Genomic DNA, 922,746 nt, shown 5'->3' with positions numbered 1-922,746 from the left:
CAGCTGCACACTAATACTGTGACGGTCGTGGGCGCCGAGCGTCGTGGCGCGAAGAAGCCTGTCCCTGCTACCGATGCAGTGGTGACCACCGAAAAACGCCTAGGCTTGGGCGTGCTCGTGGCTGATTGCACGCCAGTGCTGCTTGTCGACGTTTCCGCGGGCGTCATCGGTGCCGCCCACGCCGGACGCCTGGGCGCGCGTAACGGAATCGTCCGGAACACGGTCAACGCGATGATTGAGCTGGGGGCTATCCCTTCGTCGATCCAAGTGCTCATGGGGCCGGCAGCGTCTGGGCGTAACTATGAGGTTCCGGAGCAGATGGCGGAGGACGTCGAGAAGCACCTGCCCGGTTCCCAAACCCGGACCTCTTCTGGAACGTGGGGAGTTGATGTGCGCGCAGGTCTGATTCATCAGCTGATGGGGATGGGAATCACGGCCATTGAGTCGGATCCGCGCTGCACGATTGAGGACACAGATTTCTTTTCTTATCGCCGCGAGGGCGTCACTGGACGCCAAGCGGGCGTGATTTGGTTGGAGGATTAATGCCTAATAACGATACTGCTCGCCGTGAAGAATTGCGGGCTGGCCTGGAGCGCACCCGCGCGGATATTCAACGTTTCGCAGAGGCTGCTCGCCGCCCCGCCCCACAGCTGCTGCCAGTGACAAAGTTTCACCCCGCCGAAGACATCGCGCTGCTGGCAGAGCTAGGGATAACGGATGTGGCGGAAAACCGCGAGCAGGAGGCCCGCGCGAAGGCGGAGGCCTTGCCCGAGATGCGTTTCCACATGATTGGACAGGTTCAAACCAAGAAGGCGAACCACGTAGCGCGGTGGGCGCACAGTGTGCATTCCCTCGACTCGGAGAAGCTGGCCCGAGGGCTTGACCGCGGCGTGGCGCTTGCCCAGGAACGCGGGCAGCGCCAGGACAGTCTTCCGGTCTATATTCAGGTCTCCGCCGACGGTGATACCGCGCGCGGCGGCTGCCCGCTGGAGGATGTGCCTGCTCTGGTGGAAGTCGTCGACGATCTGGAGAACCTGCAGCTGTGTGGCTTCATGGTGGTTCCCCCGCTGGAGAGTGAACCGGCGGAGGTATTCGCGCAGGTGCGGGCCCTGACGGATGAGGCCGCGGCCAAGCTTGGGCGGGACCTGAAAATGTCCGCTGGAATGAGCGCTGACATGGAGGCAGCGATTGCATCTGGAACGGATATCGTGCGTGTCGGAACCGGAATTATGGGAGAGCGCCCGCTAGGTTAATTGTCATTGTAAAAGTGCATTACAAGACAGCAAATGAACAGCACACACTAGGTCAGAGGGAGACCCAGAATGTCACTGATTGATAGGACTAAAGAGTTCTTCGGGCTAGGCCCGATGGACATGGACGCCGACGATGCTTACTACGCAGATGAGCGCGCTTATAGCGCTCCGGCGTATGCACCTTCCTACGAGAAGCAGGAAGAGGAATTTGTCCCGACTATCGTGGCGCTGTCGCTCGTTTCCTTTGACGATGCAGCGAAGGTTGGCGGCCCCTTCCGTGACGGTGACGCAGTGGTCTTCGAGCTCACTGACGCTGACCGCGGTTCCGCAAAGCGTTTCGTTGACTTCGCCGCTGGCCTCTGCTTTGCACTGGAAGGCCGCATGAAGAACTTGACCAAGGGCGTGGACACCAGCCGCAAGGTTTTCGCCATTGTGCCTAAGGGCGCCGACATCTCCACTGTTGAGCTTGAGCGCGCGGCACACCTGCGCTAAAGGTTTCGCGCTTTAACCGCTTCATCGCCTTTTCTTCTCCGTGTTGGCTAAGGGGGAGGAGGGGGCGATGGGGCGGTTTGTTGGTTTTCTCGCTATTCCCCAAGCGGTCTGAGCGGAGCGGCATTCTCGGCGGCGGTGCGGCTGCTGCGGTGCCGTTTCTGTTCGCCGAGGGCGAACCCTCGGGCAGGGGAGTACCGTCCGCGGGGGTGGTTCGGATAGGCTCGGGCGTTGTGAATGCTTTAGGTTCAATTCTGCTCGTCGCCGTGAGTCTTTACTCGTGGATTTTGTTGGCGCGCATTGTCATCGAGATGATTCAGTCTTTCTCGCGCCAATTCAATCCGCCCCGCTGGTTCATGATGGTTGCCGAGGTGCTCTTCGTCGTCACTGACCCGCCAGTTAAGGCGCTGCGTAAGGTTATTCCGCCGCTGCAGTTGGGAGGCATTGCGCTCGACGTTTCCATCATCGTTTTGTTCCTGCTTTTGTCCATTCTTTCGCAACTTATTGGCTGGCTATTTTTCGGTGCCAATGGACTTGCAATGTGATTAACGGGTGTATTAAACCCTCCTGTTAACGTTGAGACTCGTGCCAGCGTTAGATAATGTGTTGATTCGGATACAATGAGTTACCACAATCCGTATTATTAACCGCATATGTACCCGGCCTCTGGACCCTCTAGAGGTTTGACCGATTCGTAAGGGGAAGAGAAGTCAATGCCACTGTCACCAGCTGATGTACACAACGTCGCTTTCAGCAAGCCGCCAATTGGCAAGCGTGGCTACAACGAGGATGAGGTCGATCAGTTCCTCGATCTCGTTGAGGATGCTCTTGCTCAGCTGCAGGACGAGAACGATGATCTCCACGCCCAGGTTGAGGAACTGAAGTCTCAGGCCCCGGCCGCCGCTGCTGGCGGCGCTTCTGCCGCAAAGGTCGACGAGGCCGCCGTACGTAAGGAAGTCGAGTCCAAGCTGCGCGCCGAGTACGAAGCAAAGCTGGCTGACTCCAAGAACGAGATTGCCAAGGCCAAGGAAGAGACCAAGCGTGCGCAGGAGCAGGCGAAGGCCGCTCAGGTACAGGACAACTCCGCGGAGCTTAAGACTGCTCGCGAGGAGGCTGCTGCCGCCAAGCGCGAGCTCGAGGCCTCCAAGAAGGAGCTGGAGCGCACCAAGAAGGAACTGGAGTCCGCAAAGAAGAACTCCGCAGCCACCACCACTGCCTCTTCCGCTGCTGCCGTGGCTGGTGCAGGCGCTGCTCAGTCCAACGCACAGGGTCTCGCCACCCCGGATACCCACATGCAGGCCGCCCGCGTGCTGGGTCTGGCTCAGGAGATGGCGGACCGTCTTACCAGCGAGGCTAAGGCTGATTCCGAGTCTATGCTCGCAGAGGCTCGTACGGCTGCAGAGAAGCAGCTTGCCGACGCCGACTCGCACTCCAAGGCCCAACTTGCTGACGCCCAGAAGCGCTACGATGCACAGCTGCAGGAGGCCGATACCCGCTCCAAGAAGCTGGTGGCGGATGCCGAGAACAAGGCAAAGCAGACCGAGTCTGACGCTACCTCCCGCGCCGAGGCACAGATTCGCCAGGCTGAGGAGAAGGCAGCTGCCCTGCAGGCAGATGCCGAGAAGAAGCACACCGAGGTTATGAATACGGTCAAGCAGCAGCAGACCGCTCTGGAGGCTCGCATCTCCGAGCTGCGTACCTTCGAGCGCGAGTACCGTACCCGCCTCAAGACCCTGCTGCAGTCTCAGCTGGAGGAGTTGGAGTCCCGCGGCACCGCTGCCCCCAACGGTGAAGCCGGCAAGTCCAACAATTAATCAGTGAATGAACGGCGTCCCTGCGGGGGCGCCGTTATTCTTTTATGTAGGTATACGTCCGTAGGTATACATTCTTTGTAAAGCACAGAGCCCTTAGTCATTGGTGGGGAAGGAGAGCACGCATGCTTATCGGCGCATTGCTGTTGGCCTTTGTTGCTTTCTTGGCCTTCGTGAACTACATCCTCACCGCCGCTGAGTGGTCTTTGTACCTGCTCTTCGCCTCCGCCGGGGTGGGCATTGTTCTGTTCATCGCAGACACTGTGATCAAACTCCGCCGCAAGCACGACGACTAGCCCGGTCCCGCCGAAAGCCTGTAACGCGTGTATCTGAGCGGCGAATAGTCTTGCGCCCGTCGAATACCTACAGTGCGCGCATCTAGGCACGACGGGTAGCCCTCGGCCCAGTGGTAATTCTGGGTGGAGGGCCTCTTCTGTGAAGACTCCTAATTGTGAAGCTGTCAGTCGTCTCGCTCTGCGGTGTTCGTGAATAACCCGGGAGGAGCTTGCAACGGCGTGGGCGGTGGGGGAGGACCATGTGTCCTTATCGCTTTACCCCCGACCCGGGCCATGCGGCCGCGGCCCGGCGGCGCATTCGGATCGTCCTGGTTCACGCCGTTGTGATAGGGGCAGAGCATCACCAGGTTTTCTTGGTTGGTGTACCCGCCGTTCTTCCACGCGATGAGATGGTGGACCTGGCATTCATCGGCCGGTTTCATACATTTATCCCATGCGCAGACTGGGAACTCGGCCATAGCCATGATGCGTTGCTTGATGCTGGCCGAGCGCTCCTCATAATAGAGGTTGACCGGCCCGTGATAGGGGTGGAAAAGGGTCGCAAGCGCGCCGTCTTTATCGATCTCACCGGCGATGACCTTGTTGAGGTATTCCGCGCCGGTCATCGTGGCGCCGTTGGTCATCTGAAGGGTGATTTCCTCGCCGTCGCCGTCGAGAATCTTCGTCATGGCCTCCAACGGTACGAGGATATTAGTCTGCAGGCCGCGGCGCGGGGCGGCGCCTTTAAAGAAGGCTTCGCGGATGGACTCGAGGGGGTGTTCGCGGTCGACGACGTCGCTAAGCTCTGCAATCAATTGCGAGGGGCCCGTGATCGCCATCGTCCACGCGGCATTGCGGCGGCGGTAAACAGTCACGCCCTCTTTCGGCGCGGGTGGTGCCGAGTGCTCCTTGAGCTTCTTTTTCGCCAGTGTTTCCATCGCGAGAGTATCGGCCCTAGTCCGGCAGAGCTCTAGACGCAGCTTCCAGCCCAGTGCTTGCGTCTTGGCTTTGCGGGCATAGCGGTCAATGACCTCCAGCGTCGGTAGAGAGTGGCCGCGTTGGCGCGCAGCTTTCACCGCGTCGCGTTGCATCCGCGTCATGGCAGTCTTGCCAAAGAAGCTGGTGTGCAAGCGCGCCAATTGCGCCGCGGTTTTGTCCGGGGAGCCGGCGGCGATGAGGTCTGCTTCAGACATGCCTTCGCACTCGGCGACGACATCGATGCCGGCACCGAGTGCGTTGAGGAAAGCCTGTAGCGCGTTCATATTTGTGGAGCTTAAAACACCTTGTGACCTGCGCGCATTAGAAAAAATGTTCCTGTGGAAAACCTTATCCCAGGTGCCTCTTTTATGTACTGGCGTTTCTATTTTGAGGCTTTCGGGAACCTGGGCCTGTGAAAACTTGACCGCCTCGCTATACTTTTAGGCGTATGCAGTGAGCCGGCTATCACCGGGGAGCATTCCGGAAGAACGTGCTTCGCTCTTAATGGAGCATTATTAGAACCGGGCGGGTAGGGACCGTCATCTCCTTCACATCAACGAAGCGGGGCGCCTCGGCGCCCAAGCGGGGTGGTACCGCGAGCCGCAAGGCGCGTCCCCGCCACAGCGAACGAGTGAAGGAATTTTTAGATGAGTAATAATCCCGCGAACGTCGGCAGTGTTTATCCCAAAGTCGATATGACTGCTGGCTCCTCCCGTTTCCCCGATATGGAGCAGGAAGTCCAGAAGTACTGGAAGGCCGACGACACTTTTAAAGCCAGCCTCAAGCAGACCGAAGGCTGCCCCGAGTACGTCTTTTATGACGGCCCTCCCTTTGCCAACGGGCTGCCGCACTACGGCCACCTGCTGACCGGTTACGTCAAGGACATCGTCCCGCGCTACCGCACCATGGCCGGCAACCATGTCCCGCGTGTCTTCGGCTGGGACACCCACGGCCTGCCGGCGGAGCTGGAGGCAGAAAAGCAGCTCGGTATCACCGATAAGGCCCAGATCGAGGAGATGGGCCTGGAGAAGTTCAATGAGTACTGCGCCAAGTCCGTCCTCGAGTACACCGATGAGTGGGAAGAGTACGTCAACCGCCAGGCTCGCTGGGTGGACTTTGAAAACGGCTACAAGACCATGGACTTGAACTACATGGAGTCCGTGATGTGGGCGTTTAAGGAGCTTTATGACAAGGGTCTGATCTACCAGGGCTTTAGGGTTCTGCCGTACTCCTGGGCTGAGCACACCTCGCTGTCCAACCAGGAGACCCGCCTGGATGATTCCTACAAGATGCGCCAGGACCCAACCCTGACGGTGACCTTCCCGGTGTCGGGCGCTGTGGAGGGAAGCGCAGCGGAGAAGACGTTGGCGGATAACGCAGAGCTTGCCAACGCCTCCTTCCTCGCCTGGACCACCACCCCGTGGACCCTGCCGTCCAACCTGGCGCTGGCGGTCCACCCGGAGGTCGACTACGTCCTGTTCAAGGCCACCGAGGGCGACTTTGCTGGCCGCACCTTCATCATGGCCGAAGCGCTTACCGACACCCTGGCCAAGGAGCTGGGTGAGGCGGAAGTTCTCAAGACATTCAAGGGCGCGCAGCTGGAGGGCTTTAAGTACCAGCCCATCTTCGATTTCTTCCCGGATGTCGAGAACGCCTACCAGCTGCTGCTGGCGGATTACGTCACCACTGAGGACGGTACCGGTGTGGTCCACCAGGCTCCTGCCTTCGGTGAGGACGATATGCTCACCTGCCAGAAATATGGCGTGGGCCTGGTCATCCCGGTGGACGAGGACGGCAAGTTCACCTCGCAGGTGCCACCTTATGAGGGCCAGTTGGTCTTCGACGCCAACAAGGCCATCATCAAGGACCTGAAGGAAGCCGGCCGCGTGGTGCGTCACGTGACCATCGAGCACTCCTACCCGCACTCCTGGCGCTCCGGCGAGCCGCTCATCTACATGGCGCTGCCGGCCTGGTTCGTCAAGGTGACCGAGTTCCGCGACCGCATGGTGGAGCTCAACCACAACGAGATCGAGTGGCTGCCGGAGCACATCCGCGACGGCCAGTTCGGCAAGTGGTTGGAGGGCGCTCGTGATTGGAACATCTCCCGTACCCGTTACTGGGGCGCTCCGATTCCGGCGTGGATCTCCGATGATCCGGAGTACCCGCGCGTCGATGTTTACGGCTCCCTGGATGAGCTGGAGCGTGACTTCGGCGTGCGTCCTACCAGCCTGCACCGCCCGCACATCGATGAGCTGACCCGCCCGAACCCGGATGACCCGACGGGTAAGTCCACGATGCGCCGCGTGCCGGATGTGTTGGATTGCTGGTTTGAGTCCGGCTCCATGCCGTTTGCGCAAAAGCACTACCCGTTTGAGAATAAGGAGTGGTTTGAGACCCACTCGCCGTCGGACTTCATCGTGGAGTACTCCGGTCAGACCCGCGGCTGGTTCTACGTCATGCATGCGCTGTCCACCGCGCTCTTTGACCGCCCGGCCTACAAGAAGGTTGTGGCCCACGGCATCGTTCTGGGCAATGACGGCCTGAAGATGTCCAAGTCCAAGGGCAATTACCCGAACGTCAACGAGGTCTTTGACCGCGATGGTTCGGATGCGATGCGCTGGTTCCTCATGTCCTCACCGATCTTGCGCGGCGGCAACCTCATCGTCACCGAGCAGGGCATCCGCGAGGGTGTGCGCCAGGCTATCCTGCCGATCTGGAATGCCTACACCTTCCTGCAGCTCTACGCTTCCCAGGACGCGAAGTTCGATGTCAGCTCCACCAACGTTCTGGACCGCTACATCTTGGCCAAGACACATGACTTGGTGAAGAACACGAACGATGCGCTGGCGAATACCGATATTGCTACGGCAACCGAGGAGGTTCGCCTCTTCGCCGATGCCTTGACTAACTGGTACGTGCGCCGCTCCCGCGACCGCTTCTGGGAGGGCGAGGAAACCCACGCGGAGGCTTTCAACACCCTCTACACGGTGCTGGAGACCGTTTCTCGCGTGGTGGCTCCGCTGCTGCCGCACGTGGCTGAAGTTATCTACCGCGGCCTGACTGGTGAGCGCTCTGTGCACTTGGCTTCCTACCCGAAGGCTGAGGACTACCCGGCTGACGCGAACCTGGTGGCCGCCATGGATGCCACCCGCGCGGTGGCTTCGGCGGCGTCGTCTGTGCGCAAGTCCAATAAGCTGCGCAACCGCCTGCCGCTACCGAAGCTGACGGTGGCGATGCCGGATTCGGCTCGCTTGGCTGACTTCAAGGACATCATCCGCGATGAAGTCAACGTGAAGGACGTCGAGCTGACCGATGACGTCGATGAGGTCGGCACCTTCGAGGTAGTCTGCAACGCCAAGGTAGCGGGCCCGCGCTTGGGCAAGGACGTGCAGCGCGCCATCAAGAACCTGAAGGCGGGCAACTACGAGCGCGATGGCGAGGAGGTTATCGTCGACGGCGATATCCGTCTCACCGCGGATGAGTACACGGAACGTCTCAAGGCTGCGAACCCGGAGTCCACGGCGCGCGTGGACGGCGTCGATGGCCTAGTGGTGTTGGATACCAACGTCACCGAGGAGCTGGAGGCTGAAGGCTGGGCAGCGGATATCATCCGCGGCCTGCAGGATGCCCGCAAGGCCGAGGACTTCGTGGTCACCGACCGCATCACCGTGGTCCTGTCTGTTCCGGCGGAGAAGGAAGAGTGGGCCAACCGCCACCGCGAGCACATCGCGGCAGAAGTGCTCGCCGTCGACTTCGCTGTGACGACCGAGGCCTTCGAGGCTAGCGCTGGCCAGAACGTCCACGACGTTCTTAAGGGCGTAACCGCTACGGTGGCTAAGGCCTAAGGCGACGTAAACGGTCGCAGAAAAGCTCCGCTTCCCGGACATAGGAGGCGGAGCTTTTAACGTCTGTGCACGGGTAGCGCAGTGCGGCCCAGGGGAGGGCGCCGCGACTGGTGGGAGCCGGTGCTAGCGGCGGGTGCCGGGCAGGTGCGCGCGCCAGGCAAGGATGACGTTGATGAGGCAGACCAGCGCCAAGAAGCTACCGATGCTGAACAACGCGGTGAAACCGATGTAGGGCGCGAGTGCGCTGAAGGCCATCGGGATGAAGAAGCCGGTGTAGGAAATGGAGTAGTACACGGCGGTCAAGCCGGCGAGCTCGCGCTCGCCCGCGATGCGCTGGACCTCAGACAAGCCGGCGACGAGAGCTAGACCGTATCCTGCGCCCATGGTCGCAGCGGCTGCGATGCCGAGAGGCAGGGAGAGTGAGTGGGCGGCGAAAGCCCCGAGGATGGCGCCGACGGTGATGACGAACATGGCCAGCGCCGAGGCGCGTGCGGACTTATGGGTATCTACCAAACGGCCCACCATCTGGACGGCGACACCGCAGCCCAAGGTGATGACAGTCATCAGGCCGGAGAAAGCAATGGGGGCATCACCGGCCGAATCGGACAAGAGCTGTGGCAGGAGTGCATAGGCCGCTCCCGCGCAACCGAATACCCACGGGGCTACGGGGACGACGACGCGCAGGAAACGCTTGTGAGCAACAGCTGGGATATGCAGCATCTCCAGCATGTCGCGCACCCGAAGCTCCAAGACTGTGGTCTTGACGTCGCCCCGGGTGGGCTGGCGGGTCTCCGGGGTATGCAGGATCCACACGGCGGTCAGCAACGTAAGCAGCATGTGGAGGATATAAGCCGTGTGGGTTGGCCACGGACCCCACTGGGCGAGCACCGAAGCGATACCTGCGCCCACGAGGAACCCCGCGGTTAAGCATAAGGAAGCCTTGCGGGCGCCTGCCGCCGGGTCTCCGCCAGCACGCGTGATGAGCTCTGTAATCCACGTTGAGCCCACGGCCATGACCAATCCCAAGGCCATGCCGCACAAGACACGCCCCAGCGCGATGATGAGTGGCTCGTTGGGAGCGATGGATAGCAGGAAAGAACCCGCCAAAGACAGCGGCGCTGCGGGAAGCAGCAGGGGGCGGCGGCCCAGCAGATCGGACAGCGGGCCGCCGATCAGCAGAGCAGGGATGATGCCTACGACATAGGCGGCGAGAAGACCATTGACCGTCACCTGGGAAAAATTGGAGGTCTCGCGGTACATCACCAGCAGTGGGGTGAACTCGTTTCCTCCCCACGCCACAGCGATCATGGAACCTGCGACGGGGAACCATGCGCGCGTTGACAGCGGAGTTTCGGGGGAGTGGATGGGTGAGCCTGCGGAGACAGAGCTTTCAGCGCCTTCAGAGCTTTCAGCAGCGGTGTCGGCTTCTGTGCGGGCGTCGGATTGGGTAGCGGGCGCCTCGACAAGCGGGTTCGAATGCGCGGAGACAGTCACAGTTGCTTCCTTGAGGAGTTGAGGTGGGAGTGGAGTTCGGTGAGGTAGGAGTCGATGTCGCCGGTGCGGAGGGCGTCGGCAAGCACGGCGTGTTGAGCCACGAAGGCGCGGGCCTTCTCAACGCTGCGGCCGATGGCCGTGGCGGTAAAACGCTGTTGGCGCTCGCGCAGCGTGTGGCCGAGGTGCGCCAGCAGGCGGTTGCCACCGTTGTCCATGATGGTCTGGTGAAACTTTGCGTCCAGTTGGGTGTAGGTGCCCAGATCAGAATTATCGAGGGCTGCCTTTTGCTCATCGATGGTGGCATCGAGGACATCGGCAATGAGTTCACGTTCCTCGGGGGATAACGCGCAGATGTGTCGGGCAGAGTTCTCATCTACGAGGAGGCGGGCCTCGTAGACCTCCCGGATCTCGCGGGGGCTGATGGGCACGACCAACGCGCCGCGTTTGGGATAGAGCTTTAAAAAGCCTTCCACCTCTAAGCGGAGGAAAGCCTCGCGCACCGGGGTTCGGCTCATCCCTAGCTCGGCGGCAAGGGCGGCTTCGGAGAGCATGTCCGAGTCATCGACTTCGTCATCGATGATGCGGCGCTTGAGGTGCTCATAGGCCCTTTCTGCGGCAGGTACCTTGTCTTTTTGCATGCATACATGATGCATGCATGCGGGGTTCGGTGTCTAGCGCCACACGCCAATCGTGGGGCATAGATCACTCATGCCGCGCATGAGAGCTAGTTCTCTTTGCCAGCCGAGGGCTTTCTTGTGGATGCGAATATATGTTTTAGACTTGTAGCTATGCAGCGCTGGGTTCTTCACATCGACATGGATGCGTTCTTTGCCTCGGTGGAACAGCTCACCCGACCTACCCTGCGCGGCCGTCCGGTGCTGGTGGGAGGGACATCCGGCCGCGGGGTCGTCGCGGGTGCCTCTTATGAGGCACGCGCTTATGGTGCGCATTCCGCCATGCCCATGTTCCGTGCGCAGCAGCTCGTGGGGTATCGAGCCGTGGTGGTGCAACCGCGCCGAGCAGTCTATTCGGCGGCTTCGCGCCGGGTGTTTGGGATTATTGCGCAGCACGCTGGGGTCATCGAGCAGCTCTCCATCGATGAGGCCTTCATGGAACCTGCCGCACTCCTGGGAGCCACGCCCGCGGAGGTCCGCGAATGGTCAGAGAACTTGCGCCGAGTGATTAGAACGGAGACGGGTCTTCCCAGCTCTATTGGTGCGGGTGCGGGAAAGCAGAGCGCAAAGATCGCCTCGGGGGAGGCCAAACCAGACGGCACCTTCGTGGTCCCGCAGGAGCGCTTCAAGGAGCTCATTCACCCGCTGCCCGTGGGCAAGCTGTGGGGTGCGGGGCCGGTCACCCAGCAGAAGCTTGCCGCCATCGGTGTGGAGACTATCGGCCAGTTGGCCGCAATGAGCCGCAAGGAAGTCGAGATTTCACTCGGCGGTGTGGTGGGGGTACAGCTGTGGGAGCTTGCCCAAGGAATTGATGAGCGCCCCGTCGCCCCGCGTGCGATTGCCAAACAAATATCCACCGAGTTCACCTATCCCACCGACCTGCGCACGGCAGCGGAGGTGGATGCGGCGCTCATCCGCGCGGCACATGGCGCTCATTCCCGTTTGCTCAAGGATGGGCGCGGCGCGCGCACGGTGACGGTGAAGTTGCGGATGGCGGACTTTCACATCGAGTCACGCTCAGCCACCCTCTCTTACGCCACCGATGACCTGAAGGTGCTCGAAGCTAAAGCGCTGAGTTTGGCGCGCTACCCGGAAGAACTCGGTCCTATCAGGCTGGTGGGCGTGAGCTACTCAGGGTTGGAGGAGGCCCGCCAAGACGTGCTCTTTCCGGAGTTGGACCGTGAGATCGTGCGCCAGGCTCCGGACACGGACTATGAAACCGGAGTCAGCGACTATCTGCCGGGCAGCACGTCCGCCCCAGTCAATGTTTCCTCCACGGCGGATGCCGAGGAATCGTCGAGCTGCAGGTGGCGCGCTACCCAGGACGTCTATCACCCCGATTTCGGCCACGGCTGGATTCAGGGTGCGGGCCATGGGGTGGTCAGCGTACGTTTTGAAACCCGCGCTACGGGCCCGGGGTTCGTGCGCTCCTTCGCGGCTGAGGAAGAAGAGCTCCGCCCAGCCGATCCGCTGAACTCCTTGGCCTGGGAGGACATTCCGCCGGACGAAGACGCCGAACCTGAGGAGGCGGTGGAGGTCCCGCCACGCGAGGACAACTAGCCCGCGGTATAAGTCGTGCTGGCTGGTGCCCTACTAAACATCTCTGCCACCGGCGTGCCGGTAGCAAGTGCCGCAGCAAGCATAATGCGCGCTTGCCCGGCACGGAATCCGCCGGCGGCCACCGCGCCCATCTCTCCCAAGGTGGCGCCACCGCCAGCGCCGCCATAGGCCAGCTTGGTATTCCCGTAGGGGGTTCGGGTGCTGATCACCACGGGAATGTCCGCCTGCAGCGCGCGGGCCACCCCGGCACCCATTTCCGCGCCCATGTTTCCGGAGCCCATGGCCTCGATGACGAGGCCGCGGGTGTGGGGAAGGGAGGCGTCGACAAGCGTGGCACCGGCACCCGGGTAGGCCGCGATAATCTCAACTGGATTCCCGGCCATCGGTGCTAAGGGGAGGAGTGGCACGGCGGAGTCTCCCACCGGCAGTTCCTCAAAGCCGTTGAGCTGCGACGTGTGCCACTTGCGCGCGCCGCGACCAGGAATGGTCTTTCCGCCGAACTGCACCCACACGCCCGGCTTGCCGGAGCGCAGAAGCTCATAGGCATCGCGCAGGTTGCGTGGGCCATCGCCGGCCGGGTGATCGAAGGCGCGCTGCGCGCCGGTGAGCACGATAGGGCCATCGCCTAAATCAAAAAGGGACAAGGCCAGCGCGGTCTCCTCTAAGGAATCCGTGCCATGCGTGATGAGCACGCCGTCAATGTCCGGGCGGGCGAGCTGTTCGCGAACGCACAACAACAGTTCATCGAGGTCGGCCAACGTAATGGAGCTGGAGTCGAGCGCGCGAAACTCCACTACTTCGATGTCGTGCGTGCCGTCGTCAGCGCCCAGAGAGGCGGCCAGCTGCTGGCCGCTAACGGTGGGGACTAGGGAACCGTCACGGACCGTCGTACAAGCGATGGTGCCACCGGTGGCGATGAGGGCAAAGGTCATGCCAGCAGGCTACTACAGCCACGCACCTGCGCGGGAAACCCAGGGCTGGGTTTGCGGGCGCTAGAGTAAAAGGGATAAACCACGATCCCCTACGTGAGGAGTATTTGTGAAATCCTTCAAGCTGAGCGCCGCCGTCCTGGCACTGGGCGCCGCGACTGCCCTGTCCGCCTGCTCGTCTTCTGAGGATGCAGCGAGCGAGAGCAGCACCGCCGCCAAGCCTTCGGGCGAAACCTCCGCCTCGCAGGTTGTCTCCACCGAGATGCCCACTGTGGAGCAGCTCAACGAGATTCTCGCCAAGGCGGCCGACCCGAACCTTCCCCAGGAAGAGAAGGTGCAGCTGGTCCAGGGCAGCGAGACGGCGCCGGAGCTTTTCGACGTCATGTCGCAGTCCCAGGCCGAATCCGGTGCTACCTTCGAGGTCGTGGCCCCGGTCATCCCGGGCCTCGTCCCGGATTCCGCGCTGGCGACCGTCCACATCAATACCCCGGATGGTCAGCAACAGACCGCCGACCAGGTGGAGTTCATAAACGAGGGTGGCACATGGAAGCTGTCTAAGACCTGGGCTTGTGTCTTGGTCACCAACATCGTCCCGCCGGAAGAGGTACCGGAGATGTGCGCCGATTCCGTGCCGGAAGATGCCGCGGCGCCTGCCGACGCCCCTGCTGAAGGCGAGGAAGCTCCAGCCGAGGAGGCTCCTGCCGAGGACGCTGAGGCTCCCGCAGAGGCCCCGGCTCAGTAAGCCCGGCCGAGAAACCTAAGCGCCCACCACCCACTCGCTCCTCTGCCAGTCAGGTGGTGGGCGCTGTGTTGTCTGGAAACCCGTGACGCGGCTGTCGCGTGCCGTGGCATAGGCGCCGAGCGTGCTCGCTAGTCGGTCGTGAACTCCATGTCGGTGGCGCTGGTCTGCACCACGCGGAGATCGGAGCCTTCCGCACCATAAGAAATGGCGGTGGTTATGGAGACATCGCCGGCGGTGGGAAGCGGCTTGGTCAGATCAACCGTGACCGAGCCCTCCGAGGTGGACGTGTGGTCCAGGACCTTCAGTTCTTTGCCCTGCAGTTCCTCGGGGGCGTCGGCGCCGTCAAAGGACAGCGCGCCTAGGGACGGCCGCTGCTCCACCTTGACGCTGAGGGTGGCGATATCCTCGTCCAGCTTGTCCAAGGTATAGGTCGTGGTTTGCAGCAGCGTGGATTCACCGGTGACGCGTGATTCCACCATCCACCTGGCACCAGGGCCGATTTCCTCATCCGGGAAGACGATGGGCAGGGAGGTCAGGCTGGTGATAGCGCGCTCGACTGTGCTGCGGGCCTGGTCGGTTGCTGCCTGCGGGGCCGCTAAGCGCAGAGAATTCATCTGTCCGCTATCCGTACCACGCCACCCAAATTGGAAGCCTTCAGCGGATGTGACGTCCGTGCCGTCAGCCTCAGGCTTGCCCACGGTGACGAAGGCGTTGCGGCTCGCCGGGAGCTGGCCTTCGACGTTCTCGGTGGCAGCTTCCACCGAAGCCTGCAGCGGAAGAGTGACCTTATCCTCGGCGGCCGGCGAAGGGGCAGCGCTGCCATCCTTGCGCAGCTGCTGGTCGAAACCCGTGGCGACCTTGTAGGTCAACTCCTGCGAAGCATCGAGATCCTGATAAGCCAGAACGCGGCTGGCGCCGTCACCGGGCTCCAAGAGGGTGACGCGCGGGGCATCGAGGGCCAAGCCGACCGGTTCTTCGACTGGCTTGGCGGGCTGGGAATAGGAACAGCCGGCGAGCGCGCCGCTTACTCCCAGGACGGTGGCGGACAGGACTGCTAGAGCTTTCACACGAAACACGCATTCCAAATTACCGGATGAGCCTGTTTAGAATGGAACGGGTGAAAGCAAGGAGTTATATCGGAGTGATGGTTGCGGTGGTGCTCGGTGTGGCTGCCGTCGACCAAGCTGTGAAGGCGCTGATGCTGTCCATCCTCACCGAAGGCGAAGCCCTACCGGTAATCGGTGACTGGTTCCGCTTCTACCTTCTGTTTAACCCCGGTGCGGCCTTCTCCATGGGAGGGGAGGGTTCGACGTGGTTGTTCACTACCATCCAGCTGGTGTTCGTTGTCGGAGTTGCCATCGCCGCTCCGCGTATCCACGACAAGTGGCAGGCCATCGGGCTGGCAATGATCGCCGGCGGCGCCCTGGGCAATCTCATCGACCGCCTCGTGCGTGAACCGGGGTTCTGGTTCGGCCACGTGGTGGATTACATCTCAGTTGGCAGCTTCGCTGTCTTCAACATCGCGGATGCGGCAATCACCTGTGGTGTTGTGGTTTTCATCATCGCGATGTTCTGGTCAGAGATGAATGAGAAGTCGGAAGAGCAGGAAACGGGGGGAGTGTAATGCGCGAAAGCCGTAGGTTGCCGGTACCCGAAGGTCTCGATGGCATGCGCGTGGACGCTGCCTTGGCCAAGCTCCTGGGTATTTCCCGCGCCCGAGTGTCCCAGTTGTGCGCTGCGGGGGATGTGGAAATCGACGGCGCGGCAGTGGGCAAGTCCGAGCGCTTAAACGCCGGAGGGTGGATCGACGTCATGATGCCCGCGCCAGAGGAGCCGCTCATCCCCAAGGAAGAGCTGGTGGAGGGCATGGATGTTCTCTACGCGGACGAGGACATCATTTGCGTGTGCAAGCCCGTGGGCGTGGCTGCGCACCCGACTTTGGGTTGGGATGGGCCCACCGTCATTGGCGGGCTGCGGGCAGCAGGCTATGCGCTTGCCGACGCCGGACCTACCGAACGCAAGGGCATCGTCCACCGCCTCGACGTGGGAACCTCCGGCGTCATGGTGGTGGCCGCCAGCGAGCGCGCCTACTCCCAACTCAAGAACGCCTTCCGTGAGCGCACCGTGCAAAAGACCTATCACGCCGTGGTCCAGGGCCTGCCGGATCCCATCGTGGGCACCATCGATGCACCCATTGGCCGCCATCCTTCGGCGGGCTGGAAATTTGGGGTCGTCGATGACGGCAAACCAGCAGTGACACATTACAAGCTGCTGGAGGCCTTCCGTGAGGCCAGCCTCCTCGAAGTCCACCTAGAGACTGGCCGCACCCACCAGATCCGCGTCCACATGTCAGCCACCGGGCATCCCTGTGTGGGTGATCCGATGTATGGCTGTGATCCGAACCTGGCCAAGCGCGTGGGGCTTAACCGCCAGTGGTTGCACGCGGTCGAACTTGGCTTTACCCACCCGGGTACTGGCAAGTGGTTTGAATGCACCGCACCTTATCCCGAGGACCTGAAGCACGCCGTGGAGGTTTTGCGCGGATGAGCCCGCAGCGGAGCACGCGCCAGCGCATCTACCGGCGCCGCCAGGCCGCGGCACTGGTGTTGTTGGCCGTGCTGGCGCTGGTGGTGGTTCTCGCTTTCGGTCTCTTCGGCACCCAACCCCGCACGGCGCTGCAAGGAGACCAGCTGGGCCCGGATGGGGCCGAGACCGCCGCTGAATACCGCGAGCGCGCGGAGGCCTCACTAGCGCAGGCGGAGGAGCCGGCCTATGCCTTGGTGGGCTTTCACGATCCGCTGAGTCCCCAGGACGTGAGCGACGCCCTGCAGCCCGTCGAGCGCATGGATGCCATCGTGATTGGATTGGCCGCCCCCATCGCAGTTCCCGAACCTGTCGCTGGCGCCACGCGCGCCGAGGTCATCGATTCCGTCCTGGCCCGCGTGGCCGACCATGCCCGCGGCATGAGGGAGGAAGCGCCGGCAGAGGTCGATGCCGTCGTGGTGTATTCCGGGGGAAGTCAATTGCGTGCCCTCGCCTCCGACCCGCGAGTCGATACTGTGGAGGTCGCGCCCGAGGATGCCGCATGGGGCTCCTTCGGCGTGCGCCCGCCCGCCAACGTCGGACAGAATGAGAACCGCTAGAACAGCTACCGCTAGAAGATCCAAGGAAAAAATATGCGCTTGTTTCCCAACACCTCCGAGTGGCCGCCGAACTACCGCTTTGCCTACCTGTTGATGTGGGCGGGCGCGTTCATCGCCTCTGGGGCCGCCATCGCGCAAGGGATTTGGGGAGCGGACAATCTCACCTTCGGCATTCTCATCGTGGTGGCCATCTACTGCATCGCCATGGCCATCCTCATGCCGCGGTGGGCGCTTAACGCGCGCGAGGAAGCCGCCCGGCGCGCCCAGGCTCGGCAGGCGCGCGAAGAGCTGAAGCGCCGCTAGTCCTTAAGCGGTGGGTGACGCGTCGGCGGGGTGGAGGCGGGCGCGGCGTCGAGAAGCGCGGCCCATGCGCACCAAGTCCGCCAGGTAGATGATGACCGCAACCCAGATGATGGCAAAGCCGATCCAGCGTTCCGTGGACATGTGCTCTTGGGTGACGAACAACGCCCACAGCATCTGCATGATGGGGGTCATGTACTGCAACATGCCGAGGGTAGACAGGCGCAGGTGCTTAGCGCCCTGGGCGAAACACAGTAGCGGCAGGGCGGTGACGAGGCCGGAGGTAATCAGCAGCGCGACGTGCCCGGGGCCTTCGGTAGTGAAGGTGGATACGCCCTGTGCCTGGAGGTAGCCCAGGTAGATCAGCGCGAAGGGAAGCATGACCAAGGTCTCCGCGGCCACAGAGCTCATCGAGGAGACCGTGATGCGTTTCTTGAGCAAGCCATAGATTCCGAAGCTGAAGGCCAAAGCCAGCGAATAATAGGGGGCCTGACCGGTCATGAAGGTCAGCCACAACACTGCGATGAAGGCGATGCTGACCGACGCCACCTGCGCCTTCGTCAGCTTCTCCTTGAGGAAAATAATGCCGAGGGCCACGGAGACGAGCGGGTTGATGAAATAGCCCAGTGCGGCATCGGCCACGTGATCGCTGTTGATGGCGATGACATAGGTGCCCCAGTTGATGGTGATGGCCACGCCGCAGGCGAACATCCACCCCCAGGTGCGCAAGCTGAACGCTTTCAGCTCGCGCCAGCCACCTGTCACCAGCAACACTGCGGTGACGAGAACGGCGGTCCACACGATGCGGTGGGCCAAAATCTCAAACGGACTGGCGGGGCGCAGCAGCGGGAAAAACGCTGGGAAGAACCCCCACATGAGATAGGCAGCAATGGTGTAGAACATTTAAGAAAATGTACCTTAACGAGGACCTACGGGCGAAGTTTGACGGCCCCGCTAAGATGAGCCGCATGGCCAAAAACTCCTCCTTCGTCCATCTGCACAACCACACCGAATTCTCCATGCTGGATGGCATGGCCAAGGTGGATATGTTGGCTGATGAGGTGCTCCGCCAAGGCATGCCGGCGGTGGGAATGACCGACCACGGCAACATGTACGGATCCAATGCCTTCTACCAAAGGATGACCAGTGCTGGTGTGAAGCCCATCATTGGCATCGAGGCCTACTTGGCACCGGAATCGCGCTTCAACAAGAAGCGTGTGCTGTGGGGAACCCCGGACCAGAAGCGCGATGACGTCTCCGCCTCCGGCGCTTACCTGCACCAGACCATGCTGGCGGAGAACGAAACCGGCCTGCGCAACCTGTTCAAGCTTTCTTCCTTGGCTTCCTACGAGGGTCAGTTGGGCAAGTGGCCGCGCATGGACGCGGAGCTGATTGCCGAGCACGCCGAGGGCATCATCGCGACCACCGGGTGCCCTTCCGGCGACGTGCAGACCCGCCTGCGCTTGGGCCAGTTCAATGAGGCGCTGGAGGCTGCCGCGATGTGGCAGGACATCTACGGCAAGGACAACTTCTTCTTGGAGCTCATGGACCATGGGCTGGACATCGAGAAGCGCACGCGTGACGGCCTGCTGGAGATCGGCCGCAAGCTGGACCTGCCGCCGTTGGTGACCAATGACTGCCACTACGTGCTGGAATCCCAGGCCCCCTCCCACGAGGCCATGCTCTGCGTACAGACCGGTAAGACCTTCATGGATCCGGACCGCTTCAAGTTCGACGGCACCGGCTATTACATCAAGTCCGCCGCACAGATGCGTGAGCTGTGGGATCATATGGTGCCGGAGGCTTGCGATAACACCCTGTGGATTGCGGAGCGCGTGCAGGACTATGGCGCGATTTGGGAGGAGCACACCCACGACCGCATGCCGATTGCCGACGTCCCCGAGGGCTACACCCCAACCTCCTGGCTGACCCACGAGGTCATGGAAGGCCTGAAGGATCGCTTCAACGGTGGGGATGTGCCGCAGGAATACATCGACCGTGCTGAATACGAGATCAGCGTCATCGATATGAAGGGCTACCCTTCCTACTTCCTCATCGTGGCCGAGCTCATCAAGCACGCGCGCTCCATCGGCATTCGCGTTGGTCCGGGCCGTGGTTCGGCGGCCGGTGCACTCGTGGCCTACGCGCTGACGATTACCAACATTGACCCCATCGAGCACGGCCTGCTCTTCGAGCGATTCTTGAACCCGGAGCGTCCGTCCGCACCTGATATCGATATCGACTTCGATGATCGCCGCCGTGGCGAGATGATTACCTACGCCGCCGAGCGGTGGGGTGAGGACAAGGTTGCCCAGGTGATCACCTTCGGCACCGTGAAGACCAAGCAGGCCATTAAGGACTCCGCCAAGGTGCACTTTGGCCAGCCGGGCTTCCAGATGGCGGACCGCATCAACGGCGCCCTCCCGCCCGCCATCATGGCCAAGGACATCCCGCTCGCCGGCATCATGGACCCAGAGCACGAGCGCTACTCGGAGGCGACCGAGGTCCGGCAGATGATTGAGACTGACCCGGACGTCAAGAAGATCTACGAGACCGCTCGTGGCCTCGAGGGCGTGGTCCGTCAGGCCGGCGTGCATGCCTGCGCGGTCATTATGGCCTCGGTCCGGCTTATGGACCACATCCCGATGTGGAAGCGCCCAGCCGACGGCGCCTACATCACCGGCTGGGACTACCCGGCCTGTGAGGCCATCGGCCTGCTGAAGATGGACTTCCTGGGTCTGCGCAACCTCACCGTGATTGGTGACTGCCTGGAAAATATCAAGAAGAACCGCGGCGAGGAAGTCCACCTAGAGGACCTCCATGCCGACGACCCGAATGCCTCGAAGGTTTATGACCTGCTGTCGCGCGGCGATACGCTGGGCGTGTTCCAGCTCGACTCGGGCGGCATGCAGGAGCTGCTCAAGCGCATGAAGCCAACGGGCTTTAAGGACATCGTGGCGTCGCTGGCGCTCTACCGCCCGGGCCCGATGGGTGTGAACGCGCACTGGGATTATGCCGACCGCAAGAACGGCCGCAAGGAAATTACCCCAATTCACCCCGAGCTGGAGGAGCCGCTCAAGGAGATCCTCGATGAGACTTACGGTCTCATCGTGTACCAGGAGCAGATCATGCGTATCTCGCAGAAGGTGGCAAACTACACCGCCGGCGAGGCAGATGGCTTCCGTAAAGCCATGGGTAAGAAGAAGCCGGAAGTGCTGGCCCAGCAGTATGACAAGTTCTGGGGCGGCATGAAGGATAACGGCTACTCCAAGGAAGCGATGGACGCTCTGTGGGGCACCATTGAGCCCTTCGCCTCCTACGCGTTCAACAAGTCCCACGCCGCCGGTTATGGTTTGGTGTCCTTCTGGACGGCCTACCTCAAGGCCTACTATGCGCCGGAATACATGGCCGCGCTGCTGACCTCGGTGGGTGACAAGAAGGACAAGTCCGCCATCTACCTGGCTGACTGCCGCCATCTGGGCATCCGCGTGCTCTCCCCAGATGTCAACGAGTCGGTGGAGACCTTCCAGGCCGTGGGCGAGGATATTCGCTTCGGCATGGGCGCGATCCGCAACGTTGGTGGGGAAGTGGTGGATTCCATCGTGAAGACCCGCCGCGAGAAAGGTGCTTTCACATCCTTCTCTGACTACCTGGACAAGATTGAGCTGGCGGCCTGCTCGAAGCGTGTCACCGAATCCCTCATTAAGGCCGGTGCCTTCGATTCCCTGGAACACCCACGCAAGGGCCTCATGCTCATTCATGAAGACGCCGTGGATTCGGTGCAGACGACCAAAAAGGCGGCCGACAAGGGCCAGTTCGACCTCTTCGCTGGCTTCGGCGGCGATGACCAAGGTGACTCTGTCTCCGCCTTCGCCATCGATATCCCGGAGGAGAACTGGGACCGCAAACATGAGCTGGCTCTGGAAAGGGAGATGCTCGGCCTGTATGTGTCCGGCCACCCACTTGATGGTTTCGAGGAAGCCCTGAATGCGCAGACCGATACCCCGATCACCAAGATCCTCAACGGCGAAGTGGGCAACGGCCAGGAACTCGTGATCGGCGGCATTATCTCGGGCGTCGACAGGCGCTTTTCCAAACGCGATGGCTCGCCCTGGGCCATCGTCAGCATCGAAGATCATAACGGCGCCCAGGTGGATATCCTCGTGTTCAACCAGGTGTACTCGCTGGTGGCCCCGCAGATTGCGGAAGACAACATCATCCTGGCCAAGGTCCAGGTGAAGATTCGCGATGAGCGCATGTCCCTGTTCTGCTCCGATATCCGCGTTCCTGATTTGGGGCCGGGCAACGGCGCCGGTCTGCCGCTGCGCCTGACCATGCGCACGGATCAGTGCACGATGGACAACATTGCACGACTGAAGCAGGTCCTAGTCAACAACAAGGGTGAGTCCGACGTGTACCTCACGCTTGTCGACGGCGAAGAGTCCACCATGATGGTCCTTGGCGAGCACTTGCGTGTGGAGCGATCCAGCAACCTCATGGGCGATCTCAAGGCGACGATGGGCGCCGGAATTCTCGGCTGAGGCGACACGCTCCGTTCGCGTGCTGAATAAAAGTACAGAATGAGGCGGGCTGTCCTTCGCCTGTGGGTTACGCTAGACAGCACAGTCTAGTTGAAAGGGAGACCGTTTCCTCATGGTCAATAAGATCCGCACCACCCACGTCGGCTCGTTGCCGCGTACGCAGGAGCTGTTGGACGCTAACCTCGAGCGCTCCGCCGGCACCATCTCTGACGAGAAGTTCCACGAGATTTTGGAGCGCTCTGTCGCAGACGTCGTCAAGCGCCAGGTTGATCTCGGCATCGACATCATTAACGAGGGCGAATACGGCCACATCACCTCCGGCGCCGTGGACTATGGCGCCTGGTGGAACTACTCCTTTACCCGCCTGGGTGGCCTGACTATGACGGACAAGGACCGCTGGGAAATCGGTGAGAAGATCCGCTCCGAGCCGGGCAAGATCCGACTCTCCTCGATGAAGGACCGCCGCGACCGCGCCCTGTTCGCCGAGGCCTATAACGATCCGGATTCGGGTATCTTTACCGGCCGCAAGAAGGTAGCTAACCCGGAGTTCACCGGCCCGGTTACCTACATCGGCCAGGAGCAGGTCGAGGCGGACGTCAAGCTGCTTGCCGACGCCCTCCCCGAAGGCACCGAAGGCTTCGTTGCCGCCCTGTCCCCGGGTGCTGCGGCACGTCTGCCTAATAAGTACTACGAGGATGAAACCGACCTTGTTCGCGCCTGCGGTGAGGCGCTCAAGGTGGAGTACAAGGCCATCACCGATGCCGGCTTGACGGTGCAATTCGACGCCCCGGACCTGGCTGAGGCCTGGGACTCGGTGGTTCCGGAGCCGACGGTCGAGGATTTCCAAGCCTTCCTGCGCGAGCGTATTGAGATTCTCAACGAGTCCATCAAAGACATCCCGCGTGAGCAGACTCGCCTGCACATCTGCTGGGGCTCCTGGCATGGCCCGCACGTGACGGATATTCCTTTCGAGGACATCATTGAGGAGATCCTGCAGGCCAAGGTCGGCGGCTTCTCCTTCGAGGGCGCCTCGCCGCGTCACGCCCACGAGTGGCGCGTGTGGAAGGACCACACGCTGCCGGAGGGCACCGTCATCTACCCGGGTGTGGTTTCGCACTCCACCAATGCTGTGGAGCATCCGCGCTTGGTGGCGGACCGCATCATCCAGTTTGCTGAACTGGTGGGCCCGGAAAACGTGATTGCATCGACGGACTGCGGCCTCGGTGGCCGTTTGCACCGCCAGATCGCGTGGGCCAAGCTGGAGTCCCTCGTGGAGGGTGCCCAGATTGCCACCGAGGAGCTGTTTTAAGTCTTTCCAGCTTGGCTGCGATTGATTCCACCCAATAAAAAGGCGGCTGTGACGCAATGTCGCAGCCGCCTTTTTCGTGCAGTGAAAAGTGCTAGTTCACGGTGATCCCGTGGCTTTTGACCTGACTTAGGCCAATTTAGTGCGGAAGTTCGCGGCCGGTGATTGCTTGGATGGTGGCGGTGAGGTCGGGCGGGAGTGGTACGGCGGCGTGAATGGTTTCGCCGCCAACGACGAGTTGAAAGCTGCGGTATTTCTTGAGTGTTCTCACGAGGCGTTTGATGGATTGACCACTGCGGGTCTCCATCAGGTGGGCCACGGCTAGTGCTGCGATGACAATGTTGAGATGTGCGGTGATGGAGTCTTGTTTCCTGGCGTAGATTGGGCGTGCTTTCAGGTCTGATTTCGACATCCGAAACGACTTTTCAATGTTGAACAGCCTGCGGTAATGCCCGATAACCTCCTGGGCGGCAAGCGCGGTCAGGTCGGTTTCATAACCTTTAATTCCGGCAAGGGCTCGGTGTTTGGCAGCAAGAGCATAGTTGACCTTCTTGTTTGGGGCGGAAAGATCGATATAGCGGTTGCGCTTGATTGCGATATCGCCGTCAACAGCGCGTTTGGCTTTTGCGACTTGCTCTTTGATTCCGCGCAGGCTGCGCCTAGCCCGATCATGGGAGTACTGGAAGTGGGTCACCGTATTCGGGGTTGTGTGTTTGCGCCCATCGCTTGCCGAGGCTTGTGTCCAGATCTGGCCGTGGGTGTAGTCGTCACCGGGGTTTTCCCGCCGCCAGGTTTCGATCACCTCAGGCACGGTGGGGGTTTTCACCGACAAGATGTAGTGCAGCCCTGCATCTATCAATGCTTGTTTGTTCGCTGCGGAGAACATGCCTGCATCAGCAACGACGGTGACTTCATCGAGTTGGTAGGCCTCTTGGAACCGTGTGATCATCGGTAGCATCGTGTGGGTTTCTGCCGAGTTTCCGGCAAACGCTCCAACATGTAGTGGAAAACCAGTGGCATCAGTAAGCAGCCCGACAAGGATTTGTGGCTCGAGGCGGCGCTCTTTGGAAAAACCAGGTTTGCGAAGCTCATCAGGAGTATCGGTTTCAAAGTACAAGGTGGTCACGTCGTACAAGATGAATGCGCCTGGCCCGATACCTGCATGATGGGCCAACGCTTGGGTTAGTATCTCCCCGAACGATTCGGTAGCGAAGGAGGAAAGACGCCTCTGGATGGTGCGGTAGCTTGCGCTGGTGATGCCAACCTCGGCAAGAGTCTCGATGGAATCCAGCTTTGAGCCGGGATTGATAATCCGGGCACGCACCAGATCGCGAAACACCGGATCATCACCGCTTGCTGCAGCAAGACCTAACTCGTTGAAACACGCATCAATACAGTCCAGCAAGTATCCGGCCCGCTGACCGACTACCGGCAGCGGGTTGGACACGCTGCCCGTTGCCGGTGGGATGTGTGTAACCTCGCCGAAGTCCAATGCGAGTTGGTCACCATCGACGATGCGTTGAGCTTCAGCCCGCAAAAGCGCAAGCTCAGACTCTGAATGCGCTGAGCCGATATGCTTCATCCTTTTGGCACCTTTGCGTTCAGAGAACACCACCTGCACCGCCATCGCCCCAGAAGCGGTCTTGACGGTGCGAATATAAGGACTCACAAAAATCAGACTACTGAACACCCCCGGCACTACCCACTTAGTGCGGAAAAATTCCTCCCCACCGACGAAAACCAACAGGTAACAGTGTCAAGAGTGACGTTACTCACCCACCCATGACCTAAGTCAGGGGCCAAGGTCGGCGGCTTCTCCTTCGAGGGCGCCTCGCCGCGTCACGCCCACGAGTGGCGCGTGTGGAAGGACCACACGCTGCCGGAGGGCACCGTCATCTACCCGGGTGTGGTTTCGCACTCCACCAATGCTGTGGAGCATCCGCGCTTGGTGGCGGACCGCATCATCCAGTTTGCTGAACTGGTGGGCCCGGAAAACGTGATTGCATCGACGGACTGCGGCCTCGGTGGCCGTTTGCACCGCCAGATCGCGTGGGCCAAGCTGGAGTCCCTCGTGGAGGGTGCCCAGATTGCCACCGAGGAGCTGTTTTAAGTCTTTCCAGCTTGGCTGCGATTGATTCCACCCAATAAAAAGGCGGCTGTGACGCAATGTCGCAGCCGCCTTTTTCGTGCAGTGAAAAGTGCTAGTTCACGGTGATCCCGTGGCTTTTGAGGAAATCTCGTGGGCCGTCAAGGATAGAAGGGTTAGCCTTAGCGACAAGGACCAACGCGTTGACCCCAGCGGCTACCAAACCAAAAATTGTGGTCAGCCAGGCGAAGACTTCCTTGGTTGTGTCACTCGGGCGGGCGGACTGCAACCACTCTGGCATCTTTTCCCAAGCAGCGTCTGCTGCAGCTTCTTTTTGCTTTTCGGGGTCCGTCTCTGGAGATGTGCCTTTTTCTGGCGTCGTCCCCTCTTTTGCTTGGGAGGAGTTCGAGACATCGAGGTGTCCTACGGACAGCGAGCTACCATTGGGGCTTCCAATTGAGTCGTTAGCTGCCGCGAGCGGAGTAGCTAGGGCCATGGTCGTGGCGCATACAGCGATGAGGGAGGCGGAAAGACGCATGATGAGAAGTTCTCCTTGGTACGGCGATTATGAGAGCTGTATAAAGGTCCGGCTCGTTACAAGCCCATCTAAATGTAGCAGCCCTGCCCTTAGCGAGATAGTTTTTATAGGAACTTCCCCAGTTGCTCGCGCAGCGGTGCCGGGGCAAAGCTGAGGACGGTTTCGCGGACACCCGGGGTATTCAGCAGGCCTACCGCGGCAGCCACAGCGGCAATGACTCCGATGATTGAACCGACGGCGATGGTCGCGGTGGAGGAGTGGGAGCTCTGGCTGCTCTTGTTTTCGCCGTGGTCGTCGGCATCATCCTCGTTGTCCTCGTCGGCATTGAGCAGGTCCTCAACGTTGTAGGCGGTGGTGGTTCCGGAGACTTCGTTGCCCACGATGAGCAGGTGCTCGCCGTTGGGGGAGTCTGCCTTGTCGACGAAGGCAAAGCCCTCCGGGCCCAAGTCACCCGCAGCAGCGAACTCGTCAGTGGAGAAGTCGCGGTTATTGACGTAGGTGACGAAGGAAGCGTTGGTGGGGTCGGTGACGTCGTAGACGAAAATGCCGCCAACGCGCTCGGCACCGATGAAGGCATAAGTACGCTCCCCAACGGTGCCGATGGTCAGGGCCTCCGGTTCGGGGCCCTTGTTATCAGAGCGATCGTCGAACGTTGCCTCTTCATTGTCGGCGTTGTGGTGGAAGATGCCCGGCTCGTTGAGCTCAGCGGTGATCTTCTCAAACTCGGCGCCGGAATCGAAGACTATGTTGCCCTCCGAGTCGTAGATGCTGAAGGAGCGAGAGCCGTAGGCATAGAGCTCGTCGAAGCAGCCCTTCTCTTCGTTCCAGCCGGAAGCGTTGCTCAGCTTCAGGTTGCCGGCTTCCTTCTTGTCGGCGAGCTTGTCCAGGTCGACGTCGCCCAGCGCGCCCTCACATACCTTGCCTTCCTCGACCAGATCCTTGAGCTCCACCTCATCGGTGTAGACGCCGGAGCCGCCGTCCTTTTCCTTGATGCCCCACTCGCGGGCATCGCCCTCGTTCGCGGTGGCAAAGTAGGTCTGGCCACCAGCGGTGAAGGCGCCGATGGAATCCGGCATGGACAGACCCTTGACCGGGATCGTGCGCAGCTCGGCCGCGTCATCCTTGTTCGAGGGGTCCAGCGGGACTTGCGAGTGATCCGCAATGTGAGCAGGAAGGATCTTCTCCACCGTGGCGGATTCAATATCGATGACACCGATGGCGTTGGCCTCCTGCAGCGTCACGAAGGCCTTGCCATCCTGGGAGGTGATGTACTCCGGCTCAAAGTCGATAGATGGTTTGGAGTCATGGCCGGAGGGGCCGAAAACTCGCACACCCTCCGGCAGAGGCTGGCCGTCGAAAGCCGTGAATCCAGCGATGCGGGCATCCGCCTGCGTTGGTGCCTCAACAGCCTCCGGCAGCTTGATAACGGAGACGGATCCTTCCGGGTCCGTGACGTAGTCGGTGCCCTCGGCGTTGAGCTCATTGGAGGGCTCACCTTCGTTGGCAACCAGCGCGTAGCCACCATCTGCGGTGAGGTGGACGTTATCCGGCAATGCGCCCACCATCACGCGGCCCAATTCGGCGGTATCCAGGTCCGCGGCCGCGGCGTTGAAGAACAGTGCATCGCCGTCCTCGGTCTTGTCCGCCTGCTGGACGGCGGCCACCGCTAGGCCATCCGGGCGCACGGCTACGGAGTTGATTTCCTTGCCTTTACCAGCAGAGATAGAGCCGATCAAGGTGGGCTTGGCCGGGTCAGAAGCGTCGAGGATATCAATCTGACCTGCGTGCGCATTGACCGTAAGGATACGCTTGGAGGCTGGGTGGAAGGCCACGATCTCCGCAGCCGACTCCGCGTAAACCTCGGACTCATAGGTGCCAACCGGGGTGAGCTTGAGGCTGGCGTCTGCCGCCGAGTGCTCGATGACGTTGTTCACAATCGCGGCCGAGGAGGCCGGTACGGCCACGCTGAGGCTGGTTGCGGTCGCCACGCAGAGTGCGAGAGAGCGGCGGGAGAAAGAGCGAGACATTGAGAAAGACTCCTTGAAGCGAGAGGAAAAAGATTCCGCATCACCGTACGTGCCGCCCATGGCACTTTTGGGAAACAGAGTGCTGCGGCCAAGCGAGATCTAGGTAAACGTTCAGTGAATCGGTCGAATGCTAGGTAATGCGCGACGAAAGAATGGTGGGGCGCTAAAATGAGCCACCATGACAAGCACCCCGCAAGACTTCGAGCCAATCCACGCCTCTGATATCCAACTGGCCCAATCGCGAATTAGCTCGGAGATTGCCCCGACTCCGCTGCAATACTGCCCGCGACTGTCCCAGGAAACCGGCTATGAGGTGTACTTAAAGCGCGAGGATCTGCAAGACGTGCGCTCCTACAAGATCCGCGGAGCCATCTATGGCATGTCAAACCTCAGCGAAGAGCAGCGGACGCACGGCATCGTTACGGCGTCGGCGGGCAACCACGCCCAGGGCGTGGCTTATGCCTGCCGCACCATGGGAATCCACGGCAAGATCTACGTGCCGGAACCGACCCCGAAACAAAAGCGCGACCGCATCCTGGTCCACGGCGGCGACCTCGTGGAACTCGTTGTCACCGGCGCCAATTTTGACGAGGCAGCAGCTGCCGCGCATGCGGATGCAGCGGAGCGCGGCGCCTTCTTCATCGAGCCTTTCGATTCGCGCGATACCGTTACCGGCCAGGGAACTGTGGCCGCAGAAATCGTCTCCCAGCTGTCTTCGATCGGTAAATCCCTCGATACCGTGGTGGTCCCCGTGGGCGGTGGCGGCCTCATTTCCGGCATCACCTCCTACCTCGCTGACATGGCCCCGCGCACGGCGGTGGTGGGTATTGAGCCGGCCGGGGCGGCGTCGCTCAGCGCTGCGTTCGCTGCCGGTGAGCCGGTGACCCTGGAGACCGTCGATCCTTTCGTCGATGGTGCTGCCGTCAAGCGCATTGGTGAGCTGCCCTTCCAGATTCTGGAAGCCAACCAGGGCCGCCTGCACCATGACACCGTCTCCGAAGGCGCCGTGTGCACGGAGCAGTTGGCGCTGTACCAAAACGAGGGCATTATCGCCGAGCCCGCCGGCGCGCTGAGTGTGACCGGGCTGCGCACGCTCAACCTGCAGCCGGGGTCAACGGTGGTCTGCGTGATTTCCGGCGGCAACAATGACGTGCTGCGCTACGCCGAAATCATGGAGCGCTCCCTGGTACACCGCGGACTCAAGCACTACTTCCTGGTGAATTTCCCGCAGGAGCCCGGCCAGCTGCGCCACTTCCTGCAGGATGTTCTTGGCCCAGAAGATGACATCACGCTGTTCGAGTACCTTAAGCGCAATAACCGTGAAACCGGCGCTGCGCTGGTGGGCATCGAGCTGGGGAATGCCGCAGGTATCGACGGATTGCTGGAACGCATGGAGAAGTCGAAGCTGAATTGCCAGCAGCTTAAGCCGGGCACCCCCGAGTACGACTTCCTCGTCGCATAATGCTGGAGAGCTATCAGCGCCCCGTCGCCGGTGACGTCGTCGAACACGAGATTGAGATCAAGCGCTCGCGGTTTATCACCCTCATCGGCCGCGCCACGACGGAAGCGGAAGCACGCGCGCTTATCGACGCCGCCCGCGACCGCTTCCCCGACGCTCGCCACCACTGCTCGGCCTATATCTACCACGTGGATGGCTCGAATCCAGTGGAGCGCTCCTCCGATGACGGCGAGCCTTCCGGCACGGCAGGCAAGCCAATGCTCGATGTTTTGAAGGGCTCCGGACTGCTCGATATCTGCGCGGTCGTGGTGCGCTACTTCGGCGGTATCAAGCTGGGCGCGGGCGGGCTCGTTCACGCCTATGGCGGCGCCGTCAGTGAGACGATGGAGCAGGTTGAGCACATCACGCGCGCCTTGCGCGAGCTCTATACTGTCGAGGTTTCCCACGCGGAGGCCGGCCGGCTGGAAGCGGAGCTGCGCAACCGCGGCGTCGACATGGTGGATACCGCTTATGGCCAGGCAGTGACCTTCACCGTGTCCGTTGAGCCCGGCGGCGAGGAGGAGCTCGCGGCGACGCTCGCCGCGCTGACCCAGGGTGGGGTAGAGCCGAAGGAAGCTGGAACTGCCTGGGTGGAGCTTTAAAGCCGCGGGATTCGGGCCATGTAGAATGAGCCCCATGACTATGCAGCGACGCCCCAACAACCCCATTGAGCAACGCAAGCAAGCCGTGCGCACCCACGCACGCAACGGAGCTACCTGTGTCGTGGGCGGCGTCGCCGGCGGTGTGCTCCTGGGCTGGGCACTTACCGGCTTCTGGACCTGGATGGCGATTGGCCTCATCGTCGCCGTGGTGGGTGGCGTGTACAACTGGGTCAAAATCCAGAAGATCGTGAACGAGAACCACAACCTTTAAGCGCCTATGGTGAATCAGCCCGACGGGCGGCCCGTACGTATTGATGCTTGGGTCTGGTCCGTGCGCATGTTCAAGACTCGCTCGGAGGCCGCCACCGCCGTGCGCGCCGGGCACGTCAAACTCAACGGCAACGCCACCAAGCCCGCCCAGCAGGTTGTGCCCGGCGACCGCGTGCGCGTGTGGCGCAACCACCACGAGCATGACCTTGAGGTGCTGGCCACCGTGTCCAAGCGCGTCGGCGCCCCGATTGCGCGCACCTGTTATATCGACCATGCCCCGCCGCCACCGCCGAAGGAGTTTATGCCCTCCGTCCCGGTCCGCCCGCGCGGTGCTGGCCGCCCGACGAAGAAGGAGCGCCGGCAGATGGAGAAATTCCGCGGAGGATTCCGCTAAGTATTCCGGAAGTTCTTTAAGGCCTTCAGACGCGCGTTCAAGCGGCGCTTGCGGTCTTTGCGGTCACCGGCCTCGGCCGTGGCCTCGATGTGCTGGGGGCCGAACTTGTTGAGCAACAAGTCATCGATGAGCCTGACCTGGCCCGGCCGGAAGCGGTAGCGCATGGCATCGTGCACGTGGGCGATGGCGTCATCGTCGAGCAGCTGCTTGAGCTGGCTCAAGCGTGTGATGCCGTTGTTTTCGAGCAACTCGGCAAGGAAGCGATAATGCTCCGAGCGTGAACGTGGGAAGCGGTTACCCAGAATAATGGCGAGGACACCAGGGAGGGTCTCAGCTGTAATTTCCACGTCATCGCCTGCCTCGGAACTGGGGGCTTTGAGTGCGGCGATCTCATCGAATTGCTGATCCGCCAGCTCAATGAGGCCCGCAGCCAGTGTGAAGAGGCGATCCACCTGTGGGGAAGGCGGGTTCGGACCCTGCTTGTACCGGATATCGTGCTCAAATTCTGCCCAGGCGTGTTGTAGCACCGTGCGGATTTGAATCTCGAAGGTCCAGCCAACATAGGCTTCAAGTTCCTCAAGGGCGGCGGCACTATCTTCAGAGACTTTGAGTACTAGGTGGTGTGAGCCATAGCCAAAGCCGCCGGAAATCCGTGTTTCCGCCGCCTTATCCACCGAGCGCAGCACGGTAAAGGTTTCTCCCAAAACCTCCAAGGCTTCTGGGATAACCGTGGAGTGGAAGACGGTAATTCGCACGCCCAAAACATCGTGGATATCTTCCCACGGCTTCGGGTACATCAGCTCGCCGTTGTCGCGGCGCTTCTTCGCTTTGGCCTTGAGAGAAGGCCACAGCTTGACGCGGGTTGCTACGCGGTCGAAGATAATGCCGGCGTCGTTAAGCAAGTCCTCGATGGCATCGCGGAAATCCTGCGCCGCGGTGGGGTGCGCGTGTACCCAGGAATGGTACTGGTTGCTCAGGCGGGACATGGATGATTCAGCCATCTTAAGAACGTGACTCCTTTCGGCCACGGCGGAGAAAGTCTGGAGGTGTTTTCTATACCTCCAGTGGGAAGCCGTTAGCCAATACTAGTGGTTGCAAGCTCAGCGGTGGTCGATGGCGCGGGCGCAATTCGGCCGCGCGGTAGGCCAGCTCCGTGGCGCGCTGCGGGGAAACGTTGAACAGCGCGTAGAGAGTGTGCGCATCAGGCACGAGGTAGGTAATGCTCAGAGCCTGGCTAAGCCGCTGCAGATGATTGTCTAGGATAACGAAGGCCTGCGGGTGAGCCAACCACGACGAGACAGCGCAGCGATGCACCCGCACCTCGAGGCCGCTTTCCTTTCTACTCAGTCCGAGTTCAGCAGGCCGGGTAAAGAAACGCAGCCCCTGCTGCGTCAGTGCGCGGCGTTGCAGATTCAGCGCGGCAGTATCCCACGCTTGGCGCACGGTCAAGCCCATATCGTCCACAGCGCGCTGGCTCACGCGCTTGGCTTCGACGCCCGTGCCGTGCACCAAGGACATCGATAGCGTCCGCGATAGCTGAAGACTAGCAGGTGAATCACCGAAGCCATCATCACAGAGTTTGATTCCGTTGAGCTCTTCGCTCGGGCAGAGCGAAGGGAGCAGGTGGTCGATGCGGAGGGAGGTGGGTAGCGCGATGGTCATAGTGGACTTACTCCAAAAGGTAGGCAAGTGCAGATTCCTTGCCCTTATTGGACTGCTCTTTATGCCCACAGGTTCCCACTAGTTCGGAGAAAACCCACCACGCACTAGAGCCTTGATGCTCTAGGGCTTCCGCGTTCAACAGATACGCAGGTTAGAACGGCGGAGCTTCATCAAGCTGCAGCTCCTCCAACAGCTTGTCCGTCTGCCAGATCGCGATGTCCTGGCCTTTGCCCTGTAGCTCCTCAGCGCGCTTTTCTTTAGAGGTTTTGGTAGCCCACTGGCCCACGACCAGGATGGTGGTCTTCTTCGTGACGTTCTTGCCCACCTGGCCGCCGCGTTCAGCAATCTTGGACCACAACAGACCTTTATCAAAAGGTTCGAAGTCACCAGTGAGGGTGACATTCTGGCCAAACAATGCGCCTTCTGGATCGGCGTCGGGGTTCGGATCCGGGATGGTGTCCGGAGTGGATACGGATTGCCATGGGGCCGGACCGCGGCGCTCCTTAGCGGCGGAGCCCTTCTTCTTCGAGCCCGAGGCTGTGCCCGCCATGCGCGTCTTGTCGCGGAAATCCGTACCGGCGCCCAAGTCCGCCGCGGAGAGCGGAGCGGTGTTGGCACGCAGGACCGGGATGACGGACTCCTCGCTCAACGTGCCCAGTGCAAAATCACGGGTGGTGAACAAGTCCTCGATGCTTCCCGAGTGACCAAAGCGCTGCGCCAAGGCACTGACAATCTCGCCTGCGGCGCGGGCATCGGCTGTGGCCTCGTGATGGCGGAAATCTTCGGCGCCGAGGAAGGAGGCGACGGTGGGAAGCTTATGGTTGGCCACGTCGATGACGCCCGCACGGGAGGCATCGCGGGCCAGTGCCAGGGAACACGCTAAGCGAACTTCTGGCACCGGCGCGTCGGCCTTCTTGAGGCCACTGCGCAAGGCCGTGGAATCGAATTGCGCGTTGTGGGCCACCAGCGTGTCCGTGCCGAGGAACTCGAAGAGCTCGGCGGCGGCATCAGCGAAGGGGGAAGCATCAGCAACATCCTCCGCTGTGATGCCGTGAATGCTGATGTTGACCTTGTCGAAGTGCTCGAGCCCCGGCGGGGGAGTACACAGCCACGTGCGGGACTCGGTCTCTTCGCCGTCGCGGAAGCGGACCGCACCGATCTGGCAGACCGAGCCCCAGTTATCGTTGGCGGTTTCCACATCGACGGCGGTGAAGTCCAGCCCCTGCACACCGCTGCTGGCAGCCGGCGCTTCGCCGCGCAGCGTTGCCTCAACCGCGCGGGCGAAAGCGGTTGCGTCTTGGCCGGGGGCGAAGCGGATGATGGTGTCCCCAGCGATCCCCGCGGAATCGCTTGTGCCGCGCACTATGACCTGCCCAAACCCGGTTGCCGTCGGTTCCGCGCACTCTACGCCCGTTGCATCAGCCAGGGAGAGGGACTCGCGGGCCGGTGCGCCAAGGGAGGCGGCAAGCTGGGAGCGGTGGACGGTGAGGGCATCGGCGGTGACATCAATGACAGCACCGTGGGCGGTATAGGACACGGATTCCTTTCAAGGACGGGGTTGATGCTGGACAGCAGACGGTGGAGTGCAGTCTAGCTATCGCTTGCTTCTGCCGGGGCAGCGGATTGTGCAGAGTCATCGCTGTCGTCGAAAACCGGGGGCTCAGTCTGGCGCAGGATCAGCGTCGTGCGCGGTTGCACCACGATGGACCCTTCGGCCGCGATGAGCTTCTCCTCGTCCGGATAGCCACCGGAATCAGAGGTATCGACGATGAGCCGCCAACTAGCACCCAGGTCCTTCTTGGGCAGTGTGAACTCGATGTCTTCGTGGTGAGCGTTGAAAATCATGATGAAGGAATCATCCGTAATGCGTTCACCGCGCGCGGTGGTTTCCGTAATCGCGTTACCGTTGAGGTAGACCATGAGCGCCTTGCCGAACTCAAAATCCCAGTCCTGCGGGGTCATGAGTTTGCCGGAGGGCACGAGCCAGGCAATATCGCGGTCTTTCACCTCAGAGCCGAAGGGACCACCAGCCAAGAAACGCTGGCGGCGGAACACCGGGTGGTTCTTGCGGATGTTGATGAGGCGCTTGGTAAAGCCGTGCATGGCGCTGTTCTTTTCCTGCTCCAGCATCGACCAATCGATCCAGGAAATCTCGTTGTCCTGGCAATACACGTTGTTATTGCCGTTCTGGGTGCGGCCTAGCTCATCACCGTGGCACAACATCGGGGTGCCCTGGGATAGCAGGAGGGTAGTGAGGAAATTGCGGACCTGGCGGCGCCGGAGCTTCTTAATCTCTTCGTCGTCAGTCGGCCCTTCCACGCCATGGTTCCACGAGCGGTTGTGGGACTCACCGTCGCGATTGTCTTCACCGTTCTCGGAATTGTGTTTTTCGTTATAGGACACCAAATCACGAAGCGTAAAGCCATCGTGGGCGGTGATGAAGTTGATAGACGCGGTGGGACGGCGGCCGTTGTTGGCATAGAGATCGGAGGAGCCGGTCAGGCGTGAGGCAAATTCACCCATGGTCGCCGGCTCCCCGCGCCAGAAATCACGGACGGTATCGCGGTACTTGCCGTTCCACTCGCTCCAGATGGGCGGGAAGTTACCAACTTGGTAGCCGTTATGGCCCACGTCCCAGGGTTCGGCGATGAGCTTGACCTTGGAGACCACCGGGTCCTGCTGAACCAAATCGAAGAAGGTAGCCAGCTTGTCGACGTCATCCAGTTCGCGCGCCAGAGTGGAAGCGAGGTCGAAGCGGAAGCCATCCACGCGCATCTCCGTCACCCAGTAACGAAGCGAATCCATAATGAGCTGGAGGGAGTGCGGGTGGCGGACATTCAGGGAGTTACCGGTGCCGGTGTAGTCCATGTAGTGCTCGGGATTGTCATCGACCAAGCGGTAGTAGGCGTGGTTATCAATGCCTCGGAAGGCGATGGTGGGGCCCATGTGGTTGCCTTCGGCGGTGTGGTTGTAGACCACATCGAGGATGATCTCGATTCCAGCCTCATGGAAGGCACGAACCATGGCCTTGAATTCAGCAACTACCTCGCCGGGCTTCTTAGCGTAGGCATAGTCAGCATGCGGGGCGAAGAACCCGAAGGTGTTATAACCCCAGTAGTTGCGCAGGTCCAGCTGGCGCAGGCGATCATCCTGCAAGAACTGGTGAACCGGCAGCAGCTCGACGGCTGTCACTCCCAAGTCCTTGAAGTAGTTGATGATCGCCGGGTGCGCCATGCCGGCATAGGTGCCGCGCAGCTCCTCCGGCACATCCGGGTGCGTCATCGTCATGCCCTTGACGTGGGCTTCGTAGATAATTGTTTCATTATCCGGGGTATGCGGACGGTTGTCGCCGTGCCACTCGAAGAACGGGTTGATGACCACGGAGAGCATGGTGTGGCCCAAGGAGTCATCCTGGTTGCGGCCGGTGCCGGGTTCCTCAGCGAAGATATCGTAGGAGTACAGCGAGGGATCCCCATCAAAGTCGCCGTCGAAGGCGCGAGCATAAGGATCGACAAGAAGTTTTGAGGGATCGCAACGCAGACCATGTTCTGGCTCATACGGGCCGTGGATGCGGTATCCGTAGCGCTGCCCGGGGCTGACGTTCGGGAGGTAGGCGTGCCAGACGTGGGCGGTGATCTCGGTTAATTCGATGCGTTCTTCGTTGCCGTCCTGGTCAATGAGGCAGAGCTCAACCTTCTCGGCGATTTCGGAAAAGATAGCAAAATTAGTACCGGCTCCATCAAAGGTGGAGCCGAGAGGGGAGGGGGAACCAGGCCACACCTGGCGAGATGGCGTTAGGTCAGCACGGGTCTCAGTCATGAGGCTTAGCTTAGTCAATTCTGATGTATGTGATCGCTTCGCAGTGACCTTAAGCCGGCGACCATCAGCTCTGCTGCGCGCACCGAGGTGGCGTCCACTGGCGTGGTCTCGGGAGCTGTAGACGCTGTGCTTGGCGACGTCCCTCCTAGCGCCGCCCCACTGAGCTGCTCGCGGGATTGCTCCATGAAAGTGGCGCCCAGCGTGTAGTGGATCAGAGTGCGGGCGGCGACGGCTCTATCCTCCGGCGAGGCATCGGGTGCTTCCTTCTGCAGTGCCTTGGTGAATAGCTTTTCTAAGTCGGCGCTCGCTGAGGATTCGGGGAAGGATGCTCCGGCGATGGCCACTTCAGCGCCATCTCGCCAGCGTTGCAGCTCACGGTGCAGCGAGCTGACCAGCTCCGCCGTGCTTTCCCCGGTGACGGGAGCGAGTATTTCAGCGGTCATGGCCGCGATCAGCGATTGTTTGTTGGTCACGTGCCAGTACAGCGCGCCGGGGGCGACTCCGAGATTCGTGGCGACTCGGCGCATAGTGACATCAGCAAGGCCGTATTGGGTCAAGAGCTCAAGGGCGGTGGAAACGATAGCGTCGCGAGAAAGGTGCACATGACCAACTCTACGCGGCAAGAGAAAACCCACGTGAGGCTCACAGGAAGCTTCAAGGTGTAGAACATGAATTCTTCAAACAGCCCTTGTTAAGGTTATGTAAGTTGCCCAAGAGCAAACGCCGCGCCTAGCGTGGTTTAACCTATCGCTCTCTATGTATATTTAGGAGTTTTCCCTTGTCTTTTCTGAGTATATTTAGGAGTTTTCCCTTGTCTTTTCTGACACCTGCCAAGAAGTCCCTCATTGCTGTTGCGCTCGTTGCACCGCTTTCCTTGGCTGCTTGTGGTTCCGATGATGAGAATGCAGGTGACACTGCGTCCTCTGCAGCAAAGACCACCACGACTACGAAGTCTAAGGAAAAGACGTCTGAGGAGAAGACTTCTGAGGAGAAGAAGGAGGGTAAGGACAAGAAGGACGGCGAAGAGAATAAGGACAATGCTGCCAAGCCGGAGGGGGAGAACCCCGAGGCTGCTAACCAGACTCTGGCCAACCCCTTCGAAGAGGGCGCTGATCCTTTCCAGAACATGCCTAAGGTCGAACCGGTGCAGGGTGAGGCCGCCAGCCAGGAGGATGTCGACGGTATTAACGCCCTAGTGCGCGGTATGTATGAGCAGCAGACCATGCGTTCCTTCGTGAAGTACCTCCCGGAGCACACCTGCGCGGCTATCCGCAACGATCCGAACTCCGGTCTCGACCAGGTTGACTACAACCAGGTTCCGGATGTTCCGATGAACCAGCTCAAGGACATGATGGCGGCAGCGGGCCAGGATACCTCCCAGATGGATGGCTTTGACTGGTCCAAGACTGGCGTTGAGTCCATCAACGATGTCGTGGTTAACGGTGACGATGCCTCCGCGACCGTGAACGTCAACACCAGCCAGGGCAGGGATAGCTCCACCATGCGCTTCAAGCGTGAGAACGGTAACTGGACCTTCTGCGGCTAGAGAGTATCGTGCCTGCACTGCGTGCACCTAGCCTTCGCATACCCCGCGCCGTCGGATTCGGCGCGGGGTTGCTCGCGTTAGCCCTCTTTGGATTTTCCGCTGTTGGCGCTGTATGGGGGCTGTGGCGGCCTACTCTGGAGGGCCATCGAATGGAGGATGGCGGCTATGTTTTGGGCAACGTCGCCGACGTGCAATTCGACTCCTATATCACCTTCGTGCTGATCACCGGATTCCTCGGTATGGCCTTGGGGCTTATCGCCCACCGTTGGGGAGAGCGCTACCGCGGCGTCGGCCTGCTGTTATGGGTGGCTCTGGCAGCTTTGGCTGGTGCGGCGTCCTTCTATGTCTTCGGTGGGGCGACAGCCACTGATATTCCAGAAAACCCCGGGGAGTTTGTGGAGTTTGTCCCGAATTTCTCACCTGGCATCGCCTGGCTCGTAGGGCCATTTATGGCCATGTTTGCCTATTGGTCTGCGCTGTTCTTTGATCCGCCCAGCGTTTGGCACGAAAGCGAAACGGTAGACGATGAGGCGGCGGTCGATGATGCGCTAGGGCCAAGCGACGGGGGAGGAGCCCACCGCATCGCGTGAGATGTCATCGATCCCGTGGAGGACGTGCTTGATGCCGCGGCCGAGGGCGGTGATCAGTTGGGCGTCGGAAAGCCCGGCGCCCGTCATGATCGCGTAATCAATGCGCACCTGCAGCCCATCAATGTTTGAGTGGCAGAAGGCTGAGGCCGAGTGATTGGTGCGGTTCCAGTCATTGCAAATGAGAAAGATTTTGGAGAACTCAGTGCCCGGCAGGTTGGGATCCCAATGGCCTTTGATAATGAGGCTGGGGCCGGAATCGATGGTGAAAGCAAAAAGGACATCATTGATCCAGGCATAGACGGCCTCGTCGGCATCCGATTGGAAGCGCGTTATCCCCAGGGTAGGAAGGATCTCCCCAAGACGGGCTGTGTCCACGGTGGAGACGGGGCCGTCTAGTTCTGTCTGCTCTTCCGGAGTCGTCGGCCGGGGCAAAGTGAGGACCGGGAAGTGATCGGCCAGTTCTTCGAGGCAGGCCGCGGCGTTGTGGAGTGCTGGCAGAACCGAAGCGGAAAGCTGGGACGTTGTAGGTTTCTGGTGGACCACAAGGAAGGAATGCCCCCACACTTCTACTTCGGTAGGTGCCGAATAGTTGAGGATGAGGTGTGGCGAGAGGCAGTCATGGTTCCAGTCATTGACGAATTCACTGAGAGCGGGAATGTCGCTGAAACCTAGAACGCCGTGGTGCGTGGTGTAGAAACGCAGGATTGGTTCGCCCTCGGTGTCCATGAAAGCGCGGGTTTCCCCAAGCGGTGGGTGGGGGAAGAGGAGCTCGTGTGCGGTGACTCGAATGCAGTCGAGGCCTTCGCGGTGCGCGAGGTTTTCGACGCGGGCGAGCAGGCTGGAAGGAGACTGGCTGTCCAGACCATCGGCGCCGTTGCTCATCTCGCCGCCTCCCTTCACCGATACGGGGCCCCGGAATGTGTTACTAGTGGCACATTCTATAACCCCTACCTGCCGGCTCGCTGGCTTTTCGGTCCAGGTATAGTAATGGGAAGGTATAGAAACCGCTGCATATTATAAAAGGGGTCTGAGCATGCTACGAACCATCGACCTGCGTGGAGAGGAACTCACCACCTCCCGGTTGCGCCGAGTCTTGCCGCGAGGGGGAACGGATGTGTCCTCAGTGATGGGCACCGTCATCCCCATGGTGGAGAAGGTACGCAAGGGCGGTGCGGCCGCGGCCCTCGACTTCGGCGAAAAATTCGACGGAATCCGCCCCGCCGCGGTGCGAGTGCCTAAGGCGGAGCTGAAGAAGGCTGCCGAGGAGCTGGACTCGAGTGTGCGAGCAGCCATAGAAGAATCTATCGCGCGCGTGCGCGCCGTTCACGCTGATCAGAAGCCGGCTTCGCACACGACGACGCTGGCACCAGGCGCGACGGTCACCGAGGTCTTCCAGCCCATCGAGCGCGTAGGGCTTTACGTCCCGGGAGGCAAGGCGGTGTATCCGTCTTCCGTCATTATGAATGCCGTCCCCGCCCAAGAAGCGGGCGCTGCGGCGATGGTCGTGGCTTCTCCGCCACAGAAGGAATTCGGCGGACTGCCGCACCCGACGGTGCTGGCCACGTGCCACATGCTGGGCGTCGACGATGTCTGGGCCGTCGGCGGCGGGCAAGCCATCGGGCTTCTGGCCTACGGCGATGATGAACCTGTCACTGGTGAAGAAGCACTGGAGCCAGTCGATATCATCACCGGCCCCGGCAACGTCTTTGTCGCTGCCGCTAAGCGCGCGGTGCAGGGAGCGGTGGGCATTGATGCGGAAGCTGGTCCTACCGAGATCGCCATCCTGGCCGACGAGACCGCTAACCCCGTCTACGTGGCCTATGACCTCATTTCTCAGGCGGAGCACGATCCCATGGCTGCCTCCGTGCTCATCACCGATTCTGAGGACTTTGCCGCTGCCGTGAACGCGGAGGTAGCGCAGCGCTTTACCGCTACCGCTAACGCCGAGCGCGCGGCTGAGGCGCTGCGCGGCGAACAGTCCGGCATCGTCGTGGTCGATGACCTCGAAGCGGGTATCGCTGTTGCGGATGCCTATGCCGCTGAGCACTTGGAGGTACACACGAAGAATGCCCGGGCAGTTGCGGAGCGTATCCGCCACGCCGGCGCCATCTTTGTTGGTGAATACTCGCCCGTGCCGCTCGGTGATTACTCCGCCGGCTCCAACCACGTTTTGCCTACCTCGGGAACCGCGCGGTTTAGCGCCGGGCTGTCGACGCACACCTTCCTACGCCCGGTCAACCTCATCGAGTATGACCGCGCAGCACTCGGCGAGGTAGCACAGAATGTCATTGCCTTCGCCACTGCGGAAGACTTGCCCGCCCATGGTGAAGCAATTGCGGCACGATTCGCTGATGACACCGATACCCAGAAAGAAGAGGCTTAAGCAATGGCTGAGTTGAAGGATCTTCCCCTCCGCGAAGAATTGCGCGGCTCCAGCGCCTATGGAGCCCCGCAGCTGACGGTGACCAACCAGCTCAACACCAACGAGAACCCCTATCCGCCCTCTGAGGCGCTGGTGAAGGACATGGTGGCGGCCGTCGAGAAGCACGCACGGGAGCTCAACCGCTACCCAGAGCGCGATGCCGTGGAGCTGCGCACGGCACTGGCCGAGTACGTCAGCGAGCAGACCGGGGTGGCTGTCAGCGTGGAGAACGTGTGGGCGGCCAATGGTTCCAATGAGGTTCTGCAGCAGCTGCTGCAGGTCTTTGGCGGGCCGGGGCGCAGCGCGCTGGGATTTACACCGAGCTATTCCATGCACCCCATCCTGTGCGCGGGCACCCAAACCGAATTCATCGCCTGCCCGCGCGATGCGGATTTCCGTATTGATGAAAAGGAGGCGTTGGAGGCCGTCGCCAAGCACAGCCCCGACGTTGTCTTCATCACCACCCCGAACAATCCCACCGGTGATGTCACCCCGATTGATGTGGTGGAGAAGATTGTGCAGGCCGCGCCGGGCATCGTCATCGTGGACGAGGCCTACATGGAATTCTCTCCTTCACCTTCTGCCACCACGCTGTTGGAGAAGTATCCGACCAAGCTCGTGGTCTCGCGCACGATGTCCAAGGCCTTCGACTTCGCCGGCGGACGTTTGGGTTATTTCGTGGCCGATCCGGCCTTCGTGGAAGCCGTCATGCTCGTTCGTTTGCCCTATCACCTGTCGGTTCTCTCCCAGATCGCGGCTACCGTTGCCCTTGCTCATAAGGAAGAGACTTTGGGAACCGTGGCCAAACTATCGGCGGAGCGGGACCGGGTTGTCGCATGGCTTAAGGAGCTTGGGTATTACGTCGTGCCGAGCGAATCCAACTTCGTGTCCTTCGGACGCTTTGCCGATCAGCACGCGGTGTGGCAAGGATTCCTGGACCGCGATGTCCTGATTCGTGATAACGGTGTACCGGGTCTCTTGCGCGCCACGATTGGTCTGCCTGAAGAGAATGATGCCTTCCTTTCGGCCGCGGCGGATTTGGCAGATACAGTAGAGATGACTAACTAAAACGATGATGAATTGGGCCCACATTGTGGGCCCATGACTTGAAGAAGGAGCGTGGGGCAATGAGTGCTGGCGACGCCGTACGTCACAACCATGGCGACCGCATTGGCCGCGCAGAGCGCGTCACCGGGGAGACAAAGATCTCTGTAGAAATAAACCTCGATGGCACCGGCCAGGCGGATATTTCGACGGGGCTGCCGTTCTTTGATCACATGCTCAACGCTGTGTGCACCCACGGCTCCTTCGATCTTCGCGTTCACGCTGAGGGCGATATTGACATCGATGCTCACCACACGGTCGAAGACACCGCTATCGTGCTGGGCCGCGCCTTTCTGGAAGCGCTGGGGGATAAGTCCGGAATCCGCCGCTTCGGGTCCCAGCTTCTGCCCATGGATGAGGCGCTGGTGGAGGCCGTCGTCGATATCTCAGGGCGCCCCTACTTCGTGATGAACGGCGAGCCGGAGAACATGGAGTGGCAGATTATCGGTGGCCATTACGCCACGGTTATCAACCGACACTTCTTCGAAACCTTTGCCACGCACTCGGCGACGACCTTGCACGTCAACGTGCGCTATGGCCGCGATCCGCACCACATCACGGAGGCCGAGTACAAGGCGGTGGCCCGTGCTCTGCGCCAGGCTACTGAGCGGGATCCGCGCGTGAACGGAGTTCCTTCGACGAAGGGAGCGCTCTAAGACTTATGAATGTAATGGTTCTCGTTCTCTTTCTGGTCGCCGGATTGCTCGTCGGTGGTGCGTGGGCGGCATATCAGAATGGGTCGGTGCTGATGACCGTGGTCGCGGGTGCGCTCGCGGCGGTCTCCGTGGCTGCCGCCTTGGTGTGGTTCCTTGACATCTTCTCAGCAGGATTGGCGGCGAAGTGACAGAAAAGACCCCTCAGAGCGTATGGAAGGTCGCCGGCTTTAAGGAAACCATGATCGCGGTGGTTTCCGCCTTCGGTGCCTGGTCGGTCCTGCTTCCAGTGGTGCCCCTGGCCGTGCTGGACTCCGGTGGCTCCGCCACGTTGGCTGGCGCCACCACCGGCGTGTTCATGCTGGCCACAGTACTTACCCAGATGGCAACTCCGATGTTGCTGCGCATCTTTGGCTATCGCCCGATTATGGCGGCCTCGGCGCTGTTGCTGGGGCTGCCGGCGTTGGGCCACATGCTGGGCGACGCCGCCCCGATCGCCCTGGGCTTCTCCGCCCTGCGCGGCATCGGCTTCGGTGCGCTCACGGTGGCGGAGAACGCGCTCATCGCGGAAATCACGCCACGGCGCCTTCTGGGCAAGGCCACCGGAATCTTCGGGTTGTTCATCGGTGCGGCCCAGATGGCTTTCTTGCCTTTGGGCCTCGCGGTGGCATCAGCGTTTAATTACAACACGGTGTATCTTCTGGCCGCTGGCCTTGGCCTGTTGGGATTCTTCACGTGCATTCTGGTACCCCAAATCAAGGCAGCTCCAGTGGGCTTGCCGGACCCCACGGACACCACTCCGCGGGCACCAATGTGGAAGCTCGTGCTCGTCCCCGCGCTGGCCCTGACCAGTTTCTCCGTGAGCTACGGCGTGGCCTCCAACTTCATTTCCCCGGCGGTGCGCGAGCTGGACCCTGAGCGCGGCGCTGTCTTGGGCGGTCTCATGCTGTCGGTGATCGGTGGCTCGGCCATGATCGCTCGCTATGTGGCCGGTGTGGTGGCGGACCGAGTGGGCCAGCCAGGCACGCTGATGATTCCCGCCCAGGCTTTCTCAGTCTTTGGTGTGGGTCTCATCGCTGCCGTGCTGTGGCAAGAATGGTCGGTATGGCTGCTCGTCTTCGGCACTGTCATCTATGGTGCGGGTTTCGGCATCGTGCAAAACGAGGCCTTGTTGTCGATGTTCGACCGTCTCCCGCGCGAGCGTCTCTCGGAGGGCTCTGCGGTCTGGAATATCTTCTATGACGGTGGAACCGGCCTTGGTTCGACGGTTCTCGGCGCCGTCGTGGCTATGTCTGGATATGATGGCGCCTTCGCCTCCGGCGCTGCCATCATCGCGGTGGGCCTGCTCATGTCCACGGCTGACCGCGCCTTGGGCAAGACCCGTGTGAGCGAGCTGAATGACATTCAGACTCGCCTGCGCATGATTAGAAGGCCGAGGAGGCCTGGAAAGGAAGCACGATGAGCTCACACGACGTAGTAGTCTTGGATTATGGCGCTGGCAATGTCAGGTCGGCAGTGCGCGCTCTGGAGCGGGTTGGTGCCACCGTCACGGTGACCGCAGACCCGAAACTCGCTGTAGAAGCCGATGGCCTGTTGGTACCCGGCGTCGGCGCCTTCGCTGCCTGCATGGAAGGGCTGCGCGCCGCACAGGGCCCGCGAATCATTGGTCAGCGGTTGGCTGGTGGTCGCCCGGTTCTGGGGATTTGCGTAGGCATGCAGATTCTTTTTGAGTCCGGCACTGAACACGGCGTGCACACCGAAGGTTGCGGCGAGTGGCCGGGGGAGGTCACCCGCTTGCAGGCTCCCGTCCTCCCGCACATGGGATGGAATACCGTGGAGCTTCCTAGCGGAAGCCGCATGTTTGAAGGCGTGAGCGCAGAGGATCGCTTTTATTTCGTGCATTCCTATGCCGCGCGGAACTGGGAGCTCGAGACCGAAATTACGGAGCCGCCGAAGGTGGCGTGGTCTGAGTACGGCGGTGACCGTTTTGTCGCTGCGGTAGACAATGGCGCATTGTGGGCCACCCAATTTCACCCAGAGAAATCTGGTGACGTTGGTTCGCAGCTGTTGAAGAACTGGATAGGAACGCTTTAAAGAGCCCGCGTGAAAGGTAGACTACCCACCATGAGTTTTACACTGTTGCCCGCGGTTGATGTCGTTGATGGTCAGGCAGTTCGCCTTGATCAAGGAGAGGCCGGATCCGAGAAATCCTATGGCTCGCCGCGTGAGGCTGCCCTGAAGTGGCAGGCCCAGGGTGCGCAGTGGCTGCATGCAGTCGATTTGGACGCTGCCTTCGGCCGCGGATCCAACCATGAACTGCTTGCCGAAATCACCACGAGCGTGGACCTGAACGTGGAGCTGACCGGTGGGATTCGAGATGATGAGACCCTGGCCCGGGCTCTCGCTACCGGTGCGCGCCGCGTCAATATTGGTACCGCGGCCTTGGAGAACCCCGACTGGATTGCCAAGGCCCTGGCAGAACACGGTGACCGTATCGCAGTGGACTTGGCGGTCCGCCTGGTGGATGGCGAGTGGCGTACTCGAGGTAATGGCTGGGTATCCGATGGCGGCGACCTTTGGGAGGTCCTCGAGCGCCTCGACGCGGCTGGGTGTACTCGCTTTGTAGTAACGGATGTGTCCAAGGACGGTACGCTGCAGGGCCCCAACATTGAGCTGCTGCGTGAGGTCGCGGCCGCCACGGAAGCCAAGATCACTGCTTCCGGAGGAATTTCCACCTTGGATGACCTGCGTGAGTTGGCCCTCTACGAAAACGAGGGAATTGATTCCGCCATCATTGGTAAGGCTCTTTATGAGGAGCGCTTCACTTTGGAGGAGGCCCTCGCTGCTGTCGCAGAGGTTACCCCGCTGCCGGAAGAGGAATACATCGACCCGATCGAGGAGAGGTAGGCCTATGGCCCCGATGACAGGACCTTCAGCGTCGGACCCACGCGAGCTTGTTGCCTTTGCGGAAGCAGCGGTGGACCACGTTGATGATCTCTTTCGCAGGGGCCTCGGTGCAGCGCCCGCGCGTTTCAAGGGCGAGGGGGATTTTGCCACCGAGGTAGATCTGGTCATTGAGCAGCAGCTGCGCCAAACGCTAAGTCAGCTCACCGGAATTCCGGTGCTCGGCGAGGAGTACGGGGGAGACCTCCAAGAAACGATCTGGGTCGTGGACCCAGTGGACGGAACCGCGAACTATTCTGCGGGAAATCCGTGCTGCGGAATTCTTGTCACGCTCTTGCACGAAGCAAAGCCAGTCGTCGCCGTTGCAGATTTTCCTTTGCTGAACCGTCGCGTCGTCGCGGCCCACGGCATGCCGCTGCGCACCAGCGGCGGCCCCTCAACCGGTTTCGGGGGCGGCGAGGAAGCTCAGGGCTTCGACGAGGCTCGCGGCCACGTGGGCTGTTCCTCACACCTGCCAACCGGCCTGTTCAATGACCTCCGAGAGACCGGCCTGCGTCCCCGCATGACTGGGTCGGTGGGGCTGGACAACGCCTTCGTGGCCCAAGGCGTGTTTGATGGGGCGGTGAATTTCTCGCCGCACCCATGGGATAACGCGGCGGGTGCGCTCATGATCAAGGCCGCCGGTGGCCGCGTGAGCGATCCAGAAGGAAATGAGTGGACCGCCAATTCGAAGGGCTTTGTGGGAGGGACCCCGCAGGTCCATGCCACAATTCTGGATGCCATCGCCCGAAATCCTCGTGGGGCGCGCTAGGCTTCGGCACTAGACCCCAGCGTTGGAATTGGGCGCTGAAACCGGACGTAGTTTTAGTATTCGGCAGTTTCCATACGGACTGCCTCTCATCTGACCTTTAGTTTTAGGAGGATGGTCACCATGGCACTTGCCGTTCGCGTGATCCCGTGTCTTGACGTTGATAATGGCCGCGTGGTCAAAGGCGTGAACTTCGAAAACCTGCGTGATGCCGGTGACCCAGTGGAGTTGGCTGCCCGCTATGGACAGGTCGGCGCTGATGAGCTGACCTTCCTCGACGTCTCCGCATCAAAGGATGGTCGCGGCACCATGCTCGATGTGGTGCGCCGTACAGCCGATCAAGTTTTCATCCCGCTGACCGTTGGTGGTGGCGTCAGGTCTGTGGATGATGTCCGTGAGCTGCTCCGCGCCGGCGCGGACAAGGTCTCGGTAAATTCCTCTGCTATCGCGCGCCCGGAGTTGCTGCGCGAACTGGCAGATGTCTTTGGTTCCCAGTGCATTGTGCTTTCGGTGGATGCTCGCCGCGCAGCAGATTTTCCCAGTGGCTTTGAGGTCACCACGCATGGCGGAACGCGCTCGGCGGGGCTTGACGCCGTGGAGTGGGCCAAGCGCGGTGAGGAATTGGGGGTTGGTGAGATTCTGCTGAACTCCATGGATGGAGACGGCACCAAGGCGGGCTTTGATATCGAACTGATCGAGGCGGTGCGTGCGGCAGTGTCCGTGCCGATCATCGCTTCTGGCGGAGCGGGTAAGGCCGAGCATTTCCCACCGGCTGTTGATGCTGGGGCAGATGCCGTGCTCGCGGCCAGCATCTTCCACTTCGGTGAGGTAGAGATCTCTGAGGTTAAGGAGGCGCTCGCGGCAGCAGGGAAGGAGGTCCGCCAGTGAAGGAACACAAGGAAAACAGCGGACACGGAAGCACTGATTCAGAGGCCGTAGGGGACTATGAGCTGAGTGAAGAGATTGCTCAGCAGCTTAAGCGCAACGAGGCGGGCTTGGTTCCGGCCATTGTGCAATCGGAGCGTGGAGAAGTGCTTATGCTGGCGTGGATGGATGATCATGCCTTGGCCTATACACTGGCGACGCGTCGTGGAACGTATTATTCACGCTCGCGCCGCGAGTATTGGATTAAAGGTCTGACGTCCGGCAATACCCAAGAGGTGGTGGGTGCGCGCTTAGACTGCGATGGAGACACCGTCTTGCTTACCGTGCGTCAGCACGGCGGCGCGTGCCATACCGGGGACCGGACGTGCTTCGATGCACGCAATCTCTTCAGAGAGGAGAACAATGGCTAAGCGCACTGAAACAAAGCGCAGTGGAGCTAAACGCATCGGACCCGTGCTGATGTTCGCTGGCGCCATCCTGTTGTGGCTGTCTTCCCGCATGACGTGGGTGACGGCGGCGGTCGAAGACGATAAGGCCGGCTCGAGTGTTGCGGAACTATCTGGTTCCTTGTGGTCCCTCGAACTCATTGCACTCAGCGTCGTGGTGCTCGCTGGCGGTGTGGCAGCCTTTGCGCTGCGACGCGCGGGTCGTCGAATTGTCTCTGTCCTCACCGCACTCGCCGCAGCGGCTGCCGGATGGCGCCCGGTTGCGCTGTTGACTGCCGGCGCCGAGGCGGAGCGTGCTCAAGAGTTACTGCAGGGAGGAACGAACGATACCTCCGTGGATTCTGCAACCATTTCGGATTGGGCCACTGTTCTCACTGCTGATGCATCGACCGCTGGCCCTGTGCTCGCTATCGTCGGTGCGGCACTGGCCCTCTTCGGCGCGGTCATGGTGGCGAGCAATCCGGGGGGCGATAAGCCCCGCTCTGCAAAATATGAAACCCCGGCTGTGCGCCAGGAACGCCTGCAGGAAGATCTCGAAACCTCCCAGGACTCCGGCCGCGTGATGTGGGATGCCTTGGACGCCGATATTGACCCCACCGATCCCCGCTCTACCTAGGCATGGCAGCCACGTGAGCCGTGGCTGCATTTCCTGCTTCAGAGAGTGGTTCTATCACCGAATCGGGTGCCCCGGATTTCTTGTTAGAGGCAAGGGCGCGCTAGCCTAAGTGTGATCTCAAACGCCCCTGTTTCTTTCTTTGAGTTTCCTTCGGGGAAGGGAGGTGCTCCATGCCTACCCCGATTGCCGTCGATCACCTTGTGGCCGGCGTACTAGCTGATGTAGCCGCACGGGAGGCACGCGTCCCCTTCAAGGAAGTTAAAGCGCGGTCTCGAGACATGGACGCACCGCGCGATGCCGCCCAGGCCTTACTGCGCTCGGGGTGTTCTATCATCACCGAAATCAAGCGCGCCGTGCCTTATGGGGGAGAAATCGTCCACCTAGACGGGCCGCACTCCGTCGCGACCCTGGCACGAAAGCTGGAGGAAGCAGGCGTGCATGTCATGGCCTGCCAGACAGACAGGCGCCGCTTTCATGGCTCCCTGGAGGACATGCGTGTTGCCCGCGCTGCGATCGACATTCCTATGCTGTGCCGCGACACCATTGTTGATCCCTATCAGATTCATGAAGCGCGGTGTTATGGGGCAGATGCGATTCCCTTGCAGGTGGAGTTACTTGATCAAGCTCGCCTCGAGTCGCTCCTCGACCGCGTAGAGTCCCTCGGGATGACAGCCATCCTGGAAGTGCGCACGTGCGCTGAGGTGGATCGCGTTATCAAAGCAGGGGGTACTGTCGTGGCGATCAATGCGTGGTCTTTGGCCTCCGATGCACTTAATCGGGAGGCCTTTTCTACTATTTCACCGGGTCTTCCTGAGAGCATCACACGTATTGCGGTGGGCGGCGTTAATAGTCCGCGTAACGTGCTGTCCTATGCCTCGCAGGGAGCCGATGCCATCCTTGTTGGTGAGTCCATCATGGCGGCCCAGGACCCGATGGCTTTGGCCCGCTCCTTAGTGGCCGCCGGCCAGCATCCGGCGTGCCCTTCGCGCAGAAGCTAAGCGCGTTGTAGTGGCCGTCTTTTTCAGGCACACTATTTCCCGTGCAGATTTACTACCTCGCCAACATTCCCTCTCCGCCACAAGGCGTGTGGCATCTCGGTCCAGTCCCTATTCGTGCGTATGCCATGTGCATTATCGTCGGCATCCTCGTCGCGCTGTGGATGACTTTGCGCCGCTATACCGCCCGGGGTGGAAACCCGGATGTGGTCTGGGATGCTGCCTTGGTGGTGATCCCGGCCGGCATCATTGGCGGCCGCCTCTATCACGTGATTACGGATAATGATAAGTATTTCTGTTCCACGTGTGATCCTCTCGACGCACTGAAAATCACCAACGGCGGACTGGGTATTTGGGGTGCGGTGGCCCTGGGGGCGGTCGCCGTGTGGCTCATGTTCAAAGTTAAGGGCATCCCTTTGGGGCCGTTTGCGGATGCCGTCGCGCCTGGACTCATTTTGGCGCAGGCTATCGGCCGCCTAGGCAATTGGTTCAACCAGGAACTCTATGGTCGTGAGACCACCGTCCCGTGGGCTCTCGACATTTATTATCGCGTGAATGAAAGCGGTGAATACGCGCCGATTAGTGGCCGCTCGACCGGGGAAGTAATCGCCTCGGTGCATCCGACATTCCTCTATGAGCTGCTGTGGAACGTGGCGGTGTGCGTGTTCTTGCTGTGGGCCCACAAGGCATTCAAGCTCGGTCATGGTCGTGTGTTTGCGCTGTACGTCGCCGGATACACAGCGGGGCGCTTCGTTGTAGAAAACATGCGTGCTGACGATGCCACGCTCATCTTTGGTCTGCGTGTCAACGTCATCGTATCGGTGGTCTGCTTTGTCGTAGCGCTCATCGTGTACATCCGGTTGCCGCGAGGCCAGGAAACGCCAGAAGAGGTGGACCCGGCCCGTAGCACCGACGCCGGTGACAGCGTCGGAACCGCTGACTCACAAAGGTGACAGCCGCAGCGCCTAGCGACAGATTTAGGCGCTGAGATTTCGGGAAGTAGCCGGGATCACACAGGGTTTTAAGACGCCTTGACCGAGAGTCTCGAGTTTCGGGCGCAAGGACACAAAATGCCCAGATGTGCCCGGTTATTCCCGGTTGTTGCCGAATTGGAACGGGCTGCAACAGTCGCCGGGGAAGCCTGATTCAAGGGCCAAAACATGGTGTGAGCTTCATTCGTGGTGGCCGAGACCAGCAAAGCGGGGTAGTTTGGGAACCGTTAGAAACTCCCGATGTGAATAAGGCACTCCATGTTGGATAGAAGAACCAAAATTGTTTGTACGTTGGGTCCTGCTGTAGCAAGCAAGGAAGGAATCCTTGGCCTCGTTGAAGCAGGCATGAACGTGGCGCGTCTGAACATGTCCCACGGCGAGCATGCGGACCACGAGGCGAACTACCGCTGGGTCCGTGAGGCTACCGATGAGACCGGCCACGCAGTCGGCGTCCTGGCGGACCTTCAGGGGCCGAAGATCCGTCTGGGTCGCTTCGTCAACGGTGAAGAGATGTGGAAGGACGGCGAAATCGTCCGCATCACCGTCGAAGACGTCGAAGGCACGCACGACCGCGTGTCCACCACCTACAAGAACCTGGCGAAGGATGCGAAGCCGGGTGACCGCCTGCTGATCGACGACGGCAAGGTCGCCGTCGTCTGCAAGGAAGTCGACGGCAATGACGTTGTTTGTGAGGTCACCGAGGGCGGACCGGTCTCCAACAACAAGGGCGTGTCCTTGCCGGGCATGGACATCTCTGTGCCGGCGTTGTCGGAGAAGGACATCGCTGACCTTCGCTTCGCATTGAAGCTCGGCGTGGACATGGTTGCCCTATCCTTCGTTCGTTCCCCTGCGGACGTGGACAAGGTCCACGAAATCATGGATGAGGAAGGCCGCCGCGTCCCGGTCATCGCGAAGCTCGAGAAGCCGGAGGCAGTCGATGCCCTCGAATCCATCGTCTTGGCTTTTGATGCCATCATGATTGCGCGCGGTGATCTCGGCGTCGAGGTACCGCTGGAGCAGGTTCCGCTGTTCCAGAAGCGCGCTATCCAGATCGCGCGTGAGAATGCCAAGCCGGTCATCGTGGCAACGCAGATGCTTGATTCCATGATCTCCAACCTGCGCCCGACTCGCGCGGAGGCCTCCGACGTGGCTAACGCAGTGCTCGATGGTGCCGATGCCGTCATGCTCTCCGGTGAGACCTCCGTCGGCATCGACCCGCAGAATGTTGTGCGCACGATGTCCCGCATCGTGACGAACGCTGAGCAGGGAGGCCAGGTTCCTCCGCTGTCGCACGTGCCGCGCACCAAGCGCGGTGTTGTGTCCTACTCCGCACGCGATATCGCTGAGCGCCTGAATGCGAAAGCCATCGTCGCCTTCACCACCTCTGGTGATACCGCGAAGCGCGTGGCTCGTTTGCACTCCGCGCTGCCACTCCTTGCCTTCACCCCGCACCCGGCGGTGCGCTCGCAGCTGGCGTTGACCTGGGGTGCAGAGACCTTCTTGAGTGATTCGGTCGAGTCCACCGATGACATGATGGCCGCCATTGATGAGGCTCTGCTGGGAATGGATAAGTACAAGGAAGGCGACATGATCGTCGTCATCGCTGGTACCCCTCCCGGAATCTCTGGTAACACCAATATGATTCAGGTCCACGAGCTGGGCCAGACTCTGCGCGACAAGTAATACCGTCGCAGACAGGCAGCGCCGCCTCACCACCGTTCCTCCTTCCCACTTAGTGGGTAAGGAAGCAACCGTGGGTGAGGCGGCGCTTTGTCTGTGGGAAAGCCCGTCTAGGGGCTAATAGGCACTAGTGCGTCTATTAACCCCTGTCTGTCTAGACGTGGGAAATGGGGGTCGGGGTTAGCTTCCACACCTCGTTGGCATAGTCAGCGATAGTGCGGTCAGAGGAGAAGCGCCCGGAGTAGCAGATGTTGAGCCAGGCCTTCTTGGCCCATGCCAGCTCGTCGGCGTCATAGTCGGCCGCCATGCGGTCACGGGTCTCGCGGTAGTCGGCGAAGTCCCCGAGAACGTAGTAGGTGTCCTGCGCATTTTCGCCGAAGCCATCGAGCAGCGAGGAGCGCAGATCACCGAACATGCCTGCATTCTCCGAACCCAGCGTGCCATCGGTGAAGGCATCGAGGACACGCGCCAGGCCCGGAACCGTGTTGTAGAGCTCGCCCGGGTTGTACTCGGCGCGCAGCTGCGGGATGTCTTCGTTGCGGGCGCCGAAGATGTAGGCGTTGTCTTCGCCCACTGCCTCGACGATCTCTACGTTGGCCCCGTCCATCGTGCCCAAGGTCAGGGCACCGTTCATCATGAACTTCATGTTGGAGGTACCGGAGGCTTCCTTGCCCGCCACGGAGATCTGCTCGGAGACATCAGCAGCCGGAATGATGTGCTCAGCAGGGGAGACGTTGTAGTTCTCAACAAAGACCACGTTGAGCAGGTCCTTGGTAGCCGGGTCGTTATTGACCAGGTCACCGATGGTGTTGATGAGCTTGATGATGGCCTTCGCGCGGACATATCCCGGCGCTGCCTTCGCACCAAAGATGAAGGTGCGCTTCGGAACGTTTTCGCCGTCGACCTTGATGCGGAAGTACAGGTCCAGGATGTAAAGCGCATTCATCAGCTGGCGCTTGTACTCGTGCAGGCGCTTGATCTGGACATCGAAAATGGAATCCGGGTCCACGGTAGCGCCCTGGTGTGCGTCAATCCATGCGGCGAAGTCCTGCTTGTTGGCGCGCTTGATGTTGATGAGTTGGCGCAGCACCTTCTCATCCTCAGCCAAAGGAGCCAGCTTGGCCAGCTCGGTCAGATCGGTAACCCAGGCATCAGAACCAGCCTGCTCAGTGAGCAGGTCGGACAGGCGCGGGTTGCACATGCGCAGCCAACGACGCGGGGTCACGCCGTTGGTCTTGTTGTTGAATTTCTCCGGCCACAGCTCGTGCCACTCGGAGAGCGTGTCCGCCTTGATGATTTCGGTGTGCAGGGCAGCGACGCCGTTGATGGAGTACGCGGCATAGCAGGCGATCCACGCCATGTGGACGTGGCCGTCGGATACCGGGGCCATGTAGTCGATGCGCCCTTGATCCAGGCCGCGCTGGGCCATGTCTTCGCGGAAGCGGCGGTCGATCTCTTCCACCAGCTCCCAGATGCGCCAGAACAGCTTCTGGAAGATGGATACTTCCCAGCTCTCCAAAGCCTCAGCCAGCACCGTGTGGTTGGTGTAGGCAAAAGTCTCGGTGACAACCTTCCAGGCTTCATCCCAGCTCATCCCGTGTTCGTCGAGAAGCAGGCGGAGCAATTCTGGGATGGCCAGCACCGGGTGGGTGTCGTTGAGCTGGATGCAGTTGTACTCGGCGAAGCCGGTGAGGTCCTCGCCGTGGTGCTCGATGTAGTTATCGATCATCTGCTGCAGCGAGGCCGAGACGAAGAAGTACTGCTGGCGAACGCGCAGAACCTTGCCTTCGTAGGTGGTGTCGTTGGGGTAGAGCACGCGGCAAATGTCCATGACGCGCTCGCGCTCCACGATGGCCTCGGTGAAGCGCTGCGAGTTGAAGGCATCGTAATCGAATTCATCGATGGGTTCGGATTTCCACAGGCGCAGCGTACCTACGTTGTCGGTGCCATAGCCGGTAATCGGCATGTCATAGGGGATAGCACGTACATCCATGTCATCGAAGTGGACCAAGCGCTGCTCGGAGGCACGGCGAATGATGAAGTCGTAGCCATTTTCCATCCAGGCATCCGGCTCCTCGCGCTGGAAACCGTTGTCGAAGGACTGACGGAAGAGGCCGTAGCGGTAGAGCAGGCCGTAGCCCGTGACTGGGTAGTTCTGGGTGACAGCAGAATCGAGGAAGCAGGCAGCGAGGCGGCCCAGGCCGCCATTGCCTAGCGCGGCATCGTGCTCGGCTTCAAGAACATCGGAGAGCTCGTGGCCGGCGGCCTTGGAGGCGGCGCGGGCTTCGTCGACGAGGCCGACGTTGGTGAGGTTGTTGAGCAGGGCGCGCCCCTGGAGGAACTCAGCAGAGAAGTAGTGCTGCTGGCGGGCGGCGGAGTAGGCGTTGCGGGTGGCCTCCCAGTTGTCAGCAATCTGCTCCATTACTGAAGAAGACAAGCCGGACCAGAACTTGCGGTTGGTCGCGGCAGAGGGGGAGACACCAGCAGCGGCGCGGACGTGTCCGGGAACTGCGGTCTGAAAATCGGAGTGCTGGGGTTGACTCATGAGAATCCCTTCACCTTAGGCATAAAAATGCGGAAAAATACCAATACCCAAGCTTAACCAGTTCCGCATTCAGCTGCAGGCGAGAGCACTGCCAGCCGCCATGCGTTAATCATCACACGCGGCGAAAGGACTATGCGGGGAAGGTTAGCGCCCTAGAAAAGACAGGACGGCTGCAGCCCCGGCGTGGGTGGCCGAGCGCATGGTGGGCTCATAATCCGGCAGGAAAATGGATTGGTGGTTGACTGGCGGGTTGTCCAGGAGGTTTTCCGGGGTGGAGCCGATGAACCAGAAGTTATAAGGCACGCCCCAGGCTTGTGGGAGGTAACAGAAATCCTCGGAGACGGTGGACGGGGTGGCGCTCACGGAGAGATCGGCAAAGACCGCGTCGAAGGCCGAGCGAACGGTCTCATGCGTGGAAGCGTCATTATCGGTGACTTCGCCGTGGGCGAAGTACTCGAAGGTGGGCTCTGCTGGGCATCCCGAGGCTTCGCACTCGGCGCGCACCATGCGCTCGAGGGAGGCGTAGACGCGCTCCGCCAACTCCGGCTTGTAATAGCGGGTGTTAAGCACGAGTTCGGCGCTGCCCGGAATGATGTTGTTTTTATCGCCCGAATGCAGCTCGCCCACCGAGATGACGAAGAAGTCATGGGGAGGAACCTCGCGGCCGACGATGGCCTGCAGGCGGGTGACCACCATGGCAGCCACGTAGGAAGGATCGATGGCCTCGTGCGGCATGGAGGCGTGCGCGGAGCGCCCCGTGATGCGGATGCGAAGGGAATCGCAGCCGGCCAGGATGGGGCCGGCGGTGGACTGCACCTGGCCGGCGGGGCCCGGCATGACGTGTTGACCAAAGCAGACATCGGGTGTGGGAACGCGCTGGGTGAGCCCGTCCGCAATCATGTATTTGGCACCCATGGATGATTCCTCCGCGGGTTGGAACAGTGCTAGGAAGGTGCCGTGCCAGGCGTCGCGGTGGGCATCGAGAATCGCGCACGCGCCGAGCAATGCCGTGGTGTGTATATCGTGCCCGCAGGCATGCATCGCGCCATTGGTGGCGGCGAAGGGGACGCCGGTTTCCTCGGCCACGGGGAGGGCATCAAAATCCGCCCGCATCAGTGCGGTTGGGCCGTCCCCATTGCGGAAGATAGCGACGATGCCGTGGCCGCCGATTCCGGTGACGAGCTCGCAATCGTACTTAGATAGTTGCTCCAGAATCCGCCCGGCGGTGCGTTCCTCTTGGTGGGACAGCTCTGGGTGGGCGTGCATGTCTTCGTAGAAGGCGCGCTGCCAGCTGAGATCGACGGAATCTTCGAGGAGGAGCGAGCTCAGCCGAGAAAGTGTGGGATCTGCCATAGTTACTGTCCTTCAAGTTTGGGTAGGGTTACCTACATGCCATTGATTCACTTTGATGTTCTGGTGCCGGATGCTCAAGCCGAGCGCGTGGCCGAAATCTTTAACGCTGCTACCCACAAGCTGGTGGATAACGGCTCCTTAGCTTCTGCTGAGGTTACCCGTGTGCCCGATCCTGACCTCCCGGAGGGGCTGGAAGAACAGCTGCGCCAGACCTACCGCGATGAGCATGAAGAGCGTGATTTAGAGGACGCCAATGTCTACCGCTATGCCATCGATGTCGATGGTGTGAAGGGCTCCGTCAATCAACTGACCATGGTCCTCGCGCGCTTGTTGACACCCCATTCGGTTCTGCCGAAGGACCACGTGTTGCTGGAGGATGAGCTCGCCCACGAACGTCCGGCAATTTTCCCGTGGGCGGTGCAGGTAACCCCGTAGTTCTGCTGAGAGCTAGAGCCCTCAGAGAGCTTTAGTTCTGCAGAACGGTGCGGACGAGGCGTTCGGCCGCATTGCTTAAGTGCTGGGCGACGTCCCCCTCTTCCTTCCCGTCGAGTTCTTCTAGCAGTGTGCCCTGCGGCGCCGGTGCGGTTGAGGAGCCGGCGATGATGCCCAGGGTTGGCGGGCTAGTCATGTCCGCCAGTGTGCCCACCACCTTTCCGGTAAGCGATTGTTCGTCGAAGCGCCCTTCTCCGGTAAGGACGAGATCCGCCTCGGCGATACGCGCGGGCAGGTCGAGTGCTTCGGCTACATACTGGCCGCCCGGCACGATGTGGCAGTGCTCCGAGGTGCCCCACAGCGTGCGCGAAAGCCAGCTCAGGGCGATGGGAATGCCGCCCGCGGCACCGAAGAATTCCGCCTGCGGGTCGGTCTCCGTGACTTCGCAGAGTCGCAGCATCGCGCCCGCCAGTAGCGCTACTTGTTCGCCCTCAGCACCTTTTTGTGGGCCGTACATCGTCGCGGCTTGGACGGGCACGGCGCGAGTATCGGTGACCAAGGTGTAGTCCAGCATGGCCGCTTTCATGTTGAGTTGCGCGGTGTCGATGTGGTCGAGGTTGACCAAAGGTGCACCGCCCTTGGGCAGGGCGTATCCGCGGGCATCGTGGGCGGCGGCTCCGAGTGCAGCGAGGATGCCGAGACCGCCGTCGATGCTGGCGCTGCCGCCGAGGCCGAGAACGATGTGTTTGGCGCCGCGCGATTCGGCGTCGGCCACCAGCACGCCAGTTCCATAGGAATCCGCATGGAGTGGATCGAGGGCGTCGGAAACGGCAGGAAGGCCGGTGGCAGCGGCAACGTCGATGAAGGCTGTGTCACCAACGAGCTGGTAGCTGGCCTCGGTCAAGCGCCCGATGGCATCGGTGGTAGGCAGCGTAATGGTCTGCCCCGCCGTGCCATGGCGATGAACAGCGGCGCTGGCGAGCACCTCCGCGGTGCCTTCGCCGCCATCGGCCATAGGCAGGGTCGTTACCTTCGCCGTGTCGGCGTGGGGCGAGGAGCTGAGAGCACGCCGCGCGCCCAATGCAATGGCGGCGGCAGCTTCGGCTGCGGTGGCGGTGCCTTTAAAGGAATCGGGGGCAACAAGAATGCGCATGCCCATGAGTATATGGCAGAGATGTGAGAAAAAATTTTCGCACCCTGACCAGCCTTTAAAGCGCTCGCCAGTACGTCCGTCTTGCAATTTAGGTCGATTGATAGAAAACTATCGGTTGTTCAATGGATGACGCACCGACCGCGAGGAACGGTGCCCAATGAAAGGATTGCCATGTCCATCGACCAGCAAATCTCCGATTACTACAGCAAGCTTCTCAAGCGTAATGCGGGTGAACCGGAATTCCACCAGGCGCTCGCTGAGGTACTCGACTCACTGAAGATCGTCCTCAATAAGGACCCTCACTACGCTGATTACGGCCTGGTCGAGCGGCTGTGTGAGCCCGAGCGTCAGCTCATCTTCCGCGTCCCGTGGGTGGATGACGGCGGCCAGATCCAGGTCAACCGCGGTTTCCGTGTGCAATTCAACTCCGCGCTCGGCCCCTACAAGGGTGGCCTGCGTTTCCACCCGAGCGTGAACCTGGGCATCATCAAGTTCCTCGGCTTCGAGCAGATTTTTAAGAACTCGCTGACCGGCTTGCCTATCGGTGGCGGCAAGGGCGGTTCTGATTTCGACCCGAAGGGTAAGTCAGATGCCGAGGTCATGCGTTTCTGTCAATCCTTCATGACGGAGTTGCACAACCACATCGGCGAGTACCGCGACGTCCCGGCCGGCGATATCGGCGTGGGCGGCCGCGAGATCGGTTTCCTGTTTGGCCAGTACCGCCGCCTGGAAAACAAGCACGAGTCTGGCGTTCTTACCGGCAAGGGGCTGAGCTGGGGCGGCTCCCTCGTGCGTACCGAGGCTACCGGCTACGGCCTGGTGTATCTGACTTCGGAAATGATGAAGACCCACGGTGAGTCTTTCGACGGCGCCAAGGTGATTGTCTCCGGCTCCGGCAACGTCGCCATCTACGCCGCCGAAAAGGTGCAACAGCTCGGCGGAACCGTCGTAGCGATGTCTGACTCCTCCGGCTACATCACCACCCCGAACGGCGTGGATCTAGAGCTGCTCAAGGAGATTAAGGAAGTCCGCCGCGAGCGCATTTCCACCTACGCCGGCGAAGCGGGTGCGGGCGTGGAGTACCACGAGGGCGGCAATGTATGGGAAGTCAGCGCCGATGTTGCCTTGCCGTGCGCTACCCAAAACGAGCTCGACGGCGAGGACGCCAAGCTCCTGGTCAAGAATCAGGTCCGTTATGTTGCCGAGGGTGCGAACATGCCCTGTACCCCGGAGGCCGCGCACTACTTTGTGGAAAATGGCATCGCCTTCGCGCCGGGTAAGGCCGCGAATGCAGGCGGCGTGGCAACCTCCGCGCTGGAGATGCAGCAGAACGCATCCCGCGACTCGTGGTCCTTCGAGTACACCGACCAGCGCCTCCACGAGATCATGTCCAATATCTTCCGCAATATCGATAAGACCTCTAAGGAATATGGCTTGGAGGGAGATTACGTCGCGGGTGCCAACATCGCAGGCTTCAAGAAGGTGGCTGATGCCATGCTGGCGCAGGGCGTGATCTAGCCCCGGCCTTTCTCTACACCTCTCTATGCCTTGGTTTGACCTCCCCACTCAGTGGGGAGGTTTTCGCCGTTTCTTCCCGCGTGGGATACGTCGCGGTGCGTATGTGCTTGGTTAGGCTGGTGCCATGTACCGCGTATTTGAGTCCCTCGATGAACTTGTTCGCAACCTGGAACAGGCCTATGCCGTTCCCATGACCTCTAATTGCATGGTTCCGCGCCACGAGATGCTGGCGCTTCTCGACGATCTCCGCAACGCCCTCCCCGTGGAAATGGATGACGCCCAGGACGTCTTGGACAAGCAGGATGAGATCCTGCAGGGCGCTGAAGAACGCGCGGAGCAGATTATTTCTGAGGCTAATGCTGAAGCTGATGACACCGTGACTCGTGCGCGTGAGGATTCGGACGCCATGCTGGCCGACGCCCAACATCGCGCCACCACCCTGGTTGCCCAGGCAGAGGACGAGGCAAGCAACCTGGTGGATAATGCGCGCTCCGACGCCGAGCGCACCCGCGCCCAAGCAGATGAGGAATACCAGCGCGCTGTCGCTGCAGGTCAGGCTGAGCAAGACCGCTTGGTCTCCGAATCCGAGGTCGTGCGCCGCGCGGATGATGAGGCGCACCGCATCGTAGAGACCGCGCACTCTGAGTCCAACCGTCTGCGCACCGAGTGCGATGAATTCGTTGACGCCAAGCTCGGGGAATTCGAGACCACCTTGTCTGACCTCCTGCGCACCGTGAATAACGATCGCTCCGCTCTGCGCCGAGGCGCCGGTGTGCGCTCTCGTGGGGAAGCGCGTGGCGAGGGACGCGGCGCTGCGCGCGAGACCCGGGAACCGGCACGTCGCGCGCCGCGAGCGCCCCGCGACTACTAAAGGGGACTAATACTCAGCCGCTCTGCGCGGCGGATCCGGGCGGCCTCCTTGGCTGGCATGGTGCTGAAGGCGGCCGCAAGACCGGCGGAGACTAAGCCTGGCAGCGCATAGAGCACCCACATGATGCCGAAATCCGTCCCCGGGGTGTGGGGCTCGGAGATGGGGCCCCAGGCGGCGTCGGCAAGCAGTAGCGCCACATCGACTGCGCCGACGGTCAGCATCATCAGACCAATTCCCATACCCGCGGCGGAAAAAGATTCCCGTGCGCGCCAGGCGATGAGCGCAGCAAAAAGCGAGAACAAGGCCGAAGACAGGATCAGGATCGGCTCAAAGTGCAGGGGTAGGAAAGACACTGCCCCGACCATTAAACCGGCGAGCGTGCTGGCGAGGGCCACGCGATGCAAGGAATAGCCAGCGTTGCCGAAGATACTGGGGCGGTGTCGCGTGAAAACGTGGCGGCACGCCATTCCCGCGAGGGCTAGCGCCACAGCGGGGGCGAGGCACTGCAAGGGGTAGCTGAGCGCGAGCTCGCGTGCCGTGACGCTCAGGGACGCCGTATCGGTAGCGGTGTAGCTCATGGGGCTTTAGGCTAAAAGCCTCAAGCACAAGAATCGAGCTTTTAGGCCAAGTGCTTAAGCGCCTATGACCCAGCATTCAGGTCTTTGCCAGTCTAGGGCGCGCGGGCCAGCACAGGGTAAGCTGGTGGGCGCTATGAAATCACCATTGAAGTTCGACGTGACGGAATTGCTCCGCAGCCAAGGAACCGACGCGCTGCCTGAGCACCGCGTGCAGACCGGACCCGCGCCAGAGCGCATCGGCGTGGAAATGATCGGCATCCCGGAAGGAACTGAGGTTAAGGTGGACGCCACCTTGACCCCGTTGGGCTCCGGCGTGTTGGTGGACGCTGATGTCACCGGCACCCTCAGCGGCGAATGCGCCCGTTGCCTGGCAGAGCTGCACCCGGAACTGGATCTCCACGTATCCCAGGTGTTTTCCGCAGATGAATCCTTCGTCAGCGGGGATGAGGCCGAGGAGGAGGATCGCGGTTCCGGTGATGAGGTGCCCGAGATCAAGGATGGAATCCTCAACCTCCTACAGACCGTGATCGATGAGGCAGGTTTATCCCTTCCCTTTGCGCCAACGTGCGAGGAGGGGTGTGAGGTGGACGCTCCTGACGGAGTGACCACGGGGGTCTCTGGGGAAGAAGAGCGCGTGGATCCGCGGTGGTCCGGGCTGGAGAAGTTCCTATGAGCAAGAAGAAGAAACTCACCGGTGAACAGGCACTAGCCGCGGCATTCGCGGAGGTAGATCACGCCCCTCTGCTGAAGGCGCTCGGCGTGGAGATCAATGATGAGCTGCTGTGCTTGGCGCTGACCCACCGCTCTTTTGCCAATGAGAACGGGCACCTGCCCAATAACGAGCGCCTCGAGTTCCTGGGGGATGCCGTCTTGGGCTTGTCCATCGCGGCCAAGCTTTACGAGAAGTACCCCTCGCGCCCTGAATCGGATATTTCCAAGATGCGCGCCTCCATCGTGTCGCGCTATGGCCTGTCCGATGTTGCCCGCGAAATCGGCGTGGGCGAGCACGTCCTGTTGGGCAAGGGCGAGCAATCTACTGGCGGCCGCGATAAGGATTCCATCTTGGCTGATACCACCGAGGCCATCTTGGGGGCTATCTACCGCCAGCATGGCTTTGAGGTTGCCCGCGGGGTGGTGCTGAAGCTGTTCGCCGCCAAGATTGACAACGCCGTGGTGTCCGGCCGCCATATGGACTGGAAGACCACCTTGCAGGAGCTGTGCGCGGAGCTGAAGGCAGCGATGCCGGTCTACTCGGCCACCTCGACGGGGCCTGAGCACGATCAGACCTTTAACGCCGTGGCCACCGTGGCCGGTTTGACCGTGGGCAGGGGAACGGGACACAACAAGAAGCTTGCGGAGCAGCAGGCAGCGGAAGAAGCGTGCCAAGCATTGCGCGAGACGCCCTTGCTGGTGCAGGGCACCGCCGGCAAAGAGAGCTAAACCACGAGGACTCGATGCCAGAACTTCCCGAAGTTGAGTCCGTCCGCCGCGGGCTCGAGCCCTATGTTGTGGGGCGCTCCTTCGCAGCAGTAGAGGTTCACCACCCGCGCGCTAACCGGGGCCAGGAAGCGCCGCTGTCCGCGCTGCTGGTGGGCAGGAAGATTGCCGCGGTGGCGCGCCGCGGCAAGTTCATGTGGCTGGAGTTCGCCGACGAGGACCACAGCGACCCGGCACGCGATGTGCTCTTCATCCACCTCGGTATGTCGGGGCAGGTGCGGATCGGTGAGGTAGATTCGCCGCATGTGCGCATCGCCGCCGTGCTTGATGACACCACCCGTCTCAGCTTCGTGGACCAGCGCACCTTCGGCTATTGGCGTCTCGGGCCGTGGCTGAGCATGGCGCATATCGCTCCGGATCCTCTCGAAACAGATTTCGATCTGACTGCGGCAGGACGGCGCTTGCGCGCGAAACGTACAGTAGTGAAGGCGGCTTTGCTCGACCAAACGGTGCTCAGCGGAGTAGGCAATATCTATGCCGATGAGGCGCTGTGGGCGGTCCAGATTTCTCCGCTGAAGAAGGCTAGTGCTCTGCGGCAGCGCGATGCTGTCGCTGTGATTTCCGCGGCCGCCGATGTCATGCGCGCCGCCCTCGCGGTTGGCGGAACCAGCTTTGATGCGTTGTACGTCAACGTCAACGGCGAATCCGGATATTTTGACCGTTCCCTGCACGTATATGGGAGGGGTGGTCAACCCTGCGAGCGCTGCGGCGAGGAAATCCTGAAAACCGTGCTAGGCGGGCGTGGGACCCACTATTGCCCTTCCTGTCAGAACCGCGGCGTGGGGAGGAAGTCGGCGGCCAACTAGGACGATTCTGGTGTGAGTTATTAATGTGTAACGCATGCAAGAAATCTTCAGCACCGTGATCGGTGTCATTAACGACAGCCTGTGGTCCTATGTCCTGCCATGGCTGCTCATTGCCGCGGGCCTCTTCTTCGGCATCCGCACCGTCTTGGTGCAGATCCGTATGCTTCCGGACATGTTCAAGGCGGTCGTCGAAAAGCCCAAGGGCGTCGGCGCCGATGAGGATGCCGATTATGGCGGCATCTCCGCCTTCAAGGCATTCACCATTTCGGCTGCCTCCCGCGTGGGCACCGGCAACGTCGCGGGCGTGGCCGTGGCCATCTCCGTGGGCGGGCCCGGTGCGGTGTTCTGGATGTGGCTCATCGCCATTCTTGGTGGTGCGACTGCATTCGTCGAGTCCACGCTGGCGCAGCTGTGGAAGGTCCGCGAGGGGGATACCTACCGTGGTGGCCCCGCCTACTACATGTCCCGCGGCTTGGGCTGGAAGCCTCTGGCGACCATCTTCTCCGTCGCCATCGCCATTACTTTTGGCTGGTTCTACAACGCTTTCCAGACCAACGCTATCTCCGATTCCTTGGCGGCCTCCTTCGGGCAGGATTCCAGTGCCTTCAAGGCAGGCGTGGGCATCGCCGTCGTCGCAGTATCCGGTCTCATCATCATCGGCGGCGTGCAGCGCATTGCCTCGATGACTCAGTTCATCGTGCCCTTCATGGCTGGTGCTTACCTCATCATGGGCCTCATCGTGGTGGTGCTGAACTTTGACAAGGTGCCGGACATGTTTGTCTCCATCATTGGATCGGCCTTCGGCTTCCGCGAAGCTGCCGGCGCGACCGTGGGCATGGCGATGCTCAAGGGCATCCAGCGTGGTTTGTTCTCCAACGAAGCGGGCGAAGGCTCCGCACCGAATGCAGCAGCTACCGCGACGGTGTCCCACCCAGTCAAGCAGGGCCTCGTGCAGACCCTTGGCGTGTACTTCGACACCCTGGTGGTGTGTACGATCACCGCCTTCATCATTCTCTTGGGTACTGATTTCGAGCGCTTCGGCTCTGATGCGATTGAGGGCGTGACCCTGACCCAGAATGCGCTCTCCGGCGTGGTGGGCGAGTGGGGCATCCACTTCGTCACCTTCATCCTGTTCTTCCTGGCCTTCTCCTCGATTCTGGGCAACTACTACCTTGCCGAGTCCAACGTGGAATACCTCTCGGAGAAGAAGTGGGTGCTGTGGACCTTCCGCCTCATCGTTCTGGCCTTTGTCTTCTACGGCGCGGTCGCCCCGCTGGGCACCGTGTTCGACCTAGCCGATACCGGCGCTGCCATCATGGTTCTGCTCAACGTGTGCGCCATCGTGCCGTTGTCGGGCGTGGCCATCAAGCTGCTGAAGAACTACAACGAGCAGCGCCGCAAGGGCCTGGATCCCGTCTTCCACCGTGATATGCTGCCGGAACTGCAGAATGTTGAGTGCTGGGATGGCACGGATCCGGTAACCCGCCGCAGCGCGGAGGATCGCCGCCGTCTCAAGCACGAGCACGACTTGGGTGACCGCACGAACTTGAGGGAGTACTAAATGGCGCAGCAGGCAGCAGCCACAGGGAATGAACGGCTCACAGCTTTCGTCCACGGCCATGTCCAAGGCGTGGGCTTTCGTTGGTGGACGCGTTCCCGGGCCCTTGAACTAGGGCTGGCAGGACACGCGACGAACCTGCAGGATGGTCGCGTCCAGGTGGTTGCTGAAGGCCCGCGTGCTGACTGCGAGAAGCTGCTGGCCTTGTTGCGTGAAGAACCGTCGACCACCCGCCGCCCGGGCGTGGTGAACGCCGTGGTGGAGCAGTGGGCCGCACCGCGCGGTGAGTCGGGCTTCATCGAGCGCTAAACTTAGTCGAATGCACCTCAAATCGCTCACGCTCAAAGGATTCAAGTCCTTCGCGTCCGCGACGAACCTGAAATTCGAGCCCGGTATCTGCGCCGTTGTGGGCCCGAATGGCTCGGGTAAATCTAATGTCGTCGACGCGCTCGCGTGGGTCATGGGTGAAGGCAGCGCTAAGACTCTGCGCGGCGGCAAGATGCAGGACGTCATCTTTGCCGGTGCCGGTGACCGCAAGGCCCTCGGCCGCGCCGAGGTCACGCTCACCATCGACAACTCCGATGGTGCCTTGCCCATCGACTATTCAGAGGTTTCCGTCACCCGCCGCATGTTCCGGGATGGCGCGAGCGAATATGAGATAAATGGGGCGAAGGCGCGCCTCATGGATATTCAAGAGCTGCTATCTGATTCCGGCATTGGCCGCGAGATGCACATCATCGTGGGGCAGGGAAAGCTGGCGGAAATCCTGGAATCCCGGCCAGAGGATCGCCGAGCCTATATCGAAGAAGCCGCGGGCGTGCTCAAGCACCGCCGCCGCAAAGAAAAGGCGCAGCGCAAGCTCACTGGCATGCAGGCCAACCTGGACCGCCTGCAGGATTTGACCGATGAGCTGGGTAAACAGCTCAAGCCGCTGGCCCGCCAGGCGGAGGCCGCCCAGCGCGCAGCCACCGTGCAAGCCGATTTGCGGGATGCCCGCCTGCGCTTGGCAGGTGACCGCGTGGTGCGGCTGCGCGCCACGTTTGATGATGCGGAGAAGCGCGCGGCGGTGCTCGCCGAACAGGTTGAGGAAGTGACAGCACAGCTGGAAGAGGCCACTGAAATCCAACTCGAGGTAGAAGCCGAGTTGGGGGATGTCACCCCGCGCGCGGAGGCCGCGCAGAAGTTGTGGTTCGAGCTATCGACGCTGAGCGAACGCATTTCTGCCACGCAGCGTATTGCGGCCGAGCGCGCCAGCAATGTTGGTTCCCAGGTGGCCTACGCGGGCCAGGCTCCGGAGGAGCTGGAGGCGCGCGCTCAGCGTGCCGACGAGGAACACGAAGAGTTGCTGGCCGCCGCCGAAGAAGCAGCGGAGCGCTTGGAATCGATTCGGGAGGAAGTGGCTGAGCGCCGGGAAGCTTTCGAGGCTGCTGATAAAGAACACATGGCGCAACTGCGCGCCATTGCGGATCGCCGTGAAGGCGTGGTTCGCCTCATCGCCGCCGAGGAGAACCTTGCCGGCCAGGTAAGCTCCGCGGAGTCCGAGTTGGCGCGACAGGAAGAGACCTTAGCGAATACGAAGTCGCGCACTAGGGGAGCGCAGGCGGAAGCCGATGAGGTGGCGGACAAGCTGGAGCACTTGGCTGCTGAGCGTGAGCCACTGGAGGAAGCGCATGTGCGCGCGGCCAGCGAGTCCGCCGCGGCCGATAAGCGCCTGGAGCAGCTGCGCGATGCCCAGCGGGAGCACGAGCGCACCGTGTACAGTTTGCGCGCGCGCATCGATACCCTGGGCCAGACCGTTCCGGAAGCATTAGAGCTGGGGGAAGGATTTAAGCCTCTCGCGGAGTTCATTTCTACTCGCTATGAGACGGCCGTTGCGGCGGCACTCGGCTCCTTCGCGGAAGCCCAAGCCGGCGCGGTGAGCGGGGACATCGTGCGCGATCTTGCTGCGGCGAGCCGCACGCCGCTGATCGACGTCTCTGCTGAACCTACCGGTTCAGCCTGGCGCCTTGACGCCGATCTGCCTTCCGGCGCTAACTGGTTGCTCGACCAGATGGTCTTGGTCCCGGAAGTATCGGCGGCGGTGACGCGGTTGCTCTCCGACGTCGTTCTGGTGGATGACTATGCTGCCGCCCGTGAACTCATTGCCGAGGATCCGCGCCTGCGGGCCGTCACCGCCGAGGGGTTGCTCGTCGGCGAAGGCTGGGTCGAAGCCGGAACCGGTGCCGTCTCCACGGTTGAGGTGAGCGGTCAGATTGCAGAGGCCGAGCAACAGCTGGAAACCGCCACCCATGAGCTGGAGGAGCTATCAGGCACGCTGGAAGGCGCGAAGCTAGCCGCCGATGATGCCCGGGTAGGCGCGGCGAGCGCCAAGGCCGCACTGCGGGAGCATGATCACGAGCTTGAGGCGTGGAAGCGCGACCACCAGCGCTTGCTCAAGCAGTATGAGGCGAACAAAGCCGAACACGAAAAGGCCGCCGCCCGCGCCACGGATATCGAGGTGCAGTTGGCCCGCCTACGCGAAGAACTAGCGGAGGCGCGTGACCGCTTGTCCCGCGTGGACGCTGAGGAGCAGGCGGATGAGCCTTCCTCGGTGGAACGCGATGCGGCCTCGGCCGCCCTCGAGCAGGTCAAGGCCATGGAGGTAGAGGCCCAGATGGCTGCTCGTAGCGCGGAGGAAAAGGTCGGTCAGGCGGCCGGCAGGGGAGAGGCTCTGCGGCGCCAAGCCCAGCACGAGCGCCAAGCCAAGGCGCGCCACGATCAGGCGATGGCCCGCCGGCAGGCGCAGGCGCGGTTGGCGGGGGCCGTCGACAAGCATGCCCAGGATCTGGCCGCCCGCACCGCGCAGGCACTCGAGCGGGCCGCCGAGGAACGCGATGAGCTGGTCACCCAGCGCGGCGTGCTGCAAGGCCGTGCACAATCGGCGAAGCAAGCGGTCTCCTCGACCCGCCAGCAGCTCGATCGCCTGACCGACTCCGCGCATAACTCCGAGATCGCTCGCAGCCAGGCGCAGGTGCGCGTGGATGAGGCCGAGGGCAAGATCGTGGAGCAGCTCGGCATTGCTATCCCCGATCTGCTCAAGGAGTACACACCGGGTGAGGACTTCGATCGCTCCGCCGAAACCAAGCGGTTGAAGCAAGCCGAGAAGGACCTCAACTCCTTGGGCAAGGTCAACCCGCTGGCCTTGGAGGAGTACAAGGCTCTGGAGGAGCGCTATAGTTTCCTGTCCACGCAATTAGATGACGTGATTCAGGCCCGCAAGGATCTGACTGGCGTTATCGAAGATGTGGATGCGCAAATCTTGCAGCTGTTCACGGATGCCTGGCATGACGTGGAAGCGGAGTTTCCCAAGGTCTTCCAGACGCTGTTCCCGGGCGGCGAGGGTCGTCTCATCCTCACGGAGCCGGATGACATGCTGGCCACCGGCATCGAGGTGGAGGCCCGCCCGCCGGGTAAGAAGGTGAAGCGCTTGTCACTGCTCTCGGGCGGCGAGAAGTCCTTGACGGCCCTGGCCATGCTCGTGGCGATTTTCCGTGCGCGTCCCTCACCGTTCTACGTCATGGATGAGGTGGAAGCCGCGCTTGACGACGTCAACCTGCGCCGCCTCATCGCACTTTTCGAGGAGCTGCGTAAGGATTCTCAGCTCATCGTCATTACCCACCAGAAGCCGACGATGGACGTGGCCAACGTGCTGTATGGTGTGACGATGCGCGGCGATGGTGTCACGCGCGTGATTTCGCAGCGCATGACCCGTGCGGGTGAGGCGCCGGGCACGGCTCAGGCGGCGGAGGACGCCACGCGTCTCGGCGTGGATGCCCCGCGCTAGGGCGGGGCTTGCGCCCAGCACTTTTCACCCTCCTTATCGTGCCGTACGTGGACAACCCTGGCACTATGGAAAGCATGAATACTACTTTTCTGTGGATTGCAATAGCAGTCATCGTCCTGATTCTGTTGGTGGTCTTGTTCGTTGTTCTGGGCAAGAAGCGCGGCGAATCAAAGAAGGTCTCCTTCGAAAAGCCCGCGGAGGAGCCGAAGGAGCTGACCCAGCAGCAGAAGTCCGGCAACTACCAGGCCAAGTCTGGTTTTAATTTTGCCCCGGCTGGCGGCGGCGCTACCAAGGAACCTGTGCCTGCGGCTAAGGCTGAGAAGCCCGCACCGGCCGAGCCCAAAGCTCAGCCGCAAGCGGAGAAGAGGTCTGAGCAGCGTGATGCCACTGAGCTAGCGAATGCGCAGTTAGAGGGCGCCGAGGAAACACCGAAGGATACGAAGCCTAAGGCGGAGCCAAAACCAACGGTAGATGCCAAGTCCGAGGCGGAGGCTAAGCCTGAGGTTAAGCCGGAACCGAAGCCTCAGGCAGAGCCCAAGCCGGAGCCTGTTGCCGATGCGAAGCCCGTGAGCGAGCCGGAACCGGCTGCACAGAAGGAGCCGGCAAAGGAAGAAGAGGATAAGGATTCCTCCGCTGGCGTTGTCGCGGCAGGTGCCGCGGGCGCCGCAGCCGCTGGTGCTGCCGTATCCGGTGCCGCTGCTGTTGATAAGGATAAAGAGGACACGGAGGAAGCTGTCCCGGCCACCGAACCAGAGAACGCTGAACCAGAGATTGCTGAACCGGAGCCGATAGTCGAAGCCCCGAAGGCAGAGGAGGAGCCTTCCGTCCAGGTTGAGGCCGAAGAAGTAACCGCGGCAGAAGCAGAAGACGTAGAAGCCGATACCGATGCAGAAGCAGGTGCGGATGCAACGGAAACAGAAGCTGAGGAGGCTGCCGCGGCGGCGGGGGCCCAGGCGGCGTCGGCAAGCGCGGCGCTCGAGGCTGAGCCCGAGGAGCTAGAGGTATCCGACGACGCTGAGGTTGTCGAGGCTCCGGCAGCCCAGCCGCAGGAGGATATTGCGCCGGCTGCCGGCCGCTTGGGCAAGCTGCGCGGGCGCCTGTCGCGCTCGCAGAATGCCATCGGCCAAGGCCTCATGGGTATTCTCTCCGCAGGTGACCTGGATGATGATGCCTGGGAGGAAATCGAAGACACCCTCATCATGGCGGATTTGGGTACGAAGTCCACGATGCAGGTTACAGACTCCCTGCGCGACAAGATTGCGGAGCGCGGAGTGAGCTCCGAGGCGGAAGCCCGCGCCATGCTGCGCGAGGCCCTCATCGAGGTGGGCCACCCGGAGATGGACCGTTCCATCAAGGCCATGCCGAATGAGGGCAAGCCGGCCGTCATCATGGTTGTCGGCGTCAACGGCACTGGCAAGACCACCACGACCGGCAAGCTGGCACGCGTGCTCGTTTCCATGGGCCACAACGTCTTGCTCGGCGCGGCAGATACCTTCCGTGCAGCGGCTGCGGACCAGTTGGAGACCTGGGGCCGCCGCGTGGGCGCTACCACCGTGCGCGGCAAGGAAGGCGCGGACCCAGCCTCCGTGGCCTTCGACGCCGTGGCTGCTGGCGTTGACCAAGGCGTGGACGTTGTTCTCGTTGACACCGCTGGCCGTCTGCACACCTCCGTGGACCTCATGGACCAGCTGGGCAAGGTCAAGCGCGTGGTGGAGAAGAAGACGGACGTCGATGAGGTCCTGCTCGTGTTGGATGCGACGGTGGGGCAGAACGGGCTGACCCAGGCCCGCATCTTCCGCGATGTTGTTGACATCACCGGCGTTGTCCTCACGAAGCTGGATGGCACCGCCAAGGGTGGCATCGTCTTCCAAGTTCAGGAGGAACTGGGCGTGCCGGTCAAGCTCGTGGGCCTTGGCGAAGGCGCAGACGACCTTGCACCGTTTGAGGTTGAGGGCTTCGTGGATGCCTTGCTGGGGGAGAAGTAAGACCTTATAGATCTCTGGGCTAGACCTAAGTTCTTTCGAGACGCAGCGCCTCCTTTGCGGGGCGCTTTCGTCGTCTTCGTCCCATTAAAGATGTGCTTTGGGGGAGGTCACAATGGTAGTCTAGGACAGTCCTGTCTATGTGAGGCTGATTAAACAGCCCTAACAACGGTTCGTGAGGCTACTCTTTCGTGACACTCTTGTATGTCGTCCTCCTCGCAGCTGTCGCAGTGGCGCTAGCACCAGTAGCCGTCAAGGTTGCTGATCGCGCAGCCGGCTACCCCCTAGCCGGCATTTTTATTGTCGCCGCGGCACTGTTGGCTAAAGAATTTCCGGCACTGGCCCGTGGCGAAGAACTGTCCTATTCCGTGACGTGGGTGCGCGATGTCATCGCTCCAGGCGTCGACGTTAATCTCGCCTTCCGGGGCGATGCGCTGGGCATCTTCTTTGCCATGCTGGCTCTCGTCATCGGCGCAGTGGTGTTCACCTACTCTGCGGCCTACCTGCCCAAAGGTAAAGGAAACGTCAGTTTCTATGTGCTGATGACAGCGTTTACGCTGTCGATTCTCCTGCTGGTGCTGGCTAACGATGTCGTGGTGCTCTTCCTGGCGTGGGAGCTGGTATCGCTGGCGTCCTTCATGCTCATCGCACGCAGCGGTAAGTCCGGCGAGGCCGGTTCGCAGCGCACGTTGATCCTGACCTTCATCGGCGGCCTCACCTTGCTGTCCGGCGTGGCGATTGCCGCAACGGCTGCGGGGACCACGAGCCTCGAGGGCATCCTCGCCTCCGACGTGTGGGCCGAGCGCACGGGCCTGACCGCCGGGGTTGCCATTCTCATTGCGGTCTCGGCGTTTACCAAGTCCGCGCAGTTCCCCTTCCACTTCTGGCTGCCGGAGGCCATGGCGGCCGCCACGCCGGTCTCGGCCTTCCTGCACGCAGCGGCCGTGGTGAAGGCCGGCGTTTACCTGTTGATTCGTTTCTCCACCATCTTCCATGATGTTGCTGCGTGGAATTGGCTGCTCATCGTCGCCGGTATGGGTACCGCCGTGATGTCGGCGGTCTTCGCCGTTCAGAAGACGGACCTGAAGAAGCTGACCGCGTACTCCACCGTGTCCCACCTGGGATGGATTGTGGCCACGATTGGTGTTGGCACCCCCTTCGCCATCGCAGCGGCCCTCGTCCACACACTGGCGCACGCACTGTTTAAGTCTTCCATCTTCATGCTCATTGGCGTCATCGACCACGAGGCTGGTTCCCGCGATATCCGCCGCCTTGGTGTGCTGTGGAACAAGATGCCGTGGACCTTTGGCTCCATGCTCATTGGTGCTGCCTCCATGGCAGCGGTCCCGCCGCTGTTTGGCTTCGTATCGAAGGAAGGAATGCTCACCGCCTTCGAGGAGGCACCAATCGGTTCAACCGGCCAGGCGCTGCTGCTCATCGTCGCCGGTGTGGGTGCGTTCTTTACTTTTACTTACTCCGCCAAGATCATCTTCGGTGCCTTCTTCGATGGCCCGCGCAACATGTCGCATGTTCATGAGGCACCGGTGCGGTTGTGGCTGCCCGCAGCGCTGCCCGGTGTGATGTCGGTGCCGATCATCTTCGTCATGGGAGCGCTCGATAAGCCGCTCGATAATATCGTGGCGGCTATCGGCATGGAGGGCCATTCCCACCTCGCGCTGTGGCACGGCCTGAACGTTCCGCTGCTCATTTCTGTGGTGGTGCTGATCGCTGGCATCGTTGCGTTGTTCTTCCGCGGGCCGCTGTGGACCGCGATGGAGGAGCGCCAGCTCCTGCCGCGCACCGGTAACCAAATCCTGAAGTGGATCCAGGATGTGTGCGCAGCCTTCGGCCGTTTCGTTGGCCGCATGTCCGATACCCACAACCCGTCGAAGTTGATCCTGCCGATCGTCCTCCTCGTCATCATCCTTGCGGGCTCCACGCTGGTGTCCACGGGTGTCGACGGTGTGGCTCTCAACCCACGCGTGGACGGCCTTGATAATCCGTGGGACCTGCTGCCGCTGGGCATCGTGGCGCTGTCCATGTTTGGTTTGGTGCGTACACGCAACCGCCTCACAGGTGCGGTGATGATTGGTACCGCGGGAACCGGCGTGACTTTGCAGATGTTCCTTCTCGGCGCACCCGACGTGGCCCTGACCCAGTTCACGGTGGAGGCGCTGTCCGTCATCGTCATGATGATGGTCCTGCGCTACCTGCCGGAGAAGTTCCACCCAGTACAAAACAACAACCGCAAGGTGGGCTCCATCGTCGTAGCCGTGCTCGCTGGGCTTACCGCATTCCTGGGCGTGTGGGCGCTGATGGGCCGTCACGAGCGCTCGGATCTGGCCATGTGGTACCTCAACAACGCACCGGATATTACTGGTGGCGACAACGTGGTGGCCACCATCATCGTGGAGTTCCGTGCACTCGATACCCTGGGCGAGCTGTCAGTGCTGGGCATGGCCGCCGTGGTTATCGCTGCGGTCACCTCGACGCTGCCGCGTTTCCCGTTTACCTCCGGTACGCGCCCAGCGCCGTTTGGCCAATCACAGCTCAACTCGGTGCCGCTGCGCAAGGGTATTGCTGTGGCCATCCCGATCCTGGTGGTCATGTCCTTCATCGTCTTCTACCGCGGCCACCAGGCTTCCGGCGGCGGCTTCCCGGCGGCGCTCATCATGGGTGCGGCTATCGGCCTGACCTATCTGTCGCGCGGTACCGATGAGATTGTCTTCGGGCGCATGACTCCGATTCACCTCACCGGCGTGGGCATCATCGTGGCGCTGGTGGCTGGCTTCATTGGCTACATCCCGACGTCGCATAGCTCTGGCGGTTTCCTGACGGCCATCCATGGCCACGCCCTGGGGCAGCACTGGACGACGTCGCTCATCTTCGACTTGGGCATCTACCTCGCGGTGTTGGGCATGCTCACCATGGCCATAAATGCTTTGGGCGGCTACTTGCGCCCGGGTACCGAGCGGGACTTCTTGCCATGGGTCCACGATGATGATTCCGCGCTGCCAAACACCCCGCGCGTGGTGCTGGAGGATGTCGATGACCCGTACCCCGAATCGATCAACCCCTCCTCGGATCCGCTGGCATTGCTCAATGAATCCGAGGCACGACACCGCGCGTCTTCGCCCCACCACACTTCGGCTCAAGAGGAGAAGAACTCATGATCCTCGCACTGACCATTGCATTGCTCATTGGTAGCGCCGTCTACCTCATCCAGCAGCGCGGCCTCGTGCACATCGTGCTGGGCATGATGGCCTTTGGACATGGCGCAAACCTCATGCTCTTGGCCACCGGCGTGTACTCCTACCGCGGTGAGTCCTTCCCATCGCAGGTGGGCATGGACCAGATGGCTGACCCCTTGCCGCAGGCCTTCGTTCTGACCGCCGTGGTGATTTCCATGGCTACCTCGACCATCCTGCTGACCATGGCGGCGATGGGTGCCAACGATGACACGGATGTTGTTGAACCCGTGGATGACAACACTATTGACCACGCCTTCTCCACGCTGGGACGAGACACCCAGAACAGGGAGATTCTGGAGCGCTCAGCGAACAAGATGGACAGATTGAAAGAACTTGAACAAGAGGAGGACAACTAGATGTATGACACCGTAAGTGCCCTCCTCCCGCTCTTCCCAGCGGTTCCCCTCGTTTCGGCGGCGCTCGCACTGCTCGCGCCGTGGCATCGTGTGCGCGATGCCATCATGCTCATCGTTCCGGGCGTGGGTATCTTCGCCTCCTTTGCGCTGCTGCTCTACACCATGAATAACGGCGTTGTGGCGCACAGCGTGGGTAATTACGTGGGCAACGCGGGTATTGCCTTTGCGGCCGATACCTTCTCGGCTCTCATGCTCATCACGACGATGATCGTGGCCTTCGGCGCTAACTGGTTCGCCATCGTTGGCGGTGAGACCAAGTCGCGCTATTACCCGTCGCTGACCCTTATCCTGATCACCGGCGTGTGCGGCGCCCTGCTGACCGCTGACCTCTTTAACTTCTTCGTGTTCATTGAGGTCATGCTCTTGCCGTCCTATGGCCTCATCACGATGTCGGGCACGTGGTCGCGCTTGGCGGCCGGCCGCGCTTTCGTGTTGGTCAATCTGTTTGCCTCCACGCTGCTTGTGGTTGGCGTGGGCTATATCTACTCGGTGGCCGGGGTGGTCAACTTGGCTGCGCTCACGGGTGCTGCCGCCGGCAACGGTCCGGTGACGGTGGCGTCCGGCATCATCGTTATCGCCATCGCCGCGAAGGCCGGCGTATTCCCCGTGCAGTCCTGGCTGCCGCGTACCTACCCTGGTACTTCGGCCGCCGTCATGGGCCTGTTCTCCGGTCTGCACACCAAGGTTGCGGTGTACATGCTCTACCGCCTGTGGGTCCAGCTTTTCGATATGGACCAGCGCTGGGGGACACTCATCATCGTTATCATGATCATCTCCATGGTGGTGGGCGCTTTCGGCGGCTTGGCTGAGAACTCCATCCGCCGTGTGCTGGGCTACCAAATGCTCAACGGTATGCCCTTCATCCTCGTGATGATGGCCTTCACCACCCATGATGCGCAGCGCGCGTTGGCCGCCGGCATTCTCTACACGATTCACCACATGCTCACGGTGGGCTCCCTCATCCTGGCCTCCGGTGCCATCGAGGAGACGTACGGCACGGGCAGGCTTAATAAGCTTTCCGGCCTGGCGCGCCGCGATCCCATCATCGCGTGGATCTTCGCCGCCGGTGCCTTCTCCGTCGTGGGCTTCCCGCCCTTCTCCGGCATGTGGGGCAAGGTGCTCATCGTCGCGGAGGTCGCCCGAACCGGCGGGGCATGGGCGTGGACGGTCATCGCGGTGATTATCATCGCCTCCTTCGCGGCGTTCCTGGCTATGCTGCGCGTGTGGCGTCGCGTCTTCTGGGGCAAGGATTTGCCCAAGGAGAAGGTGCCCGATGAGCTGGTGATCCGCAAGAAGTTGATGGCTCCCTCGGCGGCCCTCATCTTGGGCTCGCTGACCATGTTCATCCTCTCCGGACCAGTCATCAGTCTCACCATGGAAGCCTCAGCGGACTTGTTGGATACGGAAGCTTATGCACACGCAGTGCTTGGCGACGACCCCGTAGCCCTACCCGACATCGACTCCCTTCAGGAGGGCCGTTAAATGAAGAGTGCTGTGCATGCAGTTGTCTACGCGCTGTGGCTCATTAAGGAGATCTTCGTCGCGGGCTTTTCGCTCGCAATGGAATCCTTCAAGCCGCAGAACAATTACCGCCCCGTGGTGCTTCGGTACCCCTTGCGTGTGACGAGCGCCTGGGAGATCTTCTGGTTCACCTCGTCCATTACAGCAACGCCGGGCACCTTGTCGTTGGGCTTGCGCGAGCCGGTTGCCGAAGGCCTTCCGCGCATCGTGCTGGTCCAAGCCGTGATGGGGGATGACCCGTCCAGCGTCATGGTGGACCTCGCGGACATGGAGGAGCGCCTCGCGCCACGAGTGAAGGGCATTGACTATGGCGTGCCTGGCCAGGGCCCGACGGAGGAGCTCGCCCCGACGTTCTACGAGTATCCGCTGGATACGCTGGGACGTCATATGCGCGCCCCCGATATCGCGAAGGCGGACGATACCCCGTTGGCAGCGAACGACGTGGAGAAGTATTCCGTGTGGCCGCTGCGTCAGGTCGTGCCGGGCAAGGACGCCCGAAAGGATGATAAGAAGTGATTGATTTTTCCTCGATGAGCGCCTTTCAATGGGTTGTTTTTGTCTGTGTGTTCCTCATTGGTGCATCGGTGTGCTCGGCGTTGGTGCTGGCGTTGCGGTCTCGCGATGAGCTCACCCGCACCGTGATGAGTGACATGGTCTTCTACGGCATGATGTGCATGTACTTTGCGTGGGCCATGACCAATCACGCGTCCATCGTCTATGACATCGCGATGCTCGCTGGCATCGCGGCGGGCGTGCTGCCGACGTTGTCGATGGCCCGCATCATCTCGAAGGGCAGGAGGTAAAACCATGACTATCGCGGAGATTATTGCTTCGGTTTTGCTGGTTGTGGCCACGCTCCTGGTTATCGCGACGGCCATCGCTTTGTGGCGCGCGCCCGATGCTCTGACCCGAGTCAACCTGCTGGGGCCGACGGTCGGGTTGGCCGTTCCTCTTCTGCTCGTGGCGAAGCTGGTCGTTGACTTTGCCGAGAACGGGTTCTCGCTGTGGTCGCTGGTCCGTGTCCTCATTGCTTGTTTCGGCGTGTGGATCATCGGTTCGGTGGGCTCTTTTTACATGGGCCGTTCCATTTACGGCGTGACCGTCACGGATGTGAAGTACGCCAAACGTATGCGCCAGCAAGCGCAGACTGTGGAAGCTTCCGAGGAGGAAATCTAGGGGCAAAGCTTGAGGAAAGCGGTGAGGACAGTGCTGGTTATCCCAACGTCATCGATATCGGCTTCCAAGCCACCTTCGCCATTATTTCGACGGCTATTATCTCCGGTGCCATCGCCGGCCGTGTGAAGTTCTCGGCCTGGTTAACCTTCGCGGGTATCTGGGTGACCTTCGCCTACTTCCCGCTCGCCCACATGGTGTGGGGCGGGGGAGTGCTCTCCCACGCCCCACACTCCCTCGCGGCGTGGCTCTTCGGTGTATCAAACGGTGAGGCCCTCATTGCTCCCATCGACTTCGCCGGCGGTACCGTCGTGCACATTTCCGCTGGCGCAGCTGCCTTAGTTCTGGCCATCGTCGTGGGCCCACGCGCGGGTTTTCCGAAGCACGTCGATAGGCCGCACAACCTCCCGATGGTGATGCTCGGTGCCGCGCTGCTGTGGTTTGGCTGGTTCGGTTTCAATGGCGGTTCCGCCTTCGCCGCGGATGGCCTTGCAGGTGTGGCGTGGTTGAACACCACCGTTGCGGCCGCAGCCGCGATGCTCGGCTGGATGTTGGTGGAGCGAATCCGTGACCGTGCCGCCACTTCACTCGGCGCTGCATCGGGCGCTATCGCAGGCCTCGTGGCCATCACCCCGGCTGCAGGAGCGCTCAGCCCGCTCGGTTCCATCGCCCTCGGCTTCCTCGGTGGGATTATCGCCTGCCTGTGCATCAGCCTGAAGTACCGCTGGGGCTTCGATGATTCCTTGGACGTCGTCGGCGTGCACCTGTGCGCAGGACTGTGGGGCACGATTGGCCTAGCCTTCTTTGCTACGGATAACGGCATCCTCACCGGTCACTTTTCTGAAGGACTTAAGCTGCTCGTCGTTCAAACGCTGATTGCGGTTGTGGCGATGCTGGTGTCGGGGCTGGTCACACTTCTTGCGGCGCTCCTCATCCGCGCCACCATGGGCTGGCGAATCAAAGATGAAGCGAAGGGGATCGACCTGGGTGAGCACCGCGAGACCGCCTATGATTTCCGCGAATCCGTGGCGTCGCACCGTCGCCACACCCACGACGCTAGGATTAGTCCTGCACCAACCGTCCAGCCGCGGGTCGACACCGCCGGAGCTAAGGAGTAACAGATGAAGCTCATCACTGCCATCGTCAAACCGTTCACGCTACCGGACATTCGCGAGGCCCTCGAACAACACGACGTGCACGGCCTGACCGTGACCGAAACCCAAGGTTTCGGCCAGCAGCGCGGCCACAGCGAGGTCTACCGCGGCGCCGAATACGCCACCGATTTCGTTCCCAAGGTCAAGCTTGAGGTAGTCACCTCCGATGAGCAGATGGAGGACATCCTTTCTGCCATCGTCGACGCCGCCTACACCGGCAAGATCGGTGACGGCAAGATCTGGATTACGCCGGTTGAAGACGTCATCCGCGTGCGCACCGGCGAGCGCGGCGAGGCGGCCCTGTAACACGTGTCTACGGCCGCTCAACTGCGTGAGGACGCCTATGCCTCGGCGATGCGCCTCACGCAGTCCTTGCAGCTTCCGCCTGGCTGCGCCCTTGCCGCCACGGGATCTTTTGCCCGCCGGGCGATGACTCCTTTTTCGGATCTCGACCTCATCCTCCTTCACCCTGATGACACGGAGCTACCCGAGGACGTCGTTTCCGGGGTCTGGTATCCGATTTGGGACGCCAAGTATCGGCTCGATTATGCGGTGCGCACCCCGCGCGAATTCGGCGCTATCGCCGGTTCCGATCCCGCCGCCGGTTTCGCGCAGCTGGACCTGGCTTTCGTTGCCGGAGATAAACAGCTGGTGGATTCCACCCGCGCCCAGGTCTATGCCTCGTGGCGCCGCCTGCTGCAGAGCAACTTTGATGCTTTCGTCGACCTCGCCATTGCGCGCTGGCGTCGCTCCGGCACCTTGGCCACGATGACCCACCCGGACATCAAGAATGGGCGCGGCGGTCTGCGCGATATCCAATTCCTCCGGGCCCTCGCCTTAGGAAACCTCGCCGACGCCCCAGCGCTCGAGAAGGAACAAGCGCTGCTTCTCGACGTCCGCACGCTCCTCCATGTCACCGCCCGCCGCCACCGCGACGTCCTCGACCCAGAGTTCGCCGCGGAGATCGCACATGAACTGGGCTTTGCTGACCGTTATGACCTGTCAGCGGCCGTCGTCACCGCTGCTACCGCGGTAGACAAAGCCGTGGAGAGGGCATTGGCAACTGCCCGGGGAGTCGTATCCAAACGCAGCCACAACCGCACACGCAAACCCCTCGATATCGGGGTGGTCGATGCCGGGGGCGAGATCCGCCTCGCACGCACCGCCGACTTGGATGAGCCGTGGCTGCTTTTGCGCGTCGCCGCCGCAGCAGCACGCTCGGGTAGAAGCGTGCCGCCCCACGTCTGGGAACAGCTACGCGAGCTACCAGAATTGCCTCAACGTTGGCCCGCGGGAGCGACGGATGCCTTCTTCAGCCTGTTGTCCTCACCTCTCAATACCCCGCGCCTTATCCAAGAGATGGACGCCCATGGCCTGTGGGAGCGAATCGTCCCAGAGTGGGAGCACATTCGAGGATTGCTGCCGCGCGAGCGCACGCACGCTCACACCGTGGATTACCACTCCATCCTTACCGTCGCGCGCTGCGCAGAAGCCCGCACCTCCGTAGCCCGGCCCGATCTGCTGCTCTTGGTGGGGCTCTACCACGATATCGGGAAAGGCTATGGCCGCCCGCACGAGCTAGTAGGGGCGGAGATAGTGGCGCGTGCCGCGGCCAAGCTCGGTCTCGACCTGGCGGATCGCTCCCGCGTGCAAACCGTGGTCGCAGAGCACACCACTCTAGCGCGCATCGTCTCCCGCACGGACCCCTTATCCGATGAGGCCCGTGACGAGCTCCTCGAAGCCGTGCGTTATGACTACCTGACCCTGGCGCTCCTCGTGGTACTCGCCCGTACCGATGCCGAGTCCACTGGTCCAGGCGTGTGGAACCACAGGCTGGAGCAAGGAATCGAAACGGTCAGTGGCCGCGCTTTCGCACAACTGGAAGCACTTCGCCCAGTTCGTCCTCTGGTTGCCGCCGACCGCGACATCGGATTGCGCCACAATCCCGAGGATGACAGCTTTACCGTCCTGTGGCGCGGCAGCTACCAGCGGGAGGCAGTGCGCGCGCTGGCGCTCATCGCCGCGTTGGGCTGGAACATCCTATCCTCGCGCCTCGTGCGCACCGAGGAGGGCTATGCCGGCGAATTCGATATCCGCGCCCTCCACGGCGCCATTGATCTCGCAACGGTGGAGGAACGCCTCGTGCAGTCCTATAAATCCGGAACCTACACGGTGCTGCCAGATTTTGTACCAGGGCCCGCGACTGCGATGTGGACCAGGGGAGTCTTCGAGGTTCGAATCGATGACTACCCAGGTACCCTGGGCCACGTGCTGGCGCTGCTTCCGGAGTGCGAGTGGCTATCCACCACGACACCGGGTGCCACGATGGTGCTTCACGCCGTGCCGCTTGGCGACGTCCCCCGTGCCACCCTGGTCCGGAATGTGACCCAAGCACTGGTCAACGGCTAAGCTGGGGAAGTTATAAATTTATCCACGATAGTTGAGGGAGCACTTTTAACGTGTTTGAGTCTTTGTCTGACCGCTTGCAATCAGCCCTGTCCGGCCTGCGCGGCAAGGGCAAGCTGACCGAGGCGGACATCAACGCCACAGCACGCGAAATCCGTCTGGCGTTGCTGGAGGCGGACGTCTCGCTCAACGTCGTGCGCGGCTTTATTAAGCGCATTAAGGAACGTGCGGCAGGCGCCGAGGTTTCCGAGGCGCTGAACCCGGCGCAGCAGGTAGTCAAGATTGTCAACGAGGAGCTCATCGAGATTCTCGGCGGCGAGACCCGCCGCCTGAACCTGGCGAAGAACCCGCCGACGGTCATCATGCTCGCCGGCCTCCAGGGTGCTGGTAAGACGACCTTGGCGGGCAAGCTTTCTAAGCATCTGGCCGCCAAGGGGCACACCCCGATGCTGGTAGCTTGTGACCTCCAGCGCCCGGGCGCGGTGCAGCAGCTCCAAATCGTCGGCGAGCGCGCCGGGGTAGACGTCTACGCTCCGGATCCGGGTACCTCCCTGGATTCCCACGAGCATGAGATGGGTACCTCGCACGGGGATCCGGTTGACGTCGCCAAGCGCGGCATTGAGGAAGCCAAGCGCACGCAGCACGATATCGTCATCATCGATACCGCCGGCCGCCTGGGCATCGATGAAACCCTGATGACGCAGGCACGCAACATCCGCGATGCCGTCAACCCGGACGAAGTCCTCTTCGTCATCGACTCCATGATCGGCCAGGATGCCGTGCAGACCGCCGAGGCCTTCCGCGATGGCGTGGACTTCACCGGTGTCGTCCTGACCAAGCTGGACGGTGACGCCCGCGGTGGTGCGGCGCTGTCCATTCGTGAGGTCACGGGCAAGCCCATCATGTTCGCCTCTACCGGTGAGAAGCTCGAGGACTTCGATGTCTTCCACCCGGAGCGCATGTCCTCGCGCATTCTGGGCATGGGTGACCTGCTGACACTTATTGAGCAGGCGGAATCCAAGCTGGATCAGTCCAAGGCGGAGGAAGCCGCCAAGAAGATGGGCTCCGGCGAGATGACGCTCAATGACTTCTTGGACATGATGCTCATGGTGCGCAACCTGGGCCCGATGGGCAACCTGCTCAAGATGATGCCGGGCGGCAACAAGATGAACCAGATCGCCGACATGGTCGACGAAAAGCAGCTCGACCGTATTCAGGCCATCATCCGCGGTATGACGCCGGAGGAGCGTGAGAACCCGAAGATTCTCAACGCCTCGCGCCGCAAGCGTATTGCCCTCGGTTCTGGCGTGAGCGTGTCTGACGTCAACCAGCTCATCGAGCGCTTCACCGAAGCCAAGAAGATGATGTCTCAGATGGCCGGCCGTTTTGGCATGCCGGGCATGGGTGGAGGGCGTTCTGCTACCAAGAAGAAGCCGAAGGGCCGTAAGGGCAAGAACGGCAAGCGCAAGCCGCCGAAGCGTCGTGGTGGCGGCGGTATGCCGGGTGGAATGCCGTCGATGCAGGAACTGCAGAAGATGCAGGAACAGCTCGGCGGCGGCATGCCCGGGCTAGGGGATATCAAGATGCCCAAGGGCATGGAGAATATCGACCTCAACAACCTGGACTTTGGGCAGGGCAAAAAGAAATAACGAAGAATGCAGCAGCATTCTTCGTTAAGAAAGGGCCGGCGCTAAGTAAGCGCCGGCCCTCTTGTTTTAAATGGCTTTATCTGCCGGATATGCAGGATAGGGGATAGGCTCCGCGGGTGTGGCCGGTGACGTCTCAGCGGTCTGGGGCACCATGGGGCTGTCCGTCGGAATCTGCGGGGGCTGCTGCTGCACCGTCTCGCCCTTGAGGAAGGGGGTGATGGCTTCACGGATGAGCGGGATAGCCGAATCCGCGAAGGCCTTGGTGAAGTGGTGCATATCGCGGTACACCATGATGTTGCCGATGATGACCGGGCAATCGCCATTGGCATCGCAGAACCATTTCGAGGTGTCCACTGCCAGCATGTTCTTGTACTGGGAGAGGACTTCGGCGCCGGGGTCATAGGGGGCGTAGACCTCTTCGAAGCGCATGCCGCAGCCGAGAGAATCCTGGGTTGCTACGTAGCACTCATCAAACTGGAGGCCGTTGCCGTGCTCATCGAACCCCCACGGGTTATCGCGGAAACCCAAGAAGGGAATATCGTGCTTGGCCAACTCGTCCCAGAAGGCCTTATAGCCGGGCGGGACGGCGTCCGGGCCGTGACCCAAGGGTTGGCCGGGGCGCGTTGAATTAGAGACCACGAGGGCCGGGTCTGCGTCGATGATGCGCTTGACCACTTCCTTGCTCCATTCGGCGCAGGAAGGCTTTACGCTCAGCTCTTCACCGAGCTCGATGGGGCAACCCACGCGGGTGAGCGGAACCAGCTTGAAGCCCATCTCGCGGCCCAAGTGGTCCAAGGCCGAGGAATACTGCTCCGCGTGCGAACCTCCTACCAAGTAGACCTCGACATCGGAGTTGACATCACCGAAGATGCACGGCGTCTCGCCGTCCTTCTGGGTCTCGATGAAGTAGTCCGTTGGCTCTTGCTCCGGGATGAAGCACCAGTTGTCGGCGACTGGCGGCTGGATGCCGCGCGCGAGAATCGGGTCAGGCTTGATCTCCACGTTCTCAGGCGGCGTGATGTTCTCGACGAAGGTCGTCGCTCCTGGGTAGAGCCTCGGGTCGAGGATTTCGTGGTTCGCCTCCTGCAGGCTGCGCAGCCACAGCGGTTGAACGGCCACGAGCGCAACGGTGCAGGTGGCGACGACGACTCCGCCAACGCCGCGCAGAGCGCCGGTGCGCGTGCGAAGGTCGGCGAGACCGCGGTGGACGGGGAGGTCGTCGGCAAGCGGGCGTTTGCGGTGCTGGCGCAGGGGCTTCTCGACGAAACGGTGCGTCACGTCCGCCAAGCCCAGCGACACCACGATGATGATGGCCCCGAGCCACCACGGTGGAGTCTCAAGGCCGAGGGCGGCGATGGAAATGATGAGCAGCGGCCAATGCCACAGGTAGAGCGGGTAGGCGATATCACCGAGCCAGCGAGATACCCGGGTGGTGAGCACTCGCGAGAAAGACCCGCCGGAACCAATGATGATGAGTACTGCACCGCCGATGGGCAGAAGAGACAGCGGGCCAGGGAAGGCCAAGCTATCGGAAATAAGTAGGCCGGTACCAGCCAGAGCCGCCAAGCCGAGAGCCGTGGCAAGGTTGGACAGGCGCTGCGGCATGCGCAGGTGCGATCCATAGATGACGAGCACCGCGCCCAAAGTCAGCTCCCAGGCGCGCGACCATGTGGAGTAGTAATTTTCGGGGGTGCCAAAGAGGCCGTCGCGGGAGGCGTAGGCAAAAGAGGCGACGGTAACTACGAGGAGAATCGGGCCAGCGATGGAATTAATGGAAGAGAAGCGCTGTTCTCGCAAACCCGTGTTCTTCGGGCGCAGGCGCATGAACGCGGCCAGGCCGAGCGCGAAGAAGATGCCCAGCAGGTAGAACTGCCCCTGCACTGCCATGGACCACATGTGCTGCAGAGGCGATGTTGTTGCTGAAGCGGCGGCGTAGTCAGCGTTCTGCCGTGCTAATTCCCAGTTCTGGTAGTAGAAGACCGTCGCAGTGATCTGCTTGGTGAGCTCCGTGTTCATGAGCTTCGGGGCGAAGAGCCGGACAAGCACATAGCTCACGCCGATGACGAGCACGAGGGAAGGCACAAGCCGGCGGAGCGTGCGCCAGATGGGCCACCACGGGTTCAGGGAGGCATTCGGCCGCGCTGCATAGCGCAGCTGCGAGCCTAAGAAGAAGTATCCGGAAAGCAGGAGGAAGACATCGACGCCACCTGAGACACGACCAACAAAGACGTGGTACAGAACAACCAAAGCGATTGCGATGCCGCGGAGGCCGTCTAGATCGTACCGGTAGCGGAATGTAGAGGGGGCTTGTTTATTCATAAAAAGAGGGTTGTGTGGCGTCGAAATAACCGCATTACAGACTACCCCCTTCGCGGGGTAAGGCCTAACTCTGCAAGAGCTAAAGGGAATTTCCTATCTCGTGTGGGTTCCGCTAAAGTTGTTGAGGTTGTTCACGCACAGCGTGGAGGACTTAAAACTTCATCTCTGCGTAACGCCGGTACCGCCTACGGACGGCCGGCACGTCACGCGCAGGATAAATCCAAGGGTTGAACCGGCGCGCCACCAAACGGCGCGTGTCTGAACTGCCCGGTGACTAGAAAAGGAGCCAATCATGGCCGTTAAGATCAAGCTGCAGCGTATGGGTAAGATCCGCAACGCTGAGTACCGCGTCATCGTCGCTGATGCACGCACCCGCCGCTCCGGCAAGGCTATCGAGAACATCGGTATCTACCAGCCGAAGCAGGAACCGTCCCTGATCCAGATCGATTCCGAGCGCGCTCAGTACTGGCTGGGTGTCGGTGCACAGCCGACCGAGCCGGTTCTCGCACTGCTCAAGGTGACCGGTGACTGGCAGAAGTTCAAGGGTCTGCCGGGCGCAGAGGGCACCCTGAAGGTTGCTGAGGAGAAGCCGTCCAAGCTGGATCTCTTCAACGCTGCTCTGGCTGAGGCCAACAACGGCCCGACTATCGAGGCCATCACCGAGAAGAAGCGCAAGGCCAAGGAAGAGGCTGAGGCTAAGGCTGCCGCCGAGAAGGCTGCTGAGGAAGCTGCTGCCGCTGAGGCTGCTAAGGCCGAGGAAGAGGCTGCTAAGGCTGAAGAGGCTGACTCCGCTGAGGAGTCCGCAGAGTAATTCCTACTCGCCGAAGAGGCAATCCCCGCTGACCTGTTGGTCGCGGGGATTTTTGCGTCTGTACGGTTAAATCGTTGGGGCAGTGGGCTGGGCTTCTAGAGGGTTTTCGAAGTCCAAACCGCGGACAGCGGAAGCGATGACCGACTGCGCCATCTTTTCCATCCTTTCCTCGGACAGCGAAGCCAAGTGTCCGCTGAGACACAAGACCGTGAAGCCGTGCACCGTGGACCATCCAGCCAAGCAATTCTGCATCATGTTCTGCCTGTTAGGTTCTTGGCCAATGGACCGTGCATACTGCTCCATGTAGCCGTAGAAATTGAAGGCGGCCTGGACGCGTTGGTCCTCGCCGGGCCCTTCAGTCGCGGCCGCGAGTCCAGCCGGAATATCAAAGCCGCTCGTGGCCATCATGCACTCGAAGAAGTTCCGTTCCTCAAGGGCGTAGTGGTAGTAAGCAAAGCCAGCCGCCACCATTTTGTCGACGATATTTCCCTCCGTCGCTTCGAAGGTTTCGCCGAGCTTGGTGATGAGTTCGGAGGTGGCGACGGCCCCGACGGCGTCGAGAAGCGCGGCTTGGTCCTTGAAGTGACGGTATGCGGCGGTGGGGGAGACGCCCACCGCGCGCGTTGCGGCGCGAATCGTCACCGCCTCCGGTCCACCTTCCCGGCCGAGCTTGATGGCCTCCCGGAGGATCTCTTCATGCAAATTTCCATGGTGATACGGCTTCGAACTAGTCACAATAAAAGTATCGTACTAAAAGTCTAGACATTCGCGCCAATGTTTGGCGTAAACATGGTGAGCAGCATGAGTGCAGGTTGATCGCTGCAGGACACCGCATGTGGCACGTACGCCGGAAGGTGCACTATGCGTCCGGGAGTGAGCACGTGCTCTTCTTCTCCGCAACTAAAAGTCACCGCTCCTTGTAGTACTTGGACAGTGATAGGGTGCGCGGCTTTGTGGTCAGGCGGGTCTTGTCCAGGCAGGAAGGAGAAGAGGATGAGGTTCGCGCCATCGGCACTGAGGGCCCGCTTAACCGCTGGTCTGGGGCGCGATGGGTTTGGCTTAGGGGCCTCATCGAGCAGGTTCAGCGCTGTGAGCGCGGCGCTGCCATGGGAGGCGGCACCAAAGGTGGTCGCATCATTGATCGGAAGCTCAGTCATGCCGCCCCAGCGTAGCCCGTTAAGCTAGCAGGCATGGAACTACTCATTGGTCGCGTGGTGAAATCCCACGGCATTAAAGGCGAGGTCTCCGTCGAGGTGACCACCGATTCCCCTGAGACACGATTCGCCGTCGGCGAGGTTCTCCACGGCACACAAGGCAAGAAGGAACACGAACTCACCATCGCTGCGGTGCGCGCCCATAAGGGGCGCCTGCTCATCACGTTTAAGGAAATCCCGGACCGCACGGCTGCGGATTCCCTGCGTGGCACGCAGTTCTTCGCCGAGCCTCTGGATGATCCCGAGGATGACGGCTTCTACGACCACGAGTTGGAAGGCCTGCGCGTTCTCCTCGACAGAAAGGAGGTGGGCGAGGTGACCGGCGTGACGCACGGCCCCACGCAGTCCCTCCTTGAAGTCACTCTCGCCGAAGGCAAGGAAGCGCTCGTTCCCTTCGTGGAGGAGATCGTGCCGGAGATCGATCTGGACGCGGGGACCTGCACCATCACCCCGCCGGAAGGGCTGCTCGACTTATGAGGATTGACGTTCTCACCATTTTTCCGGAGTATCTCGACCCGCTGCGCCACGCGCTGCTGGGCAAGGCCATCGAGCAGGGAAAGCTCGCGGTGGGCGTGCATGACCTGCGCCAGTGGGCCACCGACGCGCATAAATCCGTCGACGATTCCCCTTATGGGGGCGGCCCCGGCATGGTGATGAAGCCCGAGGTGTGGGGGCCCGCGCTTGACGACGTCTCCTCCGGCACCGCCTCCACCCAGGACCTACAGAGCGCTTTGCCGCACCTAAGCAAGCCGCGCCACGACGATATCCATGGCGTCGAGGCGCGCTCCTATGGCGAGAGCGAGGATTCGGACAAGCCGCTGCTCATCGTGCCGACTCCCGCGGGAAAGCCTTTTACTCAGGCCGATGCACAGGCGTGGTCCGCGGAGGAGCATATTGTGTTTGCGTGCGGGCGCTACGAGGGCATCGACCAGCGCGTCGTCGACGATGCGCAGCAGCGTTACCGCGTACGTGAAGTCTCTATCGGTGACTACGTGCTCATAGGCGGCGAGGTAGCTGCTCTCGTCATCGCAGAAGCCGTCGTGCGCCTCATTCCTGGTGTGTTGGGGAACCGGCGCTCGCACGAAGAAGATTCCTTCTCCGATGGCCTGCTGGAGGGACCCAGCTACACCAAACCGCGCGAGTGGCGCGACCTTCAGGTTCCGGACGTGCTGACCTCCGGTGACCACGCCCGTGTGGACCGGTGGCGCCGCGAGCAGTCGCTGGCGCGGACGTGGCAGCGCCGCCCCGAGTTGCTGGATGCAGCGGAGCTAAGTGACGCCGATCGCGCTTACCTGGAAACCTTAGAGGAGGATTGAGATGGACGTGAGCACTGACTTGTCAATACTTATGACCGAAGCTGAATGGAACAAGGTCCTCGAAGGTATGCCGCAGCGTTTGCGTGAAGGCGGTGTCGAGCCACAGGACATCAACGCCGAGGTCGTGTCATTTACCTGCGAACCCGACAACATTCTGGTCAACGAGTACATGGATAAGCACGGCCAGCCGCCGGTGAGCGAACACGTGTGGCGCGTCATCGTCAACGGCACCTCTGACCTGCCGCTGACCAAGGTCACCGCCGCCGTCGCGGAGTGCTTGCCGCCGCACACGCTCTGGTACGGAACCTCAGAGATTGGTCACACCGAGTTTGGCCTGGGCACTTCCTGCGCGTGGCAGGGCGGGGTATAGGGTGAGAAGGTCTTAAGTCCCCGACCCAAAAAGAGGTTTTGTGAATATCGCAGCCACCATCGCTGGAGAGCTGGGCGTCAAAGAACAGTTTGTCGAAGCCGCCCTCAAGCTCATGGCGGAGGGTAACACCGTTCCGTTCATCGCCCGTTACCGCAAGGAAGCCACCGGCGGGCTGGATGACTCGCAGCTGCGTATCATCGAGGAACGCTCGACCTACCTGCAGGAACTGGAGGAGCGCAAGGAAACGGTGCTTGCCGCGATTGAGGAGCAGGGCAAGCTGACCGACGAGTTGCGTGCCCTCATCCAAGGCTGCGAAACCAAGGCGCGCCTGGAGGATCTGTACCTGCCGTATAAGAAGCGTCGCAAGACCAAGGCGGATATCGCACGTGAGGCCGGCCTAGAGCCGCTGACCGACAAGCTCATTGAGAACCCTTCGGCGGATCCGACCGAACTGGCAGGGGAGTACCTCACCGAAGGTTTCGAGGAAGCGAAGAAGGCCCTCGAGGGTGCTCGCGCTATCTTGGTGGACCGTTTTGCGCTGGACGCGGATCTCGTCGGCGAGGTGCGCGAGCGCATGTACACCAGCGGTTCCATGAACGCCGGCGTGGTGGAAGGAAAGGAAACCGAGGGCGCGAAGTTCAAGGACTACTTCGAGTTCTCTGAACCTTTCGACAAGCTTCCTTCGCACCGCATCCTGGCGCTGTTGCGCGGCGAGAATGAAGGCGTGCTGCAGCTCAACCTCGATGCCGGCGATGACGCCATGTATGAGGGCATGATCGCAGACCGCTTCGACCTGGACGTGTCTACGTCCCGCTGGCTTGCCGACGCCGTCCACTGGGGCTGGCGCACCAAACTCTCCATCTCCTCGGGACTCGACGTGCGCATGCGACTCAAGGAGAAGGCCGAGGAAGGCGCACTCAAGGTTTTCGCCACCAACTTGCGCGACGTTCTGCTGGCGGCCCCGGCGGGCCAGCGCGCGACGCTGGGCTTGGACCCGGGCTACCGCAACGGTGTCAAGTGCGCGGTCGTCGACCCGACGGGCAAGGTCCTTGCCACCACCATCGTCTACCCTCACCAGCCGCAGCAGAAGTGGGCTGAGGCGGTGAGAGAGTTGGCGTCGTTAAGCGCGGCGCATTCGGTGGATCTCATGGCGATTGGTAATGGCACCGCGTCGCGTGAGACGGAGAAGCTTGCCGGTGAAGTCGCGGACCTTATCGCGCAGGCGGGTGGGAAGCGGCCGAACCCCGTCGTGGTCTCGGAAGCCGGCGCGTCAGTGTATTCGGCTTCGCAGCTGGCAGCCGATGAATTCCCCGATATGGACGTCTCCCTGCGCGGCGCGGTGTCGATCGCGCGCCGCCTGCAGGATCCGCTGGCGGAGTTGGTGAAGATTGACCCGAAGGCGATTGGCGTGGGGCAGTACCAGCACGACGTCAACCAGGTCGCGCTCGCCCGCACCCTTGATGGCGTGGTGGAGGATGCCGTGAATGGCGTCGGCGTGGACCTGAATACGGCGTCGGCTCCGCTGCTGGAGCGCGTGGCTGGTGTGAACTCCACGATTGCGGCCAACATCGTGGCCTACCGCGATGAGAATGGCACGTTTGCCTCGCGCAAGGAGTTGAAGAAGGTGCCGCGCTTGGGGCCGAAGGCTTTCGAGCAGGCGGCGGGCTTCCTGCGCATCAATGGTGGCAAGGATCCGCTCGATGCTTCAGCTGTGCACCCGGAGGCTTACCCGGTGGTGGCGCGCATCGCGGAGAAGACCGGTCTGGGGGTTTCGGAGCTCATCGGCAATTCGCGGGTGTTGACGAAGCTGTCTCCGGCGGACTTTGCTGACGACACCTTCGGTGTGCCGACGGTGACGGATATCATCGCGGAGCTGGACAAACCTGGCCGCGACCCGCGCCCAGAGTTTAAGACGGCTACCTTCAAGGAAGGCGTGGACAAGGTCTCGGACTTGAAACCGGGCATGATTCTGGAGGGCACCGTGACCAACGTTGCGGCCTTTGGCGCCTTCATTGACATCGGAGTGCACCAGGATGGCCTTGTGCATGTCTCCGCGATGAGTCACAAGTTCGTCTCTGACCCGCACGATGTGGTTCGTTCGGGCCAGGTGGTGAAGGTCAAGGTCATGGAGGTCGATGTGGAGCGCCAGCGCATTGGTTTGTCGCTGCGGCTTGACGACGAACCCGGCAAGCCCGCGCCCAAGCGCCGCAACAACAACGGTGGGGGACAGAACTCCCGCCGTGACTCGAACCGCAAGGGCGGCCGTGGCCGTTCCGGCGGTGGCTCGATGGCCGATGCCCTCAAGAAGGCCGGCTTCTAAGCGTTCAAACGGTTCGGCGTTCGCGCGTTTTCCGGGAGAACGTTCAGTGCGGACGGCGGGTGTGTTTGTTCGGCGGGATGAGATCTAGTTGAGGGATCACCGAAGACGCGGAAAACCTGACGGTTCTGCGGGGCTTCCGCGTGGAGTCGGTGAGCCAGTCAGGTAGGAAAGCTACTCGGGCGGCACCATGCTGCGGCGAGCTGCTCTGGCGGGTGAGCTACCCAGGCGGTGGGCTACCGTTTGGTGGATCTGGCGGTTGGGCAGGGGGTGTGGCTTTCGCGAGCCGGTTGGCCGCTTCTTGGTAGGACGGCTGCGCGGTAATCGGTGTTCCCCAGGGCGGGATGTAGTCAACCGGTCCTTTCAGCCGAAAGACATAGCCTCTGCCGGTCGGGCTGGTGGGGTCATCGTCGTTGATGCCGTTATGGTAGGCGCACAGCATGGTCAGGTTGGGCGGATTCGTTTCTCCACCCGCCTGCCAGGGAATGATGTGGTGGACTTGGCAGTAGTCCGCTGGTTTATTGCAGTCCTCGATAGCGCAGGTGGGGTGCTCCGCACTGGCCATGATGCGCTGCTCGAGGCTGGCAAAGCGCGAAAGCCGGTGCAACCACACCGGGCCGATGGTGGGGTGGACCAATGTGGCGTAGCCAGTCTCGGCGAATTTGTAGGTGAGAAACTCTGCGCCGCTCATGCGCCCGCCGTTGGTGAGTTCGAGCTCGATGTCGTCGCCGTCGTGGCGGATGATTTTGTCAAGCTCGTCGAGTGTTATCACGACGTTTGTTCCCACCGCCGGCCGAGACCCCACATCCTCTTTGAAGAAGACCTGACGGGTGGCGTCCAGGAGGTCGGTGGGGTTAATGGACTCCAGAGTGCTGCGCATGGTGGAGATGTTGAGCGCGGAGTCAGTAACCGTGAGCGAGTGCGGGCCATTCTTGCGGTAGGTAAGGCGCACCCCTGGCGACGGCACGCGTTTCGGTTTGAGTTCCTTCAAACGCTCCGCCGCCACTGAAGGCACCCGCTCTGAAGGTGTGGATGCGAGCGCGACGCGCAAATCCCAGACGTCAAGCTGCTTCTTCAACTTGGCGGTATAAGTCTCAATTAGGCTCAGCGTGGCCAGGTCGTGGCCTTGACGTTGCGCCGCCTGGCGGGCTGTGCGCTGCTTGCCGGTGAAGCGGGTATCGCCGAAATAAATGGCATGAAGCGACGCCAGCTCTACCGCATCACCCCGCGAGGCGCCCAGCGCGCGCAGTCTTTCGGGTGCGCTGGTTGCTGCTTCCACCAGCGCAATCCCCGAGTTGCGAAGGCGGATGTAGGTTTCAATATCCCCCATGTGCACAGAGCCTAAAACAGGCCACGCGGCCCCGCAACCGGAGAAGAAAACGCCCTGGCTGCAGGCTGTAAAGGGCAGGGGCTTGCTGGATGAAAGCCCGATTCGAATGCACTCACTCGCCCGACGCAGGGGAGTAGGGGAGGTGTAGCTCAGGTGGTTCGCCGCGCGGCACAACGTGACGAATGGGTATAAGTTCACAATGCCAACTTATTCGGTGGTATGTTTGTTGAAACAAATGACTTAGTGGCCTCGCTCACGTTTGGGTGTCTGGATTAAATGGCTGGATAAACGAATAAAAGCGGACCTGAACCATCACGTCAAGGAGGCGGACATGAGCCGTGAGGCTGAATCCAACCGGGAAGCGGGGGCGAATAGTGCTTCGCGAGGAACGCCGCACGAGGGGAGCGCTGCTACCCAGAGCGCGGTAGGCCATGACAGTGAGGCGATGGGGTGGCACCGCGTCCTCGATTGGCGCCCCACGAGTACCTTGTCGCGCGTGCTCATCGTCTTCCTTCTCGTAGCGCCCATCGTTATCGCCGGCACCATGATGTGGGCGATGTGGGACCCCTCCAAGTACATGCGCAACATTGACTTGGCGGTGGTGAATGAGGACGTGGGCGTCGAGAAGCAGGGCACCTACACCAACTACGGTGACCAGGTTGTGGAAGGCCTGATGGAGACGCAGTATCTGAATTTCGCTGAAGTCAGCAAGGGCGACGGGGATGAGGGTCTGCTCAAGGGCAAGTACCTCATGGTCGTGACCATCCCGAAGAATTTCTCGGAGCAGGCCGTCACCATCATCAGCGATAAACCAGTCAAACCGGAGATTCATTTCGCCACCAATGATTATTACGGCACGAATGGCTCGGTGATTTCCTCCAGCCTCATCCCGCAGGTCCAGACCAGCGTGGAAAATGCGATTTCCAAGAAATACGCCGACCAGGTCATCGAGGGGCTGAATAAACTCAGCGATGGCCTGAGCACCGCGGCTGAGGGCACGGGCCGGATCGACGAAGGCGCTGGAAGGCTGCAGGAAGGCGGCGGGCGCGCGGTCGAGGGAATTGCCAAGCTGGACGCCGGTGCGGGCGATCTCAACAACGGTACGGGCCAGCTGCTGGACGGCACGAACCGCCTGAATGACGGGGTCGGGCGACTCAGCGATGGTGCCGCGCAGCTGGATGATGGCGCCGCGCAGCTTGCCGACGGCTCCGACAAACTGCTCGCCGGAACCGGCCGCCTAGCGGATGGTGCGGGCCAGATCGATGGCGGCGTCAACCAACTGACGGGCATGCTCATCCCGGTGCTCAAGCAGGCGCAGTCAGTGGCCCCGGCGCTGCTGCAGCTTGTCGACGTCCTCCGGGGCCTCGGCATGCACCAACAAGCCGACCAACTCTATTCCTTGGTGTCCAAGCTGGACCCAGCAGCCAGCGGAAACATGGTGGCGCAACTGGAGAAACTCTCTGACGGCACCGGCCAGCTTTATTACAACCTGTCCGATCCCAACTCGGAGTACCTCGGCGGCATGATGGCTCTCAATGACGGTGCACACCGGCTGTCCGATGGTTCCCAGCAGCTGCGCGCGGGCGTTGGCGAACTGGGCGACGGTGCCGCCCAGCTGCAGGACGGTGCTTCCCGCTTGTATGAGGGCACCGGCACACTGAAGGACGGCACGAGCCAGCTGGCCGCCGGTGGCACGGAGCTGAAGGATGGCATGGACCAGCTCAAGGCGGGATCCAACGAGTTGGCTACCAAGCTTGCCGACGGCGCCGCCAAAGCCCCCTCCATTACCCAGCCAGATACGTCCGCACAGAACATGGCCGTGCCCATCAACTTCACCTCCTCCAACCTTCACCCCGTACAGACGGTGGTCAGCCCGGTTGACCCGACCGAGAAGAACATCACAGGTGGCGCCTCACTACTCTTCGTTCTGGTCTTCGGCTTCCTCGTCATGCTGCTTCTGGCGATGACACTGCCGTATTACCTGGGCCGTCGCGGCGAGTCGGCCACGAGCCCAGTGCGTGGCATTTTGGCAGCCTTTGGCGTGGTGGCGGGCCTGAACTTCTTAGTCTTGGCCTTCATGGGGCTGATGTCCTCCACGATGGGGTGGAGCCCCGCCAGCTGGCCGATGATGCTGCTCGTCATCGCCGCCATCGCGGCCGTGGGTGCGGCGACCTACCAGTTCTTCCTCGTAACTTTTGGCCGCAAGATTGGTGCCGTCTTCGCCGTCGGTGCTTTTGCCTTAGGCGTCATGGTCTTCGGCGGCGTGTGGCCGGTGGCGGCTATTCCGCGGCCGCTGAGCATGCTGCATCCTTTCCACCCGATGACCTATGCGAAAAACGCCTTTACTCGCGCCACCGACGGCATCCACGATGGGACCTTCTGGGCGGGTATTGCGGTGCTGTTCATCGTGACCGCTCTGGCACTGGTGGCCTCCTGCGTGATTTTCCGGGCCCGCCACCATGGCACCGCGCGCATCCTCGACGAGCACCTCTTCCGCACGCCGGCGGTGGCTGGCGCCTAATAGTCGTGCGCTGCGAGCCCACCGGGAAGGTTGCGCAGCTCGATGCCCATGTCTGCGGCGAGATCCGCGTAGCGCAGGACAAAGCCAGCGCTGCGCCCACCGGAGGGGCAGGCCACGTAGATCAGTTCGGAGGCGCAGGCGGATAGTGCTCGGCGCACGGAATCATCATCGGTGACGGTATGCCAGGGCAGCGTCACCGCGTCCGCAAAGAAGTTGGGCTCCTCGGAGATATCGAGGAGGGCGGCGTGGCCGTCGCGAAGCTCCGGCGGAAGGCTGCGCTCACCGGGCAAGGCACTGATCAGCGGGCGTTCGGGATCCGGGCCGACCTTGAGCGTGCGGAAGCTTCCGGGGAGCGCGTCGTAGGAGGTTACGCGCCCGATCATGTCTCGATGATCTGGGAGTACACCGAGCGTGGCGACCGCAGCGGTGGCCATGAGCCCCGCGATGACCGATGTCGTAGCCCCCAGGACCCCAGCAGTTGAGCACTCGAGAGCCTCGCCATTAGGCGGGGCGGGGAAGAGATCGCGCAAGCCGACCCCGCGCCCGTCGGCACATGCATTGCCGGAGTGCCACAGCGCGGCCTGCCCGCCGTAGCGCAGCACGGTACCCCAGGCCAGCGGGGTAGAGGTGAGCTCGCATGCATCAGCGACGAGGTATTTCGTGTCGAAGGTATCGGAACCGTCGAGGACGAGGTCGGCCTCCGAACACAGGTCGAGGACGTTGGAGGAATCGAGGCGTTCTTTAAGTGCGGTGATGGTGAGCTCGGGGGAAAGCTCGCGGGCGCGCGCGGCGGCTACTTCCGCCTTGGGCTTGCCGACGTCTCCCACACCAAACAGCACCTGCCTGTGCAGGTTGCTGAGATCGACGGTATCGGAATCAATAATCGTGATCCGCCCGATGCCTCCCGCGGCGAGCTGCTGGAGGGCCGGGCAGCCCAGCCCGCCGGTGCCCACGACGAGCACGTGCGCGGCATGAAGCCGCTCCTGGGCCGCGTCACCGAAGCCGGGTAGAAGGCGTTGGCGCGCGGTGCGAGCGAGTTCATCTTTGCTGAGCATGGGTCCCTCTTGTCGCGGCGATCAGTGCTATTGGTCTAGAGAACTTGGTCGGCCCAGGAGGCTAGGCCCTCGAAGGTGGAGGAGGCTTGGGCATGCTCGCGCTCCGGGATGCGCCCTGCACTTCGGGCTAGGCGTCCGGCTTCGACGGCGTGGCGCATGGCGGTGGCCATGGCTTCCGGGTTCTGGCAACGGTTGACCGCGCTGGCGAGCAGCACACCGGAGCAGCCGAGCTCCATGGCGAGGGCGGCGTCGGAGGCGGTGCCGATGCCGGCGTCGACAAGCACGGGCACTGAGGCCCGCGAGCAGATGAGCTCGAGGTTGTGCGGGTTGAGGATGCCCAAGCCGGTGCCGATGGGGGCGCCCAACGGCATGACGGCTGCCGCTCCAGCATCTTCGAGGCGCTGGGCGGCTACGGGATCGTCGCTGGTATAGGCCAGCACGGTAAAACCTTCGGCGGCAAGCAGCTCGGTGGCGTCGAGGGTTTCCACGACATCGGGCAGCAGCGTGTGTTCATCGGCGATGACCTCGACCTTGACCCAGGTGGTCCCCAGCGCCTCGCGGGCCATGCGGGCGGTGAGCACGGCCTCGCGCGCGGTGCGACACCCTGCGGTGTTGGGGAGTGGGGCAATATCTAACCGGCGCAACAGGTCGAAGATGCTCTCACCACCACGGGTACCAGCGTGGCGGCGCATGGCCACGGTAGTCAGCTCGGTTCCGGAGGCGACGAGCGCGCGCTCAAGGGCCTCGTGGCTCGTGGCCCCGCCGGTGCCCATGATGAGGTGGGAAGAAAAGGTGGTATCGGCGATAGTGAGCATTTAACCTCCTTGGACTGCGGTGAGGATTTCCACGGCTACGCCCTCTGTGAGTGGGGTGGACTCCCACTGTGAGCGGGGAACGACCTGTTCGGACACAGCCACGGCGGTGCCATCAGCGTCTATGCCTTTTTCATCCAGCAGCTGAGCGACGGTGCCTGCTGCCGTGTCACAAGGCTGGCCGTTGAGAATCAGAATCATGGTTGCTCCTTGAGGTGTCGTAGGGGGCTGCAGGCCGCGAGATCAATGCTCGGTTCAGTGCCTTCGATGAGCTCTCGTGTACAGCGCGCGGCCAGGGCCGTGAGCAGAATGCCGTGGCGGAAATAGCCGGTAGAGATGACGAGCTTGTCGCTTACGCGGCCGAGATACGGCAGATCATCTGGCGTGCCGGGGCGAGCCCCCGCGCTGGCCTCGAGGAATTCGCATTCTTCGACGGCGGGCAGCACACGGGTGGCGTCGCGAAGCAGTGAGTAGACACCGCCCGCTTGGGCCGTGGCAAGAGTGTCCTCGCGGGTTGTAGCGCCAACCGCCAAGGTTCCATCGCTGCGGGGGATGAGGTAGATGGGGCGATCCTCCACGAAGCCGCGCACCACGCGGGTGAGCAGCGGCTGCAGCTCGTCAGGCACGCGAAGGCGGAGGATATCGCCGTATACCGCACGCAGGTGGAGCGGAGATTCTTCAAGCCCGGCCGAGGCAGCCCACTCGATATCGCGTGCTCCCAGGCCTGCTGCGAGCACTACCTGTTCAGCTTCGAACTCGCCGGCGGCCGTGGTGACCACGCCCGTGTCAGCATTGATTGACTGTGCTGCCGTGCGGAAGAAACGCACACCGAGCGCTTGGGCTGCGCTGATGAGGGCAGCTGTCCACTGGCGGGGGAGGACCTGTGTGTCACCCGGGATGCTCACCGCAGCAGTTAGACGTGGTGAGAGCAAAGGTTCGGCGCGCCGGGCTTCGCGCACGGTGATGCGCTCGACCTCCATACCGTGGAGGGACTGATAATCCGCCAGCTCGGCGAGGTGCTGGGCATCTGCACGATCAGCGGCGACGACGAGGGTTCCTTCGGCGCGGTATCCAGTTGGGACCTCGGTGTGCTGAACCACGAGATCGATAAGCTCTGGATACCACGCGCCGGAGGCACGCATCAGCGGGAAGAGAGGATCCTGCTGGTAGACCACCTCGGCGGCGGGGGCGAGCATGCCGCCGGCATAGTGCGAAGCCCCAGAGGCCGGGGCCGGATCCAAGACCGTGACCTCATGACCCCGCGCGGCTAGTTCCACGGCGGTGGCCAGACCAATGACGCCCGCGCCGACGACGATGACTGAAGAATCAGAGCTAGTACTCATCACGCACCTTCATCGAAACCGGACAGCAGCTCACGGCAATAAGCTTCCGGGTCCGCGGCATGCATGATGCCGCGCACGACGGCTAGGCCGGCCACGCCAGTTGCCGCAAGATCGGCTGCATCCTCAGCGGTGACATCACCGATAGCCACGAGCGGCACGCGGGAGAGCTTCACTAATTCCGGGTAGGCGTGAAGCCCTAATGGTGTGCGGCCGGAGTCCTTCGTCGGAGTCGCGCGGAACGGGCCGCAACCGATGTAGTCAATGACATCTGCGACGTCATTGGCGGACTCAACCAACTCGCGGGTGCCGGTGGTCAGGCCGATGATCGCATCCGGGCCCAACAACGCGCGGGCAGCGGCCACGGGCAGATCATCCTGGCCGACGTGCACGCCGTGCACCGGCTCGCCGGCGTGGCGGAGGGCGGCGGCGACGTCGACGCGGTCGTCGATAAGCACGCGCGTTTCTGGGTTGGCCTTCGCCACCGCGCGGGCTACGTCGCGGCCTAAGCAGTAAAGGTCGCGGGCGGAAATCGGCTTGGAGCGTACCTGCACCACCCCGGCACCGCCCCGGGCCGCTGCAGCAGCAATGCGCACGACGTCCTCATGCGTGCCCGTGCCCGTGACGAAGTAGCAGCGAAGATCAGGCATGCGCGGTTTCTTCTTCCTGATAGAGCTGCGAACCTTGGGCCTTGAACTCTTCCGACATCTGTTTCTCACCGGCACGGGCAGCTGCCACGACCTCGGGATCGATGGCCTCTTTACCCGGGAAACTTGGCATGCCAAGGGAATCGGAGAAGGTATCCCGAATGTCCTGGCTGATACGCATAGAGCAGAACTTCGGACCGCACATGGAGCAGAAGTGCGCGGTCTTCGCCGGCTCCGCGGGCAGGGTCTCATCGTGGTAGGCCTGCGCGGTGTCCGGGTCGAGGGAGAGCGCGAATTGGTCGTGCCAGCGGAACTCGAAGCGGGCCTTGCTCATCGCATCATCCCAAGCGCGCGCACCTGGGTGGCCCTTGGCCACGTCGGCCGCATGGGCCGCAAGCTTGTAGGTGATCACGCCGGTCTTCACATCATCGCGGTTGGGGAGCCCCAAGTGCTCCTTCGGGGTGACGTAGCACAGCATGGCCGTACCCCCCATGGCGATGTGCGCTGCACCAATGGCGGAGGTGATGTGGTCATAGCCCGGTGCGATATCCGTAACCAACGGGCCCAGCGTGTAGAAGGGAGCGTCCGAAGCCCAGTCCTGCTCGAGCTCGTTATTTTCCTGAATCATGTTGAGCGGCACGTGCCCCGGGCCTTCCACCATGACCTGGACGTCATACTCCCAGGCGCGCCGGGTGAGCTCACCGATGGTCTTGAGCTCGGCGAATTGGGCGGTGTCGTTGGCATCTGCCAAGGAGCCGGGGCGCAGGCCATCGCCGAGGGAGAAAGCGACGTCGTAACGCGCGAAAATCTCGCACAACTCGTCGAAGTTCTCGTAGAGGAAGGACTCCTTGTGGTGCGCCAGGCACCAGCCCGCCATGATAGAGCCGCCGCGGGAAACAATGCCGGTGACGCGGTTTGTGGTCAGCGGCACGTAGGGCAAAAGCACGCCAGCGTGCACGGTCATATAGTCCACGCCCTGCTCACACTGTTCGATGACGGTATCGCGGAAAATCTCCCACGTCAGGTCTTCTGCGACGCCATTGACCTTCTCCAGCGCCTGATAGATGGGCACGGTGCCGATGGGAACCGGCGAGTTGCGCAGGATCCACTCGCGGGTGGTGTGGATATCGTCACCGGTGGACAGGTCCATGACGGTATCCGCGCCCCAGCGGGTGGCCCAGCGCAGCTTGGATACTTCCTCGGCGATGGAGGAGGTCACCGCGGAGTTGCCAATATTGGCGTTGATCTTGGTCAGGAACTTCCGGCCGATAATCATCGGCTCCGACTCGGGGTGGTTGACGTTATTAGGCAGGATTGCGCGGCCACGGGCGATCTCGGAGCGCACGAACTCTGGATCACAGTGCTCACGCAGGGCCACGAACTCCATCTCCTTGGTGATGATGCCCTGGCGTGCGTAGTGCATCTGGGTGACGCGCTTGCCATCCTTAGAACGCAGCGGCTGGCGACGTTCCCCCTTCCACTCCTGGGAGGCGGCACCGCGGCGCTCGGCCGAGCGGCCATCATCAGCGAGGTTGCGTGCGCGGCCCTCATACTCCTCAACGTCCCCGCGCTCCGCAATCCATTCGGCGCGCAGGGCCGGCAGACCAACTTCGGGCTCACACTCCGGGCCGCGGGTGCGGTAGATGCGGAAAGGCTCATTCGGGCCGGTAGGGGAATCATCCAGCTGAATCTCGGTCTCCGGTACCTCTAGGCCATGCTCCCGGATGGGGGAGTAGGAGTGCTTGGGGTGGATCTCGCCGGAGTCAGTGGACTGGATGGGGTTATGGGTAGCCGTCATGGCTGCTCCTCTCTTCCTTCGCTGGTGCTAACCAGACAGGTTCAAACGGTGCAGGCGCGGTATCAGCGCCACTCTCAGCCCACTTCCCGTGGGCACCCGTGGGGTATCAGTGCGTCACCCACCTTAGAGCCCGCAGTGAGGAGATGTCAGGCGTTTGAGGGAATTTGTTCTTCCGGGGTGGGGTGTGGAAAGATGGCGATGTTCTGTGTAATAGGCACGAACCGGTCAGCTGCCGCGAGGTGGCGCCAGGGTCCTCTGTCTTAAACTGAAAAGGAAAACACCAATGGCAAACCTCATTGACAAGGTTGATGCAGCTTCGCTGCGCGACGATATCCCGTCCTTCCGCCCGGGCGATACCCTTGACGTCAACGTCAAGGTCATCGAGGGCACCACCGAGCGTACCCAGCTCTTCAAGGGTGTCTGCATCCGCCGTCAGGGCGATGGCATCCGCGAGACCTTCACCGTGCGTAAGGTCTCCTTCGGCATCGGCGTTGAGCGTACCTTCCCGGTTCACTCCCCGAACATTGCCTCCATCGAGGTAGTTCGTCGCGGTCGTGTTCGCCGCGCCAAGCTGTACTACCTGCGCGACCTGCGCGGCAAGAAGGCCCGCATCAAGGAGCGCCGCTAGTTCTAGCTGCTCTTCAGCCCTCCGCTTGCCACCGATTCTTGTGGCTAAAGCGGAGGGCTTTGTGCTTTCAGCGGTCCTCCGGCCGAGCCGCATACCGGGATGTCGGCGCACATTGCTAGGATTTAGCCCGTGGAAAAAGAAAACGACATTACTGAAGGTTCCCAGGGGGTTGGGGGAGAGGCGTCGGAAAGCGCGGCGCCCCCAGCTGAAGAAAAGAAGCAGATGCCCTGGTTGCTGGAGACCGCCCTCGTAGTGGTCGCCGTGCTCGCAGTCGTCGGCATTTTCCAGAACTTTGTAGGCCGGCAGTACGTGATCCCTTCCGGTTCCATGGAGCCGACATTGCATGGCTGCGAAGGCTGCAATAACGACCGGATTTTTACCGAAAAGATTTCCTACTACGGCGACAACAGCCCTGAGCCCGGTGATGTCGTGGTATTCAAGGGCACCCCGGACTGGGACCGCAATTGGGTTTCCCCGCGTTCCGATAACCCGGTCATCCACCGCATTCAGGATGCACTGAGCTACGTGTCCCTCACCCCGCCCGATGAGAACACCCTGGTCAAGCGCGTCATTGCCACCGGTGGCCAGACGGTGTCCTGCCAAGAAGGGGATCCGGCGGTCATGGTGGACGGCAAGCCCATTGAGCAGGACTATGTACAGGATCCACCGACCTATCGCGTTGATGAAACCACCGGTTCCTATGCCTGCGGCGGCGCGTACTTTGGCCCCGTGACTGTACCGGAGGGCAATATCTGGGTAATGGGAGATAACCGTACGGCCTCCGCGGACTCGCGCTATCACATGCAGGATGAGTACCAGGGAACGATCCCTCTGGAGAATGTTCGCGGCAAGGTCATGTTCATCTTCTTCCCCTTCAACCGTATTGGCGGAGTCGATGACCCGGACATCCAGTCCTAGAGTCCGCGATGTTCTGTCGGCGCTGGCTGTCACCTTCGTGGCGCTGGCGTTGATTCAGGCTTTCGTGGGAAGGCTGTATCTCATCCCGTCTTCCTCCATGGAGCCCACCCTGCATGGCTGTCCGGGGTGCACGAATGATCGCATCGCGGTGCAGAAGGTGAGTTATTACTTCAGCGACCCGCGCCCGGGAGAGGTTGTGGTCTTTGCTGGTCCGGAATCGTGGAACACCTCCTTTGAGGTCAAGCGTTCCCGCAATGTGTTGCTTCGCGGTATCCAGAACATGGCGGCTGTTGTAGGTCTGGCTCCCAACGGCGATAACATTTTGGTCAAACGGGTTATCGCTACCGGTGGTCAGACCGTGTCCTGCCAGGAGGGCGATCCGGCCGTCATGGTGGACGGCCGACCCACCAACCAGGAGTTTGTCCTCGATCCTCCGGAGATACCCGTCGATGAGCGGGTGGGATCGCAGGCCTGTGGAGGCGCGTACTTTGGGCCCGTCACCGTTCCCGAGGGGCACCTGTGGGTTATGGGGGATAACCGCACAAACTCCTTGGATTCGCGCGCACACCTAGGCGATAAGCTCCAGGGCACCGTTCCAGTAGAGAACGTGCGCGGGAAGGTCGCTGCCGTGGTGGTGCCGATTAGCCGTGCGCACACTGTCGAGGACATGTCCCTCTAACCGCTATGCGCCGTTTGAAGCAGAAGAGGACCTATGAGGTCGCGCTCTCCAAAGCAGGGCTGGGGCCTGTTGCCGGGGTGGATGAAGCCGGGCGCGGGGCATGCTGCGGGCCAGTGACCATCGCCGCGTGCATCCTTCCGGACCGCATCCTGCCCGGCTTGGAATGGCTTGATGATTCGAAGAAGCTCACGCCGGCGGCCCGGGAAAAGCTGGAGCCGGTGATCAAACGCCGTGCGCTGGCCTGGTCGGTGGTGCACATAGGTGCGAAGGGCATCGATGCCTTTGGTATTCAGCACGCCAACCTGTCAGGGATGCGCCGCGCGGTGGCACAGCTGGGGATCCGTCCGGGCTACGTGCTGAGCGACGCCCTCTTCGTCCCGGGCCTGCCCGCCCCGCAGCTGCCCATCATCGGCGGCGATACCGCCGCACGCTGCATCGCTGCGGCCAGTGTTTTGGCCAAAGTTTCCCGGGACCGCCTCATGGCGGACGTGGCGAAGCAGTACCCGGGCTATGCTCTGGAAACCCATAAGGGCTATGGCACAGCTGTGCATCAGGAGGCCATCGCCCGGCTGGGGGCGACGCCTGAGCACCGCATGAGCTATCGCAATGTTGCTGAAGCTCATGCACGATTCCTCGCGCGCGCCTGAAGGCTTAGGCGGGAAGTGCGAACTAAGCTTGTGCTCAATCTGTGACACCGTTATTCCGGGTAATTGTGAGCGAAGGAGAAGCACACCGTGAGCGCTGAGGAACTCGATAACTACGAGGCTGAAGTCGAGCTGTCGCTGTACCGCGAATACCGTGATGTGGTCAGCCAATTCTCCTATGTCGTGGAAACCGAGCGCAGGTTTTACCTGGCCAATGCGGTGGAGCTCATCCCGCACACCTCAGGCCCGGATGTCTACTACGAGGTCCGCATGTCGGATGCCTGGGTGTGGGACATGTACCGCTCGGCGCGCTTTGTGCGCTACGTCCGTGTGATCACCTATAAGGACGTCAATATTGAGGAGCTGGACAAGCCGGACTTTGTTCTCCCTGAATAGAGAAGAGTGCGGGGAAACGCTATCGAGGTGACCCCGGACTAGTTATCCACAGATTTGCCGTGGCAAGGGTTGAAGCCCTCGCCACAGGGCTGCTGATTGGGGTGTTCTGGAAGTGCCGTAAGGGGTGTGCGGCACGGGGATTTTCTTGTGTCGTGCTTACGGCGTGTTGTGTACACGTTCAATTCCAAGGAGCACCATAGTGACAAGAAATCTAGCAACCTCTCTGCACTCACCGACCGTGGGGCAGACCATTCGCCCCGCGGATGCGCTAGGAAAAGCAGGGGAGAAATTTGCCGCTGACTTTTATCGCGCACGCGGGGCGCAGGTCATTGCCGCAAACGTTCACTACCGCGTGGGCGAGCTCGATCTCGTTGTGCGCGAGAGCGATGGGACCATTGTCTTTTGCGAAGTAAAGACTCGGGCGACCCGCAATTTTGGAGTCGCGGAGGCGGTAACCCCACGCAAGCTAAAGCGCCTGCGCAAAGCAGCCGCGCAGTGGCTGAGTACTGCGCGGAGTGAGAACCAGGCATTAAGCAAGGTTCGTTTTGATGTGCTTGGGCTCGTGGCCACTGGGGCGAAGTCGGGGGAAGCCTTCGAAGTGGAATATTTCCAGGGGGTCGATCATGGCTCTCGGTAGGTGCGACACGATTGCGCTAGATGGAGTCCTGGCCCGAGTGGTCACAGTGGAGGCCAACGTTGGCCCCGGACTTCCCGGAATCCACGTTGTAGGGCTGGGGGATGCTGCGATCTCTGAGTCGCGAGATCGTATCCGCACCGCGGTGAGCAATTCGCATTTGCCATGGCCTAAGACGAAGGTCGTGGTGTCCATGTCGCCGGCGTCGCTGCCTAAAGCCGGGGCTCACTTTGACCTCCCGATGGCTTTGGCAATCCTAGCGGCCGGGCAGAGTGAGAGAAGTCGGCTCAGCGGGGCGCTCATCCTCGGCGAGCTGGGATTGGACGGGCAAGTGCGCCCAGTTTCTGGCATCATCCCGGCGATCCTGGCCGCGCGCTCGCAAGGCTATGACACCCTCATCATTCCTGTGGGCAATGCGGCGGAGGCGGCATTGGTGCCCGGAATGACAGTCCTCGTGGCCGAAACCCTGTGGGATGCTTTTGCCTGGGCGTGCGGGAGCGATTGTCTGCCGGATGCGCGTCTCATCGCACACGCGGCAGCGCCTGCCCGCGAACAGGTCGCAGACTTCAGCGAAGTCGCCGGCCAGAAAGAAGCCAAGTGGGCGGCAGAAGTCGCTGCCGCCGGCGGTCACCACGTGATGATGGTGGGACCGCCCGGCTCTGGAAAATCGATGATTGCTTCGCGCTTGCCGGGCATCCTGCCGCGCTTGAGCACGGAGCAGGCAGTAGAAGCCACAGCCATCCACTCGGTGGCTGGGACCGTTGGCACCGCCGTTTCTCGTGCTCCCTTCATAGCACCGCATGCTTCGGTGACAAGGGCCGCGCTGATCGGTGGCGGCTCGGGGCGCCCGCGACCAGGCGCGGTGAGCCTAGCCCACCATGGTGTGCTCTTCCTCGATGAAGTTAGTGAGGTTCCAGCGCAGGTTCTCGATAGTTTGCGCGCCCCTTTAGAAGAAGGGCAGGTGCGCCTGACGCGAGCGAGCAGAGAAGTCATCTTCCCTGCACAATTCCAACTGGTATTAGCCGCGAACCCCTGCCGGTGTGGGGCCGAAGAACCAGCGCGCTGCGAGTGCCGTGCGGCAGACAGAATGAATTATCTGTCGAACCTTTCAGGGCCGCTGCGGGACCGCCTCGACATCATCGTGTCACTATCGGGGCAGTCCGCAGTGCTTCATGCCGAAGGGGAGGAAAGCTCCGCGGACATAGCGCAGCGCGTGGCTGCCGCCCGGGAACGGATGAAAGCGCGGTGGGAGGCTGACGGGTTGGGGAGCGTGGTCAATGGTGCCGTGTCCGCTTCTTATCTGAGGCGCCACCGCTCGGCGGCGGAATCGGCGATGATTATGCTTTCCGCTTATCTAGCGGAAGGTGAGCTGAGCCAACGTGGAGTAGATCGGGTGCTTCGTCTGGCATGGACTTTGGCAGACCTTGATGGCTCCGCACGCCCCGAGCTGGACCATGTCAGTCGGGCGCTGGATCTCCGCGGTGCCGGAACCATCGAGAGGCTGGCAGCATGAGCGAGCTCAATCTATCGAGTACCCGGCACACGTGGGCCTACCTTAACCGCGTTGTGGAGGGGCCTTCACCAACCCTCCACGGGCTGCTGAGTCAATACCCGGCTGAGGAGATCGCCCGGGGAATCTACAAGGGCGAGGACTGGATCGGCCCCTTGCGGCAGGCGACGGCTTCGCGGCGCGACTGGCTGCGGCAAGAAGAAGACCTCGCCGCCGCGGAAGCGGTGGGGGCACGACTGATAACACCCGCGGATGCGGAGTGGCCGGGAGAAGAGTTTTCGCGAGCCTTTGGCTTCTACCACCAAGGAATGGTGGAAGCCCCAGCAACATTTGATGACCAAGCGTTTCCTCCTCACAGCCTGTGGATCCGGGGAGGGAACCTGCGCGAAACGGTATCCCAATCGGTGGCATTGGTAGGCACACGTGCGGTGAGCCGATATGGCTGGGAAGCCGGCTCACTTCTGGCTAGCGGCCTTGCCTCCCACCAATGGACTGTGGTTTCCGGCGGGGCGGTCGGCGTCGATACGGCAGTCCACGAAGCCGCGCTGGATGCAGGAGGCCTAACGGTGGCGGTAGCGGCTTGCGGCATCGACATCTCTTACCCAGCACGCAATGCAAAGCTCTTTGACAGAATCACCGAGAAAGGATGCATCGTGTCTGAGTTCGCGCCGGGCACGCGGCCGCAGCGCTTTCGCTTTCTATCCCGCAACCGCCTTGTGGCGGCGATGACGAGCGGCACCGTGGTGGTCGAAGCCGGATTCCGCTCAGGAGCGCTCAACACGTTGAACTGGGCGGAAGCACTGGGCCGGGTTGCCATGGCAGTGCCAGGGCCCATCACCACGTCTGGGTCCTTGGGGTGCCATCAACGTATCCAGGATGGGCGGGCTCAGTTGGTGGCCTCTGCGGATGAAGTGCGGGGTTTGGTTGGCAAGGCGGGGGAGGTGGACGTGGCCGGCCAGTATGAACTGGAGTTTCAGCCGACTGCGGTGCAGCGTTTGTCCCGCAATGAGCTTCGGATATATGACTCCACTCCGCCGGAAAGCGCGGAGGAAGGTGCGAGCGCAGAAGATATCGCGGCGGCTGCAGGAATGCGGGTGGCGTTGACTATTCACCTGCTCGTGGCCATGCAAAAGATGGGGGTGATCACCCGCTCGGGCGCGATGTGGCAGCGCACCTGAGTACACTCATGAGACATGAGTGGTGAAAGTGGCAGTAGCGAGCGGCACGTGGGGGGACAGCTCGAGGAAGCGATCGAGGATTTCGCAGAATACCAGCGCATCGTTCGCGGCCGCTCCGAAGCTACCGTCCGGGGCTATTGCTCTGACTTGCGCCTGTTGGCACCGGAAGTCCCGGAATTCGCAGCATTTACTCTGAACTCACTGCGCGAATGGTTGGCCCACGCCGTTGCTGAGGGCAAGTCCCGCTCCACCCTGGCACGCCGCACCGCCGCGGTGCGCGCTTTTTCCACGTGGGCCGCGCGCGAAGGCTATTTAGAATCGGATGTGGCGCAGCGCCTTGCCACCCCCAAGGTGGGCAAACACCTGCCAACTGTGATGTCACCCACCGCGGCGGGGGAGTTGATGGGCAATGCCGTCTCTACCGACGAAGTCCACTTCTTGCGCGATAGCGCCATGCTCGAGTTTCTCTACGCCACCGGTGTGCGCGTGGCTGAGCTCGTCGGCCTCGACGTCGGCGATATCGACCTGTCGCGCCGCACTGCCCGCGTGACCGGCAAGGGCAATAAACAGCGCGTTGTCCCTTTCGGGGATGCGGCTCATGATGCGCTCTGCGCTTGGCTGAAGACAGGGCGCCCCGAGCTTGCCGGCGAGACGGAAGCCGTGTTTGTGGGCACGCGCGGAGGGCGCATCGACGCGCGTCAGGTCCGCCGCGTCGTCGAACGCGCCGCCCAAGTGACGGGGGCACCGGGGCTAACCCCGCACGGTTTGCGCCACTCGGCAGCTACCCACTTGCTCGAGGGCGGAGCGGATCTGCGCATCGTGCAAGAGCTGCTTGGTCACTCGTCACTGCAGACCACGCAGGTCTACACTCACGTCTCCGCCCAGCGTCTTAAGGACGTCTACGCTCGTTCCCACCCGCGGGCTTGAGGCGAATGACAGGTTCCCCGAGTAGGTCCAGTGGATTGATGTAGTCCTCGCGACCTTTAATTGCGCCCCAGTGTAGCCCCGGATAGCCATCCACGGACGGGGCGAGCGTTCCGATGACGTCTCCTTCCTGCACCTGGTCACCTTTCTTAACCCGCGCAAACACCGGTTGATAGGTGGTGCGCAGGCCGTTGCCATGAGCAATCGAAAGGACCGGTTTGCCTGCTATGGAGCCGGCGAAGTGCACAACGCCGTCGCCAGCGGCACGCACCTTACCGCCGACGGGCAGGTCCAGATCCACACCGCGATGCCCGGCCATCCACCGCTTCTCAGGAGGCTCGAAGCCGCGCAAGACACGCGAAGCAACCGGTTCCCCAGTGGTCGGGTCGACGAAGGCGGCGGCAAGGGGGAAGTCGGCAAGCGCAGCCCAGAGGCATAGCAGGGCAGATAAACAAAGTAGACGGTAACGCATGACCTCAAGCCTGCGAGGGAGCGCGGCTCGAGGGAAGGGGGTGCGGTCGACCTGTGGATAACGTGTTAAAGAAGTAACCCATGGTGCGCCAGGGAAAAGCTTCGTGTGGTTGTCAACAAACCGACGGTGATTAAACGGTCGCGCCGTTTGGAATCAGCGCGTGTGCAGTACTAAGCTAGCCCACAGCAGTCTGTGTTTAATACCCGGAAGGGCTCCGCATGGATTGACTACGCGCGGCGAAGTAGTCGCTTCCTGGGTTAAGGAAGAGACAGTCCGTGGTTGACGTGGTCCCCAGGATGATGGGGTGTTAACCAGGGCCTTCGTTGCTAGGGTGCGGAATAAAACACCGCATAATCTTGCAAAACCGAAACAACATATAGAAAGCGAGCGAAACATGGCAGTCGTAACCATGCGCGAGCTCCTCGACGCTGGCGTCCACTTCGGTCACCAGACCCGTCGCTGGAACCCGAAGATGAAGCGTTTCATCTTCACCGACCGTAACGGCATCTACATCATCGACCTGCAGCAGACGCTGACCTACATCGATGAGGCCTTCGAGTTCGTCAAGGAAACCGTCGCGCACGGCGGCACCATCCTCTTCGTTGGTACCAAGAAGCAGGCTCAGGAAGCCGTTGCTGAAGAGGCTTCCCGCGTTGGTATGCCGTACGTGAACCACCGCTGGCTCGGCGGTATGCTCACCAACTTCCAGACTGTCTCCAAGCGCCTGAAGCGCATGAAGGAGCTGCAGGCTATGGATGCGGCTGAGGACGGCTACAAGGGCCGCACCAAGAAGGAAGTTCTGATGCTGACCCGTGAGCGCACCAAGCTGGAGCGCGTCCTGGGCGGTATCTCCGATATGACCAAGGCTCCGTCCGCACTGTGGATTGTTGACACCAACAAGGAGCACATCGCGGTCAAGGAAGCTCAGAAGCTTAACATCCCGGTCGTCGCCATCCTGGACACCAACTGTGATCCGGATGAGGTCGACTTCCCGATTCCGGGCAATGACGACGCTATCCGCGCCACCAAGCTGCTCTCCGGCATCATTGCCACCGCTGTGGACGAGGGCAAGAAGGCCCGCGAGGAGCGCCAGCTTGCTCAGGCCAAGGAAGCTGCCGGCGACACCGCTGAGAAGGACGCCCGCGACGCTGCTGAGGCTGCCGCTGCGTCTGACCCGGCTTCCGCAGAGAAGTCTGAGGACGCCGAGAAGTCCGCAGAGTAATCTGCATACCTTAAGCCCCCGTACCGCACGGCCCACAGTGGCCGCGGCGATGGGGGCTTTTTCTCACGTGTTTTTCTTAGCTCGCTAAGGCACGTGACACACTAGAGGGTTGAAACACCACGCAGAGGTTTCCCTCCGCTGGGGGAGTGGCGAAAAACTACCACCCCCTCAACGCGACGTGGTGGTAGTGATTCGGCTACGCTGTTTCAACGAATACCGTTTAATTCCAAGGAGGATCGCTCCAACTATGGCGAACTACACTGCTGCAGACGTAAAGGCATTGCGTGAGGCCACCGGCGCCGGCATGCTCGATTGCAAGAAGGCTCTCGACGAGTCCCAGGGTGACTATGACAAGGCCGTTGAGTACCTGCGCATCAAGGGCGCAAAGAATGTGTCCAAGCGCGCTGAGCGTGAGGCTACCGAGGGCCTGATCGCCGTTTCCGGCAACACGATGGTGGAGATCAACTGCGAGACCGACTTCGTGGCCAAGAACGAGGCTTTCAAGTCCTTCGCTTCCAAGATCGCTGAGGCTGCCGGTGAGGCCAAGGTCAACTCCGGTGAGGAGCTCAACAACCTGGAGATCGACGGCAAGAAGGTTTCCGAGGTCGTTGACGAAGAGTCCGCAAAGACCGGCGAGAAGCTGCAGGCTCGTCGCGCTGTCACCATCGAGGGTGACAACGTAGCTGTGTACCTGCACCAGCGTTCCGCTGACCTGCCGCCGGCAGTGGGTGTCCTGGTGTCCTACGAGGGCAACGCAGAAGGCGCTCACGCAGTCGCGCTGCAGATTGCAGCTATGAACGCTGAGTACCTCACCCGCGAGGACATTCCGGCTGAGATCGTGGAGAAGGAGCGCGAGATCGCTGAGGCCACCACCCGCGAGGAGGGCAAGCCGGAGGCAGCCCTGCCGAAGATCGTGGAAGGCCGCCTCAACGGCTTCTACAAGTCTGTGGTTCTGCTTGAGCAGGCTTCTTTGTCTGACTCCAAGAAGACCGTTAAGCAGGTCGCAGACGAGGCCGGCACCACCATCACCGGTTTCGTCCGCTACGAGGTAGGCGCCTAAGCCTTCCTGAGACTCGCGCAGTCCGGGTTCAGAGCCCAGTGACTGCGAGTGCTCCCTCTTCCTCTTTCTCCCTCAGGGCTGTGTGCTCGGTGGAAGAAACCTGGGGGAGGGAGTTTATCGTTTTGTCCCCGCCCCTGAGGGTGGGGCCGCACGCAGCTGAATATATGACTGCGCCTTCCTATGGTTAAGATGGAACAGAATTATTCAAGCGCTTAACTGAAGCGTCGCCATGCGTGAAGGAGACGATGAAGACCGTGACTACCCCTGAACCGAAGCGAACCGGATACAAGCGAGTCATGCTCAAACTGGGCGGTGAGATGTTCGGCGGTGGAAAGGTCGGCATCGATCCTGATGTTGTAGAAAATGTTGCCCGCCAAATCGCCGAGGTGGCGAAGCAGGGGACTGAAATCGCCGTCGTTATCGGTGGCGGTAACTTCTTCCGTGGTGCCGAGCTTTCGCAGCGCGGCATGGACCGCGCTCGCTCTGACTACATGGGCATGCTGGGCACCGTCATGAACTCCCTGGCGTTGCAGGACTTCCTCAAGCAGCAAGGCATTGACTGCCGCGTGCAGACCTCCATCAACATGGCGCAGATTGCGGAGCCATACCTGCCGCTGCGCGCCGACCGCCACTTGGAGAAGGGCCGCGTAGTTATCTTCGGTGCCGGTATGGGCATGCCGTATTTCTCCACCGACACCACCGCGGCGCAGCGCGCCCTGGAGATTGGTGCGGAGGTCCTCTTCTTGGCCAAGGCTGTCGACGGCGTCTACTCCGCCGACCCGCGCACCAACCCGGACGCGGAGCTCTACTCCGAAATCACCCCGCGCGAGGTCATTGAGAAGAACCTCAAGGTGGCTGATGCCACGGCATTTAGCCTGTGCATGGACAACAATATGCCGATTTTGGTCTTCAACCTCCTCACAGAAGGCAATATCAAGCGCGCTGTCAACGGCGAGCAGATCGGCACGCTGGTCCAGTCCTAGTACAAATAGGCCGCGACCTGCTAAATTCTTTCCCAGTACTTTTGACTATTTCAAGGGAGTTGTAACCCTCATGATCGACGAGATCCAGCTCGAAGCTGAAGAGCACATGACCGCTTCGGTTGAGCACACCCGCGAGCAGCTGCTCACCATCCGCACTGGCCGTGCCAACCCGGCTATGTTTAATGGCCTGGTTGCTGAGTACTACGGTGTACCGACCCCGATTACCCAGATGGCCACCATCTCGGTCCCAGAGCCGCGCATGCTGCTTATCAAGCCTTATGAGCAGTCCGTGATGAACGAGATCGAGAACGCAATCCGCAACTCGGATCTGGGCGTGAACCCGACCAATGACGGTCAGGTGCTGCGTGTGACCATCCCGCAGCTCACTGAGGAACGCCGCCGCGACATGGTCAAGATGGCCAAGAGCAAGGGTGAGGACGGCAAGATTGCTATCCGTAACATCCGCCGCCGTGCGATGGAGCAGCTCAAGAAGCTGCAGAAGGACGGTGACGCCGGCGAGGACGAGGTTATCGCTGCCGAGAAGGAAATGGAAAAGATTACCTCCGGCTACATCGAGCAGGTGGACAAGCTCGTCGCCAATAAGGAAGAGGAGCTCATGGAGGTCTAGCCTCCGCACTTTTAGCGCTTTGATTTGCCGCCGCGCCAGGCACGGGCCAGCACGGCGGTCTTTTCTGTGTAGAGCCAGACCACCCACGATGAGATGAGGAGCATGCGTGAGCACTGAGCACTCGAGTCGGATGCCCAAACCCAAGAATTCTGCGGGGCGTGACATGCCCGCGGCAATTGCTGTCGGCGTTGGCCTAGGCGCGCTCGTCGTCTTTGCGGTGTGGGCTGGGCCTCTTGTGTGGTACCTCGTCGTCGCCGCCGCGGTGGGCTTGGGCATGTGGGAAGTGCTCACTCGGTTGCGGGAGCACTCCTACTATGTCCCACGCACCCTGCTGATCGTTCTTGGCCAAGCGATGCTGTGGGTCTCGTGGTTTCTCAATGCCCCGGGCCTTGTTGCGGTGTATGTGGTCGCGGTCCTAGCCCTCATGTTTGGTCGCCTCTTCCATAACGGAAGGCACCGCCCGCCGATTAACTATCTTCGTGATATGTCGATGGGCATTTTCGTGTTGACGTGGATCCCTTTGTTTGGCACGTTTGCCGCGATGCTCTCACGGGTGGAAACGCCGTTCGCCTCGGGGGCGGCGTCGATTGTCGTGTTTATGCTCTGCGTGGTCGCCTCAGACACCGGTGGTTTCATCGCCGGCGTGATGTTTGGCTCGCACCCCATGGCGCCGGCGGTAAGCCCCAAGAAGTCGTGGGAAGGATTTGCCGGCTCTGTAGTTTTCGGCACCCTTACCGGTGCGCTTTCTTTCGCATTCCTTCTTCACCACAAGCCGTGGGTAGGCGCGCTCATGGGCTTGGGGCTGGTTTTCTGCGCCACGCTCGGTGACTTGGTGGAATCCCAGTTCAAGCGCGAACTGGGAATCAAAGATATGTCCGCCCTGCTGCCGGGGCACGGCGGCATCATGGATCGCTTAGACGGCATGCTGCCCTCCGCGATGGTGACTTGGGTGGCGATGAGCTTCCTCACCACCCTTGCACCTTAGATTTAGCGACGAGCCTGCTTGCGTACCTGGCGGCGCAGCTCGAACATGCGCCAGCCGCCGACGAGGGCCATGATGAGGGCACCGGCGATGGCGCAGATCAGGTAGGTGACGCCCGCCGGGAACTGAACGGACCAGTTAAGGAAGTTCAACGGTACCTGGTGCTGGTTCTGCAGGATGAAGATAATGAGGACGATGAGCAACAGGAAGCCCACGATGAGGGCGATCCACGTGCTGGCAGCGAAGGAGCCCTTCACCTTGCCATCATTCTTGTTCTCATAATCCGTCGTGGTTGGAACCGGCTCTACTGAGCCTTCGGTGGCGGGGGCTTCCGCGGTGTAATTAGTCAGCGGCTCCTCGGCCGGGGTGGTGGTGCGGAATTCCTCAGGGGAGTTTTCTGGATTCGTCATGCATCTATTAAATAGGTTGAGATGTCACTTTCGCCACTCCAGCAGAGCTTAGATTGGATAATGTGGCCGAAAACGTGGAAAATGGGCTCTACCATGGCTGAACCACTGAAACTGAATTTCTCCGCTCCGCGCCGCGGGCTACCCCCGAAGCACTTCGCGGACCTGACCGAGGCCGAGCGCATTGAGGCGCTCGCGGAACTTGGCCTGCCCAAGTTCCGGGCAAAGCAGCTGGCCAAGCACTACTACGTCCACCACACCGCCGATGTTTCCGAGATGACGGATATCCCGGCCGCCGCCCGCGAGGCGGTCCAAGAGCGTTTGTTCCCCACGCTCATGGAGCCCATTCGGCAGACTTCCACCGACGATGGGGAAACCACCAAGTCCCTGTGGCGTTTGCACGATGGCACCCTGTTGGAGTCCGTGCTCATGCGCTACCCAGGGCGCGCCACCCTGTGTATCTCCTCCCAGGCTGGCTGCGGCATGGCCTGCCCATTCTGTGCCACCGGCCAGGGCGGGCTGGACCGTAACCTGTCCACCGCGGAAATCGTGGAGCAGTTTAGGCACGCCGCCCGCCTCATGGAAGAGGAGGGCGGACGTCTCAGCAACGTTGTCTTCATGGGTATGGGCGAGCCGCTGGCCAACTACAAGCGCGTGGTCCACGCGGTGCGCCAGATTACCGGCTCTGAACTCACCGGTTTCGGCCTTTCCCAGCGTAATGTCACGGTGTCCACGGTCGGGCTGGCCCCGGCCATCCGTAAGCTCGCGGATGAGGATCTATCCTGCACCCTCGCAGTCTCCCTGCACACCCCGGACGATGAACTGCGCGATACCCTCGTGCCGGTTAACAACCGTTGGCCAGTTGAGGAGGTGCTCGATGCCGCTAAGTACTACGCCGACAAGTCTGGCCGCCGCGTGTCCATCGAGTATGCGCTGATCCGCGATAAGAACGATCAGGATTTCCGCGCCGACATGCTGGGCCGGAAGCTGCATGCGGCACTGGGCTCTAAGGTTCACGTCAACGTCATTCCGCTCAACCCCACACCAGGCTCGGAGTGGGACGCTGCCCCGAAGGCGCGCCAGGACGAGTTCGTTCGCCGCGTCATCGCGCAGGGCGTGCCCTGCACCGTGCGTGATACCAAGGGTGATGAAATCGCTGCGGCTTGTGGCCAGCTCGCCGCTGATGAGCGCGAGACCGCGTAAGGGCCCTGCTTACAGTTTCCTAACAATAGTTTTTCCGGAGAACAAAGCATTAATGGTTCTTGATACCGTTAATGCTTATGACTCATCCTTATCGTGAGGACTTAGCCGCTGATCCGCGCACCCAGGCTCTGGCTGTGCGCGATTTGCGTAAGTCCTTTGGTTCTCAGATCGCCGTTAACCACCTCAACCTGGACGTCCCGCGCGGTTCCATTTACGGGATAGTGGGGCCGAATGGCGCGGGTAAAACCACGATGTTGACCATGGCCTGTGGTCTCCAGCGCCCCGATTCGGGCCAGAGCTTCATCGCTGGTCACAATGTGTGGGAGGAGCCCATTCCCGCCAAGCAGGCCATGGGCTTGCTCATGGATGGGGCACCGGTCTTTGATCGCCTGACGGGCGCGGAATATTTGCACTACCTCGGTGCTTTGCACAAACTGGAACGTTCCGAGTCGTTGCGCCGTGCGCAGGAGCTTCTCGATGCCCTCTCCCTCTCCGAGGCCGCTGATAAGCGCATCGCGGATTACTCCGCCGGCATGACCAAAAAGATCCTCTTGGCGGGAGCCGTCCTGCACAACCCGGAGGTGCTCATCTTGGATGAGCCGCTGGAAGCAGTGGATCCGGTCTCCGGACGCCTCATCCAGCAGATGCTGCGCGCCTATGCCTCGCGTGGCGGGACGGTCATTTTGTCTTCACACGTCATGGAGCTCGTCGAGGGGCTGTGTGACCACGTGGCCATCATCAACGGCGGACAAGTTATCACCGCAGGTCACGTCGACGCTGTTCGACAGGGCCAAAGCCTCAGTGATCTGTTTATCGCGGCCGTTGGGGGACGGGACCTGGACGCCTCGAAGTTTGGGTGGCTGCGCTCGCAAGCGGCGGGTGAGCGCGAATGACGTCTACTCTGTTCAGACTTCACCGCACCCTGTGGTGGCGCAGCGTTGCCTCCAATCCGTCGACGCTCATCATGGGGCTTATGATGCTGATCTACGGGGCACTCGGCCTCCTGTCGCTCGCATTCATGGTGTATTCCGATATCACCACTCCGGGCCACGGTTACCAAGCGCTGACCGTCGGGGTGGCAGGCGGCATGCTCATCTACGTACTCCTCGCTCTCTTCATGCCGGCGGGGGAGAAGCAACTGAGTCCGACAACCTTAGGAGCTCTTCCTCTGACTTCCCGCGAGGTTCTTCCGGGCCTTTTCTTGTCGGGTCTGCTGACTACCCGCGCTATCATGTCGGTTGTCTTTTCCCTAGTGTATGCGGTCATCGGAAGTGTCTTTCTTATTCTGACGGGGCCTGGGTGGGCTGCAGTGCCCTTCGTTGTGGGCATGGTTTTATCGTGCGCGACAACCATCATTTTCGGCGAATGTCTCGGCCAAGTGGCTTCCGTTATCGCAGATTCCCAGAAATCCCGTACCCAAATCGCGGCGATGGTGGTTATGGGCCTGCTGGTCTTTGGCATGCTGCAAGCGCAGCGTGTCTTGGAGTCTTTGCCGCCTCTTCACACCGTGGGTGCCGTTAGCGCCTGGACCCCGTTTGGCGCAGGGGTGGGGTGGACGCTCGCGCTTGCCGACGGTCACTTCCTCACCGCCCTAGCCCAACTGCTCATCGCGGTGGCTAGCCTTGGGCTGCTGGGCTGGGTGTGGTCCCGTCAGATAACTGGTCTCATGCGCAATCCGGGAGCGGGTGGTGACGTAGCCAGCGAGGTGACAGGAAAGGGCGTATCCAAGTTGGAGTTGGGCGCGTGGTCTTATTCCAGCCCTGCGGCGATGGAATATACCCGCGCGTTGCGTTATCTCACCCGTGATAAGAGGCAAACAGGCATGCTGTACATGATGCCTTTGTTTGGCGTGCTGACGCTCTATCAGTTGTGGAGAGGCGATGATTTCACCGCCTATTTCATGCTGTGCTTCAGCGCAATTGTGCTCTCATCTCTCTTGGCTAATGATTATGGCTTCGATGGGCCATCGAATTGGGTCCATATGGTGGCGCCGGTTGCCCCGCGCACCATCCTTCATGCGCGTCACCTCGCACACGTGACTATTCCCTATATTGGGTTTGTTCTGCTCGCCGTAGTGGCTCTTGTCTTTAGCGAGAACTTCACCTTGGGCTTGTTGAGCACAGCTGTGGCCATAGGCGTGTTCATCTCCACCGCGGCGGTGGGTTTGGGCCTGACCGTGCTTAACCCTTATCCCTTGTCCGCTCCTGGGCAGAACCGGTGGAATGATAAGTCTGGCTATTCTGCTGGTGCTTTTCTCACTGCATTTGTCGGCATGCTGTTGGTGTGGGGGCCCGCGCTTCCTGGCATCGTGGTTTCTGCCCTCGCCTATGAGCGTGGCGGCTGGTTGTTGTATACCGCGTTGATTGTTTCCGTGCTGGTTCCGTCGCTTGTCTACGCCGGGGTCTGGCGGTTCGCTGGAAACAAGGCACAAGAGCGGACGCCGGAAATCTACGCCAAGGTCAACCGTTACGTGAGCTAGGGGACAAGGGCAGACAGAAAAAGCTCCCTTCCTGCAGTCCATTCATGAACTGCGGGAAGGGAGCTTTGTTTAAAGCGAAGAAGCTTTAGTTGGTCACCGGCTTGGCGGCGTGGCGGCCTTCGGAAACACCGCGGAGGTGAGCAATGCGGGAGGGCTCAATGTTGAGGGCGCGCAGCTCATCATCGGTCAGGGAAGCGTAGACGTTGTGAACGGTCTTCTGCTCATATGCCCAATCCGGTTCCTCGTGGCCCACCGGCTTGTTACGGGCGGTCAGGGTGCGCACCTGGGAGAGCTTTGGCTGCAGGGCGTAAATCACCAGACCAAGGGCAATCAGGATTGCCAGGGCGAAGAGCCAGATCGTCTCCACGTGACCCTTGTGGTTACCAAAGTTATAAGCAAGCAGGAACACGACGGACGTCCAACCAGCGATCTGTACGCCCGAGCGGCTGATGCGGGACCAACCGAAACCTGCGGACGGGACGTCATCGGTGGATACGCCGTCGAAAACCTGCGATGCCGGCTTGTGGGAAGACACTTGCTCTCCTTTGCGTGTACATGCAGCTCGCCCTGCTTAGAACTAATTGATTCGAGCGAGTGCACGAAAAATGCCAGTTATTCTGTGTAGTAGTTTAAATGATCCTGCCGATAACCGCGATTAAACACCCCCGACTATCGTTAGCGCAGCGCTCACGACTCTTGCTTGGGTTGACCGGCTAGGGTTGAGAGGGTGAGTACCCAACGCATTCTTATTCTCGGCTCTACTGGCTCGATTGGCACCCAGGCTCTGGACGTTATCGCGGATAACCCGGATAAGTTCACAGTCGTGGGTATCGCCGCCGGCGGTTCCAACCCGCAGCTCGTCGTTGAGCAGGCTCGTGCCCTCAACCTTTCGTTTGACCACGTGGCCGTCGCCAAGCCCGATGCGGCACGCACCGTTTCCGAGGCCCTCGGTGGCACCGTGCTTTCGGGCCCAGACTCTGCCGAGGAGCTGGTCAAGGCGGTGGACACCGATAAGGTCCTCAACGCGCTTGTGGGCTCCATGGGCTTGGCCTCCACCATCGCCACCTTGGAGAAGGGTGAGCTGTTGGCGTTGGCGAATAAGGAATCCCTCGTTGCTGGTGGTTCCATCGTGACCCGCCTGGCGGGGGAGGGGCAGATCATCCCGGTGGATTCCGAGCATTCCGCCATGGCGCAGTGCCTGCGCGCAGGCAGCGGTGTGGAGCTCGAGCGCCTCGTACTCACCGCCTCCGGTGGTCCTTTCCGCGGGTGGACTCGCGAGGAGATGTGGGATGTCACCCCGCAGCAGGCTGCGCAACACCCGACGTGGTCGATGGGGCAGATGAACACCCTGAATTCGGCGACGTTGGTGAATAAGGGCCTTGAGCTCATTGAGGCGACGCTGCTTTTCGACGTCCACCCGGACCTCATTGACGTCACCGTCCACCCCCAATCCATCGTGCATTCCATGGCCACCTTCACCGATGGCTGCACGATTGCACAATGCTCCCCGCCGTCGATGAAGCTGCCGATCTCCTTGGCGTTGGATTGGCCGCACCGCGTGCCAGGCGCACAGCCGGCGTTAGATTTTTCCGCCGCACATGATTGGCGCTTCGAGCCGCTCGATGACGAAGCCTTCCCGGCCGTTCGCCTTGCCCGTGAGGTGGCCGCTGCCGGAGGTACCCACGCTGCCGTGTACAACGCCGCGAACGAGGAAGCGGCAGCTGCTTTCTTGGCGGGCCGCATTCACTTCCCGGAAATTGTTGACGTGGTTAGCCACGTCGTGGGTGAGGCCTCAGAGTTTGCTGGTGTACCCTCTAGCGTCGATGATGTCCTCGCCGTGGAAGGTGAGGCCCGCCGTCGCGCTAATGCGTTGGTGGATTCGCTCGCTCGTTAGAAAGCCCCCTATTTTATGGCAAATGTCCTCGGTATAGTCCTCTTCGCTGTGGGGATCGGCATCACCGTTGCCTTACACGAGGCGGGCCACATGTTCACCGCCCGTGCCTTCGGGATGCGAGTGCGGCGCTACTTTATCGGCTTTGGGCCGCGCGTCGCCTCCTTTACACGTGGCCACACCGAATACGGCCTTGCCGCTTTTCCAGTGGGTGGCTTTTGCGATATCGCGGGCATGACGGCGCAGGATGAGTTCCTCACGGAGGAAGAAGAGCCCTATGCCATGTATAAGAAGCCGGCGTGGCAGCGGATCATCGTTCTGGCCGGCGGTATCACGGTTAACCTGCTGTTGGGATTCATTATCCTGCTGATCATTGCCATGACCACCGGCCTGCCTAACCCAGACGCGGATGTTCGTCCACGCGTAGGGAAGGTCTCCTGTGCTGTGAACCAGAATGCCGAGGGTGAATTAGAACCCTGCCAGGGCCTGGGCCCAGCCGGTGAAGCGGGCGTGGAGCCGGGGGATATCGTTGTCGCGCTCAACGGCGAGACTATGGACTCCTTCGCGCAGCTTCGCGATACCGTCATGAACTACCCCGGTGACACCGTCACCCTCACCGTCGAGCGCGATGGTGCAGCGCGTGATTTCGATATCACGCTTGCTACGGTGACTCGACTCAACGCGGAGGGACAGCTGGTGAAGGTCGGCGCCATCGGCATGACCAACCAGATTATCGATATCAGGGAGACCTACTCCTTTGTCGACGCTATCCCGGCCACCGCGCGCTACTCGGGATATGCCTTGAACGCCACCGTCCAGGGCATCGCCCAATTCCCGGCAAAGATTCCGGGTGTGGTGGCTTCTATCTTCGGGCAGGAGCGTGATGTCAACGGGCCTATGTCCGTGGTGGGCGCCTCCCGTGTGGGCGGCGAGCTGGTGGAGCGCAGTCTGTGGTCCTCCTTCTTTATGATGCTGGCCACCCTCAATTTCTTCCTCGCGTTGTTCAACCTCATTCCGCTACCGCCTTTTGATGGCGGTCACATCGCCGTGATTTTCTACGAAAAGATCCGTGATGCCCTGCGCCGTCTCATGGGCAAGGAACCGAAGGGCCCGGCGGATTACACCAAGCTCATGCCGGTGACCTATGTGTTGGCTTTCATTCTTATGGCGGTGGGTGCGCTCATCATGATTGCGGACGTGGTCAACCCAATTCGGCTGTTTGGCTAGTGATCTGGCTGCCTGCTCCCGCTGTCGTGCGCGGTGCTAGAGTAGGGGCGTTAAAACCCAATTAGCAAGGAGCACACATGTCGACCCCTATTGGTCTTGGTATTCCCGACGGCCCACCTCCCACCTTGGCGCCGCGCCGCAAGACGCGTCAGCTCATGGTCGGCCAGGTTGGCGTGGGCTCTGACCACCCCATCTCCGTGCAGTCGATGACTACGACGAAGACGCATGACATCAACGCCACCCTTCAGCAGATTGCTCAGCTGACCGCCAGTGGCTGCGATATTGTTCGCGTAGCTTGTCCGAAGACTGTGGATGCGGAGGCTTTGCCAGCAATTGCGCAGAAGTCCCCGATCCCGGTGATTGCCGATATTCACTTCCAGCCCAAGTACATCTTCGCCGCCATCGATGCCGGCTGTGCCGCTGTCCGCGTTAACCCGGGCAACATCAAGGAATTTGATGGCCGCGTCAAGGAGGTAGCTAAGGCAGCCGGCGATGCTGGTATTCCGATTCGCATTGGCGTTAACGCAGGCTCCCTGGACAAGCGCATCATGGAGAAGTACGGCAAGGCCACTCCGGAGGCTCTCGTCGAGTCTGCACTCTGGGAGGCCGGGCTCTTCGAGGAGCACGGTTATGGCGATATCGTCATTTCCGTAAAGCACAATGACCCGGTCGTCATGGTGGAGGCCTACCGCCAGCTCGCCGCTCAGTGCGACTACCCGCTGCACCTCGGCGTTACCGAGGCCGGCCCCGCATTCCAGGGCACCATCAAGTCTTCGGTCGCTTTCGGTGCCCTGCTTGCCGAAGGCATCGGTGACACCATCCGCGTGTCCTTGTCCGCGGACCCGGTCGAAGAGATCAAGGTCGGTGACCAGATTCTGCAGTCCCTCAATTTGCGCCCGCGCAAGCTGGAGATTGTCTCCTGCCCGTCCTGTGGTCGCGCACAGGTGGACGTGTACAAGCTGGCCAACGAGGTCACCGAGGGCCTTGACGGTATGGAATTCCCGCTGCGCGTGGCCGTTATGGGTTGCGTGGTGAATGGCCCGGGTGAGGCCCGCGATGCTGACCTCGGCGTAGCTTCCGGTAACGGCAAGGGCCAGATCTTCGTCAAGGGTGAGGTCATCAAGACCGTTCCGGAGTCCAAGATTGTGGAAACACTCATTGAAGAGGCAATGCGTCTGGCAGAAGAGCAGGGCCTGGAAGCCGTGGAAGGCGCCAAGGCTGAGGTCCGCGTTACCAAGTAGCCCGCCTGCGGTGTGGGGTGGCCGTCTAGCCGCCCCATGCTGCTACGCTGCCCAAGCATGAAGAAGTTCGTGGCGCTGCTCGGTGCGGCAAGCATCGCGGCGTCGTCCTTGGTGGGATGCACCCCCAAGCCGGTGTCCGCACGCCCAGTTGCCGAGCAATTCCTGGAAGACATGGAAACCCGCAACAATGAGGACCTAGCGCAGCTCGTTGATGACAGCACCACCGCCACGAACACCCTCGACGCAACCTTCGCGGGCCTGCAAGCAGAGGGCCTCGACGTTGAATTGACCGACGTTGAGCAAGAGGAAGCCAAGGCGACCGCGCACTATTCAGTGACGTGGACCTTGCCGCGCAACCGTTCCTTGCGCTATGACACGTCTATGGCCTTGACACGCAAGGATAAAGACTGGACCGTGCGCTGGCAGCCCAGCATCATCCACCCTGAGCTCGGTGCGCACCAGCACCTTGAGCTGCGATCGATCGCGCCGAAACGTGCTGGCGTGGTCTCCTCCGATGGGGTGGAGCTGATGTCTCCGGGTTTGCAATACCGCCTCGTCGTCGACACCGACGCGGTAGACGATCCCCGCCCCGTCGCCGCAAAAGTATCCGGCGCGCTGAGCCAGGCGCATGAGGAGGATGATTCCTTCCCCGAAATTGATTCTGGTGAGCTCGCCAAAAACCTCGAAGAGGTCGATGGTGCTTACTCGGTCACCATGCTCAACGAGGCTCAGGCAGCGCGGCTGCGCCCGGTCCTGGAGAATCAGAAGGGGATTCGTTTCAACGAGGAGCCCGCGCTTATCACGCGCGATACCGGCTTGGCCCCGGATATCCTCGCCCGCGTGCGGGCGATGGTCTCTGAGGACGTCGACGGGACTAATGGCTGGTCCGTCTCGGTAGTCAACGAGCACGGCGCCGCGCTTTCCGACGTCGAGTATCACGAACCCGAGGCGGCCCCGTCCGTCAAAGTATCGCTGGACTATGACGTCCAGCGTGCCGCCCAAGAAGCGGTCAATCTGCGCCCCGAGTATGAGGCCATGATCGTGGCCATGCGTCCCTCCACGGGCGAGATACTTGCCGTGGCCCAAACCCCGGAGGCGGATAAGAAGGGTGATATCGCCCTCCAAGGCCAGTTCCCTCCCGGATCGGTGTTCAAGATCATTACGGCTTCGGCGGGCGTCGACAAGCAAGGCCTTTCGCCAGACTCCATTGTGCCGTGCCCCGGAACCATGGACCTGTATGGGCGCACCGTGACCAACTACAACGGTTTTTCCCTGGGCTCGGTGCCGCTGCGCCAAGCCTTCGCGCAATCCTGTAACACCACCTTCGCGCAGATCTCGACGGACCTTCCGAAGGGAGAGCTGCGCGACGTGGGCAAGCAATATGGCCTGGGCATCGACTATGAGGTACCGGGGCTGTCGACGCTCACCGGCTCCGTCCCCGAGGGCGAGACTCCACTGGAGCGCACGGAAGCTGGCTATGGTCAGGGCCTGGACCTTGTGTCTCCCTTTGGCATGGCCCTTGTATCTTCGACAGTTGCGGCAGGCAAGACCCCGACGCCGACGCTCATCGAGTCACGCGAAACCAAGGTTTCCGAGGAGGTTCCCGCGCCCAGCGAGGAAACTCTGGCTCAAGTGCGAGACATGATGCGCCAGGTAGTGGCGAGCGGTACCGCCGCAGGAATGCAGGCCCAGGGGACTGTCTACGGCAAGACCGGTGAGGCGGAAATCAACGGCGGCTCGCACGCCTGGTTCACCGGATTCCGGGATGATGACATTGCGTTCGCAACGCTCGTCGTTCTGGGCGGTGGTTCGACGATTTCGGTCAACATCACTGATAATTTCTTGCAGCGTCTAGATACCCTCCGCGCGGAAGGCCACGGCGAGGTTGCTTCCGCACAAGAGCAGTAGCGCGTGCTCCTTAGCGCGCCAATGGTGCTCTTTGTCGGGTGCTGGGCAAGAGGGCTACCATGAGTAGTTATGACTAAGCGCGCGATGCTGAAACAAGAAAAAGATACCCCAATCCGCAAGGTACCGAAGGATATTGAGCGCCCCGAGTACGTGTGGAAGGACACGGTTCAGGAAGCTCAGGGCGAGCCATTCGTGCAGACCCCGGAGGTTATTGAGGCCATGCGTGAGGCCTCCCGGATTGCCGCCAACGCCCTTCAGGAGGCAGGAAAGGCAGTGGCTCCCGGTGTGACCACGGATGAGATTGACCGCGTTGCGCACGAGTATATGTGTGACCACGGCGCGTACCCGTCGACGCTGGGATACCTGGGTTTCCCGAAATCCTGCTGCGTCTCCCTCAACGAGATTGTCTGCCACGGCATCCCGGATACTACGGTGATTGAGGACGGTGACATCGTCAATATCGATGTCACTGCGTTCAAGAATGGTGTCCACGGCGATACCAACGCTACGTTCCTCGCCGGCAACGTCACCGAGGAACACAAGCTTCTGGTGGAGCGCACCAAGGAAGCGATGATGCGCGGCATTAAGGCCGCCAAGCCCGGCCGTGAGATTAACGTCATCGGACGCGTCATTGAGTCTTATGCTCACCGCTTCGGCTACAACGTGGTCACTGACTTTACCGGTCACGGTGTAGGCCCCACCTTCCACAACGGGCTGGTTGTGCTGCACTATGATTCCATGACCTACCGTGACATCCTCGAGCCTGGAATGACCTTGACCATCGAGCCGATGATTAATCTGGGCTCGCTGGACTATGAGATTTGGGATAACGGCTGGACCGTCCAGAACACCGATGGCCGGTTCACCGCCCAGTTCGAGCACACCATCGTGATTACTGATGATGGTAACGAGATCCTCACCCTTCCGGATGAGGCCTAGCGTTTAGGCGCCGATATTTAAGCGCCGAGCGCTTAAACATTGCCAGAACGAAACAAAGCCCTCCGCCTGCCGTGCGATACACGGTGAGGCGGAGGGCTTTGTGCTGCCAGCAATGAACGTGACTAGAAGGAGGCGTTCTTGAGGGCCTGGCCAACGTAGTCCGGAATCGTGCCGGAGTACACAGCGTAGTTGTAGGCGGCGACAGCGGGGGAAACAGCAGCAGCGGCAACCATAGCGATGGTGCCACCACGCCAAAGGTCCAGCCACTGCGGAACCTGGGATGGGTTCTTGGTGGAGCCGAAGGCGTCAGCACCCTTACCGGTGATGTTGCCGTCGGTCACGCCGCCCAGCTTGGAGGAGAGGGAGCCATTGCCTTCAGAAGAGAGTGCGGAGGACATCTCGGAGGAAGTAGCGTCGTTCTGGAGCTCCTCCTGAACCTGCTGGTCAGTCAGGTCGGAGCCAGGAACAGCCTCAGCAGCGGAAGCTACGGTGGTGCCAGCGAAGGCGACAGTGACGGCGGTTGCAACAGCAACGGCGGCGGTGCGGAAATTACGTATCTTGGGTAAAGCCTTTCAAAAAGTGGGTTAGAAGGGGGAAGGGGAGAACTACATGCCGAACTTGAGGTAGTTCAGCGCCGGGCCAACCAGACCACCGGCGATGGTGATGATGGTGGCGACGATGCCGATGCCAGCGAGGGCCTGTGCCCACTTCGGCTCGCTGGAGATGGAAGAGTTCTGACCGAAGATGTTCTGACCGTTGGCTTCCTTGTCAGCCTCGAGCGCCTTGCCCAGTGCGGAGGAGCCGCCTGCCTTCTGGGTGCCCTGCTGCTCACCAGCAGATGCGGAAGAGTTGGAAGCGGAATCGTTGCTGCTGTCCTCTGCAGCGGTAGCAACGGTGGTGCCGCCGAATGCAACAGCGAGAGCGGTAGCACCGACAATGGTGGCCTTGCGAATGCACATAGTGTGAATCCTTTTAAACCTCGTAGGAACTGGAATAACTATAGGGTGTCCCAAGTCACTTGAGCGATTCTAGCGTAAACATTGGCAGGATTCACAGGAACGAAACCATTCTTAGGTGATTACTACTTGAGCCCGCCAAATCCCGCTGCTGGGCAAACATCTGCAGCAAATCGCTCAGTAAGGCTTAAGAGAATGAAAGGATTTCGACAGCTCACCAATAGACAGCCAAGACATGCGAAAGCGCCCATCCTTACAACAAGAGGATGGGCGCTCGTGAAATCCGCTGAGTTAGTCAGCGTACCCGCAACTTAATTAGCGGCGGAAGATCGGGTCCAGCACGTGTGCCGGAACGATGTTGTTGGACACAGCGAAGTTGTAGGCAGCGAACAGGGCACCTGCAATTGCGGTGCCGAGGGCAGCGTAGGTGCCGTCGCGCCAGATCTTGGCCCAAGCCGGGTTGGTCTCGTCCTTGGTCTCCTTGCCGAGGAGGTCTTCTCCGGAGACCTTCTTGTCCTTCTCGAGCTGCGAGCCGATCTTGGAGGACAGGGTCTCGTTAGACTTGTCCTTGTTGGCCTCGCCGATTGCGGAGGACAGCTGGGAAGAGGAGGTGTTCTCGTTCTCGTTCTGGCTCTCTGCAGCGAAAGCAACGGAGGTGCCAGCGAAAGCAACGGAAGCAGCGGTTGCGGCAGCAACGGCGGCGGTGCGGAAGTTACGCATGAAATTTAAGCCTTTCGGAAAAAGTGTGTAGGGGAGACGTCTTAGAAGGACGGGCCGTGGACGAAGAAGTTGTACACAACGCCGATGAAGCCAGCTACGGAAGCGATAGCGCTAGCGATGCCCAGGCCGTAGAAAGCCTTGGCCCAGGTCGGCTGGTCGCTGAGGCGGGTGCACTCTTCCTTGGTCTCGTTGGCATCGCAGTTCTCGTGCTTGGAGGAGCCGAAGATAGCGCGGCCGTCAGCCTCGGTGGTCTTGTTGTCGTTCTCGCCCTTGTTGAACCAGGTGTCACCGATCTTGGAGGACAGGGAAGCCTCGCCCTTGGCGCCTTCCTTGGAAGCGGAGGAGTTGGAGTTCTCCTGGGAAGAGGGGCTGGTGTTCTCCTGAGCGGAGGAGTTGGTGTCCTCTGCGAAAGCGACGGTGGAGCCGCCGAAAGTAACAGCGAGAGCAGTAGCGCCGGCGATGGCTGCATTGCGGATACGCATATCAAAAGTCCTTAGTGTCGTACGTGCAAAGCCTCCGGATTGGGAGGCTTTGATTTACAGGGATAGGGATTATTTTGGTATCCCCAAAACACACTGAGCCGGTAGAGAGTAGCGGCTCGTTCCGGTGTCCGTACTTAACCTAGCCAACGGTCAGGGAAAATGCACGTCGGTTTGAAGCTTCTTTTAAGCCTCCGCGCCTACCACCCCCAAAATGGGTGAAATCCTGAAAGATTGCTGGCAGATGTTGGTGGCGTTAAGCGGCGCTTGTAGTGGGGTTCAGGGCTTTTGGTGAAATTAGTTTAACGGCAATGTGAAAAAGATCACTCAATTTGATGTAACTTTCACTCCTGCCACTCTAGTCCCAAAACTGCGTTTTCCACTACTTCTGGCAGTGCCGGGTGGATCCAGTATTGAGAGCGGGCGAACTCGCGCATATCAAGGCCGTAGGCCATGGCAGTGATCAACTGCTGGATAAGAGTGGAGGCTTGTGGGCCCATTAGGTGGGCGCCGAGGAGCTTGCCCGTGCCCTGGTCAGCTACCAGCTTGCAGATGCCCGTTGTGTCTTCCATAGCCCAGCCATAGGCAACGTCGCCAAAGTTCTGCACCTTCACCGTGACGTCATAGCCCTCTTCGCGGGCTTGTGCCTCAGTAAGTCCTACCGTCGCAATTTGCGGGTGGGTGAAGACAGCCGCTGGGACGTGCTCATGCGGCATTGGCTGGAGATCGTCTGGGTGTAACAGGTTGTGCTGGACTGCTCGCTGCTCCGCATTGGCTACGTGCTTGAGCATGTAGGGGGAGGAGACATCGCCGAGAGCCCACACACCCTCGCAGGTGGTGCGACCAAACTCGTCGACCTTGATGCGCCCGTCCTCGTGCATTTCAATGCCGCTGGTAGAAAGATCCATCTGATCGCCATTGGGTTGGCGGCCGGTGGCCACGAGGATGGCTTCTGCCTCGAGGACATCACCGCTATCCAAGGTTAGACGTACACCGTCTGCGGTTTCCTCTAGTGCTGTGGTGGTGCCAATGCGGACGTCGAAACGCTCGCGTGCGATGTCGTTGAACCGGGAACTTAAGTCTTCGTCGAGGAAGCGGAGGAGCTTCTCCGAACGGTTGACCACGGTCACTTCGGTGCCCAGGCCATCGAAGACGTGAGCAAATTCCATGGCGATGTAGCCACCGCCGACCACAATGAGGCTGCGCGGCTGCTTCTCAAGCCGCATGATGTCCTCGTTGGTGTGGACCGGCACGGAAGAGCTGGCATAAGGTTCGGGCAGCACAGGGCGTGAGCCGGTAGCAATAACAATATTGTCACCGGTGATGATGTCATCGCCGGCCTGCAGGGTTTTTGGTCCGATGAACCGAGCGTGCTGATCAAAGACTGTAATATTGGGCGTTTCCTCGCCGCGGCGGTACTCTTCGCCACCGCGGGCGATCTGATCAATGCGGTTGTGGAATACGCGCTCGACAATGCCCTCCCAATCCACAGCATCCACGTGGGCGCTGAGCCCAAGACGTGTGGCCTCGCGCGCGGCGAGTGCAACGTCGGCAGCGTAGACGTACATCTTCGTCGGGATGCAGCCCACGTTGAGACAGGTTCCACCGAAGGTTCCCTCTTCGATGATGGCGATGGATTTATCGTCGAACTCAGGAGAGGGGATTGAATTTCCCGACCCGGTGCCGATGATGACGAGGTCAAAGTGCTGTGCGGAAGTCATGCCGACCATTCTAGAGGCTGCCTAGCCGCAACCCGTGCAGGTTGAAAAGCGCGAGGTGAGCGAGTCTAAACCGTCTCAACTGGGACCACGGCGCGCAGCCATTCCGCGGTGGTGGAGAGGGCTTCCTGCAGCGGTTCGGGGCGGGAAAGAAAGAGATCGTGGCGCCCATTATTTACAACGTGGAGCGTATAGCGAGCGCTGAGCTCCTTGGCCCATCGCTGGCTTTGGCGTACGTCCACAACAACATCAGCGGTGTTAGAGGATTCGCTATAAGCCTGATTGAGCTCGGAACGCCCTGAAGTCATGGTCAGCAGTGGGAGTCCCATGTCGATGCGGCCGGAATGGATCGCGTCGAAGCCACGGAAGACTGCTGCTACCCAGCCCAGGTATTTCGGGTGCCCGCCCAGCGGCTTGAAGCGACGATCGAAATCCCAGTCACCCTGTTCTTCGGAATGGATAGATTCCCCGTAGGCAGTGAGATCGCCTCCGGGAATCGGGAACTTTGGGGCGATGGCAGCGCCGGAATAGATAACGTGCTTGAGCAGCTCATAAGTCTTATCCGCCATTCCCATCATGGCCAACCAGGGGCTGTTGAAGACGACACCGGAGATGCGGTTGAAACGTTCGCGGTCCTGGCGGCGAAGGCGATCAAGCCAGAGTGCGATGATGGTGCCGGCGGTGGAGTGGCCCACGATGACGACACGCTGGTTGGGGAGGGCGTCGAGAGCCGCGTTGAGGTCGGCGTCGTAATTCTTCATATCGCTGATGTAATGCCAGGTTTGGCCGTCCCTCCGGGAGCGCCCGCACTTGCGCAGGTCGAGAGCATAAAAGGCATAGCCGAGATCATAGAAATAGCGCGCCACGTGATCGTGAAAGAAGTAATCCGTCATGCCATGGACCCACACCAGGGCGGGGCGGTCATCGTGGGCATCCGTGTCAGGGCAGTAGCGCAAGAGCGTCGCGCACACATCGCCCTCGCCATCAGGGTCGGCGCCGAGTTCAAGGGTGGTGGCTTGGAAATCGGGCCCGAGGAAATCTTCTGTCCATTTGAGTTCGTCATATGTCATGGAGCTCATGATAGGCCGTGCAGCCAGGTACATCGGGCGGGGTGGAGTGCTAGCGGCAGATGTCCTGCACCACGAATGGGGTAGTGGACTCGGATTCGGGCATTTATTCTCCCAGGAATGCCTATTTTGCGGCAAGGGGCGTAAGGTGGAATCAATGCTTGACGGACCTCCCGCAGGGGAGGTCTGTATGCCGGTTTGCTTCCTAGCATCGTCGAGCGCTTCTCACCGCGCCCTGTGCACCCACATGCGCCGGGCACTTGACCACAACGAATATATCGACTCAAAGAGGTAATAAGTACAGTGTCCTCCGATAAGAAGACAGCACAAGTAGTAGACGAGGTTGAGGTCGCACTCATTGGTGCAGGTATTATGAGCGCCACCCTCGGCGCCATGCTGCGTGAGCTCGAGCCCAGCTGGACCCAAATGGTCTTCGAGCGCCTGGATGGGCCTGCCCTTGAGTCTTCTTCGCCGTGGAACAACGCCGGTACGGGTCACTCCGCGCTGTGCGAGCTGAACTACACCCCGGAGAAGAACGGCCGCATTGATATCTCCAAGGCTTTGAACATCAATGAGAAGTTCCAGGTTTCTCGCCAGTTCTGGTCCCACCAGCTCAACAATGGCATCCTGACGGACCCGAAGGCCTTCATCAACCCAGTTCCGCATGTGTCCTTTGCCCAGGGCTCCATCCAGGTGGATTACCTGAAGCGCCGTTTCGACGCACTGAAGGATAACCACATGTTCCCGAACATGCAGTTCAGCGACGATGACGCCACCTTCCAGGAGAAGCTGCCCCTGATGTCCCAGGGCCGTGACTTCAACTCCCAGAAGGTTGCCATCTCTTGGACCGATGCGGGCACCGACGTCAACTTTGGCGCCCTGGCTAAGCAGTTCTTCACTGCCGCTAAGGCTGCCGGCACCGAGATCCGTTATGGCCACGAGGTCGTTGATATCAAGCGTGAGGGCTCCAAGTGGCGCGTGGTGGCAAAGAACCTGCACACCGGTGACTACCAAGCTGTCCACGCCAAGTTCGTCTTCGTCGGTGCCGGCGGTTACGCACTCGACCTGCTGCGTAAGGCTGGTGTCCGTGAGGTTTCTGGTTTCGCCGGTTTCCCGGTTTCGGGCCTGTGGCTGCGTTCCAAGAACCCGGAGCTTGTCAAGCAGCACCACGCCAAGGTGTATGGCAAGGCTGCTGTGGGCGCTCCGCCGATGTCCGTGCCGCACTTGGACACCCGTGTTATCGACGGTGAAGAAGGCCTGCTGTTTGGCCCCTACGGTGGCTGGTCCCCGAAGTTCCTGAAGAAGGGCTCCTACCTGGACCTGTTTAAGTCCATCCGTCCGGACAACATCACCTCTTACCTGGGTGTGGCTGCACAGGAGTTTGGTCTGACCAAGTACCTGGTGACCGAGGTCCTCAAGGACTTCGACAAGCGCGTTGAAACCCTGAAGGAATACGTCCCGAGCGCTGACCCGGCTGATTGGGAGACTGTTATCGCCGGCCAGCGTGTTCAGGTGATTAAGCCGGCGGGTGCACCGCAGTTCGGCTCCTTGGAGTTCGGTACCACCCTCATCAACAACCCAGAAGGCAACATCGCTGGTCTGCTTGGCGCTTCCCCGGGTGCTTCCATCACCCCGGCCATCATGATTGAGCTGCTGGAGCGCTGCTTCGGTGAGAACATGATCCAGTGGGGCGATAAGATTCAGGAGATGATTCCGTCCTACGGCACCAAGCTCTCCAAGGACAAGAAGCTCTACAACGAGATGTGGGAGTACACGCAGAAGACGCTGCAGCTTGAGTCCAAGTAATTCGCTCTTCGCCTTGTCGGCGATTCCCTCGCAGGTAATTCTCAGTAATTGGCAGGAAGCGTTCAGTGCACCGGAACGCTTCGCCAAGGACAACGCCCCATAATGATGGTGTGCGTTTGAGAGAGCGCATGCGAGAGAGATAGAGAGAACCCCAGCCACGCGGGGCGGTCGGCCTGAGAAACCGACCGGGAGCGTGGCAGTGAAAGATAGAGACGCACCGCCGCCCCGAGACTCCGTTTCCTTTCCTACGGAGACCTCGGGGCGGTGGTGTGTTTCCTTCTGCTTCTGCGCTCTAGGCTCCTAGGTTCCACAGTAGGTGAGATAACCTTCCGTACCACCGGGCTGCTCATACTCCGGCGCAGCATTAAAAGGACGCGTGGTGGCGTGCAGAAGACGGGCGAACTCTTCGGCATCGCCCAGAGCGTTTTCAACCAGCCGCGGCCGGGGAATCACGCGCGGCACGGTCTGGTCTAGGAGCTTGATGTCAGGGCCACTTGCGCAGTAGGCATCAACGAAACTCCGATCCTCGAACTCTGCATAGGCCGCCGCAGGTTCACCCGCCGCGGCGCTGACGAGGCTGCGGTTGGCCTGTGTCAGGTCCGGGGCGGCCTGCGCGAGGGCAGCGCTGTAATCCTGGAAAAGCTCGTCGGGCATCTGCAGGCGGCGCTGTGCCTCTCGGCGGCGGGCCCTCTCATAACGTTCGCCAAAGGTATCGATGGCCTCTTGCGCCCAGGTGAGGGCGTTGTCAGGGGAGTCGTCGATAAGCGGAAGCAGTGACTCCGCCAATCGCGCAAGGTTCCAGCCCAACATGTCGGGCTGGCGCTCAAAGCGGTAGCGTCCCTGCGTGTCGATAGAGCTAAACCAAGTGTTGGGGTCGAAGCGTTCCATGAACGCGCAGGGGCCATAGTCAATGGTTTCGCCCGATAACGTGGTGTTATCGGTGTTCATTACGCCGTGAATGAAGCCCAGCTGCATCCACCCGGCGATTGTCGCCGCTTGTGCCTCCATGACGTGAGTGAATAGCTCCCGGCAGTCGGCGCCGGGGTAGTGGCGTTCACTGGTGTAGGCGGCGAGCTGTTGGAGTAACCCGGGCACCTGCGAGTGCGCGGCAAAGTGGAAGGATCCGACACGGATGTGGCTTGCGGCCACCCGCACGAGTACCCCTGCCTCCTCCACCATCTGGCGCTGGATGGGGCGCCCAGTGGCGAGGACTGCCAGAGAACGCGTGGTGGGCACACCTAGGGCATGCATCGACTCGGAAAAGAGATACTCACGCAGCATTGAGCGCAGCGTGCCGCGCCCATCAGATCCATAGCGTGAGTAAGGGGTCAGCCCCGTGCCCTTGGCATGCAGATCCCAGAGGCCCGTGGGGTTGTGAGGCGTGGCGGGGCCGGTGACTTCGCCCAAGAGGAGAGCGCGGCCATCACCCATTGTTGGGTTGTATTGGCCGAACTGAAAGCCGGCGTAGGCCATCGCGTGGGGAGTAACTGGCCCGCGGCCGAGGAGAAACTCTATTCCGTCCTCGCTGCGCAGCCAGTCAGGATCGAGGCCGAGCTCGGTGGCTAGTTCTTCGTTGAGCACCACCAATCGCGCCGCTGGCTGTTCTTCCCCGCGGCTTGCCGTGACCATCTGTGGCAAGCGTTGAGTAAAATCATTGTGCAGCTCAAAAGGCAGGGTCTGTTCAGTCATCGCAGGACCCCAGGGTTCCGCGCACGCGAACGTGAACGTTGCCGCCTACCCAGAGCTCGTACCCGTCATCGTCGATAAAGACGCGGCCATCGCGGCCTACCTGACTGCCTTGTGCCGCGGTATAGCGGGCAGGAACGGCGCCCTTGGTGCGGAGGAACTGGGCAGCGCCGCCGTTGAAGGAACCGGTGACGGGGTCCTCGAATTGCCCGGTGATGGCGCGAACCTCATAGGCTGGCTCCACATCCCCGGTGAGGCCGATCACGCCGACCTTGACGCCGGGGGTGGGCGTGGGGCGAAGATTCCGCACGGCCTCAGCAGACTCGAGCTGGACCAAGCGCCAGCCAGGCCCGTTGTCCACCCAGCCGGAGTCAACGATTGTCTCTTCGTCGATTCCGAGTACGGCGGCTGCTTCGGAGCGCTCAGCCTCACTCAGTTGCCCGTGGCGCAGCAAGGGCGGGGTGGCGAAGGCGAAGCGACCCTCGTCCTGGCGCACGGTGACTAAGCCGACACCGCATTCCTGAATCAAGGTCCCGCTCTTTCCTAATAGCTCCGCCGCGACGCGCGCGCTGCCCAGCGTGGGGTGGCCGGCGAAGGGGAACTCTTCGTAAGGGGTGAAGATCCGCACGCGGTAGTCCGCGCCTGGATCTGTAGGCGAGCACAGGAACGTCGTCTCGGAGAAATTGGTCCAGTGTGCGATGCGCTGCATCTCTTCGGTGCTCAAGTCATCGGCATCCGCAACCACGGCGAGGGGATTACCGGTAAACGGCCCAGTGGCGAAGACATCTACTTCAAAGAATCGGTGCTGCATGGGGCCTAAGTCTAGTCGCACCGGCAGGCGGGGAGGTCTACGCTGGGCTGCATGAGCGAAGCACTTTTTAGCCGCGTTGAACCTATCCAGACCATGGCGGATGGGACCGTCAAACAGGTCAACCCTTTCTCCGGAACGGAGGTGTGGACGGTGCCGGGACGTGGCAATCGCCCGCTCTCTCATCCGGCGAAGGACCCGCAGCCGCTGGGCCCCGATGCCTTGACACACAGCTGTGCCTTTTGCTCAGGCCGCATGTTGGATACCCCACCGGAAAAGTCCCGCATCTTGGCCTCGGGGGAGATTCAGCGCGGCCTTCTTCCACACGAGCTGGATAATTCTCAGCCGCTGTTTCGCCGCGTTCCGAACCTTTTTGAAATCGTGTCTTATGACTACTGGCACGAGAACTATGGCTTCACCATGGACCCAGACCTGGCTCGTCACAAAGAAAGCTACGAGGCTGACGAGGCTGGGCGCCTGCACGTACTCAATGTGGTGCGCACCAAGCTCAAGGCAGCGGGCAAGGATGCCGCGCTGGATGACGATTCTTTGCTCGCCCTCGCCGATGGTTTCTTCGGCGGCGGACATGATGTCATTATCTCCTCGCGGCACTTCGCGGATGGGGCGGTCGATGACAGTCAGCTAGCCTCCTCCGGCACGCTGAGCCCCGATGAGCACTACCTGCTGACAACATTTACTGCGGAATCGACGCGAGAGCTCTATCAGCGCAACCGCTACGCCTCTTATGTCGCCGTGTTCCAGAACTGGCTAGCGCCGGCGGGTGCGTCCTTCGACCACCTGCACAAGCAGCTCGTCGCGATTGACGCCCTGGGTATGGCCGCCCACCAGGAAAATGCGATTCTGCGGGCGCACCCCAACATGTACAACGATTGGGCTGTGGGCTATGCGGCAAAACGCAACCTCGTCATCGCAGAAAATGATTATGCGGTGCTCTTCGCCGGATTTGGCCACCGCTATCCCACGCTGGAGATCTTCTCCAAGTCACCGCGCTGCGAGCCGTGGGACCAGAACCCGGATGAAGTACGTGGAATGTCGGATCTGATCCACGCAGCCCACGCCGCGGTGGGGCCGGACGTGGCCTGCAATGAAGAATGGCACCACCGCCCACCCAGCGTGGATCTGCCGCAACCATGGCGCGTCATGATCAAGCTGCGCGTGTCCACATTGGCAGGCTTCGAGGGCGGCACGAAGGTCTATATCAACACCATCGACCCGTGGGGATTGCGTGATCGCGTCGTGGACGCCATGTTCCGCCTTCGCGAGCGCGGCGAGATTGCCTCCGGTATCGCTATCGCTACCGAGTGCGAGCTCAAGCGCAATAGTTTGCGCTATAACCCATTGGTTTAGGGGGAAGCTAGACCACGAGCACCAGCTCGGTGCCGCGCAGTTCGGTGCTCATGCCCGCCTCCTGGGCTACGCGGGCGGCATTCTCGAGGGAGGAGACATTCTCGCCCTGCAGGGCCAGCACGCGGGCGAGCTCTCCCTTGTAGTGCTTGTTGAAGTGAGAGACCACCTTCCGGGAGCCATCCTCTTGCACTGACTCCACGCGCACGGTGGCGGCGTCCTTGAGCTTGCCCAGTTGTTGGTAGGTGCCCGAGCGCATGTCGATGAGGAACTCGTCAGCGTCGACAAGCGCGCGCAGCTCATCGGTGATGGCCGTACCCCAGCGTGACTTCAATGTGCGCCCACCCAACTTGGTGCCACCGGAAAGCCGGTAGTGGGGGATGAGGTCATCGGCGCGCACTAGACCAAATAACGCATCGCCCACGGCGAGGTAGCGCCGCGCTTCCGGGGGGAGGGTGGGGGCGTCGAGGGCGTCGTACAGCACGCCGGTGAAACGCTCCAGCGCGGGCATGGTTGGGGAGGATGCCAACTCGCGGTTAGACTCGGCTTCCCCGCGCAGCTTCTCAGAGAGTTTGAGCACCTCCAGCGCTTCATCGACGTCGAGGGATGACAACTCTGCGGCGATTTCTTGGCGGATCGGGTTCAGCGCGGAAAAGGAAAGCTCGTCCCAGTTCAGGGCTGCGCCGCTGCCGCCGTGTGCTTTGGTCTCAGAAGGAGGGAGGATGATCAGCATGGCTACATGCTAGCGATGTAAACTGAGCAACCATGATTACACGTCTATCTGAGCTTTTCCTCCGCACTCTTCGTGAGGATCCGGCTGATGCCGAAGTCCCCAGCCACAAGCTTCTCGTCCGCGCAGGTTATGTGCGCCGCGTCGCGCCGGGTGTATACACCTGGCTGCCACTGGGGCTGCGTGCCATGCGCAAGATTGAAGACGTTATCCGTCAGGAGATGAACGCCATCGGCGGCCAGGAGATGCTCTTCCCGGCGCTGCTGCCGCGCGAGCCTTACGAGGAGTCGAACCGCTGGACGGAATACGGCGATAACCTGTTCCGTCTCAAGGACCGCAAGGGTGCGGACATGCTGCTGGGCCCGACCCACGAGGAGATGTTCACCACTGCGGTGAAGGATATGTACTCCTCCTACAAGGATTTCCCAGTCACGCTCTACCAGATCCAGACGAAGTACCGCGATGAGGAGCGCCCGCGTGCCGGCGTGCTGCGCGGCCGCGAGTTCACCATGAAGGATTCCTATTCCTTCGACATGACGGATGAGGGGCTCGATGAGTCCTATGCCCGCCACCGCAAGGCTTACCAGAACATTTTTGACCGCCTGGAGATCGATTACGCGATTTGCAAGGCCACCTCTGGTGCGATGGGTGGTTCGGCCTCTGAGGAATTCCTCGCCGTATCTGAGGTAGGCGAAGATACCTTCGTGCGCGCCACGGAGGGCGAATACGCCGCCAACGTGGAAGCAGTGGTGACCCAGGCACCGGAGGAAATCTCCTTCGAGGGCCTGCCGGAGGCACAGGAGCATGAGACTCCGAAATCCGAGACCATTGAGTCTTTGGTGGAGTGGGCTAAGGGTGCCGGCATTACTGTCGACGGCCGCGAGGTCACCGCAGCGGACACCCTCAAGTGCATGATGATCAAGGTGGCCGCCCCCGCAGCCACGGAGGAAGAGAAGGAATGGGAGCTCGCCGCTGTTCTTATTCCGGGCGATCGCGCCTTGGATGAGAAGCGCCTGGAGGCTTCTCTCGAGCCGGCTGAGTTTGAGCTCGCCGGTGAGGGTGACTTCAAGAAGAACTCCTTCCTGGTCAAGGGCTATGTCGGACCGCGTGTCCTGAATGCCCACGACGTGAAGGTTTATGCTGACCCGCGCGTGGTTTCCGGTACCTCCTGGATTACCGGCGCGGATGCCCCGCAGCGCCACGTCGTCGGACTGGTGGCTGGCCGCGACTTCACCGTGGATGAGTTCATCGAGGCCGCCGAGGTCAAGGAAGGCGATCCGGCGCCGAATGGGCAGGGAACGCTGACGCTGGAGCGCGGTATCGAGTTAGGGCACATCTTCCAGTTGGGCCGCAAGTACACCGAGGCTTTCGATGTTCAGATTCTGGATGAGAACGGCAAGCGCGCCGTGCCGACCATGGGCTCCTACGGCATTGGTGTGACGCGCATGCTCGCCGTGCTGGCGGAGCAACGCCACGATGAGAAGGGCCTCAACTGGCCAGTGGCCGTGGCCCCGTACCAGGTGCACGTGGCCGTAGCGAACAAGGACGCCGCTGCCCTCGAAGCAGGTCAGAAGCTGGTCGAGGATCTGGATCGCGCAGGCATCGAGGTGCTGTACGACGACCGCCCCAAGGTCTCCCCGGGCGTGAAGTTCAAGGATGCCGAGCTCCTGGGCATGCCGTTCATCGCCATCCTGGGCCGCGCTTTCGCTGATGGCATCATTGAGTTGCGCATCCGTGGCGGCGAAACCCGTGAGGTCCCCGCAGACTCCATCGTGGACACCTTAACGGAGCTCATCCGCGGCTAGGTGCGTTAAGCGCGTAGTCTCGCGGGTATGAGTTCTCACAACCCCGCACTGACATATTCAATGGCTGCAGCACTCTCTGCCATGGGAGTGCTGCATTTTGCTAAGCCGAAGCCCTTCGAGTCCATCATCCCACCACAACTTCCAGGGTCGGCTCGCTTCTACAACTTCACCTCTGGGGCCTGGGAAGTGGTGACCGGTGCACTCCTGGCGAACCCATCGACGCGACCTGCAGGCGGCCTTTCAGCCCTAGCTTTGTTCGCCGCCGTGTGGCCGGCGAACTTCTACCAGGCCTACAGGGACTTAGAAAGCGGCAAGGCATCAACCGGCAAGAAGATCTACCACGCGGTGCGTCTGCCGTTGCAGATTCCGGTCATGCGCTATGCCTGGTCGCTGTACGCCGAAAAGAACGCCAAACGTCGGTAGCTCAGGAAAATCGAGCCCGCGAGGGAGGAATTAAGCTGCACTGATGCGGTGAGATTGGGCGGCTACAGAAATAAGCCAGCTTCGCCATTCAGCATTGGGTGCCGCTTGGTCGGGCACCTCCTGTGAGGCGGCGGAGGCCCATGTCACCGCGTCACTATGCGCGACGTAGTCAAGGAACGCGCGCGCTGAGGCGGCGTCTACGGGCAGCTCACCGGACGACGAGGTGTAGGCCGCTGCGGGCTGTGGCACTGGTCCGATTTTGGCTACTGCTTCTTGGAGCGCGAGGACGCGGTTCTCGTGCAGAGCGAGGCGCTCATCAACCAGCTCTTCGACGTCAGGTGTGACATAGGAACGAGCAAAGTCCAAGGCATACACCTGCTGGTATTCCCAGTCCAAAAGTTCGGTGGCGAGGTCAGCGTCATCCTCCGTCAGCTCCGGCACAGCGCCCGGTTCATCGGTGGAGCGGGCCTCCATTGCGATGGCTTGGGCGACGAGCAAGGGCCGAGATTCCGGGGAGACTGCGTCAAGCTGCTCTTCAGTCGATGAAGAAGCTGCGGCGAGCACGGCAGCCGCATCAGTGGCCTCGTGTGCTTCACCCTCACGATTCACTTCGCAGGAGCGCGGAACGTGTCCTTCCTCGTCGCGGCCGCAGAGGCGCTCAATTTCGGAGTAAAGCTCGTCTGCGTGCTGCGCGCGCAGGGCTGCGGCATCCGCATCAAGCTCTTCCAAGGCGAGAGCATCCGCGCTGGCGGCTTGAGCAAGCGACGTGAGGGTGGGGTCTGCGTGGGGGCCAAAATAATCCACGATCGCGTCGGTGGCTTGGCAGCCGCCCAGCCAGGGGGCAGCGCAAGCAAGCAGGGTGGGGACAACTACTCGGCGGTTCACGCGATAGACCCTACCCGGGTGACCTAGTCTAGAGCGCATGGCATTCCCAACACCCGCGCAACTAACCGAAATTCTGCAGCCTGTCGCCGCCGCACGCGGCCTCGACATCGAAGATGTGAAGACCACGCGAGCTGGTAAGAAGTCTCAGGTCATCATCCGCATCGATGGCGATGAGCGCCCGAGCTCCGATCTTATTGAGGAACTTTCGCAGGAGATTTCCGAGATCTTTGATGCCCAGGAGGAAGCGGGCACCCTCAATTTTGGCGCGGGCTACACCTTGGAAGTGTCGACGCCAGGTGTGGACTTCCCGCTGAGTGCCTCGCGCCATTGGCGCCGCAACCAAGGAAGGCTCGTTGGTTACGCGCTTGCCGAGGAACCTGGAACCACTCGCGTCGCCCGCATCGGCGCCCTGTCTGAGGACGAAGAATCCGTGGCGCTTATCACGATGGTGAAGAAGGAGGTGCGTTACCAGATTGAGCGATTGGAAAACTTAAGCCGTGCAGTGGTAGAAATTGAATTTGCTCAGCCTTCAGCCGTGGAGCTGGAGGCGGCTATGCAGACGTTCGACTTCGCCGAGCAGAACTCGGCAACCCGAGAGGACTAACAAGTGAATATTGACCTAGAGGCACTCCGCACAATTCAGCGCGAGCGCGGCGTCCCCGTGAAGGACCTGCTCGAAGCTATCGCGGGTGCCCTTTTGTATTCCTACCTGGACCACCGTGCGGAATCCGCTGAGACAAAGGCGGAAGGCACGAAGTCGCGCGTAGACATCGACGCCGACAGCGGCGCCGTCACTGTCATCGTGACCGAAAGTGATCGGGAGACCGGAGAGGTCATCAGCGAGTACGACGACACCCCGGACAACTTTGGGCGCATCGGCGCGCAGGCGGTCCGCGATGCCATCCTGCGCAAGTTGCGAGAGAACGAGGCTGAGCGAACCTATGATTCCTATTCTGAGCTGACCGGAACGGTGGTGTCGGGCGTCGTCCAGCGCGATATCCACGCCAACAATCGCGGCGTCGTTGTGGTGCAATTGGGCACCGAACACGATTCCCAGGATGCTTTCCTGTTGCCTGCTGAGCAGCTGCCGGGGGAGAAGCTCGAGCACGGTGACCGCGTCAAGGCCTATGTCGTGGGCGTGAACCGTAACGGCGCTAAGGTGCAGATCACGTTGTCTCGTACTCACCCGGAGCTGGTTCGCGGCCTCTTTGAGCTGGAGGTTCCGGAGGTCGCCGACGGTGCGGTCGAGATTATCGCCATCGCTCGCGAGGCTGGCCACCGCTCCAAGATCTCCGTTCGCGGCCATGCCAAGGGCCTCAACGCCAAGGGTGCGTGTATCGGCCCGAAGGGCTCCCGCGTCAGCAACGTGATGCGTGAACTCGGTGGTGAGAAGATTGACATCATCGACTTCAACGAAGACCCAGCCGTGTACGTGGGCAATGCTCTCGCCCCGTCGAAGGTCGTGCGCGTGGAAATCCTCGACGAGGAAGCGCAGGTGGCCAAGGTAACCGTGCCGGACTACCAGCTTTCGCTCGCTATCGGCAAGGAAGGCCAGAACGCTCGCCTCGCAGCTCGCCTGACCGGATGGAAGATTGATATTCACTCCGATGCCGCTCGGGATTAGCTTTCCGAGCAGCCTGCGGTGGAATTAAAGGTTTGGCCTATTTTAGCGTAGACTAGACAACGGCCCACATGCAGGAATGCTGTGGCGTAGCAACAGTAGCGATATGACCTAAGGAGTTGGATGTCTCAAGGACAGCGTCTCCGCACCTGTATCGCTACGCGTCAAAAGCATCCCGACACGGAACTGCTGAGGGTGGTCGCCGACAAGGGTGATCCCTCAGGGCGCCGTGTCGTTCCGGATCCCAGCCGTCGCCTTCCCGGAAGGGGAGCGTGGATAAGGCCTGATCTGGAAGCAGTAGAGCTGGCGGAGCGAACCCGTGCCTTCAGGCGCGCGCTCCGAATGTCCACAGACGTGGACACAGGTCACGTACGTGAGTACCTTGCTGCCAGGCAGCAGGTGCAGTCGGCGGGCAACAGCCCGTGCGACCCAGAGTTAAAAAGGAAGACCGAACACTGATGAGCGCACAACCATGAAGCAGCATCAGCGATGAAAGTCCATAGCCATTAACTAGGGGTCAGGCCGTATTCCGCGGCCTTGGCTCCTAGAAAGATTAAAGAGGAGACAAGTGCCCGGAAAGCTACGTGTACACGAGTTGGCAAAGCAGCTCGGCGTAACCAGCAAGGAACTACTCGCCACGCTGAAGGAACAAGGCGAGTTCGTCAAGACCGCATCCTCGACCATCGAACCCCCGGTGATCAAGAAGATGCGCGCACACTACGAAGCTAAGGGTGGCGAAGACAAAGCAGCGGAGAAGAACGCGCCGGCAGCCACCCCAGCTTCTGCTTCCAAGAAACCGACAGAAAAGAAGCCTGCCACCGCGGCAAAGCCAGGCCCGAAGCCAAGTGCTGCCCCCAAGCCCGGTGCTGCTCCGAAGCCAGGTGGTGCACCGAAGCCAGGTGGTGCACCGAAGCCGGGTGCCACGCCAAAGCCCGGTGGCGCACCGAAGCCTGGAGCACAGCGCAAGAATACCGAGAAGGGTAGCGAGCGCGCTGTCACTCCGCGCAGCATGCCGAAGCCTGGCGGGACCCGCCGCGTGGCCAACAACCCGTTCTCCACGGGTAGCTCCAGCGATCGTCCGAGCCCCGGACCACGCCCAGGCGGTACCAAGGGACAGCGTTCCGCTGGCAAGCCCGGTGATAACCGTGGCGGCAAGGGCGGCGCACGCCCGCAGGGTGATGGCAACCGCAGCGGAGGACGTCGTCCTTCGCCGGCAATGATGCCTTCGCACCCGAACCCGGCCAGCATGCCGTCGAAGGCCGCTGGTAGTGGCGGCGGTGGTCGTGGTCGCGGCGGCCGCGGTGGCGGCCCCGGCCACGGTGGTCCTGGCCACGGTGGTTTCCGTGGACGCGGCGGTCGTCGTGGTGGCACCGCTGGTGCATTCGGCCGTCCGGGTGGCGCACCGCGTCGCGGTAAGAAGTCGAAGCGTCAGAAGCGCCATGAGTTTGAAGAGCAGCAGAAGCATGAGGTAGGCGGCGTACGTCTGCCTGACGGCGGCGGTAAGGTCGTACGCCTGCGTCGCGGTGCTTCCCTGGCTGACTTCGCTGAGAAGATTGGTGCAGATCCTGCAGCACTGGTGCAGGCACTGTTCAACCTCGGTGAGATGGTGACTGCTACGGCTTCTGTCTCCGAAGACACCCTGCAGCTGTTGGGTTCGGAGATTAACTACGAGGTTCAGGTCGTCTCCCCAGAGGATGAGGACCGCGAGCTGCTCGAGTCCTTCGACCTGCAGTTCGGCGAAGACGAGGGTGGCGAAGAGGCACTTGAGAAGCGCCCGCCAGTTGTGACCGTGATGGGTCACGTTGACCACGGTAAGACTCGCCTTCTGGACACCATTCGTAAGACCAACGAAGGTGCCGGCGAGGCCGGTGGCATCACCCAGGGCATCGGCGCCTACCAAACCACGGTGGACCTGGAGGATGGTCCTCGCACCATCACCTTCCTGGATACCCCGGGTCACGAGGCCTTCACCGCCATGCGTGCCCGCGGTGCTAAGTCCACCGACTTGGCCATCCTGGTGGTTGCCGCTGATGATGGCGTGATGCCGCAGACCATCGAGGCAATCAACCACGCGAAGGCAGCTGACATTCCTGTGGTCGTCGCGGTCAACAAGATTGATAAGCCGGAAGCTTCCCCGGACAAGATCCGTGGTCAGCTCACTGAGTACGGACTGGTTCCGGAAGAGTACGGTGGCGACACGATGTTCGTGGATATCTCCGCGAAGAACAACATCAACATTGATGATCTGCTCGAAGCCGTCATCTTGACGGCGGACGCTGCCTTGGAGCTCACCGCTAACCCGGACATGGATGCACAGGGCTCTGCCATCGAGGCCCACCTCGACCGCGGCCGCGGTCCGGTGGCTACGGTTATCATCCAGCGCGGTACGCTGCGCATTGGTGATTCCATCGTGGTTGGTGATGCACACGGACGCGTGCGCCGCATGCTCGATGAATTCGGCAACGATGTGGAAGAGGCCGGCCCGTCCCGCCCGGTTCAGGTGCAGGGTCTCAATGGTGTCCCTGGCGCCGGCGACAACCTCCTGGTTGTTGAGGATGACCGCGTGGCACGCCAGATTGCTGCACAGCGCGATGCTCGTAAGCGTTCTGCTCTGCAGGCAAAGGCTCGCAAGCGTGTCTCCCTCGAGGACCTGGATGCAGTGCTCAAGGAAACCTCGACGCTCAACCTCATCCTCAAGGGCGACAACGCAGGTTCCGTGGAAGCCCTCGAAGATGCCCTGTTGGACATCGAGGTCGACGACGAGGTACAGCTCAACATCATCGACCGTGGTGTGGGTGCGGTAACGCAGACCAACGTCTCCCTGGCTGCAGCTTCGGACGCCATCATCATCGCCTTCAACGTTCGCGCTGAGGGCAAGGCCACCGAGGAAGCTAACGCTGAGGGCGTCGATATCCGCTACTACACGGTGATCTACCGTGCCATCGAAGAGGTTGAGGCAGCTCTGAAGGGCATGCTCAAGCCCATCTACGAGGAGCGCGACACCGGTGCGGCAGAGATCCGCGCGCTGTTCAAGTCCTCCGCCGTCGGCACCATCGCCGGTTGTATGGTCACGGAGGGCAAGGTCAAGCGCAATGGCAAGGTACGCCTGGTCCGCGACGGAAACGTCATTACCTCCGATGCCAAGATCGAGTCCCTGCGCCACGAGAAGGATGACGCAAACGAGATCAACGCCGGCTACGAGTGCGGTATGGTTCTGTCCTACCCGGATATTCAGGTAGGCGATATCATCCAGGCCTACGAAGAGGTCGAGGTCCCGCGCGACTAAGCGCCACCGAGTTCTTCAGCTAATAGCTGAGCTCAGGTAATAAAGCCCAGCCAGGAAAGATTCTGGCTGGGCTTTCCTCATTTCGGCCGAAAGGTGCAGAATCGGTATCCTAGACTAGTTGCCAGTAACCGTACGTAAAGGAGCTTCACCATGGTTGATCACGCACGCGCCGCACGCATGGCAAAGCGCATTCAGACAATCGTCGCCAGTGCCATTGAGCGCCAAATCAAGGATCGCCGCCTTGAGCTGGTGACAATCACGGATGCCCGGGTCACGGGTGATCTCCACGACGCCACCGTGTTCTACACGGTGCGTGGTACGGATATCGGGACCGAGCCTGATTATGACCAGGCGGCCGAAGCCCTCACCAGGGCTAAGGGGCAATTGCGCAAGATTGTGGGTGATGAGCTCTCCGTTCGTTTTACACCGACGCTGTCCTTCGAGCTCGATACCGTCCCCGAGGCCTCGGCGCACATGGAGGAGCTGCTCGCCCGCGCCCGTGCCCGCGATGCGGAGCTAGCCAAGCTGAAGGAAGGTGCACAGCCCGCAGGCGACGCGAACCCGTACAAGACCTCGGACGAGGAAGAGGACTAAGTGTCGCGAACCAACTACGAAGCCGCAGTGGATGCGCTGGTGCAAGCCAGCAGCATTTGCATCATCACGCATTTGCGCCCAGACGCCGACGCGGTCGGTTCGGCAGCCGCCCTTACCCTGGCGCTCCGCCAGCGTGGGAAACAGACCCGTACCGTGATTGGCCAGCGCCGTGATATTTCAGCCAACCTGTTTTCCATCCCCACGGTGGATGAGATCGAGTTGGTGGATGAGCTTCCACAAGGTTATGACCTCTATGTCACTGTGGACTGCGGCTCGATAGATAGGACGGGTTCGGTGGCCCGGGAGATCGAAGAAATGGCCGCCGTGGGCCGCGTGCTGTGCATCGATCACCACGCCTCCAACGATGGTTTTGGAGCCATCAATGTGGTGGATCCGGTATGTGAGTCGACTACGGTGGTGATCCTAGACATCTTGGATAGGCTGTCCATCCAAATCGATCGCGTCATCGCGCACTGCCTGTACGCGGGCCTAGTCACCGATACCGGTAACTTCCGGTGGGGCCGCCCAGCCATGCATGATATCGCCGCGCGCCTGATGCTCTATGGTCTCGACACCAAGCAGATTGCGTTGGAACTCATGGATTCCAGCACGGCCGATGACCTGCAGATGATTGGACGTGTGCTTTCAGGCCTCAGGATTGAGGAAGCAGGGGAGCACCGCCTCGCTGTTCTCTTCGTCCCACATGAGGAGGTCAGCTCCCACGCCGATTCCGCGATTGAATCTTTCGTCGATTATGTCCGGGCCTTGAAAGGCACTGACATCGGAGTGGTCTTCAAGGAGCAGGCGCCTGATGTTTGGGCGGTGTCCCTGCGTTCCTCCGCCGTCAACTGTGCGGAGGTGGCGCTCGCCTTTGGAGGCGGCGGGCATATTCCGGCCGCAGGTTATACCGCGCACGGAAGGCCCGAGGAGGTTATCGCGCAGCTGGTAGGTGCGTTGTCCTAGATGGCTTCCGAGCAACCAGTGAAGGTTTCTGCCGCTGAGGTCTTCCGCCTCGCCGTCCCCGCTCTGGGCGTTCTGGCGGCCATGCCGCTGTATTTATTGTTGGATACCGCGGTCGTAGGCCGTTTGGGGGCGGAGGATCTGGCCTCGCTTGGCGCAGCGGCCACGCTCCATTCGGTGGTTACCACCCAATTAACCTTCCTGTCTTATGGCACGACCGCGCGTGCGTCACGGCTGTTCGGCGCGGGGAAGCGCGAGGAAGCCGTCGCCGAGGGCGTGCAAGCAACGTGGGTTGCCGTGGGCGTTGGAATGGTGCTCGCCGTCATCATGTGGCTCTTCGCCGGCGTCTTTGCCACCTGGTTGACGGGTAACCCGGATACAGCGCGGGGGACCGCACAGTGGCTGCGGATTGCGGCCGTCGCCATTCCTTTTACTCTCATCAACATGGCCGGCAACGGCTGGATGCGCGGTGTTCAAAACACCCGCAAGCCCCTCTACTTCACCCTTGCAGGCATGGTTCCCGGCGCCATCGCGGTGCCGATTTTCGTGCACTTCTGGGGTCTGCCTGGCTCTGCACTGGCCACGGTGCTGGGCATGGGGATCATCGCGGCGTTCTTCGTGGCAGAGCTGCGCCGCGAGCATACTGGCTCCTGGGAGATTCGCTGGAGCGTGGTTCGTCGGCAGCTCGTGTTGGGGCGTGACCTCATCGTGCGTTCGCTGAGTTTCCAAGTGGCGTTTCTGTCAGCGGCGGCTGTGGCCTCACGTATCGGCACGGCGCAGCTCGCCGCGCATCAAATCATGATGCAGATGTGGAACTTCCTGTCCCTCGTTCTGGATTCTCTCGCGATCGCTGCCCAAGCCTTGACCGGTGCGGCATTGGGAGCGGGATCAGCTCGCTATGCCCGCACGGTGGGAACCAAGGTAACGCTCTACTCGACGTCCTTCTCCCTCGCGCTGGCAGCGGTACTGGGCCTTGGCTCCGCTTTTATCCCACGGATTTTTACCACGAGCCCGGAGGTTCTAGAGGTCATCTCCGGCCCCTGGTGGGTTATGACCTTCCTCGTCATTATTGGCGGCGTCGTCTTCGCCTTGGACGGCGTCCTCCTGGGGGCTGGGGACGCGGCCTTCCTCCGCACGCTGACCCTCGCATCAGTGCTCCTCGGCTTCCTGCCCGGCGTCTGGTTGGCCTTTGTTTTCGGCACCGGCCTGACCGGGGTGTGGGGCGGTATTGCCGCATTCATCCTCATTCGCATGGTGGGCGTGGTCTGTCGTTTCTACTCTATGCGGTGGGCGCAGGTCTAAGCCTGTGGTAGAAGTAGAGGGACTGTTCGTGTGAAGGAGGCGCTATGACCACTCTGTGGGCCGTCTCCGATCTCCACGCGGCAGTGCGCGTAAACGGGGACCGCATCGATGAACTTGTCCCGCCGAACCCCAACGATTGGCTGATTGTTGCCGGCGACGTGGCCGAGCGCATTGACCTTGTTATCAACACCTTGGCGCGCCTAAAGAACCGCTACGCCACCGTCATTTGGGTGCCCGGCAACCACGAGCTCTTCTCCCGCGGACAGGACGCCTACCAGGGGCGCTCGAAATACGATCGCCTCGTCGAAGGCTGCCGGGAAATCGGCGTGATTACCCCGGAGGATCCGTTTCCGGTATTCGGAGGGGTCACCGTGGTCCCACTGTTTACGCTCTACGATTACAGCTTCCGTCCACCAGGCACCACGGTGGAACAGGCGCTGGCGAGCGCGAAGGAGAAGCAGATCATCATGACCGATGAATTTGCCATCGCCCCCTTCGTCGATGTTCGCGCGTGGTGCTGGGACCGCCTGGCCTATTCGATCAAGCGGCTATCACGGGTCGAGGGTGAAACGGTTCTTATCAACCACTGGCCGCTGGTACAGGAGCCGACTCTCTACTTGCGTTGGCCCGAAGTGGCCTTGTGGTGCGGCACCCGCCACACGCGCTCCTGGCCGCGGCGCTATAACGCTATGGCAGTGATCTATGGTCACCTCCACATGCCTAATCGCGCCAACATCGATGGGGTAGACCACATCGAGGTGTCCTTGGGCTATCCACGTGAGTGGCAGGCTCACGGTGGTCTTCAGCCGTGGCCGTATCCAGTGCTCACCATCGATGAGAAGACGGGGAGGGCCGAGCATGCTTGAACCTTCTCTCTTCCCGGAATCAGCTCGTTTTTGCTACGTACGCACGGATGAGTCGATGACTAATCTCCTCAACTATCATCACCTCTCCCCAGAAGAGCGCTCCGTGGTCTCCCAGGCTGTGGACGTGCGCAAATCCGAGTTCGGGGATGCGCGCTGGTGCGCCCACCAAGCCTTGAAGGAGCTCAACTACACGGGAGATGAGCCGATTCTGCGCGGCGAGCGCGGCATGCCGCTGTGGCCGGAGGGCTATACCGGATCGATGACGCACACCGAAGGGTTGCGCGCAGCCGTGGCAGCTCCTGACACACACGTGCGCTCCATGGGGCTTGACGCCGAACCAGCGGAGCCCCTGCCAGAACACGTGTTGACGATGATTGCGCGGCCGGGGGAGATGCCGCAGCTGGCTCAGTTGCAAGCGGCGGGTATTTCCTGCCCGGACCGCCTGTTGTTCTGCGCCAAGGAGGCCACCTACAAGACGTGGTTCCCCATGACTCGGCGCTGGCTGGACTTTGACCAAGCCGAAATCGATTTACGCCTCGATGGCACTCTGGTGTCCTACCTCTTGGCGCGGCCGACCCCGGTGCCCTTCATTACTGGGCACTGGATTATCCGGGATGGCTATGTCATCGTCGCCACCGCTGTCCCGGCGCTCAATTTTGACCGCTAAATCAGGCAGCTATAGCGTCGAGGGGCGCGCGACGAAAACCGTGGCTAAGCGCTTTCCTTTTTCCTGGATCAGGGCAATTGACCGTCCCTGCGGGTCGACGGCCGCATAGGTGCCTTTCAACCCACGCGGTTCCAGCCACTTGCCCATGGCCAAAGCTTGGGCTTCTTCATCGGTGACTTCCAAGACTGGATAGCTGCGCGCGAGCGCCTCGTCGAGGCTTAAGGACAACTCCGGAGAGTCTTCGAGGGCGTCGAGGGGGTGGGCGTCGTCAAGCCTAAAGGGCCCCACCTCCGTGCGGCGCAGCGCGGTAAGGTGCCCGCCGACGCCGAGGGCCTCACCCAAATCCCGAGCCAACGAGCGGATATAGGTTCCCGAAGAACAGGCCACGGACACGTCGAGGTCGATGAACTCACCCTCGCGGCGCGTAGCGAGAATATCGAAGCGGCTGACCGTTACTGGCCGAGCAGGAAGCTCGACCTCTTCACCTGCCCGCACCCTTTCATGCGCGCGTTTGCCATCCACCTTGATAGCGGACACCGCTGCTGGGCGCTGCATAATATCGCCGGTCAAGGCAGCAATTTCCCGCGCAATGGCGGAATCCTCGACTGCGGTTGCCGGTTCGCCCCACGTTGCTTCCCCCTCCGCGTCGTCGGTGTGGGTTGCCGTGCCTAGGCGAATCGTGGCGTCATAAGCTTTGGTGGAGGCCACCATGTGGGCAAGAAACTTGGTGCCGCGCTCGATGCCTACGACGAGCACTCCAGTAGCCATCGGATCAAGCGTGCCTGCGTGCCCTACCTTGCGGGTGCGGAAGAAACGGCGCAGTTTCCCCACGACGTCGTGCGAGGTCATGCCGGCAGGTTTATCGACGACCACGAGGCCGGAACGTTCGAGCGGATCAGTCATGCCCTGCAGTCTAGGGCACCGGTCGCAGTGGGATAGCATGGTGCCCGTGGATATTTGGTACGGAATCGATAGCATCCCAGCTGACCTTGGCCCGACCTCGGTGACAATCGGCGTCTTCGACGGCCTGCACCGCGGGCACCAACAGCTCGTGACGAAGGCCGTTGAGCACGCGCGCAGACATGGACAGCGCGCGGTCATGGTGACCTTCGATCCGCACCCAGTCACCGTATTCTTGCCGGAGCGCGCGCCGCTCTCCGTGATTACTTTTGAGCGCCGCATGCAGCTGGCGGAAGAGATGGGCATCGAGGCCGTGCTCGTCATCGACTTCACTGAGGAGCTCCGGGGCGTCGAGCCGCGTGAGTACGTAACGGATCTCTTGGTGGGGCGTTTGCACACAGAGCACGTCGTGGTAGGGGAGAACTTCACCTTTGGCGCGGGTGCGTCCGGCACCGCGGAGGCGTTGGCAGAATTCGGCGCCGAGCTCGGCTTCGGCGTTGACATCGTGCCTCTGCTTGACGACGACGGCGAGCGCATCTGCTCCACCAACATCCGTGCCGCTCTTGCCAAGGGCGATATTGCGCGCGCCAATTGGGCGCTGGGGCGTCATTTCACGGTGACTGGGCCCGTTGTGCGCGGTGCAGGACGCGGCGGAAAAGAGCTTGGTTTCCCGACCGCCAACCAGTACTTCCCGGAATCCGTCGCCATTCCAGCCGATGGCGTCTACGCGGGCTGGTTCGTGGTTGAGCCCACCGGTGCCCCTCTGGAAGGTGACATGGAACCCGGCGTTCCTTATCCAGCCGCTATCTCGGTGGGCACAAACCCCACCTTTGGTGACGAGGAGCGTTCGGTGGAGTCCTTCGTGCTGGATCGCGACGCTGACCTCTACGGCCACGAAGCCACCGTGCACTTTGTCGACCACGTGCGTGACATGGAGAAATTCAACTCAGTCGAAGAGCTCCTCACAGCTATGGAGCGTGACGTTGCCCGAGTCCGTGAGATTCTTGCCCGTGAGGCCTAAATGAAGATCATCCTCGACCTCGACACCGGAATCGATGACGCCCTTGCGCTCGCCTATGCTTTAGCGCACCCCGACCTCGAGCTGATCGGGGTTACGGGCACCTATGGCAACGTGCCGGTGGCATTGGGAGTGCGCAACTCGCTGGCGTTGCTCGAGCTTCTCGACGCCGAGGATGTCCCCGTCTTCACCGGTCCGACGCGGCCGGGCTTTAGCGTTGCTCCCATTTCTGCTTTCATCCATGGCCGCAATGGCCTTGGGGAAGTACTTCTGCCTCCGCCGCGGCGCAAGGCATACGAGGATGCAGTGGGCTTTCTTCTCCGTTCGGTCCGTGAGTATGGCGAGGATCTGGTCATTGTGCCGACGGGGCCGTCGACAAGCATTGCGGCCGCCATGCGCGAGGACCCGGACTTTGCCCGCAACGCCCGCATCGTGATGATGGGCGGGGCGCTGACCGTACCCGGGAACGTCACTCCTTATGCCGAGGCTAACGTCTTCCAAGATCCCCAAGCCACGGACTATGTTTTCCGCCACGCGCACGACCTCACGATGGTGGGACTCGATGTCACGCTGCGCACCTTGCTCACTAGGGAGCATACGAAGCAGTGGAGGGGCACGCGGACGGGCCGGATCTACGCGGACATCGTGGACTATTACATACGTGCTTATAAGACGACCTCTCCGCACCTTGGCGGTTGTGGGCTCCACGATCCCTTGGCGGTAGCAGTGGCAGCCGATCCTTCGCTGGTGACCTGCCTCGACCTGAATCTGCGGTGTGAGGGGAACGGGCGCACGATCGGTGACCCTGAACGCCTTAATGATCCCACCACCCGCGTGGCCGTTGCGGTGGATGACGCGCGCTTCGTCGATGATTTGATGTCGAAGCTGGGCAGCCTCTATACTTCTACTTCGACTTGCTGACTGCGGTCCACAGTAGTCACAGGCAGCGCCTTAAGGCGCAACATTTCATGTGGACTGAAATACAATAGGAGATTTTCCATGGCTTTGAGCACCGAGAAGAAGGCTGAAATCCTCAAGGAGTACGGCCTGCACGAGACCGACACCGGTTCCCCGGAGGCACAGGTTGCGCTGCTGACTTCCCGCATCAACAACCTGACCGAGCACCTCAAGGATCACAAGCACGATCACCACTCCCGTCGTGGTCTGCTGCTGATGGTTGGTCGCCGTCGTGGCTTGCTGAAGTACCTGGCCGCTAACGACGTTGACCGTTACCGCGACCTGATTTCTCGCCTGGGTCTGCGCCGCTAAACGCTTAACTTTTGGCCCCCGCACCTTGTGTGCGGGGGTTTTCTTATCTCATCTGCTAAAATCCTTGGACGTTGTCAGAAAACATCGAAGAAGAGGCGGCACCGAAGATCGCCATGACAGCTCCAAGGAGAGTTATATCCATGAGCGCTAAGAACGCTAAAAAGCAACCGAACAATTCCGTCGAGTTTCTTATCGACGACGATTACGGCATCACCGAGGCCATCGCTACCCTGGACAACGGCGATTTCGGCACTCGCACCATCCGTTTTGAGACGGGCCAGCTGGCTCGCCAGGCCGGTGGCTCCGTGACCACTTACCTGGACGAGGACACCATGCTGCTGTCCACGACCACCGCTTCTAACCAACCGCGCGAAGGCTTCGACTTCTTCCCGCTGACCGTGGACGTCGAGGAGCGCATGTATGCCGCGGGTAAGATCCCGGGTTCCTTCTTCCGCCGCGAGGGGCGCCCTTCCACCGAAGCTATCCTGGCCTGCCGCCTCATCGACCGCCCGCTGCGCCCAACCTTCGTGAAGGGCTTGCGCAATGAGGTTCAGGTCGTTGTCACGGTCCTCTCCATGGACCCGGAGGAGTACTACGATGTCGTTGCCATCAACGGCGCTTCCGCCTCCACCCAGCTCTCTGGCCTGCCGGTATCCGGCCCGGTGGGCGGCGTGCGCATGGCACTGATTGCTGATGATAAGCACCCGAAGGGCCAGTGGGTGGCCTTCCCGAATAACGAGCAGCACGAGCGTGCTCTCTTCGAGATGGTCGTTGCCGGCCGCATCGTGAAGAAGGGCCGGAAGGACGACGTAGCCATCATGATGGTCGAGGCCGGCGCTGGTGTGAACGTAGCCGAGCGCATCAAGGAAGGCGCACCGGCTCCGCAGGAGTCCACCGTGGCTGAGGGCTTGGAGGCTGCGAAGCCTTTCATCAAGTCCCTGTGTGAAGCGCAGGCAGGTCTGGCGGAGCGTGCAGCCAAGGAGACGCAGGAGTTCCCTCTCTTCCCGCCCTACGGTGATGATGTTTACGCGGCCGTCGAAAAGGCAGCCTCCAAGAAGCTGGAGAAGCTCCTCACTATCCCGGGCAAGCAGGACCGCGACGACGCCACTAATGAGTACATGGAGCAGGTCGAGGCTAAGCTCATCGAAGACTTTGATGACCTCGACGAGGCCGACGCATCCAAGCAGATCCGCAACGCCTTCAACGCCGTGATGAAGGACATCGTGCGCACCAAGATCCTCACCGAGGGCTTCCGGATCGATGGCCGTGGTGTGACCGATATCCGTGACCTCGGCGTGGAGGTGGATCTGATCCCGCGTGCACACGGCTCCTCTCTCTTCGAGCGTGGCGAGACCCAGATCCTGGGTGTGACCACCCTGGACATGCTGAAGATGGAGCAGCAGATCGATTCTTTGACCCCAGTGGAGTCCAAGCGCTACATGCACCACTACAACTTCCCGCCGTACTCCACCGGCGAGACCGGTCGCGTAGGCTCCCCGAAGCGCCGCGAGATTGGTCACGGTGCGCTGGCTGAGCGCGCGTTGCTGCCGGTGATCCCGTCCCGTGAGGACTTCCCCTACGCCATTCGCCAGGTGTCTGAGGCCCTTGGTTCCAACGGTTCTACCTCCATGGGCTCCGTCTGTGCGTCCACCCTGTCCCTCTACAACGCGGGCGTTCCGCTGAAGGCTCCGGTGGCGGGTATCGCCATGGGCTTGGTCTCGGGCGAGGTCAACGGCAAGGAAAAGTTCGTGGCGCTGACCGATATTCTCGGCGCTGAGGATGCCTTCGGCGATATGGACTTCAAGGTTGCCGGTACATCCGAGTTCATCACCGCCCTGCAGCTGGATACCAAGCTGGATGGCATTCCTTCGCACGTGCTTGCCGACGCCCTCGAACAGGCCCGCGACGCCCGTGCCGCCATCCTCGACACGATGTCTGAGGTCATCGAGAGTCCAGACGAGATGTCTGGCCTGGCTCCGCGCATTACCTCGGTGACTATCCCGGTGAACAAGATTGGTGAGCTCATTGGCCCGAAGGGCAAGACTATCAACGCCATTACTGAGGAAACTGGCGCCGATGTCTCCATCGAGGAAGACGGCACTGTGTATATCTCTGCCGCTACCGGTGAAGCAGCTGACGCTGCGATCGACCGCGTGAATAGCATTGCTAACCCGCAGCTGCCGAAGGTGGGCGAGCGCTTCCTCGGCACCGTGGTGAAGACCGTGGCTTTCGGTGCCTTCGTTTCCCTGACCCCGGGTCGCGATGGCCTTGTACACATCTCGAAGCTGGGCGGCGACGAGCGCATTGAGAAGGTCGAGGACGTCGTCAACGTTGGCGATAAGATTCAGGTCGAAATTGCCGACATTGATAATCGCGGCAAAATCTCCCTGGTTCCGGTTGAGGAGGACTAATCCTCGGACTAGCTAGGACCACTAGGACCTCCTAGATCAAGGGCCCTGTAACCCAGAAATTAGCTGGGGACAGGGCCCTTATCGTTTCACCACACGTCAAACCTGGAAGTCGAGAACTAGGCGTTTAGGGTCCTCCAGGAAAGTCACTGAGTACGGGGTCTTCTTCTGTAGTCCAATGATCAATTGGGTTTGTGCCTCGAATGAGGTCGTGTATACGACTTCGCTCACCACACCAGTACCGGGAGTAGTTCCTGGCTTCATATACCTTTCTTCGAGATCGGGTGTGGAAGGCCACGGAGTTCCTTCGACCCCCAGATTGAGAAAAGTGCTTCCCTTTACTTCGACTGGATGACCTGATGCCTGCTGACGAGGATCGTCGGTATAGGCGGTGAACCAGCCGGGCTCACCTTCTCCCTCGAGGTCAACCACCACCCGCGTGAAACCGTCGTGAGCACCTACGCGCACGCCCGTCGGAATGAGGCCGCCCAACCGATCTGGCATGTGGTGTTGGTCATCAATCGCAGCCGTCCCCATACCCGCAAAGGCAGCAACATTGGCATCCTGTTGTGAGGGAGCATTCTGCGTGTCACTGGACGGCGGCTCCGGCCCATCGATAGCAGCGGAGCTAGACGGAATTGCACTGAACTGCGGTGCCGGAGTCGTGTCTGACCCACGCTCCGCGCATGCAGTTAGAGGCATTACGCATAGGGCGCTAACGGCTGCGATGATAGCGACGGAAGAAGGTAAGTGTGACATTCTTTATTCTCTATTTCTTGAGCTGTACCAGTTGGATGAGGTTGCCTACGGTGTCATCGAAGACGGCGATGATGGAGGGGCCGACGTCGGTCGGCACGATAGTGAAATGCACTCCCACTTTTCAGTGAGCTCGCTATATTCTCGCTCCACGTCTGCGGATAGGAACTGGGTGACAGGGACACCGTCAGCCTTGAGTGCTGCTGCGTAGTCCTTGGCCGCGGAATGGGCCTTGGGCTCGAGCAGGAGCTCCATATCCCCTTGGCCTTCCGCATTGGTGACCGTGAGCCACCGAAAGTCTCCGTGGGTTACATCGTCCTTGACTCGAAAGCCGAGCGTATTGACATAGAAGTCGTGAGCGAGGGCAACATCATCGACGGGTACTGAGGCAATGTAGATCTGCATTCACTCCATCCTAACCGGCATGACTAAGTCCAGCCGGTCCCAATGGCAACAGTTGGGGCGAGCCTGACTGGGCTTCGGCAGTGCAGTCGTCGTCTGTGACGACGGTGGTTGTGTTCCTGGTTTCTTGGGTTCTTTCCTTTCTGCTGGATTGGTGTCGTCGTTTTATTCGACGGTGAGGTTTAGAAGGGGATGTCGTCGGTGCTGGCATCTGTGTCGGTGTTGTCCTCGGCTTGGGCTTGGGCTTGGGCTTGTTGTTGTGCGTAGTCGTCGAGTTCTTGTTTTAAATGTTGGGCTTCCTCGCGGATGCGTTTCCTGGTGGCGGTGATGTGTTGGGCGACGGTTTGTGCCCAGCGTTTCTGCTTTGGTGCTAGCGGCCCGTCGGCTTCGGTAATAGTCCAGGTGCCGTCTTCATATAGCCAGATGACGTCCCCGCTGTAGGGGTCGAGCAGGTATTTGAGGGTGCCATCGGTTTTCATGTTGTGATGGCCTTGGCATAAACACGCTAGGTTCTTCGGGTGGGTTGGCCCGCCTTCGGCCCAGTTGTGTCGGTGATCCAACTGGCTGAGAAAAGCAGGCTCGCCGCATCCGCCGACCCGGCAGGTACCGTCGCGGCCTTCGACAAGTTTGCGCATAATCAGGCCGGGTTGGTAGCCGTCGGCTTCGGCGACCTCACCGGTTAAATCCCGCACCTTGTCATGTGGCATGGGCTCAGCCCGCCAGCCGAAGCCTTCAATAAAGGTCGGTGCATCCTCAATATCGCAGGCCTGGTAGGTGTGGAGCACCACGGTAGCTGGTGGCTTTATTTCACCGGAAAGCAGTTTGATGACTGCCTCAGGGACAGTGATGTCTTCCTTGGCGGCGGTCTGGTGGATGAAGGCATCGAGTTTAATGCCGGTGTCTTCTTCAACCTGCAGTTCCAGCCAGGCAGAGGTGCCGTTAGAGGAAAACCGGTAGGTATCTTTAGGCCGGGTATCCCGATAGGCAATGGAATCATCCAGTGTTTTACATATATCGCGGACTTTGCGCCTGATTTGACTACGCGTGGGAAAAGCCTGATTCGGTTTAGAAGGGGTAAAGAAGTCAGCCAGGATAGTGTCGACAAAATCCAGGGTTTCTTTTGTTAGGGCTGTCAGTGCTGACATGGGTTGATCAATAGCAATGAGGGATTCAATATCCAGCAGGCAGTGGGTGTCTTGTATGGCTTTGACTTTCGGCAGGCTATCTAGGCGGTGGATGGCACGCAGGCCTGATTTGATGTGGCCTTCGGGCAGTGACCAGGCAGCCACTAGGGATAGTGCGGTGGTGTTGATATCGGCGTCGAGGCTGGGCATGGCCCCGACCCAGGTTTTATAGGTGGCTCTCCGGGCTTGAGCACGGGCCATCGCGTGTGGGTTATTAGGGTTGGTGGTGGAAAAGAAGAAGGTAGGCGGGCGTGTAGCAGTGGTGGTCATGGTCTCCCCCGAGATCAACATGAGTTAGAAGAAGTGTTCTAACCATGATTCTAGCGGCCACCGCCACACATGGCTATAGCTAGTGGTGAATTCCCGTCAAGTCGTCACTATAAACGGGGGTAGCCACCATGGGTTAGCCAGGGCATTCGATGCCGAATGATTTGAGTGGTGTCGCCTGTGTCCGCAACGAAAGGAAGAAAATGCGTATTAAAGGCAGCCTTTTGAGCCCTGTCTGAAACCTCGCCGGTGTCAGGGATAGACTGGGCACAGTTAACCGCACGAACACGTATGAAGGGATTGTGAATGACTATCAAGGTAGGCGTCTTGGGGGCTAAAGGGCGCGTGGGCCAAGCAATCGTGGAAGGCGTTAATGCGGCAGAGGATTTGGAGCTAGTTGCTTCCATCGACCGCGGGACCCCGTTGGAGAAGCTGGTTGAATCGGGTGCCGAGGTCGCCGTCGACTTCACCCAGCCGGCATCGGTCATGGACAATCTAGAGTTTTGCATCGCACATGGCATCCACGCTGTCGTGGGGACCACGGGATTCGATTCAGAACGCCTAGCCAAGGTGGAGGGGTGGACTCAGAAAGAGGACGCCGGCAATGTTCTCATCGCCCCGAACTTCGCTATTTCAGCTGTACTGACCATGGTGTTTGCCGCGCAGGCGGCGAAGTTCTTTGACAGTGCCGAGGTAGTTGAATACCACCACCCGAACAAGCTCGATGCGCCGTCCGGTACCGCGGTTCACACTGCGCAGGGCATTGCGAATGCTCGCCAGGAGGCAGGTTTGGACGCTATGCCGGATAAGACCGAGCAGTCCCTCGATGGAGCGCGTGGCGCAGACGTCGATGGTGTTCACGTCCACGCAGTCCGTATGCAGGGAATGGTGGCTCATGAAGAAGTTATCTTCGGCACTCAAGGCCAGTCCTTGACCATCCGCCAGGACTCCTATGACCGCTCTTCCTTTACCCCCGGCGTTCTGCTGGGCGTACGAGAAATCGCATCCCACCCAGGCTTGACCGTGGGACTTGAGAAGTACCTGGGGCTGTAATGGCAAAGGTCTCTGAGCTTGATGTCCAGCTCATTGCGGCAACCGCTTTCCATGCGCCGCAAGGAGTGGACTGGGAGGTTGATGAGGGGGCGTCGGAAAGCGAGGCTCTAGTCGAGTTTGCCGGGCGCGCCTGTTATGAGTCCTTCGACAAGCCGAATCCCCGTACCGCCTCAAACCAGGCCTATCTGCACCACATTCTGGAGGTAGGTCACGATGCATTGCTGGAGCATGCCACGGCGACGCTCTATATACGGGGGCTGTCGCGGTCGGCGTCGCACGAGCTGGTTCGCCATCGTCATTTCTCCTTCTCACAGCTCTCGCAACGCTTCGTGCATTCTGAGGAAGCAGAGGTAGTCCTGCCTAAATTTATTGCGGAGGATGAACAGCTAACGCGGTTGACCTTGCAGGCGGCCGATGAAGCGAGGTTTGTCTACGAGGAGCTCCTTGACGCCCTCGAGTCCAAGCTGGAGGAGGAGCCAAATGCATTGCTGCGCAAGAAGCAGGCTCGTCAAGCGGCGCGCGCTGTTTTGCCCAATCTCACAGAGTCCCGCATTGTCGTGACCGGCAATTACCGGGCCTGGCGTCACTTTATTGGCGCGCGGGCGACTGAACAGGCCGATACAGAGATGCGCCAGCTCGCCGTCACGTGTTTGAAGCTGTTGCGGGAGCAATCGCCGGTGCTTTTCGACGACTTCCATATCACCACCCTGGCTGACGGCACCGAAATGGCCTCGAGCCCTTACGCTTAAAGCACTAGAAGGAGACTCGCGCACGACCCCGATGCGGCCAATGGGGGCGAAAGCAGGTAATCTTGACGCCTATGAGCACAGGTATGACAGCACAGGCAGGCGTCGACACCTTCGGACGCGTAGGCGTAGCTATGGTCACTCCTTTTGACCAGGATGGCGCCTTGGACGTGTCCGCTGGTCGTCGCCTAGCAGCTCATTTGGTTGATAACGGCGTTGATTCGCTCATTTTGGCTGGGACCACGGGCGAATCACCGACGACGTCGTTGGATGAGAAACTGGAGCTGTTTGCAGCTGTAAAGGAAGAGGTAGGTGGCCGCGCTAAGTTGTGCGCCGGTGCGGGAACTAACAACACCGCCACCAGTATTGAGGCGGCGCGCGCTTTCGCTGATGCGGGAGCAGACAGCCTTCTGGTCGTGACCCCGTATTACTCCAAGCCTTCCCAGGCTGGTGTGTACGCGCACTTTACTGCTGTGGCTGACGCCGTGGACCTCCCAGTTTGTCTGTACGACATCCCTGGCCGCTCGGGCATTCCGATTGAGACGGAGACCCTTCTTCGCCTCGCGGAGGTGCCGAACATCAAGGCTGTTAAAGACGCCAAGGGCGATCTTGTGGCAGCCGCACCGCTTATCCAGGAAACCGGTTTGGCATGGTACTCCGGAGATGACGGGCTGAACTTGCCGTGGCTGGCCCTCGGCGCTTCGGGCGTTATTTCCGTGATTGGCCATATTGCTCCGCGGGCCCTGGCTGATCTCTACGTAGCCTTCGACGAAGGCGATATTGCACGTGCACGAGAGATCAACGCGAAAACTTTGTCCCCGCTCGTCGAGGCACAAGGTCGCCTCGGAGGAGTAACTCTTGTTAAAGCTGCCCTGCGCCTGCAGGGTATTGAAGTTGGAGAACCTCGTCTCCCAGTTACCGCGGCTGACGCGGAGGAGATCGAGGCTCTCCGCCACGATTTGGAAAAGGCTGGAGTCCTTTAAGAATGACTGAATCCCGTAATCGCTCCCGCAAGGTAACCCGTAAGGCGGGTCCGCCTTCGGAGACTGAGACCGCCTCGAATGAGGCGGCTTCGCCGGTTTTCCAAGCGCCGAACGAATCGGCTGCTTCCGGCGCCACCTCTAAGGAGTCTGGAAACTCTGACGACGGCAACCGTCGTTCCCGTTCTCGTGGTTCCCGTGGCGGCCGTGGTCGCGGTCGCGGCGGCAACAACAACCACAACAACGGCAATAGCAACAACGGTGGTCGTAACAACCGTAACCAGAACAACAACCGCGGTCGCCGCAATGTGCCCAAGTCCATGCAGGGCGCGGACTTGACCAAGCGTCTGCCAGAGCCGCCGAAGCAGCAGAAGGATTCGCTGCGTATTTATGCTCTGGGCGGTATTTCTGAGATCGGTCGAAACATGACCGTCTTCGAGTACCAGGACGACATCCTCATCATCGACTGTGGTGTGCTCTTCCCGTCTTCCGGTGAGCCGGGCGTGGACCTGATTCTCCCGGACTTTGGCCCGATTGAGAAGAAGATTCACAAGGTCAAGGCGCTCGTCGTCACCCACGCACACGAGGACCACATCGGTGCGATTCCGTGGCTGCTGAAGCTGCGCCCGGATATCCCGATCGTGGCTTCGCGCTTCACCATCGCGCTGATCGCGGCCAAGTGTAAGGAGCACCGCCAGAAGCCGAAGTTCGTAGAGGTCAACGAGAAGTCCGATGTGAACTACGGTCCGTTCCGCTGCCGTTTCTGGGCAGTGAACCACTCCGTCCCGGATGCGCTTGGCGTCATGCTGGGTACCCCGGCCGGCAACATCATCCACACCGGTGATATCAAGCTTGACCAGACCCCACTGGATAATCGTCCGACGGATCTGCCGGCCCTGTCGCGTTACGGCGATGAGGGCGTGGACCTCATGCTGTGTGACTCCACCAACGCCAACATTCCGGGTGTGTCCGCCTCTGAGGGCGACATTCCGGCAACATTTAAGCGGCTGGTGTCTGGGGCCAAGCAGCGCGTAATCATCGCCTCCTTCGCCTCCAACGTTTACCGCGTGCAGGCGGCTATCGACGCCGCCGTGGCCGCCGGCCGCAAGGTTGCCTTCAACGGTCGCTCCATGATGCGCAACATGGAAATTGCGGAGAAGATGGGCTTCCTGAAGGTCCCGCGCGGCACCATCATCCCGATCGATGAGGCAGCCAAGATGGCTCCGCACAAGGTGCTGCTCATCACCACCGGTACCCAGGGTGAGCCGATGGCGGCGCTGTCCCGCATGGCACGCCGCGAGCACCGCCAGATCACGGTCCGCGATGGTGACCTGATCATCTTCTCCTCCTCCCTGATTCCGGGTAACGAGGAAGCCGTGTTTGGCGTTATCAACATGCTTTCCCAGATTGGTGCTGAAGTCATCACCAACAAGGAGGCTAAGGTTCACGCCTCCGGACACGGCTACGGTGGCGAGCTGCTCTTCCTCTACAACGCAGCCCGCCCGAAGAACGCCATGCCGGTGCACGGCGAGTGGCGTCACCTGCGCGCCAATAAGGAGCTGGCTATCTCCACTGGTGTGGCCCGCGACCGCGTGGTCTTGGCTCAGAACGGCGTTGTCGTCGATCTGCGCAACGGCCGTGCTGAGGTCGTCGGCCAGATCCCTGTGGGCAACCTCTACGTTGATGGTGTGTCGATGGGTGATGTCGACGCCGATACTCTCGCGGACCGCACCAACCTGGGTGCCGGCGGCGTTGTTTCCATCACCTGTGTCATTGATAACCGCACCTCGCGCCTGCTCGAGCACCCGACGGTGTCCACGACGGGCTTCTCTGACGATGACCGCGGTATCGTGCCCGAGGTAGCTGAGATGGTGGAGAACACCATGAATGACCTCGCAGCTGAGGGCGAGAACGATACCTACCGCATGGTGCAGAAGCTGCGCCGCAAGGTGTCGAAGCTGATGGATTCCAAGTACAAGCGCGAGCCGGTGATTCTGCCGACCATCGTGCCGACGAACTCGGATATCTTGCTGCCTGACGACGACGAAGTTCACGCCTCCCGTGAATCGCTCTAGACTTTAGGCCAACGGCGCCCCAGCGTTCCCGCTAAAGGTGGGTATGCTGGGGCGCATGTCGTTTTCCTCGAGCGAGCGCGCCAAAATGGTGGCGTTATTTCATGAACTTGGTCCCGATGCACCGACGTTATGTGAGGGCTGGTCGGCCCACGACCTCATAACGCATTTGTGGGTTCGTGAGAACCGCCCTGATGCTGCGATCGGGGCTTTTGTCCCGGCACTGTCTTCTCATGCTGATGGCATCGCTAGGAAACTTCGTGCGCAAAAGACATATGAGGAGCTTGTTGATTCTTGGGGTAGGGGAGCGGGCAGACTGAATCCTCTGCGCTATGCGGACTCGGTGTTCAATGCCGCGGAGCACTTTGTGCATCATGAGGATCTTCGCCGCGCCAATGGTCGCACTGAACCACGGGATTTGTCACGAGCCGCACACGCCGAGCTCTTGCTGCCGTTGAAATTACTAGGCACACGGCTATTGTCACGTTCTCGCCGTCCTGTCGTGCTGGAACCGCAGGGCTTTCCGCCGATTGTGGCGGCGGATAAGCGGCGCGTTTCGGAGCAGGGTGATGCAGTGGTGCGGGTGCGTGGCACCGTGGCCGAGTTGCTCTTGTGGGCTTTCGGCCGCGAGGCCGCCCGGGTTGAGATTGAGGGCGATGCCTCCGCCATCGTTAGGTCAAGCCTGTAGGCTGAACTGAGAAAATTCTTTAGCATGCGCGTGTGGCGTATGTGGTTAATGGTGCGTTTGCTACTAGAGTGGCAGGCATGTCTGTCAAGAACGCTCCGTCTCGCGCCTCCGGCCGAGGCCGCACCGCTAATCGGTCGCGGCCGTCGGGCCGCACAAGCTACTCGCTGACGTCCGCAACCCGCGCTGCCGAGACCTCCGAAGAGAGGACCGGCAGCGCCTTTCGCGCCGTTGGCCGCGGACTCGGCAGCGTTTTTGGCGCCACCGCCAAGGGCATGGGAAGCATGGCGCGGGGAGTCGGGCATGGCCTCGCTGGGCTCAAGCCAGCTGAAGCGGGAAGTCGGGACGAGGATCTCTACGATTCTGCTTATGATGCGCCCCATGACGAGGGGGCTTTCGATGATTACGACGAGTTGAGGGAGCCAGGGGAAATTTCTGGACGCGCAAAGAATAACAAAACTAGCAAGAGGGCTGAGGGAGCTGCTTCGTCGAAAAGCAAGGTGACCCGTGCCCAGGACGTCGACGGTGACATGCCGACGACAGTCATGGAGCGCCCTGCCCGCATGGAGAAGAGCATTCGTGTCTCTAATCCAGATGCGGTTGCGCTTGTGCTGATTGGCGTGGCTATCATCCTTGCCTGCGCGACGTGGTTCCAGGTCGCCGGCATTATTGGTGAATACCTCACCAATGCCGTGCGCTACGTCATTGGTGCGGGCGCCTATGTGCTTCCCGTCGCGTTGATCGCCGTAGCCATCGCACTCATGATGGATATTTCCGGCCCAGCCGGCCATTTCAAGCCGCGCGTGGTGGGCGGCACCGCCCTCATCGTGGTGTGCATGCTCAGCCTCATCCACATTTTTGCTGGGCTTCCGAAGCTTACCTGGAATAACAACGCCGCCGGTGAGGCCGGTGGTGTTATCGGTTATGGAATCGGCGAGCTGTTGGTGGCGGCTTTCTCCAGCTACGTGGCAGTGCCACTGCTTTTCCTGCTCATCGTGTACGGAGCGCTCAATATCACTGGCATCACCCTGCGCGAGGCATATGACTTCGTGGCCGCCCAGTTCTCCGCGCTCCTCGGCGGACTCCGTGATCGGAAGAACCGCTCAGATGAGGGGCTGCTTGACGACGCCTCCGCGGACGACTACGGCTACGTCAGCGATGACATCGACGCCATCGCCGAAGGCCGCGAGCGTCCCGCGCGTCCGGCGTATACTCCGCGCCCGCGCCCGAAGCAGACGCCGAAGCAGCCCCCGAGGCAGATGCCGGACGAGAATGCCACTGTCTCCTTTGACTCTGCAGCACAACCTGTGAGCCAGGAACCCGTGCAGCACGGCCGCCCAAGCTTTGATAGCCGTGTCGATGACACCGATGAGATCCCTGTCGTGCCGGAACCGGAGCCTGCTCCGCAGCCGGAGCAGAAGGTAGCGCCACAGCCAGTATCGAAACCAGCACCGAAGAAGCGTCCCCGCGTGGACGTCGGCGGTGCCGCCGGCGCGGCACTGGGGGCGGCGGCTGCGGAGGCGTCGGCAAGCGCAGCGTCGGCTGGATCAGTTGGGGGAGACGTAGTCTCGGCCGCGCATAACGAGGCAGTGCGCATGTTCCAGGAACGCTCCGGACGCGACGCGCGAACGGGCGCCAAGGTCGAGGAGGAGGCCCCGACCGCGGCGGAACAAACGCCTGCGACCCCGAGCGGTGCTGAAGACACGGCCTTGGGCGGCGGCTACGATGTGCCGACGACGGACCTGCTCACCGCCGGCAAACCTGCGAAGGCACGCACGGAGGCTAACGATCGCATCATCGAGGCCATCACCGAGGTCTTTGAAGAATTCAAGGTCGATGCCCAGGTAACCGGTTTTAGTCGTGGTCCGACAGTCACGCGCTATGAGATCGAGCTGGGCCCTGGCGTCAAGGTCTCGAAGATTACAAACCTGCAGTCCAACCTGGCCTACGCCGTCGCGACGGATAACCTGCGCCTGCTCACCCCGATCCCGGGCAAGTCCGCAGTTGGCATTGAGGTGCCCAATGCGGACCGAGAGATGGTGCGTCTGCGCGATGTCTTGGATTCCCCGGCACTGCGCGCCGACCATGACCCCATGCTGATTGGCTTGGGCAAGGATATCGAAGGCGAGTACACCTCCTTCTCCGTGAAGAAGATGCCGCACCTGCTCGTGGCCGGCGCAACCGGTTCGGGTAAATCGGCGTTCGTGAACTCCATGCTGGTCTCGCTGTTGACCCGCGCGACGCCGGAAGACGTCCGCCTCATCCTCGTCGACCCGAAGATGGTGGAGCTCACACCGTACGAAGGTATCCCGCACCTCATCACTCCCATCATCACGCAGCCGAAGAAGGCTGCGGCGGCCCTGCAGTGGCTGGTGGAGGAGATGGAGCAGCGCTACATGGATATGCAGGCTGCCCGCGTGCGCAAGATCGAGGACTTCAACCGGAAGGTCCGCAGCGGCGAATACCAGGCTCCTGCCGGCTCCCAGCGAGAGATGCGCCCGTACCCGTACATCGTGTGCGTCGTGGATGAGCTCGCAGACCTCATGATGACAGCCCCGAAGGAAATCGAGGATTCCATCGTCCGCATCACCCAGAAGGCGCGCGCAGCCGGCATTCACCTTGTGCTCGCAACGCAGCGCCCGTCCGTGGACGTTGTGACCGGTCTTATTAAGACCAACGTTCCTTCTCGTCTGGCTTTTGCGACGTCCTCGCTTACGGACTCTCGAGTCATCCTGGATCAGGGTGGAGCCGAGAAGCTCATCGGTATGGGCGATGGCCTCTTCATCCCGCAAGGCGGGCGCCCCGTGCGTATGCAGGGTGCGTTCGTCTCCGACGAGGAGGTGCAGGCGGTTGTCGACGCCGCGAAGGCACAAGGCTCGCCGAACTACACGGAAGGTGTGACGGACGATAAGGCCTCGGAGGCGAAGAAGGAGATCGACGAAGAGATCGGCAAGGATATGGACGACCTCTTGGAGGCCGTCGACCTTGTGGTCACCTCCCAGCTGGGCTCCACGTCGATGCTCCAGCGCAAGCTGCGCATCGGCTTTGCCAAGGCCGGCCGACTCATGGACCTCATGGAGTCGCGCGGTGTGGTTGGGCCTTCCGAAGGCTCCAAGGCGCGTGAGGTATTGGTCAAGCCGGAGGAGCTCGACACCATCATCTGGATGATCAAGGGGGCCGATCCAGCCGAGGCCCCGAAGGAGGTCCAAGACGCTGAAGGTACCGGAGGGACGGACGACGCTGAAGCCGATACCCGCACCGTTGAAATCTCCGCTAACCCCTCCACTGGCGCGTTCTAAGTTCCGTGTAGGATAGGACGAGTCTTGGAGGGGAGTACCCCAATCCACGGCGTCGATCGTCAACACGGCAACTGCGGTACAGTTCCCGGTCGCGTCGGCTAGCGAGGCTGTGACATCGGCTTGCTAGCGGGGGAGACCTCCGGTCTTTATTGTCGTGTCGACCGGAGGGATAACTCATTATGCATGTGCCACTATGGGTCTGGGCCATCACCATGGCGGTGATCGTGGGCTTCTTTATTTTCGATTTCTATAGCCACGTCCGCTCACCCCACGAGCCCAGCATCAAGGAATCTGGTGGGTGGACACTGTTCTACATGGCCGTCGCCGTTGTCTTTGGCGGAGTTGTGTGGGTGCTGTGGGATAGCGAACACGCGGCACAGTTTTACACCGGTTGGGTGACGGAACAGGCTTTGAGCGTGGATAACCTATTCGTGTTCTCGCTCATCATGGGCTCCTTCAAGATTCCCCGCAGGTATCAGCAGAAGGTATTGCTCATCGGTATCGTCCTAGCGCTGGTTTTCCGCCTCGTCTTCATCCTGATGGGCGCGGCCATTATCGCGGCATGGTCGGATGTTTTCTACCTGTTCGCCATTTTCCTTATTTACACCGCAGTCAAGCTGCTCATCGATGAGATCAACGGGACGCCCGAGACCGATCCCAACGACATGTTGGTGGTTAAGTGGCTGCGCAAGGTGGTTCACGTAACCCCGCGCTACCACGGCGACAAGCTCACTCACCGCGAGGAATCCGGTGAGAAGAAGGGCAAGTTTGCCCTGACCCCGCTTTTTGTTGCGTTGGCGGCCATCGGGCTTATCGACGTCATGTTTGCCTTCGACTCCATCCCAGCTATCTACGGCATTACCTCGGAGCCTTTCCTGGTCTTTACCACCAACGCCTTCGCTCTCATGGGGCTGCGCCAAATGTTCTTCCTCATTGATGGTCTGTTGGACCGCCTGGTCTACCTGCCTTATGGCCTGGGTACTATCTTGCTGTTCATTGGTGTCAAGCTGCTCTTCCACGCCCTGCACGAGAACAACTTGCCCTTCATCAACGGAGGTGAGAATGTCAGCGCAGTACCGGAGATTACGACCCTTGTGTCGCTACTGGTCATCGTCGGCGTCCTCCTGGTTACGGTGTTGCTGTCAGTGTGGAAGGACAAACGCGACCAAGCCCAGGGTGGCGTGGTGGTTTCTCACAACCACTATGATTGGGACGATTTTGGCAACAAGATCGTACGCAACAAGGAGGGCGAGCTCGTCGGCAAGGCGGACGAACTTCCCAAGTCCGAGCTGCCTTAAACTCGGGCCGCGGGGATTTAGAAGGAATTAATAACGGGATTCCACTCGCGGAAAGCGCGCCCAGTAACAGCGCCTTCGGTGTAGAAGGGATCCTGGTCCATGAGGGCGATGACATCGGCCACCTTTACGGACTCATCCTCAAATTGCAGGACGATGAGCGCCCCGCCCTTGGAATCGGTGTAGGGGCCAGAGCCACAGATCTGGCCCTTGTCGTGGAGTGCGCCGATGAATTCGCGGTGCTTCGGGCGAACCTCAGCAATAACCGGGTTAGATGGATTGTATTCATAGGAAACTGCGAAATACTTCATACCGACCATGGTAGTGCTCGCCCGAGGGGCAGGCAGGCCACGGTAGGATGAAGAGCGTGAATGATTCTCAGGCTGCGCACAAGCAATCTCAAACTAAGGATGTTAACCCCGAGGTCTCCAATTGGAACCTGCCCAACATCCTGACCAGTTTGCGCATCCTTTTTATCCCCTTGTTTGCCTGGCTGGTGCTCGCCGGCCATGAGTGGTGGGCTTTCCTCTGCTTCGCGCTCTTGATGCTCACGGATAAGTTGGATGGCGATATTGCACGCGCGCGGGGACTCATCACTAACTTTGGCAAGATTGCGGACCCGATCGCGGATAAAGCCCTGATGACCGCGGCCCTCGTGTGCCTCAATATCACCGGGGCTTTGCCGGTGTGGATCACCGTGCTGATTCTGTTTCGCGAATTCGGCATTACGATTTGGCGCTTCTTCTTGCTGCGTCAAGGGAAGGTGGTGCCGGCTTCCCAAGGCGGAAAGCTCAAGACGGCTCTGCAGACTGTGGCGGTGGCGTTGTATCTTTGTCCGCTGCCAGGGTGGATGGACCTTCCGAGCCTCCTCGTTATGTTGGCCGCCGCCTTCGTTACCGTCCTGACCGGCATCCAGTACCTCATTGATGGCCATAGGGAGAACCAATGAGCATCGAGGCGCAACTAGTATCCACGCTCAGCGAACGCGGTGAAACTGTGGCGTTCTGTGAGTCCCTTACTGCTGGTCTAGCCGCTGCGACTGTGGCGTGCATCCCGGGAGCCTCGGCGGTGCTGCGGGGTGGGCTGGTGACGTATGCGACAGAGGTCAAGGCTCATTTTCTCAACACCACCGTGGAAGAACTTGAGGAGCAAGGCGTGGTGTCTGCTGCGACTGCTGCGCAGATGGCTGAGGCGGCGGTCGTTGAAACGCGTGCAGATTGGGGGGTAGGGCTGACTGGTGTAGCCGGGCCGGACCTCCAGGAAGGCAAACCCGCGGGCACGGTGTACGTGGGGTTATGCGGGAGGGGTGGCGGGGGCGTCGCCAAGCGCGGCGTTCTCTATGAGCTTCCGGCTGAAGGGCGTAACGCGATCCGCGCTGCTGCGGTTCAGGAGGCATTGAGCCTTCTCCTATCAACTCTTGAAGAAAAATAGTTGATTGTGGGAACAAGTGTGGGCGCTGAGCCGTTGTATGGGGTGATGAACACTTCAGTTGCACTACTCGATAAACCCACCCAGTCCCCGGCGCAGTCGACGCGGACTCCTGAGCCGCTTCTGCGCGAGGCCCTCGGATTGACGCTGCGCGCCTTCCGCGCGGATAAAGGCGTGACGCTTCGCGAACTCGCAAGTGTGGCGCGTGTTTCCCCGGGATATCTTTCGGAGCTGGAGCGTGGCCGCAAGGAGGTTTCTTCCGAGCTGCTGGCCTCTGTCTGCCATGCACTCGATGTCAGCGTCTCCGATGTCCTCATCGAGGCGGCCGGCTACATGGCGTTGCCGTCGATGGATGAGGAACTTGCTTCCACCGCGCCTGCTGCATCCGAGTTATAGAACTGCGGCGTAGCTCTACTTGCTTCGCTAATATTAGGCAGGCAGAGAATACTCTGATTACTCATTCATCCACACAACGAACTGCTGAGAAAGGCACCTTCTGTTATGGCGAATCCATTCGTAAAGGCCTGGAAGTACTTGATGGCTCTCTTTGACTCGAAGATCGAAGAGAACGCTGATCCGAAGGTACAGATTGAGCAGGCAATCGAGGACGCGCAGCGCCAGCACCAGGAGCTATCGCAGCAGGCTGCAGCCGTGATTGGTAATCAGCGTCAGCTGGAGATGCAGCTCAACCGCCGTCTTAGCGAGATTGAAAAGCTGCAGCAGAATACCCGCAACGCTCTCAGCTTGGCGGACAAGGCCCGTGCTGAGGGAGACGTGCAGAAGGCTACCGAGTATGAGAATGCAGCGGAAGCCTTTGCTGCCCAGCTGGTAACCGCGGAGGAGTCCGTCGAAGACACCAAGAAGCTGCACGATCAGGCACTGCAGCAGGCGGAGCAAGCTAAGAAGGCCGTCGAGCGCAATGGCATGGCCCTGCGTGAGAAGGTTAACGAGCGCTCGAAGCTGCTCTCCCAGCTCGAGCAGGCCAAGATGCAGGAGAAGGTTTCCGAGTCCCTTAACTCGATGAACGAGCTCACCGCGAATGGCAATACACCGTCCCTAGACGCTGTGCGCGATAAGATTGAGCGCCGCTACTCCAAGGCCTTGGGTCAGGCGGAGCTCGCGGAGAACTCGGTGTCGAACCGAATGCATGAGATTGAGCAGGCTGGCGTGCAGCTGGCTGGCCACTCCCGTCTGGAGCAGATTCGCGCCGAGATGAACAATCCGAAGGCTGTGGAGGGCAATTCCCAGCAGGCAATTGGTTCGGCAGAAGCCAAGGCGCAGCCGAACGTGCAGGATGATGCCGTCCAGGCTCGCCTGCGTGAGCTGCGCGGTGAATAAAGTTTAGTCACCCACGCCGCGCGCTTGAAGCGCCTCACCCATGGCGCGTGCGCGGCGGATAGAGCGAATGATAACCGGGGTGCCAAAGGCAGTTAGTGATGCCGTGGCGCCCCGGGCTTTTCGTGCGTCTAGCACCTCGACCACGGTTCCCAGCATGAGGGGAAGCAGTCGAATAGTCAGGGACATCGCCAGCGTGATGTTCTCAACGGGGACCCCGAGGCGCCCCAGAGGAGCCAAGGCACGATCCAGGGAGTCCATCATCTCCGAGACCTTTGTGGTGAGCGTTAGCAGCACTGCCCCGCTGATCGCTGCGTAGATGGTGAGGAACATGATGGCAGCCGCCGTCAAGTCTTTCTGCCACCACTGGAACGCGGCGAGCGCGATGAGGAGATAGAGCGGCGGTGCGAGTTGGCCGAGCGCAACGCGGAAGGGAACCCGGGCAATGGGGAAGAGGGCAAGGGGGAGTGCCAGGCTCACCGCTGCCCACGGGATCGTGTGCACCGCCAGCGACGTCAGGAGAATGAAGGCGATGAGTACTACGAACTTCACCGCGGCGGGGATGCGGTGGATGATGGTGTCGGCGTCGACGTAGAAGCCGAGTGGGATGTTCTTGGGCATGAGTTAGAGCGGGCGGGATTCCATGAGGTTCGTGTAGAAGGGGATGACCTCCTTGGGTGCTCCATCGGCAACCACGCTGTGGTTGTCTATGCACAGAACGCGATCGAAGTCGGAGAGGAAGTCTAAGTCGTGAGTGACGACGATGAGCTGTTGTTCCAAACCGGCGAACTCGCGGCGAATTCGGTCGCGGTTGCGCAGGTCTAGCAGGGTCGTTGGCTCGTCAGCGATGATGACGGTCGGTTCGATGACCAGCACTGAGGCCAGCGCAAGGAGCTGTTTCTGCCCACCAGAGAGCGTGTGCGGGGACTGCTCGGCCAAGGGGCCTAGGCCGAAGCGTTCGAGGGCGGCGTCGACGCGCGCGGTGCGTTCCTCCCGAGGCAGCTTGAGGCGACGCAGGGAGAATTCCACGTCATCGCGTACCTGTGGCATGACGATCTGGTTCTCGGCATCAGAAAAGACAAAACCCACGCGGCGCCGGATTTCTTTGCCGTGCTTGGCGACGTCCAGGTTGTCCACCACCACCTGACCGCTGGTGGGTTCACCGAGTCCGTTGATGAGCCGAACGAGAGTGGACTTGCCGCCGCCGTTGGCGCCGATGATGCCGATGCGTTGTTCGCTCAAGATGAGGGAAACGTCGTTAAGCACCGGCGTCTCGTCGAAGGTGACGGACACGTTGCGGAATTCGATCTGCGGCACGGGAGTTACTTTGCCTTAGCGGTGCGCCGGCCCATCAGGTCTGGGAACGCTGCATGGACACCGACCGCGATGACAACCATCACGGCGACCTTGATGAGATCGGGGATGATGAATGGCCCTTGGGCAAGGACAGCAGCCCCGAAGGACATATCAGAGCGGAAAACCAGGCCCAGGCTTCCGCAGAAATATTGCACAGCCAAGCCAACAAGACCAGCAATGGCGAGGACGGCGGTCATGCCTCCCTTGTCGCGCGGCGCGCGGTAGGCGATGAGCCCGGCGATGGCCGGAGCAACCACATATCCAACGATGTAGCCCACCGTAGGGCCGGCGATGGCACTTAACGCGCTGCGCCCGCCAGCCAGGATGGGAAGACCAACGAGGCCAAGGGCTATGAAAAGCAGTCCTACGAAGAGGCCGCGCCGGCCACCGAGAACCAGGCCGGCCAGGATGATAACGGCGTTTTGGAGAACGATGGGCACGCCCACGGTGGGGGTGGGGATAGAGACGAAAGCAAAGACTATGATGAGCGCGGTGAAGACCGCGACGTACGCGATGTCGGTCGCGACGGAATTCTTTTTCATGGGCCAAAGTTTATCCAGTGGGGTAATAATGCAGCAAATGAGCCCTTTTGAACACTGTTCAAGCACGGTCTTTGGATCCCAAGGTCACCCCGAACGGGGTACCCTCGGGGCATGGTAGATAGGCAGGGGCAAGCTCGGTTTGGAAATTCGGTTCACCTCGGTGTGCGCGGGGGTGTCATGGCGCTTCTCTCCGGCTTGGTGATAGCCGGTCTGACTGGATGTTCGTTGATTAATTCCGCGAATATCATTGAAAATATCGATAGGGCAGCTGGGGTGAAGGAGGGTGAGCCTGGCAGCGTGGATATGCCGATCGGTGACATCTTCGATTCCGAGTATCAACGAGTGATTATTATCTGCCCGGGCGCTACCGAAAAGGACGTTATCGCTGCCAGTGATGGAACATGGCAGGGTGGTAGCGATGAAGACGATGAGTGGGTGCCGCCTGCCGCCGGGCGGGTTGAGCTCTATCGTGACGTGCAAAGGCCCGGGTATTCCACATTTATGAGTAGCAGTGCTGACCTTGATGAGCTAGACATGTGTGGTCAACTAGGGGAGGAGGTGGCCGTCCTTCCAGCTTCTGAGAAGGTGACTTTCTCGCGGCAGGAGCAGGGTGGCCCGTGGGTGCTCCAGTAACGGACCTGGCGCCCGGGACACGCGTCATGGCAGAATGGCCAATCGAACACTTGTGTGTGTATTGTGGGGACGTGGTCCGGTGAGCGCGTTAGGGTGCTGTCGTGGCTTGTGGTGAGGGTGAAACCTGACTTGGCTCACGGTTAGGTGATGAAGGTCACCCTTGACATTGTGGCCTGGAGGTTTGGTGTTGTGGCGGTTATTTTTTCGGCACTAAGCGGGTATCGGCGGGGGTAGCCGGTAGTCTGATTTTGTGAGTCCATACATTCGCACTGTCAAGACCGCTTCCGGGGCGACGGCGGTTCAGGTGGTGTGGTCTGAGCATCGAGGGTCGAAAAAGCTTCAACAGGTCGGATCAGGACACTCACCTGATCAAGTTGAGCAGCTTAAAGCCCAGGCCCGGCGTCTTATTGATGCAGATCAACTCACCCTTGATCTTGGAGTAGAGCCTTCAGCAAGCAGGGGAACCGCTGATGACCCGGTGCCGGTGACAGCACAGCGAGCTGGTTACTTGTTGGACTGTATTGATGCGTGTTTCAACGAGTTAGGTCTTGCTGTAGCAACTGGTGATGATCAGGTGTTTCGGGATCTGGTGCGCGCTCGGTTGATTAATCCTGGTTCGAAGTTTGATTCGATTGAAACCCTGGCTGAAGTTGGGGTGACAAGCGCAAGCTACGCCACGATTAAACGCCGACTACCTGGCTTTGCTACAGATGCCTTCGGCGAAGGATTAACCCAAGTGCTGGCGCATCATGCAGGTATCGGTCCAGGCACATTCATCTTGTACGACGTGACCACCTTGTACTTCGAAACCGATACTCCTGATGAGCTTCGCAAACCCGGATTTTCCAAAGAGCGCCGCCTCGAGCCACAAATCCTTGTCGGGCTGCTTACTGATGCCACTGGTTTTCCACTACATGTTGGAGCGTTTGCCGGAAACTCGGCAGAAACCCACACGATGCTACCGATGATCACACGGTTCCAAGAGGCCTACCAACTCGATGAAGTCACCGTCGTTGCTGATGCAGGCATGTTCTCCGCAGCGAACAAACAAGCATTGATAGATGCAGGGCTGCACTACATCTTGTCGGTGAAAACCCCCACCGTGCCTGAGGTGATCGAAACCTGGCGGCGGGAAAACCCCGGTGACGACTACACCCACGGCCAGATCTGGACACAAGCCTCGGCAAGCGATGGGCGCAAACACACAACCCCGAATACGGTGACGCATTACCAGTACTCTCACGACCGGGCTAGGCGCAGCCTGCGCGGAATCAAAGAGCAAGTCGCAAAAGCCAAACGCGCTGTTGACGGCGATATCGCAATCAAGCGCAACCGCTATATCGATCTTTCCGCCCCAAACAAGAAGGTCAACTACGCTCTTGCTGCCAAACACCGAGCCCTAGCCGGGATCAAAGGCTATGAAACCGACCTGACCGCTCTCCCCGCTAGTGAGGTTATCGGGCATTACCGCAGGCTATTCAACATTGAAAAGTCGTTTCGGATGTCGAAATCAGACCTGAAAGCACGCCCAATCTACGCCAGGAAACAAGACTCGATCACAGCCCACCTCAACATCGTCATCGCAGCACTAGCCGTGGCCCACCTGATGGAGACCCGCAGTGGCCAATCCATCAAACGCCTCGTGAGAACACTCAAGAAATACCGCAGCTTTCAACTCGTCGTTGGCGGCGAAACCATCCACGCCGCAGTACCACTACCCCCGGAAATCCAAACCCTCGTCAACACCATCACCACCCCAACCCTTCGGCACTAATTTGAGCCAAGTCAGGCTTGATGAGCTAGACATGTGTGGTCAACTAGGGGAGGAGGTGGCCGTCCTTCCAGCTTCTGAGAAGGTGACTTTCTCGCGGCAGGAGCAGGGTGGCCCGTGGGTGCTCCAGTAACGGACCTGGCGCCCGGGACACGCGTCATGGCAGAATGGCCAATCGAACACTTGTGTGTGTATTGTGGGGACGTGGTCCGGTGAGCGCGTTAGGGTGCTGTCGTGGCTTGTGGTGAGGGTGAAAGGCTAATTGAGCCAAACCCTGGGAACCAAAGTCACGAGGTGGCAGTCTAACTAGGTGCCACCTTTAATTAAGACTCAAGCATTAACACGCAAGAACACAGAAAAGCTGACGCACGATAGTGAGGAAATGAATGGCTACGAAGAAGAAGTCCTCGGCGGCTAACAAGGGCGATGATCGCCAAAAGGCCCTCGATGCCGCAATGGCGATGATTGAGAAGGATTTTGGCAAGGGCGCTGTCATGCGTCTGGGCGATGATGACCGCCCGCCAATCCAAGCCATTTCCTCCGGCAACACGGCTATCGATATCGCATTAGGTGTCGGCGGTTTCCCGCGTGGGCGCATCGTGGAGATTTATGGCCCGGAATCCTCGGGTAAGACCACCGTTGCGCTGCACGCCATTGCATCGGCGCAGAAGACTGGTGGCATCGCCGCATTTATCGATGCTGAGCACGCTCTCGATCCGGAGTATGCACGTCTGCTCGGCGTGGATACGGATAACTTGCTGGTCTCCCAGCCAGATACCGGTGAGCAGGCTTTGGAAATTGCCGATATGCTGGTGCGTTCCGGCGCCATCGACATTATTGTTATTGACTCGGTCGCGGCGCTGACACCGAAGGCTGAGATTGAGGGCGAGATGGGAGATAGCCACGTTGGCCTCCAGGCACGCCTCATGTCCCAAGCGCTGCGCAAGATGACCGGTGCTTTGTACAACTCCGGCACTACCGCCATCTTCATCAACCAGCTGCGTGAAAAGATCGGTGTAATGTTTGGCTCGCCGGAAACCACGACGGGTGGTAAGGCGCTGAAGTTCTACGCCTCAGTGCGTTGCGATATTCGCCGGATCCAGACTCTGAAGGATGGCCAGGATGCCATCGGTAACCGCACCAAGCTCAAGGTTGTGAAGAACAAGGTTTCCCCGCCGTTCAAGATCGCTGAGTTCGACATCATGTACGGTGAGGGCATTTCGCGCGAGTCTTCCATCATTGACTTGGGTGTCGAACACGGCTTCATCAAGAAGTCCGGTTCCTGGTTTACCTATGAGGGCGACCAGCTGGGCCAGGGCAAGGAAAAAGCCCGTAACTTCCTCAAGGACAATCCAGATCTCGCGGATGAGATTGAAAAGAAGATCTTCGTCAAACTTGGCGTTGGTGCCGCCGCTGCCGAAGCGGGCGAGGATGTAGCCATGGACGTGCCGGGCGCGGACGATCCGCTGACGGATGAGGCTGTGGATCTCGTACCGAACGTCGATTTCGACGACGACTAATCGGAATCAATGCCACAACCTTCACCAGAAAAGCTCGAAAAGCTGCGTCACGCTCTCGAAGCCTACGAGTCGGGTGACGCCGGCGGGCAGCTCATTGACGCGGAAGCGGAAGCGGCGAAGGCGCCCGTGCGCTCCCGTGCACTAGGTCTACTGGATCAGCGGGCGCGTTCCCGCAAGGAGCTGCGTGACCGGCTTGTCGCGGCGGACTTTGAGCCAGACGTCGTTGACACAGTGGTCGATGATTTAGCAGGGGCAGGGCTTGTTGATGATGAAGCCTTTGCCAAGGAGTGGGTGCGCCAGCGGCACGCCCGGCGAGGTAAGTCGGCCCGGGCCCTCAACCTGGAGCTGAAGGAAAAGGGCGTCGAGGCTGCCGACCGTGCCATAGCTTTGGAGCAGATCACCGAGGAATCTGAAGAGGCTGTCGCCCGCCAGGTAGCTGAAAAGAAGGCGCGAACCCTCAAGAGGGCTCCCGCTGACCGGCATGAGCGGGACAAGTTCTTGCGCCGCATCGTTGGAACGCTCGCGCGGCGCGGCTATAGCCAGGAGCTCGTTATGCGTATCTCCATTGAGGTCTTGGACGCACGTATAGCCGAACTTTCCTAGCTTTTCCTATCTGGTGTTTTCTACTCGGCTGGATTTCTGATCTCCGTGTAGTTTTCAGAATGCCAGTCAACGTTAACCTGGTCCTTGGTATCCAGCCCTTGGCCCGGTTGCTCCGGAACCTTAGCGATGATGTTCCTCCGAGCGCGGCCAGCACGCAGCTGGGCTTCGATGCGCTCGGCCAGGAGGCCTAAGCCCCAGTTGATGAGAATCATGATGATCGCAACCACGATGAGCGATGCCAAGTAGTTCTTGTTGTAGGACGCCGACTGGATTCCGGAGCGTACAACCTCCACATAGCCAATCTGGTAGCCCAACGCAGAGTCCTTGAGGGCGATAACCATCTGGGCAATAAGCGCCGGCAGCATGGCAGCAACGGCCTGCGGGAGCAGGATAGTGCGCATCGTTTGCCCATGCGATAGGCCCAGCGCCCGGGCGGCTTCGGTCTGTCCCTTGGGCAGTGACTTGATGCCGGAGCGCAAAATTTCCGCGACGACTGAGCCGTTATAAAGAGTCAACGCAAAGACCACGGCGCTAAACGCCAGCTGTTTGGAAGGAACCACGTCATAGATGGCGAAGAGCTGGTAGGCAAAGATCATCAGCAACAGCACGGGGATGGCGCGGAAGAATTCTACGACGACGCCACATAAGCCCCGCACGAAGACGTTTTCGCTCAATCGGCCGAGCCCAAAGATGATGCCGAAGACGATCGCCAGGACAATGGAAGCGGCGGCAGAGAGAATGGTGCCGCGCAGGCCGGGGAGCAAATAGGTGGTCCACGTCTGATTGTTGAGGAACGGCGTCCACAATGCTGAATCGAGCTGTCCGCGTTCGCCCAAGGTGGACAGCACCCAGTACAGGACAGCCACCGAGAGCACTGCGGTGATGATGGTGTAGATGAGGTTGCGACGCTTGCCCTTGGGGCCGGGGGCGTCGTAAAGCACGGTTGCGCGTACAGCCATTATTTCTTCACCGCCAAAGTTTCCGAGAGCTTGCCCAAGCCCACACCCATGGGCAAGGTCAGGATGATGAAGCCAGCCGCGAAGATGAAGAAGATGAGGAAGAGCTGGCTTGCGTGCATCTCAATGGTGGACTTCATAAGTAGGGAGGCCTCAGCCACACCGATTGCGGAAGCAATCGTGGTGTTCTTCGTCAACGCGATAAGCGTATTGCCCAGCGGGACAATTGCCGCGCGTACTGCCTGAGGGAAGATAATCGTGCTAAAGGTCTGCGAGAAGCTCAGTCCCAGCGAACGAGCCGCCTCGGCCTGGCCGAAGTCAACCGTGTTGATGCCTGAGCGCAAGGATTCTGCAACGAAAGCAGAGGTATAGAGAACGAATCCGACGATGGCCAGACGGAAGTTATTGTCCACCAGGAATGTCGAGGAATCTTTGCTGGCCAGTGTGAGGCCAAGGTTCTGGTAAAGACCGAAAGAACAAAACAGGATGATGAGCGTCAGGGGAGTATTGCGCACGGTCGTGATGTACGTTGTGGCAATCCACCGCAGGATGCCCACAGGGGAGACACGCATGGCGGTGAGGATGGTACCGAGTAACATCGCGCCGATAGCAGACCAGAACGTCAACTGGATGGTGAGCCAGAAGGCAGGCCAGAGCTCCGGGCCAAGTGCGGCCCACATGGATTCCATAGAATTCTCCTACTAGCGGGCCTGCGCCGGGGCGATAAATCCTCGGCGCAGGCTAGGCGGGGAAATAGTGGGGTGTTTAGGAGTCGAGGAAGGAGAGGTCACCAATCGTGGCCTCGTCGATGCCCTCGCCCTTGTCCAGGTTCTTGGACACCAGCTTGTCGAATTCACCGGAGGAGTGGAGTTCCTCTAGGGCCTTGTTGATAGCGTCGGTGGCTTCCTGATCATCCTTCTTCAAACCCACGCCGTAGTATTCATCGGTGAAAGGCTTTCCGTCCTTCTCTAGCTCGACCACCTGGAACTTGCCGGGGTTCTGTGCTGCATAGCCATTAAGGATGGTCGCGTCAGTGGTCATTGCGTCCACGTTGCCCTGGCTCAGGGCCTCCACGCAGGAGGAATAGGTGTCATATTCCTGCAGCTGAACACTCGGCAGAGCTTCCTTTACTTTTTGTGCCGGAGTGGAGCCGGTAACGGAACACAGGATCTTTCCGTCGAGTCCTTCGAGTCCGGTGATGTCCTTGTTGTCATTCTGCGTGAGCAGTGCCTGGTGAGTGATGAGATAGGGGCCGGCGAAGTTGACCTTCTCGGCGCGGGAAGCATTGATGGAATAGGTTGCGGCGATGAGGTCTACCTCGCCATTTTCGATCAAGGTTTCACGTTGCGCGGATGGGGTTTCGCGCCACTCAATCTCCGGCTCCTCCCAGCCTTTGTCCTTGGCAATGTGGTTGACCACGTAGGTGGCAACGTCAACGTCGAGGCCGGTCATGGAACCATCGCCTTCGCGCAGGCCCAGACCTGGTTGATCGAACTTCGTGCCTAGGGTGACGGAGCCGGATTCGATGCTAGCGAGCAGGCCGTCACCTCCGCTGGCTGAGTCGGAGGAATCGCCACAAGCAACGAGCAGGGCGCTGGAGGCAGCGACGGCGGCGATGGTGGCGGTGATGCGGTGGAAAGTGCGGGACATGAGATTCTCCTTGAGTGAGGTGAGTGGAAGTTGAGTGGAAGAAAAGGCGGGTAGATGGCTGATTAATGCTGCAGGATTTTGCCCAAGAAATCCTTTGCTCGTTCTGATTGCGGGTTGGTGAAGAAGGACTCTGGGTCGGTGTCTTCGACGATGGAACCGTCAGCCATGAAGAGGATGCGGTCGGCCGCACGGCGGGCAAAGCCCATCTCGTGGGTGACCACGACCATGGTCATACCTTCCTTAGCGAGGTCCGTCATGACGTCGAGGACCTCGTTCACCATCTCGGGGTCTAGGGCCGAGGTAGGTTCGTCGAAAAGCATGACCTTGGGGCGCATTGCCAGAGCGCGTGCAATGGCCACGCGCTGTTGCTGGCCGCCTGAGAGCTGCGCTGGATACTTGTCTGCCTGATTGGCAATTCCGACGCGGTCGAGCAACTGCATTGCGCGCTCTTCGGCCTCGGACTTTTTCATCTTGCGTACCTTGATGGGGCCCAAGGTGACGTTATCTTTGATGGTTTTGTGCGGAAACAGGTTGAACTGCTGGAACACCATGCCAACATCTGCCCGCAACTTGGCTAGTTCGCGTCCTTCTTCAGGAAGGGACGTGCCGTCGATAGCGATGGAACCCTGGTCGATAGTTTCGAGACGGTTGATGGTCCGGCAAAGTGTCGACTTGCCTGAGCCAGATGGGCCGAGAACAACGACAACATCGCCGCGGCCGATCTCCAGGTTGATGTCGCGCAGTGCGTGGTAGTCGCCGAAGTACTTATTGACTCCGTCCATCTTGATCATGGGCCCGGAAAGGTCGTTCACATCACACCTCCCTAACGAAAGTGATATACATCATGAATAGAAGGATAGGCGGCGGGTTGGGGGAGTCGAGGTTGTTTGTGTAACAAATCCATAACACTTAGATGCGGCTGAGGCATTATGAGTAGTCGGACTGGCCAGTTAGAATGTCCCCCCGTGAACTCCCCCGTAATTAATCCCCAGCCCCGCACCTATGAGGTGCGGACTTTCGGCTGCCAAATGAACGTTCATGACTCAGAGCGCATCTCCGGCCTGCTTGAGGAAGCTGGCTATTCGGCGGCGCCGAATGGCACTGAGCCTGACCTCATCGTTTTCAATACATGCGCCGTGCGCGAGAACGCCGATAAGCGCCTGTATGGCACTTTGGGTGCGTTAAAGAAGACGAAGGAAAACCACCCGGGTATGCAAATCGCGGTGGGCGGCTGCTTGGCACAGAAGGATAAGGACACAGTCCTTGACCATGCGCCGTGGGTAGACGCGGTTTTCGGAACCCACAACATGGCTGCCCTGCCGGCACTGCTGGAGCGTGCCCGCCACAACGATGAGGCCCAGGTTGAGATCGTCGACGCCCTGGAGGCTTTCCCGTCCGTGCTGCCGGCAAAGCGCGAGTCCGCTTATGCCGGGTGGGTATCGGTATCCGTGGGCTGCAATAACACCTGTACCTTCTGCATCGTTCCTTCGTTGCGCGGCAAGGAAGAAGACCGCCGCCCAGGCGATATCCTTGCAGAGGTTCAAGCGCTGGTGGACCAGGGCGTGTCCGAGGTGACCTTGTTGGGGCAAAACGTCAATGCCTATGGTGTCAACTTCGCTGACCCGGATCTGCCGCGAGACCGCTTCGCTTTCTCCAAGCTGCTGCGGGAAGTAGGCAAGATTGAAGGGCTTGAGCGCCTCCGCTTTACCTCCCCACACCCTGCCGAGTTCACGTCCGATGTCATCGATGCCATGGCGGAGACCCCAGCGGTGTGCCCGCAGCTGCACATGCCGCTGCAGTCTGGTTCGGACAAGGTGCTCAAGGACATGCGCCGTTCCTATCGCACGAAGAAGTTCCTGGGCATCCTCGATGAAGTGCGAGAGAAGATGCCGCATGCTGCCATCACGACGGATATCATCGTGGGCTTCCCCGGCGAGACAGAGGAAGACTTCGAAGCCACCCTAGAAGTGGTGCGCCGCGCTCGCTTCGCGTCCGCCTTCACCTTCCAGTACTCGCCGCGCCCAGGCACCCCGGCTGCGGAAATGGAGAATCAGATACCGAAGGAAGTCGTGCAGGAGCGCTTCGAGCGCCTGGTAGCGCTGCAAGACTCCATCCAGGCTGAGGAGAATGCGAAGCTGGTTGGTACCGATGTGGAGCTTCTGGTTCAAGCGGAAGGCGGCCGTAAGTCCGCCGAGACTCACCGCCTCACCGGCCGCGCCCGCGATGGTCGTCTCGTTCACTTTGCTCCCGTTGATCCTGCAGGTAAGGACATTTCCGCAGAGATTCGTCCCGGCGATGTCGTGCACACCACCGTGACGGAAGCGGGCTCTTTCTTCCTCGTTGCTGATTCCGGCGTCAGCGAGCACCGCCGCACGAAGGCCGGCGATATGTCGGCGGCGGGGCAGACGCCCACGACGGCTCCGATTGGGGTGGGGCTGGGGCTGCCGGGCGTCGGCAAGCCCAGCGCGCCGGCTGATTCCTGCGGCTGTTAGAAGGGAGTAGGCTCCGTTCCTATGAGTGATGACTTGAAGCAGGTGCGCGATGCGGTCGCGGCAGAGAAGCGTGCAGCGAGGACCATTGAACTGGGAAAGCACAAATACGCGCTCATCGTAGCTGTCGTGGCGTGGGTAGCGTACTTGGTGCTTCCTTATGCCGGTGAGGCTCGCGGATGGGAAGCGCTCTTCGTCGGAGGAACCGCCGAGGGGGTGCGCATCTCGCTTATGGAGACCGTCAGCGCGTGGCTAGCACTGGGAGGCGTGGGTATTCTGACCACGGCCACGCTCCTCACGCGGCGGACATCTGTGGCTCTCGCTGCATGGATGATGGTGACCATCTCCTTTTTCGTCAACCTGTGGGGCTTCTGGTATCGCGGCGGTGCGGCAGAAGGAGCGTCCATTGGCATGTACGTGGGAGCCTTCTCCACGTTGGTGGCGTTCTTGGTGTACTGCCAAGTAGCGTTGCGCCGCAGCCCCGAGCAGCTCGCCGCTGCCGAGCGGGTGCGAGAGGTTTCTGGGCAGCTTGACCATGTGGGAGTTCTGCAAACAGAAGCCACGACTGAGTTGCCGGCGGAGCAAAATCCGCTGCTTATCGACGATCGCCGCGCACGCGCCGCCTCACGCTACCGTCGTCAGCAGGACGAGGAATAAGCGCTACGAGATTCGTGTTGTGGAGTGCATGACTACACTCTTCGACTCACTTGAATTGGGACGACTAACCCTGCCCAAACCGCGTGACCATGGCAGCTTTGACCCGCTCACGCGCAGGCCGTGACGGTGTCCCCACCCATCTGCATGAGACGTACTATGCACAGCGCGCTTCCATGGGGCTTATCGTGACAGAGGGCGTATTCCCCGCGGTGACAAGCCGCGCATTTCCTGGCCAGTCCGGTATCGAAACTCCAGAGCAGATTGCCGGGTGGCGTCGTGTGACGGAGTCCGTCCATGAGGCCGGTGGACGCATTTTCATGCAGGTAATGAATGGCGGGCGCCTGTCTCATGCCAGCCTCCTCGAAGGGGCGGAGCCGGTAGCACCCTCCGCAGTGGCCTCCGGGACCGCTGTCAGAGATTTTGAGTCCCGTAAAGAATGCCCAGTTCCCCGAGCCCTCGACGTGGAAGAGCTGCCTCGCATCATCGGAGAGTTCCGTCAGGCCGCCCGCAACGCCATCGACGCAGGGATGGATGGCGTAGAGATCCATGGCGCCAATGGCTACCTTCTGCATCAATTCCTTTCCCCGAGCTCCAATCACCGTGAGGATGCTTATGGTGGAAGCCCACAAAATCGCTACCGCCTCGTGGAAGAAATCCTCCGTGCTGTGGCCGAGGAGATCGGTGCAGACCGTCTCGCATTGCGGCTGTCGCCACAACACAATATTCAGGGCATCGAGGAAACCGACGCCGCGGATGTGCTCGCCACGTATGGAGGGCTGCTCCGCGCAATTGAAGACCTCGGTCTGGCCTATGTGTCCTTCCTCCACGCAGAGCCCACCGGTGAGCTCATTACTGAGCTGAGCACCCTTGCACGCGCTAACGGTCGCACCCGCGTCATCCTGAATTCGGGATTTGGCCAGGTGACCCAGTGTGCCGAAGCCCGGGAGCTGGTTCAGCATGGTGATGCGGTGGCCGTGGGCCGGTTGGCCATCTCGAACCCGGACCTCGTTCGCCGCTGGCAGGAGCAGCTTCCTATCACCGCGCCGGATGAAGGCACGTTTTATACAGGTGGGCAGCGTGGCTACACCGATTACCCGTTCTACACGGTGAGCTCGTAGGCGCTGCTGGCGGAGATGACGTGCGCGCCGAGGCGCGCATAGAGCGCGTTCATTGCTGGATCAGCTTGGGCCACAGAACAGTACGCCCGGCGAACAGTGGGCCAGTGGTGGGCCACTGCGTACTGAGCATGCTGCTTGGCGCGTGTGGCGAGTCCACGCCGGCGATAATCGCGGTCGGTGACCGTGAGCGTCCACTCGCATACTTCGGGGTCTGCATCGCCGTGGCGCGACAGCTCCGTGAGCGCGACGACTCGACCGCGCTCGAGAATACCGATGAGCAACGTGTGAGCCTTCCGGGAACGTAGCCGGGCGTGAGCTGCCTTGAGACGCTGCCGCGTCCACACGATGGGCTCAACACTCAAGTCACCGTACACGGCGTCGGCGGAGGCAACGGTGAGCAGACGCAGGACATCATCCAGTAGTTCTTCCGGAATGTCATAGTCTGGCCACACCTGCGCACCGAGCACCGGGGCAGTGGGCTGGATATCGACGTACATCTGACGTTCGGCGTGCTTGTGGTGAAACCCCAATTCGAGATAAGCCTGCGACATCGGATCGTAGGTATGGTCCGCGTCCGGCGGATACAGCATGCCAACCTGGGCATTCTTGCGGCCTAGTTGACGGGTAAGCCGGAGTGCCTCGCGGGCGAGGGCTCGGGTAACGCCGAGAGCCTCTGGCTCTAGTTCCTCTCCAGGCAAGGGCAAGAGATCCGCGGCGAGGACACATTCGATATCGGCGTTGTCCGTTTCTTCCAAGAGAGAAAGTGAGATGTGGATGAAACCGTCGAAGTCGATTTCCGGGCTGGGCTCGGCTGCTGAAATGACCGGCAGCCCCAGTTCTCCCGCGGTGCCCATAGCAGCGGTAGTGAGCCCGAAAAGGTAAGTCACGGACTCTGCGGAGCCTTGCAAACGTTGGAGCACGCGGCGTGGAGAGCCACTGGCTGCGGGATCACCGCTGGCTTCCTGTGCGGCGAGGTTAGCGTCGAAGACAAAGCTGCGGAGGCAATCCGCCGGCTCAGCGTGTGCCGAGCCCGGCGGAGCGACTATCTGAACGAACACTCAGACTGTGAGCCGCTACTTTTCGTTGACAGCAGCCGCGGCGGCATCCGCGAACTCCTGCCATTGCTGCGCCTGGGCGCGCAATTCTTCTGCCTTCTTGCTATTGCCCTTGGCTTCTGCGGCCTCCGCCTGTGCGGTGAATTCATCCACCTTGGCCTGGAACTGGGCCACGCGGGCTTGGGCCTCTGGGTCCGTCCGGCGCCATTGCGAATCCTCGGCGTCGCTCACGCGCTTTTCCAAAGCCGAGATCTTAGACTCGTATTCGCGCACCTGGTTGCGCGGGACGAAACCAATCTCTTCCCACTTTTCCTGCAGCTCCCGCAGCTTGGCTTTTGCAGTGTCGATGGACTTGGACGGATCAATCTGGGAGTCATATTCCGCAATGAGCGCGTCCTTGGCGGCGGCGTTTTCTGCGAATTGCTTATCCCGTTCATCGTTCACCGCGTTGCGGGCGTTGAAGAAGTGGTCCTGCGCGGCACGGAAGCGGGCCCAGAGTTTATCGTCGATCTCACGGGGAGCGCGGCCAGCGGCCTTCCACTCCGTCATGAGGTCACGGTAAGCACGCGCCGTTTCACCCCAGTTGGTGGATTCCTTAATAGCCTCTGCGCGCTCCACTAGCTCTTCCTTCTTGGCGCGGGCTGCAGCGCGGTTGCGATCGAGCTCGGCGAAATGCGAGCCCCGACGACGGTTGAAGGAATCGCGGGCGCGGGAGTAGCGCTTCCACAGTGCATCATCCGTCTGACGGTCGATGCCACGAATCTGCTTCCATTCCTCGAGGATGGCGCGGATGCGGTCGCCGGCGGCCTTCCACTCCGTCGAGTTGGCGGCGATGTCCTCGGCCTCGGCCGCCAGCTTTTCCTTCTTGGCGATTGCCTCTTCGCGGCGGCGAGCCTTGTCAGCCTGCGCCTGCTCTCCGGCTTCCACGGAATGCTCAATGACGGTGCTCAGGCGCTTGTCCAAGGCGGCAATATCACCAATCACCGCCTGCGTGGGCAGGGAGTCCCGCAGCTCTGCAGCGGTTGTTTTGATCGACGCTGCATCGTCCGGATGTGCCTTCAGGCGGGATTCCAGCAGCTCGATTTCGGTAGACAGATCGTCGTAGCGGGCACCAAAGTGCGCCAAGCCTTCTTCCGGGGTGCCTGCCTGCCATTCGCCAATCTTGCGTTCACCTTCGGGTGACTTTACAAAGACCGAACCATCAGCATCCACGCGGCCCCATTTGGCGGGATCATTCTTTGCGGGCTGCACGGGGCGTGCGGCGGGGGCGGAAGCCGACGGGCCGGGACGAGCGCCCTTGCGGGGCATGGCTCCAGGAGAAGGAATAGCGGACATGGTAGGAAACCACCTTCGGTACTATCGCGCCGCGCGACACGGCTGCCAAAACTTATGTGACACAACACTACCGTTTCCGCCGTGCAGCCGCGTGTTAACCCCGAAAAACTAACCTTATAGGATGGGAGTTGATGCAGAATCTCATGGTTATGCCAGCCTCCCCGGCTCTGGCGGAAGAACTTTCTCCCGGCGATGACGCCTCGCGCGCGCTGCTTGCTGCTGCCTGCGAGCTCGCTCGTGATGCCGCACGCATAAGCGGTTCAGGCCCTCTCAAGGTGGATATCGTGGGATCACGTGATACCCGGTGGCGCACCGAGCACACGGGAAGCTTGCGAGCATGGGGAGCGCCGCAGGTCGACGTCGGCGGCGGCAACTTCCTGCCGGAAATTATGGCCCGCTATGTGCTGTGCCACGCGCTTGTCCAAGCTTCCGAGGAACCAGGCTTCGTGGTGGAGGATTCCCGCGCTGAACTCGGTGAGGTCCGCCCCGGCCACCTGACCGTTGTCTGTGTTGATGGCTCAGCAGGGCTGACCGAGCGCGCGCCGCTAGCCCACGTCGACGGCGCACGGGATGCCCACCTGTGGTGCGAAAGCGTCTTAGCCGGCGGGGAAGTGCACTGCGACGAGGAGCGTCTGCGTTCCGCAGGTGTGCTTGAGACAAGCCTTTGGGCACAGTTGGCAGGCGTGCACCCACGGCACGCGGAACTTCGGGCAGCGGATTCAACCCTCGGGGTAGGGCGCTACGTGGCGGGGTGGCAGTGCTGATGACTAATACGCACCCTCACGCCCCAACCCCCATCGCAGTGGTGGGCCCGACGGCTTCCGGAAAATCGGCGCTCGGCGTAGCTCTTGCGCACGAGCTTGACGGGGAGGTTGTCAACGTTGATTCGATGCAGCTTTACCGGGGCATGGACATCGGCACCGCCAAGCTAACGCTGGAGGAACGTGAAGGTATCCCACACCATCAGCTCGATGTGTGGGACGTGACGGAAACGGCGTCGGTAGCGCGCTATCAGTCCTCTGCCATCGCGGATATCGAGAGCATTCGAGCGCGTGGCAAAACCCCGATCTTGGTGGGCGGCTCCATGCTCTACGTCCAATCACTCGTGGATGATTGGCAATTCCCGCCCACTGATCCGCAGGTGCGCGCTCGTTGGGAGGCCCGGCGCCAAGAGATCGGCACCGATGCCTTGCACGCGGAGCTTGCCCACGTGGACCCTGCCGCCGCGGAGATCATCGAGGACAAAGACCCACGCCGCACAGTTCGTGCACTGGAAGTCATCGAACTTACGGGCAAGCCTTTCAAAGCCAGCCAGCCGCCGAAGGATGCCCCGCCCCGGTGGGGCACGAGAATCCTCGGGTTGCGCACGGAAGCCAGCTGGCTGAACCCGCGCATCGAGCTGCGTAGCCGCCTCATGTTCGACAAGGGGCTGGTGGAGGAAGTTGAGAGCCTCCAAACCCGCGGCTTGAAGGCTGAGTCCACCGCCGGGCGGGCTATCGGCTATGCTCAAGTTCTCCAAGCCCAGCGCGGAGAGCTGACATGGGAGGAGGCAGTGGAGCGCACCATCACCGGAACCCGGCGCTATGTGCGCCGCCAGCGCGCCTGGTTCAACCGCGATAAACGGATCCACTGGTTGGATGCTGCGGCTGATACGAGCACGCAGGCTTTGCGTGTCCTTGAAGGACGTTAGACTCTACAGCTATGAAGTTTGCTAAAGGCCACGGAACTGAGAACGACTTCGTCATTGTGGAAGGAACCGGGCCGCTACCGCCGGAAAAGGTAGTGGCACTGTGTGACCGTCGAGCGGGAATCGGCGCCGACGGTGTATTACGCATCATCCGCGCTGGAGAGCTGCTTGCCAGCGGGGAAATCGATGAGCTCGCGCCGGGTATTAACGCCGATGACTGGTTCATGGACTACCGCAACGCGGATGGCTCCGTGGCGGAAATGTGCGGCAACGGCACCCGCGTCTTCGCACATTGGGTGCGCTCCCGTGGGTTGTTGGAAGAGGACACCTTCACCGTGGGCACGCGCGCCGGCGCCAAGCAGGTTACCGTGCACTCTTTCAGCGAGACCGAGGCCGAAGTCAGCGTGGAGATGGGACCAGCACAGGTGCTCGGTGTCTCCACGGCCTCGATGGCGGGGGAGAGCTTCGCCGGGCTGGGAGTGGACATGGGAAACCCCCATTTGGCGGCCGTTATCCCGGGTCTCACTGCGGAAGATTTGGCGGCCAAGCGTCTTGAGCAGCCCGTCTTTGACGCCGATTTCTTCCCAGCAGGCGTCAATGTCGAGCTGGTGACACCTTTGTGCGATGGAGTGATTCACATGCGCGTCTTCGAGCGCGGCTCGGGGGAGACTCGCTCGTGTGGCACCGGAACGGTGGCGGCAGCGTGCGCCGCGCTTGCCGACGCCTCCCAGGTCACCGGCCACGTCCGCGTCATTGTTCCGGGCGGCGAGGTAGAGGTGGAAATCACCGAAGACGGCTCCACGCTGACGGGGCCTTCGCGCATCGTGGCTACTGGTGAAACTTCACTATAAGGTTTTCGGGACGGCGTTTAGCGTCCGTCCTCCTTTTTGTAATTGGTGCCCAAGGCTAAGGCGGCGCGGCGGGCCGCGAGCCAGGCTTCTTTGAGTTCGGCGGCGCGCTCATCGGCCACTTTAAGCAGGGATTCCAGCTCAGCGGTTTCAGCGTGCGGTGAGTTCACCCGCGCATCGAGGCGGCGTAAGAAGCGTTGCGCACCATGCATCTCATAGTGAAAGGCCTCGATGGTGGGGTTTGCGCAGTCAACGTCGACAAGCGCGGGGCGGTGCAATGTCCTGTCGGCTAAGGACTCCGCGTCATCGCTCGTAGCAAACGTGGCGTAGTCCTCGAGGACACCCGTGATGTCCTCCACCGTGAGCGCAATGGAAGCCCGCAGTGCTGCATGCTCCGAGGCATTGGGGCGGGCATCGGCGAAAAGCCACAGCGCGCCGCAGACGAACGCAGCGAGGATGACTCCCGGCAGCTTCAGCGTCAGAATCAACACCGCAGCGGTAACTACGGCGAGGAGCAGCGCGAGGCCGCGACGCTGAGGTGCGGAAAAACTCATGCTTAAGACTCTACGGGGCCCTAGTGGCCGCCGCAGCCTCCGGAGCCACAGGCGCAGCCGCCTTCGCCGCCACAACCGCCTGTGGGCAGCGCAATCGAGGCAGTCAACATCGCCGACCCCGCAAGCACGGAATCCTTCGGAGGCAGCTCGCCAAAGCTCTCCGGCAGGCACAGATCGAAGGGGAAGGCACCATCCATGACTAGGTGCATGAAGCGTTCACCCGTGAGCTGGTTGTGGCGCCACTCGGACTCCATGACCCGAGCGGAAAAAGTACAGCCCGGGGTGGGGGATTCGGAACCGGAACCGGCCGCAACGATTGCCGCGCCAGTGGATTCAAACATAGCTGGGTAGGAGCCCTTCTCAGCTTCGTAGGCATCTGTGCTGGCGAAGGCGGTGATATCGAGGCCCATCGCAGTAAGCTCGACTTGCTGCCACTGCTGGGTGTCCTCATCGGCCAAGAGCGGGCCCTGCGCCAGGTTCGCCGTCGCCTGTGAGAGGACGTTTCCGAAAGGATCGATGATGTCCAGGTAAGCCAAGACATCGTTGATCATAGAGACGTGAGCGAAGCCTTGGGTGACGCCCTCAAACCCAATGAAGGTGGCGAAAGGTTCGACGGCAAGGATATTGAGTTGCGCACCGGAAGGATCCGTGAACTGAATGAGCTGTCCGCCGCGAACCTCCCCGGTGACTGCCAGCTGGTTGGTGGAAATGGCTGCTTCGACGGCATCCTGCCAGCGCTCGTAGTTGAGGCCAATGGCCTGCATCTCTGGGTGGGTAGTCTCTTTGACGGTCATGCGGACCATTGTATCTGGCACCGGGGGGAGTCAAAACCTCGCTGGTGAGTCACTGCCGCGCCATTTCTGCGGGCCAGGGAACCAGAGATTCCCTGTTGAGCGGGGCGGCGTGCAAGAATAGGGAGCATATGACAAAAGAAACCCATGATGTTCTCCTCGCGCAGGCTTTTGGTGAGCCCGCGCCTTCCTCACAGGAGCCGACTACCGGTGATCTCGACCTAGCTGAGCGCAACGCCTTCCGCCGGGTAACCCGCGAGACCACCATTCGCGCAGAAGACACCACCGACGGCTACGAAGTGGAGTACCGCAAGCTGCGCCTTGAACAAGTAGTCCTCGTGGGGGTGTGGACTGAAGGCACCGTGGCCGAGGTTGAGGCCACTATGTCGGAGCTCGCGGCGCTCACGGAAACCGCGGGAGCCGAAGTGGTAGAAGCCCTGTATCAGAAGCGAGATAAGCCGGACCCGGGCACCTATATTGGTTCCGGCAAAGTGAACGAGCTCAAGGACATCGTGGCTGCCACTGGCGCGGATACCGTGGTGTGCGACGGTGAGCTAACCCCCGGCCAGCTCTCTGCCTTGGAGCGTGCGCTCAACACCAAAGTTATCGACCGCACCATGCTCATCTTGGATATTTTTGCGCAGCACGCCAAGTCCAAGGAAGGCAAGGCCCAGGTCTCGCTCGCGCAGTTGGAATACCTTTATACGCATACCCGTGGTTGGGGCGGCAATCTCTCGCGCCAGGCGGGCGGCCGTGCTGGTTCCAACGGCGGCGTCGGTCTGCGCGGCCCCGGTGAAACCAAGATTGAGACGGACCGTCGGCGTATCCGCACGCAGATGGCGCTGCTGCGTAAGGAGCTTAAGGCGATGAAGACGGCGCGTGAGATTAAGCGCTCGCGCCGTGCGTCATCGACGATCCCGCAGATTGCGATCGCCGGCTACACCAACGCTGGTAAGTCTTCGCTCATCAACGCGATGACGGGCGCTGGCGTGCTGGTGGAGGATGCACTGTTCGCTACCTTGGACCCCACCACCCGCCGCGCCGAGCTTGCTGATGGCCGCCAGGTCGTGTTCACCGATACCGTTGGTTTCGTCCGCCACCTTCCCACACAGTTGGTGGAGGCCTTCAAGTCCACCTTGGAGGAGGTCCTCTCAGCAGACTTGATGCTGCACGTCGTGGACGGCTCAGATCCTTTCCCGCTGAAGCAAATTGAGGCGGTTAATGCGGTCATCTATGACATCGTAAAAGAAACCGGTGAGGACGCCCCGCCGGAGATCATCGTCATCAACAAGATTGACCAGGCCGATCCGCTGGTGCTGGCGGAGCTGCGCCACGCCCTCGACCGCGATAACGTGGTTTATGTCTCCGCTAAGACGGGGGAGGGCATCGACGAGCTCACCACACGCGTGGAGCTCTTCCTCAATTCCCGGGACGAGCATGTGCAGTTGCTTATTCCGTTTACCCGCGGGGACGTGGTCGATCGCATCCATACCCAGGGCACGGTGCGCAGCGAGGAGTACACGGGGGAGGGCACGCTTGTCGACGTCCGCCTGCCCGCCTCCATCGCCGCCGAACTCAGCGAATTTCGCGTGTCTGGTGAGGATACTTAGGTTTCGGTGCTCCCGTGAGCCATAATTATGGTTCGTGAGTAATTTTGGCTGGGCCGTCCACGGGGACGGAAAAACGATTAAGCCGGGCGCGGTTGTCGCACCCGAAGAACGATTGAGCTGGGGCCGCACCATCGGCATCGGCATGCAGCACGTGGTGGCCATGTTCGGCGCGACCCTGCTGGTGCCCACCCTGACCGGGTTCCCGGTCAATACGACGCTGCTGTTTTCAGGCTTGGGAACAATCCTATTCCTCCTGATTACCCGCAACCGCTTGCCTTCCTACCTGGGCTCCTCCTTCGCGTTCATTGCGCCGCTGAGTGCCTCCCAGCAGTACGGCATTGGCGCGCAGGCAGGTTCCGTCTTAGTGACTGGCCTGGTCTTGGTGGCGATTGGTTTCGCGGTGAAGGCAGCGGGCCGCAAGGTTCTTGACGCCGTCATGCCGCCGGCCGTGACCGGCGCCATTGTGGCACTGATCGGCCTCAACTTGGCACCCAATGCTGCCAGCAATTATTCGAGCCAGCCTCTGGTTGCCACGGTGACGCTGGCGGTCATCATCCTTGCCACCGTCGCTGGTCGCGGCATGGTTTCGCGTCTGTCGATTCTTATCGGCGTCGTCGTCGGCTGGGCTTTCGCGGCTGCCACGGGCAACCTTGGCGAGGGTGCTGTGGAATCCATCCGTGAAGCAGCTTGGATTGGCTTCCCCCAGTTCCATGCGCCGGAGTTCCATGTCTCTGCCATCGCGGCAGCCCTGCCGGTGCTGGTCGTTTTGATTGCTGAGAACGTCGGCCACGTCAAAGCGGTCTCTGAGATGACCAAGCGCGATCTCGATGATCTCGCTGGCGACGCTCTCATTGCCGATGGCCTGGCCACCTCCTTAGCCGGTGGGTTCGGCGGCTCCGGTACAACGACCTATGCGGAGAATATTGGCGTCATGGCCGCGACCCGCGTCTACTCCACGGCCGCCTACTGGGTAGCTGCTATCACAGCCATCGCTCTGGCCTTCATCCCGAAGTTCGGCGCGCTTATCTTCACCATCCCTACCGGCGTGCTGGGTGGTGCTTGCATCGTCCTCTACGGCCTCATCGGCATGCTCGGCGTGCGCATCTGGATGGACAACAAGGTCAACTTCAATAACCCGGTTAACCTCACGGCGGCGGCGGTGGCGCTCATCGCGGGTATTGGCAACCTCACTCTCGACGTCTTCGGCGTGACGCTTGAGGGCATTGCCTGGGGCTCGGTTGGCATCATCGTGCTCTACCCGGTGATGAAGAAGCTCTACGGCACTATCGGCGAAGGCCGCGGCGCGAAGTACTAGAGGCGCTTCCGCCGACTAGCGAGGATAAGGGGCCGGAGCAAAAGCACCTTCTGGACGCGCATTTACGCAAAACCCCAGGTGAATGTGTGCAGAAGTCTGCATAAGGTGCTTTTACTTCGGTCCCTTCTGTTGTGAAGCGGCGCCTCTACAAGGTTCTATTCAAATGGGTTTGGGTCAAAAGGTTCTTCTGGGGGCAAACAAACCCTCTAAGCTCCGCTACATGGTTCCCTTGCCCCCAACAGAACCGTTTGAGTAGAGCCTGATGACTAGAACCTTGTGCTAGACAACCAAGCAACAAGAAGCTCCCGCCACCCTCAGCTAAAGAGGGAAGCGGGAGCTGCCGTTCTATAAACGGAAAGTGCTTTAGGAAGCGTCGAGGTCCTGCTCGATGAGGCCGGCGATCTTCTCGACAGCCGCCTCGTTCTCGGAGGTCACGGTGACTTCGTCGCCCTGCTCGGCGCCGAGAGCCATGATCATGAGGGAGGAAGCAGCATCGGTCTCATCCTCGTCCTCATCGCCAACAAGAGTGAGGAAGATGTCCTCGTCGAACTCAGCGGCGGCGTCAGCGATGATGGAGGCCGGACGTGCGTGCAGTCCGACGGAGGAACCAACCTTGACGGTCTTAGAAGCCATGATAATAATCCTTTCGAATTACGGAGTTTCGTGCTTACAAGTGTACGCGGCTTAAGCGCTAGGCGGCGGCCTTAGCCTTGTCTGCCTTCGCAGCAGCCTCTTCAGCAGCCTTGTTAGGCCAGAACTGCTTCATCGCGATGACCGCACTGGCGGACACGATGACGCCGGCAAGGATAGCCACGAAGTAAGCCCACGCAGGTTCGATAGCGAAGATAACAAAGATTCCGCCGTGCGGGGCGCGAGACATGACGTCCAGGGACATCGACAGAGCACCCGTCACTGCGCCACCGAGCATCATCGACGGGATGACACGCAGTGGGTCGGCAGCAGCGAACGGGATAGCGCCCTCGGAGACGAAGGACAGACCCAGCAGCCAGGCGGATTTACCGTTTTCCTGCTCCGCAGGCGTGAACAGGTTCTTGCGTACAAAGGTCGCGATGGACAGGGCAATCGGGGGAACCATACCGGAAGCCATGACGGCGGCCATGATCTTCATGGAAGCCTCATCACCCGTGGACAGGCCAGCAGTAGCGAAGAGGTAAGCAGCCTTGTTGACCGGGCCACCCAAGTCGGAGCACATCATAAGTCCCAGGATGATGCCCAGAAGGACCGCGGAGGAACCGGACATGGAGGACAGCCAGTTCTGCAGGCCTTCCATGATGGCGGCCAGCGGTGCACCGAGCAGCAGGTACATGAGCAGGCCAGTAACCATCGTGGCGAGCAGCGGGATGATGACCACAGGCATGAGGGAGCCGATCCAGCGCGGGACCTTCCACTTGCCAATCCACATCGCAACAAAGCCAGCGATAAGGCCGGTGACCAGACCACCGATGAAGCCAGCACCGAGGGTGACCGCAATGGCACCACCTGCGAAGCCCGGCGCGATGCCCGGGCGGCCTGCCAGCGCGAAGGCGATGTAGCCGGAGAGCGCCGCGACGATGAATCCCATCGATGCTTGACCGATGGCGAAGAGCACGGCGCCGATGTACAGGGCGAACCCTGCCTTCTTGAAGGTCATCATTTCGCCATCAACCATGACGTCATGGCCCGGCAGGTTGGTCAACGAGTAATCGCTGGTGATGGCCTGCCAACCGTTGGCCATGTCGTAGCCACCGAAGAGGAAGCCCAAGGCCAAGAGAAGGCCACCGGCAGCGACGAAGGGCACCATGTAGGACACACCGGTCATGATGGCCTGCTGAATGCGTTTGCCCCAGCCTAGTCCTTCGCCTTCTTCCACGGAACTAGAGGAGGCTGCGCCCGCCGTGCCTGCGACCTTGTGTGCGTTGGGGTTCTTGGACGCAGCGATAGCTTCATCGAGCATCACGCCCGGCTCGTTGATGGCGCGCTTGACGCCCGATTCAACAACGGGCTTTCCGGCGAAGCGCTCCCGGTCGCGAACACCGACATCGGTAGCGAAGATGACGGCGTCGGCAGCCGCGATGGTGTCTGCAGAAACAGCGGTGTTATTGGAGGATCCCTGGGTTTCTACGGTGAGCTCGACATCGTGGCGCTCCTCGGCGGTTTGGGTGAGGGCGTCGGCTGCCATGTATGTGTGGGCAATGCCGGTCGGGCATGCGGTGACGGCTACGATGCGGGTCTTCTGTGAATCCGCAGCCTTGCTCGGGGCAGGCGCTGCAGCCGCAGCGGCTGGTGCCGATTCGCTGGCCGCAGCCTTCTTCTTCGGCTTTTCGGCGTTGACTACGTCGAGGACCAGGGAGACGATTTCCTCCTTGGTCTGCGCGGTTCGCAGAGCCTCCAAGAAGTCCTTCTTCACCAGCGCGCGGGCAAGCTTGGAGAGGATCTTCAGGTGCGCCTTACCGCCACCTTCCGGGGCGGCGATGAGGAACACCAGGTAGGCGTCGCCATCGGGGCCGGAGAAGTCCACGCCGCGCGAGAGTCGGGCGAAGGCCAAGGTGGGTTCAGACACTGCGGCGGAGCGGCAGTGTGGGATGGCAACGCCACCGGGTACACCGGTGCCAGCCTTTGCTTCACGCTCGATGGCGGGGCCAGCCAGTTCCTCCACGGAGGTGGCGCGGCCGGTGTCGTGGACAAGCGTGGCCAGGTTGGTGATGACTGATTCGATGCTGTCACCGAAGTTGGCGTCGAGCGCCACAAGATCGGTGGTGATGAGTTGTGATGACATCGGCAGGTACTCCTCAGTACTACTAAAGGTCGGTGACGGCCGAAACCGTCGTGTGTTCGATATCTAGTTCTTCAGGGGTTGGAATTTGGGTTCCCGGGAGTGCAGCGGCTGCTGAACCGTAGGCCACAGCCTGGCGCAGGGCTTCCGAGTAGGAGGCACCGGAGCGGCGGGCGAGGATATAGCCGGAGAGCGAAGAATCACCGGCACCCACGGTAGAGCGCAGGGTAATCGGCGGGGGAGTAGCGGCCCACGCTTCATCGGCAGTGACCAGCACTGCGCCAGCGCCACCCAGGGTGACGAGAACTTCGGGGATGCCGCGCTTGACGACGACCCTTGCGGCCTTGACCACACCGCTAAAATCACCGTTCTCGGCGGCAGCTTCGAGGGCCTGACCATCCACGTTGGCTAGCTGGCCAAGCTCAAGACCATTCGGCTTGATGAGGTCGGGGCTGGCGGTTTCGAGGTTTTCTCCGAGAGCCACCATAGGGGCGTCGGAGGTGTCGACGGCTACACGGATGTCGGGGTTGGCTTCGCGCGCGACACAGATGAGCTGCGTGTACCAATCTGTAGGAACGCCTTGGGGAAGAGAGCCCGCCATGACGATCCACTCAGCATGTGCGCAGTGCTCAGCCAGCGTTTCGGCTACGGCCTGTTGAACATCCGCCTCAAGCGTAGGGCCGGGACCATTGAGTTTGGTCGTACGGCCATCCGGTTCGGTCAGGGTGGTATTGGTGCGCACCGCGCCATGCGTCGGCACGGCGTGTACGGGAATAGACGCGTCAGCGGCGAGGGCTAAGAACGGGTCTGAGGCCACAGCCGGTAGAAGGGCCAGACTGTCGACGTTAGCGAGCGTTACGGCGTGCGTAACGTTGACGCCTTTACCACCGGCAACGCTGGATACAGACCCTGCGCGGTGTACAGCACCTGGCTCGAGTTCCTCGTTCAGGCGCACGGTGGCGTCGATGCTTGGGTTGGGGGTCAAGGTAAGGATCATTGTGGACAATGTCCCCTTTCGCGGAGTGCGTATATTGGGGGCAAACGCGCCTCGGCGGCTTAAACAAGAACTCCCGTGCGGATTGCCCGTGGTCAGTGTGAAAGTAATGTTGCTTAATGTTGATTATTGCCCGTATGTGTCCGAATGTCAACGGAATCACTGTGGGTTTCGTTGCATTTTTGACCGACTTGTGATGATCTGGATAGAGAAAAACATCGTCTCCGTAAGGAAATGTGTCATGGAAAACGCATCCCCATCCACCATTAAAGGCACCGGCGTCGTCGCCGGCGTTGCATACGCTGAGGCGGTGTGGGTTCGCCCACGCCCAGAACTGCCCACGGCTGGAGAAACCGTGGCGGAGGAGCAACGTGATGCTGAATACGATCACTTCCTCGAAGCCGCCGACATCGTTGCCAGCAGGCTAGAACAGCGTGCCGCTGGCGCTGAAGGTCAGGCAGCAGAAGTTCTGGGCGCTACTGCTGGAATGGTCAAGGACCGAGGTTGGCACAAGGCAGTGCGCAAGGGTATTCGTAGCGGCAAGAACGCCGAATATGCAGTTGTTGGTGCCACAGACAGGTTTGTCACCATGTTTGAGGCCGCCGGCGGCGTAATGGCCGAGCGCACGACTGACCTCAAGGACGTGCGCGACCGCGTCATCGCACAACTGCGCGGTGAGCAAGAGCCGGGCCTGCCCATGGTTGAAGGGGAGGCGGTGTTGCTGGCGGATGACCTTGCGCCGGCGGATACTGCAACCTTGGACACCACCCATATCAAGGCGCTTGTGACCGAGCTGGGCGGTCCTACCAGCCACACGGCAATTATCGCTCGTCAGCTCGACCTTCCGTGCATTGTGGCGGTCGGTGCTGAGCTGCGCACGATTGAGGCGGGAACCCAGATCTTCGTCGATGGCTCCGTGGGAACAGTGACCCTTGGCGCGGATCGCACCGCCTCGCTCAAGGCTGTAGAGGAATACCGCGAGAAGGCGGCACGAGTGGCCGAGTGGCGGGGTCCGGCCCAGACCAAGGATGGACACCGCGTGCAGTTGCTCGCCAATGTTGCCGACGGCAACGCAGCTCGCATCGCCTCTGATTCGCAGGCAGAAGGTATCGGTTTGTACCGTACAGAGCTGTCCTTCCTCTCCGCGAGCGAAGAGCCCACCGTGGAGGAACAAGCGCGCATCTACGGCAAGGTTTTCAACGCCTTCCCGGACTCCAAGGTCGTTGTTCGAACACTCGATGCCGGTTCTGATAAGCCGATCTCCTATGCCACGTTGGACTCTGAGGAGAACCCCGCCTTGGGCGTCCGCGGTCTGCGCATCGCCCGCGATAACGAGGCGCTTTTGACCCGTCAGCTCGATGCCATCGCGCAGGCCGCAGAAAAGCGTGCCGAAGGTGCCACGACGTGGGTTATGGCACCGATGGTGGCCACGGCAGTCGAGGCAAAGTGGTTCGCCGAGCTTTGTCGCGAGCGTGGGCTCACGGCTGGCGCTATGATTGAGGTACCGGCTGCAGCCCTGATGGCGGATACTATCTTGCCGCACCTCGACTTCGTGTCCATCGGTACTAATGACTTGACTCAGTACACTATGGCAGCTGACCGCCTATCGCCCCAGCTGGCTTACTTGACCGATCCGTGGCAACCGGCCGTGTTGCGGTTGATCCAGCACACCTGCGTGGTCGGGCGCGATAATAACGTTCCGGTGGGCGTCTGCGGCGAAGCAGCAGCGGATCCCATGCTCGCCTGCGTACTAACTGGCCTTGGTGTGACGTCACTGTCTGCAGCGTCGACTGCGGTCGCAGGTGTTGGCGCACAACTTGCTGAGGTCACTCTTGAGCAATGCCAGAAGATGGCGGATGCAGCAGTAAACGCTGAGGGCCCAGCTGATGCCCGCGCCGCAGTGATTGACCTATTGGAGCAATTCCAAGCGTCCTAGATTATTGAATGCGCAGGAGGTGTGCGCCCCTCACCATGAAGGGGTGCACACCTCCTGAAACGATCTAGTGGGGGTAAGGCGCCTACTTTTCTGCAGCAATGATCACCTCAACGCCGTGCTCACGCAGCGCTTCAACGTAGGAAGCGGGTGCGCCGGCGTCGGTGATAACGACATCAATTTCATCGAGGGATGCAAAGCTCACGAGGTAGTCATTGCCCAGCTTTGAAGAATCGCACAATACGACGACGCGGTGCGCATTGGTGACGAAAGCGGACTTGATCGCAGCCTCTTGCGAGTCTGCCGTTGAGAGACCGTGATCAATGGTCAGTGCGTTGGTGCCGACAAAAGCCACGTCGGCACGCATGAGCGCCATGGTGCGAAGGGCGGTATCACCAACCACGGCCTGGGTAATTGCCCGTACGGTACCGCCAAGGAGCTGGACTTCGGATACCCCGTTGCTGGCTAGCGAAAGGGCGATCGGCAGGCTGTTGGAGACGATGCTGAACTGACCTGCCGAATAGCGCTGGCCAATGAGATCAGCAAGCGCATTCGTCGTGGTGCCGGCGTCGAGGAAGATGCTGCCGCCATCGGGGAGCTGTTCCAGCGCAGCGCGCGCAATGGCCATCTTGGCGCCCGTGGCCGAGCGTTGACGGGTATCAAGGGTTAACTCCGCGGTTTGGAAGGATTGGGAGGCAACCGCACCGCCATGGACTCGGTGCACGACTCCTTCCCGGTCCAAAACCGCGAGATCGCGGCGAATCGTCTCAGCGGTAACATCGAAGCGTTCAGAAAGTTCGGTGACATTGACACGGCCTTCGACGGCGGTCAATGAGGCAATTTGTCGGCGACGCTCTTCTGCGTACATAGTTCCTCCCAGTGAAGTCTGCCTGCGGTGGTCACTGCGCCCGCCGCGGAAAGGAAACGGGGCTGGGGCGTGTGAACGAAAAGGGCAACGAATGTTGCGGCGATGCCTCCATTGTCCCACTGAATGTGAAGAAAACGGAACTAAACAAAGAAAAACTCACATTACGGGTGCTGTCTTAGTGAAAGAATTCCGTTATAACCTGCGCATATGTAAATGTGTGATGTCGGACGCTAAAGCGGTAGGAATCGGGCATGTACACACACAAGGGGGTAAAAAGAAACAATCCCCCGGCCCGTTACGCCCGCACCGAGTGCGGCTGGTACTGCGGGGTGGGTAGGGCCCTGGGGGATGGCTGAGAGGTGATGACGCCTAGAGCTTGCGGAAAACGGACACTACCTTGCCCATGATCTCAGCTTCGTCGCCTTTGATGGGGGAGTAGGCGTCATTATGGGGAAGGAGCCAGACACCGGAAGAGTCGCGGTGAAATTCCTTGACGGTCGCTTCTTCGCCGTCCAGGAGAGCGGCGACGAATTCGCCTTCCTCTGCGACGGATTGTGAGCGAATAATCACCCAATCGCCGTTGAGAATACCTGCGTCTTGCATGGAATCGCCTACGACCTGCAGCATATAAAGCTCGCCGCTGCCGAGGATCTCGCCCGGCATGGGGAAATAAGCATCAACGTTTTCTTCGGCGGTAATTGGGGAACCTGCGGCAATGCGGCCGACAACCGGGATGTAGTTCGGTGTCGCTGCGTCCTCGGGGATATCGGGGGTGGAAAGATCTGGAGACTTGTTTGCCTGGCCGGTCTTGCGGCCGGGCTTCTTCGAGTCTTCGCCACCGGGGAAGTGGCGGACGTCAACGGCGCGTGGCTTGTTTGGATCGCGGCGCAGGAAGCCCTTCTCTTCAAGCTGCTTCAGTTGGTAGGCCACGGATGATGTGGACTGTAGGCCGGTCGCATCACCGATCTCACGAATGCTTGGCGGATATCCGCGGAGCATTACGGCATCGTGGATAACCTCCAGGATGCGGCGCTGGCGGGCGGACAGGGTGTCGAGGGAAGGGTGGTCGCTTCGCTTGGGTTTGCGGGCCATTCTTTCTCCTAAAACTATTGCGATGTGCACATTCGTGGTCGAGGCTTTGGCGTGCCAGGCATGTATGGGGTCTGCCGGTGGTGCTTCCGCTTTCCTTTTTAGCACGACAGGAAAAAATGTTCGACTAGCGTGGCCGAATTGTGGACAAATTTTCGAGAGGGTGCTATAAATTGAACACACACGCTAAATCGAACGGTTGGTCGATGACGATGTTCGAAAGTGTCCGCCCGGACTCTTAGACTTCGGATATTGCGTCGATGGAGAAGGAAGATCTAGAAAGGAACCGTCATGGCTATCGCTCTCAATAGTGCCTCTGTACTGCGTAGGGATGTTCGTCGGAAGTCCCACAGTGTGGCAGTGCTGGTCCCGCCGGCGGCAATTTGGGATCCCGTGCAGAATCAGACGCGGGCCCATAGTTCGTCACATGCTTCTTCCTGCGGCACGCCTGGTGTTCGAACACTCTCTTCGGAGGGTAGAACGCAGGGGCGCACGATGAATTCGGAAACACCCTTCGTTTCTTCCCGTCGTAGTGTGTCGCGGAGCCGGCGCGGCGGGTCGAACGTAGGTAACTATGTTCTGGGTGCGGTCTTTGGCGCTGCAGTCTTTATTGGAACAGTGTGGGGTGGCCTCAGCATTGATAGTGAGGTTCCAAATGCCCACGGTGCTTCGGCCACCGCGGAGGCAACTTCGCGCTAGAATTCCTTGGGCCGGGGAAGCAAAGCGCGTCGGCGGAGAGGAAGGTTACGGCACTGTGTATTGCCCGTTCTGTCACAATGAACAGTCACGAGTCATCGATTCGCGTGTGATTGATAGTGGAACCTCAATCCGGCGGCGTCGCGAATGTGCCGCATGCAAAGGCCGTTTTACCACCATTGAGAAGGCGGTCCTGTCGGTAGTTAAGCGTAATGGCTTGGCTGAGCCCTTCAGCCGCGACAAGCTGATTCGCGGCGTCAAACGCGCGTGCCAAGGGCGCGATGTAAGTGATGATGCCCTGAAGAAGCTCGCGCAAGAAGTCGAAGAGACCGTACGCAGTCACGGTTCCTCCCAAGTCAATGCCAACGACATTGGCCTTGCCATCTTGGAGCCTCTCCGCGATCTCGATGAGGTTGCCTACCTGCGCTTCGCCTCCGTATACAAGTCCTTCGAAAGCGCAGACGATTTCGAATCGGAAATCCGCCTGATGCGGCGGCGTGACCGCGATAGCTTCTAACGCAATTTATCTGCGGCCTTTTGGATTCTCCGAACAGACACCGCATGAGCGGTTCCTAGGCGTTGCGCGAAGAGCGATACGCGCAACTCCTCGATCATCCACAAGATCTCCTTAACTTCACGCGTCTTCTCGCGGCCTGCGGGCAAGGAGCGCAAACGATTTTTGAGGTAGGCCTTGGCTTCGTCGACATCTGCCTGGCGGTCAGCGTCACGATCTGGGTCCAGGTTCATATCATCAAGCCTGATACGTGCAGCCTGGATATAGCGCGGCAAGTGGCGCAGGTGTTGGATCCCATGAACGGTGATGGCGTGCGGCGGCAAGAGGAAGTCGAGCTGGGCGCGAATATCATCGATTGCCGGCCCCTCCCAGTGCTTCAGCTCAGCGTTGAGGTTGGAGTACTCCGCCAACCCTGGGGCAATGGCCACCACCGCCTGACGCACACGCCCCGGGACTTCAGGCTTGACGGCGTTCAGCAAGTCAGTAAATTCCTCAGGAGTTCTTACAGGCCCGCCCTTGTCCATCATGATGTCGCGCACCGCGGCGACTCGTGCATCGTTGACCAACCCGTCGGCTCCACCGTGTGGGTAGGAGTCGACGGCAACCCGCTGCTGTAGCGGCAACCCCTTGACCATCTGTTGCGTATTTACGGAGATTTCCCGAAGCAACAAGGTGAGGGTGGCAGTGATCATGGAGGCGTCGGCAGCCGCTTTTGTCGGGTGCACCTTGAGAGCGACGCCCTCCTTCGTTGCTACGAGTGCTGGATAGGCGGTGACCTCGTGCCCATCAACGACAGTGGTCACTTCTTCATCGATAGCACCTAGCGTGTCCTCTGACCATTCCTTGACGGAGGCGGATTCAGCCGCCCGGCCAACACGCGAGACGGAGGAGGAAATATGCCCGGCCTGGCGTTGGACCAAGGCCTGCACATCGCGATCAGAATCAATTACCTTGCCCCGTTTATCCACTGCGGCATAGTTCATCCGCAGATGGGGTGGGAGTTGATCCGGGCGGAAATCGCCGGCGTTGATGCCGTGGCCGCCCATGTCCTGCAGCACGGCCGCGAGCTGTTCACAAAGCCCGCCTTCATAGGGCACAAGCTTGGGCAGCGCTCGCTCAGCGAATTCGGGTGCTGGAACCACGGTGCGGCGAAGGGCCTTCGGGAGTGAGCGAATCAGCTCCGTCACCAGCTCCAGCCGCAGGCCGGGTACGAGCCAGTCGAAGCCCTCGGAGTCCAATCCCGCAAGGAGGGGGACAGGGACCATGAGCGTAACGCCATCGAGGGGGTCACCGGGTTCAAATTTATAAGAGAGGTCGTAATCGATGCTTCCCTTTAGCCAGCGGTCAGGGAAAGCCTCCTCTGTCACGGCGTGGTCCTCTTCGAGGAGTGTTTCTGGGTCGAAGTCCAAAGAGTGCTTGTTCTTCTGTTTCTTCCACCAAGAATCGAAATGCCGGGCGGTGGTGACAGTCTCCGGGATGCGTTGATCGTAGAAGTCAAAGAGCGTGTCTTCATCCACCACGAGCCCGCGCCGACGGGCCTTCTCCTCATACTCGGAGGCCTCGTCAAGCTTGCGCTTGTTGTCGTGGAAGAAGTGATGGTGGGTGGTCCATTCGCCGTCGACAAGCGCATTGCGTATGAACATGTCGCGTGCCGCCGCAGGATCGACTCGGTGGTAGGGCACCGTCCGGTCCGCGACCACGGTGACGCCGTACAACGTCGAGCGTTGGGTAACTACCCCTGAGCCACGCTTGCGTGACCATGTTGGATCGGAATAGTTGTGTTTCAACAGATCCTTCGCCAGCTTTTCCACCCAGGCCGGGTCGATGGCGGCAACATCGCGTGCCCACAGTCGCGAGGTTTCCACCAGCTCGGCTGCCATGAGGAACTCCGGTGGTTTCTTCGCAAGCGCTGATCCCGGGAAAACCAGGAAGCGGGTATTGCGTGCGCCAATGAACTCCTTGGAGTTACCGTCACGTGCGCCGATATTGGACAACAGGCCAGAGAGCAACGACATGTGGATGTCATCGGGGCGCCGCTCGGTGCCCTCTTGAGCGTTCCAACCGAGCTGCTTGGCGACGTCCCGCAGCTGCCGCACCAGGTCGAACCACTCGCGGATGCGCATATAGTGCAGGAAATCGGCCTTCATCCGTTTGCGGAAAGCATTGCCGCTCATCTCCTCGCGAGCCTCTTGGACAAAGTCCCACAGGTTGAGCATTGCCATAAAGTCTGAAGACTTGTCTTTAAAACGAGCATGGGCCTGGTCAGCCTGCGCTTGCTTGTCGGTAGGCCGCTCGCGCACATCCTGAATGGTCATCGCGGCAACGATGACCATGACGTCGTGGAGGCATCCGGAGGTGTTGGCTTCAACGAGCATGCGGGCCATGCGCGGATCCACGGGAATGCGGGCAAGATTGCGTCCAATTCGGGTTAGTACCGGCAGCCCATCTTTTTCTTTGCCCTCGAGTGCGCCCAGTTCGTGGAGGAGGAGCAGACCATCGCGCACGGCCTTCGGTTCGGGGGATTGAACGAAGGGGAAGTCGGCGATATCACCGAGGCGCAACGAGATCATTTGCAGGATGACGCTGGCCAGGTTGGTGCGCAGGATTTCGGGGTCGGTGAATTCTGGCCGGGAGAGGAAGTCCTGTTCACTGTAGAGGCGGATGGCAATGCCATCGGCAACGCGACCACATCGGCCTGAGCGCTGGTTAGCGCTTGCTTGGGAGATCGGCTCAATGGGCAGTCTTTGCACCTTGGTGCGAGTGGAATAGCGCGAGATGCGCGCGGTGCCCGTGTCGACGACATAGCGAATGCCAGGCACCGTCAATGAGGTCTCAGCGATGTTGGTAGAGAGCACGATTCGGCGGCCGCGGTGCGAGCGGAAGACGCGATGTTGTTCCTGGTTGGACAGTCGTCCGAAGAGCGGAGTGACCTCCACGTTGCGCCAATGGCGCCCTTCGATGGCTTCCATGGCGTCGCGGATATCGCGCTCGCCCGGGAAGAAGCACAGAATGTCTCCTTCGCCTTCGACCATGAGTTCTTCGATGGCTTCGCAGAGGGTGTCCAAGGGATCGAGGTCGATGGTCTTGCCACCTGATTCGACCTCGAGCGGGCGGTAGCGGATCTCCACGGGGTAGGTACGCCCCGATACCTCGATGATCGGCGCTGGTTCACCGTGAGCGTCAGCGAAGTGCTTGGCGAAGCGTTCCGGATCAATGGTGGCGGAGGTGATGATCACCTTTAGGTCGGGGCGCTTGGGCAGCAGCCTTTTGAGGTACCCGAGAAGGAAGTCAATGTTGAGCGAACGCTCGTGTGCCTCATCGATGATGATCGTGTCATAGGCGTTGAGGAAGCGGTCACGCTGCATTTCTGCCAGCAAGATGCCGTCCGTCATGAGTTTCACAGCGGTGGTGGAGGAGACTCGGTCATCGAAGCGGATGGCATAGCCGACCGAGTCCCCGATGGATTGGTCAAGCTCTTCTGCAATGCGCTCAGCAACCGTGCGCGCTGCCAAACGTCGTGGCTGAGTATGCCCAATGAGCCCTCGACGCCCGCGGCCGAGCTCCAAACAGATTTTGGGAATCTGGGTGGTCTTTCCCGAACCAGTCTCACCGGCGATGATGACTACCTGATTATTCTCGATAGCTTCGGCGATATCATCGCGGCGCCCAGTGACGGGAAGCTGTTCGGGGTAGGTAATGGGTGGTACATGCGCATCGATGGTGCGCACCTTGTCTTGGGCGGCTGCGATATCGGCTCCAATGGCATTCAGGGCCTTGGGGGAGCGGGCCTTGCGCAGGCGACGGCGGAAAGCGCGCTCATCACTCAAGGAAACCGAAGTGAGAGCGCCGTAAAGGTCTTCGCGAGTAGCAGTCATAATCGACCTAAAAGTCTACTCGGAAGGCTATTCGCTCACAGGTCGAGGTGGAGATATTGGTACCCTCGTTTTTATTGCGTGAACACTAATCAATGAAGGGTATGAATTATGACTAATCCTTTTGAATCGAATCCGGAGGATAACGGCTCCAACCGGGGCTTTGGCAGCAACCCGGCTCATAACTCCGGCGACTCCTCCGGAAACAACGGCGGACTTCCCAAATACGAGCCTACTTCTCACCCAGAAGATCAGGCTGGCTTCGGCCAGTCCAGCAGCTACGGCAATTATGGCGGCGGCGCCTACGGCTCCCAGTCCTATGGTGGGTACGAGGCTGGCCAGCCAGGCTACGCTGGTGCGGGCTATGGAAGCGACTCCAGCTACGAAGGCCCAGGCCCAGGCGCCGGCCCGGCCTACACCGGTCCGGTCAGCGCTATCGAAGCTATCAAGTGGGGTTTCAAAGCCGCGCTCAGTAACGCACTTTTGTGGGTGCTGGGCGCCGTCGTCGTGTTTGCTATTCAGTTTGTTCCACAAATTGGAATCAGCGTTGGTGCGCAGAACGCCGATGGGGCGGAGACCTCCGTCATGGTGGACCTCTTCTCCTTCGCGGTGTCCATCCTGTCCTTTGTCATTGCTCTGGTTGTTTATCGTTTGGCCTACCGTGAAATCGACAAGCCGAGCCCCACGTGGGGCACCCTGTTCCAGGGTGTTCGCTGGGTACCGCCGCTCGTGGTGAACATCGTCTTGGGCATTCTTGGTGCGATTGTCTTGGTGATTGTCATCGTCGGCCTGTTTATGGTGGGCCTCGGTGGTGTGGCAGGTGTGGACCTCCAGAACCCAGAGCAGCTCAGTGAAAATGATATTTTTGCACTCGTTGGCTCTATCTTCGGCGGAGTCATCATCGTCATGCTGATTGCGCTGTTCATTCAGCCCTTCTTCACTCTCATGCCGTGGTTGGCAGCCGATAGCTCCTCCGTTGGTGAGGCTTTCTCCCAGGGTCTGAAGCTGGGCAAGGAAAACTACGGTCACATCTTGCTGTTCATTGTCCTGTCCGGTCTGATGGCTTTCGCCTCCCTCATCACCCTGGGCTTGGCACTGATCATCATCGCGCCGGCACTGCAGCTGGCAACCGCACACCTGTGCCGCCAGTGCCAGGGTCGCTATGCTCCTGCAGCCTAAGGCTTAAGCTGTCGAATCGATACGCAACGCCGCCCCTGACTTCATGAGGTGAGTTAGGGGCGGCGTTGTCGTCTTCTTTAGCTCTGATGCTGGAGCTGGGGAACAGTTAGGAGGCCGTGAAAAGTGTCCGGGAACGCTCCGCGGCGTCGTGGAAGGCAGCGGTGACCAAGGTCCCGAAAGCGCTGAACTCATCGGCACGGGCAGCGGAAGAGCGGAAGACAAGCCCCACGTGCCGCTCCGCCGTGACAGAAGGGGCAAAGTGTGCGACGGAGAGCCGCGGATTCTGGCATTCCGTTGCCAGGGCGGACTCGGGGACGAGAGTGGCGCCGAGGTTTCCCATGACCAGCTGCAAGATAGTAGTCAGCGACGAGGCTCGAGTGACGGCATTGGTGGCTTCGGAGGGATTGACCTTCGCGCGGCGGCACAGGTCGAGGACTTGGTCGCGGAGACAGTGGCCGTCGTCAAGCAGGAGCAGATCAAGGTGCCCTAGATCCTCGAGCGTGAGATCCTTTCGACCCGCAAGTGGGTGCTCTGCCGGGGTGACTGCGGTGAAGGTCTCGCTGTAGAGAGGGATCTCCACCATTCCTGGGGCTTCGGTGGGCAGAGCAACAATGGCTAGGTCCAGGTTGCCCTCGCGCAGCTTGTCCAGCAAGTGCTGGGTCTGTTCCTCGACGAAGCGGGGTTCTAAATCGGGATAAGTCTCGCTGATGGACTGCAGCAGCCCCGGCAAAATATAGGGCGCGATGGTGGGGATGATGCCGATAGTAAGGGGGCCGTTAAGCGTGCCGCTAGCCCCGCGCGCTTGGCTGAGGAAAGCATCGGAAGCTTCGAGTGCTGCCTTGGCATAAGGGAGTAGCGCTTCACCTGTAGACGTCACAATAACCTTGCGGGTCGAGCGCTCGATCAGCTGTACTCCCAAACCTTGCTCGAGTGCGACGAGGGCCTGGGAGAGCGAAGGTTGGGAGATATCCAGTTTGGCGGCTGCGGTTCCAAAGTGCTTGTTTTCCGCAATCGTGACGAAGGTGCGCAACTGGGCGAGGGTTGGGCGATACTCCTTATTGTTCATGCCTATAACTCTAACACCTCTAATTCGTGGAGCCTATTGACGTGCGAAGCCCTCCGTGGCATACTCAACAAGCAAGCGACTGCGTACCAGTTAAAAGGCAAAGTGGTGTGCGGTCGTAGAGATTTGCATCACTTTTGTGCATTGTTGTGACTATTGAAGGAGATGAGTCTTCTATGCCTATCTTGACCGTTGGTGAGAAGTTCCCGGAGTTCGAGCTGACCGCGCTGAAGGGTGGCGACCTCCACGACGTCAACGCCAACCAGCCTGAGGACTACTTTGAGCAGGTGTCTCTGGACAAGTACCAGGGGATGTGGAAGGTCGTGTTCTTCTACCCGAAGGACTTCACCTTCGTCTGCCCGACGGAAATTGCAGCTTTTGGCAAGCTGAATGAAGAATTCCTGGACCGCGATACCCAGGTTCTTGGCGGCTCCACCGATAACGAGTTCGCACACTTCAACTGGCGTGCAACCCACCCGGAGCTGAAGGAAGTTCCGTTCCCGATGTTCTCTGATATTCGCCACGACTTGATCCGTGCCCTGGGTGTGGAGAATGCCGACGGTGTTGCTGACCGCGCGACCTTCATCATCGACCCGGACGGTGTTATCCAGTTCGTGTCCGTGACTCCGGATGCTGTCGGCCGCAACGTAGATGAGGTTCTGCGCGTGCTGGACGCCCTGCAGTCTGAAGAGGTCTGTGCCTGCAACTGGGAGGCTAATGACCCGACCAAGAACATCGACAAGCTCGAGGTTGTTAAGTCCGCTCTGTAAACCAGCACTAAGCACAACCGCCCAACCTTAAAGGAGTTACATTAGTGTCCATCGAAAATCTGAAGTCCGCGCTTCCGGCATATGCCAAGGATCAGAAGCTCAACATTGGTTCCCTTACGCGTAGCACCGAGCTGAATGAGGAACAGCTGTGGGGCAGCTTGGTTGCTGCAGCTGCTGCGACCCGCAATGATCTGGTGCTGTCGGAGATTCTCGAGGAAGCCCGCGAGCACCTCAGCGAGGAGGCAGTTGACGCAGCTCTCGGTTCCGCCACGGTGATGGCTATGAACAACGTGGCCTACCGTGCAAAGAGCTGGTTGGGCGATGATTTTGCCCAGGTCAAGTTCGGTCTGCGCATGAATATCATTGCTAAGCCTGGCGTAGACAAGGCTACGTTCGAGCTGTGGAGCACCGTCGTCTCCGCCATCAACGGCTGCGAGCACTGCCTGTCCGCACACGCTAATACTCTCCTCGAGGAAGGCGTGACCAAGGAGCAGATTTGGGAAGGCATCAAGGTCGCTGGTGTGGTTGAGGCCGTTGCACAAGCGCTCCAGGCCGAAGCCGTACGCTCCGCTGAGTAAATGACTCAGTGCGCTTTCCCAAGCGCAGTTAAGCAGTCCCACGCACCGCTCGCACTGCGGTGAGTGGGACTTTGTGCATTGTCGGCTTGGGCCCGGACCTGGGGCAGAGGAAAGTGTCCTAGCATGGGCTAGCCGATGACCCCGCCGAAGGCTACGCCGATGCCATAGGTAATGGCGAGGCCGAGAGCGCCACCGATGACTAGGCGGAAGACGGAGCGCGCGGCATCCGTGTCAGCGAGGCGTGCCGAAACGTAGCCCGTGATTGCCAGGGCGATCAGGGTAACAATGGCGACTGTTGCTGCAGCCATGCTCATGGGTGCGAGGAAGATTGATAACAGGGGGAGTGCGGCGCCGGCAAGGAAGGATACGGCCGACCAAAACGCGGCGTGCCAAGGATTTGTCAGGTCTTCGCCATCAATGCCCATCTCCAGTCGAAGGTGTGCCTCGAGAAGTCTATCTTCGGCAGCGATCTCGCGGGCGGCAGTATCCGCGGTTTCGGTATGCATGCCGTAGCTGGCGAGCATAGAAACGAGCTCGGCATGCTCTTGCTCGGGGAGATCTGCCAGCTCGCGGGTCTCCTTGTCTATCATCATGCGCTCGGAGTCGCGTTGTGCCGAAACAGAGACATATTCTCCGAGTGCCATGGAGGCAGCGCCCGACACCGTTGCGGCTAGGCCGGCGGTGAGGATGGCGCTTGCCGACGCCCCAGAACCAACGACGCCAAGTAGAAGTGCCGCGACGGAGACGATGCCGTCGTTAGCCCCAAGTACACCTGCGCGAAGAGAGTTCAGACGAGCGTTGTGTGAGGCTCCGTGGGGTTCGCTGATATGTTGTGGCATTGCCAGCTCCTTGGATACCAGAATATGCGTGGCTCTCTAGTGCTTTCGCAGTTGTCTAGAGAACTTCTTATGTTCCAGTATCGCCGCTGGTCAGGGCCTTGTAAAGCGTGTGTAGGCTTAGCTGAATGCAGAGAGTGAAGGCTTAGATTATAGTGCCGGTCCATTCACCGCATGCCGCACCGTCCACGGAAAGAGCCATGGTAAACACTTCTTCCGAGAGGTTGAAATGAGCGGTGGGGAGGGTAACAGTCAACTCTTCCGGGGTGTACTCGTAGGGGTAATCAACCCGACGGTGGGCGTCCCTGGTGTCCTCGCCGAAGGAAGAGATTTCCATCGACGTGAGCTGCTCTTGTTCGAAGTGAGCGGTGAGCTCCAGATCGAGCGTGTGCAGGGTGAACACGACGTCACGGTGGTGGGGCATGCCTCCGAGGAGCCAATGCACTGTGACGGCGTCCTCGTGGGTCTCAAAATGGACGCCTGCGAGGCGGATGCTGGTGGCTGGGGAGTTTTGTGGGTTCATAGCGGCCCCCACTGTACTCCCCGGATGCCTACTTAAAGTCGAGAGAAAAGTACTCAGCCCTAGTCAGGTGTAGAACCTTTTCAAAGAGCCAGCAAAAGAGCAGCGCAAGGGCGAGAGGAAGGATGACATAAACGAAGGTAATAATCATCACGTTGCCGGCGCTCCAGCCCCAGCCTTCGTAATTGAGGGCTGCCAGTGGGCCCATGAGACCAGAGATACCGAAGCCAGCAGAGATAGGGGTGCCGGAGATTCCTAAAGCGCCACCGACGCCGCCCAGCACGGCAGCGGAACAAATCACGGGCAGGAAGGTGACTGGTTTGGATAGCATGTTGGCCATTTGCACCTTGGGGGATCCCAAAACGTGCAGGATAGAGGTGGCGAAGCCGTTGACACGCCAGCCGGCAACGAGGAGCGTGAATCCGGCGGCGACGGCGCCCAGGTTCGCGGTTCCGGAGGCGATGCCGTCGATGAAGATGGCAGTGGCAATGCCGACTGTGGAGACCGGGGAGACAATCATGATGGCGAAAAGGACTGCGAGGACAACGCCCATAAGAACGGGCTGCAAGGTCGTTGCGCCATTGACCAAGTTGCCCAGCCAGAGGGTGAAGACCTTGACGATGGGGAAGGTGACAGCCCATCCGATGGTGCCCGCCACCAGCGTCACGATGGTGGATAGCAACAAAATAGAGTAGTTCTTCAGCCTGTCGCCGATAAAGAGCAATAATCCCACTGCTATGGCTGCGGTAATGCCTGAGTTGATAACAAGACCGGTGCCTTTGAGGAAGAAGCCGCCTTCGGGGTTAACAGTGGCCACGCCTGAGCCGCAGAAGGACGCAATACCAACTGCAGCAGTCTGGATTGGAGTCATCTTAAATTCGATGCCTACCAGGACGCCGATCATTACCGGCAAGAGGCTTGCGGCTAGGCCCGTCAGTGCTATGACGGTGGATGCGCCGGACCACAAGGGGAGTAGTGCCTTGGCTAATTCACCGAGCAGTGCTTGTGGGACGAGCGACACAACGACGGCGATGGAGATACCGTTGAGAACCTTCATGGTGAAGGAGCCAGGTGTGAGGCGCTCGGCCGCGGGAGCTCCGCTGGCGTGAGGGATAGGGGAAAGCTTGCGTTCGTCTATCTGTTGTGGCGTGCTCATTCCCAATCATACGCATAATATGCGGTGGGTAGAAATTATTAATACAGAAAGGGGGTATTAATAGTCCCTGCTTATGCGCCCTAGTACTCCACGCGCAGCTCAGATAGCCGCACTTCCCCGACTTCATCGGAGGCATCGAGATCTACGGTGCCAACGAGCTGATAGGAGTTATCACCCTCTGGGTCCTTAAGGATCTGACGCACGGTCCACGACCGCGAGCCGCCAACGCCACGAACGCCCGAGCTCGTGTCGCCTTTGTCCAAGACAAAGTATTCCTGGCCCCTAGCCGCTGGCCCAGTGTCGATGTCCTCGTAGTCATCGAAGTAGTCATCGAGGGCACGGCCAAAGTCAGGAATCTCCTCCAAGTAGTCCAACAGGTCTGCCAAGCGCTCTTCCTTCTCCAACGCAAAGAGCTGGGCAAGTCGGAAAAAGTAGTTGCGCACCATGATGCTGAAAGCCCGCTGATTCGCGGTCAAGGCGGTGGGATCCTCGACTCCGAAGGCCAACTCGCGGTCCAAATCCTCCTGGGAAATGGGAGAGTCCTCGCCAGCCAGCTCAGCCCACTCGTCGACAAGCGAAGAATCGACTTGGCGGATAAGCTCACCGAGCCAGACGATAATGTCCTCGAGTTCCTCGGTGAGGAACTCCGCAGGGATGGATTGCTTGAGCGTGCGCCAGGCATCGGTCAGGTAGCGCAAAATGACGCCTTCCGAGCGGGCAAGGCCGTAGGTGGCGACGAGATCGGAAAAAGTCATGGCGCTCTCCAGCATGTCGCGCACTACAGACTTCGGCCGCAGCTCGAACTCCTTAGCCCATGGGTTGGTCTGGCAGAAGGTCTCATAGGACTGTTCGAGGAGCTCTTCCAGGGGCTTTGGCCACGTGATCTCCTCCACGATGGCCATGCGCTCGGTATAGTCCACGCCCTCAGCCTTGAGTGCTGCGATTTCCTCGCCGCGTCGCTGCTTTTGCTGTGCAATGAGCACCTGGCGTGGATCATCAAGTACCGCCTCGAACACGGAGATGACGTCGAGTGCATAAGTATCCGAATCTGGATCTAATAAGGTGAGCGCTGCCAGCGCGAAGGGCCCCAAAGGTTGGTTCAAGGCGAAATCGCGCGGCATCTCTCGCACGACGTGGTAGGGGCGTCCGTAGATATCGAGCCCTTTTGTAGACTTTTGCACCACGCCCGAATTGAGAAGTCCCCGGAACAGGCTCAACGCCGTCAGGATGTCCTCGTTCTGGCGGGCACGCGTGTTGTGGCTCGTGCGCAGCAGGTGCTTGAGATGCTCATAGCCGTTCCCGTGGCGGGCGAGCACGTTGAGCAACATAGAATTGGACACTCGGAACTGGGACGTTAGTTGCTCCGGTTCGGCGTCGATAAGCCGTGCGTAAGTCTGTTCCGACCAGGACACTTCACCGTCGCGCGCAGACTTCTTTTTCAGCTTCTTGAGCCTTGCTGGGTCATCGCCCACACGGCGCCGCGCCTTGGCGTTCTCAATCTCATGCTCTGGCGCCTGCACCACGACGGTGCCTTCTGTGTCATAACCGGCGCGGCCAGCGCGGCCAGCAATCTGGTGAAATTCCCGGGACTTCAGAATGCGTTGGCGGGTTCCATCATATTTAGCAAGGCCGGTCATCAGGACTGTGCGAATGGGAACGTTGATGCCCACACCCAAAGTATCGGTACCGCAAATAATCTTGAGAAGGCCCTTCTGCGCCAACCGCTCAACCAAGCGCCGGTATTTCGGCAACATGCCAGCGTGGTGCACACCGATGCCCTTACGTAGAAGCTTAGAGAGGTCTTTGCCGAACGTCGTGGTGAAGCGGAAGCCCGCGAGCTCAGCGGCAATGGCCTCCTTCTCCTCAGGGGTGATGATCTTCGACAGCGAAGTTAGTGCCTGCGCGCGATCCGAGGCCTCGCGCTGAGAGAAATGGACGACATAGACAGGGGCTTTGCCGTCGGCGAGTAGCTCCTCGATGGTCTCGTGGACTGCAGAAAAGACATAAGAGAAGTCGAGGGGCACCGGGCGCGTTGTTCCCGCCACCAGTGTCGTCGTGCGGCCAGTACGCTCCGTCAAATCCTTCTCCAGCCAGGCGGTATCGCCCAAGGTAGCGGACATGAGCAAGAACTGGGCCTTCGGTAGCTCCAGCAGCGGTACCTGCCAGGCCCAGCCGCGTTCGGGCTCGGAGTAGTAATGGAACTCATCCATGATTACCTGATCAATGGCGGCTTCCGCGCCATCACGCAGCGCAATATTCGCCACAATCTCGGCCGTCGCGGCGATGATGGGAGCGGAGCCGTTGACCGTGGCATCACCGGTCATCATGCCGACGTTCTCGGGGCCGAAAATCTCACAGAGCGCGAAGAATTTCTCACTCACCAAGGCCTTGATAGGTGCGGTGTAGAAACTACGCTGGCCGCGCGCCAAAGCAATGAAGTGGGCGGCGTTGGCCACCATGGACTTACCGGACCCAGTGGGAGTTGCCAGGATGACGTTATCCCCGGCAAGGATGCCGAGGGAGGCCTCTTCCTGCGCTGGGTAAAGCGAAATACCGCGGCCAGAAGTCCAGGACAAAAATGTGTCCCAGATGGCCTCATCAACCATCGACTCGGGGACTTCGGCGAGATCGGGCAACATCTGAGAAAGGTTCACCCGTCCCACCTTAGGCGAAAAGCACCGCGGACTAGGCCTCCGCCCTAGAGTCCCGGATACCTGTCCTCGGTGCTTGTGTTCGTGCGGTATACCTAACCGCGATTAGATGTCATCATCCATATCCGAGCCGGGGCCTTGCTCCCGACCGTAGTTGTCTTCGCGGTCATCGATCTCTTCGGAGAGGATATCCGGGTTCTCGTCGAGGCCCGCGAGGAAAGCTTCGAAGTCTGCTCCGATCTCCTCACCAGTAGGCATGTGCTCTTCGCCCGGCATGATGGCCTGCGGGTGGCGGGAGCGGTAGCGCTCCATGTAGGCATCGTATTGTTCCTCCAGCTGGTGGACCACGCCTGCAATCTCCTCAGAGTTGGTAACCTGCTCCTCCAACTGCTGGTTAACGCGAGTCACGTCTGCTTCCAAGCTGCCCAGCGGGATGTTGAGGCCAGCTGCGCTCGCCACCGAATCCAAAAGACGCAGCGTGGCCGACGGGTACGGGGAGGCGGCCAGGTAATGCGGAACATGAGCGGTGTACCCGGCGACGCGGCGGCCCTTCTTGTCCAAGGCTCGCTCGATATACAGAGCGGCGGCGCCGGGGACCATCATGGTGGATTCCATGCGCACCATTGAGTTAAGGAGCTCCGGGGAATTACCATGCGCTGTTACCACAGTGGGGCGGGTGTGCGGCACCGGCATGGGCGCCGAGTAGAGCATGATGGTGTTCTTGATATCGAATTTCTCCACCAAGTTCACCACCGCATCCGTAAAGGCCTCCCACCGCAAGTCCGGTTCAGGGCCCGAAAGAAGCAAGAATGGAGTGCCAGAGTTATCCCGCAGCACCTTGATGCCCAAGTCAGTGTTCTCAATCTCCACCGTACGGTCATGATCGATGGTGACGGCGGGGCGGCGCGAGCGGTAATCAATGAGCTCATCATTGTTAAACGAGGCCAGCTGGCGGTTTTCCAAAGCGGCCTTGAGGTGATCGGCACTGGCTTCGACGGCCTGTCCGGCATCGGCATAACCATTCATAGCAACGATCATCGTGGGGCCGTTGTCTGGAGTCGAATCATCCTTGACCACTGGAGCGGGATACTCCAGTTCATACATGCGGCGCTGTTCTTCCTGCATGGTAGTGATTCCTCCTTCTCATCGTGCGCTTCATAACGAGCGTACGGACTTCATCAGCGTTCTGTGTCATGCAACGCTTAGGGCTTGCTGCCTATTCCCAGTTGAAATGGTGCTCCAAGGAGAACACAAACCCGTCGAGGCTGCCTATGCGGGACTGCCTGCGGGATCTGGTGATGATCGTACAAGCATGCCATACAGTCACTACTTCTTCCAGGCTTGCCTTTGCCAAGGTGTGGATAACCCAGTGGCTTCCCATGGATTGAGCGGCAGTCCGGACTTGTTATCCACAGATATGCCGTGCGCGCCGGGGTATCCCTAGCATTAGCTGCCGCTGCTGGTTCAGGCTACAGGGTATGAACACATTTTCAACGCACACAGACCGTACACCGCCGATAACAACTCCAGGTCATCTTCTCGCTAACATCCCGGGCCTCTTAGGCTTCTATCCCACCGAATCGGTGGTGTTTATGGCCATCGACACCACTCCACGCGGCCCAGCCATGGGGCCGCTCGCTCGCGTCGACATCACGGATGCCCAAGGAGCGATCACAGATATCGCACCATTACTAGCGGAGCATGCCCGCGAAGGCGTCTTTGCCTTCCTCATCTCGAAGCAGTCTCTCACCGAACTGCGGGAAGTGTCCCACTGGCTTTATGGCCTGGACCGTGCTGAGGATGGGGTAGAGATCGACGCCGCATGGTATGCCCAAGAAATCACCCAGAATGCGCCTTATGTCTTGCTGCATGGAACAGTCAACGCGGACGGTAGCGGGCCGATGAAGAAGTGGGTGGAGGGGACTATACCGGCGCTGACCGACGCCCCTTCGATGCGCTCTTGCGTTGACCACAATGTGGTACCGGAGTTAAACAGGGAGGATTTCTTTGCCGTCTTTGCACCTGGGAATAGCTACCTCGACGCCGAGGAAGCCGAAGTCTTAGCGCAGCAAGCACGCGATACTGCGGCGCGGTTTCGCGAGCAGGTGGCCGTTGCGCAAGGGAAGAAGCGCAAAGACTTGCTGGATCACTTTCTTGAGGATGCCCAGTGGGCGCTTGACCAAGTGGCATCGGCGGAAGAAGCAGAACAGGACAGCAAGCTACTGGAATCTTGCGCAGTGTGGCTAGCGACGACGTGGACGCGCGACCTCGTGGTAGATATCTGCGCAAAGTCAGGCGAAACCGGGGCGACCCTTCTCCTCGCAGCGGCCCGCACATTCGGTGGGGAGCTGCGGGCGAATGCGCTGACTCTTTTCGCATTAGCGCAGTTGGAGCAGGAGTGGGATATCCTTGCCGGACCAGCATTGCAGCTCGTCACGGAGGAGTTTCCCAGCCACCGCCTCGGCGCGCTGCTGTGCCAAGCATACCGCCATGGCCTGCATGAAAAGATACGTGATTCGATTCATACAGGGGCGCTCAAGGCTTATGACACCGCCCTAGGTGAGGAGCCTGCAGAAAAGACGCTTAGCGCCGAGCGGAATGAGCCCGCTCGCCGAGCTGCCGGGTGAAGTTCCAAGCATCCGTGACGATGGTCTTCAGGTCGGTGCGGATCGGGTTCCATCCGAGCTCGGATTTAATCTTGTCTGAGGAAGCCACGAGCGTCGCGGGGTCACCAGCACGCCGCGGCGCAAGCTCTGCTGGGATGGGGTGTCCAGTGACTTCGCGGCAGGCCTCAATAACCTGCTTGACCGAGTAGCCATCCCCGGAGCCGAGGTTATAGATGCGGTGGGTGCCAGCGGAATTGCTCCCCAGCGCCAATACATGGGCTTCGGCCAAGTCGCGAATGTGGATGTAATCGCGCACTGCGGTGCCATCGGCGGTGGCGTAGTCATCGCCAAAGATGAAAATCTTCTCGCGATGTCCCAGCGCTACCTGCAGGACAAGCGGAATGAGGTGGGTTTCTACCTCGCGGTTCTCTCCGATATCGCCGTAGGCGCCGGCGACGTTGAAGTAGCGCAGGGAAGTCGCCCCCAAGCCATAGGCCTGGGCATAAGAGGTAATCATGTAGTCGATGGCAAGCTTCGATGCGCCATAAGGATTCGTCGGCTGGGTGGGCATCGTCTCCGTGATCGGTACCTGCGCCGGCTCACCGTAGGTGGCAGCGGTTGAGGAAAAGACGAGGTTGGTGACCTCGAATTCACGCATAGCGTTGAGCAGCTTTAGCGTAGTGACCACGTTGTGCTGCCAATAGTCAGCTGGGGCCTCCACAGATTCGCCCACGAGGGAGCGGGCCGCGAAGTGCAAGACTCCTTCGAAACCGCCCTCAGACAACACCTCACGAGCGACATCGGCTACGTCGCCTTCAACGAGGCGCGCCTTCTCCGGGATGGCCTCGCGGTTGCCGGTAGAGAAATTGTCGATGATGGTGACATCATGGCCTTTTTCAACGAGAACGGCCGCGCATACGCTGCCGACATAGCCGGCGCCGCCGGTAACTAACAGTTTCATTGGATTTAGTCCTCCTTGACGCGGATGGCGTGAGCGAGGTCGTCGACAAGCTCGACAGTATGCCCTGATGTTGTTGTCAGCCTAATCGTCCCGCTCTCATTGACTACGGTGACGTGCGAGCCAACCTGGATTCCGCAGGCATACAGGTCGTGGAAGGTGGAATTATCAGCTTGCAAGACCTCATTGATTTGCACGATGGTGGCCTCGGTTTCTTGCCCCGTGGGAAGGTCGATGGCGCGAGTGCCCAAGTCGAGCTCTGCCGGAGACAAACCCAGCTGTCCCAAACCGGGGATTGGGTTGCCGAAAGGTGAGCGGGATGAATCCTCCAGCACCGCGACGACTCGCTTTTCCACCTCTTCGCTCATGACGTGTTCCCACCGGCAGGCCTCGTCGTGGACCTTGTGGATATCCAGACCAAGGACATCCGTGAGCAACCGCTCAGCCAAGCGGTGTTTGCGCATGACGTTGGTAGCCAATTCGCGGCCCTGCTGAGTGAGATCAAGGCTGCGGTCGGTGCGCACGTGGAGAAGTCCATCGCGCTCCATCCGGGCCACGGTCTGGGAGACGGTCGGTCCGGACTGCTCTAAACGCTCTGCAATGCGAGCGCGCAGTGGGGTAATACCTTCCTCTTCGAGCTCGTAGATGGTTCGCAGATACATTTCCGTGGTGTCAACTAGGTCCCTCACGTGGGCTTACCTTTCTGCGTTGTCGGCGGTCCGTAGCCACATAGGTTTAGGCCCGGTAATAGAAGTCTATTAAGAGAATATCTTAAACAATAGCGCATTTTTCGAAAGCTGAGCGCGCGCAGCACTGTGCGTCCGGCAGGGGAGTGGGCGGGATTTAAAAGCATTGAGGGCTGAGGACCACCGTGAGGAAAACAAAAGCCACCGAGCAACGTCCTCTGCGGCCCAGCAGCATAAGTCAACTGGGCCGTAAGGGCATTGCTCGATGGCTAAGACTAGGAAGGAAGTTAAGGTTTAGAGAGCGTACTCGCGGAGGCGGTCCGCACGGTTGCCCTCGCGCAATTTGGCCATGACCTCACGCTCGATTTGGCGAACGCGCTCACGAGAGAGGCCGAACTTGCGGCCAATCTGGTCGAGGGTACGCGGGACGCCATCGTCCAAGCCATAGCGCAGGCGGATGACATCCTGTTCGCGTTCCTCGAGGGAACCAATCACGGAGCGGATATCGGAGTGGCGCATGGAGGCCACTACTGCGGTCTCGGCATCCGTTGCCTCGGCATCCTCAATGAAGTCACCCAACGGGGCTTCCTCATCGGTACCGACTGGCATGTCCAAGGAGACAGGATCGCGGGATTGGCGCAGCAGCATCTCGATCTTGGACTCTTCGATTCCGGATTCTTCAGCGAGCTCCTCATTCGTGGCCTCGCGGCCCAAGGACTGGTACATCTCGCGCTTAATGCGGGAAAGCTTATTTACCTGCTCAACCAGGTGCACAGGGAGGCGGATAGTGCGGGACTGGTCAGCCATGCCGCGGGTAATGGCCTGGCGGATCCACCACGTTGCATACGTGGAGAACTTGAAGCCCTTGGCATAATCAAACTTCTCCATCGCACGGATCAGGCCCAAGTTACCTTCCTGGATGAGGTCCAGCAGCGGCATGCCACGGCCGGTATAGCGCTTAGCCAGGGAGACCACGAGACGCAGGTTGGCCTCCAATAGGTGGGAGCGTGCCTTCTTGCCTTCGCGGGCCAAAATCTTCAAGTCGCGCTTCTCAGCGCGGGTCAACTTTTCGGCATTCGCGAGCTTGTACTCAGCGTACAGGCCAACCTCGATGGTCTGTGCGAGCTCAACCTCATCCTCAGCACTCAGCAGCGCAGTTTTGCCGATTCCGTTGAGATAAACGCGGACCAAGTCCGCGGAGGGATTGTCATTTGTCTGGTTACGGCGTGAGCCGCGGTCAACTTCCTGTCCGTCCTCGTCCTGGACGCTAGCAGCGGATGATGTGGCCATCTCATGCCTCCTAAGTTGCGGCTTGGTTCATCTCCTACAACGAGCTTTCGGCGCAGTTAGTTCCCGTGGCTCGAAAAAGTTTCATACTCCCACGGGAAGAAGGAGTCTTTAGGCCATTTTGGGGGAGGCACGCCGCATCTAGACCTCCACGAGCACGGTGAACGGCCCTTCGTTGACCGAGGAGACGCGCATCATCGCTCCGAAGCGGCCTTCCTCCACGGTGATGCCGCGTTCGCGCAGGCGCGCAACAACTCCTTGAATCACTGGCTCCGCGGCTTCTCCTGGGGCCGCATCTGGCCACGAAGGGCGGCGGCCTTTCGCGGTTCGTCCGTAGAGAGTGAACTGGCTGACCACCAGAACTGGCGCACCGCTATCGACCACGCTGGTTTCACCCTCGAGGATGCGCAGCTCGGCGATCTTGCGCGCCATCGTGTCCATCCTCTCCTCTAAGGTTGGGCCGTCGCTAGCGGTGAAGTCACCACCTGCCTCGATGTCCTCCCGCGACACACCGATGAGTGCCAGGATGCCGCCGGTGTCGGGGCAGGTAATGGACCCAACGACGTCGTTGTCCACGGTGACAGAGGCTTCAGAAACGCGGGTTAAAACAGCACGCATGGCAGGGAAGTACACAACCTTTCTGTAGAGGAGTTCTTTCTCGGATGAGAAGTCTGCGGGGATTGAAGGAGGAAAGAGGCTCTTAGTGGGGGCGCGAGGCTACTCAGTGTTGCTAAAAGCTAGCAGCTCGGTCGGGATGAGAAGCCCATGGCGGATAAGGTCCACGATGGCCGGGAGCGCTGCGCTGACCAACTCGGTTTCTTCAAAACCCTGCGCGGCGGCATAGAGCTCAATGGTTTCACCGATGCTCAAACCATTCGGGTTAAGCCCGGCGACAATAGCCGCGAGGTGTTCATCGACATCGTGCTGCCAGCGGGGGCCATCGGTACGGCTGAGCCGCAGCGCCGCGCGCTCAAAGCCCATGCCCAGGTCCCCATCGGGCAGAGCAACGTCCTCACGGGCCACCCCGGGGCGCAGCTGCACATGCTTAGTTTCCAATTCACCCGGCAGCAGGTTGCGCAGCCATTCGACGCGCGCGAAGTATTCCTCCACTTCCGGGCCGAGCGGATCGATAACTGGCTGCGCCATGGTCTCCGCCAAGATATCCGAGGGCTCGTCCTCACCGATGCGCTGGATGGCCACGAAACCAAACCCGATTCCGGTGACCTCATGTTTACGGAAGTGCTCCAGCCACCGGCGTGACCGCTCTTGGCCTTCAGAGCTGCGAACATCCACGGATTCATCGCTCAACCAGGTTGAGACATATAACGCTGGGTCCGCCACATCGCGCTGAATGATCCATGCGGCAACGCCGGTATCCGGCAGCCACGAGCCGACACGCTGCTGCCATGATTCTTCGCCTTGATGCACCCAGGCAGCGAGTACGTGCGCAGTACCCCCAGGGTTGAGATGCTCGACTGCCTGGGACACCACCAGCTCGCTTGCTCCATCCAGGTTGAGGCCGGAGTCTCGATAGACATGGCCCACTTCGGGCAAGCCAACCACGAATGGAGGGTTAGCCACGATGCGGTCGAAGCGCTCATTCTCAACGGGTTCGTACCAGGAGCCGTGGCGTAGCTCAACGCGGTCTTCCGCCTCCGCGGTTAGGACGGTGGCGCGGGCTAGTTCGAGGGCTCGCTCATGGACGTCGGTAGCCACAATGCGTTGCGCAGAATCCAGCTGTCCGAGGACCTGGACGCCCGAACCCGTGCCCAAATCTAGTACTGATTCCACCGGTGTGGTTGGCGTTGAATGCAACAAGGACAGGCTGGCCGAGCCCACTCCCAACACATGCTCGGGGCCGGGGACGTGATCCACCAGAGATGCATCAACATCGGAGAACACGACACGATTCTTGCCCACGATGATGTGCGGTCGAATGTCATAAGCCACGTAGGCGGTGCCGTGTTCGTCGCTAAGCACGACACCGCAATCAATGAGCTGGGTAGCTAGGCGTGCGCCGAGGACGTCGGAAAACAGCGTGGCTGGCACGTGTTCATGCAGCAAGAAGATACGGATGAGATGGTCCAGGCGGGAATCACCGCCTGCTCCTAGCGCAACTGCGGCGGGCTCGCCGCGGTGCAGGGCTTCGGTGTACTCGGGCCCCAGGTGGCCTGCGATGCCATCCGCACTAAACCCTGCGTCCGCAAAGACTCGGGAAAGCTCTGCCGCAACGTCCGCGATGGGGTGTTCCGGGTTCATCGCTGGGCCAAAAGGAGAAGGCTGCTGGGTGCTCACAAGAGAATCCTTAAATGCATCGGGGAGGGAAACAGTGATGTTCTAATCTTCGTGGTCAATAGTGTCAGTTGCAGTACTGTTGGCGTCTGCTCCTGACGTGGGATGGTGCCGCCCAGGCGCGCCGGGCAGTTCACCATGGGAACCGCTGGTGAGTTCCTCACGTTGCGCTTGCGCCATTTGCCGGGCAAGGGCTGGTTTATAAACAGCTTTTTCGCGCTTGTCTTTCTTTTGACCCCGGCCATTGCCAATGACCACAGCGATCCAGGGGAGGGGGAAGGTGACGGCCACGACTAGGGCGGCGGGGATCCACCACTGCCAAACATAAACCATGGCCCCGGCTATCAGGAGGGATGGAACGCGCAGAAACTGCAGTATGGAGTAGATGATCTCGCGGCGATGCCGGTCTTGACCCGGGGCGAGTTTGGCCGTGGTGATGAGGTGCGTTTCGCGCCCGAATCGGCGTCCGCGCCGCTGCCCCGATCGTGGGGTATGGCGGGTGTTATCGCGCGAGTTCGAAGGGGTCATGCCTATCAGCGTAGCTGGAGGACTCGCCAACTTCGATACTGATGCGGCATGATAGTGGGCGTGAGTACGACGACTAAGACTATTGAGCGCCCTGATGTCCGCGAGGATACGTCGACCAACGACGACACCCCGAAGTTTTTCCACTACGTGAAGAAGAACCAGATCCTCGACTCTGCGGTCAACGGCAAGTACGTCGTTGCCCTGTGCGGGGAGACCTTCCCGGTAACCAAGCAAGCCAAGCCTGGTTCGCCCGTGTGCCCTGACTGCGAGCGCGTCTATAAGAGCTTGCGCCGCCGTTAAGCTTGGCATCGACGTTCATCCTGCGTCGATGCCAAGCATTAGGGATAGAGAACTTCACAGAAGCGGGATGTTGGGATAACTAGAGGGGGATAGTCGCTGACCGTGTCTACACAGACTCCAGCACAAAGATTTGCCAATAATGGTTCGCTGCGCGTGTGGCAACGCGCGGCTTTGGATAAGTTCCTAGCCACCAAGCCGAAGGATTTCATGGCGGTGGCAACGCCAGGTGCAGGTAAGACCACCTTCGCCCTGCGCGTGGCCACAGAGCTCATGGCGGACCGCACCGTAGAGCGCGTCATCGTGGTGGTGCCCACCGAGCACCTTAAAGTGCAGTGGTCGGAATCCGCCTCCCGCGTAGGGCTAGCGCTCGACCCCAAGTTCACAAACTCCTCGGGAGTCAACCCCGCGATGGACGGTGTCGTGGTGACCTATGCGCAGGTGGGCATGCACCCCTTCAAACACCGCGCGGTGGCCTCAGCCCGGCGCACCCTGGTGATCCTCGATGAGATCCACCACGCCGGCGACGCCAAGAGCTGGGGCGACGGCGTGCGGGAAGCCTATGATGATGCGGAGCACCGCCTCGCGCTGACCGGTACTCCCTTCCGCTCCGATGACTCGCAGATCCCCTTCGTGCGCTACGAGGAGGACGGGGAGGGGCACTTGGTCTCCCGCTCCGATCACACGTATGGCTATGGCGATGCGCTTGCCGACGGCGTCGTGCGCCCCGTGGTCTTCCTCAGCTACTCCGGCGAGTCTCGCTGGCGCGATAGTGCCGGTGAGGAACATGCGGCCCGTCTCGGAGATATTCTCAATCCGGAGCAGACCGCCCGCGCCTGGCGCACGGCCCTCGACCCTAAAGGCGAGTGGATCCCCACCGTCCTGCAGGCGGCGCACACACGGCTGATGCAGATGCGCCGCAACATGCCGGACGCCGGCGGTCTCGTACTCGCTACCGATACGACGACGGCGCGCGCCTACGCGAAAATCCTCAAGCAGATTTCGAATACCCCAGTCTCTGTCATCCTCTCCGATGACCCAGGCTCCTCGGCGCGTATTGCGGAGTTCTCTGAATCCACCGACGAGTGGATGGTGGCCGTGCGCATGGTGTCGGAGGGCGTCGACGTTCCCCGCCTCGCAGTGGGCGTGTATGCCACCTCTGCTTCGACACCGTTGTTCTTCGCACAGGCCATCGGCCGCTTCGTGCGCTCCCGCATGCCCGGCGAGACAGCCTCAGTCTTTCTTCCTTCCGTGCCGGTGCTCTTGGGACTTGCCGAGAACATGGAGAAGCAACGCGACCACGTCCTGGGAGGGGAGAAAAACCCCGACAAGGAAGGCTGGGACGATGAGCTGCTCGAGGACGCCAATAAGAAGAAGTCCGAACCGGACATGCTCGAACCTTCCTATGAATCCTTAGGCGCGGAAGCAGAATTCTCAGGACTGCTCTACAACGGCTCGCAGTTCACCACGGGCAATATCACCGATGAAGAAGAGGATTTCCTCGGCATCCCCGGGCTTCTCGACGCCGACCAGGTCAAGGACCTCTTACGCAAGAAGCAGTCCGATGAGCTGGACCGCCGTGAGGCAGAAGAGAAGGCGCGCCGGGCTGCAGAGGCGGCGGAGGAACAACGCCGCAAGCTCTACGGCACCCCACATGCGCCCAAGCGCGGGGCGGAGGCGTCGGCGAGCAGCGCCGGTTCCCAGCCAGGTGTGGTGGATGAGATTTCCGCGTTGCGCAAGGAGCTCAACACAGTAGTGTCTATCACCGCCCAACGCACCGGACGCCCACACGGCGCCATACATACCGAAGCCCGCAAGGCCTGCGGGGGCCCGCCCACCGCATTGTGCAATGCTGAGCAGCTTCAAGAGCGCATCGATTACCTGCGCAAGTGGTAGCGAGCGCGGAGGCAGTAGAATCAGGCACAGTATCCGGTAGCGCGGGTAGGCTCGGCAGCAATCCGTGAAGAGTGCTCTAGGCCAATGAAACCCTAAGGAGAAGGATGATGAAAAAGCTCATCAACTCACCGGACAACGTAGTAGCCGAATCAGTAGAGGGCTTTGCTTTAGCCCACGGTGACATCGTCACTCGCTCCACCGATCCGCTTTTCGTTGCCCGCAAGCAGAAGAAGGACAACGGCAAAGTTGCCATTGTCTCCGGTGGTGGTTCTGGGCACGAGCCGCTGCATGCGGGTTTCGTTGGACAGGGCATGTTGGACGCGGCAGTGCCAGGTGCCATGTTCACGTCGCCTACGCCGGACGCTATCCAGGCCGCCACCGAAGCCGTGAACGCTGGGGCGGGGGTGCTCTACATTGTGAAGAACTACACCGGCGACGTCCTCAACTTTGACACCGCGGCGGAGCTGGCAGAATTCGATGATATTGAGGTCAGCCAGGTCGTCGTCGATGATGATGTCGCGGTGGAAGATTCCACCTTCACGGCCGGTCGGCGCGGCGTTGCCGGAACGCTGTTGGTGGAGAAGCTGGCAGGTGCCGCAGCTGAGCGCGGAGATGATCTCGCGGCAGTAACTGCTGTGGCGAAGAAGGTGGTGGACAATACCGCGACTATGGGAGCAGCGCTTTCTGCCTGCACCGTGCCACACGTGGGCAAGCCCTCCTTCGACCTCGGGGAGAGTGAAGTTGAGCTGGGCGTGGGCATTCATGGCGAGCCGGGACGCAAGGAGATTCCGCTGGTTTCTGCCGATGATGTTACGGACCACCTTCTCGACCCCGTGCTGGCAGACCTCAAGCTGAGCGATGGTGAGCGAAGCATCGTCGTTGTTAACGGTATGGGAGCCACTCCGGCCTCCGAGCTATACGTGGTCTACCGCCGTGTATCCCAGCGCCTGCAGGAGGTGGGCGTGAGCATCGAGCGCTCCCTCGTGGGTAACTTCGTTACCAGCCTAGATATGGCCGGATGCTCCGTTACAGTCATGCGCGCGGACGAGGAAGACCTCGAGCTTTTTGATGCCCCGTGCCACACCGCTGCACTACGACAAGGAATGTAGATATGACCGACAATGCAACTTTGTCAACAGCCTGGGCCCAGGCGTGGATGAAAAACTGCGCCGCAGCGGCCCACGAACACCGCGAAGAACTCATCGAGCTTGACCGCGCCATCGGAGATAGCGACCATGGCGAAAACGTCGACCGCGGTTTCCGAGCCGTCGTGGAGAAAGTGGATTCGGATATCTCCCCGGAGGCTTCTCATGTTGCTGATGTGTTGAAGCTGACGGCGAAGACACTCATGTCCACCGTTGGTGGCGCCTCTGGTCCATTGCTGGGAACCGCTTTCCTACGCGCGGCTAAAGCCGCAGGCCCTGGAGAGATCGATGCGCCCACGACGGCCGCTCTCATTGAAGCCGCACTTGAGGGAATCACCGTCCGCGGTAAGGCAGCTGAAGGGGAGAAGACAATGGTCGATGCCTGGGCGCCGGCCGCACGGGCCGCTCGCGGTGCGGCAGATGCCGCGAAGAGTCCCGCTGAGGTGCTGCGCGCAGCTGCCGACGCCGCCGCAGCAGGCGCGGAGGCGACTATCCCGATGGTGGCCACGAAGGGCCGCGCTTCCTACCTAGGGGAGCGTTCTGCTGGGCACAAGGATCCGGGTGCTACATCCTCGGCTCTTTTCATCGCTGCGGCTGCCGACGCCACCGAAACCCTCAAGGAGGAAGCATAGAATATGGCACAGCCCCGCGTTGGACTCGTTCTCGTATCACATTCGGCAAAGCTCGTTGAAGGACTGACTGAGCTTGCTGCTCAGATGGCTCCCGACGTGACCATCCTTCCTGCCGGTGGTGTGGAGGAGGGCGGCATCGGAACCTCCTTTGACCTCGTCGAAGGGGCTATCAGCCACGCACGTGGCCAAGGCCTTAGCGTGGTCGTCCTCACCGATTTAGGCTCGGCCACGATGACCGTTGAGTCCGTTCTCGAGTTCCTCGACGAAGACACGGTGAAGTTCGTTGATGCCCCCTTGGTCGAAGCTACTATTGCAGCAGCCACCGCCGCACAACAGGGCGATGGACTTGCCGCCGTGGTCAAAGCCGCGGAACGCGCCATCGAGGTCTTCCTTCCGAAGCAGCCCTCAGCCACGGCGTCTGCAGAAGAGGATGACCTAGACACAAACGCTGGCGGGTACTCACTGACAGTGACTGTGGCCGATGAGGCGGGTCTGCATGCCCGTCCGGCGTCAAGGATTGCAGAGTTGGCTGCGGAAGCAGCAGGGGATGTCACCCTCTCCTGTCACGGAGAGTCGGCAGAGGCAGATTCCGCAATGATGCTGATGTCTCTCGGGGTATCCCAGGGCGCTTCGGTGACGATCAGCGGAGATGTTTCCGATAAAGACGTTATCGATCGGATCGCCACAGCCATTGAGCTGGGGATCGAAGGCTAGAAAGCCCATGGGTCTGTCGGCTGCATAGGGCAATGAAAAAGCGGCGAGGAGGGTTAAACCTCCTCGCCGCTTTAATTTCTCCAGTTTGCTTAGTCTAGGTAGTCGCGCAGCACCTGGGAGCGCGATGGGTGCCGCAGCTTAGACATGGTCTTAGACTCGATCTGGCGAATACGCTCGCGGGTAACACCGTAGACTTGACCAATTTCGTCTAAAGTGCGCGGCATGCCATCGGTCAGGCCGAAGCGCAGGCGAACCACGCCGGCCTCGCGCTCGGAAAGGGTCGTGAGCACATCCTGGAGCTGGTCCTGCAACAAAGTGAAGGACACGGCGTCGACGGCAATGACTGCCTCGGAATCCTCGATGAAATCACCGAGCTGGGAGTCACCCTCATCACCGATGGTCTGATCCAGAGAAATAGGCTCGCGGGCATACTGCTGGATCTCCAGCACCTTTTCCTCGGTGATGTCCATTTCCTTCGCCAGCTCCAGAGGGGTAGGCTCGCGGCCCAAGTCCTGCAACAGCTCACGCTGGATACGGCCCAGCTTGTTGATGACCTCCACCATGTGCACCGGAATGCGAATGGTACGTGCCTGATCCGCCATGGCGCGGGTGATGGCCTGGCGAATCCACCACGTGGCATAAGTGGAGAACTTATATCCCTTGGTGTAGTCGAACTTCTCAACGGCGCGGATCAGGCCCAAGTTGCCTTCCTGGATGAGGTCCAAGAATGCCATGCCGCGGCCTGTGTAGCGCTTAGCCAAGGACACCACGAGGCGGAGGTTTGCTTCGAGGAGGTGATTCTTTGCCTTGCGTCCATCACGGGCGATGGCGCGCATATCGCGCTTCTCCATGGGGGAGAGCTTGGCGGCCTTGTCGCCCTCGGCACGGGCCTTTTCCATCTCATCCATGCGGTATTGAGCGTACAGGCCGGCCTCGATGCGCTTGGCCAAGGAAACCTCCTGCTCTGCGTTGAGCAGGGCGACCTTGCCGATTTGCTTCAGGTAGGCGCGGACAGAGTCTGCCGAGGCAGTTAGCTCTGCGTCCTTGCGAGCCTGACGCAGGGCTGCGGACTCATCCTCATCCCAGACAGATGAGCCGTCATCCTCTTCTTCAGAGTCCTCGCCCTCGAGGTCGTCATCGTCGTCACCGAACTCGTCGTCCTCGTCCAACTCTGCGTTGTCCGGATCGAAGTCGATATCGGCATCATCGTTGGTTTCGGCATCCAACTCGTCGTTCTGATCCTCTGCGAGCTCATCAGCAGACTCAGAGCTTTCAGGCGAGGTTGCCTTCTTAGCCGCCGACTTACGCACAGTTTTCTTGGCGGTCTTCTTCGTCGCCTTCTGCGCAGACTTGCGAGTTGTCTTCTTAGCAGTTTTCTTGGCTGTCTTTTTAGCCGTCTTCTTCGCAGTCTTTTTCGCGGTTTTCTTAGCCGTCTTCTTGGCTGTCTTTTTTGCCGTCTTCTTGGCGGTCTTCTGTGCAGGTGCAGATGCCTCGGAGGTGCTCTCGCCCTCGCCGAGTACCTGGTCTGAAGAATCAGTGGCTGCCACGTACGCCCTTTCGACTTGCTCTTTGAGTGGAAACTATGGGGACGCGCAAGTTTATCGCGACTAGTCCCCGATGCTAGCCCGCCTCCGTAATGAGCAGGGGAGGCGCGCCGCTGGATATTCGATAATCGACAGCCCAGTATAGATCATTTTTCTCACCAGGCGGTGACTGGGGTCAACTGGGGAAGATAGGGTTTGCTCGGTTTATGGGCGAATGCCTTCCTTCGCTGCCATTGCGGCCCCGACGATGCCCGCGCGATTGCGGAGCTGAGCTGCAACGACCGGAGTTTCGATGCTCAAGTGCTCGCCCCACTTGTCAAACTTCCGAGAGATTCCGCCGCCGATGACAAAAGCTGAGGGATTAAAAAGAGCCTCGTATTCGTGGAGTACTCGGTTGACGCGCTTTGCCCACTGCTTAGTCTTCAGCCCCTCACGATCCTTGACTGCGGACGAGGCTTGGTGCTCTGCCTCCTTTTCTCCGACGATGAGGTGGCCGATCTCTGTATTGGGGAAGAGCTGGCCATCTAACAGGAAGGCAGAGCCGATGCCGGTGCCCAGGGTAAGGAAGATGACAGGGCCGGAGCGCGCGACGTCATCGCCGTAGGCCACCTCGGCGAGGCCGGCCGCGTCGGCGTCGTTAAGCACAGTAAAAGGCGCATCGAGGTACTTGCCCAGCAAATCCTGCGCGTCGACCCCGATCCAGGACTTATCAATATTCGCTGCGCTGCGAATAATCTGTTCTTTGACCACCGCAGGCATAGTGATTCCGACAGGGCCGTCCCAGTTCTTCTCAGCGACGATCTGGGCGATTACCGTGGCCACGGCGTCGGGGGTGGCAGGCTGTGGCGTGGCGATCTTGAGGCGGTCGCCGACGAATTCTCCTGTCGCGAGGTCTACTACGGCACCCTTGATGCCGGAGCCTCCAACATCGATGCCGAAGGCATGGCCATGGTGTTGGGGGCTCGGATTCGTGTCCTGCTGCTGTGATTCTTGCGCGGTCATACTGACAGTCTATGTTTAGCCGCCCGATGATGTGGAGATACTTCAGCATTTGCGCCGAAGGCGGGGGGAGTCGCTCCGATTTTTATCGTCTGATGCATCGTTCCTCAATGCATAGTAAGCGGGGTGTGAGGAGCTTTACCCAGAAAAATCTTCCCCGATGTAAAAGGCGCAAACCACCAGCTCACAACTATGAAAGCAGGAGTGGAGGGGGTAATAGGGTGAGCTGTATGGTGCCCCCACGGCGGGGCGAGTGTGACAGGCGGGCCTGTGTGGTTTAGGATGCCGTCGATAAATACACGTACCTATCTATCTGACTCACAGAGGCAAGCATTATGGCCACCGATTATGACGCACCGCGTCGCCGCGCTGAAGATGAGCTCGAGGCTGACTCCCTCGAGGGCCTGAAGGCGGCTGAAAATGACAACAACGGCATGGATGACGATGGCGAAATCGTCGAGGCATTTGAGCCGCCGTCAGTAGACCTGACGGGCGAGGAACTCAACGTCACTGTCGTGCCGCGCAAGGACAACGAGTTCACCTGTTCCGTGTGCTACTTGGTGCAGTCCAATAAGCGCCTGGACCATGAAGAAGACGGGCAGCCCGTCTGCATGGACTGCGCTTAGCTCATAGGGGTTCAGCCAATTAGCTGATCTAATGAGCTAATGAGCTCCCCGATTCTGCACGCGGCGTTTTAAGCCTTGGCAGCAGCGGCCTGTTCGGGAACGAAGGCAGCAAGTAGCTTGGCGGGGTTCTTAGAGCCGATCAGCCAATAAGGTGTCGGGTCCTCTGGGTCATCGAGGACAAGCATTACATGTTCTGGCACCCAGCCATGTGTCACAAGGAATGCAGCGGGATCGAGCTGTGGGCCCAACGCATTGCGGCGCGCGGTGGCTGGCACCGCGGTGCTTCGGGAGACAACATCATGTGGCAGCTGCGCATCCTTCACGGTGAGCCACCGCGTGCCGTCGGCATCCTGTTCCACCTGTACTACCGTGTTGGACCAGGCTAAGAGAACCCACACGGCGATGGCGCTGAGCAGAATAGCGGGGATGATGACCCACATGATTCCGCGGTTGAGGCTAACCGTGGCCGTAGAGATCGCCACAACGGCGGCCGCCATCAACCACCAATGCCACGGCACCCACTGGCGCTCGCGGTAAAGGATGACGGGGGATTCGGCAGCCGCCGAGGGGGAAGCAGACGAAGAACTCGAAGTCATGGCCTCAGAGTCTAGTCGTCGGGGAAGGGGAGAACCCAACACGCCGAGTAGACGCAGCCTCTAGGCCCTAGCCCGTGGGTGGGGCACGGTGGAAGCAAGGTAGGCTGGGCCGCGTGAATGAGCAACATCCCCTCGTAGATCCGGTAAGTCCTTTTGGTGAGATTCAGGTAAAGCGCCTTGATAAGGAGCTTCCGCTGCCGCAGCGCGCCCATCGTGGCGATGCCGGTGCGGATCTCTATGCTGCGCACGATGTCACTTTGCGTCCCGGCGAGCGGGCTTTGGTCGGCACGGGTATAGCCCTTGCCCTGCCGATGGGCACGGTCGGCTTGGTCCACCCTCGCTCCGGCCTGGCAGCCAAGCACGGGATTTCCGTGGTCAACACACCAGGCACCATCGATGCGGAGTACCGCGGTGAGATTAAAGTCTGCCTTATTAACCACGACCCAGTAGAAACTTTTGAGGTTGAGCGGGGAATGCGTATTGCCCAGCTACTTGTGCAACGCGTGGAGTTGGTGGGTTTCCGTGAGGTTGAGGAACTCGATGACACCGCTCGCGGTGAAGGCGGTTACGGCTCCACTGGCGTCAACTGACCCCGAATAGACCGGAAACACACACGAATTAAGGAAGGCACTAACCATGGCGATGTGGCCCTTTGGCAAAAAGAAGAAGGACGAGAATAAGACCGAGGACGCGGGGAAGAACCCGGATGTCCGTCATGACGAGGCTGTTCCGGAGTCAGCAGAGACCGTAGACGATACCGCTGCCTCGGCTCCTGCCGATTCCAACGCTGGCCCAGTCCGCGAAGACAGCGATGTTTTTCATGGTGTTACCGGGCTTAAGGCCGTGGCGCATGATGCCATCAACGGGGAAATGGGCCCCTACGACGGCGATAACGTCGATATTGCTGAGTTTAACTTTGAGGATTTCTCGGTTGGTTTGCTGGACCTGGGTTCCATGCGCATCCCGCTGCCCAAGGGCTCGCAGGTCCAGGTGGAGATGGGCCAAGACGGCCCGCGCATGCTCCACATCCTTACGCCGCACGGCCGCATGACCCCCGTAGCTTTTGCAGCGCCGCGCACGCCAGGGCAATGGGCGGAATCTGCGGAGGATATCGTCCAAGGCTTGGAAGCCGATGGTTTTGCCGCACACCCAGAGGACGGACCTTGGGGATCTGAGATTGTTGGCTCCAGTGACAAGGGCGGTATCCGCATCATCGGTGTGGAGGGGCCGCGGTGGATGTACCGATTGACCCTGGCTGCCCCGGCGGGCAAGGAAGAAGAGCTCGCAAAGCTGGGGCGTGAAGTCGTCGCCCGCACCTTCATCTACCGTGGTGAGGAGCCTATCCTGGCCGGAAGTTCGCTTCCTGTTATGCTGCCGCAGCAACTGGCCGAACAAGTTCAGCAGGCCCTGAAGCAGCGCCAGCAGCAGGCCGCCGATGCCGACAACACTGCAGCACCGGAGGCCGCATCAGCTACCGCGGGCGCCGAGAACGCCGCGGAGGCCCAAGCCCGCGAACAGCTGCGGGATCTCGAAGACAACGAGAAGAACTAAACCTTTAAACGTTGTTTTCTCTCCCCGGCACTAGCGAAAAGGATTCTTAGTACACGTGACCACCCCTACGCCTGAAGAGCACGATTTCACTGAGCACGGCACCGACCCCAACCCCGCAGATACCGCGGGGCCGAGTGCCGATACGTCACCGCAGGCAACGGCCGTGGTCTCGGATTCCGAGGCGGAACCATCGTTGCTCGAACAGATGGGAGGCCTGACTGGGCTCGTGTCCGCGACCCTGCCGGTGCTGGTTCTCATCCCGGTCAATAACGTTTGGGGTCTGGGACCAGCTCTGGCTGCGGCGCTCGGTGTGGCATTGGCCATCAGCGTGTGGCGATTGGCCCGCAAGGAGACCCTGCAGCCAGCTGTTTCCGGTCTGTTGGGCGTGGCCATCTGCGCCGCTATTGCCTGGTTTACAGGGGATGCCAAGGGCTATTTCCTTTATGGAATCTGGATGTCGCTCGTGCTGTTCATCGTGGCGGTGGTCTCTATCATCGCGCGCTGGCCACTCGTGGGCGTGGTCTGGAAGGGCCTAAACGGCGATGACATGGGTTGGCGCACAGTGCCGCAGGCGCGGCGGGCTTATGCCTTGGCAACAGCGGGGTGGGCCGCAGTTTTCATCGCCCGGTTCATCGTGCAGCGCGCGCTGTACGACGCCGACGAGACCACCACCCTCGGCATCGTCCGTATCCTCATGGGCTGGCCGCTGACCGGTATCGTCACCATCCTGACTGTTTGGATGGTGCGCCGCGCCAACGCTGCTGTTGAGGAAGCGAAGGGCTCCGAAAAGACTCAAGGAGAAAACTTATGACTAAGACTGAGCGGAACGCTGAGAGCGCAGCCATCACCAAAGGCCAGTCTTTCGATACCACCGTCGAGCGCATGGGGCACGGCGGTGTCGGAATCGGCGCAGCACCCGACGGTCGTGTGTGTTTTGTCCCAGGCGCTTTTCCCGGAGACCAGGTGACTGTGACCGCCGCCAAGGTGAAGAAGTCTTTCGTGGAAGCCGAAATCAATGCTGTGCTCCAGGCAAGCCCTGACCGCGTTGAATCTGCCTGCCCGGCGGCACAGCGTGGTGCCGGGTGCTGCGACTTCGCTGAGCTAGACCCAGCGGCGGAGCCAGGAATCAAGGTCGCAGTTTTGCGGGATCAGCTGCGACGGGTGGGACGCCTTGAGAATGTTCCGGAAATCGAGGCCGTTGATGTGGCGCCCCAGCGAGGGTGGCGCACGCGGGTCCGGTTGGGCGTCGACAAGCAAGGGCGTGCTGGTGTGCGCAAGCGCGGATCCACAGAACTGATTACGGACGTGGCGTGCAGCCAGCTAATACCAGGCCTTGTCAGTGGTCTGGTCGGTCCTGGTGCCCGCACATTTAGCCCTGGTGCGGAGGTCATTGCGGTCATGGACAGCGACGGAAACCGTCACGTCGTGGAAACCAGGAAGGCGCCGCGCGGCCGGAGGGTCGAGACTATTCGAGAGACCATCGAGGCGCCGACGCAGGACGTAGTCCAACGCGCTGATGGCCACGAGTTTCACTTCCCACCCACCGCCTTTTGGCAGGCACATATCGGCGCACCTGATGTCTACACACAGCTTGCGCGCCAGTGGCTCGCGGCCGAAGGAGAGGCCGAAGAGCATGAGGCAACGAGGGAATCCGAGGTCACGGCAGTGGCTTGGGATCTCTACGGAGGGGTAGGGCTGTTTGTTCCCGCCCTGGCTGAAGTCACTGCACCTGAAGGCGGACACACAACGGTGTATTCCGTCGATTACTCGCCGGCGGCTGCGGTAGCGCAGCCGGGGCTTTCGGACATTGATGTGCACTTCCGGACGGCTAAGGTGGAGCAGGCCGCAAGCCAGCTGCCGCGGCCAGCAAGGGTCATTTTGGATCCCCCGCGCACCGGTGCAGGTGTTGAGGTGGTGGAGGCCATTGCTGCCGCGGCGCCGCAGCGCGTCCTTCACATTGGCTGTGACCCCGCTACATTTGCACGTGATATCGCTGCGTGGTCCGAGCGCGGCTACTGCCTGGAACGCCTAGCTATGGTGAATGCCTTTCCGGGAACACACCATTTTGAGACCTTGGCGCTGCTGGTTCCTGCGGCATAACGCAGGATGCATCCGCGGCGGAAGAACCCGGGGTAATGATTGACGTGTCACGCGTATAAGCGGGTACGGTGGTAGAGAAGAAAACGATCGATGAAGGGGTTTAAGGCAAGCTCTATGGGCATTCTGGATTCCATTCAATCACCAGGCGATCTCAAAGCCCTGAGCAAGACGCAACTGGTTGAGCTCGCGGCGGATATCCGCCAACGCTTGATTGAGAAGGTGTCCGCCACGGGCGGTCACCTCGGGCCCAACCTGGGCGTTGTGGAGCTCACGGTGGCGATCCACCGCGTCTTCGATTCCCCGCGGGACCCCATCGTCTTCGATACCTCGCATCAGTCTTATGTGCACAAGATGCTCACCGGCCGTGCCAACCAGTTTGATTCCTTACGCCAGAAGGGCGGCTTATCTGGGTACACGGACCGTGGGGAATCGGAACATGACTGGACCGAATCCTCACACGCTTCGGCAGCGCTATCCACGGTGGATGGCCTTTCCAAGGCATTCAAGATTCGCGGTGAATCGCACCGCAATGCCGTGGCAGTCGTCGGTGATGGTGCCCTCACCGGTGGCATGTGCTGGGAGGCACTGAACAACATCTCTGCGGATAAAGACCGCAACGTCGTCATCATTGTTAACGACAATGGCCGCTCCTATTCGCCGACCATTGGCGGCCTTTCGGAGAACCTCGGGCGCATTCGTGCACAGCATGGTTATGACGAGTTCATGGAGCTGGGCAAGAAGCGCCTAAAGTCGATGGGCTGGGTAGGCGAGCGCACCTTTGATGCTCTGCACGCGGTCAAGGAGGGCGTAAAGTCCACCGTTCTGCCCACCGAGATGTTCCCAGAGCTGGGAATCAAATACATTGGCCCCATCAATGGCCACGATATCGACGCGGTGGTCCGGGCACTGAGCTATGCCCGGGACTATGACGGTCCCATCATCGTGCACACCGTCACGGAGAAGGGACATGGCTTTGCCCCGGCGGTCAATGAGCCGAAGGACCAGATGCACTCCACCGGAGCTATTGACCCGGTCACCGGTGTATCCAAGGGGCAGAAGCAGCCGGGGTGGACTGCGGCCTTTTCCGAGGAACTCATCAAGGCCGGTCATGCGCGCGAGGATATCGTGGCTATTACCGCTGCTATGGCGGGGCCGACGGGCCTTGCGCCTTTCCAGGAGGAATTCCCGGAGCGATTCTTCGATGTTGGCATCGCGGAACAGCATGCCATGGCCTCCGCCTCTGGTCTGGCGCTGGCCGGAATGCACCCGGTAGTGGCGGTGTACTCCACCTTCCTTAACCGTGCAGTGGACCAAGTTGTCATGGACATCGCGCTGCTCAAGCTGCCCGTCACCATCGTTCTCGACCGCGCCGGTGTCACGGGCTCTGATGGTCCATCGCACAACGGAGTGTGGGACATGGCGTTGATGAGCATCGTCCCGGGGATGCGCATTGCAGCACCACGCGATGGCGCACGCCTGCGAGAGCTTTTCAATGAGGCCATCGCTATCGAGGATGGCCCCACGGTGGTGCGCTTCCCTAAGGGCAATCTCCTGGAAGATTGTGAGGCGATCAAGCGCCTCGATGATGGGGTAGACATTTTGCGCTATACCGATGCTGCCGAATCCGCGGATGAGGCAACCGATGTGCTTATCGTCTCCATCGGAGCCATGAGTGCTCGTTCTTTGGGTGCCGCCGAGGTACTAGAGTCTCAAGGCTTCAACGTCACCGTCGTGGATCCGCGCTGGCCGGTGCCGGTCCCGCAATCCATCGTTGCACTCGCTGCTGATCATGATCTTGTGGTCACGGTGGAGGATGGCCTCTTGCGGGGTGGCGTGGGTTCCATGGTGGCGGAAGCACTCGACGCCGCGGATGTGGATACCCCAGTTCACCGCCTTGGTGTTCCTGGATGCTTCCCCAAGCATGCCAGCCGCGGAGAAATCCTTGAGGAATTCGGGCTGACCCCGGAGGGAATCGCGGAATCCGTCAGTGAGTGGGTAGCTGCTCGCAGCTAAAAGCGCCGGGGAGCGGGGCGCTACCGCGCTAGTCCGCGACGCAGGAGCGGCGTGGACAGCTCCACCTGCCATTCGCGTGCGCCTTGGGAACGCAGGAAATCGGGGATATCGGCGTCTGCTGCGATTTCGCCTGCCACACCGCCTTCAGGTCCGCAGGCTGCCCAGACTACAGTGCGGACCAAGCTGGGTTTGAGGATTAGCTCGTAGCTCATGCCCAGCTCTTCACCGAGGTCTTCGAAATCACCACGAATCTCGGTATAGAGCTGCCACAGCTCGGGGAAATCCCGGTTAAAAACTGATTTGGAAGGAACCGGGTGTGGGCTGCGCAACGCCTTCGGCCACTGCTGACGCGGGCTAGCAAGGGCGGTCTCGACGGCATCGAACCAGCGCAAGGTGGCGCCGCCGCGCCGGCGGGGGAAGCCTTTAACTTGATTGATTTCGTGCGGGGAACGGGGCACGCGGCGAGCGATTTCGACGAGCACGCGGTGCGACAGCACTCGGTTAGGGGCGATGTCTTGGGAGCGAGCGATGGATTCGCGCCGCTGCCACAGCTCACGGGCCACCACGAGTTGCTCGCGGGATCGCAGAGAGGAGACACCCTTAAGAGCCCGCCACGACCTAGGTTCAGGCCCAGTGATGCGGGCATGGTCTTCGACAATCCTCTCGAACTCTTCATAAGCCCAGTCGAGTTTGTCCTGCTCCGCAAGAATATCTCGCAGTGTCACGGCGAGCTCGTTGAGAAGCTCCACGTCGAGCGCCGCATAATTGCGCCACTTCCGCGGGATGGGGGTTTCGGACCAGTCGGAATCGCCGTAGCCTTTTTCCAGCTCAACGTCGAAAAGCTCCAGCACCATTGCGGCCAAGTTAGGGTGTGCGAAACCGGCGAAGCGGGCAGCCAGCTCAGTATCGAACAGCATGCCTGGGTATAGGCCCAGCCACGCTAGGCTTGGGAGATCGGAAGGGGCGGCATGGACCACCCACTCTTGCCCATTGAGCACCGGTGCGAGTGCTGCGTGGAGCTCGTCGCGGTGGTGCTCTGGGGCGAATAAGAACGTGCCCGCACCCTCGCGGCGGACTTGCACGAGGAAGGCGCGGTCATCAAAACGGTAGGACGAGGCGCGTTCCGTGTCGATGGCAAATGGCCCCGTGCCCGCGGCTAAGCGGGCGGCACCGGCCTGAAACTCACGGGGAGAAAGGAGGACTTTCGGCGTTCCATCAACCGGTACCTGGCGCAATTCGCTCATCTTAGCGTCCGAGTTCGGCTACGCCCTCTGGCGGCAAACCAGCGACGAGGGAGAGGACTTGCGCAAAAGCTTCGACGTGTGGGGCAAGATCCAGGCCGGATGCAGTCCACGAGGCGCGCATTTCTAATTGGTAGGCGCGCGGTGGTCCGCCGATTTCGCCGAAACGAACGGAAGCGGTCGAGGTGACGGTGCCGCCCAAGTTCGTATGGGTAGCTTCGCGCACGTCGAGGGATTCAGTGAGCCATTCCCAGGCGACGTCGGGAAGCAGCGGATCGCCGGCGACGGCATCGTCCAAGTCTGCCTGGATGTAGGCCACCAGGCGCATCGCACCTTCCCAGGCTTCCTCAGCGCCTGGGTCGTGCAGCAGGATGAGGCGGCCGAAGGCATCGCCTTCAGAGTCAGTTGGGATAAGGTCCCCGTGTTCTTTGCGCTCAACTTCGAGGCCGATGGCGTGGCTGAAGGGGGTCAGGCGTTGCGGTGGGCGGATGGTGCCCAAGGTGATTTCTGGGCGCAGCCGTGCGGCATGGAGGGACTCGACGGCCTCCGTGAAGGCGGTCGGAGTGCTCGGCTCCGCAGGGCGCGATTCGGCGGAAGAGGCGGCGGCGCGATCGTGCAGGTTGGTCGGTGCCCCTGCGAGGTTGCGCGAAGAAACGTCGGAATTGCTCACGGGGTTCAAGGTATAAGCTCCGCCCGTGTGGCGGTGGAAGGCGCGCCGAAAGGCTAGTGGCGCGGGGGGCGCCTCCAACTTATGATGGATAAGAAACTCTGTTGGTTGAAAGAAGGAGAAAGGCATGTCGAAGGTCAACTTCGCCGAGCTCAACAAGGTCCAGCGCTATTCGCAACACGCGGTGTTCCAGGTCATCCCGGGTGCGTTGGGCACGGAGCGCGAGGAGATCGTCGCGCAGGCGCAGAAGTTCTTCTCTGAACTCGAGGAAGCAGGCGTGGTTACCGTGCGCGGTATCTATGATCTGTCCGGGATGCGGGAGAGCGCTGATTACATGATCTGGTGGCACGCTGAGGAATTCGCCGACATCCAGAAGGCCTTCGCGGACTTCCGCCGCGAGACCGTCCTGGGCCAGGTTTCTGAGGTGACGTGGGTGGGAAATGCCCTGCACCGCCCGGCGGAGTTCAACAAGTCCCACCTGCCGTCCTTCATCATGGGTGAGGAGCCCGGTGAGTGGATTTCCGTCTACCCCTTCGTGCGTTCCTACGATTGGTACACCATGGATGAGGAAAAGCGTCGTCGTATCCTCATGGAGCACGGCATGCAGGCACGCGATTACCCGGATGTGCGCGCGAACACTGTGCCGGCCTTCGCGCTGGGTGACTATGAGTGGATCCTGGCCTTTGAGGCTCCGGAACTGCACCGCATCGTGGACCTGATGTACCTGATGCGCTACACCGAGGCTCGCCACCACGTGCGTGAGGAGATTCCCTTCCACACGGGTCGCCGCGTGAAGGATGTGGCGGAGCTAATCGCGATTCTGCCTTAAGGGTCGCGATTGTGCCGGAAGCCGGTTGAGGGTTTAGTCCTCGACCGGCTTTTCTTCTAGGTCGAGGCAGATGGAATTGATGCAGTAGCGTAGGTCCGTCGGCGTATCATAGCCTTCGCCTTCGAAGACGTGTCCAAGGTGGGACTCGCAGTTTGCACACAGCACTTCGATGCGGCGCATGCCCAGTGAATTGTCCTCGCGTTCAATGACGGCGTCACCAGCCAGCGGCGAGAAGAAGGACGGCCAGCCGCAGTGCGATTCAAATTTCTCCGTGGAGCGGAAGAGCTCGGCGCCGCAGGCTCGGCAGGAGTACACGCCCTCGGTGGTGGTGTTGGTGTATTCACCGACGTGGGGTGCCTCGGTGCCAGCCTCGCGCAGGACGTGGTATTCCTCCGGGCTTAGGCGCTTGCGCCATTCAGTATCAGCAATGAGCTTGAAATCAGTCATGCGGGGATTCTATCGCTCGCTTGAGGCTTGGAGCTAGTGCCTCGCTCCGCGGTCCACCAGCCTGAGACAGAGGCGGCGGTGACCACGATGAGCAGTCCCCAACCAAGGGTGGCGATGAAGACGCTCATCCAGTGCGCGGCGGTGGGCATGCTGGCCGACGTCCACTCGAGCGGCGCCAAGAATAAAAATGCGGCCAGCCATGCTCCCCACGTGTGGAAGACCGAGCGCGCAAGCACCGCCGTAAACAGCATGGGGATAAGCCACATGGAGTAGTACTGCTGGCCTAAGGAGGAAAGGAAGAAGATCCCGACCATGATGGCACCACTGGTGCTCAGCGCCCAAAAGGTGGGTTCACTGTCGCGCCAGCGCAGTAGGCCGAGGATCGCCACTGCCGCTAGCGCCGCGAAGAGCAACCAGATGGGGTAGTAGATGATGCCGGGGAGATCGAAGTAGGCGCGCACGCCCGGCCACGAGGCGTTGGCATAATCGCGCGTGGTGGACAGGTAAGGAAGAAGGTTGGCGCGGAAGCCCTCCACACCGGGGACGAACGGCCAGGCTGCAAGGTTGGCTACCAGCGGTACAGCTACGCCCAAGCCCACAGTGAGCCAGCGCTTGCGTACGAGGGCGAGGAAGAGCAGCGGGGCAAATTGCGGCTTGACCACGATTGCCAGTCCGATGCACAAGCCAGCGGCCCAGCCGTGTTTATCCAGCAAGGCCAGGAACGCCACCATTGCGAGCAACAATAAACCGTTGATATTGGTAAAGACCAACGTGTTGATGACTGATTCGGTAGCGAAGGCCGCGGCGATGCTGACCGGCCACAACGGGCCTCGCAGGCTGTGGCCTACGAAGCGGGTCAGCACGGCCAAAGCGGCAATGATGGCTGCGGCGTTGGCCAGAATGAAGGCGATGCGCGCGTGTTCCTCGGACACGAGCCCCAAGGGGGACAGGAGGACCGTGGCGCCTGGGTTATACAGGTAGAGCGGTTCGACGAAGGAATAGTTTTGCTCGTAGACCGGGGTGCCCTCCCATAGGTTCCGGATGGCGCGGTAGACGGTGCCGAAATCATCAGTCACCGTGCCGTTGAAGGCGAGCACGAAGATGCGATGAAAGACCACAACAATGGCGGCGGGCCACGCGGCGGCCGTCCATAGTCGCGCAGGAGCTGAGAGCGAGGGAGCCGGAGAAGTCACGGCAGCACAGTTTACGGGGTCTGAGTGCGCCGGTAGCGCAGAAACACCGTGCTGTCGACGGCAGTGACGTTCTCCAGCTCGAGCTTGAGCGCGGGGGAGGTAGCCGCGCCGTCGACGACGGGCTTTTCGACGGAAGGGGATAGGTGCGGATCAAGCGTCAAATAAAGCTTGTCCATGAGGCCTTCTGCGATAAAGGCGGAGTAGACGGATGGTCCACCCTCGCAACTTATGCGGCGCGCGCCCTGGGCTCGAAGGGCAGCAATAGCCTCGCTCATGGTTCCGGTACCTGTGCTGATGACTTCGGCACCGGCGTTGGCTAAGCGCCGTGCCTCGGGCGAAGACGCTCGTTCCTCCGGGGTAAGAACAATGGGGCCGGAGGCTATAAACTCCTCGAACCCGGCAAAGTCAAGGGAGTGGCTGAGCACGGCGAGCCGCGTGCTTGTCGACGGTCCGTACTCTTCCGACTTCACCGTGGCTGAGCCGATGACGGCAATGTCGGCCCACTCACGCAGTGCAGCGAAGAGCTGAGCGTCGGTGCCGTTGCCCATCGGTCCTGAGGTTCCATCGATGGTGGCGGAGCCGTGGAGAGTGCTCACCGCGATCAAGCGGATTCCTTCTCGGTCAGGCCCCATGAGGTGTTCGATCAGCGCGGTGTCACTCATGGCGCCCTACGGTACCTAAAATGTCGACGACGGCTTAGGGTGTGGGATTAGTCGGAGCGTATGTGATCAGGCGCGTTGGAACCGCCATGTGCCGAAGCGCAGCGCAGAGGCTCCCCAATGCAATAGCAAGAGCACCAATAAAGCAAGGGACAACCGGTGCCAGCCTTCATCCCAGGAGCCAAGGCACAAAGTGCCGACAGGGAATGTGGAGCCCCACCAGCCTGGGCCATAAGGGGCCCACGCAACTACCGCTTGGTAAAAGCAATACATTGCGAATACTACGCAGGGCGCACCAATGATGAACATGATGATGCCGTAGAGGTGGGCGTCAAAAAGCAGTGTCGAGGCCGCCGTTGACTGTCCAACCACGCCGAGTGGGATCCATGCCGTACCCGCAGCCGCCTCGCGCGGCCTATCTTGACAGCGTACTAAAGACCAATAGCAATAAGCGAACAGCGGAATTGCGGTGATGAACGTGAGGAAGAAGCAAAGCTCACCGGCATAGTGGTAGAACTGCCCGTGATTGATAGCCAATTGACCCGCGGAGGTCGCCGCCACCATGGGGGAGACCAGCGCCAGCCCCCAAGGAAACGCGGGCTTGTCGTAGTGGTCTTGCTGTTTGAACAACCCCCACAGCTGCCACAGGCAGACCACGACCGAAAGCGGTGCGCCAATCCACCAACTTGCCAACTGGAAGGCATCGGTTCCGGTCAGCGCGGTCCATGCCGAGCCGCACGCCAGCAGGCCCATCGTGTACATGCCCCACGCAGCCATATTCTGGTGTCGAGGCGGTTCATTTTTCGCGCCCACGGTAAAAATCACCAGCAGAACAGCTGCGATAAGAGCAAAAACAATTTGGCCTACGCGTAGACCATGCAAACCCGACAAAGTTGACGCAATTGAGGTTCCCATCAAGGAGCCTGCCCAGGATGGGCCGTACTTTGGCAACTGCACATCTATCACCCTATGCCTGCACGTGTTGCTATTGAACCATTATGGAGTTATCGGGTAACTACGCGTGGGGGCAGGTCCAATATCGTGCAGACTTTATTAACCATGCCGTGTCCCCCAACGGGTTAAGCTATCGTGTCTGGCTTTCTTGGCCAGTTTCAGGAACAATGAGAAAACACCCCTGGGTGAACAGCTAAATGCGGATTCATTTTCCACATAGTATCCACGCGGAGGCTTGTGTTATACGCTGCACGTCTTTAACCTGCAACTTTAATGGTGGTCCTAGCTGGGATTGAACCAGCGACCTTTCCGGTGTGAACGGAACGCTCTCCCACTGAGCTATAGAACCTCGCTGCAGCACTTAAGGTACACCGCGCGTATGGAAACCCCTAATCGTCCAGCTCAACCGCGCTTTCATTTACTCTGCGTGGCTGCTCGCGGCTGTTGGGATGTAGTGGCTGCTCAAGGCTGTGTGAGAACGGATGGATCTTGGAGATCTCCCGTCAGTACTAGTGTGTTCCTAGTGCAAATCATGCGCAATCACTGTAACCGCAGTCTCAATCACACTAATGTAATCCATGTGCTGTTGGATGGTTGGGGATTAGTGCTGTGGGCTGCGGATTTGGAAACTAGGGCGGTGCACGATAAAGTTTCTTCTCGCACCACGGCATACCAGCCGGGAACGTGCAATGCGGATGTAGCGCAGTTGGTAGCGCATCACCTTGCCAAGGTGAGGGTCGCGAGTTCGAGTCTCGTCATCCGCTCCAGGACTTTCTTGACCTTCAGCCTTATCGGCATAAGTAGAGAGTCTTGATAAATACATAAGCGCGATTAGCTCAGTGGGAGAGCGCTTCCCTGACACGGAAGAGGTCACTGGTTCAATCCCAGTATCGCGCACAAGGACTTAGTCCTAGAAACCGGGCCTGGTTTCGAATGCGGATGTAGCGCAGTTGGTAGCGCATCACCTTGCCAAGGTGAGGGTCGCGAGTTCGAGTCTCGTCATCCGCTCCAGCACATGTAGTGTGTGAGGCGGTATCGCCACGGTGGAATGGCCGAGTGGTGAGGCAACGGTCTGCAAAACCGTGCACACGGGTTCGATTCCCGTTTCCACCTCAAGAGCTGGCACCCAATTCTGGGTGCAGTGAGCGCGTTTAGCTCAGCGGGAGAGCGCTTCCCTGACACGGAAGAGGTCACTGGTTCAATCCCAGTATCGCGCACAAGGAGTTCCTTGCGGACTCCATGGCAAGCTCCGTCTTGCCACGCGGATGTAGCGCAGTTGGTAGCGCATCACCTTGCCAAGGTGAGGGTCGCGAGTTCGAGTCTCGTCATCCGCTCCACATCGAGTGCCCCTCCAGTTTGGGAGGGGCACTTTCTAGTTTTCCCTCTCCCGGGCCGACTTCGGGGGTTAAGGGGGGCAGAGGGGGCTCTTCCCCGTCGGCGAGAGAACTTCCGGTCAGCTGTTTATGATGTTTCTCACAGTCTTGTCGTCTCAAGGAAGTAGGCATCATGAAAGCCTTTTCTCCACCTTTGTCTTCCCCGCAGGGCCTGTTACGCGGGGTCTTTGCTATTCTCGTAGCTCTTCTCATCGCGTTTCTCAGCGTGGCGTCGGTGCCAGCTTTTGCACAGAATCCCACTGGGGTGACGCCCAGCGCCGAGCCGAGCTCCGAAGCTGCCCCCAATGGGGGTGCCGCCAATTCCCAGAGTGGTGCAACGATGCTCGTCCTCGACTCCTCTGGCTCGATGAATGTGCAAGACGCTGGCGGACAGACTCGTCTCGATGCCGCGAAAGACGCAACGAAGAAATTTGTATCTGAACTCGGTGGCACCATTCCTCTCGGCCTCGTTACCTATGGCGGCACGGTCGACGAGGCACCAGAGAACCAAGAAGCAGGGTGCCAGGATATCCACGTGGTCAGCGGTCCTAAGGAGGACGTAGGGGATTCTTTCACCGGTCCTATTGATGCACTTCAGGCGAAGGGGTATACCCCGATTGGCGATTCCCTGAAGAAGGCCGCCGAGGAATTAGGTGGTCAGCACGGCACCATTGTGCTTGTCTCTGATGGAATCGATACCTGTGCGCCGCCGCCAGTATGTGAGGTGGCCAAGGAACTCCACGAGCAGGGCATTGACCTGGTCATCAACACCATTGGCTTTAACGTCGATGAGGAAGCCCGCAAGGAGCTTTCCTGCATTGCAGAGGCCGCAGGCGGCGAATATCTCGACGCCGATGATGCTGACTCACTGGCAGCGATGATTAAGAAGGCCGCTGGACGCGCCGCGGACATCTACCAATCCGATGTCGAACAGATTGAAGGTAGCGAAGATATCAGCCAACCAACGCCGCTGCCGCGCTGGGAATCCGGTGGATCCTTTGTCTTTCGCGCGCAACTGGAGCCGCCGACTAACGGCGGCGAGGATACTCACAAGGATTTCCACGCGGAGTCATGGTCTATTCCCGTCAAGCCGGGCGAGCGCTATGTAGCGTCGATATACAAGACTTTGGATGGCGCTGTGGTCAGGCCGCAGAGTCTCAGAATGTCGGTCTTCTTCGGTGACGGTTCTGAGCCACCGACGGGAAACCATGGCGGTGAACAAGGCTCCATTGAGTGCACCGCTGATCAGGACTCCTTCCATACCGGCATTCGCGCAGACGCTTTGCCTAGCGCGAGTGCTTTTACACGAGAAATCGGATCCGAGAAGTGCCCAAGTGACGAACTTGTCTTGACAGCAAAGCGATCTATGACCCACAAAGCTGAGGAGCCCCTAGACGTAGAAATCCTCCTGCACCGCATTGACCCTGTAACCAATATGGATGAGCTGGTGAGTGGGATGGACAGCGAGGTAGAGGGCGAATTGCACGCCAAATTTGAAGGCGCTGAAAAAGTTCGTGCGGCTAGCTGGTTCGGCGATGCCATTGAACTACAAAGCGGAGATACCATCGAGACCGATATCGTGCGCGGTGAGGCGCAAGTCTTCAAGGTTCCTATGAAGGAAGGGCAGCAGCTTGCCACTGCCTTGAAGGTAGGCGAGATGTCTGACGAGAATGCCTTGAAGTATTCGAGCCTGAATTTGGAGATTCTAAACCCCGCGCGCGAGCGAGCTGGTGACAACGAATTTATGTCGGCGGTGAACGAGGAGCAAGAAATTGCGGCGCACTCGGTTACACCGACGGCTTTCGCTAACCGTTTCGGTCAAAGTCAGGCAAACGGGCAAAAAGCCCAAGCCAACTGGTTAGAGGGCGACTACTACGTCTTGGTGACTCTGGATGCGGGCACGGATTCCGAAAAGGAGGATGAGGTACTCGATGGCAAGCGAGACACGGTGAAATATGCTCTCACCGCCAAGGTGTTGGGGGAACCAATCCAAGGGCCCATTTATGAGCCCGTCAAGGACAAGACTGAGGCACCGGAGAGTGATGGTGACGAAGGAAACGTGGACCAAGCAGCAAGCGCCGATGAGGATAAGGGCCTCGGCCTGGGCACTCTCAGTTATTTCCTAGCTGCGGCCCTGGGCATCATCGCTCTTGCCGTAATCATCCTGGTAGCTATCCTTCTGCGCGGACGTAGCCATTAGAAGCACTACAGAAAACACGACCTTGCTGCTGGAGAGGGCAGGGAACTTTTCCGCCGCGTGCAACGACTACTTGATAACCCCACGCACTCCATGTGGGGTGAAGGATTGGCTCGAGGATCCCTCCCGGCGATAGGATGAGGGAACCTTCAATCAAAAGTTTCATCAGACCATCAAGGAGTAGTCCGAGAAATGCAGCTGCGTCAGGTCACTACGGGAATTACCGCTGGGGCCGTGGGCCTTGCGATTGGGTTGTCCACGCCGCTAGCGATGGCACATGACTCAGTCATTGGCGGAAACGTGGTGGGTGACGCACCGCTGGAGGAGTTTCCTCGTGAAATCACGCTGGAGTTCTCTGGTATTCCTCGGGATGACTTCAATACTTTTGCCGTGAGCGATAAGTCAAGCGGTGAGGTGCTCTTTGACGCCACCCCAACCATTGATGGCCGCAATCTCACCGTTGAGGTTCCGCAGGACATCGAACCTGGTGATGGTGAATACCAGGTCGGTTTCCGCATTACCTCCTCCGATGGCCACTCCACGCTCGGTTCCGTGCCGTTTAGCGTGGGCTCTGGGGCCGGCGGACATGAAGCCGCAGATACTTCTGACGATGGCGCCAAGGAAGGCGAAGAGGCGCAGGAGTCTCAGGATCCGCTGAGTTCCTTGCCCACCGCGGCTAAATGGATCGTTGGCGTAGGAGCAGTTCTCGTCGTCGGCGCAGCGCTCTTTGCCTTCGGAGCAAAGACCCGCCGCGCTGGTGGAGAAGGCTCAGAAGGCTGAACACTCCACGGCTCTGATGAGTCGAGAGTCAATCCGCACTTTCCTTAACTACTGTTACTGCAGAAAGGCATGTCCCATGCTGAATACCCGTTCTTTCCTCCGTGTCTCCGTGGCGGCCCTCGCAGCAGGCAGCCTGACCTTGGCGGCTTGCTCCCCGAGCGAAGAGGATTCCGCCGCAGCTCCGTCGAGCGCTGCAAGCAGCGCTGAGAATGGCGCTGAGAAGGACAAGGACGCAGAGGCCAGTACTTCGGTTTCTTCCTCCGCTGAATCTGGCGTAATTTTCGAGGATGCTGTCGCGCGCGCCATGGAGAAGGACTCCGATATGACCGCTATCTTCGGCACGCTCCACAACAACACGGACAAGGACATCAACGTAGTTGGCTTCAGCTCTTCGGTGAAGGCGAAGCACTACGAGATCCATGAGGTTGTCGATGGCGTCATGCAGGAGAAGGAAGGCGGTTTCGATATTCCCGCTGGCGAATCCCTCGAGCTCGCGCCGGGTGGGTTCCACTTCATGCTGATGGGAGTGACCGAGCCCGTCATGGCCGGTGAGACCGCAACCCTGACGCTGGAGCTTGCCGACGGCTCCACGATCGAGCTCGGCGATATCCCGGTGCGCACCATTGGTGCCGGCGATGAAGACTACGGCGACATGGGCCACATGAACCACGGCGATATGGACCACGGATCCATGGATAATGATGAGCACATGGACCACTCGGACTCCGCAGACATGTCTGACATGAAGAAGGAAGAGCACGCGCACTAGAAACCAGCGTGTTCCGGGCCAAGGTAGGCAAGAAATCGGTTCTCACGAGATAGGGAGATATCAAAGATGAGCGGGTTCGAGGAACCTGTCAGTCGGCGTGGACTGCTCGCCGGAAGCGCTGTGGCGGCAAGCGCGGTAGCGCTTGCAAGCTGTGCGAAAGGGGATGAACCTGGACAGGCATCTGCGGATGCCTCCGCGGATGCCTCTCGCGCAGCGCAGGCTGGGGACGCCGGCAGCACAGGCCCGGTAAACCGCGAGGAGACCATGGGCGACGATATCGTCGCCTTCGACGGGAAGCACCAAGCAGGCATCCAAACTCCGGTTCAGGCGCACGTGGAATTGGTGGGCTTTAACCTCAAAAAGGACACCACCGCTCGCGGCGCGGCCGCGTTGATGCGCCTGTGGACGGAGGACGCCCGTCGCCTCTGCACCGGTGAGAACCCGTTGGGCAGCCTCGAACCCGAATTGTCTACCACCCCAGCAAACCTCACCGTCACGTGCGGTTGGGGAGAGGGATTCTTCGACACGGTGGACGTCGCCAAGCCCAGCTGGCTGCGCGATATCCAGGCTTTTGACCATGATGACCTCCGCCCGGAATGGGGCCAGACGGATATCGTCCTGCAGATCTGCAGCGATGATCCTTTCACTGCCGCCTTCGTATTGCGGCATATGACCCGCGCGGGCAAAGATTATGCCGACGTTGCGTGGATCCAGCAGGGGTTCAGTCATGCCTATGGCTCCGCACCGAAGGGGATGACTCCACGCAACCTCTTCGGGCAAAAGGATGGAACGGTCAATCCCCGTAGCGATGAAGACTTCAACGAGCAAGTGTGGATCGAAGACGGCCCCTTCGCCGGTGGCAGCGCCATGGTGGTACGCCGCATCCACATGAACCTGGACACATGGGAGCAGCTTGATCGCGCGGCACGTGAGAACTCGACTGGGCGCACTCTCGATACCGGAGCTCCTATAGGCGCTAAGGACGAGTTTGACCCGGTGGATCTGGATGCCCGTAACGAGTTTGGGCTTAAAGCCATTGATGAAAACTCTCATGTCGCCAGAGCGCATCCGCCGGCAGAGCATCCAGAACAAAAGCTTTTGCGTCGCCCGTATAACTACAACCTGCCGCCGACTCCGGAGACCACCCAGCGCGGTGAACTTAGCAACGCCGGATTGATCTTCATCTGCTACCAGAAGGACCCGACGACACAGTTCGAGCCTATTCAAGCGCGTCTTGATGAAGCGGATCGCCTCAATGAGTGGATTCGACACATTGGTTCGGCCGTGTACTTCATGCCAGCCGGAACTGAAGGCGAAACCTTCTGGGGCGAGTCGCTCATACGCAGTTAAGAGGGGTAGACTAAGCCGCTGTAACTTTCTCGTTGAGTGCTGCTCGGCCAGGTATGTCGAGCGGCGCGTGAGCGCAAAGGAGCGCACCAAGTCATGGCGGAAATGATTCCAGCAGTCCCGGTGAACTACGAACCAATCACGGTCCCAGCCGGTACTGCCGTGGGAGCAGCGATGCGCGAGCATGAGCTGCCCAACAAAGGCCCGGAAGCTGTCGTCGTCGTCCGCGGCGCCGATGGCACCCTCTACGACCTTTCCCACACCCCGGACACGGACGCCGAGTTCACCCCGGTTGCTGCCTGCGAGGAAGACGGCCGCGCCGTTATCCGCCACTCCTGCGGACACGTCATGGCCCAGGCAGTGCAGGCGGAATTCCCCGGCACCAAGCTGGGCATTGGCCCGGCCATCGAGAATGGCTTCTACTTCGACTTCCAGACCGCTAAGCCCTTCACCCCAGAGGACCTCAAGGCCATTGAGAAGCGCATGAAGAAGATCATCAAGGGCGGCCAGCGCTTCGAGCGCCACGTCTACGCCAGCACCGAAGAAGCCGAAGCGGCACTGGCCAATGAGCCCTTCAAGCTGGAGCTGGTCCAGGACAAGGGCAATGTGGATCCGGATTCCGATGAGGCCGCCGAGGTGGGCGCCGGAGATCTGACCCACTATGACAACGTCAACCCGCGTACCGGCGAGGTGGAGTGGTTTGATCTCTGCCGCGGCCCGCACGTGCCGACCACCAAGTACATCCCGGCATTCACCCTGACGCGTTCCTCTGCTGCCTACTGGCGCGGTGACCAGACCAAGGCTGGCCTGCAGCGCATCTATGGCACCGCCTTCGAATCCAAGGAGGCCCTGGAGTCCTACAAGACCATGGTGGAAGAAGCTGAAAAGCGTGACCACCGCCGCCTGGGTGCTGAGCTGGACCTATTCTCCTTCCCGGATGAGATTGGTTCCGGTTTCCCCGTCTTCCACCCCAACGGCGCCACCGTGCGCATGGAGATGGAGGAGCATTCCCGCCGCCGACACATCGCGGACGGCTACTCCTTCGTGTCCACCCCGCACCTGACCAAGGGGGACCTGTTCAAGAAGTCCGGCCACCTCGATTTCTACGCGGACGGCATGTTCCCGCCGATGCAGCTCGACGGTGAGTGGGACGCGGACGGCTACTGCACCAAGCAGCCGCAGGATTACTATGCCAAACCGATGAACTGCCCGATGCACAACCTCATCTTCGCTTCTCGTGGTCGTTCCTACCGTGAGTTGCCGCTGCGCCTCTTCGAGTTCGGAACGGTCTACCGTTACGAGAAGTCGGGCGTTATCCACGGCCTGACCCGCGCCCGCGGCTTTACCCAGGATGACTCCCACATTTACTGCACCCCGGAGCAGCTCGAAGAAGAGCTGACCAAGGTTCTGGAGTTCATCATTTCCTTGCTCAAGGATTACGGCTTGGATGATTTCTACCTTGAGCTGTCCACTAAGGACCCGAACAAGTACGTTGGCTCTGATGAGATTTGGGAGCGCTCGACGGCTATTCTGCAGTCCGTGGCGGAAAAGTCCGGTCTTGAGCTGGTCCCGGACCCGGCAGGCGCGGCCTTCTACGGCCCGAAGATCTCTGTCCAGGCTCGCGATGCCATTGGCCGTACCTGGCAGATGTCTACCGTGCAGCTGGACTTCAACCTGCCGGAGCGCTTCGAGCTGGAGTACACGGCGTCGGATGGCTCCAAGCAGCGCCCGATCATGATTCACCGCGCACTTTTCGGTTCCATCGAGCGTTTCTTCGGCGTGCTGCTGGAGCACTACGCCGGCGCCTTCCCGGCATGGCTGGCCCCGCACCAGGTGGTGGGCATCCCGGTGGCGGATACCTTCGCCCCGCACCTCGAGAAGGTCTGTGCCGAGCTGCGCTCCCGCGGCCTGCGCGCTGACGTCGATACCTCTGATGACCGCATGCAGAAGAAGATCCGCAACCACACCACCGGCAAGGTCCCGTTCATGCTCCTGGCAGGTGAGCGCGACGTCGAGGCAGACGCCGTGTCCTTCCGTTTCCTTGACGGCACGCAGGTTAACGGCGTGCCCGTGGAAGCTGCGGTCAACGTCATCGAGGCTTGGGTTCGTGAGCGCAACAACGAGCAACCGACGAAGGACAGCATCGCCGAGCGCGTCTAGATGCATATGCATCTAGGCAGAGGCTAGAAAGGGAGAACACTAAGAGTGGGAGAGTACGTCGATACCGGCCTGGGAACCCCCGACCGCTTAGAGCGCCTGTGGGCGCCGTACCGTATGAGCTACATCAAGCGTGAGGGCGGCGCCGGCGACGTGCCAAAGGAAGCCCATAATCCGTTCGTGGAGATTCCACAGATGTCGGACGAGGACGGGCTCATCGTTGCCCGCGGCGAGCTTGTCTATTGTGTTCTCAACCTCTATCCCTATAACGCCGGGCACATGATGATCATCCCGTACCGCCAGGAATCTGAGCTGGAAAACCTCACCGAGGAAGAATCTCGCGAGCTCTTCCAGTTTGCACAGGCCGCCATCCGGGTTCTTAAGAAGGTGTCCGGCCCCGATGCCGTCAACGCAGGCTTTAACCTGGGGCGGGCCTCGGGCGGATCGGTGGGGCAGCACCTGCACATGCACATCGTTCCGCGCTGGAGCGGAGATTCAAACTTCATGACTATTGTGGATGGCGTTAAAGTGCTGCCGCAGCTCCTCAAAGACACCCGCTCCCTGTTGGCGCAGGGGTGGGCGGAGCTCGCCGCTGAGGGAATCATTTCAGGAGAAGCGCATGCTTAGTGTTCATGGGCGCAAACCCGCCGCCGTGGTTGTGGTCCCAGTGGCCAAACTCTTCCTGAAGATGGGGCTGACACCCAATGTCGTTACCGTCGTGGGCACGATCGTCACGATTGCTATTTCGGTTATCCTGATCCCGCTTGATCACCTCTTTGCGGCTGCTCTGCTGTCGGGACTCTTCGCCGCTTTCGACATGCTCGACGGCACCATGGCGCGCCTGACCACCGGCGGATCCAACTTCGGCGCGACTCTCGACGCCTCCTGCGATCGCATTACCGACGGCGCTTTGTTCGCAGCAATCGCCTATTGGATGGTGTACGTCGATAACGCCCACCCGATTAACTTCGCCGCCTGCATGGTGGTGCTCGTGAGTTCCCAGGTCATCTCCTATGTCAAGGCGCGCGGCGAAGCCTCCGGTTTTAAAATGGTCGGCGGACTCGTCGAGCGCCCCGAGCGGCTTATCTTGGGCCTCGGCGGCGTGGGCCTGGAAGGCTTGGGCGTGCCTTATGCACTCGAGGTTGCCCTGTGGCTGCTGGCCGTGGGCTCTGCCTTCACCATCTACCAGCGGATGCGCCAAGCAGCGCGTCAGGACACTAAAGCGCGTTTCAAGAAGGATCTGAAGCACCTTTAGCCCGACACCCTCTTCCACCCCGGAAGGTATCGCGCCCCCGGCCCACACAGAAAGGCTCCCGAACCGTGGCTCTACTGGACCGTGACCGGCTGACCGCCGCCGCATACATCGCGTGCTGGAAGGTTGTGCGGTTCCTTCCCCAGCCATTGGCTGTCTGGTTGTTCGAACGCGGTGCAGATCTGGCAAGTAACAACGGCCAAGGCATGGAACAGCTGCGCCAGAACCTGAGCCGGGTCGTGGGGGCGGAGAATGTCACGCGGGAACTGGTCCGGGATTCGATGCGCTCCTATATGCGCTACTGGCTCGAGGCTTTCCGTCTGCCTGCCATCCATTCGGACCCTGATCTGCAGAGGCGTCTATTGACAGGCTTGCGCGGCAAGGAACATGCAGATGCCTCCGTGGCTTCCGGGCGCGGGGTGATTTTCGCGCTTCCGCATTCAGGCAACTGGGACATGGCGGGTGTCTTTTGTGTGGGGCACTATGGCGGCTTCACGACGGTGGCTGAGCGCTTGAAGCCAGAGGTGCTTTTCGACGCCTTCGTGGACTACCGCGAGAGTCTTGGCTTCACTGTCCTGCCACTGACCGGTGGCAGTTCTTCTCCTTACTCGCGTTTGAAGGACACGCTGGAACGCGGTGGGGTGGTGTGTTTGTTGTCCGAGCGGGACCTCACGCGCACCGGCGTGACGGTAGACTTCATGGGCGAAGAGGCTAATGTTGCCGCCGGTCCCGCCCAGCTGGCCATCGAGACAGGAGCTGCACTCCACGTCGTGCACTCGTGGTTTGACGGTAAGGGTTGGGGGTTGTCCGTCAGCCCCGAAGTGGAGGTCACTGACCTGCAGGAGACGTGCCAGCGCCTCGCGGATGGCTTTGTGGAGAACATCAGGGCACATCCAGAAGACTGGCACATGTTGCAGCCACACTGGAACGCCGACGTAGAACGCCGGCGCGCTTCCCGCCAGAAGAAGTAGAAAGGCAGAACACAGACCATGCGCATAGGTATTATCTGCCCCTATTCCTTCGACGAGCCTGGTGGGGTTCAGGCCCACATCCTTGACTTAGCGACCATGTTTATTGAACAAGGGCACCATGTGGAGGTACTGGGGCCGGCGTCGACAAGCACGCAGGTCCCCAGCTTTGTTCGCAAGGGCGGCTGGGCGGTGCCGATTACATATAACGGTTCCGTGGCTCGTCTTGCCATTGGCCCGCACGTGCACCGAAATATCAAGCGCTTCATCCGCGAGGGGGATTTCGACATCCTCCATATCCATGAACCCAACTCCCCAAGTTATTCCATGGCTGCTCTGGCTGTGGTGCGCGGGCCCATCGTGGCGACGTACCATGCTTCGGCCTCGAGCTCTCTGGTATTGACCCTGGCCAAGCCTTTCCTCCGCCCGTACTTGGAAAAGGTTCGGGGAGGTATTGCGGTTTCAGAGATGGCGCGCCGCTGGCAGGTTGAGCAGTTGGGAGGGGACCCTGTGCTCATCCCCAATGGGGTCGACACCTCTGTCTATGCGCGCGAGCGTGCCCGCGCTGAGCATAAAGAGAATAATTCAGAAATTGAGATTGTGTTCTTGGGCCGCCTCGATGAGCCGCGAAAAGGCCTGGACATTCTTCTTGAGGCACTCACGCTGCTCCCGCAGCCGGTCCGGGTGACGGTTATGGGCGGGGGACACCCGCGACGTGTTCCGGGAGTTGACTTCGTGGGGCGTGTCAGCGATGCCGAGAAGGCGGCCATTTTGGGGCGCGCTGATATTTATGTGGCTCCCAATACAGGCGGCGAAAGCTTCGGCATTGTTCTTGTTGAGGCAATGGCCGCTGGATGCGCAGTGGTGGCTTCAGATCTGGAGGCCTTCGCCGCAGTGTGCAACGCAGACTCGGAGGAACCCGCGGGTGCCTTATTCAAGAACGGGGATGCTACGGACTTAGCGCGGGTGTTGGAGGATTTGGTGACCCATTCCGACAAGCGGCAAGCCTTGATTAAGGCGGGGGTGGAGCGTGCTCGCGAATACGACTGGGATCATGTGGCCGCAGCTGTCATGCAGGTATACGAGACCGTGGCGGATGGCACGAAGGTTCGGGTGTCATAAATGGCTATCGAGATAGTTATCGCCCTCGCTGTACTCCTCGTACTCGGTATGTGGGCGCTGTACACGGCGCAGCGGCTCAACTCGCTCCACATCCGCACCGATGCAGCATTGGCGCAGCTTGAAGCCACTCTGGATCGCCGCGCGGCAGTGATAAGTGCCTTGGCTCCTGAGCTTGAGGTCATCGCGGCGCGCGCTGAGTCAACGGAGCTTGTGCAAGGGCATTTCGATGAACGAGCTACCCGGGAACGGGAGCTCTCGGCGGCTATTGCGCAGCGTTTTGAATCACGCCCGCCCGTGCTTGCCGACGCCGAAGGTCGCATCCACCTAGCGCATCGCTTCTACAACGAGGCAGTCAGCGATACTCGCGCGCTGCGCCTGCGTCCCGCGGTCAAGCTGCTGCGTCTGGGGGGAACCGCGAAATTGCCGGAGTACTTTGAGCTCAGCCAGATCGACGTGTGACTCACCCGCCCTGTCACACCCGCGCCTGATTTGCTCTTGGACCTGACCCCTGTTTGGTAGACACCTGATATCCAGCCCAGTTGGGTTGGGAAGAAAGGTAATCTACCACCATGCCTAGGTACTCCGAACAGTTCAAACGTGATGCTGTGGCCCTCTACGAAAACAATGAGGACCTCTCACTTCACGCGGCTTCAGCAGAGCTTGGAGTCAATCGCTCCTCACTTTATTCCTGGATCAAGCAGTACGGCACCGGCAAACGTGCCCGCACGAAGACCATGCGTGACAAGGCCCAGGCGACGACTGATTCTGAGCGGATCCGCCAGCTAGAAAAAGAAAACGCAAAGCTGCGCGAAGAACGCGACATCCTGCGCAAGGCCGCGAAATATTTTGCCGAAGAGACACGCTGGTAATCCGCTTCCAGTTTGTCGATGACCACCGAACCGAATACTCGGCTCACACGGATGTGCCACGTGTTAAAGCTCAATCGCTCCTCGTTCTACAAATGGGTCAACACCCGCCAAGAACGCAGGTTAAAGACGTGTTCCGATGCCCTTATTGGTGCGAGAATCAAGACCATCTTCGATAATGAGCACGGGCTTTATGGTGCTAAACGCATTGCTGCAAGCCTCAACGACGATACGGGCTTTCCTCCGATCAATCACAAGAAGGTCGCACGCATCATGAAATCCATGGGGCTAAAAGGCTTTAGCAAACGGCGTCGATGTATCACCACCAGGCGCAAGCCTGGCCGTCGAGTCATGCCAGACTTAGTAGGCCGCAGATTCACCGCTGACAGGCCGAACCACGTCTACGTAGGCGATATCACCTACCTGCCGTGTAAGGGCGGCAAGAACATGTACCTGGCCACGGTCATCGACGTCTACTCGCGCAAACTCGTCGGCCATGCACTCGCCGATCACATGCGGGTATCACTGGTTATCGAAGCTTTATCTCATGCAAGGAAAGTCCGTGGAAGCCTTAAAGGGGCAATTTTCCATTCTGATCATGGCAGTGTGTACACCTCACAAGCATTTAGGGACCACTGCACCCAGCTTGGTGTTCGCCAATCCATGGGCGCGGTGGGAACGAGTGCTGATAATGCCTTGGCAGAATCGTTTAACGCCACTTTAAAGCGTGAAGTTCTGCGTGATCGGAAAGTCTTTGACAGCCCAATCAGCTGTCGCCAAGAAGTCTTTCGATGGTGCATGCGCTACAACACGCGCAGACGACACTCCTGGTGCAATCTTCTAGCCCCCGATGACTTCGAAGCACTCACATCAGCTACACTGACCCAAGCAGCATAGCTAACCCCCGACGTGTCTACTTTCCGGGGGTCAGGCCCCTTGCCACGCGGTACTCAAGCAGATGCCAATAGACGGCAAAAGCGGTCATCGCCACGATAAGGAGGTTGCGCAACACGAGTGCGTACACCGGGTTAGGGTTTTCGCCCACATAGAACCAGATGTAGTTATAGCCATAGGGATAGATGACGGTTCCCAAGGCCGCCGTTCCCACAGCGAGTACCGCCATGATGGCGCGTACCCCTCTAATGTCAGCGGCCGCCTTCCGTGGGGTATTGGCCGCCGTGGGAGTAGGAGAGCGAAGCGCCACTGCTAGTATCGGCCCAAGCCACACGATGTACTGCGGAGAGAAGACCTTATTCGTCGCGATTAGAAGGAGGATCGCCGCGATGAAGAAGACAAGGGTCGAGTGCGGACTCCAATTCCCGCGCAGAAAGTGCACGAGTGCCACCCCTATGATCCACACGAGGGCCGCTCCCATGGCGATACTGCTCAAGGCAACTGCCGTGTCGACGCCAGGGCCGGAGATCTCATAGCTTTTCGAAGCCGCGTATCCCATCGTCCACACATCAGGCTGGCGATGAGCTTGGTACACGAACCACGTGGCGGCCAGAGATTCGATCTGGAGGCCGCGCTCTCCTTGATAAGTCAACGGGGAAAGAACTCTGTCCACGCTGGTCATTGCTGCCACGCCGATGCACAGGGCAACGAGACATCCAAAGAACGCGGCTAGCCGCTGCCACGTAGCGCGGGAGGTTGCGCGCCCGACAAGCCCGGCAGCGAGGACACCGGGCCACAGCTTCGCAGCGGTGGCCCAAGCCAACAGAACCGAGGCAAGCCGCGGGCGGGTGGCCAGAAGTGCGCCCGCACCGGCAACCAATAAGGCGGGGTAGAGATCGAGCCGCCAGGTAAATACATGTCCCGCTGCGGTGCCGAAGAATACCCAGAACCACCCGGCGCTATACGCCCCTGGGGTGGAGCGGTGATGGCGCAGGAGGAGGGCGAGGAAGGTGGCGTCGGCAAGCAGCATCATTGCCGTAAAGCCGATGGCATAGCGCTCAAAGTCGTAGCCGGTAAGCCACGCGAGCAGAACGCTGGGCCAGGTACCGACTTGGGGATATTCCGTCATGTCGCTGGGGTTAGCGCCGTAGACACCCTCGAGGTAATACCGAACGTCCCCGAGCGGACCCTTCTCGTTGAGGAGTAGGTAGATAAGGAAAAGGCGTGCCAGCACCCAGCCAGCCCAAATACTTGGGGCCTTAGCGATTATTTTCAATGGCGGACTCGACGTCGACGGGTGGCCCCAACATGAGCAGAACGCTGAAGACTACGGCTACGACGAGCAGCGCAATGAGCGCGGTGCGCACCGGGTGGCGAATGGCCTGCGCCAAGATCGTGTCGAAGACACCGTGTGGCTCCGCGTCATCGTCATTGCTAAACCGCCACGGACCGGCGACGAGTCCGCGCTGCGATACCCACACTGCAAAGGGCAAGGCCGCGAAGGGAATTACGGTTACGACCAACCCCAGAATTCCCACGCCAAGTGACCAGCGGTTATTGATCCATACCAGCGCCGTCATGAGCAGGAAACAGAGGAAACCGAAGCCGTGAATACCTCCCGCGATGGGGGTGAGCGCTTCGGTCGTGCCGGAGTACTTGAGGATCATGGAGAAGATCAGCAGGCCCCACGTGAACATTTCCAGGTATGCGGCCACACGGTGCACGCTGTGCGGGGTGGTTGAAGTCATGCGGAATATAGTACGCAACTCCCGAGAGCGGATCAGCACGTGAGTAGGATGGTCGGGGTTAGTGTGGCGAGCGCCATAGCAGAAAGGAAAGGGGAGCAGAACATGGCATCGGTGGCCCAGGCGGTCGATATCGAGCGGATCGGTGAAGACGAGTTCCGCGGCCCTGTGGTTTCCTCGCGCATTACGCGCACCTTCGGCGGGCAAACCATGGCGCAGGCGCTGCGGGCAGCGCAGCTTACTGTCGATGAAAAGCTAGCGCACTCCATGCACTGCTACTTTGTGGGCCCGGGCGATTCCAGCGCTCCCACTACTATCCAGGTCGAGCGGATTAGGGATGGCCGTTCCTTTGCGCACCGCCACGTGCGCGTCTTCCAGAACGATCGCTTGATATTCATGCTCAGTGCCGGTTTCCACGCGACCGGGGATATCGGCCCTGAGCATCAAGCCGCAATGCCACAGGTACCGCCACCGGAGAGCATTAAGGACTCGCCATACTACACCCGCATCATTTTGAAGGAATGGGAAGACTGGGACGTGCGGCTCATTCCGGACGCGGAGCGCGATGCTGTCGCCGCCGAAACCACCGGGGCAGGGTTTAGAAATATCTGGTTCCGCAACACCGGTGACCTGCTTGGTGCTACCTCTGACCAATCCCTCCACCAGGCAGCGTTGTTGTATATGTCTGACATGACGTTGATCCGCACGGCGCTTCTCCCGCACCAAGGCGAAAGGATTCAGCTAGCCAGCTTGGATCATTCGCTGTGGTTCTTGCGCCCGGTCAGGGTGGATGAATGGATGCTGTATTCGCAGTCGAGTCCCTCAGCGCAGACAGGGACTGGTCTCGCGCAGGGAAAGATTTTCAATCAACGCGGCGAGCTCCTGGCCGTGGCGATGCAGGAGGGGCTGACACGCACCCTGTATCCGGAAAGTGAAGGCTCCAGCGCCAATGGCAATTGGCAAAACGTCTAGGATGCAGGCGGGGCACGGCCCCCTGTGCTGGTGGAGGCTTGCTGAGGCCGTATAATTACAACAGTTTCCACACAAGTCTTTTAAGCCACATCGAAAGGGATGACATGGCAGGCCACTCTAAATGGGCAACTACGAAGCACAAGAAGGCGGCGAACGATGCCAAGCGTGGCAAGGAATTTGCCAAGCTGATCAAGAATATCGAGGTGGCAGCCCGCACCGGCGGCGGTGACCCCGCAGCCAACCCCACCCTCGATGACATGATCAAGAAGGCCAAGAAGGCCTCGGTTCCCAACGACAACATTGAGCGCGCCCGCAAGCGCGGCTCCGGCGAAGAGGCCGGCGGTGCCGACTGGGAAACCGTAATGTACGAGGGCTATGGCCCGAACGGTGTGGCCATGCTCATCGAGTGCCTGACGGATAACCGCAACCGCGCGGCGACCGACGTCCGCACCGCGATGACCAAGAACGGCGGCAACCTCGGCGAGTCCGGTTCCGTGGCATATATGTTCTCCCGCACCGGTTTGGTCATGGTGGAAAAGGGCGAGCTCAGTGAAGATGACATCCTTATTGCAGTCCTCGAGGCCGGCGCCGAAGAGGTCAACGATAACGGCGAGAAGTTCGAGATCACCTGCGCACCGGGCGATGTGCCCGCCGTACGCGAGGCGCTCGTTGCTGCCGATATCGAGGTCGATGACACTGATACCGACTTCCGAGCTTCTGTTGAGGTGCCGCTGCAGGCAGATGATGCCCGTAAGATCTTCCGCCTCATCGATGCTCTCGAGGATTCGGATGATGTCCAGAACGTTTACACCAACATGGACTTAAGCGAAGAGGTCCTCGCCGAGCTGGGCGAGGACTAAGGAGACTAGTCGAGCTTGAGGCCTTCCAAGCCATGAGCAGTCACCGTCTCTAACAGTGGTGCGCGGCCCGGGGCAGTCTTAAACACGGGGCTGGACTGGTCTGCTACGCCGAAGGTCAGGGCGGTGACGAGCTTGTGTTCCTCGTCCACGCCCAGGAACTCACGGACGGTTGGGGCGAGCAGTGAAATCATGCCCTGGGGGACGCCGTGATAGCCGTGCGCCTCGAGGGAGAGCAAGAAATTCTCCGCATAGGTGCCTTGGTCGAAGGCGGCACGGATGCGGTCACCCATCGGGGGAATGAAGAGCAGTGCGGTGTGCGGGGCGCCGAAGAAGCGAAGGTTTTCACGGATAAACTCCGTGCGCGCTTCCTTGTCCTCGCGCGCAATGCCAAGGAGCCCATACATCTTGGCCGCTAGCTGCTGAGAGCGCTGCGGGTGAACGCCTTGACCGTAGTCAATCGTGAAATCTGGATTGATGCCGTTCTTATCAAATTCGGCTATGAGCGCAGCGCTTAGTTCCTGCAGTGCCGTACCGCCGACGAGGTGCACATTCCACGGTTGGGTATTGGAATTGGAGGGGGCGGATTGGGCGTCGATAAGCACCTGCTCGATGACCTCGGCGGGGAGTGGCTACGGAAGGAACGCGCGCGGTGAATGGCGGGAACGGATAAACTCTGAAAAGTCATTAGGACGTTGAGACATGTGCGCCACTCTACGCCGCGCGGTGGAAGAGGCGAATAGTCGGCTTGGGGGACTGCCGGCACTAGAACACATGTGTGTACACTGTTCCTAGATAAGCGAGCGCATTACAAGGGCGCATGTGACAAGGGTGAGGAGGCGGCCGTGAACTTGGAGGGGTTGCGCGTCATGGGCATTGATCCCGGTCTGACTCGCTGCGGCCTGTCAGTTGTCCAAGCCGGGCGTGGGCGCGGGGTCATTCCCATCGCCGTAGGGGTCGTCCGCACCCCCAGTGACAAGGACTTGGGGGAGCGCCTGAAGCTACTATCGGTGGCGGTCCGGGAATGGATGGATGACTATAAGCCAGATGTCGTGGCCCTCGAGCGGGTATTCGAACGCGGTCAAGTCTCAACCGTGATGCAGACCGCCCACGCAGTCGGGGTCTTGGTCCTTGCCGCAGCAGAGCGGGATATCCCGGTGCACATGTACACCCCTTCCGAAGTCAAGAAAGCAATTTCGGGCAATGGGCGCGCTGATAAAAAGCAGATGACCGCCATGATTACTCGAATTTTGGGGCTCAGTGAGGCGCCTAAGCCGGCTGACGCTGCGGATGCCCTAGCCCTGGCCGTGTGCCACTGCTGGCGTGCGCCAGCCCTGGCATGGATGACCGGCGGTGATGCGAGCGCTGGCGTCGGGGCCGGGGCACGAACGAGCGGAGTGCGCGGCACCTCGCCGCGTACCGCATCCGTCTCCCGGGCGGCGAAGACGACCTCCTAAGCTAACTGGCACAACCACTCACATCAAGGAACCTCATTAATGATTGCATCTTTGCGCGGAACCGTCCTCGACATCCAGCTTGATCATGCCGTGCTGGAATGCGCGGGCGTGGGCTATAAGGTCCTGGCCACCCCGGCCATGCTGGGAACCCTCCAGCGCGGTGAGGAGGCGCGGGTCATGACCACGCTCGTGGTCAAGGAGGACTCGATGACGCTCTACGGCTTCACCAGTCAGGATGACCGCGATATGTTCCACGTCCTCCAAACGGTTTCTGGTCTGGGGCCAAAACTGGCGCTGGCTGCCCTGTCCGTGATGAGCGCGGGCGATTTGGCCCAGGCGATTGCGGGGGAGGAGGCCGCACGCTTGCAGAAAATTCCGGGAGTGGGCAAACGCGTTGCGCAACGGTTGATTCTGGAGCTTAAAGATAAGGTCAAGGCCTTCGCCCCCGCAGAAAGCGCGGATCTCTCGTCTGCTGCCCCGGCTGCCGCTGGGCCGGTGGTTGAGGATGTCGTCGAGGCGCTTATTGGTTTGGGCTTTACTGATAAAATGGCCCGGCCCGTGGTGGAATCCGTGGTGGCAGAGCAACCCGATGCGGCGACGCCGGTGGTGCTGCGCGCTGCGCTGAGCCAGCTTGGCGCCAAGAAATAGGGGAGAGTGGGTGACATGTCAGACGTAGAACGCACTGAGTTTAAGCTTCCGGAGGGGATGGATTTAAGCTCGCCTCCGCAGCGTAACCAGGATGTGGACGCCGCAGAGCAGCAAGGCGAGCACGATATTGAGCGCTCGCTGCGCCCAAAGTCCCTCGATGAATTCATTGGCCAACCCAAGGTGCGCGAGCAGCTATCGCTCGTGCTTAATGGTGCGAAGAACCGTGGTGTCACTCCGGATCACGTCTTGCTCTCCGGCCCGCCCGGGCTGGGCAAGACCACCATGGCGATGATCATCGCCCAAGAGCTGGGAAGCTCCTTGCGCATGACCTCGGGCCCGGCACTGGAGAGGGCCGGGGATCTGGCGGCGATGTTGTCGAACCTGATGGAGGGTGATGTGCTCTTCATCGATGAAATTCACCGCATCGCCCGCCCGGCTGAGGAAATGCTGTACATGGCAATGGAGGATTTCCGCATCGACGTCATCGTGGGCAAAGGCCCGGGAGCGACCTCCATCCCGCTGGAAATCCCACCTTTTACACTGGTGGGAGCGACAACCCGCGCGGGCATGCTGACTGGGCCGTTGCGTGATCGCTTCGGTTTCACCGCCCAAATGGAGTACTACGATACTGAGGACCTCACACGGGTCATTAGCCGTGCAGCGCGGATTCTGGAGGTAGACATCGATCAGGATGCCGCAGTAGAGATCGGCTCCCGCTCGCGTGGAACGCCGCGTATTGCCAACCGCCTCCTGCGCCGAGTCCGCGACTATGCCGAAGTCAACGGGGATGGGCATATTGATGTTGCAGCTGCACAGGCAGCGTTGCGGGTCTTCGACGTCGATGAGCGCGGATTGGACCGCCTTGACCGCGCGGTGCTCGGGGCCTTGATCAAGGGCCACGGCGGTGGCCCCGTAGGAGTGAATACCCTAGCCATCGCGGTAGGCGAAGAACCATCGACGGTGGAGGAGGTCTGCGAGCCCTATCTCGTGCGTGCCGGCATGATCTCACGAACCGGCCGCGGCCGTGTGGCAACAGCCGCCGCATGGCAACACCTAGGATTGGAGGCGCCCGAGGGGGCGATTGGCGGGACCCTTTTTTAATTGGCCCGGAGGCAGGGCGGTCTGGCACACTGGCCTTTTATGAACGGAACTCAACTTCTTCTTCTCCTTGTCCTCGCCGTCCTCGTCATCTTGCCGAGCTTCATGTCGATGCGAGCGCAGCGCAAGCGCCAGGCTCAGATGCAGAAGCTCCAATCCTCGCTGCAGGCGGGTCAGGAAGTGATTACCGCTGGCGGCCTCCACGGCACTGTCGTGGAAGCTCGCGGCGAGCAGGTCGATCTGCAGGTAAAGGATGGCACGGTGATGACCTTCGACACGATGGCCATCGTTCGCTCCGCTGACGCAGCCAGCGCGAATACTAATGTTCCGGTTGAGGCGGAGGACGAGAGCGACGAGCGCTTCCCGAAACTCTAAAATTGCGTTGCGCTCGTCACAGTACGGGCGCGTACCTTAAGCCTGTTAAGGAAAACAACGGTCCATGACGTACCATGGTGGACTGTGCTTTAGTCATGGTGGTACCGCGGCGCCCAGTGCGTGCGCGGCGTTAGCTGCCATGACCTATGACTTTTAGCCCTGTTCCTCACAACACAGGAGATCTTTGTGTCCGCTTCGAAACGTGGTGGCGTTAGCAGCCGTCAACGGCAATGGCCCAAGCGTGCGATGGCGCTCTTCGCGCTCATTGTCATCGTGGTTTATGCGCTGATATTTTTGACCGGTGATAAATCACCAACCCCCAAGCTCGGCATTGACCTGCAGGGCGGAACCCGCGTAACCCTGGTACCGCAGGGTGAAGACCCCACCCAGGAACAGCTGCAGCAGGCACGCACCATCCTCGAGCAGCGTGTGAATGGCATGGGCGTGTCCGGCTCTGAGGTCGTCATCAGCGGCTCCAGCTTGGTCATTACCGTCCCCGGTGAAGATGCCTCCCAGGCGCAGGCCGTGGGCCAAACCTCCCAGCTGTTGTTCCGCCCAGTGGGCGAGCAGCCGATGCCAGACATGGACACACTTGAGAAGACCATGACTGACATGGCTAACCGCTGGGTTAAGTACGGGGTAGTAACTCCGGAGCATGCCAATCAGTCGCTGGCCTCCATCCACGAAGCACTGAACCAGAGTGCCGGCGCTGCCCAGGGCGGCGATCAGAAGGACAAGGAGAAGGATGACAATTCACCGGCTCCGACCGTGAGCGAAAAGCCGCTTCCAGACCCAGCGAACTCCCTTGAGGAAACTGAGCGCCGCGACAAGGTCACTGAGGTTCTGCTCAAGGACCGCCAGTCCGAAGACCCCACCGTGCAGACCGCAGCCTTGGGGCTGATGACCTGTGATGCAGAATCTGATCCGCTGGCAGGTACCGATGACCCCGCAAAGCCGTTGGTGGCTTGTGATTACTCGAATCAGCAGCCGTACATCCTTAATCCGGCTCCGCTGCTGGACGGCATTGATGATCCGAACGGAACTCGCCTGACCGGTAACGAGATTGATAACAACGCCCCGATTCAGGGCGGGCTGAATTCCCAGACTGGTCAGATGGAGATTAACTTCGCCTTCAAGACCGGCGATGGCCCCAATGGTTCGCAGACTTGGGCCACCCTGACCCAGGAGTACCTGCAGAAGCAGGTGGCTATCACCCTTGACTCCGCCGTGATTTCCGCGCCGGTAATCCAAGGTGCGACCCCGGTTGGTTCTGCTACCTCCATCACCGGTGACTTCACGCAGGAGGAGGCCCAGAACCTGGCCAATAACCTCCGTTATGGCGCGCTCCCGCTGTCCTTTACCGGCGCCAACGGCGAGCCGGGTGGCACGGTAGAAACCGTTCCGCCATCGCTGGGTAAGGCAGCTCTTGAGGCAGCGCTCATCGCGGGCATCGTTGGCCTCATTCTGGTTTCGCTGTATTCCATCTACTACTTCCGTGCCCTGTCTTCGGTGGCCCTGTTGGTCCTCATCGCAACCTGTGTCCTGCTTTATGGTGCACTGGTTCTGCTGGGCCGGTGGATCGGTTACTCGCTTGACCTTTCCGGCATGGCGGGCCTGGTTATCGGTATTGGCGCCACGGCTGACTCCTTCGTGGTTTACTACGAGCGCATGAAGGATGAGCTCTTGAGCGGACGTACCTTCCGCTCCGCCACCCGCACTGGTTGGGAGCGTTCGCGAGCAACGATTGTCACCGGTAAGGCCGTGACCCTCATCGGCTCCGTCGTGGTCTACTTCTTGTCCATTGGCGCCGTCAAGGGCTTTGCCTTCACCATGGGCCTCACCACTATCTTCGACCTCGTCGTATCCTTCCTGATCATGGCTCCGCTCATGCAGCTTCTTGGTAGCCGCCCGGCCTTTGCCAAGCCGTCGATGAACGGCCTGGGCGGTATTTACAACCTTGTAGAGGAGCGCCGTGAACGCGGCTTTTATGCCAAACCGGCCAAGAAACCCGTCGCTACTGCTACGGATGAGGAGAAGTAACCATGGCTGTCGAAACTACTAACCGCAAGATTTCCCGTTTTGACCGTCTCTATGTGGACGGCAGTGGATTTGACTTCGTGGGTCGGGCTAAGACCTGGTACACCATCGCCGGCGTGCTGCTTATTGCCTCGATCCTGGCTATCGTACTTCGCGGCTTCAATCTGTCTCTTGATTTTGAGGGCGGAACGAAGCTCAACATGCCCGCAGGCGATCTGTCTACGGAACAGGTAGAAGAAACCTTCACGGAAGCCACCGGTGTAACCCCGGAGCTGGTGCAGATTGTGGGCGCTGGTTCCTCGGAGACTCTGGAGATCACCTCCGAGCGGCTATCGCAGGATGAGGTTAACCAGGCCCGCCAGGCCATTTTTGAGACGTACCAAGTCAAGGACGACAACGGCAAGCCGAGCCCGGATGCAATTGGCTCCTCGACGGTGTCGGAATCCTGGGGTTCCTCGATCACCCAACGCATGGTTGTTGCCATGGCGGTCTTCCTCGTGCTGGCCACCATCTATGTGGCGGTCCGCCTGCAGCGCGATATGGCTTTTGCCGCTATCCTCGCGCTCATCTTTGACGGCGTCTTCATCGCGGGCATCTACGCGCTTTTCGGATTTGAGGTGTCCCCGGCCGTCATCATCGGTCTGCTGACAGTTCTGACCTTCTCCCTCTACGATTCCGTCATTGTCTTCGACAAAGTGGATGAGAATACAACGGGCCTGGAAGGCCAACGCAAGAAGACCTACGCTGAGCTCACCAACCTGGCCGTCAACCAGACCGTGATGCGCTCCATTTCCACCTCCGTGATTTCGGCCTTGCCTATCATCGCGCTGTTCATCGTCGCCGTGTGGTTGATGGGCATTGGTACTTTGCGAGATCTGGCATTGGTCCAGTTCATTGGCGTTATCGAAGGTGTCTTCTCCTCCATCTTCCTGGCCACCACGTTGCTGGTGACCTTGTCGAATCAGCGCAAGAGCGTCAAGAAGCACAACGAGGTGGTCGCTGCCTACCGTGCCGAGGGCGGGAGCGCCGAAGCAGAGGATGAGGGGGCGCCGAAGGCAACGCGCACCGTGGCATCCCCGGCCGCAGCTTCTGCACCAGCCGCAACACAGACCGAATCCGGGCCGCGTAGCGACGAGTCCGGTGGGGCGTCCTGGCGCCCTGGGCGCTAAGCCGTGCGTATTTCATCATTCGCAGCGCTGCTTGCATCCGTAGCTCTTGCCGTGTCCGCGTGCGGGGCACAGGAAGGCGGAACTGACAAAGACACACCGCCTTCGCGTTTTGCGGTGCTGGCCGACGCCCCCATTGCCACCAGCAATGCGGCCACGGCGTGGGGGGATGCGGTTGGCGCAGCCCAGCTGGCAAGCCGCGTTTTCCCTGCACTCTACGTGCCGGGCCCGGCGGGGCAGATGGTCCCTAATTCAGATCTCGCCGATGCTGAATTCTTCCCCGCCGAGGGAGAAAACGCTGGGGCGCACGTGGACTTCACCCTCACCGAGCAGGCGCGTTTTGCCGACGGCGAACCCGTGACCTGTGATGACTACCTTTTGGCCTTTACCGCCGGGCAGTTGAGCGAGACTTTCGGTTCCCACCTTCCACTGATGGAAGAAGTGGCGGAGGTGGAATGCGCGCCCCATAGCAAGAAATTCACCGTTTGGTTTACACCCGATGCTGGCTCGCGGTGGCGCTACTTGTTTGGTCCGGGTTCGGTAGTCCCAGCACACGTGTTGGCCAAGCGGGCTGAAATGAGCATCGACGACCTCAATGCAGCTCTGCATTCCCAGGACGTAGCCACTTTGCAGCCGGTAGCAGAGGCGTGGCGCTATGGTTTCTCTACGGAACCAGGGCGCTTTGATCCGGAGTTACAGGTTTCCTTCGGTCCTTATAAAATCGAGCGCGTTGAGGATGACGGTGGCATCGTGCTGACCACCAACGAAAACTATTACGGCGATAAGCCGACTCTGCGCGAGATCCTCATGCTTCCGAGAAGCGCGGACGCCGCCGCGTTCCTTGCCTCAGATGAGCTCCGTGTTGCCGAGGCTGCCACCGCGTCACCGTCGTGGTTCGACCGAGATACCGAGGGCAAGTCAGTGGAGGAGACGTCTTTGGCGGGAAGCCTGACTGACACCTTAGTATTCTCCGAGGCTGGGGCTCTTTCTCAACCATGGGCACGCGCTGCCTTTGCGGCCTGTGTGGATGCACAGCGTTTGGCGCAGGTCTCGTCGAAGGAATCGGGCGTGGACGTTCCCGCTGTCACCGTCCGTACCGTGCGCAATGATGATCCGGTCGCGGCGCAGATGTCCTCGCTGACAACCGTTCCGCTAGACAATGCAACGGCATCCGGTCTATCCGGCTACACCATCGGAGTGGGTTACCTCGCGCCTAACCCGCGTTATAAGGCGATGGTGGAGGAGCTCCGCGCGGCGTGCGAACCAGCGGGAATCACGGTGGAGGATCGTTCCGGTGAGCGGGTTTCCCGTGCGCAATTGGCCGCGGATCCTGCAACTGGGCTGCCGGAGATAGATGTCTACCTCGGCGCCGTGGACCCGATGCGTGAGCATTCCGCGCCGTCCTCTAGCGTGAAGCACGCGGCGGCGCTACGGAATCTGGAGCAGGAATTGTGGGAGGAGCTGCCCTCTATTCCCATCGCCGCGCAGCCTCGCACTTTCATTGTCGACCGCGCTGTCACCGGCGTGGTGCCCTACACTGGCCTTGCGGGTATTGGGTGGAACCTCGACCGTTGGAGCTATAACCCCACAACAGCAACTGAAACAAAGGAAGAGTCGTGAGCGAGATTTACGTCGCAGCAGCACAAGCCTTGAAGGACAAGGTGCGCCTTGTCCAGGATTTCCCAGAGGAGGGAATCCTTTTCGAGGATCTGACCCCGGTGTTGGCTGATGCTGATTCCTTCACCGCCGTTGTCGATGGCTTGGCAGAGGCCTGCAAGGAGCTCGGCGCTGACATGATCGGCGGCCTCGATGCACGCGGTTTCCTGCTGGGTTCAGCCGTAGCCTACAAGCTGGGACTAGGAATTTTGGCTATCCGCAAGAAGGGCAAGCTCCCACCGCCCGTCTTGACCCAGGAGTATGAGCTGGAATACGGCACTGCAGCGCTGGAGATCCCCAATAGCGGCATTGACATTAAGGGCAAGCGCATCGTGCTTGTCGACGACGTCCTCGCCACCGGCGGCACACTCCACGGCGCCACCCTGCTCTTGGAATCCGCTGGAGCTGAAGTCGTGGGCAACGTCGTGGTCCTAGAGGTCCAAGGACTCGAGGGCCGCGAGCGCCTCAAAGGTTCTCCTCTGATTGTGCTCAACCAGATGGGGTCGAAGGACTAAGGTTGTATGCCTAAGCTACTTCGCGGAGGCAGACATGACGACTGAAAAGCAGGACAAGACTGCATGGCGGCCAGGCAGCGTGCGCGGCATGTCCGCCCGCTTGGCCCGCTCCCTGACGGGTGGCCGAGTAAAGATTAACCCGGCGCTGGACCCTTTGATGTCCATCCACCGGGAATTTCACCCGAAGGCAGACGCGGAGCTGCTCAACAATGCCTACACCACGGCACAGCATCTGCACGAAGGCGTTTTCCGCAAATCCGGCGAGCCCTACATCACGCACCCGTTGGCGGTGGCGACCATTGCGGCTGAAATTGGCATGGACACCACGACTGTCGCGGCGGCTTTGCTCCACGACACAGTGGAAGATACCGACTATTCGCTGGAGGACCTCACCCGTGATTTCGGGCCCGAAGTAGCCCGGTTGGTCGACGGCGTAACGAAGCTTGACAAGGTCGCCCTCGGTGCTGCTGCGGAAGCAGAGACAATCCGCAAGATGATCGTGGCCATGGCCACCGACCCGCGCGTGCTCGTCATCAAGGTGTGTGACCGCCTGCACAACATGCGGACCATGCGCTTCCTGCCGCCCGAGAAGCAAGCAAAGAAGGCACGCCAGACCCTCGATGTCATTGCGCCGCTGGCTCACCGCCTAGGAATGGCCAGCGTCAAATGGGAGCTTGAGGATTTGGCCTTCGCCATCCTGTACCCAAAGAAGTACGACGAAATCGTGCGCATGGTAGCGGATCGTGCACCCTCGCGTGATCGAGCGCTGAAGGAGATCAAGGCCCAGGTAGGCCAGGCCCTCAAAGCCAATGGCATTGAGGCCGAAATCATGGGTCGCCCGAAGCACTACTGGTCGATTTACCAGAAGATGATCGTGCGCGGCCGCGACTTTGCGGAAATCTTCGATCTTGTGGGCATCCGCATTCTTGTCGATGACATCAACTCCTGCTATGCCGCCATTGGCGTGGTGCACTCGCTGTACCAAGCTCTTCCGGGGCGCTTTAAGGACTATATTTCCTCGCCGCGCTTTGGCGTGTATCAGTCATTGCATACCACCGTGATCGGGGCGGGTGGCTCCACCCTTGAGGTCCAGGTGCGCACGCACGAGATGCACTATAACGCGGAGTTCGGCGTGGCCGCCCACTGGCGCTATAAGGAAACTAAGGGCAAGAACTCGGGCCACCAAGAAGAAGTGGACCAGATGGCGTGGATGCGTCAGCTGCTGGATTGGCAGAAGGAAGCGGCAGACCCCAACGAGTTTTTGGATTCCCTGCGCTATGACCTTACAGCCAAGCAGATTTTTGCCTTTACCCCAAAGGGGGACGTGGTCAACCTGCCCGCGGGTTCCACCCCTGTGGACTTCGCCTATGCGGTGCATACCGAGGTCGGCCACAGGTGCATCGGAGCGAAGGTCAACGGCAAGCTCGTGGCCCTGGAATCGGAGCTAAAATCCGGCGATAAGGTCGAGATCTTTACCTCTAAGGATCTGAATGCTGGTCCCTCGCGGGATTGGCAAGAATTCCTCGTATCGCCCCGCGCAAAGACGAAGGTGCGGCAGTGGTTTGCCAAGGAGCGCCGAGAAGAGCACCTCGAGGCAGGGCGCGATGCCTTGGCTGCCGAGGTGCAACGCGGCGGTTTGCCCATGCACCGCCTGTTTACTGCCAGCTCCATGAAGCAGGTTGCTGAGCAGCTGCACTATCCAGATGTGGACGCTCTCTATACCGCTATTGGCGCGGGCCACGTGTCGGCACAGCACGTTGCCAACCAGCTCATGGCCCTTTTCGGGGACCAAGACGATGCCGTCGATGCCTTGGCTTCGCGTACCCCACTGAGCGAGCTGGAAAACTCCCGCGCTCAGCACACGAAGGATTCCGCAGCCGGTACCGGAATCTTGGTGGAGGGCAGCCCAGATGTCATGGCCAAGTTGGCGAAGTGCTGCCAGCCGGTGCCAGGGGATGCCATCTTTGGCTTCGTCACCCGCGGCGGTGGTGTGTCTGTCCATCGAGCGGACTGCACCAATGCCGAAAAGTTGAAGTCCGAGCCCGAGCGCATGATGCAGGTCGAGTGGGCCGGCGGACCGAAGTCCTCCGGCGCATTCGCCGCAACCTTGCAACTGGAGGCGATCGACCGCCAAGGCCTGCTTTTTGAGCTCACGCGAATCTTCAGCGAGCAGAGCCTCAACGTGCTGTCGATGACGTCCAATCGCGGTGATGATCACATCGCCACCGTGCGCTTTTCCTTCTCGGTTTCCGATACCAAGCAGCTGGGGCAGCTCATGACAACGTTGCGCAACACGGAGGGTGTCTTCGACGTTTATCGCGTCACCGCCTAAGCCTCCCACCCCTGATTCGGGGGTGCGTGGCTGAACTCAAGGTTGCGCGTGGGTGAAACTGGGAAAGATCTTTGATGAACGCGCTGGTGGCGGATTCAACGTGCGCTGCGCCTTCGTGATGCATGCGTTATAAACACGTGGACAAGATTCCTCTCATTCTCAGGAGAACCACGTGAACTTCCGTCGCTTTGGCCAGCTGTTGGCCGCCACTACCGTTACCGCCGTTGCTGTCTCCGGCGCACCTGCTTTCGCCGCTGAAGCTGACCAGGTGACTTTCTCCGTCACCAACTTCACCGACTTCCACGGCCACCTCGAGCCAGCAACCGATCGCTCCGGTAACCCGTCTGAACTCGGTGCGGCACGCATGGCGGCTCTGATCAAGCACGTCAACGAAGACCAGGAATATGCATTGACTTCCTCCGGCGATAACGTCGGTGGTTCTCCGTTCGTGTCTGCTATCTCCGGTGACAAGTACACCACCCAGGCCCTGAACGCCATGGATCTGGCTGCGACCGCGGTGGGCAACCACGAGTTCGACAAGGGCACCGAGGACCTGACCGGACGCATCACGAACGAATCCGAATTCCCGATTCTGGGTGCCAACGTGATCAAGGACGGCAAACCGCTGCTCGATGCCTCCGCAGTCCGCGAAATCGACGGCGTTAAGGTCGGTTTCGTCGGTACCGTCACCGAGAACACCAAGTACAAGGTGTCTGCCGCCTCCATCCCGGGCGTTGAGTTCACTGACCCGGTAGAAGCTACGAATAAGGAAGCTAGCCGTTTGAAGAAATCCGGCGAGGCCGATGTGGTCGTCGCCCTCTTCCACGAGGATGCACAGGGCTTTGCCGAGGGCTTCAACAAGGATGTTGACATTCTCTTCGGCGGTGACACCCACCAGAAGACCATGGGCGAGGTCGAGCGTGAAGGAGCACTGCCGCTGCAGTGGGCTCAGGGGCACGAGTACGGCAAGTTGCTTAATGACGCCGACATCACCTTCGACAAGGCCGAGAAGAAGATCACCAAGATTGAGCTAAAGCAGTACACCGCTGCTGATGCCGCGGAGCTTGCCGACGACCCAGCGGTTGCTGACATTGTCGCTCAGGCCAAGGCCGAGTCTGACGAGGAGGGCAACAAGGTTGCCGCCATCACCGAGCAGGCCATGTTCCGTGGTTCCGACGAGGGCGGCGAGCCGGGCTCCAACCGCGGCGTGGAGTCCACCCTCAATAACTACATTGCGGACGGCCAGCGCTATGCACTGTCCCAGCAGATTGGTAAGGACATCGACCTCGGCATCATGAATGCCGGCGGCGTCCGCGCGGACCTCAAGGCGGGCGACGTTACCTACAAGGACATCTTCGCTGTCCAGCCTTTCGGCAACCAAGTAATCACCGGTACGGTTTCTGGCCAGGAGTTCATTAATGCCCTGGAGAACCAGTGGCAGCCGGGCAACGAACGCGCACGACTGGCTATGGGCCTGTCCAACAACGTCACCGTAGTCTATGACCAGAAGGCGGAGCAGGGCAAGCGCGTTAAAGCCGTGACTATTAACGGCGAGCCGCTCGATCCGAAGAAGGACTACACCGTGGCGATGTCTTCCTTCCTTGCTCCGAGCGCTACCGAGAAGGGCGGCGATGGCTACTTCAATGCGGGCGCACTGAAGGATCGCAACGATGTTGGTTACATGGACACCCAGGCGATGATTGACTACATCAAGTCCGATAAGGCTGAGGTCCGCACCGGCCAAAGTCAGATTGGTGTTCACATCAAAGGCGACGTGAAGCCGGGCAACGAAATCACCATCGACCTGTCTTCCCTGAACTACTCCAACGCAGAGGAGCCGCAGGCTAAGAAGGTCAGCGTTGCTCTTGGTAATGCAAAGGCTGAGGCTGACATTGATAACTCTGCGCAGGAAGGGGACAAGGGCTTCGGTGAGCGCGGCCGCGCAACCGTCAAGCTCACCATCCCGGAGGGCCAGACTGGCGAGCAGAACCTCGTAATCACCACCGATGCTGGTACTGAGGCTGTACTTCCGTTGTCCCTTGGCGGCAATGACGGCTCGCAGGATGGTGGCTCTGCTAAGTATGCTGGTTCCTCCATCGGCCTGAGCGTAGGTATCGTTGCCGCAATTGCTGCTGCTGTCGCAGCAGCTATCGGTGCCATTAACATGCCGGTTGCTGCGCTCCCAGCTCCGGTTCAGCAGATGATTGAGCAGCTGCGCAAGCAGTTCAACATCTAGTCATTTTTGACGCACAAGCCCGCACTACGGTGCGGGCTTTAGCTTTATCTCGCGGAAGGTAGGGTAGGAGGTTGTGGATACACTGAGGCTTTTTGGACGCGAGGCAATGTACCAACTTGGTATCGAGCCTCACCGCATTCCCCTGGTGATGCTTGCAACGCTGGGTATCTATCTGGCCTTCATGGTGTTGGTCAAGCTCTTTGGCAGCCGCGTTCTGACGTCCATCACTGCCTCTGATGCTGTCATCATCATTATGTTTGGTGCGGTCTCGGGCCGCGTTATTGTGGGCAATCCGCCGACGCTTGCCGCCGGCATCATTGGCCTGTTTACCCTCATGCTCTTGGAGGCCGCCTTCGGCACATTCCGCCAATTGGTGACGTGGTCACGGTTTATTGACCGCAAGCCGGTATTGCTGGTCTATAAGGGGCAGCTGCAGGAAGACAATATGAGTTTCGCCCACATCACTGAAAGAGACATTAACTCCGCCGTGCGTAAAGTTGGCCTCGGCCGGCGCAGCGATGTGCAACTGATGATCCTGGAGCCAACCGGCCAGATTTCCGTCATCCGACGAGGCCAGCTTGTCGATGCTTCAGTGTTCAAGGATGTCCTTGGCGCCGAGCGCATCGAGGAAGTGGATGAGCAGAATTAGTAGGGGTTTCTGGCTTCTTAGAGAAGCCGCGCCGAGTCTATTGCGCCGTCGTATCTGGCGGAACGAAAAACGAAAAATCTCCTCTCACGCGCATTGCGCAAGAGGAGATTAGAGGCGATCGTGGCTTACTTGGTGCCAGCGATCTTGTCGCCGAGACGCATTGCGTCATTCATGGCGCCGATGATGGAGGTGAAGACCTTAATCCACTCGCGGATTTCCTTCGGGCTGATGTTGCCCTCATCGTCGGAGGAGAGGGCGAAGAAAGCCTTGGAGGAGCTGTCATCCTCAACCGGAGCTGCGGAAGCAACTGCGGTACCGGAGAAAGCGATGGTTGCAGCGGTAGCAGCAGCAACGATGGACTTACGGGAGAAGAACTTCATGGTGTGTCCTAATCTGATTCGAATGTGAACGGAATGCCAGACTTATGTGGTCTGACTTACTTAGCGAAGTTCTTGTTGTAGAAAGCGAAGACAGTGCCCAGAGCGCCGATGATGGCGGTGAAGACAGCGATCCAGTCGCGGATCTCCTTTGGGCTCATGTCGGAGATGGAGGAACCCTTGGAGTCATTGGAGGAAGAAGAGGAAGAAGACTCCTTGTCCTTATCCTTGTCCTTATCCTTGTCCTTATCCTTGTCCTTGTCGTTGCCGCCGTTGTCGGTGGTGGTGGTGTCGTTAACTACAGGAGCGTCGTCGGTGGTGGTCTCAGCGGTAGCAACGGTCACGCCGGACAGGGAAACGGTAGCGGCGGTAGCGGCAGCAACAAGTGCCTTACGGGAGAAGAGCTTCATTCTCGTTCCTTAGGTATCTCGGGATTTTCAAAGACCTCACAGATGCTACTGAGGCATTGCGCGTTTTGCAAGGGTTCTATTATTTGAGCAACGAGTCTGAAGGTCTGCTGGCTGTCGCATGTGAGCTGGGTTTATCACGATATGGCACCTTCGGGCGAAGGATGCTTTGCTAAATGAACAGCTCAAGGCTAAGAAACTCTTAGTTCACGATGGATAGTGTGGGGTGGGAAAGGAAAAGCCCCGCTCACTGAACGTGCGCGAGGCTGATCACCGTAAAGGGGGTAAAACTTAGCTTTCGATGGTGGCCTTAGTAATGCGAACCTCTTCAGCGGGTTCACCATCGGATTGCCCATCTTTGACGCCCTTAGCGGCGATGGCGTCGATGGTCTTCTGGCCCTTCTCTGTCAGGTTGCCAAAGTATGTGTAGGCAGGCGGAAGCTCCGAATCCTTGTAGTTAATGAAGAACTGGGAACCATTGGTGTCTTCGCCGGCGTTAGCCATGGCGATGGAACCCTTCGGGTACAGAGCCGGCTGGGCCATTGCGGCGTCGTCAGCCTCATCAGTGGGATACTCGTTGGCAAATTGGAAATCCGGTCCGCCGGAACCCTTACCGGACGGGTCACCGCACTGCAGGACGAAGATGCCGCCATCAGTCATGCGGTGGCACACGGTGTCGTCGTAATACTTCGCCGAAATCATGTCCGTAATCGCGTTGACGGTGCACGGAGCCAGGGAGCGATCAAGAGTCATTTCAATATCGCCTTGCTTGGTGGCGAAGTTGACGGTCACCTCGCCCTTGGCGGGAATGTCCTTGCCCTGCGGAGTGGGGACCTCACGGGAAGCGTCGCCAGACTCCGGGTATTCACAGGTGACGGTCTCACCAAGGGGCTTAGCGCGCTTGCCGCTCAATGCCTCGGCAGTGGGGGCTTCGGTGGTGGTATTCGCAGCGGAGCTCTCTTCGGCCTGGATTTCTTCTTCCTCTGACGAGCGCGTGGACAGGAACCAGATACCGCCAACGAGGGTGATAATGACCACGGCGGCCATGAGAACGACGCCTAGCGGGCGGCTCTTTTGTTTGCGGTCACGGGACTTCAGCTCGCGATCGAGCTGATTGAGCGCATCATCCAAGCGCTGGCTGTTAGTAGACACTTATGTTTCCTTCACTGTGGTGGTTCACAAACTTTCGACCCACTCATCCTAACCGCACCGTTGTGCACCGTGGCGAGCCGCCCCGAGGGTCAGTACGCTTGGGTGCCATGGCTACAACGAATTTTCAGAATAAACCCGTCGAAACCAATGCAGAGCTTCCCAAGGTTGGTGACGCCCTGCCGGACTTCACCCTCGTGGGAACCGACTTGGCAGAGTTGACCAACGCTGACTTCGCAGGCAAGCGCTTGGTGGTGTCCTGCTTCCCATCCGTGGATACTGGTGTGTGCGCGGCACAGCTGCGTAAGTTCAACGAAGAGGCAGCTGGTCTAGAGAACACCGTTGTCCTGTCCGTCTCCCGCGACCTTCCTTTCGCGCAGGAGCGTTTCTGCGCTGCAGAAGGCATCGAGAACGTCGTCAGTGCTTCTGATTTCCGCTCTGATTTCGCCGATAAGCTCGGTCTCGTCCTGGAAGGCTCCCCGCTCAAGGGCTTGTTCGCCCGCGCGGTCATCGTCACCGACGAGGATCACAAGGTGACCTACACCGAGCTGGTTCCGGAGGTCACGACTGAGCCGGACTACGACGCAGCTTTGGCGGCCCTCAAGTAATGAGCGCTCCTGAAATCTACGGTTTCGCCGCTGGGCCTTATAAAACCAACACGTATGTGGTGGCTAACGGTTCCCGAGCGTTCATCGTGGACCCAGGGATGCACACGCGCGAGAAGCTTGAGCAACTCGCGCGTGAGAAGTCCTTGGAGTTTGAGGCCGTCGTACTTACCCACGGCCACATTGATCACACGCGCGATGCCGCCGAGTTTGACCTACCGGTCTACATCCACCCGGATGATGCGTTCATGCTGGTGGATGGCTCTGGTGTGTCTCCCGAGTCGCAGATGCTCTTTGCTGCTGCCTCCATGAAGCAGGTAGCGGACCGCCGCGACTTGATCGGCGGAGAAACGTTGAGTCTGGTTGGCCTGGAATTCGATCTGCTCCATGCGCCAGGGCATTCGCCGGGATGCGTCATCCTCGTGGCTGAGGGGATTGCCCTGACGGGCGACGTGCTGTTTAAGGGCTCCATCGGGCGCACTGACTTGCCGCATTCCGACCACGCCGCGATGCAGCGTTCGCTACGCGGTCCCGTGTGGGGGCTCGATGACTCCCTTGCTATCTTGCCGGGGCACGGCCCAACGACGACCATGCGCCGCGAACGCGCGACTAATCCGTTTCTACGCGCAGCGGGGGATGTACTCTAAAGGGCGTGAGTGATAAGAAGCAGTTCAAAGCCCTGTCCGCGCCTAAGGGTGTGCCGGACTACGTCCCGCCGCAATCGGCCATCTTCGCCAAGGTCCGTGAGGCCTTCGTGCATCAGGCACACCTGTCCGGCTTCCAACACATCGAACTCCCCGTCTTTGAGGACACGTCGCTGTTCGCCCGCGGCGTGGGGGAGTCCACGGACGTCGTGTCGAAGGAGATGTACACCTTCGCCGATCGCGGTGATCGTTCCGTGACGCTGCGACCAGAGGGCACCGCGGGTGTCATGCGCGCGGTCATTGAACACAACCTCGACCGCGGCCAGCTTCCGGTGAAGCTCAACTATTTCGGTCCCTTCTTCCGCTACGAGCGTCCGCAGGCGGGCCGCTACCGCCAGCTGCAGCAGGTTGGAGTGGAGGCCATCGGCGTGGATGATCCGGCGCTGGACGCAGAGATCATTGCCTTGGCGGATCGCTCCTACCGCAGCCTAGGCCTGAGCCAATTCCGCCTTGAGCTGACCAGCTTGGGTGACCACGACTGCCGCCCAGCTTACCGTGAGAAGCTGCAGGAGTTCCTGTTCAAGCTGGATCTAGACGAAGAAACCAAGGCCCGCGCGGAGCTAAACCCGCTGCGCGTGCTCGATGACAAGCGCCCGGAGGTCCAAGAGCAGCTTGTTGATGCCCCCTTGATGCTTGACCACCTCAATGCCGAGTGCCGTGAGCACTTTGAGACGGTCACTGGCCTGCTCGATGACATGGGCGTGCCCTATACCATCAATCCGCGCATGGTCCGCGGCCTCGACTATTACACGAAGACCTGTTTCGAATTCGTCCACGATGGCCTCGGCGCGCAGTCCGGCATTGGCGGCGGCGGCCGCTACGACGGGCTCATGGCTCAGCTCGGCGGGCAGGAGCTGTCCGGCATTGGCTATGGCCTCGGCGTGGACCGCACGGTTTTGGCTCTGGAAGCCGAGGGCGTGGAGCTCGAGGGCGTCGACGAGCGTGTAGCCGTTTATGGTGTGGCCTTGGGCGCTGCGGCAAAGCAGAAAATGGTCAGCATTATCAATGACCTGCGCAAGGCCGGCATTTCTGCCGATATGTCCTTCGGTGACCGTGGCCTCAAGGGAGCGATGAAGGGCGCTGACCGCGCCAACGCCCGCTTCGCGCTCGTCCTCGGTGACCAAGAGCTAGAGGCTGGCTCCGTGGCGCTCAAGGACCTACGCGCACACGAGCAGCACGACGTCCCCGTTGGGGACATCGTCAACCAGCTTCGTCAGCTGGTTTAGCACTCCACCTGGGAGACGGTGAAGCCCATCGTCTTCGCTAGGCCGCCGAGCGAGGTCTCCTTGTACTTGGAGAGCATGTCGCGTCCGGTTTCGGCCATGGTGCGCACCGCGTTGTCGAGGGTGACGTGGTGCGTTCCCTCACCCATGCGGGCCAGGCGAGCGGCGTTGATGGACTTGACGGCGCCGATGGCGTTGCGCTCGATGCAGGGGATCTGCACGAGCCCGCCGACAGGGTCGCAGGTCAAGCCGAGGTTATGCTCAAGAGCGATCTCGGCAGCGTTTTCCACCTGCTCCGGGGTAGCACCGAGCAGCTCAGCCATGCCGGCCGCCGCCATGGAGGAGGCAGAGCCTACCTCACCCTGGCAGCCCACTTCGGCGCCGGAGATGGAGGCATTGGACTTGATAATGATGCCCACGGCACCCGCAGTGAGCAGGTAGCGGCGGGCATCGGCTCGCGTAAAGTCCGCCATAAAGTCGCGGGCATAATGGAGCACCGCTGGGATGATGCCACAGGCGCCATTCGTCGGCGCAGTAATGACGCGGCCGCCGGCGGCATTCTGCTCGTTGACAGCGAGCGCGTAGAGGTTTACCCATTCCATTGCAGAAAAGCCACAGGACTCGTCGTCCTGCTTGGCCAACAACTGCTGGTACATCTGCGGCGCACGGCGGTTGACACGGAGACCACCTGGCAAGATTCCCTTGGTGGAAATTCCCTCGGTCACGCATTCGCGCATGATGTCCCACACAAGGTCGAGGTGCTGGTAGACGTAGTCGAGCCCGCCTTCTTCGCGGTGCAGGACTGCCTCATTGGCGGCGACGATCTCCCAAATGGCCATGTCGTTGGCCGCGCACAGGTGAAGCAGGTGCTCACCCGATTGGAACTCATAAGGAACGGTGTCCTCAGCAGTTGCCGCGGCGACACCAGCCGGTACACCGGAGTCGGTTTGAAGCTGGGCATTGAATTCCTCGCGGGACAGGATGAACCCGCCGCCGACGGAGAAGTATTCCGCGTTCTCGGCGAGGATGGAGCCACCTTCGTCCCAAGCGGTGAAAATGAGGCAGTTCGGGTGCTCCGGCACCGGCTCGTTGTTGAACTCGATGCTGTACTGCACATCGCCTGCAGGGCCCGAGATGGAGCCCTCGCTGGGGATGAAGGCATCAGCACGCGGCTCGGCGTCGAGCGGTACTGACAGCGGGTCCCAACCAGCAAGCCCCAAAATTACGGCGCGATCCGTAGCGTGGCCGCGGCCGGTAGCAGAGAGCGAGCCGCGCAGCACGACGTGGACCTTTGCAGGGTGTTCATCCAGTGTCTCGAGGAAAGCCTTGGCGGCACGCATGGGGCCGACGGTATGAGAGGAGGAAGGGCCGATGCCGATGGAGAAGATATCGGTCACGCTAATTGTCATGTGGGGTCAAACCTCCTTAGAAGCGTTAAATAAGTTACGCCTTACGATAGTACCGAGAGCCCTCCATACCTGCTTAGTTCGGCTGGCCGTCGTGGCGGGAGAGGAGTGCGCGGAATCCGGCAGGGTCCGAATCCAGTATGTTTTCTGAACTGTCTTGCGGCGCTTCCTGCGTTTCGCTGAGGGGGCCGGTAAGCCCAGCGACGCGGTCGACCGGGCGCACCATGAGGTCCGCCAACTCCCCAGCGGCGCGCTCGATGCGCTTCTCATTGCGCGCGCCCTCCGCGGTGCCAAAGTCCTCCGTGGCCTGGAAGACGCCGGTGGGGACCACCGTGGCATGCAGGTAATTGAGCAGCGGCCGCAGGGCATAGTCCAGGACCAGCGCGTGCCGGCTGGAGCCGCCTGTGGCCGCGATGAGGGTAGGAAGCCCCTCCAAGGAATGCGGCTCCAAAGTGTCGAAGAACATCTTGAACAAGCCCGAGTAGCTTCCTTGGAAGACTGGGCTGACGGCGATGAGACCGTCGGCATTCAGCACGGCGGACTGTGCCGCGTTCAGACGAGGCGTGGGCGAGACCCAGTTGGTCATGGCCTCGGCCAGCTCACCCGCGAGCTCGCGTAGCTCCACGACGGTGATGTCCACGCTCTCTCCCCGGGCAGTGACGTGAGTGGTGGTGGCGGATGAGAGGGCGTCGCCAAGCGCGCGCGTCGACGACGGCGAGGACAGCCCAGCCGTAACAAGCACGAGTGAGCGCATTTATTTCTCCTCTCCAGGGCTGACCAGCGCGTGTGGGGCATAGGATCCAAGCGTGGCGTGCGTTGGCGGGTTAGAAGGTACATGATCCGGGCGGCGTTCCTCAAAGCGGCGGCGAAGCTCGGGTACCACCTGGGTGCCGAGGATTTCGATCTGTTCTAACACCACCTCTTGCGGCAAGCCGGCGTGATCGATGAGGAAAAGCTGGCGCTGATAGTCACCTACCCAGTCAGCAAACTGCAGCGTGCGCTCCACGACTTGCTCTACGGTGCCTACCGTCAGCGGGGTCTGAGCGGTGAATTCTTCTAGGGAAGGGCCGTGGCCGTAGACCGGAGCGTTGTCGAAGTAGGGGCGGAAGAAATCCTTCGCTTCCTGCTCAGTAGACCCGATGAAAACATGCCCGCCGAGGCCCACGATGGCCTGATCCGCGCGACCATGACCGTAGGATTCATAGCGGTTGCGGTAGAGGTTCACCATCTTCGCGGTGTGTTCCTTGTTCCAGAAGATGTTGTTGTGGAAGAAGCCATCGCCATAATAGGCAGCCTGTTCGGCAATCTGTGGGGAGCGGATGGAGCCATGCCAGACAAAGGGCGGGATACCATCGAGCGGTGCCGGTGTGGCGGTGAATCCCTGGACCGGGGTTCGGAACTTTCCTTGCCAGGACACGACGGGCTCACGCCAGAGGCGGCGCAGCAAGTGATAATTCTCTACCGCGAGTGGGATACCCTCGCGGATGTCCTTGCCAAACCACGGGTAGACCGGACCGGTGTTACCGCGGCCCAGCATTAGGTCGATACGTCCGTCGGCGAGGTGCTGGAGAAAGGCGTAGTCCTCAGCCAGGCGGACAGGGTCGTTGGTAGTGATCAGCGTGGTGGCAGTGGAGAGTTGAAGGTTCTTTGTCTGTGCCGCGATATAGGCCAGGTGAGTGGTGGGCGCCGATGGGACGAAAGGTGGGTTGTGGTGCTCACCGGTGGCGAAAACGTCGAGGCCTACCTCCTCCGCCTTGAGCGCGATCTCTGTCATCGCGCGGATGCGCTCAGCCTCGGTGGGCGTGCGGCCGGTGGTGGGGTCTTGCGTGACGTCACCAATGCTGAAAACTCCGAATTGCATGCCAATCTCCTTTCTGTGACGTGTCAACAATAATGTACCAGGAGATTATTCCCACTCGAGGGCGTCGACCAATATTGCGAGATCCCCGGTGTCGCGATGGCCAGCGGACGCTGCGAAGGCTTTCCGTGCTCGGTGAGGAGGACTGCGCTGGCATGGACGCCATCTGTAGTGGGTTCTGTGAGAGCGTCGATGACCTCTTGCGCGCTGGCTGTGCGGGGTAGAAACTCGGCGCGGTCCTTCTTCTCGGCGAATTCCAAGACGGCGCTGATTGACGCCGCGTTGACCACGCCATCGTCTCCTAAATCGGCCGCAATCCACCGGGCAATGACGTTGGTCGTGAGAAGCGCCTGGTATGCCCCTGAATCGTAGATTGGAATTTGCGAGTAGCCGGTCTGGTTAATAAGTCGTAAGGCTTCCATAATCGGGGTATCGGGGGCAAGGATGGTCACGTCACGGCCGGAAAGAAGGGACTGCGCCGTAGGCGGATCCGTGAGAAGGCGTTGCAGGTTTTCCAGTTGCGTGATGACCTGTGGGTGTGGGGTAGCGATGGGTGCGCCGTCGAAGTAGCGGCCATGGGCAATGGCATTACGTAGGTTGCCAAAGTCCTTCAGCTGTTCTGCTTGGCGTTTGCCTAACAGATGCTTGTCGTGTGCGCGATCAACAATCCACCAGAAAGAATCTGAATTCTTTGCCCCAATAGCCTGGCGGAGAAATTGTTCAATGTCGTTGAAGGCGGAAAAGAATCTGGCCAGGGAGTTATCGCTCATGGGCACCTAGTGTACGGATCTGGCGGTGCGTGCTGGGCCCGGTCGCTCAAGCACAATCGCCGCGAGGACCCCGGCTGTGGGGCCCTCGCGGCGATAGAGCATAATTCGCTGTGCGCGTGATGCGCTGAAGCTTTAGAAGGCGACGCGCAGGATAGAAACCGTCACGGCTGCGATGGCTGCTGCTGCCGGGAGCGTGATAACCCACGCGAGGGCGATGGGCTTCATCAGTTTCCAGTTGGCGGCGCGGTTTACAATGCCGACACCAAGGACAGCACCGATGAGGATGTGGGTTGAGGAAACCGGCAGGCCCAGGAGGGACGCTGCCATGACGACGGCAGCGGCGGCCAGCTCAGCGGCGAAACCGGAGGAGGGGTGCATCTGAGTCAGGCCCGAACCGACCGTCTGGATAACGAAGCGTCCAATAAACCAGAGGCCAGAAATCAGGGCGATACCCATGGCCACCATGACTGGGAGGGGGACAGTGACTTCATCGGAAATCTGGTTCGTCTGCAGGACGTCGAAGACGGCGGCAAAGGGGCCAATCGCGTTAGCGATATCGTTCGAGCCATGTGAGAACGCGAAAGCCGAAGCAGTAAAGACCTGCATCCAAGAGAAGAGAAGGAAGGTCGAGCGCGACAGGGACTTCTTCTTCAGGGAGCGGGCGAAGATGAACACAGCCATCCAGACCACGGCGCCAATCATGCCCATGACCAGGAAGGTCTCCAGGGTGGAAAAGTCAACGCCGGTGTTCTTCAGCCCCTTGAAGAGCATCATCGCGGAGATAATGATGGCGCCCAAAGCGGCCAGCAGCGGGACCCAGTTCTCCAGTGCGCGGTGCGCATTAATGTCCTCGAGATCCTTGTTGAGGTTGTGCAAATCCCGGTAGTAGTCGGACTCGAGAGCCTCTGGGTCGTAATCATCTTCCGCAGTGAGGGCGGCATCACGGGCCATGGCGTTGGTGTAGGAAATCTGCTGCAGCTCGTTCATGCGCTCGAAGCGGGTCTTGTGCTCCTTGCGCAGCGCGGCGCGGCGAACCTTGATCTCGCGCAGGCGCTCGTCCGCGGCGTCGTTGTACACCAAGATGGAAGTCTTGATCCACTTGAAGAGCAGGAAGGCGGCAACACCACCAAGAACAGGGGAAAGTACCCAGGAGAAAGCGATGGTGCCAATGCCGCCCCACTGCACCATGTCCATGCCGCCCTTGCCGGTGATGAAGCCGACGGTCAGTGCGGCGCCGACGATACCGCCGACGATGGAGTGTGTCGTGGAAACCGGCCAGCCCATGCGGGTAGCGACGAGCAGCCAGATGGCAGCGCCAAGCAGCGAGGCCATCATGATGTAGACGAACTCCATGGGGTCGAGCCCGTCAATCGCTTCCAGGTCCACGATGCCGGAGCGGACGGTATCGGTCACCTCACCGCCTGCGAGGATGGCGCCGGATACCTCGAAGACTGCTGCGACCGCGAGGGCCTGCTTCATCGACAAGGTTCCTGCACCCACGGAGGTACCGAAGGAGTTGGCGACGTCATTGCCGCCAATGTTGAAGGCCATGAATACGGCGAAGATGATTGCTGTAACCAGGACTACGCGATTAGCCCCCTCAGCAACCTCTCCGTTGCTCCAAATGATGAAGAAGATCAGCGTGACTGCGGTGATGGCGCCGAAGAACAGGTGCCAGATCCAGTCCTTGTTCTTGCCATTCATCGATTCGAGGTCAGGCATCGTCGGCGTGGCGGTGCTCAAAACGTCGTTCCTTTCATGAAGAGAACGTTGCGTGATGAGGGAGCGCGGGCTGCCGCGGGCAGGGCGGACGCGCCGTGAAAGCAGGGGATAATGTGCCTGTCGCGGTGCAGGGTGATGGCATCACGCACGGTTCTTTTATGCTTTTAAAGACAGAGCGGATCCCACCACAAACCGGCGGGAACTTGATCAGGGTAAAGCATCAAGATTGCCAGCAGGTAAACACTTCATGTATTTGAATTTAATCTGCACTTTCGTGGCACATTTGGGGGTGGTGCGACCGTGAGGTGGCCGCACTAACACTATTTAAGCTCAGTATTAAGACTTATATACGCCTCGGCCCAAGGTGTCGCACTGTTCCATCTTGCCGGTGTTATATCCAGCGAGGAAGGCCTGAGCGCGGTCCTCAGAGGAGCCGTGCGTCCACATGTCCGGGCGTACTTCGCCGCCCGAGCGGCGCTGGATGTTGTCATCGCCCACAGCGCGAGCGGTGTTGACGGCATCGGTTACTTGTTGCTCAGTAATCGTCTCGAGCAGAGCGTCTTCGCCCTCATCGGCGTAGTGCGCCCAGAGGCCGGCATAGCAATCAGCTTGCAGCTCAACCTTCACCGCGTTGGAATCCTCGCCGGGCTCGTTGTAGTTGGACAAGCTGAGCGTGCCTTCCAGCTTTTGAATGTGGTGGCCAAATTCGTGGGCCACGATGTACATCTGGGCCAGAGGGGCATTCTCGCCGCCGAAATTGCGGAGCTGATCAAAGAAGGCGGTGTCGAAGTAGGCCGACTCATCCGCTGGGCAGTAGAACGGGCCCGTGGCGCCCGAAGCCTGGCCGCAGCCCGACATGGTGGTGTTGTTGAAGATGACGCGGCCGGGCTCGACGTAGTCAATGCCGGCTTGCTCGGGTAGTTCGCGTGCCCAGACCTTGTCGACGGACTGGGCGGCAAACATGACGCGGCAATCGTCGTACTTATTGCCGTCCTCGGCAGTTTGGCAGTGCGCAAATGCGTCTTCGCCGCTTTCCTCTGGTCCCACCTGAGTCTGGTCGGTCTGGGGATCGCTTCCGGTGATGGCGCCAGGATCGCCGCCGAGGAGTAGATAGAGACCAATAAGAAGGAGAGAGCCAATGCCGCCGCCGGTAGCGATCATGCCGCCGCGGCCTCCACCGCCGGAGCTAGCTCGCTTACCATCAAAATTGGCGCCAGATTTAAAAGTCATGCCAGAGATTTTGCCACAAGCTGGAGGTGGTGTCTGCTCGATAAGTGGACTGCTGTCAAGCACGCGGTGCTCACCCTAGCGCTGAGCAAGTCCGGTGCGGGCGGTAGACTTGGGCCGTTCAAGTACTTGCATCCCTCGGCGCGTGCTGTCTACGCGTGGCGTGTGTGGGTGCGAGCGTCAACGATGAGAAGGGATTGAACGAGAGTGCTGCGTACACATTTGGCAGGCGAATTGCGCAAGGAGATGGCAGGGGAGACCGTCACTCTGACGGGTTGGGTCGCTCGCCGTCGCGACCATGGCGGTGTTATCTTCATTGACCTGCGTGACCGCTCTGGCGTTGCCCAGGTGGTTTTCCGCGAATCTGAAGTAGCTGAGCGTGCCCACGATCTGCGTTCTGAATACTGCGTCAAGGTTACCGGCGTTGTGGAGCCGCGCCCGGAAGGCTCGGCTAACGCAAACCTGGCATCTGGTGAGATTGAGGTTAATGTCTCGGATTTGGAGGTGCTCAACAAGTCCGCAGCGCTGCCGTTCCAGATCGATGACCCGTCTTCTTCCGGTGAGGTCGGTGAAGAGACCCGTCTGAAGTACCGCTACCTGGACCTGCGCCGTGAGCGCCAGCACGAGGCTCTGCGCCTGCGCTCTGCCGCTAACCGCGCCGCCCGCGAAGTTCTGGACAGCCATGACTTCACCGAGATCGAAACCCCGACCCTGACCCGTTCCACCCCGGAGGGCGCACGTGACTTCCTCGTGCCCGCCCGCCTCAAGCCGGGCAGCTGGTATGCACTTCCGCAGTCCCCGCAGCTGTTCAAGCAGCTTCTCATGGTGGCCGGCATGGAGCGCTACTACCAGATTGCTCGCTGCTACCGCGATGAGGACTTCCGCGCGGACCGCCAGCCTGAATTTACGCAGCTCGATGTCGAGATGTCCTTCGTGGACCAGGACGATGTTATTGCCCTAGCGGAAGAGATTGTATCCGCTCTTTGGAAGCTCATCGGTTATGAGATTAAGACGCCGATTCCGCGCATGACCTATGCCGACGCCATGAAGTACTACGGATCTGACAAGCCGGACCTGCGCTTCGACATCAAGATCGTGGAGTGCACCGAGTTCTTCAAGGACACCACTTTCCGTGTCTTCCAGAACGAGTATGTCGGTGCTGTTGTCATGGAAGGCGGAGCTTCCCAGCCGCGCCGTCAGTTCGACGCTTGGCAGGAATGGGCGAAGCAGCGCGGTGCGAAGGGCCTGGCTTATATCACCATCGCTGAGGATGGCACCCTGGGCGGCCCAGTGGCCAAGAACATCACTGACGCCGAGCGCGAAGGCATTGCCGAGCACGTTGGTGCTAAGCCGGGTGACGCCATCTTCTTCGCCGCCGGTGATGTAAAGTCTTCTCGTGCTCTGCTGGGTGCAGCGCGCGGTGAGATTGCAAAGAAGCTGGACCTCATCAAGGACGGCGACTGGGCCTTCACCTGGGTCGTGGACGCACCGCTCTTCGAGCCCGCCGCTGATGCCACCGCTTCGGGCGACGTGGCTCTGGGCCACTCCAAGTGGACGGCAGTCCACCACGCCTTTACCTCGCCGAAGCCGGAGTACCTGGATAGCTTTGATGAGAATCCGGGAGAGGCCTTGGCCTATGCCTATGACATCGTCTGCAACGGCAACGAAATCGGCGGCGGCTCCATCCGTATCCACGACCAGGATGTGCAAAAGCGCGTCTTCGATGTCATGGGTATCGGTGAAGAGGAAGCACAGGAGAAGTTCGGCTTCCTGCTCGATGCTTTCCAGTTCGGTGCCCCGCCGCATGGCGGCATCGCTTTCGGTTGGGACCGCATTGTCTCCCTGCTGGGCGGATTCGATTCCATCCGCGACGTCATTGCCTTCCCGAAGTCGGGCGGCGGCGTGGATCCGTTGACCGATGCTCCGGGCACCATCCCTGCTGAGCAGCGCAAGGAGACCGGCGTGGACTTCAAGCCGGAAAAGGCCGCTAAGGCTGCACAGGGTGAGAAGGCTGGAAAGGAGTCTTAAGGCCGCGCAGCGCCGGTAATGTAGTTGGGCCTACGACAAGTGGAGGCAGGCAAGCAAGTGAATTCGATGGGACACGAGTCCATGAATAGTTCTGCGGCTGATGCCGTGGTGGCGGAAGCATCGCTGATGATTTCCCGCCGCTATGGCGGCGAGCCTGAGCTGAGTGATATTCAACAGCTCACCGGCTCGGGCAATGCTGTGGTGCTTCGTGCCCGCACGACACCAAGTGCCTTCTTTCCACATCGGTCGGTCGTCATCAAGTACAACCCGGTCACCGGGCACACTATTGATGACGCTGCGCTTCTACGCGAAGTGGTGGCCTATCAATTCACCACGGCGCTGTCCGAAGAGGTCCGCCCCGGCCCAGTCCTGCTTGCGCACGATGTAGAAAAGCGCATCCTCGTCCTCACCGACGCGGGCGATGGCGACACCTTGGCGGATACCCTCGCCCACAGCAGCGATGAGGAGCGCGGCGAGCTGCTCCGATCCCTGGGCAGCGCGCTGGGCAAGATGCACGCAGGAACGGCGGGGCGCGAGGAGGATTACGAGGCCCTGCTGAACCGTCAGCTGCGCCGGCATCCTGAATACGCTGAGCACCAGGCGCTGCGTGATGATTCGCTGAAAAGCTCCATCATGATCGGCGCTGATATTCTCAGTGAGGCCGGACTGGAACCGCCGGAGCATTTCCGCGAATTGGCTCGCAGCGCCATGCAGAGCTTTAGCTCTGGCCGCAACCGCGCTTTTACTCCTTTCGATCTGTCTCCAGACAACATCATTGCGGGGACAACGCTAACCTTCCTGGATTATGAATGGGCTGGTTTCCGTAACGTTGGTTTCGATGTGGCCTGCGTTGTTGCTGGTTTCCCGCAATTCCTGTTCTCACGGCCGATTACCGATAGTGAAGCGGATGTCTTCATCCAAGCCTGGCAACGCCGCATCGTTGATGTGTGGCCCCAGTTTGCTGATGAGAAGACACTGCATGAATTGCTCGTGGCCTGCCTCATCGGCTGGGCTCTGTCGAGCGTGACCACCATGTATGCCGGTGGGATCGAAGGTGTTGTAGCTCTGGCGGAGGGCAATGCCGAGATTTATCGTGACCCGCGTCGCTCGCTGCTTCGTCGCTCCGATCAGGGCCCCTTCACCGAAGATGAGGCTCTCATCCGCCGTGATCTTTATGAAACCTTTGAGGCGCTGTCGCGGTTTGCCGCGCAGTGCAAGAATGATGGATGTTCCGCGGTGGCCGCTTTTGGCCGCGCAGTAGCTTCCCGTCTCCGGGAGTCCTGATGGGGCAGGAGTCACTCTTCGGCGATGACCAGTCAGCGCCACGCCTGCCGGGTGGCCCCGATATGTTTGCAACTCATTCCGGCTCACCCCTTGCCGCGCGCATGCGGCCGCAGAGCCTTGATGAAGTGGTGGGGCAGAAGCACCTACTGGAGCCGGGGACCCCGTTACGCCGGTTGGTGGAGGGTTCTGGGGAAGCCTCAGTCATCCTGTACGGCCCGCCGGGAACCGGAAAAACAACGCTAGCCTCCCTCATCGCTTCCTCGTTGGGGGATAACTTCATTGGGCTTTCTGCTCTGGACTCTGGTGTTAAGCAAGTCCGCGAAGTGATTACTCATGCGCGCCGCGAACTCATCGAAGGCCGCCGCACGGTGCTCTTCATCGATGAGGTACACCGCTTCTCCAAAACCCAGCAGGATGCATTGCTGGCGGCCGTCGAGAACCGTACTGTCCTTCTCGTGGCCGCGACCACCGAGAATCCTTCGTTCTCTGTGGTGGCGCCGCTGCTTTCGCGTTCGCTGCTGCTGCACTTGGAGCCGCTTGATGACGCCTCCCTTCGCAGCCTCGCGGAGCGGGCGCTGAAGAGTGAGCGCGGTTTGGCAGGGCGAATCACCGCTACGGAAGACGCTCTGGATCAGCTGGTGCTACTCGCCGGTGGTGATGCTCGACGCACACTGACCTACCTCGAGGCGGCTGCCGAAGCGGTGCCGGATGGCGGCGAGCTCACCGTCGACATTCTCAAAGACAACGTCAACCGCGCGGTGGTGCGTTATGACCGTGACGGGGACCAACACTATGACGTTGTCTCCGCCTTTATTAAGTCCATCCGCGGTTCCGATGTGGACGCCGCGTTGCACTACCTCGCCCGCATGATTGAGGCCGGCGAAGACCCGCGGTTCATCGCGCGCCGGCTCATCGTGCATGCCTCCGAGGATATCGGGATGGCCGATCCCACCGCTTTGCCCACCGCTGTGGCCGCCGCGGAGGCCGCGGCGCTGATTGGCCTGCCCGAGGCGCGCATCCCGCTGGCGCAGGCCACGATCCACCTGGCCACGGCGCCGAAGTCGAACTCCGTTATTAATGCCATCAACGCTGCCCAAGCCGATGTCCAGGCCGGTAAGAGCGGGCATGTCCCGCCACACCTGCGCGACGGCCACTACGAGGGCGCCAAGCGGTTGGGAAACGCCGTGGGCTACCAGTACCCGCATGATGATCCACGTGGTGTGCTAGCCCAGCAGTATTTGCCGGAGACGCTGGCCGATGCCGAGTATTATCAGCCCACCGACCACGGTGCGGAAAAACGGGTGCTCGAGTACCTGGGGAGGTTGCGGGACGTCATCCGGGGGCGGCGTCGCTAAGCACAGCACCGGACGGGTAAAGTTGAGCGCTGACTAGAAACCATTCAACAGTGAAGGACTTTTGCTCGTGAAGACTCATGAGATCCGGGAACGCTTTACCCAGCACTTCGTCAAGGCCGGCCACGAGGCCGTGCCCAGCGCATCGCTGATCCTGGATGACCCGAACCTGCTCTTCGTCAACGCCGGCATGGTTCCCTTCAAGCCCTACTTCCTGGGCCAGCAGAACCCGCCATTTGCTAACGGCACGGCAACCTCCATCCAGAAGTGCGTGCGTACTTTGGATATTGAAGAAGTAGGTATTACCACCCGCCACAACACCTTCTTCCAGATGGCAGGCAACTTCTCCTTTGGCCAGTACTTCAAGGAGGGGGCCATTACCCACGCCTGGAGCCTGCTGACGAACTCGGTAGAGGATGGCGGATTGGGCCTGGACCCGGAGCGTTTGTGGGTCACGGTCTACCTCGATGACGATGAAGCCGCCGATATCTGGCACGACAAGATCGGTGTTCCCCGCGAGCGCATCCAGCGCCTCGGCATGGAGGATAATTACTGGTCCATGGGCATTCCTGGCCCGTGTGGACCGTGCTCTGAGATTTACTATGACCGCGGTCCGGAGTATGGCCAGGACGGTGGTCCCGTCGAGGATGATGATCGCTACATGGAGATCTGGAACCTGGTCTTCATGCAGAACGAGCGCGGCGAAGGCATCGGCAAGGGCAACTTTGAAATCATTGGCGAGCTGCCCAAGAAGAACATCGATACCGGCATGGGCATCGAGCGCGTGGCTTGCATCCTGCAAGGGGTTGACAACGTCTATGAGACGGACCTGCTGCGCCCGGTCATCGACGTAGCCGAGGAGCTTACCGGTGCGAAGTACGTTCCGGATGCGCCGAAGGAAGACCTGATCCGTTTCCGCGTGGTGGCGGACCACTCGCGCACCGGAATGATGCTCATCTTGGATGGCGTTACCCCCGGTAACGAGGGCCGTGGCTATATCCTGCGCCGACTGCTGCGCCGCATCATCCGCTCCGCCAAGCTGCTGGGTGCGAAGGGTGAGACCATGGAGCGCTTCATGAACACCATCATGGACACCATGACCCCGTCCTACCCGGAGATCGCAGAAAACCGCGAGCGTATCCTGCGCGTTGCCCTGGCGGAGGAGAAGGCCTTCCTCAAGACCTTGGAGTCGGGCACCAAGCTTTTCGACGAAGCCGTGACCGAGCTGAAGAATACCTCCCGCGCAGCTACCCCGAAGGTCCTGTCCGGTGAAAAGGCCTTTGAACTGCACGATACCTATGGTTTCCCCATCGACTTGACCCTGGAAATGGCGCAGGAAGCCGGTTTAACCGTAGACATGGAAGGCTTCGACGCCGCCATGGGCGAGCAGCGCCGCCGTGCCAAGGCTGATAACCAGGCTAAGAAGCATGGTCATGCTGACCTGTCGCTCTACCGCGAGTGGGTGGATAACCACCCGACTCTGTTCACGGGTTATGAGACCTTGGAGTCCGAGGCCAAGGTACTCGGCCTCGTCCGCGATGGCGAGAAGGTCTCTGAAGTCCAAGCAGGCGACACCGTCGAGGTAATCCTGGACCAGTCGCCGCTCTACGCCGAAGCCGGTGGCCAGACCGCCGATCGAGGTCGGATCATTGCCGGTGAGACCCTCCTTGAGGTCAACGATGTGCAGAAGATCGGCAAGAAGCTGTGGGTCCACAAAGCTACGGTGACCGCCGGCGGCCTTGAGCTGGGCAATGGCGTGACCGCCGCAGTTGACGAGCAGTGGCGCCACGGCGCCGTGCAGGCGCACTCCGCCACGCACCTCATCCACGCCGCATTGCGCCAGGTGCTGGGCCCGACCGCGGTCCAGGCTGGTTCCTTGAACCGTCCGGGCTACCTGCGCTTTGACTTCAACTACACCGACCAGCTCACCCAGGAGCAGCTCGATGAGATCGCTTTGGTGACCAACCAGGCGGTGGACCAGCACTTCCCGGTCAATACCATCGAGACCTCCTTGGACAAGGCCAAGGAGATGGGTGCGATGGCCCTCTTTGGTGAGAATTACGGTTCCGAGGTCCGCGTCGTGGAGATGGGCGGTCCCTTCTCTATCGAGCTCTGCGGTGGTACGCACGTGAAGAACACTGCAGAGATCGGCCCGGTGTCTGTCCTCGGCGAATCCTCCGTGGGTTCGGGCGCGCGCCGCATCGAGGCTTATTCGGGCCTGGATGCATTCCGCTACTACTCGAAGGAGACCGCCCTCGTGGAGGGCGTCTCTCGCGAGCTTAAGGTCCAGACTGAGGACCTGCCCGAGCGCATCGCGCAGTTGACCGAGAAGCTCAAGGCCGCTGAGAAGCAAATTGCCGAGCTTCACAAGGCCCAGCTCATGTCCCAGACCGCAGAGATGATCTCGACGGCGAAGACCATCAACGATTTCACCCTCGTGGCTGTCAAGCTGCCTAAGGGCGTGAACGGCGGTGACCTGCGCACGCTGGCCTCCGATATCAAGAACCGCCTCGGCGATGTCGCTGCTGTGGTCGTCCTGGCATCGGAGAACGAGGGCGGCAAGATGCCATTCATCGTGGGTGCTACCAAGGCCGCCAACGAACGTGGCGTCAAGGCTGGAGACTTGGTTAAGCTGGTTTCCGGCTATGTTGACGGCAAGGGCGGCGGTAAGCCCGACATGGCTCAAGGCTCCGGCGTCAACATCGAAGGTCTGCAAGCGGCCTTCGACGCCGTCCGCGATGAGCTTGAAGCCCACTAACGAACGCGCAATAGTTGGCGTGCAGTTGTAGCCGACTCGCAGAATCAGGAGGAGCACGATGGCCGTAGAGCCTGACAAACCAGGCGTGGACGATCCCGGTCCGGGGCGCCGTTTGGGCCTCGACGTCGGTACTGTCCGCATCGGCGTGGCGGTATCTGACCGGGACGCGCGCTTGGCCATGCCGGTCGAAACCGTGCGGCGCGAGACCGGGTTTAAGGACCGCGACAAGGACGATATTGACCGTTTGCTCGACCTGATTCATGAGTATGATGCCGTCGAGGTGGCTGTTGGTTTGCCGCGTGATCTCAAAGGCAATGGCTCATCAAGTGTTAAACATGCCAAGGAAATCGCGTTTCGTATCCGCCGCCGCTTGGCAAAAGATGACAGGATGAAGGAACCTCCGCCCGTGCGCATGGTGGATGAGCGCCTCACTACGGTGGTGGCAACCTCTGCTTTGCGGGCCTCTGGCGTGTCAGAGAAGCGCGGTCGCTCGGTCATTGACCAAGCAGCCGCGGTGGAAATTTTGCAGTCCTGGCTGGATGCGCGCCATTTCGCGTTGAACGGCCACAGCCCTTCAAACGTAGGAGACGAAGTACGTGAGCCGTAAACCTTCACGCATCGGACGCTCGATGGAACCTCAATATGTCAAGCGCCGTCAGCGCGGCATGGCCGTGCTCATCGCGAGCTTGGTCCTTATCATTGGCGGACTCGGCTACATTGGCTTCCGCCTGCTGGGAGGAGGCAGTACCTTGGACTACGAGGGGCAAGGCAACGGTGTCACACAGCTCGTTCAGGTCCCAGAGGGCTCATCCATGGGTGAACTGGCACCCGAGCTGGCAGAGAAGAACGTGGTGAAAACATCCGAAGCTTTCTCCTCGGCGGCCAACTCCAACCCACGCGCAAGCCAAATCAAGCCCGGCTTCTACCGCCTACAGGAGGAGATGAGCGCGAAGGCCGCAGTCGAAGCGCTGCTCGATGAAGCCAATATGGTGGACCTCCTCGACGTCCAAGGCGGTGCCACGCTGCTTGACGTCAACGTGCTCGGCGGTGATGTTCGCTTCGGCATTTACTCCTTGATTTCCCAGGTTTCGTGCAAGGAAGGCGGCTGCGTCTCTGCTGAAGAGCTCGAGAAGATTGCGGCCACCGTGGACCCGGCTGAGCTCGGCGCACCGGAGTGGGCCTTGGAAGCGGTTCGCGCACGCGGAGAGGACCCGAAGCGCCTTGAGGGGCTGATTGCCCCGGGCCAGTACGTGCTGGATCCGAACATGGATGCCCAGGAGATTTTGACGGATCTGATCACCCGTTCGACGAAGAAGTACAACGACACCAACATCGTTGACCGCGCCCAAGCAATTGGTTTGAAGCCCTATGAGCTTCTGACTGCGGCTTCGCTGGTGGAACGCGAGTCCCCGGCCGGTGAATTCGACAAGGTTGCCCGCGTGATCCTCAACCGCCTCGATGAGCCGATGCGTCTCGAGTTGGATTCCACCGTAAACTATGGCCTCGAGGACGTGGAGCTGGCCACCACCGATGAGGACCGCCACCGCGAGACGCCGTGGAATACCTACGCCAAGGACGGTCTGCCTGATTCGCCGATTGCCTCGCCTTCGGAGGAAGCTATCCAGGCCATGGAGAACCCGGCGGAAGGTAACTGGCTCTTCTTCGTTACCGTCGATGACAAGGGCACCACGGTGTTTACCGATAACTACGATGAGCACCTTGCCAACGTCGATGATGCGGTGCGCTCCGGCATCCTAGACAGCCAGCGCGAGGCCGTTGGTGAGCAGCCGGCCGAGGAGCAGTAATCTGATGCTGCGCGCCGCAGTCTTGGGCAGCCCCATTGCCCATTCGCTTTCACCAGTCCTGCATAACGCAGGCTATGAAGCCCTGAACCTGAAGGAGTGGGACTATACCAAGCATGAGGTGACGGACTTGTCGGCTTTTCTCGCCGAAGTAGGCGAGGAGTATTGCGGTTTCTCTGTCACCATGCCGCTCAAGTTCGATGCACTCGCCTACGCAGATATAGTCAGCGAGCGAGCTGAGCTCATTGGCTCCGCGAACACCTTGGTGCGCACCCCGGAAGGGTGGCGCGCGGATAACACGGATACCGAAGGCGTGCTGGGCGCGCTCGATGAGCTTCTGGGCTCTTCCCAGCCGTCTTCGGCGCTGCTCGTCGGCTCCGGCGGAACCGCGCGGCCGGTCCTGTGGGGGCTGGCTCAGCGCGGCGTGAAAGACGTTACCGTGTTGAATCGCTCCGACCGTTTAGCTGAGCTGCGCCCGCTCGCTGAGGCCCTCGGTCTCACGCTCCATGCGGCAACATTTGAGGATGATCTAGCCGGGCTTGCGAGAGCAGCAGATCTCCTTGTCTCCACCGTGCCCTCTGCTGCGTTGGAGGGATACCTGACGCAGCTGGCCAAGGCGCCGGTCTTTGACGTTATTTATGATCCGTGGCCTACTCCGCTCACTGTGTATGCGGCCGCTGATGGCTATCCGACGGTCGGCGGGCACATCATGCTGGCGAACCAGGCTTATTCGCAATTTGAACAATTTACCGGGCACACCGCCCCGCGGGCAGAAATGCTGGCGGCGCTCAATAAGGCGCTCAAGCTGCCCTAAGCAATTCCCCGCAGCTTAGCGCGTGCGTCTTATCCGCCCACGCGGTAGGCTGCGGCACCATGGGGGAGTTGCTTTTCTTGGCGTGGGGGTGCGCCTTAATTATTTATGACCTGCGTTTCAAACGCCTGCCTAACTATCTGACCCTGCCCGCCGCAGTCTTATCGCTGTGTTGGTTCAGCGTGGCCGGGCTGCTGTGGCCGGGTCTCTACGTGGTGATGGCGTTGCTAAGCCGCGCCGGAAGCATCGGCGGGGGAGACCTCAAACTGGCGCTGCCGCTGGGAATTGTGACCGCCCATGCGGCGGGAGTATCGGGGGTTGCGCTGGCGATGATGGGGGCGTCGTTAAGCACGGTACTCTGGGGCTATATAACCAGGGATAGGACACCTGCGCATGGACCCGGGATGCTGATTGCCGCAGGACTTGTCGTGATATTTAGCCCCGACACGGTGTGATAGTCGGCCTAGTGGCCCCGAAGGAAACCCTGGCGTGTGATAATAGTCCGCATGCTTCGTTGGACTACCGCAGGTGAATCTCACGGCCAGGCACTCGTTGCACTCATTGAGCACATGCCAGCCGGGGTTCCCATTTCTCAGGACGATATTGCTCTCCAGCTCTCTCGCCGCCGCCTCGGTTACGGCCGCGGCGCACGCATGAAGTTCGAGGCCGATGATCTCACTCTGCTCAGCGGAATCCGCCACGGACTTACCCTGGGCAGCCCCATCGCCATCATGATCGGCAACACGGAGTGGCCAAAGTGGACCACCATCATGTCGCCCGAGGCCTTGGATCTTGAGGACCCAGAGGTCGCTAAAGCCATGGCCTCCGGTCGCGGTGCCCCGCTGACTCGTCCGCGTCCCGGTCATGCAGATTTCGCTGGAATGGTGAAGTTTGATCACTCCGAGGCTCGCCCCATCCTGGAGCGCTCTTCCGCACGCGAGACCGCAGCTCGCGTCGCCGCAGCCACTGTTGCACGCAACTTCCTCCGCGAGACCTTGGGCGTGGAAGTTCTTTCCCACGTCATCTCGATTGGTGCTTCCGCGCCTTATAAGGGCCCGCACCCCAGCTTTGCGGACATCGAGGCCATCGACGCCTCTCCGGTTCGCGCCTGCGATAAGACCGCAGAGGAGTCGATGATCTCAGAAATTGAGACCGCTAAGAAGCAGGGCGATACCCTCGGCGGCATTGTTGAGGTCATCGTGGAAGGCCTGCCGATTGGCTTGGGCTCGCATACCTCGGGCGAGGACCGTCTCGACGCACAGCTCGCCGCCGCCTTGATGGGTATTCAGGCGATCAAGGGCGTTGAAGTGGGTGATGGCTTCGCTGAGGCGCGCCGTCGCGGAAGCGAGGCACACGATGAAATGGTGCGCACTGATGAGGGCGTGGACCGGGAGACCAACCGTGCTGGTGGCTTGGAAGGCGGTATGACCAACGGTCAGACGCTGCGTTTGCGTGCGGCGATGAAGCCGATTTCTACCGTCCCGCGGGCCCTGAAGACCGTCGATATGTCCACCGGTGGGTCAGCCACTGCCATCCATCAGCGTTCTGATGTCTGCGCCGTTCCGGCGGCTGGCGTCGTGGCCGAGGCTATGGTGGCCCTCGTGCTTGCGCGTGCCGTGCTGGAGAAGTTTGGCGGAGATAGTTTGGCTGAGACCAAGCGGAACATCGCCGCCTACCAGGAATATGTAGCCGGCCGTTTGGAGTGGGGTGAAGCATGAACTCCCCGCACGTCGTTCTCGTAGGGCCTCCTGGCTCCGGAAAGACCACGATCGGCAGGCGCCTGTCGCGGGCGCTGAACTGCGAGGTTGTTGATTCTGATGCCCTCATTGAGGCCCGCTACGGTAAGGCTTGCGGCGAGGTGTTTTCCGAGCTGGGCGAACCGAAATTCCGTGAGGTAGAAGCTGAGGTTGTGCGGGAGGCACTCGCTACCACCGGCGTGGTGAGTCTGGGCGGCGGAGCAGTGCTGTCCGAATCTACGCGAGCCCTGCTCGATTCCCTGACTGTCGTATTCCTCGACATCACTCCCGAAGAAGGCGTAACCCGCACGCTGGGGGATAGCAACCGTCCCGTGCTGGAGTCAGCGGACCCGCTGGCGCACTACACCCAGCTTTTGGAAACGCGCCGGCCTCTCTACAGCGAGGTCGCTGACTTAAAGGTGCGCACTGGTGTGCGCTCCCCGCAGCAGGTAGTGGGTGACATCTTGAGCTTCCTCGAAACCCTCTAGGAAGACGAACCTTTTTACCCGCTACTTGTCGACGCCTCACGAACCCTGCGACCCCAGCCGAAGGAGCACCGCTCATGCACACCATTGCTGTTAATGGACCATCACCTTATGAGGTCACTCTTGGCGGTGGCTTGAGTACCGCCATGATTAAGCGCGCCGCGGCGATTGGCGCGGCTAAGGTCGCTATCATCCACCAGCCGCCGCTCGCGCAGGCTGCTCATGCCCTAGTTGACCAGGCTCGAACACAGGGGATTGAGGCCACCGCAGTTGCAGTCCCCGATGCTGAAGCCGCAAAGCAGCTCGACGTGCTTGCCCACTTGTGGGATATCTTTGGCGAGGCAGGTTTTAGTCGCCGCGACGCTGTCATTGGCCTAGGCGGTGGTGCGGTCACAGACCTGGCTGGGTTTGCTGCGGCGACGTGGATGCGCGGCATCCCTGTGATCCAAGCACCGACGACGTTGCTCGCCATGGTGGATGCCGCCGTGGGTGGCAAAACCGGCATTAACACGACGTCAGGAAAGAACCTGGTTGGGGCTTTCCACGAGCCGGACTCAGTCTTTGTTGATCTGGATCATTTGCGCACGCTGCCGGCCGAGGAAATCGTCGCCGGTTCTGCAGAAATCATCAAGACTGGCTTCATCCATGACCCGCAGATCATTGAGCACTACCTGAAGGACCCCGCTGCATGCCTTGAGCCCGACGGCCTGCTGCCGGAGCTCATCGAGCGCTCCATTGCGGTCAAGGCACACGTGGTGGGCCAGGATTTGAAGGAATCCGGGCTGCGCGAGACACTTAATTACGGCCACACCTTCGGTCACGCCGTGGAGCGTCGCGAGAATTACTCGTGGCGCCACGGCCGCGCGGTAGCGGTCGGCATGATGTTCATTGCCCACCTATCCCACGCGCGCGGGCTTATCGATGCCAACCTCGTGGCCACGCACCGCGACATCTTGACCCGTATCGGGCTCCCGACCACTTATGAACAGGGCCACTTCGAGGAGCTGCTGGATGCAATGCGCCATGACAAGAAGAACCGCGGCGGCCACATCCGCTTTGTAGCACTCACCGGGATCGGGGAAACCACGCGCCTGGAAGACACCACTGATGAGGAGCTGCGCGCAGCCTACGCGCAGCTCACCGCATAGGAATTCAAGGAGTTCGCCATGACCATTCTCGTCCTCAACGGCCCGAATCTGAACCGCCTGGGCAAGCGCCAGCCAGAAATCTATGGCAGCGAAACTTTGCAGGATGTAGAGACTCGCATCCGCGCGGCGGCGGGGGAGGAAGAGATCGTCTTCTTCCAATCCAACCACGAGGGCGAACTCATCGAACAGGTGCATCGCGCCGCCGACGAACGTTGGCCCGTCATCATCAACCCGGGTGGTTTCACGCATACGTCGGTGGCACTGCGTGATGCCTTGGCGGAGGTGGCTGATGGCGCCGGGTTTGTCGAGGTACACCTATCCAATGTGCATGCGCGTGAAGCATTCCGGCAGCACTCTTATCTGAGCCCCATTGCGCGCGGTGTCATCGCGGGCCTTGGCTCTTATGGCTATGTCGCCGCACTGGGGTACTTCCTGGCACATTAGCTATCATGGAGTATCGCTTGAAATGATTGGAGTGGTTCTCTCATGGCATTAGCCGATACTCGTTATGGCAACCGCCGCCGCAAGCTCATGACTGAGCTGACTGGCCAGCGCATCGACGCCATTATCGTTACCCACCTGACGCACGTGCGCTATCTGACTGGTTTCTCCGGATCGAATGGCGGCCTGCTGCTACGCAAAGACCTCTCCGCGGTTATGGCTACAGATGGTCGCTACACCACGCAAATTGCGGAAGAGGTTCCGGATATCGAGGCCAGCCTCGGTCGCGATGTGGGCCCGCACTTGCTGGGGCAGGTTTCTCAAGATCTGCGCGTGGGCTATGAAGCCGACTACGTCACCGTCTCGCAGCTGGAGCGCCTGGAGAAGGCTAAGCCGGAGGGCGTGACGCTGGTTCCGGTCAGCGGCGTGATTGAGAAGATTCGCTTGGTCAAGGACCACGTTGAGCTGCAGAAGCTCGAAGAAATCGCCGCCCTGGCCAACCAGGCACTCACCGACCTCGTGGAGGCCGGGGAAGTTGCCGCTGGACGCACGGAACGCCAAGTTGCTGCTGATTTGGAGTACCGCATGCGCATGCTCGGCTCAGAGCGCGTGAGCTTTGACACCATCGTGGCCTCCGGCGAGAACTCCGCAAAGCCGCACCATGGCGCGGATGATCGGGAGCTGCGTAAGGGTGACCTGGTCACTATTGATTTCGGTGCCCACTTGCGCGGCTTCAACTCCGATTGCACCCGCACCTTTGCTATCGGTGAGGCAACGGACTTCGCCCGTGAGATCTATGACGTCGTTCTGCGCGCCCAGGAGGCGGGCGTGAAGGCAGCGGTGCCAGGCGCCAAGCTTGTTGACGTCGACGCGGCCTGCCGCGACATCATCACTGAGGCAGGCTATGGCGAGTACTTTGTTCACTCCACTGGCCACGGAATTGGTCTCGATGTGCACGAAGGGCCCTCCGCTGCGAAGACCGGAAAGGGCGAGCTGGTCGAAGGCATGACGTTGACCATTGAGCCGGGTATATACGTTCCCGGCAAGGGTGGTGTGCGCATCGAGGACAGCCTCTTTATTACCTCAGGCGCGCCGAAGATCATTACCGCCTACCCGAAGGAACTTCAGGTGCTGTAACCAGCACCCCTTCGCGCCGCTGGTGCGGCGCGTGAGGTATGCTTAGACACTGTTTTCATAGTTTCGACTACAAGTTATTTGGGAGAGTCATTTCATGGCAGATACCACTGATTTCAAGAACGGCCTCGTTCTGAAGATCGACAACAAGCTGCAGCAGATCGTTGAATTCCAGCACGTCAAGCCTGGCAAGGGTCCTGCATTCGTGCGCACCAAGCTCAAGGATGTGGTCTCTGGCAAGGTCACCGACAAGACCTTTAACGCTGGCGTGAAGGTGGAGACCGCCAACGTTGACCGTCGCGACATGACCTACCTGTACAACGACGGCCAGAACTACGTGGTCATGGATGATAAGACCTACGAGCAGTACGAGCTGCCATTTGATAAGTTCGGCGACGCCGGCAAGTTCCTCCTGGAAAACATGCGTGTTCAGGTCTCCTTCCACGACGGCGAGGCTCTGTTCGGAGAACTGCCGATCTCCGTTGACCTGAAGGTTGAGCACACCGAGCCGGGTCTGCAGGGTGACCGCTCCAACGGTGGCACCAAGCCGGCGACGCTCGAGACCGGCGCCGAAATCCAGGTGCCGCTGTTCATCGAGACCGGTAACACCCTCAAGATCGATACCCGCACTGGCGAGTACCTCTCCCGCGTCAACAACTAAGATGACCCGACCAGAGCCTAACTTTAAGCGGCACACCGCGCGCTACCGTGCGCGCCGCCGAGCTGCGGATATTCTCTTCGAAGCAGAATCACGCGACGTTGATCCGGTAGCTATCGTGGAAGACCGCGTCGAGCTTGCTCGCGATCCGGAAAACGGCGTGGCGCCGATCGCGGACTACACCCGCGAGATTGTCAGCGGAGCAGCTGAAGAGCTGGATGCCATCGACGATGCGATTGCTCGTTACCTCTCCAGCGAGTGGTCGCTTGAACGCATTCCCGCCGTTGACCGCGCGATCATGCGCGTATCGGTATGGGAAATCCTCTTCAACGCGGATGTTCCGAATGCTACCGCGCTTGTCGAAGGCGTGGAGCTTGCTTCCGAATACTCCAATGACAAGGCCGCGCCTTATATCCATGCGGTGCTGGATGACGTCATCCAAGCCCAGTCGGCGGATAGCCCGATGGCCCCGGCCTCTGCTGAGGAGCCCGCGGAGCCCGCTGAGACCGCGGAAACGGAAGGGGACACCAAGTAGAACCCCACCGCTAGCGTTAGCTGTTTCGCTAGCTCTTTTCAGAAAAACTCCGGCCAGCTATCCTTTGTGAACTGGCCGGAGTTTTGACTTGGATGGGTTCAAATAGAAAACTGCCCTAGTTGCCAAAGTTTTTCGCCCCGCTGCAGGCGGCAAGATCTGGCCAGATCTTTGGCAACTAGGGCAGTTGGTGCGGTGGTGCTGCGCGTGCGTCGGTGGTTGCAGTGCAGCGCGCTAGAGCAGCGAAGAGAGGAAATCCTTCGTCCGCTGGTGCTGAGGATTCTCTAGGACCTGCTCCGGGGTGCCGGTTTCGATGACGCTGCCGCCGTCCATGAAGACGATCGTGTCGGCGACTTCTCGGGCAAAGCCCATCTCGTGGGTGACGACGAGCATGGTCATGCCATCGGCGGCAAGTTCCTTCATCACGCGGAGCACCTCGCCGACGAGCTCGGGGTCGAGGGCGGAGGTGGGCTCGTCGAAAAGCATCAGCTTTGGATCCATGGCCACAGAGCGGGCAATGGCGACGCGCTGCTGCTGACCACCGGAAAGCTGGACCGGGTAGGCGTCTGCCTTGTGGGCGAGGCCCACCTTTTCCAGCAGCTCCATGGCCTTCTTCTTTGCCTGCTCCGGGTTCTGCTTCTTTACCTGAACGGGGGCCTCGATGATGTTTTCCAGGACCGTGCGGTGGCTAAATAGATTGAACTGCTGAAAGACCATGCCGATATCCTGGCGCTGGGCTGCGGCTTCCTTCTCGGAGATTTCATAGAGCACGCCATTACGTTCGCGGAAACCGATGAGCTCGCCGTCGATGTAGAGGCGGCCGGCCGTGACCTTCTCCAAGTGATTGCAACAGCGCAGGAAGGTGGACTTGCCGGAACCGGAGGGACCCAAGAGGCAGGTGACCTCGCCGGGCATGACGGTGAGGTCAATGCCTTTGAGCACCTCGAGCTGACCGAAAGACTTGTGCACATTTTGTGCGGAAATCATGGGAGTCGGCATTAGTTCTTTACCTCCGGGATGACAGAGACGTTGCGGGGGATAGTTCCTTCGGCATCCGCTAGCGCGGCCAGCTGGCGGCCGGTGAGCTCGCGGGTGGCGCCACGTTCGAAGCGGCGCTCCAAGAAGTACTGGCCCACCATAAGAAGCGAGGTGATGGCCAGGTACCACGTCGCCGCCACCATGAGTAGCGGAATGGGCTCGAAGAGTGCCGCGGAGATATCCGTAGCGCGGCCGAAAATCTCCGCCGTGTAGGGAATGGCCACCACAAGAGAAGAAGTCTTGAGCAGTGAAATGAACTCGTTGCCGGTCGGCGGGATGATGATGCGCATGGCCTGCGGGAGCACCGTGCGGCGCATGGTCATCCACCAGCCCATTCCCAGGGCCTTGCTGGCTTCCTTCTGGCCTTCGGGTACAGAGGAGATACCGGAACGGACAATTTCCGCCATATACGCGGCCTCGTTCAGTCCCAAGCCCAAGACGGACAGGAGGAATGCGTTATTGAGTACCTCGGTGAGGGAAATTTCCGTAAAACCGAGGTTGATGGATTGGTAGAGAGCTGAAAGCAGACCCCAGAAGACGAGCTGCACGTAGATTGGGGTGCCGCGGAAGAGCCACAGGAAGACCCAAGACACACCGCCCAGCACGGGGTTGGGGGACATACGCATGACGGCGAGGGCGGCGCCGCCCACGACGCCGATGATCATTGCCAGAATCGTAATGGCAATGGTGTGGAGTGCCGCGGTAGCAATCCGAGTATCAAAAAGATACTGGAAGTAGGTGCCCCACCCGAAAGCCTCGTTGCGCGCCGAGGAGATGATGAACCATATGGCAAGGAGAGCAAGGAGGGTAGCGAAGACCCAGCGCCAGGGGTGGCGCAGTGGGCGGGCTTCGATCTTTTGTAGGGTAGTCGAAGCCGACGAATCCGACGCTGCCGGGAGAGAGGAATTAGTCATTGATCGGCCTTTCGTTAATCATTGCGTGTTCGACGAGTCCGTCGGTAACGCCCCATTTATCGAGAATCTCTGCGTATGCCCCAGTATCGATGAGGTGCTGAAGTGCGGCCGCCACGGCAGGGCCGAGGTCGGAATCCTTTGGCACGGCGAAGCCGTAGGGTGCGGCGTCGAACATCTCGCCGACCATGGACATGCGCCCATCCGAGCGGTTAACCGCCCATGCGGAGACCGGCGAATCTGCTGAGAGCGCGTCTGCGCGGCCCATCAAGACCGCCAGGGCAGCGTTATCGCTGGTGTCATAAGGCAGGATAGTGAGGTCGCCATCGCAGGCCTCTTGCTTTGGACGCAAATCGTCGGTCTCAGACACCGTGGTGCGCTGCACCGCGACGGTGAGTCCACAGGGATTAGATGGGTCTACCTCGTTGGGGCCATCAGTGAGCTTCGCCCACTGAATGCCGGCGTAGAGAATATCGACGAAGTCGAAGTTCTCGCGCCGCTCATCGGTATCGGTGAACCCGGAACCGCCGAGATCAATCTGTCCCGACTGAACCGCCGGCAAGATCATGGAGAAATCTTGCTCCACCGGCTGGAATTCGAGCCCCAACACTTGGGCGACTGCATTGGCCAAGTCCATTTCCAACCCGATGAGTGAGCCATCGGAATCCTTGAACTCGAACGGTGCGAAAGGCGGGTTCGTGCCTACAGTGAGGACTCCATCGGCGTCCTCATACATCGCGGCAATCTCGGGAACTTCGTCTACCTTGGGCTCGGACCAGCCTTCTGGCAGTGCCGGCTCTTCGTTGGTGACGCAGCCGGAGAGCGTCGCCGAGGCTAGCGCTCCGACGACGCCCACGATGGCCGTTTTCTTAATCATGTTTTAACTCTCTTGGTAGCTTGCGGCCTTGCGCCGGTCCACAACGATGAAAATGGCCACGATGATACCGCCAATCGCGAACATCAGCAGGATGAGCGGCGTGGAAGCATCTTGGTCAGCGCCCCACGGCCACAACGCGCGCAGGGAGCCGAGCATGAAGCCGGCCATGGCCGCAAGGGTAATGTCGCGGTGATTATCCAGCAGGTAGTTCAACACCTTGACGAAAGCTGCGAGGCCGCACACCGCGCCAAGTGCGAAGACACCCACGACGAGCATGTTGCGGTCCGAGACTGCACCGATGATGGGCGCGTAGAGGCCCATAGTCAGCAAGATAAGGGAGCCTGAGACACCAGGGAGAACCAGCGCGCACACAGTCACCATGGCCGCTAGGAAGACCACGATTAGGTTGGGGTCTTCTACTGGGGTTGAGGTAAAGCCGGTGACGAAGAAGATGGCGATGGCGGCAATAACAAGCGCGGCTATGGACGCGGGTGAAAAACGCGACATCATGCTCAGCGGCACGAAGATAGAGACGGCGACCATGCCGAGGAAGAGGGCGCTGGATAGCGAAACCTGGCCCTCCACAAAGTTATGGAGGATCGTGGAGAAGCCGAAAACGGCGGCGAACATGCCGACGGCTACGGAGACGAGGAAGCCCCATTCGACCTTCTTGAAACGGCCGGAGAGGAGATCATTGGCGTTATGCAAAGCGCGCTCATAGATACCGACGATGAGTGCAACGGTGCCGCCGGAGATTCCGGGGACTAACTCGGCCATGCCAATAAGGGCGCCGCGAATGGCGTTAAAAAGATAATGCATAAACCGAAAGTAACCTTGACTGTCTACCCGGTGGGATTGCCGTGCCGGGAAGAGTGGGTGAGCAGATGACTTTTTATTCTCTCACCGCACAACAGGCTTATGCAAACTATTCAATTTACGGAAGGTTATACGCCTTTACAGTGGCAGGCGCTTGGCCACCTCGCCGTAGATCGAACCCAGGATGGCGAAGGCAGCGAGGCCTACAAGGCCGTCGAGAAGCACGGTGTAGAAAGTGTTGAGCTGCGGATCCTCCGAGGATGCGGCAGACTTGCGCAGCTCCTGGTAGTAGGAGGAACCTTCCACCTTGGTGGAAACCTCTTTGTCGGCGCTCGATTCTGCGGCAGTAGCCACGGTGGTGCCACCCAGAGTAAGGGCAACTGCGGTGCTCAAAGCGATGATGGTGCGACGCATAGTAACGGGTTCCTTTCAGTTGAAAACGCTAACACCCCACAACAGACTCTGTTGTGGGGTGAAATTGTGCCCCTGGTGAGACTCGAACTCACACTACACGGGTTTTGAATCCGTTGCCTCTGCCAATTGGGCTACAGGGGCGCACAAGCAACGATAGTAGCGCAGCTGACCAATGTGAACCTAATTGCCTGCCTAATGCCCTCAACGGTGCCGCTCCGTGCAACACGTTAGGATGGGCCGGGTGACTACTTCTCAGCCCCGACTCTTACTCATTGACGGCCACTCCATGGCTTTTCGCGCATTTTATGCATTGCCCGCGGAGAACTTTTCAACCTCGGGTGGCCAGCACACGAACGCTGTGTACGGATTCCTTTCTATGTTGGCGAATATCCTGGCCGAGGAGAAGCCAGACTTCGTCGCTGTAGCCTTCGATGTGGGCCGCAAGACCTTCCGCACCGACATGTTCCCCGAGTACAAGGCGCAGCGCGAGGCCGCCCCCGAAGAGTTCCGCGGCCAGGTTGAGCTTATTCGGGACGTACTGGAAACGCTGGGTATCACCACGCTCTCGCGCGAGAATTTCGAGGCCGATGACATCGTGGCCACGTTGTCCACCCAGGCGGGCGCGGATTATCAGACCTTCTTGGTCACCGGTGACCGCGACTATTTGCAGCTTGTCGACGACTCCACGACCGTCCTCTATCCCATGCGCGGGGTGTCCAAGCTGCATCGTTTTACTCCGGAGGCAGTGAAGGAGAAGTATGGCCTGAGCCCCGAGCAGTACCCAGATTTCGCAGCCCTGCGAGGCGACCCTTCCGATAACCTGCCGTCTGTCCCTAAGGTGGGGGAGAAAACCGCCACGAAGTGGATTACCCAGTATGGCTCCCTCGATGCCCTCATTGAGCATGCCGAAGAAATTAAGGGCGTGGCGGGGCAGAACTTCCGCGATCGCATTGAGCAGGTCAAGCTCAACCGACAGCTCACCCAGATGGTGACGGATATGGACCTAGAGGTCGGCCCGGCGGATTTGGAATTCAAGGGTGCGGTGGCTAGCGAGGTCGCGGCACGTTTCGATGAGCTGGAGTTCGGTACCAACCTGCGCGAGCGGGTCCTCAACGCTGTTCCTCATGACGCCGCCGCTGAGGCTGCTGCAGTAGAGGAAGCGCCAGAGGTATCGGTGACCGTGGTGGAGACGCCGCTGGCTGAGTGGCTCAAGGGCAAGGAACATGTCGCGGTATTCGTGCAGGGCGATGGGACTCCAGGTGCCGGAGATGCGGCAGCGCTAGCCCTGGTCGATTCAGCTTTTGAAGGGCTCCAGATTGAATTAGCGGACCTGGATGCGAAAGACGACGCCGCCCTGGCCGCGTGGTTGTCATCAGATGCACCGAAGTACTTGCACGAGGCAAAGGCTGCTTGGCACATGCTGGCGGGGCGAGGAATTGAGCTGCGTGGAATTGCCCATGACACAGCTCTCGCCGCCTACCTCCTGCGCCCGGGTCAGCGCACGTATGCGTTGACGGACGTGTCCCAGCGCCATCTGCAGAAGTCCCTGGGCGCGGCGACGGAGCAGCTTTCCATCTTGGATGAGAACCCGCTGGTGGATCAGGCCGGTGCGATTATGGAGCTGGCCGCCGAGCTGACTGCTCAACTCCAAGAGATTGACTCCTTCGAACTGTATACCGACCTTGAGTTGCCGCTCGTGAGCATCCTGGCCCAGATGGAGGCCGCTGGTATTGCCGTTGACCGTGATGTTTTGGAAACGCAGCGTGATGCTTTCATTGAGCAGGTCAATGAGCAGGAACGTGCCGCCCGCGAGCTGGCTGGTGATGATTCTCTTAATCTGAACTCCCCGAAGCAGTTGCAGGCAGTGCTCTTCGATACCTTCGATATGCCGAAGACGAAGAAGACCAAGACGGGTTATTCGACTGCCGCTAAGGAAATTGAGCAGCTTGCTGCCACGCACCCGCACCCCTTCCTAGACCACCTGCTGGCGCACCGCGAGTACCAGAAGATGAAGACGACGCTGGAGGGGCTCATCAAGACCATTCAGCCGGATGGTCGTATTCACACCACGTTTAACCAGACGGTGACCTCAACCGGACGCCTGTCGTCGACGGAGCCGAACCTGCAGAATATCCCGGTGCGCACGGAGGCTGGACGCCAGATCCGTTCGGCCTTCGTGGTTGGTGAAGGCTACGAGACCTTGATTACGGCCGACTACTCGCAGATTGAGATGCGCGTCATGGCGCACCTCTCCGCTGATCCGGGGCTCATTGAGGCCTACCGCGAGGGCGAAGACCTCCACAACTATGTCGGCTCCAAGGTCTTTGACGTTCCGGTAGACGAGGTCACCCCGGAGCTGCGCCGCCGAGTCAAGGCCATGTCCTATGGCTTGGTCTATGGTCTCTCAGCCTTCGGCTTGTCGCAACAGCTGGGAATTCCGGCACGTGAGGCCAAAGAGATTATGGAGAGCTACTTCGAGCGTTTCGGTGGCGTGAAGCGTTACCTCGACGAGGTTGTCGTGCAAGCCCGAAAGGATGGCTACACCTCCACGGTCTTCGGGCGCCGCCGTTACCTGCCGGAGTTGAACTCTGATAACCGTGTTGCCCGTGAAAATGCGGAGCGAGCCGCCTTGAACGCACCCATCCAGGGAACTGCAGCAGACATCATCAAGGTGGCCATGATCCGCGTGGACAAAGCACTGGAAGCTTTGGCCTCGCGCGTCTTGCTTCAGGTTCACGATGAGCTCGTCGTGGAGGTGGCTCCCGGCGAAGCGGAGGACGTACAGCGCATCTTGGAGCGAGAGATGGACAAGGCTATCGAGTTGACTGTGCCCCTTGAAGTTTCCGTTGGTGTGGGCAAGAACTGGGATGCTGCGGCGCACTAGGCCTTAGGCCAAGCCCACCGCGCGCTCGTCCTCGGTGGGCGAGCGGCGCTCGACCAAACACCCGGCGAGGAGGTCGAATGGGGTTTGTCCCAGCAGTAGGACGCTGAGGCCGAGGATACCCAGGATGGTTGCCTCCACGAAGGGGAGTCCTGTCAACGCCAGAAGTGTGAGAAGGAGCCAGCTGTTGCGAACGGCTGCGCTGCCGATTCCGGGATGCTCAGCAATGACTTCTAGCTTCAGCGACCACTTGCCCAGGGAGGTCTGCGTTGCCGCCTCTACCCACACTCGGTAGACGTAGAAGGCGAGTGCGAGGGCGACGATGTCATAGACAGCGCCCGCCCGACCGCTCAGCACTCCATCAGCGATGAAATTAATGAGCCATTTGAGCGCCACGATGATGGCAGCGGCGAGAAAGGCATCAATCCACCAGGCCACTGTGCGGCGCACGAAAATCCCGAGGCGTTCTAGAAGCATGGCTGTCAGCTTAGTTCGCTGCAGCCGATTGATTCGATACCAGGGGAGGCAGTGTCTGACCTAACGTGCTTCGCACACGAAGATGACGGTGCCGGGGAAAATTGCACCTCGTTCTGGAGACCACTGGCCCCACGTGATGTCGAGGCGCTCTGGCCACTCGGGTTCGATGAGGTTGCGAATCTCGAAGGAACCGCGAACCTGTAGTGCTCGCACCCAGTCGCCCATCGTGCGGTGAAACTCGGCATAGCTAAGCTCACCGTTGGCATCCTGCTCCAGGTAGGCGCGTTCAAAATAGGACAGTTCTGCTGTGAGGTTCTGGGGATCGTCGGGGAAGACCCAGCGCATTGGGTGTGGCACGGAAAAGACGAAGCGACCATGAGGGCGCAGAACACGGTGCACTTCGCGCAGTGCCTGGTCAAGGCCGGCCACGAAAGGCAAGGCGCCGAAGGCAGAAAAGGCGATGTCAAAGGCTTCATCACGATAGGGAAGTGCTAAGGCATCAGCCTGAACGAGCGGTAGGCCACCCTCGGCATGGGAAAGCATGCCGGACGAGAGATCGAAGCCCGTCGCAAAGCGCGCGCGTCCCTGTAGCCACTGCGTGCAAGGCGCGGAGCCGCAGCCGAGCTCGAGGACGGTCGCGGAGGAGACGTCGCCAAGCAGCTGTACATCAACCTCGTGCAGCATCTCGGGGCACCAGTAGAAAGAGGATAGATACTCGGGGTGTTCCGCGTGGTAGGAATCGGCGTCACGATCCCAAAAATCACGATTGGCTGAGGACGCAGAAAAAGCTGCAGAAGACATTGATCTTTTTCGATTCTTATTCCATGGCGCATTTGCCGTTTTAGCTGCGAGGATGTAGGGTCGTACGGGCGTGTCTATGACTCGGGACGCGCTGGGCTACTGTAGGAGAGCTCAGCTCGGCTGCGAGTCGGGATTGAAATCCATCTTAAGCCCTGCGCATCCGCGCTGCTTAATGACGCTTTTCAAGAGACACGTAACTGTCCAATTACGATCTCCTACGTTTATTCGGAGCATAACTACATGCCAACTTCTAACACCCCTCAGGTTGCGATCAACGACATCGGAACCGCAGAGGATTTCCTCGCTGCCGTCGACGCCACCATCAAGTACTTCAACGATGGTGACATCGTCGAGGGCACCGTGGTCAAGGTTGACCACGATGAGGTCCTGCTCGACATCGGTTACAAGACCGAAGGCGTCATCCCGTCCCGCGAGCTCTCCATCAAGCACGACGTCAACCCGGATGAGGTTGTCGAGGTCGGCGACGAGATCGACGCTCTTGTTCTCACCAAGGAGGACAAGGAAGGCCGTCTGATCCTGTCCAAGAAGCGCGCACAGTACGAGCGCGCTTGGGGCGCCGTCGAAGAGCTGCACGCCAAGGAAGAGCCGGTCACCGGTACCGTCATCGAGGTTGTCAAGGGTGGTCTCATCCTGGACATCGGCCTCCGTGGCTTCCTCCCGGCTTCCCTCGTTGAGATGCGCCGCGTTCGCGACCTGGAGCCGTACATCGGCCAGGAGCTCGAGGCCAAGATCATCGAGCTGGACAAGCAGCGCAACAACGTTGTCCTGTCCCGCCGCGCATACCTCGAGCAGACCCAGTCCGAGGTCCGCTCCGAGTTCCTGCACCAGCTGCAGAAGGGCCAGGTCCGCAAGGGCGTTGTCTCCTCCATCGTCAACTTCGGCGCCTTCGTCGATCTCGGCGGTGTCGACGGCCTGGTTCACGTTTCCGAGCTGTCCTGGAAGCACATCGACCACCCGTCCGAGGTTGTCACCGTGGGCGACGAGGTCACCGTCGAGGTTCTCGACGTCGACCTGGACCGCGAGCGCGTGTCCCTGTCCCTGAAGGCAACCCAGGAAGATCCGTGGCGCGTCTTCGCCCGCACCCACGCTGTGGGCCAGATCGTCCCGGGCAAGGTCACCAAGCTCGTTCCGTTCGGCGCCTTCGTTCGCGTCGAGGAGGGCATCGAGGGCCTCGTCCACATCTCCGAGCTGGCTCAGCGCCACGTGGAGGTTCCGGACCAGGTTGTCAACGTTGGCCAGGAAGTCATGGTCAAGGTCATCGACATCGACCTCGAGCGTCGCCGTATCTCCCTGTCTGTTAAGCAGGCAGATGAGGACTACACCGACGAGTTCGATCCGTCCAAGTACGGCATGGCTGACTCCTACGACGAGCAGGGCAACTACGTGTTCCCGGAGGGCTTCGACCCGGAGACCAACGAGTGGCTCGAGGGTTACGACGAGCAGCGCCAGGCTTGGGAGGCTCGCTACGCAGAGTCCGAGCGTCGCTTCAACCTGCACACCGCTCAGATCGAGCGCAACCGTGCTGCAGCTGCTGAGGCCGCTGAGTCTGCTGCCAACTCCAACTACTCTTCCGAGTCTCAGGATGCAGCTCCGGCATCCGATTCTCAGGCAGAGGTTGGCGGCTCCCTCGCATCCGACGAGCAGCTCGCTGCTCTGCGCGACAAGCTCGCTGGCAACTAAGAACTAAACTCTCTCGCATCGGCTTTGCCGATGCGCCCGAGAATCTCGTTCTTTAAGCAAAGGCCGCTTCTCCCCGCTGTGGGAGTGGCGGCCTTTCGCGTATCCTAAGCCGGTATGAAGCTCATCGGACTCACCGGCGGTATCGGCAGCGGAAAATCGACAGTGGCGCAGCTTCTCCTGCGCCACGGCTGGGTATTAGTGGATGCTGATCACATAGCCCGGGACATCGTCGAACCGGGGCAACCAGCGCTCACTGAGTTAGCGGACGCATTCGGGGAAGATATTCTTCAAGCCGATGGAAGTCTCGATCGTGGTCTGCTGGCTTCCCGCGCCTTTGCCAGCCGGGAGAAGACCGATCTCCTCAACTCCATTACGCACCCGCGTATTCAGGAGGAGACCCAGGCGCGCTTCGACTCCGCGCGCCGCGCTGGGGCCGACTTCGTGGTTTATGACATGCCGCTCCTCGTGGACAAGGGCCTTCACAAAGATATGGACGCCACCATCGTCGTTGATGTTGATGTGGAGGAGCGGGTGCGCCGCCTTGTGGAGTATCGCGGGTTGGATGAGGAGGACGCGCGCCGCCGGATAGCGGCGCAGATCCCGGACGATGTGCGCCGCGCCGCTGCTGATTTCATCATTGACAACAACGGCGCTCGCGACGAGCTCGATGCGCAGGTTGACGGGGTCGTCGACAAGCTCCGCTCCCGGCTCGCCTAGGAACGCTTTTAGCTAACGCGTCGCTACGACATCAGAGACTTCAATGTGGTCGTTGTTTTCCATGTCTTCGCCCACAAAGTCGAGGTCAGTGCGCATGAGCATGGTGTTGTAGTCGTGCCAGGACGTCAGTGTGTAATAGAGGTGCTGATCGTCCTGGTTTGGCAGGACGAAGGGGGCATAGGTGTCATTGAGCGGCTGGCCGCTGACCACCTTCGTGGTCTTGTCACTCACCAGCATGCGGCGCGGTGACCATGGGCCTTCGGGGCTATCGGCCGTGCGCATGACGATGCCTTCGCCCTCCACCCCGTACATAGTGACGTATTTGCCCAAGTAGTGGTTGTAAGCCACGGAGAGTTCGGAGACCTTGCCGTCGAGCACCTCGGTGGCGCGCGCCGGATTCTTCACCCAGGAGCCGTCAGAGTAGTAGCTGAAGGCGTCTTCATTAGGAAACTCCGACTTCAGCGCGCGGGACAAATATGCCGGGCCGCGGCGGCCGTTGCCGGTGGTGAAGCGGTAAATGTACTCGCCGTGCTCGATGAAGGCTGATTGCTGAAGCTTCTCAAACCCTTCACGGTAGTTGGGGCCGCCGGGAATCGGCGCGTTCGCACCGTGGCTAGCGTTGGTTCTAGTGGCCTCTGGCACTGCGCGCCACGTGACCCCGCCATCAGTCGACTTCATGGTCGCACCAAAGTTGGTGGACCAGCCGGTCTTCGGATCATGCCATGAGCGCACCGACATGTAGTCGATGTAGTGCACGCCGTCGACGACAATGCCTGCTGTGGGGATAGTGGTGCGCTCACCGTTGGTGTCTTGGTCTCCCACTTTCTGGGAAGGGATGAACTCCTTAGCCCGGCCTTTAGCTGACCATCCAGAGTTAGTTAGTGCTTCCTCCAGGCGCAGGCCGTCACCATAGTCGTGGTCACTCGTGCGCAAAAGGAGGTTGGAGCGCCACCCGTCGCCCTCGCTTGAGCAATCCATGGAATCGCCGAAGACGTAGTAGGAGCGGCCCGCGCCATCCGAGTAGGCGATGCCGAGGTCAGTTCCGGAAATATCAAACTTCCGGTCGGTGCGATTGGGAGAACCGGCACCAGTGATGAGCTGCATGATTTGGGTCGGCCCGCCGCTGATCTGGCGTTGGTTATAGTTGCTGCGCTGTGGCGCTTCAGTATTGTCTGAACTGCTGGACCGGGAAGAACTGCCGAGCAGGGCCTCGAGCCCACCGAGCGAAGAGCCGGAAGTCTCGGGTTTCGACGTGAAGCTGCCGGACCTCGAGTAGGCCGTACACGGTGAAGCGTGGGCCGCGGGAGAGTGGGTCACGATAGCGACAGGCACTAGTCCGGCAATGGTCAATGCGCTGGCAAGAGAACGAAACTTCATGTCAGCCGATTCTAAAGGAGAGCGCCAACTTTTAAAGGATATGGTGGCTAAAATTTACCTTGCGCTCGCACCCCGTTCACTTTCCCTGCTTAATCTGCACCTTCATGGGAACGTGGGATGTTGGGCCTTTTGATAATCACGCCGCGTGCGAAGTGCTCGCGGCAATCCGTGATGGCTCCTTCGATCTTGATACGTTTAAGAAAAGCTGCGTAGATTCTCCCATCGATGTCGACGATGCTGGGGTAATCATCGCCTTGGGGGCATTGGCCACCACGCCTGAAAATAGGCTCCCCGCGGGAATTAGCGCGGATGACGTCAAGGTATTGCGCACACCGCAGACTCGGGCCTGGTTGCGCAAGAAAATCAACACAGCGATGGAACCCAACAGTTCCCTGATTTATGCGCTGTGGGAAACCACGGGTGAGCTTGAACTGTGGTTGCGCAGGACGCGCGCGGCGTTACCCTAAAACGCAGCGAGACCTCCTTCCACAGGCACAGATGAGGTAGGCTGCTCAGCTCGTGGGGCCTAGCAGGTTTCGTGGTGGGCGCGTTAGACTGGTCAGCATGGCTTTTGCTGCTGAACACCCCATCCTGCCCGTCTCCGAACATCGCCCTGTTGGCGAAATCGAGCGGCGCTCAGCCGAGTTCCGTGTTGAGTCCGAATTCCAGCCCGCTGGCGACCAACCCGCCGCCATCGCGGAACTGGATGAGCGTCTCAGCCGCGGCGAGCGGGACGTGGTACTCATGGGTGCCACGGGTACCGGTAAGTCCGCGACCGCCGCCTGGCTCATCGAAAAGCAGCAGCGCCCAACACTCGTGATGGCGCCAAATAAAACGCTGGCGGCGCAGCTGGCGAATGAGCTGCGCCAGCTTCTCCCGAACAACGCGGTGGAGTACTTCGTCTCTTATTACGACTACTACCAACCGGAAGCCTATATCGCGCAGACAGATACCTACATTGAGAAGGATTCCTCCATTAACGAGGACGTGGAACGCCTGCGCCACTCCGCCACGTCAGCTCTTTTATCCCGCCGTGATGTGGTTGTGGTTTCTTCTGTGTCGTGTATCTACGGTCTGGGCACGCCGCAGTCCTACCTCGACCGCTCCGTTGTGCTCGAGGAAGGGGAGGAGATCGACCGCGATCGCTTCCTGCGCTTGCTCGTGGATATCCAGTATGAGCGCAATGACGTGGGCTTTACGCGCGGAACCTTCCGCGTCAAGGGCGATACCGTGGATATTATCCCCGCCTATGAAGAGCGCGCGGTACGCATTGAGTTCTTTGGCGATGATGTGGACGAGCTCTACTACATCCACCCCTTGACGGGCGACGTGCTGGAGCGGGTCGACGAAGTGCGGATCTTCCCCGCAACGCACTATGTAGCTGGGCCAGAGCGCATGGCCCGTGCCATCGAGGACATTAAGGAGGAACTCGCGGAGCGCCTCGCGGAGCTGGAGAACCGCGGCAAGTTGCTCGAAGCGCAGCGCCTGCGCATGCGTACCGAATATGACCTTGAGATGATCGAACAGGTGGGCTTTTGCTCCGGCATTGAGAACTACTCGCGCCATGTGGATGGCCGCCCCGCGGGTTCCGCGCCGGCGACGCTCTTGGATTATTTCCCAGAGGACTTCCTCACCATCATCGATGAGTCTCACGTGACAGTCCCGCAGATCGGCGGCATGTTTGAGGGCGATATGGCGCGCAAGCGCAACCTCGTGGAATTCGGCTTCCGTCTTCCTTCTGCCGTAGACAACCGGCCGTTGACCTTCGATGAGTTTGAGGAGCGCGTCGGTCAAACGGTGTACATGTCGGCCACGCCGGGTGATTTCGAGATGACGGCCTCCGGCGGCGAGTTCGTGGAACAGGTCATTCGCCCCACCGGCCTTGTAGACCCCAAGGTGACGGTCAAGCCGACCAAGGGCCAGATTGATGATCTCATCGATGAGGTTCGCGCCCGTACCGCGAAGCAGGAGCGTGTCCTAGTCACGACCTTAACCAAGCGTATGGCGGAGGACCTCACGGATTACTTGCTGGAACACGGCATCAAGGTGCGCTACCTCCACTCAGATATTGACACGCTCCAGCGCGTCGAGCTGCTGCGGCAGCTGCGCTTAGGTGAGTTCGATGTTCTCGTGGGCATCAACCTGCTGCGTGAGGGGCTCGATCTTCCCGAGGTGTCGCTCGTCGCCATCTTGGATGCCGATAAGGAAGGCTTCCTGCGCTCCACCACCTCGCTCATTCAGACGATTGGCCGCGCCGCCCGAAACGTCTCCGGTGAGGTCATCATGTACGCGGATAAGATCACGGACTCGATGCAGGAGGCCATCGAGGAGACTGAGCGCCGCCGTGAGAAGCAGATTGCGTATAACAAGGAGCACGGCATCGACCCGCAGCCGCTGCGCAAAAAGATCGCCGATATTTTGGACCAGGTCTATGAGAACGCCGACGAGCAGGGGCAGGACGCGGATCCCACGGCAATCGTCGACAAGCCGGATGTGTCCTCCATGGCAGCCGACGAGGTGCAGGCGCTTATCGACGACCTAACGACTCAAATGCGCGAGGCAGCCCGCGAGCTCAAATTCGAGTTAGCAGGGCGCTTGCGCGATGAGATCGCTGATCTGAAAAAGGAGCAACGCGGTCTTAAGGAGGCCGGCATTTAACGGCGAGCCTAGTGCTGAAATTTGCCTACTCAATGTGTGGGTAAAACCCGTCTCTGCGGAGAAGACCGTGTCATACTGTTAAGGATTAATCGCTACTTATAAGGAGAATCATGCTGAGCTACAACGTCATCGCCGTCGGAACCGATGGCTCTCAGACTTCCATGCGCGCTGTCCGTTCTGCCGCATCCATGGCGCGCGCTTATGACGCGACGCTGATTATCGTGTCCGCTTTCTACAACCACTCTGGTTCGATGCTCGGCGCCCCGAACTCGGAGGACGCCCGAGTACCGGTGGTGAGCGAGGAGATGTCGGAAAGCTTCCTCAGCAATGCCGCGGAGATCGCGCACGGTGAGGGTGCGAAGCGCATTGAAATCATTGCTAAGTCCGGTGACCCTGTGAATTCGCTCCTCGAGGTGGGCAAGGACTATGACGTGGATATGTTCGTCGTGGGCAACAAGGGAATTCACTCGGTGCGGGGTCGCGTCTTTGGCTCCGTAGCGACGGAGCTCACGCGTAAAGCCCACGCCGATGTCGTGGTGGTCAACACCACTGACTAGGGCAGAGCATGGCGCGCTGAGCCTCGTGCGCGCTGATCGACGTGAACGCGCCAGCGTTGTTAGACTAGCGGGTGCGCAAAAGCTTTAAAATTTTGTCAAGCGGTGGCCTCATGGTTGGGGCCAGCGAAGAAAGGTCATCATGAGCGATTACAACAAGATCGTGGTCGGCACCGACGGCTCCAAGTCCTCCCTGCTTGCAGTGGAGCGCGCCGCCAAGATCGCCGCAGCCTTCGATGCCACCCTCATCATCGGTTGCGCCTACTACGAGAACCAGGAGCAGGCTTCCAAGACTTTGCGCCAGGATTCTGTGACGATTCTCGGTGATGAGAAGGCCCAGGCCAACCTCGCCTCCGGCAAGGAGCACGCAGAGAAGTTCGGCGTGACGAAGGTGGAGACCGCTGTGCGCCCGGGCACCCCGGTTCAGGCCCTGATGTCCATTGTCAACGACAACAAGGCAGACCTGCTCATCGTGGGTAACCGTGGAATCAATTCTCTGACCGGCCGCCTGCTTGGTTCGGTTCCGGCGGATGTCGCACGTCAGTCTGATTGCGATGTCATGATTGTCCACACCGTCAACTAACGCTTCATTGCGTGCACGGCGCGCGGCGCCCAGCAACCTTCAAAGAAGAAGTTACCTGGGCCGCTGCGCGCTTTTTCTTATCTTCCTAGCTGGAAGGAAGCGTGCGGTAGGCACGGGCAAGGGCGTTACCGTCGGTGCCTTGAATGAGCGGAATATCGAAGGAAGACTGCTCGTTGACCTTCACCAAGGGAGCGAGCGAACCATGAGAGAGCAGCTGCTCCTGCGGGGTGAGGTTGCGTATGGCAACTGCTGCCACATGGTTGGGGTGCTCCGCTGCCGCGTCGGCATAGGTTATGGGATCGTGCTGGCCATCATCACCGATGAGCAGCCAGCGCAGTTTGCGGAAAGCGATGAACAGGTTTCGTAACTGGACGCGCTTGTGCTCCAAGCCATTGCGGAAGAGGCCGGTGGGCGTAGGCCCCCAATCCGTCAGCAGTAGCGGGCCGCGGGGGAATCCGTTTTCCGCCATGAAATTCACCAAAGTATCGTAGGTGTTCCACGCACCGGTGGAGAGGTAGATGAAGGGAGCCTCTGGGTGCTGTTGGGAGATCTCTCGGTAGAAGCTGGCCATGCCTTCTACGGGTTTGCGCGTATTGGTGCGTTTGACCCAGGAATTCCACGCCGCAATCATCGCGCGAGGCAGCCACGTCACCATGATGGTGTCGTCGATATCGCTGACCACACCAAAGGTCGTGTCCTTGTCCACGATGAGGACTTCCGAGCTGGCCTCCTCGGCGCCTTTGGCACGGATGGTGACCTCGTGCCAACCGGGTTCTAGCCCGTGGTCGTGGACTAGCACGTCGATATAGCCGTTGTCGTTCGTGGTGCCCGCTACCGTCTTCCCGCCGACAGTAACTTCGACCTCGTGGTGAGTGACTTGGATGGTGAAGAACTGGCGGTAGCCGCGTTGAGCCCACGTATCGCGCTCCTCGGCGGCAGGGTCATGCATGAGAACCCGCCCCAGCACGTGGACGAATTCTTCATTGCCGTAGCCGGCATAGCCAGTAACACTGGGCCGCCAGCCCTTGCGTGCTGAGCGTTTGAGGGAATAAGCATTCGCGGTGGATTCGACTTTGCGGGCGATATCGGAAAGTGCCATGCGCACCAGATTAACGGAAAACCTCCGCGTAGCGGCCGGCGATGGTGAGGGATTGCGTCGCACGCGTCAGCGCCACGTAGAGATTATGCAAGCCCTGCGGGGACGCTGCCACGATGTCATCCGGGTTGACTACGGTGACGTGGTCAAACTCCAGGCCTTTGATCTGCTCAACGTTGGCCGCGGTGATCACAGCGCGCAGGCGCCCGTCAGCGTCCTGGAAGGTTGCTGGCTGCAGGTCGCTCTCGCCGTCCTGCCAGATAACGTCCACACCGTCGCGCACCGCGATTCCTGGCATGGCCTCGGGGTTAATGGATTGAAGGAGTTGGTTGGCCAGCTCTGTGATCGGGCGCGGGGTTCGGTAGTTAACGCTCAGGCCGTGCAATCGGAAGCGCTGTCCGACGAAAGGCTCGAGAGTTTCGCCCCAATCATCAACACCGGCGGGCGCTCCAGTCTGGGAGGTATCGCCGACGAGAGTCATCCACCGGGAAGGGCTGCGCCGGAAGATCATGCGCCACTCCATCGGGGTCAGCTCCTGGGCTTCGTCGACGATGACGTGCCCGTAGGCCCACGTGTAGTCCTCGCGGGCGCGTTGAGCGGTGGTGCGGGAATCCCGAACTTCGTGGCGTCGAGCGAGGTGCTCGGCATCGATGACGTCGTGGGCTGAGAGAATCTCCGCTTCGAACATGTCATCATCGTTGTCGGTGGAATCAGAGGAGCTCAGAATGTCGAGGGCATCTTCTGCCTCGGCTACCTGCTCACGCCATTCCTTCTCCTCGGCAGCGCGTTCTGCCTCTGGGTCAGGCATACCGATGAGGACAGCGAGCTCGTCGAGAAGCGCAGCGTCGGACGCCGCCCAAGCCCTGCCATCCTCGCGGTAGAGGGCACCTCGGGTTTCCTCATCGTAGGCGTTGGCCGCCGAATCGATGCGTTCGGTGCTGCTCAGGAGTTCAGCGAGTACCTCGGTAGGCGCGAGATGGGGCCAGAACTCGTCGATGAGTTCTGTGACCTGTGGTTCTTCGGCGAGATCATCGTGGAGCTGGTCCACGTCCGCCCGGGAGAGCAGGTTGGCGCCTCCCAGCGGATCAGAACCGATGCGTTCGGCCATCTGCTGGGCCATTGACTCGATGAGGTGCTCCGCAAACGCCGCTTGAGCATCGTTGTGCGGCTTGCGGGAGCGCCGTGCGCGGGTTCGAGCTGCCTTGACCATCTGGGGGTCCACGGTGAGCTCGAGCCGATCGATCTCTAGCGTGCGCGGTTGCTCGGGCAAACGCTGGTAGCCCTTCACCGCGTTGCCGAGGATCTCCACCATGGCTTCGGAACCCTTAATCTCGCGGGCGAGCAGAGACTCAGCGTGTGTGGCCTCGATGCCGGGGAAAAGGGAAGAGATGGTGGAGAGCACAACGCCGGTCTCACCAAGTTCCGGGAGCACTCGGGAAATGTATTCCAGGAAGGTGGAATTGGGGCCGACGATGAGCACGCCCGTGGCGGCTAATTGTTCGCGGTAGGTGTAGAGCAAGTAGGCCACACGGTGCAGCGCCACCGCAGTCTTGCCGGTTCCTGGTCCGCCTTCGACCACCATGACACCGCGCGTGCTGTCACGGATGATTTCGTCTTGCTCGCGCTGGATGGTCTCCACGATGGAGGGCATATGGCCGGTGCGGGCGCGCTGCATGACGTGGTGGAGGGCGGATTCACTAGCGACATCGCTTCTTTCTGCAGCATTGTCTCCTTCGAGTATCTCGTCGCTGATACCGGTGACAGTGCGTCCGGTAGTCCTGATGTGCCGGCGGACGTGAACCCCTTCAGGGTGTGCAGTGGTTGCCAGGTAGAAGGGCCGTGCCATCGGGGCACGCCAATCCAAGAGAAGCGTGCGGTAGTCCTCCTCCCGGGCGTCGAGTCCCATGCGGCCGATATAGCGGCGGTCTAGGCCCTCCGGGGTGGGGTTATCGCCAGGTGCATCAATGTCGATGCGCCCAAAAACTAAGCCGAGCTGGGCGACGTTGAGGCGGTCCAATTTGGCCTGCAGGCCGTGGTACTCGGTTTCGCGGCGCACGAGAGCATCAGCATCTGGGGTATGGGGGTCGACGGCTGCTTGCACCTCGTTCAGGCGCACATTGGCGGCGTGGACCTCGTTGTCCAGACGCTCGAAGAGGCCATCGACATAGGCTTGCTCGCTAGCTATTTCCGCTCTCTGCTCGCTCGCGTGGGCGCCGGCTTTCCCGGTGTGAGTCGCGGGTGAAGATTCAGACACAAGGCTCCTTGGGTGCGTATGAAGGCTTCTCGTGGACAGACGGGAAGTTAAAAGGAGATAAGGAAGGGTGGACAGGAAAAAGAACAACGGCCCAGCATACTAGCTGAGCCGTTGTTGTCTCCACCGCGGTCATTATCGCGGTGTGTTGCGGGGCGTTCCGCAGCGTAGGGCGGAGAGCTTAGAAGCGGTCACCAAACTTCTTGAAAGCCTTATCCAGCTTCTTGGAAGCTTCCTTCTGCAGCTTTTCGGCGCGCTTGTGAGCCTTCTTCTGGGCACGCTTTCCATCAAGCGAATCCGCCTTGGCCAGTGCCTCGTCAGCGCGGTCCTGTGCCTTGCCGGCTGCCTTTACTAGACCCTTGCGGGCGGTTTCGGTGTTGTCACGTGCAGCGTCGAGCCAATCGTCCTTGTTCTCCTCAAAGAACTCACGAGCGGTTTCAGCCTTGTCCTCGACGAAGGAACGAGCAGAGTCAATGAAGTCCCGGCCAGCGGACTCCCAATCATCACGATTGTCCTCGACGTAGTCCTTGGCGGTTTCGAACCAGTCATTGGCCTTGGTGGTCACATCAGAAGAAATCTCATTGGCGCGGTTGGAGAAGTCTTCTGCGAACTTCTGCTGCTCGGACTTACCCGGCAGAGCCTGCTGGATCTTCTTGTTGGCACGCTCAGAGGCCTTGGCAGCACGCCAACGCACGGAAGGCTTGCCCTCGGTGTCCTGCGTAACAATGGCGAGGGCACCAAGCAGAGCAGTATTGGTGATGAAGCTATTGCGCTGTGCTTCCTTGTCCTTCTTGGAATCAGCGGTCCAGAAAGCATTGCCCACCAGGTTAGGGACGTGGGTCAGCGCGAGCACTGCAGCCGAGGTGCGCGGAGCCTTGCCCAGCGCCAAAGTGGTACCTGCAGCGGTCTTTGCACCGCCAAGTGCGCGGGTAACTAGCTCTGGGTCATTCGGGATGTAGCCTGCGTATTCGCGGGGCAGCACCTTGCGCAGCCGCTTGAGCACGGACTCGGTGTCCGCGACGTGCTCCGAGGTGTTGCGGAGCGTATCCACACCATCCCAAACAAACACGGAGGCCAGCATAGGACGGGCAAATTTACGAATCATAACGTGCTCCATTCAATAGATCTGTAAAGACGTTCGTCACACCATACTACGCGGGTTAAACAATTGCCGCTGTCAGTGCAGCTGTTAAAACGCAGTTACCAACGCCGCTCCCACCACTCATCAATGTGAGAGCGCTCCGCGCCGAGCGTGGTGGGTGCACCGTGCCCGGGGCGGACGATCGCTTCGTCCGGGTAGACATCGAAGAGCCGCTGGGTGACATCCTTGTACAGGCGCACGAAGTCACCTTCCGAGGTGGTCTTACCCACACCGCCGGGGAAGAGGGAATCACCGACGAAGAGGTTGGTAACTCCATCAATCTCTGCGGCAATGGCCGCACCGCCGGGGGTGTGTCCGCGCAGGATAATGACGGGCAGATCGTGGCCGGCGAAAGAAAGCGTATCGCCATGCTCCAGTTCGACGTCGACGGGCGCGGGCAAGGCAGGGGAGTCCAAGAAGGAGGAGTAGTGCACGGCGCCGGTTTTATTCAGGACCTCTTCGAGCGCGCGCACGTGGTCCCAGTGGCGGTGTGTGGTGAGCACTGCGGTGATTTTGACGGCGTGCTCGGCGGCCAAAGCGAGCAGTGCCGGGGCGTCAGCGGAAGCGTCGATAAGCAGCGCCTCGTCACCAGCGCACAACAGGTAGCAGTTGTTGTCCATTTCAGAAACGGAAATTTTATGAAGCTTCAGGGCGTTGTTCATAAGTCCAACCATACGGGTAGATTCTGAGTGAGAACTCTCTGAACACACATTCTTTTGTGTAGGAAGGCAGCAACTAGTGGCTGATCGTTTGGTCGTACGAGGTGCGCGTGAGCACAACCTCAAGGGCGTGGATATCGACATTCCGCGCGATAAGCTGGTGGTGTTTACCGGCCTATCAGGCTCCGGCAAGTCCTCACTCGCCTTTGACACCATCTTCGCCGAGGGGCAGCGGCGCTACGTGGAGTCTTTAAGCTCTTATGCGCGAATGTTCCTTGGCCAAATGGATAAGCCGGACGTCGAATTCATCGACGGTCTATCCCCGGCGGTGTCGATTGACCAAAAATCCACCAACCACAACCCGCGTTCCACCGTGGGAACCATTACTGAAATCTATGACTACCTGCGTTTGCTCTTTTCCCGCGCGGGTACTGCGCACTGTCCTGAGTGCGATGCCGTCATTGAGCGCCAAACCCCGCAGCAGATCGTGGATGAGGTATTAAGCCACGAGGAGAAACTGAAGTTTCAGGTCCTTGCACCTGTCGTGCGCCGCCGTAAGGGCGAGTTCGTTGACCTCTTCGCAGATCTCGCGGCGCAGGGCTACTCCCGTGTTCGGGTGGATGGTGAGCTTTATCAGCTCAGTGACCCGCCGAAGCTGAAGAAGCAGATCAAGCACGACATCGATGTCGTCGTGGACCGCCTGCAGGTGAAGGCTTCCCAAAAGCAGCGGCTAACGGATTCTGTCGAGACGGCACTACGCTTGGCGGATGGCCTCGTCACCCTGGATTTCGTTGACCGCGAAGAGCTCACACATACCTACTCGGAGAAAGCGGCCTGCCCCAACGGGCACACGCTGACCATTGAGGAATACGAGCCCCGCGCGTTCTCGTTCAACGCGCCTTTTGGATCTTGCCCGGTGTGCGATGGCTTGGGCACGCGCCTTGAGGTGGATGTGGATCTGCTGATCCCGGATCCGGATGCCCCGGCTGTGGAGGCCATCCAACCGTGGACGTCGAGCCCCAATGCGCGGTACTTTGTCAAACTGGTTGAAGGTCTAGCGAAAGCCTTGGACTTTGATCCGCGCACCCCGGTGTCCGAGCTGAGCAAGGAGCAGCGCCACGCGCTGATTTATGGCACGGATGTGGAAGTCAGCGTGCGCTACAAGAACCGCTATGGCCGCCAGCGCAACTGGTCCGCACCGTTCGAGGGTGCGATCGGCTTCTTGGAGCGCAAGCTAGATCAGGCGGATTCCGAATCGCAGAAGGACCGTCTGCTTCAGTACACCCGCCGCGTGCCGTGTAACGCTTGTGGCGGTACCCGCCTGAAGCCGGAAATCTTGGCGGTGCGCTTGGCCTCCACCGCGCATGGCGAGCAGTCCATCGCTGGCTTGACGGCGCTGTCCATCGAGGAGGCGGCGGAGTTCCTCGACTCGCTCGTGCTGGGCCATCGCGAGGAGATCATCGCCGGTGCCGTGCTCAAGGAAATCCAGGCTCGCCTGCGCTTTCTGCTCGACGTCGGCCTGAACTACCTCACCCTCGACCGTGGCGCCTCCACGTTGTCCGGCGGTGAAGCACAGCGCATTCGCCTTGCCACCCAGATTGGTTCTGGTCTGGCGGGAGTCTTGTATGTCCTGGACGAGCCCTCCATCGGACTGCACCAGCGCGATAACCAGCGCCTTATCGCCACGTTGAAGCGCTTGCGCGATATCGGAAACACCTTGATTGTGGTGGAGCACGATGAGGACACCATCCGGGAGGCAGACTGGCTTGTCGACGTCGGCCCGCGCGCCGGCGAATTCGGCGGAACTGTGGTTTACCAGGGCGAACCCGCCGGTATTGAAGCCGTGGAGGAGTCCCTGACAGGGCAGTACCTGTCGGGTAAGAAGAAGCTCGCGGTCCCGGATACTCGCCGTGAGATTGACTCCGAGCGCATGCTCAAGGTGGTCGGCGCGCGCGAGAATAACCTCAAGGGTATTGACGTCGAGATTCCATTGGGCGTCCTCGTCTGCGTCACTGGTGTGTCTGGCTCAGGAAAGTCCACAGTGGTCAACCAGATCCTGGCCAAGACCTTGGCGAATAAACTCAACCGCGCCCGCCAAGTACCTGGTCGCGCCAAGCGCGTTGAAGGCGTGGAGCACCTAGACAAGCTGGTGCAGGTGGACCAGAGCCCCATCGGCCGCACCCCGCGCTCGAATCCGGCAACCTACACAGGGGTCTTCGACAAGATTCGTAATCTTTTCGCGGAAACCCAGGAGGCGAAGGTCCGCGGCTACAAGCCAGGCCGGTTCTCCTTCAACGTTAAGGGTGGACGCTGTGAGGCCTGCCAAGGCGACGGCACTATCAAGATTGAGATGAACTTCCTGCCCGATGTTTACGTGCCGTGTGAGGTTTGTGATGGTGCTCGTTATAACCGCGAGACCCTCGAGGTCCTCTATAAGGGCAAGAACATCGCAGAGGTTCTCGATATGCCGATTTCGGAGGCAGCCGAGTTCTTCGAACCCATCACCTCTATTCATCGCTACCTCAACACCTTGGTGGAGGTTGGCCTGGGATATGTCCGCTTGGGCCAAGCCGCCACGACGCTTTCTGGTGGTGAGGCGCAGCGCGTGAAGCTGGCATCCGAGCTGCAGAAGCGAACGAATGGGCGCACGGTCTACATCTTGGATGAGCCGACGACTGGTTTGCACTTTGAGGACATCCGCAAACTTATGCTCGTCATCCAGGGGCTGGTGGACAAGGGCAATTCGGTCATCATCATTGAGCACAACCTAGACGTCATTAAGGCCGCCGACTGGATCGTAGATATGGGGCCAGAAGGCGGTTCCGGTGGCGGCACTGTCGTGGCCCAAGGCACGCCGGAGGATGTGGCGCAGGTAGAAGGCTCCTATACGGGAGGGTTCCTCAAGGAGATGGTGTGACGGTGGGGCAGAAGTACACACCCACGGCTGCGTTAGCTCTCTGTCTCGCCATGGCAACAACCCTAACCGGCTGTTCGAGCCCTGAAGAGAACATCAAGCAACCATCCACTGAAGAATCGCGTGAGGGGGATACGCCGAACTTCGACGTGCCCACGGAGCTGCGCGCCGTTATCGCTGACGTTGAAAGCGAGTTTGACGTACGTGCCGGTGCGTCCGTGGCGGATAAAAAGGACACGTTTAACGCTGGGCTCAAGGGCGATGAACCCGCATGGTCGACCGTGAAGGTTCCCATCGCCATTGCTGCTCTACGAGATGGAGCCAGCCCCGAGCTCGTGGACCTCGCGATTAAAGAATCTGATAATGACGCAGCCTACGCACTGTGGTCCCACGTCCAATGGACCGAGGGGGATGCCGCCAGCGCGGTGAAAGCCCTGTTGAGGGAGTATGACTCAACCGGCGAATTTGCCGAGCCCTTTGGCTATTCCACGTGGTTGCTCGAAGAACAAGCTAAGTTTGGCTCGCATTTGCCGTGTATACCAGAAGCGGAGCAGGTGTATGACGCGATGGATGACATCGTGGAGTGGCAAGACAATGGGCTTGATAAGCTGCCGGACACCCGCGCCAAAGGCGGCTGGGGACTATCTGAAACTGATAACGGATATACCCACCGTCAAATTGGGGTTCGAGAAACTGCAGGCGGCGGCGCTGCAGAGAATGGGGCGGTGGGTCTGGCCATTGAGGTCACCATGCCAGGGGAGTATGCCGATGAAGCGATACCCGCTCTCGACATGCTAGCTGCCGGCGTTGACCGGATAGTTTCTGAGGCGCTGGAAGCCGGGGCGCTAACGCCGCTGGTGGGCTGCGCGCACCCCAGTGCGCCATCTGCGGTGGAAGAGGCGTCGTCAAGCACTGCAAAAAAGGCATCGGCAAACACGTCGGCACGCGGATTTGGCTCTCGATGATCTCGGTGATAAAGTAATGCCCACTACCGCCCGTAGCGCCTCCTCCAGGAGGTACTTGGGCCGCAAGCGGAGTTTCTCCCACCCGAAGCCGCGCAGGATTAAAAGATCCGGCGCAGGATAAAGGTTAAGAGTAGGCGCCACATGCTGGCGCGTGCTTGAAAAGAAACTCCCGGTTGCCTCTGGCACCGGGATTTATTTGTTTGTGGTCACGGTAGGCACACTACTAGCCCCCACAATCGAGGAGAACCACAATCAGCGCTGAAGCTCGCATTAATGAGCGCATCCGAGTACCCGAGGTCCGTCTTGTTGGCCCCGGTGGTGAACAGGTGGGCATTGTCCGCACGGACGATGCTCGCAAGCTCGCGTACGAAGCAGACCTTGACCTGGTCGAGGTTGCCCCGAACGCGAAGCCGCCCGTAGCCAAGATCATGGATTACGGCAAGTTTAAGTACGAGCAGGCCCAGAAGGCCCGCGAGTCCCGTAAGAATCAGCAGCAAACCGTGGTGAAGGAACAGAAGTTCCGTCCGAAGATTGATGATCACGATTACGAGACCAAAAAGGGCAACGTGGTGCGCTTCCTGGAGAAGGGCTCCAAGGTAAAGGTAACCATCATGTTCCGTGGTCGCGAGCAGTCGCGTCCGGAGCTCGGTTTCCGTCTGCTGGAGCGTTTGGCTGATGACGTCGCAGAGGTTGGCGTCGTGGAGTCGCGCCCCAAGCAGGATGGTCGCAACATGACCATGGTTCTTGGGCCCGTCCGCAAAGGCAAGAAGTAGACCACGCTCCACTTAGGATTTAAGGATTTAATTCTCATGAAGCAGAAGACTCACAAGGGCACCGCCAAGCGCATCAAGGTGACCGGCTCCGGCAAGCTGCGTCGCGAGCAGGCTAACCGCCGCCACCTCCTGGAGGGCAAGCCTTCCAAGCGCACCCGTCGCCTGAAGGGCACCGAGGACGTTGCCAAGGCAGACACCAAGCGCGTCAAGCGCCTTCTCGGCCGCGCATAGTCAGCGCCGAAACACTCCATTTCCACACACCACAATCAAGATAAGGAAGTATTACTGTGGCACGAGTAAAGCGCTCAGTTAACGCCAAGAAGAAGCGTCGCGCGATCCTGAAGTCCGCTAAGGGCTACCGCGGCCAGCGCTCCCGCCTCTACCGCAAGGCCAAGGAGCAGTGGCTGCACTCCATGACTTACGCTTACCGCGACCGTCGCGCCCGTAAGTCTGAGTTCCGCAAGCTGTGGATCCAGCGCATCAACGCTGCTGCTCGTATGAACGACATCACCTACAACCGCCTCATCCACGGCCTGCGTCTGGCTGAGATCGAGGTTGACCGCAAGATCCTGGCTGAGCTTGCTGTTAATGACTTCGAGGCTTTCTCCGCACTGTGCGAGGCCGCCAAGGCTGCACTGCCGGAGGACGTTAACGCTCCGAAGGCTGCTTAAGCTTTCACTAGCCTGTCCACGCCCACTGCTTTCCATTTCAAGGAAGGGGTGGGCTTTTGGCGTTCCAAGCTTCAATTATGGGTACTGCATCAAATGGGGAATAGACCCCAGTGGGGTGAGGAAAAAGGGGACATGGTGTGTGCTTTGTGTTACCTTAAGCAAGTTCCCACGTTCTCTTCCTGTACTTACAGGCTTTAAAAGGAGTCTTTCTCATGACGAACCCCAACGGCGGTTTCCAGCAGAACAACCCGAATGCTTCGGGCAATAACCCTCAGTACTCCAATCCGTTCGACTCCAACGGAAACCAGTACCAGGGCGGCAACTACGGCCAGAACCTGCCGGCTCAGCAGGGCGGGTACCAAGGGCAGGGCCAGTACTACTCCCAGCAGGCCCCGGTCAACGCACCGCAGAAGTCCTGGCTGGCAGCGTTGCTCCTTGCATTCTTCCTTGGCGGGTTTGGCGCTCACAACTTCTACATTGGTCGCACAGGACGCGCCATCGGCCAGCTATCCCTCTGTGTCTTTAGCATCTTGACGTCGTGGCTGGGTATTGGTGCTATTTCGGCGGGTATCCTCTGGATCTGGGTGATTATTGAGTTCATCATGATCATCGCCGGTGCAGGCGGTTATGACCGTGACTCCAATGGCATCCCGTTGAAGAAGTAGTCTTTAGCAACACTCTTGCGGCCCACCGCCTCCTACGGCTAGGAAGCGGTGGGCTTGCTGCATTGTGGTGCACCCACGCGATCGGCGAGCACGTCGGCGGCCTCGGTAGGGTAGAGGCCATGAAACTGGACTTTGAGAATGCCTTCACGGAGCGCACGCCGCGAATAATCAATGCCGCCAAATTGCATCGCGCCGCTAGCCGCCGGAAGGCAGAGCGTTTCCTTATTGAAGGTGAGAATGCTGTCGATGCAGCGGTGTCGACAGGCTCGGCCACGGATGTTTTCGTGACGGAAAAGGCCGCCGAACGCTTTGCGCACATCGTGCAAACCTGCGGTTATATGGACGTCTATGTTCATCCCATCACCGACAAGGCAGCCAAGCATCTCTCCGATACGGCGACGAGCACAGGCCTCTTTGCTGTGTGCCGTCCTGTCCTGTGGACTGCAGGCAAAATCTTGGCGGGCAAGCCGCGTTTGGTCTCAGTCCCAGTGCTTACTTCCGAGCCGGGCAATGCAGGTACCTTGATCAGGACTTCGGATGCTATGGGCGCCGATGGTGTCATCTTCGCGGGCGAGACGGTCGACCCATTGGGCTGTAAAGTCGCGCGCGCATCAGCAGGCTCACTCTTCCATATTCCCGTGGCGCGTGATCCCAATATTAAAGATGTCTTGGGTAAGTTGCGGTCCTCCGGCATGCAGGTGCTGGCAACAGCTGCCGATGGTGAAGTAGATCTGGCTGAAGCCGATCTTTCCCAGCCCACCGCATGGCTGTTTGGCAACGAAGCTCATGGGCTAGGGGAGTTGTTGGATGAAGCTGATATGCGCGTGCGCATTCCGATTTTGGGCCGTGCAGAGTCACTGAACCTTGCCACGGCTGCTAGCATCTGCCTGTACGAATCTGTCAAGCAACAGAACCGCTAATCTTTCCTGGGGCTGGGGCTGGGGCTGGTGGCCACAGAAGTCGGGGAGCACGGTAAGATAGCTCGCGTTAGTTTTTGTGCGAGAAGAAGGTAATCAAGGCACGTGTCCGACACACCTCAGATCGAATTGACCGAAGAGGCCCTCGAGGCCGCCGCGCAGAAGGCCATTGCCGCCTTCGAGGGTGCATCCGACCTCGACGAGCTCACTTCCGCCCGCCGTGAGCACCTTGGTGACGGCGGCTATATCCCGCAGGCCCGCCAGTCGCTGGGGCAGTTGCCCAAGGATCAGCGCAAGGACGCTGGGCGTGCGGTGAACATGGCGCGCGGCAAGGTGGAGAAGCGCTTTGCACAAATTCGTGAAGTGCTCGAGCAGGGGGCTCGCGCCGCTCGGCTCAAGGCGGAGAAAGTCGACGTCACCGTCCCAACTACCCGGGCGCAGACCGGCGCATTGCACCCAATTACTGCGCTGTCGGAGCACATTGCCGATATCTTCGTGGGCATGGGCTGGGAAATCGCCGAGGGCCCAGAGGTCGAAGCTGAGTACTTTAACTTCGATGCTCTGAATTTCAAGCCCGACCATCCGGCACGTACGTTGCAGGACACCTTCCATGTGGGTAAGGAGGGCTCCAAGCAGGTTCTTCGTACACACACGTCGCCGGTGCAGGTACGTACGATGCTTGAGCGTGATGTACCGCTCTACATCGCCTGCCCAGGCCGAGTTTTCCGTACCGACGAGCTCGACGCGACCCACACGCCGGTCTTCCACCAGGTGGAGGGTCTTGCCGTGGATAAAGGGCTGACCATGGCCCACCTGCGCGGCACTCTGGAGCACCTGGCCAAAGTTCTCTTCGGCCCGGAGACCACCACCCGCATGCGCGTGAACTACTTCCCGTTCACCGAGCCTTCTGCCGAGGTCGATGTATGGTTCCCGAACAAGAAAGGCGGCGCTGGCTGGATCGAGTGGGGTGGCTGCGGCATGGTTAACCCCAACGTTTTGCGTGCGGTCGGCATCGATCCGGAGGAGTACACCGGCTTTGCCTTCGGTATGGGCCTTGAGCGCACCCTACAGTTCCGCAATGGTCTCACCGACATGCGCGACATGGTTGAAGGCGATGTCCGCTTTACCTTGCCATTCGGCGTGCAGGCATAGGAACCCAGAGAAAGGATAGAAAGAAAACAATGCTTATTTCCCAAGACTGGGTTACCCGCCTCCTTGGCACCGCAAACTCTGGCTGGAACGTATCCGCCGAAGAGCTAGACTCCGGTTTTGTCCGCGTTGGCTTCGAGACCGAGGGCTATGAGGCTCTTCCGGAGACCACGGGGCCGCTGGTTATTGGCCAGGTCGTGGAGATTGAAGAACTCACTCAGTTTAAGAAGCCAATCCGCTACTGCCAGGTGAATGTTGGCCAGGCCAACGGCACCGGCAAGCTGCAGGGCATCATCTGCGGTGCTCGTAACTTCCGTCTCAATGACTATGTCGTGGTTTCCCTTCCGGGCGCTGAGCTGCCAGGTGGATTCAAGATTGCTGCCCGTGAGACCTATGATCACATCTCCAACGGCATGATGTGCTCCGCAGCTGAGTTGGGCTTTGGCCCGAAGGCCGATGGCATCATCGTTCTGGGAGAGGAAGTCGCCGACAAGATCGGTGAAGACGCTCGCCCCATCATTGGCCTGTCCGATACGGTTTTCGACGTCAACATCACCCCAGACCGCGGCTATGCCTTGTCGGCGCGTGGTCTGACGCGCGAGATTGCCTCCGCCTTTGACGTGGCCTTCCCCGACGTGGCGCAGGATCCGAGCGTTGCCGGTATTGATACGTCCGCTGTGCCGGGGCCGAAGGGCGAGCTGATCGCCGTCGATCTGCGCGAAGAAACCAAGGCCCAGCGCTTTGGTCTGCGCAAGGTTAGCGGCATTGATCCTGCTGCCCGCACCCCTTTCTGGATGGAGCGCGAGCTCATGCTCTCCGGTCAGCGCAGCGTCAATCTGGCGACCGACGTCACCAACTACGTCATGCTGCTCCTCGGTGCACCGATGCACGCCTTCGACGCCAACGTCGTGAGCGGTGATCTCGTGGTGCGCAACGCTAGCGAGGGGGAGATGTTTGAGACTCTCGACCATGTCAAGCGTGAGCTTTCGACGGGTGACGTGGTCATCTGCGATGACAATGGAATTCAGTCACTGGCTGGTGTCATGGGCGGCACGACCTCTGAGATCTCCGAGATGACCACTGACGTGTACTTCGAATCGGCCATTTGGGATCCGATTACCGTGGCTCGGACGTCGCGCCGCCACAAGCTGTCCTCGGAAGCCTCCCGCCGTTTCGAGCGTGGCGTCGACCCAGCCATCGTGGAGGTTGCTCTCGATGTTGCGTGTGCACTGCTCCAGCAGATCGCCGGCGGCACCATTGAGGAGGGCCGGACGCTCGTCGGGGACGTCGCCAAGCGCGAGCCCATCACACTGCGCGCCGCCAAGCCAAGCGAATACGCCGGCGTTGGGTACTCCCGCGAGACCGTGGTGAAGCGCCTTACTGAGGTGGGCTGCGAGGTCTCTGGCGAAGAAGAGCTTTCCGTCGTCCCCGCGTCCTGGCGCACCGACATCGAAATGGATGTGGATCTCATCGAGGAGATCCTGCGCCTGGAGGGGCTCGAGGATATTCCGACCATTCTGCCTACCCCGGTGGGAGGGCGCGGCCTTACTCCGGCGCAGAAGCGCCGCCGTGCAATCGGACACGCCTTGGCCTATGCAGGCTACGCCGAGGTTTTGCCATCGCCGTTCATCGCTAACGACACCTTCGACACTTGGGGTCTGAATAAAGAAGACCCGCGCCGCCGCACTGTTGCCGTGCAGAATCCTCTCGAATCGGATAAGTCCGTTCTGTCCACGACGTTGCTTCCGAATCTCCTTGAAGCCATCGCCCGCAACGTGGCTCGTGGTCGAAGTGACCTCGCCCTCTTCGGTCTCCAGCAGGTGGCATTCAAGCGCGCCGATGCGTCTCCGATGCCTTCGGTGGAGTCGCGCCCGGAGGATTCAGTGGTGACTGAGCTTGTGGAGTCGCTGCCGCTACAGCCGCTGCACGTGGCCACGGTCGCTACCGGCAACATTGAGCACGAGGGTCCGTGGGGCTCCGGTCGTGCTTATAGCTACGCAGATGCCATTGAGTCCGCGCGCCAGGTTGCCCGCGCTGCTGGTGTTGACATCACTGTCAAGGCGGCCGAGCAGCTCCCGTGGCATCCGGGCCGCTGTGCCGCCTTGGTCCTCACCGCAGACGAGGAGACCGTCGTGGGCTATGCCGGCGAGCTGCATCCGCAAGTACTGGAGGCTCTCGAGCTTCCAGCCCGCACATGCGCCATGGAGCTCGATGTCACCGCACTGCCGTTGGATGAGAAGTTCCCAGCACCGATCCTCTCCTCCTTCCCGGCCCTGCACCAGGACATCGCGCTGGTGGTGGATGAGGATACCCCGGCAGAGGCAGTGCGCCGAGTGGTTGAGGAAGGCGCCGGCGAGCTCTTGGAATCCGTGGAGCTTTTCGATGTCTTCCGTGGTGAGCAGCTCGGTGAAGGCAAGAAGTCCCTTGCCTTCCAGCTCTTGTTCCGCGCGGATGACCGCACGCTGACCGATGAAAAAGCTAACGAGCACCGACTCGCTGCCGCAGACTTAGCCAAGCAGCGTCTTGGTGCGGAGATGCGCGCTTAGCGTTCACTCGTGCCTTCGGTTCCTTAACCCGGCTCACACACCATGTGAACCGGGTTTTCTTATGCCGCAAGGAGTGAAGGGGTGGGGACAGATCCCCTAGCACTGGATGTAGTGTGGCTTGATTCATAACCTCAAGGGGGCAGCGTTTCCACACCGAAAGGATTGTTCACACCATGCGTTTGATTTCTCGTCTTACAGCTACCGCCGCGGTCGTCGGCACACTGACCATCGCCCCACATGCCTCCGCAGACCTGTCCCAGGGTTTCTCCAATGCTGATGGCACCGTCAACTGCGAGGCAGCGAATATTGATGGTACTTACGTCGCCCGCTTGTCGAATGGCGCTCGCGCCACTAGCCCGGAATGCAACCCACCGGGGCAGCTGGCTCCACGCTTCTTCTATCACGCGGGCCGCTCCAAGGCTGATTGTTTCAACCAGGGGCTTACGCCTTCCAGCTTTAAGCGCCTGCAGCCCGGCCAAGTTCACCAGTTCAACGAGGTCACCGCCATCGCGGATGCCCAAGGCGGTATCCACTTCGTTGGTCCACAGGGCTACCTTGGCTACGCAGGAAAGAAGGCTGTGTCAGGCGCCGAAGGACTCGGACAGGTCTCATCCCGCGTCATGTAGGTTTCGCTCCTATCCCTACTGCAAGGCTCGGATTTTCGCAGCACACTGCGGAGATCGGGGCCTTGTTCTCTGTGGAATGAAGAAAAGTTCTCCCAATTTGGTTGAATAACATACGGCGGACTGCATTATTTGCTACTGTGGCTGCATGACTATTTCAGTAGCTATCGCCGGAGCCACGGGTTATGCAGGAAGCGAAATTCTGCGTCTCTTGCTGTCGCACCCAGCGTACCTTTCAGGTGACCTGCGCATCGGCGCGCTGACGGGGCACTCTAATGCTGGTCAGCGAGTCTCCGAACTCATGCCGCACCTGCCGCAGTTGGCAGATCGCGTCATCGAGGACACCACTCCGGAAGTTTTAGCGGGCCATGACATCGTTTTCCTCGGTTTGCCGCATGGGCATTCCGCAGACATTGGCCGTCAGCTGGGGGAGTCCGTCACTGTCATTGATTGCGCCGCCGATTTCCGCCTCCGCAGCAAGGAAGATTGGGATGCATTCTATGGCGGGGAGTATGCCGGTTCGTGGCCTTATGGAATTCCTGAAGTTCCCGGCAACCGGGACAAGCTTAAAGGCAGCAACCGTGTGGCCGTCCCTGGGTGTTTCCCCACCACGATTACTCTCGGCGCTCTGCCTGCTGTGGCGAAAGGGCTGATTGAACCGGACCTGTCTGTCATCGCGATTACCGGTGTTTCCGGAGCGGGAAAGAAGGCCTCCGTGGCCCAGCTGGGCGCGGAGACAATGGGCAATCTCAAGGCTTATAAGCCGGGCGGTACCCACCGACATACTCCGGAAGTCCTGCAGAACTTACAGCCCTTTACCCAGGATTCGGTTTCGGTGAGTTTTACCCCGGTGCTCGCGCCTTTGCCGCGTGGCATCCTGGCGACGATTACGGCGCCGTTGAAGGGGGACGTCGACAAGCACAGCGTTGCTCAAGCCTTCCGCGATTTCTATGCGGAAGAGCCGTTCTGCCTGGTTCTGCCGGAAGATCAGCAGCCAGAAACACAGAACGTCGTGGGCACCAACATGGTCCACATCCAGGCGCACGTGGACGAGCGCACTCAGCGTCTGGTGATAACCGCGGCCCTAGACAACCTGTGCAAGGGCACCGCCGGTGCAGCTGTTCAGTGTATGAACCTGACCTTGGGCTGGGAGGAAACCTCGGGTCTGCCGCAAGCGGCCGTCGCACCTTAAGCACTCGTAATACTCGCGCGCGTTCCCCGCGCTATGCAATTCCATGAGGACTTCCGTTCTGCTAAGACAAGGAGAGAATAAAAATGATCACCGCACCCGCAGGTTTCCTGGCAGCGGCCACGAGGGCTGGGATTAAGCCCTCGGGAAAGCCTGATATGGCACTCGTGGTTAACCAGGGGCCGAATTTCGACGCCGCTGCGGTCTTCACCCGCAACCGCGTGGTGGCCGCACCCGTGAAGCTTTCCCGCGAAGCAGTAGCCGATGGCACACTCCAAGCAGTTATTTATAACTCCGGCAACGCTAATGCCTGCAACGGCGAGCAGGGGGACAAGGACGCCGCGGCGATGGTTGCCGCTGTTTCCGAGCACACGGGTATTCCTGTAGGCAACATTGCTGCGTGCTCGACGGGCCTCATCGGAGAACCACTGCCCATGGAACAGGCCCTAGCAGGCATCGGGGTGGTTGCCGGGGACTTGGGTGCGGATAAGGCTCACGGTCAGGCCGCGGCAGAGGCCATCATGACCACCGATACAGTAACCAAGGAAGCAGTAGTCGAGTCCGACGGCTGGAGCATGGGCGCGATGGGCAAGGGCGTGGGTATGATGGCTCCCTCGCTGGCCACCATGCTGGTATGCGTGACCACGGATGCTGTGGCCTCCCCGCAAGCATTGCACTCCGCCCTGCAGGCAGCCAGTGATCAGACCTTCAACACGCTCGATGTGGACGGTTCGACGTCAACGAACGACACCGTCATCATCCTGTCCTCTGGTGCCTCCGGTGTAGAACCGAGCCAGGAGGAGTTGGATGCAGCGGTCCTAGAGGTGTGCTCCGATATCGCGGATCAGCTCCAGGCAGACGCGGAAGGCGTGACCAAGCGCGTAAAGATCACCGTGGAGGGAACAAGCACCGATGAGCAGGCGCTGAACGCTGCGCGGACGTTGGGGCGCGACAACCTCTTCAAGTGCGCGATGTTCGGCTCGGATCCCAACTGGGGCCGCGTGCTCGCCGCAGTGGGCATGGCGGATGCCGATATGGACCCGGAGAATATTTCCGTGTTCTTCAACGACCAGGCCGTGTGTGTTAAGTCCACCGGTGCGCCCGGCGCGCGCGATGTCGACCTTTCTGGCGCCGACATTGACGTGCGCGTGGACCTCGGAACCGGAGGAAGCGGTACTGCCTTTGTGCGTACCACCGACTTGTCCCACGACTACGTGGAAATCAACTCCGCGTACAGCTCCTAAGAGAAGTAGGGAGGAAAGATGATTCAGGGACTCAGCAATGTAGACCGCGCCACCGTGCTCGCGGAAGCCTTGCCGTGGCTGCAGCACTACCGCGACAAGATCGTCGTCGTGAAGTACGGAGGCAACGCGATGGTGGATGACTCGCTCAAGGCCGCCTTCGCCGCTGACATGGTTTTCCTTCGCACCGTGGGCGCTAAGCCCGTGGTGGTGCACGGCGGGGGCCCACAGATCAATGAGATGCTGGGCAAGCTGGGCATTGAAGGAGAATTCAAGGGCGGTTTCCGCGTGACCACCCCGGAAATCATGGACGTGGTCCGCATGGTTCTTTTCGGCCAGGTGGGTCGCGGTCTGGTCAACCTCATCAACTCCCATGGGCCCTATGCCGTGGGAACTTCCGGTGAGGATGCTGGGTTGTTTAAAGCCCGCAAGCGGCTCGTTGAGGTCGACGGTGAGCCCACCGATATCGGCATGGTAGGGGACATTGTCAGCGTCGAACCTTCTGCCGTCATGGACATCATCGAGGCTGGGCGCATCCCCGTGGTGTCCACCATCGCGCCCGGAAATGACGGCGAGGTCTACAACATCAACGCGGACATCGCAGCCGGTGCATTGGCACGAGCCCTAGGCGCCGAACGCCTGGTTATCCTCACCAATGTGGAGGGTCTGTATACCGATTGGCCCAACCGCGATTCCCTGGTGTCGAAAATTGAGGTTGACAAGCTCAAGACTCTTCTCCCGGGCCTGGATTCGGGCATGATTCCGAAGATGGAGTCCTGCCTCATGGCCGTCGAGGGTGGTGTGAGCGCCGCCCATGTCATCGACGGGCGTATCGCTCACGCCGTGTTGCTGGAGCTGCTTACTACGGGCGGCATCGGCACGATGGTGCTGCCCAATGATTACAACCGTGAGGACTACCCAGAAGGTACTGTCTTCAGGAAGGACGATAACAAGTGACTGCGCAGACCACACTGACGCAACGTTGGGGAGAGGTGTTAAGCAACACCTATGGCACCCCACCCGTGGCCATCGTTTCTGGCAAGGGAGCCACGGTGACTGATGAAGACGGTAAGGAATACATCGATATGCTCGCCGGCATTGCGGTGAACTCGCTGGGCTATGCCCACCCGGCCATCGTCGAAGCGGTGAGCACTCAGGTGGCGACCGTGGGGCATGTCTCCAATCTCTTTGCCAGCAAACCCGTCGTCGAGGCGGCAGGAAAGCTCTTGGAGAAGGTGGGGGACACCGATGCCCGCGTCTTCTTCTCCAACTCCGGAGCGGAAGCCAATGAGGCTGCCTTTAAGCTGGCTCGCCTGACGGGGCGCCGCCGCATTCTCGCCGCACATCATGGTTTCCATGGCCGGACGATGGGCTCTCTCGCCATGACGGGGCAACCTTCCAAGCGCAAGGCTTTCGAACCTTTCCCAGGCGGAGTGGAGTTCTACACCTACGGCGATATTGATTATTTGACCACGCTGGTGGAGCAAAACCCGGAGGATACCGCCGCCATCATCTTGGAGCCCATCCAAGGGGAGACCGGTGTGATTCCGGCGCCCGATGGATTCTTGAGCGCAGTGCGCGAGCTGTGCACCACACACGGGATCCTCATGATCGTCGATGAAGTGCAAACGGGTGTGGGGCGCACCGGCGATTTCTTTGCCTTCCAACATGAGGACGTCTTTCCGGATGTCATCACCATGGCCAAGAGCTTGGGCGCGGGCATGCCGATTGGCGCCACCATTGCTCGTGGTCAGGCCAAAGGCCTTTTCACTCCGGGTTCGCACGGCACGACCTTCGGCGGCAATCCCGTCTCCTGTGCGGCGGCAGCGACGGTGCTGGAGCTTGTCGACGACCCCTTCCTCGCCGAGGTCACCCGCAAGGGCGAGTGGCTACGCACCGAGCTGGCTAAATCTCCGGCTGTGCAGTCTGTCCGGGGCCGAGGGCTTATGCTAGGAGTTGTATTAAATAAGTCGGTGGCTAAGGACGTTGTGGCTGCGGGCCTGCAACACGGTCTTATTCTCAACGCCCCAAGTAGCGAGGTCGTGCGCTTGACCCCGCCGCTAGTGATTACCGATGAAGAACTCGCGCAGGCTGTGGAGCGCCTGCATAAGGTACTGGAGGATATTGGATGAGCGTGCGCCATTTCTTGGCCGATGATGACCTCACACCGCAGGAGCAAGCGGAGGTCCTCGATCTGGCATTGAAGCTGAAGAAGGAACCTTTTGCCGAGCGTCCTTTGGAGGGCCCGAAGTCAGTCGCGGTTCTTTTTGATAAGACGTCGACGCGCACGCGCTTTTCCTTCGAGGCAGGAATCGCTCACCTGGGCGGCCACGCCATCGTCACGGAAACTAAGTCCACACAGATGGGGAAGGGCGAGACATACCAAGACACCGCAGCCGTGCTCTCCCGTTTTGTCGAGGCCATTGTCTGGCGCACCTATGCGCACCAGAATTTGTTGGAAATGGCTGAAACCGCGACGGTACCCATCGTCAATGCGCTGTCCGAGGATCTGCACCCCTGCCAGATCCTGGCGGATTTGGTGACCTGCCGCGAGAATTTCGGTGACCTAGCTGGCCGCAAGGCCGTCTACCTGGGTGATGGCAACAACAATATGGCTAACTCCTATATGTTGGGCTTTGCCACCGCGGGCATGGAGATGACGATCATTGCGCCGGAAGGTTTCCAGCCGCAGCCGGAGTTTGTGGAACGTGCCCGGAAGCGCGGCACGGTGACCGTGACTGATTCTCTCGAGGCCGTCGACGGCGCCGACGTTGTTATCACCGACACGTGGGTTTCCATGGGGCAGGAAGATGACGGCAAGGACCGTCGCACCCCGTTCCTGCCTTACCAGGTCACCCCAGAGGTTATGTCCCGTGCCAAGGAAGAAGCAATCTTCCTGCACTGCTTACCGGCCTACCGCGGCAACGAAGTGACCGCTGAGGTGATTGACGGACCACAGTCCCGTGTCTTTGACGAGGCGGAGAACCGTCTCCATGCACAGAAGGCGCTGCTCGTGTGGCTTCTTGCAGCTCAGGAGGAGAACTAAGCGAATGACGACAACCCCAACGACGCGCAATGCCCGCCAAGCAAAGATCTTGGAGATTCTTGACCGCACACGGGTCACGAGCCAAGTCCAGCTCTCCGAGCTCTTGCTCGATGAGGGAATCGACATCACGCAAGCCACCTTGTCGCGTGACCTCGATGAGCTGGGCGCCAAGAAAGTAAAACGCGATGGTGGCCGGTCCTTCTACGTGGTGGGCGGCGAGTTGGAGCAATTCGAAGACCAGCTCAACGGTCCGCGCGAGAAGCTGCGCCGCATGCTCGATGAACTCGTGGTCTCCCACGATTTCTCCGGCAATATCGCGATGCTCCGCACGCCCGCGGGCGCTGCCCAGTACCTAGCATCCTTCATTGATCGTGTGGGCCTGCCAGATGTGGTGGGTTGTATTGCAGGCGATGACACCATCTTTGTCCTAGCGCGTGAAGGACTAGGAGGCCGTGAGCTTGCAGAAAAGCTCACCAGCCGCGGCATTTAACATTTATACGTAAGTCTGTATAATATAAATCAGTTCAATTTTTAGCACCTGTCTGTCTTAAAGGAGCAAACTATTATGACTGCACGCGTTGTGCTTGCCTACTCTGGCGGTCTGGATACTTCCGTCGCCATTCCCTACTTGGCCAAGATGACTGGCGGCGAGGTTATCGCTGTCTCCCTTGACCTTGGGCAGGGCGGCGAGGATATGGAATCTGTGCGCCAGCGTGCTCTCGACTGCGGTGCTGTCGAGTCCATCGTTGTCGATGCAAAGGATGAGTTCGCAGAAGAGTACTGCTTGCCCACCATCAAGGCGAACGGTATGTACATGAAGCAGTACCCGCTGGTGTCTGCTATCTCGCGCCCGCTCATTGTCAAACACCTTGTAGAGGCCGCTCAGGCCCACGGTGGTACCCATGTTTCGCACGGCTGCACGGGCAAGGGTAACGATCAGGTGCGTTTCGAGGTCTCCTTCCGCGCATTGGATCCGGCACTGGAAATCATTGCGCCGGCGCGTGACTACGCCTGGACCCGTGATAAGGCGATTGCCTTCGCTGAGGAAATCAACCTTCCGATCGAGCAGTCCGCTGCGTCCCCGTTCTCGATTGACCAGAACGTGTGGGGCCGTGCGGTCGAGACCGGCTTCCTGGAGGATCTGTGGAACCCGCCGACAAAGGATCTCTACGCTTATACCGAGCAGCCGGACCTGGGCAATGCCCCGGACGAGGTGACCATCACCTTTGACAAGGGCGTTCCCACCGCTATCGACGGCAAGCCGGTGACCGTCCTTCAGGCCATCGAGGAGCTCAACCGCCGCGCCGGTGCGCAGGGTATTGGCCGCCTCGACATGGTGGAGGACCGCCTGGTGGGCATCAAGTCCCGCGAGGTCTACGAAGCTCCTGGCGCCATGGTGCTCATCAAGGCCCACGAGGCGCTGGAAGATGTCACCGTGGAGCGTGAGCTGGCCCGCTACAAGCGCCTCACGGACGCCCGCTGGTCCGAGGAGGTCTACGATGGTCTCTGGTTCTCGCCGCTGAAGCGCTCCCTGGATGCTTTCACCGAGTCCACCCAAGAGAACGTCACCGGCGATATTCGCATGGTTCTGCATGCCGGCACCGCCACCGTCAATGGCCGTCGCTCTGGTCAGTCGTTGTACTCCTTCGACCTGGCCACCTATGACACCGGTGATACCTTCGATCAGACTGCGGCCAAGGGCTTTGTCCAGCTGCACGGTCTGTCGACGCAGATCTCCAACCAGCGTGACCGCGACGGCGGTTTCCCCACAGGCAAGTAAACCAGCACAGCCAAGGTCAAGATATGGAAACGATGCACAAGACTAACGAGGGCGCGTTGTGGGGAGGCCGCTTTTCGGGCGGCCCTTCCGAGGCGATGTTTGCCCTGTCCGTATCCACCCACTTCGACTGGGTCCTCGCCCCGTATGATGTGCTGGCCTCCAAGGCTCACGCTAAGGTCCTGCACAAGGCCGGACTGCTGTCCGACGCCGACCTGGACACCATGCTCAACGGCCTGAGCGAACTAGGGGAGAAGGTTGCTTCTGGTGAATTCACCCCGCTGCCGACAGACGAGGACGTCCACGGCGCGATGGAGCGCGGGCTCATCGACATTGTTGGCCCCGAGGTTGGTGGACGCCTGCGCGCTGGACGTTCCCGCAACGACCAGGTAGCCACCCTGTTCCGGATGTGGATTCGTGATGCCATCCGCGATATCGCGCTCCAAGTCACCGACTTGGTGGAAGCCCTGGCTGATCAGGCCGAGGCTCACCCGGATGCCATCATGCCGGGCAAGACCCACTCCCAAGCAGCACAGCCAGTTCTGCTAGCGCACGAGCTGCTCGCACACGCCCAGCCGTTGCTGCGTGATATTGAGCGCCTCCAGGATCTGGACAAGCGCTTAGCCGTGTCTCCTTATGGCTCGGGTGCACTCGCTGGTTCCTCGCTGCACTTGGACCCGGAGGCTATCGCCGAGGAGCTCGGTTTCGACTCCTCCGCAGAGAACTCTCTGGATGGCACGGCAGCACGGGACTTTGCTTCCGAAACGGCCTTCGTCCTTACCCAGATTGCCGTGGACATGTCGCGCCTATCCGAGGAGATCATCTACTGGTGCACCCCGGAATACGGCTATGTCACCTTGGATGATGCCTGGTCCACGGGCTCGTCGATCATGCCGCAGAAGAAGAACCCGGACGTACCGGAGTTGACCCGCGGCAAGACCGGCCGGCTCATCGGCAACCTTACCGGGCTGCTGGCAACGCTTAAGGCGCAGCCCTTGGCCTACAACCGTGATCTGCAGGAGGATAAGGAGCCCATCGTCGACTCGGTGGCGCAGTTGAACCTCTTGCTGCCGGCGATGACCGGATTGGTCGAAACCCTGACCTTCCACGAAGATCGCATGCGCGAGCTCGCACCGCGCGGTTTCACTTTGGCCACTGATCTGGCTGAGTGGATGGTGCGCCAAGGCGTTCCTTTCCGCGAGGCTCATGAGGCCTCCGGTGCGTGCGTGCAGATTGCAGAGTCCCGCGGCGTTGACCTGGTGGATCTCACTGATGAGGAATTGGCGGGCGTCGACAAGCGCCTGCTCCCAGAGGTTCGCGAGGTGCTGACCATTGACGGGGCAGTGGCGTCGCGCTCCACTAAGGGCGGCACCGCCGGTATCCGCGTGGTGGAACAGCGCGAAAAGGTTCGCGAGCGTGCTCGTGGCGCGCGCGAATGGGCGCAGATTCCGCTGCGCTAAACCCGCCAGCTTCTTAAACCGCATGGTCCTTATGGCCATGCGGTTCTTTTCTTATGTGGGGGTGACGCAGAGCGCTCTTTTCCACTGCACATAGTTGTCGTGCGCCACAAAACAGGGGTACATGTGAGGTGTATCTCATAAGGTTTCTATAACGTTTCCTTAGGGAATGCGAAGCTTCATCGCGTTCCGGATTCGGAAAGGACTATCTCCCTTATGACTGAAACACTTCGGCCGCCCAACACGGAGTCTCATGAGAAAGAGAAAGCGGTCTATGCTTCGGAAGACCAGGGCCTCCAGAAGGGGATGAGCAACCGTCAGCTGCAGATGATTGCCATTGGCTCTGCCATCGGCACCGGGTTGCTGCTCGGCACCGGCGGGCGCCTACAAACGGCGGGACCGTTCCTCGCCGTCTTGTACTTGGTGTGTGGATTCTTCGGCTACATCATTCTGCGCTCGCTCGGCGAACTCATCGTGTACCGCCCGAGCTCAGGTTCCTTCGTCTCCTACGCGCGTGAGTTTTATGGCGAAAAACCGCCTTCGTGACCGGTTGGCTCTACTGGGGAAACTGGGCGGCGACATTGGTGGCAGATGGCACCGCAGTGGCGATCTACATCAAGTGGTTTGGGCAATATACCTCGTGGCTTGACGCCGTCCCGCAATGGTTGCTCGCTCTCGGTGTGGTGTGTAGCATCCTGCTGTTCAACATGCTCTCGGTGAAGATCTTTGGCGAGCTGGAGTACTGGTTCTCCATGATCAAGATCGTTGCGCTGATCATTTTCATGGTCGTGGCGATTGGTGTGGTTATTCTAGGCCATCCGAATGGTGATCCGACTGGGTTCAGCCTCATTGTTGATGCCGGCGGTTGGCTACCGAATGGTCTGCTTCCTGCGGTTATCGTGCAGGGCGCGGATATCATCACCACCTGCACGGCGGATAAAGCGCAGAACCAGATTCTGGCTGAGCGTCACGTTCTCCCAGGCGTGCATCTCAACGCTGTGGGCGGTGATTGCCCCGGCAAGACGGAGCTGGAAAGCTCGATTTTGGACAAGTCAAAAGTCTTCGTTGAGTTTCCCGAGCAAACTCGCATTGAGGGCGAGATTCAGCAGAAGCCGGAGGATTTCCCGGTCGTTGAGTTCTATCAGGTGCTGACAGGCCAGGCCACGGGCCGCGATAGCGAGGAGCAGATCACGCTTTTTGATGACGTCGGATTCGCCATTAATGATTTCTCTGCTCTGCGTTATCTACGTGATTCTGTTCGGGGCACCGACCTAGCACCGACCTAGAGTCCGAGATTGATATCATCGCTAACCCTGAGGACCCGAAGGACCTCTACTCTTTGGTGGCGAACGTTCCTTCACTTCTCTAAAGAACTGGGTGAGGCAGGATAGCGAGCTCCCGCTTTACCCCCTTCACCCCTTCCTTTACCCAGCAATGAGAAGAAGATCACTTTATGATTTAGATCATGAGCAGCACATCGTCGACGAAGCGTACTAAATCCTTCGTAATCGCCGCAGTGTTCATCGTCCTCGCCGTGGCCTCCCTCGCGGTAGGGCGTGGCGGAGATTCCCTGCCGAAATTCAACTTTTTCAAGGACACGACCCTTGTCACGGGCGCAATTAGTCCAGAACTGGAAGCCACCTTTAAAGACCCTGCCATGCTCGAGGCTTTAGAGAAACACAACATTGAGGTCGAACTCGATGTGGTGCCGGCTGGGGACTTCGTTGAACACAGCAGCAGCGTGGACAAGGACTACGACTTCATTCTGACGGACCCCAATGGTGCTGCGTGGGTATCTGACCTACGCAATGCCAACCCGGAGCTGGCGGAACTGGATGAAGGTTCTCCGATGGTGTTTGGCAATCAGTTGTTGGTGCTGGTGCATAGCGAGCTTGTAGAGGACATGAAGAACCACGATTTGGTCACGGAATCCGGCAACCTAGCTTCGTTGAACGTAGAGACCTTGGTGGACATGTCCCAGGACAACACTCGCTGGCGTGACATTAGCCCAGCCTTCGGCTCGCCGCGCGTCGTGGACGTGGCAGTGCCCCAGGTAAGTCAGTCTTTTGCCGCATTGCGCTACGCACGCCTTATTCGCACCGTTGGGGAGGATTACGCGGAGAGGGAGCTAGGACGCGATGACAAGGCGAAGATTGATGCGGAAGCTGATAACATCATGCGGCGTCTCGTATCGGAACAGGGCTACAGTGAGACCACCGAGCAGGGAATTCTCGATGCTTTTCTTCGGGTGGATAAGGGGGAGATGCCCATGGTCTTGGCAACTACTAATCAGTACGTGCGCCTACTCCATGAGGACGAAGACTTGTCCCGTTATACACCGCTAGCCCTGAATCCACCAACGACGTTGATCAGCATCGTCATTCCTCGCACTGAGGAGGGAGAGCTGTTTGCTAAAGCAATGAATGAGGACGGCATCCCTGCGGTGTCGGAGAGCCTCGGGCTCAGCACACACGGCTCCGGCTTCAGCTCGAAATTTGATCCATCCAGCGATCACAGTATCCCCGTGGATGGCGGAGAATATAGCCAGCTGCGGTGGGCTGATTTCGAGGAAATTCTGCGGGTCGTTGATTAAGGCTCCGCAGTAACAAGCATCAGGAAGGTTGTGAGGGAATGTTTCGGTCACTGAGAGTGCTGCTCGTACTAGTGGGCACCATGGCGCTGACGTCCTGTTCGATGGGTGAACTGTTCGATGATTCTCAGAAACCCGGCGCTGGGAATTCATTCAGCGGTGGTCTCAGAATTGTGGCGGCAACGGAGCTTGAACCGCTGGAGCCCGTGCTTGCCGACGCCTCCCAAGACCTCGGATTCGACATCACCATGACCACTGAGGACGGAACGCTGGCGAATTCCCGTACCCTTAAGCGAGGTGGTTTCGAAGGGACCTATGACGCGACGTGGTTTGCCACCAATCGCTATGCGCGCATTATCGGTGTAGATGGCCAGCTGGGAAGAGAACACAGCGTGGCGCGTTCCCCAATAGCTCTCGGCGTGCAGTCCTCTGTGGCACAAGCGCAAGGCTGGACCAGCAAGCAGCCGACGTGGCAAGAAATCGCTGACTCCGGAATAACTTTTGGCATGACGGATCCTTCTACCTCAAATTCGGGTTTCTCCGCACTATCGGCAGCAACGACTGCTTTTGCGGACACAGGACGCGCCCTCACGGAAAAGGACATCAAGCAATCCGCTGGCAAAGTACAGAAGCTCTTTGGCAACCAAACCTTGACTTCGGGTTCCTCTGGCTGGTTGGCCGATCGCTTCCGCGAGCACCCGGAGCAAGCCGATGCAATCTTTAACTATGAATCTGTGCTTTACCAGCTCAAAGATGAGGGAGCAGACCTAGAGGTGGTCATCCCCTCCGATGGAGTGATTTCGGCTGACTATCCGTTGTCTTCCTTGGCGAGCTCTTCGGACAAAGATACAGAAGCGAAAGTACAGGCGCTTGCCGAGTGGTTGGCGGAGCGTCCAGACAAGCTCACAAGCTTCCATTTGCGAGTAGACAATTCTGACTTGCCCGGCACTGTTTTTGAGCTGCCTTACCCGGCAAACGAGCAAACCGTTGATGCGCTGGAGGCTGCCTTTGCCCATGAACTGCGCAATCCTGGAAACACAGCTTTGGTCCTCGATACCTCCGGCTCCATGGAAGGCGAGCGCATGGATCTACTCAAGAGTAGTTTGCTCCCGCTTATCGACGGCTCAGCTGACGGCGTCCCAGATGGCGAAGGCCAAGTTGCCTTCCGAAATCGCGAGCAGATCAAGCTGATTCCGTATTCTTCAGAGCCCCAGCAGCCAACTCGTGCACGCGTGGATAAGGATAAGCCGGCAACCACCAAGGAGCTTGCAGACCGCGTGGAACGCCTCGTTGCGGATGGCGATACCGCGACCTTTGAGGCCGTCCTGAACGCTTTCGATGAAGTGGATACCAGCGGCGGCGATATTGGCACCGTGGTGCTCATGACCGACGGCGAAGTTACCCGCGGGCGTACATTTGCTCAGTTCAAGGACGCTTATGCGCAGCTGCCCGAGGACAAAAAGGAGATTCCGGTCTTTGTCATCTTGTATGGTGAAGCCAATATCCAAGAGATGGAAGAACTTGCTCAGCTCACTGGTGGCAAGACTTTTGATGCGCTCAACGGCGACCTTGCTGCCGCATTCGAAGAAATTCGTGCCTACCAGTAAACCAACTCCACCTTTCCCAGGAGGATCTGCACTACATGAACGCCCTGAACTCGCGAAAAGTTGTCGTCGGCGTTGCGGTTACCGCGCTCGTCGTTGTCCTCCATGTGTTAAGCGGCGGCGGTTTGGGATTCCTGTGGCCGGTCGTTGCAATCTGCACAGGTATGGCTGCTGGATTCGTGACGCCGCCGCGGCAGGAGAAGGTTTTGGAGCCTCCCAAAGCCGGAGAAGGCGAGCTTATCCATACCTTGGAGGAAGTCCGGTACACCTTTACAGCGCACAAGCTTCCTAGTCCTGTCCAACGAGCGTGGGATTCTTTCGATGAGTCAGCGGTGTGGGTGTTGGACAATTGGCACCGGCTCGATGAGGCGCCGCACCAGCAAGCCCTCGTGCGCGACATGATTGAAGAACACTCCAAGGAGCTGGTGAAGTCTTACCTCGATGTGACAGACCTGAAGGATCCGGTTGCTGTTGAGGAGATGAGTGAATCGCTCGGCATCCTGGGCCGCGAAATGGAGCAAATCAAGGAGGCGATTTCCCAAAACTCGGTCCGCAAGCTGCGCAATCATTCTATGGCGCTCAAACTCGAATATGGTGGGACCCTTCCTTCCGTGGAATCTAGGGAAGTGTAAGCTTGGCGCTTATGAGTCTCGATTCGCAACTGCTTGACATCTTGGTGTGTCCGCAGGATAAAGGTCCGTTGAAGTATCTGGCTGAGGAACAGGTCTTGGTCAATGAACGTCTTGGCGTGGCCTATCCCATTGAGAACGACATCCCCGTCATGCTGGTGGACCACGCTACGCCGTGGCCGCGCCAGAACTAGATCTCAAAAGAACGAATCGATTTTCAAAGGAGCCTTCATGAATATCATTGATGAACTGCAGTGGCGCGGCCTCATTAACCAGTCCACCGACCTCGACGCACTCCGTGAGGCCTGCGAAGAACCCATCACCTTGTACTGCGGTTTTGATCCGACAGGTGATTCGCTGCACGCCGGCCACCTCGTACCGATGATTATGCTTCGTCGCTTCCAGAAGGCTGGCCACCATCCGATTGCCCTGGCGGGTGGCGCGACGGGGCAGATCGGTGACCCGCGCGACGTAGGGGAGCGCACCATGCTCTCGCAGGAGACCATCAACGACAATATGGTCGCCATTAAGAAGCAACTGCGTCAGTTCATTGATTTTGCGGGCGAGAACGCCGCCACCATGGTCAACAATGCTGACTGGACTTCGAAGATGACGGTCATCGATTTCTTGCGTGATGTGGGTAAGAACTTTTCTCTCAACACGATGCTGGACCGTGACACCGTCAAGCGCCGTTTGGAGTCTGATGGCATCTCGTACACCGAGTTTTCCTACATGCTCCTGCAGTCCAATGACTATGTTCATCTGCACGATGAGTTTGACTGTATTCTGCAGATCGGTGGTGGCGATCAGTGGGGCAATATCGTCTCTGGCGTTGATCTCAACCGACGAGTCAAGGGAGCCAAGGTGCATGGCCTGACGGTTCCGCTCGTGACGGATGCCCAGGGGCAGAAGTTTGGTAAGTCCACTGGCGGCGGAAAGCTCTGGCTCGATCCGGAGAAGACATCGCCGTACTCCTGGTACCAGTACTTCCTCAACGCGGGTGACTCCGTGGTCATCGACTACTTGCGGTGGTTTACCTTCCTGAGCCAGGAAGAAATCGCTGAGTACGAGCAGAAGGTTGCCGAGGAGCCCTTCCGTCGTGAGGCACAGCGCCGCCTGGCGCAAGAAATGACCAATCTGGTCCACGGTGAGGAAGCCACGAAGTCCGTTAAGCTTGCCACACAGGCCTTGTTCGGTAAGGCAGAGCTCGCTGATTTGGATGAACAGACATTGGTTGGCGCGCTGTCTGAGACTACCGTCGCTGATATTGCTGCTGGTGAACCGCGCACCATTGTGGACCTGTTGGTTGCTTGTGGCCTTGCCGATTCCAAGGGTGCAGCTCGTCGAACCATCAAAGAGGGCGGTGCATACGTCAATAACCAGCGCATTGAATCTGATGAGTGGGAGCCTGCCGCCGAGGACTTGCTGCACGGCGCGTGGCTTGTGCTTCGTCGTGGCAAGAAGAACTTTGCTGGTGCCAAGCTCAACTAGTGCCCAGCTCAACTAGTTAGGGCGCGCCAACGTCCACTATGCATTGGTTAATCCCGTCGCGTATTGCGGCGGGATTCGTAGTTTTCGAGGTGAGAAAGCGTAGCGAGGGAGCAAAAGGGGAAAATAGGGTGGTTGACCAGCGGATTTGTTGATATATGGAGCTCTGTGTATATTTATCGAGGTCGCCGCGAGAAGCTGGTGACACGGAGATTAACTCCTAGTTGACAAGATTCAAACTTGTTGGCTAGAGTATGAACTCCAGCCGCTCAGAGCAGTGAATAAAAAGATTCAGTGCAAAGAGTGCGCGAATGATGTTTGAGAACTCAATAGTGTGCCAATGTACTTTTTGTTGGTTGATTTTTTGTTCTGGCCGTGTTGTGTCGTATGTATGGCACGGTTGGTGTATGCCGGATGGCGCTTTTGGACCTGACCCCTGTTTGGTAGACACCTGATATCCAGCCCAGTTGGGTTGGGAAGAAAGGTAATCTACCACCATGCCTAGGTACTCCGAACAGTTCAAACGTGATGCTGTGGCCCTCTACGAAAACAATGAGGACCTCTCACTTCACGCGGCTTCAGCAGAGCTTGGAGTCAATCGCTCCTCACTTTATTCCTGGATCAAGCAGTACGGCACCGGCAAACGTGCCCGCACGAAGACCATGCGTGACAAGACTCAGGCGACAACCGATTCTGAGCGGATCCGCCAGCTAGAAAAAGAAAACGCAAAGCTGCGCGAAGAACGCGACATCCTGCGCAAGGCCGCGAAATATTTTGCCGAAGAGACACGCTGGTAATCCGCTTCCAGTTTGTCGATGACCACCGAACCGAATACTCGGCTCACACGGATGTGCCACGTGTTAAAGCTCAATCGCTCCTCGTTCTACAAATGGGTCAACACCCGCGAAAAACGCAGGTTAAAGACGTGTTCCGATGCCCTTATTGGTGCGAGAATCAAGACCATCTTCGATAATGAGCACGGGCTTTATGGTGCTAAACGCATCGCTGCAAGCCTCAACGACGATACGGACTTTCCTCCGATCAATCACAAGAAGGTCGCACGCATCATGAAATCCATGGGGCTAAAAGGCTTTACTAAACGGCGTCGATGCATCACCACCAGGCGCAAGCCTGGCCGTCGAGTCATGCCAGATTTAATAGGCCGCAAATTCACAGCTGACAGGCCAAACCACGTCTACGTAGGCGATATCACCTACCTGCCGTGTAAGGGCGGCAAGAACATGTACCTAGCCACGGTCATTGACGTTTACTCACGCAAACTCGTCGGCCATGCACTCGCTGACCACATGCGGGTATCGCTGGTTATCGAAGCTTTATCTCATGCCAGAAAAGTCCGCGGAAGCCTTAAAGGGGCAATTTTCCATTCCGATCACGGCAGTGTGTACACCTCACAAGCATTTAGAGAGCACTGCGCTGTACTTGGTGTTCGCCAATCCATGGGAGCAGTGGGAACGAGTGCCGATAATGCCCTGGCAGAATCATTTAACGCCACCCTAAAGCGTGAAGTTCTGCGTGATCGGAAAGTCTTTGACAATCCCATCATCTGCCGCCAAGAAGTCTTCCGATGGTGCATGCGCTACAACACGCGCAGACGACACTCCTGGTGCAACCTTCTAGCCCCCGATGACTTCGAAGAACTCACATCAGCTACACTGACCCAAGCAGCATAGCTAACCCCCGACGTGTCTACCTTCCGGGGGTCAGGCCCTTTCTTTCAAGCGGCGTCATTGTAAATAACATAAGTTGTTTGGGCATAATTGTTTAAAATCTTCTAACTAGGCCAGCCTCTTTTTTGCCCCGTCGGGTTGGGGGTTGGTTTTTGGATTTTTTCTTTATGTAATTTTTGGATAGCCAGTCCATGCTGTGCATGGTTTGGTTTGTCTTTTTGACTAGGTTTGGGCTTTTCACGGCCTTTTTTGTGGAGAGTTTGATCCTGGCTCAGGACGAACGCTGGCGGCGTGCTTAACACATGCAAGTCGAACGGAAAGGCCTCAGCTTGCTGGGGTACTCGAGTGGCGAACGGGTGAGTAACACGTGGGTGATCTGCCTTGCACTCTGGGATAAGCTTGGGAAACTGGGTCTAATACCGGATATGAACTGCCTTTAGTGTGGTGGTTGGAAAGTTTTTTCGGTGCAAGATGAGCTCGCGGCCTATCAGCTTGTTGGTGGGGTAATGGCCTACCAAGGCGTCGACGGGTAGCCGGCCTGAGAGGGTGTACGGCCACATTGGGACTGAGATACGGCCCAGACTCCTACGGGAGGCAGCAGTGGGGAATATTGCACAATGGGCGGAAGCCTGATGCAGCGACGCCGCGTGGGGGATGACGGCCTTCGGGTTGTAAACTCCTTTCGACAGGGACGAAGCGTTATGTGACGGTACCTGTATAAGAAGCACCGGCTAACTACGTGCCAGCAGCCGCGGTAATACGTAGGGTGCGAGCGTTGTCCGGAATTACTGGGCGTAAAGAGCTCGTAGGTGGTTTGTCGCGTCGTCTGTGAAATTCCGGGGCTTAACTTCGGGCGTGCAGGCGATACGGGCATAACTTGAGTGCTGTAGGGGAGACTGGAATTCCTGGTGTAGCGGTGAAATGCGCAGATATCAGGAGGAACACCGATGGCGAAGGCAGGTCTCTGGGCAGTTACTGACGCTGAGGAGCGAAAGCATGGGTAGCAAACAGGATTAGATACCCTGGTAGTCCATGCCGTAAACGGTGGGCGCTAGGTGTAGGGGGCTTCCACGTCTTCTGTGCCGTAGCTAACGCATTAAGCGCCCCGCCTGGGGAGTACGGCCGCAAGGCTAAAACTCAAAGGAATTGACGGGGGCCCGCTGGGGTTGCCCGCAAATCGTGGACACGTAGTGGAGCTACCTAGTGGTTAGGCAGCTATTTCTTTTCTGCTGTTGATTGCGCCGGCGTGGTTCTCGAAGTCGACGGGGCTGACCATTCCGAGTGCAGAGTGCCGGCGCCGACGGTTGTAGACGACTTCAATCCAGTAGGCAACAGCCTTGCGTGCAGCATCACGGCTCGCCCAGCGCTTACGGTCGTAGAATTCAGTCTTTAGCGTCGACCAGAACGACTCAGCCATCGCGTTATCGAAGCACACACCAGTACGCCCCACAGACTGAGCAATGCCCAGTCTGCTGCAGACCTCCCAGAGCTTCTCACTGGTAAATTGCGTTCCGCGGTCAGCGTGAAACACCAGCCCATCAGGAACATCACCGCGCAGTGTATGCGCCATCCGCAGGGCCCGTTCGACCAAACTTGTGTCTTGCACGCTATCCATAGCCCAGCCCAATACCCTGCGGGAATGACCATCGCGGACCGCGCACAAATACAGCCAGCCCTCACCGGTGCGAAGGTAGGTAATATCCGACATCCACACCCGGTTGAGCTCACCAGTATCAAACATGCGCTTGACCAGGTCAGGAAGACTCGACTTACGCTTGGCTTGGATTGTAGTCACCGGGACAAAGGCACGCGGTGAAATCCCTTCAATGCCCATCATGCGCATCCGCTTCGCCACAGTCTTACGGTTAAGCGAAATGCGGTAGCGCTCGGCGAGCTCTGCGGTGATCCGCGGAGCACCATAAACCTCATCAGAGTCTTTCCAAATCTGATGAATCTTACGGTCAACATCATCGTAAAATGCTGCCCGATCATCCTTTCCGGATAGTCGTTTCTGCTGCACATGGGCCCATTTGTAGTATCCAGACCGAGATACTTTTAATAGTCGTGCCATGCGCTTGATGCTGTAGTTCGCCTTCTCCTGCTGCATTAGTTCGAACTTTTCTGCTCGCGTTGCTTCGCGGCGAAGAAGGCTGTCGCTTTTGACAAAAACTCGTTATCCATCTTGGCTTCCGCCAACTCACGGCGCAGACGAGCATTCTCAGCACGAAGATCAGCCTCACTCATCCCATCCGAGGCTCCTCGGCGTTCACGCTCTAGTTTGACCCACCGGCCTAAAAGCCCGGCGGAAACACCAATCTCTTTAGCCACATGGGCAATCGGGCGCTCTGACTCGATTACCAGGTTCGCGGCTTCACGCCGGTACTCAGGCGTGTACTTCTTGCGCTGTTGACTCACAATGAACATCCTCTCTTACGGACACAAGATCCGTACAAATAGGGTGTCCACTAAACGAGGGTAACCTCACCGCACAAGCGGCGGAGCATGTGGATTAATTCGATGCAACGCGAAGAACCTTACCTGGGCTTGACATACACCAGATTGCTGCAGAGATGTAGTGTCCCTTGTGGTTGGTGTACAGGTGGTGCATGGTTGTCGTCAGCTCGTGTCGTGAGATGTTGGGTTAAGTCCCGCAACGAGCGCAACCCTTGTCTTATGTTGCCAGCATTTGGTTGGGGACTCATGAGAGACTGCCGGGGTTAACTCGGAGGAAGGTGGGGATGACGTCAAATCATCATGCCCCTTATGTCCAGGGCTTCACACATGCTACAATGGTCGGTACAACGCGCAGCGACACTGTGAGGTGGAGCGAATCGCTGAAAGCCGGCCTTAGTTCGGATTGGGGTCTGCAACTCGACCCCATGAAGTCGGAGTCGCTAGTAATCGCAGATCAGCAACGCTGCGGTGAATACGTTCCCGGGCCTTGTACACACCGCCCGTCACGTCATGAAAGTTGGTAACACCCGAAGCCAGTGGCCTAAACTTGTTAGGGAGCTGTCGAAGGTGGGATCGGCGATTGGGACGAAGTCGTAACAAGGTACCCGTACCGGAAGGTGCGGGTGGATCACCTCCTTTCTAAGGAGCATTTTATGTGGCACCAGTTGGTGCTTATAGCCATGAGTTTGTTTCATGGTGTGGTGGTTGAGTAAACAAAAGTTTTGCTGCCACCGTAAGTTAATCGGGTGGAGATACATCTTAACCAGAATAATTATTTAGCTAACGCGGCACTTGTTGAGTGTCTGTTTTTAAAAAAAGTACGTGGTGCATTGTTGGGTGTCTGGGGCATTGTTCCCTGGTTGTAACCCACATAAGTTTCAGTAACTGCTTTGCCTTTTAGGGGTGTGGTTGTTGGGTTGTGTGGGGTGTTGTGTGAGAACTGTATAGTGGACGCGAGCATTAAACCATGTGCTTGCCATCTTCTTTTGTGTTGGTGGTGGGTTGTGGTTTGTGTGATTTCTTTGTTCTTTTGTGTTTTGTGTGTTCACACCAGCACGGTTTGACTTCCGCCATGTTTGTGGTGGTTGTTGTGTTGGTTGTGTGTTCGTTATTTAGGGCGCATGGTGGATGCCTTGGCATGCTGAGCCGATGAAGGACGTGTAAGGCTGCGTTAAGCCTCGGGGAGTTGTCAATAAAGCGTTGATCCGAGGATGTCCGAATGGGGAAACCTGGCACCTGTTATGGGGTGTTACCCTTCAGTGAATTCATAGCTGTTGTGGGGGTTTACGCGGGGAAGTGAAACATCTCAGTACCCGTAGGAGAAGAAAATAAAATTATGATTCTGCTAGTAGTGGCGAACGAACGTGGATGAGGCTAAACCGTGTGCATGTGATACTTGGTAGGGGTTGTGTGTGCGGTGTTGTGGGCCCCAATGGGGCCTGACCCCCGGAAGGTAGACACGTCGGGGGTTAGCTATGCTGCTTGGGTCAGTGTAGCTGATGTGAGTTCTTCGAAGTCATCGGGGGCTAGAAGGTTGCACCAGGAGTGTCGTCTGCGCGTGTTGTAGCGCATGCACCATCGGAAGACTTCTTGGCGGCAGATGATGGGATTGTCAAAGACTTTCCGATCACGCAGAACTTCACGCTTTAGGGTGGCGTTAAATGATTCTGCCAGGGCATTATCGGCACTCGTTCCCACTGCTCCCATGGATTGGCGAACACCAAGTACAGCGCAGTGCTCTCTAAATGCTTGTGAGGTGTACACACTGCCGTGATCGGAATGGAAAATTGCCCCTTTAAGGCTTCCGCGGACTTTTCTGGCATGAGATAAAGCTTCGATAACCAGCGATACCCGCATGTGGTCAGCGAGTGCATGGCCGACGAGCTTGCGTGAGTAAACGTCAATGACCGTGGCTAGGTACATGTTCTTGCCGCCCTTACACGGCAGGTAGGTGATATCGCCTACGTAGACGTGGTTTGGCCTGTCAGCTGTGAATTTGCGGCCTATTAAATCTGGCATGACTCGACGGCCAGGCTTGCGCCTGGTGGTGATGCATCGACGCCGTTTAGTAAAGCCTTTTAGCCCCATGGATTTCATGATGCGTGCGACCTTCTTGTGATTGATCGGAGGAAAGTCCGTATCGTCGTTGAGGCTTGCAGCGATGCGTTTAGCACCATAAAGCCCGTGCTCATTATCGAAGATGGTCTTGATTCTCGCACCAATAAGGGCATCGGAACACGTCTTTAACCTGCGTTTTTCGCGGGTGTTGACCCATTTGTAGAACGAGGAGCGATTGAGCTTTAACACGTGGCACATCCGCTTGACCGAGTATTCGGTTCGGTGGTCATCGACAAACTGGAAGCGGATTACCAGCGTGTCTCTTCGGCAAAATATTTCGCGGCCTTGCGCAGGATGTCGCGTTCTTCGCGCAGCTTTGCGTTTTCTTTTTCTAGCTGGCGGATCCGCTCAGAATCGGTTGTCGCCTGAGTCTTGTCACGCATGGTCTTCGTGCGGGCACGCTTTCCGGTGCCGTACTGCTTGATCCAGGAATAAAGTGAGGAGCGATTGACTCCAAGCTCTGCTGAAGCCGCGTGAAGTGAGAGGTCCTCATTGTTTTCGTAGAGGGCCACAGCATCACGTTTGAACTGTTCGGAGTACCTAGGCATGGTGGTAGATTACCTTTCTTCCCAACCCAACTGGGCTGGATATCAGGTGTCTACCAAACAGGGGTCAGGTCCATGGGCGGTGACTACCATCATCGTGCTTGTGTGTTGTTGTTAGGTGAAGTGGTGTGGAAACGCCGACCGTAGAGGGTGATAGTCCCGTAGTTGAAGGCTTCAATGTGCAAGTTGTTGGGTTGCCCGAGTAGCAGCGGGCTCGTGGAATCTGCTGTGAATCTGCCGGGACCACCCGGTAAGCCTAAATACTCAGTGTGACCGATAGTGTATTAGTACCGTGAGGGAATGGTGAAAAGTACCCCGGGAGGGGAGTGAAATAGTTCCTGAAACCATGTGCTTACAATCCGTCAGAGCACCTTTTTGTGTGTGATGGCGTGCCTTTTGAAGAATGAGCCTGCGAGTCAGCGGCATGTCGCGAGGTTAACCCGTGTGGGGTAGCCGTAGGGAAACCGAATCCTAATGGGGTGTTGTCAGTGGCATGTCCTGGACCCGAAGCGGGGTGATCTACCCATGGCCAGTGTGAAGCAGTAGTAAGATGCTGTGGAGGCGCGAACCCACGTAGGTTGAAAACTGCGGGGATGAGCTGTGGGTAGGGGTGAAAGGCCAATCAAACTCCGTGATAGCTGGTTCTCCCCGAAATGCATTTAGGTGCAGCGTCGCATTAGCTTGGTGGAGGTAGAGCTACTGGTTGGTTGAGCGGGACTACAATCTTAGCAATGTCAGCCAAACTCCGAATGCCATCAATTGTGTTGTGCGGCAGTGAGACTGTGGGGGATAAGCTTCATAGTCGAGAGGGAAACAGCCCAGATCGCCGGTTAAGGCCCCTAAGGGTGTGCTAAGTGGAAAAGGATGTGGGATCGCGAAGACAGCCAGGAGGTTGGCTTAGAAGCAGCCATCCTTGAAAGAGTGCGTAATAGCTCACTGGTCGAGTGGTCCTGCGCCGACAATGTAGTGGGGCTCAAGCACACCGCCGAAGCCGCGGCAATACTTTTTGTATTGGGTAGGGGAGCGTCGTGCATGTGTTGAAGCGTTACCGTGAGGAGGCGTGGAGTGTGTGCGAGTGAGAATGCAGGCATGAGTAACGAATTGGAAGGTGAGAATCCTTCCCGCCGGTTGACTAAGGGTTCCTGGGTCAAGTTCGTCTTCCCAGGGTGAGTCGGGACCTAAGGCGAGGCCGACAGGCGTAGTCGATGGATAACCAGTTGATATTCTGGTACCCGTATATCCGCGCCCATGATGAAGCACTGATACTAACCACCGCGGATGCGACTGGGGTGTTCTTTGAACACGTTGGTTGTTGATGTCGTGGGGCCTGATGTGTGGTTCAAGTGATGGGGTGACACAGTGTAGTAGCCATGCCGCTGAGTGGATTGTTGGTGTAAGCGTGTGAGGTGGTGTGTAGGCAAATCCGCACACCGAGTAAGCCTGAGGCGTGATGCGTAGCCCATTGGGGTGAAGTTGGTGATCTAGTACTGTCGAGAAAAGCCTCTAGCGATGTGGATGTATGGCCCGTACCCTAAACCGACACAGGTGGTCAGGTTGAAAATACTAAGGCGTTCGGGTGAACTGTGGTTAAGGAACTCGGCAAAATGCCCCCGTAACTTCGGGAGAAGGGGGACCACACGACTTAAGCCAACCAAAGCGTTGGTGTGGGTTGTGGGGTCGCAGAGAATAGAGGGAAGCGACTGTTTATCAAAAACACAGGTCCATGCGAAGACGTTAAGTTGATGTATATGGACTGACGCCTGCCCGGTGCTGGAAGGTTAAGAGGACCGGTTAGTAGTCTTTGACTGCGAAGCTGAGAATTTAAGCCCCAGTAAACGGCGGTGGTAACTATAACCATCCTAAGGTAGCGAAATTCCTTGTCGGGTAAGTTCCGACCTGCACGAATGGCGTAACGACTTCTCTGCTGTCTCAACCACAGGCCCGGTGAAATTGCACTACGAGTAAAGATGCTCGTTACGCGCGGCAGGACGAAAAGACCCCGGGACCTTCACTATAGCTTGGTATTGGTGTTCGGTTCGGTTTGTGTAGGATAGGTGGGAGACTGTGATGCATGCACGCCAGTGTGTGTGGAGTCGTTGTTGAAATACCACTCTGATCGGATTGGATGTCTAACCTTGGCCCATGATCTGGGTTGGGGACAGTGCCTGGTGGGTAGTTTAACTGGGGCGGTTGCCTCCCAAAATGTAACGGAGGCGCCCAAAGGTTCCCTCAGCCTGGTTGGCAATCAGGTGGTGAGTGTAAGTGCACAAGGGAGCTTGACTGTGAGACAGACATGTCGAACAGGGACGAAAGTCGGGACTAGTGATCCGGCACCTACTTGTGGATGTGGTGTCGCTCAACGGATAAAAGGTACCCCGGGGATAACAGGCTGATCTTCCCCAAGAGTCCATATCGACGGGATGGTTTGGCACCTCGATGTCGGCTCGTCGCATCCTGGGGCTGGAGTAGGTCCCAAGGGTTGGGCTGTTCGCCCATTAAAGCGGCACGCGAGCTGGGTTCAGAACGTCGTGAGACAGTTCGGTCTCTATCCGCCGCGCGCGTTGAAACTTGAAGAAGGCTGTCCCTAGTACGAGAGGACCGGGACGGACGTACCTCTAGTGTGCCAGTTGTTCCGCCAGGAGCATGGCTGGTTGGCTACGTACGGAAGGGATAACCGCTGAAAGCATCTAAGCGGGAAGCCTGTTTTAAGATGAGGTTTCATTTGAGGTCCCCCAAAGACGATGGGGTTGATAGGCCAGACCTGGACGCACCGCAAGGTGTGAAGGCTACTGGTACTAATAGACCAAAACAAACACACACACCCATCTAGGGTGTGTTGACAACAAAACATGACAAACAACTATCACACTGTCGCTTGCGTCCACTACACAGTATCTGACACAACACCAGCAAACCAGATTTGCCCCGTGTGTTTGTCGGTGGCCTATAGCAGCAGGGAAACGCCCGGACCCATTCCGAACCCGGAAGCTAAGCCTGCTAACGCTGATGGTACTGCAACCGGGAGGTTGTGGGAGAGTAAGAAACCGCCGACACCAAACAACAACAAACAACTCAATAACAAACCGTGAAGGCCCTAGACAACACACCACGTCTAGGGCCTTCACAGCGTTTTCACCCCAACATAATCCGCACACCAAGCCTAGTACCGCAGTAAAAGTACAGATCCGAAAACACAGACCTGCAGCGTGGGCATCGTCAAGCACCCACGGCCCAGAAACAGCGACCTGCATGAATGCACCTCCAGGACTGCACTTTTGGCTAGCGGAGCTTTTCACGCTCACGAACTAGAATGATGTCTGTATTTACACGTCGTTCTGAGGGATCGCTGAGGAGAAAGCGATGAGGTTTCCACAATCGCCGAATCTTTTTAGGCATTCTTATAACTCTGTCTTTCTCAGCGATTTGAAGGCTGTGCCCTATAGCCGAAAGAACGATAATCCGTCTCCCTATAATCTTTGTCCCGTCTTCGAGTCCGAGGATGGAGTGCCTCAGATGCGTGCTATTCGCGATGGGCTGGTCTTTTTCGGGGCGATGGTTGTGATAGCAGGTTTTATCTTTTCCTTTGGTTTGCTCTTGAACAGCTTCCAGGTTCCAGGATTATTGGCGCTTCTTCTTGCCGGTTTGTTGCTTTACTTCTTTTTCCTGGTAGCCCGTCACATTCTGTTGGCCTTTAGGATTAATAAGGCTTGGAAGAATGGTTGGATCGACTTTTACCCAGTCCTTTTCGGCAGCTTTTTCTGTGACAAGCAGGGCCGGAAGACTGGAAAGAAGGGCCATTTTTATGTCGCCAAAGCTCTCGTTGTGGCGCTGAACGGTGAATCCCGGATGCTCGAGGTGTTGGTGGAAGGTCTGAGCCCGGACCGAATGATTAAGGAAGGCGCGACCATGGCGCGGGATCGGCAGGGTCTGCGCCTTGACGCGATTCATAATAATGGTTGGACATTCTGGTCCGTCGTCCGCGGCAAGCCACTGGAGCACGGTAGCGTGGAACATGGACTTTCCGCTTCCCAGGTGGCTGTTGGCTTGGACCGTGTGAGACATAGTTGGCCACTGGAAGAGTTGCAGTTCTTTCTTGATTTCTCCTGAGTCTTAGTCGGTAACCGTTGGCCGTGGGCCGTTTCACCTACCAGCCAGTGTATTGCCGGTTTTGCGTCGCTGGCCTGTAGACTGGTTCGGTACATACGGACGCGTCTACCGCAGAAAGTGCATAGCTTTAATGTCTGAATCCATCTCCCGCGACCACAGCCGTGACCGCGAAGGTTCCTCGGAAGGCAACCGTGGGCACAACCGCTCTGGGGGTCGCAAGTTTGAAAAGCGTGGCGGCGCATCGGGGCGTCGTCAAGAGCGTCGCGGTGATCGCCGTGATGAGCGCCGAGGCGGCCGCGATGGTGCCAACCCCCGCCGCGATAATCGTCGCAATGATTCTAAGAGCCACGGTTGTGATAAGAACAAGGCCTCACATCCGCAACGTTCGGGCTACCGTGAGGAGCGGATCAATCGCCGCATGACGGACCCGGATCTGCCTTCTGATATCGATATCACTGATCTCGATCCCTCGGTTCTGCAGGACCTCTCCTCGCTATCGAAGGAGAACTCCGAAGCTGTGGCTAAGCACCTCATCATGGCGGCAACCTGGCTTGATGACGATCCACAGCTGTCGCTTCGCCATGCCCGAGCAGCCAAGGATCGTGCCGGTCGTGTCTCGGTTGCCCGAGAGATGAACGGTATCGCCGCGTATCGCGCAGGTGAGTGGAAGGAAGCTCTCGCAGAGCTGCGCGCTGCGCGCCGCATTTCCGGTGGACCAGGTTTGATGGCGGTGATGGCTGACTGTGAGCGTGGTCTTGGCTGCCCAGAAAAGGCTGTCGAGCTGTGGCGTAGCGAGGACGCTAAGGAGCTCGCTCCGGAGGACATCATCGAATTGGCCATTGTCGCTGCGGGCGCTCGGCTGGACATGGGCCAGGCAGACTCCGCTGTGGTCACGGTTCAGCGTGCGCAGCCCACGAAGGACGCCAAGGGTGTCTCCGCGTGCCGTCTTGCTTATGCCTATGCGAATGCGTTGCTGGAGGCTGGCCGTAAGGATGAGGCACGGGAATGGTTCCAGCATGCTATCGAGATTGACGAAGGAGACTGGACCGACGCCGCGGAGCGTCTGGCCGAGTGCAAATAATGAGTATTCTCAAAACTCACGATTCGTTGCTGTTAGACCTTGACGGAACCGTGTGGGAGGGTGGGCAGGCCCTTCAATGCGTCGTTGACGTGATTAACTCCTGTGGCATCCCCGCGGTGTATGTGACAAACAATGCGTCGCGTAGCCCCCAGACCGTGGCAGACATGCTCGGTGAGATTGGACTGGACGCCGATGCCCATCGCGTTGTCACCTCAGCGCAAGCTGTAATAAAGATCGCGCGCGAAGATCTGCCCGCAGGCGCGAAGGTCCTTGTTATTGGCGCAGAATCCTTCCGCGCGCTCGCGCGGGACGCAGGTTTCATCGTCGTCGATAGCGCCGATGATCGGCCTGCTGCCGTGCTGCAGGGCATGGATAAGTCTGTGGGGTGGGAGCAGCTCTCTGAAGGCGCGCTTGCCATCAACCAAGGTGCCAAATACTATGCCTCGAACCTGGATACGTCGCTGCCAACGGAGCGCGGAATGGCTGTAGGTAACGGTTCGCTCGTCGCAGCTATTGTTTCCACAACAGGCGTCGAGCCAGTGTCGGCAGGCAAGCCGGAGCCTGCCATGTTTACCCAGGCAGCTAAGCTGGTGAACTCGTCGAAGCCCCTCGCTGTTGGGGACCGCCTAGACACCGATATCGTCGGCGGCAACAATGCGGCCATGGATACTTTCCACGTGCTGACAGGCGTATCCCGTGAGCTGGCGCTCATTGAAGCAACGCCGGAGGAGCGTCCGAATTTCATTGGTGCCGGATTCCACGAGCTTTCCTTGTCGGAAGCGCAAGCGCGTCCGGGCGCCCAGGGTGGGTTTAGGGCGCGTTTTGATGGCTATGACATCGTTCTGCAAGGTGGGAACGAGAAATCTACGTCGGTCGAGGCACTGCGTACCGTTTTGGAGGTAGCCTGGGCAGGCGCTGAGCCTCCGCGCTATATTCAGCCGCGGAGCGAAGCCGCGGAGAGGGTAGTGTCCACATGGCGGTAAAACCCCATGACCCGCGCGCAGTGTTGGCCCCAGAGACCCTCGATGCGTCCATCACCGAGATTCTCACCGAGCCCGCAGAGACTCTTGAGGAAGAGCTAGCTCAGCTGGACCGCGCTCATACCGTTTTGCGCGATGCGCTCCAAGATAATTAGTGCGAATCACCGAGGATTCTAGGGGAAAGAGGACCTAATCATGCCACCGCAACGTCGCCGTCTCGACGCAGAGTTGGTACGCCGCAAGATTGCGCGCTCACGAGAACAAGCCGTTGAGATGATTAAGGCTGGTCGGGTGACGGTGGGGGGCTTCAAGGCTACGAAACCCGCGACTGTGGTCGAGCCAGAGGTGTCTATTAAGGTCGAAGCCAGCGAGGGTGATGATTGGGCGTCGCGAGGCGCGCACAAGCTCCTCGGTGCGCTTGCGGCTTTCGACGTTGACCTCAAAGGCAAGCGTGTCTTGGACGCGGGCGCGTCCACCGGCGGTTTTACTGATGTCTGTTTGCGCCGCGGTGCCGCAGAAGTGCTTTCAGTTGACGTGGGCTATGGACAGCTATTGTGGCGCTTGCAAAACAATGAGCGCGTTACTGTGCTGGACCGCACCAACATTCGCAACCTGACTCTTGAACAGACGAATGGGCCTTGCGACGCTATGGTGGGTGATCTTTCGTTTATCTCCCTAAAACTGGTACTTCCGGCAATCGTAGAATGCATGGCTGATGGCGCATGGTTATTACCCATGGTCAAGCCGCAGTTTGAAGTAGGAAAGGACCGGATAGGGGCCGGCGGAGTGGTGCGTTCGCCTGAGCTTCGCGCGGAAGTGACCAAGGACGTGGCTGTCTTCGCCCAAGAGCTCGGATTGAGCGTCAAAGGCGTGGCGGCATCCCCGCTACCCGGACCAAGCGGCAATGTCGAATACTTCCTGTGGTTGGTCAAGGATGGCTTGTCCACCCCAGAAGATAAGCTGGATGTACTGATCGACACGGCAATCAAGGAAGGACCCCAGTGAGCAGGACTAGCGCCGCGGAGGGCACCACTCGCCGCGAAATTCTTCTTGTCCCGCACGCTAGCCGCGAGGATAACCTCGCTGCCACGCACCGTGCAGCAGAGCTGCTGCAGGAGGCTGGCATCAAGGTACGCGTCTGCGGAGCGGACACCGTTCTCCCTGGGCTGCAGCACGTGAGGCATACGCCGGCGGCAGCTGAAGGCTGTGAGCTAGTCCTCGTGCTCGGTGGTGATGGCACGTTCTTGCGCGCTGCCGACATGGCACGTGCAGTGGACGTCCCCGTCCTAGGCATCAATCTGGGGCACGTTGGCTTCCTCGCAGAGTGGGAAGCGGAGTCCCTAGACCGTGCGCTCGTGCGCGTCATCGAGCAGTCCTATGACGTCGAAGACCGCCTGACCATTGACGTTGCAGTGTTTGATGCAGAAGGAAAGCTGCGGGAGCGTAGCTGGGCGCTCAATGAGGCCTCGATTGAGAACCTCAATCGCTCAGGGGTCCTTGATGCCATCCTCGAGGTGGATGGACGTCCTGTCTCAGCTTTTGGGTGCGATGGTGTTCTTATCTCCACTCCGACGGGCTCCACGGCCTATGCCTTCTCAGCTGGCGGGCCGGTATTGTGGCCCTCTCTCGATGCCATCCTGGTGGTTCCGAACAATGCGCATGCACTGTTTACTAAACCACTCGTAGTCTCTCCGGATTCGCAGGTGGCGGTGGAATCGGCCTCGGCTACGACTCCGGCCGTGGTAATCCTCGATGGTTTCCGTGAGATTTCTATGCCGCCGGGTTCGCGCGTGGAAGTCGTGCGTGGTGAAAGGCCCGTGCGCTGGGTTCGGTTGGACCAGCAGCCCTTCACCGACCGCCTCGTATCCAAGCTCCGCCTCCCCGTGGAAGGTTGGCGCGGACCCCGGCACTAACTGCTCTAGCGCGTATTCAGGAAGGAAGATACCGCACTGTGCTCGTTGATATCAGCATCTCGGACCTCGGCGTTATCGAAAGCTCCGCTGCGGAGCTCTCGCAGGGGCTTACCGTGCTTACCGGTGAAACTGGCGCCGGTAAGACCATGGTTGTGACTGGCTTGCGCCTGCTGGCTGGCTGTCGCGCTGATGCATCACGCGTGCGCGATGGGGCCTCGAAAGCGGCCGTGGAAGGTCATTTTTCCTCCGATTCACCGGCTGTGGCGGCGTTGGTCGAGGACGCAGGCGGAGAGCCGGATGAGAACGGTGAGTATATTGCCTCCCGCACGGTGTCTGCGGCAGGGCGCTCACGAGCCTATTTGGGCGGGCGGTCGGTGCCGGCGGCGACATTGGGAGAATTCGCTTCCCACCTCATCACTGTGCATGGGCAAAATGACCAGCTGCGCTTGCTGTCGGCTGATCAACAGCTGGCCGCCATCGATCGCTTCGAGCCTTCTATCGAGAAGAGCCGTAGCGCGTATACCGAGGCTTTTAGGCAGTGGCGCGCATTGGCCAAGGACTACCAGCACCGGATGGAGTCCCGTCGTGAGATGGCCCAAGAGGTGGACCGCTTGCAGTTCGCCATTAAGGAGATTTCTGATCTCGAGCCGGAGCCCGGTGAGGATGCTGAGCTCGTAGCTCTGATTAAGCGTTTGCAAGACGTCGATGCTTTGCGCGAAGGCGCAGCCACTGCTCTGAGTGCTTTGGACGGCGGTGAAGGTTTTGGTGATGAGGACACTGCCGTCAACCTTGTCGGTGCAGCTGAATCGGCATTGACTGGGGCGAGCGATGCCGAGCTGACCCGGCTAGGAGAGCGGTTGAGTGAAGTCACCACGCAGCTGACCGATATCGCTGCCGAGCTCACCACGTATTTGAGCGATCTGCCTGCGGATCCCAACCTCCTCGAGGAATCTTTGCAACGCCAGCAAGAGCTCAAGCTCCTCACGCGCAAGTATGCTGCTGACATTGATGGAGTTCTGGCCTGGCGGGACGCTGCTGAGGCGAAACTTGCGACCTTGGATACCTCCACCGAGGCCCTCGAGGCTTTGAAGAAGGAAGTAATGGAGGCCGAAAAGACGATGGTGGCCAAGGCAGAGGCACTCACTGCCGCTCGAACCAAGGCCGCGAAGAAGCTCGGGGCTCAGGTCACCGAAGAAATCCATGGCTTGGCCATGCCAAACTCCACCTTGACGGCCGCCGTGAAGAAGGCCAAATATTCTAAGACTGGCGCGGATGAGGTGGAGTTCCAGCTCAACGGCAAACCGCTAGCTTCCGCGGCCTCGGGAGGTGAGCTCTCCCGCGTCATGTTGGCTATGGAGGTGGTTCTGGCCAGTGGTGACGGCACCACGCTGGTCTTCGATGAGGTGGATGCCGGTGTCGGAGGGCGCGCGGCGGTGGAAATTGGGCGTCGCCTAGCACGGCTTTCGACTACCAACCAGGTCATCTGCGTTACCCACCTGCCCCAGGTAGCTGCCTATGCAGATTCGCACCTGCATGTGTCCAAGGAGAAGTTCACGTCAGGCGTGGCGGATCTGACGCCCGAGGAGCGCGTCGAGGAGCTCGCTCGTATGCTGGCTGGTCTCGATGACACCGAGACCGGTCGCGCGCACGCTCAGGAGCTATTTGATAGAGCTCAAGCAGAAGTTGAGACTTTCCGCGCGCCTTCCACACATTGAGCCCTTAACAGGGGAAACTGTCAGGCATGAGTCTGTTTTCCCGTAACACCGATCTGCCTGGAGAGCACGGCGCGCTGCGTGATTGCACCCCGGGTGGCAAAGGCATGAAGAAGTTTAGCGCTGGTGACTTCGCCGTCATCAACGCTGCCAATATTTCCCGCCAAGAGGCCCAGACCCTCGTGGACATGAAGCCGGCCGCCGTTATCAATGTCGCCGAGTTTTCCACTGGTTCTATCCCGAACTATGGCCCGCATATGTTGCTTGACGCCGACGTCACCCTCGTTGAAGGCGTCGGTCAAGACTTCGTGAGCAACTTCAAGGATGGAAAGAAGGCACGACTCACTGAGGATGGAGCGATTTATTCTGGTGATACCCAGCTATCCTCCGGAACGGTAGTTACTCGTGACCGGGCGGAGAAGAATTTCGCTTCTGCCCAACAGGAACTCATCGATCACATGGAGGCATATTTCGGCAACTCCATCGAGTTCATTCATTCCGAGGGGCCCCTGCTCATCGACGGCCTGGGCGTACCCGATGCGGGTTCCGACATGGCTGGCCGTAAAGTACTCGTGGTCTCGCCCTCCGAGGAACACCGTAAGAAGCTGACGCTTCTGCGCAATTTCATCCGCGAGTATGAACCCATCATCATTGGCGTGGATTCTGCAGCCGATACGTTGGTAGAGCTGGGTTACCAGCCCCACTTCATCGTGGGAAATCCCTCCGAGGTGAGCTCGGAAACCTTGCGCAGCGGCGCCCAGGTTATTCTTCCGGCTGAGCCAGACGGGACTGCTGAAGGGCTCGAGCGTATTCAGGACCTGGGGATAGGCGCGATGACTTTCCCGGCAGCTACGGACTCAGCCACCGACCTTGCCCTACTGTTAGCGGACTACCACGAGGCCCAGATGATCGTGCAGGTCGGGGGAGCCCTCGATCTCGATGACATCTTCGCCAATGAGTCGAATGCTACGCCAGCGGCCTTGCTGTGCCACATGAAGGCAGGGACGCGCCTGGTGGATGCGGACGCTGTTATTGACCTCTATACTGCGCCGAATTCCGGCGCTATGGGGTGGCTGTGGGCGCTGCTCGGCATTCTCGTGGCACTCGCTGCGGTTATTCTGATCGTCGGCTTGGGTGGCGATGAATCCTTCCTCCAGAACTTGATCGATACCTGGAATAACTTCGCATTGAGCGTGCAGGGGTGGTTCAAGTGATGGTGTCGCCTAAATCCTTCGTCGTTGCTGGGCTCGGTTTCGGCGCAGCACTAGGCATTGCACTCGGCACGCTGGTGATCGCCCCCAACATGGATTCCGCCCCTGGCCCCGGCGGTGAATCCACAGATGAGGTGCGGGAAAAGTACAGCGAGCTGGTGCTGGACCACAATATTGCAGAGGCTCAGTTGGACTCTGCGGATTCCGTCATGGGAGAGCTCGGTCGTTTCGTGGTTGATGGATCCCTATTCCAGCGCCCAGTCATGGTGCTGAGCATGCCCGATGCTGATGATGCCGATGTTAAGGCTGTGAAGGATCTGCTGGGGTCGGCGGATTCCACCGACGCCGGAAGCATCAAGTTGACCGACAAATTCCTTGCCCAAGATTCGGCAGACAAGCTCCTGTCCCTCGTGACCTCTACCTTGCCGGCCGGTGCGAAGCTCGACAAGAAGAAGGTCGACGCCGGAACTCATTCCGGCCAAGCTCTCGCCGCGGGCCTGCTGATGGATGCTAAGACCACCGAGCCTCTTGCCAGCGTTGAGGACCGGGCCACCTTGCTGCGTGCCCTGCGCGATGCCGGCTATATCGACTACAAAGACGGGACTATTCTGCCCGCCCAAGCAGTCGTTGTCGTGGGCGGCGGCTTGGTCCCGGGTGATGATGAGAACAGCGCTGCGAAGAAGTACGCTATCGATAACACCGTCAAATTCCTCGAAGGTTTTGATTCCGTAGACACCGCTATGGTCTATGCCGGTCGCGTGCAATCTGCCGGCGATGATGGAGTCTTGGATAAGCTTCGTGCCGCCAAGACAGAAATCAGCACTGTGGATTCTATCGATCACCCAGTGTCCCAGATGGCTACCGTCCTGGCGGTGAAGGAACAACTGGATGGCGGTAAGGGCGTCTACGGTTCTGCGGCGAATGCTGAAGGCGCAGCGCCGGCGCTGCCGAAGGACCTCTAGATGTCACACGAGTTTCGCACGGTAGGTAGCGAGCTGCTTGTCGACGCCCCCATCATCGCCGTTCGTCGCGATGACGTTGTCATGCCAGGGGAGGTCGTAGCGCAACGCGAGATTGTAGAGCACCTCGGCGCCGTCGCCGTTGTGGCCTTGGACGAGAGCAACCGGGTCGCCATGGTGGAGCAGTACCGCCATAGCGTCGCCAAGCGCCTGTGGGAGCTACCGGCTGGATTACTCGACGTCAAGGGTGAAGATGAGCTCAGCGGCGCGCAACGCGAGCTCCAGGAGGAGGCCGGGCTAGCCGCCGAGGAGTGGGCAGTGTTGACCGATTTGGTGACCTCCCCAGGTTTTTGTGAGGAAGCCGTGCGCGTCTTCTTAGCGCGAGGCCTGTCCTCCGTGGAGAAGCTCGCAGCCGAAGGCGATGAAGAAGCAGACATGAGTTTCGCCTGGGTGCCCCTCGAGGAGGCCGTCGAGCGGATCCTCGCGGGGGAGATTGTGAACTCGATTGCGGTGGCGGGACTTCTCGCAGCTTATGCCTGCGTGCAAGAGGGGCGCGCGGCGCGCTCGGTTGATGCGCCCTTCGAGCTGCGTCCGCAATCTCTAGCGCAACGGCGCCCTGGACCGGATCTGAAGAAGCTGTGACGCAGTCGAGCTCCGCCGCAGCTGCGGGAGAAGCATGGTTGATGCACCTCATGGTTGAAAAAGGTGCCTCAAAGAACACCGTGAGCAACTACCGACGAGATATCAATCGCTATGTTGATTGGCTCGCGGAATCCGGCATCACGGACCTGCGCCGGGTAACCCGCGCACACGTGGAAAATTACCTCGTTTTTCTCCGAGAATCTTTGGCGCAGTCTTCTGCTAGCCGCGCACTGATTGTGGCGCGCGGCTTGCACAAGTTTGCGCTAGCGGAGGGAATGATTGAGGAGGATGTGGCGGCGGAAGTATCCCCGCCCAAGCGGGCGCAAGCGTTGCCAGAGACACTCAGCGTGCAGGACGTCGAGGCTCTCCTCAACGCTATCCCCACCGATGAATCCGCGACGCCCATTGATATTCGGGATCGCGCTCTCTTGGAAATGCTGTATGGAACGGGTGCCCGTATTTCCGAAGTGATTTCGCTGAGCGTGGACGATGTGACGGGTGAGGGGCCGGCGTCGGTTCGGGACATCCTCGTGCTCAGCGGCAAGGGCGATAAGCAGCGCCTCGTTCCCCTGGGTTCCCATGCGGTCACAGCGGTGGAGAACTACCTGGTGCGTGCCCGGCCGGTTCTGGCAACGGGGGCCTCCCACTCCTTGTTCCTCAACACTCGGGGAAAGGCTTTGTCGCGGCAAAGCGCCTGGGCTGCGATCAAGACCGCAGCGCAGCGTGCGCACTTGAGCACGAAGATTTCCCCGCACACTTTGCGGCATTCTTTTGCTACCCATTTGCTGGAGGGCGGGGCGGATGTGCGTACCGTGCAGGAGCTCTTGGGGCATTCTTCCGTTACGACGACACAGATTTATACCCACGTGACCGCGGATTCGCTCCGCGAGGTATGGCGCACTGCGCACCCGCGTGCCTAGGGCACCTAGAATCATCACGACGTCTAGCAATGAAAAGGATTCTTATGGCTTCAACCGCATCTTTCTCCCGAACTTATCGCGGGATGGCTCTAGCCTTCGCGCTCACCGTGGCCCCGCTGTCCGGTATCCTCGCCGGCCCAGTGAGCGGGAAGGGTGAAATAGCTGGGTTTGGGGCGGCGGTTGCGCACGCGCAAGATGCCACCATCCCGGTGCCGGCCGGTCAGACGACAACCGTTTCCTTGCCTGTGCCTGTCGACGTCAACGTTGCCTCCGATGGGTGGAATGTCAACGCTTCTGGTGGTACTGCAACGGTGACCGCGCCGGCCGCTGGAGGACAAATCAGTGTTCCGGTGACCTACCAGGGCGTGACCATGACTATCGTGCTCGTGGCAGATGCTGAGGTAACCGCCGAGGACCTCAATGATGCGGCTGAAAGCGGCGATCCGGAGAGCCTCGGAGGGGGACAGCAGAACCCAGGTGGCGTGGATAGTCCTGAGGATGGCGGGGATCCTCAGGGCGGCACAGGCGGAGATGAAAAAGAAGGCGGAAATGATCCTGCCACCGGCGGCTCGGCGCCTGCCACAGATGGCGGTGGCCAAGGACAAGAGCGCCCTCCGCGCACTGGCCGCGGCTGGGAGGGTGTCGATGATTCCCACACGGCTTATGTCAACCTGGAATCCACGATCGACGGACAGACAATTACCGCCAAGCTTGGGTTCAAGCAGGCTCTAGATCTGTATAACCGCTTCAAGCATCTTGAGGATGACGGGGTCACGCTGCGTTACCTCAATGCGGAGGGCGAGTTTGTGGAAGGCGTGAAGCGCGAGATCGATAAAGGTTCGCGTACTATGACGTTGACCTATCCAGAAGGTACGGAGCCCGACAATCCTTTCATCATGCAGTTCTTTAATAAGGACAATCAGTCCGCGGAGCTGGTAGTGACGCTTACGGATCCGACTCGTGAGAACGCTAGTGAGGTACCGCCGGAGCAGCAGCTCGATTCTGATGGTGCCAACGGGTCTGACAGCGAGGAACAGGATAGCTCGGGAATGGGAGCTGGTCTGCTCGCAGCGGGCATTGTGGGCATCGGGATCATCGCTCTCATCGTCGGGTTTGTCGTGAAGAGGCGCCGCTCGACGTCGCAGGAAGAGCTTTCTTAATCTAGGTTGCAGGCTTTATTCTGTGGTTTGTGCTAGCTATAATCGCGGCACGGGCACCCAAGGGGTACCCTATAATCACAAGGATGTAAGAATGTAGCGCCGGTCGGGGGCTGCAGTGTCGAAGCGGAAAGGCCGCAGAGAGGCCGTAAGGTCAAGGAAGCAGGTGTGACTGTGAGCGACGAGGGACTGTTTGAGGCCTCAGAAGCGCAGGTCGGGTTGACCGGCCGCCCACTGCGGGAGCTTCCGGAACCAGAGCCGTTGGAAAAGCATGGTCCCGCGACGATTATCTCCATGTGCAACCAGAAGGGCGGTGTGGGAAAGACCACGTCCACCATTAACATGGGCGCATGTTTGGCGGAACTCGGGCGTAAAGTCCTCCTCGTTGACTTGGATCCCCAGGGTGCTCTTTCGGCCGGTCTGGGCCTAACCCACGACCAGATCCAAGACACCATCTATGACGTCATGCTCGACAGTGAGGTCTCGGTGCACTCGGCCATCGTGCATACCGGTGTGGCGGGGCTCGACCTTGTTCCAGCCAACATCGACCTGTCCGCCGCGGAAATTCAGATGGTCAACGAGGTAGGCCGCGAGCACACTCTGGCCCGCGCGCTGCGCCCTGTGCGCAAGGACTATGACTTCATCATCATTGACTGCCAGCCCTCCCTGGGCCTGCTGACCGTCAACGCCTTGGCTTGTTCGCAGGGCGTCATCATTCCTATGGAATGCGAGTTCTTCTCCCTGCGTGGTCTCGCCTTGTTGACCGACACTGTGGAGAAGGTGGCTGACCGAATCAATTTTGACCTTGAGATCATGGGCATTTTGGTCACCATGTTTGATCGCCGCACCCGCCACGCGCGCGAGGTCATGGACCGTGTGGTGGAGTACTTCGGTGACAAGGTTTTCGACACGGTGATTACCCGCACCGTGCGTTTCCCTGAGACATCTGTCGCCGGCGAGCCCATTACTACGTGGGCCCCGAGCTCCCAGGCGGCCAAGCAGTACCGCGACCTAGCTAAAGAGGTCATTGAGCGGGCTAACAGCTAGCCACCTACTATGACCCAACCGGAGATCACCGGCTTTCGCATCGCGCTGGGCAACTTCGAGGGCCCGTTCGATCTGCTGCTCCAGCTGATTCAGGCAAAGAAGCTGGACGTTACGGAAGTGGCGCTGTCTGAAGTCACTGACGAGTTTGTGGCTTATACACGTGCGCTGGGAGAAACTGCGGACTTGGATGAGACCACGGAGTTCCTCCTCATTGCCGCCACACTCCTGGACCTGAAGGCAGCGCGTTTGCTACCTCGCGGCGAGGTTGATGATTTGGAGGACCTCGAGCTTCTGGAGACCCGCGATCTGCTTTTCGCGCGTTTGCTGCAGTACAAGGCCTATAAACAAGTAGCCGACCAGTTCGCGCAGTGGCAGCGTGCTGCCCAGCGGCGCTATCCGCGGGCGGTGGCCATGGAGGAGCGCTTTAGTGATCTCCTCCCGCCGGTGAAGCTGGGACACACTCCAGCGAGCTTCGCAGAGCTGGCCGCGGGTGTCTTCCGTCCCAAGCCGCCGGAGGAGGTCGCGACTGGGCACATCCACCAAGTTGCTGTTTCCGTGCCGGAGCAGGCTGGAAAGATCCTCACTACGCTCAAGCTGCTGGGCACGGGGCAGTGGATGAGTTTCGATGCCTTAACGAGGGACTGCACCGTCTCGATGGAAGTCGTTGGCCGCTTCCTAGCATTGCTGGAGCTGTATAAAGCCAAGGCTGTGGATGCTTCCCAACCGGAATCTTTGGGGCCGCTCGAATTATCGTGGACTGGCCTCGACGTAGATCCGGCCGTGGTCGCAGCGGCGAACTGGGATTAAGGTACGCTACCGAGTCATGGACGACACGTCATCCCCGGCACCTAGCGAAGCGGCCCCCTCCAACGGACAGAGAGCTTTGCCCCTCATCCCGCAGCTGCGCTCACGCCTCGAATCGATACTCCTCGTCGTCGACTCGCCTGCAAGCGTGGAAGAGCTAGCCCGCGTGTTGGACGCGGAGCCCACTGTTGTCAGCGACACCTTGCGGGCTGTGGAACGAGAACTGACCGAGCGTGGTTCCGGAATCGACCTGCGCGAGACACCCGAGGGGTGGCGCTTCTATACGCGTAAAGAGAACGCAGATGCCGTGGAGCAGTTTGTTCTTGATGGCACCCAAACCAAACTCTCCCGCGCAGCCCTAGAAACCTTGGCGGTCATCGCATACCGCCAGCCGGTAACTCGAGCTCAAGTCGCAGGTGTTCGCGGCGTTAACGTTGATGGAGTCGTCCGGACACTATTGTTACGTGGACTCATTCGGGAGATAGAAAGCCCTGAGCCCTCTGTGGGACATGCGCACCAGTATGAGACCACTGAGCTTTTTCTCGAGCTACTCGGCATTGATTCTCTTGAGCGCCTTCCGGATCTTGCTCCGCTGTTGCCAGACATCGAGCAGATCGACGAGGACTACTCATAAAGGCCTACTCTGCGGTAGGATTGCGGCCGGACAGAGGCGTGTTTTCACGCCCAGCAAATTGAAGATCTATTGAGAGGACACATTCCCGTGACTCCACCCGCTCGCCGCGATGGCACACCGGAAAAGAAAAAGCGTGACAGCGACATGATCGTGTCGAACGCTAAGCCGGCTCGCCATCAGCATGTGAAGAAGAAGGCCACTGCAGATTCCGTCGCCCGTGACTTGGGCGCGGATTGGCTGGTGGAAGGTAAGAATAAGAAGAATTCCCAGAACCAAGGCGAACGCCTCCAAAAGGTGTTGGCCAAGGCCGGTGTTGCTTCGCGTCGCCACGCTGAGATCCTGATCGATGAGGGCCGCGTCGAGGTCAACGGTCAGGTCATCATCAAGCAGGGCACCCGCGTGGATCCCAACAAGGACGTCATCCGGGTGGATGGCACCCGCATCAACGTCAACGAAGAGACACAGTACTTCGTGCTTAACAAGCCCCGCGGGATGCAGTCCACCATGTCGGATGACATGGGTCGGCCTTGCGTGGGCGATGTCGTGGCTGATCGTGTCGTGGCAGGTCAGCGCCTATTCCACGTCGGGCGTCTCGACGCCGACACCGAGGGGCTCCTTTTGCTGACCAACGACGGCGAACTTGCTAACCGCCTCATGCACCCCAAATACGAGGTCACCAAGACGTACTTGGCCACGGTGCTGGGGGAGGCCGATAAGAAGCTCATTCGTCAACTGCGCGAGGGTATCGAATTAGAAGATGGCTTGGCGCAGGCAGACTATGTGCAAATCGTGGACAAGAACCAAGGCTATTCGCTGGTGCGCGTAGAGCTGCACGAGGGCCGCAAGCACATCGTTCGCCGCATGCTGAAAGAAGCCGGCTACCCAGTGCAGCGCCTCGTGCGCACTAAGCTTCACACAGTACAGCTGGGCGATATGAAGCCTGGCTCCCTGCGTGCTTTGAACTCCAATGAATTGACCAGCCTGTACAAGGCGGTGGGGATGTAATGATTTCAAATATGCCCGATCAAGGCCTCATCTTGGCTGTTGACGGCCCCTCTGGGACCGGTAAGTCCACGACGTGCCGCGCGTTGGCCAAGCAGCTTGAGGCGAAGTATGTAGACACCGGGGCCATGTACCGCGTGGCTACTCTGGCTGTACTGCGTGCAGGGGTGGACCCGGCGGATACTGACGCGGTGATTGCCGCGACTGCAGACCTTCCCCTTGAGGTTTCCGATGACCCTGATTCCACCCAGGTTATCTTCGATGGTGAAGACGTTTCCCGCGTTATCCGCGAGGATGAGGTCACCCGCAATGTCTCGGCGGTATCGGCAATCCCGGAAGTACGTCAGAACCTTGTTGAACTGCAACGGAAGCTGGCGGCACAGGCCCACCGCGCGATTGTGGAAGGACGTGACATCGGCACTGTCGTTCTCGCGGATGCCCCCGCGAAGGCGTATATGACGGCCAGTGCCGAGGTCCGCGCGCAGCGCCGCCACGACCAGAACCTCGCCGCCGGCATTGAATCGGATTTTGACACCGTGCTTGCCGACGTCGAACGGCGCGACGCCGCAGACTCCTCCCGCGCCACCTCGCCGTTGCGCCCAGCTGAGGACGCGGTGCTCGTCGATACGTCCGAGATGACCCGTGAGGAAGTCCTCGACGCACTCATCGCCGTCGTGAAAGAATCTGCTGCAAAGGAGGCCTCGAATGACTAATGAACCGCAGAATCCGGATCTGAATCCGGAGCAGCAGCCGGAAGATTTCGAGACGGAATTCCACTACCCGGTGGGCAAACTTGAGGAAGAGGTCGTGCGCGATCCGCACGGCGGCTGGGCGCAAAAGGATTTCGATTCCGAGGACTTCGACTATGAGTTTGACGAGTCAGAATTCGGCGAGGCTGATTTCGGTGACGAAGAAGAACCGGCCGAAGGTGATGCCCCGCTGAGTGAGGAGGAATGGGAAGCTCTATCCCATGCCTTTGGAGTAGGTGAGGAGCACACGGAGGAAAACCTCTGCACGGTGGCCGTGGTGGGCCGGCCGAACGTGGGTAAGTCTTCCCTCGTTAACCGCTTCCTTGGCCGGCGTGAAGCAGTGGTGGAGGACCATCCTGGTGTGACCCGTGACCGTGTGTCCTACGTGGCGGACTGGAACGGCCAGCGCTTCTTCGTTCAGGACACCGGTGGCTGGGATCCAAACGTCAAGGGCATCCACGCCGCCATCGCACGTCAGGCAGAACAGGCCATGGACACTGCCGACGTCATTGTGTTCGTGGTAGACACCAAGGTGGGCATCACGGAAACCGATGCTGTAATGGCTCGAAAGCTGCAGCGCTCTGAGGTGCCCGTCATCCTCGTCTCGAACAAGTTTGATTCGGAGACGATGTACGCAGATATGGCCGAGTTCTACGCGCTGGGCTTGGGGGATCCGTGGCCGGTATCCGCCCAGCACGGCCGGGGCGGCGCCGACGTCTTGGATGAGATTCTGCGCTTGTTTCCCGAGGAACCGCGTCATTCTTCGATTACCTCCGGGCCTCGCCGCGTAGCGCTGGTGGGCAAACCGAACGTGGGTAAGTCCTCGCTTCTGAATAAGCTGACGGCGGAGGAGCGCTCCGTCGTGGACAATGCTGCCGGTACGACTGTCGACCCCGTCGACTCCTTGGTGCAGCTGGATCAGCGGCTATGGAAGTTCATCGACACTGCGGGCCTGCGTAAGAAGGTCAAGAACGCGCAGGGCCACGAGTATTACGCTTCGCTGCGCACGCGCGGCGTGATCGATGCGGCCGAGGTGTGCATCATGCTTATCGATGCTTCCCAGGAAGTCTCCGAGCAAGACCAGCGCGTACTTAACATGATTTTGGAAGCTGGTAAGGCTCTGGTCATCGCCTTCAATAAGTGGGACCTCGTGGACGAGGATCGCCGCTACTACTTGGAGCGCGAGATCGATGAGAACCTCCGTCACCTACCGTGGGTGACCCGCGTGAATATCTCGGCGGAGACCGGCCGCGCCCTGCAGAAGCTGGAGCCCGCCATGATTGAGGCCCTAGAGAGCTGGGATCAGCGCGTGTCGACTGGTCAGCTCAACAACTGGATGCGCGAGGCAATCGCCGCCAACCCGCCGCCGATGAACAATAACCGCCTCCCACGCGTGCTGTTCGCTACCCAGGCATCCACACAACCGCCGACCATCGTGTTGTTTACCACCGGCTTCCTGGATGCGGGTTATCGCCGCTATTTGGAACGCAAGTTCCGCGAGCGCTTCGGTTTCCATGGCTCGCCTGTGCGCATCGCGGTGCGCGTGCGCGAGCGCCGCCAACGCCGATGATGTGTCTGGTTAGTTGACTTTCTGATTGGTGCTCTAGAGGTGCGGCTCTCTTAACAGTATGGCCGTTACGCTGGCATTATACCGCAAGGGCGAGCAAATCCCACTCTTTTGAGAGTGTGATAATGTGCTCGTCCTTTTGTTTATGTCCGATTGAGTCCGTATGGATAGGCTGTAGATAGTTCGTTATCCATCCTTAGATTGAAGGGCGTGACATGCTAGCTAGTGTTATCGCACCAGACTCCGTCCTGGCTATCATTCTTCAAATCATCATTATTCTCGGAGCCTTGCTCCTGGGAACCCGCTATGGGGGCATTGGACTAGGCCTGATTTCCGGCATCGGCCTCTTGCTCATGGTCTTTGTCTTCGGTCTTGCTCCAGGTGAACCGCCGGTATCGGTGATGCTCACGATCATCGCCGTAATCGGCTGCGCAGCCACATTGCAACAGGCCAAGGGCTTGGAAGTGATGATGCAATTCGCGGAAAAGATCCTTCGCGCGCACCCCGAGCGCATCACGATTCTGGCCCCGCTGACAACGTGGTTCCTAACCGTGCTCTGCGGTACCGGACACGTGGTTTATACGATGTTCCCGATTATTGAGGACATCGCGCTCAAGAAGGGGATTCGCCCCGAGCGCCCGATGGCTGTGGCATCGACCTCCGCGCAAATGGGTATTACTGCCTCACCCGTATCTGTGGCAACGGTATCCCTTGCCTCCATCATTGCGGAAAATGCCGGAGTCATCGACAAGGCCTATTCCATCCCGCAGATTCTTATGGTGGCTATCCCGGCCTCGCTGTCCGGTGTTATCTTGGCCGCGTTGTGGTCGCTGCGCCGTGGAAAGGATTTGGATAAGGATCCGGTTTTCCAAGAGAAGATGAAGGACCCAGAATTCGCGGCTCGTATCAACGAGAGCACCGGTTCATTGATGAATGAGGTCTTCTCCAAGGAAGCTAGGCGTTCCGTAGTTGTGTTCCTTGTCGCTATCGCGTGCGTGGTCGTTCTCGGCGCATTCGAGTTCCTGCGTCCTGTCTTCCCGGGTAAGGATGGGGAACTGAGCCCACTGTCCATGAACCTCGTTATCCAGATGATTATGCTGGTCGCAGGTGCGATCATTCTGTTGAGCTGCAAGGTGGAACCAGCAAAGATCGCCTCCACCCCGGTCTTTAAAGCTGGCATGACCGCAGTGTTCTCAGTCTTCGGCGTGGCCTGGATGGCAGATACCTTCTTCCAAGCCCACATCGACGCCTTGGAATCTAACCTTGGTAGCGTCGTTGAGGCCGCTCCGTGGGCCTACGCAGTCGTCTTGGTTATCGTGTCTAAGCTGGTGAATTCCCAGGCTGCGGCACTCGTCGCCATTGCTCCTATCGGGCTGCAGCTAGGCATTGACCCGGCAGTCATCGTAGGCTTCTACGGTGCTGCATACGGCTACTTCATTTTGCCGACGTACCCTTCGGACCTGGCCTGCATTGGCTTCGACCGGACTGGTACGACACACATCGGCAAGTTCGTCATCAACCACTCGTTCATCATCCCTGGCGCCATCTCTGTCGTTACCTCCTGCGTAGTCGGTTCCGTGCTCGCGCAGATCCTGCTCTAAGTCCCTCTTAAATCCAGCCATTAGCTTCGGCACGCCGTGCAGCTTCGAAGCGGTTTCCCGCCCGCGTCTTCGCCATGATGGCGGAGACGTGGTTGCGCACGGTCCCACCACTGAGGTGCAGCTGTGAAGCGATGTCGGCGGAGCCGAGCCCACGGAGTAGCAGGCGACAGACCTCGGCTTCTCTGTCACTCAGAGGATTGTCCGGGGTAAAAAGAATGTCCTGAGCAAGTTGCGGATCGATGACCCGCAAACCGGAATGGACACGGCGGATAGCATCAGCGAGTTCGTCGGGAGGAGTGTCCTTGACCAGAAAGCCATCGACACCTGCTTGGAGCGCGCGCTTGACGTAACCAGAGCGCCCAAACGTGGTGACGATAAGGCTACGGCAGCCAGTTTCTGCGATAGTTTGTGCGGCATCGATGCCGTTCATGCCGGGCATCTCTATATCTAGTAGAGCCACGTCAACGCTGTGCTTAGCGACGAGTGCGGCGACCTCTGTTCCCGAAGCACAGTCCGCAACGACCTCAATGTCCGGTTCGGTGTTGAGCAGTGCAGTGAGCGCTCCGCGGACCAGTGACTGGTCTTCGGCGATAAGCACTCGGATCGAAACTGTCATTGCTGCTGAAACTCCTTTGCCTCGGGGGTGTTTTCAAGAGTCAAGAGGACAGAGGTTAAGCCGTCGCTACGCCGGATTATGAGGTCACCGCCCGCGTCGTCAGCACGGCGGCGAAGACCGGCAAGGCCTGTGAGGCCGGCGGTAAGCGCCTGCTCAGCGTCTTCCGTGAAGCCGCCGCCGTTATCTGTCACTTGCAGGGAGTTTTCGCCTAGGGTCACCCAACACTCCGTGGCACCAGAATGCCGCACCACATTGGTGGTGAGTTCCCGCAATGCCCAGGAGAAAAGAGCCTCATGTGACTGGGGCCGCGTAAAGGTATCGGGAAGGTGGGTTGTGATTCCGGCAGTTTCCAAGATGCGGTGGGCCGCCTGGATCTCACCGGCAAAAGTGGGGTTCTTCATGCGAGTAACTGTGGAGCGGACCTCCGCAAGGGACATCCTTGAGAGAACGCCAATTTCCGCGAGCTCAGTGGCTGCTGTCGACGGATCACGGTCGATCAGGCGGCGGGCTACTTCTGACTTGAGATTGATAACCGTAAGGGTATGACCGAGGAGATCATGAATATCTGCGGCGATGTCTTCACGTTGTTGAGCTAAATCCAAGTCGTGGCGCAGGGCGGTTTCAGTATCTTCGCGCTGAGACAAAGTACCTAGAGTCAAGATGAGCAGCGGCCAGCCGAAGAGGATTAGTGCGAAATCGATAAAGCGCTGTTCCGCGTAAAACCAAAGAGGGATACCAACTACGGCTCCGGTCAGGGCAATGATGATGGATGCTGTCCTGAGCGGTTGTGTAAAGGATACTAAGGCCCCAAGGTAGGGCACGAAGACCACGACCCAGACACCGTGAGAAGGAATGGCAGCAAGTGCGAGTAGCGCGAGGATGATCCACCAGGCGGCTACGCGACGCCGGTAGGACCACCTGTGCGGGTAGGAGTGTAGCGTACCGAAGGCAAGAGAATAGGCCATGCAGAAGACGACGGTGATTGCTACTGCCCAGAAGCGTTGCGCTGCGGAAGTGGTGGGCCGGAAGAGGATTTGAAGTAGCACAGGGAGAAGAAATATCAGCCAGACTGCGGCGAAGGCAGCGTCGTGGGCCTTGAAGCTATTCATCATGCTCGGTTCTTGTCGCGGTTGCGAAGAAGCAAGCACATCCCGACGAATACCACTGTCCATACCGCGATACTAACCCATGCGTACCAGAGAGGATCCTCGATAAAAAGCTGTTGGCCATTGATCATTTGAGCTCCTTCAGACAGCGGCCAACGAGCAAGGGCTTGTGCGCCGTACATGGGGGAGAAGCGTCCTACGTCGAGGAGATTCTCTTTGAGGGGCATAAAGACATTTCCGGCAAAGGCGAGGATGACGATGCTAGAGGAGGCAATGGACACAGTGTTTTCTGAGGGAATGAGCATGGCACAGGCCATTCCATAAAAGCCGAAGGGGATGGCGCAGGCGACGGTAACGAGGAAGCTCAACGCCCATTGATCTGGCTGCAAGTTGGCTTTGGTGAGTGCCCCAGTGATGAAAACGGCAGCGATAGGCAAGATGGCACGAACCGAAATGTTGAGGAAGTGAGCAATGCCTAGCTGAACAGGCCGCAGGGGAGTAAGCGCCAATTGCCGCCCCCACCCTGCGCGGTTCTCTGCGATCATTGAGCCAGCGGCGCCTACAGCACCTGTGGCACCCGCATAGAGCGCCATTCCGATCATGACCAGGGCAGCAACGTTGCCGCCATTGAATTCGATGTCTCCGTATTCCTGCATGGCGCCGAAGAGAATATAGAAGATGATCGGTAGCCCAATGCTAAAGAAGAGCGTTGGTAGGTCGCGGCGTAATCTCTTGAGGTCGTGGCCGGCATAGCGAAGCGTAGCGGCGAGGTTGGGTGATGCCATGCGTGTGTTCATGCTGGTTGTCTCCTTATAGATCGGCGCTAGCCGGGGACGTGTGGGAAAGCTCCAGGAAGGAATCCTCCAAGCTGCGGTCGGCGATGGTGATATCGCGAGCTGCAGTTTCAGTGAGTAGGAAGCGGGCCACAGCGTCAGAGTCCCGTGTCGTGATGGTGAGGCCAGTTTCGGTGCGTTCTAGGTGGACAACTCCCGGAAGATCAGCACTCAAGAGGGAATCTGGCAGCCCATCGGGAAAGGTAGCTCGGACAATCCGAGTGGAATTGGTTCTGCGGATCTCCTCCGTGGAGCCGTCGGCTTGGATCTCGCCCTTGTTCAGCATGACGATGCGCTCGGCAAACGCATCTGCTTCCTCAAGGTAATGAGTAGTAAGGACGATCGTCCGGCCGGATTCAGCCTCGTGGTGCATGGCCTCCCAGAAATGACGCCGTGCGGCGGCATCCATGCCGGCCGTGGGTTCGTCGAGAAGCAACAGCTCCGGATCCCCCAACAGCGCTAAGCCGAACCTCACACGCTGTTGCTCGCCGCCGGAGCATTTCCTGACCCGGCGCGAGAGAATATCGCCCAAGTTCGCGCGCTCAATAATTTCCTTCAATGGGCGGTGGGATGGGAAGGCCGCGCCAAGGAGCTCGAGGGTTTCCTTCACCGTTATATCTGGGAGTAAGCCGCCGGATTGCATGACCGCGCCGATGCGTCCAGTCTTCGCGGCTTCCTTTGGCGAGGTGCCGAGCACGTTGATTGTTCCTGAAGTTGGACTCGTGAGCCCAAGGATGAGGTCGATGAGCGTGGTCTTGCCAGCACCATTCGTACCCAGCAAACCGACGATTTCGCCCCGTTGAATGGTGAGGGAGACGTCGTGAAGCGCTGGCACAGGTTTTCGGGAGGAGGCGTTGAAAACCTAGCCGACGCCCCTGACATCTACGACTGGTGGGAGAGTGGGTGTTGTGCTCATACCTTCACGCTATGGCTGTGAAGTATTCGCAGCGTAGAAGAGGTGTCACCAATCAGGGATGACAGATGTCATGGCTACGGCAGGTCTGCTCCTGGCCATGGCGGGGCTACTCCCCATGGCGGGCCAACAAGAATGCATCCGTACGGTACGGGATGCTAAGCGCTTGCTCGGGGCTAAACCCCATGTGCTCGTAGAGGTACCAATTGAGGTTGTGCGTCATGCGTTCATGGATTTTCTCTCCATTGCGAAGCCAATAGGAGCGGGTATGCATGAGTGAATGCAGATCTTCGGGGCTCAACTCGTGTTCCCACGTTAAGCGCAGTTCATCACGGAGCGTCCACGGATTGCTCAAGGCGGGATAGAAACCGGGACGGTGGACATCACCTGAATGCATGATGCGGGAGAGCCGGAGGATCCATGGGTCAGCGTTAACGTCCAGAGTATTCCACACCAAAAGCACCTTTCCTCCTGGGCGGAGCACTCGGTCAAACTCTGCACAAGCTCGCTCGACATCTACCCAGTGCCAGGTTTGAGCGCAGGTGATGGCGTCGAGGGAGGCGGTTTCCGCAGCTGTGTTCTCAGCAGTGGCGCGCCAGCACGGAATCCCCAGGCGTGCCAATACTCGTGTCATATCAGGGGAGGGATCGCTGGCGTAGACAACGGGATTGTTCAGTGACTCGGTCAGTTTGCCGGTTCCTGCCCCCACGTCGAGGACTGTGTGGGCAGAGGAAATAAGCTGCGATACTTCCGGTGGATATCCAGGACGAGCGTCATGGTAAGCGTCGGCTCCTTGTTGGAAAGCTTGGGCAGAATGCACCCGCTGCTGAGCAGTGCCGAAATTGGGAGACTCCTTTCCGGATGCGCGCCGGTAGCTGGGGTAATGCTCGGGTAGTGGGTGCGGAGAGGGTGTGCCCAAGGAATCAGATGGGTCGGAAGGCAAAGAGCTCATGATGCCCTCAAACTTACCGCGACGCTGCAGGTTCGTGGATGTTGGTGGGATGTTTTAAGGTGGACGAGGATATTTTTCCGATAGTGAACGTGGCGAGGGGAATGATGGGCGAAGATTCCGCAGCGCGGCTGCGCTGGTTGCGTGCGCTCGCTGGGGCTGTCGCCGTTGCGGCAAGTGTCATGGCGTTGGCGTCGTGCAGCTCGCCTGAAGAGGAAGCACCTACGGCAACCTCCTCAACAGAGTGGACAAATGACCTCGGTATCCCACTAGCTCCCATGCTGGTCGGCCCGGAGCCTGGACACACAAAGAAAGTCCGGTTGGCTTCTGGGCGGAGCTTCCTCCTCCACGTGCCTGAAAACTACACGCCTGAACGTTCTTGGCCGGTGCTGCTTTCTTTCCACGGGTATACAGATTCCCCTGAGAATATGGAGCAGTACACCCAGTTCAATGCTGCTCACGCCATCGTTGCTTATCCAGCGGGGGAGAAGGCCGCGTGGGCGCCAGCCCCCTACGCTGCTACTAGCGCGGAAGAAGACCTAGAATTCGTTCGCACCCTCGTGGATAGTTTGCGCTCTACTTATGAAGTGGACGATAACGCCATCTATGCTGCGGGTCTGTCCAACGGCGGTGGATTCGCAGCCTTCTTGGCCTGCCGGATGCCGGGTACTTTTCGTTCTGTAGCGACCGTGTCGGCGGCATACTACGAAGGCATCCATACAGATTGTTCAGATAGACCTGTCGGCCGTTTGGATATCCACGGTACGAAGGATCCCGTGGTTAATTACGAGGGCGGAGTGCGTCATGATACCGCCTATTCTTCAGTAGCAGAGGTGCTTGGGCAGGATCAGCGGCGCAATAAGTGCCGCGGCGACGTCGACTCTGTGCGCCTGACAAACGGTGCCACCAGAGAGACCTGGACTGCCTGTGAAGCACCGCTGCAGCATATCCGCATCGAAGGCGGATCTCACGTATGGCCAGGTGGTAACAACGATACGAAAATCGAGGTCGGGCAAGGATTTGCTACTGATGCGGTACTGGATTTCTTTGGCATCCCTGGGCGCCCAGAAGGCACTGAAGAGCACGGAGTGGCCTAGAACCACTGATGGACGGATCTTTCTATGTCAGAGTGAAGTGATCAAAGGGCACATTGAGTGAGCGAACCCGTGCAAGACAGATATCCGCAACCGTTTCAAAACCCGTTTGGCGCGCGGCGCTGGATGCCTCTGTGGGGGCAGGAATTTGTACTAGGTGGAAAGAGCGCTGGCCACCGTCTTCACGGTTGAGCTCAACGACGGCTTGGGCGGTAGTTCCCGAGCCAGCGAAAAAGTCCACGACTACCGCGTCTGGACCGCCAGCGATTGAGATGAGGTGTTTGATAAGCCGTACTGGTTTTGGGAAATCAAAGACACCCGTTGTGCCAAGCGCCTCCTCGGCATCTCGGCGGCCCGTGCGCGTGACCCCGAACCGTTCCCCGTCCAGGATGGAGCGAGGCCGTGCACCTTTCTTTTCGTAGTTCTTGGTGTAGACAAAACCGCGCCTGAACACCAACTCATCGTAGTGCTCAGTGACTTTGTCCTTACCCCACCGCCAGCGGGCAACCTTTGTTTTTCCTTCTGGCTGATGGGGCCAGTACTCGCGGCCATCGGGGGCAACGATGGGAAAATCCAGACTGGGCAAGTAGCCTAGGGTTTTTGAGTCCAGCCGGACAAGGGAGTAATTGCCTTTTTCGTCGCTGTGGTTGTAGCGGGTTGAGGTCTGCGCCTCCATATCCACGTTGAACCCGTTGTTCGCTGAGGACTTGGCGTAGCATAGGACGTATTCGTGCTCTAATACGGCATACTTCGAGTCATTCTTGCCGGTCCCGCCCTTCTTCCAAATGAGTTGGCCTGCAAAGCAATCCTCCCCAAAAACTTCATTAAGGATCAGACGCAGATGGGCGCACTCCGATTCGCCGATGGACACCAGGATGAAGCCTGTATCAGCAAGAACCTCACGCGCGAGAATCAAGCGCGGCAACATCATGGAAAGCCATTCGGCATGCCATTGACCAAAATGCTCTGAGCGCATGTCGCGGCGCTGCCGGAAGTTGTCGCGATAGACAAAGTCTTTACCAGTGTTATACGGCGGGTCGATGTATATGACATCCGCGCGTAAACCCCGTGCGATAAAATCATTCAGCGCTGCTAGATTATCTGCCACGTTAACGCTGTTGGGGGATGAACCACGGCCGCTGATGAGCGTTCGTTTGCTTAGAACTTCTTCTTTGGCCAGCGCAGCAGCTTGTTCCTTACCCGGCCAGACAAGGCCGAATCCTGATTCCGTCCCTGTAGAAGCGCTCTTCACGGAGGAAGGTGAGCTGTGGCGAGAGTGTAGGGCAGGACGAGAAGCAGGGGTGGAATGAGACGAAGGCATCGTGGTGATTGCTGTGATGGTGATAGAGGTTAAGGGTTAACAGGGCGATTAGGATCAGACGCTCTATATTCGCCTCATGCGACGAAGAGTGAAAAGAGCACATAGAGAATTGTGTCTCAGAGTACAAGCCTTCACAAATGAGAGGGTGACGGCAAGCGCTAAGTTGTTGAACGAAAAGGGGTAGATGGTGGGGGTGGGGCAACGATCCCTTTCTTAACTTTCTCAGAGTGCAGGATTTCGCATAGGCATTGTACTGTTGACGGCGTCAATCAATAACTTTTGTGGCGAAGAGTCTGGGGCGTCGGTACGGTGGGGTGACATGCTGGCGTGCAGGCCGAGTGTAGCGACCATAGTGCATTTGTTCTCTGTGTAGGGAGCTGAGGAAAGCTTCTTGCGATAGCAGGAATCACTCGGACGTGGATGTATTCGGCTGTTGGTGGCCAGCACTGTTAGAAATAGTGATTCAACGAAAGGACCGTAGAAATGGGTATTTTTGACAAGGCAAAGGACGCACTGAACACCGATAAGGGTGAGCAGATTTCGGATAGCGCACTGGACAAGGGTGCGGACCTGGCTAAGAGAAAGCTGGGCGAGGACAAGGCAGATAAGATTGATTCCGCGCGTGACCAGCTTGATGAGCGCATCGGCAACCAGGGCGCTGAGGCTCCCAAGGGTGATGAGCAGGAGTAAGCTCTTCGCCTCACCGGCATGGCAGCTTTGGACAGCTGGGCATGCCGTGCAACCCAAAAGGTCCTGTCCGTGAGGCGGACAGGACTGTATAAGTTTTGTGGAGATGCATAGTTCTTTGCGCGTTTGGCCCGGTCACGGAGTCATAGGCGCTGGGCTGAACACTGTGAAAAATCTATAAATATTCCTATCTTGCGTTTATGGAACTAAAAACGGCTATTTCCTAGGTAGGCTAATCACTGTGATTACTTCAGTAGGTGTGGAACGCGGTAACCGGCCCTCTCGGCAGCTACTTATTGAGCAAGCCGGCCGGGTCATTGCCAAGGCGGGCATTGATGAAGTCCGCCTTCGCGAGGTAGCAGACCAAGTCGATGTTCCCTTTGCGGAAGCTCAGGCGCTATTTGCATCTGAGGCTGAACTTGTTGACGCCACTAAACACTCACTCAATGATGCATTGACCTCAGTAGTCGATTTGCATCTAGAACGCCTACCTGAAAATGCAACTGCAGTGGATAAGCTCCGGGCCACAGGTCTGTCTTATTTTTCTTTTGCGGTTGAGGACCCTTCCGCCTTCGCAGCATTTACTGCAGTCCACGCAACTCCGCGGTTGGGGCTTACAGCGGAGGAATTCGCCGATCCCGATGGGCGCGCTGAGAAGTGCCCTATTATGCGAATCCTTTTTGAGCTGACTGAAGAAGCGATTAAGGAATCTGGCGCCCCAGAGCTTGATGCAAAGGGGACGCTACTTTCAGCGTTGTCTATCTTCTCGCATTTGCACGGCGTAACGCAGCTCGCTGCTGAAGGAATCCTGCGCTACCTTTCGCCAGCAGCAAAGAAACAGACGTTTAGTGCTGTTATGGATACTCTCAGCGTTGGGCTTTACCCGTTCTTTAGGGGTGAGCGCATTGAACGCACCATTCCTGATGGCTTGGTGGGGGAGCAGCCGGAAGCGCTTTTGACAAAGGCTAAGGATCTTCCACGCGCGACAGAAGAAGAGCAGCGTTCGGCGCTACTTCGGGGTGCTGTCGAGGAAGTTCTTGATCGTGGTGTAACCGGGCTGCACATTGGAGGGGCTGCGAATCGCGCAGGTCTCAGAGTTCAAGAGGCTGAGCACCTTATTGAAAGTGATCAAGAGCTGGCTAGCTACCTCGAACGCTTTCTGGACAAAATTAATTATGAGTTCATCTATCGCCAGGTCGCTGCTCTGCCGGAAGGCTCCAGTGCCATATCCAAGATCAAGGCCACTGGTTATGGGTATGTTTCGCACGCTCTGTATGACCCTCAAGGATTCGATGCTCTGATCAAGATCGCATCTGGGCCAATTGTTCCCATGTCATTCGAAGATGACTTCCTCCCGAATGCAAACAAGGCGGTCGAGCTCAAGCGCGACTTTAGCGAATTTGGACAAGCCTTTGGCTTCATTATGTCTCTTGTACGCGAGGTTATCGACGAGGTTGATGGGCCTCGCACTCCATGGGTACTTTTCACCCTAGTTATCTCGGTGTGGGCTGGCGCTCACGGTCTCTCCATGCTGAGCACGAAGGGACCATTGCGAGGTTATGATCCGGACTTTATTTTTGAGGTCCTCACTCAGTACATGGATATTGAATTTGGCGGCATCATGCGAAGCCTCAGCGGAATGGACAATTAGTTCGTGTGAGTGTTTCACTCGAATTTGGTCCGCGTTTGATTGGGGACAACCCTCATCCTCTCGGGGCTGCCGTCTCGTTCCAAACGGCGGGCCCTACGAGTTGAGAGGGCTGAGCATTAATCCAAATGCTTTAGCAATGGCTGGAGAGGCTTTGGCAGAGTGCATGGGAGTTGAAGCCGCCAGATTAATACTTAAGCCAGCGAACTGTGCTGGGGGCGAGGGGCGCCGGCAAGCACAGCGCCCGTACTGTATCGCTAGCTGAAGGCTATGACCGCTACATGGCTTTAAATACCACTGCTTATTTTTCTTTCCCCGGCAATGCGCGCGAAATGCTGGAGTTTTATCACTCCGTCTTCGGAGGGGAGCTAGAGATCCTCACCTACGGAGAACAACTCGACAACGGCGTCCAATTCCCCTTTGATCCGCCCCGTAAGGCGGTTGCACACGCTACGCTCCAGGGGCCATTTACCCTTGGCGGTGGTGATGACTTGCAGAACTCTCGTGATCGCGTAAATCCTGGCGATATTGGATTCACCGTGGAATCGGATTCTGTGGAAGAGGCGGAGAAGATTTATGCCGCGCTCGCCGCGGAAGGGAAGCCTTCCATGCCCTTTGCCCAAGCTCCTTGGGGTGATTACTTCGGCATGGTCGTCGACCGTTTCGGAGTGGGCTTTAATATCACCGTTCCTGCGAGCGCCGTCAACGACAACGGGCTAGGCAACACAAAGGGCTGGTCAGAAAAGCTCTGACCAGCCTGAATGCTGTCGGACTAACAGGATTTGAACCTGCGACCCCTACACCCCCAGTGTAGTGCGCTACCAAACTGCGCCATAGTCCGCCGCCGCACCGTTTGGTGCAACTGCTACAGATTACACCAGTAGTATTCGCTTCGACAAATCCCTGTTCATCCTTTGTTTTAGCGGCAGCTAAAGCTCGCCGGAGGAATAGACCCACTGCCCGTCTTGCCGGCGGAAAGAGGAGCGCTCCCGTTGAGATCCCTTGGCAGCGCCCTTGTAGAAGGCCTCGAATTCCACGATGCCGGTCTGGTCCAAGGGGCCACCCGCGACGGTGTCGATAATGTCGAGGCGATAAAAGCGAATGCCGGTCTCGGCAAGATCAAGACGTTCGGGGCGAGTTTCGGGGTCCCACGTGCGCAGCAAATAGTCCTCGTCGCCGGTGACGAAAGCACTGAAACGTGAGCGCATCAGTGCTTCTGCCGAGGGGGCAGGCGTGCCCGCGTGGTAGCGCGAGCAGCACTCGCCAAACGTTAAACCGGTGCCGCAGGGGCAGCGGGCGGCGGGGTCAAGTGGATTGAGAACGATCATGGGTGGTCTATCCCGCAGTGGTTCTCACAGTGGTGGTGACATCCACTGTGAGAAGGGGATCGATGGTGGATGCTGCGGCGGCGTCGCCAAGCGCGCGTTGTTGGTCCGCAGTCAAAGAGGCTGGGAGTGTCACCGTACGTGCAAAACGAGTCTCGGATTCTTGGGTAACGGTGACGGACACCGATTCAAGAGCCTTTGCATCGATTTTGTGCGCCTTGCCCGCTGCCATGATGGCCTGGGTGCTTGCTGCAGCCACTGCTGACATAAGAAGGCCTTCTGCGGTAAACCCTTGCCCTTTGCCGCCGTTCTTCTTCGTGCGGTCAGCGCTCACAGACCGGTTATTGTGGCGCACGACGACGCCCATCCTGGTTCCTACTGCCGGGATGGCTAGTGCTGAATCATCAGCGACCGCTGCGGGAAGATTTTCCGGGACAACGAACTGCTCCGCCCACGCGCCAATGAGATCGGCCGCGCGGGCTGCTGCGCCTTGTTTAGTTAGGAGGTGATCAGCCTTGTCCAAAGCGACGAGGGACTTGGGGTAGCGCGTGGTGCGGAAGATGTTCTGGGCGTTATCGATGCCGACGGTCTGATCAATCGGGGAGTGCAGCACCATGAGAGGCTTGCGCAGACGCGGAAGGTACGCCTCCGGGTTGGTATCAGCAAGATCTTCGAGGAAAAGGCGCGAAATGGTCAGCGCGCGGCCGCCCAAGGTGACCTCTACCTCGCCATTGGCATCGACCTGGCCAATCTTGTCGGCGTAGTGCAGCACAGAGTGCGCGGGATCGAATGGAGCGCCAATGGTGGCGACGGCCTTGAGGGAACGAATGTCATTGGCTGCTGCGAGAGCGGCCGCGCCGCCCAGCGAGTGGCCCATGAGGAGCTGCGGCGCGGAATAATTCTTGGCCAGCCAGTCGGCGGCGGCCTGGATATCGGCAACATTTTGGCTGAAACATGTGTCCGCGAAATTTCCTTCGGATTGGCCTAAGCCAGGAAAATCGAAGCGCAGGGTAGCGATGCCAAAGTTAGTCAGCTGCTTGCTCACGCGGGCAGCGCCAGGGGTATGGCGCGAGCCGGCAAAGCAGTGCGCAAAGATGGCGAAGGCTTGCGGAGGGGAGTCAGGGAAGTCGATGGTTCCGGCCATCGTGGTACCGGTGCTGGAGGGGAGCGACACGTTCACGGATTGCATGACCATAAGGATATAAGGGCGAACGCACGCCTGCGAACCGGGGTTGACTAGAGTCGATAGAAGACCTGTATGACGCACAAGGATGGAGGAGTGCTCATGGGCGCATTCGATTGGTTCTGGAAAGCAATGGGCGCGCAGTCCGAACGCAACAATAAGAAGTCGAAAGCCGTTGTAACGGCCGCAGATTCCGCGGTGGAGGATATCGCGAACCTGTCGGATACTGAGGTTGCCGCCACCGCACGGGAGTGCGTGAAGGACGGCAAGATCGCGGATAAGTCCCGCTTCCTCGCAGCCCTGGCCGTGGCCAGTGAACGCAAGCTTGGCATGCGTCCTTTTACAGTCCAATCCCAAGCTGTGCTGCGACTTCTTGAAGGTGACGTTATCCAGATGGCCACCGGCGAGGGAAAGACGCTGGTGGGCGCCATGGCCGCGACTGGTTTCGCGCTCACCGGTAAGCGCGTGCACCTGGTGACAGTCAACAATTATCTAGCAGCGCGTGATGCCGAATGGATGCGCCCGCTCGTGGAATTCTTTGGACTCACGGTGGCCTCTGTAACGGAGAAGCTCGGCCCGGAAGAACGCCGCGCGGCCTACCTATCCGACATCATCTATGCGCCAGTCAATGAGCTCGGTTTCGACGTGCTACGGGATAACCAGATCACGTCCCGCGAGCAGACGGTGCAAGCGCGCGCGGATGTGGCGTTGGTGGATGAAGCGGATTCTGTGCTTGTCGACGAAGCCCTCGTCCCCCTCGTCCTCGCCGGAAATCGCCCCGGTGAGGAATCTACGGGCCACATCACCAACGTGGTCTCCCGGCTGCGCGAGGAGCAGGACTACGTTATCGCGGAGGATGGGCGCACGGTAGCGCTCACCGATGAGGGTGCGGCACGCGTGGAGCGCGAATTGGGCCTCGACTCTCTCTACTCGGAGGAGAACATCGGCTCCGTGCTAGTTAAAGTCAACTTGGCGCTGCACGCTAAGGCATTGCTTATCCGCGATATTCACTACATCATCACGGAAGGAAAGCTGCAGCTTATCGACGCCTCCCGCGGCCGCGTCGCCGAACTGCAGCGCTGGCCGGATGGCCTTCAAGCGGCGGTGGAGGCCAAGGAAGGCTTGGAAGTATCGGAAGGCGGGCGCATCCTCGACACCATTACGCTCCAGGAGCTCATGCGGCGCTATCCGCTGGTGTGCGGCATGACCGGTACCGCAGTGGAGGCAACAGACCAACTGCGTCAGTTTTATGACCTGCACGTCTCCGTCATCGACCGTAACAAGGAACTGCAGCGCTTCGACGAAGATGACCGCATTTATGCCTCGGTGGATGAGAAATCCCGTGCCATCGTCAATGAGATCGTGGCAATCAATAGCACTGGTCAGCCGGTGCTCGTGGGTACCCACGACGTTGCTGAATCAGAAGACCTCGCCGAAGCCCTCCGTGAACGGGGGATTACGGTCAACGTCCTCAACGCCAAGAATGACGAGGACGAGGCGCGCATCGTTGCGGAAGCAGGTGACGTGGGGCGAGTGACCGTGTCCACCCAAATGGCGGGCCGCGGCACCGATATCAAGCTTGGCGGCGCGGATGAGTCAGACCGTGAAGCCGTTGTTGAAAAGGGCGGATTGGCAGTGCTCGGCACCTCGCGGCACCGCTCCTCTCGTTTGGATAACCAGTTGCGCGGGCGTGCAGGCCGCCAAGGAGATCCCGGGAAGTCTCTCTTCTTTGTCTCCTTGGAGGATGACGTGGTCAAACAGGGTGGGGAAGATGAATCCTTGTCCGCACGACCTGATGCCAACGGGCTCATCGATTCCAAGCGTGTGCGGGACTTCATCGCCCACTGCCAGCGCGTGACGGAGGGTCAACTGCTGGAGATCCACGCGCAGACCTGGAAATACAACCAGTTGCTCGCGGACCAGCGTATCATTATCGATGAACGCCGTGCCAAGCTGCTCGATACCGATCAAGCCTGGCGGGAGCTGGCTGAACGGGCGCCCGAACGTGCAGTCGAGCTTGGCGAGGTCCCCGCGGAGGCTCGGGAGCGAGCCGCCCGCGAGATTATGCTGTATCACCTAGATTTGGCGTGGGCCGACCACCTGGAGCTGATGGACGACGTTCGTGAATCCATCCACTTGCGCGCCATTGCTCGCGAAACGCCTATCGACGAGTACCACCGCATCGCGGTGCGTGAATTTAAGGACTTGGCGCAGCGGGCAGTTGATGATGCTCTTGATACTTTTAAGACTGTGCTTATTGATTCTGAGGGTGCCCACCTAGAGGATCATGGGCTGTCCCGACCGAGCGCCACGTGGACTTATATGGTCTCTGATAACCCACTATCTGGGGGCGGAAACTCCGTGCTCAAGGGCATAGGAAACATTTTCCGCTAATGTAAATGCGCCAGAGGTGACTCGCGCGGACAGCGGAGTCGCTAATATGGAATGAGTCAACATCGATCCGACCCTTCGGAGGTAAAAATGAGCGAGAATACCGGAACGCCGGAACCGCAGGCAGAGACTACTTCTGTCTTCCGCGCTGATCTTCTCAAGGAGATGGAAAACGGCACCGCGGCGGGTTCTGACGCCTCCGTTGCCGGCGCTGAGAACCTGGCAGAGGGCCAGGCGCTGCTCGTCGTAAAGCGCGGCCCCAACGCTGGCGCACGCTTCCTGCTGGATCAGCCGACCACCACCGCTGGACGCCACCCAGAAGCAGATATTTTCCTTGATGATGTCACGGTGTCCCGCCGCCATGCCGAGTTCCGCGCCAAAGACGGCCAATTTGAGGTCGTCGATGTCGGATCGCTCAACGGCACCTACGTCAACCGTGAGCCGCGCAACGCGCAGGTGCTGGAAGTAGGCGATGAAATCCAGATCGGAAAGTTCCGCCTGGTATTTATTGCCCCTAAATAAAGCAGTTCTAGTTAGTAGGAACTAGGGGGAACGAGGGGAGTAGGTTTATCTCGCTCCCCGCCCACGTTCCCGCTGTGTCCAAGTGAAACCGTGTAGAAAGCAGTAGTAGTCCTATCGTGAGTGCGCAGAAGTCCACCGCCGCTGCCGCAGCAGCGTCTTCCGTGGCCAAGAAGACCAAGCCTGCTAAGCAGAAGCCTATGTCCATTGGCGTAACGCTGAAGCACGTTCAGAAGCAATTCCCAGACGTGACGGTGTCGAAGATTCGCTTCTTGGAATCTGAGGGGCTGATTACTCCGGAGCGCACTGCAAAGGGCTACCGTCGCTATTATCAAAAGGACTTGGACCGCCTGCGCTACATTCTGACTGCGCAGCGTGATCACTACACGCCGCTCAAGGTCATTCGGGAACAGCTGGATGCAATGGACTCGGGGCAGGTGACGGCTATTGTTTCCTCCCAGGCTGAGGCCCTCATCAGCGCTGAGCAGCTGCGGGCGCCGGTAGTTACCCGGCTTACCGACGCCGACGTGGCCGACCAAGCCGGAACCACGCAGGAAAACATCGCGAAACTGGTCTCGGTGGGCCTGATCAAGCCGGATCCGGCGGGCTTCTTTGACACGGATGACGTGTCCATCGTTTCCGCGGCCGTGGCGCTGGAGTCCTTTGGGCTCGAGGCGCGGCAGTTAAAGTCGTTGCGCAATGCTGCCCGCCGCCAAGCGGACATGATTTCGCAGGTGGCAACGCCGGTTGCGCATTCGAAGTCTGATACTGCCCCGCAACAGGCCGAAGAGCTGTCCCAGCAGATGGCGGCCCTGGTTTTATCGCTTCACGGGACGTTGGTCAAGACCGAGCTTCGCGACGAATTCCGGCCCTAAAGCCTGATGCCCTCCTCGCGATGGGATGAGGCATAGCCCAAGTTTCGCGACGACTTCTCGTGCTACCCCGAGTATCTCTACGCTGCCTAGCTCATGTGCAAGAAAAGTGTGTAAAAGTGGGTCCCATGACTACTGAAGTATTGAAATTTCTAGGAATCCATCCCGTCGGTCCCGAGGGCAATCTTTGTGCTCTTTTCTATTGGGAAGAGGCGGACCGGCACGTGCCAGTGTGGGTCTCGCCGATTGATGGAGCGCGCGTGCTGCAAGTCCTCGAGCGGCATTTCAACGCGCGGCCAAGCACCTACGAGTTGCTCATCGCCTTCGCGGAGCAGCTCGATGGCATTGAGCACATCTGCGTCTCCGAGTATCGCAAGGGCGTTTTCATGGTTGATCTCGTGGACGGAACCGGCGAAGAGCACGATGCCCGTTTGTCCGATGCACTCGTCCTGGCAGACCACTATGGGCTGCCCATCCATTTTGAAAAGGACGTGCTCGACGAGGTGGCCATTTACATTAGCGACGATGACCTCAAGGAGTATTACGGCCTAGAGCGTGAGGCGGAATCCCCGGAGACCTTTCCGGAGAAGCGCATCCGTGATTTTCAAGAGCGAGCTGCTCAGCAGAATACGCAGGAAGATGATGGCTTCGAGCAGATGATGCGTGATTCTGGGATATCGGAAGAGGACTTGCTTGGAGGAGAGGAAGAGGAGGATTAACTCTTTCACTGCGAAGAGCTTAAGTTCCCCGTGGTTCAATAGCGCTCTTATGCTCTAAACCGACCTTGATGGTCACAGCGGCGCCTTGCGGGCGCCGCTTTTCTCATGCTGCCAGTGAAAATTTTAATGACACGCGTGTGACTAATGATGACAAAGTGAATCAAAAAGTCTAAAGTTCTACTTGAGGTTCACAGCGGACGACTCTTGACGCCGTCGCTGACGTGCCCTTTAATAGACAACTAGAACTCCCCTCAAGTATCACTGGAGTAATTACGTGAGCAGTAAGAATAACCGTTCTGAGTCCAGCGCTCTGCCGCTCGACGATAGCGCAGCTAACACCTACGTTCAGGAATCCCTCTTCGATGTAGGACCTGATGAGGAGCTGGGCTACCGCGTTCCCATCGCTTGTCAGGTGGCTGGAATCACCTATCGCCAGCTGGACTACTGGGCGCGTACCGACTTGGTTAAGCCCTCGATCCGCACCGCCCGCGGCTCTGGTTCCCAGCGTCTGTACTCCTTTAAGGACGTGTTGGTCCTGAAGATTGTCAAGCGCCTTCTGGATACCGGTATCTCCCTCCAGAACATCCGCCTCGCCGTGGAATCTTTGCGCGACCGCGGTGTCAACGATCTTGCTGAGCTCACCTTGGTGTCGGACGGCACCACGGTCTACGAGTGCCGCTCTAACGACGAAGTCATTGACCTGCTTGCCGGTGGCCAAGGCGTGTTCGGAATTGCCGTGCCGGGTATTCTCAAGGAACTCTCTGGCACCATTACTTCCTTCCCGGCCGAGCGTGTGGTGGAGGAAGAAGACATCGACGTTGTCATTGGCCTCGACGAGCTAGCTGCTCGCCGCAAGCGCAAGACCTCCTAAAACCCTCGCCACAGGCAACCGCCGCCGCTCCTCCTGCGCACTGCAGCTCACGTCAGTGCCGTAGAGGATGCGGCGGCTTTTCTGCTGTGCCGCCCTGGTCTTATATGACCGCTCATCGCCGCTTCAAGCGAGACCACGCATCGTATCCAATTATTACGCCCCAGCGGCGCTCGTGATGACTTCTTGGGCATCGGAAGGATTCGAGATAGTGGAGTAAACATCAGCGAGTTTCTCCAGCTCCGCGTCCTTCTCAGCATCACCGATATGCACCACGCTCAAACTAACGCCTTCACCGCGAGCGTTCTTGGCTGCCTCCGCAAAGCTTGCGTCACCCATATCTTGTTGGGTTCCAGTGGTAATCAGCACGACGCGAGTGTTGTCTCCGCTTCCAGCTGTTTGATCCGTGGCGTTATCGAGTGCCGCTACGACGGCGCTGCGTGTTTGTGGAACGCCACCGGTGCCGAACTGCCCCACGGCAAAGGCGACGTTCTCGGCGTCGCCATAAGCAACATTTTGACGGAAGCCCACGGTGGCAGTTGCGGAAATGGGGGAGGAATAGTTCCAGAGAGCCACCTGGCTTCCCTTGGCGCCGACTGCCGACGCCGCCTCCGCCACGCCCTGGCTTACCGCATCGAAGTAGGGCGCGAGGTTCTCGGACGTATCCAGGAGGAACAGCGTATTTGGCGCGACATCTTCAGGGGCCTTGTTCTCCGTGGTGGGCGCGGCCGAAGAAGGATGCTCTGATTCCGAAGACGTGGCGGATTCCGGAGTCTTGGCCGCAGTGCTGGTGGGGGTTTCCTCAGGGGAAGCCTCAGCGGTTGTGTCTGCAGCCACTGTCTCAGAGTTTGAGGAGTCCCCCTCCCGGAAAAGGAAGAATCCGCCAATGGCCAGTGCCAACACCGCCAGGATGGCCACGATGATGACCCACGGTGCAAATGCGTAGTTATTCTTTCCATCCGAGTGCCGGGCCATCTTTTTCCTTCCGCGCTGAGGTCTCGGGGCCGCGCAATGCGTCCCCGACGGGTCACATCAATGGTTTCTCATTGTAGCGGCTAGCGCATACCGAATTTGGGAGACAAGCCGCGCGCGGAGGGGCTCGGAGGCGTCGGCAAGCGCGCGTTGGCGCCGCACATACTCCGACTTTCCCTCAGGCGTTTCGATGGGCACGACACCAAAGCCCCATTCGCGACAATCATAGGGAGAGGCCTCCATATCGAGCGTGCGTGCGGCGACGGCCAGACGGAAGGTATCGAGGAACAAGTCACCCGGCACCAATGGTCCCAATTTCCACGCCCATTTATAGAGATCCATGCTCACATGGACGCAGCCAGCCTGGTCGTTCTCGGGTTGCCCCTCGCGAGTCAGCACCGTGAGGTTGAGAGGACGCGCGGGCTCGGTGAAGAAACGGAAGGCATCGTAGTGCGTGCACTTGATGCGGTGCTTGTCGACGACCTCATTCGTCCCCTCCGCCCCTAACCGCAACGGCAGGCCGTGGCGAGGAGTATCGGTGTGGTAAACCATTGCCCATTCATGCAGCCCAAAACAATCAAACTGGGTGGGGTTGCGCGTGGTCTTTTCCAGTAAGTCCAGGATGTAGCGCACGGTACCGCCGCGGCGCTCGAAGAAGGCCTCGGTGTCCAGTGTGACTCCCTCAGCAGTGCGGCGGTAGTAGCGCCAGTCGCTGTGTGGAGCATCCCCTGCCAGGGTGATGCCTACCCCTGGGTGCCAGCGCCGGAGATGCGAAGGGCGAACAGGGTAGTACTCGAAGAGAAAGTCATAGACAGGGTGGTAGGAACCTGGGTGCCGATAGCGCCTAAGGAACTCATCTGCTGACTCCTCATGCTTGCGCATCTGAGCTCGCCAGTCGGTGGTCTGAAGAATCATTGTTGACCTGCGTTGCCCCGTCGGCGGCGTGGGTTACGGCGGCGCTGGCCTTGGCTGCCAGCTCGCTGACGCGAAGGCTGTTGCTGGTGTGGTGGGCCGAGCGGTTCGCCCTTTGGCTTGCGTGCACCGGTCATCTGGGCAAGCTCTGGACTGCTGGCGGGGTTGGCGCGGTCGCTGATGTCGAGGTCAGTGTGTTTGACCCCGGCTTTCGCGATGAGTTTGGCCACTTCGTCGCGCTGTTCATCAGTGACGAGCGTGACCACGGTGCCTGACTCTCCGCCGCGGGCCGTGCGGCCGGAACGGTGCAGGTAGGCCTTGTGTTCCGCGGGCGGGTCAACGTGGACGACGAGGGACACGTCCGCGATGTCGATTCCACGCGCGGCGATATCGGTGGCGACGAGCACCGGAACGCTGCCGTCGGCGAAGCCTTCTATAGCCTTCGTCCGCGAGCCTTGGCCCTTATCGCCGTGGAGGGGCAGCGCATTGATTCCGACTCTGCGGAGCTTTTTGGCCTGCCTGTCGACGCCGTGCTTAGTACGCATGAACATGATGGTCTTGCCTTTGCGTGCACCCAGGCGCAGGACGACGTCGTTGCGAGCCTCACGGGTGCCGATGAAAATCAGGTGGTGTTCCATCGTGTCCACGGCGGCCTCAACGGGTGCGGTGGAGTGAGTTACGGGCTCGTGCATGAACTGCTCGACCAGCTTGTTCACCTCGCCGTCGAGAGTGGCGGAGAAGAGCAAACGCTGGCCTTCTTCAGGGGTGAGCTTAAGTAGTTTGCGCACCTGGGGAAGGAATCCCATATCCGCCATCTGGTCGGCCTCGTCGAGGGCAGCGATGGCGACGTGGTCGAAGAAGAGCTTGCCTTGGTCGATAAGATCCTGTGCGCGCCCCGGTGTGGCAACGAGCAGGTCGACCGGGCGCGCGAGTGAGCGAATGTGGTTGTTGATGTTGACGCCTCCGACTACCGCAAGCACACGCAGGCCGAGGGCAGCTGCCGGTTCTTCCAGGCGCTGCTGGATCTGGGTTGCCAACTCACGTGTTGGTGCCAGAACAAGCCCACGCGGGTGCGCTGGGCGGGAAACACCGGATGCTGCCAGCCGGGACAGCATAGGAAGCCCGAACGTAAAGGTTTTCCCTGAACCGGTGGGGCCGCGGCCAAGGACGTCCTTGCCGGAGAGGGCGTCGGGAATCGCAGCTTCTTGGATAGGGAAAGGGGTCGTGATGCCCTGCTTATCTAGAACACGGACAACATCGCGGGGGAGGCCGAGATCGGCGAAAGTACTCATCGGATGGCAGTCTAATGCGCTGCGCCGTCAGACCGAAAAGCTAGGACGGGGAACGGGCCTCCCATCCTGCATTTTTCACGATATTGTGACGTGGTTCTCTGTTAGATTGATGGGCATGACGAACCCTTTCGCTAACCCACAACAACCGCCCGGTGGATTTGGCCAGAACCCACAGCAAGGCCAACCAGCACACAACCAAGCAACACCTGGATTTAACAATCAGAATCAAAGGCCTAACGCCAGCGGACCGGCAATGCCGCAGCCGCCGGAAAAGAAGTCGAGCTCGAAGAAGGTGCTGTGGATTGTACTGGCAGTAGTCCTTGTACTCGCTATTATCGCAGCCGTCGCAATCTTTGCTGCAGTTTCCTTCTTCAAGGATGTCGCGGCCGATTTCGACGAGGCACCACGAGATGTCGCGGCTTCCGATGACGCGTATTGGAACAGCACGTACGACGCTGATGATGTCGACAGGATCCGCGCCTCCGAGGTGTCTGCCCCGGTGCCCGAACCGCTTATTGGGCTTTCGGACGAGTGCTATGAGGACACGTCTTTCTTCGGGCAATCGGACTTTCTGAGCCTGGATGTGCAGTGGGTTCCGACGATCTCTTGTATCTACGGCCCGGACAGGGAGTTCGTGGCTCAGTACACAGAGAACACGGACGCGATTCGCGATACGGAAAGCGTTGGGCTGAGCGATTCCATCGAGGACTTCACTTCGGCCCGGGGCTCGCAGATTGCCGACTTTGGTGAGGCAGAGGAGTACGTGATTGCGGAAGTGCTCGAGGACGGTAACGCGGTCATCGAGTACGTCATGGATGGTTATGACGACAATGGGGATGAAGCTGACTTGAATGATCTCGCAACCTATCTTGTGGGTGCGGGCATCCTTGAGCTGACTCCAGGAGGCCCGCCGGTGGATGCCTAGCTTTCCCTTCCATCCGCAAGCTACACAGCCCGCGAGTGCGCATTTGTTATCCGCAGGTTGTGTGGGTATCCGGGATTGCGGGTGGTAAAGCACTCGGCTGAGCCTGCTCTAGGTCGATGCCTTTCGAAAACTGGCCTGAAAGTGTGTCGCTGCGGTGGCTCATCGCACGGTCAACTTGCTGTCACGCAACACAGGTATCCCGTTAATCTTTTGGTTGGCGGGTCTCGTTCTTTAAGGGCTTAAGCGCCCGGTTCCCCCGCTGCAATTTGTGGCACATTACCCGTGGTCCGGGATCGTCGGTTTTCCGCGTACTTTGTTGTGGTTCGTGGGTGCTGCTGTCTTGAAGGATCGCCGGTGTGCCCGGTCCCCCGTCAACGTTGCTGTGGTTGGCGGCTTCTTCCATCAGGGTCGGTGTAGGTGGTCGGCGTTGGCCTTTCTGTCGTTGCTGTGTGTGGTGGTTGTGGGTGTTAGCTGGTGTCGGGTGGTGGGTCTGGTGGTTGTGGTGCTGTGCCCGGTGTTGTTACAGATCCTTGGGCTGGGGCCTGTGTCTTTGTGGCTGTTTCCCGCTCAGCGTTGAGTCTGGCTAGTGCTTCTTGGTATTCCGGCATCGCGGTAATCGGTGCACCCCAGGGCGGGATGAAGTCCACCCCTGTATTAAGTCGGTACATGTAGCCACGCCCGGTAGGCCTTTGCGGGTCATCATCATTAATGCCGTTGTGGTAGGCACACAGGAAAGTCAGGTTGTTGATGTTGGTGTAGCCACCTGCCTGCCAGGGGATAAGGTGATGGACTTGGCAGTAATCAGCTGGTTTATTACACCCAGGACGTGAGCAGGTGTGGGATTCGGCGTGCAGGCTAAGGCGTTGGTTGAGGTTTGCTCCACGTGATAGTCGCCAGGTGTTGATGGGCCCGTCGAGGGGGTGGACGAGGGTGGCGTAGCCTATTTCGGCGAACTTGTGGGTTAAGAATTCTGCGCCTGTCATGCGCGCGCCGTTGGTGAGGTTGAGTTCGATGTCATCCCCGTCGCCGTTAATAATCTGGTCTAGCTCGTTGAGGGTGACGATGACTTGGGTGCGCACCGCAGGCTTCGTACCGGAGGCTTTGTTGAAGAAGATGTCGTTGGCGGCCTTTAGGAGGTCGGTGTTGTTGGTGGATTCTAAGACGCCGCGCATGTTGGCAATCGTGGTGGCGTCATCGGTTATGGAGAGGGTGTTGGGGCCTTGTTCGCGGTAGGTGATGCGTACGCCTGGTTTGGCGGTTCTTTTACGCTTGAGTTCTTTCAGTCGTGCGGTGGCGACCTGGCGGATGCGGTGTGCGGGGGTGGCGGCGAGTTTTGCTCGGAGGTTCCAGGCATCCAGGGTCTTTTTCACCTTGGATGTGTAGGTTTCGATGAGTGTGAGGGTGCCGAGGCTGTGGCGTTGTTGAAGGGCTGCGTGGCGGGCTTTGCGTTGTTTACCCGTATAGCGGGTGGGGCCGAAATACACCTGATGTAGGTGTGAAAGCTCGGCAGCATCGGTGGTATCTGCTCCGAGCGCGCGGAGCTCATCGGGTGTGCCAGGTATATGTTCCACCAGTGCAATCCCCGAGTTGCGTAGGTGGATGTAGGTTTCGATATCCCCCATGGGCACAGAGACTAAAACAGGTCTATGTACCCCGCAACCGGAGGAGGAAAATACCTGCTTAGAAGGGGTGCGCCACGGGTAACGGGGAGAATATGGTTCACAGGTGGGGCTAACGCTAACAAAGGGGAGGGAAAGGGGTGGCTGGGCGAACGGTGGCTGCTTGCGGGGGATGTGAACCATGGGCCGGAACGGCGGCGTGTGGCGGCTTGGAGCGTTCCGCAGGCATGGTGAGGGGTGGGCGCAGCCGATGAAGTGGGAATACGTTCGGCGGAACAGGTATGAGAAAAGCCCCTCAGAGGAGGGGCTTGGCGGCTACATCTCGGTTAGGGAGCGGTCACCTGACCATTCGATGTGGAATGTGCCGTCCCGGTCCACACGCTTGAAGGTGTGGGCGCCAAAGAAATCGCGCTGGCCCTGGATTAGAGCAGCTGGGAGGCGCTCGGCGCGCAAGCTGTCGTAGTAGGACAGGGAAGAGGAAAACACCGGAACCGGCAGGCCCAGCTGCGTTGCAGCAACGACGACGCGGCGCCACGGGTCAATGAGGTTCTCCAGCTCGCCCTTGAAATACGGGTCCAGAATCAAGGCAGGCAGGTCGGCATTGTTGTCATAGGCCTCACGGATGCGGTCGAGGAACTTCGCGCGAATGATGCAGCCACCGCGCCATATGGTAGCCAAGTCACGTGGATCCACGTTCCAGCCAAACTCCTCAGAGCCAGCCTTGATCTCATCGAAGCCCTGAGAGTAGGCAATGAGCTTCGCGGCATACAGTGCACGGCGAACGTCTTCGACGAACTCGGCCTTATCCACGCTGAGCTCGGCAATGGTTCCGGAAGGCAGCTGGCCCTCCTGGGCAGCTGCACGCTGAGCAGTGGCAGAAGAGAGCGCACGCGCGAAAACGGATTCCGCAATGCCAGTGATCGGCACGCCCAGTTCGAGGCCGTTAATGGCGGTCCAACGGCCGGTGCCCTTCTGGCCGGCGGCGTCCACGATGACGTCGACAAGCGGGGCACCTGTCTCCGAATCCTGCTGTGCTAGGACTTCGGCGGTGATTTCAATGAGGTAGGAGTCCAGGTCGCCGGCGTTCCACTCGCGGAAGACCTCGGCGATTTCTGCCGGTTCCATGCCCGCACCATAACGAAGCAGCTGGTATGCCTCACCGATAACCTGCATATCGGCGTATTCGATGCCGTTGTGCACCATCTTGACAAAGTGCCCCGCGCCATCCGGCCCAATGTGGGTCACACACGGCGTTCCGTCCACTTCTGCGGCGATCGACTCAAGGATTGGGCCCAAGGTCTCCCAAGACTCAGCTGGACCGCCAGGCATGATGGACGGACCATTGAGCGCGCCTTCCTCACCACCGGAAATGCCCGCGCCGACGAAGTGACGGCCCTTAGCCGCCACCTCCTTCTCACGGCGAATGGTGTCCGTGAACAAGGCGTTGCCGCCATCGATGATAATGTCGCCCTCATCCATGGCCTCGGTGAGTTGATCAATAACAGCGTCGGTAGCCGCGCCAGCCTGCACCATGATGATTGCCTTGCGGGGGCGCTCGAGTGAGGCGACGAAGTCCTCCACAGTTTCGGACGGGATGAAAGCCCCTTCATCACCGTGCTCACTGATGAGTGCGCGGGTCTTTTCCGAACTACGGTTGTAGACCGCGACGGTATTTCCGTTTCGGGCAAAGTTACGCGCGAGGTTGGAGCCCATTACAGCAAGGCCCACAACACCAATCTGAGCAAGATCTGTCTTTTCAGCAGTTTGAGTCATGTCCACCATCCTACGTCACCGATATCCACTAACCTGGTGTGGCATGAAACACTCTGAAATCTTTGAAAAGTTCGTAGCGGTATCCCAAACACGCCCGCTTAACGACGAAGAACTGCAGCTCATCAATTCACACCCACAGGGGCTTGCCGGGCTGATCGGCCTGCGCTTCACACACATCTCGGCTGATGAGATTCGCTCCGAGGTTGATGTCGTTCCAGATCATCACCAGCCTTGGGGCGTGGCGAATGGTGGACTCTTCTGCACGATTACGGAGTCCACTGCATCTGTCGGCAGCCTCATCCTCGCGGGCAAGCCGGTGGTCGGTGTGAACAACAACACCGACTTCCTTAAGCCGGTAGCCGAAGGCACCGTCACTGCCGTCGCTACGCCGCTGTACAAGGGCCGCCGCACGCAGCTGTGGGAAGTAAAAATCAGCCAGGGCGATGTACTTCTCGCTGCTTCCACGCTGCGCACCATGGTGGTGCAGTAGCCCTTACAACCAGTTGTTACGCCGGAACCACCACCACATTCCGGCCACGACCAAGATCATGAGGCCAATTGCCCCGTAGTAGCCCCAGGGAAAATGCAGCTCCGGCATGACGTCAAAGTTCATGCCGTAGATACCCGCCACGAGCGTTGGCGCCGCCCACATGCCAACCACCGCGGAAATCGTGCGCATGTCGGAGTTCTGTTGCATGCTGATTTTGGCCACGGAGGCGTCGATAAGCGAGGTCAATCGCTCGTCGAAGCCCGCCACGTGGTCTTGGACCACAAGTTGGTGGTCGTTGACATCTCGGATGTAGGAGCGAATCGTCTTCGGAATGAGATCCTTGTGGTCTGCGACCATCGAGCGCAAAGCAGGCGAAAGCGGCACGATGGCGTGCTTCATCTCCAGAATCTCACGCTTAAACATGTAGATACGGTCAATGTTGGGCAACGAATTCGGAGTGAAGATCTCTTCTTCTAGTTCGTCGACCTCGATGGCGATGAGGCGGCAAATCTCCGAGTAGCGGTCCACCATCATGTCCAGAATCTTCCACGCGAGCGAAATAGGGCCTTGCTCAACGAGGTCCTGTTCATCTTGAATCACGTAGGCCAAGTTGGGCAGTTTCGCTGAGTGGCGGACCGTGATGATGAATGTGTCGCCGATGATCATCTGAATTTCACCAGTGGAGATGATCTGGCGCTTATCGGCAACCTCATCGTGGTCGCGGTAGTTCACCGACCGTGCCACCACGAAGAGCTGGTCATCGTAGCGCTCCAGCTTGGGGCGCTGGTGCGCCTGGACGACGTCCTCGACGATGAGCTCGTGGATGCGGAATTCAGCCGCTACCTTCGTCATCTGGGATTCGAGCGGCTCGTACAGGCCTACCCACACGAAGCCACGGCCGTATTCTTCCACGGCTTGCAGCGCGCTGTGCGGGGTGAACTCACCGGGCAGCGCCTCGCCGTCGATGAACACTCGGCAGTGCTCGATGGCGCGCTCGACAGGCACGGAAAAACTCGGCGAACTATTGTCCGAAGTGTTTTTCTTGCGTGGCTTGAATGGTGACGGTACAGATGGCATCGTGTCTCAGCCTCCTTCGCTTCGTATAGGCGTTTTATAAGAGCGGCTAAATCTTACACCTCTAAAGGCCTATACTCGTTGTCATGCCTACCTGGAAAGAAGTAACTGCAGCGAATCCCGCCCATTCCCACAACTTTGCGCGGAAATGGAAGACGCTTCGGGCCCAGGGCAAGGATATCGATGGGGAAGCCCGGCTTATCGACGCCATGAGTGAACGCCACTCCCGCGTTCTCGACGCCGGCTGCGGTTCCGGACGTCTCGGCGGTGAGTTGGCAAAGCGCGGTCATACGGTCTTGGGCGTGGACGTCGACCCGATTTTGATTGAGCACGCGGTGAACGATTATCCGGAGGCCCGCTGGGAGGTAGGTGATCTTTCCGAGGAGGAAATCCCGGAGGATAACTTTGACATCGCCGTGGCTGCGGGCAACGTCATGACTTTCATCGCTACCGAGGGGCGTGAGGCAGCCTTGCGCAACGTGTTTAATGCGCTGCGCCCCGGCGGCCGCTTCGTTGTTGGTTATGGAGAGGGTCGCGGCTGGGGTTTTGAGGACTTCCTCGACCTCGCCCGCTCAGTGGGATATCGGGTCGACTTCATCTTTGCATCCTGGGACATGAAGGTCTTTAAGGAGAATTCCACCTTCATGGTGGCCGTGCTTACTCGCCCAGGCGCCGATCTACTGGGCTAACTGTGTGCCTCCGCGGCCAGGCGCCGGAGTCGGTGGCCGTGGTCAACGGGGCCGTGGCCGTGACCGACGTGGAGCGCATCCGCATGTTCGATCGCCTCGTGGAGCCATTCGGTGGCCCATACCAGTGCTTCGTTGAGGGATGCGCCCGCGCCCAAACGCGCCGCTAGGGCTGAGGACAGCGAGCAGCCGGTGCCGTGCGTGTTTTTCGTATCAATTCGCGGGCAGGGCACGCGTGCGATTTCGCCGGAGGGGCTTACGGTCGCGTTATCGGCCTCAGCTCCATCGAGGTGCCCGCCCTTGACTACCACCCACGTGTCGGTCTCGTGGGCCCACGTGGTTGCGACAGAAAGAGCATCATCAAAGGTGCGCGGCTCTGCTACGCCCGCGAGGACAGCGAGTTCCGGCAGGTTGGGTGTAACCACGGTCGCGCGGCGAGCCAGCTCCCGTACGGCGCGCTCCGCCTCCGGCTCGAGCAGGCGGTCACCGCTGGAGGCGACCATAACTGGATCACAGACCACCGGCACGCTCGCGGGGAGGGAAGAGATGAAGTCGCTCACCGTTTCGGTGATGGCAACAGAGCCCAGCATGCCGATCTTGACGGCGTCGATAGTCACGTCGTCCTTGACGCTTGCCAGCTGCTCACGCAGAAACTCCACCGGTGGGGTGTGGATAGCCCGCACGCCCTGCGTATTCTGCGCAACCAGGGCGGTCACCACGGCCATTCCATAGGCCCCAGCGGACTCAAAGGACTTGAGGTCGGCGTGAATACCAGCGCCGCCCGTCGGATCGGTGCCGGCGATGCTGAGGACGCGGGGCAGCGCAGGTTGGCTCACTGTTTTCTCCTTAATCTAGGCTTTTCTTCCGTCTACCGTACATGGGCAAAGAAAAAGGAGAGAGGATAATTCCTCTCTCCTTTTAAGACGCGTAAGACCTAGTGGAGGTCGCGGTCAATCACGTTGCGAGCAACGCGCTGCTGCTGGGTGATCTCCAGGTTGCCGCGGTCGCGCGAGAAGGCGTTGAGCAGCCAGTGCAGCGCAACGAGAGTGCGGCTACGGAAGCCAACGATGTAGAAGATGTGCAGGCCGAGCCAGGAGATCCAGGCCGGGAAGCCAGCGAACTCGGTCTTGCCCAGCTTGACCACTGCGTTGAAGCGGGAAATGACGGCCATGGAGCCCTTGTCGAAGTACTCAAACGGCTCGGCCTCGTTAGCGGTGGACTCCTCATCAATCTTGGCCTCGATGAGCTTGCCCACGTGGTTGCCACCCTGGATGGCCACCTGGGCCACACCCGGAAGGCGGTTGAGGGAAATCATGTCGCCGACGATGTAGACGTTCTTGTACTCACCAACCGTGAGGTCCTCGTTTACGGAGACGCGGCCGGCACGGTCGGATTCGACGCCTGCCTGGTCGGCGATAAGCTTGCCCAGCGGGGAAGCGGCGACACCTGCGGACCAGATCTTGGTCGCGGCCTCGATGGTGACCTCTTCCTCGGTCTTCATGTTCTTGTAGGTGACGGCGTCAGCGGTGACGTCGGTAACCATGGCGTTGAGGCGCACGTCGACGCCCAGCTTCTCCAGGGTGCGCTGTGCCTTGCGGCCGAGGCGCTTGCCAAACGGAGGAAGGACCTGCGGGGCACCATCCAGCAGGTAAATCTTGGCGGAGGAGGAACCAAAGTTGGAGTAGGTGCCAGCGAAGGTGCGCTGTGCCAGTTCAGCGATCTGGCCGGTGAGCTCAACACCAGTCGGGCCAGCGCCGACGATGACGAAGGTCAGCAGTTTCTCACGCTTGGCCGGATCCTCTTCCAGCTCCGCCTTCTCGAAGGCGGAGATGATGCGGGAGCGGATCTCCAAGGCGTCGTCAAGCGTCTTCATGCCCGGGGCATACTCGGCAAAGTGGTCGTTGCCGAAGTAGGACTGGCCGGCGCCGGCGGCGACGATGAGGGAGTCGTAGCCGTAGGTGCGAACCGCACCGTCAAGTTCTGCGGTGACGGTCTGATCCTTGATATTGACGTCGGTGACCTCACCGTTGACAAAACTAACGTTGTCCTGGTGACGCAAGATCTGACGCGTGGACGGGGCGATTTCGCCGGCAGAGATGACGCCGGTGGCTACCTGGTAGAGCATCGGCTGGAAGAGGTGGTGGTTCTTCTTGTCGATGAGGGTGATCTCAACATCCGCGTCCTTGAGCTTCTTAACGGCGTTGATGCCGCCGAAGCCGGCACCGATAACAACGACGTGGTGGCGGCCGTTACTAGGACGGTGGGGAGTTTGCGCCATGGTGATTGAATACCTTCCTCAGAAAGCTAGAGTATTTTACCCGAGTTAGTCTAAACCTTTCTAGCGGTACATGCATACTTTATGGGTTATTAACTGGCTTTTTAGGCCGCGCCTTCACCCGTGGCGGTCTTATTGGCCTTAGTCTAGGGAGACACATGTGTGCGATGAGGAAGGCTGGCTAGAGCGTGTATTCCCACTTGGCTTCGATTGACGCTGCGGCGTGGCCGGGCGTGGCCACCGTCCCTTCACCACGGCTGTTGCGTTTCAAAAGCGACCGGGCGGAGGCGGAGTTTGCGCAGGCGTGTTCCAAGGCTGGGATCGAATTGGAAGGCGAAGACCCAGATGTCGCCGTGCTGCACGACGCCCTCTTCTCCCGCATCGCTGATTCAGGCTGGCTGGGCCTGGCCGAGTCTTATATGGCAGGCGAGTGGACGACGCCCGATTCCGACCGCCTCGTCAAGGTTCTCTTGCGGCTGTTGGGGGTGGGGTATCGGCCGAAGGCGAAAGAACTGGCGGTGGAAGCTTCGAGCCCCGGCGAGCTGCCTCTTGATGTGGTGAAGCTGTATGCGGGTGACTCCTTGAGCCACTCGGGCGGAATTTTCGCTAGTGGTGTTCCCACCACCGTGCGCGAGGCGGTCCGCAGCTATAGCGCGCGGGTGGGGAGCAAGGAACCCAAAGAGCACTTCGTCGATGTGACGAGCGTGACCGAGCCGACGCACACGGACCGCGAGGACTTGGGCGACGCGCAGCGTCGCGCAGCACAGTGGCTTCTCGATGCCACCCGCACCGGCGCCGGCACGCACCTTCTGGTTTATCCGGCGACTGGGCTGCAAGTAGCAGTTCAAGCCGTGGCCCGGCGCGCCACCGTTGACGTCCTTACGGGCGACACAGAGCAGCAGGCGCTGTTCGATGAACAACTGCTCCTCGAAGGCGCCGCTGATTCTGTCCATGTGCAGGGGATTGAGACGGCGTTGCCCAATCCGAAGCAGTGGCGCGGGCGCTATGACGCGATAGTGAGCGTGGAGAAGCTAGAGACGCTATCGCCTTCCGAGCGCCGGCGCTATGTGCAGATGCTGGACCGTTCACTAGTAAGTGGTGGGCGAGTGGCCTTGGGGTCGCTCTTTGCTACCGAGGCGGTGACTCCGGCTGCTCGATCAGCGATTCAGGTTCTGCGAGCTTATATCTGGCCCGGGTTGGATTACCCGACGCTGGAGGAGACCCACCGACTCTTCGATAGGCGTTCCACCCTGCGCATCATCGCTCAGACCCACACCGGAAGCCACTACCTGGAAACGCTTCGCTACCAGCGCAGCTTCTTCGATGGGCGGCACCGCGAAGCGGCGGCAGCGGGCTTCGACCAGGTTTTCCGCCGCCTCTGGACCTTTCAGTTTGCCCTCCGCGAGGCGCTGCTCACCTTAGGGATGCTGGATGCGGTGCACGTGGTGGCGACCCACCGCAACCGCGGGGGCCGCCGTTAAACGGCACCCCTACTAGGGTGTGACCACCGGACGGGAGGCCCGCTCCAACAACACTGCGATTGATTCATAGGTCCGCCCGGAGATCATCTCCAGGCCCATCTCGCAGGTGCGGTTATCGGAGACGAAGGCATCGAAGTGTTCCGCGTCGAGTGAAGCACGCTCCTCGCGCGTGGCGGATTCGACGAGTTCCGGGTGCAGCATGACGCGGTCACCGGCGGAGCCACAGCACATCGCTCCCTCCGGAACCTTCGCTTCACCGCAGAGGTTTGCCAGGTCAACGAGCGCCTGGCTCATGCCCATGTGGTTAGTCGAGCAGGTTGGGTGGACGGCGATGGAGCCCATGTTTTTCACGATCGGCAGGTGTGGCGCGATCTCATCACGAAGCCATTCCACGACATCGAGGATGCGCAGATCCTCCCAAAGCTTGCGGTCGGCAGGGGAGAGCACCTCCGGAACGGAATCAAGCAACCCGTGGGTGCAGCTGGCAGCGTCAACCACGATGGGCAGCTGGCCGTGCTCCGACCAGTGCCAGAGGTCGCGCACAATCTTTTGAGCCTGGTACTCAAACCCTTCCTTGTAGCCCTTGGAGGACCACGGTGTGCCGCAGCAATCGCCCGCGACATCTTCGGGGATCCACACCGGCTGGCCGGCACGGCGTCCCAGTTCCACGATGGCGCGCGGGAGATCGACCGAATCCTTAGCCGCTCCGGCTGGGCGGCCAAAAATACGGTTGATGCAGGCCGGGAAGTAGAGTGCTCCAGCGCCCTCGCGCGGGGTTTCCGGCAGACGCGGTGCGGCCTGAGGAAGCGGCCCCGGGACGGTGGGCAGCAAGTTGGGAGCTACCACGTTACGTGCCATGTTGGCACCCAGCTCGAGGGGCTTGTGGGGGATCTTGTTGGCGGAGACGATGCCGGCGCGGGCGAGCTTTTCCACCAGCTCCCAGCGCTGCGCCGTCGTCAGTGCCACCTTCTCGCGGGCCGGGGTGGCCTGCTGCGCGCGCAGCTGCTTCATCACTGCGCCGGTGTCGATGCTAATCGGGCAGGGGATAGAACAGGTGCCGTCGGCGGCGCACATGTCGACGGCGTCGTACTGGTACTCCTTCTGTAGTTGTTCCAAGACCGCCGAGCCTTCTTGCTGCCGGGCCATCTCGCGGCGCAAGACGATGCGCTGACGCGGGGTCACCGTGGCGTGGCGGGAGGGGCAGACAGGTTCACAGAAGCCGCATTCCACACACGGGTTGATTTCAGCTTCGACCTTGGGGAAGGACTTGAAGTTGCGCAAGTGGATGGTCTGATCGCGCGTGAGCTTCACGTTCGGTGCCAGGATGCCCTTGGGATCGATCATGTTCTTGACCTCCCAGAACAGCGCGAAGGCCTCCGTACCCCACTCGTGCTCCAGGAAGGGCGCCATGTTCACGCCGGTGCCATGCTCGGCTTTCATCGAGCCCTGGTACTTATCAATGACCAGCTTCGCCAAGTCATCCAAGAACGCGGCATAGGACTCGCGCTCCTCCTCGACGTCGAAGCGCGGCGTGAAGAAGAAGTGCAGGTTGCCAAAAGCAGCGTGACCCATAACCGATTCCGGGTAACCATACTTGGCCTGCAAGTCCAACAGGTCCGCTGCGGCTTCGCCAACCTGAGAAGGCGGGAAGCAGACATCCTCGGTGATGTACGCCGTGCCGTTCGGACGGTCCGCGCCCAGCAGGCCGTAGAGGCCGTTGCGCAGTTCCCACGCGCCGCGCATACCCTCCGCGGTGGTGAGGAATTCGAGGGGGCGGAGCAGTGGGGCGTCGGCAAGCACGGTGCGTAGGCGATCCATAGCCTTGTCCAAGTCCGCCTCGTCGCTGCCGCCGACCTCCACGAGGAGTGCTGCGGCGTCATCATCAAGGTCGCGCCACGATTCCGGCGCGTGCGCATAGTGCTCGGCAGAACGGCGCATAACCGGGGCGACTAGGAGCTCGCAGGCCTCCGCACCGGTCTCCATGATGGGGTGTACGTAGTTTGCGGCATCCCGGAGATTGGGCAGCTCGACCCACGTCGTGGCCTTCACACGCGGTAGCTTCACCGTGCGGATGACGGATTCCGTGATAGCACCGAAGATACCCTCGGAACCGATGAGGAGGCGTTTGAGAATATGCACGGGCTCGTCTTCGTCGAGGAAGGCGTCGATACGAAGGCCATTGGTGTTGCGGATGGAGAACTTGGTGCGCAGGAACTCCACTATCTCGGTGTTGGCGCGCAACCTGTCGCGGAAGGCCAGTAGATCGGCGTGGAGCTTCGGCTCCTGCTTTCGGAAGGCCTCATCACCGCGCGATGTATCCACGATGGTGCCGGAAGGCAAGACGAAGATCAGTTCTTCGATGCTGTGGTAGCTATCGCGCTCCAAAGAACAGCGCATGCCGCCGGAGTTATCGGCCAGCACGCCACCGATGGTGCACACGGACGTGGATCCCGGGTCCGGCCCCAGCATGAAACCGTGGCGGGAGAGTACCGCCTGGGCATCGCCCAAGATGACGCCGGGGCGCGACCACAGCTTGCGGCCTTCTTCGCGCACCTCCATGCCGCCGAAGTGGGTTTTGATATCGACGAGGATGTCATCGCCCATGGCCTGGCCGTTCAGCGACGTTCCTGCTGCGCGGAAGGTCATGTGGCGATCGTGAGTATCGCAGTACTTCATCAGCGCAGCGAGGTCCGCGGCGTTGCGCGGGGAGACCACGATGTTCGGGATGGAGCGGTAAGGGCCGGCATCAGAGGAGAAGCGCACGAGGTCGCTGAGACGTCCGTGCACGTTTTCTTGACCGACGATAGCTTCCATATCTGCCACAAGGTCGGCGGGAGAGCCGTTCTTGAAGCGTGCGGGGACTGCGTCGGCCTGGCTCGTGGTGCCGGCTGGGCGGGAGAAACGAGAGGAATCGGGGCTTAAAAGCTTGGACATATTTCTAATCTATCGCTTGACAGTAAATCTCGGCCAAACCGGGTACGTGAGGTTCATCATATGGGATACTCAATTCACATAATGAGACATATCCTGGAAAGGAAACACCATGACGAACCCGCGCACAGAAGGGGAGACCGGCGAGAAACTTGCCGTTTACATCTTCCCCATCGTTATCATTGCCTGCGCCATTGTCGCCTTTGTGAGCCCCAGCACCTTTGAGCCGGTGGGGCAGTACACCTCGCAGTTGCTCATGGTCATCATGTTTTCCATGGGCCTTACCCTGACTATTCCGGACCTGTCCCTGGTGGCGAAGCGACCGTTGCCCATCTTCTTGGGCGTTATCTGTCAATTTGCCATCATGCCGACGAGTGCTGTACTCGTGGCGAAAATGCTAGGGCTTTCCGACGCCGCCACTGTCGGCCTCATCCTCCTTGGCTCTGTGCCCGGCGGTACTGCCTCCAATGTGATGGCCTACCTGGCTAAGGGCGATGTGGCGTTGTCGGTGGCGATGACTTCGGTGTCAACCCTCGTCTCGCCGATCATGACGCCGGTGCTCATGCTGTGGTTGGCGGGACAAACCGCGGAGGTCGATGGTGCTGGCATGATGTGGTCGCTGGTCCAGACCGTCCTCATTCCGGTGGGCCTGGGTCTGTTGCTGCGCGTAATTGCCAGCAAAGCTGTGGACAAGGTTTTGCCGGCCTTGCCGTGGGTGGCCATCGCTGGCATCGGCGGCGTGGTCATGGCGGTGGTGTCGAAATCTCAGGACAAGCTAGTCACCGTTGGTCTCGTGGTATTCGCGGGCGTGGCTATCCAGAATCTCATCGGATTTCTTTTCGGCTACTATCTGGCGAAAATTGCTCGCCAGCGCGAGGCAGCGGCACGCACTACGGCAATTGAAGTAGCGACCCAGAACTCCGGTCTGGCCTCGGCATTGGCGCTGCAGTTCTTCACTCCTGAGGCGGCGATTCCGGGTGTGGTCGCCGCGGTGTGGGCCAACGTCACCGGCGCAATCTTCTCCGCGATCGTGCGCCGCAAGCCCATCGAGGATGATGCGAAGGCCGCTGAAGTTGCTGTTACTGCGTAGTTTCTAGGCAGGCTGAGTGGATGAAGAGCTCGTGATAGGTGGTTGGCACATTTTTGCCGGTCACCTATTTCTATATGTACAGACCTGGAAGTGCAGACTTGCAGGTTGGGCGTCGTCAAGCGCCCAGGCAGTGCTTGGCGGCGACCAGCGTGTCTGCACTTCCAGGTCTGCACTTTTGGCAGCAGTGGGGCACAACCGCCCATGAATGGCGCCCGCAGGCGGTGTCAGATGAAGGCGATGTGAGTAGAGCCCGCAACGCCGCAATAAAAATCTCCCCGACCTTGGTGCTTCACACTAGAAAGAGTCGGGGAGATGCTTGTACCTAAAGACCTAAACCTGGGACAGATCCTGATCCTTCAGCTCCTGCATCATGAGGATGGCGATGAGGGAGATGAAGCAAACGATAACCAGGTAGTAGCCCACGTAGCTCACGTTGTATGTGCTTACGAGCCACGTTGCGATGAACGGGGCCACGGCGGCGCCGAGGATAGAGGAGACGTTGTACGCGATGCCGGAGCCGGTGTAGCGCACGTTGGTGGGGAAGAGCTCTGGGAGAACGGCGGACATAGGGCCGAAGATGAGGCCCATGATGAACATGCCAACGACCAGGAACCCAAGGACGGAGTTGCGGTCAGCGTGCGCAATGCCCAAGAAGTACGGGAAGCTGAAGCCGAAGGCAATCATGATAAGCGAGGTTATTGTCAAGATCGGCTTGCGTCCGTACTTGTCCGAGAGCATGGAGGACATCGGAATGCCGATGATGAACATGAAGATGGAAATCAGCTGAATCTCCAGGAACTCCAGGTATGGGATTCCCAAGCCCAGACCCTTGGTCTTATCGCCAATACCGTAGGAAAGGATCCAGGTGGTGACCAGGTAGAACAGGGTGTAGCAAGAGACCATGACGAAGGTACCAATGATCATCGGCTTCCAAGCTGTGCGGAAAGCCTCCACCATAGGGGTCTTGACCTTCTTACCTTCATCAACGGCCTGCTGGAAAACCGGTGTTTCTTCCAGACGCAAGCGGACGTAGAGACCGATAAGCACCATCACAGCAGAGGCGAGGAAGGGCAGGCGCCAGCCCCATTCCATGAAGGTGCCGGTGGTATCGCCGCGCGAGTAATCCATGGTGGCTACGAGCGTCAGGAAGAAGCCATTGGCCAGTAGGAAGCCGAAGGGTGCGCCAAACTGCGGCCACATGGCGGCAAAAGCTCGTTTGCCTTCCTTCGCGGTCTCGGAGGCGAGCAAAGCTGCACCGGACCATTCGCCGCCCAGGCCCAAACCTTGGCAGAAGCGCATCAGGGCCAGCAGGGCTGGCGCGATAATGCCTGCGGTTTGGTAGGTAGGCAGGATGCCAATGATAAAGGTGGCAATGCCCATCGTCAGGAGTGCGCCAACGAGCGTGGCCTTGCGGCCGATGCGATCGCCGAAGTGCCCAAAGAGCAGTGAGCCCAGGGGTCGAGCGATAAAGGCAAGGCCGAAGGTGGCAAAGGACTGCAGCAGGGCAACGGTGGGATCCTCAGTCTTCGGGAAGAAGAGGAAAGGAAAGACGGCTACGGCTGCCGTGGCATAAATATAGAAATCATAGAACTCGATGGTCGTGCCAATAGTTGAAGCCACGGCCACACGCACACGGTCACGTTTGGTGAGCTGCTGTGCTGGGGCCGCTGTTTTTTCCGGTGTGGTGCTGACGGCGGTCATGTGAGGGGCGCCCTCCTTGATTATTTCGATAGGTCGATTGGTTATGAGGGAAACACTACCGTCCCACGTAATGAAATGAAAGTCTCAATGGGTGAAAAATTCTTCTTGATTAAGTTTTTGCATTGGGCGGGAAGCGGGGACGCCGATTATCTGACATAATGTACATTATCGGACAATTACTTAAGCAGTTGGCCAAGCGTGGACTTTCCGCTAAGCCTGTCCGGCTTCTGGTTCAGGCCTTGACAGTGCGGCGTCGGTGTCCGTGGGTTGTTGTGGCACCGTGGCAGGCGCATTGTCCCCATCTTGCTGCCGCTCGGAGCTTAGGTAACGGGACATCCGCCGCGAACGTTTCGGAATGCTCGCCGTGCCCGTATTGTGCTGTTGCTGCGATATGAAACTTCTTCGCTAATGCGCGGCTTCTGGTCCCCGTCAGTTTCCAGGCGGTCCATTTGTGCGCTCTTCATTGGTGTCGAGTGTTGCACTGCATTCAGGCGGGTTTAAACGCTGTTGGCTCTTGACGTTCCCAATCTGTATCCCCCGCTTGCTGCACAGACGGCCCCTCTTACCGTCCTAATATCGTCACAGTTGCGTAATTGGGCTATGTTCCTGTAGCTGTACCGAGCGCGATTTTTAGCGCTGACGGTAGGCAATCACCAACTGAACCGCAGTAAGGGCTACGAGTAACACCGAGAAGGCAGCGAGGAGCTTCATATCCTGGATCCAGATGAAGATGCCGAATCCTGCGAGCACGATCAGCCGGATCCACAGGACTGGAATGAGATGGCGAGAGTTCATAAGAAGCCGTGACTATTTCTTCTCAAAGGTTACGCGGACATTGATCTCGCCGGTTTCCGAGATTCGCGCGGCAATCATCTCTGGAGTCTCAATTCCGTAGTCGAGGCGGTTAACCGGGATATCGCCGCCCAGGATGATGGTGTCACCATCGCGCACCACCTGGAAATCCTGCGTCACGCTCTTGGTCTGGCCGTGGATGGTGAGGTCGCCTGTGAGTGGCACGGTAACCAGTGAGCCGTCGTCAGGCACAGCGGAGACATCAGCCGGCTCGGTCAACGTAAAGGTGGATTCTGGGTACTTTGAAACCTCAAAGAGCTTCGTCTTCATGTTTTGATCGCGAACCTTTTTATCCGTGGTCAAGGAAGACATGCCCACGGCGATGCGCGCCTTCTCGACGATGCCGTTCTGAATGGTCGCCTGGCCGGTAACATGCTTGGTGGAACCAGACGTCGTGCGCTTATCTGCCGGGAGGATTTCGTCGATAGTAAACCCTGCTGAGGTGTGGTTATGCGCCGAACCTTGCGCCACCTGCCATTCACCGTCGACGTCCGTCGTTGCGGCTTGGACCTTATCAGCGTTGATCGGCTCGGTCTTCACACCACGGCCCATGATCAACGAGAACGCCAGCGGTCCAAGGGCCAGTGCCGTTGAGGCCACAATCAGGATCACGAAGATGCTAACAATCAGTTTGCGGTTGCCAAGTATAGATTTCATGTGCTATCTCAATTCCTCAAGCTTACGAGCCAATGTGACCAGTTCGGCACACAGTTCTTCCATTTCTTCCGCACTGGCGCTTTCCGACGCCGCCGTGGCGACGTCCTCGGCACAGCATCGAAGCTCGAAGAGGCCGTCACGAAGCCGGTCGGCCCTCTCCGGAGTCAAGATGACAGCGTTGGCTGGTATGGGCGTCCCTGCGACGTTGTGGCGCTGTTCGTACGCGCGTTGCTTGCACGAGGGCGAGCAAAACTTGCGTGGCCTTCCTCGGCCGCCCTGGGCGATCTCTTTGCCGCACCACTGGCAGGTAGCCGAGCCGCGCCTTGTTGGCTTTCCGGGCTGCGGATCCTGTGTACCAATCACCTCACACACCTTAGCCCATTAAACCGAGGGTGGGAACAAAGGCAGTGGGCCGTTCGTTATAATGATAGTTCTCTGGGTGATATGGGTCGACCCTGATCACTTCCCTACCTCAACACGTGAAAAGGATGATGTTGCATGGCAGATCGCGTACTCCGTGGCAGCCGCATGGGCGCAGTGAGCTACGAAACCGACCGCGACCACGACTTGGCCCCACGCCAAATGGTGAAGTACCGCACCGAAGACGGCGACATCTATGAGGTGCCCTTCGCTGACGATGCGGAGATCCCTGAGGAGTGGATGTGCAAGAACGGTAAGCTCGGCACTCTGGTTGAGGGCGAAGGCGTCGAGTCCAAGCCCGTGAAGCCGCCGCGTACCCACTGGGACATGCTGCGCGAGCGCCGCTCTATTGAGGAGTTGGATGAACTCTTGACCGAGCGAATCGAGAATCTGCGTTCACGTCGCCGCGCGGCTGCCCGTCTGCTCAAGGAGCAGAAGGCGCAGGAGGAAGGCGAAGCTTAAAGGGCTTCTAGGAAGCCCACAAAGACTGCAGGGTAGTGGTTCCACGTTGATGTGGATGCCACTACCCTATTTCTGGTTTTAGGCCAGCTAGCGCGCACCGCGTTATGCAGAGGGGCTATCGGAGGATTGCGAATTGAGTTCGGGCCATTGCAGCACCAGCTCGGCAAGATAGACCGCGAGAGCCGGGCCGAGCACCGCGAGGAAGAACAGGTAGCCTCCCCACTGCGCTGGGAAAAAGACGGGGTACAGAACAAGCACTATGCCAGGCAATACTGCTAATAGGGTACGCGGTAGGTGCCCTACCGCCTTCATCATGGCTTGTGCGCTTCTTTGACGGAAACTGAGCCCCGGTGCATCGAGATGGAAGAACCATACGCTGACACAGGCCAATAAGATAAGCCCCGAGATTAAGGCTGCACGCAGTACCAGGCCTATTGAACCCAGATCTGCCTTGGCAATGATGGCGAATTCATACGCGGCTAAGGCGGTGACGGCGAGGCAGATAAGCCACCATGCGGTGTTGACCCCGGGACGCGTCAAAAGGCCCCGAACGAAAGCCGAGCCGCGGCGAGAACCTTCCTCGCGGACCATCTGCCCGGTCACCGCATGGGCGGTGCGCAAGGACATTCCCCCGGTGAACACGGGAAAGCATGTTATAACGAGGAGAACGTTGACGATGACTAGGTCAGCGAAGAGGCTCAGAGCAGCATAGAACTTCGATTCGGGGCCGAGCATGCGATTCATGGCTTTTAACCTATCGCACCCTTTTAACCCTTCACGGCACCGGCAGCCACACCTTCGATGATGTGCTTCTGCGTGGAGAAGTAGAAGATGACGATGGGGATGATGGCCAGTACCAGCATGGCCATCATGGCGCCCATATCGCGGTTACCGTTGGAGCCAACGAAGGACTGGATGACCACCGGGATGGTCTTGTAGCGCGTGGACAGGCCGATGACCAAGTATGGCAGCAGGTAGTCGTTCCACACCCACATGGCATTAAGAATGGCCACGGTGATGGCAGTTGGCTTGAGCATAGGCCAGACTACCCGGAAGTAGTTCTGGAGCGGACCGCAGCCGTCGATCATCGCAGCTTCCTCAACATCCAGAGGGATGGACTTGACGAAGCCCGCAAACATGAACACCGACAGACCGGAACCGAAACCGAGGTAAAGCACCACGATGCCGATCGGGTTGTTGAGGTGGAGCATGTCTGCAATCTTGACCGTCGGGAACATGACCATCTGGAAGGGGATGATCATGGAGACCACGAAGAGGTAGTACAGAAGGTTTGTCCACCAAGTTTTGACGCGCGTGATGTAGTAGGCGGTCATTGCGGAGAAGAACACGATGACGATGACAGAGAGGATCGTGATGACAAAGGACCACAAGGTCGCTTCCAAGAAGCCCTGCTTGGTCAAGCCCACCATGAAGTTCTCGAAGCCCACCCAGGTTTCGCCGATGGGAAGTGAGAAAGGATCGGAGGAGATAGCGAACTTGGACTTAAAGGAGTTGATGAAGATGAAGAGGATCGGCCCAAGGAAGACGATGGTAAAGAACGCCAGGATGGCGTAGACCACGAACTTGGCGCCGCCAGACATCCGGGTCTTATTATCCGAGGGAAGCTGGTGATCCTTCTTCTTCGAGGCCGGAACGGCCTGCGCTGAAGTGCTGGTAGTCATAACTTAAGCCTCGATTTCCTTGGAGCGGGTCGCGCGCAGCTGGAAGTAAGCGATGACGACCACAACGACGACGAAGATGACAGCCTTGGCCTGGCCGACGCCCTCGACATTCATACGGTTAAAGAGCGTGTTGACGATGTTGAGCGCCACCATCTCAGTTTGCCCGCCAGGAGCACCGTTGGTCAGCGCTAGGTTCTGGTCGAAGAGTTTGAAGGAGTTCGACAAAGTCAGGAAGAGGCAGATGGTGATCGATGGCATGACCATCGGAATAGTGACGTGGCGCAGCATCTCCCATTTGTTGACGCCGTCGAGTTCGGCAGCCTCAATGAGCTCTGGTGGGACGTTCTGGAGGCCGGCGATGTAAATGATCATCATGTAGCCGATGAGCTGCCAGTTAAGCAGCATGATCAGGCCGGCGTAGCCAAATTTCCAGTCCGCGCTAATCGTCGTGGCATAGTGCGAAAGCACGGCGTTGATCATGGTCTGCCAGGTATAACCCAGCACGATGCCGCCGATAAGGTTCGGCATAAAGAAGACCGTGCGGAAAAAGTTGGTGCCGCGGAGTTTGCGGGTCAGCATCCACGCCAAGAGGAAGGCAAAGATGTTGACTGTGATCACGGAGACGATGACCACGAGGACGGTGAAACCGAAGGCTGAGATGAAACCTTCGCGTTGGGAGAAAGCTTTGACGTAGTTGTCTATGCCAACCCACTTGGCGTTGGTGATAGTGGTGAACTTCGTAAAGGAGAGGAAGAAACCCACGATGAACGGCACCAAGAAGGCAATCATGAATGCCAGAAGGGTGGGCAAGACAAAGACTGGGAAGTACTTCTTCAGCGTTGCTTGCATGGTGGTGAAACCTTCATTTCAGGTGGTGTCACACGTTTCCCAGCGGGACGGCGGCGAGGAGAGGAGGCTGAGGATGCGGAATAGCCGCTCGCGCATAAGCTCGCGGCACGGGCCACAACCCTCACCTACTCCCCTCCCCGCCCTCCGCTACTTAGAAGGCGTGTGGCGAGGGGGTGGGAACAGAGCTTTAGCCCCAGTTGGATTCCTTCTCAGCAGCCCAGTTGTCCTTGAAGTGCTTGACAACGTCCTCCCACTTCAGCTTTCCGGAGGCGTACTGCGACAGATCCTGGCCGAAGTCATCCTTGAACTGCTGGGATGGGAAGTACTGGAAGTTCCACGGGTAGGTGGTCAGATCCTTGTTAGCGATAGCTTCCGCGACCTGCTGAGCAAGGGGATCATTCGGGGTGTCTTCAGCGGTGTAGCTTTCGAACGGTGCGATGAAGCCAAGGTCCTTCACCACGTGCTCCTTGCCAGCGTCAGAGGTAAACAGCCAATCCACGAAGTCCTTGGTGGCTTGCTGGTCGACCTCGGAGGCCTCAGAGTTTACGCCCAAGTAGTTCTCGGTACCGACGTTGATGCCGTGCTTTTCTTCATCTGGCAGACCCATGTACATCGGAAGGAACTTGATCTTGTCTTCCTTGACCACGTTGCCAGAGGTTTCGGAAATCTGGGACCATGCCCAGTTACCGTTCTGCACCATAGCGGCCTTGCCCTGTGCGAACTCAGCCATGGAATCAGACACCGTCTTAGAAGGCGCAAGAGACTTTTCTACGGTGGAGTTCTCAAGGTAGAGATCGAAAAGGTTCTTGTACTCCTTGTTGTAGGAGAACTCGATCTCGTTGGTGTCCTCGACGCCCTTGTCCTGGTACTCCTGCCAGATCGGAGCGTTGGCCAGGTGAGTCTGCCAACGCCAGTCTTCGCCGGACGTCAGCGAGGTGGAGGCGAAGGCGCCCTCGATACCGAGCTCGTCCCTCTTTGCCTGCATATCCTCGGCGACTTCCTTGAGCTTCTGGTAGCTGGTGATCTCATCCGTGGATTTGATCTTTGCGCCGGACGTGGCGATGTACTTGTCGAAGATCTCGTCGTTGTAGATGATGCCGAAGCCCTCGACGGCAAACGGAACACCACGTACCTCTCCATCCTCGGTGGTCAGCGGCGGAATATCGTCGGTCAGCTGCTTAGCTACCTCGGTGTCCGACATATCTGCCATGTAGTCCTGCCAGGTGATGAAGCCAGCTGGGCCATTGACCTGGAAGAGAGTCGGGGCCTCGTCCTTGCCAATCTCGGCCTTGAGGGTCTGCTCATAGGAGCCGGAAGCGGCGGTAACGACCTTGACCTTGACGCCGGTCTCTTCAGTGTAGGCCTTGGCGATCTCCTGGTAGGCCGCGTCCTGTTCAGGCTTGAAGTTCAGGAAGTAAACATCGCCTTCCTCGTCGGTGGAGCCGGAACACGCGACGAGACTTGCGGCGGCGAGCATGGATGCCATGCTGATGGATGCGATGCGAGTAAGACGCTTCATGAGGTCCTCATCTTTCTTGATGAAAAGCGGGATGATGAGCCGAGATGGATACCCGGCTCGTATTCGGTTGTGTCTGGGAGACCTCCCATAACGAAGGCTTCTTCCCAGCGCCACCAAGTGCTTCATAGTGGATGACAATCCGACTATGAACTGGTTAGCCTGCCTTCCACCTTAGTGAGGTATTCCACATATTCAAAAGAATTCGGACCTAAAACACCCGATTGTGACCATATCCATATTCGGACATTGAAACTCTCCCCATTTATGGGGCAATCGGACCTAAAACATACAAATACACGTAAAAACAGCTGAGGAAAGAAGAATGGATTTGTGATCGAAGGAGCCGTTGGGGCACGCGAGAGGTTATGACAAGTCTTCGTCTGAAGGGCTTGTGCTGAGAAGGCGAGCTTCATCGCGGCGGGCAGGAAGCACGGATGCAAGATAGGATGCCGTGGCCTCCGGGAGGGTGACATCCCCTCCCCTTTCTTGGGCCAGGAACCAGCGGTGGTCAACGATTTCGTGGAAGATTTGTGCTGGCTCCAGTTTGTCTAACATCTCCACGGGGACGGCGGCGATAGTCGGCTCGTATTCATGCGTCATCCAGAGATGCGCGGCTTGGGTAAGACCCACATGCGGTCCGCATTCGACGGCCTGATAGGCCTGGATCGAGCCCAACAGGCGTTGGGCCTGGTGTTCCTCGACGCTCAGCCCGGTCAAGCTCAACAGCTCTGCACGATAGTGGCCCGGATCCACCACGACAGGGCGAATGCGCACAACCTGCCGCGAATCGTCCTTCGTGACCTTGAGCTCCCCTACGTCAAAGCCCAGTTGATTGAGGCGGTCAATTCTCTCGGAGACGCGCCAGTATTCACTGGCGTCGACGGATTCCTCCGCGGTGAGCTCCGTCCACAGTTCAAGATAAGAGCTTTCGACGAGGCCGCCTAGGGCGATGACATCGATGGACTTATCTAGGCATTCACCCGCCTGGAGGTCCATGAGCTCGCCGATGATGTTGACGCGGGCGATGTCGACGTCGTAAAGCCTGCGTGATTCAGAGAGGTTGGGCTGGAACTCTCCTGTTTCGGCATCGACAAGATAGGCGGAATAGGTTTCAGCATCGCGCCGAAAGAGAGTGTTGGACAGCGACACATCGCCCCAGTAGAAGTTGAGCAGATGCATCCGCACCAAAAGCACGGACAGGGCGCGGATGAGCTTCTCCGCTTCCACGACCGTGAGGTGCCGAGAGAAGATCTCACGATAGGGCAGAGAAAACTCCAAGTGCTCGGTCACCAAAGCTGCGGTGAGCTCCCCGTATTCTTCCTCTGCCGGATGGCGTCCGGTGATCACGGCTACTGGGCGCACACTAGGGGCGCCAAGACGTTGCAGTTCACGCAGCATCTTGTACTCGTGGTGGGCGGTACGCGCACCAATTTCTTTGACCGCGACGATGCCACGGTTGATCCCCACGAAACGCACGATATGCCGGGAAATACCCCTGGGCAGCGCAGCGATGAGATCATCGGGCCACTGTTCCAGGGGCGTATCCCAGGGCAGTGTCAGCAGCGCCGACGCGTACGTCGACGAGGTGATGCTCATGGACTCTTTCATGGCGAATCACTCCACCTTTTCTGCTGATTATGGCTAGAACTGCCCTATTCATTACGTGCCGCGGCGCTGCCGGAACGCGGAGTTAAGGAAGGCGCTTGCCACTCGACGCCGAGAAGTTGTGCTGGCCACCCTCCACGATGCGTGCATGGAAAATGCTGCCCGGAGCAGGCGCGGTGTTCGGCGCAGCGCGGACGACGATTTGGCCGGACTCGGGGACGTCCTCGCTTGAGGAGCCGAGATCGCCTTCGCCCACCAGCTTGCCATAGAGGAAGGAATCAGAACCAAGTTCCTCCACGAAGTCGAGCTTGATGGGGATGGACAGATCGGTGGACTCGCCTTCTGGAATGATTTCCAGGGCCTCCGGGCGGAAACCAATGGTGATGCGGCCATTATCCTCCGGCGTCATCGCGGCGAGGGTTTCTGGGGAAAGCTTGATACGAGCGTGACCAGAGGTGGCGTCACCATCCTTGACCGAGAAGGTGCCCAAGTTCATGGCTGGGGAGCCGATGAAGCCCGCGACGAAGACGTTGGCGGGGCGGTCATAAAGCTCTCGGGGCGCGCCAACCTGCTGCAGGTAGCCATCCTTCAGCACCGCGATACGGTCACCCATGGTCAAGGCCTCCGTCTGGTCGTGGGTGACGTAGACGGTGGTAACCCCAAGCTTGCGCTGCAGGGCTGCAATCTGGGTACGGGTCTGAACACGCAGCTTGGCATCGAGGTTAGACAGCGGCTCATCCATGAGGAAGACCTGCGGGTTACGAACAATGGCGCGGCCCATGGCCACACGCTGACGCTGACCACCGGACAGGGCCTTCGGCTTGCGCTCCAAGAATTCGGTCAGGCCCAGGGTGGCGGCGGCTTCGTCGACGCGCTTATTGATCTCGTCTTGGGACTTGCCGGCGATCTTCAGTGCAAAGCCCATGTTCTCGCGCACAGTCATGTGCGGGTAGAGAGCATAGTTCTGGAAAACCATGGCGATGTCACGGTCACGCGGTGCAACGTGGGTGACGTCCTTGTCTCCGATGAAAATGGCACCGTCAGTAACGTTTTCCAAACCGGCTAGCATGCGCAGCGTGGTGGATTTACCACAGCCGGAAGGGCCGACGAGGACGAGGAACTCGCCATCGGCGATTTCCAGGTTGAATTTCTTGACGGTGGGTTCTTTCGCTCCCGGGTAGGTTAGGGAAGCATCTTTGAACGTTACGGTTGCCATAGCAGAATCTCCTCCATCGGCAGGTACGTGCCGAACGATCCGTAGTGTGAGAAACAGTGAATTAAGTCACTGTGCACCAACTAAAGTGCTACCTATGACATTAGCACTAGTACTGGTCACTACGGCAAAAGCCCGGAGGCCATACTGCGGCTTCCGGGCTTAGCTTTCTTATTCACGGGCGTGTATGAGGCGCCGTGGGGATCGAGTTACTTCTTGAAGGTGCCTTTAACTAGGTTGGAGACTTCAGAAACGAAGTCCGATACAGCGTTCTTGGCCGTGGAGACCTTGGGGCCAAGCTCCATGTCCTTGACGGTACGGGAGGTGATCTTCGAAACTTCCGAGGTGAAATCGCTGATCTGTTCAGAGCGGTGAGACACTCCCCACTTGGTTACTTCGAGCAGAGAATCCTTAACAAAGGAGCCATCCAACTTGGATTCACCAAGTTCACGCTCGGTGAAGGTGATCGGAACCTCGCGGACATCGAAGCCATCCTTGATGGCGCGGAAGGCAACGTCCACCTGGAAGATGTATCCGGCGTTGGAGAGCTTCTCAAAGTCGAGGTGCTCAAGCAGCTCACGCCGGAAGGCACGGTAGCCAGCAGTCATGTCATTGATGCCAGCACCCAGGGCAACCGAAATGTACTTGTTGCCCAAACGGGACAGCAGCTCGCGGTTGGCAGGCCAGTTCACTGTCTCTCCACCCGGTACGTAGCGGGAGCCAATAACCAGATCTGCGCCCTTCTGGATTTCCTCAAGTAAGAGGTGGAGCTGCTCCGGCGCGTGGGAGCCGTCGGCGTCCATTTCACACAGAACTTGGTAATCCTTCTCTTGGCCCCACTCGAAGCCGGCGATATAAGCGCCGAGAAGGCCACCCTTGCCTTCGCGGTGCAGCACGTGCAGGTGAGAATCCTCAGCGGCCAGCTTGTCTGCAGCCTCTCCGGTGCCATCCGGGGAATTATCGTCCACGATCAGGATGTGAACCTCGGGAGTGGCCTTGCGCACGCGGCCGGTGATTAGCGGCAGGTTCTCAATCTCGTTGTAGGTGGGGATGATGACCAGAGTAGATTCGTGGGTCGAGCTCACTAGTTCCTTGCTCCTTTAGGTTTCTGCTTTAAGACGCGCTGCGTCGTCCAGACAAGCGGGTGGAATAGATCGCAAACAGCGCGCAGACCGTTCCAATAATAGTCATGAGCCACTGCAGGAGCGAACCATAACGCACCGCAAATGTACGCCCTTCTCGCAGCGGAAGTTCCTCTTCGAGATAAGCCGGCTCAAAGATACCGCTGTCTTGGCTCACTGAACCATCGGGGTGCACGATGGCTGAGACTCCTGATGTGGCGGCCACTACCACGGCTCGGTCCGCTTCCAGTGCGCGCAGGCGGCTCATGGCCAGCTGCTGGTAGGTCATGTCAGAATCGCTGAACGTGGCGTTATTTGTTGGCGTTGTGAGAATCTGTGCACCGTTATCGATGGCCGTTCGGAACGCCTGGTCAAAGCTGACCTCGTAGCACGTAGCAACGCCCACTGCAGTCCCCGCCATAGTCACCACGCCTGACCCGTCACCGGGTTTCATATCACCCGCTAGGTCTACCAAATCAGTGATCTTTCTAAAGAATTCGCGCATCGGCATCGTCTCACCAAAGGGCTGCAAGTACTTCTTGTAGTGGTGTTGCCCCACCGAGCCATCTGGGTTGAATACCTGCATGGTATTGCGCGCGCCAACTTCATCTCGGGTGAGAGTTCCGACGAGGATGGGGGCGTCGATGTCGTGGGCGGCGCCGTCGATAAGCGCCCGTGCGTCCTCGTTGGCAAAAGGATTGATATCAGAGGAGTTCTCAGGCCACATGACGATGTCGGGCCGTGCGCCATCCTGGGCTGCCTGCTCAGTGACGCGGACGTGGTTATCCAACACTGCCCGGCGTTGCGCTGCGAAGTCAAGGCCCAGCCGCGGGACGTTTCCCTGGACAGCGGCTACCGTGACCGTGCCTGTGGTGTGGATGGGTCGGTTCACGCCTTGCGCCGCGATGAGCCCTGCCAGAAGCGGCACCGCCAGGAACGCGCAGGCTAACCGTGGTGCTCGCGCAAGGCCCACCACCCCCGCGGCGACGCAGACGACCGCAAAGCTGATGAGCGCAGGCCCACCCCATGGGGCAAGGTTGGCGAGCGGGCCTTCAATCTGTCCCCACGCCAGACGTACCCAGGCAAAACCTCCAAAGGGGACGGAGGAGCGCAGCATTTCCACTGCCACATAGAAGAAAGGGAAAAGCGCGAAGCCATAGTTCAAGCGCAGTAACGCTGCCCCGCCGATACCCAGGAGGATGCTGTACAAGGAGAGGAAGATAGCGAGCGCAATGTAGGGCATGTTGCCCACGAGCTCACCAATCCATGGGAGAGTGAATAGATACAAGACAGCGCTATGGACCACAGCGATGAGCGCCGCCCAACCTAAATGCAGGGGTTTTCGCCAAGGAGATAACGCGGCCACCAACATGGCTACCCCAATGATTCCCGCGGCCCACCAGCCGCGCGGCTCCACCGATAGATACGTGACCGCGCCCGAAAGAGCTGCGAGAACAAGCCGGGCACACACAGTGAGCACTATTTGTTTCCGTCCTCAAAATCCTCGGGCTTGACGTGTTGGGTCCATGTGCGGATTTCATCTTCATCGAGGACTTCGTGCGTGTGGTCCGCTTGTCCCCTACCTCCCATGGCACTACCGGTAGCGCCCGCGCCGAAGCTTCCAAAGGATCCATAGGAGTCGCGGTGTTGCGCCATGGGTGAGGCTTCATAAACGCGCACACCCATGTCTTCGATTTTCCGGAACATCGACGCAGCAAGAAGCGTGCGGATGATGGAACGAGTTGGCGCAAAAATGAGCAGAGCACCGATGATCGTGGAGACGAAGCCGGGCAGCGAAAGCAGGATTCCGCCCACCATAGTCAGGCCGACGTTGCCGGCTGTTTTACCTGGATTGGGATCCTCCATTACGTAGACTCCGTCTTCGGTCTGGCGGATGCGGCTGACCATCATGCGGCGAACTTCCCAGCTGGCTATCGTCATACCGAAGAGCATGGTCAGCGCCAAGGCTAATAGTGCCCACAGCACACCAATCCACTCGGCAACTGCCCAAAACGCCAGGGTTTCGAGGAGGATGTACGCGATGAACAGAAGAAACGGCATGCAGCCCACCATACTTGCTGGACCTGCCGGTTCGCTGGAGACCCTCCCGGAGCGATTAGACTGACCCACCATGTCCCTTCCCGAGTCGAAGCATCCCGAATCCGATACCTTGCGCTTCCATCCCGCTGGCGGCGTTGTCACCCCCGAGCAGTGGCTTGCCCTGGGCCAGGCCGCTAGGGAACATGGCGATGGCCATGTGTACCTTGAGGAGCACAGCGTCATCAGCCTGCGCGGCATCCGTGATGAGCAGGTGCTTGGCGACGTCCCCCTCCCCAACACCGACGCTCACGTGCTGGCCTCTCCCCTCTCCCTTCATGCACGCCGTGTGGCGCAGCGCGTTGCTGATGCCCTGGCTGCAGCAGAAGGAGCCTCCCCGGCTCTCAGCCGGGATGCCGTCTTTGGCATCGATGGTGGCGCGGGCGATCTCCTCTCACACGGTGTGGCGGCTGGGCTCCAACTTTCCGGTGCTAGTACAGGAGACGGTGAGGACGCCGGCTCGGCGCGCCTCATTCGAGAGGGGGCAGCAACCGGACCGGCCCTGGATCTAGAAGAAGCGATCTCGCAGCTCGTGGGCTATGTGCTCGAGGTGTCCAATGGGCTTCCTGAAGCCCTCGATAGCTTCGCCTTTTCTGCGCGTACGACCACTGCACAGCCGGTTTTGCCCATTGGCTGGCTGACCGATCACACTAAGCCCGGCCGCGTCGATCTGGGCGCGGGCCTGCAAGATGGCGTCCTGCCTGGGGAGTACGCAGGACTCATTGCCCAGCTGGGTGCGTCTATTTCAGTAACGCCGTGGCGGGGTTTGGTCATCCACGATTTGCCCGAAGGCGATGCTGATGTCGTGCTGCGAGTCCTTGCACCGCGCGGCTTCATTTTTGATGCCAACTCCCCCGCTCTTGGCCGTCCTTAGCGCGGCATGTGCCGCCATATGGGGCGCGGAACAAGCTTCATAATCCAGGCCAACAATTGGAGCTTCCGGGGGATCCACAGCGTGCGGGAGACCGGCCGCGAATCCGACGACGACTGGGTACCCGAGGAGGACTCGATGGCCTTTACTACAGCTTGCGCCACGACGCCTGGCGTCACCGACAAGGGCGCGGGTTTCATGCCTTCAGTCATCGACCCAATCACGAAGCCGGGGCGCGCGGTGATCAGCGCTAGGTCGCTGCCGTGCAAACGATCTGCCAAGCCTTGGCAGAATGCATCTAGGCCCGCTTTGGTCGAGCCATAGACATAATTGGTGCGGCGCGCACGCCAACCCGCGATGGAGGAAAAGGCCACGATATGGCCTTTCGCCATGACGTCCGCAAGCACGGTAAGCATCGAGACTTGCGCGGCATAGTCCACCAGCGCGATGTCGAAGGCATGGGCCTCGTCGTGCTCTGCGCGCTCTTGGTCACCCAAGATTCCGAAGGCGACGACTGCTGTCGTAATTTCCTCACCCGCGAGTGCCGTAGCTTGCTCGATGACCGAACGGTGGGTGGACACATCAGCGGCGTCGAAGGAGAGCGTGTGCACGGAAACCGCCCCATTACGGAGAAGTTCAGAGGTGAGTTCATCCATACCGTGCTCACCCCGCGCGGCAAGTACTACTGGGCGGCCTGCACACAGACGGCGTGCAAGCTCGCCGCCGATATCGCTGCGCCCACCAAGAATCAACAGCGCGCCCATTAACGCAACCCCCTCGGGGCCTGGTTCAGGGACTCATACCCGGATTCAGTGGTCACCACGATGTCCTCGAGACGCATGCCCCACTTACCCGGCACGTAGATACCCGGCTCAATAGAAAAGGCCATGGACTGGGAAAGCTCGAGCTCATTTCCCTCCATGATGAAAGGCTCCTCGTGCGTGGACAAGCCAATGCCGTGCCCAGTGCGGTGCGTGAAATATTCACCCCAACCGGCCGCTTCGATCACGCTGCGCGTGGCACGGTCTATTCCCTGAGCGGTTGTGCCCGGGCGCGCGGCGGCTCGTCCGGCAGCCTGGGCCTTTTCCAACACCGCGTAGGCCTCCTGGAAATCGGTGGGCGCCGCCGAGGGGTCCGCTCCCACCACATAGGTGCGGGTGCAGTCAGAGTGATAACCGGAGGCCAGCGTTCCTCCGATATCCACCACGACGGGATCGCCCGCGCCAAGTTCCCTGTCCCCATAGTCATAATGCGGGTTCGCTCCATTCGGACCGGAACCCACGATGATGAAATCCACCTCGCGGTGCTCGCGTAAGATGAGCTCCCGCAAATCGGCGGCTACCTCGGCCTCAGTGCGCCCCGGCTTTAAGAGACGCGGCACCTCTGCGTGCACGGCATCGATAGCCGCCGCAGCAGCGCGTAGCTCCGCCACCTCATCTGGGTCCTTGCGGGTAAAGAGTTCAGCCAGTGCCTCAGTAGCTAGAAGGTATTCCACTTGCGGTACATCCGTCGAGGACGTCGAAGACGGCGATAACGGATTGAGCTGTCCTCGAATTGCGGACTGGAAACGCAATACATGGTCGGCGGTCAGGGAGGAGCCCAAGGCAACGGTGGAGGGGCGCACACCTTCCAAGGCCAGCGCATAGGGATCGTGGCCATCGCTCCATCCCACCAGATGGGCGGCAACACCCTGAAGGGACTCAATGTCGGTGCTGGGTGCGACGATGATCGGCTCGGCGTCGGGGCGGATAACCAAGCAGGTCAAACGCTCATGGGACGAGACCCAGGAACCCGTAAGATAAGCGAACTCGGCCCCGGTACCCACCAGCAACACATCGATATTCTTGGCGGCGGCAATCGCGCGGGCACGGCTCAGGCGGGATGCATAATCAGTCATGTCAGTTAGCCTACCGCTCGTCTCCGTGCGGTTAAGCTGGGCGGCGTGAACTCGCATCCCGCTGCTGTCAAGATCCGCACCCGCCGTAGCTATTGCTCGGGAGTGCTCATCGATGCCTCCTTAAGGCCCTGCACCCAACAGGCAACCCGGCTGGTTCTGACCTGCGCGCACTTCTTCCGCGATGACCTAGATAAAGGAGATCACTACAAGGTGAGTGGCGGGTTCAACCGGCGCGTGGTTGCCGCGCGTACGATTGACGGAACCGACATGGCCTTGTGTTTGCTTGATAAGCCCGCGCCACCACGAAACCTACCGGGACTCGCTCACAGTACTCCCCCTTTTCGAGCTCCCGTGAGCACTTGGGGATACGGCGGAAGAGCCCGCCGCGCACAGAAGCGAACGGGGTTATTTCTTCTGCCCTTCTTTCGCACGTGGTCGGTCGATTTCCTCACCACCGTCTCCCCCGCCGGATTCGTCTTCAACACGAATCCGGCAGTCAAAGGGGACTCGGGCGGGCCAGCTCTGGTCGACGGCTCCGTCATCGGTACGCAAGCGCTGATCCTTAACCCCTTGGGGCGCAACCTCAAGCTCGCGACCGTGGCGCTTGTTGCGCCTCATCGCGCAGCTATCGCGGCGGCAGCCACGGCGTTGCTGGGCCGTGAGTACGAAGATTAGGAAGAAACTAGGCGCCGATGGCGACGACGCCTCGCTGAATCGCGTCGATGGCGCGCCGGGCATTGCGGCGAATTTCGTCCTCGTAGCCGGTCTTGGCTACCTGCTGGAGCAGGTCGATGACCTGGCGGCACCAACGGACAAAGTCACCGGGCGTCAGCTCCGCGCCAGACTCGTTAGCTGCGGCCATGCAATATGCCAAGGGGGCACCCGCGGTCCATTGGTGGATGGCGAGTGCAAAGGCTGGCTCCGGCTCGCGTGTTTGCGGGAGGTTATGGCGCTTCTCATCGGCGACGAGCTCGGTGTAGATGCGCCAGGTTGCGTCCATGGCGTCCGCCATGGCGTCGGAAGCCGCGCCGGGTTCGCCGCGAGTAGTTTTGCGGTTTTCGAAGACGCAGAGGGAGGCCACACCGGCCAGTTCGGCGGGGTCGAGGTCGTTCCAGATTCCGCGTTTGAGGCATTGCGCTACTAGCAGGTCCGACTCGGAGTGGATTTTGGCTAGGCGCTCGCCTTCGTCCGTGATGACAGGCTCGCGGTCCTCGCCATAGCCTTCAAACTCCACGTAATCCATCTCCGCCAGTAGGTCCACGATGCGCTCGAAAGTGCGGCCGAGGGTATCTGTGGCGCGCTCCACCTTGGCTTCCAACTTGTGGAGCTCGCGCTCGCGTCGGGCGAGCTTTTGGGCCACACCGGCCAGCTGCTCGCGGTCGGTCGCCGGCCAATTGTGCACCGGGTGCTCGCGGAGGGCATCGCGCAGCTGCGCGATCTTCTTGTTGGGACGATTACGCGGCTCGGTACGCATCTTCTTCGGACGCTTGTAGTAATCGCGCTTAAAGGCCTCCTTGACAAAACGGGTATGACGGCGCGGGTTCTTCTGCGCTGCACGCGGGAGCTTCATATGGCCCACGACGATCGGCGGATTATCGATACCGGCTGCATCGATGCGTCCAGACCACCCGGTCTCCGTGGTAACCCAGGGGCGCGGATCTGCAGTCTGGTTGGCCGGGGTAATAACAACAGCCAACGTTGGCCGTTTCTTTGTTGCGATGGCGATGACCTCACCCACTTGCAGCCGGGCCAAGACAGCCGCGACTTCCTTGTTCCTCTCTTCCTTCTTGGAAGAACGCGCTGACTTTTCCTCATCAGTAAGCGCGCGGCGCAAACGCATATAGTCCATGAGGAGCTCAGCGGGGTCCTCGCCATCAGCTGCCGGCGGAGCCAAGTTATCCACGGCTTGATCCAATTGAGCACGTAGTTCGCGGACGCGATGTTCAGCGCGCTCAATCTCGCGGGTTTCCTCCACAACAGATCCATCCGCCTGGAACTGGGCAAAAGACTTCTCCAGCAGGCGCAGAGAGTCATCGAAGCCGAGCATGCCCAGCAGGTTGATGGCCATATTGTAGCCGGGTTCGAAGGTAGAGATGAGCGGATAAGTGCGGGTCGATGCGAGCCCCGCCACCGCGGTGGGATCCATGGCGGGTGCCCACTGCACGACGGCATTGCCTAAGGTATCGATGCCACGCCTGCCCGCGCGGCCGGTGAGCTGCGTGTACTGACCCGGTGTCAGGTCCACGTGTGCCTCGCCGTTAAATTTCACCAACTTTTCCAGCACTACGGTGCGCGCTGGCATATTGATTCCTAGGGCAAGGGTTTCGGTGGCAAAGACCGCACGAACCAGGCCTTTAACGAAGAGTTCCTCCACGATGTGCCTAAAGGCCGGCAACATGCCCGCGTGGTGAGCGGCGAAGCCCCGCGAGAGTGCTTCGCGCCAACGTTTAAAATCAAGGACCTTGAGGTCTTCTTCCGGAATACCTTCTACGCCCGTATCGACGATGGCCTTGATCTCGGTGGCCTCCTCCTGGGAGGTCAACACCATGCGGGAGCGCAAGCACTGATACAGCGCGCCATCGCAGCCCGCACGGGAGAAGATGAAGGTAATCGCCGGCAGCATCTCCATGGCCTGCAGCTCTTTGAGCACCTCTGGCCGGCCTAGCGGACGGTAGCGGTCTTGCGCACGAGGCGCGCCGCTGCGCCGATCACTGTGCCGGTCGCTGCGCCCGCCGCCTTTGTGCCGGGCACGGGCGCGGAAGCTCGCACGGTTCTGGGCATAGTCTGCGCGGCCACTATCGGTATCGCCGGCCTCCAGGCGTTGGATGCGCCGCGCCAGTTCAGTGTTTACCTGGCCGCCTGAGTTGGGTTCGAAGAGCGGATAGATCTTTCGACCCACCATCATCCATTGGTCCAGCGGTACTGGGCGCTTGTCGGTGACAATGACCTTGGTGTCACCACGCACGGTAGTCAGCCACCGGCCGAATTCCTCGGAGTTGGACACCGTTGCAGACAAACCGATGATGGAGACGTGCTCCTCAAGATTGAGGATGACCTCTTCCCATACCGCGCCGCGTGAAGCGTCGGCCAAGAAATGGATTTCATCCATGACCACATGGGTCAAACGATCCAATGCACCTGAGCCCGCGTAAATCATGTTGCGCAAAACCTCAGTGGTCATCACGAGGATGTCCGCGGAGGAGTTGATGGAGACGTCACCGGTCAGCAGTCCGACTGCATCCGCGCCATGTGCGTCAACCAGGTCGTGGTACTTCTGGTTGCTCAGAGCTTTGATGGGTGTGGTGTAGAAACAGCGGGTCCCTTGGCGCAGTGCCAAGGACACGGCGAACTCACCCACCACGGTCTTACCCGCGCCCGTGGGCGCACAGACCAGAACACCGTGGCCAGCTTCGACGGCTTGGCATCCTTGGATTTGGAAGTCATCCAGTGAGTACGGAAGTGCTTGGGTGAACTCGTCCAGATGCGTCAGTGTCATAAGTCTCCAGGGTACCTGTCAGGGACGGCGTATTAGCGCCCCGGTCCCCGGCGCCAAGGAAATGTTTGAACAAGTTCCCTAAAAAGGGCTGACCAGCTTACAGAACGTCGTCGAAAAAGCCGCTCTGCGGGGGCTGAGTATTCTTGTGTTCCGGCTGTGGTACCCGAGTCTCACCCGTCGAGGCTGGGGGAACAGGCCTAGAAGATACCGGCCGCGACGACGCAGAAACGCTCGTGGATGCGGACACAGGAGTCGGTGCGCCAATGGCACCCGTACCTTCATCCAGGGACGAGGCAGTTTCATCGTCCAAGTCCATCCAGTCTGGGCGCTGGCGCTTCTGGCGCTTGTCGTTGATGCGGCAGAACTGGAATGCTATCTCAACAAGAACCACCAGAGCACCGGCCAAAACCAACATTGAGAAGGGTTCTTGGCCCGGTGTAACAACCGCGGCGAAGATCATGATGACGACAATGATGATGCGGCGCTTATCTTTGACGTGGTCATATTCCAAGACACCGATCAGATTAAGACAAACCACGAGTAGTGGGATCTCAAAGCTGACGCCAAAGATGAGGAGCAACGCCAGCAGGAAGTAGAAGTAGCGCTCACCCGTTAGCGCTGCAGTCTGGTACTCCGAGCCCATGCCCATGAGGAACTCCAAGCCCACGGAAAGGATGACGTAGGCGAGAACCGCGCCAAGCACGAAAAGCAAGACCGCTGTCGAGACAAATAAGAAGGTAAAGCGGCGTTCGTTCTTGTGCAGGCCGGGCACGATGAAGGCCCAAATCTGGTAGAGCCAGACCGGTGAGGACAGCACAGTGCCAGCTAACGCGCCTACCTTGAGTCGGAGCATCAGCATTTCGAAGGGGCTGGTTGCGAGCAGTCGGCATTCGCCGTCCGCAGAGAAGGAAACGCGGCTTTCTTCTGGCAGTGAACAGTAGGGACCGCGCAAAATCTCACCTAGCGGTGACATGCCGAACGGGGCGTGTTGGTACCAGATGAAGCCGACAATGGCGCCCACCACGAAGGCAAGGAGTGAAATGACGATGCGTCGGCGCAGCTCCTGGAGGTGCTGAACTAGTGTCATCTCCCCCGTTGGGTTTTTGGGCTTGCGGCGTAGCTTTGAGCTCCATTTTTGCTTCGGCGGGTTAGAAGCAGGATTCGACGGTGTACTCGCGGTACTCAAAGCAAGACCTCCACAGAAAAGCCCACGGCGGCAGGCGAGGCCTCAGCACGCCGAGGGACTCGAAATGCGGCCTGCCCGCCGAGAAAGATTATTAGTTTTGGTTTCCGTCAGCCGGATTGGAAGTGCGCGGCTGCATCTCCGGGCTGTTCCAGAAGTCCTCATCGTTCTTCTTGGAGGCAGCAATCTGGCCCTGTTGCTGAGCCGAGTTGTTCTCTTCCCTCATCTCATTGACTTCGGACTTAAAGATGCGCATGGAGCGGCCCATGGAGCGAGCGAGCTCTGGCAGCTTCTTGGCGCCGAATAGCAGCACGATGACGAGAACAATAAGGCCAATTTCCATAGGTCCCACAGTCATTGGGGGGTGCCTCTTCTTTCTTGGTAGATGAAGCGTACAGGTCCACACAGCGGGGCTGGGCAGTCTGCACACAGAAGTGCTCTTAGTCTGGCAGTTGAGTATAACGTTCTAACGCCCGTTTTCTATGTTGCGAAATAGCATCGATGAGCTTCGGTGGCCCCACGACCCGCATTCGATCTGCTTGACCGAGGACGAAGCGGCTGAACCATGCTTCAGAACCGACGGGCATCGTGGCAGCTATGAAGCCATTTTCCAGCGGCTCCTCAAGCGTGATGTCGTAGTGCTCTGCCAGCCAGGTGAATTCTTGGTGAATCTCCAGCTCTGCAACAAGAGTGTGATCTAGACCAAAGGGTGAATCTGGGTTGAAATCCAATTCACGTACGCGTGGTGTGGCGGTCGCGTCGAGGACTTCGACATCACTCATGCGGTCGAGGCGGAACGTGCGGTGCTCCCCCACCGATTCATCCCAGGCCACTAAATAGGGCTCGCCGTCCACGATGAATATTCGTGCCGGGTGCACGGTGCGCTCGCTGGTGCGGTTGGAGGACATGCTCCAATAGGTGAAACGGACCTGCCGGCGCTTGTCGACGGCCCCCGCCAACGCCGCTTGCACCTCAGACTCTTCGGGATCGGTCGTGGCCAGGGAATCATAGATAGCGGCGGTCTTTTCATCCATGATCTCACGCAGTTTCGCGGCGGCAGAGTGGACCGCGGAGACGTCGACAAGCCCCGGCATTGCCTCGAGGGACTCGAGCGTCAGTAGCAAGGCGCCGGCCTCTGTTGGGGTCAGTCGTAATGCCTGGGTTAGGCCCTGGTCGTTGTAAATCTCGATGCCATCGCGGTAGCTAAAGCTTAAGTCAATGAGGTCCTCAGTATTGCGGCCGACACCGGAGCAGAAGAGACGGTCGATAGCATCCTTAAGTTCAGCAGGGGTCATCCCCAAGTCCTCAGCAGCCTCCATCGGAGTCAACCCCGGGTGGTTACGAAGGTATGGGATGAGGTTAAGTGAGCGAACGAGGGACTGCAGCTTGCGGGGTTGATCAACCATGGCGGGCCTCCTCGCCAGACGCTGATGAAGGGGTATCACCGACACTTAGGAGTGCGATGATGTCGGCACGAACCTCGGGCGGCTCGATAACCACGACATCTGGTGCATAGCCAGCAGCGGTGCGCACAAGCCAATCCCGCTGCACACCGGTTAATTCAACGAGGTTGTCCTCGCGCCTGCATCCGGCGTCGACCAGCTCCGCGGCTTGTCCCTGCGGTACCTCAAGGAGGGCATCGACGGTATCCCCGCGGTCTAGTGCCTCCACAACGAGTTCTTGCAGTGGTGCAGTGGGCTCGAGATGCGTGGCCGCAGCGCGCGAGCGCCTGACGTTGTCCACGCGGGTAGCACGAAAAGTACGGGGTGCATCGCGGTCCACATCCCACCCCACGAGATAGACGCGATCACGGTGGTTGACCAGCCCCCATGGATCCATGTGGCGGCGAACCGCTTCGGCAGAGGGTGTGGCGTGGTAATCAAAGGATATGCGCAGCCCAGCTCGTACTGCGGTGATGACTCCAGTAACGAGCTCTGGACTCAGCCTGGTCATGTCGTTGACTGCGGTGTAGATGGGCGCTCCGCTCAAGTCGCGGGAGGCACCTGAGGCCGCGAGCTTGGTCCACGCTGAGAGACTGAAATCGCTCAAACCGCCTGGTGTGCCAATGCCGCCGGCAACGCCCAACACCATGGCTTCTTCCGGCGTGAAATCGACGGGAGGCAGCTGGTAGCTTTCGGGGTCGAGCCGGTACAGCGAACCCTCCACGCCACTGCTGTGTACCACTGGCACACCGGCGCGCTGGAGCGTCAGGATGTCGCGGGAAAGCTGCTTGTGAAAGGCCTCGTCGCTGCGTGACTGGTAGCCCTCGACGTGGCTGCGGATCCACGCCGCGCTGCGGTCCGGAACCCCGCCTTGGTGCGCTGCGCCGTGGAGGGCAAAGGTGAGGTTGGTGAGCCTTTCGATAGCGCGGTCTCTGACCGGCGTCCGGGCTGCAGTGCGATCTGCTGAGGGCATAGTGGCAGGTTCCTTGATCAGCTCTAAGGCTCTACGAGCCTGGGTGCGAACGCATGTAGTCTAACAACCCATCTAGGCGCGGGTCCTCGGATACAAAGGGATCGGAGAACTCCTCGGTCATCGGTTCAGGCCGGTTGACCTTCATCCGCGTCCAATCCACCGTTACCGCGGCATCGAGCTCGCGGGCGACAGCGAGAAATTCCCCGCGCAGCTTGGCGCGGGTGGTCTGCGGGGCTGTGTCGATGGCGGCATCGATTGCAGCATCGTCGATCCAGCGCTCTACCATGCCGCGCTGCTCCAGCACGCTGTAGAGGCCGCGGCCTGGGCGGATGTCGTGGTAGGTCAGGTCGATCTGGGCCAGCTTGGGGTGTGCCCAATCCCCGCCCAGGCGATCGCGGTAGCGGTTCAGCAGGCTGCGCTTGATGACCCAATCGATCTCGCGGTCAACGCTGGAGAAATCCTGAGTGTCAATGGCCTGGAGGGTGCGCTTCCACAAGTCCACAACACGGGCCAACTCAGTCGTCGGAGTACCTGCTTCCTCGCGGTGCTCCAGCCAGCGCTCGGCGGCGGTGCAGAGCTCCTGTTGCACGGCGAGCGCGGTGGTGCTGCCGCCTCCTTCGAGCGGAAGCTCGGTGCGGCCGGTTGGGTCGAGCGCGATGGCGCGGATGTGCTGAATAGGTTCGAGAACCGAGAGATTCGGCACCTCAAAACCGGCCTCCAGCATCTCCAGCATGAGCAGCGTCGAGCCTACTTTGAGAGCCATCGTGGGCTCAGCCATGTTGGAGTCACCGACGATGACGTGCATGCGGCGGAAACGCTTGGAATCACCATGCGGTTCATCGCGAGTATTGATGATCGGGCGCGAGCGAGTCGTCGCAGAGGACACGCCCTCCCAGACTTGGTCGGCGCGCTGTGAGAGCACGAAACAGGCCGGATCATCTCCCTTGGCGGGTCTAATCATTCCTACGCCACAGATGAGCTGGCGAGTGATCATGAACGGCAGGAGAGCTTTGCCAAGGTCCTTAAGCACCACATGGCGGCCGATGAGGTAGTTCTCATGGCAGCCGTAGGAATTGCCCGCAGAGTCCACATTGTTCTTGAACAAGTAGACGGCGCGCTTCTCCCCCTCGTCCGCCAGGGTTTCCTCTGCCTGCACGGCCATGCGGTTGACCATGGCATCGCCGGCGCGCTCATAGGCAATGAGCTGGCTTAAGCTATCGCACTCCGCGGTAGCGATCTCCGGGTGGGAGCCCACGTCAAGGTAGAGGCGGGAAGCGTTAGGGCTGAAGATATTGGAGGAAGAGTACTTCGACACGATGGGCCGGAAAAGCACGCGGGCGATCTCATCCGGGGACATCACCCGCTGTCCATTGCTTGCGCTCGCAGTAATGCCGTACTCGGTCTCGATGCCCATAATCCGCCGTGCGTAAACGGGGGCGCTATCGGAGGGCTGCTCCACCTTTATTCGCCGCCCTTTTGGACGTAGGAGCGAACGAACTCCTCGGCATTGGACTCCAAAAGGCCGTCAATCTCATCGAGGAGGTCATCGGTACCCGCGCTGTTGATGCTGACTTGTCCGGCGTCGAACTCCGGAGTGTCGCCTCCTTGACCGTTGCCGCCACCGGCGTTGATCTGAGACTGCTGTCCGCTCATTGTCTAGAGCTCCTTTCGCGAGGGGAAAATGCTGCGCTAATACAGTGTAGGGTACTCGATTCGCACCCCGAGCTGGCGCAAACTATCAACGAAGTCGGCGGCGTTGTCCACAGACTCCAGCAGAGCGCACACCTCATCCTGCCCGAGGCGTGTGGTGTCGTCGAGCGCCACGCAGGCGGTTCCAGAATTGGCTCCCTCGGCCTCACCGATGCGGAAGGTCAGCGACTGCCAGGATGCCGCCAAGACATCCTCCCCAAACTTCCGGGTGGCGTGGCCGCGCAGGTAGGCGCGGGTATCCGCAGGAGGAGTGTCGGCAGCTGCGGCAATCTCTTCCTCGCTGACCAAGGTGCGCATCTGTCCTTTGCGCACGAGCGCGTGGTAGAGCGACTTGGCCGGATCGATATCGGTGTACTGCAAATCGATGAGCGCCAGCTTCGGGTCATCGGCAGCCACGCCGCGGTCGAGGTAGCCCTTAATCAAGCGATATTTGGCTACCCAATCCAACAGGTGGGCGGCCTTGAGCGGGTTATCAGCCAGAAGCTCGACAACCTCATCCCAGGCGGCAAGTACCTTTTCATCCGCCTCGGAGGTGGCGGTGACCCTCTCCCGGTAGACAGCGAGGAGCTCGAGGGCGGTGAGGCGGCGGCCGTCGCGAAGCGCCAGCTGGTGCGTCAAGGTGAGATCGCGGCTGACCCGCTGCACCTCCTCCACCGGCTCTGCTAGGCGCAGATCGCTAAAGTCCGCTCCGCTCTCGATGGCATCGAGCACCAGCGACGTCATGCCCAGCTTGAGCAGCGTCGAGGTGTGAGACATCGTGGCATCACCGATGATGACGTGTAGTCGGCCGAAGTCCTCGGCCACCGCATGTGGTTCATCACGAGTATTGATGATGCCGCGGTTAAGGGTGGTTTCCAGGGAAATCTCTTGCTCGATATAGTCCGCCCGCTGCGAGAGCTGGAAGCCTGGCTCCTCACCGTCGGCACCCAAACCCATGCGCCCGGCACCGGTGACTACCTGGCGGGCAACGAAGAAAGGAATCAGCCCCTGGGCAATATCCTCGAAGTCAGTATCCCTGGAGTACTGGTAGTTCTCGTGGCTGCCATAGGAAGCACCCTTGCCGTCGACATTGTTCTTGTAGAACTTCAGCGGCGGGCAGGGATCGTGTGTGGCCAACACGGACGTGCCCTGCGCGGTTAGCGATGCCACGGCCTCCCCTGCACGGCGCAGGATGAGGTCGCCGGCGGCGTCGTAAAGCATCGCATCCCAGGCATTCGTGCACTCCGGTGAGGAGTACTCGGGATGGGCGTGATCGACGTAGAAACGCGCGCCATTGGCGGTCACCACGTTGGCCACGCCCAGCGCGTTCGGGTCTACCACGGGCACGGTGTGGTAGCGCTTGAGATCGAAGCCGCGGCTATCGCGCAGCGGGTGCTCCTCCCGAAAATCCCAGCGGGAGCGCGCCCCAGTATGTAGGGCAGCATAGGCCACAACAGCATGGGTGGAGGTCACGATCGGTGATAACGCCGGGTTGGACGGCGTGGAGATCCCATATTCAGTTTCGGTTCCTAGGACACGGCTCAAGGTTTTACTCCCATCAATTCGACCCCGGTGACATGCGCGCCAGCGGAGGTACCGGCGACGATTTTGGCCCATTCCTCTGGGTTGGCGGAGGTCGGTACATACTCAGATTCTGCTTGCTCGGCAGCGATGGCCTGGTGCAGGTGCGCGGCGGTGATGCCTGCAGGCTGCGCCCCTTCGGAGGTAGTGGCTGCGTCCAACGCCTCCTTGATAGCCAGTTTCTTCGCGCGGGAGACGATGTTGGCGATCATGGCGCCGGATACGAAGTCCCGGTAGTGCAGCACGCGGGGATCAGCATTGGCGAAGTGCAAAGTGACGAAGGGCCGCTCTGCGTAGAGATCTTCGACCGCGGTATCGATGAGCTGGGAAAGGTCGCCCTCGTGCGGGACTGATTCCGGGAAGTGGCGGGCAAAGATTTCCCGCGCACCCTGCTTGGTCGGGCGGTTGACGCGAATCTTGATGTCGAGGCGCCCCGGGCGCATGATGGCGGGGTCGATGAGCTCCTCGCGGTTGGTGGCACCGATGACGATGACGTTGCTGAGCTTCTCCACACCGTCCAGCTCCGTCAGCAGCTGCGGGACAACGGTGGTTTCCATATCGGAGGACACACCGGAACCACGCGTGCGGAAGATAGATTCCATCTCATCGAAGAAGATGATGACCGGACGCTGGCTGCCATCCTCGGTGGGCTCGGAGGCAAGCTCGCGGGCGCGCTCGAAGATGAGGCGGATGCGGCGCTCCGTCTCGCCCACGAACTTGTTGAGCAGTTCTGGGCCCTTCACATTGAGGAAGTAGCTGGGGGCAGTAGCGCCCAAGGACACGGACAGCGAATGCGCCACCGCTTTGGCGATGAGCGTCTTGCCACAACCCGGCGGGCCGTAGAGCAGCACGCCCTTCGGCGGCTGGAGGTCATACTTGCGGTAGAGCTCGGGGTGTAGGAAGGGCAGCTCGACAGAGTCACGGATGAGGGAGATCTGCTCGTCCAAACCGCCGATATCCTCGTAGGATACGTCTGGAACTTCCTCCAACGTGAGCTGCGCTACCTCAGTCTTGTGCACGCGTTCGGTGGCTACTCCTGATTTGGGCTCGACCAAGAGGGTATCGCCGGCGCGCACGGTATCCCGCAGCGCTGCGGCGAGGAGAATAACCTGCTCTTCACCAGAGGAATTAATGACCACCGCGCGGTCGGTACCAAGACGTTCTTGAAGTGTCGCCAGCGCGCCGGTATTTACAGGGGCGCAAGCCTCCACGATGACGAAGCCCTCGCCCAAGCGCACCTGCTGCCCTACTTTCAGGGAACCCGGCTCCAGGTTCGGCGAAATCTTGACCCGCATGGCTCGACCGTTGGTATAAACCTCAGCGTCGCGGCGCGAATCGTGCGCACGCCCGGAATAGCCCAGAAAGACACCGTATGTGGAGGCGGGCTCCGCAAGGGCGTCAACCTCCGCGAGCATCTGCTGAAGCTTCGTGCGAGCATCCTTCAACAGGGCAGCAAGCTTGGCATTGCGTTCAGCGAGCTGCTCTATCTGGCGACGCTGCTGGCCAAGTTCCTGGGAATGAGTGGCATCGTTCATAGAACCCACCCTAGCGCGCAGCAACCCACGATTAGTGTGAAAGGGTTTACTTTCGGGCGCGGCGCTGTGGGCGGGGTGGCGTGACGCCGTCGGCAAGCCGGCGCGTCCAGATCAGAAACGCCGTGTGCGCATTCATGCGATGCTCCGGGCGGGTGGCCAAGCCCTCCACCTTCCATTCGCGCACGAGGGACTCCCAGGCCCGCGGCTCCGTAAAGCACTTGAGCTCGCGGATGCCCTCCATCACCTTCATCAGCTGCGGCACGGTGGCGACATAGGTCATGAAAACGCCGCCCGGGATGAGGATATCGCGCACCTTCTCGAGGTGCTCCCAGGGCTCGAGCATGTCCAAAATGACGCGGTCCACCGGGCCGCCCAGTTCCTCGACGGTCACATCGGCCAAATCGCCGAGGCGCGGGCTCCACCATTCAGGTTGCTTACCGAAGTATTCGGTGACGTTGTCCACGGCGTATTCCAAGTGATCATCGCGCACCTCATAGGAGAAAACGTGGCCTTCTGGACCCACGGCGCGCAAGAGCGTCATCGAGAGCGCTCCGGAGCCGGCGCCGGCCTCGAGCACGCGTGCGCCCATGAAGATATCGCCCTCGACCAGAATCTGCGCGGAGTCCTTGGGATAGATCACCGCGGCACCTCGCGGCATCGACAGGACATGGTCCACCATGAGGTGGCGGAACAAGAGGAAGGAGCTACCCAGAGTCGAATCGATGACGGAGCCTTCGTCCATGCCGACGACGTCATCGTGGTTGATGATGCCCTTGTGCGAATGGAACTGGCCTCCCTCCTCGAGGACGATGGTGTAGTGACGCCGCTTGGCATCGGTGAGCTGCACGCGGTCGCCGTAGCGGAAGGGGCCAGAATAAGCCATGGCGTGGGAACCTTTCACATAGTTTGGGGTGGCAAGGATTAACCCACCAAGTATGCCTCAAGGGCGTTACCAAGCCATAGTTGGTCGCGCTCGCCCACTAGCTCGCGGGCGGAGTGCATCGAAAGCATCGGCACACCGACGTCGACGGTGGGGATGCCCAGGCGGGTGGCGGAAATCGGACCAATGGTGGAGCCACAGGGCACGTCGTTATTACCCACGAAGCGCTGGACCGGAACGTCCGCACGGCGGCAGGCGGATTCCCACAGGGCCACAGTGTTGGCATCGGAGGCGTAGCGCTGGTTGCCGTTGATCTTGGTGACCGGGCCCTGGCCGATGATCGGGTGGTGCGTGGGATCGTGCTTCTCCGCGTAGTTGGGGTGCACGGAGTGGGCGGCGTCCGCAGACACGCAGCTGGAGCGCGCGAACATCTGGAAGCGCTGCTCCTCATTGGCGCCGAGCGCCCGCGCGGTGCGAGTGAGGATGTCCCCGAGAATCGGACCACCCGCGCCATAGCGCGAAGAGGAGCCCACCTCTTCATGGTCAAAGGCCGCCATGACGAGGATGTCCTTGTGCTCGATGGAATCGGCGTTCTTCGCAGCAGCGAGCAAGGCACGCAGCGAAGCATGAACGGAAGAAAGGTTGTCCATGCGCCCGGCAGCGATGAGCTTTTCGCCGGCGCCAAAGACCTCACCGCGCTGAGCATCCGCGGTAATCAGGTTGAAGGAAGCGATATCCTCTGGGTCTACGCCGAGCTGCTTGCCGACGGCCCCCATCACCGACGTTTCCGGTGTGCCCACGGAGAGCACCGGCTGCATGTGGCGCTGGCGATCCGGTTTGAATTCATCCTTGCGGTAGAGGTGGATAGCCAGCGAAGGCAAGCGCAGCAAGGGGCCGGTATTGACCAAGTGGCGGGTGCCATCGCGCAGGACGACTTGACCACCGACGGTGAGCTCGCGGTCAAACCAGCTGTGGAGAAGGACTCCGCCATAAACCTCCACGGCTACCTGCTGCCAACCGGCGGAGTCGAAATCCGGGGTGGGCTTGAGAGCAAGACCGGGCGAATCAGTATGGGAGCCGATAATCCGGAAACCCGAATCCGGACCGGCACCTTCGGGGACGAACCAAGCCATGACCGCACCACCCCGGACCATGACGTGACCGCCTGGTGCTGCCGACCACTCGGCAGACTCGTCTTGGCGGCTAAAGCCCGCATCAACGAGCGTGCGCGCTACCTCCTCAGCCGCGTGATAGGAGGAGGGACTGGCGGCGATGAAATCGAGAAAATCTTGCGTAGTGCTCATGCCTACTAGCTTGCCACGGACCGCCGGGAGATGCGGGCGGGAACGAGGTTGCCTATGCACTAGGCTGAGGAACATTATGCCGAAAAGACTAGCCCTCTCCCCTTCCCGTGCCTCCGATTACAAGCAATGCCCTTTGCTCTATCGTTTCCGGGCCATTGACAAGCTGCCTGAACCTAAGACAAAAGCTCAGGTCAAGGGAACACTGGTCCACGCTGTGCTGGAGAAGATGCACCAGCTACCCCGCGAGCAACGTGAGTACCCGGCCGCGGTGAAGATGATCAAGCCTGAATGGGCGGTGATGCTCGAATCCGATCCGGAACTGCGTGAATTGGTACCAGAACCCGAGGAGTTGGACTTCTTCGTCGAAGCACGCGAGCTCATCAAGGGTTACTTCCAGATGGAAAACCCCCAAGGTTTCGACGCCCACGAGTGCGAAATGTACGTCGACACCGTCCTGCCGAACGGCGTGCCGGTCCGCGGGTTCATTGACCGCGTCGACGTTGCCCCTACCGGCGAGGTACGCGTGGTGGACTATAAGACCGGAAAGAAGCCACTCCCCCGTTATTCCCAGGACGCGCAGTTCCAAATGAATTTCTACGCGCTGGTGTACTGGCGGCTACTCGGCACCATCCCTACGCAGCTGCGGCTGATGTACCTCAAGGTCTTGGATTCGATGTTCCTCACGCCTGGGCCGGAGGAACTCGAGTATTTCGAGCGTGACCTAGGTGAGCTCTGGGCCAAGATCGAAGGCGATGGCAAGACCGGAGACTTTAGGCCAAAGACCTCGAAGCTGTGCGGCTGGTGTTCCTTTCAGGATCTTTGCCCCGCCTTCGGCGGTACGCCACCCGAGTATCCCGGGTGGCCAGGCCAAAGTTCGTAGACTGCGCCGCGTAAACCGGGCCGTGGTTTAGAACAACCCAGAGATGGAACCGTCAGCGGCAACATCGATGTTGTTCGCCGCAGGCTTCTTGGGAAGGCCCGGCATGGTCATAACATCACCGGTCAGCGCCACGATGAAGCCAGCGCCGGTGCGCGGCTGCAGTTCGCGAACGTGGAGGACGTGGCCTTCCGGAGCGCCGAGCTGGCTCGGATCATCCGAGAAGGAGTACTGGGTTTTGGAAATGACGACTGGAAACTGCTCCCAACCATTGTCCTTGATGTACTTCAGGTCCTTGAGAGCCTTGGAGGAATACTCCACTCGCTCGGCGCGGTAGATTTCCGTGGCGATGGTGTCGATGGAGGCCTCAATGCCTTCAGACGGATCGTAGAGCTGGCGGGAGGAACCTTCGGAGAGGTTGTCCAGAAGGCGCTCAGCCAGCGCGGTGGCGCCGGCGCCACCCTTGGCCCACACCTCTGCTTCCTCAAGCGCGACCTTAAAGTCTGCCGCCCACTGGCGCATGAACTCGCGCTCGGCCTCGGTATCGCTCCAGAAGAGGTTGAGCGCGACCACTGGCTGAAGCCCGAACTTGCGCAAATTCTCCACGTGGCGCTCTAGGTTCACCACGCCCTTCTTCAGGGCTTCCAGGTTCTCCGTGGTGAGCTCCTCGCGCGGCTGCCCACCGTTGTACTTCTGCGAACGGATCGTGGCCACGACGACCGCGCCGGCCACATCAAGGTCACCGAAGCGGGACTTGATGTCCATGAATTTCTCGCCACCGAGGTCCGCCCCGAAACCTGCTTCCGTGAGGACGATATCGCCGAAGCGCATAGCAGTCTGGGTGGCCAACAGTGTGTTGCAGCCATGAGCGATGTTGGCGAAGGGGCCGCCGTGGACAAAGGCGGGAGTACCGCCAAGGGTCTGGACTAGGTTGGGGTTGAGTGCATCGCGCATCAGCGCGGTGAGTGCGCCTTCTGCCCCCAACTCGCGGGCAGTGACCGGCTTTTGGTCATAGGTGTAACCCACAGTGATATCACCGAGGCGCTTCTTCAGGTCTGCCAAATCGGTAGCGAGACCGAGAATGGCCATGATTTCCGATGCCGCGGTAATGGTGAAACCGGTCTCTCCCGGTACACCGTGAGCCGGGCCGCCAAGACCGGTGACGACATTGCGTAGCGCGCGGTCATTGACGTCGATACAGCGCTGCCAGGTGATGCGGCGCGGATCGATGTTGAGCGCGTTGCCTTGGTGGATGTGGTTATCGATGATGGCGGCCAAGGTATTGGTGGCCGCAGAGATGGCGTGGAAGTCACCCGTGAAGTGGAGGTTGATGTCCTCCATGGGGACAACCTGGGAGTAGCCGCCTCCCGCGGCACCGCCCTTGATACCCATGACGGGGCCTTGAGAAGGCTCGCGCAGCGCCACGATAGCCTTCTTCCCCAGCTGCGTGAGGGCATCGGTCAAACCGATAAGAACGGTGGACTTGCCCTCACCTGCCGGAGTCGGCGAGACACCAGTAACGAGGACGAGTTTGCCGTTGGCGGGGGTATCCCCAACTTGGGTGATATCTACCTTGGCTTTGTGCTGCCCATAAGGGATAAGGGCGGGCGCCGGGATGCCGGCGCGGGCGGCAATATCAGTGATGGGTTCGAGCTGGTGGGCTTGGGCGATCTCAACATCGGAAGGTTGCGTAGTCATGCCCACCAGCTTAGCGCGCTAAAGAAGTGTCTTGAGCAACATCAAATAATATTTTGATAATGCTAAAGAATGACTGCGCCGATGGCGTAGCACAGGAGGACCGACAAGACGATGCTCACAGTGCCAGGAATGATGAACGGGTGGTTGAAGACAGCCTTGCCAATGCGGGTCGAGCCAGTGTCATCCATTTCAACGGCCGCCAACAGGGTCGGGTACGTCGGCAGAATGAACAGCGCGGATACCGCAGGGAAGGCAGCGACAGCGGTCAGCGGGTTGACACCAAGGGCCAGGGCCGCAGGCATGAGAGCCTTGGTGGTGGCTGCCTGGGAGTACAGCAGCGCCGCAGCAAAGAACAGCACGATGGCCAGCAACCATGGAGCGGACTCGATGACGGAGCCGGAGATGGCCTGGATGTCCTCCATGTAGTGGTTAATCAGCGTGGTGCCCAGCCAGGCCACACCCAGCACACAGATACAGGCAGACATGCCAGACTTGAACACTGGGGTATTGAGTACGTCGCCAGCGGAGATCTTGGTGATCATCACGATGAGGGTTGCAGCAGTGAGCATCACCGTCATAATGGCTTCGTTACGGGGCAGAGTCGGCTCTTCGATGAGTCCTACCTGGGATGAGGTTAGGGTGGCCCACAGCATAACGATGACGATGGCAACCAGGAAGATGATCACGGAGGTCTTGGCGCCCTGCATCGGGCTGTAATTGTGGGAGCCCTGTGGCATCTTCACCAGGCCTTGGGCCTTGCGTTCTTGGTAAACGGGATCCTCTTCTAGCTCCGCGCCGGAACGGTTGGCAATCCACGCGGCAGGGAAAATGGAGAGGAACGTCGCAGGAATGAGCACGGCGAGGATCTGCAAATAGCCCACGCCCATGGGCTCCAACAGGCCGGCGAGCAAGACGACGGCCGCAGAGATAGGCGAGGCACAGATGGCCATCTGCGAGGCAACAACCGCGATGGACAACGGGCGCGAGGGGCGGACCTTGCCTTCCTTGGCCACCTCGACAATAACCGGGAGCGTGGAAAATGCGGTGTGTCCAGTACCTGCCAGAACGGTCATCAGCCACGTGACGACCGGGGCATAGAACGTGATCTTCTTCGGGTTTTTACGAAGGAACTTCTCTGCCAGGTAGACCAGATAGTCCATGCCGCCGGCGCGCTGCATGGCAGCGATCGCCGCGATAACGGTCATGATGATGCCAATGACATCGAAAGGGATATCTTCGCGGGTGACGGGGACGCCGGTGAGGCCTAAAAGTAGAACGCCCAAGCCGCCGGCCATACCAATGCCGATTGAACCGATTCGGGCACCAAGATAAATCGCCGCAAGGACGATGAGGATGTGCACTACAACCATTGTGTAACTCCAATATGTGCAGTTGAACTGCAGTATGGGTGGTAATTCGCGCGGCGGTCAGAACACGACCATGGCGCGAGAACTGACAGTTTTTATTCTTCCCTATTTGTGTGGCTTTAGCGAGTATTCAGGCCCGATTGTGTCCGTTTCCACAAAAGCGCGCACCAGCGGCTGGGTCTTGAAAGAGGGCGTGATACTTGGTCAGGTTTAAAACGGGCACACGCCCGCACCGCCATCATTGAGGCAGCGCGGGCGTGTGCTGTACAGCATGAGCGACTCGCTCTCGCTAGTGCTGGGCGACGATTTATTCGTCGATGTACAGCTGACCGCGGAACTCCGGGTGCATGAGGTTCTCTACAGAGAGAACCTTATTGAGGGTTTCCTCGTCGAGCAGGCCCTTCTCCAGAACCAGTTCCTTGACGCCCTTGCCGGTCTTGAGAGACTCCTTGGCAATCATGTCACCGTTGTGGTGGCCGATGAATGGGTTCAGGTAGGTGACGATACCGATGGAGTTCTCCACATAAGCGCGGCAGACGTCAGCGTTGGCAGTGATGCCCACGACGCACTTCTCACGCAGGGTGTCGACGGCGTTGCCCATGATGCGGATGGACTGGAACAGCGCCTCACCGATAACCGGCTCCATGACGTTGAGCTGCAGCTGGCCAGCCTCAGCCGCCATGGTAACGACGTGGTCATTACCGAAGATCTTGAAGCAGACCTGGTTAACAACCTCCGGGATAACCGGGTTGACCTTACCCGGCATGATGGAGGAACCAGCCTGACGCGGCGGCAGGTTGATCTCTGCCAGGCCAGCGCGCGGACCAGAGGACAGCAGGCGCAGGTCGTTACAGATCTTGGCCAGCTTCATTGCCGCACGCTTGATGGTGGAGTGCAACAGTACGTAAGCACCACAGTCAGAGGTTGCTTCGATGAGATCGCGGGCGGTCTTAATCTCCAGACCAGTGACCTCGGACAGTGCGGCGGTGACCTGGTGGCGGTAGCCGGCCGGGGTGTTCACGCCGGTACCGATAGCGGTTGCGCCGAGGTTGATCTCCAGTAGACGCTTCTGGGCGTCACGCAGGATGGCCTGCTCTTCCGCAAGGTTGTGCGCGAAGGCCTTGAATTCATCACCAAGGGTCATCGGAACGGCATCCTGCAGCTGGGTGCGGCCCATCTTCAGGATGTCAACGAACTCATTGCCCTTGGCGTGGAATGCTGCCTGCAGGGTATCGATGCGCTCGATGAGGTCTTCCATGGCGTAGTAGATGCCCAAGCGGAAGCCGGTGGGGTACGCGTCATTGGTGGACTGGGACATGTTGACATCATCGTTCGGGTTGATGACGTCGTAGGAACCCTTTTCCTCACCGAGGTACTCGAGGGCCAGGTTGGCTACAACCTCGTTGGTGTTCATGTTGAGGGAGGTACCAGCACCACCCTGGAAGACATCCAGCGGGAATTGGTCCATGCAGCGGCCCTCTTCCAGGATCTGGTCACAAGCCCAGATGATTGCCTCTGCCTTTTTCTTAGGAAGGACGTGCAGACGGCGGTTAGCCATCGCGGTGGCCTTCTTGACCTGCACCATACCGCGGATGAAGTCCGGGATGGTGTTGATGGTCACGTAGGAAATCTGGAAGTTCTCGATAGCGCGCAGCGTGTGAACGCCATAGTACGCATCGCTAGGTACCTCCACGGAGCCGAGAAGATCAGTCTCAGTACGCGTCTTCTTGCTAGACGTGGACTTTGAAGACTTGTTGGTGGCCTTTTCCTCAACCTGGGCCTTTACATCCTTGGTCTCCTTGGCCTCTGCCTGAGCATCCTTCTTAGTTGTCTTTGCCATCGGGGCTGACTCCTTGCATAAAAATCGAAGAACGATGATGGTCAGTCCCTATCGTAGCTAGGCGCGCGAATAAAATGTTTGGAATCTCCCCCTAAAAGCGGGCAATACGGAGATCCGAGGCAAGAATCGCTTCTGCCCCAAGTTCTTCAAGGCTGTCCATGACCTGATTGGCCAGCTTGCGGGGCACCATGACGCGCACGGCAACCCACCCTTCACGGGCCAAAGGAGAAATGGTCGGCCCCGTCAGACCGGGTGTCACTGCCTCGACGTTAGGCAGCTTTTCTTCCGCCACGTTGTAATCGAGCATGACGTAGTGGCGTGCATTGAGGATTCCGCGAATACGGCTGAGCACAACGTTCTCGTCGGCGGTGACGTCCTCACCCTCGCGCTTAATCACGACGGCCTCCGAAGTCACGATGGGCTCACCGAAGGGCTCAAGGCCTTGTTGGCGCAGGGTGGTACCTGTGGAGACAACATCGGCGATCACATCGGCGACACCAAGGTGAATCGAAATCTCGACCGCACCGTCAAGGCGGATAACCTCTGCGTCGATCCCATTGGCTGCGAGGTGATCGCGGACCACGTTGGGGTACGAGGTTGCAATGCGCTTGCCCTGCAGTTTGGCGACGTCCCACTCCTCCCCCGCCGGTGCGGCATAGCGGAAGGTGGAGCCTCCAAAATTCAGAGCCAGAACCTCATTGAACTTTGCGCGGGAATCCAGTGCCAAATCGCGGCCGGTAATCCCCAAATCCAGGACGCCTTGGGCCACGTAGATGGCGATATCCTTTGGGCGCAGGAAGAAGAACTCGACTCCGTTTTCCTCATCCACGACGTTGAGTGACTTGTTGTGTCCACGGCCTTTGTATCCGGCTTCCTTCAAGATTTCGAGGGCGGCCTCGGACAGGGACCCCTTGTTGGGGACGGCAATTTTGATCATTGGTGTGCGGTTCTTTCTACGCTGAATGCGGTGTTGGCTGTGTACTGGGACGGCTTCGGGCCGACTATAGGTAGGAGTAAATATCCTCAAGCTTCAGGCCGCGCTTATGTGCCATAACCTGGAGCCAGTACAGCAGTTGCGACATCTCCTCAGCGAGCTCCTCATCAGACTGGTACTCGGCCGCAATCCACACTTCGCCAGCCTCTTCGATGATTTTCTTGCCCAAGTGGTGGATACCTTTATCGAAGGCTTCCACGGTGCCGGAGCCTTCGGGGCGTTCGGCGATCTTCTGGGACAGTTCCTCAAACAGGCTTTCAAAATTCTTCACAAAGTAATATTCTTCCACACCGCTGCATAAAATTCTGCACCCCGGCCGAAATTCTCCGCCTACAGTGAGTGCAAGCGCTGAAACCACTCATACACATCGCGCGCCGTTGTGCCTTCTAGGTGGTGGTGCCCACTGCCTCGTAGTTCGGAGATGACAGTGACCTCCTCGGGGACTGTAACGTGCTCCCCTTCCGGCAAACCAATGACGGAGCAGCCGGCGGCGACCGCCGCGCGCATACCTGCCGCCGAGTCTTCGAATACGAGGCAATCCTGGGGTCGAGCGCCCACTCGGCGGGCGGCCTCGGCATACATATCAGGAGCTGGTTTGCCGTGGGGAACCTCGTCGCCACAGAGAGTGTCAACGAAATAGTCTCGGCCCAAAGCCGCGATCGCGGAATCCGCCACGTAGCGCTCGGTGTTCGTGGTCACCATCATCGGCATTCCCGCATCCTTGAGCTCACCAAGGAGCTCCGAAATTCCCGGGAAGATTTCGAGGCGCTCGGCAAATAGCGACTTCACGTAGTCGAACATGAGCATGTGGTAGCGTTCGCTATCGCCAGGCTGGAGCTCGACGCCGGCTTTATCGGCGCAGATGGCGAGCGTGTCCTCGAAGGTCGCGCCGACCGTCGCCAAACGCTCAGTAGGTGTCAGCCGGCGCCCCAACGTTTCGGAGAGGTAAAAGGTGGCCTCTTCCCATAGAGGTTCAGAGTTGGTGAGTGTGCCGTCCATGTCCCAGAAGATCGCGGCGGGACGGCGGATACGTGCTGTCTGATCGGTATCAGTCAATTAGAAATCCAGCTCCGGTAGCTGCGCGAGGGCTTCATCATCTGCACCAGTTGCTGCAGAGGCGGAGTGAATAAGCTCGGTTAGCTCCTCCTTCTCTTCCGGCTCAAGTACAGCATCGGCATTCTTTCGGTTGAAAGCTGCGAGCTTCTCGACGGAAGGCCGCACCGCAGCTCCCAGGAGACCACCATCTGGATCATCTGGGAGTTTATCCAGAGCCTCGAGGAAGGACTCCAAGATGAAGCGGAGGTCTGGGAGCACCGCAGCATCAAACGGCGCCTCCCAGAACTCCTTCTCCTCTTCCTTGAGGTAATCCCCGGTAGCGAAGGACTGCAGGTTGGACATGAACTCATCAACGGTGGGCTGGAATTCTGCACGAATCGTCATGAGCTAAATCATGCCTGAAGTTTCCTAGAGGCGCACGCCCAGCAATGAATTAACTGCAGTCCGGAGCACATCAGATGCTTCTTCGGAAGCTTCCGCTGCCCCTAAAGCCTGCTCAGCCCACTGATCAAGAACCGCAATAGCGCGCTGGGTATCCAAATCCTCCGCCAACGCTAGGCGCACGTTGTGGACAACTTCCTTGATCTCTTCCACCGTGCCAGGGTTTCGGGAGGCCGCGCGCCAGCGCTCCAAACGCTCCTGCGCGGTGTGCAGGACCTCGTCAGACCAGTCCCGGTCCTCACGGTAGTGGCCGGAGAATACTCCAAGGCGAATCGCCGAGGGATCAACGCCTGCCTCCACAAGCTTGTGGACGAAGACCAGGTTGCCCAAGGACTTGGACATCTTGGTGCCCTCCAAGCCAATCATGCCGGTGTGCACATAGGACTGGGCCATGCGCTCTACCCCAAGAGCGGCCTCCGCATGGGCGGCAGAGAATTCGTGGTGCGGAAACTTAAGATCCGAACCGCCACCCTGGATATCGAAGCTGGAGCCGAGCCGGTTGGTCGCGATGGCTGAGCACTCAATGTGCCAGCCGGGACGGCCCGGCCCGAAAGGAGATTCCCATGCGGGCTCGCCTTCGCGGTGAGCACGCCAAATGAGCGCATCCAAAGGATCGCGCTTACCAGGGCGTTCTGGGTCACCGCCGCGCTCGGCAAAGAAGGTCTCCATCTGCTCGCGGGAATAATTCGATTCATAGCCGAAGTTCTTTGTGGCCTCGATGGATGCGTAGACGTCCGGATAGTCGGGGTCATCGACGACATAGGCCGCACCTGCGTCGAGAAGCGCCTGCACCATTTCCGTGATCTCATCGATGGCTTCCATCGCCCCAACGAAGTGCTGCGGAGGAAACACGGAGAGTAGCTCCATATCTGAGCGGAAAAGGTTGATTTGGGAGGTACCCAGCTCTCGCCAATCCACACCATCGCGCTCGGCGCGCTCGAAGAGCGGATCATCCACATCGGTGATGTTCTGGGCGTAATTCACCTTGTAGCCGTTATCCAGCAACTGGCGGTAAATCAGATCAAAGGTGAGGTAGGTCGCTGCATGGCCCAGGTGGGTGGAATCATAAGGGGTAATGCCACAGACATACATGGTGGCGGTCTCCCCCTTGATGTTGAGCCTCTTTACCTCTCCATCAGCGGAATCATAGAGGTGAAGCGGCGACGGGGTGCCAGGGACGGAATCGATGTGCGGGACAGGCCAAGATTGCATGGGGACCATCCTAACGCGTACTGACTCCGCAACTGGCGCATACCCGGTTGTTATGGGGCGAGTACTCCGAGGCCCAGCAAGAGCATGACGAGGAGCCCGACAGGAATGCGGTAGGCCGCAAACCACTCGAAGGAATGGCTACCCACGAACTTCAGCAGCCACGCAATAGACGCATAGCCGACGACGAACGCGATGAGCGTGCCGACGAGCAGTTGGGCGCCGGTGGCAGACTGCCCCACGGTGGGGCCGAAGGCGTCGCCAAGCGAAAACAGGCCCGAAGCCATCACCGCAGGAATGGCCAGGAGGAAGCTAAAGCGCGTCGCCACCTCGCGATCCAAGCCCAAAAAGAGGCCGCCCGAAATCGTGCCTCCCGAGCGCGAGACACCTGGGATGAGAGCCAAGCACTGGCACAGGCCCATGACGATGGCATCGCGCATCGTCAGTTCCTCGAAGCTGCGCTCCTTTTTGCCCACCCTCTCGGCGATGATGAAGACAAAGGAGAAAAGCACGAGCATGGACGCTGTAACCCACAGGTTGCGCAAGTTATCCCTGATCAGGTCCTTACCCAGGACGCCTAGGATGCCAATCGGGATTGAGCCGACGATGACCATCCATCCCATGCGGTAGTCCTGGCCACGCTGCTCCTTGTGCACGAGACCTACGAACCACCCTTTGAGGATCTGCCAAATCATTCCCGCGAAGTACACAATCACTGCCAGCTCAGTGCCGAGCTGGATGACGGCAGTGAAGGAGGCACCGGCGTCCTGTCCCCAAAAGAGCGTGGAGACGATGCGTAGGTGCCCCGAAGAGCTCACGGGCAGGAATTCGGTGAGCCCTTGGACAAGAGACAAGACGATGACCTGTACCCATGTCATGGCGTCGGTTGTAGCTGTTGTAGTCACCCGCGACAGCCTACTAGCGCGGTCCATGGCTTCCGGTTTCCACCACGCTGACTGCTAGGATGAGGGATCGTGAAAATGCGTCGAGTCCTGCTTTCTTCTGCCCTTCTTGCCAGCACATGCGCTCTTGCCGCCTGCAATCCCACGGAAGGGGTTGGCGGGGACCCCAACTCGGCGGTCTATGGCAAAGCCGAACCCGCTCCTTCCCCAGAGTCATCGAAGCCAGTGGGCACCATCGTCCCGTTTGATGCAGTGTCTGATCTCGCAGCTGTCGGCGATATTCTCGCCGTGCGCACCGAAGATTCCCTCTCAGTAGGTTCGGCCGCGGACTTTGAGGAAGACAAGGCAACAAAGCTCTCCGTGGATCAGAAGTGCGGCGACCTCACCGCATCTGAAAAGCACTTCCTCCTTGCCTGTGGGCAGAAGGTAATGCTCATCGATCCTCATAAGCCGGATTCCCCTCAGGAATTGGCAGTGGATGAGGAGCAACCAGTAACGGTGGTCGCGGAGGCTTCCAGCGGTGAAGTATTCGTTGGTTCGAAGGACTCGACCACCGTCGGCGTGTACCGCGACGGGGAACGCAGCACCGGCATCACCGTGGAGGCTGGTTCGGATCAGCTCATTTCCGTTCCCGTTTCTGATGGTGCGGACGGCATCGTCCGCGTCTTAAGGGAAGACTCGACGATTCAATCTCTAGATTGGGAAAAGGACCGTGCGGGCGGGCGTCTGCGCGTAGGTCAGGGCGTCGGCCAGATCTCCGGCGGCGACGGGGCCGTAGTCGTGGCATCTGACACCGTGGGCAAGCGCGTGGCAATCTACACCGCCAGCGATGTTATTCGCCTGCACCAGTACGGCAACACCGGCGGCACGCCGTGGGGCGTGGCTTGGGATGCCGGCCGCAAGCTAGCGTGGGTAACCACCACCGATAACAACCTCCTCCACGCCTTTACCGTTTCTGCGGGCGTCCCAGAAAATGTTGGCACCATGGACACTGTGGCTGATGCACGCACTATTGCCGTGCTTGGCGACGGCACCCTCGTCACCGCCTCTGCATCCGGTGAAGGCCTCCAGTTCATCACCGATCCGGAACTCGACACGACATCGCGCTAGTTTCCGGCCCAAAGACCTCATCCGTAACCTCAGCTAAGGACACTTCATGCAGTACTCCGCTCTTGACCGCGCCCGCCATGCTGCCTACCAGGCAGCATTGAAGGGAATGTTTAAACTCGACCCGGAGCGTATCCACGGAATCATCAACGGCGGGCTGGCCATCTTCCAAGCCGGCGGCCCGCTCAATCGTGCGCTGGGAAAGGTAGTACCGGTCAATGATCCGGTACTGGAACAGGAAGTGTTTGGGGTGCGCTTCCCACGCCCGCTAGGGTTGGCGGCCGGCTTCGACAAGAACGCGGCGGCTGCTGATGTCTGGACCCCCTTTGGCTTCGGTTATGCCGAGCTGGGTACCATCACCCCGAAGGCGCAGCCCGGAAACCCTGCTCCCCGACTGTTCCGGCTCAAGGCGGACAAGGCAATCCTGAACCGCATGGGCTTTAACAATGAGGGTGCGCTGGCTGCCGCGCGCAATCTGCGCAAGCGCCGCTACAACGATGTCGTCGGCATCAACATTGGCAAGAACAAGGTCACCGACGCTGAGCATGCGGTGGATGACTACCGTCAGTGCGCCTCTGTGCTGGGGGATCTGGCCGATTATGTCGTGGTCAATGTATCCTCCCCAAACACTCCAGGTTTGCGTGACCTACAGGCAGTGGAGTCCCTCCGCCCCATCATGGAGGCCGTGGTGGAATCGACATCCTCGCCGGTCTTGGTCAAGATTGCTCCCGATCTCAGCGATGAAGATATTGATGCCGTGGCGGATATGGCCGTGGAGGTGGGCTTGGCTGGAATCGTGGCTACCAACACCACTATTTCCCGTGAGGGATTGAGCACCCCGGCCGACGAGGTCGCGGCCATGGGCGCGGGTGGCGTATCGGGTCCCCCAGTGGCTGAGCGTTCGCTGGAGGTGCTTAAGCGCCTCCACGCCCGCGTGGGCGAGAAACTTGTGCTGGTTTCGGCGGGCGGAATTTCCACGCCGGAGCAGGCGTGGGAGCGTATCACTGCCGGCGCCTCGCTGCTGCAGGGCTACACCGGACTGATTTACGGTGGACCGGATTGGATTCGCGATATCCACCGCGGCATTGCCCAGCAGATTCACGCGCACGGCCTCAGCACTATCTCGGAGGCCGTTGGCTCCGGTCTGGGATGGATCGACTAAGACCCCAAAGAGTCTTCGAGGGACTCGGCTCTGTCGAAGAAAAGAAGCGCGAATGGGCTTCCGGTCCGCGCTTCAAGCCTTTCGTTTAACGCAGCGTGCGGCGGATAATGACCGCGCACAACCCTGCGGCCACGGCGTAGAGGAAGACCACGTATTGCCCCATCGTGGTGAGGACCGTGCCGGGCAGTGCGCGGCTAGCGATGATGAGCACCAGCGCTAGGACTAGCGCAATGATTTGCTCGCGGCTGCCGCGCTGATCGCGGCGTTGGGTGCTGAATGCGCCGACAAGCAGCGCCGCACCAACGATGGCGAGGCGGCGCCACGTCCACTCAAAGGTGGCGCCCCGCCATCGGTGAAAATCGATACGAGCCCGAATAGTGCTAACACGGCGGCCAGCAACATGAAAGCGCCACCCACGCGCAGGGCGGCGGGGATATCTACTCCGTCAGTGGTGGGGTTGGTATCCGAATTCCTAGTCATTGTGCCGAGTTTAATGGGCCGTATTAGTGGGCCTCGTACCAGCCCCACGTAATCGCACGGCCGAGGGTGTGGAAGAAAAGGTTGAACCCAAGGACTGTTGGTGTTGCGTCCGGGTCGATATCGAGGCGGTCAACGTCGACTGCGTGGACCGCAAAAAGGTAGCGGTGTGGGGCATGACCGGCTGGTGGCTGGGGCCCGTAATAGACGCGCTGGCCGGAGTCTCCGCGCAAGCTGATGACGCCTTCATGCCCAAGGTCTTCCGCGGAGCCTGCTCCCGTAGGCAGCTCACGTACGTCAGCCGGAATATTGAACGCAGCCCAGTGCCAGAAACCGGAGCCCGTCGGAGCATCCGGGTCAAAACATGTGACAGCGAAGGACTTGGTTCCCTCGGGTACGTCCGACCACGAGAGTTGCGGTGAGATGTTCGCAGGAGCGCGGAAGCGCTCTGTGATCTCTGCTCCCTCATCGATATCGGAGGACGTGACGGTAAACGCGGGGACATCTCCCAGTGGTGCATAAGGGTCCGGACCCGGGAATCGGGAATCGGTGGCGTAGCTCTCAACGGAATCTGAAGTGTTCTTAGTCATAGATTCATTTGTATCGGAAAGCTAAACCCTGTGCCGGCGAATGTTCTTCTGCCCAAGATAGCGGCAGTGGGCGCCCAGTAGGGGCCAGTAAGTTTCATCGTTGTGTTTTCAGCGCTCTATATGAGCCTAAAAACACTGCGTGAGGTGCTGATTTGTGTAGTTGCGTCAATTCGGGATACAGTATGCGAGTGCCCAGCCGAGAGGCTGAACAAACACCCTAGCCCGGGTGGCGGAATGGCAGACGCGCTAGCTTGAGGTGCTAGTGTCCTATTAACGGACGTGGGGGTTCAAGTCCCCCCTCGGGCACGGAACTAAGCCCCGTGCTTCACACCGTCGAGAATGATGATGTGGAGCACGGGGCTTTCTTATACCCACTGGTTGGTTCCGGCTTAGGCCCTCGCCTCGGCTTAAGGGACATTTCGTGTGGATTTGCGGCGTGTCGCGCTAAGGGACATTTCGTGTGGATTTAGGAGCGTCCGGCCCAGCCTTTTCTTATGCCTAAGCTGGGGTTCCATTCGTTGTCGATGTGGGTGTCGTATGTGGCTGGTCGTCCGTCTGGGTGGCCACGTCGTGTGAGTTCTTCTTTTGCCCAGGCTGCGCGTGCTGCTTTTTCTCCTTGGCGTCCGAAGTCTTGTTGCTTGGTTAACTCCAGTGGCGCTACCGGGTCTTCGGTGTGGGTGTAGAGCCACCAGTCCATGGTGATGCGCTGATGCTCATCGAACATGCCCCGATGGTTTCCTGCTAAGTCTTTGAGTTGTTTGTTGATGCCGCCTTCCAGCAGGTTTGTGGTGGCTTTTAAGTCCTGTGTGACACCTTCAGGCGGGTCAAGGAAAGTAAATAATTGTCCAGCGTGAATAAGCTTTTCTAGCCGTTTTAGAGCCCTGCGGGCGTTGCGGTGGGTGTACCACCATTTCTGGTTGGGGCTGACCCATTTCGGTACTTGGCCTGCTGGTATAGCACTGCGGTAGGTTCGCTCTTTAAGCCAATCAGCAAAGGTAATGCGGGTGTGGTGGACTGCAGCAGTAAACCGCGCAGCATCTTCACGGTTGTGTACCTGGACGAGCATGTAGCCCAGTTTCCGGATTGCTTTATGCGCTGGGTGAATCGGGTTGCGGCTGATATCAGCAAAAGTGTTGCGCTGGACGTGGACTAAGCAACGCTGGATGGCAACGTCGGGCCATTTAATGCGCAGTGCCTTGAGTGCTCCGCCTGCCCCGTCGGTGGTGACGATGAGTGGTTGCGCGATTTTGTCGAGCAGTTTCAGGTACTCGTAGGAGCTTTCACGCAGGCACCAGTGCCAGGCGATGACGTGTGTTTCGGTGCAGGCTACCAGCAGGCATTTTTTGTGGAAGTAGGTGCCGTCGATAAAGACCTGGTCATAAACCCGATAGGGGTCAGTAGTCGTGGGCACGGTGATAAACCACAGCAGCTTGAACCACCGGGTTAAAGTCCGCCTTGTTACCCCAAGGCGTTTGGCTAAATGGTCTGCGGATTCGCCGGAAAGAATCCAGTCGATAAAGATTTTGAAGTGCCGAATATCGCTGGTGTGTGCGCGGGTATTAATCGATGAAACGTTGCACTGAGGACACAACCAGCGTTGGGTTCCTGCCGCGGTTTTGCCGTTCTTAACCAATCCGTGGCCGCACATGTCACACGACGGCCGATTCCTATTAGCCATAGGAATTGGCCTTACCGCACCAGCAGCAGTCCCCTTATCACAGACCTAGGACTATCCGGTGTTGATTTCACAGATCGGGCCGTTGGAACCGATTCAAAATCAAGATCACCGTATTATCCCAGGCTGCCCCAGGAATCCGTATCGGTTTATCCACACGAAATGTCCCTTAAGCCCTCGCCTCAGTGGTTGCTTCGGCCGTTGGTTCCTTCTCCACCACGACCGTGGACTTTTTCTTCGACACGACATAGCTGTGCACACCCTTGATGACGATGGGCGCCACAGACAGCGCGATGATAAGCAGCATGATCTTCTCAATCGAATCAGCAATACCTGGAATATTTCCCAAGAAGACGCCGACCAGGTTCATGGAGAGCACCCAAGCCACTGCCCCGCTGACGTTCCATCCGATGAACTTCTTATAGGGCATTTCGGCCGTACCAGCGGCCACCGGGATGAAGGTGCGCACGATGGGCACGAAGCGCCCCAGCACCAATGCCAGCGGGCCATGCTTGCGGAAGAAGTTTTCCGCGGTGATGAGGTACTCCAGCTTGAGAAGCCGTGCATCCTGTTTAAACAAGCCACGCCCAAAGCGGTGCCCAATCCAATAGCCCACTTGATCGCCGGCAATGGCAGCCACCATACCCACTGTGATGAGCAGCCAAAGCGAGACGTGAAGCTCATCGCGCAAAATCGCAGCGGTCACTAGGAGTGAATCCCCCGGAAGGAACGGAAAGAGCACTCCTGACTCAATGAACACGACAAGGGCGATACCACCTATGACCCACGGCCCAAAAGCCTCGAGCAAGGTAGCTGCGTCCATATAAGACGTGACGTTATGAAGAAAGTTCATGGTTGTACTCCAATAACTGCAGATGTCACTGCAGACAAGAAAAGGGGATGTAGCAAGCAAAGAAAACGCTCCGCAGGAAACGCGCGCAGATGAGAAAGGCGGCAAAACTAGCTAAAGATCAAGCAGGATAAGTGGACGAAATCAGTTCATGCGGATGCGTGCCTCAGATAAGTATCCACCGTGGAGCGCCGAAACCCTGCATCGAACCGGGGCTTGCCAGCAAGTTGGGGCGCTACTCCCAGTCCCTGCCCAGACACCGCGCATCGCGGGGCGCGCTTGGGACCAATGAGGATTTTGGCCTCACTCGCATTAAGCTTGTAGCCCTATGAAATCTGGTTGGGTGCACAGCGTCGGTGATTTTTGTACGTCTTTGGCGCGCTCGGCTTGGCAGAGCTGCAGGCGGTGGACGTGGAAGCGTTGGGCGGCAGTAATCCTCACCGGCACGGCGCTGGTGTTTCTTGCCGTGCTTGTCGACGTCCCCTCTCTCGCCGCGCTGCGTTCTTGGTCGCAGCACCTCGGGCCATGGTTTCTCATCGCCTTTACCGGCGCCTACATCGTCTTCACGCAGTTTCCCATGCCCCGAACAGTATGGACTTTAGCCGCCGGGCTTCTGTTCGGCCCGTGGCTCGGGTTGGTCATCTCCCTCGTCGCACTGACCATCTCCGCCACTGTTTCCCTGCTTATAGTCCGCAGCTTGCTTGGTGAATGGATTCGCCCGTACCTCACACACCCGGCGGTCTATGCCATCAATGCGCGCCTTGACCGCCGTGGTTGGTTGGCCGTGGCCTCTCTGCGAATGGTCGCGGGAGTTCCGTTTTCCTTATTAAACTATGTTGCGGCGCTCACCCCAATTTCGGTCCTGCAATTTTCCATCGCCACATTCATCGGTTCAATTCCAACGACCGCCATCGGCGTCTTCTTTGGGGATGCACTCACTGGTAAGACAAGCCCCTACACCATCATTGGCTTTGTCCTCGCCGCTGCACTCGGAATCGGCGGACTCATTCTAGACACGCGCTTGCCGCTCGAGCCCGGCATGCAGCGACCGGTCAAGCGCAAGGGGTAGACTAAACGTTGTTTCTCGCTGGAAGGAGTCTCTCAACGTGCTTGCAGTCCATGCCCGCTACCGCGGCCGCTCGGTACGCCGCGCCGATTTGGTCCAACGCTCGGCCGCTGCGCTTTCCACACTGGAAGGCATCGGTGAGTTCGAGGTCCTTGGCGTCGAAGATATTTGCGCCGTTGCCTACTCCTCTTCCGCGGTCTGCGATGTCGTCATGGCGCTTCTTGCAGACGGTGACTGGGCCATCGGTATCGGTGTTGTCCCGGGCGAGGGCGCGGGAGATGCCGAGACGCGCGCCGTCGCTACCGCTGCCGTGAAGGGATCGGCACGCGCGGGGCATGTCTACGCCAAGGTTGATCGGCGCGGGCGAGCGCAGGAAGCGCAGGATATTGCAGCGGCCTTCGCTCTCCTCGGCTTCGTACTGAATAAGCGCACGATGGAGGGCCGCGAGGCTACATCCTTGGTGCGCGGAGGATTGAACCAGAACGAGGCCGCCGAGGAATTGGGTATCTCTAAACAGGCTATGTCTCAGCGACTCCAGGCGGCAGGCTGGGCAGCGGAAACCGCCGGCTGCCAGCTCGCGGTGAATCTCATCGACCGAGCGAACTCGAACTAAAGAAGATCTTCTTTGCGCAGCTCCGGCGTCGTGACGAAGTCTACGAGGCGTTCTACAGCACCGATGAGTGTGGAATCGAGATCCCGGAAGGAATTGACGGCATTATAAACTCGGCTCCATCCTTCCTTGGGATCGGACCATCCTGTTCGCCGGCAGATACCAGTCTTCCAGTCCTCGCCATAGGGAACTTCGGGCCAGGCGCGCAGCCCTAGGCGCTCGGGTTTGACGGCTGCCCAGATATCAATGAAAGGATGTCCGGTCACGAGTACGTGCTCGCCCACCGTTTGCGTCAACCGCGTTTCCTTCGAGCCTTCTACGAGGTGATCTGCTAGAACTCCCACGCGGCGCCCAGGCCCGGGCTGGAATTCAACGAGGCGTTCCTCGAGGTTGTCCAGACCCTCAAGGTATTCGACCACCACTCCCTCTACTCGCAGGTCGTGCCCCCAGACCTTTTCCACGACCGCCGCATCATGGATACCTTCGACCCAAATGCGCGACGGCGCGGCTACTTTCGCCTCGAGGTTCTCAACGCGGCGCGATCCAGAGTTTGACTTTCTGGGCGCTTGCTTCTCGACGTATCTCGTCAGCGTCACAGGCTGCCCCTCCAATAGGAAGCCGCCCTTGACGAGTTTGAAGACTCGCTCGGTACCGTGACGATCTTCGAGGCGCACGACTGGCCCCCACGCGGTCTTATCCACGCCCATCACCGCTCCCACGAAGTCGTCTCCCCGAACCTCGACGACGATCCCTGGTTCTGCAGGCACCTCAGGGTATTCGGTTTTCTTGTTGCGTGCATGTCCGGCGAAAATATCGCCACCGTAAGGGTCCCGGGAATTCAAGCTCATAGCGGTCTACCCTATCGTCTACACTGTCCAGCCATGGATATGCGCGCCGAAGTCTGGTCCCCTGTACAAAACGTCGCCGTTTGGCTTGGCGCGTGGCTCTGGGGACACGAATCCACCGATAATTTCCTTGACGCCCTCCGCGAGTTAGGCGGGGAACATCAGGGAGCGAACGGAGAACCCTTCCTTGATGTTATGTCACTTCTCCGACGCGAAACCATCTCCATTATCGAGGGCGGTGACCGTGAGCCACTCCTGCGGCTCATCCTCTCCGGCCCGGGCGAGGCGCCAGCACTACCGGCGGGCTCGGAATCGGCGCGTGCAGCGGCTAAAAACCCGGCCGGCGCTATCGTGGTGCGGACCAACGATAGAGACCGTCATATAGTACTGGTGCCCTCTTATTCCAACCGCGCCACCCAGTGGATGGTGATTGAGGAAACTGCTGCGCTCCCCTCGCCTGCGTGGCTAAGTCCGGGCGAGGCTGATGCGCTATTGAGCGCCGCGACAAATGAATCCGCAGCGCTCATCGAAGCTCTGGGCTACCGCAGCGATGCCCTACCCAATCCGCGGCTGACGGTAGGAACTCTCAGTGACTTCTATGACACTCCGGGCTTACCCACTGCCGTACCGGGGCGGGCGGCAAAACTTTTTGCGCGCGCCGATCGCGTAGCGGCCATCATCGAGACAGTGACCGACCGCATCCAGGATCACAGTCTCGATCCGCAGCTGCTGCGCCTATGGCACCACATCCGTCAAGCGCGAATGGCTGGCGTGGCCTACGCGCTGACGGATTTCGCGCGTTAATGCTGCTTGTGTAGCGACCAGATATCGCAGCAGCCTTCAGCGCAGGGGGCGCCATTGACGGTGCAGCCTTGGACAGTGACGTCTCCGAGAGAATCGGGCTCAGTTCCCTGCTCGAGCTCATCGATGAGGTCTACAATGAGCGAGGCGAAACGAGTGGTTGGCCCAGCAGTGCGGGTGCGATAGACGCTAACACCCATCTCTTCGGCGGCTTGCTTCAGTTCTGAATCGAGGTCCCAGATGACCTCCATATGATCGGAGATGAATCCGATGGGACATACAACGACACTGTCGACACCGTCCTCCTGGTGGATGACCGTCGTATGGTCGACGATGTCCGGCTCTAGCCACGGAGTAGCCGGGTTGCCGGACCGCGATTGCCATACAAGGTCATAGTCCTTCACCCCTGCTGCCTCGGCGACGAGACGGGAGGCTTCCGCTACTTGGCGGGAGTAAATGTGCTTATCGCCTTCAGCGCCCCCTACTGCATCGTGGGCCGTCGGAACTGAGTGGGCAGTAAACAGCATGCGGGTGCTAGCCAGCTTCTCTTCTGGAACCTGTGCGTAGGCGTCTCGGACGGCGGCAGCCATCTCTTCGACGAACTTGGGATGATCGAAGAACTGACGAAGCTTAGTAAAGGTCATCTCGGGCAAGTTCTTGTCTTCGACGTACTTGCGCAAAGCGACGATGTCCTCGTTATATTGACGGCAGGCGCTGTAGCCGCCCCAGGCCGAGGTAGCAAAGATGGCCACGTTGCGCACTCCGTCGGCAGCCATTTTCTCGACCGCTTCTGTTCCAAAGGGATGCCAGTTACGGTTACCAAAGTAGACCGGTAGATTATGTCCGCGAGCCTTGAGCTCCGCGGCGACGTTGTCAATGATCTCCCGGTTCAATTCATTCAGTGGGCTTTTACCACCGAAGTGAAAGTAGTGCTCACCAACCTCTACGAGGCGCTCGCGTGGAATGCCGCGGCCGCGGGTGACGTTCTCCAAAAACGGGACGACCTCCTCGTTTGCTTCCGGGCCACCGAAAGAAAGAACGAGGAGGGCGTCGAATGAAGAGGGCACCGAATCGGTGCTAAGGGCGTTGCCCTGGGCAGTACGCAGTGTATCAGTCATGCAGCCCAGTCTAGCAACGGGCTGTTCTAGATTAGGCGCACGGCATAGGGAGCCATGCCGCCTTGGCGCACAGGGGTAATGCTGACGTTTTGACCAGACTGCGGGGCTTCAACCATCGTGCCATCGCCGAGGTAGATCGCCACGTGTTGGTTGCCGTTTGGGCCGTAGAAGATTAGGTCACCACGCTCCATCTCGCTCGGTGCGATCTTGGTCCCCTTCTGGTACTGGTAGCCGGTGTAGTGCGGCAGGGAAATGCCCACTCCGGCAAAGGCATAGAGAACTAGGCCCGAGCAATCGAAGCCGACCTTGTTGTAGTCACCGTGAGAATCCGCCACGCCGCCATCACGAATACCCTGGGTGGGACCGTTGGCATCGCCACCGCCCCACGCATAAGGAACACCAACCTGGGACGTCGCACGCTCAATGAGGGTCTCGATCTTTGCCTCACGGGAGGCATCGCCCAGAGACTCGGAGGCCTTATCCGTGACGCTATCGGTTGTGTCAAGCGGGTCCAGCACACCGGAAACCTCGGACTCCAACGTGTCTTCATCCGAAGCCGCGGAAGCAGAATCGCTTGCCTCCGAGGTGCTTGCGCCCTCGCCTTGGAGGGCGAAAAGCTTCGAGGAGCCTTCGACCAAAGCGTCGATCTCGTCCTGGCTCAAGCTATTGTTGTGGCCTGGCTGAGAAGCGGCGACCAAGGAAGCTACGGTTCCTACCGCGCCAATGCCCAATGCAACGGTCTCAGCATCGATCCCACTCGGGTCGAAGGAGCTGCCGCTGCCGCCTGAAGTAGCCCCCTCTTCAGCGGAGCTTGCAGTGCTTGTCGACGACAATTCCTGCACGTTCGGATCGTTGGCTACAGTGCTTGCGGCGCTCGAAAGCGCATCCATATCTTCAGCAGAAACGGAGGGCGCAGAGCGTTGTGATTGCAAAGTAGGGTTCTTCGCCTCAGAGGCTGAAGGGCCAGCGGTCGGGACGGAATCGGCCTCTGGGGTCGGCTCCAAGGAGTCATCGGCTGGGACCGTAGTCGTGTCCTGAGCATTGAACCCTTCCGCCATTGACAAGGCTTCATCGTTGACGTTGTATCTGGTCTCTAGACTTGCCGTCTCGTCTTCGTCAACACCCTTAGCTTGATTTAGGGCCTTGTGGAGAGATGAAAGTTGAGAGAGGAGATCCTCGCGCTCGGCCGCAGATTCTTCAATTGAAGCTTCGGACTCAGAGAGCTGTTCGCGTGCAGCGGACTCGGCATCTGCCGCTTTGTCTGCGCGCTCCTCAGCCAACCGCTGGGTCTTGCGTAGCTGCGACTCCTTGTTGGCCTTCTCCGTGCGCTCCTTTTCCAGATCGCTAACAACGGCCTGTTGCTTCTCTGATTGCAAGCGGAGGTAGGACTGGCGCTCCAACATATCCGAGCGAGCATCCTTGCCGGCCGCATGGGTAACGGCGTCAGAGGTATTTGCGCGGCGATAGGCCGAGCGTGAAACCTCGTCGAGCTTGGCTTGTGCATCGGCGACGTCTGCCTGGGCATCATCAAGCTCCTGGCGAGCGGTCGTGGTGCCCTGGCGAGCCTGGGCTGCCTTGGTCCGAGCGTCATTGAGATCAACGAGCGCCCGGTTGACGGTTTCACGCTGGATGCCGATTTCGGCTTCCGCTTGCGCGATACGTTCCTCAATCTGGGCGATGGCGCCGGCGAGGTCAGCGATGGATGGACTATCAGACGACAGCAGTGACTCAATATTGAGCTGCTCAGGCTCCTCCGCCACTGCAGGAGTGAGCGAAGAAGCGGTAGACAAGGCTGCGGTGGTCGCAATGGCAGCGAAAGCTGCCTTGAAACGCCGGAAGCCAAAAGACGATGTGGTGGCCACGAGAGTTATCTCCTAGGCACCTACCTCATTGGAACTGTCATGCGTGTGATGCAGACATGCGTGCTGGACATCGAGCGGTACAGGCAACGAGTCAGCCAGGCAAGGCCGTAGTTAAGGTACGCAAGGTACGCATAGCTGGCTCGAGCTTCCCACAGAATGTTACGACGATGGTTACGCCCAAAGGATTAGTGGAACTGAAGAGACTGGCGCCCGGTGCTGACCGGGGTATGCCCACGCGGGTTGCCCTAGATGATTACGGCCGACTGCACGACAATATATGTCGAATTAATTTGGCTGAACCATCACTGACACAGAGCAACACGATACTGCGCAGCGCCTCGTGTGTGCACCAACATCAAGTCGGACCGCTTCATAAAAGCAAGTCAGACTGCGCACTCACGGGCCTCGGTTGCTCCGCGTAGAGCGCGCTTAAATATGACTGCGCGATCCGATGATGAGGGGGCACACACCCTAATCTGACGATAGGTCCTATGTCGGTTCCTCCTCGCTCGACGCCGCGCTCATGGAGGGGTCACGCCTCGCGCCAATCGTGGCGCACGCGCAAGCCCTCGTGGCTGGCACCCAACCGGAAACCGATGGAACCCAGGCCGACGCAGCCCACAGTAAAGGCATGCGTATGAAGTGTATGTAGCCTCTTCCACTCGGGAGGTAGGTGTTTCGATATCTAAAAAATTTGAACACTGGTACCGACTGCGCCGAGCAAACTGTATTGCTATGCGCATCAACATAGTGGTGCGACGGTCATCCACCAGGCGGTGAACCTCAACAGTTTCCTTCGCTCGTGGCGTGCTTCCCCACATACCCGTGCGACAAATCAGTTGAGAGTCAAGGCTTGGTCCATGAACGTATGGAGCAATAGTCAACCCGTGAGTCGATACGTGAACCATACGTCACCGACACGCCTTCTCGCACACTTTCCCCATCTTTCACATAAGCCACGCCTGACCACACGGCGTTACAGGCGCACCTAACCTGCAATGACATTGTTACCAAGGTGTGACTGTGATATTGCTCACTGCACCCTTGGCCTCTGCCCGCCCCACCTGTCGGGCACCTCCCCCTTTGTCATGTCCCGAAACTTGTCTCGCGGCGTCAGCTTCGGCCCCAGGATCGCCCGCCCGCCGGCCGAAGGTTCCACCCTCCAGTGGGGAGGGAAAATGTCCGCCCCGCCCCTGACTCAGCTGTCATGGCGCACCTAGCTATGGAGGGATTGCGGGCATAGTCGCAACCACTCCCCCGCTAAAAAATCAAGGCTTAGTGGTTGATTTTCGCCACTTCCCTACTCCACTGCACAGAATGGCGGCGTGTGTTCGCCGGGGTTCTCTCGCCTAGTGCACGGCTGGTTCAACCTTCTTTGTGGCTGCCCGGAAGCTCGCCCATCCGGCAACCGCCGCAACGCCAAACGCGACCGTCAAAATCAACAACCACGGCACGGAAAACTGATCTCCTACGGCATAAAAATCATTAAGCAGGGTTACCTGATCAAGTCCGGCGGGAAGCGAATCTTCGGCTGCCTCTAGAGTTGCCCGGTCATAAGAATTACTGACCGCGGATACCTTCATTGGTGCCTGGAGAATTACTGTGTCAAGTCCCGTTTGTTCTTGAAGTGTTGTGGCCAGATCGCGGAGATCTGGAATCTTCTCCGGAAAAACATCTACGACAGCAATGCCGTGGTTTGGCTGGAGGGAGTCTGCGATGTGGGTCTGGAGGCCGTCGTCAAGCGCCAGTTCCGGATTGGAGAATGCTATGCCATCGGCTGAGAGCTGATCGGCGATGTCATCAACGTCTACTCCCGCAGGAATCATTCACCTCTCCTTAATCTCTAGGCTCTATGAACATTGGGACCTAGGTCGCTTTGCTTAGCGCTACATCTCGCCGCGTTCATTTTTGAGGGGGTGTGTCCCCCTGTTGCTTCCGACTGAGCCTAAACCGTGCAGTGTGGCTGGGGTGGGCGACTCGCCGCTACCCCCGAAATGTAGGAAACAGAACGCCCGTACTGTTATGCTGGTGTCGACCGAGGGTTCTTACATCTACAATAGATACGGAACATTAGCGTTCTGAGGCTGTCGAAATTCCTAGCTCCAGTTGGCTGCTAGGGCATGCCGGCAAGTTCGATGAACCTTCGACCAGTGTTCGATAACCCACAAGCAAAAGCAAGGAATGGAGCTCCTTATGACTGAAAGCCTGAACTCCTTCGGCGCCAAGAAGACTCTTGAGGTCAACGGTAAGTCTTATGACTACTTCGACATCAACGCAGTCGAGGGCCTGGAGAAGCTTCCTTACTCCCTCAAGGTGCTGGCTGAGAACCAGCTACGTTACGAGGACGGGAAGAACGTAACCAAGGATCACATCAACGCTTTGGCGAACTGGGATCCCTCCGCTGAGCCGGATACCGAGATTCAGTTCACCCCGGCCCGTGTTCTTATGCAGGACTTCACCGGTGTCCCCTGCGTGGTGGACTTGGCTACCATGCGTGAGGCTATCTCCGCCCTCGGCGGCAAGCCGGACCAGGTGAACCCGCTCAACCCGGCCGAGATGGTTATTGACCACTCCGTCATTGTCGAGGCCTTCGGCTCCACCGAAGCTCTGGAGAAGAACGTTGAGATCGAGTACGAGCGCAACCAGGAGCGCTACCAGTTCCTGCGCTGGGGTGCTGAGAACTTCTCCAACTTCCGAGTTGTTCCGCCGGGAACCGGTATCGTCCACCAGGTCAACATTGAGTACCTCTCCCGCGTTGTCTTCGACAACGACGGTGTTGCTTACCCGGATACCTGTATCGGTACTGACTCCCACACCACCATGGAGAACGGTCTGGGCATCCTGGGCTGGGGCGTCGGCGGCATCGAGGCCGAGGCTGCAATGCTGGGCCAGCCGGTGTCCATGCTGATCCCGCGCGTCGTGGGCTTCAAGCTCACCGGCGAGATTCCGACCGGCGTGACCGCAACCGACGTGGTTCTGACCATCACCGAGATGCTGCGTCAGCACGGCGTGGTTCAGAAGTTTGTTGAGTTCTACGGCAACGGTGTGAAGTCCGTGCCGCTGGCCAACCGCGCCACCATCGGCAACATGTCCCCCGAGTTCGGTTCTACTGCCGCGATCTTCCCGATCGACGAGGAGACCATCAAGTACCTCGAGCTCACCGGTCGCCCACAGGAGCAGATCGACCGCGTCGAGGCATACGCCAAGGCGCAGGGTATGTGGCTGGAGCAGGACGCTCCGGAAGCAGAGTACTCCGAGTACCTCGAGCTGGACCTGTCCACCGTTAAGCCCTCCATCGCCGGCCCGAAGCGCCCGCAGGACCGCATCCTCCTCTCCGAAGCCAAGGAGCAGTTCCGTAAGGATCTGCCGACCTACGCTTCCGGCGAGGTTGTTGCAGACGAGTCCACCATCGAGGCGAAGCGCATGACCGCTGAGGGCGGCGACGAGAACTCCCTCGTCGACGTGACCGGTGGCCTGAACAAGTCCCGCGCTGGTGAGGGCGAATCCGCAGCCAAGGGTGGCTCCGGACGCCAGTCCAACCCGGTCACCGTCACCTCCCCGAATGGCGGCGAGTACACCCTGGACCACGGTATGGTTGCCATCGCTTCCATCACCTCCTGCACCAACACCTCTAACCCGTCCGTCATGGTCGGTGCAGGCCTCATCGCCCGCAAGGCGGCCGAGAAGGGTCTGAAGTCCAAGCCGTGGGTTAAGACCATTTGTGCTCCTGGTTCCCAGGTTGTGGATGGCTACTTCCAGCGCGCAGACCTCTGGAAGGATCTGGAGGCCCTGGGCTTCTACCTCTCCGGCTTCGGCTGCACCACCTGTATTGGTAACTCCGGCCCGCTGCCGGAGGAAGTCTCCAACGCTATTAACGAGCACGACCTAGCAGCTACCGCCGTGCTGTCCGGTAACCGTAACTTCGAGGGTCGTATCTCCCCGGACGTCAAGATGAACTACTTGGCTTCCCCCATCATGGTCATCGCATACGCTATTGCCGGCACCATGGACTTCGATTTCGAGACCCAGCCGCTGGGCCAGGATCAGGATGGCAACGATGTCTTCCTCAAGGATATTTGGCCTTCCCCGCAGGAAATCGAGGACACCATCCAGCAGGCCATCTCCCGCGAGCTCTACGAGGCTGACTATGCCGACGTGTTCAAGGGCGATGACGCATGGCGCAGCCTGGACGTCCCGGAGGGCGAGACCTTCAAGTGGAATGAGGACTCCACCTACATCCGCAAGGCACCGTACTTCGACGGCATGCCGACTGAGCCGGAACCGGTTCAGGACATCAAGGGCGCTCGCGTTCTGGCTAAGCTCGGCGACTCCGTAACCACCGACCACATCTCCCCCGCTTCCTCCATCAAGCCGGGTACCCCGGCCGCTCAGTACCTGGATGCCAACGGTGTGGAGCGCCAGGACTACAACTCCCTGGGGTCCCGTCGCGGTAACCACGAGGTCATGATGCGCGGTACCTTCGCCAACATCCGCCTCCAGAACCAGCTGGTCGACGTCGCCGGTGGCTACACCCGCGACTTCACCCAGGAGGGCGCACCGCAGGCCTTCATCTTCGATGCTTGCGAGAACTACAAGGCAGCCAACATTCCGCTGGTTGTCCTTGCTGGCAAGGAATACGGCACCGGTTCCTCCCGTGACTGGGCTGCTAAGGGCACCAACCTGCTTGGTGTGAAGGCTGTCATCACCGAATCCTTCGAGCGCATCCACCGCTCGAACCTCATCGGTATGGGCGTCATCCCGCTGCAGTTCCCGGAGGGCGAGTCTCACGAGTCCCTGGGCCTGGACGGCACCGAGACCTTCGATATCGAGGGCATTGAGGCTCTTAACGAGGGCGGTATTCCGAAGACGGTCCACGTGACCGCCACCAAGGAATCCGGCGAGACCGTTGAGTTCGATGCCAAGGTTCGCATCGATACGCCTGGTGAGGCCGACTACTACCGCCACGGCGGCATTCTGCAGTTCGTTCTGCGCCAGATGGTCAAGGCCTAAACCAGCCTTGTCCCGCATGCGGGATCGCCGGCAACGGATAGCCCCGCATAACTAGGCAAAAGGCCAGCTAGCAACAACGAGTGCTGGCTGGCCTTTTCTATTTCCTAACCTTTACGTACTTTCATCACCCGTCTAGCCGCCGCTGTGCTTTAAGGAGCGAGATTCCAACCATGCCGATTATGAGCGACTCCGAACTTCATCGCCGCCGAAACGACATCCTGGTTGGGGCACGAAAATGCTTCGCGGAGCATGGCTATGACGGTGCTACAGTCCGCCGCCTCGAAGAAGCCACGGGAAAATCGCGCGGCGCTATCTTTCACCACTTCGGCGATAAAGAGTCTCTCTTTTTGGCCTTGGCCCGGGAAGACGCGGCCCGCGAGGCCGAGGTGGTGGCAAACAACGGTCTGGTTGAGGTTATGAGCGAGATGCTGCGGCACCCTGAGCGCCACGACTGGTTGGCCACGCGTCTGGCCGTTACCTCGATGCTGCGCACTGATCCGTCTTTCGCCGCTCGGTGGCACGAGGAACAGGAAGTTCTGGATAAGGCAGTCCGCGCCCGATTGGAATCCAACGCCGAAAAAGGCCGCCTGCGCGATGACGTCTCCATCGATACCCTCGTGACGTACCTAGAGACTTTCATGGACGGCTTCATCAATCGCCTTGCACTGGGAGACACGAAGAATCTAGAGCAGGTTTTGGATTTGGTCGAGCAATCGATTCGCGGCTCCCGCGCCGTGCACTAAGCTTTTAACGCTCGGTGACGGAGTGTGATTGAGGCTACACTGTGGCTCATGGACCATACTCCCCTACAGCTTCCGCGGACGCAGTGTGGAATTAGTCTAAACGCCACACCCCAGCTTGCCCCGAAAGAACAACGCGCCCACGATGCTCAGCCAAACCCGCGAATAGATAATTCAGGGCTCCGCGAGGTCATCGAGGAGGCTGGGCCACTGCCTGGGCGCTTGAAGCCCGGCGACGTGGCTACCTGGGTTTTTACCACTATCGTGGTTCTCTTCGCATGCAGCATGGTGTTCGCTTTCATCGACGATTTTCTCGGCCCAGCGCGACATGTCATTTCTCGGTTTCAACTCATATCTTTCATTCCCATCTTCCCTTTATTGATCTTCCTGATCCTCTTGTTGATTGGTGTGAGACGTGTGGCCACGAAAGTTACCCGTGCCCGGCGTCTGCGCACTGCGTGGCGCAACGGCTGGGTAGAATACCGTCCCGCTCTCATCGGTGAGTTGGTTTACCTACGCAGTAAAACCGAAGGGCCCGAAGACCGTGAACGGACCTATTTCTACTACTCGGCACCCCTTTTACTCCTTCAGCCTGACGGCACACTAGCGAAGGCCATGTCCGGTGAGTTCCGCGCTGCCAATCCGAACTGGCTGAGATCACGGGGCGCCGCCCTCGCCGAAGGATCCCGGATAGCGACCGTGGATACCGCAAGCAGTAATGGCTGGACCGTCGCTGCTTACCGCACCGACGGAACAAGCCTAGAGGCGGAACTATCTAACGGCCTCACCGGCCGCCAAGTTGATGCCGTTCTCCAATTCGCTGAACAACGGTGGGTACGTTAAGCCGCCCCTTGATTGGTGGCTCGCCGCCCAACACGGGTCCTACTCCCCATTAGATATGAAAGCGACGAGAAAGGCGGCTCCATGCCTCTTACACTGTGATCCATGACGCAATCTTCTATTCAATTGCCTCGGTCACCGCTGAAATTTGATGCAGCCAGCGCCGGCTCCCTCGCGCCTAAGGAATTAAAGGAGCACGATCAGCAGCCGAACCCTAACGTGGACCGCAGCGGTATACGCGAAGCTATCAATAGTGTCGGGCGACCGATCGGCCATACGAATCTCGGCGCGATCATCTTTGGATTCATCTTCATCTCCATGGGTGTCATGTCCCTATTCTTCACAGTGTTCCATGTGCTATTCCTCTTTGTCCTATTTCCGGGCGCAGACGGAACGAACGGCGGGATACCAATAGCCAGCATTATCAACGGGCTTGCCGCACTGGTATTCATCTTTGTCGGAGTCATGCTCGTGCGGGGTCGCTGGGGAAGGAGAACTAGGTTGCGGACCGCCTGGGCGAATGGGTGGGTTGAGTACCGTCCTGCGTTAATCGGGGAGCTCGTCTACAAGCGCCGCGTCGACTACAACGACAACACCGACTACTATTACACCGCCCCGATACTCATCTTGCAGCCAGACGGCTCGTTGACAAAGGCCATGACAGCGGAGTTCGTCGCTCCGAACCCGAATTGGCTGAAGCTTCGCGGCCGGCTGCTCGCCGATGGTCCCCTCGTCGCCACCGTTGACTTCAACCACAATAACGGCTGGAGTGTGGTGGGATACCGGGCCGACTCGGACAATCCGCGACTAGAACTCCAGCATGGTCTACGCAAGAAGAACATCGAGGCGGCGCTGTCTTTTGCTGAGCAGAACTGGGTAAAAAACTAAAGCTCAACAGCACGTCATCGTGACACCCCACCTTCATCAGGAGCCCACCACAATGTCTCAGCAAGCGATCGCCCCGTTTGACTTTCCGGATCATGAATACTCCGAAAGGCTCATTCCCCGTAGCTCGCAGAAAGTATCATCGCCAAATCCTTCGTTCACAACAGCTGCCGTCGCTCGCGCCATTGCAGCGGCTGGGCCACTGCCGGGCGGATCTATCGCTGGATGGAAGAGCCTGCGAACGAACCTCATCGTGGCGGTAGTGCTCCTCGCTATCGCACTCTCAGCCTTTATCGGCGAGGATATGTCCATCAGTTCGGGGTGGCAGGGACTTGCCGTCGCAGTCTTCGTCCTCGTGCTCGTAGTCGCGGCAGGTAGACAGATCCGGTCCATTCGTAGTTCGACGTGGGGTGCTCGCAGACTACGAACGGCTGCGGAGAATGGCTGGATTGAGTATTATCCTGCGCTGCTCAGTGAGATCTGGCAGACCGATCGACACGTGCCGCATGCCGATCCCACCGAGTACTACTACAAAGCCAAGGTGCGCCTCTTCCTCCCCGACGGCACGGTTCAAGAAATCATTAGCGACGAGTTTGAATCCCACACGTCTCCCCGGGCCTTCCGCGAGCAAGGTATTGCCGTGGTGCGCTTCCAAAGCCAAGCTACCTTCGAGCGCACCACGGGGTGGTACATCGCCGCCCACCTCGCTACTAAGCCTTTTCGCCAGGCAAGCTTGCACAACGGTCTGACCCGCGAGCAAGTAAGTGCCGGGCTTAGCGCCGCGGCATCTCCTGCCTCCTAGATGTTCTTAACGTCGCCGTCGCCATCGATGAACTCCAGAGGCGAGGCCGGGAAGCTATCGCGGCGAGCAACCTCAGCGACAACCTCGGCGACAAGCTCCCGGGAAGTCGTCATATCACTAGTGCGCTCGGCACCGTTATCGAGCACAGTGATGCCCCGGGAAGGCTTTTCTGTGAGCGCCGCGGGCCCCAGAATAAGGTAGTTGAGATCCGTCAAATTCAGCTTATTGTCTACGGCCTTCTTGGACTCCACGTAGGCGTACCACGACTCATCGGAAGGATCGGTCGTGTTCTCCGTAGCGCCGATATAGGAAATCATCACGTAGGCCGGGGTGTGCTTCCCCTCCTCCGCTAGCTTCTCCAAGCCAGCGATGGAGGCAAGTGCCGCATCGCGGTCGACTGCCCACGTCACTTCCGCACCCGCGCGGCCACCGTTTCCAGCGCCCCACACGACGACGTCATAGTCAGCCAAAAGCTCTGCCCAGTCATCAACAGAAAGCTCGGTGAGATCGCGCACTACTGCGGTGGCACCGAGGGCTTCTATATCGGAAACCTGGTCAGGGTTACGGATAAGGGAATGGACGGTGAGGTTGGCGTCGACAAGCTTCGGCGCCGCCAATAGCCCAACCTTTCCGTGGCCGCCGATGTACAAAACCTTCTTGCGTGCAGTTGTTGTCGTATCAGTCATGAGCGCCACCGTACGCGCTATCTGATCTCTCTGCAGGACCCCAGGGCAGCTGGAAAAACGTACAGGCTACAATCTAGTCATGATCGCCATCATGACTGTTACCGGTGTCGATAACACCGGCATTATCTCCGCCGTGTCCACCGCCCTCGCAGAACTGAACGTCAATATCGTTGATGTCTCCCAGACCCTCATGTCTGAATACTTCACCATGATCTTGCGCGTCGAATTCGATGAGAACGAAGTCAGCATCCAGCAGCTCCAGGAGCGGATGAACACCGTCGGTGAGTCCATCAAGCAATCCATTCGCGTGCAGTCGGAAGCGCTGTTCACCGCAATGAACGAAATTTAGGGACGATAACCAGTCATGCTTAACCGCTTCAATACCGCCAGCATTCTCGACACCATCGAGATGATCGAGAAGTACCGTCTCGATATTCGCACCGTCACTATGGGCATTTCGCTGCTCGGCTGCACACGCCCCACCATGGAAGCCACCGCCGAGGCCGTGTACGATCTCGTGACATCCCGCGCCGCACACCTGGTTGAGGTGTGCGAGGGAATCGAGGCCGAGCTCGGCATCCCGATTGTCAACAAGCGCATCTCCGTCACCCCCATCGCACTCATCGTGGCCGGCGTCGAAGGAAACCCCGTGGACGTTGCCCGCGCGCTGGATCGCGCTGCCGCAGCGACAGGCGTCGACTTCGTCGGCGGCTACTCCGCGCTTGTTGAAAAGGGCGCAACGACCGCCGAAAAGGCCCTGATTCGTTCCATCCCGGAAGCCCTGGCAGAGACGAACCTGGTGTGCTCCTCGGTGAACATTGCTTCCTCCCGCGCCGGCATCAACATGAATGCCGCGGCACAGATGGGACGCATCATCAAGGAAGCCGCCGAGCTCACCAAGGATCGCAGCGCCATCGGCTGCGCCAAGCTCGTGATCTTCTCCAACTCCGTGGGCGATAACCCCTTCATGGCCGGTGCCTTCCACGGCATTGAGGAACCGGACTGCGTCGTTTCCGTAGGTGTATCGGGCCCGGGCGTGGTCGATCGCGCGCTCGGCTCCCTTGAGGGCGCCACCCTCAACGAGGTCGCCGAGGAGGTCAAGAAGGCAGCCTTCAAGGTCACCCGCGCCGGCCAGCTCGTGGGTGAAATGGCTTCGGCGCGCCTCGGTGTCCCGTTCGGCATCATTGACCTCTCCCTCGCCCCCACCGCAGAGCTCGGTGACTCCGTCGCCCACATCCTGGAGCACATGGGCCTCGACCAGGTGGGCACGCATGGGACGACGGCGGCGCTGGCGCTGCTCAACGACGCCGTCAAGAAGGGCGGCATGATGGCCTGCTCCCGCGTGGGTGGTCTGTCCGGTTCCTTCATCCCGGTTTCCGAGGACAAGGGCATGATCGATGCGGTGCGCACCGGTGCCATCTCCATCGACAAGCTGGAGGCCATGACCTCGATCTGCTCGGTGGGCTTGGACATGATCGCCATCCCGGGTGATACCTCTGCTGAGACTATCGCCGGCATGATCGCTGATGAAGCCGCCATTGGCGTGATGAACCATAAGACGACCGCCGTGCGTGTTATCCCCGCCCCTGGCACTCAGGCCGGCGACGAGGTCAACTTCGGCGGCCTCTTGGGCTACGCTCCGGTGATCCCGGTCAACCAGGTGGGCAACTCCACCTTCATCAACCGCGGAGGCTTCATCCCGGCGCCGGTGCACGGCTTCCGCAACTAAGGAAAACCCACACGGAGCATTGCGCGCCGAGCACTTGACCCTCACGCTATGTGAGGGTTTAGCTTTATTGTATGAAGATATCGGACGTCGCCGCAGTCGCTGGATGCTCAGTGCGCTCCGTGCGCCATTTACACGAGAAGGGCGCGGTTCCCGAACCCGCACGCACCAGCGGAAACTACCGCGACTATTCTGTCTCTGACTTGGCTTCGGTGCTGCGCGCGCGAGCACTTATCGACGCCGGCGTCCCGATCGCTGATGTCACATCTCCCGATGCGCTCGAGCGTTCGTTTATCATGCTGGATGAGCGCATTGCTCGGGCGCAGCAGCAGCGAGAACGTTTGCGTGCCCTTTCTCAAGCCCCCAAAGGGACACCAGAGGATATCCGCGACTCCCTCCGCCAAGTCATCGGGGATCCGGCAATGCTTCTACTCGAACTAGATTCCTGGGATCTCATGGCACTTACCGGAGTCGCTACATCAGCCACGTGGGAGCAGCTGCGACAGAACCTCGCCGACGACGATTGCCTTGCAGCCCTCCGCGAAGGTGAAGCATTATGGCGAGAGCTTGGCTCGCTGTCTCCGCAAGATCGGGGGGTTGCGAGCATCGTCGACAAGCTGCAGTCCATACTTCCACGGGGCTTGATGCGAGGAATCTACCCAACGCTCCGGCCGGGCAACGCTCCGCTGACCGTGGCTGACACTCCGACAAAAGGTGCGCAAAGTGTAGCACTCGAGGCTTTGGTGGGAGGCTTACGTGGCTAACGTCTGGCGATTTGTGGAGAAACATCCTGGGTTTCGCCTTGCCAAGTATGAAGTGGGACTTTACCAGGACCTGTGGCGTTGGATGCGGGGCCAGACGTTGATCCCCACGGGTGCGGTGGCACTTCCCCACCCTCCGGGCAGGCTACAGATGCTCGGATTCATCACTGCGGTTTTGGTGGTTGAAATGGTCGTTGTGCACCTTCTTCTGCCCGCGGGCGTTCTGCGGATTGCAGCGTTGCTACTGTCGCTCTGGGCCGTAGTCTTTGTGTGGGGCTTAATTGCTGCCGAACGCATTCGACCTAGCTATGTGACCAACGAACTCACGGTTTTGCGGCGCGGAAACACTGTTTTCGTTGAGGTACCGATGGCTCTTGTTCGCAGCAAGCGCGCGGACCGTACCTTCGAATCGGCGATTGTGATAAGAGAAGGTGAACTCACGGTCGGTGGCCCAGCTGGAACCGATACTCTCCTGCTCCTCAGCGAACCGGTCCAGGCATCGCCAGACCGATACCCGTGGCAGCGCGCTCTCCCGACGGAGGTAACGAAGGTGCGCTTCTATGGCACTACTTCCCGGTAATCGCTGGCGTTGCGTAGTTGCTCCTCGAGCTCGGCGATCAACGGCAAGGTCAGCTGCGCACGTTCGTCATCAATTCCCCACTTCTCAGGTTCGCTGCGGATCAAGTTTCCCGTGGTCTTGAGGAAGTGGGTGAAGTTTTCCACCACTGCTCGGTTGCCGTTGCGTACGCCTTCGGCGAGGACGGTATCGCTCAGCCGCTCGATCCAGATTTCCAGAATATGGGGGGAGGTGCTCTTGGCAATCGTGGTGCAGGCGGCGCGCGCTAAGCGCACCCCCTCATCGTCATGCCACACTCCTCCGGGGGCGCGAAGGCGACACGAGATGATTGCTGCCGCTTCGACGGGCGGAATCAGTCCCTTGCGGACGCAGGTTTCTACGTAGTCGGCGCCATATCCAACGGCCATGATAGGACCGATGTCTTTGACAATGCCGCGGGTGTCCTCCTCTGTGACATACCACGCGCGGAAGGTGAGGTAGTCCTCGTAGTGAAAGTGGCCCGCCTCCGCGAGCACGTTGAGCAGCTGGGCGGACAAAGCCTTGGTCCACACTTTGTCTGTACGCAGGTAACCGGTGAGGCGCTCCCGAATCTGGCCGAGATGGCTGTCCCACTGGCCTGACTCAATGCCCTCTTTCAATTCGGTATAGGCCCAGTCCACGCGTACTTCGGGGCGCTTGCTCACTAGTCCGGTGAGCAATGGTTCGATGACGGAATCTAGGGTCGCGGCGGTGCTCATGGTCTCTTCCTCTCCAGCGGCGGCACGATGGGGTTTTACCACTTCTAGACCCTGTGCGTGGGAAGCGGAAGAACCCAAGAGAAGAGTCTTGAGCGGTGTGTGGTTGTGAGCCCGAGTCTAGCGCAGGAAGTCTAGCGCAGGAATGTTATGTCCATAGGGTTTTTGGACATGGAGTCCGGTGTCTTTTTGGACACGGAATCCATGGAGTTCTTGGACACTTCTAGCGGTTTATGGTTGTGGCCTGCGTTTGGGCCGGGGTTTGGATAGTTTCGGGTTCATCCGTGGTGGTTGGCGGTGTTTCATTCCTTCAACGAGGTTGATGTTGATCTGGCCACCTGGTGGCCTGTGGTTCAACGTGATCGGCAGCGGCACGCTGAAGAGGAATTCACCGTCATGGGCCGTGTAGAACTCCGCAACGTTTTCGGCTGTGACTGTGGAGTAGAGTCTGCGGTTTTTAAACCTCAGACCAATGTAGAGACCGAAGCCGCACACGCGTACAACGCCGTCTTTGCTTACGCAGAGCTGGTCTGGGATACCCCAATGGTTTGTTGATTGTGTCGTCGGCGCCGTTAGTGTTGGGGTATCGGTGGGAGGTATGCCTTGCAAAGCTGCCCTGTCATCGGTGCTGGCCTCGTGGGAAGTTGCCGCTTCCGCGGGGCCGTTTAGCTTTTCGGATACAGCTTGTGGATTGTGTGCTTGGTTATAGGCGACTATGCGGGCCCAGACCTGCTCGGGATCGAGTGGATGCTGAGGTGATGGTGCCTTGGGGAAGGGACCTGACCCCTGTTTGGTAGACACCTGATATCCAGCCCAGTTGGGTTGGGAAGAAAGGTAATCTACCACCATGCCTAGGTACTCCGAACAGTTCAAACGTGATGCTGTGGCCCTCTACGAAAACAATGAGGACCTCTCACTTCACGCGGCTTCAGCAGAGCTTGGAGTCAATCGCTCCTCACTTTATTCCTGGATCAAGCAGTACGGCACCGGAAAGCGTGCCCGCACGAAGACCATGCGTGACAAGACTCAGGCGACAACCGATTCTGAGCGGATCCGCCAGCTAGAAAAAGAAAACGCAAAGCTGCGCGAAGAACGCGACATCCTGCGCAAGGCCGCGAAATATTTTGCCGAAGAGACACGCTGGTAATCCGCTTCCAGTTTGTCGATGACCACCGAACCGAATACTCGGTCAAGCGGATGTGCCACGTGTTAAAGCTCAATCGCTCCTCGTTCTACAAATGGGTCAACACCCGCGAAAAACGCAGGTTAAAGACGTGTTCCGATGCCCTTATTGGTGCGAGAATCAAGACCATCTTCGATAATGAGCACGGGCTTTATGGTGCTAAACGCATCGCTGCAAGCCTCAACGACGATACGGACTTTCCTCCGATCAATCACAAGAAGGTCGCACGCATCATGAAATCCATGGGGCTAAAAGGCTTTACTAAACGGCGTCGATGCATCACCACCAGGCGCAAGCCTGGCCGTCGAGTCATGCCAGATTTAATAGGCCGCAAATTCACAGCTGACAGGCCAAACCACGTCTACGTAGGCGATATCACCTACCTGCCGTGTAAGGGCGGCAAGAACATGTACCTAGCCACGGTCATTGACGTTTACTCACGCAAGCTCGTCGGCCATGCACTCGCTGACCACATGCGGGTATCGCTGGTTATCGAAGCTTTATCTCATGCCAGAAAAGTCCGCGGAAGCCTTAAAGGGGCAATTTTCCATTCCGATCACGGCAGTGTGTACACCTCACAAGCATTTAGAGAGCACTGCGCTGTACTTGGTGTTCGCCAATCCATGGGAGCAGTGGGAACGAGTGCCGATAATGCCCTGGCAGAATCATTTAACGCCACCCTAAAGCGTGAAGTTCTGCGTGATCGGAAAGTCTTTGACAATCCCATCATCTGCCGCCAAGAAGTCTTCCGATGGTGCATGCGCTACAACACGCGCAGACGACACTCCTGGTGCAACCTTCTAGCCCCCGATGACTTCGAAGAACTCACATCAGCTACACTGACCCAAGCAGCATAGCTAACCCCCGACGTGTCTACCTTCCGGGGGTCAGGCCCCTGGGTCAACGTGCGGTGAGAGCGTTCGTCTTTTCCCTGGGTTGTCGGGGCGAAACCAGCAATAGCAAGTACACCTTGGCTGGCGAGCCAAGTTTCAGTAGCAGAGAGAAAGCCACGGTGGTAGGTGGCGAACGCATCGCCATTGTCGGAAAGGATTTCTTGAGGTTTGCCGTAGGCAGCGAACGCTGCGGCCAGTACGGCGCGCGCATCAGTACCGTTTTCTGGCAGAGCGAATGCTGTGGTTCCGACATCGAATCTGCTGGCATCATCGATAATCTGGTAAATCGTGACATGTGTGTGGGCATGGTCAAAGAGGCGGTAGACCAGTCCATCGATTTGCCAGAGTTCACCGACGAGATCACGGGCGAAGCGCTTATAGGAGCTGCGTGGCCGTTTGCGGGCATTGGCATCAACAAATCCCAGCTCATGAAGCCACGAGGCGATTGTAGAACGCGACGGTGTGGAATCTGGGCCTACAGTGTCGAACAAGAAGTAGTAGATCGACCAAGGCCCATAATCCAAGCCTTGCTCCATTAACTGTTGCCTGGCGTGGACGACTGCGATTTTGTCGGCTTCGTCAAACTTCTTAATCGGATTCTTCGGGGCAGTCGAATCGGGCACAATACCTGCGCGGCCCTTCTGCGCTATCCGGTGTTTGATGTTGTGGTACGTCTGCCGCGAGATTCCTAATTCTTTGCAAAACTGTGTGACCGTCTTGCCGTCACGAACGGGATCGAAATCTGCGACCTTTCTACGCTTATGCAATGGAATAGCCATCCGGCTATTCCACCGCCGCAAACGTCCAAAAAGCCACTAGACATCCCGTCCAAAAACATCCTGGACTCCGTGTCCAAAAAGTCGCTAGACATCACAAGTCTAGCGCAGGAAGTAGAGCCAGGATAGAGCTATATCTGAGAAGTAGGCTCTAGGCTAGCTCCACGATTTCCATGTACTCGTCGTTCCACAAGTCCTCATCGCCGTCGGGCATGATGATGACGCGCTCTGGGTTGAGAGCCTTGACCGCACCCGGGTCGTGGGTAACCAAGACCACGGCACCGGTGTAGGTACCTAGGGCATCGAGCACCTGCTCGCGGGACTGTGGGTCGAGGTTGTTCGTGGGCTCGTCGAGAAGCAGCACGTTGGCGCGCGAGGACACCAGCGTTGCCAGGGACAGTCGGGTTTTCTCACCGCCGGAGAGCGTGCCGGCGGGTTGCTCCAACTTGTCTCCGGAGAACATGAAGGCGCCCAGCAGTCCACGCAAGTCCTGCTGGCCGGCATCCGGGCAGGCCTCGATGGTGTTTTCCCACACGGTTTTGTCTGGGTCGATGTTGTCGTGCTCCTGAGCAAAGTAACCGATGCGCAGGCCGTGCCCGGAGACGATGCCGCCTTCGCCATCGGTGCGCTCCACGCCCGCCAGAAGCTTGAGCAGAGTCGTCTTGCCCGCACCGTTATAGCCCAGCACAACCACGCGGGAACCCTTGTCGATGGCCAAATCGACACCGGCAAAAACCTCCAGCGAGCCATACATCTTGGTCAGGCCCTTGGCGTTCATCGGAGTCTTGCCGCAGGGAGCGGGTTCGGGGAACTTGATGTGGGCCACCTTGTCGGCCACGCGGACATCATCGAGCTCGTTCATCATGCGCTCGGCGCGGTGCAGCATCTGCTTGGCAGCGGCGGCTTTCGTGGCTTTCGCGCCCAGCTTGGCGGCCTGCTTGTGCAGGGCTGCGGCTTTCTTCTCCGCGTTGGCACGCTCGCGGCGGCGGCGTGCCTCATCGGTGGCGCGGGCATCAAGGTACTTCTTAAAGCCCATGTTGTAGACGTCGGCCTCAGCGCGCACGGCATCGAGGAACCAGACCTTGTTGCACACGGCCTCGAGCAGGTCGACGTCGTGGGAAATCATCACCAGGCCGCCCTCGTGCTTGGACAGGAAGCCTCGCAGCCAGGTAATCGAGTCTGCGTCGAGGTGGTTAGTGGGCTCGTCGAGAAGCAGTGTGGTCTGGGACTTGCCTGACCCAGCTGAAGCTGCGAAGAGAATCTGCGCCAGCTCTACGCGGCGGCGCTGACCGCCGGACAGCGTCTTGAGCTGCTGGTCGAGCACACGCTGCGGCAGACCCAGGTTGTCACAAATCTGGGCGCATTCGGAGTCCGCCTCATAGCCGCCTAAGGTATGGTATTCCTCCTCCAGGCGGGAAAACTTACGAATGGCCTTGTCGCGGAACTTATCATCCGTGGCCGTCTCCATGAGCTCTTGCTGCTTGGCCATGCGGCGCTTGATCTCATCCAAGCCGCGCGCAGAGAGCACGCGCTCACGCGCGGTTTGCTCGATGTTGCCCTCGCGGGAATCCTGCGGCAGGTAACCAATAGGACCCGAGCGCGTCACCGAGCCGCCATAGGGCTCGGTCTCCCCCGCCAGGATGCGCATGGTGGTCGTCTTTCCCGCGCCATTGCGCCCGACCAGGCCGATGCGATCCCCCGGCTGCACGCGAAGGTGCTGGCCGGGGGCGTCGAGAAGCGTGCGTGCGCCCACGCGCACCTCGAAATCATTGGTCACAATCACGTCGAGACAGTCTAGCAATCAGGGTAGTTAAACCCGAACCAGTGGCAAGGCCCAATCAGCATTTATCTGGGTTTACAGGTTGTAGTGCCCTTTGGAAAACCTGGTTCCTGTTCGGCGAGTTTCACATATGCATGAAGTTCGATGTGACTAGATTGGCGTCATGAGCACATCAGACACATCGAAATCTCCATTAATCCTCGCAATTACCGCATGTCCGACCGGAATCGCCCACACCTACATGGCGGCCGAGAACCTGGAGGCTGCTGCCGCTGAACTTGGTTATCGCATCAAGATTGAGACACACGGCTCTATTGGCGTCGAAGGCACTTTTAGCTCTCAGGACATCGAAGAAGCCGATGCCATCGTGATTGGCGCCGACACCGTCATTGCAAAGGACCGCTTCCGTGGAAAGCGCCTAGCAGCGACTGGTGTCGATGAAGCTATTAAGCATCCAAAGGAACTCCTCACTCGCGCTCTGTCAGCAGCGAAGTGGGAAGAAAAGACTTCGAGCGAATCGACCCCAGGAAATCAGCGCGAAGAAACTTCCGGCAGTGCCTCTGGGATTCGTGCTGTGGGAGAGACCCTCTACAAAGCGCTGATGAATGGTGTCTCCCACATGATTCCGTTCGTGGTCACCGGTGGTCTCCTCATCGCGGTAGCACTCTCAATCGGAGGAACACCCACGCCCGAAGGCCTGGCTATCCCCGAAGACTCCTTCTGGAACACCCTGAATGAGCTTGGCGGTCTGGCCTTTTCTCTCATGGTGCCGATTCTTTCCGGCTATATCGCGGTCGGCATTGCGGACCGTCCTGGTTTGGCACCAGGACTCATCACCGGCCTCATCGCCACGACCGGCTCCCTATACGGCTCTGAGGCCGGTGCCGGGTTCTTGGGCGGAATCGTGACAGGCGTTCTGTCCGGCTACGTAGCCCTCGGAATCAAGAAGATTCCCGTCAATAGGTACATCGCCCCGATTTGGCCGATCATCGTTATCCCGATCTTCACCACGCTCATTGTGGGGCTCATCTTTATCTACCTCGTCGGTGCGCCAGTAGCCGGTGCCTTTGAAGCCATGACTGAGTACCTCGCCGAGATGGAAGGTTCCTCTGTCATTGTCCTCGGTCTCGTTATTGGCGCGATGATCGCTTTCGACATGGGCGGCCCTTTCAACAAAACTGCCTTCCTGTTCGGCGGTGGCATGATTGCAGCCGGCAATGCGGCTCCGATGGGCATGGCGGCTACCGCTATCGCTGTACCTCCCCTTGCCGTGGGCGTTGCCACTCTATTCCGCCGTTCTTGGTTCAATAAAGCCGAGAAGGACGCCGGTATCGCCGCGTTTTTCATGGGGTTCTTTGGCATCACTGAAGGCGCTATCCCTCTTGCGGCTGCACGCCCGCTGCAAGTCATTCCGGCAAACGTCATCGGCGGTGCGGTAGCCGGTGCCCTGGCAGGTGCATTTGGAGTCGCGGACCATGTCATGCATGGTGGCCCCATCGTTGCGGTGCTCGGGGCGGTCGACAACGTCGTGGGCTTCTTCATCGCACTTCTTATTGGTGTCGTTGTCTGTGCTTCCGTCATGCTTCTGTTGATTGGACTTACCCACAATAGAAAAGCCCGTAGTAAGGATGAGAGCTCGGGTGAACAGGGTGCAGCGGGCATAGCTAAGGAGGATGCGTCACAATCAACCATCCAGGAAGAACCTCTGCTTTCTGTCGACACGGTGAGCCTTGACCAAGACCTTGGCACCAATCGCAAGGAAACCATCGAGTCGCTGGTTCAGCTTGTCTCTCCTCGCCTTTCTGATCCTTTCGTGGTTATCACTACGGCCCTAGAGCGGGAAGCGAAGCACTCGACCGGCGTGGGGCATGGAGTGGCTATCCCGCATGCTCGTTCCGCGGGAGTGACAGTGCCGACTTTGGCCTTTGCTCGTCTTTCCGAGGGGATTACGTGGGCAGAGGGCGAGGAGCCAACGACGTTGGTCTTCCTCATTGCTGTGCCTGAGGACGCCGGCAAGCAGCACCTCAAGCTGCTCTCCAAGCTGGCGCGGGCGATCATGAAGGATGACTTCCGTACTCGCCTTCAATCCGCTACATCCAAGCAGGACGCGGTGGACATCATCTCCTCGGCCCTGGATCCGGCGACCTCACCCGCCTCGTCATAGCGGTGCGTTCTCAAGCTCTTAGAGCTACTTAAAACACCGCACATTATGGAAAAAGAAACCGCCAGCCCGAGTGCGCAAGGTCATGTTTGGAAGACCTTAAGCGCCTCGGACTGACGGTAATGGGGGGCTTACAGCCGAAGCTAGACCGCGAAGCCGAGGGCCTGGAGCATCTCGCGGCCCTCCTCAGTAATCATGTTCGGGCCCCACGGCGGCATCCAGACCCAGTTGAGCTGGACTGCCTCGGCGAGCTTGTTGCCCACGATGACATCCTCGATCTGCTCGCCAATGACATCGGTGAGCGGGCAGGCCGGAGAGGTCAGCGTCATGTTGATGACGCAGGTGTTCTTGCCGTCAATATCGTCGAGCCAGACGTCATAGACCAAGCCTAGGTCAACGATGTTGATTCCGAGCTCCGGGTCGATGACATCACGAAGGTACTCGGTGATATCGAAGGTCTTCGCGATCTGCTCTTCGGTCTGTTCAGGCTTGACAGCAGCGCCATCGAAGGAGGCATTCTGGTCCTGGTAAGGATCGGTGCTGCCACCGGTGGTCTCAGTGTTATCAGCCATCTACTTCTCCAATTCGTTCAACGCTTCCACGGTAGCGGCTTGAAAAGCCTTCCAACCGAGGAGAGCGCACTTAACACGGGCAGGGAACTTGGCCACGCCGGCAAAGGCGACGCCATCCCCAATGATCTCGTCGTCTCCCTCAACTTCGCCGCGGGAAGTCACCATCCGATCAAACTCCTCGAGCTTGGCGTTGGCCTCCTCCAGCGGAATGCCCACGATTTCTTCCGCCATGACGGAGGTTGAGGCCTGCGAGATGGAGCAGCCCTCGGCGTCGTAGGACACGTCCTCTACAGTGGTGCCATCAGCGGAAAGCTTGACGCGGAGAGTGATTTCGTCACCGCAGGAAGGGTTGACGTGGTGAACCTCTGCTTGGCCTTCACGGAGGCCAGAGAACTTCGGGTTCTTATAGTGATCCAGGATGACGTCCTGGTACATGGAATCGAGGTTCATTCGCTCACTCCAAAGAAGGTGCGGGCAGCCCGCACCGCCTCTATGAGGGCGTCGACCTCGTCCTCAGTGTTGTACAGGTAAAAGCTAGCGCGTGCGGTCGAATTAGCCTGGCACGCGCGGTGCAGCGGCCACGCACAGTGGTGGCCGGTGCGGATGGACACGCCATGAGAATCAAGAACCTGGCCTAGGTCATGCGGATGGATCCCATCCACAATGAAGGAGACCGCTCCCCCGCGATCCTCGGTGTTTTCAGGCCCGATGATACGCACGCCGGGGATCTCAGCAAGCTTCTCCAAGGCCAATGCAGTGAGATTTTGCTCATGAGCGTGGATGGCATCCATGCCTACCTCGCTCAAGAACTTCACTGCTGCGCCTAGGCCCACAACCTGGCTGGTCATTTGGGTTCCGGCCTCGAAGCGGGTGGGTGGCTCGGCAAACGTTGAGCCCTCCATCTTGACTACTTCGATCATGGAACCGCCAGTGAGGAAAGGCGGCAGCTGCGCCAGCAACTCTTGCTTGCCGTAGAGCACGCCCACGCCGGTCGGCCCGCACATCTTGTGCCCAGAGAACGCGGCAAAATCCACATCTAGTTCGTGGAAATCCACGGGCATGTGCGGCACCGACTGGCAGGCGTCGAGGACGACCATGGCGCCCACGGCACGAGCACGACGCACCAACTCCGCGACGGGCGCTACGGCCCCGGTCACGTTGGATTGGTGGGTAAAAGCCACGACCTTGACAGAGTCATCGAGCTCGAGCGAATCGAGATCAATGCGGCCGTCCTCAGTCATGGAGTACCACTTCAACGTCGCGCCAGTGCGCTGGCACAGCTCTTGCCACGGCACCAAGTTCGCGTGGTGCTCCAATTCGGTGACCACGACGGTATCGCCCTCACCGACGAACAGCTCGCCGGCGCGCTCATCACTGAGCACGTAGGCAACTTCGTTCAACGCCTCCGTGGCGTTCTTGGTGAAGGAAATCTCATCGCGGTCGGCACCCACGAAAGCGGCGATGGCCTGACGAGCGGACTCATAGGCGTCATCGGCCTCCTCCGCCAGCTGATAAGAGCCCCGGTGCACCGGTGCGTTGGTGCCGAGCACGAACTCCTCCTCGGCCTTCCATACCGGCAGGGGACGTTGCGAGGTCGCTCCCGAATCCAGGTACACCAGTGGTTTACCGTCGCGCACGGTGCGCGAGAGGATAGGGAATTGTTCCCGAATCGCATTAACGTCTAGTTCAGGCATAGGTCCTTGTGCTCGGTTCTTTTTCTCTAGCGTGTCGTGGTGGTGTCTGTCGTGGTATCGCCGGGGGTCGGCGCTACTGCCTACTTGAGGAACTGCTCGTAGCCGTCCGCCTCAAGCTGGTCAGCCAGCTCAGCGCCGCCGGTCTTGATGATCTGTCCGTCGGCAAAGACGTGGACAAAGTCCGGGATGACGTAGTTGAGGATGCGCTTGTAGTGGGTAATAAGGAGGATGCCGCCCTTGGTCTCCTCCTGGTAGCTGTTGATGCCATCGGAGACCACGCGCAGGGCGTCGACGTCCAGACCGGAGTCGGTCTCATCCATGATGGCGAACTTCGGCTTAAGGATATCCAGCTGCATGACCTCGTGGCGCTTCTTCTCACCACCAGAGAAGCCCTCGTTCACGGAGCGATGTGCAAAGGACTTATCGATGGAGAGTTTCTCACGAGCCTCCGTGAGCTCCTTGTTCCACTCGCGCAGCTTCGGTGCCTCGCCACGGATAGCGGTCACGGCGGAACGCATGAACTGCGACATCTTCACGCCCGGCACCTCAGTCGGGTACTGCATAGCCAGGAAGAGGCCAGCGCGGGCGCGCTCATCGACTTCCATCTCGAGGATGTTCTCGCCGTCGAGAAGCACCTCGCCCTCGGTCACCTCATACTTAGGGTGGCCAGCGATAACGTAGGACAGAGTGGACTTGCCGGAGCCGTTGGGGCCCATGACAGCGTGGGTCTCACCGGAATTGATGGTGAGGTTCACACCCTTGAGGATCGGCGTGGGCTCACCGTCCTCCTCGTGTGGGAGCACCTGCGCGTGGAGATTCTTGATTTCCAGGGTAGACATTGAGTTGGTACCTGCTTTCGGAAAGTTTTAAGCGTTGATCTTGGCGAGCTCGTCGACGACGCGGGATTCCAGATCCTCGCGCAGGGACTCGACCGGGATGCGGGAAATGACTTCAGAGAAGAAGCCGCGGATGATGAGGCGGCGTGCCTCGGCGGCAGGGATACCGCGGGACATGAGGTAGAACAGCTCGAGGTCGTCGAAGCGGCCCACCGTTGCGGCGTGGCCAGCACCGACGATCTCACCGGTCTGGATCTCCAGGTTCGGGATGGCGTCAGCACGCGCACCCTCGGTGAGAATCAGGTTGTTGTTCGTCTCGTAGGTATCCGTGTTGTTCGCGTTCTTGCGGATGAGCACGTCACCGACCCAGCAGGTGCGGGCCTCCGGGGTGCGGGAGCTGGAGCCAGCCTCGGCCTTCTGTGCTGCCGTTGCGCCCTGCAGAGCGCCCTTGTAGAAGACACGAGAACGGCAGTTCGGAACGTCGTGGTCCACCAGCAGGCGGTTCTCAAAGTACTGGCCGGCATCAGCAAAGTAGACGCCGAGCAGTTCGGCATCGCCGCCGGGAGCATCGAAAACCACGCGCGGAGCGAGGCGCACAATTTCGCCGCCAAAGATGGCGGTGTTGTGGCGCAGTACGGCGTCCCGGCCCACCTTTGCAATCTGGTGGGACAGGTGCACTGCATCGTTTTCCCAGTCGGCGTCAACGACGACGGTGACCTGGGAGCCGTCGCCCAGCACGAACTCCACGTTGTCTGCGTGAGTGCCGGAACCGACGTACTTGAGCACGATGGTGGCCTCAGCGTGGTGCCCTACATGGATCGAGGTCGCACCAAAGGAAGTTACGCCCTCGCCGGCACCGGTGATGGTAATCTCCACCGGCTTCTCCAACTGTGCTTCCGCGTCGACCGTAACGACCTGTGCCTCTGGCATGGAGGACCATGCCTGTGCAGCAACGCGGTCAGCAGGTGCGCCAGCGGTGCCCAAGCGCTCGTCGTCAGGCGCAACCGTTTCGGAGGTCACGCCTTCCGGAGCCACGACGTTGATCTTCTGCGCCGTAGCCGGCGCGAACTCGCCGTTATGCAGCCCACGCAGGTTGCGCAGCGCAATGAAGCGCCAGACTTCGTCGCGGCCGTGCGGGACCGGGAAATCCTCCACGTTGAATGAGGTGAACTGGTCACCCTTGGTGACGTCAGCAGGATTAAATTCGTTGGAAGCTACCACTTAGCCCACCGATCCTTCCATCTGCAGCTCGATAAGACGGTTGAGCTCCAGCGCATATTCCATGGGGAGCTCCTTAGCAATCGGCTCGACGAAGCCGCGCACAATCATCGCCATGGCCTCTTCCTCAGCAATACCTCGCGACATGAGGTAGAACAGCTGCTCCTCAGAGACCTGGGAAACCGTCGCCTCATGGCCCAAGGTGACGTGATCATTGCGAATGTCGTTGTACGGATAGGTATCCGAACGCGAGTTGTTATCCACCAGGAGGGCGTCACACTCGACGTTGGCGGTGGAGTTAGTAGCGTTCGCGTTGACCTGCACCAATCCACGGTAAGCCGCGCGGCCGCCGTTGCGGGCCACGGACTTGGACACGATATTGGAGGAGGTATTCGGCGCCATGTGGACCATCTTGGAACCGGTGTCCTGTACCTGGTTGTCAGCGGCAAAAGCCAAGGAGAGAACTTCGCCCTTGGCGTGCTCGCCGGTCAGCCAGCAGGACGGGTACTTCATGGTCACCTTGGAGCCGATGTTGCCATCGACCCATTCCATGGTGCCGCCCTCTTCGACCTTGGCGCGCTGGGTCACCAGGTTGTAAACGTTGGTGGACCAGTTCTGAATGGTGGTGTAGCGGCAGCGGCCACCCTTCTTCACGATGATCTCAATAACACCGGTGTGTAGCGAATCCGAGTTATAGATCGGCGCGGTGCAGCCCTCGATGTAGTGAACGTAGGCGCCCTCCTCCACGATGATGAGGGTGCGCTCGAACTGGCCCATGTTCTCGGTGTTAATACGGAAGTAGGCCTGCAGCGGAATATCCACGTGGACGCCCTTCGGAACGTACACGAAGGAACCACCGGACCAGCAGGCGTTGTTCAGCGCGGAGAACTTGTTATCGCCGGCGGGGATAACGGTGCCGAAGTACTCCTGGAGGATCTCCGGGTACTCGCGCACAGCGGTATCGGTGTCGACGAAGATCACGCCCTGGGCCTCGAGGTCCTCACGGATCTTGTGGTAAACCACCTCGGACTCATACTGCGCGGCAACACCAGAGACCAGACGCTTCTTTTCGGCGTCCGGAATACCCAGCTTGTCGTAGGTCTCCTTAATATCATCCGGCAGGTCATCCCAGGTCTGGGCCTGCTTCTCGGTGGAGCGGACAAAGTACTTAATGTTGTCGAAGTCGATTCCGGAGAGATCCGGGCCCCACGTCGGAACTGGCTTCTTGTTGAATACACGCAGCGCCTTGAGGCGGGACTCGAGCATCCATTCCGGCTCGTTCTTCTTCTTCGAGATATCGCGGACGACATCCTCGCTCAAACCGCGGTGTGCTGCCTGGCCGGCTTCGTCGGAATCACGCCAGCCGTACTCATAGCCACCGATGGAGGAGATGATCTCGTCATCGCTCATCTTGGTCTCAAGCCCGGGTGCTGGTTGTGCCTGTGTCAAAGCCCGCTCCTTTCTAGTTCGATTAGTTCTCCTCCCGTTCCGCCGCGGAAGGCGGGACGGGAGTTAAGGGGATATTCGTGGTGCAGATTCCATGGCCATCCGCGATGGAGGCCAAGGGCTGCACATGTTTGCCTAATAGTGCGGAGAATACTTCTTGTTCAGCTTCACACAACTCCGGGTGCTCGGCGGCCACGTGGGCGACCGGGCAATGGTGCTGGCAAATCTGTACTCCGTTGCCCACCGATGTCACGGTGGCCGCATAGCCGTGCGCATCAAGCACTTCAGCCAAGCGGCGTGCTACCTCCGGGACAGACTCTTCATCCTCTACCAAAGGTGTCACGTCTTCCACGAGACGCTCGAAGCGGGCCTTAGCGAAGTGGCGAACCGCCTCCGGACCACCCGCTTCGCGCAAAGCAGTGAGCGCTTCCGCCGCCAACTGGTCATAGGCGTGCCCGAATTGAGCGCGGCCCTGATCAGTGAGACGGAAATGTTTGGCGGGGCGACCACGGCCTGCTGTCTGCCCGGGACGGGCTGACGGGCGGCGGTGCACCACCTCGGTGAGTCCTTCCTCCACCAGAATGTCTAAGTGCCGACGGATGCCGGCCGCAGAGAGACCGAGACGTTCACCCAAATACGACGCCGTTACTGGGCCGTCCTTGAGAAGCAACAGCATGACGTGTCTGCGGGTATCGCCCTCTGTAGAGCGAGTTTCCCTTGGCAACTCCTTCGTCACGGTGTACACCTCCTTGAATGAAACACTCTCTCTTTAGACAACACTAGTGTTCCTTAATTCATTCCCGATTTCCACTCTTTCATTCGTGTCGCGGGCTCCTAGTCACTTCTCACCACCGAGCGACTAAGGTAAACAGGCATGAATATGGAGCGCGGCTACACCCAATCGGGGCGATTGCACCGAGTCATCTGGGGCGTGCGCGATGAACTCCCCCGCATGGGAGTACCGGGATCCCGCTCCGCGCTCCTCCACCAGGATTTTCCCGGCTCCACCGAAGTCGCGGATCACGCAGCGCTTGGCGACGTTCACCGCCGCACCATTACCCAACTGCGCACGCTTTTTAGCCTGAGATGGCTCGGAACCATTGGAGCGTTACTTATTGCGCTCGGCGGCCTGGGTGCCGGTGCCCTGCCCGTCGTGGGGAATCCTTATGAGTCATTGCCTTTTGGCTCGCTCATGACGCGCATGCTGCAATCAGCATCCGCCCTTGTCTTCATTGGTGTCGGATTCATGGTGACGGCCTGGGTATGCATGGCCCCGTTGGTGGGGGCGCCGCTGCGCCTGCGTAAGAACTCGGCGAGCGCAAGTACAGGCTCGACACCTACCGAAGATCCGCGGTTTAGCCACTCCCCGCGAGTAGTCACCCAAAGTCAGATGTGGCGAACGTGGTTGGGGTGGGTTCTACCCTTGCTCGTCACCGCGCCGCTATTTACCCAAGACATCTACTCTTATCTCGCCAACGGCTCCATCGTGCTTCAAGGGCTCGATCCCTATTCCGCGGGCCCCGTGCAACTTTTGGGCGCGGATAATGACCTTGCCCGGTCCGTCCCCTTCATTTGGGCAAACTCCCCTTCGCCCTATGGCCCCGTGGCCTTAGGCTTGGCAGCTGTCGTAAGCTGGCTGACTAACGATTCCATCATCTGGGGTGTGGTGCTGCACCGCGTGTTTTCTCTTTTCGGCATCATCGCTGCCGGCTGGGCCATTGCACGGCTTGCTACCCGGTGCCGCGTATCCCCCGAAGCGGCGCTGTGGCTGGGCATCCTTAACCCCTTGACCATCCTCCACCTCGTCGGCGGAATCCACAATGAATCCTTCATGCTGGGGTTGGCTCTCGTCGGCGTAGAGCTGGGCCTGCGAGCGGTTAATGATGAGCACGACGCCCGCTGGCGCGTATGGGCTTTGTTTCTGGCCTCGGGTGTCCTTATTTCCTGCGCGGGCATGGTCAAGGTGACCGGCTTCATTGGCCTAGGCTTTGTTGGCATGGCGGCGGCGCGCAGGCGCGTCGACAAGCACGGCATCCCACCAGTGCGGGCGGTGCTTGGCGCTGGCGTGACCCAATTGCTGGTGCTCGCAGCGTCCATCGCCGCTGTCACTGTCATCACGGGGATCGACATAGGCTGGATTTTTGGTCAGGGCGGCGCAGCAACGATCCGTTCTTGGCTGTCCGCGACTACCTCCGTGGGTGTCGGCGCCGGCTCCCTGGGGATGCTGCTGGGTTTGGGTGATCACACCGAGGCCATCCTCAGCGTCACACGTACCGTGGGCGTCATTATCGCCGGGGGTTTCATGATCCGCATGCTGTTTGCCACCTACCGCGGCGCAATCCATCCAGTGGGTGGTCTGGGAGTATCCACCTTTGTGCTCGTGGTGTTTTTCCCCGTTGTCCAGCCCTGGTACATCCTGTGGGCCGTGTTGCCGCTCGCCGCGTGGGCCAACCGCCGTTTTTTCCGCATGGCAGTTATGATCTATTCCGGATTGATGAGCTTCATCGTCCTGCCCCGCGGACTCGGGCTTCCTCCCGGGACGGTATTCGTCATCTACCTTGCTGCCTTGGTGACCTTCCTCGCGCTCGCCGCTGCGGGGTGGGTTGCATTGCGCCGCTCAGGCGTCCGTGTCCTAGACTAAGGCTCCGTGACTACATCAGCTCTTGTATTAGATAACGTCATTAAGACCTATGGCGACGTCAACGCAGTTAACGGGCTGAGTTTCCGCGCCAATTATGGCGAGATCCTGTGTTTGCTGGGGCCTAACGGTGCAGGAAAGACAACCACCATCGAGATGTGTGAAGGCTTCAAAAAGCCCACTTCCGGCCACATTGAAGTCTTAGGCCTTGACCCCGCACGCAACCCTGATGCAGTGCGCTCCCGCATCGGCATCATGCTCCAGGGCGGGGGCTCCTACTCCGGTATAAAGGTCAAGGAGATGCTCGAACTCAGCGCCTCCTATAACGAAAATCCTTTGGACCCGGAGTGGCTTCTGGATACCCTCGGGCTGCGCGGACTGGCGAAGAATAGCTACCGACGTTTGTCCGGTGGGCAACAACAACGTCTCTCTCTCGCCTTGGCCATCATTGGGCGTCCGGAGCTGGTCTTCCTCGATGAGCCCACCGCGGGCATGGACGCCCAATCACGTCTTGCCGTCTGGGACCTTATCCGCTCTTTGCGGGCCGACGGCGTCACCGTCATCTTGACTACTCATCTCATGGACGAGGCGGAAGCGCTCAGCGACCATGTCGTCATCATCGATCACGGTCGGCTCGTCGCCAGCGGCACCGCAGCTTCCCTAACGGAGGCGACCGACATCCCGCAGCTGAACTTTGATACCGCAACCCCGGTGGACCTGGAGGCCTTGCGCGAGGAAGGGATCTCCGCCGAGGCCATTCGGCCCTTGCACTACCGGCTTACCTCTACAGTCAGTCCAGCCGTTATCGCTGATCTCGCCACGGGTTTGGCCGCGCAAAACGTTGTCCTCCGCAACCTGCATACGTCGCACCGCAACCTCGAAGAAGTCTTCTTGGACCTCACCGGCCGCGAGATGCGCAGTTAGAAGCGCTGCTGCTTTCCACCACGATTCTTTCATCACGTTTTTTGATCAAGGAGACGCTCCATGAGCACCTACGCACCCGGCACTTTTAGCCCGCACCCGCAGCGCGTCGGCGTGGCGACCATGGCGCGTGCCCAAGGGGCTATCGAATCCAAGCTGATGCTGCGGCACGGCGAGCAACAGTTGCTGAGCATCATTATTCCACTCGCTATTCTGATCGGCGCTGCGAAGCTGAAGGATACTACCGGGCATGGTGTGGATGAGGTTTTCCCGATGGTGCTCGCCGTGGCCGCTACCTCGTCTGGTTTTACCGGCCAGGCTATTTCTCTAGCCTTCGATCGGCGCTACGGTGCTCTGAAACGCACCGGCGCTTCGGGTGTTCCTGCCTGGGCCATTGTGGTGGGAAAGATTCTCGGTGTGCTCTCCATGGTGGTGCTCCAGGTGCTCGTGCTCGGCACCGTCGCAGCTATCCTCGGTTTGCGAGTTTCTGTTGTGGGCGCTGCCATCGGCGTGCTCACCTTGGTGTTAGGAGTGGCCACGTTTACGGCCCTGGGCCTGCTGCTGGGCGGAACCTTCAGCTCTGAAGTGGTACTGGCGGTAGCCAACCTAATTTGGTTTCTCCTCCTCGGTGCCGTCGGATGGGCAATGTTTTCCCAGGGCCTCGGCGATAACGGGGTCCTCACCCTCGTGCCTACGGTGGCCATGGCTGCCGGACTGGATACCGCCCTGAACGGGTCCTTCCCCGGCATTGAGCTCCTTGTCCTCGTGGGGTGGGCAGCGGTGGCGTCGTTTGCCGCGGTGCGTTGGTTCCGCTTCGAGGGCTAAAAGTGATTCTTCTCCCTTGCACAGTGTGACCCACCCGTCGATATTGGTTCCGGGGCGGGGCCGAACGGTAGGCTGAATAGCCGTGAGTACCGCCAATATTTCCTCTCCTCAACGTTCTACCACGCCCGCTGCGCCGTCCACCGGCCCCTCGGTGAAGACGCAGCGCATCGTCGCGCTCATCCTCCTGCTCTGCCAGGGCGGCATTACAGTGTCGGGCTCCATCGTGCGCGTAACCGGCTCCGGCCTTGGTTGCGTCACCTGGCCCAACTGCCACCCTGGTTCCTTGGTGCCCATCCAGGGCGCGGCTCCCATGCTCCACCAGGCCATTGAGTTTGGTAACCGCCTGCTGACCTTTGTTGTGGCGGCGGCGGCCATCGCCAGCATCGTGGTCGTTCACAAGGCGCAGCGCCGCAAGGAGCTCAAGGTCTATGCCTGGGCAGGGCTCGCAGGTGTTTTCGTGCAGGCACTCATCGGCGCGCTGTCTGTGGTGCTGAAGCTTTCCTGGTGGAGTGTGGCAATACACTTCCTTCCGTCTATGGTCCTGGTGTGGATCGCGGCCATGCTGTTCTCCCGCATTAACGAGCCCGATGACGGCACTCCTACTCGCCTCTTCCCCGCCGCAGTGCGCACCCTCGCGGTGGTGGCCACCATAGCCCTGTCCATCGTTTTGCTGACCGGCACCTTTGTGACTGGCTCGGGTACTCACTCCGGTGATGCCGGCGTTGGTATGGAGGGCCGCCTCGGCGTGGACACCTATGGCATGGCCATCATTCACGCGGTCTGCATGTACGTCTACTTAGCGCTGACACTCATCGTGGTCTTCCTCCTGCACCGTAATGGTGCTCCCAAGGTGGCTAAGAAGGCCGGCTGGGTGCTCATTGCCTGCATCGTCATCCAATGGGCAATTGGCGTCACCCAGTTCTATCTCCACATCCCGCGCTGGACCGTTCCTTTCCACGTGGGCATGTCCTCAGTGGTCACGGCCTTCACCGCCCTGCTGTGGGCGCATGGCTTGCGCCGCGTCGAGAACGAGGATGGCTCTACTGCCAACACTGCCCAGAACGGTGACGAGAACGTCCCCGCCGCCCAAGGCTAAGCAGAGTCAGCGGGCCAGCAAAGCCACTAAAGACAGGTACTCGAAGTGCCGCCGTTCTCACCAGCAAGTGAGGATGGCGGCGCTTTTTGCTGCGCGGAGCCCTCGGCTTCGTTTAGCCTAGACACCATGCATGCTATTCAGGTGACCACGACCGGAGGACCCGAGGTCCTCACCTACGCCGAGGTAGATTCCCCCACGCCGACGAAGGAGCAGCTGCTTGTCGACGTCTCCGTGGCCGGTGTCAACTACATCGACACCTACTACCGCGAAGGCATCTACAACGCCTCCGTGCCCTTCATTATCGGGCTCGAAGGAACCGGCCGCGTTGTGCACGACCCTCAGGGGGAAATCGCTCCAGGCACGATGGTGGCCTGGGATCACGCCTTCGGCTCCTATGCAGAACAAGTCTGCGTGCCGCGCGACCGCGTGGTAGCCGTTCCGGATGAAATCCCCTCCGCCGTCGCTGGGTCCATGCTCTTGCAAGGGATGACGGCACACTACCTCACCCACGGTGTGTATCAGCTTGGAGAAGGCGCGTCCTGCCTTATCACTGCCGGTGCGGGCGGTGTGGGCTTAATCCTCACCCAGATGGCCAAGTCCCTGGGCGCCACCGTCTATTCCGTGGTCTCCACGGATGAGAAGGAAGAGTTGGCCTATGGTGCGGGCGCAGACTGCGTCTTCCGCTACAGCAGCGGCCTGGCCGAGCAGGTGCGCCGACACAATGGCGGGCGCGGCGTCGACGTGGTTTACGACGGCGTCGGCAAAGCCACCTTCAATGAGTCTCTAGAAGTTGTGCGCCCTCGCGGCACGGTCGCGCTTTTCGGCGCCGCGTCGGGCCCCGTCCCGCCGATGGACCCGCAGCTGCTTAATAAGCACGGTTCCATCTTCCTCACCCGCCCCTCACTCGGCGCTTGGACCTCCCAAGAAGGCGAGTTCCAGATGCGCGCCCAGGCAGTCGTGCAGGCGGTCATCGATGGCGACCTCGACTTCCGCATCTCCGCGGAATACCCGCTCGCCGAAGCCGCGCAAGCCCACCGCGACCTCCAGGAGCGCAAAACCACTGGCTCTATCGTTCTGCGCGTAAGAGAAGACTAGTCCAGGGAGTAGCTCCCTGGACTAGATCGAAATAATTGGGGGTTCTCTGCCCCGGCTGGCAGGCCGCCTCGCTAGAAGAGGGCGGCCGACCAGCCCAGCATGCGCCCGATGGGTTCCCAGCCCACGACGGCGTCGATAGACAATCCAATAAAGAGAACTGACAGATAATTATTGGAGTAGATGAAGAGGCGCATGGGCTTGACCTTTGCACCCTTCTTCACCCCTTGGTGGAGGCGGATTGCCATCCACAGGAAGACCGCACCGGAGGCCACCGCGGCCACCAAGTAGATCCAGGAGGCTGCCGGGATAATAAGGAAGGTCACGATAACCGTTCCAATCGTGTACCACACGATCTGGCGGGTTACTTCGACTTCCCCGGCAACGACGGGCAACATCGGCACCCCGGCCTTGCGGTAGTCCTCCTTGTACTTCATCGCCAGCGCCCACGTATGAGGCGGGGTCCAGAAGAAGATGATGAGGAACAACACTACGGCCTGCCACCAGCGGTCAGGCTCCCCTGCCGGGGCGTTATCCCGGATCACTGCCCAGCCCACCATGGCGGGCATGCAGCCTGCTAGGCCGCCCCAGACAATGTTCTGGGAGTTTCGCATCTTGAGGAACTTCGTGTAGACGATGACATAGAAGAAGTTGGTCAACAGCACGAAGAACGCCGCCAGCCAGGAATGCGCCAGGACGCCCAGCCAAAAGACGGATAGTGCGAGCATGACCCAAGCGAAAATGGCGGCATTGCGGCGCGAAATAGTCTTGCGAACCAGGGGCCGAGCACGCGTTCGCTGCATCTTCTGGTCAATCTCATAGTCCACGACGTTGTTGAACGTGTGGGCCGCAGCGGCACCCATCCATCCGCCAAAGATGGTGGATACGATGAGCCAGAAGTTTGAGGACACCGCCTCGAATCCACGCTGGGCCTGGAGCATAGCCGGGATTGCTGCCACGAGGAGGAGTTCAATGATCCTCGGTTTCGTTAGCGCAAAATAGGCCTTGATGGTCTCCAAGGAATAGTCCTCCGTAAATCCGGCACGTGGGTGTATGGCTTATAGGTCTGAAGTAGTGGTCGTCTGCTCACGCTAAAAAGTTCCCGAGACATCCCGGGAGCTGTGTGGCACGGCCGAGGTTTCCTCTTCGAAGCACTCGCCGGCCAGAGCCGATAGCGGGGAGCAACGGCGTCAACCATGCCAGACTACCGCCCGAAACCTGGTTTATATAATCCCCCGCCAAAGATCGAAAAACCTTTACACTGATTAACGGTATATCTGTTTCCAGAAGCGAAGTGAGGTTTTCGCCGTGTCGCACGAAAAGTTGTCCCCGGAACTGCAGGCTATGGTCCAGCGCCGTTATCCTTCGGACTGGAGTGACCTCGATACTCGCGCCGTGGATACCGTCCGCGTGCTTGCTGCCGACGCCGTTCAGAACTGCGGCTCCGGCCACCCCGGTACCGCCATGTCCTTAGCGCCTCTGGCCTACACGCTCTACCAGCGCGTGCTCAACCACGACCCAGCAGATGTTCACTGGGCAGGACGCGACCGCTTTGTCCTCTCCGTCGGGCACTCTTCTCTGACGCAGTACATCCAGCTCTTCCTTGGTGGCTTCGGCCTCGAGATGGAGGATCTCAAGTCTTTGCGCACGTGGGGTTCTAAGACTCCCGGCCACCCGGAGGTTCACCACACCGACGGTGTAGAAATCACCACAGGCCCGCTGGGCCAGGGCCTGGCTTCCGCGGTTGGTATGGCCATGGCCGCGCGCAAGGAGCGTGGATTGTTCGACGCTTCCGCCCCGGCTGGCGACTCTCCCTTCGATCACTACGTTTATGTCATCGCCTCTGATGGTGATCTGCAGGAGGGCGTGACTGCTGAGGCCTCTTCCTTGGCAGGCACTCAGAAGCTGGGCAACCTTATCGTCTTCTGGGATGACAACCGCATCTCCATTGAGGATGACACCAACATTGCCTTCAACGAGGACGTCGCCAAGCGCTATGAGGCTTATGGCTGGCACGTCCAAACCGTTGAGTCCGGTGAAGACGTAGAAGCCATCGAAGCGGCCGCTGCTGCTGCCCGCGCCGAAACCTCCCGCCCCTCCTTCATCCGTGTGAAGACGGTCATCGGTTACCCAGCACCGAACAAGATGAACACCGGTGGCGTCCACGGCGCCGCCCTCGGTGAAGACGAGGTGGCCGCGACCAAGGAAGTCCTTGGCTTCGATCCTGCGCAGTCCTTCCACATCGACGAGGAAGTCCTCGCTCATACCCGCGAGCTGACTGCCCGCGGTGCGCAGAAGCATGCTGAGTGGCAGGAGAAGTTCGACGCGTGGGCCGCAGCCCACCCGGAGGAGAAGAAGCTCTTCGACCGCCTCCAGGCCCGCGAGCTTCCTGCTGACTTCGCCACCGAGCTTCCTACCTGGGAAGCGGGCGAGTCTCTGGCTACCCGAAAGGCTTCGGAAGCCGCCATTCAAGCACTTGCAGCCTCCCTGCCGGAGATGTGGGGCGGCTCTGCCGACCTGGCAGGCTCCAATAACACGGTGATCAAGGGCGCGGAGTCCTTCGGCCCCGAGTCCATCACCACGGACGCTTGGACCGCCACGCCTTATGGCCGTAACCTGCACTTCGGTATTCGTGAGCACGCCATGTCCGCTATCATGAACGGCATCGCGCTGCACGGTAATACCCGCGTCTACGGCGGCACCTTCCTTATCTTCTCTGAGTACCAGTACCCCGCCGTACGCCTCGGTGCGCTCATGTCCACCGATACCTACTACGTGTGGACCCACGATTCCATTGGCTTGGGCGAGGACGGCCCCACCCACCAGCCGGTTGAAACACTCGCTGCCCTGCACGCCATCCCCAACCTCTCCGTCATCCGCCCGGCCGATGCTAACGAGACGGCCCAGGCGTGGGCGGCGGCACTCGAGTACAAGGCCGCGCCGAAGGGACTCGCGCTGTCTCGCCAGAACCTTCCTGTGCTTGAGGGCACCAAGGAAAAGGCGGCCGAAGGCGTACGCCGCGGCGCCTACGTCCTTGTTGAGGCATCGAAGGTAACTCCAGATGTCATCCTCCTTGCCACCGGCTCCGAGGTGCAGCTCGCTGTGGAAGCCGCCAAGCAGCTCGAGGCTGAGGGCACCGCGACCCGGGTCGTTTCCGCACCGTGCCTGGAGTGGTTCGATGAGCAGGACGCTTCCTACCGCGAATCCGTCCTTCCCTCCTCGGTCCGCGCGCGCGTCTCCGTCGAGGCCGGTATCTCCATGCCGTGGCACAAGTACACCGGTTCCTTCGGCCGCACCGTGTCTCTGGAGCACTTCGGTGCCTCCGCACCTGCCGCAGAGCTCTTTGAGAAGTTCGGTTTCACCGCCGAGGCCGTTGCTGAAGCCGCCCGCGAATCACTCAACGCTGCTCAGGCTGACTAGTTTCCCGCTCCGAGTTCCCCTCACGAAAGGACCTACACCACACCATGACGCATATTGATGATCTGGCTCGCCTCGGGACGTCGACGTGGCTCGATGATCTTTCCCGCGAGCGCCTAGACTCCGGCAACCTCCGTGAGCTTTTGGACACCAAGTCCATCGTGGGTGTCACCACGAACCCCGCGATCTTTGCTGCCGCAATGTCCTCCGGTAACTCCTATGACACCGACATCGCAGCGCTGAAGGAAAAGTCCGCTACCGCGGACGAAGCAGTGTACTCACTGGCTATCGACGATGTCCGCAACGCGTGCGACGTCTTTACCGAGATTTACGAGAAGTCAGGCGGCCGCGATGGCCGTGTCTCCATCGAGGTAGATCCCCGCATCTCCGCAGATGCGGAAGCGACCTTGGAGCAGGCGCGTGAACTGTGGGCCAAGGTTGCGCGCCCCAACCTCATGATCAAGATCCCAGCTACCGATGGTTCCCTTCCCGCCATCTCCGACGCCCTCGCAGAGGGCATCTCCGTCAATGTGACCCTCATCTTCTCCGTCGAGCGCTATGCCCAGGTCATTGCAGCTTATAAGGAGGGAATCAAGCGCGCCGCTGCGGCGGGCAAGGAAGTCTCCACGATTCACTCCGTGGCATCCTTCTTTGTCTCCCGTTTGGATACCGAAGTCGACAAGCGCCTGGAACTGACCGGCTCAGACGAGGCTCTTGCCTTGCGTGGAAAGGCTGGCGTGGCCAACGCTCAACGCGCCTACGCCCTGTTCCGCAAAGAGTTCAAGGAGGGCGGCGAAGACCTCCCAGCTGACGCCAACCCGCAGCGTCCCCTGTGGGCGTCTACGGGAGTTAAGAACCCCGACTACCCCGCCACGCTCTATGTTTCTGAGCTTGCCGGACCGGAAACCGTTAACACGATGCCGGAGAAGACCATCGATGCCGTCCTCGAGCAGGGCAACCTGCACGGCGATACTCTCACTGACTCTGCTGCGCAGGCAGAGCAGGTGTGGTCACAGCTAGAAGCAGTTGGCATTGACTTCGCCGATGTCTTCGCAGTGCTGGAGAAGGAGGGCGTCGACAAGTTCGTTGATGCATGGGAAGCTCTGCTTGCTTCTTTGACGGACCGCCTCGCTTAGACAACGGCGAACAGTGATTGCTCGATAGCGACTCGCGCACCGAATATGGCCACGCAACTATGGTCTACGGGGCGCGGGTCGCTATGCTGAGCAGTTGGACTTAACTCACACAGACCGAAAGGATACTTAGTGAGCACTACCAGCGCGTGGGTCAACCCGTTGCGCAACGCGAAGGACAAGCGCCTGCCACGTATCGCCGGCCCCTCTGGCATGGTGATTTTTGGCGTCACGGGTGACTTGGCGCGCAAGAAGCTTCTGCCTGCAATCTATGACCTGGCCAATCGCGGATTGCTTCCGGCGGGCTTTACTTTGGTCGGCTACGGCCGCCGCGACTGGGATAAACAGGCTTTCTGCGACTACGTTCGTGAGGCCGCCGAGGCAGGAGCACGAACCACCTTCAATGAGCATGTGTGGGAGCACCTTGCCAAGGGAATCGAGTTTGTGCAAGGCAACTTCGATAACGAAGGCTTTGACAAGCTGTCTGCCCGGCTCGCTGAGCTCAACGCTTCTCGCGGCACGGGTGGTAACTGGGCCTATTACCTTTCCGTACCCCCGGAGTTCTTCTCCGATATCTGCCATCAGTTGGAGCGCGTCGGCATGGCAGATAGCACGGATAATTCCTGGCGCCGCGTCATCATTGAGAAACCTTTCGGCCACGATCAGAACTCCGCACGCCAGCTCAATGAGATCGTCAACGCCGTTTTCCCAGAGTCCTCGGTCTTCCGCATCGACCACTACCTGGGCAAAGAAACGGTACAGAACATCTTGGCTTTGCGCTTTGCCAACCAGATCTTCGAACCCATGTGGAATGCGCACTACATCGACCACGTGCAAATCACGATGGCCGAAGACATCGGGCTCGGAGGCCGCGCCGGCTACTACGACGGCATCGGCGCTGCCCGCGATGTCATCCAAAACCACCTCCTGCAGCTGCTAGCCCTCGTCGCCATGGAGGAGCCTTCCTCCTTTGACCCTGAGGCGCTCCAGGCGGAAAAGATTAAGGTCCTGCGCGCCACCAACGCGGTGCACCCGCTTAACAAGACCACGGCCCGCGGCCAGTACTCCGCCGGCTGGCAAGGCTCGGAATATGTAAAGGGCCTCCGAGAAGAGGAAGGCTTCGATCCGGAATCCACGACGGAAACCTATGCAGCCTGCACCCTTGAGGTCAATTCCCGTCGCTGGGCGGGCGTTCCTTTCTACCTGCGCACTGGCAAGCGCCTCGGCCGCCGCGTGACGGAGATTGCCCTCGTTTTTAAGACCGCCCCACACCAGCCTTTTGACCAAGGTCAAGCTGATTCACTGGGCCAGAATGCCGTGGTGATCCGCGTCCAGCCAGATGAGGGCGTCACCATGCGCTTCGGCTCCAAGGTCCCCGGCTCCACCATGGAAGTGCGCGACGTGAACATGGACTTCGCCTACGCCGAGGCCTTCACCGAGGAATCACCGGAGGCCTATGAGCGCCTGATTCTCGACGCCCTCTTAGACGAGTCCTCCCTCTTCCCCACCAACGAGGAAGTGGAGCTGTCGTGGTCCATCCTCGACCCCATCATCGAATACTGGTCCAACATCGGTCAGCCAGAACAATACCGCGCTGGCACATGGGGGCCGGAGTCTGCCGATAGAATGCTGCGCCGCCGGGGTCATTCCTGGCGCCGTCCGTAGGCCCCTAGGAGGAATGGCTTTATGATTATCCCCTTGCCAGATACGACCACGCGCAAAATCTCTAAGAAGCTCGTGGAGATGCAGGAACATTACACGCTCACGACCGGCCGCGTTCTCACGCTCATCGTCATGACCGAAGAAGGCGATGATCTTGACAACCTGCTCACTTCGGTCCGCGATGCCTCCCACGAGCACCCCTCCCGCGTGATCGTGATTGCCTCGGGCTCCCTCGAGGAGGAAACCCGCCTCGATGCCGAGCTGCGCGTCGGCGGCGAAGCTGGCGCCTCGGAAATCGTCGTTATGCACCTGCACGGCGCCCTCGCCGACCAAGCAGAAGCAGTGGTTACTCCCCTTCTTCTTCCGGATACACCGATCGTCGCATGGTGGCCCACTGCCTGCCCGCCTGCTCCCGCCGAGGTGCCAATCGGTGCTCTTGCCCAGCGCCGCATCACTAACGTGGCTTTCGGCAGCGGTGTTGACCAATACGACCTGCACGTGCTGTCCTCCGGCTATAAGCCGGGTGATTCCGACATGTCTTGGGGCGCCATCACCCTGTGGCGTGGCATCGTCGCCTCTGCTCTTGACCGCCACCCACACGAGCCTGTCAATTCGGTGGAGATCTCTGGAGCCGAGCACCACGCCGCTGTCGACTTTGCGGCCGGCTGGCTTCTCGACGCCCTTTCCGTCCCCGTCACCCGGAGAATCTCGGAATGCGAGGCCGGCGCCTTCCCGATAACCTCCTTAGTTTTCCGGCGTCCCACCGCGGATATCACTGTCACGGCTGTCGACGCCGCAACGGTTAAGGTCAGCGTCCCCGGTTCCCCGGAATCGCTCGTGAGCCTCGCTGTGCGTTCCGAAGCGGAGGTGCTCTCGGAAGAGCTGCGCCACCTTGATTCGGATAGGACATACGCCCATGCTCTCCGCGCCTTAGCGCGCGTGCACTACAGTGTGTAGGCGTAACCTTTTCATCGTTTCCTAGTCTCATCATTCAGAAGGATCTTTCTGCACCATGGTCACGCTTCGCCGCGTTAGCGACATCGACGAGCTCATATCCTCCGCCGCACTCGCCTTTATTGAGACGGTTGCGGCGATTCAAGCCCCGGGCGGTGGCCTACACAAGGACGGAGTCGCACGCGTAGTCCTCACCGGTGGCGGTGCAGGAATCGGTGTCCTCCGGGAATTAGCCCGCCTCCACGAAGCTGCCCAGCAACAAGGTAGCGACTACCCCGCATTGGCCGTGGACTGGACGCGCGTCCACGTCTTCTTCGGTGATGAGCGCAATGTTCCGGTCAGCGATCCGGATTCCAACGAAGGCCAAGCTCGCGAGGCTCTTCTGAGCAAGGTCGGTATTCCAGAACAGCACATTCATGGCTATGACTTGGGTGCGGTATCCATGGAACACGCAGCCCAAGCCTATGAGGGCGAGATCCGTGATTTTGCCCCAGAGGGCTTCGACATTCACCTCTTGGGCATGGGCCATGAGGGCCACATTAACTCTCTGTTTCCGCACTCGGAGGCAGTCTATGAGGACACGGACCATGCATTTGCTGTCCACGATTCCCCTAAGCCCCCGTCGGAGCGCGTCACGCTGACCTACCCCGCTATCAATCGCTCCCAACGCATTTGGTTCCTCGTCTCCGGCGAGGAGAAGGCCGAAGCTGCGTCCCACCTCGTGGCCGGCGCCGCGGCTGAGGATTGGCCTGCCGCAGGCGCGCGGGGTACCGAAGAGACTCTGCTTTTCGTGAGTGAAGACGCCGCACAGCAGCTTTAACGCTACGGTTCCTCCGGCCGCTGAAGCCTAGGCAAAACATAACGCCGCGTGCCCTCCTCCATGAGAGGAAGCACGCGGCGTTCTGCGTTGTTGTGGCCGTAGACCAGCTAGCGGTTTTAGCCGCTAAATGCCTGCAGCAGATTCAAAGCTACGATGCAAGCGAGCCAGATGACCACCATCACCACAGTATAACGGTCGAGGTTCTTTTCAACCACGGTGGAACCAGACAAGTTGGACTGCACGCCGCCACCAAAGAGGCTGGAAAGACCGCCGCCCTTACCTTTGTGCAGCAGCACGAAGACAGACATCAGGATTGCGGCAATCACGAGGATGATTTCCAGTGCCAAGATCATGAAATAGTTCCTTGTTTTACGCGTTCGTTCGTTTTATGTGGTGGGTGACAGCCTATGCCGCCAGCCCACGGAGAAGAGGGCGCCAAAAGCGGGCGCAATAATCCCCGATAATACACCACGTGGCGGGCCAGAAACCATTCCGACCCGCCACGGTTAATTAGCGTGATGCTAGCTGCTATGAGGGCTATGCGCCCTGGGCAGCATTAGCCGCCAGCTTGGCAAACTCCTCACCCTTGAGAGAAGCACCGCCAACAAGGCCACCGTCAACGTCCGGCTTGCCTACGATCTCCGCGATGGAATCCACCTTGACGGAGCCACCGTAGAGAATGCGGATACCCTCCGCCACCTCATCGCCGCCCAGCTCGCGGACGAGCTCGCGAATAGCTGCGCACACTTCCTGCGCGTCCTCAGCGGAAGCAACCTTACCGGTACCGATTGCCCAGACCGGCTCATAAGCGATGACGGTCTTGGAGAGGGCCTCGGCAGAAAGTCCTTGCAGGGAGTTGCGGGTCTGGGTGACCACGTAATCCACGTGAGTGCCTGCCTCGCGCACGTTAAGCGGCTCGCCCACGCAGACAATCGGACTGATACCGTTAGCCAGGGCTGCAGCGGCCTTCTCTGCAACCAGCTGGTCGGTCTCACCGTGATACTGACGGCGCTCTGAGTGTCCGACGACTGCCCAAGAGCAGCCCAGGGCGGAGAGCATCTTGCCGGACACCTCACCGGTGTATGCACCGGACTCATGCTTGGAAATGTCCTGTGCACCATAGGTGAACTGCAAGTCGTCGCCGTCGACCAGCGTCTGCACGGTGCGGATATCGGTGAACGGGACCATGAAAGCCACGTCAACCTTCTCGTAGTATTCCTTCGGCAAAGAGAAAGCGAACTTCTGCAGGGAGCCAATAGCTTCCTTGTGGTCGAGGTTCATCTTCCAGTTACCTGCGATAAGCGGGGTACGTGCCATGATTAGCCTTTCTAGATCAGACTGAGTTGACGGTTTAAGTGCTTAGGCTTCCAGGACCTTGACGCCCGGCAGCTCCTTGCCTTCAAGGAACTCGAGGGAAGCGCCACCACCAGTAGAGATGTGAGAGAAGCCCTCCTCATCGAGGCCGAGAAGGCGAACGGAAGCCGCGGAGTCACCGCCACCGACGACGGTGAAGGAGCCGTTCTTAGCGGTGGCGTCGATGATCGACTGTGCTACACCTGCGGTGCCCTTGGAGAAGGCCTCCATCTCAAAGACACCCATTGGGCCGTTCCAGAAGACAGTCTTGGAAGAAGCGATGACCTCGTCGAACTTCTTCACCGACTCCGGGCCAATGTCGAGAGACTGCCAACCCTCCGGAATACCGTCCAGAGCGACGACCTTGTTCTCTGCCTGAGCATCAAACTCGGTTGCAGCAACAAGGTCGACCGGCAGGACAATCTTGTCACCGAAGCGCTCGAGCAGCTCCTTGCAGTTGTCAATCTGGTCTTCCTGCAGCAAGGAGTCTTGAACGTTGTAGCCCTGCGCAGCCAAAAGGGTGTAGCACATGCCGCCGCCGATGATGACCTTGTCGGCCTTACCGGCCAGCGCCTCAATCACACCGAGCTTGTCGGAGACCTTGGCGCCGCCAAGGACAACCACGTACGGGTGCTCTGGCTTCTCTGCTACCGCAGCCAGGGTTTCCACTTCCTTCTGCACCAGCTTGCCGGCGTATGCTGGCAGGCGCTTAGCGACGTCGTACACAGAGGCCTGTGCGCGGTGAACGACACCGAAACCGTCAGAGACGAATGCACCGTTGTCCGCAGCCAAGGCGACGAGCTCATCGGCGAAGGTGCCGCGCTCAGCTTCATCCTTAGAGGTCTCGCGCGGATCAAAGCGAACATTCTCCAGGAGGAGAACATCGCCATCGTTGAGGCCGTTGGCGCGCTCATGGGCATCCTCGCCGCTGACGTCGCCGGCCAGGGCAACGTACTGATCCAGTGCCTCGGACAGAGCCTCTGCTACTGGAGCGAGAGAGTACTTCGGGTTTACTTCGCCCTTGGGGCGCCCCAAGTGTGCCGACAGAATGACCTTCGCTCCGCCCTCAATGAGCGCCTTGATAGTGGGCAGCGAGGCGGTGATGCGGCCGGAGTCGGTGATGTTTCCTTCATCATCGAGCGGGACGTTGAAGTCAGAACGAACAAGGACGTGGCGGCCGGAAACGCCTTCTGCGAGCAGATCGTCCAAAGTCTTGAAAGCCATTGTGTTCTCCTTAAAGGTGGGTACTAAAGCTAAAGGTTAATGCTATTCAATTAGAAAGTGTGCCGGAACCTGATTCGCGATGTGTGTGAAAGCGCGTAATCATTCCTTAAAGACGAATACCGGCCCAGCGCACGCCACGTATTCAGAGATAGTAGGCGCGGCGCGTGGGCCGGTTTCTAGCCTGTGGGGCTTCCGCAGGCAATCACAGCTTGCTTCACTGTGCTCACTTCAATGAGGGTGAAACTTTAGAGCTTGGAGGCAACCAGGGAGGTGGTGCGCACGAGCTGGCTGGTGTAGCCCCACTCGTTGTCGTACCAGCCAAGAACCTTGACGAAGTTGCCGTTGGAAACCTTGGTCATGCCAGCATCGAAGATGCAGCCGTGGGAGTCGGTGATGATGTCGGTGGAGACAATCGGGTCCTCGGTGTAGCCCAGGGTCTCGCCGAACTCGCCGGTTGCGGCTTCCTTGATAGCGGCGTTGATTTCCTCAGCGGTGACGTCGCGGGATGCCTGGAAGGTCAGGTCGGTGGCGGAACCGGTGATGGTAGGAACGCGCATTGCGTAACCGTCAAGCTTGCCCTCCAGCTCCGGGAGAACCAAGGAAACAGCCTTTGCTGCACCAGTGGAGGTCGGAACCATGTTGACGGCTGCGGCGCGGGCGCGGCGCAGGTCGCGGTGCGGAGCATCCTGGATGCGCTGGTCACCGGTGTAGGCGTGGATGGTGGTCATCAGGCCCTTCTCGATGCCGAATTTCTCGTGCAGGACCTTGGCCATCGGTGCCAGGCAGTTGGTGGTGCAGGATGCGGCGGAGATGACATTGTGCTTCTCAGCATCGTACTCATCGGAGTTCACACCGTAGACGAAGGTTGCGTCAACGTTCTTGCCCGGTGCAGAGATGATGACCTTCTTGGCGCCGGCCTCGATGTGAGCCTTGGCAGCCTCACCATCGGTGAAGAAGCCGGTGGACTCGATGACGATGTCGACGTTGTGCTCGCCCCAGTTCAGGTTCTTCGGATCGCGCTCTGCGGAGACTGCAATCTTGCGACCGTTGACGGTGATGGACTCGTCGTCGTGCTCGATCTCACCGTCGAAGCGGCCCAGAACCGAGTCGTACTTGAGCAGGTTAGCCAGGGTTGCGTTGTCGGTCAGGTCGTTGACTGCGACGACCTCGAGGTCATTGTTGCCCTGTGCGACTGCACGGAAGAAGTTGCGGCCGATGCGGCCAAAGCCGTTGATACCTACGCGAATGGTCACTGTAATGTCTCCTCAAATAATCGAGTGAAGTTCTATTGTGGGGGCTTCCGAGACTTTGTCTTTATAGGCAGTGCGGTGGACCGTTCTTGCGGCACCGTTGCCCTGCCACTTCCGTGACGTGCTCGGTGGTTTTCCCAACACGGCCGATAGTACCCACGGATTTTGCATCCTGCAGTGCGCGTTCAGGTTCCCATCAAGGGTGCTCGCACGAAAGAGAAAAGAGGCGTACACTAGACGGGCCGCTAGCTACTTAAGGCAATCCCCCAAACCCATACACCTGCAGATACGCCCGTTTATGTGGGATTGTGTTGACCCCGAAGAGGCCAAGGTGGGATATCTCACTAAAGCAAAAAAGAGCGGGTGAATCCAAAAATAAACCTGCTATTACCGGTCATAAATTCACCACCTATAGCCAAAAAATTTCCCCAGACGGTCGATACGATGCCCGAACGGGCACAATTTTCGACTGCGTCTGGGGCAACGGCGAGAGATTAGGATTCCTCAAAAAGTTCCTCTGTCACTGCCTTCGTCGTATCCGGCACGCCAAGTTCCTTCGCGCGCTTATCTGCCATGGAAAGTAGGCGGCGAATACGCCCAGCCACCGCGTCCTTGGTCATCGGCGGATCAGCCAAGCGTCCGAGTTCTTCCAAGGAAGCCTCGCGGTGCTGCACGCGGAGGCGGCCGGCGTCCGCGAGGTGCTCCGGAACGTCATCCCCCAAGATGACCATGGCGCGTTCGACGCGGGCTGCGGCTGTAACTGCTGCACGGGCAGAACGGCGCAAGTTGGCGTCATCGAAGTTGTCTAAGCGGCGGGAGGTGTCGTGGGCTTCGCGTTGGATACGCTTCTTCTCCCACGCCAGGCGGGTCTCTTGGGCACCCATCCTGGTCAGCAACGCACCAATGGCATCGCCATCACGGACCACGACGCGATCAGCCCCGCGGGTCTCCTTAGTTTTCGCCACTACACCCAAACGGCGCGCGCAGCCTACGAGAGCGAGTGCTGCCTCCTGGCAAGGACAGGTTACTTCCAGTGCTGAAGACCGGCCCGGTTCGGTCAGCGAACCTTGGGCCAAAAAGGCCCCACGCCAAGCTGCTTCATTATCCGCAACAGAGCCGGAAATTACTTGCGGTGGCAGGCCCACGACTGGATGACCCGAGCGGGTCACCAACCCCAGACGCCTGGTCAACTCCTTGGCCCCGGTAGTAATGCGCACCTGTACCCTGCTCTTTTTAGAGGATGCGGCGGGGCCTGCTAAGTGGGTGCTCGCAGAAATGGAAAACAACTCGTCGAGTGCGGTGACCAAGCGAGTGGCCACGCTCTTCGATTCCAATTCGACCTCGTACATCACCCGATCTCCGGTGATGTTGAGCTCGCCGGCGAACCTGAGGATCGCGGCAACCTCCGCCGCACGAGCGGACTGGCGCGGTACGGAGACCGCCGTAAGTTCCTCCTTGACCTGATCGGTCAATGACGCAGACACCTCGTGCCTCCCCTTTCAACATCTTGATGTAGCTCACCGCTGAAACCAGCAGTGGTGCAACCGAGCTCAGAAGGACCTTGAGCTCGCGCATACAGCACGTAGTACCGTACCTGTGTAGCGCAGTGACGTCGCAGTGAGCGATGAATGCCACTTAGTCTATCGCGCGCTCAGCTGCGGTGAGTGCCCGGGGCACCCGCCGAAGAATCGCGCTGAGCGGCATAGTCGGTATAAAGCTCAGCCAGTACCTGCGCGAGCTTGTCTGGGCAATGCTTGTTGAGAGAATTTCCGTTCTCATCGGCCTGGCACACATCACGGAAAACCGCCGTAGCACCGAGCACGCTTGCCGCACGCTGCACGAAGACTCGCTCCGACTCATTCGGAAGACCAGAACCATCGACGATTACTTTGTCTACCCGCAGGTTCGGCGCATGCTGCGCTAAGACGTGCAGGTGGCGCTCAGCTGAAAAGCCTTGGGTCTCCCCTGGTTCAGCGGAAAGGTTAAGTACTACAACGCGAAGCGCATCCGAGGACGTAATTGCGTTGACAATCTCCGGCACGAGGACGTGTGGAAGCACGGAGCTAAACCACGATCCCGGCCCCAAGGTGATGAGGTCCGCATCGCGCAAGGCCGCGATGGTTTCCGGATTGGCCTGTGGCTTCTCCGGGATGATGCGGACGCGGCGAACTTGCCCCACGGTGGACGCGACGGCGACTTGGCCGCGGACGGAGCGCATGATGCGGGGGTCGTCGTCAAGCCCGGCCACGTCCGCTTCGATATCTAGCGGCAGATTCACAGCCGGCAGAACGCGGCCCGCAGAGTGCGTTAGCCGTCCGACCGCGTCAAGCGCCGCCTGGAAGTCCCCCAAGACCTCAGTGAGTCCGGCAATGAGAAGATTACCCACCGCATGGCCGGCCATAGCGCCGGTGCTCTGGAAGCGGTGCTGCAGCGTTGAGGCCCACATTTGGCCCTCCTCTGAGTCGCTCGACAATGCAGCGAGCGCCATGCGCAAATCACCCGGTGGAATGATGTCCATCTCGCGGCGCAGCCGTCCAGAAGAACCGCCATCATCAGCCACGGTGACGATGGCAGAAATCGCTTCCGCGCCGGTACGGCGCGCAGCCAGAAGGGTTTGATAAAGACCATGGCCGCCGCCCAGGCTAGCCATGTGGGTAGGGAGAGATGTCACGGAAATACTAGCTTTCGGTCATCCAAGGGGTAGGGAATGAATTCTTATCTTATCGCACCTAATCCCGGGCGATGTCACGGTGCAGTGTGCTCACATCCAGATCCCCACGCTCCCTGAGACGGCGAGCAATCTCCTCCGTAACCGCCACAGATCGGTGATGACCACCGGTGCACCCGATGCCTACGGTGATGAAGTTCTTGCCCTCGTGCCGGTAGCCGGCAAGCATCGAATCAAACATGGTGATGAAGTGATCGATGAAGGGTTCAGCGGCGTCCTGGGAGAGGACGTAGTCCGCCACCGGCTCATCAGTACCGCGGTATCCCCGTAATTCGGGCACCCAATAAGGATTGGGAAGGAAGCGGACATCGACGACTAGATCTGCATCACGCGGGGAACCATGCTTGAAGCCGAAGGACTCTAACGTGACGTGCTGCAGCTCATGGCCCATCTCTCCGAAGGAGGCCTCGATCGCGCGGCGCAGGTCATGGACAGACAGATTGGTGGTGTCGATGATGATATCCGCGCGCTCACGGATGGACTGCACAGCTGCACGCTCACGCTGAATACCCGCCTTAAGGGTTTCCCCATCCTGCAGCGGGTGTGTACGCCGCACAGAATCGAACCGGCGAATCAGAACGTCATCGCGCGCATCGAGGAAGAGCAGCGTCGGCTTCATATCTAGCTGTTCTAGTTCATCAAGGGTTTCTGCCAAGGATCCCGGAAATAAACGGGAGCGCACATCGGTCACCGCGGCGATTTTGCTTACCGGGGACTCCGGGCTCGCACACAGCTTGAGCAAGTCAACGATTGCCTTGGGCGGGATGTTATGGGCTACGTAATAGCCTTTATCCTCCAGCACTTTAGCCGCCGACGTCAGGCCTCCGCCTGACATGCCGGTGATCAAAATGGGTGGGGAATCAAACAGCGTCATGGCTTCCATTCTTACCACCTATTCAGAGTCCTCGGTGGCAATATTTCTCAATAGCCAAGCCTTTTTAGGAGGCGTGAAGATGATCAAATACTGTTTGCGCTAACTTCGGACCGAAACCTTTGACCTCAGCGATCTCTTCCACGCTTGCTTCTTTGAGCTTTTTCACCGAACCGAAGTGCTTGACCAGGTCAGTACGGCGTTGAGGTCCCAGGCCCGGCACGGCATCAAGAACCGATGAGCGCATCCGCTTCGAGCGCTGCTGGCGGTGATAGGAAATGGCTACACGGTGGGCTTCATCACGGAGGTGCTGAAGCAGGAAGAGCGCCTGAGAATTGCGCGGCAAAATCACCGGTTCATCATCACCAGGCACCCACACCTCTTCTAGGCGCTTCGCGAGACCGATCAGGGTTACGTCCACGATGCCGAGTTCATCGAATACTGCCTGCGCCGCAGCCACCTGCGGTGCACCACCATCCACGATGAAGAGCTGCGGTGGGTAGGAGCTGCGTTTGGTCTGGCTCGCAGCCTCTTCGCGCACCATCTCCTCGGCGAAGGTAGTGTTCTCCAGTTCCTCGTCCGGCACCGCGCGCTTGTCATCGTGGTGGTGTTTGAAGCGGCGGCGAGTCACCTCAGCGATGGAACCAACGTCGTTGGAGCGTCCATCACCCGCAGCTTCCTTGATGCGGTAGCGGCGGTAATCAGACTTGCGTGGCAGGCCATCCTCGAAGACCACCAAGGAAGCCACGACATCGGTACCTTGAATGTGCGAGATATCCGTACACTCAATGCGCAGCGGCGCGGAATCCATGCCCAACGCCTCCTGCAGTTCCTGAAGTGCTGCGGACCGGGCGGTCAGATCGCCCACGCGCTTGAGCTTGTGCTGTTTCAGCTGCTCCTTCGCATTCCTTTCGACGGTCTCCAGCAAGGCGCGCTTGTCGCCGCGTTGCGGTACCCGTACATCAATCTGGGCGCCCCGCAGTTCCTCCAGGACTATCTTCACCTCCTCGGCTTCCTCCGGCAGCGCTTGGACCAGAATCTCGCGAGGAATGGCGTTACCCTGCCGCGGCTCGGCATGAGATTCTTGGTCCACTCCCCTGCGCTCCAACTTGGCGTCCTCGGCAGCCTCTTGGCGCTGACGCTCGACGGCATCCGAATAGAACTGGATGAGGAAATTCTGGATCAGTGCCGGCAGTCCGGGATCTGCTTGACCCTCCTCAACCACGTCGGTCGTTGCCTGATCACCAGAGCGCTCGACCACCCAACCACGCTGTCCACGGATTCGGCCCGTACGCACATGGAAGATCTGCACGGCCGCCTCCAACTCATCGGAGCTGAACGCGATGAGGTCTGCATCCGTGCCGTCTGGCAGGACGACGGCCTGCTGCTCCATGAGCTTGTCAATTGCGCCAAGGTCATCGCGCAGGCGCGCTGCCAGCTCGAACTCCAAGTTCTCTGCCGCCTCTTCCATGCGCTGGGTCACCCTCTTGCGCACGGGCGCGGTGTTGCCATTCATGAAGCTGATGAGCTGGTTGACCGTCTCGCGGTGTTCCTCGGGGCTGACTCGGCCAATGCACGGTGCATCGCACTTGCCGATATAGCCCAACAAGCAAGGCCGCCCCAACCGCTCGTGGCGGTTGAAAACACCCTTGGCGCAGGTGCGCATAGGAAAAATTCGAGTGAGAAGATCAAGGGATTCACGCACCGCCCAGGCGTGGGAATAGGGACCGAAATAGCGCACTCCCTTACGCCGTGGGCCCCGGTAGAAGAACGCACGCGGAATGCTCTCCCCCACAGATACCGCGAGCATGGGGTAGGTTTTGTCGTCGCGGTACATGACGTTGAAACGTGGATCGAAGCGCTTGATCCACGTGTACTCCAACTGCAGCGCTTCCACCTCGCTGGCCACCACGGTCCATTCGACTGAGGCCGCGGTCAGAACCATCTGGCGGGTTCGCGGGTGCAGTTGGGTGATGTCCTGGAAGTAATTGGATAGCCGCGCGCGCAGGTTCTTCGCTTTGCCCACGTAGATGACGCGGCGGTTCTCATCGCGGAACTTATAAACGCCCGGATCCGTGGGGATGCTTCCGGGCGCGGGGCGGTACTTCGAGGGATCAGCCACTAGTCATCCTGCGGCATGTAGCGGGCTTCCAGGTCGCGGAAGGAGCGGACCTTGGTGATTACGTCCTGCTTATCACCTGACTGCAGGGCCCATACCGGCACGTATTCGAAGTCAGGCAGCTCGATGCGCGCCATGCGGGATCCTTCGGGGAAGGACAGGCCGTAGATGACCTGCCACGGGTAGAAGCGGGTGCCCAGGATGTTGCGGATCTCTACCCCATCGGAATTCGCGCGCAATCGCGGCCGAGTCAACGCCAACCACGAGAGGATCGAAATCACCACGCCCACACCGGGGAAAGCGAACTTATCAATCGTCGTCACCGTCGCACCGGTAAAGGACAAGCCCACCGTGAAGCCCATAAACAAGTGCGCTGCCATGACGAGGATGATCCAGATGATCGCCACCTTGCGCAAGAAAGGCGAAGTAGCTTCATATTCCCAAGGCTTGGATGAGGTCTGGGCAAAAGGATCAGCGCTGGTGTAAGCCAACAACTGCTCCTCGCTCATGCGCTGTGCGCCCCCCGCAGAGCTCGATGCGGGGGGCCGCAAGGATTGCGAGGACTTATTGGCGTGAGCTGACTGTTCCCGCTCTTCATGGCCCAAGGGCACCTGTGGGTCCGTCATCGAGTTTTCCATCTCCTCATCACTCCGCTGAGGCAGGCCACGGCCCCCGTGCTGATATGCCGGGCACCGTGGTTGCGCGTGGCAGCCTACTTTAGGTTTGACTCGTCCAGTGTACGCAAGGTGTGCACGGTTTCTAAAGCTGCCTGCATGGCCTCCGCACCTTTATCTTCCGCGGAATCCGCAAAGCCGGCGCGATCAACTGCTTGTTCATAGTCGTTGACAGTGAGCACGCCATTAGCCACCGGAGTGGATTCGTCGAGCGCGATGCGGGTCAGGCCCTGGGTGACGGAATCACACACATAATCAAAGTGCGGAGTACCTCCACGGACAACACAGCCCAGTGCCACCACGGCATCGTGCGTGCGCGCCGCGGCCTGCACCACCACGGGGAGCTCCAGAGCGCCCACGACGCGCAGTGGGGTGACAATAGCACCGGCTGCTTCAGCGGTCTCTAGTGCGCGGCGATGCAGCTGATCACAAATCTCGGCGTTCCACGTGGCGGTGACAACGGCGACGCGGAGTCCTTTACCCGAGACATCCTTCGGGGTTGGCAAACCTTCCTTGCTCATTGCGTGCTCCTTTGTTTTGCTTCTGCTCGATTTTCCGGCTTAGTGCTTTAAGAGTGCTTCTGGTCCCACTCAGCGACCTGCGGCAGATCATGCCCCATCCGGTCGCGCTTCGTGCGCAGATAGCTGATGTTCTCCGCCGTGGCCGGGGTAGCCAGCGCGGTGCGTGCGGTCGCATCGATGCCGAAGCCTTGCAGACCCTCGCCCTTGTGCGGATTATTGGTCAAGAGGTTCACGGATTTCACGCCCACGTCCCGCAGGACTTGACCGGCCACGGAATACTCGCGGGCATCTTCCGGCAGGCCCTGCTCTACGTTGGCATCAACAGTATCCATTCCCTCGTCCTGCAGGCGGTAGGCCTTGAGCTTGTTCACTAAGCCAATGCCACGGCCTTCTTGCCCACGCAGGTAGATGACGATGCCGCGTCCCGCTTCCTGCACGGCACGAAGGGATTCCTGCAGCTGCGGCCCACAGTCACAGCGCTGAGAGGCAAAGACGTCACCTGTAAGGCACTCAGAGTGCACACGAACGGGCACATCCTCCGCACCGCTATAGCTCTCCACGTCACCGACGAAGAGGGCGATGTGCTCGCGCTTGTCGACGTCATTCGAATAACCCACCGCGCGGAACTCGCCGTATTCGGTGGGCAGGCGGGTTTCTACCTCGCGGCGAACCTGCTGTTCGTTGTGGCGACGCCACTCGATGAGCTGCTCGATGGAAATCATCGTCAGCCCGTGGGCATCGGCAAAGCGACGCAGCTCCGGCGAGCGGGCCATGTCCGTGGGGTCTTCTTCGGAGACGATTTCACACAGCACGCCGGCTGGGCGCAGACCGGCCAGCCGGGCCAAGTCGATGGCAGCTTCCGTGTGCCCATCGCGTTCGAGCACACCATTCGGGCGCGCAGCGAGCGGAACCACGTGGCCAGGGCGCGTGAACTCCGACGGTTCAGAGGAAGGATCAGCCAAGCGCCGAATGGTGTCGCAGCGCGAGGTGGCGGAGATACCCGTCGAGCCATTAGCCAAGTCCACCGTTACGGTGTAAGCGGTCTGGCGCACGTCCTGGTTTACCGCCAGCATTGGCGGTAGGTTTAACCGCTCACAGTCTTCCGGGAGCAGCGGCGCGCAAATGTAGCCGGAGCTATAGCGCACCATAAAAGCCACGAGCTCCGGGGTGGCGAGCTCGGCGGCGAAGATGAGGTCGCCTTCATTCTCGCGGTCCTCATTGTCCACGACGACGACTGCCTTGCCGGCCGCGATATCGGCGATGGCTTGGTCGACGCTATCTAAACTAAAAGCAGAATCTGCAGCGCTCATAAGGACTAACTCTATCCCTCTGTTCCCACGCGGTGGGCGTTAGGGTGAACCATTTTCTCCACATACTTTGCAACCACGTCTACCTCGAGGTTTACCCGGGCGCCTGGCTTCATAGAACCAAAGACGGTATCGCGCAGTGTGGTGGGAATGAGTGAAACTTCAAAGAAGGCTTCTGCATCAGGCTCTCCTTGCCCATCTGCCAAGGCCGATACCGTCAGGGAGGTTCCCTGCACCGCGATGGATCCCTTTTCCACCACGTAGCGCGCCAGCTCAGCCGGCAGACTAAAGCGCAATACCTCCCAGTGCTCTGAAGGCGTGCGGGACAACAAGGTCCCGGTGCCATCGACGTGTCCCTGCACAATGTGGCCGCCCAAACGCGTCGTCGGGAGCACCGCGCGCTCAAGGTTAACCGGCGCGCCCACTTCGAGTTCGCCGAGGGAACTGCGGTTCAAAGACTCCTTCATGACATCTGCGGTGAAGGTTCCTTCTCCCAACTCAGCAACGGTCAGGCACACGCCGTTGACCGCGATGGAATCACCCAGTTGCGCATCACTCAATACGGTAGATGCCGCAATGCCCAACCGCACGGCATCACCCTGCGGTTCGACACTATCGACGCGACCGATCTCTTCAACGAGTCCGGTAAACATAGACCGCACTCCCCTTCCCTTTGTAAATCTCTAAATCTTCTAGCCCGTGAATCTTCTACCCATTGAAAGCTTTCCAGCTTTCAAAGCTTTTCATCCTTGCGATATTCCACGAGCAGGTCCTCGCCGAGCTCGGTAACCGCGCAACGCCGCCATCTCTGGGCGCCGGCCAAGTTCGAGGACACAGCACTGGTGAGAACGCCCCTGCCTTCGCCGAGGACGACATTTCCTATATACGCCTGGATCCGGTCGACGAAACCTAGCTCCATGAAGCTGGTGGCGAGCCCCGCGCCGCCTTCGACGAGGATGTCCCGGGCGCCCGTGGTATAAAGCTCAGCTAGGGCCTCCTGTGGGGAGGCATAGTGCTCAAAACCTAGTCTCTCGAGGTTGGTTTTTCCTCCGTGTGACACATTCCGGGAGCCGATGACGACACGCCGCGGTTGCTGCGGGCGCAAGGAGCCATCCGGGAAGCGCGCCGTCAAGGATGGGTTATCCGCTAACGCTGTGCCCGTTCCGATCAGGATGGCATCGCGCTGGGTCCGGTCACGATGCACATGCTCGCGGGCTTGCTCTCCCGTGATCCACTGGCTGCTGCCATCTACCGCGGCGGTGAAACCATCCAGGCTCTGTGCGAACTTCAGCGTGACGTGCGGGCGACCGAGTGCGACGGCGCCCAGCCACGGCTCCAGTGCATCTGCTCTCTCTGTCGGTGCCGAGAGCTGTCCCACGGTGATGCCGGCGCGGCGCAGGGTGGTTGACCCTCCCCCGGCTTGCGGGGTGGGGTCCGGGTGGAGGTAGTACACGGCGGCCACAGAGGCATCGATAAGCGCCTGCGCGCAGGGCCCAGTACGGCCAGTGTGATTGCAGGGCTCCAAGGTGACCACCGCGGTTCCACCGCGTGCCTTGTCCCCCGCATCGCGCAGCGCCATGACTTCAGCATGCGGCCCGCCCGGGGGCTGGGTTGCACCAACGCCGACCACCTGCCCAGCGGAATCAAGAATGACTGCTCCCACCGGCGGGTTTGGGCTCGTCGTACCTCGTACCTGCTCGCCGGCCCCCATGGCCACGTGGAGGGCCCGCATTAAGACCGGGTTGTCGTTGCGTGGGTTCACAGCGTAGCCAGTCGGCGCAGCTCCTCAACGGCCGCTGCCTTATCTGCTTGCTTGTAAATGGCCGAACCTGCCACGAAGGCATCGCAACCCGCCTCAGCGGCGGAGCGGATCGTCTCTGCGGAAATGCCGCCATCGATTTCGATGAGGACATTGAGACCGCGCTCGTCAATGGCTGCACGCAAGGTGCGAACCTTGTCCAACTGATCCGGCATGAAGCTCTGACCGCCGAAGCCCGGTTCGACAGACATGACGAGAACTTCGTCGAAGTGCTCCAAGGCATCCAGCCAGGGCTCAATCGGGGTGCCCGGCTTAATGGAGAAGCCCGCGCGCACCCCTAGGTCGCGGATCTTGCGAGCCAAGGCGATGGCCGCATCCTTATCGGCCACGGCCTCGACGTGGAAGATGATGCAATCAGCTCCGGCCTTGGCGTAGGTTTCCACCCACTTCTCCGGATCCTCGATCATGAGGTGAACGTCGAGGGTCTGCGAGGTAATCCCGTCCACCGTCGCGGTGATATCCGGGCCGAAGGACAAGTTGGGCACGAAGTGACCATCCATGATGTCAACGTGGATCCAATCCGCATTGGCCACGGCCTCAACCTCCTCACCCAAGCGGGTGAAATCAGCGGCCAAAATGGATGGGGAAATGATGGGACCAGGTGAGTGTGCAGACATGACACTCAGCCTAGTCCCTCACGCGCCACTAGTCCGCCACTCGGCGAAGGACAGCGAAAAACATTGCATCTGTGCCGTGGCGGTGCGGCCACATTTGGGCGGAGAGCTCGCTGCCGAGGTCCCCCATTTCAGGCAACACATCGCGCGCATCCAGCTCCTCGATACGCACCTCTGCCCCGGCCCCATGGCGCTCCAAGGCCGCATCCACGATGCCCCGGGTCTCACGCAGATCGGGCGAACAGGTGGAGTACACCACGACACCACCGGGGCGCACGAACTCCAATGCGGATTCAAGGAGCTCGCTCTGAAGTTGGTTGAGCTCCGCAATATCGGACTCGGTTTTGCGCCAGCGGGCTTCGGGGCGGCGGCGCAGTGCACCGAGGCCGGAGCAGGGGACGTCGACAAGCACGCGGTCGAAGCCTGCGCTGAGACCCGGAGCACGACCATCCGCACGATGCACGCGGACAGGTAGGTCACCCACCGTCTTTTCCACCAAGGTGGCGCGATGCGGAGAGACTTCTACGGCATCGACTTCCGCCCCCTCTATGCGGGCGATGGCACCCATCAGCGCAGCCTTACCACCGGGGCCCGCGCACAGGTCCAACCAGCGTCCGGTGTCTTCGCCGATGAGTTCAGCTTCCGTCACTGCGCGTGCGATGAGCTGCGATCCTTCGTCCTGGACAGCTGCCAGTTTCTGGCGGACGGGCTCAAGCGAGCCCGGGTCACCCTGCTCAAGATAAACCGCATAAGGCGAATAGTGTCCTTCCTCGCAACCGGTAATGAGAGCAAGCTCTTCGGCAGAGATTTCGCCGGGCCGTGCTACCAGATGCACCAGGGGCCGCTCAGAATCCGCTTCGAGTGCGCGTTCCAGCTCTGTTGTCTGCTCAGCGTTGAGCTTGCTATCACCGGTGTCCAGCAGGCCCAAGGCGCGTCCGAAGGAGCGGGCAATCCACTCCGGGTGAGCGTGACGGAAGGCCACAGCCGCGACCTCTTCCTGTGGAGCAAGCTTGTCTAGCCACTCGTGCGCAGGTGTGCGGGTGATGGTGCGCATAATGCCGTTGGCAAAGCCCTTGGCCTTTTCGTGGCCAGCTGCCTCCACGAGGCGGACGGTGGTATCGACCGCCGCATGCGCTTCAACGCGGGTGTACAGCACTTGGTAGGTTCCCATTCGCAAGGCGGTGAGAACGTCAGGTGCAATGGCCTCTAATCCGCGCGAAGCGCACGTGGCGATAACCGCATCAAGCACGCCTTCGCTGCGCAGCGTACCGTAGGTGAGTTCCGTAGAGAAGGCTGCATCACGGCCGCTCAGGTTGTTCGCGCTCACTGCCTTAGGCAGCGTGAGGTTGGCAAAAGCATCATCGGCCTCCACGCGCTGCAGCACCTCGAAAGCTACCGCGCGTGGAACATCGACTCCGCAGCGCCGCGCTGCGGACATGAAGGACGCTGAGTGTCCGTCCCGACGGTTGTGATGGCGCTGCCCGCCTCGATGCTCTCGCTTTACTTTAGCCTGGCGGTTCGTACCGCCACGTGCGGTTGTGCGTCCACCGCCGCGCTGCTGTTCGCTGCGCTCGGTGCGAGCTGCCGGATCACCGGACTTGCTACGGGATCGGAAACCTCCACTCATGAGAACTTCACCTCAACCTGGCCGCCCTCTGCTGCCTGGGAAGCCTGGCTGGAAAGGCCACGGCCCCAGTCGGCGGCATTCATCATCTTCTTGCCGGGCGGTTGGATCTGGCCTAGGCGCACCGGGGTACTTCCGGTACCGACCATAACCTCCTTCTTCGCCACGTGTACCTCGCCCGGTTGCAACGAAGTCAACGCGGTAGTGTCTGACAGCTCCCCTAGTTCTGCTGGCTCCACGACGCTGACCGGACCTACCTTCAAGCGCGACTCCCCCAGTAGGGTCCACGCGCCCGGCCCTGGAGTATGCGCGCGGATGTGGCGATCGATAACGTCAACCTTCGCGGTCCAATCAATTCGGGCGTCCTCCGTGGCAATCTTGTGCGCGTAGGTGGCCTCACCCTCCTGCGGCTGCGGGATAATGCTGCCATCTTCCAAACCATTCATCGTCTCGACGAGAAGATCACCGCCGGCATACGCCAATCGCGTCAGCAAGTCATCCGCGGTATCAGTGGGCCGGATTGTCTCTTCCATGGTGGCCAAGATGTCCCCGGTGTCCAGACCTTGATCAATCCGGAAGGTTGTAGCACCCGTTCGCTCATCTCCCGCAGCGATAGCGGCCTGCACTGGGGCGGCGCCGCGCCACGTTGGGAGAAGAGAAAAGTGCAGGTTGACCCAGCCGTGCTTGGGAAGGCTCAACAGGTCCTCGGTGATCAGGTTTCCGTAGGCGACCACTGGAATGGCCTCAGGGGCGATCTCTGCTAGCCGTGCACGCAACGCATCACCGTCCTCGGTGCCCTGCTTGAGGGTGGTTGGCGTGAGCACCTCGATACCGTGTTCCTCAGCTAGGGCTTTCACGGGGCTCGGATGCAAGCTGCGTCCGCGACCGCGGCGGGCGTCAGGCCGAGTGATGACTGCAGCTACCTCATGATGGGACTCGATGAGCTTCTGCAAAGCCACAACAGCGGGCTCGGGGGTTCCGGCAAAAATAATGCGCACTGTGAGAGCAGGCCTTTCTTAGTTCACGTTGTTTGGTTCTAGTTTTTAATCGATTTGGGGCCGCACTGTCGGCAGAGCGTGCGTGCTGCTATGAGTTGAACCACTCCGCTTGGCGGATGGTCTTCATGGATTCTTTACGCAGCTCGTCGCTCAGGCGTTGGAGGAACAAGACACCGTCCAGGTGATCTGTTTCGTGCTGTATGCAGCGCGCCATAAGCCCCGAAGCCAGCATCGATACAGGCCGGCCCTGCGGGTCGTAGCCGCGCAGACGCACCGTGGAGAATCTCTCGGTGGGTTGCGAAATACCTGGGATGGACAAGCAGCCCTCAGTTCCTAACTGCATTTCCTCCCCTACCGCTTCCCACTCCGGGTTAATAACCGCACCGCGCAGGCCGTGCTGAAAGTGCGAACAATCGAAGACAAAGATGCGCTTGGTTACGCCGATCTGGTTAGCGGCTAATCCGACTCCCCCTGCATCTTCCATGGTTTCCAGCATGTCCTGGGCCAAGCGTTCCAGGGACGGCCCGAACTCGGTGATCTCCTCGGCACGGGTGGTCAGGACCGGATCGCCATAAAGGCGAACCTCGCGCACGGTCATAGTAGTACTCCTCGAGGGCTAAACAGTGTGTCGGCTACCGAGAATAGTTCACCTCCAGCAGCGCATGCCCGCCAGGGGTGAAAAGGAAGCACCAGTTAACCAATGTTGATTGGGTCTACGGTGATGCGCAGCGGCAACACATCCTTGCGTGCGCTGCGCACAGAATTAGCCCTTCTCAATGCCTGACCAAGCTCTGAACGCGGTCCTAACGGGGTACGAATCAGTAGACGCTGCGGCTCACCGCCGCGCTCATGGTCATAGTCACCTGGCAAGCTCACTCCCGGCGGCAACGGGACGGGTCCGAGAAGCTCCGCATGTTCCGGAAGTTCCGCCAACTCCAAAAATGCATCGAGGGAGGCATCGGCGCCGTCGACGGCCGCCATATGCACGGCAGGTGGGAAGCGCACCTCACGGCGTGCCTGCAATTCCACTGCTGCAGCTCCTACCATGTCCCAGCGGCTCAAGAAGCCCACCAGTGGCAGCTGCTCATCGGCGGCGACGATCACCGCACCGCCGTCGCGAGCCGGCGCGACGAGAGTGGCCGCAGCCGCCCACTTGGCCAAAGTGTCCTCCGTGGCTCGCAGATCCTGGCGGCCCAGCAGCGCCCCGGTTTCCACCAAGAGAGCGGCGCCATAGTACCCACCCTCCGCGATGCGCGGTTCCGCCCCGGGCGTAGCGATAACCAGCGCGGGACCGGCTGGAATCTCATCGAGGATTGTGGCGCCGCCTGACTGAATCACCCTGGTATTAGGAAAAGCGCGGCCCATCTCTTCCGCTGTGCGCTCAGACCCCAGCACGATGGCGCGCAGCCGCGGCGAGCCGCATTCGGAGCACCGATAATGCGCGTCGACGCGCCCACACCACCGGCATGTGGGCAGCGCAGCCGAATCTGTCGATTCATCTCTCGAAGCACCAGCGGAAGGCAGCCCTAAGGGGCCATTGCAATGGCGGCAACGCGCCGGGGACGCGCAGTGCCCACACGCCAAAATCGGCGCGTATCCCTTACGCGGGACCTGCACGAGAACGGGCTCACCGCGATCGAGCGCTGCACGTGTGGCCTGAAATGCCGGGCCGCTGACAGCCGTGGTCCCGCCCTGCATGTGGCGGGCCAGATTAATCCCGTACGCACCCACCGCAAGGATATTGGGGCGCCTCTTCTCCAGCGCCGTATCGCTAGGGAGAAGATCGTGAGCCCACCCCGATTCAACAAGCAACTGGGCTTCCGCAGTGCGCGCATGGCCGGCGAGGATAAGGCTGCAGCCTTCCTGTGCCGAGCGGGTGCTGAGTACCTCCCTCGAATGGGCATAGGGCTTGAGGTTATCTACCAAATTATCGTCGCCGTCATTGAGAACAACGGCCAATTTAAGGTCCTTGACTGGGGCGAATGCTGCGGAGCGAGTACCAATGACGATCCGTGCTTGACCAGTTAAGGCGGAAAGGTAGCGACGATAACGGGCCTGGGGACCAGTGCTGTGTGCGAGGACAGTGATCTGTTTGGCGGAGACGTGGCGGCGAAACGCCGCCTCTAGGCAATCCAAGTCACGCTGATCGGGGACGACCATGAGCACGCCCCCGCCCTGCAGCGCCACGCTCGTCCCAAGGGCGGCCAAAGCACCAGCCCAGTCTTCCCCGGGGGCTATCTGCCAGGCTGCCCGGGCAATGTGCCCCGACAAAACCGAATCTACGAAGGACTCACCGTGCTGATAGCCCGACCACGCAGAGAGATCCGGATGCTCGGCAGTGCCCAGTTCCTCCCACGGCGTATCCACGTCCGCTTCCTCGGCCTTGGCGTGGCGCGCCGGGATCGCGGTACGAATGATGTCGGAGCGCACGCCGCCATAACGAGCCGCGAGGGATTCGATGAGCGCCGACATTGTCGGGGTGTACACCGCGTAGGGAGAAATGACGCGGTCAATATAGCGAAGCGAACCCGCATAGTCGGAATCGCTAGCCCGCGACAACAAGATGGCGTCAACCAGGCGGCCGTTGAAGCGAATGCGCACCCGTACTCCGGGCTGGGCAGCCTGTGAATCCGATTCATCGATGAGGTAGTCGAACTCTCGATCCAGGTGGGCTACCCCTAACAAAGGCAACACCCGCGCGACCGGTTGCTGGGCGGCGGGTGTCTTCTTGGGCATAGGGCCCGATTCTACAGGCCGGCGGCGCGACGCAGGTCGTCGGCGCGCGAGGTGTCCTCCCACGGCAGTTCGACATCAGTGCGCCCGAAGTGTCCGTAGGCTGCAGTCTGGCGATAGATTGGGCGCTGCAGGTCGAGCTCGCGAATAATCGCGGCTGGGCGCAGGTCGAAGACCTTATTCACCGCTGCCTGAATGTCAGCATCGCTCAAGCCCTCGTGGGCAGTGCCGAAGGTCTCCACATACAGACCAACCGGCTTTGCACGTCCAATGGCGTAGGCGACCTGTACCTCGGCGCGGTCTGCCAGGCCAGCGGCCACGATGTTCTTAGCCACCCAGCGCATAGCGTAAGCCGCGGAACGGTCCACCTTGCTTGGGTCCTTACCGGAGAACGCACCGCCGCCGTGGCGGGCCATGCCACCGTAGGTATCCACGATGATCTTGCGGCCGGTCAAGCCCGCATCACCCATTGGCCCGCCCAGAATGAAGGATCCGGATGGGTTGATGAGAAGCTCAGTGTCTTCGGTGTAGTACTGGCTCAAGTCAGCATCGTTCACGACCCACTCGACGACGTGGGTGCGAAGTTGCTCGGCCAACCACTCCTGGGTCACTTCCGGATCATGCTGCGTGGAGATCACGATCGTCTCCAAGCGCGTCGGCACATCATTTTCGTCGTAAGCGAAGGTGACCTGGGTCTTTCCGTCCGGGCGGAGCGAAGGCACAATACCTTCCTTACGGACGTGGGTAAGACGGCGCGAAAGGTGGTGAGCCGTCGAAATCGGCAGCGGCATAAACTCTGGAGTTTCGTTCGTTGCGTAGCCGAACATGAGGCCCTGATCACCAGCGCCATACTGGTCATCATCCTCAAACGTTCCCGAACGCACCTCTGTGGAGGCGTCGACACCGGCCCCAATCTCCTGGGACTGTTCACCGATGGCCACATTGACGCCACAGGTGTGGCCATCAAAGCCCACATCGGAAGAGGTAAAACCGATCTCTACAAGGGTCTTGCGGACGATCTGCGGGATTTCAACATAACCGGAGGTACGCACCTCGCCCACGACGTGGACTTGGCCCGTCGTCACGAGGGTCTCCACAGCGACGTGGGCGTCAGGATCTTCCTCCAGAAGGGCGTCAAGAATGGCGTCCGAGATCGCGTCACAAATCTTATCCGGGTGACCTTCTGTCACGGATTCGCTAGTAAAAAGGCGCACTGCCTGAGCAGCTTTATCAGTCACAAATCTTCCTTAAACTAATTCTGCGCGCCGTGGGTAAGCCATCGCCTCGCCCACGCCTCGGCTGTTAACACCGCCCCATCGTAGACCAAGCGGTCTACAACTGCAAGAACGAGTGCTACTTTTCCAACATTTCATTCACCACATCAAGAATCTGTGCGGCCACAACTTGCTTTGAGCCCGGGGCAACCACCACTGGGTCAGAAGAGCGACGAAGGATCCACCCGGCACTCGTGGCTTGGCCAAAGACCTTGCCCTCCCCAACCTCGTTAGCCATAAGAACATCGCAGCCTTTTTTCTTAAACTTCTGTTGGGCATACTCGAGCACGCTAGTAGTCTCATCACCAGTCTCGGCAGCAAAGCCAACGATGATTGCCTCGCGCTTTATTTCACCATTCTCACGCCGTTGCACCAGCCCCTTGAGTATGTCCGGGTTCTCCACCAGTTCGAGACTAGCCAAGTCATCATCGGCTGCGCCCTTCTTCATCTTCGAATCCGCCACGGACGCGGGACGGTAGTCGGCAACAGCCGCGGCCATGATAATGATGTCCGCATCGGCAGCTTCCCTATTCATCGCCTCCTGCATATCCCGCGTCGATGTCACGCGCACCACGGAAGCGCCTGAGGGGATGGGAAGCGCTTCAGTATTTCCAGCAACAATAGTGACATCCGCCCCGCGTTGCGCAGCGATCTCCGCCAAGGCAAAACCCTGCCGCCCGGAAGAACGGTTGCCAAGGTAGCGCACTGGATCAAGGTTCTCTTGGGTACCTCCGGCAGAGATCACAACCTTCCGACCCTGCCAATTATGGTCCACGCGATGCCCCGCGATAATCGTGCGGGCAAACTCCGCTATCTGCTCCGGATCCGGCAGGCGGCCGGCACCCGTATCGGTGCCGGTGAGTCGGCCATGGGCCGGCTCCATCACGGTGATACCGCGGCGACGCAACGTTGCCACATTGTCCTGGGTTGCTGGATTCAGCCACATCTCCGTGTGCATGGCGGGAGCAATGATGACGGGGCACGTAGCAACGAGCACAGATGCGCACAAAAGATCATCAGCGCGGCCACAGGCCAACCGGGCGATAAGATCCGCGGTGGCAGGGGCTATGACGACCGCATCAGCCTGCTGGCCCAAGGAAACGTGTTGAACCTCGTCCACAGCATCAAAGACGGTTGTGGAAACAGGGTTTCCTGACAAGGCTTCGAAGGTAGCCGCCCCAACGAAGTTCAACGCGGCCTCCGTGGGAACGACGCGAACATCATCGCCGCGTTCTTTAAAATCCCGAATAAGGTGACACGCCTTATAGGCAGCAATTCCGCCTGCCACGCCGATAAGGATTCGGCGGCCCCCTGCGGACTTGGTCGGCGCAGGTCTCAACTCTGAACTATCTGGGATTTTCTGTACGTCCTTCACTCGGCCGATAGTACCCAAGAGACAGCAAACCCACCCAAGCGTCTAGGTAGACACTTGGGCGGGTTTAGATTCAGAATGGCGCCAAGGCACTTGAAGAAGCTGCCCTTTTACCTTCACGATGAAGCGGGCTAGTTGCCTTCCTCGTGGTCCAGCAGGCCAGCGTCAATCTCGCGGAGGGCGATGGACAGCGGCTTCTCACCCGGTTCCGGGGTTACCAGCGGTCCGACGAACTCGAAGACGCCTTCATCCTGTTCCTGGTAGTAGCTGTTGATCTGGCGTGCGCGCTTAGCAGCGAAGATCACCAGAGCGTACTTGGACGAGACCTTGCCCAGCAGTTCATCAATCGGCGGATCGGTAATACCCGTCGGCGGATCGAATACTGGCTCCGGCTTCACGGCCTCAGAATTGGCAGGTGTGGTCACGTTGGTCACATGCACCTTTACTGTTGGTAGATGGTCAAAATCGTGGTCTATCCACGCAGGATAGCACTAATTGCAGCAACGGCCTCATCGAGATCTTCATTCACAACGATGTGGTCGAATTCCTTTTGCGCGGCAAGTTCCGTCTCTGCAGTGTGCAGTCTGCGGTCAATGACATCCTGCGGTTCGGTCCCGCGCCCAGTCAGGCGCTCAACCAGAACTTCCCAGGATGGTGGGGCAAGAAACACGGTTTCCGCCTCCGGCATCGCCGCCTTGACGTTGCGGGCGCCTGCAAGATCAACCTCCACCAACACCGGACGGCCGGCCGCCATTGCTTCCTGCACCGGCTGAGCCGGCGTCCCGGAGCGCTGCAAACCACCATGGATCTCAGCCCATTCGAGCATGTCACCGGCGTCAATGTGTTCTTGGAAAGCCTCCGGGGAGACAAAGAAGTAATCCACCCCGTCAGTCTCGCCGGGACGGGGTTGGCGCGTCGTCATTGAGACGCTGAAGTAGAGGTTGTCAACATCATCACGCAGGCGCGAAACCACAGTGGACTTACCCACAGCGGATGGCCCGGCCAGAACGACCAGGCGCCCGCGTGCAGTTTCGTCGGCCATTGTGCTAATTACTCGCCGTAGCCGAAACGCTCGAGCAGGGCGCGACGCTGACGGTCACCCAGGCCACGCAGACGACGGGTCTGAGCAATCTCCAGGTCCTCCATGATTTCCTTGGCCTTGACCTTGCCAACCTTCGGCAGAGCCTCGAGGAGAGCGGAGACCTTGGTCTTGCCGATGATCTCGTCGGTCTCGGCCTTCTCCAGGACTTCCTGCAGGTTGGTCTCGCCGCGCTTCAGCGCAGCCTTGAGCTCAGCGCGAGCCTTGCGGGCCTCAGCGGCCTTTGCGAGAGCTTCTTTGCGCTGCTCATCTGTCAACTTGGGAAGGGCCACGGGTTTCCTCCGATTTCATTAGTACGAACATTGTCATCTGATGGCTAGCACCAGAATCACGGCTCACGGTGGGAAGATTTCCCCAGCGCGGGATAGCTTTTGCTACCTCCACGAACCGACTTCTGGCAATCCTAGCACTGGTCTGTATGCGGTGACGCAACGCGGCCCCTTTCTTTTAAAGGTTCCTGCACGTCAACGCACATGCCTTAAACAAAATACCAGGTAAACAGCGCTCCTGTTAATCCAGCACGCTGTTAATTACCCGGCGTCTTAGAACCGAAACTCTGAAGCGGTGTCGAGTACGGCTTTGCGCAGGTCAGCAACGTCGGGCCCCACCGAAAGGATGGCCCTGGAGACGTTGGCAAAGCCCAGTTCGGGCGCAGCTGCGGTGAGTTGCCTTACATCTGCGGGCGTTGCGCCTTGGGCGCCGACGCCCGGCAGCAGCACCGGACCATTTAATTGGTCTAATGCAGGCGGAGCCTCCAACGTCGCGCCCACGACCACGCCGAGAGCACCCACGGTGTTGTCTGTCCCAACCGCAGACGCATTGCGCTGAGCAAGCTCGTCGACGACTCGTTGCGCCACGCTGCGTCCGTCCACGCTCAGCGACTGCAACGCCACGGCCTCTGGGTTGGAGGTCGCCGCAAGGACAAACACGCCGCGGCCGGCGGCCTCCGCTAGGTCGAAGACTGGACTCAAAGCACCCACGCCGAGGTAGGGCGAGACCGTCACAGCATCGGAACGCAACGGCGAGTCCTCCCCCAGCCAGGCTTGTGCGTAGCCCGCCATGGTGGAACCGATGTCTCCGCGCTTCGCGTCCGCTAGGCTCAGACAGCCGTGCTCCCGAAGGCCCGCCAGGGCCTCCTCAAGAACTGCGAAGCCGCGCGAACCGAAACGCTCAAAGAAGGCCACCTGCGGCTTCACCACCGCGGCGGTCTCCGCGAAGGCCTCTACGCAGCGCAGCGTAAACGTGCGCAGACCGTCCACATCAACCGACAGCCCCCAGGCCTCCAGCAGGTGCGGGTGCGGGTCGATGCCCACGCACAGGCGCCCGCGCTCTGCACCGGCTGCTACGAGGCGCTCACCGAAAGACGGCGTCTTCCTAGTTGGCTGGGTCATGCTCAAGCTCCTGCAGCGCGCGTACCTTGAGGTCTCCACGGCGCAGGGCTTCAATACCCTGCACGGCCGCGGTCACGCCCTGGACGGTGGTCACAAGCGGAACACCCACGGATACCGCAGCAGCGCGGATGTCATAGCCATCGTGGCGGGCGCCGGCGGAGCCTGCCGGGGTGTTGAGGATGAGGTCAACCTTGCCGCCGAGGATCTGGTCCACGATGGACTCCTCGCCCTCCGTGGCCTCCGAGACCTTCCGAGCTACCTCGCACTCGACTCCGTTGCGGCGCAGCATCTGCGCAGTGCCAGCGGTAGCCACGATGGTGTAGCCCATGTAGGCCAGGCGCTGAATCGGGAAGATCAGGGTGCGCTTATCGCGGTTGGCCACGGAGACGAACACGGTGCCCTCGGTGGGCAGTTCACCGAAGGCGGCCATCTCGCCCTTGGCGTAGGCGGCGCCGAAGTTATCGGCCAGACCCATCACCTCACCGGTGGACTTCATCTCCGGGGAGAGCAAGGTATCCAGCAGCTGGCCGTCGGGGCGACGGAAGCGGTTGAACGGCAGCACGGCTTCCTTGACCGCAATCGGGTGCTCCAGGGGCAGGGAACCACCGTCGTAGGTGGACGGGATGATGCCTTCCTCGCGCAACTCGGCGATGGACGCACCCAGCATGACGCGCGCGGCTGCCTTGGCCAGCGGCACGCCGGTGGCCTTGGAGACGAAAGGCACGGTGCGGGATGCACGCGGGTTGGCCTCGATGACGTAGAGGGTGTCATCTTTCAGTGCGTACTGAACGTTCATCAGGCCCTTGACGCCGATGCCGTGCGCTAGGCGACGCGTCGACTCCCGCACCTTCTCAATATCCTCCGGGCCCAGGGTCATCGGCGGCAGCGCGCAGGAAGAGTCACCGGAGTGGATACCGGCCTCCTCGATGTGCTCCATCACGCCGCCGAGGTAGACCTCCTCGCCGTCGCACAGCGCGTCGACGTCAATCTCAATGGCGTTATCCAGGAAGCGGTCCACGAGGACCGGGTGATCCGAGGTGATTTCGGTAGCGCGTTCAATGTAATCGCGCAGCGAATCTTCGTCGTAGACGATCTCCATGCCGCGGCCGCCCAGCACGTAAGACGGGCGCACCAGCACCGGATAGCCGATATTCGAGGCGACCTGGCGGGCCTCCTCGAAGGAGGTAGCGGTGCCGAAAGCAGGTGCGGGCAGTTCGGCTTCGGCGAGCACCTTGCCGAATTCACCACGGTCCTCAGCCAAGTCGATGGCAGCGGCCGAGGTTCCCACGACCGGAACGCCAGCAGCCGTCAGGCGCTCAGCCAGCCCCAGCGGGGTTTGGCCACCCAGCTGAACGATGACGCCGGCAACCTCACCACACGCGGCTTCCGCGTGGTAGACCTCCATGACATCCTCGAAAGTCAGCGGCTCGAAGTAGAGACGGTCGGCGGTGTCATAGTCAGTAGACACCGTCTCCGGGTTGCAGTTAACCATGACCGTCTCGTAGCCCTTACGGGAAAGCTCCAGGGCGGCGTGAACGCAGGAGTAGTCAAACTCGATGCCCTGGCCGATACGGTTCGGGCCGGAGCCCAAGATGATGACCTTGCCCTTGGTCTTCTCGCTGCTCTCGCATACCTCGGACTCAGCGTTCGGGTCCATTTCATAAGCGCTGTAGTGGTACGGGGTCTGGGCCTCAAACTCACCCGCACAAGTATCAACGGTCTTGTACACCGGGCGAATGCCCAAAGACCAGCGCAGGGAGCGCACGCCGTCTTCACCGGCAAACTCTGGGCGAAGAGCCGCGATCTGGGCGTCGGACAGGCCGAAGACCTTAGCGCGGCGCAGCAATTCAGCGTCCAGGACCGGCGCGCTCACGAGCTCCTCGCGGAACTCTACGAGCGCCTCAAGTTCGGCAAGGAACCACGGGTCGATGTGCGAGTGCTCGTGCAACTGCTCCACCGTGGCACCGAGGCGCAGAGCCAGCTCGACATCGTAGATTCGGCCTTCGGTCGGGCGCTCCAGGTCCTTGAGAACGGCCTCCACGTCCGTTGCGCGCTCCCCGGCGAAGTACTCATCCGGCTTGGTCCAGAAACCAGAAGGCTTACCCTCCAGCGAGCGCATGACCTTATTCAGGCCCGAAATGTAGTTGCGGCCGATACCCATGGCCTCGCCCACAGACTTCATCGTGGTGGTCAGGGTGTCATCGGCGCCCGGGAACTTCTCAAAAGCAAAGCGCGGAGCCTTGACAATGACATAGTCAAGCGTTGGCTCGAAGGCCGCCGGGGTTACGCCAGTGATATCGTTGCGCACCTCATCCAGGGTGTAGCCAATCGCCAGCTTGGCGGCCAGCTTGGCAATCGGGAAACCTGTGGCCTTGGAGGCCAGCGCAGAGGAGCGGGACACGCGCGGGTTCATCTCAATAGTGATAATGCGGCCGTCATCTGGGTTTACAGCGAACTGGATATTACAGCCGCCGGTGTCGACGCCAACCTCGCGGATGATGGCGATACCCTGGTCGCGCATCTTCTGGTACTCGCGGTCCGTGAGGGTCAATGCCGGGGCCACGGTCACGGAGTCACCGGTGTGAACGCCGAGGGCGTCGACGTTTTCGATGGAGGCGATGACCACCACGTTATCGTCGCCGTCACGCATGAGCTCAAGCTCGAACTCCTTCCAGCCCAGGATTGACTCCTCAATGAGGACGTTCGCCTCCGGCGAGGCAGCTAAGCCGCCGCCAGCAATGCGCTCAAGGTCCTCCTCGTTGAAGGCCAGACCAGAGCCCAGGCCGCCCATGGTGAAGGATGGGCGTACAACGACCGGGAGGCCAAGCTCAGCGACAGTCTCGTGGACCTCCTCCATCGTGTGGCACACACGGGAGCGCGCGGATTCACCGCCGATGGAGGCGACAATATCCTTAAACTTCTGACGGTCCTCACCACGCTCGATGGCGTCGATATCAGCACCGATGAGCTCGATATCGTACTTCTTCAGGATGCCCAGGCGGTCCAGCTGCACCGCGGCGTTCAGAGCGGTCTGGCCGCCGAGTGTGGCCAGCACCGCGTCGATGGGGTTGCCCTCTTCCTTTTCCTTCTGGAAGATCTTCTCAATGAACTCAGGCTCAATGGGCTCCACGTAGGTGTGGTCGGAGAATTCCGGGTCCGTCATGATCGTTGCCGGGTTAGAGTTGACCAGCGTGACGCGCAGGCCTTCTTCCTTGAGCACGCGGCAAGCTTGGGTGCCGGAGTAGTCGAACTCGCAGGCCTGGCCAATAACAATCGGACCGGAGCCGATAACCAGGACGTGATTGATGTCGTTGCGCTTTGGCATGTGTTTCTTCTTCCTCTTCCTGGTTGCGTTCTACTTGTTCGGGGACTTTTCAGTCATGAGCTCGATGAACTGGTCAAAGAGCGGGTTGGCATCGTGTGGGCCGGCGGCGGACTCCGGGTGGTACTGCACGGAGTACGCCATGCCATCCTTGAGCGCAACGCCTTCGATGGTGTTGTCGTTGAGGCAGGTGTGGGAGACCACTGCCGGGCCGAAGTCGGTATCGAATTCCTCACCGGCCGGGTCTTCCTTGCCCGAGGGGCTGGCCAAGGCAAAGCCGTGGTTCTGGGAGGTGATATCGATCTTTCCGGTGAGCTGGTTGCGCACCGGAACGTTGATGCCGCGGTGGCCAAATTTCAGCTTGTAGGTCTCCATGCCCAGCGCACGGCCGAGGATCTGGTTGCCAAAGCAGATGCCGAAGAAGGGGTATTTGGCGGCAAGGATGTCGCGGACGATGCCCACCATGGTGTCAGCGGTAGCCGGGTCGCCCGGGCCGTTGGAGACAAACACGCCATCTGGGTTGTACTGCTTGATCTCCTCGAACGGGGTGTTGGCGGGAACCACGATGGTCTCGATGCCGCGCTCGGCAAAGTTCTTCGGGGTGGCGGTCTTGACTCCCATGTCATAGGCCACAACGGTAAAGCGCTTCTCCCCTACGGCCGGGAAGGTATAAACCTCATCAGTCGAGACCTCTGCCGACAGGTCGAGTCCGACCATGGAGGGCTGGTTCTTCACCTCAGCGATGAGCTCCTCGACGTCCCGCTGAGCAGCCTCGCCGGAGAAGATACCGGCCTTGATGGAGCCGTGATTGCGCAGGTGGCGCACCAAGGTGCGGGTATCGATTCCGCCAATGCCGATGATTCCCTGCTTCTCCATCTCCTCCGGTAAGGAGCGGGCGGCACGCCAGTTGGAGACGCGGCGGGCAAGGTCACGGATAACCAGGCCAGCAACCCAGATTTTGTCGTCATGGGACTCGTTGTCCTCATCGTTCCAGCCCGTATTGCCAATCTGCGGCGCGGAAGCAACGACGATCTGGCGGTTGTAGGACGGGTCCGTCATGGTCTCCTGGTAGCCCGTCATGGCGGTGGTGAAGACGGCCTCGCCCAGGGTCGTACCGGTGGCGCCGAAGCCGAAGCCTCGGAAGGTGCGGCCATCAGCGAGGACCAGGATGGCGGGGGTGGTGGTAGTGGAAGTCACTGTGTGTTGAACCTTTCAGTGAATTTTCTCGGTGAAGGGTTGGTTGTGGTGAGGATGTGCGTTGGTTACTTAAGTGTCGAGCAACTCTGATTGTCGATTATCCCGATTACTCGGCCGCCTCGCTGGCGCTTTCAGCAGCAAGGTCATAGGTCACTGCGCCACGCAGGATGGTGTAGGCCACGCGTGCACCGAATTCCTCCCCCTCATATGGGTTATTCTCCGACTTCGAAGCCAGGCGCGTGGAATCCGATACCCACTCGTGCTCCGGATCGACGATGGTGAGGTTGGCTGGCTCGCCTACCGCAATCGGGCGGCCATGACCAGGCAAGCGAGTAATCTCTGCCGGACGCTCCGACATGACGCGGGCGACGAAACGCCAGTCAGCCAGGCCGGTGGCGACGAAGAGCTTGGCGATGACCGCCAAAGAGGATTCCAGGCCCAGCATGCCCGGCTTAGCGTGCTCGAACTCGACGCACTTGTCTTCGCTGCCGTGCGGAGCGTGGTCTGTCGCCACGACGTCGATAAGCCCATCAAGCAAAGCCTGGCGCAGGGCCAGGGTGTCGGATTCCTCGCGCAGCGGTGGGTTGACGCGGAAGACGCCGTCGTAGGTCACCAGCTTGTCATCGGTCAGCAGCAGGTGGTGCGGGGTCACCTCGGCAGTCAGCGGGATGTCCTGTTCCTTGGCCCACTTGAGCAGCTCGACAGTGCCCTTCGTCGAAGCGTGGCAAATGTGCATGCGGTTGCCGTAGTCACGCGCGAGCAGTGCGTCGCGGGCGACGATGGATTCCTCGGCCACGCGCGGCCAGCCGCGCAAGCCTAGGCGTGCTGCAACCTCGCCCTCGTGGGCGCTCGCGCCTTCGGTCATGCGGTGGTCTTCTGCGTGCTGGGCCAGCAGGACATCAAGCCCCTTCGCGTATTCCAAGGCACGGCGCATGAGCTGCGGGTCCTGGACGCACTTGCCGTCGTCGGAGAACATGCGCACCTTGGCGTCCGAGCGGGCCATCATGCCAAACTCGGTCAGGGTCTTGCCCTCGAGGCCCTTCGTGATAGATCCAACCGGGTGGACATCGCACAGTCCACGTGCCTGGCCCTTAGCCCAGACGGACTCAGCGATGATTGGCTGGTCCGTCACCGGGGAGGTGTTTGCCATGGTGAACACGGCGGTAAAGCCGCCCTTGGCGGCAGCGCGCGAGCCGGTTTCGATGGTCTCAGTGTCTTCGCGGCCCGGCTCACGCAGGTGAACGTGCATGTCCACCAACCCCGGCAGCAGCACGTTGCCGCCACCGTCGATAGTGCGGTCCGCCTCAACTGCCGGGGTCACGCCCCCGGCGTCGGCGGCAGCGCTGATGGCCTCGATAACGCCATCCTTGATCAGGAGGCTAGTGGGCTCGCCTTCGCCATAAGGGCGGACGTTGGTGATGAGCAAGGTGCCCGCCGCAGGAGCCGAGAGCACGCCGGTGTCTGGATAAGTAGTCATGGTTTCTGAAAAGCTCTCCTCGTTGGTATGTGAGATAACTCGATTTAGATACCGGCGTTCTCGCCGTTCGTGAGCAGCGTAAAGAGGGTGGCCATGCGCACATGGACGCCGTTGTTGACCTGCTGGAGCACTGCGGTGTTGTCATAGTCGGCCACGGCATAGTTGATCTCCATGCCACGAACCATGGGGCCTGGGTGCATGATGATGGCATCCTTCTTCATGGCCGCGGCACGGTCCTTGGACAGCCCGTAAAGGGAGGCATATTCGCGGTGCGAAGGGAAAAAGCCGCCGTTCATGCGCTCTGCCTGAACGCGCAGCATCATGACGACGTCCGCCTCGGGCACCTCGGCGTCGAAGTCATGGGAGACCCGCACCGGCCAGGTGTCGACGCCGAAGGGCAACAACGTCGGCGGAGCGACGAGCGTGACTTCGGCTCCCAGGGTGGACAACAGGTCCACGTTGGAGCGCACGACGCGGGAGTGCAGGCAATCACCAACGATGGTGACTTTCAGTCCCTCGAAACCGGTGCCTGCGGCGGAACGATCCGCGCCCAGGTGCAGGCGCTGGCGCATCGTGACGGCGTCGAGAAGCGCCTGCGTGGGGTGCTGGTGAGAGCCATCGCCGGCGTTGATGACGCTCGGCCCCTGCCCTTCGGGTGCCACCCAGCCGGCGAGCTGCTGCGCCGCGCCCGAAGAAGGGTGACGCATGATGATGGCGTCGGCACCGATGGAAGCCAAGGTCAACCCGGTGTCCTTGAGAGACTCGCCCTTCTTGACCGAGGACGTCGACGCAGAGAGGTTGATAACATCTGCCGACATCCACTTTCCCGCCGTTTCGAAAGAAGAACGGGTGCGGGTGGAGTTTTCATAGAACAGGGTGAAAACAGTGCGCCCGCGCAGCGTGGGCAGTTTCTTGACTTCGCGGCCTTCGAGGGCTTCCCGGAAACGGTCGGCCTCATCCATCAGCCCGAGGATCTCCTCGGCGCTGTGGTCGGCGATATTAATGAGGTGCTTCATTTATGCCTCCTTGCCGGGCTGTGCAGTGAAGCGGGTAAGAACGACGGCATCGCGGCCATCGATATCGGCGTTGTACACGGTGACGTCCTCGTCGCGTGCGGTGGGGATGTTCTTGCCCACGTAATCCGCACGGATGGGAACCTGGCGGTGTCCACGGTCCACGAGGACTGCGAGCTGGATGATGTCAGGACGGCCGATGTCCGCGAGGGCATCGAGTGCGGCGCGGATGGTGCGTCCGGAGTACAGGACGTCGTCGACAAGGATGACGGTGGCGCCGTTAATGCCGCCGTCAGGCACCGTCGTAGGCTGCAATGCACGGTGCGGGCGGGCATAGAGATCATCGCGGTACAACGTGATGTCTAGGGAGCCCCAAGGAACCTCCACCCCGGAGAATTCCTCAATTTTTTCGGCAAGGCGCTGTGCCAAAGGCACGCCACCAGAGGGAATGCCTAAGAGCAGGACTCGAGGGGAATCACTCGAATCAAGCGCCGTCTTTTCAATAATCTGGTGCGCGATGCGTGCGACAGTGCGCGCGACGTCTTTCGAGCTCAGTAGTTCGTTGGACTCCGCGTGGGTGCCGGTTTCACTCATCGTGACCTCCTTCCCCGCCTCACGGTGCGGTCTTTAAAGGATGTCGGACAATGGTTAAAAGGACTTGTCTATGCTTGAAAGCCAGCACTAACCATAGCACTCTTCAGGCGTGCTGTGTACGCCCTCGCACCCCCGAATCTTTTGAGGCAGGTCCCTAGACAGTGAGTTTTACTACCCAGCACGTTGTTCCAGCCCCGCGCGAAGAGGTTTGGCAATGGCACACCCGCCCGGGAGCGCTCGCGCGCCTCACCGCGCCTTTCGGTTTCATGACTCCCCTGCAGCAGGCCGAGTCATTAGCTGATGGGACTTCTATCTTGGGGTTTCCTGGCGGCCTGAAATGGGTCGCCCGGCATGATTTGAGCAGATACCAACCGCGGCGTTCCTTCGCTGATGTCTGCATCAACGCCCCCTTCCGTTCGCTGGCCAATTGGCGCCACGAACACTTCTTTGAGGACCACCCAGAGGGCACGCTCATCACCGACAAAGTGGACACCCGCATCCCCACGGGGCCAGTGGAATCGATTTTTGCGTATCGGCAGCAACAGCTTATTGAGGACTTTCGCTTTGCTCAGCGGCTGGGCGCTCTCAACGTCGAGCCCCGCACAATCGCAATAACCGGTACGCACGGCACGATAGGAACCGCCGTTGCCGCACAGCTCGGCACGTTGGGCCACACCGTCATTCCGCTCGTGCGCTCTAACCCGGGAGCCGGCGAGCGCTTGTGGCGGCCTACCTTGCCCGCCAAAGACTTGCTGGACGGCGTTGATATCCTCATCCACCTGGCCGGCGAGCCGATTTTCGGGCGTTTTAATACCGCGCACAAAGAAGCTATTCGGGATTCACGTGTAGGCCCTACTCACCTGCTAGCGCAGCTAGCGGCCGAAACACCATCTGTGACCGCGATGGTCTGCGCCTCCGCTATCGGTATTTACGGTCCGGACCGAGGCGATGAAGAACTGACCGAAGACTCGGAGCGCGGTGAGGGCTTTCTGGCCGATGTCGTGACGGCGTGGGAGGATGCCTGCGCGCCAGCACGTGAGGCCGGAAAGCGAGTGGTAAACCTGCGCACCGGCATCGTGCAATCTGCCAACGCGGGAATTCTGCCGCTGCTGCGCGCACTGTTTTCTACCGGACTGGGCGGCTCATTTGGCAAGGGCAACATGTGGAATAGCTGGGTTGGGCAAGATGATCTCTCAGATATGTTCGTCCGCGCCGCACTCGACCCTGCCTGGAGTGGTGCCATCAACGCAGTCTCTCCCAACCCGGTGCTCAATCGCGATTATGTGGATGCCCTCGGCTCACTCCTTCATAGGCCGACCGTCATCCCCATCCCCAGCGTCGGTCCGGCGCTGCTGCTGGGTAAGGAAGGTGCGCGTGAGCTGGCTCTAGCCAACCAAAAGGTCCTACCCACGCGCGCGGAAGCACTAGGCCACACCTTCCGCTACCCCGACATCGCTCCAGCGCTCGCCCATGAGCTCGGCGGTGAAAAACTCGTCGAGGCCCCCACCTGCGCACCCGAGGCAGACGGCTCCGGTAGTGTCGGGGCCGGAAAAGATTAAGAAAAGTGTAGCGAAGTGAGTAGAAGAATTGACTGACACCACTAATCATGATGACGCGCAGCAGCGCCAGCTGGAGCCTGACACACCCATCGACGAAGTCAGCCTCGAGCGCATTGCGGAAATCTTTGAGTCAGAGGGCTTGGAATACCGCATCGAAGAGCAGAAGACCCAGGACGGCCAGACGGTCAACCTTTTGCGCACCGGCTTCTCCAACGCCGCCATCGCCTTCCAGCTGGTTGGTTCCTCCCTCATCGTCGATTCCGTATGGCGCGGCTCTGTCCCCGCCTCCGAAGGCCCTGCGCTGCTCATGCACATCAATGCCTGGAACCAGGACCACTTCACGCCGACGTTCCGCTTCTTCGAAGCGCCAGACAACGCTTTGGCGGTCTCCGGTGCGCGTGATCTGGACGTGGCCCATGGTGCATCCCGCAACCAGCTCGGCGCGTTCGTAATGTCCACCCTGGATGCCGTGTTGCAGTCCTTCGAGTGGATTGAACAGCAGTACCCGCAGCTCGTCACCTGGAAGGAGCACAACCATGACTAATCCGACAACGCCTACCGCCGAGGATCCGCACGCATTGCCGGAGGTCACCCTCGACCGCATCATCGAGGCGATGAGGACCTTCGACATCGAACTCGAACCGGTCTCCGGTCGGGACGACGCCGCTACCGCCAATCTCAACGGTCTGCCGTGCATGTTCGCCGTCCTGGAGAGCGTTGCCATCGTGCGTTGCGATGTACCGACGGACGTCAACTATGCCAAGGCTGATGCGGGACTCTTCCTCGCAGCCAACCAGATCAACTCCGTGGCTATGGGGGCACGCGCCGTCATTGCTGACTTCGATGGCATGCTGCTCGTACGCACCGAGGCTGACATTCCTTGCGCGGCCGGTATGACCGATGAACAACTCGCGGCCGCACTGCGCGCCTCCGTGGACGGCGTCATCAACGCCCAAAACGCCATGGTCGCCGCTGCCGAAGAAATGGCTAAGCTCGGTTCCGAGTCTGCCGCGCAGGCGGGCGAGGGTGCCGAGGGCGCTCAGGGTGAGCAGCAGTGACCGATCTCCACGTGGTTGAGCCGGTCACCATAGACAGGTTGGTGCAGTTGTGCGAGCTTATCGACGCCGACTATGCGCTCATCGAGGCATCCCCTGAGCCAGAAGCCGATGCTGACGCTGCCGCCGACAGCGCCGAATCCGCGCGCCGCGTGCTGCAGACCGGCGTTCCCCATATCGCGGTGCACTGTGAGCTCGACGCTGAAGGCGAGGTACTCAGTGCCTTCGCCTCGTGGGAGGGCACTCTTCCTGCACACCTCGAGCCGGAGGTGGCCGCCGTGGTGGCGGAGCTGAACTGGGCTAGCGTAGCGCCCACCTTGAGCTTCCTCGTAGAAGAGGACGCGAAGGGTAACACGGAAATCCACCTAGGTGCCAACCGCGCCATGGGCGTGGGCGAAGGCCTTTCCTTGGCCCAGCTCGGCCATTTCCTGCTGAGTTCACTGGCCAGCTTCGCTGAGTTCTTCGACGTCGTGGCACAACGCTTCCCGCAGGCCGTCACCTGGGATAAGGAGGAGCAAGCATGAGTCAGGACTCGAACCAGAACCAAAATGCATCCGCCAGTTCCGATCCTTTCGACATTCTCTCCGGATCACCGCTGGCCACCGTCGGCCGGGACCGCGTGTTGAGCGTGCTCAACGGCGCCGAGCTGGATATGGCAGCCACCGCGCACCCCGAGGATGCGACAACCGCAGTTGCCCGCCTCAACGACCTTGACTGGGTCATCACAGTGGAAGAGGGCCTCGTGCGCATCGAAAGCGTGCTGTCCACACAGCTAGACGCGGACATGCTCCCCATCTTCCATGTCCTCTGCAACGAGTTCAATTCCGGTGCTTTCGATGGGCGCGCGCTCGTCGGGCTGGTTGAGGATGAGGTTGAGCTGCGCGGTGATGCGTGCTTCGTCACCACTGCTGGCCTGAATGAGGACCAGCTCTTTCACGCACTCAACCTCGGCATCATCAATGCGCAAGAAGCGTTGCTGTCTGTTCTGGACGCGTTTAACGCCGCCGCCCGTGAGCTGGCCAGCGACGTCGATGGTACAGAGAGCGACTAGCTCTTAGTCAGCGTCCTTAATGCGCTGGCGCTCGACTTCCGGATCAAAGTCGGGCGCCGGCCATTCCAGGTCGAGGTGGCGCAAGAGATCCACGATGAGAAACTTCAGCGCCATCCGGGCATACTTCTTGTTATCGGTAGGAATGACGTACCAGGGTGCGTAGTTTTCATCCGTGCGCCGAATAGCATCCTGGTATGCCGCCATGTATTCATCCCAATAGGCGCGCTCCTCCACATCAGCTGGGTCGTATTTCCAGAACTTGTCTTCCCGCTCCGTGCGCTCCAGCAGATTCTCATTCTGGGCCTCCTTGGACAGGTGCAGGAAGATTTTGATGACCTTGACTCCCTTGGCTGTTAGTTCCAGCTCATAGTCGCGGATGGCCTCGATGCGCCGATCCACCTCTTCTTCATCCACCCACTCGTGCACGCGCTGAATGAGGACATCCTCATAGTGGGAGCGGTCGAAGGCCACGATTTGTCCCGGCTGCGGGTCGTGTTTGCGGATACGCCACAGGAAGTCATGCTCTAGCTCCTCTTCGGTAGGTTTACCGAAGCCCACAGTCGTGGTTCCTTGCGGGTCGAAGGTGCTCAATACGTGGCGGATAGCCCCGCCTTTGCCCGAGGTATCCATGCCCTGCAGGATGATGAGCACCGCTGGGGCGTCCTCACCATAGCTGCGGCCGTTGGCAAAAAGTCGCTCCTGCAGCTCATAGAGCTCATCATCGTACTTGGAGAAGCGGGCGTCGAGCGCCGCCTTATCGCCGTCGAAGCCCGGCGTTGCCGAAGCATCAACCGAGTCAATCTGAAAATTCTTGCCAGCGCGCAGCGCGAGCGCGTCCTCAATCTTGAATTTCGCCATGGACTCCACCATACCGAGACGCTGTTTAAGCACCCAGGGTGAAAAGGCCTCGCAGCAATGCGCTGAGCGCTCCTAGGCTGGCCAGCCACAGTGATAGCTTATGGGCCTTGTCCCGAGAGACGCGCCCGGCAATCTTCTTTCCTAGGAGAATGCCAACGCACATGCCAACCACCCCGCAGGGCCACACCAGCCAGTGCAAACCCTCGAAACCGCCGGAGCCCAGGAAGAACTTGGTCAATACCGACGACAAACCGCCAATGAAGAAGCAGGGCTGCAGGGTTGGCGCGAGTACCTCTTTGGGCCACCGCGCGGCCTGCGCATAGACCGTGATGACCGGGCCGGCTACGCCCGCGAGCGTGTTAGTGAACCCACCCACGATACCCGCGGAGATGGCCGGGCCCGTGCCGCTCATCTGCGGGACGAACTTGCGCCCAAAGACCACCACGGCCAGCGCAATCAACAGGGCGGCGCCGACCAGAACCAACAATGCCGCGGTATCAATGCGCGCAATAAGCAGCGCCGCCGGGATTGAGCCGAGAACCATGAAAGGGCCGATGCGCAGCCACTTTCCCCAGTCCACATTCTCACGCATCGAATAGGTCGTGAGGATGGCATTGAGGCAGGCCAAGACGTTGATGACCATGATGCCTTCGACTGGCCCGAGGAAGAGCGTCAGGATGGGCCCACCAATGAGGCCCAGCCCCATGCCGGAGACTCGCTGCAGGCAGGAGCCAGCGATGACGGTAAGGAGGACAACGAGGGGTATTGCCAGTACAGACATGTCCCCTTAGCCTCGGAAGCGTTCCATGACCGCGGCTGCCACGTGGTCTGGGAACATACCCGTGACATCGCCGCCGTACTGCGCCACCTGCTTGCACAGCGAGGAGGAGATATAGCCGTATTTCTCATCCGTCAGCAAGAAGACCGTATCGATTCCGGAAAGGCGCCGGTTCATCTGCGCCATCGGCAGCTCATACTCATAGTCCAAGGAGGAGCGCAAGCCCTTCACAATCGTGTCTATGCCATGGGCACTGGTGTAATCCACCAGTAATCCGCCCCACCAATCCACCTCGATCTCTGGGGAGACGGTACGGCGAATGAGGTCCACGCGCTCCTCCACGCTAAACAGCCCGGAAGGCTTGTCGGGGTTTCCCGTCACCAGCACCGTGACCTTGTCAAAAAGTTCGCTGGCGCGATTAAAAACGTCGACGTGTCCCAGCGTGATGGGATCGAAAGAGCCGGGGCATACGGCGTGGGTCGGCATGGCTAGTCCTCCTGGGTTCCGGTGGTATCGGTCTTCGAGCTATCCGCACTGCGGTGATAAATCGCCATATCAAAACGCGCGATGCCAAAGGTCCGCTTCTTAAGTTTCTGACCGGTGGGCTCAAAGCCTTCTGGCCACTGCGTGTGCGGCGAATCCACGTGGCGCTCAATGACAACTATCGCGTCATCATCCAGCGCCGGCTCGATGGCGGCGAGAAGCCCATCAACATCATCGAACTCATAGGGTGGATCCGCGAGCACCATGTCGAAGTAGCCGCGCGGTGCGGTGGCCAGGTAGGACGAAGCTTTCATCTCACGCACCTCGACGCGCGGGTGCTTCACCACCCCAATATTGTGGCGAATGACCTTCACGGCCGCGGCATTATTCTCCACGAGGACGACTTCCTCAGCGCCGCGGCTTGCTGCCTCCAGGCCCAAAGCGCCGGAGCCAGCAAAGAGATCCAACACGCGGGAATCAATGAACCCCCAGCGCACATTCAACGATGAGAACAGGCCCTCGCGGGCACGGTCAGACGTGGGCCTCGTCCCTGCTTCGGGCACCTTGATGGTGCGCCCACGAGCTTCTCCGGCGATGATTCTGGTCATGGCTTCTACCCTATCTCCCCTCAGTTTCCCGGGGCGACTACCCTAGTTTTTCTCCAAAAATCCCTGTTCATCTGCGCTCAGGTTGTGCGTCAGCTCCTCCGCTAATTCGGGATTGCGCTCGACCAACGCGGCGGCATCAGAATGCGTGCGCTCGACGATGTCCCGATCATTGATGAGGTCCAGCAACTTCAGCGTGCGTTTCGTGCCGGATTGCAGTGTTCCCAGGATATCGCCTTCGTGGCGCTGCTGAAGGTCGAGCTCAGCTAGGTCAAAACCAGATGGCGTATCCGCGATAGCTTTGATGCGCCGGAAAGACTTGCTATCAGGCTCAGCCGTCGTGTGCAGCAAACACACCGATTCATTGCCGCCGCGCCCCACGCGCCCGCGCAACTGGTGCAGCTGCGAGACTCCGAAGTTCTCCGATTCTCGGATCAGCATGACGGTGGCATTGGGAACATCGACGCCGACCTCAATGACTGTGGTGGCTACAAGGACGTCAATCTCCCCGCGCGCGAAGCTCTCCATTACTTGGTCCTTATCGGGCATCTTGCCGTGGAGCATTTCCACCCGCAGTCCGCGCAAGGGAAGGTTGCGCAGTTGGAGCGACATGGTTTCCACGCCGCCCTCTCCTTCAATCCGTGGGCAGACGATATAGGCTTGGTGCCCCTTGTCCACCTCTTCCCGGATGCGCTCGATGGCGCGGCGTACCCACTCCGGCTTCCATTCGGGAACCACCGCGGACAAGATGGGCTTGCGCCCACCGGGAAGTTCCTTGAGTGTCGAGACAGCCAAATCACCGAACACCGTCATGGCAATCGTGCGCGGGATAGGTGTCGCAGTCATCACCAACAGGTGTGGGCTGGTTCCCTCCCGAGTTTTGGTGCGCAGGCTATCGCGCTGTTCAACGCCAAAGCGGTGTTGCTCATCCACGATGACCAGGCCCAAATCGAAGAATTCAACGCTGTCCTGGATGATGGCGTGGGTGCCAATCACGATATCGGCCTCGCCAGAGACAATCTCCAACAGAGCTTTGCGTTTCTCCGCTGTCTTCATCGAACCCGTTAGGACCGTGACGGTGACACCATCCGGAACGCTGGCGCTTATCGACGCTCCATGCTGCGCCGCCAGAACCTCCGTCGGTGCCAAGAGCGCGGCCTGCTTGCCGGCGTCTACCGCTTGCAGCATGGCGCACGTGGCAACGAGCGTCTTGCCCGAACCGACCTCGCCTTGTAACAGCCGCATCATGGGCGCGGTGCCGCACAGATCTGCGTCGATCTCGCCGATGACTCGTCGTTGACCGTCGGTCAGCGCGAAGGGTAGCCCACTGAGCAGCTCATCGCGGTAGCCTTCCAGAATCGCCGGCATTGGGGTTGCCGTGCGCGCCTTCACATCGCGCTGCCGCAAGGCCATAACTAGGCCAACCGATAAGGCTTCGTTGTACTTAAGCCGCTGGATGGCGCGCTCCGGACCATTGTCCCCCGGTTCGTGGATCTCACGCACGGCTTGATCCAGCGTCACCATCATCCGGTAGTCCAGCGGCTCCGGGATCGGCGGGGTGTGCTCGAGCACTTTGTGGATAGCGCCCATGATGTACCACGACGTCACCTTTCCGCTAGCCGGGTACACGGGAATCCATTCGCGCTGTAGGAAGGTCTCCAACGAGCCGAACTGAGAGAGCTTCTTCAGCGAACCTGTCCCCTGCCCAGTCGTGCTATCCAGCAGGGACTCCTGGTAGCGGCCGGGATCGAGGATGAGAAAATCGGGGTGCTGCAAGCTGGGGTATCCCCGGAAGTATTTCAGCTTGCCGGAGAGCATGACGCGCATGCCGCGCCCCAGCACGCGCTGCACGTAGTGTGCATTGAAAAAGGAGGCTTGGACTCCGCTATCCATGTAGAGGATAAACACCATGGCTTTAGAGGTGTGCTTAACGCGGAGATCTTCGATAACGCCAGTGATGGTGACGTGATCACCATCCTCAGCACCGCCGAGGCCCACGTCCTTATTGTGGCGGATGTAATCACGCGGATAGTGGCTGAGCAGCTCCCCGCACGTGGTGTATCCGAAGGCGCGCTTGAAAGCCGCGGCATCCTTCTTTGCCAAGATTTCCGTCAGTGCGCGGTCATCCTGCCAGCCCAACATGGCCTACTCCACCCCAATCTCTGTGCGCAGTCCAGGCACGTGCAGAACGACGACATCAACCCCCAGTTCACGGGCTAACTCCTCTTCCTCTATCTCAAGGCCAGTCAGCACCGTGATCTGCTCGCCGCCATAGCCCAGCTGAGTACGGCATGCCTCTAGAATCCCAGCCACGCTTTCTCTATCTGGGTAGGCCACCCGCATGGAGCCGGCAGCATCCTTCATAGCGGCGAGCACGTCGTCGGTCTGCGCAGAACTCGGCGCATAAACCGAAAGCGCCGCGAGCCCGGCCACCAGGGAATCGGTCGGAATGACAGTAGCCTTACCCGGGTCACCACCGCAGCCATTGGGCAAAAAAAGATCTTCCTCCCCGGCGCTCTGCAGTTCCTCGCCGGGCTTGACGACGTCCGCCCCCGCCTTCTCAAAAAGCTCCCGCGCGGCCCCTTCAGGCACCGCAGCAAAGATACGCCGATGCGTGCCCCCGCCACCAGCAGAATCTTCGCAGCTGGCCGCCTGACCCGCCTGCGGTAGCGCTTCAAGCCGAAGGTTGCTGACCTTTCCCAGGGCATAGGCCTTTTCGATCACGGCCCCCGCCTCAGCGCTATGGATGTGCACGCTGGCGGAGGTTTCCGTCGCCCGCGCAATGACGAGACTATTGCCCAGCGGAGCCAAGGCCTCTTCGATGTCGCTCAGGCTGCCCTCAAAGAAGAAAAGAGCTTCAATCTCTGCGAGCACTTCTCCTGCCTGCGGCTCCCGCGCCGCAGACTCCTCGGAGCGAAGAGGCACCGACCTCGTCAGCGGTTGGCTGACGGGGGCGTGCCCTGTGACCTGAGCGAGCAAGCACTCGAGCAAAATTACGAAGCCGGTTCCGCCGGCATCCACAACGCCGGCTTCGCGCAGAGCTGGCAGTTGAGAAGGGGTCTCAGCAAGAGCCTTACTTGCGGCCTCGACCGCCGCGAGCAGGATGCCGTGGAGCTCGGCCCCAGATTCCCCGGCGGCCTGACTGGCGGCGGTAGCCGCGGCTCGCAGCACGGTAATAATCGTTCCTTCCACCGGTGCGGCAAGCGCGCGGTCCACCAAAGTGACGGCCAAGGTCAAAGCATCTGCGAGTACTGCACCGTCCACGCGCGAATCCGTCGTGGCATCGGCAACCCCCCGCAGCACCTGGGAGAGCACCATCCCCGAATTGCCGCGCGCACCGCGCACCGAGCCGATGGCCAGGGCCTCGGCCACGTCCACCTCGCCCTTATTGGCCTCCGCCAACGCGGACTCCATCGTGTGCGCCATGTTGGATCCCGTGTCGGAATCGGGCACTGGGAAAACGTTGAGGGCATTGATTTCAACGCGGCGGCGCTGCAGCTCCTCCACGGTTCGGGCGGCCCACTCGTGGAGGCCACGAGCATCCAACTCAGCGGGATAAGACATGTTGGCTAGTCTACAAGCGCCAGTCCACCGCGGGGACGCCACGGGCCTCTAAAGCAGCGTTTGCCCGGGAAAAAGGATGCGAGCCAAAGAATCCACGCCGGGCTGACAGCGGCGAAGGATGCGGGGAGGTGATGCACTCCGTACCCGGCAGGAAGGCTTGGCAGGCTTGGGCATCGCGGCCCCATAGGATGGCCACGATATCGCGCCCCGCCAGTGCTCTGATCGCGGCCTCAGTAATCGCTTCCCACCCGAGCCTGCGGTGCGAACCCGCCTGGCCCGGGGCCACGGTGAGCACTCGGTTGAGCAGCAGCACTCCTTGCTCAAACCAGGCCCGTAGATCACCATCTGCACGGCCGGGGATACCGAGGTCGTCGCCAAGCTCGGCGTAAATATTCTTCAGCGAACGCGGGGCCGGCACGCCCGAGCGAGTGGAGAAAGACAAGCCCATGGCATGCCCCGGCGTGGGATAGGGATCCTGGCCCACGATGAGCACCCGCACGTCCTCGAGCGGCATCGACAGGGCGGCGAATACATCCTCGGCGGGCGGCAAGAACTCTGCGCCGATCTCGCGCTCAATGCGTGGGAGGTTGTCCTCCAGTGCCTGCCGGATGTGGGGCATCCACGAGTAGTGAATGTGGGAGGTATCGATGTGGCTCACGCGAATCCCTCCCAGCCCCCGTTATAGCGAGGTTCCTCTCCGTCAATGGTCACGCCGGTACCGCGCATCACCCGGCCAATTTCCCGGAAACCAGAGGGAGCGGACTTGTACGTGGTAGCCAACAGCGTGTGGTCCTCGCCGCCTGTCAGGACCCATTCCCAAGGATCGATATCCAGCAACGCACCGGCGGCAGCCAGGAGCGGGTCAGGAGCAATCGCTCCGCGGTCGAGGTCGATGTGCACCCCGGAGCGTTGTGCCAAATGCCCCACATCACGCACTAAGCCATCCGAATTATCCGTCATCGACGTCGAACCAGTTGCCCGCGCGATGACACCACGCCCCGGAGTGAGGGAGGGAGCGCAATGGGCGTCGACCAAAGGCCAGAATTCCTCTAACTCCGGCGGCAATGCGCGGCCATAACGTTGCAATAGGGCCAGGCCCGCCCCGGAATACCCAATCTTGCCGTGTGCTACCAGCTTCTGGCCCGCCCGCGCACCATCCAAGGTCAGCGCTGCACCACTTCCGCCTAGGGAACCTAACGCCGTAACATTGATGATCAAGCTCTCGCTGCGGGTCAGATCACCGCCTACGAGCTCCGCGTTATATACCGCGCAGCGCTCAGCGATGCCCTGTGCAATCCCCCGCACGAAGTCCACCGGGGTATCACCCGGGGCGGCAATCGCCAGCAGTGCCGCTGTGGGGCGCGCGCCCATTGCCTCAATATCCGCGAAATTGCGCACGATGGCTTTCTGCCCGATCTCGGCGGCGGTAGACCAGTCCCGTCTAAAGTGTCGGCCTTCGACCATCATGTCCGTGGCCGCCACCGTGCGGGAATTGGGTGCCGCCGGGTACAGCACCGCCGCATCGTCGCCGTTGAGCGCGCTCGGGGCTGCGGTGACAATCTCATGGATAACGTGCCGTTCACCGGCTTGATCGAGGGTATGGGACAAACCCACCGTCACGGACTCCTTTTCCTTGCGCGGGCCACACGCCACTCGTGCGCGCGTAGTCCACGTTCGTTCTTCTCGGGCTATCAGCGATAGGATAAGCCCCTATGGATACCCAATTTAACCGCACCGCTATTTACATCTCACTCGGGATCTCCATCGCGATGGTCTTCGCGGTGATTTTTGGGGCCAAATACGTATTCACCAGCGCCGCGCAACAACCGGTGGCGCTGCCTCCCACTCCCTCCGAAGCGGCGGACTCCCCCGAGTGCGCCGCTGTCGTCGATGCGCTGCCAGACAAGCTCATGGGCTACCCGCGCGTCGACCTAGTTGATCCTGCCCCGGCGGGCGCCGCCGCGTGGGCACAAAGCTCGGAGGACAAAGTGACGCTGCGCTGTGGTGTTGACCTGCCGCAGCAGTTTACCGACTACTCGCGCACCGTCGAGTCCGACGGCGAATCGTGGCTACAGGTCATCGACGCCACCCCCGGCTCCAACCTCACAACGTGGTACAGCACGAAGCACACCCCCGCCATCGCAGTGACAACCTCCTCGGAGGACGCCCAAGATGACGCTCCGGAGGGGCTAAAAGAAGCCTTCAAGCAACTAGAAAAGAAGTCTCAGAAGGCCAATCCAGCGCCGCTATCGCAGCTACAGGCAGGGCCGGATTCCATGTGTCCCGCGCTAGAAAAGGCGCTGCCGGAAACACTTGCGGAGGGCTATGAGCGCCGCACGGATGTGGGCGATAAGAACACCTGGGTGTATAGCGCGCCGGGTCAGGAAGAGATTGTTGTGCGCTGCGGCGTGGCCTCTCCGGAGAACTACCGCGCAGGTGTTCAGCTCCAGCAGGTTAATGACGTGCCGTGGTTCGAGGACACCACGCTCGCGGAGGGCACCACGGCCGGCACATGGTTCGCGCTCGGCCGGGCGGAGGACCTCGCGTTGTCTGCCCCGCAGGATGCTGCGAATTCCGCGCTGGTGCGGCTTAGCGACGCCCTCGTGGCAGCCACCCCCTCCCAGTAGGAGTCGGAAGCGCGGCCTACATCGTCACCCTAGGAACGCGCGAGGGCGGTCTGAATAAGGGTGTCGAGCAACTCGGCATAACCTACCCCTACCGCAGCAAAGACCTGGGGGTACATAGAAATCGGGGTGAAGCCGGGGAAGGTATTCACCTCGTTGATGCAGTAGGAATAATCACTGACGAAGAAATCCACGCGCGATAGGCCCGAGGCACCCAGCGCCCGGAAAGCCTCAATAGCGCGCTGTCGAAGTTCGGCAGTCAGCTCCTCACTCAACGGGGCGGGAATTGCTGCCGAGACGCCCTCGTCGATGTACTTGGCATCGAAATCATAAAAGCCTTCCTCAGACTCCGTGGTGCCCAGGATCTTGGCAGGGACAGAGGCCTGGAGGCTGCCGTCTGGGCGTTCGAGAACTCCCACCTCCACCTCGGCGCCGCTGATTTCTGGCTCGATGAGAACCTTGTCATCGGATTCATAGGCCAGGGTTAGTGCTGCTTCAAGGTCTTCCCACGCGGAGACCTTGGACACGCCAATGGAGGATCCGCCCCGCGCCGGCTTCACAAAGACGGGCAGACCAAGGCGTTCCTTTTGGAGGTCGTCAAGCGTGGCTTCCCCAGTGAGTACTTCTTGCGGCGCTACCGGAAGGCCTTCCGCGACCAGAAGCTTCTTGGTGAACTCCTTGTCCATTCCCACAGCCGAAGCCAATACGCCTGCGCCGACGTAGGGAATTCCGGAAAGCTCAAAGAGGCCCTGCACTGTGCCGTCTTCCCCATAGGGGCCGTGCAGCACTGGGACGATGACATCGACCTCTGTGTAGTGCTCGTGGCGGGTGACATTGTGGATACGCCCACGCGTGGCAGGGTTGAGGGATAACGCCAGCTCATCGTGGAGTTCTACTTCGGGCAGGCGCCCGTCAACAATGTTGAGCCCCGCGCGGTTGCCCTGCGTCCAGGTGCCTTCCCGCGTAATGCCGATGGGCACGACTTCATATTTTTCCGGATCAAGGTGCTCCATGATGGCGCCGGCGGAAATGCACGACACCGAATGCTCGGAGCTGCGACCGCCGTATACAACGGCAACGCGCACAGGTTTCGCTTCAGTCATACCGAGCAACTTTACTCGGCTTTACTCAGCTTTCTTGGTGCGACCCATCAGAGCAACAATCATGTCGTCGACAGTCACCCCGCGATGGCACACACCGTAGACCGCTTGGGTAATCGGCATCTCTACGTCTGCGCGCTGCGCCAACCGGAAGATTGAATCAGATGAGATAACGCCTTCCGCGACCTGGCCGTTGGTGGCGGCAGTTGCTTCTTCCAGCGTGCCACCCTGGCCGAGGCGATACCCAAAGGTGCGGTTACGTGACAACGTCGAGCTGCACGTCGCCACGAGGTCTCCCATGCCGGCAAGGCCCGAGAAGGTGAACGGGTCCGCTCCCAGCTTCACCCCTAGGCGGGTAATCTCCGCGAGCCCGCGCGTGATGATGGTGGCCATGGTGTTGTTGCCCAAACCCTTACCCGCCGCCATGCCGCAGGCAAGCGCAATCACGTTTTTGCAGGCGCCGCCGATCTCCGCGCCGATGACATCGGTGTTTGTATAGGGGCGAAAATACGGTGCTGCGGCGGCATGTTGCACGGCCTCGGCACGGGCAGCATCGCTGCAGGCAATCACCGTGGCTGCTGGTTGTTCCTGAGCCACCTCCTTGGCCAGGTTGGGCCCAGAGAGGACCGCGATGCGGTCGGAGGAGACGCCGGCGGCGTCCGCGATAACTTCGCTCATCAAGTTGAGAGTGGCCTTCTCCACGCCTTTAGAGATCGATACCAAAGTCGCTTCTTCCGGCAAGAGCGGCGCCCACTTTTCCAGGTTTCCGCGCAGCGTCTGGGAAGGAACACCGAAGATGACAATGTCCGCGGACTGCAGCGCTGTTGCCGGATCTGTGGAGGCCTTAATCGACTCAGGGAGCGGGAGTTCTGGGAGGTAATCCGGATTCTCGTGGCGCGTGTTGATGGCTTCCGCCAATTCCTCGCGGCGCGCCCACAAGCGGACATCGTTACCGGCGTCAGCAAAGACTTTCGCCAGCGTGGTTCCCCACGAGCCCGCCCCCATTACTGCCACGTTTGCCATGTGCCACCTCACTCTAGATTCCTCTGCATCGGCTTTTCCCATTAAAGCACGCCTGGCAATCCTGCACGCTCGGCGCGTAAGACTGCATCGCGGCGGTGAGTGGAGGAAGATGGAGAAGGTTGAAAGCTACCGGCGCAAAAGGAGCAGCATGCCCAAGGCAAAGAACATGCATGAGACGGACAAAGACATTCGCTCGGAAGTCTTCATTTCCGGACGCCACCAGGAGATCCCCGTCGATCCGGCGGATGAGTTCAAGCGCACGACGCTTGCCGCCGGAGCGGTTCTCTGGCGTGGCGACCCGCACGATCCGGAGGTTGCACTTATCCACCGCCCCCACTATGACGATTGGTCGCTGCCCAAGGGCAAGGTCGATCCGGGTGAATCCCTCCCCACGACCGCCGCGCGCGAGATCTTCGAGGAAACCGGTTACTCCGTGCGTCTGGGCAAGCTGATCGGCAAGGTGGCCTACCCGGTGCAAGGCCGCACGAAGGTGGTCTACTACTGGCTGGCCCGTGTACTCGACGGTGAGTACACCCCGAATGAAGAGACCGATGAGCTGCGGTGGATGAAGATCGACGAAGCCAGCTCATTGCTCTCCTACGACGTTGATGCCCAGGTGCTAGGGAAGGCACAAAAGCGTCTGCGCCTTGCACCAACGACCCGCGTACTTTATGTGCGCCATGCACGCGCACATCAGCGCCGCTCCTGGGAGGGCGATGATGACCTGCGTCCTCTGGATAAGAAGGGCCGCCGCCAAGCGGAGATGCTCGTGCCGATGCTCACACCATTCCACCCGACCGCCATTTATAGCGCCCCACCACAGCGCTGCCAGCACACCGCTGCCCCGCTGGCGGATGAGCTCGGCATGGACATCGCCGTGAACAAAGCATTCGGCGATGATGTCTTTGCTGATTCGCCTGAGGACGCACGCGCTGCCTTCCAACGCGTTGTCGACGGCGGCGGCGTTCCGGTCATCGTGAGCCAAGGCCTGACTATTCCGGGGATTCTCGAGTCCTACGCGCCGAAGTTCCTTAAAAAGTCAATAGACGAGCTCAAGTTCAAGAAGGCTTCGGTGTGGGTTCTGTCCTTCAACGACGGAGAGCTTACCGGGGCGGACTATCTGGCTAGCCCGCTTCCCGTGCGCTAAGTACGGCATCGCCCACGTCGTTCAGGAGTTTCTACCTCGCCCTGCTGCCTTATTCCCACCGCGCCGCAGGGCGGCGCTGCATAGCGCGGGTGAAAAGGACCATCCCGAGCGCCCAGATCGGATAGGCAGCAAGGAAGCCGACGATGGGAATAAAGACAAGCAGACTCGAGATGAGGGAACAGACCAAGATAAAGAGTAGCGACTGCCCTAGGTTCTCCATGATTAGGTCGAGGGCCTCTCGGAAGCAGTCCATGAGAGGCTTATCGGGGTTATCAGCCTTGATCACGGGCGCCGGCCACAGGAGCCCATAGAGAATCAGACCGGGGAAGCCACCCGCAATAGACCCGAGCATTACCACAATAAAGAAGCAGGCATAGACACCGGCGCAACCATTCAGCTGGCCAAACCTAAAGTAGTCGCGGAAGGTGACCTTCTCCCCATCGGCGATCTTCCGGGAACCATTAAAGAGGTTCGCCATCAGCCAGAAAAGATAAGCGAAGGCGGCTAGCCCCATGACAACCATGAGAGGAATCCCCACGGTAGGCACCAAGGGTTCAATGTCCGTGCCGCTTTCTTCCATTGCTGCGAAGACGCCGCCTAAAACGGTTCCCGGCACAAAAAGAAGAGCAAAAGAGATAATCAAATGCACCAGCATGGCTAGCATCCCTGACACAGGCTGCTTCAGGTAACCCTTGAATGATTGGCCCACGATATCCATGGCGTCGATGGGCTGGGCGGGCGCCCCGCCTGGTGGATTTCCAGACCAGGCGCCAGGCTGGTGCTCACCGTAGCTGCCGGACTGCTGGTAGCCGTAGCTGCCTGGTAGTTGATGGCCATAACCCGCGGCGTCGCGATAGTCATAGCCGCCATACCCGCCTACGCCGCCGAACTGATTGCCGCTCTCTCCGCTAAAGCCTTGATAAGGATTGCTCATGCCGAGGATGTTAACGCCGGTATGTGGCCGGCGCCACAGGAGGTGGGGAATGCTCCCACACCTCCATTGTCTACGTTAAGACGCTACGACGCGGGGCTTGAATCCCGGGCGTGTGGATTCGAAAGCCTCAATATCGCCCTCATTGCGCAGGGTCAGGCCGATATCATCGAGCCCCTCCATAAGGCGCCAGCGGGTGTAGTCATCGATCTCAAAGGTGTAGCTGTTACCGCCGACGGTAACCGTGCGCGCTTCCAAATCAACGGTGGTTTCGGTTTCACCGGACTCCAGCTGCTTCCAGATGAGCTCGATGTCTTCTTGTTCCATGAGCCCCGTCAGCAGTCCGGCCTTGCCAGAGTTGCCGCGGAAGATATCGGCGAAGCGGGACGAAAACACCGCCTTGAATCCATACTCAGCAAGCGCCCACACCGCGTGCTCACGAGAGGAACCGGTACCAAAGTCTGGACCCGCGAAAAGCACAGAGCCTTCCTTGAACGGTTCCTGGTTGAGAATGAAGTTCTCATCGCTGCGCCAGTTGGAAAACAGACCATCGGCGAAGCCGGTGCGCTTAACGGACTTCAGGTAGCGCGCAGGAATGATCTGGTCGGTATCCACATTGGATACTCGCAGCGGAACGCCGACGCCAGTATGAGTAACGAACTTCTCCATTGTCTTCTCCCTTTCCTTAAGCGCCGGCAACTGCGGCATCGACGATATCTGCTGGTGCGGCCAAGTGGCCCAGGACTGCTGTCGCCGCAGCAACAGCCGGGGACACTAGGTGGGTACGGCCGCCTGGTCCCTGGCGGCCCTCAAAGTTGCGGTTGCTTGTCGACGCCGACCTCTCCCCCGGCTTCAACTGATCCGGGTTCATACCCAAGCACATCGAGCAACCGGCGGTCCGCCATTCAGCACCAAAATCGGTGAAAATCTTATCCAGCCCTTCTTCCTCAGCCTGCGCCTTGACCACGGCCGATGACGGGACCACCATCATGCGGGTATCAGCCGCAATACTGCGCCCCTTGACTACCTCAGCGGCTGCGCGCAGGTCCTCAATACGAGCGTTCGTGCACGAACCCAAGAAGACAGTATCGATCTGGATATCGCGCAACGGCGTGCCCGGCGTAAGGTCCATGTACGCCAGGGCCTTCTCGACTGCGGCCTTCTCGCCGTCGTCACCACACTCCTCCGGGTCGGGCACCACAGCGCTCAGCGGCAGGCCCTGTCCCGGGTTAGTACCCCACGTGACAAACGGGGTGAGGGCGGAACCATCGATCTCTACGACGGTATCGAACTCGGCGCCTTCGTCAGTCGGCAGCGTCCTCCAGTATTCAACTGCCGCGTCCCAGTCTTCACCCTGCGGGGCGAACTCGCGGCCCTTGACGTACTCAAAGGTGGTTTCATCCGGAGCCACCATGCCAGCGCGGGCACCAGCCTCGATGGACATGTTGCAGATCGTCATACGCGCTTCCATCGACATCTTGCGAATGGCCTCGCCGCGATACTCGATGATGTGCCCCTGGCCGCCGCCGGTGCCAATCTTGGCGATAATAGCCAGAATCAAATCCTTGGCAGATACGCCCTCCGCCAGCTCGCCGCTGACCTCGATGGCCATGGTCTTGAAAGGCTTGAGCGAAAGCGTCTGGGTGGCCATGACGTGCTCAACCTCGGAGGTACCAATGCCCATGGCGATGGAACCGAAGGCGCCGTGCGTCGAGGTGTGCGAGTCACCACACACAATGGTCATGCCGGGCTGGGTAATTCCCAGCTGCGGGCCTACGGTGTGAACGATGCCTTGCTGAGCATCACCCATCGAATGCAGGCGCACACCGAACTCTTCACAGTTCTTGCGCAGGGTAGATACCTGCGTGCGGGAGACCTCGTCTTTGATTTCTAATAGGTTGCCGGTCTTAATACCGACGGTGGGCACGTTATGGTCTTCAGTGGCCAGGTGCAGCTCAGGGTGTCGCATAGTGCGACCGGCCAAGCGAAGGCCGTCGAAAGCCTGGGGGCTGGTAACTTCGTGCAGGAGCTGGAAGTCGATGTAGATAAGATCGGGCTCGCCGCCCTCGCCTTTGCGCACAACGTGGTCGCGCCATACCTTCTCTGCGAGTGTCAGTTTCTCAGTCATGTATCTCTCCACTTGAAATCTCAATTAATGGGACGTAGATTTCATTATATGGGAGAGTATAGCGCAGTATCAGGAATTAAGGTATTGGATCGCGCAGTAGCCATCATGATGGCCGCGACCAACCGCCCCTCCACGCTCAATGAGCTGTGTGAGACAACCGGCCTGCCCCGGGCAACCGCACACCGTCTCGCCACAGCGCTCGAGGCACACCGAATCCTTACCCGCACCCCCGACGGTAAGTGGGGCGCGGGCCCTGCGCTTCCCGGCAACCGGGATCGAATCATCGAGACCGCAGGCCCCATCATGGAGGAGCTTCTCGACGCCACTGGCGAATCCGTCCAGCTATACGAACTCTCGGGAACCACGCGCACCTGCATTGCCACGCGCGAGCCAGAAATTGGACTACACAACGTGGTCCCTGTAGGCCGCCAGCTCCCGCTCACCTCCGGTTCCGCCGCTAGAATCTTCGCAGCTTTTGCGGATGTACACGTTGAGGATGCTATCTTCAGCGCGCACGATGTCGAGCTCGCACGCACCAACGGCTACTCCGAATCCATCGAAGAGCGCGAGTCCAACCTCGCCTCCGTCTCCGCGCCTGTCTTCGATGGCGCCGGAAACTTCATCGCCGTACTATCCATCTCCGGTTCGGCCGAGCGCTTCCGCCCCTCCCCGGCAGAAAAATTTGCTGACGTACTGGTTAGCGCTTCTCACCGTTTGAGTGCGGCCCTTTCCAACGGCGCACCGAACAACGGCAACCGCTAAGAACGCCGGCGGCTAGGCCGGCCAATTCCAACCCTAGGTACCCTAGATACCTCTAAATACTCAAACCAAAATACATTGCGAGGCCACGCAGCCCTTCTGGACCCGCGCTACTTGTGGAGGACAACGCCTCACCCTTTTCCTGCACCACCCGGACTGGGTTGCCTGGTTCCCGGTTGGGACGTCGCGGTACCCAACCTTGGTGCGGCAGGCGCGCCAGTTCATCCGCATGTGGCATCCGTGCATAGTTTGAGAAAGTCACAGTCCGGCCTTCCCGGTTGGTCTGGGTAATCCCCTGGTAAATGCCCACCACGCCCGGCTGATCCGGAACAGAGACCGCCCCGCCACTATCCCCCGGAGCCAGCGACACGTCGACCGCATAGTTCATCCCCGGGAAGATGCCCGGCCCACGGACAGCAGTACCACACTGCCGGGACGCAGACTGCCCGTCGAAACACACAGTTGCGCCTTCACCCGGAACCGGCGCCATGCCATCCCCAGTGAGGGGGTTTCCCGCCGAGTACGTTCCGCCGGCGAACTGTATATAGGCCAAGTCATGTCCTGCCGCCCCGGAAGGCTTGAACCAACGCAAGGTCCCTACGTGCTGGCCCGCTTCGTTGTACATCTGCTCCCCATTGAGACCGCAGTGGGCCGAGGTCCAGGCCCGACTAGCCTCAACATAACCGACACTGCACAAGGTGCCATCAGCAGCAGCAACCTTCTGCCCTTGCCTCACCGGCACGCCCTCGACAGCCGTTGCAGGGGTAGCAAGAGCAATAGCTAGCGAGCACGCGCCAACCACGGAACCAAAACCGGAAACAAAACGCGAGAGGAGACGCTGAGGAGACTTTTTCATCATGCTTTCACTTTAGCCTTTTTCACCCCACATGCACCTCGCGCCTCACACGTCACTCTGCTAACACCCCCACGTACCCCCACTATTGAAACTAAATTGAAAACACGCTTTACTGGCAGTGTCAGCTACTGAAAATTGATTGAAAATCCCCGGACTTTCAAGGAGGAATCATGACCCACTCAATTCACGACGAGCACACGCACACCCACGGCGAAGGCTGCGGCCACGTCGCATTCCCGCACGGCGATCACACTGACTACGTCCACGATGGCCACATCCACCGCGAGCATGAAGGCCACTGGGACGAGTGCGAGGCATCCGAGCACACCGTTCACGAGGACCACGATCACGAGCACGGCGAGGGCTGCGGCCACGTAGCTATCCCTCACGGCGATCACGTGGACTACCTGCACGATGGCCACCGCCACGCAGCGCATGATGGCCACTGGGATTGCCACTAAGAGCGCTCCGGATTCCGTTTGTGAGCTGCCTAGCCCGCGTCTACGATGCCGGCCTGGGCAGCTCTCCCCGTTTTCCCCAGCGCATCTCGGCACATCCCGTTAGGGTGGGTCTTATGACTTCCACGCGCTCCCTCCGTCCCGTCGCAGCTTTTGCAGCCATAGCCGCCGTTGGTTTTTTAACGGTTGGATGCTCCACGTCGGCCGACATGGCAGCACCGTCAACCCCGGGCGAAGTATCGGGTGAACCAACTTTCGAGAACACATACCCGGCTTTTCAGCCGCTCAATGATGACGCTGAACTTCACGTTCCCGACTCCGCCGACGAAGGAGCCCCGGCCGGCCCCGAGCCAACTTTGCCGGACACCGCAACCGATCAGCCTGCGGGCCAGGCTCAACAGCCGGATACTCAAGCGCAGGGAGTGCAAGGAGCCCAACCAGGCGCAGGCCAACACCAGACCGCGCAGGATTCAAAGATGGCCACCTACAACAGCCTTTCCGGACAGCTTCCCCAAGGCGAGGCCAACGGTGCAGCAGTCAACGTTCACGGCACGCCCGCCACGGTGTGCCAGATGGGCGATGGCTATAACATTGCCTTCGTCATGGCCGGCGCAAACACTAGTTGCGATTTCGCGCGCTCCACAGCCGGCCGCTTGATGACTTTAGCCCCAAGCTCCCAGGACGACCTCCGCGCCTACATCCCCGCACAGGTAACCGTCAACAGCTCGGTCACACAGCAGAACTACTCATTGGCGTGCAACATCGATGAGCACGAGGTCATTCGCTGCACGGGCGGTAATAACGCTGAAGTCCTAATTGTCTAGCCCCTAGACCGCTAACCCGTAACCCGATCACGAAAGAGGGCGGCAAGCTATGTTGCTTGCCGCCCTCTTTATTTGTACCCCGTACGGGATTTGAACCCGTGTTACCGGCGTGAGAGGCCGGCGTCCTAGGCCGCTAGACGAACGGGGCTCGCTTAGCTGTCCGTTGCGGACTTGCTAAACACTATAGGATCCCCAAAAGGTTGCACAAATCGGCACGTAGAAGCACCTTTTACACAGATAAAATCCCGAACCTCGTTGCCGCTTTCGGCTGCGATGGAAACATTGGCTCTCAAGGCCTGGGCGCGGATCGAATCAGTGGTTATTCCGCTGGCGTGCCGTGGGCTGCTGGGGCCGGAGCACTTGTTAGTCATCGCTAGAGGTTCGGGAGGACACGTGCGCTAACAGTATGTGGTGCAAGGCTCCTACTTCGCTCGAGTGTTGGCTTTAAGAAGTTGTGGATTATGGCGATGCCGCCTAGTACTATCTGCTAGAGTCGCGTCGGCGATAGTGATGATTTTCAGCTTCCGCCATCCGCTCTCCTTTCTGTCGGGAATGCGTTGTACCTGCAGTGTATGACCAGAAAAGGCATACCGGTAGGAGTTAGACCAATTGGACTCTGGTTCACCCCCTGGTACTCCTGCGGCCGTCCCGGTTACCTCGCCGAAGATGCAAGCCGGTATGGGGTAGAACCAGACCACTCAGATCGTGCGAGCGACCCACCTCCTGGACGCAGAGCTGGTGGGCGGTAGCACTTGTAGCGGTCAGCATCGGTAGCAGTCTTACACTAACCAACATGAGACCGAGCAACGATCGCCTTGATGCTCTACGAGGACTGCAACGCGGCCATAAAGGGCGCCAATGTCTAAGGAAACACCCAACCAATCCCCCGATCTGGATCCTGTTATCCACCCGATTAACTGCCTCAGAATCTGCGCTGCGCTCTACTCCACCGGCGCCACCGCAGGCCGGCAAATGAAGCACAGCAAGCTCGCCGAATTCAGCGAGCTTCCCGCCGATACGCTGTCCAAACAGCTAAAGCACCTCGAAGGTCACGACTTCATTAGCCGCACCCGAGAGTATGGTTCTACACGCGCCAAGGACGCCGTGTGGGTCGCGCTTACCGAGGCGGGCACACAGGCTTACGTGCAGCACGTTCAAACGCTTAAAGCCATGGTAGAAGGCCTATAGGCCGCCACGCCACGTAGAAATGCGCTCAAACAGGACCGCAAACTACGTGTAGCCATCGCCATACGGCGAATCTCCACCGCCGTGGACTGTGATCCGTGTCGCTACGAGGGCGCCGCCAAGCGGCTGCGCAAGAACCGGGTCCACAAGGACATCATCGACGGAATAGAAGAACTCCGGTGCCCACGTCGGCACAAAGCAAAGGGGCTATATGCCGTTTCTCCGTCAACTTTCCACCTCGACCGACAGCTGGATTCAGTTACGTGACACGGCCACCACGTCCGTTGTGCAAACCGCGGCAGGGAGTGCAGCTTTGCCCACCCCCTAACTACAAGCCTGCATGGAACCTAGAGTTAGGCTCCTGCAACCGCGTCGCGCCAGAGTACTCGCGACCGCAAGAGCTTGGTGCCACCCCGCGCGGCGAGAGGGAAACCTAGAACAGCCACCTGGGGAGAGCAAGGATAGCGAGCTTATAATTTTCACGGGCTTCGCAAAGCCCCGCAGGCTACCGCAAAGTGTATCGATCCAGCCAAGGAAGCCACAGTAGCGTCCGAATCCGACCCCTTTCATTGCCTCGACTGGTAGCACGCATGGACCGAAGATGGCCTGTAGCTGCGGTTTGTCTCTCGAACGAAGGCACGACGAATATAACGAGACACCCCCGGCGGTCCTTCGGGTGGGGCCTCATTGCATAAATCTACGCAGTCGCGGTGAGGAATTCTCGCTGTGCCGCTAGATGCGCGCTAAAATCCACAACAACATCGTCCGTGGAACTATCGGTTGTAGCGGGCAAGTTCTTTCTCAGACCGTTCTGGATGTTCCAAGTCCTGACCAGTTGCATGAGACTCACCGCTAGTTCGTTTGGCTGAGTATGCCACTCCTTATTCGATGCGTCGTATTCTTCCCATGCCGCTTGGACCTCTGAAACAATTTCAGAGGTCACCGCTCCCGCCTCAGCGGCTTTAATCCACGCGGTCGACACCGCCGCAAATCTATCCTCTACGTTCACACGCTCTTGGATCTTGGCCTTCCTGGCACGATTGGCCCTGACGGACAATGCGGCCACTGTAACCCCTGCAGCGAGAGCAGTTAGGCCAATCGTGCCCGCAACAACCGGGTATTTCCGCGTCAGCTCAGCGCCATGCCCTGCTGCGACGCGTACCGCCTCTACTGCTTTCACGGCGGTATTGGGTTCTATCGGAACTTCGGCAAGGTGTTTCACAATTTGTCCGGCGGTGTTGCGAACTACGCTGCCACTACGAATAAGTTCACCTGTTTTCAGGCCGGTAGCAATCACGTCAGGTATCAAGAGAGCAGTTTGTTGCAACGGCATAATGTTCCTTTCCTGATAGGGAATATGGTGCTTCTATTATGAGCTAACCCAGCAACAGAACCTAAGTTAAAGGATTGGAATTCATTATCTAGCAGCTCTGTATGACCTTTCTCCAGGTGAGTTGAAGATTTCAGGCCTTCTAACAGTAGAACAAACCGCGCGTAGGAGAGGGTTCTTCTAGTCCATAGCCGTGCCGTGCCTCCGATAGAATGGTTAATGTTCGACTCTTCGTTACTGATTTTGAAGGAATGATCATGAAAACTATCTATAAAACAAACCAGTGGAAGGGTTACGGTAAACAAAACTACTACTGGAATGAATATCGTCTTGATGGAGATACCGTCCACAAGATCAAGTGCAACCGATTCAAGTACTTCGACGGCGATGAAAGCGTTTGGGAGACAGAAGAGAAAGAGGTGGAATCCTGGGCAAAGGATGATCCAGATATGCCAGATTGGTTGCACAAATACCTCTGATGGTCCGATCCGAGTGGCAGAGCCTTCTCGAGTATCCTGATTCGAGGAGGCTCATTACTAAGCAGGAACACCAAACCGGTACCCCTTTCGAGGTAAACGATATGACTAGGCACCGGAGTTGCAGTCATGATTGCGTGAATCGTATTTCAACGTTTTTTGCTGCGAATGTGGCTTAACCCCCGAATGTGAATCGCCAATCAAACGAAAAAAGAGTGGCAAGCTCATCGTGCTGCCGCTCTTAAAGTGGTACCCCGTACGGGATTTGAACCCGTGTTACCGGCGTGAGAGGCCGGCGTCCTAGGCCGCTAGACGAACGGGGCTTAGAACTGTGACCACTGACCGCAACGCACCGGAATGCTTTGCGCAGTTATCACTGCTGGCCTACCAGGACTCGAACCTAGAATGACGGTACCAGAAACCGTTGTGTTGCCAATTACACCATAGGCCATTATCGCTTCGAACTAGCTCGGGGCTTTAACTCCTCGCCGCTCGCTGCAACGGTTTATTACTATATCCAGCGCTACCGATACACACAAATCGCCAGGTCAGGATATATTTTCGGGGCGTTAGGAATGAAGCCTAACGCCCCGAAATGACAGCCATGTGAGACTACATAATGGATCTACTCAGCGCTCCACGGCGTGAGCGCCTGCGCAGCCTTGAGTCGGGTCAGCGTGGACTCCTTGCCCAGCAGCTCCATGGACTCAAACAGCGGCGGGGAAACCTGCTGACCAGAGATAGCTACACGCAGGGCGCCGTAGGCCTTGCGGGGCTTGAGGCCGAGGTCGTCGATAAGCGCGGCGGAGAGAACCTTCTCAATCTCGTCGGTCTTCCACTCTCCCAGCTCTTCCAGCTTGGCAATGGAAACCTCCAGAGGCTGCACCGCCTCCTCCTTGAGGTTCTTCCGGGCCGCCTTCTCGTCCAGCTCCAGCTCAGCGTCCGGCGTGGTCAAGAAGGACATAAGTCCGTAGGCGTCGGACAGCGTCTTAATGCGGGTCTGCACCAGATCTGCGGCGAAAGCGAACTTCTCTTCCGGATAGTCAGCCGGGAAGTCGGTGTACTCGGTGAGGTAGTCGCGCAGGCGCTGAGCAAAGTCCTCTGGCTTAAGCAGGCGGATGTGGTCGGCATTGATGGCCTCGAGCTTCTTCTGGTCGAAGCGAGCCGGGTTGCCCAACACGTCGTGGACATCGAAGTTAGCGATGAGCTCGTCAACGGAGAAGACGTCCTGGTCCGCGGACAGGGACCAGCCCAACAGCGACAGGTAGTTGAGCATTCCCTCCGGGATGATGCCGTTGTCGCGGTGATTGAACAGGTTGGACTGCGGGTCACGCTTGGACAGCTTCTTGTTCCCCTCACCCATCACGAAGGGCAGGTGACCAAACTCAGGCGTCTTCTTGGCAATACCGAGCTCCACGAGCACCTCATAAAGGGCCAGCTGGCGCGGCGTGGAAGACAGGAGGTCTTCACCACGCAGGACGTGAGTAACTCCCATGAGGGCATCGTCGACCGGGTTAACCAGGGTGTAGAGCGGCGCACCGTTCGAGCGCGCCACGACGTAGTCCGGCTGGGTCTCCGACTTGAAGGTCATCTCGCCGCGCACCAGGTCGGTCCAGGACCAATCCTTGTCCGGCATGCGCAGGCGCCAGACCGGCTTGCGGCCTTCCGCCTCGAAAGCGTCTATCTGCTCCTGGGTGAGGTCGCGGTCGAAGTTGTCGTAGCCCAGCTGCGGGTCGCGGCCAGCTGCCTTGTGGCGCTCCTGAACCTCTTCGTTGGTGGAGTAAGCCGGATAGACATAGCCGCCATCCTTGAGCTTCTGCAGGACATCTGCGTAGATATCCATGCGCTGCGACTGACGGTAAGGCTCATCCGGGCCGCCGACGTTAACTCCTTCATCCCAGCCCAGCCCGAGCCAGTTCAGGGAGTCAATGATGGCCTGGTAGGACTCCTCAGAATCACGGGCAGCATCGGTGTCCTCGATACGGAAGATGAGCGTACCGCCAGTGTGACGGGCATAGGCCCAGTTGAACAAAGCCGTGCGGACCATGCCCACATGGGGCGTGCCGGTAGGCGAGGGGCAGAAACGGACGCGGACGTCGGATGTCGGTTTAGTCATGTCCCCCATCGTAGTTCAGCGCGGCATCGCCGCACCGCCCGCCCCACTTGGGGGTAATTGAACCCTGTTTCCACTACGCGTGAACTGGGCTTTCTATTCAAGCTTAACGGGACTGAATTCCATTACCTATAGTGAAACTCTCGCCAAAGAACTGAAGAAAGGTCCCAGACTGTGGCTCGAACTCGCTATGTGGCGCTTTTAACCTGCGCCACGCTTCTCTTCTCCCCCGCTACCGCCGTCGCTGGTCCTGACGACGGCAAACACGTAGCCACTCAGACACATATTGATTCCCCCAAGGCTTTCTGGGAGGGCAATGCTCTCAACCTCAAGAGCCATTCTGCAAGCTCCGACCACGACCTAGCCGATACAGTCACCTGGGTAGGTAAAGGCTGGAACCAGAACGGCACCAACCAATACCAGTTCACAGTGCCTGAGGACCCCGCGCTCGCTTTTGTGGGAAAGCCGGGCGAGACGTATTACATGGCGCCTGCCAGTGTCCAAGGCAGCTTGGACCCGGTGTGGATGGGCTTCGGCGCGGACACAGAGCTGCCTGTCGACGACTTCCGCGACAACATCGCTTCCCTGGACCTCTTAAGCGTTGACGGCCCCGGCGATGTCGAGATGTTTGGCTATTACCCCGGACCCGGCGGCCTGCAGCGTTTCTTCGGAACCACCGAGGGCGCTCCGCATTCCGCATGGCTGACCAGCGGCACGCATACCCACAACTACACCGTCTTTTCCAAGCCTGGACGCTATGAGCTCACCTATCAAACGAGCGCGCGGGGCAAGGATGGCTCGTTGATTACCTCCAAGCCCACGACCACCTCGATCCAAGTCGGCGGGCAGCGTCCCGCTGATGAGAAAACGCCTTCCCTCAAAGAGCGCTTTGACCAGGCCTCCACGGGCGATGCCAGCCAGAAGGATTACCGCCTGAGCATCACGCCCAAGAAAACCGGAGACAAGGACGGGGATGAGCGCCTTTCCTCCATCGATTTCTCCGGCGGCAGCGACGGCACGCTTACGCTGCTGATCGACGGCTACTTCCTCACCGATCTAGCCGTGAAAAATGGCAAGGCACACTTCGATGAATTCTTAGGGCCCGAGGACTCAACAATCCAAGCTGTGTACACCCCGGAGGACGGCAGCCCGCGCTGGGTGAGCGAGGAGCTTGCCTACTCTGAGAACGCTGAGCTTTCCACCACCTCGAAGACCTCCGCGGAGTCCTGGACCGAGACCACAAACCCCCGCCAGCTCTTCTCCGGAGAAGAGGTTTCGCTATCTGACACGGGACTGTCCGCGCGTGTTGTTCCGGAGGGCGAAGACGCCACCCGCATCATCCTGGAGGCAGCCGATAAGAACCTGGAAGGCTACGTGCATGGCGGCTTCTTTAGCAAGGGAAGCTCGCTTCCGGACATCGGATTCGACGGAACGATCACCCGCGGCCGCGCCGAATTTGTCGTCGGCGCCGATGCAAACTTCAACGGCAATACCGTGCGCCTGGATATTCTTCCGCACCCGAGCATCACGCAAGAGTCCGGCAGCATCACGCTGACCGACAATTTCGCCTTCGGCCAAAAATACGAGGGTGTGGGCAAACTTGGCGCTGGGGCCCAGGCTCCTGCGCCAGCCCCAGATAACCCTCCCAAACCAGACGCGGGAGAACACACTGGTACCTGTGCTGACAAGGTAGTGCTTGACCGCGGCCACGTCGACATTGCGGTTACCCGTGACGGCGATGAGTTCCTCACCCGCTTGAAGGATGAAACGGCCCTCGTGGACAAGAAGACCGTCGAGCGCCCGCTCGATGACGTCGTCCTCGCGGTGCACGACAACGCCCTGCGCTCCCGCCCCGCCGCGCTTAAGGGCAAGGACTTCGATTACCTAGGCAAGGAAAAGTTCTTCCTCCTCCCGCAGACCCAGGAGCAAAGCATCATCTGGCCGGGCTATAACACCCAGGCCCTCAACTACAAGGACTATAAAGACGGCAAAGTCACGCTCAACATCAAGCCCGTGGAGATGCCAGAGGGTGCGCAGGTAGGCCTTTTTACTACCGAAGGCTTTGGCAACGTTTTCACCCAGTTGATCAATTCCGCCGAGGGTGACTACTCCATCGAGACCACTTTTGCTTCGCACACCCACACCAATTGGGCGTTTACCAAGCCGGGCATCTACAAGCTCGAAGTCACCTATTCGGCCACCACCACAGAGGGCAAGGACATCTCCTCTGCGCCCCAAACGCTCACCGTCGCAGCGGGCGATGCAGCAATCAAAGACTGTGTGAAATCAAAGGAAGGAAAGGAAGGCGAAGACACCCCCAAGCCAGGTAATGAAAAGCCCGGAGATAAGCCAGGCGATAAGAAACCAGGCGATAACCAGCCTGGTGGCCAGAAGGACAAGACGTCCTCTCTGCCCAAACTCGAGGGCCTGTGGGGGCTCGTACTCCCGGTTGTCTTGGCCATCATCTTCCAAGGTTTCCTCAACTTCTACAACGATCACCGCGACCAAATCGCTGCGCGGTTCACTGGCCTGCTTCCCCGCTAGAAAGGACACACTGGATTGCACTCCACACCATCACGCGCTGCTCAGGGCCTGAACGTGCGCCAGAACAGTGCACTGCTAAAAGCCAGCGCCGCCGTGTTCACCATTGTCGCGGCATTGTTTGTGGCCGTCCTTGGCTCGCCGGCTGCGGCGCGAGCGGATAGCGAGCTCATCGAATCCGGACACGTTGATGCTTTTTATGTCTCCGCACCGGGCGGTCAGCTGACTTTGTCGATGAAGGAGGACGTCACCGGCAGTGGCGTCGTCCGGCCCGGCAACGATGTCATCCTCAAAGTCGCAGAAAAAGCTTGGAGCGAGGCGACCGAGCGCATCGACGGCATTGCTATGCCCACGTATTACCTTCCCCAAACCCAGGACAGCTCGCTGCTCTGGCCGGGTTGGGATACCCAAGCGGCACAATCGGCTGGCTACAAAGACGTCAACTTCGAATTCGTCGAGGTCACCGGCCCTGGTGACATCTTTATCTTTGAAACGGCAGGCTTCGGCGATATCCAACCGGTTACCAATGCTGGTGAGCTCGACCTCGTTTCTGGTGATGTCATCAACCAGGCTTACCCGGCGCATCGCCACGTCAACTGGGCTTTTAGTGAACCGGGTATCTACACCATGACTGTCCAGGCGGAATCCAACGGCGATACGAGTAATCAGGTCACCTATACCTGGGATGTCGGAGATGGTGACGCCGCGCCGCAGGAGTCCGGGGACGAGGAACCCGCCACCGATAATGGTGATGACGGTACCGAAGAGCACCACGAGGCAGAGCTGGGCGACGCCTCCCCTGAGCAACCGGCATCCTCGGCCTCGGGAACACGTTCGGGAGGTGGAAACGCTGGCGGGGGTACCCGCGCAGCCGGAACCAGGAACGCGAAGCAACAGGCAAGCAGCAAGGAGCGTAAAGAGCGCGGAGAAAGGAAAGAGCGCAAGCCTTCTCACCGCTCCACCGGGGCCGCGGACGGGGAGAATGTGGACACCGTCGCTGCGGCCGGCTACTACGACAGCGGGCAAAACCTGCTGCCGTGGGGAATCGGAATCCTCGGCCTGGGCATGCTCGTTCTGGGGTTGGCGCTAGCACGCCTCGCGCTCATGAAGGGCCGCGACTAATGCCACGGAAGGTTCGCACTCGGACGCAGTACACCGCGCTCCTTTCCGCCATCTTTCTCGGCGCATCCATGTTGAGTGGCTGCGCAAGCTCCGCCAGCGGAGACGATGGGAAGGTGAAGGTGGTGGCGACGACGCCGATACTGGGGGACGTCGCCAAGCACGTAGCCGGTGAGGATGCCACAGTGACCACGCTGATTCCTGCGGGAAAGGATCCACATACCTTTGAGCCGAGCCTGCGCTCGGTACGCGATATCGCCAACGCCGACGTATTGCTGTCTAATGGTTTTCTCCTCGAGCCGCAGAACCTGCTGAAGTCCTTGCGGGAGTCCTCGGATGTGCCCGTCACCGAAGTGGCGGACCAAGCATCCACACGCGGCGCGAAGCTCGTCCCTTTGGTAGAAAACGTTGCCCTCGATGCAGTGTGGTTGGGATTGCGTGTGCGCAACGCAGCCCCAGGTACCACGAGCGTCGACATGCGCCTGCTCGATGTGGAAGGACCCGGCGATGTCGCGGCCTACGTGGTCTCAACGTTCGGTACGCCTGAGCCGCTCTTTAACAGCGCAGACGGGATTGACCAGCACAACGATTCCACGACGCTGCCGGCTAATGCCCACACGCACGTCTCCTGGACTTTCAACAAGCCCGGCATTTATCGGCTGAGCTTTGGTGCTACCGACAGCTCCCCGCAGGAATTCACGGTGGCGGTGGGCGTTAGCACCCCCGCGGGAATGCGCGCGCTCGATGCAGGTCACGTAGACATCACCGCGGATATGGCTACAGGAAAACTCGACTTGGAGGATCAGGGCGAGAGTTTTGATCCAAACACCACGGTGCTCAGTATCCCGAATTCCGCTCTGCAGCAGATACCGCCGGATCCCTCCTACCGTTTCTTGGGCCGGCCCGGTGATGAGACCTATCTCCTGCCCCAAGCTGTCTTGGGCAAGCACATTCACGGCGAAGTAGACCCACACCTGTGGCATAACGCCGCCAATGTCATCAGCTTTACTGAGGTCATCGCTGAGCAACTTGCGCAAACAGATCCCTCGCACGGCGCGGCCTACCGTGCCCGCGCACAGGACTACATCGCACAACTGCGGGACGTCGATGCAGAGGTTCGTCAGCTCATCTCTGCCATTCCTGAGCGCAACCGCCACCTCGTTACACCTCACCACGGCTACGCCTACCTGGAGCAAGGCTATGGCATTGATATCGCGGGCTTCGTTAGCCCCAACCCGGCCATCGAGCCCTCGCCGCGCGATGTCATCGCGCTGCGTCGCACCTTGGAGAACCTCCAGCTTCCCGCGGTGTTCGTGGAACCGACCCAACAAGCCAGCGCAGACGTCATTAGGGAAGCCGCCGATTCCCTCGGGGTGGCGGTCTGTCCCATTTACGGCGACACCCTCGATGACGCCGTACCGACGTATCTCGGTCTCATGCGTTTCAACGCACACTCACTCAACCGCTGCCTTGGCAGCACAACAAAGGAATCTCATGTCTAATCGCACCCTCCGAATTTTCACTATGCCGCTTGCGGCAGCACTGAGCGCCGCGGCGCTGGCCTTTGCACCCTCTGCCGCCTGGGCCGGGGATCTGGCACAGGTTGTCAGCTCTGACGAAGAAGTGGCGGCACCAGGCACTGCTGCCGCTATCGATCACGGTCACGTCGACCTGGGCCTGCTGCTTAATGAAGGGCAAGCAGAATTCCTCGCTCGTGATGATTCAGCTGAAACCCCCGTGTGGCGTCAACCCGACGATGTGGTATTCCAGGTGGGCGACAACGCCCTGTTAACCCTGCCTGAGGACAAGGCCTTCTCCTTCGTCGGTGCCGAGCCCGGTTCGCAAGTATGGGTCGTTCCACAAACGGAACAGGCTGATGTGCCGTGGCTAGGTTGGAATACCCAGGCTCCTTCCCTCGAGGAGAACGTTGAGAGAGGAGTAACTATGGAGTTCCTGGGACACCAAGGCCCGGGTGAATTCTCCCTCTTCCTGCAGAACGGCGGCTTCGAAGAACCCCAGTTGCTATGGTCCACCGCCACCGGGGACTCAGAAGGCTTCTGGGTCGACTTGGGCACGCATACCCACGCCAATTGGGTGTTCACCGAGCCCGGCATCCACCAGGTGCGGGTCCGCATGAGCGGTGAAGGTGCGGGTGACAGCGCCGGAACCGAGGTCGCCGCTGAGGCTACGTTGACCTTTGCTGTAGGCGATGACACGGATGTCGCACAAGCTCAGGCAACAGAATGGGATCCGAACGCTGATTCCTCTGCCGATTCAGCTTCTGCATCGGCATCCGTGCCGGTATGGATCTGGGCGCTGGCCGGCGTGGGCGTCCTAGTCCTTATCGGTGCCATCATCGCCGTCGTGCGTGCGAAAGGTGGCCAGCGTGACTAGTCCTTTCATTTCAGTCACAGACCTCTCCGTTTCCCTCTCCGGCCGTCGCGTCATCGACGCTGCTAACCTGACTGTTCGCCCTGGCGAGTTCATCGGGCTGCTAGGACCGAACGGGGCGGGCAAAACCACGCTGATGCGTGCGATCTTGGGGCTTATCCCCTTCACCGGGAGCATCGATGTCACCACTTCCCTGGGTTATGTTCCACAGCGTCACGACGTGGAGTGGGACTTCCCCATCAGCGTGTCCAAGGCTGTGCTCAGCGGACGCACCGGGCTTGTGGGCTGGTTCCGCCGTGCGGGACGTGCCGATAAGGAGGCCGCCCGCCGCGCCATCGAACTGACCAACCTAGAAGAATTCGCACGGCGTCCCATCGCACAACTTTCGGGTGGCCAACGTCAGCGTGTACTCATTGCTCGGGCCTTAGCCTGCGAGCCTGAGGTGCTGCTTCTCGACGAACCATTCACCGGCCTCGACGCCCCCAACACCGAAGAGCTCCTGCTTCTTTTTGACAAGCTCACCGCCGATGGCACGAGTGTTGTCATGTCCACGCACAATCTCTCAGAGGCCGCACATTCCTGCTCGCGGCTCGTGCTATTTAACCGGGGAATCATCGCAGATGGTCCAGCGGAAACGCTGCGTATGAACTCGCAGCCCTGGAGCGACACGTTCGGGGTCTCAGCTTCTTCTCCGCTGCTTTCTGCGATTGGGGTGGCAGCATGATCGACATTTCACTCATCGAGTTTTTCCAGGATCTCACCAACCCACACTTGGACTTCCTGGCGCGCGCGGTGGGAATTTCCATCCTCGCTGCCATCGTGTGCGGCGTGGTGGGATGCTACGTCGTGCTGCGCGGCATGTCTTTCATCGGTGATGCTGTTTCCCACGCGGTCTTCCCCGGGCTGGCCATTGCCTTCGTGCTCCAGGGCTCAGTGTTACTGGGCGGCGCCGTGGCGGGCTGCACCGTGGCGGTGCTCATCGCGTGCTTCTCACAGCGGCGCACGGTGCGCGAGGATTCCGTTATCGGAATCTTCTTCGCCGCCGCCTTCGCCCTCGGCATGGTGATCATCTCCCGGGTAGACGGCTATACAGCCTCGCTCACCAGCTTTCTCTTCGGCTCGCTCACGGGTGTCTCCCGCGCGGACCTCTACACCGCGTTCACCGTCACGGTGCTCATCGTGGCCACAGTTCTTCTCCTTGGCCCCCAGCTCACCGCTACGTGCTTGGACAAGGAAACCGCCCGCGCGATGGGTCTTCCCGTCTTTGCTCTGGACATCGTGCTCTACCTCTGTGTTACGGGCGCAGTAGTTATCTCCGTGGGCACCATCGGCAACGTTCTCGTCCTCGCTCTGCTTATCACCCCGGCCGCGACTGCCCGCCTGCTCTGTGACTCGCTGGGCTCGATGATGATCGCAGCTGCGGCGATTGGCTCCATGGGTAGCTTCTTCGGAATCTACCTGGCATGGGCCATCGACCTGCCCGCCGGTGCCACCATCGTTCTGCTCCTCACCGCCTGCTTCCTCGTGGCGTGGGTGCTCTCCCCTCTTGTGCACTCCCGCCGCGCTTCCGCATCCACCTCAACATCACACACCCCAAAGGAGACCTTGTCCGCATGAACATTCTCTCAATGACACGCATAAACTACCGTCCCCTCGCCTTGACTGCAGCCGCTGCTCTAGCGCTCAGCTCCCCGACGCTGATTCTCACTGCACCGCCCGCCATCGCCGCCGAGCAGGCGAGCGACACTTCCTGTGATGCTGACTCCCTACACGCCTTCAGCCGCGGGCACCAAGACCTCGCTTTGGTCGGTGACTCCGGGGCCCTGTCCTTCATAGCCCGCGATGATGAATCCGGTAAGGACTATGCCTCCGGGGAGTTCTACGTAGAAGTGGGTAGCAACGCCGCTTTCGATGAATCAGCGGGGAGCGATATTCCATCGAGCGGTTGGCAAATCCCCCAAACCCAAGATCCGAATATCCCTTGGTTGGGCTTCAACACCAGCTACCTCGATGAGGCCACTGCGGCCGATGCCACTTTATCCTTGACGCTACACAGCGGCCCAGAAGGCGGACGCATGGTGGGCTTTCAGAACTCCTTGGGTGCTGACCCCACCGTGCTCTTTGACTCCGAAAACCCAGATATCACGTGGGACTACCCTGATCACTTCCACAGCCACACCGGGATCATCTTTAGCGAGCCGGGTGCTTATGCTGCCACTTTTACCTTCACCCTCAACGATGGTTCCGAGCACTCTATTGATGTGCCTTTCCTAGTCGGTGGCGCGGATACCTCAGAGCTTTGCCAGCTGAAGTGGGGCTCGGGCGAAGGTGGCAGCGGTGGCTCGGGAAGCCCGAAGAACCGCCCCCAGCAGCTGGCTAAGGACATCAACGATACATCCAAGGCCATTGCACAGTTAGATAAGACAATGGACAAGACCTTCAAAGAGGCCGATACCTTCTTCAAAGGCGGAAAACCCTCCGATGCGAAGAATGCGAAGGAGGAAAAGAACACAGAGCGCTCCACGCGGGCCAGCGCGCGGAAGGAAACGAAGCCGCAGAAAGAAACAGGGTCGAAAGAGCCAACCGCTGCCAACTCTGCGACCGCACAAGGCCGTAGTCCGGCGCCCAACGCTACAGCCCACACTGCACAAGGACAGAGAGATTCAGCACAGCGTGGGACGCCGCGCAGCTCGTCTGCCGCCGACGCCAAGGACTCAACGCGCAGCGCCGCGTCCAATCGCGAAAGGAATGCCAGGAAAGAAGCAGCGGCACAACGCCCGACATCTGATGCGCCGGAACAGTATGCTGACGGCGAAAACATCCAGGCTATGAGCTATGGAGCCCCGATGGTGGGCTTCTGGGCGGGCTTTCTGGCGGGCATGGGATCCCTGGCCCTACTGCTCGGAATTGGGCTTTTCATCGCCGTGCAATTCTTCCGTCCGCGCAAGCGCGACTAGCACTATGGCCATGCGCACAGCCTGCAAGGAGGGGGATCTGGTTTCGGCGCTAGCGCAGCAAACAACTAGAGTTATTCCTTATGTGTGAAAACAGACCCTCTACCGCCCCTGACTTCCTCCTGTCCCGCGCGACGGGGTCTGTGCGTACCCAAGGCTCAGTGGCCACCTTCAGCGACGTCAACGCCGCCGTATCTGCTCTGCGTTCCGGCACGGCACCCATGGTTGTCGGCGCGCTTCCCTTCCACAAGGGTGACCCCGCGGCACTAACCGTGCCGCGCAGCATCATCCGCGAGGAGGGCCCCCTCGAACCACACGCCTATTACCGCAGCGGCACGCTCAACGCGCGCGTGACTGGGTTTGACCCAGAGCCGGAGGAGCACCTGCGTCGCATCGAGGCGGCCATTGCCACGATCGAGGCCTCCAAGCTGGATAAGGTGGTGCTTGCACGCGCCGTCGACATTGAGTTCAATGCCCCGGTGGATCCACTCCTCGTTGCCGCGCGGCTGATTGATTTATCTTCCCACCGCGATGGCTTCATCGCAGATCTCACCCCGGCAGGGCGCCCCGGAGCGATGTTCGTGGGCTCCTCGCCGGAAGTGTTGATCAAGAAACAAGGTTCGACGGTCACGGCCTTCCCTTTGGCCGGCTCCGCCCCCCGACAGGCCGATAAGGCACGCGATATCAAAGCGGGCCAAGACCTCCACAACTCCGCAAAGGACCTGCGCGAACATGCTTTCGTGGTAGATCACATCCGCCGTATTCTGCAGCCTTTGTGCGAGACCCTCGATGCTCCCACGGCCCCGCAGCTCACCTCCACCAATGAGATGTGGCATCTGGGCACCCCGATTGCGGGAACCCTCAAGGATTCTGACATCACTGCGCTCGAGTTGGCCGAGTTAGTCTACCCCACCCCTGCTATTTGTGGCACCCCCACTGAGGCCGCACAAGCGCTGATCGAAACCGCTGAAACCGATCGCGGCTTCTACGCCGGCGCGGTGGGCTGGTGCGATGATTCCGGCGACGGCGAATACATGGTAGCCATCCGGTGCGCCGAGGTGGCCGGCGATGGCCTCTCCGCCCGCGCGTGGGCAGGCGGAGGAATCGTCGTGGACTCCGACCCGACGGCCGAACTTCAGGAAACCACGGCTAAGCTGCGCACCATCTTGCGCGCGCTCAACCTTTAGAGCAGCATCTAAGCGCGCTCAATCGGGTTGGCCAGGCTGCCCACGCCGGGGATCTCAATTTCGATGGTATCGCCCGGCACCATCGGTGCCGTGCCAGCCGGGGAACCCGTAGTGATGACATCGCCCGGCAGAAGCGTGTAGGACTGCGAGATCTCAGCGATGATGTGGCCCATCTTCACAATCATCTGATCCGTATTGGAATCCTGCTTCTGCTCACGCTTGCCATCGTGCGTGAGGTAGGCGTTAATCTTCTGGTCATCGAGATTGATGCAGTCCAAGTCCGTCTCAATCCACGGGCCCAGCGGGCAGAAGGTGTCGATGCCCTTCGCACGTGCCCACTGGCCATCCTGGAACTGCAGGTCACGCGAAGAAACATCGTTACAGATCGTGTAGCCAACGACGTGATCGCGCCACTTCTCTGGATCAATATTCTTTGACACCTTGGAGATCACCACGGCGAGCTCCCCCTCGAACTCAACGTTGGTAGCGAACTCCGGAATCTTGATGGGTGCACCGGGGCCAATGACTGCGGTGGAGGGCTTGATAAAGATCGTCGGCGGCAGGTGCTCCGCGGATTCCTTGAAGACCTCCGCCACGTGGTCGGCGTAGTTGCGGCCCAGAGCCACGACCTTGGTGGGCAGGGTCGGCGCCAACAAGCGCACCTCACTCAGCGGCCACTCGCGGCCAGTCGGCTCCGGTGGGGTAAACGGCGTGCCGGAAATTTCCTTAGCCACCAGCTGGTCAAGCGGGGCGTCGGCTGGGCCATCAATGATGGCGAAACAGATACCTTCGGTGTGAGCAATTCGTCCTAAACGCATAACGGCCATACTACTCGCAAGGATTTTTAACTAGCGTTCAGGGGTCTTAAGTAAAGGTTGCAAAGATTTCAATGCTTCTGCGGTCATCAAGCTCCACGACGAGCCCCTTCGCGCAGACCTAGCGCTGGGCAGACCTAGCGCTGGGCGACGTCCCCTAAAGTCACCGCCCGCGTGCGTCCCCGCTGCGCAAGATATAACTCAGCACAGGCCAAGGCATCACTGAGCGCATTGTGGCTTCCATAACGCGGTAGGCCATAACGCGCGCGCACGCGGGGCAGGCGTAGATCCTCGCCGCGCGGATAAGTTCCCATGCGCTCCATGTGGCGCCGCTCGAGTGCAAAGGTATCAACCACGCTCAGGCGCGGGCGCTGCCCAAAGACCTCACGGGAGGCAGCTTCAATGAACCCCACCTCCAAGGCCGCGAAATGCGCGAGTAGCGCGCGTCCCTGCAGAGCCTGGCGCAATTGCGCCACCGCGCTATCTAGCTCCTCACCGGCATCAATGACCTCCTGCGTCAGCAAGTGGACATGTGCATCCTCGGCCACCTGCGCGCCGCGCACCACGGTATAACCGGCACCGGATAAGTCGATGACTCCCCCGTTAACCGGCACCCAGCCAATGGAGACAATCTTTCCTCTTCGCGGGTCTAGACTCGTGGTCTCCATGTCTACGGCAAGCAAATTCAGATCATCGAGCGGGGTGCTTAACCCTGGCGCACCCCAGTCCGCGCGCCGACTCCAGGGGCTCCACATCTAAATATTCCTCACCGGATACTTCGTGGCCAAGGCATTCTGCATCGACTTGATGGCACGGAAAGCATCGCGCAGGTGTTCTCGCTCCATGCGGCCGAGACCCTTGGGGTCGATGTGATAATCCGGCTGCTGGCCTTCCCGCAGCTGGCGGGCTTGATGCTGGAAGGACAGGGACCGCAGGTAGTCGAAGGCGTCGAGAAGCTCCTGCGCGCCCTGTCGGCTCACCGCATTACCGGCCGCTTCCCTGAGCCGCTGGCGCGTGTCCACCACAGTGGATCCGGAAGCCAGTGCGAAGAGACGGGCCATCTGCACGATGCCCGCTGTTCCTCCCTTCTTGATATCGAGAGTGTTTGCGTAGTCACCATCGCGCTCCACCACGAGCCCCCGAAACAAAGTCAGCGGCGGCTCACGGCGCGCGGCCAAGCTAGCCAGGTGGGCGTGCAAGCGCGTTGCCCCTTGACCCATCTCTACGGCAGCAGTGTGAACGTCCCGGCCCAGCGCCTCGCTTCCATAGAGCACCCGGAAGTCGAAGAAAATCTGCGCGTTGAGCAGCGCCTTCGGTTGAGGGTCTCGAATCCACCGACGGAAGGTATCGATCCATTGGGAGCGCGTCATCCGCCACTGAGCAGTCATGGCCATCATGTCCCCAGGACACAGGACCTGCCCGGCGTCGGCTAAGCCCTGGCACACAAAGGAACTAAGCCGCGCGAAATACTCTCCATACTCAGCGGCATCGAAATCATCCGCGAGGACTAGCGCATTATCTTGGTCTGAGGCCAGCGCCATCTCTCGCCTTCCCTGCGAGCCCACGGCCACAAAGGCATACTCCACAGGCGGAGGACCAAGTTCCTCCTCCGCGAGCGTGCACAGGCGCCGTGCCACAGCATCGGCGGCAAGCGTGACCAAGCTCGAGGCTTCCGCCGGTGTCGAGCCGCGCTCCACGAAGCGCCCAGCCAAGCGCGTGGCTTCGTTGAAGGCACCATTCAGCTCTGCAACACTGGAGCGCCGTGAAAGATCCGCCGCAAGGTAGACCGGATCATTGTGCAGCAGCCGGGTAACGTCCGACTGCGTAACAATCCCCTGCAGGGCGCCTTCTTTGACCACCGGCAAATGGTGGATTCCGCGCTCGGCCATGTGCAAGAGTGCTTCCATGGCTGGGGCATCCGCCGATACCGTGAGGGGCTGAGGCGTCATGATCTCCCCCACCGGCGCGGCAGGGTCGCGCTGGGCGGCGAGCACCCGAGTTCGCAGATCGCGGTCGGTCAGGATTCCCGTGAGTCGCTTGTCTGTCTCCTCGCCCGATTCCACGACGAGTAATGAAGAAACGCCATGTTCTGTCATCAGCAGAGCAGCTTCGCGGATGGTGGTTGCGGCTGGCGCCGTCAACACGTCGGTCCGAATGAGCTCCCGCAGCGGCGTGCGGAGCACGTCTGTTGGTGCGGAATCGGTAAGCTCCCGCGCTGCCGCTCGGATCTGACGGGACTGCGCTGAAAAGAAACGCGCGATGTCAGGGTTGCGTTCAGCGAGTTGGCTAAAGGCCTCCTGCTCAAGAGTAAAGACGAGGCTATCCTCCACCGCGACCATCTCATAGGCGGAGACCGGCTCTCCCTGCAATGTGGAGTAGCCAAAAGTAAGGCCAGATTCGCGGCGATCCAGCAACACGTTATCCTCTCCCACCACATCAATCGCACCGGTGCGGATGATGTGGAGATGAGCATTCTCTTCCCCCATCTTTATGGGAATATCCCCACGACGCAGGTAGATCATGCTCAGCTGTGAAGAGAGTGCGGTGAGCTCTTCCTCCGGCAGACGGGAGAAGGGCTCATGCTGTGCGAGGAAGCTAGTGACTTCGTCTATTTCGACGCTCATGCGCCAACCATACAGCGCTAAGCACTGAGCGCGGCGGCGATTCGATCACCAATTTCAGTGGTGCGCGCCTGTGCATCACCGCGGGCGGAAACATCGGCCGCCACGGCCTCTTCGATGCGCACGGCGTTTTCCTCATCACCAAGGTGGCGCAGCAGCATCGCCGCCGACAGGATCGCCGCGGTGGGATCCGCGATGCCCTTGCCCGCGATATCCGGTGCGGAACCGTGAACCGGTTCAAACATGGAGGGGTTAGCGCCGGAGGCGTCAATGTTTCCGGAGGCGGCCAAGCCAATACCGCCGGTCACAGCACCTGCCAAGTCAGTCAGGATGTCGCCAAAGAGGTTATCGGTCACGATGACGTCATAGCGCGCGGGATCGGTGACCATGTAGATGGTTGCGGCGTCGATGTGGTTGTAATCGACGGTAACCTCCGGGAATTCCTGAGCCACCTCGTTCACGGTGCGCTGCCAGAGCCCACCGGCGTTCACCAGGACATTGGTCTTGTGCACCAGTGTCACGTGCTTGCGGCGTCCCATTGCACGCTGGAATGCATCGCGCACCACACGTTCTACTCCGAAACGCGTGTTCTGGGAAACTTCCGAGGCCACCTCATGTTCGGTGCCTTCGCGCAGCGTGCCGCCGTTTCCACAGTACAATCCCTCAGTGCCTTCACGGACGACGACGAAGTCGATATCGCCCGGGTTTGCCAGCGGCGAGGTGGACGTCGGATACAGCTTGGAGGGGCGCAGGTTGACGTGGTGATCCAAGGCAAAACGCATCTTTAGCAGCAGGCCGCGCTCCAGCACGCCGGGTGGAACCTCACCGGGCGCACCGATCGCGCCGAGCAGGATTGCGTCGTGCTCGCGCAGGGAGGCAAAGTCGGCGTCGCTAAGCAGCTCCCCGTTGCGCAGGTAGCGCCTCGCACCGAGGTCATAATCAGTAACCTCGACATCCTGGCGAACCGCACGCAGGACCTTCAATGCCTCCGCGGTTACCTCGGGACCAATGCCGTCGCCGCCAATCACTGCCAGTTTCATTTTGTGGGATTCCTTTCTCACATATTGGATACTTGTGAGGGTACCACCCTCTCGACTCCGGCGACGGCAAAACCCCCGTGAAGAACCGCGGACGATCCTTCACGGGGGCTGCTGCGAAAGGCTTAACGCTGTGGGCTATGCATTCAGGACGAGCTGGCGGCAGGTAGCACCCAGCGCCGCGTTGATTTCGTCGACCAGCTCCTCCGGCACCTCACGTTCGACGCGCAGGATGAGCACAGCATCGGAGGCATCCTTGCCCTGGGTCAGGGCGGCAGCCACGATGTTGATGCCAGCAGCACCCAGCTTGGTGCCCACGGTACCCAGTGCGCCCGGGGCATCCTTGTAGGAGAAGAAGAGGTTGCGGCCGGTAGCGCGCATGTCGACGCCGCGGCCATTGATGCGGATGATCTTCTCCACCCCATCGATTCCGGTCAGAGCGCCAGTCAACTGCGATACCTTGCCGTTGGGGCCAATGACCTTGACCCGCACCGAAGAACGGTGACCCTTCGACTCCACGTTGGTCTTGACATCTACGGTCACGCCGCGGCTTGCGGCGATCTTCATGGCGTTGACGAAAGTAACGGTCTCCGAAACCACGCCGGAGAACACACCGCGAACGGCAGACAAACCAAGCGCAGAGACTTCTTCATTGGCTAGCTCGCCACAAGCCTCCACCTCGATGGCGACGGGCGCAGCACCCAGGAGGTTTCCTGCAACGAGACCCAGCTTGCGCGTCAGATCCAGCCAGCCGGATACTTCCTCGCCAACCTTGCCGCCCTCAACGTTGACGGCGTCGGCCACAAACTCACCGGCCAGCGCCTTCAAGACCGACGCGGCTACGTCGGTACCTGCACGGTCCTGCGCTTCTACCGTGGAAGCACCCAGGTGCGGTGACACGGTGACCTGTGGGAGTTCGAAGAGCGGGGAATCCGTGCACGGCTCGGAAGCATAAACATCGAAACCGGCGCCGCGGTGGTGCCCCGACTTGATGGACTCAGCCAGCGCAGCCTCATCCACGAGGCCGCCGCGGGCGGCGTTGATGATGATCTGCCCCTTCTTAGCCTTAGCCAGGAGTTCAGCATCAAACATGCCGGCGGTCTCCGGCGTCTTGGGCAGGTGAATGGTCACGAAATCAGAGCGCGACATGAGCTCTTCAAGGCTCACTAGCTCCACGCCCAGCGCCGCTGCGCGAGCCGGGTTGGCATAAGGATCGTGGGCGATGACGGTGGTCTCAAAAGCCAGCAAGCGCTGTGCGAAGAGCTGGCCGATGTGGCCGAAGCCCACGATGCCGATGGTCTTGCCATAGATCTCGACGCCCTTGAAGGAGGAACGCTTCCACTCGCCCTGGCGCAGGGACTGATCTGCTGCCGGCACCTGGCGGGCGGTGGCTAGAAGCAGCGCGATGGCCTGCTCACAAGCGGAGTGAATGTTGGAGGTCGGCGCGTTAACAACCATGACGCCTCGCTCGGTGGCAGCGGGGATATCAACATTATCCAAACCGACACCAGCGCGGCCCACGATCTTCAGGTTCTCTGCGGCGGCCAGCACCTCCGCATCCACGGTCGTGGCAGAGCGGACGAGGAGGGCGTCAGCCTCCGGCACCGCGGCGAGCAGCTCCGCGCGATTTGGACCATCTACCCAGCGGACCTCGACGGTGTCCCCGAGAGCATCGACGGTGGATTCTGCAAGCTTATCGGCGATAAGAACGACCGGCTTCGACATAACTTCCTTTACTAGTCAGAATTGGAGATGCCGAGAAGTGTAGTTTATTCTTTCCAGCCCTGAGTGATTTTATGCGTGAATTCTGTCACCGAACCGAATTCCGGCCCAAGGGCCACGATCGGCCCGTCTGATAGCCCCGCTGTAATCGCCGCGCCAGCCTTCGTCGCCGTCGGATCCGGGTCCTCCATCACGAACACCGTACCGCCATATGCGGTGGCATTCACCACATTGGCCAAGGGACTATCTTTCGTCGCCACGATAACCGGTGCCATTTGCGCATCACGGCGCGCTTGCGCGGGAATCGCCGGCATCTTTTCCTTAGTGAGGTGCTGCGGCAGCGGCTCCCACGCGGCCTTGAGCTCCGTTTTCGTGGAGGAATCCAAGCGCGCGATGTTATCAACCATGCGCTCACGGTTCATCACCACTTTGGAATCAAAACGAAAAGCCGTGTACTCCCCCAACGCCTTGGTGTTTCCTGGGTCGTGGATGACCTCGCGTTGCCCGTTCTGCCTAGCCCACGGGACGTTGCCGATAACCAGAATTTGGTCCACATCAAGGTCATTGAGCAGTTGTGAAATTTGTGGGCGGATCGAGGCATCGTAGGTCACCATGGGAACGCGCTGCGACACGCTCAACGTCGCCGCCCGCAAGGCCGCAGCATCTGTCTCCTCGGCGAGGATCAGCGTATTGCTCTCCTTGAAGAATAAGCGTGCCGAGTCTATTCCCCAGCGGTCCCCAACAACGGTGACTTCATTGGCGAATTGCGGATCAATGAGCCGCAGGCGGTTTTCCTCGCTCGCCCGGGCCAGGTCAATTTCTGACTCAGGGAGGGCGGTGATGTCTTGCGTTAAGACGGGCTCACCGCGTCCCAGCGATGAGCACCCCACAACCCCCAGCGCGGTCATGCCCAGCAGCAGCACCGTGGACACGACCTTTAGCCCACGTGGAGATGGAACCTTAACGAGCAAAGGCCTGCGGCCCCTCCTCGCCACCAGAGAGGTTCGCCTCGTCCACGTCACGCACTACCTGTTTGTTGAGCGCGTATTCAACGATGCCGACAAAGCGCTCGCGGCGGTCAGCAAAGAACTGGTGCACAGTCTTCGCCGTCAACAGCTCCGGCTCCAGTTCGTGGGAGGCCAGCACGCTATCAAACTCAGCATCCTCCATGATCGATTTCGACTGCACACGCGGAAGGTAGCGCTCGGGCGAATGCCCATCGATGACAACCTCGGTGCGCTTGCCCATCGGAGTGCGGTTCAGCACGGAGTTTGCCAGGACGCCGCTGACGCCGTGGCGCTCGCACCAGCGAAGCGGGAAGACGGGGAAGAAGCCCGGCTGCAGCTCCTCAAAGCTATGGCGGTTAAACGGACGGCCCGTACGCCAGTCCTTCGCGCCACGAGCCATGAGCAGGGCATACAGACCATGCCACACCCCGTCGTGCTCCCCTACCGAAAACAGGCGGGACTCGCGGAAGGAGGCATCACGGACGGTCTTCGGAACATCCTCGGTGTCGCCAGCGACCCATGCGGTGACCTCGTCAACATCGCGCGCTGCGCGTAGCTTCACGGCGGAGGAGCCGTAAAGCTCACCAAAGACGCCGCTCCAGAACCACTGATTAAGTCGGTCCCAGGCATCCTGACTCGACAGCACGCCCTTCTTCTCAGCCAGACGCGCCAGAATAACCGCCAGCGGAATGATCTGCTCGGAATAAGGAACCTGCTCAAGGGATAGTATGCAACGCTCAGCCAGGAACTCTGCGACTTCGCGGAAAGTAATCACCAGGGTCTGCGAAGCCTTGCGGTATTCGGCGAGCGAGAGCTGCAGGATGTCTTCGCGCTGGCCGCCGGCATTGCCCTTCTCCCCCGACACCAACAGCGATACTGCCGAGAGGAATTCATTTCGGCCAATGCCGTCGAGCGCTGGGAAGGCACGTAGCTGCTTCTCGACGCCTGCCCAGTCCTCCGCCAAGTGGAAGTCCGGGTCCTCGGAGGCAAAGACTGCCGTGAGGAGGTCGAAGACATCCATCTGTAATCCGGCCGAGTTCACCTGGGCAAAGATGGAGCCGATACCAGCGCTGGCCGTCTCGCGGGAAAGGCGAATCATCGGCACAGTGTAGCCGGACAGCGGGCGCAGGATGCGGTTATTGAAAGCGGCGACGACATCGCGGTTGGCGCCATCGTTGGCAGCGGCGAGCTCGAAGAGCATGCTGGTGCCCTCCTCGCTCAGCAGCGCGGAGACGGGAATGCAGCATGCTTGAACCGCGGCCTCGCGGCTGTTCAGAGAATCGTCGAGGTCCGGCGCGAAGTGAGAGCGCAGCTCGCCGTGCTGATTGATGGCGAAGACTGCTTCATCCGGCATGATGTCTTCAGAAGTGGCTTTGTGCAGGTCCACAAAGTACTTGCGGGAGACCTTCTTGGAGCGGAAGTCTGTGGTATCAACAAAACCCTCACCACGGAAGCAGTGGTACAGAGTGGTCAGCCTCTGCTGGCCATCGAGCAACAGCAAGCCCGGGTTTACCCCGGTGTTGGGCGCACCCGCGAGCGGCCGCGGCCGAAAGCGCATGGCCTCGTTGCGGGTATCCAAGGCCATGAACGCGCCGAGTGGGTAGCCGCGCAGCACAGTGACGATCAGCGATCTGATGCGGTCCTCATCCCAGGCATAGGAGCGCTGAAAGTCTGGAAGCTGAATATCACCGCGATCGATGCGTGCGAAGAGGTCATTAAGGTCATAGCTTGGCGTAGAGAAACCCATGGCTTCGAGCCTACCGCCAAATGTGGGAACGTGCCCGTTTATGCGCGAACATCACAAAACTAAAGAATCCCGCTGACCAATGGCCAACGGGATCCTTTAGGCGTAGCGCAGTTTATGCAGTTGCGTCCAGCGGATTCTTCACCCAGCTCATGAGATCGCGCAGCTGGGAGCCAGTCTGCTCGATCGGGTGGGAGTTCACCTTGGCGCGCAGATCCTCGAGCTCCTTGTTGCCACCCTCAACGTTGGCGACGAGGCGCTTGACGAAAGTGCCGTCCTGAATATCGGTGAGGACATCCTTCATGCGCTCCTTCACGGAAGCGTCGATGACGCGCGGTCCGGAAAGGTAGCCGCCGAACTCCGCGGTGTCGGAGCAGGAGTAGTTCATGTTCTTGATGCCGCCCTCAACGATGAGATCAACGATGAGCTTCAGCTCGTGGCAGACCTCAAAGTAAGCCATCTCCGGCTCGTAGCCAGCCTCGGTAAGAACTTCGAAGCCGTTCATGATCAGGTACTCCACGCCACCACACAGGACGGCCTGCTCACCGAAGAGGTCGGTCTCAGTCTCATCCTTGAAGGTCGTCGGGATAACACCGGCGCGGGCACCGCCGATGGCTGCGGCGTAGGACAGGGTCAGCTCACGCCCCTCGCCCTTCGGATCCTGCTCGGTGGCAATCAGGCAAGGAACGCCCTTACCGTCAACGAACTGGCGGCGAACCAGGTGGCCCGGTCCCTTCGGAGCGACCATACCGATGGTGATGTTCTCCGCCGGCTTGATCAGACCGAAGTGGATATTGAGGCCGTGGCCGAAGAACAGCGCGTTGCCGTCCTCCAGGTTCGGCTCGATGTCCTCAGTGAAGATGGCAGCCTGGGAGGTATCCGGCGCCAGCAGCATGATGACATCAGCCCACTTGGCAGCCTCGGCATTGGTGAGAACCTTGAAGCCAGCCTCCTCTGCCTTCTCGCGGGACTTGGAACCTTCGCGCAGGCCGATGGCAACCTCAACGCCGGAGTCACGCAGGTTCATTGCGTGGGCGTGGCCCTGGGAGCCGTAGCCAATGATGGCCACCTTGCGGCCCTGGATGATGGTCAGGTCTGCATCAGAATCGTACAGAGTCTCAATAGCCATGTTTGATGTTCCTTTTCTCTTTGGGTTCGTGAGCACTACGCATCCAGTAGTAACTCTGTCTATTGAATTTGTATCACACTTTGGGACGGAGCGCCCACATTGTGAGATTTTTTATTTGCTTGGTGCCATCGCCTTTGGGCCACGACCCAGCGCGACATTTCCGGACTGCACCAGTTCGCGGATGCCGAAGGGCTCAAGGACGTCGAGAAGCGCCTGCAGCTTGCCGGGCGTTCCGGTGGCCTCCACCACCACGGACTCCGGCGATACATCCACGATGCGAGCGCGGAAGATGTTCACCGCGTCCACCACCTGGGGGCGGTTCGAGTTATCCGCAGCCACCTTGACCAGCATGATGGCGCGAGCAATGGTGTTTTCTTCCTCCAGCTCCACCACCTTAAGCACCGGAACGATCTTGTTGAGCTGCTTCGTCACCTGTTCGATAACAACCTCGGAGGCGTCCACAACGATGGTTAAGCGGTTGATCCCCTCGGTTTCGGTACGGGCGGAAACGAGCGAGATGAGGTTATAACCGCGGCGGGTGAACATACCGGTCACGCGGGAAATGATGCCCTCAATATCTTGGACGCGCACAGACAGGATGTGGCGAGTGATGTCGTCTTTAGCCATTGCTCTTAGGCCTCCTCGAGGGATTCGTGGATATCGGCCGGTTCCTCGGCCGCGGACTCATTTTCATCAAACAGCGGGCGCAGACCCAGGGCGTACTGGATTTCCTCATTGGAGGCACCGCCGCCAATCATCGGCCACACCTGGGCGTCCTGGCCCACGATGAAGTCAATGACCACAGGCCTGTCATTGATTGAGCGCGCACGTTCAATCGCCGGGCCAATCTCCTCTGCCGTGGTGACGCGAATGGATTCGCAGCCCAGGGCCTCGCTGAGCTTGACGAAGTCCGGGACGTACTCATCGTGCTCACGCAGCTTGGTATGGGAGTACTTGTTCTCATAGAACAGCGTCTGCCACTGGCGCACCATGCCCAGGTTGCCGTTATTAATGACAGCGACTTTGACGGGGAACCCTTCCACCGCGGCGGTGGTGAGCTCCTGGTTGGTCATCTGGAAACAGCCATCTCCGTCGATTGCCCAGACCTCTCGCTCCGGGCAGGCAGCCTTTGCTCCGAGCGCTGCGGGCACCGCGTAGCCCATCGTGCCGGCGCCACCGGAGTTGATCCAGCTGCGCGGCTGCTCGAAGTCAAGGAACTGCGCCGACCACATCTGGTGCTGGCCCACGCCCGCGCAGTAAATGGCCTCCGGGCCCACAATTGCGCTGAGCTGCTGAATGACCTCTTGCGGGTTGAGCAGACCGTCTGCTGTCGGCTCGAAACCGCGCGGGAAGCGGCTCTGCAGATCCCCCAAGTACTCCATCCACGGCCCAATGCGCGGGGCATCCAGCTCCGCGTCATTGGCATAAGCCTTGGTCAGGCGCAGAAGCACCTCGCGGGCATCACCCACGATGGGAACCGCTACCTCACGGATCTTGCCAATCTCCGCCGGATCGATGTCGGCGTGGATAACCTCGGCATGGGGAGCGAAAGTATCGGTATCACCAGTCACACGATCATCGAAGCGTGCGCCCACCGCAATAATGAGGTCCGCGCGCTGCAGCGCCGCCACCGCCGGCACCGTGCCGTGCATACCGGGCATACCCATGTGCTGCGGATGCTTATCCGGGAAGGCACCGAGAGCCATAAGCGTGGTCACCACCGGGATTCCGGTCAGCTCAGCGAATTCGCGCAGCTCGCGGGAAGCCTCGGCCTTGATGACACCGCCGCCAACATAGAGCACAGGGCGCTCGGCGCGAGCAATACGCTGGACAGCTTGGGTAATCTGGCGCGGGTGCGGGGTCGTAGTGGGCTTGTAGCCAGGCAAATCCGGCATGACCGGACCCGAGTACTCCATCAGCGCGTTCTGCACGTCCTTCGGAATATCCACGAGGACCGGTCCTGGACGGCCACTGGAGGCCAAATGGAAAGCTGCTGCAATCGCACTGGGGATATCCTCGGCCTTGGTGACGATGAAGTTGTGCTTCGTAATCGGCATCGTCACGCCGCGGATATCAGCCTCCTGGAAGGCGTCGGTGCCCAGCAATGAACTGCCGACCTGTCCGGTAATAGCCACGACGGGCACGGAGTCTAGGTTGGCATCCGCCAGCGGGGTCACAAGGTTGGTGGCACCCGGGCCGGAGGTGGCAATCATGACGCCGACCTTTCCGGATGCCTGCGCATAGCCTTCTGCTGCATGGCCAGCTCCCTGCTCGTGGCGGGTGAGCACGTGGCGCAGCTTCGTGGATTCAAACAGGGCGTCGTACAGCGGAAGCACGGCGCCGCCCGGAATGCCGAAGACCAGCTCGGTGCCCAAATCTTCGAGGGTACGGACAATGGCGTGTGCGCCCGTGATGCGCTCGGGCGCCCGCTGTGGCGGTGTGGAAGCTGTCACGGTTGGTGTGCTCCTTTAGTGGGGGTGGATATCGGAGAGATCATCCAACGAATAACGCCCCCGTCTTTCCTTCCTGGGTGTGAAGGTAACGGGGGCGCATGCTGGTCGACGTCACTAGCGGACTCGCTACGGCTCGCGCCGCCCGGGTACTACTACGAGGTGAAGTCGAATAATGATCATGGGATAAACTGTACACTGATAGAAACGCCACCGCAGGCCTTTACCCCCATTTTTGGGATCTATTTCTCATTTAGCGAGATTCCACAGGTGGGGCGGTTCGCCACCGCGCCATATTGTCAATTACGATGACCCACTATGACGTCCTCACACCCGCAGAACGCATCTTCTCGCGCCGAACACCCCACGGCCGAAACGTTCAAGCCCACTCGCGAACACCTCCTCGGCATCGGCATCCTCGCCGCCATCGCTTTCCTCAGCATTGGCTGGGCCCCGAAGTACCTCTTCTGGATTCTCATCTTCCCCGTGCTGGCCATCTGGTGGGTCCTGCGGGCCCGCACCACCGTGGACAGCACGGGCATCCACATCACCTATGGCTTCCGCGGCCCCAAGCACATCGAGTGGAAAGACTTCCAAGGAATCGGTTTCCAGCGCTCGAAAGCCTATGCCCGCACGACGAAGGGCGATAACTTCAACCTGCCGGGAGTGACTTTCAACTCCCTCCCCCGCCTCGCTGCCGCTTCCAATGGGCGCATCCCCGACGCCCTGAGCGCTGGCCGTGACGCCGCCGATGACAAGGTGGTCATCGTCCACCGCGATGGCCAACAGATCCTCCTCACCAAGGAGGAATACGCCGAGTACCTCGAGAAACACCCCGAACTGAAGGATTAACCATGTACCCTCTCCGCTCTAAAGTCACCACCGTTGGCCGCCAGGCGTCCGGTGCGCGCGCACTGTGGCGCGCTACAGGCTCCAAGGAGAGTGACTTTGGCAAGCCGATCGTTGCCATCGCCAATTCCTTTACCCAGTTCGTTCCCGGCCACGTTCACCTCAAAAACGTCGGCGACATCGTGGCCGATGCCGTCCGCGAAGCCGGCGGCGTACCGAAGGAATTCAACACCATTGCTGTTGACGATGGCATCGCCATGGGCCACAGCGGCATGCTTTACTCCCTGCCCTCGCGAGAGATCATCTCCGATTCCATCGAGTACATGGTCAATGCCCACACTGCCGACGCGCTGGTGTGCATCTCCAACTGCGACAAGATCACCCCGGGCATGCTGAATGCCGCGCTGCGCCTTAACATCCCCACCATCTTTGTGTCTGGTGGCCCGATGGAAGCCGGCAAGGCCGTTGTCGTTGACGGCGTGGCACACGCACCGACGGATCTGATTACGGCCATCACGGCGTCGGCAAGCGATGCCGTCTCCGACGAGGGCTTGACCCGGGTGGAGGAATCCGCCTGCCCCACCTGTGGTTCCTGCTCCGGCATGTTCACCGCCAATTCCATGAACTGCCTCACTGAGGCGCTCGGCCTCGCCCTGCCGGGAAACGGCACCACGCTGGCTACCCACAGCGCCCGCCGCGATCTCTTCGAGCAGGCTGGCCGCACCATCGTGGACCTGTGCCGACGCTACTACGGCGAAGAAGACGACGCCGTTCTCCCCCGCTCTATCGCCACCAAGGAAGCCTTCAGCAACGCCATGGCACTGGACATGGCCATGGGCGGTTCCACCAACACCATCCTCCACACGCTGGCCGCCGCGCAGGAGGGCGAGGTGGACTTCACCCTCGAGGACATCAACGAGATCTCCTACCGCGTGCCCTGCCTGTCCAAGGTGGCGCCCAACGGCACCTACCACATCGAGGATGTGCACCGCGCCGGCGGTATCCCCGCCATCTTGGGTGAGCTGCGCCGCGCCGGCCACTTGAACCTCAAGGTCCACACCGCGCTCTACGACAACGCCGAGGAGTGGCTCGATGATTGGGATATCCGCGGCGGCAAGGCCACGGAAGCCGCTCTCGAGCTTTTCCACGCCGCACCCGGCGGTGTGCGCACCACCGAGCCCTTCAGCCAGTCCAACCGCTGGGATGAGCTGGATACTGATGCTGCCAATGGCTGCATCCACGACGCCGAGCGCGCCTTTTCCTCTGACGGCGGCCTGGTTGTCCTGCGCGGTAACCTCGCCCCCAACGGAGCCATTGTCAAGGCCGCCGGCGTGGAGGAAGAGCTATGGACCTTTACCGGCCCGGCCCGCGTGGTGGAATCCCAGGAAGAGGCCGTGTCCATCATCCTGAAGAAGGAAGTCCAGCCTGGCGATGTCATCGTCATCCGCTACGAGGGCCCCGCTGGTGGCCCCGGTATGCAGGAGATGCTGCACCCGACCTCCTTCCTCAAGGGCTCCGGCTTGGGCAAGGCCTGCGCCTTGATTACCGACGGCCGCTTCTCCGGTGGCACCTCTGGCCTCTCGATTGGCCACATCTCCCCCGAGGCTGCTCACGGCGGGCTTATCGGTCTCGTGGAGAACGGTGACCCCATCACCATCAACATCCGCGAGCGCCAGCTCACCCTCGACGTTGACGAAGAAGTCTTGGAGCGCCGCCGCGCCACCGAGGAGCAGCGCGAGAAGCCCTGGACCCCAAAGGAGCGCAACCGCCCGGTCACCAAGGCACTGCGCGCCTATGCCAACATGGCCACGTCCGCTGACCGTGGTGCGGTGCGCGTGGTGGATGGCTACGTCAATTAGAGTATGGGGCGATGAATTTCGCCACTAACGCCGCAAGGCGCACACTCCTGACCGCCGCCGGGCTCATCGTTGGCCTGGTGGGCGTCATCCGCCACGTCCTCCATACGGACTTTCCGGTCGACATGATCATTTACCGTGAGGGCGTCCGCGCCTTCATGGAGGGCCGCTCAGTCTATTCGGAGCCCATGTACGCCGGGGATTTGGCGCTCCCCTTTATCTACCCACCCTTCGGGGCGCTGGTTATGGTGCCGCTGACTGCCTTTGACTGGATGAGCGATTCGCTCGCCGGCGATATCATGATCGTCCTCTCAGACGGCCTGGTCTTTGCCTGTCTCTACGCGATCTTCCGCGCCCTCAAGGTGCCGCACCTGTGGCCCACCGTGGCGATCGCGTGGGCCGCGGCCATGTTCTTTGAACCCATCCGCCTCAACAACGGTTTTGCACAGATCAACATCGTCATCATGGCGCTGGTCATCTTCGATCTGATCCCGCGCAAGCGCAAGCTTCCGCAAGGCTGGCTGATAGGACTCGCGGCAGCCATCAAGATCACCCCCTTGGCCATGCTGCTCTACTTCCTGCTGCGCCGCGAATGGAAGCCAATCCTCACAGCCTTCGCCTCCGCCGTCCTGGCTACCCTGTTGGCCGCGGTTTACCGCTGGGAGGCCTTTGTCGAATTCTTCACCTCGAAGCTTCTCGATATGGGCAAGGGCGCAGACTTCGGTGTGGCCACGGACTATCAGTCCAATTCCTCGCTCAAGGGTGTCATCCAGCGACTCTTCACCTCCCAAGAGGCCATGGACAACCACGGCACGCTCATCAACATGCTGTGGCTGGTCGCAGCGCTCACCGTCATCGGTCTTGGCTCAGCCCTCATCTTGGTGCAGATGCGGCGCGGCTTGCTTGTCGACGCCCACCTCACCACCGCCACCACCATGCTGCTCATCTCCCCCGTTTCGTGGTCGCACCACTGGGTATGGCTGTCCCTCATCGTCCCCGTTCTGGTCTACCGCGCCTGGTCCTGGCGCAATTCCACCTGGGTCGCCGGCAGCTTGCTGGCTGTGCTGGCTGCCTGGGCGGGCATGCTGCTCACCGTTCCGCCGAAGTGGTGGTTTGGTGACAGCATCGATGTCCACGTGATGCCGCTGTATCAGAAGTTCTTGGTCGATGACTTCGTGTGGCTGGCGCTTCTCAGCTGGATTCTCTACGCCATCTGCCTCAAGGTTCAGGGCATTCCAACAGACAAGCCACAAACCGAGCTCGCTACAGCCCCAGCCAGCTAAGCCCCGAAACGCAAACTGCCCGTTCTGCCAAAGTTATGCGCCGCCATTGCGGCGCGAGGGATAACTTTGTCAATAAGGGCACCTCAGCGACGCCGTACTATGCGCGCATCTCAGCCCTCGGCTAAAGCCTTGAGTGCTGCCAAGTGACCGTCGAAGGCGATCTTGCCTTGCTCAGTCAATGCGACCCACACCGAGTCCTTAGCGCGGCTGGTGCCGTATTCGCGGAAGCGAGTCACGTAGCCGGCTTGTTCTAGCGCTCCGAGCTGCTTGGACAGGGTGGCGTCGGAAAGCTCCGTGCGATCGCGCAACATAGCGAATTTCATCTCACGGTTTACCTCCCCACCCTGCGTGGCGCCAAAGGCATTGAGCGTGGCGCAGATTTTAAAGCGGTTGAGCGGGTGGATTATCGGATCGAGGTCACTCATCGCGACATCCTATTCAGCGCACCGGTGTGCAGCATCCAGAAAGCCGCTAGGCTGCACAGCACGCCCGCGACGCACGAAGCAACAATGTGCCCTTCAACAAAGGGATTGAACAGTGCCGGCAGGATCATGAATCCCAAGCCCGCAAAATACCGCCAGGTGATACTCCGTGACGCATGCGGATCCACCTTTTGACGCATCGAATCCCGTACCCCCTTGCGGTAATAGAGCGCCAGTGCCACCAATCCCATTACGTTGTTGGCAGTTCCGCTTGAAGGAACTCAGGATTCGTACTCCTAGCCCCATGCTGGGGCAGGTTATGTTTGTCTGCGTTCCTTCTGCCTTGGGGCAGTGGAACTAGTCGCTGGCTTCGGTATGGCTTGTTTTCGTCCCTGTCTGAAAATGATCCGGGGGGTGATGCCGCCGAAGGCAGTGGCATACTCCAGACTGCTAATAGGAACCTGACCCGCACAGAATGTGCGAGGTCTCAAAGTAATGTGGATGCCAGCGTGAAGTATGTCCGACCACCAGCGATGAAATAAGTCCCATACTCATTCAATTCGCTAGGAGGTCTGGCATGACCTACGACTATGTCATCGGCATGGACGTCGGTAAATACTTTCACCACGCTTGCGTCTTAGATATCGACGGCACCCAGGTGCTATCTAAGCGCATCAACCAAAACGAAAAATCCCTGCGCGCACTGTTTTCAGCGTTCAGCGCACACGACCACAAGGTCCTTGTCGTCGTGGACCAGCCCAATAACATTGGTCGACTAACTGTCGCGGTTGCTCAAGAACTCGGGATCGACGTGCGCTACCTTCCCGGTTTGGCTATGCGTCAACTCTCGCGCATCCACGCTGGCAATGCCAAAACTGATATCCGGGACGCCTATATCATCGCCCACGCTGCAAAGAACCTTCCGGAATCCCTCCGCAGCGTCGACCGCGTCGAAGAAGCCTTCCTCCAGTTGAAGGTCCTCAACGGTATCGACGAAGATTTAGCGCGCTCCTACACCAGGCTCATCAATCAGATTCGAAGTGCACTAGTAGGCTGCTACCCGCAATTCGAACAGGCCCTTCGCGGTCAGATAATTCACCGCAAGTGGGTTCTGCACCTACTTGCACGCTACGGCGGACCGACCAAGATAAAACGCCTCGGAAAGGCCAAGGCAACTGCCTTCGCTCGACGCTATAAGGCACGCAATCCTGAACCTGTCCTCGATGCCATTTTCGCTGCCATCTCTGAGCAAACAGTTGCCATTGCTGGTGCACACTATGCCGAAATGGGCGTAGCAATGTCGGCGAAGGACGCGCTTTTAAAGCTCGAGCACCGCACACAAATCGAGCAGGAAGTCATCGAGCTCATCAACGACATCCCCCACACTCAAATCCTGCTATCCATGCCAGGAATCGGACCAAAGACGGCAGCACAAATTCTCATGACCGCGGGCGACATGACCGACTTCCCGACAGCTGGGCACCTAGCCTCTTACGCTGGCTTATCACCTCGGACAAACCAGTCCGGGACCTCGATCATGTCGAACTCACTGAACCGAGCTGGCAATAAAAAATTAAAGAACGCCCTATGGCAATCATCTTTTGCATCCATCAGATTCCATGAGCGTTCCCGGCAATTCTATGAACGAAAGCGCCGTGAAGGCAAGAGACACAACGCCGCAGTAGTAGCACTAGCCCGCAGACGGCTCAACGTCCTCTACGCCATGATGCGCAACCACAAGCACTACCACGATCCCGCACCATCACAGGAAGACCTAGCAGCCTAGACACTAAGAGTAAAGATAGCCGACCGGGTAAAATCCCAGTCGGCTAGCAGCCATGCCCGAAAACAACACGACCAAACAACCCCGCAGAGAGAATCCGCCCCCAATTTCTCCACCCGCTAGGTTGACAACCTATATAGGAACACCCCCAAGACTAGAACCAGCCCGCTGATCGGGACGATTGGGTGAACGTCATCCTTGATCCACATGTAGGCAAACCACACGCCGTACGCGGCCGATGCGAACAGGCTCAGCCAGATAGGTGGCCGCTTCGCTGCGGCCACCTGCTGTTGTTCCTCAAATGCGAGTGCGTCTCGAACATCCTGTTCAGACAAAACTAAAGCTCCCCTCCTGCGGCACCAAAGTCATTGTTTTCCATCACGGAAACCAACTTACTTTACGCAATGGAAAACAACAACAGTTGGTGTATAACTGCAGGCTGGGAGCTTAGGTAGAAGCTAAAACTCTTAGCTCAGCGGGTTAACGCCAGCGCCAAACCACCAGATAGCCACGAGCGCGGCCACGCCGATGACGATGAAAATCCAGGACGTCGCCAGCGGGCGGCGGGTCCATGAGCGGTTGAAGTCCAAGGAGATGAAGCCCGGACCGGTGAACTGCAGGGCCACCGCGATAACGAAGAGGACGAGGCCCAGCCAGACGCTCTCATTCCACGCGAAGACATCCAGCCCAGCGCCGGAGGCGTTAAGGCCGTGGATGGCGGAGAAGCCAGTGACGATAAGACCGAACATGGCCGCCAGCGGCGTCACCAGTCCCAGCAGCAGGAAGGCACCGGCGATGAGCTGGACGGTCGGCACGCCGATGGCAAGTGCCGCTGCCATGGTGTACTCGCCGAACTCCTTCTCCAAACCGGACAGGCCCTCATTGCCGCCGAGCTTGAAGAAGGTGGAGGCACCCGCCACGAGCAGGTAAACGCTGAGCACCAAGCGCACGAAGAGCAAACCGAAGTCAATGGTGCCGCGGCGTGCCGGCTCCGGCTTCTTCTCCACCGCTGCTACCTCGGAGTCCACAGCGGGGTCGGCAACAGCGACCGTGCTTGGCACCTCCTCGTAGGTCTCAGTTGCTGTGGACTCGGTTGCGGTTGCCGATACCGGCATAGCGGTTGTCTGCGCATCAGGCTCGGCCATGGCCTCCGCGCGCGGGAAGGCAGTGGTCTCGGTTTCAGCTGCAGCGCTGTCGAAAGACAGGGAGTCGCGGGAGGCGCTCTCAAAGGTTTCGGTTTTGACTTCAGGCTCTGCCTCAACAGCAGGCTCCTCAGCCTTCTTCGGCTTAATCACCTGCGGCTCGGCGCGCCCTGGGCGCTGGAAGAGGCTGCTCTTCTTCGGCTTATCGGCAGCTTCTACAGGTTCTGCCTCAGGCGTGCTGTCCTTCACGGAGTCTTTCCCCGTGTAGGTCGGGATATCGTCATCAAAGTCGGTGGCTTTATCAGGAGTTTTATCGCTCATGCCTCCAACTTAAGGCAGCACAGCGCCCTTATGGTGCATCTTTATCGGCGCGGCGCGTAGCTAAAACCGCACGGCCTGCGTCTAAGACATCTGCCGTGAGGTCCGCGAGCACCTCCGACTCCAGCCGCCAGCGTTGCCAATAGAGGTCGATGTCGAGCGGGAAGTCGTCGAGAAGCACCAGCTCCCCCGTCTCCAGCAGGGGCTGTGCTTGAAGGCGCGGCACCAAACCCCAGCCCAGGCCGTAGCGCACTGCTTCGACATAGCTCTCCGAAGAAGGAATCTGTGACACCCGCGCACGCAGAACATGGGAATCAATGAAACGCTCGCGCATGGCGTCATCCAAGGTGGCGTCGTTCGGACCGAAGCCCACGATGGGCAGGGTCTCCCAGTCTTCAAAAGTCTCCGCCAGAGCGGGCGCGGCGACGGCAAAATAGCGCATAGTTCCGAGGTATGTGGATTCGCAACCCGAGACCGGGGTTTGCTCGCGCGTGACCGCGCCCAGCACATCTCCGCGGCGCAACATGGCCAACGTGCGGGCCTCATCCTCGATGCGGATGCGCAGCGCCGCCTCACCGCGTTGCGCAGTCTGCTGGATGACAGGGCGAAACCACGTGGCCAGGGAATCCGAGTTGATCGCAACGGTGAGTGGAACGCGGGACAGGCGCTCGGTAAGCCGCGCATCCGCTTCGGCTTGAACCAGCGCCATGCGCCTCGCGGCTTGGGCGACGATCTCCCCTGCCTCGGTCACGGTGACAGGAGTGCCACGGCGCAGAAGGATGCGGCCGGTCGAAACTTCCAGCGCTTTGATGCGTTGACTGACGGCGGAAGGAGTGATTCCCAACACAGTCGCTGCGCCCTCGAAGGAACCTTCATCGATGATGGCCAGCAGCGTTTCAGTATGGAGCGGGTTCATGAAGCTATATTAAACCAGCTGTAGAACATTTAACTGGACTTCATATGGCGCTATGCGCAGACTAGAAGCCATGTCAGTATTGCTTGCAGGATTTGCGCTGGGCCTGTCCCTCATCATCGCCATCGGACCGCAGAATGCCTACATCATCAAGATGGGCATTAAGCGCGATCATGTCGGCCCCATCCTGTTGGCGTGCTTGCTTTCCGACGTCATCCTGATCACCGGCGGCACCGCCGGCGTCGGCGTCCTCGTCGAACGCTTCCCCACCGCGCTCGTCGTGGTCAAGTACTTGGGAGCGGCCTATCTCATCTACTTCGGCTTCACGTGCTTCCGCGATGCCTTCAAGAAGCAACAGGACGCACTGGTCATCGAGGAAACTACGCCCGTGGCCCAAGTGGTTGATGAGAACTCGGGCAATGCGGGAGCACCGGGAACCTCCGTGCTCACCAAAATTCGCCCCCGGGTGCGCTCGAAATCCTGGGTCAAACCTGTCCTCGGCGCGTTGGCGCTCACGTGGCTCAATCCCTTGGCCTATGTCGACGCGCTAGTCATGCTGGGCTCTATCGCAAACCAGTACGGCGACCAGCGTTGGGTCTTCGCCGGCGGTGCGATTCTGGCCAGCGCCGTGTGGTTCCCCTCCCTGGGCTTCGGCGCCTACAAGCTCTCCCACGTGCTGGCCAAGCCGACGACGTGGCGCGTAGTCAACATCGTCATCGGCTGCGTCATGCTTGCACTGACGGCGAAGCTCCTGTTCCTCTAGTTCTTCGTTGATTCTTCTGGGAGCTCTTCGTCTTCGGCGGGGTCTCCCACTGCGCCGGTTTCCTCGACCCAAGCCTTGATTTCTTCGTCGCTGCGGTCCTGCTCCACAGCCTCGCGTTCAGTGTAGTAGGAGTGGTCGTTGCGGTTTTCCTCCCACTCTTCCCTGTCGAAGTCAAGCTCTTCATCCGAGTCCAACTCCTCGACCACATCGGAAACGAGGTCCTCGAAGAGGGCTTCATCATCCATGTTGGAATCGGCGATCTGCTGGCCGATCTCATCGTCATAACGCGCCGCGTCATATTCCGAGTCGGGGTGCAGCTTGAGGTGCAGCAAGGCGCGGATGCGCTCACGGCGCAGGCCCTCATCCTTAATCTTTCCCAAGGAACGCATCCACCCAACAACCAGGATGGCGACGAGCACGATGCCCATGTATCCCAAGACCGGGTAGACGTACTGCATCAGGGACTTGAAGCCAGCAAAGGAGACCGCGAAGCCAGCGAGGCAGCCGGCGATAAAGATAATGCGGTACTTTGACTCGTTACCAGAAGACAGACGCTTGCCCAAGGCATAGAACATGCCGATGGCCGTGTTGAAGATCATCAGGTAGATAATGATGGCCATGATGACGCCGAGTGTCGGATGGACGTTATCCACCAAGGTCAGCATCGGGATATCGGAATCGCCAACGTTCTCCGCGTTCATGAGCAGCGAGAAACCGGCGATAGCCATGAGCACCGCGTAGACCGCGCCACCCACGATGCCGCCGACGCCTGCTTCGCGCGGGCTGATGTTATCGCCGCCGATCACCAGGGACATCGATACCGCCAGAATGAGGGCCAGACCGTTATAGTTCAGCGCGGAGATCAACCAATTCGGGATCGGGGACTCAATCGCCGCAGAGGCAGTAATGGCCGCATCAACGTTTTCCGGCATGTGCAGCAGCGTGTAAATGCCCACGAAAAGCACCGCGATAATGATCGTCGGTGTCAGAAGACCAATGACCTGGGAGACCTTATCGACGTCGAACATGCCCGTGATCAGAACCATCACGAGCATGAGCAGAGAGCCCACCCAGGCTGGCCAGCCGAACTGCTGCTGCATGTTGGAGCCGGCACCAGCCAGCATGACAAAGCCCACCGCAAAGAGAGTGAGGATCACCGCGACATCCAGAATGCGCGAAATGATCGGGTGAGTAATATTCCGGAACACTTGGTTGTGTTCGCTGGCGTGGAAGTAGCTTCCCAGCTGAAGGAACACCGTGCCAGCGAGGGTCATGACCAAGCCGGCTACCAGGATTCCCCACATGCCAGGAATACCAAAGGACGTAAAGTACTGGACAACTTCCTGTCCCGTGGCAAAGCCCGCACCCACGAGCAAGCCAATGAAGGACAAAGCGATGCCCACGACGTTTTTATAAGACACGTTTTCCTATCTGTTTTCTAGTTTCTTCTTTTTATGCTTAGTGGCTAGTGCATAAAAACGCGCCATACTTTGACCCAAGCATGACGTTACATAATCACTAGCTTACGCCAACCTAATAGGAGAACATGTGTGTGGCCGTGGAGAGATTGCTCCAACAACCGCTAAAGCATGAGCCGGCTCACCTCTTAGTACTCAGCAAACGTCGCGGTATCGATGACAAAGCGGAATTTCACATCACCCGCGACGACGCGCTCGTAGGCCGCGTCCACCTCATCGACGCCCACCTTTTCGATCACCGCACCCAAGCCATGCTCGGCGCAAAAGTCCAGTATCTCCTGGGTTTCCGTGATGCCACCAATATTGTTACCGGTGAGCACCTTGCCGCCGCCGACCAGGCGGCTGAGGCGCAGCGGCAGTGCCTCCGGCGGGAGCCCCACGACAGACATAATGCCGCGCGGCTTCAGCATCCCCAGGTAATCCTCGAGGCTGTACTCGGCGGAAATAGTCGAAAGGATGAAATCGAACTCCCCGCGGTGCTTCCTGAAGAAGTCTTCCTCTTCGGTGGTGGCCAGGGTACGGCTCGCCCCCAGCTTCGCGGCCTCCTCTGCCTTGCGCGAGGTGCGCGAGATGACCGTGACATCCGCGCCCTTTGCGGCAGCAATCTGCACGCCCATGTGCCCCAAGCCGCCCAAGCCCACGACGGCTACCTTCTGTCCTTCCTTGACGTTCCAACGTGCCAGCGGAGAGTACGTAGTGATGCCAGCGCAGAGAAGGGGTGCTGCCACGTCAAAATCAAGGGAATCCGGGATGCGCAGCACGAAGTCTTGATTCACCACGATCTTTTCAGCGTAGCCACCTTGGGTAATCGTGCCATCGACATCCGTGGAGTTATAGGTTCCCACACCGCCCTTGAGGCAGTTCTGCTCCATCCCTGCCTCGCACTGCTCGCACTCACCGCAGGAATTCACCAGGCAGCCCACGCCGACGCGGTCCCCCACCTTGAACTTAGTGACCTCCTCCCCCACGGCGGAGACCACGCCGGCGATCTCGTGGCCAACGGTCAGCGGAAAGTGCGCCTCGCCCCACTCGTTGCGGATGGTGTGGATATCCGAGTGGCAGATGCCTGCTGCTTTGATGTCGATGACAACGTCATCGGCGCGCGGCTCGCGGCGCTGGATGGTCACGACTTCGAAGGGCTCGTTCGGACCGGTCTTCTGCAGTGCTTTAGTAGAAATAGTCATGGCGACCACGGTACCCCGCAGCCGCCTGACCTCGCCTAATGGAAATCTCTACCGACTAGGAGAGCTTCTTCGCAATCAGCTTGTTGACCTGTCCTGGGTCAGCCTTACCCTGGGTGGCCTTCATGACCGCACCCACGATGGCACCGGTGACCTTCTTGTTGCCGGCCTTGTACTTCTCCACGATGTCCGGGTTAGCGGCCAGGGCATCATCGACGGCCTTCTCGATCGCGCCATCATCGCGCACGACCTCGAGCCCGCGCTTGGCGACGACCTCGTCGACGTCACCCTCACCGGCCAGCACGCCGTCGACCGCCTGGCGAGCCAGCTTGGTGGTCAGCTTGCCTTCCTTGACCAGCTCAACAACGCGAGCGACCTGCGCCGGGGTAATGCCGAGAGTGCTCAGTTCAACGCCAGCCTCATTGGCCTTACCGGTCAGGTAGGACACCCACCAGGAGCGGGCCTCGTCAGGAGTGGTGCCGGCTTCCACTGTTTCGATAATGAGATCGAGAGCGCCGGCGTTGACCAGGTCACGCATCTCCTCGTCCTTGAGGCCCCACTCCTCCTGGATGCGGGCGCGGCGAATCCACGGCATCTCCGGCAGGGTCTGACGGATTTCCTCGACCCACTCGCGGGAGACAATCACCGGCGGCAGGTCCGGGTCGTTGAAGTAACGGTAGTCCTCGGCGGTTTCCTTCGGACGGCCCTTGGAAGTCGAACCATCCGTTTCCTGGTAATGGCGGGTTTCCTGGACGATCTCGCCACCGTCGACAAGCACCTGCGCCTGGCGCTGCATCTCAAAGCGCACCGCCTGCTCCACCGAGCGCAGGGAGTTGATGTTCTTGGTTTCGGTACGGGTGCCGAACTCCTCCTGGCCCACCGGGCGCAGCGAAACGTTGGAATCCACGCGCATCGAGCCTTGATCCATGCGGGCATCGGACACGCCCAGTGCCGCGACGAGCTCACGCAGAGCAGAAACATAGGCGCGGGCGACCTCGGGGGCGCGCTCGCCAGCACCAATGATCGGCTTGGTCACAATCTCGATTAGCGGGATGCCGGCACGGTTGCAGTCCACCAGCGAGGTCGTTGCGCCGTGAATGCGGCCATCGGCACCACCCAGGTGGGTCAGCTTGCCGGTGTCCTCCTCCATGTGAGCGCGCTCAATCTCAACGCGCCACTCAGTGCCGTCGTCGAGGACGACGTCGAGGTAGCCGTCGTAGGCAATCGGCTCATCGTACTGGGAGATCTGGTAGTTCTTCGGCTGGTCCGGGTAGAAGTAGTTCTTGCGGGCGAAACGCGAAGATTCCGCAATCTTGCAGTTCAGCGCCAGGCCGATCTTGATGGCGCCTTCCACGCCCTTGGAGTTGACCACCGGCAAAGCGCCTGGCAAACCGAGGGACACCGGGTCCACGTTGGAGTTGGGGGCTGCGTTGAAGTTCGTGGGCGAGGTGGAGAACATCTTGGTCTCCGTGTTGAGCTCCACGTGAACTTCCATGCCCATAACGGGTTCGAACTTTTCAAGGACCTCGTCATAGTCCATCAGGTCATACATCGCAGCAGTCATGCGTGCCATCTTAGTATGTCAGCGCGACACCGTGCGCAACCGCCTAACCCAACAAGGTGATGCCGTGCGTAATGAGAATCTTGGCTATCATCGCCGCCGGATACACCATGGCATAGCCCAAGGCGACGCGCTGGTCAGTGTTCGTCCGATTGTTCACGAAAGCGAGCACGGCCGGCTGGGTTTGCGCGCCCGCCATAGCACCCGCGGTCTTCGTGGCACCGACGCGCAGGAAGCGGCGCATGACGAGTGCGAATCCGGTCGCCACCAGCGTCGTGATGATCATGCCGAGCAGGAGAATCTTCCACCAGGCTCCACCCGTAAAGGCACCGGCGATTTCCCCGCCCGCATTCGTTCCGGCCTGGGCCAAGAAGAGCAGCAGTCCGAGTTCGGAGAGGATTGTGTTGGCCGAGTGCGGCAGTGCGGTGACGGTATTGCCGATGCGCCCGATACGCGCCATGATCAACGCCACGATGAGGACGCCAGCGGCAGCGCCGAGGCTAAAGGAAGAGCCGCCTGGAAGCGGAATTTCGAGGTGGCCCACGAAAACGCCGAGGGCCATGCCTAAGCCGAGGGAGACCGGGTTGATATCCGTCAGGCCTTGGGAGGAATCACCGAGAAAAGTGGAAATCTCCCGCAGAGATTTCTTGGAACCGACGACGCGCACGCGGTCCCCCAGCTCCACGATGTGTTCGGGGATTGCGACCTGGTCGTTATCGGCCCGGCGAACACGCGAGATACGCGCGCCCCAGCGATCCGCCAACTGGTTATTCAGCTCCGCGATGGTCAGACCAGCCAAGTTGTGCTCAGACACCGTGATGCGGCGAAAATCTAGCTCGTGGCGGTCATCATTGAGGATCTGCGGGGACTCGCGCCCAGCGTGCTCAATGATGTTGTCTAGGTCCTCGGGGGCGCCGACGAGCGTGACGACGTCCCCTGGGTGCAGCACATCGAAGAACTTAGGTAGAACGATGACATTGCTGCCCACTCGGCGCAGGCGGGTGACCTGCACTTCCCCATTGCCAATGTCTGCGATCTCAGCCACCGAAGTCTCTCGCAGAATCTGCATGTGCTGGCGCGTGACGGGTGACAGGGTGTCGTCGTCATTACCGGCGTCGCGAAGCACCAGCACCGTCGCCGCGAGCATGCCGATGACGCCGAACAGGTAGGACACCGCGTAGCCCACCGTTGCTGAACCCGGATCACCCGTGGTCTCCGAAGCCGCCGCCAAAGCCGGGGTATTTGTCACCGCGCCAGCGAAGGTACCGGCAATAGTGGCACTCGACAATCCAAAGACATAGGTCCCCAGCCCCCAAGCAGCGAGGGCGGCGATGATGAAGACCACGATCATGGAGAGCACGGGGCCGGTCGCAGTCTTCAGCGATTTGAAGAAGGACACGCCGGAGTTGTTGCCAATGCCAAACGCAAAGAGCACCAAACCAAACATTCCCAAGATGGGAGGAACGGAGGCTTCGACACCGGCGGCGGAAGCAGCGGCCGAGAAGGCGATGCCCAAGAAAAGCACGGCCGCCGCGCCCAAGCTGATGCCCCGTGTCTTGATACCGCCGAGGGCCATGCCAAGGCCAATCAGTAGGAACACCAAAAGAACCGGCTGATCAGCCAGGAAAGCTAATACGCTTGTCATGATTCCTTTATTAACTATGGGTGAGCCCTAGTGGTGTTTAACCAAAGAGGGCTTGAGCGTTGGCATAACGCTTGGCCGGAACCACCTTCAGCTTGCCCACGGCATCCTCGAGCGGCACGAGATCGATGTTTTCGCCGTGCAAGGCCACGCACATTCCGGACTGTCCATTGTGCGCGGCGCGGGCGGCATGGGTGCCATAGCGGGTTGCCAGCACGCGGTCATAGGCAGTTGGGGTACCACCACGCTGGATGTGGCCGAGGACGGTTGTGCGCACGTCGTAGCCGGTGCGCTTCTTGATCTCATCACCGATGACCTGGCCAATTCCGTTGAAGGTCTGGTGGCCGAACTGGTCAACACCGCCTTCTTCGAAGTCCATGGTGCCTTCCTTGGGCAGAGCGCCTTCGGCAACGCAGACAATGCCGTACTTCTCACCCATCTGGAAGCGGCGCTCCATTGCCTTGGTGATATCTGCGATATCGAATGGAACCTCAGGGATCACCGTGTAGTGTGCACCGCCAGCCATGCCGGCGTGCAGCGCGATCCAACCAACGTGGCGGCCCATGACCTCAACGATGAGGATGCGGTCGTGGGATTCGGCGGTGGTGTGGAGACGATCAATCGCGTCGGTGGCGACGGAGACTGCGGTGTCGAAGCCAAAGGTGTAGTCCGTTGCATTGACGTCATTGTCAATGGTCTTCGGCACGCCGACGACTGGAATGCCATTATCGGACAGCCACTTGGCGCCCTTCAGCGTTCCCTCACCGCCAATGGCGATGAGAGCATCGACCTCGGCATCAGCCATGTTGGCTTTGATGGTATCCAGCCCAGCCTTGAACTTATCTGGGTGGAGGCGGCCGGTACCGAGGATGGTTCCGCCGCGCAGGAGGATGCGGTCAATCTCAGCGTCGTCATAAAGGTCACGGCGGCGGTCTTCCATCAGACCAACCCAGCCGTCCTCGTAGCCGACGACCGTATCGCCGAACTCGTTGGAAGCGGTACGAACGACCGCGCGGATAACAGCATTCAGACCGGGGCAATCACCACCGGATGTCAGTACAGCAAGACGCATGGCTTCCAATCTACTCGCTTCGCTGCAGCCTCGCAGTTCCCCCTCCGGCGTGCAGGGTGTCCCGGAAAAAGAGTGAAGAAACACACCCTACGGCCAATATGGCGACAATAAGCACCAGAGAATTTGCGGCACCAGCGACCTGCATGACTGCCGAGACTCCGGCTACACCAATCACCGAACCAACCTGGCGCGATGTGTTATATACGCCAGAAGCCGCGCCCATGAGATGTGCATCAATATCACGCATAGTCGTCGCGGCGTTCGAACCCCAAATGAAGGACTGCCCCGCCCCCAGTGCTGCGCACGGCAGGCTCAGCCACCAGGCCGACACTCCGGCATGCATGAGGAACCACAGCAAGATGAATGTGCTGATAAGGATTCCGAACCCTACGACCGCGAGGCGACGCGGATGCAGCTTATCGGCCAGAATCCCCGCTAGCGGCGACACGCACAGGGAGACTAGAGCCATTGGAGTGACAATCAGGCCAGCATCCCGAGCCGACATTCCCTGTTCTACCTGCAGCCACATCATGATTGGAATCATCATTGATGCCGCCATGAAGCCCATGGAGACGATGGCCACGGAACCTACGGAATAATTACGGTCTTTGAACAACACGAGCGGGACAAGCGCTGCCATCCCACGGACTGATTGCAGGCGCACGAAGATGACCATTCCAAGAACTCCAACGGCAAGGAACGCCCAAATCCACCACGGCCATCCTGTCTCCGGCCCTTGTTGCACCGCAAAGACGAAGCAGGTTAACGCGATAAACGACGCCCATACCGACACGAAGTCAACCCTCCCCGGCGTCGTCGGCAAGGCAGGCACCCACAGTCCGGAAAGAGCAATCGCCGCAATGACGAAGGGAATATGGATCCAAAAGACTGCCTGCCACCCAAAGGCGGCCACTACCAAGCCTCCTAAGAGCGGGCCGGCTAACGTAGCCAGCGAACCCACTACACCCCACGCCCCCAACGCCCGGCCACGTCGCTCACGGGGGAAAATGCGATTGATCACCGCCATGGTTTGCGGCATCTGAATGGAAGCACCGAGGCCTTGCAGGGCTCTAGCAGCAATCAGAAACTCTACGGATGGGGAAAGCGCACAAAGGAGCGCACCAAGGCCAAAGAGTCCATTTCCTAGCTGGAACATTCTCTTCTGCCCGTAGATATCCCCTAGTCTTCCGGTAAAGAGAAGGGGTACGACCACAGCAAGCAAATAGATAGCGGAGACCCACAGCACCTGATTGACGTCGGCATTGAACTCGCGGCGGACGTCGGAAAGCGCAACAGCAATCATCGATTGATCGAGCAACGACATGAAAAAGCCCAGTGATAGCGCAGCCATGGCGAGCCAAGCCTGCTTTTCTGAGATGGGGGTTGCTGCGAGTTTCATGGAGCGAAGTCTAGCCACCATCCGCGCACGCGGCCTAAACTGAAGCGCATGGGAATGATTGACATCAAGAAACCACAGGATGTGTCGACGGCCGCGACCGTCACACTAGGACTCATTGGCGGTTGGCTCACAGCGCGGGAGACGGGAATCCGTCCGCTTGGCGGCGTGGTGCTCGCTGCCGCTGGCGTCTGGGCGGGCCGGAGTTGGTGGGCTAAGACGAACCCGGCCACTACCGCGGGCCTGGCAGCTCTATACACCGGCGCTTTTGGCCTCTCTCACCCGCTGGCTAAGAAGATTGGCTCCTGGCCGGCAGTCCTGACCGTCACCGCCGCAAGTGCGGGCGCTGCTTACGCGCTTTCCGACGCCCAGTAGATCCATCCCACGCCCCTTCGCACTGTCCTTGACGGTTGGAGGGGCGTTTCACGTTTTTGCACTGGCAGAAGCCCCAATTGCTTGCTATCAAACGTGCTGGCTAACCCGTGGTGGCTACCCCCCGTTTATAGTAACGACTTGACATGAATTTAGTGCAGGCTATTCCCATGTGGGGTGTGTGGTACTAGAATTATTGTTAGAACACTTCTTCTAAATCATGTTGATCTCGGGGGAGACCATGACCACTACTGCTACACGCCCGCCTACCTTTTTCTTTTCCATCACCAACCCGAATAACCCACACGCTATAGCCCGCGCTAAAGCACGACGAGCCACCTATGACACCTGGCAGGCAGCCATGCCCAGCCTTGACGCAGACATCAACACCACCGCTTTATCCTTAGTGGCGGCCTGGTCACTGCCGGAAGGCCACATCAAATCCGGCCTGCGCGCCTAGATAGCCTGCCGAAAGTCAAAGCCATACAAGATGCCCACTGCTTGTTGGATATTGAATCCTTGATTGCTATTGATCAGCCCATGTCAGCACTAACCGCCTTGACTGGTAAAACCCTAGACTTCATCGACACTATCCTGGCCGACTTCTTCACCCCTTCTAAACCGAATCAGGCGTTTCCCACCCGCAGCCAAATCAGGCGCAAAGTCCGCGATATATGTAAAACCCTCGATGACTCCATCGCCTACCGGGATACCCGCCCTAAAGATACCTACCGGTTTTCTTCTAACGGCACCTCAGCGTGGTTGGAACTACAAGTTGGGGAAGATGCCGGCATTAAACTTGATGCCTTCATCCACACCACCGCTGCCAAAGAAAACATCACTGTGCCTGAGGCAGTCATCAAACTGCTTTCCGGTGAAATAAAGCCACCAGCCACCGTAGTACTCCACACCTATAAAGCCCGCGACATCGATGACGCACCAACCTACATTGAAGGTTTCGGCTGGCGGGCTGAGCCCATGCCACATGACAAGACAAGAGACTTAACCGAAGAAATAAAAGAAGCCGATGGCTACCAACCAGGCCTGATCATGCGCAAGATTGTCGAAGGACGCGACGGTACCTGCCGGGTCGGCGGATGTAACGAGCCTGCTTTTCTTAGCCAGCTAGATCACCGGCATAACTGGGCCGAAGGTGGGCCAACCCACCCGAAGAACCTAGCGTGTTTATGCCAAAGCCATCACAACATGAAAACCGATGGCACCCTCAACTACCTCCTGGACCCCTACAGCGGGGATGTCATCTGGCTTTTTGAAGACGGTACCTGGACTATCACCGAAGCCGAGGGGCCGCTAGCACCAAAACAAAAACGGTGGGCACAAACAGTCGCCCAACACATCACCGCCACCCGGAAACGAGTACGCGAAGAAGCCCAACACCTCAAACAAAAACTCGACGACTACGCACAACAACAAGCCAAGGCCCAAGCCGAAGCCGAGGACGCGGACAACACCGACACAGATGCCAGCACCGACGACATCCCCTTCTAAACACCCACCGTCGAATCAAACGACGAAACCACACCACCACAAAGGAAAGAAACCAAGGAACACAACCACCGTCGAATAAAACGACGAAGGCCGGCAGCCTCTCACGTCAGTGAAAGACCCCGGCTCATGCACACTACGGGCTGGCCCGAAGTGTACTACTTGCGTCCTGCTTCGTAGGCGGCGCCGACCTTGTACAGGCGGTCATCCTTAAACGCCGGTGCCATGATCTGCAAGCCGGTCGGCAGGTTGGTGTCGGAGGCCATGCCGGAAGGGACAGACATGCCGCACACGCCAGCAAGGTTCAGCGGCAGGGTGCAGAGGTCGAAGTTGTACATCTCCATCGGATCCTCAACCTTCTCCCCCAGCTTGAAGGCCGTGGTCGGGGTCGTCGGAGATACAAGGACATCGACCTGCTCGAAAGCGCGCTCAAAGTCCTGGGCGATGAGGGTGCGAACACGCTGCGCCTGGAGGTAGTAGGCGTCGTAATAGCCGACGGACAGTGCGTAGGTACCCAGCATGATGCGGCGCTTCACCTCCGGGCCGAAGCCGGCAGCGCGAGACAGGGACATGACCTCCTCAGCAGAATGGGTTCCGTCATCGCCCACGCGCAGGCCGTAGCGCATACCGTCGAAGCGGGCCAGGTTGGAGGAGACCTCACACGGCATGATGAGGTAGTACGCAGCGAGTGCATCGTCGAAGTGCGGGCAGTCGACCTCAACGATCTCTGCCCCCTGAGACTTCAGCTGTTCAACCGCTGCGTGGTAGGCCTCCATCACGCCCGGCTGCCAACCATCGCGCTCGAATTGCTTGATCAGGCCGACCTTCACGCCGGACAGGTCACCGTTGGCGCCTTCCTTAGCGGCGGCGACTACTGGTGCGACCGGCTTGTCCACGGAGGTGGCGTCGAAGGAGTCGTGGCCGGCAATGATTTCGTGCAGCAGTGCAGTATCCAGGACCGTGCGGGCGGTCGGACCGGCCTGGTCCAAGGAGCTTGCAGCGGCAATAAGGCCGTAGCGAGACACCGTGCCGTACGTCGGCTTTACGCCCACGGTGTTAGTCAGTGCAGCAGGCTGGCGGATCGAGCCACCAGTGTCAGTACCGATACCCAGCGGAGCCTGGCCCGAGGCAAGAGCCGCGGCAGTGCCACCGCCGGAGCCGCCCGGGGTGCGCTCGGTGTCATAGGGGTTGTGGGCCGGACCGTAGGCGGAGTTCTCGTTGGAGGAGCCCATCGCAAACTCATCGAGGTTCGTCTTGCCCAGGATCGGGATACCGGCCTCGCGCAGCTTCGTCACCAGCGTGGCGTCATAAGGCGAGACCCAACCTTCCAGCATCTTGGAGGCGGCGGTCGTGGGGGCGTCGGTAGTCACCAACAGGTCCTTGAGCGCCAGCGGCACACCAGCCAAAGCGGAGGCGGGTTCTTCGCCGGCGTCGAGGGACTTATCGACGGCGTCGGCAGCCGCCAGTGCTTCCTCAGCACCAACGTGCAGGAAGGCGTTGAGTTCACCATCAGTCTCCGCGATGCGGTCCAGGAAGGCCTGAGTAACTTCGCGGGAGGTAAGCTCGCGGGAGTGGATCTTCTCAGCCAACTCGGCGGCGGTCAGTGCAGTAATGCCCTCGGTGGGCGCAATGAATTGTGGCATTCTTATTCGTCTCCTCCACCCAGAATCTGCGGAACCATGAAGCGATCGTCATCAGCTGCGGGGGCCTGGTCCAAGGCCTGCTCGGCAGTGAGGGTTCGCACGACAACGTCCTCACGCATTGGGGCATGTACGGAGTGCGGGTGCGACATCGGCTCCACACCTTCAGCCTCGACCTTGCCAACCGCGGACACGGAGTCCACGATTTCGTCGATCTGCGCGGCGAACTGTTTCAGTTCTTCCTCGCTCAGGGCCAATCGCGACAGCTTTGCCAAGTGCGCGACCTCGTCACGCGAAATATCAGACACGCGAACTCCATCCTTTTATTCATTGAGACGGTTGATAGCTAAGCACCCATGGTACTGCACGGCTGGTGCCACGCCACCACCACTCCTCCCCCTACACGCCACTGAAGCTATTGAATAGTATTCGATACGTTGGGTACCATCGATTAAGTTGTACAAACTTTTCGCAACAGCGATTTCCCTACCTAGTCATCTTCCCCCAGAAAGAACGATATGTCGTACCTCGTCCGTGTCCTTCTCCCCGACACCCCCGGCAGCCTTGGCCTTCTTGCCAACGCGATGGGCAGCATCGAGGCCAATATCCGCTCCGTCGACATCGTGGAGAACTTCCCCGACGGGACGGTCATGGACGACATTGTCTTGGATCTCCCCCAGACCACCATGGCAGATGAGATCATCACCGCGGCCCAGACCGTGGAAGGCGTAGAAATTGATTCCATCCGCCCGTTCAGCGGCCGCGTTGACCGCCGCGGCCAGATCCATGTGCTGGCGAAGGTTGCCTCGCAGCGCAACGTGACCGCCGCTATGAAGGAAGTCTGCGCAGCGATTCCGAAGGCACTGACCTCCAACTGGGCCATCGTCAGTGCGAACGACGAGAAGATCAGCCGCATCGCTGCCTCCGACGCCGCGCCTGCCGACGACGGCTCGATCCCCACCGACCTCAACATCACTTCGGCGCGCGTGCTCAATCCGGAGAAGGACACCTGGATCCCGGAATCGTGGACCCTCATCGAATCCGCGCTGGCGGCCGCACCGCTCGTAGGCACGAAGTATGTCGTCGTCATGGGCCGCGTCGGCGGACCGGACTACCTTGCCTCCGAGGTCGAGCACTTGGGTGACTTGGGTGCCATCTTGGGCGCATTCCTCACCTAGCTAGACTTAGCGGTCGAGCAATAAGCTGAGGCCCGCGGCGACGTCGGGGACCACGTGGTCCACCTCGTCGGCGATCTGTGTTCCCGGGAACGTGAAGGACTCGGTGGCGATGGAATGCATCGAGAGATCATTGAAGCTGTCGCCGAAGGTGTAGAGTTCAGCTTCTTCGTGGCCGAGGTGATCAAGCAACCTTGTCAAGCCCTCACCCTTGTTATGCCCGGGCGGCATGATGTCGTAGAAATCGCAGTTAAAGGACGACTCGACTGCACAATTCGCACGGACCCACTCGTCAACCTCGCGGCGCAGCTCAGCGTTGCCTGGAATCCACAGGGACATGAGAACGGTGCTGCGCTTGGCGACGTCCCCCGGATCCACCACTTCCGTATTCGCCACCATCGAGGATTCCCGGCCAGCCAGACCGTCCCACGCCACCTGGTCGGCTCCAGACAAGCCAGTGAGGTAGATGTTCAACGGCAGCCCAGTGTATCGGTTGATGACGGCTTGGACGATATCGCTAGGCAGGTGTTCCTCGTGGAGGATGCAGTAATCCCCGTCTGTGATGACAGTGCCGTTGTAGAGCACGTGATAATCCAGCTCCACGCCGAATGGCTCGAGTGTGTTGCGTGCATTGGCGATGGACTTGCCCGTCGCGGAGATGGCGAGATTGCCAGCGTCCCGCCACGCGGTGATGGCTTCCTTTACGGCCTCAGTTATGTCCTCGTTGACGTAAACGGTGCCATCCATGTCCAAAGCCGCAATCTTCATGCCCCGTAGTGTATTAGACCTTTCATGGACGAGTCCACCACCGCGGTGCACGCCTTCTGGATCTCGGGGTGCGCCCAGGGGAAGGTAAGGGAGACGTCGGCAAGCGCGTGCATAGGCAGGTCATTATGGCCATCACCTAAAGTGATGAGCTCAATCTCGGAACGCTCGCGGCTAAGATGTTCAAGCAGCCACGTCAAGGCGAAGCCCTTGTCGTGGCCGGACGGCGTGATATCGAAGAAGTTTCGGTTCATCGCGGTGCCGACGGGAAAGCGGTCCGTCACCCACTGCGCAATCTCTTTCTGTAGCTCTGGGTCACCCGGCGTCCAGGCGGCGACGAGGGGAAAGACCTCCTTCTCGATGCGCTCGGGTGAAACCGGAACGGGCTCGCTGATGATGGGATTGTGTACGCCCTCTACATTGCGCACGAGGTGGCCATCGGGGCCTTCCAAGCGCGTGCAGTAGAGGTCGAGCTTCGGGATATCACGAACCCGCTCATACACAGCACGGACTACCTCGGGTGGCACGTGGTTTTCGTAGAGCAGCTCATAGGAACCATCCGTGATGACCGTGCCGTTGCAGAGCAGGTAGTAGTCGAAGTCGACGCCAAAAGGCTCGAGGGCTCGGCGGGCCGAATAGGGAGATTTGCCCGTGGCCACGACGGCGAGGTTGCCCGCAGCGCGCCACTGGGCAATGGCCTCTGGGACTTCCTCAGGCATATGCCCATCGAAGTAGATGGTGCCGTCGAGGTCGAAGGCGGCTAGCTTCATGCCTCGCCCGTTTCTAGCAGGCGGGTGAAGCCCTCTTCGTCCAGGATTGTCAGTCCCAGATCGCGGGCCTTCTGTTCCTTGGAACCGGCATTCTCCCCGACCACGACGTAGTTCGTCTTCTTCGACACCGAGCTGGATGCCTTTCCGCCGCGGGTGATAATGGCCTCCTTGGCGGAATCGCGCGTGAAGTTCTCCAAGGTACCGGTCACCACCACGGTGATGCCTTCAAGCGTTTGCGCCGGCTTATCGCTGGATTCTTCCTCCATGGTCACCCCGGCAGCGGTCCACTTCTGCACGATATTGTCGTGCCAGTCCACCTCGAACCACTGCTTGAAGGATTCCGCGATGATGGTGCCCACGCCATCGGTATCCGCTAGCTCTTCTACCGATGCCGCGCGTAGCACTTCCATGGAGCCAAAGCGGGTGGCTAGTGCACGCGCCGCAATGGGGCCGACGTGGCGGATCGACAGCGCGACGAGCACCCTCCAGAATTCAGCCTGGCGGGCCGTCTTGAGGTTCTCCAGCAGCTTCTTGCCGGAGGCATTGAGCGCGCCCTTCTGCGTGGTGTAGACCGAGGATTTGAGGAGTGCTTGTTCATCGAGATCGAAGAGGTCCGCCTCATCCTCGAGCACTCCGGAGGAAATCAGATCCGCAGCAGCCTTCTCCCCCAGCTCGCCAATGTCGAGTGCCTTGCGGGAGGCCAAGTACTCCAAGCGTGCGGCGAGCTGCGCCGGACAGCTGCGGGTATTCGGGCAGCGCCAGTCTTGGTCGCCTTCCTTCTGCGGTGCCAGCTTCGTGCCACAGGCAGGGCAATTCTCTGGGAAGACCCATTCAGTCTCGCTGCCATCGCGCTTGTCCAGAACGGGGCCCAAGACCTCTGGGATGATCTCTCCAGCCTTGCGGATGATGATGGTATCCCCGATGAGGACGTTCTTGTTCTTGACCTCGAATTGGTTGTGCAGGGTGGCCATGGAGACCGTCGAGCCGGAGACAAAGACTGGTTCCATGATGGCGAAAGGCGTCACGCGCCCGGTACGTCCCACACCTACCTCAATGTTGAGCAGCTTGGTGGTCACTTCCTCCGGCGGGTACTTGTAGGCAATGGCCCAACGCGGCGCGCGTGAAGTCGCGCCTAAGGCGCGCTGGCTGGCCAGATCATCGACCTTGATGACGAGACCGTCCATCTCAAAGTAGGCGTCGTGGCGGTGCTCCTCCCAGTAAGTCACGCGCTCCTGAACCTCCTTGGCGGTGGTAACCCGCTGGGTATAGGGAGAGACCGGGAAGCCCCAAGCCTCGAGGGCCTTATAGGCATCGTGTTGCGAGGTGGGCTGGAACCTCTCGCGTGCGCCGATACCGTGACAGACCATGTGAAGCCGACGCTTCTTGACGTCCTCCGGATCCTTCATGCGCAGCCCGCCTGCCGCCGCGTTGCGGGGGTTGGCAAAAGTGGGCTTGCCGTCTTCGCGGCGCGCAGCGTTAATTTCCTCGAACTCATCCGGGCGCATGTACACCTCGCCGCGGACCTCGACCAGGGAGGGAACCGGATACTCATCCGTGCCAGTGAGCTCGTGCGGGATATCGGGGATAACGCGCGCATTGGCAGTGATGTCCTCGCCCACACGACCATCACCGCGCGTGGCTGCCGTGACAAGCTTGCCATCGCGGTAGACCAAGTCAATGGACAGGCCGTCAATCTTCAGCTCAGTAAGGTAAGCCTCGGCCGGCGTGCGGTCCAGCCAGTCCTGCAGCTCCTCGGCGCTAAAAACATTGTCCAAGCTGTACAGGCGCTCCAAGTGCTCGATGTCGACGGCACCTTCCGGGGCTGCGCCCACCTGCTGGGTCGGCGAATCCGGGGTCTGCAGCTCCGGGTGCTCCGCCTCAAGCGCTAGCAAGCGCTGGAAGAGCTCATCAAAGTCCGCATCCGGGATTGAGGGCTCACCGTTGTAGTACAGCTCGCGGTGCTTGCGCACTTCCTGGGCAAGCTCGGACCATTCGCGTTGGATATCTACTGCATCACTCACGAGTCACTAGTGTAGCGGGGCTGCCGGACATGCCTATGACCTGCGGATGGTCATTCTGCAAGGGTTCGTCCGTCATTCTGCAGGACTTCCACAGTGCATGTCCGAGCCGGGCGCTAGAGTGTTGTCCATGAACTTCGACGCCACCCGCATGCTCTCCTTCGACCTCGAGACCACCTCCGTAAAGCCCAAAGAAGCCCGCATTGTCACCTCTGCCCTGGTGCGTATCGACGGGCGCGAAGTAGACAAGCGGGAAATGCTCGCTGACCCCGGCGTGGAGATCCCCGAGGAAGCCGCCAAGATCCACGGCATCACTACTGAGAAGGCCCGCGCGGAAGGTCGCCCCCACGAGGAGGTGCTCAAGGAGACGGTCGATTCCATCTATCAGGCCTGGGACGAGGGACTCACGCTCATCGTCTACAACGCCGCCTACGATCTCTCCGTCTTGCGCGCGCTGACTGGGGACTTCACGGTCAACGGCCCGGTGTTCGATCCTTTCGTCATCGACCGCGTTAAGGATAAGTGGCGCAAGGGCAAGCGCACCTTGGAGGAGGTCTCCGCCCACTACGGCGTGGAGCTAAGCAACGCGCATGAGGCGACTGCCGACGCCCTCGCGGCCGCCCGCGTTGCCTGGAAGCAAGTGCGCCAGCACTTCCCCGAGCTAGCACAGATGGACTCCAACGAGCTCATGGAATACCAGGCCGTCGAGTGGTACAAGGACCGCGAGTCCTTCAAGAAGTACCTGGAAGGACGCGGTCGGGACGCCTCGGATGTATCCACCGCGTGGCCGATGATTTCTTAACCCCAGCACCCAATCCTCAACTACCTCTTGCCAGGTTTCTAGATTTCTGGAATTCTAGAAACCATGGAAACAAAAGTCGAAGCACGCCTCGCCGAACTTGAAGCGCGCGTAGCCGCGCTTGAGGGGCGCACCAACGCTGCCGACGCCAGGCCTACACCCGCCACCAATGAAGAAGACTCGACCTACTGGCTGGTCGACGCCCTCGCGCCCAATGAGCAGCTTCCCGACGGTTCCGTCATCTTTGGCGGCTACATAAACGTCGGTAAGCGCACTTATGCCTACCAATGGCAGCGCCCCACCAACTTCGTCACCGATGAGAGCTGGGCGGAGAATCTCGAGCGTCTCTCCGCGCTGGCTCATCCCGTCCGCGGCGAAATCCTGCGCCGCCTGCTCGCCGCACCCGCGACACCCGCAGAGCTTGTCGAAGAAGACATCGTCTCCTCTACGGGCACCGCCTACCACCACTTAAACGCACTAGCACATGCCGGCTGGACCACGAAGTCTGGCGGCGAGTATTCCATCCGCCCTGCCCGAGTAATCCCCCTTCTCACCATCATCACCGCGAGCGAGGACCACTAATGCGTAGAATTTCCCTAGCCGTCATCGCTGCCATTGCCGTTGCATCCATCCTGCTCATCGCAGGGCCGCAAAGAATTGCTTTGGCAAAAGACAAAACTGGCGACGAAGCCTTAGCTGCCCAGTTGGAAGAGCACTCAGAGTCCGGCTTCCACAACATCACCGCCTTTACTCTCCAGGACGGCAAGGCCACCTTTGCGGGACTTGGCAGCGACGAGCACACGGAGGTCGAAATCGGCTCCGTGACCAAGATGTTCACCGGCGAACTGGCCCACCAGCTCGTCGAAGAGGGAAAGCTGAGAACTGACACCACTGTGGGCGAGGTCCTTGACGTCGGCGATGCACCCGTCGCTGACGTCACCGTAAGGGAGCTGCTCGACCACACCTCTGGACTACCCGCCGTCGCCAAAGCGAACGTCCTCAGCTTTTTCGCCTCAACGATCACCGGTTCGAATCCCTATGAAGGTGAGACCGTAGAGGACATCGTGGACGCTGCCACGAAGGCCGAGCTAAAGGACCGCGGCGAAGAGTCCTATTCCAATCTTGGGTACGGACTCTTGGGCCACATGGTGGAAACCGCCGCTGGGCAGCCTTATGAGCAGATGCTCAAAGAACGCATCTTCGAGCCAGCTGGCATGACAGAGACCTATCTCATGACGCCGGGCTCTGTGCCTGACGACGCTCCACGGGGACTTACCGCCACCGGCCGCCACGCTGAGCCGTGGGAGATGGAAGGCTCCGCGCCCGCGGGAGCGATCCGCTCCACGGCGAGTGACATGGCCAAGTTCGCCGAGTGGTTTATGGACAACGGCGATACCGACTACGGCTGGCAGCCTCCCAGCAAGGACAATGCTGGGTACTGGCACAACGGCGGCACCTACGGTTACTCGACCATGCTCATCATCGAACCAGAGACCAAGCGCGCCGCCTTCGCCAACAACGATTCCCTCGCCGGTACCGAAGACCTTGCCCAAGCTCTATTCGACGAGCTCGCACCTTAAGGAGTCAGCATGTTCCTCACCGTAGCGCTCGCCGTCATCACCGCTTCGGAGCTCTGGGCCGCATTGAAGGCCCTGAGAAAGCCCCTTTCCACGACAAATCACATCGTCACCGCGGCGATTACGATTCTCGCCATACTCTTCGTCGGCTACGCCATGCCCTGGCATACCTCGGTGAGTTTTGGCTGGTGGTACGCCCTTGTAGCAGCCTGTTCGCTGCACATCGGCGCGGTGGCCTGGCGAGCCGGCGCACCAAAGAATCCCAGTGTTTAGCCATTGTGCATGCACATTGCATGCACTATCATGACGGGCATGACAAAACCCAAAACAACCAATGTTCAGATCCGTGATGTCAATACTGATGTCGTCGACATTCTCAAAATGCGCGCCGACCGTAAAGGCATTTCCCTCTCTAGCTACCTGCGAGAGACCCTTGAAAAGGTCGCTTCCCGCCCATCCTTAGAAGAAAAGTTGGAAGAGCTTTCGCAGCGCGAACCCGTTCAGCTCAAGAAGGACTTTGACGTGGTAGCCGCAATACGTGAAGCACGGGACGCTTCATGACACTGTTAGTCATCGATGCCTCCGCAGCGATCGAGTTCCTCTTGAAACGCGATGCGCTTCAGCGGCATAGCACTGCTTACCCCGAGGCAGATTTCATTGCCCCGAGCCACATGCCCTTGGAATGCCTCAACGTACTGAAAAGATTGGAGCGCGCAGGAGCAATCGACAGCGCGACGGCAAGCTTTCTAGCCAACGATGTCATGGAATTCAACATTGAGTTGATTAGCGTCGGCGACATCGCCAACCATGTTTGGAGCCGTCGACACACCTTCTCCATCTATGATTCAGCCTATGTAGCAGTGTCCAACATCTTCGAAGCCCCTCTTCTTAGTCGCGACACTCGACTAATGGCCGCGTGGCCCAACTCGATCAACTTGGATAGCTTGCCTTAAGCACCAGAAAGTCTCCCAAATCTCCACCTTTAGAAAAGTCTCCCAAATCTCCCAATGCTCTAGGATGAGGCTATGTCCCCGCACGAGAATCCCTTCCGCCCCACCTTCGGCGTTCCACCGCTATTCTGGGTCGGCCGCACGGCAGTGCTCGACACCTTCCGCGCAGCGCTTGACTCCCAACCAGGCAGCCCGGGCCGCTCGCTCATCATCAGCGGCGCCCGCGGTATCGGCAAGACGGTCCTGCTCAACGAGATAGAAGATATCGCCTCTAGTCGCGGGTAGATCACATTGCGAGCCTCGGGGCGCAGCTCCATGGTTGACGAGCTCGTTGACACCACCATCCCGCGCATCATGGACAAGCTGGCCCCAGCGGACAAGCACAAGGTCAACCGCGTCGGCATTGGTGGTGTGGCAACCATTGGCATCCAGCACAACACTGAGGAAGCCTACAAACCCACGTTGAACACCCGCCTGCGCGAGCTTTTAGGCATGCTCAAAGGCACTGGCGTGCTGCTGACCATCGACGAAGTACAGGACGCAGACGCGGAGGACCTCACCTCCCTGGCCGTGACCTACCAAGACTTGGTGCGAGATGAGCTCGATGTCGCCATTGTCGCCGCGGGCCTTCCGCAGGGAGTCAACCGCCTGCTGGACCTGCCGGGTGTAACTTTCCTGCGCCGCGCGCAGAAGTTCGTTCTGGGCCCGCTCTCCTCTGCGAACGCCGAGGTGGCCTTCACCGAAACCGCCTCACAGTCCGGCCTCGAGTTCACCGATGATGCGGTTGCGGCAGCGGTGAGACTGTCGCGCGGCTACCCCTACATGGTGCAGCTGGTGGGCTCACTGGCCTGGGGAAAGGCGCAGCGCGAGGGCGGCAGCCGCATCGAGGAACGTGACGTTACGGCGGTGTCGGCGGAGGCCATCTCGGTTCTGGGCGCCCAGGTCCACCAGCCCGCAACCCTTTCGCTCCCGCCCGCGCAGCGTCTCTTCCTCGAGGCGATGAGCGCGGTCATGGAGGACGGCACGGCAGAAATCAAGAACATCGCCGCGCACCAAGACCGAACGGTGCGGTCCTTGTCGGCCACACGCCAAAGGCTTATCGACGCCGACCTCATCGAACCCACCGCACACGGCCAGCTCCAGTTCGTCATCCCGTATATGGAGGCCTACTTCACCGCGACGGATAGCTTGGGGCGGGTTGACTAAAGGTCACCGGCATCGCGAGTGAGGATGCCGGCAGTCTCGGATACCGAGCGCAGTGAACGAGCGGAGGCCTTGACTGGGTAGACGTCGAAATGATCGATGAGCAGCTCGCGTGGCATGCCAATACGGTCAAGGTGACGGGCCAGCGTGATGGCCTCCGCGCGGGAATCGGAACCTTCGATACCCAGACCGATGCGGTGGCCGGCATTCAAGTGCTCACCCAGGCCGTCGAGGTGACGCGGGGTGTCTAGGCCGTGGAAGGTCGTGAGGAAGGTTTTTGCGGCACGCGCGAGGGACCACAGCGGTGGGGCGTGCAGGTAATCTGCGTCGAAGGACTGCAGGAGGTCAAACGCGACCTCGTCTGGGACAGCAGGGATCGTATCGAAGTCGGTGGTGCCAGGAATGCGCCCGGCCACAACGTCGGCAAGCAGGGGCTCGTCGAGTTGGACGACGACCTCCCCGTGGAAGCGGCGCGCGACATCCGCGGCGTGAGCGTGGACACCATGAAGCAGCGACTCGGAAAGCTCGGTGAAGGCGCCGCGGTCGGTGAGGACGCGGTGGCCGTCGGAAAGCTCAATGCTCGCCCCCAGCGACCAGGGGCCAAGTGCTTGCACCTTGACGCGCGGCACGCTCTCACCCCAGACCTCTTGGACCTCGTCGAGGTCACGCTCCAAGCGGTCCCCTGTGCGGCGGGTGAGCAACTGCGGGCGTGCCGTCATGCGCCAGGAACGCGGGCCACGGTCGATGGAGATAGCCTCCAGCATGCTGGCCGTGCGGCCCACCGCATCGGAGCCCAACCCACGCTCGGGCAGCTGCGGAATAGCGGGCAGCTCAGTCTCCCCCATGATGATGTCTGCGGCCTCCGCGATGGAGGTACCGGGCATAGGCCCCAGTGCGAATCCCGTCATCTACTCAGTCCCGCAGATGGTGCCGGAACCGAGCACAATATCTCCCAGCTCATCCGGGCTCGGCAGATAGAGCACAGCGGCCTGGCCGCGGGCTACACCAGAAAGGGGCTCGTTAAGCTCCAGCGTCATGCGGTCGGCCTCGCGGTCCACGTGAGCATGGCAGGGAACGACGGAGCCGTGGGCGCGAACTTGCACCTCGCAGTCGAAGTCACCTTCCATCGCCGGGTGCAGGTACTTCAGGCGGTCAGCCTCGATGTGGGTCACAGCCAAGTCGGCGCGCGATCCCACGGTGACAGTGCCGGTAGCCGCGTCGATGTCGGTGACGTAGCGTGGGGAGCCGTCGGCAGTCGGTGTCTTGATGTCTAGACCCTTGCGCTGGCCGATGGTGTAGTTCCACGCGCCATCGTGTTCCTTGAGCTCATTGCCCTCAGTGTCCACGATCATCCCCGGACGCAGTCCGATGGAACGGCCCAGGAAGGCCTGGGTATTGCCGTCCGGGATGAAGCAGATGTCATAAGAATCCGGCTTCGCCGCCGTGGAGAAGCCATGGCGCTTGGCTTCCTCGCGGATCTGCGGCTTCGGGGTATCGCCAATCGGGAAGAAGCAGTGGTCCAGCTCCTCCTTGGTGATGACACCCAGCACATAGGACTGGTCCTTGTTCTCATCTAGGGAGCGGCGCATGTAGCCATCAGAGTCGATGGTGGCATAGTGACCCGTGGCGACTGCATCAAAGCCCAGCGCCATGCCTTTGCGCAGCAAGGCTGCGAACTTGATCTTCTCATTACAGCGCAGGCACGGATTCGGGGTCTCACCGCGGGCGTAGGAGTCCACGAAATCCCCGATGACGGCTTCCTTGAACTCCTCGGAGAAGTCCCATACATAGAAGGGAATGCCGAGTTTATCGCAGATGCGGCGGGCGTCGGCGGAATCCTCTAGGGAGCAGCATCCGCGTGCCTTCTCACGGGTCTGTTGCGCATCCTTGTGCAGGGCCAAGTGCACGCCAATGACGTCGTGACCCGCCTCCACCGCACGCGCAGCGGCGACCGAGGAATCAACACCGCCGGACATGGCTACCAATACTCGCATGCTCTCCCCTTCTTCTTTCTTTATCGCTCACCAAGGCTAGTCGCGGTCTACCTCATACCCCAACACACGAACGACGCAGCCTATTCCCTAAGCTAAGAGGCACTATGGGCAGAAAGCGCAAGACCACCAGCTCCATCGCGGGCACCTACGAGATTTCCACCGGCGAGCTCATCGTCGAAGCCGATCCTTTCCGCGATGGTGCCTTCATCCTCAACATCAACGGCGTGCCCTCCTCACACCTCATCCCCGAGGAGCCGCGCACCCTGGAGTTCGAGTACATGCGCTGGATTGCCGCAGCTGTGGAGAACCTCGCCCCTGGCAAACGCCTACTCCACCTGGGCGGCGGTGGTTGCTCGCTACCACGCTACTTCGCTGACCTGTGGCCGGATTCCCACAACACTGTGGTCGAACTCGACGCCAAGCTAGCGGAGCTCATCCGTGAGCTGGCCGATATTCCTTCCGCGCCCCGCGTCAAAATCCGCGCCGGCGAGGCGCGAGAGGTCACAGAAGGGTTCCCGCCGAACCGCTTCGACGTCATCATCCGAGACGTCTTCGCGGGTGATACGACACCGAAGCCACTGACCACCCAAGAATTTTTCCAGCACGCCCATGCAACACTATGCCCCGGTGGCCTCTACGTGGCCAACTGCGGTGACCATTCCGATCTCCAGGGCGCAAAGGCGGAGTTAGCCGGGATGGCAGAAGTCTTCGCACACGTCGCGGTTATCGCCGACCCTCCCATGCTTAAAGGCCGGCGCTACGGCAACATCATTCTCATTGGCTCAGATACCGAACTACCCGCGGACGGCTCCCCCGAAGCCGCTGCACTGGCCAAGCCGTTACTCTCCGGTGCCGTGCCTGCACACTTCCGCGACGAGTCCTGGACCCGCCGCTTTTTTAAGGGCGCGGCCCCGCGGCGCGATACCGTGGCAACCAACAACGATTAGCGCAGGCTATTGAGCAGGTCCGCTACCTGCTTGGAGTCAAAGGCCGGAAGGGCCACGCCAGCCGCGTGACCAGCGCTGCGAGCAGCACGGTCCGCGTTCTCAACATCCTGCTGGCTGACATTATCGGCATCAACATCCTGCAGGTGCTGCGCATTGTCCAAGAAGATGGCCAAGTCACCAACGCTAGCGTCATTGTTGGACATGTCCTTGAGGTCGTCAGCGTTGATGGCACCGTCGTTAAGCAGCTTCTCTGCCTGCTTGATTAGCCCGGTCGGATCCACGTCCATACCCGCATCCTTGGCGGCATCCGCAACGGCAGGCACGGCTACAGCACCCGCTGCCAGGGCCAGGATGCCCGCAATCAGCACGCCGGCGTCATCACCAAGGTCAACGCCCGGGATGACCAGGTCATCCAAGATTCCACCGAAGTCAATGTAGTTGCCACCGGAGAAGGAGTGCAGCTGCGCCTCGGTGCCGTTGAAGAGGTTCATGTCCACATCAGTTTCGATGCCGGCTACGCGGCCGCTGCCGGAGCGCTGCCAAAAGGCCAGCTTGTCCCAGCCACCGACCGGTTCCGGGGCGGTGTCCTGGTAGGCCGCCAGCCACAGCGGGTACTCGGAGAAGCGCGTGGTATTACCCATCTGGCCCATCCAGAAGTACTTGTAGGTATAGAGCATCGGCGTGCGGCCAGTTAGGGACTTCAGCTCAGTCATGAAGGTGTCGATCCACTCCTCCAACTGCTTAGCGCTCAGGCCCTCATCGACCTCGATGTCCAGCACCGGCGGCAGGGTCTGCGTCGGCACCAGCGCGATTTGGGAGGCGAAGCTCGCCGCCTGCTGCTTGGCGTCGCCGGCCGGGCGCGCGTAGTGGTAGGCGCCCACCTTCAGTCCAGCGGCCGCTGCGGCGTTGGCATCGCGCACGAAGTGGTTGTTGACAAAGCCGACACCCTCGGTGGCCTTCACAAAGGCATAGGACTGGCCATCAGATTTCACTGCGTCCCAATCGATTCCACGAAGGGACGCGTGGTTATTGCCGGAGACGTCCACACCGGAAGGCGCGTAGGACGGGATGGCAACGGCGGTGGATACGGACAGTGCCACGGCCGCTACTGCGGTAACGGCGGCGGTAACAAGGCGACGTGCATGGCTCATGCGAGCCACACTACCGTTTCAATAACATCAGTCACAGATACAACACGCGAAACTTTAAACTCTTTTGCCACATCCCTAACACGGTCCTCGACGGCCGCTCCCAACAGCAACAACCACTGCTAAACTGCGCTTCAAATTCACCACCGATCACTCAGCCACTGACAGCGCCATAGACTGCTACCGAACAAGGACAGCGCCATGGATCAGCCCACTGCACCCAAGGCCTTGGAAAAATCCCAGGAATCGGGGCCGCCTCCACGCCGTGGCCTAGCAAAAGTCTTCAACGAGAAACTCGCACTGTGGGGCTCCCTCATCATTCTGTGCGGCTGGGCGCTGGGCTTCCTCTCACTATTCGTCGCCGATGCAGTCGAGGAACCCGCCTCGGCCCTAATCGGGTCCTTTGGAATTTTCACCTTCATTGGGCTGTGCTTCGCCGCCCCGGTTCTCGCATCGCTCTTTGCCTTCCTGGCTTTCAAGTCACTCTCATCCGATGAGCCACCCGCGCGCAGGAGGACCGCCGTCTTCGCACTCGTGCTGGCATTACTGAGTATCGTGCCCATCATTGTCTACTTCGGTCCGAAGTTCATGTTCTAGGAGCCACGGCTCTAGGGCTCGCGCAGTGCTTGGCGACGCTCCGCCAGCCACGTCTTCACAGCTCGGGCGGCATCAGCTGCTCGCATGTCGGGCACGTAGGCGTGGACGACGGCCAGGCCGATGGCGGGCAGCGCCAGCTCATCGTTGTAGGCCAGGTACCACTTGTGCTCTTCCGGCTGGAACTTGCGCTTGGAGGCGGCCAGGCTGCGAAAGCCGTAGAGAGGCTCCATTTCTTCGCCGAGGCGGGTGAGGAGGACGTCGAGAAGCCCGGGCTCCTCCGGTGTGCCAGCCAGGGGCGCGCCGGAGAGCGAAATCCAGGCGCAACCTTCGCTGGCAGCGATGATCAATGCCTCGGAGATGAGCAACTCGATAGCCCCCTTGAAGCCGTGGTCGGCGCGGCGCATGACGTCGAGGGTATAACCAACCACGGTGCCGTTTTCGCGGACAGGGAGCCAGGATGTCACGCCATGAAGCGTGCCGTCCTCTCCCAGCGCGAGCAGGAGCTTGGTACCTTCCTCCCGCAGCTCGTTGACACCACCCAGGGTAAAGCCCATCTCCGGGAGAGCTTTATCAGAGACCCATTCCTCGGAGAGCTCGGCAATCTTGTTGCGGGTGGCAAGATCAAGGTCTTTCCACTCCGTCCACAGCGTGGTCACCTCCTCTTTGCCAGCCTTGTTGCGGGCGGTGCGGATGTTCTGGAATTTCTTGCCTTTGAACTCGGTGTTGGCGGTATCCAGGACGGCTTCTTCTGCCACTTCGAGGCGGCGGAAGCCGGGGCGGGTGAAGTTTTCCCGCACCGAGTACCAGGCCGGGCGCCAGCCTTGTTCGCGGGCGAATTCTTCGAAGGCGGCTGCGGTGGCCTCCGGCTCATTGCCCACAGGCTCGCCGAGGCTGAGCGCAATCCCGTTGTGGACGCGGTAGGCCACGTAGTTGCTGTCGTTAAAGAAGTAGCGGTTCCCCTTCCACAGGGTCATCGCGGAGAGGTGGTCACCACTGCCCTGTTCCAGGATGGCGCGGGCACGCTCGCGGGCCTCAGCGGCCTCAGGGTTAGCCGGCGTGGCAAACATGCGGTAAGCAACCCACGCTGCGTACATCCAGAATAGAGTGCCGGCCCACTCGTAGAGGGCCCACGTCAGCCAAGTGGTCGGGGCGAGCTTGAGCGGAAGCAGCGTGGCCACGACTGGCGGAGCATAGCGCAGTGGGAGTTCGGCGAGGATGGTATCGGCAGTGGCTGGCTCGACGAATCCGTCCTTGAAAAATAGTGCACCAACTCCCCAGAGAGCAGCCGTGAGGGCGAAGGCGGCAGCAATTTTGCCAGCGGCCTGGCCCAGTGCATCTGCGCTTTCGTGAATGTGGAACACGCGGCGATTCCAGATGAGCATGAGGAGGCAGGTGGCCCAGGGCAGGACCACGGCCGCTAGGTTGACGCCGTAGAGCACAAGGCCTTCTTGGCTAAAGTCCCACAGCTGAGCTAGAAGCACAGCGATGACGAGTACCTGGGTAAGGACGGATAGCAACCAAGCAAGACGGCGTCCGCGGATGAGGCCGAAGCACAGTACGAGTTGGATGATGAGCGGCATGACGCTGGCGATGGCCGGACCCACGCCGTGGACGCGGGCGACATCAAGGGCAGCTTGGCAGGCCTGGCTTGTAGGGTCAGTTTGGCAGAGCTCAGTGGCGTGATAAGCAGCAGAGTTGAAGGACCACATCAGTCGGGTGACTGGGCTGAAGGGCCCTTCGGCCAGCGGGTCAAGGGCCACGAAGGCTGGGCCAATGGCTACCACGCCCAAGATCAGCGCGGTGAGAACTCGGCGCTCGGGCACCGAGGCACGATGGAAAGCGGCTGGGCGCTGCGCGCTCGTGCGGGGCACAAAGACACTCCATGCGATACCGGCCGCGATGGACAGCACCGTGGCGCTCACGCCGAGGACATCGCTCAAAGTACCGCCATACAGGGCCATGGTGAGAGTCAGAGCAAGGATGCTGAGGCGTACGCGGCGCTGCCAGAGGCGCGGCATCCAAGCAGAAGCAAAGCCGGCTGTGCCCACTATGAAACCGATGGGTGATAAATCAGTGGAGCTCAGAAGATCATCACCCCAGCGGTTGAGGCCGATTTCTTCGATGCCATGGGCGGCCACGTAGGCCACGGGAACGGAGATAAGCTGCGCGGCAATACCAACGGCAAGTGTCCGCACGGAGCCCAACCGGTATTCCGAAGGTAGAACGAAAGCCAGGGCCATGAGGGTGAGTGCCACAACTGCACCGAAGGTACGGCCGGTCAGGCCGATCGTTTGCGTAATGCCCGCCAGCCCCGGAACCGCGTAGGTCACGATGACCAATCCCCACATCAGAAGGATCAATCCCCACGTCACCGGGGTGCGCCGCGCGAGGTGTCGGAGGTTGTTAGCGCTGAAGATCTGCATCTTGTACTCCATCGAAAGGATCGGTGAGGTCTGCCAGCCCGCCCCGGCGGGCAACCCAGGCAAATACTTCGCGCAGGGCGGGACGCCACACCTCGAAGGAATGGCCGCCCGGGCGGGTGGTGTAGAAAGTGCGCATGCCGGCGGCGCGGGCAGCGTCGTTCAGTTGGCTGAGTGCATTCACCGCGTTGTTATCCCGGTTGCCGGCGATAAAAATGGCCTGGTTATCCGGGTACTTTTTGACCTCAAGCAAGTGGGCGGGGTTGGCGGCCTGGTACGCAGATTCATCGCCACCATAAAACTTGGACACGGTGGCGGCATGGTTACCAATAGTGGGTTCAGCCTCGCCGGAGATGTCCACTGCCTGGCCATAGGCTTCCGGGTGATTGGTGAGGATCTGCAACGAGCAGGTTCCGCCGTAGGACAGGCCAGTGACGGTCCAGTGCTGTTGGTTCTCGTCGACGCGGAAGGCGCTCTTGATTCCTGTTGGCACGTCGGTCGTCAGGTAGGTCATGACCTTGGCCGCGGAGGTGTCCGCGCAGATGGGATTGGCGGTCTCACTGCCGGTGGCATCGACCGCCAGGACGATGGGGCTTAGTCCCCCATTGGCGCGCTGGAAGGCATCGGCGGTTTCGGCCGCCTCGCCGGAGCCGAACCATTGCTCTGGTCCACCGGGGTTGCCGTGGAGCAGAACGAGGACGGGGAGCTTGCGTTCCGGTTGTGTCCAATAGGCTGGCGGGATATAGGCCGTGGCCTGGCGCGCGGTGAACCCAGAGTTGGTACCTGGAAGATCCAAATGCACGATGGCAGCGGAATCCGAGGACTTCATGGCCTTGAATTGGGCGTAGTCCATCTCTTGGGCAACCGGTGTGGGATCGAGCGAGCCGATGTCCGGATAGGACTGATACTCCATATTGGCCAAACCGGCCACCGCAAGTGTCGAGAATGCCGCTATCACTGCCATAAGGACACGTCGGCCCGCATGGTGAATGAGAGAGATAAGCGCCGCGATGGGGACCAGCCCGGCAACAAAGAGATGAAACGGGACGTCCCAGTGCTTGAGCACGAAGAATGCCACGGTGGCAATAACTGCGGCGAGAAGGAAGGACACGAAATCGCGCTTGCGCAGGCGCCACGCAATGAGCAACGCGCTGATGACCACGATGGCGATGTAGATCCCGCCGTTGACGGGGTCAGTCAACGGCAAGCCCAGCACGGACTGGATGAAGTTATTCACGAATTAAACATAGACCCGCGCCAAACCGAAAGCGCTGTGGACTATCTGTGAATATGTCCGAATGACTGTGATCTTGATCGGATGCTCGCGCTAGACCGAACGGGCGCGACGGATTATCTCCGGGAGTTCTGCCAAAGTGGCGTCGATGTCTTCTTCGGTGGTCATTCGTCCCAGGCTAAAGCGCAGGCTGCCGCGGCCGTGTTCCTCGTCGATGCCCATGGCCTCGAGCACGTGGGACATGCGGTTAACCCCCGCGTGGCAGGCGGAGCCGGCGGAGGCTTCGATGCCGGCGGCGTCGAGAAGCATGATGAGGCTGTCGCCGTCCGTGCCCGGGAAGGAGACGTGCAGGTGGGAGGCCAGGGTGGGCTCGGCGGAGTTGATGATGACGTTGTCGATGCTGTCCTCGATGCCTGCCTGGAGCTTGTCCCGAAGTGCCGTCAGGCGTGTGTTCTCCTGCTCCATTTCCGCAACGGACTCACGCAGGGCCGCGGCGAGTGCGCTCGCACTGGCCACGTCGACGGTGCCGGGACGGATGCCGCGCTCCTGGCCGCCGCCGAAGGCTAGTGGCAGTGGCGCCGGGGTGCGGCGCGCGAGAAGCAGGCCAATGCCGCGGGGCCCGCCGAACTTGTGGGCGCTGGCCGCGAGAGTGGTGGCGCCCAACTCATGGAAGTTGATGGGCAGTTTGCCGGCGACCTGCACGGCGTCGATGTGCACCGGGGTGTTCTGCGCGGCGGCGCGCTCGGTGATGTCGGCGACCGGCTGGATAGCGCCGGTCTCGTTGTTGGCCCACATGCAGGTGGCCAGCGCGGCCTGGGTATCCAGGGCGCTTAAGTCGCTGACGTGGCCAGTGGAATCAACCGGGAGCAGGTCAACGCTCGCACCGTGCTCAGCGCGGAGCTTCTCCACGGTCTCCAGGACGGCGGGGTGCTCGATGGGGGTCGAAACAATTCGTTTCGACCGTTCTTCAGCTGCGCTCTGCGCAGCACGGAAGAGACCCTGGATGGCAATGTTGTCTGCCTCCGTGCCGGAGGAGGTGAAGATGACCTCGATGGGTTCGCAGCCGAGCAGCTCGGCGACGGTCTCGCGGGCGTCGTCCAGCACGGAGCGTGCCTTGCGCCCGGAGGCATAGGACGCGCCCGGGTTCAGGGCCCCGGAGGCGCTGACCCAGGCGTCGATAGCGCACTGGCGCATGGGCTGGGTGGCTGCGTAATCGAGGTAGCGAGGCATTAGTTGCCGGCCCCCTTGCGGGCCTCAAGCTCCTTGGCCAGAGCCGGGGCAATCTCGTGGAGGTCACCCACCACGCCGAGGTCGGCGATCTGGAAGAAGGGCTCGTCCTGGTCCTGGTTGACCACGACGATGGTCTCCGAGGTCTGCATGCCAGAGGTGTGCTGGATAGCACCAGAAATGCCCAGGCCAATGTAGAGGTTCGGGGAGACGGTCGCGCCGGTCTGACCAATCTGGAAGGCAGGGTCGTAGAAGCCCTCATCCACAGCGTCGCGGGTAGCGCCGACGGCGGCCCCGAGGGCGTCGGCAAGCGGCTCCACCACGTCGGCGAACTTATCGCCCACGCCGCGGCCACCGGCCACGACAACCTTGGCGGAGGTTAGCTCCGGACGGGCGGTCTTCTCAGCCGGGGTGAAGGAGGTGACGGTGACGTCCTTCGCGGTGGAAGCAGGCAGCTCGAAGGGAGCGGGTGCCGCGGTGACTGGCTGCGGCTCGGCGACCACGGAGCCCGGGCGCAGGGTGTAGACCACGGAGCCGGTGGCCGTGGAGGAGGTCTCGTAGGAACCACCGAAGATGGTGTGGTGAGCAGAGCCGTCAGCATTGATGCCGTCGACGTTGACCAAAGCACCGGAGCCGAGACGCGCAGCGAGGCGGCCGGCGATCTCGTTGTTGGTCGGGGTCGCAGCCAGCACGATGGGCGCCGGGTTATTGGCGGCCAAAGCGTGGAGGGCATCGACCTCCGGGGTGACGATGCGCTGCTCATAGTCCGCGGCGGTGGCCTGAACTACCTGGGCTGCACCGAGGTTGCCCAACTCGGCATCGAAGGAGGCGGCGGTGGCGGCATCCTTGGCCACGACGACGGCGGAGACGGTGCCGAGCGCGCGGGCGGCGGTGATGAGCTCGCCGGTAACGGGGCTGAGCTGCTCTGCTTCGTGCTCAACCAGGACATAAACGTGAGACATGTGTTTTCTCCTTAACCCTCGATGAGATTCTTGGCGGCCAGGAAATCCGCAACCTTGGCGGCAGCCACGGCTGGATCAGTTTCAGCGATGACCTCACCGGCGGTACGGGCCGGGCGCTGCGCGGAGGCGGTGACCGTCGTGGTGGACGGCACGCCATCGATGCCCAGGTCCGCCACGGCGAGAGTGGTGACCTCGGCCTTCTTGGCGGCCATCAGGCCCTTGAAGTTGGGGAAACGCGGCTTATCGGCCTTGTCGGTAAAGGACAGGATTGCCGGCAGGTTGGCGCTGAGCTCCCAGTGGCCGTGGACATCCTCGCGGGTACCGGTGGCAGTGGCACCGGCCAGGGAGGCTGCCTTGAGCTCCGTGAGCGCGGGCAGCTGACGGTACTCGGCCAGCAGGCCGGCAATGAGACCGGTGGAGGCATCCGAGGAGTTATTGCCCAGGGTGATGATCTGGACCTCACCGAACTTCTCAGCCACCTTGTTGATGGCAGCGTTAATAACCCAGGCCGTGGCCAGGGCGTCGGCGCCAGCGAGGGCGTCGTCAGTCACGTGCACTGCGTGATCCGCGCCCATGGCCAGGGCCTTGCGCAGGGCCTCATCGGCAGCGGCCGGGCCCATGGTGAGGGCGACGACCTCATAGCCGGCGTCGGCGTTATCGTCGCGCAAGCGCAGTGCCTGCTCGACGGAGTACTCGTTGACCTCATCGATGACGTTATCCACCGAGGTGCGGTCCAACGTATGGTCCGCCTCGAGGGTCTTGGTTGACCACGTATCCGGTACGTGCTTGACCAGAGCCACAATGACTGGCATGTGGGCACTTCCCCTTCCGTAAATTTTGAAACTATTAGGGTGCGTAATTACCTTCGGTCGATACTACTCGCGGTCCGCACAACACCGCGACTCCCTTCGTTCCAATGCGCGTGACCACGAGCGTCTTGGCGGTCGACCCCTTCAACTTGAGCTTCTTGCGCAGCTGGTCCGGGTTCACGTCTTGCCCGCGTACCAGGATTTCCAGCGAGCCGACGTCGTGAGCCGCCATGGCCGCCTTGAGCTTTTTCATGGGGACCATCTCGATGAATTCAAATCCGGAAGTGCCGTGCGGCAGGCGGTCACCGGTGAGATAGGCAATGCGCGGGTCCAGCTGGTGCAGGCCTTCCCGCGCGGCGTAGTGGCGCACCAGCCCGGCGCGCACGATGGCGCCGTCGGGGTCGATAAGGAAGCGGCTGATCGGGCCGGCCTCAGGTAGCTCGTGCTCTGCAACGTCGTCGTCGATGACGTCCGTGTGGATTCCATCTGGCGTGGTACTGAGGACCACTGCCCTCTTCCCTGTTCCCAGGCCTGGGGTGTACAGGCAGGTTTCCTTCACCCCTCCGTCAAGGCTGACTACGCAGGCCAGGCCTTCCCATTCGGAGTGGTCGATGCCGGGTGCGCATTTGATGGCCATCTCGCCGTGGGTGGCCAGCAGATCTGCTGGCGGGGGCAGAAGTTGGTCCAAGCGAGTAATGCGGGTACCGCCTTGGCGCCGGGCGGGGTCGGCGATGCATACCTGGGCGGTGGTCGTGGTGGTGAGAGCATCAGCGCGAAAGACTGGGTGCTCGATGTTGTGCTGCGCCATGGCCACGCGCGAGACGTCCAGGTCGCTGCCCACATACGTACCCGGGCGGTAGGCCTGGCCTTCGGTGCCGATGGAGCAGGTGAGGTCGTGGACCACGTCCACGTTGCGTTCCTGAAGGAACTGCGCGCGATAAGCCGCCACTGCGGGTGGAGTGGCCTGTTGGGCGGAGTCGTGGTCCATGAGCCACTGCCCCGGCAGCTTTCCGGAGCTGCGGGCTTGGATGAGTTCGGCCACGGCACGCCCGTAGTCACCAAAGTGGGCCTGCAGCTTGGCGACGTCCCGCAGGTGCGCCTTCTTGGTCCCCTCCAGGTCTGCTGCGGCGGCGTCGATAGCGGTGGCGTGCGCGCGCAGGAAGGAGACTTCGTCCAGGGTGTAGCTCATGGTGGTTTCTTCAAGCCGGTTTAAATGCGGTCGACGGGGAACGTGGTGAAGTATTCGCGGTAGCGCTCATCATCGCGCGGGTCACCGATGATGGGGCGCAGGTCGGAGAAGGAGGCGTCATCCATGACCTCCTTAACGGTGGCGTAGGAGGTCAAACGCTTGAGCTGTGCCCACGTCGGGATGGCTAGGCGGACCAGCCCGGCGCGCCAGCCGTCGAGGACCAATTGCGGGTCGAACCAGCCGGCGTCATCGGCTTCGCCCGTATCCCCATCGGGTTCTTGGCCCTCGGGCAGCACACCGATGAAGAAGAAGGTGTCGAACCAGTGGTTGTTATCTTCGCCGGCCCAGCGGGACCAGGGCAATAGCATGTCGGCGTCGACACGCATGCCGTTGTGCTCAAGGAACTCGGTGAAGGAAATCTCGTGGGTTTCTAGCAGCTCGCGCTCGCGGTGGTAGCGAGAGGCGTCGGAGACCAAGCCGTCCTCGCGGATGGCTAACAGCGTGCCGGCCTCCTCGAAAAGTTCGCGGGCGGCCGCGAAGACGAGGGCGTGTGCCTTGTATTTGGTCACGCCCATCCGCCGCGCCATGGAGACCACACTGCGCCCTGCCCACAGCTCGCCGGAATCCCAGGTTCGGGGCGGGAAGTCACGCGGGTCTACCCCGCCGCCGGGAAAGACGACGTGGCCGGGGTAGTTGCGCATGGTGCGCACGCGTTCTTGGATCCACACGCGCAGCCCCTCGGCCGTATCGCGCAACAAGAGGACAGTAGCGGCCAGACGTGCCCCGTTAAAGCCCGTTGTTTCGCCAGGGTCGATGGCGTCAAGGCTGTCGTGGATGGACTGGCTCATGCAACTTTCCGTGTCTGCAGGCTGGGGGCAGAATTCGAGAGGTATACGTCGAGGGTGTGTACCGAGGTTTTGTACTGAGAGTTATGTACTACGGGTTAGCGGACTCGTCGGGCGAAGTACCTCTCCCCGATGCGATCCACCTGGATAGGTTGGTGGAAGGCCTTGGAAAGGTTTTCCGACGTCAGGACAGAGTTAATGAGTCCTTTGGCCACGACCTTACCCTCATCCAGAAGCATCGCATGGGTAAATCCGTAAGGGATTTCCTCCACGTGGTGGGTAATCATAACAATCGCCGGGGCATCCGCATCGAGTGCTAGGTCCCCCAAGTAGCCCACGAGGTCCTCACGGCCGCCCAAGTCCATGCCCGCGGAGGGCTCATCCAGGATGAGCAGCTCCGGGTTGGCCATGAGCGCGCGGGCGAGGATGACGCGCTTCTTCTCACCTTCGGAGAGCGTGCCCCAGGTCCGCTCTGAGAGGTGCGCGGCGCCGACTTGTTCCAAAATGTCGTCGGCGCGGGAGAAGTCCATGTCTTGGTAGTCCTCACGCCAGCGGCCGAGGACCGCATAGCCAGCAGACACAACGAGATCATCCACGCGCTCGTTGTCCGGGATGCGGTGCTGGACGGCCGCGGAGGAAATACCGATGGCGGCGCGTAAATCGCGCATATCCGTTTTGCCCAGGCGCTCGCCCATGAGGAAAGCCACGCCAGCGGACGGGAATTCTTCGGCGGCGGCCATGCGCACCAGGGAGGTCTTGCCCGCGCCGTTGGGGCCGATGATGACCCAACGCTCGTCGAGCTCCACCTGCCAGTCGACGGGCCCGACCAGCGTGCGCCCGCCGCGTCGTAGCTCGACGCCGCGGAAATCAATCAACCAATCCTCGTCGGTTTCCATCAGTTCAGGGTCTTGCTGACTCAATTGCTCTGGAGTGTTCACAGGCACCATTGTGGCCGATATCTTCCTTCCCCGGTGAAACTGACACAGCTGCATTATTCTATGGGCATGACTCAACGCCTTGGTATCGACGATGTCCGCCCCTCCCTCTCCGGTAATGCCGCCTCGAAGGCCGTAGTCGGAGAGGTTGTTCCTGTCACCGCGCTGGTGTGGCGCGAGGGCCACGATGCCGTCGCCGCGACGCTGTCGGTGTGGAACACCGAATCTCCGTCCACCTCCGCCGTGACCATGACGGTGGACCCGGAAGACCAGGACCGAGTCCACGGGGTGTTTACTCCGGCGACTCCCGGGCGTTGGTTCTTCCGCATCGATGCCTGGTCGGATCCGATGTCCACGTGGCGCAACGCGGTGGTCAAGAAGATGGAGGCGGGGCAATCGGCGCGGGAACTCAGCAACGATCTGTTGCACGGCGCCGAGCTCTTCGAGGAGGCGGCCATCCAGTGCCCGAGCGATAAGGCGGAGCTGCTCTTTCAGGCGTCGAAGGAGCTCAAGGATGACACGGTGGACGTCGACAAGCGCGTGCGTACCGCGCTCTCCGAGGAGGTCGCCGAGATCCTCCACCACCACCCGCTGCGCCACCTGCTGGTCGAAGGTGACATCCACGAGGTCCTGGTAGAGCGCCGCGATGCCCTCTACAACTCCTGGTACGAGCTCTTCCCGCGCTCGACCGGCGGCTGGGATGACGAGGGTAACCCCGTGCACGGCACGTTTAAGACCACAGCGCAGGCCCTCGAGCGCGTGGCTGCCATGGGGTTCGACACCGTCTACTTCCCACCCATCCACCCCATCGGCAAGGTTCACCGCAAGGGCCGCAACAACTCGGTGGTGGCTGAGCCTGGTGATGTGGGCTCGCCCTGGGCCATTCAGGACCACTCCACCACGCACCCGGAGCTGGGCACCATGGAGGACTTCAAGGAGCTGGTCAAGAAGACCGCCGACTTGGGCCTGGAGGTAGCACTGGACTTGGCGTTGCAGGCCTCCCCGGACCACCCGTGGGCCAAGACCAACCCGGAGTTTTTCACGGTGTTGGCCGATGGCACCATTGCCTACGCCGAAAACCCGCCGAAGAAGTACCAGGACATCTACCCGCTGAACTTCGATAGTGACCCGGACGCCATCTACGCGGAGATTTACCGCATCGTCATGATTTGGGTAGAGGCCGGTGTCACCACCTTCCGCGTGGACAACCCACACACCAAGCCGGCTAACTTCTGGAACTGGCTGATTTCCAAGGTGCACATTACCCACCCGGAGGTCATCTTCCTCTCCGAGGCCTTCACCCGAGCCCCGCGCCTCTTCGGTCTGGCCAAGGCAGGATTTACGCAGTCTTATACCTACTTCACGTGGCAGACCTCCAAGCACGAGCTCACGGAGTTCGCGCAGATGCACGTGGAGCAGGCCGATATCTGCCGCCCCAACCTCTTTGTCAATACCCCGGATATCCTCCACGAGTCCCTGCAGACCGGCGGGCGCGCCATGTTCGCCATCCGCGCCACCCTGGCAGCCACGCTCTCCCCGCTGTGGGGTGTGTACTCGGGCTTCGAGCTCTACGAGCACCAGGCCGTCAAGCCGGGCAGCGAGGAGTACCTCGACTCGGAGAAGTACGAGCTGCGCCCGCGTGACTTCCAGGCAGCTCTAAAGTCCGGGGATTCGCTGGAATCCTATATCCGTCTGCTCAACGTCATCCGTCGCGAAAACCCGGCCCTCCAGCAGCTGCGCACGCTACGCTTCCACAACACCGATAACGAGGCCATCATCGCCTACTCCAAGGCCGATCCCGCTACCGGCAATGTGGTGCTCGTGGTGGTCAACCTCGATCCGCGCAATGCGCAGGAGGCCACGGTCTTCCTCGACCTCGCTGCCGTGGGCCGCCACCCGGGCGATCACTTCACGGTGCAGGACACCATCAGTGGTGCCGCCTACGAATGGTCCGACCGCAACTTCGTGCGCCTAGAGCCGCTTCGCGACGTCGCCCACGTCTTCATCCTCCCGCCAGCCCACCATGACCTGCAGGAACGCATTGCGTGGCGTCGTGTGAAGGACTACCGTGCTTAAGTTTTAAAGCGACTGAAACCCCGCGCTGAACCCGTACCCCCTTCATGGGTAGCGCGGGGTTTCTTTTCTGCCCCGCGAGCGGGTGTTCTTGGGTAATTTGGTCTGTATGAACATCCCGGCCTCAGACCTCGAACGCCTCAACCACTGCCGCCACCACGCGCCCCATGATTTCTATGGTTGGCACGATGGAACCGTCCGCACTCGCCGCCCCGGTGCCGAAGCCGTCGAGCTCGTCACCGCCACTGAAACCGTCGCCATGCGCGCGGTTGGGGATGATATCTGGGAGGCCCCGCTCGCCGAAGAAGCAGACTACCGCCTGCGTATCACCTACCCGGGCCAGCCCGCCTTCGAGGTAGCGGATGGCTACCACTTCCTGCCTACCCTGGGCACCTTGGATCAGCACCTCATCGGCGAGGGCCGCCACGAGCGCTTGTGGGAAGTGCTCGGTGCCAACCTCAAGAGCTATACCACCGACATGGGCGTAGTCGAAGGCACCGCGTTTGCCGTGTGGGCGCCCAACGCGGAGGGCGTGGCCGTGGTCGGTGACTTCTGCGGCTGGAACCCTACCCAATACCCCATGCGTTGCCTTGGCTCCACGGGCATTTGGGAGGTCTTCATCCCCGGTGTGGGCGAAGGCGAGTGCTATAAGTTTGCGGTCCACGGCAAGAACTCTCCGCGCATCGATAAGGCGGATCCCCTGGCCAAGCGCACCATCGCCCCGCCGGAAACCGCCTCCGTAGTGGCCCGCTCCAGTTTCAAGTGGAGCGATGAGGAGTGGATGAGCAAGCGCACCGGGGACCTCGATGTCCCGATGAGTGTCTACGAACTCCACGTCGGCTCCTGGAAGGTAGGTGCTAACTACAACACCTTGCGTGAAGAGCTCATCCCTTACCTAATTGAGCACGGCTTTACCCACGTGGAGCTGCTGCCCGTGGCTGAGCACCCCTTCGGCGGTTCCTGGGGCTACCAGGTCTCCGGCTACTACGCTCCCTCCGCGCGCTGGGGCTCCCCGGATGAGCTGCGCGCGCTTATCGACGAATTGCATAACGCCGGCATCGGCGTCTTCGTTGACTGGGTTCCCGCGCACTTCCCCAAGGACGAATGGGCGCTGGGCCGCTTCGATGGGCAGGCACTCTACGAGCACCCCGACCCGCGCCGCGGTGAGCAGGCCGATTGGGGCACCTACGTCTTCGACTTCGGCCGCAACGAGGTGCGCAACTTCCTCGTGGCTAACGCCCTGTACTGGGCCGAGGAGTTCCACGTGGATGGCCTGCGAGTCGACGCCGTTGCATCCATGCTCTACCTGGATTACTCCCGCGAAGAATGGCTGCCCAATATCTACGGCGGGCGCGAAAACCTTGAGGCAGTCCAATTCCTCCAGGAGACCAACGCCACGCTGAACCGTAACCACCCGGGCGTGCTGACCATCGCCGAGGAATCCACCTCCTGGCCGGGGGTGACCGCCCCGACACATGAGGGTGGATTGGGCTTTAGCCTGAAGTGGAACATGGGCTGGATGAACGACACCCTGGAGTACTTCAAGCACGAGCCGATTCACCGCCGCTACCACCATGGCGAGCTCACCTTCTCCATGGTCTACGCCTACTCGGAGCGCTACGTTCTCCCCTTTAGCCACGACGAAGTGGTTCACGGCAAGGGCTCCTTGTGGGAGCGCATGCCGGGCGATGACTGGAACAAGGCCGCGGGCCTGCGCGCGCTGTACGGCTACATGTTCTCCCACCCGGGCAAGCAACTGATGTTCATGGGCCAGGAGTTTGGCCAGACCACCGAGTGGGCAGAGGGCCACTCCGTGGACTGGTCCAACTTGGAGGGCTGGGGCAACGAGTGGCACCACGGCATCAAGCGCCTGGTGCGCGACCTCAACGCGGTGTACAAGCAACAGCCAGCCCTGTGGACCCAGGACTTTACACAAGATGGCTTCCAGTGGGTCAAGGCTGATGACTCGAATAACAACATGCTCGGCTACGTCCGCTACGGCAAGGACGGCTCTGCCCTGTTGGCGGTGTGCAACTTCTCCGGCAGCTCCGTGCCGAACTATGACCTCTGGGTGCCGCGCGACGGTGAATGGGAGCTGCTCATCAACACAGACGACGCCGTCTACCAAGGCGCCGGCAACGACCTAGCCCACCGCGTGCGCTCCGAAGGCAACCACGTACAGCTACACCTGCCGGCCAACTCGGTGCAGTGGTACGCCTTCCGTGGCTAGTTTCTCAAAGCACAACTGCCCGAGTTGCCAAAGTTCACCGCTGGGATCGAATTCCAGCCCCTAGTTTTGGCAACTCGGGCAGTTTCAGTTTTCAGTCCTGCGCGTGAGTATCAAGGAAAGCTCGTACGCGAGCATCAATGTCATCGCGCAACGCATCCATTCGCTCTTCTCCCTCTAGACCACGCACGGACGGGTCCTCAATCTCCCAACGCTCAGCCATTCCGTCATAGTCGGCATCACCGACGATGATGACGTGATCCACCGAAGACGCGAGGTCGGCATCAAGCAGCGTCGGCGTACCTTCCATGTCCGCTCCAACCTTTGCCAGAGAGGCCTGCGCCTCGGCGTTCACCCCCTGCTCACGGTGCTGTTCAGTGGTCTTTACGCCTGCGGAGTGAACTTCCCAATCGGGCGCATGCTTCTTAGCTAGGGCAGCCGCCATCTGAGACTTACCGCGGTTGGTATTGCAAAGAAAAAGTACGGAGGTCATGCCTCCGCACTTTAGTCATATTGCGGTGTGCCTGTAGGACCAGATCCCTAGTTCTTCTTCACCGCGTAGTACACCGGCAGGGACTTCCAGTTGAACGTCACGTCCTCGACGTTCTCTGACCAGCCGCCAACAACGTTCGGGTAGAACAGCGGGATGGAAGGAAGGTCACGCAGCAGCAGCTCCTGTGCCTGGTTGTAGAGCTTCGCGGCTTCCTCCTCGTTCGCGGCGCCGTTGGCCTTGACAATCAGTTCATCGAACTCCGGGTTGGAGTACTTCGAGTCATTGGAAGCTACACCGGTGGTGAAGTTTGGGCCAAGGAAGTTACCCATCGAGGGGTAGTCGGCGAACCACGCCGTGCGGTAGGCGCCGTCCATACGCTCGGTGCGGTAGGCATCGCGGAAGGACTTGAAGTCCGGGTAAGGGTTGCCCACGGCCTGGATTCCCAGCGTGTTGCTGATGCTATTAGCCACCGCATCGGCCCAGTCCTTGTTGTCACCATCGGTGTTGTAGTTGATCGGGAACGTGCCTTCAAAGGCGCCGTACTTCTTATCGGCCTCCGCCCACAGCTTCTTGGCTGCCTCCGGGTTATAGTCCAGATTCTCCGAACCCGGCAGGCTGTCATTGTATCCGTTCAGCACCGGTGAGGTGAACTCGCGGGCCGGTGTGCGGGTGCCATGGAAGATGGTCTCCGCGATCTCCTCACGGTTGATGGCCATCGAGATTGCCTTGCGTCGCAGCGTGCCCTCTTCCCCACTGAAATGTGGCGTCTCCACGTGGATGGACATTTCCAGATAGGTGGCAGCCGGCTTGGTCTCCTGGCGGCCGGCCAGGTCCTGCTCATAGCTGCCGAAGGCGGATGAAGGAACGGCTTCGAGGACATCTAGGTTATTCGCCAACAGGTCCATGTACGCAGCGCTGGAATCGGCGTAGAAGGCAAATTCGATGCCGTCGTTCTGCGCTGCGCGGTCGCCCTTATATTCCGGGTTCGGCTCGATGATCAGGTTCTGGTTGTGGTTCCATTCCTTGATCTTGTAGGGACCGTTCGACACCGGGGATTCGCCAAAGCCCTGTGGGTCCTCCAGTGCGGCCGCCGGGACCGGGAAGTAAGCGTTGTAGCCTAAGCGGCTCGGAAAGTCGCTTTCCGGTTGGGTGAGCTCGATGGTGAAGGTGCGCTCATCGATGACCTTGAGGCCCTCCATTTCTTTGACGCCTTCCCCGTAGCCCTTGATGGAGGAGAAGAAGCTCTCATTGAGCTGTTCGTTGGCTACAGCGTAGTTCCACGTATCGACGAAAGTAGCCGCGGTTACGGCGGAGCCATCGGAGAACTTCAGGTCCGGCTTGAGCGTGACCTTGTAGGTCTTCTCCCCTTCCTGATCAATGGATTCTGCCATCTCGTTGTGCACGTTGCCCTCAGCGTCGTAGTACACCAACCCGGAATACAGCATGTCGACGATGCGTCCGCCGCCGTTCTCATTCGTCATCGCGGGGATAAGCCCCTGCTGCGGCTCAGTGCCGAGAACGCGAACATAGTTGGAGCCACCGGCGCTATCGGAGCTATCGCTTCCGCAGGCGGCGAGGGTAAAAGCAAGAGAGGTGGCGCCGATGACGCCGAGGAGCTTGCGCATGAGAGTCCTCCTGAAAGAGCTAAAAACAAAGTGTGCGTTATGACACCAAAATGAATTTAGCATGAGGCACCTCACACACCAGCGTCGACACAAAAAGACCCTCAGGAGAGGACTTAATCAGTCAATCCTGAGGGTTGAGCCCGCGATCGTCCGGAAAGGCCGCTCTAGGGCCCAGCACAAGCTGGGCCCTATTACTACGCCGTCCTTAGTACAACGCGCTCGCTAGCTTCGTGCGCGCGGCGAGCACGCGCGGATCACCGGAATCAAAGAGCCCAAAAAGCTCCAAGAGTCGGGTCTTAAGCTGTTCTTTCTCATCCCCGGCGGTACGCTTCATGGCCTCGATGAGGCGCTCGAAGGCGCGGTCGGGAGCACCGGCAACAACCTCTGCGTCGGCGGCATCGAGCTGCTTGGACACGTCCTCCGGAGCGGCATCCGCCGCGGCGATAGGATCCTCGCTGCGGTTCGCTGGGTCCAGGCGTTTGAGCAGCAGCGTGGTATCGCGGGCCTGTTTGATTTCCACGTTGTCTGGCTCGGCAGCCAGGATCTCCTCGTAGGTGGCAATAGCGGAATCGAAATCACCGCGGTTGAGAGCTTCTTCCGCCAGGCTGAGGCGTGGATCCGCTACTTCCTCTGCGGGGCCCTCCCCAGCCTCCTCTTGCTTGGGCAGGCCCTTGAGCTGTGGGCCGAGCTTGTCGACGATCGCCGCTACCCACTGCTCTAGGTTCTCTCGCGGCTGCCCGCCCTCAAAGTTGGTGACGGGCTGGCCGGCGGCGATGGCGACGGTGGTAGGCAGATTCTGCACGCCGAAGACCTGCGCCACCTGGGGAACGACATCGGCGTTGATGTAGCCCACGATGAATTTCAGGCCACCGGCGGCCGCCATCTCCTCGAAGTCTTTCTTGAGCTGCTCGGAGGCAGGTGAGCGCGGCGAGCCGATCAGAGCAATAACTGGCACCTCCGCAGAGCGGCGCACCAGGTCATTCTCAAAGTTCTGTTCGGTAACCTCGAAGAAGGGCTGCACACCTGCCGAGGCACCAGTAGTGCCCTGTTCCTGTGCTTTCGCCTTGGCCTCCGCCTGCTGCTTGATGGCGCCCAGGTCGAGGGCCCCTCCTACGTACGGTCCAGTCACTTATTCTCCTCCAGGTAACGGTTAACGGAATCTACTTTTTGGGTTATCTGTCCAGTCACGCCTTCGCGGATATCCGCCTTAATCACCAGGCTCGTGCGCGGCGAGACCGCGCGCACGGCATCGGTGGCCTCCTTGATGACCGCGAAGACCTCGTCCCACTCACCTTCGATGATGGTGAACATGGAGTTGGTCTCATTAGGCAGGCCGGAGGCCCGGACTACCCGCACGGCTTCGGCCACGGCCGCGGACATCTCAGCGCTTTCATCACCCACAACAGTGGGGGCTACGGAAAAGGCAACAATCATGCCCGCCATCCTACCGCCGGTCCCAGCAGTGCCGGTGCCAATGGCGACGATCATCGGCGCGCCCACCGGTGTCCCGTGGCCACGCCACGATGTGCGCCACCCCGGGAGGGATGTTGTGGTTGCATCCCGGACATACGTAGTACTTCTGGGCGGCGGAACTACCAACGTGCCGCATGAGGAATGGCTCCCCATGGGTCCAGTGCGGACCGGGAACGGTCTGTGAACCGAGGAACGAGCTTCCATCACGCGGTAGGGAGCGCGGCTCCTCACGAATTCTGCGGTTGCGGCGTGGCACTAGAACAACCGCAGCTCGTTGGATTCGATGCCACGCAGCTCCTGGTAGTCCAGGACCACGCAGCGGATGCCGCGGTCCTCCGCCAGTGTCCTGGCTTGGGGCTTGATTTCCTGCGCGGCGAAGACGCCATGTACCGGCGCAAGCAAATCGTCGCGGTTCAGCAGTTCGAGGTAGCGCGTGAGCTGCTCGACGCCATCAATTCCGCCGCGGCGCTTGACCTCGACCGCTACGAATTCATTCTTGGAGTTCTTAGCCATGATGTCTACCGGACCAATCGCGGTGGGATACTCGCGGCGCACGAGCGAGTACTTCTCCCCCAACGTTTCGATGTGCTCGGCCAGCAGCTCCTGCAGGTGCGCTTCCACGCCATCCTTGACCAGGCCGGGGTCTTCTCCCAGATCCATGTCGATCTCCTGGTGGATCTGGGCGATGGTGATGCGCAACTGCTCACCTTTCGGGTTTTCTACCAGCCACAGCTTCTCACCCGTGTCTTCGCCGTCGATATCCTCAATCGCCGACTCTTCAAAGGTGCATGGTGGTGTCATCCAGTTCAACGGCTTATAGGCACGGTCATCCGCATGGATGGACACCGAACCATCGGCTTTGATGAGGATGAGACGGTCGGCCATGGGAAGGTGGGCGTCCAGGCGGCCTACGTAATCTACGGAGCATTGGGCGATGACAACACGCATGCCCTCTACCCTATCGTTGGGCGCTATTTCTTTGGTAAGCGGGTAGCGCGCTGGCGCATCTGGTGGTAATCCATCTTCTCTTGGCGCTTAGACGGCGCCGATTCCACCCACGCGTTCAAGGCCATGATTCCGTGCGCATCAGAGGCAATCTCATAGTCCCGCCCATCGATGCTAATACGGATGATCTGGTGACCAGAGGGCATAAAAGAAGCCTCGTCATCATCCATTGGGCGGGTGCTGCCCAGTTCGATGTCGAGGCGATTGAAGCGCTTGTTGGCGCGCGGCATGACGGAGCGAAGCTTGAAGAAGTCCATATACTCGCCGTCATAGCGCACGAGACCATGACGCCAGGAATGAGAGTCCTTCGACGGTAGTTGGCGCAAAAGGATGCTCGTGCCGCGGGAGCGCACGGTGAAAAAGCGCACCGCCGCTAGGATGAGGAAAACCAGAACGACCAGTGCGCACAGACCTAAAAGAATAGATAGCCCCTGAAGCACCTGAGAATTCATGGATTGATGTCCTTCACAGCGAGTACGAAACGATGGATTGATTGTACCGCCGTTGACGGAAGCAACGCTAGTCCTTGCCCCAGAACACAAAAGAACCCCACCCCCTCTTAGCGAGGTTGTGGGGTTCCTAAGTGAGAGTGGGAAGGGCGGTCATTGCTGCCCGTCGGTTCCCTCTCCGCTCATCCGTTAGCTGTTGAGGCGGCGAGTGGCACGCAGTGCGGCGTCGCCACGGGACCTCGTGAGCTCACGCTCAGACTTCAGGTCTTCCTGTGCCTGGGCTTCATCGACCTCGGAGGCCCAGATGGACCAATCAGCGAGGACGGTGATCTTGTTCTCGGACACGGAGAGGAAGCCACCCTGGACGGCAGCGACGAGGCGCTCGCCGTCGACTGGGTGGATGGTCACAACACCATTGTCGATCAACTGACCGACCATGGGCTCATGGCCAGGAAGCACGCCGATCTCACCCTCGGTGGTCTCAGCCGTCACCATGGTGGCCTTTCCGGTCCACAGCAGGCGCTCGACGGAAACCAATTCGGCGGTGATGTCAGCCATGTGCCTCTCCCTACTTCTTCTCGGTCAGCTTCTTGTACGCAGCCTCGACGTCGTCCAAGCCACCCAGGCCGTTGAAGGCCTGCTCCGGGTAGTGGTCGAATTCGCCGTTGCAGATGCGCTCGAAAGCATCGATGGTATCGGCCAGCGGCACGTAGGAGCCCGGCAGGCCGGTGAACTTCTCTGCGACGAAGAAGTTCTGGCCCAGGAAGCGCTCGATACGGCGAGCACGCTGAACGGTAATCTTGTCTTCCTCAGACAGCTCGTCCATACCAAGGATGGCGATGATGTCCTGAAGCTCCTTGTTCTTCTGCAGAATACCGATGACGCGCTGTGCAACCTCGTAGTGGCGCTCGCCCACGATGGACGGCTCCAGAATACGAGAGGTAGAGGTCAGCGGGTTCACTGCCGGGTAAATACCCTTCGAAGCAATACCACGGTCCAACTCGGTGGTGGCATCGAGGTGAGCGAAGGTGGTCGCCGGAGCCGGGTCGGTGTAGTCATCGGCCGGCACGTAGACGGCCTGCAGGGAGGTAATGGACTTACCCTTGGTGGAGGTAATACGCTCCTGCAGCACACCCATCTCATCAGCCAGAGTCGGCTGGTAACCCACGGCGGAAGGCATGCGGCCCAGCAGGGTCGACACCTCAGAACCGGCCTGGGTGAAACGGAAGATGTTGTCGATGAACAGCAGCACGTCCTGGTTCTGCACATCGCGGAAGTACTCCGCCATGGTCAGGCCGGACAGAGCCACGCGCATACGGACTCCTGGCGGCTCATCCATCTGGCCGAAGACAAGTGCGGTGTCCTGGAGAACGCCCATCTCTTCCATCTCGAGGAAGAGGTCGGTGCCCTCACGGGTGCGCTCGCCGACGCCGGCGAAGACGGAGGTACCGGAGAACTCGCGTGCGATACGAGTAATCATCTCCTGGATAAGAACGGTCTTACCCACACCTGCACCACCGAACAGGCCGATCTTGCCGCCCTTCACGTACGGGGTCAGCAGGTCGATGACCTTAATACCGGTCTCCAGAATCTCGGTCTTACCCTCGAGCTGGTCGAAAGCCGGCGGCTCGCGGTGGATGCCCCACTGCTCGCCATCGCGGCCCAGACCCGGCTGGTCAAGGCAGTCACCGAGGGCGTTGAAGACGTGGCCCTTGACCACATCGCCCACCGGGACGGAAATCGGCTTGCCGGTGTCGGTCACGGCGGCACCGCGGACGAGGCCGTCGGTCGGAGCCATGGACACGGCACGGACGAGGTTGTCACCGAGGTGCTGAGCGACCTCAAGGGTGACGGTCTTTGCAACAGCCTCGAGGGTCACCTCGACGGTCAGTGCGTTGTACAGTGCCGGCAGCCCGCCACGCGGAAACTCCACGTCGACGACCGGACCGATGACACGCACCACACGGCCGGCGGTAGCCGACGACTGTGTGTTCTGCTCTTGCAGAGCTGTAGTCATAATCTAGTCACTTTCTGCGCTTTCGGCGAGCGCCCCAGCGCCACCGACGATCTCTGTGATTTCTTGGGTAATCTGCGCCTGACGGGCCTGGTTGGCCACGCGCGAGAGGTCCTTGACCAGCTCGGTAGCGTTGTCGGTTGCAGACTTCATTGCGGTACGGCGTGCGGCGGACTCGGAGGCCGAGGACTCCAAGAACATCGCAAATAGGAGGCGAGACACGTACTGCGGAAGCAGCGCTTCCATCAGGGTGTCCGCATCCGGCTCGAAGTCGTAATCAGGGGTGATCTGATTGTTCGGCTCGGCGTCGGAAAGCGCGGACTCACCCATGTTGTAGTCCTCTTCCTCAATAACCGGTACCACCGGCAGCAGCTGCTGCACACGCGCGGTCTGGGTCAGCATGGACTCGAACTCGGTGTACACAACGTGGACCTGGTCGAAACCGCGAACGGTCTCGCCCTCCACGTTAATGCCCTCGCGGGTCTTGGCCTGGCCATTCGAACCGGCGACGAAGCCGTCGATAATGTGGCGGCGCACATCGTGCGTCTTTTCCCAGGTCGGATCCTGCGAGAATCCAGTCCAGCTGCCTGCGACCTCGGCCTCACGGAACTTGTAGAAGCCAACGCCCTTGTTGCCGGTCACGTAGCGGACGGTCTCGAAACCCTCGCTCTTAAGCAGGGCTTCCAGCTCGGCCGCCTTCTTGAAGATGTTGTTGTTGTAGCCACCGCACATACCGCGGTCCGAAGAGACCACGAGAATGGCGGCAACCTTAGCATCTTCGCGTTCCCGGAGCATCGGGTGATCCAGGGACGTGTGCGCCGCCAGCTTGTTAAGCACGTTGGACAGTTCACGTGCATAAGGCTGCGCCGCTTCTACCCTGGCCTGAGCCTTGGTAATGCGCGAGGTAGCAATGAGCTCCTGTGCCTTGGTGATCTTCTTGGTGGAATTGACGGACCGGATACGGTCGCGCAGTTCACGAAGATTAGCCATGGTGTTCGCTCCTCCCTTCTCTTTCTAGACGGTTAATTCTTAGAGCGTGCGAAACTCTATTTGGCCGTCTTGCGGGAGACGTTGAGCTCGGTCTTATTCACATCATCCGCGGCGAGCGGGTCAACCGGCGCCTCGGTGCCGAGGTTGTTGCCCTCGGTCGTGCGGAAGGACGGAGTGAAGTCCTTTGCTGCTGCAACAAGTGCATCCTTGGACTCGTCGGTCAGAGCGGTACCGCCCTGGATCTGCTCGAACACCTGCGGAGTTGCAGAGTTGAGGTGGTCGTGCAGCTCCTTCTCGAAGCGGCGTACGTCCTCGACGGGAACGACGTCGAAGATGCCCTGGTCTGCGAGGAAGATGGACACCATCTGGTACTCGACAGGCTGCGGGGAGGACTCGGACTGCTTGAGCAGCTCGACGAGGCGCTCACCGCGCTCCAGCTGAGCCTTGGAAGCCGGATCCAGGTCGGATGCGAAGGCCGCGAAGGCCTGCAGGTCACGGTAGGCAGCCAGCTCGAGACGGAGGTTACCGGCAACCTTCTTCATACCCTTGGTCTGTGCGGCACCACCAACACGGGAGACGGACACACCGACGTTAATTGCCGGACGGACGCCCTGGTTGAACAGGTCGGACTCCAGGAAGACCTGGCCGTCGGTAATAGAAATAACGTTGGTCGGAATGAAGGCGGAGACGTCGTTCGCCTTGGTCTCAATGATCGGCAGTGCGGTCATGGAACCTGCACCCATGTCATCGGAGAGCTTTGCAGCACGCTCCAGCAGACGGGAGTGGAGGTAGAAGACGTCGCCCGGGTAAGCCTCGCGGCCCGGCGGACGGCGCAGCAGAAGGGAAATCGCACGGTAGGCCTCAGCCTGCTTGGTCAGATCATCGTAAATGATCAGGACGTGGTTGCCCTGGTACATCCAGTGCTGACCCAGAGCTGCACCGGAGAACGGTGCCAGCCACTTGAAGCCGGCGGCGTCGGATGCCGGAGCAGCCACGATGGTGGTGTACTCCAGAGCGCCGTGCTGCTCCAGGGTGTGGCGCACACCAGCAATGGTGGAGCCCTTCTGGCCGATGGCGACGTAGATGCAGCGGACCTGCTTGTTCTTGTCGCCAGACTCCCAGTTAGCCTTCTGGTTCAGGATGGTGTCGATACAAACGGCGGTCTTACCCGTCTTACGGTCACCAATGATCAACTGACGCTGACCGCGACCAATCGGGGTCATCGCGTCAATAGCCTTGATGCCGGTCTGCATCGGCTCTTCCACCGGCTGACGCTGCAGCACGGACGGTGCCTGCAGCTCGAGGACGCGGTCCTCTTCAGCGGTGATCGGGCCCATGCCGTCAATCGGCTGGCCCAGGGGGTTGATAACGCGGCCGAGGAATTCCTCGCCCACAGGGATGGAGAGAACCTCGCCGGTCCTCTTGACCTCGTCGCCTTCTTTAAGCGACTCGAAGTTGCCCAAGACCACGACACCGATGGAGTTGGTGTCAAGGTTCTGTGCGACGCCAATCACGCCGCCGGGGAACTCGAGCAGCTCATTCGCCATGACGGACGGCAGGCCCGAAACCTGCGCAATACCGTCAGCTGCCGAAATGACCACGCCGACCTCCTCACGGGAGGCCTCCGCGGAGTAGCTCGAGGTGTAGTTCGCAATCGCGCTACGGATCTCGTCGGAGGAGATCGTCAGCTCCGCCATGTTCTTCCTGCTCTCGGTAGTATCTTCCAGCAATTACTTAATCGTTTCTGTCGTTTCGGCTTATGCCATCTGCGCGCGAAGACGGGCAATCTTGCCTGCCGTCGAACCATCGATGACTTCGTCGCCGACGCGGATGGTCATACCACCGAGGAGGCTGGTGTCAACCTCAGAGTGGATGGACATCGCACGACCATAAATTTTGCCCAGCTTTTCAGCGAGTGCTGCCCGCTGGCTATCGTTCAGCTCACCCGCCGAGGTCACGCGCGCGATGGTACGGCCCTGCAGCTTGGCTGCAGTGTCCGCCAATCCGGCGAGATCATCAATCGGGTTCTGCTCCGGGCGGCCAATGGCCTGCAGCGCAAGCGCTTCAGTGACCATCGTGACCTTGCCGTAGAGCACGCTTGCCAGCAGCCCAACCTTGCGGTCGGACGTCGCAGTACGGTCTGAAAGCAGCTGGGTCAGTTCGCCTTCGCGGTCAAGCACGCGCGACAGGGAGAAGAGTTCGTCTTCCACCTGGCCCAGCTTGCCCTCAAACTCAGCGCCGCGCAGCAGTGCGCGGCGGCCAAGAATGATAAGGCCGCGGGCGATATCACGCGGGGTCGACCACTGTGCGGCGGCTGCCTCCTGGAGCACCTGCAGTGCTACCGGGGAAACCTTGCCGCCGAAAAGGGTCTGGACCAGGGACTTGCGCTCCTCGGAGGTGGAGGCGTCGTCGGTCAGCGCGACGCGCAGCTCGCGGTCGCCGTCGAGAACGCGGACCACCTCAAAGAGGTCCTGGCCTGCCTGGGTAGCAGTCGCCACCGAGCGGTCACCGGAGAGGAACTCATCCAGCTTGGACTCAACGGTAGCGAGTGCTTCGCGGCTAGCTGCCTTCATCGTTGCCTACTTTCCGGCCGGTGCCACAGTGTCGAGCTCGGACAGGAAGTTATCAATGGTGGAGGACTGCTTGGTGGCGTCCGAAAGTTCGCCGCCGAGCAGCTTCTCTGCCAGGTTGATGGAGTTCTGTCCGATGTCGGAACGCAGCTCAGACACGACCTGTGCGCGGGAAGCTTCAAGCTGCTTCTCGCCAGCGGTCAGAATGCGACGAGACTCTTCTTCTGCAGCTTCCTTAGCCTCTGCCTCGATCAGCTTGCCGCGCTCGCGCGCCTGCTCACGAATCTCCGCAGCCTCTGCTCGCGCGTCAGCGAGCTGAGCATTGTACTTTTCCAGAGCGGCCTTTGCTTCGGCCTGCTGAGCCTCGGCACGCTTAAGGCCACCTTCGATCCGGTCTTCACGCTCCTGCAGCATCTTGTTGTATGCCGGAAGAACGAGCTTCCAGAACACAATCAGGATGATGGTGAACGGAATGATCGACCAGACCAAGTCGTACATCTTGGGCAGAAGGATAGAGTTGCCCGACTCGAGGGGCAGGGTTTCACTTCCTTCTGCTGCAAGGTAGTAAATGACGTTGTTCATGGGGCTCCGTTCTTAAAGTTCGATTTACTTTGTGTAAAGCGCTCTTTAGAACAGGAAGCCTGCAACGAGGCCAATCAGGGCGAGGGCCTCAACGAAGGCGATACCCAGGAACATGGTGGTACGCAGCTGGCCAGCCATCTCCGGCTGACGTGCCATGCCCTCGACGGTCTTGCCGACGAGGATACCGATGCCCAGACCCGGGCCGATGGTTGCGATGCCGTAGCCGATAGCACCGAGACCCTTGAGGGTGGACTCGTCAGCGGCCTGAGCAAGAATGATTTCGTTCATGATGAAAGTCGTTCCCTTTCAATGTTTTCCGCGGAATCTTCCGCGGGGAATGTAGTGGTTTGGGGGTATTTAGTTAACCGCGAGGTTCGCGTTGTTGTTAGTGCGAATCTGCATGCAGCGATAGTTCGATGTATACCGCCGTCAGCAGGGCAAAAATGTATGCCTGCAGGAAGATGACGATAATTTCGTAAATCGTGAACAGAACCGCTGCGACCAGCGTCAGGCCACTCATGGCAGTCCAGCCGTTGAACTGGAAGAAGAAGAAGTTCGTTGCCGAGTACAACAGGACCAAAATGAGGTGGCCAGCCAGGAAGTTCGCCATCAGACGAAGAGCCAGCGTGACTGGGCGCATGACAAACGTAGAGAAAGCCTCAATCGGTACGACAAGCACGTGCAGTGCCGGCGGCAGATTAGGAATAACCACCGAGGACTTGATGAACTTGCCGAAGCCAAAGCGCTTAGCACCGGCGTAGATCATGGCGATGTACGCGACGGCTGCCAGCACGATTGGCATACCAATACGAGCGTTCGGAGAGATGTTTAGAGCTGGAACAATAGTTGCTACGTTCCAGAACAAAACACCGAAGAAGATCGTGGCCAGGATGGGAAGGAATCGACGTCCTTCCTTGCGGCCCAAGATGTCTTCTGCGATGTGAATTCGTACGAAGTCAATCGCATGCTCCGCTACGTTTTGCAATCCTTTAGGAACCAGCTTCGGGTTCCTGAAGGCGACAACAAAAAGGAGCACCAAGATAGCCGCCATGAACAGGCGAACCAGCATGATGCGATCCAAAGCGAACCAACCGTTGGCGAAATCGGCGAACAAAAGATCGACGACATCACCATCATCGGTTACGTGCCCCGGGAAAAATTCTGGATCCAGTTCGGGTGCGTGAAACTCACCCTTCATGGCCAATGTCGTAACGCTCAGCGTTCTCTCCCGTGTTCGGGCCACACAGCTTGTCGAAGGCTATGTGGTGCGATGGACGTCTCAAGCTCTTTGCCCTGTCTACGGACTCCGTCGCACATCAGCGTAAACAGGGCAAGGATAAACCGTACTTTTTCGGGATAGCATGACGCTAACCCGCGGTAACCCGAAGAGAATGCTATCAGTTCGCCCTCAAGTTTTCGCACGTGGGGGCACCGTTGCGGGCCTAAAGCCACAGCACAGCACTAGAAAGCCTCATAAAAGGCCCGCATTCTGCCCAAACCCCGCTAAGTGTACTTGGTCACACACCCACGTTTCCCCACCTTGACGGGGGTAATGAGCAGGCTGAGGGACACCAATTCTCTACACAAAAAGCCACCCTCCCGGGGTCACCGGAAGCAGTGGCTTTTGATGCAGATTGCGTCGTGCTAGGACACGTAGGTCACGTTGGAGGTGATGACGCCCCAGACCTCGGTTCCCAGCGTCACCGCTAGTGCTAGCAACACAGTCACGAACAGCGCCATCGTGTCATAGAACTCCAAGTCCTTAATCAGCAACAGCACCATGATGAGGATGACCACCTTGAGCAACCAGCCGCCGAGCACTACAGCCATCGTGGTCGAGGGGGTAGTCCGCGCGGTAAGAAGCACTGACGCTGCAGTAAAGAGCACGAAGCCGCCTCCGATAGCAGCGCCGACAAGCACTCCCCAGATACCGGGCAGTCCGCGGACGCCACCCCAGATAGCCAAGGACGCGATGGTCACTACGACGAGGCCAATGACCCCGAGGCGCAGGGCGCGCTTGAGGGGACGACGATGATCGTCATAGGGCGATAGCTCTTCGGAAGTCGTTGAATCAGTCACAGCCCCATACCCTACCTCAGGAGGGATCCGTTTCCAGCACCACGCTAGTAGAACGCGGACGGCGTCCAATCTTGCCTTGGCGCAGCGGAATCAAGGTCACACCAAAAGCTACAAGGAGCGCGAAAACAGCCAGCACCGCCGCGACGGGGGCCGGAACGATGGAGAAGGAAACCGCCCCAAAAGCCACCGCAGAGACCCACAGGTAGAGCACCAGCACGGTGCGGCGGTGGGTATGCCCCAGCGACAGCAGCCGGTGGTGGATGTGAGCCTTGTCTGCAGCGAAGGGCGAGCGCCCCTGCGAAACACGCCGAATAACCGCCCAGACAAGGTCCAGGACTGGAATAAAGACCGCAGCGATAACGACGATGACGGGTGACATTAGCGCCACAATGTCCACGGTGCCGTAGAGGGACATGTTGATCTTGCCGGATGCTGAGGTCGACGCCGCGGCGAGCAACAAACCAATCAGCATTGCTCCGCTATCCCCCATGAAGATGCGGGATGGCTCGAAATTATGCGGAAGGAATCCGGCACACACACCAACAAGCGCCGCCGCAATAATCGCGGGCGGGTAGGCCGATACCGTACCGCCCAGGTCATGTAGAACAGTCAAGGAGAAAACCAGGATGGCTCCACCGGCAATCATGCCCAGCCCAGCCGCCAAGCCGTCGAGGCCGTCGACGAAGTTGATGGCATTGATGAGCAGCACAGTAAAGAATGTAGTCAAGAGTGTTCCCTGGACTTGGTCCAGAATGACCGTGGTTCCATCACCAAAAGGCAGAAAGAGAAGCGTCCAGGTCAAGCCCAATCCGCTCATGATGGCCGCGGCTACGAGTTGCCCGATGAGTTTGACCAAAGCGCTCAGTTCCAACAGGTCATCCACCACACCGACAACCACGATGGCGGCAGCGGACCAGAGCACAGCGTTCATCTCTGGCGTGACGGGCATGAACCCGCGAGTCAAGGCTGGAAGCTGGCCGGCGAGGTACACGGCGGCGGCAAAACCGGTAAACATCGCGACTCCGCCAAGCTGCGGGGTGGGCTGGGAGTGACTATCGCGCAGGCGGATCTCCGCCACCTGGCCACTGCGCACCAGAAAGGTGCGCACCAGTCCGGTGGTGAGGTAAGTAAACGCCGCGGCGACAAAGATCACCAACGCCAGCTCGCGCAGCGGCACTCCGGTTCCAGCCACTGAAGTCTCCTTAAGAGGATTGGGAGCCCGGGCGGGTGCGCAAGGACTCTGCAGACACTCCGATGACCTCACCGATCTGCTCGGCGCTCAAAGCACCTTCGCGCAACAGATACGGGTGTGGGCCGGACAGGTCAATGATGGTGGAGGGCTTGCCCACCTCGGCTTCTCCCCCGTCGAGGTAGACCGTGACCGCCTTGCCCAACTGCTGCTTCGCAGCAATCGCGGTGGTGGGCGGGGTCTGTCCAGAGATATTCGCGGAGGACACCGCCATGGGGCCGACCTCGCGCAAAAGCTCAATCGCAATCGGGTGCAGTGGCATGCGCAGCATCACCGTGCCGCGGGTATCGCCCAAGTTCCACGGAAGCGAAGGCGCTTGCGGGACCACGATGGACAGACCACCCGGCCAGAAGGCCTCGATAAGGGTCTGTGCGGTGTCATCCAAAGAGGCGACAAGGCCCTTCACGGTGTCCCAGGACCCCACGAGGACCGGCACCGGCATGTCTGGACCGCGGTGCTTAGTGGCCAGCAGGCTGGCGACGGCGTCATTATCGAAGGCATCGCAGCCCAGCCCGTACAACGTATCGGTGGGCATCACGACGAGCCGACCCGACTTGGCCGCCTTGACGGCAAGGGCCATTCCTTCTTCGCGTTCTGCCGCGTCCGCACAGTTATAAATCTGTCCCTGCATTGGTCTCTCCTTAATCCCGTTCCTATCGGCTTGTCGACCAATCTTCGACCAATCTACTGTACTCCCCGCTCTGCTGTGACAAAGCGGGCGGTGCCAGTCAGATCCTTGAGCACCTCGATATCGCTGAACCCGCCATGCGCGCGCAGGGCTTCCTGCACCTGTTGGGAGGTCTCGTCGTCATGCTCAATGCCCACACGCCCGCCGGGGCGCAGCAGCGCGGCGATGGTCGGAATCATCGCGGTGATGGTCTCCATGCCGTCTACTCCCCCAAACACCGCCTCGTGGGGGTCTTGGTAGACCTCCGGATCCAGGTCCGGGGTCTCCGGAACGTAGGGCGGGTTGGTGAGCACGAGGTCCACCGTGCCGTGCAGCGCCGGCAAGATCTCAGAGTCGGTGACGTCGCCCTGGACCAGCTGCAGATCAGGGGCATGACGTGCAACGTTGCGGCGGATGTAGGCTAGGGCGGCGTCGGCAAGCTCTACTGCCCACACCTCGGCCTGCGGCACGTAGTGGGCGACGTACAGCGCCAGCGCACCGGACCCGGCGCACAAATCGACGACACGAGGAACTTGCGAGTTAAATCTCGTCGTTTCACCCGAGTTAAGTTTCGTCAGAAACTTAACTCCCCAGTCGGCGAGCACCTCCGTCTCCGGGCGCGGGATGAACACGCCGGGGCCGGCCTCGAGTTCGAGGGCTCCAAACCACGCCACTCCCAGGATGTGTTGGAGAGGCTCGCGTGCTTCACGACGTCCCACCAACGCCCCATATGCCACGTCAAAGCCGGGCATCGGGGCCTCGTCAAGCGGGATATCCATGTGCCCGCAGTGGATGAGGTGGGCCGCCAGCAGCCGGGCATCCCACTCGGGTGAAGGTACTCCGGCAGCGCGAAGGCGCTCCGTGGCATCACGAAGCGCCTCCTTATAGGTGTGAAAAGTCACCGTGTCTAACCGTGCCTTAGCCTTCTAGCCTTCGGCCTCAAGGCGCTCCGCGCGCTCCTGAGCCTGCAGAGCCTCAATGAGATCCTGCATGTCGCCGTCGAGCACGGAGTCAAGGTTATTGGCCTTGTAACCAATGCGGTGATCGGTGATGCGGTTCTCCGGCCAGTTATAGGTTCGGATGCGCTCCGAGCGGTCCATGGTGCGCACCTGGGAGGCGCGCTGCTCGCCAGCCTCGGCCTCGCGGGCCTCGCGCTCCATCTGGTCCAGGCGAGCTTGCAGCACCTGCAGTGCACGCGCCTTGTTCTGAATCTGCGAGCGCTCCTTCTGACAGGTCACCACCAAGCCGGTGGGCAGGTGGGTAATACGCACAGCGGAGTCGGTGGTGTTCACGCCCTGACCACCCTTACCGGAGGAACGGTAAACGTCGACACGGATGTCCTTGTCATCGATGTTGACGGAGTCGATCTCTTCCGGCTCCGGGTAGACCAGCACACCAGCGGCAGAGGTCTGGATGCGGCCCTGGGACTCGGTCACCGGCACGCGCTGTACACGGTGGACGCCGCCTTCGAACTTGAACACGCTCCACGCGCCATCGCGCGAGGGTGTCTTGGACTTGAAGGAGATGGACATATCCTTCACGCCGCCGAGGTCGGACTCGTTGAGGCCCAGGACCTCCCACTGGAAGCCTGCCTTGTCGGCGAAGCGCTCATACATGCGGGCCAGGTCGCCGGCGAAGAGCGCTGCCTCTTCGCCACCGGCCCCAGCCTTGATCTCCATGATGATGTCCTCGGAGTCATGCTCATCGCGCGGGGCTAGCAGGTCCGCGAGTTGCTCTTCCAGCTGCACGACGAGCGGCTCGAGGCGGTCAACCTCAGACTGGAACTCGTGGTCCTCGTAGGCCATCTCCTTGGCGTCGGCCAAGTCCTGGCGGGCCTGGACCAACTCTTCGTTGACTGCGACGATGGGGCGCAGCTCAGCGTAGCGCTTGGACAGCTTGCGAAACTGCGACTGATCCCCGGCTACTTCCGGGTCAGCCATCTGCATTTCGATGCCTTGGTACTCGGAGATGATGTCATCAACGAGGGAAACCTGGTTAGACATTACTTGTAGTCCTCCTCGTCCGTATCTGCCGCCATGGGCGCGGACGAAGCGACCTGCATGAGGAACTCGCCGTTGGAGCGGGTCTTCTTGAGCTGCTTGATAAGCAGGTCAATGGCGGCGAAGGAGTCCAGGCCGGAGAGAATGCGGCGCAACTTGGTCATGATGCGTGCCTCCTCCGGGACGAGCAGGAGCTCGTCCTTGCGGGTACCGGAGGGGTTGACGTCCACGGCCGGGAAGATGCGGCGCTCGGAGATGGCGCGGTCAAGCTTGAGCTCGGCGTTGCCGGTGCCCTTGAATTCCTCGAAGATGACGGTGTCACCAGTGGAGCCGGTCTCCACCATCGCGGTAGCGATGATGGTCAGCGAGCCGCCGTTCTCGATGTTGCGGGCAGCGCCCAAGAAGCGCTTCGGTGGGTACAGGGCGTTGGAGTCCACACCACCGGACAGGATGCGGCCCGACGCCGGGGAGGAGTTGTTGTAGGCGCGGCCCAGGCGGGTGATGGAGTCGAGCAGAACAACAACGTCCTTGCCCTGCTCCACCAGGCGCTTGGCGCGCTCGATAGCCAGCTCCGCCACGGAGGTGTGCTCTGACGGCGGGCGGTCGAAGGTGGAGGCAATGACCTCACCGTTGACGCTGCGCTGCATGTCCGTGACCTCTTCGGGGCGCTCGTCCACTAGGACCACCATGAGGTAGCACTCCGGGTTATTCGTGGCGATGGCGTTGGCGATGTTCTGCAGGATCGTCGTCTTACCGGCCTTCGGCGGGGAGACGATGAGCGCGCGCTGGCCCTTACCAATCGGCATGATGAGGTCGATGACGCGAGTGGTGAGGATCTTCGGGTCCGTCTCCAAGCGCAGGCGCTGGTTCGGGTACAGCGGGGTGAGCTTGGCGAAGTCCGGGCGCTCCTTCGCGGTGGACGGATCGAGGCCGTTGACGGTGTCGACCTCCACCAGCTGGTTGTACTTGCGGCGATTGCGGCCGTTGCCATGGGTGTGGGTCGGGCCGGAGACCTTAACCTTGCCGGTCAGGGCGTCGCCAGAGCGCAGGCCCAGACGGCGCACCAGGTTGTTGTTGACGAAGACATCGGAGCTCGCCGCACGGTAACCGGTGGTGCGCAGGAAGGCCACGTTGTTGTCCACGACCTCGAGGATGCCGCCGACTACCTGTACTTCATCACCCTCACGGATCTGCAGGTCATTGCCACCGTTGCCGCCGCCATCGCGGTCACGCCCGCGACGGTTGCGACGGTTGCGGCGGTTGCGGCGGCCACCGCCACCGTTGTTGTCATCGTCGTTGCGGTGGTTATCGCGGCGGTTGTTGTTCTGGCCACCGCCGTTATTGCCGCCATTATGACCGTTGCCACCGTTATCGTGGTCACCGTTTTCGGAGTTCTTTCCGCCGCGGGACTGGTTGTCCTCGGACTTGCCGTTGTTGTCCGACTTGGCATTGTTGCCCTCGGCGCCGTTGTCATTCCCGTTGCCCTTGGACTCTTCGCGGGCCTCGCGCTCCTGACGGCGCGCACGGTTACGGCGGGCGCGGCGGGCCTGGGAGCGAGACTCGTAGCGCTGCTCGTCGTGGCTGTCCTTGCGCTCGGATTCTTGAGCACCGTCCTCGCCCTTGCGGGAATTCTCGGATTGCTGCTGCGGCTGGTCCTGCTGGCGCTTCTTGTCCTGCTCCGGCTGTTCGGGGGCCTGGTCAGCAGCACCGGCAGGGCGCGAGGCCTTGCGGGCGGCGCGACGCGGCTGTGCGTCCTTAGCCTCGCCCTCGGCAGCAGCCTTTGCGCCGCGTGCCGGAACCTGGCCGGTGGTCAGTGCGGTGATGAGATCCCCCTTGCGCAGTCCAGAAACGCCGCGAAGTCCGCGCTCCGCAGCCAGCTTGCGCAATTCCGGCAGCTTCAGGGATGCGAGATCCTGTGCTGCGGTCTTGTCCGTATCGCTCACGGATATCCTTTCGTCGCTTCACCAACGCGCGCTGTCTCGTGTGCCGCACCTGCACTATGTGCGGTGCCGCTCAGAATGGGCGTTGGAAGCCAGTGTGTAATTGAGATGGTCCACCGCCACCAGCGAGTTCACGCGACCGCGATCCCCGTGGGCGGTGGTTTTCTTTGGCTCTCCCCCCTCTCCGGCCCTGCGGTACAGAACATGAAGGACTTCTTGCGGAACTCTTGGAGAGCTCTCAAGGAAGCGGCCGCGGGTCAATCGCGGGGAGATATTTTAAGAAGGCGACTGCGAGCGTGTCTCTCCCCTCTCACCGTCGCGCGCACCGTTGGACTGCCATGAGTTTTCACCGCAGGTGTGTGCGCCGTGGAGGGAGCTCGGAGGTGCGGAGAAGGCCTTCCCCGCCAGTCGCCGACAACTATACCGCATCCTTCCACCGCGCTCACACTGACACGGCTAAAGTAGTGCGCATGCTCTCCACAATGCAGGATATCCCGCTGTCCCTCACTCGCATCCTGGAGTACGGTTCCACTGTCCACGGCCAAACCCAGGTGGTTACGTGGCACAGCGCCAATCCCGGCAATGAACGCGAAGAAACCACCTTCGCCGATATCGGCGCTCGCGCCGCTGCCTTCGCCCACGCCCTGCATGACACCCTCGGCATCACCGGTGATGAACGCGTGGGCTCCTTGATGTGGAATTGCGCCGAGCACCTCGAGGTGCTTTTCGGCACTGCCTGCAAGGGCGCGGTGTTTACCCCGCTCAACAAGCAGCTGATGAATGATCAGATCCGGCACATCATCAACCATGCCGAGGTCCGCGTCATCGTCGCGGATTGTCGCCTCGCCGAGCAACTGGCCCAGGTTCTGGAAGGCGTGGACTGTGTCCGTGCGGTGGTCTTCACGGGCGTCGACAAGCCCCGCACCGCTCTGCCGGGCAACATTGAGATTTATAGCTATGAGCAATTGCTGGATGGGCGCTCCACTGTGTATGACTGGCCGGTTCTGGATGAGCACACCGCCGCCGCGCTGTGTTACTCCACCGGCACCACTGGTGCGCCCAAGGGCGTGCTCTACTCCCACCGCGCCCTGTACCTGGAAGGTATGCAGCTGCGCTCCTCCGATTCCCTGTGCGTGACCCACGGTGAGACCTTCCTGTGCTGCATCCCCATCTACCACGTCCTGAGCTGGGGCGTTCCCTTCGCGGCGTGGATGACGGGTACGCCGCTTGTGCTTCCCGACGCCGACGTCTCCCCCGCCACCCTGGCCAAGATCATCGCCGCCACTTCCCCGCGCGTGGCCCATGGTGTGCCCACCATTTGGATTCAGCTTTTCGTTCACTACCTCAAGAATCCACCGGAGCGCATGACCCTGACGGAGATCTTCGCTGGCGGCTCCCCTGTGCCGCCGCAGCTCATCAAAAGTTGGGAAGAGCGCTACGGCGTGGACGTGGTCCACGTGTGGGGCATGGCGGAAACCACCACGGTGGGCACCGTGGCGCGCCCACCCTCAGGCGCCTCGGGTGAGGCTCGCTGGGCCTACCGCATTTCCCAAGGGCGCTTCCCTGCCGCCTTAGAATACCGCGTGGTCAATGACGGCCACGTGGTCAACACCACGGACCGCAATGCGGGCGAGATTCAGGTCCGCGGCAACTTGGTCACCGGCTCCTACTATCACTCGCCCACCTCGGAGGACGGCGGTGCTGCCCACGAGTTCCGCGGCAAGGATGTCGAGGACGCGGCCTCGAAGTTCACGGCCGACGGCTGGCTGCGCACCGGCGACGTCGGATTCGTCAACGAGGATGGCTTCCTCACCGTGGAAGACCGCGCGCGCGATGTCATCCGTTCCGGCGGTGAGTGGATCTACTCCGTGCAGTTGGAAAACCTCATTATGGCCAACCCGGTGGTGCTGGAATGCGCCGTCATTGGCTACCCCGACAAGCAGTGGGTCGAGCGCCCGCTGGCCGTCACCGTGCTCGCCGCGGGCATCAGTCCCACCATTGAGACCGCCGAGCGCCTGCGCAATGGCATGCGCTCTGAGCTGCCCTCCTGGATGCTGCCGGAGTACTGGACCTTCGTGAAATCCATCGACAAGACCTCGGTGGGCAAGTTCGACAAGAAGGACCTGCGCGCCCACCTTGCCGAGGGCGAGTACAACATCATCCGTCTCAAAGGCCCGGGTGAGGCGCAGCGCCTCGATACCGGAGAGGATGACGGGGAGGACTAGCCCCACCCCGCCTACTCATTCGGCAGGCTTCGATCTAGACTTGCCAGCAATGTCCGCCCAACGATCCCAACCTTCGCCACCCGCCGCCGCCCCGCTGGCACTGCCATTGCCGCGCGTACGGGGCGCGGGGACTCCGCCCACGGACCTGCCGGCGCCAGGGCCCGACGGCCGCCGCGCGCTCGTGGATCGCTACGGCCGCCAAGCCCGCGACCTGCGTGTCTCCCTGACGGATCGCTGCAATCTGCGCTGCACCTACTGCATGCCCGCCGAAGGTTATGAGTGGCTGCCCACCGAACACACGCTCAGCGATGAAGAAACCATTCGTCTCATCCGCCTCGCGGTGGACAAACTCGGCATCCAGCAGGTGCGCTTCACCGGTGGGGAGCCGCTCCTGCGCGGCTCCTTAGAGAAAATCATCGCCGCAACAAAAGCGCTCACAACCGATGAGGGCCGCTCTCCTACTGTTGCTCTCACCACCAACGGGCTGGGCTTGGATAAGCGCCTGCCGGGGCTGCAGCGCGCCGGGCTCGACCGCGTCAACATCTCCTTAGACACCCTCGATCCGGAGCTCTATGCCCGGCTCACCCGGCGCGACCGCCTAGCGGATGTGCTCACATCCATCGAAGCCGCGCTGGCCGCCGACATGGACCCGGTCAAGATCAACGCCGTCATCATGCCGGGTGTCAACGAGTCTGCGATCCTTCCCCTGGCTCGCTTTTGCCTCGAACGCGGCGCGCAACTGCGCTTCATTGAGCAGATGCCATTGGGCCCACAGGAGGAGTGGGCGCGTTCCCGGATGGTCACCGCGGAGGATATCTTGGCGCGCTTGGCCGAAGACTTCGAGCTCACCCCGGCTAAGAAACCCCGCGGCTCCGCGCCGGCGGCACTGTGGTCCGCGGTCTCGCGCGATGACTCCCTCCCCATAGGACACATCGGGGTGATCGCCTCCGTAACTCGGCCCTTCTGCGGGGACTGCGACCGCACGCGCCTGACCGCAGACGGCGCGGTGCGCAATTGCCTCTTCGGCAACTCGGAAACCTCCCTGCGCGACCTCATGCGCTCTGGTGCCAGCGATGAAAAAATCGCCACCGCATGGGCGGGTGAAATGTGGAGGAAATTACCGGGCCACGGGGTGGATGATGAAGGCTTCCTCCAACCAGATCGCCCCATGTCCGCCATCGGTGGCTAGATTGGGTGCAATGACACGCACCGGGACTGACTTAAGTATCGAGGAGTATTTCGACCGCCTGCACTCACTGGTCTGCGCCTTGCCTTCGGAACGCGCTGCCTTATCACAGGGTCGCGTGCTGGCTGAGCCCCTCGTCGCCCGCCTGCCCCTGCCAGCGCACGATAATTCGGCCATGGATGGCTTCCTCATTCCTCAGCCTTCCTCACCAGACAGTCTCACCGTTCCCTTCACTTTGCCTGTCGTGGGTGATGTGCCTGCCGGATCGCCGGCCCAAACCCCGCCGCCCGGCACTGCGCTGCGCATCATGACCGGTGGTCCAGTACCCGCGGGCTTTGATGGTCTGGTCATCCCCGTGGAAGACACCGATATTCCACCGGGCCCCGGGCCACTGCCTGAGACCGTCACGGTGCACCGCCTACCCGGTCGCAACCACATCCGGCGGCGCGGCTCCCACGTCGAGGCCGGGCACCAACTAGCCGGTGCCGCCACGCTGGTGGACGCCTCCCTCATCGCCGCCGCCCTCTCCGCCAGCGTCGACACCGCCGTGCTCCACCGCACCCCGCGGGTGACCGTCATTGCCACGGGTGAGGAGCTGCTCAACGGCCAGCTCCCGGATTCCAATGGTCCGATGCTCGACGCACTCCTTAGCACTACCGGCCCCGTTGACATCGCCCGCACGGTATGTGGCGATTCACCCGTTGAGCTGCGCCGTCGCTTCGACGCGGCTGCCGCTGACTCCGATCTCATCGTCACCACCGGCGGGGTATCCGCAGGAGCCTTTGACGTGGTTCGCGCGGTCGTTGAGGATGCCGTGGAGCGCGGCTCTTATTGGTTCGGACACGTCAACCAGCGCCCCGGCGCGCCGCAAGGCCACGCGCTGTGGGACGGTGTTCCCGTGGTGTGTTTGCCGGGCAACCCGGTGGCAGCGTTCGTCTCCGCGCATCTCTACCTCACCCCGCTGATGCGTTCCTTGCGTGGGCTGCCCCGCCCCACCGGAGTTTTAGACCGGCCGCACCTGACGGCCGTCGCTGGGGCTGACTTCCCACATCCGCACCGCCCGCTTATTCAGCCGTGCTCCATTGCCATGGCGGGAAGCATCACCGCCTTCCCACCGCCTGGCCCACGCATGCGCAGCCACCACGTTGCAGCACTGCCCGGCACGCAAGGTTTCGCGCTGCTGACGAGCCCCGTCACCACAGGGGAGCAACTTACCGTCTACCCCTACTAGCTTCACGGTGCTTCACCACATCCCCCACCCTCCGTTGTTGCCAAAGATCGCGCCTCTAAACGCCGGATCGGCCCACTCTTCGTCAGATAGGCTAGGTCCACCCAAGGAAAGGACCCGCTGTAGCCATGAAGTTCACTCACCTTAATGAGGCCGGCTCCGCCTACATGGTGGACGTCACCGATAAACAGCCCACCGTGCGTTCCGCCACCGCCCAAGGCGAGGTGGCCTGCTCGCCAGAGGTCCTCACCGCGCTGCGGGAGGGAGCCGTACCGAAGGGCGACGTGCTTGCGGTTGCTCGAGTGGCCGGTATTGCGGCCGCCAAGAAGGTCCCGGATCTCCTGCCGCTTGCCCACACCATCGGCGTGCACGGGTGCGCGGTCGACATCGAGCTGCGCGAAGACCACGTCTTCATCGAAGCCACCGTTCGCACCGCCGACCGCACCGGCGTGGAAATGGAGGCGCTGACCGCGGTGAACGTTGCGGCGCTAGCTCTCATCGACATGGTGAAAGGCGTGGACCGCTCCGCTTATATCCGGCGCTGCGGCATCACAGCGAAGTCCGGCGGCCGCTCGGGTGATTGGTCCCGCGAACTGCCGGGTGAGGAAGGGTAGTGAACAATGTCAGGTGTCATTATTTTGGCCGGCGGGCGCGGCACGCGCATGGGTGGTGTGGACAAGGCAAGTATCATTCTCGCTGGTGAGCGCCTCATCGACCGCCTCCTGCGCCAATTGCCCTATGATGCGCCGGTGGCGGTTGTCTCGCCCTACCACTTGGGCATGCCCCAAGTATGTGAAAAGCCCCTGTTCGGCGGGCCAGCCGCAGGCATCGCCGCGGGCCACGCCGCGCTGGCTGGTGCCGCAGAGTCCACGACCGCCATCTTGGCCGTCGATGCCCCGGATTCCCCACAGATGCTGCCTGCCCTCGAACAGGCATTAGAAAGCTCCGGTGCTGATGTCGCAGTGGCCACAATCGACGGCATTATGCAGCCACTCTGCGCGCTGTGGCGCACCGAGGCCCTCACCCATGCTCTGCACGAGTTCGGCAATCCCCGCAATAAATCAGTCATGCGTCTACTGGGACTCGCGAAGAACATCACCGTGGTCGAAGGCACCGCCGCAGTACGCGATATAGATACTCTGGACGAGCTGCGTGCACGGCGCGAACGCCGAGCTACTCAACGATGAACTGGCCGTGCTGGCCCTTCTCCGCATTCGTCATGAGGTGGTTGACAAAGGAATAGGTGCCCGGCTCGTTGAAGGTCATCTCCACGAATCCTCCCTGGGCCGGTAGAAGGTCCAGCGCTTGGGAGCCTGAATCCTTCGCGCCCTTAATCAGGTAGGCGCCTTCCTTATACACGGTGTCGAATTGCTCGCCCACGACGTGGAAGCTCAACGGCAGATCCGGGCCGAGGTTCACCAGCCAGATGCGCACGGTATCGCCCACCTTGGCGCGCAGCGGGGCTAGGCCCTCGTCGTATTGGTTGGGATAGTAATTGAAGGCCGTAAGGTCATAGTCGCCGTCGCTGACTCGCTGCGCGTTTGCGCCCTCAGCTTCCTTACCCGCGGAGGCGAGGAAGACCTCGCTCGCCGTCATGATGTACTCCGCATCGACGTCTGCGAGGGCATCCTCGCCGCGCGGATCGATGACGACCGCTCCCGCCATGCCGTTGGCAATGTGCAGGCTCATCGGCATGGTCGAGCAGTGATACATCCAGATACCTGCCCGGTGCGCCACGAATTCATAGGTCAGCGATTCGCCCGGCTGAATCGTCTTCATGTTCTTATCCGGGTTGATCTCACCGGCATGAAAATCCACCGAGTGTCCCATCGATCCTTCATTCTTGATGGTGATGCGGAATTTATCCCCTACCTTGCCACGCAGGGTTGGGCCGGGCGCCTGCCCGTTGAAGAGCCACCGCGTTTGGCGCACTCCCGGGGCGACTTCCATCTCTTCCTCCGTCATCACCCATGTCTCCTCGTGAAGCTCCCCTTTAGCAGGAGCAAGGGAAGCATCAAAAGCCTCGAAGCCTTCGCGGGCTGCCATGCGCTCGGCAGCCGAGGGCACCGTTGCCGGGGCGCCGGCAGAGCCCGTGCTTTCCGACGCACCCGCGTGATCATGTTCCCCGGAGCTCGACTCGTCGACGTTGACCATAAACGTCATACCCTGCATCTTGTGGCCGGCGATCGTGCAATAGCCTTCCACGGACTCCTCAATGACCCCGGCATCGAGCTGCACCGTCTCGCCCGGCTCCACCCGGCCTGTCTCCTCGCGCCCAATCTTGAGGTCATGGACCTGGTCACCGGTGTTGGTGAAATTCACAACGAGGTGGCTGCCCGCGGCCACGTCAATGGCGGACGGGACAAAGGCCATGCCGTCAACGGACACATCCACAGTCACGGCGTCGGCGGATGCCACCGTAGCTGGGTCCTGCTTGCCTGTGGCCGAGTTGAACACCGCCAGCCCAATGACGGCGAGAAGCGACACGATGATAATGAGCCAGGATGCCCATTTCTTCTCAGAATGCTCCTGTTTAACGGGCGCGCTTGACATGAACTTCTCCTTGAGGTGACGAGACGGCCCACACCAGGGCCACAATATTGGCGATGAGGCCTAGCCCCATCATGATAAGCCCGGCGAAGGACACGCCAGCAATGCCAAGAAGGCTGAGCACGCCGCCGAGGTTGATGAGCCCCACACGCAGGAACCCTGCGAGGTGCCCACGTGCGGGACGGGCTGCCCCAGCCAGGATGGGCAGCATGTGGTGGAGCACCCCGGTCACCAGCTGCAGCAGGCCGGCACCGACGAACGCTGGCATCAGTAGCAACGTCACCGCACGTGGGTAGGCCCCTGCGATGGTCGCGGCAGCGTCACCGGCGCAGAGCGCCAGCATCCACACCAGACCAGCCATCGCGGACACGCTTGCTGTGGTCTTCTCGCCGCCAAGCGCACCGGCCAGCACTGGCTGGATGATGAGCACGGCAGCGAGCACGGTGAGCAGCTGCGCCATACCGGCGGCGCGGGTGAGCCCGGAGGCGTCGGCAAGCATGGCCACCGCCAGCCCCACGCAATGCACGGTCAAAGCCCGGCTGCAGCGCGCCCGGGCAACCGCTGAAATGGGGGTTCGGGTCAACGTGGGCAGCAGCGTAATGACCGTGCCCAGGATGGTCAGCAAGGCAAACCCCCACACCATCCCGCGTGAGTGCGCGGCCACCAGCAGCGAGTAATTCCCTACCCCGTGCGCAGCCAGAATCACCAGGACTACTGAGAAGATCATGAAGCAGGCCGCCGCCAGATAAAAAGGCACGGTCACGGCAAAAGAACCAGACAAAGAGCCCCGGAGCGTGGTCCACAGCACCCACAGGTGCCACGCAACGGCAGCGATAACGAGAGCGGAGCCGATATCCGCAAGCACGCCCCAGTCGTAGCCTGCGCGATCAACGAGTAGAAGAACCAGCCCCACCTGAACCAGCCCCACCCGCGCGCCCACGCCGCGGAAACCGACGGCCGGAGTGCGGGTCAGTGCCTCCGTGAAGTGGGTGCTAAACACGAGGATGGCGGTGGTCAGCGCGCCGAGGGTGAATGGGTGGATGAGGTCCCACCACACGACGGGCGCGCCCCAGATATTCGCCACGGTGATCCCCACGCCTGCCACAATCCAGAACGCGACGAGGCTGAAAGCAATGGTGTGCCAGCGCCGGCGAGAAGCCAGGGAGACATCACGCAGAGACATATCTGACATTTTTATTTGCACGGATATAATCGTAGTAAATTAATTGCACGGGCAGCAACGCCCGCCGCCCTAGAACTCGAAAGGGAGAACCCCAATGAACTTGCCGCTTGTTGATGCCTCCAAAGGCCCTTCCATCCCCACCCTCAACGCCTCCGAGATTCCCCATGCTGTGCGCCACGGCGCCATCCACGGGGCGCTGGGCACCCTCAACGTGGGCGAATCCATGATCCTCATAGCCCCACACGACCCGCTTCCACTGCTCAAAGAGGTGGACCAGCGGGAGGAGTCCTTCACACGTGAGTACCTCAAGAAGGAACCAAAGGAAGTCCATATTAAATTCACGCGGACCGCGTAAAGATGCCGTAACGTAACTGAGCATGCGCCGTTTGAAAATTGCTGTCGCCGGCCTTGCCGCAGCACTGACCATCACCGGATGCGCTTCTAGCTCCGATGAACCGCTGCAGGTATTCGCCGCGTCCTCGACAAGAGTGCTCAATGACGAACTCTCCGGCGTTTCCGAGACTCCTTTGGTTTTCAACAACGGCGGCTCTTCTGCCCTGGTACAGCAGATCAATGAAGGCGCTCCCGCGGATCTGCTGCTCACTGCCTCCCGCGAGACCATGGATAATGCAACTGCTCAGGGCACCGTCGACATCCCCGTGGCCTTAGCCAGCAACGTCATGGTCATGGTAGTGCCGAAGGGAAATCCTTTAGGTCTGCGCTCCGCGGCGGACTTGGATTCCTCCGCACGCCTCGTGCTCTGCGACCCAAGCGTGCCCTGCGGTGCCATCTCCACGCGCATCATGGAGGCCAACAACTGGGACCTACACGCCTCCTCCTTGGAGGGACAGGTAGCTGACGTCCTGGGTAAGGTCGCCTCAGGTGAGGCGGACGCAGGGTGGGTCTACTCCACTGATGCCGCCGCCAACGAGGATGTCGAGGCCATTCCGCTCGACCAAGCGGAAGACTTCCGCAACGAGATCATGGGCGCGGTGGTGTCTGATTCACCACGGCATGAGGAAGCCCAAGAGGTCCTCTCGCTCCTCGAGTCGGATTTTGATAGCACCTGGGAAAAGTACGGTTTCACCCCGGTGAACTAAGTGTCACCCACGTTTTTGCGCGAGCAGCGCCCGCGGACAACCTGGCCGGTCATCGCCGCCGGCGCGCTTGCCGCTCTCTACATCCTTGCCCCCGTCCTCGCCCTCGGAGTACGGGTTCCGTGGCCGAAACTCTCCGACACGCTGAGCGCTCCGGCGACCCATGATCTTCTGCGCGTCAGCCTCTCCGCAGCGGCCTTGTCGACCCTGCTGTCGACATTCCTGGGCACCTGCCTGGCGCTGTGGCTCCAGCAGCTACGCCGTGTTTCTCACCTTGTGAGGCTGGTGGTTTACCTCCCTTTGGCCTTGCCTCCCGTGGTCGGCGGCTTAGCCCTTACCGCGTTACTCGGGCGCCGTGGACTCCTTGGCCCGGCATTGGAGCAGACAGGGCTGCACGTCTCTTTCGCCTTCCCCGGTGTCGTGGCAGCACATCTCTTTGTCACCCTCCCCTTCGTGGTGGTGGCGGTGGATTCTGCTTTGCGGCAGCTCGATCCTGAGGTCGTGGCTAGCGCGCGGGGCATCGGCCTCAGCCCAAGTACCATCCTTCGGCACATCATCCTCCCGGCTATCCTCCCCGCCGTGTTCACGGGCGGTGCACTGGCTTTCGCCCGCTCACTGGGTGAATTTGGAACGACGATCACCTTCGCCGGATCCCTGCCCGGTTCTACCCGAACCATGCCGAGCGGTATCTACCTTGAGCGTGAGGTCAGCGCGGACAATGCCTATGCTCTGTCGGCCGTGTTAATCGGGATAGCCATCCTTACGCTCACCGCTGCCGGAATGCCCCTGCTGCTGCGGCGCCGCCGCGAGCAAGCTGTACGCGCTTTGCAGCCAATGGACCCGGATGCACTCCGCGCGGCGACTGCCCCGCTGACGCCGCCCCACGATCTTTCCGTGACGGTCGGCGACACCACCACGACGTTCCGGGGCGGGCGCGTCACCGCGGTGGTCGGACCCAACGGCGCCGGTAAGACCACACTGATGCGTTTTACTAGCGGGCGGCTCCAGGGAGCGCAAACTAACACTGAACGCGTCATCATGCTCTCTCAAAACCCTGGGCTACCGCCCACAGCCACCGTGGCTCAAGCGTTGACCATGGTGACCAAAGACCCGCGCCGGACAGAGGAGCTACTTAAGGCCGCCGGATTGCAGGAGCTCGGGCATGTCTCCGAGCTCTCCGGCGGCCAGGCCGCGCAGGTTGCCCTTCTGCGCGCACTTGCGGCACGTCCAGAGGTATTGGTTGTGGACGAGCCCTTTGCCGCCATGGACGTAGAATCTGCCGCGCGATGGCGCCATCTCCTGCGTATGTCGGCCGCTGATCGCACCACGGTCATTGTCACCCACAGCCGCGTAGATCTCACAACGCTGGCGGATGACATCGCAGTCATGGAAGCCGGCGAAGTCATCTCCCAAGGCCCGGCGGAGCGCCTACTGGAACAGCCCACCACCCGCTTCATGGCAGAACTAGCGGGTGTTAATGTACTGCGCGGTTCCTTCAGAGGAGACACGTTTGCTCCAGACCGCAACGGCGAGCACTGGGCGGCCTTCCCTCAAACCGCGCTGCGCTTCGACCCCATTGGCGCGCAGCGCGCCACCAGTTTGAGAGCCACCATTGTGGCTGATTTGGGCAACACCGCCCTCGTTGATATCGACGGCCAGCGAGTCACAGTAGGCCAGCCGGCGTGCACTAACGCGCCCGGTGAGGCAGTGCCCGTGGCCCTCGACGCCAGCGCTCTCACGGTCTACACCCGTACTTAATCCAGTGTATTTACCCATGTCGTGAGGGAGATCTCGGTATATGTACTGACCGCAATAGTAGAAAAACAGCGGTCTGGATGTAGGATCCTCGTAGCGTTATTCAAGGAGCTACAGTCCATGTCCACTTTTTCTACACAAAGTCCTCGCTCATCGACCGAGCTCTTTCCCGACACGATGAAGCTCTCCCCCAAGCAGCGCGAAGTCCTCTCGGTTTTACAGAAGTTCCCGCAAGGAGCACGGGCCGCAGAGATTGCTAAGAAAATGGGCATGCACGTTAACACCGCGCGCGGGCATCTGGATGAACTCGTCAACGCCGGCGCGGTGCGAGTAGTCACCGCCCCAGCGCAGGGGCGCGGGCGCCCCTCCCTGATCTTCCAAGTGCGAGTGCCGGACAACCGTTCGGTCGCGGAGGAGTACGTCACGCTGATCAGTGTGTTGATTAAAGCCCTGGCGGCTAAGGAGCAGCTCAATGATTATGCCTCAGAGCAGGCGCGGGAGCTTGGCCGCGAGTGGGCGAAGACCACTGCCAGCAGCCATGGTGCTGAAGCGCTCGGCTCGCTGCACCGGATGATGCGCGAAATGGGCTTTGACCCAGTAACCTCAGCCGAGCAATTCGACCAGGAGGGCCGCACCGATGTGGAGCTGCACGCCTGCCCGTTTGTGACCGCCGGAGTAGAGCCCTCCCCCTTCGTCTGTGCCATCCACGATGGCTATTTAGAGCAGGCGGCGGCCGATTCCGGCGGGCGGCTGAACCTGAAGCTCATTCCCAAGTCCGGCAACGGAGTGTGCCGGATCAACGTGGAAAAATCTAGCTAGCTAGGCTAGCCGCGCTCGACGGAGACCGGCCCGGCAACCTCCAGCTCCAGCACGCGCAGGTTCTGCTCGCGGGCATCATCGAGGATTGCCTCCTCGATGGGCTCGGTGTGCAGGACCATGACGGTGGGGCCAGCACCCGACAGGTAGGCGGCGTAGCCGCGGTTGCGCAGGCGGTTGACCCACTCCGCGGTCACCGGCAGTACGTCAGCGCGATAAGGCTGGTGCAGGCGGTCGCGGGTGCCCTCCCACAGCAGGTCCGGGTAAGCGGTCAGCGCCGCCACGTTCACCGCGGTGCGGGAGACGTTGAAGGCGGCGTCTGCATGCGTGACGTGCGAGGGCAGCACGCGGCGCACTGCCTGCGTCGAGGCATGGAAGTCCGGGACCAAGGCCGTGGCCTTGATGCTTGGGTGCACCTCCAAAGTGGCGGCGCGGTACTCCGGAAGCGAGCGGCCGTCGACAGGCACGGTGGTCCAGGAAACCACCGCATTGCCCAATACGGAGGCCGCGGCGTTATCCGGGTGGCCTTCGAAGGCGGAAGACAACTGCACAACCTGCTCCTCCGAGAGCGGGAACCCAGCCAGGCCGTTGCCCGCGGCAACACCTGCCACCGCGGCAGACGCCGAGGAGCCCAGTCCGCGGGACTGCGGGATGTTGTTCGTGCACACCACGCGCAGGCCGGTGACTTCGACATCGGCGGCCTTGAGTGCGGAGCGGATGGCCTTGACCACAAGGTGGGAGCCGTCGCGCGGCAGCTCTTCGGCGCCCTCGCCGAAGATTTCTACCTCCAAGCCGGAGCGGGTGACCTCGACCTCCACGGTGTCGTAAAGGCTCAGCGCGATGCCGAGGGTGTCGTAGCCCGGGCCCAGGTTGGCCGAGGAGGCCGGGACCTGAACCGTGACCTTGGTGCCTACTTCGATATCGATACTCATTGTTGTACCTAAAACCCTTAGACGCCGAGGCGGATGACGGAGTGGACAGCCTTGACCTCATCGAGCTCGCCGAGGGCAGCGACGATATCCTCAAGCACCGCTTCCTTCGCCGCGTGGGTGACCACGATGAGGCGAGCGGTGGCATCGCCGTCTTCCTGGCGCACGGTGCGCAGGGAGACCCCATGGCGGGCAAAGACACCGGAAATGGCGGAGAGCACGCCGGTGCGGTCTTCAACTTCCATGTCGACGTGATAACGAGTTTCCACTTCTCCGAACTCCGCAATAGGTAGGTTGGCGTAGGTGTTCTCCCCCGGCGCACGGCCGCCGTGGACAATGTTGCGTGCCGCACCGATGACATCACCCAGCACAGCGGATGCCGTGGGGTTACCGCCGGCACCATTGCCGTAGAACATCAGAGAGCCAGCGGCCTCCGCTTCAACGAAGATGGCGTTGTAGGACTGGCTGACCGAAGCCAGCGGGTGCTCCTTCGGAACCAGCGTCGGGTGCACGCGGGCGTTGACGGATTCCGCACCGGTCTCCTCGTCCACGAGGCGCTCACAGATGGCGAGAAGCTTGATGGAGTAGCCAGCCTGGTTGGCGGCCGTGATGTCATCGGCGGTGATCTTGGAAATACCCTCGCAGTAGACATCGTCGAAGGTCAGGCGGGTATAGAAGCCCAAGGACGCCAGGATGGCAGCCTTGGAGGCGGCGTCGTGGCCCTCCACGTCAGCGGTGGGATCGGCCTCGGCGTAGCCCAGGCGCGTGGCCTCAGCCAGTGCGTCCTCATAGGAGGCACCGGTGGATTCCATGGCGTCCAGGATGAAGTTCGTGGTGCCGTTGACGATTCCGGAGATGCGCTGGATCTTGTCACCGGCCAGGGAACGGCGCAGCATGCCGACGACCGGGATGGCGGCAGCCACGGCGGCCTCGAAGTACAGGTCAACGTCGGCGCGGTCGGCGGCCTCAGCGAGCTCATCCGCGTGTGCGGCAACAAGTGCCTTGTTGGCGGTGACCACGGACTTGCCGGCATTGAGGGCTGCGAGAACGAGCTCGCGTGGGAAATCAATGCCGCCGATGACCTCGACGACGAGGTCGATATCATCGCGCAGGACAAGCGCCTTGGCGTAGTCGGTCAGCAGCTCCTCTGGCACGCCTGGGCGCAGCTTGTTCTTGTTGTGCACGGCGACGCCGCGGATCTCCACGGGGCCGCCGATGCGGTGCGCAAAAGCGTCAGCGTTCTCCTGCACGAGGCGGAAAACCTCAGCGCCCACGGTGCCAAATCCAAGCAGCGCGATTCCTACGGGTTCGCCTTCGGGCTTCTTGCTACGGTTCGTCGTCGTCATGGTGTCCCCTTGTTGAAATTGCGAAAAATTCTTACGTGCTAGCCCATCACTATACAGAACGAGCTGTCTATTTCTATACAAAATGGCCGGCACAACGTGCGACCGGCCATGTCTTTGTGAATAAAATGCGGTGAGCTGTGGCAACGCCGCGCTAGTCGACGTCCAACGCCAGCAAGTCCTCCATCGTTTCCCGGCGCAGCATGAGCGAGGCTTTGCCGTCACGCACGGAAACTACCGCCGGGCGCAAAGCGCCGTTATAGCGCGAGGCCATCATGTACTGGTAGGCGCCGGTGGTGGCGAAAGCGAGGAGATCACCGGTAGTGATATCCGAGGGGAAACGGCGCTCGTTGACCAGAATGTCACCGGACTCGCAGTGGAAGCCCACGATGCGCGAATCCACCGGCTCGCCCTGGGTGCGGCGGTTGACCACGCGCACGTCGTACTCCGAGCCATAGAGCGCCGGCCGGATGTTATCGGACATACCGCCGTCTACGGAGAGGTAGCGGCGCATCGGCAGATCCGCCTTGCCGGTCTCCACGTCCTTGACCGTGCCCACGCGGTAGACGGTGACCGCGGAGGCACCCACCAGCGAGCGGCCGGGCTCCACCAACACGAAAGGCGGCTTGATGCCAAGCTCAGTAGCGGTGCGCTCCACGGCGTCGAGCAGGTCCTTGGCCAGCGTGGCGACGTCGAGGGCTTCCTCGTATTCCATGTAGGGAATGCCGAAGCCGCCGCCCAAGTCCAGCTCCTCGAGGGCAACGCCGAGCTCGGAGTGGATGCGCTTGTACAGGCTCAGCACGCGCTCGGCTGCCAGCTTGAAGCCATCGGCGTTAAACACTGAGGAGCCCACGTGGCAGTGCAAGCCCACGAGCTTAAGGTTCGCGGATTCCAGCACCGTGCGAGCGACCTCGAAGGCGGCGCCGGTGGACAGGGAAATGCCGAACTTTTGATCCTCGTGAGCCGTGGCGATGAACTCGTGCGTATGGGCATCCACGCCAGGCTTCACGCGAATCATCACCGGCTGCACACGGCCGGCGGCCGCAGCGATGCTGTTGAGGCGCGAGAGCTCCTCCGCGTTATCCAGCACCACATGGCCAATCCCCTCGTTAACGCACAGCTCGAGATACTCGTCTTCCTTGTTATTGCCATGCGCGGTCATGCGCTCGGGCGGGAAGTCCGCGGCGAGCGCCAGCTTGGCCTCATTGAGGGAGGCCACGTCGAGGCACAAGCCCTCCTCATCTACCCAGCGCACGATGCGCTTGGTAATGAAAGCCTTGGAGGCATAGTGCACGTGATCAGGGCCGCCGAAGGCCTGGGCCATGTCCCGGCAGCGCGAGCGGAAGTCCTGCTCATCGAAAACATAGAGCGGGGTGCCGTATTCTTCGGCCAGCTCGGTCAGGGAAACACCGCCGATCGAGACCACGCCATCGGATCCGCGAGCGGCGTTGCGCGGCCACACGTGGGCCGGAAGAGAATTGAAATCAGTCATCGATACCTTGTCTTACATCTTCTCCGGTGCACTAACCCCGACCGTGGTCAAGGCATTGGACATGACCTGGCGGGTGGCGCTGGCCAGGGCGAGGCGCGCGGAGTGAATCGGCTCGGTCTCTTCACCAGCCTTTGGCAGCACTTGGCACTGGTCATAGAAGCGGTGGAACACGGCGGCAAGCTCCTCGGCATAGCGCGCGATGCGGTGCGGTTCGCGCAGCGTGGCGGCGGTGGCCACAACCTCCGGGAACTCGCCCAGGGTGCGGATGAGATCGCCCTCCTTGTCGTGGGTGAGGAGGTCGAGGGGGGCGTCGGCAAGCGCGGCGGTATCGAAGCCCAGCTCTGCTGCCTTGCGCAGGATGGAGCAGATACGGGCGTGGCCGTACTGCACGTAGTAGACCGGGTTATCAGCCGACTGGGAGGCCCACAGGCCCAAGTCGATGTCCAGGCTGGAGTCCACAGAGGAGCGCACCAGCGAGTAGCGCGCCCCGTCCACACCGATGGCCTCGACGAGGTCATCCAAGGTGATAACGGTACCCGCGCGCTTGGACATCTTGACCGCCTTACCGTCGCGGACCAGGTTCACCATCTGGCCGATGAGCACCTCGACGGCGTCCGGGTCATAGCCCAAAGCCTGGGCCGAGGCACGCAAGCGGGCGATGTAGCCGTGGTGGTCCGCGCCCAGCATATAGATGGCCAGGTCGTGGCCGCGGTCAAACTTATCGGCCACGTAGGCGATATCGCCGGCGATGTAGGCGGCGTTGCCATCGGATTTGATGACCACGCGGTCCTTGTCATCGCCGTACTCGGTGGACTTCAGCCACCATGCACCCTCGGCTTCGTAGAGCTTGCCGTTGTCCTTGAGCTTCTGGATGGACTTCTCCACCGCGCCGGACTCGAAGAGGGAATTCTCGTGGAAGTAGACGTCGAAGTCCACGCCAAACTCGTGGAGGGACTCCTTGATCTGGGCAAACATCATCTCCACGCCCGCCGAGCGGAAGGCCTCCTGGACCTCAGCATCGCTGCCATCGAGGGCGCCCGGGTTCTGCTCGAGCACGCCCTGTGCGATCTCCTTGATGTAACCACCGCCATAGCCGTCCTCCGGGGTGGGCTCGCCCTTGGCGGCAGCCACGAGGGAACGAGCGAAGCGGTCGATCTGTCCGCCGTGATCGTTGAAGTAATACTCGCGGGTCACTTCCGCGCCAGAGGCTTCGAGCACGCGGCCCAGCGAGTCACCCACGGCGGCCCAGCGGGTGCCACCCAGGTGAATCGGGCCAGTCGGGTTCGCGGAGACGAACTCGAGGTTGATCTTCTTGCCCTGGTAAGTGGTGTTGCTGCCGAAGTCTGCGCCGGCATTGAGTACCTGGGCCACGATGGCGCCCTGCGCCGCGGCAGCGAGGCGAATATTAAGGAATCCCGGGCCCGCAATGGAGGCCTCATCGATGGCGTCGTTGCCGGCGAGGGCATCCGCCAACCACTGCGCCAGCTCGCGGGGCTGGGCGCCGGCCTTCTTGGCCACCTGGAGGGCCAGGTTGGTGGCGTAATCGCCGTGCTCCGGGTTGCGCGGGCGCTCCACGGTCACGGTCTCTGGCAGGACGGAGGCATCCAGCTCATGCTCGGTGAGCACGGCGGCGGCGGTGTTCTTGATCAGGACGGAAAGATCTTCAGGATTCATAGGGCCAAAGTCTATCGTCTCCGCCGCTGGGAGGCGCTATCAGGTCTCAGACGTTAGCAAGGTCACTCACCCCCATCGGGTGAACAATGCAGCACAGCGAAGCACCAAGTTCTACCCTAAAAGGCGTTATCTGAATCGATTCAACCTTTCACCCTCTCGCTCGGCCGAAACATGCGGTGCCGCATCCTAGGGATCTCCACAAAGACGCCAGCGGGAGCCAACTGGAATTGAGCTTTATGTCAACCTTCAACATCACCACCGACGCCATTGCTGGCAACGTCGGGCTCACCGCGCTGGTGTCCACGCTGCCGCTCATCGCGTTCTTCATCATGCTCTTGGGGCTCAAGGCCCGCGCCCACACCTCGGGTGCGGTAGCGCTTCTCGTCGCGGTTCTCATCGCCATTTTTGGCATGGGCATGCCAACCGGTATGGCTTTGTCCTCCGCGATGCGCGGCGGGCTCTTCGGCCTCTTCCCCATCGTCTGGGTGATCATTACTGCCATTTGGTTCTACGAGGTCACCGTGGCTTCTGGCCGCTTCAATGACCTGCGCAAGACCTTTGACCTCTTGGGCGATGGCGATATCCGCATCCAGGCCATCCTCATCGCTTTCTGCTTCGGCGGACTCTTGGAGGCCCTCGCCGGCTTCGGTGCCCCCGTGGCGATCACGGCAACCATGATCCTGGCGCTGGGTGTCAAACCTCTCAAGGCAGCCACCACCGTGCTCATCGCCAACACCGCGCCCGTGGCCTTCGGTGCGGTGGGCATCCCGGTGACCACCGCAGGCTCCGTGGGCGGCCGTACCGCCGAACAGACCGCTGATATCGCCGGACTGATTTCCCTGCAGGTTCTGCTTATCGCCGCCGTCGTGCCTTTCTTTATCCTCTTCATCCTCGACGGCATGCGCGGTGTTAAGGAAGCCGGCCCCGCCGCCGCCGTCATCGGCATTTCCTTCGCCATTGCCCAGTGGGCCGCGGCCACCTTCTTCGCCTACCAGCTCACCAACGTCGTGGCCTGCATCGTCTCCCTCGGCGCCGGCTTTATCTTCCTGCGTGTGTGGAAGCCCAAGGGTGTCGACAGCCTGCGCGAGCGCATGGAACTGCCCGCCCAGGAAGAAGTCACGGACCTCAACGGCAGCCGCATTTGGATGGCCCTGCTGCCCTATGCCGTGGTCACCGCTGTCTTCGCCATCGCCACCGCGTGGCCGGCCATCTTCGGCTTCCTGCAGCTCGACGTTGCCTGGCCGCTTCTCGACGGCACCGTCTTCGACGCCGAAGGCCAAGCCATGGACACCGCGTTCACGTTCAACGTGCTGGGCAACCCAGGAACCCTGCTGCTAATTTCCGGCATCATCGTGGCTGTTATCTACATGTCCTTCAACGAGAACGGCCGCTACAAGCTGGAAGCATCAGCACCGCTGGCTAAGTTCGGCGAGGTTATTTCCCGCATGAAGTTCTCCGCCCTGACCATCATCCTGGTCCTGGCGCTGGCCTACACCATGAACTACTCCGGCCAGACCATCTCCATCGGCCAGTTCGTGGCGTCCGTGGGCGGCATCTTCGCGCTCTTCTCCCCCGTCCTGGGCTGGATCGGCACCGCGGTGACCGGCTCGGATACCTCCGCCAACGCGCTCTTTGCCAACCTCCAGGTCACCGCAGCTGAGCGCATCGGTGTTAACCCGGACCTCATGCTGGCGGCCAATACCTCCGGTGGCGTTGTGGGCAAGATGATCTCCCCGCAGTCGCTGGCCATCGCCGCCACCGCCGTCCAGATGGAGGGCGAGGAATCCCGCATCTTCAAGGCCGTCGTGGGTTACTCCGTAGCTTTCCTCGCCGTCGTGTGCGTCATCGTCTTCCTCATGAGCAACGTGCTGGGCTTCCTGGTTCCTTAAGTTCTCAACCCTCAGCGCCATCTACCCCCAGAATCGGGCACTTTGCTCGCCACGTCTGGGGGTTTTCGCGTGCCCACGTTTTGTAACCGCTTCATCTCTGCACGTAACCTGACTTAGGCCAATTTAGTGCGGAAGTTCGCGGCCGGTGATTGCTTGGATGGTGGCGGTGAGGTCGGGCGGGAGTGGTACGGCGGCGTGAATGGTTTCGCCGCCAACGACGAGTTGAAAGCTGCGGTATTTCTTGAGTGTTCTCACGAGGCGTTTGATGGATTGACCACTGCGGGTCTCCATCAGGTGGGCCACGGCTAGTGCTGCCATCACAATATGGAGATGTGCAGTGATCGAGTCTTGTTTCCTGGCGTAGATTGGGCGTGCTTTCAGGTCTGATTTCGACATCCGAAACGACTTTTCAATGTTGAACAGCCTGCGGTAATGCCCGATAACCTCACTAGCGGGGAGAGCGGTCAGGTCGGTTTCATAGCCTTTAATTCCGGCTAGGGCTCGGTGTTTGGCAGCAAGAGCGTAGTTGACCTTCTTGTTTGGGGCGGAAAGATCGATATAGCGGTTGCGCTTGATTGCGATATCGCCGTCAACAGCGCGTTTGGCTTTTGCGACTTGCTCTTTGATTCCGCGCAGGCTGCGCCTAGCCCGATCATGGGAGTACTGGAAGTGGGTCACCGTATTCGGGGTTGTGTGTTTGCGCCCATCGCTTGCCGAGGCTTGTGTCCAGATCTGGCCGTGGGTGTAGTCGTCACCGGGGTTTTCCCGCCGCCAGGTTTCGATCACCTCAGGCACGGTGGGGGTTTTCACCGACAAGATGTAGTGCAGCCCTGCATCTATCAATGCTTGTTTGTTCGCTGCGGAGAACATGCCTGCATCAGCAACGACGGTGACTTCATCGAGTTGGTAGGCCTCTTGGAACCGTGTGATCATCGGTAGCATCGTGTGGGTTTCTGCCGAGTTTCCGGCAAACGCTCCAACATGTAGTGGAAAACCAGTGGCATCAGTAAGCAGCCCGACAAGGATTTGTGGCTCGAGGCGGCGCTCTTTGGAAAAACCAGGTTTGCGAAGCTCATCAGGAGTATCGGTTTCAAAGTACAAGGTGGTCACGTCGTACAAGATGAATGCGCCTGGCCCGATACCTGCATGATGGGCCAACGCTTGGGTTAGTATCTCCCCGAACGATTCGGTAGCGAAGGAGGAAAGACGCCTCTGGATGGTGCGGTAGCTGCGCTGGTGATGCCAACCTCGGCAAGAGTCTCGATGGAATCCAGCTTTGAGCCGGGATTGATAATCCGGGCACGCACCAGATCCCGAAACACCTGATCATCACCGCTTGCTACAGCAAGACCTAACTCGTTGAAACACGCATCAATACAGTCCAGCAAGTATCCGGCCCGCTGACCGACTACCGGCAGCGGGTGGCAAACGCTGCCCGTTGCCGGTGGGATGTGTTCTACCTCGCCGAAGTCCAATGCGAGTTGGTCACCATCGACGATGCGTTGAGCTTCAGCCCGCAAAAGCGCAAGCTCAGACTCTGAATGCGCTGAGCCGATATGCTTCATCCTTTTGGCACCTTTGCGTTCAGAGAACACCACCTGCACCGCCATCGCCCCAGAAGCGGTCTTGACAGTGCGAATATAAGGACTCACAAAAATCAGACTACTGAACACCCCCGGCACTACCCACTTAGTGCGGAAAAATTCCTCCCCACCGACGAAAACCAACAGGTAACAGTGTCAAGAGTGACGTTACTCACCCACCCATGACCTAAGTCAGGAAGTCACGGACCTCAACGGCAGCCGCATTTGGATGGCCCTGCTGCCCTATGCCGTGGTCACCGCTGTCTTCGCCATCGCCACCGCGTGGCCGGCCATCTTCGGCTTCCTGCAGCTCGACGTTGCCTGGCCGCTTCTCGACGGCACCGTCTTCGACGCCGAAGGCCAAGCCATGGACACCGCGTTCACGTTCAACGTGCTGGGCAACCCAGGAACCCTGCTGCTAATTTCCGGCATCATCGTGGCTGTTATCTACATGTCCTTCAACGAGAACGGCCGCTACAAGCTGGAAGCATCAGCACCGCTGGCTAAGTTCGGCGAGGTTATTTCCCGCATGAAGTTCTCCGCCCTGACCATCATCCTGGTCCTGGCGCTGGCCTACACCATGAACTACTCCGGCCAGACCATCTCCATCGGCCAGTTCGTGGCGTCCGTGGGCGGCATCTTCGCGCTCTTCTCCCCCGTCCTGGGCTGGATCGGCACCGCGGTGACCGGCTCGGATACCTCCGCCAACGCGCTCTTTGCCAACCTCCAGGTCACCGCAGCTGAGCGCATCGGTGTTAACCCGGACCTCATGCTGGCGGCCAATACCTCCGGTGGCGTTGTGGGCAAGATGATCTCCCCGCAGTCGCTGGCCATCGCCGCCACCGCCGTCCAGATGGAGGGCGAGGAATCCCGCATCTTCAAGGCCGTCGTGGGTTACTCCGTAGCTTTCCTCGCCGTCGTGTGCGTCATCGTCTTCCTCATGAGCAACGTGCTGGGCTTCCTGGTTCCTTAAGTTCTCAACCCTCAGCGCCATCTACCCCCAGAATCGGGCACTTTGCTCGCCACGTCTGGGGGTTTTCGCGTGCCCACGTTTTGTAACCGCTTCATCTCTGCACGTAAGGAATTTCACAACATTAGTGTTGCGATAAAACGCCAGGTAAGAGGGCTAATCCCGTCTCGATAATGTGAGTTTTGGGCGGTAGGCTCAAAGATACAAACTCGAAAAATGCCCACTGCGACTGTCCTGATAGCCCGCATCCGAGTACAACATCGCTGTGCCAAGCACAGGACAAGCCGCAAAGAGGCAGACTAAGGAGCACACGCGAATGCGAATAGCATTATTTTCCACTTGCATCGGTGATTCACTCTTCCCCGATGCCCATAAGGCCACGGCCCTCATTCTCTCTCGCTTGGGCTACGACGTCGTTTTCCCAGAAGAGCAAACCTGCTGCGGCCAGATGCACATCAACACCGGCTACCAGGAGCAGACCTTGGGCATGATCCGCACCTACGCGGACGCCTTTGCCGACCCCTCCATCGACTACGTGGTCTCCGCCTCCGGCTCCTGCGTGGGCGCCGTGCGCGAGCAGCACGAGATGATCGCTGATCGTTTCGGTACCTCCGCCGATGTGGACGGCGCCAAGAAGGCAGCCGGCAAGACTTTGGATCTGCCGGAGTTTCTTGTCGACGTCGCCGGGGTCACCAACGTCGGCGCCTTCTTCCCGCACCGCGTGACCTACCACCCCTCCTGCCACGGCCTGCGCTTTCTCAAGTTGGGTGACCGCCCGTACCAGCTCCTTAAGGAGGTCGAAGGAATCGACCTCGCCCCGCTGCCTAATGCGGAAGAGTGCTGTGGTTTCGGTGGCACCTTCGCCCTTAAGAATGCCGAGGTTTCCGCAGCGATGGTTGGTGACAAGACCCGCCACATCCGCGAAACCGAGGCCGAGTACGTCACCGGCGGTGACTCCTCCTGCCTGATGAACATCGGTGGCGCTCTGGCTCGCCAGCGCTCCGGTGTTCGCGCTATCCACTTGGCGGAAATCCTCGCCTCCACCAAGGAACACCCGTGGACTCCTACCTCTGCGGCCTACTCCAAGGAGAAGATGCTCTAATGACTTCCTTCCTCGACACCACTCCTCCGCGCGCTCCTGAAGGCTACGGCAACCTGCGCGGCTCGAAGGCCTTCGTGCCGCTGGCTCACGTGGGTCTCAACAACGCCACCCAGCGCCGCAACCTGCACCACGCCACCACCACGATTCGTGACAAGCGCCAGCACGCCGTTGATGAAACACCGGACTGGGAGCAGCTTCGCGACGCCGGCTCTGCACTCAAGGATGACGTCGCCGTTCGCATGGGCGAACTGCTGCTCCAATTCGAAGAGCAGGTGACCAAGCGCGGAGGCATCGTCCACTGGGCACGCGACGCCAAGGAAGCCAACGAGATCATCGAGGGGCTTATCCGCGAAACCGGTGAGACCGACGTGGTCAAGATTAAGTCCATGGCTACCCAGGAAATCGCTCTCAACGAGCACCTGGAAGAGGCCGGCATCCACGCCCAGGAAACTGACCTGGCGGAGCTCATCGTCCAGCTGGGTGAGGACAAGCCTTCCCATATTCTGGTCCCGGCTATTCACCGCAACCGCGCGGAGATCCGTGACATCTTTGTCAACGAGATGCCGAATACGGATGACTCCCTCAAGGCCGAGCCGGCGGAGCTGGCCGAAGCATCCCGCCAGTTCCTGCGCGAGCAGTTCATGAAGGCTAAGGTCGCCATCTCCGGCGCTAACTTCGGTGTGGCAGAAACAGGCACCATCAACATCGTGGAGTCCGAGGGCAATGGCCGCATGTGTCTGACCTTGCCGGAGACCCTCATTACCGTGATGGGTATTGAGAAGCTGGTTCCCACCTTCCAGGACCTCGAGGTCTTCCTGCAGCTGCTGCCGCGCTCCTCCACCGCCGAGCGCATGAACCCGTACACCTCGATGTGGTCTGGTGTTACCGAAGGCGACGGCCCGCAGAACTTCCACATCGTGCTGTTGGATAACGGCCGTACCGCTGCGCTGTCCTCCCCCAAGGGCCACGAAGCACTCAAGTGCATTCGCTGCTCGGCCTGCCTGAACGTCTGCCCGGTCTACGAGCGCGCCGGCGGCCACGCTTATGGCTCGGTCTACCCTGGCCCGATTGGCATTTCGCTGACGCCGCAGCTGACAGGTATGAAGGACCACAATGATCCGTCGGCAAGCTTGCCCTATGCCTGCTCCCTGTGCGGCCGCTGCGACGAGGTATGCCCAGTGCGCATTCCTCTCTCCCAGGTCATTCTGGAAAACCGCTATCAGAAGGTCACTAACGCCACCCCGCCTGTCGAAGAGAAGCTCTTCCAGGTAGTTGAGTTGGTGTGGAAGAATCCGAAGATTTGGAACCAGATCACCCACATGGTGGCACTCGGCCGTGTCCTCGGTGGTTTCAACGGGGTCATCGACAAGCTGCCGCTGTTCATGTCTGGTTGGTCCGAGGTGCGCGATACTGCCGTTCCGCCGAAGAAGTCCTTCCGCCAATGGTTCGACACTGACGAAGCTCAAGAACTCCTCGCCCAAGCCAAGAAGGAGGGCATCAAGTGACCACCGCCAAAGAGGAAATCCTCAACCGCATTTCAGCCGCCCAGAAGCAGGCCGGCCTGCCGGACCACGTAGACATTCCGCGCGAGTACCAGAAGGAAGGCACGCTCAACGAAGAGGAGCTGCGGGACATGCTGGTGGACCGCCTCGAGGACTACAAGGCTGATGTGCACGTCACCGATGAGTCTGGGTTGAACTCCACCCTCGTGGGCATCCTGAAGGAGCGCGGCTGCTCGAACGTCGTCTACGCACCCGGCATGGACGCTGGGCTTCTGGACGGCTTCGAGGGAACCATCACCCCTGATGACAACGCCAAGGACCCGCGCGAGCTCGACGCTGTCGATGCCGTGGTGACCGAATCCCACGTCACCTCCGCGCAGACCGGCACCATCGTGCTCGAGTCCAATGAGACCTGTGGCCGCCGTGCGTTGACCCTGGTACCGGACCGTCACGTCTGCATCGTGCGCAAGGACCAGATTGTCTACGGTGTCCCGGAGATGGTCTCCCGAATGAACCCTGAGCGCCCGGCAACGTGGATCTCGGGTCCTTCCGCGACCTCGGATATCGAGCTCTCCCGCGTGGAGGGTGTCCACGGCCCACGTGATCTCATTGTGGTGATTGTTAAGTAGTGAGGCGTTCGGGGGCACCCGCCCTCTGTATACGCTCGGCTCACATCACCCCTGGCGCATAGGATAAGGCCCGTACCAATTAACGATTTGAGGAGCCTTATTCTATGCGTCTTTCTCGCGTTTTAGGCTCGGTGCTGGGACCCGTAGCTGTTGCTGCCGGCCTGGTTGCCGCGCCCGCTGTCGCCCACGCAGACCAGCCCACCATCAAGTGGGGCCCGTGCCCGGAGGGGGTCACAGAGGAGCGCGCCGAGTGCGGGCACGTTACGGCTCCGACCTATCACGATGCGCCGGAAAAGGGCACCATCGACGTCGGACTCATTCGCCTCAAGGCCACCGGAAACCGTCAGGGCACCCTGTTTACCAACCCGGGTGGCCCGGGCGGCGACGCGTATGGCTGGGTGAGTAGCGCAGCGTGGCCGGAGGAAATCAAGCAGGGCTACGACATCATTGGTGTGCAGCCGCGAGGTTTGCGCGAGTCCGGAGAAGTGAACTGCACGTCCAGCGAAGTGGGCGGAAACCCGCTGGCGCAGCTGACGAAGATCGGCGCAATTACCCGCGATGACTGCGAAAAGAACACCCCGGGTTACACCGATTCCCTGACCACGGAGAACACTGCTAAGGACTGGGAAGTTGTGCGCCAGGCGCTCGGCGAGGAGAAGATCAACATCGCCGGTCTCTCCTACGGCACCTTCTTGGGCTCCACCTATGCCACGCTTTACCCGCAGCACACCGACAAGGTTGTGCTGGACTCCGGAATGAATCCGAACATGGCCTGGAACCAGATCTTCGCCTCCCAGCAGGCAGGCTACGAGAATGCTCTCCATGACTTCTTCGCGTACGTGGCCAAGAATGACGCCACTTACCACGCCGGAAAGACCCCGCTGAAGGCCTACGAGCGCTGGTCCCAGATCGTGGCCAAGGAAGCAGGCGTGCGCCCGACTGTGCTTCCGCCCAACGCCCAGATTGGTGACCTCCCGCCTGGGCTGGAGTTCGCTGGCCAACCCGGCGCCAACGTCATGACGGCCACGGGAGAGCTGCGCGTGCAGGCAGAGCACCTTGCAGGCAAGGTACGCAACCCGCAGGCTGTCCAAGCTTCCTCGCAGACGCTGAGCGCGACCCGTGAGCTTCTCCCCCGCCCCGAGACGTGGGACGCACTGGCCAAGCACATCGGCGGTGTTGAGCCCATAAACTTTGAGGAGCAGGCCGCACAGCAGCCTCAGCAGGACCCGGAAAAGGCACAGCAGCAGCTTGTCAACGCGATGAGCATGCAGAACATCATTATGTGCAATGAGAACACCGCGCCGACGGATCCGACTCTTATTCCGGCGTTCCTCTGGTCGAACTACGTCACGATTGACCCCTTCACGCTGTTTAACTCGATGTACGCCTCCGGCGCTGGTTGCGGTGGCCGCGCGCCGGTCAACACCCCGATTGCCGTCTCCGGTGCAAACCTGCAGACCAAGCCGCTGCAGATTCAGGCCACCGGTGACCCGCAGACCCCGTACGCTTTCTACCGCGGTCTCTCGGATCCGATGCAGTCCCGCGTGGTGACTGTGCACGGCCCGGGTCACGGCCACTTCGCGATGGGCAACAAGGCCGTGGACCAGATTGTGGTTGATTACCTGCGCACCGGTGAGGTCCACACCGCTGATGCCCCAGGCTTCTTTGACCAGCCCCAGACACAGGAGCAGCCAGCCTAGTCCTACAAGCTGCTGAAAGCGACGCGAGAGCGGCTTTCCTAGCCGCTCTCCTCCACCACACCCCCATCGGCGTGAGGCCAATTACTGCGCTTCAGTCTTTATAGGCTAAAATCGCATCGTTGGCATTTCGCCAGCAATGCCCTTGTAGCTCAGCGGATTAGAGCATCGGTTTCCGGTACCGAAGGTCGCAGGTTCGATCCCTGTCAGGGGCACTTTTTCATGCCTAAACCGCCCCGCACTATGCCGCGCCTCGGCCCACCGTTTCAACGACGCCACGTGTGCGGGGCAACCGCGCATATTCTGCATTCCCCCAGACCTGAAACCCGCAACCTGCAGGTGGGCGTCGCCCAGCGCTTGCCGACGCCTCACCACCCAGCCCAGGAGGTTTCGGGATCGAGGTCTGGGGATATGGAACTAGCGCAAGCGCGCCTTAATATCCGCAGCCACTTCCTCCGGATTCTTCGCCGAGGCGAGAAGAGAGCTTCGGCCCTGTTCAATGCGCACAGTCGGCCCAGAAACAATATAGGCTGGAGCACCATCGACAACACGCGGGCCTGCGCCTTCCTTGAGCCCAGTCTCGGGACCGACGCTGGCACCAGTGATATCGCTGAGTGGAATCCTCTTCGCGAATATGCCCAGGATGGAGACCGCAACGTCGTCGTCACTCACGACGATTTTCACCCGCATCAGAATGCAAGCCACAGTTGCGGCGAGCACTAGGGCGCCGAAGAGGATTGCTGCCCACGTGGAGTCAACCATCGTGGGAACCACAGCGGCCACGACGGCAAGGCCAACGATAATTCCCAGCCACAGGAGCGGGCCGTTGAGATAGCGAACGTAGATGCGAGAGTCCATGGAGTTCAGGCTATCGGATGAATACTCCCTTCGCGCTCACCGAGAGCGCGCGGCAGCCGGTTGAGGCCCACGGTGAGCGCGAAGGGCGAAGAAGTGATGACTCGGACGCTAGCGCTCAGTCTCAACACTGCCCTAGTTGCCAAAGATCTGGCCAGATCTGCCGGCGGTTTCAAGTGGTGGTTTTGTCAGCTAGGGCAGTTGCACGGCCTGGGCATGGTTCTACGCATGCGTGAAACCCTTCCCAAACCGCAATGGCTTTCGGCTCCAGGGAACAAGGTTGAGGGGTGCGGCAGGAGAGAAGGACGAAGCCCCAGCAGACAACTCTGCTGGGGCTTGACGTCAAGCTACTCTCCCCCGCTGGGCGGCAGCAAGAGGAGCGAACCAGATTACTGCGTGATGTGCTGGTTGACGATCGGTTGGGTGATGTCTAGGGTGCCGTGCTCGACGTAGTACATGCCGAGCATCATAGCGCCCACCATCACCACGGAAAGAAGCATGGAGGGAATCCACTCAACGAAGACGGAAACCCAGCCATCAGCCTTGTCACGTGCAGCTGCTTCGCGCTGTTCCTGAGCCAAATCGCGCTCGACACTCATGTTTAGTCCTTTCACTTAGCTCCCCTGTGCCAGAGAAGTTTTCACCGAAACCGTCTCTTTTAATGCTTGGGGATGCTCGCCCTTTAACACAGAGTATCTTAGCAGTTTATGCAGAGCCGCCCGTAGTTAAACGCAGATATTTCGGCCGCTATCCGCCTTTAGTTTGACGCCGACTGTGGGCTAGACCCCAGGGTCCTCATTGTTATTGAGTGCTTCGACGAAATCCTCGCGGTCCTGGAACATGCGCTCGATGTCATCCTCCGCGCCAATAATCCACAGCTGCGAGGCATCATCGAAGGTTAGGGCGCCCTCCGGGTGCTGCTCCAGAGCTGCCTCAAGCGCGGTGGCTTGTTCCTCGGTGAGCTCTTCCAGATCCTCAACCGGCCCCACCTGCGCGCTGAGCTCCTTCAAGGGTGTGATGCCGTACGTAGCGTATTGGCGCTGCGGATGCTCAAACAGTTCTTGTCCCATCATGGTGTGGGAAGGTCACCTCCTGGTGAATAAACGGACGGGCCCTACTCTACCCGCGCTAAGCACAGCTAGTCAGCGTGGAGGCCCAGGCGTTCGTCCGGAACGAAGCCGTCGTAGCCCGGAAGATTATTCTCCGACAGGACGCCCTTGCAAAAACGCAGAAGCGCCGGAACATCGTCAGGCTCGAGGTGATCAAACACCATGCGGCGTACCGACTCGACGTGCTCAGGGACTGCCGCCTCCAGGCGTTCCTGGCCGGCTTTCGTCATGACGACTTCAACGCCGCGCGCATCGCCTGCGCACTTTTCTTTGCACACCAAACCCCGCTTCTCCATGCGGGTGATCTGGTGGGAGGCGCGGGAGCGGTCCCAGTCCAGTGCCGAGCACAACTCGCGCAAACGCAGCGTGTGCTCGGGCGCCTCCGAAAGCGAGACGAGGACCGCAAACTCCGCCGCGGAGATATCGCTGCAGGCTAAGAGGGTTTCCTCCATGCCGCGATTAATCTTGCGAATGCTGGCGAGGATGTGTCGCCAGAGGTCCTGTTCGCTTTCGGTGAGCCATCGAGTGTCCGCAGTCATGGCTCACACACTACACTCTGTGACTTAAGCGCTTGTAAGTCTCTCCATATCTAGGTCCATGCGCCCCGGTACCCACGAGTAGCGCTGCGGCATACAGGTCAGCACGATGACCTGAGTGTTTTTCCCGGCCTTGCTGAACAACGCCGCCATAAGCTGAAGGCGTTGCGAGTCGGTAGACCCCAACGCGTCGTCAATGACGACGGGAACCGGTTCGCCGGACACTAGCTGAGCGATGGCAAAGCGTGTCAGGATACTCAGCTGTTCTTTGGCGCCACCGGAGAGCGCGTCGAAGGACACGGTCTCACCGTTACGGCTGCGAGCCTGAACCTTGAGCTCCTCGGAGAGTTCGAAGTCCACGTCACCGCCGAAGACGGTGCGAGCCAAACCATTAAGAGCGGCGACAAAGGGCGCGGCATAGCGCTGACGGGCGGCGTCTCGGTGGCGCAACATGAGCGTGCGCAGGTAGCGCGCAGCATTCGCACGACGCTCGATAGCGGCGTGGCGCTCGCGGGCCACTTCGAGCTCCGCGGCAGCTTTCTCCGCATCCTCAGCCGCACCAGAGTGCATAGTGATAAGTCCGTTGAACTCGCGCATATCCCCAACCGCCGCATTGACCGCTGCGTTCAGCGAATCGACGTGCGTGTGCGCTCCTCGCGCCAACTGCTCCGCGGTGTCGACATCCACGGTGGACATCTCCTCCAAAGCCGCCTTCTCTTTCGCCAGCTCAGTCCGTGCTGCCTCAATTGCTGCGCTCACCTCGGCGTCACTGAGCTGGGCGCGGACGGCCTCCAGGGCTGCGGCCTGAGCATCACGCTGCGCGGTGGCCTCCTCCGCACGGACCATAGCCACCTCCAGTGCCGCGCCAGCCTTGTTCTCGCGGTAGGGTGCCAGGGCGCGGTCGAGCTCGTCTAGCTTTCTGCGCAGCTCCTCTTCTTCCTGCTCCACGATGTCGAGCTCCCGCAGCTTAGCAGCGGAATCAGTAGTCCCGCCATCCACCTCGGTGCCGTCAGCATCGGCCGCACCCGCCTCGAAGCGCGCACGTAACTCACCGAGGTTCTCCCCGCCCAATGCCGCAGCGAGTTCGCGGACCGCGGTATCGGCAGCGGATGCTAGATCCGCGTGCTTTTCGTGGGTGGCACGGGCGGACTCAAGGTCTTCGCATCCGGCGTCTTCCAGCAGACGTGCGAGCTCAGCGCGGGCTTTCTCCACGCCTTCCTCACCGCTATCGCCCGCACCGGCTACATAGCGGGCGGTGATGTCACCAACCTTCAGTGTGGTGCCTTCGCGCAGCTCAACTGCCAGCTCCGTACCGCTCTCCAGCGCACGCTCTTCGCCATCGACGCTAAAGGAGCCCTCGCCGGAAAAATAGAGCTTGGCCGCCGCGGCCGCCCGCAAGCGCTCCTGGACGGTGACCTCGCGTGCAGCGTCCTCCAAGGCCTGAAGGTTCGGCACATCGGGAGTCGCCGCCAACTCACGGCGGCGGGACGCCAAAGTCTCTTCCAGCTTGTTCAGTGTTTCGAGGCGGGTGCCCAGAGCCGCGCGTTCAGCGCGTTGCTGGGCGCGGCGGGCGCGCTGGCGCTCCTCGCGCACGGCCTCATAGCGCTGATGAACCTCGGCGCGCTCCTCCTCTAGTTTCCTGCGGGCGGCGGCTTCTTCCTCGGCCCGCTCGCGGGCTTCCATAACCGCTGCGGTGGCGCGCTCAGCAGCATTAACAGCTGCGGCGTGCTCAGCAACCACAGCTTTACGGCGCTCCGCTTCCGCCTCCGCGCGCGTCACAGCTTCCGCCGCCCGAGTCACCGCAGCCTCCTGCGCGGTGACCTTTTCCTGGGCGGCCCGAGCGGCGAGCAGCTCACCGTCACGGCGCTCGCATTCTTCCGCGGCCGCCGGCAGAGCGGCTTCAGCCTCAGCCTTCTTCAGCTCAGCGGCTTCATAACGCTCCACCACGCCGTCGAGTTCGCGCAGCGCAGCCTCGGCGGCCGCGTGCTTCTCCTCAGCTTCCGCCAGTGCGGCAATGGCGGACTTATAGTCTCCTGCCGGCTTGTCTGTCTTCGCTGTGAAATACTCCTTATACTCCGCCTCGATGCGTGTGAGCAGCTCGGAGTCTTCCGCCGCGGAACTCGCCCCGGTCTCCTCCTCCAACGCTGCGGTCAGGGAAGGAATGCCCACCGCGGCGATGCCTTGGTGGGGGTCGTCCTGGCGGACGAAGAGGGCGTCGAGAAGCGCGCGGTCCACGTGCTCACTAAGGATGCGATCCAGCTCTCCATCCGCCTCGGCACCGGTCCACTGGCCCGGGCGCGGGGAGAAAACGTGCAGCTCCGAAGTGCGCTTCTTCACCCACCGCTTGCGAATGCGGAAGCGATAAGGCCCCACGGTCGCCTCAAGCGTGACCTCAGGACCCACATCGCGGCCGGCAGGCTGCAGCGCCCTCACCGGCTTGGAATTGGCCGTGTGCTTTTCCGTGAGCACGAAATCGATGGCCTCCACCAACGTGGATTTGCCGGCTTCGTTCGGCCCACCAATGACCACCACCCCGGTCTCCGGGAGGTCCTTGACCTCCAAGTGCTCCACACCCCGGACGTTGTTCAGTTCAACAGAATGTAGCTGCATCATGGTTTAGGCTCCCTTCGCGCTGAGGCGGAACAGCAGGTTGGCGGCGTCGCGGGCGGTGGGATTATCTAAGTCCTCGAGCAGCTCCGCCAGCGCATCGGCGGCATAACCACTCAAGCTCAGTTCGCTGAGCTCTTCTTCTGAGGGCGCCAGATGCAGATCCATGGTTCTCTCACGCGGCTTGAGGGAGGCAAAGACCTCCTCCTTCTCCGCCAGGCCCTGCTCCAGACGGGCCTGCGCGCTCAAACCTACGGTGCCGCGCAGGCTGTACTTCACCGCGGTGCGAATCTTCTCCGGAACGGTCTCGAGCTCCGCCAGAAAGGCCTCGACCTCCTCCAGTGAGTCAACGTCCGCATCAATCGCCCGGAAGTCCCAACGGCCAACGCGGTGCTTGACGACGTCCACCTGATCCCCCTCAACGGTCACCACCAAGGCATTGCCCGAATCGCGCTCCCTATCGTCGAAGGCCGTGGTCTCTGGGCTGCCCGAGAACCACACCTTGCCGGAGCGGCCCAAGGATTCGGTGGAGTGCGTATCCCCCAGCGCCAGGTAATCAATAACACCCTTATCCAGGCATTCCTCCACAAAGGCGAGGTCGATCGTATCGGCATCCGAGTCCTCCCCCACGCCCGCGCGGGATTCCACCTGGCCGTGGCCCACCGCGATGCGAACCGCGCCCTTTTCGAGAGGCTGCAGCGGCTCCAGCGCGCGGCGCACGAGGTCATAATTAGCCCGCTTGGACAGGTAAGGGGCACCGACGATTTCCACGCCCAAGCGCACCTCAATCGGTTCCGAATCTGCGATGACGTGCACGTTATCCGCGAAGGAGTTGAAGAAGATGGAATCCGCCACGAGAGGGTCATGGTTGCCGGGCAACAGGTAAACAGGAACCGGTAGGCGCTTGAACATATCCTTCGCGCGCAGCAGCGTGGACTTGCTCAAGGCGTTGTGCTCGAAGACGTCACCGGCCACGACGATGAACTCGGCGCCTGTCTCGGTGGCCAGCTCCCCCAGACGCAGGACCGCTGCTTCGCGGTCATCATCAAAACGCGACTGCGCCGCGGGATTTAAAAACCAGCGGGTCATGCCCAGCTGGAAATCTGAGGTGTGGATGAACGTGACCGCGGCCATGCAAACTCCCTACAACGTGGTCCAGGGCTGGGCGTATGAGCCCCTCCCATTAAGGTGGCAATATCTAGTGCGTCAGATGATAGTAAAGGTCCTCGACATCGGAGACCGCCCGAAGCAAATCTATGTTCGTATGGCTGACTGATCTCATGGCCTTGCGCAGCAATTCCGGGTCGGAATCATCCACGGCAGGAGCAGTCTTTGGCTCCGGCAAGGGCGGCAATTCGCGCCCTTCCCAGAACAAGGCATTGCGTTCCTCGGCAGAGATTTCAGAGGCCGCAGAAGCGGAAAAAGAGTCCTCCGAAGCCGCCTTGGCCTGCTCCATAACCGCCTGTTCCAGCCGCGCGAAGTCGAGTCCGCGCAGGGCAAAAATCACGGAAGGATCGGCATCCATGCGGGCCGCAAGTCGGTCCGCCACCGCCACGACGTGCTTGCACACGTACTCCGGGTCGGGGCAGGTACAGGAGAAACGGAGGTCGTCTGGGTACTCGGCAATGAGGATGTCGAGGGAGGCGTCGGCAAGCATGCCCTCCCTGGCCTTCGCCACGGAGTTGGGCGTGCGCGCGAACATCTCCGACAGCCGCCCGATGTCCTCGTTATTGCGGTAGGGCACCTGGATGAGCACCGCGAAAGGCTCGTTCTGGGAGCCCGCGACCTTTCCGTGCACCGCGCCATTGCGCACATCGAGGCCCACGACATGGCCCTCGGTGGCGTACTGGCGCCCGCGGCGAATGCGGCCGGAATCCGTCTGCTGGTTGACAAAGTTGAGCAGGCGCGTGGCCGCCGGCTGCATGGTGCGCACGCGATCGACGCGGTTGACCTCCTCGGGCGTGCTCACGCGCTTGCGGGTGCCGAAGTTGGCGTAGATGACGTTGTTGTCCTCAGGATTCTTCGGTGCCATTTACTTCTCCTGCTCCCTATAACTCATGAGATCCGCCAGCTGCTCGGGGCTCAGTTCGGTGAGCCAGCCCTCGCCTTCGCCCACGACGGCCCCGGCCAGCTGCGTCTTGCCGTCGAGGATGTCCTGGATGGATTCCTCCAAGGTACCGGCGGTAATCATCTTGTACACCTGTACGTTGCGCTGCTGGCCAATGCGGAAAGCGCGATCCGTGGCCTGGTTTTCCACCGCCGGATTCCACCACCGGTCCATGTGCACGACAATCGACGCCGCCGTGAGGTTCAGCCCGGTACCGCCCGCCTTAAGCGAGAGCAGCATGACAGGCGCACCATCCTCGGCCTGGAATTCCTCCACCATCTGGTCGCGCCGGTTCTTGCTCACGCCGCCGTGGAAGAAGGGAATCTCGCAGCCCAGCTGCTCAGACAAGTAAGGCTGGAGAACGTCACCGAAGGCCTTGTACTGGGTAAAGATCAGTGCGCGCTCCGAGGATTCGATGGCCTGGTCGATGATCCGCATGAGTTCTTCCACCTTGCCGGAGCGGTGCTTACCCTTGATGGTCACGGGACTGCCATCGGCCAGGAAGTGCGCTGGGTGGTTGCAGATCTGCTTGATGCGGGTTAGCGATGCCAAGATGAGGCCGCGGCGCGAGATGCCCTTCTTCTTCTTTGCCAGGGCCTGCTCTACGTCATTGACCAGGGCCTTATAGAGGGCGGCCTGCTCATCGGTCATGCGCACGGTGATGATCTGCTCGGACTTCTCTGGCAGGTCATCGATGATATTCGGGTCCGTCTTCAGGCGGCGCAGGATGAACGGGCCGGTGAGCAGGCGCAGGCGCTCCGCCATGACATCGCTGCCCTCGCGCTCGATGGCCTTGGCAAAGTGGTTGCGGAAGAAGGAAGCAGAGCCCAGGATCCCGGGATTGCAATAGTCCAGGATGGAGCGCATTTCCGACAGCCGGTTCTCAATCGGCGTGCCGGTCAGCGCTACGCGGTGGCGCGAGGGGATGGCGCGCACCGCCTTGGAGGAGCGTGTGGAGGCGTTCTTGATCGCTTGGGCTTCATCGAGGACCACGCGGTCCCACTCCACCTTGCTCAAGGTCAGGAAGTCACGGCTGACCGTGCCATAGGAGGTGATGACGATATCCGCGTTCTGCGCCGCCGTGACCAGCTCCTCGCCCTTCAGGCGCCCGGTGCCGTGTTGCACCATGACCTTAAAGTCGGGCACGAAGCGCTTGGCCTCCCTAGCCCAGTTGCCCACCACGGAGGTCGGGGCAACCACCAGGGTGGGCTTCCACGCCTCCGCTTCCCCCTCAGCTTCATGGGCGGCCTTTTCCACCGCCAGTAGGGACAACAGTTGTAGGGTCTTGCCCAAACCCATGTCATCTGCCAGCACCGCGCCGATGTTGTTGCGGGACATCCAATACAGCCAGTCGACGCCCCGGCGCTGGTACTCACGCAGCTCGGCATGGACCGTATCGGGGATCTCCACGCGGTCGGGCGCAGTGCTATCCAGCCCACCGAGCAACGACGTGTGCCACTCGGAGCCGGTGAAGGCAACGGGGTCCTCCGCCATGGACTTCAAGGCCATCTCGCGCAGGTCCGCCAGCGTGACAGCTTCTTCTTGCTCGCCCTCGTTGAATTCCTTGCGGCGGCGCTCCACCTCGGCCACGAGCTCTTCCCAGCCGGACTGTTCCAGCTGGCGGGCCATTTCCGCGGTCGCGGCGAGTTGCTCCAGCTCCTTCAGAGCGCGCTTGCGTGCGGTATCGGCCAACTCGCGCATGTACTGCGAGATCTTGTTCAAGGCCTGGGTATCCGCCATGACCCACTCACCGCGCAGGCGGATCAGGCCGGACTTGGAGGAGATGAGCTCTTGCATTTCGGCGTCGGTTAGCTGCGTGTCTCCCACCGAAAGCTTCCAGTCATAGCTGAACAACTTCTCCATGCCGATGTGCGCCTTGGTGGCGGCATCGGCTGGATCGCGCACCTCCGTGGTTTCCAGCTTGGCCTTGGTCTCCATGTGGGACCAGGACTTGGGCAGCAGCACGGTAAAGCCGGCTTTGCGCAGGGCGGCGGCGTCGTGGGTGACAAAGTCCACGAGCTGCTCCGTGGTCAGGTACACATCCCAGTCACCCGCGTTCCGGCTCGCCGGCGCGGAGTTGTACTTCAGCCGCGGTGCCACGTCGAAGGCATGGCGGCGGGCTTCGCGCAGCTTCTCGACGCTCCCCCGATCCAACTGCTCCTGCCGCACCGGCAGCGGTGAATCGGTCCCGGAGCGAACCAGCAGGCGGATGGGCCACGCTGCGTCTTCGACGGAGACATTCTCATTTGGTGGCTCCTCCACGAGGAACACCAGCTGGAGATCGACGGAGGTAATGGAATCCTTCCATTCATTGAGCCCGCGCAGCAATTGGGCGCGGCCTTTCTTCACCGGCGCGGTCTTCAGCAGCGCCTGGGCAAAGTCGTGCCAGGGCGCGGCGCGCGGGGCGTCGATCTGCGGGCGCAATTGGGTATAGGCAATCCAGTGCGTGAGCTCATCCGCCAAATCATCAGAGAGAGCCCGGTTATTTATGGAAAGGATGCCGGGCGCGGAGGCCAGCATCTCCGCTAGCCAGCTACGCTCACCCAAGCCGGAAGCCAGTTGCCACATGGGGTACCACTCGCCTGCTTGATAGGACAGGCGGATAGTCACGCGGCCGGCGCGTACAAAGCGGTAAAGCCCGCGGTAGGCCCGGATGAGCCACAAGAGATCTGGCGCGATGGTCGCGCGCTGCTCCGGGGTGGCCGCCTGACTATCGGTGTCGAGGTATTCCAGCTTGGCCAATGTTTCCACCGCTTCATCCGGGGCGAACATAGCCATGGGCACCATGAGGGAGACATCTTTGCCCTTCGGTGTGCGCAGGGACACTCGCGCTCGGTTGCGGAAGGTCTTCTTGCTCAGGATGGAGTCCACCACATCCGGGAAGGTTCCCTCTGGGACTGCTGAGGGCATGATGATCTTGTGCCCTTCGACCTGTTCGATCCATAGACTCAGGCCGGAGACGGGCAGCCAGAGGCCATGCAGCAGGTAAGAAGCCATAGGGGCCAGTTTAGCAGCACGCCTTTTGGGGGTCGGGGTCGCAGAAAGTTCCCGAATCCTGCCCAAATAAGCAATCGTTACAGTCTCGTTATATAACGGCGTAACACCAGTAAGACCGTACATTAAGCTGTGACCAAGGTAACCAAATACTGGTCAACCAGCCAATTTTCAGTTGGGTAGGAGCATTTGCCTCGTTAGCGTGGGTGAGTCCTATTCTTTAACCTCAATCTCAAGGAGAGATCAGTGCAAGACTCCACTTGGTATGTCGTTGCGATGATCATCTACCTGCTTGCCATGGCCGCTATTGGCTTCTGGAGCTACAAGCAGACGGATGAGTATGACGACTACGTTCTCGCCGGCCGCGGCCTTCACCCGTTCGTAGCCGCCCTGTCCGCCGGCGCCTCCGATATGTCCGGCTGGCTGCTCATGGGCCTGCCGGGCGCTTTGTTCCTGACCGGTATGTCCGAGCTGTGGATGGCAATCGGCCTCCTCATTGGTGCTTGGGCCAACTGGAAGTGGGTTGCGCCGCGTCTGCGCTCCTACTCCGAAATTGCCGGCAACTCTATTACCGTGCCCTCCTTCTTTGAGAACCGCCTGCACGATAAGTCGCGCCTGCTGCGCATTATCGCGGCGGCGATCATTATTTTCTTCTTCACCTTCTATGTGTCCTCCGGCATGGTGGCTGGCGGCCGTTACTTCGAGTCCAGCTTCGGCGGTGACTACATGGTCGGCATGCTTGTCGTGGCTGCCGTGACGGTCTTCTACACCTTCGTCGGCGGCTTCCTCGCGGTGTCCTACACCGATACCGTCCAGGGCCTGCTCATGTTCGCCTCCCTCATCATCGTGCCGATCATGGTGCTCTTCTCCTTGGACAACCCGGGCGATATCTTCAGCTTCGCCGCTGAGAACCCCTACGCCACCGGTGGCGTGATTGAGAACCCCAATTACTTCTCCCTGTTCTCCGGTGTATCCGCTGCCGTCATCATCGGCAACCTGGCCTGGGGCCTGGGCTACTTTGGCCAGCCGCACATCATCGTGCGCTTCATGGCGCTGCGCAAGCCTTCCGACGCTCGCGCGGGCCGCTTCTACGGTGTGAGCTGGATGGGCATCTCCCTGATCGGAGCCATCTTCGTCGCGCTCTCCGGCACGGTCTTCTTCACTGAGACCAACCACTCCATCACCGACCAGGAGAACTACGAGACCATCTTCCTGGACATGGCGCAGGTTATGTTCCACCCGCTCTTTGCTGGTCTGGTTCTGACCGCCGTTCTGGCGGCCATCATGTCCACCATGTCTTCTCAGATGCTGGTGGTCTCCACCTCGCTTATTGAGGACCTCTACCTCATCTTCGCTAAGAAGAAGCCGCGCCAGGAAGTTCTGATCAACCTGTCCCGCACCGCCGTCGTGGCCATCGCTGTCATCGCTGCTGTGCTGGCTATCAACCCCTCCGACTCGATTCTGGGTCTGGTTGGCTTCGCCTGGGCTGGCTTCGGCTCCGCTTTCGGCCCGCTGGTGCTGCTGTCGCTGTACTGGAAGCGCCTCAACTCCACCGGTGCCATCGCCGGCATGATCACCGGTGCCGTCGTGGCTATCGGCTGGGGCATGAGCCCGCTGGGCGATACCCTCTACGAGCTGGTACCGGGCTTCATCTCCGCTCTGCTCGTGACTGTCGGCGTTTCGCTGGCCACCAAGGCTCCGGATGAGAAGGTCACCCAGGAGTTCGAGGAGGCTTCCCGCTTGGCCAAGCTCGTTGAAGAAAACGATGACTTGGACTTCGAGGAGGCAGCAGAGAAGGTTCAGAAGTAACCCGCTCTTCTCCTCCCCCGAATTCTTCCGAACAAGCCCCCGCCTACAGCAGTTCAGACCAACTGCTGGGGCGGGGTTTCGCTTGTGATTGGCTCGGTGGCTCTACATGCTCTCTACTCAAAAGGCTCTACTCAAAAGGCATTTCTCAAAAGGTGCCTTTGCCTTGAGAACGCCGTGTACGAGCCCCTAAAAGATGTCTTTGCCCCCAAAGAAACCTTCTTACTAATGCCTTTTAGAAGATGCCTTGTGGCTGCCCCACCTAACCCGTTTCTGCAGCCACGTGCTTCTTCCTGCCTATACGGGAACCGCCTATACATCCCAGCAGTCTAAAAGTGCATGAACCTGCGCGCGGCTTATATCGGTTTCCTCTCCATCGCCACGGTGGCCTACGGCGGCTACCACCTCCTCCCCGGCCCAGACCTGGGTGTGGCCACCGTGCCTGCACGCGTGGAGGCCCCTGGCTATGACCGCGATGATTTCGGCGGCTGGGCGCCGGGAACCCGCGATAATGTCAAAGAAGCGCAAACCATCGGCGGCACCCTCTACGACCCTTATGCCCGCGCCCCGGCACCGGCGCGAGTGGAAGTCGACCACGTTTTTCCGCTCTCCGCTGCCTGGGATCTCGGCGCGTCAGCCTGGCCGCGCGATAAGAAGATGGCCTTCGCCAACGATCCGCTCAACCTCGTCGCTACCGCCCGCAACTTGAACCAGGCCAAGTCCGATTCCTTACCGGCGGACTGGCTCCCACCGGCTGATCGTTGCGACTACTCGCAGCGCCTTGCCGCGGTGGCGCGCAAGTACCAACTCCCGCTTCCCTCCCGCGATTATGCGGTCATGCGCTACCAATGCCGATTCGATTTCATCTCACAGCACCGTTAGACTTTCGCTGGGAAAAGCCCCGTACAGAAAGGTAAAGCGCACTCCCCATGACAAGCTTGCTTATTTTCCTCCACGCCTTCGCCGCTATCTTGTTGGTCGGTACCGTGTGTATCTCCACCTCGGTCTTCCCAGCCCAGCTGGCAAAGGCTGGCGCCGGTGATGCTTCGGCCGCTGGTGCCGCCGGCATCCTCAACAAGATCACCTCGACCTATGGCTACATTTCCGCCATCGTTCCGGTCATCGGTCTGGCGGTCTTCCTTACTGACCTGGCCACTTACAAGTCCGAGGTCCAGTTCCACATCGCCCTGTTGCTTTCCGTCATCGCTTGGGTCATTCTGCTCGTCGTGGTTATCCCGAAGCAGAACCAGGCCATGGCTGCGATTGCGAACCCCGGCTCCGCGGACGTGACCAAGCTGAAGAAGCAGCTGTCTATGTTCTCCGGCATCTTCAACCTGCTGTGGGTTATCTGCGCCATCCTGATGTACGTCTAATCCCGCAGGTTTAGACCTAAACAGCGAAAACCTCCCAACTCGCATGAGTTCGGGAGGTTTTCTCGTGCAGCTTTAAGGCCGCTGCGGCGCTGAACGGAACCTAGTCACGCCAGCCGCCGCGGCGCCCACCACGGTCGCAGCCATGTCCACCGCGGTCACGGTCGCGGTATCCGCCACGCTCACCGCGTCCGCCACGACCACGTCCGCCGTAACCGCCACGGCCACGGTCGTCATCGTAGTTCCGGCGTGGCGGGCGGCCGGTATCCTTCTGGATCTTGATGAGCTGTCCGGAGATGCGGGTGTCCTTCAGACGCTCCAGCACCGCCGGGTCCAGGTTCTTCGGCAGGTCCACCAAGGTGTGGCCCACCGCGATGGTGATGCGGCCGAAGTCCTTAGAGGACAGGCCACCCTCATTGGCCAACGCACCCACGATGGCGCCGGGGCGCACGTTCTGGCGCTTGCCGACGTCCAGCCGGTACGTCTCAAAGTCCCCATCCGGGCGGCGCGGGCCACGGTCACGCTCGCGGCCGCCGCGGTCACGGCCACGGTCACCACGATCGCGCCCACGGCCGTCGCGTTCAAAGCGATCGCGCTCGCGACGGTCCTTCTTGGATACCGGGCGCTCCTTGAGCAGGAAGTCCGTCCCGCCCTGCAGCTGCACAGCCAAGGCGGCGGCGATATCATCCATCGCCACGTTCTCTGCTGCTGAGTACTCGCGCACCATGTCGCGGAAGAAGTCGAACTGCTTGTCCTGCTGGGAGGCGCCGATGGAAGCGAAGAACTTCTCCTTGCGCTTGGCGTTGACCTCATCCGCGGTCGGGAGATCCATCTCCTCCAAGCGGGCGTTGGTCACGCGCTCGATGGAGCGCAGCATGCGGCGCTCACGCGGGGTGACAAACAGGATGGCTTCACCAGTGCGGCCAGCACGGCCGGTACGGCCGATGCGGTGCACGTAGGACTCGGTGTCATTCGGGATGTCGTAGTTGACCACGTGGGTAATGCGGTCAACATCGAGACCACGAGCAGCCACGTCGGTAGCCACGAGGATGTCGAGGCGGCCATCCTTGAGCTGATCGACGGTGCGCTCACGCTGCTGCTGGGCAATATCGCCGTTGATGGCGGCAGCGTTGTAGCCGGCCTCCTTGAGGCTATCGGCCACGTCCTCGGTCGCGTGCTTGGTGCGGCAGAAGACGATGATGGCGTCGTAGTCAATGACCTCGAGGATACGGGTGAAGGCATCCATCTTGTGGCGGTGCGGGGTCAGCAGGAAGCGCTGCGTGATGTTGTCATTCGTGCGGCGCTCCGACTTCACAGTGACCTCAGCGGGGTTGTTGAGGTACTGCTTGGACAGGCGGCGAATCGAGTTCGGCATGGTGGCCGAGAAGAGTGCGACCTGCTTGTCTTCCGGGGTGTCCTCAAGAATGCGCTCGACGTCTTCCTGGAAGCCCATGTTGAGCATCTCGTCCGCCTCATCGAGGACGAGGAAGCGCAGCTGCGAAATGTCCAGGGAGCCCTTCTCCAGGTGGTCGATGACGCGGCCCGGGGTGCCCACGATGATCTGGGCGCCACGGCGCAGCCCGGAGAGCTGAATGCCATAAGCCTGGCCACCGTAGATAGGCAGAACTTCGATGCGGCCCAAGTGGTCGGCGAAGGACTGGAAAGAATCCGCAACCTGGAGGGCCAGCTCGCGCGTGGGCGCGAGGACCAAAGCCTGCGGGTAGCGGGCCTCGGTATCGATCTGGGAGAGAACCGGCAGCGCGAAGGCCGCGGTCTTACCCGTACCCGTCTGAGCCAGGCCGACGACGTCGCGGCCCTCCATGAGGATCGGGATGGTTTCTTCCTGAATTGGGGATGGCTTGGTAAAGCCCACCTTGGACACGGCTTCCTGAACGTCATCGGGAAGGCCGAGGTGTGCAAAACCCTGGGAGTTGTCGTTGGCTGAAGTTTCTTCAGCGCCGGTGTCCTCAGGGTTATTCGCAGCCCCGGTGTCCTGGTTCGACACCTGCGAAGCGTCCAATGCTTCGCCACCTTGCGAGTTTTCCTGAGATTCCGACTTATTGAATTCTTCCGGCTCGTTGACGCCGCCGGTGGCGTTATCGGTAATGCTCATTGCTCAAACCAGAGTACGGCACTGCGGTGAGATTAGCTATTTCTCCCCACGGCCTGCTGCTACCCCATGCTGCGCCCCAGTCTCCTTTGAGCTTCAGCCCCCTTAAAACCCACACAGCAACTCGTGAGGAGCGCTCTGCAACCTTTGGATCAGCCCCCCCAACCCCCGAATCCCAAGGCTCGACGAAAGGCCAAAGGAACCAAACTAAAGGCACCATTTGCGGCTTTCGAAAGATAAAACCCCAGGATAAAGCATGCGGTTTCCTTCATAAGGTGCCCCTCAAAAGGTGCCTTTGCGGCTGGGTTTAGCCCTAGCACGCCCAACGCGCAGGCCACACGTAATCAACGCGCGGGCCAGACGCGATCTGCGCCTAGACCTCGCGGCCGCCGACGAAGGTCTTGAACGTCATCGGCATGCCCGGACGGTAGGCCAAGTGGATAGCGCTGGGAGCATCAAGCACGTGTAGGTCAGCGGCGGCACCGACCACCAGCGAGCCCTTGGCCGGGCGGCCCTTCGCGTCCTTGCCCTCGCCAACGTCTTGGCGGCGCAGCGCGGTGGCGCCGCCCAACGTGCCGGCGGCGATGGCCTCATCCAGGGTCAGGTGCTGCTGAAGCACTGCCGTGGTCACGCAGAAGTTCATCGAGGACGTGTACGAGGTGCCCGGGTTGAGGTTGGAGGCGATGGCGACGGTCGCGCCGGCATCAATAAGCTTGCGGCCCGGCGCCAGCGGCTCACGCGTGGACAGATCGCAGGCCGGCAGCAGCGTAGCCACCGTCTCGGAGGAGGCCAGCGCCTCAACATCGGCATCGCTGAGGTAGTTGACGTGATCCACGGAGGCCGCTCCCAACTCCACAGCGAGCGCCACGCCTGGACCCTCGCCCAGCTGGTTGCCGTGCACGCGCACACCCAATCCCCGAGCCTTGCCAGCCTCGAGCACGCGGCGCGACTGCTCCTCATCGAAAGCACCGCGCTCACAGAAGACGTCGATCCACTGCACGTGCTCGGCCACGCCGTCGAGCATCGGGCCCACGACCTCGTCGAGGTAAGTCTCAGCCTCCGCTCCCGGCGGCACGAGGTGCGCGCCGAGGAAAGTCACGTCATCGACGTGGCGGGCCGCCACGCGAGCAGCCTCGACCTCGGAGGCGGTGTTGAGGCCGTAACCGGTCTTCGTCTCCAAAGTCGTCGTACCGCCGCGACGGGCGGCAGCGATGCGCTCCACCAGGAGCTTTTCCAGGCGCTCCTCCCCCGCCGAGCGGGTTGCGTCCATGGTCACGGCGATGCCGCCGGCTTGGTAAGACTCGCCCGCCATGCGGGCTTCGAACTCGGCGGAGCGGTCGCCGTCGAAGATCATGTGGGTATGGGAATCCACCCAGCCCGGCAGAACTGCGCGGCCGCCTAGGTCGACCTTCTCGTCCGCGGCTGGCGCCTCGGAGGCCGGTCCGATCCAGGCGATGGTGCCGTCGGTGTTGGCGATGAGGGAGGCGTCGGCAAGCGTGCCGGCCTCCGACACCGTGCGCAGCTCTGAGATTCCAGTAAACAGGGTGGACATGATCTTCTTTTCCTCTCGTATCTAGTCGCGGGCCTTGAATTCCATCGGGATGCGCACGCCGCGCTCGTCGGCGACTTCCTTGGCGCGAGTGTAACCGGAATCCACGTGGCGGATAACGCCCATGCCCGGGTCGTTGGTCAGCACCGCGCGCAGCTTGGCGGCGGCCAGCTCAGTACCATCGGCCACGGTGACCTGGCCCGCGTGGATGGAGCGACCCATGCCGACGCCACCGCCGTGGTGGAGGGACACCCAGGTGGCACCGGAGGAGACTGCGGTCATGGCATTGAGCAGCGGCCAGTCAGCCACGGCGTCGGTGCCATCGAGCATGGCCTCGGTCTCGCGGTACGGAGAGGCCACGGAGCCGGAGTCCAGGTGGTCGCGGCCGATGACGATCGGAGCCTTGATCTTGCCTTCCTTGACCAGGTCGTTAAAGAGCAAGCCAGCCTTGTGGCGCTCGTTGTAGCCCAGCCAGCAAATACGTGCCGGCAGGCCCTCGAACTCCACGTACTCCTCGGCGGCATCGAGCCAGTTGTGCAGGTGCTCGTTGTCCGGGAAGAGCTCCTTGAGCGCCTGGTCAGTGACCTTGATATCCTCCGGATCGCCGGAGAGCGCTGCCCAGCGGAACGGGCCGAGACCCTCGCAGAAGAGCGGGCGGATATAGGCCGGGACGAAGCCCGGGAACTCGAAAGCGCGCTGGTAGCCGGCCTTGCGGGCCTCGTCGCGGATGGAGTTGCCGTAGTCGAAGACCTCGGCGCCCTCGTCCTGGAATTCCACCATGGCCTGGACCTGAGCGGCCATGGCCTCGCGGGCCTTCTTGGTGAAGGTGGTCGGGTCCGCCTTGGCCTCGTTGTGCCAATCCTCCACCGTGATCTCGGTGGGCAGGTAGCTCAGCGGGTCGTGCGCGGAGGTCTGGTCCGTGACGATGTCCACGGTGAACTCGCCCGCGCGCTGGCGGCGCAGCACCTCCGGGAAGACCTCGGCGGCATTGCCTACCAGGCCCACGGACAGCGGCTTCTTGTTTTCCTTGGCGTCGAGCACCAGCTTGAGGGCCTCATCCAGGTCGGTGACGACCTCATCGAGGTAGCGCTTGGACTGGCGGCGCTTCAGGCGGGTCTCGTCAACATCGACGATGAGGCAGGCGCCGCCGTTCAAGGTCACGGACAGTGGCTGTGCGCCGCCCATGCCGCCGCAGCCACCGGTGAGGGTGAAGGTGCCAGCGAGCGTGCCGTTGAAGCGCTTCTTGGCCACGGCCGCGAAGGTCTCAAAAGTACCCTGCAGGATGCCCTGGGTAGCGATGTAAATCCAGGAGCCGGCCGTCATCTGGCCGTACATCATCAGGCCCTCATCTTCGAGCTTGCGGAAGTGCTCCCAGTTGGCCCAGTCACCGACCAGGTTGGAATTCGCAATGAGCACGCGCGGCGCCCACTCGTTGGTCTTCCAAATACCCACCGGCTTGCCGGACTGCACCAGCAGCGTCTCATCGGACTCGAGATCCTTAAGCGACTCCACGATGGCATCAAATGCTTCCCAGCTGCGGGCTGCACGGCCGGTGCCGCCGTAGACCACGAGGTCCTCGGGGCGCTCGGCAACCTCGGGGTCGAGGTTGTTCATGAGCATGCGCAGCGGGGCTTCGGTCTGCCAAGACTTGGCGGTGATTTCGGTTCCGCGCGGGGCGCGTACTTCGCGGGGTTCAGACATGACTTCCTTTCGCTCGTGCTTTTCGACGCCCTCCCAAACCCCTCAAGGCCGGTTTCCCGGGGCTGTCCCTTCTAGGGCTTGGTCAGCGTCACACAGGACAAGTTACTGTGACCCAAGACCATGAACTAGCACTCTTTCAGGCCGACTGTCTCAGATACAAGACTGTCGCGCAACCGGTACTGTGCCTGCCAAGCCACACGCCCCGCCGCGCCCGCGGCATGACACTGATACCCCGAGCCTCCGCCAAAGCCAAATCCAAAAGTGCAGACCTGGAAGTACATTCATGCAGGTGGGCGTCGTCAAGCGCGAGGGCACTGCTTTGCGACGACCAGTAGGTCTGCACTTCCAGGTCTGCACTTTTACAAGCGCGGGCCGCGCGCCAGGTGCTTGCCCACTGTCTCCTGGAAATAGTCCGGCCGCGAGCTCAGTTGTTCTGGGCTAAATCTCAAGACGATGTACCCCTTGTTGAGGATGGCTTGCTGGCGCCGGTGTTCCGCGCGAATCACCTCTTCAATCTCGTTCCTGTACTTGACGTTCCCGTCAATCTCAATCACGAGCCACCCATTAATGACCAGATCCGCTCGATACTTTTCAATCACATATTGCGCCTTAACCCAGCGCAACTCCGGGTAGTCCGCCGCAAGAATCAGGGCACGGGCATAGGATTCCCACGGTGACTCCGCACAATTGACGCTTTCAGCAACCGCCCGCCGCGCGGCGGCAACACCCTTAACTCTCCCCATAGCGCCGAGCGTCTCGTTAATCCCGAACTGACCTACATTGCGCGCCCGCACGGCATCGACGGCAACGAGCCCCTCCTCAAATCCATAGAACCGCGCAATATCAATGGCCGTGCGTTCTAGGGTTGACACGCGAATCCCGTGCACAACTGTCTCATTGCCACGCAAATCCATGCGGCGATAGCGGGCATTGGCTTTAGCGCGCGGAGGTACCGAGTTCGAAGGCAGCGTCGCCTCCCACTCAGCGGGTGGCACGACCAAGGGAATTCCGTGAATAAGCGCAGCGGATTTTCCCACTAATGTCGCCTTGGGTAAGGTCAACCCGAGCACATACGCCTTCGCGGTCTCCTTCTGCCACGGCTTGAGTTCGTGCCAATGCATCATCGGCAGTACGAAGCACCACGCCATTTTGGCCACCTTGCCAGCATGCACCTTCTTCCACCGGGGATCATCATTGGGTAGTTTTCGAAGGTCGATAAGATGTTGGTCTAAAAAGTTAAAGAGTTGTTCATTGTTCATGCACTACTCATAACCCAGCTTTGTGTGCCTCGCCACAGATAGGCTTCCGTTCTTCACCTCCGCCGCACTACCTGTAATCCGGTGCCAGCCTAAAAGTGCAGACCTGGAAGTGCATTCATGCAGGTGGGCGTCGTCCAGCGCAAGGCAGCGCTTTGCGACGACCAGCAGGTCTGCACTTCCAGGTCTGCACTTTTGAAATCAAGGGCGCACGAGAAAGCCCCATGACACATGCCATGGGGCGGGAGGCGTTTAGCGCAGCTTGCCGACGGCCCCCTCTACCGCGGCCACCAGCGCACCTTCCTTGACTAGGCGCACGGTCTCCTCAATCTCCGGGGAGAGGTAGCGGTCGGTGCCTGGACCCTGCACGGTCTGGCGCAGCGCATCGATGACCGCACCAGTGCCCTTAGCCGGCTGTCCCTCACGCATATCGATGGCGCGGGCTGCAGTGAGGATTTCGATGGCGAGGACGCGCTGCAGACCGTCCACGGCCTTGCGCAGCTTGCGGGCACCCGACCAGCCCATGGAGACGTGATCCTCTTGCATGGCCGAAGACGGGATGGAGTCCGCCGAAGACGGGTTAGCCAAACGCTTGAGCTCAGAGACGATGCCCGCCTGCGCATACTGCGCAATCATGTGGCCAGAGTCCACACCCGGGTCATCGGCCAGGAAGGCGTTGAGGCCGCGGTTGCGAGCGACGTCGAGGAAGCGATCGGTGCGGCGCTCAGAAATGGAGGCCAGGTCGGCCACGACGATGGCCAGGAAGTCCAGCGCATAGGCCACCGGCGCGCCGTGGAAGTTGCCGTTGGAGACCACGCGCCCGTCCTTGGCCACGACTGGGTTGTCGACGGCCGCGGCCAACTCGCGCTCAGCCACCAAGGCGGTGTGTGCCAAAGTATCACGGAAACCGCCGGCCACCTGCGGCGCACAGCGCACCGAATAGGCGTCCTGGACCTGCTTCTTCTTGAATTCCTCGAGGGCGGCCGCGAGAATCTCCGACCCTTCTGCAACCTGAAGGATGTTGGCTGCGGCATCTGCCTGGCCCGGATGTGGGCGCAGCTGCTGCAGATCATCGGCAAAGACCACCAAGGTACCCAGCAGGCCCTCTACCGTCATCGCGGTAGCGATATCCGCGGCCTTGGCCAACTCGCGTAGGTCGGTGATAGCCAGGCAGAGCTGGCCCAGCATGCCATCGGTGCCGTTAATGAGCGCTAGGCCTTCCTTCTCCCGCAGCTTGAGCGGCTCGATACCCGCTGCAGCCAGGGCCTCGGCAGCCGGGGTGATGTCACCGCCGTCGACGCGCACCTCGCCCTCACCCAACAGCGCCAGCGCGCAGTGTGCCAGCGGGGCCAAGTCGCCGGAGCAGCCCAAGGAGCCGTACTCGCGGACCACCGGGTGGATGTTGGCGTTGAGCACCGCGGCATAGGTCTGTGCCACCACCGGGCGCACGCCGGTCCGGCCAGTACACAGGGTGGACAGGCGCAGCAACATGAGCGCGCGGACAACCTCTTGCTCAACCTCCGGGCCCGTGCCCGCCGCATGCGAGCGCACCAGCGAAAGCTGCAGCTGCGCGCGCATCTCCTCCGGAATGTGACGGCGGGCCAGGGCGCCGAAGCCGGTGGAAATGCCATAGACCGGAGTCGGGTCCTGCGCCAGCTCCTCGACGCGCTCGCGTGTGGAGGCGATTTCCTCAAGCGCATCCTGGGAAATCTCTACCGGCGCGCCATAACGCGCAACGGCCACGACCTCCTCGATGCTCAGCGCCCCGATTCCCACGGTCACGGTGGAGGGATAAGAATTAGACATGTAAGGCTCCTTTAACGTCGCCGCGTTGCCCGCACCTCACCCACCAGCGGGGAGAAAAGGCACGCGAAAATACGTACTTGCTTTCACAAGAATAGAAAAATGGTGATACGCGCGACAGCCTTACGCGTTGCGCTCATAGTACAACAGGCTCCCCGGCGCGCCAATACCCCGCGCACTACGTTTTAACGGCGCCCGTACATCCTCTTTGCCACTTGCTGTGCTGCCGCGTGCAGTTGTTGTGCGACGTCGGTGGCGTCGGCAGTGCCCACCGGGAAAGTCACCGCCAGCGCCGCTGCCGGCCTGCCCACGTGGTCAACCACCGCCACGCCTACCGACGCCTGCCCACGCGCCACCACCTCAACCTCTTCAGCCCAACCGCGCTCGCGCACCTGGCGCAGGATTTCCTTGTATTCCCCAAAGCCTAAGGAACCCGGAAAGAACGCCGCCTTCCATTCCGCTTCCGGAAGCAGGGCCAGCATCGCCCGCCCAGAAGCCGTGCGTTGTGCCTGCAGCCGCACTCCCCTCTCTGTGACCAGTGACAGCGCCCCCGGCGCACGCACCTCGTTGAGGTAGAGAATCTCCGAACCCGCCAAACGCGATAGGTGCCCCGATCCCCCAACGCTGCTAGCAATCCGCTCGAGGTGCCCCTGGGTTGCCCGCACGAGCGGCTGCTGCGTGGCATAAGCCGCGGCCATCGAGTAGGCAGCAAGCCCCAACCCATAGGTTTGGTTTTCCGGCAGGTGTACCACGAATCCCGCATCCACCATCTCCTTGAGCAGGTGGTAGGTGGTGGAGCGCGGCAGGTCCAGCTCACTGCGGATGCGCGCGGCGGAAATCGGCACGTCGATGGTGGACAAAAGCCGCAGGATCTCCAGCGCGTTGCGCGCCGCCGGGACTCGGGAGGTACTCATGGGCCCACATTCTAATGAGTCCCGTGTGCATCCCAGCTAAGTCACCAGGAAGGCAATCGGCGTCGTAATGATGATGGTGAGCACCACGCGCTCGAACCAGATGACCACGATCTGCCAGAGCTTGATCGGAATCTTGGTGGCCAGAATGCAGGGCACCAGCGCGGAGAAGAAGATGATGGCGGAGATAGCCACCACGCCGATGACGAACTTGAGCACCATGCTTTCAGAGCCTGCCACGGCCGTCGCCGGCAGGAACATCTCCGCAATACCCATGGCCGCGGCCTTGCCCGCCAGCTCCGGCTCCGGCAGCTGGACAAGCCACGCGAAGGGGTAGAACAGGTAACCCAGCCAGTCGAAGAGCGGCGTGAAGTTAGCCAGCAGCAGGCCAATCAGGCCCACAGACATGATGGAGGGCACAATCGCGGACGCCATGCGCACGCCATCGCGCAGGTTCTCCCAGATGGCAACACCTAGGGAGGGCGCGCGGTCCAGCGCCAGCAGCGCCTCCCGCCACGCGGCCTTAAAGAAATTGCCCTTTACCGGCTTTTCCGGATCCGGTTCTACGCCATCGACGTAGTCATCAGGAATCCTGCTCAGCGGCGGAATCCACACGGTAATCGCCGTAACCAGGAAGGTCACCACGAGGGATACCGCGAAGTAGATGCCCCACATATCCATCAGGTCGAGCTGCTTGGCCACGATGACCATGAAGGCGGCTGAGACCGTCGAGAAGCCCGTCGCGATGATCGATGCCTCACGCGCGGTATAGCCACCGCGCTGGTACACGCGGTCAGTAATGAGGATTCCCAAAGAGTAGGAGCCCACGAAGGAGGCCACCGCGTCAATGGCGGAGCGCCCCGGCGTGCGCCACAGCGGACGCATGATGGGCTGCATGAACACGCCCACAAATTCCAAAAGGCCGTAGCTGATGAGCAAGGCCAGGAAAGCGCCGCCGATGGGCACGATGAGCCCGACTGGCGTGGCAATCGAGTTCCACAGGAAGGGCACGATGTCCTCGTTACCCAGCACTCCGGGAAGCTTTCCGATGACCATGAGGAAGGAAACCACTAGGCCCACTACGTTGAGCGCGGTAAAGACCGCCTGCAGTGGCCCCTCCCGCCAGTTTTTATTCACGATGCTGCGCACCGTACCGTAGAGCGCTAACGCCAAGATGAACCAAGACACTAGGACATCGGCATAGGTGCGGATGATGGTGACCATGTGGTCGAGCGGGATAGATTTCTTTCCGTCGTAGCTAATGGGAAAGAAGAATACGAAAGCGCCAATAGCGCTGTAGACAAAGAGGCGCCAGATGCCCTTCTTGGAGGGGGCATCGTCGTCGCTCTCGTAGAAGGCGTCAACGATTGCGTCTTCAGAATTCATGTTCTACCTCACGGTGGTGGAAACTACACGTCATTAGCACGGCCACAACACGTCCACTACACGAACGCGCCAAGCAAACACACGCCACTACAAGGCGATTGCTTTAAGCCATGCCCACGCGACAGCCACACGCAGGTCTTCCACATACTAGCGGCACCATAAACAAATGTCACCCACGTCACCCCCGTGCAAAGAATGCGGCCCCCGCCATACGCCCAACCGCGCCACCCCCACCACAAAATTGACCCCACGTCTGAACTAGAGGAAAGTAGCTCCCAGACCCACCCGCACCAACTACTCCCCTTAATCCGCGGCGCCAGGACCACCAAGCGCCATACAGGGGACAGAGGAGGACGCATCCCCGTGGCAGAAACCACCACCAAGCGCCCCGGCTTGAAACACCGGCACCTGCACTTCATTGCCTTAGGTTCGGCCATCGGCACCGGCCTGTTCTACGGCTCCGCCGGCGCCATCCAAGCCGCCGGCCCCTCGGTCCTCTTGGTCTACCTCCTCGGCGGCGCCGTGGTTTACTTCCTCCTGCGCGCACTCGGTGAGATGTCCGTGCACCACCCTGTTACCGGCTCCTTCGCCGAATACGCCCGCACCTTCCTAGGCCCCTGGGCCGGCTATATCACCGGCTGGATGTTCGCTTTCGAAATGGTCATCGTGGCCCTGGCGGATCTCACCGCCATCGGCGTCTACATGCAATTTTGGTTCCCCGGCTCGCCCAAGTGGGTCTGGGTCGCCGCCACCCTTCTCCTCGTCGGCGGCGCCAACCTCGCCACCGTCAAGGCCTTCGGCGAGCTGGAATTCGCCTTCACCATCGTCAAGGTCGGCGCCGTCATCGCGATGATCCTAGGTGGCGTGGCCGTGCTCGTCTTCGGACTCTCCACCGCGGAGACCACCGGCCCGGCCAACCTGGTCAACGATGGCGGCTTCTTCCCCAACGGCGTCTCCGGCATGGTCGCCTCCTTCATCCTGGTCCTTTTCGCCTTCGGCGGCACGGAAATCGTCGGCGTGGCCAGCGCGGAGGCCGAAGACCCCGCCAAGTCCGTGCCGAAGGCCGTCAACACCATCCCGGTGCGCATCCTGCTCTTCTACGTCTTGGCCATCCTGGTCATCCTCATGATCAACCCCTGGCGCAGCATCACCGGTGAGGAAAGCCCCTTCGTCCAAATCTTCTCTACCCTCGGTGTCACCTGGGCTGCTGCCGCTCTCAACGTCGTCGTCATCACCGCGGCAGTCTCCGCCATCAATGCCGATCTCTTCGGCGCCGGCAACGTCCTTACCGGCCTGGCGCGCCAGAACCTCGCCCCGAAGGTCATGGCTAAAAAGACCCGGGGCGTGCCAGTCATGACCATGATCATTTTGCTCATCGTCATGATCATCGGCACCGGACTCAACGCGCTCATCCCGGATAACGTCTTTGAGGTCATCGCCTCCCTGGCCACGTTTGCCACCATCTACGTGTGGCTAATGATCCTCCTGGCCCACGTAGCCTCCCGCCGCCAAATGCCCACCGCAGAACGCGCCAGCCTGGAATACACCGTCCCCTTCTGGCCCTGGGGCCAATACTTCTCCATCGCCTTCATCATCTTCACTTTTGGCATCATGGTGTGGCAGGAGCAGTACCGCCCTGCACTCGCCACGGGTGTTATCTTCATCCTCCTCATGACCGCCATCTTCTACCTCACCGGCCGCCGCAGCGCCGCCGCGAGCTCCCCACAGGGAACAGCTCCACAAGATACAGCCCAACAAGGAACAGACGCGAAAGGATAATTATGAACACCGTTGATGCCCCCGCCTACTCCCCTGCCCCCGAGTGGTCCGGCCGCTCCGATGGCCCGGGCCCTGAGCATGCGCGGTGGCACAGCGTGGTTCGCCCACTGGACGTCGCCAAGCCCCAGGCCCAACCCGGCATTGCACTCCTCGGCTTTGCCTCCGACGAGGGCGTTGAACGCAACCATGGCCGCCCCGGCGCGGCTGCTGGCCCGGCCGCTCTGCGGAGCGCCCTGGGTTCCCTGGCGCTGCACCATACGCATGCGCTTTACGACGCCGGCACGATCACCACCCAGGGCACCGACTTGGAGGGCTCCCACGAGCGCCTCTCCGACGCGGTGGAAACACTCTCGCGCGCCGGGCACCTGCCTATCATCCTCGGCGGCGGCCATGAGACCGCCTTCGGCTCCCACCGCGGCGCCTTTAGGGCTCTAGGCCCTCTGCAGATCATCAACCTGGACGCGCACTTCGACCTCCGCACCGCGGACGTGCCCACCTCCGGCACCCCGTTCAAGCAGATTTCTGAGCTGGTCGGCCGGGAGGACTTCGACTATTCCGTCCTGGGAATCTCCCGCCCCAACAACACGCCGGTGCTTTTCGACGAAGCCTCCGCCCTCGGCGTCACCGTCGTCCTCGACGAGGAACTACTCACCATGGACCGCGCCGAACTGCGCGAAACCGTCGAAGACATCTGCGCCGGCACCAAGCCCATCCACCTCTCCATCGACTTGGACGTCCTCCCCGCCCACCAGGCGCCGGGTGTCTCCGCCCCCGCCGGCCTCGGCGTTCCTGTGAACATCATCCGCGAACTAGCACTCACCATCGCTGCCACGGGACGCCTCGCGCTTGTCGACGTCGTCGAGCTCAACCCAACCTTCGACACCGATAACCACACCGCCAAGCTGGCCGCGCGGTTGATTGATGACATTGTGACGGCGCATTTTTCTGCTGCCACGAAAGCAAATTCCTAGATAAGGCGCGGGCCAGCCGGCATACTAGTGCCCATGAGTTCACCGATTCGTGTTGTCGGAGCCGTCTTTGTCGACGGCAATCGATTCCTGGCCTGCCGCAAAGCTGCAGGAAAGTCCCTAGCCGGCATGTGGGAATTTCCAGGCGGCAAGATCGAAGAAGGCGAGACACCTAAGCAGGCTCTCGCACGCGAAATCGAGGAAGAGCTGTCCGTCATCGCAACCGTGGGTGACAAGGTCACCACGACCGTCTATGAGTACGACTTCGCCACCATCGAGCTCACAACGTTCCTCTGCACCATCGAGTCCGGCGACCTGACTCTTAGTGATCACGATGCCATCCGCTGGGTATCCCCTGCCGAGGCGCAGGAACTCGACTGGGCTCCTGCAGACATCCCCGCCGTCAAGCTGGTTTCTTCGCGCCTATGAGTTCCGATTCTCTCCTGCCTTTCGGCATCTATGAAACCCCGGTCACCGCTCGTATCCAGGAGCGGATCGAGGAAACAAAGAGGGCTCGCCCCACAGCTGCACTGGGCATCGCCCACGAATCCACAAAAGACGTCAATCCGCGCTTCGCTGCGGCAGTGTCCCAGCATTTTGCCAAGGCCCTTGAGCACAAGCTCACAGAGCTATCTAAGCCTGAAGAGCGCGTGGCCCTCATCAATGGGCTCGCGCAGCACCTCGGGGTAGATGAGTCCATTTCCGCCGAGGAACTGCTTTACGCCATCTATAGATCAGAGCTCGAAGAGGCCCCAAAGCTCCCGGAGGTCTCACTCAACTCCAGTGCCTTGTTCACCAATAGCGTGGACGATACGAATATGTCGGTCGAGATTGCCCGCGAGATCCGAACGGCCGACTCCGTCGATCTGCTGTGTGCTTTCATCAAGACTTCAGGCATTGCGGTCATCAGCGATGAATTGGAGTACCTCAGGGATCGCCAGATCCCGCTACGCGTCATCACTTCGACGTACTGCGGGGCGACCGAGGCCGCCGCCGTGCGCCGTCTCGTGGAAGACTACGGCGCTGAAGTCCGAATCTGCTATGAGCACAAGACCACGCGCTTGCATGCCAAGGCCTGGCTCTTTCGCCGTCAGTCCGGATTCGACACCGCCTTCATAGGTAGCTCGAACCTCTCGCGCTCAGCGCTTGTCGACGGCTGGGAATGGAACGTCCGCGGCTCTCGTTCCTCCACGCCGGAGATCATCGAAAAGTTCATCAAGACCTTCGACAGCTATTGGTACGACACTCACTTCAAAGCGTTTGATCCCGACCAAGACTACGAGCGCCTCAAAGAGGCCCTCGACAGCGCCAAATTCCTTGAATCAAAGCCCGGCGAGAAGCTCGAGCTGTCCGGCCTTCGCGTTGAGCCCTACCCCTACCAGGAAGAAATGCTCGAAGCTTTAGACTCCGAGCGCGAAGTTCACGATCGTCACCGCAACCTCCTCATTGCCGCTACCGGCACAGGCAAGACTGTTGTGGCCGCACTTGATTACCGGCGCTTAAGCGAAAAACTGGGGCGCAGGCCACGACTACTTTTTATTGCCCACCGACGCGAGATTCTTACCCAGGCCCAGCGGACCTATCGCGAGGTGCTTAGCACCGCAGGTTTTGGCGAGCTCCTCGTCGGCGATAAGCAGCCCGACGAGTGGGACCATGTCTTTGCGAGCATCCAGTCTCTGCATAGCAGGCGCCTATCAAAGATTGCACCGGAGCACTTTGAAGTCGTCGTCATTGACGAGTTCCACCATGCTGAGGCCCCGACCTACCGCGCAGTACTTGACTACCTGCAACCGCGTGAACTCCTGGGGCTAACGGCCACACCAGAGCGCGGCGATGGAGAAAACGTACAAAAGTACTTTGACTACCGCGTAGCTCATGAACTTCGTCTCTGGGACGCGTTACGCCTCCAGCTCCTCGCCCCGTTGCACTACTACGGAGTCGACGATGATACCGACCTGACGAGCTTGACCTGGAACCGTGGCAAGAAGGACTACCAGGTTTCGGAGTTGAGCGAGTTCTATATCAAGGCCGGTGAAAAGCGCACACGGTTTATCATCAACGAAATCAATCGCCGCATCTTCGATCTCTCCGACATGAAGGCCCTTGGTTTCTGCGTGTCCATCGCCCACGCCGAATACATGGCGGAGCAATTCACTCAGTTCGGTATCCCTTCCCTGGCGGTCAGTAGCAAGCTCAGTGTTGATGAGCGTCGCCGCGCCATAGAGCAACTCCGCCAAGGCACCATTAAAACCATCTTTGCGGTCGATATCTTCAACGAAGGCGTTGATATCCCCGCCGTCAACACGCTGCTGCTTCTGCGCCCGACGCAAAGCCCGGTGCTCTTTGCCCAACAGCTAGGCCGCGGTCTGCGCCTCCACGAAGGAAAGAATGCCTGCACCGTCTTTGATTTCTTGGGTGTTCAGCACGAAGAATTCGATTTCGAACAGCGTTTCAAAGTGCTGACTGCCGCACGTGGAAAGAACCTCGCCAAGGAAGTGGAACAAGGTTTCCCCACTGCTCCGCCGGGCTCCAACATCACTCTGGACCGTGTAACGACCGAGCGCGTTCTCAAGAACATCAAGCGCTTGGCCCGTAACTCCGTTAAGAAGATACGAGCGCTCATTTCTGATTACGGCACAACCGATCTCGCTAGTTTCATTAATAGCTCCGGTGTTCCGGTGGAAGATATCTACCGCCGCAAGGGTATTACGTGGACCACACTGCTGCGCGATGAAAAGCTACTGCCCTCCAGCCCCACGAACAAGCACGAAGAATTTCTTCTCAGCCGAATCCGCGTGCTGTTGCACATCAATGATCCCCACCGCGTAGCGGTCTATAGCCTTCTTGTTTCTCCGGACGGTCCCAACGAGAAGGAAATGACTCCCGAGCAAACCCGATATGCCACCATGCTCGTGTTGGCGCTGTGGGCTAACTCAAATACGAGGGTGCCGGAATCCCTCGATGAGGCCCTGCACATCATCCGCGTCTGTCCTTCCTTCATCGCTGAGGTAACTCAGGTCATGCAGCTCACGCTCGACCGCTCCCGCGTCATTCCAGAGAAGTCGACGAATAGCGTCTTGGAGACTCACGCGGATTACAGCCTTGCCGAACTGGTCGGCGCGCTGGATGATGGCCCGTTGCGCAAGCTCGCGAACCTGCCACGTGAGGGCGTACGCCGCTTCGACGCCTCCAACACCGACCTCTTCCTCGTCACATTCCAAAAAGACGACAACGTCAGCGCATCCACAAACTACCGCGATTACCCATTGGCACCCGATCGTTTGCACTGGGAGTCCCAATCCACCACATCGCTTAAGTCCGCGATGGCTGACCGCTACATCCGTCACCATGAGCTCAACGGCAATATCATCATCGCTACGCGTTTTACTAAGCGGAACAAGGTAGACACTGCGTCGGCGTATACCTTCTTGGGCAATGTCGATTACGTTACGCATAGGGGCGAGAAGCCCATCCAGTTTGAGTGGAGCCTCCGCCGCGACATGCCAAAACAGCTGTATGCAGCCGGGCGCACTGTGGCTTAAGCCTCATTTAAAGTCAAGCTATGAAGTTGACGCCGTTACCACCATAAATTAAGATTTCCTTAGCAGATTAAGAAAAGATTAGTCTCTGATGCCTTGGTGCAGAAGTGTGGAGGACGCTCATGGGAGCCGCGAGCGAGCGTAGCCGGAAGAGGTGGAGCCGCCCAGATAACGGCTCTGAAACTTCCATCTATGGCTTTACGCGCTTTAGGGAGCGCAGCTTCAAGACTGGCACCACCCCTCGCTGGGCCGCGTGCAGCAAGAAAGCACGCCGCACTCACTAGAACCACGCTTATTATCGCCGTGGGCGGTAGCGGCGGCGCAGGCCGTGCAGGATACCTTTTCTCTCCCCCAAGGTGTCGCGGCCGAAAATCCACGCCACGACACCGGCTGCAGCCACTACCGCACAGAAGCCAAAGGCAGTCTCAAACCCGTACTTATCCGCCAGCAGTCCAATGACGATGGGGCCTAGGATTTGCCCGAAGTCACCTGCCATCTGAAATGTCGACAGCACCTGGCCGCCCGAGCGCTTTGAGCCGACGATATCCGCTACGGCTGCTTGCTGCGAGGGGGCAATAAGGCCTGAAGCCGCGCCGGACAGGGCGGAGAGGATGAGGAGGGAGACGATGTTCGTCGCCAAGCCCAGCGTGCCCACGAACAACGCGGAGCCCACAAGGCCCGCAACGATGAGTGGACGGCGCCCCACGCGGTCTGACCAGGAGCCGGAGAACTGCAGAACGATGGCGTTGCCCGCGGCAAAGGCCGCTAGCGCAACGCCCGATGTGGATGCGCCGTTGGCAAAGATGGCGGCCGCGAACAGTGGCAGGACCGCTACGCGCACACCCATGTTAATCCAGCCCTGGGCGAAGTTCGACGTCAGCACTGCGCGGTATGCAGTATCCTCCCAGGCTTCCTCCAAGCGCATTGGTGTTAGGTGGCGCCGACGTTCATCGGCCTCATTGACCGAGGGCATGAGAATCCATACAACGAGCGCGGCGATGGCGACGCCCACGCCGTAGATGAAGAAGGGCCAGCGGAATCCTAAGAAAGAGAGGCTCGCACCCACGAGCGGGCCAATCACATTGCCAAGGAGGAAAGACGTGGCATAGGTGGCCGAACACCGTCCGCGAATGCTGGGTGGTGCCAGGCGCACAATGAGGCCCATGGCCGCGACGGTGAACATCGTCGAGCCAATGCCGGCGATAGTGCGCAGCGCGACGATCTGCCAGTACTCCTGCGCCACGCCCACCAGGCCGGTGGTCACCGCCACGGTGAACAGGCCGGTCACGTAGACGCGGCGCGTGCCCACGCGGTCGATGAGGAACCCAGCGGCGGGTGCGAAGACAAGGCGGCTAGCAGAAAAGACGGAGACTACGAGGCCTGCTGCGGCCATTGAGACGTCGAAGCTGACGATGAACTGCGGCAGCAGCGGTGCAATGAGCCCGTACCCCAAGGCAATGATGAACCCGGCGGTGACCATGACCCAAATTTCCCGCGGGATTTTTACCTGCGGTTCTGCAGTATTTTTCATATCGCCACTCACTCTAGCCCACGACGTCAAATCGTCGAACAATAGTTCTACACTTTGATGTGGAATGTCCGCACAGGCATCTAGTGTGTGCGCCATGAAGAATTACAGCAGTATTCACCAGTCCGTTCCGTCCCCGTCCACGCTCAGCCCCGGTGAGCTGACCACGGAGATCCTCTACCACCACCATGAAACTCTTCGCTCCATGGAGAGCATCATTCGCCATCCTCGCTCGCTCGCGCGGCCCACTCCGCAGTGGCGGCCACCATCGAAGGTTCTGCCACCAGTGGCCATAGAGGGCCGCGAATCGCTACCGCTGACTTTTACTGTTTCGCGCCACCGCGTGGGCGAGCGGGCCAAGGCCCGCGTGCTGGGTTATGGCGAAAAGCGCGTGCCTTCTTATCTCATCACCGTACGCATCACCGATCCGACTGGACGTCCCGTTACTCCCTCGCTAGCGGAAGCCTGGGTGCGGGCACTGGTCCCAGAAGAGCTTGTCTCCGCAGTTCATGAGATTTCCAGCAGCAGTGCGGCGACGTTTGTGTGGCTGGTAGATAGCACCTACACCCCGGTGCATTCACCGCTTTCCCTCTTCGAAGGCTTCAGCCAAGCCGCCTAATACTCTCTTGGCTCCTGTCCAATGCGGGTGTGGCCCGAGTGGGTGGAGCCACGCAGCTACGAGAGCTCTGAGAGCTTTTAGAAGTAGCGCTGTATCCGGCCCAGGAGGTTGCGGGGTGGTTCCTCATCGAGGGAAAGCGTGAACCTGTCCTCCGTTAAGACGCGGTCTCGGGATGGCCTGACTTAGGCCAATTTAGTGCGGAAGTTCGCGGCCGGTGATTGCTTGGATGGTGGCGGTGATATCGGGTGGAAGCGGTACGGCGGCGTGGATGGTTTCGCCGCCAACGACGAGTTCAAAGCTGCGGTATTTTTTGAGTGTTCTCACCAGGCGTTTGATGGATTGACCACTGCGGGTCTCCATTAGGTGGGCCACGGCTAGTGCTGCGATGACAATGTTGAGATGTGCGGTGATGGAGTCTTGTTTCCTGGCGTAGATTGGGCGTGCTTTCAGGTCTGATTTCGACATCCGAAATGATTTCTCAATGTTAAATAGCCTGCGGTAATGCCCGATAACCTCCTGGGCGGCAAGCGCGGTCAGGTCGGTTTCATAACCTTTAATTCCGGCAAGGGCTCGGTGTTTGGCAGCAAGAGCATAGTTGACCTTCTTGTTCGGGGCGGAAAGATCGATATAGCGGTTGCGCTTGATAGCGATATCGCCGTCAACAGCGCGTTTGGCTTTCGCTACTTGCTCTTTGATTCCGCGCAGGCTGCGTCTGGCCCGATCGTGGGAGTACTGGTAATGCGTCACCGTATTCGGGGTTGTGTGTTTGCGCCCATCACTTGCCGAGGCTTGTGTCCAGATCTGGCCGTGGGTGTAGTCTTCACCGGGGTGTTCCCACCGCCAGGTTTCGATCACCTCAGGCACGGTGGGGGTTTTCACCGACAAGATGTAGTGCAGACCTGCATCGATGAGGGCTTGTTTGTTCGCCGCGGAGAACATGCCTGCATCAGCAACGACGGTAACTTCATCGAGTTGGTAGGCCTCTTGGAACCGTGTGATCATCGGCAGCATCGTGTGGGTTTCTGCCGAGTTGCCAGCAAACGCCCCCGCATGCAGTGGAAACCCAGTGGCATCAGTAAGCAGCCCGACAAGGATTTGCGGCTCTAGGCGGCGCTCTTTGGAAAACCCGGGTTTGCGAAGCTCATCAGCGGTATCGGTTTCAAAGTACAAGGTGGTCACGTCGTACAAGATAAAAGTACCTGGCCCGATACCTGCATGATGGGCCAACGCTTGGGTTAGTATCTCCCCGAACGATTCGGTTGCGAAGGTGGGAAGACGCCTCTGGATGGTGCGGTAGCTTGCGCTGGTGATGCCAACCTCGGCAAGAGTCTCGATGGAATCCAGCTTTGAGCCGGGATGGATGATCCGGGCACGCACCAGATCCCGAAACACCTGATCATCACCGCTTGCTACAGCAAGACCTAGCTCGTTGAAACACGCATCAATACAGTCCAGCAAGTATCCGGCCCGCTGACCGACTACCGGCAGCGGGTGGCAAACGCTGCCTGTTGCCGGTGGGATGTGTTCTACCTCGCCGAAGTCCAATGCGAGTTGGTCACCATCAACGATGCGTTGAGCTTCAGCTCTTAAAAGCGCAAGCTCAGACTCTGAATGCGCTGAGCCGATATGCTTCATCCTTTTCGCACCTTTGCGTTCAGAGAACACCACCTGCACCGCCATCGCCCCAGAAGCGGTCTTGACAGTGCGAATATAAGGACTCACAAAAATCAGACTACTGAATACCCCCGGCACTACCCACTTAGTGCGGAAAAATTCCTCCCCACCGACGAAAACCAACAGGTAACAGTGTCAAGAGTGACGTTACTCACCCACCCATGACCTAAGTCAGGTTAGAAGTAGCGCTGTATCCGGCCCAGGAGGTTGCGGGGTGGTTCCTCATCGAGGGAAAGCGTGAACCTGTCCTCCGTTAAGACGCGGTCTCGGGATGGGCGCGTCTCCGGATAGTCATATAGGCGGAGGATGTACTGCGGTGCCAAGCGAATAGCTACGCAGACGACGAGAGCCGTGAACGTCTTATCAATCACGTCGGAGCTCAGACTCTGCAAAAGAACTGCCAGGCGTCCGTCATGCAAAATTAGCTCCCACAGCGCCATGAGCTTGACGGGTCCGCTTTGCCCGTACTCACCGGGCAGGAGCAAGGAGCACAATGCGGTCAGCAGCCCGGCGACTACACCCACACCAGCGCCGGTGAGCATCATGACCAACATCCGTTTAAAGGCACCACGGCGTGCCAGCCAGCCAAATAGGTAGGCCACCACCACAGCCACCGGTAGGTATACCAAAAGCAACGGGTTGTTGATGCTGGCCAAGCACGCTGTCAAGAGCGCCGTTCCCACTCCCAAGACGGGTCCGTAGACAATTGCCACGAATGCCGTGCCCATCATGTCTAGGTACAAGGGAATGTTCACGTTGAAGATCAACGAGGACAACACAAGGTTAACTGCCACCGCCAGCAACGGGTTGAGCACTGCGTGATGTCCTAAAGAACGCCACTGTGCGGCAAGGAAGAGAAGGGCGCCGAGCAGGGTCAGGCCCCACACGCTGGTGGAGAGGACGGAGCCAAAAACATAGTCCCCGCTACCGTAGCTCGAATTCAGCGACAGGACCCAAGCCAGAGCCGCACACACTAGTGCGGAGCCAACACACAGACGTTGACTCCGTGATGCCTTCTTATCCGGCATGTGTTTTCGTCGCTCCTCATTAACGTAGGGAAAAGTACGCACCTACCCTACCCTGGGAGCTTTTAGTCCTCGGAGTCACCGTCGCTATCGGCGTCCTCTGCTTCGTCCTCGTCGTAATCATCGTCATCGTCATCATCGTCGTCGAAGAGAACGTCATCATCGTCCTCATCATCGGCGCCGAAGATGTCATAGACCTCAGGCTCGTCGAAGTCAGAGTCATCGATGCTCACCAGCTGGGCTTCCCAGTCCAGGGCTTGATCAGAAACCAGGCTCAGCACGTCAAAGAGGCGGTCGAAGTCAGTGTAGGTACCCAGTTCAAGGGCCTCGGCGGGAACCTCGATGATGGGGGCTAGCCCGCCGTCCTCGTCTTCCGCATCACCGAAGATGGCAACGCGCTCTTCCTCACTCATGTCCTCCGGGCTATCAAATTCCCAGAGCTTGCTGATTGCCTCATCCTCTAGCTCATCGAGCTCTTCCTCATCGAAGTCGAAGGAGAGGAAACGCACGATCGCGCTCGGGACACCGTCAATAGTTTCCACCAGCACGCGCAGCTCCGAGTCATTGGCCACCTCCGCCACGACGAGGTTCGGATTGAACTCATCCTGGAGAAACTCCAGCTCAGCGATGCGTTCATCGGTGCCCTCCAGCAGATCACGCAGCACCGTCACCACCTGGTCGGTGGCGATGTGACGCGACACGGCCTCGACTGCATCCTCCACGGAGAACGCCACAGAAACTAAAACGGCCTCGAAGTCCTCATCGTCTTCATCCACGTCAGCTGCGGCAATGTAGACGTTGGCCGCCGGCAGGATGGGGTCAATTTCCACAAACTGGATTTCCAAATCGGAGGTGATGGGCACGAACATCACATCGTCGTTGACGCGGGACTCAATGCCCTCCCCGTCCAGCGCAGAGGCGATATCTTCAAAAAAGCTCATGTGATTAACATCCGTCCATGTGGGAGTCTCACCCGGGCTGCTGCCAAGGCCCCACACATCTTACCTGCGTTCTCCGTCAATAGCTCTCCTCATCGAGCAGGAATCCCAGTTCCTTCAGAATCTCCGGGCGCCCAGTCCCCCACTCCAACATGTCATAGGCCTCCCATGCTTGGCGACGCCCCTCCATCGGCGCCTCCTCCACGCGCGGCTCCACATCGAAAACCATGGTCGAGCGCTGCGGCGCGCGGTAGTGCGGCCAGTTGTCCAAAGGCGCTCCACCCCGAATGAACTCGCCCCATTGCGCCTGCATGGCCCCGGTCACGTCCTCCATTTCGGAGGGCTTGGCAATGCTGTTCAGGAAGGAGACGCGCGATGCTCCCGGATCACCAAAGATATTGGAGAGCTCCATCGAGTGCATCGCCCCCAAGCCCAACCAGCGCAGCGCCGCCGGTGCGAAGTCGAAACGGTACATCCACGTCGGATGGCGCCGCGCGTGTTCCGAAGCCACGCGGACGGTGGGGGCCCAGAAGAGGGCGTCGGTCAGCAAGTCCCCAAAGTCGCGGCGTGAGACCGCACCGCCGTACGCCGCAATGACATCCGGCGCGCTCTCCGGATCGAAAGAGGCCAGCAGCCGCAGGGCCGCGCGCTCGCGGGCGCTCGGGCGTTGGAAGAGGAACTTTCCAAAGCTGGCCTCACCGGAGTTAGTTCCCACCAGCAGCGGCACCGGGTGCTGGTTGCCGTTCTCAAAGGCTTCGATGGGATGCTGCGGGATAAGGTCGCCGTCGACAGTCGGCGCATAGCAGGAGTTCAGGTACAGCAACTCGCCCGCGCGCCACATCATGGACTGGCCGGAGCGCACCAAGTCCGCAAAATCCTCGCGGCGCAGATCATCCGCGGTGGTATCGCGCGGCAAGGCCATCTTGTGAACCAGCTCGCGGGCCCAAAACACCGACTGCGCCCGCGAATGAATCATGCCGATCGGTGGCGATTGCGCAATCGCGCGGTGGAAAAGGCCTTCTGCGTGCGGCACCGCCATGAGGGTGAGGACCGCCGCGCCGCCGGCGGATTCCCCCATGAGAGTCACGTTATCTGGGTCCCCGCCGAAAGCCGCAATATTCTCGCGCACCCACTCCAACGCCAAGACCTGATCCGCCACAGCGGGGTTGGCGCAAGCCTCACCGCCCAGGCTTCGGAGGTCGAGGTAGCCCAAGGCTCCTAGTCGGAAGTTCACCGAAACATAGACCACGTTCATTTGGGCTGCGAACTCGAAGCCGCGCAGCATCAGCATGTGGGAAGAACCCACAATGAAACTGCCGCCATGCAAATACACCACGACGGGCAGCTTCTCCCCTGCCTTAAAACCCGACGGTGTATTGGGCGAACCCGTATGGTGCGGCCGGACAACATCAAGGGTCAGGCAATCTTCTGCGCCCTCGATGCGGTCGGTCCAGGAGTACACCGGCTGCGGGGCCACGTGCCCGAACTCGCGGCAATCCCGGATTCCTTCCCACGCCGTGGCAGGCCGCGGTTCCATGAAGCGGTTGGCACCCGAGGTATCCGCGCCAAAAGGGATACCGCGCCACGAGCGCACCGGCGCGGAAATCGGGCGGTCCGGACGCAAGTCCTCCTCGATGCAACCGCGCACCCAACCTCCTGTGGTGAGCACCGTGAGATCGTCGGCAAGCGCGGTGCGTGCCGCCTCCTGCGCGGCGCGGGCACGGGCATGCAGGGATTCGGCAAGCAAGCGCGCTGCAGCTGCGCTGACCTCACGCGAGGGGGAAGGCTCAAACTCGCTCATGCCTCATACCCTAATGCGCTAACCTGCTGGCGCGCTGAATAAAACGTTTTCGATACGGTGGTAAACATACTGTTCAAATTCACACGCAGTTTTAGTAAAGAAGTTAGGTGAGACAATGTTGGACAAGGTCTTTGGCAAGGACGACAAAGGCAAAGCAGTTAGTCGCCGGGAAGGATCGGTCGATCAAGCCGGCACCGCAGAGAGCGTGGGCTCCTTAGAGGTAGACGAGGCCAACCGAATTACTAAGGGATTCCTGGGGGCCATCGACAAGATCGTCTCCGTCCAGTCCTCCGTCATCATCAACTATGTCGAGGGCGTAAAGAAGCGTAACCCCGACGCCAGCCCGGCGGAGTTACAAGAGCTCATTGACAAGCACTTCATGAACATCATCACCGGAACCGGTGCTGCCGCAGGCGCCTCCGCGGCTATCCCTGGCATCGGTCTGGTCACCGGTGCGGCCACTATCGGCGCGGAATCCCTGGTCTTCCTCGAAGCCGCCGCCTGGTACATCCTCGCCTCCGCGCACCTGCGCGGTGACAACATCCGGGATAAGGAGCGCCGCCGCGCGCTGGTCTTGGTGGTACTCACCGGCTCCCAGGGCAGCGCGCTGGTCGATACCTTTGTGGGGGATGCAACCTCGCTGTCTGGCGTCACCTCCGCTGCTACCCTCTCGCGTTTTTCCGGTCCGACCCTCAGCGGCCTCAACGGCCGCCTGACCAAGCTGTTTATGAAGCAGGCCACCAAGAAGCTCAAGTGGGCATGGGTATCCAAACTGCTGCCGATGGGTGTAGGCGCGGTGCTGGGAACAACCGCCAACCGTAAATTGGGCCGCCAAGTAATCAACCATGCGGGTACCCAACTCTCCCCCCTGCAGGGGGAATAAAAGGGGCGAAACCCGCTCAGGTTAGTGAGCAAACTTACAAGGGCCGTATCATAAGGGGAGACACTTTTCGGGGTGCCTTTCGCACCCGTGGATTGGCCTACTAGAGTCGAATAAAGACAAACTTAGAAGCACAGAAAGAGGCGAGCATCTGCCGTGAGCAACTCGAGCATCTATGGCCCGAATGCGTGGCTGATTGACGAACAGTTTCAGCAGTACTCCAAGGACCCGAACTCCGTAGACAAGGAGTGGCGCGAGTACTTTGAGGCCAACGGAGCACCGAAGCCGGCCGCACAGTCCAAGGCTGCGAACGCTCAATCCAGCACCCCCACCCAGAAGAAGAGCGCGGCACAGGCTGCACCGAAGAAGAACCAGGCTGAGGAGAAGGCTTCCTCCGCACCCGCGAAGGCTGCGAAGAAGACGGAGAAAAAGTCCGAGTCCCCGCTGGACCGCATCAAGGAAGCACCGGAGCCGGGCTCCCGCGTACTCAAGGGAATGTTCAAGGCAATCGCCAAGAACATGGACGAGTCCCTGGAGATCCCCACCGCTACCACCGTGCGTGACATCCCGGTCAAGCTCATGTGGGAAAACCGCGCGATGATCAACGATCACCTCAAGCGCACCCGCGGCGGCAAGATTTCCTTCACCCACATTCTGGGCTACGCGCTGGTCAAGGCCGTTCAGATCCACCCGGATATGAACGTGCGCTACGAGCTTCAGGACGGCAAGCCCACCGTTGTCCAGCCGGAGCACGTCAACCTGGGCCTGGCCATCGACCTTCCGCAGAAGGATGGCTCCCGCGCCCTCGTCGTCGCTGCCATCAAGGAAGCGGAGAACAAGACCTTCTCCGAGTTCATCGATGCCTACCAGGACATCGTTGACCGCTCCCGCAAGAACAAGCTGACGATGGATGACTTCTCCGGCGTCACCATCAACCTGACCAACCCGGGTGGCATCGGCACCCGTCACTCCATCGCCCGCCTGACCAAGGGCTCCGGCTCCATCATCGGTGTGGGATCCATGGACTACCCGGCCGAGTTCGCCGGCACCTCCGCTGACCGCCTGGCAGACCTCGGCGTCGGCCGCCTGGTTACCCTGACCTCCACCTATGATCACCGCGTCATTCAGGGCGCGGAATCCGGTGAATTCCTGCGCACCGTGGGCCAGCTCATTCTGGATGATGCCTTCTGGGACGAGCTCTTCGAGTCCATGGGTGTTCCCTACCAGCCCTTCCGCTGGGCTGCCGACGTCCCCAACACGGGCGTCGACAAGAACACGCGCGTCATGCAGTACATCGAGGCCTACCGCTCCCGTGGCCACCTGCTGGCGGACATCAACCCGCTGGGTTGGAAGCAGCCGGGCCTGCCCTGGCCGGATCACCGCGACCTCGACCTCGCTACCCACGGCCTGACCATCTGGGATCTGGACCGCACCTTCAACGTCGGTGGTTTCGGCGGCAAGGAGACCATGACGCTGCGCGAGGTGGTAACCCGCCTGCGCTCCGCCTACACCCTCAAGGTTGGCTCCGAGTACGCCCACATCCTCGACCGCGATGAGCGCGGCTGGCTGCAGGAGCAGATTGAGGCCGGCATGCCGAAGCCGACCAACTCCGAGCAGAAGTACATCCTGCAGAAGGTCAACGCTGCTGAGGCCTTTGAGAACTTCCTGCAGACCAAGTACGTGGGCCAGAAGCGCTTCTCCCTGGAGGGCGCCGAGTCCCTCATCGCTCTGCTGGATTCCATCGTGGACACCGCCGCTGGCCAGGACCTCGACGAGGTTGTCATCGGCATGCCGCACCGCGGCCGCCTCAACGTCCTCTTCAACATCGTGGGCAAGCCGCTGGCAGATATCTTCGGCGAGTTCGACGGCAACTATAAGGGCGGCCAGATGGGCGGCTCCGGTGACGTGAAGTACCACCTGGGCGCTGAGGGCGAGCACCTGCAGATGTTCGGTGACGGTGAAATCAAGGTCACCCTGGCTGCTAACCCGTCTCACCTTGAGGCCGTCGACCCGGTCATGGAAGGTATCGCACGCGCCAAGCAAGACATCCTGGACAAGGGTGCCGAGGGCCACACCGTTGTGCCGATCATGCTCCACGGCGATGCCTCCTTCACCGGCCTGGGCGTGGTCCAGGAGACCATCAACCTTTCCCAGCTGCGTGGCTACACCACCGGCGGTACCGTCCACGTGGTTGTCAACAACCAGGTGGGCTTCACCACCACCCCGGATTCCGGCCGCTCCACGCACTACGCCACCGACCTGGCCAAGGGCTTCGACTGCCCAGTCTTCCACGTCAACGGCGACAACCCGGAGGCAGTTGTCTGGGTGGGCAAGCTGGCCACCGAGTACCGCCGCCGCTTTGGCAAGGACGTCTTCATTGACCTCGTGTGCTACCGCCTGCGCGGCCACAACGAGGCCGATGACCCGTCCATGACCCAGCCGCAGCTCTACGACATCATCGATGACCACAAGTCCGTCCGTGAGCGCTACACCGAAGAGCTTATCGGCCGCGGTGACCTCTCCGATGAAGAGGCAGAGGCAGCTGCACGTGACTTCCACGACCAGATGGAGTCCGTCTTCGCCGACCACAAGAAGGCTGAAGAGGCCGGCCCCAAGGAGCAGACTGGTATCACCTCCTCCCAGGAGCTGACCCGCGGTCTGGACACCTCCATCACCGCCGAGGAGCTCGCCGAGATCGGTGACGCCTACGGCACCCCGCCGGAGGGCTTCGAGTACCACAAGCGCGTGGCCAAGGTGGCCAAGGACCGCCAGAAGTCCTCGCGCGAAGGCGGCATCGACTGGGGCTGGGGCGAGCTCATCGCTTTCGGTTCCCTGGCCAACTCCGGCAAGGTCGTCCGCCTGGCCGGTGAGGATTCCCGCCGCGGTACCTTCACCCAGCGCCACGCCGTGGCCTTCGACCCGCGCACGGGTGAGGAACACAACCCGGTTGCTCACCTGGCGAAGTCCAAGGGCAATGGCGGTAAGTTCATGGTCTACAACTCGGCTCTGACTGAGTTCGCCGGCATGGGCTTCGAGTACGGCTACACCGTGGGTAACCCGGATGCTGTCGTGGCTTGGGAGGCACAGTTCGGTGACTTCGCCAACGGTGCACAGACCATCATCGATGAGTACGTCTCCTCCGGCGAGGCCAAGTGGGGTCAGCTCTCCAGCCTGATCCTGCTGCTGCCGCACGGCTACGAGGGCCAGGGCCCGGACCACTCCTCCGCCCGTATCGAGCGCTTCCTGCAGCTGTGCGCTGAGGGCTCCATGACTGTGGCTCAGCCTTCCACCCCGGCTAACCACTTCCACCTGCTGCGCCGCCAGGCTCTCGGTGAGATGAAGCGCCCGCTGGTGGTCTTCACCCCGAAGTCCATGCTGCGCAACAAGGCTGCAACCTCCTCCGTGGAGGACTTCACTGAGGTCAAGAAATTCCAGTCTGTTATCAACGACCCGAACTTCGTGGACATCAAGGGCAAGAAGGTCGGCGATACCGACAAGGTCAAGACCATCATGCTGGTTTCCGGCAAGCTCTACTGGGAGCTGGCTAAGAAGAAGGAAGCCGATGGCCGCGATGACATCGCCATCGTGCGCGTGGAGATGCTCCACCCGATTCCGTTCAACCGCCTGCGTGAGGCTTTCGAGGCTTACCCGAACGCAACGCAGATTCGCTTCGTGCAGGACGAGCCGGCCAACCAGGGCCCGTGGCCGTTCTACAACGAGCACCTGCGCGACCTCATCCCGGATATGCCGGAGATGGTCCGCGTGTCCCGCCGCTCGCAGTCCTCGACTGCTACCGGTAACGCGAAGGTTCACCAGATTGAGCAGAAGAACCTGCTCGAGGAAGCCTTCGACGTTTAAAGGCGCTTAACGCCACAGGCGCTGGCACACAGCACAGCGCCGAGCAAAGCCCCGGCCACCACGAACTCATAACGAGCGTGGTGGCCGGGGCCTTTCTTGCTAGTGGAATTGCCCTCCCCTACCCCAGGCACAACAGGCGCCCTGCGCGCTCAGCCACCCGCCCCTCGCGCTCAGCTACCCGCCCTCCGTTCTTTCTTAATCGCCCTTCGCGCTCACCGTGAGCCTCAAACAGCAACCACAAGCTCTCCCGGTGAGCGCGAAGGGAGACACGCATAAGAAACTCTTCTCAGAAACTCCACGAAATGTTGGGCAGAACTGCGCGAGGAGATAAAGCTGTGGCGAAACCTCTAAGCGGTCTTCGTATCCACCAGCGCGTTCGACCACGATGACGCCCCAGCTGCCGACGATCGCGTCAGAACCCGCGGCAGTACTAAGTGAGTCGTTGGGCTGGACAGCAAGCTGTTCAGAAGACTGAAATGGTAGCGGTGTGGTGAGTATCTGGTAGCGCCTGAGTGAGTATCCGGTAGCGGTGTCTCACTCAGGCGTTGTTGGTGGTTATGCGTTGGTGTTCAGGCGCATGTTTGGTCCTTCGAGTGTGATGATCTCGGCGCCGGAGACGAGTCGGTTGAGGATTGACTCGGAGATCACGGCGTCGGGGATGGACTTGTACCACTCCAGTGGGGTGAATTGTGAGGTCACTATCGTTGAGACTTTGCCTTCACGGCCGGCGAGGATGTTGAGAAGTTGGTGCGCAGTCGCGGCATCAACAGGTGTGGTCAGGAAGTCATCGAGGACTAGGACATCGACGTCGTGGAGGTGCTGGATGAATTTCAGCCGTTTAGGGTCATCGGGTTGGAGGACTGCCAGTTCGGCGGCGAGCATGTCGGTGCGGTAGAACCGTGCGGAGTAGTCTTTGCGGCATGCTGCTGTGATCAGGGCTTGGGCGAGGTAGGTTTTGCCGACTGAGGATTTGCCCAGGATGACAATGTTTTGGCCCAGGTGGCACCATTGTCCGTGAGCGAGTCTGCTGACTTGCTCGGGGTTGATGTTGCGGTCAGGCGTGCAGACCACGTTTTCAAGGCAAGCATCAAGGTTTGGAGATCGGGATGCTTTCAGCAGTTTGTTGATGCGTCGCTCGCGCCTGGCCGCGACTTCTTTATCAAGTGCGTAGAGCACCTTTTGGGAAAACGTCCATGTGTCGAATGCGGGATCGTTGGCGATGTCGATGACGCTTCTGCCAAAGGCTGTCATCCGCAGCGCGGTGAAGTCGGGCAGGACGGATTCGTCAAGGAAGCGATCTGTTGGCGGGGTTGGTGATGACAAGGGGTTTAGTTTCCTTTCTTTGCGAGGTTGTCCATGCTGAACTGGTCTGCACCGCCGAGAAACGCGCCGGTGGTATCCCGGTCAGCGGCTACAGGCTGGGCGGTTGTGGTGCTACGCGGGGCCTGGTCTAATCCGCGGGGCCGGGTGGCGTGTTCTTTGCGTATGGCGGCCATCATGTTTTTGACTGCGGTATATGACACCGCCCGTCGGCTGCCGTCGTTGGCGGTCAGGCGCTGGCATGCCTCTTCCAGGATTGGTTTGTTGCCGTGTTTGCCCATCGAAAGCACATTTCGGCAAGACTGGTACGCCTGGGCCGGGATGGCTTTCGCCGCGATGAGTTCTTCGATGACCTTGCGTGTTGCCGGGCCGGTTTTGCTGGCTTCGCGATAAAAGTAGTCACTGGTCCACAGTCCACGGGTGGAGTCCATTCCAGATGGAATGTGCTCATAGTCAGTGACATAGGCCCCACGCTTATGCGAAACCTGGTGGGTTGCCACGGTCGTCCCCTGATCAAAGACGGTCAAGACCTGGCCTGTGATGCGCACATCGACAGTGCGGCCAACAAGCTGATGCGGGACGGAGTAGCGCACCGTTGCAACCGTGATATGGAAATCAGGGGCCACTTTCGCGCGCTTCCACTCGGTGTGCTGCCATGGGGTTGTCGGCAGGTCAGCAAGGAGATGCTGCTCGTGTTCTTCGAAGAGATCCCTGCGGCTGATGTGCTGACTGCGAAACGGCACGGACCTGTTGATTGCATCGACTAAGTCCACAATCTTTCCGTTGAGCTCGTCCAAGTCAACACACTGGTGGCCTTCAAGGGCGTGGATGACTTTGTGTGTGACGATCTTTACCGCAGCTTCCACATTCGCTTTATCCTTCGGCCGACGCGCGCGCGTAGGAAGTGCTGCTGTGTTGTAGTGCTCCAAGAACTGCTGGTAAGTGTCGTTGACCTTCCGATTCCTATCGGCAGTGCTGATCGCGTTTGATGCCGTCGACGCGTTATCGGGGACAACAACCTGGCAGACCCCACCAAAGTAGTCAAACGCTTGACGGTGGGTATCAAGCCAGGACTGTTGCCGCTGGTCAATACACGCACAGGCAAACAGCATCCCTGAATACGGCAGCGCGGCAACGAAAATGCTGACTTTCGCACCCGGTGTGCCCGCAGGGTCGTACAGGCACATCTTGGTCCCCGCCCAATCCACCTGCATCGTATGCCCTGGTGCATGGGTGATCCGGGCGGTAAGCCCGGCCGCATCGACATGGGAAGCAACCAACTGGCGGAACCGGTCGTAGCTGTAGTGACGCTGACCCGGCTGGGCGGGGATCGTGGTGTACCGAGCCCACAATACTTGCAGTGTTTGCTTCACACGCCCTGTGCGTGCTTTGACGACCGCGTCAAAGTCAATCGGGACGAACTCGCCTTGCCCGCTACTGCGCTTGTCAACGAATATCTCGTCCAGCTCGTCATTCGTCAACGCCGCGACCTGCTGGGCAGTGGTCAAGCCAAGGCTTCGCAGCGCTTGGTTCGCTCGGGAAATCGCGCGGTGCGAGCACCCGAGTTGGTCTTCAATCTGGCGGTAAGAACGCTTCCTAATCAGCAGCGTCATCACCGCACGGTAATCCGTCATCAGCGGACTCCTTCCAGTACGCGCCGCACCCGAGTGGTGCGGCTACCGGAAGTATCATCCCGAGCGCCCTGAGCTGCTACCAGATACTCACTGAAGCGCTACCAGATAGTCACGACACTGCTACCAAATAGCCGGTCGCAACAGCAAGCTCCCCAATCTTGTTCACGCCGGCTCGAGTGGCGCTTCACGACGAAAGAAGACAGACCTAGCTCGATACAACATCGTATTTCGAGATCGCCCTTCGACCACCGCAGTGCGAGTGAGCAAAAAGAAACGCCCGAGCTAATGCTCGGGCGTTTGATCGTGGTCTACTCAACCACTGCTGTGGGGCCGGAAAGGCCCCTGAGGACACCTAGTGCTTAGGAGTCCTTGCGGCGGCTAGGACGCAGAATCAGAGCTGCACCAGCGATGAGTGCCAGTGCCACACCAATGAGGCCCAGGACGTTAGCACCGGTGTTGGCAAGCTTGCCAGACGAGGTGCTCTTGGAAGAGGCCGGGGTGCTCGTGGTCGCGCTTGGCTGGCTGGCCTGGCTCGGCTGAGCGCTCGGGGTCTGCTCGGACGTCGGCTGATTCTCCGCGCTCGGTGCCTTCGGTGCCTCTGGCGCCTTCGGCTCCTCAGGCTTCAGCGGCTCAACTGGCTTGGCCGGCTTCGTCGGCAGCTCCGGAAGGTGCGGAGGCTTAAAGAAGTGGGCCAATACCGGCGGAATAATCACCAGCGGGATGAGCGGCCACAGGCTGCTGAGGTTCGGGATGCTCGAGGTACCTGGCTTGTCGGGGTTGTCCGGAGTGTCCGGCTTGCCTGGCTCGTCCGGCTTGCCTGGCTCGTCCGGCTTGCCTGGCTCGTCCGGCTTGCCTGGCTCGTCCGGCTTGCCTGGCTCGTCCGGCTTGCCTGGCTCATCAGGGTTGTCCGGGTTGTCCGGAGTGTCCGGCTTGTCCGGGTTGTCGGGGTTGTCCGGAGTGTCTGGGTCCGTCGGCTTATCGCAGTTGCACTTGGTACCAACGCGGATCTTCCGATCCTGCTTTTCCTTCGTCACCGTCTCGGTAGTCTCCGGATCGCCCACAGGCTCACCGTTTACAAGCTTCCAAGTCTTGGAAACTTCCTTCTCACCATTGACACCAGGCTGGTCCTCTTCGACCTTGCCCGCTTCGAGGTTCGGGTCGTACTCAATGATGGTCTCGTACGGAATCTCCTCGGTGTGCTTGTCCGTCAGCTCGGTCTGGTTCTCAGCCGGACCAACCTCGATGATGCGCGGGGAAGGCTTGCTGATTTCCTCAGAAGACTCCTCTTTGCTCACCTCGCCGTTATCAACAGTCAACGTGACGGTGTGCTTGATCTCACCAGGTGTGCCTTCTTGGACAACCTTGGTCTCACCCGGCTGCAGGTCCGGGTTCACGCGAATCTCGGTCTCGTACGGGGTCTTCTCAGTCCATTCGACCTTGTCGGAAACAGGGCCGGCCTTGGTGCCAACACGGATTATCGCGTTGGTCGGCTCCTTGGTGCGCTCGGTGGTCACGGTCGGCTCGCCGGAAGGCTTACCGTCCACGATCTTCTGAGTGGAAGTGACGACCTCAGTACCCAACTCGCCCTGCTTATCGACGACCTGCTCGCCCGCCTTCAGATTCGGATCGAAGACGATCTCAGTCTCGAACGGGACAGGCTTCTCCAGCTTGGTCACTACCTCGCTGTCGTCAATCTTCGGACCGTACTCGATGATCTGTTCAACCGGCTGCTTGGTTACCCGCTCGGTGGTGTTCACCGTGGAGGTGTTGTCCTTCGCGGTGAAGTCGGCGGTGAATTCCTTCTCGCCGTATTCACCCTTCTGGACAACCTTCATCTCACCCGGCTTCAGCTCCGGGTTCACGCGCACGATCGTGTCGTACGGCAGCGGCGCAACCCAAGTTGCCTTGTTGGTTGCCTCAGCCGGCTTGGTGCCGACAGTGACAATCTTCTCAACCGGCTTCTCGATGATCTCTTCAGTAATCTTCGGGTCACCTGGCTTGGAGTTGACGATGTCGCGTTCGATCGTCACCTTCTTCTTGCCTGGCTTGCCTTCCTGAGTGACCTTGGATTCGCCCGGCTTCAGGCTCGGGTCATAAACAACCTTGACGTCGTAAGGAACCTCAGTCTCGACGGACTCAGTGTTCTTACCGGTGGTCTTGGTACCCACGCGGATGATCTGCTTAGTCGGCTCCTTGGTTCGCTCAGTGCTCACCTCAGGATCACCAGACGGCTTGCCATCCACAATCTTCTGAGTAGAAGTCACAACCTCAGTGCCAAGCTCACCCTGCTGGTCAACCTTCTGTTGACCCTCTTCAAGAGAGTCATCGAAAACGATCTCAGTCTCGAACGGAACCGGCTTCTCAACCTTGGTCACCACAGTGGTGTCCTCAGCGGCCGGACCGTACTCGATGATCTCGTTGACCGGGTCCTTGGTCTGCTTCTCCTCCGGGGCCACAGTTGCCTGATCACCCTTGGCGGAGAAGTCCGCGGTGTAGGTCTTCTCACCAGGCACGCCCTTCTGGACAACCTTGATCTCACCCGGCTTCAACTCCGGATTCGGACGAGTCTCGACCTCGAACGGAACCTGAGCAGTCCAGGTCACCTTCTCCGAAGCCTCAGACGGCTTAGTACCAACCTTGATCACCTGATCAACAGGCTGCTTGGTGATTTCCTCGGTGACCTGCGGATCGCCCGGCTGGGAGTTGGTGATATCGCGCGTGATCGTCACCGTCTTCTCGCCAGGCTTTCCTTCGGTCACAACCTCAGACGTACCGGCAGGCAAATTCGGGTCGAACTCGATCTTCACACCGAACGGAACCTCAGACTTAACGGTCTCAGTGTTCTTACCGGTGGTCTTGGTACCCACGCGGATGATCTGCTCGGTCGGCTCCTTGGTGCGCTCAGAGGTTACAACTGGGTCGCCGGACGGCTTGCCATCGACAAGCTTCTGCGTAGAAGTCTCAACCTCGGTGCCGAGCTCGCCCTTCTGATCAATCTTCTGCTCGCCTGCGGCCAGCGTGTCGTCGAAGACAACCTTGGTGTCGAACGGAATCGGCTTCTCGGTCTTGGTCACAAGCTCGCTCGGAGCAATGCCAGGGCCGTACTCGATGATGCGCGGCTTGGCTTCCTTGGTGGTTTCTTCCTCGGCTACCTGTGCCTCAGAACCCTTAGCAGTGAACTTAGCGGTGTAGGTCTTTTCGCCGTTCTCACCTTCCTGGACAACCTTGGTTTCACCAGGCTTCAGGTCCGGGTTCTCGCGAACCTCGGTCGGGAACGGGATCGGGACCGTCCACGTGACGTCTTTGGCACTCTCGGCAGGCTTGGTGCCGACGACAACGACTTCGTTCTTCGGCTCCTGGGTGCGCTCCCAGGTGCCGTCAAGGTTCATTTTTTCCTCGCCTGGCTCACCCTTGTTCTCAACCTTGTAGGTACCGGCAGGGACGGTGTCGTCGTACTTGTACTCGACCTGGAACGGAACCTCGCGCTTCGGAACGTCGATGACGTTGACCGTTGCGGTGGTGTTGTCCTTCGATCCGTCCTCGTAGGTCACGATGACCGGGACATCGATCTTATCGCCCGGCTTCGCGGTCTCCGGCGCGGTGGAGATGACGTTGCCCTTGTCATCCAGACCAACGATCCAGTCGCCGTTAGCCGTCTTCATCTTGTACGTCGGGTTGCCGAACTTGTTGTTCTCACCCGTTGCCTCCAGGCCCTTGCCATTCGGATCAATGGTGAACGGCTTGTCCGCAGCAAGGTTGATGTCTGCAGGCTTTTCGACGCCAATCGGCGAGGTAGCCGTGCCACCCGGGTACACCGTCTGGGACGGAACAACCGGCTCAGACTCCCAGCTGTTGGTCAGCTTGACCACGGTGGTGACAGGTGCCTGAGTGGTCAGACCACCCGGGGCGTTAACGGTTACCGTGACGGTGTTCTTGTCACCTGGCTTAGCATCTGCCGGCGGGGTGGAGGAAACTTCACCGGTATTAGGGTCAATGGTGTATTTCCAACCGTTAACCTCCTGGGTAAGAACCGGCTTGCCATTCTTGTTGCCGAAGGAGAACGTGGAGCCGTCAGGAGTGTCCACAACCTGGTGCTTGACTTCCTGGCCTGGAGCAGTGGTCTGAACATTGTAGTTCGCCTTGATGTCGCCCTTGATAACGACGACGGTGCCAACAACAGTCTGAGGCTTCTGCTTGCCTTCGTCGCTGTAGTGAGCCTGGACCGGAACGTTCAGGATGTCGCCTTCCTGCGCACCCTTCGGGATCGTGGTCGTAATCTCACCAGTCTTCTCGTCAACGAAGACGGTCCACGTCTTGCCGTCCTTGCTGGTAAGGGTGGTCTGGTTAGTACCATCCTCGAAGGTATAACGGGTCGGCGCCTCATCAGTGGTGTTGCCGCTCAGACCGCGCTCTGGGATTTCGGGAGTGAGGCTGACACTCGCATTCGGCTGACCAGTCACTGTGTCGTAGGTCGGGATCTTGATGTCCACGATCGCCTGGAACTGGGTCTCGATCTCATCCGTGGTCTGGTCCGGGTAGGTTGCCTTCACCTTCGGGGTAATGATGCTGCCCGGCGTGACTGTGTCATCTGCCTTCGCGGTAACCTTGCCGGTGTCATCGACGGTGACGGTCCATCCCTCAGGGACAGTGGACTGATCAATCTCGAACTTGGCCGGGTGGACCGGCTTGTGGCCCTTCATGATGGACTTGGTGCCCACCTGGGCGGTAATTTCCTCGTTCAGCTTGCCCTTGGATAGGCCAGGGCGCACGAGGTCTGTGACCTGGGTGTTGTTCGGGTCGACAACCACGAGGAGTTGGAGTACGTCTGTGGAGCCGTTCGAGTACTCGACAGTGATTTTGGGCTGCGCAAAGCTACCCGGCTTCGGGTTCTCAGGAGCAGTGACGGTGACGTTGTAGTCCTCGTCCATCTCAACGGACCAGCCATCGAAGACGTACTTCTCGTCCAGAGTGACCTTAGCCTCGAAGCCGCCGTCACCCTTCTTCTTGACCAGGTCCTTGATCAGGTCCGGGGTCTGGGTGAAGGTGACCTTCTGCGGCTCGGTAGCAATCGGACCGGTAGCACTATCAACGCCCGAGATGATCGACGCATCCGTCTTGTCGTACTTCGGGGAGTGGTACTCGGTGTCGTCCAGGGAGAACGCCTTCGAGTCGATGACGTTCGCCTTATTGTAGCGCGTCAGCGAGTTGGAGCTATCGAATACTTGAGTGTTACCCACTCATTGTTGTTCTCACCAGCAGCCTGGAGCTGGTCGACGGTACGTGGCTTTGCCAGAACGGAGAAGTTTACGTTCTTATCAGTGGCCAGGTCAGTACCGCGGTACTCAGGCCACGTGAAGAAGATCTCGCCAGTGGCTTCGTCGATACGCAGGTTCTGCGTACCCCCAGATGCCGCCGGGTCCGTGGTGCCGATGAACTTGCCATTGCCGTCGTAGGCCTCTACGACCATGCGGGACATCGAATCATCCGTGCCGCCGTTCGCAACAGCAGGAACGTTGATCTTACCGACCTTGGTTTGCTCACCAGGGACGATAACGTGCTTCTCGAAGCTCTCCCACGACACCGTAATCGGGTTACATTCGATGTTCTCGCTCGGCCACGGGTTCACGATGGCCGTAAAGGATGAGTTGGTTCCCTGGGTGGCCCTTGGCCCTTGGCCCTTGAGGATTGTCCTGCTTATAGTTGCCCTGCCAGGCATAACGTACCGGGTCCGTGGCAGTGGCCTCAGCGAACTGCTTGACTTTGGCATCGGTCAGCTTCGCATTGAGATTCAGGGGTCGTTGTGGCCCAGAAGCAGTAATACCGAGAATTTCGTCGGCCTTGTGCGTGACCACCTTGTCAACAAGGGTCTGACCAGCATTCAAAGCGGGAATTTGAGCTGCATCAAGGTATGCGCCCATCCTGCCGTTATTGGTAAAGCCCCAATCGGCGAACGTGCGGTCCTTCGAGTTATCAAAGGAGACGCTCAAGCCCCACCGGGTTTTCGAGGGACTGGTCGCAGACGGCTCAGAGGTATACCAACTGAAACCAGCCTGGCTGCCCTCCGTAGTGCTTTCTGAGACAGTACACGAACCGGCCGGCAGGTCGGAGGCCTTCTGGGCGTCCTTCTCCACCGCGCCGGACTTGTCGCGGATGCCGCCGCTGAGGGTGGCGGCATTAGCCTCCGGAACCACCGTGTTAAAAGAGGTGATGCTGAGGCCGCTCAGCGCGAGTGTAATAGCAGAAAGAGCTGCCACCCCTTTACGGGAAGAGCGCCTACGGGCGGAGCCACTTCGTGGTGCATTCATTCCTTAAGTCCTTTCAAATGCAGTACCCTGCCCCACCCCACAGTGCGGAAACCCGAAAGCCGCGGCGGCTTCTCAAGACATTTCCTCACAAAATCATTTAGGAATTGACAGGAAATAGGCAGGCGAACGCTAAAAATAGTACCCGACTACACAGAAAACCGCAAGAAAAAATAGGGTTTTACCTGGAATCTTTAAGAATAAGTACACAACTATGTGTGAACTATAGATTTCCTGAAACCCCCCACTCTGCGAGACACTGATCGGTTTCCGTACGTAGGGAGTGGGGCGGTTCGGCGAGACGTCGCCAAGCACGGCGCGTCCAGCGCCGTTTTATGCAGTTCCTTATCGCCATCCCCAGGCGCCGAGGACTGCACCCCAAGCTTGTCTCTTTTAGGATTCCTCGTGGACCAAATCCGAGCCGCCGGAAGAATTGGAGTCACCTTCCTCGTTGAGGTTCTGCATGAGGTTGGCCTCCATCCAGGCGCGCACGGTCGCCTCAAAGTCCTCGGAGTCTTCTACTTTCTGGACAACTTCATCGAGGTCCTGCGCGGTGAGGAACTTGGTAAAGGAGGCAACTTCCAGCTTTTCATCGCGGTTGAATAGCCCGTCTTGGTAGACCACAACGTAATTCTGTGGAAGCTCCGGCTTTGAATTAGGACAGCCTTCGGCACCGGCAGGCTCCACCACGGAGACCTCCGGGGGCAGCGAGGCCATGAGCGCGACGTGGGTGCGCTCCAAAAAGTCCTCGTCCTTGGTGCCTTCTTCCTTGGCAGCCACGTAGTCCTTGGAAATCGCGCGGGCTTCCTCCGGGTTGTAGACGCTTAAGAATTCACCCGTACAGCCGACGAAGAAGTTGCCATTAGTGCTGACCCCGCTGACGTGCTCCCCTCCCTGGCGCACCAGCATTGGCTTCTGAGAAACGGTGGCCGCGCGTCCCTCATCGCGCAGGGTCTGGCGGTAGATTTCCGCCAGCACGCGCTGCTCGTGGGATGTCGGATCAATCATGATGGTGATCGGCGCCGAGTTCACTGGGTTCGGCTCCGGCTTGGGTTCATACCCGGAGCAGGCGCTTAACGACGCCCCCACAACCCCCACCAAGGCCACCCCAACAACGCGGGCGAAGGTGCGGGAACGTGCAATAAGGCGGGGCATCAGAATCAGGCGCATTCTTTCTATTCAACCGGACATGCAGCGCACATGCCGCTGTTCTTCAGGGTTCTCAGTCCGTAGCGCTGGGCCGCGGCATCTGGCTGAATTTTACACACCCCGCTGGCCAGACGGCGGTGTGGCTCTCCCCGATAGCAAGTGACTAGACTAATGCGCGTTATGACTAGCGCTATTACTGAATCTTCCGTTCGCGACGCGCTCACCCGCGTCGATGACCCAGAAATCGGCCGCCCCATCACGGAGCTGGGCATGGTCAAGTCCGTGGCCGTCAATGGTCCGGACGTCGACATCGAGCTTTATCTCACCATCGCCGGCTGCCCGATGAAGGGCACCATCGAGTCCAATACCCGCGCGGCCGTGGCGGAGCTCGATGGTGTTGGCAACATCAGCATCTCCATGACGCCGATGAGCGACGAGCAGCGTAAAGAGCTCAAGCAAAAGCTGCGCGGCGGACAGGCCGAGCCGGAGATCCCCTTTGCCAAGCCCGAGTCCACCACCCGCGTGTTCGCGGTGGCCTCCGGCAAGGGCGGCGTGGGCAAGTCCTCCGTCACGGTGAATCTGGCCGCAGCCTTGGTCAACAAGGGGCTCAAGGTGGGCATCGTGGACGCCGATATCTACGGCCACTCCGTGCCCAGCCTGCTGGGTTCCACTGCAGGCCCCACAGTGCTTGACGACGAAATGCTGCTTCCCCCCATCTCCCACGGCATCAAGCACATTTCCATTGGCCAGTTTGTGGAGGGCAACGCGCCCGTCGTCTGGCGCGGGCCGATGCTCCACCGCGCCCTCCAGCAGTTCCTCGCGGACGTCTTCTGGGGCGACCTGGACGTGCTCCTGCTCGATCTGCCGCCGGGTACCGGCGACGTTGCCCTGTCGGTGGCCCAGCTCATCCCCAATGCGGAGCTGCTGATTGTCACCACCCCGCAGGCGGCTGCGGCCGAGGTTGCTGAGCGCGCCGGTTCCATCTCGCAGCAAACGCGCCAGCGCGTGGCCGGTGTAATTGAGAACATGGGTGCCATGGTCATGCCGGATGGCTCCACCATGGATATCTTCGGCTCCGGCGGCGGCAGCGTGGTGGCCGAGCGCCTCAGCGTCCTGCTGGGCCACGAGGTTCCCCTGCTCTCCAGCATCCCGCTCGATCCGAGCCTACGCGCGGCTGGCGATGCCGGAACCCCCATCGTCATCTCCGCGCCTGACTCCCCCGCTACTGCAGCTATCAACAAGGTGGCGGATTCCATTGCGGTGCGCTCCGATTCCCTCGTGGGCAAGAAGCTCGGCTTGGGTGTCACCCGCAAGGGCTAAATAACCTTTAGGTGACGTCCTCCCAGGAGGAGCTGCCCTCGCCGGTGGGTGCATTCCCACCGCGCGGGGGCTGTGTCGTTTTCGCCTTCTCCCCCGCCGTTTGCTGCGCGCCTAGGTCTGGGTAGACCTGCGAATAATCGAAGGTCGGCCGGCCAGTGTTCTGCTCCGGCGCTGGCTGCGCAGGCTGGTTGTTCATGTCCGCGTCATGCTCGTACGGGCTGGTGTTCTTCTTGATGTCCTCGGCCATCTTCTTCGGGTTGAAGTCGTCCCAGGCGGAATCGTCGCCGTCGAAAAGCGCCTTGGTGATAACCCCGCGCGGTCCCATGCGCGTCCACTCCGCTGCCTGGCTCAGAGGCACCCGGAGGTCATTGAACTCCGCGCCGAGACCGCTCATCTCACCGTTGAGCTCCGCCTTAGCGTTCGCGATGGCCTTGCGCGCCGCGTAGATAGCCGCGCGGACGTCCATAATTACACCGGGCAAGCGCTCGGGGCCGATGATCACCAGCCCCAGCAGCACGATGACAAGGATCTCTACCCAACCAATTGAGGAAAACACGAAACTATCTTAACTACTTCGATGAAGGAGACAGGGCGACGGGCGCGCGGAAGGCTTCGGTCTCTTGTTAGCCCCGCTGGTTGTGCCGGATGGCGCGTACCACCATCTCCACCTTGTCCAAAAAGTCCTGGCGTGGCTGGTGCGCGGGCGCTTCCGCATCCGGCCCGGGGCCGGGGCCCTGGTGGGCGATGCCCGCGAGCTTCGCCATCAGCGAGTCCGGCGCCTTGACATGGGATTCCACGCTGCATTCGCGCACCCACTCGGCGGCATTGCGCTGGTGGTGGATTTCTGCCCGGCATTCTGGGCAGTGCACGAGGTGGATGCGTACGCGGTGGGCATACTTTGCTGGCATTTCGCCGTCGACAAAAGCGACGACCGCCTCGGGCCCCAAATGGCCGATGGTATCTGCCCGCTGGGCGCGGGCCTTTGCCTTATCGCGGACTTTGGCTTGGGCTTCGGTGAAAAACCCGGACAGGCTCAGGGAATGGCCGTCGCCGCTATGCCCTTCTGCTTTCACCTCAACGTCACCTCAACTCAGTGCATGCTCTTCTGCATTGGCCTAGTGCTTAGCTGCGGAATTCTAGCTCTCTAGGACTCAAACGCTGCCCAGTCTAGCGCGTACGCAGCAGGCTGCGGGTGTCCGCGTTGGTCTGGGCTTCCTTTTCCAATGCGGCACGCAGCTGGGAGCGGCCGCGGTGGATGCGGGAGCGCACGGTGCCCATCTTCACGCCGAGGGTTTCGGCGATTTCGTCGTAGCTCATGCCCACGACATCACAGAGAACCACCGCCACGCGAAAGTCCGGCGCCAGGTTATCCAGGGCTGACTGCAACGCCGGGTCCAGGTTGGCCACCGTGTAAGCCTGCTCCGGGGTCATGTCCGTGCCGGGCACGCGCTCATAATCCTCCGGCAGGGCTTCCATGCGGATCTTGGAACGGTGACGGACCATGTCCAAGAAGAGGTTGGTGGTGATGCGGTGCAGCCAGCCGCCAAAAGTTCCCGCTTGGTACTTATCCAAGGAGCGGAAGACGCGCATGAAGGTTTCCTGCGTGAGGTCTTCGGCATCGTGCTGGTTACCGGAAAGGCGATAGGCCAAGCGATAAACTTCATCGGCGTGCTCGGCCACGAGCTCACCCCAGGAAGGCATCTCGGCCTGGCCGGCATCGAATGCAGCGGTTCCGGTCAACTCCTCAGTTTCGCCACTGGCATCATGGCTGCCAGTGGCGGAGAAATCAGTGGAACGGTGAGCGTGCTCAAACTCGCGCTGCTGTGTGGTCATGACGAATATCTTTCTATAGTGCGCGCCGAAACTCCAGCCACAGCCCTGTGAGCAGCCTGTGAATCCGTCACACCTCTTACATGCGCTTCATGCGTCACAGCTCAGGAGAGTTGCGGGCGATTCTCAGCGCGCAGCTGTGACGATTTCACTATGGTTTTCTTTGTGACTACTACGGCTTATGACGCAATGCGTACCTATATCGAATCCACCAGCGAGGTCTCCGAAGTGCTCGCCGGCGCCCGCGCTCACGCGGAGGAGTATGGCCTGCCGGCCCCGGATGAAGCCACCGGCCAGCTGCTCAGCACGCTCGCGGCGATTTCATCCGGCACTACCTCCCGCCCGCAAGCGGTGGCGATTACTCCCGCAGCATCCGTCGTCGGCCTCTATTTGCTTGCCGGCATGCCGGAGAACGGAATCCTTACCTGCATCGATCCGGAGGCCGAGCACCAAGCCAGCGCCAAGCGAACCTTCCGCGAGGCCGGCTACTCCCCCAGCCGCGGCCGCTTCTTGCCCTCGCGTCCGCTCGACATCATGGGCCGCCTGGCTAATGACACCTACCAGGTGATCTACGCCGAGGTCCCCGCGCTCGACATGCCCGCGTTGCTCAAGGCCGCCTGGCCCCTGCTGCACCAGCACGGCACCTTGGTGCTGGCCAATGCACTTCTCGACGGCACCGTAGCCGACCCCTCCCGCACCGACCGCGACACCGCCGCCGCCCGCGAGGCCGATGAATATGCTCGCTCCCTCGAAGGCGCGGCCGTCACGCGCCTGCCCTATGGCGCGGGCTTGACGCTCATCACCAAGCTCTAGTCCACCAAGCATCACAAAAGCGGGCGTGGAGTGGACTTCAATCCACCCGCACGCCCGCTTAGTGCGCTGCGTTGTCTCGCGGCTTAGACCTTGACGTTCTTGCCTACGACGACCACGCCACCTTCGGAAACCTTGAAGCGCTCCTCATCGCGCTCGCGGTCCACACCGATGATGGCACCATCACTGACCACCACGTTCTTGTCCAGGATTGCATGGCGAACTACCGCGCCACGACCGATGCGCACGCCCGGCAGGATGACGGAGCCTTCCACCGTCGCCCCATCCGCCACGTGCACATCCGAAGCCAGCACAGAGTTTCGCACCGTACCGCCGGAGACGATGCAACCCGGAGCCACCATCGAGGACTGTGCAATACCGTTCTGCACAAACTTTGCCGGCGGGAAGTTGGAGTCATCCGTGGAGTGGATAGGCCACGAACGGTTGTACAGGTTGAAGATGGGGTGCACAGAAATCATATCCATGTGCGCCTCATAGAAGGAGTCGATGGTACCAACATCACGCCAGTAGCCATGGTCACGCTCCGTGGAACCGGGCACCTCATTGGCCATGAAGTCATAAACATGCGCCTGCTCACGCTCCACGAAATACGGAATGATATTGCCGCCCATGTCATGCGCGGAGTCCTCATTCTTTTCGTCTTCCAGCAAAGCGTCGATAAGCGCCTGCGTGGTGAAGACGTAGTTGCCCATGGAGGCATAGGTCATGTTCGGGTCATCCGGGGTCGCCGGTGGATTCTCAGGCTTCTCGACGAACTCCGTAATCGTGCCCATCCCATCCGCCTGAATACAGCCAAAGGCAGAAGCCTCCGAGCGCGGGACGCGGATGCCCGCTACCGAACAGTCCAAGCCAGTCGCGATATGCTCCTCCACCATCTGCGCTGGGTCCATGCGGTAGACGTGATCAGCGCCAAAGACGATGACATAATCCGGCTTCTCGTCATAGATGAGATTCAGCGACTGCAGGATGGCATCAGCCGAGCCGTTGTACCAACGCTTACCGCGGCGCTGCTGGGCGGGCACGGAGGCGATGTACTGCGGGGTCGGTCCAGACAGGTTCCACGCTTGGGAGATGTGGCGGTCCAAAGAGTGGGACTTGTACTGGGTCAGCACCGCAATCTTGAGGAATCCTGCGTTGACAAGATTAGACAGCACGAAATCGATCAGGCGGTAGGAACCGCCGAAAGGAACGGCAGGCTTAGCGCGGTCTTCCGTCAGCGGAAAGAGGCGCTTTCCCTCGCCGCCGGCAAGGACAATGGCAAGGACATTAGGAAGGCTTCTCACACCACCCAATTTATAGACGTTTTCTGCATCGCGCAGAAGAAGTGCATTTGTTTTTACCCCCCATTGTCCACCTCACTCCTCCCCCGCCGCTTTCCGACGAACCACCGCACTGACCTGTCCGTCAAGGTTTAGCGCGAGCTGTGGATAATCCGTATTCTGGCGAGTATGAGAGCCGGAATATTTTCTAAGGAGTATCCGCCAGAGATTTATGGCGGAGCGGGCGTCCACGTTGCAGAGCTCACGCGCTTCATGCGTGAGATTATTGATGTCTCCGTGCACTGCATGGGTTCAGAGCGCGATGAGAAGGACGTCTTTGTGCATGGCGTCGATCCTGCTTTGAAGGAGGCCAATGCCGCAGTGCAGACGCTTTCCACTGGGCTGCGTATGGCCAATGCCGCCTCCGATATCGATGTGGCTCACTCCCACACCTGGTACACCGGCCTAGGTGGCCACCTTGCCGGCCGCCTGTACGGCATCCCCCACGTGGTCACCGCGCACTCCCTCGAGCCGCACCGCCCCTGGAAGCGGGAACAACTCGGTGGTGGCTATGAGATCTCCTCCTGGTCCGAGAAAAACGCTATGGAATACGCCGATGCCGTCATCGCGGTGTCGGCCGGGATGAAAGATTCCATCCTGGATGCTTACCCCCGCATCGACGCCGACAAGGTCCATGTAGTCCTTAACGGCATTGATACTCAGGTCTGGCAGCCGGGTGAATCCGCGGTGCTGGATAAGTTGGGCGTCGACAAGCAGCGTCCCATCGTTGCCTTCGTAGGCCGGATTACCCGGCAAAAGGGCGTCAAGCACCTGCTGAAGGCTGCCCAGAACTTTGATGCAGACATTCAGCTTGTGCTGTGTGCTGGCGCGCCGGATACGCCGGAGATTGCGGCAGAGACCGAGACCCTCGTGGAGGAGCTGCGTGCTCAGCGTGACGGCGTGTTCTGGGTCAAGGACATGCTCTCGCGTGAGGAGATCAAGCAGGTCTATTCTGGCGCGGACGTTTTCGTGTGCCCCTCTATTTATGAGCCGCTGGGAATCGTCAACCTCGAGGCAATGGCCTGTGGCACCGCGGTTGTGGCTTCCAATGTGGGAGGCATCCCGGAGGTCGTCGTGGACGGCGAAACCGGCGTTTTGGTCAACTATGACGTAAATGACGAAGCCACCTTTGAAGCTGATCTGGCTGCCGCCGTGAACCGTGTCGCCGCCGATAAAGAGCTGGCACAACGCTTCGGTTCCGCTGGCCGCCAGCGCGCCATCGAGGAATTCTCGTGGGCTACCATCGCGCAGCAGACCGTGGACATTTACCGCTCGTTAATGTAGGAAGGACTGCCGTGACGCATAAAGAAACGCACCATCGCCCAGAACTTCACTTCGTTCCCGATAGCGGGATCCTCGACGCCCCCGCAGGAATCGTCCGCGACGGTCATACCTGGCACCTATTCCACCAGTACCGTCCTGATGCCGGCCAGCCTGCGCGCTGGGGCCATTCCACTTCCGAGGAAACGGCCTTCGAGTGGCTCGACTGCGACGACGTCCTCGCCCCCGTCGGCGGCGAACTGTCGCTGCGTGCAGGGTCCGTGGCGGAAGGAAAGGACGCTCTGAACCTGTACTTCACTTCGGTGACGTCGGTGGGGACGAGTGTGCGCTTGGCGCGCTACACCGACTATGCCGATGAATGCATCGTGTCTGATGATCCTTCGGCTCTCGACCCAGACGTTGTCCGCTTCGGGGAAGCCGTGGGCGCCCATACCAATTATGACCGTTTCCGCTCGCCCTCCGTGGTCCCAGACTGGGCCAAGGAAGACCGCGAAGAGGGGCACGATGGCTGGCTTATGCTGGCGCTGACCGGGCATTCCGACGCGCCGGTACCGGTGATCCTGGACAGCCCCAATGGCGAATCCTGGACACTCCTCGGGCCCTTGAGCTTCGAGGGTGATCCTGGCTTTGAGGAGGGCGAGGTTCCGGCCACCTCCCCCATCCCGCCGGTGGTTTCACCGCGTTTGGTACGCCTGCGCGATGAGGTGGATAGGGATATTTACGACGTTCTCTTCGTCACCTTGGAACGCGAGGGCCGAGATGTCTCCGGCTATATCGTGGGCCGCCTTGATGGCACTGTGTTCACCGTGGCGAAGGGTTTCCAGCGCGTGGACTTTGGCCATGACTTCTCCCGCCCGCGCAACACCAACACCACGACCGGAACGATTCCGCAGGAGTGCCGCTACGACCGCGCAGTCATCCTCGGTCTGCTCAACGGCAACGGCCGTGGTGATGACGCCACCAAACACCCCACCTGGGAAGCCGAGGGCTGGGCGAATAGCCTGTCCCTGCCGCGTGCAGTGACGCTGCAGGGTGGCGTTCTGTACCAGACCCCGGCGGAGGGACTGCCGGATGCCGTGAAGCTTTCGGATTACGCACAGTCGTGGACGGGTGTCCTCGAAGTACCTACGGGTTCGAGCGTGACCGTGACGCTGAAGGACGGCTCTGGCGATACCGCTGCGGTCATTCGCCATACTGGTGAGGAAATCAGCCTGGACCGCTCCATGTCCAAGGCCTTCGATAACTACTTTAAGGACTCCGCTCCTGCGGTGGCTCAGCTGGCTGAGGGAGATTCGGATACGCTCACCGTCATTCAGGATGGTGCCAGCGTTGAGGTCTTCGTCGACGGCGGTTTGGTGGCTATGAGCTCCCGCGTCTACTTCGACGGTGGCTGCTCCGCCATCGAGGTCAGCACCGATGGCGAAGCTGTCATTGAGCAATCGTGGAGCCGCAAGGGAACCAAGCGTTCCTAAGCGCATTAGGCGAAATTATTGAAGGAGGTCCGGAAGCCCGGGCCTCCCTTTCTGTGCGGCTATGTCTCGCTGCCCTCTCTCCTATTTCGCTACCCCCGCTGCCCCGACGCCCTTTACCCCGACGCCTTTCGCGCTCACCGAAAGCCTCACATGACTGCCGCGCGCAACGCCGGTGAGCGCGAAGGGAAAATGCGGCGAAAGTCCGGGTCGATGTAAACACCCGCGCCCTTCGCGCTCACCGCGGACCACAAACTTCCACCACGCCCGCTCCCGGTGAGCGCGAAGGGTGCATTGGAGGGAAGCCTGTAAAGAGTGGTTTAGAGGAAGGCTTAAAAGGGTCGGGTTGTAGGGCCGCTCCGAGGGAAAGGTTGAAAAAGGGAGGGGCCGTAGTTAGGCCGAACGCAGTCGATCCAGGCGGGCGTGGGCCGTCACGGTCAACGTCTGCGGCAAGGAGGCCATGCGCTCTGCCAGGTCTTCCGGACTGATGTGGCGCGCCGATGGGCTCATGCCAACCTGCGCGGCGATGGAAGCCTTATCCAAGACGATGGGGAAGGAAATATCGACCGGGTCGGCAGCCTGCTCCAAGAAACCTTCCGCCTGGGCGTAAAGGCGTTCCACCTTGCCTTCTTCCACTCCGAGGATGCCCAGGGGCTCGCGCAGCTCATCCAGATGGCCCGCCTGCGGAGTCAGCACGATAACCTCCCCGCCCGGTGCGAGAACGCGCTGGAACTCCGCCGGATTGCGCGGGGCGAAAACCACCGAGATGGCGTGAATCGAATCATCCTTCAGCGGAAGGCGCTCCCACACATCCGCAACCACGGCGCCAACTCGCTCATGCGACTTGGCCAGGTGCTTAGCCGCGTGCGTAGAGATATCCAGGCCTACCCCGCGCGCGCCCTCAATAGAGTCCAGGGTGTGCGCGAGATAGTAGCCCGTGCCCGCACCAACCTCAAGGAGTGCTGGGGCGGTGTCCGCATTCAGGCCAGCCGCGTGCTCGGCCGCATCCTGGGTCTCCAGAGAATCCTGCACCGCACCGGTGACTGCCTCCACGAAGGGAGCAAAGTGCCCCATAGCCAGGTAGGTTTCGCGGGCGGTGACCATCGCGGCATCATCGCCTTGATGCTTCAGCCCCGCACCAGCTGCTAGCGTGACGTAGCCCTGCTTAGCCACGTCATAAGAGTGGCCGGTCTCCGACACGAGGCGGGAAAAATTATCCGCGCCCTGCAGGGCGCTGCCATCGGCGGGATCGGCCAGAATATCGACGATATGTGAAAGCATGCTCCTAGACTAGCTAGAAACTGCTACGAGGAGTGAACCCAGCTCCGCTGCTTCTTCTTTGCTGAGCTCAATAACAATGCGCCCACCCCCGTCAGAAGGAATGCGCATGACGATCTTGCGGGACTCCTCTACCGCTTCCATCTCTCCACCAGTGGTACGGGGCTTCATCGCTGCCATATTGAGTCTCCTTCGACTGAGTTTTGTACGTCCTTCTAGTCTAGCCCTTTTTCAGCCGGCGGCGGCAGGCCCGTTCCCACAGGCTTCCGCGCAAGCGCCATCAAGGACTCATCCAAGGACGAACCAAAGGGTTAGGCCGAAGGTTCGGAAGAAGCGTCAGACGACGTCGCCGGCGCGACCTGTAAACGGCGCTCCACCGCAGATAGAAGTGCATCCACTTGGTCCTGGCGGTAGCCCCTCGCGACCACGTCGAAACGCAGGTCGTCGAAGCGCCCCTCGTCGAGGGCACGCAAGTTTTCATAGTCGGTGTCCACAGCCTTGTCGGGAGCCTCCATGACAGGCCCCCGCCCTACCAGGCTTCCCCACGCCCACGTGCCAATGATCACGAGAGCGATGAGGACAACGATCAGCAGAATCCAGGACAACATGCGCTAAATCTTACCCAGCAGCGGCGGTCGTTGGGCAACGGGCCCGACCACGCCCGCGCGGGAGAGGATGGTGCGCGAAACTACATCGGCCATTGGGGATAGCTCGTTGAGGGGGCGGTTACGGTGGGCGCGAGTGCCCAGGTCCACCTCGGCGATGGCGTAGGGGCCAAAGCGCTTGGCGACGTCTATCAGCAACCCCGCTTCCACCCCATAGCCCGCGACGAAAGGCAGCCCCAGGGCTGCCTCGCGGCGAATCGCATATTCCCCGCCCAAAGGCTGATCGATGTGCGCGAGTTCGGGGAAGAACATGCGCAGCAGCGGCTTGGCGCTCAGCTCAGTAACCCGCCCGCCACCAGTGGGCTGACCGTTCAGGCTGCGTGCATAACGCGCCTTGACCAGCTGCACGTGCGGGTCCACGAAAGGCTCATTCAGCGCGGTAACCATGCCGGGCCGCGCGGATTCTAAATCCGCATCGATAAAGACGACCACCTCACCCCGAGCCGCGGCCACCCCGCGCCACAGGGACTCGCCTTTGCCAGGCTGCGGCGGCTCCTCCACCACGTCACGCCAATTGCACACTCGCGCCCCAGCCGCGGCTGCCCGTGCCGCGGTCTCGTCGGTGGAATCGGCGTCGATGACGATGACCTCTAACGGATCGTCCGCCAGGCAGGCACGCACCACGTGCGCGACGGTGCGCTCCTCATTAAGCGCAGGGATAACCACGGAAACACTGTCTGACATGGTTTAGGCTAGCCCCCGCGTCGTGGCCAAGGGCGCCATCTGGCCCTGGATGGCGGCGGTCATGCGGATGACGTCGAGAGTCGGGCCCACCTCATGGACGCGAAAGGCCGCCACACCGCGCGCTGCCGACCATGCCGTCGCCGCCAGCGTGCCCGCGACGCGCTGGTCCACGGCGCGGTCGAGGGTCTCCCCCACAAAGTCCTTGTTCGACAAAGCCATCAGCACCGGCCAGCCGGTCGCCACGATCTCATCGATGCGCCGCAACAGCTCCAGACCGTGGAAGGTGTTCTTGCCGAAGTCGTGCGTGGGGTCGATAAACGTCAGCTCCTCCGGGCAACCGAGGTCGGCGGCGCGCTCGGCCAGCCGCGTGGTTTCTGAGATAACGTCGGCGACGACGTCGTCGAAGTGCACCCGATGCGGGCGGGTGCGCGGGGTCACGCCACCGGTGTGCGAGCACACGTAGCCCACCTTGTGGTGGCCAGCCACCTCGATGAGCTCGGGGTCCCAGCCGGCCCACGTGTCGTTGACCAGCCCGGCGCCCGCGGCGATAGCTTCCTCTGCGACCTCAGCGCGCCAGGTGTCCACGGAGATCAGCGCCTCCGGGCGTCGGCGGTGCAGCTCCGCGATAGTCGGCACGACGCGCTCAATTTCCTCGGCCGCGTCGACGTGCTCACCCGGGCCGGCCTTGACCCCGCCGATGTCGATGATGGAGGCGCCGTCGTCAAGCGCCTGCTCCGCGCGCTGGATTGCGGGGTCGAGCTCGAAGGTGGCGCCCTTGTCGTAGAAGGAGTCCGGCGTGCGATTCACAATCGCCATGACCCGCGCGAGGTGAGGAGCAGGGGTCACTTGTTTTCTTGCTCCCGCAGGCGCTTGTCCGACATGACTTTGTGCGCGGCCAGGATGTGGGCGACGGCTTCGTCGATATCGTCGGTGACGAGGAAGAGATCAAGGTCCTCGGGGCTGATGAACCCGCCCTCAGCCAAGGTCTTCTTCATCCACTCCACCAGACCGGACCAGTATTCGGTGCCCATGAGCACGATGGGATAGTTGGTCACCTTGCCGGTTTGGACCATGCACATGACCTCGAAGAACTCATCCATGGTGCCCATGCCGCCGGGCAGACAGATGAAGGCCTGCGAGTACTTGAGGAACATGGTCTTGCGGGCGAAGAAGTAGCGGAAGTTAAGTCCCAGATCGACATAGGGGTTCAGGCCTTGCTCGTGCGGCAGCTCGATGCCGAGGCCCACAGACAGACCTCCAGCCTCGTGCGCGCCGCGGTTGGCCGCTTCCATGATGCCGGGGCCGCCGCCGGTGATGACGGCATACTTGGCCTCCACGAGTCGGCGGCCCAAGGCCACGCCCAACTGATAGTTCGGGTCATCCTCCGGGGTGCGGGCAGAGCCGAAGACGGTGACGGCCTTGGGCAGCTTGGCCAGGGCGTCGAAACCGTCCACGAACTCGCCCTGGATGCGCAGGACGCGCCAGGGATCGGCATGCTGCCACTCATGATCCGCGCCGGACTGCAGCAGGCGCTGGTCAAAGGTGGAGGACTGCTCTCCAGCAGTGCGCACGAGAAGAGGTCCGCGCAGAGTGCGCAGTTGCTCAGGCGTCATGGTGGTCTTATCCCTTCAGGTAGTTCAAGAGTGCGGTCGAGACTTCGGTGATCTGGGTGACGGGTACTTGCTCGTCCTTCTTGTGGGCAAAGCCCGGATCACCAGCGCCGAAATTGACGGCTGGGGTACCCATCTCGGAGAAACGGGCCACATCGGTCCAACCATACTTGGCGCGGACGTTGCCGCCGACGGCGTCGACAAGCGCGCGTGCCGCTGGCTGGCCCAAACCGGGCAGGGCCGCACCCGCGATGTCATCGACCTCCACGGTGATGTTCTCGTGCTCGCCGAGGACCTCCATCAGGTGCGCCAGCGCCTCCTCGGAGCTGCGGTCGGGGGCGAAGCGGAAGTTAACGAACATCCAGGCCTCGTCCGGAATGGTGTTGGTGGCCACGCCGGATTCGAGGTGAACGATATTGAGGCCTTCCTTGTAGGTGCAGCCGTCAATCTCCACGTCGCGCGGCTGGTAGTTAGCCACGTTAAGCATCACCGGTGCCAAGGTGTGGGCGGCATTGGAGCCGAGCCAGGCGCGGGCCGAGTGCGCGCGGGTGCCGTGGGCGGTAACGCGCACACGGATGGTGCCCTGGCAGCCGGCCTCGATTATGGCGCCGGAAGGCTCGCCCAGCAGGGCCAGATCTCCATGCAGCCACTCCGGGTGATCCTTCTGCAGGTGGCCCAGGCCGTTGAATTCGGTGGCGACCTCCTCACCCTCGTAGGCGATGACCGTGAGATCGTGCTTGAGCTCATCAGAGTCGTACAGCTGCGCAAAGGCGTTGAGGTAGACGGCCATGCCGGACTTCATGTCCACGGTGCCGCAGCCATACATGATGCTGCCGTCCTCCGACATGGTGTGGGGGACGTTATCGGCTAGGGGCACGGTATCGATGTGGCCGGCGAGGACCACGCGGCTTTCGAAGCCCCGATTCGTCCGGGCACAGACGGTGTTGCCGTAGCGTTCCACCTCTACTTTGCTCTGGTCCAGACCACGCAGGGCTTCCTCGACCGCATCGGCGATCGCTTGCTCGTGGTGCGAAGGGCTAGGGATATCCACCAGGGCCTTGGTCAGCTCGATGGGATCGGAGAAGAGATTTAAAGTCACAACCCGCCATGCTAGCGCCCCCGGTTGCTTAGTGCATTGCGTAAAGTACTTCCCGTTGCAAACAATCAACAGCGTTGAAGGTGATTTCCCTATGGCTGCGGCCACTCAACTCAAAACCCGCCACCTCACCATGATGGGCCTCGGCTCCGCGGTGGGCGCGGGACTCTTCCTGGGCGTCGGCCTGGGCATCCAGGTCTCCGGCACCTCCGTTCTCATCTCCTATGCGGTGGCCGGCGTGCTCATCGCCTTGGTGATGTGGATGCTCGGTGAGATGGCCGCCGCGCGTCCTTCGTTGGGCGCTTTCTCCACCTATGCGGGCCAGGCCTTCGGGCCGTGGGCAAGGTTTACGTTGGGCTGGATTTACTGGTTCATGCTGGTCATGGTGATGGGCGCGGAGATTACCGGCGCCGCGGCGATTGTATCCAACTGGTTCGGGGTGGACCCCTGGATTCCGGCGTTGGTGGCCGTGGTTCTCTTCGCCATCGTCAACTTTGCCGCCGTGGGCGGCTTCGGCGAATTCGAGTTCTGGTTCGCCATCATCAAGGTGGCCACCATCGTGGCCTTCCTCGGCGTCGGCGTGCTCATGGCCTTAGGGATCTTGCCGGGCATGGACCTCTCGGTGGCGGGCCACAACTTCACAGAGAACTTCCTCCCCAACGGCGGCCCTGGTTTTGCCGCCGGCTTGCTCGCCGTGGCCTTCGCTTTCGGTGGCATCGAGCTGGTCACCATTGCCGCGGCGGAATCCGAAGACCCGGCACACAACGTGGCCACTGCCGTGCGCGCCATCATCGTGCGCATCATGGTCTTTTACATCGGTTCCATCCTGGTTATCACCCTGGCCTTGCCTTTCAGCTCCATCCAGGATGCCGATGTGGCCGCCGACTCGCCCTTCACGCTGGTCCTTGCGGCCGCGAAAATCCCCTTCGCCGCGGGATTCATGGAAGCCATCATTGCCCTAGCGCTGCTGTCCGCCTTCAACGCGCAGATCTACGCCACCTCCCGCTTGGTGTACGACATGGCTAAGGACCACAGCGCGCACCACGTCTTCTTAAAGACCAACAACTCCGGCTCCCCCATTTATGCGGTGGTGCTCTCCATCATCTTCGCCTTCGCGTCGGTAGCCCTGCAGTACTGGAACCCGCCGGGACTTCTGGCCTTCCTCTTCAATGCGGTCGGCGGCTGCCTGCTGGTCATCTGGTGTTTCATCGTGGCCTCTTACATCAAGCTGCATCCTCAGATGAAGGCCAACGGCGAGCTCACCACGCTGCGCGTTCCGGGCTTCCCGTGGCTGCCGTGGCTCACCGCCCTAGCGCTGGTGGGTCTTACGATTCTCATGCTTTTCGACGCCTCCGCCCGCAACCAAGTCCTCGCCGTCCTCATCCTCACCGTGGCCCTGGTTGTGATCTTCCACCTACTACCGGGTAACTCACGGCGCACGGCCGAGGCCTAGCTGCTAGGGTGTGAGCCTATGACTTCAGCATCCGCACGCGGCCTGGCAACCATTACCCATGACGGCACCGTCCTGGACGTCTGGTTCCCCGCAGTTCACACCGATATCTCTGTAGAAGCCAGCGGCACCGAGCGCTTGGAGGAGGTTCCACAGCAGTTCGCTGACCTGGTTGGTCCCGACGAGGAGCGCGGCGTAGCCCGCATCGCGGTGGAGACCTCCATCAAGGATCTGGACGAGGCTCCTGCCGACACCTACGACGCCTACCTGCGCCTGCACCTGCTCTCTCACCGCGCAGTCAAGCCTCACGGCCTGAACGTGGACGGTATCTTCGGCAAGCTGGCCAACGTGGTGTGGACCAACTACGGCCCCTGCGCGGTTGCCGATTTCCAGATGGTCCGCGGCCGCCTCGCTTCCCGCGGTCCGGTCGTGGTCTACTCCGTCGATAAGTTCCCGCGCATGGTGGACTACGTTGTTCCGTCGGGCGTGCGCATTGGTGACGCCGACCGCGTGCGCCTGGGCGCCCACCTCGCTGAGGGCACCACCGTGATGCACGAGGGCTTCGTCAACTTCAACGCTGGAACCCTGGGCGCCTCCATGGTCGAGGGCCGTATTTCCGCGGGCGTTGTCGTGGGCGATGGCTCCGATATCGGCGGCGGCGCCTCCATCATGGGCACCCTCTCCGGCGGCGGCAAGGAGGTCATCTCCATCGGTGAGCGCTGCCTGCTCGGCGCGAACTCCGGCGTGGGCATTTCGCTTGGCGACGACGCCGTCGTCGAAGCCGGCCTCTACGTCACCGCCGGTACCAAGATTGCCGTCTTTGGCAAGATCGCGGAAGCCCTGGGCTTGTCTGAGGGCGACACCATCAAGGGTTCCAAGCTCTCTGGTGTCTCCGGCGTACTGCTGCGCCGCAACTCCGTAACCGGCGCCGTCGAGGCCGTGGAGTGGAAGTCTGAGGCTGTGGCCCTCAACGAGGACCTGCACAAGAACTAAACGCTGCTAGTTGAGGCCCCCGGTTACTGCGGGGGCTTTTCTTGATCCCGGGCCCCTTTATGCCCAAACACCTTGGCGGCTGCCTACAATGCTAAAGGTGACTGCTCAAAACGATTCCTCCTCTCGCTCACTCGGCAGCGGCTTGAAGGTCCGCCACCTGACCATGATGGGGCTGGGCTCCACCATTGGCGCCGGTCTTTTCTTAGGCACCGGCGTTGGCATTTCTGCCGCCGGTCCTGCGGTCCTCTTGGCCTACCTCGTCGCTGGTTTCCTTGCCATCTTGGTCATGCAGATGCTCGGTGAGATGGGCACGGTTATCCCCGCATCTGGATCCTTCTCCGAATACGCGGAGCACGGTATCGGCCGCTGGGCTGGATTTACACAGGGCTGGATTTATTGGCTTGCCACCGTCGCGGTCCTGGGCGCGGAAATCACCGGGGCCGCCGGATTCATCGGCGCGTGGTTTAATTGCCCGCCGTGGATCCCCGCGGCCGTCTGCGTGGCGCTCTTCGGCACCATCAACCTGCTGCGGGTGCGCTTGTTTGGCGAGTTCGAGTACTGGTTCGCCTTCATTAAGGTCGCCGTCATCATTTCTTTCCTTGTCATCGGTGCGCTGCTCATCTTCGGTCTTCTCCCCGGCCACACCTTCATCGGCACGTCCGTCTTTCTTGCCGACGGCTTCATGCCCAACGGCCTCGGCGGTGTGGCCGCCGGTCTGCTCGCCGTGGCCTTCGCGTTCGGCGGCATCGAGGTCGTCGCCATTGCCGCGGCGGAATCCGAGGACCCCGAGAAATCCCTCGTCAACGCAGTGCGCACCACCATTACGCGCATTTCGGTGTTCTACCTGGGCTCCGTCCTCGTCATCACCTTCCTCCTGCCCTATTCTTCGCTCGGCTCCGCGCAGTCTGCCGCCGAGTCGCCCTTCACCATGGTCTTGGACCGCGCCGGAATCCCAGGTGCTGCTGCCATCATGGAAGTGGTCATCGTCCTCGCGCTGCTCTCTGCTTTCAACGCGCAGATCTACGCTTCCTCCCGCATGATGCACTCGCTGGCTAGCCGCGGCGAAGCCCCGAAGCTCTTCGCCGCCACCGACCGTCGCGGCGTCCCGACCGCGGCCATCGCGTTGTCGGTCATCCTCTCCGCGGTGATGGTTGTTCTGAACTATGCGGACACCGGGTGGCTGCTATCCTTTATGCTCAATGCCGCCGGCGCCTCGCTGCTCATCGTGTGGGTCTTCATCGCGGTGAGCCAGTTGCGCCTGCGCCCGCAGCTCGAGGCCATCCACCCGCTGCCGGTGCGCATGTGGGCCTACCCCTATCTCACGTGGTTCGCCCTGGCGCTCTTTGCGGCCATTGCAGTCCTCATGCTTAGCGACGCCTCCGCCCGCATCCAGCTCTTCTCCGCCGCCACCATGTTCGCTGTGCTAGCCATCGCCGGCGTCATCAATGCCAAGGCCCGCGGCATCTCCCCTACAGCCCGGCTGCCCTTACCTACCGCAGAGGAACTCGAAACCCGCTAGCCGCTCCTCGCCGCCCTGCTCGCCTCCGCGCCTCTTCTCGCAACCGCGCCCCTTCCTCGCTGTCACTCCACCCCTTCGCGCTCACCAGCGCACGATGTAGCGCCGTTTCTCCGATACCCATGGCCGCCGAGGGCATACCGCGTGAGCCGTCACCCCGACAAGCGCCCTTCGCGATCACCAACAATGGGCGAGCAATGACAGGCGCCTGCCACCGTGAGCGCAAAGGTAGGTGGACCCGAGCGGCACCTCTTCCCCTCTACCTCTTCCCTTCACGCTCACGGCTGGGACGTGGGGCGTCGGCAATGAGCACTCGGTGAGCGCGAACGGCGCTCGATGCAATTCCCGGCTCCGATGTAGTTTCCAACCAAGCTCCACCCTTCGCGATCACCGCCGAACGCTCTAGCAGCTAATCAGCGATCCAGGTGAGCGCCAGGGGTAGGGTCCAGGCAGCGGTCCTCTCCGCCCCGCAACTCCACCCCGCCACATCGCCACCCCGCCCTTAGCGCTCACCAGCGATTGCTTTAAGGGCACAGAATCGATTCCGATGGCCGCGAAGGGTAGGGCCAGCACCCGTACGAAGGACGTGGGCTGGGCCGAGCAGCCAGGCTGTGCTATTTGCTACTTGGCGGAGTCCCCAATGGGGCTAGCCAAGAGATAATGGAGATGAATGCCGCAGGAAAATTAGCGACACGTCAACATAACCCCCGGAAAACTGGGCTTCGAACCCGAGTTATCCACAGGTAGGAAGTTGACTATCGACGCGTCGTGAAGCAATGCATACCTTGAGCTTCATGAAGGCATGGACAACCGCGGAGCTCCGTGAGATGGGACTGAGCAAGGAGGCAATCAGGCGGAAGCTCCGCGCGGGAAAACTCTTTCGTGTACACCGGGGAATTTACAGCGATGAGTGGTCGCCGCTGGCCGTGGCACGCGCCCTGGCTCACGGGCTGAGTCGAATACATTTCACGGGTAAGACCGCGCGGGAGATTCACTTGGGACGGAAGTTGACGTTCCCGCTGGAAGCCGAGGGACCGCGCACGCTCAAAGGGAAGAACTTTCGGGTGACACATTCGCGGCTTTCGGCTACAACCAAGGTGAATGACCTGCCTGTGGTCCAGGTGCTGTGGGCTGCCCGTCGTTTAGCATCCGCTTGCGGGCAGCTGCTGGAAGAACACTATCGAGGCAAGACTGGGCCTGAGCGCTTGAGCAAAGACCAGCGGAGAATGCGTCGGATTCCCCGGCGTTTGAAGGAGACTATTCGTCACACGCCCATCGGCGCGGACAGCGTGCCGGAGCGCCAGCTGAGCCGAAGGCTACGAGCGGACGGGATCTTTCCCGAGCACAACGCGCTCATTGCGAACTACCGCTTTGACTTGAAGATGGGCAAGCTCATCGTCGAGGTCGACGGCTGGGAGCACCACAAACATAGTCGTGCTTTTCAAGCAGACCGCTCGAAGCAGAACGCCGCAGTGGCTCATGGATATACGGTTTTGCGCTTTACTGCCGACGATATCCGCTACCACCTCGACGATGCCGTACTTCTCATCAAAACCACACTTGAACAGCTCAAAGGGCGTAAACCGAAGCTTCCGGCTGTGGTGATGCAGCCCTTCTGGGAATGGCATGTTTGCATGTAACCCTGCCTGCATGACAAGTTTTCTTTACATTAAGACATGTAAGCGCGACACACCGTAAAGGAGACTACATGGCCGAGCACCAGAATATGGTCCGCAAATGGCGTCGGTAGCTCGAGATGTCTCAAGCTGACCTCGCTGAACGGGCGGGCGTTTCCCGTCAAACTATCGCCAATATCGAGCGCGGCAACTACTCCCCATCTGTGTACCTAGCTCTCGGTATTTGCCGCGAATTAGGAAAACCGTCGAAGAAGTCTTTGGAGATGAACAACATGATTAACGCCCTTGCTAACTACACCCTCAACGAGATCGAGCGCGCCTCCCACGACGAATTCGAACGCGAAACTTGCTACAAGGCCCTCACCATCAGTGCTTCCCCGACGATGTTCCTCGAACTCGTCGCAGCAGCCATCCTTGCCTGGGTCCTTCCTGGTCAAATGAGCATGCTCTGCTTCCTCGCCATCGCGCCGTCTGTCATCGGCAATGCCATCGGCACGGCATGGCTACGCAAACGCGTCGCTACCCCACTTGCTGGCCGCAACTGGGCTGCAATGGCCGTTTACTTCATACCGGTAATTGCGATTTTCACGGGAGTCGCTTATAACGCCTATGCGCCAGCCGACGGCCACAACCCCACCGCCTATCTAGCCGGCACCGCAGTTGGCGCTATCACTGTCCTAATCCTCGCCCCATTCATCCGCCGCCTTCAGCACCGCTGCGACCAAGAGCGCCTGGACGCCGAACTCGACGACTAGGCAGCTCTCCCTTCCGTCGCATCCCCCTCCCTTCGCGCTCACCGCGGACGGCAGGTTTTGCTATTTGCGGGCGCCAGTGAGCGCGAAGGGTGCAGGGCTTGTCGACGCTCTCCCTTCCCGCTCACCGCAGCAACGAAAAGGCCCCGCCGGTCGACGCTGGTGAGCGCGAAGGGAGGGGCGGGGCGAAGGGCCGATATTAAGCCGGCTCGGTCTCGTGGACCACGACCGCCTTCTTGGGCGTCGAGCGGAAGGTCCACAACTTGTTGAAGATGAAGTTAATCGGCATGGCAACCACGATTGAAATCGCATTAGCCCAGTAGTACATGGTGCGGAAGCCGGTGGTGTCGTCGAAAATATGAGGCGGAAGCTGCAGCGGCGAGGTCGGGTTCATCAGCAGGTACTGCACCGCAAGTGTCACCAAATACGCGCCAATGCCCGTAATGAGGAACGGGAAGAACCCGCGCAGCCACGACACCTTGTTGACGGATTTGAAGGTCCACATGCGGTTGAGCTGGTAGTTCCAGGTATTCGCCACCAAGAAGGCAATCGTGGAAAAGAACATAAACCAGCGCACGTGAAACTGGGTGCCGAAGAGGTTGAACATCGCGTCATGCGGCGTAGCGCCGAACCAGGACAATCCACACTTTGCGGCCAGGATTGAAACTGCAATATTGACCAACGCGCCTGAACCGCCAACCAGACCAAACTTGATGAACTGACCAAGATTCGAGGCAAAGCGAGCAAAGCTCAGATCCGCCATGGACACGCCCTTCGTACAAAATGCTCAATTATGATGAATAAAACTTCGTACGAAGTTTAGTCCGTCTCTCAGCACAAACTAAACCGCACGCCCCGATAGCGCCCAATCTCACAGCTGAAACTCACGCTTGCGGCCGGTAACTGGATCGCTAAAACTCAAAGCGACATGGGAAAGCAGCAGCGGCGTGGAGAAATCATAAAGATCCAAGCCTCGATCCACGGGATAAGTATCATCCCCCACAATCGGATGTCCCAGGTGATTGAGCACCACGCGGATCTGGTGGGTATGGCCGGTGAGCGGCCAGACATCGGCAGTCGTTCCACTAGCACGCACGCGGGTCACCGTAGGCGTACCGGTGGAATCCACGCGGACCTGGCGCTCACCCCGCACGCGCCGCATACCCAGCCGTACAGTGCCGTCGAAGGAGAAGGGCGCGGCCACCTGAGCCCGGTAGTGCTTCACCACCACACGCTTCTGAAAGAGTTGCTGATACGCAGCGCGCGTGCGGGGATTGCGCGAGCACAGCACCAACCCCGAAGTCAACCGGTCCAGCCGGTGCAGCGGCACGATGGAGTCCTCATTAAGGTCCACGCGCAAGCGGGTTTGGAGGGTCTCGCGCACAATGCGCCCGTTCGACGTCGTGGGCAGAAAGTGCGGCTTGTCCGCGACTATCAGGTCCCCGTCTTCAAACACCACGCGGTAATCAAAGAGAATAGGCTCTTCGGAAGGTACCGAGGGGTGATACCAGGCCAGCGTCGGGCCGGGCAGCACGGTGCCGGGCTCCAATCGAGTACCGGGCGAAAACGCGGAATCGCCCGCCTCACCTGCCCAATAGGTAGGAGTGGCGGGCACGATGCCAGTCAGCATCACCTTACGCGGGCTAATCCCCTCCCGCGCCGGCGGGCGAAAGGCCATCTACTCAGCCAGGCGCGCGACGGCCGCTGCAATGCGCTCATCGGTGCCGTTCAGACCGATGCGCACGTACTGCTCGCCCGCTGGGCCGTAGAAATCACCGGGGGCAACGAGGATGCCGCGCTCGGCCAGCCAGTCGACGGTCTTGCGGCAGTTCTCACCGCGGGTTGCCCACAAGTAGAGCCCAGCCTCGGAGTGCTCGATCCTAAAGCCCGCGCCAGTCAGCGCCCGCATGAGATCCACACGGCGCGCGGCGTAGCGTTGGCGCTGGAGGGCTTCGGAGGGGTCGTCGTCAAGCGCGGCGACCATGGCCGCCTGGATGGGGCCTGGAACGATGAGCCCTGCGTGCTTGCGCAGCTCCAACAGCTCCGCGATCAGCTGGGCATCGCCCGCAAAGAAACCGGCGCGGTAGGAGGCCATGTTCGCGCTCTTGGACAGCGAATGCATGGCGATGAGCCTGGTGTTGTCACCATCAGTCACGCGCGGATCCAGGATGGACACCGGCGGGTTCTCATCATCCCAGCCCAAGCCCATGTAGCACTCGTCCGAGGCCACGATGGCATTGTTCGCGCGCGCCCAGGCGACGATCTCACGCAGCTTCTCGACACCCAATACCCGGCCCGTCGGATTCGACGGCGAGTTGATGAATACCAGCGAGGCGTCTTCGAAGTCCTCGTCAGCGCGCAGAGGCTTGGCACCGGCCAGAAGCACACCGACTTCATAGGTGGGATAAGCCACCGTCGGGAAAGCCACGGTCTCGCCGCGCATGCCCAGCAAGGTGGGCAGCCACGCGATGGCCTCCTTGGTGCCGATGACCGGCAGCACCGCGTCCACGTTCATGTTGTAGCGGCGCTGCAGCGCCTTCGCAATGGCCTCGCGCAGCTCCGGGGTACCCTGTGTCTGCGGATAGCCGGGAGCCTCGGCCGCTGCGGACAGCGCTAACTGCACGCCAGGGGCAACTGGATCAACGGGATTGCCCACCGATAGGTCAACGATCCCGTCCGGGTGCGCCTGCGCTTTCTTCTTGGCGTCAGCAAGCGAGTTCCACGGAAAATCCGGGAGTGTGTGTCCAAGCGGCGTGCGGCTCATGGTCTACTCCTGGTTCTGGGGCGGGAGTGCAGCGATCATCGGGACGTCAAAGTCCTGCGGGCCGAGAGCTGCTGCGCCGCCCGGGGAGCCGAGATCGTCGAAGAAGGCTGCGTTGGCATCGTTGTAGTCCAGCCACTCATCCGGGACATCATCCTCGTAGAAGATGGCCTCCACCGGGCAAGCCGGCTCGCAGGCGCCGCAGTCCACGCACTCGTCCGGGTGGATGTAGAGCATGCGCTTGCCCTCGTAGATGCAGTCGACCGGGCACTCTTCAACGCAGCCGCGGTCCATCACGTCGACGCAAGGCTGCGCGATGGTGTAAGTCATAAGGTGTTTAAACTCCTGTGTGTCACGGGTTTTCTACGACTAACAGTATGCTACTCCGAGGCGAAAAATGGCCAAACGCTACCCGCGATTCCCGCGGCGAACAGCAGCAGGCTGAGAATATTATTGGGCAGCAGGCTGCTATCCCCCATGGCGGCTCCCAGCATGAACGCGAGAAATCCTCCCACCCACGCCAGCCCTGGCACACCGGCGATGTAGGGATTCTCACTCCACAGGCGGGCTGTGCGGGTTAACACTCCGTTGAACCAGAAAGCGATGAGGATCGTGATGGGAAAGGCCATCCCGGTCTCGCCGGGCCACGGCACCCGAGCGGTGAGATAAACCACCTCGAGGGTCAGCGAGCAGAGTGCTCCTAGAACGAGCCACACTAGGCCCCCCACTTGCTCGCCGCGAGAGAAGTCAGTACGAATGGCGCGCTCGGTCACTTCTCCCCCAGCAATGAATCCTGTGGCTCTCCCTGTCCCAATTGGTAGAACTCCTGACGCAGCAGAGGCATGGTGAGCAAATTCGACAAGGCATAGGCTGCGGGAACCTGCGCGGGGTCCTTGAGCCCCACTTGGACGGCGTGCGGGTTGACGGGGGTGAGGGAACCGTCGGCAAGCCAGATCTGCGTGGCGTGGGCCAGCATCGCTGCGCGCTTGGCGCTGAGAGCCGCGTCAGTGAGCTCGTAGGTGATATCGCAGTCAGCGTTCGTGAAGTTGTCCAGGTACTCCTTATCCGGCAAGCTCCAGCCCTCCGGAGGTGTGACAGCCTCGAGGCCGCGATAGTGCGCGGTGCGTTCGAAGACGGCCCACCAGATACGCTGCTCGGGCTCGGCAGCCGCGTGCACGGCCTTGTGCACGGCGATATGGTCGGGGTGCCCGTAGCCGCCGTCCGGACCATAAGTCAACACCGCGTGTGGTCGCAGCACAGCAAGGTGGCCGTGTAACAACTCTGTGGCCTCGTCCACGCGGTTCACCAGGGCCCGCGGATTCTCGTGAGCGGGCGAGCCTTCCATCCCGGAATCACGGAAGTGCCCGAACCCGCCCAGCTGAATGCCCTCGACTCCTAAAGCGTCGAGCGCGTGCTTGAGCTCCCAAGCACGGAAGCCTCCCAGCTGACCGGTTTCCGCGAGGCCTTGATAAGGCTCGCCGATGATCTCGCCTTCCTCACCCAGCGTCGCGGTAATCACGGTGACCTGCGCGCCGCGTGCGGACAAATCCGCCAGCGTGCCGCCGGTAAAGAGCACCTCATCATCCGGGTGAGCGTGAACAGCCACGACGCGGTAGCCCGCGAGATCCTTAATCATCGTCTTTCCTCCACTGCGGTGCGCTAATCAGACCGGAATCCCAGTCCTTAATGCTTTGTCCGGGGCCAACAATACCCTTGCCCAAAGCGTGGACTCGCACCTCATTGAGCAGCGGGACGAAGAGCACTTCTTCCTTATTGAGCTGCTCCACCCGTTCTTCGGCGGCCTCGGAATCCAGCTCACCGGAGAGGATGCCAAGGGCGGACTCCGCGGAGTTGTCTGGGCAGAAACCCGACAGCGTTGCCGCTGGGCGCGTCGGCGTAGCGCACACGAAGTAATTGGCCAAGCTCATCGCATCGCTACCGTTCTCATCCCACGCCACCACGGCATCCACCTTGCCCGCCGGAAGCAGGTCGGAGGTAATGGTGGTCAGGCGTTCGGTGACGACCTCCGCGTCGATGGCTTTGGCCTGCAAGACGTCCACGATGGTGGTGGCTGCGGCCAAAGCAGTAGGGTTCTGGGGATCCACGCCGATGCGCACGGGTTTGCGTCCCGCACGCTCACGCAGCGGGGCAAGCTCCGCGTTGCTGCCAAAGGGGTTGTGCCCAGGCTCCAGCTCCGAGGCGCGGCCGGTGGCCAAGCGGGCTATCTGGTCGGTATCCAGAAGCGAGGCTAACGCACGGCGCTGGGGCTGCTCATTGAGAGCGCCCTCCGCGGCAGACATTTCCAAGCGGAGCTGGCGTTGCCGTATCACCACACCGGTATTGACATTGCTGAGCAGGCTCAAGTTCTCCAGGGTGGTCTGTTGTGGGGTGAAATCAGCAAAACCGATCTGGCGCGAGCGCAGCATATTCACCGCCTGCGCGGTATCGCGAACAGCGCGCAGCTGGATGACGTCAATATTCGCGGGATCTTCTCCCCAGAAACGGTCATTGCGGTTGAGAGTGATGATTCCTCGCCCGCGGTCCATGCTTTCCACGAGGTAGCGCCCAGCGGAGGCGGGGATCCCGTCGGCCAGCACTGAGGCGAAATCCCTGTCTTCTAGAAGGTGGGAGGGCATCAGATGGGCAAAGAGTTTGTGCCAGACTTCGACGCGGTGGCTGAAGTCCACGGTCACCACCCGCCCGTTGCCGGAGGTCCGCACGGCCTCGATAGCCCGATAGCCAGAAACATTCTTAGCCCCCGGGGTGCGAGTTATCTGGGACCACAAATAGTAAAAGTCGGAACCACTGATCGGCGTGCCATCAGACCATTGAGCTGGAGCGGCGATGGTATAGCGCACACGCATCGCAACGCCTTCGGGGGCTTCGATCTCCTCGGCAGATTCCAGGACATCCGTGTCCATCTCGGTGCCGTGGAAAGCAGAGGGCAACACTAGCTCCGCAATCTGATTAACCAGCTCGGAGTTATTTACCACCAGGTGCGGATTGAGCCCGCCACGCAGCGGGTCGACCCCGATGGACACGGTGCTGCGCTTCGGCAGAGCATCCTCTTCGGGTGCCGCTTCCCGCGGTGGTGCCGTCGTGCTGGAATTCGTTGGAGTGGCGCTGCGATCATCCTCGTCCACCACCGGCGGCGGGCCAGGGTTAGCCTGGCAGGCAGTGAGCAGGGCGGCTGCGAGGATGACCCCAAGCCTAGGCAGGAAACCGTCCACTCCACACAACCTCTAAATCCGAAAAACTCTTCCGCGCTAGTTTAGTACCCTGGGGCGGCGCTTGACGACGCCCCACGGCTCCCCCTACTTGTTGAGCTGCTTAGCGCGTGCGGCCGCGCGCTTGCGGTCGGTGGCAGAAAGCTCAACCTTGCGCACACGCAGGACCTTCGGGCCGACCTCGACGCACTCGTCGGTGCCACAGAACTCCAGCGCCTCATCAAGGGACAGGGTCTTGGCCTTGGCCAAGGTCACGGTGGCATCCGCGGTGGCGGAGCGCATGTTGGTCAGCTTCTTTTCCTTGGTGATGTTGATATCCATATCCTCATCACGGTTGTTGGCGCCGACAACCATGCCCTCATAAGCCTCCATGCCCGGCTCCACGAAGAAGTCACCGCGGTCTGCCAGCTGCTGCAGAGCGTAGGCGGTGATCTGGCCGGAACGGTCAGCCACGAGTGAGCCGGTCGGGCGGGCCTTGATGTCGCCGGCCCAGACGTCGAGGCCGTCGGAGATGGAGTTAGCGATGCCGGAGCCACGGGTCTCCGTCAGGAACTGGGTGCGGAAACCGATGAGGCCGCGGGCCGGGATGCGGAAGACCATGCGTACCCAGTCGCCCTCGCGGACATCCATGGACTGCATCTGGCCCTTGCGGGCGGCCAGCAGCTGGGTGATGGCACCCTGGTGCTCGGAGGGGGAATCGATGGTGAGCATCTCGTACGGCTCCATCGTCTTTCCGTCGATGACCTGGGTGACTACCTGCGGCTTGCCGACGGTCAACTCGAAGCCCTCACGGCGCATGTTCTCGATGAGCACGGACAGAGCCATCTCGCCGCGGCCCTGAACCTCCCAAGCATCCGGGCGCTCGGTCGGCAGCACCTTGATGGAGACGTTACCGATGAGCTCCTGGTCCAGGCGGGCCTTGACCATACGAGCGGTCAGCTTATCGCCTCCGCCCTGGCCTGCCATCGGGGAGGTGTTGACACCAATGGTCATGGAAATGGCTGGCTCGTCGACCTTGATGCGCGGCAGCGGCTCTGGGTGCTCGACATCCGCGATGGTGTCACCAATCATGATGTCGGAAATACCGGAGATGGCAACGATGTCACCGGCAATAGCCTCGGTATCCGGCTGGCGCTGGAAGCCGACGGTGCGAAGCAGCTCCGCCACCTTGACTGTCTTGGTGTGCATCTCTCCTTCCTCGTCATAGTGCATCCAAGCCACCTGCTGGCCCTTCTTGATAGTGCCGGAGTAGATGCGCAGCAGGGCGATACGACCAAGGAAGTCATCGGAGTCCAAGTTGGTCACGTGCGCCTGCAGAGGAGCGTCGACCTTGGCGGAGGGCTCGGGGAGGACGTCATAGATGACGTCGAAAAGCGCCTGCAGATCATCGGCGTTCGGGACATTACCGTTGCCCGGGTTCTCCGTGGAGGCCTTGCCCTCGCGACCGGAAGCGTAGAGAACTGGCAGATCCAAAAGCTCCTCGGCTGCAGCGGCTGCTTCCTCATCCTCCAGGCCGGCGGCGATTTCCAGCAGCAGGTCCTGGGCCTCGGTGACGACCTCATCGATGCGGGCGTCGGGGCGGTCGGTCTTATTCACGCAAATGATGACCGGCAGCTTCGCCTCCAGAGCCTTAGTGAGCACGAAGCGGGTCTGCGGGAGGGGGCCTTCGGAGGCGTCGACAAGCAGCACAACGCCGTCGACCATCGAGATGCCGCGCTCCACCTCGCCACCGAAGTCGGCGTGGCCCGGGGTGTCGATGACGTTGATGATGAGATCCCCGCCGTCCTTGCCCAGGCCCTTGCGGTGGATGGCCGTGTTCTTCGCCAGAATGGTGATGCCGCGCTCGCGCTCCTGATCATTGGAGTCCATGACGCGATCCGAGTGTTCGCCATGGTCGCCGAAAGCGCCGGACTGCTCCAGCATGCCGTTGACGAGGGTGGTTTTACCGTGGTCAACGTGCGCGACGATGGCTACGTTACGGAACTCAGTATTACTCACGTGTGGGGTGCTCCTTAAAAGCATGATGCGTTAGCGGTATGAACGGCCCTTAAATATACTCTCTAGCTCTTTGATGTGCAGCATCCCGCAGAGCGCTGCGGGATGTAACAGATTGGTATCAACAGTCGACATACTGCACAGTAGACCTCTATTTAGAGTTGACTACACCAAAAAAGTGAATATTGTGGCAGCAGATACTATTGTGACGCATGTGATTTAGTTTCTGCCGTCACGTCCCCCACCCACACACAAGGATTTTCCATGGCCTTTTCCGAACAGCACTCTTCCCGCTCCGCCCGTCGTGGCGTCGCCGGACTCACTGCTGCCGTGATGATGGGCCTGCTCAGCATCACGCCCGCACACGCCGGCGCCCCCGACCTCTCCTCGCTCGTGAGTATCCCACAGAGCAGCAACCCGCTGGACAGCCTCGGCCGTCCCACCCCGGAGACGCAGGAGCGCGTTCGTGCTTTCGCCGCACAGCCATGGATCCCACAGGAGGCCCGCAGCGCCATCCTCACCGCACTCAACTTCACTGCTGGTGAAGGCGGCGAGGGCGGCGTTGCCATGCCGGAGGGAAATAACCCCGGCTTCCGCCAGTTCTACTGGCCCACGGTCTCCGCGCAGTGCATCGGCGGGCAGGGCGACTCGGTGGGTTCCGCCATCGCCGTGCCTGGCCCGACTGATATGCCGGCCCCAGGTGCAGGTGAAGGCGAAGCAGTCTTCCTCTTCACCGCGCTGGGTACCCCGACCGCCGCTGAAGAGCAGGGCGACATGCGCGTCCAGTGGTTCAACCTGGACACCTTCCAGTTTGGCACCACTCCCCTGTTCAACAACGGCATCAACACCGATGGACCAACCACTGTCTCGGGCCGCGCAACGACTGGCAAGGGCACCGTCGTGGCGGTCCTCTCCGGTGCGGTCAACACTGCAGAATCCTCGTGTTCCTTCCCACCTACCGCGGCTTACCTCGAGGTGAACTAATGAGCACAGATCTGCACCCAGTCAAGCAAGAGACCTTCAATACGGCCGACAACATCAATGTCGACCCGAAAGGTTTCCAGCGCGAGGTAGACACCTACCGGGTCACCGATTTTGGCCTGTACATGGCCCGCGGCGCCAACCACCCGCGCTTCGGCTACCTCGAGTCTTGGCTGCTGCCGGAGCTCGGCCTGCGCGCCAATATCTTCCACTTCCGCGAGGGCGTGGACGTGCACCAGGACTTCTACATCGACATCGCCGACATCGACGTTGACGGGGACGTGTGGACCACCCGCGATCTCTACGTCGACTTGGTTTCTACCTCCGGCGAGCCGGTCGACGTGCTCGACATCGACGAGCTAGCCGCGGCCACCTCCAACGGCCTCATCAGTGCCGAGGAGGCCGAGCGCGCCATGGAGCGCACGCTGGCCGCCGTCGAGGGCATCACGCGTTACGGCGATGACGCCATGAATTGGCTGCGCACGCTGGGCATGGACCTCACATGGGCAGAGGATGTAGAGCTCGTTCCTGCCGAGTAAAGTTGGGGAGACACTTCTCCCCTACCCCTAAGGATGTGAGCCATGGCCGGTGGCCTCTTTGCCCTGCTTGACGACGTCGCCCTGATCGCCCGCTCCGCTGCCTCCAGCGTCGACGACGTGGCAGCGCTAGCCGGAAAGACTTCGATGAAAGCCGCCGGTGTCGTCGTCGATGACGCCGCCGTCACGCCCCAATATGTCCAGGGCGTCAAGCCGCAGCGCGAGCTGCCAATGATCTGGCGCATCACCAAGGGCTCGCTCATCAACAAGCTCGTCATCATCCTGCCCATCGCGCTCATCCTGTCGTGGATCGCGCCCTGGGCACTTACCCCCATCCTCATGTGCGGCGGTACTTACCTGTGCTTCGAGGGCGCGGAGAAGATCTTCCACTCAGTTTTCCACCGCGGCGAAAAGGAGGAAAAGCCAGCAGAAGAAAGAGGCCCTGAGGCCGAAGACTCCCTGGTCAAGTCCGCTATCACCACGGACCTCATCCTCTCCGCCGAGATCATGGTCATCTCCCTCAACGAGGTCATGGACCAACCCTTCTGGCTGCGCCTCGGCACCCTAGTCACCGTCGGTGTCCTCCTCACCTTGGGTGTCTATGGCGCCGTCGGGCTGCTAGTCAAGATGGATGACATCGGCGTCGCCCTGCTCAAGCGCCACGATGGTGACTCCGCCCTGGGTACCGCGTTGGTGAAGGGCATGCCCATCGTGCTCAACATCATCGGCATCATCGGCACCGCCGCCATGCTGTGGGTCGGCGGCCACATCGTGGTCAAGGGCCTGAGCGAATTCGGCGCCGAGCAGCCTTATGGCTTCATCCACCACGTGACAGAGAGCATCAACAACGGCGCCCTCGCCTGGTTGGCGGACACCGGCTTGTCCATGCTGTGCGGCTTTATTCTGGGCGCCGTCATCGTCAGCATTGTCATGGCGGTCAAGGCCACCGCGGAGCGCGTGAAATAACCTCTAAATAAACAGCGCGAGTGAAACCGCCATGACCGCCATGCCGGCGATAAGGCCGTAGATGGCGCAGTGGTGTTCGCCGGTTTCCTCCGCCGTGGGCAAGAGCTCATCCAAGGAGATGAACACCATGATGCCGGCGATGACAGCGAAGCTGATGCCGAAGGTCATCGGCCCGATAAATGGCATCAGCAGCGCGAAGCCGATGAGAGCGCCGAGGGGCTCGGCTAAGCCAGATAGCGTGGCCCACCAGAAGGCCTTCTTGCGTGAGCCCGTTGCGCTGCGCAGGGGCACCGCCACCGCAATGCCCTCGGGGATGTTGTGGATGGCAATAGCCACGGCAACGGGAATGGCGATCTCTGGGGCTTCCAGGCCCGAGAGGAACGTGGCGAAGCCCTCGGGGAAATTGTGGATGGCCAGCGCGAAGGCGGTGAACATGCCGGTCTTAATCAGCCTTTTACGCCGGGCTTCTTCTTCGGTCGTGGCCGGCTCGTGCGGGTTAATCTCCTCCGGCACGAGGCGGTCAATGATGGTGATAATCGCAATGCCCGCGAAGAACGCCCCCATCATCGTCCAGGTGGCGCGCGCTTCGTCCCCGAGAGTGCTCTCTAGCTTCTTCAGGGCTTCCGGCAGGATTTCCATAAAGGAGACGTAGAGCATCACGCCCGCGGATAAACCCAGCGCAGCCGCCATGAACTTCGGGCCAGGCTCGCGCTTGCCGACGGCTAGGGCGCCACCGATGGACGTCGACAAGCCCGACAGCAGCACGAGGCTGAAAGCGAACGCAATGGTGGCTAAGTCCATAGTGGGAAACTATAGCGTGTCTAACCCGGCCTCTGCGTAAGCTTGAAAGAAGTCCATCGCATCCCATCTGACTCTTGAGGTGACTGTCGCAACCATGGCGCTGTATCCGCTGGCTCCGTCTTACTTTGGTGTCGAGCACGTCGCGATTCTTGAGCACGTGAATCTCTCCACCGCGTTGAGCATCCCGGGTTTGGCGCAGCAGCCTGCGCTTGTCGACGTTTCCTTGCTCCCCGACCCCACCACGGGAGGCTGGCGCGTGCGATCGGATTTCGGTTTTCTTGGTGCGCTCGATGGCGAGGAGTCTGCCGAGTATCCCGCGCTCAATCGTCTGCGCACAGCGGCGATGACTCCAGCAACGCATGCCACCGTCGAGATTGTAGACGGAGAGGTGGAGGTCGCCGTTGCCGTGGGACTCGACCCGTGGATGATTCCGGCGAACAATCAGCCGGCGGGTACTGCCCTGCTCAGCGGGGGCCACGGCGCGCTTGTCCGCGTCGCGGAAGGCGAGCTCACCGCACACCAGCTGCGTGAGATGGGAACCGAGCAGCTTATCGTGACGCTTGCGCTTCTCGACGGCACCGTCCTCGCCACCCACGACAACCTCGTCCTCGGGCCGTGTGCTGAGCTCTCCGATACCCCGGCACTGGCCGCCGCATTCGCGGCCGCCACCCAGTCCGGTGCTTCCCTGGCCGCTCGGGCTTATGTTGCTGCGGGCCGCATCGCAGTGGACCTTCCCCTCGATCCCACAGACCCTACTCACTCTGCCGAGCTCTTCGCGCCTGCGGTCCCACCGCTGCCGCTCGACCCGGACAATCCCGCCGTCCCGCCGGCACTCGACCCCGACGCCGATTGGGAGTTCACTGCCCCGGCCGATCCCCTCGCCTCGCCGCTGCCGGCCGGTCCACGAGCCTTCGCGTCCCCGAAAGACACCTTTTAACTAACACCTTATGCGCAACAGCTAATACACTGACCTGGGGTTTCTTTGCACCCTGGCCACAAAAGGTGCCTTTACTTTGGTTCCTTTGCCCCTGTTGGTCGGCCACGATCTGGCTGCTAAACCCACCTCTCGCGTAGGGTCTTATTTACGCTAGCTCACCGTTTTAGAAGCTCAGGAACACAGCATGCCCAGCAAATGACACAACAATCGCAGAAATCGATCCTCTACAGGCTCCAAAGCTGACGAAGTTGAGGCTTCGAAGAAACGCTATGCGAAGAGGATGGAGCACCTTGCTACCCGACAAGAGCGCTATGCCGATCGCGATTTTGTAATCTGGGCAGAAGACTCCTGGGGAAGCGATGATCCTGACCTAGGCAGCCGCCGTTCGATCCGCTCTGCTTCTGGAGGACGCCCCCAGTCCAATCGCTCTCGCTACTAACCGCTGAATTTAAGCCGCCCCGAGGGGCCTAATACCATTGATTTCATCAGCGACTGCGTCTTCAGCCACCTCCAACTCATAACGGCTTTGCAGGTTGAGCCAATACTGCGGTTCGATGCCGAAGTACCTTCCAAGCCGAAGAGCAGTGTCTGCGGTAATTCCACGCTTGCCGTGGACAATCTCATTAATCCTCCGCGGCGGAACGCCAATTTCTACAGCCAGTTTGTGTTGGGTAATCCCAAAAGCTTCGATGAAATCTTCATTAAGCACTTCGCCGGGATGAATCGGCGGATAAAGCTTGGTACTCATAACGGTCCTTAGTGGTAGTCCTCGATAACAACGTCCGCTGGGCCAGCCTCGGTCCAGCGGAAAGTGATTCTCCACTGCTGATTGACCCGGATACTGAATGTTCCTTTCCGGTCACCTTTCAAAGCCTCGAGGCGGTTACCCGGTGGGACACGTAAGGAGTTCAGTGAAACAGCAGCATCAAGCTGATGGAGTTTTCTATTAGAAGTTTTATGGATTCTCGGATCAATCCGCGGCGACGCTTCGCGTAACCAGACAAGCTCGGTATCACGGTTACCGAAAGACTGGATCATGGTTTCACCCTACAAAACATAACGGAGACCGTCAATGACGGCCACCGTTAAGCTACCGAAGTCCACTCAGTCCTGAGCACTGCCCTCATAGTTCTACTAGCCCCAAAGACACCTTTTAACTAACACCTTATGCACTGCAGTTAACGCACTGACCTGGGGTTTCTCCGAAAACCAGCCACAAATGGTGCCTTTACTTTGGTTCCTTTGTCCCTGGCCCGAACGTGAAGCGCTTGCCATCGACTAGGCGGGTCGCGCCGGTGGCATCGAGGTGCTCCAACAGTGGGATGGCAACCCGGCGCGTTGTGCCCAGGGCTTGACGTGCCTCCGAGAGGGTGAATGGCTGTTCCAACGTAGAGACCACCTCGAGTGCCTCGCGTGGAGCTGAGGGCAAAAGCACAACGCCCTTGGCCAGCCGAAGCACGCGCCCGGCGCGTTCGGCAGCGGCAAGCTCCTTGGAGCCCAGTCCCAATTCCTTGAGGTCAGCAGCCTCCGGGGCGGCGAAGGTCTCAGCGCGCAGGCGCCGTTCGAGCTCAGCTACTCCCCTTTCCGCAGCACCTAGGTTTAGGGCCTGACCGGGCACACGCAGCACGCCATCCGCTGACTCGAGCTTGGCTGCCGCCACCGCCAACCCCAGCAGGGACGGCTCCGATAGGTGCAGGGTGTCCATGGCCGCTGCTTTCGTCAGTCCTGGGGATAGCGGGTTGGCTGCCCTGTGTTCGTCGACCGCACGCAGAAGTGCGTTCTTCCACGCGGTCACCTGTCGTGCGGCAATCCACCACTGAGCGAACTCGATGACTCCGGCAGGCTTTTCCCCCACCGAGAAGCCATCGCGCACGAGCTCTTCGTGTGCAGCGTAGCCGCAGCGTTTGAGCCACTCGGACGGGTTGGTCGGCTCTAGAACTTCTAGCTCAGCTGCGCGCTTCTTCGCATCACCACGTCTGCTCAGCTCAGCCGGGTGCACGTCCACGACTTCGAAGCCCGCCGCTACGTGCCGCCCGCCGGGGCTGCGCACCACGAACCTATCGAGCAGCGTGAGAGGTAGCGGGCTTTCCAGTGTCAACCGCGCGAACTCACCGCCTAAAGGCCGCAAACGCGCGCCCACCCCCACCGTGCCAATGTGCACCACGAGGTTCTGGGGAAGCTCAGCCATCTCAGTGCCAAAGGTGCGGCGAATATCCACGGTATCGAGCACCCGCCAGCGACCTGGGCTCAGCAGTGCATCCCCACGATGAACCTCATCCGCGGCCACCCCACGGAGGTTGAGCGCTACACGCGTAACCGGACCAGCGCTGTCCACCGACGTGTTTTCACTGTGTACTCCGCGCACCGTCACGAGTTGCCCGCCAAGCTCCATCTCATCCCCCACCGAGACAGTCCCCGCCGCCAACGTTCCCGTCAGCACGGTGCCCGCGCCTTTGACGCTGAAGGCACGATCCACCCACAACCGCACGCGCGCCTGCGGATCCGACGTGGGCATGCCGGCGAGAACCCGGTCCAGTTCGGCGCGCAGCTTCTCCACGCCCTCGCCGGTCTTTGCGGAGACTTCGACTACTGGAGCGTCGGCAAGCGCAGTTCCAGCCAGCTCCGCCCGCACCTGCGCGGCTACCTCAGCGCGGCGAGCAGTGTCAGCCCTATCAGCACGAGTCAGCGCCACCACGCCGTGCTCGATTCCCAGAGCGCGCAGAGCATCGCGGTGATCGGTGGACTGCGCCTGCCAGCCTTCATCGGCCGCCACCACAAAGAGAACCACCGATGCCGGCCCCACCCCGGCCAGCATGTTGCCCAAGAACTTCTCGTGCCCCGGCACATCAACAAACGCGACGTCCGCGCCCGAGTCCAGCCTCGTCCACACAAAGCCCAAGTCAATGGTCAGGCCGCGCCGCTTTTCTTCCTCCCAGCGGTCCGGTTCCATCCCCGTCAGCGCCTTGACCAGGCTCGACTTGCCGTGATCCACGTGCCCCGCAGTGGCCACTACATACACCTAGATCACCGCCCGCAATGCCGCGATGAGCTCTGCATCCTGTGCCTCCGGCACGCAGCGCACATCCACCAGGCAACGTCCCTGATTCACGCGCGCCACCACAGGAGGCTCTCCCAACCGCAGAGGACGCGCAAGCTCTTCCGGCAACGCCACGGCCCACCCCGGGAGCGGCACCTCGGGAGCCCCGCCACCACCGACCCGCCCGGCGTGTTCAACGACCTCACCTCCCACCGCCGCGGCCACCTTCTCGGTGCGCTCGCGGTGGCGCTGCGGATCAATGTGGAGCGCGTCCTGCACGGCGTTGGAGTAAGTGGCAAGTGAGGCCTCAAGGGCGTTGAGCCGCAGCTTATCGATGCGCACCGCCCGCGCCAGCGGATGCTTCTTACACGCGGCGATCGCTTCCTTCTGTCCCACAAGCACCCCGGCCTGTGGTCCGCCGAGCAGCTTATCCCCCGAAAAGAGCACCAGATCTGCGCCATCGCGCAAGGCCTCGCTGGCGGAAGGTTCTGCCGGCAGCGCGTTGTCCGGACTAAGCAGCCCCGAGCCGATATCCACGATGAGCGGCAAGTCGGTGAGCGCACGAAGCTCAGCAACCGATACCGAAGAAGTGAACCCACTGATCACAAAGTTGGAGGGATGCACCTTCAAGATAGCTCCCGTGTCCTCCCCCATCGCCCGCTCATAGTCCGCCAGGTGGGTGCGGTTCGTAGCGCCCACCTCGCGCAAGCGGGTGGCCGTGGACTCGATAAGCTCGGGCAAGCGGAATCCCGCGCCAATCTCGATGAGCTCACCGCGGGAGATGATGACCTCCTTGCCAGGGGCCAAGGCGGCGGTCGCCAGCAACAGCGCGGATGCCCCATTATTGACCACCAGTGCATCCTCCGCGCCGGGGCAGGCCGCCAGCACCGCATCAATCGCCGCGCGCCCTCTATCCCGTGAGCGCTGTCCACTATCCAAGTCCATCTCAACGTCCGTGTACCCAGCCGCCGCTACGAGCGCGTCGACCGCGGCCGGCGGCAATGGGGCCCTACCTAAGTTCGTGTGGATGATCACGCCCGTGGCGTTGATGACGCGGCGCAAGGAATGAGGCTGCGCAACTTCCAGCCTGTCGGCCAGCTCCCCTTCGATCTGCGAAGGGGCGAGGGAACCGCGGCGGGCGTCGGCAAGCACGGCGTCGATGATCGCGCGGACCGAGTGCGGGGCCAATCGGTGCTGCGCATCCTGCACCGCCGGGTACTGGAGGATCTCATCCATCTTCGGGATAAAGCGGCGGGGGTCTGTCGTCATGGGTCCTCCTAGCAGCACGGATGGCGGAGACGGACAGGAATCGAACCTGCCAGACCGAGGTACTCGGCCTCACCGGTTTTGAAGACCGGGGCGCCCACCAGGACACGTACGCCTCCGTCTGCTCACCTTACACGCGGCTAAAGTAGTACTTATGACTGACATTAAACTTACGTCCTTTGCCGCCGGTGGCGGTTGCGCCTGCAAGATTCCTCCGGGAGAGCTCGAATCGGCCGTCGCGGGCCTCGTGGGCACCGCGGACCCCAACGTGCTGGTCGGGCTTGACGACGGCGACGATGCCGCCGCCGTGCGCATCCCAAACGGCCTCGCGGTCATCTCCACCGCGGACTTCTTCACCCCGATGATCAACGACCCCTATGACTGGGGCCGGGTGGCGGCAGCCAATGCGCTTTCCGACGTCTACGCCATGGGCGGCACTCCCATCACCGCCATCAACCTCGTGGGCTGGCCGCGTGAGAAGCTCGGTCTTGATGTATTGCGCGAAGTCCTGCGCGGTGGCATGGATGTGGCCAGCGAGGCGGGGATATCCATTACTGGTGGACACTCCATCACTGCCCCGGAGCCCACGTATGGTTTGGCTGCCACGGGCATCGTCCATCCCGACAAGATTATGCGCAATGACGCCGCCGAGGCGGGCCTGCCCATCACGCTGACCAAGCCGATTGGCGTGGGCATCCTCAACAACAAGCACAAGGCCACCGGCGAAGTCTCCCAGGCCGCGGTGGATTCCATGACCACGCTCAACCGCGACGCTGCCGCGGCCGCCGTGGCCGCAGGCGTGCGCGCGGCGACCGACGTCACCGGCTTCGGGCTTCTGGGCCACCTCTACAAGATGTGCCGCGCCTCCGGTATTGGTGCGGAGCTGGATTTTTCCGCTGTTCCTGCGGTGGACGGCGCCATGGAGGCCCTGGCGGAGGGCTTCATCCCGGGCGGCTCGCGCCGCAACCTGGATTGGGTCCGCCCCCACCTCGACTCAGACTTGAGCGAAGAGGACTTGGTCTTCCTCGCCGATGCCCAAACCTCCGGTGGCCTGCTGGTCATCGGCGAGGTTCCTGGCTATCCGGTCATTGGGCGCACCGTGACAGGTGAGGCGCGCATTACTATCCGCTAGTCACCGTCGAGTGCGTGAGGCCTTCTGCCTGGCGGCGGGCCTCAGCACGGCGCTTCTGCGGGCCGATGCTTGTCGACGGATCTTTCACCGCCTCCAACCCCGCATTGAGCACGCCGAAACGAGTGCAGGCAGAACCCGCCAGAAGCGCCAGGCCGGAGACCACCGACACCGCGCGCGACTTTGTGACCGACGCGATTGCGGTTCCCACCCCGCCCGCGGCAATGAGCGCCTCGGAGGCCTTCATGAGTTTCCCGGGTGTGCCTTCGTGCAGCGGGCGCAGAGGCTCTGGCTCCATGTTCGCTTCCATGACACGGGTCGCGGCCAGATCGGTCGCCGCGGCAGTGATACCGAGTACTCGTGCCGCGCCAGCATTCTCCACCGGGGTAAAGACCATGGCGGCACCCGACGCCGCAGCCGAAGCCGAGGACACGAACACATAAGGCAGATGCTTCTTCGCGTCATTCCACGTCGGGTTTGACGTGTTGGCCAACAGCACCGCCGTGTAGCCCGCCAGCGGGCCACCAAGCACGCCGGCGACAGCGCCTGCTGGACCCGCCGCCTTATCGAGGAGGCGGCGAAGCGACTTCGGTAGCACACCGCCGACCAGTTCGTCCGCTTCCACGACCGCGGGCAGCGCCGCGGCGGAAGCGAAGCTGCCCAGGATCCACGAGCCGATGGACATCGGCGAGGTCACCTTGAAGACGCGGAACATGTTGAGCAGGCGCTCTGGGCGGCCGAGGTCGAGCACCAAAAAGACCGACCCTACCGACGCCGCGGAGAAAGCCGTCAACCGCGTCGAGCGTTTCAGCGGTGCGTTCCCAGTGGCCTGGGCACCGGCGGCCAACATCGCAGAACCGCCGGCCACGCCGCCGAGGAAGAGATAGCCGCCGATGGGCCACTCCCACGGCGGGGCCGTGACTACGGGCTTGCCGTAATACGAGGAGAACTCGAAGTCCTCCGCCATGCGCTCTTCTTTGGAACCATCCTGTGCCCCGGCTCCGACTCGTCCACGCCGGCGCTTCTTGCCGCCGCCTCGCCTGCGCCTAGGCTCCTGCGGCGGGCGGTACTCATCGAACTCGCTCACTTGCGGCCTCCCAACATGAATGCCCCGGCCACGGCCAGCGCCATTCCTCCGATAGCTTTCACTGCGGTCTTGTACATCTGCGGCAAATCCGCCGTTGGAACGCGCGGATCCGGCGGCAGCCCGTAGACCTCTGGGGAATCGAGCAACAGGAAAATAGAACCCGTTCCACCGACCCCATCCTGGGAATTGGCGCCATAGAGACGAGCCTCGGTCAGCCCCTGCTCGTGCAGGACGCGGACGCGCTCCTTCGCGGCAGCGAGCATCTCCTCGTAAGGGCCGAACTGGATGGAATCCGTCGGACACGTCTTGGCGCACGCGGGCTGCTCGCCGATCTTGAGGCGGTCATAACACATGGTGCACTTCTGGGCCACGCCCAAGTTCTTGATCGGCATCGCCTGCCCCGGCATGTGGTCGGGCCCCTGGGGTTTCAGCTGCTTCAGCTTGGCCAGCACGTTCACACCCGCGTGGTCAGGTACGTCATAATCCACGGTGGCGGTCTTGTCTGCCTTGAGCGTCACGCCGCCGTCATCGCGGCGCTCAATGACGCCAAACGGGCAACCGGCAACGCAGGTCCCGCAGCCATTGCACACATCATCCTGCACCACGACGGTGCCGAACTCGGAGCGAAAGAGCGCGCCCGTCGGGCACACGTCCAAGCAGCCCGCGTTGGTGCAGTGCTTGCACACGTCGGAGGACATCAGCCAGCGAAAATCATCGGTATCTGGGGTGACGCTTGGGGCGGAGGCTGTGGGCATACCCAGCGCGACGAGTCTGCGCCCCTCCTCGCGCGCCTGCTCAATGCGCTCGTTGTTTTGCTCGATGAAGGCCACGTGGCGCCAGGTATTAGCGCCCAGCCCGCCGGTGTTGTCATAGGAATTACCGGTGACCGCATAACCCTCCACCGGGTTGCGGTTCCATTCCTTGCACGCCACCTCGCAGGCCTTGCAGCCGATACATACCGAGGTATCGGTAAAGAACGCCATGCGCTGATAGGACTCATAGCCGTGCCGGTCAGCCTTCTCGGTCAAAATATTAGCCACGCGTCCTCCTTAGCTTTCTTTACCTTCATAGTCTGCCTCGTTGCCCGCCGTTGAATCATCACCAGTGTTCTCTGCGGAGGCGGTGCTCTCAGTGGTGAAGGCGTCTGAGACATCCAGGATCCTGTTTCCGGATTCCACGGTCAGGTGCGCCCGCTCCTGGTACTCACGCAAGAGCTTGACGCGGGCCTCGCCCCGCGGGCGGCGGCCCGGCTGAATATCGCACGCACCCACCTTGGAGTTCTGGATGAACACGTTCGGCTCCAAGGTCAGACCCAACAGGTCGTTGGCGCCATCGCCGGCCACCTCGGTGGTCTCCGATTCTCCGTAGTGATACGGCAGGCCGATCTGGTGGAAGTCCTCACCATTGATGGTGAGCATCTCCATGCGGTCCGTCACCAAAACCTGAGCCTCGATGACGCCGCGCGGGGACACGATGGTGGCCCACTCGCCGTTGACCAATCCACGCTTGGCGGCCAGTTCCTTGTCCACCTCGCAGAAGAGTCCCGGCTGCAGCTCCGCCAAGTAAGGCAAGCGGCGCGACATCGCACCGGAGGTGTACATCTCCGTCAGACGGTAGGTAGAGAAGACAAACGGGAAGACCTCGGCACCGCGCTCCCCTGGCTCCGGGCGGGAAAGGTTGTCCGCGCGTTTGATAGTCAGGCGCGTCGGTGACTGCTGCTGCTTGTACAGCGCGTTGTGCACCGGTGATTCTTGCGGCTCGTAGTGAGTCGGCAGCGGTCCGTCGGACAGCCCCTTCGGCGCGAACAGCCAACCCAAGCCATCCGGCTGCATAATGAAGGGATCATCACCGTCCAGGGCGTCGGGGCCGACGGCGTCGACAGGCGCGACGTAGTCCGGGCGCTTGGTCACCGGGAAGTCCGGGACATCATCGCCGACCCACTTGCCCTGGTCCTCGTCCCACCAAATGTACTTCTTGCGCTCCGACCACGGAGTGCCATCCGGCTTGGCGGAGGCGCGGTTGTACAGGATGCGTCGGTTGGCCGGCCAGACCCAGCCCCACTCGAGTGCCACCTCGTTCTGCTCCGAACCCGGGACCTTCTTCGCGGCGTGGTTGATGCCGTCCTTATACACGCCGGTGTAAATCCAGCAGCCGCCGGAGGTAGAACCATCGGCGCGCATCTCCGTGAAACTCGGCAGCAATTGGCCCTTCTTCGGCCCGTCGAGGTAGTAGCCGTTGATCTCGCGCAAGATCTCGTCCGAGCTGGGATCCCCGTGCTCATCCTCGGTGTAATCCCACGTCACGGACTTAATCGGCAGGTCGCGCGGGTCGGTCGAATTCGCCAAGCGCTCCCTAATCTTCTTGCCTAGGTGGTAGAAGAACCACGCCTCACTGCGGGCCTGGCCCGGCGGCGGAGTCGCCTGGAAGCGCCACTGCACCATGCGCTGAGTCTGGGTAAAAGTTCCGGACTTCTCCACGTGCGTTGCCGCCGGCATGAGGAAGACCTCGGTAGCAATCTCCTCGGTCTTGAGCTCGCCGTTCTTGACTTCCGGCGAGTCCTTCCAGAAACTTGCCGTTTCAATCTCTTGGAAATCGCGCACGACCAGCCACTTCAACGAGGCGAGTCCGCGGCGCTGCATGCCGCCGTTGGACTGCGCCACCGCTGGGTTCTGTCCGAAGACAAAGTAGCCTTCCACTTCCTTGCGCAGCATAGCCAGCAAGGTCTCGTAGGTCGAGTGCGCTCCGGAGAGGCGCGGCATGAGATCAAAACCCCAGTTGTTCTCCTTGGTGGCGGCGTCGCCCCAGTAGGACTTCATGAGCGAGACCGCGTAGTTCTCACCCAACTGCCAGAAGCCCTTCTGGTCCTCCTGCCGGAAGGAATCCAGGTAATCCGCCCAGGTTTCCTGGTCCACATGCGGCATGGGCAGGTAACCCGGCAGCGAGTTGAACAGGGTCGGGATATCGGTCGAGCCCTGAATCGACGCATGCCCGCGCAGGGCCATGATGCCCGAACCGGGGCGGCCCACGTTGCCCATGAGCAGCTGCAGGATTGCCGCGGTGCGGATGAACTGTGCACCCAGAGTGTGCTGGGTAAAGCCCAGAGCGTAGGCGAAGCACGTCGTGCGCTCCGGGTTAGAGTTCTGCGCAATGGAATCCGCCAAGTAGTAGAAGTCCTCCGGCGAAATACCGCAGGTCTCCTCCACCATCTCCGGGGTGTAGCGCGAGTAGTGGCGCTTGAGAATCTGGAAGACCGTGTTTGGGTCCTCCAGAGTCATGTCCTTCTCCACGTTCCACGAGGAGCCCTCGGGCTTTTGCACATACTGCCACGAGTCCGTGACGTACTTGCCCTTCTCTGCGTCATACCCAGAGAACAGTCCCTCGAGGTCCTCGGTGTCCTTAAAGTCCGGCGAAATTATCGACGCCGCGTTCGTGTAATCCACCACGTAATCGTGGAAATACAGGTCATTATCCAGCACGTACTTGATTATCGCGCCGAGCAGCACCACATCCGTACCACCGCGAATGCCGATGTGACGGTTCGCAAAGGCAGACGTACGCGTGTAGCGCGGATCAACGTGAATAATGCGCGCGCCGCGCTTCTTGGCTTCAACGACCCACTGGAAACCCACTGGGTGGCATTCCGCCATATTAGAACCCTCAATGACGATGCAATCCGCATTCGCCATATCCTGCAGCGGTTGGGTTGCGCCGCCGCGGCCAAACGAAGTTCCTAGACTAGGAACGGTGGCGGAGTGTCATATACGCGCTTGGTTTTCCACCTGAATGGCGCCGGTGGCGGTAAACAGCTTCTTAATGAGGTAGTTCTCCTCATTATCCAGCGTCGCTCCACCCAGGCCCGCAATGCCCATTGTGCGGTTGAGGCGACGCCCCTGCTTATCGACGTCCTCCCAGTGCCTCGCGCGCGCTTCCACAAAGCGGTCCGCGATCATGTCCATCGCGGTCTCTTCATCGAGCTCCTGCCATTCGGTGGCATAGGGCGCCCGGTACTTGATCGTGGTGATTCGGGTCGAGGAGTTAATGAGCTGCTCAGAGGCCGAGCCCTTAGGGCACAGGCGGCCGCGGGAAATCGGGGAATCTGGGTCGCCCTCGATTTGGATGACGCGGTCATCTTTGACATAAACGCGCTGAGAACAACCCACTGCGCAGTAGGGGCAGACCGACTGGACGACGCGGTCCGCGTCAACGGTGCGTCCGCGCAGGTCTTCACTCTTAGCCGACTGCGTGGACACGTCGCGGCCGAAGGCATCCTTGTTCCGGATTTGGCGCACAACGGGCCAATTCAGTGGGCTAAAACGTGACATGATTCAAACCTACTGGCTTGGCCTTGCGTTTTCCACCCTGTTCAAGACCAAAAAATACTGAGCAAACCCAAAACGCGAAAAGCTGGAGCTTTGCAGCTCCAGCCTCTTAGCCCTTAACCGAGATTACTTGCGGGTCTCGGTGATGCCGTCGGTATCGATTTGCTCCTTGCGCAGATCCTCGGTGTGGGTCTCGGTGTCCTTGATGGTCTCCTTGGAAAGGTTAACCTTCTCCACCGGGACGGTCTTCTTCTCTACATTCACGCGCTCTTCGTGCAGGGTAACGGAGGCTTCCTCCGCGCCGTTATCACCGATGGTGCCGGTGTAGTTGGCAGCGTCAGCCTCGGAAATCGGGGTGCGCTCGACGCGAACCTCTTCGCGCTCAACCGGAACCTCGACGGTCTCGGTATCGGTCACGACGTACTTGCGCAGGCGCGCCTCGCCGGTGGCCACGCGCTCCTTGTTGACGTCCAAGCGCTCCTCGGAGCGGATAACCTCGCCCTCATTGTTGCTGAGGTTGCTGCTGGTAGCAGCGGTCTCATCCTTAGCGTGTGCACCTGCACCAGCACCGGCAACACCAGCGCCAGCTACGCCAGCACCGGCAACGCCAGCGCGCTCATCACGCTCGTCACGGTAGGTGGTTACGTCCTGTGCGTTCTCGAGGTCGTAGTGCTTGAAGATGTCCGCCTGCGCCTCAGGAGTCAGCGGCTTATCGGAGTCAAAGTCCGGTGCGTTCTCGATGCGGTCCTTGGAGAAGGCCAGCTTGAGCTCATCACCGGTGAAATCGTGACCACGGAGCGGAACCAAGCTGGAGCTCATACCGAACAGACCGTGGTTGACCTCAACGAAAGTCGGCTGACCGGACTGCTCGTCGACGAAGACCTCCTTGACGGAGCCCAGCTTCTCGCCGGCCTTGTCGTATGCGGTTGCGTTAAACAGATCCTTGATGTTCTTACCCATTGTTTCTCTAAACCTTTCTACATTTGGTCTATATCTCGATGGCAAACGATAGCTTTCATCTCTACCCCCATAAATCCCAGGGGATTGGGGGACGATTTGCTATTTCGTTTGCGTTGACCCCCACCATACGGACGAAACAACAATGCGCCACCGCCGCATCCCCTTCTTTTGCCAAAATCGCACATAGCCGCAGGTCACATTAGCTATAACGATTAGATTACAGACTATTTGAGCACTTCAAACGCCCACCAGTCCCCGCCCTGCACTCCTGCCCCATACCCTAGAACGAAACATTAAGGCGCTAACTTGCGCCCGCAACATAGCGCCCAACAGCGACTCTCTACGCAACCCCTTACGATTCCCAAAGGCACAGCCAAGAGACGTTAGCTACCCCCGCCCCAGTTTCCGAGTTCATTAAATGGTCTACTCCCCCAATCGTCACACCGCCATACCTGAGTACCCTGAACACCATGAACCAAACTAAACACTTCGAACTCAAAGTCCCCGGCGGCAAACTACTCGTCGTCGATCTCGACATTGATACCAATAGCACCGTCACCGCGGCCAAAGTCTCCGGCGATTTCTTCCTCGAACCTGAGGAAGCCTACGAGGCACTAGCCCCAGCGCTGGTCGGCATCACTACTGCCACCAGCACCGAGGACATCCAGTCCCGCCTAGACGCCGCCCTTGCGCGAATCGATTCGCCCGTGGCCCTCCACGGATTCGATACCCACCACCTTGCGGTTACAGTCAAGCGCGCGCTGTCTGGCGGCACCGACTTCACCGACCACAGCTGGGAAATCCTGCGCCCAGGGGTTCTGCCCACCCCAGTAAACGTTGCACTTGATGAGGTCCTTCTCAACGAAGTTGCGGAAGGAAAACGCGGGCCCACGCTCCGCTTCTGGGAATGGGAAGACCGCGCCGTCGTCTTCGGTTCCTACCAGTCCTATGCCAACGAGTTGGACCAGGAGGGCGTCGACAAGCACGGCATCATTCCGGTGCGTCGAATCTCCGGTGGCGGTGCGATGTTCATGGAGGGCGGCAACTGCGTGACCTATTCCCTGTACGCCCCGGACTCGCTCGTGGCCGGCTATTCCTACGAGGCCAGCTACGAGTACTTGGACCAATGGGTACTCGCGGCACTTGGCAAGCTTGGCGTCAACGCCTGGTACGTGCCGATTAATGACATCACCTCGGACGGCGGAAAGATTGGCGGTGCCGCGCAAAAGCGCCGCAAAGGTGCGGTGCTCCACCACACCACGATGAGCTATGACATCGATGCGGACAAGATGATGGAAGTCTTGCGCATCGGCAAGGTCAAGGTCTCCTCCAAGGGCCTGGCCAGCGCAAAGAAACGTGTGGACCCGCTGCGCCGCCAGACCGGCGTGCCCCGCGAGGAAATCATCGACACCATGGCACGCGAGTTCGCCACCCGCTACGGCGCCGTCGACGCTGAGCTTTCCGACGACTCCCTAGCCGCCGCCCGGCGCCTCGTCGACACCAAATTCCTCAACGAAGAGTGGACTAAGCGCATCCCATAATTTGCAGGGGAATTTCTGGGCAGCGTACGGTGTTATAAGTTCTAGTGAACCGATCGGTATAAATCTACCGAACCATTTGGTCCATTTCTATACAACACTGTCTAGAAGGAAAATCTCGTGTCCGACACTTCCTCCCGCGCATCCTCGCGCACGCTGCCCTCGTGGGCCACCGGCTTTGGCGCCCAGGTCATCGCCGGCCTCATTATCGGCCTCATCCTCGGCTTCATCGCTTCCGGCATGGAGTCCGAATGGCTCTCCGATACCCTGTCCGGCGTCGGCGGCGCGTACGTCCAATTGCTCAAGGTGATGGTCCCGCCGCTCATCTTCGCGGCCGTCGTCACCTCGGTTGCCAACCTGCGCAAAGTGGCTAACGCCGCCTCGCTGGCAATCTCCACCCTCGTATGGTTCGCCATCACGGCCTTCTTCTCAGTCTTGGCCGGCATCTTCGTCGCCCTCGTGATGAAGCCAGGCGTAGGCACGACTGTCGACGCCTCCACCGCCGCCGATCCCTCCAACGTTGGCTCCTGGACCGCCTTCCTCCAGCAGCTCGTCCCCGCCAACTTCTTTGGACTCAAGGCTTCGCTTAGCGACGGCGAAGTCTCCCTCAGCTTCGGCGCCCTTCAACTCCTTGTTATTTCCTTGGCCCTGGGCATCGCCGCGGTCAAGGCTGGTAAGGCAGCCGATCCCTTCCTGCGCTTTACTGAGTCCTTCCTCAAGGTCATTCAGGTGGTCCTCTGGTGGATCATCCGCCTCGCCCCGATTGGCACCGCCGCCCTCATCGGTAAAGCCGTGGCCACGTATGGCTGGGATGCGCTTAGCTCCTTGGGCAAGTTCGTCCTCGCTATGTATGTGGGCCTTGCACTCGTCATCTTCGTGGTTTACCCCGCCGTGCTCGTCTTCAATCGGATCCCGGTTGTTGGCTTCTACAAGCGCGTATGGCCAGTCTTCTCCCTCGGCTTCGTCACCCGTTCCTCGATGGGCGTGATGCCCGTGACCCAGCGCTTTACGGAGAGAGCCATGGGTGTGCCTCGCGAATACGCTTCCTTCGCCATCCCGCTCGGCACTACCACCAAGATGGACGGCTGCGCCTCCGTCTACCCGGCCATCGCCGCCATCTTCATCGCTCAGTTCTACGGAATTGACCTTTCCCCGACCCAGTACCTTCTCATCATCTTCGTTTCCGTCATTGGTTCCGCAGCTACAGCCGGCACAACAGGCGCCACCGTCATGTTGACCCTGACGCTTTCCACGCTGGGCCTTCCGCTCGCTGGTGTGGGTCTCTTGCTGGCCATCGAACCCATCATTGACATGGGCCGCACCGCCGTTAATGTCACCGGTCAGTCGCTGTGTGCCACCATCGTGGCCAAGCGCGCCGGCATTCAAGACGAAGCCGTCTGGGACGCTGCTGGTAACGGAGTCTCACACATAATGAACGAGGACCAGGACGCAGACGAGCTCGAGAGCCAGCCGGTCAACACGACTGCATAACTCTTCCCGCCCCAAGCCTTCCTGACACGCACGAGTCGTGAAGGGAGGCTTTGGCATTTCTGCGCCAATCGAAGGACCTTCCTCGTCGTTCTTTTCGACGGTGTTAGTTTAAAGCTGTTCAGAAGACTGAAATGGTAGCGGTGTGGTGAGTATCTGGTAGCGCCTGAGTGAGTATCCGGTAGCGGTGTCTCACTCAGGCGTTGTTGGTGGTTATGCGTTGGTGTTCAGGCGCATGTTTGGTCCTTCGAGTGTGATGATCTCGGCGCCGGAGACGAGTCGGTTGAGGATTGACTCGGAGATCACGGCGTCGGGGATGGACTTGTACCACTCCAGTGGGGTGAATTGTGAGGTCACTATCGTTGAGACTTTGCCTTCACGGCCGGCGAGGATGTTGAGAAGTTGGTGCGCAGTCGCGGCATCAACAGGTGTGGTCAGGAAGTCATCGAGGACTAGGACATCGACGTCGTGGAGGTGCTGGATGAATTTCAGCCGTTTAGGGTCATCGGGTTGGAGGACTGCCAGTTCGGCGGCGAGCATGTCGGTGCGGTAGAACCGTGCGGAGTAGTCTTTGCGGCATGCTGCTGTGATCAGGGCTTGGGCGAGGTAGGTTTTGCCGACTGAGGATTTGCCCAGGATGACAATGTTTTGGCCCAGGTGGCACCATTGTCCGTGAGCGAGTCTGCTGACTTGCTCGGGGTTGATGTTGCGGTCAGGCGTGCAGACCACGTTTTCAAGGCAAGCATCAAGGTTTGGAGATCGGAATGCTTTCAGCAGTTTGTTGATGCGTCGCTCGCGCCTGGCCGCGACTTCTTTATCAAGTGCGTAGAGCACCTTTTGGGAAAACGTCCATGTGTCGAATGCGGGATCGTTGGCGATGTCGATGACGCTTCTGCCAAAGGCTGTCATCCGCAGCGCGGTGAAGTCGGGCAGGACGGATTCGTCAAGGAAGCGATCTGTTGGCGGGGTTGGTGATGACAAGGGGTTTAGTTTCCTTTCTTTGCGAGGTTGTCCATGCTGAACTGGTCTGCACCGCCGAGAAACGCGCCGGTGGTATCCCGGTCAGCGGCTACAGGCTGGGCGGTTGTGGTGCTACGCGGGGCCTGGTCTAATCCGCGGGGCCGGGTGGCGTGTTCTTTGCGTATGGCGGCCATCATGTTTTTGACTGCGGTATATGACACCGCCCGTCGGCTGCCGTCGTTGGCGGTCAGGCGCTGGCATGCCTCTTCCAGGATTGGTTTGTTGCCGTGTTTGCCCATCGAAAGCACATTTCGGCAAGACTGGTACGCCTGGGCCGGGATGGCTTTCGCCGCGATGAGTTCTTCGATGACCTTGCGTGTTGCCGGGCCGGTTTTGCTGGCTTCGCGATAAAAGTAGTCACTAGTCCACAGTCCACGGGTGGAGTCCATTCCAGATGGAATGTGCTCATAGTCAGTGACATAGGCCCCACGCTTATGCGAAACCTGGTGGGTTGCCACGGTCGTCCCCTGATCAAAGACGGTCAAGACCTGGCCTGTGATGCGCACATCGACAGTGCGGCCAACAAGCTGATGCGGGACGGAGTAGCGCACCGTTGCAACCGTGATATGGAAATCAGGGGCCACTTTCGCGCGCTTCCACTCGGTGTGCTGCCATGGGGTTGTCGGCAGGTCAGCAAGGAGATGCTGCTCGTGTTCTTCGAAGAGATCCCTGCGGCTGATGTGCTGACTGCGAAACGGCACGGACCTGTTGATTGCATCGACTAAGTCCACAATCTTTCCGTTGAGCTCGTCCAAGTCAACACACTGGTGGCCTTCAAGGGCGTGGATGACTTTGTGTGTGACGATCTTTACCGCAGCTTCCACATTCGCTTTATCCTTCGGCCGACGCGCGCGCGTAGGAAGTGCTGCTGTGTTGTAGTGCTCCAAGAACTGCTGGTAAGTGTCGTTGACCTTCCGATTCCTATCGGCAGTGCTGATCGCGTTTGATGCCGTCGACGCGTTATCGGGGACAACAACCTGGCAGACCCCACCAAAGTAGTCAAACGCTTGACGGTGGGTATCAAGCCAGGACTGTTGCCGCTGGTCAATACACGCACAGGCAAACAGCATCCCTGAATACGGCAGCGCGGCAACGAAAATGCTGACTTTCGCACCCGGTGTGCCCGCAGGGTCGTACAGGCACATCTTGGTCCCCGCCCAATCCACCTGCATCGTATGCCCTGGTGCATGGGTGATCCGGGCGGTAAGCCCGGCCGCATCGACATGGGAAGCAACCAACTGGCGGAACCGGTCGTAGCTGTAGTGACGCTGACCCGGCTGGGCGGGGATCGTGGTGTACCGAGCCCACAATACTTGCAGTGTTTGCTTCACACGCCCTGTGCGTGCTTTGACGACCGCGTCAAAGTCAATCGGGACGAACTCGCCTTGCCCGCTACTGCGCTTGTCAACGAATATCTCGTCCAGCTCGTCATTCGTCAACGCCGCGACCTGCTGGGCAGTGGTCAAGCCAAGGCTTCGCAGCGCTTGGTTCGCTCGGGAAATCGCGCGGTGCGAGCACCCGAGTTGGTCTTCAATCTGGCGGTAAGAACGCTTCCTAATCAGCAGCGTCATCACCGCACGGTAATCCGTCATCAGCGGACTCCTTCCAGTACGCGCCGCACCCGAGTGGTGCGGCTACCGGAAGTATCATCCCGAGCGCCCTGAGCTGCTACCAGATACTCACTGAAGCGCTACCAGATAGTCACGACACTGCTACCAAATAGCCGGTCGCAACATAAAGCTCGGTACTTGGTGCTTTGGGGTCGTCGTCTGTGACGACGGTGGGTGTGTTCTTGGGGTTTACCTTTCTTTCTGGGTCTTCCTGGACTGTGGGGGTGTCGTCGTTTGAGACGACGAGTCTGGGTTGAATCCTTGTAAGGGGTGTGCTTTGAGTTTTTCGTCGTTTGAGACGACGACTCAGGTTTTAGAAGGGGATGTCCTCGCCGCTGTCGGTGTCGGTCTGGGCTTCGGCCTTGGCTTTGGCTTGTTGTGCGTAGTCGTCGAGTTCTTGTTTGAGGTGCTGGGCTTCTTCGCGGATGCGTTTCCTGGTGGCGGTGATATGTTGGGCGACTGTTTGTGCCCAGCGTTTCTGTTTAGGTGCTAGTGGTCCTTCTGCTTCGGTGATGGTCCAGGTACCGTCGACGAAAAGCCAGATGACATCCCCACTGTAGGGATCTAGCAGGTATTTTAAGGTGCCATCAGTTTTCATATTGTGATGGCCTTGGCATAGGCATGCCAGGTTCTTCGGATGGGTTGGCCCACCATCGGCCCAGTTATGCCGGTGGTCGAGTTGAGTAAGAAAGGCGGGTTCTTCACAGCCGCCGACTCGGCAGGTCCCGTCGCGTCCTTCCACATGCTTGCGCATGATGATTCCTGGTTGATAGCCGTCTGCTTCGGGAATATCACCGGTTAAGTCCCGGGTTTTATCATGCGGCATGGCCTCTTGCCGCCAGCCGAAGCCTTCAACATAGGTTGGAGCATTCTCAATATCGCAGGCTTGGTAGGTGTGTAGCACTACGGTAGCTGGTGGTTTTATTTCACCGCTTAAAAGTTTGATGACGGCTTCAGGAATTGTCAGGTCGTGCTGGGCTGCGGTTTTGCGGATGAAAGCATCGAGTTTTATGCCAGTATCTTCTTTTACTTGGAGTTCTAGCCAGGCGGTGGTGCCATTCGAGGAGAAGCGGTACGCATCTTTCGGGCGGGTGTCGCGAAAGGCGATGGAGTCATCCAGGGTTTTACAGAGGTCGCGGACTTTGCGTCTGATTTGGCTGCGGGTAGGAAAAGCCTGATTCGCCTTGGTTGGGGTGAAGAAGTCGGCGAGGACGGTGTCGATGAGATCCAGGGTTTCATCCGTTAGGGCTGTTAGTGCTGACATGGGCTGATCAATGGCAATCAAGGACTCGATGTCGAGCAGGCAGTGGGTGTCTTGTATGGCTTTGACTTTCGGCAGGCTATCAAGGCGGTGGATAGCGCGCAGGCCTGCTTTGATGTGGCCTTCCGGTAGTGACCAGGCAGCCACCAAGCTTAAAGCGGTGGTGTTGATGTCTGCCTGCAGACTGGGCATGGCAGCCTGCCAGGTGTCATAAATGGAACGGCGGGCTGCCGCACGGGCTATGGCGTGTGGATTATTGGGGTTGGTGATGGAAAAGAAAGCGGTTGAAGGACGTGTGGCGGCGGCGGTGGTCATGGAAGTCTCCCCCGAGACAGATACTGGTTTAGAAGCTGTGTTCTAACCGTAATTGTAGTACCACATAACCCGTATGGCTATAGCCAGCAATGAATTCACGTCAAGTCGTTACTACAAACGGGGGTAACCATCACGAGTTAGGTGATGCGTTCGAACCTCAACCAGCAGCGCTCACCAGAGGAAACGATTAATGCCCCACGCGCGGTGTCGGTGGCACGTGGGGCGAGGGGGTTCTACTGGGCGTCGGGAAGCGCGACGCCAGTAAGTAATTTATTCGTACCGCACATCACCGCGCGCGATGTCCTTGCGCCCGTGAACAGAGAAGTAGACCACCGAAGCAACCAGCAACAAAGCCGCCAGCATCCAATACATGGCGGAATACCCCGTCGCGGAGATAACCTGCCCCAGCAGAATCGGACCGAAGCCAATGCCTAGGTCCAGCAGCAAGAAGAAAGTCGAGATGCCCGCGCCCATCTCATGCATCGGCACCAGACGCACAGCGATAGCCTGACCTGCCGGCAGGATGGAGCCATATCCAATGCCCACCAAGGCACCCGCCGCAATAATCTGCCAATCAGCAACAGCCGAAGCCAGGACTGCCAAGCCGGCAATAAAGAATACGAGCGAGGAATAAATGATGATGTTGTCACCGCGGCGGTCCTGCAGCTTACCCAGCACAAAGCGCAGGATGAGGCTCACCACCGCATAAGCCAAGAAGAAGTAGCTAGCCCCCTTTTCCAGACCGGCTTGAGCGGAATAGCCATTCAGGAAGGTAATAATGCCCGTATAAGCAACACCGACCAAAAGGATGAAGACACCGAATGGCGCGACCGCTGGGTGCACGATATTACCCAAGGAGAAGGAGACGCTTCGACGCTCCTGCGCCGGCGCCTTGACGATGAGCCCCAAGCCCATGGCCACTACCGTCAGCGTCAGCGCCACCAGAAACACGGTGTTATAGCCAGCATTGTGGACAATCGCTAGACCTGCCGCCGGACCAAAAGCAGTGGCCAGTGTCGTCCCTAGGGCGAAGTAACCGGTTCCCTCAGCGCGGCGATGGTCAGGAATCACCGATTGCGCCACGGCCATCACAGCCGTTGAGGCCACCGCATAACCGAAGCCGTGCAAGATACGGACAGCAAACAACAGCGGCAGTGACTGAGCTGGGAAATACAGCGCCATCGCCACAGTGACCACGATGAGGGAGACAACCAGCGAGCGCTTCCGCCCAGCAGCATCCACAATGTAGCCCGAAAAAAGGCGAGCAATCGTCGCCCCCACCACGAAGGCGCTTGAGGCAAACCCGCCCGCCGTATCCGAAGCCTGAAACTGCTCGACGGCATACAGCGCCATGATGGTCACGAGCAGATAGAAGACCGAAAATTGGGCGAAATTGACCAACCATGCAAACACGAATGTCGGCGTAATGAGGGACTGGGATTCAGAGGACGTTTGAGACACCTTCTTCAGCAGTGTTATGGAATTAAGACTTCCACACGCTACCAAATATCAGAGATACTTTCGAATCCTTTCTGGGAAATGCACTGCGCTTGACGACGCCCCTATCCGAACAGTTTCCGCAGGTAGGGCGAACCAAACTTCCACTCCGGATCCATATTCTCGCGTAGCTGACAGAACTCATCAAATCTTGTATAAAGTTGAGCAAAGTCGTTTCGGGACAAGGAGTTCATTTTGCCCCAGTGCGGGCGCCCACCCGCTGCACGGAAGATGGGCTCCAGCTTCGGCATGTAGTCCTGCGGGTTGAGCGCACGCGGAATGTGGAATGCAATGTACATCGATTCGCGGCCCGATGCCGTCGACAGCGCAACGTCATCCGCGGCCGTCGTGCGCAGCTCCATCGGAAACCCGATACGCCAGTCCTGTTCGTCGATGAAGCGGCGGATCTCGCGGACGGTGGCGGGGCCGTCGGCAAGCGGCACTGCGTACTCCATCTCGTGGAAGCGAACCCGGCGCGGACTGACGAACACATCGTGAGCAGCGGAACGGTAGCGGTTATGAGAAATGACCGAGGTGGCGAACTTGTTGAGCATCGGGATAGTCCCCGGAATAAGACGCCCCAGCGTCAGGGCGGCGGCGAAGGCGCCGTTGCCGATGAGCTCGTCGTCGATAAGCGCTTTGAGACGTGAGCGGCGCTCCCCGTTCGGTTCGAGGCGCGTGTTGGCCTTGACCATCGCCCGGTCGGTGTGCGGGAACCAGTAGGACTCGAAGTGGTCGACGTCCCTAGAGAGCTCTTCCCAATTATCCATCAGCTCGTCGAAGGCAATGCCGGATTCTTCCGCCAGCAGGTCGAAGGCATCCACGCACTGCATTTCAACTTCGACAACCACGCCGAGCGCGCCCACACTGACGACCACGAGGCGAAGGAGCTCTGGGTCTTCGTCGATGGAATAGGTGCGGGTGTTGCCGTCGGCGTCGATAAGCGTCAGCCCAGTAACCGTGCCCGCAAAGCCCGTGTAATTGATGCCGGTGCCGTGGGTCGAGGTCGATATTGCGCCCGCCAGCGATTGCGGGTCCACATCGCCCTGATTAGCCAGGGCAAGGCCAAAGGGGCGCAGAAGGGCTGGGACATCACGTAATCGAGTGCCCGCCAGGAACCGTACGCGCTTGCGCTGCTTATCGACGCTCACCAGCCCACTCACGTGATCGAGATTGAGCATCGTCTCCTCCCCCGCCGCAATGGGAGTGAAGGAGTGGCCGGCGCCCACCGCACGCACGCTGCGGGAGCGACTAATGATTCCGGGGATCTCGTCTATGCGGGAGGGCTGTACAAGCTCCTGCGGTTTCGTGGTGACCGACCCTGCCCAATTGCTAAATGTGGTTGTCATCGGAGTGTCCATCCTTGTCCTCTATAGGTGTCCCATACATCAACGCCGTCATTCCCAACGGCCAAAAGACGGTCGACGTTCTCTGTCATTTCGCCGGCCTTGGCGTGGCGGAACCACACCAAGTCCTCGACGTTCAGGTCAGCCCCATGCAGCGGGGTTTGCACCTCACCGGCACCCTCCGTGCTGGAATAACTCAGCCCTGCCGGCCACACCGGAAGCGGAACGCGATCCTTGGCGGGCGGCCCGGAGGCAATCCAGCCTCCGGAGTTGACCGTGGCCCAGCCCGGCGCGGGAACGCGGGAGACCTGGCAGACGAAGAACGCTGCCGCCTTGTGGTTGATGCCGGTGAAGTCATCGAAGATCGCTGGCGTGTAGAAACCGGAGCCAGCGGCCAGCTCGGTCAAGGTTCCCTCGGCCGCAGATTCCTGGAGGCTGCCCGTGCCGCCGCCGTTGACGAATTCGATGTCCGCCACCTCCCGCGCTGCCTCCACGCAGGCTCGGCGCCGCGGGGCCAAATCCGCCATGGACTTGGTGCGCAGCCAGCGCTTGACCGCCCCCACCGGACCTGGCAGGCCATCCGCGACGGATGCCACTTGCCCCTCATAGGCCATGAGTCCGACAAGCCGGTGCCCGCGTCGAAGAATCTCGCGCGCCAGTACCGAGACCTGGTCCGGCGTGCGCACGGGCGAGCGCCGCGGGCCGATAACCGCACCCGGCAGGTGGAGCGTGCAATCAATATCGATGGCCACGCGCAGGGTTCCCTCCAGCAGGCCGAGGAGCTCTACGCTGTCCACCATGATCGTGATGGACTCGCGCGCAATGTCATCCGCTGCGAGCTCACGCAAGGCTTTCCGATTGACGCTCGGATAAGCCACCACGATGTCACGGAAGCCCTCTTCCACCAGATGCAGAGCCTCTGGAACGGAATAGGCGAGGATGCCGCGGTAGCCCTCGTGCTCGAGGGCGCGGCGAAGTGCTGCCACGCTGCGTATTGACTTCGAGGCCACGCGGATGGGTAGTCCCCCGGAGCGGGTCAGCATTTGTGCAGCGTTGTAGTCGAATGCAGCGAGGTCGATGACGCCTACGGGCGCTGGGCTTTCTCCAGATCTGACGAGCGGCTCAACGGCCGCGCGTACCTGGGCCTGTGGAGTAGTCGCGAGGATTGGCATAGCGTCATCCTAACCACGATTAATTTAGTTTGTGAGACAAATCTCGAAAAATGTATAGCGCCATCGCATATTTTTGGGACAATAGACCGCATGAAGACCTTCACTCAGACCCGTCTGCCCCAGCGAGTGCTCAATTTCTTGGACACGGACCCCACCCGCGATGTTTGCGGCACGGGTGAGCAGCACCAGGCTCATGCGCCATTTACCGGTGAGGAGCTCTTTAGCTTCCCTGTCGCCACCGCGGGGGACGTCGAGAAGGCCGTCAACTATGCGCGCGCCGGCGTTGGGCAAGGTGACCGCGCCGCCATCCTGCTGCGCCTGCACGACCTCGTTCACGAGAACGAGGAGCTCATCCTCGACCTCATCCAGGCAGAAAACGGCAAGTCCCGCTCCCATGCCTATGACGAGCTGATGGATCTGTATAACTGCGCGCGCTTCTACGCGGTCAATATCCGCAAGGCTTTCGGCGCAGACCGCCACCCCGGCGCGCTTCCCGTGCTGACTAAGACGCGCACCCAGCATTACCCACTGGGTGTAGTGGGGCTTATCTCTCCGTGGAACTATCCCCTGTCCCTCGGTGTGGGCGATGTTCTGGCAGCACTCTCGGCCGGTAATGCCGTGGTGCACAAGCCGGATTCTCAGACCACGCTGACGGCGATCCTTCTGCGACGCCTAGCCATCGAGGCGGGCCTTCCGGAGGCCGCTTGGCAGCTGGTTCCCGGCCGCGGGGCGGAGGTGGGTGATGCCCTCGTGCCGCTGGTGGATGGCCTCTCCTTTACTGGTTCCACCAAGGCCGGCAAGTCCATCGCCACCCAGGCTGCGGGGCGCCTCATCCCCACCATGCTGGAGTTGGGCGGCAAGAACCCGATGCTCGTGCTTGACGACGCCCCCCTCAAGCCCACCGCCCAAGGTGCCGTGCGCACCGCATTTTCCTCCTCCGGGCAGCTGTGCATGTCCGCCGAGCGCGCCTATGTCCACGAGAGCGTCGTTGAGGAGTTCCTCGCAGAACTTCAGAACGCGCTGGACCAGCAGGTGCTCGGCGCGGCCTTCTCCGATGCCGCCACCATCGGCTCGCTGACCTCGCAACGCCAGCTCGATGCCGTTAAAGCCCACGTGGAGGATGCCGTGTCCAAGGGCGCCACCGTGGTCTACGGAGGAAAGGCCCGGCCGGACCTTGGTCCATACTTTTATGAGCCCACCGTGCTGACTGGTGTGACCCCAGAGATGGATCTCTATGCCACCGAAACCTTCGGCCCGGTCCTCGCAGTCTATGCGGTGAGTTCCGACGCCGAGGCCATCCAGCTCGCCAACGACACCACCTACGGCCTTTCTGCCTCCGTGTGGTCCGGAAACTCCCGCCGCGCGTGGAAAGTCGCCTCCCAGCTGGAGGCCGGCATGGTCAACATTAATGAGGGCTTCGCCGCCGCCTATGGCTCGATCGCCGCGCCCGGTGGCGGCGTCAAAGAGTCTGGCCTAAACCACCGCCACGGCATTACCGGCATGCGCCTGTGGGCCAACGAACGCACCGTGGCCGAGCAGCGCCTGCACCCGCTTGCGCCTTCGGAGTACATCTCGCCGGAGCGCTTCCGCCAGCTGGTCTCCACCGGCATGCAGCTGATGAAGACTTTCCGGCTCTAAACGCCATCAAAACAACTATGAAGGAACTTACCCGCGACGAGCTTCTCGCCCGTCGGCTCATCGCTCAAGGCCTTGCACCATCGGCCGCGCGGCCGACTCTGGCGTCGGCCCTCGATGTTGCTGAACATCTCCTCGCCCTCCAAGGCCAGACCTACGATGCCGGCATCAGAGCGCTTTCTCTTCGCGCCGGCTGCGATGAGCAAAAGGTACTCGAAGACATTTCTCACTTTCGCGTGGTGCGCTGTTGGCCGCAGCGCGGCACGCTGCATTTCATGCCGGCTGCCGACGTCCGCTGGATGTCCCGCCTGCTCTACCCGCGCGTAGCCTCCAGCCAGAAGTCTCGGCGGCCCAGTCTAGGGCTCAGCGAAGAAATGTTTGAGACGTGCTCTGAGGCCCTTCACAACGCAGCGACATCACCTTTAACCCGCGCGCAGGTCTATGAGCTTTTCGCTGAAGCTGGTGTTGATCCCACTGAAGGCAGGGGCTCCCATCTACTCCGCGCTTTCGGCGGTGCCGGCGACCTCGTGCAGGGCCCGAAAGCTGGCAGCCAAGAGACTTTCCTCCACGTCGACGCGCTGCCTACCGTCCAGCGTGAACCGGAGGAACCGCTTGCTGAGCTGGCCCGGCGCTATGTCGAAGGGCACGGCCCAGTGTCCGCAGCCGACCTCCAAACATGGTCCAAGCTCAGCAAATCCCAGGCCGCCAAGGCACTGACATCGGCGGTTGCTCGACCTATGCGCCACGATGGTCAGGACTTCTGGATGGCCCCCTGGCAGGAGGATGTCACAGCTGGCGAGATCGATGCAGCCCTCAAAATCCGCCTCGAGCTCCCCGCTTTTGATGAATACCTTCTGGGCTATGCGCACAAGGAATGGATCGTTCCCGATGAGATCCGCGATGATGTCCTTACCAAGAACGGCCTCAGCTGGCCGTGGGTCATGGAGGGCGGACGCGGGGTCGCAAGCCTGCGGTACGCGAGGTAATCTACAACATCCGCAGGACACGGCGGTGCACCGTGCCGGCTGGTTCAACGTGGATGAACACCTCGGCACCGGAGAAAAGCTCGTCGATGGCGTCCTCGATACGGTCGGCGATGGTGTGCGAGTGCAACACCGTCCATTCGCCGGGCACGTCCATCGTCAGGTACACAAGGCGCTGACGACCCGCTGCCACTGTGCGGCGCGAGGTGAAGGAGACCTGGTGGTGGTCCTCCAGCTCATTGAGAAGCGCGTCCAGCTGGGCATGCTCCTCCTTGGGCAAGGATTCCGACAAAAGGGAACTCAAGGATTCCTTGAGCAGCTTGTACCCGGTCCACAGGATGTTAATGCCCACGGCAAGCGCAATGACGGGGTCCAGCCACAGCCAGCCTGTCAACGCCACTGCCCCAATGCCGACGATGACGCCGACGGAGGTCCAGACGTCGGTAAGCAGGTGCTGGCCATCCGCCTGCAGAGTAGAAGAACGGTACTGCTTACCTGCGCGGACCAGCATCACGCCTACTACCAAGTTCACTACCGCGGCTATCAGCGACAGCAATAGACCCACGCTTGGTTGCTCGAGCGGCAGCGGGTGCAAGAGGCGCCGGATGGCCGTGTAGATGATCATCGCGGCCGCGACGAAAATCATCGCACCTTCCACCAGCGCGGAAACATATTCGGCCTTGCCATGACCAAACTGGTGGTTCGCATCCGCGGGCTTGGCGGCAATCTTGATGGCGATGAATCCCACCACTGCGGCGACTAGGTTGACACCGGACTCGAGAGCATCCGAAAGGAAGCCCACCGACCCCGTCACCGCGGCAGCAATCACTTTGAGCACAATGGTGACGACGGCGGCGGCGATGGAGAGCTTCATAAAGCGCTCGAGCAGCAGTTGCTCTGAGCTAAGAGAAGACAAGTTAAAACTCCTTCGGTTCGGGTGCGGACCGAAGGTCTCGTTCACGCCGCAGGCTGTGCAAACGCTGGCTGGCCGGGCGGAAAAGCCAGTATGTCGACCAGGCATCTCGGAAAGTATCCGAGGGAACTACTCCCCTTCAGGAATATCTAACATTATAGAGGCCTTACAGCGGAAGCAAGACGCAAAAAGCCGCGGGTTGCGCACCCGCGGCTTTAGTAAAGATAAGGTTTAGTGCTGGCCCTCTGCGAATTCCTCAACCAACTTAGCGTTGAAGGCCGGGAGATCGTCCGGGGTGCGGGAGGAAACCAGACCCTGGTCGCAGTGAACCTCTTCGTCTACCCAAGTAGCGCCGGCATTACGCAGGTCGGTCTGCAGGCTGGGGAAAGAAGTAAGGGTACGCCCCTTGAGCACATCGGCATCGGTCAGGATCCAAGCACCGTGGCAAATAACGCCCAGCGGACGCTCCTCGGTGACGTGATTGCGCACGATTTCTACAGCGGACTTGTCCAGCCGGAGCATATCCGCATTATCGGTACCACCTGGCAAAATGATGCCGTCGAATGCCTCGCCGGTAGAAGCGGCGGTTGTGGCATCAACATCAATTTCGGTGCCGTTTTTGCCGGTGATCTTGCCTGCCTCAGGAGCAAGCACGCATACGGTAGCACCGGCCTTCTTGACTGCCTCCAGCGGAGAGGTCAGCTCGGAGTCCTCGAAACCATCGGTAGCGATGATTGCAATAGTCTTATTATCAAGTTCAGCCATTAGGTGACCTCCTTTTATCGAATGGAGAAGCCAGCCTAACGCGATGTTGACGAGTTCGCCACCCCCGGAGAGAACTCGCCTACCACGTCGCTACACCCGAACGCTTTCGAGTTGGGTGCGCGGGCAGCATGTCGACCGCCCCATCATCGCCAAGCGGACCCCAGCTACTCCTTAAGGACATCCTTACGCTGATTACCCAGATAGGCGTAAGCAGCGGCGATGAGAGCCTGCGTCGCCGTGGTGAGCGTCGGCTGCAGCTCCGGAGCAAATCGCGGGTTGTGGTTGGGAATTGATGCGCCATCGGTACGCCCGCCGAAGCCCCAGAAACAATAGGGAGCGCCAAAGGCATCGGGGATGCGTGAGAAATCTTCGGACGCCGTCCACGGCTCCATGTCGAGAACATTGTCGCTACCGAGGACGTCGATAAGCTGCGCGCGCACCTTTTCAGTCACGTCTTCATCGTTGACGGTGAGGGGGTAATTATCACTCTGCGCAAACTCTGGCTCGCACGGGGACCTCGCTGCCCGGCACTCTGCCTTCACAATGCGGTGAATCGCCTCAACGATTTGAGCCCTGACATCCTCATCATAAGCACGGATGTTGATGCGCAGGGTCGCCGAGTCCGGGATGATGTTTGCCTTCGAGCCCGCCTGCAGTGCCCCAACGGTCAACACGGCGAACTGGTGCGGATCGACCTCACGGGAGACAATTGTTTGCAGCCGCAGAACGATGGAGCTGGCCAGCACCACAGGATCGACGCTGAGGTGCGGCATCGAGCCGTGGGAACCGTGACCATAAACGGTGACGGTGAGCGAGGTTGCTGTAGACAAGACTGGGCCGGGCGCAATCAGCACGCTGCCGGCTGGGGCATTCTTATCAATGAAGATGTGCTGGCCAAAGGCCACATCAGGCGTGGGGACTTTATCGGTGAGCCCTGCATTCACCATGGACTGCGCGCCCTCCGCGGTTTCCTCACCCGGCTGGAAAAGCGCGACGAATGTACCGGACCACGCATCGGTCGCCTTGGCCAGCGCCTCGGTGGCGCCAAGTAACCCGGCCACGTGGGCATCGTGGCCACAGGCATGCATTGCCTCGCCCGTAGCGGAGTAGTCCAAGCCGGTGTCCTCGGTGATGGGCAAGCCGTCGAAATCGGCGCGCTCTAGGACCGTCGAGCCTTCGCCGTTTCGGAGGATGCCGACGACTCCCCCGCCGAATTCCAGCACCTCAACTCCTGGAAACTCCCGGAGCTTATCCGCGATAACACCGCGGGTGCGCTCCTCCTCCATGCTGAGCTCAGGATGCTGGTGCAAATCCTTGTAGAGGGCTTCTTGCCACTGCGTGACCTCTGCTGCGCGATCTAGGATGTGGGCAATACTCATGCCCACAGCCTACGCGCTATGAGCGCACGAGTTAGCCGCCGATCTTGAAATCGCAGACGTCGCCGTCCTGCATGATGTACTCCTTGCCCTCCTGGCGCACCTTGCCAGCATTGCGGGCTTCCGCCATGGAGCCGGCGGCGTCCAAGTCATCGAAGGAGACGATTTCGGCCTTAATGAACTTCTTCTCAAAGTCGGTGTGGATAACACCCGCGGCCTGCGGCGCAGCGGAGCCCTGCTTGATGGTCCAGGCGCGGGCTTCCTTCGGACCTGCGGTCAGGTAGGTCTGCAGGCCGAGGGTAGCGAAGCCGGCCTTGGCCAACGTCGCCAAGCCGGGCTCCTCCTGGCCCACCGACTCGAGCAGCTCCAGTGCCTCCGCCTCATCGAGCTCCAGGAGGTCGGTTTCGGTCTGGGCATCGAGGAAGACGCATTCCGCAGGGGCGACGAGCTGGCGCAGCTCCTCTTTCTTGGCGTCATCGGTGAGCACGGCCTCATCCGAGTTGAAGACGTAGAGGAAGGGCTTCGCGGTCATGAGGTGCAGCTCGCGCAGAAGCGCGAGGTCGATCTCGTTGTTCTTGGAAGCAGCGAAGAGGGTCCGGTCATCCTCCAAGATGGCCTGGGCCTTCTTGGTCTCCTCCACGGTCTCTGCCAAGTCCTTGTTCTTGCGGGCTTCCTTTTCCAAGCGCGGCAGGGCCTTCTCAATGGTCTGGAGGTCCGCGAGGATGAGCTCAGTATTAATAACGGAGATGTCGTGCGCCGGGTTGACCTCACCGTCGACGTGGATCACATTTTCATCAGCGAAGGCACGAACCACCTGGCAGATGGCGTCAGCTTCACGGATGTTGGCGAGGAAGGCGTTACCCATGCCTTCGCCCTTGGAAGCGCCTTCCACAATGCCGGCGATATCCACGAAGGACACGGTGGCCGGCAGGATGCGCTCGGAGCTGAAGATTTCCGCAAGGCGGTTCAGGCGGGAATCGGGAAGCTCAACAAGACCGACATTGGGCTCAATGGTGGCAAACGGGTAATTCGCCGCCAAGATGTCAGAACGGGTCAGGGCATTAAACAAAGTGGACTTGCCCACGTTGGGCAGGCCGACGATTCCAAGTGTAAGACTCACGGGGCCAATCCTAACGCACCCCGAATCTTTTGAGGCAAGATGGTGGGGTGAGTTCTGATCAGCCATCCCCCAACGCCTCTTCCTCTGAGTTCGCCGCCGCGGAGGCAGCGCTCGGCGGGCGTTTCGATGACTCCGTCGATGCTGCTTCGCTGAACGCTGTCTCTCCGCACCCGCCCGGCAACCAGGTGGATCGCTCCGTGGTCGTCAGCGAGGTCATCAAGTCCGCATCGCTGTGGGCACTCCGCCTGACCATCATCGGGATATTCCTGTATGCCTCCTTCCGCATGCTGGGCAACTTTTGGCGCGGCATCCTGCCCGTTCTCATAGCGCTGATTATTTGCACTGTGCTTGCCCCCATTGCGAGCGCCATGCGGCGCAAGGGACTGCCCTCAGCTCTCGCTGCGGCAGTGACCATTCTGGTGTCTTTTACTGCGGTGGGCGCTCTTTTTATGTTCATCGCACCGGACTTCGCGCGGCAGTCCCAGACACTGTATCTGCAGACGGTAGAGGGCATTCAGCGCTTGCAGCTATGGGCACAGGGCCCGCCGCTCAACCTCGACGCGGATGAGATCGGCGGCTACATCGATGAAATCGCCCTGTGGCTACAGCGCCAAGCAGGATCCATCGCGGGCTCCGTATTCACCGGCATTGGCACGGCGACTTCCATCGTGGTCACACTCTTCATCATCGTGGTGCTGACCTTCTTCTTCCTGAAGGACGGCCACAACTTCCTGCCCTGGCTGCGCCAGGCCACGGGCCGCCGGACCGGCTGGCACCTCACTGAGCTGCTGACCCGCGTGTGGAGCACGTTGGGTGGTTTCGTGCGGGCACAGGCTGTCGTCTCCGCCGTTGATGCTGTCTTTATCGGCCTCGGCCTGGCACTCATCGGTGTACCTTTGGCCATGGCGTTGGCCATCATCACGTTCATCGCCGGATTCATCCCCTTCGTCGGCGCGATCGTGGCCGGCGCACTGTCCGTGACCATCGCGCTGGTCTCCTTGGGTTTCACCAAGGCACTCCTAGTGCTTGGCCTGGTACTGCTGGTCCAGCAGCTCGAGGGCAACGTGCTTTCCCCGTGGCTGCAGTCAAAGGCCATGAACCTGCACCCGGTTATCGTATTGATTTCCGTGACCGTAGGTTCCGCACTCTTCGGCCTTATCGGTGGTTTCCTCGCCGTCCCGGCCGCAGCGACCATCGCGGTGGTCTACCGCTATTTCCAGGACATGATGATGCTCCAGTCAGGCGAGAGAACCGCCGAGGACTTGGAGTTTTCAACTGTCGCTGGTTTCCTCATCGGGCGCTACACGCAGCAACAGGGCGATCACAAGCGCGAGCAGTGGCTGTCCATCCCCGACCACGCCGCACCCGAAGGTGCGGCCGAAGACGTCGCCCACAACGGCACGAGCACTCTCGACCAAAAGCTCGAGGCGAATGTCGACGTTGACGCGGACTTCAGTGAGCGCGATGGAGGAGCACGAGCGGGGATCAAGCGCGCAATTAGCGCTCTCGAACAGATGTTGCAGTCAAAGGGCAAAGACTAATTCTTCATGTCCGGGACGCATGCCATGATGACAGGCATGACGTCTTCCCTCCCCGTAGTGCTCCTCTTCCTCGGCCTCATCATTGGGGCCGCATTGGGCTGGCTAGCCCGCGCCTATTCAGCGCAATCCGCCCAGCCTTCAGAGGAGCATCGCGCCCTGCAAGAGTCCCAGCGCCGCCAAGCAGAGCTCGCTCCGCTGGAGAAGGCCATGGACCGTCTAGGCCTACAGATCCAGGAAATTGAGGAAGATCGAGCGACCTCACTCGCAGCACTCAGCAGCCAGGTCCAAGCGGTAACTCGTACCTCAACACGCCTGTCGGATCGCACGGACAAGCTGGTCGGCGCGCTGCGCTCCCCCAATGTCCGCGGGCGGTGGGGCGAAGTGCAATTAGAGCGCGTCGTTGAGCTCGGCGGCATGCGCAAACACGTCGACTTTGATTCCCAAGTCAGCGCCCGCATCAACGGATCGCTGGTACGCCCTGATCTAGTCATTCACTTGGCCGGAGGGCGCAGCATTGTCGTGGACGCGAAGGTGCCTCTCAGTGCCTACCTCGACGCAATGGAGACCGAGGACCCAGAGGAGCGGGCAGGGTATCTCCGGCGCCACGCGCACCTCATGCGTTCCCACGTGCAGGCGTTGGCCTCCAAGGACTATATCGAGGCCTTCTCCCCCACCCCACAATTTGTGGTTCTCTTTGTCCCCGCCGATACCTTCGTCGACGCTGCCCTGTCTATCGACGCCGAATTGCTGGAGTTCGCCTTCGAGCGCAACGCCGTCATCGCCACCCCGAGCACCCTCTTTGCCCTCTTGCGCACCGTCGCGGTGAGCTGGCAGCACGAGGAAATCTCCGATAAGGCCCGCGAAGTCCAGCGTTTGGGTCGCGACCTTTATACGCGCTTGAACACTCTTAACGAGCACTACGACAAGGTGGGCCGCGGACTCGAGCGCGCGGTGGAAGCCTATAACGCAAGCTTGGCCAGTTTGGATTCTCGCGTCGGGGTTACCGCGCGGCGGCTCAAGGATCTGGATGTTCCAGCCCGCGTTGACCGCCTGCCGGTGGAACCGCGCAGCGTTGGTTCTTGGCCGCGGCGCGCCCAGAATGAATAACGTTTTGGTCACCAACCCCGGTAAGCTTTCTGGGCGTGTCTGTAGCCAAAAATCGTCGCCGCCCTCCCCGCCGCGGGATGCCGCTTAGCCGAGCACTCCTCGTCGCGCTCGTCGTTACGCTTGTGGCCTTGGCGGTCTCAGGCATTCTGGGCAGCGTGGGGCTGCCCTTCGCCCTGATTTTTGGACTCGGCTCGCTGGCTGTCACCTGGTTGGTGGAAACTCGCGGCCTCTACATGACGGTAATTTCCCTGCCGCTGCTGTACGCATTAGGAACCGTGGTTGGCGGGTTCATCAACTCCACTGCTGGATTGCCGGAAGGGGCCTCGCCCTTTTCCAAGACTGCGATTCTCACCACGGCTTTCCCACTATTGCAGCATTTCCCCGTGCTCATCGTCACGGTTGTGGCCTGCGCGCTACTTGCAGTTCTGCGCCTGTGGCGCAGCGATAGCCACGCGAAGGACCTTGAGGCGGAAGCCCAAGAAAAGCGCCGCGCCGAAGTTGCGTCCGATCGCCGGAGCCGCTCCGAGCGCCTGTCCGTAGCAGAACTCCTTGCCCGTGAGGCCACGGGCTCAGGCCGAGTCCGTGAGCGCGACCGTGAAGAACGTCGCCGGATTCAAGCTGAAGAACGCGCGAAGCGCCGACAGGCTTCCCCCGATGCGGATGAGCGAGAAGATTTCCGCCGCGCTGCCGCCGAATCAGCGGAGAATGCGCGGCGTGCGCGGGAGCGCTCCCAGCGGTCCTCCCAGCCGCTGGAAGAAAATCTCTACGACGAGGATTAACGCGCCGTACGTGCCGGACGCAGTTCGCGCGGCAGGGAGAAGGTAATGGTCTCCGTAGAGGTGGTCACCTGCTCAACATCGTTGTAGCCGCGCTCATCGAGGAACTCCAGCACTTCACGGACGAGCAGCTCAGGCACGGACGCACCACAGGTCACGCCAACGGTGTTTACGCCTTCGAGCCAGGCTTCGTCGATCTCCGAGGCAAAGTCCACTAGGTGTGAGGTCTTAGAGCCCGCCTCCAAAGCGACCTCGACGAGGCGCTTGGAGTTCGAGGAGTTCTCGGAGCCCACAACAATCATGAGATCGCACTTCGGAGCAATGGCCTTGACCGACTCCTGGCGATTCTGTGTGGCGTAGCAAATGTCATCTGATGGCGGGTTCTCCAGATGCGGGAAGCGCTCACGCAGCTTATTGACGATCTGGATGGTTTCATCCACCGACAACGTGGTCTGGGACAGCCAGATGAGCTTTTCCTCATGCAGGAAATCGGGCAGCTTGTCGACGCCCTCCAGACCATCCACGAGGTGGGTAACGTCCGGGGCCTCACCAGCGGTGCCTTCGACCTCTTCGTGCCCCTCGTGGCCGACAAGGAGGATCTGGTAGCCATCGCGCTCAAAGCGCTGAGCTTCCTTGTGAACCTTGGTCACCAGCGGGCAGGTGGCATCGAGCGTGAGCTGCTTGCGCTCTTGTGCCTCCTTGCGCACGCTCGGCGCGATGCCGTGTGCAGAGAACACAAGGTGAGCGCCTTCGGGGGCTTCGGAAGCCTCCTCCACAAAGATGACACCACGCTCAGCCAGGGATTCAACAACGAACCGGTTGTGCACAATCTGCTTGCGCACGTAGATAGGGGCGCCGTACTTCTCCAACGCCTTTTCCACTGTCTCAACAGCACGGTCCACGCCGGCACAGTAGCCGCGGGGAGCCGCCAGGAGCACCTTCTTTGCAGTTTCAGTCATGGCACCCACAGTATCGAAAGTCGCGGACATACTGTAGTTCCCGCCCAACCGGCTTGGCGGTGACACCGGATGTCCGGCACGCCTCCTAGACTGAGCCATACACTGTTCAGAACAGACCCCAACGAGAAGACCGCTCAAGAGAAAGGACTGCGCGTGAACCAACCGGCCAATTCCGCGGAGACTCCGTGGCCAGTCGGCAAGGTCAATGACCAAGTCAAAGGCTGGATCGAACGCCTCGGCTTCCTCTGGGTGGAGGGGCAAATTACCCAGCTGAACATGAAGCCGACGTGGAAACTCTCCTACATCACGCTGCGTGACGTCGAGCAGGAAAAGTCTGTTCAGTTGACGTGCAACACCTCGCTCATCCGCAATGCTCCCTCACCGCTCAAAGATGGCGACCGCGTCGTGGTGTACGGCAAGCCTGCCTTCTACGCTGGGCGCGGAAGCTTCTCCCTGTGGGTGACCGAGATCCGTCACGTCGGCATCGGTGATCTCCTCGCTCGGGTGGAAATGCTGCGTCAGAAGCTGCGCCAGGAGGGTCTGTGCGATCCTTCGCGCAAGTTGCCGCTTCCCTACCTGCCCAAGAAGATCGGCCTCATCACCGGTCGCGGCTCCCATGCCGAGCGCGATGTGCTGTCTGTGGCACAAGACCGCTGGCCGGCGGTTCAATTCAACGTCATCAATACCGCGGTGCAGGGAGCCACGGCTGTTACCCAGGTGATTGACGCTTTGCGGACCCTCGACGCGGACCCGGAGGTCGATGTCATCATCATCGCTCGCGGCGGCGGTTCAGTGGAGGATCTCCTCCCCTTTTCCGAGGAGGCGCTGCAGCGCGCAGTGGCGGAGGCCCGCACCCCTGTCGTTTCCGCCATCGGCCACGAGCCGGATCACCCAGTGCTTGATGATGTCGCTGATCTCCGCGCCGCCACCCCCACCGATGCGGCCAAACGTGTCGTGCCCTCCGCCTCCAAGGAGTACGCGCTGATCTCCGAAGCACGCTCGCGCATGGCGGCAGCGCTGCGCGGCTGGGTGGACCGAGAACGCCGCGGACTCGAGAACATCCGCTCCCGCCCGGTTCTTGCAGATCCGATGGTGCCAATCAACGCACGCCGCGAGGAACTGGAGCGAAATCTTGCGCTGATCCGCCGGGTGATGAGCCACCAGCTGGACCGCGAAACTAACCAGGTAGCCTCGTTGCGTGCTCGGGTCTCCGCCTTAGGCCCCTCGGCCACCCTCGAGCGCGGCTATGCCATCGTGCAGGTCCTTCCACGCGATGGCAGCGGTCCGGAGGTCGTCACAAGCTACACGCAATCACCACCGGGTTCGCAACTGCGCATACGTGTGGGCGATGGCTCGATCACCGCTGCTGCAATGGCTTCTCAGGCCGCAGATTAAACAGAACACCTAATAGTTAAGACGGAACATACAAGAGAAAGAAGATACTTCACCTCATGACTGACACGATTGGCGCCGGCCAGCCCGGCCAGGACGCGTTCCCGCCGGTGGAAGAGCTGAGCTATGAGCAGGCTCGTGATGAGCTCATTGAAACAGTGAAAATCCTCGAGCTAGGACAGATGGGACTGGATGAATCCCTCAAGTACTGGGAGCGCGGCGAGGCCCTAGCTAAGGCCTGCGAGGCGCACCTCGACGGTGCCTCGAAGCGCGTAGAGGAGGCCCTCCGAAAGAACGCAGAGGGCACCGATAGTGCAGCACACAACGAAGAAGCAGGAGAAGACTAAATGAAGATTTACGGCTACCCGGGAGATCGCGTGGACTTCGTCTCCAAGTCAGGCGGAGCAGGGTCCATGGTCTTTGGTGATTCGCGCCAGCTCGCCGAAGAATTCTTCGGTCCGCCGCACACCGCGAATAGCGAAGAGATCGGCTACTTCTCCGGCTCCATTGTTCTGCGCTTTAGCGAGAATAGGCTCAGCGAGATCGCCGTCTTCCCCGGCAAGTCCCTCCATGAGAAGGTGGATGTATACCTCGGCAAGACGCGTCTGAGCGGCCTCGATCCAGAGTCCCTCACTAGCGCCGCTGGAGATTCGGTCGAGGTGGAATGGGACGGAACCACGCTGCAGAGCGTAACCTTCCGCTAAGCAGCGAAGCCTATTCGCTGATGACGCTTCCATCCTCAGCGATCTGGAGTGGCTCGGCCTCAGTGAATGCGGTCAGGGCTGCTTCATAGTCGGCATCGGAGGCAGAGCCGGTGAGGACGAGGCGGGCATCACCCAAGTCGGTAATCCACAGCGGGCGTACGTCTTTGTCATCGCTGCTGAGAATCTCCACGTCCTGGCCCGCTACCTCACGCCGCTCGGAGTTGGCACGGTAATTGGAGTCATAAGCCCCGGGGACATCGCCAAGCGCCAACTGCGTCTGCGCTGACTCAACATAACCGTCGTTAGTGGTCAGCCAGCTCACCACAGCACCCGATTCGCCGCCCATCTGCTTGCGTCGCGCGGCTGTGGGCTGCCAGCCCTCCGGCATGTCCGGCTCTCTAATGACAGCCCCGCTACCGCGTGCTTCCATCTCCAAGAAGGTAGCGGCATCCACGTTCTGCACGGGCCCCGACTTTTCCGGGTTGATTGAGCACAGTCCCGTTGCCCCAACCGCGAGGAACATCATGATGAGGATGACGCCCACTGTCAGGGTGATATCACGCGCGTCCTCAAAAATCTTTGGTTTATCTTCAGATGCCACTCGCCTAGTATGTCACGCCTGCTCCACCACATGCGACAGCGACCTCCTACCTGCCCTTTTGGAGGCAATCACCCCCATATCCCACTTCTGGGGGAGGCATTCGGGCTTGAAACCGTCAGAAAAGTGGAAGAATGAAATATGTATTCCGGGTTGTCCCCCACCCCGGGCCGAGCCACCTGAAAAGAAAGGGACTAATCAAACATGTCTGATAACACGTCTTATATCCCCGACCGCAACCTAGCCATGGAGCTGGTGCGTGTCACCGAGGCGGCAGCGCTCGCCTCGGGTCGCTGGGTTGGCCGTGGACAGAAGAATGAAGGTGACGGCGCCGCGGTGGATGCTATGCGCAAGCTCATCAACTCCGTCGAGATGAACGGTGTCGTCGTCATCGGCGAGGGCGAGAAGGACGAAGCCCCGATGCTATTTAACGGCGAGAAGGTCGGCACCGGCCAGGGCGCCGAGATGGACATCGCCGTCGACCCGGTTGACGGCACCCGCCTGATGGCTGAAGGCCGCCCGAATGCTATTTCTGTCATCGCTGCTGCCGAGCGCGGCACGATGTACGACCCGTCCGCTGTCTTCTACATGAAGAAGATTGCTGTCGGCCCCGAGGCAGTCGGTGCCATTGACCTCAACGAGTCGGTCGAATGGAACGTGAAGTCGGTGGCTAAGGCCAAGGGCATCAAGCCAGCTGACCTGACCGTCGTCGTTCTCGACCGCCCGCGTCACGATGACCTCATTCGTCAGATCCGCGAGGCCGGTGCCAAGGTTCGCCTCATCATGGACGGTGACGTCGCAGGCGCCATCGCTACTTGCCAGGACAGCAACTCCATCGACATCATGATGGGCATCGGCGGCACCCCAGAGGGCATCATCACCGCCTGCGCCATGAAGTGCATGGGTGGAGAGATTCAGGGCAAGCTGTGGCCCAAGGATGAAGAAGAAGCCGAGAAGGCCCGCAAGGCTGGCCACGACCTCGACCGCGTCCTCACCACCAACGACTTGGTCTCCTCTGAGAACTGCTACTTCGCCGCTACCGGCGTGACCAACGGCGATATGCTCCGCGGTGTCTCTTATCGCCCGAACGGTGCCACCACCCGTTCTCTGGTCATGCGCTCCAAGTCCGGCACCATCCGCTACGTCGACTCCATCCATAAGCTGGCTAAGCTGCAGGAATACTCCGTGGTGGACTACACCAACCCCCACGATAAGGAAAGCTAGTTCACTTTCCTAGGAAGAGTGCTACGGTGGCCATGAATGCCGTGCCACGGCACACATAATGAACCCAACAAAACTCATTTCACAGAAAAGGTGAATCCATGACTGAATACCGCATTGAACACGACACCATGGGCGAAGTAAAGGTTCCGGTCGACGCCCTGTGGCGTGCCCAGACCCAGCGCGCTGTGGAGAACTTCCCGATCTCCGGCCGCGGTCTCGAGGATGCGCAGATTCGCGCTCTCGGCCTCCTGAAGGCTGCTTGCGCCCAGGTGAACAAGGACTCCGGCAAGCTGGACGCGGAGAAGGCTGACGCCATCATCGCCGCCGCCACTGAAATTGCAGAGGGTAAGCACAACGATGCTTTCCCGATTGACGTCTTCCAGACCGGCTCCGGTACCTCCTCCAACATGAACACCAACGAGGTCATCGCCTCCATCGCCCACAAGAACGGCGTGGAGATTCACCCGAATGACCACGTGAACATGGGTCAGTCCTCCAACGACACCTTCCCCACCGCAACCCACGTTGCGGCAACCGAGGCTGCGGTTAATGACCTCATCCCGGGCCTTAAGGTCCTGCACGATTCCCTGCTGGCCAAGGCCAAGGAATTCGCTGATGTAGTTAAATCCGGCCGCACCCACCTGATGGACGCCACCCCGATCACCCTGGGCCAGGAGTTCGGCGGCTACGCTCGCCAGATCGAGCTCGGCATCGAGCGCGTTGAGGCTACCCTGCCGCGCTTGGGTGAACTGGCTATCGGCGGCACCGCTACCGGTACCGGCCTGAACACCGACGCAGAGTTTGGTGGCAAGGTCACCGAGGAGCTCAAGAAGCTCACCGGCATTGACCAGCTCTCCGAGGCCAAGAACCACTTCGAGGCCCAGGCTGCCCGCGACGCCCTCGTCGAGTTCTCCGGCGCCATGCGCACCGTGGCTATCTCCCTCAACAAGATTGCCAACGACATTCGCATGATGGGCTCCGGCCCACTCACCGGCCTTGCGGAGATCCACCTCCCGGATCTGCAGCCGGGCTCCTCCATCATGCCGGGTAAGGTCAACCCGGTTCTGAGCGAGGCCGCCACCATGGTGGTCAGCCAGGTCATCGGCAACGACGCCGCAGTTGCTTTCGGCGGCTCCAACGGTCACTTCGAGCTCAACGTCTACATCCCGATGATGGCCCGAAACGTCCTCGAGTCCTCCCGCCTGCTGGCTAATGTTTCCCGCGTCTTCGCTGAGAAGTGCGTCGACGGCATCGAGGCTAACGAGGAGCGCATGAAGAAGTTTGCGGAGTCCTCCACCTCCATCGTCACCCCGCTGAACTCCAAGATCGGCTACGAGAACGCCGCCAAGGCAGCTAAGCACGCACTGAACGAGAAGATCACTGTCCGCGAAGCCGTCATCGACCTCGGCTTCGTCGACGGCGAGAACCTCACCGAGGAGGAGCTCGATGAGCGCCTCAACGTTCTCACCATGACCAACCGCGACCGCGATAACTTCTAAGTTCGCTTTCGCCAACGCTGCCGCTCTCTTTCGGGAGGGCGGCTTCGCCGTTTTCCCATCCGCCTCGCTGGGCCAACAACAGGGTCGGGGTAGCCGAACTGCCCGATCTGCCAAAGTTATAGCCGCTGATTCAAGATCTGGCAATAACTTCGTCAACCAGGGCAGTTTTGATCTTGAAAATTAATGTCTTGAGTGTTTCCGAGCCATCACTTCGCGCCGTTTTCTCGCTCCTTTCCTGTGCGCTGCACCATAGAGAGCGCCCCGCCATCATGAAAATCACCAGCATTGCACTTGGTGCAAACTTGCACTGGGTGTAGCATTGCACTCCGTGCAAGAAGAACTGTCATTACGCGAGCAAAAACGCCTGAAAACTCGCCTACGCATAGAGGATGCTGCCACCCTCTTGGTAGACGAGCACGGCTTTGCTGCAGTTACGGTGGAGGAGATATGTGAGAAGGCCGGTATTTCCCGGCGTACTTTCTTTAACTATTTCGATTCCAAAGACTCAGCCGTCTTGGGCAACCCCAGCCAAGAGTTCTCCCAAGAACAAAAGAGCTACCTGCTCGAAACTCCCACGGAGAATATCTTCAAGTTGGCCGTCGACCTCATCAAGGAACACCTCATTGGGCAGCACGCCAATAGGGAAATTGCTGAACGACGCCGTCGTATCTCCCGCGATGCGGACGCAGCGGCGGCGTCCTTAAGCAGAAAGCGTGCCAAATCCAACGAAGTCCTTGAGCTTCTCACCCAGCGGCTAGAGAAGGAACCAACTCTAAAGACCATGCCGGATGTCTCCCCGCACACGGAGGCACTCCTCATTGCCTCCACCATCCGGGAGGCTTTTTGGTTGGCCACCACCTCGCCAGACTTCAGCTGCGATATCCCCTTTGAGCAGCGCTTTGACTCCGCACTCGCACTCATCAACAACTATTCGAAAGGACTTTCATGGTAGCTACCGCGAAACCGTCAGTGGCCAACACTGACAACGGCAAGCCGGAAAACAACCTTGTCCTCGTCTTCTCTGCCCTCGTGCTCACCATGTTGATGAGCTCACTGGGGCAGATGATCTTTGCCTCTGCCTTGCCCACCATCGTCGGCGAGCTCGGCGGTGTCGACCACATGAGCTGGGTCATCTCCGCCTTCTTGGTCACCATGACCATTGCTATGCCCATCTCCGGCAAGCTCGGTGACATGATGGGCCGCAAGTGGCTCTACATCGGAGGTATTGCCACCTTCGTCATCGGCTCCACCGTGGGCGGCTTCGCCAATTCTATGAACCTGCTCATCATCGGCCGTGCCATTCAAGGCTTCGGCGCTGGATTCATGATGATTTCCTCCCAGTCTATCATCGCGGAGGTCACCACGGCACGTGAGCGCGGCAAGTTTATGGGCATCATGGGCGGCGTTATCGGCCTGTCCTCCGTCCTCGGCCCAGTCCTTGGTGGCTGGTTCACTGATGGACCTGGCTGGCGCTGGGGTCTGTGGATGAATATTCCCCTTGGTCTGCTCGCCATGACCGTGTGCGTGCTCGTTCTGCACCTGCGTGTCGGCGATACTGATCTGCGTAAGTTTGATGCCTTGGGAGCCACCTTCATCGCTATCACTACCGCCTCGCTCATCCTCATGACCACCTGGGGCGGCACCCAGTACGAGTGGTCGGATCCCGTCATTCTTACCTTGGCCGTCATCGTTGTGATCGGTGCTGTCATCACGGTCTTCGTCGAGAAGCGGGCCAAGGAGCCCCTGATCCCGGTGCTGCTGTTTAAGAACCGCAACATGGTTCTCACGACGGCAGCTGGCATGGTGCTGGGCTTGGCTATGTTCGGAGTGCTGGGCTACATGCCGACCTATCTGCAGATGGTGCACACCCTGACGCCCACCAAGGCGGGTCTCATGATGATCCCGATGATGCTCGGCATGATCGGTACCTCCACCACCGTTGGGTTCGTCATCGCCCGAACCGGTCACTACAAGCGCTACCCCATCATCGGCCTCGCCATTACGGCAGGCGCTCTGTTCTGGATGTCGAAGCTGACTGTGGACACCTCCCTGACTCAGCTTGGCGCCGAGTTCCTCGTCTTCGGCATCGGCCTCGGCTTCGTCATGCAGGTGCTCGTTCTCATCGTTCAGAACTCCTTCCCCGTGGCTCTGGTGGGTACCGCAACGGCGGCGAACAACTTCTTCCGCCAAATTGGCTCCGCCATGGGTGCGTCCTTGGTGGGCTCGCTGTTCATCCACAACATGAAGGATGAGTTGGCTGCCAATATGCCGGCTGCTATTGCCTCCATGGGCAATGCCGGTGCACCCTTTGCGGAAAAGTTCAGCGCCGAGGGCGGCGGTTCCTCTAGCCTGACCCCGTCGATGGTGGCACAGCTTCCTGACCCGATCCGCGACGTGATCCTCAATGCCTATAACGATGGCCTCACCCCGGTCATCCTGCTTATGGTTCCGATGGCCATCATCGCTCTCCTGCTCATCCTGCCGGTGCGGGAGGAGCACCTCAAGGAGACCATCGATTAGAGCACTCCCCTAAGGACGTAACAACAAGAAGTCCTCGCTACGAATAATCACGTAGCGAGGGTTTTCTCGTGTCAAAGGGCTTAACGCAGGATTCCGAATTGACGGGCTACCTGGGCAGCCACACCGATGAGTGCCAGCAGGCCGGCAATGATGCCCACGATGGTTCCAACTTCCGAGCCACCGGAGCTTGAGCTTCCAAGAAGAGACTTCTTGGTCACCTTCACGGTCTTGGTGACTTGGTTGGCCGACAGCCGCGGCTGACCGTTGTGCAGCGCATAGGTGTTAAAGGTGACGGTCGCGGTTCCCTCGGACTTGGCCGTGTAGGTTCCGTCCTCGTTGACTTCGAGCACCTCCGGATCGCTACTGCTTGGCGACGCCACCGGAACCCCCAACTTCGCTCCCTGGATGCCATCAATGGTCAGCCCCAAGCGGCCTTCGCTTCCAACGGAGGTGCCGCCGGTTGTCATGAGCTCGGCACCGTTGACTTCGCTTTCCGACACGGCAATGGGGAATGCGTGGCGGCCGGAAATGCGAGCCGGTTCACCGGACATATCGCGATTGGAGAAGAAACCAGCAGTCACCTCCCCCACCTGCGCCTGAGCGAAAGTTACGTGGGTGGGATCGATGATCGAATAGAGATGCCCGGTTCTATCATTGAACTTGCCGTTTGAACGGATGAGCATGTCCCACTCGCTGGCCCCTTGGTACTTATCGGTTGACCACGATGCGATCGCCTCCGACATTCCTGAAGTGGTCAGATTTTCACCTGCCCATAGGTTGTCAATCACGCCGAACGGAGGAACCCCTGGCAGCCTTAGGTGGTTGAAGTCAAGGTTCTCCTCGGCAGCGCGCTGCATTGCCGCATGTTCGAGGCCTCGATCCCAGGAGATTGAATTCACATATGCGTCGCGGGTGCGGTAGCCAGCGGCACTAGCGGCCTGTCGCAGGGTTCCGCCGTTGAAGGGCAGATTGTCGTCCCAAGCTTTGCCGCGCAGTTCGCGAACTTGGCGGGTGACCAGGTCGATGTCGGATTGCATCACTGGCTCGGCAAAGACATAAGCCAGAGCACCGTTGGGGAGGTTGACATCGAGCTCGGCCACGGGAACGGAACCAGCCGACGGATACGTTGCAGCCGTGGCAACGGGCGCTGCGAAAGCACCAGTTGACACGGCTACGGCGGTAGAAAGGGCAAGCACAGAGGTGCGGAAAGACATGATTCGCCTTCGATAGAGAGTGGTTGAGAACAGGTCCTATTCTATCCCCACTCCTGCCCTGATATTAGAAAACTGAGATAATTACTTTCTCTTCTGGTTGGCTTCTGCCTTCTTCTCTTCCGGCTTCGGAAGGAGCAGCTCATAAACATCGGTATCGCGCCACTGGCCGGCAAGCTCACCATAAGTCATCTTTGCCATGTGGGAGTAGGTACCCACCTTGACGAAGCCGCGGGACTTGTGGAGACCAGCGGAGCCTTCGTTCTCCGGAAAGATCCACGAATGGATGGCCCACTTGTGCAAGTCACGGCAGACCTCGATGAGCTGATCCAGCAAAGCACCACCGATACCCCTGCCCTGGGCTTCCTTGCTCAGGTAGATGGAATCCTCCACCACGCCGTGGAACACGGTGCGGGTGGACGCCTGCGCAGCGCAGACCCAACCGAGAACCTTCGAGTCATCGTCTTCCTCAACAGCGACGAAGACGGACGACATGATCTTGACGTTCTTAAATTCCTCGAAGGTCAACGAACGGGTCTCGTAGGTGGCGTGACCAGTGTTAAGGCCCTGCTCATAGATTTCCCGCATCTGCGGGTAGTCCGCAGCGTTGAAGGGGCGGATGCGGAAATCCTTCTTCTTGTCTTTCGCGTTGTCGCTCATGGAACAATTATTACTGAGTCCACTGCGTTAATGCCAAGCTGAGAGCAGGGAGATCGCCATTCGCGAACGCGTTAATTCTCACCCTCCAACAAATCGGTGACGAGCTCCGCAATGGCAGAGCGCTCAGAGCGCTGCAGGGTCACATGCGCAAAAAGCTCATGCCCCTTGAGTTTCTCAATGACCGCCTGCACACCATCGTGGCGGCCAACGCGCAAGTTATCGCGCTGGGCAACGTCATGGGTAAGCACCACACGAGAGCCGCGGCCCAGCCGCGACAGGACAGTCAGCAGCACATTGCGCTCTAATGACTGGGCCTCGTCGACGATGACGAAGGAATCATGCAAGCCGCGGCCGCGGATGTGGGTCAGCGGGAGAACTTCCAAGAGGCCGCGGTCCTGGACCTCCTCCATGACGTTTTCGGATACCAAGCCTTCCAAGGTGTCATACACGGCCTGCGCCCATGGGTTCATCTTCTCGCTCTCAGAGCCCGGCAAGTACCCCAAGGACTGCCCTCCCACTGCATACATCGGGCGGAATACCACGATGCGGCGGTGCTCACCGCGCTCCAGCACTGCTTCTAGGCCAGCGCACAATGCCAGCGCGGACTTACCCGTGCCCGCCCGGCCGCCGATGGACATGATGCCCACGCAAGGATCTACTAAAAGATCCAGCGCAACGCGCTGCTCAGCGGAGCGGCCTTGGAGGCCGAAGACGTTGGTATCCCCGCGCACCAAACGCACGGTCCCCTCAGCCGTCATGCGCCCCAGCGCTGACTGCCCGCCTGCCTGCAGAGTCACGCCACAGTGCACCGGCAGGTCCTCGACGCGGGTACCGGCGGTGGTCACGGAGCCGTCGATAAGCACCTCGCCCTCCCCGTAGAGCTCATCGATGACCTCGGCGCTGGTGGGCACGATGGCCATGCCGGTGTAGCCAGTGAGCACGACATCTTGCGCATGGTACTCATCGGCCTGCAGGCCCACAGCGCCAGCCTTGACGCGTAGCGGAACGTCCTTGGTCACCAGAACGGTGACCTTGCCCTCATGCTGTAGGTTGAGCGCGCACGCGAGGATCCGGTGGTCCCCCTCCGGCCCGCGGAAGGCCACCGGCAACAAGGATTGATCCTGGTGGTTAAGCTCCACGCGCAGCGTTCCGCCCGCGGCATTGACGGGCAGCGGCTGGTCTAGAGCTTCGTAGGTGGCGCGGAGGTCCTCCAAAAAGCGAAGAGCTTGGCGGGCGAACCAGCCAAGCTCCGGGTGATGACGTTTTCCTTCCAACTCAGAGATAACGACGATGGGCAGCACCACATCGTGCTCTGCGAACTTACGCAACGCCCATGGGTCGGAAAGAAGGACGGAGGTATCGATGACATAGGTCTTGGTTGCCACAGCAGCCTCGTGCGGCTGCTCGGTCAGGACGGAAGGATTGGTCATAGCGGCAGGGTTCTCCCTTGTTATGCCCGCCCCAACTCATCGACCTGGGAGGGCATGGTGAAGCTGGTGATTGTCGAACTGCCCGGAGACTGCACTTAACCTCCGGACACCGTCCACGCTAGAGAGTGAAGGTTGAAATTACATAGGTGCAAGATGAACAGTATTAAAACGGCATTCACCGCAGTCACACCATTCCCACGAGTTAGAAGCGGTTTATTCTCTAGCGAAGCCGTGACCATGGAAAACAGCGACAGGCTCCGCACCGTTCTATCAGTGCGGAGCCTGTCTTAGAAGCTCAACGGGTGACTATTCCCGCTACATATGAGCTAAGCCTTTAGTTGATCGTGGCCTCGTACTCGCCGGACTCACCCTGCAGCCAGGAGATAGTGCCGTTGGTGAACTCCTGTACCCAACCGTTGCCCTCGGCCTGCTCCGGGGCAGTCGGCAGGCCGACCTTGCTCTCAAGGCCGCCTTCCTCGTTCCAGGTCTCGGCGATCTTGCCAATGATCGGCTGGGTGCCTTCGCCCTCAGCGAATGCCAGCAGCTTGTCCTTGGCAAAGGTCGCAACGCTGCCCTTGTCGGTGGTCTCGATGGACTCCGGGGCACCCCACTCAGCAGCCTTCTCCTTGATGGCCTGAGCGAAGTCAGCAGGAACCTCTACATCACCGTTGGCGGTGGATACGCTCTCCTTGTCGCCCTCGGCGCCGCCCTCCGAGTCGGCAGAATCTGCTTCAGAGGAGTCAGCATCCTCTGCGCCCTCAGCGTCGGAAGGATCGGCGGACTCGGAATCCTTCATGGAATCCTTAGCGTCCTGAGCGGCAGAGCCAGCAGCATCCGTAGCGTCGGACGCGGCGGACTGTGCGGCGTCGCCAGCCTCCTTAGCGGCATCCTCAGCATCCGAGCAAGCGACGACACCCAGGGACAGGGTGGCGGCGGCGATACCAGCAGCGAAACGACGAGTCATCTTCTTCATTCTTAAGCCTTTCTCTTCTAGTTGAGCACTGTTCTAAGTACTTTTGTTGAGAACGAAGCCCACCGTAGGCAGAGCCAGCATGTCTTGCCACCATCCAACCTATGATTTGACAACAAAGAGCTTTCTTTATTTACGTTTCCGCTGTTGAGAGCCCCTATATCTTTTCGGTAACGGTTTGGAAATCGAGCCCTTGTGAGACTTTCCTTGGGCCTTTCTGCGTTCTTGTTTAGCCTTTGCTTTGTCGCGCGCGCTGCGCTTCTCAGCAGTATTGCGGGAGGAATTCCGCGTCCTTCCCTTGGCCACCCCGACGAAATCCTGAATCTCATCGCCGTCATCTTCTCGGCGCCACACCAAAGCGATTTCCGTGCGCGCAACGGAAGGGTCCTCTAGCCCAAGTGCGACTACCTGTGTCTTGCTCAGCACCTTCAGCAGGGGTCGAGGCGCGATGGCCACGCCCACGTTGGCTGCCACGACCTGGAGGGCGGTGCGTAGCGCGGAAACATCGACGCTGCCGTCCTGCGCAATCCGGAAGTTCACGATCTCTTCTGCGACATCCTCTGGTGAAATGTCCTCCCCCACCTCGGCGTAGACCGAGTCTTTCGGCACCGCAATACCAGGCGCCTCCACATAAAGACGAACCACATGGAAGCCGTCATCAACCCGCGGATCTGGCAGGCGGGTCAGCGCAAGGTCTGCCTCATGTGCGAGAAGTGCCGCCATCGCATCATCGGCGTCGACGGTCACCAGGGACTCGGGAGAGTGCGAGTCACGGTAGCGTCGAAACCACTTACCGGGTTCTGTACCAGTGGCAAAGACAAGGCGGAGCATGCACCTCATACTACGGTGCTGCTAGCGTGGTGAGCGTGACTGATACCCCGAATAGTGAAACCCCGACCAACGAAACCCAGCAGCCTTCCGGTACAGCCATGCGCGCGCAAACCGCGGCCAAGAAGCTGGGCATCTACCTGCCGGCCACCCCGGAGGAGTTTCAAGCCAACGCAGTAACCCACGCGCAACTGCGCGACTTGCAGGAGAATCCGCCGGAATGGCTCGCTACCCTACGCCGCGAGGGCCCGCATCCGCGCCCAGTGGTGGCACAGAAGCTGGGGATCTCCGTGACCGCGCTGAAGAAGAACGAGATGGACCGCCCTCTCACCACCGCGGAAATTAAAGAACTCCTCAGCGCAATGCCCGAGTGGCTCGAGGCCGCCCGGAAAGCTCACGCTGAGGAGCGTTCGGAAGCTTAGACCAGCTTCCAGTCTTCGAGGCCGTCGTAGAGCGGGAAGTCCGCGGCGACCTTCTCCACGCGGGCGCGCAGCTTGGCGACGTCCGCGTTCTTACCGTTTGCCAGTGCGGTACCGATAACATCGGCCACCTCGGTGAAGGCCGCCGCGTCGAGGCCGCGGGTAGCCAAGGCCGGGGTACCAATGCGCAGACCAGAGGTAACCATCGGCGGGCGCGGATCATTCGGAACCGCATTGCGGTTCACGGTGATGCCGACCTCGTGGAGAAGGTCCTCCGCCTGCTGGCCATCGAGCTCGGAGTTACGCAGATCCGCCAAGACGAGGTGCACGTCGGTACCACCGGTGAGGACGTCGACACCTGCCTTGGTGCAATCCTCAGCGGTCAGGCGCTCAGCCAGGATGCGAGCACCTTCCAGGGTGCGCTCCTGACGCTCCTTGAACTCCTCGGTGGCCGCAATCTTGAGGGCGATAGCCTTTGCCGCGATAACGTGCATGAGCGGTCCGCCCTGCTGGCCCGGAAAGACGTTGGAGTTGATCTTCTTGGCAAAGTCCTGCTTGGCCAAGATAAGTCCAGAGCGCGGGCCACCAAGAGTCTTGTGGACGGTGGAGGACACAACATCGGAGTGCGGCACCGGGGAGGGGTGCAGACCAGCTGCCACGAGGCCCGCGAAGTGCGCCATATCCGTCCACAGGTAGGCGCCGACCTCATCGGCGATGGAGCGGAAAGCCTCAAAGTCGATGGTGCGCGGGTAGGCGGACCAACCAGCAATGATCACCTGCGGCTTTTCTGCCAGAGCCTGCTCGCGCACCTTATCCATATCGAGGCGCATGGTCTCCGGGTCAACCTCGTACGCGGCAACGTCGTAAAGCTTGCCGGAGAAGTTCAGCTTCATACCGTGGGTCAGGTGACCGCCATGCGCCAAGGACAGGCCCATGATCTTGTCACCCGGCTGGATCAGCGAAGCCAGGACCGCAGCGTTGGCCTGGGCACCGGAGTGCGGCTGGACGTTGGCAAAATCAGCGCCAAACAGCGCCTTAGCGCGATCGCGGGCCAGATCCTCCACGACGTCGACGTGCTCGCAGCCGCCGTAGTAGCGGCGTCCCGGGTAGCCCTCTGCGTACTTGTTGGTGAGAACAGAACCCTGCGCCTGCAGAACCGCACGGGGGACGAAGTTCTCCGAAGCAATCATCTCGAGGGTATCGCGCTGACGAGCAATCTCACCGGAAATAGCATCGAAGACCTCGGGGTCAAGATCGCGCATCTCCTGGTAGCGCACGTCTGAATTGTTCGTAGTCGTCATGAAAGCGTGGTGTCCCTTCCTAAAGATGGTCAAGATCGCCAGCAGTGCCCGCTCGCAGCACAACACCACCGGCTTTAGAAATCGCCGAAGCTAGTTCTACATCCTAACGCCCGCATCCCCCGCGCGGGGGCCTCTAGGAATCTTTTCATTCGGGGCAATTGCACTAGGTGCCTGATGCAGTGCGACAATAGTCGGCATGGCGCGAATGACCGATGCGAGCCCGTACCTCGATTTTGACCGTGATACGTGGCGTGCCCTGCGTAAATCCATGCCACAGGTGCTAACGGCAAACGAGGTGGAAAAACTCCGCGGCATCGGTGACCGCATCGACCTCACCGAGGTAGCAGAGGTTTACCTCCCTCTTTCGCGTCTCATTCATATGCAGGTGGAGGCCCGACAAAAACTCACCGCGGCCACCGAAGCCTTCTTAGGTAATCCGCCGACGCACGTGCCCTTCGTTATTGGCGTCGCTGGCTCTGTTGCCGTGGGCAAATCCACGACAGCACGCCTGCTCCAAGTACTCCTTGAGCGCTGGGAATCCCACCCGAAGGTCGACTTGGTGACCACGGACGGCTTCCTCTACCCCACCGCCTACCTCAAAGAACACGGGCTGATGCAGCGCAAGGGCTACCCCGAGTCCTATGACCGCCGCGCGCTGATGCGTTTTGTTACCGATGTTAAATCGGGCAAACCCCTAGTCACGGCCCCGCTCTACTCGCACGTGTCCTATGACATCGTCCCCGGGGAATTTCAGGAGGTCCGGCAGCCGGACATCCTCATCTTAGAGGGCCTCAACGTCCTGCAAACAGGCCCGACCCTCATGGTCTCCGACCTGTTCGACTTCTCTGTTTATGTGGACGCCCGAGTCGACGACATTGAAAAGTGGTACATTGACCGCTTCCTCAAGCTCCGGCACACCGCTTTCCGCGAACCAGGTGCGCACTTCGCCTCCTTCGCGGACATGACGGATGAGGAAGCCTACGTGCAGGCCCGTGAAATCTGGCAGTCCATCAACCTGCCCAATCTCATTGAGAATATTTTGCCCACCCGGGTGCGCGCTTCCTTGGTTCTGCGCAAGGGCTCACACCACTTGGTAGATCGGGTGCGGATGCGCAAGCTGTAGCCAGCGACCTGAGCTTAGCGTCCGAAGCGGCGCGAGCGCTGAGAATAATCGCGCAAGGCGCGTAAGAAGTCTACCCGGCGGAAAGCAGGCCAATAGGTATCTGTAAACCAAATCTCCGAATAAGCAGCCTGCCACAAAAGGAAGCCGGAAAGACGCTGTTCACCGGAGGTGCGGATCACAAGATCGGGGTCCGGCAAACCTTTGGTGTAGAGGTTGCCGGTGATGGCCTCTGCCGTCACGTTTTCCGCGATCTCCTCCGCGCTCAATCCCTTTTCGGATTCGCTGCGAATGAGGCTCTGCACGGCGTCGACGATTTCTTGACGTCCGCCGTAGCCCACCGCGATGTTAACGATGACGCCCTGATGATCCTCCGTGGCTTCAGCAGCACACTGCATTTTGGCGGTAACTTGTTCAGGGAGCAGATCCAAGTGTCCCACGAGACGGATTTGGCAATCCAGATCACCCTGGGAGAGGTGCGTGACAACATCAGAAATGATGTCAAAGAGCAGCTGCACTTCCTGCTCGCTGCGCTTCAAATTTTCCGTCGACAACAGGTAAATAGTGACGACCTCAATGTCGGTGCCTTGGCACCAAGAGATCATCTCACTAATTTTCCGCGCTCCCTGGCGGTGACCGTGGCTAATATCCGTAAAGCCCGCCTCGCGCGCCCAGCGGCGATTGCCATCCGCCATGATTGCCACGTGGCGTGGCTGCGGTTTGTTCTTAATCTCACGCGTTAGACGCGCCTCATACAGGGGGTATAGGAGCTGGCTTAGGAACTTCACGGTGGGGAAACGTCCTCTGCGTTAAAAGATGGACTTCTTACTGTTATCGAGAATGCCGGCTTCCTTCATTGCCGCATCGACCGCCTCATCGTCGAAAGGATCAATGCCGTGATCCTGCGCGAACATGGTGCGACGGCGGAAACGTGAGTAGCGGCGGTGAAAATTCCAGCCTGCAAAGAGGACGGCAACGCCCATCAGGGCAAGGATGAGCAAACCGATGGGTGAGGCCTTACCGAACTCTGGTCCTACCGGCCCGCTTTGGCTCCCCTGGGCGAGCAGAGCGACGTCATGCGCCGCGAAGTACAAAGCGTTCATGTTTTAAGCCTCCCCTACTTCCGGGATTCCCGCAAATAAATCATCCTCCGGCAGCGCCGTCGAAACGCGGGTCTTAGCCAACTCAAATTCCTCCGTAGGCCAGTGCTCCTGTTGCACAGACACCGGCGTCGCAAGAAAGGCACCGGCCGGATCAATTTGGGTGGCGTGAGCGCGGAGAGCGTCCTCACGGTTTTGGAAGTAGTCCGCGCACTCTACCTGCGTGGTCACGCGCGCCATAATGTCACCGAAGGCGGTATCCCACCGCGCGAGCATCGGCTCGTAGGGACTCACCTTTCCCTCTTCCACAAGGAGGTCGTGGAAGATCTTCATCCTTTGATACACAAAGCCGTGCGTGTAATAAAGCTTCAGCGGCTCCCACGGCTCCCCCAATTCTGGGTGGTACGCGGCATCGCCCGCGTTTTCCCACGCCAACATAGACGCCCGGTAAACCATGAGATGATCCGGGTGCGGGTAGCCGCCGTTCTCGTCATAAGTAATGATGACGTGAGGGCGGAACTCACGGATAATCTCCACCAGCTCTTGGGCTACCTCATCATCTTCCTTGAGAGCAAAGCAGCCATCGGGGAGCAGGTCCTTAATATTAGGTGCAAGTGGGTTGCCGGGAAGGCCCGAGTCCACGTGTCCAAGCCAGCGGTGTTGCACGCCCAAAGCAGCAGCCGCTTCCGCCATTTCCTCACGACGAATACTGCCCATGTTCTCGAGGACACCAGGGCGGTCCATGGCTGGGTTGATGATATCCCCACGCTCACCACCGGTGCAGGTGACGACGAGGACCTCCGCCCCTTCCGCAGCATATTTCGCGGTTGTCGCCGCACCCTTCGAGGATTCGTCGTCAGGGTGCGCGTGAATAGCCAAAAGGCGCTTTGTACTCACTGGGTGCTACATCTCCCTACATTGCTTCTTTAAACAGACGCCCAGTCTAGTGGATAGTAACTTCGTCGCGACCGTTGGATAGAATCAGACTCATGTCTGACGCCCAACCTGCTTCTCGCTCCGCACGTTCACAGTCTCGCTACGGCTCCACGAACAGCTCTCCGCTCACGGGAGGCTCATGGACCAACCGGGCACTGGTGCTGGTGTTTTTAGGGATGCTCGTCGCAGCCATCGTCTTTGGTGTCCAGTACTTCCGCGGCCAGCAGAAGGTCAACGCAGATATATCCTATGTCACACACGAGATCCTCTCCGATGACTCCATGCGCATTTGGGTAGACATCACACGGAACCGCGTTGAAGAACCTGCTTATTGCATCGTGCAGGCTTTTGACTACGCCAAAGCGGAGGTCGGCCGCCGCGAAATTGCCGTGCCGGCCGGCGGTGAGTCCGCCCAGCGCGTCGCTGTGGACATCCCCACCAATCACCCGGCTGTCGCCGGTGGCGTCTACGGCTGTTCTGGAAATATTCCTTCTTATCTAGATACCAGCACTATGGATACAGCGGGTGAGGCGACCGACAACTAAAAGCCCAGCTGTGCTAGTATGTTGAGCGTTCTGAATGGGCCGCGCCACCTGCACTTTTGCGCCCGTTCTTTGAGAAATAAAAGTGTTCATTAGAAACCGTATACGGAAGGTTGCACTATGGCTGAGCAGCAGAAGCAATACATCACCCCGGAAACCAAGGCCAAGCTCGAGGCCGAGCTGCAGGCCTTGATTGACCACCGCCCGGTCGTCGCCGCGGAAATTAATGAGCGCCGCGAGGAGGGTGACCTTAAGGAGAACGCGGGTTATGACGCCGCACGCGAGATGCAGGACCAGGAAGAGGCCCGCATCAAGCAGATCTCCGAGGTGCTGGCTAACTCCACCACCGAGCGCACCGCCGTCCAGGAGGGCGTTGCCCACATCGGTTCGGTCGTCCACGTTTACTACAACGGTGACGAGGAGGACCGCGAGACCTTCCTCATTGGTACCCGCGCTGCTGCTTCCGACAACAAGGACTTGGAGACCTACTCTGAGCAGTCCCCGCTGGGTGCCGCTCTCCTGGGTGCTGCCGAGGGCGAGACCCGCGAATACACCGCGCCGAACGGCAAGACCTTGTCGGTGACGGTTGTCTCTGCTGCGCCTTATGATTCCGCAAAGGCTGCAACTCCGCGCAAGTCCTAATTTATACTACTCTTAGGTCACCGTTTTTCTGAGAAAGAGTTTTATCCCCATGAAGAAGTTCACTCGTTTCGCTGCCGCTGGTCTGGTTTTCTCCGCTGGTCTCACCCTCGCCGCTTGCCACCCGCCGAGCGAGCAGGATTCCACCGAGAAGGTTGACACTGGCGCCACCTTCACTGGTGAGGCCCCTGGCTCTGGTGCTGCCGCATCCTCCGAAGCAGCGGCTGAGACCGAGGTTGCTGAGACTGGAGTTGCTGGCACCGAGGTTGCTCCGGCCGGATACACCACTGCCCCGGTTCAGCAGTAGACTCTGCGGTAACTTGAAGCGAAAGCGGCGCCCCGAATAGTCGGGTGCCGCTTTTAGCATTTGAGGGCAATCACCCTCAACCACATGCCCCTAGTTTTCTTCGCGGGCCCAATCCCCAATGACTCCCGGCAACACCGCAGGCGCTTCGCCGAGCAAGTCACGGCGGTTGGGGTCGCGCTCCACCTGCGTCGTAACGGATTTGATCCGACGCTCACCATCGCCGCCGCGTGCCATTCCGCCCATCAGGGGCATCATGCGCATCCCTGCACCGCGCGCATTGCCAACACCCGACTTCGCGCCGTGCGCTCCGCCGGCAGCGCCCACGACACCACCGGCGTTGCCAACGGCACCAGCGCCACCAGGGCCAGCCACGCCGCCCATACCAACGGCGCCACTGCCTGCATTACTGCCCAGGAGGCCACTGCTGCTTAGCGACGCCCGCCCTTCCCTCTGCTGACCAGCCCCTGTTCCCGCCCCTGGAAGGCCACCGAGTACCGGGTGTGTTCCGGTCTGGGGCCCGCCGAAAGAAGAATTCAAACCGCCCAAGCCCGCCGCGGATGTGGTTGGATTCGCTGATGCCTCCGGCAAACGACCATTGAGTCCCGCAATTCCTCCGGGAAGCTGGCTTCCACGTCCTTCAGCGAGACCGACTGATCCCAACCCATTGAGACCACCTGCCGCATAGGGCGCACCGCCCGGGGCAGTCGTGGCTCCTGTCATCGTGCCATGAACCGGGTTAAGAGCCCCGATTCCCGCACTAGCGGCCGATGTGTTTACCTCGGCTGCATCGATGGGTGCCAGCGCCTCACCAAAGCCAAGGTCGCTAAGAATACCGCGCCCACGGTTCTGCAATTCTCCATGAAACTTCGCGATATCCTCAGGGCCCATCCCGACGCCTTCAAGCCCTTGGATCTGACCATTTGCGACATCAAAAGACCCAGGCCCCACAGCGCCACTCTGTATTGCTTCAGCGATCTTTTGGGGCCAGGCAACCCCATCTGTGTTGTACCGGTTTCCGTCGCCCGCGACCGCCCCAAAATGCGTGCTGGTATCCCCACCACCGCTGGGTGGTGCCGCATCCATGAGTGCATGCTGATACGGCATAGCCGAAATCACCTGCTGCTGCAGAACACCCTGCATATAGGTCAATGCTGCCCTTTCAGCGGCTGCGCGTGCAACAGGATCTGGAATCGCTGCAACCTCGAATGCCAGGGCAATGGCTTCGGGTTGCACGTTTACTAGCTGCGCTTGGAAGCCAAATAGCTTCTGCTGCATAACATTTGCATTAGCTATGAAGTGTGTTCCTGCCTGCGCGACCTCACGAATCTTTTGTGCCGCACGAGTAGTAGCTTCGCTGTCATTCTCCGATTCCAAGGACGCGGCTGAGCGCTCAAGTCCGGCGACGATATCGGCGACTTCCCCGCTCAGCGCTCCCCACCGTGCGTTGGCTTCTGAGACATCCCAGAAGCGTGTGCTGAACAAATTCGATGCCAGGCCCATAATCGACGCGCCGGGATCCACGATTGGAACAGTAAATCCAAACGGACTGTAGCCCGGGTCTGGTTGTGACACTATCGGCATCGACGATGCCCCGCCTCCCCCGCCAGCATCAGCAACATCCAAACCCCGGCTGGTGAGTTCGTCTTGTGATTCGAAGCTTGCTAATTCAGTTTGGAGTGCCTCCCCGAGCCAAGACACCTGCCCTCTAAACCCCTCCAAGGAATTGCGCGCCGACCCCGGATCCGTAGCCAGCACACGCTGATGAATTGCACCAACTTCACTTAGGCCAGTAACCGTGGAGAAGCCTCCATCTAGAGGGCTATGCACCCTTTGCGTGGCCAGAGACAGATTTTGACCGAGATTGTTAATTGCGTCGACTTCTTGATTTAAATTTTCTTGATTAATAATCATCGCTTACCCCGAGCCCCATCAAACTAGATAGCGGCGCTTGCTAACCTTTCAACGTTTTTACAGTTATCTGCTATCGAAATAGCGTCGGACAAGTTCGTCCAAGAGATTGAGATCGTCCCCTGTACAGTCTCCATATACCCAGTGCAGGTCGCGTTCGTTATAAACGATTCCTCAACAAGATAGATTGATTTGGCTTCTTCTCCAGTCGCCTCCACCCCGTCAGGGAACGCTGAGCGAACCTCAGAGATAGTGAAATCTCTTGACGCCACAGTCACGCTTGCTTTACTTCCACCCTGATCCTGCGCCTCAAACTGACAAGACCGATATCCAGTTTGGCGTTTAACCGAACCAGTAGACACCAAACCCAAGTCTTCAAACACTGCTTGAGTCTCCGTGGTACATGGATCAAATACTTGGAATCCAGGCACCGTACGATCAAATTCACCAAGCGGCGGCAGCACCCCACCTCCCGCACGAGGCTCGCCGCGTGAAGCCTGGTCCTCCCGCGACCTCGTGGCGGTGGCATCAGCGACCCCCGAGTCCCCTGAGCCACCGCCGGTGTTATCGCCAGGAAAATTGTGAAAGTCCCCCGGATTATCACCATGGTCGCGAGCACCTAGACCTAGCGGAGATGCACAGTTTGACAGCACCCCGATACAAACCGCCATCAGCACTAGGCCCCCGATTCGCTTCATGGTTTCCCTTCAACCAACTTTCCTGACTGTCAGAAGCCCCTCGCTGAAGCTGAAAGCTTCGAGCGGCTTCTTGAGGTTACCCTCGTTTAGTGGACACCCTATTTGTACGGATCTTGTGTCCGTAAGAGAGGATGTTCATTGTGAGTCAACAGCGCAAGAAGTACACGCCTGAGTACCGGCGTGAAGCCGCGAACCTGGTAATCGAGTCAGAGCGCCCGATTGCCCATGTGGCTAAAGAGATTGGTGTTTCCGCCGGGCTTTTAGGCCGGTGGGTCAAACTAGAGCGTGAACGCCGAGGAGCCTCGGATGGGATGAGTGAGGCTGATCTTCGTGCTGAGAATGCTCGTCTGCGCCGTGAGTTGGCGGAAGCCAAGATGGATAACGAGTTTTTGTCAAAAGCGACAGCCTTCTTCGCCGCGAAGCAACGCGAGCAGAAAAGTTCGAACTAATGCAGCAGGAGAAGGCGAACTACAGCATCAAGCGCATGGCACGACTATTAAAAGTATCTCGGTCTGGATACTACAAATGGGCCCATGTGCAGCAGAAACGACTATCCGGAAAGGATGATCGGGCAGCATTTTACGATGATGTTGACCGTAAGATTCATCAGATTTGGAAAGACTCTGATGAGGTTTATGGTGCTCCGCGGATCACCGCAGAGCTCGCCGAGCGCTACCGCATTTCGCTTAACCGTAAGACTGTGGCGAAGCGGATGCGCATGATGGGCATTGAAGGGATTTCACCGCGTGCCTTTGTCCCGGTGACTACAATCCAAGCCAAGCGTAAGTCGAGTCTTCCTGACCTGGTCAAGCGCATGTTTGATACTGGTGAGCTCAACCGGGTGTGGATGTCGGATATTACCTACCTTCGCACCGGTGAGGGCTGGCTGTATTTGTGCGCGGTCCGCGATGGTCATTCCCGCAGGGTATTGGGCTGGGCTATGGATAGCGTGCAAGACACAAGTTTGGTCGAACGGGCCCTGCGGATGGCGCATACACTGCGCGGTGATGTTCCTGATGGGCTGGTGTTTCACGCTGACCGCGGAACGCAATTTACCAGTGAGAAGCTCTGGGAGGTCTGCAGCAGACTGGGCATTGCTCAGTCTGTGGGGCGTACTGGTGTGTGCTTCGATAACGCGATGGCTGAGTCGTTCTGGTCGACGCTAAAGACTGAATTCTACGACCGTAAGCGCTGGGCGAGCCGTGATGCTGCACGCAAGGCTGTTGCCTACTGGATTGAAGTCGTCTACAACCGTCGGCGCCGGCACTCTGCACTCGGAATGGTCAGCCCCGTCGACTTCGAGAACCACGCCGGCGCAATCAACAGCAGAAAAGAAATAGCTGCCTAACCACTAGGTAGCTCCACTACGTGTCCACGATTTGCGGGCAACCCCATTCTGCGACCAGAATGCCTGAGAATTATCAAGATGTCGCGCCAGCCCCAAATAAAGTTCGTGCAATATTTCCAGACAGAACAACTATTCGATGCCATTAATAGAACTTTTATAAATAGTCGCTGGTCATAGCCTGTAAGAAGCTTGGATGCTGACAGTGAGCCACATGTGACCGAGCTGCCGATTATAACCAAGTGGGGGTCCCCTAATTACAACACTGTCAACTTCAGGGTGTCGTTTTCCAATACGAAAGCAGGGAGCCAAACACCTCACACGCCCACACTCGGCAACATCTCAAGAACGACATAAAAGCCCAGCTAGCTCCACCGACAGCCAGGGGAATACAACGACGCCGCAACGCAATATTGCGGCTTAGCAGCAGTCACATCAATGCCGAAGGACGAGCGGTGCCCCACCGGTCCCCCGAATTCCTACTTTCAATCTTCGATAAATCGAACATTTCGCCCATAGCCACCAAGAGAACCTTCGGCTTCACAAGCATAACTAACTGGATGGTAATCCACGTCGCGCGGGGAAGATGACTAACGTGCCGGATGGAATTGATACACAATCACACACAGGACTTCAGGAACATTTGTACTAACCGCTGGCTAGCTCCGGCGGTTTTTAGTACTGAGGCGACAGAGAGAACACTCCGGCAATAACCGGCGAGGTGCCCAATAGAAACTTCTCGACGGCTCACAAAAGAAACCGGCGGCCAACATCACAAAGTTTGTGGTGTCGGCCGCCGGTTCGCAACAGCGCTATGAGACTAATTAGTCCCTGAAGTAGCTCAGCAGGCGGAGAATCTCGGTGTAAAGCCAGACCAAGGTCACAGCCAGACCAAGAGCGATACCCCAGGCGTACTGAGCCGGAGCGCCCTGACGGATGAGGCGATCAGCTTGGTCGAAGTCCGTCATGAAGGACAGCGAAGCCAAGACGATGCAGACGAGCGAGAAGATGATGGCAAGCATGCCGCCGTCACGCAGCGGATTGAAGCCGAAGAAAATAGCACCCAGCATGTTACCCAGTGCCAACACTGCCACACCGGCAATAAGGCCGAACATGATCTTGTTGAACTTTGGGGTGACCTTGACCGCACCGGTCTTGTAGACCATCAGCATGCCGATAAACACACCGACGGTGCCCATGATGGCTTGACCAATGAGCGCCATGCCATCGGAATTACCGAAGGAGACGCCGGCGAACATGAGCGAGAATCCGCCCACGAAAAGGCCCTCAAACACGGCGTAGATCAGCGTCACCGCAGCAGAGCCAAACTTCTTTCCAAAAGTCGAGACGAGGACAGTAACGAAACCGCCTAGCGCACCAACCAAGGTAAGGATCATGGCAATACCCGGGTTAACCAACTCACCGATGGCAAAGTTGAGTACGGCCATAACGATAATGACACCAAGAGTAATACCAGTCTTGGTTACGACATCATCAACCGTCAGTGGACGATCGGCGCTACGATTTCCCTGGTTAAACGGATTGTCGTTCTGACCGTAGGGGTTAACCTGGGTCTGGCTTTGGCTGGATGAGAGGGAACTCATGACGGGGTTGCTAGAACGCACGCGAATCCCGATTCCTTTCACAGTCTTTCTCTAAAAAGCGGCCACTCGAGGCCGCCTTGTCTTTCATTTCACTAGGATCAACGCTCCCCATTGCTAGGAAGTTCCCAAAAATCTCACAATTCGCAAAATTATCCCCGTTTAACAGGGACTCGTCGCCAAGCACTGCCCCTCGCCTACGACTACCACGTTGACTAAATCGAGACTTTTGGGATAGTTTTCGCTCTCCACCCCCGATTGAACCAGCGTTTCCACTGGTCATGGTGCCCCCAGTGGGACTCGAACCCACACTGAATCGATTTTAAGTCGACTGCCTCTGCCGATTGGGCTATGGGGGCCAAACCGTGCCCACTTATCTTAGGGCAAGGATAGTCATGAACTGAAAATAGGGTCGGCTTCTGCGCAACCTTCCGCCCTTAGCTCAGTAGTTTTGCTGCAAGGCCAGTAATGATGCCATCGAGGATGTCCTTCTCACTGATGAAGAAAGAACGTGCCTCGCTATTGCGTTCAATCATCGTCATGATGCCCTCGACCGCCACGCATCCACCGCCGATAACATCCGCGCGTCCTGGGTGGATGACGGGATTGAGAGCACGAACATCCGAGGGCAGACCAATCATTTGTCGGGTGAGCACCCGCAGGGCGTCGAAACGCAGCTCGGAGCCATGAATGGAATCAGCATCGTAGCGTTCCATCCCCTGGGCCAGTGCCGACAGAGTCGTAAACGTACCGGCGCAGCCAACGAAGGTCAGGGCTTTATCGATAGGAACGATCTTCTCAACTTCGGCCATGCGCTCAGCCACGTAATCCGTAGCGATCTCAATTTCCGCTTCGGTCGGCGGATCATTGCGCATGATGCGCTCGGTAAGGCGCACACAGCCCATTTGTGCCGAGTGGGAGCCGAGAATCTCACCGTCGATGGTGCCAACGACGAACTCCGTCGAACCACCACCCAAATCGATAACGCAATATGGGCCTTCCTCAGAATGCAGGTCCCCCACCGCGCCAGTAAAGGACAGCAGTGCTTCCTCTTCGCCGGAGATAACCTCCGCGCGAGCACCAGGCTGGACTTGACCGAGCAGTTCCTCAGTCATGTCAAAGAACTCGCGGTGATTCTTTGCATCGCGGGTGGCTGAGGTGGCCACCATGCGCACGCGCTCGACCTTCTCAAACTTCATCTGCTTGACATAGTTTTCGAGTGCCGCGCGGGTCCGCGCAAGGGCCTCTGGTTCAAACTCGCCGGTGGCGTCGACGCCCTGTCCGAGACGAACAATCTCCATGGTGCGGGAGATATCGCGGATCTTTCCGTCTTCCTGAATCTCACTAATAAGCAGGCGGATGGAGTTGGTTCCGCAGTCGACAGCAGCGACGCGAGTCATAAGGCTAGCCTTTCTCTTAACCGGCGTTAGAAAAATCGAACTGGGCCATATCAATGCCCAAGTCCCCCACGGTGGGCCAATCCTCTGGGATGGCGCTTCCTCGAAGTTTACCGTGTTCTGCGGCCATCGCTACGGCTTCGGTGCCGAACCGTACGCGGCCTGGCCCCTCCGCCAGAGCATAAGCGATAAGAACGTGAAGGCACTTCACGCGCTCAGGCATGCCACCACCGGAAAAGTCAGTACCTAGGTCTTCCATGGCGTTGCGGGTTGTCAGGTAGTGTTCATGCGCGGCTTGGTAATCCTTCTTCAGGTCCTCATCCTCTGCCAGGCGCTGCTCCATCCATTTCATGACATGGGCAACTTCAAGGCGCGATGCTTCGGCGGTCAAGCGCGGGTCGGTGAGGTAATAAAGAGTGGGGAACGGGGTGCCGTCGGGAAGCTTAGGCGCGGTCTTAATCACCGCCGGAGCTCCGTCCGGAGTGCGGTATGCAATGTCCACGACACCACGTGGGGTGCGGCCCAGTTGTTCGCGGACGACTTCAAGATCAGCATCGGTCACGGTCATAGGAACCATTGTGACACGGAGGAATGGTTGAGTCCTATTCAGCAGGGGCTTCCGATTGATTCTCTGCTTCTTCTGCTACCGAATCCCACAACACCGTGTACCACTCGCGGTCATCGGTATCCTCGCGGCGCTCAGAAGTTACCGTGTCACCCGAGTCCATGCGTGGATCCATAATGCGGAAGGCCGTTTCACCCTCATCCATCACACCGAACCGGCGACGCGCCTCTTGCTTGACGTACTCCTCCGAGTTGTACTTATCAATCTCTGTGAGGAGGTGTTCCTTGTGGGCCTGCTTGGCGGCAATAGAGCTTTCTAGGCGGGCAATTTCTGATTGGCCGTGGTAGTAATTGCGCAGCGGAACAGCAATGGATAATAAGACTACGAGAACAACGGCAATGATCACGCCGACGCCCAGAATGTCCAGACCCTTGGGCTGGACCGGGGTCTTCTTCCGTTTGGTGCGCTGCGCATCGCGGGCACGCGTGTGTACCGGAACGGTGTTCCGGCGCTTCGTGCGGGGAGAAATAGTGCGTGCCATCGGGAAGCCATTGTATCCCGGACCGGCCCCAGTGCTGTGCGGCGCGCGTCGTGTCTCAGAAATAACACGTGTCACAGAAGTTTAGAGTCCGTTCCACTAGGTGCGCTGCGTCAGCTTAGCCTCCACGGCTGCCCTCCCAACGCAAAAGGTGCCACAGTTTCCTGTGACACCTTCTGGATTAACGCTAGCTTAGCGAACAGTCCGAGAAGACTGACATCAGAAGCTAGTGGGCGAACTTAGCCCTGGAAGCGCGGGAATGCGGAGCGTCCGGCGTAAACAGCAGCATCGCCCAGCTCCTGCTCAATACGCAGCAGCTGATTGTACTTGGCCACGCGCTCAGAGCGGGCCGGAGCACCGGTCTTGATCTGGCCACAGTTCAGGGCGACTGCGAGGTCAGCAATGGTGGTGTCCTCGGTCTCACCGGAGCGGTGGGACATCATGGTGCGGTAACCGTTGCGGTGAGCCAGCTCGACGGCGTCAAAGGTCTCGGTCAGGGTACCAATCTGGTTGACCTTGACCAGCAGAGCGTTGGCAGCCTTCTTGTCGATGCCCTCCTGGAGGCGGGCCGGGTTGGTGACGAAGAAGTCATCGCCGACGATCTGAACCTTGTCACCGAGAGTCTCGGTGAGCTTGGTGTAGCCCTCCCAATCATCTTCCTGCAGCGGGTCCTCGATGGACACGATCGGGTACTTAGCAACGAGCTCCTCGTAGACCTTGGCCATCTCCTCAGCGGTGTGCTCGCCGCCCTCGAAGTGGTACTTGCCGTCCTTGAAGAACTCGGAGGAAGCAACGTCGAGCGCCAGAGCGACATCCTTGCCCGGCTCGAAGCCTGCCTTCTTGATGGCCTCAATGATGAGATCCAGAGCAGCCTTGGTGGACTCAGCCTCCGGAGCGAAGCCGCCCTCGTCACCGAGGCCGGTGGACAGGCCCTTGGACTTAATAACGGACTTCAATGCGTGGTAGACCTCTGCGCCGATACGCAGCGCCTCGCTGAAGCTTTCTGCGCCGATCGGGGCAATCATGAACTCTTGAACGTCCACACCAGAGTCTGCGTGGGCGCCACCGTTGACAATGTTCATCATCGGAACGGGCAGGACGTGAGCGTTCGGGCCACCTACGTAACGGTAGAGCGGCAGGCCAGCGGACTCGGCAGCGGCCTTAGCTGCTGCGATGGACACGCCCAGGATGGCGTTGGCACCGAGGCGGGACTTGTTCTCCGTGCCGTCCAGCTTGATCAGAGCCTGGTCGATGAGGCGCTGATCATCGGCCTCGAAGCCGGCAAGTTCATCAGCAATCTCTTCGTTGACGTTCTCAACAGCCTTAAGAACGCCCTTGCCCAAGTAGCGGTCACCACCGTCGCGCAACTCGTGAGCCTCGTGAACACCGGTGGAAGCGCCAGACGGAACGCCGGCGACACCGCGTGCGCCATCGTCGAGGAAGACTTCAGCCTCAACGGTGGGGTTGCCGCGGGAATCAAGAATTTCGCGTGCCATTACGTGGATGATGTCAGCCATGCTGCTTTCACTCCTATAGAGCCAAATTGATCTTGGTTTGTGTTCTGGGAGGTGCTCCCAAACCACCTGCAGCCAATTGTTCCAGAAAACTTCGGAACGTGTCGGGCTTAAACGGACAACGTGACAAAGATCTAGGAAGGGACTAGGACGTCGCAGGCTGTTCAATGGCGTAGGAGTTCGCCGCTGCCGCCACTTTACGCAGGTAGTCCTCTGATTGGTTGTAGTTAAGGACGGCTGAGCGCCAGCCTTCCGGCGTGGAAAGGTCCCTATCTCCAAAACACAACAATGCGGCGGCACCTAGCGCAGCATCGTCGATCTGGTTGGGATCAGCCACCCCATCGCCATTGGCATCACGGCCTAAATGCTCCCAAGAAGAAGCGATAAATTGCATCGGCCCGACGGCGCGATCAAACTCGGAATCGCCGTCAATCACGCCGCCGTCACTATCCGGAACCATGGTGGTGTTGTTCGTGCCATCGAGAGGTATACCCACGATGGGCGGGTCGGGGTAGCCGTTCTCATCGAGCGAAGAACGGTGAAAGAGATTGCCGTTATAGGTCCCGTGTCGGCTTTCAACCCAGCCGATCCCTGCGAGGGTATTCCAGCGCAGATTGCAGTTCGGCCATGATTGCCGCGCAATCAACTCCGCATTGCCATAGGCCCGCAAGGCCTGATCGGGGATGCTGGTGGCATCAGCAAGCTGGTCGGACCACCACGTCAATTTATCCGCCGTGCGCCCCGGACCTTCGACATCAATATTGGGCACTTCTACCCCGCCCACGGGTGGTAGATCCTCTGGGACGGGGGAAAGCTGCCGGAACGGGGATGGCTTATCTAGGAAGGAAAGACTCCAGGCCACCAGGGAAATGATCAGAATGATAGCCAAGACAATGCCAAGGCCACAGCCCCCGATCCTCCTAAGCCCCTGCGTCATAAAGGTGAATACTACAGCCCGTTGCAGGAAGGGGGTCGAGCGACACAGAGGGCGCCACGCGGCGACCGCATAGACAAGGCCCACGACCATTGCGGAACAAAAGTTATGTCAAAATGTTCCCATGCGTAACATTCTGCGCTACACTGCAGCGTTGAACAGAGAGCCGAGGCCCCGCTGGTGCTCCACGTTCTATCACTGTCCGTTCTAGAAACGTGCTTTTCTCTTAGTCAAGGAGTTCCATGTCCATCCGTCGTATCCTCGCTACTGCTTCCGCCGTTGTCACTCTGGGTGCCATCGCACCCGCTACCGCCTCCGCCGCTTCCCTTACTGAGCTGGGCGGCTTCCTTTCCCAGGGCATCCAGTCGGCTGACTGCAACACCCTGCGCAGCACCCTCACGCTCATCGATCAAAGCACCGAAGGCGAGCTTCTGACTCCGGACACCACCCGCAACCAGCTTTCGAAGAACCTCACCGCACTGGGCAACTCCGCGGAGCTCGGTCCGCTGGCTTTCGCCGCTGTGAAGTACGCCGGCCAGACCGCTGACCGCGCCCTCGAGTGCAAGATTGTTAAGGAAGACACCATCGCCACCGGTGGCACGGGTCTATCCTCCAAGATCGCTGACTATGCTCCCCTGCTGTCCTCCATGATCCAGAAGGGCTAGTCCTTCTTTTCTCGGGCCTTACCTTCGGCCCACAGGCGCTCCTGCTCCTCTACCCCCACGATGTCCTCTGAGCCATCAAAAAGGTAGGGCGCGCGGGAGCGCATTTTGTTGACGAAAGACATCGCAACATCATCAAGGTTAAAGGCCCCACGCCGCGCCGCGATTTCGGCGTGGAAGAGGATCTGCAGGAAGACATCGCCCAATTCCTTGAGCAGCTCAGCATCCGAAGCGTGCTCCCGCACAGCCTCGGCAAATTCCGCGGATTCTTCCTCCAAATACGGCAGCAGAGTCTCGTGGGTTTGATCGCGCTCCCACTCCCCAATGCGCCGCGCACGCGTCATCACCTCGCGCGCTTGCCACATCGGTTCCTCCAAGGAGGGGGCTAGGATGAGCTCCGCGTGGGCGTCGATAAGCGCGCGCACCTGCGGATGGGAAGGATCTGTGCTCACCACAACACCGTGGCCTGCAGGATCCTCACCGCACAATAACTGGTCGAAGTCCCAGCGAACCTTCACTGGTACTTCATCGGTGAAAACAACAGGTCCCTGCAGCTTTCCAACGGCCTCCATGGGTATTAGGGTGGGCCAGCGCGGATCTAACAACAGGACAGTCATAAGCAACGAGTATAGGTCCCAGCCTCCATGAACTTTCGCTGCAGTTGCACAAAAGCCCGCCTAAAGGGGTATTTTTAACCAATGACCACTTCCAATCTCACCGAATCGCCGCGCACGCACTCCGTGACGCTGTGGACGCTCGTCGCGCTCATCATCGGTTCCACGGTGGGCGCCGGAATCTTCTCTCTACCGCAGAACATCGCCTCCGTGGCTGGCCCTGGTGCCATGCTCATCGGCTGGCTCATTGCTGGCGTGGGCATGCTCTCTGTTGCTTTCGTTTTCCAGATCCTGGCTCACCGCAAGCCACATCTCGACTCCGGCGTGTACTCCTATGTTCGTGCCGGCTTAGGTGATTTCATCGGATTTACCTCTGGTTGGGGCTACTGGCTCGGCTCCGTGATGGCGCAGGTGGGCTACGCCACCCTGTTTTTCAACACTATCGGCCACTACGTCCCTTTCTTTGACGCCGACCACCGCTGGGTTTCCGCCATTGCGGTGTCGTTGCTGTCCTGGGGTATTTTTGCCGTGCTTGCCCGCGGCATTAAGCAGGCGGCCATCATGAACATGGTGACCTCTGTGGCCAAGATTGTGCCCATCCTGGCCTTCATCGTCATTCTCGCTTTCGTAGGCTTTAGCTGGGATAAGTTCACCCTGGATATCTGGGGCAAGGCTTCCGACAAGTCCCTCTTCGAACAGGTCCAGGGCATCATGCTCTTTACCGTGTGGGTCTTCATCGGCGTGGAGGGCGCATCCGTGTATTCGAAGCAGGCGCGCACCCGTTCCGACGTCGGTCGCGCCACCGTCATCGGCTTCATCAGCGTTTTGGCACTGCTGGTCTCCGTGTCCACGCTGAGCTTCGGCGTACTCACACAGGAAGAGCTTGCAGCACTGCCGGATAATTCCATGGCTTCCGTGCTCACCGCTGCGGTCGGTGAATGGGGTGGCGCGCTCATTTCTCTCGGCCTGTGCCTTTCCGTGCTCGGCGCCTACGTGTCCTGGCAGATGCTGTGCGCGGAGCCGATCGTCATGATGGCCGTCGATGGTCTTCTCCCCCGCAAGATCGGCACTGTGAACATCGCCGGCGCGCCGTGGGTAGCGCAGCTGATTTCCACGCTGACGATTCAGCTCTTCGTCATCGTCTTTTTCCTCAACGAGACTTCTTACAACGCCATGGTGCAGCTGGCCACCATCATGTACCTGCTGCCCTACATCTTCTCCTCGCTGTACCTGGTTCTCTTGGCCGTGCGCGGCAAGGGACTAACGCACCCGCATGCCGGGGTGCGTTTCGACATCTCGGGCCCGGAGATGAGCCACCGCGAGAACCGGCGCCATCTCTTCATCGGCCTAGTCGCCTTCATTTATTCCATCTGGCTGATTTACGCTGCTGACCCGGTCTACGTGCTGCTTGGTGCACTGGCCGTGGTCCCCAGCATGATTCCTTACGTGGCCACCCGCCTGTACAAGAAGGAACGCGTGTTCAATACTTTTGAGTGGTTCGTGGTTGCGCTGGTGATTATCGGCGCGGTGGCTGCGGTGTGGGGCTTGGGCACCGGTCGTTTGGTGCTCTAGAAGGCCTCGGGCGCCGAGCGGTGCGATAACACCGCATACGCGATGCAGCTCACTAGCCACAGCACATGACCAATGGCGCTGACGACGAGGAAGATGCCACCAGTAATAGAGGCCGCTTCCTCGTTGCCAAACCACCACGTCGGCACGGTGGCTGGTCCGATGTCCCCAAAGTCCGGCAGGTTGGCGTTGCCCACGATGAAGCCGATGAACGCTAGGGCCATCGATGCCCATGCCCACTCCAAGCGGCTTGCGTAATCACTGCGGATGAACAGCGGGAGCAACCCGAGAAACACCCAGAAGCCAACCAGGAAGATCCCAAACATCACCAAAATGAAGGTGAGCCAGCCACCGTTCTCACCGCTGAACTTGATAACCAGGGAGACGGGGATACTGAACAACGCCGCGAACATCCACACCACCATCATGATGATTCGGGGATTAGCTCTACTAGGCCCAATGTGGTTGTTCGCGGCGTCCATTATTTTTCTCCTACGCTAATGACGTTCTTTTTAGTCTTAGCACCGCTGACGTCGACGCGCTCGAGTTCGAACATCGACGCCAAGAAATCCGCCATCCACTGCAGGAGTTCAATGTCTCGCAGCTTGGGATCAGTGACATTGCGGCCAGCCTTGGGGAAGTTGAGCTGAATGGCCTTGGCCGCCGCGCGGTAATTCGAGCCCGGGAAGAGGCGCTTGAGGCGAACCTGTTTGGAATCCGCCAATTCCACCGGGTGGACCTTAATGCGCGTGCCCTGCACCGTAATATCGCTGACCCCGGCCCGGCGGGCCTGGTGGCGCAGGCGTGCTACCGCGAGCAGGCGTTCCACTGGCTCCGGAACGGGGCCGTAGCGGTCCTGCATTTCCTCCACCACGTGTGCCAGATCCGCATTCTCCTTGGAAGCTGCGAGCTTGCGGTAAACCTCCAGGCGGAGACGTTCGGAGTTGATGTAGGACTCCGGGATATGAGCATCCACCGGCAGGTCGATGCGGATTTCCTTTGGCCCTTCGTCCGTGACCACGGGGGTCTCCCCGCGCGCAAGCGCCTTGAAGGTCTCCACAGCCTCACCAACGAGGCGCACGTAGAGATCGAAGCCCACGCCAGCGATGTGGCCGGACTGCTCGGCGCCCAGCACGTTGCCGGCGCCGCGCATCTCCAGGTCCTTCATGGCCACGGCCATGCCCGCACCCAGATCGTTGTTCTGGGCGATGGTGGCCAGACGGTCATAGGAGGTCTCCGTCAGCGTGGCGCCCTTCGGGTAGAGGAAGTAGGCGTAGCCGCGCTCGCGGGAGCGGCCCACGCGCCCGCGCAGCTGGTGGAGCTGGGACAGACCCATGTGGTGGGCGTTTTCCACGATGAGGGTATTCGCATTAGCGATGTCCAGGCCGGTTTCCACGATGGTGGTACACACCAGGACGTCGAATTCGCGGTCCCAGAAACCCTGGACGGTGCGTTCAAGCACGTCCTCGTTCATCTGGCCGTGCGCGACGACGATGCGCGCCTCCGGCACTAGGTCCCGCAGTTCGCGGGCCTTCTTCTCGATGTCAGCGACTTTGTTGTGAATGAAGAAGACTTGGCCATCGCGCAGCAGCTCGCGGCGGATGGCCGCGGCCACCTGCTTATCCTCGTACGCACCCACATAGGTTAGGACCGGGTGACGGTCCTCCGGTGGAGTCAAGATCGTAGACATCTCGCGGATGCCCGCCATGGACATCTCCAAGGTGCGCGGAATCGGTGTCGCGGACATGGTGAGCACGTCCACGCTAGCCTTGAGCGCCTTGATGTGCTCCTTGTGCTCCACACCGAAGCGCTGCTCCTCATCCACCACGATGAGGCCCAAGTTCTTCCACTGCACACCGGTCTGCAGCAGGCGGTGCGTGCCGATAACGATATCCACGGAACCATCCGCCAAACCGGCGAGAATCTCCTTGGACTCCTTGGCCGAAGTAAAGCGCGAGAGCACCTCGATATCCACCGGGAAACCTTGCATGCGCTCGCGGAAGGTATCGGCGTGCTGTTGAGCCAGCAGGGTCGTGGGCACGAGGACCGCCACCTGCTTGCCGTCCTGCACGGCCTTGAAGGCTGCACGCACGGCTACCTCGGTCTTGCCGTAGCCCACATCACCGACGACCACGCGGTCCATCGGCACCGTGGATTCCATGTCTTCCTTGACGGCATCGATGGCCAGCATTTGGTCTTCCGTCTCGACGAAGGGGAAGTTATCCTCCATCTCCGCCTGCCACGGGGTATCGGGGCCAAATTGGTGACCGGGTGCTGCCTGGCGCTTGGCATAAAGCTCCACCAGCTCCCCGGCGATCTCGCGCACTGCGGCGCGCGCCTTCTTCTTGGTGTTCTTCCAATCCGAGCCGCCCATCTTGGACAGCGTCGGCGCTTCGCCGCCGGTGTACTTGCTCAGTAGATCCAAAGAATCCATGGGCACCCACAGCTGGTCGGCCGGCTGACCGCGTTTGGACGCCGCATACTCCAGCACGATGTACTCGCGGCGGGAGGTCTCATCACCGGATTGGACGGTGCGCTCGGCCATCTTAAGGAACTTGCCGATGCCATGAGTCTCATGCACCACGTAGTCGCCCTGCTTGAGTGCGAGGGGATCCACGCGGTTGCGGCGCTTTGCTGGGCGACGCTTCGCCCCCGCAATATCGCCCACACGGTTACCCGTCAGATCGGTTTCCGTGATGACAACGAGCGGCAGCGCCTCAGCATCCTTCAGCTTGCGTACCTTTGGGAACACCAGACCCGCATGGGACAAGGCCTGGTAGAGCGTGACCTCGCCGGGGCTCGGCTCCCACCCAGGAGTGGCCACCTTGGTGGGGATGCCCTTTTCCGCGAAGCGCTCCACCATGCGCTTGATCGCACCCTGCGCAGGGGCGATGAAGGCGGCACGCCCGCCGGCGGTGGTGTGCGCCAGAAGCTGCGCCATCATGGCATCAATCTCTGTGATATCACCGCGCGGAGTAGGTCCGGGCTCAAAGTCCAGCGGCAGGGTTTCCGATTCGGCGGCGGCGAACATCCCTGGCGGGGCGAAAGTCCACAGCGGGGCCTCGATATTCCGGCACGTCGTCTCTAAAGACTCATAGGAGCGGTAACTCGACGCCGAGGTGTCCAAGCCCTCGGCAGCCAACGGACCATCCGCGCCCATCGCGGCGGCCTCCCAGCCAGCAGCCAAGAACTCCGCATCGGTGGATTCCAGGTCTGCAATGCGGGTGCGGATCTTCTCCGGCGCCACGAGCAACACATGGGTGCCTGCTGCAAGGAGTTCAGGGAGGGTGACAAAGGGGACGTCGGCAAGCACGGCCAGCACGGCTTCCATACCTTCGGCCGGGATGTGCTCCCCTACTTTGGTCAACAGCTCTGCCAGAGCCGCATTGCCCCCAAACTTCCGCGCCAGCTCGCGGGCACGTGCGGCGACCTCATTAGTGATCGGCAGCTCGCGGGCGGGATAGATAGCGACCTCGCCGACCTCAATCTCGGGGATGGCACGCTGGTCCGCCACAGAGAACTGACGGATATCCGTAATCTCATCGCCCCAAAACTCGACGCGCACCGGGTAATCGGAGGTTGTGGGGAAAACATCGAGAATGCCGCCACGCGTGGCATATTCACCGCGCTTGGCCACCATATCCACGTGCTTATAAGCGCGAAACTCCAGCTCTGACAGGATATGAGAAAGCTCGTGCTCATCTTCTTCCTTCAGGAAGATGGGCGCACGGCCCTCCACCTTGCTCAGGATGGGCTGGCAATATCCGCGGGCAGAGGTCACCACGACCTGGGCTTTGCCCGCCCCCACGAGGTCGAGCACACGCGCGCGCTTGCCGACGATATCCGCGGCCGGCGACAACCTCTCATGCGGAAGCGTCTCCCATGCCGGGAAGTAAGCGACCTTATCCCCCAGCATGGCCGTCAGCTCCGCGGTGAGATCCTCCGCCTCGCGCCCGGAGGCAGTCACCACCAGCACCGGCGCATGGTGCGCCAGCGTGCCGATGGCCCACGGGCGCGCCTGGTCAATGCCAGTAATGTGCAATGAGGCTTCCCCCACTTGGGAGGCGAGCCCTTTAAGTTTCGGATCTGAGGCGGCTACCTTGAGCAGCCCGCCCAGCATCGGCGTTGCCACCTACTTACTCCCTTCAACTTCGGTGCTGCTTCCATGCCGGAAAGACCATTCCAGCACAAGTTAACGATGTGTGCCGCGACGGTCTCCCGCGAAGGCTCGCGCACGTCCAACCACCACTGCGCCGTGGTGGCCACCATGCCGACGAGCGCCTGGCCGTAAAGCACCGCCAGCTCGGGGTCGAGACCGCGGTGTTCGAAGGCCTCACCGAGAATATGCGCAATCTGATTTACCGCCGTGTTCAACAACGTGGAGAAGCTACGCTCCTCCCCTGGCTTGGAGTCACGCACGAGGATCAAGAAACCATCGGTTTCCTCCTCCACGTAGGTCAGCAAAGCGACGACCCCCTGCTCGATGCGCTCGCGCCACGACCCCGTCTGCAGTGAATCCGTCACAACCTTCTCTAGCGCGACAAGCTCACGGTCGATGACGACAGCATAGAGGCCTTCTTTACCTCCAAAGTGCTCATAGACCACCGGCTTGGACACACCAGCGCGTGCTGCAATGTCCTCGACGCTGGCGCCATCGAAGCCGCGTTCTGCGAAGGCTGCACGTCCTATGGAGATCAACTGCTCACGGCGCTCACGCCCGGTCATCCTTTGTCGAACCATGTCTACTACTGTATCTCCCCCACTGGACATCGCCGGCACCAGCTAAAAGTCGGCCGTTAACCACGCTCCCGAAAGTCTCGGGCACCTGTTTAGGTTTGGTCAACACCTGTCATGTAATATGTCCTCCAGCGCACATAATATGTGCGCAGTTTCCCCATGGTGTAATCGGCAACACTACGGTTTTTGGTACCGTCATTCTAGGTTCGAGTCCTGGTGGGGAAGCTATTTTCGTTTTCTGCGTCCCCGCCGAAAGCCTCTGATTTCAGCCCTTCGCGCAATTGATGCCACCTGCGCTGCGGTGTAGTTCAAGGGAGCAATACCAGCCCGTGGAAGCACCCATCCGCGCCAATACGCCATAACTGCTAGGCCAAAGCCCACGAATGGCGAGATGATCATGCCGAGGGCGAACTTATCGAAGTGCCCAAATGTCGCCATCACGATTCCGGTGAGCACAGCCGGCACGGCATAGAGCGGGCTACCGCCAAAGACCGAGGGAACCTGACCGGAAGCAACATCGCGCACCATTCCGCCGCCCACTGCTGTGAGAACGCCCAAGAAAACGCAAGCAATAAAAGGCATACCGTAGGCCAGCGCTTTCACACAGCCAGTCGTGCACCACACACCCAAGATGACAGCATCCGCATGCTCAAGAAAGATTTCCCAGGCCTTACCCTTCAGGTCCGTCAAGAAGGCAATGAGCGCACCCACGCACGCCAGAGTGAGATACCACGGATCAGAGATAGCAGCTGCCGGGCCGTGAGAAATCAGCATGTCACGAATCATGCCGCCCGCCAGCGCCGAAAAGAGCGCCAGAAAGACGAAGCCGATGATGTCGAATTCTCTACGGCGCGCAATCGTGCCGCCAATAATGCCGTTAAGCACCACACCGATGAGGTCAAAGACCTGGTACAGGAAATGGATGAGCGGGTCGACGTCCTGAATCACAGATACTGACCTTAGCTGATCACATCACTTTTAATCTTCGACTCCATCCAGTTTCATCGCCGCTCGGGTAAATGACACGATCCACGCACCGACTGCAACCAAGCAAAGCGTCCCAGAGTAAGAATCCCTCGAAAGACGATAGCAAGTTCCCGGCCACACAAATAGGCGATAAGGGTTGTTCGATGGGGCTAGCTCCCGCGTGTCCGATTCATACCTACTTACGCGGGAAGCACCGCTCCAAATACACCGACCAGTGGATACCGGAGGGCTCATCCCCGTTTACGCGGGGAGCACTTCGCACCATGTCCCCCTGTACTGTGCTCGTTCGGCTCATCCCCGCTTACGCGAGGAGCACACGACACCGTTGCCTAGGGCTTTCAATTGTTGGGGCTCATCCCCGCTTACGCGGGGAGCACAGCCTGCCAATGACAGCGCGGATGTTTTCCTTGGGCTCATCCCCGCTTACGCGGGGAGCACTTACCTTCTCTCTACGGATCAGAAGGTTGGGGGGCTCATCCCCGCTTACGCGGGGAGCACCAGTCATTTAGACCACCCCCGCGGCGGTTAGGCGGCTCATCCCCGCTTACGCGGGGAGCACATGAAGACGTTTGCACAGGAGTACTCGGGCTGGGGCTCATCCCCGCTTACGCGGGGAGCACTTGCGTTTCTCTTTCCAGGTGAAGATGGTGGTGGGCTCATCCCCGCTTACGCGGGGAGCACTGAAGCCCGAGAAGTTCCTCCCGACGGACCTGGGGCTCATCCCCGCTTACGCGGGGAGCACGTCACGGTCCCCGCCGACATCGGCCGAGTGAAGGGCTCATCCCCGCTTACGCGGGGAGCACTCTTTGATGCGTACACCAATGTCACCAAGGGCGGGCTCATCCCCGCTTACGCGGGGAGCACGATGGTATGGGACGGCGCGAAGGCCGTATTCACGGCTCATCCCCGCTTACGCGGGGAGCACGATACTGAACACTTTCCGCTTGCCCCATTGTGGGGCTCATCCCCGCTTACGCGGGGAGCACCGCTCAAAATCGTTCATGATTCCTCCCCAATGGGGCTCATCCCCGCTTACGCGGGGAGCACGACCAGATGCCCTTGGCTTTATCGGCAATCCAGGGCTCATCCCCGCTTACGCGGGGAGCACTCCCGCACGTCGCGGGCGATAACACGGCGAGTGGGCTCATCCCCGCTTACGCGGGGAGCACCCATTGATTGGTTGAGAGATTTTGCCGATTGGGGGCTCATCCCCGCTTACGCGGGGAGCACGGCGCTCGTGTAGCCGCCGCATACTGCCTGTACGGCTCATCCCCGCTTACGCGGGGAGCACTCGGGGCGGGGTAGGTCATTATGCTCTGCCAGGGGCTCATCCCCGCTTACGCGGGGAGCACGATACCCCAGCGTGCGCGACGATTTACCTTCACGGCTCATCCCCGCTTACGCGGGGAGCACACGTTGACGTTTGAGCTTGTGGTTGACGGGGCGGGCTCATCCCCGCTTACGCGGGGAGCACTGCTGGTTTCGTATCAGTCCCCATCGTTCCGACGGCTCATCCCCGCTTACGCGGGGAGCACCAGCTGAGAGAATTCTCCTCCCATTTTGGACAGGGCTCATCCCCGCTTACGCGGGGAGCACGACTTCCGGGCGAAGGCTAAGCGACTGGGAATGGGCTCATCCCCGCTTACGCGGAGAGCACGGCCAGTCTTACCGATAGGCCCCTGGGATCCAGGGCTCATCCCCGCTTACGCGGGGAGCACGTCATCAGCGAGTAGGCCAGCTTTGGCTAGGACGGCTCATCCCCGCTTACGCGGGGAGCACGCTAGTGAAACGTCGCCGGACAGTCCCACCCCGGGCTCATCCCCGCTTACGCGGGGAGCACCTCCGCCAGTACATGATGACGAAGCTTGGGCCGGGCTCATCCCCGCTTACGCGGGGAGCACTCCCCGAAAGATGTCAAAGCGCGCGTCAGCGAGGGCTCATCCCCGCTTACGCGGGGAGCACACTGACGACCTCGGACTAGGCAAGGGCTTTCGCGGCTCATCCCCGCTTACGCGGGGAGCACGTGCCTACCAGGTCGCCTTGCGAGACGCCTAGGGGCTCATCCCCGCTTACGCGGGGAGCACACATCATCGCCCGGCTCGAGGCATACATGAAGCGGCTCATCCCCGCTTACGCGGGGAGCACGCCCCGTACCTCGTCCAGTTCCGGGGTGGAGACGGCTCATCCCCGCTTACGCGGGGAGCACGAGCGGTGCGCTGGTCTCAGGTTCTCCAACGAGGGCTCATCCCCGCTTACGCGGGGAGCACCAGCAAGCTGGTCAGAAGCAACTATCGCTCCTGGGCTCACCCCCGCTTACGCGGGGAGCACTCGGTGATGGTCAGTGAGTCGGAGAACCAGGGGGGCTCATCCCCGCTTACGCGGGGAGCACCCAATAAAGCCAGCGCCTAGCACAATGGTGGTCGGCTCATCCCCGCTTACGCGGGGAGCACCCTAGAAGCAGCACCCGAGAACGCTTCGTGGTCGGCTCATCCCCGCTTACGCGGGGAGCACTGGATGCCCTTGAACCATCCGAGCGCATCGTGGGGCTCATCCCCGCTTACGCGGGGAGCACTTACCCCGCAGACCATCGGAGGTCTGCGCGTGGGGCTCATCCCCGCTTACGCGGGGAGCACACCCGCCCTGTCAAGCTGACTGAGCAAATCTAGGGCTCATCCCCGCTTACGCGGGGAGCACCAGATTTGGCGAGCCGGTACGACCTGCGATTTCGGCTCATCCCCGCTTACGCGGGGAGCACTGTCTCGCCGGTTTTATCGTTGGTGCCGGTGAGGGCTCATCCCCGCTTACGCGGGGAGCACTCTCACCAAACGGGGTCGGACTATCCGGCGACGGGCTCATCCCCGCTTACGCGGGGAGCACCTGGTTTGGGGTGTTCATGTCATCCTTTTCGTGGGCTCATCCCCGCTTACGCGGGGAGCACAGCGTTCCCGTAGTGAGCGCATCCTGAATGAGGGGCTCATCCCCGCTTACGCGGGGAGCACTTGTCAGTGAAATCAATAAACGGGTTGGACGTGGGCTCATCCCCGCTTACGCGGGGAGCACAGGTGAGGCCGCGCCTATCCCGCCGTGGTGGGGGGCTCATCCCCGCTTACGCGGGGAGCACATCGCGCAAGGCACCCAGCAGAACCCGTACCCCGGCTCATCCCCGCTTACGCGGGGAGCACTAGTGAGGATTGATTTTCCCCACGCCATGATTGGGCTCATCCCCGCTTACGCGGGGAGCACCAGGATTTTGACGAGGCCGGTAAGCCTATCCCGGGCTCATCCCCGCTTACGCGGGGAGCACTACGGCACCCTGATTCTGGAAAGTGGCCGGCGGGGCTCATCCCCGCTTACGCGGGGAGCACCCGATGCAGCTACAGCATGATCATTTTCAGAACGGCTCATCCCCGCTTACGCGGGGAGCACTCAGCGCTGGGGTGGTTCCCATCCCCGATATGGGGCTCATCCCCGCTTACGCGGGGAGCACGGTGATGCGGATTTCACCAGGCACGGGGGCGGGGGCTCATCCCCGCTTACGCGGGGAGCACCTGACGCGGGCAGCAGTGCACCCGCCGAATAGGGGCTCATCCCCGCTTACGCGGGGAGCACACCGTGGTCTTGCATCCAGTCGAGGATTTCGCCGGCTCATCCCCGCTTACGCGGGGAGCACTTGAAGCCCTTGGCCGCCAGCCATGCGCCTTCGGGCTCATCCCCGCTTACGCGGGGAGCACAGTGTGTTCACTTCGCGGCGCACATCCCGCGACGGCTCATCCCCGCTTACGCGGGGAGCACTGTCCATGGTGCGGGCCACCATTTCGACTAGGGGGCTCATCCCCGCTTACGCGGGGAGCACTTGGGTAACAATCATCAAATACGAACCGGACAGGGCTCATCCCCGCTTACGCGGGGAGCACGCGTAACCGGGGTGCGTAATTAAAAGTTTGCGGGGCTCATCCCCGCTTACGCGGGGAGCACTGAACGAGAGCGCGAACCAGTGAACCAATACCCGGCTCATCCCCGCTTACGCGGGGAGCACGACGTTGGGCATTGCAAAGTTAGGCATTAGTGGGGCTCATCCCCGCTTACGCGGGGAGCACGATAGGGAGTCGTATTCCTTCTTGGCCTGCTCCGGCTCATCCCCGCTTACGCGGGGAGCACCGTTTAACGTCACCGGCGACACCGAGCGCCAGGGGCTCATCCCCGCTTACGCGGGGAGCACTGAAGCCCAAAGGCGGTCTACTTCTGCCTGGTGGGCTCATCCCCGCTTACGCGGGGAGCACTTTCACATCATTGCGCACAGTGTCGGTAGAGACGGCTCATCCCCGCTTACGCGGGGAGCACGCACTCAGGCCAGAAAGGATATGAATTCATCACGGCTCATCCCCGCTTACGCGGGGAGCACGCACAACCTCGCTGCCAGGAAGGAGGTCAACCGGGCTCATCCCCGCTTACGCGGGGAGCACCTCCGCTTTGCGCATGCCGGCGAGCTCGGAGAGGGCTCATCCCCGCTTACGCGGGGAGCACGACGGTGATGTGTTGGTGGGTGGCTTCTGGGAGGGCTCATCCCCGCTTACGCGGGGAGCACTCCGGGGAGCCAAGCGCCGTCACGCGGAGCATGGGCTCATCCCCGCTTACGCGGGGAGCACTGGTTTGCGGCGTGCCACGCGGTATCGGAGTCGGGCTCATCCCCGCTTACGCGGGGAGCACTGGTATTTCCGGTCTAGGGCGGTGAGCCGGTAGGGCTCATCCCCGCTTACGCGGGGAGCACTGATTGGGGGAATGCGCGCCCCTCCCTAGTGGGGGCTCATCCCCGCTTACGCGGGGAGCACGAGTTACGGAGGTTTCCCCAGCCGTTACCCATGGGCTCATCCCCGCTTACGCGGGGAGCACTTTTGAGGGCTGCGCGGATTGTGCGGCTGTAGGGGCTCATCCCCGCTTACGCGGGGAGCACTTCGCCTGCCATTAGTTGGTTTCCTCCAGGTGGGGCTCATCCCCGCTTACGCGGGGAGCACTACACTCCTTCTACCACTGCGTCATACAGTTGGGGCTCATCCCCGCTTACGCGGGGAGCACGACGAAGGCTTCACCATCGACCAGGACGCTGACGGCTCATCCCCGCTTACGCGGGGAGCACTCGGTCTCTAATGGGCGTCGAGATTCCCATAGGGGCTCATCCCCGCTTACGCGGGGAGCACTACCGTCCGGCGACTATCCCGTCGACATGCTGGGGCTCATCCCCGCTTACGCGGGGAGCACCGGACAGGGATATCGGACAGCGCGTGAAGTGCCGGCTCATCCCCGCTTACGCGGGGAGCACGCCACCACGAGAGTTAATACGTACCCGGACGGGGGCTCATCCCCGCTTACGCGGGGAGCACGCCTCATCAAGAGCGGCCATCGCATCAGCAGAGGGCTCATCCCCGCTTACGCGGGGAGCACGAGATGTGGCAACTCGACAGCGAGGGAAACGTGGGCTCATCCCCGCTTACGCGGGGAGCACCCAATTGATACGCAATGACCTAATGGCGGTGGGGGCTCATCCCCGCTTACGCGGGGAGCACCACTTCGCCCGGTTCTACTGCGCCTTTAGGGCCGGCTCATCCCCGCTTACGCGGGGAGCACGCCGTAGGTCTATCCGCTAATCAGTATCAAGAGGGCTCATCCCCGCTTACGCGGGGAGCACCGGCCCGGTGAGCTGAGCAATGGGATAGTACGGGGCTCATCCCCGCTTACGCGGGGAGCACGTCCGCTTCTCGCTCAGTGTGCCGCCGACTGTCGGCTCATCCCCGCTTACGCGGGGAGCACCGTTGGATGACGCTTTCGCCACATCTCGAGCGGGGCTCATCCCCGCTTACGCGGGGAGCACCACATCTCGAGCGGTTGATTACCTCGCGATGAGGGCTCATCCCCGCTTACGCGGGGAGCACAGGACACGCAGGTCAAGGCCAACACTACGATTCGGCTCATCCCCGCTTACGCGGGGAGCACCTTTCGCCCCACTAGGCGCAGTTGTGCGTAACGGGCTCATCCCCGCTTACGCGGGGAGCACCTGAGCCGTGAGCACGGTGGGCGTATCCCCAACGGCTCATCCCCGCTTACGCGGGGAGCACACTTGCTGAACAGCGCATTAACGAGCCGTAAGTTCAGTTTACATACGACTTCTCAGCAGCAAGAGAGAGGCTGTGCCCCAGTTCTTTCTACTTCCCTTTCTGTTTACGATAGGCAGACCGGACCTGCCGTGCTCGCGACCATCCAGTTCTGCTCTGCACAGTCTTCCGTTCAGGAGAGGGACGAACCATGAGTGTGACTCCATCGAAGTCTGTTGGCTGCCAATGGTGCCGGTGAGTCTTAAACTCAAGGCCTTGTTCATTAGCTGCCGAATAAACCAATAGCGCTCTCCCGTCCTTACATAGTTCGACTGTTCGCTCCCACAACAAATCACGAATTCTTGCTGAAGGACGACCTACAAACACTCCAGGAGTTAATTCAATCAACCATTTGGAAAGATCACCTCGGAGCCCAGCCGGGCACGCTGTAACGACGAGAACGATCATGAAAGTGTCTCCTCTTCAGACCAGTTCACGCCTGAAGCAATAACCTCGAGTTCACTCCACAACATAAGTTCAACATCACTCACAAGTTCGTCATCAGGGATATCGAACAACGATTTCAAGTCTTTTACCATGCGAGGCATCAGCCTGTGCGAAACAACATAATCGCGAACATGCCGACGGACTTCCGTCGATGGATTTCCCTTGGCAGCAGCGACAGCGTCGAATGCAGCCGGGATTGAAATTTCTGCCTTATATAGATCTGCGATGTCATAAACGAAAGAACGATCAGTTCCGTTATGAATAATGCCTAAGGCTGGAATGAAGCCTAATGCGGCGATTACGGCATGGGCTACTCCATAAAGCGCTGCGCTCGCAGCGGTAAGCGCCTGGTTGATTGGATCCGATGAATCGAAGTCATTCGGATCATAGGATCGACGATTCCAATAAACTCCGGTCCGTTTCGATTCCGCTTCGTACACTTTCTTCATCCTCGCGCCTTCCCGACCACGTAGTTGTGCCATGGTCAGACTTGACACATCTTCGCCAGGAAACCGCATCGAGTACATGCGGCGCGCACAATCCAATCTCTTTCGTTGGTGAGTGACTACCTCCGCTTGGATTTCTGCCATGCGGCTTGATTTTGCTGGCGGCCGGCCGTGCGCGTAGTACCGCACACCGCGCTCTCCTACCCAGACGGTACTTACGCCAGCGTCGCCAAGCAGGGCCATCGCAGCATACGTAATCTTTGTCCCTGGCCCCAAAAGAAGAGCTGCGATTTGGGTAGCTGGAAGATGAGCGATGCCCCGTTGGTCCATTATCGTGAGCGAATTGCCATCACGATTCACTACACAGCGTTCAGCGTAAAGAAAACTGATCCGGTCCCCTACGCGCGCCAAGGCCTGGCGTGCGATAGGGACCTCATGTGGCGTAGCCATTAAGAAACTGCCGCCAACGTCATCAAACCACAACCATAACCACGAGCACGACCTATGCCGTGAGTAAGAGTGGAGCGGAGCAGCGCAGAATCTGTGACCTCCAGGGTGCCACGATAGCGGGCCGTTACAATACGGATGTGGCGTCGGTTCCCACCTTTGCGGAAATCAAGGGTCCGCCTCTCCACGATGGCTGTTTCATCTTCTACCGACCAACGTGCTCGTTCTTCCGCAGGCACGGTGTCATTGGCGCGCGGAGCCAACGCAAAACCAACCTTTTCCGCCCGAGAATAGAGCCACTCAAGCTGGTGATCTACTGAAACGTGGGCTTTAACTTTGCCGCGTTTTCCGTTGTTGGACTGAGAATAGGTTGGGTTTGCAAGCAGCTCAAACCTCCAGCGCTGCCCCTTCTGCAAGGAACCCAGCAGGCGGGTGTAATCAAGAGACTGGGCGGGCCGTGTGTCGTAGCCAGCCTGCTCTACAATTCCAGACGCCGTCGGTTTCTCGGGACCAACAATGTAAAGAGCATTTTCGTGACCATTTCGATCAATCCGCCATAACAACCGTGCTTCATCGGTATCGATGTCGGGCGGAAAAGCTGCACTAACTGCCGCATGCATGGCATGTGGATTCGTAAGAAGCTTCCGCCCTTGACGCAACTGAGGGTTGATCAGGATCTTGGTTAGCGTGGTCACGCGTTCATCACCGCTTCCATGAATGGGTCCGGCCGCAGCTGCGATGCATCCAAGGGATTATCAACCATGGCGCTCTCACGTTGAACAACCGTGCGCCAGGAGTACTTTCGGTGCCTCGGGTCAAACGACACGGGCACATCTTGCAACGACTCCCCGAGTTCACCTGGCTTTGCATCGCGATAAATCGGCAGGGCTACCTTCTCTCCACAGGTCTTCATGTACTCCTTTGTGGCATGCCACGTAGAGTGCGCCTGAAGCGACTCAACCGCAGGTATATCATCAATTCCCTGCACCAAATTTGGCGGTGCCGGACATGAACGTCGTCCCAAGAAAATGGGGAATGCAGGTTTGTTCAGCGCCTCAGCCAAACCTTCAAGTAAACCGCGGTCCTCTGCCTCGATGGCGGCAACAAAGGCAGCATCAGAGAGGAAATAGCGTGTTACCAATTTTGCAGATGCATTAGGATTGCGCTGCCAATCCTGTGCCGTCTGATAATCGCGCAGCAGACTGCCAGATTGGTCAACTCGCACAGCGAACGTCAGACGTGCGAGATCCTCAATGCCGTCGGTCCGCCGGCGACCTTCGGCGGCGGCGAGCATGCCGAGCACTCCGGATTTCGATGGAATCTGAGACGTTGTTCGAGTGGCGTAGCGTGATTCGTTGCCCCACGACTGCAACGGGGCTTTGAGTAGCAGTAATAAGCTCGATGTCATGAGATGACTCCCTTCACTAGGACTGGGAGGAATCCAACGCTGCGGTGAGACGTTCCGAAAGTTCGGGCAAAGTTACGGTCTCAGCGATGTCAGCGAACGGTGCTCGCGCTTCGCTTACTCCAACCGCGAATGCAGCCAATGGCTTCAGACCGTAGTTCTCCTCAAACTCCCTTTCTTCCTTTGCCAGAGCTTCGGCACCTGCTAAACGCAGGTTCTTGTCGTCGGTGGCTTGGACGGGCTCTTCAAACGCCGTCACAAGGCTGACCGGACGGGTATCGCGCACTGTGACATAGACCAGCTCAGGCAGCGTGTGGTTGGCAAAAGTATTGATCTTGCCGGTGGGCATCGACTTGATGAACGCGTCGACAAACTGAACCGCAGCCTGCTTCGCGTTCTCTTCGGAGGCGAGATTCTTCGTAAGGCCAGCTACGTTCACAGTGGCGAACCGGTACAGGGTAGAAGACATCATTTGTACCGTGCCGATCATCCCAGCACCCGTCTCTTCACCATCTTCTGCAAGATCATCGACCGCAGTGAAATAGTCGAATTCTGGAGCGCTGCTGTGGATACCCAACGCATGAGCAACCTGCACTGCGGCATCAACATTGAAGGCAGCGTCATCAGCAATCATGCGACCAAACATCGCCATATCGACAGAATGCTGCGTATCGAGGATCACTTTAGCCTCAGCCTTTTTGATCTTCTCTCCGTCAGCATCGACGATCGCTCGAACTGCGCGATCAATCTGCTGCGGGCTCAAGAAGATGAGGTACTTAGTCCGCGGATAGCTAGCTTCCTTAATGAGCTCCTCTTTGTCCTCGGCGTCGGACTTTTCTAGTTCCTTGATCCGCTTGCTATCGACTTCGGTCGAAATACCTGCGGCCTTGAAAAGATCAGAAACCTGTTTGATAGCGCGCTCAGAATCCCAGCCATCGTGGTTCTCAACGAGTTTCGCGATCTTCTCTGGCAAGCGCTTTGAGCGGTCCCCCACGAACTCAGGGTCGACGTTCTTTTCAAAGTAGTTTCGAATTGCGCGCTTCCAGGATTGTGAGGACACGCGCTGGCGCGGTACCCCACCAAAAATTGCGGACTTGGGAGCACCCGTATCGTCTCGGTTGATCAGAGATGGCGGCAGAGTTTGTAGTGCGTGGATATCAATGACAAGGGACATGGTGAACCTTTCCTTTCAGTTCAAGATTGTTGTTTTAGGATTCAGTAGCTTTCGTGCTCTTGACAAAAGCACCAGTGGCAAAATCACGACCCCACCTCAAGAGAACCCCTTGACGGCGATCCTGATCAGCTTGGGTGGAGGTCCGAGCGCTGAGAATTCTGAGGTCTTGTGCGAATTGCCCATAGTCAAAGCCAATCTTTGCGCCGCGAAGCAGCGTGATGAGCGAGCGGATATGGATCAATCGGGATGCTTCATCGCGTGAAACGAGCATGGCATCGAAGCGGGGCTTTGTGGACTGCGATTCGCTCTGTGCAAAAAAGCGGCCACATGCACGGGCAAAGCTTTGGCCTTCAACGTGGGCGTCAGTCGTCGCACTTTGCATGTGAATGCCAAACATGACGAGGGCATGAAATGCTGCAGACTCCGACGCTGAAGGAGCGTTTCCTCTGCCGAGTTCCTTCTCGCTAAGAGGCGGATGAAGGATCAGCAGAACTTCCTCTAGAGCTAGAGGTTGGTCGTTGAGGGGCACGGAAGCATATTTGCGAAGTCTCGCAAGCGTTGCGCGTGCCTGTGCACTTTGCGAATGGTTTGGCGAGCGCAAGATAGCAAATTGAAGGTCGTTCGCAGTCCGAGCAACTGCTTGGCGCAAGGTTGGCCCTGTCGACGTGCTCGGGTAATCAGTGCTAGTTGAAGTGTTAGTCATCGGAGTCATCCTCGTGTGAGTTTCCAGAGGCACCTGTGCCTGGGATGGTGAGAGAAGTCGTCAACGGTAGGTCTTTATCGAGCCTTCGATGCAGTTGTCGGTAGAGCGAGCCGGCTGAAACTATTCGTCCCTTGCCGCTGTCTCCGGCGTCGACTTCTCTGCCCACGATGGCCTTTGTTCCAGCACCACGAAGAAGTTCGCGGGCATCACGAAGCACCTGTTCGCGGACCTGCTTTTGCCAATCAATCTGCCATTCCTCAGCGTTGTCAGAGATCAACCCTGTCATCCATGTCAGGAAGAGCGGTTCAAGACGAGCATAGAAACGGTCAGCAGTACTGCTTCCGAATTCATAGTCACCGCCAGCGGCGACGAGCAACTGACCGGCAAACCAGCCGAGGCTGATTGCAGCTTTGCCAGTTTTCTCAGCGGAGGTACGTACGGCATTGCGCACCTTGCGTCCAGTTTCATCGGCACGCAGTACGACGAGTGGCAAACCTATCGTGGCGATAAACGTCGAGGCCACGGACGACTCCTGCGGGCCGTACTCCATCGACACCAATGCGAGATCGAGAAGGCTCTTGTCCAAGTACCCATCCGCTTCGAGAGCCGCCAGGTTGGAGAGGTTCCTCGGCCGCTTAGGAGCTTTGTTCTTTCCGTTATCGAATCCGGGGTCATCCTCCAACGCGATCAATGCATCGAGCGCTCGCCACATTGTCCGCGTCGGGTCATAGGGGCGAGCATAATATGCAGGTGTCCCCTTCTTCGATTGATTCGGACTGTAGCGGTAAGGGGTCATGGGATCGCCCATGACGTTCTTTCCTGCATCTGGAATACGGTCGCCGTTAGATACCAATACTTGAACCGCACGGTCGCCTTCGAAAAAGAGACGAATACGCCGTGCCTGCCAAGTCGCGAGATCGACCGCACCGTGTGGGACGGCGCCTATGTCATCACTTGATCCCGGTCGCTGTGCTGCGGTGTCGGGTTCTCGTTCCCAGACGGGAGTATCCGCGCTCACAGCTCCTCCTTCTTGGGAATCCAAGACCGCTGACGGCGGGGTATTGAGAATCAGAGTCTCAAGAATCCCACCTTCGCCTAGGATAATCGTGCCGCCAGTGCGTCCGGTCCAACCGGTTCCGATGGGGTATCCCTTGCCTCCTTTGACGCGCGGGTCCCCTTCCGCTCCTGACTTAATGCCCGAGAAATCAAACGCCTGAGTGTGAATGAGCCACCGAGCCGCCTCATCAAGGGCTAGCGATTCTCGCCCTTCAGCTGTGCGCATGGTGAAGAAATCGTCGGCGGCTTCCGGAACAATGAACGATACTGGTCGGGTTGCTCCAGACTTCGTATGCAGGTCAGCGACTTGCATGAAGGGAGCACTTGGTGAAAGAAGATCAAACCGATCTTCGTAGCCATCGAGGTATTCAAGGACCACGTCGTCGCGCTTCTCATTCACAAGCTGCTCACGCAGCTCATCGAACCATTCCGGCCAATCGAAGTCTTCCCAGTTATCGTCCGCGTAGCTTTCTACAAGTTCTAGAGCATGTGCCCGCCAAAAAATAGCTAGCAGCACACGAAGCACCGCGTAATCCTGGGTTGGTGAGTCTCCAACGACTTTGTAAGCGTCACCGCGTCCAGAAAAGATATCGCGGATGCTCAAACTTACAGGCTGATTGGTACCATCCATGCACTTGATCCATGGCTCATCGAGAAGGTTAAACGTTGAGGTGTCAGTCATTCTTCTTTCACCTCCTTTCTTTGTCTTGTTGTGGGTTGTTGATTGTCGTAGAGGAGCCTCTGAGAGGAGGTGCCCTCAGAGTACAAAGGTCGATGGACATTCACTTTCTCCCGTCGCTAAGAATTTCGATTCCCAGCTTGGAGGAATAGGTCACGGTAAAGCGCCCAAGTTGTGCGGTGTCAGATTCGTCCAGCGGCAACGCCAGTTGTCCCCTCAATAGGAAGTGAGAACGCCATTGTGCCGGCGTAGCTTCTTCCAAAGTGCTGACAACCGCCTCGAAATCAGATTCCCACCTCGTCATACGGGTTGGCAGACGGACTGTGCTCGAAGCCAAATGGAACGCAACGTTGTAGGACAGCTCAGTGCCATCAAGTACTTCTTCTTCAACGCCCCACGGCTGATACCCGTACTCGGTACTCCTAATAGGAATGACTTCCACCGAAGGTTCGGCGTCTCGGACTTGAGCAGCTCCGCGTTCATCACCCGATGCTGCGTCATCGCTGATGAGTTGCGAGAAAAGAGCATCATAGCTGGTTCGTCTCCGAGGGCTAGGCAGTCGAAAAGTCGACGATTTCGAGTGCGCGCTATCTTCAGCAAACAGATTTTGCGCCTGAGCTTTCTCCCATACCTCGTCCCACTCCACCGGCGGCGTGAAGTTCTTGTCATAGGCTGCTCGGACAAGCCCCTCGATATCGTCGGGGCGATGAAAGACTTCTGGAAGCATCGCGTACGTCGATAGAAGAAGGGTTTGGCCGTAGATAAACTCGGCTCCCGAATCAAACTCAGGGACAGGTTGGCGCTTGAGGATCCCGCGGATTATCACTCGTGGCTGTTGTAGCTTTTCGGGCCGATCGGTGGCTGGGCGCGTATGGCGATGCAATCGTCCGATACGCTGAATAATGAGATCCATCGGTGCGATATCCGTGACGAGAACATCAGCATCAATATCGAGGCTTTGCTCCGCCACTTGGGTTGCGACCACAATCTTGCGCTGTGGACGCCCACTTCCCCGGTGAGAATCCGGTCCGAGTTCCTCGCGCAGTGCATCTTCTTTCGCTACGCGCTCCCATGCAACGAAACCGGCATGATGCAGCTGGACCTCGTCGCCATAAACGCCTTCTAGCACGCGATATGCCTCTTGTGCGCGGGCAATCGTATTGCAAATAATGAGCGCGCAGCCGCCTTTGTCGAGGTACTGCTCCGCAAATGTAACGAGCTTTTCCACATCATCGTCTAGGTACTCGATGCGCGCTTCTAAGTTCGTCGGCATTGGCGGTACCGAGTGAAACTCCACGGAATCCCGTGTTGCGAGTGTTAGCAGTGGATACCCAATAGGTTCCTCATCCGGCCAGGAAGCACAGGAGTATGCCTGCACCAGTGATCGTCGCTTGTCTGGCGGAAGCGTCGCTGACATGAGAATGACGCTGGCACCGTAATAACCAAGCCACTCAATGGTTCTTTGGAGGTAGTCACTGGTGTAAACATCAAAGGAGTGCACCTCATCGAAGATGATGACTTTTCCCGCCAGCCCCACGTGCCGCAGCATGTGAAAGCGCTGCTGCAACGCCATCATCAGAACTTGGTCCACGGTACCTACAACGAAATTGGACAACAGCCCTAGCCGCCGTCCAGACATCCACTGCGATGCAATGACTCCCCCACCTTCCCCGGAGTCTTTACCAATTTGCGAGAATTTCAGCTGCCGGTACGGCTCCGAAAGAACGTTCTTGGAGTGGGCAAGGTACATACTTTTCACCGAGTCAACGCTGTTGTTCGAAGCCCATTCGATCGTGCGCTCCAACAATCCGTTGGCCGTTGCCATGGTCGGCGCCGCGAAGAAAACTCCTTGCGCTGCACTGTTAGCCCCCAAGATTTCTGCGGCAGCAAGGGCTGCTTCAGTCTTCCCAACCCCAGTCTCGGCTTCAATAACAACAAGCGCTGGTCCTTCCAGCTGTTGCGCTGCCTCTACGACCGCACGCTGCACCGGCCGGGCACAATACTCCTCCGGCCAGTCAAACGAGCACCGGAAGTGAGCGTCGATATCCCGCCAGTCCCCTTTTTCAGGTTCCCAAGGCATCGTTACGTCGATAGCTGCGGCAGCTGCCTCGACCCGCTCAAGCTGCGTTCCACTCACGTGCAGCGTGAACGCGTGCTCATTAGAAGCCATCCAGTCCGCCATCACCACAAGCCCAGTGAGGATTTCCGCCACACCTTGATGCAGCTTGTTGCCACGCCCAACTATCTCAATCACCGAGTCAGCACCACAGAGTTCCGTCATCGCGTCGAGCAATTCTTTGTGCACGCGCTTCCACGATTCGGGGTACTCCTCAATAAGGGCGCGCACCTGTGTAGAAGGTTTATTCGCAATACCGTGATGGGCGTTAACCACTGCCGCCAATGCGTTAGCTTTTGGGAGGCGAACACCTCGCGCGCATAACCATTGCGAGAGGATTTCACCCGATGCAACGCCATGCGGGAGCTTGTCAAAGTTAGCCTCATCAACACTGAGGTCGATATCTAAACCTGCATCTGAGACGGCATGCACGAGATGGGCTTTATCACTTTCCAGGAGTAGACGCTGGAAAGTTTTTACGCTTTTTCCGATGTCATGACACCCCGCAAGCCACACATATAGCGACTCAACCCCTACCTCATCGATCCCCAGTTCTCCTGCAAGATAGCGCTTCACCGAAGCTGCTAACCAGGAGTTATACAAGAAAGAGGCGGCACATGCCGAGTCCACCATATGCTGCGGCAACGTCAAAAAATCCATGGCGTTACCGGATTTCGCCCACAAACTTTGAGCTTGCGGACTACGCTCGCGTGCCCAGCCATCAGCCCTAAGGCAAAAATCACGTGTCCGGTCCGGAATTAAACTTGAGTTCGGTCCCTGTCCAGCGGTCTTTTCCATGATCATCCTTCACAAGAAGTGGTTTAAGACGAGCATAGCATCTATAGCATTAGCAAGTTCATTGTTTTCTGAAAATTGTTCTTTAACAATCGCAATGTAGGCTTCATGACGGGCCATTTAACTTCCCTGCGCTGCTGGGATGAGCCCTTGCTGATGCTTAACACCATCACCTCCCCGCGTCAGCGGGGCTTTCTTTTATCTGGAACACCCAATCTGCGAGCGCTGGGCCCAGGTATCGTCTACGTTGTCAACATGGCCTCTCCCCTTGACTTCAAGCGCTTGGAGCTTGACTCCAACACACCCATCGGTCCTATCTTCCCCGCCAATGAGCGATGCGGAATCTACGTCATCGAGTTCGACAATGGCACCAAGTACGTGGGCCAATCCATCGACGTCGTCAAGCGGTTCAGAAACCACACGCATGGCTCCAACCATCATGAATCCTGGGGCGATGTCGTAGCACTATCATTTGCGCCCGCACCGTCTTTGGAGCTGGACATCCTTAAAAACAAGTAATCCAGAGCCAACTCTCTGCCGGTGTCTTACTCAGGAATCGCAGCGGTGTACTGGCCTCCGAAGGCCCCAGCCCGCTGGATTTAGTCGTAACCGTCACTGAGCAAAAGCACTGGGTTCTTGGGGATTGGGATCCTTTACCGCCTGACCACGCAGCTTTTGTTGCGGCTGCCGAAGCATCGGGACCAACAAAACTGGAAAAGAACACACCACCTGAAGTTGCTCAAGCCGTTATCAAAGACATCGCCTTCACCCTCGGGCACATCATCCCTGTCGCGCCAGAAACAGAGAAAACTTACTGGACGTTGTCGGACTATCCTTCAACCGCAGGTGGCCGATACGCCACCCTCAACACAGGGATACTCGAGTTTCTCGTGTTTCCACGAAACAATATTCTCGATCACATTCCGGACCTAGAACCAACATTCCGCGACAGCTTTACCCTGGGCACAGGATTCTTCAACCTGCTCCCCAGTGAAGGCATCGATTGGGATGCAGAACCTGACGCAATCTGGATCAGCAACTCTCCTCGTCATCTAGTCATGCATTATGAATACGAAGTCACGTCAGTCGAAGCGTTCTATTTCCCCATCGGCCAATTAGAGGAAACCTTCAAAGCCCTTGGACCAGAAGTGATCTCTGACGCTCGCAAATTCGCGGTCACCTTGATGCGCAACCGCCCGTCCAACCTCTTCCGCCGCTGGCACAGCTCGGCGCTCGTCGGCCGTGCCTACGAGAAAATCGTGAACGGTTAAGCCTTCGCCTCCGGCGTCGCATAGGGGCTGCGGGAGGAGTCCACTACCTGGCCCGCGTGGGCGGAGTGGGCGGTGGCGATTTGCTCGAAGACTAAGGCGGCGGGTTTGACGCGCACGTCGGGCTTTTCGCCCTTGTTGACCATGACGTACTGCCCCATCATTCCCTCGTCCTCATGCAGCAGCATGTGGCAGTGGTACATGTACGGGATGGTCTTGTCTGGGAAATGACCGAACTCCACTAACAGGCGTGCGGTGACCTTCGGTGGCAGGTTGACAATGTCCTTCCACCCGGAGTTGAAGACATCCATCTTCTCATCGCCGTCCCACTCCAGAACCTTGAAGCGGGCGTTGTGGATGTGGAAGTTGTGCGGCCAGTCAGAGTTCTCATTGGTCACGGTCCAGATTTCCGGGGCGTCGTGATCAATGACGGTATCCACGCGGGCCATGTCCATCTGCTCACCGTTGATCATGAAGGTGTTAAGCACGAACTCACGCTCTTCAAGCCCCTCCGTGGACGGGGTTTTCGCCGCGGCGGGGTCCAGCGTTTCCGGCAGGGCGGGTGGCTCCGGCGCGGACTCTTCCGGCCCGGAAATGGTGAGCAGGTCGAAGGAATCCTGGAAGCCGAAGTCGGCCGCATCCTTGTCCTTGGGCACCCCAAAATTATCCTTGCGCGGCACCGAGCGCAGCTGGACTTCCTTCCCGGGCTCCAGGTCCACGATGATTTCGGCACGCTCGCCGGGCCCGAGGAAGAGGGAGTCGACTTCCACGGGGGCATCGAGAAGCCCCGTGTCCGTGGCGATGACGTGGAAGGGTCCGTTGCTCAGCTCCAGCGTGTAGAAGCGCATCGAAGCACCGTTGAGCAGACGCAGGCGAACCCGGCGCGTGGTGGCGTCGAAGCGCGCATTGGTGATGCCGTTGACTAAAGGCGTAGTCCCCAGAAGCCCCAAGGTGTTATCGCTCTTTTCATCAATCTGCCCGTCATCGGTGAACTTGGCATCCATGATGACTACCGGGATGTCGTCCACGCCGTAATCCTGTGGCAGGTCCAGGCCATCGGCCACATCGTCATCAATGAGGAACATGCCCGCCAACCCGCGGTAGGCATGCGTGGCCGTGGCCATGTGCGGGTGCGGGTGGTACCACAGCGTGGCCGCGGGTTGGATGATCTCCCACTCGGGTTTCCAGGTCTTGCCCACCTCAATCGGCGAGTGCGGGCCGCCATCCGAATAGGCCGGTAGCTTCATGCCGTGCCAGTGCACCGTGGTCATCTCGATGAGGTCGTTGGTGATCTCCGCGCGGACTTTCTCACCGCGCCGAGCACGCAGTGTGGGGCCTAAGAAGGCGCCGTTGAAGCCCCACGTCCGCGTGCGGTCGTTGCCGGGGAGGATCTCCGAGTAGCCATCTTGGGCGGTGAGTTTGAATACGCGCGTGCCGTCGACGACCTCTCCTTCCTCCACGGGCGGGATAGGCAGGGCGCGCGGCTCGCTGTCGTAGCCCAGTGGCTCCGGCTGATTCTTCGACCCCGAGGTGGAGCAGGCGCTCAACCCCATCACTGCGGCCCCGGCAACAGTCAGCACGGAACCCTGGACGAAAATACGGCGAGACACTGTGGGGCGAGCGGAGATAGACATGCCTCCCAGGATAGAGATCAGGTGAACCTTAGACCCCGGATTGGAGCGAGCCGGGCTTAAGATCACAGTCATGGCTTCGCGTTCTGCAACCTCCCAAGGCTCCTCATCGTCCGAAGAGTCCGCCAATGCCCGCCGCTTCGTCTGGTCGAATGGCCTGCAGGGCGTGGGCGATCAACTGCTCTCCGGCAAGACGGTCCTGCCCTGGCTGTTTAGCGTGGCTGGGGTCCCAGCCTTCTTCACCGGCCTGCTGGTGCCCTTGCGTGAGTCCGGTTCCATGCTCCCGCAGGCGGCGCTGACCCCTTGGGTCGTGTCCAATCCAGCCCGCAAGCGCCTGTGGGTGCTGGGCTCGGTGGGTCAGGGCCTGTGCGCGGCGATTATCGCGGCGGCTGCCGGGCTTGTCGAAGGCCCCCTCCTCGGCCTCATCATCTGCCTCGCGCTTGCCGCGCTTGCCGTGCTGCGCGCGCTGTGTTCGCTGACCGGAAAGGACGTGCAAGGCCGCACTATCTCCAAGGGCCACCGCGGAGTGGTGACTGGTCGGGCCACGCAGCTCGGTGGCGCGGTCACCCTTATTACTGGCGTCATCCTCGCCGTACTAGGTGAGCTCCCGCGCTGGGGTTTGGCGGTGATGCTGGCCATCGGTGCGGCCACGTGGTTCTTGGCGGCAGCAGTCTTCCGCACCATCGAGGAGCCGGTGCCGGATGACGCCGGTCAGAAAGGCCTGAACCGCAGCTGGTGGACGGACACCTGGAAGCTGTACACCCAGGATTCCCGCTTCCGCAGCTTCGTCAACGTTCGTGCCTTGCTTTTGGTGTCCGCCCTGTCTACTTCTTTCATCGTGGTGCTTTCGCAGAGCATCGGCTCGCAGGCTTTGAGTGGGCTCGGTGGCTTCGTCTTGGCCTCGGGCTTGGCCAGTCTCGTGGGAGGCAGGGTATCCGGTGTGCTGTCGGATAAGTCTTCGCGCTTGGTCATGTCCTGGGGCGCGGCTACCGCGGCGATCATCCTGCTGGCCATCGTCGCCTGTGCCACCTGGGCGCCTACAGAGGTGAGCATGTGGGCACTGCCCCTCGGTTTCTTCCTGGTCAACCTGGCGCACACTGCCATTCGCGTGGCGCGCAAGACCTATGTGGTGGACATGGCCGGTGAAGATAAACGCACCCGCTACGTCGGGGCTGCGAACACCATGATGGGCGTCATTCTGTTGGTAATCGGTGGCATTTCCGCCGTGATCGCGCTGGCCGGACCCTCGGCGGCTATCCTGTTCCTGGCCTGCACTGGGCTGTTCGGAGCCTGGCGTGCCCGCGCACTTCCGGAGGTCTCACGCGAAAAATAGAACGCAGGCGTTATGATGAAAAAAGTAAGTCCTGACATCCCCAATCACAGGAGAAGCACACACTCGTGGCTGAAGTAACGAACTGCGCTGCCATCGTCCTTGCCGCAGGCGCAGGTACCCGCATGAAATCCTCAACCCAAAAGACGTTGCATGAGATTGGCGGGAGGTCACTTCTCGGCCACGCCCTCCACGCAGCCGCTGGCCTGAACCCGGAGCACCTCGTGGTCGTCGTGGGCCACCAGCGCGACCAGGTCTCCCCCGCCGTCGATGCCATCTCCGAGGAGCTAGACTGCGCGGTCTCCCAGGCCGTCCAGGAGGAGCAGAACGGTACCGGCCACGCCGTCCAGTGCGGCCTGAGTGCACTGCCTGAGTTCGATGGCACCGTCATCGTGACTAACGGTGACGTTCCCCTGCTGCGCCCGGAGACCCTGCGTCAGCTGCATGAGGCCCACACCGGCGAAGCTAACGCCGTGACTGTGCTGTCCATGACTCTGGAGGATCCCACCGGTTACGGCCGCGTGCTGCGCGCCGATGATGGATCTGTCACCGCCATCGTGGAGCAGAAGGATGCCTCTGAGGAGCAGCGAAAGGTGCGCGAGGTCAACTCCGGCGTCTTCGCATTCGATGGCGCCGTGCTTCGTGACGCCCTGACGAAGCTCAACTCCGATAACGCCCAGGGTGAGCTCTATATCACCGATGTACTGGAGATCGCCCGCGAGGCCGGCCACCGCGTCGGAGCGCACGTCGCTGCCGATCCGGAGGAGCTCTCCGGTGTCAACGACCGCGTGCAATTGGCCGCGGCCGGCCGCCTTCTCAACCGCCGCATGGTCGAGGAAGCCATGCGCGGCGGCACCACCATCGTTGATCCCGATACCACTTGGATCGGCGTCAACGTGACCATTGGCCAGGACGTTGTCATTCACCCCAATACCCAGCTGTGGGGTGCGACGACCATCGCCGATGGCGCCGAGGTTGGCCCCGACACCACCCTGACCAATATACAGGTCGGAGCAGGCGCCAGCGTGGTGCGCACGCACGGCTTCGACTCGGTCATTGGCAGCAATGCGCAGATTGGCCCGTTCACCTACATCCGCCCCGGCGTCATCGTGGGTGAAGAAGGCAAGCTGGGTGGCTTCGTCGAGGCGAAGAAGACCCAGATTGGCCGCGGTACCAAGGTTCCCCACCTGACCTATATCGGCGATGCCACCGTGGGTGACTACTCCAACATTGGTGCCTCCTCCGTCTTCGTCAACTATGACGGCGTAAATAAGCACCACACCACCATCGGCAGCCACGTGCGTACCGGTTCGGACACCATGTTCATCGCTCCCGTTACCGTCGGTGATGGCGCCTACTCTGGTGCGGGTACAGTAATTAAGGACGACGTTCCCCCGGGAGCGCTCGCGGTCTCCGGCGGCAAGCAGCGCAACATCGAAGGTTGGGTGCAAAAGAAGCGTCCGGGCACGCCGGCAGCAGAAGCCGCCGGCAAGGCACAGGACGCCAAGGCTAACGACCAGACCACTAACTAACGACAAGTAAAGGGATATCTACTGATGACTGGCAAGGTTACCGGCAGCAGCAAGAACATGATGCTCTTCACCGGGCGCGCTCACCCGGCGTTGGCTGAGGCTGTGGCCAAGGAGCTCAAGACCGATCTGGTTCCGACCACCGCCCGCGATTTCGCCAACGGTGAGATCTTCATTCGCTTCGAGGAGTCCGTCCGTGGTGCAGACTGCTTCGTGATGCAGTCCCACACCCAGCCGCTCAACAAGTGGCTGGTAGAGCAGCTCATCATGATTGACGCGCTCAAGCGCGGCTCCGCTAAGCGTATTACCGCCATCCTGCCCTTCTACCCGTACGCACGCCAGGACAAGAAGCACCTGGGCCGCGAGCCTATCTCCGCCCGCCTGGTGGCGGACCTGCTGGCTGCGGCCGGTGCCGACCGCATCGTGTCCGTGGACCTGCACACCGACCAGATTCAGGGCTTCTTCGATGGCCCGGTCGACCACATGCACGCGATGCCGATCCTGACCGACTACATCAAGTCCAAGTACCCGATGGACAACCTGGCCGTGGTCTCCCCCGACGCCGGCCGCGTGAAGGTGGCGGAGAAGTGGGCACACGAGCTTGGCGACGCCCCACTCTCCTTCGTTCACAAGACCCGCTCCAATACCGAGGCCAACAAAACGGTGTCCAACCGCGTCGTCGGTGACGTCGAGGGCAAGGACTGCATCCTGCTCGATGACATGATTGATACCGGCGGCACCATTGCCGGCGCTGTCCGCGTGCTCAAGGAAGCCGGCGCCAAGTCCGTGGTTATTGCATGTACCCACGGTGTCTTCTCCGACCCGGCCCGCGAGCGCCTGTCCGAGTGCGGTGCTGTCGAGGTCATCACCACCGATACCCTGCCGCAGTCCACCGAGGGCTGGGACAACCTCACGGTCCTATCCATTGCCCCGCTGCTGGCTCGCACCATCCACGAGATCTTCGAGAACGGTTCCGTGACCACCCTCTTCGAGACTCACTAGATTTGGTTCTGCGACAACGCTGCTGCTAAAATCTTGTGCGTCTCGGCGAGGGAGAAATCCGTTATCGACGCGATAGCACAAGTTAAGCAGTGAATCTTGTATTAAGCCTGCGATGACTCGTCCAAGACGTCCATCGGCAGGCTTTTGTCGTATCTATACGGTTTAAATGCCCTCGCCGCACCTAATACTTCAAGGAGATTTCACATGGCTAACACCCGTCCAGTTCTTAAGGCTGAGGTCCGTTCTGAGTTCGGCAAGGGCTTCGCTCGCCGTCTGCGCGCTGCAGGCAAGATCCCGGGCGTTGTCTACGGCCACGCCGTCGACGTTCTGCATTTCGCCGTTGACCGCCTGGAAATGACCGCACTGGTCCGTAACCACGGCGTCAACGCCGTGTTCGAGCTGGAGCTCGAGGGCGAGCAGCACCTGGTCATGGTCAAGCACATTGACCAGAACGTCCTGACCTTCAACATCGACCACATCGACCTGCTCTCCATTAAGCGTGGCGAGAAGGTTGAGGTCGAGGTTCCGGTTGTCCTCGAGGGCGAGCCGGCTCCGGGCCTCATGTTTATCCAGGATGCCGACGTCCTCCTGGTCGAGGCAGACGTGCTCAACATTCCGGAAGAGATCGTCGTGTCCATCGAGGGCCTCGAGGACGGCACCGTGGTCACCGCTGGCGAGGTTTCCCTGCCGGAGGGCACCACCCTTGCCGCCGAGGAAGACACCGTCATCGTCTCCATCTCCGAGCCGGAGGTTGATGAGGACGTCGAGGCTGCCGCTGAGGCTGCTGAGGAAGGTGGCGCTGAGGCTGGCGCCGAGTCCGCCGATGAGTCCGCTTCCGAGGAGAAGAAGGACGAGGAGTAAACCTCCCCTCACCTATCTAACGCACCGCGTCCGCCCCCAGCTTTCTGGGGACGGGCGCGGTTCGCCGTTTTCGCCCTTGCGCTGTTTAGAATGGGCAGCGTGACTTCTTCTCCCTTTCTCGTCGTTGGCCTAGGAAACCCCGGACCGAAGTACACCGGTACCCGCCACAACATCGGCTTTGACGTGGCTGATGAACTAGCCCACGAGCTGTTCGCTTCCTTTTCCGTTCATAAGAAGACAAACACGGATGTCGCCGAAGCGCGGCGTGGAGACGCCAAGGTGATCGTCGCCAAGCCGCGCAGCTTTATGAACCTGTCGGGCGGACCCATCAAGGCCCTCGCCCAATACTTCAACGTTCCACATGATCACATCATCGTTGTCCACGATGAGCTGGAGCTCGACTTTGCCACCATCAAACGACGCCTCGGCGGTGGGGACCATGGGCACAATGGCCTACGCTCCACCACAAAATCCCTGGGCACGAAGGACTATCAGCGACTTTCGGTGGGCATCGGCCGCCCACCTGGCCGCATGGATCCGGCTGCATTTGTGCTCAAACCGTGGAACAAACAGGAAGCCCAGGAGATTCCCATCATCTGCGCTGATGCGGTCGATGAGATTCTTCGCGCGTTAGACTAGCCGGCATGAAGCTCGCTACTCTCCGCACCAGTTTTGGAACCTGCGCTATCCGGATCGACGGCCCCAACGTGGGCACCGAGCTGGATTATGAGGACGTAGGAGAACTGCTCGCCAGCCCCGATTGGCACAAAGCTGCGCAGCTCTCCGGTGAGCCCGTGGTTTTTGAAGATTCCGACCTCGCCCCCGTCATCCCGAATCCAGGAAAGATCATCTGTGTTGGCGTTAACTATGCCAAGCATGCCCGGGAGATGGGGCGCGAACTTCCCACACAATCCACGCTCTTCATCAAATTTCCAGAAGCCCTGACAGGCCCCTTCGATGACGTCTATGTCCCGGACTATGCCACGAAGAAACTGGACTATGAAGGAGAGCTCGCCGTGGTCATGGGCCGCCGTGCGCACCGGGTGAGCGTGAAAGATGCGCTGGATTACGTGGCTGGCTACGCCATCATGAATGACTACACTTTGCGCGATTATCAGCGGGCCACCACGCAGTTCCACGCCGGTAAGTCCTTCTACCGCACCGCCGGCTTCGGGCCGTGGCTAACCACCGCAGATGAATGGGCCCCGGGCAAGGCAGCGCGGCTAGTCACGACCGTCGATGGTGAGGTCCGCCAGGACGATAACACCGATGACCTCATCTTCTCCGTCGCCGAGCTCATCGCGTTCTGCTCCTCCCTTTACCCTCTGAATCCGGGCGATGTTATTGCCACCGGAACCCCGGAAGGCGTGGGCTTCGCGCGCGGTGAGGACGCAATGCTTGGCGACGGTTGCGTGACCCGCATCAGCATCGATGGACTCGGGGCGATTGAGAACACCACGCGCTTCGGCGAACCTCCCGCTGCCGGGGGCTGCGGCGAAGACTGTACCTGTCACGGCCGTTAACATTCCGTCGTATCCAGGATCTTCAGCGAAAACTGACAGGCTTCGTTAGGGTGGGGCACCACACGTGCCCGACCGACCAAGAAGGATGAGCCCAAATGACTCTTCGCTCCCGCTTCACCGCCGCCGGCCTCGCACTATGCGCCAGCACCGCGCTGGTTGCGTGCTCTTCAGATAAAGAGGCCGACCCGCCCCGACGCCGACTCCCGCGTCTGTGGAAACCGTGACGGAAACAGCCGTTGCGACGGGCACGGATGCGGATGACGCTCAGCAGCCTGCAGACACGGCTGCTGTCGGAGACGCCGGAAATGCAGTGGATTCTGGGAAGCTCACCGGCGATGAAGCATTCGAGAAAGCTCTAGCCCATGCCGGCGTTGATGCCCAGGCCGTCACGGAGAAGGAAGTCGACTACGACGATGGTGACGACGGCAAGGGCCCGCACTGGGAGATTGAATTCAAGGCTAATGGCCAGGAACATGAACTCGGCGTCGACGCCGCCAGCGGCGCGGTGACGCAACACGAGGTTGACTAAATACCTCCCAATTCGCCCCACTTACCTAACCCCCGCGGTTAGGTATTCTCCCAGCTAAGCGGTAAATTTAGAGGTATGAGTTCACAGTCTAAGAAGTCTGCCACCAAGCCGCCGAAGCTAGATAAGCAAGCCTATGAGGACGAGCTCAAGCGCCTCCAAGCAGAGCTCGTCGAGATGCAGCAGTGGGTCGTTGAGACCGGCGCCCGCGTGGTCATCATCATGGAGGGCCGCGACGCCGCCGGCAAGGGTTCCGCCATCAAGCGCATTACGCAGTACCTCAACCCGCGTACCTGCCGCATCGAGGCGCTGCCGAAGCCCACCGACCGCGAGGCGGGCCAGTGGTATTTCCAGCGCTACATTGAGAAGCTGCCCACCGCCGGCGAGATCGTCATCTTCGACCGTTCCTGGTACAACCGCGCCGGCGTGGAGCGTGTCATGGGCTTCTGTTCCCAGCAAGAATACGTGCGCTTCCTTCACCAGGCTCCGTTGCTGGAGCACATGCTCATCGAAGATGGCATCATCCTGCTCAAGTACTGGTTCTCTGTCTCTGACGAGGAGCAGCTCGCACGCTTCAAGTCCCGTCGCAATGATCCGCTGCGCCGTTGGAAGCTCTCCCCCATGGACCTGCAGTCCATCACCCGCTGGGAAGACTACTCGCGTGCCAAGGATGAGATGTTCGTCCATACGGATACCCCGTCTTCCCCGTGGTACACGGTGGAGTCTGAAGATAAGAAGCGCTCACGCATCAACGTGATCAACCACATCCTCAAGACGGTTCCCTACCAGCACGTGGAGCAGGACGTACCTGAGATCCCGAACCGCCCCGAGCTCGAAGCTGAATACGTCCGCCCACCGCGCAACGACTTTGCCTACGTTCCGGATGTCGCTGCCGACTTGGAGCGTGCCAAGGTCAACGGCGACGGCTCCGGCAAGAAGCAGGGCAAGAAAAAGAAGTCCAAGAAGGACAAAAAGAAGAAGTAGTTCTTCCGCAGACTTCTCCTAAATTTCCGGCAGGCATAACCACCCCACTCGTTGCACACTGCCCTAACTGACGAAAGTAGCCCGGATTTTTCAATCCCAGCCTCTACTTTTGTCAGATCGGGCAGTTTCGCGTTTGAAGCATCCTGCCAAAGCAAGGTCACACGCCGAGCAGGAGCCTAAAACAGCGAAACACCGCCCACGCCATGCAGCGAGGGCGGTGTTAGGTTTCCTAGCGCTTAGAGCTCAGATACGTCAACGCGCTTCGGGTACACCACCGGGCGGGCGCCGGCGATGTCCTCAACGATGCGGATGACCTGGTTGGAGTAGCCGAACTCGTTGTCGTACCACACGTAGAGCACGAGGTGCTTGCCGGAGGAGATGGTGGCGAGACTATCGACCACACCAGCGTGGGTAGAGCCCACGAAGTCAGAGGACACAACCTCCGGGGAGGCGATGTAGGAGATCTGCTGGCGCAGGTCGGAGTGCAGGGAAACGTTGCGCAGGAAGTCATTGACCTCGTCGCGGTCAGCTTCCTTCTCCAGCTCGAGGTTGAGCACGGCCATGGAAACGTCCGGGGTGGGAACGCGGATGGCGTTACCGGTGAGCTTGCCTTCAAACTCCGGCAGGGCCTTGGACACGGCCTTGGCCGCACCGGTCTCCGTGAGCACCATGTTCAGGCCAGCTGCGCGGCCGCGACGGTCACCCTTGTGGAAGTTATCGATGAGGTTCTGGTCATTGGTGAAGGAGTGTGCGGTCTCGACGTGGCCGTGAACTACGCCGTAGCGGTCATTGATGACCTTGAGCACCGGGGTGATGCCGTTGGTGGTGCAGGATGCGGCGGAGAGGATCTGGTCGGAGTCCTCGATGTCGCCGTGGTTGATGCCGTAGACGATGTTCTTCAGGTCGCCCTTGCCCGGAGCGGTGAGCAGCACGCGAGCCACACCCTTGGACTGCAGGTGCTGGGACAGGCCCTCGCGGTCGCGCCACACACCGGTGTTATCAACGACGATGGCGTTGTCGATTCCGTACTTGGTGTAGTCAATGTCCGCCGGGTCGTTGGCGTAAATCATCTGGATCTTGGTGCCGTTGGCCCAGATGACCTCGTTCTCCTCGTCGACAGCGATGGTGCCGTTGAAGGCACCGTGGACGGAGTCGCGGCGCAGGAGGGAGGCGCGCTTGAAGATATCCATGTCGCCCTTCTTGCGCACGACGATGGCGCGCAGGCGCACGCCGCCGTAAGCAGCCTCGCGGGCAATGAGGATGCGGGCCAGCAGGCGGCCGATGCGGCCGAAGCCGTAGAGGACAACGTCGGTGGATTCCTTATCCACAGCAGCGCCGACGAGATCCACGAGGGTCTCCTCGAGGTAGTTGCGCAGGTTATCGGAGCCGGACTCCTCGAAGCCGGTGGCCAGACGGCCCAGGTCAATGGAGGCGGTGCCCAGGTTCATCGAGCACAGTTCCTTGAGAATAGGCAGGGTCTCTGCGGTGGAAAGCTCGCGCTCAGCAATGCGGCGGGCGTAGCGGTGCGCCTTGATGATGTCGATGTCGGTCACGCCGATGAGCAGGCGGCCGTAGATCGAGGTGACAACGTTGTTGTTGCGGTGCAGCTGGTGGATGAGCGGGATCATCTCTTGGGCCAGCTCCAGGCGCTCGTTCCAATCCTCGTGCCCAATGTGCGCGTTCGAAGTCACGTGCTTTGTATCCTTTACTCGTCAAAAAGGGTGTAAAACTCTGTCCATCCGTAAATATTAACCCTTATTCATGCCCGTTTGGGTGTAGTTGAGCGAGGATCTCCGCCACACTACCCCCGCGAAGTTTCATTACATCGACACCTACGAGGCAATAGTCCACGTCGGCGTCGAGCTGGGCACGGCGAGGTTTCAGCAGTGCGTTGAGATAGGGGTAGACCAAAGGCAGTTTCGGGTGTGCCCGTGTGTAGGCGGTCTCCAGCCCGCGGGCGTAGCGCCCGGAGAACGCGCGGGTGGACACGGTTTTCCCGCCGCGGCGCAGAAGTCCCCGGTTGTGTTCACTCGTCCCCGACTCCTCGGAGAGCAGGAAGGCAGAACCACAGCTGACTGCTTTTACCCCCGGCCAGGCCAGGGCCGTGGCAATGTCCTCCGCCGTGCGCAGTCCACCCGCGGCAATGAGCGGAAGGTCCGTGACCTGGTGGACCGCCGCGACGAGTTCTTCAAGCGGACGTTGGTCGGGTTCCGCACTCGGGTCCCACACGCCGCGGTGCCCGCCCGCTTCAGGGCCCTGCGCGCACAACACATCGACACCACGCGCGGTGGCAGCCTGCGCTTCCTCGGGGGTGGTGACCGTGGTCCACGCCTCTGCCCCAGCGGCATGGATGCGCGCGACTTCTTCCTCGCTAAAGACGCCGAACATCGACCAGAGCACCGCTGCCCCACCCTCCACCGCGGCCTCGAGCTTGTCCTGCCAGCCGAAGTTGAGGGAGACGTCGCCAAGCACAACGCCTTCTTCCGCAGCGAGGGACTGCGCAGCTGCGAGTTCCGTTTCGGTCAGCGCGCGCTGCGGGTGAAAGATATTGACCCCGAAGCGCGTGCCGGCACATGCAGCGATGGTCTCCCGCGCGACGTCGACGGAGCAGGTTCCCAGCCCCAGCGCGCTAAAGGAACCGGCGGCGTCGGCGGCGGCGACCAACTCAGGTGTGGTGGGCCCGCCCGCCATCGGGGCAGGTAGGACGGGGCAAGTGATAGTCTCAAGAAGTTGACTCATGGTTCCCCAGCCTAAAGAAAACCATCAAGGGAGTAGTTGTGTCTGCCATCCGTGACTTTTTCACCCGCCTCTTTGGCCGCGCCGACGAAGCACCGAATAGGAAAGCAAAGAAGGCCGCCACCCCCGGATTAAACCCGGCGGATTTAAGCGCCGAGTGGCTCATCGTGGGTTTGGGTAATCCCGGCGCGAAATACGCCGCGACCCGCCACAATGTGGGATACATGGCAGTGGATGATCTCCTCGCCAAATCTGGTGACATGCTCGAGCCTGTCACGGGGCACCAACTCAGCGCGGCGCAGCTCGAGCTTGGGGGCACGAAGGTCGTGGCGCTGCGCTCACATACGTACATGAATCTCTCTGGCGATCCCATTGCACCCTTGGCCGCGCAGCTAGGGGTTGCGGCAGAGAACATCATCGTCATCCACGATGAGCTTGACCTGCCCGCTGGCAAGGTACGCATTAAGAAAGGCGGCAACGAGAACGGCCACAACGGCCTGAAGTCGCTGAGCGAGCGCTTGGGCACGCGCGATTATCTGCGCGTGCGCATCGGTATCGGACGCCCGCCGAAGGGTGGTTCCATTCCAGACTGGGTGCTCGCGCCTGTCGACGCCAGCGCTGAGCTCGATTCCACCATCGCCACCGCCGCCGAGGCCGCACGCCTCATCGTGGCTGAGGGCCTCAACAAGGCCCAGCAGGAAATCCATTCCCGGTCGAAATAAACCCCGGCGCGCCCACGCTCAACGTCCTACACTGTCCAAGTATGAGCCGCACGAGCCACAGCCTGCCATCCGACCATGCCCCACGAACGGTCGTCATTACCGGCGCTTCTAGCGGCGTGGGCGCGGCCGCTGCCCGTATCCTTCACCAGCGCCGCCCGCAGGATTCGCTGGTTCTGGTAGGCCGCAATCCGGAGAAGACGCAGGCTGTGGCCGAGGAGATCGGCGCTGACTTTCATGTGGCCGATTATGAGTCTTTGGGCCAGGTGCGCCGGCTCGCCGAGGAGCTGAGCCAATACCCGCAGATCGATGCCTTGGGCAATAACGCCGGCGGCATGTTCGACGGCCCTTTTGCCACCGCCGATGGCTTCGAGCGCACGTGGCAGATCAACGTCGTGGCCCCGTTTCTGCTGACCTCCCTATTGCGCGATACGCTGCGGGCCAGCAACGCCACTGTGGTGCAGACCGCCTCGTTGGCCAACATGCTCTATTCCGCTTTCGATCCCGGTGACCCGAACACCTTTGAAAAGTTCAGCGCCGAGCGCGCCTATGGCAACGCCAAGTTGGGCGATATCCTGCTGACCCGCTACCTCGACTCCCACGGGCTGACCTCCGTGGCCTTTCACCCGGGCATATTAAATACTGGCTTCGGGCATAACTCAACGAGTAGGACGAGCAAGCTCTATTCGACCGCTGCGGCTCAATATGTCTTGGGCAAAGCGGACAAGGGCGGTGAGAACTTGGCCTACTTCCTCAGCGGCACCCCGGGCATCCATTTCAACTCCGGCGAGTACTACAACCAGAAGCGCAAGCCAGGCCTGCAGCGGCCGATTGCGAAGAAGCTCTCCGTGGCCCGGCGCATCTTTGATGATCTGGGCCGCCAGCTCAATGTGGAGTGGTAGGAGCCAGAGGCTAAACTAGCCCGCATGAGTATTGCCTCCGAAGCTTCCCGCCGCCGCACATTCGCCGTCATCGCCCACCCGGATGCTGGTAAGTCCACGCTGACGGAGGCGCTGGCGCTGCACGCGCACGTCATCAACGAAGCCGGCGCGGTGCACGGCAAGGGCAACCGCAAGTCCACGGTTTCTGACTGGATGGAGATGGAGAAGGAGCGCGGCATTTCCGTGGCCTCCTCCGCCCTGCAGTTCGAGTACGCGCCCGAGGGCCATGAGGGCGAGCCCTACATGATCAACCTGGTGGATACCCCGGGCCACGCGGACTTCTCGGAGGATACCTACCGCGTGCTCACGGCGGTGGATGCCGCCGTCATGCTTATCGACGCCGCCAAGGGCCTCGAGCCCCAAACCCTCAAGCTCTTCCGCGTGTGTAAGGCCCGTGGCCTGCCGATCATCACGGTGATCAACAAGTGGGACCGCGTAGGACGGGAACCGCTGGAGCTTGTCGATGAAATCATCAACGAAATCCAGCTACAGCCCACCCCGCTGTACTGGCCGGTGGGTATCGCCGGCGACTTCCGCGGTCTAGCCCACATTAATGATGATGGTGAAGCCGACGAGTACGTGCACTTCCTGCGCACCGCCGGTGGTTCCACCATCGCCCCGGAGGAGCACTACTCCCCCGACGAGGCCGCCGCGAAGGAAGAGGAAGCCTGGGAAACGGCCGTGGAAGAGGCAGAGCTGCTGGCCGCGGACGGCGCCCTTCATGACCAGGAGCTCTTTGAGCAGTGCGTGACCTCCCCGCTCATCTTCGCTTCCGCGATGCTGAACTTCGGCGTGCACCAGATTCTGGATACCCTGTGCGCCATCGCCCCGGCTCCGCGCTCCCGCGATTCGGATCCGCAGGCCATCGAGGCCGCTACCTCCGCCATCGATGAGGTCCGTGAGGTCACCGATGAGTTCTCGGGCGTCATCTTCAAGGTGCAGGCAGGCATGGACCGCAAGCACCGCGATAACTTGGCCTTCATGCGCGTGGTCTCCGGTGAGTTTGAGCGCGGCATGCAGGTCAACCATGCGCAGTCCGGTCGCAGCTTCTCCACCAAGTATGCGCTGACGGTCTTTGGCCGCACGCGTGACACCGTGGATTCGGCGTACCCGGGTGACATCGTCGGCTTGGTCAATGCCGGTTCCTTGGCTCCTGGTGACACGATTTACACCGGAAAGAAGGTGCAGTTCAAGCCCATGCCGCAGTTCGCACCGGAGTCCTTCCGCATCCTGCGCGCGAAGTCTTTGGGTGATTACAAGGCCTTCCGCAAGGGCTTGGATCAGCTGGCAGCGGAAGGCGTGGTCCAGATTCTGCGCAACGATACACGTGGCGATGCCGCCCCCGTCATGGCCGCGGTGGGCCCCATGCAGTTCGAGGTCATGCAAGCCCGCATGGAGGTCGAATACAACGTGGAAACCATCACCGAGCCCATCCCCTACTCGGTGGCGCGCCGCACCGACGCCGAGTCTGCGCCCGAGCTGGGCCGCCAGCGCGGCGTGGAGATCTTTACCCGCAGCGACGGCGAGCTCATCGCGCTCTTTGGCGATAAGTGGAAGCTGGCCTTCATTGAGAAGGAGCACCCGGAGCTCACCATCGAAACACTCGTGGCGGATTAACTATTCAGCCCCTTGTTGAGTGACCCACCCAACGGTACGATTAACACAAGTTTCGTACACCGTTAGGTAGGTCACCATGAGCTCTCCCCTCACCGGACTATCCGTCCTCTTCCTCGGCGGCATCGGACCCGGCCCCTTTGCCGCGATGATGCTTGCGGATATGGGGGCACAGGTCACCCGCGTGGTCCGCCCAGGAAACCCTCCCGCCGTGGTCCCGCACAGCATCCTCTACCGCGGACAAGAAGTTCTGGAGGTGGACCTTAAGGACCCGGTAGACGTCGACAAGCTGCGTCAGCGCCTCACCACCACGGACATCCTCATCGAGGGCTTCCGCCCCGGCGTGGCCGAGCGCTTAGCACTAGGTCCGGAAGAGGTACAAGAGATAAACCCGGCGCTGGTCTATGGGCGCATCACCGGCTGGGGCCAATCCGGCCCGCTCGCCCACACCGCCGGCCACGACATCAACTACATCGCGGTCTCCGGTGCTCTGCACCCCATCGCGGGCAGCGATGGTGCTCCCGTTCCGCCGGTCAACTTCCTCGGGGACTTTGGCGGCGGCTCGATGTACCTGGTGACAGGCCTACTAGCGGGCGTGCTGCAGGCGAAGAATACCGGTCGGGGCTGTGTGGTGGATGCCGCTATTGTTGATGGCGCTGCCAACCTCACCGCCATGCTGCATGCCTTCCGCGCCGAAGGCCAGTGGCAGGACCGCGGGACCAACCTTCTAGACGGAGGTGCCCCGTTTTATAGCGTGTACCGCACGGCTGATGATCAGTGGATGGCCGCCGGTGCCATTGAGCCGCAATTTTATGAACTCATGGTGGAAGGCTTAGGCCTCACAGAGGAACTGGGCCAATACGAGCAGAATGATCGCTCCGCCTGGCCAGCTATGAAGGAGATCATCGCGCGACGGTTTGCGGAGAAGACCCAAGCGGAGTGGATCGATATCTTCCGCGGCGGCGATGCCTGTGTCACCGAGGTTGTCTCCCCCGAGGATGTTTTGGAACACCCACACCTTACAGCGCGTAACACCTATGTTTCCGCCGAGGGGCACACGGAGCCGGGTCCGGCCCCGCGTTTCCTCTAGCTCAGGCCCGGGATCAGCACGTTGATGCCAAGCATCAACGCCAGCGTTGCCAGCGGAATAACGATGGTCACCACGGCAACATCCTTATAGGACAGGCGGTGCGTCATGCCGCACACAATCAACATGGTGAGTACCGCACCATTGTGCGGCATGGAATCGAAGGACACCGAGGCCATCGCGGTCACGCGGTGCATCAGCTCAAGACTAATACCCTGTTCCGTCGCTAGCTGGGCGAGCTGATCACCCAGGGTCTGCATCGTGATGGATAGACCACCCGAAGAGGAGCCGGTAATACCGGAAATGACGGCAGTAGACACCGTGGAGACCACCAATGCATTATCGGAGATGCCCATCATGTTGCTTTTGACCACGCTAAAGACTGCCAGTGCGGCAATCACCGCGCCATAGCCAACCTCCGAGGCCGTGGTCAGGCACGGCAGGATAGCGTTCTTAGCTCCATCGGAGAATTCCTTGACGGACTCGGCGGCCCGCTTGGGAAACATCGCCACGATGACGAACACCGCGCAGGCCAGAGCAACCGTCGGCGACCAGATTCCCAACAGCGCATCAAGGTTGGTCTCGCCGTATTTCTCTTCGCCCAGGTAAGACGTATCCAGCACTTTCGACACCCCGTAGACCATGGCGAAGTTCACCACGATGACAACAGCGATGGGAGCCAACCCCAGCAGCCCCTGTACCTGGACGGAGGGCTCAGTTTCTGTCCGAGCGTGAGTCGACACGCGGCCGCCGGAGTTGGTATCGAAAGATTCTCCGCCGATTTCTACGCTGGTTTCTTCCCCACTATCACCGATTCCCTCGGGCGTTTCTATGACCTTCCCGTCGGCATCGAGCGGCTCGAAGGTCTCCCCTCCCGCGCGCAGGGTGCGTACGCGGTACTCCAGCCAGGCGGTTCCGGCCGCCAGCATGATGGCGGAAGAGATGAGGCCGAAGAGCGGTGCCGCGTAGACGTTAGTGCCGAAGTAACTCGTGGGGATGGCATTGTGGATCTGCGGCGAGCCGGGAAGCCCGGCCAGCGCGAAGGTGATGGTTCCCAAGGCAATCGCTCCGGGCATGAGCCGCTTGGGGATCCCAGACTCCTTGAACAGTGCCGTCGCGATGGGCACGATGGTAAAAGCCACAACCCAGGCGGACACACCGCCATAGGTGAGCAAGGCTGTGGCGACGACCGTCGAGAACATCGCCCGCTTAGGCCCGAATAGCGCGGTGATACCGCGGGCTAGGTACCGAGCGAGCCCCGTGGAGGTCATGAGGAAGCCGAAGATAGCGCCGAAAAGGAAGAGCGGGAAATACTTGGTCACAAAGTTTCCAGCCGCCGGCATGAAGATCTGGGTATAGGTGGCCAGGATCGGTTCTCCGGAGAAGATCACCGCGATGAGCGCCGCGAAGGGGGCGACAACCACCACGGAGTGTCCGCGATAAGCCATTAGAACGAGGAAAATCAGGGAGAGAACCACCCCGATGAATGAGATAACCATCGTTTCTACCTCACAGTCTTGGTCATCTGAGGCAAGAGGGCGAATCGCCCTTCCTGCGCGTGGGGCGCCGGTACCATGTCCCCTATGGAGGAGAAAGTAGCTTCGACGCGGGAGAGGATTCTTGAATGCTCGCGCGAGCTTTTCAGTGAGCGGTCCTTCTCACAGGTGTCGATGAAGGACATCGCGGAAGAAGCCGATGTATCTGTCGCGCTGATTGTCAAGCACTTCCACAACAAGGAAGGGCTCTTTGAGGCCACGGTGGATTTCACCGCCTCCTCGGCGGCGCTCTTTGCCGGTTCTTTCAGTGAATTGGGGCGCACCGCGGTGGTGGAAACCCTTACCGCTCCGCATAACGCCCCCTACTCCATGGCCCGGACTATTTCGGTGGCGAGCGGCGATTATCAGACTCTCGGAGCCATTGGTAAGAGAATTAAATCCGATTTGTTGGATGTCCTGGCCTCCCGGATTCGTAAAGAGTCCGGGAGCCAGTACCCGTCGCCGGAGCTGCGGGCCCAGTCGGCACTCGCGCTGCTCATGGGGCTGTCGTTCATGCGGCGTTTCGGCGATACTGAGTTCGCGGCCTTTTCTACCGAGGAACTCATCGAGTATTATGCCCCATTGCTCCAGGGCATCCTCGACGGAGACCAGGCGTTTAAGACGCTTCCTTGGAACGAACCTCGGTGATGATGGCGGAGAAATCGAGTCCGCCGTGGCCTTCGTCCACGAAGGAGGCGTACTGCTCCTCCGCAACCCGGCCCAGGACGGTGTCGGTCTTGGTGTCTTCCGCCGCGGCCATGGCCAGCTTGAGGTCCTTGAGCATGAGGGCGGCGGCAAAGCCCGGCTTGAAGTCGTTATTCGCCGGTGAGCTCGGCACGATATCCGGGACCGGGGCGTTGACGGACAGCGACCAGGAATTGCCGGTTGCGTTGGAGACAACATCGTAGAAGGCTTGGTGGTCCAACCCCAGGCGCTCGCCGAGGACGAGGGCCTCCGCCAGGACGATTTGTTGGACCGCGAGGATCATGTTGTTGCAGGCCTTGACCGCCTGGCCGTTGCCGATGTCACCACAGTGCGTCACGGACTTACCCATGATGTCGAGCAACGGCTTGACCTTCGCAAAGTCTTCGGCCGTGCCGCCGACCATGAAGGCGAGTGTTCCTGCGGCTGCACCTGCGATGCCGCCGGATACCGGCGCATCCAGGAAGGCGGAGCCAGCCTTGCTCACGGTGTCTGCGAGCTCACGGGCTTCCGCGACCGCGATGGTGGAGAAATCAACATAGGTCTTTGGATCTTCGTGTGCTGCGAGGACCGACTCGAGGACCTGCTTAACCAGTCCGCCATTGGGCAAGCTGGTGAAGACTACCTCGGCGCCCTGCGCGGCTTCCTCAGCGGTGTCGATGATGGTGATGCCCTGCTCGGCGGCGCGATCCCGTGCTTCCTCCACGACGTCGAAGCCGCGGACCTCGTGCCCGGCCTTCGCCAGGTTGGCGGCCATGGGGCCGCCCATGTTGCCCAATCCGATAAACGCGATAGTCGTCATTGTGTTCTCTCCTTACATGACCGGCATTGTGAACTGGGGACCTGCGGAGTCGTCGCTGGGCCAACGCGAGGTGACGGTCTTGGTCTTGGTGTAGAAGCGGAAGGAATCCGGACCGTGCTGGTTGAGGTCGCCGAAACCAGAGGCCTTCCAGCCGCCGAAGGTGTGGTAGGCAATCGGCACCGGAATCGGAACGTTGACGCCCACCATGCCGACCTGGACGTTCTTGCAGAAGTCGCGGGCCGCGCCACCGTTCTGGGTGAAGATGGCCACGCCGTTGCCGTAGACGTGGTCGTTCGGATAAGACACGGCCTCTTCCAGGGTCTCAGCGCGGACCATGACCAGCACCGGTCCGAAGATTTCCTCGCTGTAGACGGACATGTCGGCGGTGACGTTGTCGAAGAAGCTCGGGCCGGAGTAGAAGCCGTCCGCGAGGGAATCCTCGTTGAAGGTCTTGTCGGACATGTCCAACTCGCGGCCGTCGGCAAGCAGCGTGGCACCCGCCTCCACGCCCTCGGCGATGAGCCGGTGGACGCGGTCGCGCGCCTCGGCGGTGACCAGGGGGCCGTAGTCGGCCTCCGGGTCGAGGCAGTGGCCGACCTTCAGCTCCGGGATCTTCGCCAGGATGGCATCGCGGAGACGGTCTGCCGTGTCCTGCCCCACGGGAACCACCACGGACAGGGCCATGCAGCGCTCACCGGCGGAGCCGAAAGCCGCGCCCACGATGGCATCGGCGGTGGCGTCAATGTCGGCGTCGGGAAGCACAATAGCGTGGTTCTTTGCACCACCGAAGCACTGGGCGCGCTTGCCGGTCGCCGCGCAACGCTCGTAGATGTACTGCGCAATCGGCGTGGAGCCCACGAAGCCCACGGCCTTGATCGTGTCGGAATCCAGGATGGCATCGACGGCTTCCTTGCCGCCGTGCACAACGTTGAGAACACCGGCGGGGCCGCCGGCCTCAATGAAGAGCTCCGCCAGGCGAACCGGCACGGAGGGGTCACGCTCGGAGGGCTTGAGCACGAAGGCATTGCCCGCCGCCAGGGCCGGGCCGGCCTTCCACAGTGGAATCATGGCCGGGAAGTTGAACGGGGTAATACCGGCAACCACGCCGAGCGGCTGGCGCAGCGAGTAGGTATCGATGCCGGTGCCGACCTCCGAGGAGTACTCGCCCTTGAGCTGGTGCGGGGCGCCGAGCGCAAACTCCAGCACGTCGACGCCGCGCAGGACATCGCCCTTGGCATCCGGGAAGGTCTTGCCGTGCTCCAGGGAGAGCTGCGTGGCCAGCTCATCCATGTTCTCGTGGATGAGACGGATCCACTCCATGATGATGCGAACGCGCTTTTGCGGGTTCAGCGCCGCCCAACCTGGCTGCGCCTTCGCGGATTCCGCGATGACGCTGTCCACATCGGCCTTGTTCGCAAGAGCGACGGCGGCCTGCTCCTTGCCGGTTGAAGGGTTCAGGACGGGCTGCGTGTTGCCCGACGTCCCCTCGAAAGTTTCTCCGTTGACGTAGTGATAAACAGTGCGCATGGCGCGTCTCCTTCCTGGAACCTCCGGCTCCCTCTATGGCTTGGGTCACACACTAACCCCAGTCCGGAGTCACACGCCATGAAAAATGAGAGTTAAAACACTGTTCACCCCCTGGCGTGAACTGAAATACATGCTGTGTCCTGCACTTTCCTCCTGGGCTTCCCTTGGAATCCGTGGGGTGAATGCCATTCACCTACCCTGAGCTCGGGTAAGGCCGGGCTAAGGTAATGACATGGACCACACGGAGCAGCCCGCGACCACCACGCCTTTTGGCCCCGGACCAACGAGCTGGGAAGCCGATGTCATCCTCAACGATGGCGATATCGCCACCCTGCGCCCCATCACGCCGGCCGACCGCGACGCCATCCGCGCCTTCTACGACCGCGTCTCGGATCAATCGAAGTACCTGCGCTTCTTCGGCACGCACCCCACGCTCACCGACGATGACCTGGACCGGTGGTTGCACACAGACGGCTACGACAAGGTCACGCTCGTCATGGTGGAGCGCGGCAATATCGTGGCGGTGGCCGGATACTCCATCGTCGAGCAGTTCCTGCCTGCGCGCGTGGGCGATGTCTCCTTCCTTGTTCAGGATTCCCACCACGGAAAAGGCGTGGCTAATATCCTCCTTGAGCACCTCGCGGAGATTGGGCGCGAAGGAAAAGTGGAGCGCTTCTTCGCGGAAATGCTCACACAAAACCGCAGGATGGTGCAGGTCTTCGTGCGGGCAGGCTATTCTGCGAAGCCGGAGCTTGAGGATGGCTTCATTAGGGTGGATTTCCACATCGCGCCGAATGAGAATTCCCGCGATGTCATGGAGCGCCGCGAGCTGCGCGCCGAAGCCAACTCGATTCACCGTTTGCTCAACCCGAGCTCCGTGGCGGTGGTAGGTACGCTCTCCAGCCAGCAGCTGGCCAGCGCCGGCTTCACTGGGTCACTGCGCAACCTGCACAGCGTCGATGAGCTCTATGACCTTGCTGAACCAGTCGATCTCGTCGTCATCGAGTTTCAGGGACGCGGCGGCGCCGACGTCATGCAGGCCGCTGCCGCCGCGGGTGCCAAGGGCGTTGTGGTCATCTCCCGCAGCCAGAACCCTAACCTCTCGCGCGAGGAGGCCCGCGACATCGTGCTCGCGGCCAGGGACTACGGCCTGCGCGCCCTCGGCCCCGCAGCTCTAGGCCTCATCAACACCGATGAGTCGGTGCGCCTCAACGCAAGCCCCGCGCCCATGCCGCGCGCAGGGCAGGTAGGGCTCTTTACCCAGTCGGCGGGCGTGGCCACCCTGGCACTCTCCCACGCGCTACAACTCGGCTGCGGGTTAAGCAACTTCATCGCTGCTGGTTCCTTCGCCGATGTCACCGGCAATGACGTCATGCAGTTCTGGAGCCAGGATGAGAACACACGCATCTGCCTGCTGTCCCTCGACTCGATTGGTAACCCGCGCAAGTTCTTCCGAATTCTGCGACGCCTGGCCCTGGACAAGCACGTTGTGGTGTTTCTTCCCTCGCGCGCGCTGAAGTCCGCCCGACACTACGCGGTCGAAGATTTGTCTGCGGCCAGCCCGGCCGCGCTGGATGAGATCATCCGCTACACCGGGGCCATGGTGGTCACCCGCCGCGATGCCATGCTCGACATCGCCCAGCTCCTCGCGCGCCAACCAGTGCCGCAGGGGCGCCGTATCGCCGTCATATCGAATTCCTCCGGCCTCACCGCGCAGATGGAGCAGGCGGCCTGGCGCTTCGGGCTTCGCCCGCACGCTCTCACCGTCGTCGACGACCCTGCCCCCGCTATCACGGAACAGGCCCGGCGCGCGCTGGAGGATCCGGATATTGACATGGTGCTGTGCGCTGTCGTGGAGGTCGGCGAGTTCATTCTCAAGGATGCGCATTCCAGCTTATCCCAGCTGGCTTCCACAACGACGGATACCCCGCTCATCGCCAGTTTTGTTGGCTTCGACGTTCCCGATTTTCGCACCGCGCCAGGCCCCGAAGAACCCCGACAGCTACCGGTGTTTGGCACCTATGCCGACGCCATCGAAGCGTTGGCGACCATCATCGATAACGAACGTCGCCGCACCCTCGCCCGCCCCAACCCTGCCGATGAATTCGCCACCAGCACCGGCTTAGCCGAAGCACGCAAAGTCGTGGCGGAGATACTTGTAGATTCTCCCACCGGGAGGTGGGCGACCGACGAGGAATGCGCGCGAATCCTGGGGGCCTATGGCATCGACATTGTTCCGTGGAATCCGGTGAACACCCTTGAGGAGGCCATTGCAGCCGGCCACGAGTATGGCTGGAACGTCGTACTCAAGTGCACCTCGCAGATGGTGCGGGGCCGCTCGGAGCTGCCTACTGTCGTGCGCGATATCCATGATGAGGAATCCATGGCGCGGGCGTGGACCACCATCACCCAACTCACGTGCGATCTCCACTTGGGCGAAGACCCGGCAATCTTGATACCGGTGGTGCAGCGCATGGTCACGGCGGGCGCCTCACTTACCCTCCGGGCCATCGAAGATCCCGTCGTGGGCCCGATGATTTCTGCGGGATTCTCCGGGCTGCCCTCGGACCTATTGGGGGACGTCGAGTGGCGCGTGCCCCCGCTGCGCCGGACGGATGCCCTGGACATGCTCAGCTGTTTGAAGGCCTCTCCCCTGTTGGCCGGCTACCGCGGTACCAAGGCCGCTAAGTTACACCGTGTCGAGGAGGTGATGATGCAGCTGACCCAACTCAAGGACGATATTGCCGCTCTTGTTGACATCGAGCTCTCCCCGGTTATCGCCGGGGTGAAACAGACTGATGTGGTGGGGGCTCGCATGCGCATCGCCCCGCTGGGTGATGTCCGCGATCCTCTCGCGAGGTCCCTGTCATGAGCCAGTCGAAGCCGCTGCTTTTTGCCTCGGAGGAGATGTACCGTTACTCGCTGGGCCCGCAGCATCCGATGGGGCCGGACCGCGTCGCCGCGGCGATGTCGCTGGCGCAACACTTCAGTGTGCTGGAGGAGTTCGATATCGAGTGCCCCACCCCACTGAACACCTCGCACTTGCAGCTCGTGCACAGCCCCGACTACATCGCTGCCACCCGCGCCGAGGTGCCGTCCAAACGGTTTGGGCTGGGCACTGAGGACAACCCGATTAGCCATGGCTTGTCGACGGTCGCCGCGCGCATCGCCGGCGGCACCCTTGCGGCCGTGCGCGCTGTATGGGAGGGCCGCGCGCCACGGGCCGTTAATCTTTCCGGCGGGCTGCACCATGCTTTTGCCGATTCCATGTCGGGATTCTGCATGTATAACGACGCCGCCATTGCGATCCAGTGGCTACTGGCCAATGGCGCCCAACGCGTGGTTTACCTGGACTTGGACGCCCACCATGGCGACGGCGTGGAGAAAATTTTTTGGGATGATCCCAACGTGCTGACCATCTCGGTCCATGAGTCGGGGCTCTATCTCTTCCCCGGCACAGGCTATGCGCACGAGATTGGTGGGCAAGGCGCGGAAGGCACCGCCGTCAACGTGGCCCTGCCCCGTGGGGTCACGGATGAGGAATGGCTGCAGGTCGTCCACGCGATCGTCCCGCCGCTGCTCAAGAAATTCCGCCCCGATTTCATCATTTCCCAGCACGGCGCGGATCCGCACCGTTCGGATCCCCTCGCGGACCTGGAACTCACCATCGATGCGATGGCGCGCGCCTACCGCTCGGTGGCGGTGTGGGCACAGCAATTTGCGGGCGGACGATGGGTGGCCCTCGGTGGCGGCGGCTATCGAGTCGATGCCGTCGCCCGCGCCTGGACGCAGGTACTTGCCGCGGCCGCCGGTGTGGAGCTCGCCGCCTCCTCCCGGATGCCGGACGGCTGGGAGGGCTCCCCCACGCTGGGCGATGAAGGCGCATGCGCCGCCATCGGGGACTTCGACCCCACCAAGGTCATGGCGGAAAAGCCCCACGCGGCGCTAGTACAGACCACGCGCGCCATCTTCCCCTACTGGGGCTTGCCCGCTTATGGCTAGGCCCCGCGCATGCAGGGCGCACGTGCGGGGCAGCATTAGTGAGTACGCGGTGCGAACCCTTAGCGCGGCGGCATACGCAGTGCGCCATCCAGGCGAATCGTCTCGCCATTGATATAGGGGTTCTCCGCGATAGACAAGGCCAGGGCAGCAAACTCCTCTGGCTTTGCCAGCCTGGCGGGGAAAGGCACGGTGGCTTCGAGCTGCTCACGGAACTCCGGGGTGATTTGCTCCATCATCGGGGTGGCCACCACGCCCGGCGCGATGGCATTGACACGGATGCCCAGTGACGCCAGGTCCCGGGCCCCGGTAATCGACAGGGCGGCCACCGCGCCTTTTGACGCCGCATAGGCTGCCTGCCCTACCTGCCCTTCAAAGGCCGCGACGGAGGCAGTGTTGATGATGACGCCGCGCTGGCCGTCCTCATCGAGTGGTTCTGCCTGGGCCATCGCCTCGGCGGCCGCGGTCATGACGTGGAAGGTACCCATGAGGTTGACGTTTATGGTCTTAGAAAACAGCTCCGGATCGTGCGGGCCTTTGCGTCCGAAGATGCGCGCCGAGGGGCAGATTCCGGCGCAGTTTACCGCTACACGCAGCGGCGCTGAAGATGCCGCGGCGAGGACAGCCTCCCGCACGGCAGCGGCATCGGTGACGTCGACTGCCGTGTAGTCGATGCCACTGTGCTGTTCCTCCGGAACGGACAAGTCGAGCACGGTGACCGTGGCTCCGTGCTCTGCGAGTGCCGCGGCCGTGGCCGCTCCAAGGCCGGATGCACCGCCGGTCACGACGGCAGAGGCTTCGTGTAGGTTCATGGTTTCTCCTTTGATCACAGCGGGGCGTGGGATGTGTAGTGCTGCAAATGTGTGGACAGTGATTACGAGGGCGGAGCTGCTTAAACGAAGGCGGATACGCCAGTAACCGCACGGCCGACGATGAGCGAGTTGATGTCGTAGGTTCCCTCATAGGTGAAGAGAATCTCGGCATCATCCATCATCTTCGACAGGTCATACTCTGTGAGAATGCCGTTTCCACCGCCGATGTTGCGGCCCGCGGCTGCAGATTCGCGCGCCAGGCGCGTGGTCGTTGCCTTCGCCAGGGCGGCAAACGGCATTTCCAGCTTGCCCTGTTCCTGGACCTCCGCCAGCTGGGCCATCATGGCGAGTGAGGCAGTGGCGTTGCCAAGGATGCGGGAGAGCTGCTCCTGCACCAGCTGAAACTTCGCAATGGGCCGGCCAAACTGCTCGCGCTTGACCGCGTACTCGCGGGCCTTATCGAAGATGCCGAGCTGCAGCCCAGCTCCCTGCCAGCCCACCCAGGCGCGGGAATAGCACAGGAAGTCGTTGACGTTGGCGAAGGATTCGGCGCCAGGGATGAGGTTCTCGTGTGGGATGAGGACGTTGTCGAAGTTAAGGTCCGCATTCTGCATGATGCGCAGACCCATTTTGCGCGAGATCTTGCTGCGCGTAACACCGTCACGGTCGAGCTCAACGATGAATGCCTTAATCTCATCATCCGCCGTATCGCGGGCGAAGGTGATGGCGAAATCAGCAAAAGTACCGGCGCCAATCCAGCGCTTCGCGCCGTTGATAACCCAGCCCTCGGCGGTGCGCTCCGCCGTTGTGGCAAGACCGCCGGCGATATCGGAGCCGTGGTCCGGCTCGGTCAGCGCGAAGCAGCCCACCTTGGTGAACTGACGCAGGCCTGCCAACCAGGTGTCCTTCTGCTCTGGGGAGCCTAGCTTGTCAATGAGCCCCAGGACGAGCTCATTGTGGATGCCCACCAACGCCGAGAGCGATACGTCTGCGCGGGTGACTTCCGCGTACACCAGCCCACGGTAGAGCCGTGAGGTGTTGGTGAGCTCGATTTCACCCAAGCCCATCTCCGCCATCCGGGGAAGCAGGTCGAAAGGCAGCTCTTCGCGGTCCCAGTATTCGCCCACGACCGGGCGAATCTCCGTCTGCAGAAACTCGTGGATCTCCGCCAGGCGTGCCTGCTCTTCGGGGACTAGGCGGTCAGCGACGGCGAAGATATCGGCGTGGGGGTACTTGATCTTCTCCAAGTGTTTCCCGCTGGGATGCTGTGGGCCAAGGATCGGCGGCATAGTTTTCTACCTTTCTAGCTGGATCTTGTCGCGACTACATGGATTCATTTGAGGCCATAGACGGTCTTGTAGGTCAGGAAATCAATGGGGCACTTCACATTGAATGGGTACGATTATACATATTTCCGTACTCCCCACACTGTGTTCTATGATCAGTTTTCACAACACAGGACCCCCAGCCCGCCCCAAAAGAGCCCCTCAAGGCCGGAATCGACACAGACGGAGAGACACATGACCCAGCCACTCACACCACGGCAGCGAGAGCTCTTTAACGCCCTTTTGCAGGACTTCCTGGCCGAGGGCTTCGAGTCCTTCACCATCGATGGCGCAACCAAGCGCTACCAATGCTCCAAGTCCACCATCTATGCGCTGGGCCCATCGAGGGATGCCATCATTCGGCGTGTACTAGTCAGTTTCTTTAAGGAAATTGCACGCCGCACCGCGGTCACCAAGGCACCCACATACGCCCAAGCGCTTGAGAAATACTTCTCCTCCATGACCATCGCCCTAGAGCCCGCCAGCCCGGAGTTTATGCGCGATCTTGCCTCCGAACCCGCCGCCCAGGAGGTATTCAGCCTCAACACACGCAGGGCTACCGAAACCATCCATGAGCTGCTCAGCCACGGCGTTGCAGCCGGCGAGTTCACAGCGGAGTACACGGATTTTGTCTCCCGCCTAATCCAGCGCTCCATGACCGACATCCAGCAGGGCTTCTACTCGGACACCTTAGCTCCAGCCGAGGCCTACCACACGCTTGGCCAGCTCATCCTTCATGGAATTTCACGGCGCTAGCCTGCGACTTTCACACAGGCTACCCACATCCTCTAGAAATTACTTCGAACTCAAAGTAAAGTAGGCTGCGACCCACGTCACATTGACGCATGGTCTGGGACGCGGACCATAGGCAATGTAGCGTCCTTCCCCCCCACATGAGCACAAGCTAGAGGAGAACCAATGACCACGGTGACCGAACAATTCCAAGCAGCCCGCGATCTGCTGGTTTCTTATCAGACCGATTATGAAGCAGCCTGCAGCAACTTCGAGTGGCCGCGCTTCGAGCACTTCAACTTCGCCCTCGATTGGTTCGATCACCTCGCCACCGCGGAGGATTCCAAGGACCGCGAGGCGCTCGTCATTTGTGAAACCGACGGCAGCAGCACGCGCCGCACCTTCGCCGAGATGTCCGCTCGCTCAGCACAGCTAGCCAACTGGCTGGAAGCACAAGGCGTTCAGCGCGGTGACCGCGTCATGCTCATGCTCAATAATCAGGTGGAACTGTGGGAGTGCATGCTGGCCTGTATCAAGGCGGGCTTCGTGCTCAACCCGGCAACCGCCATGCTGGGTGCGGCAGATCTGCAAGACCGGACCGACCGCGCCAACATTTCCTGGGTTGTGGCCAATGCCGAGGATGCCGTGAAGTTCCAGGACGTCACCGGTGATTTCACGGTTATCCAGGTTGGTGATGAACCAGAAGCGCAGTCGGCGCACCCGACCCTGCGCTACTCAGATTCTTTCACGGGTTCTGAGGTCTACACGCCGAAGCAGGAAACCAAGGCAGATGAAACCCTCCTGCTCTACTTCACCTCCGGTACCACGTCGAAGGCGAAGCTCGTCGAGCACACCCATACCTCCTACCCGGTGGGGCACCTCACCACGATGTACTGGATCGGCCTGGCGCCTGGCGACGTCCACCTCAACGTCGCCGCCCCCGGCTGGGCCAAGCACGCGTGGTCAAACTTCTTTGCCCCCTGGATCGCCGGGGCCACTATCTTCCTGTACAACTATGCGCGCTTCGACGCTGCTGCGCTCATGGACAAGATGGAGGAAGAAGGTGTCACCAGCTTCTGCGCCCCGCCGACAGTGTGGCGCATGCTCGTCCAGGCGGACCTGGGTCGCATGAAGACCCCGCCGAAGAAGCTCGTCGCGGCGGGCGAACCGCTGAACCCTGAGCTCATCAGCACCATCAGCAAGGCCTGGCACACTGATGTTCGCGATGGCTTCGGGCAGACGGAAACCACCCTGCAGATCGCCAACACCCCGGAGCAAAAGGTCAAGCCTGGTTCTATGGGCCGCCCGCTGCCGGGTTGGGAAGTCGTGCTCAAGGATCCCGCTACGGATGAGATTGGGGATACCGGTGAAATCTGTTTGAAGATTGATCCCCGCCCAGTCGGCCTGACGGTGGGTTACTTCAACGATCCCGACAAGAATGCGGAGGTCTTCCGCGATGGTTACTACCACACGGGTGATACGGCGGAACGCGATGAAGACGGATACATCTTCTACATTGGCCGTGCCGATGATGTCTTCAAGGCTTCCGACTACCGCCTGTCCCCCTTTGAGCTCGAGTCCGTCGTCATCGAGCACCCGGCCGTCGCCGAAGTAGCGGTGGTTCCTTCCCCGGATCCCATTCGCCTTGCCGTGCCGAAGGCCTACGTGGCTTTGGCGAATGGCTACGAGCCAAACGCGGAGACGGCCGAAGCCATCCTCAAGCACTGCCGTGATGGCTTGGCGCCGTATAAGCGTATCCGCCGCCTCGAGTTCTACGAGCTGCCAAAGACGGTCTCTGGCAAGATTCGCCGCGTCGATCTGCGCAAGCGCGAAACCGAGATCCACTCAGCTGATGGCGGTGAGACGACAGCTTCGACGGAGTTTGCTGATTCCGACTTTCCGTCGCTGAAGGGCTAGCACCACCCGCCTTTCGATGATGCAGGCTCCAGCTTCCGGCTGGGGCCTTTGTTTCTCTTATCCGGGTTCTCGGAACAGTGAAGCTGTCGCTTATAGTTGTCTCACACGCTACAAGGAGGTCTTTTCCGGCTCATGGATATCATTGCTGAAGCACGCCGCCAGTGGGCTCAGCGCTATTCCGCGCACTCCGCGCGTGGCCTGGCCACGGTCTCCTCCTTCGAGCGCGCCGCCCATATTTTGAGAAACGGTGCCGAGGAGGCTCTCGCTCCCTTTGGGGTGAGCTATAGCCAATTTGAGGTCCTCGCCGTGCTCATGTGGTCACGCGCAGGAAGCATGCCGATGTCGAAGATCAGTTCTCGCCTACAACTCCCGCCGGCATCACTGACCCACACGGTGCGCAAGTTGGAAAAGGACGGACTGATCACGCGGGTAAGCGACCCTAAAGATAAGCGCTCGACCTTGGTGATGGTCACCGACCAAGGCATCGTGCTGGCTTCCGCGGCGGGACCGGCACTTGATCGCTATTTCGAGTCCATTGCACTGCCCGCACGCGAACAAGATCGCGTTATCGCTGCCGCCAACCGTATTCGCCGCGCCGCCGGCGAGGACGTCGAGTCCCCAGAGGCTCAGTAGAGCGACGGAACTGCCCTATCTGCAAAACCTGCGCTCCCGCCCTGCCCGATTCACGGGCTTCAACTTTGGCAACTAGGGCAGTTTTTGTCTGAGAACTAATCCCCCTCAGAGCTACTTCGCAGAGCGAAGGAGCTTAAGCATGCTTGAAGTCTGGGTCACGCTTCTCCACGAAGGCTGCCATTCCTTCCTTTTGGTCGTGGGATGAGAAGAGTGCGTGGAAGGTGCGGCGCTCAAACTGGATGCCCTGGGACAGCGAGAGCTCATCCACGGCATTGACTTGTTCCTTGATCTGGGACGTTGCGACGAAGGACTTCGAGGCGATGAGCTGCGCGGTTTCTAGCGCGGAATCGAGGAGCTCGTCGGCGGGAACCACGCGGGCCACGAGACCAGAGCGCTCTGCTTCCTCCGCTGCCATCATGCGGCCGGTCAGGCACATCTCCATTGCCTTGGCCTTTCCGATGGCACGGGTTAGGCGCTGGGAGCCGCCCATGCCCGGGGTAACGCCGAGGTTGACCTCGGGCTGGCCAAACTTGGCCTTGTCACCGGCGATAATGAAGTCACACATCATGGCTAGCTCGCAACCGCCGCCAAGCGCGTAGCCGTTGACCGCCGCGATAATGGGCGTGCGAGCGCGCGTGAGGACGTCCCAGCCGGCGAACCAGTCCGCGGTGTACATCTCCGTCGCCGTCTTCGAAGACATCTCCTTGATATCTGCGCCGGCGGCAAAGGCCTTGTCGGAACCGGTAATAACGATTGCGCCTACTTCTCCATCGGCGTCGAATTCCTGGACCGCGTGCGTGACCTCAAGCATGGTGTCGTTGTTCAGCGCGTTGAGTGCTTCCGGACGGTTAAGGGTGATGAGTGCGACGCGGCCGCGCTTTTCAGTAAGAATTGCCATGGAACTAGTGTCCTTTCTGTGATTTCGGGTAGTGCTATATCTGGCTCGTGAGCAGGGGGTGGCTGTGCCTAGTTTTCGGAGGTATCGAATGTGGGAGCTTCCACATTGCCTTCGCTGTGTTCGAGAATAGACGCCACGACGTCCGGTGGGACGGCGCCGATGGACTCGTATTCCCAGGAAGGGTTACGGTCCTTATCAACGATCTGCGCGCGGATACCCTCGACGAATTCCTTGTGCTTTTGCATGTTCACGGACATCCAGAATTCTTGCGTCAAGGTTTCTGCGAAGCTCATCGACGCATTGCGGTTCAGGGATTCTTCGGTAACGCGGATTCCCAGTGGGGAGTTAAGGCTCATCCGCTTGGTAGCCTTCGCGGCCCAGTGGCCTTCACCCCCGGCGGCTGCGCGCTCCTGTAGCCGGGCCAAGGTTTCCTCGGCAGTCTCCGCGGCATAGACCTCAACCATTTCGGCGCGATCCTCCCCGAAGCCGGGTCCCACCTCTTCGGAAAACTTCTCGATGTCTGCCGGTTCCCCCGACTCCACCAGCTGCTCTACCAACGCGTCGAGCTTGTCCTTGGGCACGAAGTAATCCGCAAAACCGGTATCGATCGCCTCCGCGGCGCCCACGTGGATCGCGGTATAGGCCAGGTGGCGGCCAAGGCGATCTGCAGCTCGGGACAGCAGGTAGGAACCGCCGGCATCGGGCGAATACCCAATTCCTACTTCCGGCATGCCGATGCGTGAATCCTCACTCACGATGCGGTGCGAGGCGTGCGCCGACACGCCGATTCCACCGCCCAGCACGATGCCTTCCATGAGCGCCACGTAAGGCTTGGAATAGGTGGAGATCAGATAGTTCAGCTCGTATTCCGTCTTCCAGAAATGGGCGCCTGCGGTTCCGCCTTCCAGGGCATCGTGGTACAAGGCTGCGACGTCACCGCCCGCGCATAGCCCGCGTTCGCCAGCGCCGCGGAGAATAACGAGCTTGACGCGGTCATCATCCTGCCACTCCTGAAGCACCGCCGTCATCTCATCAATCATCGTCTGGTTCAGCGCGTTAATGGCCTTGGGCCGATTGAGCGTGAGCACGCCGGCGTGTCCACGAACTTCGCTAATAATCTCATTCGTCATCTTCTTCTCCTATTTTTCTACTCATCTATGGGCGGGGTTAGTTCACAGCCTCAAGCAACAGGGCTTCACCTTGTCCACCGCCGCCGCACAACGTGACCCCGGCGCGGCGGGCATGGGATTCTGCCAAGAGGTGCGCCGCATGCACCACGAGCCGTGCACCGGAAGCACCGATAGGGTGCCCCAGGGCAATCGCTCCGCCCTGCGGATTCACGTCATCGGGGTGGATTCCAAGGACCCTCGCGGAATGCACCACTACCGCGGCGAAGGCCTCATTGATCTCGATGTGGTCGAGGTCCTTTGCACTCCAGCCCTGCCGTTCCAGGGCTTGAAGAAGGGCACGAGCGGGCTGCTCCTGCAGCGAAGAATCCGGGCCGGCTACTTGCCCAGGCGCGCGCAGGACCGCCATGATCGGCAACCCTTTTTTCTCCGCATGTTCGCGGGTGGTGAGAACGACGGCCGCAGCCCCATCCGTGATGGGTGAAGAATTTCCGGCCGTTATGCCTCCTTCAGGCTCAAAGGCCGGACGCAGCCCAGCCAAGGATTCTTCGGTGACTCCCTCCCGGATGCCTTCATCGCGCGAGAAGGTGATCTCGTCGTGCCGGCTCGCTACGGTGATCGGAGCGATCTCCGTGTCAAAGAGTCCCTCCTCGCTCGCCTGCAGAGCGCGCTGGTGGGACAGCGCGGCGCAGCGGTCTTGTTCCTGGCGGGTGGCCGGATAGCGCTCGGCATACTTCTCCGACAGCGAGCCCATGGAAATCCCGAGGTCCGCTGCCCGCAGGCCATCGTGCTCCATGTGATCGAGAAGCTCAACAGAGCCGAATTTCTTTCCCTTGCGCGACTGCGGCAGCAGGTGGGGAGCATTCGACATCGACTCCATTCCCCCGGCCACTACCACCGTGGCTTCGCCGGAGCGCAGGAGCCGGGAGGCGTCGATAATCGCGGTCAGACCGGACAGGCAGACCTTGTTGACCGTTGTGGTGTGCGCGTTCGGGGAAATTCCTGCCCCCAGTGCTGCCTGCTTCGTGGGGTTTTGCCCCACACCTGCCTGCAAGACTTGTCCGAAGATCACCGCATCAACGTCGTCGGGGTTGACCTGCGCTTGCGCGAGCGCAGCAGCGATGGCATGGGAGCCGAGCTCCGTTGCGGGCAAGGCCGCAAGGCCGCCAAGCAACTTGCCGAAGGGCGTTCGGGCGGCGCCCACAATAACGATGTCCATATTTCGCTCTCCAAACTGTACGAAGTTAACCCGAATCGTACCGATGGATTGTGCGCTGCGCCACCCTTGTGGGTCAATCTCAGCTCGCATAATGCCGAAGTATTGCTGCACAGAACAGTTTGAGCCGCTACTAAGGCATAAAGCCGCGGGCCAGATTAGAAGGTGAGCATGAGTGGGATGACCACGATCTTGGCTATCTGCGCCACCACAATGGTGGCCGCGTAGCCGGTCATGATGCGGGAATCCGTACTCATACCCGTGGCGTAGTTGACCACGGCAGGCTGGCCGAAGATGCCGGAGATACCGCCGGCGGTGCGGGTCTCCGACTGGCCGAGGAACCTATTGGCAACAGCGAAGATAGCGACGGCAACCACGGTAATGATGGCGGCCAGAACCATGGACTTCAAGCCCATCCAGGAGAAGGCCGTGGACTGGAAAGCCTCACTCGAAGCGAGCCCCACCGACGCCAAGAAGATGACTAGACCCCACTGCTGAAGAGCCAAGTTGATTGAAGCCGGAACCTTCCAGGGCACGCGGCGTGTGCGGTGCAGAGCACCGAGAACAAGTCCGGTAATCAGCGGCCCCAGCGCGAAGCCCAGCTCAAAGGACGTACCACCTGGCAAGGGCACCACGATGAGTGCAATGAGATAGCCCAAGAACAGGCCGCCGCCCACAGCGATCCAGTTCAGCTGCGAGTAGCCCTGAACCGAGTCACCGAAGTAATCGCGAATATCGCCCATACGGTCCTGATCCCCAATCACCGCTACCCGGTCACCGGCATCGAGGTGCGTATCGAAGCTAGCGAGGAACTCCTCATCACCGCGCTGCACGTGGACGATACGGCCACCAAAGCGCTGGAAAAGGTTGAGGTCCTCCACGGTTCGACCGGCAATGTCAGTGTTCGAGACCACCACGTTTTCGATAACCAAGCGCTTATCCACGAAGGGCACTTGGGGCTGGCGCTTTCCCAAGGCAGCGGTCAGCTCATGCTTCTTGGCCTTCGTCACGAGCACGCGCAGGATATCGCCCTTGCGAATCTCCGGATTGTCACCTGCGACGGTGCGGGTATTGCCGCGGCGAATGGTGGCGATGACAAATTGGTCCTCGAAGCGCTCCACGAGTTCCTCGTAGGTGATGTCCTTGGTCACCCGGATGGTGCGGGAGCGGAAAACTTCTTCTGCAGAATTGTCTTTGTCCTTAGAACCCGGCCAAGACTGCTTGAGCAGGAAGGCCACGAGCAAAATGGCAACGGCTACGCCCACCGGGTAGCCCAAGGAATAACCCACGGCGGGCAGCTCCTCGCCGGTCTGCTGTTGGGCAACCGCAAGCGACGCCGTCGAGGTCGTCGCACCGGAGAATACACCCACGGAAAGCAACGGCGACAGGCCCATCCATCCGCCCGCGAGAAGCGCCACGGCAGCAGCGCCCACCACCGCGATGGCAGCAGTGATCATGTGTTTCAGCTGCTCAGAGAAGCCCTTGAAGAAGCGTTCGCCGGCAGACAAGCCCTGCATATAGATAAAGAGGCCAAGGCCCATCTCTTGCAGGCTGCTCAGAATCGTGCCATCGAGATCGATAAAGGCGCCGATGGCCAGTCCTACAAACAAGGTGCCGGCTGCGCCAAAGCGCAGCGGGCCGAAGGGGATCATGCCAAACAACGTGCCGAGCAAGGCAACAAAGAATATGCTCAGCCAAATATTTCCATCAAATAGAGCCAACACGAAGCTTCATTGTAGGAAAGCGAGAGCAAAACACCACGTTCCAGGGCGCTTTCCTGCCCCCACAGGTGCTTCGTCTCACGTCCTAGGAATCAAGGTGAGCTGAGTACGCGCCCACCGTGCTGGCGAGCTAGCTGCTGAGGAATTCCTTCCATGCCGACCATTCCGCATAGGTCTGCGCGCGCCCAGCTTCATAGTTGGCGCGAAGCTTAGTCACCGAGCGCTCGGTTGAAGCCACCTGCATATCCTCCGGGAAGAAGAGCTGAGCTCGCCCCTCCTTTTCCAGCTCCAGAAGCCGGTCCTTGGAGGCGTTATAGCGTGGCGGGCGCGCAATCATCGCCTCTGCCACAGCCGGGTATTTGCGGAAGACCCTCCGCAGCGCCGCCGGCCGCCCCACCTCAGGGCGCACGTAGCCACGCGGTTTCGATCCGAGGAACAAGAACTTCTCAAACCCGGCCTTCTCCGCTTGCTCGATGAGAATGCCACCGGACTCGCCCATGGCGCCGTCGACATAAGGCACACCCTCGATAACTCGCATCGGCATGATCAGCGGCAACGTCGAAGAGGCCCGGACGCGCACCATCAGGTCCTCTTGGGTCTTGATGTCTTCGCGCCCCCAGTACACGCTTTCCCCGGTATCGGCACGGGCGGCAGAAATACACATCTGCGCCGGGTTGGCTTCGAAAGCCTCCCAGTCAAAAGGCATGTCCTGGTCCGCGGCCTTCTCGTAGATGAACTCAGCATTAAAGTAGCCGCTGCCGCGCAGCAGCGAGCCCAAACCACCGAAGCTGGGGTTCTTGGCAAAGTCCACGAAGGATTCTTCCGAGCGGCTCACGTCGCGGGAGAGGAAGTTCACGGTGTGCGAGGAACCCGCGGAAACGCCTCCAACCCAGCCGAATTCCACCTCTTCTGTGAGAAGTTTGACGATGCACGCGGCGGTATAGGAATTGCGCATGCCGCCGCCTTCAATGACGAGTGCTGTATCTTTCGCGTCAATCACAGTGCCCGATGGTACCCCCGCGCTAGGATCGCGCCATGGGTTTGTTTTCTGCGGTTAAGGATGTCATCGACAGGCTCGGTGGCTCCAGCACTGTTCGTTTAGCTTCCCCGGATCCCCACGCCGTCGGGGTCTCTTTAGATCACCTGTCTGTGCACACTGCGAGCGGTCTCATCATCCTGGTTACCTCCCCTGCCGGCGCGCAGGTGCTCAGTGAGGTGGCACGTTCCGGTGAGCCCGCGCAGTTGCGTGGCCCGCAAACCACGGTGCATCTCTTAGCCACGGCGAAGGAACAGCGCCCCGTCCATGACCCCAAGAAGGGATGGGCCATCCCGTTGTCGCCCGCAGAAAGAGAGATACTATCCCAACTCACTGCCGAACCCGGCGATTATGAAGTCTCCGAGGCCCTCGCGGTCTCCATCGAAAACATCCCGAAAGAAAGCTAACCGCCCATGCTCATCCTCCCCTTCCAAGGGCACACACCCCGCATCCACCGCAGCGCCTGGATTGCGCCGAATGCCACCATCATCGGTGACGTCACCATCGGTCCGGATTCCTCCGTGTTTTACGGCAGCGTGCTGCGCGGGGATGTTGGCGCCATCCGCCTAGGCGCCCGCGTCAACATCCAGGACAACTGCGTCATTCACGTCGAAGCCGCTGCACCGTGTGTACTGGAGGATGACGTCACCGTGGGCCACATGGCTATGCTCCACGGCACGCACGTGGGCGCAGGCGCGCTGGTGGGGATGAAGTCCTCTTTGCTCTCCGGGTCCACCGTGGGCCCTGGCTCTCTCATCGCCGCCGGCGCGGTGGTGCTCGAGGGCCAGGACATTCCCGCTGGCTCCTTGGCCGCCGGGGTGCCCGCCAAGGTGCGGCGTGAGTTGAGCCCTGAGGAATCCGCCGCCTTCATCCCGCACGCCGCGCGCTACGTCGACATTGCTAAGGATCAGGCGCCGCTTGGTGACGCCCTCTCGCTCGACGAAGTCCTTTACGACTAGTCCCGCAACTGCCGTTGTTGACAAAGATCCGACCAGATCGTGCGGCGAGTTCAAAAGTTTTGGCAACAACGGCAGTTCCACCTCCGCAAGCTAGGGCCGCGAGTGAAGTCACAATCGCTTCATTCAGGGCTAAAGCGCTAGAGCAGGGAAACAAGTCCCATGATCACCAGGAAGGCGGCCACTCCGTAGCCGCTCCATAGCGCAACTGTTGCGGAGTTCTCCCGCGCCCACGCGAAGGCGCATCCGGCCCAAGAATCTGGCTTCGCCCGCACAAGCGCGATGAAGAGCCCGCACACCGTGGGCAAGGACAGCGCAAAGGAGGCGTAGAAGAAGAGGCCTCCATACTTAACGGTGTTGCTAAAATCCCCGGCCGCGAGGTGCATCAGCCCATAGAAGAAGGGCACGGAGGTCAAGGACTGGATAACACCCATGGCATAGCCCACCGCGACAGTCTTGGCCGAAGGCGTGCGCAGCGGGCCGAGGATTTTCTGCACCATGTCATTGGGTTCGCCCTTGGAACGCCAGGCCAAAAGGCCCAAGCCAATGCCGATGACCACCAGCCCCCAGCCAAGCAGCGGTGATTCCAGCGCCGCGGCCACCTTGTCCTGGATGCCGACGAACACGAACATCACCACGGCGGCTGCGGTGAGCACACCGAACCAGTCACCGACGATGACGAGGGCCGCAATCTTGCGGTAGCTCCCCCGCGGAAGCATGATGCCGATGGCCACCAGGATTCCGATCAATAGAGCATTGACGGAATCGGCAAAGGCATTGAGCACGGCTTCGAGCATGCGAGCCAGTGTACAGGGCACGTTTGCAGAACTTACTCTGGACACCGAGCCTCCCGCCCTCTACACCAAGCTTTGATCTAGTGGTGCAGCCCGAGGAAACATTCACTCACTGTTTACCGTTAAGGGCCCTCATGTGAGGGCTGTCAACGGTACGGTATTGAAAAGTGCTTGCCGCCGCGAAGGGTTTCTCCCCCATCGTCGGCGGCACCCTAACTCATGCCCCCGACAGTGATGTGGAGAGATAAAAAATGAAGGTAGCGATTCTCGGCGGAGACGGCTTCTGCGGTTGGCCCGCTTCCCTCTACCTCTCCGACCAAGGCCACGAGGTCATCATCGTGGATAACCTCTCCCGGCGCGCCATCGATGAAGAGTTGGGGGCGGAATCCTTAACACCCATCGCCTCCATTGACGAGCGCCTGGCTGCGTGGACCGAGGTCTCCGGCAAGACCATCGGCTTCCGCAACCTCGACGTGGCCCAAGACTACGACGGCTTGTTGGAGTTCCTGAATACCGAACGCCCGGATGCTGTGGTGCACTTTGCTGAGCAGCGCGCCGCACCCTATTCTATGAAGAACTCGCGCACCAAGCGTTACACGGTGGATAACAACATCAACGCCACCCACAATCTGCTCGCCGCCATCGTCGAATCTGAGCAGGCTATCCACGTCGCGCACTTGGGCACCATGGGTGTCTACGGCTATGGCACTGCCGGCATGAAGATCCCGGAGGGCTACCTTGATGTGCAGGTGGACGCGGGCGAGAATGGCGTCGTCAAGCAGCAAATCCTCTACCCCTCCAACCCGGGCTCGGTCTACCACATGACCAAGGTGCTGGACCAGCACCTGTTTGCCTACTACGCCAAGAATGATGAGCTGCGCATCACCGACCTGCACCAGGGCATCATCTGGGGCACGCACACGGTGCAGACCCAGAAGGATGAGCGCCTGATCAACCGCTTTGACTATGACGGTGACTACGGAACGGTGCTCAACTGCTTCCTCATTCAGGCCGGTATTGGTTATCCGCTGACCGTGCACGGCACCGGCGGACAAACCCGCGCCTTTATTCACATCCGTGACATGGTGCGCTGCATTGAGCTAGCGCTGGAGAACCCTCCGGCACGCGGTGAGAGCGTCAAGATCATCAACCAAATGACCGAAACCCACCGTGTGCGTGACCTGGCAGAACTGCTGGCGAAGATCTCTGGTGCGGAAGTGGCTTATGTGCCGAACCCGCGCAAGGAATCTGCGGAGAATGAACTCCACGTCACCAACGACACCTTCCTCGAACTAGGACTGGAGCCGACCACTTTGTCGGAGGGGTTGCTCCATGAGGTGGAGGAAGTCGCGCGCAAGTACGCCGACCGCGCTGACCGCTCCAAGATTCCAGCGCAGTCGCTGTGGACGCGACAGCAGCACGCCGGCGTTCCTTCCACGGAGGCTTAAGTCCCACCGTGCGCATCGCAATCGTTACTGAGGTCTTCCTCCCCAAGATCGACGGCGTGGTCACGCGCCTGACGCGTACGCTGGACCAGCTGGCCGCGATGGGCCACGAGGTCCGGATTTTTGCCACGGGCAAGGCCCCTGCCACCTACGCCGGTTTTGAGGTCACCCGCATCCCCAGTTTGTCACTGTGGGTCTACCCGGAGATTAAATTCGGCCTGCCCTCGTGGAAGTTCTTCAAGGAGATCCGGGATTTCGATCCCGATGTCATCCACGCGGTCAATCCCATTTGGACCGCCGCACTCGGCGTCTTTGCCGCGCAGCGCGATGCCGTGCCGCTAGTGGCCAGCTTCCACACCAATGTCCCCGAATACGTCGATGCGCTGGGGATTGGATGGACTAGGCCGCTGACCGAAGCCACGCTGAAGTATCTGCACAACCAGGCGGCAGTGAACCTGTGCACCTCCGGCCCCATGGTGGATAAGGCTCGGAAGATGGGGATCCGCAACGTGCAACTGTGGCCCAAGGCTGTGGATACGCAGACCTATCACCCTGACCGCGCCACGGCGCAGATGCGCGAGCGCCTGACCGACGGTAACCCGGATGCCCCGCTGGTGACCTATACCGGACGAGTATCCAAAGAGAAAGACTTGGAGCGCCTCGACCACGTGATGCAGCTGGTTCGGGCACAGCTTAGCGACGCCCGCCTGGCCATCGTTGGCGATGGCCCCGCCTTGGAGGAGCTCAAGGCTAGCTTCAATCCTGCACACACAGTGTTCACCGGATACCTTTCTGGCGAGGAGCTCGCCGCTGCCTTCGCCGTGGGGGATGTCTTCCTCTTCCCCTCCGCCACGGAGACCCTGGGGCTGGTAGCACTCGAGTCCTTCGCCTCGGGCGTGCCGGTGATCGGCACGAATGCCGGTGGTATCCCCTTCGTCATTGAGGAGGGTGTCACCGGCCACCTCATCGCTCCCGATGCCAATGATGAAGCCTGGGCCCTCGCCACGCTCGGGCTCCTCGAAGACCCTGCCCGCCGGGAGACGATGGGTGCTGCCGCCCGCCGCGAAGCCGAAAAGTATTCCTGGGTAGAATCCACCCAAGCCCTCCTTCAGGCCTATGAGGAGGCTATCGAGCACCCCTTCCGGAGGGAAGAGAACGAAGTCAAGGAGCACTAATGGATTCCGCCCAGAACCTGTACTCCGCTGGCGCTTTTATCCAAGCCGGCATCGACGCCACGTTTGCCTCCCGCTTGGGCGACGTGCGCGACGTCGAAGTGAACTTTACGCCTGCTGACCCCGCGCCCGAAGCCCAACAATCAGCGCAGCCAGACCAAGACCAGCGCGCGGTGGTGCGCTTTAGTACTGGTTCAGGGAGCTATGACTTCGATGGATTACGTCTAGCCACCATCCAGGATGGGCAGCTGCACTGGGCCACGGGTTTGACGGAACAAGCGCCCCAACCTCAGTTCCACGGACCACAGCCCGATTCCGCCCTGCTCCGCGGCTTAGCGCGGCGATTGGTGGGTGACCGCCCCGTTCTCCGCGTCCCGCAGGGCGAGGGCGAAGCACTCGTCGCCGTCGACTTTACGGAGCTCCACCCAGACCCCCGTGTCAGCATCCTGGCCGGACTCGAGCGCTCGGGGGATGTTGAAGGGGGCGTCGACGAGCGCCTTGCTGCCTCTGAGCTCGCCTCTTACTTGGGCGTGGCCCCGGCGGCGGCAGAAGGCCTCGCGCGCTTCCACGGCACTCGGATCGCGGCCCTTCCCCACCCCTCGGGCCAGGCCGTGCTCAGCGCACGCGATGTCTTGGCCGATGCCCACTTTATTGCCACCGAGCACAATTTCTTCTTGGAGGCCCGCTTCCCCAACTTGTCTGCGGACCTCGACCCCGGCACGTCACGCACCGTGGTGAACTCTGATTATGGTTCGCTCACGGTTCCCGCCCACCTCATTGCTACTCTCGACGCTTCCACGGACACGTTCACGTGGGCGTGGGCGGACGAGCTATCTAGTTCCATGTCCGCTCAAGCGGCGGCGAACCTGCGCCGCTTCGGCTATGACAATGCGCTCCCCGAGCTGATCCGCGCCCGTGTGTCGATCCCCGAAGCGCGCTCGGTGCGCTTGCCCCAATTAGCCATGCCGGTCCTGGGACTGTGGACCCTGCTGCCTGTGCAGCTGCCCGATGGTCGCCAGGGGCTGGCGCTGACCGATGCCCCTGCCTTCCATCTGCCCGCACCGACCCCGGCCGCCACGCAGGCCACCCTTAACGTTGCCGTGCCTGAAGGAGTGGATGAACACCGGGCGCGCGCCGCCTATCAGCGGGCACGCGGCCTATAAGCCCTGGCTAGGAATTCAGCACTGCGCGGAATTCTTCGGCGTCAACCTCCTCGGTGGTTGCCGGGTCAAACGCAGCATCCTGGGTCTTGTCCACCAGCACCGCGCGCACGCCCTCGGAAAAATCGGGACGGCGGTACATGTGCATTCCTAGCTTGAGCTCCAGCAAGAGGGCCTCGCGGATATCGTCGACAGCAGCCTCCGCCTCATACAGTTCATTGGCCGCAACGATGGCGGCTGGGCAGGCGGCGGCCATGAGGCGGCGTACTTCGCCGGCAATGTTCGGGCGCTTGTCGAGCTCCGCAGAAATCTCCTCCCATGTCGGCAGCGTGAAGGTCTCCTCCAAGTCTTTGGCTACCTGCTCCAGCGGCGCCGGCTGTTGTGGCGCAGGCAAAGCTAGATCTTCCAGTGCGGGGTCGATGCCCCGCTCGATAGCTGCCTCAATTAACTCGGCGGCATCCTTAACCACGTGGGTTGCGACACCCGTCCACAGCATGTCCGCGGCATACATGCGGTACCCGCTTAAGCCCCAGAACTTTGCCAAGCCCGGCGAAGATACTCCGCGTGTGCCCACCATGCGCTGCGCTGCATAGGCCACTCCCACGTCCGTGACGTAGCCGATATTCATCTCCGGCATCGACGCGAAGGCCTTCTCAGTTACCACGCGGTGCGAACCATGCAGGGAAATACCCAATCCACCACCCATGACAACGCCGTCGATGACGGAAATATAGGGCTTCGGGAACTCGGCGATATCACCGTTGGTGAGGTACTCGCTGGCGAAGAAGGCATCGACCTCCTCCAGCTTGCCTTCCGCGATTCCCTCACGTGCGTGGCGCACATCGCCACCGGCGCAAAAAGCTTTGGGACTGTTGGAATGAATCAGGACTTGCTCAATCTCGTCATCCTGCGCCCACGCTTCGAGGGAGCGGCGGATAATGTCAATCATCTCTGGGTTCAAAGAGTTCAGAGCTTTCGGCCGATTGAGTTCAAGGACTCCGGTACGGTTGCGGACGGAAACGAGTACTGGATCAGTCATAGTCATGCGCACCAGTGTTCCATATCACAAATGTTTCAGCCACCTAATTTTGGCGCTACCTTGGACATGGTTTCTGCTTTTAGCCCAACCCTTTTAGATTGGTGTGACTTTCTTGCTCCCACAACTTGTTGCTCTTGACATGGACGGCACACTCCTCGATGCCCACGGCCAACTACCAGCGGACTTCGCGGAGCTGCAGGAGCTTGCCGCCCACCGTGGATGCGAGCTAGTTCCGGCCTCAGGGCGCCAACTGGCAACGCTCAAGGAGATGTTCCCGCAAGGCGAAACCTTCATTGCTGAAAATGGCTCGGTAGTCATGCGTGGTGGCGACATCATTGCGACATTCCCGCTCTCGGAAGCGACCGTGCACTCAGCACGCGAGGCCTCAGCGGCCATGGATGTGGAGCACACCGTGGTGCTGTGCGCCCCGGAAACCGCCTACGTCGCGCGGGATGCATCCGATGCAGCGCGCGCAGAGATCTCCAAGTACTACAAGGCAGTCACGTGGGTCGATGACCTAGACGCCGTCCCCGATAGCAACATCATCAAGATCGCCATCTTCTGTGAATCCGGTTCAGAGGCACACATCTACGAACCCATCGTCCGCGCTGTCCCGGAAGACAACGTGGCGGTATCGGGCAAGGTCTGGCTCGATGTCATGGCTCGCGGCGTGGATAAAGGTGCAGCCTTAGTCAAGCTCGCTGAACTTGCCAACGTTCCCATCACCGCCACCGTGGCCTTCGGTGACTACCTCAATGATCTCGAAATGCTGCGCGCTGCCGGGACAGCCGTCGCGATGGAGAACGCGCATCCGCAGCTGAAGGATCTAGCGGATATCATTGCCCCTCCCAATACTGACAACGGCGTCAGCACCGTGCTTCGCCAGCTTTTGCGCACCTAACACGCTCCCCTGACTCGTTGCCCGACTAGCCGCGCTCACAGAGTAGGATTACTCGGGTTACTAAGCCTCAGTACCCGAACCACGGTGTCTACCTGCGGAGTGTGAAGTGAAGAAGTTTTTGCGGTCGATGGTGTCACGCTTGGCAAAGGGCGAATCATCCACATCGAGTCCCACTCCGGACTCCCCTTCCGCTTCCCAGAAGCCTTCTTCAACTTCGACTACTGCATCTAAAGGCTCTGCTGCGACTGCTAAGTCCACCCCGGCTGCCAAGCCCACGTCGGCTTCTCCTTTCACTGCACCTGCTAACACCACGAAGCCGGGAAAGCCGACAACTCCCGCCAAGCCCACCACCTCGGATAAAAACGCTGCGCCCAACACTCAGCGGCCCAGCGCTCAGCGCTCGGCCGCGCGGCCTGGCCGCGTCCGCCCACGGCCAGCGGAAGACTTCACCTTGGATTTGTCACCGAGCGCCCTTCCCAAGGCTTCGGCGGTGAAGAAGGCCAAGCTAGTCAAAGCCCGCGAGGAGGCCGACGTAGCCTCGACTGGCCGCCGCGCCCCGCGACGTCCCCTACCTCGCCGCTCGGCGCCCCAGCCAGCTGCGGCAAAGTCCCCTACAGCTGCCAAAGCACAGGCACCTGCCCCGGCTCCGGCACCGGCAGCGAAAAAAGAAAAGGCTCCCCAGCCTACAAAGAATCCCGCACAGGGCGAAGAGGGCCAGAAAGCCCATCGCGCTGAGGCCAAGAAAGCCAAGGCACCTGAACAAGCCAAAGAACCGGAAAAGAAAAAGAAGAAAACAGTAACGCCCGGGCCAGAGAATGAGATTTCGCGGGCTCTGGCTCGTCGCTCTCAGTCCGTCGGGGTACTGAGCACAAAACAAGAAAAACAAGAAAAGCGCCGTTCAGCAAAGCGGCCGATAGCGAAGGAATCCACTGCTGCTGCCGTGGCTCCGGCAGCTGCAACCGCGGCAGCAGCAGATGCCACAACGGCAAGCGCCATGGCCACTACTGCGGCTGCGGCACCCGCCACGGCTCCTGCCGCTGCCGGTGCATCCACCAGCAGCACAGCTGCCCCGTCTACTACTGCACCTGCAACCACACCGCGCCGTCGGCGCGCCCGGCTGCGTCAAATACCGGGCCTGGATGGTCTGCGTGGTCTCGCGGTGCTTGCCGTGGTGATCTATCACTTCTTCGGGGATATTCTCCCCGGCGGTTACCTCGGCGTGGACATGTTCTTTGTCCTTTCCGGCTTCCTTATTACCTCGCTGCTGGTCCGTGAATTCAACGCGACTGGGCGCATCAGCCTCAAGGATTTTTGGCTCCGCCGTTTCCGGCGCATTCTCCCTGCCGCACTCGTGGTCCTTTCGATATGTACTGCGATTGTGGCCCTCATCGGCGGCGACCTAGCAGTAGGCATCCGCCAGCAATTCTTGGGCACCTTCTTCTTTGTCAACAACTGGACCCAAATCGCCACGAGCCAAACCTATTTTGCACCAAATGAAGTGCAGGTTTTCGCGCACTATTGGTCCTTGGCCGTCGAGGAACAGTTCTATCTGATTTGGCCCCTGCTGATGTTTGGCATCTTCGCCATTTCCCGCCGCAAGCCCAAGCGCCTGCCCATCGCGGTATCGCTGATCCTCACGATTGCTTCGGCTGTTGCGATGGCTCTCATCTTCACCCCGGGCGAGGATCCCACCCGCGTGTACTACGGAACCGATACCCACGCCTTCGGTCTCCTCATTGGCGCAATACTGTCCCTGCTTTTAACCTCCACCGACAAGGACGTCGACGCCGACTCCTGGCCGGCAGCAAACAAGGGCATTCTTGCCGGCACCGTTGGTGCCCTCGCACTCGTTGCCTACCTTGCTCAACTGGTGTGGATGGGTGCGGACCGCGAATTCACCTACCGCGGTGGTTTGGTCCTCACCAGCGTGCTCGGCGCGGCGATGATTTGGGGAGTGGTGCGTGAAACCGGCCCCCTCACCCGGATCTTCCGCACCCCCGTGATGCGCTGGCTGGGACAGCGTTCCTTCTCTTTGTACCTCTGGCACTGGCCGGTGGTCATGATTATCCACGCGATGTCCGACGCCCCTTCGTGGCTCCTGGGTCTCCTTTGCCTGCCGCTGAGCTGCTTGCTGGCAGAGGTAACTTACCAGTTCGTAGAAAACCCCTTCCGCCGCGCCGGATTCCGCCCCACGTGGCATGCCTATTGGGCGGCACGCCCCAGCATGGAGGAGATTAAGGCTAGCTTTGGCAAGGCACTGTGGCCTGCAGTCCCCGTCATCGTCGTACTATCTCTGCTCGGTGTGGGCTATGCTCTGGTGACCTCGGAGGATAAGAGCGAACTAGAGCGCGAGCTCGAGCGCATGGCACAGTCCAACGAGCAGGCTGCAAGCTCCGCTCCGGCACAGCCCACGGAGACTACAAAGCCGAAGGAAAAGCGTGCGATACCCACCGGCAACGAGATCAGTGCAATCGGCGATTCTGTCATGCTCGCCGCTTCCGAAGCACTTAATGAGCGTTTCCCGGGTATCAGTATCGACGCTGCCATCTCCCGCCACTATTCGGCAGCCCTGCCGGTGGTTCAGGGGTTGAAGGATTCCGGCCAGTTGCGCTCCACCGTATTTGTGGGTTTGGGCACCAACGGAGCTACATTCGAGGGCCAAATGGACGAGCTCATCGATATCGTTGGCTCCGAGCGCACACTGGTCCTCGTATTGCCCTACGGTGAGCGCGATTGGATGGGGCCAGCGCGCGCCGAAATCATCGAGGCCGCAACCACGCACGACAACGTCTATATCGCAGACTGGTGCGGAGTGGCGCAGGAAAATCCTGCCATGCTTTACGACGACGGCGTCCACCCGTTACCCGAAGGTGCACACCTCTACGCGGATGCTCTGTACGATGCCCTCGAGCAGTACGCAGACGAGGAGAAGAACCTCACTACGGTCTGTTCCAGCTAAGCGACAAAGACCTAAGAGTCACGAAAAGCCGCCCAGCTTCACAGCTGGGCGGCTTTTGTTTAAGCATGTGGTTTAGACCGAGAATTCAGCCATCTTATCCCATTCCGTCTTACCTGGGATATGCGTGTTGATGATGTCTGGGGTCTCCACCAGGTACTTCGGCAGCTCCTCACAGGAGCGCTTGAAGTGCTCGGTGTTGACGTGGTCGACGTCAGTGCCGTCCTTGTAGGACTCAAGAAGCAGGAAGCGCTGCTTGTCTTCCGGATCGCGGAACCACTTGAAGTCGATGCAGCCGGGCTCTGCCTGGCATGCCTTGGTGTACCAGTCGATCTCTTCCAAGAAGGTATCGGCGTACTCGGGCTTTACGTGGAACTGTACGTTGATCAGAATCATGGGGCCCACTGTAACCCTCTGCGCGAAAACGTGCAGAAGGCCCTGCCTGAGGTGGCAGGGCCTTGCGCTAGGGCGGCTTTAATTGAACCGCGCGGAGGTTTAGTTGAAGAAGTACTCCGCTACGTAGACGTGGGTGCCATCAAAGGCCTGGGCTACGCCGAAACCGGTGCCATCGGTCTTGGTCACGGGCACGTCGCGGTTGAGCCAGTTCACGCGGTCCTTCGCTTCCGACTCAGTGAGCTTGTAGATGTTGCCGCTGCCCTCCTCCAGGTGAGTCAGACCATCGCCAGCATTGTCTTGGAAGGTAACCTTGCCGGCCGCAGCCTGGTTTGCCCATTCCTGAGCAATGTTCTTGGCGTTGGCATCCTCGTGGTGGCCCTGCTTCAGCAGGTGGGCGTGGGTTGCACCAACGAGCTCGTTTGCCACGGCCGGGGTCGGCTTCTTGATGAAGCCTGGCAGCTGGACGTTGTACTGCTTGGCCAAGTCATAGGCCTGCGCGGGCAGCTCGATTTCAAAGGAGTTGATCTGCTCAGCAGCCTGGGAAGACAACTGGTTCAGTTCCTGCGGCTGTGCGGAGGAGAAGGTGGCCGGGGCGGCCTGGGCCGCGGACACCGACAAAGCGGCAGCAAGGGATGCTGCCACGGCGGCGGTAGCGGACAGGCGGGAAACACGACGGAAAGAATTCATGCCTTCCACCGTGCCATACATCTGCGAGCGCAGTGAAGGTCTGCCCGGCTCTAGGGGATTTTCGATACCACTTTGTTATCCCCTGCTGGGGTTAGTGCCCCGACATGAAAGAATGACCAGAAGCTAGCTTTAATGATTGTTCGAAAGGTTGATCACTGTTGCTGGACGTCTTAACCGGCTTCGCCATCATTTTTGTGGTCATCGGGGTGGGGTTCTTTCTGGGCCACCGGGGCGTTATCGGCCACGGTGAGGCCCGCCTGCAGTTCAACCGCACGGCGTTCTGGGCAGCCACCCCGGCGCTGATCTTTTCCAGCGTGGCAACCTCGGACACTTCTGCTTTCACTTCTCCGGTTGTCGCTGTCATCGCGATTGCTTCGGTCGCCACGATGGCCCTGTATGGGATGCTCAGTGCGCTGTTCTTCCGGCGCAGCGGGGCAGAGACGATGGCCGGAGCGGCCGCGGCCAGCTATTACAACTCCGTCAACATCGGGCTGCCCATCGCCACCTATGTCATCGGTGATGCCACCTTTGTAGTGCCAGCACTTGTGCTCCAGATGGCAGTGCTCTCCCCCTTCATCATCGCCGGCCTCAATGCACAGGGAACAAGCTTGCGTTCGATCAGCAGCTCCGTGGTCTCCGGGCTGACCGCACCAGTCGTCATCGCGGCCATCGCCGGTTTCATCGTTTCTGCGGCTGACTGGCAGGTCCCCGAGGTCATCATGGCTCCCCTCGAGCTCCTCGGCGGGGCTTCCATCCCGATAATCCTGATGAGTTTCGGCGCTTCCCTCACGGGTAAAGGGTTACTGGCCAACGACCGCCTGCCGACGATTACCGCCACGGTGCTCAAGCTCATTGTCATGCCTGCCATCGCCTTGGCGGCGGGCCTAGCCTTGGGGCTTAGCGGCAACGAGCTCTACGCAGCGCTCATCTTGTCCGCGCTTCCGACCGCGCAGAACGTCTACAACTATGCCGCGACCTACCAGTCGGGAGAAACGGTGGCGCGCGATACGGTCTTCCTCACCACCTTTCTCTCCCTGCCGGCCATGCTGGCTATCGCAGGGTTCTTTGGGTAGGGCTAGACCTAGTTCTCAAGCACTAGCCTTCGAGCTTCTCCCCCAGCTCCAGCCATTCCATCTCAAGTTCTTCACGCTCGGCGGCAACGGCCTTGAGCTCGGAGTCGAGCTTCGCTAGCTCACCACTGTCCCCCTCACCAGAAGACATCTTCTCCGCGGCGTGTGCCATCTTTTCATTCAGCTTCGCAGTCTTGTCGTCGAGCTTGCTCATCTTGCGCTCCAATGCATTCATCTTCTTGGTCAGCTCGCGCTCCTCCTGGGAGCTCAAACGCTTGGCCGGGGCGGCTTCCGTGCTCTTCTCGTCGGCGTCCTTGGAGGCTTCTCCTAAATCGAGAACGCCGCGGGCAGTGGCGGCTTCCATCTCCTGGCGGCGGCGCAGGTATTCCTCGATTCCACCCGGCAGGTTGGTGAGCTTGCCATCCCCAAACAGCGCGTAGGTGTTGTCCGCGATGCGCTCGATAAGGTAGCGGTCGTGGGAAATGACCACCAGGGTGCCGGGCCAGGAATCCAGCAGAGACTCCAGTTCCTGGAGGGTATCGATGTCGAGGTCGTTCGTGGGTTCGTCGAGAAGCAGCACGTTTGGCTCCGCCATGAGCACGCGGGTCAGCTGTAGGCGGCGGCGCTCACCACCGGAGAGATCGCCGACCGGCGTGCGCTGGCGCTTGGCGGAAAAGCCCAGGCGCTCCGCTAGCTGGGAGGCAGAAAGCTCCTTCTTTCCCAGGTGGACGTAGGTGGCAACGTCTTCCACTGCGTCGAGAAGCCGGCGCTGTGGATCCAGGTCATCGAGTTCTTGGCGCAGCCAGCCCAGGCGCACGGTCTTGCCCTCGATGCGCTTGCCAGCGGCAAGCTCTACTTCCCCGGCAAGGGCGCGCAGCAGCGTGGTCTTGCCCGAACCGTTAACGCCGACGAGGCCGATGCGCTCGCCCGGCGCCAACCGCCAGGTGAGGTGATCCACCAGTGTGCGCCCATCGGGTGTCGTTACCTTTGCATCCTCAAGCTCGATGACGACTCGCCCCTGGCGCTGCTTAGAGAAGGCCATGAGCTCAACTTTGTCGCGCGGCGCAGGAACATCCGCGATGAGCGCCTCGGCCGCCTCGATGCGGTAACGCGGCTTCGAGGTACGGGCAGGCGCCCCGCGGCGCAGCCATGCCAGCTCCTTCCGCGCTAGGTTCTGCCGGCGCTGCTCGATGGCATCGGCCTGACGTGCACGCTCGGCACGGGCAAAAGTCCAGTCGTTATAGCCACCCTCGTAGGCATCGACGACGCCATCGTGCACCTCCCAGGTCGTGGTGGCAACGGTGTCGAGGAACCAGCGGTCGTGCGTGACGACGACGATCGCCAGCTTGCGCAAAAGCAGGTGGCTGGCTAGCCACTGCACGCCTTCGACGTCAAGGTGGTTGGTCGGCTCATCGAGCACCACGATGTCGAGGTCTTGAACGAGTGCGGCAGCCAAGTTCACGCGGCGGCGCTCACCACCGGAGAGCGAGCCCACAGGGGTGTCTAGCCCTAGGTCAACGATGCCGAGGCCGCCGAGGACATCGCGCACCTTGGCATTAGACGCCCACTCGAAGGTTTCCAAGCCCAGTGGTTCGATGATGACCTGGGCGATGGTGAGAGACTCCTCCAGCTCAAAGCGCTGGGTCACCACTGCCATGCGCAAATCCGAATTGTGAGATACACGGCCCGAGTCCGGGGATTCGATGCCGGTGAGAACTTCCAGCAGCGTGGTTTTGCCGCCGCCGTTGACGCCGACGATGCCGATGCGATCACCGGTTTGAACGCCGAGGGAGACCCCGTCCAGCAGGGTCTTGAGGCCGAAAGACTTGGTTACGTTTTCCAGGTTAATGAGGTTCGCCATATCGAGTGTTCATCTTAGTGCCTCGGCGCGGTTACCCCCCCTCACCATTACCTTTATTGCTATTGATTTTCACTTCCAATACTGTGGCACACTATGAAAAAAGAACGTCTCGCCCTGTGCGCCGCACTATCCGCCACCATCCTCACCATTACCGCCTGTTCCTCCCCTGACAGCGAAGAAGCCTCATCGCCCTCCAGCGCTGAAGCTAGCAACGCGCATGCCGAGCACGGCGAGGGGCACAGCCATGACGGCTTCGAAGCCGCGGAGGGTGAGACTGAGGTAGCCGAACTACCTCCCCGCATCCTTCTGTCGCACAAGAATGGTCTCACCACGCTCGACGGCGAGACCGGTGAGGTCATCGACAGCGAAGAGCTGAAAGCATTCCTCCGTCTGAGCGATGCCGGCGATAACCGCCACATCATGGTGACCAAGGGAGATAGCTTCCTCACCTTTGACACGGGGCGCATCACCAAGCCCCACGGCGACCACAAGCACTACTACGCGGCACAGCCGCAGCTTCTCAGCGCAGCCATTGACGCACCGCACGCCGGCCACGTGGTTCACCACGACGGCTTTACCGCGCTCTTCTCCGACGGCGATGGCGTGGCGCGGATTTATAAGACCGAGGACATCGGCAAGGAAGATGCCAATCCCGTCAACATCGTCGAGACGGGCGCTGCGCACCACGGTGTAGCCGTGCCGCTGAAGGACGGCTCAGTAGTCACCACCAAGGGCACGGAAGACGAGCGCCACACCATTCAGCACCTAGACTCCTCCGGCAAGGTCCTTGCGGAAACCACCGAGTGCCCCGGTGTCCACGGCGAAGCCGCCGCCGGCAATGGCACTCTCTTCTTCGGCTGCGAAGACGGGCCCGTCGTCTTCGACGGCACCGACTTCCACAAGATTGACGTATCCGCTTATGCCGGCAAGGACGGATACCAGCGCTCCGGAAACTCCGCTGGCTCGGAGGAATCCAACATCATCCTGGCCGATAACAAAACCGACAAGGATGCCGAATTCGAGCGTCCAACCTCGGTCACCTTAATCAATACGGAAGACCACTCCGCCAAGAAGGTCGAGCTCGGCGAGTCCTATTGGTTCCGTTCTCTGGCCCGCGGCCCCTTGGGCGAGGCACTGGTGCTCACGACCGACGGCAAGCTCAACGTCATCGACCCGGATTCCGGCGAGGTAACAAAGCAGATTGACGCTATCTCCCAGTGGAAGGAAAACGAGGAGTGGCAACAGCCGGGACCGATCCTGAAGGCGGCAAACGGCTATGCCTATGTCACCGATGCCAACAAGCAGGAACTGGTGGTTCTTGATCTTCTCGGTGACCAGGAGCCGCAGCGCTACAAGCTCGACTTCAAGCCCGTGGAGATGGCCGTCCTTTAAGGAACACCACCTAGTGCAACGCCGGCGCTAGACCGGCGTTTGACGCTAGACCAGTGTTGCGCCGGTGGCAGGGCCGCGGGTCACCAATCCACGAGTACCGCGGTTATCGGCGCAGACCTGAGCCACCACTTCCTGGGCAGTCTCCTCGTCTTCACAGAGGAAGGCGCAGGTGGGCCCCGAGCCGGAGACAATTCCCTTGAGGGCACCGGCAGCTTCACCAGTCTCGAGGATCTTGCGCAGGTCTGGGCGTAGCGAGAGGGCTGCCGGCTGGAGGTCGTTGTGCATCACCGCGGCGAGCTCGCGGGGATTGCCGCCTACAAGCGCTTGTCCCACGGCTTCCGTGTCGAGGTGTGGGGTGCTTCCGCGTCCGGCAGCGCGCAGCTCATCCAGCTTTCGGAAGACAGAGGGCGTGGACAAACCCTCCGCATTGGTGATGATTGCCCAGATATATCGCCCGCGCGAGAGCATCGGCGTCAAGAGTTCGCCGCGCCCGCGCCCCAACGCCGTGCCACCCATGAGGGTAAAAGGAACGTCGGAGCCGAGCTCCGCGGCGAGCTCATAGAGCCTTTCCGTGCTGAGAGGCTCGCGGCCAAACTCCTTGCTTAGAGCCTGGTTGGCCAACAACAGGGCCGCGGCGGCATCGGCAGAGCCGCCCGCCATTCCGCCGGCGGCCGGGATGTTCTTTTCCATCGTGAGCGTTCCAGCAGCCGGCAGCATCAGATTCTGTGCCACCAGCTCCACCGCGCGCCATGCCAGGTTCTCGGTTGATGCCGGAACGCCCTTCGCATGGTTGCCAGTGACCTCCACGGCGCAGCCTTCGCCCCAGCGGTAGTTCACGCGATCGTGTACATCGAGGGACTGGAACACGGTGGCCAGCTCGTGGAAACCATCCGCGCGAGCCTCCCCCACACCGAGATGCAGATTGACCTTGGCGTGGGCGCGTGCCTGCCAGAGCTGCGGGGACTCGTTTACTGGTTTGCTCATGAGACTTCCGCCAATCTAACGAAGTCCTCCACACCTAGCTTCTCGCCGCGCAGGCGCGGATCGATGTCCGCCGTGCGTAACGCTTCCTCGGCTGCTGCGGCGGAACCATAGAAGCCTGCTAAGGCGGCGCGAAGAGTCTTGCGCCGTTGGGCAAAGGCGGCGTCGATCAGCGCGAACAGACGCGGACGTAGTGCCTCGTCGAAGGGGCGGGTGCAGTCGATACGCACCAGCCCTGACTCGATCTTGGGTGCCGGCCAAAACACGTTCTTGCCAATTGTCCCGGCCTGGCGGACCGGGCCATAAAAGGATGCTTTCACACTAGGAATGCCATAAACCTTGCTGCCCGGTCCGGCGGCGAGGCGCTCCGCCACCTCGAGCTGCACCATGACCAGGACACGGCGAATCGATGGGTAGACCTCCAACAGGTGGAGCAGCACCGGCACCGCCACGTTATAGGGCAGGTTGGCCACCAAGGCGGTCGGCTCCCCCAGCTCCCCCGCCTCAACGGTAAGGGCATCCTTCTCCACCACGCTGAGGCGATCCGCAAAGTCGGCTGCCCGCGCGGCCACGGTGTCCGGGAGCTTGCCGGCCAAACGCGGATCAATCTCCACTGCCGTGACGTGCTCCACCTCCCCCAGCAGTCCCAATGTCAGCGAACCCAGACCAGGGCCGACTTCCACCACGCGATCTTCCGGACTCAGGTCCGCAGCGGCAACAATGCGCCGGATGGTGTTGGGGTCATGGAGAAAGTTCTGGCCCAGCTTCTTTGTCGGCGTCACATCGAGCTCAGCAGCGAGCTCGCGGATCTCCACCGGGCCCAGCAGGTGGGGTTGTGTCATGGTATCCAGACTAATACGCGCGGCTCGGAAGCTTTAGCGCAGGCCGAGCTTCGAGGTGCAGGCGGGCCATGCGCCCCAGCCCTGCGCGGCCTGAACCTTTTGGGCCACCGCAATCTGCTGCTCGCGGGAGGCCTGCCAGGCCTGCGGAGCATACTCGGTGCCGCCAAAAGCAGCCCAGGTCGACGGGGTGAACTGCAGACCACCGGAGAAACCGTTGCCGGTATTGATGGACCAGTTACCGGTGGCCTCACACTGTGCGAGGGCATCCCACACGGAGCCCTCAGCAACGGCCGGGGCGGTGGACTTGGGCTTGGTGCCGCGCGCGATCACTGCGGCGACGGCCTCATTGCGGACGTCTTCCTTGATGATCTCGTTGGACTCTTCCTTACCGTTGACCTTCACAATCTTGCGGGTCACGGTACGGGAACCAGGGGTGCCTTCCTCGCGAACTTCCTCGGTTCCCTCTTCCAGCTCGGGATCATCGACAAAGTTGGCGGGGGCGTCGAAGTCTTCCATCTTTTCTTCCTCGGAAATCTCGACGCGGTCCACAGTGATGGCCGTGCCGGCCTTAACCGGGGTATCCAGTGCTGGGGATACTCGGTCATCCTTACCCACGGTGATCCCACGGGCTTCCAATACGTCTTCCACGGTTTTAGCTGCAACGCTGGCGTAGGAGACGGAACCGCCGTCAGAAAGCTTGATGATCTTCGGGGACGTAACCTCAAGGTTCATGCCCTCAGTCACCGTTTCATCCTCCTTCACGGTCTTGGAGCCGGAAGTGATGGCTGCTCCCGGGGCGATACCATCGAGGCCGCCCAACAGGTCAGAGACCGTGAGATCGGTGGAGGAAAGCTGCTTCTCAACACCATCAATGGTCACCGCAACCGGCTTAGCGGTACGAACGGTGATCGAATCACCGTCAGAAACCTGCTCTGACAGCGCGGGATAAACAACGTCTTCTCCCCCGACGTTGACGCCCGCAGCTTCGAGAGCAGCGTTGACATCGCCAGCGAAGGTAGCTAGCTCGGTGGTCTCACCGTTGACGTCGAGCGTGATGTCCTTTTGGGCACCAACGGCAACAACACCGCCCACGGCAAGGGTGCCGAGCACACCGCCGGTGGCCATGCGCAGCGGCAAGGAGCGGGAGTTATTGATTCGCTTGATCTGCTTCTTCGGGGACATAAACCTTTACTCGTCTCTGCGATGCTTTGTGCACGAAAGGCAGCTTCCCGCCTTTGGCACCTGTCATGGCGCGCCTTGGGCGCGCCGGCCGGCAACATCAAGGCCGGACTAACTTTGAATAACGATACGGTAACAGAACTCAACGATCGAAACGTATTTACACGCCAGGACCACTAGCAACACATTCGCCACAACAAACACGCGCGCCACCCATGAGCAGCACCTTTGTATCGAGTGAAAATCCTCACACTCCAAAGACCTGCGCGAAGGTCTCAGCTACCTCCGCTGCCAATTCCTCTACTTCCTGACCACGTGCCTGCGCCACGCAGCGATAGGTATGCCCAATCAGGGAAGGTTCGTTGCGCGCACCGCGGAAAGGCTCCGGTGTCATGTACGGCGCATCCGTCTCAATGAGCAGTTGGCCGGCCGGAGCAAGCGCTGCGGCCTGGCGCATCTCTTCGTTGCGCTTGAACGTCACGTTGCCAGCGAAGGAAAGAACATAACCGCGCTCAAGGGCTTCTTTGGCCACATCAAGTGGTGAAGAGAAACAGTGCAGCATCACCTTCGGCACTTCCGCGCACTCCCCCAGCACCCGCATGAGCTCCTCATCGGCCTCACGGTTGTGGATCATCAGCGTCTTCCCCACTTTCGCCGCCAACTCAGCGTGCCAGCGTAGCGCTTCCTCTTGGACTTCAAGCGGCGCAGTGCGCTCCGGCTCGTGGTGAATCCAGTAGGTATCAAGGCCTGTTTCACCAATGGCCACGCAGCGTGGGTCCGCTGCCATCTCGCTCAGGCGCACACGGGCGGCCTCATCGAGTTCATGAGCCTTTGTCGGGTGAATCGCACACGCGGCATACACGTTGTCGAATTCCTGCGCCGCGGCCAAAGCCTTCTCTGCCTCCGCTAGGCCGTCACCCACGGTGACGATGCGCTCAACACCAACAGCACGAGCGCGCTCGACGAGGTCGGCATCAGCGTCGCGGCAGGAGGCGAGGTGCGTGTGGGCGTCGATAAGCTGGCTCAAACCTTCGGCGGGAACGGGCGTGGGGCGTGGCTTCTTCTTAGACATGGCTGCGAGTGTAGTCTTGCGCGCATGATTATCCGTGAAGCGACGGACGCCGACGTCCCCGCGATGACCGCCACGCTGAATTGGGCCATCCGGGAGACCCATTTCATCTTTCGCAGCGAACCCGCCACCGTGGAGGAACGCACCGAGTACCTGCATCAACTACGTCGCGACAAGTGTCCCTGTTTCGCGGCTTTCGAGGATGACGGCACGTATTTAGGCTGGGCACTCTACCGCCCCTACCGCGATCCGAAAGTGTGGCAGGGCTGCTACGAGACGACGATCTACGTTGATCCCACCGCCCACGGCCGCGGGGTAGGCACGCGCTTGCTCGATGCAGTCGTTCAGCATGCCCGCGAGGCGGAGCAGGTCCATACGCTGCTGGCACTCATCGTGGCGGACAACGTCGCATCCATCAAGTTGCATGAGAAGTTCGGCTTTGCCACTGTAGGAACGTTAAAAGAAGTCAGCCGCAAAGCTGGGCGCTGGATAGACCTCACCCACTTGCAACTCATGGTTTAAGGAACATCATGCACGTTCGTCCCGCAGAGCTTGCCGACGCCCCCGCAATCTCCGCCATCTACAATGCCGCCTCCGCTGCGAAGCCGGCCACTAACCTCGTCACCTGGCAGGAGTCCGTAGAGGACCGCGAAAAGTGGCTCGCGCAGATGGAGGAGGAAGGTTTTCCCGTCTATGTGGCGGTGGACGACGATGAGATCGTTGGCTGGGCCACCTACTTCCAGTTTGTTACCCCGGCTATCTACTACGGCACTGCGGAGGATTCCATTTACATCGCGGAGTCTGCGCGCGGCAAGGGCGTGGGCAGCGAGCTCATGGACACGCTCATGGACCACGCGAAGGAGAATGACTACGTGGAGACGATGATTACCTATATCGTGGACACCAACGAGTCCTCCATTGCTCTACACCAGAAGTTTGGCTTCGTGGAAACCGGCCGCATGCCCAATATCCACACCAAGGACGGCGTGCGCCTCGGCTTGGTCCACTTGCAGCGCGACTTCGACCGCTCCTAAAGCGGCTTGACGGCCACTGCCTCAGGGAGGGCACTGCCCTACGCCCCACCCCAGTGACGGCACTGCCATTGTTGCCAAAGATCGGGCTGGATCTTGAGGCGAAGCGGGAAACTTTGGCAACAACGGCGACTTCGGCTTAAGCAACTCACCCTGCGCAACGCGGTCACAGACGGCAAACGCGTTAAGCCGACGCTGCCTGAAGCGGCGCAATATCGTCCAACTCAGCGAGAATTTTGTCTTCCGCGACATCCAAGTCGTAGTGGGTCTGCAGCCCCAGCCAGAACTGTGGGGATATTCCAAAATATTTAGCCAAACGGAGAGCCGTATCGGCGGTAATAGCCCGCTTTCCGTGGACGATTTCGTTAATACGTCGAGGCGGGACCCCTATCGAAACAGCGAGTTTGTGCTGGGTGATCCCCATTTCCTTGAGAAAATCCTCCATTAGGATTTCGCCTGGGTGCACTGGGGGGGGCTTGTTAGTGGTAGTCAACGATTTCAACCTCCTCTGGCCCTAAAGCGGTCCACCGAAAGTATACCGTTGAGGACCCCCGCTAGGCAGCGAGCTCGTCGTCAATGTAGACCCGCGTGGTCGCGCGCAAACCCGCCACCAGCATGCAGAGGCTGAGCACCATGAGACCAATGAGCACAGCGGTCCAATTGCCGGTGGCGCCGCGCACCACTCCCACGGACAGCGGCACGAGGCCCGCCAGGACGTAGCCGCCCGGCTGCACGAAACCGGAGAGACGCGCGGTAGTCAGCGCGCTTCGTGTGCGTGCGGTGAGCAATGCCAGCGCCAGCGGGAAACACATACCACCGATTCCCATGAGGCAAGCCCAAGCCAGCGGGGCGGCGTCGGCGGCCACGAGGACCCCACCCCACCCGGCGCAGGTGCATAGCGCCAGCACCACGGGCACGGGGGCAAGACGGTCCAGTCGCGAGATAAGCCACGGCATGACCACGCCGCCGAGAATGTTAAAGACTCCGATGACGGCGAGCGACACACTGGCGGTGTTCTCACTCACCCCTTTCTCCACCAGCATGCGCGGCAGCCACCCCATCTGGACATAGGCCATGGTGGACTGCAGTCCAAAGAAGAAAAGCATGGCTACCGCCGTGGGCGAGGCGAACATGGGGCGCTGCGCGCCTGCCTCGTCAATCGTGCCGTGAGCGACATCCTTGCCAGCCTGCGGAAGGACCACTATCCAGGCCACCAGCTGTGCGACGGCCGGCAGGCACCAGATCCACAGTGCACCTTGCCACGTGCTTTGCGTCACCGCGGATAGCGGGCCAAGGGCGCTGGACACGCCCAACATCGTGGTGTAGGTGGTCATCAACGCCACCAGTGTGCGGCCCGAACCATGCTGCTTGATCCAGGCGGGAAGCAGCACGTTCGCCAGCGCGATTCCGGCAACGACGCATAGAGTAAGCGCCACGAAGAGCGGAAAGCTACTTACCCACGGTCGGAGAGCGAGCCCCGCAACCAAGGCCACCGTGCCGCCGGCCAAGGTGCGGCTTAGCCCCGCGCGGCGCGCGATGGGAACCGCCGCCAATCCCATGGCAGCAAAACACAGGCCAGGAAGCGCGGTCAACAAACCTGCCTGCCCAGAACTAATCCCAAAGAAATTCTGGATCTGTCCCAGCACCGGTGCCACCGAAGCGATACCGGAACGCAGGTTCAGTGCGGTCAGACAGACAACGACAAAGAGGAGGATGAGCGCAAGCGAGCGCCGAAACGCCGAGCCCACGCCTTTACTTCTGAACCGGGGCCCACTCCGGGCCGGTCTCACCGAGCTCCGGATCGAGCTTTGCCACCAACGGCTTCGGCTTCTGCAGCGCAGTGCCCGGAGTAATGTCGACGCGCTTCCACGCAGCCTGCTGCGCCGAGTAGTCACCGGTGATGATCGGGTACGGGTGGTTCTCCGGCGGGAGGTTTACGCCAACGAGCTCGACCGGCATATCATCCACCACGTCCTCGATACGCGGCTGTGCGGCCCAGACGCCGTCACGACCCAGGGTCTCGTGCACCTTCTGTGCGGTGAAAGGCAGGAACGGGGTCAGCATCACGTTGCAGTCGGAGACCACCTGCAGTGCGGTCCACAGCACGGTGGCCAGACGCTCCCGCTGGGTCTCATCCTTGGCCAGCTTCCATGGCTCCATCGCCGCGACGTAGGCATTGGCCTCGCCGACGACGTGCATGATGGCGGTCATGGCCTGCTTGAACTTGGACTGCTCGAGGAATTCCGCGGCGGTGGTGAAGGTCTCCTCCGCCAGTGCCAGGATGTCCTTGTCTGCCTGCTCCAGCGCGGCCGGGGCCGGGACCTCGCCGAAGTTCTTGTGAGCCATCGACACGGTGCGGTTGACCAGGTTTCCCCAGCCGTTAGCAAGCTCATTGTTGATGCGGCGCACGAACTCGTCCCAGGTGAAGTCGGTGTCGTTATTCTCAGGGCCAGCCACGGCGATGAAGTAACGCAGTGCGTCCGGGCCAAACTCCGCAAGGAAGTCCTTGACGTAGATAACAACGCCCTTGGAGGAGGAGAACTTGGAACCGGACATGGTCAGATACTCCGAAGACACGATTTCCGTCGGCAGGTTGAGCTCACCATAGGTGTGCAGCTCACCACCCTTGGAGCCCTTGCCCGCATAGCCCAAGAGCTCTGCTGGCCAGATCTGGGAGTGGAAGGTGATGTTGTCCTTGCCCTGGAAGTAGTAGTGACGGGCTTGCGGGTTCTGCCAGTAATCCTTCCACGCATCCGGGTTACCGGTGCGGTGTGCCCACTCGATGGAAGAAGACAGGTAACCAATAACTGCGTCGAACCACACGTAGAGCTTCTTCGCACCATTGTCCTCCCAGCCTTCGACCGGAATGGGAATGCCCCAGTCAATGTCACGGGTCATGGTGCGCGGGCGCATATCCTCCAACAGGTTGAGGGAGAACTTGAGCACATTGGGGCGCCAGTCCTCGCGCGTCTTCAGCCACTCTTCGAGGACATCCTTGACCGCAGGAAGGTCCAGCAGGAAGTGCTCGGTATCGATGAACTTCGGGGTTTCGCCGTTGATCTTGGATACCGGGTTAATGAGATCCACCGGATCGAGTTGGTTGCCGCAGTTATCGCACTGGTCACCGCGCGCGCCATCGGCGCCACACAGCGGGCAGGTGCCCTCGATGTAGCGGTCGGGCAAAGTGCGCCCTGTGGACGGCGAGATTGCGCCCTGAGTGGTCTCCTTAATCATGTAGCCGTTCTCGTACAGGCCCTTGAACAGCTCCTGCACCACCGCGTAGTGGTTGCGGGTGGTGGTGCGGGTAAAGAGATCATAAGACAGTCCGAGGCCAGCCAGGTCGGTGACAATCTGACGGTTGTAGCGATCCGCCAATTCACGAACCGTCACGCCTTCCTTGTCCGCCTGTACCAGCAACGGGGTGCCGTGCTCGTCGGTACCGGAAACCATGAGGACGTCGTTGCCACGCATTCGCTGGAAGCGGGCGAACACGTCGGAAGGAACGCCGAAACCCGCCACGTGTCCGATGTGGCGGGGTCCGTTGGCATAGGGCCAAGCAACATTAACGACAACTGTCTCAGTCATGGCCCCTACTCTATCGAACACCCCCTCACCGGCAATGCAGTGAGGGGGTGTAAGGAAGAAATGCTCGCGCACCAGAGCAAGATGCTAACTAGTGCTTGTGACTGTGCTGGCGACGGCGGGCCTTGTAGGCCTGCTCGCGCTGGAACTCGCGGTGCAGGCGACGCTCACGCGCCAACTTGCGCTGGAAGGCCTGGGACTCACGGTACTCGCGGTAAATCACATCGTTGCTCAAGTCCTTAAAAATAGCGAACATGAGGCCAACGAGGATGAAGAGGAATGGCAGCGCTGCCACGATGGTGACGTTCTGCAGGTTCGACAGGGCATCCTCGCTCGACAGCAGCAAGGTCAGGCCCACAGCCGCAGTGAGCACACCCCATGCCGCGGACAGCCACGGCTTGGCAGTGGTGGCACCGGACTGAGACATCGAGCCCATGACTGTCGACGCCGAGTCGGCCGACGTAATGAAGAACGTAGCCAGCAGCAGTGCCGCAACGATACCCGCAATGAAGCCGCCGGGAAGGTTTTGCAGAAGGTTGAACAGTTCCTGCTCAGCAGACTCACCAGAGATGGAGTTACCCTTCTGCTCCATGTGGATAGCGGTACCGCCGAAGATGGCGAACCACACGGTGGAGACACCAGCCGGGACAAGAAGCACGCCAACGCAGAACTCGCGGACGGAGCGACCGCGGGAAATGCGAGCGAGGAACATGCCCACGAACGGCGACCAGGAAACCCACCAAGCCCAGTAGAAGATGGTCCACGTCGACAGCCACTCACCGGCAGTTCCGTTGTCAGACTCAGCAGTACGAGCGATCATCTCAGTGAAGTTCGCCAGGTAGTTACCGATGGAACCCGGAATCTGGTTCAGGATCGACACCGTGGGGCCAAAGATGAACACGAAGATGGCCAGCAGAGCCGCCAGAATCATGTTGGCATTGGAAAGGTACTGAATGCCCTTGCCCACCCCAGACATGGCCGACAGGATGAAGGCCAAGGTCAGCACGAGAACGATGCCGATGACGACGTTCTGCGTGGGGTTCTCAATAATTCCGGAGGCCTGCAGGCCTGCCTGAATCTGCATGGCACCCAGACCCAACGAACAAGCAGTACCAAAAACAGTGGCAAAGATGGCCAAGATGTCAATGATCTTGCCCACGGCACCGTCCGCAGCGCGCTGGCCAATGAGCGGCACGAAAGCCTGGCTCAACAACTGCTTGCGGCCAATACGGAAGGTGGAATAAGCGATGGCAAGCCCCACGATGGCGTACACGGCCCATGGGTGCAGGGTCCAGTGGAACATGGCCGTGGCCATTGAGGTTCCTACCTCATTCTCACCATGGCCCGGAACGCCGTTCTTAAAGTAGTTGAGCGGCTCGGAAGCGCCGTAGAACATCAGGCCGATGCCCATGCCGGCAGCGAACATCATCGCGATCCAAGAGACCGTGGAGAATTCCGGTTCTTCGTTGATCTTGCCCAAGCGGATAGTGCCAAACTTAGAGGCAGCAATGCAGATGACAAAAATAACGAAGACTGTTCCGAAGAGGACATAGGCCCAACCAAAGTTATTCACCACGAAGCTCAGAGCATTGCTGGAGAAGGTGGCAAAGCTCTCTGGAGCGGCCAAGCCCCATGCCACAAAGGCGGCAACGAGCAGGCCGGCGATTCCCACGATGGTCCAGTCGATCGGCGAATCGATGCCACCGGGCCCGTACTCGTCGTTTTCTTGTTCCTCAACTGGTGCAGGTTCAGCCGCAGGATCGAACGCCTTGTTGGTGAGCATGTCCTGGAGCTGGCTCGTGGCTGAAGATGCCTCGAGGCGCTCGTCGACAGTGCGGTATTCTTCCACCGCAGCCGGCGAGCTCTGTCCTTGAGAGGCAGCCGAAGACACCTCCGTGTCCTTCACATTGTCTGAATTAGTCGAGTCTGTCATACCTACCGACCTTGGTGCTGTCTCATCAACTAGTCAAACTAAATCAGAAACAAAAAGACTATTCGCCACATGTATTTCGGGCATATAGCGTTCCTCAACCGGCTGTCACGAGCTTCTTGGTGCGACCGTTATTCCACTACAGCTGCTAAACGTGTACCGCAACTGTGCAGCTTGCCAGCTTGTTCGGAGGCTTTTCGGAGGTATAGCTCCCCTACTGCGCATGCCACGGCCACACCGAGCGACATAACGATGCCATAACGATTGCCACAAAAGAGACGGTCATCACTTTTTCTTATTCATGCAGCTCAGCCACGGGCAGCAAGGTAGGCATCATAAAGCTCACGATTAGACCACGCCGTTCCCGCGGCGGCCTGCTTGCAGGCATCCTTGGCCCGCACGCCCCGTTTTACCTCTGCGCGGACCTGCTCCACAAGGGTCTCCAACGACACGGGTGCGGCATCACCGCCCTCGATGACTACGGTGATTTCACCCCGCGCATTCTCTTGCGCCCATTCGGCAAGCTCGCCCAAGCAACCGCGCTTAATCTCCTCGTATGTCTTCGTCAGCTCGCGGCAGACTGCAGCGCGACGGTCGGCGCCGAGGATCTCAGAGGCGTCGCCAAGCGTCTGCGCCAAGCGGTGCGGGGACTCAAAGAAAGCAATAGCGCGCTGCTCCCCCACCAAGGACTCCAGCCACGCCTTACGCGGGCCGGGCTTGCGCGGTGGGAAGGCATCGAAGAGAAAGTGGCCTACTCCTAAGCCCGACAGGGCGAGAGCAGTCGGCACCGCCGAGGGCCCGGGGAAACACGTCACCGGCACGCCCGCCTCCACGGCGGCGGTCACGATGGAGTGTCCCGGATCAGAAACCAGCGGCATACCGGCATCCGACACGACAAGTACAGTTCCTGTCCGGGCAGCGGCAACCAGCGTGCGCGAGCGCTCTTCTTCGTTGTGGTCAAAGTTGGAGACCACCTTGCCGCGGATTTCTACTCCTAATGCCTGGGCCAGATTGCGTACACGGCGAGTATCTTCCGCGGCAATCACATCTGCGTGGCCCAAAGCCTGCATGAGACGGGCGGAAGCATCACCGGGATTTCCCAGCGGCGTGGCGGCGAGGATGACACCGCGAGGCAGGGGTTCAAGCTGAAGACTCATACTCCCCAGCATTGCACATGCAAGCTAGACTCTTCCGGGTGAGTATCGCAACCCCTACAGATCGATCTGGGCGCCGCAAGCGCACGCGCCTCTCCGCCGCGCGTGGCGCCCATACCCGGCCGGCTCCGCCTGCCCCGCGGCCCTACACCTGGACCCGGGCCGACACGATCAGCACCGCGATCATTGGTGTCTTAGCTTTTCTCACACGATTCATTGGTCTAACTGCACCGGTTTCTGAAGGCACACCCGTCTTCGATGAGAAACACTACGTGCCGCAGGCCTGGGACATGGTCACCAGCTGGCACAACCTTTTCCTAGGCGGTATTGAATCTAATCCGGGCTACGGCTTGGTTGTCCATCCGCCGCTGGCCAAGCAAATCATTGCGATATCAGAAGCGCTTTTCGGCTATACCCCACTGGGATGGCGGGCCATGGCCGCGCTTTTTGGTGTGGGCACAGTAATGCTCACCATGGCGCTGGCCCGCCGCTTGTCTGGTTCGTGGCAGGTGGGATTCCTGGCTGGCCTGCTCGCCGTGTGCGATGGTGTACTGCTCGTGGCCTCCAAATTCGGAATGCTCGACATCTTCCAAGTCTTCTTTGTGGTCGCCGCCGCATGGGCTTTGGCGCGGGATCACCAGCAGATGCGTGAACGCCTCCAGGCCGCCTTCGTGTCGGGAACGATGGGTGACTCCGACTTCGGCCCCCGTTTTGGGTTCCGGTGGTGGCGTTTTACGGCCGGCGTTTTCCTGGGGCTGACGTTGTCGGTCAAGTGGTCTGGCCTGTACTACATCATGTTCTTCGGTCTGATGAGCGTTTTCTCGGACCTCGCGTTGCGCCGTCTGTATGGCGTGCGCCGCTACATCGTGGGCACGCTGGTACGCGATACACCAGCGGCCCTCGCCTCCATCGTTGCGGTTCCTGTGGCACTGTACACCTGGTCCTGGCGTGCGTGGTTCGCTGATGAAACCGCTGTTTACCGCCACGCCAAGGTAGACGGCACGATTGAAGAGGGCTCCTGGCTGCTCCACCTCCCCGAGCCACTCGCCGGCTGGTTTTACTACCACTCTTCCGTGTTGGAGTTTCACGCTTCCTTGACCACCTCCGGTGGGCACAGCCACCCCTGGGATTCCAAGCCGTGGGCTTGGCTGGTGGCTGCACGCCCTATCCTCTACTACTCCGCCACGGACATCTCCTGCGGGGACGGCGGCTCTTGCCGCAAGATGCTGTACCTCTTTGGTACTCCCGCCATCTGGTGGCTGGTCATCCCGGCAGTGCTGTGGGGCTTGTGGTCCCTGCTCGTTCGCCGCAACCGCGCCTTCCTCATCCCGCTCGTGGGTGCAGCGGCGGGATTCCTGCCTTGGCTGGCCGTTTTCGACCGCCAGATGTACTTCTTCTATGCCACGGCTTTCATCCCGTTTGTCATCGTGCTGATATCTCTGACTTTGGGGCAAATGATTGGGCGCGGCCGTGTTCTGCAATGGCGCTGGCTCACAGGACTCTTTGGGTCCGCGATGCCGTTGGGCACCTTCCTCACCGTGTGCTACGCCGCACTCGTGGTGGCGATGTTCGCCTACTTCTCCCCGATTCTTTATGGCTACCTCATCCCGGATTCGTGGAACAGCTCCATGATGTGGCTGCCGTCTTGGTCCTAACGCGGGCTAGCGGACAACGTCCGGTAAACATCCCGCAGCAGGAATCCCCGGTCCGCCGCCCAGGCCCAGCCCAAGCTGGCGGTGGCCAAGCCCGTGCCGATGAGGATATAAACCTGCCCCGCGGCGACGCTGCCCAGGGCAAAATCGCGCATGGTAAAACCACACAGGAACGCGAACATCGTGCACGCTACCGGCAACAATCCAGGTGCCGAGGCGGGGCGCCATGCCGCAAAAGCCAAGCCACTTGCTAAACCGAAACGCAGCGCCGCAGCCTCCATCAGCAGGTGTGCGCGCCCTGGGTCAGCCCCTTCCGCGAGGGTTCCTTCGCTCGATAAGGTGGTCAAGCCTGAGGCACTAACGACGACCACGACCGCCCACACCAAAAACACCAGAGCCAACACCCCCAGGGATACTCGCGCCAACGTCAGCGACGCCTGCCGCGTGCTGGAAGCGCGCTGCCATTCCGGCTCCACGCCGGCGAGGATGACCTCAGACAGGTCTTGCGGCGGAACGCCAGCCGGTTCCACGAGGCTCAACGAGTGTGTTAGGGCTGCCGCCTTATCTCGGAAAGCCGCGCACTCGGGGCATCCCGACACGTGCGCTTCAATGACGTCCGGTGAGAGCTGCGGAGCTTCCCCATCGAGCTGTGCGGAAATCGCCGCCTGCACCTGCTCATGCGTCAGCACGGCTCAACACCCCATCCACACTGGCCCGGCCGGAGCCAAAGACGACAATCATAAGCAACGACACGATGAGAACCAGCGGATACTCGACGCCACCATCGGCTGCAAAAAGGCCATTGCCCATGTGCACGAAATACAATGCGCAGGCCATCAGGAGAGCCAAAGCACCCGCGACAAAGGTGGTGAGCAGGCCTACGACCAGCGCCGCCCCTCCCAGCATTTCCGCGAAAGCAGCCAAGTACGCCGAGGTATGCGGCTGCGGGACACCAAGTGCGGAAAACTGCCCGGTTATTTCATCCATTCCGCTAAAAAACATCTTGTCTACACCGTGCGCCACGAAGATGACTCCCAGTACCGCGCGGAAGATCAGGAGCGCGGCATCGCGTACGGCGGGTCTATTCATGGTTCATAGACTACCCTGGATGGCCACCTCTCTCCGAAAGGACTCCCGCCCAGCATGCACGTGTGGACCTCACTGGACTCTCCCCTCGGCCGCCTCACTCTCGTGGGCTCCGCGCGAGGCTTATCGCAGGTGTATTTCCCTGACGAATCCCCAAATCTCAGCGGCCTGCGACGCCTCACCGATCGCTCAGATAGCACCTGGCCGAGCGTTAAAGTTCTTGTCGCGGCCACCCAACAGATCACCGAATACTTCGCCGGCA

The 922,746-nt window shown here is 60.3% G+C and carries 821 protein-coding genes, 16 tRNA genes, 2 rRNA genes, 14 pseudogenes, 1 CRISPR repeat array, 1 riboswitch and 2 other annotated features (2 of these 857 running past the window's edge); of the genes and pseudogenes, 425 read left to right on the top strand and 428 right to left on the bottom strand.

Annotation, left to right across the window (positions count from 1 at the left end):
• The 6 genes from pgeF to CAURI_RS13935 all read left to right on the top strand — a co-directional run.
• Positions 1-543: the 3' portion of a peptidoglycan editing factor PgeF gene (gene pgeF, locus CAURI_RS08670; protein ID WP_012715147.1), read on the top strand. Its footprint begins 198 nt before the window's first position; only the last 543 of its 741 coding nucleotides appear in the window; its start codon lies beyond the left edge, outside the window; its stop codon occupies positions 541-543.
• A complete protein-coding gene (locus CAURI_RS08665; RefSeq protein ID WP_010190523.1) occupies positions 543-1,253 on the top strand; it encodes a YggS family pyridoxal phosphate-dependent enzyme in 711 nt (236 codons plus the stop codon). The genes pgeF and CAURI_RS08665 overlap by 1 nt, the downstream gene beginning before the upstream one ends.
• A 69-nt stretch (positions 1,254-1,322) precedes the next feature.
• Positions 1,323-1,745 carry a cell division protein SepF gene (locus CAURI_RS08660; RefSeq protein WP_012715146.1) on the top strand — a complete coding sequence of 141 codons (423 nt, stop codon included), beginning with the start codon at positions 1,323-1,325 and terminating at the stop codon, positions 1,743-1,745.
• Positions 1,746-1,975: 230 nt separating this feature from the next.
• Positions 1,976-2,287, top strand: coding sequence for a YggT family protein (locus tag CAURI_RS08655; RefSeq protein ID WP_010190521.1), 312 nt, complete (start codon positions 1,976-1,978; stop codon positions 2,285-2,287).
• 168 nt (positions 2,288-2,455) lie between these two features.
• Positions 2,456-3,556, top strand: coding sequence for a DivIVA domain-containing protein (locus tag CAURI_RS08650; RefSeq protein ID WP_010190518.1), 1,101 nt, complete (start codon positions 2,456-2,458; stop codon positions 3,554-3,556).
• Positions 3,557-3,678: 122 nt separating this feature from the next.
• A complete protein-coding gene (locus tag CAURI_RS13935) occupies positions 3,679-3,849 on the top strand; it encodes a hypothetical protein (protein ID WP_010190517.1) in 171 nt (56 codons plus the stop codon).
• Positions 3,850-4,013: 164 nt separating this feature from the next.
• On the opposite strand, the gene CAURI_RS08640 is transcribed toward CAURI_RS13935, so the two are convergent.
• Positions 4,014-5,090 (bottom strand): HNH endonuclease signature motif containing protein, encoded by a 1,077-nt coding sequence (locus tag CAURI_RS08640; RefSeq protein ID WP_010190516.1) that lies wholly within the window; start codon positions 5,088-5,090, stop codon positions 4,014-4,016.
• Between the two features lie 363 nt (positions 5,091-5,453).
• On the opposite strand from CAURI_RS08640, the gene ileS reads away from it, so the two are divergent.
• Positions 5,454-8,651: an isoleucine--tRNA ligase gene (ileS, locus tag CAURI_RS08635; RefSeq protein WP_010190515.1), complete on the top strand. Its 3,198-nt coding sequence runs from the start codon at positions 5,454-5,456 to the stop codon at positions 8,649-8,651.
• A gap of 123 nt (positions 8,652-8,774) precedes the next feature.
• On the opposite strand, the gene CAURI_RS08630 is transcribed toward ileS, so the two are convergent.
• Together CAURI_RS08630 and CAURI_RS08625 are read right to left on the bottom strand one after the other, a co-directional pair.
• Positions 8,775-9,959: an MFS transporter gene (locus tag CAURI_RS08630; RefSeq protein ID WP_174878631.1), complete on the bottom strand. Its 1,185-nt coding sequence runs from the start codon at positions 9,957-9,959 to the stop codon at positions 8,775-8,777.
• Positions 9,960-10,141: 182 nt separating this feature from the next.
• Complete coding sequence (locus tag CAURI_RS08625; protein WP_010190513.1) at positions 10,142-10,783, bottom strand: GntR family transcriptional regulator; 642 nt, start codon at positions 10,781-10,783, stop codon at positions 10,142-10,144.
• 150 nt (positions 10,784-10,933) lie between these two features.
• Between CAURI_RS08625 and CAURI_RS08620 the strand changes: the two genes are divergently transcribed.
• Positions 10,934-12,379, top strand: coding sequence for a DNA polymerase IV (locus CAURI_RS08620; protein WP_010190512.1), 1,446 nt, complete (start codon positions 10,934-10,936; stop codon positions 12,377-12,379).
• Here the strand turns inward: CAURI_RS08620 and CAURI_RS08615 are convergent.
• A complete protein-coding gene (locus CAURI_RS08615) occupies positions 12,376-13,311 on the bottom strand; it encodes an asparaginase (RefSeq protein ID WP_010190511.1) in 936 nt (311 codons plus the stop codon). The two genes, CAURI_RS08620 and CAURI_RS08615, sit on opposite strands and share 4 nt — an antisense overlap.
• 106 nt (positions 13,312-13,417) lie before the next feature.
• On the opposite strand from CAURI_RS08615, the gene CAURI_RS08610 reads away from it, so the two are divergent.
• Positions 13,418-14,050: a WKL family lipoprotein gene (locus CAURI_RS08610; protein ID WP_010190510.1), complete on the top strand. Its 633-nt coding sequence runs from the start codon at positions 13,418-13,420 to the stop codon at positions 14,048-14,050.
• A gap of 128 nt (positions 14,051-14,178) precedes the next feature.
• On the opposite strand, the gene CAURI_RS08605 is transcribed toward CAURI_RS08610, so the two are convergent.
• Positions 14,179-15,126 carry a hypothetical protein gene (locus tag CAURI_RS08605; protein WP_012715142.1) on the bottom strand — a complete coding sequence of 316 codons (948 nt, stop codon included), beginning with the start codon at positions 15,124-15,126 and terminating at the stop codon, positions 14,179-14,181.
• Between the two features lie 32 nt (positions 15,127-15,158).
• On the opposite strand from CAURI_RS08605, the gene lspA reads away from it, so the two are divergent.
• The 4 genes from lspA to CAURI_RS08585 are packed head-to-tail and all read left to right on the top strand — an operon-like array spanning position 15,159 to position 17,496.
• On the top strand, positions 15,159-15,674 hold the full coding sequence (gene lspA, locus CAURI_RS08600; protein ID WP_029159002.1) for a signal peptidase II: 516 nt from the start codon (positions 15,159-15,161) through the stop codon (positions 15,672-15,674).
• Positions 15,674-16,597, top strand: a complete 924-nt coding sequence (locus CAURI_RS08595) for an RluA family pseudouridine synthase (protein ID WP_012715140.1) — start codon at positions 15,674-15,676, stop codon at positions 16,595-16,597. Before lspA ends, CAURI_RS08595 begins: the two co-directional genes overlap by 1 nt.
• The gene (locus CAURI_RS08590; RefSeq protein ID WP_010190505.1) at positions 16,594-17,193 is read left to right on the top strand and encodes a hypothetical protein; all 600 of its coding nucleotides are present in this window, start codon (positions 16,594-16,596) and stop codon (positions 17,191-17,193) included. The genes CAURI_RS08595 and CAURI_RS08590 overlap by 4 nt, the downstream gene beginning before the upstream one ends.
• 33 nt (positions 17,194-17,226) lie before the next feature.
• Complete coding sequence (locus CAURI_RS08585; RefSeq protein WP_010190504.1) at positions 17,227-17,496, top strand: hypothetical protein; 270 nt, start codon at positions 17,227-17,229, stop codon at positions 17,494-17,496.
• 3 nt (positions 17,497-17,499) lie between these two features.
• On the opposite strand, the gene rarD is transcribed toward CAURI_RS08585, so the two are convergent.
• The gene (gene rarD / locus CAURI_RS08580; RefSeq protein ID WP_010190503.1) at positions 17,500-18,396 is read right to left on the bottom strand and encodes an EamA family transporter RarD; all 897 of its coding nucleotides are present in this window, start codon (positions 18,394-18,396) and stop codon (positions 17,500-17,502) included.
• Between the two features lie 65 nt (positions 18,397-18,461).
• Between rarD and dnaE the strand changes: the two genes are divergently transcribed.
• Together dnaE and CAURI_RS08570 are read left to right on the top strand one after the other, a co-directional pair.
• Complete coding sequence (gene dnaE / locus CAURI_RS08575) at positions 18,462-22,034, top strand: DNA polymerase III subunit alpha (protein ID WP_012715139.1); 3,573 nt, start codon at positions 18,462-18,464, stop codon at positions 22,032-22,034.
• Between the two features lie 112 nt (positions 22,035-22,146).
• Positions 22,147-23,343, top strand: coding sequence for a cobalamin-independent methionine synthase II family protein (locus CAURI_RS08570; protein ID WP_012715138.1), 1,197 nt, complete (start codon positions 22,147-22,149; stop codon positions 23,341-23,343).
• Between the two features lie 136 nt (positions 23,344-23,479).
• On the opposite strand, the gene CAURI_RS08565 is transcribed toward CAURI_RS08570, so the two are convergent.
• Complete coding sequence (locus CAURI_RS08565; protein ID WP_041729697.1) at positions 23,480-25,009, bottom strand: IS1634 family transposase; 1,530 nt, start codon at positions 25,007-25,009, stop codon at positions 23,480-23,482.
• A gap of 129 nt (positions 25,010-25,138) precedes the next feature.
• Here CAURI_RS08565 and CAURI_RS08560 point away from each other — a divergent pair.
• Positions 25,139-25,450 (top strand): annotated as a pseudogene (locus tag CAURI_RS08560) (epoxyalkane--coenzyme M transferase); the annotation flags it as partial.
• A gap of 91 nt (positions 25,451-25,541) precedes the next feature.
• Here the strand turns inward: CAURI_RS08560 and CAURI_RS08555 are convergent.
• Positions 25,542-25,964: a hypothetical protein gene (locus CAURI_RS08555; RefSeq protein WP_012715135.1), complete on the bottom strand. Its 423-nt coding sequence runs from the start codon at positions 25,962-25,964 to the stop codon at positions 25,542-25,544.
• 104 nt (positions 25,965-26,068) lie between these two features.
• Positions 26,069-27,991 carry a choice-of-anchor I family protein gene (locus CAURI_RS08550; protein WP_012715134.1) on the bottom strand — a complete coding sequence of 641 codons (1,923 nt, stop codon included), beginning with the start codon at positions 27,989-27,991 and terminating at the stop codon, positions 26,069-26,071.
• A 178-nt stretch (positions 27,992-28,169) separates the two neighbouring features.
• Between CAURI_RS08550 and ilvA the strand changes: the two genes are divergently transcribed.
• Genes ilvA through CAURI_RS08530 form a run of 4 tightly spaced genes read left to right on the top strand, consistent with a single transcriptional unit; the run spans position 28,170 to position 30,755 of the window.
• Positions 28,170-29,453, top strand: coding sequence for a threonine ammonia-lyase IlvA (gene ilvA / locus CAURI_RS08545; RefSeq protein ID WP_010190497.1), 1,284 nt, complete (start codon positions 28,170-28,172; stop codon positions 29,451-29,453).
• A complete protein-coding gene (locus CAURI_RS08540) occupies positions 29,453-30,091 on the top strand; it encodes a YigZ family protein (protein ID WP_010190496.1) in 639 nt (212 codons plus the stop codon). The genes ilvA and CAURI_RS08540 overlap by 1 nt, the downstream gene beginning before the upstream one ends.
• Before the next feature lie 34 nt (positions 30,092-30,125).
• Positions 30,126-30,362: a hypothetical protein gene (locus tag CAURI_RS08535; RefSeq protein ID WP_029159001.1), complete on the top strand. Its 237-nt coding sequence runs from the start codon at positions 30,126-30,128 to the stop codon at positions 30,360-30,362.
• A gap of 6 nt (positions 30,363-30,368) precedes the next feature.
• Complete coding sequence (locus CAURI_RS08530; RefSeq protein ID WP_010190494.1) at positions 30,369-30,755, top strand: RNA-binding S4 domain-containing protein; 387 nt, start codon at positions 30,369-30,371, stop codon at positions 30,753-30,755.
• Here CAURI_RS08530 and CAURI_RS08525 read toward each other — a convergent pair.
• From CAURI_RS08525 to CAURI_RS08505, 5 genes are all read right to left on the bottom strand, one after another.
• A complete protein-coding gene (locus CAURI_RS08525) occupies positions 30,752-31,756 on the bottom strand; it encodes a GTP pyrophosphokinase (protein ID WP_010190493.1) in 1,005 nt (334 codons plus the stop codon). The two genes, CAURI_RS08530 and CAURI_RS08525, sit on opposite strands and share 4 nt — an antisense overlap.
• Positions 31,757-31,808: 52 nt before the next feature.
• Positions 31,809-32,444 carry a hypothetical protein gene (locus CAURI_RS08520; RefSeq protein ID WP_236660816.1) on the bottom strand — a complete coding sequence of 212 codons (636 nt, stop codon included), beginning with the start codon at positions 32,442-32,444 and terminating at the stop codon, positions 31,809-31,811.
• A gap of 124 nt (positions 32,445-32,568) precedes the next feature.
• Positions 32,569-33,954, bottom strand: coding sequence for a 3'-5' exonuclease (locus CAURI_RS08515; RefSeq protein ID WP_010190489.1), 1,386 nt, complete (start codon positions 33,952-33,954; stop codon positions 32,569-32,571).
• A 53-nt stretch (positions 33,955-34,007) separates the two neighbouring features.
• Entirely contained in the window at positions 34,008-36,236 is a 2,229-nt protein-coding gene (gene glgX / locus CAURI_RS08510; RefSeq protein ID WP_010190487.1) for a glycogen debranching protein GlgX, read from the bottom strand.
• A gap of 14 nt (positions 36,237-36,250) precedes the next feature.
• The gene (locus CAURI_RS08505) at positions 36,251-36,838 is read right to left on the bottom strand and encodes a TetR family transcriptional regulator (RefSeq protein WP_010190486.1); all 588 of its coding nucleotides are present in this window, start codon (positions 36,836-36,838) and stop codon (positions 36,251-36,253) included.
• A 209-nt stretch (positions 36,839-37,047) separates the two neighbouring features.
• Here CAURI_RS08505 and CAURI_RS08500 point away from each other — a divergent pair, with 209 nt between their 5' ends.
• Positions 37,048-37,782: a hypothetical protein gene (locus tag CAURI_RS08500; protein ID WP_010190484.1), complete on the top strand. Its 735-nt coding sequence runs from the start codon at positions 37,048-37,050 to the stop codon at positions 37,780-37,782.
• Positions 37,783-37,931: 149 nt separating this feature from the next.
• The gene (locus CAURI_RS08495) at positions 37,932-38,372 is read left to right on the top strand and encodes a hypothetical protein (protein WP_010190482.1); all 441 of its coding nucleotides are present in this window, start codon (positions 37,932-37,934) and stop codon (positions 38,370-38,372) included.
• On the opposite strand, the gene CAURI_RS08490 is transcribed toward CAURI_RS08495, so the two are convergent.
• A complete protein-coding gene (locus tag CAURI_RS08490; RefSeq protein ID WP_010190480.1) occupies positions 38,331-39,254 on the bottom strand; it encodes a YbjN domain-containing protein in 924 nt (307 codons plus the stop codon). The genes CAURI_RS08495 and CAURI_RS08490 overlap by 42 nt on opposite strands.
• Before the next feature lie 151 nt (positions 39,255-39,405).
• Here CAURI_RS08490 and hisD point away from each other — a divergent pair, with 151 nt between their 5' ends.
• From hisD to pyk, 14 genes are all read left to right on the top strand, one after another.
• Positions 39,406-40,755 carry a histidinol dehydrogenase gene (gene hisD / locus CAURI_RS08485; protein WP_012715129.1) on the top strand — a complete coding sequence of 450 codons (1,350 nt, stop codon included), beginning with the start codon at positions 39,406-39,408 and terminating at the stop codon, positions 40,753-40,755.
• A gap of 3 nt (positions 40,756-40,758) precedes the next feature.
• Positions 40,759-41,862 carry a histidinol-phosphate transaminase gene (locus CAURI_RS08480; RefSeq protein ID WP_010190478.1) on the top strand — a complete coding sequence of 368 codons (1,104 nt, stop codon included), beginning with the start codon at positions 40,759-40,761 and terminating at the stop codon, positions 41,860-41,862.
• A gap of 59 nt (positions 41,863-41,921) precedes the next feature.
• Positions 41,922-42,554: an imidazoleglycerol-phosphate dehydratase HisB gene (hisB, locus tag CAURI_RS08475; protein WP_010190476.1), complete on the top strand. Its 633-nt coding sequence runs from the start codon at positions 41,922-41,924 to the stop codon at positions 42,552-42,554.
• Between the two features lie 5 nt (positions 42,555-42,559).
• Complete coding sequence (locus tag CAURI_RS08470; RefSeq protein WP_010190475.1) at positions 42,560-42,742, top strand: hypothetical protein; 183 nt, start codon at positions 42,560-42,562, stop codon at positions 42,740-42,742.
• Between the two features lie 50 nt (positions 42,743-42,792).
• Positions 42,793-44,013, top strand: a complete 1,221-nt coding sequence (locus CAURI_RS08465; RefSeq protein WP_010190474.1) for an MFS transporter — start codon at positions 42,793-42,795, stop codon at positions 44,011-44,013.
• Positions 44,010-44,645: an imidazole glycerol phosphate synthase subunit HisH gene (hisH, locus tag CAURI_RS08460; protein ID WP_010190473.1), complete on the top strand. Its 636-nt coding sequence runs from the start codon at positions 44,010-44,012 to the stop codon at positions 44,643-44,645. Before CAURI_RS08465 ends, hisH begins: the two co-directional genes overlap by 4 nt.
• A 30-nt stretch (positions 44,646-44,675) precedes the next feature.
• The gene (gene priA, locus CAURI_RS08455; protein ID WP_010190472.1) at positions 44,676-45,458 is read left to right on the top strand and encodes a bifunctional 1-(5-phosphoribosyl)-5-((5-phosphoribosylamino)methylideneamino)imidazole-4-carboxamide isomerase/phosphoribosylanthranilate isomerase PriA; all 783 of its coding nucleotides are present in this window, start codon (positions 44,676-44,678) and stop codon (positions 45,456-45,458) included.
• A gap of 4 nt (positions 45,459-45,462) precedes the next feature.
• Entirely contained in the window at positions 45,463-46,266 is an 804-nt protein-coding gene (locus CAURI_RS08450) for an inositol monophosphatase family protein (RefSeq protein WP_010190471.1), read from the top strand.
• A gap of 120 nt (positions 46,267-46,386) precedes the next feature.
• Positions 46,387-47,151, top strand: a complete 765-nt coding sequence (hisF, locus tag CAURI_RS08445) for an imidazole glycerol phosphate synthase subunit HisF (protein WP_010190470.1) — start codon at positions 46,387-46,389, stop codon at positions 47,149-47,151.
• Positions 47,148-47,558, top strand: coding sequence for a phosphoribosyl-AMP cyclohydrolase (gene hisI, locus CAURI_RS08440; protein WP_010190469.1), 411 nt, complete (start codon positions 47,148-47,150; stop codon positions 47,556-47,558). Before hisF ends, hisI begins: the two co-directional genes overlap by 4 nt.
• Positions 47,551-48,210 (top strand): TIGR02234 family membrane protein, encoded by a 660-nt coding sequence (locus CAURI_RS08435; protein ID WP_010190467.1) that lies wholly within the window; start codon positions 47,551-47,553, stop codon positions 48,208-48,210. Before hisI ends, CAURI_RS08435 begins: the two co-directional genes overlap by 8 nt.
• Positions 48,211-48,380: 170 nt before the next feature.
• Positions 48,381-49,208, top strand: a complete 828-nt coding sequence (locus tag CAURI_RS08430) for an indole-3-glycerol phosphate synthase TrpC (protein ID WP_010190465.1) — start codon at positions 48,381-48,383, stop codon at positions 49,206-49,208.
• A gap of 41 nt (positions 49,209-49,249) precedes the next feature.
• Positions 49,250-50,158: a prolipoprotein diacylglyceryl transferase gene (gene lgt, locus CAURI_RS08425; RefSeq protein ID WP_010190463.1), complete on the top strand. Its 909-nt coding sequence runs from the start codon at positions 49,250-49,252 to the stop codon at positions 50,156-50,158.
• A gap of 300 nt (positions 50,159-50,458) precedes the next feature.
• Positions 50,459-51,880, top strand: coding sequence for a pyruvate kinase (pyk, locus tag CAURI_RS08420; protein WP_029158997.1), 1,422 nt, complete (start codon positions 50,459-50,461; stop codon positions 51,878-51,880).
• A 151-nt stretch (positions 51,881-52,031) separates the two neighbouring features.
• Here pyk and CAURI_RS08415 read toward each other — a convergent pair whose 3' ends face one another.
• Together CAURI_RS08415 and CAURI_RS08410 are read right to left on the bottom strand one after the other, a co-directional pair.
• Positions 52,032-54,422 carry a glycogen/starch/alpha-glucan phosphorylase gene (locus CAURI_RS08415; RefSeq protein ID WP_010190461.1) on the bottom strand — a complete coding sequence of 797 codons (2,391 nt, stop codon included), beginning with the start codon at positions 54,420-54,422 and terminating at the stop codon, positions 52,032-52,034.
• A 144-nt stretch (positions 54,423-54,566) separates the two neighbouring features.
• Positions 54,567-55,775 (bottom strand): amidohydrolase, encoded by a 1,209-nt coding sequence (locus CAURI_RS08410; protein ID WP_010190460.1) that lies wholly within the window; start codon positions 55,773-55,775, stop codon positions 54,567-54,569.
• A 36-nt stretch (positions 55,776-55,811) separates the two neighbouring features.
• Here CAURI_RS08410 and CAURI_RS08405 point away from each other — a divergent pair, with 36 nt between their 5' ends.
• Positions 55,812-56,210 (top strand): hypothetical protein, encoded by a 399-nt coding sequence (locus CAURI_RS08405; protein ID WP_010190459.1) that lies wholly within the window; start codon positions 55,812-55,814, stop codon positions 56,208-56,210.
• A gap of 31 nt (positions 56,211-56,241) precedes the next feature.
• Here the strand turns inward: CAURI_RS08405 and CAURI_RS08400 are convergent, their stop codons facing one another.
• Entirely contained in the window at positions 56,242-57,360 is a 1,119-nt protein-coding gene (locus tag CAURI_RS08400; RefSeq protein WP_041729692.1) for a glycerate kinase, read from the bottom strand.
• A gap of 171 nt (positions 57,361-57,531) precedes the next feature.
• Here CAURI_RS08400 and gdhA point away from each other — a divergent pair, with 171 nt between their 5' ends.
• Together gdhA and CAURI_RS08390 are read left to right on the top strand one after the other, a co-directional pair.
• On the top strand, positions 57,532-58,878 hold the full coding sequence (gdhA, locus tag CAURI_RS08395) for an NADP-specific glutamate dehydrogenase (RefSeq protein ID WP_010190454.1): 1,347 nt from the start codon (positions 57,532-57,534) through the stop codon (positions 58,876-58,878).
• Positions 58,879-59,002: 124 nt separating this feature from the next.
• Positions 59,003-59,749 carry a DivIVA domain-containing protein gene (locus CAURI_RS08390; protein ID WP_010190453.1) on the top strand — a complete coding sequence of 249 codons (747 nt, stop codon included), beginning with the start codon at positions 59,003-59,005 and terminating at the stop codon, positions 59,747-59,749.
• Here CAURI_RS08390 and CAURI_RS08385 read toward each other — a convergent pair.
• Positions 59,746-60,327: a hypothetical protein gene (locus CAURI_RS08385; RefSeq protein ID WP_010190452.1), complete on the bottom strand. Its 582-nt coding sequence runs from the start codon at positions 60,325-60,327 to the stop codon at positions 59,746-59,748. The genes CAURI_RS08390 and CAURI_RS08385 overlap by 4 nt on opposite strands.
• A 133-nt stretch (positions 60,328-60,460) precedes the next feature.
• On the opposite strand from CAURI_RS08385, the gene CAURI_RS08380 reads away from it, so the two are divergent.
• The 17 genes and pseudogenes from CAURI_RS08380 to ffh all read left to right on the top strand — a co-directional run bounded on the left by CAURI_RS08380 (position 60,461) and on the right by ffh (position 81,563).
• Positions 60,461-61,000, top strand: coding sequence for a YceD family protein (locus CAURI_RS08380; protein WP_029158996.1), 540 nt, complete (start codon positions 60,461-60,463; stop codon positions 60,998-61,000).
• Positions 60,997-61,767: a ribonuclease III gene (rnc, locus tag CAURI_RS08375; RefSeq protein ID WP_010190450.1), complete on the top strand. Its 771-nt coding sequence runs from the start codon at positions 60,997-60,999 to the stop codon at positions 61,765-61,767. The genes CAURI_RS08380 and rnc overlap by 4 nt, the downstream gene beginning before the upstream one ends.
• A 14-nt stretch (positions 61,768-61,781) precedes the next feature.
• Positions 61,782-62,630, top strand: coding sequence for a bifunctional DNA-formamidopyrimidine glycosylase/DNA-(apurinic or apyrimidinic site) lyase (mutM, locus tag CAURI_RS08370; protein ID WP_010190448.1), 849 nt, complete (start codon positions 61,782-61,784; stop codon positions 62,628-62,630).
• A gap of 34 nt (positions 62,631-62,664) precedes the next feature.
• Positions 62,665-64,191, top strand: coding sequence for an alanine/glycine:cation symporter family protein (locus CAURI_RS08365; protein ID WP_010190446.1), 1,527 nt, complete (start codon positions 62,665-62,667; stop codon positions 64,189-64,191).
• Positions 64,192-64,497, top strand: coding sequence for an acylphosphatase (locus CAURI_RS08360; protein WP_010190445.1), 306 nt, complete (start codon positions 64,192-64,194; stop codon positions 64,495-64,497).
• Positions 64,498-64,507: 10 nt separating this feature from the next.
• Positions 64,508-68,011 carry a chromosome segregation protein SMC gene (gene smc / locus CAURI_RS08355; RefSeq protein ID WP_012715123.1) on the top strand — a complete coding sequence of 1,168 codons (3,504 nt, stop codon included), beginning with the start codon at positions 64,508-64,510 and terminating at the stop codon, positions 68,009-68,011.
• A gap of 74 nt (positions 68,012-68,085) precedes the next feature.
• Positions 68,086-69,996, top strand: coding sequence for a signal recognition particle-docking protein FtsY (gene ftsY / locus CAURI_RS08350; RefSeq protein ID WP_010190442.1), 1,911 nt, complete (start codon positions 68,086-68,088; stop codon positions 69,994-69,996).
• Between the two features lie 188 nt (positions 69,997-70,184).
• Positions 70,185-73,166, top strand: a complete 2,982-nt coding sequence (locus CAURI_RS08345; RefSeq protein ID WP_010190440.1) for a DUF4040 family protein — start codon at positions 70,185-70,187, stop codon at positions 73,164-73,166.
• Positions 73,163-73,600 (top strand): cation:proton antiporter subunit C, encoded by a 438-nt coding sequence (locus CAURI_RS08340; RefSeq protein WP_010190439.1) that lies wholly within the window; start codon positions 73,163-73,165, stop codon positions 73,598-73,600. The genes CAURI_RS08345 and CAURI_RS08340 overlap by 4 nt, the downstream gene beginning before the upstream one ends.
• Positions 73,601-75,142: a monovalent cation/H+ antiporter subunit D family protein gene (locus tag CAURI_RS08335; protein ID WP_010190438.1), complete on the top strand. Its 1,542-nt coding sequence runs from the start codon at positions 73,601-73,603 to the stop codon at positions 75,140-75,142.
• Complete coding sequence (locus CAURI_RS08330; protein ID WP_010190437.1) at positions 75,143-75,697, top strand: monovalent cation/H+ antiporter subunit E; 555 nt, start codon at positions 75,143-75,145, stop codon at positions 75,695-75,697.
• A gap of 14 nt (positions 75,698-75,711) precedes the next feature.
• A complete protein-coding gene (locus CAURI_RS08325) occupies positions 75,712-75,984 on the top strand; it encodes a cation:proton antiporter (protein ID WP_029158995.1) in 273 nt (90 codons plus the stop codon).
• Between the two features lie 4 nt (positions 75,985-75,988).
• Positions 75,989-76,357: a Na+/H+ antiporter subunit G gene (locus tag CAURI_RS08320; protein WP_010190435.1), complete on the top strand. Its 369-nt coding sequence runs from the start codon at positions 75,989-75,991 to the stop codon at positions 76,355-76,357.
• An 11-nt stretch (positions 76,358-76,368) separates the two neighbouring features.
• Positions 76,369-77,472: pseudogene (locus CAURI_RS08315) on the top strand (ammonium transporter); the annotation flags it as partial.
• A 3-nt stretch (positions 77,473-77,475) separates the two neighbouring features.
• A complete protein-coding gene (locus tag CAURI_RS08310) occupies positions 77,476-77,814 on the top strand; it encodes a P-II family nitrogen regulator (protein WP_010190433.1) in 339 nt (112 codons plus the stop codon).
• 3 nt (positions 77,815-77,817) lie between these two features.
• Complete coding sequence (locus tag CAURI_RS08305; protein ID WP_010190432.1) at positions 77,818-79,917, top strand: [protein-PII] uridylyltransferase; 2,100 nt, start codon at positions 77,818-77,820, stop codon at positions 79,915-79,917.
• A 50-nt stretch (positions 79,918-79,967) separates the two neighbouring features.
• Positions 79,968-81,563, top strand: a complete 1,596-nt coding sequence (ffh, locus tag CAURI_RS08300; protein WP_010190431.1) for a signal recognition particle protein — start codon at positions 79,968-79,970, stop codon at positions 81,561-81,563.
• A gap of 66 nt (positions 81,564-81,629) precedes the next feature.
• Here ffh and CAURI_RS08295 read toward each other — a convergent pair whose 3' ends face one another.
• Positions 81,630-83,882, bottom strand: a complete 2,253-nt coding sequence (locus tag CAURI_RS08295; protein ID WP_010190430.1) for an acyltransferase family protein — start codon at positions 83,880-83,882, stop codon at positions 81,630-81,632.
• A gap of 292 nt (positions 83,883-84,174) precedes the next feature.
• On the opposite strand from CAURI_RS08295, the gene rpsP reads away from it, so the two are divergent.
• Entirely contained in the window at positions 84,175-84,693 is a 519-nt protein-coding gene (rpsP, locus tag CAURI_RS08290) for a 30S ribosomal protein S16 (protein ID WP_010190428.1), read from the top strand.
• Positions 84,694-84,759: 66 nt separating this feature from the next.
• Here the strand turns inward: rpsP and CAURI_RS08285 are convergent, their stop codons facing one another.
• The gene (locus tag CAURI_RS08285) at positions 84,760-85,428 is read right to left on the bottom strand and encodes a TetR/AcrR family transcriptional regulator (RefSeq protein ID WP_012715120.1); all 669 of its coding nucleotides are present in this window, start codon (positions 85,426-85,428) and stop codon (positions 84,760-84,762) included.
• 23 nt (positions 85,429-85,451) lie between these two features.
• Entirely contained in the window at positions 85,452-85,850 is a 399-nt protein-coding gene (locus tag CAURI_RS08280; RefSeq protein ID WP_010190426.1) for a cupin domain-containing protein, read from the bottom strand.
• Between the two features lie 33 nt (positions 85,851-85,883).
• On the opposite strand from CAURI_RS08280, the gene rimM reads away from it, so the two are divergent.
• Genes rimM through CAURI_RS08260 form a run of 4 tightly spaced genes read left to right on the top strand, consistent with a single transcriptional unit; the run spans position 85,884 to position 89,913 of the window.
• Complete coding sequence (gene rimM, locus CAURI_RS08275; protein ID WP_010190425.1) at positions 85,884-86,384, top strand: ribosome maturation factor RimM; 501 nt, start codon at positions 85,884-85,886, stop codon at positions 86,382-86,384.
• Positions 86,381-87,223 carry a tRNA (guanosine(37)-N1)-methyltransferase TrmD gene (trmD, locus tag CAURI_RS08270; RefSeq protein ID WP_010190424.1) on the top strand — a complete coding sequence of 281 codons (843 nt, stop codon included), beginning with the start codon at positions 86,381-86,383 and terminating at the stop codon, positions 87,221-87,223. Before rimM ends, trmD begins: the two co-directional genes overlap by 4 nt.
• Positions 87,224-87,254: 31 nt before the next feature.
• Complete coding sequence (locus CAURI_RS08265) at positions 87,255-87,593, top strand: hypothetical protein (protein ID WP_236660817.1); 339 nt, start codon at positions 87,255-87,257, stop codon at positions 87,591-87,593.
• Between the two features lie 40 nt (positions 87,594-87,633).
• Positions 87,634-89,913, top strand: coding sequence for a Tex family protein (locus CAURI_RS08260; protein WP_010190422.1), 2,280 nt, complete (start codon positions 87,634-87,636; stop codon positions 89,911-89,913).
• A 217-nt stretch (positions 89,914-90,130) separates the two neighbouring features.
• Here the strand turns inward: CAURI_RS08260 and CAURI_RS08255 are convergent, their stop codons facing one another.
• A complete protein-coding gene (locus CAURI_RS08255) occupies positions 90,131-91,240 on the bottom strand; it encodes an HNH endonuclease signature motif containing protein (RefSeq protein WP_041729567.1) in 1,110 nt (369 codons plus the stop codon).
• 331 nt (positions 91,241-91,571) lie between these two features.
• Between CAURI_RS08255 and CAURI_RS08250 the strand changes: the two genes are divergently transcribed.
• Complete coding sequence (locus CAURI_RS08250) at positions 91,572-93,761, top strand: YhgE/Pip domain-containing protein (protein ID WP_010190416.1); 2,190 nt, start codon at positions 91,572-91,574, stop codon at positions 93,759-93,761.
• Here the strand turns inward: CAURI_RS08250 and CAURI_RS08245 are convergent.
• From CAURI_RS08245 to thiC, 6 genes are all read right to left on the bottom strand, one after another.
• Positions 93,758-94,816, bottom strand: coding sequence for a ThiF family adenylyltransferase (locus CAURI_RS08245; protein ID WP_010190415.1), 1,059 nt, complete (start codon positions 94,814-94,816; stop codon positions 93,758-93,760). The genes CAURI_RS08250 and CAURI_RS08245 overlap by 4 nt on opposite strands.
• Before the next feature lie 35 nt (positions 94,817-94,851).
• Positions 94,852-95,631 (bottom strand): thiazole synthase, encoded by a 780-nt coding sequence (locus tag CAURI_RS08240; RefSeq protein WP_010190414.1) that lies wholly within the window; start codon positions 95,629-95,631, stop codon positions 94,852-94,854.
• Positions 95,632-95,829 carry a sulfur carrier protein ThiS gene (gene thiS / locus CAURI_RS08235; RefSeq protein ID WP_010190412.1) on the bottom strand — a complete coding sequence of 66 codons (198 nt, stop codon included), beginning with the start codon at positions 95,827-95,829 and terminating at the stop codon, positions 95,632-95,634. It lies immediately after the preceding gene.
• Positions 95,826-96,971: a glycine oxidase ThiO gene (gene thiO, locus CAURI_RS08230; RefSeq protein WP_010190410.1), complete on the bottom strand. Its 1,146-nt coding sequence runs from the start codon at positions 96,969-96,971 to the stop codon at positions 95,826-95,828. Before thiO ends, thiS begins: the two co-directional genes overlap by 4 nt.
• A complete protein-coding gene (locus CAURI_RS08225) occupies positions 96,971-97,618 on the bottom strand; it encodes a thiamine phosphate synthase (RefSeq protein ID WP_010190408.1) in 648 nt (215 codons plus the stop codon). Before CAURI_RS08225 ends, thiO begins: the two co-directional genes overlap by 1 nt.
• Positions 97,611-99,413: a phosphomethylpyrimidine synthase ThiC gene (thiC, locus tag CAURI_RS08220; RefSeq protein ID WP_010190407.1), complete on the bottom strand. Its 1,803-nt coding sequence runs from the start codon at positions 99,411-99,413 to the stop codon at positions 97,611-97,613. Before thiC ends, CAURI_RS08225 begins: the two co-directional genes overlap by 8 nt.
• Positions 99,409-99,523, bottom strand: a riboswitch (TPP riboswitch). Its footprint overlaps the gene before it by 5 nt.
• Positions 99,524-99,696: 173 nt before the next feature.
• On the opposite strand from thiC, the gene rplS reads away from it, so the two are divergent.
• From rplS to CAURI_RS08175, 9 genes are all read left to right on the top strand, one after another.
• On the top strand, positions 99,697-100,041 hold the full coding sequence (gene rplS / locus CAURI_RS08215; protein ID WP_010190405.1) for a 50S ribosomal protein L19: 345 nt from the start codon (positions 99,697-99,699) through the stop codon (positions 100,039-100,041).
• 222 nt (positions 100,042-100,263) lie between these two features.
• Positions 100,264-100,959 (top strand): signal peptidase I, encoded by a 696-nt coding sequence (gene lepB, locus CAURI_RS08210; protein WP_420805238.1) that lies wholly within the window; start codon positions 100,264-100,266, stop codon positions 100,957-100,959.
• Positions 100,937-101,638 carry a signal peptidase I gene (gene lepB, locus CAURI_RS08205; RefSeq protein WP_029158993.1) on the top strand — a complete coding sequence of 234 codons (702 nt, stop codon included), beginning with the start codon at positions 100,937-100,939 and terminating at the stop codon, positions 101,636-101,638. The genes lepB (CAURI_RS08210) and lepB (CAURI_RS08205) overlap by 23 nt, the downstream gene beginning before the upstream one ends.
• Positions 101,639-101,643: 5 nt before the next feature.
• On the top strand, positions 101,644-102,285 hold the full coding sequence (locus CAURI_RS08200) for a ribonuclease HII (protein WP_010190397.1): 642 nt from the start codon (positions 101,644-101,646) through the stop codon (positions 102,283-102,285).
• Between the two features lie 87 nt (positions 102,286-102,372).
• On the top strand, positions 102,373-102,678 hold the full coding sequence (locus tag CAURI_RS08195) for a DUF2469 domain-containing protein (protein WP_005528899.1): 306 nt from the start codon (positions 102,373-102,375) through the stop codon (positions 102,676-102,678).
• A gap of 199 nt (positions 102,679-102,877) precedes the next feature.
• On the top strand, positions 102,878-103,315 hold the full coding sequence (locus CAURI_RS08190; protein WP_010190391.1) for a YraN family protein: 438 nt from the start codon (positions 102,878-102,880) through the stop codon (positions 103,313-103,315).
• Positions 103,302-104,825, top strand: coding sequence for a YifB family Mg chelatase-like AAA ATPase (locus CAURI_RS08185; protein WP_010190390.1), 1,524 nt, complete (start codon positions 103,302-103,304; stop codon positions 104,823-104,825). Before CAURI_RS08190 ends, CAURI_RS08185 begins: the two co-directional genes overlap by 14 nt.
• Positions 104,822-106,000: a DNA-processing protein DprA gene (gene dprA / locus CAURI_RS08180; protein ID WP_010190389.1), complete on the top strand. Its 1,179-nt coding sequence runs from the start codon at positions 104,822-104,824 to the stop codon at positions 105,998-106,000. Before CAURI_RS08185 ends, dprA begins: the two co-directional genes overlap by 4 nt.
• Before the next feature lie 15 nt (positions 106,001-106,015).
• Positions 106,016-106,927, top strand: coding sequence for a tyrosine recombinase XerC (locus CAURI_RS08175; RefSeq protein ID WP_012715116.1), 912 nt, complete (start codon positions 106,016-106,018; stop codon positions 106,925-106,927).
• Here CAURI_RS08175 and CAURI_RS08170 read toward each other — a convergent pair.
• The gene (locus CAURI_RS08170; RefSeq protein WP_012715115.1) at positions 106,890-107,396 is read right to left on the bottom strand and encodes a M23 family metallopeptidase; all 507 of its coding nucleotides are present in this window, start codon (positions 107,394-107,396) and stop codon (positions 106,890-106,892) included. The two genes, CAURI_RS08175 and CAURI_RS08170, sit on opposite strands and share 38 nt — an antisense overlap.
• Positions 107,397-107,790: 394 nt before the next feature.
• On the opposite strand from CAURI_RS08170, the gene rpsB reads away from it, so the two are divergent.
• From rpsB to CAURI_RS08145, 5 genes are all read left to right on the top strand, one after another.
• Complete coding sequence (gene rpsB, locus CAURI_RS08165; RefSeq protein WP_010190382.1) at positions 107,791-108,618, top strand: 30S ribosomal protein S2; 828 nt, start codon at positions 107,791-107,793, stop codon at positions 108,616-108,618.
• A 247-nt stretch (positions 108,619-108,865) separates the two neighbouring features.
• Positions 108,866-109,678 (top strand): translation elongation factor Ts, encoded by an 813-nt coding sequence (tsf, locus tag CAURI_RS08160; protein WP_010190381.1) that lies wholly within the window; start codon positions 108,866-108,868, stop codon positions 109,676-109,678.
• Positions 109,679-109,923: 245 nt separating this feature from the next.
• On the top strand, positions 109,924-110,661 hold the full coding sequence (gene pyrH / locus CAURI_RS08155; RefSeq protein WP_010190380.1) for a UMP kinase: 738 nt from the start codon (positions 109,924-109,926) through the stop codon (positions 110,659-110,661).
• A 70-nt stretch (positions 110,662-110,731) separates the two neighbouring features.
• Entirely contained in the window at positions 110,732-111,289 is a 558-nt protein-coding gene (gene frr / locus CAURI_RS08150) for a ribosome recycling factor (RefSeq protein ID WP_010190379.1), read from the top strand.
• 130 nt (positions 111,290-111,419) lie between these two features.
• Positions 111,420-112,274, top strand: a complete 855-nt coding sequence (locus CAURI_RS08145) for a phosphatidate cytidylyltransferase (protein WP_174878629.1) — start codon at positions 111,420-111,422, stop codon at positions 112,272-112,274.
• A 2-nt stretch (positions 112,275-112,276) separates the two neighbouring features.
• Here the strand turns inward: CAURI_RS08145 and CAURI_RS08140 are convergent, their stop codons facing one another.
• Entirely contained in the window at positions 112,277-112,681 is a 405-nt protein-coding gene (locus CAURI_RS08140; protein WP_010190376.1) for a LapA family protein, read from the bottom strand.
• 93 nt (positions 112,682-112,774) lie between these two features.
• Between CAURI_RS08140 and rlmN the strand changes: the two genes are divergently transcribed.
• The 3 genes from rlmN (at position 112,775) to CAURI_RS08125 (ending at position 116,360) form a co-directional block, all read left to right on the top strand.
• A complete protein-coding gene (gene rlmN / locus CAURI_RS08135) occupies positions 112,775-113,881 on the top strand; it encodes a dual-specificity RNA methyltransferase RlmN (protein ID WP_010190374.1) in 1,107 nt (368 codons plus the stop codon).
• A 71-nt stretch (positions 113,882-113,952) separates the two neighbouring features.
• Entirely contained in the window at positions 113,953-114,774 is an 822-nt protein-coding gene (locus CAURI_RS08130) for an ABC transporter ATP-binding protein (RefSeq protein ID WP_010190373.1), read from the top strand.
• On the top strand, positions 114,771-116,360 hold the full coding sequence (locus tag CAURI_RS08125; protein ID WP_012715113.1) for a hypothetical protein: 1,590 nt from the start codon (positions 114,771-114,773) through the stop codon (positions 116,358-116,360). Before CAURI_RS08130 ends, CAURI_RS08125 begins: the two co-directional genes overlap by 4 nt.
• An 85-nt stretch (positions 116,361-116,445) precedes the next feature.
• Here the strand turns inward: CAURI_RS08125 and CAURI_RS08120 are convergent, their stop codons facing one another.
• Positions 116,446-116,895 carry a DUF2631 domain-containing protein gene (locus CAURI_RS08120; protein ID WP_010190371.1) on the bottom strand — a complete coding sequence of 150 codons (450 nt, stop codon included), beginning with the start codon at positions 116,893-116,895 and terminating at the stop codon, positions 116,446-116,448.
• Positions 116,896-117,087: 192 nt separating this feature from the next.
• Between CAURI_RS08120 and dxr the strand changes: the two genes are divergently transcribed.
• The 5 genes from dxr to map all read left to right on the top strand — a co-directional run bounded on the left by dxr (position 117,088) and on the right by map (position 123,566).
• Complete coding sequence (gene dxr, locus CAURI_RS08115) at positions 117,088-118,254, top strand: 1-deoxy-D-xylulose-5-phosphate reductoisomerase (RefSeq protein ID WP_010190370.1); 1,167 nt, start codon at positions 117,088-117,090, stop codon at positions 118,252-118,254.
• A gap of 15 nt (positions 118,255-118,269) precedes the next feature.
• Positions 118,270-119,478, top strand: a complete 1,209-nt coding sequence (locus CAURI_RS08110) for a M50 family metallopeptidase (RefSeq protein ID WP_010190369.1) — start codon at positions 118,270-118,272, stop codon at positions 119,476-119,478.
• Between the two features lie 77 nt (positions 119,479-119,555).
• Complete coding sequence (gene ispG / locus CAURI_RS08105; protein ID WP_010190368.1) at positions 119,556-120,719, top strand: flavodoxin-dependent (E)-4-hydroxy-3-methylbut-2-enyl-diphosphate synthase; 1,164 nt, start codon at positions 119,556-119,558, stop codon at positions 120,717-120,719.
• A gap of 57 nt (positions 120,720-120,776) precedes the next feature.
• Positions 120,777-122,627, top strand: coding sequence for a penicillin-binding transpeptidase domain-containing protein (locus CAURI_RS08100; protein WP_010190367.1), 1,851 nt, complete (start codon positions 120,777-120,779; stop codon positions 122,625-122,627).
• A 69-nt stretch (positions 122,628-122,696) separates the two neighbouring features.
• Entirely contained in the window at positions 122,697-123,566 is an 870-nt protein-coding gene (map, locus tag CAURI_RS08095; protein ID WP_010190366.1) for a type I methionyl aminopeptidase, read from the top strand.
• Between the two features lie 122 nt (positions 123,567-123,688).
• On the opposite strand, the gene CAURI_RS08090 is transcribed toward map, so the two are convergent.
• The 6 genes from CAURI_RS08090 to CAURI_RS08065 form a co-directional block, all read right to left on the bottom strand.
• Complete coding sequence (locus CAURI_RS08090) at positions 123,689-123,964, bottom strand: hypothetical protein (protein ID WP_010190365.1); 276 nt, start codon at positions 123,962-123,964, stop codon at positions 123,689-123,691.
• A 207-nt stretch (positions 123,965-124,171) separates the two neighbouring features.
• Positions 124,172-124,525, bottom strand: a complete 354-nt coding sequence (locus CAURI_RS08085; RefSeq protein ID WP_010190363.1) for a hypothetical protein — start codon at positions 124,523-124,525, stop codon at positions 124,172-124,174.
• Between the two features lie 312 nt (positions 124,526-124,837).
• Positions 124,838-125,242 (bottom strand): hypothetical protein, encoded by a 405-nt coding sequence (locus CAURI_RS08080; protein ID WP_010190361.1) that lies wholly within the window; start codon positions 125,240-125,242, stop codon positions 124,838-124,840.
• Positions 125,243-125,283: 41 nt separating this feature from the next.
• Positions 125,284-125,724 carry a hypothetical protein gene (locus tag CAURI_RS08075; RefSeq protein ID WP_010190359.1) on the bottom strand — a complete coding sequence of 147 codons (441 nt, stop codon included), beginning with the start codon at positions 125,722-125,724 and terminating at the stop codon, positions 125,284-125,286.
• A gap of 341 nt (positions 125,725-126,065) precedes the next feature.
• Positions 126,066-127,451, bottom strand: coding sequence for a mycothione reductase (gene mtr, locus CAURI_RS08070; RefSeq protein ID WP_010190357.1), 1,386 nt, complete (start codon positions 127,449-127,451; stop codon positions 126,066-126,068).
• Between the two features lie 56 nt (positions 127,452-127,507).
• Positions 127,508-128,542, bottom strand: a complete 1,035-nt coding sequence (locus CAURI_RS08065) for an alpha/beta hydrolase (protein ID WP_010190355.1) — start codon at positions 128,540-128,542, stop codon at positions 127,508-127,510.
• Positions 128,543-128,809: 267 nt separating this feature from the next.
• Between CAURI_RS08065 and mqo the strand changes: the two genes are divergently transcribed.
• The gene (mqo, locus tag CAURI_RS08060) at positions 128,810-130,312 is read left to right on the top strand and encodes a malate dehydrogenase (quinone) (protein WP_010190354.1); all 1,503 of its coding nucleotides are present in this window, start codon (positions 128,810-128,812) and stop codon (positions 130,310-130,312) included.
• A 300-nt stretch (positions 130,313-130,612) separates the two neighbouring features.
• Here mqo and CAURI_RS08055 read toward each other — a convergent pair whose 3' ends face one another.
• The gene (locus CAURI_RS08055) at positions 130,613-132,001 is read right to left on the bottom strand and encodes a protein adenylyltransferase SelO family protein (protein ID WP_010190352.1); all 1,389 of its coding nucleotides are present in this window, start codon (positions 131,999-132,001) and stop codon (positions 130,613-130,615) included.
• Positions 131,994-132,809: a PhzF family phenazine biosynthesis protein gene (locus CAURI_RS08050; protein WP_010190350.1), complete on the bottom strand. Its 816-nt coding sequence runs from the start codon at positions 132,807-132,809 to the stop codon at positions 131,994-131,996. The genes CAURI_RS08055 and CAURI_RS08050 overlap by 8 nt, the downstream gene beginning before the upstream one ends.
• Before the next feature lie 51 nt (positions 132,810-132,860).
• Between CAURI_RS08050 and CAURI_RS08045 the strand changes: the two genes are divergently transcribed.
• A complete protein-coding gene (locus CAURI_RS08045; RefSeq protein WP_010190348.1) occupies positions 132,861-134,174 on the top strand; it encodes a DUF4921 family protein in 1,314 nt (437 codons plus the stop codon).
• 7 nt (positions 134,175-134,181) lie between these two features.
• On the opposite strand, the gene yaaA is transcribed toward CAURI_RS08045, so the two are convergent.
• The gene (gene yaaA / locus CAURI_RS08040) at positions 134,182-134,904 is read right to left on the bottom strand and encodes a peroxide stress protein YaaA (RefSeq protein ID WP_010190346.1); all 723 of its coding nucleotides are present in this window, start codon (positions 134,902-134,904) and stop codon (positions 134,182-134,184) included.
• 32 nt (positions 134,905-134,936) lie between these two features.
• Between yaaA and CAURI_RS08035 the strand changes: the two genes are divergently transcribed.
• Both CAURI_RS08035 and CAURI_RS08030 read left to right on the top strand, forming a co-directional pair.
• Positions 134,937-136,706 carry a proline--tRNA ligase gene (locus tag CAURI_RS08035; RefSeq protein ID WP_010190344.1) on the top strand — a complete coding sequence of 590 codons (1,770 nt, stop codon included), beginning with the start codon at positions 134,937-134,939 and terminating at the stop codon, positions 136,704-136,706.
• 27 nt (positions 136,707-136,733) lie between these two features.
• Positions 136,734-137,129, top strand: coding sequence for a DoxX family protein (locus tag CAURI_RS08030; protein ID WP_012715110.1), 396 nt, complete (start codon positions 136,734-136,736; stop codon positions 137,127-137,129).
• A 30-nt stretch (positions 137,130-137,159) separates the two neighbouring features.
• Here the strand turns inward: CAURI_RS08030 and CAURI_RS08025 are convergent, their stop codons facing one another.
• Positions 137,160-138,014, bottom strand: coding sequence for a hypothetical protein (locus CAURI_RS08025; RefSeq protein ID WP_010190340.1), 855 nt, complete (start codon positions 138,012-138,014; stop codon positions 137,160-137,162).
• A gap of 37 nt (positions 138,015-138,051) precedes the next feature.
• Between CAURI_RS08025 and rimP the strand changes: the two genes are divergently transcribed.
• The 9 genes from rimP (at position 138,052) to CAURI_RS07980 (ending at position 147,310) form a co-directional block, all read left to right on the top strand.
• The gene (gene rimP, locus CAURI_RS08020; RefSeq protein ID WP_010190338.1) at positions 138,052-138,618 is read left to right on the top strand and encodes a ribosome maturation factor RimP; all 567 of its coding nucleotides are present in this window, start codon (positions 138,052-138,054) and stop codon (positions 138,616-138,618) included.
• Positions 138,619-138,621: 3 nt separating this feature from the next.
• Positions 138,622-139,638 carry a transcription termination factor NusA gene (gene nusA / locus CAURI_RS08015; protein WP_010190336.1) on the top strand — a complete coding sequence of 339 codons (1,017 nt, stop codon included), beginning with the start codon at positions 138,622-138,624 and terminating at the stop codon, positions 139,636-139,638.
• A gap of 120 nt (positions 139,639-139,758) precedes the next feature.
• Positions 139,759-140,094 carry a YlxR family protein gene (locus CAURI_RS08010; RefSeq protein WP_010190334.1) on the top strand — a complete coding sequence of 112 codons (336 nt, stop codon included), beginning with the start codon at positions 139,759-139,761 and terminating at the stop codon, positions 140,092-140,094.
• 109 nt (positions 140,095-140,203) lie between these two features.
• Positions 140,204-142,921 carry a translation initiation factor IF-2 gene (gene infB, locus CAURI_RS08005; protein ID WP_010190332.1) on the top strand — a complete coding sequence of 906 codons (2,718 nt, stop codon included), beginning with the start codon at positions 140,204-140,206 and terminating at the stop codon, positions 142,919-142,921.
• A gap of 150 nt (positions 142,922-143,071) precedes the next feature.
• Positions 143,072-143,515 (top strand): 30S ribosome-binding factor RbfA, encoded by a 444-nt coding sequence (gene rbfA, locus CAURI_RS08000; RefSeq protein ID WP_010190331.1) that lies wholly within the window; start codon positions 143,072-143,074, stop codon positions 143,513-143,515.
• On the top strand, positions 143,516-144,478 hold the full coding sequence (locus tag CAURI_RS07995; RefSeq protein WP_010190330.1) for a DHH family phosphoesterase: 963 nt from the start codon (positions 143,516-143,518) through the stop codon (positions 144,476-144,478).
• Positions 144,479-145,777, top strand: a complete 1,299-nt coding sequence (locus tag CAURI_RS07990; protein ID WP_010190329.1) for an MATE family efflux transporter — start codon at positions 144,479-144,481, stop codon at positions 145,775-145,777.
• Positions 145,778-145,821: 44 nt separating this feature from the next.
• The gene (locus CAURI_RS07985) at positions 145,822-146,643 is read left to right on the top strand and encodes a metallophosphoesterase family protein (protein ID WP_010190328.1); all 822 of its coding nucleotides are present in this window, start codon (positions 145,822-145,824) and stop codon (positions 146,641-146,643) included.
• Complete coding sequence (locus CAURI_RS07980) at positions 146,636-147,310, top strand: 4'-phosphopantetheinyl transferase family protein (protein WP_012715109.1); 675 nt, start codon at positions 146,636-146,638, stop codon at positions 147,308-147,310. Before CAURI_RS07985 ends, CAURI_RS07980 begins: the two co-directional genes overlap by 8 nt.
• Positions 147,311-147,319: 9 nt before the next feature.
• Here CAURI_RS07980 and truB read toward each other — a convergent pair whose 3' ends face one another.
• Positions 147,320-148,213: a tRNA pseudouridine(55) synthase TruB gene (gene truB / locus CAURI_RS07975; RefSeq protein ID WP_010190323.1), complete on the bottom strand. Its 894-nt coding sequence runs from the start codon at positions 148,211-148,213 to the stop codon at positions 147,320-147,322.
• 37 nt (positions 148,214-148,250) lie between these two features.
• Here truB and CAURI_RS07970 point away from each other — a divergent pair, with 37 nt between their 5' ends.
• The 4 genes from CAURI_RS07970 (at position 148,251) to CAURI_RS07955 (ending at position 152,908) form a co-directional block, all read left to right on the top strand.
• Positions 148,251-149,231, top strand: a complete 981-nt coding sequence (locus tag CAURI_RS07970) for a bifunctional riboflavin kinase/FAD synthetase (protein ID WP_010190321.1) — start codon at positions 148,251-148,253, stop codon at positions 149,229-149,231.
• Entirely contained in the window at positions 149,232-150,149 is a 918-nt protein-coding gene (locus CAURI_RS07965; RefSeq protein ID WP_010190319.1) for a nucleoside hydrolase, read from the top strand.
• A gap of 78 nt (positions 150,150-150,227) precedes the next feature.
• Positions 150,228-150,497, top strand: coding sequence for a 30S ribosomal protein S15 (rpsO, locus tag CAURI_RS07960; RefSeq protein WP_010190317.1), 270 nt, complete (start codon positions 150,228-150,230; stop codon positions 150,495-150,497).
• A gap of 140 nt (positions 150,498-150,637) precedes the next feature.
• Positions 150,638-152,908, top strand: a complete 2,271-nt coding sequence (locus CAURI_RS07955) for a polyribonucleotide nucleotidyltransferase (RefSeq protein ID WP_010190315.1) — start codon at positions 150,638-150,640, stop codon at positions 152,906-152,908.
• A gap of 96 nt (positions 152,909-153,004) precedes the next feature.
• Here the strand turns inward: CAURI_RS07955 and CAURI_RS07950 are convergent, their stop codons facing one another.
• The 4 genes and pseudogenes from CAURI_RS07950 to CAURI_RS07940 all read right to left on the bottom strand — a co-directional run bounded on the left by CAURI_RS07950 (position 153,005) and on the right by CAURI_RS07940 (position 155,538).
• Positions 153,005-153,664 (bottom strand): AMIN-like domain-containing (lipo)protein, encoded by a 660-nt coding sequence (locus tag CAURI_RS07950; protein WP_012715107.1) that lies wholly within the window; start codon positions 153,662-153,664, stop codon positions 153,005-153,007.
• 10 nt (positions 153,665-153,674) lie between these two features.
• Positions 153,675-153,776 carry a VOC family protein gene (locus CAURI_RS14285; protein ID WP_010190312.1) on the bottom strand — a complete coding sequence of 34 codons (102 nt, stop codon included), beginning with the start codon at positions 153,774-153,776 and terminating at the stop codon, positions 153,675-153,677.
• 65 nt (positions 153,777-153,841) lie between these two features.
• Positions 153,842-154,066: pseudogene (locus CAURI_RS14280) on the bottom strand (VOC family protein); the annotation flags it as partial.
• Between the two features lie 179 nt (positions 154,067-154,245).
• Positions 154,246-155,538 (bottom strand): HNH endonuclease signature motif containing protein, encoded by a 1,293-nt coding sequence (locus tag CAURI_RS07940; RefSeq protein ID WP_010190308.1) that lies wholly within the window; start codon positions 155,536-155,538, stop codon positions 154,246-154,248.
• A gap of 282 nt (positions 155,539-155,820) precedes the next feature.
• On the opposite strand from CAURI_RS07940, the gene dapB reads away from it, so the two are divergent.
• From dapB to CAURI_RS07905, 7 genes are all read left to right on the top strand, one after another.
• On the top strand, positions 155,821-156,567 hold the full coding sequence (dapB, locus tag CAURI_RS07935) for a 4-hydroxy-tetrahydrodipicolinate reductase (RefSeq protein WP_010190307.1): 747 nt from the start codon (positions 155,821-155,823) through the stop codon (positions 156,565-156,567).
• Positions 156,567-157,316, top strand: coding sequence for an FAD-dependent thymidylate synthase (thyX, locus tag CAURI_RS07930; protein WP_010190306.1), 750 nt, complete (start codon positions 156,567-156,569; stop codon positions 157,314-157,316). The genes dapB and thyX overlap by 1 nt, the downstream gene beginning before the upstream one ends.
• Positions 157,317-157,387: 71 nt before the next feature.
• Positions 157,388-158,296: a 4-hydroxy-tetrahydrodipicolinate synthase gene (dapA, locus tag CAURI_RS07925; protein ID WP_010190305.1), complete on the top strand. Its 909-nt coding sequence runs from the start codon at positions 157,388-157,390 to the stop codon at positions 158,294-158,296.
• 2 nt (positions 158,297-158,298) lie between these two features.
• Positions 158,299-160,368, top strand: coding sequence for a ribonuclease J (locus tag CAURI_RS07920; protein WP_010190304.1), 2,070 nt, complete (start codon positions 158,299-158,301; stop codon positions 160,366-160,368).
• Positions 160,369-160,411: 43 nt separating this feature from the next.
• A complete protein-coding gene (locus CAURI_RS07915; RefSeq protein ID WP_010190303.1) occupies positions 160,412-161,053 on the top strand; it encodes a TIGR03085 family metal-binding protein in 642 nt (213 codons plus the stop codon).
• A gap of 77 nt (positions 161,054-161,130) precedes the next feature.
• Positions 161,131-164,349, top strand: a complete 3,219-nt coding sequence (locus tag CAURI_RS07910; RefSeq protein ID WP_012715104.1) for a DNA translocase FtsK — start codon at positions 161,131-161,133, stop codon at positions 164,347-164,349.
• A 179-nt stretch (positions 164,350-164,528) separates the two neighbouring features.
• A complete protein-coding gene (locus CAURI_RS07905; protein ID WP_010190301.1) occupies positions 164,529-165,647 on the top strand; it encodes a TerC/Alx family metal homeostasis membrane protein in 1,119 nt (372 codons plus the stop codon).
• A gap of 17 nt (positions 165,648-165,664) precedes the next feature.
• On the opposite strand, the gene CAURI_RS07900 is transcribed toward CAURI_RS07905, so the two are convergent.
• A complete protein-coding gene (locus tag CAURI_RS07900) occupies positions 165,665-165,955 on the bottom strand; it encodes a YciI family protein (RefSeq protein ID WP_010190299.1) in 291 nt (96 codons plus the stop codon).
• Positions 165,956-166,002: 47 nt separating this feature from the next.
• Here CAURI_RS07900 and pgsA (CAURI_RS07895) point away from each other — a divergent pair, with 47 nt between their 5' ends.
• The 4 genes from pgsA (CAURI_RS07895) (at position 166,003) to CAURI_RS07880 (ending at position 168,410) form a co-directional block, all read left to right on the top strand.
• Positions 166,003-166,593 (top strand): CDP-diacylglycerol--glycerol-3-phosphate 3-phosphatidyltransferase, encoded by a 591-nt coding sequence (gene pgsA, locus CAURI_RS07895; RefSeq protein ID WP_029158986.1) that lies wholly within the window; start codon positions 166,003-166,005, stop codon positions 166,591-166,593.
• Positions 166,590-167,075, top strand: coding sequence for a CinA family protein (locus CAURI_RS07890; RefSeq protein ID WP_010190297.1), 486 nt, complete (start codon positions 166,590-166,592; stop codon positions 167,073-167,075). Before pgsA (CAURI_RS07895) ends, CAURI_RS07890 begins: the two co-directional genes overlap by 4 nt.
• A 45-nt stretch (positions 167,076-167,120) precedes the next feature.
• On the top strand, positions 167,121-167,468 hold the full coding sequence (locus CAURI_RS07885; RefSeq protein ID WP_010190296.1) for a helix-turn-helix domain-containing protein: 348 nt from the start codon (positions 167,121-167,123) through the stop codon (positions 167,466-167,468).
• 105 nt (positions 167,469-167,573) lie between these two features.
• The gene (locus CAURI_RS07880; RefSeq protein ID WP_010190295.1) at positions 167,574-168,410 is read left to right on the top strand and encodes a PspA/IM30 family protein; all 837 of its coding nucleotides are present in this window, start codon (positions 167,574-167,576) and stop codon (positions 168,408-168,410) included.
• Positions 168,411-168,413: 3 nt separating this feature from the next.
• Here the strand turns inward: CAURI_RS07880 and CAURI_RS07875 are convergent, their stop codons facing one another.
• Genes CAURI_RS07875 through CAURI_RS07865 form a run of 3 tightly spaced genes read right to left on the bottom strand, consistent with a single transcriptional unit; the run spans position 168,414 to position 170,305 of the window.
• Positions 168,414-169,028 carry an energy-coupling factor transporter transmembrane component T family protein gene (locus CAURI_RS07875; RefSeq protein ID WP_010190294.1) on the bottom strand — a complete coding sequence of 205 codons (615 nt, stop codon included), beginning with the start codon at positions 169,026-169,028 and terminating at the stop codon, positions 168,414-168,416.
• Positions 169,029-169,031: 3 nt separating this feature from the next.
• Positions 169,032-169,724, bottom strand: a complete 693-nt coding sequence (locus CAURI_RS07870; RefSeq protein ID WP_010190293.1) for an energy-coupling factor ABC transporter ATP-binding protein — start codon at positions 169,722-169,724, stop codon at positions 169,032-169,034.
• A 5-nt stretch (positions 169,725-169,729) separates the two neighbouring features.
• Positions 169,730-170,305 carry a biotin transporter BioY gene (locus CAURI_RS07865; RefSeq protein WP_010190292.1) on the bottom strand — a complete coding sequence of 192 codons (576 nt, stop codon included), beginning with the start codon at positions 170,303-170,305 and terminating at the stop codon, positions 169,730-169,732.
• A 111-nt stretch (positions 170,306-170,416) separates the two neighbouring features.
• Between CAURI_RS07865 and CAURI_RS07860 the strand changes: the two genes are divergently transcribed.
• From CAURI_RS07860 to recX, 4 genes are all read left to right on the top strand, one after another.
• Positions 170,417-170,938 carry a hypothetical protein gene (locus CAURI_RS07860; protein WP_012715100.1) on the top strand — a complete coding sequence of 174 codons (522 nt, stop codon included), beginning with the start codon at positions 170,417-170,419 and terminating at the stop codon, positions 170,936-170,938.
• Between the two features lie 250 nt (positions 170,939-171,188).
• On the top strand, positions 171,189-172,712 hold the full coding sequence (locus CAURI_RS13625) for an IS1634 family transposase (RefSeq protein ID WP_012715099.1): 1,524 nt from the start codon (positions 171,189-171,191) through the stop codon (positions 172,710-172,712).
• A 383-nt stretch (positions 172,713-173,095) separates the two neighbouring features.
• Positions 173,096-174,229 (top strand): recombinase RecA, encoded by a 1,134-nt coding sequence (recA, locus tag CAURI_RS07850; protein WP_010190289.1) that lies wholly within the window; start codon positions 173,096-173,098, stop codon positions 174,227-174,229.
• Positions 174,230-174,238: 9 nt separating this feature from the next.
• Positions 174,239-174,832: a recombination regulator RecX gene (gene recX, locus CAURI_RS07845; protein WP_010190288.1), complete on the top strand. Its 594-nt coding sequence runs from the start codon at positions 174,239-174,241 to the stop codon at positions 174,830-174,832.
• A 20-nt stretch (positions 174,833-174,852) separates the two neighbouring features.
• Here recX and CAURI_RS07840 read toward each other — a convergent pair whose 3' ends face one another.
• From CAURI_RS07840 to gluA, 4 genes are all read right to left on the bottom strand, one after another.
• A complete protein-coding gene (locus CAURI_RS07840) occupies positions 174,853-175,791 on the bottom strand; it encodes an amino acid ABC transporter permease (RefSeq protein WP_010190287.1) in 939 nt (312 codons plus the stop codon).
• Complete coding sequence (locus CAURI_RS07835) at positions 175,791-176,477, bottom strand: amino acid ABC transporter permease (RefSeq protein WP_010190285.1); 687 nt, start codon at positions 176,475-176,477, stop codon at positions 175,791-175,793. Before CAURI_RS07835 ends, CAURI_RS07840 begins: the two co-directional genes overlap by 1 nt.
• 76 nt (positions 176,478-176,553) lie before the next feature.
• Entirely contained in the window at positions 176,554-177,438 is an 885-nt protein-coding gene (locus CAURI_RS07830) for a glutamate ABC transporter substrate-binding protein (RefSeq protein ID WP_010190283.1), read from the bottom strand.
• 62 nt (positions 177,439-177,500) lie between these two features.
• Complete coding sequence (gene gluA, locus CAURI_RS07825) at positions 177,501-178,229, bottom strand: glutamate ABC transporter ATP-binding protein GluA (protein WP_010190281.1); 729 nt, start codon at positions 178,227-178,229, stop codon at positions 177,501-177,503.
• 138 nt (positions 178,230-178,367) lie between these two features.
• On the opposite strand from gluA, the gene miaB reads away from it, so the two are divergent.
• From miaB to CAURI_RS07810, 3 genes and pseudogenes are all read left to right on the top strand, one after another.
• Complete coding sequence (gene miaB / locus CAURI_RS07820; protein ID WP_012715097.1) at positions 178,368-179,930, top strand: tRNA (N6-isopentenyl adenosine(37)-C2)-methylthiotransferase MiaB; 1,563 nt, start codon at positions 178,368-178,370, stop codon at positions 179,928-179,930.
• 21 nt (positions 179,931-179,951) lie between these two features.
• Positions 179,952-180,584: an Rv2732c family membrane protein gene (locus tag CAURI_RS07815; protein ID WP_010190279.1), complete on the top strand. Its 633-nt coding sequence runs from the start codon at positions 179,952-179,954 to the stop codon at positions 180,582-180,584.
• Between the two features lie 28 nt (positions 180,585-180,612).
• Positions 180,613-181,702: pseudogene (locus CAURI_RS07810) on the top strand (alkene reductase).
• Here the strand turns inward: CAURI_RS07810 and CAURI_RS07805 are convergent.
• Complete coding sequence (locus CAURI_RS07805) at positions 181,684-182,760, bottom strand: GNAT family N-acetyltransferase (RefSeq protein ID WP_010190276.1); 1,077 nt, start codon at positions 182,758-182,760, stop codon at positions 181,684-181,686. The pseudogene CAURI_RS07810 and the gene CAURI_RS07805 overlap by 19 nt on opposite strands.
• Before the next feature lie 15 nt (positions 182,761-182,775).
• Positions 182,776-184,092 carry a DUF349 domain-containing protein gene (locus CAURI_RS07800; RefSeq protein WP_010190274.1) on the bottom strand — a complete coding sequence of 439 codons (1,317 nt, stop codon included), beginning with the start codon at positions 184,090-184,092 and terminating at the stop codon, positions 182,776-182,778.
• 131 nt (positions 184,093-184,223) lie between these two features.
• On the opposite strand from CAURI_RS07800, the gene CAURI_RS07795 reads away from it, so the two are divergent.
• Genes CAURI_RS07795 through dapF form a run of 3 tightly spaced genes read left to right on the top strand, consistent with a single transcriptional unit; the run spans position 184,224 to position 186,630 of the window.
• Entirely contained in the window at positions 184,224-184,856 is a 633-nt protein-coding gene (locus CAURI_RS07795; protein WP_010190273.1) for a hypothetical protein, read from the top strand.
• The gene (gene miaA, locus CAURI_RS07790) at positions 184,856-185,782 is read left to right on the top strand and encodes a tRNA (adenosine(37)-N6)-dimethylallyltransferase MiaA (protein ID WP_012715096.1); all 927 of its coding nucleotides are present in this window, start codon (positions 184,856-184,858) and stop codon (positions 185,780-185,782) included. The genes CAURI_RS07795 and miaA overlap by 1 nt, the downstream gene beginning before the upstream one ends.
• Before the next feature lie 11 nt (positions 185,783-185,793).
• Entirely contained in the window at positions 185,794-186,630 is an 837-nt protein-coding gene (dapF, locus tag CAURI_RS07785; protein WP_010190270.1) for a diaminopimelate epimerase, read from the top strand.
• Positions 186,631-186,647: 17 nt separating this feature from the next.
• Here dapF and CAURI_RS07780 read toward each other — a convergent pair whose 3' ends face one another.
• On the bottom strand, positions 186,648-187,181 hold the full coding sequence (locus CAURI_RS07780; protein ID WP_010190269.1) for a hypothetical protein: 534 nt from the start codon (positions 187,179-187,181) through the stop codon (positions 186,648-186,650).
• A 20-nt stretch (positions 187,182-187,201) separates the two neighbouring features.
• Positions 187,202-187,984 carry a hypothetical protein gene (locus CAURI_RS07775; protein ID WP_012715095.1) on the bottom strand — a complete coding sequence of 261 codons (783 nt, stop codon included), beginning with the start codon at positions 187,982-187,984 and terminating at the stop codon, positions 187,202-187,204.
• A 119-nt stretch (positions 187,985-188,103) separates the two neighbouring features.
• On the opposite strand from CAURI_RS07775, the gene hflX reads away from it, so the two are divergent.
• Both hflX and CAURI_RS07765 read left to right on the top strand, forming a co-directional pair.
• Positions 188,104-189,582, top strand: a complete 1,479-nt coding sequence (gene hflX, locus CAURI_RS07770; RefSeq protein ID WP_010190267.1) for a GTPase HflX — start codon at positions 188,104-188,106, stop codon at positions 189,580-189,582.
• A gap of 34 nt (positions 189,583-189,616) precedes the next feature.
• Positions 189,617-190,897, top strand: coding sequence for a uracil-xanthine permease family protein (locus CAURI_RS07765; RefSeq protein WP_012715094.1), 1,281 nt, complete (start codon positions 189,617-189,619; stop codon positions 190,895-190,897).
• Positions 190,898-191,260: 363 nt separating this feature from the next.
• Here CAURI_RS07765 and CAURI_RS07760 read toward each other — a convergent pair whose 3' ends face one another.
• From CAURI_RS07760 to CAURI_RS07750, 3 genes are read right to left on the bottom strand one after another with little or no spacing between them, the layout of a single operon-like run.
• Positions 191,261-191,530, bottom strand: a complete 270-nt coding sequence (locus CAURI_RS07760) for an HPr family phosphocarrier protein (RefSeq protein WP_010190265.1) — start codon at positions 191,528-191,530, stop codon at positions 191,261-191,263.
• 58 nt (positions 191,531-191,588) lie between these two features.
• Entirely contained in the window at positions 191,589-193,673 is a 2,085-nt protein-coding gene (locus CAURI_RS07755; protein ID WP_010190264.1) for a PTS fructose transporter subunit IIABC, read from the bottom strand.
• A gap of 22 nt (positions 193,674-193,695) precedes the next feature.
• The gene (locus CAURI_RS07750) at positions 193,696-194,667 is read right to left on the bottom strand and encodes a 1-phosphofructokinase family hexose kinase (RefSeq protein WP_010190262.1); all 972 of its coding nucleotides are present in this window, start codon (positions 194,665-194,667) and stop codon (positions 193,696-193,698) included.
• Between the two features lie 238 nt (positions 194,668-194,905).
• Here CAURI_RS07750 and ptsP point away from each other — a divergent pair, with 238 nt between their 5' ends.
• Positions 194,906-196,600: a phosphoenolpyruvate--protein phosphotransferase gene (ptsP, locus tag CAURI_RS07745; RefSeq protein ID WP_010190261.1), complete on the top strand. Its 1,695-nt coding sequence runs from the start codon at positions 194,906-194,908 to the stop codon at positions 196,598-196,600.
• A gap of 82 nt (positions 196,601-196,682) precedes the next feature.
• Here ptsP and CAURI_RS07740 read toward each other — a convergent pair whose 3' ends face one another.
• Together CAURI_RS07740 and lexA are read right to left on the bottom strand one after the other, a co-directional pair.
• Positions 196,683-197,465, bottom strand: coding sequence for a DeoR/GlpR family DNA-binding transcription regulator (locus tag CAURI_RS07740; RefSeq protein ID WP_010190260.1), 783 nt, complete (start codon positions 197,463-197,465; stop codon positions 196,683-196,685).
• Positions 197,466-197,834: 369 nt separating this feature from the next.
• A complete protein-coding gene (gene lexA, locus CAURI_RS07735; RefSeq protein ID WP_010190259.1) occupies positions 197,835-198,557 on the bottom strand; it encodes a transcriptional repressor LexA in 723 nt (240 codons plus the stop codon).
• 751 nt (positions 198,558-199,308) lie between these two features.
• Here lexA and nrdR point away from each other — a divergent pair.
• The gene (gene nrdR, locus CAURI_RS07730; RefSeq protein ID WP_010190258.1) at positions 199,309-199,767 is read left to right on the top strand and encodes a transcriptional regulator NrdR; all 459 of its coding nucleotides are present in this window, start codon (positions 199,309-199,311) and stop codon (positions 199,765-199,767) included.
• Here the strand turns inward: nrdR and hrpA are convergent.
• Positions 199,764-203,639, bottom strand: coding sequence for an ATP-dependent RNA helicase HrpA (hrpA, locus tag CAURI_RS07725; protein ID WP_010190257.1), 3,876 nt, complete (start codon positions 203,637-203,639; stop codon positions 199,764-199,766). The two genes, nrdR and hrpA, sit on opposite strands and share 4 nt — an antisense overlap.
• Before the next feature lie 108 nt (positions 203,640-203,747).
• On the opposite strand from hrpA, the gene CAURI_RS07720 reads away from it, so the two are divergent.
• Positions 203,748-204,815, top strand: a complete 1,068-nt coding sequence (locus tag CAURI_RS07720; RefSeq protein ID WP_010190256.1) for a hypothetical protein — start codon at positions 203,748-203,750, stop codon at positions 204,813-204,815.
• A gap of 106 nt (positions 204,816-204,921) precedes the next feature.
• On the opposite strand, the gene CAURI_RS07715 is transcribed toward CAURI_RS07720, so the two are convergent.
• Positions 204,922-205,881: a hydrogen peroxide-inducible genes activator gene (locus CAURI_RS07715; RefSeq protein WP_010190255.1), complete on the bottom strand. Its 960-nt coding sequence runs from the start codon at positions 205,879-205,881 to the stop codon at positions 204,922-204,924.
• A 173-nt stretch (positions 205,882-206,054) separates the two neighbouring features.
• On the opposite strand from CAURI_RS07715, the gene CAURI_RS07710 reads away from it, so the two are divergent.
• Positions 206,055-206,648 (top strand): peroxiredoxin, encoded by a 594-nt coding sequence (locus CAURI_RS07710; protein ID WP_010190254.1) that lies wholly within the window; start codon positions 206,055-206,057, stop codon positions 206,646-206,648.
• Between the two features lie 44 nt (positions 206,649-206,692).
• Complete coding sequence (gene ahpD, locus CAURI_RS07705; protein WP_010190252.1) at positions 206,693-207,226, top strand: alkylhydroperoxidase, AhpD family; 534 nt, start codon at positions 206,693-206,695, stop codon at positions 207,224-207,226.
• A 128-nt stretch (positions 207,227-207,354) separates the two neighbouring features.
• On the opposite strand, the gene CAURI_RS07700 is transcribed toward ahpD, so the two are convergent.
• From CAURI_RS07700 to CAURI_RS07680, 5 genes are all read right to left on the bottom strand, one after another.
• Positions 207,355-208,065 carry a VIT1/CCC1 transporter family protein gene (locus CAURI_RS07700; RefSeq protein WP_010190250.1) on the bottom strand — a complete coding sequence of 237 codons (711 nt, stop codon included), beginning with the start codon at positions 208,063-208,065 and terminating at the stop codon, positions 207,355-207,357.
• A 142-nt stretch (positions 208,066-208,207) separates the two neighbouring features.
• Complete coding sequence (locus CAURI_RS07695) at positions 208,208-208,585, bottom strand: hypothetical protein (RefSeq protein WP_010190247.1); 378 nt, start codon at positions 208,583-208,585, stop codon at positions 208,208-208,210.
• Between the two features lie 28 nt (positions 208,586-208,613).
• On the bottom strand, positions 208,614-209,639 hold the full coding sequence (locus CAURI_RS07690) for a PTS sugar transporter subunit IIC (RefSeq protein ID WP_420805237.1): 1,026 nt from the start codon (positions 209,637-209,639) through the stop codon (positions 208,614-208,616).
• 179 nt (positions 209,640-209,818) lie between these two features.
• Complete coding sequence (locus tag CAURI_RS07685) at positions 209,819-212,392, bottom strand: DEAD/DEAH box helicase (RefSeq protein ID WP_012715092.1); 2,574 nt, start codon at positions 212,390-212,392, stop codon at positions 209,819-209,821.
• Positions 212,393-212,494: 102 nt separating this feature from the next.
• A complete protein-coding gene (locus CAURI_RS07680; RefSeq protein WP_010190240.1) occupies positions 212,495-213,514 on the bottom strand; it encodes a PAC2 family protein in 1,020 nt (339 codons plus the stop codon).
• Positions 213,515-213,867: 353 nt separating this feature from the next.
• Between CAURI_RS07680 and CAURI_RS07675 the strand changes: the two genes are divergently transcribed.
• On the top strand, positions 213,868-215,016 hold the full coding sequence (locus CAURI_RS07675; protein ID WP_012715091.1) for a DUF4192 domain-containing protein: 1,149 nt from the start codon (positions 213,868-213,870) through the stop codon (positions 215,014-215,016).
• On the opposite strand, the gene galE is transcribed toward CAURI_RS07675, so the two are convergent.
• The 6 genes from galE to CAURI_RS13620 form a co-directional block, all read right to left on the bottom strand.
• Complete coding sequence (gene galE, locus CAURI_RS07670; protein ID WP_010190237.1) at positions 214,973-215,956, bottom strand: UDP-glucose 4-epimerase GalE; 984 nt, start codon at positions 215,954-215,956, stop codon at positions 214,973-214,975. The genes CAURI_RS07675 and galE overlap by 44 nt on opposite strands.
• A 5-nt stretch (positions 215,957-215,961) precedes the next feature.
• The gene (locus CAURI_RS07665; RefSeq protein ID WP_010190235.1) at positions 215,962-216,642 is read right to left on the bottom strand and encodes a metal-dependent transcriptional regulator; all 681 of its coding nucleotides are present in this window, start codon (positions 216,640-216,642) and stop codon (positions 215,962-215,964) included.
• A gap of 291 nt (positions 216,643-216,933) precedes the next feature.
• Positions 216,934-217,929: a sigma-70 family RNA polymerase sigma factor gene (locus tag CAURI_RS07660; RefSeq protein ID WP_010190233.1), complete on the bottom strand. Its 996-nt coding sequence runs from the start codon at positions 217,927-217,929 to the stop codon at positions 216,934-216,936.
• A gap of 138 nt (positions 217,930-218,067) precedes the next feature.
• Positions 218,068-218,544 carry a D-aminoacyl-tRNA deacylase gene (dtd, locus tag CAURI_RS07655; RefSeq protein WP_010190231.1) on the bottom strand — a complete coding sequence of 159 codons (477 nt, stop codon included), beginning with the start codon at positions 218,542-218,544 and terminating at the stop codon, positions 218,068-218,070.
• A gap of 99 nt (positions 218,545-218,643) precedes the next feature.
• Entirely contained in the window at positions 218,644-220,185 is a 1,542-nt protein-coding gene (locus CAURI_RS07650; protein WP_174878628.1) for a DUF7782 domain-containing protein, read from the bottom strand.
• 78 nt (positions 220,186-220,263) lie between these two features.
• The gene (locus CAURI_RS13620; RefSeq protein ID WP_012715090.1) at positions 220,264-220,746 is read right to left on the bottom strand and encodes a DUF3099 domain-containing protein; all 483 of its coding nucleotides are present in this window, start codon (positions 220,744-220,746) and stop codon (positions 220,264-220,266) included.
• 48 nt (positions 220,747-220,794) lie between these two features.
• Here CAURI_RS13620 and CAURI_RS07640 point away from each other — a divergent pair, with 48 nt between their 5' ends.
• The 5 genes from CAURI_RS07640 (at position 220,795) to dhaM (ending at position 225,430) form a co-directional block, all read left to right on the top strand.
• Complete coding sequence (locus CAURI_RS07640) at positions 220,795-221,046, top strand: DUF3039 domain-containing protein (protein ID WP_012715089.1); 252 nt, start codon at positions 220,795-220,797, stop codon at positions 221,044-221,046.
• A gap of 102 nt (positions 221,047-221,148) precedes the next feature.
• Positions 221,149-222,939: a DEAD/DEAH box helicase gene (locus CAURI_RS07635; RefSeq protein WP_012715088.1), complete on the top strand. Its 1,791-nt coding sequence runs from the start codon at positions 221,149-221,151 to the stop codon at positions 222,937-222,939.
• A 107-nt stretch (positions 222,940-223,046) separates the two neighbouring features.
• A complete protein-coding gene (dhaK, locus tag CAURI_RS07630) occupies positions 223,047-224,048 on the top strand; it encodes a dihydroxyacetone kinase subunit DhaK (RefSeq protein WP_010190226.1) in 1,002 nt (333 codons plus the stop codon).
• Positions 224,049-224,050: 2 nt separating this feature from the next.
• Positions 224,051-224,716: a dihydroxyacetone kinase subunit DhaL gene (gene dhaL / locus CAURI_RS07625; RefSeq protein WP_012715086.1), complete on the top strand. Its 666-nt coding sequence runs from the start codon at positions 224,051-224,053 to the stop codon at positions 224,714-224,716.
• 3 nt (positions 224,717-224,719) lie between these two features.
• Positions 224,720-225,430, top strand: coding sequence for a dihydroxyacetone kinase phosphoryl donor subunit DhaM (gene dhaM / locus CAURI_RS07620; protein ID WP_010190222.1), 711 nt, complete (start codon positions 224,720-224,722; stop codon positions 225,428-225,430).
• A gap of 89 nt (positions 225,431-225,519) precedes the next feature.
• Here dhaM and CAURI_RS07615 read toward each other — a convergent pair whose 3' ends face one another.
• Together CAURI_RS07615 and ppgK are read right to left on the bottom strand one after the other, a co-directional pair.
• Positions 225,520-226,977 carry an RNA polymerase sigma factor gene (locus tag CAURI_RS07615; RefSeq protein WP_010190220.1) on the bottom strand — a complete coding sequence of 486 codons (1,458 nt, stop codon included), beginning with the start codon at positions 226,975-226,977 and terminating at the stop codon, positions 225,520-225,522.
• Between the two features lie 201 nt (positions 226,978-227,178).
• On the bottom strand, positions 227,179-227,976 hold the full coding sequence (gene ppgK / locus CAURI_RS07610; protein ID WP_010190218.1) for a polyphosphate--glucose phosphotransferase: 798 nt from the start codon (positions 227,974-227,976) through the stop codon (positions 227,179-227,181).
• 332 nt (positions 227,977-228,308) lie between these two features.
• On the opposite strand from ppgK, the gene CAURI_RS07605 reads away from it, so the two are divergent.
• Positions 228,309-228,599: a DUF4193 domain-containing protein gene (locus CAURI_RS07605; RefSeq protein WP_010190217.1), complete on the top strand. Its 291-nt coding sequence runs from the start codon at positions 228,309-228,311 to the stop codon at positions 228,597-228,599.
• A gap of 68 nt (positions 228,600-228,667) precedes the next feature.
• On the opposite strand, the gene CAURI_RS07600 is transcribed toward CAURI_RS07605, so the two are convergent.
• Positions 228,668-229,195 carry a DUF3093 domain-containing protein gene (locus CAURI_RS07600; RefSeq protein WP_012715085.1) on the bottom strand — a complete coding sequence of 176 codons (528 nt, stop codon included), beginning with the start codon at positions 229,193-229,195 and terminating at the stop codon, positions 228,668-228,670.
• A gap of 113 nt (positions 229,196-229,308) precedes the next feature.
• Between CAURI_RS07600 and dut the strand changes: the two genes are divergently transcribed.
• From dut to dxs, 5 genes are all read left to right on the top strand, one after another.
• On the top strand, positions 229,309-229,785 hold the full coding sequence (gene dut / locus CAURI_RS07595) for a dUTP diphosphatase (protein WP_010190213.1): 477 nt from the start codon (positions 229,309-229,311) through the stop codon (positions 229,783-229,785).
• 46 nt (positions 229,786-229,831) lie between these two features.
• On the top strand, positions 229,832-230,746 hold the full coding sequence (locus CAURI_RS07590; protein WP_010190211.1) for a DUF3710 domain-containing protein: 915 nt from the start codon (positions 229,832-229,834) through the stop codon (positions 230,744-230,746).
• Between the two features lie 55 nt (positions 230,747-230,801).
• The gene (locus CAURI_RS07585) at positions 230,802-231,557 is read left to right on the top strand and encodes a DUF3159 domain-containing protein (protein WP_010190210.1); all 756 of its coding nucleotides are present in this window, start codon (positions 230,802-230,804) and stop codon (positions 231,555-231,557) included.
• A complete protein-coding gene (locus tag CAURI_RS07580) occupies positions 231,554-232,846 on the top strand; it encodes a class I SAM-dependent RNA methyltransferase (RefSeq protein ID WP_010190209.1) in 1,293 nt (430 codons plus the stop codon). Before CAURI_RS07585 ends, CAURI_RS07580 begins: the two co-directional genes overlap by 4 nt.
• Before the next feature lie 114 nt (positions 232,847-232,960).
• The gene (gene dxs, locus CAURI_RS07575) at positions 232,961-234,859 is read left to right on the top strand and encodes a 1-deoxy-D-xylulose-5-phosphate synthase (protein WP_010190208.1); all 1,899 of its coding nucleotides are present in this window, start codon (positions 232,961-232,963) and stop codon (positions 234,857-234,859) included.
• 20 nt (positions 234,860-234,879) lie between these two features.
• On the opposite strand, the gene CAURI_RS07570 is transcribed toward dxs, so the two are convergent.
• Positions 234,880-236,103, bottom strand: a complete 1,224-nt coding sequence (locus CAURI_RS07570) for an HRDC domain-containing protein (protein ID WP_010190207.1) — start codon at positions 236,101-236,103, stop codon at positions 234,880-234,882.
• Between the two features lies 1 nt (position 236,104).
• The gene (locus tag CAURI_RS07565; protein WP_012715083.1) at positions 236,105-236,770 is read right to left on the bottom strand and encodes a DUF3000 domain-containing protein; all 666 of its coding nucleotides are present in this window, start codon (positions 236,768-236,770) and stop codon (positions 236,105-236,107) included.
• Between the two features lie 124 nt (positions 236,771-236,894).
• Here CAURI_RS07565 and hemQ point away from each other — a divergent pair, with 124 nt between their 5' ends.
• The gene (gene hemQ / locus CAURI_RS07560; RefSeq protein ID WP_010190203.1) at positions 236,895-237,596 is read left to right on the top strand and encodes a hydrogen peroxide-dependent heme synthase; all 702 of its coding nucleotides are present in this window, start codon (positions 236,895-236,897) and stop codon (positions 237,594-237,596) included.
• Positions 237,597-237,629: 33 nt separating this feature from the next.
• Here the strand turns inward: hemQ and msrB are convergent, their stop codons facing one another.
• From msrB to CAURI_RS07535, 5 genes are all read right to left on the bottom strand, one after another.
• Positions 237,630-238,043 carry a peptide-methionine (R)-S-oxide reductase MsrB gene (msrB, locus tag CAURI_RS07555; RefSeq protein WP_010190201.1) on the bottom strand — a complete coding sequence of 138 codons (414 nt, stop codon included), beginning with the start codon at positions 238,041-238,043 and terminating at the stop codon, positions 237,630-237,632.
• Entirely contained in the window at positions 238,040-239,236 is a 1,197-nt protein-coding gene (locus CAURI_RS07550; RefSeq protein WP_012715082.1) for a glycosyltransferase family 87 protein, read from the bottom strand. Before CAURI_RS07550 ends, msrB begins: the two co-directional genes overlap by 4 nt.
• Before the next feature lie 11 nt (positions 239,237-239,247).
• Entirely contained in the window at positions 239,248-239,898 is a 651-nt protein-coding gene (locus tag CAURI_RS07545) for a dihydrofolate reductase family protein (protein ID WP_010190199.1), read from the bottom strand.
• 66 nt (positions 239,899-239,964) lie between these two features.
• Entirely contained in the window at positions 239,965-240,852 is an 888-nt protein-coding gene (locus tag CAURI_RS07540) for a TDT family transporter (RefSeq protein WP_012715081.1), read from the bottom strand.
• A gap of 271 nt (positions 240,853-241,123) precedes the next feature.
• A tRNA-Val gene (locus CAURI_RS07535) sits at positions 241,124-241,198 on the bottom strand.
• 342 nt (positions 241,199-241,540) lie between these two features.
• On the opposite strand from CAURI_RS07535, the gene CAURI_RS07530 reads away from it, so the two are divergent.
• The 17 genes and pseudogenes from CAURI_RS07530 (at position 241,541) to CAURI_RS07445 (ending at position 254,577) form a co-directional block, all read left to right on the top strand.
• A tRNA-Gly gene (locus CAURI_RS07530) sits at positions 241,541-241,616 on the top strand.
• Positions 241,617-241,674: 58 nt separating this feature from the next.
• Positions 241,675-241,746 (top strand) — tRNA-Val (locus CAURI_RS07525).
• A 38-nt stretch (positions 241,747-241,784) separates the two neighbouring features.
• Positions 241,785-241,860 (top strand) — tRNA-Gly (locus CAURI_RS07520).
• Positions 241,861-241,891: 31 nt separating this feature from the next.
• Positions 241,892-241,962, top strand: a tRNA-Cys gene (locus CAURI_RS07515).
• Between the two features lie 32 nt (positions 241,963-241,994).
• Positions 241,995-242,066 (top strand) — tRNA-Val (locus CAURI_RS07510).
• A gap of 44 nt (positions 242,067-242,110) precedes the next feature.
• Positions 242,111-242,186: transfer RNA gene (locus CAURI_RS07505), tRNA-Gly, on the top strand.
• Between the two features lie 169 nt (positions 242,187-242,355).
• Positions 242,356-244,422: a vWA domain-containing protein gene (locus tag CAURI_RS07500; protein WP_010190197.1), complete on the top strand. Its 2,067-nt coding sequence runs from the start codon at positions 242,356-242,358 to the stop codon at positions 244,420-244,422.
• 189 nt (positions 244,423-244,611) lie between these two features.
• On the top strand, positions 244,612-245,199 hold the full coding sequence (locus tag CAURI_RS07495; RefSeq protein ID WP_010190196.1) for a copper resistance CopC family protein: 588 nt from the start codon (positions 244,612-244,614) through the stop codon (positions 245,197-245,199).
• Between the two features lie 76 nt (positions 245,200-245,275).
• Positions 245,276-245,968 (top strand): copper chaperone PCu(A)C, encoded by a 693-nt coding sequence (locus CAURI_RS07490; RefSeq protein WP_010190195.1) that lies wholly within the window; start codon positions 245,276-245,278, stop codon positions 245,966-245,968.
• 66 nt (positions 245,969-246,034) lie between these two features.
• On the top strand, positions 246,035-247,318 hold the full coding sequence (locus CAURI_RS07485; RefSeq protein WP_012715079.1) for a Dyp-type peroxidase: 1,284 nt from the start codon (positions 246,035-246,037) through the stop codon (positions 247,316-247,318).
• Positions 247,319-247,411: 93 nt separating this feature from the next.
• The gene (gene thrS, locus CAURI_RS07480) at positions 247,412-249,475 is read left to right on the top strand and encodes a threonine--tRNA ligase (RefSeq protein ID WP_010190191.1); all 2,064 of its coding nucleotides are present in this window, start codon (positions 247,412-247,414) and stop codon (positions 249,473-249,475) included.
• 45 nt (positions 249,476-249,520) lie between these two features.
• Positions 249,521-250,099, top strand: a complete 579-nt coding sequence (locus CAURI_RS07475) for an ATP adenylyltransferase (RefSeq protein WP_010190190.1) — start codon at positions 249,521-249,523, stop codon at positions 250,097-250,099.
• Positions 250,092-250,727 (top strand): phosphatidylinositol phosphate synthase, encoded by a 636-nt coding sequence (gene pgsA / locus CAURI_RS07470; RefSeq protein ID WP_010190189.1) that lies wholly within the window; start codon positions 250,092-250,094, stop codon positions 250,725-250,727. The genes CAURI_RS07475 and pgsA (CAURI_RS07470) overlap by 8 nt, the downstream gene beginning before the upstream one ends.
• 65 nt (positions 250,728-250,792) lie before the next feature.
• Positions 250,793-251,695 carry a phosphatidylinositol mannoside acyltransferase gene (locus tag CAURI_RS07465; protein WP_010190188.1) on the top strand — a complete coding sequence of 301 codons (903 nt, stop codon included), beginning with the start codon at positions 250,793-250,795 and terminating at the stop codon, positions 251,693-251,695.
• 18 nt (positions 251,696-251,713) lie between these two features.
• Complete coding sequence (locus CAURI_RS07460) at positions 251,714-252,814, top strand: glycosyltransferase family 4 protein (protein WP_010190187.1); 1,101 nt, start codon at positions 251,714-251,716, stop codon at positions 252,812-252,814.
• Positions 252,815-253,273, top strand: coding sequence for a LemA family protein (locus CAURI_RS07455; protein WP_010190186.1), 459 nt, complete (start codon positions 252,815-252,817; stop codon positions 253,271-253,273).
• A 110-nt stretch (positions 253,274-253,383) separates the two neighbouring features.
• Positions 253,384-254,577: pseudogene (locus CAURI_RS07445) on the top strand (IS3 family transposase).
• A 16-nt stretch (positions 254,578-254,593) separates the two neighbouring features.
• Here the strand turns inward: CAURI_RS07445 and CAURI_RS07440 are convergent.
• Positions 254,594-255,808 carry a membrane protein gene (locus tag CAURI_RS07440; RefSeq protein ID WP_012715075.1) on the bottom strand — a complete coding sequence of 405 codons (1,215 nt, stop codon included), beginning with the start codon at positions 255,806-255,808 and terminating at the stop codon, positions 254,594-254,596.
• A gap of 25 nt (positions 255,809-255,833) precedes the next feature.
• Positions 255,834-256,322: a DUF3817 domain-containing protein gene (locus CAURI_RS07435; protein ID WP_010190181.1), complete on the bottom strand. Its 489-nt coding sequence runs from the start codon at positions 256,320-256,322 to the stop codon at positions 255,834-255,836.
• 102 nt (positions 256,323-256,424) lie between these two features.
• Here CAURI_RS07435 and CAURI_RS07430 point away from each other — a divergent pair, with 102 nt between their 5' ends.
• A complete protein-coding gene (locus CAURI_RS07430) occupies positions 256,425-257,291 on the top strand; it encodes an acyl-CoA thioesterase (protein ID WP_010190180.1) in 867 nt (288 codons plus the stop codon).
• Between the two features lie 104 nt (positions 257,292-257,395).
• On the top strand, positions 257,396-258,151 hold the full coding sequence (locus tag CAURI_RS07425; protein WP_010190178.1) for a YebC/PmpR family DNA-binding transcriptional regulator: 756 nt from the start codon (positions 257,396-257,398) through the stop codon (positions 258,149-258,151).
• Between the two features lie 5 nt (positions 258,152-258,156).
• On the opposite strand, the pseudogene CAURI_RS07420 reads toward CAURI_RS07425, so the two are convergent.
• Positions 258,157-258,768: pseudogene (locus CAURI_RS07420) on the bottom strand (nitroreductase family protein); the annotation flags it as partial.
• 225 nt (positions 258,769-258,993) lie between these two features.
• Between CAURI_RS07420 and ruvC the strand changes: the two are divergent.
• From ruvC to CAURI_RS07365, 11 genes are all read left to right on the top strand, one after another.
• Complete coding sequence (gene ruvC / locus CAURI_RS07415; RefSeq protein WP_010190176.1) at positions 258,994-259,605, top strand: crossover junction endodeoxyribonuclease RuvC; 612 nt, start codon at positions 258,994-258,996, stop codon at positions 259,603-259,605.
• Between the two features lie 39 nt (positions 259,606-259,644).
• Positions 259,645-260,253 carry a Holliday junction branch migration protein RuvA gene (gene ruvA / locus CAURI_RS07410; protein ID WP_010190175.1) on the top strand — a complete coding sequence of 203 codons (609 nt, stop codon included), beginning with the start codon at positions 259,645-259,647 and terminating at the stop codon, positions 260,251-260,253.
• A 15-nt stretch (positions 260,254-260,268) separates the two neighbouring features.
• Complete coding sequence (gene ruvB / locus CAURI_RS07405) at positions 260,269-261,354, top strand: Holliday junction branch migration DNA helicase RuvB (RefSeq protein ID WP_010190174.1); 1,086 nt, start codon at positions 260,269-260,271, stop codon at positions 261,352-261,354.
• A 39-nt stretch (positions 261,355-261,393) separates the two neighbouring features.
• Positions 261,394-261,726 (top strand): preprotein translocase subunit YajC, encoded by a 333-nt coding sequence (gene yajC / locus CAURI_RS07400; protein WP_010190173.1) that lies wholly within the window; start codon positions 261,394-261,396, stop codon positions 261,724-261,726.
• A 246-nt stretch (positions 261,727-261,972) separates the two neighbouring features.
• The gene (gene secD, locus CAURI_RS07395; RefSeq protein WP_010190172.1) at positions 261,973-263,766 is read left to right on the top strand and encodes a protein translocase subunit SecD; all 1,794 of its coding nucleotides are present in this window, start codon (positions 261,973-261,975) and stop codon (positions 263,764-263,766) included.
• A gap of 2 nt (positions 263,767-263,768) precedes the next feature.
• The gene (gene secF, locus CAURI_RS07390; protein ID WP_010190171.1) at positions 263,769-264,932 is read left to right on the top strand and encodes a protein translocase subunit SecF; all 1,164 of its coding nucleotides are present in this window, start codon (positions 263,769-263,771) and stop codon (positions 264,930-264,932) included.
• 3 nt (positions 264,933-264,935) lie between these two features.
• Entirely contained in the window at positions 264,936-266,549 is a 1,614-nt protein-coding gene (locus tag CAURI_RS07385; RefSeq protein ID WP_012715072.1) for an ABC transporter substrate-binding protein, read from the top strand.
• Complete coding sequence (locus CAURI_RS07380; protein WP_010190169.1) at positions 266,546-267,100, top strand: adenine phosphoribosyltransferase; 555 nt, start codon at positions 266,546-266,548, stop codon at positions 267,098-267,100. Before CAURI_RS07385 ends, CAURI_RS07380 begins: the two co-directional genes overlap by 4 nt.
• Positions 267,101-267,134: 34 nt before the next feature.
• Positions 267,135-269,432, top strand: a complete 2,298-nt coding sequence (locus CAURI_RS07375; RefSeq protein ID WP_010190167.1) for a RelA/SpoT family protein — start codon at positions 267,135-267,137, stop codon at positions 269,430-269,432.
• A 172-nt stretch (positions 269,433-269,604) separates the two neighbouring features.
• Positions 269,605-271,668, top strand: coding sequence for a bifunctional metallophosphatase/5'-nucleotidase (locus tag CAURI_RS07370; RefSeq protein WP_010190165.1), 2,064 nt, complete (start codon positions 269,605-269,607; stop codon positions 271,666-271,668).
• Positions 271,669-271,741: 73 nt separating this feature from the next.
• Positions 271,742-272,317 (top strand): DUF421 domain-containing protein, encoded by a 576-nt coding sequence (locus tag CAURI_RS07365; RefSeq protein ID WP_012715071.1) that lies wholly within the window; start codon positions 271,742-271,744, stop codon positions 272,315-272,317.
• 125 nt (positions 272,318-272,442) lie between these two features.
• On the opposite strand, the gene CAURI_RS07360 is transcribed toward CAURI_RS07365, so the two are convergent.
• The 3 genes from CAURI_RS07360 to CAURI_RS07350 form a co-directional block, all read right to left on the bottom strand.
• Positions 272,443-272,697 (bottom strand): hypothetical protein, encoded by a 255-nt coding sequence (locus CAURI_RS07360; RefSeq protein ID WP_010190160.1) that lies wholly within the window; start codon positions 272,695-272,697, stop codon positions 272,443-272,445.
• Between the two features lie 56 nt (positions 272,698-272,753).
• Entirely contained in the window at positions 272,754-273,104 is a 351-nt protein-coding gene (locus CAURI_RS07355) for a hypothetical protein (RefSeq protein WP_010190158.1), read from the bottom strand.
• A 288-nt stretch (positions 273,105-273,392) separates the two neighbouring features.
• Positions 273,393-274,253, bottom strand: coding sequence for a peptidylprolyl isomerase (locus CAURI_RS07350; RefSeq protein ID WP_010190157.1), 861 nt, complete (start codon positions 274,251-274,253; stop codon positions 273,393-273,395).
• A gap of 107 nt (positions 274,254-274,360) precedes the next feature.
• Here CAURI_RS07350 and tpx point away from each other — a divergent pair, with 107 nt between their 5' ends.
• The 3 genes from tpx to hisS are packed head-to-tail and all read left to right on the top strand — an operon-like array spanning position 274,361 to position 276,785.
• The gene (gene tpx / locus CAURI_RS07345) at positions 274,361-274,858 is read left to right on the top strand and encodes a thiol peroxidase (protein WP_010190156.1); all 498 of its coding nucleotides are present in this window, start codon (positions 274,361-274,363) and stop codon (positions 274,856-274,858) included.
• Positions 274,858-275,502 (top strand): MBL fold metallo-hydrolase, encoded by a 645-nt coding sequence (locus tag CAURI_RS07340; protein WP_010190155.1) that lies wholly within the window; start codon positions 274,858-274,860, stop codon positions 275,500-275,502. Before tpx ends, CAURI_RS07340 begins: the two co-directional genes overlap by 1 nt.
• A 5-nt stretch (positions 275,503-275,507) precedes the next feature.
• Complete coding sequence (gene hisS, locus CAURI_RS07335; protein WP_010190154.1) at positions 275,508-276,785, top strand: histidine--tRNA ligase; 1,278 nt, start codon at positions 275,508-275,510, stop codon at positions 276,783-276,785.
• Here hisS and CAURI_RS07330 read toward each other — a convergent pair.
• The 6 genes from CAURI_RS07330 to ypfJ all read right to left on the bottom strand — a co-directional run bounded on the left by CAURI_RS07330 (position 276,782) and on the right by ypfJ (position 283,768).
• Positions 276,782-278,191, bottom strand: a complete 1,410-nt coding sequence (locus CAURI_RS07330; RefSeq protein WP_010190153.1) for an L-serine ammonia-lyase — start codon at positions 278,189-278,191, stop codon at positions 276,782-276,784. The genes hisS and CAURI_RS07330 overlap by 4 nt on opposite strands.
• Before the next feature lie 73 nt (positions 278,192-278,264).
• Positions 278,265-278,942 (bottom strand): FMN reductase, encoded by a 678-nt coding sequence (locus tag CAURI_RS07325; RefSeq protein ID WP_010190152.1) that lies wholly within the window; start codon positions 278,940-278,942, stop codon positions 278,265-278,267.
• Complete coding sequence (locus CAURI_RS07320; protein WP_010190150.1) at positions 278,943-280,049, bottom strand: LLM class flavin-dependent oxidoreductase; 1,107 nt, start codon at positions 280,047-280,049, stop codon at positions 278,943-278,945.
• 23 nt (positions 280,050-280,072) lie between these two features.
• Positions 280,073-280,816: a CBS domain-containing protein gene (locus tag CAURI_RS07315; protein WP_010190149.1), complete on the bottom strand. Its 744-nt coding sequence runs from the start codon at positions 280,814-280,816 to the stop codon at positions 280,073-280,075.
• A gap of 132 nt (positions 280,817-280,948) precedes the next feature.
• Positions 280,949-282,559 (bottom strand): inorganic phosphate transporter, encoded by a 1,611-nt coding sequence (locus tag CAURI_RS07310; protein ID WP_010190147.1) that lies wholly within the window; start codon positions 282,557-282,559, stop codon positions 280,949-280,951.
• Between the two features lie 315 nt (positions 282,560-282,874).
• Positions 282,875-283,768 (bottom strand): KPN_02809 family neutral zinc metallopeptidase, encoded by an 894-nt coding sequence (gene ypfJ / locus CAURI_RS07305; RefSeq protein ID WP_010190146.1) that lies wholly within the window; start codon positions 283,766-283,768, stop codon positions 282,875-282,877.
• Between the two features lie 204 nt (positions 283,769-283,972).
• Here ypfJ and aspS point away from each other — a divergent pair, with 204 nt between their 5' ends.
• The 15 genes from aspS to nusB all read left to right on the top strand — a co-directional run bounded on the left by aspS (position 283,973) and on the right by nusB (position 299,937).
• Positions 283,973-285,793, top strand: a complete 1,821-nt coding sequence (gene aspS / locus CAURI_RS07300; RefSeq protein WP_010190145.1) for an aspartate--tRNA ligase — start codon at positions 283,973-283,975, stop codon at positions 285,791-285,793.
• A gap of 81 nt (positions 285,794-285,874) precedes the next feature.
• The gene (locus tag CAURI_RS07295; RefSeq protein ID WP_012715067.1) at positions 285,875-287,077 is read left to right on the top strand and encodes a phosphotransferase; all 1,203 of its coding nucleotides are present in this window, start codon (positions 285,875-285,877) and stop codon (positions 287,075-287,077) included.
• Positions 287,077-288,432, top strand: coding sequence for a replication-associated recombination protein A (locus CAURI_RS07290; protein WP_010190143.1), 1,356 nt, complete (start codon positions 287,077-287,079; stop codon positions 288,430-288,432). Before CAURI_RS07295 ends, CAURI_RS07290 begins: the two co-directional genes overlap by 1 nt.
• Positions 288,433-288,499: 67 nt before the next feature.
• Positions 288,500-291,187 (top strand): alanine--tRNA ligase, encoded by a 2,688-nt coding sequence (gene alaS / locus CAURI_RS07285; RefSeq protein ID WP_010190142.1) that lies wholly within the window; start codon positions 288,500-288,502, stop codon positions 291,185-291,187.
• Between the two features lie 58 nt (positions 291,188-291,245).
• Positions 291,246-291,794 carry a Holliday junction resolvase RuvX gene (ruvX, locus tag CAURI_RS07280; RefSeq protein ID WP_010190141.1) on the top strand — a complete coding sequence of 183 codons (549 nt, stop codon included), beginning with the start codon at positions 291,246-291,248 and terminating at the stop codon, positions 291,792-291,794.
• A gap of 22 nt (positions 291,795-291,816) precedes the next feature.
• Positions 291,817-292,992 carry an endolytic transglycosylase MltG gene (gene mltG, locus CAURI_RS07275; RefSeq protein WP_012715066.1) on the top strand — a complete coding sequence of 392 codons (1,176 nt, stop codon included), beginning with the start codon at positions 291,817-291,819 and terminating at the stop codon, positions 292,990-292,992.
• A gap of 4 nt (positions 292,993-292,996) precedes the next feature.
• Positions 292,997-293,803: a shikimate dehydrogenase gene (locus tag CAURI_RS07270; protein ID WP_010190139.1), complete on the top strand. Its 807-nt coding sequence runs from the start codon at positions 292,997-292,999 to the stop codon at positions 293,801-293,803.
• 59 nt (positions 293,804-293,862) lie between these two features.
• Positions 293,863-294,255, top strand: a complete 393-nt coding sequence (locus CAURI_RS07265) for a prepilin peptidase (protein WP_010190138.1) — start codon at positions 293,863-293,865, stop codon at positions 294,253-294,255.
• A gap of 51 nt (positions 294,256-294,306) precedes the next feature.
• On the top strand, positions 294,307-295,518 hold the full coding sequence (gene aroC, locus CAURI_RS07260) for a chorismate synthase (protein ID WP_012715065.1): 1,212 nt from the start codon (positions 294,307-294,309) through the stop codon (positions 295,516-295,518).
• The gene (locus CAURI_RS07255) at positions 295,515-296,024 is read left to right on the top strand and encodes a shikimate kinase (protein ID WP_010190134.1); all 510 of its coding nucleotides are present in this window, start codon (positions 295,515-295,517) and stop codon (positions 296,022-296,024) included. Before aroC ends, CAURI_RS07255 begins: the two co-directional genes overlap by 4 nt.
• A gap of 74 nt (positions 296,025-296,098) precedes the next feature.
• Entirely contained in the window at positions 296,099-297,169 is a 1,071-nt protein-coding gene (gene aroB, locus CAURI_RS07250; RefSeq protein ID WP_010190132.1) for a 3-dehydroquinate synthase, read from the top strand.
• Positions 297,170-297,187: 18 nt separating this feature from the next.
• Complete coding sequence (aroQ, locus tag CAURI_RS13795) at positions 297,188-297,613, top strand: type II 3-dehydroquinate dehydratase (protein ID WP_010190130.1); 426 nt, start codon at positions 297,188-297,190, stop codon at positions 297,611-297,613.
• A gap of 42 nt (positions 297,614-297,655) precedes the next feature.
• Positions 297,656-298,747 (top strand): M24 family metallopeptidase, encoded by a 1,092-nt coding sequence (locus CAURI_RS07240; RefSeq protein WP_010190128.1) that lies wholly within the window; start codon positions 297,656-297,658, stop codon positions 298,745-298,747.
• A gap of 94 nt (positions 298,748-298,841) precedes the next feature.
• The gene (gene efp, locus CAURI_RS07235) at positions 298,842-299,405 is read left to right on the top strand and encodes an elongation factor P (protein ID WP_010190126.1); all 564 of its coding nucleotides are present in this window, start codon (positions 298,842-298,844) and stop codon (positions 299,403-299,405) included.
• Position 299,406: 1 nt separating this feature from the next.
• On the top strand, positions 299,407-299,937 hold the full coding sequence (gene nusB / locus CAURI_RS07230; RefSeq protein ID WP_010190124.1) for a transcription antitermination factor NusB: 531 nt from the start codon (positions 299,407-299,409) through the stop codon (positions 299,935-299,937).
• Positions 299,938-300,168: 231 nt separating this feature from the next.
• Here nusB and CAURI_RS07225 read toward each other — a convergent pair whose 3' ends face one another.
• From CAURI_RS07225 to CAURI_RS07200, 6 genes are all read right to left on the bottom strand, one after another.
• On the bottom strand, positions 300,169-300,933 hold the full coding sequence (locus CAURI_RS07225) for an amino acid ABC transporter ATP-binding protein (protein ID WP_010190121.1): 765 nt from the start codon (positions 300,931-300,933) through the stop codon (positions 300,169-300,171).
• Positions 300,933-301,886: an amino acid ABC transporter permease gene (locus CAURI_RS07220; RefSeq protein ID WP_010190120.1), complete on the bottom strand. Its 954-nt coding sequence runs from the start codon at positions 301,884-301,886 to the stop codon at positions 300,933-300,935. The genes CAURI_RS07225 and CAURI_RS07220 overlap by 1 nt, the downstream gene beginning before the upstream one ends.
• Positions 301,879-302,760 carry an ABC transporter substrate-binding protein gene (locus CAURI_RS07215; RefSeq protein WP_010190118.1) on the bottom strand — a complete coding sequence of 294 codons (882 nt, stop codon included), beginning with the start codon at positions 302,758-302,760 and terminating at the stop codon, positions 301,879-301,881. The genes CAURI_RS07220 and CAURI_RS07215 overlap by 8 nt, the downstream gene beginning before the upstream one ends.
• 3 nt (positions 302,761-302,763) lie before the next feature.
• Positions 302,764-303,579 carry a DUF368 domain-containing protein gene (locus CAURI_RS07210; RefSeq protein ID WP_010190115.1) on the bottom strand — a complete coding sequence of 272 codons (816 nt, stop codon included), beginning with the start codon at positions 303,577-303,579 and terminating at the stop codon, positions 302,764-302,766.
• Positions 303,580-303,714: 135 nt separating this feature from the next.
• Positions 303,715-303,990, bottom strand: a complete 276-nt coding sequence (locus CAURI_RS07205) for a hypothetical protein (protein WP_010190113.1) — start codon at positions 303,988-303,990, stop codon at positions 303,715-303,717.
• Positions 303,991-304,057: 67 nt separating this feature from the next.
• Positions 304,058-304,131 (bottom strand) — tRNA-Leu (locus CAURI_RS07200).
• Between the two features lie 91 nt (positions 304,132-304,222).
• Between CAURI_RS07200 and polA the strand changes: the two genes are divergently transcribed.
• On the top strand, positions 304,223-306,874 hold the full coding sequence (gene polA / locus CAURI_RS07195; RefSeq protein ID WP_029158980.1) for a DNA polymerase I: 2,652 nt from the start codon (positions 304,223-304,225) through the stop codon (positions 306,872-306,874).
• Positions 306,875-306,877: 3 nt separating this feature from the next.
• Here the strand turns inward: polA and CAURI_RS07190 are convergent, their stop codons facing one another.
• Both CAURI_RS07190 and CAURI_RS07185 read right to left on the bottom strand, forming a co-directional pair.
• Complete coding sequence (locus CAURI_RS07190) at positions 306,878-307,348, bottom strand: RDD family protein (RefSeq protein ID WP_010190108.1); 471 nt, start codon at positions 307,346-307,348, stop codon at positions 306,878-306,880.
• Positions 307,349-307,408: 60 nt separating this feature from the next.
• Entirely contained in the window at positions 307,409-308,149 is a 741-nt protein-coding gene (locus CAURI_RS07185; RefSeq protein WP_010190106.1) for a class I SAM-dependent DNA methyltransferase, read from the bottom strand.
• A 240-nt stretch (positions 308,150-308,389) separates the two neighbouring features.
• On the opposite strand from CAURI_RS07185, the gene rpsA reads away from it, so the two are divergent.
• Positions 308,390-309,850: a 30S ribosomal protein S1 gene (rpsA, locus tag CAURI_RS07180; protein WP_010190105.1), complete on the top strand. Its 1,461-nt coding sequence runs from the start codon at positions 308,390-308,392 to the stop codon at positions 309,848-309,850.
• Between the two features lie 114 nt (positions 309,851-309,964).
• Complete coding sequence (gene coaE / locus CAURI_RS07175; protein WP_010190103.1) at positions 309,965-310,567, top strand: dephospho-CoA kinase; 603 nt, start codon at positions 309,965-309,967, stop codon at positions 310,565-310,567.
• Positions 310,568-310,579: 12 nt separating this feature from the next.
• Here coaE and CAURI_RS07170 read toward each other — a convergent pair whose 3' ends face one another.
• Positions 310,580-311,944 carry a DUF4185 domain-containing protein gene (locus CAURI_RS07170; RefSeq protein ID WP_010190101.1) on the bottom strand — a complete coding sequence of 455 codons (1,365 nt, stop codon included), beginning with the start codon at positions 311,942-311,944 and terminating at the stop codon, positions 310,580-310,582.
• A gap of 104 nt (positions 311,945-312,048) precedes the next feature.
• On the opposite strand from CAURI_RS07170, the gene CAURI_RS07165 reads away from it, so the two are divergent.
• The 4 genes from CAURI_RS07165 (at position 312,049) to CAURI_RS07150 (ending at position 315,739) form a co-directional block, all read left to right on the top strand.
• Positions 312,049-312,411: a DUF4259 domain-containing protein gene (locus tag CAURI_RS07165; protein WP_029158979.1), complete on the top strand. Its 363-nt coding sequence runs from the start codon at positions 312,049-312,051 to the stop codon at positions 312,409-312,411.
• A 97-nt stretch (positions 312,412-312,508) separates the two neighbouring features.
• A complete protein-coding gene (gene uvrB, locus CAURI_RS07160; protein WP_010190096.1) occupies positions 312,509-314,602 on the top strand; it encodes an excinuclease ABC subunit UvrB in 2,094 nt (697 codons plus the stop codon).
• A gap of 110 nt (positions 314,603-314,712) precedes the next feature.
• Positions 314,713-315,159, top strand: coding sequence for a universal stress protein (locus tag CAURI_RS07155; RefSeq protein WP_010190093.1), 447 nt, complete (start codon positions 314,713-314,715; stop codon positions 315,157-315,159).
• 139 nt (positions 315,160-315,298) lie between these two features.
• Positions 315,299-315,739, top strand: coding sequence for a universal stress protein (locus CAURI_RS07150; RefSeq protein WP_010190091.1), 441 nt, complete (start codon positions 315,299-315,301; stop codon positions 315,737-315,739).
• Positions 315,740-315,824: 85 nt separating this feature from the next.
• On the opposite strand, the gene CAURI_RS07145 is transcribed toward CAURI_RS07150, so the two are convergent.
• The 4 genes from CAURI_RS07145 to CAURI_RS07130 form a co-directional block, all read right to left on the bottom strand.
• Positions 315,825-316,838, bottom strand: coding sequence for an App1 family protein (locus CAURI_RS07145; protein ID WP_010190089.1), 1,014 nt, complete (start codon positions 316,836-316,838; stop codon positions 315,825-315,827).
• A 10-nt stretch (positions 316,839-316,848) separates the two neighbouring features.
• Positions 316,849-319,089, bottom strand: a complete 2,241-nt coding sequence (locus CAURI_RS07140; protein ID WP_010190087.1) for a HelD family protein — start codon at positions 319,087-319,089, stop codon at positions 316,849-316,851.
• A 178-nt stretch (positions 319,090-319,267) separates the two neighbouring features.
• Positions 319,268-320,191: a DoxX family protein gene (locus CAURI_RS07135; protein ID WP_010190085.1), complete on the bottom strand. Its 924-nt coding sequence runs from the start codon at positions 320,189-320,191 to the stop codon at positions 319,268-319,270.
• A gap of 95 nt (positions 320,192-320,286) precedes the next feature.
• Positions 320,287-320,889, bottom strand: a complete 603-nt coding sequence (locus CAURI_RS07130; protein ID WP_010190082.1) for an MBL fold metallo-hydrolase — start codon at positions 320,887-320,889, stop codon at positions 320,287-320,289.
• A 76-nt stretch (positions 320,890-320,965) separates the two neighbouring features.
• Between CAURI_RS07130 and uvrA the strand changes: the two genes are divergently transcribed.
• The 25 genes and pseudogenes from uvrA (at position 320,966) to CAURI_RS06995 (ending at position 348,821) form a co-directional block, all read left to right on the top strand.
• Positions 320,966-323,803 (top strand): excinuclease ABC subunit UvrA, encoded by a 2,838-nt coding sequence (gene uvrA / locus CAURI_RS07125; protein ID WP_010190080.1) that lies wholly within the window; start codon positions 320,966-320,968, stop codon positions 323,801-323,803.
• A gap of 50 nt (positions 323,804-323,853) precedes the next feature.
• Positions 323,854-324,765, top strand: a complete 912-nt coding sequence (locus CAURI_RS07120; protein WP_236660819.1) for a serine hydrolase — start codon at positions 323,854-323,856, stop codon at positions 324,763-324,765.
• 251 nt (positions 324,766-325,016) lie between these two features.
• Positions 325,017-325,538: a translation initiation factor IF-3 gene (gene infC / locus CAURI_RS07115; RefSeq protein ID WP_080550383.1), complete on the top strand. Its 522-nt coding sequence runs from the start codon at positions 325,017-325,019 to the stop codon at positions 325,536-325,538.
• A 36-nt stretch (positions 325,539-325,574) separates the two neighbouring features.
• A complete protein-coding gene (gene rpmI / locus CAURI_RS07110) occupies positions 325,575-325,769 on the top strand; it encodes a 50S ribosomal protein L35 (RefSeq protein WP_010190075.1) in 195 nt (64 codons plus the stop codon).
• A 56-nt stretch (positions 325,770-325,825) separates the two neighbouring features.
• Positions 325,826-326,209: a 50S ribosomal protein L20 gene (gene rplT / locus CAURI_RS07105; protein WP_005323264.1), complete on the top strand. Its 384-nt coding sequence runs from the start codon at positions 325,826-325,828 to the stop codon at positions 326,207-326,209.
• A 212-nt stretch (positions 326,210-326,421) separates the two neighbouring features.
• On the top strand, positions 326,422-326,874 hold the full coding sequence (locus CAURI_RS07100; RefSeq protein ID WP_010190070.1) for an NINE protein: 453 nt from the start codon (positions 326,422-326,424) through the stop codon (positions 326,872-326,874).
• A 119-nt stretch (positions 326,875-326,993) separates the two neighbouring features.
• Complete coding sequence (locus CAURI_RS07095; RefSeq protein WP_012715062.1) at positions 326,994-327,794, top strand: TrmH family RNA methyltransferase; 801 nt, start codon at positions 326,994-326,996, stop codon at positions 327,792-327,794.
• A gap of 102 nt (positions 327,795-327,896) precedes the next feature.
• Positions 327,897-328,943 carry a phenylalanine--tRNA ligase subunit alpha gene (gene pheS, locus CAURI_RS07090; protein WP_010190066.1) on the top strand — a complete coding sequence of 349 codons (1,047 nt, stop codon included), beginning with the start codon at positions 327,897-327,899 and terminating at the stop codon, positions 328,941-328,943.
• Between the two features lie 29 nt (positions 328,944-328,972).
• Positions 328,973-331,486: a phenylalanine--tRNA ligase subunit beta gene (pheT, locus tag CAURI_RS07085; RefSeq protein WP_010190063.1), complete on the top strand. Its 2,514-nt coding sequence runs from the start codon at positions 328,973-328,975 to the stop codon at positions 331,484-331,486.
• A 173-nt stretch (positions 331,487-331,659) separates the two neighbouring features.
• Positions 331,660-332,112, top strand: coding sequence for a hypothetical protein (locus tag CAURI_RS07080; protein WP_010190061.1), 453 nt, complete (start codon positions 331,660-331,662; stop codon positions 332,110-332,112).
• A gap of 145 nt (positions 332,113-332,257) precedes the next feature.
• Positions 332,258-333,301, top strand: a complete 1,044-nt coding sequence (argC, locus tag CAURI_RS07075) for an N-acetyl-gamma-glutamyl-phosphate reductase (RefSeq protein WP_010190060.1) — start codon at positions 332,258-332,260, stop codon at positions 333,299-333,301.
• Positions 333,302-333,384: 83 nt separating this feature from the next.
• On the top strand, positions 333,385-334,542 hold the full coding sequence (argJ, locus tag CAURI_RS07070) for a bifunctional glutamate N-acetyltransferase/amino-acid acetyltransferase ArgJ (RefSeq protein WP_012715061.1): 1,158 nt from the start codon (positions 333,385-333,387) through the stop codon (positions 334,540-334,542).
• 18 nt (positions 334,543-334,560) lie between these two features.
• On the top strand, positions 334,561-335,496 hold the full coding sequence (gene argB, locus CAURI_RS07065) for an acetylglutamate kinase (protein WP_010190054.1): 936 nt from the start codon (positions 334,561-334,563) through the stop codon (positions 335,494-335,496).
• Positions 335,493-336,671: an acetylornithine transaminase gene (locus CAURI_RS07060; RefSeq protein WP_010190053.1), complete on the top strand. Its 1,179-nt coding sequence runs from the start codon at positions 335,493-335,495 to the stop codon at positions 336,669-336,671. Before argB ends, CAURI_RS07060 begins: the two co-directional genes overlap by 4 nt.
• Positions 336,668-337,585 carry an ornithine carbamoyltransferase gene (gene argF / locus CAURI_RS07055; RefSeq protein ID WP_010190052.1) on the top strand — a complete coding sequence of 306 codons (918 nt, stop codon included), beginning with the start codon at positions 336,668-336,670 and terminating at the stop codon, positions 337,583-337,585. The genes CAURI_RS07060 and argF overlap by 4 nt, the downstream gene beginning before the upstream one ends.
• 4 nt (positions 337,586-337,589) lie before the next feature.
• A complete protein-coding gene (locus CAURI_RS07050; protein ID WP_010190051.1) occupies positions 337,590-338,075 on the top strand; it encodes an arginine repressor in 486 nt (161 codons plus the stop codon).
• A gap of 75 nt (positions 338,076-338,150) precedes the next feature.
• On the top strand, positions 338,151-339,365 hold the full coding sequence (locus tag CAURI_RS07045; RefSeq protein WP_010190050.1) for an argininosuccinate synthase: 1,215 nt from the start codon (positions 338,151-338,153) through the stop codon (positions 339,363-339,365).
• Between the two features lie 32 nt (positions 339,366-339,397).
• Complete coding sequence (argH, locus tag CAURI_RS07040) at positions 339,398-340,822, top strand: argininosuccinate lyase (RefSeq protein WP_010190047.1); 1,425 nt, start codon at positions 339,398-339,400, stop codon at positions 340,820-340,822.
• A gap of 303 nt (positions 340,823-341,125) precedes the next feature.
• Positions 341,126-342,188, top strand: a pseudogene (locus CAURI_RS14230) (amino acid permease).
• 96 nt (positions 342,189-342,284) lie between these two features.
• Complete coding sequence (locus CAURI_RS07025; RefSeq protein ID WP_010190044.1) at positions 342,285-343,412, top strand: hypothetical protein; 1,128 nt, start codon at positions 342,285-342,287, stop codon at positions 343,410-343,412.
• Between the two features lie 38 nt (positions 343,413-343,450).
• A complete protein-coding gene (locus tag CAURI_RS07020) occupies positions 343,451-345,016 on the top strand; it encodes a vWA domain-containing protein (RefSeq protein WP_012715058.1) in 1,566 nt (521 codons plus the stop codon).
• 35 nt (positions 345,017-345,051) lie between these two features.
• Complete coding sequence (locus CAURI_RS07015; protein ID WP_010190042.1) at positions 345,052-345,645, top strand: hypothetical protein; 594 nt, start codon at positions 345,052-345,054, stop codon at positions 345,643-345,645.
• Between the two features lie 11 nt (positions 345,646-345,656).
• Entirely contained in the window at positions 345,657-345,836 is a 180-nt protein-coding gene (locus tag CAURI_RS07010; RefSeq protein WP_010190039.1) for a Trm112 family protein, read from the top strand.
• Positions 345,837-345,873: 37 nt separating this feature from the next.
• Positions 345,874-347,133 carry a tyrosine--tRNA ligase gene (gene tyrS, locus CAURI_RS07005; protein ID WP_010190028.1) on the top strand — a complete coding sequence of 420 codons (1,260 nt, stop codon included), beginning with the start codon at positions 345,874-345,876 and terminating at the stop codon, positions 347,131-347,133.
• 494 nt (positions 347,134-347,627) lie between these two features.
• Positions 347,628-348,821 (top strand): annotated as a pseudogene (locus tag CAURI_RS06995) (IS3 family transposase).
• Between the two features lie 245 nt (positions 348,822-349,066).
• Positions 349,067-350,049: a sequence feature (16S ribosomal RNA rRNA prediction is too short), on the top strand.
• Here CAURI_RS06995 and CAURI_RS06990 read toward each other — a convergent pair.
• Positions 350,038-351,242 (bottom strand): annotated as a pseudogene (locus CAURI_RS06990) (IS3 family transposase); the annotation flags it as partial. (Overlaps the previous feature by 12 nt.)
• A 24-nt stretch (positions 351,243-351,266) precedes the next feature.
• Positions 351,267-351,898: a sequence feature (16S ribosomal RNA rRNA prediction is too short), on the top strand.
• Between the two features lie 475 nt (positions 351,899-352,373).
• Here CAURI_RS06990 and CAURI_RS14000 point away from each other — a divergent pair.
• The 21 genes from CAURI_RS14000 (at position 352,374) to CAURI_RS06880 (ending at position 376,021) form a co-directional block, all read left to right on the top strand.
• Positions 352,374-356,753 (top strand): 23S ribosomal RNA (locus CAURI_RS14000).
• Between the two features lie 117 nt (positions 356,754-356,870).
• Positions 356,871-356,988, top strand: a 5S ribosomal RNA gene (gene rrf, locus CAURI_RS06970).
• A 460-nt stretch (positions 356,989-357,448) separates the two neighbouring features.
• The gene (locus CAURI_RS06965; protein ID WP_010186467.1) at positions 357,449-358,042 is read left to right on the top strand and encodes a hypothetical protein; all 594 of its coding nucleotides are present in this window, start codon (positions 357,449-357,451) and stop codon (positions 358,040-358,042) included.
• A 130-nt stretch (positions 358,043-358,172) separates the two neighbouring features.
• On the top strand, positions 358,173-359,123 hold the full coding sequence (locus CAURI_RS06960) for a tetratricopeptide repeat protein (protein ID WP_010186470.1): 951 nt from the start codon (positions 358,173-358,175) through the stop codon (positions 359,121-359,123).
• Positions 359,123-360,106 carry an HAD-IIA family hydrolase gene (locus tag CAURI_RS06955; protein ID WP_010186472.1) on the top strand — a complete coding sequence of 328 codons (984 nt, stop codon included), beginning with the start codon at positions 359,123-359,125 and terminating at the stop codon, positions 360,104-360,106. Before CAURI_RS06960 ends, CAURI_RS06955 begins: the two co-directional genes overlap by 1 nt.
• Complete coding sequence (locus CAURI_RS13930) at positions 360,097-360,258, top strand: hypothetical protein (protein ID WP_010186474.1); 162 nt, start codon at positions 360,097-360,099, stop codon at positions 360,256-360,258. The genes CAURI_RS06955 and CAURI_RS13930 overlap by 10 nt, the downstream gene beginning before the upstream one ends.
• Before the next feature lie 40 nt (positions 360,259-360,298).
• Positions 360,299-361,108 carry a TlyA family RNA methyltransferase gene (locus tag CAURI_RS06950; protein WP_010186476.1) on the top strand — a complete coding sequence of 270 codons (810 nt, stop codon included), beginning with the start codon at positions 360,299-360,301 and terminating at the stop codon, positions 361,106-361,108.
• Positions 361,105-362,016, top strand: coding sequence for an NAD kinase (locus CAURI_RS06945; protein ID WP_010186477.1), 912 nt, complete (start codon positions 361,105-361,107; stop codon positions 362,014-362,016). Before CAURI_RS06950 ends, CAURI_RS06945 begins: the two co-directional genes overlap by 4 nt.
• Before the next feature lie 38 nt (positions 362,017-362,054).
• Positions 362,055-363,731: a DNA repair protein RecN gene (gene recN / locus CAURI_RS06940; RefSeq protein ID WP_010186479.1), complete on the top strand. Its 1,677-nt coding sequence runs from the start codon at positions 362,055-362,057 to the stop codon at positions 363,729-363,731.
• A gap of 26 nt (positions 363,732-363,757) precedes the next feature.
• Entirely contained in the window at positions 363,758-364,942 is a 1,185-nt protein-coding gene (steA, locus tag CAURI_RS06935) for a putative cytokinetic ring protein SteA (protein ID WP_010186481.1), read from the top strand.
• On the top strand, positions 364,942-365,901 hold the full coding sequence (locus tag CAURI_RS06930; RefSeq protein WP_010186483.1) for a copper transporter: 960 nt from the start codon (positions 364,942-364,944) through the stop codon (positions 365,899-365,901). The genes steA and CAURI_RS06930 overlap by 1 nt, the downstream gene beginning before the upstream one ends.
• On the top strand, positions 365,902-366,540 hold the full coding sequence (locus CAURI_RS06925; protein ID WP_010186486.1) for an NUDIX domain-containing protein: 639 nt from the start codon (positions 365,902-365,904) through the stop codon (positions 366,538-366,540).
• Positions 366,537-367,460 carry a site-specific tyrosine recombinase XerD gene (xerD, locus tag CAURI_RS06920; protein ID WP_166806574.1) on the top strand — a complete coding sequence of 308 codons (924 nt, stop codon included), beginning with the start codon at positions 366,537-366,539 and terminating at the stop codon, positions 367,458-367,460. Before CAURI_RS06925 ends, xerD begins: the two co-directional genes overlap by 4 nt.
• 44 nt (positions 367,461-367,504) lie before the next feature.
• Complete coding sequence (locus CAURI_RS06915; protein WP_010186489.1) at positions 367,505-368,620, top strand: hypothetical protein; 1,116 nt, start codon at positions 367,505-367,507, stop codon at positions 368,618-368,620.
• Between the two features lie 165 nt (positions 368,621-368,785).
• Positions 368,786-369,664 carry a ParA family protein gene (locus tag CAURI_RS06910; protein WP_174878616.1) on the top strand — a complete coding sequence of 293 codons (879 nt, stop codon included), beginning with the start codon at positions 368,786-368,788 and terminating at the stop codon, positions 369,662-369,664.
• A 9-nt stretch (positions 369,665-369,673) separates the two neighbouring features.
• On the top strand, positions 369,674-370,471 hold the full coding sequence (locus CAURI_RS06905) for a segregation and condensation protein A (RefSeq protein WP_010186493.1): 798 nt from the start codon (positions 369,674-369,676) through the stop codon (positions 370,469-370,471).
• Positions 370,472-370,487: 16 nt separating this feature from the next.
• On the top strand, positions 370,488-371,102 hold the full coding sequence (scpB, locus tag CAURI_RS06900; protein ID WP_010186496.1) for an SMC-Scp complex subunit ScpB: 615 nt from the start codon (positions 370,488-370,490) through the stop codon (positions 371,100-371,102).
• 87 nt (positions 371,103-371,189) lie between these two features.
• On the top strand, positions 371,190-372,107 hold the full coding sequence (locus CAURI_RS06895) for a pseudouridine synthase (RefSeq protein ID WP_012715054.1): 918 nt from the start codon (positions 371,190-371,192) through the stop codon (positions 372,105-372,107).
• Positions 372,107-372,817, top strand: a complete 711-nt coding sequence (gene cmk, locus CAURI_RS06890; protein WP_010186501.1) for a (d)CMP kinase — start codon at positions 372,107-372,109, stop codon at positions 372,815-372,817. Before CAURI_RS06895 ends, cmk begins: the two co-directional genes overlap by 1 nt.
• The gene (gene der / locus CAURI_RS06885) at positions 372,810-374,423 is read left to right on the top strand and encodes a ribosome biogenesis GTPase Der (RefSeq protein ID WP_010186503.1); all 1,614 of its coding nucleotides are present in this window, start codon (positions 372,810-372,812) and stop codon (positions 374,421-374,423) included. The genes cmk and der overlap by 8 nt, the downstream gene beginning before the upstream one ends.
• Positions 374,424-374,635: 212 nt before the next feature.
• On the top strand, positions 374,636-376,021 hold the full coding sequence (locus CAURI_RS06880) for an anaerobic C4-dicarboxylate transporter (RefSeq protein ID WP_010186505.1): 1,386 nt from the start codon (positions 374,636-374,638) through the stop codon (positions 376,019-376,021).
• Between the two features lie 7 nt (positions 376,022-376,028).
• Here CAURI_RS06880 and CAURI_RS06875 read toward each other — a convergent pair whose 3' ends face one another.
• From CAURI_RS06875 to CAURI_RS06855, 5 genes are all read right to left on the bottom strand, one after another.
• On the bottom strand, positions 376,029-376,637 hold the full coding sequence (locus CAURI_RS06875) for a response regulator transcription factor (protein ID WP_010186507.1): 609 nt from the start codon (positions 376,635-376,637) through the stop codon (positions 376,029-376,031).
• Positions 376,634-377,749, bottom strand: a complete 1,116-nt coding sequence (locus tag CAURI_RS06870) for a sensor histidine kinase (RefSeq protein ID WP_012715052.1) — start codon at positions 377,747-377,749, stop codon at positions 376,634-376,636. The genes CAURI_RS06875 and CAURI_RS06870 overlap by 4 nt, the downstream gene beginning before the upstream one ends.
• Positions 377,746-378,540 (bottom strand): ABC transporter permease, encoded by a 795-nt coding sequence (locus CAURI_RS06865; protein WP_010186511.1) that lies wholly within the window; start codon positions 378,538-378,540, stop codon positions 377,746-377,748. The genes CAURI_RS06870 and CAURI_RS06865 overlap by 4 nt, the downstream gene beginning before the upstream one ends.
• A 13-nt stretch (positions 378,541-378,553) precedes the next feature.
• Positions 378,554-379,411 carry an ABC transporter ATP-binding protein gene (locus CAURI_RS06860; protein WP_010186513.1) on the bottom strand — a complete coding sequence of 286 codons (858 nt, stop codon included), beginning with the start codon at positions 379,409-379,411 and terminating at the stop codon, positions 378,554-378,556.
• A gap of 187 nt (positions 379,412-379,598) precedes the next feature.
• Positions 379,599-380,441 (bottom strand): class I SAM-dependent methyltransferase, encoded by an 843-nt coding sequence (locus CAURI_RS06855; RefSeq protein WP_012715051.1) that lies wholly within the window; start codon positions 380,439-380,441, stop codon positions 379,599-379,601.
• Between the two features lie 101 nt (positions 380,442-380,542).
• On the opposite strand from CAURI_RS06855, the gene CAURI_RS06850 reads away from it, so the two are divergent.
• A complete protein-coding gene (locus CAURI_RS06850) occupies positions 380,543-381,535 on the top strand; it encodes a CE1 family esterase (protein WP_236660820.1) in 993 nt (330 codons plus the stop codon).
• A gap of 22 nt (positions 381,536-381,557) precedes the next feature.
• On the opposite strand, the gene CAURI_RS06845 is transcribed toward CAURI_RS06850, so the two are convergent.
• Positions 381,558-382,853, bottom strand: coding sequence for a site-specific DNA-methyltransferase (locus CAURI_RS06845; protein WP_012715049.1), 1,296 nt, complete (start codon positions 382,851-382,853; stop codon positions 381,558-381,560).
• 483 nt (positions 382,854-383,336) lie between these two features.
• On the opposite strand from CAURI_RS06845, the gene CAURI_RS06840 reads away from it, so the two are divergent.
• From CAURI_RS06840 to CAURI_RS06830, 3 genes are all read left to right on the top strand, one after another.
• The gene (locus tag CAURI_RS06840; RefSeq protein WP_010186521.1) at positions 383,337-383,543 is read left to right on the top strand and encodes an antitoxin; all 207 of its coding nucleotides are present in this window, start codon (positions 383,337-383,339) and stop codon (positions 383,541-383,543) included.
• A gap of 238 nt (positions 383,544-383,781) precedes the next feature.
• Positions 383,782-385,191 carry a WHG domain-containing protein gene (locus tag CAURI_RS06835; protein ID WP_010186523.1) on the top strand — a complete coding sequence of 470 codons (1,410 nt, stop codon included), beginning with the start codon at positions 383,782-383,784 and terminating at the stop codon, positions 385,189-385,191.
• 278 nt (positions 385,192-385,469) lie between these two features.
• Positions 385,470-385,940: a VOC family protein gene (locus tag CAURI_RS06830; protein WP_010186525.1), complete on the top strand. Its 471-nt coding sequence runs from the start codon at positions 385,470-385,472 to the stop codon at positions 385,938-385,940.
• 15 nt (positions 385,941-385,955) lie between these two features.
• On the opposite strand, the gene CAURI_RS06825 is transcribed toward CAURI_RS06830, so the two are convergent.
• From CAURI_RS06825 to CAURI_RS06815, 3 genes are all read right to left on the bottom strand, one after another.
• Positions 385,956-386,029: transfer RNA gene (locus CAURI_RS06825), tRNA-Pro, on the bottom strand.
• A gap of 88 nt (positions 386,030-386,117) precedes the next feature.
• The gene (locus CAURI_RS06820; protein ID WP_010186527.1) at positions 386,118-386,516 is read right to left on the bottom strand and encodes a YchJ family protein; all 399 of its coding nucleotides are present in this window, start codon (positions 386,514-386,516) and stop codon (positions 386,118-386,120) included.
• 7 nt (positions 386,517-386,523) lie between these two features.
• On the bottom strand, positions 386,524-387,702 hold the full coding sequence (locus tag CAURI_RS06815; RefSeq protein ID WP_174878615.1) for a bifunctional alpha/beta hydrolase/OsmC family protein: 1,179 nt from the start codon (positions 387,700-387,702) through the stop codon (positions 386,524-386,526).
• Positions 387,703-387,798: 96 nt separating this feature from the next.
• Here CAURI_RS06815 and secA2 point away from each other — a divergent pair, with 96 nt between their 5' ends.
• From secA2 to CAURI_RS06790, 5 genes are all read left to right on the top strand, one after another.
• A complete protein-coding gene (secA2, locus tag CAURI_RS06810; RefSeq protein WP_010186531.1) occupies positions 387,799-390,090 on the top strand; it encodes an accessory Sec system translocase SecA2 in 2,292 nt (763 codons plus the stop codon).
• 87 nt (positions 390,091-390,177) lie between these two features.
• The gene (gene odhI / locus CAURI_RS06805; RefSeq protein WP_010186533.1) at positions 390,178-390,609 is read left to right on the top strand and encodes an oxoglutarate dehydrogenase inhibitor Odhl; all 432 of its coding nucleotides are present in this window, start codon (positions 390,178-390,180) and stop codon (positions 390,607-390,609) included.
• Between the two features lie 116 nt (positions 390,610-390,725).
• On the top strand, positions 390,726-391,481 hold the full coding sequence (gene ftsR, locus CAURI_RS06800) for a transcriptional regulator FtsR (RefSeq protein ID WP_010186535.1): 756 nt from the start codon (positions 390,726-390,728) through the stop codon (positions 391,479-391,481).
• 125 nt (positions 391,482-391,606) lie between these two features.
• A complete protein-coding gene (locus CAURI_RS06795) occupies positions 391,607-392,197 on the top strand; it encodes a bifunctional nuclease family protein (RefSeq protein WP_012715047.1) in 591 nt (196 codons plus the stop codon).
• A gap of 310 nt (positions 392,198-392,507) precedes the next feature.
• Positions 392,508-393,068 carry a MerR family transcriptional regulator gene (locus CAURI_RS06790; RefSeq protein ID WP_174878624.1) on the top strand — a complete coding sequence of 187 codons (561 nt, stop codon included), beginning with the start codon at positions 392,508-392,510 and terminating at the stop codon, positions 393,066-393,068.
• A 153-nt stretch (positions 393,069-393,221) separates the two neighbouring features.
• Here CAURI_RS06790 and CAURI_RS06785 read toward each other — a convergent pair whose 3' ends face one another.
• From CAURI_RS06785 to CAURI_RS06775, 3 genes are read right to left on the bottom strand one after another with little or no spacing between them, the layout of a single operon-like run.
• Entirely contained in the window at positions 393,222-394,040 is an 819-nt protein-coding gene (locus tag CAURI_RS06785) for a vWA domain-containing protein (protein ID WP_010186542.1), read from the bottom strand.
• Positions 394,041-394,097: 57 nt separating this feature from the next.
• The gene (locus tag CAURI_RS06780; protein ID WP_010186544.1) at positions 394,098-394,952 is read right to left on the bottom strand and encodes a hypothetical protein; all 855 of its coding nucleotides are present in this window, start codon (positions 394,950-394,952) and stop codon (positions 394,098-394,100) included.
• Entirely contained in the window at positions 394,949-396,241 is a 1,293-nt protein-coding gene (locus tag CAURI_RS06775; RefSeq protein ID WP_010186546.1) for a DEAD/DEAH box helicase, read from the bottom strand. Before CAURI_RS06775 ends, CAURI_RS06780 begins: the two co-directional genes overlap by 4 nt.
• A 115-nt stretch (positions 396,242-396,356) precedes the next feature.
• Between CAURI_RS06775 and CAURI_RS06770 the strand changes: the two genes are divergently transcribed.
• Positions 396,357-397,166, top strand: coding sequence for a hypothetical protein (locus tag CAURI_RS06770; protein WP_157753231.1), 810 nt, complete (start codon positions 396,357-396,359; stop codon positions 397,164-397,166).
• Positions 397,167-397,633: 467 nt separating this feature from the next.
• Here the strand turns inward: CAURI_RS06770 and CAURI_RS06765 are convergent, their stop codons facing one another.
• Together CAURI_RS06765 and gndA are read right to left on the bottom strand one after the other, a co-directional pair.
• Positions 397,634-398,788, bottom strand: a complete 1,155-nt coding sequence (locus CAURI_RS06765) for an HNH endonuclease signature motif containing protein (protein ID WP_041729530.1) — start codon at positions 398,786-398,788, stop codon at positions 397,634-397,636.
• Positions 398,789-399,100: 312 nt separating this feature from the next.
• Positions 399,101-400,558 (bottom strand): NADP-dependent phosphogluconate dehydrogenase, encoded by a 1,458-nt coding sequence (gene gndA, locus CAURI_RS06760; protein ID WP_010186564.1) that lies wholly within the window; start codon positions 400,556-400,558, stop codon positions 399,101-399,103.
• Positions 400,559-400,601: 43 nt separating this feature from the next.
• Here gndA and CAURI_RS06755 point away from each other — a divergent pair, with 43 nt between their 5' ends.
• A complete protein-coding gene (locus tag CAURI_RS06755) occupies positions 400,602-401,048 on the top strand; it encodes a PaaI family thioesterase (protein WP_010186566.1) in 447 nt (148 codons plus the stop codon).
• Between the two features lie 3 nt (positions 401,049-401,051).
• On the opposite strand, the gene corA is transcribed toward CAURI_RS06755, so the two are convergent.
• Positions 401,052-402,125: a magnesium/cobalt transporter CorA gene (gene corA, locus CAURI_RS06750; protein WP_010186568.1), complete on the bottom strand. Its 1,074-nt coding sequence runs from the start codon at positions 402,123-402,125 to the stop codon at positions 401,052-401,054.
• Positions 402,126-402,208: 83 nt separating this feature from the next.
• Between corA and CAURI_RS06745 the strand changes: the two genes are divergently transcribed.
• A complete protein-coding gene (locus CAURI_RS06745) occupies positions 402,209-402,811 on the top strand; it encodes a class I SAM-dependent methyltransferase (protein WP_010186571.1) in 603 nt (200 codons plus the stop codon).
• On the opposite strand, the gene thiD is transcribed toward CAURI_RS06745, so the two are convergent.
• Entirely contained in the window at positions 402,808-403,644 is an 837-nt protein-coding gene (thiD, locus tag CAURI_RS06740) for a bifunctional hydroxymethylpyrimidine kinase/phosphomethylpyrimidine kinase (protein ID WP_010186572.1), read from the bottom strand. The genes CAURI_RS06745 and thiD overlap by 4 nt on opposite strands.
• A 98-nt stretch (positions 403,645-403,742) precedes the next feature.
• Complete coding sequence (locus CAURI_RS06735) at positions 403,743-405,086, bottom strand: NAD(P)/FAD-dependent oxidoreductase (RefSeq protein ID WP_010186574.1); 1,344 nt, start codon at positions 405,084-405,086, stop codon at positions 403,743-403,745.
• Positions 405,087-405,271: 185 nt separating this feature from the next.
• Here CAURI_RS06735 and CAURI_RS06730 point away from each other — a divergent pair, with 185 nt between their 5' ends.
• Entirely contained in the window at positions 405,272-406,564 is a 1,293-nt protein-coding gene (locus CAURI_RS06730) for a class I SAM-dependent methyltransferase (protein ID WP_010186576.1), read from the top strand.
• Positions 406,565-406,576: 12 nt separating this feature from the next.
• Here the strand turns inward: CAURI_RS06730 and CAURI_RS06725 are convergent, their stop codons facing one another.
• Positions 406,577-409,498, bottom strand: a complete 2,922-nt coding sequence (locus CAURI_RS06725) for an FAD-binding and (Fe-S)-binding domain-containing protein (RefSeq protein ID WP_010186578.1) — start codon at positions 409,496-409,498, stop codon at positions 406,577-406,579.
• 109 nt (positions 409,499-409,607) lie between these two features.
• Here CAURI_RS06725 and CAURI_RS06720 point away from each other — a divergent pair, with 109 nt between their 5' ends.
• The gene (locus CAURI_RS06720) at positions 409,608-410,585 is read left to right on the top strand and encodes a bile acid:sodium symporter family protein (protein WP_010186580.1); all 978 of its coding nucleotides are present in this window, start codon (positions 409,608-409,610) and stop codon (positions 410,583-410,585) included.
• Between the two features lie 330 nt (positions 410,586-410,915).
• Here the strand turns inward: CAURI_RS06720 and CAURI_RS06715 are convergent, their stop codons facing one another.
• The 4 genes from CAURI_RS06715 to CAURI_RS14275 form a co-directional block, all read right to left on the bottom strand.
• Positions 410,916-412,286, bottom strand: a complete 1,371-nt coding sequence (locus CAURI_RS06715; RefSeq protein WP_010186582.1) for an MFS transporter — start codon at positions 412,284-412,286, stop codon at positions 410,916-410,918.
• A gap of 630 nt (positions 412,287-412,916) precedes the next feature.
• Positions 412,917-413,081: a hypothetical protein gene (locus tag CAURI_RS13925; RefSeq protein ID WP_010186584.1), complete on the bottom strand. Its 165-nt coding sequence runs from the start codon at positions 413,079-413,081 to the stop codon at positions 412,917-412,919.
• 12 nt (positions 413,082-413,093) lie between these two features.
• On the bottom strand, positions 413,094-413,795 hold the full coding sequence (locus CAURI_RS06705; RefSeq protein ID WP_010186585.1) for a YceI family protein: 702 nt from the start codon (positions 413,793-413,795) through the stop codon (positions 413,094-413,096).
• 3 nt (positions 413,796-413,798) lie between these two features.
• Entirely contained in the window at positions 413,799-414,158 is a 360-nt protein-coding gene (locus CAURI_RS14275; RefSeq protein ID WP_010186587.1) for a hypothetical protein, read from the bottom strand.
• Positions 414,159-414,293: 135 nt separating this feature from the next.
• On the opposite strand from CAURI_RS14275, the gene CAURI_RS06695 reads away from it, so the two are divergent.
• Positions 414,294-414,677, top strand: coding sequence for an RNA polymerase-binding protein RbpA (locus tag CAURI_RS06695; protein ID WP_010186588.1), 384 nt, complete (start codon positions 414,294-414,296; stop codon positions 414,675-414,677).
• A 102-nt stretch (positions 414,678-414,779) separates the two neighbouring features.
• On the opposite strand, the gene musI is transcribed toward CAURI_RS06695, so the two are convergent.
• From musI to CAURI_RS06650, 9 genes are all read right to left on the bottom strand, one after another.
• Complete coding sequence (gene musI, locus CAURI_RS06690; protein ID WP_010186590.1) at positions 414,780-415,421, bottom strand: ABC transport system MusEFGK2I component MusI; 642 nt, start codon at positions 415,419-415,421, stop codon at positions 414,780-414,782.
• A gap of 23 nt (positions 415,422-415,444) precedes the next feature.
• Positions 415,445-416,359: a carbohydrate ABC transporter permease gene (locus CAURI_RS06685; RefSeq protein WP_010186592.1), complete on the bottom strand. Its 915-nt coding sequence runs from the start codon at positions 416,357-416,359 to the stop codon at positions 415,445-415,447.
• 3 nt (positions 416,360-416,362) lie between these two features.
• Positions 416,363-417,208: a carbohydrate ABC transporter permease gene (locus tag CAURI_RS06680; protein ID WP_010186593.1), complete on the bottom strand. Its 846-nt coding sequence runs from the start codon at positions 417,206-417,208 to the stop codon at positions 416,363-416,365.
• 187 nt (positions 417,209-417,395) lie between these two features.
• Positions 417,396-418,727: an ABC transporter substrate-binding protein gene (locus CAURI_RS06675; RefSeq protein ID WP_010186595.1), complete on the bottom strand. Its 1,332-nt coding sequence runs from the start codon at positions 418,725-418,727 to the stop codon at positions 417,396-417,398.
• 363 nt (positions 418,728-419,090) lie between these two features.
• On the bottom strand, positions 419,091-420,335 hold the full coding sequence (locus CAURI_RS06670; protein WP_010186596.1) for a DUF4032 domain-containing protein: 1,245 nt from the start codon (positions 420,333-420,335) through the stop codon (positions 419,091-419,093).
• Between the two features lie 82 nt (positions 420,336-420,417).
• The gene (locus CAURI_RS06665; protein ID WP_010186598.1) at positions 420,418-421,548 is read right to left on the bottom strand and encodes an ABC transporter ATP-binding protein; all 1,131 of its coding nucleotides are present in this window, start codon (positions 421,546-421,548) and stop codon (positions 420,418-420,420) included.
• A gap of 206 nt (positions 421,549-421,754) precedes the next feature.
• Positions 421,755-422,630 (bottom strand): polyprenol monophosphomannose synthase, encoded by an 876-nt coding sequence (locus CAURI_RS06660; protein WP_010186600.1) that lies wholly within the window; start codon positions 422,628-422,630, stop codon positions 421,755-421,757.
• A 28-nt stretch (positions 422,631-422,658) separates the two neighbouring features.
• On the bottom strand, positions 422,659-424,146 hold the full coding sequence (gene lnt / locus CAURI_RS06655; protein ID WP_420805214.1) for an apolipoprotein N-acyltransferase: 1,488 nt from the start codon (positions 424,144-424,146) through the stop codon (positions 422,659-422,661).
• Positions 424,146-424,727, bottom strand: a complete 582-nt coding sequence (locus CAURI_RS06650) for an FxsA family protein (protein ID WP_010186604.1) — start codon at positions 424,725-424,727, stop codon at positions 424,146-424,148. Before CAURI_RS06650 ends, lnt begins: the two co-directional genes overlap by 1 nt.
• 70 nt (positions 424,728-424,797) lie before the next feature.
• Here CAURI_RS06650 and CAURI_RS06645 point away from each other — a divergent pair, with 70 nt between their 5' ends.
• Complete coding sequence (locus tag CAURI_RS06645; RefSeq protein ID WP_012715040.1) at positions 424,798-425,637, top strand: cobalamin biosynthesis protein; 840 nt, start codon at positions 424,798-424,800, stop codon at positions 425,635-425,637.
• Here the strand turns inward: CAURI_RS06645 and CAURI_RS06640 are convergent.
• Positions 425,634-426,398 (bottom strand): SDR family oxidoreductase, encoded by a 765-nt coding sequence (locus tag CAURI_RS06640; RefSeq protein ID WP_012715039.1) that lies wholly within the window; start codon positions 426,396-426,398, stop codon positions 425,634-425,636. The genes CAURI_RS06645 and CAURI_RS06640 overlap by 4 nt on opposite strands.
• Positions 426,398-427,531 (bottom strand): M24 family metallopeptidase, encoded by a 1,134-nt coding sequence (locus tag CAURI_RS06635; RefSeq protein ID WP_010186615.1) that lies wholly within the window; start codon positions 427,529-427,531, stop codon positions 426,398-426,400. The genes CAURI_RS06640 and CAURI_RS06635 overlap by 1 nt, the downstream gene beginning before the upstream one ends.
• A gap of 45 nt (positions 427,532-427,576) precedes the next feature.
• Here CAURI_RS06635 and CAURI_RS06630 point away from each other — a divergent pair, with 45 nt between their 5' ends.
• Positions 427,577-428,206, top strand: a complete 630-nt coding sequence (locus tag CAURI_RS06630; protein ID WP_066877995.1) for a trypsin-like peptidase domain-containing protein — start codon at positions 427,577-427,579, stop codon at positions 428,204-428,206.
• 7 nt (positions 428,207-428,213) lie between these two features.
• On the opposite strand, the gene CAURI_RS06625 is transcribed toward CAURI_RS06630, so the two are convergent.
• The 11 genes from CAURI_RS06625 to CAURI_RS06575 form a co-directional block, all read right to left on the bottom strand.
• Positions 428,214-431,027, bottom strand: a complete 2,814-nt coding sequence (locus CAURI_RS06625; protein ID WP_010186619.1) for a DEAD/DEAH box helicase — start codon at positions 431,025-431,027, stop codon at positions 428,214-428,216.
• 97 nt (positions 431,028-431,124) lie between these two features.
• Positions 431,125-432,114, bottom strand: a complete 990-nt coding sequence (tatC, locus tag CAURI_RS06620; protein ID WP_010186621.1) for a twin-arginine translocase subunit TatC — start codon at positions 432,112-432,114, stop codon at positions 431,125-431,127.
• A 190-nt stretch (positions 432,115-432,304) separates the two neighbouring features.
• A complete protein-coding gene (gene tatA, locus CAURI_RS06615) occupies positions 432,305-432,568 on the bottom strand; it encodes a Sec-independent protein translocase subunit TatA (protein WP_010186623.1) in 264 nt (87 codons plus the stop codon).
• Between the two features lie 82 nt (positions 432,569-432,650).
• A complete protein-coding gene (locus tag CAURI_RS06610; RefSeq protein ID WP_010186625.1) occupies positions 432,651-433,616 on the bottom strand; it encodes a helix-turn-helix transcriptional regulator in 966 nt (321 codons plus the stop codon).
• Positions 433,609-434,625, bottom strand: coding sequence for a helix-turn-helix transcriptional regulator (locus CAURI_RS06605; protein WP_010186627.1), 1,017 nt, complete (start codon positions 434,623-434,625; stop codon positions 433,609-433,611). Before CAURI_RS06605 ends, CAURI_RS06610 begins: the two co-directional genes overlap by 8 nt.
• Before the next feature lie 31 nt (positions 434,626-434,656).
• Positions 434,657-436,039, bottom strand: a complete 1,383-nt coding sequence (gene pafA, locus CAURI_RS06600; RefSeq protein ID WP_010186629.1) for a Pup--protein ligase — start codon at positions 436,037-436,039, stop codon at positions 434,657-434,659.
• Positions 436,040-436,086: 47 nt separating this feature from the next.
• Positions 436,087-436,278 (bottom strand): ubiquitin-like protein Pup, encoded by a 192-nt coding sequence (locus CAURI_RS06595; protein WP_010186632.1) that lies wholly within the window; start codon positions 436,276-436,278, stop codon positions 436,087-436,089.
• Positions 436,279-436,314: 36 nt separating this feature from the next.
• Positions 436,315-437,859 (bottom strand): depupylase/deamidase Dop, encoded by a 1,545-nt coding sequence (gene dop / locus CAURI_RS06590; protein ID WP_010186634.1) that lies wholly within the window; start codon positions 437,857-437,859, stop codon positions 436,315-436,317.
• Positions 437,856-439,430, bottom strand: coding sequence for a proteasome ATPase (arc, locus tag CAURI_RS06585; protein ID WP_010186636.1), 1,575 nt, complete (start codon positions 439,428-439,430; stop codon positions 437,856-437,858). The genes dop and arc overlap by 4 nt, the downstream gene beginning before the upstream one ends.
• Positions 439,431-439,476: 46 nt before the next feature.
• On the bottom strand, positions 439,477-440,313 hold the full coding sequence (locus CAURI_RS06580) for a tRNA (adenine-N1)-methyltransferase (RefSeq protein WP_010186638.1): 837 nt from the start codon (positions 440,311-440,313) through the stop codon (positions 439,477-439,479).
• 38 nt (positions 440,314-440,351) lie between these two features.
• Entirely contained in the window at positions 440,352-441,614 is a 1,263-nt protein-coding gene (locus CAURI_RS06575; protein ID WP_010186640.1) for a M18 family aminopeptidase, read from the bottom strand.
• Positions 441,615-441,690: 76 nt separating this feature from the next.
• On the opposite strand from CAURI_RS06575, the gene CAURI_RS06570 reads away from it, so the two are divergent.
• A complete protein-coding gene (locus CAURI_RS06570) occupies positions 441,691-442,494 on the top strand; it encodes a RecB family exonuclease (protein WP_010186642.1) in 804 nt (267 codons plus the stop codon).
• Between the two features lie 27 nt (positions 442,495-442,521).
• Here the strand turns inward: CAURI_RS06570 and CAURI_RS06565 are convergent, their stop codons facing one another.
• The 9 genes from CAURI_RS06565 to CAURI_RS06525 form a co-directional block, all read right to left on the bottom strand.
• Positions 442,522-444,189: a formate--tetrahydrofolate ligase gene (locus tag CAURI_RS06565; protein WP_010186644.1), complete on the bottom strand. Its 1,668-nt coding sequence runs from the start codon at positions 444,187-444,189 to the stop codon at positions 442,522-442,524.
• A 62-nt stretch (positions 444,190-444,251) separates the two neighbouring features.
• Entirely contained in the window at positions 444,252-445,559 is a 1,308-nt protein-coding gene (locus tag CAURI_RS06560; protein WP_012715035.1) for an anaerobic C4-dicarboxylate transporter, read from the bottom strand.
• A gap of 304 nt (positions 445,560-445,863) precedes the next feature.
• Entirely contained in the window at positions 445,864-447,396 is a 1,533-nt protein-coding gene (gene aspA / locus CAURI_RS06555) for an aspartate ammonia-lyase (RefSeq protein WP_010186653.1), read from the bottom strand.
• Positions 447,397-447,487: 91 nt separating this feature from the next.
• Positions 447,488-448,333, bottom strand: a complete 846-nt coding sequence (hisG, locus tag CAURI_RS06550; RefSeq protein ID WP_010186656.1) for an ATP phosphoribosyltransferase — start codon at positions 448,331-448,333, stop codon at positions 447,488-447,490.
• 64 nt (positions 448,334-448,397) lie between these two features.
• Entirely contained in the window at positions 448,398-448,661 is a 264-nt protein-coding gene (locus CAURI_RS06545; RefSeq protein WP_010186658.1) for a phosphoribosyl-ATP diphosphatase, read from the bottom strand.
• 59 nt (positions 448,662-448,720) lie between these two features.
• Entirely contained in the window at positions 448,721-449,446 is a 726-nt protein-coding gene (locus CAURI_RS06540) for an HAD family hydrolase (protein ID WP_010186661.1), read from the bottom strand.
• On the bottom strand, positions 449,447-449,830 hold the full coding sequence (locus tag CAURI_RS06535) for a hypothetical protein (RefSeq protein WP_010186663.1): 384 nt from the start codon (positions 449,828-449,830) through the stop codon (positions 449,447-449,449).
• Positions 449,831-449,854: 24 nt separating this feature from the next.
• Positions 449,855-451,099, bottom strand: coding sequence for a cysteine--1-D-myo-inosityl 2-amino-2-deoxy-alpha-D-glucopyranoside ligase (mshC, locus tag CAURI_RS06530; RefSeq protein ID WP_010186666.1), 1,245 nt, complete (start codon positions 451,097-451,099; stop codon positions 449,855-449,857).
• A gap of 50 nt (positions 451,100-451,149) precedes the next feature.
• Positions 451,150-452,001, bottom strand: coding sequence for an undecaprenyl-diphosphate phosphatase (locus tag CAURI_RS06525; RefSeq protein WP_029158837.1), 852 nt, complete (start codon positions 451,999-452,001; stop codon positions 451,150-451,152).
• A gap of 75 nt (positions 452,002-452,076) precedes the next feature.
• Between CAURI_RS06525 and CAURI_RS06520 the strand changes: the two genes are divergently transcribed.
• Positions 452,077-453,108, top strand: a complete 1,032-nt coding sequence (locus CAURI_RS06520; RefSeq protein WP_012715032.1) for an NHL repeat-containing protein — start codon at positions 452,077-452,079, stop codon at positions 453,106-453,108.
• Positions 453,109-453,154: 46 nt separating this feature from the next.
• Complete coding sequence (locus tag CAURI_RS06515; protein WP_010186670.1) at positions 453,155-454,267, top strand: quinone-dependent dihydroorotate dehydrogenase; 1,113 nt, start codon at positions 453,155-453,157, stop codon at positions 454,265-454,267.
• An 85-nt stretch (positions 454,268-454,352) separates the two neighbouring features.
• Here the strand turns inward: CAURI_RS06515 and CAURI_RS14190 are convergent, their stop codons facing one another.
• The 3 genes from CAURI_RS14190 to CAURI_RS06510 are packed head-to-tail and all read right to left on the bottom strand — an operon-like array spanning position 454,353 to position 455,334.
• Positions 454,353-454,478: a hypothetical protein gene (locus CAURI_RS14190; protein ID WP_010186672.1), complete on the bottom strand. Its 126-nt coding sequence runs from the start codon at positions 454,476-454,478 to the stop codon at positions 454,353-454,355.
• An 11-nt stretch (positions 454,479-454,489) separates the two neighbouring features.
• On the bottom strand, positions 454,490-454,747 hold the full coding sequence (locus tag CAURI_RS13615) for a hypothetical protein (RefSeq protein ID WP_236660821.1): 258 nt from the start codon (positions 454,745-454,747) through the stop codon (positions 454,490-454,492).
• 23 nt (positions 454,748-454,770) lie between these two features.
• Positions 454,771-455,334, bottom strand: a complete 564-nt coding sequence (locus CAURI_RS06510) for a YbhB/YbcL family Raf kinase inhibitor-like protein (protein ID WP_010186674.1) — start codon at positions 455,332-455,334, stop codon at positions 454,771-454,773.
• 220 nt (positions 455,335-455,554) lie between these two features.
• On the opposite strand from CAURI_RS06510, the gene CAURI_RS06505 reads away from it, so the two are divergent.
• A tRNA-Leu gene (locus CAURI_RS06505) sits at positions 455,555-455,640 on the top strand.
• Positions 455,641-455,800: 160 nt separating this feature from the next.
• On the opposite strand, the gene CAURI_RS06500 is transcribed toward CAURI_RS06505, so the two are convergent.
• Positions 455,801-457,012: an IS256-like element ISCau1 family transposase gene (locus tag CAURI_RS06500; RefSeq protein WP_012714761.1), complete on the bottom strand. Its 1,212-nt coding sequence runs from the start codon at positions 457,010-457,012 to the stop codon at positions 455,801-455,803.
• A gap of 166 nt (positions 457,013-457,178) precedes the next feature.
• On the bottom strand, positions 457,179-457,862 hold the full coding sequence (locus CAURI_RS06495; RefSeq protein ID WP_012715031.1) for a DedA family protein: 684 nt from the start codon (positions 457,860-457,862) through the stop codon (positions 457,179-457,181).
• Between the two features lie 325 nt (positions 457,863-458,187).
• On the opposite strand from CAURI_RS06495, the gene CAURI_RS06490 reads away from it, so the two are divergent.
• Together CAURI_RS06490 and CAURI_RS06485 are read left to right on the top strand one after the other, a co-directional pair.
• Complete coding sequence (locus CAURI_RS06490) at positions 458,188-458,928, top strand: TVP38/TMEM64 family protein (protein ID WP_012715030.1); 741 nt, start codon at positions 458,188-458,190, stop codon at positions 458,926-458,928.
• A gap of 37 nt (positions 458,929-458,965) precedes the next feature.
• Positions 458,966-459,538, top strand: coding sequence for a MarR family transcriptional regulator (locus CAURI_RS06485; protein WP_010186685.1), 573 nt, complete (start codon positions 458,966-458,968; stop codon positions 459,536-459,538).
• On the opposite strand, the gene CAURI_RS06480 is transcribed toward CAURI_RS06485, so the two are convergent.
• A complete protein-coding gene (locus CAURI_RS06480) occupies positions 459,535-460,383 on the bottom strand; it encodes a DUF3097 domain-containing protein (RefSeq protein WP_010186687.1) in 849 nt (282 codons plus the stop codon). The two genes, CAURI_RS06485 and CAURI_RS06480, sit on opposite strands and share 4 nt — an antisense overlap.
• Positions 460,384-460,416: 33 nt before the next feature.
• On the opposite strand from CAURI_RS06480, the gene CAURI_RS06475 reads away from it, so the two are divergent.
• Positions 460,417-461,184 carry a hypothetical protein gene (locus CAURI_RS06475; protein ID WP_010186688.1) on the top strand — a complete coding sequence of 256 codons (768 nt, stop codon included), beginning with the start codon at positions 460,417-460,419 and terminating at the stop codon, positions 461,182-461,184.
• On the opposite strand, the gene CAURI_RS06470 is transcribed toward CAURI_RS06475, so the two are convergent.
• The 3 genes from CAURI_RS06470 to CAURI_RS06460 all read right to left on the bottom strand — a co-directional run bounded on the left by CAURI_RS06470 (position 461,181) and on the right by CAURI_RS06460 (position 465,987).
• Entirely contained in the window at positions 461,181-462,299 is a 1,119-nt protein-coding gene (locus CAURI_RS06470) for a ferrochelatase (protein WP_010186689.1), read from the bottom strand. The two genes, CAURI_RS06475 and CAURI_RS06470, sit on opposite strands and share 4 nt — an antisense overlap.
• 26 nt (positions 462,300-462,325) lie before the next feature.
• Positions 462,326-464,161 (bottom strand): DIP1281 family NlpC/P60 protein, encoded by a 1,836-nt coding sequence (locus tag CAURI_RS06465; RefSeq protein ID WP_010186695.1) that lies wholly within the window; start codon positions 464,159-464,161, stop codon positions 462,326-462,328.
• Positions 464,162-465,510: 1,349 nt separating this feature from the next.
• Positions 465,511-465,987, bottom strand: coding sequence for an Rv1476 family membrane protein (locus CAURI_RS06460; protein ID WP_010186697.1), 477 nt, complete (start codon positions 465,985-465,987; stop codon positions 465,511-465,513).
• Positions 465,988-466,354: 367 nt separating this feature from the next.
• On the opposite strand from CAURI_RS06460, the gene acnA reads away from it, so the two are divergent.
• From acnA to CAURI_RS06435, 5 genes are all read left to right on the top strand, one after another.
• Positions 466,355-469,171, top strand: coding sequence for an aconitate hydratase AcnA (acnA, locus tag CAURI_RS06455; RefSeq protein ID WP_010186698.1), 2,817 nt, complete (start codon positions 466,355-466,357; stop codon positions 469,169-469,171).
• A gap of 170 nt (positions 469,172-469,341) precedes the next feature.
• Complete coding sequence (locus CAURI_RS06450; protein WP_010186699.1) at positions 469,342-469,914, top strand: TetR/AcrR family transcriptional regulator; 573 nt, start codon at positions 469,342-469,344, stop codon at positions 469,912-469,914.
• 234 nt (positions 469,915-470,148) lie between these two features.
• Positions 470,149-470,754, top strand: a complete 606-nt coding sequence (locus tag CAURI_RS06445) for a hypothetical protein (protein WP_236660822.1) — start codon at positions 470,149-470,151, stop codon at positions 470,752-470,754.
• Between the two features lie 102 nt (positions 470,755-470,856).
• On the top strand, positions 470,857-471,639 hold the full coding sequence (locus CAURI_RS06440; protein ID WP_010186701.1) for a hypothetical protein: 783 nt from the start codon (positions 470,857-470,859) through the stop codon (positions 471,637-471,639).
• Between the two features lie 52 nt (positions 471,640-471,691).
• Positions 471,692-472,438: a hypothetical protein gene (locus tag CAURI_RS06435; protein ID WP_010186703.1), complete on the top strand. Its 747-nt coding sequence runs from the start codon at positions 471,692-471,694 to the stop codon at positions 472,436-472,438.
• Here the strand turns inward: CAURI_RS06435 and CAURI_RS06430 are convergent.
• The gene (locus CAURI_RS06430; RefSeq protein ID WP_010186705.1) at positions 472,435-473,124 is read right to left on the bottom strand and encodes an SDR family oxidoreductase; all 690 of its coding nucleotides are present in this window, start codon (positions 473,122-473,124) and stop codon (positions 472,435-472,437) included. The two genes, CAURI_RS06435 and CAURI_RS06430, sit on opposite strands and share 4 nt — an antisense overlap.
• 79 nt (positions 473,125-473,203) lie before the next feature.
• On the opposite strand from CAURI_RS06430, the gene CAURI_RS06425 reads away from it, so the two are divergent.
• The 4 genes from CAURI_RS06425 (at position 473,204) to CAURI_RS06410 (ending at position 476,191) form a co-directional block, all read left to right on the top strand.
• Entirely contained in the window at positions 473,204-473,473 is a 270-nt protein-coding gene (locus CAURI_RS06425; protein ID WP_010186707.1) for an ACT domain-containing protein, read from the top strand.
• A gap of 15 nt (positions 473,474-473,488) precedes the next feature.
• Positions 473,489-474,853, top strand: coding sequence for a PFL family protein (locus CAURI_RS06420; RefSeq protein ID WP_010186708.1), 1,365 nt, complete (start codon positions 473,489-473,491; stop codon positions 474,851-474,853).
• 71 nt (positions 474,854-474,924) lie between these two features.
• Complete coding sequence (locus CAURI_RS06415; RefSeq protein WP_010186709.1) at positions 474,925-475,614, top strand: MerR family transcriptional regulator; 690 nt, start codon at positions 474,925-474,927, stop codon at positions 475,612-475,614.
• Complete coding sequence (locus tag CAURI_RS06410) at positions 475,607-476,191, top strand: hypothetical protein (RefSeq protein ID WP_010186710.1); 585 nt, start codon at positions 475,607-475,609, stop codon at positions 476,189-476,191. The genes CAURI_RS06415 and CAURI_RS06410 overlap by 8 nt, the downstream gene beginning before the upstream one ends.
• Here CAURI_RS06410 and CAURI_RS06405 read toward each other — a convergent pair.
• Positions 476,170-476,925, bottom strand: coding sequence for a DUF2785 domain-containing protein (locus CAURI_RS06405; RefSeq protein WP_010186712.1), 756 nt, complete (start codon positions 476,923-476,925; stop codon positions 476,170-476,172). The two genes, CAURI_RS06410 and CAURI_RS06405, sit on opposite strands and share 22 nt — an antisense overlap.
• A gap of 228 nt (positions 476,926-477,153) precedes the next feature.
• Positions 477,154-477,702 (bottom strand): annotated as a pseudogene (locus CAURI_RS14025) (transposase); the annotation flags it as partial.
• A 67-nt stretch (positions 477,703-477,769) separates the two neighbouring features.
• On the opposite strand from CAURI_RS14025, the gene CAURI_RS13605 reads away from it, so the two are divergent.
• A protein-coding gene (locus CAURI_RS13605) for an IS3 family transposase (protein WP_420805227.1) occupies positions 477,770-478,962 on the top strand; the annotation gives its coding sequence in 2 pieces (ribosomal slippage) (positions 477,770-478,052 and positions 478,052-478,962; 1,194 coding nt in all).
• A 23-nt stretch (positions 478,963-478,985) separates the two neighbouring features.
• Here CAURI_RS13605 and CAURI_RS06390 read toward each other — a convergent pair.
• Together CAURI_RS06390 and CAURI_RS06385 are read right to left on the bottom strand one after the other, a co-directional pair.
• A pseudogene (locus CAURI_RS06390) lies at positions 478,986-479,777 on the bottom strand (DDE-type integrase/transposase/recombinase); the annotation flags it as partial.
• Between the two features lie 148 nt (positions 479,778-479,925).
• A complete protein-coding gene (locus CAURI_RS06385; RefSeq protein ID WP_010186726.1) occupies positions 479,926-481,557 on the bottom strand; it encodes an ABC-F family ATP-binding cassette domain-containing protein in 1,632 nt (543 codons plus the stop codon).
• Between the two features lie 160 nt (positions 481,558-481,717).
• Between CAURI_RS06385 and CAURI_RS06380 the strand changes: the two genes are divergently transcribed.
• Entirely contained in the window at positions 481,718-483,718 is a 2,001-nt protein-coding gene (locus CAURI_RS06380) for a fructose-specific PTS transporter subunit EIIC (RefSeq protein WP_012715027.1), read from the top strand.
• 140 nt (positions 483,719-483,858) lie between these two features.
• Here CAURI_RS06380 and CAURI_RS06375 read toward each other — a convergent pair whose 3' ends face one another.
• From CAURI_RS06375 to CAURI_RS06345, 7 genes are all read right to left on the bottom strand, one after another.
• Entirely contained in the window at positions 483,859-484,287 is a 429-nt protein-coding gene (locus CAURI_RS06375; RefSeq protein WP_010186729.1) for a metal-sulfur cluster assembly factor, read from the bottom strand.
• Positions 484,288-484,737 (bottom strand): Fe-S cluster assembly sulfur transfer protein SufU, encoded by a 450-nt coding sequence (gene sufU, locus CAURI_RS06370; RefSeq protein WP_010186732.1) that lies wholly within the window; start codon positions 484,735-484,737, stop codon positions 484,288-484,290. It lies immediately after the preceding gene.
• Positions 484,734-485,981 (bottom strand): cysteine desulfurase, encoded by a 1,248-nt coding sequence (locus CAURI_RS06365; protein WP_010186733.1) that lies wholly within the window; start codon positions 485,979-485,981, stop codon positions 484,734-484,736. Before CAURI_RS06365 ends, sufU begins: the two co-directional genes overlap by 4 nt.
• An 80-nt stretch (positions 485,982-486,061) precedes the next feature.
• Complete coding sequence (sufC, locus tag CAURI_RS06360; RefSeq protein WP_010186734.1) at positions 486,062-486,820, bottom strand: Fe-S cluster assembly ATPase SufC; 759 nt, start codon at positions 486,818-486,820, stop codon at positions 486,062-486,064.
• 27 nt (positions 486,821-486,847) lie between these two features.
• Positions 486,848-488,038, bottom strand: a complete 1,191-nt coding sequence (sufD, locus tag CAURI_RS06355) for a Fe-S cluster assembly protein SufD (protein ID WP_010186736.1) — start codon at positions 488,036-488,038, stop codon at positions 486,848-486,850.
• Positions 488,039-489,445: a Fe-S cluster assembly protein SufB gene (gene sufB / locus CAURI_RS06350; RefSeq protein ID WP_100067407.1), complete on the bottom strand. Its 1,407-nt coding sequence runs from the start codon at positions 489,443-489,445 to the stop codon at positions 488,039-488,041. It lies immediately after the preceding gene.
• Between the two features lie 61 nt (positions 489,446-489,506).
• Positions 489,507-490,217 carry a helix-turn-helix transcriptional regulator gene (locus CAURI_RS06345; protein ID WP_010186739.1) on the bottom strand — a complete coding sequence of 237 codons (711 nt, stop codon included), beginning with the start codon at positions 490,215-490,217 and terminating at the stop codon, positions 489,507-489,509.
• Between the two features lie 138 nt (positions 490,218-490,355).
• Between CAURI_RS06345 and mptB the strand changes: the two genes are divergently transcribed.
• From mptB to CAURI_RS06320, 5 genes are all read left to right on the top strand, one after another.
• Positions 490,356-492,122: a polyprenol phosphomannose-dependent alpha 1,6 mannosyltransferase MptB gene (gene mptB, locus CAURI_RS06340; protein WP_010186741.1), complete on the top strand. Its 1,767-nt coding sequence runs from the start codon at positions 490,356-490,358 to the stop codon at positions 492,120-492,122.
• Between the two features lie 6 nt (positions 492,123-492,128).
• Complete coding sequence (locus CAURI_RS06335; RefSeq protein WP_010186743.1) at positions 492,129-493,043, top strand: ABC transporter ATP-binding protein; 915 nt, start codon at positions 492,129-492,131, stop codon at positions 493,041-493,043.
• A 60-nt stretch (positions 493,044-493,103) separates the two neighbouring features.
• Complete coding sequence (locus CAURI_RS06330) at positions 493,104-493,865, top strand: ABC transporter permease (RefSeq protein ID WP_010186745.1); 762 nt, start codon at positions 493,104-493,106, stop codon at positions 493,863-493,865.
• An 82-nt stretch (positions 493,866-493,947) separates the two neighbouring features.
• On the top strand, positions 493,948-494,961 hold the full coding sequence (locus CAURI_RS06325) for a COX15/CtaA family protein (RefSeq protein WP_010186748.1): 1,014 nt from the start codon (positions 493,948-493,950) through the stop codon (positions 494,959-494,961).
• A gap of 126 nt (positions 494,962-495,087) precedes the next feature.
• The gene (locus CAURI_RS06320; protein ID WP_010186750.1) at positions 495,088-496,056 is read left to right on the top strand and encodes a quinone oxidoreductase family protein; all 969 of its coding nucleotides are present in this window, start codon (positions 495,088-495,090) and stop codon (positions 496,054-496,056) included.
• 71 nt (positions 496,057-496,127) lie between these two features.
• Here CAURI_RS06320 and CAURI_RS06315 read toward each other — a convergent pair whose 3' ends face one another.
• The gene (locus tag CAURI_RS06315; protein ID WP_010186753.1) at positions 496,128-497,072 is read right to left on the bottom strand and encodes a heme o synthase; all 945 of its coding nucleotides are present in this window, start codon (positions 497,070-497,072) and stop codon (positions 496,128-496,130) included.
• Between the two features lie 325 nt (positions 497,073-497,397).
• Here CAURI_RS06315 and tkt point away from each other — a divergent pair, with 325 nt between their 5' ends.
• The 5 genes from tkt (at position 497,398) to pgl (ending at position 504,039) form a co-directional block, all read left to right on the top strand.
• The gene (tkt, locus tag CAURI_RS06310; protein ID WP_174878623.1) at positions 497,398-499,473 is read left to right on the top strand and encodes a transketolase; all 2,076 of its coding nucleotides are present in this window, start codon (positions 497,398-497,400) and stop codon (positions 499,471-499,473) included.
• A gap of 44 nt (positions 499,474-499,517) precedes the next feature.
• Positions 499,518-500,606: a transaldolase gene (tal, locus tag CAURI_RS06305; RefSeq protein WP_010186756.1), complete on the top strand. Its 1,089-nt coding sequence runs from the start codon at positions 499,518-499,520 to the stop codon at positions 500,604-500,606.
• A 210-nt stretch (positions 500,607-500,816) separates the two neighbouring features.
• Positions 500,817-502,268 carry a glucose-6-phosphate dehydrogenase gene (zwf, locus tag CAURI_RS06300; RefSeq protein ID WP_035116728.1) on the top strand — a complete coding sequence of 484 codons (1,452 nt, stop codon included), beginning with the start codon at positions 500,817-500,819 and terminating at the stop codon, positions 502,266-502,268.
• 21 nt (positions 502,269-502,289) lie between these two features.
• On the top strand, positions 502,290-503,222 hold the full coding sequence (locus tag CAURI_RS06295; RefSeq protein ID WP_010186759.1) for a glucose-6-phosphate dehydrogenase assembly protein OpcA: 933 nt from the start codon (positions 502,290-502,292) through the stop codon (positions 503,220-503,222).
• Positions 503,223-503,277: 55 nt separating this feature from the next.
• A complete protein-coding gene (pgl, locus tag CAURI_RS06290) occupies positions 503,278-504,039 on the top strand; it encodes a 6-phosphogluconolactonase (protein ID WP_010186760.1) in 762 nt (253 codons plus the stop codon).
• 116 nt (positions 504,040-504,155) lie between these two features.
• On the opposite strand, the gene secG is transcribed toward pgl, so the two are convergent.
• The 29 genes from secG to pyrR form a co-directional block, all read right to left on the bottom strand.
• Positions 504,156-504,392 (bottom strand): preprotein translocase subunit SecG, encoded by a 237-nt coding sequence (secG, locus tag CAURI_RS06285; RefSeq protein ID WP_010186761.1) that lies wholly within the window; start codon positions 504,390-504,392, stop codon positions 504,156-504,158.
• A 184-nt stretch (positions 504,393-504,576) separates the two neighbouring features.
• Positions 504,577-505,356, bottom strand: coding sequence for a triose-phosphate isomerase (gene tpiA / locus CAURI_RS06280; protein WP_010186762.1), 780 nt, complete (start codon positions 505,354-505,356; stop codon positions 504,577-504,579).
• Positions 505,357-505,398: 42 nt separating this feature from the next.
• A complete protein-coding gene (locus CAURI_RS06275; RefSeq protein WP_010186765.1) occupies positions 505,399-506,616 on the bottom strand; it encodes a phosphoglycerate kinase in 1,218 nt (405 codons plus the stop codon).
• 245 nt (positions 506,617-506,861) lie between these two features.
• The gene (gene gap, locus CAURI_RS06270) at positions 506,862-507,869 is read right to left on the bottom strand and encodes a type I glyceraldehyde-3-phosphate dehydrogenase (RefSeq protein WP_010186767.1); all 1,008 of its coding nucleotides are present in this window, start codon (positions 507,867-507,869) and stop codon (positions 506,862-506,864) included.
• A 491-nt stretch (positions 507,870-508,360) separates the two neighbouring features.
• Complete coding sequence (whiA, locus tag CAURI_RS06265; protein WP_012715025.1) at positions 508,361-509,350, bottom strand: DNA-binding protein WhiA; 990 nt, start codon at positions 509,348-509,350, stop codon at positions 508,361-508,363.
• A 167-nt stretch (positions 509,351-509,517) separates the two neighbouring features.
• Positions 509,518-510,516 carry a gluconeogenesis factor YvcK family protein gene (locus CAURI_RS06260; protein ID WP_012715024.1) on the bottom strand — a complete coding sequence of 333 codons (999 nt, stop codon included), beginning with the start codon at positions 510,514-510,516 and terminating at the stop codon, positions 509,518-509,520.
• 79 nt (positions 510,517-510,595) lie between these two features.
• Positions 510,596-511,477 carry an RNase adapter RapZ gene (gene rapZ, locus CAURI_RS06255; RefSeq protein WP_010186771.1) on the bottom strand — a complete coding sequence of 294 codons (882 nt, stop codon included), beginning with the start codon at positions 511,475-511,477 and terminating at the stop codon, positions 510,596-510,598.
• A gap of 55 nt (positions 511,478-511,532) precedes the next feature.
• The gene (gene uvrC / locus CAURI_RS06250) at positions 511,533-513,587 is read right to left on the bottom strand and encodes an excinuclease ABC subunit UvrC (RefSeq protein WP_010186773.1); all 2,055 of its coding nucleotides are present in this window, start codon (positions 513,585-513,587) and stop codon (positions 511,533-511,535) included.
• A complete protein-coding gene (locus CAURI_RS06245) occupies positions 513,587-514,093 on the bottom strand; it encodes a PH domain-containing protein (RefSeq protein ID WP_236660824.1) in 507 nt (168 codons plus the stop codon). The genes uvrC and CAURI_RS06245 overlap by 1 nt, the downstream gene beginning before the upstream one ends.
• Before the next feature lie 203 nt (positions 514,094-514,296).
• Positions 514,297-514,779 (bottom strand): 6,7-dimethyl-8-ribityllumazine synthase, encoded by a 483-nt coding sequence (gene ribH, locus CAURI_RS06240; RefSeq protein WP_010186777.1) that lies wholly within the window; start codon positions 514,777-514,779, stop codon positions 514,297-514,299.
• A gap of 47 nt (positions 514,780-514,826) precedes the next feature.
• A complete protein-coding gene (locus CAURI_RS06235; protein WP_010186780.1) occupies positions 514,827-516,089 on the bottom strand; it encodes a bifunctional 3,4-dihydroxy-2-butanone-4-phosphate synthase/GTP cyclohydrolase II in 1,263 nt (420 codons plus the stop codon).
• Positions 516,090-516,100: 11 nt separating this feature from the next.
• Positions 516,101-516,739 (bottom strand): riboflavin synthase, encoded by a 639-nt coding sequence (locus CAURI_RS06230; RefSeq protein ID WP_010186782.1) that lies wholly within the window; start codon positions 516,737-516,739, stop codon positions 516,101-516,103.
• An 80-nt stretch (positions 516,740-516,819) separates the two neighbouring features.
• On the bottom strand, positions 516,820-517,818 hold the full coding sequence (gene ribD / locus CAURI_RS06225; protein ID WP_012715023.1) for a bifunctional diaminohydroxyphosphoribosylaminopyrimidine deaminase/5-amino-6-(5-phosphoribosylamino)uracil reductase RibD: 999 nt from the start codon (positions 517,816-517,818) through the stop codon (positions 516,820-516,822).
• Between the two features lie 26 nt (positions 517,819-517,844).
• Positions 517,845-518,522 (bottom strand): ribulose-phosphate 3-epimerase, encoded by a 678-nt coding sequence (gene rpe / locus CAURI_RS06220; RefSeq protein ID WP_010186786.1) that lies wholly within the window; start codon positions 518,520-518,522, stop codon positions 517,845-517,847.
• Between the two features lie 28 nt (positions 518,523-518,550).
• Positions 518,551-520,146, bottom strand: a complete 1,596-nt coding sequence (locus tag CAURI_RS06215; RefSeq protein ID WP_012715022.1) for an RsmB/NOP family class I SAM-dependent RNA methyltransferase — start codon at positions 520,144-520,146, stop codon at positions 518,551-518,553.
• Positions 520,143-521,141, bottom strand: coding sequence for a methionyl-tRNA formyltransferase (fmt, locus tag CAURI_RS06210; protein WP_010186792.1), 999 nt, complete (start codon positions 521,139-521,141; stop codon positions 520,143-520,145). The genes CAURI_RS06215 and fmt overlap by 4 nt, the downstream gene beginning before the upstream one ends.
• Positions 521,142-521,229: 88 nt before the next feature.
• A complete protein-coding gene (gene def, locus CAURI_RS06205) occupies positions 521,230-521,739 on the bottom strand; it encodes a peptide deformylase (protein WP_010186794.1) in 510 nt (169 codons plus the stop codon).
• 95 nt (positions 521,740-521,834) lie between these two features.
• On the bottom strand, positions 521,835-523,877 hold the full coding sequence (locus CAURI_RS06200) for a primosomal protein N' (protein WP_010186796.1): 2,043 nt from the start codon (positions 523,875-523,877) through the stop codon (positions 521,835-521,837).
• A gap of 11 nt (positions 523,878-523,888) precedes the next feature.
• Positions 523,889-525,112, bottom strand: a complete 1,224-nt coding sequence (gene metK, locus CAURI_RS06195) for a methionine adenosyltransferase (RefSeq protein WP_010186797.1) — start codon at positions 525,110-525,112, stop codon at positions 523,889-523,891.
• Between the two features lie 115 nt (positions 525,113-525,227).
• Positions 525,228-526,487, bottom strand: a complete 1,260-nt coding sequence (gene coaBC / locus CAURI_RS06190) for a bifunctional phosphopantothenoylcysteine decarboxylase/phosphopantothenate--cysteine ligase CoaBC (protein WP_035116710.1) — start codon at positions 526,485-526,487, stop codon at positions 525,228-525,230.
• Between the two features lie 164 nt (positions 526,488-526,651).
• Positions 526,652-526,954 (bottom strand): DNA-directed RNA polymerase subunit omega, encoded by a 303-nt coding sequence (gene rpoZ / locus CAURI_RS06185; RefSeq protein ID WP_010186799.1) that lies wholly within the window; start codon positions 526,952-526,954, stop codon positions 526,652-526,654.
• Between the two features lie 38 nt (positions 526,955-526,992).
• Positions 526,993-527,562 carry a guanylate kinase gene (gene gmk / locus CAURI_RS06180; RefSeq protein ID WP_010186800.1) on the bottom strand — a complete coding sequence of 190 codons (570 nt, stop codon included), beginning with the start codon at positions 527,560-527,562 and terminating at the stop codon, positions 526,993-526,995.
• Positions 527,563-527,570: 8 nt separating this feature from the next.
• Positions 527,571-527,891 (bottom strand): integration host factor, actinobacterial type, encoded by a 321-nt coding sequence (gene mihF / locus CAURI_RS06175; protein WP_010186801.1) that lies wholly within the window; start codon positions 527,889-527,891, stop codon positions 527,571-527,573.
• A 270-nt stretch (positions 527,892-528,161) separates the two neighbouring features.
• Positions 528,162-529,010, bottom strand: coding sequence for an orotidine-5'-phosphate decarboxylase (gene pyrF / locus CAURI_RS06170; protein WP_010186802.1), 849 nt, complete (start codon positions 529,008-529,010; stop codon positions 528,162-528,164).
• Entirely contained in the window at positions 528,994-532,335 is a 3,342-nt protein-coding gene (gene carB, locus CAURI_RS06165; protein WP_010186805.1) for a carbamoyl-phosphate synthase large subunit, read from the bottom strand. The genes pyrF and carB overlap by 17 nt, the downstream gene beginning before the upstream one ends.
• A gap of 30 nt (positions 532,336-532,365) precedes the next feature.
• On the bottom strand, positions 532,366-533,529 hold the full coding sequence (gene carA / locus CAURI_RS06160; protein ID WP_010186808.1) for a glutamine-hydrolyzing carbamoyl-phosphate synthase small subunit: 1,164 nt from the start codon (positions 533,527-533,529) through the stop codon (positions 532,366-532,368).
• Between the two features lie 106 nt (positions 533,530-533,635).
• Positions 533,636-535,006 (bottom strand): dihydroorotase, encoded by a 1,371-nt coding sequence (locus CAURI_RS06155; RefSeq protein WP_010186810.1) that lies wholly within the window; start codon positions 535,004-535,006, stop codon positions 533,636-533,638.
• 44 nt (positions 535,007-535,050) lie between these two features.
• On the bottom strand, positions 535,051-536,022 hold the full coding sequence (locus CAURI_RS06150; RefSeq protein WP_010186812.1) for an aspartate carbamoyltransferase catalytic subunit: 972 nt from the start codon (positions 536,020-536,022) through the stop codon (positions 535,051-535,053).
• Positions 536,023-536,613 (bottom strand): bifunctional pyr operon transcriptional regulator/uracil phosphoribosyltransferase PyrR, encoded by a 591-nt coding sequence (gene pyrR / locus CAURI_RS06145; RefSeq protein WP_010186814.1) that lies wholly within the window; start codon positions 536,611-536,613, stop codon positions 536,023-536,025. It abuts the gene before it with no gap.
• Between the two features lie 161 nt (positions 536,614-536,774).
• Here pyrR and CAURI_RS06140 point away from each other — a divergent pair, with 161 nt between their 5' ends.
• From CAURI_RS06140 to CAURI_RS06120, 5 genes are read left to right on the top strand one after another with little or no spacing between them, the layout of a single operon-like run.
• Positions 536,775-538,172 carry a TIGR01777 family oxidoreductase gene (locus CAURI_RS06140; protein WP_010186816.1) on the top strand — a complete coding sequence of 466 codons (1,398 nt, stop codon included), beginning with the start codon at positions 536,775-536,777 and terminating at the stop codon, positions 538,170-538,172.
• Positions 538,173-538,200: 28 nt separating this feature from the next.
• Entirely contained in the window at positions 538,201-538,716 is a 516-nt protein-coding gene (locus CAURI_RS06135) for a YbjN domain-containing protein (RefSeq protein WP_010186821.1), read from the top strand.
• Positions 538,709-539,230, top strand: coding sequence for a YbjN domain-containing protein (locus tag CAURI_RS06130; RefSeq protein ID WP_010186826.1), 522 nt, complete (start codon positions 538,709-538,711; stop codon positions 539,228-539,230). Before CAURI_RS06135 ends, CAURI_RS06130 begins: the two co-directional genes overlap by 8 nt.
• Positions 539,227-539,751, top strand: coding sequence for a hypothetical protein (locus tag CAURI_RS06125; RefSeq protein WP_010186829.1), 525 nt, complete (start codon positions 539,227-539,229; stop codon positions 539,749-539,751). Before CAURI_RS06130 ends, CAURI_RS06125 begins: the two co-directional genes overlap by 4 nt.
• Entirely contained in the window at positions 539,748-540,278 is a 531-nt protein-coding gene (locus CAURI_RS06120) for a hypothetical protein (RefSeq protein WP_010186831.1), read from the top strand. The genes CAURI_RS06125 and CAURI_RS06120 overlap by 4 nt, the downstream gene beginning before the upstream one ends.
• A 3-nt stretch (positions 540,279-540,281) precedes the next feature.
• Here CAURI_RS06120 and CAURI_RS06115 read toward each other — a convergent pair whose 3' ends face one another.
• From CAURI_RS06115 to CAURI_RS06080, 8 genes are read right to left on the bottom strand one after another with little or no spacing between them, the layout of a single operon-like run.
• Complete coding sequence (locus CAURI_RS06115; RefSeq protein ID WP_029158842.1) at positions 540,282-541,136, bottom strand: PPK2 family polyphosphate kinase; 855 nt, start codon at positions 541,134-541,136, stop codon at positions 540,282-540,284.
• 25 nt (positions 541,137-541,161) lie between these two features.
• Positions 541,162-541,917: a sulfite exporter TauE/SafE family protein gene (locus CAURI_RS06110; protein WP_010186835.1), complete on the bottom strand. Its 756-nt coding sequence runs from the start codon at positions 541,915-541,917 to the stop codon at positions 541,162-541,164.
• A gap of 6 nt (positions 541,918-541,923) precedes the next feature.
• On the bottom strand, positions 541,924-542,400 hold the full coding sequence (coaD, locus tag CAURI_RS06105; RefSeq protein WP_010186837.1) for a pantetheine-phosphate adenylyltransferase: 477 nt from the start codon (positions 542,398-542,400) through the stop codon (positions 541,924-541,926).
• Between the two features lie 2 nt (positions 542,401-542,402).
• Complete coding sequence (rsmD, locus tag CAURI_RS06100) at positions 542,403-543,005, bottom strand: 16S rRNA (guanine(966)-N(2))-methyltransferase RsmD (RefSeq protein ID WP_010186838.1); 603 nt, start codon at positions 543,003-543,005, stop codon at positions 542,403-542,405.
• A gap of 42 nt (positions 543,006-543,047) precedes the next feature.
• Positions 543,048-545,144, bottom strand: coding sequence for an ATP-dependent DNA helicase RecG (locus CAURI_RS06095; protein ID WP_010186840.1), 2,097 nt, complete (start codon positions 545,142-545,144; stop codon positions 543,048-543,050).
• Between the two features lie 3 nt (positions 545,145-545,147).
• Positions 545,148-546,566 (bottom strand): DAK2 domain-containing protein, encoded by a 1,419-nt coding sequence (locus CAURI_RS06090; protein WP_010186842.1) that lies wholly within the window; start codon positions 546,564-546,566, stop codon positions 545,148-545,150.
• A gap of 10 nt (positions 546,567-546,576) precedes the next feature.
• Positions 546,577-547,185 (bottom strand): uracil-DNA glycosylase, encoded by a 609-nt coding sequence (locus tag CAURI_RS06085; RefSeq protein WP_236660879.1) that lies wholly within the window; start codon positions 547,183-547,185, stop codon positions 546,577-546,579.
• Positions 547,186-547,220: 35 nt separating this feature from the next.
• Positions 547,221-548,186: a thiamine-phosphate kinase gene (locus CAURI_RS06080; protein ID WP_010186845.1), complete on the bottom strand. Its 966-nt coding sequence runs from the start codon at positions 548,184-548,186 to the stop codon at positions 547,221-547,223.
• 92 nt (positions 548,187-548,278) lie between these two features.
• Here CAURI_RS06080 and CAURI_RS06075 point away from each other — a divergent pair, with 92 nt between their 5' ends.
• Positions 548,279-549,193, top strand: coding sequence for a DUF3515 domain-containing protein (locus CAURI_RS06075; protein ID WP_010186847.1), 915 nt, complete (start codon positions 548,279-548,281; stop codon positions 549,191-549,193).
• A 29-nt stretch (positions 549,194-549,222) separates the two neighbouring features.
• Here CAURI_RS06075 and CAURI_RS06070 read toward each other — a convergent pair whose 3' ends face one another.
• Together CAURI_RS06070 and CAURI_RS06065 are read right to left on the bottom strand one after the other, a co-directional pair.
• Positions 549,223-550,293 carry a D-alanine--D-alanine ligase family protein gene (locus CAURI_RS06070; RefSeq protein ID WP_010186850.1) on the bottom strand — a complete coding sequence of 357 codons (1,071 nt, stop codon included), beginning with the start codon at positions 550,291-550,293 and terminating at the stop codon, positions 549,223-549,225.
• 21 nt (positions 550,294-550,314) lie between these two features.
• Positions 550,315-551,313 carry an NAD(P)H-dependent glycerol-3-phosphate dehydrogenase gene (locus CAURI_RS06065; RefSeq protein ID WP_010186852.1) on the bottom strand — a complete coding sequence of 333 codons (999 nt, stop codon included), beginning with the start codon at positions 551,311-551,313 and terminating at the stop codon, positions 550,315-550,317.
• Positions 551,314-551,461: 148 nt separating this feature from the next.
• Here CAURI_RS06065 and CAURI_RS06060 point away from each other — a divergent pair, with 148 nt between their 5' ends.
• The gene (locus CAURI_RS06060) at positions 551,462-552,460 is read left to right on the top strand and encodes an NUDIX hydrolase (RefSeq protein WP_010186853.1); all 999 of its coding nucleotides are present in this window, start codon (positions 551,462-551,464) and stop codon (positions 552,458-552,460) included.
• Positions 552,461-552,509: 49 nt separating this feature from the next.
• On the opposite strand, the gene CAURI_RS06055 is transcribed toward CAURI_RS06060, so the two are convergent.
• The 3 genes from CAURI_RS06055 to leuC all read right to left on the bottom strand — a co-directional run bounded on the left by CAURI_RS06055 (position 552,510) and on the right by leuC (position 555,519).
• The gene (locus CAURI_RS06055) at positions 552,510-553,394 is read right to left on the bottom strand and encodes a hypothetical protein (protein ID WP_010186854.1); all 885 of its coding nucleotides are present in this window, start codon (positions 553,392-553,394) and stop codon (positions 552,510-552,512) included.
• 75 nt (positions 553,395-553,469) lie between these two features.
• On the bottom strand, positions 553,470-554,060 hold the full coding sequence (gene leuD, locus CAURI_RS06050; protein WP_010186856.1) for a 3-isopropylmalate dehydratase small subunit: 591 nt from the start codon (positions 554,058-554,060) through the stop codon (positions 553,470-553,472).
• A gap of 16 nt (positions 554,061-554,076) precedes the next feature.
• Positions 554,077-555,519, bottom strand: a complete 1,443-nt coding sequence (gene leuC, locus CAURI_RS06045; protein ID WP_010186857.1) for a 3-isopropylmalate dehydratase large subunit — start codon at positions 555,517-555,519, stop codon at positions 554,077-554,079.
• 48 nt (positions 555,520-555,567) lie between these two features.
• Here leuC and CAURI_RS06040 point away from each other — a divergent pair, with 48 nt between their 5' ends.
• On the top strand, positions 555,568-556,281 hold the full coding sequence (locus CAURI_RS06040; protein ID WP_035116716.1) for an IclR family transcriptional regulator: 714 nt from the start codon (positions 555,568-555,570) through the stop codon (positions 556,279-556,281).
• A gap of 52 nt (positions 556,282-556,333) precedes the next feature.
• Here the strand turns inward: CAURI_RS06040 and CAURI_RS06035 are convergent, their stop codons facing one another.
• Complete coding sequence (locus CAURI_RS06035) at positions 556,334-557,137, bottom strand: chymotrypsin family serine protease (protein ID WP_010186859.1); 804 nt, start codon at positions 557,135-557,137, stop codon at positions 556,334-556,336.
• Positions 557,138-557,304: 167 nt separating this feature from the next.
• Here CAURI_RS06035 and CAURI_RS13600 point away from each other — a divergent pair, with 167 nt between their 5' ends.
• Together CAURI_RS13600 and CAURI_RS06025 are read left to right on the top strand one after the other, a co-directional pair.
• Positions 557,305-557,595 (top strand): hypothetical protein, encoded by a 291-nt coding sequence (locus CAURI_RS13600; protein WP_012715015.1) that lies wholly within the window; start codon positions 557,305-557,307, stop codon positions 557,593-557,595.
• 113 nt (positions 557,596-557,708) lie between these two features.
• Positions 557,709-558,416: a hypothetical protein gene (locus tag CAURI_RS06025; RefSeq protein ID WP_012715014.1), complete on the top strand. Its 708-nt coding sequence runs from the start codon at positions 557,709-557,711 to the stop codon at positions 558,414-558,416.
• 75 nt (positions 558,417-558,491) lie between these two features.
• On the opposite strand, the gene CAURI_RS06020 is transcribed toward CAURI_RS06025, so the two are convergent.
• Positions 558,492-558,564: transfer RNA gene (locus CAURI_RS06020), tRNA-Glu, on the bottom strand.
• Between the two features lie 710 nt (positions 558,565-559,274).
• Between CAURI_RS06020 and CAURI_RS06015 the strand changes: the two genes are divergently transcribed.
• Positions 559,275-559,604, top strand: a complete 330-nt coding sequence (locus CAURI_RS06015) for a helix-turn-helix domain-containing protein (RefSeq protein ID WP_010186867.1) — start codon at positions 559,275-559,277, stop codon at positions 559,602-559,604.
• A gap of 42 nt (positions 559,605-559,646) precedes the next feature.
• On the opposite strand, the gene CAURI_RS13780 is transcribed toward CAURI_RS06015, so the two are convergent.
• Both CAURI_RS13780 and CAURI_RS06010 read right to left on the bottom strand, forming a co-directional pair.
• A complete protein-coding gene (locus tag CAURI_RS13780; RefSeq protein WP_012715013.1) occupies positions 559,647-559,796 on the bottom strand; it encodes a hypothetical protein in 150 nt (49 codons plus the stop codon).
• 502 nt (positions 559,797-560,298) lie between these two features.
• Positions 560,299-560,934 (bottom strand): hypothetical protein, encoded by a 636-nt coding sequence (locus CAURI_RS06010; protein ID WP_010186870.1) that lies wholly within the window; start codon positions 560,932-560,934, stop codon positions 560,299-560,301.
• 254 nt (positions 560,935-561,188) lie between these two features.
• Here CAURI_RS06010 and CAURI_RS06005 point away from each other — a divergent pair, with 254 nt between their 5' ends.
• Complete coding sequence (locus CAURI_RS06005; RefSeq protein ID WP_010186872.1) at positions 561,189-561,410, top strand: hypothetical protein; 222 nt, start codon at positions 561,189-561,191, stop codon at positions 561,408-561,410.
• A 244-nt stretch (positions 561,411-561,654) separates the two neighbouring features.
• Here CAURI_RS06005 and CAURI_RS06000 read toward each other — a convergent pair.
• From CAURI_RS06000 to gltX, 3 genes are all read right to left on the bottom strand, one after another.
• A tRNA-Glu gene (locus tag CAURI_RS06000) sits at positions 561,655-561,730 on the bottom strand.
• A 56-nt stretch (positions 561,731-561,786) separates the two neighbouring features.
• A tRNA-Gln gene (locus CAURI_RS05995) sits at positions 561,787-561,858 on the bottom strand.
• A gap of 174 nt (positions 561,859-562,032) precedes the next feature.
• A complete protein-coding gene (gltX, locus tag CAURI_RS05990; RefSeq protein WP_012715011.1) occupies positions 562,033-563,532 on the bottom strand; it encodes a glutamate--tRNA ligase in 1,500 nt (499 codons plus the stop codon).
• Positions 563,533-563,694: 162 nt separating this feature from the next.
• Here gltX and CAURI_RS05985 point away from each other — a divergent pair, with 162 nt between their 5' ends.
• From CAURI_RS05985 to CAURI_RS05950, 8 genes are all read left to right on the top strand, one after another.
• Positions 563,695-566,064, top strand: coding sequence for a choice-of-anchor M domain-containing protein (locus CAURI_RS05985; RefSeq protein WP_010186876.1), 2,370 nt, complete (start codon positions 563,695-563,697; stop codon positions 566,062-566,064).
• Between the two features lie 54 nt (positions 566,065-566,118).
• Complete coding sequence (locus CAURI_RS05980; RefSeq protein WP_236660825.1) at positions 566,119-567,183, top strand: choice-of-anchor M domain-containing protein; 1,065 nt, start codon at positions 566,119-566,121, stop codon at positions 567,181-567,183.
• On the top strand, positions 567,183-568,682 hold the full coding sequence (locus CAURI_RS05975) for an anchored repeat ABC transporter, substrate-binding protein (RefSeq protein WP_010186879.1): 1,500 nt from the start codon (positions 567,183-567,185) through the stop codon (positions 568,680-568,682). The genes CAURI_RS05980 and CAURI_RS05975 overlap by 1 nt, the downstream gene beginning before the upstream one ends.
• On the top strand, positions 568,675-569,574 hold the full coding sequence (locus CAURI_RS05970; protein ID WP_010186880.1) for a choice-of-anchor M domain-containing protein: 900 nt from the start codon (positions 568,675-568,677) through the stop codon (positions 569,572-569,574). Before CAURI_RS05975 ends, CAURI_RS05970 begins: the two co-directional genes overlap by 8 nt.
• Positions 569,567-570,295 (top strand): anchored repeat-type ABC transporter ATP-binding subunit, encoded by a 729-nt coding sequence (locus CAURI_RS05965; protein ID WP_010186881.1) that lies wholly within the window; start codon positions 569,567-569,569, stop codon positions 570,293-570,295. The genes CAURI_RS05970 and CAURI_RS05965 overlap by 8 nt, the downstream gene beginning before the upstream one ends.
• A complete protein-coding gene (locus CAURI_RS05960) occupies positions 570,292-571,188 on the top strand; it encodes an anchored repeat-type ABC transporter permease subunit (protein WP_010186882.1) in 897 nt (298 codons plus the stop codon). The genes CAURI_RS05965 and CAURI_RS05960 overlap by 4 nt, the downstream gene beginning before the upstream one ends.
• Complete coding sequence (locus tag CAURI_RS05955; protein ID WP_010186884.1) at positions 571,185-572,528, top strand: choice-of-anchor M domain-containing protein; 1,344 nt, start codon at positions 571,185-571,187, stop codon at positions 572,526-572,528. Before CAURI_RS05960 ends, CAURI_RS05955 begins: the two co-directional genes overlap by 4 nt.
• Before the next feature lie 80 nt (positions 572,529-572,608).
• Positions 572,609-573,712 carry an isochorismate synthase gene (locus CAURI_RS05950; RefSeq protein WP_012715010.1) on the top strand — a complete coding sequence of 368 codons (1,104 nt, stop codon included), beginning with the start codon at positions 572,609-572,611 and terminating at the stop codon, positions 573,710-573,712.
• 8 nt (positions 573,713-573,720) lie between these two features.
• On the opposite strand, the gene CAURI_RS05945 is transcribed toward CAURI_RS05950, so the two are convergent.
• From CAURI_RS05945 to CAURI_RS05900, 10 genes are all read right to left on the bottom strand, one after another.
• Positions 573,721-574,530 (bottom strand): fumarylacetoacetate hydrolase family protein, encoded by an 810-nt coding sequence (locus CAURI_RS05945; protein WP_010186887.1) that lies wholly within the window; start codon positions 574,528-574,530, stop codon positions 573,721-573,723.
• 134 nt (positions 574,531-574,664) lie between these two features.
• On the bottom strand, positions 574,665-575,282 hold the full coding sequence (locus tag CAURI_RS05940; protein ID WP_012715008.1) for an exonuclease domain-containing protein: 618 nt from the start codon (positions 575,280-575,282) through the stop codon (positions 574,665-574,667).
• The gene (locus CAURI_RS05935; RefSeq protein ID WP_010186891.1) at positions 575,283-577,151 is read right to left on the bottom strand and encodes a DUF294 nucleotidyltransferase-like domain-containing protein; all 1,869 of its coding nucleotides are present in this window, start codon (positions 577,149-577,151) and stop codon (positions 575,283-575,285) included.
• Positions 577,152-577,168: 17 nt separating this feature from the next.
• Positions 577,169-578,188, bottom strand: a complete 1,020-nt coding sequence (locus CAURI_RS05930) for a 3-isopropylmalate dehydrogenase (protein ID WP_010186893.1) — start codon at positions 578,186-578,188, stop codon at positions 577,169-577,171.
• A 135-nt stretch (positions 578,189-578,323) separates the two neighbouring features.
• Positions 578,324-579,910, bottom strand: coding sequence for a phosphoglycerate dehydrogenase (gene serA / locus CAURI_RS05925; RefSeq protein WP_010186895.1), 1,587 nt, complete (start codon positions 579,908-579,910; stop codon positions 578,324-578,326).
• A gap of 44 nt (positions 579,911-579,954) precedes the next feature.
• Positions 579,955-580,839 (bottom strand): hypothetical protein, encoded by an 885-nt coding sequence (locus CAURI_RS05920; RefSeq protein WP_012715007.1) that lies wholly within the window; start codon positions 580,837-580,839, stop codon positions 579,955-579,957.
• A 28-nt stretch (positions 580,840-580,867) separates the two neighbouring features.
• Positions 580,868-582,661 (bottom strand): GmrSD restriction endonuclease domain-containing protein, encoded by a 1,794-nt coding sequence (locus CAURI_RS05915; RefSeq protein WP_010186899.1) that lies wholly within the window; start codon positions 582,659-582,661, stop codon positions 580,868-580,870.
• A gap of 112 nt (positions 582,662-582,773) precedes the next feature.
• Positions 582,774-583,787 carry a ketol-acid reductoisomerase gene (gene ilvC, locus CAURI_RS05910; RefSeq protein ID WP_010186905.1) on the bottom strand — a complete coding sequence of 338 codons (1,014 nt, stop codon included), beginning with the start codon at positions 583,785-583,787 and terminating at the stop codon, positions 582,774-582,776.
• Positions 583,788-583,898: 111 nt separating this feature from the next.
• Positions 583,899-584,414 carry an acetolactate synthase small subunit gene (gene ilvN / locus CAURI_RS05905; protein WP_010186907.1) on the bottom strand — a complete coding sequence of 172 codons (516 nt, stop codon included), beginning with the start codon at positions 584,412-584,414 and terminating at the stop codon, positions 583,899-583,901.
• Between the two features lie 5 nt (positions 584,415-584,419).
• A complete protein-coding gene (locus CAURI_RS05900; RefSeq protein ID WP_010186911.1) occupies positions 584,420-586,240 on the bottom strand; it encodes an acetolactate synthase large subunit in 1,821 nt (606 codons plus the stop codon).
• 315 nt (positions 586,241-586,555) lie between these two features.
• On the opposite strand from CAURI_RS05900, the gene CAURI_RS05895 reads away from it, so the two are divergent.
• The 3 genes from CAURI_RS05895 to CAURI_RS05885 are packed head-to-tail and all read left to right on the top strand — an operon-like array spanning position 586,556 to position 590,225.
• Positions 586,556-587,089: a PH domain-containing protein gene (locus tag CAURI_RS05895; RefSeq protein ID WP_010186912.1), complete on the top strand. Its 534-nt coding sequence runs from the start codon at positions 586,556-586,558 to the stop codon at positions 587,087-587,089.
• Positions 587,090-587,091: 2 nt separating this feature from the next.
• Positions 587,092-588,945: a dihydroxy-acid dehydratase gene (ilvD, locus tag CAURI_RS05890; protein ID WP_010186914.1), complete on the top strand. Its 1,854-nt coding sequence runs from the start codon at positions 587,092-587,094 to the stop codon at positions 588,943-588,945.
• Positions 588,946-588,956: 11 nt separating this feature from the next.
• Positions 588,957-590,225: a glycosyltransferase family 87 protein gene (locus tag CAURI_RS05885; RefSeq protein WP_010186916.1), complete on the top strand. Its 1,269-nt coding sequence runs from the start codon at positions 588,957-588,959 to the stop codon at positions 590,223-590,225.
• 110 nt (positions 590,226-590,335) lie between these two features.
• Here the strand turns inward: CAURI_RS05885 and CAURI_RS05880 are convergent, their stop codons facing one another.
• Positions 590,336-590,650 (bottom strand): transcriptional regulator, encoded by a 315-nt coding sequence (locus CAURI_RS05880; protein WP_010186920.1) that lies wholly within the window; start codon positions 590,648-590,650, stop codon positions 590,336-590,338.
• Between the two features lie 574 nt (positions 590,651-591,224).
• Between CAURI_RS05880 and CAURI_RS05870 the strand changes: the two genes are divergently transcribed.
• Positions 591,225-592,433, top strand: a complete 1,209-nt coding sequence (locus CAURI_RS05870) for an IS110 family RNA-guided transposase (protein ID WP_005297392.1) — start codon at positions 591,225-591,227, stop codon at positions 592,431-592,433.
• A 464-nt stretch (positions 592,434-592,897) separates the two neighbouring features.
• Here the strand turns inward: CAURI_RS05870 and CAURI_RS05860 are convergent, their stop codons facing one another.
• Positions 592,898-593,893 (bottom strand): DoxX family protein, encoded by a 996-nt coding sequence (locus CAURI_RS05860; RefSeq protein ID WP_010186941.1) that lies wholly within the window; start codon positions 593,891-593,893, stop codon positions 592,898-592,900.
• Positions 593,894-593,921: 28 nt separating this feature from the next.
• The gene (locus CAURI_RS05855; protein WP_010186949.1) at positions 593,922-594,806 is read right to left on the bottom strand and encodes a LysR family transcriptional regulator ArgP; all 885 of its coding nucleotides are present in this window, start codon (positions 594,804-594,806) and stop codon (positions 593,922-593,924) included.
• A 70-nt stretch (positions 594,807-594,876) separates the two neighbouring features.
• Between CAURI_RS05855 and CAURI_RS05850 the strand changes: the two genes are divergently transcribed.
• Positions 594,877-595,566 (top strand): LysE/ArgO family amino acid transporter, encoded by a 690-nt coding sequence (locus CAURI_RS05850; protein ID WP_010186961.1) that lies wholly within the window; start codon positions 594,877-594,879, stop codon positions 595,564-595,566.
• On the opposite strand, the gene CAURI_RS05845 is transcribed toward CAURI_RS05850, so the two are convergent.
• The 6 genes from CAURI_RS05845 to CAURI_RS05820 all read right to left on the bottom strand — a co-directional run bounded on the left by CAURI_RS05845 (position 595,563) and on the right by CAURI_RS05820 (position 603,899).
• Entirely contained in the window at positions 595,563-596,987 is a 1,425-nt protein-coding gene (locus CAURI_RS05845) for a YkvI family membrane protein (RefSeq protein ID WP_010186963.1), read from the bottom strand. The two genes, CAURI_RS05850 and CAURI_RS05845, sit on opposite strands and share 4 nt — an antisense overlap.
• Before the next feature lie 185 nt (positions 596,988-597,172).
• Positions 597,173-598,228 (bottom strand): NAD(P)-dependent alcohol dehydrogenase, encoded by a 1,056-nt coding sequence (locus CAURI_RS05840; RefSeq protein WP_012715004.1) that lies wholly within the window; start codon positions 598,226-598,228, stop codon positions 597,173-597,175.
• 55 nt (positions 598,229-598,283) lie between these two features.
• On the bottom strand, positions 598,284-599,789 hold the full coding sequence (gatB, locus tag CAURI_RS05835) for an Asp-tRNA(Asn)/Glu-tRNA(Gln) amidotransferase subunit GatB (protein WP_010186967.1): 1,506 nt from the start codon (positions 599,787-599,789) through the stop codon (positions 598,284-598,286).
• A 43-nt stretch (positions 599,790-599,832) separates the two neighbouring features.
• On the bottom strand, positions 599,833-601,431 hold the full coding sequence (locus tag CAURI_RS05830; protein ID WP_010186969.1) for an aspartate:alanine exchanger family transporter: 1,599 nt from the start codon (positions 601,429-601,431) through the stop codon (positions 599,833-599,835).
• Positions 601,432-601,468: 37 nt separating this feature from the next.
• Positions 601,469-602,500: a 6-phosphofructokinase gene (locus CAURI_RS05825; RefSeq protein ID WP_010186971.1), complete on the bottom strand. Its 1,032-nt coding sequence runs from the start codon at positions 602,498-602,500 to the stop codon at positions 601,469-601,471.
• Positions 602,501-602,510: 10 nt separating this feature from the next.
• On the bottom strand, positions 602,511-603,899 hold the full coding sequence (locus tag CAURI_RS05820) for an MFS transporter (protein WP_010186973.1): 1,389 nt from the start codon (positions 603,897-603,899) through the stop codon (positions 602,511-602,513).
• Between the two features lie 48 nt (positions 603,900-603,947).
• On the opposite strand from CAURI_RS05820, the gene CAURI_RS05815 reads away from it, so the two are divergent.
• From CAURI_RS05815 to CAURI_RS05810, 3 genes are all read left to right on the top strand, one after another.
• Positions 603,948-604,271: a hypothetical protein gene (locus CAURI_RS05815; RefSeq protein ID WP_012715001.1), complete on the top strand. Its 324-nt coding sequence runs from the start codon at positions 603,948-603,950 to the stop codon at positions 604,269-604,271.
• A 217-nt stretch (positions 604,272-604,488) separates the two neighbouring features.
• Positions 604,489-604,728, top strand: coding sequence for a hypothetical protein (locus CAURI_RS14125; RefSeq protein ID WP_012715000.1), 240 nt, complete (start codon positions 604,489-604,491; stop codon positions 604,726-604,728).
• A 41-nt stretch (positions 604,729-604,769) separates the two neighbouring features.
• On the top strand, positions 604,770-605,777 hold the full coding sequence (locus CAURI_RS05810) for an HNH endonuclease signature motif containing protein (protein WP_236660826.1): 1,008 nt from the start codon (positions 604,770-604,772) through the stop codon (positions 605,775-605,777).
• Positions 605,778-605,932: 155 nt separating this feature from the next.
• On the opposite strand, the gene gatA is transcribed toward CAURI_RS05810, so the two are convergent.
• Entirely contained in the window at positions 605,933-607,417 is a 1,485-nt protein-coding gene (gene gatA / locus CAURI_RS05805) for an Asp-tRNA(Asn)/Glu-tRNA(Gln) amidotransferase subunit GatA (RefSeq protein WP_010186977.1), read from the bottom strand.
• A gap of 2 nt (positions 607,418-607,419) precedes the next feature.
• Positions 607,420-607,722, bottom strand: a complete 303-nt coding sequence (gene gatC / locus CAURI_RS05800; RefSeq protein ID WP_010186986.1) for an Asp-tRNA(Asn)/Glu-tRNA(Gln) amidotransferase subunit GatC — start codon at positions 607,720-607,722, stop codon at positions 607,420-607,422.
• 210 nt (positions 607,723-607,932) lie between these two features.
• On the opposite strand from gatC, the gene CAURI_RS05795 reads away from it, so the two are divergent.
• A complete protein-coding gene (locus CAURI_RS05795) occupies positions 607,933-608,592 on the top strand; it encodes an ACT domain-containing protein (protein ID WP_010186988.1) in 660 nt (219 codons plus the stop codon).
• A gap of 6 nt (positions 608,593-608,598) precedes the next feature.
• Here CAURI_RS05795 and CAURI_RS05790 read toward each other — a convergent pair whose 3' ends face one another.
• From CAURI_RS05790 to ligA, 3 genes are read right to left on the bottom strand one after another with little or no spacing between them, the layout of a single operon-like run.
• A complete protein-coding gene (locus tag CAURI_RS05790; RefSeq protein ID WP_010186990.1) occupies positions 608,599-609,357 on the bottom strand; it encodes an HAD family hydrolase in 759 nt (252 codons plus the stop codon).
• The gene (locus CAURI_RS05785; protein ID WP_010186993.1) at positions 609,354-610,124 is read right to left on the bottom strand and encodes an HAD family hydrolase; all 771 of its coding nucleotides are present in this window, start codon (positions 610,122-610,124) and stop codon (positions 609,354-609,356) included. The genes CAURI_RS05790 and CAURI_RS05785 overlap by 4 nt, the downstream gene beginning before the upstream one ends.
• Positions 610,121-612,145 carry an NAD-dependent DNA ligase LigA gene (gene ligA, locus CAURI_RS05780; protein ID WP_010186995.1) on the bottom strand — a complete coding sequence of 675 codons (2,025 nt, stop codon included), beginning with the start codon at positions 612,143-612,145 and terminating at the stop codon, positions 610,121-610,123. Before ligA ends, CAURI_RS05785 begins: the two co-directional genes overlap by 4 nt.
• Positions 612,146-612,272: 127 nt before the next feature.
• Here ligA and CAURI_RS05775 point away from each other — a divergent pair, with 127 nt between their 5' ends.
• The 8 genes from CAURI_RS05775 (at position 612,273) to CAURI_RS05745 (ending at position 616,674) form a co-directional block, all read left to right on the top strand.
• A complete protein-coding gene (locus tag CAURI_RS05775) occupies positions 612,273-612,944 on the top strand; it encodes a 3'-5' exonuclease (protein WP_010186997.1) in 672 nt (223 codons plus the stop codon).
• 63 nt (positions 612,945-613,007) lie between these two features.
• A complete protein-coding gene (locus CAURI_RS05770; RefSeq protein WP_010186999.1) occupies positions 613,008-613,523 on the top strand; it encodes an ArsR/SmtB family transcription factor in 516 nt (171 codons plus the stop codon).
• Positions 613,523-614,521: a serine hydrolase domain-containing protein gene (locus CAURI_RS05765; protein ID WP_010187000.1), complete on the top strand. Its 999-nt coding sequence runs from the start codon at positions 613,523-613,525 to the stop codon at positions 614,519-614,521. The genes CAURI_RS05770 and CAURI_RS05765 overlap by 1 nt, the downstream gene beginning before the upstream one ends.
• A 9-nt stretch (positions 614,522-614,530) precedes the next feature.
• Complete coding sequence (locus tag CAURI_RS05760) at positions 614,531-614,791, top strand: hypothetical protein (protein WP_010187001.1); 261 nt, start codon at positions 614,531-614,533, stop codon at positions 614,789-614,791.
• Between the two features lie 39 nt (positions 614,792-614,830).
• Positions 614,831-615,079: a FitA-like ribbon-helix-helix domain-containing protein gene (locus CAURI_RS05755; protein ID WP_236660827.1), complete on the top strand. Its 249-nt coding sequence runs from the start codon at positions 614,831-614,833 to the stop codon at positions 615,077-615,079.
• Positions 615,076-615,471, top strand: coding sequence for a type II toxin-antitoxin system VapC family toxin (locus CAURI_RS05750; protein ID WP_010187004.1), 396 nt, complete (start codon positions 615,076-615,078; stop codon positions 615,469-615,471). Before CAURI_RS05755 ends, CAURI_RS05750 begins: the two co-directional genes overlap by 4 nt.
• A gap of 72 nt (positions 615,472-615,543) precedes the next feature.
• Positions 615,544-615,753 carry an ATP-binding protein gene (locus CAURI_RS14120; protein ID WP_236660828.1) on the top strand — a complete coding sequence of 70 codons (210 nt, stop codon included), beginning with the start codon at positions 615,544-615,546 and terminating at the stop codon, positions 615,751-615,753.
• 30 nt (positions 615,754-615,783) lie between these two features.
• Positions 615,784-616,674 carry an ATP-binding protein gene (locus tag CAURI_RS05745; RefSeq protein WP_236660829.1) on the top strand — a complete coding sequence of 297 codons (891 nt, stop codon included), beginning with the start codon at positions 615,784-615,786 and terminating at the stop codon, positions 616,672-616,674.
• Here the strand turns inward: CAURI_RS05745 and CAURI_RS05740 are convergent.
• Complete coding sequence (locus CAURI_RS05740; RefSeq protein ID WP_010187006.1) at positions 616,671-617,579, bottom strand: uroporphyrinogen decarboxylase/cobalamine-independent methonine synthase family protein; 909 nt, start codon at positions 617,577-617,579, stop codon at positions 616,671-616,673. The two genes, CAURI_RS05745 and CAURI_RS05740, sit on opposite strands and share 4 nt — an antisense overlap.
• Positions 617,580-618,665: a tRNA 2-thiouridine(34) synthase MnmA gene (gene mnmA, locus CAURI_RS05735; protein WP_010187009.1), complete on the bottom strand. Its 1,086-nt coding sequence runs from the start codon at positions 618,663-618,665 to the stop codon at positions 617,580-617,582.
• A gap of 104 nt (positions 618,666-618,769) precedes the next feature.
• Here mnmA and CAURI_RS05730 point away from each other — a divergent pair, with 104 nt between their 5' ends.
• Entirely contained in the window at positions 618,770-619,612 is an 843-nt protein-coding gene (locus CAURI_RS05730) for a spermidine synthase (protein ID WP_010187011.1), read from the top strand.
• On the opposite strand, the gene CAURI_RS05725 is transcribed toward CAURI_RS05730, so the two are convergent.
• The gene (locus tag CAURI_RS05725) at positions 619,609-620,763 is read right to left on the bottom strand and encodes a glycoside hydrolase family 25 protein (RefSeq protein WP_010187013.1); all 1,155 of its coding nucleotides are present in this window, start codon (positions 620,761-620,763) and stop codon (positions 619,609-619,611) included. The genes CAURI_RS05730 and CAURI_RS05725 overlap by 4 nt on opposite strands.
• 198 nt (positions 620,764-620,961) lie before the next feature.
• Here CAURI_RS05725 and CAURI_RS05720 point away from each other — a divergent pair, with 198 nt between their 5' ends.
• Positions 620,962-621,357 carry a hypothetical protein gene (locus CAURI_RS05720; protein WP_010187015.1) on the top strand — a complete coding sequence of 132 codons (396 nt, stop codon included), beginning with the start codon at positions 620,962-620,964 and terminating at the stop codon, positions 621,355-621,357.
• A gap of 11 nt (positions 621,358-621,368) precedes the next feature.
• Here CAURI_RS05720 and CAURI_RS05715 read toward each other — a convergent pair whose 3' ends face one another.
• From CAURI_RS05715 to CAURI_RS05680, 8 genes are all read right to left on the bottom strand, one after another.
• Complete coding sequence (locus tag CAURI_RS05715) at positions 621,369-623,780, bottom strand: bifunctional lysylphosphatidylglycerol flippase/synthetase MprF (RefSeq protein ID WP_010187017.1); 2,412 nt, start codon at positions 623,778-623,780, stop codon at positions 621,369-621,371.
• The gene (locus CAURI_RS05710; RefSeq protein ID WP_010187019.1) at positions 623,761-625,014 is read right to left on the bottom strand and encodes an alpha/beta hydrolase; all 1,254 of its coding nucleotides are present in this window, start codon (positions 625,012-625,014) and stop codon (positions 623,761-623,763) included. The genes CAURI_RS05715 and CAURI_RS05710 overlap by 20 nt, the downstream gene beginning before the upstream one ends.
• 90 nt (positions 625,015-625,104) lie before the next feature.
• Positions 625,105-626,241 (bottom strand): cysteine desulfurase family protein, encoded by a 1,137-nt coding sequence (locus CAURI_RS05705; protein WP_010187020.1) that lies wholly within the window; start codon positions 626,239-626,241, stop codon positions 625,105-625,107.
• Positions 626,241-627,200 carry an electron transfer flavoprotein subunit alpha/FixB family protein gene (locus CAURI_RS05700; protein WP_010187022.1) on the bottom strand — a complete coding sequence of 320 codons (960 nt, stop codon included), beginning with the start codon at positions 627,198-627,200 and terminating at the stop codon, positions 626,241-626,243. Before CAURI_RS05700 ends, CAURI_RS05705 begins: the two co-directional genes overlap by 1 nt.
• 11 nt (positions 627,201-627,211) lie before the next feature.
• Positions 627,212-628,012 (bottom strand): electron transfer flavoprotein subunit beta/FixA family protein, encoded by an 801-nt coding sequence (locus CAURI_RS05695; protein WP_010187024.1) that lies wholly within the window; start codon positions 628,010-628,012, stop codon positions 627,212-627,214.
• A gap of 34 nt (positions 628,013-628,046) precedes the next feature.
• On the bottom strand, positions 628,047-629,198 hold the full coding sequence (locus CAURI_RS05690; protein WP_010187026.1) for a THUMP-like domain-containing protein: 1,152 nt from the start codon (positions 629,196-629,198) through the stop codon (positions 628,047-628,049).
• Positions 629,199-629,218: 20 nt separating this feature from the next.
• On the bottom strand, positions 629,219-630,046 hold the full coding sequence (locus CAURI_RS05685) for an NUDIX hydrolase (protein WP_010187028.1): 828 nt from the start codon (positions 630,044-630,046) through the stop codon (positions 629,219-629,221).
• 95 nt (positions 630,047-630,141) lie between these two features.
• Positions 630,142-630,990: an ABC transporter ATP-binding protein gene (locus CAURI_RS05680; protein ID WP_010187031.1), complete on the bottom strand. Its 849-nt coding sequence runs from the start codon at positions 630,988-630,990 to the stop codon at positions 630,142-630,144.
• Between the two features lie 57 nt (positions 630,991-631,047).
• On the opposite strand from CAURI_RS05680, the gene CAURI_RS05675 reads away from it, so the two are divergent.
• Complete coding sequence (locus CAURI_RS05675; protein ID WP_012714997.1) at positions 631,048-633,054, top strand: maltotransferase domain-containing protein; 2,007 nt, start codon at positions 631,048-631,050, stop codon at positions 633,052-633,054.
• A gap of 106 nt (positions 633,055-633,160) precedes the next feature.
• Positions 633,161-635,281 (top strand): 1,4-alpha-glucan branching protein GlgB, encoded by a 2,121-nt coding sequence (glgB, locus tag CAURI_RS05670; RefSeq protein WP_010187041.1) that lies wholly within the window; start codon positions 633,161-633,163, stop codon positions 635,279-635,281.
• Positions 635,282-635,372: 91 nt separating this feature from the next.
• On the opposite strand, the gene CAURI_RS05665 is transcribed toward glgB, so the two are convergent.
• From CAURI_RS05665 to rho, 21 genes are all read right to left on the bottom strand, one after another.
• Positions 635,373-635,771, bottom strand: a complete 399-nt coding sequence (locus CAURI_RS05665; protein ID WP_010187043.1) for an arsenate reductase/protein-tyrosine-phosphatase family protein — start codon at positions 635,769-635,771, stop codon at positions 635,373-635,375.
• A 47-nt stretch (positions 635,772-635,818) separates the two neighbouring features.
• Entirely contained in the window at positions 635,819-637,396 is a 1,578-nt protein-coding gene (locus CAURI_RS05660) for a peptide ABC transporter substrate-binding protein (RefSeq protein ID WP_010187045.1), read from the bottom strand.
• Positions 637,397-637,601: 205 nt separating this feature from the next.
• A complete protein-coding gene (locus tag CAURI_RS05655) occupies positions 637,602-638,525 on the bottom strand; it encodes a tetratricopeptide repeat protein (protein ID WP_010187047.1) in 924 nt (307 codons plus the stop codon).
• The gene (locus CAURI_RS05650) at positions 638,522-638,830 is read right to left on the bottom strand and encodes a thiamine-binding protein (RefSeq protein WP_010187049.1); all 309 of its coding nucleotides are present in this window, start codon (positions 638,828-638,830) and stop codon (positions 638,522-638,524) included. Before CAURI_RS05650 ends, CAURI_RS05655 begins: the two co-directional genes overlap by 4 nt.
• 10 nt (positions 638,831-638,840) lie before the next feature.
• Positions 638,841-639,125, bottom strand: a complete 285-nt coding sequence (locus CAURI_RS14115; protein ID WP_080550353.1) for a hypothetical protein — start codon at positions 639,123-639,125, stop codon at positions 638,841-638,843.
• Complete coding sequence (gene nucS / locus CAURI_RS05645; protein WP_010187052.1) at positions 639,125-639,817, bottom strand: endonuclease NucS; 693 nt, start codon at positions 639,815-639,817, stop codon at positions 639,125-639,127. Before nucS ends, CAURI_RS14115 begins: the two co-directional genes overlap by 1 nt.
• A 23-nt stretch (positions 639,818-639,840) precedes the next feature.
• Entirely contained in the window at positions 639,841-640,326 is a 486-nt protein-coding gene (locus CAURI_RS05640) for a DUF2550 domain-containing protein (protein ID WP_010187057.1), read from the bottom strand.
• A gap of 186 nt (positions 640,327-640,512) precedes the next feature.
• A complete protein-coding gene (locus tag CAURI_RS05635) occupies positions 640,513-640,881 on the bottom strand; it encodes a F0F1 ATP synthase subunit epsilon (protein WP_010187059.1) in 369 nt (122 codons plus the stop codon).
• 10 nt (positions 640,882-640,891) lie between these two features.
• Positions 640,892-642,340 carry a F0F1 ATP synthase subunit beta gene (gene atpD, locus CAURI_RS05630; protein ID WP_010187062.1) on the bottom strand — a complete coding sequence of 483 codons (1,449 nt, stop codon included), beginning with the start codon at positions 642,338-642,340 and terminating at the stop codon, positions 640,892-640,894.
• Positions 642,341-642,343: 3 nt separating this feature from the next.
• Positions 642,344-643,327 carry a F0F1 ATP synthase subunit gamma gene (locus CAURI_RS05625; protein WP_010187068.1) on the bottom strand — a complete coding sequence of 328 codons (984 nt, stop codon included), beginning with the start codon at positions 643,325-643,327 and terminating at the stop codon, positions 642,344-642,346.
• Positions 643,328-643,383: 56 nt separating this feature from the next.
• A complete protein-coding gene (gene atpA / locus CAURI_RS05620) occupies positions 643,384-645,024 on the bottom strand; it encodes a F0F1 ATP synthase subunit alpha (protein WP_010187069.1) in 1,641 nt (546 codons plus the stop codon).
• 60 nt (positions 645,025-645,084) lie between these two features.
• A complete protein-coding gene (locus tag CAURI_RS05615) occupies positions 645,085-645,900 on the bottom strand; it encodes a F0F1 ATP synthase subunit delta (RefSeq protein ID WP_010187070.1) in 816 nt (271 codons plus the stop codon).
• A gap of 6 nt (positions 645,901-645,906) precedes the next feature.
• A complete protein-coding gene (locus CAURI_RS05610) occupies positions 645,907-646,479 on the bottom strand; it encodes a F0F1 ATP synthase subunit B (RefSeq protein WP_010187072.1) in 573 nt (190 codons plus the stop codon).
• Between the two features lie 45 nt (positions 646,480-646,524).
• Positions 646,525-646,767, bottom strand: coding sequence for an ATP synthase F0 subunit C (locus tag CAURI_RS05605; protein ID WP_010187073.1), 243 nt, complete (start codon positions 646,765-646,767; stop codon positions 646,525-646,527).
• Positions 646,768-646,864: 97 nt separating this feature from the next.
• Positions 646,865-647,677: a F0F1 ATP synthase subunit A gene (gene atpB / locus CAURI_RS05600; RefSeq protein WP_010187075.1), complete on the bottom strand. Its 813-nt coding sequence runs from the start codon at positions 647,675-647,677 to the stop codon at positions 646,865-646,867.
• Between the two features lie 446 nt (positions 647,678-648,123).
• Positions 648,124-648,558, bottom strand: a complete 435-nt coding sequence (locus CAURI_RS05595; protein WP_010187077.1) for a Cg1360 family ATP-synthase-associated protein — start codon at positions 648,556-648,558, stop codon at positions 648,124-648,126.
• A 16-nt stretch (positions 648,559-648,574) separates the two neighbouring features.
• Entirely contained in the window at positions 648,575-649,750 is a 1,176-nt protein-coding gene (locus CAURI_RS05590; RefSeq protein WP_010187079.1) for an MraY family glycosyltransferase, read from the bottom strand.
• Positions 649,751-649,760: 10 nt separating this feature from the next.
• Positions 649,761-650,438: an L-threonylcarbamoyladenylate synthase gene (locus CAURI_RS05585; protein ID WP_010187081.1), complete on the bottom strand. Its 678-nt coding sequence runs from the start codon at positions 650,436-650,438 to the stop codon at positions 649,761-649,763.
• Positions 650,439-650,491: 53 nt separating this feature from the next.
• Positions 650,492-651,376 carry a peptide chain release factor N(5)-glutamine methyltransferase gene (prmC, locus tag CAURI_RS05580; protein ID WP_010187083.1) on the bottom strand — a complete coding sequence of 295 codons (885 nt, stop codon included), beginning with the start codon at positions 651,374-651,376 and terminating at the stop codon, positions 650,492-650,494.
• A 24-nt stretch (positions 651,377-651,400) separates the two neighbouring features.
• Positions 651,401-652,477, bottom strand: a complete 1,077-nt coding sequence (gene prfA / locus CAURI_RS05575) for a peptide chain release factor 1 (protein WP_010187085.1) — start codon at positions 652,475-652,477, stop codon at positions 651,401-651,403.
• On the bottom strand, positions 652,477-654,417 hold the full coding sequence (gene rho, locus CAURI_RS05570; protein WP_010187087.1) for a transcription termination factor Rho: 1,941 nt from the start codon (positions 654,415-654,417) through the stop codon (positions 652,477-652,479). The genes prfA and rho overlap by 1 nt, the downstream gene beginning before the upstream one ends.
• 467 nt (positions 654,418-654,884) lie before the next feature.
• On the opposite strand from rho, the gene CAURI_RS05565 reads away from it, so the two are divergent.
• The 5 genes from CAURI_RS05565 (at position 654,885) to mobA (ending at position 660,240) form a co-directional block, all read left to right on the top strand.
• A complete protein-coding gene (locus CAURI_RS05565) occupies positions 654,885-656,639 on the top strand; it encodes a long-chain fatty-acid--CoA ligase (protein ID WP_010187089.1) in 1,755 nt (584 codons plus the stop codon).
• Positions 656,640-656,688: 49 nt separating this feature from the next.
• On the top strand, positions 656,689-657,828 hold the full coding sequence (gene moaA / locus CAURI_RS05560; protein WP_012714992.1) for a GTP 3',8-cyclase MoaA: 1,140 nt from the start codon (positions 656,689-656,691) through the stop codon (positions 657,826-657,828).
• A 10-nt stretch (positions 657,829-657,838) separates the two neighbouring features.
• Entirely contained in the window at positions 657,839-659,056 is a 1,218-nt protein-coding gene (locus CAURI_RS05555; protein ID WP_010187093.1) for a molybdopterin molybdotransferase MoeA, read from the top strand.
• Positions 659,057-659,181: 125 nt separating this feature from the next.
• Positions 659,182-659,667, top strand: coding sequence for a cyclic pyranopterin monophosphate synthase MoaC (moaC, locus tag CAURI_RS05550; protein ID WP_010187096.1), 486 nt, complete (start codon positions 659,182-659,184; stop codon positions 659,665-659,667).
• Positions 659,668-659,673: 6 nt separating this feature from the next.
• Positions 659,674-660,240, top strand: a complete 567-nt coding sequence (gene mobA, locus CAURI_RS05545; RefSeq protein WP_010187098.1) for a molybdenum cofactor guanylyltransferase — start codon at positions 659,674-659,676, stop codon at positions 660,238-660,240.
• On the opposite strand, the gene CAURI_RS05540 is transcribed toward mobA, so the two are convergent.
• The gene (locus CAURI_RS05540; RefSeq protein WP_010187100.1) at positions 660,227-661,606 is read right to left on the bottom strand and encodes a multicopper oxidase domain-containing protein; all 1,380 of its coding nucleotides are present in this window, start codon (positions 661,604-661,606) and stop codon (positions 660,227-660,229) included. The two genes, mobA and CAURI_RS05540, sit on opposite strands and share 14 nt — an antisense overlap.
• Positions 661,587-662,786: a hypothetical protein gene (locus tag CAURI_RS05535; protein WP_010187102.1), complete on the bottom strand. Its 1,200-nt coding sequence runs from the start codon at positions 662,784-662,786 to the stop codon at positions 661,587-661,589. Before CAURI_RS05535 ends, CAURI_RS05540 begins: the two co-directional genes overlap by 20 nt.
• A gap of 94 nt (positions 662,787-662,880) precedes the next feature.
• Here CAURI_RS05535 and CAURI_RS05530 point away from each other — a divergent pair, with 94 nt between their 5' ends.
• The 4 genes from CAURI_RS05530 to CAURI_RS05515 all read left to right on the top strand — a co-directional run bounded on the left by CAURI_RS05530 (position 662,881) and on the right by CAURI_RS05515 (position 666,457).
• Entirely contained in the window at positions 662,881-663,141 is a 261-nt protein-coding gene (locus CAURI_RS05530) for a DUF2249 domain-containing protein (RefSeq protein ID WP_010187104.1), read from the top strand.
• Positions 663,142-663,163: 22 nt separating this feature from the next.
• Positions 663,164-663,886, top strand: a complete 723-nt coding sequence (modA, locus tag CAURI_RS05525) for a molybdate ABC transporter substrate-binding protein (protein WP_010187106.1) — start codon at positions 663,164-663,166, stop codon at positions 663,884-663,886.
• On the top strand, positions 663,887-665,641 hold the full coding sequence (locus tag CAURI_RS05520) for an ATP-binding cassette domain-containing protein (protein ID WP_012714989.1): 1,755 nt from the start codon (positions 663,887-663,889) through the stop codon (positions 665,639-665,641).
• A gap of 117 nt (positions 665,642-665,758) precedes the next feature.
• Positions 665,759-666,457: a helix-turn-helix transcriptional regulator gene (locus CAURI_RS05515; RefSeq protein ID WP_010187114.1), complete on the top strand. Its 699-nt coding sequence runs from the start codon at positions 665,759-665,761 to the stop codon at positions 666,455-666,457.
• A gap of 5 nt (positions 666,458-666,462) precedes the next feature.
• Here the strand turns inward: CAURI_RS05515 and thrB are convergent, their stop codons facing one another.
• From thrB to argS, 4 genes are all read right to left on the bottom strand, one after another.
• Positions 666,463-667,386 carry a homoserine kinase gene (thrB, locus tag CAURI_RS05510; protein ID WP_010187115.1) on the bottom strand — a complete coding sequence of 308 codons (924 nt, stop codon included), beginning with the start codon at positions 667,384-667,386 and terminating at the stop codon, positions 666,463-666,465.
• A 17-nt stretch (positions 667,387-667,403) separates the two neighbouring features.
• On the bottom strand, positions 667,404-668,729 hold the full coding sequence (locus CAURI_RS05505; RefSeq protein WP_010187116.1) for a homoserine dehydrogenase: 1,326 nt from the start codon (positions 668,727-668,729) through the stop codon (positions 667,404-667,406).
• Between the two features lie 151 nt (positions 668,730-668,880).
• A complete protein-coding gene (lysA, locus tag CAURI_RS05500; protein ID WP_010187118.1) occupies positions 668,881-670,218 on the bottom strand; it encodes a diaminopimelate decarboxylase in 1,338 nt (445 codons plus the stop codon).
• Positions 670,219-670,230: 12 nt separating this feature from the next.
• Complete coding sequence (gene argS, locus CAURI_RS05495) at positions 670,231-671,892, bottom strand: arginine--tRNA ligase (RefSeq protein ID WP_010187121.1); 1,662 nt, start codon at positions 671,890-671,892, stop codon at positions 670,231-670,233.
• Positions 671,893-672,128: 236 nt separating this feature from the next.
• On the opposite strand from argS, the gene CAURI_RS05490 reads away from it, so the two are divergent.
• Complete coding sequence (locus CAURI_RS05490) at positions 672,129-673,781, top strand: L-lactate permease (protein ID WP_012714988.1); 1,653 nt, start codon at positions 672,129-672,131, stop codon at positions 673,779-673,781.
• Positions 673,782-673,904: 123 nt separating this feature from the next.
• Here CAURI_RS05490 and CAURI_RS13590 read toward each other — a convergent pair.
• Positions 673,905-675,433, bottom strand: a pseudogene (locus tag CAURI_RS13590) (IS1634 family transposase).
• A gap of 133 nt (positions 675,434-675,566) precedes the next feature.
• Between CAURI_RS13590 and CAURI_RS05475 the strand changes: the two are divergent.
• From CAURI_RS05475 to CAURI_RS05450, 6 genes and pseudogenes are all read left to right on the top strand, one after another.
• Positions 675,567-676,337 (top strand): annotated as a pseudogene (locus tag CAURI_RS05475) (L-lactate permease); the annotation flags it as partial.
• Between the two features lie 313 nt (positions 676,338-676,650).
• On the top strand, positions 676,651-677,436 hold the full coding sequence (locus tag CAURI_RS05470; RefSeq protein ID WP_010187137.1) for a (Fe-S)-binding protein: 786 nt from the start codon (positions 676,651-676,653) through the stop codon (positions 677,434-677,436).
• On the top strand, positions 677,436-678,941 hold the full coding sequence (locus CAURI_RS05465) for a LutB/LldF family L-lactate oxidation iron-sulfur protein (RefSeq protein ID WP_010187139.1): 1,506 nt from the start codon (positions 677,436-677,438) through the stop codon (positions 678,939-678,941). The genes CAURI_RS05470 and CAURI_RS05465 overlap by 1 nt, the downstream gene beginning before the upstream one ends.
• Positions 678,938-679,567 (top strand): LutC/YkgG family protein, encoded by a 630-nt coding sequence (locus CAURI_RS05460; RefSeq protein ID WP_010187140.1) that lies wholly within the window; start codon positions 678,938-678,940, stop codon positions 679,565-679,567. The genes CAURI_RS05465 and CAURI_RS05460 overlap by 4 nt, the downstream gene beginning before the upstream one ends.
• Positions 679,568-679,671: 104 nt before the next feature.
• Positions 679,672-681,267 carry an alpha/beta fold hydrolase gene (locus CAURI_RS05455; RefSeq protein ID WP_010187142.1) on the top strand — a complete coding sequence of 532 codons (1,596 nt, stop codon included), beginning with the start codon at positions 679,672-679,674 and terminating at the stop codon, positions 681,265-681,267.
• A 138-nt stretch (positions 681,268-681,405) separates the two neighbouring features.
• Positions 681,406-681,479 (top strand) — tRNA-Arg (locus CAURI_RS05450).
• A 202-nt stretch (positions 681,480-681,681) separates the two neighbouring features.
• Here the strand turns inward: CAURI_RS05450 and CAURI_RS05445 are convergent.
• The 8 genes from CAURI_RS05445 to CAURI_RS05410 form a co-directional block, all read right to left on the bottom strand.
• The gene (locus CAURI_RS05445) at positions 681,682-682,122 is read right to left on the bottom strand and encodes a hypothetical protein (protein ID WP_010187144.1); all 441 of its coding nucleotides are present in this window, start codon (positions 682,120-682,122) and stop codon (positions 681,682-681,684) included.
• Between the two features lie 386 nt (positions 682,123-682,508).
• Positions 682,509-682,718, bottom strand: coding sequence for a hypothetical protein (locus CAURI_RS05440; RefSeq protein WP_010187146.1), 210 nt, complete (start codon positions 682,716-682,718; stop codon positions 682,509-682,511).
• 180 nt (positions 682,719-682,898) lie between these two features.
• Positions 682,899-683,192 carry a hypothetical protein gene (locus tag CAURI_RS05435; protein WP_010187148.1) on the bottom strand — a complete coding sequence of 98 codons (294 nt, stop codon included), beginning with the start codon at positions 683,190-683,192 and terminating at the stop codon, positions 682,899-682,901.
• 65 nt (positions 683,193-683,257) lie between these two features.
• The gene (locus CAURI_RS05430) at positions 683,258-683,767 is read right to left on the bottom strand and encodes a MarR family winged helix-turn-helix transcriptional regulator (RefSeq protein ID WP_010187150.1); all 510 of its coding nucleotides are present in this window, start codon (positions 683,765-683,767) and stop codon (positions 683,258-683,260) included.
• Positions 683,768-683,791: 24 nt separating this feature from the next.
• Positions 683,792-686,377, bottom strand: a complete 2,586-nt coding sequence (locus CAURI_RS05425) for an AAA family ATPase (protein ID WP_010187152.1) — start codon at positions 686,375-686,377, stop codon at positions 683,792-683,794.
• Positions 686,378-686,380: 3 nt separating this feature from the next.
• Positions 686,381-687,505 carry a metallophosphoesterase family protein gene (locus CAURI_RS05420; RefSeq protein ID WP_010187154.1) on the bottom strand — a complete coding sequence of 375 codons (1,125 nt, stop codon included), beginning with the start codon at positions 687,503-687,505 and terminating at the stop codon, positions 686,381-686,383.
• Between the two features lie 64 nt (positions 687,506-687,569).
• Positions 687,570-688,403 carry an SWIM zinc finger family protein gene (locus CAURI_RS05415; RefSeq protein ID WP_010187156.1) on the bottom strand — a complete coding sequence of 278 codons (834 nt, stop codon included), beginning with the start codon at positions 688,401-688,403 and terminating at the stop codon, positions 687,570-687,572.
• Positions 688,404-691,475, bottom strand: coding sequence for a DEAD/DEAH box helicase (locus CAURI_RS05410; protein ID WP_010187158.1), 3,072 nt, complete (start codon positions 691,473-691,475; stop codon positions 688,404-688,406). It abuts the gene before it with no gap.
• Positions 691,476-691,718: 243 nt separating this feature from the next.
• Here CAURI_RS05410 and putP point away from each other — a divergent pair, with 243 nt between their 5' ends.
• The 3 genes from putP (at position 691,719) to CAURI_RS05395 (ending at position 694,651) form a co-directional block, all read left to right on the top strand.
• Positions 691,719-693,281, top strand: a complete 1,563-nt coding sequence (gene putP / locus CAURI_RS05405) for a sodium/proline symporter PutP (protein ID WP_010187160.1) — start codon at positions 691,719-691,721, stop codon at positions 693,279-693,281.
• A 336-nt stretch (positions 693,282-693,617) separates the two neighbouring features.
• Positions 693,618-694,160 (top strand): HNH endonuclease family protein, encoded by a 543-nt coding sequence (locus CAURI_RS05400; protein WP_010187162.1) that lies wholly within the window; start codon positions 693,618-693,620, stop codon positions 694,158-694,160.
• 47 nt (positions 694,161-694,207) lie between these two features.
• Entirely contained in the window at positions 694,208-694,651 is a 444-nt protein-coding gene (locus CAURI_RS05395; protein WP_010187164.1) for a hypothetical protein, read from the top strand.
• 100 nt (positions 694,652-694,751) lie between these two features.
• Here CAURI_RS05395 and CAURI_RS05390 read toward each other — a convergent pair whose 3' ends face one another.
• The 7 genes from CAURI_RS05390 to CAURI_RS05360 form a co-directional block, all read right to left on the bottom strand.
• A complete protein-coding gene (locus CAURI_RS05390; protein WP_010187165.1) occupies positions 694,752-696,761 on the bottom strand; it encodes a DEAD/DEAH box helicase in 2,010 nt (669 codons plus the stop codon).
• A 370-nt stretch (positions 696,762-697,131) separates the two neighbouring features.
• Positions 697,132-698,310, bottom strand: coding sequence for an imidazolonepropionase (hutI, locus tag CAURI_RS05385; protein WP_010187171.1), 1,179 nt, complete (start codon positions 698,308-698,310; stop codon positions 697,132-697,134).
• Between the two features lie 21 nt (positions 698,311-698,331).
• Positions 698,332-700,008 (bottom strand): urocanate hydratase, encoded by a 1,677-nt coding sequence (locus CAURI_RS05380; RefSeq protein WP_010187173.1) that lies wholly within the window; start codon positions 700,006-700,008, stop codon positions 698,332-698,334.
• A 359-nt stretch (positions 700,009-700,367) separates the two neighbouring features.
• Entirely contained in the window at positions 700,368-701,267 is a 900-nt protein-coding gene (locus CAURI_RS05375; protein ID WP_010187175.1) for an endonuclease domain-containing protein, read from the bottom strand.
• A gap of 249 nt (positions 701,268-701,516) precedes the next feature.
• A complete protein-coding gene (gene hutH, locus CAURI_RS05370; protein ID WP_010187177.1) occupies positions 701,517-703,070 on the bottom strand; it encodes a histidine ammonia-lyase in 1,554 nt (517 codons plus the stop codon).
• Between the two features lie 182 nt (positions 703,071-703,252).
• A complete protein-coding gene (locus CAURI_RS05365) occupies positions 703,253-703,981 on the bottom strand; it encodes an IclR family transcriptional regulator (protein WP_010187179.1) in 729 nt (242 codons plus the stop codon).
• Between the two features lie 36 nt (positions 703,982-704,017).
• The gene (locus CAURI_RS05360) at positions 704,018-705,364 is read right to left on the bottom strand and encodes a YjiH family protein (protein ID WP_010187181.1); all 1,347 of its coding nucleotides are present in this window, start codon (positions 705,362-705,364) and stop codon (positions 704,018-704,020) included.
• 363 nt (positions 705,365-705,727) lie between these two features.
• Between CAURI_RS05360 and CAURI_RS05355 the strand changes: the two genes are divergently transcribed.
• Genes CAURI_RS05355 through CAURI_RS05340 form a run of 4 tightly spaced genes read left to right on the top strand, consistent with a single transcriptional unit; the run spans position 705,728 to position 711,653 of the window.
• Positions 705,728-707,143 (top strand): amino acid permease, encoded by a 1,416-nt coding sequence (locus tag CAURI_RS05355; RefSeq protein WP_010187183.1) that lies wholly within the window; start codon positions 705,728-705,730, stop codon positions 707,141-707,143.
• 2 nt (positions 707,144-707,145) lie between these two features.
• Complete coding sequence (gene hutG, locus CAURI_RS05350) at positions 707,146-708,114, top strand: formimidoylglutamase (RefSeq protein ID WP_010187185.1); 969 nt, start codon at positions 707,146-707,148, stop codon at positions 708,112-708,114.
• A gap of 33 nt (positions 708,115-708,147) precedes the next feature.
• Positions 708,148-708,540 (top strand): (deoxy)nucleoside triphosphate pyrophosphohydrolase, encoded by a 393-nt coding sequence (locus CAURI_RS05345; RefSeq protein ID WP_012714984.1) that lies wholly within the window; start codon positions 708,148-708,150, stop codon positions 708,538-708,540.
• The gene (locus tag CAURI_RS05340) at positions 708,537-711,653 is read left to right on the top strand and encodes a DUF3427 domain-containing protein (protein ID WP_010187189.1); all 3,117 of its coding nucleotides are present in this window, start codon (positions 708,537-708,539) and stop codon (positions 711,651-711,653) included. The genes CAURI_RS05345 and CAURI_RS05340 overlap by 4 nt, the downstream gene beginning before the upstream one ends.
• Positions 711,654-711,945: 292 nt before the next feature.
• Here CAURI_RS05340 and CAURI_RS05335 read toward each other — a convergent pair whose 3' ends face one another.
• Positions 711,946-713,181: an MFS transporter gene (locus CAURI_RS05335; protein WP_010187191.1), complete on the bottom strand. Its 1,236-nt coding sequence runs from the start codon at positions 713,179-713,181 to the stop codon at positions 711,946-711,948.
• A 94-nt stretch (positions 713,182-713,275) separates the two neighbouring features.
• Between CAURI_RS05335 and CAURI_RS14110 the strand changes: the two genes are divergently transcribed.
• Complete coding sequence (locus tag CAURI_RS14110) at positions 713,276-713,797, top strand: hypothetical protein (protein ID WP_236660830.1); 522 nt, start codon at positions 713,276-713,278, stop codon at positions 713,795-713,797.
• Positions 713,798-713,989: 192 nt separating this feature from the next.
• Here CAURI_RS14110 and CAURI_RS05325 read toward each other — a convergent pair whose 3' ends face one another.
• The 4 genes from CAURI_RS05325 to CAURI_RS05310 all read right to left on the bottom strand — a co-directional run bounded on the left by CAURI_RS05325 (position 713,990) and on the right by CAURI_RS05310 (position 719,235).
• Positions 713,990-715,519 (bottom strand): IS1634 family transposase, encoded by a 1,530-nt coding sequence (locus CAURI_RS05325; protein WP_041729485.1) that lies wholly within the window; start codon positions 715,517-715,519, stop codon positions 713,990-713,992.
• A gap of 128 nt (positions 715,520-715,647) precedes the next feature.
• Positions 715,648-716,499: a hypothetical protein gene (locus CAURI_RS05320; protein ID WP_010187199.1), complete on the bottom strand. Its 852-nt coding sequence runs from the start codon at positions 716,497-716,499 to the stop codon at positions 715,648-715,650.
• Between the two features lie 62 nt (positions 716,500-716,561).
• Positions 716,562-717,437, bottom strand: coding sequence for a hypothetical protein (locus CAURI_RS05315; protein ID WP_010187200.1), 876 nt, complete (start codon positions 717,435-717,437; stop codon positions 716,562-716,564).
• A 76-nt stretch (positions 717,438-717,513) separates the two neighbouring features.
• Entirely contained in the window at positions 717,514-719,235 is a 1,722-nt protein-coding gene (locus CAURI_RS05310) for a carboxylesterase/lipase family protein (RefSeq protein ID WP_010187202.1), read from the bottom strand.
• 115 nt (positions 719,236-719,350) lie between these two features.
• On the opposite strand from CAURI_RS05310, the gene CAURI_RS05305 reads away from it, so the two are divergent.
• Positions 719,351-720,118, top strand: coding sequence for a hypothetical protein (locus tag CAURI_RS05305; protein ID WP_010187204.1), 768 nt, complete (start codon positions 719,351-719,353; stop codon positions 720,116-720,118).
• A 153-nt stretch (positions 720,119-720,271) separates the two neighbouring features.
• Positions 720,272-723,973: a multifunctional oxoglutarate decarboxylase/oxoglutarate dehydrogenase thiamine pyrophosphate-binding subunit/dihydrolipoyllysine-residue succinyltransferase subunit gene (locus CAURI_RS05300; RefSeq protein WP_010187206.1), complete on the top strand. Its 3,702-nt coding sequence runs from the start codon at positions 720,272-720,274 to the stop codon at positions 723,971-723,973.
• Positions 723,974-724,528: 555 nt separating this feature from the next.
• On the opposite strand, the gene CAURI_RS05295 is transcribed toward CAURI_RS05300, so the two are convergent.
• The 6 genes from CAURI_RS05295 to CAURI_RS05280 all read right to left on the bottom strand — a co-directional run bounded on the left by CAURI_RS05295 (position 724,529) and on the right by CAURI_RS05280 (position 734,399).
• On the bottom strand, positions 724,529-725,296 hold the full coding sequence (locus CAURI_RS05295) for an ATP-binding protein (RefSeq protein ID WP_012714980.1): 768 nt from the start codon (positions 725,294-725,296) through the stop codon (positions 724,529-724,531).
• A gap of 5 nt (positions 725,297-725,301) precedes the next feature.
• Positions 725,302-726,927, bottom strand: a complete 1,626-nt coding sequence (gene istA / locus CAURI_RS05290) for an IS21 family transposase (RefSeq protein WP_012714971.1) — start codon at positions 726,925-726,927, stop codon at positions 725,302-725,304.
• A gap of 359 nt (positions 726,928-727,286) precedes the next feature.
• Positions 727,287-732,164, bottom strand: a complete 4,878-nt coding sequence (locus CAURI_RS13320) for a G5 domain-containing protein (protein WP_010187212.1) — start codon at positions 732,162-732,164, stop codon at positions 727,287-727,289.
• Complete coding sequence (locus CAURI_RS13315) at positions 732,125-732,553, bottom strand: hypothetical protein (RefSeq protein ID WP_157753233.1); 429 nt, start codon at positions 732,551-732,553, stop codon at positions 732,125-732,127. The genes CAURI_RS13320 and CAURI_RS13315 overlap by 40 nt, the downstream gene beginning before the upstream one ends.
• Positions 732,519-733,232: an adhesin domain containing protein gene (locus tag CAURI_RS13310; RefSeq protein WP_201825568.1), complete on the bottom strand. Its 714-nt coding sequence runs from the start codon at positions 733,230-733,232 to the stop codon at positions 732,519-732,521. The genes CAURI_RS13315 and CAURI_RS13310 overlap by 35 nt, the downstream gene beginning before the upstream one ends.
• Positions 733,233-733,622: 390 nt before the next feature.
• Positions 733,623-734,399 carry a hypothetical protein gene (locus CAURI_RS05280; protein ID WP_010187218.1) on the bottom strand — a complete coding sequence of 259 codons (777 nt, stop codon included), beginning with the start codon at positions 734,397-734,399 and terminating at the stop codon, positions 733,623-733,625.
• A gap of 159 nt (positions 734,400-734,558) precedes the next feature.
• Between CAURI_RS05280 and CAURI_RS05275 the strand changes: the two genes are divergently transcribed.
• Entirely contained in the window at positions 734,559-735,698 is a 1,140-nt protein-coding gene (locus CAURI_RS05275; protein WP_029158852.1) for an Mrp/NBP35 family ATP-binding protein, read from the top strand.
• Between the two features lie 7 nt (positions 735,699-735,705).
• Here CAURI_RS05275 and CAURI_RS05270 read toward each other — a convergent pair whose 3' ends face one another.
• The 3 genes from CAURI_RS05270 to sigE all read right to left on the bottom strand — a co-directional run bounded on the left by CAURI_RS05270 (position 735,706) and on the right by sigE (position 737,531).
• Complete coding sequence (locus tag CAURI_RS05270; protein WP_010187223.1) at positions 735,706-736,254, bottom strand: twin-arginine translocase TatA/TatE family subunit; 549 nt, start codon at positions 736,252-736,254, stop codon at positions 735,706-735,708.
• Positions 736,255-736,321: 67 nt separating this feature from the next.
• Positions 736,322-736,771, bottom strand: a complete 450-nt coding sequence (locus CAURI_RS05265; RefSeq protein ID WP_010187225.1) for an anti-sigma factor family protein — start codon at positions 736,769-736,771, stop codon at positions 736,322-736,324.
• Positions 736,772-736,865: 94 nt separating this feature from the next.
• A complete protein-coding gene (gene sigE / locus CAURI_RS05260; RefSeq protein WP_010187227.1) occupies positions 736,866-737,531 on the bottom strand; it encodes an RNA polymerase sigma factor SigE in 666 nt (221 codons plus the stop codon).
• Between the two features lie 162 nt (positions 737,532-737,693).
• Here sigE and CAURI_RS05255 point away from each other — a divergent pair, with 162 nt between their 5' ends.
• Positions 737,694-738,341, top strand: a complete 648-nt coding sequence (locus tag CAURI_RS05255; RefSeq protein ID WP_029158853.1) for an O-methyltransferase — start codon at positions 737,694-737,696, stop codon at positions 738,339-738,341.
• 83 nt (positions 738,342-738,424) lie between these two features.
• Here the strand turns inward: CAURI_RS05255 and glgC are convergent, their stop codons facing one another.
• Positions 738,425-739,642, bottom strand: a complete 1,218-nt coding sequence (gene glgC / locus CAURI_RS05250) for a glucose-1-phosphate adenylyltransferase (protein ID WP_010187231.1) — start codon at positions 739,640-739,642, stop codon at positions 738,425-738,427.
• A 165-nt stretch (positions 739,643-739,807) separates the two neighbouring features.
• On the opposite strand from glgC, the gene glgA reads away from it, so the two are divergent.
• Complete coding sequence (gene glgA, locus CAURI_RS05245) at positions 739,808-740,962, top strand: glycogen synthase (protein WP_010187232.1); 1,155 nt, start codon at positions 739,808-739,810, stop codon at positions 740,960-740,962.
• A gap of 11 nt (positions 740,963-740,973) precedes the next feature.
• Positions 740,974-742,431 (top strand): GH32 C-terminal domain-containing protein, encoded by a 1,458-nt coding sequence (locus tag CAURI_RS05240; RefSeq protein WP_010187234.1) that lies wholly within the window; start codon positions 740,974-740,976, stop codon positions 742,429-742,431.
• Between the two features lie 390 nt (positions 742,432-742,821).
• Here CAURI_RS05240 and CAURI_RS05235 read toward each other — a convergent pair whose 3' ends face one another.
• The 7 genes from CAURI_RS05235 to dapE all read right to left on the bottom strand — a co-directional run bounded on the left by CAURI_RS05235 (position 742,822) and on the right by dapE (position 747,764).
• Positions 742,822-743,709, bottom strand: a complete 888-nt coding sequence (locus CAURI_RS05235) for a methyltransferase domain-containing protein (RefSeq protein WP_010187235.1) — start codon at positions 743,707-743,709, stop codon at positions 742,822-742,824.
• Between the two features lie 9 nt (positions 743,710-743,718).
• Positions 743,719-743,886: a DUF3117 domain-containing protein gene (locus CAURI_RS13385; RefSeq protein WP_010187237.1), complete on the bottom strand. Its 168-nt coding sequence runs from the start codon at positions 743,884-743,886 to the stop codon at positions 743,719-743,721.
• A gap of 131 nt (positions 743,887-744,017) precedes the next feature.
• The gene (locus CAURI_RS05230) at positions 744,018-744,314 is read right to left on the bottom strand and encodes a DivIVA domain-containing protein (protein ID WP_010187239.1); all 297 of its coding nucleotides are present in this window, start codon (positions 744,312-744,314) and stop codon (positions 744,018-744,020) included.
• A gap of 3 nt (positions 744,315-744,317) precedes the next feature.
• Positions 744,318-745,055, bottom strand: coding sequence for a glucosyl-3-phosphoglycerate synthase (locus tag CAURI_RS05225; protein ID WP_010187241.1), 738 nt, complete (start codon positions 745,053-745,055; stop codon positions 744,318-744,320).
• A gap of 3 nt (positions 745,056-745,058) precedes the next feature.
• Positions 745,059-745,871: a dihydropteroate synthase gene (folP, locus tag CAURI_RS05220; RefSeq protein WP_174878621.1), complete on the bottom strand. Its 813-nt coding sequence runs from the start codon at positions 745,869-745,871 to the stop codon at positions 745,059-745,061.
• Between the two features lie 26 nt (positions 745,872-745,897).
• Positions 745,898-746,668 (bottom strand): LOG family protein, encoded by a 771-nt coding sequence (locus tag CAURI_RS05215; RefSeq protein ID WP_010187244.1) that lies wholly within the window; start codon positions 746,666-746,668, stop codon positions 745,898-745,900.
• Positions 746,669-746,675: 7 nt separating this feature from the next.
• Complete coding sequence (gene dapE, locus CAURI_RS05210; protein WP_010187247.1) at positions 746,676-747,764, bottom strand: succinyl-diaminopimelate desuccinylase; 1,089 nt, start codon at positions 747,762-747,764, stop codon at positions 746,676-746,678.
• 91 nt (positions 747,765-747,855) lie between these two features.
• Here dapE and CAURI_RS05205 point away from each other — a divergent pair, with 91 nt between their 5' ends.
• The 6 genes and pseudogenes from CAURI_RS05205 (at position 747,856) to CAURI_RS05185 (ending at position 754,112) form a co-directional block, all read left to right on the top strand.
• Positions 747,856-749,214, top strand: a complete 1,359-nt coding sequence (locus CAURI_RS05205; protein ID WP_010187249.1) for an amino acid permease — start codon at positions 747,856-747,858, stop codon at positions 749,212-749,214.
• Positions 749,215-749,232: 18 nt separating this feature from the next.
• Positions 749,233-750,204: a 2,3,4,5-tetrahydropyridine-2,6-dicarboxylate N-succinyltransferase gene (gene dapD / locus CAURI_RS05200; protein ID WP_010187251.1), complete on the top strand. Its 972-nt coding sequence runs from the start codon at positions 749,233-749,235 to the stop codon at positions 750,202-750,204.
• A gap of 88 nt (positions 750,205-750,292) precedes the next feature.
• The gene (locus tag CAURI_RS05195) at positions 750,293-751,723 is read left to right on the top strand and encodes an amino acid permease (RefSeq protein WP_010187256.1); all 1,431 of its coding nucleotides are present in this window, start codon (positions 750,293-750,295) and stop codon (positions 751,721-751,723) included.
• 791 nt (positions 751,724-752,514) lie between these two features.
• Positions 752,515-753,360 (top strand): type IV toxin-antitoxin system AbiEi family antitoxin domain-containing protein, encoded by an 846-nt coding sequence (locus tag CAURI_RS05190; RefSeq protein WP_010187264.1) that lies wholly within the window; start codon positions 752,515-752,517, stop codon positions 753,358-753,360.
• A gap of 116 nt (positions 753,361-753,476) precedes the next feature.
• Positions 753,477-753,637 (top strand): annotated as a pseudogene (locus CAURI_RS13985) (helix-turn-helix transcriptional regulator).
• Positions 753,630-754,112, top strand: a complete 483-nt coding sequence (locus CAURI_RS05185; RefSeq protein WP_174878614.1) for a transcriptional regulator — start codon at positions 753,630-753,632, stop codon at positions 754,110-754,112. Before CAURI_RS13985 ends, CAURI_RS05185 begins: the two are co-directional and overlap by 8 nt.
• 196 nt (positions 754,113-754,308) lie before the next feature.
• Here the strand turns inward: CAURI_RS05185 and CAURI_RS05180 are convergent, their stop codons facing one another.
• The 8 genes from CAURI_RS05180 to typA all read right to left on the bottom strand — a co-directional run bounded on the left by CAURI_RS05180 (position 754,309) and on the right by typA (position 762,095).
• Positions 754,309-754,872: a GtrA family protein gene (locus CAURI_RS05180; RefSeq protein ID WP_010187266.1), complete on the bottom strand. Its 564-nt coding sequence runs from the start codon at positions 754,870-754,872 to the stop codon at positions 754,309-754,311.
• A gap of 108 nt (positions 754,873-754,980) precedes the next feature.
• Positions 754,981-755,787 (bottom strand): pseudouridine synthase, encoded by an 807-nt coding sequence (locus CAURI_RS05175; protein WP_010187267.1) that lies wholly within the window; start codon positions 755,785-755,787, stop codon positions 754,981-754,983.
• Complete coding sequence (gene dapC, locus CAURI_RS05170; protein WP_010187268.1) at positions 755,788-756,873, bottom strand: succinyldiaminopimelate transaminase; 1,086 nt, start codon at positions 756,871-756,873, stop codon at positions 755,788-755,790.
• 3 nt (positions 756,874-756,876) lie between these two features.
• The gene (gene fdxA / locus CAURI_RS05165; protein ID WP_005327491.1) at positions 756,877-757,200 is read right to left on the bottom strand and encodes a ferredoxin; all 324 of its coding nucleotides are present in this window, start codon (positions 757,198-757,200) and stop codon (positions 756,877-756,879) included.
• A 50-nt stretch (positions 757,201-757,250) separates the two neighbouring features.
• Positions 757,251-757,643, bottom strand: a complete 393-nt coding sequence (locus CAURI_RS05160) for a hypothetical protein (RefSeq protein WP_010187269.1) — start codon at positions 757,641-757,643, stop codon at positions 757,251-757,253.
• On the bottom strand, positions 757,640-758,506 hold the full coding sequence (locus tag CAURI_RS05155; RefSeq protein WP_010187270.1) for a PIG-L family deacetylase: 867 nt from the start codon (positions 758,504-758,506) through the stop codon (positions 757,640-757,642). Before CAURI_RS05155 ends, CAURI_RS05160 begins: the two co-directional genes overlap by 4 nt.
• Positions 758,499-760,100: an ABC transporter family substrate-binding protein gene (locus CAURI_RS05150; protein ID WP_010187271.1), complete on the bottom strand. Its 1,602-nt coding sequence runs from the start codon at positions 760,098-760,100 to the stop codon at positions 758,499-758,501. The genes CAURI_RS05155 and CAURI_RS05150 overlap by 8 nt, the downstream gene beginning before the upstream one ends.
• Before the next feature lie 84 nt (positions 760,101-760,184).
• Entirely contained in the window at positions 760,185-762,095 is a 1,911-nt protein-coding gene (typA, locus tag CAURI_RS05145; RefSeq protein ID WP_010187273.1) for a translational GTPase TypA, read from the bottom strand.
• A gap of 261 nt (positions 762,096-762,356) precedes the next feature.
• Here typA and CAURI_RS05140 point away from each other — a divergent pair, with 261 nt between their 5' ends.
• From CAURI_RS05140 to CAURI_RS05130, 3 genes are read left to right on the top strand one after another with little or no spacing between them, the layout of a single operon-like run.
• Complete coding sequence (locus CAURI_RS05140) at positions 762,357-763,076, top strand: Rv1157c family protein (protein WP_010187276.1); 720 nt, start codon at positions 762,357-762,359, stop codon at positions 763,074-763,076.
• On the top strand, positions 763,076-763,612 hold the full coding sequence (locus CAURI_RS05135; protein WP_010187279.1) for a ribonuclease FAU-1 family protein: 537 nt from the start codon (positions 763,076-763,078) through the stop codon (positions 763,610-763,612). Before CAURI_RS05140 ends, CAURI_RS05135 begins: the two co-directional genes overlap by 1 nt.
• A gap of 42 nt (positions 763,613-763,654) precedes the next feature.
• On the top strand, positions 763,655-764,575 hold the full coding sequence (locus CAURI_RS05130) for a DUF808 domain-containing protein (protein ID WP_010187282.1): 921 nt from the start codon (positions 763,655-763,657) through the stop codon (positions 764,573-764,575).
• 3 nt (positions 764,576-764,578) lie between these two features.
• Here the strand turns inward: CAURI_RS05130 and zupT are convergent, their stop codons facing one another.
• Entirely contained in the window at positions 764,579-765,376 is a 798-nt protein-coding gene (gene zupT, locus CAURI_RS05125) for a zinc transporter ZupT (RefSeq protein WP_010187284.1), read from the bottom strand.
• A 79-nt stretch (positions 765,377-765,455) separates the two neighbouring features.
• Here zupT and CAURI_RS05120 point away from each other — a divergent pair, with 79 nt between their 5' ends.
• Positions 765,456-766,313, top strand: a complete 858-nt coding sequence (locus tag CAURI_RS05120) for a hypothetical protein (protein ID WP_236660831.1) — start codon at positions 765,456-765,458, stop codon at positions 766,311-766,313.
• Between the two features lie 448 nt (positions 766,314-766,761).
• Here CAURI_RS05120 and CAURI_RS05115 read toward each other — a convergent pair whose 3' ends face one another.
• The 5 genes from CAURI_RS05115 to CAURI_RS05100 form a co-directional block, all read right to left on the bottom strand.
• A complete protein-coding gene (locus tag CAURI_RS05115; RefSeq protein WP_010187286.1) occupies positions 766,762-767,061 on the bottom strand; it encodes a HigA family addiction module antitoxin in 300 nt (99 codons plus the stop codon).
• A gap of 8 nt (positions 767,062-767,069) precedes the next feature.
• Positions 767,070-767,351 (bottom strand): type II toxin-antitoxin system RelE/ParE family toxin, encoded by a 282-nt coding sequence (locus tag CAURI_RS13585; protein WP_010187287.1) that lies wholly within the window; start codon positions 767,349-767,351, stop codon positions 767,070-767,072.
• Positions 767,352-767,541: 190 nt separating this feature from the next.
• Positions 767,542-769,332, bottom strand: a complete 1,791-nt coding sequence (selB, locus tag CAURI_RS05110; RefSeq protein ID WP_012714974.1) for a selenocysteine-specific translation elongation factor — start codon at positions 769,330-769,332, stop codon at positions 767,542-767,544.
• Complete coding sequence (gene selA / locus CAURI_RS05105; protein ID WP_010187289.1) at positions 769,333-770,619, bottom strand: L-seryl-tRNA(Sec) selenium transferase; 1,287 nt, start codon at positions 770,617-770,619, stop codon at positions 769,333-769,335. It lies immediately after the preceding gene.
• A 21-nt stretch (positions 770,620-770,640) separates the two neighbouring features.
• Positions 770,641-770,735, bottom strand: a tRNA-Sec gene (locus tag CAURI_RS05100).
• A gap of 35 nt (positions 770,736-770,770) precedes the next feature.
• Between CAURI_RS05100 and selD the strand changes: the two genes are divergently transcribed.
• A complete protein-coding gene (gene selD, locus CAURI_RS05095) occupies positions 770,771-771,748 on the top strand; it encodes a selenide, water dikinase SelD (RefSeq protein ID WP_010187290.1) in 978 nt (325 codons plus the stop codon).
• Here the strand turns inward: selD and nrfD are convergent.
• The 4 genes from nrfD to CAURI_RS05070 all read right to left on the bottom strand — a co-directional run bounded on the left by nrfD (position 771,738) and on the right by CAURI_RS05070 (position 778,111).
• Entirely contained in the window at positions 771,738-772,832 is a 1,095-nt protein-coding gene (gene nrfD / locus CAURI_RS05090) for an NrfD/PsrC family molybdoenzyme membrane anchor subunit (protein WP_012714973.1), read from the bottom strand. The genes selD and nrfD overlap by 11 nt on opposite strands.
• Positions 772,829-773,872: a 4Fe-4S dicluster domain-containing protein gene (locus CAURI_RS05085; RefSeq protein ID WP_010187292.1), complete on the bottom strand. Its 1,044-nt coding sequence runs from the start codon at positions 773,870-773,872 to the stop codon at positions 772,829-772,831. Before CAURI_RS05085 ends, nrfD begins: the two co-directional genes overlap by 4 nt.
• Positions 773,873-773,881: 9 nt before the next feature.
• Entirely contained in the window at positions 773,882-777,154 is a 3,273-nt protein-coding gene (fdnG, locus tag CAURI_RS05080; RefSeq protein WP_236660832.1) for a formate dehydrogenase-N subunit alpha, read from the bottom strand.
• Positions 777,155-777,277: 123 nt separating this feature from the next.
• Positions 777,278-778,111 carry a PRC and DUF2382 domain-containing protein gene (locus tag CAURI_RS05070; RefSeq protein ID WP_010187295.1) on the bottom strand — a complete coding sequence of 278 codons (834 nt, stop codon included), beginning with the start codon at positions 778,109-778,111 and terminating at the stop codon, positions 777,278-777,280.
• 470 nt (positions 778,112-778,581) lie between these two features.
• Here CAURI_RS05070 and CAURI_RS05065 point away from each other — a divergent pair, with 470 nt between their 5' ends.
• Together CAURI_RS05065 and CAURI_RS05060 are read left to right on the top strand one after the other, a co-directional pair.
• Positions 778,582-779,652 (top strand): lipoate--protein ligase family protein, encoded by a 1,071-nt coding sequence (locus CAURI_RS05065; RefSeq protein ID WP_010187296.1) that lies wholly within the window; start codon positions 778,582-778,584, stop codon positions 779,650-779,652.
• A 117-nt stretch (positions 779,653-779,769) separates the two neighbouring features.
• On the top strand, positions 779,770-781,140 hold the full coding sequence (locus tag CAURI_RS05060; RefSeq protein ID WP_010187297.1) for a dicarboxylate/amino acid:cation symporter: 1,371 nt from the start codon (positions 779,770-779,772) through the stop codon (positions 781,138-781,140).
• A 210-nt stretch (positions 781,141-781,350) separates the two neighbouring features.
• On the opposite strand, the gene CAURI_RS05055 is transcribed toward CAURI_RS05060, so the two are convergent.
• The 6 genes from CAURI_RS05055 to CAURI_RS05030 all read right to left on the bottom strand — a co-directional run bounded on the left by CAURI_RS05055 (position 781,351) and on the right by CAURI_RS05030 (position 789,358).
• On the bottom strand, positions 781,351-782,118 hold the full coding sequence (locus tag CAURI_RS05055; RefSeq protein WP_012714972.1) for an ATP-binding protein: 768 nt from the start codon (positions 782,116-782,118) through the stop codon (positions 781,351-781,353).
• Between the two features lie 5 nt (positions 782,119-782,123).
• Complete coding sequence (gene istA, locus CAURI_RS05050) at positions 782,124-783,749, bottom strand: IS21 family transposase (protein ID WP_012714971.1); 1,626 nt, start codon at positions 783,747-783,749, stop codon at positions 782,124-782,126.
• A 331-nt stretch (positions 783,750-784,080) separates the two neighbouring features.
• Positions 784,081-785,343, bottom strand: coding sequence for an HNH endonuclease signature motif containing protein (locus tag CAURI_RS05045; RefSeq protein WP_010187302.1), 1,263 nt, complete (start codon positions 785,341-785,343; stop codon positions 784,081-784,083).
• A 270-nt stretch (positions 785,344-785,613) separates the two neighbouring features.
• Positions 785,614-786,804, bottom strand: a complete 1,191-nt coding sequence (locus CAURI_RS05040) for an MFS transporter (RefSeq protein WP_010187303.1) — start codon at positions 786,802-786,804, stop codon at positions 785,614-785,616.
• 101 nt (positions 786,805-786,905) lie between these two features.
• Positions 786,906-788,189 carry a D-arabinono-1,4-lactone oxidase gene (locus CAURI_RS05035; RefSeq protein WP_010187305.1) on the bottom strand — a complete coding sequence of 428 codons (1,284 nt, stop codon included), beginning with the start codon at positions 788,187-788,189 and terminating at the stop codon, positions 786,906-786,908.
• Complete coding sequence (locus tag CAURI_RS05030; RefSeq protein WP_010187307.1) at positions 788,186-789,358, bottom strand: alanine racemase; 1,173 nt, start codon at positions 789,356-789,358, stop codon at positions 788,186-788,188. Before CAURI_RS05030 ends, CAURI_RS05035 begins: the two co-directional genes overlap by 4 nt.
• Before the next feature lie 90 nt (positions 789,359-789,448).
• Here CAURI_RS05030 and CAURI_RS05025 point away from each other — a divergent pair, with 90 nt between their 5' ends.
• Together CAURI_RS05025 and CAURI_RS05020 are read left to right on the top strand one after the other, a co-directional pair.
• Positions 789,449-790,996 carry a succinic semialdehyde dehydrogenase gene (locus tag CAURI_RS05025; RefSeq protein WP_010187309.1) on the top strand — a complete coding sequence of 516 codons (1,548 nt, stop codon included), beginning with the start codon at positions 789,449-789,451 and terminating at the stop codon, positions 790,994-790,996.
• A 17-nt stretch (positions 790,997-791,013) separates the two neighbouring features.
• The gene (locus CAURI_RS05020) at positions 791,014-791,979 is read left to right on the top strand and encodes a winged helix DNA-binding domain-containing protein (protein ID WP_010187311.1); all 966 of its coding nucleotides are present in this window, start codon (positions 791,014-791,016) and stop codon (positions 791,977-791,979) included.
• Between the two features lies 1 nt (position 791,980).
• On the opposite strand, the gene CAURI_RS05015 is transcribed toward CAURI_RS05020, so the two are convergent.
• The 4 genes from CAURI_RS05015 to ychF form a co-directional block, all read right to left on the bottom strand.
• Positions 791,981-792,892, bottom strand: coding sequence for a cation diffusion facilitator family transporter (locus CAURI_RS05015; RefSeq protein WP_010187313.1), 912 nt, complete (start codon positions 792,890-792,892; stop codon positions 791,981-791,983).
• A gap of 228 nt (positions 792,893-793,120) precedes the next feature.
• Positions 793,121-793,654 (bottom strand): type 1 glutamine amidotransferase domain-containing protein, encoded by a 534-nt coding sequence (locus tag CAURI_RS05010; RefSeq protein ID WP_010187315.1) that lies wholly within the window; start codon positions 793,652-793,654, stop codon positions 793,121-793,123.
• Positions 793,655-793,818: 164 nt separating this feature from the next.
• Complete coding sequence (locus CAURI_RS05005) at positions 793,819-795,033, bottom strand: amidohydrolase (protein WP_010187317.1); 1,215 nt, start codon at positions 795,031-795,033, stop codon at positions 793,819-793,821.
• Between the two features lie 31 nt (positions 795,034-795,064).
• The gene (ychF, locus tag CAURI_RS05000) at positions 795,065-796,150 is read right to left on the bottom strand and encodes a redox-regulated ATPase YchF (RefSeq protein ID WP_010187319.1); all 1,086 of its coding nucleotides are present in this window, start codon (positions 796,148-796,150) and stop codon (positions 795,065-795,067) included.
• Between the two features lie 47 nt (positions 796,151-796,197).
• Here ychF and CAURI_RS04995 point away from each other — a divergent pair, with 47 nt between their 5' ends.
• From CAURI_RS04995 to CAURI_RS04985, 3 genes are read left to right on the top strand one after another with little or no spacing between them, the layout of a single operon-like run.
• On the top strand, positions 796,198-797,691 hold the full coding sequence (locus CAURI_RS04995; RefSeq protein ID WP_010187321.1) for an AI-2E family transporter: 1,494 nt from the start codon (positions 796,198-796,200) through the stop codon (positions 797,689-797,691).
• Positions 797,692-797,697: 6 nt separating this feature from the next.
• Complete coding sequence (locus tag CAURI_RS04990; RefSeq protein ID WP_010187323.1) at positions 797,698-798,798, top strand: DNA recombination protein RmuC; 1,101 nt, start codon at positions 797,698-797,700, stop codon at positions 798,796-798,798.
• Between the two features lie 35 nt (positions 798,799-798,833).
• A complete protein-coding gene (locus tag CAURI_RS04985; protein ID WP_236660833.1) occupies positions 798,834-799,577 on the top strand; it encodes a DUF6542 domain-containing protein in 744 nt (247 codons plus the stop codon).
• Here the strand turns inward: CAURI_RS04985 and CAURI_RS04980 are convergent.
• The gene (locus CAURI_RS04980; RefSeq protein WP_029158857.1) at positions 799,574-800,533 is read right to left on the bottom strand and encodes a 4-hydroxy-3-methylbut-2-enyl diphosphate reductase; all 960 of its coding nucleotides are present in this window, start codon (positions 800,531-800,533) and stop codon (positions 799,574-799,576) included. The two genes, CAURI_RS04985 and CAURI_RS04980, sit on opposite strands and share 4 nt — an antisense overlap.
• Before the next feature lie 153 nt (positions 800,534-800,686).
• On the opposite strand from CAURI_RS04980, the gene xseA reads away from it, so the two are divergent.
• From xseA to CAURI_RS04965, 3 genes are read left to right on the top strand one after another with little or no spacing between them, the layout of a single operon-like run.
• Entirely contained in the window at positions 800,687-801,928 is a 1,242-nt protein-coding gene (gene xseA, locus CAURI_RS04975; protein WP_010187328.1) for an exodeoxyribonuclease VII large subunit, read from the top strand.
• Positions 801,929-801,984: 56 nt separating this feature from the next.
• Positions 801,985-802,272: an exodeoxyribonuclease VII small subunit gene (locus CAURI_RS04970; protein WP_010187330.1), complete on the top strand. Its 288-nt coding sequence runs from the start codon at positions 801,985-801,987 to the stop codon at positions 802,270-802,272.
• Positions 802,273-802,629, top strand: coding sequence for a hypothetical protein (locus tag CAURI_RS04965; protein ID WP_010187332.1), 357 nt, complete (start codon positions 802,273-802,275; stop codon positions 802,627-802,629). It abuts the gene before it with no gap.
• A gap of 10 nt (positions 802,630-802,639) precedes the next feature.
• On the opposite strand, the gene CAURI_RS04960 is transcribed toward CAURI_RS04965, so the two are convergent.
• On the bottom strand, positions 802,640-803,230 hold the full coding sequence (locus CAURI_RS04960; RefSeq protein WP_010187334.1) for a DUF4245 domain-containing protein: 591 nt from the start codon (positions 803,228-803,230) through the stop codon (positions 802,640-802,642).
• Positions 803,231-803,431: 201 nt separating this feature from the next.
• Here CAURI_RS04960 and glpX point away from each other — a divergent pair, with 201 nt between their 5' ends.
• From glpX to CAURI_RS04940, 4 genes are all read left to right on the top strand, one after another.
• Complete coding sequence (glpX, locus tag CAURI_RS04955) at positions 803,432-804,451, top strand: class II fructose-bisphosphatase (protein ID WP_010187336.1); 1,020 nt, start codon at positions 803,432-803,434, stop codon at positions 804,449-804,451.
• Between the two features lie 98 nt (positions 804,452-804,549).
• The gene (locus tag CAURI_RS04950) at positions 804,550-805,950 is read left to right on the top strand and encodes a class II fumarate hydratase (RefSeq protein WP_010187338.1); all 1,401 of its coding nucleotides are present in this window, start codon (positions 804,550-804,552) and stop codon (positions 805,948-805,950) included.
• A gap of 328 nt (positions 805,951-806,278) precedes the next feature.
• Positions 806,279-806,902: a TetR/AcrR family transcriptional regulator gene (locus CAURI_RS04945; protein WP_035116774.1), complete on the top strand. Its 624-nt coding sequence runs from the start codon at positions 806,279-806,281 to the stop codon at positions 806,900-806,902.
• Positions 806,896-808,470, top strand: a complete 1,575-nt coding sequence (locus tag CAURI_RS04940) for an MDR family MFS transporter (RefSeq protein ID WP_010187343.1) — start codon at positions 806,896-806,898, stop codon at positions 808,468-808,470. The genes CAURI_RS04945 and CAURI_RS04940 overlap by 7 nt, the downstream gene beginning before the upstream one ends.
• Positions 808,471-808,550: 80 nt before the next feature.
• Here CAURI_RS04940 and CAURI_RS04935 read toward each other — a convergent pair whose 3' ends face one another.
• The 5 genes from CAURI_RS04935 to CAURI_RS04915 form a co-directional block, all read right to left on the bottom strand.
• Positions 808,551-809,684 (bottom strand): hypothetical protein, encoded by a 1,134-nt coding sequence (locus tag CAURI_RS04935; protein WP_010187345.1) that lies wholly within the window; start codon positions 809,682-809,684, stop codon positions 808,551-808,553.
• Positions 809,685-809,765: 81 nt separating this feature from the next.
• On the bottom strand, positions 809,766-810,341 hold the full coding sequence (locus CAURI_RS04930) for a GNAT family N-acetyltransferase (protein WP_010187346.1): 576 nt from the start codon (positions 810,339-810,341) through the stop codon (positions 809,766-809,768).
• 71 nt (positions 810,342-810,412) lie between these two features.
• Positions 810,413-811,771: a PhoH family protein gene (locus tag CAURI_RS04925; protein WP_010187349.1), complete on the bottom strand. Its 1,359-nt coding sequence runs from the start codon at positions 811,769-811,771 to the stop codon at positions 810,413-810,415.
• 334 nt (positions 811,772-812,105) lie between these two features.
• Positions 812,106-812,735, bottom strand: coding sequence for an LGFP repeat-containing protein (locus CAURI_RS04920; protein WP_236660834.1), 630 nt, complete (start codon positions 812,733-812,735; stop codon positions 812,106-812,108).
• A 135-nt stretch (positions 812,736-812,870) separates the two neighbouring features.
• Complete coding sequence (locus tag CAURI_RS04915; protein WP_010187357.1) at positions 812,871-813,572, bottom strand: LysR family transcriptional regulator substrate-binding protein; 702 nt, start codon at positions 813,570-813,572, stop codon at positions 812,871-812,873.
• Between the two features lie 98 nt (positions 813,573-813,670).
• Between CAURI_RS04915 and CAURI_RS04910 the strand changes: the two genes are divergently transcribed.
• On the top strand, positions 813,671-813,991 hold the full coding sequence (locus CAURI_RS04910; protein ID WP_174878619.1) for a DUF5997 family protein: 321 nt from the start codon (positions 813,671-813,673) through the stop codon (positions 813,989-813,991).
• Here CAURI_RS04910 and glyA read toward each other — a convergent pair.
• Positions 813,988-815,289: a serine hydroxymethyltransferase gene (gene glyA, locus CAURI_RS04905; RefSeq protein ID WP_010187360.1), complete on the bottom strand. Its 1,302-nt coding sequence runs from the start codon at positions 815,287-815,289 to the stop codon at positions 813,988-813,990. The genes CAURI_RS04910 and glyA overlap by 4 nt on opposite strands.
• Before the next feature lie 196 nt (positions 815,290-815,485).
• On the opposite strand from glyA, the gene coaA reads away from it, so the two are divergent.
• Positions 815,486-816,412 carry a type I pantothenate kinase gene (gene coaA / locus CAURI_RS04900; RefSeq protein WP_010187363.1) on the top strand — a complete coding sequence of 309 codons (927 nt, stop codon included), beginning with the start codon at positions 815,486-815,488 and terminating at the stop codon, positions 816,410-816,412.
• 14 nt (positions 816,413-816,426) lie between these two features.
• Here the strand turns inward: coaA and CAURI_RS04895 are convergent, their stop codons facing one another.
• Genes CAURI_RS04895 through mca form a run of 3 tightly spaced genes read right to left on the bottom strand, consistent with a single transcriptional unit; the run spans position 816,427 to position 818,406 of the window.
• A complete protein-coding gene (locus CAURI_RS04895) occupies positions 816,427-817,197 on the bottom strand; it encodes an isoprenyl transferase (RefSeq protein WP_010187364.1) in 771 nt (256 codons plus the stop codon).
• Positions 817,198-817,218: 21 nt separating this feature from the next.
• Complete coding sequence (locus CAURI_RS04890) at positions 817,219-817,512, bottom strand: hypothetical protein (RefSeq protein WP_010187365.1); 294 nt, start codon at positions 817,510-817,512, stop codon at positions 817,219-817,221.
• A 3-nt stretch (positions 817,513-817,515) separates the two neighbouring features.
• Positions 817,516-818,406 (bottom strand): mycothiol conjugate amidase Mca, encoded by an 891-nt coding sequence (mca, locus tag CAURI_RS04885; protein ID WP_010187366.1) that lies wholly within the window; start codon positions 818,404-818,406, stop codon positions 817,516-817,518.
• A gap of 92 nt (positions 818,407-818,498) precedes the next feature.
• Between mca and CAURI_RS04880 the strand changes: the two genes are divergently transcribed.
• The 3 genes from CAURI_RS04880 (at position 818,499) to CAURI_RS04870 (ending at position 819,933) form a co-directional block, all read left to right on the top strand.
• Positions 818,499-818,990, top strand: coding sequence for a DUF4307 domain-containing protein (locus tag CAURI_RS04880; protein WP_010187367.1), 492 nt, complete (start codon positions 818,499-818,501; stop codon positions 818,988-818,990).
• 117 nt (positions 818,991-819,107) lie between these two features.
• The gene (greA, locus tag CAURI_RS04875) at positions 819,108-819,629 is read left to right on the top strand and encodes a transcription elongation factor GreA (protein ID WP_010187368.1); all 522 of its coding nucleotides are present in this window, start codon (positions 819,108-819,110) and stop codon (positions 819,627-819,629) included.
• 49 nt (positions 819,630-819,678) lie between these two features.
• Positions 819,679-819,933 carry a hypothetical protein gene (locus CAURI_RS04870; protein ID WP_010187369.1) on the top strand — a complete coding sequence of 85 codons (255 nt, stop codon included), beginning with the start codon at positions 819,679-819,681 and terminating at the stop codon, positions 819,931-819,933.
• A 90-nt stretch (positions 819,934-820,023) separates the two neighbouring features.
• Here CAURI_RS04870 and CAURI_RS04865 read toward each other — a convergent pair whose 3' ends face one another.
• A complete protein-coding gene (locus CAURI_RS04865; protein ID WP_157753237.1) occupies positions 820,024-821,454 on the bottom strand; it encodes a hypothetical protein in 1,431 nt (476 codons plus the stop codon).
• A gap of 413 nt (positions 821,455-821,867) precedes the next feature.
• The gene (locus tag CAURI_RS14270) at positions 821,868-822,512 is read right to left on the bottom strand and encodes a DUF3558 family protein (protein WP_420805236.1); all 645 of its coding nucleotides are present in this window, start codon (positions 822,510-822,512) and stop codon (positions 821,868-821,870) included.
• A 158-nt stretch (positions 822,513-822,670) separates the two neighbouring features.
• On the opposite strand from CAURI_RS14270, the gene CAURI_RS04845 reads away from it, so the two are divergent.
• A protein-coding gene (locus tag CAURI_RS04845) for an IS3 family transposase (protein ID WP_157860598.1) occupies positions 822,671-823,887 on the top strand; the annotation gives its coding sequence in 2 pieces (ribosomal slippage) (positions 822,671-822,932 and positions 822,932-823,887; 1,218 coding nt in all).
• An 821-nt stretch (positions 823,888-824,708) separates the two neighbouring features.
• Here CAURI_RS04845 and CAURI_RS04840 read toward each other — a convergent pair.
• From CAURI_RS04840 to CAURI_RS04810, 7 genes are all read right to left on the bottom strand, one after another.
• Entirely contained in the window at positions 824,709-825,509 is an 801-nt protein-coding gene (locus tag CAURI_RS04840) for a Bax inhibitor-1/YccA family protein (protein WP_010187374.1), read from the bottom strand.
• 258 nt (positions 825,510-825,767) lie between these two features.
• Positions 825,768-825,844, bottom strand: a tRNA-Leu gene (locus tag CAURI_RS04835).
• Positions 825,845-825,922: 78 nt separating this feature from the next.
• The gene (locus CAURI_RS04830; protein WP_010187382.1) at positions 825,923-826,885 is read right to left on the bottom strand and encodes a Ppx/GppA phosphatase family protein; all 963 of its coding nucleotides are present in this window, start codon (positions 826,883-826,885) and stop codon (positions 825,923-825,925) included.
• Between the two features lie 16 nt (positions 826,886-826,901).
• On the bottom strand, positions 826,902-827,450 hold the full coding sequence (locus CAURI_RS04825) for a DUF501 domain-containing protein (protein WP_010187383.1): 549 nt from the start codon (positions 827,448-827,450) through the stop codon (positions 826,902-826,904).
• 34 nt (positions 827,451-827,484) lie between these two features.
• Positions 827,485-827,988 (bottom strand): septum formation initiator family protein, encoded by a 504-nt coding sequence (locus CAURI_RS04820; RefSeq protein WP_010187384.1) that lies wholly within the window; start codon positions 827,986-827,988, stop codon positions 827,485-827,487.
• 236 nt (positions 827,989-828,224) lie between these two features.
• A complete protein-coding gene (gene eno / locus CAURI_RS04815; protein ID WP_010187392.1) occupies positions 828,225-829,502 on the bottom strand; it encodes a phosphopyruvate hydratase in 1,278 nt (425 codons plus the stop codon).
• 142 nt (positions 829,503-829,644) lie between these two features.
• Positions 829,645-830,436 (bottom strand): lysozyme family protein, encoded by a 792-nt coding sequence (locus CAURI_RS04810; RefSeq protein ID WP_029158859.1) that lies wholly within the window; start codon positions 830,434-830,436, stop codon positions 829,645-829,647.
• 239 nt (positions 830,437-830,675) lie between these two features.
• Between CAURI_RS04810 and CAURI_RS04805 the strand changes: the two genes are divergently transcribed.
• Entirely contained in the window at positions 830,676-831,098 is a 423-nt protein-coding gene (locus CAURI_RS04805; RefSeq protein ID WP_010187396.1) for a hypothetical protein, read from the top strand.
• On the opposite strand, the gene CAURI_RS04800 is transcribed toward CAURI_RS04805, so the two are convergent.
• The gene (locus CAURI_RS04800; protein WP_012714962.1) at positions 831,095-831,712 is read right to left on the bottom strand and encodes a MazG nucleotide pyrophosphohydrolase domain-containing protein; all 618 of its coding nucleotides are present in this window, start codon (positions 831,710-831,712) and stop codon (positions 831,095-831,097) included. The two genes, CAURI_RS04805 and CAURI_RS04800, sit on opposite strands and share 4 nt — an antisense overlap.
• A gap of 81 nt (positions 831,713-831,793) precedes the next feature.
• Between CAURI_RS04800 and CAURI_RS04795 the strand changes: the two genes are divergently transcribed.
• Complete coding sequence (locus CAURI_RS04795; RefSeq protein WP_010187409.1) at positions 831,794-833,281, top strand: amino acid permease; 1,488 nt, start codon at positions 831,794-831,796, stop codon at positions 833,279-833,281.
• Here the strand turns inward: CAURI_RS04795 and CAURI_RS04790 are convergent.
• The 12 genes from CAURI_RS04790 to CAURI_RS04735 all read right to left on the bottom strand — a co-directional run bounded on the left by CAURI_RS04790 (position 833,278) and on the right by CAURI_RS04735 (position 854,419).
• A complete protein-coding gene (locus tag CAURI_RS04790) occupies positions 833,278-833,760 on the bottom strand; it encodes a hypothetical protein (RefSeq protein WP_010187411.1) in 483 nt (160 codons plus the stop codon). The genes CAURI_RS04795 and CAURI_RS04790 overlap by 4 nt on opposite strands.
• Positions 833,760-837,398, bottom strand: a complete 3,639-nt coding sequence (gene mfd / locus CAURI_RS04785; protein ID WP_010187414.1) for a transcription-repair coupling factor — start codon at positions 837,396-837,398, stop codon at positions 833,760-833,762. Before mfd ends, CAURI_RS04790 begins: the two co-directional genes overlap by 1 nt.
• Positions 837,374-838,018 carry a TetR/AcrR family transcriptional regulator gene (locus CAURI_RS04780; RefSeq protein WP_049754573.1) on the bottom strand — a complete coding sequence of 215 codons (645 nt, stop codon included), beginning with the start codon at positions 838,016-838,018 and terminating at the stop codon, positions 837,374-837,376. Before CAURI_RS04780 ends, mfd begins: the two co-directional genes overlap by 25 nt.
• A 222-nt stretch (positions 838,019-838,240) precedes the next feature.
• Positions 838,241-838,960, bottom strand: a complete 720-nt coding sequence (locus tag CAURI_RS04770) for a trimeric intracellular cation channel family protein (protein ID WP_029158861.1) — start codon at positions 838,958-838,960, stop codon at positions 838,241-838,243.
• 269 nt (positions 838,961-839,229) lie between these two features.
• A CRISPR array of direct repeats spans positions 839,230-845,112; the repeat unit is 28 nt; unit sequence GGCTCATCCCCGCTTACGCGGGGAGCAC.
• Positions 845,113-845,199: 87 nt separating this feature from the next.
• The gene (cas2e, locus tag CAURI_RS13305) at positions 845,200-845,556 is read right to left on the bottom strand and encodes a type I-E CRISPR-associated endoribonuclease Cas2e (protein WP_010187420.1); all 357 of its coding nucleotides are present in this window, start codon (positions 845,554-845,556) and stop codon (positions 845,200-845,202) included.
• Positions 845,553-846,491: a type I-E CRISPR-associated endonuclease Cas1e gene (gene cas1e, locus CAURI_RS04765; RefSeq protein WP_010187422.1), complete on the bottom strand. Its 939-nt coding sequence runs from the start codon at positions 846,489-846,491 to the stop codon at positions 845,553-845,555. Before cas1e ends, cas2e begins: the two co-directional genes overlap by 4 nt.
• Positions 846,491-847,183 (bottom strand): type I-E CRISPR-associated protein Cas6/Cse3/CasE, encoded by a 693-nt coding sequence (cas6e, locus tag CAURI_RS04760; RefSeq protein ID WP_010187428.1) that lies wholly within the window; start codon positions 847,181-847,183, stop codon positions 846,491-846,493. Before cas6e ends, cas1e begins: the two co-directional genes overlap by 1 nt.
• Positions 847,180-847,896 (bottom strand): type I-E CRISPR-associated protein Cas5/CasD, encoded by a 717-nt coding sequence (gene cas5e / locus CAURI_RS04755; protein ID WP_010187429.1) that lies wholly within the window; start codon positions 847,894-847,896, stop codon positions 847,180-847,182. The genes cas6e and cas5e overlap by 4 nt, the downstream gene beginning before the upstream one ends.
• Before the next feature lie 16 nt (positions 847,897-847,912).
• Positions 847,913-849,067, bottom strand: coding sequence for a type I-E CRISPR-associated protein Cas7/Cse4/CasC (gene cas7e / locus CAURI_RS04750; RefSeq protein ID WP_010187430.1), 1,155 nt, complete (start codon positions 849,065-849,067; stop codon positions 847,913-847,915).
• A 34-nt stretch (positions 849,068-849,101) separates the two neighbouring features.
• Entirely contained in the window at positions 849,102-849,770 is a 669-nt protein-coding gene (gene casB, locus CAURI_RS04745) for a type I-E CRISPR-associated protein Cse2/CasB (protein ID WP_041729458.1), read from the bottom strand.
• Positions 849,763-851,508: a type I-E CRISPR-associated protein Cse1/CasA gene (gene casA, locus CAURI_RS04740; RefSeq protein WP_010187442.1), complete on the bottom strand. Its 1,746-nt coding sequence runs from the start codon at positions 851,506-851,508 to the stop codon at positions 849,763-849,765. The genes casB and casA overlap by 8 nt, the downstream gene beginning before the upstream one ends.
• Positions 851,509-851,608: 100 nt before the next feature.
• Positions 851,609-854,419, bottom strand: a complete 2,811-nt coding sequence (locus CAURI_RS04735) for a CRISPR-associated helicase/endonuclease Cas3 (RefSeq protein WP_010187444.1) — start codon at positions 854,417-854,419, stop codon at positions 851,609-851,611.
• 105 nt (positions 854,420-854,524) lie between these two features.
• Here CAURI_RS04735 and CAURI_RS04730 point away from each other — a divergent pair, with 105 nt between their 5' ends.
• Together CAURI_RS04730 and CAURI_RS04725 are read left to right on the top strand one after the other, a co-directional pair.
• Positions 854,525-854,935 carry a GIY-YIG nuclease family protein gene (locus CAURI_RS04730; RefSeq protein WP_010187447.1) on the top strand — a complete coding sequence of 137 codons (411 nt, stop codon included), beginning with the start codon at positions 854,525-854,527 and terminating at the stop codon, positions 854,933-854,935.
• Between the two features lie 371 nt (positions 854,936-855,306).
• Positions 855,307-855,687 carry a hypothetical protein gene (locus CAURI_RS04725; RefSeq protein WP_010187449.1) on the top strand — a complete coding sequence of 127 codons (381 nt, stop codon included), beginning with the start codon at positions 855,307-855,309 and terminating at the stop codon, positions 855,685-855,687.
• Here the strand turns inward: CAURI_RS04725 and CAURI_RS04720 are convergent.
• Positions 855,684-857,318 (bottom strand): multicopper oxidase family protein, encoded by a 1,635-nt coding sequence (locus tag CAURI_RS04720; protein ID WP_012714960.1) that lies wholly within the window; start codon positions 857,316-857,318, stop codon positions 855,684-855,686. The genes CAURI_RS04725 and CAURI_RS04720 overlap by 4 nt on opposite strands.
• A gap of 70 nt (positions 857,319-857,388) precedes the next feature.
• On the opposite strand from CAURI_RS04720, the gene CAURI_RS04715 reads away from it, so the two are divergent.
• From CAURI_RS04715 to ppk2, 8 genes are all read left to right on the top strand, one after another.
• Positions 857,389-858,648 (top strand): MFS transporter, encoded by a 1,260-nt coding sequence (locus CAURI_RS04715; RefSeq protein ID WP_010187454.1) that lies wholly within the window; start codon positions 857,389-857,391, stop codon positions 858,646-858,648.
• A gap of 65 nt (positions 858,649-858,713) precedes the next feature.
• Positions 858,714-860,177 (top strand): bifunctional UDP-N-acetylglucosamine diphosphorylase/glucosamine-1-phosphate N-acetyltransferase GlmU, encoded by a 1,464-nt coding sequence (gene glmU, locus CAURI_RS04710; protein WP_010187466.1) that lies wholly within the window; start codon positions 858,714-858,716, stop codon positions 860,175-860,177.
• 24 nt (positions 860,178-860,201) lie between these two features.
• Positions 860,202-861,176, top strand: a complete 975-nt coding sequence (locus tag CAURI_RS04705) for a ribose-phosphate diphosphokinase (RefSeq protein ID WP_010187468.1) — start codon at positions 860,202-860,204, stop codon at positions 861,174-861,176.
• Between the two features lie 204 nt (positions 861,177-861,380).
• Positions 861,381-862,037 (top strand): 50S ribosomal protein L25/general stress protein Ctc, encoded by a 657-nt coding sequence (locus CAURI_RS04700; RefSeq protein WP_010187470.1) that lies wholly within the window; start codon positions 861,381-861,383, stop codon positions 862,035-862,037.
• A gap of 90 nt (positions 862,038-862,127) precedes the next feature.
• Positions 862,128-862,676 (top strand): aminoacyl-tRNA hydrolase, encoded by a 549-nt coding sequence (gene pth / locus CAURI_RS04695; RefSeq protein ID WP_012714959.1) that lies wholly within the window; start codon positions 862,128-862,130, stop codon positions 862,674-862,676.
• A 5-nt stretch (positions 862,677-862,681) separates the two neighbouring features.
• Positions 862,682-863,560, top strand: coding sequence for a fumarylacetoacetate hydrolase family protein (locus CAURI_RS04690; protein WP_010187473.1), 879 nt, complete (start codon positions 862,682-862,684; stop codon positions 863,558-863,560).
• Positions 863,561-863,780: 220 nt separating this feature from the next.
• The gene (locus CAURI_RS04685; protein WP_010187475.1) at positions 863,781-864,089 is read left to right on the top strand and encodes a PepSY domain-containing protein; all 309 of its coding nucleotides are present in this window, start codon (positions 863,781-863,783) and stop codon (positions 864,087-864,089) included.
• 75 nt (positions 864,090-864,164) lie between these two features.
• A complete protein-coding gene (gene ppk2, locus CAURI_RS04680) occupies positions 864,165-865,070 on the top strand; it encodes a polyphosphate kinase 2 (protein ID WP_010187477.1) in 906 nt (301 codons plus the stop codon).
• A gap of 236 nt (positions 865,071-865,306) precedes the next feature.
• Here ppk2 and CAURI_RS04675 read toward each other — a convergent pair whose 3' ends face one another.
• On the bottom strand, positions 865,307-866,761 hold the full coding sequence (locus CAURI_RS04675) for a glyceraldehyde-3-phosphate dehydrogenase (RefSeq protein WP_010187479.1): 1,455 nt from the start codon (positions 866,759-866,761) through the stop codon (positions 865,307-865,309).
• Between the two features lie 64 nt (positions 866,762-866,825).
• A complete protein-coding gene (locus CAURI_RS04670) occupies positions 866,826-867,809 on the bottom strand; it encodes an NAD(P)H-dependent flavin oxidoreductase (protein ID WP_012714957.1) in 984 nt (327 codons plus the stop codon).
• A gap of 38 nt (positions 867,810-867,847) precedes the next feature.
• Here CAURI_RS04670 and pth (CAURI_RS04665) point away from each other — a divergent pair, with 38 nt between their 5' ends.
• From pth (CAURI_RS04665) to CAURI_RS04650, 4 genes are all read left to right on the top strand, one after another.
• On the top strand, positions 867,848-868,528 hold the full coding sequence (gene pth / locus CAURI_RS04665; protein WP_010187482.1) for an aminoacyl-tRNA hydrolase: 681 nt from the start codon (positions 867,848-867,850) through the stop codon (positions 868,526-868,528).
• Between the two features lie 41 nt (positions 868,529-868,569).
• Positions 868,570-869,427, top strand: coding sequence for an SDR family NAD(P)-dependent oxidoreductase (locus CAURI_RS04660; protein WP_010187485.1), 858 nt, complete (start codon positions 868,570-868,572; stop codon positions 869,425-869,427).
• A 24-nt stretch (positions 869,428-869,451) separates the two neighbouring features.
• Positions 869,452-871,083, top strand: a complete 1,632-nt coding sequence (locus tag CAURI_RS04655; protein ID WP_010187487.1) for a peptide chain release factor 3 — start codon at positions 869,452-869,454, stop codon at positions 871,081-871,083.
• A 76-nt stretch (positions 871,084-871,159) separates the two neighbouring features.
• A complete protein-coding gene (locus CAURI_RS04650) occupies positions 871,160-872,170 on the top strand; it encodes a CaiB/BaiF CoA transferase family protein (RefSeq protein WP_010187489.1) in 1,011 nt (336 codons plus the stop codon).
• On the opposite strand, the gene CAURI_RS04645 is transcribed toward CAURI_RS04650, so the two are convergent.
• Entirely contained in the window at positions 872,167-873,666 is a 1,500-nt protein-coding gene (locus CAURI_RS04645; RefSeq protein ID WP_010187491.1) for a GntP family permease, read from the bottom strand. The two genes, CAURI_RS04650 and CAURI_RS04645, sit on opposite strands and share 4 nt — an antisense overlap.
• Positions 873,667-873,741: 75 nt before the next feature.
• Between CAURI_RS04645 and CAURI_RS04640 the strand changes: the two genes are divergently transcribed.
• Positions 873,742-874,350 (top strand): TetR/AcrR family transcriptional regulator, encoded by a 609-nt coding sequence (locus CAURI_RS04640; protein ID WP_010187493.1) that lies wholly within the window; start codon positions 873,742-873,744, stop codon positions 874,348-874,350.
• Here CAURI_RS04640 and mmsB read toward each other — a convergent pair.
• Entirely contained in the window at positions 874,319-875,206 is an 888-nt protein-coding gene (mmsB, locus tag CAURI_RS04635; RefSeq protein WP_010187495.1) for a 3-hydroxyisobutyrate dehydrogenase, read from the bottom strand. The two genes, CAURI_RS04640 and mmsB, sit on opposite strands and share 32 nt — an antisense overlap.
• A 12-nt stretch (positions 875,207-875,218) precedes the next feature.
• Positions 875,219-876,733, bottom strand: coding sequence for a CoA-acylating methylmalonate-semialdehyde dehydrogenase (locus CAURI_RS04630; RefSeq protein ID WP_010187497.1), 1,515 nt, complete (start codon positions 876,731-876,733; stop codon positions 875,219-875,221).
• A 232-nt stretch (positions 876,734-876,965) separates the two neighbouring features.
• On the opposite strand from CAURI_RS04630, the gene CAURI_RS04625 reads away from it, so the two are divergent.
• Together CAURI_RS04625 and CAURI_RS04620 are read left to right on the top strand one after the other, a co-directional pair.
• Positions 876,966-879,605: a GNAT family N-acetyltransferase gene (locus CAURI_RS04625; RefSeq protein WP_010187498.1), complete on the top strand. Its 2,640-nt coding sequence runs from the start codon at positions 876,966-876,968 to the stop codon at positions 879,603-879,605.
• Entirely contained in the window at positions 879,602-880,735 is a 1,134-nt protein-coding gene (locus tag CAURI_RS04620; protein ID WP_010187500.1) for an acetoin utilization protein AcuC, read from the top strand. Before CAURI_RS04625 ends, CAURI_RS04620 begins: the two co-directional genes overlap by 4 nt.
• 59 nt (positions 880,736-880,794) lie before the next feature.
• Here the strand turns inward: CAURI_RS04620 and CAURI_RS04615 are convergent, their stop codons facing one another.
• Together CAURI_RS04615 and CAURI_RS04610 are read right to left on the bottom strand one after the other, a co-directional pair.
• Positions 880,795-881,544 carry an SDR family NAD(P)-dependent oxidoreductase gene (locus CAURI_RS04615; protein WP_010187503.1) on the bottom strand — a complete coding sequence of 250 codons (750 nt, stop codon included), beginning with the start codon at positions 881,542-881,544 and terminating at the stop codon, positions 880,795-880,797.
• A gap of 80 nt (positions 881,545-881,624) precedes the next feature.
• Positions 881,625-882,833 (bottom strand): acyl-CoA dehydrogenase family protein, encoded by a 1,209-nt coding sequence (locus tag CAURI_RS04610; RefSeq protein ID WP_010187505.1) that lies wholly within the window; start codon positions 882,831-882,833, stop codon positions 881,625-881,627.
• 231 nt (positions 882,834-883,064) lie between these two features.
• Between CAURI_RS04610 and CAURI_RS04605 the strand changes: the two genes are divergently transcribed.
• From CAURI_RS04605 to CAURI_RS04595, 3 genes are all read left to right on the top strand, one after another.
• On the top strand, positions 883,065-883,625 hold the full coding sequence (locus CAURI_RS04605) for a TetR/AcrR family transcriptional regulator (protein ID WP_010187507.1): 561 nt from the start codon (positions 883,065-883,067) through the stop codon (positions 883,623-883,625).
• A 162-nt stretch (positions 883,626-883,787) separates the two neighbouring features.
• Positions 883,788-885,518: an AMP-binding protein gene (locus tag CAURI_RS04600; RefSeq protein WP_010187510.1), complete on the top strand. Its 1,731-nt coding sequence runs from the start codon at positions 883,788-883,790 to the stop codon at positions 885,516-885,518.
• A 132-nt stretch (positions 885,519-885,650) separates the two neighbouring features.
• Positions 885,651-886,151, top strand: a complete 501-nt coding sequence (locus CAURI_RS04595) for a MarR family winged helix-turn-helix transcriptional regulator (protein WP_010187512.1) — start codon at positions 885,651-885,653, stop codon at positions 886,149-886,151.
• Positions 886,152-886,284: 133 nt separating this feature from the next.
• Here CAURI_RS04595 and CAURI_RS04590 read toward each other — a convergent pair whose 3' ends face one another.
• The 5 genes from CAURI_RS04590 to CAURI_RS04570 form a co-directional block, all read right to left on the bottom strand.
• Positions 886,285-887,049, bottom strand: a complete 765-nt coding sequence (locus tag CAURI_RS04590; protein ID WP_010187514.1) for an enoyl-CoA hydratase — start codon at positions 887,047-887,049, stop codon at positions 886,285-886,287.
• Positions 887,050-887,117: 68 nt separating this feature from the next.
• Positions 887,118-888,179, bottom strand: coding sequence for an enoyl-CoA hydratase/isomerase family protein (locus CAURI_RS04585; protein ID WP_010187516.1), 1,062 nt, complete (start codon positions 888,177-888,179; stop codon positions 887,118-887,120).
• A 37-nt stretch (positions 888,180-888,216) separates the two neighbouring features.
• A complete protein-coding gene (locus CAURI_RS04580; RefSeq protein WP_010187517.1) occupies positions 888,217-889,395 on the bottom strand; it encodes an acetyl-CoA C-acyltransferase in 1,179 nt (392 codons plus the stop codon).
• Between the two features lie 155 nt (positions 889,396-889,550).
• On the bottom strand, positions 889,551-891,116 hold the full coding sequence (locus CAURI_RS04575) for an aspartate:alanine exchanger family transporter (RefSeq protein ID WP_010187519.1): 1,566 nt from the start codon (positions 891,114-891,116) through the stop codon (positions 889,551-889,553).
• Between the two features lie 127 nt (positions 891,117-891,243).
• Positions 891,244-892,113 (bottom strand): patatin-like phospholipase family protein, encoded by an 870-nt coding sequence (locus CAURI_RS04570; protein ID WP_010187522.1) that lies wholly within the window; start codon positions 892,111-892,113, stop codon positions 891,244-891,246.
• Positions 892,114-892,148: 35 nt separating this feature from the next.
• On the opposite strand from CAURI_RS04570, the gene CAURI_RS04565 reads away from it, so the two are divergent.
• Both CAURI_RS04565 and CAURI_RS04560 read left to right on the top strand, forming a co-directional pair.
• Positions 892,149-892,556 (top strand): hypothetical protein, encoded by a 408-nt coding sequence (locus CAURI_RS04565; protein ID WP_012714955.1) that lies wholly within the window; start codon positions 892,149-892,151, stop codon positions 892,554-892,556.
• Between the two features lie 6 nt (positions 892,557-892,562).
• Positions 892,563-893,108 (top strand): gamma carbonic anhydrase family protein, encoded by a 546-nt coding sequence (locus CAURI_RS04560; protein WP_010187533.1) that lies wholly within the window; start codon positions 892,563-892,565, stop codon positions 893,106-893,108.
• 137 nt (positions 893,109-893,245) lie between these two features.
• Here CAURI_RS04560 and CAURI_RS04555 read toward each other — a convergent pair whose 3' ends face one another.
• Positions 893,246-893,902 carry a membrane protein gene (locus tag CAURI_RS04555; RefSeq protein ID WP_010187534.1) on the bottom strand — a complete coding sequence of 219 codons (657 nt, stop codon included), beginning with the start codon at positions 893,900-893,902 and terminating at the stop codon, positions 893,246-893,248.
• A gap of 248 nt (positions 893,903-894,150) precedes the next feature.
• Here CAURI_RS04555 and CAURI_RS04550 point away from each other — a divergent pair, with 248 nt between their 5' ends.
• From CAURI_RS04550 to CAURI_RS04540, 3 genes are read left to right on the top strand one after another with little or no spacing between them, the layout of a single operon-like run.
• Complete coding sequence (locus CAURI_RS04550) at positions 894,151-895,347, top strand: NAD-dependent epimerase/dehydratase family protein (RefSeq protein ID WP_010187535.1); 1,197 nt, start codon at positions 894,151-894,153, stop codon at positions 895,345-895,347.
• Positions 895,348-895,355: 8 nt separating this feature from the next.
• Positions 895,356-896,519 (top strand): glycosyltransferase family 4 protein, encoded by a 1,164-nt coding sequence (locus CAURI_RS04545; RefSeq protein WP_010187536.1) that lies wholly within the window; start codon positions 895,356-895,358, stop codon positions 896,517-896,519.
• Entirely contained in the window at positions 896,519-897,679 is a 1,161-nt protein-coding gene (locus CAURI_RS04540; protein WP_010187537.1) for a DUF6882 domain-containing protein, read from the top strand. Before CAURI_RS04545 ends, CAURI_RS04540 begins: the two co-directional genes overlap by 1 nt.
• A gap of 7 nt (positions 897,680-897,686) precedes the next feature.
• Here the strand turns inward: CAURI_RS04540 and CAURI_RS04535 are convergent, their stop codons facing one another.
• Positions 897,687-898,721 carry an enoyl-CoA hydratase/isomerase family protein gene (locus CAURI_RS04535; protein WP_010187538.1) on the bottom strand — a complete coding sequence of 345 codons (1,035 nt, stop codon included), beginning with the start codon at positions 898,719-898,721 and terminating at the stop codon, positions 897,687-897,689.
• Positions 898,722-898,818: 97 nt separating this feature from the next.
• Between CAURI_RS04535 and CAURI_RS04530 the strand changes: the two genes are divergently transcribed.
• Positions 898,819-899,616 carry an HAD family hydrolase gene (locus tag CAURI_RS04530; protein ID WP_010187539.1) on the top strand — a complete coding sequence of 266 codons (798 nt, stop codon included), beginning with the start codon at positions 898,819-898,821 and terminating at the stop codon, positions 899,614-899,616.
• A gap of 60 nt (positions 899,617-899,676) precedes the next feature.
• Here CAURI_RS04530 and CAURI_RS14105 read toward each other — a convergent pair whose 3' ends face one another.
• Complete coding sequence (locus CAURI_RS14105) at positions 899,677-899,958, bottom strand: hypothetical protein (protein ID WP_236660835.1); 282 nt, start codon at positions 899,956-899,958, stop codon at positions 899,677-899,679.
• 115 nt (positions 899,959-900,073) lie between these two features.
• On the opposite strand from CAURI_RS14105, the gene CAURI_RS13375 reads away from it, so the two are divergent.
• Positions 900,074-902,575: an acyltransferase family protein gene (locus tag CAURI_RS13375; RefSeq protein ID WP_236660836.1), complete on the top strand. Its 2,502-nt coding sequence runs from the start codon at positions 900,074-900,076 to the stop codon at positions 902,573-902,575.
• 72 nt (positions 902,576-902,647) lie between these two features.
• On the opposite strand, the gene CAURI_RS04515 is transcribed toward CAURI_RS13375, so the two are convergent.
• Entirely contained in the window at positions 902,648-902,968 is a 321-nt protein-coding gene (locus CAURI_RS04515) for a putative quinol monooxygenase (RefSeq protein WP_010187543.1), read from the bottom strand.
• A gap of 99 nt (positions 902,969-903,067) precedes the next feature.
• Positions 903,068-903,655: a hypothetical protein gene (locus CAURI_RS04510; RefSeq protein ID WP_236660837.1), complete on the bottom strand. Its 588-nt coding sequence runs from the start codon at positions 903,653-903,655 to the stop codon at positions 903,068-903,070.
• Between the two features lie 158 nt (positions 903,656-903,813).
• Here CAURI_RS04510 and CAURI_RS04505 point away from each other — a divergent pair, with 158 nt between their 5' ends.
• Entirely contained in the window at positions 903,814-904,728 is a 915-nt protein-coding gene (locus CAURI_RS04505; RefSeq protein ID WP_010187545.1) for an AEC family transporter, read from the top strand.
• 22 nt (positions 904,729-904,750) lie between these two features.
• Here the strand turns inward: CAURI_RS04505 and CAURI_RS04500 are convergent, their stop codons facing one another.
• Positions 904,751-906,586, bottom strand: a complete 1,836-nt coding sequence (locus CAURI_RS04500) for an ABC-F family ATP-binding cassette domain-containing protein (RefSeq protein ID WP_010187547.1) — start codon at positions 906,584-906,586, stop codon at positions 904,751-904,753.
• Between the two features lie 93 nt (positions 906,587-906,679).
• Here CAURI_RS04500 and CAURI_RS04495 point away from each other — a divergent pair, with 93 nt between their 5' ends.
• Complete coding sequence (locus CAURI_RS04495; protein ID WP_010187549.1) at positions 906,680-907,978, top strand: NHL repeat-containing protein; 1,299 nt, start codon at positions 906,680-906,682, stop codon at positions 907,976-907,978.
• A 45-nt stretch (positions 907,979-908,023) separates the two neighbouring features.
• Here the strand turns inward: CAURI_RS04495 and CAURI_RS04490 are convergent, their stop codons facing one another.
• The 4 genes from CAURI_RS04490 to CAURI_RS04475 all read right to left on the bottom strand — a co-directional run bounded on the left by CAURI_RS04490 (position 908,024) and on the right by CAURI_RS04475 (position 912,052).
• Complete coding sequence (locus CAURI_RS04490; protein ID WP_010187551.1) at positions 908,024-908,962, bottom strand: 4-(cytidine 5'-diphospho)-2-C-methyl-D-erythritol kinase; 939 nt, start codon at positions 908,960-908,962, stop codon at positions 908,024-908,026.
• Positions 908,959-909,801: a 16S rRNA (adenine(1518)-N(6)/adenine(1519)-N(6))-dimethyltransferase RsmA gene (gene rsmA / locus CAURI_RS04485; RefSeq protein WP_010187553.1), complete on the bottom strand. Its 843-nt coding sequence runs from the start codon at positions 909,799-909,801 to the stop codon at positions 908,959-908,961. The genes CAURI_RS04490 and rsmA overlap by 4 nt, the downstream gene beginning before the upstream one ends.
• Positions 909,802-909,834: 33 nt before the next feature.
• A complete protein-coding gene (locus tag CAURI_RS04480; protein WP_010187555.1) occupies positions 909,835-910,983 on the bottom strand; it encodes a resuscitation-promoting factor in 1,149 nt (382 codons plus the stop codon).
• A gap of 244 nt (positions 910,984-911,227) precedes the next feature.
• Positions 911,228-912,052, bottom strand: coding sequence for a TatD family hydrolase (locus tag CAURI_RS04475; RefSeq protein WP_010187557.1), 825 nt, complete (start codon positions 912,050-912,052; stop codon positions 911,228-911,230).
• A gap of 24 nt (positions 912,053-912,076) precedes the next feature.
• Here CAURI_RS04475 and CAURI_RS04470 point away from each other — a divergent pair, with 24 nt between their 5' ends.
• Together CAURI_RS04470 and CAURI_RS04465 are read left to right on the top strand one after the other, a co-directional pair.
• Positions 912,077-912,571, top strand: coding sequence for a GNAT family N-acetyltransferase (locus tag CAURI_RS04470; protein ID WP_010187559.1), 495 nt, complete (start codon positions 912,077-912,079; stop codon positions 912,569-912,571).
• An 8-nt stretch (positions 912,572-912,579) separates the two neighbouring features.
• Positions 912,580-913,083: a GNAT family N-acetyltransferase gene (locus tag CAURI_RS04465; protein ID WP_010187561.1), complete on the top strand. Its 504-nt coding sequence runs from the start codon at positions 912,580-912,582 to the stop codon at positions 913,081-913,083.
• Positions 913,084-913,264: 181 nt separating this feature from the next.
• On the opposite strand, the gene CAURI_RS04460 is transcribed toward CAURI_RS04465, so the two are convergent.
• From CAURI_RS04460 to rsmI, 5 genes are all read right to left on the bottom strand, one after another.
• Positions 913,265-913,573, bottom strand: a complete 309-nt coding sequence (locus CAURI_RS04460) for a HigA family addiction module antitoxin (RefSeq protein WP_012714948.1) — start codon at positions 913,571-913,573, stop codon at positions 913,265-913,267.
• A gap of 61 nt (positions 913,574-913,634) precedes the next feature.
• Positions 913,635-914,828 (bottom strand): MFS transporter, encoded by a 1,194-nt coding sequence (locus CAURI_RS04455; RefSeq protein ID WP_010187565.1) that lies wholly within the window; start codon positions 914,826-914,828, stop codon positions 913,635-913,637.
• Positions 914,829-914,832: 4 nt separating this feature from the next.
• On the bottom strand, positions 914,833-916,665 hold the full coding sequence (gene metG, locus CAURI_RS04450) for a methionine--tRNA ligase (RefSeq protein ID WP_010187567.1): 1,833 nt from the start codon (positions 916,663-916,665) through the stop codon (positions 914,833-914,835).
• Positions 916,666-916,753: 88 nt separating this feature from the next.
• Positions 916,754-918,595: a BCCT family transporter gene (locus tag CAURI_RS04445; RefSeq protein WP_010187570.1), complete on the bottom strand. Its 1,842-nt coding sequence runs from the start codon at positions 918,593-918,595 to the stop codon at positions 916,754-916,756.
• A 305-nt stretch (positions 918,596-918,900) separates the two neighbouring features.
• Positions 918,901-919,749, bottom strand: coding sequence for a 16S rRNA (cytidine(1402)-2'-O)-methyltransferase (gene rsmI / locus CAURI_RS04440; RefSeq protein WP_010187572.1), 849 nt, complete (start codon positions 919,747-919,749; stop codon positions 918,901-918,903).
• Positions 919,750-919,766: 17 nt separating this feature from the next.
• Here rsmI and CAURI_RS04435 point away from each other — a divergent pair, with 17 nt between their 5' ends.
• The gene (locus CAURI_RS04435) at positions 919,767-921,401 is read left to right on the top strand and encodes a dolichyl-phosphate-mannose--protein mannosyltransferase (protein WP_080550357.1); all 1,635 of its coding nucleotides are present in this window, start codon (positions 919,767-919,769) and stop codon (positions 921,399-921,401) included.
• Here CAURI_RS04435 and CAURI_RS04430 read toward each other — a convergent pair.
• Positions 921,398-922,087 carry a zf-HC2 domain-containing protein gene (locus CAURI_RS04430; protein ID WP_010187576.1) on the bottom strand — a complete coding sequence of 230 codons (690 nt, stop codon included), beginning with the start codon at positions 922,085-922,087 and terminating at the stop codon, positions 921,398-921,400. The genes CAURI_RS04435 and CAURI_RS04430 overlap by 4 nt on opposite strands.
• Positions 922,074-922,487, bottom strand: a complete 414-nt coding sequence (locus tag CAURI_RS04425) for a DoxX family protein (protein WP_010187578.1) — start codon at positions 922,485-922,487, stop codon at positions 922,074-922,076. The genes CAURI_RS04430 and CAURI_RS04425 overlap by 14 nt, the downstream gene beginning before the upstream one ends.
• Before the next feature lie 54 nt (positions 922,488-922,541).
• Here CAURI_RS04425 and CAURI_RS13575 point away from each other — a divergent pair, with 54 nt between their 5' ends.
• On the top strand, positions 922,542-922,746 hold the beginning of the coding sequence (locus CAURI_RS13575) for a methylated-DNA--[protein]-cysteine S-methyltransferase (protein WP_010187580.1). Its footprint extends 299 nt past the window's final position; the window shows 205 of its 504 coding nt (coding positions 1-205); it begins with the start codon at positions 922,542-922,544; the stop codon falls past the right edge of the window.

Origin of the sequence: Corynebacterium aurimucosum ATCC 700975 (genome assembly GCF_000022905.1) — a bacterium.
Taxonomy (GTDB): domain Bacteria; phylum Actinomycetota; class Actinomycetes; order Mycobacteriales; family Mycobacteriaceae; genus Corynebacterium; species Corynebacterium aurimucosum_F.
Note: the sequence above shows the minus strand (reverse complement) of the source record. Positions and strands in the feature narration are given on the sequence as shown.

Coding starts and splice junctions, on each gene's coding strand:
- sufB (WP_100067407.1), bottom strand. CDS start 489,445: ATGAGCGATGACGAGATCATCTCCTCCATCGGTGGCTATGAGTACGGC.
- CAURI_RS06070 (WP_010186850.1), bottom strand. CDS start 550,293: ATGACTGAAGCGAAACCTGTGCGCGTTGCCGTTGTATACGGCGGTCGC.
- galE (WP_010190237.1), bottom strand. CDS start 215,956: ATGAAACTGTTAGTTACCGGCGGCGCCGGCTATGTCGGCAGCGTATGC.
- mshC (WP_010186666.1), bottom strand. CDS start 451,099: ATGCAATCTTGGCCTGTCCCGCACATCGATTCCGTCCCTGGCACCCCG.
- CAURI_RS08585 (WP_010190504.1), top strand. CDS start 17,227: ATGCGCTTGTTTCCCAACACCTCCGAGTGGCCGCCGAACTACCGCTTT.
- aroC (WP_012715065.1), top strand. CDS start 294,307: ATGCTTCGTTGGACTACCGCAGGTGAATCTCACGGCCAGGCACTCGTT.
- CAURI_RS08055 (WP_010190352.1), bottom strand. CDS start 132,001: ATGACTGAACAGACCCTGCCTTTTGAGCTGCACAATGATTTTACTCAA.
- CAURI_RS07775 (WP_012715095.1), bottom strand. CDS start 187,984: ATGGTCCGCATGACCGTCAAAGAGACTACCCACCCAGAGATGCAGGCC.
- rpe (WP_010186786.1), bottom strand. CDS start 518,522: ATGTCTGCACACTCACCTGGTCCCATCATTTCCCCATCCATTTTGGCC.
- CAURI_RS06695 (WP_010186588.1), top strand. CDS start 414,294: ATGGCAGATCGCGTACTCCGTGGCAGCCGCATGGGCGCAGTGAGCTAC.
- CAURI_RS07170 (WP_010190101.1), bottom strand. CDS start 311,944: ATGAAGTTTCGTTCTCTTGCCAGCGCATTGACCATTGCCGGACTAGTG.
- gltX (WP_012715011.1), bottom strand. CDS start 563,532: ATGGGGGACATGACTAAACCGACATCCGACGTCCGCGTCCGTTTCTGC.
- CAURI_RS05680 (WP_010187031.1), bottom strand. CDS start 630,990: ATGGTGCCTGTGAACACTCCAGAGCAATTGAGTCAGCAAGACCCTGAA.
- CAURI_RS08555 (WP_012715135.1), bottom strand. CDS start 25,964: ATGCGTCTTTCCGCCTCCCTCATCGCTGTATGCGCCACGACCATGGCC.
- CAURI_RS04465 (WP_010187561.1), top strand. CDS start 912,580: ATGCACGTTCGTCCCGCAGAGCTTGCCGACGCCCCCGCAATCTCCGCC.
- CAURI_RS05705 (WP_010187020.1), bottom strand. CDS start 626,241: ATGCCTCGCTACCTCGATTACGCAGCCACCCAGCCCATGCGCCAGTGC.
- secF (WP_010190171.1), top strand. CDS start 263,769: ATGGCTGTCGAAACTACTAACCGCAAGATTTCCCGTTTTGACCGTCTC.
- pgsA (WP_029158986.1), top strand. CDS start 166,003: ATGAAGAGCGTGAATGATTCTCAGGCTGCGCACAAGCAATCTCAAACT.
- CAURI_RS06680 (WP_010186593.1), bottom strand. CDS start 417,208: ATGCAAGCAACGCTGAAGAAGTACTTCCCAGTCTTTGTCTTGCCCACC.
- CAURI_RS06150 (WP_010186812.1), bottom strand. CDS start 536,022: ATGAAGCACCTCATTAATATCGCCGACCACAGCGCCGAGGAGATCCTC.
- CAURI_RS05380 (WP_010187173.1), bottom strand. CDS start 700,008: ATGTCTGAACCCCGCGAAGTACGCGCCCCGCGCGGAACCGAAATCACC.
- CAURI_RS05700 (WP_010187022.1), bottom strand. CDS start 627,200: ATGTCTCACGTTTATGTCCTGGTTGAGCACGAAGCAGAGCAGCTCAGC.
- CAURI_RS06475 (WP_010186688.1), top strand. CDS start 460,417: ATGGATATGCGCGCCGAAGTCTGGTCCCCTGTACAAAACGTCGCCGTT.
- gluA (WP_010190281.1), bottom strand. CDS start 178,229: ATGATCAAGATGGACGGAGTCAATAAGTACTTCGGCGACTACCACGCA.
- folP (WP_174878621.1), bottom strand. CDS start 745,871: ATGGCGATTGTGAATCGCACGCCGGACTCCTTCTACGACAAGGGCGCC.
- hutI (WP_010187171.1), bottom strand. CDS start 698,310: ATGTCCACCCTGTTTACTGGAATCTCAGAGCTGCGCACGGTGTCGGAG.
- CAURI_RS08490 (WP_010190480.1), bottom strand. CDS start 39,254: ATGAGCAACGGCGCCGATGGTCTGGACAGCCAGTCTCCTTCCAGCCTG.
- CAURI_RS05515 (WP_010187114.1), top strand. CDS start 665,759: ATGTCCACTTTTTCTACACAAAGTCCTCGCTCATCGACCGAGCTCTTT.
- CAURI_RS08130 (WP_010190373.1), top strand. CDS start 113,953: ATGCTTATGACTCATCCTTATCGTGAGGACTTAGCCGCTGATCCGCGC.
- CAURI_RS04565 (WP_012714955.1), top strand. CDS start 892,149: ATGGGTTTGTTTTCTGCGGTTAAGGATGTCATCGACAGGCTCGGTGGC.
- CAURI_RS06905 (WP_010186493.1), top strand. CDS start 369,674: ATGACCCAACCGGAGATCACCGGCTTTCGCATCGCGCTGGGCAACTTC.
- rimM (WP_010190425.1), top strand. CDS start 85,884: ATGGAACTACTCATTGGTCGCGTGGTGAAATCCCACGGCATTAAAGGC.
- CAURI_RS07320 (WP_010190150.1), bottom strand. CDS start 280,049: ATGCAATTCGGAGTTTTCAGCATTGGTGACGTCACGCAAGACCCCACC.
- CAURI_RS05390 (WP_010187165.1), bottom strand. CDS start 696,761: ATGAGCATTACCGATAACGCCACCGGCGGCGTCAACGAGCCGGAAGAA.
- CAURI_RS05190 (WP_010187264.1), top strand. CDS start 752,515: ATGAAGGCATGGACAACCGCGGAGCTCCGTGAGATGGGACTGAGCAAG.
- map (WP_010190366.1), top strand. CDS start 122,697: ATGACTAAGCGCGCGATGCTGAAACAAGAAAAAGATACCCCAATCCGC.
- CAURI_RS06085 (WP_236660879.1), bottom strand. CDS start 547,185: ATGCCCCACATCCGGCAGGCACTGGAGGACAACCTCCCACGCATTGAG.
- selA (WP_010187289.1), bottom strand. CDS start 770,619: ATGACGACAGACCCCCGCCGCTTTATCCCGAAGATGGATGAGATCCTC.
- aroQ (WP_010190130.1), top strand. CDS start 297,188: ATGACCATTCTCGTCCTCAACGGCCCGAATCTGAACCGCCTGGGCAAG.
- CAURI_RS05940 (WP_012715008.1), bottom strand. CDS start 575,282: ATGTGGAGCCCCTGGAGTCGGCGCGCGGACTGGGGTGCGCCAGGGTTA.
- CAURI_RS05455 (WP_010187142.1), top strand. CDS start 679,672: ATGCGTCTTTCTCGCGTTTTAGGCTCGGTGCTGGGACCCGTAGCTGTT.
- CAURI_RS06440 (WP_010186701.1), top strand. CDS start 470,857: ATGACGCAATCTTCTATTCAATTGCCTCGGTCACCGCTGAAATTTGAT.
- CAURI_RS08320 (WP_010190435.1), top strand. CDS start 75,989: ATGACTATCGCGGAGATTATTGCTTCGGTTTTGCTGGTTGTGGCCACG.
- CAURI_RS06950 (WP_010186476.1), top strand. CDS start 360,299: ATGCCACCGCAACGTCGCCGTCTCGACGCAGAGTTGGTACGCCGCAAG.
- recA (WP_010190289.1), top strand. CDS start 173,096: ATGGCTACGAAGAAGAAGTCCTCGGCGGCTAACAAGGGCGATGATCGC.
- CAURI_RS07355 (WP_010190158.1), bottom strand. CDS start 273,104: ATGAAGCTCTTCTCCCGTAAGGCACTTGTTGCTGCCGCTACCGCCGCT.
- pyrH (WP_010190380.1), top strand. CDS start 109,924: ATGAAGACCGTGACTACCCCTGAACCGAAGCGAACCGGATACAAGCGA.
- CAURI_RS05415 (WP_010187156.1), bottom strand. CDS start 688,403: ATGGCACCGAAGAATCCTGAGGACAACAACGTCATCTACGCCAACTTC.
- CAURI_RS08255 (WP_041729567.1), bottom strand. CDS start 91,240: ATGGGGGATATTGAAACCTACATCCGCCTTCGCAACTCGGGGATTGCG.
- CAURI_RS08330 (WP_010190437.1), top strand. CDS start 75,143: ATGAAGAGTGCTGTGCATGCAGTTGTCTACGCGCTGTGGCTCATTAAG.
- tpiA (WP_010186762.1), bottom strand. CDS start 505,356: ATGGCACGTACCCCGCTTATCGCAGGTAACTGGAAGATGAACCTCGAC.
- argJ (WP_012715061.1), top strand. CDS start 333,385: ATGATCACCGCACCCGCAGGTTTCCTGGCAGCGGCCACGAGGGCTGGG.
- CAURI_RS07205 (WP_010190113.1), bottom strand. CDS start 303,990: ATGCGTCGCACCATCATCGCTTTGAGCACCGCAGTTGCCCTTACTCTG.
- CAURI_RS06880 (WP_010186505.1), top strand. CDS start 374,636: ATGCTAGCTAGTGTTATCGCACCAGACTCCGTCCTGGCTATCATTCTT.
- CAURI_RS06295 (WP_010186759.1), top strand. CDS start 502,290: ATGATTATCCCCTTGCCAGATACGACCACGCGCAAAATCTCTAAGAAG.
- CAURI_RS07865 (WP_010190292.1), bottom strand. CDS start 170,305: ATGAAAAAGAATTCCGTCGCGACCGACATCGCGTACGTCGCGGTCTTC.
- CAURI_RS06595 (WP_010186632.1), bottom strand. CDS start 436,278: ATGAGCGGACAGCAGTCTCAGATCAACGCCGGTGGCGGCAACGGTCAA.
- CAURI_RS04490 (WP_010187551.1), bottom strand. CDS start 908,962: ATGAGCAAACCAGTAAACGAGTCCCCGCAGCTCTGGCAGGCACGCGCC.
- CAURI_RS04445 (WP_010187570.1), bottom strand. CDS start 918,595: ATGACAGACTCGACTAATTCAGACAATGTGAAGGACACGGAGGTGTCT.
- CAURI_RS04870 (WP_010187369.1), top strand. CDS start 819,679: ATGAAGAAGTTCACTCGTTTCGCTGCCGCTGGTCTGGTTTTCTCCGCT.
- CAURI_RS06795 (WP_012715047.1), top strand. CDS start 391,607: ATGACTACTGAAGTATTGAAATTTCTAGGAATCCATCCCGTCGGTCCC.
- gndA (WP_010186564.1), bottom strand. CDS start 400,558: ATGACTCAAACTGCTGAAAAGACAGATCTTGCTCAGATTGGTGTTGTG.
- CAURI_RS05345 (WP_012714984.1), top strand. CDS start 708,148: ATGAGTTCACCGATTCGTGTTGTCGGAGCCGTCTTTGTCGACGGCAAT.
- CAURI_RS08660 (WP_012715146.1), top strand. CDS start 1,323: ATGTCACTGATTGATAGGACTAAAGAGTTCTTCGGGCTAGGCCCGATG.
- CAURI_RS05180 (WP_010187266.1), bottom strand. CDS start 754,872: ATGGCGGATCTGAGCTTTGCTCGCTTTGCCTCGAATCTTGGTCAGTTC.
- rpsP (WP_010190428.1), top strand. CDS start 84,175: ATGGCCGTTAAGATCAAGCTGCAGCGTATGGGTAAGATCCGCAACGCT.
- CAURI_RS04670 (WP_012714957.1), bottom strand. CDS start 867,809: ATGAGTCAACTTCTTGAGACTATCACTTGCCCCGTCCTACCTGCCCCG.
- CAURI_RS05895 (WP_010186912.1), top strand. CDS start 586,556: ATGACGTCCTCACACCCGCAGAACGCATCTTCTCGCGCCGAACACCCC.
- CAURI_RS08295 (WP_010190430.1), bottom strand. CDS start 83,882: ATGAATAAACAAGCCCCCTCTACATTCCGCTACCGGTACGATCTAGAC.
- CAURI_RS05585 (WP_010187081.1), bottom strand. CDS start 650,438: ATGCAGGGACAGATTTATAACTGTGCGGACGCGGCAGAACGCGAAGAA.
- CAURI_RS08590 (WP_010190505.1), top strand. CDS start 16,594: ATGAGCCCGCAGCGGAGCACGCGCCAGCGCATCTACCGGCGCCGCCAG.
- CAURI_RS08430 (WP_010190465.1), top strand. CDS start 48,381: ATGCCTACCCCGATTGCCGTCGATCACCTTGTGGCCGGCGTACTAGCT.
- CAURI_RS07130 (WP_010190082.1), bottom strand. CDS start 320,889: ATGAACAACGCCCTGAAGCTTCATAAAATTTCCGTTTCTGAAATGGAC.
- CAURI_RS13585 (WP_010187287.1), bottom strand. CDS start 767,351: ATGATCCAGTCTTTCGGTAACCGTGATACCGAGCTTGTCTGGTTACGC.
- CAURI_RS08240 (WP_010190414.1), bottom strand. CDS start 95,631: ATGCTCACTATCGCCGATACCACCTTTTCTTCCCACCTCATCATGGGC.
- ribD (WP_012715023.1), bottom strand. CDS start 517,818: ATGCGGGCCCTCCACGTGGCCATGGGGGCCGGCGAGCAGGTACGAGGT.
- CAURI_RS06375 (WP_010186729.1), bottom strand. CDS start 484,287: ATGGCTGATAACACTGAGACCACCGGTGGCAGCACCGATCCTTACCAG.
- CAURI_RS08280 (WP_010190426.1), bottom strand. CDS start 85,850: ATGACTGAGCTTCCGATCAATGATGCGACCACCTTTGGTGCCGCCTCC.
- CAURI_RS08200 (WP_010190397.1), top strand. CDS start 101,644: ATGCGCCGTTTGAAGCAGAAGAGGACCTATGAGGTCGCGCTCTCCAAA.
- CAURI_RS07915 (WP_010190303.1), top strand. CDS start 160,412: ATGCTGGGGCGCATGTCGTTTTCCTCGAGCGAGCGCGCCAAAATGGTG.
- CAURI_RS08550 (WP_012715134.1), bottom strand. CDS start 27,991: ATGTCTCGCTCTTTCTCCCGCCGCTCTCTCGCACTCTGCGTGGCGACC.
- CAURI_RS06570 (WP_010186642.1), top strand. CDS start 441,691: ATGCCGAAAAGACTAGCCCTCTCCCCTTCCCGTGCCTCCGATTACAAG.
- CAURI_RS07890 (WP_010190297.1), top strand. CDS start 166,590: ATGAGCATCGAGGCGCAACTAGTATCCACGCTCAGCGAACGCGGTGAA.
- CAURI_RS05755 (WP_236660827.1), top strand. CDS start 614,831: ATGACAAAACCCAAAACAACCAATGTTCAGATCCGTGATGTCAATACT.
- hrpA (WP_010190257.1), bottom strand. CDS start 203,639: ATGACTGCTACTCGCGAAGACCTTTACGGCGCTCTCACTTCGGTTTCC.
- CAURI_RS06115 (WP_029158842.1), bottom strand. CDS start 541,136: ATGGCGAAATTCAAGATTGAGGACGCGCTCGCGCTGCGCGCTGGCAAG.
- CAURI_RS06735 (WP_010186574.1), bottom strand. CDS start 405,086: ATGGCGCAAACTCCCCACCGTCCTAGTAACGGCCGCCACCACGTCGTT.
- yajC (WP_010190173.1), top strand. CDS start 261,394: ATGAACGGAACTCAACTTCTTCTTCTCCTTGTCCTCGCCGTCCTCGTC.
- CAURI_RS04910 (WP_174878619.1), top strand. CDS start 813,671: ATGCGCGCGCAAACCGCGGCCAAGAAGCTGGGCATCTACCTGCCGGCC.
- odhI (WP_010186533.1), top strand. CDS start 390,178: ATGAGCGAGAATACCGGAACGCCGGAACCGCAGGCAGAGACTACTTCT.
- CAURI_RS07690 (WP_420805237.1), bottom strand. CDS start 209,639: ATGAAGGTTCTCAACGGTATCTCCATCGCCGTCGTTGTGTCGCTCGTC.
- fdxA (WP_005327491.1), bottom strand. CDS start 757,200: ATGACTTACACCATCGCGCAGCCTTGCGTCGACGTGATGGACCGCGGC.
- CAURI_RS06850 (WP_236660820.1), top strand. CDS start 380,543: ATGATGGGCGAAGATTCCGCAGCGCGGCTGCGCTGGTTGCGTGCGCTC.
- CAURI_RS04655 (WP_010187487.1), top strand. CDS start 869,452: ATGAGTATTGCCTCCGAAGCTTCCCGCCGCCGCACATTCGCCGTCATC.
- CAURI_RS07580 (WP_010190209.1), top strand. CDS start 231,554: ATGACTAAGACTGAGCGGAACGCTGAGAGCGCAGCCATCACCAAAGGC.
- mptB (WP_010186741.1), top strand. CDS start 490,356: ATGAATATGGAGCGCGGCTACACCCAATCGGGGCGATTGCACCGAGTC.
- CAURI_RS06955 (WP_010186472.1), top strand. CDS start 359,123: ATGAGTATTCTCAAAACTCACGATTCGTTGCTGTTAGACCTTGACGGA.
- CAURI_RS05020 (WP_010187311.1), top strand. CDS start 791,014: ATGAAGGAACTTACCCGCGACGAGCTTCTCGCCCGTCGGCTCATCGCT.
- CAURI_RS06405 (WP_010186712.1), bottom strand. CDS start 476,925: ATGAGCACCGCCGCGACCCTAGATTCCGTCATCGAACCATTGCTCACC.
- CAURI_RS07750 (WP_010190262.1), bottom strand. CDS start 194,667: ATGATCCTTACCTTGACCCCCAACCCAAGCATCGACGCCACCGTGCGC.
- CAURI_RS14125 (WP_012715000.1), top strand. CDS start 604,489: ATGTTGATCTCGGGGGAGACCATGACCACTACTGCTACACGCCCGCCT.
- CAURI_RS06930 (WP_010186483.1), top strand. CDS start 364,942: ATGGTGTCGCCTAAATCCTTCGTCGTTGCTGGGCTCGGTTTCGGCGCA.
- rplS (WP_010190405.1), top strand. CDS start 99,697: ATGGCAAACCTCATTGACAAGGTTGATGCAGCTTCGCTGCGCGACGAT.
- CAURI_RS07880 (WP_010190295.1), top strand. CDS start 167,574: ATGGCGAATCCATTCGTAAAGGCCTGGAAGTACTTGATGGCTCTCTTT.
- CAURI_RS05045 (WP_010187302.1), bottom strand. CDS start 785,343: ATGACCACCGCCGCCGCCACACGTCCTTCAACCGCTTTCTTTTCCATC.
- CAURI_RS05975 (WP_010186879.1), top strand. CDS start 567,183: ATGCCACGGAAGGTTCGCACTCGGACGCAGTACACCGCGCTCCTTTCC.
- CAURI_RS06005 (WP_010186872.1), top strand. CDS start 561,189: ATGAAAACTATCTATAAAACAAACCAGTGGAAGGGTTACGGTAAACAA.
- CAURI_RS07080 (WP_010190061.1), top strand. CDS start 331,660: ATGCGTTTGATTTCTCGTCTTACAGCTACCGCCGCGGTCGTCGGCACA.
- CAURI_RS08630 (WP_174878631.1), bottom strand. CDS start 9,959: ATGATCGCTGTGGCGTGGGGAGGAAACGAGTTCACCCCACTGCTGGTG.
- ilvD (WP_010186914.1), top strand. CDS start 587,092: ATGTACCCTCTCCGCTCTAAAGTCACCACCGTTGGCCGCCAGGCGTCC.
- CAURI_RS05530 (WP_010187104.1), top strand. CDS start 662,881: ATGAACTTGCCGCTTGTTGATGCCTCCAAAGGCCCTTCCATCCCCACC.
- CAURI_RS08650 (WP_010190518.1), top strand. CDS start 2,456: ATGCCACTGTCACCAGCTGATGTACACAACGTCGCTTTCAGCAAGCCG.
- CAURI_RS07100 (WP_010190070.1), top strand. CDS start 326,422: ATGACGAACCCCAACGGCGGTTTCCAGCAGAACAACCCGAATGCTTCG.
- CAURI_RS14270 (WP_420805236.1), bottom strand. CDS start 822,512: ATGGCGGTTTGTATCGGGGTGCTGTCAAACTGTGCATCTCCGCTAGGT.
- CAURI_RS07340 (WP_010190155.1), top strand. CDS start 274,858: ATGAGCGCTCCTGAAATCTACGGTTTCGCCGCTGGGCCTTATAAAACC.
- CAURI_RS05950 (WP_012715010.1), top strand. CDS start 572,609: ATGTGTGAAAACAGACCCTCTACCGCCCCTGACTTCCTCCTGTCCCGC.
- dxs (WP_010190208.1), top strand. CDS start 232,961: ATGGGCATTCTGGATTCCATTCAATCACCAGGCGATCTCAAAGCCCTG.
- msrB (WP_010190201.1), bottom strand. CDS start 238,043: ATGACTGATTTCAAGCTCATTGCTGATACTGAATGGCGCAAGCGCCTA.
- CAURI_RS04500 (WP_010187547.1), bottom strand. CDS start 906,586: ATGGCGAACCTCATTAACCTGGAAAACGTAACCAAGTCTTTCGGCCTC.
- CAURI_RS04780 (WP_049754573.1), bottom strand. CDS start 838,018: ATGGTTCGACAAAGGATGACCGGGCGTGAGCGCCGTGAGCAGTTGATC.
- CAURI_RS07330 (WP_010190153.1), bottom strand. CDS start 278,191: ATGACAATTAGCGTGACCGATATCTTCTCCATCGGCATCGGCCCTTCC.
- CAURI_RS07015 (WP_010190042.1), top strand. CDS start 345,052: ATGAACGCCCTGAACTCGCGAAAAGTTGTCGTCGGCGTTGCGGTTACC.
- CAURI_RS05625 (WP_010187068.1), bottom strand. CDS start 643,327: ATGGCTAATCTTCGTGAACTGCGCGACCGTATCCGGTCCGTCAATTCC.
- CAURI_RS04950 (WP_010187338.1), top strand. CDS start 804,550: ATGACTGAATACCGCATTGAACACGACACCATGGGCGAAGTAAAGGTT.
- pafA (WP_010186629.1), bottom strand. CDS start 436,039: ATGGGCATCGAGACCGAGTACGGCATTACTGCGAGCGCAAGCAATGGA.
- sufU (WP_010186732.1), bottom strand. CDS start 484,737: ATGAACCTCGATTCCATGTACCAGGACGTCATCCTGGATCACTATAAG.
- CAURI_RS07325 (WP_010190152.1), bottom strand. CDS start 278,942: ATGCGCTCACTCGTGCTTGTTACGGCTGGGCTGTCCTCGCCGTCGTCG.
- CAURI_RS04650 (WP_010187489.1), top strand. CDS start 871,160: ATGAGCTCTCCCCTCACCGGACTATCCGTCCTCTTCCTCGGCGGCATC.
- CAURI_RS04715 (WP_010187454.1), top strand. CDS start 857,389: ATGGCTTCGCGTTCTGCAACCTCCCAAGGCTCCTCATCGTCCGAAGAG.
- istA (WP_012714971.1), bottom strand. CDS start 783,749: ATGACGGATTACCGTGCGGTGATGACGCTGCTGATTAGGAAGCGTTCT.
- CAURI_RS06745 (WP_010186571.1), top strand. CDS start 402,209: ATGCCTACCTGGAAAGAAGTAACTGCAGCGAATCCCGCCCATTCCCAC.
- CAURI_RS06840 (WP_010186521.1), top strand. CDS start 383,337: ATGGGTATTTTTGACAAGGCAAAGGACGCACTGAACACCGATAAGGGT.
- leuD (WP_010186856.1), bottom strand. CDS start 554,060: ATGGAGAAGTTCGTTACTCATACTGGCGTCGGCGTTCCGCTGCGAGTA.
- CAURI_RS07190 (WP_010190108.1), bottom strand. CDS start 307,348: ATGCTTCTAGAACGCCTCGGGATTTTCGTGCGCCGCACAGTGGCCTGG.
- CAURI_RS05820 (WP_010186973.1), bottom strand. CDS start 603,899: ATGAAACTCGCAGCAACCCCCATCTCAGAAAAGCAGGCTTGGCTCGCC.
- rsmD (WP_010186838.1), bottom strand. CDS start 543,005: ATGACCAGAATCATCGCCGGAGAAGCTCGTGGGCGCACCATCAAGGTG.
- truB (WP_010190323.1), bottom strand. CDS start 148,213: ATGACTGATCCGCTCGAACGTTCCGGCCTCGTGGTCGTCGATAAACCT.
- CAURI_RS05605 (WP_010187073.1), bottom strand. CDS start 646,767: ATGAACGAAATCATTCTTGCTCAGGCCGCTGACGAGTCCACCCTCAAG.
- CAURI_RS06785 (WP_010186542.1), bottom strand. CDS start 394,040: ATGGCCCGGCACTCGGATGGAAAGAATAACTACGCATTTGCACCGTGG.
- dapB (WP_010190307.1), top strand. CDS start 155,821: ATGACTATCAAGGTAGGCGTCTTGGGGGCTAAAGGGCGCGTGGGCCAA.
- CAURI_RS06015 (WP_010186867.1), top strand. CDS start 559,275: ATGTCTAAGGAAACACCCAACCAATCCCCCGATCTGGATCCTGTTATC.
- CAURI_RS07640 (WP_012715089.1), top strand. CDS start 220,795: ATGATAGTGGGCGTGAGTACGACGACTAAGACTATTGAGCGCCCTGAT.
- argC (WP_010190060.1), top strand. CDS start 332,258: ATGACTATTTCAGTAGCTATCGCCGGAGCCACGGGTTATGCAGGAAGC.
- CAURI_RS05640 (WP_010187057.1), bottom strand. CDS start 640,326: ATGAATTCTCAGGTGCTTCAGGGGCTATCTATTCTTTTAGGTCTGTGC.
- CAURI_RS07455 (WP_010190186.1), top strand. CDS start 252,815: ATGGCTATCGAGATAGTTATCGCCCTCGCTGTACTCCTCGTACTCGGT.
- mmsB (WP_010187495.1), bottom strand. CDS start 875,206: ATGACGACTATCGCGTTTATCGGATTGGGCAACATGGGCGGCCCCATG.
- CAURI_RS04470 (WP_010187559.1), top strand. CDS start 912,077: ATGATTATCCGTGAAGCGACGGACGCCGACGTCCCCGCGATGACCGCC.
- CAURI_RS07265 (WP_010190138.1), top strand. CDS start 293,863: ATGGGGGAGTTGCTTTTCTTGGCGTGGGGGTGCGCCTTAATTATTTAT.
- CAURI_RS05175 (WP_010187267.1), bottom strand. CDS start 755,787: ATGGCCTTTCGCCCGCCGGCGCGGGAGGGGATTAGCCCGCGTAAGGTG.
- hisF (WP_010190470.1), top strand. CDS start 46,387: ATGGCACTTGCCGTTCGCGTGATCCCGTGTCTTGACGTTGATAATGGC.
- CAURI_RS04830 (WP_010187382.1), bottom strand. CDS start 826,885: ATGACTCGCGTCGCTGCTGTCGACTGCGGAACCAACTCCATCCGCCTG.
- rnc (WP_010190450.1), top strand. CDS start 60,997: ATGAGCAAGAAGAAGAAACTCACCGGTGAACAGGCACTAGCCGCGGCA.
- CAURI_RS08335 (WP_010190438.1), top strand. CDS start 73,601: ATGTATGACACCGTAAGTGCCCTCCTCCCGCTCTTCCCAGCGGTTCCC.
- CAURI_RS04590 (WP_010187514.1), bottom strand. CDS start 887,049: ATGGCAATTCTTACTGAAAAGCGCGGCCGCGTCGCACTCATCACCCTT.
- CAURI_RS05335 (WP_010187191.1), bottom strand. CDS start 713,181: ATGAAAAATACTGCAGAACCGCAGGTAAAAATCCCGCGGGAAATTTGG.
- CAURI_RS05775 (WP_010186997.1), top strand. CDS start 612,273: ATGAACTTCGACGCCACCCGCATGCTCTCCTTCGACCTCGAGACCACC.
- CAURI_RS06830 (WP_010186525.1), top strand. CDS start 385,470: ATGGCTTTAAATACCACTGCTTATTTTTCTTTCCCCGGCAATGCGCGC.
- tkt (WP_174878623.1), top strand. CDS start 497,398: ATGGTCCAGCGCCGTTATCCTTCGGACTGGAGTGACCTCGATACTCGC.
- CAURI_RS06330 (WP_010186745.1), top strand. CDS start 493,104: ATGAGCACCTACGCACCCGGCACTTTTAGCCCGCACCCGCAGCGCGTC.
- CAURI_RS06720 (WP_010186580.1), top strand. CDS start 409,608: ATGACGAACCCGCGCACAGAAGGGGAGACCGGCGAGAAACTTGCCGTT.
- CAURI_RS06725 (WP_010186578.1), bottom strand. CDS start 409,498: ATGTCCAAGCTTTTAAGCCCCGATTCCTCTCGTTTCTCCCGCCCAGCC.
- CAURI_RS06765 (WP_041729530.1), bottom strand. CDS start 398,788: ATGGGGGATATCGAAACCTACATCCACCTACGCAACTCGGGGATTGCA.
- CAURI_RS04615 (WP_010187503.1), bottom strand. CDS start 881,544: ATGAACCTACACGAAGCCTCTGCCGTCGTGACCGGCGGTGCATCCGGC.
- acnA (WP_010186698.1), top strand. CDS start 466,355: ATGACTGAAAGCCTGAACTCCTTCGGCGCCAAGAAGACTCTTGAGGTC.
- pheT (WP_010190063.1), top strand. CDS start 328,973: ATGCTTATTTCCCAAGACTGGGTTACCCGCCTCCTTGGCACCGCAAAC.
- pgl (WP_010186760.1), top strand. CDS start 503,278: ATGGTCACGCTTCGCCGCGTTAGCGACATCGACGAGCTCATATCCTCC.
- rbfA (WP_010190331.1), top strand. CDS start 143,072: ATGGTTGATCACGCACGCGCCGCACGCATGGCAAAGCGCATTCAGACA.
- CAURI_RS07150 (WP_010190091.1), top strand. CDS start 315,299: ATGAGCGATTACAACAAGATCGTGGTCGGCACCGACGGCTCCAAGTCC.
- CAURI_RS07710 (WP_010190254.1), top strand. CDS start 206,055: ATGCCTATCTTGACCGTTGGTGAGAAGTTCCCGGAGTTCGAGCTGACC.
- cas5e (WP_010187429.1), bottom strand. CDS start 847,896: ATGACATCGAGCTTATTACTGCTACTCAAAGCCCCGTTGCAGTCGTGG.
- CAURI_RS08405 (WP_010190459.1), top strand. CDS start 55,812: ATGCCATTGATTCACTTTGATGTTCTGGTGCCGGATGCTCAAGCCGAG.
- priA (WP_010190472.1), top strand. CDS start 44,676: ATGAGTTTTACACTGTTGCCCGCGGTTGATGTCGTTGATGGTCAGGCA.
- CAURI_RS07680 (WP_010190240.1), bottom strand. CDS start 213,514: ATGCAGGAAGAACAGCGCCGCATGTATGAACTGGAGTATCCCGCTCCA.
- CAURI_RS05880 (WP_010186920.1), bottom strand. CDS start 590,650: ATGAGTGACCTCGATCCGATAATCCACCCGCTCAACCGCTTTAAAATC.
- CAURI_RS04970 (WP_010187330.1), top strand. CDS start 801,985: ATGACTGACACGATTGGCGCCGGCCAGCCCGGCCAGGACGCGTTCCCG.
- coaD (WP_010186837.1), bottom strand. CDS start 542,400: ATGCCGACCCACGCCGTATGCCCCGGCTCTTTCGATCCCATCACGCTG.
- CAURI_RS06075 (WP_010186847.1), top strand. CDS start 548,279: ATGGATACCCAATTTAACCGCACCGCTATTTACATCTCACTCGGGATC.
- CAURI_RS08470 (WP_010190475.1), top strand. CDS start 42,560: ATGAATGTAATGGTTCTCGTTCTCTTTCTGGTCGCCGGATTGCTCGTC.
- CAURI_RS06230 (WP_010186782.1), bottom strand. CDS start 516,739: ATGTTTACCGGACTCGTTGAAGAGATCGGTCGCGTCGATAGTGTCGAA.
- CAURI_RS08615 (WP_010190511.1), bottom strand. CDS start 13,311: ATGACCTTTGCCCTCATCGCCACCGGTGGCACCATCGCTTGTACGACG.
- CAURI_RS07295 (WP_012715067.1), top strand. CDS start 285,875: ATGAATAGTTCTGCGGCTGATGCCGTGGTGGCGGAAGCATCGCTGATG.
- sufC (WP_010186734.1), bottom strand. CDS start 486,820: ATGTCTACCCTGGAAATCAAGAATCTCCACGCGCAGGTGCTCCCACAC.
- CAURI_RS13310 (WP_201825568.1), bottom strand. CDS start 733,232: ATGAATGCACCACGAAGTGGCTCCGCCCGTAGGCGCTCTTCCCGTAAA.
- secD (WP_010190172.1), top strand. CDS start 261,973: ATGGCGCTCTTCGCGCTCATTGTCATCGTGGTTTATGCGCTGATATTT.
- CAURI_RS05615 (WP_010187070.1), bottom strand. CDS start 645,900: ATGAAGGCAGCTAGCCGCGAAGCACTCGCTACCGTTGAGTCCAAGCTG.
- CAURI_RS04560 (WP_010187533.1), top strand. CDS start 892,563: ATGCTCATCCTCCCCTTCCAAGGGCACACACCCCGCATCCACCGCAGC.
- CAURI_RS06520 (WP_012715032.1), top strand. CDS start 452,077: ATGCGTCGAGTCCTGCTTTCTTCTGCCCTTCTTGCCAGCACATGCGCT.
- CAURI_RS07980 (WP_012715109.1), top strand. CDS start 146,636: ATGCTTGAACCTTCTCTCTTCCCGGAATCAGCTCGTTTTTGCTACGTA.
- CAURI_RS05855 (WP_010186949.1), bottom strand. CDS start 594,806: ATGAACCCGCTCCATACTGAAACGCTGCTGGCCATCATCGATGAAGGT.
- CAURI_RS04640 (WP_010187493.1), top strand. CDS start 873,742: ATGTCCCCTATGGAGGAGAAAGTAGCTTCGACGCGGGAGAGGATTCTT.
- CAURI_RS05315 (WP_010187200.1), bottom strand. CDS start 717,437: ATGAGCTTTTTTGAAGATATCGCCTCTGCGCTGGACGGGGAGGGCATT.
- CAURI_RS05310 (WP_010187202.1), bottom strand. CDS start 719,235: ATGAGCGAGTTTGAGCCTTCCCCCTCGCGTGAGGTCAGCGCAGCTGCA.
- CAURI_RS04980 (WP_029158857.1), bottom strand. CDS start 800,533: ATGACTGAAACTGCAAAGAAGGTGCTCCTGGCGGCTCCCCGCGGCTAC.
- thrS (WP_010190191.1), top strand. CDS start 247,412: ATGGCGGAAATGATTCCAGCAGTCCCGGTGAACTACGAACCAATCACG.
- CAURI_RS08390 (WP_010190453.1), top strand. CDS start 59,003: ATGTACCGCGTATTTGAGTCCCTCGATGAACTTGTTCGCAACCTGGAA.
- CAURI_RS05490 (WP_012714988.1), top strand. CDS start 672,129: ATGTCAACCTTCAACATCACCACCGACGCCATTGCTGGCAACGTCGGG.
- CAURI_RS07955 (WP_010190315.1), top strand. CDS start 150,638: ATGAGCGCTAAGAACGCTAAAAAGCAACCGAACAATTCCGTCGAGTTT.
- CAURI_RS05610 (WP_010187072.1), bottom strand. CDS start 646,479: ATGAACAACGTCATTTACTACCTTGCAGCAGAAGGAAGTGAAACCCTG.
- ilvN (WP_010186907.1), bottom strand. CDS start 584,414: ATGGCTAAAGACGACATCACTCGCCACATCCTGTCTGTGCGCGTCCAA.
- CAURI_RS06420 (WP_010186708.1), top strand. CDS start 473,489: ATGCTTAACCGCTTCAATACCGCCAGCATTCTCGACACCATCGAGATG.
- tyrS (WP_010190028.1), top strand. CDS start 345,874: ATGAATATCATTGATGAACTGCAGTGGCGCGGCCTCATTAACCAGTCC.
- CAURI_RS08225 (WP_010190408.1), bottom strand. CDS start 97,618: ATGCCTGATCTTCGCTGCTACTTCGTCACGGGCACGGGCACGCATGAG.
- CAURI_RS06780 (WP_010186544.1), bottom strand. CDS start 394,952: ATGATTCTTCAGACCACCGACTGGCGAGCTCAGATGCGCAAGCATGAG.
- rpsB (WP_010190382.1), top strand. CDS start 107,791: ATGGCAGTCGTAACCATGCGCGAGCTCCTCGACGCTGGCGTCCACTTC.
- CAURI_RS05400 (WP_010187162.1), top strand. CDS start 693,618: ATGAACCTGCGCGCGGCTTATATCGGTTTCCTCTCCATCGCCACGGTG.
- CAURI_RS07010 (WP_010190039.1), top strand. CDS start 345,657: ATGAGTCTCGATTCGCAACTGCTTGACATCTTGGTGTGTCCGCAGGAT.
- hutG (WP_010187185.1), top strand. CDS start 707,146: ATGAACACCGTTGATGCCCCCGCCTACTCCCCTGCCCCCGAGTGGTCC.
- CAURI_RS05930 (WP_010186893.1), bottom strand. CDS start 578,188: ATGAAACTGGCAGTGATTGGCGGCGACGGCATTGGTCCCGAGGTAACC.
- leuC (WP_010186857.1), bottom strand. CDS start 555,519: ATGACTGAGAAACTGACACTCGCAGAGAAGGTATGGCGCGACCACGTT.
- CAURI_RS08620 (WP_010190512.1), top strand. CDS start 10,934: ATGCAGCGCTGGGTTCTTCACATCGACATGGATGCGTTCTTTGCCTCG.
- lepB (WP_029158993.1), top strand. CDS start 100,937: ATGACCCGGACATCCAGTCCTAGAGTCCGCGATGTTCTGTCGGCGCTG.
- CAURI_RS07255 (WP_010190134.1), top strand. CDS start 295,515: ATGAACTCCCCGCACGTCGTTCTCGTAGGGCCTCCTGGCTCCGGAAAG.
- atpD (WP_010187062.1), bottom strand. CDS start 642,340: ATGACTACAGCTCTGCAAGAGCAGAACACACAGTCGTCGGCTACCGCC.
- CAURI_RS04610 (WP_010187505.1), bottom strand. CDS start 882,833: ATGCCGCCGATCCTTGGCCCACAGCATCCCAGCGGGAAACACTTGGAG.
- CAURI_RS05685 (WP_010187028.1), bottom strand. CDS start 630,046: ATGAGCCAGTCCATCCACGACAGCCTTGACGCCATCGACCCTGGCGAA.
- moaC (WP_010187096.1), top strand. CDS start 659,182: ATGAAGTTCACTCACCTTAATGAGGCCGGCTCCGCCTACATGGTGGAC.
- CAURI_RS04660 (WP_010187485.1), top strand. CDS start 868,570: ATGAGCCGCACGAGCCACAGCCTGCCATCCGACCATGCCCCACGAACG.
- CAURI_RS04700 (WP_010187470.1), top strand. CDS start 861,381: ATGGCTAACACCCGTCCAGTTCTTAAGGCTGAGGTCCGTTCTGAGTTC.
- CAURI_RS05555 (WP_010187093.1), top strand. CDS start 657,839: ATGACACGCACCGGGACTGACTTAAGTATCGAGGAGTATTTCGACCGC.
- ppgK (WP_010190218.1), bottom strand. CDS start 227,976: ATGACCGCGCAAGAATCACAGCAGCAGGACACGAATCCGAGCCCCCAA.
- nucS (WP_010187052.1), bottom strand. CDS start 639,817: ATGCGTGTTGTCATCGCCCAATGCTCCGTAGATTACGTAGGCCGCCTG.
- CAURI_RS05140 (WP_010187276.1), top strand. CDS start 762,357: ATGGCCTTTTCCGAACAGCACTCTTCCCGCTCCGCCCGTCGTGGCGTC.
- CAURI_RS05725 (WP_010187013.1), bottom strand. CDS start 620,763: ATGAGCCATGCACGTCGCCTTGTTACCGCCGCCGTTACCGCAGTAGCG.
- CAURI_RS05440 (WP_010187146.1), bottom strand. CDS start 682,718: ATGAGTGTCGAGCGCGATTTGGCTCAGGAACAGCGCGAAGCAGCTGCA.
- CAURI_RS05010 (WP_010187315.1), bottom strand. CDS start 793,654: ATGGCTGAACTTGATAATAAGACTATTGCAATCATCGCTACCGATGGT.
- CAURI_RS06715 (WP_010186582.1), bottom strand. CDS start 412,286: ATGACCGCCGTCAGCACCACACCGGAAAAAACAGCGGCCCCAGCACAG.
- CAURI_RS08145 (WP_174878629.1), top strand. CDS start 111,420: ATGCCCAAACCCAAGAATTCTGCGGGGCGTGACATGCCCGCGGCAATT.
- casB (WP_041729458.1), bottom strand. CDS start 849,770: ATGACTAACACTTCAACTAGCACTGATTACCCGAGCACGTCGACAGGG.
- CAURI_RS05815 (WP_012715001.1), top strand. CDS start 603,948: ATGGGAATGATTGACATCAAGAAACCACAGGATGTGTCGACGGCCGCG.
- CAURI_RS13615 (WP_236660821.1), bottom strand. CDS start 454,747: ATGACTAGGAATTCGGATACCAACCCCACCACTGACGGAGTAGATATC.
- CAURI_RS06870 (WP_012715052.1), bottom strand. CDS start 377,749: ATGATGAATAGCTTCAAGGCCCACGACGCTGCCTTCGCCGCAGTCTGG.
- CAURI_RS06670 (WP_010186596.1), bottom strand. CDS start 420,335: ATGAAAGAGTCCATGAGCATCACCTCGTCGACGTACGCGTCGGCGCTG.
- CAURI_RS05830 (WP_010186969.1), bottom strand. CDS start 601,431: ATGACAAGCGTATTAGCTTTCCTGGCTGATCAGCCGGTTCTTTTGGTG.
- atpB (WP_010187075.1), bottom strand. CDS start 647,677: ATGAAGGGTGAGTTTCACGCACCCGAACTGGATCCAGAATTTTTCCCG.
- CAURI_RS04790 (WP_010187411.1), bottom strand. CDS start 833,760: ATGGACGCCGCGAACAACCACATTGGGCCTAGTAGAGCTAATCCCCGA.
- rapZ (WP_010186771.1), bottom strand. CDS start 511,477: ATGGAAGCCATGACGCTGTTTGATTCCCCACCCATTTTGATCACCGGC.
- CAURI_RS08525 (WP_010190493.1), bottom strand. CDS start 31,756: ATGGCTGAATCATCCATGTCCCGCCTGAGCAACCAGTACCATTCCTGG.
- CAURI_RS06815 (WP_174878615.1), bottom strand. CDS start 387,702: ATGCAATCCGTGAACGTGTCGCTCCCCTCCAGCACCGGTACCACGATG.
- CAURI_RS06010 (WP_010186870.1), bottom strand. CDS start 560,934: ATGCCGTTGCAACAAACTGCTCTCTTGATACCTGACGTGATTGCTACC.
- CAURI_RS06435 (WP_010186703.1), top strand. CDS start 471,692: ATGTCTCAGCAAGCGATCGCCCCGTTTGACTTTCCGGATCATGAATAC.
- dtd (WP_010190231.1), bottom strand. CDS start 218,544: ATGCGTGCTGTTTTAACCCGCGTTTCTGAAGCCTCTGTCACCGTGGAC.
- yaaA (WP_010190346.1), bottom strand. CDS start 134,904: ATGCTGATCATCCTCCCTCCTTCTGAGACCAAAGCACACGGCGGCAGC.
- CAURI_RS06090 (WP_010186842.1), bottom strand. CDS start 546,566: ATGTCTTATCCCGCTGAGTTGGATGCTCGTGGCCTCCACGAGTGGGCC.
- lspA (WP_029159002.1), top strand. CDS start 15,159: ATGGAACGGGTGAAAGCAAGGAGTTATATCGGAGTGATGGTTGCGGTG.
- dnaE (WP_012715139.1), top strand. CDS start 18,462: ATGGCCAAAAACTCCTCCTTCGTCCATCTGCACAACCACACCGAATTC.
- CAURI_RS04475 (WP_010187557.1), bottom strand. CDS start 912,052: ATGTCTAAGAAGAAGCCACGCCCCACGCCCGTTCCCGCCGAAGGTTTG.
- CAURI_RS04795 (WP_010187409.1), top strand. CDS start 831,794: ATGACCACTTCCAATCTCACCGAATCGCCGCGCACGCACTCCGTGACG.
- selD (WP_010187290.1), top strand. CDS start 770,771: ATGACTGACATTAAACTTACGTCCTTTGCCGCCGGTGGCGGTTGCGCC.
- CAURI_RS06925 (WP_010186486.1), top strand. CDS start 365,902: ATGTCACACGAGTTTCGCACGGTAGGTAGCGAGCTGCTTGTCGACGCC.
- pyrR (WP_010186814.1), bottom strand. CDS start 536,613: ATGAGTGAAACCGGCACCCACGCGGAGTCCAACGAACTACTGAGCTCG.
- CAURI_RS06625 (WP_010186619.1), bottom strand. CDS start 431,027: ATGACACTGACGCATCTGGACGAGTTCACCCAAGCACTTCCGTACTCA.
- CAURI_RS05470 (WP_010187137.1), top strand. CDS start 676,651: ATGCGAATAGCATTATTTTCCACTTGCATCGGTGATTCACTCTTCCCC.
- CAURI_RS05795 (WP_010186988.1), top strand. CDS start 607,933: ATGTCGTACCTCGTCCGTGTCCTTCTCCCCGACACCCCCGGCAGCCTT.
- CAURI_RS07695 (WP_010190247.1), bottom strand. CDS start 208,585: ATGAACCCACAAAACTCCCCAGCCACCAGCATCCGCCTCGCAGGCGTC.
- CAURI_RS06665 (WP_010186598.1), bottom strand. CDS start 421,548: ATGGCAACCGTAACGTTCAAAGATGCTTCCCTAACCTACCCGGGAGCG.
- CAURI_RS07215 (WP_010190118.1), bottom strand. CDS start 302,760: ATGATTAAGAAAACGGCCATCGTGGGCGTCGTCGGAGCGCTAGCCTCG.
- glgB (WP_010187041.1), top strand. CDS start 633,161: ATGAACATCCCGGCCTCAGACCTCGAACGCCTCAACCACTGCCGCCAC.
- CAURI_RS08540 (WP_010190496.1), top strand. CDS start 29,453: ATGCTGGAGAGCTATCAGCGCCCCGTCGCCGGTGACGTCGTCGAACAC.
- CAURI_RS06425 (WP_010186707.1), top strand. CDS start 473,204: ATGATCGCCATCATGACTGTTACCGGTGTCGATAACACCGGCATTATC.
- dhaL (WP_012715086.1), top strand. CDS start 224,051: ATGACCGACAATGCAACTTTGTCAACAGCCTGGGCCCAGGCGTGGATG.
- CAURI_RS05870 (WP_005297392.1), top strand. CDS start 591,225: ATGACCTACGACTATGTCATCGGCATGGACGTCGGTAAATACTTTCAC.
- miaA (WP_012715096.1), top strand. CDS start 184,856: ATGACTAATACGCACCCTCACGCCCCAACCCCCATCGCAGTGGTGGGC.
- CAURI_RS05885 (WP_010186916.1), top strand. CDS start 588,957: ATGAATTTCGCCACTAACGCCGCAAGGCGCACACTCCTGACCGCCGCC.
- rpsA (WP_010190105.1), top strand. CDS start 308,390: ATGCCAACTTCTAACACCCCTCAGGTTGCGATCAACGACATCGGAACC.
- CAURI_RS05650 (WP_010187049.1), bottom strand. CDS start 638,830: ATGATTGTTGCCTTTTCCGTAGCCCCCACTGTTGTGGGTGATGAAAGC.
- CAURI_RS04585 (WP_010187516.1), bottom strand. CDS start 888,179: ATGACGAATGAGATTATTAGCGAAGTTCGTGGACACGCCGGCGTGCTC.
- CAURI_RS08050 (WP_010190350.1), bottom strand. CDS start 132,809: ATGCAGCACCGATTCTTTGAAGTAGATGTCTTCGCCACTGGGCCGTTT.
- glpX (WP_010187336.1), top strand. CDS start 803,432: ATGTCTGATAACACGTCTTATATCCCCGACCGCAACCTAGCCATGGAG.
- CAURI_RS07830 (WP_010190283.1), bottom strand. CDS start 177,438: ATGTCCCGCACTTTCCACCGCATCACCGCCACCATCGCCGCCGTCGCT.
- CAURI_RS06460 (WP_010186697.1), bottom strand. CDS start 465,987: ATGATTCCTGCGGGAGTAGACGTTGATGACATCGCCGATCAGCTCTCA.
- CAURI_RS06605 (WP_010186627.1), bottom strand. CDS start 434,625: ATGCCCTCAGCAGATCGCACTGCAGCCCGGACGCCGGTCAGAGACCGC.
- CAURI_RS07605 (WP_010190217.1), top strand. CDS start 228,309: ATGGCCACCGATTATGACGCACCGCGTCGCCGCGCTGAAGATGAGCTC.
- CAURI_RS06515 (WP_010186670.1), top strand. CDS start 453,155: ATGCAGTACTCCGCTCTTGACCGCGCCCGCCATGCTGCCTACCAGGCA.
- CAURI_RS06775 (WP_010186546.1), bottom strand. CDS start 396,241: ATGAGTACTTTCGCCGATCTCGGCCTCCCCCGCGATGTTGTCCGTGTT.
- CAURI_RS07800 (WP_010190274.1), bottom strand. CDS start 184,092: ATGTCCGCTATTCCTTCTCCTGGAGCCATGCCCCGCAAGGGCGCTCGT.
- CAURI_RS07270 (WP_010190139.1), top strand. CDS start 292,997: ATGCTGCGCGCCGCAGTCTTGGGCAGCCCCATTGCCCATTCGCTTTCA.
- serA (WP_010186895.1), bottom strand. CDS start 579,910: ATGTCGAAGCCGGTCGTTCTTATCGCCGATAAGCTTGCAGAATCCACC.
- CAURI_RS07920 (WP_010190304.1), top strand. CDS start 158,299: ATGACTGAATCCCGTAATCGCTCCCGCAAGGTAACCCGTAAGGCGGGT.
- CAURI_RS06415 (WP_010186709.1), top strand. CDS start 474,925: ATGAAGATATCGGACGTCGCCGCAGTCGCTGGATGCTCAGTGCGCTCC.
- CAURI_RS07675 (WP_012715091.1), top strand. CDS start 213,868: ATGAACACATTTTCAACGCACACAGACCGTACACCGCCGATAACAACT.
- CAURI_RS05860 (WP_010186941.1), bottom strand. CDS start 593,893: ATGAGCGATAAAACTCCTGATAAAGCCACCGACTTTGATGACGATATC.
- CAURI_RS06155 (WP_010186810.1), bottom strand. CDS start 535,006: ATGACTACTTATCCAGACACCGGCGTGCTCTCGGCTCCTGCGGCGGGC.
- pyrF (WP_010186802.1), bottom strand. CDS start 529,010: ATGACCCAGCCAACTAGGAAGACGCCGTCTTTCGGTGAGCGCCTCGTA.
- CAURI_RS05540 (WP_010187100.1), bottom strand. CDS start 661,606: ATGTCAAGCGCGCCCGTTAAACAGGAGCATTCTGAGAAGAAATGGGCA.
- CAURI_RS08385 (WP_010190452.1), bottom strand. CDS start 60,327: ATGAGCTACACCGCTACCGATACGGCGTCCCTGAGCGTCACGGCACGC.
- CAURI_RS04720 (WP_012714960.1), bottom strand. CDS start 857,318: ATGTCTATCTCCGCTCGCCCCACAGTGTCTCGCCGTATTTTCGTCCAG.
- gatB (WP_010186967.1), bottom strand. CDS start 599,789: ATGACTGCTGCGATGTATGACCTGATGGACTATGACGAGGTCCTTGAA.
- CAURI_RS06025 (WP_012715014.1), top strand. CDS start 557,709: ATGACTTCCACGCGCTCCCTCCGTCCCGTCGCAGCTTTTGCAGCCATA.
- CAURI_RS08400 (WP_041729692.1), bottom strand. CDS start 57,360: ATGCGCATTCTTGTTGCCCCCGATTCCTTTAAAGGCACCGCCACCGCA.
- CAURI_RS05395 (WP_010187164.1), top strand. CDS start 694,208: ATGACAAGCTTGCTTATTTTCCTCCACGCCTTCGCCGCTATCTTGTTG.
- CAURI_RS04800 (WP_012714962.1), bottom strand. CDS start 831,712: ATGACTGTCCTGTTGTTAGATCCGCGCTGGCCCACCCTAATACCCATG.
- CAURI_RS04880 (WP_010187367.1), top strand. CDS start 818,499: ATGTCTGACGCCCAACCTGCTTCTCGCTCCGCACGTTCACAGTCTCGC.
- CAURI_RS08570 (WP_012715138.1), top strand. CDS start 22,147: ATGGTCAATAAGATCCGCACCACCCACGTCGGCTCGTTGCCGCGTACG.
- CAURI_RS06035 (WP_010186859.1), bottom strand. CDS start 557,137: ATGATGAAAAAGTCTCCTCAGCGTCTCCTCTCGCGTTTTGTTTCCGGT.
- CAURI_RS05750 (WP_010187004.1), top strand. CDS start 615,076: ATGACACTGTTAGTCATCGATGCCTCCGCAGCGATCGAGTTCCTCTTG.
- CAURI_RS06480 (WP_010186687.1), bottom strand. CDS start 460,383: ATGAGCTTGAATTCCCGGGACCCTTACGGTGGCGATATTTTCGCCGGA.
- CAURI_RS07155 (WP_010190093.1), top strand. CDS start 314,713: ATGCTGAGCTACAACGTCATCGCCGTCGGAACCGATGGCTCTCAGACT.
- CAURI_RS05280 (WP_010187218.1), bottom strand. CDS start 734,399: ATGCGCCTGATTCTGATGCCCCGCCTTATTGCACGTTCCCGCACCTTC.
- argS (WP_010187121.1), bottom strand. CDS start 671,892: ATGAATCCTGAAGATCTTTCCGTCCTGATCAAGAACACCGCCGCCGCC.
- CAURI_RS13620 (WP_012715090.1), bottom strand. CDS start 220,746: ATGACCCCTTCGAACTCGCGCGATAACACCCGCCATACCCCACGATCG.
- argB (WP_010190054.1), top strand. CDS start 334,561: ATGATTCAGGGACTCAGCAATGTAGACCGCGCCACCGTGCTCGCGGAA.
- rimP (WP_010190338.1), top strand. CDS start 138,052: ATGGCATTCCCAACACCCGCGCAACTAACCGAAATTCTGCAGCCTGTC.
- frr (WP_010190379.1), top strand. CDS start 110,732: ATGATCGACGAGATCCAGCTCGAAGCTGAAGAGCACATGACCGCTTCG.
- CAURI_RS08080 (WP_010190361.1), bottom strand. CDS start 125,242: ATGCGTAACTTCCGCACCGCCGCCGTTGCTGCCGCAACCGCTGCTTCC.
- CAURI_RS06320 (WP_010186750.1), top strand. CDS start 495,088: ATGCATGCTATTCAGGTGACCACGACCGGAGGACCCGAGGTCCTCACC.
- CAURI_RS07050 (WP_010190051.1), top strand. CDS start 337,590: ATGACGACAACCCCAACGACGCGCAATGCCCGCCAAGCAAAGATCTTG.
- CAURI_RS08265 (WP_236660817.1), top strand. CDS start 87,255: ATGACCGAAGCTGAATGGAACAAGGTCCTCGAAGGTATGCCGCAGCGT.
- CAURI_RS04805 (WP_010187396.1), top strand. CDS start 830,676: ATGTCCATCCGTCGTATCCTCGCTACTGCTTCCGCCGTTGTCACTCTG.
- CAURI_RS07375 (WP_010190167.1), top strand. CDS start 267,135: ATGACGACTGAAAAGCAGGACAAGACTGCATGGCGGCCAGGCAGCGTG.
- CAURI_RS08045 (WP_010190348.1), top strand. CDS start 132,861: ATGAGCGAAGCACTTTTTAGCCGCGTTGAACCTATCCAGACCATGGCG.
- CAURI_RS08110 (WP_010190369.1), top strand. CDS start 118,270: ATGGCAAATGTCCTCGGTATAGTCCTCTTCGCTGTGGGGATCGGCATC.
- mnmA (WP_010187009.1), bottom strand. CDS start 618,665: ATGCGAGTATTGGTAGCCATGTCCGGCGGTGTTGATTCCTCGGTCGCC.
- CAURI_RS08075 (WP_010190359.1), bottom strand. CDS start 125,724: ATGCGTATCCGCAATGCAGCCATCGCCGGCGCTACTGCTCTCGCTGTT.
- CAURI_RS07430 (WP_010190180.1), top strand. CDS start 256,425: ATGGCATCGGTGGCCCAGGCGGTCGATATCGAGCGGATCGGTGAAGAC.
- CAURI_RS07590 (WP_010190211.1), top strand. CDS start 229,832: ATGGCGATGTGGCCCTTTGGCAAAAAGAAGAAGGACGAGAATAAGACC.
- CAURI_RS07950 (WP_012715107.1), bottom strand. CDS start 153,664: ATGTCACACTTACCTTCTTCCGTCGCTATCATCGCAGCCGTTAGCGCC.
- CAURI_RS05155 (WP_010187270.1), bottom strand. CDS start 758,506: ATGATTAAGGATCTCGCGGGCTACCGCGTCGTGGCTGTTCACGCTCAC.
- ruvX (WP_010190141.1), top strand. CDS start 291,246: ATGGCCGTAGAGCCTGACAAACCAGGCGTGGACGATCCCGGTCCGGGG.
- CAURI_RS06960 (WP_010186470.1), top strand. CDS start 358,173: ATGTCTGAATCCATCTCCCGCGACCACAGCCGTGACCGCGAAGGTTCC.
- CAURI_RS08530 (WP_010190494.1), top strand. CDS start 30,369: ATGGTGAATCAGCCCGACGGGCGGCCCGTACGTATTGATGCTTGGGTC.
- CAURI_RS07990 (WP_010190329.1), top strand. CDS start 144,479: ATGGCTTCCGAGCAACCAGTGAAGGTTTCTGCCGCTGAGGTCTTCCGC.
- CAURI_RS08185 (WP_010190390.1), top strand. CDS start 103,302: ATGGCTCTCGGTAGGTGCGACACGATTGCGCTAGATGGAGTCCTGGCC.
- CAURI_RS06245 (WP_236660824.1), bottom strand. CDS start 514,093: ATGAGCGAGGAGCAGTTGTTGGCTTACACCAGCGCTGATCCTTTTGCC.
- CAURI_RS07360 (WP_010190160.1), bottom strand. CDS start 272,697: ATGAAGTTCTTCTCCCGTAAGTCCATCGTTGCTGCTGCTACCGCTGCA.
- CAURI_RS05005 (WP_010187317.1), bottom strand. CDS start 795,033: ATGAGTATTGCCCACATCCTAGATCGCGCAGCAGAGGTCACGCAGTGG.
- CAURI_RS07460 (WP_010190187.1), top strand. CDS start 251,714: ATGCGCATAGGTATTATCTGCCCCTATTCCTTCGACGAGCCTGGTGGG.
- CAURI_RS07485 (WP_012715079.1), top strand. CDS start 246,035: ATGAGCGGGTTCGAGGAACCTGTCAGTCGGCGTGGACTGCTCGCCGGA.
- CAURI_RS07840 (WP_010190287.1), bottom strand. CDS start 175,791: ATGGCTGTACGCGCAACCGTGCTTTACGACGCCCCCGGCCCCAAGGGC.
- coaE (WP_010190103.1), top strand. CDS start 309,965: ATGAAGCTCATCGGACTCACCGGCGGTATCGGCAGCGGAAAATCGACA.
- CAURI_RS05660 (WP_010187045.1), bottom strand. CDS start 637,396: ATGCGCAAGCTCCTCGGCGTCATCGGCGCCACCTCTCTTGCTTTTACC.
- CAURI_RS05275 (WP_029158852.1), top strand. CDS start 734,559: ATGACTAGCGCTATTACTGAATCTTCCGTTCGCGACGCGCTCACCCGC.
- lexA (WP_010190259.1), bottom strand. CDS start 198,557: ATGGCCCGCAAACCCAAGCGAAGCGACCACCCTTCCCTCGACACCCTG.
- CAURI_RS07025 (WP_010190044.1), top strand. CDS start 342,285: ATGAGCAGCACATCGTCGACGAAGCGTACTAAATCCTTCGTAATCGCC.
- CAURI_RS06685 (WP_010186592.1), bottom strand. CDS start 416,359: ATGACTACCAGCACTTCAGCGCAGGCCGTTCCGGCCTCGAAGAAGAAG.
- CAURI_RS04595 (WP_010187512.1), top strand. CDS start 885,651: ATGGATATCATTGCTGAAGCACGCCGCCAGTGGGCTCAGCGCTATTCC.
- CAURI_RS08480 (WP_010190478.1), top strand. CDS start 40,759: ATGGCTGAGTTGAAGGATCTTCCCCTCCGCGAAGAATTGCGCGGCTCC.
- CAURI_RS05425 (WP_010187152.1), bottom strand. CDS start 686,377: ATGATGCAGCTACATTCTGTTGAACTGAACAACGTCCGGGGTGTGGAG.
- hflX (WP_010190267.1), top strand. CDS start 188,104: ATGACAAAAGAAACCCATGATGTTCTCCTCGCGCAGGCTTTTGGTGAG.
- CAURI_RS06770 (WP_157753231.1), top strand. CDS start 396,357: ATGACGAACCCTTTCGCTAACCCACAACAACCGCCCGGTGGATTTGGC.
- dapA (WP_010190305.1), top strand. CDS start 157,388: ATGAGCACAGGTATGACAGCACAGGCAGGCGTCGACACCTTCGGACGC.
- hutH (WP_010187177.1), bottom strand. CDS start 703,070: ATGTCTAATTCTTATCCCTCCACCGTGACCGTGGGAATCGGGGCGCTG.
- CAURI_RS06915 (WP_010186489.1), top strand. CDS start 367,505: ATGGCTTCAACCGCATCTTTCTCCCGAACTTATCGCGGGATGGCTCTA.
- CAURI_RS05695 (WP_010187024.1), bottom strand. CDS start 628,012: ATGCCAGTCATTGTGGCTCTGGTCAAGCACGTACCGGATACGTGGTCA.
- glgA (WP_010187232.1), top strand. CDS start 739,808: ATGAGAGCCGGAATATTTTCTAAGGAGTATCCGCCAGAGATTTATGGC.
- CAURI_RS07970 (WP_010190321.1), top strand. CDS start 148,251: ATGGTGCCCGTGGATATTTGGTACGGAATCGATAGCATCCCAGCTGAC.
- gdhA (WP_010190454.1), top strand. CDS start 57,532: ATGTCCATCGACCAGCAAATCTCCGATTACTACAGCAAGCTTCTCAAG.
- CAURI_RS06235 (WP_010186780.1), bottom strand. CDS start 516,089: ATGAGCGCTGCAGATTCTGCTTTTAGTTTAGATAGCGTCGACCAAGCC.
- CAURI_RS05505 (WP_010187116.1), bottom strand. CDS start 668,729: ATGACGACGACGAACCGTAGCAAGAAGCCCGAAGGCGAACCCGTAGGA.
- CAURI_RS07095 (WP_012715062.1), top strand. CDS start 326,994: ATGAAACTGGACTTTGAGAATGCCTTCACGGAGCGCACGCCGCGAATA.
- gmk (WP_010186800.1), bottom strand. CDS start 527,562: ATGGCCGACGAAACTGCACGCGGGCGCCTGGTCGTTCTGGCCGGGCCA.
- CAURI_RS04825 (WP_010187383.1), bottom strand. CDS start 827,450: ATGACCGTGACCGATGCTGATCTTGAAGTCGTCCGCGAACAACTGGGC.
- CAURI_RS06065 (WP_010186852.1), bottom strand. CDS start 551,313: ATGGCAAACGTGGCAGTAATGGGGGCGGGCTCGTGGGGAACCACGCTG.
- CAURI_RS08100 (WP_010190367.1), top strand. CDS start 120,777: ATGAAGAAGTTCGTGGCGCTGCTCGGTGCGGCAAGCATCGCGGCGTCG.
- CAURI_RS05340 (WP_010187189.1), top strand. CDS start 708,537: ATGAGTTCCGATTCTCTCCTGCCTTTCGGCATCTATGAAACCCCGGTC.
- CAURI_RS06705 (WP_010186585.1), bottom strand. CDS start 413,795: ATGAAATCTATACTTGGCAACCGCAAACTGATTGTTAGCATCTTCGTG.
- CAURI_RS07020 (WP_012715058.1), top strand. CDS start 343,451: ATGTTTCGGTCACTGAGAGTGCTGCTCGTACTAGTGGGCACCATGGCG.
- CAURI_RS07885 (WP_010190296.1), top strand. CDS start 167,121: ATGAACACTTCAGTTGCACTACTCGATAAACCCACCCAGTCCCCGGCG.
- CAURI_RS05365 (WP_010187179.1), bottom strand. CDS start 703,981: ATGAGTACCTCCCGAGTCCCGGCGGCGCGCAACGCGCTGGAGATCCTG.
- CAURI_RS06120 (WP_010186831.1), top strand. CDS start 539,748: ATGAGTCAGGACTCGAACCAGAACCAAAATGCATCCGCCAGTTCCGAT.
- CAURI_RS04550 (WP_010187535.1), top strand. CDS start 894,151: ATGAAGGTAGCGATTCTCGGCGGAGACGGCTTCTGCGGTTGGCCCGCT.
- CAURI_RS05225 (WP_010187241.1), bottom strand. CDS start 745,055: ATGTCAGACAGTGTTTCCGTGGTTATCCCTGCGCTTAATGAGGAGCGC.
- metG (WP_010187567.1), bottom strand. CDS start 916,665: ATGACTGAGACAGTTGTCGTTAATGTTGCTTGGCCCTATGCCAACGGA.
- corA (WP_010186568.1), bottom strand. CDS start 402,125: ATGCCATCTGTACCGTCACCATTCAAGCCACGCAAGAAAAACACTTCG.
- pth (WP_012714959.1), top strand. CDS start 862,128: ATGGGCAGCGTGACTTCTTCTCCCTTTCTCGTCGTTGGCCTAGGAAAC.
- CAURI_RS06510 (WP_010186674.1), bottom strand. CDS start 455,334: ATGACTAAGAACACTTCAGATTCCGTTGAGAGCTACGCCACCGATTCC.
- CAURI_RS04810 (WP_029158859.1), bottom strand. CDS start 830,436: ATGACGCAGGGGCTTAGGAGGATCGGGGGCTGTGGCCTTGGCATTGTC.
- CAURI_RS06865 (WP_010186511.1), bottom strand. CDS start 378,540: ATGAACACACGCATGGCATCACCCAACCTCGCCGCTACGCTTCGCTAT.
- def (WP_010186794.1), bottom strand. CDS start 521,739: ATGACCGTGCGCGAGGTTCGCCTTTATGGCGATCCGGTCCTGACCACC.
- CAURI_RS05840 (WP_012715004.1), bottom strand. CDS start 598,228: ATGACTATTTCTACTAAAGCACTGCAGAAGACCGGTCCGAACGAGCCC.
- CAURI_RS08140 (WP_010190376.1), bottom strand. CDS start 112,681: ATGACGAATCCAGAAAACTCCCCTGAGGAATTCCGCACCACCACCCCG.
- CAURI_RS08325 (WP_029158995.1), top strand. CDS start 75,712: ATGAGCGCCTTTCAATGGGTTGTTTTTGTCTGTGTGTTCCTCATTGGT.
- CAURI_RS13930 (WP_010186474.1), top strand. CDS start 360,097: ATGGCGGTAAAACCCCATGACCCGCGCGCAGTGTTGGCCCCAGAGACC.
- uvrB (WP_010190096.1), top strand. CDS start 312,509: ATGGCTTTTGCTGCTGAACACCCCATCCTGCCCGTCTCCGAACATCGC.
- CAURI_RS06560 (WP_012715035.1), bottom strand. CDS start 445,559: ATGGTTGTAGTGCACATCCTCATCGTCCTTGCGGCGATTTATCTTGGT.
- glyA (WP_010187360.1), bottom strand. CDS start 815,289: ATGACGACTACGAACAATTCAGACGTGCGCTACCAGGAGATGCGCGAT.
- ruvA (WP_010190175.1), top strand. CDS start 259,645: ATGATTGCATCTTTGCGCGGAACCGTCCTCGACATCCAGCTTGATCAT.
- CAURI_RS14110 (WP_236660830.1), top strand. CDS start 713,276: ATGAAGAATTACAGCAGTATTCACCAGTCCGTTCCGTCCCCGTCCACG.
- CAURI_RS08030 (WP_012715110.1), top strand. CDS start 136,734: ATGAGTTCTCACAACCCCGCACTGACATATTCAATGGCTGCAGCACTC.
- CAURI_RS04925 (WP_010187349.1), bottom strand. CDS start 811,771: ATGACCAATCCTTCCGTCCTGACCGAGCAGCCGCACGAGGCTGCTGTG.
- CAURI_RS05970 (WP_010186880.1), top strand. CDS start 568,675: ATGTCTAATCGCACCCTCCGAATTTTCACTATGCCGCTTGCGGCAGCA.
- CAURI_RS05785 (WP_010186993.1), bottom strand. CDS start 610,124: ATGAAGCTAGCCGCCTTCGACCTCGACGGCACCATCTACTTCGATGGG.
- CAURI_RS07780 (WP_010190269.1), bottom strand. CDS start 187,181: ATGAGTTTTTCCGCACCTCAGCGTCGCGGCCTCGCGCTGCTCCTCGCC.
- cas2e (WP_010187420.1), bottom strand. CDS start 845,556: ATGATCGTTCTCGTCGTTACAGCGTGCCCGGCTGGGCTCCGAGGTGAT.
- CAURI_RS07900 (WP_010190299.1), bottom strand. CDS start 165,955: ATGAAGTATTTCGCAGTTTCCTATGAATACAATCCATCTAACCCGGTT.
- CAURI_RS06645 (WP_012715040.1), top strand. CDS start 424,798: ATGTCCCTTCCCGAGTCGAAGCATCCCGAATCCGATACCTTGCGCTTC.
- CAURI_RS05205 (WP_010187249.1), top strand. CDS start 747,856: ATGGCTGCGGCCACTCAACTCAAAACCCGCCACCTCACCATGATGGGC.
- CAURI_RS05305 (WP_010187204.1), top strand. CDS start 719,351: ATGTTGGACAAGGTCTTTGGCAAGGACGACAAAGGCAAAGCAGTTAGT.
- mtr (WP_010190357.1), bottom strand. CDS start 127,451: ATGGTCGGCATGACTTCCGCACAGCACTTTGACCTCGTCATCATCGGC.
- CAURI_RS08340 (WP_010190439.1), top strand. CDS start 73,163: ATGATCCTCGCACTGACCATTGCATTGCTCATTGGTAGCGCCGTCTAC.
- CAURI_RS05025 (WP_010187309.1), top strand. CDS start 789,449: ATGAAGACCTTCACTCAGACCCGTCTGCCCCAGCGAGTGCTCAATTTC.
- CAURI_RS08035 (WP_010190344.1), top strand. CDS start 134,937: ATGATTACACGTCTATCTGAGCTTTTCCTCCGCACTCTTCGTGAGGAT.
- CAURI_RS08450 (WP_010190471.1), top strand. CDS start 45,463: ATGGCCCCGATGACAGGACCTTCAGCGTCGGACCCACGCGAGCTTGTT.
- CAURI_RS04605 (WP_010187507.1), top strand. CDS start 883,065: ATGACCCAGCCACTCACACCACGGCAGCGAGAGCTCTTTAACGCCCTT.
- CAURI_RS08415 (WP_010190461.1), bottom strand. CDS start 54,422: ATGAGTCAACCCCAGCACTCCGATTTTCAGACCGCAGTTCCCGGACAC.
- CAURI_RS04540 (WP_010187537.1), top strand. CDS start 896,519: ATGGATTCCGCCCAGAACCTGTACTCCGCTGGCGCTTTTATCCAAGCC.
- CAURI_RS07905 (WP_010190301.1), top strand. CDS start 164,529: ATGCATGTGCCACTATGGGTCTGGGCCATCACCATGGCGGTGATCGTG.
- CAURI_RS08465 (WP_010190474.1), top strand. CDS start 42,793: ATGATCGCGGTGGTTTCCGCCTTCGGTGCCTGGTCGGTCCTGCTTCCA.
- secG (WP_010186761.1), bottom strand. CDS start 504,392: ATGATCTTGGCACTGGAAATCATCCTCGTGATTGCCGCAATCCTGATG.
- CAURI_RS07500 (WP_010190197.1), top strand. CDS start 242,356: ATGAAAGCCTTTTCTCCACCTTTGTCTTCCCCGCAGGGCCTGTTACGC.
- CAURI_RS07835 (WP_010190285.1), bottom strand. CDS start 176,477: ATGGAATCCATGTGGGCCGCACTTGGCCCGGAGCTCTGGCCTGCCTTC.
- thiO (WP_010190410.1), bottom strand. CDS start 96,971: ATGAGTACTAGCTCTGATTCTTCAGTCATCGTCGTCGGCGCGGGCGTC.
- CAURI_RS07315 (WP_010190149.1), bottom strand. CDS start 280,816: ATGAGCGATAACTCCCTGGCCAGATTCTTTTCCGCCTTCAACGACATT.
- CAURI_RS04935 (WP_010187345.1), bottom strand. CDS start 809,684: ATGTCTTTCCGCACCTCTGTGCTTGCCCTTTCTACCGCCGTAGCCGTG.
- CAURI_RS08495 (WP_010190482.1), top strand. CDS start 37,932: ATGGAGGATGGCGGCTATGTTTTGGGCAACGTCGCCGACGTGCAATTC.
- istA (WP_012714971.1), bottom strand. CDS start 726,927: ATGACGGATTACCGTGCGGTGATGACGCTGCTGATTAGGAAGCGTTCT.
- CAURI_RS06380 (WP_012715027.1), top strand. CDS start 481,718: ATGAGCACATCAGACACATCGAAATCTCCATTAATCCTCGCAATTACC.
- CAURI_RS05960 (WP_010186882.1), top strand. CDS start 570,292: ATGATCGACATTTCACTCATCGAGTTTTTCCAGGATCTCACCAACCCA.
- tatC (WP_010186621.1), bottom strand. CDS start 432,114: ATGACACTAGTTCAGCACCTCCAGGAGCTGCGCCGACGCATCGTCATT.
- CAURI_RS06055 (WP_010186854.1), bottom strand. CDS start 553,394: ATGAGCAATCCTTATCAAGGCTTTAGCGGAGAGAGCGGCAATCAGTTC.
- CAURI_RS07135 (WP_010190085.1), bottom strand. CDS start 320,191: ATGATTCGTAAATTTGCCCGTCCTATGCTGGCCTCCGTGTTTGTTTGG.
- mobA (WP_010187098.1), top strand. CDS start 659,674: ATGTCAGGTGTCATTATTTTGGCCGGCGGGCGCGGCACGCGCATGGGT.
- CAURI_RS07435 (WP_010190181.1), bottom strand. CDS start 256,322: ATGACTTCAACCACCCCGCACAGCGTGCACCGTGTGGCCGCATACCTG.
- scpB (WP_010186496.1), top strand. CDS start 370,488: ATGGACGACACGTCATCCCCGGCACCTAGCGAAGCGGCCCCCTCCAAC.
- CAURI_RS06130 (WP_010186826.1), top strand. CDS start 538,709: ATGACTAATCCGACAACGCCTACCGCCGAGGATCCGCACGCATTGCCG.
- tal (WP_010186756.1), top strand. CDS start 499,518: ATGACGCATATTGATGATCTGGCTCGCCTCGGGACGTCGACGTGGCTC.
- nusB (WP_010190124.1), top strand. CDS start 299,407: ATGACCCGACCAGAGCCTAACTTTAAGCGGCACACCGCGCGCTACCGT.
- CAURI_RS14120 (WP_236660828.1), top strand. CDS start 615,544: ATGTCCCCGCACGAGAATCCCTTCCGCCCCACCTTCGGCGTTCCACCG.
- CAURI_RS07795 (WP_010190273.1), top strand. CDS start 184,224: ATGCAGAATCTCATGGTTATGCCAGCCTCCCCGGCTCTGGCGGAAGAA.
- CAURI_RS06565 (WP_010186644.1), bottom strand. CDS start 444,189: ATGACTACGCAACCTTCCGATGTTGAGATCGCCCAAGCCCACCAGCTC.
- CAURI_RS05790 (WP_010186990.1), bottom strand. CDS start 609,357: ATGAAGATTGCGGCTTTGGACATGGATGGCACCGTTTACGTCAACGAG.
- CAURI_RS07660 (WP_010190233.1), bottom strand. CDS start 217,929: ATGGCCACATCATCCGCTGCTAGCGTCCAGGACGAGGACGGACAGGAA.
- eno (WP_010187392.1), bottom strand. CDS start 829,502: ATGGCTGACATCATCCACGTAATGGCACGCGAAATTCTTGATTCCCGC.
- CAURI_RS05420 (WP_010187154.1), bottom strand. CDS start 687,505: ATGGCCGCGGTCACGTTCATCCACACCTCAGATTTCCAGCTGGGCATG.
- CAURI_RS06110 (WP_010186835.1), bottom strand. CDS start 541,917: ATGTCTGTACTGGCAATACCCCTCGTTGTCCTCCTTACCGTCATCGCT.
- CAURI_RS06495 (WP_012715031.1), bottom strand. CDS start 457,862: ATGAACTTTCTTCATAACGTCACGTCTTATATGGACGCAGCTACCTTG.
- hisB (WP_010190476.1), top strand. CDS start 41,922: ATGAGTGCTGGCGACGCCGTACGTCACAACCATGGCGACCGCATTGGC.
- CAURI_RS05030 (WP_010187307.1), bottom strand. CDS start 789,358: ATGCCAATCCTCGCGACTACTCCACAGGCCCAGGTACGCGCGGCCGTT.
- CAURI_RS06260 (WP_012715024.1), bottom strand. CDS start 510,516: ATGGCTAGCCTGGGCGGCGGCCATGGTCTTTATCAAACCCTTCTGGCT.
- dhaK (WP_010190226.1), top strand. CDS start 223,047: ATGAAAAAGCTCATCAACTCACCGGACAACGTAGTAGCCGAATCAGTA.
- CAURI_RS04990 (WP_010187323.1), top strand. CDS start 797,698: ATGTCCGGGACGCATGCCATGATGACAGGCATGACGTCTTCCCTCCCC.
- CAURI_RS07815 (WP_010190279.1), top strand. CDS start 179,952: ATGAGTGATGACTTGAAGCAGGTGCGCGATGCGGTCGCGGCAGAGAAG.
- CAURI_RS08085 (WP_010190363.1), bottom strand. CDS start 124,525: ATGTGCATTCGCAAGGCCACCATTGTCGGTGCTACCGCTCTCGCTGTT.
- cmk (WP_010186501.1), top strand. CDS start 372,107: ATGATTTCAAATATGCCCGATCAAGGCCTCATCTTGGCTGTTGACGGC.
- CAURI_RS04690 (WP_010187473.1), top strand. CDS start 862,682: ATGAAGCTCGCTACTCTCCGCACCAGTTTTGGAACCTGCGCTATCCGG.
- CAURI_RS06040 (WP_035116716.1), top strand. CDS start 555,568: ATGGGAGAGTATAGCGCAGTATCAGGAATTAAGGTATTGGATCGCGCA.
- miaB (WP_012715097.1), top strand. CDS start 178,368: ATGAGTAGTCGGACTGGCCAGTTAGAATGTCCCCCCGTGAACTCCCCC.
- CAURI_RS08250 (WP_010190416.1), top strand. CDS start 91,572: ATGAGCCGTGAGGCTGAATCCAACCGGGAAGCGGGGGCGAATAGTGCT.
- CAURI_RS05945 (WP_010186887.1), bottom strand. CDS start 574,530: ATGCGTTTAGGACGAATTGCTCACACCGAAGGTATCTGTTTCGCCATC.
- CAURI_RS07700 (WP_010190250.1), bottom strand. CDS start 208,065: ATGCCACAACATATCAGCGAACCCCACGGAGCCTCACACAACGCTCGT.
- CAURI_RS05535 (WP_010187102.1), bottom strand. CDS start 662,786: ATGTCTCTGCGTGATGTCTCCCTGGCTTCTCGCCGGCGCTGGCACACC.
- CAURI_RS05230 (WP_010187239.1), bottom strand. CDS start 744,314: ATGTTGTCCTGGATTCTGCTGATCGTTGTCCTCATCGCTCTCGTGATC.
- CAURI_RS06855 (WP_012715051.1), bottom strand. CDS start 380,441: ATGAGCTCTTTGCCTTCCGACCCATCTGATTCCTTGGGCACACCCTCT.
- tsf (WP_010190381.1), top strand. CDS start 108,866: ATGGCGAACTACACTGCTGCAGACGTAAAGGCATTGCGTGAGGCCACC.
- argH (WP_010190047.1), top strand. CDS start 339,398: ATGCACAAGACTAACGAGGGCGCGTTGTGGGGAGGCCGCTTTTCGGGC.
- CAURI_RS08310 (WP_010190433.1), top strand. CDS start 77,476: ATGAAGCTCATCACTGCCATCGTCAAACCGTTCACGCTACCGGACATT.
- CAURI_RS05445 (WP_010187144.1), bottom strand. CDS start 682,122: ATGGACTCTCGCATCTACGTTCGCTATCTCAACGGCCCGCTCCTGTGG.
- CAURI_RS08090 (WP_010190365.1), bottom strand. CDS start 123,964: ATGTCCTCCGCACTCTCTTCTGAAGGCAATGGCTCCCTCTCCTCCAAG.
- CAURI_RS05770 (WP_010186999.1), top strand. CDS start 613,008: ATGGAAACAAAAGTCGAAGCACGCCTCGCCGAACTTGAAGCGCGCGTA.
- CAURI_RS06675 (WP_010186595.1), bottom strand. CDS start 418,727: ATGAAGCGTCTTACTCGCATCGCATCCATCAGCATGGCATCCATGCTC.
- glgX (WP_010190487.1), bottom strand. CDS start 36,236: ATGACTGAGACCCGTGCTGACCTAACGCCATCTCGCCAGGTGTGGCCT.
- CAURI_RS04645 (WP_010187491.1), bottom strand. CDS start 873,666: ATGGTTATCTCATTCATCGGGGTGGTTCTCTCCCTGATTTTCCTCGTT.
- CAURI_RS04730 (WP_010187447.1), top strand. CDS start 854,525: ATGACGGGCCATTTAACTTCCCTGCGCTGCTGGGATGAGCCCTTGCTG.
- polA (WP_029158980.1), top strand. CDS start 304,223: ATGGGCCGGGTGACTACTTCTCAGCCCCGACTCTTACTCATTGACGGC.
- sigE (WP_010187227.1), bottom strand. CDS start 737,531: ATGACCACACAGCAGCGCGAGTTTGAGCACGCTCACCGTTCCACTGAT.
- CAURI_RS04940 (WP_010187343.1), top strand. CDS start 806,896: ATGGTAGCTACCGCGAAACCGTCAGTGGCCAACACTGACAACGGCAAG.
- CAURI_RS07490 (WP_010190195.1), top strand. CDS start 245,276: ATGCTGAATACCCGTTCTTTCCTCCGTGTCTCCGTGGCGGCCCTCGCA.
- CAURI_RS08360 (WP_010190445.1), top strand. CDS start 64,192: ATGGCGCAGCAGGCAGCAGCCACAGGGAATGAACGGCTCACAGCTTTC.
- CAURI_RS04535 (WP_010187538.1), bottom strand. CDS start 898,721: ATGACTATGACTGATCCAGTACTCGTTTCCGTCCGCAACCGTACCGGA.
- CAURI_RS06060 (WP_010186853.1), top strand. CDS start 551,462: ATGCCCAAGGCAAAGAACATGCATGAGACGGACAAAGACATTCGCTCG.
- ypfJ (WP_010190146.1), bottom strand. CDS start 283,768: ATGACTTTTAAATCTGGCGCCAATTTTGATGGTAAGCGAGCTAGCTCC.
- steA (WP_010186481.1), top strand. CDS start 363,758: ATGAGTCTGTTTTCCCGTAACACCGATCTGCCTGGAGAGCACGGCGCG.
- CAURI_RS05760 (WP_010187001.1), top strand. CDS start 614,531: ATGTTCCTCACCGTAGCGCTCGCCGTCATCACCGCTTCGGAGCTCTGG.
- secA2 (WP_010186531.1), top strand. CDS start 387,799: ATGGGCGCATTCGATTGGTTCTGGAAAGCAATGGGCGCGCAGTCCGAA.
- CAURI_RS04600 (WP_010187510.1), top strand. CDS start 883,788: ATGACCACGGTGACCGAACAATTCCAAGCAGCCCGCGATCTGCTGGTT.
- CAURI_RS07755 (WP_010190264.1), bottom strand. CDS start 193,673: ATGTCATCACAACTCATCACCACCGATCTTGTGGCGCTCGACGCCAAC.
- CAURI_RS04620 (WP_010187500.1), top strand. CDS start 879,602: ATGAGCCAGTCGAAGCCGCTGCTTTTTGCCTCGGAGGAGATGTACCGT.
- CAURI_RS04920 (WP_236660834.1), bottom strand. CDS start 812,735: ATGACTCGTCGTTTCGCTGCTGGTATCGCCGCCGCCACCCTGTCCCTG.
- CAURI_RS04915 (WP_010187357.1), bottom strand. CDS start 813,572: ATGCTCCGCCTTGTCTTTGCCACTGGTACAGAACCCGGTAAGTGGTTT.
- thyX (WP_010190306.1), top strand. CDS start 156,567: ATGGCAAAGGTCTCTGAGCTTGATGTCCAGCTCATTGCGGCAACCGCT.
- CAURI_RS08175 (WP_012715116.1), top strand. CDS start 106,016: ATGAGTGGTGAAAGTGGCAGTAGCGAGCGGCACGTGGGGGGACAGCTC.
- CAURI_RS08125 (WP_012715113.1), top strand. CDS start 114,771: ATGACGTCTACTCTGTTCAGACTTCACCGCACCCTGTGGTGGCGCAGC.
- CAURI_RS06215 (WP_012715022.1), bottom strand. CDS start 520,146: ATGAGTGGAGGTTTCCGATCCCGTAGCAAGTCCGGTGATCCGGCAGCT.
- CAURI_RS06450 (WP_010186699.1), top strand. CDS start 469,342: ATGCCGATTATGAGCGACTCCGAACTTCATCGCCGCCGAAACGACATC.
- pgsA (WP_010190189.1), top strand. CDS start 250,092: ATGCTTAGTGTTCATGGGCGCAAACCCGCCGCCGTGGTTGTGGTCCCA.
- CAURI_RS07860 (WP_012715100.1), top strand. CDS start 170,417: ATGGTAGATAGGCAGGGGCAAGCTCGGTTTGGAAATTCGGTTCACCTC.
- CAURI_RS06365 (WP_010186733.1), bottom strand. CDS start 485,981: ATGCCTGAACTAGACGTTAATGCGATTCGGGAACAATTCCCTATCCTC.
- CAURI_RS05935 (WP_010186891.1), bottom strand. CDS start 577,151: ATGAGCGTCGAAATAGACGAAGTCACTAGCTTCCTCGCACAGCATGAG.
- carB (WP_010186805.1), bottom strand. CDS start 532,335: ATGCCAAAGCGCAACGACATCAATCACGTCCTGGTTATCGGCTCCGGT.
- CAURI_RS07875 (WP_010190294.1), bottom strand. CDS start 169,028: ATGCCCAAGAACATCCCACTCGGCTTCTACGTCGACGCCGACACCATC.
- CAURI_RS05915 (WP_010186899.1), bottom strand. CDS start 582,661: ATGGGTTTCTCTACGCCAAGCTATGACCTTAATGACCTCTTCGCACGC.
- CAURI_RS05135 (WP_010187279.1), top strand. CDS start 763,076: ATGAGCACAGATCTGCACCCAGTCAAGCAAGAGACCTTCAATACGGCC.
- casA (WP_010187442.1), bottom strand. CDS start 851,508: ATGACTGACACCTCAACGTTTAACCTTCTCGATGAGCCATGGATCAAG.
- CAURI_RS07495 (WP_010190196.1), top strand. CDS start 244,612: ATGCAGCTGCGTCAGGTCACTACGGGAATTACCGCTGGGGCCGTGGGC.
- CAURI_RS05035 (WP_010187305.1), bottom strand. CDS start 788,189: ATGACAACCACATTTAGCAATTGGGCAGGGTCGGTCACCACGAAACCG.
- dprA (WP_010190389.1), top strand. CDS start 104,822: ATGAGCGAGCTCAATCTATCGAGTACCCGGCACACGTGGGCCTACCTT.
- mutM (WP_010190448.1), top strand. CDS start 61,782: ATGCCAGAACTTCCCGAAGTTGAGTCCGTCCGCCGCGGGCTCGAGCCC.
- CAURI_RS06095 (WP_010186840.1), bottom strand. CDS start 545,144: ATGTTGGGCTGGCAGGATGACCGCGCACTGACGGAAATCTTGGCAAAG.
- gatA (WP_010186977.1), bottom strand. CDS start 607,417: ATGCCACAATTCATTGCGCCCACCGAGGGCATTACTGCACTGACCGCC.
- ribH (WP_010186777.1), bottom strand. CDS start 514,779: ATGAGCAAGGAAGGTTTGCCAACCCCGAAGGATGTCTCGGGTAAAGGA.
- thiS (WP_010190412.1), bottom strand. CDS start 95,829: ATGATTCTGATTCTCAACGGCCAGCCTTGTGACACGGCAGCAGGCACC.
- CAURI_RS05740 (WP_010187006.1), bottom strand. CDS start 617,579: ATGACGGGATTCGCACTGGGGCCTATGCCCGGTACCTCCATCGCGGAG.
- argF (WP_010190052.1), top strand. CDS start 336,668: ATGAGCGTGCGCCATTTCTTGGCCGATGATGACCTCACACCGCAGGAG.
- hisG (WP_010186656.1), bottom strand. CDS start 448,333: ATGATCAAAATTGCCGTCCCCAACAAGGGGTCCCTGTCCGAGGCCGCC.
- modA (WP_010187106.1), top strand. CDS start 663,164: ATGCGCCGTTTGAAAATTGCTGTCGCCGGCCTTGCCGCAGCACTGACC.
- CAURI_RS06965 (WP_010186467.1), top strand. CDS start 357,449: ATGCGTGCTATTCGCGATGGGCTGGTCTTTTTCGGGGCGATGGTTGTG.
- CAURI_RS08625 (WP_010190513.1), bottom strand. CDS start 10,783: ATGCAAAAAGACAAGGTACCTGCCGCAGAAAGGGCCTATGAGCACCTC.
- CAURI_RS05850 (WP_010186961.1), top strand. CDS start 594,877: ATGTCAGTATTGCTTGCAGGATTTGCGCTGGGCCTGTCCCTCATCATC.
- CAURI_RS07545 (WP_010190199.1), bottom strand. CDS start 239,898: ATGAGTGACACCGCGCTGATCGAACACCTCATGGGGCCTGACCGAGAA.
- CAURI_RS05720 (WP_010187015.1), top strand. CDS start 620,962: ATGGATCAGCCCACTGCACCCAAGGCCTTGGAAAAATCCCAGGAATCG.
- CAURI_RS04495 (WP_010187549.1), top strand. CDS start 906,680: ATGAAAAAAGAACGTCTCGCCCTGTGCGCCGCACTATCCGCCACCATC.
- CAURI_RS05825 (WP_010186971.1), bottom strand. CDS start 602,500: ATGCGTCTTGCTGTACTGACATCCGGTGGTGATTGCCCCGGTCTGAAT.
- CAURI_RS04515 (WP_010187543.1), bottom strand. CDS start 902,968: ATGATTCTGATCAACGTACAGTTCCACGTAAAGCCCGAGTACGCCGAT.
- CAURI_RS05765 (WP_010187000.1), top strand. CDS start 613,523: ATGCGTAGAATTTCCCTAGCCGTCATCGCTGCCATTGCCGTTGCATCC.
- CAURI_RS05635 (WP_010187059.1), bottom strand. CDS start 640,881: ATGGCTGACATCACCGCCGAATTGGTTTCCGTCGAGCGCCTGCTGTGG.
- CAURI_RS06580 (WP_010186638.1), bottom strand. CDS start 440,313: ATGGCTTATTCTGGCCCCTTCCGCTACGGCGACCGCGTGCAGCTCACC.
- trmD (WP_010190424.1), top strand. CDS start 86,381: ATGAGGATTGACGTTCTCACCATTTTTCCGGAGTATCTCGACCCGCTG.
- lysA (WP_010187118.1), bottom strand. CDS start 670,218: ATGACTGATTTCAATTCTCTTCCGGCCCACGTGTGGCCGCGCAACGCC.
- CAURI_RS04820 (WP_010187384.1), bottom strand. CDS start 827,988: ATGGCACGCACTATTTCTCCCCGCACGAAGCGCCGGAACACCGTTCCG.
- atpA (WP_010187069.1), bottom strand. CDS start 645,024: ATGGCGGAGCTGACGATCTCCTCCGACGAGATCCGTAGCGCGATTGCG.
- mfd (WP_010187414.1), bottom strand. CDS start 837,398: ATGCTGGGCGGGCTGCTCAAGGTAGCCGCCTCAGATCCGAAACTTAAA.
- lepB (WP_420805238.1), top strand. CDS start 100,264: ATGCCCTGGTTGCTGGAGACCGCCCTCGTAGTGGTCGCCGTGCTCGCA.
- rpmI (WP_010190075.1), top strand. CDS start 325,575: ATGAAGCAGAAGACTCACAAGGGCACCGCCAAGCGCATCAAGGTGACC.
- CAURI_RS06755 (WP_010186566.1), top strand. CDS start 400,602: ATGAAACACTCTGAAATCTTTGAAAAGTTCGTAGCGGTATCCCAAACA.
- dapF (WP_010190270.1), top strand. CDS start 185,794: ATGAAGTTTGCTAAAGGCCACGGAACTGAGAACGACTTCGTCATTGTG.
- recX (WP_010190288.1), top strand. CDS start 174,239: ATGCCACAACCTTCACCAGAAAAGCTCGAAAAGCTGCGTCACGCTCTC.
- CAURI_RS05730 (WP_010187011.1), top strand. CDS start 618,770: ATGGGCAGAAAGCGCAAGACCACCAGCTCCATCGCGGGCACCTACGAG.
- CAURI_RS06820 (WP_010186527.1), bottom strand. CDS start 386,516: ATGATCGTTCTCAATCCACTTGACCCCGCCGCCCGCTGCCCCTGCGGC.
- CAURI_RS13935 (WP_010190517.1), top strand. CDS start 3,679: ATGCTTATCGGCGCATTGCTGTTGGCCTTTGTTGCTTTCTTGGCCTTC.
- CAURI_RS04555 (WP_010187534.1), bottom strand. CDS start 893,902: ATGCTCGAAGCCGTGCTCAATGCCTTTGCCGATTCCGTCAATGCTCTA.
- CAURI_RS05185 (WP_174878614.1), top strand. CDS start 753,630: ATGATTAACGCCCTTGCTAACTACACCCTCAACGAGATCGAGCGCGCC.
- CAURI_RS05465 (WP_010187139.1), top strand. CDS start 677,436: ATGACTTCCTTCCTCGACACCACTCCTCCGCGCGCTCCTGAAGGCTAC.
- CAURI_RS05375 (WP_010187175.1), bottom strand. CDS start 701,267: ATGAACAATGAACAACTCTTTAACTTTTTAGACCAACATCTTATCGAC.
- CAURI_RS05360 (WP_010187181.1), bottom strand. CDS start 705,364: ATGAATTCTGAAGACGCAATCGTTGACGCCTTCTACGAGAGCGACGAC.
- CAURI_RS05065 (WP_010187296.1), top strand. CDS start 778,582: ATGAACCAAACTAAACACTTCGAACTCAAAGTCCCCGGCGGCAAACTA.
- hisD (WP_012715129.1), top strand. CDS start 39,406: ATGCTACGAACCATCGACCTGCGTGGAGAGGAACTCACCACCTCCCGG.
- dhaM (WP_010190222.1), top strand. CDS start 224,720: ATGGCACAGCCCCGCGTTGGACTCGTTCTCGTATCACATTCGGCAAAG.
- hemQ (WP_010190203.1), top strand. CDS start 236,895: ATGTCGAAGGTCAACTTCGCCGAGCTCAACAAGGTCCAGCGCTATTCG.
- CAURI_RS13385 (WP_010187237.1), bottom strand. CDS start 743,886: ATGGCAGCGATGAAGCCCCGTACCACTGGTGGAGAGATGGAAGCGGTA.
- CAURI_RS07120 (WP_236660819.1), top strand. CDS start 323,854: ATGGCAACAACCCTAACCGGCTGTTCGAGCCCTGAAGAGAACATCAAG.
- tpx (WP_010190156.1), top strand. CDS start 274,361: ATGGCTACAACGAATTTTCAGAATAAACCCGTCGAAACCAATGCAGAG.
- CAURI_RS07965 (WP_010190319.1), top strand. CDS start 149,232: ATGAAGATCATCCTCGACCTCGACACCGGAATCGATGACGCCCTTGCG.
- CAURI_RS05410 (WP_010187158.1), bottom strand. CDS start 691,475: ATGGCTTCTTACCTGCTGCATGGCCTCTGGCTGCCCGTCTCCGGCCTG.
- greA (WP_010187368.1), top strand. CDS start 819,108: ATGGCTGAGCAGCAGAAGCAATACATCACCCCGGAAACCAAGGCCAAG.
- rpsO (WP_010190317.1), top strand. CDS start 150,228: ATGGCTTTGAGCACCGAGAAGAAGGCTGAAATCCTCAAGGAGTACGGC.
- CAURI_RS04965 (WP_010187332.1), top strand. CDS start 802,273: ATGAAGATTTACGGCTACCCGGGAGATCGCGTGGACTTCGTCTCCAAG.
- CAURI_RS05435 (WP_010187148.1), bottom strand. CDS start 683,192: ATGATGGGACAAGAACTGTTTGAGCATCCGCAGCGCCAATACGCTACG.
- thiC (WP_010190407.1), bottom strand. CDS start 99,413: ATGACGGCTACCCATAACCCCATCCAGTCCACTGACTCCGGCGAGATC.
- CAURI_RS07600 (WP_012715085.1), bottom strand. CDS start 229,195: ATGACTTCGAGTTCTTCGTCTGCTTCCCCCTCGGCGGCTGCCGAATCC.
- efp (WP_010190126.1), top strand. CDS start 298,842: ATGGCAGATACCACTGATTTCAAGAACGGCCTCGTTCTGAAGATCGAC.
- CAURI_RS06470 (WP_010186689.1), bottom strand. CDS start 462,299: ATGACTGATACACTGCGTACTGCCCAGGGCAACGCCCTTAGCACCGAT.
- CAURI_RS04930 (WP_010187346.1), bottom strand. CDS start 810,341: ATGAGCGACAACGCGAAAGACAAGAAGAAGGATTTCCGCATCCGCCCC.
- CAURI_RS08170 (WP_012715115.1), bottom strand. CDS start 107,396: ATGCGTTACCGTCTACTTTGTTTATCTGCCCTGCTATGCCTCTGGGCT.
- CAURI_RS06275 (WP_010186765.1), bottom strand. CDS start 506,616: ATGGCTTTCAAGACTTTGGACGATCTGCTCGCAGAAGGCGTTTCCGGC.
- CAURI_RS06575 (WP_010186640.1), bottom strand. CDS start 441,614: ATGAGCACTACGCAAGATTTTCTCGATTTCATCGCCGCCAGTCCCTCC.
- CAURI_RS06610 (WP_010186625.1), bottom strand. CDS start 433,616: ATGGTTGATCAACCCCGCAAGCTGCAGTCCCTCGTTCGCTCACTTAAC.
- CAURI_RS08595 (WP_012715140.1), top strand. CDS start 15,674: ATGCGCGAAAGCCGTAGGTTGCCGGTACCCGAAGGTCTCGATGGCATG.
- CAURI_RS07760 (WP_010190265.1), bottom strand. CDS start 191,530: ATGGCTTCTAAGACCGTCAAGGTTGGTTCCTCCGTCGGACTGCACGCA.
- CAURI_RS05690 (WP_010187026.1), bottom strand. CDS start 629,198: ATGAGCTACACCCTGGACGAAGTCTCCTTCCTGCGCGCGCACGCCACC.
- mltG (WP_012715066.1), top strand. CDS start 291,817: ATGGAACCTCAATATGTCAAGCGCCGTCAGCGCGGCATGGCCGTGCTC.
- zwf (WP_035116728.1), top strand. CDS start 500,817: ATGGTGATTTTTGGCGTCACGGGTGACTTGGCGCGCAAGAAGCTTCTG.
- dapC (WP_010187268.1), bottom strand. CDS start 756,873: ATGAGCCGCACGCCGCTTGGACACACACTCCCGGATTTTCCGTGGAAC.
- ileS (WP_010190515.1), top strand. CDS start 5,454: ATGAGTAATAATCCCGCGAACGTCGGCAGTGTTTATCCCAAAGTCGAT.
- CAURI_RS07940 (WP_010190308.1), bottom strand. CDS start 155,538: ATGTTGATCTCGGGGGAGACCATGACCACCACTGCTACACGCCCGCCT.
- CAURI_RS04890 (WP_010187365.1), bottom strand. CDS start 817,512: ATGAACGCTTTGTACTTCGCGGCGCATGACGTCGCTCTGCTCGCCCAG.
- CAURI_RS05070 (WP_010187295.1), bottom strand. CDS start 778,111: ATGGGTAAGAACATCAAGGATCTGTTTAACGCAACCGCATACGACAAG.
- ilvC (WP_010186905.1), bottom strand. CDS start 583,787: ATGGCTATTGAGACTCTGTACGATTCTGATGCAGACCTGACCATCATC.
- ptsP (WP_010190261.1), top strand. CDS start 194,906: ATGGAAAACGCATCCCCATCCACCATTAAAGGCACCGGCGTCGTCGCC.
- cas7e (WP_010187430.1), bottom strand. CDS start 849,067: ATGTCCCTTGTCATTGATATCCACGCACTACAAACTCTGCCGCCATCT.
- CAURI_RS07240 (WP_010190128.1), top strand. CDS start 297,656: ATGGCATTAGCCGATACTCGTTATGGCAACCGCCGCCGCAAGCTCATG.
- CAURI_RS06490 (WP_012715030.1), top strand. CDS start 458,188: ATGAAATCTGGTTGGGTGCACAGCGTCGGTGATTTTTGTACGTCTTTG.
- ppk2 (WP_010187477.1), top strand. CDS start 864,165: ATGAGTTCACAGTCTAAGAAGTCTGCCACCAAGCCGCCGAAGCTAGAT.
- CAURI_RS06845 (WP_012715049.1), bottom strand. CDS start 382,853: ATGCCTTCGTCTCATTCCACCCCTGCTTCTCGTCCTGCCCTACACTCT.
- ruvB (WP_010190174.1), top strand. CDS start 260,269: ATGTCAGACGTAGAACGCACTGAGTTTAAGCTTCCGGAGGGGATGGAT.
- prfA (WP_010187085.1), bottom strand. CDS start 652,477: ATGTCTAACCAGGTTTCCCTCGTTGATGACATCATCTCCGAGTACCAA.
- CAURI_RS08065 (WP_010190355.1), bottom strand. CDS start 128,542: ATGTACCTGGCTGCACGGCCTATCATGAGCTCCATGACATATGACGAA.
- CAURI_RS04625 (WP_010187498.1), top strand. CDS start 876,966: ATGGACCACACGGAGCAGCCCGCGACCACCACGCCTTTTGGCCCCGGA.
- CAURI_RS07720 (WP_010190256.1), top strand. CDS start 203,748: ATGACTAATCCTTTTGAATCGAATCCGGAGGATAACGGCTCCAACCGG.
- CAURI_RS05745 (WP_236660829.1), top strand. CDS start 615,784: ATGGTTGACGAGCTCGTTGACACCACCATCCCGCGCATCATGGACAAG.
- CAURI_RS06875 (WP_010186507.1), bottom strand. CDS start 376,637: ATGACAGTTTCGATCCGAGTGCTTATCGCCGAAGACCAGTCACTGGTC.
- CAURI_RS05115 (WP_010187286.1), bottom strand. CDS start 767,061: ATGAGTACCAAGCTTTATCCGCCGATTCATCCCGGCGAAGTGCTTAAT.
- CAURI_RS07740 (WP_010190260.1), bottom strand. CDS start 197,465: ATGTACGCAGAAGAGCGTCGCCGACAAATTGCCTCATTGACCGCCGTC.
- CAURI_RS07185 (WP_010190106.1), bottom strand. CDS start 308,149: ATGTCTTCTGCAGCTTTTTCTGCGTCCTCAGCCAATCGTGATTTTTGG.
- CAURI_RS07220 (WP_010190120.1), bottom strand. CDS start 301,886: ATGACTAATTCCTCTCTCCCGGCAGCGTCGGATTCGTCGGCTTCGACT.
- CAURI_RS07290 (WP_010190143.1), top strand. CDS start 287,077: ATGGGGCAGGAGTCACTCTTCGGCGATGACCAGTCAGCGCCACGCCTG.
- CAURI_RS06200 (WP_010186796.1), bottom strand. CDS start 523,877: ATGCCCAAGAAGACACCCGCCGCCCAGCAACCGGTCGCGCGGGTGTTG.
- CAURI_RS05715 (WP_010187017.1), bottom strand. CDS start 623,780: ATGCAGATCTTCAGCGCTAACAACCTCCGACACCTCGCGCGGCGCACC.
- moaA (WP_012714992.1), top strand. CDS start 656,689: ATGTCCGCCCAACGATCCCAACCTTCGCCACCCGCCGCCGCCCCGCTG.
- hisH (WP_010190473.1), top strand. CDS start 44,010: ATGAGCTCACACGACGTAGTAGTCTTGGATTATGGCGCTGGCAATGTC.
- CAURI_RS05235 (WP_010187235.1), bottom strand. CDS start 743,709: ATGCTTTCACATATCGTCGATATTCTGGCCGATCCCGCCGATGGCAGC.
- CAURI_RS07425 (WP_010190178.1), top strand. CDS start 257,396: ATGGCAGGCCACTCTAAATGGGCAACTACGAAGCACAAGAAGGCGGCG.
- CAURI_RS07145 (WP_010190089.1), bottom strand. CDS start 316,838: ATGGCACTTTCCGATATCGCCCGCAAAGTCGAATCCACCGCGAATGCT.
- CAURI_RS06650 (WP_010186604.1), bottom strand. CDS start 424,727: ATGCCGTTTCTTCTGTTCATCGCGTACATCCTCCTCGAAACCCTGGCG.
- CAURI_RS04580 (WP_010187517.1), bottom strand. CDS start 889,395: ATGGACATCGTTATTGTGGGCGCCGCCCGAACGCCCTTCGGCAAGTTG.
- cas1e (WP_010187422.1), bottom strand. CDS start 846,491: ATGGCTACGCCACATGAGGTCCCTATCGCACGCCAGGCCTTGGCGCGC.
- CAURI_RS04735 (WP_010187444.1), bottom strand. CDS start 854,419: ATGGAAAAGACCGCTGGACAGGGACCGAACTCAAGTTTAATTCCGGAC.
- CAURI_RS06500 (WP_012714761.1), bottom strand. CDS start 457,012: ATGGCTAATAGGAATCGGCCGTCGTGTGACATGTGCGGCCACGGATTG.
- CAURI_RS13925 (WP_010186584.1), bottom strand. CDS start 413,081: ATGAACTCTCGCCATCTCATTCCAGTCCTGTGGATCCGGCTGATCGTG.
- CAURI_RS05430 (WP_010187150.1), bottom strand. CDS start 683,767: ATGACTGCGGACACTCGATGGCTCACCGAAAGCGAACAGGACCTCTGG.
- tatA (WP_010186623.1), bottom strand. CDS start 432,568: ATGACTGTGGGACCTATGGAAATTGGCCTTATTGTTCTCGTCATCGTG.
- CAURI_RS06635 (WP_010186615.1), bottom strand. CDS start 427,531: ATGACTGATTATGCATCCCGCCTGAGCCGTGCCCGCGCGATTGCCGCC.
- aspA (WP_010186653.1), bottom strand. CDS start 447,396: ATGGCAAAGACAACTAAGAAGGATGCTCAGGCAGAGGCCAAGGAGACC.
- CAURI_RS05665 (WP_010187043.1), bottom strand. CDS start 635,771: ATGACCTCCGTACTTTTTCTTTGCAATACCAACCGCGGTAAGTCTCAG.
- CAURI_RS08380 (WP_029158996.1), top strand. CDS start 60,461: ATGAAATCACCATTGAAGTTCGACGTGACGGAATTGCTCCGCAGCCAA.
- dapD (WP_010187251.1), top strand. CDS start 749,233: ATGACTTCAGCATCCGCACGCGGCCTGGCAACCATTACCCATGACGGC.
- CAURI_RS04425 (WP_010187578.1), bottom strand. CDS start 922,487: ATGAATAGACCCGCCGTACGCGATGCCGCGCTCCTGATCTTCCGCGCG.
- ftsY (WP_010190442.1), top strand. CDS start 68,086: ATGAATACTACTTTTCTGTGGATTGCAATAGCAGTCATCGTCCTGATT.
- CAURI_RS08365 (WP_010190446.1), top strand. CDS start 62,665: ATGCAAGAAATCTTCAGCACCGTGATCGGTGTCATTAACGACAGCCTG.
- CAURI_RS07715 (WP_010190255.1), bottom strand. CDS start 205,881: ATGAACAATAAGGAGTATCGCCCAACCCTCGCCCAGTTGCGCACCTTC.
- CAURI_RS07910 (WP_012715104.1), top strand. CDS start 161,131: ATGTCTGTCAAGAACGCTCCGTCTCGCGCCTCCGGCCGAGGCCGCACC.
- rsmA (WP_010187553.1), bottom strand. CDS start 909,801: ATGACACAACCCCACCTGCTGGGCCCGGTGGAGATCCGCGAGCTCGCT.
- CAURI_RS07165 (WP_029158979.1), top strand. CDS start 312,049: ATGGGAACGTGGGATGTTGGGCCTTTTGATAATCACGCCGCGTGCGAA.
- der (WP_010186503.1), top strand. CDS start 372,810: ATGACTAATGAACCGCAGAATCCGGATCTGAATCCGGAGCAGCAGCCG.
- CAURI_RS05195 (WP_010187256.1), top strand. CDS start 750,293: ATGCTAAAGGTGACTGCTCAAAACGATTCCTCCTCTCGCTCACTCGGC.
- rarD (WP_010190503.1), bottom strand. CDS start 18,396: ATGTTCTACACCATTGCTGCCTATCTCATGTGGGGGTTCTTCCCAGCG.
- CAURI_RS04630 (WP_010187497.1), bottom strand. CDS start 876,733: ATGCGCACTGTTTATCACTACGTCAACGGAGAAACTTTCGAGGGGACG.
- CAURI_RS04480 (WP_010187555.1), bottom strand. CDS start 910,983: ATGTCCCCGAAGAAGCAGATCAAGCGAATCAATAACTCCCGCTCCTTG.
- CAURI_RS07210 (WP_010190115.1), bottom strand. CDS start 303,579: ATGCATTATCTTTTTAACGCCATTCGCGGCGCCCTTATTGGCATGGCC.
- CAURI_RS08435 (WP_010190467.1), top strand. CDS start 47,551: ATGGCTAAGCGCACTGAAACAAAGCGCAGTGGAGCTAAACGCATCGGA.
- CAURI_RS08010 (WP_010190334.1), top strand. CDS start 139,759: ATGTCTCAAGGACAGCGTCTCCGCACCTGTATCGCTACGCGTCAAAAG.
- musI (WP_010186590.1), bottom strand. CDS start 415,421: ATGAATCGCATGCTCGGCCCCGAATCGAAGTTCTATGCTGCTCTGAGC.
- CAURI_RS05320 (WP_010187199.1), bottom strand. CDS start 716,499: ATGCCGGATAAGAAGGCATCACGGAGTCAACGTCTGTGTGTTGGCTCC.
- aroB (WP_010190132.1), top strand. CDS start 296,099: ATGCACACCATTGCTGTTAATGGACCATCACCTTATGAGGTCACTCTT.
- rlmN (WP_010190374.1), top strand. CDS start 112,775: ATGGCTGAACCACTGAAACTGAATTTCTCCGCTCCGCGCCGCGGGCTA.
- CAURI_RS04705 (WP_010187468.1), top strand. CDS start 860,202: ATGACTGGCAAGGTTACCGGCAGCAGCAAGAACATGATGCTCTTCACC.
- rsmI (WP_010187572.1), bottom strand. CDS start 919,749: ATGAGTCTTCAGCTTGAACCCCTGCCTCGCGGTGTCATCCTCGCCGCC.
- CAURI_RS07985 (WP_010190328.1), top strand. CDS start 145,822: ATGACCACTCTGTGGGCCGTCTCCGATCTCCACGCGGCAGTGCGCGTA.
- CAURI_RS06640 (WP_012715039.1), bottom strand. CDS start 426,398: ATGGGCGCGCTGTTGATTCTTGGTGGGCGCAGCGATATCGGCGGCGAG.
- CAURI_RS05675 (WP_012714997.1), top strand. CDS start 631,048: ATGACTCAACGCCTTGGTATCGACGATGTCCGCCCCTCCCTCTCCGGT.
- CAURI_RS05215 (WP_010187244.1), bottom strand. CDS start 746,668: ATGACGCCTGAGCAACTGCGCACTCTGCGCGGACCTCTTCTCGTGCGC.
- CAURI_RS08535 (WP_029159001.1), top strand. CDS start 30,126: ATGACTATGCAGCGACGCCCCAACAACCCCATTGAGCAACGCAAGCAA.
- ispG (WP_010190368.1), top strand. CDS start 119,556: ATGTCGACCCCTATTGGTCTTGGTATTCCCGACGGCCCACCTCCCACC.
- CAURI_RS05955 (WP_010186884.1), top strand. CDS start 571,185: ATGAACATTCTCTCAATGACACGCATAAACTACCGTCCCCTCGCCTTG.
- CAURI_RS08410 (WP_010190460.1), bottom strand. CDS start 55,775: ATGGCAGATCCCACACTTTCTCGGCTGAGCTCGCTCCTCCTCGAAGAT.
- CAURI_RS08245 (WP_010190415.1), bottom strand. CDS start 94,816: ATGCTCAGCAAAGATGAACTCGCTCGCACCGCGCGCCAACGCCTTCTA.
- CAURI_RS05130 (WP_010187282.1), top strand. CDS start 763,655: ATGGCCGGTGGCCTCTTTGCCCTGCTTGACGACGTCGCCCTGATCGCC.
- CAURI_RS06430 (WP_010186705.1), bottom strand. CDS start 473,124: ATGACTGATACGACAACAACTGCACGCAAGAAGGTTTTGTACATCGGC.
- CAURI_RS07045 (WP_010190050.1), top strand. CDS start 338,151: ATGACTGCACGCGTTGTGCTTGCCTACTCTGGCGGTCTGGATACTTCC.
- CAURI_RS06535 (WP_010186663.1), bottom strand. CDS start 449,830: ATGACGATTCGTGCAGAATTCCAGCCCACCGTTGATGAGTTCATGTCC.
- CAURI_RS13600 (WP_012715015.1), top strand. CDS start 557,305: ATGACCCACTCAATTCACGACGAGCACACGCACACCCACGGCGAAGGC.
- CAURI_RS04510 (WP_236660837.1), bottom strand. CDS start 903,655: ATGAATTCTTTCCGTCGTGTTTCCCGCCTGTCCGCTACCGCCGCCGTG.
- ilvA (WP_010190497.1), top strand. CDS start 28,170: ATGACAAGCACCCCGCAAGACTTCGAGCCAATCCACGCCTCTGATATC.
- coaA (WP_010187363.1), top strand. CDS start 815,486: ATGGCGCGAATGACCGATGCGAGCCCGTACCTCGATTTTGACCGTGAT.
- CAURI_RS05565 (WP_010187089.1), top strand. CDS start 654,885: ATGCTCTCCACAATGCAGGATATCCCGCTGTCCCTCACTCGCATCCTG.
- CAURI_RS07225 (WP_010190121.1), bottom strand. CDS start 300,933: ATGCCGACTCCCATGATTTCCGCACAAAATGTGCACAAGTCTTTCGGT.
- zupT (WP_010187284.1), bottom strand. CDS start 765,376: ATGGACTTAGCCACCATTGCGTTCGCTTTCAGCCTCGTGCTGCTGTCG.
- arc (WP_010186636.1), bottom strand. CDS start 439,430: ATGAACGATGCCACTCATTCCCAGGAACTTGGCCAGCAGCGTCGCCAG.
- CAURI_RS07650 (WP_174878628.1), bottom strand. CDS start 220,185: ATGAACCCGGAACACCCCATCGCGGACGTTGCGGCAGAGCTTTCCCGA.
- thrB (WP_010187115.1), bottom strand. CDS start 667,386: ATGAGTATCGATATCGAAGTAGGCACCAAGGTCACGGTTCAGGTCCCG.
- CAURI_RS04435 (WP_080550357.1), top strand. CDS start 919,767: ATGCAAGCTAGACTCTTCCGGGTGAGTATCGCAACCCCTACAGATCGA.
- CAURI_RS08640 (WP_010190516.1), bottom strand. CDS start 5,090: ATGAACGCGCTACAGGCTTTCCTCAACGCACTCGGTGCCGGCATCGAT.
- CAURI_RS08665 (WP_010190523.1), top strand. CDS start 543: ATGCCTAATAACGATACTGCTCGCCGTGAAGAATTGCGGGCTGGCCTG.
- smc (WP_012715123.1), top strand. CDS start 64,508: ATGCACCTCAAATCGCTCACGCTCAAAGGATTCAAGTCCTTCGCGTCC.
- CAURI_RS07570 (WP_010190207.1), bottom strand. CDS start 236,103: ATGAGCGAATTGCGCCAGGTACCGGTTGATGGAACGCCGAAAGTCCTC.